This window comes from Arthrobacter sp. BG5, from assembly GCF_056680155.1.
Window position 1 is genome coordinate 684,519 of the sequence record NZ_CM155268.1, and the last position, 904,843, is coordinate 1,589,361.

General features: G+C 68.3%; 830 protein-coding genes, 13 tRNA genes, 1 other RNA gene, 9 pseudogenes and 2 riboswitches (2 of these 855 only partly in view). Of the genes and pseudogenes, 305 read left to right on the forward strand and 548 right to left on the reverse strand.

Going from position 1 to position 904,843, the window contains the following annotated elements:
* From AC1MBE_RS03055 to AC1MBE_RS03085, 7 genes are all read right to left on the reverse strand, one after another.
* Nucleotides 1-860, reverse strand: partial view of a glycosyltransferase family protein gene (locus AC1MBE_RS03055; RefSeq protein WP_479780808.1) — the start only. It extends 1,000 nt beyond the left edge of the window; the window shows 860 of its 1,860 coding nt (coding positions 1-860); the start codon lies at nt 858-860; its stop codon lies beyond the left edge, outside the window.
* Nucleotides 861-926: 66 nt separating this feature from the next.
* Nucleotides 927-1,826 carry an ABC transporter ATP-binding protein gene (locus tag AC1MBE_RS03060; protein WP_479780810.1) on the reverse strand — a complete coding sequence of 300 codons (900 nt, stop codon included), beginning with the start codon at nt 1,824-1,826 and terminating at the stop codon, nt 927-929.
* A complete protein-coding gene (locus AC1MBE_RS03065; RefSeq protein ID WP_479780812.1) occupies nt 1,813-2,691 on the reverse strand; it encodes an ABC transporter permease in 879 nt (292 codons plus the stop codon). Before AC1MBE_RS03065 ends, AC1MBE_RS03060 begins: the two co-directional genes overlap by 14 nt.
* Nucleotides 2,691-4,424, reverse strand: a complete 1,734-nt coding sequence (locus AC1MBE_RS03070) for a glycosyltransferase family 4 protein (RefSeq protein WP_479780813.1) — start codon at nt 4,422-4,424, stop codon at nt 2,691-2,693. The genes AC1MBE_RS03065 and AC1MBE_RS03070 overlap by 1 nt, the downstream gene beginning before the upstream one ends.
* A complete protein-coding gene (locus AC1MBE_RS03075; protein ID WP_479780815.1) occupies nt 4,421-5,611 on the reverse strand; it encodes a glycosyltransferase family 4 protein in 1,191 nt (396 codons plus the stop codon). The genes AC1MBE_RS03070 and AC1MBE_RS03075 overlap by 4 nt, the downstream gene beginning before the upstream one ends.
* A gap of 76 nt (nt 5,612-5,687) precedes the next feature.
* The gene (locus AC1MBE_RS03080; RefSeq protein WP_479780817.1) at nt 5,688-6,305 is read right to left on the reverse strand and encodes a hypothetical protein; all 618 of its coding nucleotides are present in this window, start codon (nt 6,303-6,305) and stop codon (nt 5,688-5,690) included.
* Between the two features lie 179 nt (nt 6,306-6,484).
* The gene (locus AC1MBE_RS03085; RefSeq protein WP_479780819.1) at nt 6,485-7,522 is read right to left on the reverse strand and encodes an LCP family protein; all 1,038 of its coding nucleotides are present in this window, start codon (nt 7,520-7,522) and stop codon (nt 6,485-6,487) included.
* Nucleotides 7,523-7,648: 126 nt separating this feature from the next.
* On the opposite strand from AC1MBE_RS03085, the gene AC1MBE_RS03090 reads away from it, so the two are divergent.
* Nucleotides 7,649-8,152 (forward strand): DUF3515 family protein, encoded by a 504-nt coding sequence (locus tag AC1MBE_RS03090; protein ID WP_479780821.1) that lies wholly within the window; start codon nt 7,649-7,651, stop codon nt 8,150-8,152.
* A gap of 29 nt (nt 8,153-8,181) precedes the next feature.
* Here AC1MBE_RS03090 and AC1MBE_RS03095 read toward each other — a convergent pair whose 3' ends face one another.
* Genes AC1MBE_RS03095 through murA form a run of 4 tightly spaced genes read right to left on the reverse strand, consistent with a single transcriptional unit; the run spans nt 8,182 to nt 12,533 of the window.
* Nucleotides 8,182-9,327 carry a D-alanine--D-alanine ligase family protein gene (locus AC1MBE_RS03095; RefSeq protein ID WP_479780823.1) on the reverse strand — a complete coding sequence of 382 codons (1,146 nt, stop codon included), beginning with the start codon at nt 9,325-9,327 and terminating at the stop codon, nt 8,182-8,184.
* A gap of 2 nt (nt 9,328-9,329) precedes the next feature.
* Complete coding sequence (locus AC1MBE_RS03100) at nt 9,330-10,391, reverse strand: NAD(P)H-dependent glycerol-3-phosphate dehydrogenase (RefSeq protein ID WP_479780825.1); 1,062 nt, start codon at nt 10,389-10,391, stop codon at nt 9,330-9,332.
* Nucleotides 10,388-11,197: a lysophospholipid acyltransferase family protein gene (locus AC1MBE_RS03105; protein ID WP_479780827.1), complete on the reverse strand. Its 810-nt coding sequence runs from the start codon at nt 11,195-11,197 to the stop codon at nt 10,388-10,390. Before AC1MBE_RS03105 ends, AC1MBE_RS03100 begins: the two co-directional genes overlap by 4 nt.
* 10 nt (nt 11,198-11,207) lie before the next feature.
* Nucleotides 11,208-12,533: a UDP-N-acetylglucosamine 1-carboxyvinyltransferase gene (gene murA, locus AC1MBE_RS03110; protein WP_346960019.1), complete on the reverse strand. Its 1,326-nt coding sequence runs from the start codon at nt 12,531-12,533 to the stop codon at nt 11,208-11,210.
* Between the two features lie 205 nt (nt 12,534-12,738).
* Between murA and AC1MBE_RS03115 the strand changes: the two genes are divergently transcribed.
* Nucleotides 12,739-13,143, forward strand: a complete 405-nt coding sequence (locus AC1MBE_RS03115) for a VOC family protein (RefSeq protein ID WP_479780829.1) — start codon at nt 12,739-12,741, stop codon at nt 13,141-13,143.
* Between the two features lie 66 nt (nt 13,144-13,209).
* On the opposite strand, the gene AC1MBE_RS03120 is transcribed toward AC1MBE_RS03115, so the two are convergent.
* Complete coding sequence (locus tag AC1MBE_RS03120; protein ID WP_479780831.1) at nt 13,210-13,719, reverse strand: TspO/MBR family protein; 510 nt, start codon at nt 13,717-13,719, stop codon at nt 13,210-13,212.
* A 212-nt stretch (nt 13,720-13,931) separates the two neighbouring features.
* On the opposite strand from AC1MBE_RS03120, the gene AC1MBE_RS03125 reads away from it, so the two are divergent.
* Nucleotides 13,932-14,306 (forward strand): VOC family protein, encoded by a 375-nt coding sequence (locus tag AC1MBE_RS03125; RefSeq protein ID WP_479780833.1) that lies wholly within the window; start codon nt 13,932-13,934, stop codon nt 14,304-14,306.
* A 68-nt stretch (nt 14,307-14,374) separates the two neighbouring features.
* Here AC1MBE_RS03125 and leuD read toward each other — a convergent pair whose 3' ends face one another.
* Entirely contained in the window at nt 14,375-14,977 is a 603-nt protein-coding gene (leuD, locus tag AC1MBE_RS03130; protein WP_346960943.1) for a 3-isopropylmalate dehydratase small subunit, read from the reverse strand.
* 67 nt (nt 14,978-15,044) lie between these two features.
* Complete coding sequence (leuC, locus tag AC1MBE_RS03135) at nt 15,045-16,499, reverse strand: 3-isopropylmalate dehydratase large subunit (RefSeq protein WP_479780835.1); 1,455 nt, start codon at nt 16,497-16,499, stop codon at nt 15,045-15,047.
* 149 nt (nt 16,500-16,648) lie between these two features.
* On the opposite strand from leuC, the gene AC1MBE_RS03140 reads away from it, so the two are divergent.
* Together AC1MBE_RS03140 and AC1MBE_RS03145 are read left to right on the forward strand one after the other, a co-directional pair.
* On the forward strand, nt 16,649-17,368 hold the full coding sequence (locus AC1MBE_RS03140) for an IclR family transcriptional regulator (RefSeq protein ID WP_175322958.1): 720 nt from the start codon (nt 16,649-16,651) through the stop codon (nt 17,366-17,368).
* Between the two features lie 66 nt (nt 17,369-17,434).
* Complete coding sequence (locus AC1MBE_RS03145) at nt 17,435-17,980, forward strand: DUF1697 domain-containing protein (protein WP_479780837.1); 546 nt, start codon at nt 17,435-17,437, stop codon at nt 17,978-17,980.
* A 20-nt stretch (nt 17,981-18,000) separates the two neighbouring features.
* Here the strand turns inward: AC1MBE_RS03145 and AC1MBE_RS03150 are convergent, their stop codons facing one another.
* The 4 genes from AC1MBE_RS03150 to AC1MBE_RS03165 form a co-directional block, all read right to left on the reverse strand.
* Nucleotides 18,001-19,617, reverse strand: coding sequence for a GTPase (locus AC1MBE_RS03150; protein WP_479780839.1), 1,617 nt, complete (start codon nt 19,615-19,617; stop codon nt 18,001-18,003).
* Nucleotides 19,614-21,392 (reverse strand): dynamin family protein, encoded by a 1,779-nt coding sequence (locus AC1MBE_RS03155; RefSeq protein ID WP_479780841.1) that lies wholly within the window; start codon nt 21,390-21,392, stop codon nt 19,614-19,616. The genes AC1MBE_RS03150 and AC1MBE_RS03155 overlap by 4 nt, the downstream gene beginning before the upstream one ends.
* Nucleotides 21,393-21,533: 141 nt before the next feature.
* Nucleotides 21,534-21,609, reverse strand: a tRNA-Glu gene (locus AC1MBE_RS03160).
* 130 nt (nt 21,610-21,739) lie between these two features.
* A tRNA-Gln gene (locus AC1MBE_RS03165) sits at nt 21,740-21,811 on the reverse strand.
* A gap of 346 nt (nt 21,812-22,157) precedes the next feature.
* On the opposite strand from AC1MBE_RS03165, the gene AC1MBE_RS03170 reads away from it, so the two are divergent.
* Nucleotides 22,158-23,648 carry a hypothetical protein gene (locus AC1MBE_RS03170; protein ID WP_479780842.1) on the forward strand — a complete coding sequence of 497 codons (1,491 nt, stop codon included), beginning with the start codon at nt 22,158-22,160 and terminating at the stop codon, nt 23,646-23,648.
* A gap of 120 nt (nt 23,649-23,768) precedes the next feature.
* On the opposite strand, the gene AC1MBE_RS03175 is transcribed toward AC1MBE_RS03170, so the two are convergent.
* The 20 genes from AC1MBE_RS03175 to AC1MBE_RS03270 form a co-directional block, all read right to left on the reverse strand.
* The gene (locus AC1MBE_RS03175; RefSeq protein ID WP_479780844.1) at nt 23,769-24,506 is read right to left on the reverse strand and encodes an HAD family hydrolase; all 738 of its coding nucleotides are present in this window, start codon (nt 24,504-24,506) and stop codon (nt 23,769-23,771) included.
* Entirely contained in the window at nt 24,506-26,041 is a 1,536-nt protein-coding gene (gltX, locus tag AC1MBE_RS03180; RefSeq protein ID WP_479780845.1) for a glutamate--tRNA ligase, read from the reverse strand. Before gltX ends, AC1MBE_RS03175 begins: the two co-directional genes overlap by 1 nt.
* A 36-nt stretch (nt 26,042-26,077) precedes the next feature.
* Entirely contained in the window at nt 26,078-26,311 is a 234-nt protein-coding gene (locus tag AC1MBE_RS03185) for a hypothetical protein (protein ID WP_479780847.1), read from the reverse strand.
* 18 nt (nt 26,312-26,329) lie between these two features.
* On the reverse strand, nt 26,330-27,106 hold the full coding sequence (locus AC1MBE_RS03190; protein ID WP_479780849.1) for a fumarylacetoacetate hydrolase family protein: 777 nt from the start codon (nt 27,104-27,106) through the stop codon (nt 26,330-26,332).
* Nucleotides 27,107-27,251: 145 nt separating this feature from the next.
* The gene (locus tag AC1MBE_RS03195) at nt 27,252-28,043 is read right to left on the reverse strand and encodes an MBL fold metallo-hydrolase (protein ID WP_479780850.1); all 792 of its coding nucleotides are present in this window, start codon (nt 28,041-28,043) and stop codon (nt 27,252-27,254) included.
* 25 nt (nt 28,044-28,068) lie between these two features.
* Complete coding sequence (locus tag AC1MBE_RS03200) at nt 28,069-28,443, reverse strand: DUF1304 family protein (protein WP_479780852.1); 375 nt, start codon at nt 28,441-28,443, stop codon at nt 28,069-28,071.
* A gap of 76 nt (nt 28,444-28,519) precedes the next feature.
* The gene (locus AC1MBE_RS03205) at nt 28,520-29,893 is read right to left on the reverse strand and encodes a polysaccharide deacetylase family protein (protein WP_479780854.1); all 1,374 of its coding nucleotides are present in this window, start codon (nt 29,891-29,893) and stop codon (nt 28,520-28,522) included.
* Nucleotides 29,894-30,021: 128 nt separating this feature from the next.
* Nucleotides 30,022-31,134: a branched-chain amino acid aminotransferase gene (locus AC1MBE_RS03210; protein ID WP_479780856.1), complete on the reverse strand. Its 1,113-nt coding sequence runs from the start codon at nt 31,132-31,134 to the stop codon at nt 30,022-30,024.
* Nucleotides 31,135-31,250: 116 nt separating this feature from the next.
* Nucleotides 31,251-32,303, reverse strand: a complete 1,053-nt coding sequence (locus AC1MBE_RS03215; protein ID WP_479780858.1) for a 3-isopropylmalate dehydrogenase — start codon at nt 32,301-32,303, stop codon at nt 31,251-31,253.
* 69 nt (nt 32,304-32,372) lie between these two features.
* Nucleotides 32,373-33,131: a class F sortase gene (locus AC1MBE_RS03220; RefSeq protein ID WP_479780860.1), complete on the reverse strand. Its 759-nt coding sequence runs from the start codon at nt 33,129-33,131 to the stop codon at nt 32,373-32,375.
* A gap of 80 nt (nt 33,132-33,211) precedes the next feature.
* Entirely contained in the window at nt 33,212-34,528 is a 1,317-nt protein-coding gene (locus tag AC1MBE_RS03225) for a hypothetical protein (protein WP_479780861.1), read from the reverse strand.
* A gap of 371 nt (nt 34,529-34,899) precedes the next feature.
* A complete protein-coding gene (metG, locus tag AC1MBE_RS03230; RefSeq protein WP_479780863.1) occupies nt 34,900-36,459 on the reverse strand; it encodes a methionine--tRNA ligase in 1,560 nt (519 codons plus the stop codon).
* A 9-nt stretch (nt 36,460-36,468) separates the two neighbouring features.
* Complete coding sequence (locus tag AC1MBE_RS03235) at nt 36,469-37,236, reverse strand: ABC transporter ATP-binding protein (protein WP_479780864.1); 768 nt, start codon at nt 37,234-37,236, stop codon at nt 36,469-36,471.
* Complete coding sequence (locus AC1MBE_RS03240) at nt 37,233-40,022, reverse strand: ABC transporter permease (protein WP_479780866.1); 2,790 nt, start codon at nt 40,020-40,022, stop codon at nt 37,233-37,235. Before AC1MBE_RS03240 ends, AC1MBE_RS03235 begins: the two co-directional genes overlap by 4 nt.
* 201 nt (nt 40,023-40,223) lie before the next feature.
* Nucleotides 40,224-41,819, reverse strand: coding sequence for a phosphoglycerate dehydrogenase (gene serA, locus AC1MBE_RS03245; protein ID WP_479780868.1), 1,596 nt, complete (start codon nt 41,817-41,819; stop codon nt 40,224-40,226).
* 139 nt (nt 41,820-41,958) lie between these two features.
* Nucleotides 41,959-42,984, reverse strand: coding sequence for a ketol-acid reductoisomerase (ilvC, locus tag AC1MBE_RS03250; RefSeq protein WP_346960859.1), 1,026 nt, complete (start codon nt 42,982-42,984; stop codon nt 41,959-41,961).
* 86 nt (nt 42,985-43,070) lie between these two features.
* Complete coding sequence (gene ilvN, locus AC1MBE_RS03255; protein ID WP_138768975.1) at nt 43,071-43,583, reverse strand: acetolactate synthase small subunit; 513 nt, start codon at nt 43,581-43,583, stop codon at nt 43,071-43,073.
* A gap of 2 nt (nt 43,584-43,585) precedes the next feature.
* Nucleotides 43,586-45,484, reverse strand: coding sequence for an acetolactate synthase large subunit (locus AC1MBE_RS03260; RefSeq protein ID WP_479780870.1), 1,899 nt, complete (start codon nt 45,482-45,484; stop codon nt 43,586-43,588).
* A 400-nt stretch (nt 45,485-45,884) separates the two neighbouring features.
* Nucleotides 45,885-47,606 (reverse strand): dihydroxy-acid dehydratase, encoded by a 1,722-nt coding sequence (ilvD, locus tag AC1MBE_RS03265; RefSeq protein ID WP_479780872.1) that lies wholly within the window; start codon nt 47,604-47,606, stop codon nt 45,885-45,887.
* A gap of 128 nt (nt 47,607-47,734) precedes the next feature.
* Nucleotides 47,735-48,673, reverse strand: coding sequence for a LysR family transcriptional regulator (locus AC1MBE_RS03270; RefSeq protein ID WP_479780873.1), 939 nt, complete (start codon nt 48,671-48,673; stop codon nt 47,735-47,737).
* Nucleotides 48,674-48,779: 106 nt separating this feature from the next.
* On the opposite strand from AC1MBE_RS03270, the gene AC1MBE_RS03275 reads away from it, so the two are divergent.
* The 3 genes from AC1MBE_RS03275 (at nt 48,780) to AC1MBE_RS03285 (ending at nt 51,189) form a co-directional block, all read left to right on the forward strand.
* Nucleotides 48,780-49,820: a sunset domain-containing protein gene (locus AC1MBE_RS03275; protein WP_479780875.1), complete on the forward strand. Its 1,041-nt coding sequence runs from the start codon at nt 48,780-48,782 to the stop codon at nt 49,818-49,820.
* 2 nt (nt 49,821-49,822) lie between these two features.
* Nucleotides 49,823-50,995 (forward strand): PQQ-dependent sugar dehydrogenase, encoded by a 1,173-nt coding sequence (locus AC1MBE_RS03280; protein WP_479780877.1) that lies wholly within the window; start codon nt 49,823-49,825, stop codon nt 50,993-50,995.
* A 118-nt stretch (nt 50,996-51,113) separates the two neighbouring features.
* A tRNA-Lys gene (locus tag AC1MBE_RS03285) sits at nt 51,114-51,189 on the forward strand.
* A gap of 286 nt (nt 51,190-51,475) precedes the next feature.
* Here AC1MBE_RS03285 and AC1MBE_RS03290 read toward each other — a convergent pair.
* Complete coding sequence (locus AC1MBE_RS03290; protein ID WP_479780879.1) at nt 51,476-51,610, reverse strand: hypothetical protein; 135 nt, start codon at nt 51,608-51,610, stop codon at nt 51,476-51,478.
* Between the two features lie 410 nt (nt 51,611-52,020).
* Nucleotides 52,021-52,494 carry a MarR family winged helix-turn-helix transcriptional regulator gene (locus AC1MBE_RS03295; RefSeq protein WP_479782442.1) on the reverse strand — a complete coding sequence of 158 codons (474 nt, stop codon included), beginning with the start codon at nt 52,492-52,494 and terminating at the stop codon, nt 52,021-52,023.
* Between the two features lie 94 nt (nt 52,495-52,588).
* On the opposite strand from AC1MBE_RS03295, the gene bcp reads away from it, so the two are divergent.
* The 6 genes from bcp (at nt 52,589) to AC1MBE_RS03325 (ending at nt 61,050) form a co-directional block, all read left to right on the forward strand.
* Nucleotides 52,589-53,062 (forward strand): thioredoxin-dependent thiol peroxidase, encoded by a 474-nt coding sequence (gene bcp, locus AC1MBE_RS03300; RefSeq protein WP_479780881.1) that lies wholly within the window; start codon nt 52,589-52,591, stop codon nt 53,060-53,062.
* 114 nt (nt 53,063-53,176) lie between these two features.
* A tRNA-Leu gene (locus AC1MBE_RS03305) sits at nt 53,177-53,258 on the forward strand.
* A gap of 288 nt (nt 53,259-53,546) precedes the next feature.
* Nucleotides 53,547-54,233, forward strand: a complete 687-nt coding sequence (locus AC1MBE_RS03310) for a fasciclin domain-containing protein (protein ID WP_479780883.1) — start codon at nt 53,547-53,549, stop codon at nt 54,231-54,233.
* Nucleotides 54,234-54,498: 265 nt separating this feature from the next.
* Nucleotides 54,499-56,115 carry an ABC transporter substrate-binding protein gene (locus AC1MBE_RS03315; protein WP_479782444.1) on the forward strand — a complete coding sequence of 539 codons (1,617 nt, stop codon included), beginning with the start codon at nt 54,499-54,501 and terminating at the stop codon, nt 56,113-56,115.
* 79 nt (nt 56,116-56,194) lie between these two features.
* A complete protein-coding gene (locus AC1MBE_RS03320) occupies nt 56,195-57,697 on the forward strand; it encodes a malate:quinone oxidoreductase (protein WP_479780885.1) in 1,503 nt (500 codons plus the stop codon).
* Between the two features lie 80 nt (nt 57,698-57,777).
* Entirely contained in the window at nt 57,778-61,050 is a 3,273-nt protein-coding gene (locus tag AC1MBE_RS03325; protein WP_479780887.1) for an efflux RND transporter permease subunit, read from the forward strand.
* 47 nt (nt 61,051-61,097) lie between these two features.
* Here AC1MBE_RS03325 and AC1MBE_RS03330 read toward each other — a convergent pair whose 3' ends face one another.
* Entirely contained in the window at nt 61,098-61,853 is a 756-nt protein-coding gene (locus tag AC1MBE_RS03330) for a GAF and ANTAR domain-containing protein (protein ID WP_479780889.1), read from the reverse strand.
* Nucleotides 61,854-62,094: 241 nt separating this feature from the next.
* On the opposite strand from AC1MBE_RS03330, the gene AC1MBE_RS03335 reads away from it, so the two are divergent.
* Nucleotides 62,095-62,385 (forward strand): hypothetical protein, encoded by a 291-nt coding sequence (locus AC1MBE_RS03335; protein ID WP_479780891.1) that lies wholly within the window; start codon nt 62,095-62,097, stop codon nt 62,383-62,385.
* A gap of 221 nt (nt 62,386-62,606) precedes the next feature.
* Here AC1MBE_RS03335 and AC1MBE_RS03340 read toward each other — a convergent pair whose 3' ends face one another.
* Nucleotides 62,607-62,879, reverse strand: coding sequence for a DNA gyrase subunit A (locus AC1MBE_RS03340; RefSeq protein WP_479780893.1), 273 nt, complete (start codon nt 62,877-62,879; stop codon nt 62,607-62,609).
* A 372-nt stretch (nt 62,880-63,251) separates the two neighbouring features.
* Here AC1MBE_RS03340 and AC1MBE_RS03345 point away from each other — a divergent pair, with 372 nt between their 5' ends.
* Both AC1MBE_RS03345 and AC1MBE_RS03350 read left to right on the forward strand, forming a co-directional pair.
* Nucleotides 63,252-64,355 (forward strand): LLM class flavin-dependent oxidoreductase, encoded by a 1,104-nt coding sequence (locus AC1MBE_RS03345; RefSeq protein WP_175322930.1) that lies wholly within the window; start codon nt 63,252-63,254, stop codon nt 64,353-64,355.
* A complete protein-coding gene (locus AC1MBE_RS03350; RefSeq protein WP_479780895.1) occupies nt 64,355-64,867 on the forward strand; it encodes a MarR family winged helix-turn-helix transcriptional regulator in 513 nt (170 codons plus the stop codon). Before AC1MBE_RS03345 ends, AC1MBE_RS03350 begins: the two co-directional genes overlap by 1 nt.
* 30 nt (nt 64,868-64,897) lie before the next feature.
* On the opposite strand, the gene AC1MBE_RS03355 is transcribed toward AC1MBE_RS03350, so the two are convergent.
* Nucleotides 64,898-65,704, reverse strand: coding sequence for a transglutaminase-like domain-containing protein (locus AC1MBE_RS03355; RefSeq protein WP_479780896.1), 807 nt, complete (start codon nt 65,702-65,704; stop codon nt 64,898-64,900).
* An 85-nt stretch (nt 65,705-65,789) separates the two neighbouring features.
* On the reverse strand, nt 65,790-66,614 hold the full coding sequence (locus tag AC1MBE_RS03360; RefSeq protein ID WP_479780898.1) for a hypothetical protein: 825 nt from the start codon (nt 66,612-66,614) through the stop codon (nt 65,790-65,792).
* Between the two features lie 128 nt (nt 66,615-66,742).
* Here AC1MBE_RS03360 and AC1MBE_RS03365 point away from each other — a divergent pair, with 128 nt between their 5' ends.
* Together AC1MBE_RS03365 and AC1MBE_RS03370 are read left to right on the forward strand one after the other, a co-directional pair.
* A complete protein-coding gene (locus AC1MBE_RS03365; RefSeq protein ID WP_479780899.1) occupies nt 66,743-67,417 on the forward strand; it encodes a DUF1684 domain-containing protein in 675 nt (224 codons plus the stop codon).
* 4 nt (nt 67,418-67,421) lie between these two features.
* Entirely contained in the window at nt 67,422-67,946 is a 525-nt protein-coding gene (locus tag AC1MBE_RS03370) for a GtrA family protein (protein WP_479780901.1), read from the forward strand.
* 72 nt (nt 67,947-68,018) lie between these two features.
* Here the strand turns inward: AC1MBE_RS03370 and AC1MBE_RS03375 are convergent, their stop codons facing one another.
* The 6 genes from AC1MBE_RS03375 to AC1MBE_RS03400 all read right to left on the reverse strand — a co-directional run bounded on the left by AC1MBE_RS03375 (nt 68,019) and on the right by AC1MBE_RS03400 (nt 74,653).
* Nucleotides 68,019-69,173, reverse strand: a complete 1,155-nt coding sequence (locus tag AC1MBE_RS03375; RefSeq protein WP_479780903.1) for a cysteine desulfurase family protein — start codon at nt 69,171-69,173, stop codon at nt 68,019-68,021.
* Nucleotides 69,174-69,181: 8 nt separating this feature from the next.
* Nucleotides 69,182-70,114 (reverse strand): carboxylating nicotinate-nucleotide diphosphorylase, encoded by a 933-nt coding sequence (gene nadC, locus AC1MBE_RS03380; protein WP_479780905.1) that lies wholly within the window; start codon nt 70,112-70,114, stop codon nt 69,182-69,184.
* The gene (locus AC1MBE_RS03385) at nt 70,111-71,988 is read right to left on the reverse strand and encodes an L-aspartate oxidase (RefSeq protein ID WP_479780906.1); all 1,878 of its coding nucleotides are present in this window, start codon (nt 71,986-71,988) and stop codon (nt 70,111-70,113) included. The genes nadC and AC1MBE_RS03385 overlap by 4 nt, the downstream gene beginning before the upstream one ends.
* Nucleotides 71,985-73,298 (reverse strand): quinolinate synthase NadA, encoded by a 1,314-nt coding sequence (gene nadA, locus AC1MBE_RS03390; RefSeq protein ID WP_479780908.1) that lies wholly within the window; start codon nt 73,296-73,298, stop codon nt 71,985-71,987. The genes AC1MBE_RS03385 and nadA overlap by 4 nt, the downstream gene beginning before the upstream one ends.
* Nucleotides 73,295-74,011 carry an NUDIX hydrolase gene (locus tag AC1MBE_RS03395; RefSeq protein WP_479782446.1) on the reverse strand — a complete coding sequence of 239 codons (717 nt, stop codon included), beginning with the start codon at nt 74,009-74,011 and terminating at the stop codon, nt 73,295-73,297. The genes nadA and AC1MBE_RS03395 overlap by 4 nt, the downstream gene beginning before the upstream one ends.
* Nucleotides 74,012-74,179: 168 nt before the next feature.
* The gene (locus AC1MBE_RS03400) at nt 74,180-74,653 is read right to left on the reverse strand and encodes an Lrp/AsnC family transcriptional regulator (RefSeq protein ID WP_479780910.1); all 474 of its coding nucleotides are present in this window, start codon (nt 74,651-74,653) and stop codon (nt 74,180-74,182) included.
* 173 nt (nt 74,654-74,826) lie between these two features.
* On the opposite strand from AC1MBE_RS03400, the gene AC1MBE_RS03405 reads away from it, so the two are divergent.
* The 5 genes from AC1MBE_RS03405 to AC1MBE_RS03425 all read left to right on the forward strand — a co-directional run bounded on the left by AC1MBE_RS03405 (nt 74,827) and on the right by AC1MBE_RS03425 (nt 79,576).
* Nucleotides 74,827-76,203 carry an amino acid permease gene (locus AC1MBE_RS03405; protein ID WP_479780912.1) on the forward strand — a complete coding sequence of 459 codons (1,377 nt, stop codon included), beginning with the start codon at nt 74,827-74,829 and terminating at the stop codon, nt 76,201-76,203.
* Between the two features lie 133 nt (nt 76,204-76,336).
* Nucleotides 76,337-77,386 (forward strand): thiamine pyrophosphate-dependent enzyme, encoded by a 1,050-nt coding sequence (locus tag AC1MBE_RS03410; protein ID WP_479780914.1) that lies wholly within the window; start codon nt 76,337-76,339, stop codon nt 77,384-77,386.
* Nucleotides 77,379-78,422, forward strand: a complete 1,044-nt coding sequence (locus tag AC1MBE_RS03415; protein WP_479780916.1) for an alpha-ketoacid dehydrogenase subunit beta — start codon at nt 77,379-77,381, stop codon at nt 78,420-78,422. Before AC1MBE_RS03410 ends, AC1MBE_RS03415 begins: the two co-directional genes overlap by 8 nt.
* On the forward strand, nt 78,415-78,744 hold the full coding sequence (locus AC1MBE_RS03420) for a biotin/lipoyl-containing protein (protein WP_307035456.1): 330 nt from the start codon (nt 78,415-78,417) through the stop codon (nt 78,742-78,744). Before AC1MBE_RS03415 ends, AC1MBE_RS03420 begins: the two co-directional genes overlap by 8 nt.
* A 4-nt stretch (nt 78,745-78,748) precedes the next feature.
* Nucleotides 78,749-79,576 (forward strand): alpha/beta fold hydrolase, encoded by an 828-nt coding sequence (locus tag AC1MBE_RS03425; RefSeq protein WP_479780918.1) that lies wholly within the window; start codon nt 78,749-78,751, stop codon nt 79,574-79,576.
* Nucleotides 79,577-79,673: 97 nt separating this feature from the next.
* Here the strand turns inward: AC1MBE_RS03425 and AC1MBE_RS03430 are convergent, their stop codons facing one another.
* A complete protein-coding gene (locus tag AC1MBE_RS03430; protein WP_346959205.1) occupies nt 79,674-81,008 on the reverse strand; it encodes an MFS transporter in 1,335 nt (444 codons plus the stop codon).
* 319 nt (nt 81,009-81,327) lie between these two features.
* Between AC1MBE_RS03430 and AC1MBE_RS03435 the strand changes: the two genes are divergently transcribed.
* From AC1MBE_RS03435 to hpaD, 6 genes are all read left to right on the forward strand, one after another.
* On the forward strand, nt 81,328-82,044 hold the full coding sequence (locus AC1MBE_RS03435) for an IclR family transcriptional regulator (protein WP_479780920.1): 717 nt from the start codon (nt 81,328-81,330) through the stop codon (nt 82,042-82,044).
* Nucleotides 82,045-82,134: 90 nt separating this feature from the next.
* Nucleotides 82,135-83,610, forward strand: a complete 1,476-nt coding sequence (locus tag AC1MBE_RS03440) for a fumarylacetoacetate hydrolase family protein (RefSeq protein ID WP_479780922.1) — start codon at nt 82,135-82,137, stop codon at nt 83,608-83,610.
* The gene (locus tag AC1MBE_RS03445) at nt 83,607-84,299 is read left to right on the forward strand and encodes a GntR family transcriptional regulator (RefSeq protein WP_479782448.1); all 693 of its coding nucleotides are present in this window, start codon (nt 83,607-83,609) and stop codon (nt 84,297-84,299) included. Before AC1MBE_RS03440 ends, AC1MBE_RS03445 begins: the two co-directional genes overlap by 4 nt.
* 49 nt (nt 84,300-84,348) lie before the next feature.
* Entirely contained in the window at nt 84,349-85,293 is a 945-nt protein-coding gene (gene dapA, locus AC1MBE_RS03450) for a 4-hydroxy-tetrahydrodipicolinate synthase (protein WP_479780923.1), read from the forward strand.
* 52 nt (nt 85,294-85,345) lie between these two features.
* Complete coding sequence (gene hpaE, locus AC1MBE_RS03455; protein WP_479780925.1) at nt 85,346-86,851, forward strand: 5-carboxymethyl-2-hydroxymuconate semialdehyde dehydrogenase; 1,506 nt, start codon at nt 85,346-85,348, stop codon at nt 86,849-86,851.
* Between the two features lie 61 nt (nt 86,852-86,912).
* Entirely contained in the window at nt 86,913-87,986 is a 1,074-nt protein-coding gene (gene hpaD, locus AC1MBE_RS03460) for a 3,4-dihydroxyphenylacetate 2,3-dioxygenase (RefSeq protein ID WP_479780927.1), read from the forward strand.
* Nucleotides 87,987-88,034: 48 nt separating this feature from the next.
* Here hpaD and AC1MBE_RS03465 read toward each other — a convergent pair whose 3' ends face one another.
* The 6 genes from AC1MBE_RS03465 to AC1MBE_RS03490 form a co-directional block, all read right to left on the reverse strand.
* A complete protein-coding gene (locus tag AC1MBE_RS03465; RefSeq protein ID WP_479780929.1) occupies nt 88,035-89,375 on the reverse strand; it encodes an MFS transporter in 1,341 nt (446 codons plus the stop codon).
* A gap of 89 nt (nt 89,376-89,464) precedes the next feature.
* Nucleotides 89,465-92,548 (reverse strand): AAA family ATPase, encoded by a 3,084-nt coding sequence (locus tag AC1MBE_RS03470; protein ID WP_479780931.1) that lies wholly within the window; start codon nt 92,546-92,548, stop codon nt 89,465-89,467.
* Entirely contained in the window at nt 92,545-93,735 is a 1,191-nt protein-coding gene (locus AC1MBE_RS03475; protein WP_479780933.1) for an exonuclease SbcCD subunit D, read from the reverse strand. Before AC1MBE_RS03475 ends, AC1MBE_RS03470 begins: the two co-directional genes overlap by 4 nt.
* A 66-nt stretch (nt 93,736-93,801) precedes the next feature.
* Nucleotides 93,802-94,737: an aquaporin gene (locus tag AC1MBE_RS03480; protein WP_479780935.1), complete on the reverse strand. Its 936-nt coding sequence runs from the start codon at nt 94,735-94,737 to the stop codon at nt 93,802-93,804.
* A gap of 89 nt (nt 94,738-94,826) precedes the next feature.
* On the reverse strand, nt 94,827-95,165 hold the full coding sequence (locus tag AC1MBE_RS03485) for a DUF202 domain-containing protein (protein ID WP_479780936.1): 339 nt from the start codon (nt 95,163-95,165) through the stop codon (nt 94,827-94,829).
* The gene (locus AC1MBE_RS03490) at nt 95,162-95,518 is read right to left on the reverse strand and encodes a YidH family protein (RefSeq protein WP_479780937.1); all 357 of its coding nucleotides are present in this window, start codon (nt 95,516-95,518) and stop codon (nt 95,162-95,164) included. Before AC1MBE_RS03490 ends, AC1MBE_RS03485 begins: the two co-directional genes overlap by 4 nt.
* Nucleotides 95,519-95,660: 142 nt before the next feature.
* On the opposite strand from AC1MBE_RS03490, the gene AC1MBE_RS03495 reads away from it, so the two are divergent.
* A complete protein-coding gene (locus tag AC1MBE_RS03495) occupies nt 95,661-96,815 on the forward strand; it encodes an ADP-ribosylglycohydrolase family protein (RefSeq protein ID WP_479780938.1) in 1,155 nt (384 codons plus the stop codon).
* Here the strand turns inward: AC1MBE_RS03495 and AC1MBE_RS03500 are convergent.
* Nucleotides 96,802-97,272, reverse strand: a complete 471-nt coding sequence (locus tag AC1MBE_RS03500; RefSeq protein WP_479782450.1) for a DUF4395 domain-containing protein — start codon at nt 97,270-97,272, stop codon at nt 96,802-96,804. The genes AC1MBE_RS03495 and AC1MBE_RS03500 overlap by 14 nt on opposite strands.
* A 173-nt stretch (nt 97,273-97,445) precedes the next feature.
* Nucleotides 97,446-98,474 (reverse strand): 3'-5' exonuclease, encoded by a 1,029-nt coding sequence (locus tag AC1MBE_RS03505; protein WP_479780939.1) that lies wholly within the window; start codon nt 98,472-98,474, stop codon nt 97,446-97,448.
* A 68-nt stretch (nt 98,475-98,542) separates the two neighbouring features.
* Between AC1MBE_RS03505 and AC1MBE_RS03510 the strand changes: the two genes are divergently transcribed.
* Nucleotides 98,543-99,310 carry a VTT domain-containing protein gene (locus tag AC1MBE_RS03510; protein WP_479782452.1) on the forward strand — a complete coding sequence of 256 codons (768 nt, stop codon included), beginning with the start codon at nt 98,543-98,545 and terminating at the stop codon, nt 99,308-99,310.
* A gap of 92 nt (nt 99,311-99,402) precedes the next feature.
* Here AC1MBE_RS03510 and rdgB read toward each other — a convergent pair whose 3' ends face one another.
* From rdgB to clpS, 6 genes are all read right to left on the reverse strand, one after another.
* Entirely contained in the window at nt 99,403-100,077 is a 675-nt protein-coding gene (rdgB, locus tag AC1MBE_RS03515) for an RdgB/HAM1 family non-canonical purine NTP pyrophosphatase (protein WP_479780940.1), read from the reverse strand.
* Complete coding sequence (gene rph / locus AC1MBE_RS03520) at nt 100,074-100,832, reverse strand: ribonuclease PH (protein ID WP_346959193.1); 759 nt, start codon at nt 100,830-100,832, stop codon at nt 100,074-100,076. Before rph ends, rdgB begins: the two co-directional genes overlap by 4 nt.
* Before the next feature lie 48 nt (nt 100,833-100,880).
* Nucleotides 100,881-101,678 (reverse strand): MBL fold metallo-hydrolase, encoded by a 798-nt coding sequence (locus tag AC1MBE_RS03525; RefSeq protein ID WP_479780941.1) that lies wholly within the window; start codon nt 101,676-101,678, stop codon nt 100,881-100,883.
* Nucleotides 101,675-102,757 carry a glutamate racemase gene (gene murI, locus AC1MBE_RS03530; RefSeq protein ID WP_479780942.1) on the reverse strand — a complete coding sequence of 361 codons (1,083 nt, stop codon included), beginning with the start codon at nt 102,755-102,757 and terminating at the stop codon, nt 101,675-101,677. Before murI ends, AC1MBE_RS03525 begins: the two co-directional genes overlap by 4 nt.
* Nucleotides 102,758-102,825: 68 nt before the next feature.
* Entirely contained in the window at nt 102,826-103,386 is a 561-nt protein-coding gene (locus AC1MBE_RS03535; RefSeq protein ID WP_479780943.1) for a DUF2017 domain-containing protein, read from the reverse strand.
* The gene (gene clpS, locus AC1MBE_RS03540; protein ID WP_479780944.1) at nt 103,379-103,747 is read right to left on the reverse strand and encodes an ATP-dependent Clp protease adapter ClpS; all 369 of its coding nucleotides are present in this window, start codon (nt 103,745-103,747) and stop codon (nt 103,379-103,381) included. The genes AC1MBE_RS03535 and clpS overlap by 8 nt, the downstream gene beginning before the upstream one ends.
* 213 nt (nt 103,748-103,960) lie before the next feature.
* Here clpS and AC1MBE_RS03545 point away from each other — a divergent pair, with 213 nt between their 5' ends.
* The 3 genes from AC1MBE_RS03545 (at nt 103,961) to AC1MBE_RS03555 (ending at nt 106,366) form a co-directional block, all read left to right on the forward strand.
* Nucleotides 103,961-105,289, forward strand: a complete 1,329-nt coding sequence (locus AC1MBE_RS03545; RefSeq protein WP_346959188.1) for a nicotinate phosphoribosyltransferase — start codon at nt 103,961-103,963, stop codon at nt 105,287-105,289.
* Nucleotides 105,290-105,943, forward strand: a complete 654-nt coding sequence (locus tag AC1MBE_RS03550; RefSeq protein ID WP_479780945.1) for an isochorismatase family protein — start codon at nt 105,290-105,292, stop codon at nt 105,941-105,943. It abuts the gene before it with no gap.
* Nucleotides 105,944-106,021: 78 nt separating this feature from the next.
* On the forward strand, nt 106,022-106,366 hold the full coding sequence (locus AC1MBE_RS03555) for a hypothetical protein (RefSeq protein ID WP_479780946.1): 345 nt from the start codon (nt 106,022-106,024) through the stop codon (nt 106,364-106,366).
* Between the two features lie 85 nt (nt 106,367-106,451).
* Here the strand turns inward: AC1MBE_RS03555 and AC1MBE_RS03560 are convergent, their stop codons facing one another.
* The 8 genes from AC1MBE_RS03560 to AC1MBE_RS03595 form a co-directional block, all read right to left on the reverse strand.
* Complete coding sequence (locus AC1MBE_RS03560) at nt 106,452-108,251, reverse strand: DEAD/DEAH box helicase (protein ID WP_479780947.1); 1,800 nt, start codon at nt 108,249-108,251, stop codon at nt 106,452-106,454.
* Between the two features lie 194 nt (nt 108,252-108,445).
* On the reverse strand, nt 108,446-108,757 hold the full coding sequence (locus AC1MBE_RS03565; RefSeq protein WP_441417371.1) for a DUF3039 domain-containing protein: 312 nt from the start codon (nt 108,755-108,757) through the stop codon (nt 108,446-108,448).
* Between the two features lie 38 nt (nt 108,758-108,795).
* The gene (nagB, locus tag AC1MBE_RS03570) at nt 108,796-109,578 is read right to left on the reverse strand and encodes a glucosamine-6-phosphate deaminase (protein ID WP_479780948.1); all 783 of its coding nucleotides are present in this window, start codon (nt 109,576-109,578) and stop codon (nt 108,796-108,798) included.
* A 52-nt stretch (nt 109,579-109,630) separates the two neighbouring features.
* Complete coding sequence (locus tag AC1MBE_RS03575) at nt 109,631-111,202, reverse strand: transporter (RefSeq protein WP_479780949.1); 1,572 nt, start codon at nt 111,200-111,202, stop codon at nt 109,631-109,633.
* Nucleotides 111,184-111,969, reverse strand: coding sequence for an ABC transporter ATP-binding protein (locus AC1MBE_RS03580; RefSeq protein WP_479780950.1), 786 nt, complete (start codon nt 111,967-111,969; stop codon nt 111,184-111,186). The genes AC1MBE_RS03575 and AC1MBE_RS03580 overlap by 19 nt, the downstream gene beginning before the upstream one ends.
* A 36-nt stretch (nt 111,970-112,005) precedes the next feature.
* Nucleotides 112,006-113,106: an NADH:flavin oxidoreductase/NADH oxidase gene (locus tag AC1MBE_RS03585; RefSeq protein ID WP_479780951.1), complete on the reverse strand. Its 1,101-nt coding sequence runs from the start codon at nt 113,104-113,106 to the stop codon at nt 112,006-112,008.
* A complete protein-coding gene (locus AC1MBE_RS03590; RefSeq protein WP_479780952.1) occupies nt 113,106-114,107 on the reverse strand; it encodes a co-chaperone YbbN in 1,002 nt (333 codons plus the stop codon). The genes AC1MBE_RS03585 and AC1MBE_RS03590 overlap by 1 nt, the downstream gene beginning before the upstream one ends.
* Nucleotides 114,108-114,219: 112 nt before the next feature.
* Nucleotides 114,220-116,076, reverse strand: a complete 1,857-nt coding sequence (locus AC1MBE_RS03595) for a hypothetical protein (RefSeq protein ID WP_479780953.1) — start codon at nt 116,074-116,076, stop codon at nt 114,220-114,222.
* Between the two features lie 202 nt (nt 116,077-116,278).
* Here AC1MBE_RS03595 and AC1MBE_RS03600 point away from each other — a divergent pair, with 202 nt between their 5' ends.
* Nucleotides 116,279-117,601, forward strand: coding sequence for an AI-2E family transporter (locus AC1MBE_RS03600; protein WP_479780954.1), 1,323 nt, complete (start codon nt 116,279-116,281; stop codon nt 117,599-117,601).
* Nucleotides 117,602-117,687: 86 nt separating this feature from the next.
* Here AC1MBE_RS03600 and AC1MBE_RS03605 read toward each other — a convergent pair whose 3' ends face one another.
* Both AC1MBE_RS03605 and AC1MBE_RS03610 read right to left on the reverse strand, forming a co-directional pair.
* Complete coding sequence (locus tag AC1MBE_RS03605) at nt 117,688-118,485, reverse strand: alpha/beta hydrolase (RefSeq protein ID WP_479780955.1); 798 nt, start codon at nt 118,483-118,485, stop codon at nt 117,688-117,690.
* A 72-nt stretch (nt 118,486-118,557) separates the two neighbouring features.
* A complete protein-coding gene (locus AC1MBE_RS03610; protein ID WP_479780956.1) occupies nt 118,558-118,968 on the reverse strand; it encodes an ATP/GTP-binding protein in 411 nt (136 codons plus the stop codon).
* A gap of 101 nt (nt 118,969-119,069) precedes the next feature.
* On the opposite strand from AC1MBE_RS03610, the gene nucS reads away from it, so the two are divergent.
* The 3 genes from nucS to AC1MBE_RS03625 all read left to right on the forward strand — a co-directional run bounded on the left by nucS (nt 119,070) and on the right by AC1MBE_RS03625 (nt 121,570).
* On the forward strand, nt 119,070-119,765 hold the full coding sequence (nucS, locus tag AC1MBE_RS03615) for an endonuclease NucS (protein WP_479780957.1): 696 nt from the start codon (nt 119,070-119,072) through the stop codon (nt 119,763-119,765).
* Nucleotides 119,766-119,799: 34 nt separating this feature from the next.
* The gene (locus AC1MBE_RS03620) at nt 119,800-121,044 is read left to right on the forward strand and encodes an N-acetylglucosamine-6-phosphate deacetylase (protein ID WP_479780958.1); all 1,245 of its coding nucleotides are present in this window, start codon (nt 119,800-119,802) and stop codon (nt 121,042-121,044) included.
* A 322-nt stretch (nt 121,045-121,366) separates the two neighbouring features.
* Nucleotides 121,367-121,570: a cold-shock protein gene (locus AC1MBE_RS03625; RefSeq protein WP_011692441.1), complete on the forward strand. Its 204-nt coding sequence runs from the start codon at nt 121,367-121,369 to the stop codon at nt 121,568-121,570.
* 150 nt (nt 121,571-121,720) lie between these two features.
* Here AC1MBE_RS03625 and AC1MBE_RS03630 read toward each other — a convergent pair whose 3' ends face one another.
* The 26 genes from AC1MBE_RS03630 to argS (AC1MBE_RS03755) form a co-directional block, all read right to left on the reverse strand.
* Nucleotides 121,721-124,192, reverse strand: coding sequence for a bifunctional lysylphosphatidylglycerol flippase/synthetase MprF (locus AC1MBE_RS03630; protein ID WP_479780959.1), 2,472 nt, complete (start codon nt 124,190-124,192; stop codon nt 121,721-121,723).
* Nucleotides 124,193-124,224: 32 nt separating this feature from the next.
* A complete protein-coding gene (locus tag AC1MBE_RS03635) occupies nt 124,225-125,565 on the reverse strand; it encodes an alpha/beta hydrolase (protein WP_479780960.1) in 1,341 nt (446 codons plus the stop codon).
* Between the two features lie 5 nt (nt 125,566-125,570).
* On the reverse strand, nt 125,571-126,002 hold the full coding sequence (locus AC1MBE_RS03640; protein WP_479780961.1) for a DUF2550 domain-containing protein: 432 nt from the start codon (nt 126,000-126,002) through the stop codon (nt 125,571-125,573).
* Nucleotides 126,003-126,012: 10 nt separating this feature from the next.
* Complete coding sequence (locus tag AC1MBE_RS03645; protein WP_104172348.1) at nt 126,013-126,297, reverse strand: F0F1 ATP synthase subunit epsilon; 285 nt, start codon at nt 126,295-126,297, stop codon at nt 126,013-126,015.
* A gap of 1 nt (nt 126,298) precedes the next feature.
* Nucleotides 126,299-127,753, reverse strand: coding sequence for a F0F1 ATP synthase subunit beta (gene atpD, locus AC1MBE_RS03650; protein WP_138768903.1), 1,455 nt, complete (start codon nt 127,751-127,753; stop codon nt 126,299-126,301).
* 82 nt (nt 127,754-127,835) lie between these two features.
* Nucleotides 127,836-128,729, reverse strand: coding sequence for a F0F1 ATP synthase subunit gamma (locus AC1MBE_RS03655; RefSeq protein WP_346959170.1), 894 nt, complete (start codon nt 128,727-128,729; stop codon nt 127,836-127,838).
* Nucleotides 128,730-128,805: 76 nt separating this feature from the next.
* Nucleotides 128,806-130,443, reverse strand: a complete 1,638-nt coding sequence (atpA, locus tag AC1MBE_RS03660) for a F0F1 ATP synthase subunit alpha (protein WP_479780962.1) — start codon at nt 130,441-130,443, stop codon at nt 128,806-128,808.
* 87 nt (nt 130,444-130,530) lie between these two features.
* Nucleotides 130,531-131,355, reverse strand: a complete 825-nt coding sequence (locus tag AC1MBE_RS03665) for a F0F1 ATP synthase subunit delta (RefSeq protein WP_479780963.1) — start codon at nt 131,353-131,355, stop codon at nt 130,531-130,533.
* Nucleotides 131,355-131,903: a F0F1 ATP synthase subunit B gene (locus AC1MBE_RS03670; RefSeq protein WP_479780964.1), complete on the reverse strand. Its 549-nt coding sequence runs from the start codon at nt 131,901-131,903 to the stop codon at nt 131,355-131,357. The genes AC1MBE_RS03665 and AC1MBE_RS03670 overlap by 1 nt, the downstream gene beginning before the upstream one ends.
* A 54-nt stretch (nt 131,904-131,957) precedes the next feature.
* Nucleotides 131,958-132,161 (reverse strand): ATP synthase F0 subunit C, encoded by a 204-nt coding sequence (atpE, locus tag AC1MBE_RS03675; RefSeq protein ID WP_009356484.1) that lies wholly within the window; start codon nt 132,159-132,161, stop codon nt 131,958-131,960.
* Nucleotides 132,162-132,238: 77 nt separating this feature from the next.
* Nucleotides 132,239-133,039, reverse strand: a complete 801-nt coding sequence (gene atpB, locus AC1MBE_RS03680; protein ID WP_346959167.1) for a F0F1 ATP synthase subunit A — start codon at nt 133,037-133,039, stop codon at nt 132,239-132,241.
* 91 nt (nt 133,040-133,130) lie between these two features.
* The gene (locus AC1MBE_RS03685) at nt 133,131-133,472 is read right to left on the reverse strand and encodes a hypothetical protein (RefSeq protein WP_479780965.1); all 342 of its coding nucleotides are present in this window, start codon (nt 133,470-133,472) and stop codon (nt 133,131-133,133) included.
* The gene (locus AC1MBE_RS03690) at nt 133,465-133,950 is read right to left on the reverse strand and encodes a hypothetical protein (protein ID WP_479780966.1); all 486 of its coding nucleotides are present in this window, start codon (nt 133,948-133,950) and stop codon (nt 133,465-133,467) included. The genes AC1MBE_RS03685 and AC1MBE_RS03690 overlap by 8 nt, the downstream gene beginning before the upstream one ends.
* 80 nt (nt 133,951-134,030) lie before the next feature.
* A complete protein-coding gene (locus AC1MBE_RS03695; protein WP_479782454.1) occupies nt 134,031-135,053 on the reverse strand; it encodes an MraY family glycosyltransferase in 1,023 nt (340 codons plus the stop codon).
* Complete coding sequence (locus tag AC1MBE_RS03700) at nt 135,053-136,921, reverse strand: polysaccharide biosynthesis protein (RefSeq protein ID WP_479780967.1); 1,869 nt, start codon at nt 136,919-136,921, stop codon at nt 135,053-135,055. Before AC1MBE_RS03700 ends, AC1MBE_RS03695 begins: the two co-directional genes overlap by 1 nt.
* A gap of 101 nt (nt 136,922-137,022) precedes the next feature.
* Nucleotides 137,023-137,997, reverse strand: a complete 975-nt coding sequence (locus AC1MBE_RS03705) for a glycosyltransferase (RefSeq protein ID WP_479780968.1) — start codon at nt 137,995-137,997, stop codon at nt 137,023-137,025.
* Nucleotides 137,998-138,003: 6 nt separating this feature from the next.
* Entirely contained in the window at nt 138,004-138,912 is a 909-nt protein-coding gene (locus AC1MBE_RS03710; protein WP_479780969.1) for a glycosyltransferase, read from the reverse strand.
* A 1-nt stretch (nt 138,913) separates the two neighbouring features.
* Nucleotides 138,914-139,651: an L-threonylcarbamoyladenylate synthase gene (locus tag AC1MBE_RS03715; RefSeq protein WP_479780970.1), complete on the reverse strand. Its 738-nt coding sequence runs from the start codon at nt 139,649-139,651 to the stop codon at nt 138,914-138,916.
* Entirely contained in the window at nt 139,648-140,544 is an 897-nt protein-coding gene (gene prmC / locus AC1MBE_RS03720) for a peptide chain release factor N(5)-glutamine methyltransferase (RefSeq protein WP_479780971.1), read from the reverse strand. The genes AC1MBE_RS03715 and prmC overlap by 4 nt, the downstream gene beginning before the upstream one ends.
* A gap of 34 nt (nt 140,545-140,578) precedes the next feature.
* Nucleotides 140,579-141,652 carry a peptide chain release factor 1 gene (prfA, locus tag AC1MBE_RS03725; RefSeq protein ID WP_479780972.1) on the reverse strand — a complete coding sequence of 358 codons (1,074 nt, stop codon included), beginning with the start codon at nt 141,650-141,652 and terminating at the stop codon, nt 140,579-140,581.
* Between the two features lie 205 nt (nt 141,653-141,857).
* Entirely contained in the window at nt 141,858-143,951 is a 2,094-nt protein-coding gene (gene rho / locus AC1MBE_RS03730; protein WP_479780973.1) for a transcription termination factor Rho, read from the reverse strand.
* A 307-nt stretch (nt 143,952-144,258) separates the two neighbouring features.
* Nucleotides 144,259-145,245, reverse strand: coding sequence for a homoserine kinase (thrB, locus tag AC1MBE_RS03735; RefSeq protein ID WP_479780974.1), 987 nt, complete (start codon nt 145,243-145,245; stop codon nt 144,259-144,261).
* A gap of 2 nt (nt 145,246-145,247) precedes the next feature.
* Nucleotides 145,248-146,354 (reverse strand): threonine synthase, encoded by a 1,107-nt coding sequence (gene thrC / locus AC1MBE_RS03740; RefSeq protein WP_479780975.1) that lies wholly within the window; start codon nt 146,352-146,354, stop codon nt 145,248-145,250.
* A complete protein-coding gene (locus tag AC1MBE_RS03745) occupies nt 146,355-147,671 on the reverse strand; it encodes a homoserine dehydrogenase (RefSeq protein WP_479780976.1) in 1,317 nt (438 codons plus the stop codon).
* Nucleotides 147,672-149,165 carry a diaminopimelate decarboxylase gene (gene lysA / locus AC1MBE_RS03750; protein WP_479780977.1) on the reverse strand — a complete coding sequence of 498 codons (1,494 nt, stop codon included), beginning with the start codon at nt 149,163-149,165 and terminating at the stop codon, nt 147,672-147,674.
* Nucleotides 149,166-149,170: 5 nt separating this feature from the next.
* The gene (gene argS / locus AC1MBE_RS03755; protein WP_479780978.1) at nt 149,171-150,835 is read right to left on the reverse strand and encodes an arginine--tRNA ligase; all 1,665 of its coding nucleotides are present in this window, start codon (nt 150,833-150,835) and stop codon (nt 149,171-149,173) included.
* Nucleotides 150,836-151,006: 171 nt separating this feature from the next.
* Between argS (AC1MBE_RS03755) and AC1MBE_RS03760 the strand changes: the two genes are divergently transcribed.
* Nucleotides 151,007-151,079, forward strand: a tRNA-Arg gene (locus AC1MBE_RS03760).
* Nucleotides 151,080-151,131: 52 nt separating this feature from the next.
* Here AC1MBE_RS03760 and AC1MBE_RS03765 read toward each other — a convergent pair.
* On the reverse strand, nt 151,132-152,109 hold the full coding sequence (locus tag AC1MBE_RS03765) for a cation diffusion facilitator family transporter (protein ID WP_479780979.1): 978 nt from the start codon (nt 152,107-152,109) through the stop codon (nt 151,132-151,134).
* Nucleotides 152,110-152,220: 111 nt separating this feature from the next.
* Between AC1MBE_RS03765 and AC1MBE_RS03770 the strand changes: the two genes are divergently transcribed.
* Entirely contained in the window at nt 152,221-153,267 is a 1,047-nt protein-coding gene (locus AC1MBE_RS03770; protein ID WP_479780980.1) for a M4 family metallopeptidase, read from the forward strand.
* Nucleotides 153,268-153,292: 25 nt separating this feature from the next.
* Nucleotides 153,293-153,619 carry a protealysin inhibitor emfourin gene (locus tag AC1MBE_RS03775; protein WP_479780981.1) on the forward strand — a complete coding sequence of 109 codons (327 nt, stop codon included), beginning with the start codon at nt 153,293-153,295 and terminating at the stop codon, nt 153,617-153,619.
* Between the two features lie 5 nt (nt 153,620-153,624).
* Here AC1MBE_RS03775 and AC1MBE_RS03780 read toward each other — a convergent pair whose 3' ends face one another.
* A complete protein-coding gene (locus AC1MBE_RS03780) occupies nt 153,625-154,590 on the reverse strand; it encodes a GlxA family transcriptional regulator (protein WP_479780982.1) in 966 nt (321 codons plus the stop codon).
* Between the two features lie 81 nt (nt 154,591-154,671).
* On the opposite strand from AC1MBE_RS03780, the gene AC1MBE_RS03785 reads away from it, so the two are divergent.
* The gene (locus AC1MBE_RS03785) at nt 154,672-154,839 is read left to right on the forward strand and encodes a hypothetical protein (protein ID WP_479780983.1); all 168 of its coding nucleotides are present in this window, start codon (nt 154,672-154,674) and stop codon (nt 154,837-154,839) included.
* A gap of 107 nt (nt 154,840-154,946) precedes the next feature.
* Here AC1MBE_RS03785 and AC1MBE_RS03790 read toward each other — a convergent pair whose 3' ends face one another.
* Complete coding sequence (locus tag AC1MBE_RS03790; protein WP_479780984.1) at nt 154,947-155,612, reverse strand: SDR family NAD(P)-dependent oxidoreductase; 666 nt, start codon at nt 155,610-155,612, stop codon at nt 154,947-154,949.
* 101 nt (nt 155,613-155,713) lie between these two features.
* Here AC1MBE_RS03790 and hrpA point away from each other — a divergent pair, with 101 nt between their 5' ends.
* Nucleotides 155,714-159,730 carry an ATP-dependent RNA helicase HrpA gene (hrpA, locus tag AC1MBE_RS03795; RefSeq protein WP_479780985.1) on the forward strand — a complete coding sequence of 1,339 codons (4,017 nt, stop codon included), beginning with the start codon at nt 155,714-155,716 and terminating at the stop codon, nt 159,728-159,730.
* A 38-nt stretch (nt 159,731-159,768) separates the two neighbouring features.
* Here hrpA and AC1MBE_RS03800 read toward each other — a convergent pair whose 3' ends face one another.
* Nucleotides 159,769-160,197, reverse strand: a complete 429-nt coding sequence (locus tag AC1MBE_RS03800) for an HIT family protein (protein WP_346959144.1) — start codon at nt 160,195-160,197, stop codon at nt 159,769-159,771.
* Nucleotides 160,194-161,354 (reverse strand): NAD(P)-dependent alcohol dehydrogenase, encoded by a 1,161-nt coding sequence (locus AC1MBE_RS03805; RefSeq protein WP_479780986.1) that lies wholly within the window; start codon nt 161,352-161,354, stop codon nt 160,194-160,196. The genes AC1MBE_RS03800 and AC1MBE_RS03805 overlap by 4 nt, the downstream gene beginning before the upstream one ends.
* A gap of 229 nt (nt 161,355-161,583) precedes the next feature.
* On the opposite strand from AC1MBE_RS03805, the gene AC1MBE_RS03810 reads away from it, so the two are divergent.
* Together AC1MBE_RS03810 and AC1MBE_RS03815 are read left to right on the forward strand one after the other, a co-directional pair.
* Nucleotides 161,584-161,931 (forward strand): hypothetical protein, encoded by a 348-nt coding sequence (locus tag AC1MBE_RS03810; protein ID WP_479780987.1) that lies wholly within the window; start codon nt 161,584-161,586, stop codon nt 161,929-161,931.
* Between the two features lie 459 nt (nt 161,932-162,390).
* On the forward strand, nt 162,391-163,830 hold the full coding sequence (locus AC1MBE_RS03815; protein WP_479782456.1) for an HNH endonuclease: 1,440 nt from the start codon (nt 162,391-162,393) through the stop codon (nt 163,828-163,830).
* Here the strand turns inward: AC1MBE_RS03815 and AC1MBE_RS03820 are convergent.
* Entirely contained in the window at nt 163,827-164,705 is an 879-nt protein-coding gene (locus tag AC1MBE_RS03820; protein ID WP_479780988.1) for a sulfurtransferase, read from the reverse strand. The two genes, AC1MBE_RS03815 and AC1MBE_RS03820, sit on opposite strands and share 4 nt — an antisense overlap.
* Before the next feature lie 48 nt (nt 164,706-164,753).
* Here AC1MBE_RS03820 and AC1MBE_RS03825 point away from each other — a divergent pair, with 48 nt between their 5' ends.
* A complete protein-coding gene (locus tag AC1MBE_RS03825) occupies nt 164,754-165,848 on the forward strand; it encodes a PLP-dependent cysteine synthase family protein (protein WP_479780989.1) in 1,095 nt (364 codons plus the stop codon).
* A gap of 13 nt (nt 165,849-165,861) precedes the next feature.
* Here the strand turns inward: AC1MBE_RS03825 and AC1MBE_RS03830 are convergent, their stop codons facing one another.
* Nucleotides 165,862-166,518 (reverse strand): MBL fold metallo-hydrolase, encoded by a 657-nt coding sequence (locus tag AC1MBE_RS03830; protein ID WP_479780990.1) that lies wholly within the window; start codon nt 166,516-166,518, stop codon nt 165,862-165,864.
* Between the two features lie 107 nt (nt 166,519-166,625).
* On the opposite strand from AC1MBE_RS03830, the gene AC1MBE_RS03835 reads away from it, so the two are divergent.
* Nucleotides 166,626-167,102 carry a Fur family transcriptional regulator gene (locus AC1MBE_RS03835; RefSeq protein ID WP_479782458.1) on the forward strand — a complete coding sequence of 159 codons (477 nt, stop codon included), beginning with the start codon at nt 166,626-166,628 and terminating at the stop codon, nt 167,100-167,102.
* Here AC1MBE_RS03835 and AC1MBE_RS03840 read toward each other — a convergent pair.
* Nucleotides 167,099-167,584 (reverse strand): NUDIX domain-containing protein, encoded by a 486-nt coding sequence (locus AC1MBE_RS03840; protein ID WP_479780991.1) that lies wholly within the window; start codon nt 167,582-167,584, stop codon nt 167,099-167,101. The genes AC1MBE_RS03835 and AC1MBE_RS03840 overlap by 4 nt on opposite strands.
* Before the next feature lie 89 nt (nt 167,585-167,673).
* On the opposite strand from AC1MBE_RS03840, the gene AC1MBE_RS03845 reads away from it, so the two are divergent.
* Nucleotides 167,674-168,549, forward strand: a complete 876-nt coding sequence (locus AC1MBE_RS03845) for a hypothetical protein (protein ID WP_479780992.1) — start codon at nt 167,674-167,676, stop codon at nt 168,547-168,549.
* Here AC1MBE_RS03845 and AC1MBE_RS03850 read toward each other — a convergent pair whose 3' ends face one another.
* The 8 genes from AC1MBE_RS03850 to AC1MBE_RS03885 all read right to left on the reverse strand — a co-directional run bounded on the left by AC1MBE_RS03850 (nt 168,550) and on the right by AC1MBE_RS03885 (nt 177,160).
* Nucleotides 168,550-169,071 (reverse strand): N-acetyltransferase family protein, encoded by a 522-nt coding sequence (locus tag AC1MBE_RS03850; RefSeq protein ID WP_479780993.1) that lies wholly within the window; start codon nt 169,069-169,071, stop codon nt 168,550-168,552.
* Between the two features lie 13 nt (nt 169,072-169,084).
* The gene (locus tag AC1MBE_RS03855) at nt 169,085-169,873 is read right to left on the reverse strand and encodes a hypothetical protein (protein ID WP_479780994.1); all 789 of its coding nucleotides are present in this window, start codon (nt 169,871-169,873) and stop codon (nt 169,085-169,087) included.
* Nucleotides 169,874-170,098: 225 nt separating this feature from the next.
* Nucleotides 170,099-170,992 carry a metal ABC transporter permease gene (locus AC1MBE_RS03860; protein WP_479780995.1) on the reverse strand — a complete coding sequence of 298 codons (894 nt, stop codon included), beginning with the start codon at nt 170,990-170,992 and terminating at the stop codon, nt 170,099-170,101.
* Nucleotides 170,993-171,796: a metal ABC transporter ATP-binding protein gene (locus AC1MBE_RS03865; protein WP_479780996.1), complete on the reverse strand. Its 804-nt coding sequence runs from the start codon at nt 171,794-171,796 to the stop codon at nt 170,993-170,995. It lies immediately after the preceding gene.
* A gap of 73 nt (nt 171,797-171,869) precedes the next feature.
* The gene (locus AC1MBE_RS03870; RefSeq protein WP_479780997.1) at nt 171,870-172,847 is read right to left on the reverse strand and encodes a metal ABC transporter solute-binding protein, Zn/Mn family; all 978 of its coding nucleotides are present in this window, start codon (nt 172,845-172,847) and stop codon (nt 171,870-171,872) included.
* Nucleotides 172,848-172,953: 106 nt separating this feature from the next.
* A complete protein-coding gene (locus tag AC1MBE_RS03875) occupies nt 172,954-174,015 on the reverse strand; it encodes a hemolysin family protein (RefSeq protein ID WP_479780998.1) in 1,062 nt (353 codons plus the stop codon).
* Complete coding sequence (locus AC1MBE_RS03880; protein ID WP_479780999.1) at nt 174,012-175,373, reverse strand: hemolysin family protein; 1,362 nt, start codon at nt 175,371-175,373, stop codon at nt 174,012-174,014. The genes AC1MBE_RS03875 and AC1MBE_RS03880 overlap by 4 nt, the downstream gene beginning before the upstream one ends.
* A 314-nt stretch (nt 175,374-175,687) precedes the next feature.
* Nucleotides 175,688-177,160, reverse strand: coding sequence for a GuaB1 family IMP dehydrogenase-related protein (locus AC1MBE_RS03885; RefSeq protein ID WP_479781000.1), 1,473 nt, complete (start codon nt 177,158-177,160; stop codon nt 175,688-175,690).
* A gap of 278 nt (nt 177,161-177,438) precedes the next feature.
* Here AC1MBE_RS03885 and AC1MBE_RS03890 point away from each other — a divergent pair, with 278 nt between their 5' ends.
* The 5 genes from AC1MBE_RS03890 to AC1MBE_RS03910 all read left to right on the forward strand — a co-directional run bounded on the left by AC1MBE_RS03890 (nt 177,439) and on the right by AC1MBE_RS03910 (nt 183,675).
* Nucleotides 177,439-181,251 carry a multifunctional oxoglutarate decarboxylase/oxoglutarate dehydrogenase thiamine pyrophosphate-binding subunit/dihydrolipoyllysine-residue succinyltransferase subunit gene (locus tag AC1MBE_RS03890; RefSeq protein ID WP_479781001.1) on the forward strand — a complete coding sequence of 1,271 codons (3,813 nt, stop codon included), beginning with the start codon at nt 177,439-177,441 and terminating at the stop codon, nt 181,249-181,251.
* A gap of 94 nt (nt 181,252-181,345) precedes the next feature.
* On the forward strand, nt 181,346-181,945 hold the full coding sequence (locus AC1MBE_RS03895) for a GDSL-type esterase/lipase family protein (RefSeq protein ID WP_479781002.1): 600 nt from the start codon (nt 181,346-181,348) through the stop codon (nt 181,943-181,945).
* A 120-nt stretch (nt 181,946-182,065) separates the two neighbouring features.
* The gene (locus tag AC1MBE_RS03900; RefSeq protein ID WP_479781003.1) at nt 182,066-182,893 is read left to right on the forward strand and encodes a DUF4097 family beta strand repeat-containing protein; all 828 of its coding nucleotides are present in this window, start codon (nt 182,066-182,068) and stop codon (nt 182,891-182,893) included.
* The gene (locus AC1MBE_RS03905) at nt 182,893-183,504 is read left to right on the forward strand and encodes a PadR family transcriptional regulator (protein ID WP_479781004.1); all 612 of its coding nucleotides are present in this window, start codon (nt 182,893-182,895) and stop codon (nt 183,502-183,504) included. The genes AC1MBE_RS03900 and AC1MBE_RS03905 overlap by 1 nt, the downstream gene beginning before the upstream one ends.
* A gap of 96 nt (nt 183,505-183,600) precedes the next feature.
* Nucleotides 183,601-183,675, forward strand: coding sequence for a 50S ribosomal protein bL37 (locus AC1MBE_RS03910; RefSeq protein WP_369299106.1), 75 nt, complete (start codon nt 183,601-183,603; stop codon nt 183,673-183,675).
* Nucleotides 183,676-183,819: 144 nt separating this feature from the next.
* Here the strand turns inward: AC1MBE_RS03910 and rsrA are convergent, their stop codons facing one another.
* Together rsrA and AC1MBE_RS03920 are read right to left on the reverse strand one after the other, a co-directional pair.
* A complete protein-coding gene (gene rsrA / locus AC1MBE_RS03915; RefSeq protein ID WP_479781005.1) occupies nt 183,820-184,086 on the reverse strand; it encodes a mycothiol system anti-sigma-R factor in 267 nt (88 codons plus the stop codon).
* Nucleotides 184,083-184,886 carry a sigma-70 family RNA polymerase sigma factor gene (locus tag AC1MBE_RS03920; RefSeq protein ID WP_479781006.1) on the reverse strand — a complete coding sequence of 268 codons (804 nt, stop codon included), beginning with the start codon at nt 184,884-184,886 and terminating at the stop codon, nt 184,083-184,085. The genes rsrA and AC1MBE_RS03920 overlap by 4 nt, the downstream gene beginning before the upstream one ends.
* 304 nt (nt 184,887-185,190) lie before the next feature.
* On the opposite strand from AC1MBE_RS03920, the gene AC1MBE_RS03925 reads away from it, so the two are divergent.
* The 9 genes from AC1MBE_RS03925 (at nt 185,191) to AC1MBE_RS03965 (ending at nt 194,625) form a co-directional block, all read left to right on the forward strand.
* Nucleotides 185,191-185,739: a DoxX family protein gene (locus tag AC1MBE_RS03925; RefSeq protein ID WP_479781007.1), complete on the forward strand. Its 549-nt coding sequence runs from the start codon at nt 185,191-185,193 to the stop codon at nt 185,737-185,739.
* A gap of 7 nt (nt 185,740-185,746) precedes the next feature.
* Entirely contained in the window at nt 185,747-187,144 is a 1,398-nt protein-coding gene (aroA, locus tag AC1MBE_RS03930; RefSeq protein WP_479781008.1) for a 3-phosphoshikimate 1-carboxyvinyltransferase, read from the forward strand.
* The gene (gene rsgA / locus AC1MBE_RS03935) at nt 187,128-188,243 is read left to right on the forward strand and encodes a ribosome small subunit-dependent GTPase A (protein WP_479781009.1); all 1,116 of its coding nucleotides are present in this window, start codon (nt 187,128-187,130) and stop codon (nt 188,241-188,243) included. The genes aroA and rsgA (AC1MBE_RS03935) overlap by 17 nt, the downstream gene beginning before the upstream one ends.
* Nucleotides 188,244-188,323: 80 nt before the next feature.
* A complete protein-coding gene (hisN, locus tag AC1MBE_RS03940; protein ID WP_346959659.1) occupies nt 188,324-189,136 on the forward strand; it encodes a histidinol-phosphatase in 813 nt (270 codons plus the stop codon).
* Nucleotides 189,137-189,224: 88 nt separating this feature from the next.
* A riboswitch (SAM riboswitch) is annotated at nt 189,225-189,338 on the forward strand.
* 35 nt (nt 189,339-189,373) lie between these two features.
* Nucleotides 189,374-190,795 (forward strand): aminotransferase class V-fold PLP-dependent enzyme, encoded by a 1,422-nt coding sequence (locus AC1MBE_RS03945; protein WP_479781010.1) that lies wholly within the window; start codon nt 189,374-189,376, stop codon nt 190,793-190,795.
* A 69-nt stretch (nt 190,796-190,864) separates the two neighbouring features.
* On the forward strand, nt 190,865-191,623 hold the full coding sequence (locus AC1MBE_RS03950) for a class I SAM-dependent methyltransferase (RefSeq protein WP_479781011.1): 759 nt from the start codon (nt 190,865-190,867) through the stop codon (nt 191,621-191,623).
* Between the two features lie 81 nt (nt 191,624-191,704).
* Nucleotides 191,705-193,012 carry an Nramp family divalent metal transporter gene (locus AC1MBE_RS03955; protein ID WP_479781012.1) on the forward strand — a complete coding sequence of 436 codons (1,308 nt, stop codon included), beginning with the start codon at nt 191,705-191,707 and terminating at the stop codon, nt 193,010-193,012.
* Nucleotides 193,013-193,022: 10 nt separating this feature from the next.
* The gene (locus tag AC1MBE_RS03960) at nt 193,023-193,754 is read left to right on the forward strand and encodes a metal-dependent transcriptional regulator (protein WP_479781013.1); all 732 of its coding nucleotides are present in this window, start codon (nt 193,023-193,025) and stop codon (nt 193,752-193,754) included.
* Nucleotides 193,747-194,625: an aldo/keto reductase gene (locus tag AC1MBE_RS03965; RefSeq protein WP_479781014.1), complete on the forward strand. Its 879-nt coding sequence runs from the start codon at nt 193,747-193,749 to the stop codon at nt 194,623-194,625. Before AC1MBE_RS03960 ends, AC1MBE_RS03965 begins: the two co-directional genes overlap by 8 nt.
* 38 nt (nt 194,626-194,663) lie before the next feature.
* On the opposite strand, the gene AC1MBE_RS03970 is transcribed toward AC1MBE_RS03965, so the two are convergent.
* A complete protein-coding gene (locus tag AC1MBE_RS03970; RefSeq protein ID WP_479781015.1) occupies nt 194,664-196,091 on the reverse strand; it encodes an MFS transporter in 1,428 nt (475 codons plus the stop codon).
* Nucleotides 196,092-196,203: 112 nt separating this feature from the next.
* On the opposite strand from AC1MBE_RS03970, the gene AC1MBE_RS03975 reads away from it, so the two are divergent.
* Both AC1MBE_RS03975 and AC1MBE_RS03980 read left to right on the forward strand, forming a co-directional pair.
* Nucleotides 196,204-196,575: a hypothetical protein gene (locus AC1MBE_RS03975; RefSeq protein WP_479781016.1), complete on the forward strand. Its 372-nt coding sequence runs from the start codon at nt 196,204-196,206 to the stop codon at nt 196,573-196,575.
* 49 nt (nt 196,576-196,624) lie between these two features.
* Complete coding sequence (locus AC1MBE_RS03980; RefSeq protein ID WP_261375082.1) at nt 196,625-196,759, forward strand: hypothetical protein; 135 nt, start codon at nt 196,625-196,627, stop codon at nt 196,757-196,759.
* A 105-nt stretch (nt 196,760-196,864) separates the two neighbouring features.
* On the opposite strand, the gene ssrA is transcribed toward AC1MBE_RS03980, so the two are convergent.
* The 14 genes and pseudogenes from ssrA to AC1MBE_RS04050 all read right to left on the reverse strand — a co-directional run bounded on the left by ssrA (nt 196,865) and on the right by AC1MBE_RS04050 (nt 207,464).
* Nucleotides 196,865-197,233, reverse strand: a transfer-messenger RNA (tmRNA) gene (gene ssrA, locus AC1MBE_RS03985).
* 129 nt (nt 197,234-197,362) lie between these two features.
* Nucleotides 197,363-197,833, reverse strand: coding sequence for an SsrA-binding protein SmpB (gene smpB / locus AC1MBE_RS03990; RefSeq protein ID WP_175321881.1), 471 nt, complete (start codon nt 197,831-197,833; stop codon nt 197,363-197,365).
* Nucleotides 197,834-197,872: 39 nt separating this feature from the next.
* On the reverse strand, nt 197,873-199,279 hold the full coding sequence (locus AC1MBE_RS03995; RefSeq protein WP_479781017.1) for a peptidoglycan DD-metalloendopeptidase family protein: 1,407 nt from the start codon (nt 199,277-199,279) through the stop codon (nt 197,873-197,875).
* 25 nt (nt 199,280-199,304) lie between these two features.
* On the reverse strand, nt 199,305-200,219 hold the full coding sequence (ftsX, locus tag AC1MBE_RS04000; protein ID WP_479781018.1) for a permease-like cell division protein FtsX: 915 nt from the start codon (nt 200,217-200,219) through the stop codon (nt 199,305-199,307).
* Nucleotides 200,216-201,013, reverse strand: coding sequence for a cell division ATP-binding protein FtsE (gene ftsE / locus AC1MBE_RS04005; RefSeq protein ID WP_479781019.1), 798 nt, complete (start codon nt 201,011-201,013; stop codon nt 200,216-200,218). Before ftsE ends, ftsX begins: the two co-directional genes overlap by 4 nt.
* 169 nt (nt 201,014-201,182) lie before the next feature.
* Nucleotides 201,183-202,298: a peptide chain release factor 2 gene (gene prfB, locus AC1MBE_RS04010; RefSeq protein ID WP_479781020.1), complete on the reverse strand. Its 1,116-nt coding sequence runs from the start codon at nt 202,296-202,298 to the stop codon at nt 201,183-201,185.
* 56 nt (nt 202,299-202,354) lie between these two features.
* The gene (locus AC1MBE_RS04015) at nt 202,355-202,765 is read right to left on the reverse strand and encodes a pilus assembly protein TadG-related protein (protein ID WP_479782460.1); all 411 of its coding nucleotides are present in this window, start codon (nt 202,763-202,765) and stop codon (nt 202,355-202,357) included.
* 59 nt (nt 202,766-202,824) lie between these two features.
* Nucleotides 202,825-203,289 (reverse strand): hypothetical protein, encoded by a 465-nt coding sequence (locus AC1MBE_RS04020; RefSeq protein ID WP_479781021.1) that lies wholly within the window; start codon nt 203,287-203,289, stop codon nt 202,825-202,827.
* On the reverse strand, nt 203,270-203,614 hold the full coding sequence (locus AC1MBE_RS04025; RefSeq protein WP_479782462.1) for a TadE family protein: 345 nt from the start codon (nt 203,612-203,614) through the stop codon (nt 203,270-203,272). The genes AC1MBE_RS04020 and AC1MBE_RS04025 overlap by 20 nt, the downstream gene beginning before the upstream one ends.
* Before the next feature lie 90 nt (nt 203,615-203,704).
* Nucleotides 203,705-203,965 (reverse strand): hypothetical protein, encoded by a 261-nt coding sequence (locus AC1MBE_RS04030; protein WP_479781022.1) that lies wholly within the window; start codon nt 203,963-203,965, stop codon nt 203,705-203,707.
* Between the two features lie 75 nt (nt 203,966-204,040).
* Complete coding sequence (locus AC1MBE_RS04035) at nt 204,041-204,970, reverse strand: type II secretion system F family protein (RefSeq protein WP_479781023.1); 930 nt, start codon at nt 204,968-204,970, stop codon at nt 204,041-204,043.
* 8 nt (nt 204,971-204,978) lie between these two features.
* Entirely contained in the window at nt 204,979-205,833 is an 855-nt protein-coding gene (locus AC1MBE_RS04040) for a type II secretion system F family protein (protein ID WP_479781024.1), read from the reverse strand.
* Nucleotides 205,833-206,183, reverse strand: a pseudogene (locus AC1MBE_RS04045) (CpaF family protein); the annotation flags it as partial. The pseudogene AC1MBE_RS04045 and the gene AC1MBE_RS04040, both read right to left, overlap by 1 nt.
* Nucleotides 206,184-206,384: 201 nt before the next feature.
* Nucleotides 206,385-207,464, reverse strand: coding sequence for a GTP pyrophosphokinase (locus AC1MBE_RS04050; RefSeq protein WP_479782464.1), 1,080 nt, complete (start codon nt 207,462-207,464; stop codon nt 206,385-206,387).
* 1,150 nt (nt 207,465-208,614) lie between these two features.
* On the opposite strand from AC1MBE_RS04050, the gene AC1MBE_RS04055 reads away from it, so the two are divergent.
* From AC1MBE_RS04055 to AC1MBE_RS04070, 4 genes are all read left to right on the forward strand, one after another.
* On the forward strand, nt 208,615-208,752 hold the full coding sequence (locus AC1MBE_RS04055; RefSeq protein ID WP_479781025.1) for a hypothetical protein: 138 nt from the start codon (nt 208,615-208,617) through the stop codon (nt 208,750-208,752).
* Nucleotides 208,749-208,877, forward strand: coding sequence for a hypothetical protein (locus tag AC1MBE_RS04060; protein ID WP_479781026.1), 129 nt, complete (start codon nt 208,749-208,751; stop codon nt 208,875-208,877). Before AC1MBE_RS04055 ends, AC1MBE_RS04060 begins: the two co-directional genes overlap by 4 nt.
* A gap of 931 nt (nt 208,878-209,808) precedes the next feature.
* Entirely contained in the window at nt 209,809-210,732 is a 924-nt protein-coding gene (locus AC1MBE_RS04065; protein ID WP_479781027.1) for an HNH endonuclease, read from the forward strand.
* Between the two features lie 549 nt (nt 210,733-211,281).
* Entirely contained in the window at nt 211,282-211,857 is a 576-nt protein-coding gene (locus AC1MBE_RS04070; RefSeq protein ID WP_479781028.1) for a recombinase family protein, read from the forward strand.
* 138 nt (nt 211,858-211,995) lie between these two features.
* On the opposite strand, the gene AC1MBE_RS04075 is transcribed toward AC1MBE_RS04070, so the two are convergent.
* The gene (locus AC1MBE_RS04075) at nt 211,996-213,606 is read right to left on the reverse strand and encodes a recombinase family protein (protein ID WP_479782466.1); all 1,611 of its coding nucleotides are present in this window, start codon (nt 213,604-213,606) and stop codon (nt 211,996-211,998) included.
* A complete protein-coding gene (locus AC1MBE_RS04080) occupies nt 213,522-214,592 on the reverse strand; it encodes a TadA family conjugal transfer-associated ATPase (protein ID WP_479781029.1) in 1,071 nt (356 codons plus the stop codon). Before AC1MBE_RS04080 ends, AC1MBE_RS04075 begins: the two co-directional genes overlap by 85 nt.
* A 560-nt stretch (nt 214,593-215,152) precedes the next feature.
* On the opposite strand from AC1MBE_RS04080, the gene AC1MBE_RS04085 reads away from it, so the two are divergent.
* Nucleotides 215,153-217,117: a GH25 family lysozyme gene (locus AC1MBE_RS04085; protein WP_479781030.1), complete on the forward strand. Its 1,965-nt coding sequence runs from the start codon at nt 215,153-215,155 to the stop codon at nt 217,115-217,117.
* Nucleotides 217,118-217,204: 87 nt separating this feature from the next.
* Here AC1MBE_RS04085 and AC1MBE_RS04090 read toward each other — a convergent pair whose 3' ends face one another.
* The 8 genes from AC1MBE_RS04090 to AC1MBE_RS04125 all read right to left on the reverse strand — a co-directional run bounded on the left by AC1MBE_RS04090 (nt 217,205) and on the right by AC1MBE_RS04125 (nt 226,210).
* Nucleotides 217,205-218,446, reverse strand: coding sequence for a hypothetical protein (locus tag AC1MBE_RS04090; protein ID WP_479781031.1), 1,242 nt, complete (start codon nt 218,444-218,446; stop codon nt 217,205-217,207).
* A gap of 157 nt (nt 218,447-218,603) precedes the next feature.
* A complete protein-coding gene (locus AC1MBE_RS04095) occupies nt 218,604-220,034 on the reverse strand; it encodes a lipopolysaccharide biosynthesis protein (RefSeq protein ID WP_479781032.1) in 1,431 nt (476 codons plus the stop codon).
* Nucleotides 220,027-221,178 carry an aminotransferase class I/II-fold pyridoxal phosphate-dependent enzyme gene (locus AC1MBE_RS04100; RefSeq protein WP_479781033.1) on the reverse strand — a complete coding sequence of 384 codons (1,152 nt, stop codon included), beginning with the start codon at nt 221,176-221,178 and terminating at the stop codon, nt 220,027-220,029. The genes AC1MBE_RS04095 and AC1MBE_RS04100 overlap by 8 nt, the downstream gene beginning before the upstream one ends.
* 22 nt (nt 221,179-221,200) lie before the next feature.
* Nucleotides 221,201-222,208 carry an SDR family NAD(P)-dependent oxidoreductase gene (locus AC1MBE_RS04105; RefSeq protein WP_479781034.1) on the reverse strand — a complete coding sequence of 336 codons (1,008 nt, stop codon included), beginning with the start codon at nt 222,206-222,208 and terminating at the stop codon, nt 221,201-221,203.
* Nucleotides 222,209-222,213: 5 nt separating this feature from the next.
* Nucleotides 222,214-223,272 carry a sugar phosphate nucleotidyltransferase gene (locus tag AC1MBE_RS04110; protein WP_479781035.1) on the reverse strand — a complete coding sequence of 353 codons (1,059 nt, stop codon included), beginning with the start codon at nt 223,270-223,272 and terminating at the stop codon, nt 222,214-222,216.
* 4 nt (nt 223,273-223,276) lie between these two features.
* Nucleotides 223,277-224,437 (reverse strand): UDP-N-acetylglucosamine 2-epimerase, encoded by a 1,161-nt coding sequence (gene neuC, locus AC1MBE_RS04115; RefSeq protein ID WP_479781036.1) that lies wholly within the window; start codon nt 224,435-224,437, stop codon nt 223,277-223,279.
* 1 nt (nt 224,438) lies between these two features.
* Nucleotides 224,439-225,491, reverse strand: coding sequence for an N-acetylneuraminate synthase family protein (locus AC1MBE_RS04120; RefSeq protein WP_479781037.1), 1,053 nt, complete (start codon nt 225,489-225,491; stop codon nt 224,439-224,441).
* The gene (locus AC1MBE_RS04125; protein WP_479781038.1) at nt 225,488-226,210 is read right to left on the reverse strand and encodes an LbetaH domain-containing protein; all 723 of its coding nucleotides are present in this window, start codon (nt 226,208-226,210) and stop codon (nt 225,488-225,490) included. The genes AC1MBE_RS04120 and AC1MBE_RS04125 overlap by 4 nt, the downstream gene beginning before the upstream one ends.
* Nucleotides 226,211-226,451: 241 nt before the next feature.
* On the opposite strand from AC1MBE_RS04125, the gene AC1MBE_RS04130 reads away from it, so the two are divergent.
* On the forward strand, nt 226,452-227,225 hold the full coding sequence (locus AC1MBE_RS04130; RefSeq protein WP_479781039.1) for an acylneuraminate cytidylyltransferase family protein: 774 nt from the start codon (nt 226,452-226,454) through the stop codon (nt 227,223-227,225).
* Nucleotides 227,226-227,282: 57 nt separating this feature from the next.
* Here the strand turns inward: AC1MBE_RS04130 and AC1MBE_RS04135 are convergent, their stop codons facing one another.
* The 4 genes from AC1MBE_RS04135 to AC1MBE_RS04150 form a co-directional block, all read right to left on the reverse strand.
* Complete coding sequence (locus tag AC1MBE_RS04135; RefSeq protein WP_479781040.1) at nt 227,283-228,314, reverse strand: hypothetical protein; 1,032 nt, start codon at nt 228,312-228,314, stop codon at nt 227,283-227,285.
* Nucleotides 228,315-228,383: 69 nt separating this feature from the next.
* Entirely contained in the window at nt 228,384-229,280 is an 897-nt protein-coding gene (locus AC1MBE_RS04140; protein ID WP_479781041.1) for a glycosyltransferase family 2 protein, read from the reverse strand.
* Nucleotides 229,280-229,693, reverse strand: coding sequence for a DUF2304 domain-containing protein (locus AC1MBE_RS04145; protein WP_479781042.1), 414 nt, complete (start codon nt 229,691-229,693; stop codon nt 229,280-229,282). The genes AC1MBE_RS04140 and AC1MBE_RS04145 overlap by 1 nt, the downstream gene beginning before the upstream one ends.
* A gap of 3 nt (nt 229,694-229,696) precedes the next feature.
* Nucleotides 229,697-230,434 (reverse strand): glycosyltransferase family 2 protein, encoded by a 738-nt coding sequence (locus tag AC1MBE_RS04150; RefSeq protein WP_479781043.1) that lies wholly within the window; start codon nt 230,432-230,434, stop codon nt 229,697-229,699.
* 189 nt (nt 230,435-230,623) lie between these two features.
* Between AC1MBE_RS04150 and AC1MBE_RS04155 the strand changes: the two genes are divergently transcribed.
* The gene (locus AC1MBE_RS04155) at nt 230,624-232,693 is read left to right on the forward strand and encodes a DUF6541 family protein (RefSeq protein WP_479781044.1); all 2,070 of its coding nucleotides are present in this window, start codon (nt 230,624-230,626) and stop codon (nt 232,691-232,693) included.
* Between the two features lie 58 nt (nt 232,694-232,751).
* Here the strand turns inward: AC1MBE_RS04155 and AC1MBE_RS04160 are convergent, their stop codons facing one another.
* The 6 genes from AC1MBE_RS04160 to glf form a co-directional block, all read right to left on the reverse strand.
* Nucleotides 232,752-233,810: an ABC transporter substrate-binding protein gene (locus AC1MBE_RS04160; RefSeq protein WP_479781045.1), complete on the reverse strand. Its 1,059-nt coding sequence runs from the start codon at nt 233,808-233,810 to the stop codon at nt 232,752-232,754.
* A gap of 94 nt (nt 233,811-233,904) precedes the next feature.
* On the reverse strand, nt 233,905-235,932 hold the full coding sequence (locus tag AC1MBE_RS04165; RefSeq protein ID WP_479781046.1) for a DUF6541 family protein: 2,028 nt from the start codon (nt 235,930-235,932) through the stop codon (nt 233,905-233,907).
* Between the two features lie 42 nt (nt 235,933-235,974).
* Nucleotides 235,975-236,727, reverse strand: coding sequence for an ABC transporter ATP-binding protein (locus AC1MBE_RS04170; protein ID WP_479781047.1), 753 nt, complete (start codon nt 236,725-236,727; stop codon nt 235,975-235,977).
* 6 nt (nt 236,728-236,733) lie between these two features.
* A complete protein-coding gene (locus AC1MBE_RS04175) occupies nt 236,734-237,624 on the reverse strand; it encodes an ABC transporter permease (protein ID WP_479781048.1) in 891 nt (296 codons plus the stop codon).
* Nucleotides 237,621-239,624 carry a glycosyltransferase gene (locus tag AC1MBE_RS04180; protein ID WP_479781049.1) on the reverse strand — a complete coding sequence of 668 codons (2,004 nt, stop codon included), beginning with the start codon at nt 239,622-239,624 and terminating at the stop codon, nt 237,621-237,623. The genes AC1MBE_RS04175 and AC1MBE_RS04180 overlap by 4 nt, the downstream gene beginning before the upstream one ends.
* 8 nt (nt 239,625-239,632) lie before the next feature.
* Nucleotides 239,633-240,820 carry a UDP-galactopyranose mutase gene (gene glf, locus AC1MBE_RS04185; RefSeq protein WP_479781050.1) on the reverse strand — a complete coding sequence of 396 codons (1,188 nt, stop codon included), beginning with the start codon at nt 240,818-240,820 and terminating at the stop codon, nt 239,633-239,635.
* A 273-nt stretch (nt 240,821-241,093) separates the two neighbouring features.
* Here glf and AC1MBE_RS04190 point away from each other — a divergent pair, with 273 nt between their 5' ends.
* Nucleotides 241,094-245,122, forward strand: coding sequence for an FtsK/SpoIIIE domain-containing protein (locus AC1MBE_RS04190; protein ID WP_479781051.1), 4,029 nt, complete (start codon nt 241,094-241,096; stop codon nt 245,120-245,122).
* Here AC1MBE_RS04190 and AC1MBE_RS04195 read toward each other — a convergent pair.
* Complete coding sequence (locus AC1MBE_RS04195; protein WP_479781052.1) at nt 245,105-245,587, reverse strand: hypothetical protein; 483 nt, start codon at nt 245,585-245,587, stop codon at nt 245,105-245,107. The two genes, AC1MBE_RS04190 and AC1MBE_RS04195, sit on opposite strands and share 18 nt — an antisense overlap.
* Nucleotides 245,588-245,826: 239 nt before the next feature.
* Between AC1MBE_RS04195 and AC1MBE_RS04200 the strand changes: the two genes are divergently transcribed.
* Entirely contained in the window at nt 245,827-246,075 is a 249-nt protein-coding gene (locus AC1MBE_RS04200) for a WhiB family transcriptional regulator (protein ID WP_003804966.1), read from the forward strand.
* Nucleotides 246,076-246,186: 111 nt separating this feature from the next.
* Here AC1MBE_RS04200 and AC1MBE_RS04205 read toward each other — a convergent pair whose 3' ends face one another.
* The 4 genes from AC1MBE_RS04205 to AC1MBE_RS04220 are packed head-to-tail and all read right to left on the reverse strand — an operon-like array spanning nt 246,187 to nt 254,684.
* Complete coding sequence (locus tag AC1MBE_RS04205) at nt 246,187-247,656, reverse strand: sensor histidine kinase (protein WP_479781053.1); 1,470 nt, start codon at nt 247,654-247,656, stop codon at nt 246,187-246,189.
* Between the two features lie 35 nt (nt 247,657-247,691).
* Complete coding sequence (locus AC1MBE_RS04210; protein ID WP_479781054.1) at nt 247,692-252,587, reverse strand: NAD-glutamate dehydrogenase; 4,896 nt, start codon at nt 252,585-252,587, stop codon at nt 247,692-247,694.
* A 58-nt stretch (nt 252,588-252,645) separates the two neighbouring features.
* Nucleotides 252,646-254,043 carry a CpaE/TadZ family protein gene (locus AC1MBE_RS04215; protein WP_479781055.1) on the reverse strand — a complete coding sequence of 466 codons (1,398 nt, stop codon included), beginning with the start codon at nt 254,041-254,043 and terminating at the stop codon, nt 252,646-252,648.
* On the reverse strand, nt 254,043-254,684 hold the full coding sequence (locus AC1MBE_RS04220; protein WP_479781056.1) for a CpaB family protein: 642 nt from the start codon (nt 254,682-254,684) through the stop codon (nt 254,043-254,045). The genes AC1MBE_RS04215 and AC1MBE_RS04220 overlap by 1 nt, the downstream gene beginning before the upstream one ends.
* Nucleotides 254,685-254,837: 153 nt before the next feature.
* On the opposite strand from AC1MBE_RS04220, the gene AC1MBE_RS04225 reads away from it, so the two are divergent.
* The gene (locus tag AC1MBE_RS04225) at nt 254,838-255,053 is read left to right on the forward strand and encodes a helix-turn-helix domain-containing protein (RefSeq protein ID WP_479781057.1); all 216 of its coding nucleotides are present in this window, start codon (nt 254,838-254,840) and stop codon (nt 255,051-255,053) included.
* Nucleotides 255,054-255,062: 9 nt separating this feature from the next.
* Here AC1MBE_RS04225 and AC1MBE_RS04230 read toward each other — a convergent pair whose 3' ends face one another.
* The gene (locus tag AC1MBE_RS04230) at nt 255,063-255,677 is read right to left on the reverse strand and encodes a hypothetical protein (protein ID WP_479781058.1); all 615 of its coding nucleotides are present in this window, start codon (nt 255,675-255,677) and stop codon (nt 255,063-255,065) included.
* A 133-nt stretch (nt 255,678-255,810) separates the two neighbouring features.
* Here AC1MBE_RS04230 and AC1MBE_RS04235 point away from each other — a divergent pair, with 133 nt between their 5' ends.
* The gene (locus tag AC1MBE_RS04235) at nt 255,811-256,671 is read left to right on the forward strand and encodes a LysM peptidoglycan-binding domain-containing protein (RefSeq protein WP_479781059.1); all 861 of its coding nucleotides are present in this window, start codon (nt 255,811-255,813) and stop codon (nt 256,669-256,671) included.
* A gap of 44 nt (nt 256,672-256,715) precedes the next feature.
* Nucleotides 256,716-257,189, forward strand: a complete 474-nt coding sequence (locus AC1MBE_RS04240; protein WP_479781060.1) for an Rv3235 family protein — start codon at nt 256,716-256,718, stop codon at nt 257,187-257,189.
* 98 nt (nt 257,190-257,287) lie between these two features.
* Here AC1MBE_RS04240 and secA read toward each other — a convergent pair whose 3' ends face one another.
* The 7 genes from secA to mtrA form a co-directional block, all read right to left on the reverse strand.
* Nucleotides 257,288-260,026, reverse strand: a complete 2,739-nt coding sequence (secA, locus tag AC1MBE_RS04245; protein ID WP_479781061.1) for a preprotein translocase subunit SecA — start codon at nt 260,024-260,026, stop codon at nt 257,288-257,290.
* An 84-nt stretch (nt 260,027-260,110) separates the two neighbouring features.
* Nucleotides 260,111-261,367 carry a winged helix-turn-helix domain-containing protein gene (locus AC1MBE_RS04250; protein ID WP_479781062.1) on the reverse strand — a complete coding sequence of 419 codons (1,257 nt, stop codon included), beginning with the start codon at nt 261,365-261,367 and terminating at the stop codon, nt 260,111-260,113.
* A 29-nt stretch (nt 261,368-261,396) separates the two neighbouring features.
* Nucleotides 261,397-262,116: a ribosome hibernation-promoting factor, HPF/YfiA family gene (hpf, locus tag AC1MBE_RS04255; RefSeq protein WP_479781063.1), complete on the reverse strand. Its 720-nt coding sequence runs from the start codon at nt 262,114-262,116 to the stop codon at nt 261,397-261,399.
* Between the two features lie 143 nt (nt 262,117-262,259).
* Nucleotides 262,260-263,237, reverse strand: coding sequence for a ComF family protein (locus tag AC1MBE_RS04260; RefSeq protein ID WP_479781064.1), 978 nt, complete (start codon nt 263,235-263,237; stop codon nt 262,260-262,262).
* 68 nt (nt 263,238-263,305) lie between these two features.
* Complete coding sequence (locus AC1MBE_RS04265) at nt 263,306-265,024, reverse strand: LpqB family beta-propeller domain-containing protein (protein ID WP_479781065.1); 1,719 nt, start codon at nt 265,022-265,024, stop codon at nt 263,306-263,308.
* Nucleotides 265,021-266,880: an MtrAB system histidine kinase MtrB gene (mtrB, locus tag AC1MBE_RS04270; protein ID WP_479781066.1), complete on the reverse strand. Its 1,860-nt coding sequence runs from the start codon at nt 266,878-266,880 to the stop codon at nt 265,021-265,023. Before mtrB ends, AC1MBE_RS04265 begins: the two co-directional genes overlap by 4 nt.
* Nucleotides 266,852-267,526: an MtrAB system response regulator MtrA gene (gene mtrA / locus AC1MBE_RS04275; protein ID WP_346959715.1), complete on the reverse strand. Its 675-nt coding sequence runs from the start codon at nt 267,524-267,526 to the stop codon at nt 266,852-266,854. The genes mtrB and mtrA overlap by 29 nt, the downstream gene beginning before the upstream one ends.
* Before the next feature lie 529 nt (nt 267,527-268,055).
* Here mtrA and AC1MBE_RS04280 point away from each other — a divergent pair.
* Genes AC1MBE_RS04280 through AC1MBE_RS04305 form a run of 6 tightly spaced genes read left to right on the forward strand, consistent with a single transcriptional unit; the run spans nt 268,056 to nt 274,005 of the window.
* Nucleotides 268,056-269,105, forward strand: a complete 1,050-nt coding sequence (locus AC1MBE_RS04280) for a DUF7847 domain-containing protein (RefSeq protein WP_479781067.1) — start codon at nt 268,056-268,058, stop codon at nt 269,103-269,105.
* 5 nt (nt 269,106-269,110) lie between these two features.
* Nucleotides 269,111-269,815, forward strand: coding sequence for a DUF4129 domain-containing protein (locus AC1MBE_RS04285; protein ID WP_479781068.1), 705 nt, complete (start codon nt 269,111-269,113; stop codon nt 269,813-269,815).
* Entirely contained in the window at nt 269,812-270,969 is a 1,158-nt protein-coding gene (locus tag AC1MBE_RS04290; RefSeq protein ID WP_479781069.1) for a DUF4350 domain-containing protein, read from the forward strand. The genes AC1MBE_RS04285 and AC1MBE_RS04290 overlap by 4 nt, the downstream gene beginning before the upstream one ends.
* A complete protein-coding gene (locus AC1MBE_RS04295; RefSeq protein WP_479781070.1) occupies nt 270,966-271,982 on the forward strand; it encodes an AAA family ATPase in 1,017 nt (338 codons plus the stop codon). The genes AC1MBE_RS04290 and AC1MBE_RS04295 overlap by 4 nt, the downstream gene beginning before the upstream one ends.
* 3 nt (nt 271,983-271,985) lie before the next feature.
* The gene (locus tag AC1MBE_RS04300) at nt 271,986-273,278 is read left to right on the forward strand and encodes a DUF58 domain-containing protein (protein ID WP_479781071.1); all 1,293 of its coding nucleotides are present in this window, start codon (nt 271,986-271,988) and stop codon (nt 273,276-273,278) included.
* 16 nt (nt 273,279-273,294) lie between these two features.
* Nucleotides 273,295-274,005, forward strand: coding sequence for a DUF4166 domain-containing protein (locus tag AC1MBE_RS04305; RefSeq protein WP_479781072.1), 711 nt, complete (start codon nt 273,295-273,297; stop codon nt 274,003-274,005).
* Nucleotides 274,006-274,008: 3 nt separating this feature from the next.
* Here the strand turns inward: AC1MBE_RS04305 and AC1MBE_RS04310 are convergent, their stop codons facing one another.
* The 7 genes from AC1MBE_RS04310 to mnmA all read right to left on the reverse strand — a co-directional run bounded on the left by AC1MBE_RS04310 (nt 274,009) and on the right by mnmA (nt 282,946).
* Nucleotides 274,009-275,040: a uroporphyrinogen decarboxylase/cobalamine-independent methonine synthase family protein gene (locus tag AC1MBE_RS04310; protein WP_479781073.1), complete on the reverse strand. Its 1,032-nt coding sequence runs from the start codon at nt 275,038-275,040 to the stop codon at nt 274,009-274,011.
* 8 nt (nt 275,041-275,048) lie between these two features.
* Nucleotides 275,049-275,486 carry a chorismate mutase gene (locus AC1MBE_RS04315; RefSeq protein WP_346959723.1) on the reverse strand — a complete coding sequence of 146 codons (438 nt, stop codon included), beginning with the start codon at nt 275,484-275,486 and terminating at the stop codon, nt 275,049-275,051.
* A 154-nt stretch (nt 275,487-275,640) separates the two neighbouring features.
* Nucleotides 275,641-277,356: an ABC transporter ATP-binding protein gene (locus tag AC1MBE_RS04320; RefSeq protein WP_479781074.1), complete on the reverse strand. Its 1,716-nt coding sequence runs from the start codon at nt 277,354-277,356 to the stop codon at nt 275,641-275,643.
* Nucleotides 277,353-278,387 (reverse strand): ABC transporter permease, encoded by a 1,035-nt coding sequence (locus AC1MBE_RS04325; protein ID WP_479781075.1) that lies wholly within the window; start codon nt 278,385-278,387, stop codon nt 277,353-277,355. The genes AC1MBE_RS04320 and AC1MBE_RS04325 overlap by 4 nt, the downstream gene beginning before the upstream one ends.
* Before the next feature lies 1 nt (nt 278,388).
* A complete protein-coding gene (locus tag AC1MBE_RS04330; RefSeq protein ID WP_479781076.1) occupies nt 278,389-279,480 on the reverse strand; it encodes an ABC transporter permease in 1,092 nt (363 codons plus the stop codon).
* Between the two features lie 132 nt (nt 279,481-279,612).
* Nucleotides 279,613-281,247, reverse strand: coding sequence for an ABC transporter substrate-binding protein (locus tag AC1MBE_RS04335; protein ID WP_479781077.1), 1,635 nt, complete (start codon nt 281,245-281,247; stop codon nt 279,613-279,615).
* Nucleotides 281,248-281,821: 574 nt separating this feature from the next.
* Entirely contained in the window at nt 281,822-282,946 is a 1,125-nt protein-coding gene (gene mnmA, locus AC1MBE_RS04340) for a tRNA 2-thiouridine(34) synthase MnmA (protein ID WP_479781078.1), read from the reverse strand.
* Between the two features lie 174 nt (nt 282,947-283,120).
* On the opposite strand from mnmA, the gene AC1MBE_RS04345 reads away from it, so the two are divergent.
* A complete protein-coding gene (locus AC1MBE_RS04345; protein ID WP_479781079.1) occupies nt 283,121-284,371 on the forward strand; it encodes an NAD(P)/FAD-dependent oxidoreductase in 1,251 nt (416 codons plus the stop codon).
* Here AC1MBE_RS04345 and AC1MBE_RS04350 read toward each other — a convergent pair.
* Entirely contained in the window at nt 284,368-285,597 is a 1,230-nt protein-coding gene (locus AC1MBE_RS04350) for a cysteine desulfurase family protein (protein ID WP_479781080.1), read from the reverse strand. The two genes, AC1MBE_RS04345 and AC1MBE_RS04350, sit on opposite strands and share 4 nt — an antisense overlap.
* A gap of 106 nt (nt 285,598-285,703) precedes the next feature.
* Between AC1MBE_RS04350 and AC1MBE_RS04355 the strand changes: the two genes are divergently transcribed.
* Nucleotides 285,704-286,579: a DMT family transporter gene (locus AC1MBE_RS04355; RefSeq protein ID WP_479781081.1), complete on the forward strand. Its 876-nt coding sequence runs from the start codon at nt 285,704-285,706 to the stop codon at nt 286,577-286,579.
* On the opposite strand, the gene AC1MBE_RS04360 is transcribed toward AC1MBE_RS04355, so the two are convergent.
* A complete protein-coding gene (locus AC1MBE_RS04360; RefSeq protein WP_479781082.1) occupies nt 286,566-287,264 on the reverse strand; it encodes a helix-turn-helix transcriptional regulator in 699 nt (232 codons plus the stop codon). The two genes, AC1MBE_RS04355 and AC1MBE_RS04360, sit on opposite strands and share 14 nt — an antisense overlap.
* Nucleotides 287,265-287,370: 106 nt before the next feature.
* On the opposite strand from AC1MBE_RS04360, the gene AC1MBE_RS04365 reads away from it, so the two are divergent.
* Nucleotides 287,371-287,499 (forward strand): hypothetical protein, encoded by a 129-nt coding sequence (locus AC1MBE_RS04365; RefSeq protein ID WP_479781083.1) that lies wholly within the window; start codon nt 287,371-287,373, stop codon nt 287,497-287,499.
* 19 nt (nt 287,500-287,518) lie between these two features.
* Here the strand turns inward: AC1MBE_RS04365 and AC1MBE_RS04370 are convergent, their stop codons facing one another.
* Nucleotides 287,519-288,298 (reverse strand): hypothetical protein, encoded by a 780-nt coding sequence (locus AC1MBE_RS04370; protein WP_479781084.1) that lies wholly within the window; start codon nt 288,296-288,298, stop codon nt 287,519-287,521.
* A gap of 17 nt (nt 288,299-288,315) precedes the next feature.
* Nucleotides 288,316-289,217, reverse strand: a pseudogene (locus tag AC1MBE_RS04375) (diacylglycerol/lipid kinase family protein).
* A 125-nt stretch (nt 289,218-289,342) separates the two neighbouring features.
* Between AC1MBE_RS04375 and AC1MBE_RS04380 the strand changes: the two are divergent.
* The 4 genes from AC1MBE_RS04380 to AC1MBE_RS04395 all read left to right on the forward strand — a co-directional run bounded on the left by AC1MBE_RS04380 (nt 289,343) and on the right by AC1MBE_RS04395 (nt 292,550).
* On the forward strand, nt 289,343-290,311 hold the full coding sequence (locus AC1MBE_RS04380) for a J domain-containing protein (protein WP_479781085.1): 969 nt from the start codon (nt 289,343-289,345) through the stop codon (nt 290,309-290,311).
* A gap of 28 nt (nt 290,312-290,339) precedes the next feature.
* Entirely contained in the window at nt 290,340-290,807 is a 468-nt protein-coding gene (locus AC1MBE_RS04385) for a tRNA (cytidine(34)-2'-O)-methyltransferase (RefSeq protein WP_479781086.1), read from the forward strand.
* A 254-nt stretch (nt 290,808-291,061) separates the two neighbouring features.
* Nucleotides 291,062-291,667: an ECF RNA polymerase sigma factor SigK gene (sigK, locus tag AC1MBE_RS04390; protein ID WP_479781087.1), complete on the forward strand. Its 606-nt coding sequence runs from the start codon at nt 291,062-291,064 to the stop codon at nt 291,665-291,667.
* 1 nt (nt 291,668) lies between these two features.
* Nucleotides 291,669-292,550, forward strand: coding sequence for an anti-sigma factor (locus AC1MBE_RS04395; protein ID WP_479781088.1), 882 nt, complete (start codon nt 291,669-291,671; stop codon nt 292,548-292,550).
* A 71-nt stretch (nt 292,551-292,621) separates the two neighbouring features.
* Here the strand turns inward: AC1MBE_RS04395 and AC1MBE_RS04400 are convergent, their stop codons facing one another.
* From AC1MBE_RS04400 to AC1MBE_RS04425, 6 genes are all read right to left on the reverse strand, one after another.
* Nucleotides 292,622-294,016 carry a GntT/GntP/DsdX family permease gene (locus AC1MBE_RS04400; RefSeq protein ID WP_479782468.1) on the reverse strand — a complete coding sequence of 465 codons (1,395 nt, stop codon included), beginning with the start codon at nt 294,014-294,016 and terminating at the stop codon, nt 292,622-292,624.
* A 96-nt stretch (nt 294,017-294,112) separates the two neighbouring features.
* Nucleotides 294,113-294,646: a gluconokinase gene (locus tag AC1MBE_RS04405; protein ID WP_479781089.1), complete on the reverse strand. Its 534-nt coding sequence runs from the start codon at nt 294,644-294,646 to the stop codon at nt 294,113-294,115.
* Between the two features lie 72 nt (nt 294,647-294,718).
* Nucleotides 294,719-295,495 carry a PIG-L deacetylase family protein gene (locus AC1MBE_RS04410; RefSeq protein ID WP_479781090.1) on the reverse strand — a complete coding sequence of 259 codons (777 nt, stop codon included), beginning with the start codon at nt 295,493-295,495 and terminating at the stop codon, nt 294,719-294,721.
* Nucleotides 295,492-296,451 carry an electron transfer flavoprotein subunit alpha/FixB family protein gene (locus AC1MBE_RS04415; protein WP_479781091.1) on the reverse strand — a complete coding sequence of 320 codons (960 nt, stop codon included), beginning with the start codon at nt 296,449-296,451 and terminating at the stop codon, nt 295,492-295,494. The genes AC1MBE_RS04410 and AC1MBE_RS04415 overlap by 4 nt, the downstream gene beginning before the upstream one ends.
* 15 nt (nt 296,452-296,466) lie before the next feature.
* Entirely contained in the window at nt 296,467-297,267 is an 801-nt protein-coding gene (locus AC1MBE_RS04420; protein ID WP_479782470.1) for an electron transfer flavoprotein subunit beta/FixA family protein, read from the reverse strand.
* Nucleotides 297,268-297,539: 272 nt separating this feature from the next.
* Nucleotides 297,540-299,138: a S1C family serine protease gene (locus AC1MBE_RS04425; RefSeq protein ID WP_479781092.1), complete on the reverse strand. Its 1,599-nt coding sequence runs from the start codon at nt 299,136-299,138 to the stop codon at nt 297,540-297,542.
* A gap of 306 nt (nt 299,139-299,444) precedes the next feature.
* On the opposite strand from AC1MBE_RS04425, the gene AC1MBE_RS04430 reads away from it, so the two are divergent.
* The 3 genes from AC1MBE_RS04430 to AC1MBE_RS04440 all read left to right on the forward strand — a co-directional run bounded on the left by AC1MBE_RS04430 (nt 299,445) and on the right by AC1MBE_RS04440 (nt 303,898).
* On the forward strand, nt 299,445-301,487 hold the full coding sequence (locus AC1MBE_RS04430; protein WP_479781093.1) for a TPM domain-containing protein: 2,043 nt from the start codon (nt 299,445-299,447) through the stop codon (nt 301,485-301,487).
* A 115-nt stretch (nt 301,488-301,602) separates the two neighbouring features.
* Nucleotides 301,603-302,391 (forward strand): PspA/IM30 family protein, encoded by a 789-nt coding sequence (locus tag AC1MBE_RS04435; RefSeq protein WP_479781094.1) that lies wholly within the window; start codon nt 301,603-301,605, stop codon nt 302,389-302,391.
* Nucleotides 302,392-302,473: 82 nt separating this feature from the next.
* Nucleotides 302,474-303,898 (forward strand): cryptochrome/photolyase family protein, encoded by a 1,425-nt coding sequence (locus AC1MBE_RS04440; protein WP_479781095.1) that lies wholly within the window; start codon nt 302,474-302,476, stop codon nt 303,896-303,898.
* A gap of 50 nt (nt 303,899-303,948) precedes the next feature.
* Here AC1MBE_RS04440 and AC1MBE_RS04445 read toward each other — a convergent pair.
* A tRNA-Met gene (locus AC1MBE_RS04445) sits at nt 303,949-304,025 on the reverse strand.
* A 234-nt stretch (nt 304,026-304,259) separates the two neighbouring features.
* Here AC1MBE_RS04445 and AC1MBE_RS04450 point away from each other — a divergent pair.
* Nucleotides 304,260-305,894 carry an acyltransferase family protein gene (locus AC1MBE_RS04450; protein ID WP_479781096.1) on the forward strand — a complete coding sequence of 545 codons (1,635 nt, stop codon included), beginning with the start codon at nt 304,260-304,262 and terminating at the stop codon, nt 305,892-305,894.
* 70 nt (nt 305,895-305,964) lie between these two features.
* On the opposite strand, the gene AC1MBE_RS04455 is transcribed toward AC1MBE_RS04450, so the two are convergent.
* The 3 genes from AC1MBE_RS04455 to AC1MBE_RS04465 form a co-directional block, all read right to left on the reverse strand.
* A tRNA-Met gene (locus AC1MBE_RS04455) sits at nt 305,965-306,038 on the reverse strand.
* A gap of 189 nt (nt 306,039-306,227) precedes the next feature.
* Nucleotides 306,228-309,236: a UPF0182 family membrane protein gene (locus tag AC1MBE_RS04460; RefSeq protein ID WP_479781097.1), complete on the reverse strand. Its 3,009-nt coding sequence runs from the start codon at nt 309,234-309,236 to the stop codon at nt 306,228-306,230.
* 128 nt (nt 309,237-309,364) lie between these two features.
* Nucleotides 309,365-310,471 carry a YlbL family protein gene (locus AC1MBE_RS04465; RefSeq protein ID WP_479781098.1) on the reverse strand — a complete coding sequence of 369 codons (1,107 nt, stop codon included), beginning with the start codon at nt 310,469-310,471 and terminating at the stop codon, nt 309,365-309,367.
* A 236-nt stretch (nt 310,472-310,707) separates the two neighbouring features.
* On the opposite strand from AC1MBE_RS04465, the gene AC1MBE_RS04470 reads away from it, so the two are divergent.
* Nucleotides 310,708-312,168, forward strand: a complete 1,461-nt coding sequence (locus AC1MBE_RS04470) for a zinc-dependent metalloprotease (RefSeq protein ID WP_479781099.1) — start codon at nt 310,708-310,710, stop codon at nt 312,166-312,168.
* Between the two features lie 96 nt (nt 312,169-312,264).
* On the opposite strand, the gene AC1MBE_RS04475 is transcribed toward AC1MBE_RS04470, so the two are convergent.
* From AC1MBE_RS04475 to AC1MBE_RS04490, 4 genes are all read right to left on the reverse strand, one after another.
* Nucleotides 312,265-312,861: a M48 metallopeptidase family protein gene (locus tag AC1MBE_RS04475; protein ID WP_479781100.1), complete on the reverse strand. Its 597-nt coding sequence runs from the start codon at nt 312,859-312,861 to the stop codon at nt 312,265-312,267.
* An 11-nt stretch (nt 312,862-312,872) separates the two neighbouring features.
* Nucleotides 312,873-314,963: an ATP-dependent DNA helicase UvrD2 gene (locus AC1MBE_RS04480; RefSeq protein WP_479782472.1), complete on the reverse strand. Its 2,091-nt coding sequence runs from the start codon at nt 314,961-314,963 to the stop codon at nt 312,873-312,875.
* 196 nt (nt 314,964-315,159) lie between these two features.
* Entirely contained in the window at nt 315,160-316,293 is a 1,134-nt protein-coding gene (gene nudC / locus AC1MBE_RS04485; RefSeq protein WP_479781101.1) for an NAD(+) diphosphatase, read from the reverse strand.
* A 38-nt stretch (nt 316,294-316,331) separates the two neighbouring features.
* Entirely contained in the window at nt 316,332-317,582 is a 1,251-nt protein-coding gene (locus tag AC1MBE_RS04490; protein WP_479781102.1) for an MFS transporter, read from the reverse strand.
* 75 nt (nt 317,583-317,657) lie between these two features.
* On the opposite strand from AC1MBE_RS04490, the gene AC1MBE_RS04495 reads away from it, so the two are divergent.
* A complete protein-coding gene (locus tag AC1MBE_RS04495) occupies nt 317,658-318,194 on the forward strand; it encodes an ArsR/SmtB family transcription factor (RefSeq protein ID WP_479781103.1) in 537 nt (178 codons plus the stop codon).
* A 108-nt stretch (nt 318,195-318,302) separates the two neighbouring features.
* Nucleotides 318,303-319,664, forward strand: coding sequence for a macrolide 2'-phosphotransferase (locus tag AC1MBE_RS04500; RefSeq protein ID WP_479781104.1), 1,362 nt, complete (start codon nt 318,303-318,305; stop codon nt 319,662-319,664).
* On the opposite strand, the gene AC1MBE_RS04505 is transcribed toward AC1MBE_RS04500, so the two are convergent.
* The 3 genes from AC1MBE_RS04505 to AC1MBE_RS04515 all read right to left on the reverse strand — a co-directional run bounded on the left by AC1MBE_RS04505 (nt 319,661) and on the right by AC1MBE_RS04515 (nt 326,990).
* Nucleotides 319,661-323,281, reverse strand: a complete 3,621-nt coding sequence (locus AC1MBE_RS04505; protein WP_479781105.1) for an ATP-dependent helicase — start codon at nt 323,279-323,281, stop codon at nt 319,661-319,663. The two genes, AC1MBE_RS04500 and AC1MBE_RS04505, sit on opposite strands and share 4 nt — an antisense overlap.
* On the reverse strand, nt 323,278-326,508 hold the full coding sequence (locus tag AC1MBE_RS04510; protein WP_479782474.1) for an ATP-dependent helicase: 3,231 nt from the start codon (nt 326,506-326,508) through the stop codon (nt 323,278-323,280). Before AC1MBE_RS04510 ends, AC1MBE_RS04505 begins: the two co-directional genes overlap by 4 nt.
* Nucleotides 326,509-326,573: 65 nt before the next feature.
* A complete protein-coding gene (locus tag AC1MBE_RS04515) occupies nt 326,574-326,990 on the reverse strand; it encodes an MGMT family protein (protein WP_479781106.1) in 417 nt (138 codons plus the stop codon).
* Between the two features lie 95 nt (nt 326,991-327,085).
* Between AC1MBE_RS04515 and AC1MBE_RS04520 the strand changes: the two genes are divergently transcribed.
* From AC1MBE_RS04520 to AC1MBE_RS04535, 4 genes are all read left to right on the forward strand, one after another.
* Nucleotides 327,086-327,796, forward strand: coding sequence for an exonuclease domain-containing protein (locus AC1MBE_RS04520; protein ID WP_479781107.1), 711 nt, complete (start codon nt 327,086-327,088; stop codon nt 327,794-327,796).
* A 298-nt stretch (nt 327,797-328,094) separates the two neighbouring features.
* Nucleotides 328,095-329,120, forward strand: a complete 1,026-nt coding sequence (locus AC1MBE_RS04525) for a methionine ABC transporter ATP-binding protein (RefSeq protein ID WP_479781108.1) — start codon at nt 328,095-328,097, stop codon at nt 329,118-329,120.
* Nucleotides 329,120-329,791, forward strand: a complete 672-nt coding sequence (locus tag AC1MBE_RS04530) for a methionine ABC transporter permease (protein WP_479781109.1) — start codon at nt 329,120-329,122, stop codon at nt 329,789-329,791. The genes AC1MBE_RS04525 and AC1MBE_RS04530 overlap by 1 nt, the downstream gene beginning before the upstream one ends.
* Nucleotides 329,792-329,899: 108 nt before the next feature.
* Nucleotides 329,900-330,742 (forward strand): MetQ/NlpA family ABC transporter substrate-binding protein, encoded by an 843-nt coding sequence (locus AC1MBE_RS04535; protein ID WP_479781110.1) that lies wholly within the window; start codon nt 329,900-329,902, stop codon nt 330,740-330,742.
* Between the two features lie 128 nt (nt 330,743-330,870).
* Here the strand turns inward: AC1MBE_RS04535 and hemL are convergent, their stop codons facing one another.
* From hemL to hemE, 10 genes are all read right to left on the reverse strand, one after another.
* On the reverse strand, nt 330,871-332,202 hold the full coding sequence (gene hemL / locus AC1MBE_RS04540; protein WP_479781111.1) for a glutamate-1-semialdehyde 2,1-aminomutase: 1,332 nt from the start codon (nt 332,200-332,202) through the stop codon (nt 330,871-330,873).
* A 22-nt stretch (nt 332,203-332,224) separates the two neighbouring features.
* Nucleotides 332,225-333,346, reverse strand: coding sequence for an LLM class flavin-dependent oxidoreductase (locus tag AC1MBE_RS04545; RefSeq protein ID WP_479781112.1), 1,122 nt, complete (start codon nt 333,344-333,346; stop codon nt 332,225-332,227).
* Complete coding sequence (gene hemB, locus AC1MBE_RS04550) at nt 333,343-334,326, reverse strand: porphobilinogen synthase (protein ID WP_479781113.1); 984 nt, start codon at nt 334,324-334,326, stop codon at nt 333,343-333,345. Before hemB ends, AC1MBE_RS04545 begins: the two co-directional genes overlap by 4 nt.
* Entirely contained in the window at nt 334,323-335,240 is a 918-nt protein-coding gene (locus tag AC1MBE_RS04555; RefSeq protein ID WP_479781114.1) for a uroporphyrinogen-III synthase, read from the reverse strand. Before AC1MBE_RS04555 ends, hemB begins: the two co-directional genes overlap by 4 nt.
* Nucleotides 335,241-335,260: 20 nt before the next feature.
* A complete protein-coding gene (gene hemC / locus AC1MBE_RS04560) occupies nt 335,261-336,259 on the reverse strand; it encodes a hydroxymethylbilane synthase (protein WP_346959572.1) in 999 nt (332 codons plus the stop codon).
* The gene (locus tag AC1MBE_RS04565; RefSeq protein ID WP_479781115.1) at nt 336,256-337,527 is read right to left on the reverse strand and encodes a ferrochelatase; all 1,272 of its coding nucleotides are present in this window, start codon (nt 337,525-337,527) and stop codon (nt 336,256-336,258) included. Before AC1MBE_RS04565 ends, hemC begins: the two co-directional genes overlap by 4 nt.
* Nucleotides 337,524-338,240, reverse strand: a complete 717-nt coding sequence (gene hemQ / locus AC1MBE_RS04570) for a hydrogen peroxide-dependent heme synthase (protein ID WP_479781116.1) — start codon at nt 338,238-338,240, stop codon at nt 337,524-337,526. The genes AC1MBE_RS04565 and hemQ overlap by 4 nt, the downstream gene beginning before the upstream one ends.
* 97 nt (nt 338,241-338,337) lie before the next feature.
* Complete coding sequence (locus AC1MBE_RS04575) at nt 338,338-338,640, reverse strand: hypothetical protein (protein WP_479781117.1); 303 nt, start codon at nt 338,638-338,640, stop codon at nt 338,338-338,340.
* A gap of 593 nt (nt 338,641-339,233) precedes the next feature.
* A complete protein-coding gene (hemG, locus tag AC1MBE_RS04580; RefSeq protein ID WP_479781118.1) occupies nt 339,234-340,724 on the reverse strand; it encodes a protoporphyrinogen oxidase in 1,491 nt (496 codons plus the stop codon).
* A gap of 8 nt (nt 340,725-340,732) precedes the next feature.
* Nucleotides 340,733-341,896: a uroporphyrinogen decarboxylase gene (gene hemE, locus AC1MBE_RS04585; RefSeq protein WP_479781119.1), complete on the reverse strand. Its 1,164-nt coding sequence runs from the start codon at nt 341,894-341,896 to the stop codon at nt 340,733-340,735.
* Nucleotides 341,897-342,054: 158 nt separating this feature from the next.
* On the opposite strand from hemE, the gene AC1MBE_RS04590 reads away from it, so the two are divergent.
* Nucleotides 342,055-343,404 carry a glutamyl-tRNA reductase gene (locus AC1MBE_RS04590; RefSeq protein ID WP_479781120.1) on the forward strand — a complete coding sequence of 450 codons (1,350 nt, stop codon included), beginning with the start codon at nt 342,055-342,057 and terminating at the stop codon, nt 343,402-343,404.
* 21 nt (nt 343,405-343,425) lie between these two features.
* Here AC1MBE_RS04590 and AC1MBE_RS04595 read toward each other — a convergent pair whose 3' ends face one another.
* Complete coding sequence (locus tag AC1MBE_RS04595) at nt 343,426-344,433, reverse strand: SDR family NAD(P)-dependent oxidoreductase (protein ID WP_479781121.1); 1,008 nt, start codon at nt 344,431-344,433, stop codon at nt 343,426-343,428.
* Nucleotides 344,434-344,502: 69 nt separating this feature from the next.
* On the reverse strand, nt 344,503-345,714 hold the full coding sequence (gene moeB, locus AC1MBE_RS04600; RefSeq protein ID WP_479781122.1) for a molybdopterin-synthase adenylyltransferase MoeB: 1,212 nt from the start codon (nt 345,712-345,714) through the stop codon (nt 344,503-344,505).
* A 6-nt stretch (nt 345,715-345,720) separates the two neighbouring features.
* Between moeB and AC1MBE_RS04605 the strand changes: the two genes are divergently transcribed.
* The 3 genes from AC1MBE_RS04605 to AC1MBE_RS04615 all read left to right on the forward strand — a co-directional run bounded on the left by AC1MBE_RS04605 (nt 345,721) and on the right by AC1MBE_RS04615 (nt 347,113).
* Entirely contained in the window at nt 345,721-346,467 is a 747-nt protein-coding gene (locus tag AC1MBE_RS04605) for a TetR/AcrR family transcriptional regulator (protein ID WP_479781123.1), read from the forward strand.
* A 64-nt stretch (nt 346,468-346,531) separates the two neighbouring features.
* Nucleotides 346,532-346,756 carry a DUF3107 domain-containing protein gene (locus AC1MBE_RS04610; RefSeq protein WP_479781124.1) on the forward strand — a complete coding sequence of 75 codons (225 nt, stop codon included), beginning with the start codon at nt 346,532-346,534 and terminating at the stop codon, nt 346,754-346,756.
* 54 nt (nt 346,757-346,810) lie between these two features.
* Entirely contained in the window at nt 346,811-347,113 is a 303-nt protein-coding gene (locus tag AC1MBE_RS04615) for a hypothetical protein (RefSeq protein ID WP_479781125.1), read from the forward strand.
* Here AC1MBE_RS04615 and AC1MBE_RS04620 read toward each other — a convergent pair.
* The 5 genes from AC1MBE_RS04620 to thiO form a co-directional block, all read right to left on the reverse strand.
* Entirely contained in the window at nt 347,110-348,411 is a 1,302-nt protein-coding gene (locus AC1MBE_RS04620; RefSeq protein ID WP_479781126.1) for an RNA polymerase sigma factor, read from the reverse strand. The genes AC1MBE_RS04615 and AC1MBE_RS04620 overlap by 4 nt on opposite strands.
* Before the next feature lie 43 nt (nt 348,412-348,454).
* Complete coding sequence (locus AC1MBE_RS04625; RefSeq protein ID WP_479782476.1) at nt 348,455-348,778, reverse strand: YciI family protein; 324 nt, start codon at nt 348,776-348,778, stop codon at nt 348,455-348,457.
* Between the two features lie 126 nt (nt 348,779-348,904).
* Entirely contained in the window at nt 348,905-349,714 is an 810-nt protein-coding gene (locus tag AC1MBE_RS04630; RefSeq protein WP_479781127.1) for a thiazole synthase, read from the reverse strand.
* A 5-nt stretch (nt 349,715-349,719) separates the two neighbouring features.
* Nucleotides 349,720-349,956 carry a sulfur carrier protein ThiS gene (gene thiS, locus AC1MBE_RS04635; protein ID WP_346959585.1) on the reverse strand — a complete coding sequence of 79 codons (237 nt, stop codon included), beginning with the start codon at nt 349,954-349,956 and terminating at the stop codon, nt 349,720-349,722.
* Nucleotides 349,953-351,269 carry a glycine oxidase ThiO gene (gene thiO, locus AC1MBE_RS04640; protein ID WP_479781128.1) on the reverse strand — a complete coding sequence of 439 codons (1,317 nt, stop codon included), beginning with the start codon at nt 351,267-351,269 and terminating at the stop codon, nt 349,953-349,955. The genes thiS and thiO overlap by 4 nt, the downstream gene beginning before the upstream one ends.
* Nucleotides 351,261-351,381, reverse strand: a riboswitch (TPP riboswitch). It overlaps the preceding gene by 9 nt.
* 26 nt (nt 351,382-351,407) lie before the next feature.
* Here thiO and thiE point away from each other — a divergent pair.
* The gene (gene thiE, locus AC1MBE_RS04645; protein WP_479781129.1) at nt 351,408-352,148 is read left to right on the forward strand and encodes a thiamine phosphate synthase; all 741 of its coding nucleotides are present in this window, start codon (nt 351,408-351,410) and stop codon (nt 352,146-352,148) included.
* Between the two features lie 34 nt (nt 352,149-352,182).
* Here the strand turns inward: thiE and AC1MBE_RS04650 are convergent, their stop codons facing one another.
* On the reverse strand, nt 352,183-352,854 hold the full coding sequence (locus AC1MBE_RS04650) for a ferritin-like fold-containing protein (protein ID WP_479781130.1): 672 nt from the start codon (nt 352,852-352,854) through the stop codon (nt 352,183-352,185).
* Nucleotides 352,855-352,894: 40 nt separating this feature from the next.
* On the opposite strand from AC1MBE_RS04650, the gene AC1MBE_RS04655 reads away from it, so the two are divergent.
* The 3 genes from AC1MBE_RS04655 (at nt 352,895) to AC1MBE_RS04665 (ending at nt 357,379) form a co-directional block, all read left to right on the forward strand.
* The gene (locus AC1MBE_RS04655) at nt 352,895-354,400 is read left to right on the forward strand and encodes an RNB domain-containing ribonuclease (protein ID WP_479781131.1); all 1,506 of its coding nucleotides are present in this window, start codon (nt 352,895-352,897) and stop codon (nt 354,398-354,400) included.
* Between the two features lie 310 nt (nt 354,401-354,710).
* The gene (locus AC1MBE_RS04660; RefSeq protein WP_479781132.1) at nt 354,711-356,477 is read left to right on the forward strand and encodes a DEAD/DEAH box helicase; all 1,767 of its coding nucleotides are present in this window, start codon (nt 354,711-354,713) and stop codon (nt 356,475-356,477) included.
* 8 nt (nt 356,478-356,485) lie between these two features.
* Nucleotides 356,486-357,379 (forward strand): DNA-methyltransferase, encoded by an 894-nt coding sequence (locus AC1MBE_RS04665; protein WP_479781133.1) that lies wholly within the window; start codon nt 356,486-356,488, stop codon nt 357,377-357,379.
* Nucleotides 357,380-357,443: 64 nt separating this feature from the next.
* Here the strand turns inward: AC1MBE_RS04665 and AC1MBE_RS04670 are convergent, their stop codons facing one another.
* Together AC1MBE_RS04670 and AC1MBE_RS04675 are read right to left on the reverse strand one after the other, a co-directional pair.
* Complete coding sequence (locus AC1MBE_RS04670) at nt 357,444-358,052, reverse strand: MarC family protein (RefSeq protein WP_479782478.1); 609 nt, start codon at nt 358,050-358,052, stop codon at nt 357,444-357,446.
* An 8-nt stretch (nt 358,053-358,060) separates the two neighbouring features.
* The gene (locus AC1MBE_RS04675) at nt 358,061-358,906 is read right to left on the reverse strand and encodes a PHP domain-containing protein (RefSeq protein ID WP_479781134.1); all 846 of its coding nucleotides are present in this window, start codon (nt 358,904-358,906) and stop codon (nt 358,061-358,063) included.
* A 71-nt stretch (nt 358,907-358,977) separates the two neighbouring features.
* On the opposite strand from AC1MBE_RS04675, the gene AC1MBE_RS04680 reads away from it, so the two are divergent.
* A complete protein-coding gene (locus tag AC1MBE_RS04680; protein WP_479781135.1) occupies nt 358,978-360,561 on the forward strand; it encodes an aminopeptidase P family protein in 1,584 nt (527 codons plus the stop codon).
* Between the two features lie 111 nt (nt 360,562-360,672).
* On the opposite strand, the gene AC1MBE_RS04685 is transcribed toward AC1MBE_RS04680, so the two are convergent.
* Nucleotides 360,673-361,587 (reverse strand): YflT domain-containing protein, encoded by a 915-nt coding sequence (locus AC1MBE_RS04685; RefSeq protein ID WP_479781136.1) that lies wholly within the window; start codon nt 361,585-361,587, stop codon nt 360,673-360,675.
* A 77-nt stretch (nt 361,588-361,664) separates the two neighbouring features.
* Here AC1MBE_RS04685 and AC1MBE_RS04690 point away from each other — a divergent pair, with 77 nt between their 5' ends.
* From AC1MBE_RS04690 to AC1MBE_RS04700, 3 genes are read left to right on the forward strand one after another with little or no spacing between them, the layout of a single operon-like run.
* On the forward strand, nt 361,665-362,948 hold the full coding sequence (locus tag AC1MBE_RS04690; protein ID WP_479781137.1) for a magnesium transporter MgtE N-terminal domain-containing protein: 1,284 nt from the start codon (nt 361,665-361,667) through the stop codon (nt 362,946-362,948).
* Complete coding sequence (locus tag AC1MBE_RS04695; protein WP_479781138.1) at nt 362,929-363,666, forward strand: DUF1003 domain-containing protein; 738 nt, start codon at nt 362,929-362,931, stop codon at nt 363,664-363,666. Before AC1MBE_RS04690 ends, AC1MBE_RS04695 begins: the two co-directional genes overlap by 20 nt.
* Nucleotides 363,667-363,679: 13 nt before the next feature.
* Nucleotides 363,680-364,831: an Mrp/NBP35 family ATP-binding protein gene (locus AC1MBE_RS04700; protein ID WP_479781139.1), complete on the forward strand. Its 1,152-nt coding sequence runs from the start codon at nt 363,680-363,682 to the stop codon at nt 364,829-364,831.
* 37 nt (nt 364,832-364,868) lie between these two features.
* Here AC1MBE_RS04700 and AC1MBE_RS04705 read toward each other — a convergent pair whose 3' ends face one another.
* The 3 genes from AC1MBE_RS04705 to sigE form a co-directional block, all read right to left on the reverse strand.
* Entirely contained in the window at nt 364,869-365,246 is a 378-nt protein-coding gene (locus AC1MBE_RS04705) for a twin-arginine translocase TatA/TatE family subunit (RefSeq protein ID WP_479781140.1), read from the reverse strand.
* Between the two features lie 102 nt (nt 365,247-365,348).
* A complete protein-coding gene (locus AC1MBE_RS04710) occupies nt 365,349-366,482 on the reverse strand; it encodes a hypothetical protein (RefSeq protein WP_479781141.1) in 1,134 nt (377 codons plus the stop codon).
* An 8-nt stretch (nt 366,483-366,490) separates the two neighbouring features.
* On the reverse strand, nt 366,491-367,126 hold the full coding sequence (gene sigE, locus AC1MBE_RS04715; protein WP_346959600.1) for an RNA polymerase sigma factor SigE: 636 nt from the start codon (nt 367,124-367,126) through the stop codon (nt 366,491-366,493).
* 234 nt (nt 367,127-367,360) lie between these two features.
* Between sigE and AC1MBE_RS04720 the strand changes: the two genes are divergently transcribed.
* Entirely contained in the window at nt 367,361-367,993 is a 633-nt protein-coding gene (locus AC1MBE_RS04720; RefSeq protein WP_479781142.1) for an O-methyltransferase, read from the forward strand.
* Between the two features lie 65 nt (nt 367,994-368,058).
* Here the strand turns inward: AC1MBE_RS04720 and AC1MBE_RS04725 are convergent, their stop codons facing one another.
* From AC1MBE_RS04725 to AC1MBE_RS04740, 4 genes are all read right to left on the reverse strand, one after another.
* Nucleotides 368,059-368,226: a DUF3117 domain-containing protein gene (locus AC1MBE_RS04725; protein WP_079550332.1), complete on the reverse strand. Its 168-nt coding sequence runs from the start codon at nt 368,224-368,226 to the stop codon at nt 368,059-368,061.
* A gap of 224 nt (nt 368,227-368,450) precedes the next feature.
* A complete protein-coding gene (locus tag AC1MBE_RS04730; RefSeq protein WP_479782480.1) occupies nt 368,451-369,719 on the reverse strand; it encodes a hypothetical protein in 1,269 nt (422 codons plus the stop codon).
* A gap of 20 nt (nt 369,720-369,739) precedes the next feature.
* Nucleotides 369,740-370,150: a DivIVA domain-containing protein gene (locus AC1MBE_RS04735; protein ID WP_479781143.1), complete on the reverse strand. Its 411-nt coding sequence runs from the start codon at nt 370,148-370,150 to the stop codon at nt 369,740-369,742.
* Nucleotides 370,151-370,185: 35 nt separating this feature from the next.
* Nucleotides 370,186-371,100 carry an LOG family protein gene (locus AC1MBE_RS04740; protein WP_479781144.1) on the reverse strand — a complete coding sequence of 305 codons (915 nt, stop codon included), beginning with the start codon at nt 371,098-371,100 and terminating at the stop codon, nt 370,186-370,188.
* 155 nt (nt 371,101-371,255) lie between these two features.
* Between AC1MBE_RS04740 and AC1MBE_RS04745 the strand changes: the two genes are divergently transcribed.
* From AC1MBE_RS04745 to AC1MBE_RS04760, 4 genes are all read left to right on the forward strand, one after another.
* Nucleotides 371,256-372,011 (forward strand): amino acid ABC transporter ATP-binding protein, encoded by a 756-nt coding sequence (locus AC1MBE_RS04745; protein ID WP_479781145.1) that lies wholly within the window; start codon nt 371,256-371,258, stop codon nt 372,009-372,011.
* A gap of 88 nt (nt 372,012-372,099) precedes the next feature.
* Nucleotides 372,100-372,981: a glutamate ABC transporter substrate-binding protein gene (locus AC1MBE_RS04750; RefSeq protein ID WP_479781147.1), complete on the forward strand. Its 882-nt coding sequence runs from the start codon at nt 372,100-372,102 to the stop codon at nt 372,979-372,981.
* A 92-nt stretch (nt 372,982-373,073) separates the two neighbouring features.
* The gene (locus AC1MBE_RS04755) at nt 373,074-373,724 is read left to right on the forward strand and encodes an amino acid ABC transporter permease (protein ID WP_479781149.1); all 651 of its coding nucleotides are present in this window, start codon (nt 373,074-373,076) and stop codon (nt 373,722-373,724) included.
* Nucleotides 373,721-374,557 (forward strand): amino acid ABC transporter permease, encoded by an 837-nt coding sequence (locus AC1MBE_RS04760; protein WP_479781151.1) that lies wholly within the window; start codon nt 373,721-373,723, stop codon nt 374,555-374,557. The genes AC1MBE_RS04755 and AC1MBE_RS04760 overlap by 4 nt, the downstream gene beginning before the upstream one ends.
* Before the next feature lie 101 nt (nt 374,558-374,658).
* On the opposite strand, the gene dapE is transcribed toward AC1MBE_RS04760, so the two are convergent.
* Nucleotides 374,659-375,783, reverse strand: a complete 1,125-nt coding sequence (gene dapE, locus AC1MBE_RS04765) for a succinyl-diaminopimelate desuccinylase (protein ID WP_479781153.1) — start codon at nt 375,781-375,783, stop codon at nt 374,659-374,661.
* 71 nt (nt 375,784-375,854) lie between these two features.
* Between dapE and dapD the strand changes: the two genes are divergently transcribed.
* Together dapD and AC1MBE_RS04775 are read left to right on the forward strand one after the other, a co-directional pair.
* Nucleotides 375,855-376,865: a 2,3,4,5-tetrahydropyridine-2,6-dicarboxylate N-succinyltransferase gene (gene dapD, locus AC1MBE_RS04770; RefSeq protein ID WP_479781155.1), complete on the forward strand. Its 1,011-nt coding sequence runs from the start codon at nt 375,855-375,857 to the stop codon at nt 376,863-376,865.
* A 65-nt stretch (nt 376,866-376,930) separates the two neighbouring features.
* Nucleotides 376,931-377,782, forward strand: coding sequence for a hypothetical protein (locus AC1MBE_RS04775; protein WP_479781157.1), 852 nt, complete (start codon nt 376,931-376,933; stop codon nt 377,780-377,782).
* 14 nt (nt 377,783-377,796) lie between these two features.
* On the opposite strand, the gene AC1MBE_RS04780 is transcribed toward AC1MBE_RS04775, so the two are convergent.
* From AC1MBE_RS04780 to fdxA, 5 genes are all read right to left on the reverse strand, one after another.
* Nucleotides 377,797-378,408 (reverse strand): hypothetical protein, encoded by a 612-nt coding sequence (locus AC1MBE_RS04780; RefSeq protein ID WP_479781159.1) that lies wholly within the window; start codon nt 378,406-378,408, stop codon nt 377,797-377,799.
* Between the two features lie 59 nt (nt 378,409-378,467).
* Entirely contained in the window at nt 378,468-379,106 is a 639-nt protein-coding gene (locus AC1MBE_RS04785; RefSeq protein WP_479781161.1) for a TetR/AcrR family transcriptional regulator, read from the reverse strand.
* Between the two features lie 173 nt (nt 379,107-379,279).
* On the reverse strand, nt 379,280-380,563 hold the full coding sequence (locus AC1MBE_RS04790; RefSeq protein WP_479781163.1) for a citrate synthase: 1,284 nt from the start codon (nt 380,561-380,563) through the stop codon (nt 379,280-379,282).
* Nucleotides 380,564-380,794: 231 nt separating this feature from the next.
* Complete coding sequence (dapC, locus tag AC1MBE_RS04795) at nt 380,795-381,943, reverse strand: succinyldiaminopimelate transaminase (protein ID WP_479781165.1); 1,149 nt, start codon at nt 381,941-381,943, stop codon at nt 380,795-380,797.
* Between the two features lie 12 nt (nt 381,944-381,955).
* Nucleotides 381,956-382,282, reverse strand: a complete 327-nt coding sequence (gene fdxA, locus AC1MBE_RS04800; RefSeq protein ID WP_056737938.1) for a ferredoxin — start codon at nt 382,280-382,282, stop codon at nt 381,956-381,958.
* A 152-nt stretch (nt 382,283-382,434) separates the two neighbouring features.
* Here fdxA and AC1MBE_RS04805 point away from each other — a divergent pair, with 152 nt between their 5' ends.
* On the forward strand, nt 382,435-382,686 hold the full coding sequence (locus tag AC1MBE_RS04805; protein ID WP_479781167.1) for a putative acetyltransferase: 252 nt from the start codon (nt 382,435-382,437) through the stop codon (nt 382,684-382,686).
* A gap of 434 nt (nt 382,687-383,120) precedes the next feature.
* On the opposite strand, the gene AC1MBE_RS04810 is transcribed toward AC1MBE_RS04805, so the two are convergent.
* From AC1MBE_RS04810 to typA, 3 genes are all read right to left on the reverse strand, one after another.
* Nucleotides 383,121-383,930: a type IV toxin-antitoxin system AbiEi family antitoxin domain-containing protein gene (locus AC1MBE_RS04810; RefSeq protein WP_479781169.1), complete on the reverse strand. Its 810-nt coding sequence runs from the start codon at nt 383,928-383,930 to the stop codon at nt 383,121-383,123.
* A gap of 370 nt (nt 383,931-384,300) precedes the next feature.
* Complete coding sequence (locus tag AC1MBE_RS04815; RefSeq protein ID WP_479781171.1) at nt 384,301-384,684, reverse strand: hypothetical protein; 384 nt, start codon at nt 384,682-384,684, stop codon at nt 384,301-384,303.
* Between the two features lie 27 nt (nt 384,685-384,711).
* Nucleotides 384,712-386,640: a translational GTPase TypA gene (gene typA, locus AC1MBE_RS04820; RefSeq protein WP_175321302.1), complete on the reverse strand. Its 1,929-nt coding sequence runs from the start codon at nt 386,638-386,640 to the stop codon at nt 384,712-384,714.
* A gap of 270 nt (nt 386,641-386,910) precedes the next feature.
* On the opposite strand from typA, the gene AC1MBE_RS04825 reads away from it, so the two are divergent.
* Nucleotides 386,911-387,747 carry an SGNH/GDSL hydrolase family protein gene (locus AC1MBE_RS04825; RefSeq protein ID WP_479781173.1) on the forward strand — a complete coding sequence of 279 codons (837 nt, stop codon included), beginning with the start codon at nt 386,911-386,913 and terminating at the stop codon, nt 387,745-387,747.
* Between the two features lie 136 nt (nt 387,748-387,883).
* Here the strand turns inward: AC1MBE_RS04825 and AC1MBE_RS04830 are convergent, their stop codons facing one another.
* The 5 genes from AC1MBE_RS04830 to AC1MBE_RS04850 form a co-directional block, all read right to left on the reverse strand.
* A complete protein-coding gene (locus AC1MBE_RS04830; protein ID WP_479781175.1) occupies nt 387,884-389,605 on the reverse strand; it encodes an ABC transporter ATP-binding protein in 1,722 nt (573 codons plus the stop codon).
* Between the two features lie 11 nt (nt 389,606-389,616).
* Nucleotides 389,617-390,609, reverse strand: a complete 993-nt coding sequence (locus tag AC1MBE_RS04835) for an ABC transporter permease (protein WP_479781177.1) — start codon at nt 390,607-390,609, stop codon at nt 389,617-389,619.
* The gene (locus tag AC1MBE_RS04840; RefSeq protein ID WP_479781179.1) at nt 390,599-391,528 is read right to left on the reverse strand and encodes an ABC transporter permease; all 930 of its coding nucleotides are present in this window, start codon (nt 391,526-391,528) and stop codon (nt 390,599-390,601) included. Before AC1MBE_RS04840 ends, AC1MBE_RS04835 begins: the two co-directional genes overlap by 11 nt.
* Before the next feature lie 215 nt (nt 391,529-391,743).
* The gene (locus AC1MBE_RS04845) at nt 391,744-393,384 is read right to left on the reverse strand and encodes a peptide ABC transporter substrate-binding protein (protein ID WP_346959620.1); all 1,641 of its coding nucleotides are present in this window, start codon (nt 393,382-393,384) and stop codon (nt 391,744-391,746) included.
* Between the two features lie 282 nt (nt 393,385-393,666).
* Nucleotides 393,667-395,499, reverse strand: coding sequence for an ABC transporter ATP-binding protein (locus AC1MBE_RS04850; RefSeq protein WP_479781181.1), 1,833 nt, complete (start codon nt 395,497-395,499; stop codon nt 393,667-393,669).
* A 79-nt stretch (nt 395,500-395,578) separates the two neighbouring features.
* On the opposite strand from AC1MBE_RS04850, the gene AC1MBE_RS04855 reads away from it, so the two are divergent.
* Nucleotides 395,579-396,208, forward strand: coding sequence for a PH domain-containing protein (locus AC1MBE_RS04855; protein ID WP_479781183.1), 630 nt, complete (start codon nt 395,579-395,581; stop codon nt 396,206-396,208).
* Between the two features lie 33 nt (nt 396,209-396,241).
* Here AC1MBE_RS04855 and AC1MBE_RS04860 read toward each other — a convergent pair whose 3' ends face one another.
* The 5 genes from AC1MBE_RS04860 to AC1MBE_RS04880 all read right to left on the reverse strand — a co-directional run bounded on the left by AC1MBE_RS04860 (nt 396,242) and on the right by AC1MBE_RS04880 (nt 402,215).
* Nucleotides 396,242-397,348, reverse strand: coding sequence for an ABC transporter permease (locus AC1MBE_RS04860; protein WP_479781185.1), 1,107 nt, complete (start codon nt 397,346-397,348; stop codon nt 396,242-396,244).
* On the reverse strand, nt 397,345-398,886 hold the full coding sequence (locus AC1MBE_RS04865) for an ABC transporter permease (protein WP_479781187.1): 1,542 nt from the start codon (nt 398,884-398,886) through the stop codon (nt 397,345-397,347). The genes AC1MBE_RS04860 and AC1MBE_RS04865 overlap by 4 nt, the downstream gene beginning before the upstream one ends.
* Before the next feature lie 185 nt (nt 398,887-399,071).
* On the reverse strand, nt 399,072-400,853 hold the full coding sequence (locus AC1MBE_RS04870; RefSeq protein WP_479781189.1) for an ABC transporter family substrate-binding protein: 1,782 nt from the start codon (nt 400,851-400,853) through the stop codon (nt 399,072-399,074).
* A gap of 332 nt (nt 400,854-401,185) precedes the next feature.
* Entirely contained in the window at nt 401,186-401,890 is a 705-nt protein-coding gene (locus AC1MBE_RS04875) for a class I SAM-dependent methyltransferase (protein ID WP_479781191.1), read from the reverse strand.
* 100 nt (nt 401,891-401,990) lie between these two features.
* Complete coding sequence (locus AC1MBE_RS04880; protein WP_479781192.1) at nt 401,991-402,215, reverse strand: hypothetical protein; 225 nt, start codon at nt 402,213-402,215, stop codon at nt 401,991-401,993.
* Between the two features lie 261 nt (nt 402,216-402,476).
* On the opposite strand from AC1MBE_RS04880, the gene AC1MBE_RS04885 reads away from it, so the two are divergent.
* Genes AC1MBE_RS04885 through AC1MBE_RS04895 form a run of 3 tightly spaced genes read left to right on the forward strand, consistent with a single transcriptional unit; the run spans nt 402,477 to nt 404,515 of the window.
* A complete protein-coding gene (locus AC1MBE_RS04885) occupies nt 402,477-403,169 on the forward strand; it encodes a histidine phosphatase family protein (RefSeq protein ID WP_479781194.1) in 693 nt (230 codons plus the stop codon).
* A gap of 24 nt (nt 403,170-403,193) precedes the next feature.
* A complete protein-coding gene (locus AC1MBE_RS04890) occupies nt 403,194-403,748 on the forward strand; it encodes a DUF3090 domain-containing protein (RefSeq protein ID WP_479781195.1) in 555 nt (184 codons plus the stop codon).
* Entirely contained in the window at nt 403,748-404,515 is a 768-nt protein-coding gene (locus AC1MBE_RS04895) for an SCO1664 family protein (RefSeq protein WP_479781197.1), read from the forward strand. The genes AC1MBE_RS04890 and AC1MBE_RS04895 overlap by 1 nt, the downstream gene beginning before the upstream one ends.
* Nucleotides 404,516-404,562: 47 nt before the next feature.
* On the opposite strand, the gene AC1MBE_RS04900 is transcribed toward AC1MBE_RS04895, so the two are convergent.
* The 3 genes from AC1MBE_RS04900 to ychF all read right to left on the reverse strand — a co-directional run bounded on the left by AC1MBE_RS04900 (nt 404,563) and on the right by ychF (nt 407,210).
* A complete protein-coding gene (locus AC1MBE_RS04900; RefSeq protein WP_479782482.1) occupies nt 404,563-405,126 on the reverse strand; it encodes a dihydrofolate reductase family protein in 564 nt (187 codons plus the stop codon).
* Between the two features lie 233 nt (nt 405,127-405,359).
* A complete protein-coding gene (locus AC1MBE_RS04905; protein ID WP_479781199.1) occupies nt 405,360-405,884 on the reverse strand; it encodes a hypothetical protein in 525 nt (174 codons plus the stop codon).
* Between the two features lie 240 nt (nt 405,885-406,124).
* Nucleotides 406,125-407,210 (reverse strand): redox-regulated ATPase YchF, encoded by a 1,086-nt coding sequence (ychF, locus tag AC1MBE_RS04910; RefSeq protein ID WP_479781201.1) that lies wholly within the window; start codon nt 407,208-407,210, stop codon nt 406,125-406,127.
* A gap of 150 nt (nt 407,211-407,360) precedes the next feature.
* Between ychF and AC1MBE_RS04915 the strand changes: the two genes are divergently transcribed.
* A complete protein-coding gene (locus tag AC1MBE_RS04915; protein WP_479781203.1) occupies nt 407,361-408,635 on the forward strand; it encodes a DNA recombination protein RmuC in 1,275 nt (424 codons plus the stop codon).
* Nucleotides 408,636-408,651: 16 nt separating this feature from the next.
* On the opposite strand, the gene AC1MBE_RS04920 is transcribed toward AC1MBE_RS04915, so the two are convergent.
* On the reverse strand, nt 408,652-409,743 hold the full coding sequence (locus AC1MBE_RS04920) for a 4-hydroxy-3-methylbut-2-enyl diphosphate reductase (RefSeq protein WP_479781205.1): 1,092 nt from the start codon (nt 409,741-409,743) through the stop codon (nt 408,652-408,654).
* A gap of 22 nt (nt 409,744-409,765) precedes the next feature.
* The gene (locus tag AC1MBE_RS04925) at nt 409,766-410,629 is read right to left on the reverse strand and encodes a hypothetical protein (RefSeq protein ID WP_479781207.1); all 864 of its coding nucleotides are present in this window, start codon (nt 410,627-410,629) and stop codon (nt 409,766-409,768) included.
* A gap of 189 nt (nt 410,630-410,818) precedes the next feature.
* Between AC1MBE_RS04925 and xseA the strand changes: the two genes are divergently transcribed.
* Both xseA and AC1MBE_RS04935 read left to right on the forward strand, forming a co-directional pair.
* Complete coding sequence (xseA, locus tag AC1MBE_RS04930; protein ID WP_479781209.1) at nt 410,819-412,105, forward strand: exodeoxyribonuclease VII large subunit; 1,287 nt, start codon at nt 410,819-410,821, stop codon at nt 412,103-412,105.
* A 99-nt stretch (nt 412,106-412,204) separates the two neighbouring features.
* The gene (locus AC1MBE_RS04935; protein WP_479781211.1) at nt 412,205-412,447 is read left to right on the forward strand and encodes an exodeoxyribonuclease VII small subunit; all 243 of its coding nucleotides are present in this window, start codon (nt 412,205-412,207) and stop codon (nt 412,445-412,447) included.
* A gap of 14 nt (nt 412,448-412,461) precedes the next feature.
* On the opposite strand, the gene AC1MBE_RS04940 is transcribed toward AC1MBE_RS04935, so the two are convergent.
* From AC1MBE_RS04940 to AC1MBE_RS04975, 8 genes are all read right to left on the reverse strand, one after another.
* Nucleotides 412,462-413,316: a polyphosphate kinase 2 family protein gene (locus tag AC1MBE_RS04940; RefSeq protein ID WP_479781213.1), complete on the reverse strand. Its 855-nt coding sequence runs from the start codon at nt 413,314-413,316 to the stop codon at nt 412,462-412,464.
* Between the two features lie 69 nt (nt 413,317-413,385).
* Complete coding sequence (locus tag AC1MBE_RS04945) at nt 413,386-414,606, reverse strand: pyridoxal phosphate-dependent aminotransferase (RefSeq protein ID WP_479781215.1); 1,221 nt, start codon at nt 414,604-414,606, stop codon at nt 413,386-413,388.
* Nucleotides 414,607-414,783: 177 nt separating this feature from the next.
* A complete protein-coding gene (locus AC1MBE_RS04950; RefSeq protein ID WP_479781217.1) occupies nt 414,784-415,746 on the reverse strand; it encodes an ABC transporter substrate-binding protein in 963 nt (320 codons plus the stop codon).
* Nucleotides 415,743-416,489 (reverse strand): ABC transporter permease, encoded by a 747-nt coding sequence (locus tag AC1MBE_RS04955; RefSeq protein ID WP_479781219.1) that lies wholly within the window; start codon nt 416,487-416,489, stop codon nt 415,743-415,745. Before AC1MBE_RS04955 ends, AC1MBE_RS04950 begins: the two co-directional genes overlap by 4 nt.
* Nucleotides 416,486-417,184, reverse strand: a complete 699-nt coding sequence (locus AC1MBE_RS04960) for an ABC transporter permease (RefSeq protein WP_479781221.1) — start codon at nt 417,182-417,184, stop codon at nt 416,486-416,488. Before AC1MBE_RS04960 ends, AC1MBE_RS04955 begins: the two co-directional genes overlap by 4 nt.
* Nucleotides 417,184-418,293 (reverse strand): ABC transporter ATP-binding protein, encoded by a 1,110-nt coding sequence (locus AC1MBE_RS04965; RefSeq protein ID WP_479781223.1) that lies wholly within the window; start codon nt 418,291-418,293, stop codon nt 417,184-417,186. The genes AC1MBE_RS04960 and AC1MBE_RS04965 overlap by 1 nt, the downstream gene beginning before the upstream one ends.
* Before the next feature lie 213 nt (nt 418,294-418,506).
* On the reverse strand, nt 418,507-419,604 hold the full coding sequence (gene rsgA, locus AC1MBE_RS04970) for a ribosome small subunit-dependent GTPase A (RefSeq protein WP_479782484.1): 1,098 nt from the start codon (nt 419,602-419,604) through the stop codon (nt 418,507-418,509).
* Nucleotides 419,605-419,896: 292 nt separating this feature from the next.
* A complete protein-coding gene (locus AC1MBE_RS04975) occupies nt 419,897-420,349 on the reverse strand; it encodes an NUDIX hydrolase (RefSeq protein WP_479781225.1) in 453 nt (150 codons plus the stop codon).
* Between the two features lie 65 nt (nt 420,350-420,414).
* On the opposite strand from AC1MBE_RS04975, the gene AC1MBE_RS04980 reads away from it, so the two are divergent.
* Nucleotides 420,415-421,467: a pirin family protein gene (locus AC1MBE_RS04980; protein WP_479781227.1), complete on the forward strand. Its 1,053-nt coding sequence runs from the start codon at nt 420,415-420,417 to the stop codon at nt 421,465-421,467.
* Nucleotides 421,468-421,474: 7 nt separating this feature from the next.
* Here the strand turns inward: AC1MBE_RS04980 and AC1MBE_RS04985 are convergent, their stop codons facing one another.
* Nucleotides 421,475-422,407, reverse strand: coding sequence for an N-acetylglucosamine kinase (locus AC1MBE_RS04985; protein WP_479781229.1), 933 nt, complete (start codon nt 422,405-422,407; stop codon nt 421,475-421,477).
* A gap of 36 nt (nt 422,408-422,443) precedes the next feature.
* Between AC1MBE_RS04985 and AC1MBE_RS04990 the strand changes: the two genes are divergently transcribed.
* Complete coding sequence (locus tag AC1MBE_RS04990) at nt 422,444-423,475, forward strand: nitronate monooxygenase (protein WP_479781231.1); 1,032 nt, start codon at nt 422,444-422,446, stop codon at nt 423,473-423,475.
* Between the two features lie 43 nt (nt 423,476-423,518).
* Here AC1MBE_RS04990 and AC1MBE_RS04995 read toward each other — a convergent pair whose 3' ends face one another.
* Nucleotides 423,519-424,502, reverse strand: a complete 984-nt coding sequence (locus AC1MBE_RS04995) for a LysR family transcriptional regulator (protein WP_479781233.1) — start codon at nt 424,500-424,502, stop codon at nt 423,519-423,521.
* An 89-nt stretch (nt 424,503-424,591) separates the two neighbouring features.
* On the opposite strand from AC1MBE_RS04995, the gene AC1MBE_RS05000 reads away from it, so the two are divergent.
* Complete coding sequence (locus tag AC1MBE_RS05000; RefSeq protein ID WP_479781235.1) at nt 424,592-425,932, forward strand: MFS transporter; 1,341 nt, start codon at nt 424,592-424,594, stop codon at nt 425,930-425,932.
* Here AC1MBE_RS05000 and AC1MBE_RS05005 read toward each other — a convergent pair.
* Nucleotides 425,929-427,092 (reverse strand): trans-sulfuration enzyme family protein, encoded by a 1,164-nt coding sequence (locus tag AC1MBE_RS05005; RefSeq protein ID WP_479781237.1) that lies wholly within the window; start codon nt 427,090-427,092, stop codon nt 425,929-425,931. The two genes, AC1MBE_RS05000 and AC1MBE_RS05005, sit on opposite strands and share 4 nt — an antisense overlap.
* 132 nt (nt 427,093-427,224) lie before the next feature.
* Between AC1MBE_RS05005 and AC1MBE_RS05010 the strand changes: the two genes are divergently transcribed.
* A complete protein-coding gene (locus AC1MBE_RS05010) occupies nt 427,225-427,731 on the forward strand; it encodes an Lrp/AsnC family transcriptional regulator (protein ID WP_479781239.1) in 507 nt (168 codons plus the stop codon).
* A 275-nt stretch (nt 427,732-428,006) separates the two neighbouring features.
* On the opposite strand, the gene AC1MBE_RS05015 is transcribed toward AC1MBE_RS05010, so the two are convergent.
* Nucleotides 428,007-429,248, reverse strand: a complete 1,242-nt coding sequence (locus tag AC1MBE_RS05015) for an MFS transporter (protein WP_479781241.1) — start codon at nt 429,246-429,248, stop codon at nt 428,007-428,009.
* 157 nt (nt 429,249-429,405) lie between these two features.
* Here AC1MBE_RS05015 and AC1MBE_RS05020 point away from each other — a divergent pair, with 157 nt between their 5' ends.
* The 4 genes from AC1MBE_RS05020 to AC1MBE_RS05035 are packed head-to-tail and all read left to right on the forward strand — an operon-like array spanning nt 429,406 to nt 433,222.
* Nucleotides 429,406-429,972: an Lrp/AsnC family transcriptional regulator gene (locus tag AC1MBE_RS05020; RefSeq protein ID WP_479781242.1), complete on the forward strand. Its 567-nt coding sequence runs from the start codon at nt 429,406-429,408 to the stop codon at nt 429,970-429,972.
* Complete coding sequence (gene corA, locus AC1MBE_RS05025) at nt 429,969-430,964, forward strand: magnesium/cobalt transporter CorA (protein ID WP_479781244.1); 996 nt, start codon at nt 429,969-429,971, stop codon at nt 430,962-430,964. Before AC1MBE_RS05020 ends, corA begins: the two co-directional genes overlap by 4 nt.
* 26 nt (nt 430,965-430,990) lie before the next feature.
* A complete protein-coding gene (zapE, locus tag AC1MBE_RS05030; RefSeq protein ID WP_479781246.1) occupies nt 430,991-431,530 on the forward strand; it encodes an AFG1/ZapE family ATPase in 540 nt (179 codons plus the stop codon).
* Nucleotides 431,531-431,557: 27 nt separating this feature from the next.
* A complete protein-coding gene (locus tag AC1MBE_RS05035; RefSeq protein WP_479781248.1) occupies nt 431,558-433,222 on the forward strand; it encodes an ABC1 kinase family protein in 1,665 nt (554 codons plus the stop codon).
* 53 nt (nt 433,223-433,275) lie between these two features.
* On the opposite strand, the gene AC1MBE_RS05040 is transcribed toward AC1MBE_RS05035, so the two are convergent.
* The 3 genes from AC1MBE_RS05040 to AC1MBE_RS05050 all read right to left on the reverse strand — a co-directional run bounded on the left by AC1MBE_RS05040 (nt 433,276) and on the right by AC1MBE_RS05050 (nt 436,137).
* Nucleotides 433,276-433,605, reverse strand: a complete 330-nt coding sequence (locus AC1MBE_RS05040; RefSeq protein ID WP_479781250.1) for a hypothetical protein — start codon at nt 433,603-433,605, stop codon at nt 433,276-433,278.
* Nucleotides 433,606-433,646: 41 nt separating this feature from the next.
* The gene (locus AC1MBE_RS05045; protein ID WP_479781251.1) at nt 433,647-435,239 is read right to left on the reverse strand and encodes an ABC-F family ATP-binding cassette domain-containing protein; all 1,593 of its coding nucleotides are present in this window, start codon (nt 435,237-435,239) and stop codon (nt 433,647-433,649) included.
* Nucleotides 435,240-435,513: 274 nt separating this feature from the next.
* Nucleotides 435,514-436,137, reverse strand: coding sequence for a hypothetical protein (locus tag AC1MBE_RS05050; RefSeq protein WP_479781253.1), 624 nt, complete (start codon nt 436,135-436,137; stop codon nt 435,514-435,516).
* A gap of 197 nt (nt 436,138-436,334) precedes the next feature.
* Here AC1MBE_RS05050 and AC1MBE_RS05055 point away from each other — a divergent pair, with 197 nt between their 5' ends.
* Nucleotides 436,335-436,985, forward strand: a complete 651-nt coding sequence (locus tag AC1MBE_RS05055; RefSeq protein ID WP_479781255.1) for a hypothetical protein — start codon at nt 436,335-436,337, stop codon at nt 436,983-436,985.
* A gap of 44 nt (nt 436,986-437,029) precedes the next feature.
* Here the strand turns inward: AC1MBE_RS05055 and AC1MBE_RS05060 are convergent, their stop codons facing one another.
* From AC1MBE_RS05060 to galU (AC1MBE_RS05090), 7 genes are all read right to left on the reverse strand, one after another.
* On the reverse strand, nt 437,030-438,709 hold the full coding sequence (locus AC1MBE_RS05060; protein ID WP_479781257.1) for a cellulase family glycosylhydrolase: 1,680 nt from the start codon (nt 438,707-438,709) through the stop codon (nt 437,030-437,032).
* Between the two features lie 163 nt (nt 438,710-438,872).
* Nucleotides 438,873-439,214, reverse strand: coding sequence for a YciI family protein (locus tag AC1MBE_RS05065; RefSeq protein ID WP_479781259.1), 342 nt, complete (start codon nt 439,212-439,214; stop codon nt 438,873-438,875).
* A 130-nt stretch (nt 439,215-439,344) separates the two neighbouring features.
* Nucleotides 439,345-439,417 (reverse strand) — tRNA-Ala (locus tag AC1MBE_RS05070).
* Between the two features lie 46 nt (nt 439,418-439,463).
* On the reverse strand, nt 439,464-440,264 hold the full coding sequence (locus AC1MBE_RS05075) for an SDR family oxidoreductase (RefSeq protein WP_479781261.1): 801 nt from the start codon (nt 440,262-440,264) through the stop codon (nt 439,464-439,466).
* Between the two features lie 79 nt (nt 440,265-440,343).
* Nucleotides 440,344-441,309 carry a hypothetical protein gene (locus AC1MBE_RS05080; protein WP_479781263.1) on the reverse strand — a complete coding sequence of 322 codons (966 nt, stop codon included), beginning with the start codon at nt 441,307-441,309 and terminating at the stop codon, nt 440,344-440,346.
* Nucleotides 441,310-441,408: 99 nt separating this feature from the next.
* A complete protein-coding gene (locus tag AC1MBE_RS05085; RefSeq protein ID WP_479781265.1) occupies nt 441,409-442,050 on the reverse strand; it encodes a GNAT family N-acetyltransferase in 642 nt (213 codons plus the stop codon).
* Nucleotides 442,051-442,054: 4 nt separating this feature from the next.
* Complete coding sequence (gene galU / locus AC1MBE_RS05090; protein WP_479781266.1) at nt 442,055-442,960, reverse strand: UTP--glucose-1-phosphate uridylyltransferase GalU; 906 nt, start codon at nt 442,958-442,960, stop codon at nt 442,055-442,057.
* A 104-nt stretch (nt 442,961-443,064) separates the two neighbouring features.
* On the opposite strand from galU (AC1MBE_RS05090), the gene AC1MBE_RS05095 reads away from it, so the two are divergent.
* The 3 genes from AC1MBE_RS05095 (at nt 443,065) to AC1MBE_RS05105 (ending at nt 444,894) form a co-directional block, all read left to right on the forward strand.
* Entirely contained in the window at nt 443,065-443,703 is a 639-nt protein-coding gene (locus AC1MBE_RS05095; protein WP_479781268.1) for a 5-formyltetrahydrofolate cyclo-ligase, read from the forward strand.
* 135 nt (nt 443,704-443,838) lie between these two features.
* Nucleotides 443,839-444,096 (forward strand): FmdB family zinc ribbon protein, encoded by a 258-nt coding sequence (locus tag AC1MBE_RS05100; protein ID WP_479781270.1) that lies wholly within the window; start codon nt 443,839-443,841, stop codon nt 444,094-444,096.
* A gap of 105 nt (nt 444,097-444,201) precedes the next feature.
* Nucleotides 444,202-444,894, forward strand: a complete 693-nt coding sequence (locus AC1MBE_RS05105; RefSeq protein WP_479781272.1) for an RcpC/CpaB family pilus assembly protein — start codon at nt 444,202-444,204, stop codon at nt 444,892-444,894.
* A 34-nt stretch (nt 444,895-444,928) separates the two neighbouring features.
* On the opposite strand, the gene AC1MBE_RS05110 is transcribed toward AC1MBE_RS05105, so the two are convergent.
* From AC1MBE_RS05110 to AC1MBE_RS05145, 8 genes are all read right to left on the reverse strand, one after another.
* Entirely contained in the window at nt 444,929-445,186 is a 258-nt protein-coding gene (locus tag AC1MBE_RS05110; protein ID WP_479781274.1) for a hypothetical protein, read from the reverse strand.
* Between the two features lie 57 nt (nt 445,187-445,243).
* A complete protein-coding gene (locus tag AC1MBE_RS05115) occupies nt 445,244-449,059 on the reverse strand; it encodes an AAA family ATPase (RefSeq protein WP_479781275.1) in 3,816 nt (1,271 codons plus the stop codon).
* A 207-nt stretch (nt 449,060-449,266) separates the two neighbouring features.
* A complete protein-coding gene (gene guaA / locus AC1MBE_RS05120) occupies nt 449,267-450,856 on the reverse strand; it encodes a glutamine-hydrolyzing GMP synthase (protein ID WP_479781277.1) in 1,590 nt (529 codons plus the stop codon).
* 94 nt (nt 450,857-450,950) lie between these two features.
* On the reverse strand, nt 450,951-451,463 hold the full coding sequence (locus tag AC1MBE_RS05125; protein ID WP_479781279.1) for a DUF3817 domain-containing protein: 513 nt from the start codon (nt 451,461-451,463) through the stop codon (nt 450,951-450,953).
* Complete coding sequence (locus tag AC1MBE_RS05130; RefSeq protein ID WP_479781281.1) at nt 451,460-452,317, reverse strand: SURF1 family protein; 858 nt, start codon at nt 452,315-452,317, stop codon at nt 451,460-451,462. The genes AC1MBE_RS05125 and AC1MBE_RS05130 overlap by 4 nt, the downstream gene beginning before the upstream one ends.
* A gap of 63 nt (nt 452,318-452,380) precedes the next feature.
* Nucleotides 452,381-452,869, reverse strand: a complete 489-nt coding sequence (locus AC1MBE_RS05135) for a PTS sugar transporter subunit IIA (protein WP_479781283.1) — start codon at nt 452,867-452,869, stop codon at nt 452,381-452,383.
* Between the two features lie 63 nt (nt 452,870-452,932).
* On the reverse strand, nt 452,933-454,684 hold the full coding sequence (locus AC1MBE_RS05140) for a glycerol-3-phosphate dehydrogenase/oxidase (protein ID WP_479781284.1): 1,752 nt from the start codon (nt 454,682-454,684) through the stop codon (nt 452,933-452,935).
* Between the two features lie 91 nt (nt 454,685-454,775).
* The gene (locus AC1MBE_RS05145) at nt 454,776-455,912 is read right to left on the reverse strand and encodes a GuaB3 family IMP dehydrogenase-related protein (RefSeq protein WP_479781286.1); all 1,137 of its coding nucleotides are present in this window, start codon (nt 455,910-455,912) and stop codon (nt 454,776-454,778) included.
* A gap of 272 nt (nt 455,913-456,184) precedes the next feature.
* Between AC1MBE_RS05145 and AC1MBE_RS05150 the strand changes: the two genes are divergently transcribed.
* On the forward strand, nt 456,185-458,086 hold the full coding sequence (locus AC1MBE_RS05150) for a S8 family peptidase (protein WP_479781288.1): 1,902 nt from the start codon (nt 456,185-456,187) through the stop codon (nt 458,084-458,086).
* Between the two features lie 188 nt (nt 458,087-458,274).
* Here the strand turns inward: AC1MBE_RS05150 and AC1MBE_RS05155 are convergent, their stop codons facing one another.
* The 3 genes from AC1MBE_RS05155 to AC1MBE_RS05165 form a co-directional block, all read right to left on the reverse strand.
* On the reverse strand, nt 458,275-460,116 hold the full coding sequence (locus AC1MBE_RS05155; protein WP_479781290.1) for an ABC transporter ATP-binding protein: 1,842 nt from the start codon (nt 460,114-460,116) through the stop codon (nt 458,275-458,277).
* A 23-nt stretch (nt 460,117-460,139) separates the two neighbouring features.
* A complete protein-coding gene (gene guaB / locus AC1MBE_RS05160) occupies nt 460,140-461,651 on the reverse strand; it encodes an IMP dehydrogenase (protein WP_479781292.1) in 1,512 nt (503 codons plus the stop codon).
* A gap of 182 nt (nt 461,652-461,833) precedes the next feature.
* Nucleotides 461,834-463,840 carry an acyltransferase family protein gene (locus AC1MBE_RS05165; protein WP_479782486.1) on the reverse strand — a complete coding sequence of 669 codons (2,007 nt, stop codon included), beginning with the start codon at nt 463,838-463,840 and terminating at the stop codon, nt 461,834-461,836.
* 231 nt (nt 463,841-464,071) lie between these two features.
* On the opposite strand from AC1MBE_RS05165, the gene AC1MBE_RS05170 reads away from it, so the two are divergent.
* Nucleotides 464,072-465,040 (forward strand): DUF389 domain-containing protein, encoded by a 969-nt coding sequence (locus AC1MBE_RS05170; RefSeq protein WP_479781294.1) that lies wholly within the window; start codon nt 464,072-464,074, stop codon nt 465,038-465,040.
* 69 nt (nt 465,041-465,109) lie between these two features.
* Here AC1MBE_RS05170 and AC1MBE_RS05175 read toward each other — a convergent pair whose 3' ends face one another.
* From AC1MBE_RS05175 to AC1MBE_RS05190, 4 genes are all read right to left on the reverse strand, one after another.
* Nucleotides 465,110-467,173 carry an acyltransferase family protein gene (locus tag AC1MBE_RS05175; RefSeq protein ID WP_479781295.1) on the reverse strand — a complete coding sequence of 688 codons (2,064 nt, stop codon included), beginning with the start codon at nt 467,171-467,173 and terminating at the stop codon, nt 465,110-465,112.
* Nucleotides 467,174-467,361: 188 nt separating this feature from the next.
* Complete coding sequence (gene groL, locus AC1MBE_RS05180) at nt 467,362-468,972, reverse strand: chaperonin GroEL (RefSeq protein ID WP_479781296.1); 1,611 nt, start codon at nt 468,970-468,972, stop codon at nt 467,362-467,364.
* 80 nt (nt 468,973-469,052) lie between these two features.
* Nucleotides 469,053-469,349 (reverse strand): co-chaperone GroES, encoded by a 297-nt coding sequence (gene groES, locus AC1MBE_RS05185; RefSeq protein WP_056737866.1) that lies wholly within the window; start codon nt 469,347-469,349, stop codon nt 469,053-469,055.
* Between the two features lie 615 nt (nt 469,350-469,964).
* A complete protein-coding gene (locus tag AC1MBE_RS05190) occupies nt 469,965-470,378 on the reverse strand; it encodes a hypothetical protein (RefSeq protein WP_479781297.1) in 414 nt (137 codons plus the stop codon).
* Nucleotides 470,379-470,434: 56 nt separating this feature from the next.
* On the opposite strand from AC1MBE_RS05190, the gene AC1MBE_RS05195 reads away from it, so the two are divergent.
* Nucleotides 470,435-471,664, forward strand: coding sequence for a THUMP-like domain-containing protein (locus AC1MBE_RS05195; protein ID WP_479781298.1), 1,230 nt, complete (start codon nt 470,435-470,437; stop codon nt 471,662-471,664).
* Nucleotides 471,665-471,732: 68 nt separating this feature from the next.
* Here AC1MBE_RS05195 and AC1MBE_RS05200 read toward each other — a convergent pair whose 3' ends face one another.
* Both AC1MBE_RS05200 and AC1MBE_RS05205 read right to left on the reverse strand, forming a co-directional pair.
* Entirely contained in the window at nt 471,733-472,566 is an 834-nt protein-coding gene (locus AC1MBE_RS05200) for a shikimate 5-dehydrogenase (protein ID WP_479781300.1), read from the reverse strand.
* A 7-nt stretch (nt 472,567-472,573) separates the two neighbouring features.
* Complete coding sequence (locus AC1MBE_RS05205; protein WP_479781301.1) at nt 472,574-472,717, reverse strand: hypothetical protein; 144 nt, start codon at nt 472,715-472,717, stop codon at nt 472,574-472,576.
* 198 nt (nt 472,718-472,915) lie between these two features.
* Here AC1MBE_RS05205 and AC1MBE_RS05210 point away from each other — a divergent pair, with 198 nt between their 5' ends.
* Nucleotides 472,916-474,067 (forward strand): glutamate--cysteine ligase, encoded by a 1,152-nt coding sequence (locus AC1MBE_RS05210; protein ID WP_479781302.1) that lies wholly within the window; start codon nt 472,916-472,918, stop codon nt 474,065-474,067.
* Nucleotides 474,068-474,083: 16 nt separating this feature from the next.
* Here the strand turns inward: AC1MBE_RS05210 and tsaD are convergent, their stop codons facing one another.
* The 6 genes from tsaD to AC1MBE_RS05240 form a co-directional block, all read right to left on the reverse strand.
* Entirely contained in the window at nt 474,084-475,235 is a 1,152-nt protein-coding gene (gene tsaD, locus AC1MBE_RS05215) for a tRNA (adenosine(37)-N6)-threonylcarbamoyltransferase complex transferase subunit TsaD (RefSeq protein WP_479781304.1), read from the reverse strand.
* Nucleotides 475,232-475,723 (reverse strand): ribosomal protein S18-alanine N-acetyltransferase, encoded by a 492-nt coding sequence (gene rimI / locus AC1MBE_RS05220; RefSeq protein ID WP_479782488.1) that lies wholly within the window; start codon nt 475,721-475,723, stop codon nt 475,232-475,234. The genes tsaD and rimI overlap by 4 nt, the downstream gene beginning before the upstream one ends.
* Before the next feature lie 53 nt (nt 475,724-475,776).
* Nucleotides 475,777-476,451, reverse strand: a complete 675-nt coding sequence (gene tsaB / locus AC1MBE_RS05225) for a tRNA (adenosine(37)-N6)-threonylcarbamoyltransferase complex dimerization subunit type 1 TsaB (protein WP_479781306.1) — start codon at nt 476,449-476,451, stop codon at nt 475,777-475,779.
* Nucleotides 476,452-476,453: 2 nt separating this feature from the next.
* On the reverse strand, nt 476,454-477,113 hold the full coding sequence (gene tsaE / locus AC1MBE_RS05230; protein ID WP_479781308.1) for a tRNA (adenosine(37)-N6)-threonylcarbamoyltransferase complex ATPase subunit type 1 TsaE: 660 nt from the start codon (nt 477,111-477,113) through the stop codon (nt 476,454-476,456).
* Complete coding sequence (gene alr, locus AC1MBE_RS05235; RefSeq protein ID WP_479781310.1) at nt 477,110-478,333, reverse strand: alanine racemase; 1,224 nt, start codon at nt 478,331-478,333, stop codon at nt 477,110-477,112. Before alr ends, tsaE begins: the two co-directional genes overlap by 4 nt.
* A gap of 310 nt (nt 478,334-478,643) precedes the next feature.
* The gene (locus AC1MBE_RS05240; protein WP_479781312.1) at nt 478,644-479,735 is read right to left on the reverse strand and encodes a carbohydrate kinase family protein; all 1,092 of its coding nucleotides are present in this window, start codon (nt 479,733-479,735) and stop codon (nt 478,644-478,646) included.
* Nucleotides 479,736-479,818: 83 nt separating this feature from the next.
* Here AC1MBE_RS05240 and AC1MBE_RS05245 point away from each other — a divergent pair, with 83 nt between their 5' ends.
* Nucleotides 479,819-481,297: a family 4 glycosyl hydrolase gene (locus AC1MBE_RS05245; protein ID WP_479781314.1), complete on the forward strand. Its 1,479-nt coding sequence runs from the start codon at nt 479,819-479,821 to the stop codon at nt 481,295-481,297.
* Nucleotides 481,298-481,327: 30 nt separating this feature from the next.
* On the opposite strand, the gene AC1MBE_RS05250 is transcribed toward AC1MBE_RS05245, so the two are convergent.
* Nucleotides 481,328-483,112, reverse strand: coding sequence for a glycoside hydrolase family 5 protein (locus AC1MBE_RS05250; RefSeq protein ID WP_479781316.1), 1,785 nt, complete (start codon nt 483,110-483,112; stop codon nt 481,328-481,330).
* Between the two features lie 82 nt (nt 483,113-483,194).
* Nucleotides 483,195-483,731, reverse strand: a complete 537-nt coding sequence (locus AC1MBE_RS05255; RefSeq protein ID WP_479781318.1) for an N-acetyltransferase family protein — start codon at nt 483,729-483,731, stop codon at nt 483,195-483,197.
* Nucleotides 483,732-483,828: 97 nt separating this feature from the next.
* Between AC1MBE_RS05255 and mshA the strand changes: the two genes are divergently transcribed.
* The 3 genes from mshA (at nt 483,829) to AC1MBE_RS05270 (ending at nt 488,155) form a co-directional block, all read left to right on the forward strand.
* Nucleotides 483,829-485,094: a D-inositol-3-phosphate glycosyltransferase gene (gene mshA / locus AC1MBE_RS05260; protein ID WP_479781319.1), complete on the forward strand. Its 1,266-nt coding sequence runs from the start codon at nt 483,829-483,831 to the stop codon at nt 485,092-485,094.
* A 74-nt stretch (nt 485,095-485,168) separates the two neighbouring features.
* Nucleotides 485,169-486,926, forward strand: coding sequence for a formate--tetrahydrofolate ligase (locus AC1MBE_RS05265; protein WP_479781321.1), 1,758 nt, complete (start codon nt 485,169-485,171; stop codon nt 486,924-486,926).
* Between the two features lie 494 nt (nt 486,927-487,420).
* Nucleotides 487,421-488,155: an endonuclease domain-containing protein gene (locus AC1MBE_RS05270; RefSeq protein ID WP_479781323.1), complete on the forward strand. Its 735-nt coding sequence runs from the start codon at nt 487,421-487,423 to the stop codon at nt 488,153-488,155.
* A gap of 329 nt (nt 488,156-488,484) precedes the next feature.
* On the opposite strand, the gene AC1MBE_RS05275 is transcribed toward AC1MBE_RS05270, so the two are convergent.
* The 8 genes from AC1MBE_RS05275 to glmS form a co-directional block, all read right to left on the reverse strand.
* Complete coding sequence (locus AC1MBE_RS05275; RefSeq protein WP_346959835.1) at nt 488,485-489,570, reverse strand: inositol-3-phosphate synthase; 1,086 nt, start codon at nt 489,568-489,570, stop codon at nt 488,485-488,487.
* 192 nt (nt 489,571-489,762) lie between these two features.
* Nucleotides 489,763-490,800, reverse strand: coding sequence for an L-glyceraldehyde 3-phosphate reductase (gene mgrA / locus AC1MBE_RS05280; RefSeq protein WP_479781325.1), 1,038 nt, complete (start codon nt 490,798-490,800; stop codon nt 489,763-489,765).
* Nucleotides 490,801-490,815: 15 nt separating this feature from the next.
* The gene (gene treZ / locus AC1MBE_RS05285; RefSeq protein ID WP_479781327.1) at nt 490,816-492,582 is read right to left on the reverse strand and encodes a malto-oligosyltrehalose trehalohydrolase; all 1,767 of its coding nucleotides are present in this window, start codon (nt 492,580-492,582) and stop codon (nt 490,816-490,818) included.
* A 36-nt stretch (nt 492,583-492,618) separates the two neighbouring features.
* Nucleotides 492,619-494,943: a malto-oligosyltrehalose synthase gene (gene treY / locus AC1MBE_RS05290; RefSeq protein ID WP_479781329.1), complete on the reverse strand. Its 2,325-nt coding sequence runs from the start codon at nt 494,941-494,943 to the stop codon at nt 492,619-492,621.
* The gene (gene glgX, locus AC1MBE_RS05295) at nt 494,940-497,180 is read right to left on the reverse strand and encodes a glycogen debranching protein GlgX (protein WP_479781331.1); all 2,241 of its coding nucleotides are present in this window, start codon (nt 497,178-497,180) and stop codon (nt 494,940-494,942) included. The genes treY and glgX overlap by 4 nt, the downstream gene beginning before the upstream one ends.
* A 92-nt stretch (nt 497,181-497,272) precedes the next feature.
* Complete coding sequence (locus tag AC1MBE_RS05300; RefSeq protein WP_479781333.1) at nt 497,273-498,796, reverse strand: NAD(P)H-hydrate dehydratase; 1,524 nt, start codon at nt 498,794-498,796, stop codon at nt 497,273-497,275.
* A 5-nt stretch (nt 498,797-498,801) separates the two neighbouring features.
* Entirely contained in the window at nt 498,802-499,149 is a 348-nt protein-coding gene (locus AC1MBE_RS05305) for a holo-ACP synthase (protein ID WP_346959841.1), read from the reverse strand.
* Between the two features lie 4 nt (nt 499,150-499,153).
* Nucleotides 499,154-501,046 carry a glutamine--fructose-6-phosphate transaminase (isomerizing) gene (gene glmS / locus AC1MBE_RS05310; protein WP_479781335.1) on the reverse strand — a complete coding sequence of 631 codons (1,893 nt, stop codon included), beginning with the start codon at nt 501,044-501,046 and terminating at the stop codon, nt 499,154-499,156.
* A gap of 121 nt (nt 501,047-501,167) precedes the next feature.
* Between glmS and coaA the strand changes: the two genes are divergently transcribed.
* Entirely contained in the window at nt 501,168-502,133 is a 966-nt protein-coding gene (gene coaA / locus AC1MBE_RS05315; RefSeq protein WP_346959843.1) for a type I pantothenate kinase, read from the forward strand.
* Between the two features lie 142 nt (nt 502,134-502,275).
* Here coaA and AC1MBE_RS05320 read toward each other — a convergent pair whose 3' ends face one another.
* Nucleotides 502,276-502,512: a hypothetical protein gene (locus tag AC1MBE_RS05320; protein ID WP_479781337.1), complete on the reverse strand. Its 237-nt coding sequence runs from the start codon at nt 502,510-502,512 to the stop codon at nt 502,276-502,278.
* On the opposite strand from AC1MBE_RS05320, the gene AC1MBE_RS05325 reads away from it, so the two are divergent.
* Together AC1MBE_RS05325 and mscL are read left to right on the forward strand one after the other, a co-directional pair.
* Nucleotides 502,502-503,068 (forward strand): M15 family metallopeptidase, encoded by a 567-nt coding sequence (locus AC1MBE_RS05325; RefSeq protein ID WP_479781339.1) that lies wholly within the window; start codon nt 502,502-502,504, stop codon nt 503,066-503,068. The genes AC1MBE_RS05320 and AC1MBE_RS05325 overlap by 11 nt on opposite strands.
* 30 nt (nt 503,069-503,098) lie before the next feature.
* Nucleotides 503,099-503,503, forward strand: coding sequence for a large conductance mechanosensitive channel protein MscL (gene mscL, locus AC1MBE_RS05330; RefSeq protein ID WP_479781341.1), 405 nt, complete (start codon nt 503,099-503,101; stop codon nt 503,501-503,503).
* A gap of 77 nt (nt 503,504-503,580) precedes the next feature.
* On the opposite strand, the gene glmM is transcribed toward mscL, so the two are convergent.
* The 3 genes from glmM to rplM form a co-directional block, all read right to left on the reverse strand.
* Complete coding sequence (glmM, locus tag AC1MBE_RS05335; protein WP_479781343.1) at nt 503,581-504,942, reverse strand: phosphoglucosamine mutase; 1,362 nt, start codon at nt 504,940-504,942, stop codon at nt 503,581-503,583.
* 151 nt (nt 504,943-505,093) lie between these two features.
* Nucleotides 505,094-505,600 carry a 30S ribosomal protein S9 gene (gene rpsI, locus AC1MBE_RS05340; RefSeq protein WP_479781345.1) on the reverse strand — a complete coding sequence of 169 codons (507 nt, stop codon included), beginning with the start codon at nt 505,598-505,600 and terminating at the stop codon, nt 505,094-505,096.
* A gap of 38 nt (nt 505,601-505,638) precedes the next feature.
* Nucleotides 505,639-506,082 carry a 50S ribosomal protein L13 gene (rplM, locus tag AC1MBE_RS05345; protein ID WP_015937805.1) on the reverse strand — a complete coding sequence of 148 codons (444 nt, stop codon included), beginning with the start codon at nt 506,080-506,082 and terminating at the stop codon, nt 505,639-505,641.
* A 307-nt stretch (nt 506,083-506,389) separates the two neighbouring features.
* Here rplM and AC1MBE_RS05350 point away from each other — a divergent pair, with 307 nt between their 5' ends.
* The 18 genes from AC1MBE_RS05350 (at nt 506,390) to AC1MBE_RS05435 (ending at nt 522,375) form a co-directional block, all read left to right on the forward strand.
* The gene (locus tag AC1MBE_RS05350; RefSeq protein WP_479781347.1) at nt 506,390-507,055 is read left to right on the forward strand and encodes a prepilin peptidase; all 666 of its coding nucleotides are present in this window, start codon (nt 506,390-506,392) and stop codon (nt 507,053-507,055) included.
* A 272-nt stretch (nt 507,056-507,327) separates the two neighbouring features.
* Nucleotides 507,328-507,537 carry a Flp family type IVb pilin gene (locus AC1MBE_RS05355; RefSeq protein ID WP_479781349.1) on the forward strand — a complete coding sequence of 70 codons (210 nt, stop codon included), beginning with the start codon at nt 507,328-507,330 and terminating at the stop codon, nt 507,535-507,537.
* A gap of 135 nt (nt 507,538-507,672) precedes the next feature.
* Nucleotides 507,673-508,098, forward strand: coding sequence for a TadE/TadG family type IV pilus assembly protein (locus tag AC1MBE_RS05360; protein WP_479781351.1), 426 nt, complete (start codon nt 507,673-507,675; stop codon nt 508,096-508,098).
* Nucleotides 508,086-509,102 (forward strand): pilus assembly protein TadG-related protein, encoded by a 1,017-nt coding sequence (locus AC1MBE_RS05365; RefSeq protein ID WP_479781353.1) that lies wholly within the window; start codon nt 508,086-508,088, stop codon nt 509,100-509,102. Before AC1MBE_RS05360 ends, AC1MBE_RS05365 begins: the two co-directional genes overlap by 13 nt.
* A gap of 21 nt (nt 509,103-509,123) precedes the next feature.
* Nucleotides 509,124-509,915: a Flp pilus assembly protein CpaB gene (cpaB, locus tag AC1MBE_RS05370; RefSeq protein WP_479781355.1), complete on the forward strand. Its 792-nt coding sequence runs from the start codon at nt 509,124-509,126 to the stop codon at nt 509,913-509,915.
* Nucleotides 509,912-511,114, forward strand: a complete 1,203-nt coding sequence (locus AC1MBE_RS05375) for a CpaE/TadZ family protein (RefSeq protein ID WP_479781357.1) — start codon at nt 509,912-509,914, stop codon at nt 511,112-511,114. The genes cpaB (AC1MBE_RS05370) and AC1MBE_RS05375 overlap by 4 nt, the downstream gene beginning before the upstream one ends.
* Entirely contained in the window at nt 511,111-512,583 is a 1,473-nt protein-coding gene (locus AC1MBE_RS05380) for a TadA family conjugal transfer-associated ATPase (RefSeq protein ID WP_479781358.1), read from the forward strand. Before AC1MBE_RS05375 ends, AC1MBE_RS05380 begins: the two co-directional genes overlap by 4 nt.
* A 2-nt stretch (nt 512,584-512,585) precedes the next feature.
* Nucleotides 512,586-513,533, forward strand: coding sequence for a type II secretion system F family protein (locus AC1MBE_RS05385; RefSeq protein WP_479781360.1), 948 nt, complete (start codon nt 512,586-512,588; stop codon nt 513,531-513,533).
* 17 nt (nt 513,534-513,550) lie between these two features.
* On the forward strand, nt 513,551-514,432 hold the full coding sequence (locus AC1MBE_RS05390; RefSeq protein WP_479781361.1) for a type II secretion system F family protein: 882 nt from the start codon (nt 513,551-513,553) through the stop codon (nt 514,430-514,432).
* 254 nt (nt 514,433-514,686) lie between these two features.
* Nucleotides 514,687-514,911, forward strand: a complete 225-nt coding sequence (locus tag AC1MBE_RS05395; RefSeq protein WP_479781363.1) for a Flp family type IVb pilin — start codon at nt 514,687-514,689, stop codon at nt 514,909-514,911.
* 105 nt (nt 514,912-515,016) lie between these two features.
* Entirely contained in the window at nt 515,017-515,391 is a 375-nt protein-coding gene (locus AC1MBE_RS05400; RefSeq protein WP_346959859.1) for a TadE/TadG family type IV pilus assembly protein, read from the forward strand.
* Nucleotides 515,379-516,416: a pilus assembly protein TadG-related protein gene (locus AC1MBE_RS05405; RefSeq protein ID WP_479781365.1), complete on the forward strand. Its 1,038-nt coding sequence runs from the start codon at nt 515,379-515,381 to the stop codon at nt 516,414-516,416. The genes AC1MBE_RS05400 and AC1MBE_RS05405 overlap by 13 nt, the downstream gene beginning before the upstream one ends.
* Before the next feature lie 41 nt (nt 516,417-516,457).
* Nucleotides 516,458-517,225, forward strand: coding sequence for a Flp pilus assembly protein CpaB (gene cpaB, locus AC1MBE_RS05410; protein WP_479781367.1), 768 nt, complete (start codon nt 516,458-516,460; stop codon nt 517,223-517,225).
* Nucleotides 517,222-518,415 carry a CpaE/TadZ family protein gene (locus AC1MBE_RS05415; protein ID WP_479781369.1) on the forward strand — a complete coding sequence of 398 codons (1,194 nt, stop codon included), beginning with the start codon at nt 517,222-517,224 and terminating at the stop codon, nt 518,413-518,415. The genes cpaB (AC1MBE_RS05410) and AC1MBE_RS05415 overlap by 4 nt, the downstream gene beginning before the upstream one ends.
* A complete protein-coding gene (locus AC1MBE_RS05420; RefSeq protein ID WP_479781371.1) occupies nt 518,416-519,933 on the forward strand; it encodes a TadA family conjugal transfer-associated ATPase in 1,518 nt (505 codons plus the stop codon). It abuts the gene before it with no gap.
* A gap of 7 nt (nt 519,934-519,940) precedes the next feature.
* Nucleotides 519,941-520,873, forward strand: a complete 933-nt coding sequence (locus AC1MBE_RS05425) for a type II secretion system F family protein (RefSeq protein WP_479781373.1) — start codon at nt 519,941-519,943, stop codon at nt 520,871-520,873.
* Between the two features lie 7 nt (nt 520,874-520,880).
* Complete coding sequence (locus AC1MBE_RS05430; protein WP_479781375.1) at nt 520,881-521,762, forward strand: type II secretion system F family protein; 882 nt, start codon at nt 520,881-520,883, stop codon at nt 521,760-521,762.
* Between the two features lie 154 nt (nt 521,763-521,916).
* A complete protein-coding gene (locus AC1MBE_RS05435) occupies nt 521,917-522,375 on the forward strand; it encodes an Hpt domain-containing protein (protein WP_479781377.1) in 459 nt (152 codons plus the stop codon).
* Here AC1MBE_RS05435 and AC1MBE_RS05440 read toward each other — a convergent pair.
* Nucleotides 522,372-523,154 (reverse strand): response regulator transcription factor, encoded by a 783-nt coding sequence (locus AC1MBE_RS05440; protein ID WP_479781379.1) that lies wholly within the window; start codon nt 523,152-523,154, stop codon nt 522,372-522,374. The two genes, AC1MBE_RS05435 and AC1MBE_RS05440, sit on opposite strands and share 4 nt — an antisense overlap.
* A gap of 253 nt (nt 523,155-523,407) precedes the next feature.
* Here AC1MBE_RS05440 and AC1MBE_RS05445 point away from each other — a divergent pair, with 253 nt between their 5' ends.
* Nucleotides 523,408-525,087 (forward strand): sensor histidine kinase, encoded by a 1,680-nt coding sequence (locus tag AC1MBE_RS05445; RefSeq protein ID WP_479781381.1) that lies wholly within the window; start codon nt 523,408-523,410, stop codon nt 525,085-525,087.
* A gap of 109 nt (nt 525,088-525,196) precedes the next feature.
* Here AC1MBE_RS05445 and AC1MBE_RS05450 read toward each other — a convergent pair whose 3' ends face one another.
* The 8 genes from AC1MBE_RS05450 to AC1MBE_RS05485 all read right to left on the reverse strand — a co-directional run bounded on the left by AC1MBE_RS05450 (nt 525,197) and on the right by AC1MBE_RS05485 (nt 530,562).
* A complete protein-coding gene (locus AC1MBE_RS05450) occupies nt 525,197-526,087 on the reverse strand; it encodes a tRNA pseudouridine synthase A (RefSeq protein WP_479781383.1) in 891 nt (296 codons plus the stop codon).
* A gap of 31 nt (nt 526,088-526,118) precedes the next feature.
* Nucleotides 526,119-526,715, reverse strand: a complete 597-nt coding sequence (gene rplQ, locus AC1MBE_RS05455; RefSeq protein ID WP_479781385.1) for a 50S ribosomal protein L17 — start codon at nt 526,713-526,715, stop codon at nt 526,119-526,121.
* A 75-nt stretch (nt 526,716-526,790) separates the two neighbouring features.
* The gene (locus AC1MBE_RS05460) at nt 526,791-527,801 is read right to left on the reverse strand and encodes a DNA-directed RNA polymerase subunit alpha (RefSeq protein WP_024366109.1); all 1,011 of its coding nucleotides are present in this window, start codon (nt 527,799-527,801) and stop codon (nt 526,791-526,793) included.
* Nucleotides 527,802-527,927: 126 nt separating this feature from the next.
* Nucleotides 527,928-528,329 (reverse strand): 30S ribosomal protein S11, encoded by a 402-nt coding sequence (rpsK, locus tag AC1MBE_RS05465; protein ID WP_018773682.1) that lies wholly within the window; start codon nt 528,327-528,329, stop codon nt 527,928-527,930.
* Between the two features lie 51 nt (nt 528,330-528,380).
* A complete protein-coding gene (rpsM, locus tag AC1MBE_RS05470) occupies nt 528,381-528,755 on the reverse strand; it encodes a 30S ribosomal protein S13 (RefSeq protein WP_346959871.1) in 375 nt (124 codons plus the stop codon).
* 183 nt (nt 528,756-528,938) lie between these two features.
* Nucleotides 528,939-529,052, reverse strand: a complete 114-nt coding sequence (gene rpmJ / locus AC1MBE_RS05475; RefSeq protein ID WP_009358722.1) for a 50S ribosomal protein L36 — start codon at nt 529,050-529,052, stop codon at nt 528,939-528,941.
* A gap of 69 nt (nt 529,053-529,121) precedes the next feature.
* Nucleotides 529,122-529,343, reverse strand: a complete 222-nt coding sequence (gene infA, locus AC1MBE_RS05480) for a translation initiation factor IF-1 (protein ID WP_009358723.1) — start codon at nt 529,341-529,343, stop codon at nt 529,122-529,124.
* 169 nt (nt 529,344-529,512) lie between these two features.
* Nucleotides 529,513-530,562 (reverse strand): P1 family peptidase, encoded by a 1,050-nt coding sequence (locus AC1MBE_RS05485; RefSeq protein ID WP_479781388.1) that lies wholly within the window; start codon nt 530,560-530,562, stop codon nt 529,513-529,515.
* A gap of 233 nt (nt 530,563-530,795) precedes the next feature.
* Between AC1MBE_RS05485 and AC1MBE_RS05490 the strand changes: the two genes are divergently transcribed.
* The 3 genes from AC1MBE_RS05490 to AC1MBE_RS05500 all read left to right on the forward strand — a co-directional run bounded on the left by AC1MBE_RS05490 (nt 530,796) and on the right by AC1MBE_RS05500 (nt 534,096).
* On the forward strand, nt 530,796-531,746 hold the full coding sequence (locus tag AC1MBE_RS05490; RefSeq protein WP_479781390.1) for a carbohydrate ABC transporter permease: 951 nt from the start codon (nt 530,796-530,798) through the stop codon (nt 531,744-531,746).
* Nucleotides 531,743-532,669, forward strand: coding sequence for a carbohydrate ABC transporter permease (locus AC1MBE_RS05495; RefSeq protein ID WP_479781392.1), 927 nt, complete (start codon nt 531,743-531,745; stop codon nt 532,667-532,669). The genes AC1MBE_RS05490 and AC1MBE_RS05495 overlap by 4 nt, the downstream gene beginning before the upstream one ends.
* Nucleotides 532,670-532,749: 80 nt before the next feature.
* On the forward strand, nt 532,750-534,096 hold the full coding sequence (locus tag AC1MBE_RS05500) for an ABC transporter substrate-binding protein (RefSeq protein ID WP_479781394.1): 1,347 nt from the start codon (nt 532,750-532,752) through the stop codon (nt 534,094-534,096).
* Between the two features lie 119 nt (nt 534,097-534,215).
* Here the strand turns inward: AC1MBE_RS05500 and map are convergent, their stop codons facing one another.
* The 23 genes from map to rpsJ form a co-directional block, all read right to left on the reverse strand.
* The gene (map, locus tag AC1MBE_RS05505) at nt 534,216-535,043 is read right to left on the reverse strand and encodes a type I methionyl aminopeptidase (protein ID WP_479781396.1); all 828 of its coding nucleotides are present in this window, start codon (nt 535,041-535,043) and stop codon (nt 534,216-534,218) included.
* Nucleotides 535,044-535,152: 109 nt separating this feature from the next.
* Entirely contained in the window at nt 535,153-535,722 is a 570-nt protein-coding gene (locus AC1MBE_RS05510) for an adenylate kinase (protein WP_479782490.1), read from the reverse strand.
* A 5-nt stretch (nt 535,723-535,727) separates the two neighbouring features.
* On the reverse strand, nt 535,728-537,038 hold the full coding sequence (secY, locus tag AC1MBE_RS05515) for a preprotein translocase subunit SecY (protein WP_479781398.1): 1,311 nt from the start codon (nt 537,036-537,038) through the stop codon (nt 535,728-535,730).
* A gap of 187 nt (nt 537,039-537,225) precedes the next feature.
* Nucleotides 537,226-537,720 carry a 50S ribosomal protein L15 gene (gene rplO / locus AC1MBE_RS05520; protein ID WP_011692793.1) on the reverse strand — a complete coding sequence of 165 codons (495 nt, stop codon included), beginning with the start codon at nt 537,718-537,720 and terminating at the stop codon, nt 537,226-537,228.
* The gene (rpmD, locus tag AC1MBE_RS05525) at nt 537,721-537,927 is read right to left on the reverse strand and encodes a 50S ribosomal protein L30 (protein ID WP_056626615.1); all 207 of its coding nucleotides are present in this window, start codon (nt 537,925-537,927) and stop codon (nt 537,721-537,723) included.
* Between the two features lie 3 nt (nt 537,928-537,930).
* Nucleotides 537,931-538,611 (reverse strand): 30S ribosomal protein S5, encoded by a 681-nt coding sequence (rpsE, locus tag AC1MBE_RS05530; RefSeq protein ID WP_479781400.1) that lies wholly within the window; start codon nt 538,609-538,611, stop codon nt 537,931-537,933.
* Between the two features lie 26 nt (nt 538,612-538,637).
* Entirely contained in the window at nt 538,638-539,021 is a 384-nt protein-coding gene (rplR, locus tag AC1MBE_RS05535; protein WP_018773674.1) for a 50S ribosomal protein L18, read from the reverse strand.
* Between the two features lie 2 nt (nt 539,022-539,023).
* Nucleotides 539,024-539,560 carry a 50S ribosomal protein L6 gene (gene rplF, locus AC1MBE_RS05540; protein ID WP_175321177.1) on the reverse strand — a complete coding sequence of 179 codons (537 nt, stop codon included), beginning with the start codon at nt 539,558-539,560 and terminating at the stop codon, nt 539,024-539,026.
* A gap of 18 nt (nt 539,561-539,578) precedes the next feature.
* Nucleotides 539,579-539,977, reverse strand: a complete 399-nt coding sequence (rpsH, locus tag AC1MBE_RS05545; protein ID WP_056737814.1) for a 30S ribosomal protein S8 — start codon at nt 539,975-539,977, stop codon at nt 539,579-539,581.
* Nucleotides 539,978-540,057: 80 nt separating this feature from the next.
* Nucleotides 540,058-540,639 carry a 50S ribosomal protein L5 gene (rplE, locus tag AC1MBE_RS05550; protein WP_056425240.1) on the reverse strand — a complete coding sequence of 194 codons (582 nt, stop codon included), beginning with the start codon at nt 540,637-540,639 and terminating at the stop codon, nt 540,058-540,060.
* Nucleotides 540,639-540,998, reverse strand: coding sequence for a 50S ribosomal protein L24 (gene rplX / locus AC1MBE_RS05555; RefSeq protein WP_066436866.1), 360 nt, complete (start codon nt 540,996-540,998; stop codon nt 540,639-540,641). Before rplX ends, rplE begins: the two co-directional genes overlap by 1 nt.
* A gap of 3 nt (nt 540,999-541,001) precedes the next feature.
* The gene (rplN, locus tag AC1MBE_RS05560; RefSeq protein ID WP_003803789.1) at nt 541,002-541,370 is read right to left on the reverse strand and encodes a 50S ribosomal protein L14; all 369 of its coding nucleotides are present in this window, start codon (nt 541,368-541,370) and stop codon (nt 541,002-541,004) included.
* Between the two features lie 618 nt (nt 541,371-541,988).
* On the reverse strand, nt 541,989-542,297 hold the full coding sequence (rpsQ, locus tag AC1MBE_RS05565; RefSeq protein WP_479781405.1) for a 30S ribosomal protein S17: 309 nt from the start codon (nt 542,295-542,297) through the stop codon (nt 541,989-541,991).
* The gene (gene rpmC / locus AC1MBE_RS05570; RefSeq protein ID WP_011692802.1) at nt 542,294-542,623 is read right to left on the reverse strand and encodes a 50S ribosomal protein L29; all 330 of its coding nucleotides are present in this window, start codon (nt 542,621-542,623) and stop codon (nt 542,294-542,296) included. The genes rpsQ and rpmC overlap by 4 nt, the downstream gene beginning before the upstream one ends.
* Nucleotides 542,624-542,625: 2 nt before the next feature.
* Nucleotides 542,626-543,042 carry a 50S ribosomal protein L16 gene (gene rplP / locus AC1MBE_RS05575; RefSeq protein WP_138768571.1) on the reverse strand — a complete coding sequence of 139 codons (417 nt, stop codon included), beginning with the start codon at nt 543,040-543,042 and terminating at the stop codon, nt 542,626-542,628.
* On the reverse strand, nt 543,043-543,876 hold the full coding sequence (rpsC, locus tag AC1MBE_RS05580; RefSeq protein WP_479781407.1) for a 30S ribosomal protein S3: 834 nt from the start codon (nt 543,874-543,876) through the stop codon (nt 543,043-543,045). It lies immediately after the preceding gene.
* Entirely contained in the window at nt 543,877-544,242 is a 366-nt protein-coding gene (gene rplV / locus AC1MBE_RS05585) for a 50S ribosomal protein L22 (RefSeq protein WP_003803798.1), read from the reverse strand.
* 38 nt (nt 544,243-544,280) lie between these two features.
* Complete coding sequence (gene rpsS / locus AC1MBE_RS05590; protein WP_018773666.1) at nt 544,281-544,562, reverse strand: 30S ribosomal protein S19; 282 nt, start codon at nt 544,560-544,562, stop codon at nt 544,281-544,283.
* Between the two features lie 12 nt (nt 544,563-544,574).
* On the reverse strand, nt 544,575-545,414 hold the full coding sequence (rplB, locus tag AC1MBE_RS05595; protein WP_024366131.1) for a 50S ribosomal protein L2: 840 nt from the start codon (nt 545,412-545,414) through the stop codon (nt 544,575-544,577).
* Between the two features lie 29 nt (nt 545,415-545,443).
* A complete protein-coding gene (gene rplW / locus AC1MBE_RS05600; RefSeq protein ID WP_018773664.1) occupies nt 545,444-545,749 on the reverse strand; it encodes a 50S ribosomal protein L23 in 306 nt (101 codons plus the stop codon).
* Nucleotides 545,746-546,366 (reverse strand): 50S ribosomal protein L4, encoded by a 621-nt coding sequence (gene rplD / locus AC1MBE_RS05605; protein ID WP_138768569.1) that lies wholly within the window; start codon nt 546,364-546,366, stop codon nt 545,746-545,748. Before rplD ends, rplW begins: the two co-directional genes overlap by 4 nt.
* 4 nt (nt 546,367-546,370) lie before the next feature.
* Nucleotides 546,371-547,021 (reverse strand): 50S ribosomal protein L3, encoded by a 651-nt coding sequence (rplC, locus tag AC1MBE_RS05610; RefSeq protein WP_003803812.1) that lies wholly within the window; start codon nt 547,019-547,021, stop codon nt 546,371-546,373.
* A 17-nt stretch (nt 547,022-547,038) separates the two neighbouring features.
* Nucleotides 547,039-547,347 (reverse strand): 30S ribosomal protein S10, encoded by a 309-nt coding sequence (gene rpsJ, locus AC1MBE_RS05615; RefSeq protein ID WP_003803825.1) that lies wholly within the window; start codon nt 547,345-547,347, stop codon nt 547,039-547,041.
* 418 nt (nt 547,348-547,765) lie between these two features.
* Here rpsJ and AC1MBE_RS05620 point away from each other — a divergent pair, with 418 nt between their 5' ends.
* A complete protein-coding gene (locus tag AC1MBE_RS05620) occupies nt 547,766-549,205 on the forward strand; it encodes a GH1 family beta-glucosidase (protein ID WP_479781411.1) in 1,440 nt (479 codons plus the stop codon).
* 26 nt (nt 549,206-549,231) lie between these two features.
* On the opposite strand, the gene AC1MBE_RS05625 is transcribed toward AC1MBE_RS05620, so the two are convergent.
* The 7 genes from AC1MBE_RS05625 to rpoB form a co-directional block, all read right to left on the reverse strand.
* Nucleotides 549,232-549,357, reverse strand: a complete 126-nt coding sequence (locus tag AC1MBE_RS05625; RefSeq protein ID WP_479781413.1) for a hypothetical protein — start codon at nt 549,355-549,357, stop codon at nt 549,232-549,234.
* 144 nt (nt 549,358-549,501) lie between these two features.
* Nucleotides 549,502-550,692, reverse strand: a complete 1,191-nt coding sequence (gene tuf, locus AC1MBE_RS05630) for an elongation factor Tu (RefSeq protein WP_003803827.1) — start codon at nt 550,690-550,692, stop codon at nt 549,502-549,504.
* Nucleotides 550,693-550,959: 267 nt separating this feature from the next.
* Nucleotides 550,960-553,074: an elongation factor G gene (fusA, locus tag AC1MBE_RS05635; protein ID WP_479781415.1), complete on the reverse strand. Its 2,115-nt coding sequence runs from the start codon at nt 553,072-553,074 to the stop codon at nt 550,960-550,962.
* Between the two features lie 69 nt (nt 553,075-553,143).
* Complete coding sequence (rpsG, locus tag AC1MBE_RS05640) at nt 553,144-553,614, reverse strand: 30S ribosomal protein S7 (RefSeq protein ID WP_026531948.1); 471 nt, start codon at nt 553,612-553,614, stop codon at nt 553,144-553,146.
* 1 nt (nt 553,615) lies between these two features.
* Nucleotides 553,616-553,990 carry a 30S ribosomal protein S12 gene (gene rpsL / locus AC1MBE_RS05645; RefSeq protein ID WP_018773658.1) on the reverse strand — a complete coding sequence of 125 codons (375 nt, stop codon included), beginning with the start codon at nt 553,988-553,990 and terminating at the stop codon, nt 553,616-553,618.
* Nucleotides 553,991-554,429: 439 nt separating this feature from the next.
* Nucleotides 554,430-558,329, reverse strand: a complete 3,900-nt coding sequence (locus AC1MBE_RS05650) for a DNA-directed RNA polymerase subunit beta' (RefSeq protein ID WP_479781418.1) — start codon at nt 558,327-558,329, stop codon at nt 554,430-554,432.
* Between the two features lie 119 nt (nt 558,330-558,448).
* The gene (gene rpoB / locus AC1MBE_RS05655; protein WP_479781420.1) at nt 558,449-561,964 is read right to left on the reverse strand and encodes a DNA-directed RNA polymerase subunit beta; all 3,516 of its coding nucleotides are present in this window, start codon (nt 561,962-561,964) and stop codon (nt 558,449-558,451) included.
* 380 nt (nt 561,965-562,344) lie between these two features.
* On the opposite strand from rpoB, the gene AC1MBE_RS05660 reads away from it, so the two are divergent.
* A complete protein-coding gene (locus tag AC1MBE_RS05660) occupies nt 562,345-563,544 on the forward strand; it encodes an acetyl-CoA C-acetyltransferase (protein ID WP_479781422.1) in 1,200 nt (399 codons plus the stop codon).
* A complete protein-coding gene (locus tag AC1MBE_RS05665; protein ID WP_479781424.1) occupies nt 563,544-564,056 on the forward strand; it encodes an aminoacyl-tRNA deacylase in 513 nt (170 codons plus the stop codon). The genes AC1MBE_RS05660 and AC1MBE_RS05665 overlap by 1 nt, the downstream gene beginning before the upstream one ends.
* A gap of 125 nt (nt 564,057-564,181) precedes the next feature.
* Here the strand turns inward: AC1MBE_RS05665 and AC1MBE_RS05670 are convergent, their stop codons facing one another.
* From AC1MBE_RS05670 to AC1MBE_RS05715, 10 genes are all read right to left on the reverse strand, one after another.
* On the reverse strand, nt 564,182-566,014 hold the full coding sequence (locus AC1MBE_RS05670; protein ID WP_479781426.1) for a bifunctional metallophosphatase/5'-nucleotidase: 1,833 nt from the start codon (nt 566,012-566,014) through the stop codon (nt 564,182-564,184).
* A 215-nt stretch (nt 566,015-566,229) separates the two neighbouring features.
* Nucleotides 566,230-566,604, reverse strand: a complete 375-nt coding sequence (gene rplL, locus AC1MBE_RS05675; protein WP_346960917.1) for a 50S ribosomal protein L7/L12 — start codon at nt 566,602-566,604, stop codon at nt 566,230-566,232.
* A 78-nt stretch (nt 566,605-566,682) separates the two neighbouring features.
* Entirely contained in the window at nt 566,683-567,282 is a 600-nt protein-coding gene (gene rplJ, locus AC1MBE_RS05680; RefSeq protein WP_479781429.1) for a 50S ribosomal protein L10, read from the reverse strand.
* Between the two features lie 294 nt (nt 567,283-567,576).
* Nucleotides 567,577-568,695 carry a GNAT family N-acetyltransferase gene (locus tag AC1MBE_RS05685; protein WP_479781431.1) on the reverse strand — a complete coding sequence of 373 codons (1,119 nt, stop codon included), beginning with the start codon at nt 568,693-568,695 and terminating at the stop codon, nt 567,577-567,579.
* Between the two features lie 149 nt (nt 568,696-568,844).
* Nucleotides 568,845-569,987 carry a GNAT family N-acetyltransferase gene (locus tag AC1MBE_RS05690; protein WP_479781433.1) on the reverse strand — a complete coding sequence of 381 codons (1,143 nt, stop codon included), beginning with the start codon at nt 569,985-569,987 and terminating at the stop codon, nt 568,845-568,847.
* Nucleotides 569,988-570,079: 92 nt separating this feature from the next.
* Nucleotides 570,080-570,787 carry a 50S ribosomal protein L1 gene (rplA, locus tag AC1MBE_RS05695; protein WP_138768556.1) on the reverse strand — a complete coding sequence of 236 codons (708 nt, stop codon included), beginning with the start codon at nt 570,785-570,787 and terminating at the stop codon, nt 570,080-570,082.
* Nucleotides 570,788-570,975: 188 nt separating this feature from the next.
* Nucleotides 570,976-571,407, reverse strand: coding sequence for a 50S ribosomal protein L11 (gene rplK / locus AC1MBE_RS05700; RefSeq protein WP_003803853.1), 432 nt, complete (start codon nt 571,405-571,407; stop codon nt 570,976-570,978).
* Nucleotides 571,408-571,537: 130 nt separating this feature from the next.
* Nucleotides 571,538-572,344 (reverse strand): transcription termination/antitermination protein NusG, encoded by an 807-nt coding sequence (nusG, locus tag AC1MBE_RS05705; RefSeq protein WP_479781436.1) that lies wholly within the window; start codon nt 572,342-572,344, stop codon nt 571,538-571,540.
* A 113-nt stretch (nt 572,345-572,457) separates the two neighbouring features.
* A complete protein-coding gene (gene secE / locus AC1MBE_RS05710) occupies nt 572,458-572,727 on the reverse strand; it encodes a preprotein translocase subunit SecE (protein ID WP_346960922.1) in 270 nt (89 codons plus the stop codon).
* Nucleotides 572,728-572,822: 95 nt separating this feature from the next.
* A tRNA-Trp gene (locus tag AC1MBE_RS05715) sits at nt 572,823-572,895 on the reverse strand.
* Nucleotides 572,896-573,183: 288 nt separating this feature from the next.
* Between AC1MBE_RS05715 and AC1MBE_RS05720 the strand changes: the two genes are divergently transcribed.
* A complete protein-coding gene (locus AC1MBE_RS05720) occupies nt 573,184-574,401 on the forward strand; it encodes a pyridoxal phosphate-dependent aminotransferase (protein WP_479781438.1) in 1,218 nt (405 codons plus the stop codon).
* A 380-nt stretch (nt 574,402-574,781) separates the two neighbouring features.
* Here the strand turns inward: AC1MBE_RS05720 and AC1MBE_RS05725 are convergent, their stop codons facing one another.
* Both AC1MBE_RS05725 and AC1MBE_RS05730 read right to left on the reverse strand, forming a co-directional pair.
* A complete protein-coding gene (locus AC1MBE_RS05725; protein WP_479781440.1) occupies nt 574,782-575,471 on the reverse strand; it encodes a LuxR C-terminal-related transcriptional regulator in 690 nt (229 codons plus the stop codon).
* Nucleotides 575,468-576,799, reverse strand: coding sequence for an ATP-binding protein (locus AC1MBE_RS05730; protein WP_479781442.1), 1,332 nt, complete (start codon nt 576,797-576,799; stop codon nt 575,468-575,470). The genes AC1MBE_RS05725 and AC1MBE_RS05730 overlap by 4 nt, the downstream gene beginning before the upstream one ends.
* 125 nt (nt 576,800-576,924) lie before the next feature.
* Here AC1MBE_RS05730 and AC1MBE_RS05735 point away from each other — a divergent pair, with 125 nt between their 5' ends.
* The 5 genes from AC1MBE_RS05735 (at nt 576,925) to AC1MBE_RS05755 (ending at nt 581,102) form a co-directional block, all read left to right on the forward strand.
* Nucleotides 576,925-578,589, forward strand: a complete 1,665-nt coding sequence (locus AC1MBE_RS05735) for a PspC domain-containing protein (RefSeq protein ID WP_479781444.1) — start codon at nt 576,925-576,927, stop codon at nt 578,587-578,589.
* A gap of 1 nt (nt 578,590) precedes the next feature.
* The gene (locus AC1MBE_RS05740) at nt 578,591-578,860 is read left to right on the forward strand and encodes a hypothetical protein (RefSeq protein ID WP_479781445.1); all 270 of its coding nucleotides are present in this window, start codon (nt 578,591-578,593) and stop codon (nt 578,858-578,860) included.
* A 3-nt stretch (nt 578,861-578,863) separates the two neighbouring features.
* Nucleotides 578,864-579,118, forward strand: a complete 255-nt coding sequence (locus tag AC1MBE_RS05745; RefSeq protein ID WP_175321158.1) for a PspC domain-containing protein — start codon at nt 578,864-578,866, stop codon at nt 579,116-579,118.
* A gap of 191 nt (nt 579,119-579,309) precedes the next feature.
* Nucleotides 579,310-580,335, forward strand: a complete 1,026-nt coding sequence (locus tag AC1MBE_RS05750; RefSeq protein ID WP_479781447.1) for a 6-phosphofructokinase — start codon at nt 579,310-579,312, stop codon at nt 580,333-580,335.
* Between the two features lie 56 nt (nt 580,336-580,391).
* On the forward strand, nt 580,392-581,102 hold the full coding sequence (locus AC1MBE_RS05755) for a GNAT family N-acetyltransferase (protein WP_479781449.1): 711 nt from the start codon (nt 580,392-580,394) through the stop codon (nt 581,100-581,102).
* On the opposite strand, the gene AC1MBE_RS05760 is transcribed toward AC1MBE_RS05755, so the two are convergent.
* From AC1MBE_RS05760 to AC1MBE_RS05785, 6 genes are all read right to left on the reverse strand, one after another.
* Nucleotides 581,099-582,613, reverse strand: a complete 1,515-nt coding sequence (locus AC1MBE_RS05760) for a DHA2 family efflux MFS transporter permease subunit (protein ID WP_479781451.1) — start codon at nt 582,611-582,613, stop codon at nt 581,099-581,101. The genes AC1MBE_RS05755 and AC1MBE_RS05760 overlap by 4 nt on opposite strands.
* Before the next feature lie 100 nt (nt 582,614-582,713).
* Nucleotides 582,714-583,115: an ankyrin repeat domain-containing protein gene (locus tag AC1MBE_RS05765; RefSeq protein ID WP_479782492.1), complete on the reverse strand. Its 402-nt coding sequence runs from the start codon at nt 583,113-583,115 to the stop codon at nt 582,714-582,716.
* Between the two features lie 26 nt (nt 583,116-583,141).
* Entirely contained in the window at nt 583,142-584,224 is a 1,083-nt protein-coding gene (ygfZ, locus tag AC1MBE_RS05770; RefSeq protein ID WP_479781453.1) for a CAF17-like 4Fe-4S cluster assembly/insertion protein YgfZ, read from the reverse strand.
* Nucleotides 584,225-584,246: 22 nt separating this feature from the next.
* Nucleotides 584,247-585,005, reverse strand: a complete 759-nt coding sequence (locus AC1MBE_RS05775; RefSeq protein ID WP_479781455.1) for a flavodoxin family protein — start codon at nt 585,003-585,005, stop codon at nt 584,247-584,249.
* Nucleotides 585,006-585,077: 72 nt separating this feature from the next.
* A complete protein-coding gene (locus AC1MBE_RS05780) occupies nt 585,078-585,692 on the reverse strand; it encodes a nitrobindin family protein (protein ID WP_479781456.1) in 615 nt (204 codons plus the stop codon).
* Nucleotides 585,693-585,875: 183 nt separating this feature from the next.
* Nucleotides 585,876-586,610 (reverse strand): permease, encoded by a 735-nt coding sequence (locus AC1MBE_RS05785; RefSeq protein WP_479781458.1) that lies wholly within the window; start codon nt 586,608-586,610, stop codon nt 585,876-585,878.
* A gap of 352 nt (nt 586,611-586,962) precedes the next feature.
* Here AC1MBE_RS05785 and AC1MBE_RS05790 point away from each other — a divergent pair, with 352 nt between their 5' ends.
* The 13 genes from AC1MBE_RS05790 (at nt 586,963) to asd (ending at nt 599,636) form a co-directional block, all read left to right on the forward strand.
* Entirely contained in the window at nt 586,963-587,661 is a 699-nt protein-coding gene (locus AC1MBE_RS05790; protein WP_479781460.1) for a winged helix-turn-helix transcriptional regulator, read from the forward strand.
* Nucleotides 587,662-587,963: 302 nt separating this feature from the next.
* Nucleotides 587,964-588,965 carry a mycothiol synthase gene (mshD, locus tag AC1MBE_RS05795; protein ID WP_479781461.1) on the forward strand — a complete coding sequence of 334 codons (1,002 nt, stop codon included), beginning with the start codon at nt 587,964-587,966 and terminating at the stop codon, nt 588,963-588,965.
* 103 nt (nt 588,966-589,068) lie between these two features.
* The gene (locus AC1MBE_RS05800) at nt 589,069-591,333 is read left to right on the forward strand and encodes an RNA degradosome polyphosphate kinase (protein WP_479781463.1); all 2,265 of its coding nucleotides are present in this window, start codon (nt 589,069-589,071) and stop codon (nt 591,331-591,333) included.
* 11 nt (nt 591,334-591,344) lie between these two features.
* On the forward strand, nt 591,345-592,310 hold the full coding sequence (locus tag AC1MBE_RS05805; RefSeq protein ID WP_479781464.1) for an NUDIX hydrolase: 966 nt from the start codon (nt 591,345-591,347) through the stop codon (nt 592,308-592,310).
* A gap of 79 nt (nt 592,311-592,389) precedes the next feature.
* A complete protein-coding gene (locus AC1MBE_RS05810) occupies nt 592,390-594,048 on the forward strand; it encodes a hypothetical protein (RefSeq protein WP_479781466.1) in 1,659 nt (552 codons plus the stop codon).
* Entirely contained in the window at nt 594,045-594,443 is a 399-nt protein-coding gene (locus AC1MBE_RS05815) for a GntR family transcriptional regulator (protein ID WP_479781468.1), read from the forward strand. Before AC1MBE_RS05810 ends, AC1MBE_RS05815 begins: the two co-directional genes overlap by 4 nt.
* A 33-nt stretch (nt 594,444-594,476) precedes the next feature.
* Complete coding sequence (locus AC1MBE_RS05820; RefSeq protein ID WP_479781470.1) at nt 594,477-595,280, forward strand: thymidylate synthase; 804 nt, start codon at nt 594,477-594,479, stop codon at nt 595,278-595,280.
* Nucleotides 595,277-595,870 carry a dihydrofolate reductase gene (locus tag AC1MBE_RS05825; RefSeq protein ID WP_479781472.1) on the forward strand — a complete coding sequence of 198 codons (594 nt, stop codon included), beginning with the start codon at nt 595,277-595,279 and terminating at the stop codon, nt 595,868-595,870. Before AC1MBE_RS05820 ends, AC1MBE_RS05825 begins: the two co-directional genes overlap by 4 nt.
* Nucleotides 595,870-596,088, forward strand: a complete 219-nt coding sequence (locus tag AC1MBE_RS05830; protein ID WP_479781474.1) for an NF038396 family protein — start codon at nt 595,870-595,872, stop codon at nt 596,086-596,088. Before AC1MBE_RS05825 ends, AC1MBE_RS05830 begins: the two co-directional genes overlap by 1 nt.
* 186 nt (nt 596,089-596,274) lie before the next feature.
* Nucleotides 596,275-597,366: a WXG100 family type VII secretion target gene (locus AC1MBE_RS05835; RefSeq protein WP_479781476.1), complete on the forward strand. Its 1,092-nt coding sequence runs from the start codon at nt 596,275-596,277 to the stop codon at nt 597,364-597,366.
* 9 nt (nt 597,367-597,375) lie between these two features.
* The gene (locus AC1MBE_RS05840) at nt 597,376-598,029 is read left to right on the forward strand and encodes a hypothetical protein (protein WP_479781478.1); all 654 of its coding nucleotides are present in this window, start codon (nt 597,376-597,378) and stop codon (nt 598,027-598,029) included.
* A 58-nt stretch (nt 598,030-598,087) separates the two neighbouring features.
* The gene (locus AC1MBE_RS05845) at nt 598,088-598,417 is read left to right on the forward strand and encodes a hypothetical protein (RefSeq protein ID WP_479781480.1); all 330 of its coding nucleotides are present in this window, start codon (nt 598,088-598,090) and stop codon (nt 598,415-598,417) included.
* Nucleotides 598,418-598,493: 76 nt separating this feature from the next.
* On the forward strand, nt 598,494-599,636 hold the full coding sequence (gene asd / locus AC1MBE_RS05850; protein WP_479781482.1) for an aspartate-semialdehyde dehydrogenase: 1,143 nt from the start codon (nt 598,494-598,496) through the stop codon (nt 599,634-599,636).
* On the opposite strand, the gene AC1MBE_RS05855 is transcribed toward asd, so the two are convergent.
* Entirely contained in the window at nt 599,633-600,766 is a 1,134-nt protein-coding gene (locus AC1MBE_RS05855) for a winged helix DNA-binding domain-containing protein (protein WP_479781484.1), read from the reverse strand. The genes asd and AC1MBE_RS05855 overlap by 4 nt on opposite strands.
* Before the next feature lie 109 nt (nt 600,767-600,875).
* Between AC1MBE_RS05855 and AC1MBE_RS05860 the strand changes: the two genes are divergently transcribed.
* Complete coding sequence (locus tag AC1MBE_RS05860; protein WP_479781486.1) at nt 600,876-601,361, forward strand: hypothetical protein; 486 nt, start codon at nt 600,876-600,878, stop codon at nt 601,359-601,361.
* Nucleotides 601,362-601,381: 20 nt separating this feature from the next.
* Here AC1MBE_RS05860 and AC1MBE_RS05865 read toward each other — a convergent pair whose 3' ends face one another.
* From AC1MBE_RS05865 to AC1MBE_RS05880, 4 genes are read right to left on the reverse strand one after another with little or no spacing between them, the layout of a single operon-like run.
* Entirely contained in the window at nt 601,382-602,449 is a 1,068-nt protein-coding gene (locus tag AC1MBE_RS05865) for a UDP-N-acetylmuramate dehydrogenase (RefSeq protein ID WP_479781488.1), read from the reverse strand.
* A gap of 51 nt (nt 602,450-602,500) precedes the next feature.
* Nucleotides 602,501-603,778: an MFS transporter gene (locus AC1MBE_RS05870; RefSeq protein WP_479781490.1), complete on the reverse strand. Its 1,278-nt coding sequence runs from the start codon at nt 603,776-603,778 to the stop codon at nt 602,501-602,503.
* 15 nt (nt 603,779-603,793) lie between these two features.
* Nucleotides 603,794-604,231 carry a MaoC family dehydratase gene (locus tag AC1MBE_RS05875; protein ID WP_479781491.1) on the reverse strand — a complete coding sequence of 146 codons (438 nt, stop codon included), beginning with the start codon at nt 604,229-604,231 and terminating at the stop codon, nt 603,794-603,796.
* A gap of 2 nt (nt 604,232-604,233) precedes the next feature.
* Nucleotides 604,234-604,695, reverse strand: a complete 462-nt coding sequence (locus tag AC1MBE_RS05880) for an FAS1-like dehydratase domain-containing protein (protein WP_479781493.1) — start codon at nt 604,693-604,695, stop codon at nt 604,234-604,236.
* A gap of 147 nt (nt 604,696-604,842) precedes the next feature.
* Here AC1MBE_RS05880 and AC1MBE_RS05885 point away from each other — a divergent pair, with 147 nt between their 5' ends.
* Nucleotides 604,843-605,220 (forward strand): ArsR/SmtB family transcription factor, encoded by a 378-nt coding sequence (locus AC1MBE_RS05885; protein ID WP_479781495.1) that lies wholly within the window; start codon nt 604,843-604,845, stop codon nt 605,218-605,220.
* Complete coding sequence (locus AC1MBE_RS05890; RefSeq protein WP_479781497.1) at nt 605,217-606,896, forward strand: SulP family inorganic anion transporter; 1,680 nt, start codon at nt 605,217-605,219, stop codon at nt 606,894-606,896. The genes AC1MBE_RS05885 and AC1MBE_RS05890 overlap by 4 nt, the downstream gene beginning before the upstream one ends.
* On the opposite strand, the gene AC1MBE_RS05895 is transcribed toward AC1MBE_RS05890, so the two are convergent.
* From AC1MBE_RS05895 to AC1MBE_RS05915, 5 genes are all read right to left on the reverse strand, one after another.
* On the reverse strand, nt 606,886-607,110 hold the full coding sequence (locus tag AC1MBE_RS05895) for a DUF3188 domain-containing protein (RefSeq protein WP_479781500.1): 225 nt from the start codon (nt 607,108-607,110) through the stop codon (nt 606,886-606,888). The two genes, AC1MBE_RS05890 and AC1MBE_RS05895, sit on opposite strands and share 11 nt — an antisense overlap.
* Before the next feature lie 18 nt (nt 607,111-607,128).
* On the reverse strand, nt 607,129-608,079 hold the full coding sequence (locus tag AC1MBE_RS05900) for a DUF2797 domain-containing protein (RefSeq protein ID WP_479781502.1): 951 nt from the start codon (nt 608,077-608,079) through the stop codon (nt 607,129-607,131).
* 34 nt (nt 608,080-608,113) lie between these two features.
* The gene (locus AC1MBE_RS05905) at nt 608,114-608,977 is read right to left on the reverse strand and encodes an HpcH/HpaI aldolase/citrate lyase family protein (RefSeq protein ID WP_479781504.1); all 864 of its coding nucleotides are present in this window, start codon (nt 608,975-608,977) and stop codon (nt 608,114-608,116) included.
* A 107-nt stretch (nt 608,978-609,084) separates the two neighbouring features.
* Nucleotides 609,085-610,035 carry an aldo/keto reductase gene (locus AC1MBE_RS05910; protein ID WP_479782494.1) on the reverse strand — a complete coding sequence of 317 codons (951 nt, stop codon included), beginning with the start codon at nt 610,033-610,035 and terminating at the stop codon, nt 609,085-609,087.
* 68 nt (nt 610,036-610,103) lie between these two features.
* Complete coding sequence (locus AC1MBE_RS05915) at nt 610,104-611,810, reverse strand: glycoside hydrolase family 13 protein (protein WP_479781506.1); 1,707 nt, start codon at nt 611,808-611,810, stop codon at nt 610,104-610,106.
* Between the two features lie 58 nt (nt 611,811-611,868).
* Between AC1MBE_RS05915 and AC1MBE_RS05920 the strand changes: the two genes are divergently transcribed.
* Nucleotides 611,869-613,095 (forward strand): ROK family protein, encoded by a 1,227-nt coding sequence (locus AC1MBE_RS05920; RefSeq protein ID WP_479781508.1) that lies wholly within the window; start codon nt 611,869-611,871, stop codon nt 613,093-613,095.
* Nucleotides 613,096-613,299: 204 nt separating this feature from the next.
* Nucleotides 613,300-615,948, forward strand: a complete 2,649-nt coding sequence (locus tag AC1MBE_RS05925) for an LGFP repeat-containing protein (RefSeq protein WP_479781510.1) — start codon at nt 613,300-613,302, stop codon at nt 615,946-615,948.
* Between the two features lie 46 nt (nt 615,949-615,994).
* Here the strand turns inward: AC1MBE_RS05925 and AC1MBE_RS05930 are convergent.
* The 6 genes and pseudogenes from AC1MBE_RS05930 to AC1MBE_RS05955 all read right to left on the reverse strand — a co-directional run bounded on the left by AC1MBE_RS05930 (nt 615,995) and on the right by AC1MBE_RS05955 (nt 621,608).
* Nucleotides 615,995-617,217, reverse strand: a pseudogene (locus AC1MBE_RS05930) (cation:proton antiporter domain-containing protein).
* 93 nt (nt 617,218-617,310) lie between these two features.
* Complete coding sequence (locus AC1MBE_RS05935) at nt 617,311-617,970, reverse strand: SDR family oxidoreductase (RefSeq protein WP_479781512.1); 660 nt, start codon at nt 617,968-617,970, stop codon at nt 617,311-617,313.
* A gap of 85 nt (nt 617,971-618,055) precedes the next feature.
* Nucleotides 618,056-618,132 (reverse strand) — tRNA-Met (locus AC1MBE_RS05940).
* 62 nt (nt 618,133-618,194) lie between these two features.
* Nucleotides 618,195-618,266, reverse strand: a tRNA-Thr gene (locus AC1MBE_RS05945).
* Between the two features lie 242 nt (nt 618,267-618,508).
* A complete protein-coding gene (locus AC1MBE_RS05950) occupies nt 618,509-620,560 on the reverse strand; it encodes a DEAD/DEAH box helicase (protein WP_479781514.1) in 2,052 nt (683 codons plus the stop codon).
* 394 nt (nt 620,561-620,954) lie between these two features.
* Nucleotides 620,955-621,608 (reverse strand): MOSC domain-containing protein, encoded by a 654-nt coding sequence (locus AC1MBE_RS05955; protein ID WP_479781516.1) that lies wholly within the window; start codon nt 621,606-621,608, stop codon nt 620,955-620,957.
* A 101-nt stretch (nt 621,609-621,709) separates the two neighbouring features.
* Between AC1MBE_RS05955 and AC1MBE_RS05960 the strand changes: the two genes are divergently transcribed.
* Complete coding sequence (locus AC1MBE_RS05960; RefSeq protein WP_479781518.1) at nt 621,710-622,897, forward strand: acyl-CoA dehydrogenase family protein; 1,188 nt, start codon at nt 621,710-621,712, stop codon at nt 622,895-622,897.
* A 69-nt stretch (nt 622,898-622,966) separates the two neighbouring features.
* Here AC1MBE_RS05960 and AC1MBE_RS05965 read toward each other — a convergent pair whose 3' ends face one another.
* The 5 genes and pseudogenes from AC1MBE_RS05965 to AC1MBE_RS05985 form a co-directional block, all read right to left on the reverse strand.
* Nucleotides 622,967-623,758, reverse strand: coding sequence for an SDR family oxidoreductase (locus AC1MBE_RS05965; protein ID WP_479781520.1), 792 nt, complete (start codon nt 623,756-623,758; stop codon nt 622,967-622,969).
* A 40-nt stretch (nt 623,759-623,798) separates the two neighbouring features.
* Nucleotides 623,799-624,044: pseudogene (locus AC1MBE_RS05970) on the reverse strand (MFS transporter); the annotation flags it as partial.
* Nucleotides 624,045-624,151: 107 nt separating this feature from the next.
* The gene (locus tag AC1MBE_RS05975; RefSeq protein ID WP_479781522.1) at nt 624,152-625,441 is read right to left on the reverse strand and encodes a glycosyltransferase 87 family protein; all 1,290 of its coding nucleotides are present in this window, start codon (nt 625,439-625,441) and stop codon (nt 624,152-624,154) included.
* A gap of 6 nt (nt 625,442-625,447) precedes the next feature.
* Nucleotides 625,448-626,638 carry a cystathionine gamma-synthase gene (locus tag AC1MBE_RS05980; RefSeq protein ID WP_479781524.1) on the reverse strand — a complete coding sequence of 397 codons (1,191 nt, stop codon included), beginning with the start codon at nt 626,636-626,638 and terminating at the stop codon, nt 625,448-625,450.
* 17 nt (nt 626,639-626,655) lie between these two features.
* On the reverse strand, nt 626,656-628,041 hold the full coding sequence (locus AC1MBE_RS05985; protein WP_479781526.1) for a cystathionine beta-synthase: 1,386 nt from the start codon (nt 628,039-628,041) through the stop codon (nt 626,656-626,658).
* 131 nt (nt 628,042-628,172) lie between these two features.
* Between AC1MBE_RS05985 and AC1MBE_RS05990 the strand changes: the two genes are divergently transcribed.
* On the forward strand, nt 628,173-629,306 hold the full coding sequence (locus tag AC1MBE_RS05990; RefSeq protein WP_479782495.1) for an ArsB/NhaD family transporter: 1,134 nt from the start codon (nt 628,173-628,175) through the stop codon (nt 629,304-629,306).
* Between the two features lie 7 nt (nt 629,307-629,313).
* On the opposite strand, the gene AC1MBE_RS05995 is transcribed toward AC1MBE_RS05990, so the two are convergent.
* Nucleotides 629,314-629,775 carry a VOC family protein gene (locus AC1MBE_RS05995; protein ID WP_479781527.1) on the reverse strand — a complete coding sequence of 154 codons (462 nt, stop codon included), beginning with the start codon at nt 629,773-629,775 and terminating at the stop codon, nt 629,314-629,316.
* 176 nt (nt 629,776-629,951) lie between these two features.
* On the opposite strand from AC1MBE_RS05995, the gene AC1MBE_RS06000 reads away from it, so the two are divergent.
* Entirely contained in the window at nt 629,952-630,932 is a 981-nt protein-coding gene (locus AC1MBE_RS06000) for a DNA-3-methyladenine glycosylase family protein (RefSeq protein ID WP_479781529.1), read from the forward strand.
* 169 nt (nt 630,933-631,101) lie between these two features.
* On the opposite strand, the gene AC1MBE_RS06005 is transcribed toward AC1MBE_RS06000, so the two are convergent.
* A complete protein-coding gene (locus AC1MBE_RS06005) occupies nt 631,102-632,778 on the reverse strand; it encodes an AMP-binding protein (RefSeq protein ID WP_479781531.1) in 1,677 nt (558 codons plus the stop codon).
* Between the two features lie 112 nt (nt 632,779-632,890).
* Here AC1MBE_RS06005 and AC1MBE_RS06010 point away from each other — a divergent pair, with 112 nt between their 5' ends.
* Nucleotides 632,891-633,169 carry a putative quinol monooxygenase gene (locus AC1MBE_RS06010; RefSeq protein ID WP_479781533.1) on the forward strand — a complete coding sequence of 93 codons (279 nt, stop codon included), beginning with the start codon at nt 632,891-632,893 and terminating at the stop codon, nt 633,167-633,169.
* Between the two features lie 112 nt (nt 633,170-633,281).
* On the opposite strand, the gene trxA is transcribed toward AC1MBE_RS06010, so the two are convergent.
* The 5 genes from trxA to AC1MBE_RS06035 form a co-directional block, all read right to left on the reverse strand.
* Nucleotides 633,282-633,686 carry a thioredoxin gene (trxA, locus tag AC1MBE_RS06015; RefSeq protein ID WP_479781535.1) on the reverse strand — a complete coding sequence of 135 codons (405 nt, stop codon included), beginning with the start codon at nt 633,684-633,686 and terminating at the stop codon, nt 633,282-633,284.
* A 68-nt stretch (nt 633,687-633,754) separates the two neighbouring features.
* Complete coding sequence (locus AC1MBE_RS06020) at nt 633,755-634,300, reverse strand: acyl-CoA thioesterase (protein ID WP_479781537.1); 546 nt, start codon at nt 634,298-634,300, stop codon at nt 633,755-633,757.
* Between the two features lie 51 nt (nt 634,301-634,351).
* Entirely contained in the window at nt 634,352-634,879 is a 528-nt protein-coding gene (locus tag AC1MBE_RS06025) for a Type 1 glutamine amidotransferase-like domain-containing protein (RefSeq protein WP_479781539.1), read from the reverse strand.
* A gap of 247 nt (nt 634,880-635,126) precedes the next feature.
* The gene (locus AC1MBE_RS06030) at nt 635,127-635,531 is read right to left on the reverse strand and encodes a VOC family protein (protein ID WP_479781541.1); all 405 of its coding nucleotides are present in this window, start codon (nt 635,529-635,531) and stop codon (nt 635,127-635,129) included.
* 21 nt (nt 635,532-635,552) lie between these two features.
* On the reverse strand, nt 635,553-636,107 hold the full coding sequence (locus AC1MBE_RS06035) for a GNAT family N-acetyltransferase (RefSeq protein ID WP_479781543.1): 555 nt from the start codon (nt 636,105-636,107) through the stop codon (nt 635,553-635,555).
* Between the two features lie 165 nt (nt 636,108-636,272).
* On the opposite strand from AC1MBE_RS06035, the gene AC1MBE_RS06040 reads away from it, so the two are divergent.
* Nucleotides 636,273-637,088: a hypothetical protein gene (locus AC1MBE_RS06040; RefSeq protein ID WP_479781545.1), complete on the forward strand. Its 816-nt coding sequence runs from the start codon at nt 636,273-636,275 to the stop codon at nt 637,086-637,088.
* Here AC1MBE_RS06040 and AC1MBE_RS06045 read toward each other — a convergent pair.
* From AC1MBE_RS06045 to AC1MBE_RS06065, 5 genes are all read right to left on the reverse strand, one after another.
* Entirely contained in the window at nt 637,085-638,272 is a 1,188-nt protein-coding gene (locus tag AC1MBE_RS06045) for an EAL domain-containing protein (RefSeq protein WP_479781547.1), read from the reverse strand. The genes AC1MBE_RS06040 and AC1MBE_RS06045 overlap by 4 nt on opposite strands.
* Nucleotides 638,269-638,445 carry a DUF1059 domain-containing protein gene (locus AC1MBE_RS06050; protein ID WP_346960797.1) on the reverse strand — a complete coding sequence of 59 codons (177 nt, stop codon included), beginning with the start codon at nt 638,443-638,445 and terminating at the stop codon, nt 638,269-638,271. Before AC1MBE_RS06050 ends, AC1MBE_RS06045 begins: the two co-directional genes overlap by 4 nt.
* 146 nt (nt 638,446-638,591) lie before the next feature.
* Nucleotides 638,592-638,984 carry a DUF7793 family protein gene (locus AC1MBE_RS06055; RefSeq protein WP_479781549.1) on the reverse strand — a complete coding sequence of 131 codons (393 nt, stop codon included), beginning with the start codon at nt 638,982-638,984 and terminating at the stop codon, nt 638,592-638,594.
* Between the two features lie 240 nt (nt 638,985-639,224).
* Nucleotides 639,225-639,306 (reverse strand) — tRNA-Tyr (locus tag AC1MBE_RS06060).
* Between the two features lie 150 nt (nt 639,307-639,456).
* On the reverse strand, nt 639,457-639,711 hold the full coding sequence (locus AC1MBE_RS06065; protein WP_479781551.1) for a hypothetical protein: 255 nt from the start codon (nt 639,709-639,711) through the stop codon (nt 639,457-639,459).
* Between the two features lie 200 nt (nt 639,712-639,911).
* On the opposite strand from AC1MBE_RS06065, the gene AC1MBE_RS06070 reads away from it, so the two are divergent.
* Nucleotides 639,912-640,403 carry a YajQ family cyclic di-GMP-binding protein gene (locus AC1MBE_RS06070; RefSeq protein ID WP_138768479.1) on the forward strand — a complete coding sequence of 164 codons (492 nt, stop codon included), beginning with the start codon at nt 639,912-639,914 and terminating at the stop codon, nt 640,401-640,403.
* 60 nt (nt 640,404-640,463) lie between these two features.
* Here the strand turns inward: AC1MBE_RS06070 and htpX are convergent, their stop codons facing one another.
* Entirely contained in the window at nt 640,464-641,333 is an 870-nt protein-coding gene (gene htpX, locus AC1MBE_RS06075; RefSeq protein ID WP_479781553.1) for a zinc metalloprotease HtpX, read from the reverse strand.
* A 66-nt stretch (nt 641,334-641,399) separates the two neighbouring features.
* Nucleotides 641,400-642,671 (reverse strand): MFS transporter, encoded by a 1,272-nt coding sequence (locus tag AC1MBE_RS06080; protein ID WP_479781555.1) that lies wholly within the window; start codon nt 642,669-642,671, stop codon nt 641,400-641,402.
* A 79-nt stretch (nt 642,672-642,750) separates the two neighbouring features.
* Between AC1MBE_RS06080 and AC1MBE_RS06085 the strand changes: the two genes are divergently transcribed.
* Nucleotides 642,751-643,218, forward strand: a complete 468-nt coding sequence (locus tag AC1MBE_RS06085; protein WP_479781557.1) for a Fur family transcriptional regulator — start codon at nt 642,751-642,753, stop codon at nt 643,216-643,218.
* Nucleotides 643,219-643,242: 24 nt separating this feature from the next.
* A complete protein-coding gene (locus AC1MBE_RS06090; RefSeq protein ID WP_479782497.1) occupies nt 643,243-644,754 on the forward strand; it encodes a catalase in 1,512 nt (503 codons plus the stop codon).
* Nucleotides 644,755-644,834: 80 nt separating this feature from the next.
* Here AC1MBE_RS06090 and AC1MBE_RS06095 read toward each other — a convergent pair whose 3' ends face one another.
* The 7 genes from AC1MBE_RS06095 to exaC form a co-directional block, all read right to left on the reverse strand.
* Nucleotides 644,835-645,746 carry an ABC transporter ATP-binding protein gene (locus AC1MBE_RS06095; protein WP_479781559.1) on the reverse strand — a complete coding sequence of 304 codons (912 nt, stop codon included), beginning with the start codon at nt 645,744-645,746 and terminating at the stop codon, nt 644,835-644,837.
* Nucleotides 645,736-646,509 (reverse strand): ABC transporter permease, encoded by a 774-nt coding sequence (locus tag AC1MBE_RS06100; RefSeq protein WP_479781561.1) that lies wholly within the window; start codon nt 646,507-646,509, stop codon nt 645,736-645,738. Before AC1MBE_RS06100 ends, AC1MBE_RS06095 begins: the two co-directional genes overlap by 11 nt.
* Complete coding sequence (locus AC1MBE_RS06105) at nt 646,506-647,360, reverse strand: ABC transporter permease (protein WP_479781563.1); 855 nt, start codon at nt 647,358-647,360, stop codon at nt 646,506-646,508. Before AC1MBE_RS06105 ends, AC1MBE_RS06100 begins: the two co-directional genes overlap by 4 nt.
* Nucleotides 647,357-648,343, reverse strand: coding sequence for an ABC transporter substrate-binding protein (locus AC1MBE_RS06110; RefSeq protein ID WP_479781565.1), 987 nt, complete (start codon nt 648,341-648,343; stop codon nt 647,357-647,359). Before AC1MBE_RS06110 ends, AC1MBE_RS06105 begins: the two co-directional genes overlap by 4 nt.
* A 280-nt stretch (nt 648,344-648,623) precedes the next feature.
* Nucleotides 648,624-650,198 (reverse strand): amino acid permease, encoded by a 1,575-nt coding sequence (locus AC1MBE_RS06115; RefSeq protein WP_479781567.1) that lies wholly within the window; start codon nt 650,196-650,198, stop codon nt 648,624-648,626.
* 107 nt (nt 650,199-650,305) lie between these two features.
* The gene (locus AC1MBE_RS06120) at nt 650,306-650,713 is read right to left on the reverse strand and encodes a DUF779 domain-containing protein (RefSeq protein ID WP_479781568.1); all 408 of its coding nucleotides are present in this window, start codon (nt 650,711-650,713) and stop codon (nt 650,306-650,308) included.
* Between the two features lie 101 nt (nt 650,714-650,814).
* On the reverse strand, nt 650,815-652,338 hold the full coding sequence (exaC, locus tag AC1MBE_RS06125) for an acetaldehyde dehydrogenase ExaC (protein WP_346957682.1): 1,524 nt from the start codon (nt 652,336-652,338) through the stop codon (nt 650,815-650,817).
* Between the two features lie 327 nt (nt 652,339-652,665).
* Here exaC and AC1MBE_RS06130 point away from each other — a divergent pair, with 327 nt between their 5' ends.
* Nucleotides 652,666-656,961, forward strand: a complete 4,296-nt coding sequence (locus AC1MBE_RS06130) for a PKD domain-containing protein (RefSeq protein ID WP_479781571.1) — start codon at nt 652,666-652,668, stop codon at nt 656,959-656,961.
* An 82-nt stretch (nt 656,962-657,043) separates the two neighbouring features.
* Here AC1MBE_RS06130 and AC1MBE_RS06135 read toward each other — a convergent pair whose 3' ends face one another.
* Both AC1MBE_RS06135 and AC1MBE_RS06140 read right to left on the reverse strand, forming a co-directional pair.
* Nucleotides 657,044-658,447, reverse strand: coding sequence for a GAF domain-containing protein (locus AC1MBE_RS06135; protein WP_479781572.1), 1,404 nt, complete (start codon nt 658,445-658,447; stop codon nt 657,044-657,046).
* Between the two features lie 115 nt (nt 658,448-658,562).
* On the reverse strand, nt 658,563-659,999 hold the full coding sequence (locus tag AC1MBE_RS06140) for an FAD-dependent oxidoreductase (protein WP_479781574.1): 1,437 nt from the start codon (nt 659,997-659,999) through the stop codon (nt 658,563-658,565).
* A gap of 181 nt (nt 660,000-660,180) precedes the next feature.
* Between AC1MBE_RS06140 and rarD the strand changes: the two genes are divergently transcribed.
* Entirely contained in the window at nt 660,181-661,227 is a 1,047-nt protein-coding gene (gene rarD, locus AC1MBE_RS06145; protein WP_479782499.1) for an EamA family transporter RarD, read from the forward strand.
* 23 nt (nt 661,228-661,250) lie between these two features.
* Here the strand turns inward: rarD and AC1MBE_RS06150 are convergent, their stop codons facing one another.
* Nucleotides 661,251-662,123, reverse strand: coding sequence for a universal stress protein (locus AC1MBE_RS06150; protein WP_479781576.1), 873 nt, complete (start codon nt 662,121-662,123; stop codon nt 661,251-661,253).
* Between the two features lie 189 nt (nt 662,124-662,312).
* Between AC1MBE_RS06150 and AC1MBE_RS06155 the strand changes: the two genes are divergently transcribed.
* Nucleotides 662,313-663,146: an AMIN-like domain-containing (lipo)protein gene (locus AC1MBE_RS06155; RefSeq protein ID WP_479781578.1), complete on the forward strand. Its 834-nt coding sequence runs from the start codon at nt 662,313-662,315 to the stop codon at nt 663,144-663,146.
* A gap of 104 nt (nt 663,147-663,250) precedes the next feature.
* Here the strand turns inward: AC1MBE_RS06155 and gabT are convergent, their stop codons facing one another.
* Both gabT and AC1MBE_RS06165 read right to left on the reverse strand, forming a co-directional pair.
* A complete protein-coding gene (gabT, locus tag AC1MBE_RS06160) occupies nt 663,251-664,606 on the reverse strand; it encodes a 4-aminobutyrate--2-oxoglutarate transaminase (protein ID WP_479781580.1) in 1,356 nt (451 codons plus the stop codon).
* Nucleotides 664,607-664,701: 95 nt separating this feature from the next.
* Complete coding sequence (locus AC1MBE_RS06165) at nt 664,702-666,132, reverse strand: gamma-aminobutyraldehyde dehydrogenase (protein WP_479781582.1); 1,431 nt, start codon at nt 666,130-666,132, stop codon at nt 664,702-664,704.
* Nucleotides 666,133-666,291: 159 nt separating this feature from the next.
* On the opposite strand from AC1MBE_RS06165, the gene AC1MBE_RS06170 reads away from it, so the two are divergent.
* A complete protein-coding gene (locus AC1MBE_RS06170) occupies nt 666,292-667,734 on the forward strand; it encodes a PucR family transcriptional regulator (RefSeq protein ID WP_479781584.1) in 1,443 nt (480 codons plus the stop codon).
* Nucleotides 667,735-667,823: 89 nt separating this feature from the next.
* Here AC1MBE_RS06170 and AC1MBE_RS06175 read toward each other — a convergent pair whose 3' ends face one another.
* A complete protein-coding gene (locus AC1MBE_RS06175; RefSeq protein WP_479781586.1) occupies nt 667,824-668,360 on the reverse strand; it encodes a hypothetical protein in 537 nt (178 codons plus the stop codon).
* A 172-nt stretch (nt 668,361-668,532) separates the two neighbouring features.
* On the opposite strand from AC1MBE_RS06175, the gene AC1MBE_RS06180 reads away from it, so the two are divergent.
* A complete protein-coding gene (locus AC1MBE_RS06180) occupies nt 668,533-669,390 on the forward strand; it encodes a DUF1206 domain-containing protein (RefSeq protein WP_479781588.1) in 858 nt (285 codons plus the stop codon).
* 4 nt (nt 669,391-669,394) lie between these two features.
* Here the strand turns inward: AC1MBE_RS06180 and AC1MBE_RS06185 are convergent, their stop codons facing one another.
* The 8 genes from AC1MBE_RS06185 to AC1MBE_RS06220 form a co-directional block, all read right to left on the reverse strand.
* Complete coding sequence (locus tag AC1MBE_RS06185) at nt 669,395-670,384, reverse strand: DNA topoisomerase IB (RefSeq protein WP_479781590.1); 990 nt, start codon at nt 670,382-670,384, stop codon at nt 669,395-669,397.
* A 156-nt stretch (nt 670,385-670,540) separates the two neighbouring features.
* A complete protein-coding gene (locus AC1MBE_RS06190) occupies nt 670,541-671,995 on the reverse strand; it encodes an FAD-dependent oxidoreductase (protein ID WP_479781592.1) in 1,455 nt (484 codons plus the stop codon).
* Between the two features lie 89 nt (nt 671,996-672,084).
* Nucleotides 672,085-673,386 (reverse strand): uroporphyrinogen-III C-methyltransferase, encoded by a 1,302-nt coding sequence (cobA, locus tag AC1MBE_RS06195; RefSeq protein WP_479781594.1) that lies wholly within the window; start codon nt 673,384-673,386, stop codon nt 672,085-672,087.
* 241 nt (nt 673,387-673,627) lie between these two features.
* Nucleotides 673,628-673,924, reverse strand: a complete 297-nt coding sequence (locus AC1MBE_RS06200) for a putative quinol monooxygenase (protein WP_479781596.1) — start codon at nt 673,922-673,924, stop codon at nt 673,628-673,630.
* Nucleotides 673,925-674,087: 163 nt separating this feature from the next.
* On the reverse strand, nt 674,088-675,125 hold the full coding sequence (locus AC1MBE_RS06205) for an ABC transporter permease (protein WP_479781598.1): 1,038 nt from the start codon (nt 675,123-675,125) through the stop codon (nt 674,088-674,090).
* Nucleotides 675,115-675,840, reverse strand: a complete 726-nt coding sequence (locus tag AC1MBE_RS06210; protein WP_479781600.1) for an ABC transporter ATP-binding protein — start codon at nt 675,838-675,840, stop codon at nt 675,115-675,117. Before AC1MBE_RS06210 ends, AC1MBE_RS06205 begins: the two co-directional genes overlap by 11 nt.
* A 44-nt stretch (nt 675,841-675,884) precedes the next feature.
* Entirely contained in the window at nt 675,885-677,048 is a 1,164-nt protein-coding gene (locus AC1MBE_RS06215; protein ID WP_479781602.1) for an ABC transporter substrate-binding protein, read from the reverse strand.
* A 221-nt stretch (nt 677,049-677,269) separates the two neighbouring features.
* Nucleotides 677,270-678,436 carry an RtcB family protein gene (locus AC1MBE_RS06220; RefSeq protein WP_479781604.1) on the reverse strand — a complete coding sequence of 389 codons (1,167 nt, stop codon included), beginning with the start codon at nt 678,434-678,436 and terminating at the stop codon, nt 677,270-677,272.
* Nucleotides 678,437-678,615: 179 nt separating this feature from the next.
* Between AC1MBE_RS06220 and AC1MBE_RS06225 the strand changes: the two genes are divergently transcribed.
* Complete coding sequence (locus tag AC1MBE_RS06225) at nt 678,616-678,942, forward strand: GYD domain-containing protein (RefSeq protein WP_479781606.1); 327 nt, start codon at nt 678,616-678,618, stop codon at nt 678,940-678,942.
* A gap of 48 nt (nt 678,943-678,990) precedes the next feature.
* On the opposite strand, the gene AC1MBE_RS06230 is transcribed toward AC1MBE_RS06225, so the two are convergent.
* From AC1MBE_RS06230 to AC1MBE_RS06255, 6 genes are all read right to left on the reverse strand, one after another.
* Nucleotides 678,991-679,998 carry a GTP pyrophosphokinase gene (locus AC1MBE_RS06230; RefSeq protein WP_479781608.1) on the reverse strand — a complete coding sequence of 336 codons (1,008 nt, stop codon included), beginning with the start codon at nt 679,996-679,998 and terminating at the stop codon, nt 678,991-678,993.
* A 108-nt stretch (nt 679,999-680,106) separates the two neighbouring features.
* Nucleotides 680,107-681,531, reverse strand: a complete 1,425-nt coding sequence (locus AC1MBE_RS06235) for a sulfate adenylyltransferase subunit 1 (protein ID WP_479781610.1) — start codon at nt 681,529-681,531, stop codon at nt 680,107-680,109.
* Nucleotides 681,531-682,523, reverse strand: coding sequence for a sulfate adenylyltransferase subunit CysD (gene cysD / locus AC1MBE_RS06240; RefSeq protein ID WP_479782501.1), 993 nt, complete (start codon nt 682,521-682,523; stop codon nt 681,531-681,533). The genes AC1MBE_RS06235 and cysD overlap by 1 nt, the downstream gene beginning before the upstream one ends.
* Before the next feature lie 95 nt (nt 682,524-682,618).
* Nucleotides 682,619-683,338 carry a phosphoadenylyl-sulfate reductase gene (locus tag AC1MBE_RS06245; protein WP_479781612.1) on the reverse strand — a complete coding sequence of 240 codons (720 nt, stop codon included), beginning with the start codon at nt 683,336-683,338 and terminating at the stop codon, nt 682,619-682,621.
* Nucleotides 683,335-685,080 carry a nitrite/sulfite reductase gene (locus tag AC1MBE_RS06250; RefSeq protein ID WP_479781619.1) on the reverse strand — a complete coding sequence of 582 codons (1,746 nt, stop codon included), beginning with the start codon at nt 685,078-685,080 and terminating at the stop codon, nt 683,335-683,337. The genes AC1MBE_RS06245 and AC1MBE_RS06250 overlap by 4 nt, the downstream gene beginning before the upstream one ends.
* Before the next feature lie 74 nt (nt 685,081-685,154).
* Nucleotides 685,155-685,892 carry a sirohydrochlorin chelatase gene (locus AC1MBE_RS06255; protein ID WP_479781620.1) on the reverse strand — a complete coding sequence of 246 codons (738 nt, stop codon included), beginning with the start codon at nt 685,890-685,892 and terminating at the stop codon, nt 685,155-685,157.
* A gap of 60 nt (nt 685,893-685,952) precedes the next feature.
* On the opposite strand from AC1MBE_RS06255, the gene AC1MBE_RS06260 reads away from it, so the two are divergent.
* Together AC1MBE_RS06260 and AC1MBE_RS06265 are read left to right on the forward strand one after the other, a co-directional pair.
* On the forward strand, nt 685,953-686,624 hold the full coding sequence (locus AC1MBE_RS06260) for a trimeric intracellular cation channel family protein (RefSeq protein ID WP_479781622.1): 672 nt from the start codon (nt 685,953-685,955) through the stop codon (nt 686,622-686,624).
* Nucleotides 686,625-686,638: 14 nt separating this feature from the next.
* Nucleotides 686,639-687,067 carry a hypothetical protein gene (locus AC1MBE_RS06265; protein ID WP_479781624.1) on the forward strand — a complete coding sequence of 143 codons (429 nt, stop codon included), beginning with the start codon at nt 686,639-686,641 and terminating at the stop codon, nt 687,065-687,067.
* Nucleotides 687,068-687,243: 176 nt separating this feature from the next.
* Here the strand turns inward: AC1MBE_RS06265 and AC1MBE_RS06270 are convergent, their stop codons facing one another.
* From AC1MBE_RS06270 to AC1MBE_RS06290, 5 genes and pseudogenes are all read right to left on the reverse strand, one after another.
* A complete protein-coding gene (locus AC1MBE_RS06270) occupies nt 687,244-687,771 on the reverse strand; it encodes an endonuclease domain-containing protein (protein ID WP_479782503.1) in 528 nt (175 codons plus the stop codon).
* Between the two features lie 222 nt (nt 687,772-687,993).
* Nucleotides 687,994-688,080, reverse strand: a pseudogene (locus AC1MBE_RS06275) (hypothetical protein); the annotation flags it as partial.
* 391 nt (nt 688,081-688,471) lie between these two features.
* A complete protein-coding gene (locus AC1MBE_RS06280) occupies nt 688,472-689,572 on the reverse strand; it encodes a polyprenyl synthetase family protein (RefSeq protein ID WP_479781626.1) in 1,101 nt (366 codons plus the stop codon).
* A complete protein-coding gene (locus AC1MBE_RS06285; RefSeq protein WP_479781628.1) occupies nt 689,569-690,909 on the reverse strand; it encodes a geranylgeranyl reductase family protein in 1,341 nt (446 codons plus the stop codon). Before AC1MBE_RS06285 ends, AC1MBE_RS06280 begins: the two co-directional genes overlap by 4 nt.
* A gap of 12 nt (nt 690,910-690,921) precedes the next feature.
* On the reverse strand, nt 690,922-691,713 hold the full coding sequence (locus AC1MBE_RS06290) for a demethylmenaquinone methyltransferase (RefSeq protein ID WP_479781630.1): 792 nt from the start codon (nt 691,711-691,713) through the stop codon (nt 690,922-690,924).
* 87 nt (nt 691,714-691,800) lie between these two features.
* Between AC1MBE_RS06290 and AC1MBE_RS06295 the strand changes: the two genes are divergently transcribed.
* The 4 genes from AC1MBE_RS06295 (at nt 691,801) to AC1MBE_RS06310 (ending at nt 695,972) form a co-directional block, all read left to right on the forward strand.
* Entirely contained in the window at nt 691,801-693,180 is a 1,380-nt protein-coding gene (locus tag AC1MBE_RS06295; protein WP_479781632.1) for an isochorismate synthase, read from the forward strand.
* Between the two features lie 283 nt (nt 693,181-693,463).
* Nucleotides 693,464-694,270, forward strand: a complete 807-nt coding sequence (locus tag AC1MBE_RS06300) for an ABC transporter substrate-binding protein (RefSeq protein ID WP_479781634.1) — start codon at nt 693,464-693,466, stop codon at nt 694,268-694,270.
* 104 nt (nt 694,271-694,374) lie between these two features.
* Complete coding sequence (locus tag AC1MBE_RS06305) at nt 694,375-695,166, forward strand: amino acid ABC transporter permease (protein ID WP_346957713.1); 792 nt, start codon at nt 694,375-694,377, stop codon at nt 695,164-695,166.
* A gap of 8 nt (nt 695,167-695,174) precedes the next feature.
* Nucleotides 695,175-695,972 carry an amino acid ABC transporter ATP-binding protein gene (locus AC1MBE_RS06310; protein WP_479781636.1) on the forward strand — a complete coding sequence of 266 codons (798 nt, stop codon included), beginning with the start codon at nt 695,175-695,177 and terminating at the stop codon, nt 695,970-695,972.
* 109 nt (nt 695,973-696,081) lie between these two features.
* Here AC1MBE_RS06310 and menD read toward each other — a convergent pair whose 3' ends face one another.
* The 5 genes from menD to AC1MBE_RS06335 form a co-directional block, all read right to left on the reverse strand.
* Complete coding sequence (menD, locus tag AC1MBE_RS06315; RefSeq protein WP_479781638.1) at nt 696,082-697,812, reverse strand: 2-succinyl-5-enolpyruvyl-6-hydroxy-3-cyclohexene-1-carboxylic-acid synthase; 1,731 nt, start codon at nt 697,810-697,812, stop codon at nt 696,082-696,084.
* A 20-nt stretch (nt 697,813-697,832) separates the two neighbouring features.
* On the reverse strand, nt 697,833-699,608 hold the full coding sequence (gene argS / locus AC1MBE_RS06320) for an arginine--tRNA ligase (RefSeq protein WP_479781640.1): 1,776 nt from the start codon (nt 699,606-699,608) through the stop codon (nt 697,833-697,835).
* 247 nt (nt 699,609-699,855) lie between these two features.
* The gene (locus AC1MBE_RS06325; RefSeq protein WP_479781642.1) at nt 699,856-701,946 is read right to left on the reverse strand and encodes a PhoX family protein; all 2,091 of its coding nucleotides are present in this window, start codon (nt 701,944-701,946) and stop codon (nt 699,856-699,858) included.
* Between the two features lie 159 nt (nt 701,947-702,105).
* Nucleotides 702,106-703,140: an o-succinylbenzoate synthase gene (locus tag AC1MBE_RS06330; RefSeq protein ID WP_479781644.1), complete on the reverse strand. Its 1,035-nt coding sequence runs from the start codon at nt 703,138-703,140 to the stop codon at nt 702,106-702,108.
* A 26-nt stretch (nt 703,141-703,166) separates the two neighbouring features.
* Nucleotides 703,167-704,507 carry a glycoside hydrolase family 32 protein gene (locus AC1MBE_RS06335; protein ID WP_479781646.1) on the reverse strand — a complete coding sequence of 447 codons (1,341 nt, stop codon included), beginning with the start codon at nt 704,505-704,507 and terminating at the stop codon, nt 703,167-703,169.
* Nucleotides 704,508-704,584: 77 nt separating this feature from the next.
* Here AC1MBE_RS06335 and AC1MBE_RS06340 point away from each other — a divergent pair, with 77 nt between their 5' ends.
* Nucleotides 704,585-705,556: a phosphatase PAP2 family protein gene (locus tag AC1MBE_RS06340; RefSeq protein WP_479781648.1), complete on the forward strand. Its 972-nt coding sequence runs from the start codon at nt 704,585-704,587 to the stop codon at nt 705,554-705,556.
* A gap of 26 nt (nt 705,557-705,582) precedes the next feature.
* Here AC1MBE_RS06340 and AC1MBE_RS06345 read toward each other — a convergent pair whose 3' ends face one another.
* Entirely contained in the window at nt 705,583-706,197 is a 615-nt protein-coding gene (locus tag AC1MBE_RS06345; RefSeq protein ID WP_479781650.1) for a TetR/AcrR family transcriptional regulator, read from the reverse strand.
* 80 nt (nt 706,198-706,277) lie between these two features.
* Between AC1MBE_RS06345 and AC1MBE_RS06350 the strand changes: the two are divergent.
* Nucleotides 706,278-706,637 (forward strand): annotated as a pseudogene (locus AC1MBE_RS06350) (FAD-dependent oxidoreductase); the annotation flags it as partial.
* 145 nt (nt 706,638-706,782) lie between these two features.
* Nucleotides 706,783-707,361 carry an NAD(P)/FAD-dependent oxidoreductase gene (locus AC1MBE_RS06355; protein ID WP_479782731.1) on the forward strand — a complete coding sequence of 193 codons (579 nt, stop codon included), beginning with the start codon at nt 706,783-706,785 and terminating at the stop codon, nt 707,359-707,361.
* On the opposite strand, the gene AC1MBE_RS06360 is transcribed toward AC1MBE_RS06355, so the two are convergent.
* The 8 genes from AC1MBE_RS06360 to hisD form a co-directional block, all read right to left on the reverse strand.
* Nucleotides 707,339-708,553 (reverse strand): MFS transporter, encoded by a 1,215-nt coding sequence (locus AC1MBE_RS06360; RefSeq protein WP_479781652.1) that lies wholly within the window; start codon nt 708,551-708,553, stop codon nt 707,339-707,341. The genes AC1MBE_RS06355 and AC1MBE_RS06360 overlap by 23 nt on opposite strands.
* 72 nt (nt 708,554-708,625) lie before the next feature.
* Nucleotides 708,626-709,360, reverse strand: coding sequence for a GAF and ANTAR domain-containing protein (locus AC1MBE_RS06365; RefSeq protein WP_479781654.1), 735 nt, complete (start codon nt 709,358-709,360; stop codon nt 708,626-708,628).
* Between the two features lie 16 nt (nt 709,361-709,376).
* Nucleotides 709,377-710,789, reverse strand: coding sequence for a MinD/ParA family ATP-binding protein (locus tag AC1MBE_RS06370; protein ID WP_479781656.1), 1,413 nt, complete (start codon nt 710,787-710,789; stop codon nt 709,377-709,379).
* Between the two features lie 159 nt (nt 710,790-710,948).
* A complete protein-coding gene (locus AC1MBE_RS06375) occupies nt 710,949-711,764 on the reverse strand; it encodes an MBL fold metallo-hydrolase (RefSeq protein WP_479781658.1) in 816 nt (271 codons plus the stop codon).
* Nucleotides 711,765-711,900: 136 nt separating this feature from the next.
* Nucleotides 711,901-712,737 carry an amino acid ABC transporter ATP-binding protein gene (locus tag AC1MBE_RS06380; protein ID WP_346957727.1) on the reverse strand — a complete coding sequence of 279 codons (837 nt, stop codon included), beginning with the start codon at nt 712,735-712,737 and terminating at the stop codon, nt 711,901-711,903.
* Nucleotides 712,730-713,383, reverse strand: coding sequence for an amino acid ABC transporter permease (locus AC1MBE_RS06385; protein ID WP_346957728.1), 654 nt, complete (start codon nt 713,381-713,383; stop codon nt 712,730-712,732). The genes AC1MBE_RS06380 and AC1MBE_RS06385 overlap by 8 nt, the downstream gene beginning before the upstream one ends.
* 81 nt (nt 713,384-713,464) lie before the next feature.
* Nucleotides 713,465-714,280 carry an ABC transporter substrate-binding protein gene (locus tag AC1MBE_RS06390; RefSeq protein ID WP_479781661.1) on the reverse strand — a complete coding sequence of 272 codons (816 nt, stop codon included), beginning with the start codon at nt 714,278-714,280 and terminating at the stop codon, nt 713,465-713,467.
* A 27-nt stretch (nt 714,281-714,307) separates the two neighbouring features.
* Nucleotides 714,308-715,627, reverse strand: a complete 1,320-nt coding sequence (gene hisD, locus AC1MBE_RS06395; protein ID WP_479781663.1) for a histidinol dehydrogenase — start codon at nt 715,625-715,627, stop codon at nt 714,308-714,310.
* Nucleotides 715,628-715,800: 173 nt separating this feature from the next.
* Here hisD and AC1MBE_RS06400 point away from each other — a divergent pair, with 173 nt between their 5' ends.
* A complete protein-coding gene (locus tag AC1MBE_RS06400; protein WP_479781665.1) occupies nt 715,801-716,733 on the forward strand; it encodes a LysR family transcriptional regulator in 933 nt (310 codons plus the stop codon).
* Between the two features lie 9 nt (nt 716,734-716,742).
* On the opposite strand, the gene AC1MBE_RS06405 is transcribed toward AC1MBE_RS06400, so the two are convergent.
* The 3 genes from AC1MBE_RS06405 to pdhA are packed head-to-tail and all read right to left on the reverse strand — an operon-like array spanning nt 716,743 to nt 720,760.
* Nucleotides 716,743-718,371 carry a dihydrolipoamide acetyltransferase family protein gene (locus AC1MBE_RS06405; protein ID WP_479781667.1) on the reverse strand — a complete coding sequence of 543 codons (1,629 nt, stop codon included), beginning with the start codon at nt 718,369-718,371 and terminating at the stop codon, nt 716,743-716,745.
* 2 nt (nt 718,372-718,373) lie between these two features.
* On the reverse strand, nt 718,374-719,486 hold the full coding sequence (locus AC1MBE_RS06410) for an alpha-ketoacid dehydrogenase subunit beta (protein WP_479781669.1): 1,113 nt from the start codon (nt 719,484-719,486) through the stop codon (nt 718,374-718,376).
* Nucleotides 719,483-720,760, reverse strand: a complete 1,278-nt coding sequence (gene pdhA, locus AC1MBE_RS06415) for a pyruvate dehydrogenase (acetyl-transferring) E1 component subunit alpha (protein WP_479781671.1) — start codon at nt 720,758-720,760, stop codon at nt 719,483-719,485. The genes AC1MBE_RS06410 and pdhA overlap by 4 nt, the downstream gene beginning before the upstream one ends.
* Nucleotides 720,761-720,919: 159 nt before the next feature.
* Here pdhA and AC1MBE_RS06420 point away from each other — a divergent pair, with 159 nt between their 5' ends.
* Entirely contained in the window at nt 720,920-721,381 is a 462-nt protein-coding gene (locus AC1MBE_RS06420) for an Lrp/AsnC family transcriptional regulator (RefSeq protein WP_479781673.1), read from the forward strand.
* A gap of 20 nt (nt 721,382-721,401) precedes the next feature.
* On the opposite strand, the gene galU (AC1MBE_RS06425) is transcribed toward AC1MBE_RS06420, so the two are convergent.
* From galU (AC1MBE_RS06425) to paaA, 7 genes are all read right to left on the reverse strand, one after another.
* On the reverse strand, nt 721,402-722,292 hold the full coding sequence (gene galU, locus AC1MBE_RS06425) for a UTP--glucose-1-phosphate uridylyltransferase GalU (protein ID WP_479781675.1): 891 nt from the start codon (nt 722,290-722,292) through the stop codon (nt 721,402-721,404).
* 94 nt (nt 722,293-722,386) lie between these two features.
* Nucleotides 722,387-723,169 (reverse strand): enoyl-CoA hydratase/isomerase family protein, encoded by a 783-nt coding sequence (locus tag AC1MBE_RS06430; RefSeq protein WP_479781677.1) that lies wholly within the window; start codon nt 723,167-723,169, stop codon nt 722,387-722,389.
* A 24-nt stretch (nt 723,170-723,193) separates the two neighbouring features.
* Complete coding sequence (paaE, locus tag AC1MBE_RS06435) at nt 723,194-724,420, reverse strand: 1,2-phenylacetyl-CoA epoxidase subunit PaaE (protein WP_479781679.1); 1,227 nt, start codon at nt 724,418-724,420, stop codon at nt 723,194-723,196.
* Nucleotides 724,421-724,435: 15 nt separating this feature from the next.
* Complete coding sequence (gene paaD / locus AC1MBE_RS06440; RefSeq protein ID WP_479782505.1) at nt 724,436-725,020, reverse strand: 1,2-phenylacetyl-CoA epoxidase subunit PaaD; 585 nt, start codon at nt 725,018-725,020, stop codon at nt 724,436-724,438.
* Nucleotides 725,021-725,031: 11 nt separating this feature from the next.
* Entirely contained in the window at nt 725,032-725,961 is a 930-nt protein-coding gene (paaC, locus tag AC1MBE_RS06445) for a 1,2-phenylacetyl-CoA epoxidase subunit PaaC (protein ID WP_479781681.1), read from the reverse strand.
* Nucleotides 725,958-726,263 carry a 1,2-phenylacetyl-CoA epoxidase subunit PaaB gene (gene paaB / locus AC1MBE_RS06450; RefSeq protein ID WP_136321706.1) on the reverse strand — a complete coding sequence of 102 codons (306 nt, stop codon included), beginning with the start codon at nt 726,261-726,263 and terminating at the stop codon, nt 725,958-725,960. Before paaB ends, paaC begins: the two co-directional genes overlap by 4 nt.
* Nucleotides 726,260-727,303 carry a 1,2-phenylacetyl-CoA epoxidase subunit PaaA gene (gene paaA, locus AC1MBE_RS06455; protein ID WP_479781683.1) on the reverse strand — a complete coding sequence of 348 codons (1,044 nt, stop codon included), beginning with the start codon at nt 727,301-727,303 and terminating at the stop codon, nt 726,260-726,262. The genes paaB and paaA overlap by 4 nt, the downstream gene beginning before the upstream one ends.
* Before the next feature lie 169 nt (nt 727,304-727,472).
* Between paaA and AC1MBE_RS06460 the strand changes: the two genes are divergently transcribed.
* A complete protein-coding gene (locus AC1MBE_RS06460; protein WP_479781685.1) occupies nt 727,473-728,534 on the forward strand; it encodes an LCP family protein in 1,062 nt (353 codons plus the stop codon).
* A gap of 39 nt (nt 728,535-728,573) precedes the next feature.
* Nucleotides 728,574-730,790: a S9 family peptidase gene (locus AC1MBE_RS06465; protein ID WP_479781687.1), complete on the forward strand. Its 2,217-nt coding sequence runs from the start codon at nt 728,574-728,576 to the stop codon at nt 730,788-730,790.
* A 122-nt stretch (nt 730,791-730,912) separates the two neighbouring features.
* Here the strand turns inward: AC1MBE_RS06465 and AC1MBE_RS06470 are convergent, their stop codons facing one another.
* Nucleotides 730,913-732,097 carry a metallophosphoesterase family protein gene (locus tag AC1MBE_RS06470; RefSeq protein ID WP_479781689.1) on the reverse strand — a complete coding sequence of 395 codons (1,185 nt, stop codon included), beginning with the start codon at nt 732,095-732,097 and terminating at the stop codon, nt 730,913-730,915.
* A gap of 504 nt (nt 732,098-732,601) precedes the next feature.
* On the opposite strand from AC1MBE_RS06470, the gene AC1MBE_RS06475 reads away from it, so the two are divergent.
* Together AC1MBE_RS06475 and AC1MBE_RS06480 are read left to right on the forward strand one after the other, a co-directional pair.
* Complete coding sequence (locus tag AC1MBE_RS06475) at nt 732,602-733,369, forward strand: peptidoglycan-binding protein (RefSeq protein ID WP_479782506.1); 768 nt, start codon at nt 732,602-732,604, stop codon at nt 733,367-733,369.
* Nucleotides 733,370-733,376: 7 nt separating this feature from the next.
* Entirely contained in the window at nt 733,377-735,800 is a 2,424-nt protein-coding gene (locus AC1MBE_RS06480) for a hypothetical protein (protein ID WP_479781691.1), read from the forward strand.
* Between the two features lie 421 nt (nt 735,801-736,221).
* Here AC1MBE_RS06480 and AC1MBE_RS06485 read toward each other — a convergent pair whose 3' ends face one another.
* The 3 genes from AC1MBE_RS06485 to pta all read right to left on the reverse strand — a co-directional run bounded on the left by AC1MBE_RS06485 (nt 736,222) and on the right by pta (nt 740,227).
* Nucleotides 736,222-736,782 carry a GNAT family N-acetyltransferase gene (locus AC1MBE_RS06485; RefSeq protein WP_479781693.1) on the reverse strand — a complete coding sequence of 187 codons (561 nt, stop codon included), beginning with the start codon at nt 736,780-736,782 and terminating at the stop codon, nt 736,222-736,224.
* Nucleotides 736,783-736,907: 125 nt separating this feature from the next.
* Complete coding sequence (locus tag AC1MBE_RS06490; protein WP_479781695.1) at nt 736,908-738,077, reverse strand: acetate kinase; 1,170 nt, start codon at nt 738,075-738,077, stop codon at nt 736,908-736,910.
* Nucleotides 738,078-738,085: 8 nt separating this feature from the next.
* Complete coding sequence (pta, locus tag AC1MBE_RS06495) at nt 738,086-740,227, reverse strand: phosphate acetyltransferase (protein ID WP_479781697.1); 2,142 nt, start codon at nt 740,225-740,227, stop codon at nt 738,086-738,088.
* A gap of 91 nt (nt 740,228-740,318) precedes the next feature.
* On the opposite strand from pta, the gene AC1MBE_RS06500 reads away from it, so the two are divergent.
* The 3 genes from AC1MBE_RS06500 (at nt 740,319) to AC1MBE_RS06510 (ending at nt 742,903) form a co-directional block, all read left to right on the forward strand.
* On the forward strand, nt 740,319-740,840 hold the full coding sequence (locus AC1MBE_RS06500; protein WP_479781699.1) for a hotdog fold thioesterase: 522 nt from the start codon (nt 740,319-740,321) through the stop codon (nt 740,838-740,840).
* 14 nt (nt 740,841-740,854) lie between these two features.
* On the forward strand, nt 740,855-742,192 hold the full coding sequence (gene paaK, locus AC1MBE_RS06505; protein WP_479781701.1) for a phenylacetate--CoA ligase PaaK: 1,338 nt from the start codon (nt 740,855-740,857) through the stop codon (nt 742,190-742,192).
* Nucleotides 742,193-742,291: 99 nt separating this feature from the next.
* Complete coding sequence (locus AC1MBE_RS06510; RefSeq protein WP_479781703.1) at nt 742,292-742,903, forward strand: TetR/AcrR family transcriptional regulator; 612 nt, start codon at nt 742,292-742,294, stop codon at nt 742,901-742,903.
* 119 nt (nt 742,904-743,022) lie between these two features.
* Here the strand turns inward: AC1MBE_RS06510 and AC1MBE_RS06515 are convergent, their stop codons facing one another.
* The 4 genes from AC1MBE_RS06515 to paaZ form a co-directional block, all read right to left on the reverse strand.
* Nucleotides 743,023-743,394, reverse strand: coding sequence for a hypothetical protein (locus tag AC1MBE_RS06515; RefSeq protein ID WP_479781705.1), 372 nt, complete (start codon nt 743,392-743,394; stop codon nt 743,023-743,025).
* Nucleotides 743,391-743,732 carry a hypothetical protein gene (locus tag AC1MBE_RS06520; RefSeq protein ID WP_479781707.1) on the reverse strand — a complete coding sequence of 114 codons (342 nt, stop codon included), beginning with the start codon at nt 743,730-743,732 and terminating at the stop codon, nt 743,391-743,393. The genes AC1MBE_RS06515 and AC1MBE_RS06520 overlap by 4 nt, the downstream gene beginning before the upstream one ends.
* Before the next feature lie 168 nt (nt 743,733-743,900).
* Entirely contained in the window at nt 743,901-744,308 is a 408-nt protein-coding gene (locus AC1MBE_RS06525) for a VOC family protein (protein WP_479781709.1), read from the reverse strand.
* A 208-nt stretch (nt 744,309-744,516) separates the two neighbouring features.
* A complete protein-coding gene (gene paaZ, locus AC1MBE_RS06530) occupies nt 744,517-746,628 on the reverse strand; it encodes a phenylacetic acid degradation bifunctional protein PaaZ (protein ID WP_479781711.1) in 2,112 nt (703 codons plus the stop codon).
* A 161-nt stretch (nt 746,629-746,789) separates the two neighbouring features.
* Here paaZ and AC1MBE_RS06535 point away from each other — a divergent pair, with 161 nt between their 5' ends.
* Nucleotides 746,790-747,218 carry a PaaI family thioesterase gene (locus AC1MBE_RS06535; RefSeq protein ID WP_479781713.1) on the forward strand — a complete coding sequence of 143 codons (429 nt, stop codon included), beginning with the start codon at nt 746,790-746,792 and terminating at the stop codon, nt 747,216-747,218.
* Nucleotides 747,219-747,403: 185 nt separating this feature from the next.
* Nucleotides 747,404-748,606: a globin domain-containing protein gene (locus tag AC1MBE_RS06540; protein WP_479781714.1), complete on the forward strand. Its 1,203-nt coding sequence runs from the start codon at nt 747,404-747,406 to the stop codon at nt 748,604-748,606.
* A 21-nt stretch (nt 748,607-748,627) separates the two neighbouring features.
* Here AC1MBE_RS06540 and AC1MBE_RS06545 read toward each other — a convergent pair whose 3' ends face one another.
* Genes AC1MBE_RS06545 through AC1MBE_RS06565 form a run of 5 tightly spaced genes read right to left on the reverse strand, consistent with a single transcriptional unit; the run spans nt 748,628 to nt 754,414 of the window.
* Nucleotides 748,628-749,686 (reverse strand): LacI family DNA-binding transcriptional regulator, encoded by a 1,059-nt coding sequence (locus AC1MBE_RS06545; protein WP_479781716.1) that lies wholly within the window; start codon nt 749,684-749,686, stop codon nt 748,628-748,630.
* A complete protein-coding gene (locus AC1MBE_RS06550) occupies nt 749,686-751,185 on the reverse strand; it encodes a glycoside hydrolase family 1 protein (protein ID WP_479781718.1) in 1,500 nt (499 codons plus the stop codon). Before AC1MBE_RS06550 ends, AC1MBE_RS06545 begins: the two co-directional genes overlap by 1 nt.
* A complete protein-coding gene (locus AC1MBE_RS06555; RefSeq protein ID WP_479781720.1) occupies nt 751,182-752,132 on the reverse strand; it encodes a carbohydrate ABC transporter permease in 951 nt (316 codons plus the stop codon). The genes AC1MBE_RS06550 and AC1MBE_RS06555 overlap by 4 nt, the downstream gene beginning before the upstream one ends.
* The gene (locus tag AC1MBE_RS06560) at nt 752,129-753,118 is read right to left on the reverse strand and encodes a carbohydrate ABC transporter permease (RefSeq protein WP_479781722.1); all 990 of its coding nucleotides are present in this window, start codon (nt 753,116-753,118) and stop codon (nt 752,129-752,131) included. The genes AC1MBE_RS06555 and AC1MBE_RS06560 overlap by 4 nt, the downstream gene beginning before the upstream one ends.
* A 3-nt stretch (nt 753,119-753,121) precedes the next feature.
* Nucleotides 753,122-754,414 carry an ABC transporter substrate-binding protein gene (locus AC1MBE_RS06565; protein ID WP_479781724.1) on the reverse strand — a complete coding sequence of 431 codons (1,293 nt, stop codon included), beginning with the start codon at nt 754,412-754,414 and terminating at the stop codon, nt 753,122-753,124.
* Between the two features lie 400 nt (nt 754,415-754,814).
* On the opposite strand from AC1MBE_RS06565, the gene AC1MBE_RS06570 reads away from it, so the two are divergent.
* Together AC1MBE_RS06570 and AC1MBE_RS06575 are read left to right on the forward strand one after the other, a co-directional pair.
* Nucleotides 754,815-756,626, forward strand: coding sequence for an adenylyl cyclase (locus AC1MBE_RS06570; RefSeq protein WP_479782508.1), 1,812 nt, complete (start codon nt 754,815-754,817; stop codon nt 756,624-756,626).
* Between the two features lie 198 nt (nt 756,627-756,824).
* On the forward strand, nt 756,825-757,550 hold the full coding sequence (locus tag AC1MBE_RS06575) for a DUF4397 domain-containing protein (protein WP_479781726.1): 726 nt from the start codon (nt 756,825-756,827) through the stop codon (nt 757,548-757,550).
* Nucleotides 757,551-757,617: 67 nt separating this feature from the next.
* Here the strand turns inward: AC1MBE_RS06575 and AC1MBE_RS06580 are convergent, their stop codons facing one another.
* A complete protein-coding gene (locus tag AC1MBE_RS06580) occupies nt 757,618-760,308 on the reverse strand; it encodes a S1 family peptidase (RefSeq protein ID WP_479781728.1) in 2,691 nt (896 codons plus the stop codon).
* Between the two features lie 9 nt (nt 760,309-760,317).
* Nucleotides 760,318-761,055, reverse strand: coding sequence for a tyrosine-protein phosphatase (locus AC1MBE_RS06585; protein ID WP_479781730.1), 738 nt, complete (start codon nt 761,053-761,055; stop codon nt 760,318-760,320).
* A 212-nt stretch (nt 761,056-761,267) separates the two neighbouring features.
* On the opposite strand from AC1MBE_RS06585, the gene AC1MBE_RS06590 reads away from it, so the two are divergent.
* Nucleotides 761,268-762,119, forward strand: coding sequence for an SGNH/GDSL hydrolase family protein (locus AC1MBE_RS06590; protein ID WP_479781732.1), 852 nt, complete (start codon nt 761,268-761,270; stop codon nt 762,117-762,119).
* On the opposite strand, the gene AC1MBE_RS06595 is transcribed toward AC1MBE_RS06590, so the two are convergent.
* Entirely contained in the window at nt 762,116-762,724 is a 609-nt protein-coding gene (locus AC1MBE_RS06595; protein ID WP_479782510.1) for a GNAT family N-acetyltransferase, read from the reverse strand. The genes AC1MBE_RS06590 and AC1MBE_RS06595 overlap by 4 nt on opposite strands.
* 135 nt (nt 762,725-762,859) lie before the next feature.
* On the opposite strand from AC1MBE_RS06595, the gene AC1MBE_RS06600 reads away from it, so the two are divergent.
* Nucleotides 762,860-763,300, forward strand: a complete 441-nt coding sequence (locus AC1MBE_RS06600; protein WP_479781734.1) for an SRPBCC family protein — start codon at nt 762,860-762,862, stop codon at nt 763,298-763,300.
* Nucleotides 763,301-763,313: 13 nt separating this feature from the next.
* On the opposite strand, the gene AC1MBE_RS06605 is transcribed toward AC1MBE_RS06600, so the two are convergent.
* From AC1MBE_RS06605 to AC1MBE_RS06620, 4 genes are all read right to left on the reverse strand, one after another.
* Nucleotides 763,314-764,186, reverse strand: coding sequence for a 3-hydroxyacyl-CoA dehydrogenase family protein (locus tag AC1MBE_RS06605; protein ID WP_479781736.1), 873 nt, complete (start codon nt 764,184-764,186; stop codon nt 763,314-763,316).
* A 2-nt stretch (nt 764,187-764,188) separates the two neighbouring features.
* Nucleotides 764,189-765,040, reverse strand: a complete 852-nt coding sequence (locus AC1MBE_RS06610; RefSeq protein ID WP_479781738.1) for an enoyl-CoA hydratase/isomerase family protein — start codon at nt 765,038-765,040, stop codon at nt 764,189-764,191.
* Complete coding sequence (locus AC1MBE_RS06615; RefSeq protein ID WP_479781740.1) at nt 765,040-766,251, reverse strand: thiolase family protein; 1,212 nt, start codon at nt 766,249-766,251, stop codon at nt 765,040-765,042. Before AC1MBE_RS06615 ends, AC1MBE_RS06610 begins: the two co-directional genes overlap by 1 nt.
* Before the next feature lie 124 nt (nt 766,252-766,375).
* The gene (locus AC1MBE_RS06620; RefSeq protein ID WP_479781742.1) at nt 766,376-767,032 is read right to left on the reverse strand and encodes a pentapeptide repeat-containing protein; all 657 of its coding nucleotides are present in this window, start codon (nt 767,030-767,032) and stop codon (nt 766,376-766,378) included.
* A 146-nt stretch (nt 767,033-767,178) separates the two neighbouring features.
* Between AC1MBE_RS06620 and AC1MBE_RS06625 the strand changes: the two genes are divergently transcribed.
* Together AC1MBE_RS06625 and AC1MBE_RS06630 are read left to right on the forward strand one after the other, a co-directional pair.
* Nucleotides 767,179-767,355 (forward strand): CsbD family protein, encoded by a 177-nt coding sequence (locus AC1MBE_RS06625; RefSeq protein WP_346957777.1) that lies wholly within the window; start codon nt 767,179-767,181, stop codon nt 767,353-767,355.
* Between the two features lie 124 nt (nt 767,356-767,479).
* Nucleotides 767,480-768,250, forward strand: coding sequence for a dienelactone hydrolase family protein (locus tag AC1MBE_RS06630; RefSeq protein ID WP_479781744.1), 771 nt, complete (start codon nt 767,480-767,482; stop codon nt 768,248-768,250).
* Between the two features lie 148 nt (nt 768,251-768,398).
* Here AC1MBE_RS06630 and AC1MBE_RS06635 read toward each other — a convergent pair whose 3' ends face one another.
* The gene (locus tag AC1MBE_RS06635; protein ID WP_479781746.1) at nt 768,399-769,859 is read right to left on the reverse strand and encodes an amino acid permease; all 1,461 of its coding nucleotides are present in this window, start codon (nt 769,857-769,859) and stop codon (nt 768,399-768,401) included.
* Nucleotides 769,860-770,245: 386 nt separating this feature from the next.
* Here AC1MBE_RS06635 and AC1MBE_RS06640 point away from each other — a divergent pair, with 386 nt between their 5' ends.
* The 7 genes from AC1MBE_RS06640 (at nt 770,246) to AC1MBE_RS06670 (ending at nt 776,924) form a co-directional block, all read left to right on the forward strand.
* Nucleotides 770,246-770,704, forward strand: coding sequence for a hypothetical protein (locus AC1MBE_RS06640; RefSeq protein ID WP_479781748.1), 459 nt, complete (start codon nt 770,246-770,248; stop codon nt 770,702-770,704).
* On the forward strand, nt 770,701-772,434 hold the full coding sequence (locus tag AC1MBE_RS06645; protein ID WP_479781750.1) for a hypothetical protein: 1,734 nt from the start codon (nt 770,701-770,703) through the stop codon (nt 772,432-772,434). Before AC1MBE_RS06640 ends, AC1MBE_RS06645 begins: the two co-directional genes overlap by 4 nt.
* Nucleotides 772,435-772,560: 126 nt before the next feature.
* Nucleotides 772,561-773,310, forward strand: a complete 750-nt coding sequence (locus AC1MBE_RS06650; protein WP_346957782.1) for a CPBP family intramembrane glutamic endopeptidase — start codon at nt 772,561-772,563, stop codon at nt 773,308-773,310.
* Nucleotides 773,311-773,395: 85 nt separating this feature from the next.
* Entirely contained in the window at nt 773,396-773,836 is a 441-nt protein-coding gene (locus AC1MBE_RS06655; RefSeq protein ID WP_479781752.1) for a VOC family protein, read from the forward strand.
* 21 nt (nt 773,837-773,857) lie between these two features.
* Nucleotides 773,858-774,811 (forward strand): 1,4-dihydroxy-2-naphthoyl-CoA synthase, encoded by a 954-nt coding sequence (locus tag AC1MBE_RS06660; RefSeq protein ID WP_479781754.1) that lies wholly within the window; start codon nt 773,858-773,860, stop codon nt 774,809-774,811.
* A gap of 10 nt (nt 774,812-774,821) precedes the next feature.
* Nucleotides 774,822-775,985, forward strand: coding sequence for an AMP-binding protein (locus AC1MBE_RS06665; protein WP_479781756.1), 1,164 nt, complete (start codon nt 774,822-774,824; stop codon nt 775,983-775,985).
* A 57-nt stretch (nt 775,986-776,042) separates the two neighbouring features.
* Nucleotides 776,043-776,924, forward strand: a complete 882-nt coding sequence (locus AC1MBE_RS06670) for a 1,4-dihydroxy-2-naphthoate polyprenyltransferase (RefSeq protein WP_479781758.1) — start codon at nt 776,043-776,045, stop codon at nt 776,922-776,924.
* Between the two features lie 98 nt (nt 776,925-777,022).
* On the opposite strand, the gene AC1MBE_RS06675 is transcribed toward AC1MBE_RS06670, so the two are convergent.
* Nucleotides 777,023-777,331, reverse strand: a complete 309-nt coding sequence (locus AC1MBE_RS06675) for a DUF4229 domain-containing protein (RefSeq protein WP_346957787.1) — start codon at nt 777,329-777,331, stop codon at nt 777,023-777,025.
* Between the two features lie 196 nt (nt 777,332-777,527).
* Here AC1MBE_RS06675 and AC1MBE_RS06680 point away from each other — a divergent pair, with 196 nt between their 5' ends.
* Entirely contained in the window at nt 777,528-777,953 is a 426-nt protein-coding gene (locus tag AC1MBE_RS06680) for a PLD nuclease N-terminal domain-containing protein (RefSeq protein WP_479781760.1), read from the forward strand.
* Between the two features lie 701 nt (nt 777,954-778,654).
* Entirely contained in the window at nt 778,655-779,143 is a 489-nt protein-coding gene (locus AC1MBE_RS06685; RefSeq protein WP_479781762.1) for a hypothetical protein, read from the forward strand.
* A 66-nt stretch (nt 779,144-779,209) separates the two neighbouring features.
* Here AC1MBE_RS06685 and ccsB read toward each other — a convergent pair whose 3' ends face one another.
* The 5 genes from ccsB to AC1MBE_RS06710 are packed head-to-tail and all read right to left on the reverse strand — an operon-like array spanning nt 779,210 to nt 784,199.
* Entirely contained in the window at nt 779,210-780,313 is a 1,104-nt protein-coding gene (gene ccsB, locus AC1MBE_RS06690) for a c-type cytochrome biogenesis protein CcsB (protein ID WP_479781764.1), read from the reverse strand.
* Complete coding sequence (locus tag AC1MBE_RS06695; protein ID WP_479781766.1) at nt 780,313-782,148, reverse strand: cytochrome c biogenesis ResB family protein; 1,836 nt, start codon at nt 782,146-782,148, stop codon at nt 780,313-780,315. Before AC1MBE_RS06695 ends, ccsB begins: the two co-directional genes overlap by 1 nt.
* Nucleotides 782,148-782,903 carry a cytochrome c biogenesis CcdA family protein gene (locus tag AC1MBE_RS06700; RefSeq protein ID WP_346957791.1) on the reverse strand — a complete coding sequence of 252 codons (756 nt, stop codon included), beginning with the start codon at nt 782,901-782,903 and terminating at the stop codon, nt 782,148-782,150. The genes AC1MBE_RS06695 and AC1MBE_RS06700 overlap by 1 nt, the downstream gene beginning before the upstream one ends.
* Before the next feature lie 16 nt (nt 782,904-782,919).
* Complete coding sequence (locus tag AC1MBE_RS06705) at nt 782,920-783,537, reverse strand: TlpA family protein disulfide reductase (RefSeq protein WP_479781768.1); 618 nt, start codon at nt 783,535-783,537, stop codon at nt 782,920-782,922.
* On the reverse strand, nt 783,534-784,199 hold the full coding sequence (locus tag AC1MBE_RS06710) for a histidine phosphatase family protein (RefSeq protein ID WP_479781770.1): 666 nt from the start codon (nt 784,197-784,199) through the stop codon (nt 783,534-783,536). The genes AC1MBE_RS06705 and AC1MBE_RS06710 overlap by 4 nt, the downstream gene beginning before the upstream one ends.
* Before the next feature lie 214 nt (nt 784,200-784,413).
* Here AC1MBE_RS06710 and AC1MBE_RS06715 point away from each other — a divergent pair, with 214 nt between their 5' ends.
* The 3 genes from AC1MBE_RS06715 to AC1MBE_RS06725 all read left to right on the forward strand — a co-directional run bounded on the left by AC1MBE_RS06715 (nt 784,414) and on the right by AC1MBE_RS06725 (nt 786,680).
* Nucleotides 784,414-784,962, forward strand: coding sequence for a YceI family protein (locus AC1MBE_RS06715; RefSeq protein WP_479781772.1), 549 nt, complete (start codon nt 784,414-784,416; stop codon nt 784,960-784,962).
* Nucleotides 784,963-785,286: 324 nt separating this feature from the next.
* The gene (locus tag AC1MBE_RS06720; RefSeq protein WP_479781774.1) at nt 785,287-785,673 is read left to right on the forward strand and encodes a hypothetical protein; all 387 of its coding nucleotides are present in this window, start codon (nt 785,287-785,289) and stop codon (nt 785,671-785,673) included.
* Between the two features lie 215 nt (nt 785,674-785,888).
* The gene (locus tag AC1MBE_RS06725) at nt 785,889-786,680 is read left to right on the forward strand and encodes a hypothetical protein (RefSeq protein WP_479781776.1); all 792 of its coding nucleotides are present in this window, start codon (nt 785,889-785,891) and stop codon (nt 786,678-786,680) included.
* A 61-nt stretch (nt 786,681-786,741) separates the two neighbouring features.
* Here AC1MBE_RS06725 and AC1MBE_RS06730 read toward each other — a convergent pair whose 3' ends face one another.
* Both AC1MBE_RS06730 and AC1MBE_RS06735 read right to left on the reverse strand, forming a co-directional pair.
* The gene (locus AC1MBE_RS06730; RefSeq protein ID WP_479781778.1) at nt 786,742-787,437 is read right to left on the reverse strand and encodes a redox-sensing transcriptional repressor Rex; all 696 of its coding nucleotides are present in this window, start codon (nt 787,435-787,437) and stop codon (nt 786,742-786,744) included.
* 125 nt (nt 787,438-787,562) lie between these two features.
* Nucleotides 787,563-787,835, reverse strand: coding sequence for a glutaredoxin family protein (locus AC1MBE_RS06735; protein ID WP_479781780.1), 273 nt, complete (start codon nt 787,833-787,835; stop codon nt 787,563-787,565).
* Nucleotides 787,836-787,954: 119 nt separating this feature from the next.
* Here AC1MBE_RS06735 and AC1MBE_RS06740 point away from each other — a divergent pair, with 119 nt between their 5' ends.
* Complete coding sequence (locus tag AC1MBE_RS06740) at nt 787,955-788,773, forward strand: HAD family hydrolase (protein WP_346957798.1); 819 nt, start codon at nt 787,955-787,957, stop codon at nt 788,771-788,773.
* Nucleotides 788,774-788,943: 170 nt separating this feature from the next.
* Here AC1MBE_RS06740 and AC1MBE_RS06745 read toward each other — a convergent pair whose 3' ends face one another.
* From AC1MBE_RS06745 to AC1MBE_RS06755, 3 genes are all read right to left on the reverse strand, one after another.
* Nucleotides 788,944-789,042 (reverse strand): 30S ribosomal protein bS22, encoded by a 99-nt coding sequence (locus AC1MBE_RS06745; protein WP_003792170.1) that lies wholly within the window; start codon nt 789,040-789,042, stop codon nt 788,944-788,946.
* A 193-nt stretch (nt 789,043-789,235) separates the two neighbouring features.
* The gene (locus AC1MBE_RS06750; RefSeq protein WP_346957799.1) at nt 789,236-789,448 is read right to left on the reverse strand and encodes a helix-turn-helix domain-containing protein; all 213 of its coding nucleotides are present in this window, start codon (nt 789,446-789,448) and stop codon (nt 789,236-789,238) included.
* 203 nt (nt 789,449-789,651) lie between these two features.
* Nucleotides 789,652-790,764 (reverse strand): 3-deoxy-7-phosphoheptulonate synthase, encoded by a 1,113-nt coding sequence (locus AC1MBE_RS06755; protein WP_479781782.1) that lies wholly within the window; start codon nt 790,762-790,764, stop codon nt 789,652-789,654.
* Nucleotides 790,765-791,057: 293 nt separating this feature from the next.
* Between AC1MBE_RS06755 and AC1MBE_RS06760 the strand changes: the two genes are divergently transcribed.
* Nucleotides 791,058-792,446: an alpha-hydroxy acid oxidase gene (locus tag AC1MBE_RS06760; protein ID WP_479781784.1), complete on the forward strand. Its 1,389-nt coding sequence runs from the start codon at nt 791,058-791,060 to the stop codon at nt 792,444-792,446.
* 5 nt (nt 792,447-792,451) lie between these two features.
* On the opposite strand, the gene AC1MBE_RS06765 is transcribed toward AC1MBE_RS06760, so the two are convergent.
* Nucleotides 792,452-793,012 carry an ArsR/SmtB family transcription factor gene (locus AC1MBE_RS06765; RefSeq protein ID WP_479781785.1) on the reverse strand — a complete coding sequence of 187 codons (561 nt, stop codon included), beginning with the start codon at nt 793,010-793,012 and terminating at the stop codon, nt 792,452-792,454.
* An 88-nt stretch (nt 793,013-793,100) separates the two neighbouring features.
* Entirely contained in the window at nt 793,101-794,324 is a 1,224-nt protein-coding gene (locus tag AC1MBE_RS06770; RefSeq protein ID WP_479781787.1) for an acetoin utilization protein AcuC, read from the reverse strand.
* Between the two features lie 103 nt (nt 794,325-794,427).
* Here AC1MBE_RS06770 and AC1MBE_RS06775 point away from each other — a divergent pair, with 103 nt between their 5' ends.
* Together AC1MBE_RS06775 and AC1MBE_RS06780 are read left to right on the forward strand one after the other, a co-directional pair.
* On the forward strand, nt 794,428-795,861 hold the full coding sequence (locus tag AC1MBE_RS06775) for a TrkH family potassium uptake protein (RefSeq protein ID WP_479781789.1): 1,434 nt from the start codon (nt 794,428-794,430) through the stop codon (nt 795,859-795,861).
* 40 nt (nt 795,862-795,901) lie between these two features.
* Complete coding sequence (locus AC1MBE_RS06780; RefSeq protein ID WP_026539112.1) at nt 795,902-796,540, forward strand: potassium channel family protein; 639 nt, start codon at nt 795,902-795,904, stop codon at nt 796,538-796,540.
* Between the two features lies 1 nt (nt 796,541).
* On the opposite strand, the gene AC1MBE_RS06785 is transcribed toward AC1MBE_RS06780, so the two are convergent.
* From AC1MBE_RS06785 to topA, 6 genes are all read right to left on the reverse strand, one after another.
* A complete protein-coding gene (locus AC1MBE_RS06785; RefSeq protein WP_479781791.1) occupies nt 796,542-797,126 on the reverse strand; it encodes an HhH-GPD-type base excision DNA repair protein in 585 nt (194 codons plus the stop codon).
* A gap of 56 nt (nt 797,127-797,182) precedes the next feature.
* Nucleotides 797,183-798,016: a pyrroline-5-carboxylate reductase gene (proC, locus tag AC1MBE_RS06790; RefSeq protein ID WP_479781793.1), complete on the reverse strand. Its 834-nt coding sequence runs from the start codon at nt 798,014-798,016 to the stop codon at nt 797,183-797,185.
* Between the two features lie 223 nt (nt 798,017-798,239).
* On the reverse strand, nt 798,240-798,581 hold the full coding sequence (locus AC1MBE_RS06795; RefSeq protein ID WP_479781795.1) for a YciI family protein: 342 nt from the start codon (nt 798,579-798,581) through the stop codon (nt 798,240-798,242).
* A gap of 136 nt (nt 798,582-798,717) precedes the next feature.
* Nucleotides 798,718-799,737 (reverse strand): Ppx/GppA phosphatase family protein, encoded by a 1,020-nt coding sequence (locus AC1MBE_RS06800; RefSeq protein ID WP_479781797.1) that lies wholly within the window; start codon nt 799,735-799,737, stop codon nt 798,718-798,720.
* Nucleotides 799,738-799,800: 63 nt separating this feature from the next.
* Nucleotides 799,801-800,250, reverse strand: coding sequence for an SseB family protein (locus tag AC1MBE_RS06805; protein WP_479781799.1), 450 nt, complete (start codon nt 800,248-800,250; stop codon nt 799,801-799,803).
* A 60-nt stretch (nt 800,251-800,310) separates the two neighbouring features.
* Complete coding sequence (gene topA / locus AC1MBE_RS06810) at nt 800,311-803,049, reverse strand: type I DNA topoisomerase (RefSeq protein WP_479781801.1); 2,739 nt, start codon at nt 803,047-803,049, stop codon at nt 800,311-800,313.
* 213 nt (nt 803,050-803,262) lie between these two features.
* On the opposite strand from topA, the gene AC1MBE_RS06815 reads away from it, so the two are divergent.
* A complete protein-coding gene (locus AC1MBE_RS06815; protein WP_479781803.1) occupies nt 803,263-803,487 on the forward strand; it encodes a hypothetical protein in 225 nt (74 codons plus the stop codon).
* 66 nt (nt 803,488-803,553) lie between these two features.
* On the opposite strand, the gene AC1MBE_RS06820 is transcribed toward AC1MBE_RS06815, so the two are convergent.
* On the reverse strand, nt 803,554-804,045 hold the full coding sequence (locus tag AC1MBE_RS06820; protein WP_479781804.1) for a DUF2243 domain-containing protein: 492 nt from the start codon (nt 804,043-804,045) through the stop codon (nt 803,554-803,556).
* 180 nt (nt 804,046-804,225) lie between these two features.
* Between AC1MBE_RS06820 and AC1MBE_RS06825 the strand changes: the two genes are divergently transcribed.
* Together AC1MBE_RS06825 and AC1MBE_RS06830 are read left to right on the forward strand one after the other, a co-directional pair.
* Nucleotides 804,226-804,606 carry a LuxR family transcriptional regulator gene (locus AC1MBE_RS06825; protein WP_479781806.1) on the forward strand — a complete coding sequence of 127 codons (381 nt, stop codon included), beginning with the start codon at nt 804,226-804,228 and terminating at the stop codon, nt 804,604-804,606.
* Nucleotides 804,584-805,153 carry a cysteine hydrolase family protein gene (locus AC1MBE_RS06830; RefSeq protein WP_479781808.1) on the forward strand — a complete coding sequence of 190 codons (570 nt, stop codon included), beginning with the start codon at nt 804,584-804,586 and terminating at the stop codon, nt 805,151-805,153. The genes AC1MBE_RS06825 and AC1MBE_RS06830 overlap by 23 nt, the downstream gene beginning before the upstream one ends.
* Before the next feature lie 44 nt (nt 805,154-805,197).
* On the opposite strand, the gene rfaE2 is transcribed toward AC1MBE_RS06830, so the two are convergent.
* Complete coding sequence (rfaE2, locus tag AC1MBE_RS06835; RefSeq protein ID WP_479781809.1) at nt 805,198-806,751, reverse strand: D-glycero-beta-D-manno-heptose 1-phosphate adenylyltransferase; 1,554 nt, start codon at nt 806,749-806,751, stop codon at nt 805,198-805,200.
* Between the two features lie 219 nt (nt 806,752-806,970).
* Between rfaE2 and AC1MBE_RS06840 the strand changes: the two genes are divergently transcribed.
* Nucleotides 806,971-808,125, forward strand: a complete 1,155-nt coding sequence (locus tag AC1MBE_RS06840; RefSeq protein WP_479781811.1) for a glycosyltransferase family 9 protein — start codon at nt 806,971-806,973, stop codon at nt 808,123-808,125.
* Here the strand turns inward: AC1MBE_RS06840 and AC1MBE_RS06845 are convergent.
* The 7 genes from AC1MBE_RS06845 to AC1MBE_RS06875 all read right to left on the reverse strand — a co-directional run bounded on the left by AC1MBE_RS06845 (nt 808,091) and on the right by AC1MBE_RS06875 (nt 814,942).
* Entirely contained in the window at nt 808,091-808,804 is a 714-nt protein-coding gene (locus tag AC1MBE_RS06845; protein ID WP_479781812.1) for an SDR family oxidoreductase, read from the reverse strand. The two genes, AC1MBE_RS06840 and AC1MBE_RS06845, sit on opposite strands and share 35 nt — an antisense overlap.
* Before the next feature lie 80 nt (nt 808,805-808,884).
* On the reverse strand, nt 808,885-810,267 hold the full coding sequence (locus AC1MBE_RS06850; RefSeq protein WP_479781814.1) for a PfkB family carbohydrate kinase: 1,383 nt from the start codon (nt 810,265-810,267) through the stop codon (nt 808,885-808,887).
* On the reverse strand, nt 810,264-810,980 hold the full coding sequence (locus tag AC1MBE_RS06855; protein WP_479781816.1) for a D-sedoheptulose-7-phosphate isomerase: 717 nt from the start codon (nt 810,978-810,980) through the stop codon (nt 810,264-810,266). The genes AC1MBE_RS06850 and AC1MBE_RS06855 overlap by 4 nt, the downstream gene beginning before the upstream one ends.
* On the reverse strand, nt 810,977-812,257 hold the full coding sequence (locus AC1MBE_RS06860; RefSeq protein ID WP_479781818.1) for a glycosyltransferase: 1,281 nt from the start codon (nt 812,255-812,257) through the stop codon (nt 810,977-810,979). Before AC1MBE_RS06860 ends, AC1MBE_RS06855 begins: the two co-directional genes overlap by 4 nt.
* Nucleotides 812,254-813,270, reverse strand: coding sequence for a glycosyltransferase (locus AC1MBE_RS06865; RefSeq protein ID WP_479781820.1), 1,017 nt, complete (start codon nt 813,268-813,270; stop codon nt 812,254-812,256). Before AC1MBE_RS06865 ends, AC1MBE_RS06860 begins: the two co-directional genes overlap by 4 nt.
* The gene (locus AC1MBE_RS06870) at nt 813,267-814,343 is read right to left on the reverse strand and encodes a glycosyltransferase family 9 protein (protein ID WP_479781822.1); all 1,077 of its coding nucleotides are present in this window, start codon (nt 814,341-814,343) and stop codon (nt 813,267-813,269) included. Before AC1MBE_RS06870 ends, AC1MBE_RS06865 begins: the two co-directional genes overlap by 4 nt.
* Nucleotides 814,340-814,942: a D-glycero-alpha-D-manno-heptose-1,7-bisphosphate 7-phosphatase gene (locus AC1MBE_RS06875; RefSeq protein WP_479781824.1), complete on the reverse strand. Its 603-nt coding sequence runs from the start codon at nt 814,940-814,942 to the stop codon at nt 814,340-814,342. The genes AC1MBE_RS06870 and AC1MBE_RS06875 overlap by 4 nt, the downstream gene beginning before the upstream one ends.
* Nucleotides 814,943-815,036: 94 nt before the next feature.
* On the opposite strand from AC1MBE_RS06875, the gene AC1MBE_RS06880 reads away from it, so the two are divergent.
* On the forward strand, nt 815,037-815,978 hold the full coding sequence (locus tag AC1MBE_RS06880) for a glycosyltransferase family 9 protein (RefSeq protein ID WP_479781826.1): 942 nt from the start codon (nt 815,037-815,039) through the stop codon (nt 815,976-815,978).
* Here the strand turns inward: AC1MBE_RS06880 and AC1MBE_RS06885 are convergent.
* Entirely contained in the window at nt 815,936-816,706 is a 771-nt protein-coding gene (locus tag AC1MBE_RS06885) for a sigma-70 family RNA polymerase sigma factor (protein WP_479781828.1), read from the reverse strand. The two genes, AC1MBE_RS06880 and AC1MBE_RS06885, sit on opposite strands and share 43 nt — an antisense overlap.
* Before the next feature lie 254 nt (nt 816,707-816,960).
* Here AC1MBE_RS06885 and AC1MBE_RS06890 point away from each other — a divergent pair.
* From AC1MBE_RS06890 to AC1MBE_RS06900, 3 genes and pseudogenes are all read left to right on the forward strand, one after another.
* Nucleotides 816,961-819,427: pseudogene (locus AC1MBE_RS06890) on the forward strand (molybdopterin oxidoreductase family protein); the annotation flags it as partial.
* 89 nt (nt 819,428-819,516) lie between these two features.
* A complete protein-coding gene (locus tag AC1MBE_RS06895; protein WP_479781830.1) occupies nt 819,517-819,990 on the forward strand; it encodes a hypothetical protein in 474 nt (157 codons plus the stop codon).
* 21 nt (nt 819,991-820,011) lie between these two features.
* Nucleotides 820,012-820,545, forward strand: a complete 534-nt coding sequence (locus AC1MBE_RS06900; protein WP_479781832.1) for an HPP family protein — start codon at nt 820,012-820,014, stop codon at nt 820,543-820,545.
* An 89-nt stretch (nt 820,546-820,634) separates the two neighbouring features.
* On the opposite strand, the gene AC1MBE_RS06905 is transcribed toward AC1MBE_RS06900, so the two are convergent.
* A complete protein-coding gene (locus tag AC1MBE_RS06905) occupies nt 820,635-821,993 on the reverse strand; it encodes an ABC transporter substrate-binding protein (protein ID WP_479781834.1) in 1,359 nt (452 codons plus the stop codon).
* Between the two features lie 198 nt (nt 821,994-822,191).
* On the opposite strand from AC1MBE_RS06905, the gene AC1MBE_RS06910 reads away from it, so the two are divergent.
* From AC1MBE_RS06910 to AC1MBE_RS06925, 4 genes are all read left to right on the forward strand, one after another.
* Entirely contained in the window at nt 822,192-823,160 is a 969-nt protein-coding gene (locus tag AC1MBE_RS06910) for a carbohydrate ABC transporter permease (RefSeq protein WP_479782512.1), read from the forward strand.
* Nucleotides 823,160-824,110: a carbohydrate ABC transporter permease gene (locus tag AC1MBE_RS06915; RefSeq protein WP_479781836.1), complete on the forward strand. Its 951-nt coding sequence runs from the start codon at nt 823,160-823,162 to the stop codon at nt 824,108-824,110. The genes AC1MBE_RS06910 and AC1MBE_RS06915 overlap by 1 nt, the downstream gene beginning before the upstream one ends.
* 721 nt (nt 824,111-824,831) lie before the next feature.
* Nucleotides 824,832-825,782, forward strand: a complete 951-nt coding sequence (locus AC1MBE_RS06920; RefSeq protein ID WP_479781838.1) for an SRPBCC family protein — start codon at nt 824,832-824,834, stop codon at nt 825,780-825,782.
* A 313-nt stretch (nt 825,783-826,095) separates the two neighbouring features.
* Entirely contained in the window at nt 826,096-826,890 is a 795-nt protein-coding gene (locus AC1MBE_RS06925) for a DUF2382 domain-containing protein (RefSeq protein ID WP_479781840.1), read from the forward strand.
* Between the two features lie 93 nt (nt 826,891-826,983).
* Here AC1MBE_RS06925 and AC1MBE_RS06930 read toward each other — a convergent pair whose 3' ends face one another.
* Nucleotides 826,984-827,643, reverse strand: coding sequence for an ArsR/SmtB family transcription factor (locus AC1MBE_RS06930; RefSeq protein ID WP_479781842.1), 660 nt, complete (start codon nt 827,641-827,643; stop codon nt 826,984-826,986).
* 186 nt (nt 827,644-827,829) lie between these two features.
* Between AC1MBE_RS06930 and AC1MBE_RS06935 the strand changes: the two are divergent.
* Nucleotides 827,830-828,978, forward strand: a pseudogene (locus tag AC1MBE_RS06935) (MFS transporter); the annotation flags it as partial.
* 45 nt (nt 828,979-829,023) lie between these two features.
* Here the strand turns inward: AC1MBE_RS06935 and AC1MBE_RS06940 are convergent.
* The gene (locus AC1MBE_RS06940) at nt 829,024-830,649 is read right to left on the reverse strand and encodes a DUF7059 domain-containing protein (RefSeq protein ID WP_479782514.1); all 1,626 of its coding nucleotides are present in this window, start codon (nt 830,647-830,649) and stop codon (nt 829,024-829,026) included.
* 101 nt (nt 830,650-830,750) lie between these two features.
* Nucleotides 830,751-830,846 (reverse strand): annotated as a pseudogene (locus tag AC1MBE_RS06945) (MerR family transcriptional regulator); the annotation flags it as partial.
* A gap of 218 nt (nt 830,847-831,064) precedes the next feature.
* Between AC1MBE_RS06945 and srmL the strand changes: the two are divergent.
* The 4 genes from srmL (at nt 831,065) to AC1MBE_RS06965 (ending at nt 833,925) form a co-directional block, all read left to right on the forward strand.
* A complete protein-coding gene (srmL, locus tag AC1MBE_RS06950) occupies nt 831,065-832,222 on the forward strand; it encodes a PheS-related mystery ligase SrmL (RefSeq protein WP_479781844.1) in 1,158 nt (385 codons plus the stop codon).
* Nucleotides 832,223-832,278: 56 nt separating this feature from the next.
* Complete coding sequence (locus AC1MBE_RS06955; protein ID WP_479781845.1) at nt 832,279-832,734, forward strand: DUF6023 family protein; 456 nt, start codon at nt 832,279-832,281, stop codon at nt 832,732-832,734.
* Nucleotides 832,735-832,774: 40 nt separating this feature from the next.
* Nucleotides 832,775-833,323, forward strand: coding sequence for a hypothetical protein (locus AC1MBE_RS06960; RefSeq protein ID WP_479781847.1), 549 nt, complete (start codon nt 832,775-832,777; stop codon nt 833,321-833,323).
* Between the two features lie 62 nt (nt 833,324-833,385).
* Nucleotides 833,386-833,925 carry a DUF6023 family protein gene (locus AC1MBE_RS06965; protein WP_479781849.1) on the forward strand — a complete coding sequence of 180 codons (540 nt, stop codon included), beginning with the start codon at nt 833,386-833,388 and terminating at the stop codon, nt 833,923-833,925.
* Here AC1MBE_RS06965 and trhO read toward each other — a convergent pair.
* Complete coding sequence (gene trhO, locus AC1MBE_RS06970) at nt 833,881-834,834, reverse strand: oxygen-dependent tRNA uridine(34) hydroxylase TrhO (RefSeq protein WP_479781850.1); 954 nt, start codon at nt 834,832-834,834, stop codon at nt 833,881-833,883. The two genes, AC1MBE_RS06965 and trhO, sit on opposite strands and share 45 nt — an antisense overlap.
* 144 nt (nt 834,835-834,978) lie before the next feature.
* On the opposite strand from trhO, the gene AC1MBE_RS06975 reads away from it, so the two are divergent.
* Entirely contained in the window at nt 834,979-835,671 is a 693-nt protein-coding gene (locus tag AC1MBE_RS06975) for a GNAT family N-acetyltransferase (RefSeq protein WP_479781852.1), read from the forward strand.
* A 70-nt stretch (nt 835,672-835,741) separates the two neighbouring features.
* Nucleotides 835,742-838,153 (forward strand): DEAD/DEAH box helicase, encoded by a 2,412-nt coding sequence (locus AC1MBE_RS06980; protein ID WP_479781854.1) that lies wholly within the window; start codon nt 835,742-835,744, stop codon nt 838,151-838,153.
* Between the two features lie 12 nt (nt 838,154-838,165).
* On the opposite strand, the gene AC1MBE_RS06985 is transcribed toward AC1MBE_RS06980, so the two are convergent.
* The 7 genes from AC1MBE_RS06985 to ssd all read right to left on the reverse strand — a co-directional run bounded on the left by AC1MBE_RS06985 (nt 838,166) and on the right by ssd (nt 843,484).
* Entirely contained in the window at nt 838,166-838,558 is a 393-nt protein-coding gene (locus AC1MBE_RS06985) for an Rv3654c family TadE-like protein (protein ID WP_479781856.1), read from the reverse strand.
* A complete protein-coding gene (locus tag AC1MBE_RS06990) occupies nt 838,558-838,935 on the reverse strand; it encodes a TadE family type IV pilus minor pilin (RefSeq protein ID WP_479781858.1) in 378 nt (125 codons plus the stop codon). The genes AC1MBE_RS06985 and AC1MBE_RS06990 overlap by 1 nt, the downstream gene beginning before the upstream one ends.
* 173 nt (nt 838,936-839,108) lie before the next feature.
* A complete protein-coding gene (locus tag AC1MBE_RS06995) occupies nt 839,109-839,408 on the reverse strand; it encodes a DUF4244 domain-containing protein (protein WP_479781860.1) in 300 nt (99 codons plus the stop codon).
* Nucleotides 839,409-839,546: 138 nt separating this feature from the next.
* Nucleotides 839,547-840,161, reverse strand: a complete 615-nt coding sequence (locus AC1MBE_RS07000) for a type II secretion system F family protein (protein ID WP_479781861.1) — start codon at nt 840,159-840,161, stop codon at nt 839,547-839,549.
* Between the two features lie 7 nt (nt 840,162-840,168).
* Nucleotides 840,169-840,813, reverse strand: a complete 645-nt coding sequence (locus tag AC1MBE_RS07005; RefSeq protein ID WP_479781863.1) for a hypothetical protein — start codon at nt 840,811-840,813, stop codon at nt 840,169-840,171.
* Between the two features lie 203 nt (nt 840,814-841,016).
* Nucleotides 841,017-842,219, reverse strand: coding sequence for a TadA family conjugal transfer-associated ATPase (locus AC1MBE_RS07010; RefSeq protein WP_479782516.1), 1,203 nt, complete (start codon nt 842,217-842,219; stop codon nt 841,017-841,019).
* Nucleotides 842,220-842,335: 116 nt separating this feature from the next.
* A complete protein-coding gene (gene ssd / locus AC1MBE_RS07015; protein ID WP_479781865.1) occupies nt 842,336-843,484 on the reverse strand; it encodes a septum site-determining protein Ssd in 1,149 nt (382 codons plus the stop codon).
* A gap of 210 nt (nt 843,485-843,694) precedes the next feature.
* On the opposite strand from ssd, the gene AC1MBE_RS07020 reads away from it, so the two are divergent.
* Both AC1MBE_RS07020 and AC1MBE_RS07025 read left to right on the forward strand, forming a co-directional pair.
* On the forward strand, nt 843,695-845,404 hold the full coding sequence (locus AC1MBE_RS07020) for a bifunctional 3'-5' exonuclease/DNA polymerase (protein ID WP_479781867.1): 1,710 nt from the start codon (nt 843,695-843,697) through the stop codon (nt 845,402-845,404).
* A gap of 167 nt (nt 845,405-845,571) precedes the next feature.
* Entirely contained in the window at nt 845,572-845,829 is a 258-nt protein-coding gene (locus AC1MBE_RS07025; protein WP_479781869.1) for a YegP family protein, read from the forward strand.
* An 82-nt stretch (nt 845,830-845,911) separates the two neighbouring features.
* On the opposite strand, the gene AC1MBE_RS07030 is transcribed toward AC1MBE_RS07025, so the two are convergent.
* From AC1MBE_RS07030 to AC1MBE_RS07040, 3 genes are all read right to left on the reverse strand, one after another.
* Nucleotides 845,912-846,592, reverse strand: coding sequence for an NUDIX hydrolase (locus AC1MBE_RS07030; protein WP_479781871.1), 681 nt, complete (start codon nt 846,590-846,592; stop codon nt 845,912-845,914).
* Nucleotides 846,589-847,359 (reverse strand): endonuclease III, encoded by a 771-nt coding sequence (gene nth, locus AC1MBE_RS07035; protein WP_479782518.1) that lies wholly within the window; start codon nt 847,357-847,359, stop codon nt 846,589-846,591. The genes AC1MBE_RS07030 and nth overlap by 4 nt, the downstream gene beginning before the upstream one ends.
* 109 nt (nt 847,360-847,468) lie before the next feature.
* Nucleotides 847,469-848,863: a hypothetical protein gene (locus AC1MBE_RS07040; protein WP_479781873.1), complete on the reverse strand. Its 1,395-nt coding sequence runs from the start codon at nt 848,861-848,863 to the stop codon at nt 847,469-847,471.
* A gap of 445 nt (nt 848,864-849,308) precedes the next feature.
* Between AC1MBE_RS07040 and acs the strand changes: the two genes are divergently transcribed.
* Genes acs through AC1MBE_RS07065 form a run of 5 tightly spaced genes read left to right on the forward strand, consistent with a single transcriptional unit; the run spans nt 849,309 to nt 854,635 of the window.
* Entirely contained in the window at nt 849,309-851,345 is a 2,037-nt protein-coding gene (acs, locus tag AC1MBE_RS07045; protein WP_479781875.1) for an acetate--CoA ligase, read from the forward strand.
* Between the two features lie 52 nt (nt 851,346-851,397).
* Nucleotides 851,398-852,639: an NAD(P)/FAD-dependent oxidoreductase gene (locus AC1MBE_RS07050; RefSeq protein WP_479781877.1), complete on the forward strand. Its 1,242-nt coding sequence runs from the start codon at nt 851,398-851,400 to the stop codon at nt 852,637-852,639.
* Entirely contained in the window at nt 852,639-853,058 is a 420-nt protein-coding gene (locus AC1MBE_RS07055) for an SRPBCC family protein (protein WP_479781879.1), read from the forward strand. The genes AC1MBE_RS07050 and AC1MBE_RS07055 overlap by 1 nt, the downstream gene beginning before the upstream one ends.
* A 57-nt stretch (nt 853,059-853,115) precedes the next feature.
* On the forward strand, nt 853,116-853,589 hold the full coding sequence (aroQ, locus tag AC1MBE_RS07060) for a type II 3-dehydroquinate dehydratase (RefSeq protein ID WP_479781881.1): 474 nt from the start codon (nt 853,116-853,118) through the stop codon (nt 853,587-853,589).
* A gap of 2 nt (nt 853,590-853,591) precedes the next feature.
* Nucleotides 853,592-854,635 carry a DUF2332 domain-containing protein gene (locus AC1MBE_RS07065; RefSeq protein WP_479781883.1) on the forward strand — a complete coding sequence of 348 codons (1,044 nt, stop codon included), beginning with the start codon at nt 853,592-853,594 and terminating at the stop codon, nt 854,633-854,635.
* A gap of 20 nt (nt 854,636-854,655) precedes the next feature.
* Here AC1MBE_RS07065 and AC1MBE_RS07070 read toward each other — a convergent pair whose 3' ends face one another.
* Entirely contained in the window at nt 854,656-855,840 is a 1,185-nt protein-coding gene (locus AC1MBE_RS07070) for a MarP family serine protease (protein WP_479781885.1), read from the reverse strand.
* A gap of 194 nt (nt 855,841-856,034) precedes the next feature.
* On the opposite strand from AC1MBE_RS07070, the gene AC1MBE_RS07075 reads away from it, so the two are divergent.
* The gene (locus AC1MBE_RS07075) at nt 856,035-856,712 is read left to right on the forward strand and encodes a Crp/Fnr family transcriptional regulator (protein ID WP_011693220.1); all 678 of its coding nucleotides are present in this window, start codon (nt 856,035-856,037) and stop codon (nt 856,710-856,712) included.
* Between the two features lie 400 nt (nt 856,713-857,112).
* On the opposite strand, the gene AC1MBE_RS07080 is transcribed toward AC1MBE_RS07075, so the two are convergent.
* The 3 genes from AC1MBE_RS07080 to sp36 are packed head-to-tail and all read right to left on the reverse strand — an operon-like array spanning nt 857,113 to nt 858,769.
* Nucleotides 857,113-858,024, reverse strand: coding sequence for an NUDIX hydrolase (locus tag AC1MBE_RS07080; RefSeq protein ID WP_479781888.1), 912 nt, complete (start codon nt 858,022-858,024; stop codon nt 857,113-857,115).
* A gap of 17 nt (nt 858,025-858,041) precedes the next feature.
* Nucleotides 858,042-858,611, reverse strand: a complete 570-nt coding sequence (locus tag AC1MBE_RS07085) for a RidA family protein (protein ID WP_479781890.1) — start codon at nt 858,609-858,611, stop codon at nt 858,042-858,044.
* Nucleotides 858,612-858,613: 2 nt separating this feature from the next.
* On the reverse strand, nt 858,614-858,769 hold the full coding sequence (sp36, locus tag AC1MBE_RS07090) for a Sp36 family protein (RefSeq protein ID WP_175321496.1): 156 nt from the start codon (nt 858,767-858,769) through the stop codon (nt 858,614-858,616).
* A gap of 37 nt (nt 858,770-858,806) precedes the next feature.
* Between sp36 and AC1MBE_RS07095 the strand changes: the two genes are divergently transcribed.
* From AC1MBE_RS07095 to AC1MBE_RS07115, 5 genes are all read left to right on the forward strand, one after another.
* Nucleotides 858,807-861,122 (forward strand): transglycosylase domain-containing protein, encoded by a 2,316-nt coding sequence (locus AC1MBE_RS07095; RefSeq protein ID WP_479781892.1) that lies wholly within the window; start codon nt 858,807-858,809, stop codon nt 861,120-861,122.
* A 2-nt stretch (nt 861,123-861,124) separates the two neighbouring features.
* Nucleotides 861,125-862,072 (forward strand): metallophosphoesterase, encoded by a 948-nt coding sequence (locus tag AC1MBE_RS07100; RefSeq protein ID WP_479781894.1) that lies wholly within the window; start codon nt 861,125-861,127, stop codon nt 862,070-862,072.
* A 368-nt stretch (nt 862,073-862,440) separates the two neighbouring features.
* Nucleotides 862,441-864,258, forward strand: coding sequence for an ABC transporter ATP-binding protein (locus AC1MBE_RS07105; protein WP_479781896.1), 1,818 nt, complete (start codon nt 862,441-862,443; stop codon nt 864,256-864,258).
* Complete coding sequence (locus AC1MBE_RS07110; RefSeq protein WP_479781898.1) at nt 864,255-866,087, forward strand: ABC transporter ATP-binding protein; 1,833 nt, start codon at nt 864,255-864,257, stop codon at nt 866,085-866,087. The genes AC1MBE_RS07105 and AC1MBE_RS07110 overlap by 4 nt, the downstream gene beginning before the upstream one ends.
* Nucleotides 866,088-866,193: 106 nt before the next feature.
* Nucleotides 866,194-866,270: transfer RNA gene (locus tag AC1MBE_RS07115), tRNA-Pro, on the forward strand.
* A 134-nt stretch (nt 866,271-866,404) separates the two neighbouring features.
* On the opposite strand, the gene AC1MBE_RS07120 is transcribed toward AC1MBE_RS07115, so the two are convergent.
* Nucleotides 866,405-866,623: a hypothetical protein gene (locus AC1MBE_RS07120; RefSeq protein WP_346957847.1), complete on the reverse strand. Its 219-nt coding sequence runs from the start codon at nt 866,621-866,623 to the stop codon at nt 866,405-866,407.
* A gap of 129 nt (nt 866,624-866,752) precedes the next feature.
* Here AC1MBE_RS07120 and AC1MBE_RS07125 point away from each other — a divergent pair, with 129 nt between their 5' ends.
* Nucleotides 866,753-868,018, forward strand: a complete 1,266-nt coding sequence (locus AC1MBE_RS07125; RefSeq protein WP_479781900.1) for a helix-turn-helix domain-containing protein — start codon at nt 866,753-866,755, stop codon at nt 868,016-868,018.
* Between the two features lie 65 nt (nt 868,019-868,083).
* Here the strand turns inward: AC1MBE_RS07125 and AC1MBE_RS07130 are convergent, their stop codons facing one another.
* Together AC1MBE_RS07130 and purD are read right to left on the reverse strand one after the other, a co-directional pair.
* Nucleotides 868,084-869,031, reverse strand: a complete 948-nt coding sequence (locus AC1MBE_RS07130; protein WP_479781902.1) for a phosphoribosylaminoimidazolesuccinocarboxamide synthase — start codon at nt 869,029-869,031, stop codon at nt 868,084-868,086.
* Nucleotides 869,032-869,033: 2 nt separating this feature from the next.
* Nucleotides 869,034-870,359 (reverse strand): phosphoribosylamine--glycine ligase, encoded by a 1,326-nt coding sequence (gene purD, locus AC1MBE_RS07135; protein WP_346957850.1) that lies wholly within the window; start codon nt 870,357-870,359, stop codon nt 869,034-869,036.
* A gap of 430 nt (nt 870,360-870,789) precedes the next feature.
* Between purD and AC1MBE_RS07140 the strand changes: the two genes are divergently transcribed.
* From AC1MBE_RS07140 to AC1MBE_RS07150, 3 genes are read left to right on the forward strand one after another with little or no spacing between them, the layout of a single operon-like run.
* Nucleotides 870,790-872,409, forward strand: a complete 1,620-nt coding sequence (locus AC1MBE_RS07140) for a molybdopterin-dependent oxidoreductase (protein WP_479781905.1) — start codon at nt 870,790-870,792, stop codon at nt 872,407-872,409.
* Between the two features lie 36 nt (nt 872,410-872,445).
* On the forward strand, nt 872,446-873,462 hold the full coding sequence (locus tag AC1MBE_RS07145) for an asparaginase (RefSeq protein WP_479781907.1): 1,017 nt from the start codon (nt 872,446-872,448) through the stop codon (nt 873,460-873,462).
* 3 nt (nt 873,463-873,465) lie between these two features.
* Nucleotides 873,466-873,888 carry a sterol carrier family protein gene (locus AC1MBE_RS07150; protein ID WP_479781909.1) on the forward strand — a complete coding sequence of 141 codons (423 nt, stop codon included), beginning with the start codon at nt 873,466-873,468 and terminating at the stop codon, nt 873,886-873,888.
* Between the two features lie 25 nt (nt 873,889-873,913).
* On the opposite strand, the gene AC1MBE_RS07155 is transcribed toward AC1MBE_RS07150, so the two are convergent.
* A complete protein-coding gene (locus AC1MBE_RS07155) occupies nt 873,914-874,675 on the reverse strand; it encodes an SDR family oxidoreductase (protein WP_479781911.1) in 762 nt (253 codons plus the stop codon).
* A gap of 147 nt (nt 874,676-874,822) precedes the next feature.
* Here AC1MBE_RS07155 and AC1MBE_RS07160 point away from each other — a divergent pair, with 147 nt between their 5' ends.
* Nucleotides 874,823-875,746 (forward strand): CHAD domain-containing protein, encoded by a 924-nt coding sequence (locus AC1MBE_RS07160; protein WP_479781913.1) that lies wholly within the window; start codon nt 874,823-874,825, stop codon nt 875,744-875,746.
* Between the two features lie 81 nt (nt 875,747-875,827).
* Here the strand turns inward: AC1MBE_RS07160 and AC1MBE_RS07165 are convergent, their stop codons facing one another.
* The 4 genes from AC1MBE_RS07165 to AC1MBE_RS07180 all read right to left on the reverse strand — a co-directional run bounded on the left by AC1MBE_RS07165 (nt 875,828) and on the right by AC1MBE_RS07180 (nt 879,989).
* On the reverse strand, nt 875,828-877,003 hold the full coding sequence (locus AC1MBE_RS07165; RefSeq protein ID WP_479781915.1) for a zinc-dependent alcohol dehydrogenase: 1,176 nt from the start codon (nt 877,001-877,003) through the stop codon (nt 875,828-875,830).
* 71 nt (nt 877,004-877,074) lie between these two features.
* Nucleotides 877,075-877,791: an HAD family hydrolase gene (locus AC1MBE_RS07170; RefSeq protein ID WP_479781917.1), complete on the reverse strand. Its 717-nt coding sequence runs from the start codon at nt 877,789-877,791 to the stop codon at nt 877,075-877,077.
* The gene (locus AC1MBE_RS07175; RefSeq protein ID WP_479781918.1) at nt 877,778-878,080 is read right to left on the reverse strand and encodes a YegP family protein; all 303 of its coding nucleotides are present in this window, start codon (nt 878,078-878,080) and stop codon (nt 877,778-877,780) included. Before AC1MBE_RS07175 ends, AC1MBE_RS07170 begins: the two co-directional genes overlap by 14 nt.
* Before the next feature lie 145 nt (nt 878,081-878,225).
* Nucleotides 878,226-879,989: a glycoside hydrolase family 15 protein gene (locus tag AC1MBE_RS07180; RefSeq protein ID WP_479781920.1), complete on the reverse strand. Its 1,764-nt coding sequence runs from the start codon at nt 879,987-879,989 to the stop codon at nt 878,226-878,228.
* Between the two features lie 104 nt (nt 879,990-880,093).
* Here AC1MBE_RS07180 and AC1MBE_RS07185 point away from each other — a divergent pair, with 104 nt between their 5' ends.
* Both AC1MBE_RS07185 and AC1MBE_RS07190 read left to right on the forward strand, forming a co-directional pair.
* Nucleotides 880,094-880,876 (forward strand): DUF72 domain-containing protein, encoded by a 783-nt coding sequence (locus AC1MBE_RS07185; RefSeq protein WP_479781922.1) that lies wholly within the window; start codon nt 880,094-880,096, stop codon nt 880,874-880,876.
* A 50-nt stretch (nt 880,877-880,926) separates the two neighbouring features.
* Nucleotides 880,927-882,009: an App1 family protein gene (locus tag AC1MBE_RS07190; protein WP_479781924.1), complete on the forward strand. Its 1,083-nt coding sequence runs from the start codon at nt 880,927-880,929 to the stop codon at nt 882,007-882,009.
* Here the strand turns inward: AC1MBE_RS07190 and AC1MBE_RS07195 are convergent.
* The 4 genes from AC1MBE_RS07195 to AC1MBE_RS07210 all read right to left on the reverse strand — a co-directional run bounded on the left by AC1MBE_RS07195 (nt 882,006) and on the right by AC1MBE_RS07210 (nt 885,124).
* Nucleotides 882,006-883,592: a GH1 family beta-glucosidase gene (locus AC1MBE_RS07195; RefSeq protein WP_479781926.1), complete on the reverse strand. Its 1,587-nt coding sequence runs from the start codon at nt 883,590-883,592 to the stop codon at nt 882,006-882,008. The two genes, AC1MBE_RS07190 and AC1MBE_RS07195, sit on opposite strands and share 4 nt — an antisense overlap.
* A gap of 116 nt (nt 883,593-883,708) precedes the next feature.
* Nucleotides 883,709-884,098 carry a hypothetical protein gene (locus AC1MBE_RS07200; RefSeq protein ID WP_479781928.1) on the reverse strand — a complete coding sequence of 130 codons (390 nt, stop codon included), beginning with the start codon at nt 884,096-884,098 and terminating at the stop codon, nt 883,709-883,711.
* A gap of 100 nt (nt 884,099-884,198) precedes the next feature.
* Entirely contained in the window at nt 884,199-884,573 is a 375-nt protein-coding gene (locus tag AC1MBE_RS07205; protein ID WP_479781929.1) for a J domain-containing protein, read from the reverse strand.
* Between the two features lie 125 nt (nt 884,574-884,698).
* Entirely contained in the window at nt 884,699-885,124 is a 426-nt protein-coding gene (locus AC1MBE_RS07210) for an Hsp20/alpha crystallin family protein (protein WP_479782520.1), read from the reverse strand.
* A gap of 148 nt (nt 885,125-885,272) precedes the next feature.
* Between AC1MBE_RS07210 and AC1MBE_RS07215 the strand changes: the two genes are divergently transcribed.
* Complete coding sequence (locus AC1MBE_RS07215) at nt 885,273-885,560, forward strand: MerR family transcriptional regulator (RefSeq protein ID WP_479781931.1); 288 nt, start codon at nt 885,273-885,275, stop codon at nt 885,558-885,560.
* 29 nt (nt 885,561-885,589) lie between these two features.
* Here AC1MBE_RS07215 and AC1MBE_RS07220 read toward each other — a convergent pair whose 3' ends face one another.
* Complete coding sequence (locus tag AC1MBE_RS07220) at nt 885,590-886,369, reverse strand: phosphatase PAP2 family protein (protein WP_479781933.1); 780 nt, start codon at nt 886,367-886,369, stop codon at nt 885,590-885,592.
* A 124-nt stretch (nt 886,370-886,493) separates the two neighbouring features.
* Between AC1MBE_RS07220 and AC1MBE_RS07225 the strand changes: the two genes are divergently transcribed.
* Both AC1MBE_RS07225 and AC1MBE_RS07230 read left to right on the forward strand, forming a co-directional pair.
* Complete coding sequence (locus AC1MBE_RS07225; RefSeq protein WP_479781935.1) at nt 886,494-887,591, forward strand: DNA alkylation repair protein; 1,098 nt, start codon at nt 886,494-886,496, stop codon at nt 887,589-887,591.
* Nucleotides 887,592-887,707: 116 nt separating this feature from the next.
* Nucleotides 887,708-887,917 (forward strand): hypothetical protein, encoded by a 210-nt coding sequence (locus AC1MBE_RS07230; RefSeq protein ID WP_346957867.1) that lies wholly within the window; start codon nt 887,708-887,710, stop codon nt 887,915-887,917.
* A gap of 109 nt (nt 887,918-888,026) precedes the next feature.
* On the opposite strand, the gene manD is transcribed toward AC1MBE_RS07230, so the two are convergent.
* From manD to AC1MBE_RS07265, 7 genes are all read right to left on the reverse strand, one after another.
* Complete coding sequence (gene manD / locus AC1MBE_RS07235) at nt 888,027-889,256, reverse strand: D-mannonate dehydratase ManD (protein ID WP_479781937.1); 1,230 nt, start codon at nt 889,254-889,256, stop codon at nt 888,027-888,029.
* A gap of 70 nt (nt 889,257-889,326) precedes the next feature.
* On the reverse strand, nt 889,327-890,319 hold the full coding sequence (locus tag AC1MBE_RS07240; RefSeq protein ID WP_479781939.1) for a sugar kinase: 993 nt from the start codon (nt 890,317-890,319) through the stop codon (nt 889,327-889,329).
* A complete protein-coding gene (locus AC1MBE_RS07245) occupies nt 890,316-890,990 on the reverse strand; it encodes a bifunctional 4-hydroxy-2-oxoglutarate aldolase/2-dehydro-3-deoxy-phosphogluconate aldolase (protein ID WP_479781941.1) in 675 nt (224 codons plus the stop codon). Before AC1MBE_RS07245 ends, AC1MBE_RS07240 begins: the two co-directional genes overlap by 4 nt.
* A gap of 5 nt (nt 890,991-890,995) precedes the next feature.
* Nucleotides 890,996-892,144, reverse strand: coding sequence for a galactonate dehydratase (gene dgoD, locus AC1MBE_RS07250; protein WP_479781943.1), 1,149 nt, complete (start codon nt 892,142-892,144; stop codon nt 890,996-890,998).
* 7 nt (nt 892,145-892,151) lie between these two features.
* Nucleotides 892,152-893,054, reverse strand: a complete 903-nt coding sequence (locus AC1MBE_RS07255) for a carbohydrate ABC transporter permease (RefSeq protein WP_479781945.1) — start codon at nt 893,052-893,054, stop codon at nt 892,152-892,154.
* Nucleotides 893,051-894,016 (reverse strand): carbohydrate ABC transporter permease, encoded by a 966-nt coding sequence (locus tag AC1MBE_RS07260; protein WP_479781947.1) that lies wholly within the window; start codon nt 894,014-894,016, stop codon nt 893,051-893,053. The genes AC1MBE_RS07255 and AC1MBE_RS07260 overlap by 4 nt, the downstream gene beginning before the upstream one ends.
* 136 nt (nt 894,017-894,152) lie before the next feature.
* The gene (locus tag AC1MBE_RS07265) at nt 894,153-895,442 is read right to left on the reverse strand and encodes an ABC transporter substrate-binding protein (protein ID WP_479781949.1); all 1,290 of its coding nucleotides are present in this window, start codon (nt 895,440-895,442) and stop codon (nt 894,153-894,155) included.
* Between the two features lie 133 nt (nt 895,443-895,575).
* Here AC1MBE_RS07265 and AC1MBE_RS07270 point away from each other — a divergent pair, with 133 nt between their 5' ends.
* Complete coding sequence (locus AC1MBE_RS07270; RefSeq protein WP_479781951.1) at nt 895,576-896,304, forward strand: FadR/GntR family transcriptional regulator; 729 nt, start codon at nt 895,576-895,578, stop codon at nt 896,302-896,304.
* On the opposite strand, the gene AC1MBE_RS07275 is transcribed toward AC1MBE_RS07270, so the two are convergent.
* Both AC1MBE_RS07275 and AC1MBE_RS07280 read right to left on the reverse strand, forming a co-directional pair.
* A complete protein-coding gene (locus AC1MBE_RS07275) occupies nt 896,301-897,332 on the reverse strand; it encodes an aldo/keto reductase (protein WP_479781953.1) in 1,032 nt (343 codons plus the stop codon). The two genes, AC1MBE_RS07270 and AC1MBE_RS07275, sit on opposite strands and share 4 nt — an antisense overlap.
* Before the next feature lie 11 nt (nt 897,333-897,343).
* Nucleotides 897,344-898,216: an NAD-dependent epimerase/dehydratase family protein gene (locus tag AC1MBE_RS07280; RefSeq protein WP_479781955.1), complete on the reverse strand. Its 873-nt coding sequence runs from the start codon at nt 898,214-898,216 to the stop codon at nt 897,344-897,346.
* A gap of 148 nt (nt 898,217-898,364) precedes the next feature.
* On the opposite strand from AC1MBE_RS07280, the gene AC1MBE_RS07285 reads away from it, so the two are divergent.
* The 4 genes from AC1MBE_RS07285 (at nt 898,365) to AC1MBE_RS07300 (ending at nt 900,661) form a co-directional block, all read left to right on the forward strand.
* Complete coding sequence (locus AC1MBE_RS07285) at nt 898,365-898,829, forward strand: universal stress protein (RefSeq protein WP_479781957.1); 465 nt, start codon at nt 898,365-898,367, stop codon at nt 898,827-898,829.
* An 80-nt stretch (nt 898,830-898,909) separates the two neighbouring features.
* The gene (locus AC1MBE_RS07290) at nt 898,910-899,611 is read left to right on the forward strand and encodes a hypothetical protein (RefSeq protein WP_479781959.1); all 702 of its coding nucleotides are present in this window, start codon (nt 898,910-898,912) and stop codon (nt 899,609-899,611) included.
* On the forward strand, nt 899,608-900,285 hold the full coding sequence (locus AC1MBE_RS07295) for a hypothetical protein (protein ID WP_479781961.1): 678 nt from the start codon (nt 899,608-899,610) through the stop codon (nt 900,283-900,285). Before AC1MBE_RS07290 ends, AC1MBE_RS07295 begins: the two co-directional genes overlap by 4 nt.
* A 115-nt stretch (nt 900,286-900,400) precedes the next feature.
* Nucleotides 900,401-900,661: a DUF6480 family protein gene (locus tag AC1MBE_RS07300; RefSeq protein WP_479781963.1), complete on the forward strand. Its 261-nt coding sequence runs from the start codon at nt 900,401-900,403 to the stop codon at nt 900,659-900,661.
* A 225-nt stretch (nt 900,662-900,886) separates the two neighbouring features.
* Here the strand turns inward: AC1MBE_RS07300 and AC1MBE_RS07305 are convergent, their stop codons facing one another.
* From AC1MBE_RS07305 to mgtA, 3 genes are all read right to left on the reverse strand, one after another.
* The gene (locus AC1MBE_RS07305) at nt 900,887-901,300 is read right to left on the reverse strand and encodes a DUF302 domain-containing protein (protein WP_479781965.1); all 414 of its coding nucleotides are present in this window, start codon (nt 901,298-901,300) and stop codon (nt 900,887-900,889) included.
* Between the two features lie 3 nt (nt 901,301-901,303).
* A complete protein-coding gene (locus AC1MBE_RS07310) occupies nt 901,304-902,653 on the reverse strand; it encodes a phosphoribosyltransferase family protein (RefSeq protein WP_479781967.1) in 1,350 nt (449 codons plus the stop codon).
* 99 nt (nt 902,654-902,752) lie between these two features.
* Nucleotides 902,753-904,843, reverse strand: partial view of a magnesium-translocating P-type ATPase gene (gene mgtA / locus AC1MBE_RS07315; protein WP_479781969.1) — the 3' portion only. The gene runs 657 nt beyond the window's last position; 2,091 of the gene's 2,748 nt are visible here — the last part of the coding sequence; its start codon lies beyond the right edge, outside the window; it ends in the stop codon at nt 902,753-902,755.

The window sequence follows — 904,843 nt, forward strand, 5'->3', positions numbered from 1 at the left end:
TTAAGGAACACTTTGTACGCCTTGTAGGCGGTGAGCATCTGCTTATAGGACAGCGACCCCACCACATGCTTCTTGAGAAGTCCGGGGAACTGGTACTGCGGCTCCCCGCCCAGCTGCCGCGAAAAGATCTCGAACCCCGGGCGCTTACCCGCCGTCGCGTCCACGGCCGCCCCCAGCAGATAGTCCATCTGCCGCCGGCGGTCCTCATACTTGTGGGCAAAATACATCCCGGCGAAGGCGACCTCCCGGGCATGCCAACCGTGCCGGGTCCTGGCGGGGTTGTGGATCCGTGGCTGCGCTGCGAACGGCAGCACGGATACCCGGCTGTGGCCCAGGTCCGACCGGTAGCGCGGGAGCATGTTCGCGTCGGTGGTGAAGACGTGATCGAACAGTCTGGCGGCGGGGAGGAAGTCCTCGTAGTGCGGCGGATCCTCCTTGTTCCAGAAGACCGCCGGCAATCCGGCGGCCCGGCAGCCTGCGACCAGTTCCCGGAAAGCGGCCGAGGGTCCCGCGGGGCCAGTGATTTTGCCCCGCCACAGCCCGACGTTCCCGGCCCACGCGGACTCGACTACGACGAAGTCCAGTGCCTCGTCACGGAGCTGGACCTCCCAGCTGTCGGGCCTGAGCGCGACGACGGTCCACTCTGCGGCGAACGCCGCCGCGGAAAAGTCGTCCATGATGATGCCGACGCGCAAGTTGGGGTTGCGCGGCTGCCCCACACCGATGGACGCCTCCCTAAAAACAAGGCGACGGCCACGTCCCAGCCCGCGCCACGCTCCCTCCGCGCCCCGGACGCCGGCCAGGCTGGCCTCGTCACGCTCGGTCCCGCTGCGGTGGAGGTAGCTTTTAACCTGTCCCATGCCGCCTTGGCGGGCATGCCACAGGGCACGCCGCCAGTACGCCGTTTTTTCTCGAAAACCCATCGTCTACCTGGACCGCTTCCAGCCGTTGGGGAGCAGCGTGGTCCGCATCTCAGGCAAGCTTGCCATCAGCTCGGCGCGGATTTTACGGCCGTAGTCGGCATTGCCCTCGTTCATCCGCCAGATGAAGTCACGGTATTGCTTAGCTACGTCATCCGGGGTTCCGTCCATGATGAAGTCGCCCTTGTCGATCCAGATGGCGCGGTTACACATGTCCGTGATGGTGCTGAGGCTGTGGCTGACCACGAACACGGTCCCGGCCTGGCTGGTCACTTGCTCCATCCGCTTTTTGGACCGGTCCTTGAACTGCGCGTCACCGGTGTTGAGGGCTTCGTCCACCAGGAGGATCTCCGGGTCCACGGCGGCGGCAATCGCAAAACGAAGGCGGGCACCCATGCCCGAAGAATACGACTTCATCGGATGGTAAATCTCGTGCTCCAGCCCGGACATTTCAACGATGTCATCGAACTTGGCGTCCACCTCGGCGTGGCTCATCCCCATCGCCAAACAACCGAGCCGGATGTTCTGTGCCCCCGAAATCGAGTTGATCAACGCTGCGTTCACCCCAAGCAAGATGGGGTTGCTCGCGGCGTAGACGCTGCCCTCGTCCGGAATGATCAGCCCGGCCAGCACCTTCATCAGGGTGCTCTTGCCGGAGCCGTTCCGGCCGATCACGCCGATGGAATCGCCCTGGTTCGCGACGAAGGACACTTTGTTCAGCGCCGTGGTCCGCACCTGACCATCGCCTCGCTGAGATCCGCGCCACGCCCTCAGGACGGAGGTACGGGCATTGGTCCGGCCGCCAGATTGGTTCTTGGTTCGGTAGACGACGGTGATGTCGTCTACCACCACTGTCGGCTCTAACATTGCGGCCTCGGTTATTTCACTCATCTCAGACTCGTCCATAACGTTCCTCTCCGCGCCAGAAGACAATAAGCCCCAAAGCCACCGACGCCAGCGCCCAAACGGTCAGCACCACCCAACTGCGCCAGGACGGTGTGGTGTCGTAGAGGACCGAGTCGCGGGTGATCTTGATAACCAAGAACACCGGATTGAAGTCCATGATGGTGCGGAGCACGGGGTAGTTGTCGAACCGGTGTTCCGAGAAGAAGACCGCAGAAGCGTACATCCACAGACGCGTCACAAACGACAGCAGCATCCCGAGGTCTGGAACCCGTAGGATCAGCGGAGCAAGCAACATGCCGATACCCAGGTTGAACAAAAACTGGAGCAAAATAGCAGGAACTATCAAGAGCCACCGCCATGAAATCACCTCAGCCGGGGCCGTGAAGATGATCAACAGCAACATCACGATCGTCACGGGAATGTTGGACAACAGCTCACGAACGTTCAGGGAAATGGGGAGCGCGGCACGTGGGAATTGAAAAGCCCGGATCATCGAGGTGTTGCTGGTGAGCGATTTTGCCCCGCCTAGGACCGACCGCGTCGTCATCTGAAACGTAAACGTCCCAATGAGCAGGTAGCCAATGAAGTTATCGATGCCAGTGCTGGTGTCCAGGAGCAATCCGAAAATCAGGTAGAAACTCAGGCCACTAAGCAGCGGGGTCAGCACCAGCCAGGCAGCGCCCAAATTCGTCTTGTCGTGGCCGCTCTGAACTCGTGACCGGGCGTCGAAATAAATGAAACTCCGCCGGTCCCAAAGCTGCACCAGGTAGTCCAGCAAATCGGGCCGCTGACCCACCTTGCTCAGCCGGGCCAGGTTGACGGGTACAGAGACGGTGGGAGCCTCAGCCTGTTCCTTGATGCTCATCAGATGCTTACTCCCAGCTTTCCCAGCTCTGCTGCCAAGGCCGCCACGTTGGCAGCCCATGTTCTTTCCCGCAATACCCGGGACCGGCCCGCCGCCCCCATTTGCTCCGCAAGCTCAGGGTTCGACAGCAAATCCATCAGCACCTCAGACAATTCAGCCGGATCGTCAGCTGTGGGCAACCGTCCGTTCACCCCGTCCTCGACGATTTCCGCCAGGGCCGGCAGCTTGCTCGCCACCACCGGACGGCCACAGGCCAGTGCTTCCACCGGCTTGAGCGGCGTCACGGACCGGGTCACTTCCAGATCCTTGCGTGGCACCACAAAGACATCCAAAGCCTGGTGGTAGCGCACCGCTTGCTCGCGCGGTACCCGCCCGGTAAAGATGATGCGGTCGCCGTAGCCTGACCGCCGGGCTTGAACCTCAAGCGCGGGGCGGGAGACGCCGTCTCCCACAATCAGCAGCTTCAAGTCCGGCAGGCGCGGGGCGAGGAGGACAAATGCCTCGATAAGGTCATCGAGGCCTTCATAGGCTACCAAACTGCTCACAGTCCCGATGTACTGTCCCGCTTCGTTGAGCCCAAGCTCACGGCGTGCGGAGGCGGCGTCCAGCGGTTCCTCAAGAAAACCACCGCCCACGGCGTTCGGGGCGATCAGGACTTTGCTTTCCGGAATGCCGGCGGCGGCAATGTTGGCCTTCATGGCGCTCCCCAGCGTCACTACCAGGTCCGCGTCCCGCATTACCTCGGCCTCGCGCTCCTGGAACAGGCGGTAGCGTTCGCTTTCCTTGGCGGCCGGTCCACGCGTCGAAGCCCAAGTGTCGGCCAGTTGCCCCCGCACCTCATACACCCACGGAATACCCACGGCCTGGGCCACGGCCCGGACCACCAAGGCGTTCACGTGGTGCGTGGTGGTGTGCAACACGCACGGCCGGAACTCCAGTACGACGTCCAGCAGTTCCGCGGCCTGTTGCTGCAGCCGTGCATCCACCGTTGCCGCCAGCTTTCCCGGAAGGAGCCGCCGGTAGCGGACGCCGTCCACCTTATCGAGCGGCTTGGCGAAGATCTTGCCCACTTGGACGGGATAGCCCAACCTGGTCACCGCCTGGACGTCCCAGCCGGCAGCCTGCTGAGCGGCGAGGATGGAGTGGGAACGCTGCGCATAGCCGCTTGAGGTGTGCGGCAGCGAGTTGGTGAGCAGATGCAGCACGCGGCCCGGGACGGCGGTGTATTCCACTCGGTCCAGTACCGGTGCCGCGCCGTTGAGGACGCTCACCTCGGCTGCCAGCCGGGCCCGCTGGCCACGGCGCGCACGGCCGCTACCCGCCAGGACCGCGACGGCTTCGGTGGCTGCGCCGTCGTACCAGAATCGGCGGGCGCGGGCACCGTCCAGACCCGGTGCGCCTTCCGCACGGCCGAGGAAATCATCGGCCAGGGCAGGCAGCTGGGCGGCGAGGGCCACGTCGGCGAGGCGCCGGGCAGGCTCCCCTGTGGCGGCGGAGGCCAGCAGCAGCCGTCGCTCAACCTCGGCGTTGTTGCCTTTTACCAGCGAGGCGAGCAGGACGGGAATTGCAGCCGAGTCCCCGGGGGCGAAACGCGACACCGCCGCCACGAGAGGCCCCACCAGCCGGGCTGGAAGCCGGCGGCTGAGCTGCAAGAGCAGCAAGAACGGATCATCGGTCAGGTGGGTGCCAGCCACCCCCGCGGCCAGCCGAAAATTACGGTAGAGCTGGGTCATCGGGAGGAGACCGGCTCCCGGTTCAGCAGCTTTGCGATCAGTCCCATGTACTGATCTGCAAGCAGGGAATACTCCGCGTGCTCCTTGACCCACTGACGGCTCGTTTCGTCCCGTACCAGCCGCGAGCGGTCCGCCGCCAGCTCGCGCCACAGCTCGGCCACGGCTTCCGGGCCGCTGGCGACAATGTCGCCCGCCTGGGCATCCGTGATGATGCGGGCGGCTTCACCAATGACGATTGCCGTGACATGACGGCCCAAGGACAGGACCTCATAGGTCTTCGAGGGCACGGTTGTTTCGAAGGACTTCCAATCGTCCCGCAGCGAGACGATGCAGGTGTCTGCCGAGGCGTAGCGCTCCAGGACGGCCTGGCCATGCAGCGACGGGTGGAAGGTGACTGGGGCGTTGAGCTCACGCGCCAGCTTCTGCAGCGCCGGCTTCCGGGTACCGTCACCCACCAGGTGCAGGTGCATTGAGTCCCCTACCAGCGCACTGGCACGGATAATGACCTCCAGCCGCTGGCTGGCGCCGTGGTTGCCAAGGTACAAAGCCTCAAAGTCTTCGCGCTCCGGCTCTGGCGGGGCCAGCACGGGAATTGTGTCGACGTGCAGTCCATTGCTGACAGTGGCGACGTTCCTAATGCCGCGTCCGCGCAGGGTCTCCGCAAATCCTTCCGTGACGGTCACCACCAGGTCGGCACGATGCTGGATGAAGTCCACGGCCACCTCCACGACACTCTTGACGCGGCCCTTGACCATGCGCGAGTCACGGGCAAGGTCAGGCCAGGCGTCGCGCATTTCGACGATCAGCGGAACGCGCCGGAGGCGGGCCAGCAGGTACCCGGCGGCCAGGATTGGCAGGCTCGGCGCGGTGGCAATCACGACGTCCGGCCGGCGGGTGAACAGTCCGGCCGGAACGGACATAATGGCGGAGAAGCAGTGATCGATGAACCGCGTCAGCTGCGAACTTCCGTGCGGCAGGTACGGGACCCGGCGGATCAGCTCCGTGAACTGTCCCTCTTGCCGCCGGAACGGGCGGCCGGCACGCTCTTCGGGCAGCTCGCGACGTCCGGCCGGGGAGTGGGCCACCGGCGTGATTACCTCAATGTCCCAGCCGCTGGCGCAGAATTCCTTGAGCAGGGCGGTCCAGCGGCGCTGGGGCGGGCTGCTCTCCGGCCAGTAAGAGTGCACCAGTAGGCTGACCCGAATAGGCCGACCCGTTGCGCGGGAATTTTCTGACTGGTTCGCGGGGACTCCGCGGGCCACGCTAGCGACCGCCCTTGGAGGTCACGCGGCCTTTGGCGCCCAGAACGCGGAAGTAGGCGAAGCCTGCCGCCAGGAGGACCAGGACGGTAGCCAGTTGCACCGCGAACGGGCTGCCGGTAGCCGCCGTCACTGCCGCCTGGATGACCGGCGACGACTGGATCACGGGGTTTTCCTGGGCCCGCTCCGGCGCAGAAGTCTTGGAAGGGGCAGCCGACGCCGGCGCGGCCGAGGCTTTAGCCGAGGGAGTCGCCGTCGGCGTTGGCGTGCTTTCCTCGACGGGCTGGGTCGGTACCACCGCGGGAACCACGGGCGCGACCGGCACCGGTGACTGGTTGACCGGCGCTGGCGGGACGACCACGGGGGCGGCCGGGGCCGGGCCGGCCGGCGGTGGTGTGGGTGCAGCGGGGGCCGGCTTGGGCTGCGCAGGAATTACCGGCGGATCCGACGGGGCCGGATCCGGCGCGGGGGCAGGAGCGGGGTCGGCCGGGGCGGGATCAGACGGCGCCGGATCCACGATCACGATGGGATCAGGGGCAGGCGTGACCGCATCTTCCGCGTAGGCGGGGGCTGCGCCAAGGCTGAGGGCGAGGACGGCAGCTGCGCCGAGCGCCGCCGTCATGGTCCTTTGGGCGGCCCGGCGACCGCCGCAGCGTGATGAATTCATTGTTCCCCCAAGCAAAATCCCGTTCGGTACGTCGTAAGGTTCTTCGTCGCACTTTACGTCGGGGCCGCAATATTGAGACGGCGCCGAGAGCATACTACCGGTTCACAGACACTTCACCGAATATTGCCACGGTGCTATGAGCCGGAACCAATGGACGCGACAAACTCCGCGAGGGTATCCCCGCGCAGTGCCTCTGCAACCTTGGCTATAGCGGCATCGTCCCGCATGACAATGGATTGTCCGTCCGCAGAGGTTCCGATACCCGAGGTCGGCAGGGTGAAACTGACCACGTCTGCAGTCCGGACGTTACGCAACCCCACCGCCAGCGAACCGACCCCTGCCGCGTCAAGTGACTTATCGACACTGACGTACGGTGAGACGGTATCTACCAGGCTGCTGATTTTCACGGGGTTGGTCAGCGTTTCCGCTGTGAGGAACTTCGACATCAGGGCCTTAAGGAACAGCTGCTGGTTCTTGACGCGCTGGTAATCGCCGTCGCTGAACGCTTTGCGCTCACGGACAAAAGCAAGAGCCTCTTCGCCGCTGAGATGCTGCTTACCGGCAGGGAAGGAAAACTGTTTCGTGTTGAACGCCGCGGGCACGTTGACGTTGACGCCGCCCAAGGCATCAGTCATTGCCTTGAATCCTTCAAAATCGACCACGGCGACGTGGTCGAGCCGCGTGTCGAACATCCCTTCCAGAGTCTGGACGACCAACGGAATGCCGCCCAGAGCCATGGCAGCGTTCATCTTGGCCTCCCCGTGCCCGGGAATCTGCACCCAGGTGTCACGCATGATGGACATCATGTAGATGTTCTTGCGGTCCGCGGGGACATGCACCCACATCATGGTGTCCGAGCGCTGGTCCGAGGGACCGCCGGCCTCCGCGTCGCCAAGAGTAGCGGCCCGGCTGTCGCTGCCGAGGAGCAGCAGGTTTACGGCATCGGTTTTCGTTTCGGCCGGACGGGCAGATTCCGCCGGAAAGGCCTGCTCGATCTTTTGCGACTTGGAGTTGAAGCTGTTCGCCAGATTGAAGGCGTAAACCCCGGCACCCACTGCAACGACGAGAAAAACCGCTACGACCGTCAGAAGCACATTGCGGGCAGTCTTCTTCTTTGCCCGCGCCCGCTGGGCTCCCTCAAAGGGAGCTTGGTTTTCGATGTCAACGGGCATTTGTACTTCCCCAACTCTTGTGACGATGTTCTAGTGCTGCCGAACAGAAATAGCTCGGCCCATTCTGCCATGTAGTCCCGGATGTTCCGGCATGAAGCGTCCTCCGCCGCCGGATAGGCTTGAACTATGCCTCAGACCCGCTTCCCGGCGTCCGCACGTCCGCTCCGACTTCTGACCGCCGCAGCGGCAGCGGGGCTGGTGCTCACTGCCTGCTCCCCCGTCGTCGACGTCGCCCCGGCCAAGGACGCGGCGAACGCGGCCTGCGCGCCCATGATGCTGGCGCTGCCGGACAGCATCGGCGAGGCAAAACTCCGCAAAACCAACAGCCAGGGAACGGCGGCATGGGGCGACCCGTCCCTCGTGGTCCTGCGCTGCGGCGTCAACGTCCCCGGCCCCACCACGGACCGCTGCGTGAGCGTCAACGACGTCGACTGGGTGATCAAGGAGGGCAACCCCGTCTGGACGTTGACCACCTTCGGGCGTGAGCCGGCCACGGAGATCCTGATGGATCCCAACAAGATCAGTTCGGCCACGGTGCTGGCCGAGCTCGCCAACGCCGCCGGCAAAGTCAAGGCGTCCCGCAACTGCGTGGGTCAGGAAGACCTGCAGAACCTGCCCACCGGAAAGTAGGCCGGCGGGCAGGCAGCTCGGCCGCCGGACTAGCGCAGGCCGGTCTTGCGGTGCAGAGCCAGGTAGATCAGCTCGTCGATCAGCTCCGCGTAGCCCAGCCCGGAGGCTTTCCACATTTGCGGGTACATGCTCTTCGGCGTAAAGCCCGGCATGGTGTTGATCTCGTTGATGATCAGCTCACCCTCCGGCGTGTAGAAGAAGTCCACGCGGCTGAGCCCCTCGGCGCCGACGGCGTCGAAAGCGACCGCCGCCAGTTCCCGGACCCGGGCGATGGCTTCATCGGGGAGGTCCGCCGGGCAGCTGAGCGCCGCGGCGTCGTCGACGTATTTCGCATTGAAGTCGTAGAAATCGTGGCCACCGCCGGCAACCGAGATCTCGCCGGGCATGGACGTCCGCGGCGCATCAGTCCCCCGGCCCTCCAGCACCGCGCATTCGATCTCGCGTCCCACGATGCCGGCTTCGATCACCAGCTTGGGATCGTGTTCCCGGGCCGCCTCGATCGCGGCGTCGAGGTCCTCGAGCGAATCCACCTTGGAGATGCCCATCGAGGAACCGGCGCGCGCCGGCTTGACGAAGACCGGGAAGCCGAGCTGGTCCACGCGCTTGCGCACCAGCTCCGGGTCGGTGAGCCACTGCCGGTCCGTGACCGCGACGTACGGACCCACACGCAGCCCGGCGGACTCGAAGACCACCTTCATGAAGTGCTTGTCCATGCCGACGGCCGACGCCAGGACACCGGCACCGACGTAGCGGGTGTCGGACAGCTCCAAGAGCCCCTGGATGGTGCCGTCCTCGCCGAAGGGGCCGTGAAGCAGCGGGAAGACCACATCCACGGAACCCAGCTCCTGCGGAACCTGGTTGGGCGCGGCAACGATCAGCTGGTGTTCCCCGCCGATTTCGGCCAGCGTGACCGTCTGGTCCGACGGCGCCACTTCCGGCAGCGCGGCAGCGGACAGCGACCACTGCGCGGTGTCCCCGGATGCCAGCACCCACTGGCCGGTCTTGGCGATCCCGATCGGGATCACCTCATATTTGGCCTGGTCGATCGCGCCGAGGACCCCGGCCGCGGTGACGCAGCTGACCGCGTGTTCGCTGGAGCGCCCGCCGAACAGCACCGCCACCCGCGGCCTGGTCCGGCCGGACGGCGCCTCTGTAGTCAAATTCTTTTCCGACACTCTTAGTAATCGCCTTCGGATTTCAGGTCCCGGGACAGCAGCAGCGGCCCCAGTTCGTCTACGGACAGTTTTCCGGCCAGCACGGCGACGACGGCGGCGGTGATGGGCATCTCGACGCCCAGCTTGCCGGCCAGTTCATGCACGGCCTGCGCTGACTTGATGCCCTCGGCGGTCTGCGTCATTTCCGCGGCGACCTGCTCCAGGCTCAACCCGGTCCCCAGCAGCCGTCCCGCGGTGTGGTTCCTCGAAAGTGCGGAAGAGCAGGTGGCGACCAGGTCGCCCAGGCCCGCAAGCCCTGCCATGGTCCGGGCTTCGCCGCCCAGCGCCAGCGTCAGCCGGGAGGTCTCGGCGAGGCCCCGGGTGATGACGGAGGCCTTGGTGTTGTCGCCCATCTGCTTGCCTTCGCAGATGCCGACCGCCAGGGCAATGATGTTCTTGACGATGCCACCGATTTCGACGCCGACCACGTCCGACGTCGTGTAGGGCCGGAAGTAGGGGGCCGTGCAGCTGCGGGCCATCCAGCCCGCCGCCGCAGCGTCGGCGCACGCGACGACGGACGCCGTCGGCTCCTCCCGGGCAATCTCCATGGCCAGGTTGGGGCCGGAAACCACGGCCACCCGCTCGGCCGGGATGGCCAGCTCCTCGCAGATCACTTCGCTCATCCGCGCATCGGAGTGCAGCTCCAGGCCCTTCATCAGCGACACGACGAGGGCGTCCGGACCAATCAGGTCCTTCCACTCGCGCAGCTGCGGGCGGAGCGTCTGCGCGGGGACGGCCAGGACCACGAGGTCCGCGCCGTCGAGGACCTGGGCGACGTCGGTGGAGGCGGTGATGCTGGCGGGCAGCGGTATGCCTTTGAGGTACTGCTCGTTGCGGTGCTCGCTGTTGATCTGCTCCACGACGGCGGCGCGACGTCCCCAGAGGCGGATGCTGCGCTCGACGCCGGACGCGGCGGCGGCGTCGGCGAGGATCTTCGCGAACGTGGTCCCCCAGGATCCGGCGCCAAGGACGGCGACACGTGCGGCCGAGTTCGTGGCGTCCAGGGCGGGGAGCTCCACCGTCACTTGGCACCGTCCGCGGTGCTGCCGCTGTCCGGTGCGCCGGCTTCCGGGGTGACATCGCCGGGCTTGCCGCCGCGCTCGATGAAGCGGCCGTGCGTGGACTGGTTGTGCGCCGAGGGGTCCCAGCGGACCAACGGCGGCTGTCCGCCGCGCAGGGTGGCGAGCAGCTCGGTGATGGCGTCCATGATGATGTTCGTCGCCTCGGTCAGCGTCGCCTTGTCCAGCGGCCGTCCGGCGAAGGCGCTCAGGTCCACCGGGTCGCCCACCAGCACACGGGAGGTCTTCCGGGGGAAAACGTGGAACCGCTTGGCGTAGCGCGGGAAAACTTCGTGCGCGCCCCAGTGCGCCATCGGGACCACGGAGATGCCGCTCTCCAGCGCCATCCGGGCGGCGCCGGTGTGGCCCCGCATCGGCCACAGCTCCGGGTCACGCGTCAGCGTGCCCTCCGGGTAGATGATGATGGCGCCGCCTTCGTCCACGACTTCCTTGGCGACCTGCAGCGAACGGTTGGCACCCGCCGTCGAGCGCTCCACCGGCACCTGCTTGGTGTTCCGCAGCACCGAACCCAGCACCGGGACCTTGAACAGGCTGCCCTTGGCGAGGAAGCGCGGCATCCGATTCTGGTTATAGAGCATGTGCCCGATCACCAGCGGATCGATCTCGGTGCAGTGGTTGGGCACGGCAATGAAGCCGCCGGCGGGGAGCTTCTCCAGCCCCTCCCACTTCTTGTTCATCAACAGGTTCATGACGGGCCGGACGATCCCGGCCACGATGACAAAGGTGATGTGGCTCTTGGCCGTTTCTTTCACGAAGTCCCCGCTACCGGGTCGAGGTGATGTCGAAATCGGCGCCCAGGCCGGCGAGCTTCTCGGTGAAGCGCTCGTAGCCGCGGTTGATGATGTCGATGCCGGTGACGCGGGAGGTGCCGGTGGCAGCGAGCGCCGCGATGAGGTGGCTGAAGCCGCCGCGCAGGTCCGGCACGTCGATGTCCGCGCCCTTGAGCTGCGTGGGTCCGGAGATGACGGCGGAGTGCAGGAAGTTGCGCTGGCCGAAACGGCACGGGACGCTGCCGAGGCATTCGCGGTGGACCTGGATGTTGGCGCCCATCCGGATCAGGGCGTCCGTGAACCCAAAGCGGTTTTCGTACACGGTCTCATGCACGATCGAGACGCCCTCGGCCTGGGTCAGCGCCACCACCAGCGGCTGCTGCCAGTCGGTCATGAAGCCGGGGTGCACGTCGGTTTCCAGCACCAGCGGGTTGAGCTTTCCGCCCGGGTGGTAGAAGCGGATGCCGTCCTCGCCGATGTCCATGCCGCCGCCCACCTTGCGGTAGGTGTTCAGGAACGTCATCATGTCGCGCTGGGTGGCGCCTTCGACGAAGATGTCGCCGCGGGTCACCAGGGCGGCGGAGGCCCAGGACGCGGACTCGTTGCGGTCGGACAATGCCCGGTGGTTGTAGCCGCCCAGGTCCTGCACGCCCTCGATCCGGATGGTGCGGTCGGTCTGGACGCTGATGATCGCGCCCATCTTCTGCAGCACGGCGATGAGGTCCACGATTTCCGGTTCGGTGGCCGCGCCGGAGAGTTCGGTGATGCCCTCGGCGCGGGTGGCGCTCAGCAGGACCTGCTCGGTGGCCCCGACTGACGGGTAGGGCAGGGCGATCTTGGCGCCCTTGAGGCCGTTCGGCGCGGAGATGTGGATGCCGCCCGGGCGCTTCTCGACGACGGCGCCGAACTGGCGCAGCACGTTGAGGTGGTAGTCGATGGGCCGGTCACCGATTTTGCAGCCGCCAAGGTCCGGGATGAAGGCCTCGCCAATGGCGTGGATCAAGGGGCCGCAGAGCAGGATCGGGATGCGGGAGTCGCCGGCGTGCGCGTCGATGGCGGTGTGCGAGGCCGTCTTGGCGTTGGTCGGATCCAGCGTGAGGTCCCCGGTGACCGGGTCCTTGTCCACAGTGACGCCGTGGAGCTGGAGCAGGCTGGTGACAACCTCAACGTCCTTGATCTCAGGGACGTTGCGGAGCACGGACGGCTCATTGCCCAGCAGGGCGGCAACCATCGCCTTGGGGACAAGATTCTTTGCCCCACGCACGACGACGCGGCCGGTCAGCGGGACGCCTCCGCGGATTGTCAGAACACTACTCATTTACCAGTTTCCTCACGACTACTCGCCCCCAAATCCTTACAAAGGCTCCAGCTAAGCATAGGAGCTAGCGTTACCGATCTGAAATACGGCGCGCTCCGGGCCGGCCTGAACCGGCCGCCGGCCGGCGCCACACTTTGGTGAGCCGCCCGCGCCAGCGGGGGTCACGCCGTCGTCCGTGCCGCAGGGCCGCGGTACTGTGGGCCGCATGGAGATGCGTCTGGAAGTCGTGCAGGTGCCGGTGTCCGACGTCGACCGGTCAAAGTCCTTCTATAGGGACACGCTGGGCTTTGTCCTCGATCACGACGTCGAGTACATCCCCGGGATGAGGGTGGTGCAACTGACGCCGCCGGGCTCGGCTGCCTCGATCGTCATCGGCACCGGGATGACCAGCATGGCGCCAGGCAGCCTCGAGGGCCTGCAGCTGGTTGTTCCCGACATGGACACGGCCCGCGCCGAACTCCTGGGCCGGGGCGCCGCCATCAGCGAGGTCCAGGACATGGGCGGGGTGCAGTTTGCCTACTTCGCCGATCCGGATGGCAACCGCTGGGTTATCCAGGGAGCAATCGGATCCGGCGCCGCGGACGCCCACCCGGAGGGATCCGCGGAGTAGCCGGGCCGCCGGGCACGCGGCCGACCGGCAACGGGTCGAGGGAGACGTCGTCGCTCAGTCCGAAAGTCAGTGCGCCGTCGCTCCGGGATTGAGTCGGGCCACCGCCGTGGACAACGCGGTGGCAAAGCCGCACCACGCCGCGTACGGGGCAAGCGCCACTCCGGCGCCCCGGTTTAGTTTGTACGTCCGCCGCACCAGATCGGCGCTGCTCGCGGCCAGTACAGCACATTCCGCCGCCGCCACCCACGGCCGGCGGGCGCGCCAGAAGAGCCAGCTCCACGCCGCATTGAGCACCAGGTTCGCCGCGAAAGCGGAGCGGTAGGCAGCTAATGCCTGCTGCCTCGTCCTGCTGGCGGCGCCGTCTGCCCCGTCGCGGCTGTCCAGCGCGACGGCGGAGCTCACCGCGAGGTCCGCGTACAGCGCCGTCCAGACCACCGGAAAGGCGATGGCGGGCGGTTGCCACTCAGGTTTGCGGAGCCGCCGGTACCAGGCACCATCGGGGTCCGTCGCCACTCCGCCGGCCACTGCCGTCGCGGCTGTCGCGGCCGCCGTCCACACCACGGTCATGAGTTTCATAACTACTCCTTTGGCTCCGGCTTGGGTTTTGTGCCCGGGGTTGGCGCTTCCACCGCCGCGGGCGCTCCGCCGTATGCCCGATGATACGTCCGCTAGATACGTCCGTTGCAGGGACCACCACCGGCCTGGCCACCGAGCGCCAATTCGCCAGAAGCCGGCCTGCATACCGCGGCCCGACACCGCGGGCGCATGTCCTGCGCTATCGTGAGGCCATGCCAAGCCAATTAGCTACCGTTGCCATTGACGCCCTCCAGCCCAAGGTGGTGGCCGACTTCTGGTGCGCCGTCCTCGACTGGCATGTTGTCGAGGAGGACAGCGAGGTCATCAGCATCGCGCCCCGAGACAAGACCTGGCCAACCATCGATGTCATCGCCGTGCCCGAGGGCAAGACCGTCAAGAACCGGCTGCACTTCGACCTCCGGGCAGACGGCGTCTCCACCGCCGAGGAGCTGGAGCGCCTGCTCGCCCTCGGCGCGCGGCGCACAGACTTGGGCCAGGGTCCTGATGTGAGTTGGGTGGTACTGGCTGATCCCGAGGGCAACGAGTTCTGCCTGCTGTCCCGATCCGTTCAAGACGTCCAGGAGTAGCAACAACAGAAAGTGCCGCCGTCGAGTCTCAAACTCGACGGCGGCACTTTTGTAGCTAGAGGCGACCCCTAGGACAGCTTGGCCGGGAGCGTCGTGGGCTTGAACGCGGGCCGGGTCGCTTCGTAGGCGGTGATGTCTTCCTCGTGCTGCAGGGTCAGGCCAATGTCATCCAGACCCTCCAGCAGGCGCCAGCGGGTGTAGTCGTCAATCTCGAACGGCGCCACCACGTTGCCGCACTCGACCGTCTTCGAGACCAGGTCAACCTTGACCTCGGTGCCGGGGGCGTTTTCCAGCACCTTCCAGATCAGCTCGATGTCGTCCTGGGCCAGTTCGGCCGCCAGCAGGCCCTGCTTGCCCGAGTTGCCCCTGAAAATGTCCGCGAAGCGGGAGGACAGCACGGCCTTGAAGCCGTAGTCCTTCAGCGCCCAGACGGCATGCTCGCGCGAGGACCCGGTGCCGAAGTCCGGCCCGGCCACCAGCACGGAGCCGGCGCTGAACGGCTCCTGGTTCAGGATGAACGACGGATCCTTGCGCCAGGCTGAGAAGAGCGCGTCCTCGAAGCCCGTCCGCGTGATCCGCTTGAGGTAGACGGCGGGGATGATCTGGTCGGTGTCTACGTTGCTCTGGCGCAGCGGGACGCCTATTCCGGTGTGGGTGGTGAACTTTTCCATGGCGGATCCTTCGTGGGCTGTGTGGATCGGTGCAGGTGGACCGGTGGACCGGCGCGGGCGGGGGGCGTTACGCCACGCCGGCGCGAGTGCCGGCGGAGACGGTCTCGGGTTCCAGGTCCGACGGCGAACTCAGGGTGCCGCGCACCGCCGTCGCCGCCGCCACGACGGGCGAGACAAGGTGGGTACGGCCGCCCTTGCCCTGGCGTCCCTCGAAGTTGCGGTTGGACGTGGAAGCGCAGCGCTCCCCCACCTCCAGCTGGTCCGGGTTCATGCCCAGGCACATCGAGCAGCCGGCAAAGCGCCACTCCGCGCCGAAGTCGGTGAAGACCTTGTCTAGGCCCTCGGCCTCGGCCTCGAGCCGGACGCGGGCAGAGCCCGGTACCACCAGCATCCGGATGTTGGGATCCTTGGTGCGGCCGCGGATGATGTCCGCCGCGGCCCGGAGGTCCTCCATCCGGGAGTTCGTGCAGGAGCCCAGGAAGACGGTGTCCACGCGGATGTCCTTCATCGGGGTGCCGGCCTCAAGGCCCATGTACTGCAGCGCCCGTTCGGCGGCGGCCTTGGCGTTTTCGTCGCCGAAGTCCGCCGGGGAGGGAACCTTGGCGGACAGGGACACGCCCTGGCCCGGGTTGGTACCCCACGTTACGAACGGTTCCAGAGTGTCGGCGTCGAGGTCCACCTCGGCGTCGAACGTCGCGTCGTCGTCGGTGCGCAGGGTGTTCCAGTATTCGACGGCGGCGTCCCAGTCGGCGCCCTGGGGCGCGTGCGGGCGGCCGTGCATGTAGTCGTAGGTGGTCTGGTCCGGTGCGACGAGGCCGGCTCGGGCGCCGGCCTCGATGGACATGTTGCAGATGGTCATCCGCGCTTCCATGGACAGCGCGCGGATGGCGGAACCGCGGTACTCCAGCACGTAGCCCTGGCCGCCGCCGGTGCCGATCTTGGCAATCACGGCCAGGATGATGTCCTTGGCCGACACGCCGGGACGCAGCGTGCCCTCGACGTTGACCGCCATGGTCTTGAAGGGCTTCAGCGAGAGCGTCTGGGTGGCCATGACGTGCTCCACCTCGGAGGTGCCGATGCCCATGGCCAGCGCGCCGAAGGCGCCGTGCGTGGACGTGTGCGAGTCGCCGCAGACCACGGTCATGCCGGGCTGGGTCAGGCCCAGCTGCGGGCCGACCACGTGCACAATGCCCTGTTCGGCGTCGCCGAGGGAGTGCAGGCGGACGCCGAATTCCTTGCAGTTGTTGCGCAGGGTCTGGATCTGGGTCCGGCTGGTGAGGTCCGCAATTGGCTTGTCGATGGCCAGCGTGGGAGTGTTGTGGTCCTCGGTGGCGATGGTGAGGTCCGGCCGGCGCAGCTTGCGGCCGGCGAGGCGCAGGCCCTCGAAAGCCTGCGGCGAGGTCACCTCGTGCACCAGATGGAGGTCAATGAAGAGGAGATCCGGCTGGGCGTTGGCGCCTTCGCCGTCCCCCTTGCGCACCACATGTGCGTCCCAGACTTTCTCGGCCAATGTCTTTGCCACGGCCTGCTCCCTTCACTGCTGTTTTCGCTGCGTGTGTCCGCGCCTGGTCCAGGACCGGCGCGTTGATGTTCTCCACTGAACCAGCACTGCCGCCGAATGCGCCAGCGCAATGATTTGCATCTCAGATATTGAGACGGCAATATCATTACATGGACAATTCTAGTGGCGTCGGCGTCATCGATAAAGCGGCCCATGTGCTCGATGCACTTGAGGCCGGGCCCACCACCCTGGCGCAGCTCGTGGCGGCCACCGGGCTGGCCCGTCCCACCGTGCACCGCCTCGCACTGGCGCTCGTCCACCACCGCCTGGTGAGCCGCGACATCCAGGGCCGCTTCGTGCTGGGCAGCCGCCTCGTGGAGCTGGCCTCCGCTGCGGGCGAGGACCGGCTCATCGCCTCCGCCGGCCCGGTGCTGATGCAGCTGCGCGACGCCACCGGCGAAAGCGCGCAGATCTTCCGCCGCCAGGGTGACTGGCGCGTCTGCGTCGCCTCTGCCGAGCGGCCCATCGGCCTCCGGGACACCATCCCGGTCGGCACCCAGTTGTCCATGAAGGCCGGCTCCGCCGCCCAGGTGCTGCTCGCTTGGGAAGACCACGACCGGCTGCTGGAAGGCCTCCAGGCCGCCCGCTTCACGCCCACCGTCCTGGCCGGAGTACGACGCCGGGGCTGGGCCCAGAGCCTCGGCGAACGCGAACCGGGGGTCGCCTCCGTTTCGGCGCCCGTCCGCGGGCCGTCCGGCAGGGTGATCGCCGCCGTCTCCATTTCCGGCCCGATCGAGCGCCTCACCCGCCAGCCCGGCCGGCTGCACGCCGAGGTGGTCTGCAACGCCGCCCGCGTCCTGACCGAGGCGCTGCGCAAAACCAACGACTGAACCCGCCGCGCCGCCCCCCTGACCCGGGACAACAGCGCCCCGGCACAACAGCGTTAGGCTGTGCGCATGAACAGCTATGCGGTCTTCCTGCGCGGCGTCAACGTGGGCGGGATCAACATCAAGATGGCCGAGCTCAAAGAGGCCCTGAAGTCACGCCCGTTCTCCGCCATGAAGACCCTCCTGGCCAGCGGCAACGTGGTGCTGGCCAGCGACCTGCCGCCCGCCGGCGTGAAGGCCGAATTTGAAGCCTGTCTGCGGGAAACCTTTGGCTACGACGCCTGGGTGGTGGTGCTGGACGCGGACCGGGTTGCCGCCCTCGTCGACGCCTGCCCCTACCCCGCGGATGACACGGCCACGCACAGCTACGTCACGCTGTCCTCGGACACCGGGATACTCACCGAGCTGTACGACGCCGGCCGCGGACTGGAGGGCGTGGAGCTGACCCGGCTGGGGCCCGAAGCGGTGGCCTGGCTGGCTCCCGCCGGCGGCACCCTGGACAGCCCCTTCAGCAAGCTCACCGCCAAGGCCAAGTACAAGGCCAGCACCACCACTCGGAACCTGCGCACCCTGGTCAAGGTCCGCGACGCGGCGGAAAAGGTAGCCGCCGACTAGCCGCAGGCCTTTCCGGCCCCTCAGCCTGCGGCGGACTTAAGGGCGGTGTTGAACGACTTGAGCCGGCTGATCTCCAGTTCCACCGGGTCCACCACGAGCTCCTCCGCGACGGCGGCGACGGCGGCTTCGAGGCGCTTCCGGGCAGCCCGGGCGCGGGATTGCGCCGCGGCACCCGCAATGAACCTGGCCGCGAGGGCCAGCACGATGCCCAGCAGCACTCCCCCGGCCACCAAGACGGTTGGCACCGGCCAGCCTTCCACCCGGGGAACCTCCGGGACGGGCAGCTGGAAGTATCCCAGCGCGGCCAGCACCCCCAGCCAGCCCAAACCGCCAAGCGCAATCAACAGGCCCAGCCACTGTACGACGTTGAAGGCGGTCCACCACCAGGAGCTGCGCCCGGCCTTGAGGTCGGTACCGGCAATGGCCTGGTCCAGCGCGTCGGGCAACTGTTCCCGGCCCTCGCGGGCGGCGCCGCGGATGACCGCCCGCCAGGGGCCCGGAGCGCCGTCGGACGCGGCATCCGCAAACTCCCGCACAGCGGCGTCGGTGCGGGCCCGCTCGGGTGCCCCCGACGGCGGCAGCGAAGTCCGGTTCAACTCCGGCCGCGCCTCCGTTCGGCGCAGGTTCAGCCGCCGCAGCGGGTCGGGCCGGAAGCGGACCAGCCAGCGCGTCACCGGCCAGCCGGTCCGGCGGGTGGCCTCCTGCCGGTAGGAGCGGGCCACGGCGTCGACCACCAGCGGGACATTCGCGGCCACGGCCAGCTCCGCAGCCAGCCGGTCCCGGGTGCCGCCCTTGACGCCGGCAGCCTCGCCCGTCCCGGATGCCTCGGCCAGCCTCTCCGCGGCCCGGTCCACATCCGCGGCGAGCCGCTGCGAGAGCGCCAGCCGCTGCAGGGCGACCTGCCGGATGGCCGCCCGGACCTTGTCCACGCCGGTACCGACGACGGCCGAGGCGCCCAGCACCTGGACCGTGCCCAGCCCGTCGCGCGCCAGAATGCCCTTGAGGGACTCCAGCACGGGCCGGATCTCGTGCTCCGGCAGCCGGTCCACCTGGTTGAGCACCACCAGTGTGACGGCCGCGTGCGAGGCGAGCGGGGTGAGGAAGTCATTGTGCACCGCGGCGTCGGCGTACTTTTGTGGGTCCAGCACCCAGACCAGCACGTCCACAAGTCCCACCATGCGCTGCACGATCTCGCGGTTTTCCGCGCGGGTTGAGTCGAAGTCCGGCAGGTCCAGCAGGATCAGCCCGGTGGTGTCGTCGGCGAATCCGGGGACCGCGGCGGCGTGGTGACGGTTGCGGACTTCCAGCCAGTCGAGCAGCCCGTCGCTGCCCTCGGCGCCCCAGATGCCGGCGAGCGGCTCCGAGGTGGTGGGGCGCCGGGCGGCTGCGGTGGCGATTTCCTCGCCGCTGACGGCGTTGAAGAGCGATGATTTGCCGCTGCCGGTGGCGCCGAAGAAGCCCACCACGGTGTGATCGGCAGAGAGCGAACGCCGGGAACTCGCCCGATCCAAGACCTCGAGCACCTCGTCCAGGGTCTCGTCCGGCAGGGCACCCGCGGCCAGTTCCCGGGCCTGGTTCAGCGCTTCAAGCCGGCGGTGCAGTTGCGAAGCCGACTTCGCGGCCGCGTGGCGGGTCATGCGGAGGCCGCCAGCCGGCCGAGCGCCGCGGCCTGCTCCGCGAGGACGTCCGGTGGCACCCCGTCGGGCATATCAAGCCGGGACAGGAAACGCTGCTGCTCCGCCTGCAGCAGGCGCTGGCAGCGGGCCTGCAGGTCCTCGCGCGCGGTCTTGGCCAGCCGGCGCACGGCATCCTCGCCGAAGACGGCTTCCAGTACGCGCTGTCCCACGACGGCGGTGCCGCCGGCGACGCCGATTTCAAGGCCGGTCAGGCCGGCGGTCATCGAGAAGACCACGATCATCAGCGCCGCGCCAAGGCCGTTGATGCCGAAGGAGAGCCAGCGGGCCTGAGTGCGCTTGCCTTGGCCCTCGGTCCGGATCAGTTCCATCAGGCTGCCCTGCCAGGCGCGGATCTCGGCGGCCACCGCGTCGGCGAAGCCCTCGCTGGTGCCGGACAGGTCGTCCGTGCCGAGCAACTGCCGGCCCGCCGGGTCGGAGCGCCAGCGCTGGTCGGCGTCTTCGGCGGCGTTGGCGGCCTCGTCGACGATGACCGCCTGCAGGCCGGTCTCAATGGCGGTTTCCACCCGCACGGCCGGGGTGGGTTCGCCGCGGAAGAAGGCGCCCATGCGGTCCCGCAGCCGCCCGATGTTCTGCTCCATGACGCGGAAGAACTCCCCGGTCCCCACGAAATCCTGCCAGCGGGCCAGGACTTCACCCCGCAGCAGGGCGCCGTCGCGGGTGGCGTCGAGGATCCGGCTGACGGCGTCCGCGTAGGCGCCGCGGGCGTCCCCGGCCAGCAGCCCGGCGGCGCTGTCCTGGGCGGCGACGGCGGCGGCAACGGCGTCGACCCGGCCGCCCAGGGCCTTTACCGTGCCGTTGAGTGTCCGGCGGGCGATCGCGGCGCGGCCGGCGGCGTCGGCGGCGAGTTCCCGCAGCCAGCCACGCAACGGCGCGACGGCGTCGGCGGGCAGCATTCCCATCGCATCCAGCGCCACCTCGGGCACGACGAAGAGCCGGGCGGAACCCAGGCCCTCGCGGCGGAGCATGGCCTGCAGGTCGGCGCTGACTTCCTCCTCGGCGGCCGGCGGCACGCGGTCCAGCACCACGGCCACCATGATGTCGCGGCCGGCCGCGTCCAGCAGCAGGCGCCAGGGCACGGCGTCGGCATAGCGGTTGGCGGTGGTGACGAACACCCACAGGTCAGCGGCGGCGAGAAGCTGGCCCGCGAGCCGGCGGTTGTCATCGGAGATGGAGTCGACGTCGGGGGCGTCCAGCAGCGCGACGCCCTGCGGTACGGCAGGATCCGCCGCGAGGACAAGCGAGGTGATGGCGGCGGCGTCCGGGGTGGGGCCGGCCTGGTGCGCGGGCAGGGGCGACGCGACGACAGTGCCGCGGATCCGGCTCAGGCTCGGCAGCACCCGCTGGTCCTCGAACCATTCGGCGTCGGCCGGGTGGTGCAGCAGGATGGGCTGCCGGGTGGTGGGGCGAATCGCCCCGGCCCGGGTCACCGGGTGGCCCACGAGGCCGTTGACCAGGGTGGACTTGCCGGCGCCGGTGGAACCGCCGACAACGGCGAGCAGCGGCGCGTCCAGGCTCCGGTAGCGCGGCAGGATGTAGTCATCCAACTGGGCGAGGGCCTGGCGGATGTCCAGCCGCGCGGTATCGGCGCCGGGAAGCGCGAGGGGCAGCGACACCGCGGACAGGTCCCGCCGGACCGCTTCGAGCAGTTCGACGGCGGCGCCCTGGCGTGCGGCGGGGCTCTGTGCTTCGATGCGGGGGCTTTCGTTGGAGCTCACAGCATCATCATGCCAGCTCGCCGGGCCGGCGCAGTGGGGACCGGGTCCGCGGCGGCCGGCGGTTCTTAGCAGAGAGTCGTAGCGCCGGCACCGCGGTGACAACGAAAAACGGCCCCGGGCTGTTGCCCGGGACCGTTTCATTGGTGACCCCAGCGGGATTCGAACCCGCGTTACCGCCGTGAGAGGGCAGCGTACTAGGCCGCTATACGATGGGGCCAAGCACTTTCCAAACGGCATTTCTACCGTTCAAGCCAAGTCAGTATTTCACAGACTCAGCGCGTGTTCCAAATCGGCATGGCCACTTCGGAACCCCTGATTTGCCGCGGAAATCCGCGGTTTCTTCAGAGCTGGGATACCAGGACTCGAACCTAGAATGACGGTACCAGAAACCGTAGTGTTGCCAATTACACCATATCCCAATGGAACTTTTGGGCCGGTTCCGCAGGTCCAAACCTGCGCTCCCAGCGCCTCAGCACGAGTAATTACTTTACCCGAGACTTTTGTCCGGCACAAATCGGGCCGCCCGCCGCTCCGGACGGTCAATCTGCGCCTTCCGCGCACCGCAGTTTTGACGCACTTCCGTGAAAAACCCTTGCCAATCCGGCTCGGACAAGTTTACGCTCGGTAAGTTACCAACGAGTAACAACCCCCTCCCCCACTCAGCTGCGGGCAGATCACCGTCCTTTCCCGGATGTTAGCTGCATCACAGTTGCGGGGGGCCGGCAGCAAAGCCGCTGCCGGCGAGACCGTCGAGAGGAACCATCCGTGCCACAGAGTCGTGCCGCCACCGCCCCGCCCCGCACCAGGGCGCAACAAATCGCCATCGCCATCCTGGCCCTGCTGCTGATTGCGCTGCTGGGGTTCTACACCCTGGTCACCGGACGCATCACCGACGGGTCCGCACGGCTCAATGACGGGGCCGGACAGGCTTCAGCGGGGGCGCAGCAGCTGAAGACCGGCGCGGGCAAGCTCGCCACCGGCGCAGGCCAGGCCGACGCCGGCGCCGGCAAACTCTCGGAAGGGGCCGCGAAAATCCAGGCCGGGATCGCGGACAAACTCGCCCCCGGCGCGGACAAGCTGGAGGCGGGGGCCAACCAGCTGGCCACAGGGGCCGTCAAGATCCAGACGGACGTCACCAACAAGCTGGCACCGGGTGTGTACAAGGTGGACGACGGCGCGCAGAAACTCGCCGCCGGCGCCGTGCAGCTCTCCGCCGCCCTCACCCCCACCGCATCCGGCACCGCCCCGAACAACCTGGCCGACGGCGCCACGCAGCTGGATGCCGGCGCGGCCCGGCTGGCCGACGGGACCGGCCGCCTGCAGGCCGGTACCGACCAGCTGAAGGCCGGTACCGACCAGCTGAAGGCGGGCACCGACCAGCTGAAGGGCTACCGCGGGGCGAACAACAACCCGGAGTCCGGCACCGGGACGGCGGCTCTGGCCCAGGCACTGGAGTTGCTGCAGGCCGCCGCCAACGATCCCGTCCAGGGTCTTGTCCCGCTGGCCGTGGTCAAGGACAAAATTGCCAAGATCCTTGCCGGCGCGCACAAGTTGGATGGCGGCGCCTCGCAGCTGCAGGCCGGAGCGGCCCAGCTCCAGTCCGGTGCCGGGCGGCTGCAGTCCGGTGCCGCCGAGCTGAACACGGGTGCCGGACAGCTGCACGCCGGTACCGGCAAGCTCACCGCCGGGTTCGCCACCCTGGCCGGCAAGCTCAACAGCCGGGATCCCAACAGCCCCGGCGTCGTGATGGGCACCGAACTGCTGGCAGCCGGTACCGCCAAGATCCGCGTCGGCATGGACGGGGTGCCGGGGGATCCCGAGCACCCGGGCCTGCTGAAGGCCGCCGCCAGGATGACCGACGGAACCTCGCGGCTGGCCGACGGCACGCTGGCGCTGAACGCCGGCATCGACGGGGACCCCACGGATCCCACCAACCCCGGGTTGCTCAAAGGCTCCACGGCCCTCGCCAGCGGCGCCTCGGCGCTTTCCGACGGCAACACCAAGCTGGCCTCGGGCTCCACCCAGCTGTCCACCGGCGCCGCCAAGCTCGCCGACGGGAACGCGCGGATCGCCGAGGGCACCGGAACCTTGTACTCCAGCGCCGCAGCAGTCTCGCCGTCGAACCTGATTAAGGCGGACGTCGCCGTGGCCCTGGGCCTGGTGGCCCTGCTCGCCCTGGGCTCGGTCGGTGCGTTCCTGGCCCTGCGGAACCGGCGCCCGGCGCAGGAGAGGCGCCTGCCTCAGGAAACCGCGTAGCCGGCAAGGCAAACACCGTGTCACCCAAACGGCCCCGCCGGAGGAGTGCTTCCTCCGGCGGGGCCGTTTTTGTGTGGTGCTTTGGTGGTGGCTCCTTGGTGCTGGCGGCAGCCCGGCGGGTCAGGCCAGCAGCTCCAGCAAGGATGCAACCTCGCGGCCGGAGAAGCCCGGCGCGGGCTCCCCGCCGCGGTTCAGCCAGACGCCCAGCAGGCCCGCCGCCGTCGAGCCTTCCGCGTCGAGGAGGCGGTTGTCGCCGACGTACAGCGTCTCGCCGGGGCCGGTGCCGAGCCGGCGCACGCCCTCGAGGTAGATCGCGGGATCCGGTTTGGGCACGCCGACCGTATCGGTGCCCACGAGCACCCCGATGCGGTCCAGCCCGGCGGCGTCGAGCTTCACCCGCTGGTAGTCCTGCACATTGTTGCTGACCGCCCCGTACGGCACCCCGGCGGCGTCGAGCGCGTCCAGCAGCGGTTCCACATCGTCGAAGGCGCGGATATAGCTGTGCTGGAGGCTGGCGTAGGAGCTGACCCAGTGGTGGGCCTGCTCGCCCTCCTCGAGTTCGACGCCGAAATGCCCCAGCGCCGCCCGGCCGCGCAGCAGCCGCTGCTCGTTGAAGCTCAGCTCGCCGGCCAGGTAGCGGTCGTAATAATGCGTGGTTTCGCGGGTGAAGATCCGCCCGAACCGCTCCCAGCCGGCCTCGTCGAGGCCCGGAAGGAGGTGTTCGCTGACGCCGCGCAGCGCCGTCGTCATCGCGAATTCCAGGTCCACGAGCGTGTCGTCGATGTCGAACAGCACCCCGCGGATGCCCTCCAGCCCGGCGGCGAGGACCCCGCTGACGGAGCCGGAAGCGCCGTCCATCAGCCGCGGAACGCGCGCAGGCGGGCCAGGGACGAATCCTTGCCGAGGATGACCATGGACTCGAACAGCGGCGGGGAGATCCGGCGCCCGGAGACGGCCGTGCGGACCGGGCCGAAGGCCAGCCGCGGCTTGACGCCCAGGCCCTCCACGAGGGCCTCCTTGAGCGCGGCCTGGATGTTCTCCGCGGTCCAGTCAGCCACCGGCTCCAGCGCCGCCAGGGCGGCGTCGAGGACTTCGGTGAGGTTCTCCGGCAGGCCCTTGCGGGCGTCGTCGGCAACGTCGATCGCGTCGTCGGCCTTGAACAGGAAGGCCAGCATCTCCGGGGCTTCGCCGAGCAGCGAGATGCGCTCCTGGATCAGCGGTGCGGCCTCAGCGAGGATCTCCTCTTCGCGGGCGCTCAGCTGCTCGCCGACCAGGGCGGCGGACTGCAGGTAGGGCACCAGGCGGCCGCGGAAGTCCTCCGGGTCCAGCATGCGGATGTGGGTGCCGTTGATCGCCTCGGCCTTCTTGATGTCGAAGCGGGCCGGGTTGGCCAGCACGTCGTTGACGTCGAAGTTCTCGATCAGCTGCTCCACGGTGAAGATGTCCTCGTCGGCGGAGAGGCTCCAGCCCAGCAGGGAGAGGTAGTTCAGCAGGCCTTCGGGGATGAAGCCGCGGTCCCGGAGCAGGAAGAGGTTGGACTGGGGGTCACGCTTGGAGAGCTTCTTGTTGCCCTCCCCCATCACGTACGGCAGGTGGCCGAAGACCGGCAGGTAGCTGGCGACGCCGATTTCCATCAGCGCGCAGATCAACACCACCTGGCGGGGCGTGGAGGAGAGCAGGTCCTCGCCGCGCAGCACGTGGGTGATGCCCATCAGGGCGTCGTCAACCGGGTTGACCAGGGTGTAGAGCGGCGAGCCGTCGGCGCGGACGATCACGTAGTCGGGGATGCTGCCGGCCTTGAAGGTGATTTCGCCGCGGACCATGTCGGTGAAGGTGACGTCCTCGTCCGGCATCCGCACGCGCAGCACAGGCTTGCGGCCCTCGGCCTTGAACGCGGCAAGCTGTTCCTCGGACAGGTTCCGGTCGAAGTTGTCATAGCCCAGCTTGGGGTCGCGGCCGGCGGCCCGGTGGCGGGCTTCGACTTCCTCCGGGGACGAGTAGCACTCGTAGGCGTAGCCGGCTTCCAGGAGCTTGGCGACGACGTCCTTGTAGAGGTCCAGGCGCTGGGACTGGCGGTACGGCTCGTGCGGGCCGCCCACTTCCACGCCTTCTTCCCAGCTGATGCCGAGCCATTTGAGCGCCTCCAGCAGTTGCTGGTAGCTCTCCTCCGAGTCGCGCGCCGCGTCCGTGTCCTCGATGCGGAACACGAAGGTGCCCTTCGTGTGCTTCGCGTGGGCCCAGTTGAAGAGGGCGGTGCGGATCAGGCCGACGTGCGGGGTGCCGGTCGGTGACGGGCAGAACCGGACGCGGACCGGGGTTTCGGCGGTGACTTCACGGGTCATTTCCGTGGTGGCGGTGCTGGAGACGGCGTCGGGCGCAGAAGGAGTAGTCATAGTGGTACCAACTTTACCGCGTGCCCGCCGGCCGCTTTAGCGCCTCCGGCCTCGCGGCGGCCCGGGGCGGGAAAGGATTTTCACCAGGTAATACCCGGCCAGGGCCAGTCCCACCCCGAGGAAGGCCAGAGAAAGCCATAGCGGCCCGTCGAGCCAGTTGACGGCGCGGGCCGCCATGGCGAACGTGCCGACCGAACCCAGCGCGTAGAGCAGGAACGAACGGCGGCGCCGGGAGCCCGAAAGGGCGCCGCGCCACCCGCCGTCGTGCATGTTCAGTTCCTGCTCCGGTTAACGGCGGACCACCGGGTTTGAGAGGCGGCCGATGCCCTCGATCTCAACCTCGAAGCGGTCGCCGGCCTGGACCAGGCCGACGCCGGCCGGGGTGCCCGTCATGATGACGTCGCCGGGCAGCAGGGTGAAGGCCCGGGAAACGATGGAAACGAGCTCACGCACGCCGCGGATCATCTGGCTGGTGCTGCCGTCCTGGCGGAGTTCGCCGTTGAGCCGGCCCTGGATCTGCAGGTCCTCGGTGTCCAGTTCGGTCTCGATCCACGGACCCAGCGGCGCCGACGTGTCGAACCCCTTGGCCCGCGCCCACTGCAGGTCCGTCTTCTGGACGTCGCGGGCGGTGAGGTCGTTGCCGCAGGTGTAGCCGAAGACGACGTCGTCGACCCGCTCCTCCGGGACGTCCTTGCAGATCCGGCCGATCACAACGCACAGCTCGGCCTCGAAGGAGACCTCCTCGGAGAACTCCGGCAGGATGATCGGATCGTTGGGCCCGATCACCGAGGTGTTGGGTTTGAGGAAGAGCAGCGGCTGCGCGGGGACTTCGTTGCCGAGCTCGTGGGCGTGTTCGACGAAGTTGCGGCCGACGCCGACGACCTTGCTGCGCGGGATGATCGGCGCCAGCAGGCGGACGTCCTCGAGCTTGTGCTTGACGGCGGTCCGCTCCACACCGTGGAAGAAGGGGTCGCCGTTGATGACGGTGACTTCCTCACTGCCGGGCTGGCCCTCAACAATGCCGTACATGGGATCAGAATCGACTACAAACCGGGCGATACGCATGGTTCCTAGCGTACCGTCTCACCCGGCAAGCCTCCGGACGCGGCGCGGACCCGGCTGCGCGCGCCGCTGCCCTCCCCACTGGGCGGCAGCAGGGGCCGTTTTAGCCCCCAAAACGGCCCCTGCTGCCAGCTGGTTGGGCGCGGAGTTAGGTGGTTGAGCCGCGCAGATAGTCCAGCTGTGCGGCGACGGAGAGTTCCGCGGCGGGCCGGACGGCTGGGTCGACGGCGGCATAGACGGCGTCGGCGACTTCCGCGACGCCGGCTTCCGCGCCGAGGTTTGCGAGGGCGGTGCGGATCTGCGCGAGGCGGTCCTGCCGGTGGTCCCGGTAGGCGCGGACGATGCTGTCCAGCGCCGGCAGCATGGGGCCGTGGGCGGGCAGGACGGTGGCCGGGCCCAGCGTTTCGAGCCGGTCCAGGGAATCGAGGTAATCCCCCAGCTTGCCGTCAGGGTAGTCCAGGACGGTGGTGCCGACGCCCAGGATGGTGTCGCCGGTGAGCACGGCGCCGTGCGCGCCGTCGCCGGGGAGATGGAAGCAGAGCGAGTCGGAGGTGTGACCCGGGGTCGCCAGCACTCGGATCTCCACCCCGGCGGCGTGCAGCACCTCGCCCTCCCGGAGCGGCTCTCCCCCGTGGCAATGCTCGGGGTCGGCGGCCCGGACGGGGGCGCCGGTGAGTTCGGCGAACCGTGCCGCGGCCGCGGTGTGGTCCGCGTGGCGGTGCGTAATGAGGATCAGTTCGACGGCGCCGTACTGGGTGAGCTCGCGCAGATGCTCCTCATCGAGGGGTCCGGGATCCACGACCACGACGCCGGCCGAGCCAGGCGCGGACACCACGTAGGAATTCGTGCCGTGAAGGCTCATCGGGCCCGGATTCGGGGCGAGGCGGAACCGCGTCAGCTCGGTGCTGCGGATCAGGGCGCGGGCGTCATCGGGAATCACCCTTCCATCTTCCCACCGGGGGCGGTCAAAGGAGCAGCAGGATGACAATCACCGCGGGCAGCAGGGCCTCGGCGATCGCGCTGGCCCAGAGCCTGCGTTCGGACAGAACCAAGATGATGCCCAGCAGGACGTGGCCAACGGCGGTGAACAACAGGAGGGTACGGCCGGCCGCCGGTTCCGCCCCGGTCAGCATAAGCGCACCGATGATCGCCCCGGCACCCCAGATCATGTTGTAGAAGCCGAGGTTGAAGGTCCACATCCGCACCGCCGCGACGTCTTCCGGCTGGATCAGGAAGAGCCGGTAAAACCGCTGGTCACGGAAGAAAAAGGATTCAAGGATGCCGACGGCGATCAGCAAGATCCCAAAAATGATGCCCAGAACCTGAATCAGTCCAGTCATGGCTCCAGTGTGGGGCCGCGGCGGGCTTGGACAACAGGGACTTCCGGACCCTAAGGGTGGGTCCGCCAACCCAAAGCTACGCGGCGAGCAACCGGGGTTCCTGTACGTGGAGTTCCCCGCCGGAGAGCGGCGTGATGCGTACCCGGATCCGAGGAGTTCCGGTGAGCGGCAGGATGACGTACTGGTGCTGCAGGTGAAAGCCCGGCGCCGGCGGAAGCACGAGGGTCTTCGCCGCACTAAAAGATGCCGGGTTCGCAGGGTCAATGACCTCCAACTTGACCCGTACCCCGGTGGTGGAGCGCATCGAGACACGAAGTTGTCTGGCCGAGCCAGCGTATGCGCCAACCGGCACGTCTTTGAAGAAGGCCAGAGACCGTGAGCCGCGGCGAGCGTAGCTGGCGCCCGAGTCCGTGCGGCGCGCCCAGTTTGCGGCTGATCCGTTCCAGCCGTTCCAGCCGGCGGCGAAGCTTGTAGAGGCGGTCATGAGGTCGTGGCGGGACGTACGCGAAAAGCTCGACATCATCAAACCGGTGGTCGTAAGGATTTCCAGCCGGCCCGCATTTCGTTCGCGGGCGCACCAGGCGAAGAAGTCCTCGATCGCCTGCAGGTCGGCGTCGTCCACGAGGCTCGGGTGGTACATAAAACACACCCCGCGGCCCTGCCTTCGGGCCGCAGCGACAAATTGGGGCCCGCGCCGGGCATAGTCGGCGTTCTCAATCCCGACATGCACGGTCCCCAGACTGTCCAGCGGGTTCCCGGTCATCGGCCAGTAGCCGGGGACGTAACCGGTGGACAAGGCGTGCTGCTGGGTGATCAATCTGCCGGCAAGATACTTTTGGAAAGAGGACTTCGTTTTGCCCCCTGCGAAGCCAAGGTACTTGGTCCCGCCAACACCTGCGGGAATGAACAGCTCAATCGGCAGCTTCGGCAGAGCGGCCGCCAGCGCATTGCGCGAGTGCACGATTTCCTCCCGCAGGCGTTGTGGCGAATCAGCGTCCGTGTGGGTGGCGCCGTGATTGCCGATTTCCAGGCCGTTAGCGAGAGCGAGCGCCTGCAGGCGGGGGAACGACAGCCCCGTGCTGCCGTTGGCCCCGGTCTCCAGCCTGAACATCTGCGACATCGCGGCAATAGTGACCGGAATGCCGTACTTCTGGTGCAGGGGCAGAAGCCGGGAGACGAATTTCTTGAGGTGATGGTCGCAGCGGAACGCGATGGCCACCTTGCCGCCGGTCCCGATCGCGCCCCCGCGCCGGGCTACAAAGGCGTCCACCAGGCTCGAGTTGGGTGTGAAGGAGTACGGTCCCGTGGCGCCGTCGGCGGCGCTTACAGGAGCGAAGGCCGCCACGGCACCGAAGGCACCCGCGGTCAGGAAACTCCGGCGACTAAGATCCTGGGCGCCTTCAGATTTGCCTGGCTCCCCCAAGGTCCCGTTCTGCATCAACCCGGTCATGGGCTGATTGTGGCCCCGGAGCCCTCATCGGGACAGGGACTTCCGGCCCGTCACTGACGTCGTCCCGCAAACGGCGACGGCGGCCCGCACCGGAAGGTGCGGACCGCCGTCGTACTTATCCCTGCGGGCTACGCCAGGCGGGTCAGCCAGCCGTGGGTGTCCTCGACGGTGCCGGTCTGGATGCCGAGCAGCTGTTCACGGATGGCCATGGTGGTCTCGCCGGCCTTGGCGTCCTCGGAGCCGATGAACTCGGTCTCGTCCTTGAGCACGCCGATCGGGGTGATCACGGCCGCGGTGCCGCAGGCGAACACCTCGGTGATCTGGCCTGAGGCGACGCCGTCGCGCCACTCATCCAGGGTGATCTTGCGCTCGGTGACCTCGCGGCCCATGTCCCGGGCCACCTGAATCACGGAGGAGCGGGTCACGCCCTCGAGGATGGTGCCGGAAAGCGCCGGGGTGACCAGCGAGCCGTCCTTCATCACGAAGAAGACGTTCATGCCGCCGAGTTCCTCGACGGCGTTGTCATTGAACTGGTCCAGGAACAGGACCTGCTTGCAGCCGTGGGCCTCGGCCTCCTGCTGGGCAATGAGAGACGCGGCGTAGTTGCCGCCGCACTTCGCGGCGCCGGTGCCGCCGCGGCCGGCGCGGGCGTATTCGCGGGAAATCCAGATCGACACGGGCTTCAGCTCGCCGCCGAAGTAGTTGCCGGCCGGCGAGGCGATGACCCGGAAGGACACTTCGCGGGCGGCGCGGACGCCCAGGAACGCCTCCGTGGCGATCATAAAGGGGCGCAGGTAGAGGGCTTCGCCGTCGCCGGAGGGGACCCATTCGCGGTCCACGGAGACGAGTTCGCGGATGGCCGTCAGGAAGTATTCCTCCGGCAGTTCCGGGAGGGCGAGCCGGCGCGCGGACTTGTTCAGCCGGGCGGCGTTGGCCTCGGGGCGGAACGTCCAGATGGAACCGTCGGCGTGGCGGTAGGCCTTGAGCCCCTCGAAGATTTCCTGGCCGTAGTGCAGCACCGCGGCGGAAGGATCCAGCGTGATGGGACCGTAGGGTTCGATTCGCGGATCGTGCCAGCCGCCCTTGCCCTCGGCGTCGACGCTGTAGTCCACGATCGCGGTGTGGTCGGTGAAATAGTCGCCGAATCCCGGGTTGGCCAGGATGGCTGCACGCTCTTGCGCGGACTTCGGGGTCGCCGAGAGCCGCTGGCTGAATTCGACGCCATGGGCAGTCTGGGTCATGGTTCCTCCACGGTCGGCTGCCTGGTGTGTGAACGTGGTTCAACCTCGGACCACGGCAGCATGTTGGTGATTCGAAACAAGCTTACGCCCGATGCCACGGCCGCCAGCGGCTGTTGCTAGAGGGCGGCGGCGATCGCATCGCCGATGGCGGCGGTGCTCCGGAAGCTGCCGTCCCGGCTTTCGACGTCGGCGGCGACGGCCGCCTCGATCTTGCGGGCCGCGGCGGCGTAGCCCAGGTGGTCCAGCAACAGCGCTGCGGACAGGATGGCGGCGCTCGGGTCCGCCTTCTGCTGGCCGGCAATGTCCGGGGCCGAGCCGTGGACCGGCTCGAACATGGACGGCGCGGTGCGGTCCATGTTGATGTTGCCCGAGGCTGCCAGGCCGATTCCGCCGGTGATGGCGGCGGCGAGGTCGGTGAGGATATCGCCGAAGAGGTTGTCCGTGACGATCACGTCGAAGCGCGCCGGATCGGTGACCATAAAGATGGTGGCCGCATCCACGTGCAGGTAGTCGTGGCTGACCTCCGGGAACTCCTGCGCCACGGCCTCCACGGTCCGCTTCCAGAGGTGCCCGGCGAAGACCAGGACGTTGTGCTTGTGCACCAGGGTCAGCTTTTTGCGCGGGCGGTCGTTGGCGCGGCGGAAGGCGTCGCGGACCACTCGCTCCACGCCGTGGGCGGTGTTCAGCGAGACCTCGGTGGCGACCTCGTGCGGGGTGCCCGCCCGGAGCGTGCCGCCGTTGCCGACGTAAGGGCCCTCGGTGCCTTCGCGGACCACGATGAAGTCGACGTTGCCCGGGTTCGCGAGCGGGCTGCCGACGCCGGCGTAGAGCCGGGAGGGGCGCAGGTTCACGAAGTGGTCCAGGCTGAAGCGCAGTTTGAGCAGCAGTTCGCGTTCGATGATGCCGGAGGGGATCCGGCTGTCGCCGGGGGCGGCGCCCACCGCGCCGAAAAGAATTGCGTCGCGCGTGCGCAGGTCCGCCAGGGTTTCCTCCGGCAGGGTCTCCCCCGTCTCCAGCCAGTGCTGGGCGCCGAGCTGGTAGTGCGTCTGCTGCAGGTCGATGCCTTCCGCGGCGGCGGCCTTCTCCAGGACCTTCAGCGCCTCGGCGGTGACTTCCGGGCCAATGCCGTCGCCGGGGATAACTGCCAGATCAATGGTGGATGCGCTCATGGATTCAGCGTAGCCAAGGAATCCACATGCTGGTCAACTTGTCTCATTATTCGAGCATCCGTGAACTGCCTAGCCCGATGTCACCGGAGACGCGACCACGACGACGTTCTGGCCCCAGAGATCGCCGGTATAGCAGGAGATGAGCACGAGCCTGTTGGGGACCACCGCCCAGACGGGGCTGTCCTTCAGCGTGGACTTTACGTACGTGGTCACCGAATCGACCTTGTAGCCGATGGTGCCGGTCGAGGTCTGTACCGTCAGCTTGTCCCCCGCCGCGGCCTGCGTGCTCAACCGGTTGAACGGAGCGTCGACTCCCTGCCAACTGTGCCCGACGACGTAGGTCGTGTTGGTCGAGCCCGCGCCCGGGACACCGAAAGGCGCCAGCCAGTATCCGTCCATGGTCTCCGGCGGGACAATGCTCTGGCTCGCGGCCTCATCCGCACTGGGCTCGAGCGGATGGACCGCCACATCCATCCGTGCTGCCGGATAGCTGATCCGCAGCGGCGCGGAAGCCTTGGGGCCGTTGACGGCCGGTGCTGTTCGTTGCAGTGCCGCCTGGGGTGCGGTGCGGGCAGCGTCCGACGTCGGCCCGGCGGAGGGTGCCGGCGTCGCCGAGGCGGGGGCCGTTGTGGCAGCCGCGGGAGGGGCTCCAGCAACGGGTCCGGCGGTTCCTCCCCCGCTGGCTGCTCCGCCAAAAGCCCCGTACAGCAGCCAGGCAGCCAGCAGGCCGACAGTGCAAAGCACCAGCAGCGCCTTGTCCCAGCCGCGCTGTACGATCCCGCGCTGGGATGCCTGGGCGGGCTGGTCGGAAGTGCGTCGGCGGGCCATGGGAGCTCCTGGCTGCGTAGTTACCCAAATGGTTGAGCGGTGCGGGCCGGCCGCCTACTGGCAGCCGGCCCGCGTTGTTACTAGCTGTTAGCGTTCCTGCGGACAGCGCCCCGGAGCAGGGCCGTAGCGGCTCCTGCGGCGAGGAGTCCCGTCAGGACGGCGAGCCAGGCCGGCGTCCCGGTCATAGGTTCGCCCTCAACAGCCGTCTGGACGTTGTAGCCCATGTTGACCACGGGAGCCGCAGCGCCCTTGGCCGCGCCGGTAGGCGGCGCCACGGGCTTGGCCGCGGGAGGAGCTGCCGGCTTCACAACCGGAGGGTTCTTAGGCTCGTGCGCCGGTGGGTCCTCACATTCGTCCTTGTCCCACTTGCCCGGCCAGTCGCAGTCATCACCGTGGTGATGTCCCTTGTCGCCCTTGTCCCATTTGTTCGGCCAGTCGGCGCGGTCGCCCCTGTCTCCATGGTCGCCCTTGTCGCCATGGTCGCCCTTGTCGCCATGGTCGCCCTTGTCGCCGCGGTCGCCCTTGTCCCACTTGCCCGGCCAGCCGGCGCGGTCGCCCTTGTCGCCACCGTCGCCCCTGTCCCACTTGCCCGGCCAGCCGGCGCGGTCGCCCTTGTCGCCACGGTCGCCGTGACCGTCGGCCTCGCATTTATCGTCCCTGCCGGGCCAGTTGGCGTGGTCGCCATGGTCGCCATGGTCGCCCTTGTCGCCATGATCGCCCTTGTCGGGCCAACCGGCGTGGTCGCCCTTGTCGCCCTTGTCACCGGGCTTGTGGGAGTTGTCCGGCTTATCCCCCTTGTCACCTGGCTTGTGGGAGTTGTCCGGCTTATCCCCCTTGTCACCGGGCTTGTGGGAGTTGTCCGGCTTATCCCCCTTGTCACCGGGCTTGTGGGAGTTGTCCGGCTTATCCCCCTTGTCACCGGGCTTGTGCGAGGTGTCCGGCTTATCCCCCTTGTCACCCGGCTTGTGGGAGGTGTCCGGTGTTCCACCGTTGGCCGGCGGGTTGGTCACCGGGCCGGTCGGACTCTCCGGCGTCCCGGAGTTATCCGGCGCGTCCGAGGTGTCAGGCGTGCCCGCCCCGGCAGGCGGGATCGTCACCGGGCCCGGCAGCGGGTCCGGCTTATCAGAAGTGTCCGGCGTCCCGGAGTTATCCGGTCCGACAGGCGGGATGGTCACGGGACCCGGCAGCGCGTCCGGCTTATCAGAAGTGTCCGGCGTCGAGGAGGTGTCCGGATTACCCGAGGTATCCGGCGAGCCCGGGGTGCCTTGCTGGCCGGACCCCGGAGTCTGGGCCGGCCCGCCCTTCCCGGGCCAGGACTCCACTGTCCCGTCCTGGCTGGCACCGTGGGTCCCCACGGCGGCTGCGTTGGCCGTGCCTGCGGTTCCCAGCAGAGCCAAACCTAAAATCCCCATTGTTGCGATAGTTCGTCTCATTATTGGTTGCTCCATCACGAGTCGACTTTCGACCTGACGGGACCACGCGGAGTAACTTCGGCGACCGGGTGCGGGGCCCCGGCCTGGAACATTGAGGGTGAGTGATGAGTTACTCCCCAGCGGTTTCATCAGACCGCTAACGCCTGTAACGCTATGGCGGGGCAATGCGGCTCGTCCCGAGTAATCGATGCCCGATTTCGGCGCCGGACCACCCGATCCGCAGGAGAAACTACCTGTGCGCCGCCTACCCTTAACAACCGCGAGGTGGCATTTCGCGGCCATGTCCGGCCGGAACATTGGCGCGAAATGCCACCTCGGCGGTGGTGAGTCGGGGGCTACGCCTCGGCGGGCTCCTCGTACTTGGGGAACACCGGGGCCGGGGCGGGCAGCGGCGTGCCGGCCTCAATGGGCGTGTCCAGGGCCGCGAAGTCGCGGGCGTCGCCGTCGGCCTGGCCCAGCGTGTCGAGGATCGCCGCCGCCGCCGTCGGCATCACCGGCTGGGCGAGAATGGCGACGATCCGCAGCACCTCGAGGGTGACGTACAGGACGGTGTTCATCCGCTCGACGTCGGTCTTCCGCAGCACCCACGGAGCCTGTTCCGCGAAGTAGGCGTTGGTGTCGCCAAGCACGCTCCAGATTGCTTCGAGCGCACGGCTGAACTCCTGCTTCTCGAACGCGGCCCGGGCGATGTCCAGCAGGCCCTTGGCCTGGCCCAGCAGGGCGGCGTCCTCGGCGCTGAAGCCGGCCGGGACCGGGACGCGGCCCTCGCAGTTTTTGGCGACCATGGACAGCGACCGCTGTGCGAGGTTGCCGAAGTTGTTCGCCAGGTCCGAGTTCATCCGGCCGACGATCGCGTCGTGGCTGTAGTTGCCATCGGCGCCGAAGGGGACCTCGCGGAGCAGGAAGAACCGGACCTGGTCCAGCCCGTACTGCGCCACCCAGTCGGCCGGCGCCACCACGTTGCCCAGCGACTTGGACATCTTGATGCCCTGATTGTGCAGGTGGCCGTGGATCATCACGCGCTTGGGCAGTTCCAGCCCGGCGGACATCAGGAACGCCGGCCAGTACACCGCGTGGAACCGGGAGATGTCCTTGCCGATCACGTGGACGTCCGCGGGCCAATACTTCCGGAAGCTCTCCGAGTCCGTGTCCGGGAAACCGACGCCGGTCAGGTAGTTGGTCAGCGCGTCCACCCAGACGTACATCACGTGGTCCGGGTTGCCCGGGACCGGCACTCCCCAATTGAAGGAGGTGCGGCTGATCGAGAGGTCCTCGAGGCCGCCCTTGACGAAGCTGATGACCTCGTTGAAGCGGCTGTGCGGGGCGCCGAAGTCGGGCTGGTCCGCGTACAGTGCCAGCAGCCGGTCCTGGTAGGCCGAGAGCTTGAAGAAGTAGCTCTCCTCCTCCGTCCAGGTCACCTCGGTGCCGGTTTCGGCGGCGTAGCGGTTGCCGTCCTCGCGGACCTCGGTCTCGTCTTCGACGAAGTAGCGCTCGTCGCGGACCGAGTACCAGCCGGCGTACTTGGACAGGTAGATGTCTCCGTTGGCTTCCATCCGCTGCCAGAGCGCCTTGGCCGCCTCGTAGTGGTCCGGGTCCGTGGTGCGGATGAAGCGGCTGAGCGAGATGCCCAGGTCATCGCTCATCTGCCGGAACGCGGCCGAGTTGCGGTCGGCGAGTTCCTTGACCGGGATGCCTTCCTTTTCCGCCGTCTGCTGCATCTTCAGGCCGTGCTCGTCGGTGCCGGTCATAAAGAAGACGTCGTAGCCGTCCAGCCGCTTGAACCGCGCCATGGCGTCGGTGGCGATGACCTCGTAGGCGTGCCCGATGTGCGGCACGCCGTTGGGGTAGCTGATGGCCGTGGTGATGTAGAACGGGGTTTTTTCGGAAAGCGTCACGTTATTAACCTAGATCAGTTCGGTCAGGGTATCGCTCTGGCGGACGAGTTCGTGGTCGTGTGAAGCGACCAGGACGGCGATGCCGTCCGACGTCGTGTCCTTGAGGATGCTGATGATGCGGTTGGCCGAGGTGCGGTCCAGGCTCGCGGTGGGCTCGTCGACCACCAGCACGCGGGTGCCGAGGATCAGGGCCCGGGCGATTGCAACGCGCTGGCGTTCGCCGCCGGAGAGCTGGGCAGGGCGGTGCCGCATGCGCCGGCCCAGGCCGACGAGGTCCAGCAGGTCCTTGGCCATGTCGCGGCGCTGTTCGACCTCGCCGTCGGGCACGGCAGGGAGCAGCACGTTCTCGAGCGCGCTCATCCCGTCGATCAGGGCACCGCCCTGGTCGACGTAGCCGATCAGCGCCCGGCGGCGGTCCGCGATTTCGTCGTCGCTCATCGTTTCGAGCGAGTCGCCTTCCCAGAACACCCGGCCCGACGTCGGCAGGGTCAGGCCCGCGCCGACGGTCAGGATGCTGGTCTTGCCGGAGCCGGAGCGGCCGGCGACGCAGTGCATTTCGCCGGCGTGCAGCGTCATGTTGAAGTCGTCGACGACGTTGACCGCCTCGGCGCCGCCCTTGCCGCCGCCGTAGTGGATGGTGATGTTGCTCAGTTCCAGCGGCGTGGCGTGGTCCGTGGCCTTCACGATCGTGTTGGCGCGGGTCTGGTGGCCGCCGTTCCCGGTGCTCTCCGGCATCCGGTTCCGGGCCGCCCTGGTCAGGTTCAGCTCGTTAGTCATTGGACCACTTTCGTTGCAATCGGAATCCAGCAGAGTACAGCCACGAGTCCGGCGATTCCGGCCCAGAGTGCGGCGTAGGGGGCGAGGAGCAAACCAATGGCCAGGGCGCCAATGACACCCAGCGGCAGTGCGATGGCTCCCACCATGGCGTTTTCGAAGAAGCGGACCTGGCCCAGCATGTCCGGGTTCCAGCCCATGGCCTGCAGGATGCCGAGGTACTGGCGTTTGGCGCCCAGCTCGAAGCGGCCGGTGACCATGGTCAGCAGCAGGCCCACGGCCACCCCGGAGACGCCCAGGATGATGCTCGGCAGCGCGATGCTGGCCGCTGCGACGCCGCTGAGGGCGCTGGCGCCGGCGGCGCGGGGAATGTCGATCAGCAGGGCGGCGAGCCCGCCCACCGCGGCGCCGAAGACGCCGACGGCGACGGCCAGCGACCCGGTGTTGAACTTGTTCGTGCTCAGCTGCCGGCTGGCGAAGGTCAGCGGCGAGTCGACCGGGATGAGCCGCTCATCGTGCTGCGGCTCCTGGTCGATGACCTCGCGGTGCCGCAGCTGCTGGGCCGCGAAGAACGCTGCCCCGCAGTACAGGACCAGCACCGAGGCGGAGACCACCGCGGTGGCCGGGTTCCAGCTGATCAGGCTCAGGGCGATGCCGGCGACGGCCAGCAAGGCGGCGCCGACGCCGAACTCGGCGAGCACCCAGGAGCGGATCTTGCGCTGCGTCCAGCCCATTGCCCGCAGCGTTCCGGCCTCGCGGCGGCGCTTGCGGACGTAGCTGACCGTGGAGGCTCCGGTGAGCAGGGCCGCCCCGCACAGGGTCAGGAAGAGCAGGGTCAGGTTGGTGCCGGTCAGGGAGCCGGAGACCGCGTCGGCGGCGTCCTGGCGGACCCACGACTGCTGCACGGTGCCCAGCGGCGACTCCTTGCCGGCGTCGTCCTTCGAGTAGCCGGGCACAAAAATGCTGGCGTCTTCGCGGGCCGAACCGGCCACCACGGTGGCCTGCAGGCCCATGTCGCGGATCTCGTTGGCGAGCTTCTCGACCTCGGGCTGGGCCTGCTTCCAGCTGCCCTCGACGTTGGCGCGGACGCGCACGGCGTCGATCACGGAGGCGTTCTTCTCGTAGCCGCGGGCGGCGGCCAGGCCGTAGTAGTCGGTGATGGCGCCGGCCGACTGGCTGACCAGGCCGGTGCCGCTGAGCGAGGGCCTGAGCGTGGTGGGCCCGACGTCCTTGCCGTCGGCGTCCTTGGTGAGGGTGATCGGAGTGGGGTCGTAGCCGCCGAGCGGCAGGCGGTTGACGTCACCGGCTGCTTCCTGGACCTTGGCGGGATCGAACGTGCCGTAGACCATGGCGAGCGGCGTGGCCGGCTTCTTACCAGTGGCGAGGTTGTCCCGGTAGGACCGCTCGTCCACCGGGGTGCGCTGGGTCTGGTCCACCGGGGCGTCGTTGGCGCCCTTCTCCGGCAGCCGGTTCACGGTGACCCAGTCGCCGGGGACCGCGGACTTATCGACGGCGCCGTTGCCGGCGGTTTTGCCGTCCTTGTACTTGGGGGCGGCGGCGAAGTCGGTGCTCCAGGTTGCGGGGTTGTACAGGCCCTGGCCGAAGCTGCCGGTGTCCCCCAGCAACTTGGAGAGGTCCTTGGACCCGGGCCAGGCCAGGGCGAACGGGGACTTGGAGACGAAGGGCAGGTAGTCCTTGTCCAGCGAGCGGGTCACGGTGCCGACGTCCTTGGTGACGTTGCCGGCGTCGTCGATTTCCTCGATCTTGACGGAGTACTTGAGGTCCAGGGACGTGCCGGAGCGGACAATCAGCGGAATCGCCTGCGAATCCGCGGTCAGCTGCCCGGCGCGCTTGGCCTGCTGGTACTGCGTCATCAGCGGCGCCCAGTACTTGAGCTTGACGCCCAGGAAGTCGGGGCCCTCCTTGAGCTGCTCCATGCTGATGCCGTTGGTGAAGAGGCTCTCGAAGTGGCGGCCGATCGCGCCGGCGTTCCGGGCGTCGGCGGGAGGTGCCTTCTCCAGCGGTGCGAGGAAGTCGCCGGCGCCGCCCAGGAGCGCGCGTTCGGAGACCGGGTCGACGGCGACGACGGACTCGGTCACCTGCGGGGCCAGCGGCAGCGACACGGAGAGGTTGAAGAGGTTGTGCTCGGAGCCGCCGGCCGGGGCGGGGAACTTGATCCCGGTTTCCCCGTCCGGGCCTGCGATCCGGACGTTCTTGCCGCCGGCGACTTCCTCTTCGACGAGCTTGGCCTTGCCGACGGAGCCTTCGGCGCTGGTCTTGAAGAGGGTCTGTTCGGACTTGCCGTCCGAGCTCACGGCGCTGGCGGTGAGGCGGTACTTCTTGGCGGTGTCGCTCAGGACGGACTCGGCGGCGGGCCACTTGGCGGGGTCGGTCGCGCTGGGGTCACCGGCGGTGCCGGCAAGGCCGGCGTTGTAGCCGAGGTAGTCGGTGGCGTCCAGGCGCGGCGACTCGAGGTTCTGCGAGACCCGCGAGACCAGGCTGATCGGGGCCGCGACGGAGGTGCCGGAAAGCTTGCGGATGGAATCCAGCTGGTCGAAGCTGATGCCGCCCTGGCCGGTGGCGATCTCGGGCTGCATCAGGCCGCCGTTGTCGTCCGCCTTGGCCTGGACGAGGATGTCATAGAGCCCGCGGGAGTTCTGGTCGACGGTGCGGTTCAGCGCGGCCTGCGACTGGCCCTGGACCAGGACGGACAGGCACATGGCCACGATCAAAATGGACGCGGTCAGCAAAAGCACTCTGCTTCTGATGAACCTCTGGACGGCGTTCATTGGGCTCCTGAAAGCTGGATTGCGTGCGCACGCCGCAGTTCATTCCGCGCGGAAATGAAGGCGTCCCGGCCGGACGTGCAAAAGTAAAGGCCGGTCTGCCGGCCAAATCCGAAATTCGGACCTAGCCATTGTACGCAGACCGGCCGCTCATTCATGGCCGCCTGCGGCGGTGTTGCCGCCGCAGGCTGCCACGCTGGGGACTTAGTCCTCGAGGTCGACTTCCCGGACCATTTCGGCGCCGATTCCGGCCTTGATCGCTTCCAGGACCTGCTGCGGCACGGAGCTGTCGATGGTCAGCAGCGCGAGCACCTGGCCCCCCTCGGCCTGGCGTGCCACCTGCATGCCGGCGATGTTGATGTTGTTCATGCCCAGGATGTGGCCGATGGTGCCGATCACGCCGGGGCGGTCCGAGTAGGCGACCACCACGAGGTGCTCGCTGATCGGGATTTCTACCTCGAAGCCGTTGATTCCGACCAGCTTCTGGATCTGCTTGGGCCCGGTCAGGGTTCCGGCCACCGAGATCTGGCTGCCGTCGCTCAGCGCCCCGCGCAGGGTCAGGACGTTGCGGTACGACTCCGTGTCCGGGGTGGTGATGAGCCGGACGTTGATGCCGCGCTGCTCGGCGATCACCGGGGCGTTGACGTAGGAGACCTGCTCGGTCACGACGTCGGCGAAGATGCCCTTGAGGGCGGCGAGTTCGAGCACCTTGACATCCAGCGAGGAAATCTCGCCGGCCACCTCGACGTCGAACTGCGTCAGCGAGGCGTGGGTCATCGCGGTGAAGATCCGGCCCAGTTTCTCGATCAGCGGGATGCCGGGACGCACGTCCGGGGCGATGACGCCGCCGGCGACGTTCACGGCGTCGGGCACGAGTTCGCCGGCCAGGGCCTGGCGGACGGACTTGGCGACGGAGACGCCGGCCTTTTCCTGCGCTTCGTCGGTGGAGGCGCCCAGGTGCGGGGTCACCACGACGTTGTCCAGCTTGAAGAACGGCAGGTCGGTGCTGGGTTCCTTGACGAACACGTCGACGCCGGCGCCGGCGATCTCGCCGGACTCCAGCGCGGTGTAGAGGGCTTCCTCGTCCACCAGGCCACCTCGGGCGACGTTGACGACGTAGGCGGTGCTCTTCATCTTCTTGAAGGCCTCGGCTCCGAGCATGCCGACGGTCTCGGGGGTCTTGGGCATGTGGATGGTGATGAAGTCCGACTGGGCCAGGAGTTCATCCAGGGTCACCAGCTGCACACCGAGCTGGGCGGCGCGGGCGGAGGTGATGTAGGGGTCGTACGCCAGGATCTTGGTGTCGAAGCCCTTCAGCCGGGCAGCGACGAGGGCACCGATCCGGCCGAGGCCGATGATGCCGATTTTCTTCTCGAACAGTTCGGTGCCGGTGTACTTGGAGCGCTTCCACTCGCCGTCCTTGAGCGCGGCCGAGGCCTGCGGGATGTGGCGGGCGAGGCTGAGGATGTGGCCGACGGTGAGTTCGGCGGCGGAAACGATGTTCGACGTCGGGGCGTTGACCACCATCACGCCGGCCTGCGTGGCGGACTTGATGTCAACGTTGTCCAGGCCCACGCCGGCGCGGGCGATCACCTTGAGGTTCTTGGCCGCGGCGATGGCCTCGGCGTCCACCTGGGTGGCGGAGCGGATCAGGATCGCGTCGACGTCGGCGATCGCGGAGAGCAGCTGGGAACGGTCGGCGCCGTCAGTCTGGCGGATTTCGAAGTCCGGGCCGAGGGCCTCGATCGTGGCGGGCGAAAGTTCCTCAGCGAGGAGTACGACAGGTTTGGTGCTTGTCACCGGTGACCTCTTTAGCTCTCTTGTATATCAGGTGGGGATTTTGGTGAAACGTTGGGTGGTGAACAGTGGTGCGGGTGGTGCTTCACAGCAGGGAAGCCGGACCCCAGTGTTGGTGTCCGGCTCCCCTGCCGGTCAGTGCCTAGCGGGCTACTGATCCTTCGGTGTAGTCGTCTTCGTTCTTGATCCAGGAGAAGAGCTTGCGCAGTTCGCGGCCGGTGGCCTCGATCGGGTGGTCCTCACCCTTCTTGCGCAGGGCCTTGAACTCGGGGGCTCCGGCGTCCTGGTCGTCGATGAAGCGCTTGGCGAAGGTGCCGTCCTGGATGTCCTTCAGGACTGCCTTCATGTTTTCCTTCACCTCGGGGGTGATGACGCGCGGGCCGGAGACGTAGTCGCCGTATTCCGCGGTGTCCGAGACGCTCCAGCGCTGCTTGGCGATGCCGCCCTCGACCATCAGGTCGACGATCAGCTTGAGCTCGTGCAGCACCTCGAAGTAGGCAACCTCGGGCTTGTAGCCGGCCTCGGTCAGGGTCTCGAAGCCGTACATGATCAGCTGCGAGGCGCCGCCGCAGAGGACTGCCTGCTCGCCGAAGAGGTCGGTTTCGGTTTCTTCGGTGAAGGTGGTTTCGATGACGCCGGCGCGGGTGCCGCCAATCGCCTTGGCGTAGGACAGGGCCAGTTCCTTGGCCTTGCCGGACGCGTTCTGCTCGACGGCGATCAGGTCCGGCACGCCGCGGCCGGCTTCGAACTCGCGGCGCACAATGTGGCCCGGGCCCTTGGGGGCGACCAGGGCGACGTCGACGTCGGCCGGCGGCTGGATGTAGCCGTAGCGGATGTTGAAGCCGTGGCCGAAGAACAGGGCGTCGCCGGCCTGCAGGTTCGGGGCAATGTCCTCGGCGTAGACGTGGCGCTGGACCTGATCCGGGGTGAGGATCATGATCAGGTCGGCCTCGGCGGTGGCGTCGGCGACGTTGAGGACACGCAGGCCCTCGGCCTCGGCCTTGGCGCGGGACTTGGAGTCTTCCTTCAGGCCGACGCGGACGTCAACACCGGAATCGCGCAGGCTGAGGGCGTGGGCGTGGCCCTGGGAGCCGTAACCGATGACGGCGACGGTGCGGCCCTGGATGATCGACAGGTCGGCGTCGTCGTCGTAGAACATTTCAGTCACTGGGGTGTCTCCTTTGATGGATTCTTTGGTGTTGTCTGGGGAAAATCGGAGGTGGTGCTGGTGGTGCTGCGGGCCCGGCGCGCCTTTTAGGCGGAGCGGAGGGCCCGGTCGCTCATGGAACGGGACCCGCGGCCGACGGCCAGGGTGCCGGACTGCACGATTTCGCGGACGCCGAAGGGCTCCAGCACCGAAAGCAGTGCCGTGAGCTTGTCGGGGTGGCCCGTGGCCTCAATGACGACCGACTCGGTGGAGACGTCGACCACTGAAGCGCGGAACAGGTCGGCCGCCTGGGTGACCTGCAGCCGGGTTGCGGCATCCGCACGTACCTTGACCAGGATGTGGTCGCGCTGTACGGAAGATTCGGGGGTGAGCTCGACGATCTTGATCACGTTGATCAGCTTGTTCAGCTGCTTGGTGACCTGTTCGATCAGCTCGCCGTCGGCGTCGACGACGACCGTCATCCGGGAGATGCCCGGAACCTCGGTCGGGCCGACGGCCAGGGAGTTGATGTTGAAGGCGCGGCGGGCGAAGAGGCTGGCGACGCGGGTCAGCACACCGGGCTTGTCTTCGACCAGAACGGAGAGTGTGTGGCGGGTCATGTTCAGTCCTCTTCTTCCCAGTCCGGGGTCATGTTGCGGGCAACCTGGATCTGGTCGTTGCTGACCCCGGCGGGGACCATCGGCCACACCATGGAGTTGGGGCTCACGACGAAGTCGATGACGACGGGCCGGTCGTTGATTGCCAGGGCCTGCTGGATGGTGGCGTCGATGTCCTCGTCGCGTTCGCAGCGGAAGGAGGCGCAGCCGTAGGCGTCCGCCAGCTTGACGAAGTCCGGGATCCGGACGGTGTCGTGGCCGGTGTTGAGGTCGGTGTTGGAGTAGCGGCCCTCGTAGAAGAGGGTCTGCCACTGCCGCACCATGCCGAGGGAGGAGTTGTTGATCACCGCGACCTTGATCGGGATCTTGTTGATCGCACAGGTGGCCAGCTCCTGGTTGGTCATCTGGAAGCAGCCGTCGCCGTCGATCGCCCAGACCACCCGGTCCGGCTCCCCGACCTTGGCGCCCATGGCGGCCGGAACGGCGTAGCCCATGGTGCCGGCGCCGCCGGAGTTCAGCCAGGCGTGCGGGCGTTCGTACTTGATGAACTGCGAGGCCCACATCTGGTGCTGGCCGACGCCGGCGACGTAGACGCCCTCGGGTCCGGTGAGCGCACCGATCCGTTCAATCACCCGCTGCGGCGCGCTGAGGCCGTCCTCGGGTTCGGTCCAGCCCAGCGGGTAGGTCTCCTTGAGGTTGTTCAGGAAGGCCCACCAGTTGGTGAGGTCCGGGGTTCCGGAGGCTTCGAACTGCAGGCGCAGCGCGTCGGTCAGTTCCGGGATGATTTCCTTGACCGAGCCCACGATCGGCACGTCGGCCGTGCGGTTCTTGGAGATTTCCGCCGGGTCGATGTCCGCGTGAATGACCTTGGCGTTCGGGGCGAAGGATTTCAGGATGCCGGTGACCCGGTCATCGAAACGCGCGCCGAGCGTGATCAGCAGGTCGGACTGCTGCAGCGCGGTCACGGCGGACACCGTCCCGTGCATGCCCGGCATGCCGACGTGCTGCGGGTGCGAGTCCGGGAAAACGCCCCGGGCCATCAGCGTGGTGACCACGGGCGCGCCGGAGAGCTCTGCCAGTTCCCGCAGTTCCGCGGACGCGTGGGCCTTGACCACGCCGCCGCCAACATACAGCACCGGCTTGCTGGCAGCCGCGATCAGCCGGGCGGCCTCACGGACTTGCTTGCTGTGGCCGCGGACCACCGGCCGGTAGCCGGGCAGGTCGATCTTGGGCGGCCAGGAGAAGGTCATCTGGCCCTGCTGGGCATCCTTGGCAACGTCCACGAGGACGGGGCCGGGGCGCCCGGTCGAGGCGAGGTGGAACGCCTCGGCCATCACGTGCGGGATGTCGTTGGGGTCGGTGACCAGGAAGGAATGCTTGGTGATCGGCATGGTGATGCCGACGATGTCCGCTTCCTGGAACGCATCGGTGCCAATGACTCCGCTGGAGACCTGGCCGGTGATGGCCACCATCGGCACGGAGTCCATGTGGGCGTCCATGATGGCGGTAACGAGGTTGGTGGCACCGGGGCCCGAAGTGGCGATGCAGACGCCAACCCGTCCGGTGACCATGGCATAGCCTTGCGCGGCGTGGCCGGCTCCCTGTTCGTGGCGGACCAGAATGTGGTTCAGTTTGGAGGCCATCAAGGGGTCATAGGTGGGCAGGATCGCGCCACCGGGAAGACCGAAAATGTCCTGCACGCCGAGTTCTTCGAGCGCGCGGACGATTGCTTGCGAGCCGGTCATCACCGTCGGGGGTACGACGTTGTTCGGCCCAAGGACGGGAGAGGCAGCAGCATGCTCGACGCCGGCGTCGGCCGGGCGTTCGAGGCGTTCCGGAGCCTTGTGGGCTCCAGCGGACTTTGTGGCCATCAGCGAGGGGCTGATCGGCGATCCTTTGCTCATCGGACTCTTCCTTTGGTGGATCTGCGGGTGGATCTTCGGCGATCTGGGTACTGCGGGTGTTGCGTGGTGGTGCGGAAATAAAAAAACCCCTCAGCCTGGCGGCTCTTCGAGGGGTTTGCGCGTGACGGTTCGTTACCAGTGGAGGCTATGGAGCCACGCGCTTGGTAAGTACGACGACGCCGCCGACGGTAACGATCTCGATCATGCGTTCAGTTTTCCCTCTTACTGAGACAGGTGTCAACGAGCCTGCGTCCTGTCTCACGATGTGGACTTCGTTGTCCACTGTTTGAACCCCTGCTTTCCCTTGGTGACCCTGCGGCGTTCAGCGGCAGGGCTTAATAAGGGGAATACCGAGGGGCCCCAAGGACGCGGCGCTCGCGCTGCGTCCTTGGGGAAGGTATTACCCGCAGTAGGCGCCCGTGGAGGCGCTGTGCACGAGCTTGGCGTACTTGGCGAGCACGCCCTTGGTGAACTTCGCCGGCAGCGGCTCCCAGCCCACCTTGCGCGCCTCGAGCTCGGCCTCGTCGACCAACAGGTCGAAGGTGCGGGCGGCAATGTCGACGCGGATCCGGTCGCCGTCTTTGACGAACGCGATCGGGCCGCCGTCGACCGCTTCCGGTGCGACGTGGCCGATGCACAGGCCGGTGGTCCCGCCGGAGAAGCGGCCGTCCGTCAGCAGCAGGACATCCTTGCCCAGGCCCGCACCCTTGATGGCGCCGGTGATGGCGAGCATTTCGCGCATGCCCGGACCGCCCTTGGGGCCTTCGTAGCGGATGACGACGACGTCGCCGGCCTTGATCTGTCCCTTGTCCAGCGCGTCCAGGGCGCCCTGCTCGCGTTCGAAGACGCGGGCGGTGCCCTCGAAGACGTCGGCGTCAAAGCCGGCGCTCTTCACGACGGCGCCCTCCGGGGCCATCGAGCCGTGCAGGATGGTGATGCCGCCGGTCTTGTGGATCGGGTTGTCCATGGCGCGGAGCACCTTGCCGTCCGGGTCCGGCGGGTTGATCGAGGCGAGGTTCTCGGCCACGGTCTTGCCGGTGACGGTGAGGCAGTCGCCGTGCAGCAGCCCGGCGTCGAGCAGGGCCTTCATGATGACCGGGACGCCGCCGATCTTGTCGACGTCGGTCATCACGTAGCGGCCGAACGGCTTGAGGTCGCCCAGGTGCGGGATCCTGTCGCCGATGCGGTTGAAGTCGTCCAGGGTCAGCTCCACCTCGGCTTCGCGGGCGATGGCGAGCAGGTGCAGCACGGCGTTGGTGGAGCCGCCGAAGGCCATGGTGACGGCGATGGCATTCTCGAAGGCCTTCTTCGTCATGATGTCCCGGGCGGTGATGCCCAGGCGCAGCAGGTTGACGACGGCCTCGCCGGACTTGTGCGCGAACATGTCGCGGCGGCGGTCGGCCGAGGGCGGGGCGGCGGAACCCGGGAGGGACATGCCCAGGGCCTCGCCGATGCAGGCCATGGTGTTGGCGGTGTACATGCCGCCGCAGGCGCCTTCGCCCGGGCAGATTGCCTTTTCGATGCGGGTCAGGTCTTCCATGCTCATCTTGCCGGCAGCGCAGGCGCCCACGGCCTCGAAGGCGTCAATCAGGGTGACTTCCTTCTCCGAGCCGTCTTCGAGCTTGACCCAGCCGGGCATGATGGAGCCGGCGTAGAGGAAGACGCTGGAGAGGTCCAGGCGGGCGGCTGCCATCAGCATGCCGGGCAGGGACTTGTCGCAGCCGGCCAGCAGCACGGAGCCGTCGATCCGCTCGGCCTGCATCACGGTCTCCACCGAGTCCGCAATGACTTCGCGGGACACCAGGGAGAAGTGCATGCCTTCGTGGCCCATGGAGATGCCGTCGGAAACGGAGATGGTGCCGAACTGCATCGGGAACCCGCCGCCGGCAAAGACGCCTTCCTTGGCGCCCTGGGCCAGGCGGTTCAGCGACAGGTTGCAGGGAGTGATTTCATTCCATGAACTTGCCACGCCGACCTGGGGCTTGGCGAAGTCGTCGTCGCCCATGCCGACCGCCCGGAACATGCCGCGCGCGGGAGCCGCGTGGATTCCGTCGGTAACGACCCGGCTGCGGGGTTTGATGTCCGGCTTGGTTTCTGTCGCTGTTTGGTTGTCCTCACTCATGGCTCAAAGTCTAGGGCTCCGCCGTCTGCAGCAACGAGCCGGACAGGCTCATTAAGCCCAAAACCGGGAATATTTCGCCCAAATAGTGGACATGCGTCTCACCTCTTGGACCCTGAGCGGGGTTGGGCTCAGTTTCCGTGAGCCGCATAACGCAGTTCCGGTGCCTCGGCCACCGCCTGGGCCTCCGCTTTGAGCATCGAGAGTACCCGCTGGATGGTGGTCCGGGCAGCGGCCTCCGGACGCGCAAGCGCCACGATGCTGCGGCTGGCCTTGACGCCGGTGAGCGGGCGCAGCACGAACCCATTTCCCTGGTTCTTCAGGGCGGTGTAGCGCGGCAACAGGCTGAGCCCGTGCCCGGCGCTGACCAGGGCCTCCAGGACGCGCAGGTCCGGGAAGAGCTGCGCCCGCACGGCCGGGGAATCAGCCTGCATCTCTATCTGGCGCAGCACGGTGTCGAAGGGGAAACCGTCGGGCACCCCCATCCAGGGGAATCCGACGACGTCCTGGGCGCTGAGCGTCGCCTTTCCGGCCAGAGCGTGGCGGGCCGGCACGGCCACGTCCAGCGGTTCGTCCAGCAGCGGAATCACCTGGAGGCCCTGGCGGGCGAAAACTTCGGGCCCGTCGACGCTGTGGGCCAGCACAATGTCATAGTCCGCGGCCAAGGCGGCAAACCCGGCGACCCCGGGATCCTCGAAGTGCGCCTCGAACCGGAGCCCGTCGATCTCCTTCACCCGGTGCAGCAGACCCGGCAGGAACATCTCCGCGGCACTCGGAAAGAAGGCCGCCTTGACCTGGGTCTGCCAGCCGAGCCGGTAGGTGTCGATAGTGGCCTCGGCCCGGGCCATCGCGGTGGAGACCTCCGCCGCCGCACCGGCCATGGCCAGCCCCGCCTCTGTCAGCCGCACTCCCCTGCCCGACTTCTCGACAAGGACCACACCGAGCTCGTCCTGCAGGGTCTTGAGCTGTTGCGAGACTGCCGACGGTGTCACCCGCATCGCCTCCGCCGTAGCGCCCACGGTGCCGCGATCGGCCAGCTCGCGGAGAATGCGGAGTCTCTTGAAATCCATCCAGCGAGGCTACACGGCGCTGCGGCGGGAACGCTGGACAGCCGCGTCGGGCCGGACGTAACGTCGAGCAACGGCAACCCTGCCGCCTGGACAGAAGGATTCGGCTATGGATTGGATTACCTGGCTCATCGTCATTGTGGCGATTGTCGGCGTCGTGTGGTGGCTGCTGAACCGCAACAATGCCCGCAATGGCGCTGGGGCCTCGCCATCCACGGGGGCCGGAACCGACACCTCCCGGCAGGCTGCGGAGGGCCGGGAAAGCCACGACGGCGCGCTGTCCGGCGGGACCGCCGCCGCGTCGGCCGCCGCTGCCGCCACCACGGGGATGCCGTCCGCCGCCGGATTCGGCAACGCCGAGCCGGTGCCGCCCACCACCGCCGACGACGCCGCGGCCGTGAGCGCGCCGGCCCGGGGCGCTGACGCAGAGGGCAGAGCTGCAGAGGCCGCCGATGCCGATCGCACCGCCGTCGGGAGCGCACCTGCAGGGGACTCCGACGTCGACCGCACCGCTGCCGGTTCCGCCACCGCGGGGGCAGCCGCTGGCGGCGCCGAATGGGAGACGCAGTGGTCGGAGACACCGCCGGCCGGGGAGCACGCCCCGCACCACGACCTTTCCCATGGCGCCCACGGGGCACACGTCGCCCACGACGACCACCACGCCCACGGCGAGGCGTCCGGGACCGCGGAAAGCCCCGCCGCCGGAGCGGGCGCAGCGGGCGCCACGGCAGCCGCAGCGGCAGCCGCACCAGAGCAGCAGCCGGCCGAAACGCCCCGCGTACACCACGCCGAATACACCGAGCCGCACGCCCCCACCCTTCCCGGCGCGGAATCCGCGGCCGCTGAGGCTGCTGACATCGAAACGGCGCAGGCGGCCTCCTCGGCAGCCCTCACCGAGGGCGCGGCCAGCCACGCCGCGGCACCTGCCGGGCACCTGGCCGTGGAGCAGCCATACGGAGAAGGGTCGGCGGCACCGGCCCCGGACGGGAGCGGCCCGGAGGGCTTCACCGTCAAGGGGAACGCCTCGTCGATGATTTACCACGACGAGACCAGCCCCTCGTATGAGGAAACCCGTGCCGAAGTCTGGTTCCTTTCCGCGGCCCACGCCGAGGCGGCGGGTTTCCGGCCGCCGCGCCGTTCACGGCTGTAGCCATGTCCCCGCGGTCGTCACGGCGCTCCGTCCTGGCGGCGGCAGTGGCGGCGGTGTCCCTGGCCGCGGCAGGCTGCACCGGCACCCCGGCCGCTCCCCCTTCGGCCGGCAGCCCACCCGTCGGCACAGAATCGCCCGGCAGCCAGTCCGCGCCGGTGGCAACCGGCGGCGCTGCCAGCAGCCCGCCCGGCAGCAGCCCGTCCGCTCCGGCGGCGCCGCGGGTCGCCGCCCGGATCAATGCGGGGCTGACGCTGCCCTGGTCAACGGTGTTCCTGCCGGACGGCACTGCCCTTATTTCTGAGCGGGACAGCGCACTGCTGAAGTCGTTGCCACCGGGTGGCAACGGCCCCGCCACCACGGTGGGCAAGGTGCCCGGCGTCGTCCCCGGCGGCGAAGGCGGGCTGCTGGGACTGGCCCTGTCCCCCGACGCCGGGACGGCCCGGTATCTCTACACCTACTTCACCGCAGAGGCGGACAACCGGATCGCCCGCTTCCGTCTCGGCGCCGACGGCCGCCCCGACCTCGGCGCTCCGGAGCCGGTCTTTTCCGGGATCCCCAAGGCGGGAACGCACAACGGGGGGCGCATCCGTTTCGGACCGGACGGCTACCTGTACGTCGGCACCGGCGATGCCCGGCGCAGCGGCGATCCCCAGGACCGCAACGCCCTGGGCGGCAAGATCCTCCGCCTGACCCCCGAGGGGAAGCCCGCACCCGGCAATCCGTTCGGCGACAACCCCGTGTACAGCCTCGGGCACCGCAACGTCCAGGGGCTCGACTGGGACAGCGCCGGACGGCTGTGGGCCAGCGAATTCGGCCCGGACGTCAACGATGAACTGAACCTGATTGTGCCCGGCGGAAACTACGGCTGGCCGGAGGTGACCGGCGCCCCGCACCGCACGGGGTTCCGCGACGCGAAAGTGGTGTGGCCTTCGACGGCGGACTCCTCGCCCAGCGGGCTTGAAATCATCGGCGACACGGCCTACCTGGGCGCGCTCCGCGGCCAACGGATCTGGAGGGTTCCGCTGCGCGGGGAGTTCGCGGGCGATCCTGTGGCCTATTTCACACGCGAGTACGGCCGGATCCGTGACGTTGCACTGGCTCCGGACGGGCGGCTCTGGGCGCTGAGCAACGGTCAGAACCCTGATTTTGTGCTGGTTTTGGAGGTCCCCCGCTAGCCGCCCGGCACCGTCGGCAGCCCGATTTCACACTGCACCAAAACTCGTGTAGAGTTTCATGTCGTTGCGGAGAACACTGCGGGAAATAAAAAGCCCGCGGGGAACGAAAACAACAGCTGCACCTCTAGCTCAACTGGCAGAGCAATTGACTCTTAATCAATGGGTTCCGGGTTCGAGTCCCGGGGGGTGCACCACCAAGAAAACCCCGTCCGGCAGGCTGAAAAGCGTGCCGGACGGGGTTTTTCTTTTTGCGCGGGCCGTTCAGCGCGCCGGGGCTGCCTGGTTGCCGTGTTTCAGCTTCACGCCACCCGGACCGCCGGCGCTCCTGCCCAGTTCATCCACACGGGCCCCGCGGAACTTTGCATCAATCCGCGGGCCGCCGGGGTGCCCGCTGGGGGTGCGCCGGCGAACAACTGGGCGGGAACGTCGGACGCGGCCTCCGCGAGTGTCCTGCGGCAGGCTAGCGGGGTTCGGGCAGCACTAACTGCGTTCGGCCGACGCGAAGTGAAAGTGGATCGGCAGCGCCAGCTGGATCGGGGCTGCGCCGACCGGCTCGTCGAGCAGCTCGTTGATCGAGGTCTGCCCTTCGAGCTCCGCAGTCAGGTGCGCTTCCATGCCTTGATCCTATGTCCGGCCTGCGCCCGGCCCGGTGATGGACACGGGCAGCGCAGCGTCACGGAAAAGCCGTGCCAGACGCCCGGGAAAGGGGGCTGGCACGGTTCGGATCTCAGCAAGGAGAAACGCCGCTAGCGTTTCGCCGGTGATTCCGTGTGGGGGTCGCAGTCTTCACAGAAGACGGCTGCGGCAGATTCACCGCAGCACTGGCAGTGATGCTCCAAGGACCTGGGTTCGAGGACGTACTGAGTCATGGCCCTATGCTCGTCCAGCGTGGCCGGCTTGAACCCAGTAGTGTGTACTCGTTTCGCGGCCCGGGGCCGGGCGGGGTCCGGTACGTACAGGCGCCGTCGGGCCCGGTACAAGCCCCGGCAGTGCCAGCAAAATTGACGCGAGTGCGCCCCGGCAGCCTAGTTGGCGTCGGCGGCCACACCAGGCTCCACGGCGGTGACGATGGCCTTCGCCTCCGTGGTGGACATCCGGTTGGCCAGTTCCCGGACCACGGACTGCAGCTCGTGCCGCAGCGAGTCGGGGTCGATCGAGGCTGCAGCAAGGACCGAGCGCTCCATGTCCGCGGCCGCGACGACGGCATCACGGCCGCGATTGGTCAGGGTCACGACGTGGCTCCGGCGGTCGGACGCGCTGCGCTCCCGGGAGATGTGGCCATGCGCCTCGAGCCGGCTCAGCGTCTTACCCATGGTCTGGGCCTGGACACGCACCAGCTGCGCCAATTGCGCTTGCGTCATGGGTCCGTTGGCGGAGAGCACTTCCATGGCGATGACCCCGGCATGGGTAAGGCCAATGGCCCCCAGCTTCTCGTTCCAGGAGTGTTCCACAAGGCGTGCTGCCGTTGACAATAGGCGGCCCGTGGGCCAGCGATCCATATCAGGCATACCCAAGAGTATAACGATTGTCGGATTCGTCGACCGCTCCTGCGCTCACTAGGCTGGAATTTCGCCCATTTGTCAAGGAGGAATAATGCCCGAACGACTCGTTCCCGGAGACGACGCACCGGACTTCCAGCTGTTGGACTCGACAGGACGCGAGGTCGGCCTGCAGGACTTCCGCGGCCGGAACACCGTGGTCTACTTCTATCCCGCAGCGGCCACCCCGGGGTGCACCAAGCAGGCCTGCGACTTCCGCGACTCGCTGGCAGCCCTGCAGCGGGCGGGCTACGACGTCGTCGGCATCTCCCCCGACCCCGTCGAAAAGCTCGCCGGCTTCGCGGCGGCTGAACGGCTCAGCTTCCCGCTGCTCTCCGATCCGGACCACGCGGTGGCCGAGGCCTACGCGGCGTGGGGCGAAAAGAAAAACTACGGCCGCACCTATGACGGGCTCATCCGTTCCACGGTGGTGGTCGGCCCCGACGGCAAGGTCGCCCTGGCGCAGTACAACGTGCGCGCCACCGGCCACGTTGCCAAGCTGCTGCGCGACCTCAAGCTGGAGGTCTAGCCGGCACCCGCTGCCGTCCGGCGGGCCGGCGGCGGGCCGCGGAACCGAAATGTAGACTGGTTCCTGGCATCCGCCGTCGAGGGCCCTCACGGGACCCGCGGACGACGGCGCCGCGCGCGAGTGGTGAAATTGGCAGACACGCAGGATTTAGGTTCCTGTGCCTTCGGGCGTGGGGGTTCAAGTCCCCCCTTGCGCACACAGCAGAACCCCGGTCCCCGGACCGGGGTTCTGGCGTTTAACCGCCGGCCGCCCCTCACGCCTCCGGCCATAAAAGCCCGGAACGACGGCCTAAAAGAGAGCGTCTACTGCTTCCCGGGCGGCCCCCCGGAAAAGAATTTCGATTCCCACCCATCCCTTTCCGCCGAGCGCCCGAATACCCATTGAGACACCAACCAAGGGTCGGTGCCCACCAGTCGGAGAAAAGCCACAGCGGCAAAGATGTTCGCTGCCGGCAATGAAATCGGCACAACAAAGGAGAATCGAAATGCAGACCATCAAGCGCACGACTTTCGCCGTTGCAGGTATCGCTGCCGCAGCCATGCTCAGCCTCACTGCCTGCGGCGGTTCCAGCACGGGATCCGCCTCCTCGGCCCCGGCTTCCTCGCCGTCCGGCTCCGCCATGGAGTCCAGCATGGCGCCGTCGCCGTCCATGAGCTCCTCCGCAGCGACGATGGACCCGGCCGCTGACCTCGTCGGCTCCGGCTGCGCCGCTTACGCCGCCCAGGTTCCCGACGGCAAGGGTTCGGTCTCCGGCATGGCCCTGGACCCGGTGGCCACCGCCGCCTCCAACAACCCGATCCTGACCACCCTGACCGCCGCCGTGTCCGGCAAGCTCAACCCCAAGGTCGACCTGGTGGACACCCTGAACGGCAGCGAATTCACTGTTTTCGCTCCGACGGATGACGCGTTCAAGAAGATCGACGCCGCCACCATCGACAAGCTCAAGACGGACGATGCCCTGCTGAGCAAGATCCTGACCTACCACGTAGTCCCGGGCAAGATCAGCCCGGCCGAGATCGTGGGCACCCACAAGACCGTCCAGGGCGGCTCCGTGACCGTGACCGGCAGCAAGGATGCGCTCAAGGTTGACGGCGCCAACGTGGTCTGCGGCGGCGTCAAGACCGCCAACGCCACGGTCTACATGGTCGACTCGGTCCTGATGCCGAAGTAGGCAACACCCCATCCCTCCTGACCCGGATCCAGCCTGACTCCCTGGATCCACCTGGAGAAACGAAGGCCCGCACCGGATGGTGCGGGCCTTCGCCCGTTGCGGGAATCCGCCGCACCGGTCAACTAGACTGGGGCTGTTCCGCAGCCGGCGGCCTTCCCGTACCCCAGAGGTGATTCCTACAGTGCCCAGCAGTACCGTGCCCACCAGTACCGGCCCCCGCAGGCGGTTGCGCCGCGTCGCTGCCGGTTTGGGCGCGGTCCTGCTCATGCTGCCGCTGGCCTCGTGCACCGGAACACCGGGCCCGACGCCGCCGCCGTCGTCCTCTGCCAGCACTACGGCTGCCGCCCCCACCGCCACCTTTACCTTTGGCACCGCCTCGCGCCCGCTCGGCCTGGACCCGGCCCTCGTGTCCGACGTCGACTCGTACCGCATCACCCGGCAGATCCTCGAGGGCCTGGTTGGCGTCGACCAGACCAGCGGCAAGCCCACCCCCCTGCTGGCAACGGAGTGGACCACCAGTGACGACGGCCGCGCCTACACCTTCAAACTCCGCGACAAAGTGAAGTTCCAGGACGGCACGGCCTTCAACGCGGCGGCGGTGTGCACCAACTTCAAGCGCTGGTTCAACTTTTCCCCGGCCCTGCGGAAGCAGGCGCCCGGCACCACGTTCAAGGGCGTCTTTATGGCCCACGCGGACCAGGCGTCGCTGTCCATCTACAAGGGCTGCACCGCGCTGTCGGCGAACAGCGTCCGGATCGACCTCACCCAGCCGTTCACCGGCTTCCTGCAGGCGCTCACCCTGCCCGCCTTTGCCCTCTCCTCGCCGCAGGCCATGGCCGCACACTCCGCCGACGTGCTCAACCAGAGCCGCGAGGGCCAGCCGGTCTCCGCCTACGCCCTGCACCCGGTGGGGACCGGACCGTTCGTTTTCAGCTCCTGGGACAACAACACCGTCACGCTGAACAGCAACAAGGGCTATTGGGGTGACAAGGGCCAGATCGGCACCGTCCACTTTGTCAGCTATGACCACCCGCAGACCCGGATGCAGGCGCTGCTCGACGGCAAGATCGACGCCTACGATTCGGTGACCGTGGGAAACTTCGACCAACTGGTCAAGCGCGGCAAGCAGATCATCCAGCGCGACCCGTTCTCCGTCATGTACTTGGGCATGAACCAGCAGGTGCCGGTGCTGCGGAACCTCAAGGTCCGCCAGGCCATTGAAATGGCCCTGGACAAGGACACCCTGATCCGGAAGTTCTTCATTGACAACACCGCGGCGGCCTCCCAGTTCGTTCCGCCGAAGCTGAGCGGCTTCAACAACAACGCCCCGTCGCTGGGCTACGACCAGAACAAGGCCAAGGAACTGCTCGCCGAGGCCAACTACAAGGGCGAGGAACTGAAGTTCTACTACCCGCTCAACGTCGCACGCCCCTACCTTCCGACCCCGGAGAAGGTCTACGCCGAGATCAGCCGCCAGCTCACCGCCGTCGGGCTCAACATCAAGCCCGTCCCGGTCGAATGGTCCGACGGCTACCTCCAGAAAGTCACCTCCCCCGGGGACCATGCCCTGCACCTGCTGGGCTGGAACGGTTCCTACGCGGACCCGGACAACTTCGTGGGCCCGCTCTTCGGGGAAAACACAGGCGAGTTCGGCTACCAGGATCCGCAGGTGTTTTCCAAGATCTCCCGCGCCCGCGGCCTGCCGGACGGCAAGGAACGCACCGAGCAGTACCAGACCATCAACGCCCAGATCGCCGCGACGGTCCCGGCGGTACCGATCGCGTTCCCGATCTCGGCGCTGGCTCTGTCCGACCGGGTCCTGAAATACCCGGCGTCGCCGGTCCTGAACGAAGTTTTCACCAACGTCGAGTTAAAGCCTTGACGGCAGGGTCCAATTTCAGTTAGTGGGCCGTGCGGGGATATTCTGTGACAGCCAGAGCCGCTGCTATCGGAGACTGATTGTGACTTTCATTTCCAAGACCCAACATGCCGACGTCGTCCTGATTGGCGGGGGCATTATGAGCGCCACGCTGGGCGCTTTCCTCAAGCAGCTGGAGCCGAACTGGACCATCTCCCTGTTCGAGCGGCTGGACCAGCCGGGTCTGGAAAGCTCCGGACCGTGGAACAACGCCGGCACCGGGCACGCCGCGCTGTGTGAGCTTAACTACTCCCCCGCGGCCAAGGACGGCTCGGTGGATCCCTCGAAGGCCGTACACATCAACGAGCAGTTCCAGCTCTCCCGCCAGTTCTGGTCCCACCTGGTCACCAACTCCCTGATCGGCTCCCCCGAGGGCTTCATCAACACCGTGCCGCACATGAGTTTCGTGGTCGGCGACGCCAACGCCAAGTTCCTGCGGACCCGCTACGAGGCGCTCAAGCCCAACCCGCTGTTCCGCTCCATGGAGTACTCCGAGGAGCACGCCCAGATCGCCAAGTGGGCGCCGCTGATCGTCAAGGGCCGCGACCCGAAGCAGCACATTGCCGCCACCCGCGCCGCGGAGGGCACCGACGTCGACTTCGGCGCCCTGACCCGCGAGCTGACCGGCTACCTCGGCAACAACGGCGTGGAGATCAACTACGGCCACGACGTCACCGGCATCAGCCGGGCCTCCGACGGCGGCTGGGACCTTGCGCTCAAGCACCCGCGTTCCGGTGAGCACGGCTCCATCCACGCCAAGTTCGTCTTCGTCGGCGCCGGCGGCGGCGCCCTGCACCTGCTGCAGGCGTCCGGCATCCCGGAAAGCAAGGGCTTCGGCGGCTTCCCGGTCTCCGGCCAGTTCTTCCGCTGCACGGACGAGAACCTCGCCGCCCAGCACAGCGCCAAGGTCTACGGCCAGGCCTCCGTGGGCGCCCCGCCCATGTCCGTCCCGCACCTGGACACCCGGTTCGTCAACGGCAAGCGCTCCCTGCTGTTCGGCCCGTACGCCGGCTTCTCCACGAACTTCCTGAAGAACGGTTCCTACCTGGACCTGCCGCTGTCCATCCGCCCCTCCAACATCATCCCGATGCTGGCCGTGGCCAAGGACAACATGGATCTGACCGCCTACCTGGTCAAGGAAGTCGCCAAGCGGCACGGCGCCAAGGTCGAGGCCCTGCGGGAGTACTACCCGGAGGCCAAGGACGGCGACTGGGAGCTCATCACGGCCGGCCAGCGGGTCCAGATCATCAAGAAGGACCCGAAGAAGGGCGGTGTGCTGCAGTTCGGCACCGAGGTCATCGCCGGACGCGACGGCACCATCGGCGCCCTGCTGGGCGCTTCCCCGGGCGCCTCCACCGCCGTGCCGATCATGATCGAGCTGCTCCAGAAGTCCTTCCCCAAGAACTTCAAGGGCTGGCAGGCCAAGCTCAAGGAGATGATGCCCGGTTACGGCGTCAAGCTCAACGAGAACCCGGACCTCGCCGCCAAGCTCGAGGCCGAGACGGCCGCGGCACTGCAGTTGGAGCCGGTCAGCGCCACCCGCTGAAACCCTTCCGGGTTGCGGCACGTTGTACCCCTTGACGTCATGCGTTGACGCCTGCCCGTAGACCCCCAGGAGACCATAAGATGTTCCGGCTGGCCCAGCTCTCGCTAGCAAACCGGGCGCTGATCGCGCTGATCACCGTCTTCGCGTCGGTCTTCGGGGTGATCACCATGACCTCGCTCAAGCAGGAGCTCATCCCGTCCATCGAGTTCCCGCAGATCACGGTCATCACCTCGATGCCCGGGGCCTCGCCGGAAGTGGTGGACAAGCAGGTCAGCGGGCCGCTGGAGACGGCGCTGAACGGCGTCGAGGGGTTGGAATCCACGACGTCGACGTCGCGCAACGGCGTCTCGCAGATCACCCTGGCCTTCACCTACGGCTCCAACCTGGACCGCGCCCGGAACCAGATCGACCGCGCCATCTCCAACGCGAAGCAGGCGCTGCCCAAGGACGTCCAGCCGCAGGCGATCGCCGGCAGCATCAGCGACTTCCCGATCGTCTACCTCGCGGTCTCCTCCGACAAGCCGTTGAGCGAACTCAACGCGGACCTTGCCCGCCTGAGCGTGCCCCGGCTGCAGAAGCTCGACGGCGTGCGCGGCGCCGAGGTCACCGGCGGGGCCACCCAGCACATCAAGATCATGCCGCGGCCGGCGGCCATGGCCGCCTCCGGCGTCACCATCGGGTCCATTTCCGAGGCGCTGAAGAACAACGGCAGCCTGGTGCCGGCAGGCAGTATCGAGGAACAGGGGAAGACGCTCTCGCTGCAGGTCGGCAGCCCGGTGGACTCCCTGGACGCGGTCAAGGCCCTGCCCCTGGGAGGCGCCCGCAGCGCCGCGACGATCGGCAGTGTCGCGGACGTCAGCATCACCGAGGACGCCCGCACCTCGATCACCCGCACCAACGGCAAGGAAACCCTCGCCGTCTCGGTCACCAAGAAGCCCGAGGGTGACACGGTGGGCATCTCCCACGCGGTGAAGGACACCATTCCGCAGCTAGAGGCCGAGCTGGGCTCCAACGCCAAGTTCACCCCCGTCTTCGACCAGGCGCCCTTCATCGAGAAGTCCATCAAGGACCTCACCACCGAGGGGCTCCTGGGCCTGGGCTTCGCCGTCGCCGTCATCCTGCTGTTCCTGCTCTCGGTGCGCTCCACACTGGTCACGGCCGTGTCCATCCCGTTGTCCCTGCTGATCACCTTCATCGGGCTCTCGGCGACCGGGTATTCGCTGAACATCCTGACCCTCGGCGCGCTGACCATCGCGATCGGCCGGGTGGTGGACGACTCGATCGTGGTGATCGAGAACATCAAGCGGCACCTGAGCTACGGCGAGCAGAAGATCACCGCCATCCTGACCTCCATCCGCGAAGTCGCCGGCGCGATCACCGCGTCCACGCTCACCACGGTGGCGGTCTTCCTGCCGATCGCCTTCGTGGCCGGACTCGCCGGGGAACTTTTCCGGCCCTTCGCGCTCACCGTCACCATCGCCCTGGTGTCCTCGCTGCTGGTCTCGCTGACCATCGTCCCGGTGCTGGCGTACTGGTTCCTGCGGACGCCCGCGGACAAGGCCGGCACCGCCGTCTCCGAGGCCTCCGCCCGTGACGCCGCCGCGAAAGCCCATGAGGCCGAACAGCGCAGCTTCCTGCAGCGCGGCTATCTCCCGGTCCTGACCAAGACGCAGCGGCATCCCGTGATCACCCTGGTCGCGGCCGTCCTGGTCCTTGGCGGCACGGTGGCGATGTCCCCGCTGCTGGCCACCGACCTGCTGGGCCGCTCCGGCGAAAACAGCATGACCGTGCGGCAGGCCCTGCCCGCCGGCACCAGCCTCTCCGAGGGCAGCGCCGCGGCCGTCAAGGTCGAGAAGGTGCTGCGCGGCATCGACGGGATCAAGAACGTGCAGGTCACCACCGGCAACGCCCAGTCCGGTTTCTCCGCGCTGCAGTCCACCGGGGCGGCGAATTCCAGCTTCACCGTCGTCACGGACGAGTCCGCGAAACAGGGCCAGCTCCAGGACACTGTCCGCCGTGAACTCGCCAAGATCTCGGGCGCCGGCAAGATCACCGTCGGCTCCCAGCAGGGCGGATTCGGTACGACGTCGACGGTTGACATCACGCTCAAGGCCGCCAGTTCCGCGGACCTCAAGACCGCCAGCGACGCCATGGTCAAGGCCATGGACGGCGTCCCCGGCTCCTCCGAGGTCAGCACCAACCTGGCCGCGAGCCAGCCCGTGGTCCAGGTCAAGGTGGACCGCGCCAAGGCCGTCGCGGCCGGCCTGAACGAGCAGCAGGTCGCCGGCGTGCTGGCCTCCACGATCAGCCCGGTCCCGGCCGGCACCGTCCGGATCGGCACCAACGACTATCCGGTCCGGATCGGCGAGGGCACCCGCTTCACCAGCATCGGCGCCGTCCGGGACCTCCCGCTGCCGACGGCGCGGGGCCCGGTTCCGCTGTCCTCGATCGCCTCGGTGGAACAGGTCGACGTCCCGGTCTCGATTACGGCGAGCAACGGCCAGCGGACAGCGCGCGTGTCCGTCACGCCGTCGGGCGGCAACCTCGGCGCGGTGAGCACCGAGGTGCAGGCCCGGCTCAAGTCTGTCCAGCTGCCGCCGGGAGTCACGGCGGAGATCGGCGGCGCCACCACGCAGCAGGCCGAGTCTTTTGGCCAGCTGGGACTGGCGCTGCTGGCCGCCATCGCCATTGTCTACGTGATCATGGTGGCCGCGTTCAAGTCGCTCGTGCAGCCGCTCATCCTGCTGGTCTCGATCCCCTTCGCCGCCACCGGCGCCATCGCGCTGCTGCTGGTGACGGGCGTCCCGCTGGGGCTGCCGTCGCTGATCGGCATGCTGATGCTGGTGGGCATTGTGGTGACCAACGCGATTGTGCTGATCGACCTAATCAACCAGTACCGGCAGCCCCGCAACGGCGAACCCGGCATGAGCGTGGCGGACGCCATCACGCACGGCGCCCGGCAGCGGCTCCGGCCGATCCTGATGACCGCCCTGGCCACCGTGTTCGCGCTGACCCCGATGGCGCTGGGCCTGACCGGCGGCGGCGGCTTCATCTCCCAGCCGCTGGCCATCGTGGTGATCGGCGGCCTGATTTCCTCCACCCTCCTGACGTTGATCCTGGTGCCGGTGCTGTACCGGCTGGTGGAGGGCCGGCGCGAACGCAGGGCCCTGGAGAAAGCCAACGGCGGCCGGGCCGCCCACGGCCGCCGGGCACAGCCCGCGCCGTCTGACGCCGCGGGGACGGCCGGCGCCGGGTCCGGGACCAAGGGCGGCGATGCCCGCCCGGAGGCGCACGACGGGGACAATGACGAGCGCGACGACGAACCGGACGAGGCGCCCGCCCTCCGGCACTGACACTTGGCTTTCCTGCTGGCCGGCCACAGCCTTCGTGCGGCGGGATGCTAGCCGAAGTGGGTAGCGGCCTTGCCGCCGCCTGCGGATTCCACGATGGCAGCGGCGACATCGCGAAGCTTCAGGTTGCGGTTGTTCGAGGCGGCCTTAATGAGTCCAAAGGCTTCCTGCTGAGTGCACCGGTTCTGGGCAATGATGACACCGACTGCCATGTCGATGACTGTCCGTGAAGTCATGGCCAGCCTTAGATCCTCCGCCGTTTGACTGTGCTGAGCCAGCAAAACCGCCAGCCTGAGGCCCTTTGAGGCCTGGGCGACGAAGCCCTGCGCCCGGCTCACTGACCCGCCGTCGAAGGCGTGGGCTTTTTCCGAGTAGAGGTTGAGGCCAGCGCGGACGGAGTCGTCCGGCAAGTGGAAGGGCACAGCGAGGATGGAGCGGATGCCATTGGCGGTGGCTATAGCGTTGTACGCCGGGAAGGTGTCATCACCCGCGAGATCGGGAATGTGGACCAGCAATTGCCGCCTGCTGGCCATTAGGCACGGCCCCTCATCGAGTTGATACTGCAACTCGTCGAGCCTGCGTGCCTTTTCGCCGCTGCTGGCCACCGTCCCGGCCGAGCCGTGACGTAGCAGCGTGACCCCGCAGAAGACTTCGTTCTTGTCGGAGGACAAATTGGCGGAGGCGAAACAGGCGAGTTCGTCGAGAAAGTCGGCAACGTCTTGGGTCTCCAGAAGCAGGTCCTGTAGCTCGGCGGCGACGGGCCCCCGCTGATGCCCGTTCAGCCCAGGCTCTCTCGTCAGTCCCATATTTAACTATGCACCCTGCCCTACCGAACCCGACAGACTGCAAAATCGGCGCACAGGCAGCGCGGGACTGGTCCAGCGCGGGGACTGGTCCGGATCGACTTCGACGGTGGACCGGGTTGCTGGTCGGACCCACTTCCGAAAAGTAGTGACGTAAGTTACTTCCGCGTTCAGATGTAGTGAGTTAGCCTTCTTTTGGGTCAAGACGCGGCCCGTTCGTGTTTTCGTAGAGAGATCCATATCTATGACCACCGGCAAACTTGGCGTCACGGTGTCAGTCGACCTCGATGCCTCGACTGTTACGATCCGCCCCGTCGGGACGCTGACCAACCGAAACATCGAAGGCCTCTTGGCACTTCGCCGCCGGGCTGAACGCGCCCTCCCCTACTGCGAGATCGTCCTCGACGGCGCGTTCCTCGGGTACGAATCGGCCGACGCCCGCGAAGCTCTGATCAGGTCCGGGCTCCACCGGGAAACCGACCGGCCCCGCCGCGCCGGGCTCGGCCCCCGGCCCGCGCCGAAGCAGGCGGCTTGAGCGGCCTCCGCACAAGCGCCTCCGGCCAGAGCGACCAACTGAAGCGTCATCACGGCCATAGCTCCGTTCCAGCCACCCGCGGATATGGCCGTTCATTGGGGGCGGCCATATCCCGGGCAATACATGACCGTGGACCCGGCGTGTGGGCCACGACAGTGACCAGCCGCTTCTTAACAGCTTGGCGCTGGCCGAACCAGCAATCGGCAGAGAACACGAAGTCCTCAGCGGCCATCCGGCAACTTTGATCGGAGTTCTTCTGCCTCGGAAGCAAGGGCCTGACGCTGGTCCCGCGTGAGTCTTCTAAGCTGCAGGTCCAGGACTACCCGGCTGCCGAATTTGTCCACACCTAACAGCTGACCAACCCGACGGAGTGCTTCGTCAGTGTCCTCTGAATCCTCAATTACCTGAAAGACCTCGTCACGCCGATCTATCGCCCGCACAAGGGCATCGACGACCATCAACTGGTCTCTGATCCGCCGCTCATCCTCATCCATGCGGCGATTCTTGCACCACGGAGGTCATTCGGCATTGCGTCCGGCTGCCGTTTCCTGAACAGACAATCTTCGTAGCTACCGGCTCGCCGAGTGCCCTCACCGGGAACCGCCCCGGGCCGCCCCGGGCCGCCCCCGCTCGATTCCCGTAAGACCCGCCCGCGAAACTGCCCGGTGAGGGTGCCCTGTACGGGCGCCTGCCGGGACCCAACCCATGCGGCACCCGGGCCCGGTGACGGCCGGGGACAGCACGGGCCGGAGGGCGAGGAATAATCCGAAGAGGACGGCGTTGTAGAGGGTGATACATGCAAATGCATGTAAATCGGGTATAGTAAAAGCAGCAACCGGAAGTCTCCGGCCCCGGAAAGGAACACCATGCAGATCGGCGTCTTTAGCGTCAGCGACATCACTACCGACCCCACCACGGGCCGCACCCCCACGGAACACGAGCGCATCAAGGCCTCGGTTGCCATCGCCAAGAAGGTCGAAGAAATCGGCATGGACGTCTACGCCATCGGTGAGCACCACAACCGCCCGTTCTTCTCCTCCTCCCCCACCACCACGCTGGCGTACATCGCGGCGCAGACGGAGCGGATCATCCTCTCCACCGCCACTACGCTGATCACCACCAATGACCCGGTGAAGATCGCCGAAGACTTCGCGATGCTCCAGCACCTCGCCGACGGCCGGGTGGACCTGGTCCTGGGCCGCGGCAACACCGCCCCCGTCTACCCCTGGTTCGGCAAGAACATCCAGGACGGGATCGAGCTCGCGATCGAGAACTACTCCCTGCTGCGCCGGCTCTGGGACGAGGACACGGTCAACTGGTCCGGCAAGCACCGCACCCCACTGCAGAATTTCACTTCCACGCCGCGCCCGCTCGACGGCGTCGCCCCCTTCGTCTGGCACGGCTCCATCCGCACCCCGCAGATCGCCGAAGTGGCCGCGTACTACGGCGACGGTTTCTTCGCCAACAACATCTTCTGGCCCAAGGAGCACTACCAGCAGCTGATCGGCCTCTACCGTGAACGCTACGAGCACTACGGCCACGGCAAGGCGGACCAGGCGATCGTGGGCCTGGGCGGCCAGTTCTTCATGCGGAAGAACTCGCAGGACGCCGTGAAGGAGTTCCGCCCCTACTTCGACAACGCCCCGGTCTACGGCCACGGCCCATCGCTGGAGGACTTCACCTCGCAGACCCCGCTGACGGTCGGCAGCCCGCAGGAGGTCATCGAGAAGACCCTCACATTCCGCGAGTACTTCGGCGACTACCAGCGGCAGCTGTTCCTGATCGACCACGCCGGCCTGCCGCTGAAGACCGTGCTGGAGCAGCTGGACCTGTTCGGCGAGGAAGTACTGCCGGTGCTCCGCAAGGAATACGCCGAGAAGACTCCGGCCCACGTTCCGGAACCGCCGACGCACGCCGGCCGTGTGGCTGCGTCGCTGGCGGCCCGCGAGGCCGCCCCGCAGGACGCCTGATGCCCGCCGAAGCGGCGCCGGCGGAAGCTGGCCGGGCGGGCGCACCGGCAGGCCCGGGCACCAGCCCGGCGTCGCCGGTGCGGCTCGCGGCGCAGACTTGGGAGTCCCTGTTCCGGGCCCAGGTCGCCGTGATGCGCCGGCTGCAGGCCGGACCGGCGTTTAAGTCGCTGGCCCTGAACGAGTACGACGTGCTGTTCACCCTCTCCCGCTGCCCCACCGGCTGGCTGCGCCAGAACGAGCTCAACGACCACGTGCTGCTGAGCCAGTCGAGCCTGAGCCGGTTGGTGGAGCGGCTGGAAAAGCGGGGCCTCGTGGAGCGGCAACCCGCGCCCGACGACGGCCGCGGCGTGCTCGTCCGTCTCACCCAGGCCGGACGGGAACTGCAGAAGACCATCGGACGGGAGCACGTCCGCGACATCGTGGATCTGGTGGGCCCGGCACTGACCGCCGAGGAACAGCGTGAGCTGCTGCGCCTGACGGACAAGCTGCGCGCCTCGGTCCTGGGCCGCTAGCTGTGCTGCTCCGCCGCGGGCCCGGGGGCCTTAGCGGATGGCGACCAGCGCCGCCGGGTCCTCGACCGGCAGGTCGCCGGTGACAGTGGCAGTGACCTTGAGTTCACGGAGCGAGAGGCTGCCACCCACGGTGGACAGGAACGCGGTGTCCGAGGAGTCCCGGCCGGCGGTAATCCGGAGCATGCTCTCCCGGGGCGCCAGGCCGGTCGGATCGATTACGTGCCAGGCCCCGTCCACGTGTGCTTCGGCCACGGCGTGGAAGTCCATCGGGCTCAACCCGGGCGCGTACACGGCCGCCAGCCGCGCCGGGACGTTCTTGGACCGCAGCAGCGAGATGGCCAGGTGGGCGAAGTCCCGGCAGACGCCGCGCCGGTGCAGCAGTGTTTCGACGGCGCCGTCGGTACCGCGCGATGAGCCGCTGACGTAGCGCAGTTCGCTGAAGACCCAGTTCCGCACGGCGTGCAGGAGTTCCCCGCCGTCCAGGCCGCCGAACTCCGCGTACGCCGTCGGGAGCAGCCGGTCCGACTCGGCGTAGCGGCTGGGCCGCACGTAGCGGATGAGCTCCATCAGCCTGGGTTCTTCCGGCGCGGCGAAACCGGTGACGGTGGCCCCGTACTCCACCAGCACTTCGGTGGGCTCGGCGAACTCCATGTAGTGGAAGCGCCCGCCATGGTGGTCCGAGAGCTCGGTCAGGGGCACGTCCTCGCCGCCGGCCGTCACGGACAGCGACTCCTCGAATCCGCTGTAGCCGGGGTTGCGGGCAACAGCCACCGCCATCGCGACCTTGGTATCGGCCACGGTCTTGAAGGCCAGGCGTGCGGACACGATGCGTTCCATGAATCTCCGGAGGGTGCGAGCGAAGCCGCTGGATTGTCAGCGGGATGGCGGTCGCCCCGGGCCGTTGTGGACGGGCGGGGCGGGACTAGTTTTTGATCTTCAGCGACATTAGCATCCGCTGGACATTGGCGAATTCCGAGCCCTCGTTGACGTATTTGTCCGCCTGGCCCAGCGTGTCAAAGGACTTGGCCGGGGCGACTTTCTGGTCCGGAGCAAACGCCTTGAACTCATCCAGATCGCCGAAGGAGTAGTCGCCCTTGCCCTCGGGGCCGCGGACGATGTTCCGCAGTGTGCAGGATTTCCCGCCCGCACCGCCCACCACGTTGGTGATGCCGTAGGAGCCGAAGTATTTGTAGCCCTGGATCACGCGGAAGACCACGTGCGGGTCGATGGTTCCCTCCCCGCCGCGGTGCGGCAGTTCCACCGGAACGCTGCTGACCACAACATACGGTTTCGCGGCGGCGGCCTTGCAGGAGGCGGCGGCCTGCGGCCGGAGCCCGGTCTGCAGCGTGGCCAGGTACCGCCCCTCCGCGTCCTTGACCTCGATCCTCAGTGCCCCCGGCAAGGTGTCCTTCGCCGGAGCGACCGACTGCGCGATCCACTCCTGCGGCAGATCGAAACTCACAGTCTTCCCGGGATCGTAGAACGTCTTCCAGGCCGCCGCCGTCGCACCCGCCGTCGCGCCGGCAGATGGAGAGTGGCCGGCAGAGGCCGTCCCCGAGGCCGAGCCGCCGGATGCCGTCGTCGACGTGGCACCAGCGGAGGGGGCCGACGTCGTGCTACCGCCCGGAGGTGCAGCGGTCCAGGCAGGCGCGCCCTTGCCTTCGCTGCTGCAGCCGGCGAGCGCCGCCGCGGTGAGCGCCAGCGCAGCAGCCATCCGGAGTCTGCGGGGAAGTGCCGTGCCAGTCATGGTGCCAGCGTAACCGCGGGCCGACGCTGTCCGGGGCTTTCGGAACAGCGTTTCGCCGAAGCGGCAGCGGCACTCCGGCGGCACGGTGCACCGCAGGTCCGGGAGCGAAACAAGGCTAGGCTGGGGGGATGGCGGAACAGCACTTTGATGCAGCGGAATCTGGCGGCCCGGACGGCGTGGCGCGGATGTCCGCCGTCGACATCGCAGACTGGCGGCTCCGGACCTTCGCGCTCTACGCCACCGTGCGGAAGATCGCCGCGGACAGCCCGGCCGAAGCGCACTCCTATTGGCGGCAGGAGCGGGACCGGATGTTCGGCACGCACCCCGCCTCACCCCTGACGGACGACGCCAAGGCAAGTTTCGGCGGCCTGAAGACCGCGGACTACGACCCGATCTACCGCTTCCACGTGCCCATCACGAAGGAGGGCGCCGGACGGGAGATGAACGTCGAAACCGGCACCGACGGCGTCGTCCGCTTTGTCCGGCTGGGCACTTTCGACCTGCCGGAGATGGGCCAGTTGGCGGTCTGGAAGCTCAACGGCTACGGCGGCGGCATCTTTGTGCCGTTCCGGGACGCCACCGCGGGCCAGCCCGGCGGCAGCTACGGCGCGGGCCGCTACCTGCTGGACACCATCAAGGGTGCCTTCCACGGCGTCACCGGTTCCGGGCCCGGTGCCGAGTTCGTGCTGGACTTCAACTTCGCCTACAACCCCTCCTGCGCCTACAACGAGGCGTGGGCATGCCCCCTGGCCGGTCCCTCGAACCGGCTCGCGGTGGACATCCCGGTCGGCGAGCTGTACTAGCCGGATGGATTCGCAGCTACAACAGGCGCAGTCCGCCCGGCCCGTCCCGCCGGACACCGCGGCAGCCGCCCGCTCCGCTTCGTCCCCGTCGGCTTCGACCCGCCGCCACTACCGGGGCGTGCTCCGATACCCGGCGGCCCGGCAACTCCTGCGCTTCACCGGCGTCGGGGTGGTTTGCACCCTGACCTCACTGGCGCTCTACGCCTTCCTGCGGCCGTGGATCGGACCCCAGCCGGCCAACGCGGCCGCGCTGATCATCACCTCGCTGATGAACACCGCGCTGAACCGGCGGTTGACGTTCAAAATCACCGAGCGGCACCGGATGAAGCGCGACCACCTCAACGGCCTGATCGTCATCCTCGTCGCGCTGCTCATCACCGGCGGCAGCCTCGGCATCCTGCACTGGATCAACCCGGACGCGACCGTGGCCGATGAACTCTGGACCACCACCCTGTCCGGATTCCTGGCCACGGCCGTAAGGTTCACGATGCTCCGGCACTGGATCTTCCGCCGCGCCCGGCACCGCTAGCGCAGTTGCTCTCTCACTTTGGGTCGTTCCGGAGCGTCCGGAGCAACCATAAGTGAGAGAGCAACGCGGCGTTCAGGCACCGAGGCTGCGGACGGTGCCGACGGCGGTGCGCACCGCGGCTGCCGCTTCCTGCAGCTGCGCCGCAGTGACGGACGAATCGAAGCTGAAGCGGACGGCGGTCTGGGCCACCTCGGCGCTGATCCCCATCGCCAGCAGCACGGGCGAGGGCTCGTCGGAGCCCGCGGCACACGCCGAACCGCTGGAGCAGATGACGCCCTGCCGCTCGAGCTCCAGCAGCACGGACTCGCCGCTGGTTCCCGGGAAGCAGAACGACGCCACCGAGGGCAGCCGCTCGACCGGATGGCCGGTCAGGACGGCTCCCGGCACCGCGGCCAGGACCGCGCCGATGAAGTCATCCCGCAGGGCGGCGACCCGCTCGGCGGATTCCGGCTGCGACGGCCCGGCAAGACTCAGCGCCGTTGCGAGGGCCACCGCCCCGGCAACGTTCTCGGTACCCGAGCGGCGGCCGCGTTCCTGGCCGCCGCCGTGGAGCAGCGGCTCCAGTCTGGTCCGGCTGCGCACGAACAGTGCCCCGCAACCTTTCGGAGCGCCCAGCTTGTGGCCGGAAATGCTCAGGGCATCCGCGCCCAGGCCACGTGTGTTCAGGGGCAGCCAGCCCGCGGCCTGCACGGCATCACTGTGCAGCGGGACGCCGTGCGCGCGGGCCAGGACGGCCAGCCGTGCCACCGGCTGGACAGTGCCCACCTCGTTGTTGGCGTACATGACGCTGGCCAGCGCGGTCTCCGGCCGGAGCACAGCCGCGAACGTCTCCTCGGTCACCTGCCCGTAGCGGTCCACCGGGATCACGTCGACCGCGAAGCCGTGGACACGTTCGAGGTACCTGGCGGATTCCTCCACCGCGGGATGTTCGACGGCGCTGATCGCCACCCGGTCCAGGCGCCGGTCCGCGGCGCGCCGGGCCAAGGCGATGCCCTTGACGGCGAGATTGTCCGCTTCCGTGCCGCCGGAAGTGAACACGACCTCAGCCGGCCGGCAGCCCAGGGCCTTCGCCGTGGTCTCCCTGGCCCCGGCGAGCGCCGCGGCGGCGGCTTCCCCGAGTGAATGATGGCTTGAAGGGTTACCAAAGTCTCCGCTGAGGTACGGCCACATGGCCTCAAGCACCTCGCGGCGGACCGGCGTGGTGGCGGCGGCGTCCAGGAAGATCACGGCAACCCTCAGCCCGCCGGTTCTAGTTCGAAGTCGAGCTCGACGTCGAGGCCCAGGTCCAGGGCGGTGACGCTGTGGGTGAGCCCCCCAATCGAGATGACATCCACCCCGGTGGCGGCGATCCCGGCCACGGTGGCGAGGCTGACGTTGCCGCTGGCCTCGACGCGGGCCCGCCCGGCGATGAGGTCGACCCCGTCGGCGAGTTCGATCAGCGAGAAGTTGTCCAGCATGATGGTGTCCACGCCCGCGGCCAGCACGGGTTCGATCTGCTCCATGCTGTCCACCTCCACCTCGAAATGCGTGGTGTGCCCCAGCCGCGCCTTGGCGTCGCGCAGCACCGCGGTGAGCTTCGCCGGGTCCCCGCCGGTCAGGACGGCCAGGTGGTTGTCCTTGGCCAGGACCGCGTCGGAGAGGCTGAAGCGGTGGTTCGCTCCCCCGCCGCAGCGCACCGCGTAGCGCTCCAGCACCCGCAGCCCCGGCGTCGTCTTCCGGGTGTCCGTGATCCGCGCCCGCGTGCCGGCCACCAGCGCAACGAATTCCGCAGTCCGGGTGGCGATCGCGCTCATCCGCTGCACCAGGTTCAGCGCCACCCGTTCGGCCAGCAGCACCCCGCGGGCGTTGCCGGTCACCCGGGCCAGTGCGGTGCCGGCGTCGAAGGCCTCACCGTCCGCCACAAGCAGTTCGACGACGGCGGCCGGGTCCGCCAGCTTCATCGCCGCGGCGAACACCTCCCCGCCGCTGAACACGCCGGGCACCCGGGCCGCGAGCACGGCGGTGGCGCGGGCGTCGGCGGGGATGAGGGTCTGCGAGGTGATGTCGCCGTACGGGGAGTCCTCCTGCAGGGCGGCACGCAGCACGGCGTCGACGGCGGCCGCGGGGAGGGTGCCGTCGAGGGCGGCCTCGGGGACGAAGGCGGGGCGGGCGGCGGCGGGTGCTGTCATGACGGGATCCTTTGTTTCGGACGGGATACGGCGGCGTACCTGTGGGCGTGCGGGCCGGCCGACAGGGTGGACCGGGCCGGGGCTGCGAGCACCGCGGGCGGGCCTGGGGCAACGGCGTCAGCGGCTGCGTCGGCAGCGTCGGCGCGGAAGTGGGCGCCCACCGAACCGGTCCTGGCCCGGGCGGCCTCCACCAGCAACCGGGCGGCCAGCAACAAGTTCCGGTCCTCGTAGTCGGACTGATCCAGGCCCGCGTCCGCCACACTCTCGGGCCGGATAACGCTGGCCCACGCAGCCAGTTGGGCAGCGGCAGCATCGAGGTCAGCCCCCGAGCGCAACACGCCGGCAGCCCCAGTCATCAACCGCCCCAGAGCCTCCCGAGAAAACAACCCGGGACCAGGCCCTGTCTTCACAACACCTTCGGGCAAACCGGCCTGGTGATGTTCCCAGGTGGCACCCAGGGCTGGCTGCCCACCGTCGTTCGACGGTGTTCCGGAAGCGTGCGTCAAGGCGAGGCCGCCAGCGGCCGAGACAGCACGCGGAGGAACGGCGTCGGACGACGCCCAAGCTGACGCCCAGCCCGGATCGTCTCCCAAGAACGATTCAACGGCCCGTCGCCCGAACACCAGCCCTTCGAGCAGCGAATTGCTGGCCAGCCGGTTGGCGCCCTGCGCGCGGGTGCACGCGGTCTCGCCCGCCGCGTACAGCCCCGGTACTGAGGTGCGTCCGCACAGGTCCGTCGCGACCCCGCCCATCCAGTAATGCGCGGCCGGGGACACGGGCAGCGGCTCCGCGGTCCAGTCGTAGCCGGCGGCGCGGGTGGCCGCGGTGATGGAGGGGAACCGCCGGGCCAGGAAGCCCGTCCCGCGGCTGGCTTCAATGCCCCGGGCGTCCAGGTATACCGGGCTGTCCGCCGGCAGCCCGGTGGCCGCCAGGTGCAGTGCGATGCTGCGGGAGACGACGTCGCGCGGGGCCAGTTCGGCGTCGGTGTGGAAGTCGGGCATAAAGCGGTGGCCGGCGGCGTCGAGCAGGAGCGCACCCTCGCCGCGCACCGCCTCGGAGATCAGCAGCGCGGGCGGCCCGCCGGGCACCTCGGCCCCGGCCAGTGTGGTCGGGTGGAACTGGAAGAACTCCAGGTCGCGGACCGCGGCACCCGCGCGCCAGGCCAGGGCGAGGCCGTCGGCGGTGGCCACCGAGGGGTTGCTGGTGCGGGCGAACAACCGCCCGGCGCCGCCGGTGGCGAGCAGCACGGCGTCGGCGTCGAGCCGTTTCCGCTCCCCGCCGGCCAGGTAGGCGACGCCTGTGACGGCTCCCGCAGCGGCCCCGGCCGCCGGTTCACCGCCGCCGGTCAGCAGTTCGGTGACGAAGGCACCGGTCTCCACCCGGAGCCGGCCCTGGAGGGCGCGGTCGAGCACAGCGGCCACGAGCGCGCGCGCGATGCAGGCCCCGGTCGCATCGCCGCCGGCGTGCAGGATACGGGCAGCCGAATGCGCGGCTTCGAGTCCCAGGGCCGGGCCGCCGTCGGCGCGGACATCGAAGTCCACGCCGAAGCGGCGCAGTCCGGCGATGTCCAGGACGGCTTCCGTGCACAGGATCCGGACGGCGTCGGGATCATTCAGCCCGGCCCCGGCGGCGAGGGTATCGGCAATGTGCGCCGCCACGGAGTCGCCGGCGGCAGCCTCCCCCGGCGCGAGCACGGCGGAGATGCCGCCCTGGGCGTAGAAGGTGTTGCTCTCCTCGAGCGCGCCCTTGGTCAGGAGCACCACCTCGGCGGCCGGCGCAGCGGTGGAGCCTGCGGTGGAGCCGGGATCGGAGGCGAGCAACGCCGCGTACAGCCCGGCGATCCCGCTGCCGACAACGACGAGCCGCCTGGTCACGGCCGCGCCGCCAGCATGCGTTCCAGGGCCACACGGGCGGGGCCGGCGACGTCGTCCGCCACCGAGATGCGGTTAACGACCTCGCCGCGGACCAGGGATTCCAGCACCCACGCCAGGTAGCCGGGGTGGATGCGGTACATCGTGGAGCAGGGGCAGATCACCGGGTCCAGGCAGAAGATGGTGTGCTGCGGGTTCTCCGCGGCCAGCCGGTTGACCAGGTTAATCTCGGTGCCGACGGCGAAGACGGTGGGCTCGGTGGCGGCGGCAATGGCCTTGCGGATGAAGTCGGTGGAGCCGGCGGCGTCCGCGGCGTCGACCACGTCCATGGGGCATTCCGGGTGCACAATGACCTGCACGCCCGGGAACTCGGCGCGGGCCTTCTCGATCTGGGCCACGTTGAAGCGCTTGTGGACCGAGCAGAAACCGTGCCACAGGATCACGCGGGAGTCCTGCAGGGCCTGCTCGTCGTTGCCGCCGAGGTCTTTGCGCGGATTCCACATCGGCATCTGCTCCAGCGGCACGCCCATGGCTTTGGCGGTGTTGCGGCCCAGGTGCTGGTCCGGGAAGAACAGCACACGCTGGCCGCGCTCGAACGCCCATTCCAGTACAGTGGCGGCATTCGAGGAGGTGCAGACAATGCCGCCGTGCTCGCCGCAGAAGCCCTTGAGCGCCGCCGAGGAGTTCATGTAGGTGACGGGGATGACGGGCACCCGGCCGTCGGCGTCCGGTTCGGTGCCGAACAGCTCCTCCAACTGTTCCCAGCACTCCGTCACCGAGTCGATGTCCGCCATGTCCGCCATCGAGCAGCCAGCCGCCAGGTTGGGCAGGATCACGGCCTGCTCCGGCCGGGACAGGATGTCCGCTGTTTCGGCCATGAAGTGCACACCGCAGAAGATGATCGCCTCGGCGTCCGGCCGGGTCAGGGCCGCGTTGGCGAGCTGGAAGGAGTCGCCCACAAAGTCGGCGTACTCGACCACCTCGTCGCGCTGGTAGAAGTGGCCCAGGATAACGGCCCGGTCCCCCAGCGCCGCCTTGGCTGCGCGGATCCGGGAGTCCAGTTCGGCGTCGCCGGCCAGCCGGTACTCCTCCGGCAGCTGGCCCTGCCGCGGAGTGGACCGCGGGGCGACGTCGGCGGCGGACGCGCCGGGGCCGTAGGCCGGCATGCCGGTGCGGGCCTCGGCGATGTCGAAGTCCCAGGGGCCGCGGGCCAGGGCCGGGCTGCAGGTGGACCCCGCTGCCGCAGGGCCGGCGGCGCTACCGGCGGCCTGTTCGCGCGTGATCAGCTGGATCGCCGTGTTGACGCTGCTCATGGTGTGCTCCTGTTGTCTGGATCGAGGCCGGGGCGGCCGGTAAAGCGGTAGAGGCGGGGCGGGCGGTGCTTGCCGCCCTGCAGGTATTCGTCGGTTTCTTCGATTTCCGGGGTCGCCTTGATCTGGCGGCGGAAGTTGGCCGGGTCCAGTTCGCGGTCCAGGACTGCCTCGTAGACCTCCCGGACCTGGGCGAGAGTGAAGTACTCGCCGAGCAGGTGGTAGGCGATCGAGCCGTAGGCCATCTTGTTCCGCAACCGCCAGAGCGCGTAGTCGATGATCGTGTTGTGGTCGAACGCCAGCTCGCCCAGCCGGTCGGCCCGGAACCAGCGGACGTTTTCGGATTCGTCCGCGAGCGCGGCCTCGGTGGGCTGGACCAACGCCCAGTACACGATCGAGACCACCCGCTGGGTGGGCGAACGGTGCAGGCCGCCGAAGGCGTAAAGCTGCTCGAGGTAGCTCGGCGCCAGGCCGGTGGTCTCCCGCAGGTTCCGGGAAGCGGCATCCTGCAGCGACTCGTTGTGCGTCAGCGGACCGCCGGGCAGGGCCCAGAGGCCCTTGAAGGGCTCCCGGATCCGGCGCACCAGCGGGATCCAGAGCGTGGGCCGGCCGGAGCGTTCGCTCGGCCGCAGGGCGAAGATCACCGTGGAAATCGCCAGCGACGGCGGCGCGAGCTGCCGCTCCGAGACGTTGGCTGGAGAGGTGTAGACGGTGATCGACCCCCGCTATTCTTCGGCCGGGGCGGTCCTGTGGGGACTGCCCGGACGGTCCGGCCCGACCGCCGGAGTAGTTATAGTCAAGTTGACTAGAACTAATTCTACGGCGGCCGCCCTCCGGCGCAAAATGTTGCTTCGCCCGGCTTGGCGGAGCGGGCTGGCTCCGGCCTACTGGCCCCGAGCGGCGGCTTCCAGCAGGGGCAGGGTCCGGCCCTCGAAGTGGGTATTGAGCACAATCACCGAGGAGGAGCGCAACACGGTCCGGGTGGCGATCATCGCATCCAGTACCCGCTGCAGGTCGGAGTTGGAGCGGGCGGCAATCCGGGCCATCAGGTCCGAACTGCCGGAGACGGTGTGGATTTCGATCAGTTCGGGGATGCGCGCCAGGGCCTCCACGACGGCGTCGTGTCCGAGGTCCTGGTTGATGGTCAGCGAGCAGAACGCGACCACCGGATAGCCGAAGCGGGCCGGGTCCGGCTGCGGCACCCAGGAGCCGATGATCCCGCTGTCCTGCATCCGGTCCAGCCGCGACTGGACGGTGGCGCGGGCGACCCTCAGCACCCGGGACGCCTCCAGCACGGAAGCCCGGGGAGAGTCCGTGAAGAATCGGACAATTTTGGCATCCAGCGAGTCCACGTTCACGTCAGTTTCCTTACCTGGAGGGATTTCACAGCACAAATCGTCAGAATCGGGGCTTGTCCTTCAACAAACTGCAATCATGCTCTCACGCCGGGCGCACCAAGGGACTCCTCGGGGACGGTAAATTCGAATGGTCCCAAAAGGACGCCCCCACCACCGTAAGAAGGTTCGCCAGCATGACAACGAAGTCCACCGCGGAGCGCCCGGCCCTGAAACTCGGCCACAGCATGCTGCCCCGCCAGCTCACCATGATGGGACTCGGCAGCGCCATCGGCGCCGGCCTGTTCCTCGGATCCGGGGCCGGAATCCAGGCCGCCGGCCCGGCCGTCCTGATCTCCTACCTGGTCGCGGGCACCCTGATCATCATCGTCATGTGGGCCCTCGGCGAGATGGCCGCGGCCAACCCGAACAGCGGCGCGTTCTCCGTGTACGCCGAAAAGGCCATGGGGAAGACCGCCGGCGCCACCGTGGGCTGGCTCTGGTGGCTGCAGCTCGTCGTCGTTATCGCCGCGGAGGCGCTCGGTGCGGCCGGGCTGCTCTTCACGGTCTGGCCGGTTGTCCCGGTCTGGGGGCTCGCGCTGATCTTTATGGCGGTCTTCACGGCCATCAACCTCGCCGGGGTCAAGAACTTCGGCGAGTTCGAGTTCTGGTTCGCGATCCTCAAAGTCGCCGCCATCCTGCTGTTCCTGGCCATCGGTGCCGCGCTGCTGTTCGGCTGGCTGCCGGACGTGCCCAGCCCGGGACTGAGCAACATCACGTCCAACTTTGCCCCGGCCGGCCTGGGCGGCATCGCCACGGCACTTTTTGTGGTGATCTTCGCCTTCGGCGGCACCGAAATCGTCAGCGTCGCCGCGGCCGAGACGGAGAACCCCGAGCGCAGCGTCGGCCACGCGATCCGCACCGTGGTCTGGCGCATCCTGGTCTTCTACATCGGCTCCGTCTTCGTGATCGCCGCCGTGCTGCCGTCGACGTCGGCGGCGCTCAAGTCGCCATTCGCGGGCGTCCTGGACCTGGCCCGCATCCCCGGCGCCGGCGCGGCGATCACCCTGGTCGCCGTCGTCGCCCTGCTCTCGGCCCTCAACGCGAACCTGTACGGCGCGTCCCGGATGGCCTATTCGCTCTCCGAGCGCGGCGAAGCCCCGCGCGTCCTGTCGCGACTCAACCACGCCCGGGTTCCGGTCATCGCGGTCAGCATCTCGGTGGCGTTCGGCTTCCTGGCCGCCGTGCTTGAACTGCTGTTCCCGGAACAGATCCTGCCGGCACTGTTCCAGCTGGTGGGCTCCACCTGCCTCGTGGTGTGGGGCTCGGCCCTGGTGTCCCAGCTGATCCTGCGACGCCGCGCGGACCGTGCGGGCACCGCGCTGCCGCTGCGGATGAAGGGCTTCCCGGGGATCACCATCTTCGGGCTGGTGCTCCTGGCCCTGATTTTCGCCGTCGGCTTCAGCAGCCCGGACAGCAGCCGGCAGCTCTTCAGCACGATGGCGCTGATCGCCGGCATCGCCGCGGCGTCCTGGATCGGCGCCCGGCTCAGCCGCCACCGCGCCGCCGAGTAGGCGGGTCGCCGGGACCGCCGGGGCTGTACAAACTGCTAAGCACAACGAGGCCGACGCCGGCAGCTTTTGGCAGACTGGTCAGCGTTTCCTGAACTGATTGCCCAGCGCCGGCCGCGTGACTAGGGTCACAGGCATGGACACACTCCCCCTCGCGGTACCCGGTGACGACGCCGGGCCGCTCACTCCCGCCCAGCTCCGCGAGCTGTACTCGCTGATGGTCGCCGTCCGGCACCTCGACACCGCCGCGATCGCCTGGCAGCGGCAAGGCATCATCCCCGGCTACGCGCCCGAATCCGGACAGGAGGCCGCCCAGGTGGGAAGCGGCTACGCCGTGGACACCACCCGCGACTTCGTCTTCCCCACCTACCGCGAGATGGGCGTCGCCCGGACCATGGGCGTGGACATGGTCGGCTACATGTCCACCCACAAGGCCACCTGGCACGGCGGGCTGTACAACCCGGCGGAGTCACGCCTCGCCCCGATCCAGGCCGTCGTGGCCGGGTCCGTGCTGCACGCCGTCGGCTGGGCCCACGGCCAGACCCTGGCCGGCGCCCCCGACGGCGGGCTCGGCGTCGCGCTGACGTATTTCGGCGACGGTGCCTCCTCGCAGGGCGACGTGCATGAGGCGATGAACTTCGCCGCGGTGATGAAGGCCCCGGTGGTCTTTTTCGTCCAGAACAACGGCTGGGCCATCTCCGTGCCCACCGAACGCCAGGTGGCCGGCGGTTCGGTCGCCGCCCGCGCCGCCGGTTACGGGATGCCGGCGCTGCAGATCGACGGCAACGACGTCGTCGCCGTCGTCGAGGCGACCCGCCGCGCCTTCGCGCACGCCCGCGGCGGCAACGGCCCCGTGCTGATCGAGGCCATGACCTACCGCCGCGGGCCGCACTCGACCTCCGATGACCCGGGCCGCTACCGCTCCCTCGACGAGGAGCGGGACGGCGCCGGTTTGGACCCGCTGGAGCGCCTCAAGCAGCGGCTGCTGGCCGAGGGCATCGCCGACGAAGCCTTCTTCGCCGAGGCCCTCGCAGCCGCCAAGGCCGAGGAGGAACAGATCCGCACCGGCATCCAGGCCCTCGGATCCCGCCCCGGCGCCGAAATGTTTGACCTGGTCTTCCAGGAAACCACCCCTGCCCTGCAGGCCCAGGCCGCCAACTGGCGCGAGGAGTCCGAACATGTCTAACTCGATGCTCGAAGGCGAAACTGCTGTGGCGGTGCCCGCTTCCCCCACCGTGATGTCCATGCAGCAGGCACTCAACCGTGCCCTCGACGAGGTGCTCGCGGACAACCCCAAGGCCGTCATCTTCGGGGAGGACTGCGGCCGGCTGGGCGGCGTCTTCCGGATCACCGACGGGCTGCAGGCCAAGCACGGCGCGCAGCGGGTCTTCGATACCCCACTGGCGGAATCCGGCATCCTCGGCATGTCCGTGGGGCTGGCGATGGCCGGTTTCCACCCCATCCCCGAGGTCCAGTTCGACGGCTTCGCCTATCCGGCCATCAACCAGATCGTCTGCCAGATCGCGCGGATGAACTACCGCAGCCGCGGCACCCTGCCGATGCCGATCACCCTGCGGGTGCCCAGCTTCGGCGGCATCCGCGCGCCCGAACACCACGGGGAGAGCCTCGAGGCGCTCTTCGCCCACGTGCCAGGGCTCAAGGTGGTCTCGCCGTCGAACCCGCACGAGGCCTACCACCTGCTCAAGTACGCCGCCACGCGGCCGGACCCGGTGATCTTTATGGAGCCGAAGTCCCGTTACTGGCAAAAGGGCGAGGTGGACCTGGCCGCGCACGATGCCTCCGGCGGCTCACCGGAGGGCGCCAAGATCATGCGCGAAGGCCGGCACCTCACACTCGTGGCCTGGGGCGCCATGGTGTCCCGCTGCCTCCAGGTGGCCGAACTCGCCGCCGAAGACGGGATCGACATCGAGGTCCTGGACCTGCGCTGGCTCAAGCCGATCGACGCCGCCGCACTGGCCGCGTCGGTGCGCAAGACGCGCCGCGCCGTCGTCGTCCATGAGGCGCCGCTGACCTCCGGGCTGGGCGCCGAGGTGGCGCAGCTGATCACGCAGAGCTGCTTCGACACGCTCAAGGCGCCGGTGGAGCGTGTGACCGGCTTCGACGTCCCGTACCCCTCCGGTGACCTCGAAGATGAATACATCCCGAACATTGACCGGATCCTCTTCGGCATCCAGCGAGTATTGGAGTACAAACGTGGCTGAAATTTCCTTCCCGCTGCCGGACCTCGGCGAGGGCCTGATCGAGGCGACCGTGCTGGAATGGCTTGTTTCGCCAGGCGACCAGGTGGAGCGGAACCAGCCGCTCGTGGAGGTCGAAACCACCAAGTCGGCCGTCGAATTGCCCAGCCCGCAGGCAGGTAAGGTAGTGCGTATCCACGGCGGGCCCGGCGACAAAATCAACGTCGGCGAGCCCCTGATCGTGTTCGAGGTGCCGGACAACACCGCCGGCATCGTGGGCACGGTCCCGACGGAGGAAGCACCGAAGCGCCGGGTCCGCCTGAGCGCCGTACTTGATGAGGACTGACACCATGAGCGGCAGGCACACCGGCGAGCAGCATTCCCACACGGTCGAGGGCACCGACCCGCAGCTTTACGTGGGGGTGCACGACCCCAAGCACGACGCCGGGCTGCGTCCGGTGCTGCTGCTGCACGGCTTTTCCTCCTCCTCCAAGCTCAACTGGGAGGACACCGGCTGGATCGCCGCCCTCACCGACGCCGGCCGCCGCGTGATCACCGTGGACCTGCCCGGCCACGGCCGCAGCGGCGCCCCGGAGGACCGGGATTCCTACTCCCCCAGCCGGATCCGGGCGGATCTTTTGCAGATCGCGTTCGACGCCGGCGCCCGCCCGCTGCGCGACGGCGACCCGGCCAGCGGCCTGGATGTCATCGGCTACTCGCTGGGTTCCCGGCTGGCCTGGGAATTCGGCGCCACGCAGCACGAGCTGGTCCACCGGCTGGTACTGGGCGGCCCCAACGTGGCGGACCCGCTGGCGGAGTTCGACCTGGTTGCCGCGCAGCGCTACCTGGCCGACGGCACGCCCATTGCGGACGCTTCCACGGCCGGGCTGCTGAAGATGGCGCAGCTGCTGCCCAGCAACAACATCTTCGCCCTGCTGTCCCTGGTCGAGGCGATCAAGGACGAGCCGTACGATCCCGCCGAGGCCGTCCCGCAGATGCCGGTGCTGCTCGTTGCCGGGGAAAACGACGAGCGGGCCGCGTCCATGCCCGAACTCGCCGCCCTGGGCGCCAGGGCCGGGGCGATGGTGGAACAGCTCATCCTGCCGGCACGGAACCACACGAACGCCGTCACCAGCCGGGCCTTCAAGCAGGGCGCCATCAGCTTCCTGGGCGTCTAAGCGGCGCGGCTGCTCGGCAACACAGGCGAACACAAGAGAGGCACGGACCGCGGTCCGTGCCTCTCTTGTGTTGTGCGTTCCCTACCGGAACAGCTGCCTAGTGGTGGCGGCTGACGCCCAGCGCGCGGCCGCGGGTTTCCTTGGCCAGGATGACGCCGACAGCGGAGATGACGCAGAGGATCATGATGTAGATGCCAATGGAACCGGTCCACTTGGTGCTCTGCAGCAGGGCCTCAGCGATGGTCGCCGCAAAGGCGCCGCCGAGGATGGCACCGAAGGCGTAGCCGATGGAGATGCCCGAGTAGCGGACGTTGGCCGGGAACATCTCGGCGTACATCGCAGACATCGGACCGTAGGACAGGCCCAGGCCGATGGTCAGCACAAACAGGGCCACGCCGTAGAGCACGATGTCCTTGGTGTCGATCAGGGCGAACATCGGGATCATCCAGGCGAACACGATCCCGTAGCCGATCAGGAAGGTCTTGACCCGGCCGATCTTGTCAGAGAGCCAGCCGCCGACCAGGGTGAAAATGAGCCAGCCGAAGGATGCCAGAGTGGTGGCCAGCAGGATCTGCGGGGTGGGCATCTTCAGCGATTTGGTGGCGTAGGAGATGAAGAACGCGATCAGCAGGTAACCGGCGGCGTTGTTGCCGATGAAGATCATCGTGGAGTAGAGGACGGCCTTCTTGTGCTTGCGGACCAGCTCGCCCAGGGGCGCCTTGCTTTCTTCCTTGCGCTCCTGCATCTCCTGGAAGACCGGGCTCTCGGCCACGGCGCGGCGGATCAGGTAACCGACCACAATCAGCACGATCGAGAGCAGGAAGGGCACGCGCCATCCCCAGGCCGCGAAGTCGTCCTTGGACATCGACGTGTTGAGGAAGTACAGCAGGCCGGTGGCGAGGATCATGCCCACCGGAACGCCGATCTGCGGGTAGGCGCCGAACAGGCCGCGCTTGCTCATCGGAGCGTGCTCCACGGCCATCAGGGCTGCGCCGCCCCATTCGCCGCCGGCCGAGAAGCCCTGGATCACCCGCAGCGTGATGAGCAGGATCGGGGCCCACACGCCGATCTGGGCGTAGGTGGGCAGCATGCCGATCAGGGCCGTCGCGGCACCCATCATCACGAGGGTGAAGACCAGCATGGCCTTGCGGCCGAGGCGATCGCCGAGGTGGCCGGCGATGACGGCGCCGAGCGGGCGGAACAGGAAGCTGATGCCAATCAGGGCGAAGGAGAGGATCTGCGCCAGGCCCGGGTTGGAGGCGTTCAGGGGTGCGAGGAAGAGCGGGGACAGCAGCGTTGCTGTCAGTTGGGCGAAGATGAAGAAGTCGTACCACTCGATGGTGGTACCGACCAGCGTCCCGGCGAGGACCTTGCGTTCCTCATGTTTGCTGCTGGGGCCCGCCTCTGAATCGACGGTTGAAGTTACGGTCATTGGAACTCCGTTGCTGGGGGCAGGGGTACTGCCCGGGTGGGTGCGAAGTGAAAAACTAAGTGCCTCATGAATTACTGATCGAACGGTCAGTTAGTAACTGCGATCTTACTACGAAAATTGTGATAAAGCACACATTCCGTCTGATGTGTGCCTGAAGGGGTCGCGCTCGCCCGGAAATGCCGGCGGGGCGGGCTCTTGTCGGCTCCTGACCAAAGTTCTATAATCGAACACACCGTTCTTATATAGAACGTCGTGCCAGAACGGTACTGCACTGTGAGCCGGAGCACAAGACTCACCGCCCGCCAATAGGATGGACTCCATGACCCCGAACGCCGGCAGCAGCCAGGCCCCGCCGTCCCAGACGCTGTCCCGGGGCATCCGCGCCCTGGAGATCCTCGCCGATGCGCCGGAGCCGCTCACCATCGCCGAACTCGCCGACGCCATGGGCGTCCACCGCTCGGTCGCCTACCGCATCCTGCGCACCCTCGAGGACCACTCGCTGCTGGTGCGGGACGACGGCGGACGGGTCCAGCCCGGCCCCGGCCTGGCTGTCCTGGCCCGCGGGGTGGCCCGCAACCTGCAGACCGCCGCCCTGCCCGAGCTGACACAGCTGGCGAACGCCCTGACCATGAGCGCGTTCGTGGCCGTCTGGGACCGCGAGGACTGCGTCACCCTCGTGACCGTCGACCCGCGCCACACCGGTCCCGCCGTGGTCCAGCATCCGGGGTCGCGGCACCCGGTCAGCGCCGGAGCGCCGGGCATCGCGATCCAGTCGGCACTCTCGGAGCAGGAATGGCACCGCCTCGCCCCGGGCATCCCCTACCGGGCCGAGGCGGATGAGGCACGCCGGCGCGGTTACGCGGCCAGCCACGACGAGGTCATTCCGGGCGTCTCCTCGCTGGCCGTGCCCGTCCGGGTTCCCGGCGGCCGGCCGGCCGCCCTGGCGGTGGTTTACATCCGCGCCGCGCAGGATCCGGATGAGGTCGCCGCTGCCCTGGCGGCGAGCGCCGCGCGTATTGAGGCGCAGCTGGGCTGACGCCCCCGCAGTCCGGTTGCCCCTTGACAACCCTCCCCGACTCGGGCAAGTTTGTATCGTATACGATTTCATACTCAATGAGGAGATGCGATGGAGCAGCTTTCGCAGGACACCCTGGCCGCCGCCGGCAAGGTCATCGCGGTGCACATCAACTACCCCAGCCGTGCCGCCCAGCGCGGCCGCACCCCGGAGCAGCCCTCCTACTTCCTCAAGCCCTCCTCCTCGCTGAGCCTCTCCGGCGGCACCGTGGAGCGCCCCGCCGGCTGCGAACTGCTGGCCTTCGAGGGCGAGGTGGCGCTGGTGATCGGCAGCCGGGCCCGCCGCGTCTCCCCCGAGGAAGCCTGGCGCCACGTGCGTTTTGTCACCGCCTCCAACGACCTCGGCGTCTACGACCTGCGCTACGCGGACAAGGGTTCCAACCTGCGCTCCAAGGGCGGCGATGGATTCACCCCCGTGGGACCGGGCCTCATCCCGGCCGCCGAGGTGGACCCCGCAGCCCTCCGCCTCCGCACCTGGCTCAACGGTGAGCTCGTCCAGGAGGACACCACCGCCACCCTGCTCTTCCCCTTCGCCCGCCTCATCGCGGACCTCTCCCAGCTGCTCACCCTGGAGCCGGGCGACATCATCCTGACCGGCACGCCCGCCGGCGCCTCCGTGGCCCAGCCGGGCGACGTGATGGAAGTCGAGGTGGACGCCCCGGACGCCGGTTTCAGTACCGGCAAATTGACGACGACGGCGGCCCAGGGCACCGTGCCGCTCGCCCCCTACGGCGCGCAGCCGCGCAGCGACGACGCCCAGCGCGCCGAGGCCTACGGCACGCCGGCCACGGCCGAAGCGGCGGCCGAGCCGAAAAGCGTGCTGACGCCGGAACTGAAGGCCAAGCTCGAATCCGTCGCCACCGCCACGCTGAGCTCCCAGTTGCGCAAGCGCGGCCTGAACAACGTCAGCATCGACGGCCTGCACTCGACCCGCCCGGACCGCACCGTCGTCGGGCTGGCCCGGACGCTGCGCTACGTGCCCAACCGCGAGGACCTGTTCAAGACCCACGGCGGCGGCTTCAACGCGCAGAAGCGCGCCATCGACTCGCTCCGGGAGGGCGAGATCCTCGTCATGGAGGCCCGCGGCGAAAAGGACACCGGAACGGTCGGGGACATCCTGGCCCTGCGCGCCCAGGTCAACGGCGCCGTGGCCGTCATCACCGACGGCGGCGTCCGCGACGTCACCGCCGTCGGCGCACTGGAGATGCCCACCTTCTTCGCCAACGCCCACCCCGCGGTCCTGGGCCGGCGGCACATCCCGTGGGACGTGGACCTCACCATTTCCTGCGGCGGCGCCACCGTGCAGCCCGGGGACATCATCGTCGGCGACGCCGACGGGATCCTGGTGATCCCGCCGGCCCTCGCCGAGGAAGTGGCCGACGACGCCCTGGTCCAGGAAGCCGAGGAAACGTTCATTGCCGAGATGGTCGCCGCCGGGCACAGCGTGGACGGCCTCTACCCGATGAACGCGCAGTGGCAGGAAAAGTACCGCTCCTGGGCGGCGGACCGCGCCGGGTCCCGGCCATGACCGGCGCCGCGCAAGGCACCGCGGCCGGCACCGCTGCCGGCACCGCCAGCAAGTCGGAGCAGGCGTACGCCGCAATCAAGGCCAGCATTCTCAACGGCGACTACTCCCCCGGCTACCGGCTGGTGCTGGCCAAAATCGCCGAGGACCTCGGCTTCAGCGTCGTCCCGGTCCGCGAAGCCATCCGCCGGCTCGAAGCGGAGAACTTCGTCGTGTTCGAACGCAATGTCGGCGCCACCGTGGCCGGCATCGACCCCACCGAATACCTCTACACAATGCAGACCCTCAGCATCGTCGAAGGCGCCGCCACGGCGTTGTCCGCCCCGCTGATCTCCGCCGCGGACATCGCCCGTGCCCGCGCCGTGAACGAACTGATGCGCGAAAGCCTGGCGAACTTCGACCCGGTCCGCTTCACCGCCCTGAACCGGGACTTCCACAGTGTCCTGTTCGAACACTGCCCCAATCCGCACATCCTGGACCTCGTCCACCGCGGCTGGAACCGGCTGCAGGCATTGCGCTCCTCCACCTTCAGCTACGTGCCCGGCCGGGCCCGGCAGTCGGTCGAGGAACACGAGGCACTGCTGGGGCTGCTGGAGGCAGCCGCCCCGGCGGACGACGTCGAACGCGCCGCCCGCGCGCACCGCGCCGCCACCCTGGATGCATACCTCGCCCACCGGGCTACCGCCCCCTGACCACGGAAAGCCGGCCACGGCTCCCTGACCCGAGCGATAAGGAAAAACAATGAAGTTCCGTTCCGATCCCCAGCAGCACCTCAAAGGCTCCCTCGCCGCGATGTTCACCCCCTTCACCGCGTCCGGCGACGTGGACCACGACAGCCTGCGGAACATGGTCCAGTGGCAGATCGCCAGCGGATCCTCCGGCATCACGATCGGCGGGTCCACCGGCGAGCCCAGCGCCCAGTCCGTCGAGGAACGCGCCGCCGCGATCCGGGCCACCGCGGACGCCATCGGCGACCGGGTGCCTTTCATGGCCGGCACCGGCACGGCGAAACTGCAGGAGACGCTGGAACTGACACAGGCCGCCGTCGACGCCGGCGCGGACGCGTCGATGATCATCACCCCGTACTACTCCCGGCCCACGCAGGAGGCGCTGTACCGCTGGTACGCCACCATCGCCACCGAGTTCCCGCAGATGCCGTTCGTGATCTACAACGTGCCGTCCCGCACCGCAGTGGACATGGCCCCGGAAACCGTGGCCCGGCTGTTCCGCGACTTCGACAACATCGTGGGCATCAAGGAGACCACCAAGGACTTCGAACACTTCTCCCGCGTGATGCACCTGGCCGGCAAGGACCTGCTGGTCTGGTCCGGGATCGAGCTGCTGTGCCTGCCGCTGATGGCGATCGGCGGCGTCGGCTTCATCTCGGCGCTGGCAAACATCGCACCGAAGGCGTCCGCGGACATGTACCAGGCCTGGATGGAGGGCGACTTCGAGACCGCCCGGAAGATCCACTACGGCGTCCACCCGCTCGTGGACCTGTTGTTCGTCGAGACCAACCCGGCGCCGAGCAAATGGCTGATGGCCGAGGCGGGGCTGATCTCCTCCGACTACGTCCGCCCGCCGCTCATCACGCCCACCGACGCCGGGCTGAAGAAAATCACCGAACTGATGGAGGCCGGCCGGGAGTACCTCACCCCGGTGGACGGCTTCCGGATCGCCAAGTAACAGCTGCACCGCAGCACACCGCAACTTCACCGCCGAAGCAAAGGATTGACCCATGGCTGAGCACTACATTCCGGACGATCTGCCCACCCGCATCCAGCACTACATCGACGGCCAGTTCGTCGACTCCGTCAGCGGCAAGACCTTCGACGTGCTGGACCCCGTCTCCAACGAGACGTATGCCACCGCCGCGGCCGGACAGCAGGAGGACATCGGCCTCGCCGTCGCCGCCGCCCGCCGGGCCTTCACCGAGGGCCCGTGGCCCAGGATGAAACCGCGCGAACGCGCCCGCGTCCTGAACAAGATCGCCGACGCCGTCGAGGCCCAGGAGACCCGGCTGGCGCAGCTGGAGACGTTCGACACCGGCCTGCCGATCACCCAGGCCAAGGGCCAGGCGCTGCGGGCGGCGGAGAACTTCCGCTTCTTCGCCGACCTGATCGTGGCGCAGTTCGACGACGCCATGAAGGTCCCCGGCGCGCAGATCAACTACGTCAACCGCAAGCCGATCGGCGTCGCCGGCCTCATCACGCCGTGGAACACGCCGTTCATGCTGGAGTCCTGGAAGCTCGCCCCGGCGCTGGCCACCGGCAACTGCGTGGTGCTCAAGCCGGCCGAGTTCACGCCGCTGTCCGCCTCGCTCTGGGCCAAGATCTTCAAGGACGCGGGCCTGCCCGACGGCGTCTTCAACCTGGTCAACGGCCTCGGCGAGGAAGCCGGCGACGCCCTAGTCAAGCACCCGGACGTGCCGCTGATCTCCTTCACCGGCGAAACCACCACGGGCAAGACGATCTTCCGCAACGCCGCGGAGAACCTGAAGGGCCTGTCGATGGAACTGGGCGGCAAGAGCCCGGCGATCATCTTCGACGACGCCGACCTCGACGCCGCGATCGACTCAACCCTGTTCGGCGTCTTCTCGCTCAACGGCGAGCGCTGCACGGCCGGCTCCCGGATCCTGGTCCAGCGCGGCATCTATGACGAGTTCTGCGAGAAGTACGCCGCCCGCGCGAAGAACATCGTCGTCGGTGACCCGCACGACCCGAAAACCGAGGTCGGCGCGCTGGTGCACCCCGAGCACTACGAGAAGGTCGCCCGGTATGTCGAGATCGGCAAGTCCGAGGGCCGGCTGCTGGCCGGCGGCGGACGGCCCGAGGGACTGCCCACCGGAAACTACATCGCCCCGACGGTCTTCGCCGACGTCGCCCCGGACGCCCGGATCTTTCAGGAGGAGATCTTCGGCCCGGTCGTGGCGATCACGCCGTTCGAGGACGACGCCGAGGCCCTGGCCCTGGCGAACAACACCCGCTACGGCCTGGCCGGGTACGTCTGGACCAACGACCTGACCCGGGCGCACAACTTTTCGCAGAATTTGGAGGCGGGCATGGTCTGGCTCAACAGCCACAACGTCCGGGACCTGCGTACGCCGTTCGGCGGCGTCAAGGCCTCGGGCCTCGGCCACGAGGGCGGCTACCGCTCGATCGATTTCTACACCGACCAGCAGGCCGTCCACATCACGCTGGGCAGCGTCCACACCCCGAAGTTCGGCGCAGCCGCCCAAAAGTAAGGCAGCACTGAGGCTACCGCCGCCCGCCACCGCACCCGCCAGCTCAAAGAGGAGTCACATCATGGCCAACGACATCATCACCCCCACCGCCCCGGCGCCGGACATTGTCCGCTGCGCCTACATGGACCTCGTGGTCACCGACCTGGAAAAATCCCGCGCGTTCTACGTGGACCTGCTCGGCCTGCACGTGACGTACGAGGATGAGGACGCGATCTACCTGCGTTCGTTCGAGGAGTTCATCCACCACAACCTGGTGCTGCGCAAGGGCCCGGTGGCGGCCGCCGCCGCGTTCGCCTACCGGGTCCGCACCCCCGAAGACGTGGACAAGGCCGAGGCCTACTTCGCCGAGATGGGCTGCCGCACGGAGCGCCGCAAGGACGGCTTCGCCCGCGGGATCGGCGACGCGGTCCGGGTGGAGGACCCGCTGGGCTTCCCCTACGAGTTCTTCTACGAGGTGGAGCACGTGGAGCGCCTCACCCAGCGCTACGACCTCTACAGCGCCGGCGAGCTGGTCCGGCTGGACCACTTCAACCAGGTCACCCCCGACGTGCCGCGCGGCCGGAAGTACCTTGAGGACCTGGGTTTCCGGGTCTCCGAGGACATCAAGGACTCCGATGGCGTCACCTACGCGGCCTGGATGCACCGTAAGCAGACAGTGCACGACACCGCCCTGACCGGCGGCGACGGCCCGCGGATGCACCACATCGCCTTCTCCACACACGAGAAGCACAACATCATCCAGATCTGCGACAAGATGGGCGCGCTGCGGATCTCGGACCGGATCGAGCGCGGCCCCGGCCGGCACGGCGTGTCCAACGCCTTCTACCTCTACATCCTGGACCCCGACGGGCACCGGGTGGAGATCTACACCCAGGACTACTACACCGGCGACCCGGACAACCCCACAGTGACCTGGGACGTGCACGACAACCAGCGCCGCGACTGGTGGGGCAACCCCGTGGTTCCGAGCTGGTACACCGAGGCCTCCCTGGTCCTGGACCTCGACGGCAAGCCGCAGCCGCTCGTGGTCCGCACCGACAGCAGCGAAATGGCCGTCACGGTCGGCGCCGACGGCTTCGCCTACACCCGCGAGCCCGGCGAGGAGCGCGGCTTCAAGCTCGGCTCCCAGCTCTAACCACTCGACCGGCCCCGGCGAGGCGGCCGCCGTCGTCGTCAGCTGGGGCTACGCGGCCGTCGTCGTCTTTGTCCGTCGCCCGAGGACGACGGCGGCTGCCGCGCCGAGCAGGAACAGCGCCGCCGCGGCGCAGACCGGAACCAGGAACGCGGCCGAATAGCCGACATTCTGTGCCAGCTGCCCCGCGACGGACGAACCCACCGCGGTGCCGGCGACGATGCCGCTGGCCAGCGCGGTCATCACCGTGCCGAGTTTCCCTGCCGGGGCCACGACCCCGCCGATCGCGAACACGGTGACCATCAGCGGACCCACCGGCAGGCCCAGGACCAGCAGCACCAGGATCATCGGCAGTGCGGTCGAGGGCAGCAGCAGCAGCGCCGCGAGCCCGGTCATCAGCGCCGCGCAGGCCAGCCAGCGGGCATTCACGCTGAACCGCCGCGGCCAGTAGGCGACCGACAGCGCCGCGGCGGCCGAACTCAGCCCCATCACGGCGTACAGCAGCCCCGCCAGCTCCGAGGTGGCGAAGCTGGCCGAGAACGAACTCAGCGAGGTCTGGGTGGAGCCAAAGAAGGTGCCCATGCAGACCATGGCTAGGACCGGCAGCCCGACGGCGGCGTAGCCGGCCGCCCGCTGCCTGGCCGTCAGGGTCTTCCTATGCACCCGGGCGGCATCCGCGGCCGCCCGGCTCCGGGCCGGGGTGCGCGGCACGGCGCGGTGCGTCGGGTGCATGGCGAAGGCGGGAACCAGGGTGAGGGTTAGCACGGCGGCGAGGGCGAGCGGCAGCCACGGGCTGACCAGGCTGGCCAGGATTCCCACCAGGGCCGGGCCCAGCACGAAGGTCAGCTCGTCGGCGGTGCTCTCATAGGACAGCGCGGTGTCCAGGTCCTCCGGGTGTCCGCCGCCGGCGCCGCGGGAGCTCAGGGCCATCCAGCGGACCCGGGCCAGCGGGCCGACCTGCGGGCAGCTGGCGCCGGCGACGAACGCTGCGGCGAGCACCGGAACGGCGGCAGCCAGCTCCGGACCGCCCGGGACCAGGTACGCGGCGAGGATCAGTGCGGTCACGGCCGCCGTGTTAAAGACCGCGGAAACGAGCAGGACGGGGCGTTGGCCGAGCCGGTCGGCCAGGGCCCCCAGCACCGGGGCGCCGAGTGCCGAACCGACGCCGACGGCCCCGGCTGCGGCGCCGCCCACCGCATAGGAGCCGCTGACAGCGGTGACGAGCGTGAGGGCGCCGACGGTCAGCATGGCCAGCGGAAGGCGGGCGAAAAGTCCCAGCGGGATGAAACTCCGGCCGGCCAGCAGGGGCAGCCGGGCGAAGCGGCCGCCGCTGCGGGGTGCCGCGGAGACCGCAGCGGAAGGGGACGTCGTGGAAGACGGTGAAGGGGTCATGTTTTCGGGTTCGTTCGATCGTGCGCATCGTCCCTCCTCCCGATGCGCGCGACCCGGTAACCCTGCGATTATACCCGAGCCGGCAGGCCTCAGGCCTGGGCGTCGTCGGAGATGTGCAGGGTGGAACCGTTGCGGCCCTTGACCACCTGCAGCTGCGTGGTGATCCGCTGCTTCATTTCCGCCACATGGCTCACAAGCCCCACCACCCGGCCGCCGTCGCGGAGTCCTTCGAGGGCGTCCATGACCTGTTCAAGGGACTGTTCGTCGAGGCTGCCGAAGCCCTCGTCCACGAAGAGGGTCTCGATGTCCACCCCGCCGGATTCCATTTGCACCACGTCCGCCAAGCCCAGGGCCAGTGCCAGCGACGCCATAAAGGACTCCCCGCCGGAGAGGGTGGCGGTGTCGCGGCGCTGGCCGGTCCACTGGTCCACCACTTCCAGGCCCAGCCCGGATTTCTGCCCGCGGGCTGCCTTGGCGTCGGTGTGCTGCAGCGTGTACCGGCCGTCGCTCATACCGATCAGCCGCTCCGAGGCCGCGGCCGCCACCTGTTCCAGCCGGGCCGCCAGCACGTAGCTGTTCAGGCTCATCCGGTAGTTGTTGTCCCCGCCGCCCCGCGCTGCCTCGGCCACGGCGCTCCACAGCGCCGCCCGTTCCCGGGGTTCCCGCCCGGCGGCGGCCTGGTCCGCGTACTCTTCCGTGATCCGGGCCAGGGTCCGCACCGACTTCGCGGCAAGTCCGGCGGCCAGCGCGGCTTCCCGGGCCGCCCGCTGAGCCGCTTCGGCGTCTTCCCGGAGCTGGGCGAGCCCGGCATGGTCAACGGGTCCGTCCGCTGCCAGCTCCCGGGCGGCCTGGGTGAGCTCCTCGCCGGCGAAGAGCTCCTCCAGCCGGGCGGCCTCGTCCCGGCCGGCCCGGACAGCCGCTTCCAGCCCGGCTGCGTCCGGGGCCGGGAGCAACACAGCGCGGGCTGCGGCGGCGGACTCGAAGCCGGCTGCCGGCAGGGCCTGCTCCAGCTGGACGCGGGACTCCGCGCTCCGTCCGCGGGCCTGTTCGAGGCTGCCCGCGGCCGCGTCGGCCCGCTCCAGCAGGGCCGTCGTTCCGCGGACCGCGGCGAGCCGGGCGTCGAGCGTTGCGTGGCCGGAGCGCAGGCCCGCCAGGGCGGCCTCCAGGTCCTCGGCCTGCCCCCGCACCTCGCTGAGGGTGGACTCGGTCTGCACGATCCCCGACGCGGCCTCCGTCCGGGCTTGCTCCGCCGCCAGGATCTCCTCCTCCAGCGCGGACCGCCGGGCCCGGTTGGCTGCCAGCTCCGCGGCGGCGCGGGTGGCTTCGTCCACCCGTTCCTTCGCCAGGGCAGCGTCGCTGCGGGCAACGTCGGGCGCGGTGTCCCCGCCTTGCGCGGCCAGCACGGCGAGGTTCTGCCGGGCTTCGCCCAGCTCGCGTTCCAGCGCCGACAGCGCGGCTTCGGCCGTTTCTGCGTCCAGCTGGGCGGCCTGTTCGGCTTCGGCGATGGCCAGCGCGGAGGCTGCGGCCGGCGCCGGAGCGGGATGTTCGGCGCTGCCGCAGACCGGGCACGGGTGGTCCGGGACCAGCTGGGCTGCCAGCTCCGCGGCGGCGTTGGCGAGCCGCGCCTCCCGGAGGTCGAGCCAGTGCTGCCGGCGGTCCTGGTGCGTGTCGCGGGCCAGACGGTGGCGTTCCGTGATCCGGGCGCAGTTTTCCGCGGCCGAGGCGTGCCGGCCCACGATGGCCACCAGCTCGTCCGCGGCCGCGTACTCCTTGGTGCGCAGCTGGACTTCGGCTGCGAGTTCCTCAAGCGGGGCCAGCGCCGCCTGGAGCGCGGCCGACTCGGCCCGCAGCGTGTCCAGCACCGCGGCGCCGGAGAGCTGGGCAGTGCGGAGTCCGGCCAGGGTGTTCTGCAGTTCGGTGCTGCGCTTGAGGAGGCCGGCCAGCCGTTTCTCGTCCGGCAGCCGCTCTTCCAGGACCGCCCGGAGGGAGCGGAGCCGGCCGAGCTCGGTCCGCAGCACACCGCCGTCGACGAGCGGACCGTCAGCCCCGCCGGAATCACCGGAATCACCGGAATGCGGCAGCCCGGCGGCCAGCGCGCCCAGTTCCGGGTCGGTGAGCGCCGCGGACCGCAGCTCTGCGGCCGCGGCGGCGGCAGCAGCGGCGGCGCGTTCCTCTGCGGCCTGGGCGCTGTCGACCGCCTGCAGCTGGCCGCCGAGAACTTCGGCTTTCCGGTGCTGCTCAAGCCGTCCGGCCTTGTCCTGCAGCTCCGGGGCGGCTGCCTCGGCCGCTGCCCGGCGCTGCTCGGCTGCCGCGAGTTTCGCCTGCCGTGCGGCGCGCGCCGCGGTGTCTTCCAGCCGGGCAGCCAGCCCGGCGCCGGCGCTGTCTGCTGCGGCTGCCGCGGCCTGGCGTTCCCCGGCGGCCGTCGCGGCACCGTCCTCAAGCCAGGCCAGCAGCGCCTCCGCGTCCTCCCGGCCCGGGGCCTCGTCAGTGTCCAGGCCGAGGCCCGCGGTTTCCGCTTCGGCCTGGGCCAGCAGCAACGCGAGCTTGTTGTTGAGGCTTTCCACTGCGCTGCGCGCCGCGGCGGCGCGGCGTCCCAGTTCCAGTTCCACCGCTTCGAAGCGCTGCGTGCCGAAGAGGCTTTGGAGCAGCACCAGCCGCTCGGAGGCTTTCGAGCGCAGGAAAGCCGCGAAGTCGCCCTGCGGCAGCATCACAACACGGGTGAACTGCTCCCGGTCCATGCCGAGCAGGGCGGTGATCTCGGCCCCCGCCTCGTCGTTGCGGCCGGACTTTTCCAGCCACGCGCCGTCCACCCGCTCGCGCAGCAGCGTGTTGGCCTTTTGCTCGGTGAAACCGTTTTTGCCCCGGGCGCTGGGTTTGTTCCAGGCGGGTGTCCGGGACACTTGGAAATGCCGGCCCTGGGCGGAGAACTCGCAGGTGACCCGCGGCTCCGCGGCGGGGTCGGCGTGGTCGCTGCGCAGCCGTTTGCCCTCCTGCCGCGCCCCGGGCACCGAGCCGTAAAGGGCGAAGCAGATGGCGTCCAGGACGCTGGTCTTCCCGGCCCCGGTGGCGCCGTTGAGCAGGAACAGCCCGTGCGCGCTGAGCCGGTCGAAGTCGATCTGCTCGGTGCCGGCGAAGGGGCCGAACGCGGAAATTTCCAGGCGGTGGATCCTCACCGGGACACCCCTTCCAGTCGGACGGTTTCCAGGGCTTCGGCCAGGATGCCGGATTCGGCCTCGTCGGCACTGCGGCCCCGTACATGCTCGAGGAACCCGCAGCAAATCTCGAGGTCGTCGCCGGCCTGGGCCAGCCTGCTGCTGTAGCTGGTCTTCGCGGAAGCTTCGGCGCCTTCGGGATCGAAACCCAGCACGAGGGTGTCGGGAAAGCGGGCGCGCAGCCGTTCCATGGCCTGGTTCGGGCGTTGCGCATCGGTCAGCGTGACCTGGCAGTACGCGCCCTCCGCCCAGGCGTGCTCCTCATCGGTGAGCAGGTCCTCCAGTTTGCCGCGCAGGACGGCGAGGCGGCGCGGGGCGTCCCAGTGGACTTCGGTGACGGCGGTGATGCCGCTGGCGTCGACGTCGATCAGCCAGCCGCCCTTCTGGTGCTTTGCCTCGGAGAACGAGTAGGCCAGCGGCGAACCGGAATAGCGGACGGCGGGCGAGAGCGACTGCCGGCCGTGGAGGTGGCCCAGCGCGGTGTAGCTGAAGCCGTCGAAGAGATCCAGCGGCACGGCGCCCACCCCGCCGATGCTCAGGTCCCGTTCGCTGTCCGAGCTGATCCCGCCGCTGGCGAAGGTGTGGGCCAGCACCACCGAATGGACGGTCCGGTCCCTGGACCGGACGGCGAGGTCCGCGCGGACCAGCGCGGTGGCGGCGCGCGTTACCTCGAAGTGGCTGGCCGTCTCGACGCCCAGCTGGGCGGCGACCAGCCGCGGCTCCAGCCACGGGATGCCGTAGATCGCCAGCACCGGACCGGCGCCGGCGTCATTGGATTCGGCGTCGCCCGTGAGCGGCAGCAGCAGCGGCGTGTCCAGCTCCCCGAGCCGGGTGCTCAGGTGCACTCCCCCGCGCTCCAGCAGCCGGGAGGCAAAGCCGAGCCGGATGGCGGAGTCATGGTTGCCGCTGGTCAGCACCACTTTTGCACCGGCGGCGCTCAGCCGCACCAAGGCGTCGTCCAGCAGGCCCACGACGTCGACGCCGGGCAGCGCACGGTCGTACACATCGCCCGCGATCAGGACGACGTCGACCGACTGTTCGCGGACGACGCCGACCAACTGGTCGATGAAGGCGCGCTGGGCGTCGAGCATCCCGACGCCGTGGAACGACCGGCCCAAATGCCAGTCCGAGGTGTGCAATAACCGCATGCCACTACGCTATCGGCTGCCACTGACACTCTTGCGCACCGGCCCCCGCGCCGGGGGTGGCGGGCGTTACGGCGTGCGTTTGTCGAAGAAGTCCCGGGCCTCGTCAGCGGGCGCGGCGGGCGCGACCGGAACGGCGGGCGCGCCGTCGTCAGCGTCATGGTGACCGTCGCCGTCGTGGGCGTCGTCGCCGAACCCGTCCTCCGGCGCCCGTCCCGGGGTAGCGGAAACCGGCACCGCCCCACCCGGAGTGTGGGCAAAACCACGGAACACCAGTCCGGCAACGGCGGCACCGACCAGCGGCGCCACCCAGAAGAGCCACAGCTGGCCCAGGGCGTCCGGGCTGCTGAACAGCGCGGACGCCGTGGCGCGCGCCGGGTTGAAGGGGGTGTTCCCGATGCTCTGGCCCAGCTGCAGCAGCGCCGCCCAGCTCAGGCCCACGGCGAACGGCGCCGCGGCCCTGGCCGGATTCCGGGCCGCCGCGGTGCCGAGGTAGACCGCCACCAGCAGGGCGGCGCCGAGCACCTCGACCAGCAGGACTCCGGCCATCGGTGCCTGGATGACCGAGCGCGCGTCGAAGCCGGCCGCGACCGTGTCGAACGCGGTGCGGGTTCCGTTGAGCTTGGGGACGGTGCGCAGCACGCCGAACAAGGCCAGCGCCCCCAGCAGGGCACCCGCCAACTGCGCGCCGAGGTACGCCGCGGCGTCAACCGGCCTGATCCGGCCGGCGATCGCGTTGCCCACCGTCACGGCGGGGTTGAAGTGGCCGCCGGAGAGGTACCCGAAGGCCAGCATGGCCGCGGTGAGGGCCAGTCCCGCGGCCAGCGACGCGGACATCGGGTTGTACTGCGGAACGGCGAACAGCGGCACGCCCAGGCCCACGACCACCACGAACAGGGATCCGAGGGCCTCGGCGGAGAGCCGGGCGACCAGGCCCGGCCGGTCGTCGGGGACGGTACCCGGCTGGGCTCCGCCCGGTCCGGGGGCTGGCATGGGCTTAGTCATGGTCGAGGGGTTCCTTTGGCTGGGGGCAGGGTCTGCTTGGAGTCTGCCAGCGGAGTCTGGGCGTTGGCTGGAGCCCCGCCGGCCGGCCGTTACGGCCCAAGGACAATCGCAGCCACCGTGCTCGCGGCGAGCGCAAGGACCGCGGCGGTCGCGCTGAACATCAGCCCCGCCGGAGCGGCGCCGGTTGACGTGCGCAGCTGCCGGGAGCGCAACCGCACGCAGACCAGCAGGACCGCAGTGGAGCCGAGCGCCGCGGCGGCGCACAGGCCGAGGTAGTCAAAGCTGCCGGGGGTGCCGGTCCCCGGTCCGGACAATGCCCAGGTGCGCCAGATGAACAGGTCGGCGACGACGAGGGCCAGCAGGGTCCGGCCCCAGGACAGGGTGGTGCGCTCCGGCTGCAGCCCGGGGTCCCGCGGCGGCGCTGTCACCGGGCGATGAAAATCAGGATGGCAATGGTGAGAGCGGCGACGCCGACGCCGACGGTCATGACCAGCATCAGCCCGGAGTAGGGCAGGTCCCGGTTGTTGCGCATGGCGGCTTCCATCCGGCCCCAGCGATGGTACGCCAGGGCTGCCAGTCCGGCGCCAAGGAGCGCCAGCACGACGCAGATGGCGATGCGCACGGGAGCCGGAGCGATGTTGGGGGCCAGCTGGTCGATGGCCAGCGCACCCGCGATCAGGGCCAGTGAGGTCCTCAGCCAGGCCAGGAAGGTCCGCTCGTTGGCCAGCGTAAACCTGTAGTCGGGCGTGCTGCCTGTCTTCCGCCACGCTGGTTCGCGCATCGCTCTCCCCTGCTCGTGTCCGCCGGTTGGGTCCGCCGGTTGGGTCCGCGGCGCCGGGACCACGACCGCGCCAACAGCACCCTACCGGGATACGGCGGGCACCCGTGACGTACCGGGCCCCGCACCGGGTAAATTTGAAGGCATGAGCACCGAGTCCGGCAGCAACCCGGCGGCAGCCCCTGCGCCGTCCCACAAGTCCCGCATCCACGCCTGCCTGCTGGGAGGGGCGCTGGGCGATTCGCTGGGCTACGCCGTGGAATTCGAGAAGATCGACGCGATCCGCGCCACGTACGGACCCGCCGGGCTGCGGGACTTCGCCGAGCTCGACGGCGTCAGTCACTTCTCCGACGACACCCAGATGACCCTGTACACCGTGGACGGCCTGCTGGAGGCGCTCGAGTGGGCGAATTCGGGCGTTGCGGCGGACACGAATGCGTGCCTCTGGCTTGCCTACCTGCGCTGGCTGGCCAGCCAGGGCGTCGCACTGCCGGACTCCGCGCCGTTCCAGCCGCCGCGCTGGATCGACAGCCACGATGTGCTCCGGCACCGCCGCGCGCCGGGCAACGCCTGCCTCAGCGGCCTCGCCACCGGGGAAATGGGAACCGTGTACCGGCCGGTGAACCCGGAGTCCAAGGGCTGCGGCACGGTGATGCGCTCGGCCCCGTTCGGCTTGATCCCGTACGTCGCGGCGGAGGCGGTGTACAAGATGAGTGCGGATGCGGCGTCTCTGACCCACGGGCACCCCTCGGCCCGGCAGAGCGCTGGCGTGTTCAGCCTGCTGATCCATGCGCTGGTGAGCGGCAAGGACCTGCATGAAGCCGCCGGCGCCGCGCTCTCGCAGCTGGAGGAACGCCGGCTGCCGAAGGGCGAGGATCCCGATCCGGCCCTGGTGGACCGCCTGGCGGCCGCGCTGCGCCTGGCCGCAGCGGCAGCACCGGGGGCCGACTCCGCCGGCGACGCCGCCGGTGGCCTGCTCGACGCCGAGGAACTGGTGCGTGAACTGGGCGAGGGGTGGGTGGCCGAGGAGGCTCTCGCCGTCGGGCTCTACGCCGTGCTGGCCACCGCCCCGGACCCGACGGCCGCCGGGGCGGCGGGCCCGGCGGAGCACTTCCGAGCCGCGATCGCGGTGGCAGTGAACCACAGCGGTGACAGTGATTCCACCGCTTCGATCGCCGGCAACATCCTGGGGGCGCACTACGGCGAGGACTGCCTGCCGGCGGACTGGCTGGCGGCGCTTGAGGCTCCGGAAGTGATCCGCGGCATGGCCGAGCGGCTGGCGGCGGTTACGGGCGCCTGAGCGAAATGTTGTTGCAGGCTTCGCAGACATCTTCGGGGATGAGGCCGCGGCGCTGCAGCAGCCCAAAGACCGCGCAGCCGAGGCAGAACCCGGCAAAGGCTTCCAGCGAGGCGGCAATGATAAGCACTGCGAGCAGGATCCAGGCGGCAGGCGCCAGGCCCGCGGCGAAGAGGACGGTGGCCGCCGTGGAGAGGGCCGCGCCGATGCCCTGCGCAAAGCGCTTGGGCGGGCCGGGGACCAGCCGCTTCTTGCCCAGCAGCGGCGTCAGAACCTTGACCGAGAGCACGCCGAAGGGCGAAATGCGCGGCCCGAACAGCACCCGCAGCCAGAATCCGGCGGCGATGACCGCCAGCCCCCAGCCGAAGCCGGTCAGGAGCGTGACGAGGGAGAGCAGGACCACCAGCGCCGCGGTGATCCGCGCGGAGTACTCGTTGACCGGATTGGGGAAAGCGAACATCTTGGCCCAGTTGATTCCGCCCCGCGGTTCAGCGGCGGGAGCCTGCGGTGGGCGTGCCGGTGCAGAGATCAGTTTGCTCATCGTTCAAGGCTAGGAGCGGCCCGGGCACGGGCGAAATGATTGTTGCGCAGTATGACCTGCAGGCGGACCGCCGCCGGCAGTGCGTCGACCGGCTAACCTGCCTGGGCCACCGCTGCGGCGGCGACGTGGCCGCCCACCATCTGCAGGAACTCCCCCTCGGAGAGGACCTCGATCCGCTGGCCGCGTTCATGCAGTTCCAGGACCCGGCGTGCCTTGCCGGTCAGCCGGCCCGAACGCAGGTCGGCCGCGACAAACCCGTCGCCCACCACCAGGACCGTGGTGCGCGCGGTAACGCGGCTCTCGGGCCTGGCTCCCAGCTCGGCGGAGCGCAGTTTTGCCTCGGGCCGCGGAATCGCCAGCTCGCCGGTGAACACCACGGTCTGCCCGAACAGGGGGTGGTCCGGTTCGGCCCCGGCGTTGGGCACCGGGTTGGCGCCCTCTTCCGGCCAGCCGGGCCGGAACGGGCGGGCCGCGGGAGCCGTGCCCTGCCCGCTGGCCAGTGCCTCGAGGGCGGAGCGGGTGGCCTTGGAGAGCGGATCCCGGCGCGGGTCGAAGGCCGGCTGGCGGGACACGGTCAGACCCAGCGAGAGGTAGAGTTCCGCGATGCTGGCGGCGCCGTTGCGGGCGGCGATGTCGATCAGGATGCCGGCGCAGGCCCGGGCGTCCTCGGCGGCGTCGTGGTGGTTCAGCAGCGGGACGCCGGCCTCCTCGGCGGCGTACGGCAGCGAGTTGGACACCAGCGAGTAGCAGCGCCGGGAGAGCATGACGGTGCAGACATAGTCGTAGGCCGGGCCGGGCAGACCGGAAACCTCCAGGCCGGAACGGATCACACCCAGGTCGAAGGCAGCGTTGTGGGCGGCCAGCACATCGCCGCCGATGAACGCGCCGATCTCGGGGAACAGGTCCCCGAAGCGGGGCAGGCCGGCCACCTGCTCGGGCCGGATGCCGTGGATGCGCACGTTGTGGTGGTCAAAAGCGTCGTGGTTCTCCGGCGGCCGCATCAGCCAGGAGGCCTCCTCGACGACGACGCCGCCGCGCACCTTGCTCAGGCCGACGGCGCACGGCGAGCCGCGGAAGCCGTTCGCGGTCTCAAAGTCGATCGCCGTAAAGTCCAAACCCACGCACCAAACTTTACCGCCGGATCGGGCACAGCCCCGTCAAGTACCCTAGATAGGTGAACCCTTACACCTTGCACGACTTCGCCGTGACCACTTTCGGAGGCGCCGGACCGGTCCAGCCGCACCTGGCCTCGTTCCTGCCCGACTGGCTCAACCCCCAGGTCTTCCTGGCCGACCCGGCCCTCGCGCCGTGGGTCGTTGTGCTGGTGTGCGGCATCATCTTCGCCGAGACCGGGCTGCTGATCGGCTTCTTCCTCCCGGGTGACTCGATGCTGTTCACCGCAGGGCTGCTCGTCGCGACGGACACGATCAAGTTCAACATCTGGGCGTTCGCGGCGCTGATCGTCGTTGCCGCGATCATCGGCAACCAGGCCGGCTACCTGATTGGTTCCAAGGCCGGCCCAGCCATCTTCAACAAGCCGGACTCGAAGCTGTTCAAGCGCGAGAACGTGGAGAGCGCGCACGCGTTCTTCGAGAAGCACGGCGGCAAGGCGCTGATCCTGGCCCGCTTCGTCCCCATCATCCGGACCTTCGTCCCGGTGATCGTCGGCGTGGCCCAGATGAGCAAGCGCAAGTTCTTCACCTACAACGTGATCGGTGCGGTGCTCTGGGGCGGCGGTGTCACCCTGCTGGGCTACCTGCTGGGCGACAAGGTGCCGTGGGTCCGCGACAACCTGGACATTATCTTCATCGCGATCGTGCTCCTCTCGGTCATCCCGATCGGCATTGAAGTGATCCGCGGCTTCGTCGCCAAGCGCCAGGCCGAGAAGTACGGCACGGGCCTGGTCGAGGAATTCATCGAGGAGCACGAACCCGAGGAAGAGCGCAAGACCCCCTAACGCCGGTCCGGGACAGGCAGTCAGGACACGACCCAAAAGGATGGCGCCCCACACTGTGGGGCGCCATCCTTTTTCGTTTTCTTAGCCGGGCGCTACCTGCCTGCCAGGGCTTCCACAATCGCCGGCAGCAGCGCGCGGAAGGCGTGCCCGCGGTGGCTGATGGCGTTTTTCTCCTCCGGGCTGAGCTCGGCGCAGCTGCGGTCCAGTCCGCTGGGCTGGAGCACCGGGTCGTAGCCGAAGCCGCCGGCGCCGCGCGGCTCCCGTAAAAGGGTGCCTTCGAGCTGGCCGTATTCCACCACCTCACGGGCTTCCCCGCCGGCCGACGGCGGGACCGCGAGGGCCGCGGCGCAGACAAACGCGGCGCCGCGGTAGTCGTCCGGCACGTCGGAGAGCTGGTCCAGCAGCAGCTGCAGGTTCGCCGCGTCGTCGCCGTGCCGGCCGGCCCAGCGGGCCGAGAAGATGCCGGGCGCGCCGCCCAGGACGTCCACGGCCAGGCCGGAGTCGTCGGCGATCGCGACCAGCCCGGTGGCCGCCGCCACCGCCCGCGCCTTGAGCAGCGAGTTCTCGGCAAAGGTCACGCCCGTCTCGGCGACGTCGGGGGCGCCGACGGCGCCTGCGTCCACCACCTGCGTGTCGACGTCGAGGCCGGGCAGCTGCCCGCGCAGCAGCTCGCGGAGCTCGCGGAGCTTGCCCTGGTTGTGGGTCGCGAGAACCAGGACCGGCCGGTCCTGCCGCTCCGCCCCGCTGTCGGACGGGTTGCCGCTCACGGTGCCTCGGCCAGGGTGTCGCGCTGGATCGCGGCAAGCTGCTCCGTGCCCAGCAGGGCCAGGTCCAGCAGCTTGTTGAGTTCGTCGCGGTCGAACGGCGCGCCCTCGGCCGTGCCCTGCACCTCCACGAACTTGCCCGAGCCCGTCACCACGACGTTCATGTCGGTCTCGGCCCGGACGTCCTCCACGTACGGCAGGTCCAGCATCGGCACGCCGTCGATGATGCCCACCGAGACGGCGGCGATGGTGTCCACCAGGGGCTGGGCATTGCGGGCAATCAGCTTGTTCTCCCGGGCGTAGCGGATCGCCTCGGCCAGCGCGACGTAGGCGCCGGTGATCGCGGCCGTGCGGGTGCCGCCGTCGGCCTGCAGGACATCGCAGTCCAGCACAATGGTGTTTTCGCCCAGCGCCTTGGTGTCGATGATGGAGCGCAGCGAGCGGCCGATCAGTCGCGAGATCTCGTGTGTGCGGCCGCCGATCTTCCCCTTGACGGACTCCCGCGCCGAGCGCGTGTTGGTGGCCCGTGGCAGCATCGCGTATTCGGCGGTGACCCAGCCGCGGCCCTCACCCTTGAGCCAGCGCGGCACGCCTTCGGTGAGCGAAGCCGTGCAGAGCACCCGGGTGTTGCCGAACTCGATCAGGGCCGAGCCTTCGGCCTGCTTGGACCAACCGCGGGTGATGCTGATCGGGCGGAGCTGGTCGGGGGTGCGGCCATCGGCGCGGATGACGGGGGCGGTAAGAGCTTCGGAAGTCATGCCTTCCAGCATATCGACTTGGCGGTGCGCGCCGCCCCCGACGCCAGCTCAGACGGTGTAGTGCACTCCCGCGACGGCGACCGCCACATGCTGGCCAAAGACCTCCTTGGCCTCGGCCATCACCTTCGTCGGCGACGTCCAGACCGGGATATGGGTCAGCAGCAGCCGCCGCGCACCGGCGGCCACGGCCGCCTCGGCGGCACGTTTGCCGGTCAGGTGGACGTCCTTGATGCCGTCGTCGCGGCCCTCCTCGAACGCCGCCTCGCACAGGAACAGGTCCGCATCCCGGGCGGCGTCCTCGAGGCCGCCGCAGGAGTCGGTGTCCCCCGAGTAACTCAGCACCCGGGTGACCGCAGCGCTGTCCTTGTCCGGTTCGGTCACCTCCACCCGCAGGGCGTACGCCTCCTCGACGGGGTGGTTCACCGCGTACGGGGTGACGGTGAAGGGGCCCATCGCCACGGGCTTGCGCTCGGACCAGTTGCTGAAATCGAACTCCTCATGCATGCCGGGGTCCAGGTCTAGGCCGTACGCGGTGGCCATCCGGTCCGCGGTCGCCGCGGGCCCCCAGACCGGGATCCGGCCCCGTCCCCAGCCGCCCGGCTTCCAGCGCACTGCGACGTGGAGGCCGCACAGGTCCATGCAGTGGTCCGGGTGCAGGTGGGTCAGGAAGATCCCGTCAATGTCCTCCAGGTCGGTGTACCGCTGGATGGCGCCGAGGGCGCCGCTGCCCAGGTCCAGCACGATCTTCCAGCTCCGCTCGCCGTCGTGCGCGGTCAGCAGGTAGCACGACGCCGGCGAGCCGGGCCCCGGAAAGGATCCGGTGCAGCCCACGATGGTCAGCTTCACCGGCCGGACCTCCCGAAGCCGGCCAGCGGGGAAGCCGGGGCGTCAACATCGGAGGAGACGAAGTTGGAGATCCGGGGCCGGCCGGCGGAGGCCTGCGCGGCGGCAATCATCTCCGGCGTGATCCGGGCCAGGCTGCCGGTGGGGTACTGCGCGGCGACGTGGTCCACGTGGCGGACGCTGAGCACCTCCGGGCCGAGGAAACGGCGGGCCAGGTGCTCGAACTGCGCGGCGTCGCCGGTGGCGATGAAGTTGTGTTCCGGGGCGGTGGTACCGGTACGCTCGAGGCCGCCCGAGGCCAGGGCGCGGTAGACGTCCTTGGCGGTTTCCTCCGCACTGGAGACCAGCGTGACGTCCTCGCCCATGACGTAGGAAATCACGCCGGTCAGCAGCGGGTAGTGGGTGCAGCCCAGCACCACGGTGTCCACGCCGGCGGCCTTGAGCGGGGCCAGGTATTCGCGGGCGACGGCGAGCAGTTCCGGGCCGGTGGTGATGCCGGCCTCCACGTAGGAGACGAAGGCCGGGCACGCCGCCGAGGTGATCTCCAGGTCCGGGGCCGCCGCGAAGGTGTCCTCGTAGGCGCGCGAGCCGACGGTGGCCGAAGTGCCGATCACGCCGATCCGGCCGTTGCGGGTGGCCGCGACTGCGCGGCGGACGGCGGGCTGGATCACCTCGATCACGGGGATGCCGTACCGGGCCGTGTAGCGTTCCCGGGCGTCGCGGAGCACGGCCGCGGACGCCGAATTGCAGGCGATGGTGAGCAGCTTGACGCCGGAGTCGACGAGCTCGTCCATCACGCCGAGCGCGTTGGCTCGGACCTCGGCGATCGGCAGCGGACCGTAGGGCCCGTGCGCGGTGTCGCCGACGTACAGGATGGATTCATTGGGCAGCTGGTCAATGATGGACCGTGCCACCGTCAGGCCGCCGACGCCGGAGTCGAAGACGCCGATCGGACGCTCCCCCGGCCGGGAATCCCCGGTGCTGCCCGCTGCGGTCTCCGCCGCAGCTTCCGCTGCCGGATCCGTGCTCGATGCTGAAGTCATGATTATTCGAGGATAGGGCTTCGCTACAGGCGCGGCCATCACATTGTGTCGAGCAACTCGTGTCTGATAAGTCACAGGCGGCCGGAACGTCCGCGACCTCGCAGGCCCTACGCCTCGAGCGAGGCCAGCATCGCCTGGACCAGGGATTCCTGCAGCCAGGTGGTGAAGTTGTAGACCAGGGCCAGGTAGCTTTCCACGTCCTCGGCCTGGGACCAGTCCTGCATCCGGTGGACGTGCTCGGCGTCGGCGTCGTCCCGGATGTCGAGCCGCTCGGCGAGCACCAGCCGGACGTCGTTGAGCGCGGTGGACCAGTGCCGGGCGTCCGCGGGCGTCAGCACCAGCTCGTCCTTGTCCAGCCCCAGGGCCGCAGCCTTCAAAGCCCCGATCTTGCTCTCCCGCAGCGAGCGCTCGGTGTACCGGCGGAACTCGAGGGAAGCCTTGTCGTCGTCCTTCATCACGTTGGGCAGCAGCCGGCGCAGGGCACGGTCCGACGGCTCGCGGGCCTCGGCGTCCAGCCCGACAAGCGCCGCCAGCGGGTCCTGGTTGGCGCGTTCCTCCGGCGCCAGCATGGAGATGACGTCATCGAAGAGGCTGCGCAGCAGGTCCCGTTCGGCCGGCTCCAGATAGCCCGTGATGCCCTTGAGCCCGTATTTGAACGCCTTAGCCACGTTTTCCCTTGCCCTTGCCTGATCCGTTGCCGCCATGGCCGCCGCTGGCCTTCTCCACCGTGGCCCACAGGCCGTAGCCGTGCATCGCCACCGCGTGCTGCTCCACCTGCTCCTTGCTGCCGTGCGCCACGATGGAGCGGCCCTTCTTGTGGACCTCCAGCATGAGTTTGTTGGCCTTCGCCTCGGAGTAGCCGAAGTAGCTGCGGAACACGTAGCTCACGTAGCTCATCAGGTTCACCGGATCATTCCAGATCACGAGGTTCCAAGGGATGTCCGGGGCGGTCAGGACGTCGGTCGACGCCGCTGTTCCGGTCTGGGTGCTCTCCTGGGTGTCAGGGCCGAGCGCAACGCTGAGGGTCATCTGTCCATTCTATGGCGAGGGTGGGCCCACGCCGGCGAGGGCCCCGCGGCGAAGCGAAGCGAGACGCGGGAGCCGGTGGGTGGGCCCACGCCGGCGAGGGCCCCGCGGCGAAGCGAAGCGAGACGCGGGAGCCGGTGGGTGGGCCCACGCCGGCGAGGGCCCCGCGGCGAAGCGAAGCGAGACGCGGGAGCCGGTGGGGACTAGAGTGAATTTGTGAGTACCTCAGCTGGCTGGGACCATCCCCGCACGTCCCTGTACACCGACCACTACGAGCTGACCATGCTGCAGGCCGCGCTGCATTCCGGCGCCGCCCACCGCAAGTCGGTGTTCGAAGCCTTCGCGCGCCGGCTGCCGGACGGCCGGCGCTACGGGATCGTGGCGGGCACCGGCCGGCTGCTGGAGGGGATCGCCGACTTCCGCTTCGGCGACGCCGAGATCGACTTCCTGCGCCGGACCAAGGTGGTCAATGAAGAGACCCTGGAGTACCTCGCCAATTTCTCCTTCTCCGGCGACATCTGGGGTTACGCGGAGGGCGAAGCGTACTTCCCCAACTCCCCCATCCTGATCGTCGAATCCACCTTCGCCGAGGCCTGCATCCTTGAGACCTACATCCTCTCGATCCTCAACCACGACAGCGCCATCGCCTCCGCGGCCTCCCGCATGATCACCGCCGCCGGGTCCCGGCCCTGCGTCGAGATGGGCTCCCGCCGGACCCAGGAAGAATCCGCCGTCGCCGCCGCCCGGGCCGCCGTGATCGCCGGCTTCGACAGCACCTCCAACCTTGAGGCCGGCCGCCGCTACGGGATCAAGACGGTGGGCACCGCAGCCCACTCCTTTACCCTGCTGCACGACACCGAACGCGAGGCCTTCGAAGCGCAGATCGCCTCGATGGGCGCCGGCACCGCCTTGCTGGTGGACACGTACGACGTCGAGGCGGCCGTCCGCACCGCCGTTGAACTGGCCGGCGACAAGCTCGGCGCGGTGCGGCTGGACTCGGGCGACCTCGTGGCGCAGGCCCAGTGGGTGCGCCAGCTCCTGGACCAGCTGGGCAACGAGAACACCCGGATCATCGTCACCTCGGACCTCGACGAATTCGCCATCGCGGCGCTGCAGTCCGCCCCGGTGGACTCCTACGGCGTCGGCACCTCGCTGGTGACCGGCTCCGGAGCGCCGACGGCGAGCATGGTCTACAAGCTGGTCAGCCGCACCGACGACGCGGGCGACTTCGTTCCGGTGGCCAAAGCCGCCAAGAACAAGACCAGCAAGGGCGGACGGAAGTACGCGCTGCGCAAGCTCAACGAGCGCGGCACCGCCAGCCAGGAGATCGTCGGGATCGGACACCGCCCGGACGACGACGGCAACGACCGGCAGCTGCTGCAGCAGTTCATCAAGAACGGCGAGCTACTGCCCGGCTGGACCGGGCCGGAGGGTGTGGTGCGGGCCCGGCAGCGGCACGCGGACAGCATGAAGGAGCTCCCGGCCGTGGTCAACCGGCTCCAGCGCGGCGAAGCGGCCATCCCCACCATCTACGAGGAGGACTGAATGTCCCGTGCCTTGATCATCGTTGACGTGCAGAACGATTTCTGTGAGGGCGGGGCGCTCCCGGTCGAGGGCGGGGCGGCCCTGGCCGCCGAAATCAGCGAATACGTGGACGCCCACCACGGGCAGTTCGACCACATCGTGGCCACCCAGGACTGGCACATCGAGCCGGGCGCACACTTCTCGGAGCAGCCGGACTTTATCGACAGCTGGCCGCCACACTGCGTCGCCGGCACCCGCGGCGCGGAGCTGCACCCGGACCTGGACACCGAGTACATCCAGGCCTATTTCCGCAAGGGCCAGTTCACCGCGGCCTACTCGGGGTTCGAGGGGCTGCTCGCCCCGGACGACGCCGTCCCCACCGGCGACCGCAAGCCCGGCTCCCTCCCGGTCGCCGGGGCCGGCACCGGCGACGCCGCTGACGCTTTCGCCGCGGACGAGGATGCCATCGGCCTGGACGACTGGCTGCAGAGCCACGACGTCGAAGAGGTCGTGGTGGTGGGGATCGCCACCGACCACTGCGTGAAGGCCACCGCCCTGGACGCCGTCCAGGCCGGCTACTCCGTCACCGTGCCGCGCGGGCTCACCGTGGGAATCGCCGAGGACCTTGAGGACGCGTTTGCGGAGATGGAGCTCGGCGGCGTCGACCTCGCCTGAGCCCGCCGCCGCCCCGAACCACAGTAGACTCGGAACCCTTGCCAGTAACGTCGGACCCGTAAATTCCCGGAGTACACCATGAAAAAGACCCTGACCGTCCTGATTGCTGCCGGGACCCTGCTCGGCGCAGCCGCCTGCTCGGCCCCGAAGATGACCAGCGAGGAAACCTGCGCCCGCATCAAGACCATCACCGCGTCGCCGACGTCCGGCTCGGACAAGTTCGGCATGACCCGGCTGGCGAACCAGATCCGGCCCATCGAGGCGACCGCCTCCGAGGAGCTGCAGGCTCCGCTGCAGTCGATCCTGGAGTACCTGGACGAGTCGGCGAAGAAAGACTCGGACGCCGCCAAACTTGACGAGCTCAAGGCCAAGTACACCGCGGCCGGCCAGTCGCTGTCGCAGACCTGCGGCGCCGCCCAGTAACGGGGGCACGGCAAACACAAAAAGGGACCGGCGACCCCGGTCCCTTTTTTGCGCCCCGCGTCCTGACGGATGCAGCCGCCGGCGGCTATTTCCGGCCGATAAACCAGTCCTGGAGCTTCCGCAGCCGCGTCTGCAGCTGCTCCTCGTTGGCCTGCGCCACGGGAGGGCCGCCGCAGACCGTCCGCAGCTTGGTGTGGATGACGCCGTGCGGGGTCCCGGTCCGCGCGGACCAGGCCGCCACGTTCTTCGCCAGTTCGGTGCGCAGGTCCATCAGCATCCGGTGGTCCGGCAGGGCCGGCGCGGGCTCGGCGGTTCCGGCCCGCGAAGCGTCCCCCTGCGGGGCGCGCTTGTTCTTGCGGTTGAGTTGCTCGTGCTGGCGCTGGCGCAACAGGGTGCCGACCTGTTCGGCGTCGAGCAGGCCGGGGATCCCGAGGAAGTCCAGCTCGTCCTCCGAGCCGACCTCGCCGCCGGTCCCGAACTCGCCGCCGTCGAACAGAACCCGGTCGAAGGAGGCCTGCGAGTCGAGCGCCTCGAACTTGCCCTTCATCAGGGTGTCGGAGGCCTTCTCCTCGCGGTTCGCCTCGTCCATCAGCGAGTCCTCCGGATTGAAGAGCCCGTCGGCGTCTTCCTTCTCCGGGCGGTCCAGGGCGTGGTCGCGCTCGGCTTCCATAGAGTTCGCCAGCGCCATCAGCTGCGGCACGGACGGCAGGAACACCGACGCCGTCTCGCCGCGCTTGCGGGCGCGCACGAAGCGGCCCACGGCCTGGGCGAAGAACAGCGGGGTGGACGTGGAGGTCGCGTAGACGCCGACCGACAGCCGCGGGACGTCGACGCCTTCGGACACCATCCGGACCGCGACCATCCAGCGCTTCTCGCCCGCGGAGAACTCCTCGATCTTGGACGAGGCCTTCGCATCGTCGGAGAGGATCACGGTGGGCGATTCGCCGGTGATCTTCTTCAACTGCCCCGCGTAGGCCCGGGCGTCCTCGTGGTCGGTGGCGATGACCAGGCCGCCGGCGTCGGGCACGGTGCGCCGCACCTCGCTCAGGCGCTTGTCCGCGCCGGCCAGCACGGCCGGAATCCACTCACCGGCGGGGTTCAACGCGGTCCGCCACGCCTGGGAGGTGATGTCCTTGGTGACGGCGGCTTCGCCGAGGGACGCGGCCATCTCGTCCCCGGCGCTGGTCCGCCAGCGCATCTGCCCCGAGTAGGCCATAAACATCACCGGGCGGACCACGTGGTCGCGCAGGGCCTTGCCGTAGCCGTACGTGTAGTCGGCCTTGGAGCGGCGGATGCCGTCGCGGTCCTCGGCGTATTCGACGAACGGGATCGGCGAGGTGTCCGAGCGGAACGGGGTACCGGTCAGCGACAGGCGCCGGGCCGCGGGGTCGAAGGCCTCGCGCAGCCCGTCACCCCAGGAGAGCGCTTCGCCGCCGTGGTGGATCTCGTCCAGGATCACCAGCGTGCGCGCCGCCTCGGTCTTGGCCCGGTGCAGCATCGGCTTGCTGGCCACCTGGGCGTAGGTGACCGCGACGCCGATGAAGCCGCGGCCGTGCTGGCCGTCCGCGTTCTTGAAGTTCGGGTCGATGGCGATGCCGACCTTGGCTGCCGCGTCGGCCCACTGCCGCTTCAGGTGGTCCGTCGGGGCGACGATGGTCACCCGGTTCACGACGCCGGCCTCGATCAGCATCGAGGCCACGCGCAGCGCGAACGTGGTCTTGCCGGCGCCCGGCGTTGCGACCGCCAGGAAGTCCTTGGGGTGGGTGCTGAAGTAGCTGTCCAGGGCTTCCTGCTGCCAGGCGCGCAGCTTCGGCGCGGTGCCCCAAGCGGCCCGCTCCGGGTACGCGGGCGGCAGTACGGGTCCGCCAAAAAGTGTCTCTGTCACTTAGCAGGCCTCCGATCCGCACACGGCAGCCGGTTCCGGAGAAGCCCAATTAAGCACAAAAACACCAATCTTTTTCGGATGAACCGGACAGCAGAATCGCGGCGGATACCGCAGTGCCGGAGGGCAGCGGCGGCACAGCGCCGCCGGCCGCCGTGGATCAGGCCGCGCGGCGCGGGTGGCCTGTTTGAAAGGCCTTATTTACCGGAGTCTCCGCCGTCGCCGCCCGGGCGCAGGCCCTCGTAGACCTCTTTGCACTCCGGGCAGACCGGAAATTTCTTCGGGTCGCGGCCGGGCGTCCACACCTTGCCGCAGAGGGCAATGACGGGTTCACCCGACAGGGCGGACTCCATGATCTTTTCCTTGCGCACGTAGTGCGAGAAGCGCTCCCGGTCGCCCGGCTCTACTTCCTGGCGCAGTTCCTCGCGCTCAATCGTGGCCGTCGACGTCCCGGCTCCGGAGAGCTCACGCATCGGGTCGTTTTCCAAGGGATCCGTCATGCTGGTCATGACATCCATCTTAGCCGCTGGAACCGGCACCGCCGTCGTTACAAACCCTGCCAGCGGGGTTTGCCGTCGTAACTGTGCCGGTAGAAGTCGGCGAGTCGCAGCGAGGAGGCCGCCGCCTCGTCCAGCAGGACGGTGGCGTGCGGATGCAGCTGCAGGACCGAGGCCGGGCAGATGGCGGCGACCGGCCCCTCGGCGAGGTCGCGGACGGTTTGGGCCTTCTGCGCGCCGGTGGCGAGGAGGATCACGTGCCGGGCCTCCAGGATGGTGCCAAGGCCCTCGGTCAGGACGTGGTGCGGCACCTCCGCGAGGCTGCCGAAGAAGCGGGCATTGTCCCGCCGCGTCTGCTCGATCAGGGTCTTGATCCGGGTCCGGGAGGCCAGTGAGGACCCCGGTTCGTTAAAGCCGATGTGGCCGTCCGTGCCCAGCCCGAGCAGCTGCAGGTCCACTCCCCCGGCGTCGCGGACGGCGTCCTCGTAGGCCCGGCAGGCCGCGGGAATGTCGGCGGCCTGCCCGTCGGGGCCACGGACGTTGTCCGGGCTGATGTTCACCCGGTCGGTGAATTCGCGCCGGATGACCTCGCGATAGGACTCGGGGTGCCCGGCGGGGAGACCTACGTACTCGTCCAGCGTGAAGGCGCGGACGCGGCTGAAGTCGAGGCCGCCGCGCTCATGCCGTTGCGCGAGTTCCTCGTACACCGGCAGCGGCGAGGATCCGGTGGCCAGGCCCAGGACCGCGTCGGGCTTGCGCCGGAGCAGGGCCTCGATCGCGTCGGCGGCGAGGGCGGCAATCGGCTTGCTGCCGGGAAGGATGACGACTTCCATGAACCGCAGGCTACCCCACTGCCGCCGTTCCGGCCCGGGCCGTCGGACCCGGTCAGCGGTTGACGGCCAGCTGCGCGAGCAGTTCCGGGGTGCGCGAGTCGAACCATCTGCCGCCCAGCCGCACCCCGGCAACGAACAGGACGGAGCCAAGGACCGGGCCCAGCACCAGGGCGATCCAGCCCGGCACCGTGCTGCCGCCGGCCAGCTGCAGCGCCACGAGGGCCACCTCCGGGCTCACCAGCAGCAGCAGGACCGCCATGCCGCCGAACTGGACGGCAAGGGTCTGGGCCACGTTGCCCGGCGGTTTCTTGAACGGGCTGTCGCCCGGCAGCGGCACCGGCATGGTGTAGCGCGCCGAGACCACCGAGGACAGACCCAGCCCGGTCAGCAGGACGCCCACGGCCAGGCCGAGGATCCCGGGCAGGAGCGGCCAGTCGCCGGTGACGAACATCGGGACGACGCTGAAGACCAGCACCACGGGCAGCGCGAAGGCCAGGCACGCCAGGGCCCGCCCCAGCCTGTCCTGCCGGCCGCGCACGCCGGCGGAGACGTGCAGCGCGAAGGCGGTGCTGTCGTAGGAGACGTCCGAGGAGATGGACCACGCCAGCAGGAAGGCGGTCAGTGGCCCGACGAACTGCAGGATTCCGTAGTACCCGGACTGGCTGGCCTGGAACCAGAGCAGCACCGGCAGCAGCGGCACCACCACGAGGGAGCCGGCGTAGCGCGGATCGCGCAGCCAGTAGCTTAGCGATCGGGCCACGATCGCCCCGGTGGGGGTGGCGGGAACCAGCGCGAACAGGCCAAGCCCCGACGTCTTTTTCTTGGCGGTGCCGGCGTAGGGCGGGGTGACGAGGGCACGCTGCAGCAGCAGCTTCCAGCACAGGGCCAGGCCGGCCAGGGTGGCCAGGGCGATAAGCAGCTTCAAGGCGGCCGGTCCGTAGCTGTCCGCGGCGAGGTCTCCGCCGAGCGCCCAGGCTGCCCCGACGGGCGTCCACGCCACGAACCGCGCCAGCTCTCCGACGAACCCGGCGGACCCGGCGATCCCGCGGGCGACCCCGGCCACGATCGGTCCCATCAGGACCAGCGGGATCAGGAAGGCGACCGCGCTGACGTCCTTGAAGCGCCGGGAGTTGGCCAGTCCCACGGTGCCGGTGGTGACCACCCGGGAGAGCACAATGCAGGTGAGCACCCCGAGGACGGCGCCGGCCAGGGCACCGGACGCGGCGAGGAAGCCCCGGGACCAGGTGCCCACGGTGGCCAGGGCAACCAGCGACGTCGCCGCCCCCGGAATGCCGATCAGCCCGGCGAGGGCCAGGCCGGCCAGCAGCTGCGGCATGGGCACGGCAAAGGTCGTGAAGCGGGCCGGGTCCAATGTCAGGTCCGCGGCGGAAGCCACCAGAGGGATGACGGCCCAGCCCAGGACCGCGGCGGAACCGCCCAGCACCACCACTGTCTGCGCCGTCCCGACGTCGGCCTGGCGCAGGAGCAGCAGCCCGGCGACGCCGAGCCCCACAATCCCCAGGGCGTACAGCGCCCCGATGCCAAGGCCCACCAGCTGCCACGGGCTGCGCCGGAGGCTGTTGCGCAGCAGGGTGAGCTTGAGCCTCAGAAGGTGCGCAACCATTCCAGCCCTTCCGTGTGGCTGCGGCCGCCCACCAGCTGGACAAAGCGGTCCTCCAGTGACTCGCCGGCGCGGACAGCGTCGACGCTGCCGGCGGCGAGCACCCGGCCCCCGGCCACGACCGCGACGTGGTCGCACATCCGCTGCACGAGGTCCATCACGTGGCTGGAGACGATGACCGTCCCCCCGGAGGCCACGTAGCGGTCCAGGATGTCGCGGATGTTGGCGGCGGAGATGGGGTCCACCGATTCGAACGGTTCGTCCAGCACCAGCAGCCGGGGCGCGTGGATCAGCGCGGAGGCAAGGGCGATCTTCTTGGTCATACCCGCGGAATAATCCACCACGAGCGTGCCGGCGTCCTGGCTGAGGTCCAGGGCCGCGAGCAGCTCGGCCACGCGCGCCGCCACCACCTCGCGGTCCATGCCGCGCAGCAGGCCGGCATGGCTCACCAGCTGCTCGCCGGTCAGCCGGTCGAAGAGCCGGACGCCGTCCGGCAGCACGCCCATCAGCTTCTTGGCCTCCAGCGGGTGCTGCCAGACATCCACGCCGTGGACCAGGGCGGTGCCGAAGTCCGGCCGCAGCAGCCCGGTGGCCATGGACAGGGTGGTGGTTTTGCCCGCGCCGTTGGGGCCGACGATCCCGTAGAAGGAACCGGCCGGAACGTCGAGGCTGATGCCGTCGACGGCGATCTTGGTGCCGAAGCGCTTGGCCAGCCCGCGCAGCGCCAGCGCGGGGACGGGCGGCTGCGGGTGCGGTTGCTCGAAAGTCATGACGTTAGACTAACTGCCGCCCGCCGTTGTGCGGGCCTAGAAGGTATGCCGCGGAATGGCACGCTCGTACTGCGGCGGCCAGGCCAGCTCGTGGCCCAGCTCGAACGCCGCACGCAGCCACCAGTGCGGGTCCCGGAGTGCGGCCCGGGCGATGAACACACCGTCCGCCTGCCCGGTGGCGACCGCGTGCTCGGCCTGGCCCGCCGAGGTCAGCAAACCGACGGTGCCGGTCCGGACGCCGGCTTCGCGCCGGATCCGGGCGCTGAACCCGGTCTGGTAGCCGGGGCCGACCGGGATGGACTGGTGCGCGACGGCCCCGCCGCTGGAGACGTCCACGAGGTCCACCCCGTGTTCGCCCGCAGCGCGGGCCAGCCGCACCGAGGCCTCGGCGTCGATGCCGCCCTCGGCCCAGTCGGACGCGGAGATCCGCAGCAACAGCGGCATGGACTCCGGGATGACCTCACGTACGGCGTCGATGACGGCCAGAGTCAGGCGGTTGCGGCCCTGCTCGTTCCCGCCCCAGCTGTCCGTGCGGTCGTTGACCAGCGGGCTCTGGAACTGGTGCAGCAGGTAGCCGTGGGCGCCGTGGATCTCGATCGTGTCGAAGCCGGCGCCGACCGCGCGGACGGCGGCGGCGGCGAAGTCGGCGATCACGCCGTCGATCTCTTCCACGGTCATCGCCGACGGCGGCGCGTAGCCGTCAAAGGCGCCGCTGCCCGGTCCCACCGTTGCCCAGCCGCCGTCGGAGACGGGGACGGTGCCGGTCTTGCCGGAGAACGGCCAGTAGGAGGACGCCTTGCGCCCGGCGTGGGCGAGCTGGGTGCCGATCTTGGCGCCGGCGGAGCCGTGCCGGTGCACAAAGTCGACGATCCGCTGCCATGCCTCGGCCTGGGCATCGTTGTAGAGGCCCGCGTCCCGCGGGCTGATCCGCCCCGCGGCGTTGACGGCGGCCGCCTCGGTTAGGATCAGGGCGGCTCCCCCGGTGGCGAAGGAGCCCAGGTGCATCAGGTGCCAGTCGGTGGGCACCCCCTCGGCGGTCTCCGGTTCGCAGCTGTACTGGCACATCGGCGAAACCCAGCCGCGGTGCTCGAGCCGCAGCGAGCGCAGCTCCAGCGGAGTGAACAGTGCCGACCCCACTAGAACAGCACCCGGGCGAGGTTCTGCCGGGCCTTGGCGACCCGCTCGTCGGACGTGCCCACGACGTCGAACAGCTCCAGCAGGCGCACCCGGGCGGTTTCGCGTTCCGGACCGAAGTTCCGGCCGATGAACGCCACGATCCGGCCGAGGCCGTCCTCAACGTGGCCGCCGGCAATGTCCAGGTCGGCGACGGCGAGCTGGGCCTCCAGGCTGTCCGGTTCCTCGGCGGCCCGGCCGCGGAGGGCGTCCGTTTCCGCGGCGGACAGGGCCTGCAGGCGGCCCATGAGCTCCACCTGCGCCAGGCCGGCCTTGGCCTCGGCATCGGCTGGCATCTCGGTCAACGCCTGGCGGTAGGCCGCGGCCGCGCCCGCGTAGTCGCCGGCTTCGATCGCGTCGAAGGCCTTCTGGTGCAGCGGCGGCAGCGGCGGAGCCTCGGCCTCGGCCGCGCCGGGGCCGCCGGCGCCGATCCGGCCGGTCACGCCGTTGGCTGCCGCCACCTTGAGGAGTTCGTCGAAGAGGCTGCGCACCTGCTGCTCATCGGCGCCGCCCTGGAACAGCGGCACGGGCTGGCCCTTGACGACGGCGACGGCGGTCGGAACGGCCTGCACCTGGAACGCCTGGGCGAGCTGGGGGAAAGCCTCGATGTCGGCGGCGCCCAGGACCAGCTGTCCGCCGTAACTTTCCACGATCTGCTCCAGCACGTCCACCAGCTGCGCGGAGCCGGGCGAATAGCCGGCCCACAAAGCAATCACCACGGGGACCTGGGCGGAGAGATCCACCAGCTCCTGGAAGTTGGCCTCGGTGACGTCCACCCGCAGCGGCGCCGCGGAGCCGCCGTCGGATGCAGCGGCACCCGGCGCCCCGGCTCCGGGGGCCGGCGGCCGGCCCGCCCCCGCGGGCGGCGCCGGGCGCTGCTTCAGCGAGGAGAGGTCGACGGCGCCCCGCAGGTTAAGCGGGTTGGCGGCAGCTGGAGGGACCGGGCGGGAAGCTGGCGAAGTCATGGCTCCACTCTATCCACTACGCCCCGCACAGCAACGACCGGGCCGCACTGGCGGCCCGGTCGTTGTAGGTGTGCTGCGGTTTACTGCCCTGGGCGTTGCTGCCCTGGGCGGGCTACTTGAATTTCGCCCCGACCAGGCCGCGCGTTGCGGCCACCAGTTTCATCGGGTCCTTGGATCCGGTCGGCGGCACGTAGACGGCCACGGACTCGGCGAAGTTCAGGACCATGCCGGTGCTCGTTTCCTTGCCGCCGGCCAGAGCTGCCGCGTCGTTGCCGATCGTCAGCTTGTCGCCGGAGTTCTTCGGCGTGCCATCCAGGGCAAAGTCCAGCCGGCCCAGGACCAGCGCGCCGCCGTCGGCGGTGCGGAACACCACGGTGTCCTCCGGGACCACCTTGTGGGTGAAGGAGAACTTGCCGTTGGCGCCGGACTTCACCACGTCCTTCTGGTAGGCCAGGGTGTCCGCGATGTACGGCGAGGACTTACCTTCGGTGAGCTTGTCCTTGAAGGTGGAGTCGGCCTTGGTCAGCCGGTCGGCCAGGCCGGAGAGTGCTTCCTGGCCGCTGTACAGCAGCCCGGACTTGTCCGCGGCGGCCAGGGTTTCAGTGCCCCCGCGGTTGATCCCTGGGAAGGTGGTGCCCGGCTGCAGCGGGGTGGCCCCGACCAGCTTGTAGTTCTCCCGCGGCGAGGTCTGCACCAGGGTCAGCAGCTGCGGGACCACGTTGCCGTCACCCTGGGTCACGGCCATCACGGACCGCGGCCATGCACGCTTGCTGCTGACCACCGTGGTGAGGAGCTTGGTGGCGCGGACCGGCATGCGGGGCTCGTAGCTGCCCACCTTGGAACGGATCTTGTAATTCTGCTTGCGCACCTCCAGCTCGCTGGCGCCCACACGGGGTGCGAGCTTGGCGGCGTCCTTGGCCGCGTCGCCGGCGTCGACGGCGCTGGAAACCTGTTCCAGGATGCGGCGGAACTGAGCGTCCAGCAGGACCGGGGCGGCGGCGTCCTCGGCGGCGGCCGAAGAGGCCGAGCCGCTCGGCGACGGCGCGGGGCTTTGGCTGGCCTGCGCCGCAACGCCGGTGCCCGCTACCGCGACGGCGGTGAGCAGCGCCACGGCCGCGCCGGAGCGGCGGCGGACGGCGAACGTGGCCGGCTTGTTCTCTACAGCGCTGCCTGCTGCGTTGCCGCTACGGGCCGGGTTGCCGTCAGCGGCGCCGCCGGCAGGGGCTGCGTTGCCGGCTGCGGACTTGGCCTTGGCTTTCGCCTGGGCCTTCGCCTGGGCGCGGCGGGCAAAGAGGCTGCCCTTCGCAGGGCCGCCGGGGCCGCCGGTGGAACCGTCGGAGCCGTTCCGGTCGTTGGTACCGCGCGTCGGCTTGAGCAGCAGCAGTGCGGCTCCTGCCAGGAACAGCAGTCCGCCCAGCACCATCAGGGGAATAGCCCACGGGGTGGAGGTGTCGTTGGGGAAGGTCATCGAAATCGAGGACGGGGCGGCCTTCTTGCCGTCGGAGGCGAGCAGGAGGGCCCAGTCGCCGTCGGCCGGCGCGGTCCACGAGTAGTCGAGGGTGCCGCTGGCGTTCTCCGTGGTCACCCACAGATCCGACCCGGCCGGTGACGGCGCGGTGGCTTCGCCGTCGGCGTGGTCAAGCTGCAGCGACTTGCCGTCGTCTGAGACGCCGGAGACGGTGTTGTGGGCGGTCTTGCCCACCCACGCGTCGACGTCGTCGGGCCGGCCGGCGGCGAGGATGAAGTTTCCTTCCCCCTTGACCTGGATTTTTACGGTGCCGCCGTGCAGGGTGCGCAGTTTCTCGTCAATGACGGTCAACGGGGCAGCGGTCCCGCCGGCGGGCGCGGTGGCGGTGACGGTCTCGGCCGGAGCCCAGACGGTCTTCTGGCCGATGCCTGCCAGCAGTGTCAGGAGGCCGAGCAGCACTAGTGCAACTGCAGTCTTGAAACGCAAAATAATACCTATCATCAGCGGACACGTAGCTTTAACAGTAACCGTTTTGTTACCTGAGAGTCAGATCGGGGACGTTGTCAAGCCCCTCCCCGGCCCTGCCCGCCGCCGCCGACCCGCCAGTTGGCAAGGCGGCTGATAGTGTTTGCGGTGATCATCACACCCGGCACGCAGCCGCGGTTTCGCAGGGATTTAACAGAGAAAAAGGGCATTCGACGCAGTGACTGAACCCACGGATTCGTCCCCCGCAGGACAAATCGCCAGCCAGGAATCCGGCAGCCAGCCACACGGTCCGCAGGAGCCCGCCACCCAGCTCTCCACCCCGCGCGCGGCCGCGGCCGGTTTCCTGATGTCCATGGCACGCCGGCTGCGCCAGCCGTTGCCCGGCGCGCAGCCGCGGCTGCGTTTCGAGATGCCGCCCGAGCTGCCGCCCGGGCAGGACGAAGAGGCCGAAGCCGGTCCGGACACGGAGAGCACCGCACGGTTCGGCAACCCCGGCCCCCGGATGTCGTCCCAGCACCCGCTCTACGTCGGTTTTATGGGCACGGTCGGCGTCGGCGCGGCCCTGCTGGTGTACTGGATCGGCTCCAACACCACGCAGCTGCTGCTCTGGATTGTCACCGCGTTGTTCATTGCCCTCGGGCTGGACCCGGTGGTGCGCTGGCTCGAAAGCAAGAAGGTGCCGCGGCCCGCGGGAATCCTGGTCTCGGTAGCCGTCCTGGCGCTGGCCGTCACCGGGTTCTTCGCCACCCTGATCCCCACGATTGTCCAGCAGGTCACCCAGGTCGTGCAGGAGGCGCCGCACTGGATCCAGGACTTCATCGATTCCGATTTCTTCCGCACGGTGGACAGCCAGTTCGGCGTCCGCGACCGGATCAGCCAGGAGCTGGAGAAGTTCGTCAACAACCCGGAGGCCATGAGCGGCATCTTCGGCGGCGTCGTCGGTTTCGGCACCACCGTGGCGAACGGCCTGTTCGGCGCCCTGATCGTGCTGGTCCTGAGCCTCTACTTCCTCTCCGCCATGCCGGCGATGAAGAAGTGGGGCTACCGGCTGGCGCCGCGCTCGCGCCGCGCCCGGGTCGAGGCCTTGTCCGAAGAGATCACCGGCTCGGTGGGCAACTACGTCATCGGCCAGGTCTGCGTCGCGCTGCTGAACGCCACCTTCGCCTTCATCGTGATGTCGGTCGTGGGCGTCCCCTTCGCCCTGCTGCTCGGCTTTGTGGTGGCCCTGCTGGCCTTTATCCCCCTGGTCGGCGGCATGATTGCCGGCGTCCTGGTCACCCTGATCGCCCTCACCGCGGGCTGGCAGACGGCCGTGGTCTTCGCGATCTGCTACTTCGCCTACCTGCAGTTCGAGGCCTACTTCATCTCCCCGCGGATCATGCAGAAGGCCGTCGCGGTCCCCGGCGCGGTCGCCGTCATCTCGGTGATCGCCGGCGGCAGCGTGCTCGGGGTGCTCGGCGCCCTGATCGCCATCCCCACGGCCGCGGCGGTCATGCTGCTGGTCAAGGAAATCTTCATCGTGCGCCAGGACAAGCACTAGCGTTTTCGCTGCGCCAACGGACAGCCGCTACGTGGGCCCACGTAGCGGCTGTCCGTTTCCGTTGCGGTTTCCCGCAGGCGGCGCGTTCAGGCGTGGGCGGTGGCGACCGGGCCGTCCCACTCCTCGGGCAGCGCAGCGGCGGCCCCGCCCGGCAGCACCTCGGCCACGATCTCGTTGAGCACCCGGCCGGCGTACTTCTCCCCCACCCACAGGTGCTTGGCGCCGTCGACGCCTACGACGTCGGCGTGCGGCACCAGGCTGAAGCGTTCGGCGGCGGCGGCGGGCTGGAGGTAGTCGTCGTGCTCCGGGACCAGGACCTTCAGCGGCTTGCCGGACGCGGCCCATTCCTTGAGGTGGACGTCGGTGGCGCGGTGCAGCGGCGGCGAGAGCAGGATGGCGCCCTCGATTTCGGCGGCCACCGGCTCGGTGGCGCCGTACATAAGCGCGAGTTCGGTGCCAAAGGACCAGCCGACCAGCCAGCGGTTGGGCAGTCCGCGCTCGACGGCGAAGCGCACCGCCGCCTCGACGTCGAGCCGTTCGCCGATGCCTTCCTCGAAGGAGCCCTGGCTGGTGCCGCGCGGCGAGGACGTCCCCCGGGTATTGAAACGCAGCACCGCAATGCCGGCGAGGGCAGGCAGCCGGTAGGAGGCCTTGCGGTAGACGTGGGAGTCCATGAATCCGCCGTGGGTCGGCAGCGGGTGCAGCGTGATGAGGGTCGCCTTGATCTCGCCGGATTCCGGAACCGCCAGTTCGCCGACCAGCCGGTGCCCGTCCGCGGTGCGGAGTTCCACGTTTTCGCGGCGGGCCGGCAGCACGGTGGAGGCACGGATGGCGGTGGGCGCGGAAGGCTGGCTGAACGCGAAGGACGCCGGGTCGAAAGTCATGCCCTCCAGCTTAGCGAAACCGGGCAGGGTTGGCCGTTTACCGTCGGCCGGCTGAGCCGTTCCCGGAGTCCGTCAGCGGTACCGGTAGCTGCGCGAGGTCCAGCAGTTGGAGTGCCAGTGCCGGCGCTCGGCCAGGCCCGCGGCCGCGCCGAAGATGTGGTCTTCGGACCAGACCACCAGGTGCGCCGTTCCGGGTGGCACGGCGGTGTGGCATCCCGGGCAGATATACGTCTTCCCGGCCCGGCTTGCGGAGATCGAGCGGACTATCCATTCGCCGTCGGGGGCGCTTTCGCGCCGCGCAATCCCGGTCCGGGCGCGTTCCAGGTCCAGTTCCGGTGCGGGGCCGGCGGCGTGCTTGCCGGCGGCCCGCCCTGCCCCTTTCCCTGCGCCCTTCCCCGTCCCTTTCCCTGCGCCCTTCCCTCCGCCCTTCCCTCCGGGAGAGTGGCCGGACACGGCTCGGCGGGGACGGTTGGAACGCGGCATGCCTCCATTCTGCCCCAGCCCGGCTGCTCCCGCGCCCCGCGGGGCACCGGCCGGCCGCCACGGCGCCCGGGAGCACCGCATCAGGCGGTAGTGTTGACCGGGTGCGTTTAGTCATAGCCCGTTGCTCCGTAGATTATGTCGGCCGGCTCAAAGCCCATCTTCCGCTCGCCACCCGGCTCCTGCTGGTCAAGGCCGACGGTTCGGTCCTCGTCCACTCGGACGGCGGATCCTACAAGCCGCTGAACTGGATGAGTCCGCCGGCGAGGCTCCGGGTCTCCACGCCGGACGAGGTGGACGTGGAAGTCGGCGTGATCGAGCAGTGGACGGTACAGTCCACCAAAACCGATGACCGGCTCATCATCAACATCCACGAACAGCTGCACGACACCTCGCACGAACTCGGCGTGGATCCCGGACTGATCAAGGACGGGGTCGAGGCGGACCTCCAGCGGCTGCTCGCGGAGCAGATCGAAACCCTCGGTGCCGGCTTCTCACTGATCCGCCGCGAGTACTTCACCGCGATCGGTCCGGTGGACATCCTCGCCCGCGACGCCAACGGCGCCACCGTGGCGATCGAACTCAAACGCCGCGGCGACATCGACGGCGTCGAGCAGCTCACCCGCTACCTCGAGCTGTTGAACCGCGATCCCCTGCTGGCTCCGGTGCGCGGCATCTTCGCCGCCCAGCAGATCAAGCCGCAGGCCAAGGTGCTGGCGAACGACCGCGGCATCGACTGCGTCACCCTGGACTACGACGCCATGCGCGGCGTTGACGACAGCGAGTCCCGGCTCTTCTAACACCCTGCCGGGGGCCGCGCCCTAGACTCTGAGGATGAACTTCGACCCGGCCGGCCGGCACCTCCTGTACGGCACGGTGGTCAGCGACGGGGCCGCGCAGCACGACGCCGTCGTCGCCGTGGCAGCCGGCCGGATCGCCTACGCCGGTCCGGCTGCCGGCTTCAGCCCCGGACCCGCCGGGTTTGGCGGGGTTCCGGCGCTGGAGCTGCCGCCCGGGGCACTGATCCTGCCCGGCCTGGTGGACCTGCACTGCCACGGCGCCTACGGCGGCGACTTCCCCGGCGGGGAGGAGGCCGCGGTGCGGCGTGCCATCGATTTCCTGCACCGTGCCGGAACCACCACCCTGCTGGCCAGCCTGGTCACCGCCTCCCGGGAGTCGCTGCTTCAGGGGATCGCCCTGCACGCCCGGCTGAGCGGTGAAGGCCTGCTCGGCGGGATCCACCTGGAAGGACCCTTCCTCGCCCCGTCCCGCTGCGGGGCGCAGGACCCGGACTTCCTGCGCGATCCCGATCCGGCGCTCCTCGCCGAGCTGGTGGCCGCCGCACGCGGCACCCTCGCCACGATGAGCTTCGCCCCCGAGCTGCCGGGCGCCGACGCCCTGGCCCGGCAGCTGGCCAGGCACGGCGTGGTGCCCTCGCTGGGCCACACCGACTGCGACGACGCCACGGCCGCAGCCGCCCTGGGCACCGCCGGGGAGGCACTGCAGGCCGGGGCGCGTCAGGCCGGGGTGCCGGCGCGCGGCACCCGGCCCACGGTGACCCACCTCTTCAACGGCATGCCTCCCCTGCACCACCGGGCGCCGGGACCCGTCGCCGCCTGCCTGCGCAGCGCGGCCGCCGGGGCCGCGGTACTGGAACTGATCGCCGACGGCACCCATCTGGACCCGGCCGTCGTGGCCACGGTGTTCCAGCTCGTGGGCGCGGCCAACATCGCGCTGGTAACCGATTCCATGGCAGCCGCCGGCCTGCCCGACGGCGGGTACGCCCTGGGCAGCTCGGCGGTGACCGTTGCTGCCGGGGTCGCCCGGCTCGACGACGGCGGTGCCCTCGCCGGCGGGACCGCCACGATGCTGGACGTGGTGCGCCGCACCGTGGCGGCCGGTGTGCCGCTGACCGACGCCGTCCGCTCTGCCACCGCGGTTCCCGCCGCCGTCCTGGGGCTCGGCGCCGAACTCGGCTCGCTGCGCCGCGGGTTCCGCGCGGACGCCGTCATTGCCAATTCCGGGCTGGACCTTTTCCGGGTAATGCGGTCCGGGGAATGGCTGGCGGCGCTTTCCTAATGCGTCTTTCGGCAGGCGCCTTTAGGGGCTGCGGCCGGCCGCGCCGGCGAGTTTCCAGGGCCGCGAAGTCGTTCATGAACTCTTTCCATAAAATTTATGGCAATTATGCGCCGGGCCCGTTGACCTGACGCAGGCGGCGTGAAATTCTTGTACCAGTCTTTGTGTAGGTGTTTTTCATGCTCGCAAGACATGTTGCGAGCGTGAAGCTCCTGCCGCAAACGCCCGGTCAATCCGGGCGGACGCCAAGGTTCTTCTCGCAGAGTGACCAAGGCCGGTGCAAAGTGCGCGGGACTTCTTCAAGATCCACAATGAGGAGAATTAAATGGCACAGGGAACCGTCAAGTGGTTTAACGCTGAAAAGGGCTTCGGCTTCATTACCCCGGATGACTCCGATGGCGATGTCTTCGTTCACTACTCCGAAATCCAGACCGGCGGCTTCAAGACCCTCGACGAGAACCAGCGCGTTCAGTTCGAGATCGGCCAGGGCGCCAAGGGCCCCCAGGCTACCGGCGTCACGCTGGTCTAGTCTCCCCGGCGGACTGCCTCCGGCAGTCCGCTCGGATAATGATCCCCGGCAATATTGCCGGGGATCATTTTTTTGCAGTTGAATGCCGCGCTCCGGCGCATTGTTTGCGGCGTAATGCCGGCAGTGCGCTAAATCGCCGCGGGCCCCGAATTAGCGCACCAGGGTGCGGAGCAGCCGGGCACTCTGGCGGACCGAAAGGTCGGGAAGGTACGCCCGGCTCAGCGCACGGCCTATCGCCGGCAGCTGCAATGGGTCCTGGTAATACAGGTACAGGGTGCGGTATTCCGGCTTGAACCGGGATTTGAATGCGGCCAGGGACCGGAATCCGTACACCGGCTCCAGCGCCCGGCCCACCACATCGAGAATTCCGGCGAGGCCCTCACTGTCGCGGGGGCCTTCGGCGCCGTCCGCCGGTGGCTCCTCCCGTGTCAGCGGGGAGCCGGAGAGGGAGATCACCTCCACCGAATCACGGAGCTCCAGCACGGCCGAGGCGACCAGGAACTCCATGGCGCCGGGGAAGGCGTCCCCGCGCCGGCGCATCACATCCAGCGTCCAGCTCACCAGCCGCCCGCCGTCGAAGACCGGCAGCCAGCTGGTCACTCCGTGCACGCGGCCCCCGGCGTCCACGGCGAGGCAGCACAGCACCTCATCGTCCTCAAGCGAGTCCAGGCTGCCCAGGGTGAATCCCATTTCCGGGACGGACTTGCCGGCAGCCCATTCCTCCGACACCTCGCTCAGCTGCGCCCGCAGCGGAGCCGGGAACTCGCGGTAGCGGCCCCAGACGGCGCGGACACCGGTCTTGGCCGCCCGGTTCAGCGCCGTACGCACGTTTTGCCATTCCTTGCCCTTGAAAGTCAGCTCGCGGACCGCCAGCCGGGTCTCCAGCGCCACGGCCACGCGGCGGAACCCGCGGGCCTTCAACGGCGGCCAAAGCTCGTCCGTGCACGAATAGAAGCCCGGAATCAGCGCATGCTCGTTGCAGTAGTCCAGGAACTGCTGGGCTACTTCGGCGCGGTGCGCTGCCGGGCCAAAAGGTCCCGCTACCGTCAGCGCGACGTTGCCGTGCCGCTGGTAGGCCACTCCCCCGCGGCCTTCCGTGGCGAACCAGTAGGTGTTCGGCTCCCAGAGCGCCATCCAGGACAGCGAGTCGCCGCCCTGTCGGATCAGGGCCCGGGCCACTTCACGGTCCCCGGTCGCGGCGTCGGTGCCGTGGTGCCGGCGCAGCAGCACCAACCAGACACCGGCCAGCGCCACGGCCCAGAAAATGATGCCGGACCAGGCGAAGAGGAAGGCCTCGACCGCATTGCGGTTTTGGAAGACGCGGCTGTAGGTGCCGGGAATGGGCAGCGGCAGGTACTGCCGGGCCAGCTCGGCGGCGAGGCCGAGCCAGCCGCCGTCGCGCTCCAGGCCGCCGGCGGCGAACCATGCCGCGGTGTAGCCCCCCGCAAGCACCAGGAGGGTCCCCGCGACGGCCAGCGCCAGGACACGGCGGGCCCGGCGTGAGGTTTCCACCCGGAACAGGCGCCGGTTGGCGACGAGCAGCAACACCAGCGCGAGCGGGACGGCCACAAGCGGCAGCACGTGCACAACGGCCGAACCCATGACAGCCGCGTGGGCCCGGGCGGGGTTATGCGGAATCCGGGCGAACAGTGTCAGGTACACGCTGGCCAGGGCAGTGACGCCCAGCTGGACCAGGACGGCGATCCGCAGCGCGAGCCGCCGTCCGTGCCGCATGCCGTCGGCGCAAATCAGCAGCAGCACCACGGGAACCACCGCCAGGGCCAGACCCAGCGGGCCTGCGTACCCCTCGCGGCCGGCCCCGAGGCAGCTGATGTCGGCGCCGGCGCCGCAGTTCTGTTCCAGCTGACCCAGGGTGGGCAGCGGGTTGAGCACCATCTCGCGCAACAGCGCCAGCGGTCCGGTGGGGCTTCGCACCGCGGCCGTGATGAGCGGACCCACGGCGAAGATGGCCACCGTCAGCGCCAGCAGGTTGCGGGTCTCCCGGCCGGTGGAGCGGTGGCGGTGGAGCGTGCCCTTGTCATCCCGGATCCACCAGCCGGCCATGAGTCCGGCCACGGCGCCCGCCAAGCCCACCACCATCTCGGGGTGCCCGACGTACAGCACGAGCAGCAGGGCGGCTGAGACCACCGCGGTGCGCAGCCGCCGCTGCCACAGGGCAGGCAGCAGCGCACATGCCGCCAGCGTGACGGCGAGGATGGCCGCGTACGGGCCGATCAGCCGCGCCTCGACCATGGCGCCGAGCCAGCGGTCGCCGGCGAACTGCGCCAGCTGCGTGGCGAGGAGGAACAGGGTCACGGCCGCGAACTGCCCGGCACCGAAAAAGACGGCGGTGCGCAGGGACCCGAGCCGGCGTTCGGCAGTGCCGAGCAGTCCCAGGATCATCAGCGATGCCGCCAGGTAGGCCAGCGGGTTGGTCGCAAAGAACAGCGAGCTGAACATGGTCCACCAGAGTCCGCCCTGCAGCCCCGGGGCGCTGACCGATGCGGCCTCCAGCACGGACTCCGGCGGGCCGGCAAGGAAACTGCCGGACACCGCGCCGGTGGCCAGGAAGGCCAAGAGGAACGCCAGGGAGAAAGGGATCGTCTTCAGGTGCCGTCCCATGCGGCGAAGGCCGTTCCGCCGGAAGCCGTGCCTCACCGGGTGATCCCCCACCGCGGGGCCAGGAAGTCGAGGCCGCCGCGCAGGCCCCTGGCGGCGACCTCCCAGGAATGGCCTGTGCCGGGGACAATCTGTTCCCGGACGGAAAACCCTGCCGAGCGGGCGGCGCCGGACAGGACGTGCAGGTACCCGACGAACTGGGTGTCCCGCTCGCCGGCGGCGAAGTAGGCGGCATTGGAGTCAAAACGCTGGTGCTGCATCAGGTGCAGCGGGGTCTGCCGCTCGAAGGCTCCGGTGTCGGCGCCGAACGACGCTTCCACCGTTTTGTGCCGCTCCTTGGCGAGGGCCGGTTCCGCCTCGCTCGAGAACGCCAGCGCCGCGCTGTAGATGCCGGGGTGCCGTGTCACCATCTGGATCGCACAGGTGGCGCCGAAGGAGAAGCCGCCGGCGGCCCACTTGCGCGGATCGGGGTCCACGTCGAGGGTGCCGCGGATCCAGGCCGGCACATCCTTGGCCAGGAAAGTATCGGCCTGCGCGATGTTGCTGTCCATGCAGAGCGTATTGCCGTTGGGGCTCCCGTTGGGATCGACCACCACCACCACGGGCGCCACGCCGCGGTGGGCTGCCGCGAAGCGGTCCATCCGGCTCCGCAGGGCGCCCCCGGTCAGCCAGTCGGCGGGGCCTCCGGGCTGGCCGGAGAACAGCACCAGCACCGGAAGCGCCGGGCGCGGGGAGGCCTGGTAGGCGGGCGGGAGGTAGACGTAGGCGTCCCGGCTGTGGAACCCGGACTCGGTGCCGGGGATGGAGGCTTTCCGGACCAGGCCGGCCGCGGGCAGGGATCCCGACGGCGTCCACCCGGCCAGGCTCGCGGGCCGCTCCCCCGGCTGCCGCTCGTGTTCGTCGGCGAGGCTTTGGATCCGCGCGACGGCGGAACCGGTGAGGTCGCCGACCGTGTGGTTCAAGCCGAAATAGGCGTTGATCTGCACACCGGAGAGTGCCAGGACGCCGGCGAAGGCGGCAGCCGCCGCCGTCGTGGGCAAACCGCGGCGGGCGGGCCGCGGCCGGGCGCGCCAGCTGGTCCAGGCCCGGTGCAGCGCCAGCAGCAGGGCGGCGACGGCAGGAACGGACCAGCCGAGGACCTCGGACGGGAGCACGTCCGGGAAGACGGGGACGGCGTACACCAGGAACCAGTGCACACCCAGGACGAGCGCTGAGGCAGGAACCAGGGCGGCGAGTGCGGCGGCGGCAGCGTGGAGTGCCGGAGTGCGCCTCCGGCCGCACGGCCAGAGCAGGTAGAGGGCGCCCGCGATTCCGGCGGCCCACGCGGCCCACAGCACCGGGCCGTCGACGATCCGGAGGTCCTCGGCGAAACCCACCGGAACTAGCGCCAGGTGCCGACGCCGATGACGGGCCCGGCCTCGAGCCAGGAGGAGAGCCCGGTGTAGGCGTCGAACCTCATCGCCAGCAAGACGTCCCGGCCCTCGTAGCGCAGTTCCACGATCACGGTCTCGGGCTGCACCTTGACCAGTTCGGATTCGGTCGGTTCACGCCGGCCCAGCAGTTCGAGGGAGCTGCGGCGGAAGGTGTGCTTGGGCCGCACGCTCAGCGAGGCAAGGCGGAACCACTCCAGGTCGTTGTCCTGATAACGACAAACCCCCATCTGCCAGCTGTTTCCAGCCACGCAGATGGAGGCGTCCACCGTGCCCAGGGCGCGCCGCAGATTGAAGCGGCGCACCCCGGAAAGGCACAGTGCAAAGACCAGCAACGCAAAGACGGTTGCCAGGACGATGAACGGAAGACCAGTAACGTTCATCAAGGTCGGGCTAGCGGATCCCCGCAGTAGCCGCGTCGCCCATTTGGGCGTTGTCAGCAACAATGACGACCCTGTTGTTGTCGACGGAGAAGAACCCGCCGTCGACGACTACAGCAATGCGGTCACCGGACACCGGCTCGATCGCCAGTTCACCTTCGGCCAGAATCGCCAGCAGGGGCGAGTGGCCGGGCAGGATTCCGATTTCACCATCGCTGGTGCGGGCCTTGACCATCTTGGCCGCTCCGGACCACACGAAGTGGTCCGCTGCGACAATCTCAACCTCAAGCTCAGCCATATTACTTGGTCTGTTCCTGGATCTTGGCCCACTGGCGCTCGACGTCGTCCAGGCCGCCGACGTTGAAGAACGCCTGCTCTGCGATGTGGTCGAGGTCGCCATCGCAGATCGCGGTGAAGCCTTCCACGGTGTCCTTGATGGACACGGTGGAGCCTTCGACGCCGGTGAACTGCTTTGCCGTGTAGGTGTTCTGCGAGAGGAACTGCTGGATACGGCGTGCACGCGACACGACGATCTTGTCCTCTTCGGAGAGCTCATCGACACCGAGGATGGCGATGATGTCCTGGAGTTCCTTGTTCTTCTGCAGGATCTGCTTGACGCGGACGGCCGTGTTGTAGTGGTCGTGACCGATGTACTGCGGATCCAGGATGCGCGAGGTCGACGTCAGCGGGTCAACGGCCGGGTACAGACCACGGGAAGCGATTTCACGGGAAAGTTCCGTGGTCGCGTCGAGGTGTGCGAAGGTCGTGGCCGGAGCCGGGTCGGTGTAGTCATCTGCGGGAACATAGATGGCCTGCATCGAGGTGATGGAGTGGCCCTTGGTGGACGTGATGCGCTCCTGCAGGAGGCCCATCTCGTCGGCCAGGTTGGGCTGGTAGCCCACGGCCGAAGGCATGCGGCCCAGGAGGGTGGAAACCTCGGAGCCTGCCTGGGTGAAGCGGAAGATGTTGTCGATGAAGAGCAGCACGTCCTGGTTCTGCACATCGCGGAAGTACTCCGCCATGGTCAGTGCGGACAGGGCCACGCGCAGACGCGTTCCCGGCGGCTCATCCATCTGGCCGAAGACAAGGGCGGTGTCCTTGAGGACGCCGGCCTCTTCCATTTCAACCCAGAGGTCGTTGCCTTCACGGGTACGCTCGCCAACACCGGCGAACACCGAGGTGCCACCGAAGTTGCGGGCAACACGGGTGATCATTTCCTGGATCAGCACGGTCTTGCCGACGCCGGCACCGCCGAACAGGCCGATCTTGCCACCCTTGATGTACGGGGTGAGGAGGTCGATCACCTTGATGCCGGTCTCCAGCATCTCGGTGGAGCCTTCCAGCGTTGCGAAGGCCGGAGCCTTGCGGTGGATCGGCCAGCGTTCGCTGATCTGCAGCTCGGACTCGGTCACGTCCAGGGGCTGGCCCAGCACGTTGAAGATGTGGCCCTTGACGCCGTCGCCGACGGGGACGGAGATCGGGGCACCGGTGTCCACCACGTTGGTGCCGCGGACCAGGCCGTCGGTCGCCTGCAGCGAGATGGCGCGGATGAGGTTGTCGCCGAGGTGCAGCGCAACTTCGAAGGTGATGGTCTTGGTCTCACCGTTGAGAGTAATCTCCGTGGTGAGAGCGTTGTAAATCGAGGGGATTGCGTCAGCCGGGAATTCGACGTCGACAACCGGGCCAATAACACGTGCAATACGGCCGGTGGCACCGGACGTTGCGGCTACGTGTTCGGTAGCAGTGGCAGTCATCTCTCTCACTTCACTCAGTAGATGGCGTGGGCGGTTAAGTTTGTTCTTTGGTGCAGGTACAGCTGGGTCCGTAGCGGGCCGGCTAGGACGCGTTCAACGCGTCGGCGCCTGCCACGATTTCGGAAAGCTCCTGCGTAATCTCAGCCTGGCGGGCAGTGTTGCGCAGACGCGTGTACTTCTTGATGAGCTCCGTGGCGTTGTCGCCGGCGGATTTCATTGCCCGCTGGCGGGCTGCGAGCTCGGAAGCTGCGGCCTGCAACATGGCGGCGAAGATACGTGACTCGATGTAGCGCGGCAGCAGGGCATCGAGAACCTGCTCCGCCTCCGGCTCGAATTCGTAAAGCGGCAGGAGCTCCGACTCGGAGGCGGCCTGCTCTTCGACGACCTCAAGCGGGAGCAGGCGGATGACCGTCGGCTCCTGCGTCACCATGGACTTGAAGCGGGTGTACACAACGTGGATCTCGTCGACGCCGCCCTCTTCGTAGGCCGTGGCGAAGTCTTCCAGCAGTGCTTCGCCGACTTCCCGCGCCGTCTCGAACTGCGGTGCGTCCGTGTTGCCGGTCCACACACGCTCGTAGGGGCGGTTACGGAAGTCGAAGTATGCCTGTGCCTTGCGGCCCATGACGTACGTCTTGACTTCCTTGCCTTCCTCGTGGAGCAGCTCGGTGAGGCCTTCGGCCTGCTTGAGCACGGTGGCCGAGTAGGACCCTGCAAGGCCGCGGTCGGAGGTGATGACCAGGACCGCGGCGCGGCGGATCTGCTCCGGCTCGGTCACCAGCGGGTGGTCGATTTCGCTCTGGCTTGCGACAGCAGAAACGGCACGCGTGATCGCGTTTGCGTAAGGCAGTGAAGCCGCTACGCGTGCGCGGGCCTTGCCGATGCGCGAGGTAGCGATCAGTTCCATCGCCTTGAAGATCTTGCGCATCGACGTCGTCGAGCTGATCTTCTGGCGGTAGACCCGGATCTGGGCTCCCATACTTATCCTTTCCTAAGATCCCGGTGGCCGGGACTGCCGGAACCCGTTGGGGTTCCGGCAGTCCCTGCCAGCGAAACTAGCGCTTCTGCTTGACGATTTTTTCCTGGTCGACCTTGTCCTCGTCGATCGGGGCGTATTCCTCGTGCCCCGCACCGACCAGGAAGCTGTCGCCCTCGCCGAAGAAGCCCTTCTTGAAGTCCACGATCGCGGTCTTCAGCGCCTCTGCCGTGTCGTCGTCCATGACGTTGGTCTGGGCCAGCGTCGTCAGGATGGAGGACTTGTGCTTGAGGTGCTCCAGGAACTCGGTCTCGAAGCGGTTGATGTCTTCAACCGGGACGTCGTCGAGGTAGCCGTTGGTGCCGGCCCAGATGGAGACGACCTGGTTCTCGACCGGGAACGGCGAGTACTGGCCCTGCTTGAGCAGTTCCATCAGGCGTGCGCCGCGGGTCAGCTGCTGGCGCGATGCCGCGTCGAGGTCCGACGCGAACATTGCGAACGCCTGCATGTCGCGGTACTGGGCCAGTTCCAGCTTCAAGGTACCGGAGACCTTCTTCATGGACTTCACCTGCGCGGCACCACCAACGCGGGACACGGAGACGCCCACGTCGACGGCGGGACGCTGGTTGGCGTTGAAGAGGTCCGACTGCAGGAAGATCTGGCCGTCGGTGATGGAGATGACGTTGGTCGGGATGTAGGCGGAAACGTCGTTCGCCTTGGTCTCGATCAGCGGCAGTCCGGTCATCGAGCCTGCGCCCAGTTCGTCGGAGAGCTTGGCACAACGCTCCAGCAGACGGGAGTGCAAGTAGAAAACGTCGCCGGGGTAGGCTTCGCGTCCCGGCGGGCGGCGCAGCAGCAGCGACACCGCACGGTAGGCCTCGGCCTGCTTGGAGAGGTCATCGAAGACGATGAGGACGTGCTTGCCGCCGTACATCCAGTGCTGGCCGATGGCCGAGCCGGCGTACGGTGCCAGGTACTTGAAGCCGGCGGGGTCGGACGCCGGGGAAGCCACGATGGTGGTGTATTCCAGGGCGCCGTTGTCTTCCAGCGTCTGGCGGACGGCCGCAATCGTGGATGCCTTCTGGCCGATGGCGACGTAGATGCAGCGGACCTGCTTGTTCACGTCGCCCGAAGCCCAGTTGGCCTTCTGGTTGATGATCGTGTCGATGGCGATCGCCGACTTGCCGGTCTGGCGGTCACCGATGATCAGCTGGCGCTGGCCGCGGCCGATCGGGATCATGGCGTCGATAGCCTTCAGACCGGTCTGCATCGGCTCGTGGACCGACTTGCGCTGGGTCACGCCGGGCGCCTGGAGTTCCAGGGCGCGGGTGGTCTCGGCCTTGATCTCGCCGAGGTCGTCGATGGGCTGGCCCAGGGGGTCAACCACGCGGCCGAGGAAAGCGTCGCCGACCGGAACAGACAGAACCTGTCCCGTGCGGTGCACTTCCTGGCCTTCTTCGATGCCGGTGAAGTCACCGAGCACGATGACGCCGATTTCGCGGACGTCAAGGTTCTGGGCCAGGCCCAGCGTGCCGTCTTCGAAGCGAAGCAGCTCGTTCGCCATGACCGAGGGAAGGCCCTCAACACGGGCGATGCCGTCACCTGCGGTTGTTACGCGGCCAACCTCTACGCGCTCTGCGTTTCCGGGTTCGTAGGACGCCGCGAACTCGTTCAACGCATTACGGACGTCGTCGGCGTTGATGGTCAATTCGGCCATCTGCAGTCCCTGCTCTCCTGTTTTCGTGATCATCGTTGCTCACGATGACCGGGGTTTCTTGTCGGTAAGTTGTGCTTGTCCGGCTAACTAAGCAAGCTGACGCTGGAGCTGGCCCAGACGGGCGAGGACCGAAGCGTCAACCACTTCGTCGCCGATCTGGATCCGGATGCCACCGATCAGTGCCGGGTCAACGTTCATGTTGATCTTCAGCTCACGGCCGTAGAGGGCGTTCAGGCCCGCCTGCAGACGATCAGCCTGCGCCGCCGTCAACGGACGGGTGACGCTGACCGTAGCAATCCAGCGCTGCTGGCGCTTGGCTGCAAGCTCGGCAAAACGGCTGACGAGCTTGGTGGCCTTGAGCCCGCGGGGCTGCGAAACTGCCTGTCCGATAAGGACTTTCGCTTCCTCGCTTGCGCCGGGCACGAGCTTTTCGGCGAGGGCAATCTTGGCCGCCGGGCTCGCTTGCGGCTCGGACAGAGCACGCTGAACCTCGTGGCTGGAGTCCACGGCGTGGTTGAAGGAGAACAGATCGTTCTCCAGCTCTTCCAGTCCGGTGATTCCCGAGGCAGAGACGGCCGACTTGTTTTCAGCAACGGCAATTACCACCGAAGCGGCAAGAGTCTCGAGTGCATCGCCGATGTCCCGGGCCGACGCCCAGCGCGAGCTGGCCAGCCCGCCCGCGATCTCCACAGCGTCGACGGAAACTTTCCCGCCGAAGAGCTGCTTGACCAGCGCCGACTTTTCGTCACCGCTGCGGGACGGGTCGGTCAGGGCACGGCGCAAGCCAGCCGAGCTGTCCACCGTTCCCAGGATTCCGAAGAGTTCCTTTGCCAACTGCAGCGAGGCGTTGGGAAGCTTGGCTTCCAACGCGACCAGGGCCGCCGTCAGCGATTCGCTCGATACACCTGCCATTACTTAGCTGCACCTGCGTTCTGGTTCTCCAGATCTGCCAGGAAACGGTCAACCACGCGGGCCGAACGCGCGTCGTCAGTGAGCGACTCACCAACAATGCGGCTCGCCAGCGTGGTTGCCAGCGTGCCAACCTCCGAGCGGAGCGACACGACGGCCGCCTGGCGCTCGGATTCGATCTGCGCGTGGGCCTGGGCGGTGATGCGGGCAGACTCTACGGCTGCCTTCTCCTTCAGATCCGCAAGGATCTGCGCGCCTTCGGCCCGGGCTTCCTCGCGGATGCGGTTGGCCTCGGTGCGGGCATCGGTGAGCTGCTGCTTGTACTCTTCGAGGGCGGCGGACGCCTCTGCCTGGGCCTGCTCGGCCTTGGCAATGCCGCCTTCGATGGCCTCGGCTCGCTCTGCGAAGGTCTTCTCGAACATCGGGACCACAAGCTTGATCACGATGCCCATGAGGACAGCAAAGCTGATGATGACAACGAGCATTTCCCAGATGTTGGGGACCAGGGGGTTAGCGCCCTCTGTGGCGGCTGAGACAATCAGCTGCTTCATAATTCCCGTCCTTATCTACTAGGTTCTGGATGTTCGCTTGTTCTGAAGTTCAGACTAGAGAACGAAAGCGAAGACCAGGCCCAGGATGGCGAGGGCTTCAGTCAGCGCGAGGCCAAGGAATGCGATCGGCTGCAGGACGCGCTGGGCTTCCGGCTGACGTGCCACGCCGTTGATGTAAGCGGCGAACACGAGACCAACACCGATACCACCGCCGATTGCGGACAGACCGTAACCTACGAGGTTGAGATTGCCTTCCATTTTTTTCCTTTCAAGATGCCATCTATGTGGCAGGTTGTTTGGTTTGCTTCATCCCCGCGAGGGGAAGATTTGGGAGCCTAGTGGCTGTCCGCGTGCAGAGCGCCTTCGATGTAGATGGCAGTCAGCAGGGTAAAAACGTAAGCCTGCAGCGCCATGATCAGCGCTTCCAGCATGTACATGGCGATCGCGCCAACCAGGACCAGGACCGAGGTGCCCTTCAGGAGCACGTTCTCCTGCATGACCAGGTACTCGATGCCGGAGCCGGCAATCATCACGATCAGGTGGCCGGCCAGCATGGTGGCGAACAGACGGAGGCTGTGCGTGACCGGGCGGACCAGGAAGTTGGAGATGATCTCGATCGGGATGACGATCGGAAGGATGTAGACCGGGACGCCGCTCGGAACGGTGGCCAGCTTGAAGTACCGCAGGCCGTTCTTCTTGATGCCGATCGCGATCCAGGTGACGTACACGATGCCGGCGAGCACGTAGGCCCCGCCGACGTGCGAGAAGCTTGGCAGCTGGATCACGGGGATGGCGCCGTAGATGTTGTTCACCAGGATGAAGAAGAAAAGGCTGAACAGCAGCGGGACATACTTCATGAAGTCTTTGCCGCCGATGATGTCCTTGGCGATGCCGTTGCGGACGAAGCCGTAGGCGGCTTCACCCGCGAACTGCAGCTTGCCGGGAACGAGCTGCTGCTTACGCGCAGCCAGCACAAAGAACGTGGCGATAATGACGACCGAGAGGATCACCAGCAGCATCTGCTTGGAGAATCCTTCGGCCGCACCCCAGGGCAGGATAGCCGGCAGGTGCATTTCTTCGATTCCAGGCGGCGTGAAAGTTCCTGAATCTTGGGCCGGGAGCGCAAGCGCGATCAACGCGTTTCCTCTCTGCAGTGTCCATCATTGGGCGTCGGTCGGGGACCGGCGACAATTACGTCGGCCTTTCCCCCTGTGAAATTATTTGGCATTACTGTTCCTCGTCCTGGGACGGGCCACCTGCAGGATTGTCTTCACCGGTTGATGTGCGCGAACTGGTGAGGCCATGCATATGAGAAAGATAGAACCCGCCCGCAGCTCCAAGCAGGGCGCCTGCGAGCACAATCCAGCGGGTTCCCCACAGATTATCCAGACCCCACCCTATCAAACTCCAGACGATGATTCCGCCAACAATGTAGCTGAAGACGGCGATTCCGGCGTTGTATCCGCCGTCGGTGCCGTCGCTCGATACACCGGGAGCGCCGTCGGTTGTTTTGGGGGTCCGTACCGTGTTGGCGGGAAGGTGGGGGCGCCTGTTTTTGCGGTTACGCATCGGTTCCGCCTTCCGGGGTTGCGGGGTCGTTGTAGATCTGCAGCCGTGCCTTGCCGAAGCCGTAGATCTCGGCCGCCTGCCAGAGGACGACCGTGGCGACGGCGCCGATCAGGAACCAGCGGCCCGACAGCCAGGCGGGCGCGCCAATGGCAAACAGCACCACGGCGAAGCCCACGACCTTGATGAAGTAGGTGGCAACGAAAAGGCCGATCGCCCCGGAGGAATGGTTGCGGCCGCCGAAGTGGCCGACCAGCAGGCTGATCGCGAAGAAGGCCATTACCAGCACGCCGCCGAAGAGGGCCGACAGGGCCGCTTCGGGTCCGTCAAAGAACAGCGCGGCGACCCCGGCCAGCAAAAGGGCGGCGCCCGCGGCCGCCGAACTGAGGGCGAGCAGCTTCAACCACAGCGAGGTGGTGGGGCCGGAGCCGCCAACGGAACCGCTGCCGGACGTGCGTCCGGACTCGGCGTTGGAGGTCATGGGATCCCAATCGTCGCAGGTGGTGAGGGCAGGAACGCGGCGACAAGCCGCTCCTGAATTCTACACGAGATAGAACATCCCTAGGCCACCGGGACGCGGGTGACCTTCGACCGGCGGCGGAACCGGCGGATCAGGTCCGGGGAGGCCAGGTACAGTCCCAGCACCAGCAGGCTGCCGGCCACGCAGAGGGTGGCGACGGGCAGCGCGGCGGTTGCCGCGGTGAAGCCCAGCACAATCACGGCGATGGTGCAGGCCGTGACGACGGCGGCCGATTGCAGGTGCGAGAAGCCGACGTCGGTGAGCCGCTGGTAGACGTGCTCGCGGTGCGACGCGTACCAGCGCTCCCCCGCCTTGATCCGGCGCAGCAGGGTGTATCCGGTGTCCGCGGCGTACACCAGGATCGGCGAGAGGACGTATTCAACGTAGACGCCGCTGAGGAAGCCGGCGACGGCGAGAGCCGCGATCGAGGCGCCAAGCAGGTAGCTGCCGACGTCGCCCAGGAACACCGAGCCGCGGCCCAGGTTCCAGGGCAGGAACCCCAGGAAGGCCATCGCCAGCACCGTGCCTCCGGCGGTCAGCCAGGGCTGCCCCGCCAGCAGACCGGCCGCCGCGTAGGCAGCGCCGGCGGTGACACCGTGCAGGCCGGAAATGCCGTTGATGCCGTCCATGAAGTTGGCGATGTTGACGTACGCCGCGATGGCCACGGCCGCCAGCGGCAGCCACCAGAGGGCCTGCGACGTCAGCACGATCAGCGCGGCGGAACCGGCCGCACCGATCCCCAACTGGGCAGCCGCGCGTCCCCGGATGGACAGGCCGCGGAGATCCTCGATCCATCCCACCGCGGCACTCGCGGCGATGATCGCCAGCACAACGGCGAAGACCGAGCGGTCCACCGTGACGAGGCCCGTGAGCACCGCGGCGAGGTACCCGATCGCGGTGGCGAGCGCGGCAGCCATGCCCATGCCGCGGATGGTGGCCTGGTGATGGGAGGAACGCGCGGAGGGAATGTCGACGACGCCCAGCCGGACCAGCCACGGCTTCACCGCGAAGGGCAGCAGCAGGCTGGCCAGCAGGGTGCTGGCGGCCACGACGGCGAGCGGCATCACGAGGCCACCCGGACGGGCCCGGCCTCGTCGGCTTCGTCGTCGGGGATGTCGGCGATGTCCGCGCCCTGTTCGGCTTCGCAGCGGGCCAGCCAGACGTTGAGATCCAGCTTCGCCGGGTCCTGCTCGGACGCACGGGTGTGGGAAATCTTTGGATGCAGCGGGCGCTGGTCCAATTCGCCGGTGCCGACCAGTTCTTCGTGCAGCTTCTCCCCGGGCCGCAGGCCGGTGTAGATGATGTCGACCTTCTTGCCGGACATGGCGATCATCCGCTGCGCGACGTCCAGGATCTTCACCGGCTCTCCCATGTCGAGGATCATCACGTCCCCGCCCGAACCGATCGCTCCGGCCTGGATCACCAGCTGGCAGGCTTCCGGAATCGTCATGAAGAAGCGCGTGACTTCCGGATCGGTGACCGTGACCGGGCCGCCGACCCGGATCTGCTCGGTGAACAGCGGCAGCATCGAACCGCGGCTGCCCATCACGTTGCCGAAGCGTACGGACACAAACGTGCTCCCGGTCTGGCCGGCCATCCATGCGGTCAGCTTTTCAGCGACCCGTTTGGAGTGGCCCAGGGCGGTGGTGGGGTTCGCGGCTTTATCGGTGGAGATGTTCACAAAGTGCGAGACGCCGGCCCGCTGGGCGGCGCGCAGCACGTTCAGGGTGCCGCAGACGTTGGTCTTCCACGCCTCGACGGGGTATTGCTGGAGCAGGGGCGCGTGCTTGAGGGCCGCGGCGTGGAACACCACTTCGGGCCGCCGGTCCTCGAAGATGTCCAGCAGGGCCTCGCCGTCGCGGATGTTGGCCAGCACGGTGTCGCGGCCGGCCAGCAGCCCGCGGCCGGTGATGGAGATCTGTGTCTGCTGCAGCCCGGTCTCGTCGTGGTCGAGCATGATCAGTTCGGCCGGGGAGAACTGGACGATCTGGCGGCAGAGTTCCGAGCCGATGGACCCGCCGGCACCGGTCACCAGGACCCGTTTGCCCTTGATGTAGCCCGCGATTTCGTCGACCTTGATGTCCACGGGCCGGCGGCCGATCAGGTCTTCGACCGCCACGTCACGGAAATCGGAGAATCCGTCGGGCGCGCCGCCGCCGAGCATGTCCCGCAGCGGCGGCAGCACGAGCACCCGGATGTTCAGGCCCGCCACGGCGTCCGAGATGCGCCGGACCACGGAGGCCTCGACGTTGGCGAAGGCCAGGACCAGGACCGTCGCGCGGGTCCGGCGGATGATCGCCGGGAGGTCGTCGCTGCGCCCCTGGACCTGGACGCCGGAGAGCCGGAGGTGCTTTTTGGCCGGGTCGTCGTCGATCAGGCCGACCGGGATGTACGGCGAGTCGGGGTCCTGCAGCATCCGGGTCAGGAGCGAGTTGCCCAGGAACCCGGCGCCGTAGATCAGGGTGTTCTGAGCACCGTCGCCGGGCCGGGTCTTGCCCTCGACGTAGAGCCGCTTGGCGTAGCGGGCGGCGCCCATAAAGAGGCAGGCGAACGGGAAGGCGATCAGGCCCACGCTGCGGCCGATGTTGATGGCTCCGTACACCACCAGCAGGGTCACGGTGATGGAGGCGGCCACGATCACCGTGACGAAGACGAGCGCCCTCGCCTCCTGGAAGCTGCCGAATGGATACCGGCCCCGGTACAGCGCCAAGGCGTAGCCGGCCACGATTTGGGCAATGACGGCGACGGCGGCGATGAAGAAAGCGCCCAGGAACTGTTCGGCGCGGATCCCCATCTCGTAGCGCAGCAGCAGGGCCAGGGCGATTGCCACGATCCAGGACATGGAGTCCAGGAACAGCTGGATCCAGATCCAGAGGGCGGGCTTCTCGTCCCGTACTGCGGCGGGTTCGCTCGCATCAGATTTCGTAGTCAACAGAGATTGCAACCGACTTCCACTACCACGGCGGCCAGGCGCCTGTTTCAAAAATTTCCCCGCCACACAACTGTCGGACAGCGGCAGAGCCTAAAACGATACTAATCTCTTTCGCTTCCGCTGCCGGGGTACCCGTCCCCCGGGGACGGCAGCGGCGGCATGGGTTTCCAGCCGGTGTCCGCGAGGATGGCGCGCGATTCCCGCCATCCCTGCCAGAGCAGGCCAGCCCCCTTCAGGGTCCGTTCCACGACCACCAGGCGGACCAGTTCCTTCAGGTACGTCAGGGCCGTTCCGGCGCCGAACCCGAACCTGTTGAACTTGCCGTGCGCCCTCAGGTACTGCGCAACATGCCCGCGGTTGCGCATCACGTAGCGGCGGCTGAGGTCACTGGAGTCGTTGAGGTGGCGCAGGCCCAGGTCCACCTGGCGCTGCACGCGCACCTTCTTGATGACGAAGGCATTCACGTAGACCACCGGCGTCTGCTGCGCGGCGAGCCAACCGTAGATCAGGTCGTCCCAGGTGATGAAGAAGCGCGGGTCCGGCAGCCCGATGTTCCGGGCCAGGGGTGCCTTGATCAGCATGCCTTCGAAATTTCCCACATTGGTGCGGAAGACGTCCGAATGCCGGAACACATCCCGCGAGACCGGCAGGAAGATGCCCAGTGCCTCGACGAAGTGGTGCTGCCAGAAGAAGGGTTTGCCCTTGGCGTCGTAGCGGCGGCCGATCAGGCAGGAATACTCCGGGGTAAACCTGTCCAGCGCCTCCACCGCCCCGGGGAGCACCTCGACGTCGTCGTCCATCAGCCAGAGCCACTCGGCACCGGACTCCAGCGCCAGTTCGACGCCGCGGGAGAAACCCCCGGCACCGCCGGCATTGACGCTCAACCGCTCGTACTGGATGGGTGTCCCGCCGGCGGCGCTGGCCCGCGCGACGACGTCGGCGGTGTGGTCGGTGCTCGCGTTGTCCACCACGAGGATCCGCGCCGGGCGGGTGCTGAGGCGGTCAAAGGAATCCAGCAGGTTCTGCAGGAAGTCGGCCCGGTTGTAGGTGACAACGACGGCGTACAGGTTCTCCACGGCGGCCTAGGTGTTGGTGGACATCAGTTGCGCGGGTGAGCCGAAGCCCTTGCCGCGGAAGCCGGTGGAATAGGCGCTGAACCAGTGCGCCAGGCCTTTGAGGTCCCCGGTCTTGAGGAAGTAGTACGGGAAGCCGACGATGTCCGCCCCGAACCAGCGCAGGTTCCGGTACTTGCGGGTCAGGTAGGCCCGGTTGCGGAAGTAGCAGTACCGCTTGAACTCCCCCTCCGGGATGACCGGGGTGATGAAGCCGCCGAAGACCGGTTTCATCTCGGTCCAGGTGGCGGGGTGCTGCACGGCCACGGTGGCCAGGGTTCCGTACTTCAGTCCGGCCTTCTTGACGCGCGAGAGGAAGTCGACTTCGTCGCCGCGGATGAAGAACTTCACATCCGGAATGCCGATCTTGTAGAAGACCTCGGTGCGGATCAGGGCGCCGTTGAAGAAGTGCACCATGTCCGGCAGGAATCCCATCGGGGCGAGCCTCGCGCGTTCGTTGGTCAGCAGCCCGTTGATCCTGAAGTTGAAGGAGAGCCGGTTGGGGTCGGCCGTGGCGGCCACGAGCGGGCTGACAATGTCCAGCTGGTGTTCCTTTGCCGTCTTGAGCAGCTCGGCGAGGCAGCTGGCGTCCTCGGGGTGGCCGTCGTCGTCCATCATCCAGATCCACTCGGCGCCGCTGGCCATGGCGGCCAGGATCGCGTAGGCGAACCCGCCGGCGCCGCCGAGGTTGGCCTCGGAGCGCAGGTAGTTGATGTTCGCTCCCCCGGCGCTGACGACGTCGGTGGCCGGAACGGTGCCGGAGTCCACGAGGGCAATCGAATGGATGGGGGCCGTCTGGGCCGCCAGCCCCTTCAGGAGGAGGGCAAGTTCCTCATGGCGGTCGAACGTTACTGCCGCGACGGCGACTTTTGGCTGCATGTCAGTTCTCCGGGGACTCGTCGGCGGCGGTGGGGCCGCTGCCGCCGGGGGTGTCCCCGTCGGCGGGGGCGGCCGGCTCTTCGCCGGCTCCCAGCACGTCCGGCACTACTTCACGCAGGCGTTCAAGGCTGATGGCTCCCTGGCGGACCACGCGCAGCGGCAGGGCCGTGGCGTCGATAATCGTGGACGGGTCGGCACCGTTTCCGTCGACCGGCCGGTGGCCGGCTTCGAGGTAGACTTCCACCGACTCCGCCAGCTGCGCTTCGGCGTCGGCGGCGTTCTGCGCGGCGGGCTGGCCGGTACGGTTCGCGGAGGAAACCGCCAGCGGCCCGGTGAGGGTGAGCAGGTCCTGGGCCACTTCATCGTCCGGCAGGCGCAGGGCGACGGTGCCCTTGGTCTCGCCCAGATCCCAGTCGAGGGAGGGCTGCGCGTGCAGGATCAGGGTCAATCCCCCGGGCCAGAACGCTTCGGCCAGGCGGCGGGCTTCGGCGGGGACGTCGGTGGCGAGGCCGTCCAGGGCGTTCAGCCTGGGGATCAGCACCGGCGGGGGCATCTGCCGGCTACGTCCTTTGGCGGCGAGCAACAGTGTTACGGCCTGCGGCGAGAACGCGTCGGCGGCGATCCCGTAGACGGTGTCGGTCGGCAGGACCACACACTTTTGTTCCCGGATCGCCCGCTGGGCGTGTTCAAGTCCTGCGGCGCGCTGCTCCGCGTCGGCGCAATCGTAGCTAGTCGTCACTGGCCTATCCTTTCATCACTGCGGGCATCGGTTTCGCGGACGGCGCTCGTGGCGCGTTCGCGGCCGTTGAGATCCAGGTGTGTCGCCACCTGTGACCAGAGGCCGGAGCGTTCCAGCATCGCGGCGATCCAGCCGGCCTGCACCTCGGCGTGTTCCATCACGAAGTAGCCGCCCGGTACCAGCAGCCGGGCCGCAGAGGCCGCCGCCGCCGTCGGGAGTTCCATGCCGTCCGCTCCCCCGCCGTAGAGCGCCTCCGGCGGATCGTGCAGCGCCACCTCGGGTTCGTTGGGGACCGCCTCGGCGGGAATGTAAGGCGGGTTGGACACGACGACGTCGAAGCTGCCGTTGTGTTCGGGCAGCGCGTCGCGCAGGTCGCCGCGGACCAGGTGGACACCCAGCGGCAGCAGGTTCTTCGCCGCCCAGGCGTGCGCGAACTCGCTGAACTCCACCGCATGCACCTCGGCGTCCGGGACCTCGTGCGCGATAGAGCCCGCAATCGCCCCCGAGCCCGTGCCCAGGTCAACGACCTTGGGCCGCGCCGACGGTGCACTGTCCTTGAGCCAGTCGACCACCAGCTGCACCACGGATTCGGTCTCCGGGCGCGGGATGAACACGCCGGGACCGACCGCCAGTTCCAGGTAGCGGAAGTGCGCCACACCGGTGATGTGCTGCAGCGGGGTCCGCTGCGCGCGCTCGGCGACGAGTTCGGCGTAGCCGGCCGGCGCAGGCGTGTCCCCCAGCGCCAGGGCGCGGAGCCGGCCCGGGCCGACGCCGAGCAAGTGGCCGGCGAGCAGTTCGGCGTCGACTTTCGGGCTGGGCACGCCGGCGGCCGCCAGCACGGCGGTGGCCTCGCGCACGGCGTCGGCGAGGCTCAGCGCAGGCTCAGAAGTCATCAGGGTCGGGTGTCATCAGCGCGCAGCGTCCGTACTAGTCGCCGATGGCGTCGAGGCGGGCCTGTTCGTCCATCTCGATGGCGGACTGGATCACCGGTTCCAAGTCGCCGTTCATGACCTGGTCCAGGTTGTACGCCTTGTAGCCGGTGCGGTGGTCCGCGATCCGGTTTTCCGGGTAGTTGTAGGTGCGGATGCGCTCGGAGCGGTCCATCGTGCGGATCTGGGACTTCCGCTGGGCCGAGTTCTCGGCGTCGATCTGCTCCTGCTGGTGGGCCAGGATACGGGCGCGCAGCACGCGCATGCCGGCCTCGCGGTTTTGCAGCTGGGACTTCTCGTTCTGCATCGCCACCACAATGCCGGTGGGAAGGTGCGTGATGCGCACGGCGGAGTCGGTGGTGTTGACGGACTGGCCGCCGGGACCGGAGGAACGGTAGACGTCGATCTTGAGGTCGTTCTGGTTGATTTCCAGTTCCTCGGGCTCGTCCACTTCGGGGAGTACCAGCACGCCGGCCGCCGAGGTGTGGATGCGGCCCTGCGACTCGGTGACCGGAACGCGCTGAACGCGGTGCACGCCGCCTTCGAACTTGAGCCGGGCGTAGACGCCCTCGGCCGGGTCGTTGGAGTTGCCCTTGACGGCCATCTGGACGTCCTTGTAGCCGCCCAGGTCCGATTCGGTGGCCGAGATCAGCTCGGTCTTCCAGCCGCGGGATTCCGCATAACGGCTGTACATGCGCAGCAGGTCCGCGGCGAACAGGGCAGCCTCGTCGCCGCCCTCGCCGCCCTTGACCTCGAGGATCACGTTGCGGGCGTCGTCCGGGTCGCGCGGGATGAGCAGCCGGCGCAGCTTGGCGGCCGCAGTGTCCAGGGCAGCCTCAAGCTCGGGCACCTCGGCAGCGAACTCCGGATCCTCGTCCGCCATTTCCTTGGCCGCCGCCAGGTCATCGCGGATGCCCTCCCAGCGGTGGTAGGCCTCCACAATGCCGTTCAACTGCGCCGAACGCCGCCCCAACTTCCGGGCCAGCTTCTGGTCAGCATAAACAGCAGGATCCCCAAGCTGGGCCTGGATAGCAGCATGCTCATCCAACAGCCCCTGTACGGACTCAAACATTTCAAAACCTCTTTCGACTTGGAACCAAGTCTAATGACGCACGAAGCGGCAGGTGACCTGGTGGCCGGCGTCGCATATTTTTTGCCGGCCCGGGAGTGGCATCGGGCCTGTCGGAGCGTTGCGGCTGGCGTACGCAGTACGTCAGCCGCAACGCGAAGGGGCGGGGCCGGCAAAAAATATGCGACGGCCCCGCCCCTCAACTCAGCTACTTGTCGTTATCGGACTTCGCACCAAGCGTCGTCTTCTGCACCTGCATGAGGAACTCGACGTTGCTCTGGGTCTCCCGGATCTTGTTGGTCAGCAGCTCAAGGCTCTGCTGCGTTTCGAGTCCGGAGAGGACACGGCGCAGCTTCCACATGATCTTGACTTCCTCCGGGGAGAGCAGGTTCTCTTCGCGGCGGGTACCGGACGCGTTGACGTCCACGGCCGGGAAGATGCGCTTGTCCGCGAGCTGGCGGGACAGGCGCAGTTCCATGTTGCCGGTGCCCTTGAACTCTTCGAAGATGACCTCGTCCATCTTGGAACCGGTCTCAACGAGCGCGGTGGCCAGGATGGTGAGCGAGCCGCCGTTTTCGATGTTGCGGGCTGCACCGAAGAAGCGCTTCGGCGGGTACAGCGCGGCGGAGTCGACGCCACCGGACAGGATACGGCCGGAAGCCGGTGCCGCCAGGTTGTAGGCACGGCCCAGGCGGGTCATCGAGTCCAGCAGGACCACAACGTCCATGCCCATTTCCACGAGGCGCTTGGCGCGCTCGATGGAAAGTTCGGCCACGGTGGTGTGGTCATCGGCCGGACGGTCGAAGGTGGAGGCAATGACCTCGCCCTTGACCGTGCGCTGCATGTCGGTGACTTCTTCGGGGCGTTCGTCAACGAGCACCATCATGAGGTGGACCTCAGGATTGTTGGTGGTGATGGCGTTGGCGATGGACTGCAGGATGAGCGTCTTGCCGGCCTTCGGCGGCGAGACGATCAGGCCGCGCTGGCCCTTGCCGATCGGAGCAACCAGGTCAATGACGCGGGGGCCGATCTTCTTCGGGTCCGTCTCGAGGCGCAGGCGCTCGGAGGGGTACAGCGGGACGAGCTTCGCGAATTCGACGCGGTCCTTGAGCTCCTCGGGGGTCTTGCCATTGACCGAGGTGACGCGGACCAGGGCGTTGAACTTCTGGCGGGCGGACTGCTGGTTGCTGCGGTCCTCGCCTTCACGCGGGGCGCGGATGGCCCCGACGACGGCGTCGCCCTTGCGCAGGTTGTACTTCTTGACCTGGGCGAGGGAAACGTAGACGTCGTTCGGGCCCGGCAGGTAGCCGGAGGTGCGGATGAACGCGTAGTTCTCCAGCACGTCCAGGATGCCGGCGACGGGCAGCAGGACGTCGTCCTCGGTGACCTCGACGTCGTCGACGTCGGGTCCCTGGGAGCGGCCGCGGCGGCGTTCGTTGCGGTCGCGGAAACGGTCGTTGCGCGAGTTGTCGCGGTCCTGGCCGCCGGAGCGGTCGTTGCGATCGTTGCGGTCACGGCGGTTGCGGCGGTTGCGGCGGCTGCCGCCCTCGGAATCGTCGTTGTCGCGGCTGTTGTCGCGGTTGTCGCGGCTGTTGTCGCGGTTCCCGGACGTGTTGTCGCGGTTGTCCTCACGGTTGCCGCGGCCGCGGGTGTTCTCGCGGCGCTGGCCGTCGTCGCCGCCCTGTTCGGACTGGCGTTCCTGGCGCTGTTCGCCGGTTGCCTGCTCCGCCGGGGCTTCCACGGCGGCGGCGGGCTGGGCTTCACCCTGGCCGGTGGCCTGCGCGGCAGCCTCGCCGCGGCGGCGGTTGCGGGTCCGCGGCTGGCGGGTGCGGTCGCTGCCTTCTGCGGACTCGGCCGGAGCGGCTTCGGCGGGGGCGGACTGCGCCTCCACCGGTGCCGCGGCGGGAGCCTCGGCGGCGGGAGCGGTGATGATGCCGTCGCTGCCTGCACGGCGGCTGCGGCCCCTGGTCCGGGCCCGCGGGTTTTCCTGGGCCGGAGCCTCGGAGCCGGAGGCGGCGGGTGCGGCGGCCGGTGCCTGGGCAACGGTGCCGTTGTCGCTCGCCTTTTCGGCGGCGCGCTCGGGTGCCTTGCTGACCGGAGTGCCGGCGCGGTGGGCGGAAATGGCGGATACCAGATCGCCCTTACGCATCCGGGATCCCCCGGAGATTCCCAGCTGGCTGGCCAGGGCCTGGAGCTGGGCGAGCTTGAGGCCGGCGAGGCCGCTGCTCTTGGCGGGTGCTGCCGATGTGGCAACAGAAGATGATGTTTCCACAGCTGAAGACAGCTCAGTGGTTTCGGTCACGAAGGATCCTTCCCCCTCGACGGCGTCCAGGCTAGGAGCTGGACGCGGTGATTTGATCTGGGCTGCAGTTCAGATCTGCAGCCGGGATTTCGGCCTTGCCGGTTGGATTTCGGCCGGCAGGGCCGGATACTGCTACACCAAGACACGCCCCGAAATTGAGGAACGGCCGGCTGACACTTCAGGGGTACAGAGGAATTCTGCAGCTTCCTGCGTCAGACCGAAAGCAGGTGGCACCGGAAAATATTGCGCTGAAAGATGAGAGAGGGCAACTTGGCCAACATCGCGGTCTTATAAAAAGCTTGCGTGATTACCGCCGGTGCACTTCCACTTTAGCACCCTCAGTGTCCACAGCCAGCTTCATCACACGCCAGGCCACGTCCGGCGTGTTGTCCCTGGTGAACGCACCGATGAAGTCGACGACGTCGGACGCTTCCTTTTCGCCGGCCGCCAGGACCAGCACCGTGGGTCCGGCGCCGGACACGACGGCGGCATGGCCGGCGCGGCGGAGCGCGGCGATCAGCTCCGCGCTGGGCCGCATGGCCTGCGCCCGGTAGCTCTGGTGCAGGTAGTCCTCGGTTCCGGGCAGCAGGAATTCGGGCTTCTGCGTCAGCGCATGGATCAGCAGGGCGGCCCGGCCGGAGTTCATGGCGGCGGCGTGGTGCCCCACGGAGGCCGGGAGCAGCGCCCGGGCGGCCTCGGTGGAGAGCTCGAAGTCCGGTACCGCCACAACCGGGACAATGCCGGCGTCGACGCTCGCGCAGGTGCTGCTGTACTGGTCACTGTCCTGCCAGGACAGCGCCAGCCCGCCGAAAATGGCGGGTGCGACGTTGTCCGGGTGGCCCTCCAGCCGGCTGGTGAACTGCAGGATCCAGTCCTTGCCGCGGCGGGATTCGGCCGGGACCAGGGCGTTTGCGGCGCTGGCCGCGGCTACCACGGCGGCGGCCGAGGACCCGAGGCCGCGGCCGTGCGGGTTGACGTTGTCCGCGGTGATCCGCAGTCCCTCGTGCCGGTAGCCCAGCAGGTGCAGCGCCTCGGTGAGGGCCTTGGCCACCAGGTGGCTCGCGTCGCGGGGCAGTGTGTCCGCACCCTCGCCGCTGAGCTCGAACTCAAGCTCACCGGTCTCCAGCGTTTCCACCGTCAGTGTGTCGTGCAGCGAGAGGGCCAGCCCCAGGCTGTCGTAGCCGGGGCCCAGGTTGGCGCTGGTGGCCGGGACCCGGACGGTGACGACTTGCCCGGCCGGAACCGCCGGGGTGTCGGCGGGTGATTCGGCCGGGACGGTGAGGGTGGTTTCCACGGCTATTTTTCTTCCAGTCCCAGTTCGGCGGCGACCGTGACGACGTCGTTGGCGACCTTGACCGGCTGCACGTCGCTGCCGTCCTCGGTGCGCAGCGCCCACTGCGGGTCCTTGAGGCCGTGGCCGGTGACCGTGATGACGATGGTCTTGCCGGTGGGAACCTCGCCCGCGGCGTGCTTCTTGATCAGGCCGGCGACGCCCGCGGCGGAGCCGGGTTCGACGAACACACCTTCCCGCGCAGAAAGCCAGCGGTGCGCGGAGAGGATCTCCTCGTCGGTGACGGCCTCGATCACGCCGCCGGATTCGTCGCGGGCGGCGACGGCGGTGTCCCAGGATGCCGGGTTGCCGATCCGGATGGCGGTGGCGATGGTGTCCGGCTCGGTGATGGGGTGGCCCGCGACGAACGGGGCGGCGCCGGCGGCCTGGAAGCCCCACATCACCGGCGTCTTCGTGGCGACGGCGGGAAGGTTTCCGGCGGTGGCGGATTCGTAGGGCGCCGCGTACTCCTTGTAGCCCTTCCAGTAGGCGCTGATGTTGCCGGCGTTGCCGACCGGGAGGACGTGGATGTCCGGGGCGTCCCCGAGCGCGTCGACGACCTCGAACGCGCCCGTCTTCTGGCCCTCGATCCGGGCCGGGTTGACCGAGTTGACCAGGAAGACCGGGTACGACTCCCCCAGCTTGCGGGCAATGTCGAGGCAGTCGTCGAAGTTGCCGTCCACCTGCAGCAGGGTGGCCCCGTGCGCGATCGCCTGGCTGAGCTTGCCCATCGAAATCTTGCCCTCGGGCACCAGCACGGCGCACTGCAGCCCGGCCGAGGTGGCGTAGGCTGCGGCGGAGGCGGAGGTGTTGCCGGTGGAGGCGCACACCACGGCCTTGGCGCCGGAGGCGACCGCCGCCGTCATGGCCATGGTCATGCCGCGGTCCTTGAAGGACCCGGTCGGGTTCATGCCTTCGACCTTGAGGTAGACGGTGCAGCCGGTGAGCTCGGAGAGCTTCTGCGCGTGCACGAGCGGGGTGCCGCCCTCGCCCAGGGTGATGACCTTGGTGGCCTCGGTGACCGGCAGTCGTTCGGCGTATTCGCGGATGACTCCGCGCCATTGGTGAGCCACTTAGACCCCTTCTACCCGCAGTACGGATGTGACGGAATTGATGACGTCCAGTCCCTTGACGGCCTGAACGGTTGCTGCCAGTGCGGCTTCGCTCGCACGGTGCGTAACTATCCGCAGCTCCGCCGACTCCGACTTGGAGCCGGAGTCGCGGTGGATGGTCTGCCGCATGATTTCGATGGAGACGCCGTGCTCGGCGAAGAGCTGCGCGATCCGGGCCAGGACGCCGGGCTGGTCCGCGACGTCGAGGCCGATGTAGTAGCTGGTGATGGCCGCGTCAATGGGCAGCGCGGGGACGTGCCCGGTGGTGGTTTCGGTGCGTCCCGGGCCGCCCAGCACAATCCGGCGGGCGGCCGAGACCAGGTCACCCAGCACGGCGGAGGCCGTCGGGGTGCCGCCGGCGCCCTGTCCGTAGAACATCAGCTCGCCGGCGTTCTCGGCCTCAATGAAGACGGCGTTGAACGCGCCGTGCACCGCGGCCAGCGGGTGCTCGCGCGGCAGCAGGGTCGGGTGGACGCGGACGGACACACCTTCCTTGCCCTCGGAATTGGTGAGCTTTTCTGCGATCGCCAGCAGCTTGATCACAAAGCCGGCGTCCTTTGCCGCGGCGATGTCCGCGGCGGTGACGGAGGTGATCCCCTCGCAGTAGACGTCCTCGAGGGCGAACCGCGTGTGGAAGGACAGCGAGGCGAGAATCGCGGCCTTGGCCGCGGCGTCGTGGCCCTCAACGTCGGCGGTAGGGTCCGCTTCGGCATAGCCCAGCCGCTGGGCCTCGGCGAGGGCGTCGGCGAACTGTGCGCCCGTGGTGTCCATCTGGTCCAGGATGAAGTTGGTGGTGCCGTTGACGATGCCCAGCACCCGGGTGATCCGGTCGCCGGAAAGGCTGTCCCGGATGGGGCGCAGGATGGGGATGGCCCCGGCGACGGCGGCCTCGTAGGACAGCTGCACGCCGGCCTTGTCCGCCTCCTCGTAGAGGGTGGGTCCGTCCTGGGCGAGCAGGGCCTTGTTGCCGGTCACGACCGACGCGCCGTGCCGGATCGCGGTGAGGATCAGGCTGCGCGCCGGCTCGATCCCGCCCATCAGCTCGATCACCAGGTCCGCGTCCTTGACCAGCGTCTCGGCGTCGGTGGTGAAGATTTCGCGGGGCAGCTCGACGTCGCGCCGGGCGTCCGGGTTGCGCACGGCGATGCCGCTCAGTTCGAGGCGGGCCCCGGTGCGGGAAGCCAGGGTGTCGGCGTCGTCAATGAGAATCCGCGCAACCTGGGCCCCGACGTTGCCACAGCCCAGCAGGGCCACTTTCAAGGTTCGCAATTCCGTCATTCAGACTCCCATGTCGCGGTTCAGCAGGTCTTGTTCAGTTTCGCCGCGGACAATGAGCCGGACTGATCCATCGCGTACCGCGACAACGCCCGGCCGGGCCAGATAGTTGTAGTTGCTTGACAGGGCCCAGCAGTAGGCGCCGGTCCCCGGTACAGCGAGCAGATCACCGGCTGCCACGTCCTCGGGCAGATATACATCTCTAACAACTATGTCGCCGCTCTCGCAATGTTTGCCCACCACTCGGGACAGCTGCGGGGCCGCGTCGGAGCTGCGGGAGGCGAGAATCGCCGAATAATCCGCGTCGTACAGCACCGGGCGGGCATTGTCGCTCATGCCGCCGTCCACCGACACATACCGGCGCGGGTACGTAACGTTTTCGGCGGCTGATGCGCCGGTTTCTCCCGTTCCGCCGCCGGCCGGTGCGTCGACCCGGACGGTCTTGAGGGTGCCCACCTCGTAGAGCGTGAAGGTGCTGGTGCCCACGATCGCGCGGCCCGGCTCGATCGAGATCCGCGGCGCGGTGATGCCGAGTTCGGCCACCTTGGCGCGGACGACGGCGGCCATCGCCTGGGCGATCTCGGCCGGCGGCCGCGGGGTGTCCACCGGGGTGTAGGCGATGCCGTAGCCGCCGCCCAGGTCCAGCTCGGGCAGCACGATCGAGTATTTGGCCTGCATGGCGGCGAGGAAATCGAGCAGCTTCTCCGCGGCGAGGGCGAAGCCGTCCGGCTCGAAGATCTGCGAGCCGATGTGGCAGTGCAGGCCAAGCAGTTCGATGCTGTCATGGCCGGCGGCCGCGGCCACGGCTTCCTCGGCGGCGGACAGCCCGGCCTGGTCGGTCGAGTCGCCGGCCATTGAGAGGCCGAACTTCTGGTCTTCGTGCGCGGTGGCAATGAATTCGTGGGTGTGCGCGTGCACGCCCGGGGTCAGCCGCAGCATGACCTTCGCCGTTTCGCCGCGGTTCGCGGCGATCGCGGCGACCCGCTCCAGCTCGGCGAGGCTGTCGACGACGATCCGGCCCAGCCCCATGTCCAGGGCGCGGTGGATCTCGGCGTCGGACTTGTTGTTGCCGTGCAGGGCGACGGCGGCGCCCGGGATGCCGGCGCGGGCGGCGACGGCGAGCTCCCCGCCGGAGGCGGTGTCCAGCCGCAGCCCTTCCTCCTCGACCCAGCGGACGACGGCGGTGCACAGGAACGACTTGCCGGCGTAGTAGACGTCCACTCCCCCGCAGATGTCCGCGAAGGCCTCGTTGAAGGCGTCCTGGAACGCCCGGGCGCGGGCCCGGAAGTCGGTCTCGCTCATGACGAACAGCGGCGTGCCGAACTGCCGCTGCAGCTCGCTGACGGCAATGCCGTCAATGGCCAGTTCACCGTCGTCGGTGCGCGCGACCCCGGCGGCCCACATCGGTTCGTGCAGGGCGTTGAGGTCCTCCGGGACGGCCAGCCAGTCCGGCGCCAGCGGGGAGGCCGCCGTGCTGTTGTTCGGGTTCGCGGTCATGGCGTTCACATCCGTTCCGGCGCCGAAACGCCCAGCAGTTCCAGTCCGTTGGCGAGCACCTGGCTGGTGGCATCGTTGAGCCACAGCCGGGTGCGGTTCAGGTCGGTGATGGTTTCCTCGCCCAGCGGCGCGACGCGGCAGGCGTCGTACCAGCGGTGGTAGGCCCCGGCAATGACTTCGAGGTGGCGGGCGACGCGGTGCGGCTCCCGCAGCTCGGCGGCCTTGGCCACGATCGAGGGGTAGCTGCCCAGGTGCGAGAGCAGCTCGTTTTCCGTCGCATGGTCCAGCAGCGCGGCGTCGAAGGCGTCGTGGCCGTCCACCCGGCGCTCCACACCGGCGGCGACGGCGTTGCGCGCGGCGCCGCGGGAGCGGGCGTGCGCGTACTGGACGTAAAAGACCGGGTTCTCGTTGCTGTGCTTCTTGAGCAGTTCCGGGTCCAGCGTCAGCGGCGAGTCGGCCGGGAAGCGGGCCAGGGAGTACCGGACGGCGTCCTTGCCTAGCCAGGAGATCAGGTCCTTGAGCTCGATGATGTTGCCTGCCCGCTTGGAGAGCTTGGCGCCGTTGACCGAGACCAGCTGGCCGATCAGCACCTCGATGTTGACCTCGGGATCGTCGCCGGCCGCGGCTGCGATCGCCTTGAGCCGGTTGATGTAGCCGTGGTGGTCGGCGCCAAGCAGGTAGATCTTCTCGGTGAAGCCGCGGTCCTTTTTGGACAGGTAGTACGCCGCGTCCGCGGCGAAGTACGTCGGCTCGCCGTTGGCGCGGATCATCACGCGGTCCTTGTCGTCGCCGAAGTCGGTGGTGCGCAGCCAGACCGCGCCGCCGTCGTCGTAGACGTGGCCCTGTTCCCGGAGCCGGGCGACGGCGTCGGCGATGGCGCCGGCGTCATGCAGTTCCTGCTCGGAGAAGTAGACATCGAATTCGACGCCGAACTCGGCGAGGGTCTGCTTGATGTCGTGCAGCTGCGCCTTGTAAGCGGCACCGCGGATCACCGGCAGCGCCGCGACGTCGGTGAGTTCCCGGATCCCGGGGTGCTGGGTCAGGACCTCGTGGCCGAGGTCGGCGATGTATTCGCCCGGGTAGCCGCCCTCCGGCACGCCGCGGCCGTGCAGCCGGGACAGCACCGAGTGGGCGAAGACGTCCATCTGCGAGCCGGCGTCGTTGATGTAGTACTCCGCGGTGACGTCCGCGCCGGACGCCCGCAGGACGCGGGCGATCGAGTCGCCCAGGGCGGCCCAGCGGGTGTGGCCGATGTGCAGCGGTCCGGTGGGGTTGGCCGAGACGAATTCCATGTTGACCGTGCGGCCCGCAAGCGCCGTGTTGGTGCCGTAGGCGGTGCCGGCCTCCACGATTGCCTTGGCGAGGGCCCCGGCGGCGGCGGCGTCAACGGTGATGTTCAGGAAGCCGGGTCCGGCGATGTCCACGGCGGAGACACCCGCGATCGACGCCAGCCGGTCGCTCAGCAGGCCAGCGAGCTGGCGCGGGTTGGTGCCGGCGGGCTTGGCCAGCTGGAGCGCGATGTTGGTGGCCCAGTCGCCGTGGTCCCTGTTCTTGGGACGCTCCACGCGCACCGCCTCCGGAATGTCGGCGGCGGCAAGGGCAATGTCACCGGTGGCGACGGCGTCCTTCAGGCAGGCGGATATGGCGAGGGAGAGTTCTTCTGGGGTCACAGTTCCAGCCTACCGGGGGCCCGCAGTCCCGCGGAATTTCCGTGCCGTCATCTTGTCCCCAGGGCCCGCAGGGAAGGTCCGCTGCGAGCCCCGGGGCGACGATTTTCCTTTGGAGCCCACCTTCCTGCTAAGCTCTAGGACGTCCCGCCGGTCACGGCAGGAACCCTGATTGCCCTCGTAGCTCAGGGGATAGAGCGTCTGCCTCCGGAGCAGAAGGTCGTTGGTTCGATTCCAATCGAGGGCACAGACAAAACCCCGCCGTTTCAGCGAAACGGCGGGGTTTTTGCGTTTCCTTCTCAGGCCCCGGGGCCGCTTTCCCGGGACTCGAAGTCCAGGCTGGCTTCCTCCGGGGTGGACAGGGTCAGCACGGCCTCCTCCACCGTTTCGTGGTCCTCCAGCTCGCGCTCCACGCGGCGAAGCGCCACCGCCGCTTCGTGTTCCGGGTGGTCTCCCTGCAGATCCACCGCCGCGACGAGGTACAGCTTGCGTGGTCCGACAAACTCCAGGTGCAGGTAGGTGAGGCGCGCGATGTCCTGGTGCTCGAGCACCCGGCGGGCCATGGAGCGCTCGATATCCGGGGTTACGCCCTGGCCCACCAGGAAGCGCCGGTTGCGGTCAATCAGTACGACGGCGACGACCGCCAGCAGCACGCCGACGATGATCGAACCCACCGCGTCCGGCAGCGGCGAACCGGTGACCTGATGCAGGAACACGCCGGCGAAGGCGACGACCAGGCCAAACAGCGCGGCGGCGTCCTCCGCGAAGACGGCGCGCAGGGTCGGATCGGAGCTGATCAGGACCTGCTCCAGGGTGTGCCGTTCCAGCTCATGTGCCGCCTTCCGGGTCTGGCGGAAAGCCTGGATGAAGGAGATCCCCTCGAAAACAAACGCCGCGGCCAGGACCCAGTAGGCCACGGCAAAGTCGGCGGCCGGCTCCGGTTCGATGATCTGCTGGATGCCGTGCATGATCGACACGACCGCGCCGGCGGTGAAGAGCCCGAACGCCGCAAACATCGACCAGACGTATGCTTCCCTGCCGTAGCCCATCGGGTGGCTCTTGTCCCGCGGTTTCGCCGACCGGCGTTCGGCGAAGAACAAGAAGACCTGGTTGCCGGTGTCGGCCCAGGAATGCGCCGCTTCGGCGGTCATCGAGGCCGATCCGGTCAGGACCGCCGCCACCGATTTCGCCGCGGCCACGAGCAGATTCGCCACGAAGGCGATGATGACCGTCAGCAGGGTCGAGCCGGGTTTCTTTTGCTTCTCCGTTTGCGCCATTGGCCTACCGTATCCAACCGGAGCCTCCGGCGCGCTCCCGCAGATTCCCCCTGCCAAATGTCGGTCCCCGCTCGTAGGCTGTTCGCATCGGCAGAAGCAAAGGGGTCTCACATGTACTGCTCCATCATCCCTCCCTACCTGTTGCGCCGGCTGGCAGCGCAACATCATGAACCGCGGCTGCTGGTGGCAGCCCGGGCCGCGAAGGAAGCCTTGCAGCACGTCAAGAGCTTCCAGGCGTCCCGCGCGGCGCCGGTGCCGGCAACGCCCCCGGGGCTGCGGCAGCTGACCCCCGGACCGCCGCAGCGCACCGTGTACGACGCGAAAGCCTCGGAGAACCTGCCGGGCGTGCTGGTGCGCAAAGAAGGCGAACCCGTCACCGGGGACCCGGGCGCGGATGAGGCGTACGACGGCCTGGGCCACACGCACCGGCTCTACGCGGAGGCGTTCGGCCGCAACTCAATTGACGGCAACGGCCTGCCCCTGGACGCCACGGTGCACTTCGGCCTGCGCTACGACAACGCCTTCTGGGACGGCAAGCAGATGGTCTTCGGCGACGGCGACGGCCAGGTCTTCAACCGCTTCACCGCCTCGCTCAGCGTGATCGGCCATGAACTCGCGCACGGCGTCACCCAATACACCGCCGGGCTCGCCTACCGGAACCAGGCGGGCGCCCTGAACGAATCGCTCTCCGACGTCTTCGGCGTCCTCGTGGAGCAGTACGTGAAGCAGCAGACCGCGGCCGAGGCCAGCTGGCTGATCGGCGAGGGGCTCTTCACCGACCAAGTGCAGGGAACGGCGCTGCGCTCCATGAAGGCGCCGGGCACCGCGTACGACGACGACGTGCTGGGCAAGGATCCGCAGCCTGACTCGATGGACTCCTACGTCCACACGAGTGCCGACAACGGCGGGGTGCACCTGAACTCGGGCATCCCCAACCGCGCCTTCTGCCTGGTCGCGACAGCCCTGGGCGGCAACGCGTGGGAGACCCCCGGGCGGATCTGGTACGACACGCTGACCGGGGGCTCGCTGCCCACCGCCGCGACCTTCAGCGCGTTTGCGAAGGCCACGGCGGCGTCCGCCAAGGAGCTGTTCGGAGCCGAATCGGCCGAACATGACGCCGTCCGGCAGGCGTGGGAAACTGTCAAGGTGAGGCTGTAAACGGCACCTGCCTAAGGATCACCCCATGAAGATAACCGTCCAGCGCAGCGGTGGCATCGCCGGGATGGAGCGCGTCTGGAGCGTGCAGGCGGTGACCGCGGATGACCGGGACCAGTGGCAGCCCCTGGTCGAGGCCTGCCCCTGGGACGAACTGCCCGGCCGGGGCGCGGCGGGCGCGGAGAGCGCCGCAGGCGCCGCCGGCGCGAACATCCCCCAGCCGGACCGCTTCGTCTACCGCATCCGGGCCGGCCAGCGCCGGGCCACCCTGCCGGAGCGGGACCTCGTCGGCCCCTGGCGGACCCTGGTCGACTGCACCCGGGCCGCGGCTGAGTCGCCCGGCCAGCCGGGTTAGTCCGGTCAGACCGCCGCCAGGTGCCCGCGGAAGGTCCGCCGGTAGGACTGCGGGCTGGTGTCCAGCACCTTGGCGAAGTGGTGCCGCAGCAGCACCGAGTGGCCGAACCCGGCCTCCCGGGCGATCTCGTCGATGTTCAGGTCGGTTGTTTCCAGCAGCTCCTGCGCCCGGAGCACCCGCTGGGAGTTCAGCCAAGCCGCGGGCGTGGCGCCTGTCTCGGCCCGGAACCGCCGCGCAAAGGTCCGCGGCGACATGTGCACGCGGGCGGCCAGCTCGTTGACGGAGTGCTCCTCGTCCAGGTTCCGGACCATCCAGCGCAGCAGCTCTTCCATCGGCTGCGAGCCGCACCGCGGCATGGGCCGGTCGATGTACTGCGCCTGGCCGCCGTCGCGGTGCGGCGGAACCACCATGTCCCGGGCGATGCTCGCCGCCACGTTGGCGCCCAGCTCCACCCGGACCAGGTGCAGGCTGGCGTCGATGCCGGCCGCGGTGCCGGCACTGGTGATGATCCGGCCGTCCTGGACGTAGAGCACGTTCTCATCGACGAGCGCGGCCGGATAGCGGCTGGCGAGCTCCTGCGAGTAATGCCAGTGCGTGGTGCAGCGGCGGCCGTCCAGCAGCCCGGCCCGGGCCAGGGCGAAGGCGCCGGAGCAGATCGACATCACCCAGGCGCCCCGCGCGTGCGCCGCCCGCAGCGCATCAAGGACGGCCTCGGGAACATCGGCGTCGTTGCCGAACGGGGTCATGATGACCAGGTCCGCGTCCGCCGCAGCGTCGAGCCCGAGCGACACGTGCATCGACAGCCCGGACTTCATAGGGACGTCGCCCGGCTCCGGCGTGCAGACCCGGAAATCAAAGGCCGGCACCCCGGTGCCGCGGTCCGACCGGTCGACGCCGAACACCTCGAAGGCGGTGCCGAACTCGAAGATCGAGAAGTTGGGGACCACGATCATCGCCACTGAATTGATCATGCTTTAAGTGTGGCAGAAATTATAGCTTTTTGGGCATTTCTGCCACTTTTTTTGCAGCCGGCACCGGAGAACCATGGAGGTATGGAACTCCTCGGAATCGCCCTCATCGTCCTGATCCTCGCCGCCGTCGCCGCCACCCTCCGGGCTCTCCGGAAAGACGGCCTTGGCCACAACCCGCCCGTCCGCTCGGACGAGTACTGGATGGCCCACGACCTCCCCAGCACCAGCTACACGCTGCGGTTCTTCTGACCGCGGACACCCCAAGGCCCCGGCCGCCGGTCGATCAACCGGCGGCCGGGGCCTCCCTACGTCAGTTCTTTCCGCCGTTCGCGGCGACGGCGTTTATGGCGGGGCGCCTAGTCGGCGCTGATCTGAAGGCGGAACCGGTCACGCTTGGTGTGCAGGTCCCACAGATGGCCGGCCAGGACGGCGGGGTCCTTCTCGGGATCCCTCTCGATGATGCGGCCGCCGATGATGAGCTGGGATACCTGGATCCCTTCCTCGCCAAGGACCTCGTTGAGCAGCTGGGCATAGGCCGCCTGCCCGGCGAAGGCCACCGAGGTCCCCGTGACGTTGCGTCCGGGCTTCACGGCCGAGCCGCCGTTGACAAAGAGGATCGTTCCCTTGTTCTCGCCGAGGAACCGCATGCCGGGAAGGACCTGGTGGACCGCCGCGACCGGGCCGTAGATGGAGAATTCCACCGGGCCCACCAGATCTGCCGGTGTGGTCTCAAGCACCGGCCGCATGAAGTCCTTCTGCGGCAGCGGGCTGTACTGCAACACCTCGATCGGTCCGAGGGTCTCGGTGGCGCGCTCCAGTGCACGGGTGATGGAATCGGGGTCGCGGACATCCGCGGCGAAGCCCTTGGCTTCGATGCCTTCAGCCGCGAGCGTTTCCGCCAGGGCGTCGACGCGTCCCTGATTGCGGGAAATCAGCGCGACGGAGAAGCCTTCCTTGCCAAAGCGCCTCGCGACGGCGGCGCCGAGCCCGGATCCTGCTCCAATGATTGCGATAGTAGTCATAGGTGCTTCAAGGCCTGCGGACAGGCAACTATTCCTCAGTACCCTTAGTTTTTTGTCCGGGCGCGGTGGCCCTGACGCTTCCCAGTAGACTGTTTCCAGCCATGACACTGCATATTTCCTACCCCGCCGAGCTGCCGGTCTCCGAGCGCCGCGAGGACCTGATGGCCGCCATCGCCGCGAACCAGGTGACCATCATCGCCGGCGAGACCGGCTCCGGTAAGACCACCCAGATCCCCAAGATGTGCCTGGAGCTTGGCCTGGGTGAAAACGGCCTGATCGGCCACACCCAGCCGCGCCGGCTTGCTGCCCGCACGGTTGCGGAGCGCATCGCAGAGGAGCTCGGCGTCGAGATCGGCCAGGAAGTCGGCTTCCAGGTCCGCTTCACCGGCGAGGTCAGCCGCTCCACCAAGGTCAAGCTGATGACCGACGGCATCCTGCTGGCCGAGATCCAGCGCGACAAACTGCTGCGCAAATACAACGCGATCATCATCGACGAGGCGCATGAACGCAGCCTCAACATCGACTTCATCCTCGGCTACCTCAAGCGGATCCTCCCGCAGCGCCCGGACCTGAAGATCATCATCACCTCGGCCACCATCGATCCGGAGCGCTTCGCCAAGCACTTCGGCAGCGAGGAGGAGCCCTCCCCCATCATCGAGGTGTCCGGCCGCACCTACCCGGTGGAAATCCGCTACCGGCCGCTCTCGCAGCCCGCTGGCGGCCCCGGCGCGGCAGGCGACGACGGCGTCGGAGAAGGCACTGCCTCCGACGACGAACTTGAGGAGGACCGCGACCCGCTGGACGCGGTCTGCGACGCCGTCGACGAACTCGCCCTCGAGGCTCCCGGCGACATCCTGGTCTTCTTCTCCGGCGAGCGTGAAATCCGTGACGCCGCGGAGGCGCTCAACGCGCGGATCCAGACGAACCGGCGGCTGGCCGGCACCGAGGTGCTCCCGCTCTTCGCCCGCCTGAGCCTGCAGGAGCAGCACAAGGTCTTCCACCCGGGCAGCAAGCGCCGGATCGTGCTGGCCACCAACGTCGCCGAAACCTCGCTCACGGTCCCCGGCATCAAGTACGTCATTGACACCGGCACCGCGCGCATCTCGCGCTACTCGCACCGCACCAAGGTCCAGCGGCTGCCGATCGAGCGGGTCTCGCAGGCCTCGGCCAACCAGCGTTCCGGCCGCTGCGGCCGCGTCTCCGACGGCATCGCCATCCGGTTGTACTCGGAGGAGGACTTCGAATCCCGGCCGCTGTTCACCGATCCGGAGATCCTGCGCACCAACCTCGCCGCCGTCATCCTGCAGATGACGGCCATGGGCGTGGCCCGCGGGCCGAAGGACGTGGAGAACTTCCCGTTTGTGGAGCCGCCGGATTCCCGCGCCATCAACGACGGCGTCAGCCTGCTCCGCGAGCTCGGCGCCCTGAGTGCCGCCCGGCCGCAGGAGATCACGGGCGACGGCGACGGACGTCCCGGCCGCCGGCAGGCGCCCGGCAGGAACGGCAGCGGGCTCACCGCCGTCGGGCAGCAGCTTGCCCAACTGCCGGTGGACCCCCGCCTGGGCCGGATGATCGTCGAATCCGGCAAACGCGGCTGCGTGCGCGAGGTGATGATCCTGGCCGCGGCCCTGACCATCCAGGACCCGCGCGAGCGCCCGACGGACAAGCAGCAGCTGGCCGCGGAGAAACACTCCCGGTTCCGGGACGAGAACTCGGACTTCACCGGCTACCTGAACCTCTGGAACTACCTGCAGGAGAAGCAGCAGGAGCTCTCCTCGACCGCCTTCCGCCGGCTGTGCCGCAACGAGTTCATCAACTATCTGCGCGTCCGCGAATGGCAGGACCTCTTCGCCCAGCTGCGCCAGCTCGCCCGGCCGCTGGGCATCAGCCTGGACAACAAACGGCTCACCGACCCGGTGGGCAACCACGAGGGCATCCATATCAGCCTGCTGTCCGGGCTGCTGAGCCACATCGGCATCCTGGACGAACGCAAGCGCGAGTACGCCGGCGCCCGCGGCAGCCGCTTCGCGATCTTCCCCGGCTCGGCATTGTTCAAGAAGTCCCCCACCTTTGTGATGGCCGCCGAGCTGGTCGAAACCAGCCGGCTCTGGGCGCGGGTGGCGGCGAAATTCGATCCGCTCTGGGCCGAGCAGGTGGCGCCGGACCTGGTCAAGCGCAGCTACAGCGAACCGCACTGGTCCAAGAAAATGGGCTCGGTGATGGCGCATGAGAAGGTCACGCTCTACGGCGTGCCGATCATCCCCAACCGGCGGGTCAACTACGGACGGGTCGATCCCGAGCTATCCCGCGAGCTGTTCATCCGGCACGCCCTCGTGGAGGGCGACTGGCAAACCCACCACAAGTTCTTCCACCGCAACCGTGCCCTGCTCCAGGAGATCGAGGAGCTCGAGGCCCGGATGCGGCGCCGCGACATCCTTGTCGACGACGAGACCCTCTTCGAGTTCTACGACGCCCGGATCGGCAAGGACGTGGTGTCCGAACGCCACTTCGACAAATGGTGGAAGGAAGCGCGCCAACAGGACCCCACGCTGCTGGACTTCGACCAGTCGCTGCTGATCAGCGACGACGCCGACGCCCTGGATGATTCGGCCTACCCGAAGACCTGGCTGCACAAGGGCTTCGAGCTGCCGCTGAGCTACGAGTTCCACCCGGTGGCGCCCGGCTCGCCGCCGAACCCGTCCGACGGCGTCACCGCCGAGGTCCCCGTACTCTTCCTGAACCAGCTCGACGACGCCGCGTTCCGCTGGCTGATCCCCGGACAGCGGGTGGAGCTGGTCACGGCCCTGATCAAGTCCCTGCCCAAGCAGGTGCGCAAGAACTTCGTTCCCGCTCCCGACGTCGCCCGCCAGGCCGTGGCGGCGCTCGAGGCCGATTTTGATCCCGCCACGGATGAGCTGGAGCCCTCCCTGGAACTCGTGCTACGCCGGCTCCGCGGCCAGGTCATTCCGCCGGGGTCCTGGAACTGGGACGCCGTCCCGCCGCACCTGCGGGTCAGCTTCCGCGTGGTCGACTCCCGCGGCAAGGTCCTGGACGAGGGCAAGGACCTCGCGGTGCTCCAGGAAAAGCTGGCACCCGCCACCCGCCGGGCAATCGCCGAATCCCTCGGGGCCACGCCGTCCACGACGGCGCCAAAGGCGGCAACGGCAGCAGCCGCCGGCGGCAGCGCGAACGGCAAAGCCTCCGGGTCTCCCGCCGCACCGGCGCAGCTTGCCCCGGCGGCGGGCTTCGCCGAGCTGTCCGGCCTGAAGGACTGGACCTTCGGCACCGTGCAGCGCCAGGTCCAGGGCACAGTGAAGGGCCACACCGTCACCGGGTACCCCGCCCTGGTCGACGAAGGCACCTCAGTGGCACTGCGGCTCTTCCAGACCGGCTCGGAACAGGAACAGGCCATGCGCGGCGGGGTGATCCGGCTGCTCGCCCTGAAGGTGCCGCCGCCGGACCGCTACGTCCTGGAACACCTGAACAACACCGAGAAGCTGACCTTCAGCCAAAACCCGCACGGCTCCGTCTCGGCCCTGATCGCGGACTGCGCCCTGGCCGCGATCGACAAGCTCACCCCGGCCGAGCTGCCGTGGGACGAGGCCTCCTTCAAAGCGCTGTACGAGCAGGTCCGCGCCGAACTGATCGACACGGTCTTTACGGTGACCGCCGTCGTCGAACGCATCCTCGCGAGCACGCGCCGGATCGAGAAGCAGCTCAAGGGCACCACCAGCCTGGCCCTGATCAGCGCCCTGAACGACGTCAAGAGTCAGTTGGAGCAGCTGGTTTTCCCGGGTTTTGTGGCACGCACGGGCTACGCCCAGCTCAGCCAGTTGCCGCGCTACCTCGCGGCGATCGAGAAGCGCCTTGAGAAGCTCCCCGGGAACGTGCAGCGGGACGCGCAGCACATGGCGGTGATCCAGGGCCTTGAGGACGACTACGACGACGCCGTGTCGGCCCTGCTGCCCGGGCGGCGCGCGGGCGCGGAGTTAACCCAGGTCCGCTGGATGATCGAGGAACTGAGGGTGAGCCTCTTCGCCGTCGAACTCGGGACCGCTTATTCGGTGTCCGAAAAGCGGATCCGGACCGTGCTGAACAAGGCGCTGGCGCCGGCGTAGACCCCCTGGGGAGCTGCGCCGGCGCCAGTTCCTGAGTGCTAGGCGTCCGGGACGTGCTCGGCGTGGCCGGCCTTCCGGAGGCCCTCGCGCAGTTTTTCCGCGTTGGCGTCAAGCCGGGCCGGGTCCGGGTGCTGGTCGACCGAGCCGAAATCAAAGTCCGCCATCGAGTTGGACGGCCACACGTGCACGTGCAGGTGGTTGATTTCGTAGCCGGCCACGATCAAGCCGGCCCGGGCGGCGTCGAACACGTCCACCTGGACCGCGCCGATCTTGCGCGCAACTTCCATCACGCGGCCCAGTACCTCCGGCGGGGCGTCGGTCCAGCGGTCCACTTCCTCGGTGGGGACCACCAGGGTGTGCCCGTCGGCCAGCGGCCCCACGGTCAGGAACGCCACGACGTCGTCCTCGCGCCAGACGAAGCGGCCTGGGATCTCGCCGTTGATGATCTTGGTAAACAGGGTGCTCATACGTCCGCCTTTTCCGCCGGGGACCCCAGGGTGCTGGCGTCCAGAACAAAACGGTACTTCACGTCGCCGGCCACCATGCGGTCATAGGCCTCGTTCAGCTGGTCCGCGCGGACCACCTCGACGTCGGACACCACGCCGTGTTCGGCGCAGAAGTCCAGCATCTCCTGGGTCTCGGCGATGCCGCCGATCAACGAGCCGGCGTAGGCGATCCGGCGGCGGATCAGCGCGCCGGGGTTGACCGGCGGCATGGCTTCCGAAGGCAGGCCCAGCTGGAACAGGGCGCCGTCCACCCGCAGGGTGCGGAAGTACGGGTTGAGGTCGTGCGGCGCGGCGACGGTGTCGATGATGACGTCGATGCTGCGGTCCGCGGCTTCCATGGCGGCCGGATCCGTGGAGAGGACGACGTGGTCCGCGCCCAGGTCCCGGGCCGCCGCGAACTTCGCCTCCGACGTCGTAAAGACCGTCACCTCCGCGCCCATGGCCTTGGCGATCTTGACCGCCATGTGGCCGAGGCCGCCGAGGCCCACGACGCCGACGACGTCGCCTTCCTCGACCTCAAAGTGGTTCAGCGGCGAATACGTGGTGATGCCGGCGCACAGCAGGGGCGCCGCGGCGGCCTGGTCCATGCCCTCCGGAACCCGCAGGACGTAGTTCCGGTCCACGACGATCGCGGTGGAATAGCCGCCCTGGGTGGTGGCGCCGCCGTTGCGGGAATCCTTGGCGCCGTAGGTCCCGGTCATGCCGTTCTCGCAGTACTGCTCCAGGCCATCGAGGCAGCTGTCGCATTCGCGGCAGGAATCGACCATGCAGCCGACGCCGACGCGCTCCCCGATGCTGAAATCGTCGACGGCGGAGCCCACGCGGGTGACGCGGCCGACGATTTCGTGCCCGGGGGTGAGGGGGTAGTTCTGCGTGCCCCATTCGCCGCGGGTGGCGTGCACGTCCGAGTGGCAGAGGCCGCAGAATTCGATGGCGATCTCGACGTCGTCCGCCTTGGGCGCGCGCCGGGCCACGGTCAGCGGAACGAGGCCGCTGTCGCTGGACGTGGCACCGTAGGCGGCGGCGAGCATGGGGCCGCCGGTTTCATTGGCGTTGAGGTCGTTGAGGTCGGGAAGCGGCTTGGCGAGGGGCGGCGGTACGGGGCGTCCTGGAGTCATGGTTTGACGCTACCCCCGGGGACGGTTTCCGTGCCACTTGGCGTGGCCCGGCGCGGAGCCGGGCTCCGTGCGCCGCATGCCGGGCGCTTCGGCCCGACTGCTGTAGCCTCGGGGCAAACGAGTGACAGCCTGAGGGGGCAGCGCAATGAATCGTCTAGTACTTCCCATATTTGGGGCCATCGGCATCGCGTTGATGCTTGGCGGGTGCTCAGCCCCGGCAGGACTCGCGGTGTTCCAGCGCGATGCGGTGGCCAGGGACCAGCTGCCCGCAGAGGCCGCCATGGCCGAGAACCCCAAGCTGGAGAACCCCCGACTGCTTGCCGAGGCCGACGGGGTGCGCTACTACGCCGCGCAGGGCGATAATCGCACGCTGACCTGCTTGATCGCCGTTCCCACGGCAGACCCGGGCGGGTTCGTTGGCGGTTGCGGCCGCTCTATGACGACCGGCCAGATAGTCTCCGTCTCCAGAAATGACGGCAAGTCGGCCATCCTGGTCACGGACGGCTTCGAGACGAAAGAACTTGAAGCCCAGGGGTGGCGCAAGCTGCACCAGAACGTGCTGGTGGGGCGTGGCTAGGAGCCGCCCGCTCAATTGTCATGTCTGCTCCAGCAGCTGGCCGGCACGGGATCCATCAACGAGGCCTTCGCTGGCTCCGTGATCCGGACAGGAGCCAGCCCGCGATTCCGCCGAGCAGAGTCAGGGCCGGGACAAGGTTCCATATGAGACCTTGTAGCTCCCGGATCAGCCCGTTGCTGGCTTCCAGCACCGGGGTGATCAGCAGGTAGAACGTGAACGCAACGGCGAAGCCGACCACAGCTCCCGCGAACCCGGCCAGCAGCCGCCGACGGAACTGGCTCCCTTTCGGCGACGGGGACGATGACTGATTCATGACTCTCCCGGCTCGGTGGCCCTTCGCAGCGCTTTGCTGCGGCCGCTTTAATTGTCACAGCTGCGCAATACCGTGGTTCCATGGACGGCAAGCAAGGGCCCGACGTGGCTCTGACGGACAGCGTAACGGTCGCGGACCTTGCGCGGATGCTGGCCGGGATCCCGGCGCCGGCCAGCGCCGCGGCCCTCATCGACGAAACACGCGAGCTGGAGGACCTGAAGTCTGCCCTGGCCGCCCGGCAGGCCCGGGACGCCGTCGCCTTCGACCTGTCCCAGCGCCGCGAACAATCCCTTGCCGGGGTTCCGGCGGACCAGCTCGGCACCGGCGTCGCTGCGCAGATCGCCCTCGCACGGCGCGAATCCCCCGCCAAGGGCGGACGGCTCCTGGGCCTCGCCAAAGCCCTCGTCACCGAAATGCCGCACACCCTCACCGCCCTGGAAACCGGCCAGGTCAACGAATGGCGCGCCACCCTACTGGTCCGCGAAACCGCCGGCCTCTCCGCGGCCGACCGGGCCGCCGTGGACGAAGAACTCGCCCCCGACGCCGGAACCTTCGACGGCGCCGGGGACCGCGCCATCATCGCCGCGGCCCGCGCCGCCGCCTACCGGCGCGACCCGCGCTCCATCACCCAGCGCGCCGCCCACGCCGAAACCGAACGCCACGTCACCCTCCGCCCGGCCCCGGACACCATGTGCTACCTGACCGCCTTATTGCCGGTCAGCCAGGGCGTTGCCGTTCACGCCGCCCTCACCCGGCACGCCGACGCCGCCCGCGCCGCCGGGGACACCCGCTCCCGGGGCCAACTAATGGCCGACACACTGGTCGAACGCACCACCGGAACCCCCGGCGGGATAGCGGGGATCGAAATCCAGCTCGTCATGACCGACCGCACCCTCTTCCAGGCCGACAGCGAACCCGCCCGCCTCCCCGGCTACGGCACCGTCCCCGCAGGGTGGGCCAGAAACTTACTCAACGACTTCGGTACCGCAGCCCCGGACACCGGCGCCGCAGGTGCAGCAGGTGCAGCAGGCGGCCCGGGCGGCCCGGGCGGCCCGGCCGACGAACGCGCCTTCACGACCTGGCTCCGCCGGCTCTACACCGCCCCCGGCACCGGCGAACTCATCGCCATGGACTCCCGCGCCCGACTCTTCCCCGCCGGCCTGCGAAGGTTCATCCAGGCCCGCGACGACACCTGCCGGACACCCTACTGCGACGCCCCCATCCGCCACCTGGACCACATCGTCCCCTGGCACGACGGCGGCACCACCGGTCTCGGCAACGGCGCCGGACTCTGCGAAGCCTGCAACCACACCAAAGAGACTCCCGGCTGGAGCGCCCAGCCCCGCCCCGGGCCCAGACATACGCTGGAACTCACGACGCCGACCGGCCACACCTACCACTCGACCGCACCGCCGCTGCCGGGGACGCCCGTCACTCCGCGGCCACAACCACGCTCCGGAGAGGACAGAGATACCGCGGACCCTCCAAAGCCGCCGCTCCAGAGTAGAAGGCTCAGGCATCTGGCAAGACTGGGACACCGGTCGAAAGTGACGGTGGGCGCCCGCCCGGTGCAGCCTGCGGCTTAGCGCGGATTCGCGTCCGGGTCGGCCAGGGGTGTATCGCCGTCCGGGGCGGCGCCGATGACGACGTAGTTGGACGGGTTGTTGGACCATTCCGAGAATGACCCCGGGTACAGGGCCGCGGGAAAGCCCGCGATCTCCAATGCCGCAATCTCATGGGCCGCGGTCACACCGGAACCGCAGTACACAGCCGTCGGCAAGTCCACCTGCACGCCCAAGCCGGTGAAGCGTTCGCGGAGCTCGGCCGCCGGGAGGAAGCGGCCGTCCGCAGCCAGGTTCTCGGTGGTGGGCGCGCTCACCGCGCCGGGAATGTGCCCCGCGCGGGGGTCCACGGGTTCGATCTCGCCCCGGTACCTCTCGCCGGCGCGGGCATCCAGGAGCAGGCCCCGGCCGGACCAGGCCGCTGCCTCACCCGCGCCGATCACCGGCATGGCCCCGTCGGCCAGCACCACGTCTCCGGCCGCTACGACCGGTTCGCCGCTTTCGACGTCGAATCCTTCGGCGCGCCAGGCTGCGAGGCCGCCGTCGAGCAGGCAGACCGCGGGGAAGCCGGCGTTGCGCAGCATCCACCACACCCGGGCAGCGGCAAGGTTGCCGGTGTCGTCGTACGCCACCACCACGTCACCCTCCCGGACACCCCAGCTCCGCGCTGACTCCTGGAACTGCTCCAGCGGCGGCAAGGGATGGCGTCCGCGGCTGGGATCGGCCGGTCCGGCGAGTTCGGTGGCGAGGTCGACGAAGACCGCACCGGGGAGGTGCGCCGCGAGGTAGTGTTCCCGGCCGTGCGGGTCGCCCAGCGCCCAGCGGACGTCCAGCAGCACGGTCCGCGCGCCGGAGTCCAAGCGGTCTTTGAGTTCGGCGGCAGCCATGAGGGTGTCCATCCGCCCACTCTAACCGTGGGCGCACGCCGCCGCGGGTAGGCTGGGGCGGTGACAAATGTGCGCCAGCAGGACCGGGATTGGGCCGACGAAGCCATCCGCCGGATCAATGCCGAGAACAACAGATCAGCCGACACCCACCTCTACTCGGTGCCCCTGCCCGAGCACTGGGGCGTCCAGTTGTACCTCAAGGACGAATCCACCCACCGCACCGGAAGCCTCAAGCACCGGCTGGCCCGTTCGCTGTTCCTCTTCGGGCTGGTCAACGGCTGGATCCGCGAAGGCACCACCATTGTGGAAGCCTCGAGTGGCAGCACTGCCGTCTCCGAGGCCTACTTCGCGCAGCTGCTGGGCCTGCCGTTCATCGCGGTGATGACCCGGACCACCAGCCGCGAGAAGATCGCGCTGATTGAACAGTTCGGCGGCTCGTGCCACCTGGTGGACCATGCCTCGGAGGTGTACGCGGCGGCCGAGGATCTGGCCCGCAGCAGCGGCGGCCATTACATGGACCAGTTCACCTATGCCGAGCGGGCCACCGACTGGCGGGGCAACAACAACATTGCCGAGTCGATCTTCGGCCAACTTGCGCTCGAAGAGCACCCGGTCCCCCGCTGGATCGTCGTGGGCTCCGGCACCGGCGGGACGAGCGCCACGATCGGCCGCTACCTGCGCTACCACCGGCACGCCACCCGGCTCGCCGTCGTCGATCCGGAGAATTCCGCGTTCTTCCCCGGCTGGCTGGCGAGCCGGGACGGCGGCGCTGCGGCGGGTTTGACAGGCCTGCCGTCCCGGATCGAGGGAATCGGCCGGCCCAGGCTGGAGCCGAGCTTTGTCCCGGCCGTGATCGACCACATGATCCAGGTGCCGGATGCTGCCTCGGTGGCGGCGATGCGCCATCTGCGCGAGCACGCCGGGCTGCATGCCGGCCCGTCCACCGGTACGAACCTCTGGGGCGTGTGGCAGCTCATCGCCGAGATGATCGCCGAGGGACGCCGCGGCAGCGTGGTCTCATTGATGTGCGACGGCGGGGACCGCTACTCCGGCAATTACTACGACCCTGCCTGGCTGCAGTCCCAGGGCCTTGATCCGGAACCCCACGAGGCCACCATCCGCGACTTCTTCGCCAGCGGAACCTGGCCCGCCTGACCGGCAGCGGAACCTAGACCTCCACCGATTCGCCGCTGGAAAGGTGCCGGTATTCGGTGCCGTACCGGGCGCCGATACGGGTCACGTGCCCTTCCACCAGGCCGCGTCCCGTGTCGTTCAGCAGGGCGTCGTGGATCGGGAAAGCCCGCGGCGCGCGGACGCCGATGACGAAGTCCACCACTTCGGCCACTTTGTTCCACGGGGCGTGGATGGGCACCAGCAGGGTCTGCACCTCGATGCCGTCCGGGATCGCGAAGGAATCCCCCGGGTGGTAGACGTTGGAATCAATCAGGAAGCCGACGTTGGCCACCACGGGAATCTGCGGATGGATGAGGGCATGCTGGCCGCCGTAGCTTCGGATGGCGAAGCCGGCCGCCTCGAAGGTACTGCCCGCGGCCACCGTGTGGATCCGGTCCTCCGCCGCGGGCGCCTTGCCGCGCAGCTGGGCCGCGACGCCGTCGGGGGCAAAGAGCTGCAGTTCTGCGTTCGCCAGCAGGGCCTCGGTGACGGCGTCGACGTCGATATGGTCCGGGTGCTCGTGCGTGATCAGCACGGCGGCCGCACCGGCGAGGGCCTGGTCCGTCTCGGAGAACGTTCCGGGGTCCAGCACCAGCACACGGCCTTCCTTTTCCAGACGGACGCAGGCGTGGGTGAATTTCGTCAGCTTCATCCGGCCAGCCTATGGTGCCCCGCGAAGCGGTGTCCACGATGCCCGGCTGGTAATCTGGGACCCTGCCCCTTTCCCGTAGTATGACCTCCAGCGAAGCGAGTTTCCCCATGTCCCAGGGCGCCACCACCGGCGGCAGCCAGGCCCCGGCCCAGGCAGGGGCGCCGGCCGGCAAGGAACCGGGCAAGGAGCAGCGCGTCACGAAGCAGCGGCTGGCCGTCAGCGCCGCCCTGGACGATTTGGCCGACTTCGTCAGCACCCAGGAGCTGCACCGCATCCTGCAGGAGCGGGGAACTTCGGTTTCGCTCGCCACCTCCTACCGCATTTTGCAGTCCCTCGCCGACGACGGCCTGGTGGATGTGCTGCGGAATGCCGAGGGCGAAGTCGTCTACCGTCGCTGCGCGGTCACCGGGCACCACCACCATCTGCTGTGCCGCAACTGCGGCAAAGCCGTCGAGGTCGAAGCTCCCGCCGTCGAGGCCTGGGCGGCACGGATCGCGAGCGAGCACGGCTTCACCGCGGTGGAGCACACGGTGGAGATCTTCGGGCTGTGCCCGGAGTGCACGGCCCTGCGGGCAGGCCGCTAGGTCCGCTGTCGATCGGGCTGGGTGTCCGCAGCGGACCCGAACTCCACAATCCGCGGAAGCCCCGCCCTCACTCGGTCCAGGACGTAGCGTTCGTGTGGAACAACTGCCGAGGGCAGGTCGTCAAGGTGGAACCAACCGAGCCGGGAAGCTTTGGTGGGTTCCATTATCCGGGGCTCGCCCTGCCACGTTGAACATTCAAAAAAGAAATCAATCCGGCTAGCAACGGCGTGCCCGCCCTCGTGCCTTCGATGCAAGGTGGTCAGCGGGGCCAGGTCTTCACTGGTCAAAAGCACGCCCAGTTCTTCTTCGGCTTCCCGGACCGCAGCCTCTACAACTGATTCGCCGGCTTCTACATGTCCCGCCGCCGCGGTAGCCCAGTACCCATCCATGAATCCAGTGCCTTCGCGCAACTGAAGCAGCACCCGCTCGCCGCGGCGGAAGAGTACGTAGCTGACCGGGACCATATGAGTTCTCGCAACCATTGTTTACCGAACCATACAGTGTCCTGCCTGGTACGGGAGGCGGACAAAAGATCTAGGTCGATCCCGGGCGGCGCCTTAGGATCAGGTCCATGACGGAGCTATATGGCGAGCGGGCCCGGATCCTGGCGGAGTTGACTGAGCGGGTGTGGGCGGAGTACCGGCTGAAAACGGAGGCCGAGGACCGGCTGGCGGCCGAGCGGTCGGCCGCGCGGTCGGCCGCTGTTTCCGAGGAAACACTGTTGGCCCGCGGATCGACGAAGGAACACCGCCGTGAGGCCGCACTATTTTCAGCGTGGCTACGGGACCGGGACCGCACCCATGAAAGGGCCCAACTTGCGCAAGGCCTCGAATTATTCGGCACGTTCTCGACGGAAACCCTGATTGCCTTCGACCAGGACCTGCGGTCCGACGGAGCCTTTGCCGCGGCGATGGAAATCAGCCTGCACGACGGCACGCCGCACCCGAGCCGCTGGAAGCAATATGGAAACACCGTGGGTTTTGTGCGCGATTTCCCATCCAAGTTTTCGGGCGAGCGCTTTATCCGGGACTTCCTCGCATTCCGGCCCGAGAACTACGAAATTATCCTCGACGCCTACCGGGCGCTCGGGCTGGCCGAGCCCGCTGGCCTGACGGATTTGGCCTCGGAGGAGTATTCACTGCGCGCGGTCGAGGATGTCCTCCTCATCGGAGAGGCTCTCCGCTCGGTCCAGCGAAGTCGGCAGCATGGCCTGGTGATAGGCACCGGCTACAGCGCCGGGGACGAGATGCATTGGCGCTGCAAGCACCTTCAACATCTGACGCCCCATTTCGCCCGCTGGATCCTCACTGAGTCGCCGTCGGATGAAACACTCGTCCAGAAGCTCTTCGTTGGACGCGGTGGCGTCTTTGGACTCACCCTTGAAGGACTGTCAGCCGAGGAATTCCTCAGGGTTCTCCACCACTACCGCGCACGCCGAAAATGCTAGTCAGCCCAGCGGCGCGGACATCCTGAGTTCCAGCAGCGGCGGAGAGAATCGGGTGTCGTGTTTCGTTCCGCCATCCAGTTCCCAGCCGTGCCGTTCGTAAAAGTCGACGGCGCGCAAGTTGCCGTCCGCCACCCACAGGTAGGCCCTCGAATATTGCATTGAACGAAGTCCCACCACGGCTGCCAGGAACAACTGGGAACCGAGGCCCCGGGACCAGAAGGCGGGCGACAAGTTCAGCCCCTGCAGTTCGCCGGTCTGCCCGTCGACGTCGTCCCGCGGGGCGCCGAAACCGGCCCAGCCGACGGCAATGCCGTCGACGGTGATGGCCAGTTGCCGGACGTTCGGCACCGGCGTGCCAAGGATTCGCGTCCAGCCCTGGGTCAGCCTCTCCACGTCCAGCCCGGCGAGGTACTCGGGGTCGAGAATCCCTGCATAGGCGGCCCGCCACGCCTCGATCTGGGAGTTGGCGAAGGCAGGAGCGTCGCTTGGCAGCGCGTCCCGGACAGCAACGTGGTGTGTCATTTTCTCGGCTGCCTCAGTCCTGCGTGAACCGGATCTGGCCGTGCTCGTTGGTAAGCACGAGCTCCGTGGATTCCAGCTGGTAGACCAGGGGTGCCTTGAAGAAGGCGCTCGTCCAGCCCCGGTGTTCCGCGTCCGGGCCGGCGCAGCCGTCGGCCGACTCCGCCATACGGGCCGGGTCGGGAACCAAGCCGAAATCGTCCACTGAAACAGGGACGTTCAACACGCCGCACGGCATCCGGACCACCATGGTCACACCGCTCATCTGGTCAAAGCTCACGTGCAGCGGCGACGATGTCAGCCAGTGCATGTTTTGGCCGCGAGCGTAGCCCGACGTCGAGGTGAACGTCCGGCAGGTCAGCGCGTTGGCGCCAGTACCGGCGCCAGTTCCGGCTGTGCGGGCGGGGCACGCCGCGGGCAGCCCAGCCGGCTGCGTCGGCTGGCTTGACGCGCCCATCGAGGGGCTCGCTGCGCCGGGCAGAATCTTGGGGTCCGAGCCGGGGCCGAAAGGCTTCGCTCCGGCGCTTGCGCCGCTGCTCGGCCCGCCCTTTGATTCCCCCATCACCAGGACCCAGCGGTCGTCGCTCCACGAGATCGCGAAGCGGACGGCGGAGGCGTGTCCGTTCCGCGAGGCGGTGACGTTGGCTACTTCCGGGAAATCGTTGCTGATCCCGAGCTGCCAGGAGCCCGGAGTCCAGCCCCGGGTGGAGTCGACCAGCTGCTGGGCTTCGGGCCGGGTGTTGCTAAAGACCGGGTCGACCAGAGCTTCCACGCGCTCCACGGAGCCGGACACTGCCGCTGTCATGACGCTCCGTGCGAAGTCCTCCCGGCCGGATAGGTCCGGCTGCCTCGGCTCCGCAACGCACCCGGAAACCGCCGTTGAGAGCAGCAGCATTAGCACCGCTACGCGCAGGAACGGCCGCAGCATTTTCCTCTGTGTATCCCCCATGCCTGCACTGTACTTCCGGCCGCTGCCCGAAGCGACCATCCGGGCGAACGGCACGGCGGGGAAAGTAACGGGCCCCTAGACCTATCCCTGTGCCAGCGCCGGCGCCGGCGCGACGGTCCGGCCGTTATAGCCCCGCCGGTCCCGGATGCCGCCAATCACCCGGCACACCACGTAGATCAGGAAGGACAACGTGGTCACATAGGGACTGATCGGCAGCCGGCCGCCGAGCGCCAGCAGGATTCCGCCCACCGTTGCCGTCACCGCGAAGACCACGCTGAGGAGCACCACAAGCCGCGGCGACGAGGTCACGCGCAGCGCGGCGGCGGCCGGAGTGATCAGCAGCGCCAGCACCAACAGGGCGCCGACGATCTGGATGGACAGCGCCACGCTCACGCCCAGCAGCAGCATAAAGCCGAGCGCCAGCCCGCGCACCGGAACGCCGCGCGCCGCGGCCACCCTGGGGTCCACGCTCGCGAAGGTCAGCGGCCGCCAGATGGCGATCAGCGCCAGCATCACGACGACGGCGGCGCCGGCCAACACCTGCAGCTGCACGGTGCCGACGGACACGATCTGGCCGGTGAGCAGGCCGAACTTGTTCGCGGCCCGGCCCTCGTAGAGCGAGAGGAACAGAATGCCCAGACCCAGGCCGAAGGGCATCAGCACGCCGATGGTCGAGTTCTTGTCCCGCGCCCGGACCCCCATCAGGCCCAGCAGCAACGCCGCCACCACCGACCCGGCGAGCGACCCGAGCACCACATCGGCCCCGACCAGCAGGGCAAAGGCGGCGCCGGCGAAGGAGAGTTCGGAGATGCCGTGTACGGCGAACGCGAGGTCACGCTTCATCACGAAGGTGCCCACCAGGCCGCCCAGCAGACCCAGCACCGCGCCGGCCCAGATCGAGTTCTGTACCAGCACCAGCAGGTCGCCGTAGTTCTCGAAGTTGAAGATTGAACGGAGCAGGCTGTCCAGATCCATCTAGCCCACCTCTCCGGCGATCGAGTGGGCGTCTTCATGGTGGTGTGTCGTCGCGTCGGGCAGCCCCACGACGATCAGCCGGCCATTGGCGCGGATCACTTCGACGTGGCTGCCGTACAGATCCGACAGGACCTCCGTGGTCATGACTTCCTCGGGCGTTCCCACCCGGAAACGGCCGCCGGCCAGGTAGAGGACGCGGTCCACGTAATCCATGATCGGGTTGATCTCGTGGGTCACGAAGATCACTGCGCTGTCCTGCTCGCGGCACTGCTTGTTGATCAGCGCGCTGACCGCCTGCTGGTGGTGCAGGTCCAGTGACAGGAGCGGTTCGTCGCACAGCAGCACCTTGGGCTCGGTGGCGAGGGCCTGCGCCACCCGCAGCCGCTGCTGTTCCCCGCCGGAGAGTTTCCCGACCGGGACCTTGGCGTAGTCCTGCGCGCCCACTTCGGCGAGCAGCGCGTCGATCCGGCGGTTCACCTTCGCCCCGCCGAGGCGGATCCCCCAGCGGTGCCCGTCGACGCCGAGGCCCACCAGGTCCCTGGCGCGCAGCGGCGTGTCGGGATCGAAGGATTCCTGCTGCGGAACGTAGCCGATCCTCCGGCTGCCGCGGGAGATGGGCTGGCCGTCCAGGACGGCGGTTCCGGCCGTCAGGTCCTGCAAACCAAGCAGGACCTTGAGGAGGGTGGTCTTGCCGCTGCCGTTGGGTCCCAGCACGGCGAAGAATTCACCGGGGTGGATGTCCAGGTCCAGGTTCTCCCACAACGTCCGGTTCCCGAACGTCAGGGAGGCTCCGCGCAGGCTCACTACGGGTGTCAACTGGGTTTTCCTCGATTTCTGCTTAGGCCCGGTGGCCACGCCGTTGCGATCATCTTAGGCGCTAGCGCCGGGCGAGGGCCTTAGCCAGGTTGTCCACGTTGCCGGACATCCATTGCAGGTAGCCCTCGCCTTCCGGCAGAGTTTCGCTGAAGTCCACCACGGGAACGCCCGCGGCGACGGCGGCGTCCTTGAGCGCGCGGGTCTGGGGTCCCTCGGTTTGCGGGTTGTAGGCCAGCAGCCGGATCTTGCCGGACTTCACGACGCCGATCGCGGACCGCAGCACGGCGGGCGGCACATCCGAACCCGCTTCGATTGCGGCACTGTATTCGGCCGGCGTCCGGTTCTCCAGGCCTGCTGCTTCCAGCAGGTACAGCGGCACCGGTTCGGTGACGGCGACGCCGCCGTGGGCGGCCGACGCCTTGAGCGCGGTCAGCTTCGTTTCCAGTCCGCCCAGCTCCTTCTTCAAAGCCGCAGCGTTGTTCCGGAAGTCCCCGGCCGAGGAGGGCTCCAGGGCGCCCAGCTTCTCCGCCAGCGAGTCCGCCAGCCGGCTCATCGCGGCCGGGCTGTACCAGACGTGTTCGTTGAATCCCCCCGCCGCGTGGCTGTGGCCGTCGTCGTCCGTCGAGGCTGAGACCGAGGGTGGGGCCGAACCGGCCGCGCCGGAGTCCAGGCCCGAGACCTCCACCGCGTTGAGCAGGTTCTTCTCGGCCAGCCCGGTGTCCTCGGCCAGTTTGTGCAGGAAGTCGTCGTAGCCGCCGCCGTTCTCGACCACCAGCTCGGCCTTGGAGACCGCGAGCTTGTCCTGCGTGGTGGCCTCGTAAGAGTGCGGATCCTGGCTGGTCCGGTTGATGATCGAGGTGACCTTGACCTTGTCACCGCCGACGGTGCGGGCGATGTCGCCGTAGACGCTGGTGGAGGCGACGACGTCGACCACACCGTCGCCGGCACCGGGCCGGTCGCCGCCGGAGGTGGGACCGCAGGCCGTCAGCAGGAGGCTGCTGAGACCGGCGAGGAGAACTGCGGCAGCGGAACGGCGCACGGGAAGACCTCGGATCTGTTATTGAGAAGCATTAGCAATACACCGAGTCTAACCCTAAATAGGAATCATTCCTATTTAGGGTTAGCCCCGTGTTGCCTTCCCTCCCCTAGTCCTGACCGAGCCTGCGGTAGCCGGTGGCCTGCGTGGCGTCCCGGATCTCCCCGACCAGCTGCTCAATCACGTCCTCGAGGAACAGCACGCCCTGGGTATGTCCGTCCGGGCCGATGACCCGGGCCAGGTGGGAGCCGGTGCGCTGCATGACGGACATCGCCTTCTCGATCTCGTCATCCATGGCCAGGTTGGCCAGCGACCGGATGCGGCTTTCCGCAATCGGGTGCTGGTAGCCGGCCTCCGGGATGGACAGCACGTCCTTGATATGGAGATAGCCCGAGAGCATGCCGTCGTTGTCGAGCATCGGGAAGCGGGAGAACCCGGTCCGGCTCACGGCCTTCTCGAACTCCTCCGGAGTCGTGGCGGCCTTGAGCATCACGAGCTTCTCCAGCGGAACCATGACCTGGGAGGCCGTGTGTTCGGAGAACTCCAGCGCGCCGGTGATCAGCCCCGCGTCGTCGTCCACCAGGCCGTGCCGGGTGGATTCCTGCACGATCGACTGGACCTCCTCGAGCGTGAAGGAGGAGGTGACCTCGTCCTTCGGCTCGATCCGCATCAGTTTCAGGATGTGGTTCGCGGACCAGTTGAGCGCCACGATGGCCGGCTTGACCGCACGGGCGATGAACATCAGCGGCGGGGCCAGCAGCAGCGCGGCCTTGTCCGCGACCGAGACCGAGATGTTCTTCGGCACCATCTCGCCGAAGGTGACGTGCAGGAAGGTGACGGCCAGCAGCGCGATGGCGAACGCCACGACGTCGGCCATCTCCAGCGGGACGCCCAGCGCCTCCAGCGGGACCGCCAACAGGTGATGGATGGCCGGCTCGGCCACCTGCAGGATCAGCAGCGAGCAGACCGTGATGCCCAGCTGGGCGCACGCCAGCATCAGCGAGACGTTCTCCATGGCGCGCAGCGTGGTCTGGGCCCGCTTGGACCCGGCCTCGGCGAGGGGCTCGATCTGGCTGCGGCGAGCGGACATCACGGCAAATTCGGCCGCCACGAAGAACGCGTTGCCCACCAGCAGCACAGCGAGCCAAAGTATTCCCAGCCAGTCGCTCATGCGGCACCGGCCTTTCCGGCAGCGTCAACGCGCCCGTTGGATCCGGTGTGCGGTTCGTGCTCCGGCGGGGACGGCTTGAAGCAGATGCGGTCGATCCGGCGCCCGTCCATCCGCGTCACGCTGAGCTTTCCGCCGCCGACGTCGACAGTGTCGCCCACGGCCGCGATGCGGCCGAGCTGGCTCATCACGTAGCCGCCGACGGTCTCGTAAGCCGCTTCGTCCGGCACTGTCAGGCCGGGGATCTGCTCGGAGAGTTCGTCGGGGCGCAGCAGGCCCGGGAAGTACCAGTCCCCGGAGGCGCTTTGCAGCAGCCCTGGCCGGACCTTGTCGTGTTCGTCGGCCACTTCCCCGACGATTTCCTCCACCAGGTCCTCCAGGGTGGCGATCCCGGCCGTTCCGCCGTATTCGTCCAGGACAACGGCGAGCTGCAGGTTGCCTTCGCGCAGTTCGGCCAGCAGGCCGTCCAGGTGGATCGTCTCGGGCACGCGGAGCACCTCGGTCATGATCGCGCCGGCTTCCAGGTTGGCGCGGCGGTCCACCGGGACGGCGATGGCTTTCTTGACGTGCACCACGCCGCGGATGTCGTCCGATGACTCACCGATCACCGGGAAACGTGAATACCCGGTGCGTTTGGCGGCCTCCACGATGTCCGAGACCGGCTGGTGGCCGTCAATGGTCTCCACCCGAATCCGGGGCGTCATCACGTCCGCCGCCGTCCGTCCGCTGAACTTCAGCGTGCGGGAGATGAAGTTGGCGGTCCGTTCGTCCAGGGTGCCCATCGCGGCCGAGCGTCGCACCAGCGAGGCAAGCTCGGCCGGGGTGCGGGCGCCCGAAATCTCCTCTTTGGCTTCGAGGCCAAAGACGTTCAGGACCTTGTTGGAGAAGCCGTTGAGCACAATGATGGCCGGCTTGAAGATCGCGGTGAAGACCAGCTGCGGCCGGGCCAGGGCCTTGCCCACCGGGAACGACAGCGCGATCGCCATGTTCTTGGGGACCAGTTCGCCGATCAGCATGGACAGCAGGGTCGCCAGCGCCATCGCGAGCACCAGCGAGACCGACGTCGCGGCGGCCTCGGGCAGGCCGAGGGCGGCCAGCGGGCCTTCGAGCAGTTTGCCCACCGAGGGTTCCATCACGTAGCCGGTGAGCAGCGTGGTCAGGGTGATGCCGAGCTGGCAGCTGGAGAGCTGGGTGGAAAGGGATTTCAGGCACTTGAGCAGCGGGGCGGCGGCGGTGTCGCCGTTGTCCACGGCCCGCTGTACGGTGGCCTGGTCGAGCGCAACCAAAGAGAATTCGACGGCGACGAAGAACCCGGTGCCGAGAATGAGGAGCAGTCCTGCTCCGAGAAGTAGCCACTCCATTTAGCGGCCCGCTTCGGAGGGCCGGAGTGATGGCCGGGGCAAACGTCCCGGCGGAGGGTGGTCAGCCGCGGCCGACCCTGTTTCCTGGAAGGCACTGCGTCCGCGGAAAGACTGCGCAGCGGAGGAGTGATGGGCGCGTGAACGGGGTTTGCCGGCTCTGCGGGTGGACTGGGCGGGAACGTTTTCCGTTCCGCGCTGGCAGCCCCCAGGCCGGCACCTAGATTTACTGTCCATAAGAATTTCAGTCTACAGGAGCAGCCGCCGCCGACCGCCGCCGTGGTGCCCGGCGGCGGCCGCTCCGGAAGCGGGGCCGGTCACCAGCTTTGCGGGACCGGCCGGCCTTCCTCATAGCCCGCAGCCGACTGGATGCCGGCCACGGCCCGCTCCCGGAAGGCGGCCAGGTCGGCCGCACCGGCGTAGCTCATGGAGCTGCGCAACCCGGCGGTGATCATGTCCAACAGGTCCTCCACGCCCGGACGGGCAGCGTCCAAGTACATCCGGGAAGTGGAGATGCCCTCCTCGAACAGGGCCTTGCGGTCCTTTTCGAAGGCGCCCTCGCGCTGGTTGCGGTTCTGCACCGCCCGGGCCGACGCCATCCCGAAGCTCTCCTTGAACTGGCGGCCGTTGGCATCAAGCTGCAGGTCGCCGGGGCTCTCGTGCGTGCCGGCAAACCAGGAGCCGATCATGACCTGGCTGGCCCCGGCCGCGAGGGCCAGCGCCACGTCGCGCGGGTAACGGACCCCGCCGTCGGCCCAGACCCTGCCGCCGGCCTCGCGCGCCGCGGCCGAACACTCCAGCACGGCGGAGAACTGGGGCCGGCCGACCGCCGTCATCATCCGGGTGGTGCACATGGCGCCGGGCCCGACGCCGACCTTCACGATGTCCGCCCCGGCCTGGATCAGTTGGCGGGTGGCGTCGGCGGTGACGACGTTGCCGGCGACGACCGGTACCCCTGGGTTCAGGCTGCGGACCGCGGCCAGGGCGTCGAACATCTTCTGCTGGTGGCCGTGCGCGGTATCCAGCACCAGCACGTTAACCCCGGCGGCGAGCAGCTCGGCCGCCCGGCCGGCGACGTCGCCGTTAATGCCGACGGCGGCAGCCACCTTCAGCGCGCCGCCGTCGTCGAGCGAGGGACGGTACAGGGTGGAACGCAGGGCGCCCTTGCGGGTCAGCACGCCGGCGAGGACACCGTCCTGCTGGACCGGCGCGAAGTCCGTCCCGGCGGCGTCCATGGCGTCGAAGGCCCGGCGCAGGGACAGTGCCGAAGCGCCCGGCCCGGCGGTGGCGCCGCCGTCGAAGTCCGCGGCATCCAGCACCAGCGGCTGGTGGCGCATCACGGAGCCCAGCGACGCGAAACGGTCCTGGCCTTCGAAATCGGCAGCCCGCACCACGCCGGCGACGGCCCCAGCGTCGTCGACGACCACCACGGCACCGTGCGGGCGCTTGCCCATCAGGTGCAGGGCATCGATCACGGTGTTCGAGGCACGCAGGCTCACCGGCGTCTCAAACACGGCGTGGCGGGCCTTGACCCACGACGTGACGGTCCGCAGCACGTCCAGCGGCACGTCCTGGGGCAGGACCGCGAGGCCGCCACGGCGCGCCATCGTCTCCGCCATCCGCTTCCCGGTCACCGCGGTCATGTTCGCGACGACCAGCGGGATGGTGGAGCCGGTCCCGTCGTCCGCCGACAGGTCCACGTCAAGCCGGGAGGTCACGTCGGAGCGGGACGGCACCAGGAAGATGTCCGAATAGGTCAGGTCGGTGGTCGGCTCACTCAAAAAACGCACGGCTGCTCCTCGATTACCTCATTAAGCGGTGTCAGTTGTGATTCTAGAGGCACCCGCCAGACATCGCCCTTCCGGCCCGGCGGGGGCCGCGACGGGCCCCGCGGGGCACCTTTGCGACTCCTGGATGATTTGAGTCACCCTTATTGGCGGTTTGGCCGGAATGCTCACTAGACTGGCAAAGGTCTGGGTTCACTGGACGCGGAGAACTGGTTCGATTGACGTGCTGCGGCACCGTGGAAACCAGCGGGAATCAAACTCATGGAAGAGGCGTATTTCAAGTGCCAGAGCAGCCTAGCCACCGTCTACCCGAGGAATTTGGCGGAAACGAGTGGCTCGTTGACGAACTGTACGAGCGGTACCAGCAGGACAAGAACACGGTAGACGCCAAGTGGTGGCCGCTTTTCGAGTCCTTCGACGCCGGCGATGGTTCCTCGACCAACGGCGCCTCGGCAACGGCCGTCGCGCACCCCTCCACCCGCGAACTCCCGGTCGTGACGCCGGCCGCAGCAGCCCCCGCGGCTGCCGCGCCCGCTGCCCCGAAGGCTCCCGCCGCCGAACCCGCCGCCGCGCCCGCGGCTCCGGCCCCCGCCGCAGCCCAGAAGGCCCCGGCCACCGTCGCCCGCGACGGCTCCAAGACCGCCGAGCCCGGCGCCGGCACCCAGCCGATCCCGGCCCAGCTGCCCAAGAACGTCAAGGCCCCCACCGCGCCGGAAGAAGACGTCGTCTCCGTGCTGCGCGGGCCGGCGAAGGCCATCGCCGCCAACATGGTGACCAGCCTGGAGGTGCCCACCGCCACCAGCGTCCGGGCGATCCCCGCCAAGCTGTTGATCGACAACCGCGTGGTCATCAACTCCAACCTGGCCCGCGCCCGCGGCGGCAAGGTTTCCTTCACGCACCTGATCGGCTACGCCGTCATCCGGGCGCTGGCCCAGTTCCCCTCGATGAACGTTTACTACGACGTCGTCGACGGCAAGCCTGTTGCCGTCCAGCCCGCGCACGTGAACTTCGGCATCGCCATCGACATGCCCAAGCCGGACGGCACCCGCCTGCTGATGGTCCCGAACATCAAGAAGGCTGAGACGCTCAACTTCTCCGAGTTCTGGCACACCTACGAGGACCTGATCAAGCGCGCCCGCAACGGCAAGCTGACCGCAGACGACCACTCGGGCACCACCGTCTCGCTGACCAACCCGGGCGGCATCGGCACCGTGCACTCGGTCCCCCGCCTTTCCAAGGGCCAGGCGGCCATCATCGGAGTCGGCGCGCTCGACTACCCGGCCGAGTTCCAGGGCGCCAGCGAGAAGATCATCGCGCACAACGCCATCAGCAAGGTCCTCACGCTGACCTCCACCTATGACCACCGCGTCATCCAGGGTGCCGGCAGCGGCGAGTTCCTCAAGCTGGTGCACCAGCTGCTGCTCGGCGCGCAGAACTTCTACGACGAGATCTTCGAGTCCCTGCGCATCCCGTACGAGCCCGTGCGCTGGAGCCCGGACCTGCAGGTGGACCCCGCAGACGAGATCAACAAGGTCGCCCGGATCCAGCAGCTCATCCACTCCTACCGCGTCCGCGGCCACCTCATGGCGGACACCGACCCGCTCGAGTACGTCCAGCGCAAGCACCCGGACCTGGATGTCCTGACCTACGGCCTGACCCTGTGGGACCTGGACCGCGAATGGCCCACCGGCGGTTTCGGCGGCAAGCCGATGCTGAAGTTCCGCGACATCCTCGGCGTCCTCCGCGACGCGTACTGCCGCACCACCGGCATCGAGTACATGCACATCCAGGACCCGGCCGAGCGCAAGTGGTTCCAGGACCAGCTGGAGCACCCCTACTCCAAGCCAAGCCGTGACGAACAGCTCCGGATCGTCTCCAAGCTCAATGCGGCCGAGGCCTTCGAGACCTTCCTGCAGACGAAGTTCGTCGGCCAGAAGCGCTTCTCGCTTGAGGGCGGCGAGTCGCTGATCCCGCTGCTGGACGCCATCATCTCCGACGCCGCCGACGACGAACTCGACGAGGTGGCCATCGGCATGGCCCACCGCGGCCGGCTCAACGTGCTCACCAACATTGCCGGCAAGACGTACGCGCAGGTCTTCCGTGAATTCGAGGGCACCCAGGACCCGCGCTCCGTGCAGGGCTCCGGCGACGTGAAGTACCACCTCGGCACCGAGGGCACCTTCACCTCGGACAACGGCAAGGAGACCAAGGTCTACCTCGCCGCCAACCCCTCGCACCTCGAAGCCGTGGACTCCGTCCTCGAAGGCATCGTCCGCGCCAAGCAGGACCGGCTGGACCAGGGCGAGTCGTTCCCCGTGCTGCCGATCATGGTGCACGGCGACGCCGCCTTCGCCGGCCAGGGCGTGGTCGCGGAAACGCTCAACCTTTCCCAGCTCCGCGGGTACCGCACCGGCGGCACCATCCACGTTGTGGTGAACAACCAGGTCGGCTTCACCACCGCCCCGTCGTCCTCGCGCTCCTCCACGTACTCCACGGACGTCGCCAAGATGATCCAGGCGCCGGTGTTCCACGTGAACGGCGACGACCCGGAGGCTGTGGTCCGCATCGGCCAGCTCGCCTACGAGTTCCGCCAGCGTTTCCACAAGGACGTTGTCATCGACATGGTCTGCTACCGCCGCCGCGGCCACAACGAGGGCGACGACCCCTCGATGACGCAGCCGCTGATGTACAACCTGATCGAGGCGAAGCGTTCGGTCCGGAAGCTCTACACCGAGTCACTGATCGGCCGCGGGGACATCACCGAGGAAGAAGCCGAGCAGCTGCTCCGCGACTACCAGGAACGCCTTGAGCGCGTCTTCGCGGAAACCCACGCCGCGCAGACCTCCCCGATCCCGATCATCACCGCGGATTCCGCCGCGGTGTCCGACCTGGAGCGGCCCTCCGCCCAGCAGGGCGACACGGCCATCAGCGCCCCGGAGTCCACCGCGATCTCCGCCGAGACGCTGGCCCGCATCGGCAAGGCCCACGTCGACTTCCCCGAGGGCTTCACGGTCCACGCCAAGCTCAAGCAGCTGCTCGAGAAGCGTGAGCAGATGTCCCGCGAAGGCGGCATCGACTGGGGCTTCGGCGAACTCGCGGCCTTCGGTTCGCTCAGCATGGAAGGCATCCCGGTCCGCCTGGCCGGCCAGGATTCGCGCCGCGGCACCTTCGTGCAGCGCCACGCCGTCTTCCACGACCGCGCCAACGGGGACGAGTGGATGCCCCTGGCCCACCTCTCCGAGGACCAGGCCAAGCTGTGGATCTACGATTCACTGTTGTCCGAATACGCAGCCATGGGCTTCGAATACGGTTACTCGGTGGAGCGCCCGGACGCGCTGGTGCTCTGGGAAGCGCAGTTCGGCGACTTCGTCAACGGCGCGCAGACCATCATCGATGAGTTCATCTCCTCGGCCGAGCAGAAGTGGGGCCAGCGCTCGTCGCTGGTGCTGATGCTGCCGCACGGCTACGAGGGCCAGGGCCCGGACCACTCCTCCGCACGGATCGAGCGCTTCCTGCAGCTCTGCGCGGAAGAGAACATGATCGTGGCCAACCCCACGACGCCGGCCTCGCACTTCCACCTGCTGCGCCGCCAGGCGTACAGCCGGCCGCGCAAGCCGCTGATCATCTTCACCCCCAAGCAGCTCCTGCGCCTCAAGGCCGCGGCGTCCTCGGTGGAAGACTTCACCACGGGCACCTTCCGGCCGGTCATCCCCGAGCACGAGCAGCTGCAGGCCGACGCCGTCGACCGCGTCCTGCTGGTCTCGGGCCGCCTGTACTACGACCTGCTGTCCACCCGGCAGAAGACCGGCGACACCACGACGGCGATCGTCCGGGTTGAGCAGCTGTACCCGCTGCCGGCCGCGGATATCGCCGCCGAGCTGGCCAAGTACCCGAATGCCGAAGTTGTCTGGGCCCAGGACGAGCCCGCCAACCAGGGACCGTGGCCGTTCATCGGCCTGAACCTGCCGGACGCGCTGGACCGCCGCGTGCGCCTGGTCTCCCGGCCCGCCTCGGCGTCCACCGCGGCAGGGTCGATGAAGCGCCACGCAGCCGAGCAGGACGCCCTGCTCAAGCAGGCATTCGCACGTAAGTAGCGCCAGGCTGCCCGGCCGGAAGTGGAACACCACGACTCCGGCCGGGCAGCTTTGTTTAAGGCTTTGAACCGGCATTGGGAATGAAGAGGTAGTCGTGGAAGATCGGAAGCTGCGGATCGCGGCCGTTGGAGATGAGCTGCTGGCCGGCCTGGGCGACCCCCGGGCGCTGGGCTGGCTGGGACGTGTGCTCGCCCGCACCCCGCAGGACGGCCTGGCCCTGGAAAGCTACCCGCTGCCATGCCCGGAGGAAGGCACCGAGGGCCTCGCCGAACGCTGGCTCGAGGAGGCCGGCCGCCGCTTCGGCCCGCAGCACGAGAACCGCCTGGTCATCGGCCTGTCCGGCCGCGACATCGAGTTCGGGCTGTCCACCGCCCGCAGCCGGCTCAACCTCGCCAACATCCTGGACTCCGCCTCGCAGAACAAGATCGAGGTCTTTGTCGTCGGGCCGCCGCCGACGCTGGATCCGGCCCAGAACCGCCGGCTCGGCGAGCTCAACACCGCCTTCGCCGACGTCACCACGCGGCGCAAGCACCTATACGTGGACACCTTCTCGCCGTTGCTGAACCATGAGCAGTGGCGGCAGGACCTGGCGGCCAACGGCGGCACCCCCGGGCAGGCGGGCTACGGCCTGATGGCTTGGCTGGTGCTGCACCGCGGCTGGTTCCAGTGGCTCAAGCTGGACGCACCGGAGTAGACGCCGAACGCGATATATCTTGACCGATCAGAAAAGGCGTTATATCGTGTTTCCATAGTCGCGATATATCGTAAGCGGGGACGCTGGCGGAGTCGCACCCTCCGAAGCTGAAGAGGAACCATGGAACAGAACTCGTGGACCGTTACCGGTCCCCAGACCATCGACGTCGACGGCGTCCGCTCGCTGAAGCTCGGCATTGTCCGCGGCCGTTTCGACATCGTCACCCACGACGAGGCCGTGGCCCGCCTTGAAATCTCCGAGATCGACGGCGACCCGCTCGCGGTCAGCCTGACCGACGGCCGGCTCGAGGTGCGGCACCAGCTGCACGGCCCGCAGGGATGGTTCAAGAACCTCATGGGCACGGTCAACAACAACTCCAGCAATTCCGCGGTCATCAGCATTGCTCTGCCGGCCGGCGTCGACGTCGAGGCCGGCACCGTCAGCGGCGACGGAATGGTGTCCGGCCTCACCGGCCACACCCGGCTGAACACCGTTTCCGGCTCGGTCCTGGCCGACGGAACCGCGGGTGAGCTGGCCGTCAGCACCGTCAGCGGCGAGGTGATCGCCCGCAACCACCACGGTGTGCTGACGGCCAAGAGCGTCTCCGGCGAGGTCACGGCCTCCGGCGAATTCAGCAACATCCGCGCCAACACCGTCAGCGGGGACCTAAGCTTCGACCTGCACGGCTTCACCCAGGACTTCGGCGCCAACTCGGTCTCCGGGGACGTCACCATCCGGTTGCCGCACGACGTCGGTGTGGACATCATCGCGAAGTCGGCCAGCGGCGCGGTGGTGATCGATGACCAGAAGTACGCTCTGCCTGGCGGGACGCTGCAGACGATCGCCGGACCCGACGCCAAACTGATGCTGGTCCGGACCAACTCGATGTCGGGGAAGACCTCCATTTTCCACGGCCAGCCGGGCCCGGACGTCGAAGCGGGCCTCTGATGCCCCCGGTCTTCGCCCACGGCGCCCTGCGCCTGTACCTGCTCGCCTTGCTGGAGTCCGGCCCCAAGCACGGCTACGAGCTGATCAAGGCGCTTAGCGACCGCTTCGGCGGCACGTACTCCCCCAGCGCCGGAACCATCTATCCGCGGCTGGCCAAGCTCGAGGAGGAAGGGCTGGTGGCTACCCGCACCGAGGGCCGGCGCACCAACTACAGCATCACGCCGGCCGGGCTGGTGGAGCTCAACCGGCGCCGCGAGGAGCTGGCGGATGTGGAAAACGACATTTCCGCTTCGGTCCGCCGGCTCGCCGATAAGCTGCGGCAGGACATCCGGGTGAACATGCAGGGGTTGCGCGCGGACCTGGCCGCCACGGCCGAGGCGGCGCGTTCCACCGCCCGCAGCGGCGCCTCCCCGGCCGGGACCCGCTACTCCAAGGACAGCGACCGCAGGCTGCGGGAGGCGGAGATGCTGGTGCAGTCCTTCCGGGACGACGTCCGGATCGAGCTGCGCCGGCACGCGGGGACCAGTCCCATCACCCCGGTCACGCTCGAAACCGTCAAGACGGTCCTGGACCAGGCTCGGATCTCCATCCGGAACTCGCTGGAGGGCTGAGGCGCCCCGACGACCCGGTCCCGGTTCGCGGCGGGTCCGCCGATGTGGGAGACTTGAGGGCAGCTCTTTTGAGTACCAAGATTAAGGAGGCCAGCTATGAGCAAACGTGCACGTAAACGTCGTGACCGTAAGCGTGGCGGCGCGAACCACGGTAAGCGCCCCAACACCTAAGCCACGGCTTGGATTGACAGCTTTAAGTGAAAGACCCCGGGAACCTCACGGTTCCCGGGGTCTTTCGCTGTGCTGGGTCTTTCGCTGTGCTGGGTCTTGCTGCTGCGGGTCTTGCTGTTCTGGGTCGTGCTGCTGCGGGGTCGCTCAGGCGCCGGCGTCGGCCGGGCGGATCGAGTGGATCCGGTCCAGGATGGAATTCTTGAGGTTCTCCGGCGCGGCCTCGGTGCAGGAGCGCTTCACCATAACGCGGATGACGCATTCAAGGTCATACTGCTCGTGGCACTCCGGGCACTCGTCCAGATGGTCCTTGATCTCGGCGATGTCGTCGTGCGTCAGGGCCCCGTCGAGGTATTCGTAGATGCGCTGCATCCGGGTGTCGTCGCAGTCGCCCAGTCCCTGGCAGTCGCTCATTTCCTGTTCTCCTGATTGTTGCTTTCGGCCGCTGCGGCGGGATCGCCCGCGGCCCTGAATCCCCGCTCGGCGGCATAGTCGGCCAGCATGTCCCGCAGCATTCTCCGGCCGCGGTGCAGACGGGACATAACGGTCCCGATCGGGGTGTTCATAATGTCTGAAATTTCCTTGTACGCGAAGCCCTCCACGTCGGCGAAGTAGACGGCCAGCCGGAACTCCTCCGGGATCGACTGCAGGGCACGCTTCACGTCCGAATCCGGCAGGTGGTCCAGTGCTTCAGCCTCCGCGGAGCGCAGCCCCGTCGAGGTGTGCGACTCGGCACGGGCCAGCTGCCAGTCCTCGATGGTGTCCGAGTTGGACTGCAGCGGTTCGCGCTGGCGCTTGCGGTACAGGTTGATGTACGTGTTGGTCAGGATCCGGTACAGCCAGGCCTTGAGGTTGGTTCCGGGCTTGTACTGGTGAAAGGCGGAAAACGCCTTCGTGTACGCCTCCTGGACCAGGTCCTCGGCGTCCGCAGGATTCCGTGCCATCCGCATCGCCGCGGAGTACAGCTGGTCCACATACTGCATCGCATCGCGCTCGAAGCGGGCGCGGCGCTCGTCCGAGCTTTCGGCGTCCGTGTCCAGCGGCTGGCCGGTGCCGTCCGCCGCTACGGTTTCCACGGCTGTACGTTCTGCGACGGCCTCGTCCACGGCTGGCGTTTCCGCAGCACTACTGGCGGCGGTTGCCTTGGCGGGTTTGGCGTCGTCGTTTCCGGCAACCTCGTGCATGGCCGCAACGGCCGGATCCATGGTGCTCATTGCGTTCAAGTCTACTGTCACCTTCCGGCGGGTGCTTAAGGCTCCCGTCCGGGCCGCGGACCACGGGTCCGCGGCGGCTTCATCCAGCAGTCGGGATTCTTTGACCAGAACCAAACCTCCGCCTTCCTGCACTGGCCGAATGACCGGCTGTGCCGCTAGTTATTGCATTGGTTTTCCCGCCCCCATTTCGGCTGGAACCTGTCATGCACAACCCCGCACAACGGGCAAATATTCCGCAAAAGTGCAAGACTAGAACCGGTTCTCCCGCACAGCGTCCGCGGTTCGTCCATCCAGGAGGAAATTCATGTCCTTTGTCCGCTTTCTCGCCCGCCCTATGCTCGCCTCCAGTTTCGTGCTCGCAGGCATGGACAAGCTGAAGAATGCGGATGACACTGCGACACAGCTGTCTCCCCTGCTGCGCCGCGCCGCTGAGTCCCTCCCGTTCCAGACCAATGAGAAGGTCCTGGCCCGCGTCATCGGCGGCACCCAGGTGGGTGCCGGCGTCTGCCTGGCCCTGGGCAAGGCTTCCCGCCTGGCCGCCACGGTGCTGGCAGGTATCTCGGCCCTTAACGCTTACGTAGAATGGCGCAGCGCGGATATCTCCTCCAAGGAGGGCCGCGACGCCCGGCGCAAGCAGCTGCTGAAGAACGTCTCCCTGACCGGCGGCGTCCTGCTGGCGTCCGTGGACACCGCGGGCAAGCCGAGCCTGGCCTGGCGTGCCGAACACCTCGCCGCCGACGCCCGCAAGACCACGGCCCACCTCGCCGCCGATGCGCGCAAGACCACGGGCAAAAAGCTGAAGAAGGCTGACAAGGCGGTCCGCAAGGCCGTGGACCACGCCGTCGGAGCCTAAGACGGCAATGACTGGCACCACCCCCACCGCAGCAGCCCCTTCCCTTCCGGCCGGCGGCGGTCCGCACTGGTCTGCGCCGTTCGCGGTGCGTCCGGTCGACGCCACCGTCACGGTGCCGGGGTCGAAGTCCCTGACCAACCGGTACCTCGTCCTGGCGGCCCTCGCCGACGGCCCGTCCCGGCTGCGCACCCCGCTGCACTCCCGCGACTCGGCGCTGATGATCGAAGCGCTGCGGCAGCTGGGTGCCACCATCACCGAGGTGCCCGGCGACGGCGCCTTCGGCCCGGACCTGGAAATCACGCCCATCCCTCTGGTTGCTGATGGTGATGCCGCAACGGACGCCGCAATTGACTGCGGTCTGGCCGGCACGGTGATGCGCTTTGTGCCTCCGGTCGCCGCGCTGCGCCGCGGCGAGTCCCGCTTCGACGGCGATCCGCATGCCCGCAAACGCCCGATGGGCACCATCATCGAGGCACTCGCCGGACTCGGCGTGGCGGTCAGCGCGCCCGACGGCGGACCGGCGTCGTCGTTGCCCTTCGCCGTGCACGGCACCGGGGAAGTCCGCGGCGGCCACCTCGTCATCGACGCCAGCGCCTCGTCCCAGTTCGTCTCCGCCCTGCTGCTGGCCGGGGCACGGTTCATCGAGGGACTCCATCTGGAACATGTGGGAAAGCCGGTGCCAAGCCTGGACCACATCAACATGACGGTCGCGGTGCTGCGCAGCGTGGGCGTGGCGGTCGATGACTCGGTGCCGAACCATTGGGTTGTTTCCCCCGGACCGATCCGGGCCTTCGACCAGCGGATCGAGCAGGACCTTTCCAACGCCGGACCGTTCCTCGCCGCGGCCCTTGCCACCGGCGGAACCGTCCGCATCCCCAACTGGCCGGCCGGCACCACCCAGGTGGGGGACCTCTGGCGCAGCATCCTCGCCGCCATGGGGGCCACCGTCACCGTCAAAGACGGCACGCTGAGCGTCACCGGCGGCGCGGAGATCAAGGGCGGCGACTTCGACGAGACCAGCGAGCTCGCGCCGACCGTCGCAGCTCTGTGTGCGCTGGCCGCCGGGCCTTCACGGCTCACCGGCATTGCGCACCTGCGCGGACATGAAACGGACCGGCTCGCGGCGCTGGTGGCCGAGATCAACCGGCTCGGCGGCGACGCCGAAGAGACCGCCGACGGACTGATTATCCGCCCGGCCGCACTGCACGGCGGCGTCGTGCACAGCTACGCCGACCACCGCATGGCCACCGCCGGGGCCATCCTCGGCCTCGCCGTGCCCGGGGTGGAGGTCGAGGACATTGCCACCACGGCCAAGACCATGCCCGATTTCCCCCGGCTCTGGGACGCCATGCTGGCACAGGGTGCCTCCGCCGGGAAGGACGCCGCCGGTGGCCCGCAGCACTGACTCCTGGGACGAGTCCGACGTCCGGATCCGGCCCAACAAAAAAGGCACCCGGCCCCGCACCAAGGACCGGCCCAGCCATGACGACGCCGTCACCGGGCGCATCATCACGGTTGACCGCGGACGCTACACCGCCGTCGTCGGCGAAGGCACCGGCACGGAACGCAAGATCATCGCGGCCCGCGCCCGCGAACTGCGCCGCAATCCCGTCGTTGCCGGGGACTTCGTCTCCCTCGTCGGGGACGTCAGCGGCGAGCCGGACACGCTGGCGCGGCTGGTCAAGATCCAGGACCGCCGCACCCTGCTGCGCCGCAGCGCGGACGACACGGACCCGATCGAACGCGCCGTCGTCGCCAACGCCGACCAGCTGGTCGTCGTCGTGGCCGCAGCGAACCCGGAACCGCGCACCGGGTTCATCGACCGCGCCCTGGTGGCCGCCTACGACGCCGGGATCGAGCCGCTGCTGCTGGTCACCAAGGCGGACGTCAAGGATCCCGCCGAACTGCTCGACAACTACCGGCACCTCGACTTCCCGGTGATCATCTCCAAGACGGCGGATTCGGCAGCTTCCGGCATCGACGCCCGCTCCGATGACGGCCTGTCCGCCCGGCTGGACAAGACCGCCGTCTCGCAACTGCGCGCCTACCTCGACGGAAAAGTCACCGTCATGCTGGGCCACTCCGGCGTCGGCAAATCCACCATGGTGAACGCGCTTACCGGCGCCGAACGTGCCACCGGCGGCGTCAACGCCGTCACCGGCCGCGGCCGCCACACCTCGTCCTCCGCGCTGGCGCTCAAGGTCAACGATGCGCCCGCCGGCAGCTGGATCATCGACACCCCCGGCATCCGCTCCTTCGGCCTGGCCCATGTGGACCCGGACCGGATCCTCCGCTCCTTCCCGGACCTGGCGCCCGGCACCGAGGACTGCGAGCGGGGCTGCAAGCACGATGCCTCCGCCGTCAACTGCGGGGTGGACGCCTGGGTGCAGGGCGGCCACGCCGGCCCGTCCGGCCCGGCCCGGCTCGCCTCGCTGCGCCGGCTGCTCGGCACCGATCCGCGGCTGGAAGCGCAGGACACCAAGGAACTCGGCAGCGTCTCCTAGCAGCGCCTCCCGAGCGGGTCTCCTGGCAGCGGCGACGTGGCCTCCCGGCCTGCGGCGCGTTTTGGCGGTAGTTTGGAGGCATGAGTCAACCCGCTTCGAGCTACAACGATGACCTGCGCCTTGCCCATGTACTGGCAGATTCCGTAGATTCCCAGACCATGAACCGCTTCAAGGCGCTCGACCTTCGGATCGAGACGAAGCCGGACCTCACTCCCGTCACCGACGCCGACAAGGCCGCCGAGGAAGCCATCCGGGGGCAGCTGTCCCGCTCCCGCCCCCGCGACGCCGTCCTCGGCGAGGAGTTCGGCAGCTCCGGCCACGGCTCCCGCCGCTGGATCATCGACCCGATCGACGGCACCAAGAACTTTGTCCGCGGCGTTCCCGTCTGGGCCACCCTGATCGCCCTCGTCGATGAAGGCGAGCCCGTGGTCGGCGTCGTCAGCGCCCCCGCCCTTGGAAAACGCTGGTGGGCCGCCAAGGGCGCCGGCGCCTACACGGGCCGCTCGCTGGCCGCCGCCAGCCGGCTGAAAGTCTCGAACGTCTCCCGGCTGGCCGACGCCTCGCTGTCCTACTCGAGCCTGGGCGGCTGGAAGCAGCGCGGCAACCTCGACGAGTTCCTCGGCCTCACCGAGGAGGTCTGGCGCACCCGCGCCTACGGCGACTTCTGGTCCTACTGCCTGGTGGCCGAAGGCGCCGTGGACATCGCCTGCGAACCCGAACTCAACCTCTACGACATGGCGGCGCTGGTCCCGATCGTGACGGAAGCCGGCGGCCGCTTCACCTCACTCGAGGGTGAGGACGGCCCTTTCGGCGGCAACGCCCTGGCCACCAACTCCATCCTGCACTCGGAGGTCCTCAAGCGCCTCAACCCCGGGCTGGACGACCTGCTCTAGCCGGCCCGCCCACGGCAGGCCGTAACACAACGCTTCATATTCCTCCCTCCCTTTTCCATGCGCCGGACCATGTCCTAGGCTCGAAACAGGTCACGAGTGCCAGCGCTAAACCCCGGTTTGCTGGCCGGCAACCCTCCATTCGCGGCGGGGTGCCCCGGGTGACGACCTGGCCGGTCCGGAGCGGACCCGGCAAGCGCGGATCCCCCTGTGCGCGGGGTCCTTTTCGAGCGAGGTCCCATGACGACTGCCACCATCCCCACCCACCCCGCGACCGGCGCGCCCCTTTCCGAGGCACGCTTCGACGCCGCCCGCCGGCCGCTGTCCGCCGTGTCCGGCGCCGAGATCCAGGCCCCGCTGATCCAGGGCGGCCAGGTCCGCTACGCCAACCTCGACTACGGCGCCTCTGCCCCGGCGCTGTCCGTGGTGTCCGCCTATCTCAACGAGATCCTGCCCTACTACGCCAGCGTGCACCGCGGCGCCGGCTATGCCTCCCAGCTCAGCACCTCGGTGTACGAAAACGCCCGGAACATCGTCCGCGGGTTCGTCGGCGGACGCCCGGACGACTCGGTGATCTTCACCCGGAACACCACTGATTCGCTGAACCTGCTGGCCGGCTGCCTGCCCGTTGCCGGCGGCCAGCACACCGGCGAGGTGGTTTACCTCGACATCGAGCACCACGCCAACCTGCTGCCCTGGCAGAACGTCCCGCACCGCAGCGTCGTCGCGGCGCCCACCCTGGCCGGCACCCTGGCACGGCTCCGGGCGGAACTCGCCCACGGCGACGTGAGCCTGCTGGCCGTCACCGGCGCATCCAACGTCACCGGCGAAATCCTGCCGATCCGTGAGCTGGCCGCCCTGGCGCACGAATTCGGCGCCCGGATCGCCGTGGACGCCGCCCAACTGGCCCCGCACCGCCGCATCAACATCGCCGCGGACGACGTCGACTACCTCGCCTTCTCCGGCCACAAGCTCTACGCCCCATTCGGCGCCGGTGTGCTGGTGGGCCGGCCGGACTGGCTCGACGCCGGCACCCCGCACCTGGCCGGGGGCGGCGCCGTGCGGGACGCGCGGCTCGACACCGTCAGCTGGACCACCGGTCCCGCCCGCCACGAGGGCGGCTCCCCCAACGTCCTCGGCGCCGCCGCGCTGGCCCGCGCCAGCCAGGTCATCGAGGCGCTTGACGAACAGCAGTGGCACGCCCACGAGGACGCCATCCGCTCCTTCCTGGTGGAGGGACTGCAGCGGATCGACGGCGTAAGCGTGCACCACATCTTCGAGGACACCACCCGCGGGGAAGGGCCCGGGACGATCGGCGTCGTGAACTTCTCGGTCGCCGGGTACGACGCCGGCCTGGTCGCCGCCTACCTCTCCGCTGAACACGGCATCGGCCTGCGCGACGGCCGGTTCTGCGCCCATCCGCTGCTGAAGCGGCTGGGCCTGCCGGCCGGGTCGCTGCGCGCCAGCTTCGGCCTCGGGTCCCGGCTCGAGGACGCCCAGCGGCTGCTTGCCGGGCTGCAGGAGCTGCGGCGGGGCGGCCTTGGCTGGGACTACGTGGTGGACGCCGGCCGCTGGGTGCCGGCCAACGACACGCGCAGCTACCCGCACTGGGCCCCGAACACCCCTGGCACCGCCGGCGCCGCCCCCTGCACCCTCGACTAGGGGCCCGCCTCCGGCCGCGTGCGGTAAATTCGGAGGGTACTTACCTATTGCTGCCGAAGGAGATCGCACGTGGCACGCGGCGGCCCCAAACTCCACCACCACCGGCGGCAGGAGCTCGGGCAGAGCTTCCTGGACGGCGGCGAGCACTACGACCGGGTCCGGCCGGGCTACCCCGCGGACTCGGCCGACTGGCTGATCCCCGCCGGGGCCCGGGACGCCGCCGACCTCGGCGCCGGCACGGGCAAGTTCACGGCGCTCCTGGTCGAACGGGGGCTGAAGACCGTGGCCGTGGATCCGTCCCCGGACATGCTGGGACAGCTGCGCCGCGCGTTGCCGGACGTCACCGCCGTCGAGGGCACCGCCGAACATACCGGCCTGGCGTCCGGGGCGTTCGACCTGGTCACGGTGGCCCAGGCCTGGCACTGGTGCGATCCCCTGCTGGCCAGCACCGAGGCTGCCCGGATCCTCCGCCCGCACGGCATCCTCGGCCTGATCTGGAACCAACTGGACACCTCGGTCCCCTGGGTGCACCGGCTCTCGCGCATCATGCACGCCGGGGACGTCCACAAGCCGGACTTCAGACCGCCGCTGGGACCGGAATTCACCGGGCTGGAAAGCCACCTCACCCGCTGGGAGGACCCCGTCACCAGCCAGGACATCATGGAACTGGCCAAGTCCCGCAGCTACTACCTGCGGGCAGCTGAGGTGACCCGCGCCAAGGTGCTCGGCAACCTCGACTGGTACCTGCACGAGCACCTCGGGCACACTCCCGGCGAGGTCCTGCCGCTCCCCTACCTGACGCAGAGCTGGCGCGCCGCCAAGGTCTGAGGTTCCCGCATTGCACTGAGCGTACGCCGCGCCTATTATTTCGGTGTGCCTAACTTTCCTGTGTAGGCACCCTGGAACTTCATGGGAGCCGCAGTGCTGGACGTCACCGGACACGAACCCCGGCCCGCGGGGCCGCCGCCCGCCCGCAGGGTCCGGGGCCGCCGCCGTGCCCTGCTCGGCCTGCTCGGCCCGGCGTTCGTGGCCGCCATCGCCTACGTGGATCCCGGCAACGTCGCCGCCAACCTCACGGCCGGCGCGCAGTACGGCTACCTGCTGGTCTGGGTCCTCGTCGCGGCGAACGTGATGGCGGTGCTGGTCCAGTACCAGTCCGCCAAACTCGGCATCGTCACCGGCAAGAGCCTTCCCGAGATCCTCGGCGAACGGCTCCGGCCGGTGTGGCGCCGCGCGTTCTGGGTCCAGGCCGAAATCGTGGCGGCAGCCACCGACCTCGCCGAGGTGGTGGGCGGCGCCGTCGCGCTGTACCTGTTGTTCGGCCTCCCGCTGCCCCTCGGCGCCGTGATCGTCGGCGGCATTTCCATGGCACTGCTCGCCGTGCAGAGCCGGAACCAGCAGCGGCCCTTCGAGTTCGTCATCATCTTCCTGCTCGGCATCATCACCGTCGGGTTCCTGGCCGGACTGTTCATCAGCCCGCCCGATCCCGGCGGCGTCGTGGCCGGACTGGTGCCCGGCTTCCAGGGCCCGGACACGGTGCTGCTGGCCGCGAGCATGCTCGGCGCGACCGTGATGCCGCACGCCATCTACGTCCACTCCGCACTCTCCCGGGACCGGCACCGCCCGAACCCCCATCTCCACGTCCCGCCGCACGCGATGGCGCGGCTGGTCAAGGCCACCCGCTGGGACGTCGTCGCGGCCCTGGCCGTGGCCGGCATCGTCAACATCGGCATGCTGCTGCTGGCCGCGTCCACCCTCGGCGGTGAGGACGGAACGGACACCATCGAGGGCGCCCACGCCGCCATCACCGCCAACCTCGGCCCGGTGGTCGGTGTGGTGTTCGCCGTCGGACTGCTCGCTTCCGGCCTGGCCTCCACCTCGGTGGGCTGCTACGCCGGCGGCACCATCATGCAGGGCCTGCTGAAGATCCGGATTCCGCTGATGACGCGCCGGGTGCTCACCCTGATCCCCGCGGTCGTCCTGCTGGCCGTGGGCTTCGACCCCACCTGGGGGCTCGTGCTCAGCCAGGTGGTGCTCAGCTTCGGGATCCCGTTCGTCCTGGTTCCGCTCGTGGTGCTGACCAGCAGCAAGTCCCTGATGGGCCGCTTCGCCGACGGGATGATCCTGCGCGTCGCCGCGATCGTCAGCGTGGTCCTGGTGGTGGCACTGAACCTGGTCCTGCTGTGGCTCACCTTCACCGGCGCCGCCGGACGGTAGGCTTGGGGCTGTGAAGACCAGTCCGCCCTCCTCCTCGATCGAGGATTACGTCAAGGTCATCTACTCCTTTACGGAGTGGCAGGACAAGCCGATCACCTCCACCCAGCTGGCCCAGCGCCTCGGCGTCGCCAATTCCTCCGTCTCCGAGATGGTCCGCAAGCTCAAGGACCAGGGCCTGGTGGACCACAAGCCGTACAGCGCCGTCACCCTGACCGACGACGGCGTGCGGCTGGCCCTCTCGATGGTCCGCCGGCACCGCCTGATTGAGACCTTCCTGGTCCAGGAGCTCGGCTACCGCTGGGACGAGGTCCACGACGAGGCGGAGCTCCTGGAACACGCCGTCTCGGACACCTTTATCGAGCGGATGGCCGCCAAACTGGGCAACCCGGTCCGGGACCCGCACGGCGACCCGATTCCCGCCGCCGACGGCTCGGTCCTGATGCCGCCGGCCTACCGGATGAGCGAGCTCGACGAGGGCCACACCGGCCGGATCACCCGGATCAGCGACGAGAACCCGGAGTTGCTGCGCTACCTCGCCGCCGAGCAGATCGACCTCGACGCCGACGTCGAAGTCCTGGGCCGGAAGCCGTTCGGCGGCCCGCTCGTGGTCCGGATCGGCGCAGGGTCAGCGCTTCGCGACATCGACCTCGCCGACGAGGTGGCCTCCGCGCTCTGGGTGCACAGCGACGCCGCCCACTCCGGCTGCAGCGTCACCAGCCAGGAGGAGCGAAAGAATGCTTGAGCAGAGGCCCTTTGGAAACACTGGAATCGAGGTCTCCATCGTGGGGCTCGGGGCCGGCCAGATCGGCGAAAGCGACGTCACCGAGGCCGAAGCCGCCGAGGTGCTCAACGGAGCGTTGGATCTCGGCGTCACGTTGATCGACACCGCCGCCAGTTACGGGTTGAGCGAAGAGCGGATCGGCCGGCACCTCGGCCGGCGCCGGGACGAATTCGTGCTCTCAACCAAAGGCGGGCCCGGGATCAACGGTCAACCGGACTGGTCGCCGGGCAGCGTGCTTGGGAGCATCGAGCAGTCGTTGCGCTTGACCCGCTCGGAGCGGATCGACATCTTCTACCTGCACTCCTGCCCGCTTGACATCCTGCGGCGCGGGGATCTGCAGGACATCCTGGACCAGGCCGTCGCCGCCGGCAAGATCCGCGTCGCGGGCTACAGCGGGGACAATGAGCCGCTCGCCTTCGCCGTCGACTCCGGCCGGTTCGGGGCGATCGAAACCAGCGTCAACATCGCCGACCAATGGAATCTCCGGAACGTCCTCGGCCGGCGGCCCGACCTCGGGGTGATCGCCAAACGGCCGATCGCGAACGCGCCGTGGCGCTTCGTGGAGCGGCCCGCCGGGAACTATGCAGAACTCTACTGGGAACGGCTTCAGGCTCTGGCACTGGACCCGGACGGCCTGGATTGGGCCGAGTTCGCCTTGCGCTTCACGGTATACGCGCCGGGTGTGCACACCGCCATTGCCGGCACGGCCAAGCTGGCCCACCTGCGCCGGAACATCGCAGCCGCCGGCCGCGGACCGCTTCCGGCTGCTGCCCTGGAAGGCATCGACCGCGCCTGGCGCGCCGTCGGCTCCGCATGGCCGGCGTCGACCTGACGGCCGGGGGCGCGTAGCCGCCCGCAGTTGCCCGGCCGCTAAGCCGGAGCCTCCGCTGCCCCGGTGGCCCCGTTGCCCCCATTGTCTCCGTTGTCCCGTGGCGGGTTCCGGATCCCGACGGCGGACGCTGCGGCCCCGGCGATGAAGAGTCCGGCGGTGACGGCCGCCGTGCCGTGCAGACCCGCCGTCGTGATCACCGGACCGGTGATCAGCCCGGCGAAGGCGATGGCCACCAGCCCCGCGATGCGGGCGACGGCGTTGTTCACGGCCGAGCCGATGCCGGCTTCCGCAGGGTCCACGGCGCCCAGGATCGCCGCGGTCAGCGGCGCCACGGTCACGGCCAGGCCGATCCCGAAGACCACCAGCCCGGGGAAGACCTGGCCGAAATAGTCCAGCGGCAGGCCGACGCCCAGCAGCATCAGGAAGCCTGCCGCGCACAGCAGCGGCCCCGCCGTCATGAACCAGCGCGGGCCGTAGCGGCCGGACAGTGTGCCCATGCGCGCCGACAGCAGCAACAAAATCGCGGTGGACGGCAGCAGGGCGAAGCCGGCTGCGGTGGCACCCAGGCCGGCAACCTGCTGCAGGAAAAGCCCCAAGACGAAAAACCCGAGGCTCAGCGCACCGTAGATCACCGTGGTGGCAATGTTGCCCCAGCCGAAGTTGCGGATGGCGAAGAGCCGCAGCGGCATCATCGGCGCCGGGGCGCGCCGCTCGTGCAGCAGGAACCCGGTGAGGCCGGCCACGCCGAGCACCAGTGGCAACCAGACCTGCGGGGCGCCCCAGCCAAGGCTCCCGCGTTCGATGAAGGCGTAGACGACGCCGCCCAGGCCGACAATCGCCAGGACGGTTCCGGTGACGTCGATCGTGCTGCCGGGAGCCCGCCCCAGGTCCAGTTCACGCAGCCGGCGGAGCGCGGGCCAGACAGCCACCGCCGGGACGATGTTGAGGAAAAAAATCAACCGCCAAGTGAACAGGTCCACCGAAATCCCGCCCAGCACCGGGGCCGCGACGATGGCGCCAGAGGTCCACGCCGACCATTTGCCGATCGCGGCGGACTGGGCCGGGCCGCTGAAGACCGTCACAATCAGGGCCAGCGAGCTGGGCACCAGGAGGGCACCCGCGACGCCCTGCAGGCCGCGCGCCAGGATCAGCGATTCGCCGTTCCAGGCGAGGCCGCAGAGGACGGAGGTGGCGGTGAAACCGGCCAGCCCCCACTGCAGGACCCGCACCCTGCCGAACTGGTCCGAGAGGGAGCCGGCCACCAGGATCAGCGCCCCCAGGGTCAGCAGGTAGGCGTCCACCACCCATTGCTGGACGACCAGGCCGCCGCCGAGTTCCCGGTCGATCGCCGGGAGGGCAAGGTTGACCACCGAACCGTCCAGAAAGGCCATAAAGGACGCGATAATCGCCACGTACAGCACGCGCTTTTCAAGGCTGGACATGGCTGCGGCGGGGGTGCCGGACATGGCTGCTGCCTTCCTCACTGCCTGCCTGACGGCGGGGCACCGGGTTTGGGATGAGCCTAGCACCGGGTGCCTGCGGATCGGCCGGGGTGCCCGGATCCCGTAAAGTTGAGGGATGGTTACAAGACGTGAAGCTGCCCAGATCCTTGATATTCCGCTGGAAATGGCGCACCGTCACGGCCTTCCGTCCCGCCTGACCGACGCCGAACTGGGCGAGCTGCTGGACAGTCCGCCGGCCTGGCTCCTCCAGTCCAAAGCAAACCGGACGGGCAAACGGCCGGTCTGGGTCCAGCTGACCTGCGCCGTCTGCGGATTCTCCGAGGCGGCCCGGCCGAAGAAGTGGTGGCCGGAGTTCAGCCACGTCTGCTGCGCCCACCACGCCCCCTACGAACTGCCCGCCCTCGGCGCCGGAGAAGTCCGCAGCGAGTACGAGGGCGTCGGAAGCCGCTTCATCGGCATCGTGGACGTTGCGGTACCCGAGGCGTAGCCTTAAAAGCACGGGCTCATCCCGGGCCCCCACCTTTAGGGAGCGCGCAATGCCTGACAAGTCGCCGCACCGGCACCTGACCAAGAAGCCGGTCAAAACCATCAAGGAAAAACGGGCCGAGAAGAAGGCCAAGCACATCGTGGACGAGCACACCGATCCGGTGGCGCACATCAAGAAGCGGTGACCCGCCGCCGTCGAGCCCAACAAAGTCAAGCACAACAAAAAGGCCGGAAGCTGATGCTTCCGGCCTTTTGCTACGGGGTGGAGCTCCCGTTGCCGGAGCTCCCGTGAGTGGAGATGGGGGGAATTGAACCCCCGTCCGATGTCGTGTTGTCAGGGCTTCTCCGGGCGCAGTTTGCGTCGGATTTTCTCGGCCCCAGCCATCCTGCAAACAGGTGGCTGATCCGGGCCCAGTCATCAAAGAGTCCCGTTCACCCCGATGACGGGGGTAAACAGCAGTGGCTATCTAAATGACGCCAGGATCCGGGGCAATAGCAACCTCGGGCTGACGGACTGTCTTACTGCTTAGGCAGCGAGAGCGAAGTCAGTGCGTTTTGATTCGGCACTTATTGGTTTGCAGACAGCGTTTACGAGATAATTCTGCATCCTCGGCCCGCTTCACCTGTCGCGACTAACATCGTCGAAACCGATCATCCCCGTATTTTTTTATCAAACCGATCAGGTCCCCTCCGATCCGCCTTCGCGGGTTCGGCCGGATCCTTCCCGGACTACTAATCATAACGCAAGGCCCACCGGATTCATTCCCGCGGGTTGCGGCGCGGCCTGCCTAGCGCCGGTTCCGCTCGCGCATGACGCGCAGGGCCTCGCGCTTGTCCTGCTGCTCGCGCAGCGTCTGGCGCTTGTCGTATTCCTTCTTGCCGCGCGCGACGCCGATCTCCACCTTCGCCCGGCCGTCCACGAAGTACAGCTGCAGCGGCACGATCGTGAAACCCGATTCGCGGATCTTGTGCGAGATCTTGGTCAGCTCCTCGCGGTGCAGGAGCAGCTTGCGGCGGCGGCGGGCCGCGTGGTTGGTCCAGCTCCCCTGGTGGTACTCGGGGATGTGGATGCCCTCCATCCACAACTCGTCGTTGTAGAAGGTGCAGAAGCCGTCAACCATCGACGCATGGCCCTCGCGGAGGGACTTCACTTCGGTGCCCATGAGCGCGATGCCCGCCTCATAGGTATCCATGATGTGGTAGTCGTGCCGGGCCTTGCGGTTGGTGGCCACTACCTTCCGGCCACTTTCTTTGGGCACGGTAAAACTCCTTAGTCGATGGATCGGGTCTATTCCAGTTTAGAGCAGGCCCATCGGGTCGACTGCCTGGCCGTTGACCCACGTCTCGAAGTGCGAGTGGCAGCCGGTGGAGTTGCCGGTGGTCCCGGAGTAGGCGATCAGCTGCCCCTGGCTGACCTGCTGGCCTGACGAGACCACCACGGAGGAGTTGTGGTAGAAGATCGTGGTCAGCGAGTTGCCCTGCACCACGCCGTGCGAGATCTTCACGTGGTTGCCGCCGCCGTCGTTCCCCCACCCTGCCGAGTAAACGGTGCCGGCCGCCGGGGCGTAGACCGGGGTGCCGCAGGCGGCGCCGAAGTCGATGCCGGTGTGCATGTACCCGCCCTGGCCGTAGAAGTCGATGGTGCCCGGCGGCGTCGCACGCCAGCCGAAGCCCGAGGTGATCGGGACGCCGTTGAACGGGCTGCGCAGGCCGAAGGCCGAGACCGGGCCGGGCGGCGCCGGGACGTAAGGCGCCGGCCGGGGCGCAATCTGGCCCTGGGCCCGGGCTGCCGCGGCGGCCGCGGCGGCGCGGGCCGCCGCGATCCGGCGCTGCTCGGCTTCCCAGGCCTCGCGCAGTTTCCGGTCGCGTTCGACAATTTCGGCCGCGACGGCGTCCTGCCGGGACTTGACCTGAGCGAGCTGGGTCTGGATGGCGGGCTTGGCTGCCTGCAGTTGGCTGTTGAGCCGGGCGGTGTCGGCGATCAGCTTGTCCACCGTGGCCTTTTTGGCCGCCGCCTCGTCGCGTGCTGCCTGCTCCCGGACCAGCGCGGCGTCAGCTTTGGCTTTGAGGTCCGCAATTTCAGCCTCCACTGCCTGCAGGCGCGCCTGGGAGTTGACGTTGGTGGCATTCTGCTGGGTCAACTTGTCCATCGCGGAGTTCTGGCTGCGCAGCGCCTGGTCCGCCAGATCGATGGTCTCGGTCAGGCTGCCGTTGTTCGAGCCGAAAAACAGCGAGAGGTTGGACGGCACGCCGCCGGACTTGTAGGCCTGGGTGGCGATCTGCCCGATCAGCTTGCGGGTGTCGGTGATCTTCTTCTGGTCATTCGCCAGCTGCTGGGTGATTTTGGCCTTGTTCTGCTGGGCCAGGTCCACCCGGGCGGCGAGGGCTTCGACCTCCTTGACGGCACCGGCCACACGGCCCTGCGCGTCAAGCAGCGCCTGCTGGGCGCCGGGCAGCTGGCCCTGGTAGATCACGAGGTCCCCGGCGGCCTTGGCGATGCGTGCGTCCACGAACTCCAGCGAATGCTGCACCCGCTCGGCCTCGGCCCGCAGGGCAGCCTGCTGGTCCTCAAGGGTGTCGGCGAACGCTACCGGGGTCGAGGCGCCCAGGTTGGCGGCCAGCACGAGCACCACGGCGGCGCTGACCAGGCGGCCGCGGCGGAGGGCCCGGCGGGTCGGATCGGTGCGTCGGAGCATCGGTGTCATGAGCGTTCCTCTTCGTTGCGCAAAGCTAGACCCGCAGGTAACGGCGGAGGGTCAGGAGGGATGAGGTGCCGGCCAGCAGCACACCAAGGCCGACCAATGCAGGCGTCAGAAGCAGTGTTTGGGCCGGGGAAATGAAGGCCGTGTCCGGATACTGCTTGGACAGGACCCCGCCCAGGAAGAAGTGGGCGACGGCCCAGAGCGTGCCGGAAGCCAGGGCCGCGCCAATCACGGCCGCGATCACACCCTCCAGGATGAAGGGCAGCTGGATCACCATCTTGGACGCGCCCACCAGGCGCATGATCCCGGTCTCCCGGCGGCGGCTGAAGGCGGAAAGCCGGATGGTGGTGGCAATCAGCAGGATGGCGCAGACAATCATCACGCCGGCCACGCTGACCGCCACCAGGGAGGCAGCGTTCATTGCGGAGAAGAGGCGTTCCAGCAGCTGCCGCTGGTCGATGACGGATTCCACGCCGGCCTGCGAGGAGAAGTTCTCGCTGATGACCTCATATTTTTCCGGATCCTTCAGGTTGATCCGGAAGGAGGCCGGGAGCTGGTCCGGGGTGACCGAGTCGACGATCGGCGAGTTGGAGAACTGTTCCTTGAAGTGCTTGTACGCCTCGTCCTTGGATTCGAACTGGAAGTCGTTGACGTACTGGGCCACGGACGGGGACTGCAGCAGCTTGCGCAGGTTGGCCTGCTGTTCCGGCGTCGCCGGGCCGGTGGCGCAGCCGGGCGCCGTCGAACCGTCGCTGCAGAGGAAGACGGCGACCTGGACCTTGTCGTACCAGTAGCCCTTCATCTGGTTGATCTGCAGCTGCAGCATGCCAGCGGCGCCCACAAAGGTCAGGGACACGAAGGTCACCAGGATGACGGACACCACCATGGACAGGTTGCGGCGCAGGCCGCTGCCGATCTCGGCCAGGATAAAAGCGAGCCTCACAGTGTTCCCTCCCCGGCGGGCTGGGCCTCGCCGCGGCCGGCTGCCTCAGCAGCCGACGGCCCACGGCCGCTGGCGTCCCGCAGCCGGCGGGACTGCCCCACCACCGGGATCATCGAGGTGTACAGGGCCTTGGCCTCGTCACGGATGATGACGCCATTGCGCAGTTCCACCACGCGCTTACGCATTTCGTTGACAATGTCGTCGTCGTGGGTGGCCATCACCACGGTGGTGCCGTTCTGGTTGATTTTGTCCAGGACGCCCATGATGCCCATGGACGTGGTCGGGTCCAGGTTGCCGGTGGGCTCGTCGGCCAGCAGGATGCCGGGACGGTTGACGACGGCGCGGGCGATCGCCACGCGCTGCTGCTCGCCGCCGGAGAGTTCGTGCGGCAGCCGGTTTTCCTTGCCTTCCAGGCCCACGGTCTTGAGGACTTCGGGCACGGTCTCGCGGATGACGCTGCGGCTCCGGCCGATGACCTGCATGGCGAAGGCGACGTTGGCGAAGACGGTTTTCTGCGGCAGCAGGCGGAAGTCCTGGAAGACGACGCCGATTCCGCGGCGCAGCCGCGGCACCCGCCAGCTGGAAATCTTGGCGACGTTCTGGCCGGCGACGTAGACGGCGCCCGAGGAGGCGCGGTCTTCCTTCAACACCAGGCGCAGGAAGGTCGATTTGCCGGAGCCCGAGGCCCCCACAAGGAAGGCGAACTCGCCGCGGTCGATCTCAAGGTTGATCGAATCCAGCGCCGGCCGCGCTTTCTGGTCGTAGACCTTGGTGACATTTTCGAAACGGATCATGACCCTAAGTACCCTGCAGGATCCGGGCATCTTTCAGACCAGTTCTGCCGCCGGGGCGCGGGCTTTCTTTTGGGGGAAGTAGGGCACCGGCCCCTCGACTATACGCACGGGTAACCGCGCAGCGGCCGGAGCGCGGGGGTGTGTCGCGGGATTCGGCCCCTGCTCCAGGCTACTTTTCGGCGTTGCGGTTGTCGGTCCGCCAGCGGATGCCGGCGTCGATGAAGTCGTCGATCTCGCCGTCGAACACCGCGGAGGTGTTGCCCACCTCGTGTTCGGTGCGGAGGTCCTTGACCATCTGGTACGGATTGAGCACGTAGGAGCGCATCTGGTCGCCCCAGGACGCCTTCACGTCGCCGGCGAACGCCTTCTTCTCCGCGTCTTCCTGCTCCTTCTTGAGCAGCAGCAGGCGGGACTGCAGCACGCGCAGCGCGGCCGCGCGGTTTTGCAGCTGCGACTTCTCGTTCTGCATGGACACCACGGTGCCGGTGGGGATGTGGGTCAGGCGCACCGCGGAGTCCGTGGTGTTGACCGACTGGCCGCCCGGGCCGGAGGAGCGGAACACGTCGACGCGAATTTCGTTGTCCGGGATGTCGATCGAGTCGGTCTGCTCGATCAGCGGAATGACCTCGACGGCGGCGAAGGAGGTCTGGCGGCGGCCCTGGTTGTCGAAGGGGCTGATCCGGACCAGCCGGTGGGTGCCGGCCTCGACGCTCAGCGTGCCGAAGGCGTAGGGCGCCTTGACCTCGAAGGTGGCGGACTTCAGCCCGGCCTCTTCGGCGTAGGAGGTGTCCATGATGGTGGTCGGGTAACCGTGGCGTTCGGCCCAGCGCAGGTACATCCGCAGCAGCATCTCGGCGAAGTCCGCGGCGTCCACGCCGCCGGCGCCGGCGCGGATGGTGACCACGGCTTCGCGCTCGTCGAACTCGCCGGAGAGCAGCGTGACGACCTCAAGGTCCTTCAGCGACTTGCGGATCGACTCAAGCTCCGCGGCGGCCTCCCCCATCGAATCGGCGTCGTCCTCGTCCTGGCCAAGCTCCACGAGGACTTCCAGGTCGTCGATCCGGGCCGCGAGCTTGTTCAGCCGCTCCAGCTCCGACTGCTTGTGCGAGAGCTTGGAAGTGATGACCTGGGCGGCCGCAGGGTCGTCCCAAAGGTTCGGCTCGCCGGCGCGCTCGCTCAGTTCGGCGATGTCTTCCTTCAGCGCCTCGACATTCGAAACGTTCTCGATCGAGGCGTAGGTGGCGCGCAGCGCGCGGATTTCTGCGGGAAAATCAATGTTTGCCATGGTTTTTCAAGCCTACGCTATCCGCCGCAGGCGCTCCCGCCCGGGGCCCCGCCCGGTCAGCGCGTCAGGCGGGACCGCGCCGTCGACGTCGCTTCGATCCGAATGCCGTCCGGAACCAGGAAGTTGACCACCGGCGGGTGGACGGCGGCGCTGAGCACCACAATGGCGGTGGCACCGTCCGGACTGCCCGTTGCCGGGCCGACGGCCAGGCCGCTGAACCGGGCAAACGCTCCGTTGCGGTTGAGGTAGTCGACGGCGGTGCTGCGCACCCGGCCGGCGCTGAGGATGGCGGTAGGGCTCCCGGAAGCACTTTGCAGCTGCCCCAGGGTGAAGCTGTCGGCGGCTGCCACGGAGGCCCCGTCCGCCAGGGACAGCAGTTTCTTGTGTTCGAGGTAGACGCTGGACGCGGCCGCGACGACGGTGGCCACCAGCAGGGCTAGCAGCATGTAGCCGATGATCAGCACCATCAGCTGGCCGTCCTGACTGCTGCCGTCCTTGCGGCCGGAGGGCCCGGGCGGGCGGGCCGTCACCGGAACCGCCCGACAACCTGGGTGGCTGAGGCACTGAGGTGGCCGGCGTCGAGCTGCAGGGCGTCGCCGAAGGGCACGAACGGCAGCGGCACCGTCAAACGGACGGTGGCGGTGACGGCGGAGCCGGCAGCCGTGCAGTCGGCCGGGACGCAGCTGGTTTCGAGGCTGGCGTTGTCCGCCGCCTGGCCGTAGTCGGCGAGCGCCAGCTGCACGGCCTGCTCCGCGGCGGCGCGGCCGCTCGCCGAGTCCGGCTGGGTTACATAGACCTTGGCCGCCTGTTCCGCCGCGCCGACCACCGCGAAGGAGCCGGCCTGCAGCTGCCCGATCGTGATGATGAAGTACACCACCGGAACCATCAGCAGGAGGGACAGGAAGGAGAATTCGACGACGGCGCTCCCCCGCTCGTCGTCGTCGTGGCTGCCCGGCTCGGCGTCGTCGCCGCTACGGCTGGATGGCGGCATGCCCCTTCACCTCCAGCAGCTCGCGGGGTCCGATCAGGCCGATGACCGGCAGCGGGGCGCGGATGGTGACCTCGAGCGTGCGGATGCCCGCGTAGGTGGTCTCCGCGGCGCTGACGTCCCCGGCGAAGTCCGGAGTGAGGGCCACCCCGATCAGTTGGGTGGTGCGTTCGGTGGCGTCCGCGGCGTTGCGGTCGGCCAGGGTGCCGTAGCGGGCACCGGAGGCTGCCGCGTCGATCAGCGTATTCCGGACGTGCAGGACGAGGGCCAGCTGGATGATGGCTAAGAAGAACACCGTGAGCAGGCTGCCGACGAGGACGAAATCCACCACGGCGGAGCCGCGTTCCCGGCCGGCTTGAGGAGCTCCGTCTTCCCCGTCCCGGCCGGCGCGTCCGCGCCTGCCGGCCGTCTCCACCGCCTACTGCCCGACTTTTTGCATGGCCTGGTTGAAGAGCCCCTCCAGCGCCGGGCCTGCGAGCGCCAGCAGGGCGGCGACCAGGACGGCCGACATCAGGGTGATCATCACCCAGCCCGGCACGTCACCGCGCTCTCTGCCGTCCCGGCTCCCGGGCGGCCGCCCGGCCAGCGTGCCCGGCCGCGTGCCTCCTGCAGTGGGCCGCCACAACAGCATCCCCGCCAGCCGGACCAGTAACAACGTGCGGATCCCAATACTCTTCACTGTTTCCCCTTCGTCTAATGTTGCGCTTCCTGCTCGTGGATAATGCGGATACTCCTTCTGCCTTGTCCTGCCCACTCAGAGCCCCAGGCTGATGGCCGCCAGCCCCGGGAACACGGCGAACACCACTGTCAGCGGCAAGACCCCGAAGACGAGCGGCACCATCATGCCTATTTCTTTCTTGCCGGCTGACTCCATCAGTTCCCGCTTCGCGGTGTCCCGCACGTCCTGGGCCTGGGCACGCAGGACTTCCGCGAGCGGCGTGCCGCGTTCCACCGCCACGATCAGCCCGTCAACGAATCGGACCAGCGGGCCCAGCTCCGTCCGGGAGGAAAAGTCCTGCAGGGCCTCGGCCAACGGCTTGCCGGCCCGGGTGTCGGCCAGTACCCGGGCAAACTCCTTCGATAGCTCGCCCTGCGTCCGTCGGCCGACGCGGTCCAGGGCCCCGGTGGCACTCTCCCCCGCACTCACCGCCAGGGCCATCAGCTCGGCCACACTGGGGAACTCGGCCATCATCCGGGCCTCCCGTTTCCTGACCTGCGCCCCCAGCACATAGTCCCGGCACAGGAAGCCGGCCAGTCCCGCACCCAGCACGATCAGCACGGCGAACAACGGATTAAAGCGCCCGGCCGCTCCTCCCAGCAGCACGATCGCCGCGGCTGCCACAAAGCCGGCGGCCGCCCACAGCAGCTGCTCCGCACGGAAATCCACCGCGGATTTGCTGCTGCCGGCACGGGCAAGCCGGCGGGTGAGCGCCGTCGAGCCCGGGTTGAGTCTGCCCAGCGCCCGGAACCCGTCGCGGACCACCGGCCGCAGGATCCGTTCAAGCGGTCCGAAGGGCGTGACGTTCCCGGGCGCCGTGTGCAGGAGCCGCGATTCCAGGCTGTGGGATTTGAGCTGCGGCGCGATGCGGTCCGCGAAGCTGACCGGCCGCAGGAACGGCAGCCGCACCAGCATCAGCCACAGTCCGCCGCCCAGGACCACGCCGCAGACCACCGCGCTTGCCATCAGCCCGTTCACCGGAGCACCCGCTCGTCTTGCGGCAGGGCGCCGATTCGCAACATCACGGCGTAGGAGAACAACGACACCAGCAGCCCTCCGATCAGGACTGCTGCGCCGACGGGCGAGTTGTAGGCCGCCACGGCCTCCGGCCGGCTGGCCATCAGCACCAACACGATCCAGGGCGCGGCCACGGCGAGCCGGGCTGCATTGACGGTCCAGGATTGCCTGGCCTCCAGCTCGCTCCGGGTCCGGGCGTTCTCCCGCAGGAACTCGGCCAGCGTGCCCAGCAGGCGGCCGAGGTCCGATCCGCCCACCTCCCGGGTCAACCGGAGCGCCTCGATGATCCGGTCAGCAACCGGATCGGCGAGCCGTTCCTTTAACCGTCCCAGGGCGGGGTCAAACTGGCCGCCGGCCCGGTAGTCGGCGCCGAAGTCGCGGAACAGCGGCCGAAGTTCCGCCGGCCCCTTCTCGCTGAGCTGGATCAGCGCCTCCGGCAGCGACAAGCCCGCGCGGATGGCGGAGCGGAGGTGGTCGACGACGTCGGGCCACAGCTCCCGGAGCAAGGCGGTGCGCTTCCGGGCGCGCCATTTCACCACACCCAGCGGCAGCCACCCGCCGAACAGGCCGAAGCAGCCGGAAATTGGCCAGGACCTGGTGCCCGCGAAGAACACGAGGGTCACGAAGGCGCCGACGCCGGCGCACGTCGCGACCAGTCCCAGCCGGCTGACTTTTTCAATGCCGGCGGCGCGCAGGAGGTCCTCCAGCCGGCTGGCTCGCGGCCGGCGTTTTGCCGGCTGCGGCTGTTCCCAGGCCGACCACCAGATCAGCAGCAGCCCGGTACCGCCGAGCACCCCCAGCAGCGGCGCCATTAGCGCGGCTCCAGCAGCGCCGCGACGTCGTGCCCGGAGCGGGCGAACTTCTCCGTCGCCGGCATGGAATTGGCCTGCGCGTGGAGCTTCCCGTCCTGCAGGTCGAACACCATGGACGACTCGATGATGCCGTTTTCCACCCTGCGTCCCAGCGAGAGGATTTCCGTGACCTGCCGCCGGCCGCCGGGCTGCCGGCTGCAGTGGACCACCAGGTCGATGCAGGACGCGACGGTGGGGACGACGAACGCGCTGGAAATGTTGTCCCCCGCCAGCAACGGCAGCGTGCAGATCTTGGTGACGGCGTCGTGGGCCGAGTTGGCATGGATCGTGCACATTCCGGGAAGCCCGGACATTGCACAGACACACTACAGCGGTCGTCTCTTCAGCTTTGGAAGCTCATGATGCTGCCCTTGGCTCAGCAGCTAAGGTCGGGACGCCGCTAACCTGGAGGCGGACGTTTCCAGTTCAGCGGTGGAATCCGATGCATCGTGCAGAAGACTTAAGGAACATCTCCCCCGAGTAGCCGGGAACCACCCTCTATGGAGCCCGAATTAGGGCACTGGCATTCCGTTGAAGCGGGAAACGGTAGGAGCTTCCCCAACGGCGGCGATAACGGCTTCCCAAACCTCGCTGGCACCCGGCTTGTCGATTATTTCCTCTGAGGCAGGCAACCCCTGACGGCGCGCCTGAAGGCCCATGGCCAGCCAAAGGTAGAAGAACGTGACGCCCCTAGGAGCATCGGTCGTGCGGGAGGGATCTTGTCCGCGCGTCTTACGCCTTCCATCTAGAAAAGCAGTCCATCCGGCCCCGAACTCCACAAGATGTGGAGTCCACGTCTCAAGGACCTCACGCATCTCGGTAACACTCGTGATGCCAAGCCCGCGAAGGTCTCTAAGCCGTCGTTCAAGGTATTTGGTTTCAGGTTCTTCCCGCACTCCCTTGTCCCGAGTTGCAGCGACCTCCCTGTCGAGCTTGTTCACAGTCGCGTCGAACATAACGACGGCAGTCAACGTCGCAAGGTCGAGGGACAGATCCGTGGTCGTCCCCTTCACTGCCTTCTCGGCCTTCACCTCGTATTCAGCAAGCTCGTCCCGGAGTGCCATGAACTCGTAATCCACCAACTCAAGGACTCCGGCGAGCATCGAGAAGCGACGGCTCATAGGCTGGGGAATCGTCTCCTGTTTGTAGCCCAGATCATGCTCGATTTCAGCCCAGGCATGTTGGACTACAGTTCGGATCTGGATTTCGAAGCGAAGGGACTTGTACCGGTCGTACTCCGCGAGGATCGACCGGCGTGCACTAATTTGCGCGACTCTGTGCACGGACCGGTATCCAAACTCACGGGTTCCAAGCTCTTTGCCCTTGTCCACCGATCTGCTGGGATCGACTAGAAACTCTTGCTCGATAATTTTCGCTATCCGATCGATATCGTCTGAGAAGTAGCAAGTGATCCGCAATCCAAGCAGGTCGTGCAGCGACGAGTACCCCTCATATTCAGCATCCGGTCTTGAAAGCTTGCGCTTAGCGCTTTGCTCAGTCTTGACTCGATGATCGATTGTGTGGACGACCACACCGTTGTGGCGAAGTAGCTCCCTTAGGAGTCCCTTGACCGTCAAACCAAATTCTTCCATGCCAGCCACGGCCTCAGCGTACCTAGCGACCCCGCTCCCCAATTTCGTCATGAGACTGAGAGTATCTCGATTAGGTGCAGGGCTCGAAGTCAACATACTTCCGAAGTCCCTGTCGAAGAAACCGGACGGACAAGAATGCCACCATTTTCTCTCAAATGCGGCAGGTCGGACGTGGCTCACGCACATCACACTTGTCGGCCTAACCTTCTGGAAAGCACGCCATAGGGGATTTCGTTACTAGCCCAGGTCGAAGGCCCGGCCCCGGGAGCGATGCAGTACCAGCGCGATTGCCAACAGCAGGAGCCCAACGATGAAGAGCAGTACGGATAGCTGTGGGAGGATGCCGTAATCCTGTGGAGAACATCCGCCATACTCGGCCCTCAGCCACGCTGACCCGCAATAGTAGGTCTCCATCCTCTGGGATGGGCCCGAGGGACTGGAAACACTGAAGGGCCAAAGTCCGCAGAGAAGGCCCACGGCTACTAAAACAAGACCCCATATGGCAGTGGCCACGGCAGGGCCTCTCCCAGTTCCATCTGCATTCTGAGTGCTCATGGGCAGATAGTAGCTCTCGTTTGGCGACAGGACGGGCATTACCCGAGACCGAGTGGACGCGGATCAGGGCACAGCGGCTGTTCCACTCAACGGCTGCCTCTACGCGTCGGCATGCTCACATGACTTTTGAGCAACTGCGCCACGTTCGGAGCCCCGGCACCTTCGCCATAGAGACGCGCGCACTGGGCTTAAACGACAAAACGACACGCCGATGAGATCGACGCGCCGATAAGTTTTGGATGTGGGTAATTAGTCCACAAGCTGTGGACAGCCTATCGAGAAGCCCCGAGAAATCAAGGTCTTGACACGCCGAGGGCTGTGGATTAATTCTGAGCTTCTTGTGGACTGGCCGGAGATTACTTACACGGCTGTCATTTGGAATGCGGGATTCGTCCTATAACACAGTAAACTGGGAGGACAGACAGAAAGCCCCAGCCGAGCACTCGGCTCGCTGGGAGCTTGAATGTCGACTGAGGGCTTCTATATATCTTCGCGGGATATAGAAGCACCCTACAGGTTTTCGGCCCGCTGTATCAAAGTGAGACAGCGTGTCGGCGCCGGTGTGTCGCATCACCTGTTTGGGAAAGTATGAACCATGGCTAAAAACGCCAAACAGACCAGCAGCAAGGCTGCATCCGCCGCAAGCAAGGTTCTTCGGGACGGCCGCACCAGCGCCGCCTCGAAGACGGCCGCCGCAAGTGCTCTCGCCCAGAAGGGCAAGGGAAAGAAGTGAGCGTCCGTGACGAGGAACCCCTGGACGGCGAGGAACGGTTCTTCTGGGGCTCCAAGGAACACCCTCGCCCGTTTACGGCGGTCTACCGGGTCGAAGCACGCAGCTGGAAGCGTGACCTAACGTAGCTAGATGGTCGGCAGGGCCCCGCACTTCCGGTGCGGGGCTCTGTCGTTTCCAAGCCGATTACAGGTGCACCGGCACTTGGCCCGGGGCCGGTCCGCTGGAGGCTTCGCGGACATCCACACCAGGACCCCACCCGACCCCACCGTTGGAGGGGCAGTGGGGGCAGGTTGGCAACCCGACAGAACGTCAGCTCAATGACCCTGCGGGATCGCTGGTGGTCCGCCGCAGCGGTGCTCCTAACCGAGGCAAGACAGTGCGGCAGTGCGACCGGACCCGCGGCTGCAGGTCTCGGCCGCACCGGCCAATGCACTCAGATGATGGGCGGGTGCTTGACGAAGAGCAAGACCAGGCGAACAACGTTCACCAGGAATCCCAGCATCGCCCAGGGGGGCTGCGCGTTCTTCTTCACGGCAGACTCCTTTCGTTCATGCGAAAGGAACCGGTAGCTTGCCATCCGGCTTACTGTCCAAATGGACTCGCGCTTGACTACCATCTGGGCATAACCTAGGGGGTGTGTAGTCGAATACACCCTTGGTTCAGATGACCGGTTCACTCGGGCTGGACCAGGATGCGGGGCCCGTTGACGCGGGCCCTTTGCATTTAGTTCAGCTGCCTTTCGGCTACCCCTCGATTCTACTGAGAACTCAGTGACATAGGGGCTAACTGCCGAGCCCGCCAGTAGTTGGCCGGTGATCGGTCTTATAGCTGTACTGTCCCGTACCTTCCTGTACCGTCCCGTACCCTCCTGTGCTCACTCGGCCCTGGTTCCGATTAAGAGTTCAAACTTTTATTGGTGGGCGTGTCGCTCACCGGTGGTGGTCAGCCGGGGTGGGGTAAGTTCGATACGGCGTGGTTCGTACGGGGGTAAGGAACCACCATATCTATCCATAGCCGCTCCGCCGGGGGCCCGCGGCGCATCCCCGAAAGACCCCCATGAACACGACAGACCAAGAGTCCCTGGCCGCGCTTCAGGCGCTGGCACACGACGGCGTGGTAGCTATCTCCGCTCGGCATCTGGCCGAGCACATCGGCCGCACCAGGGAAACAGCCTCTAAGTCGCTGGGGAGACTTATCAAAGGTGGACACATTGAGGTTGTACGTCCTGGCCGCGGTGTGCAGAGCGCCCGCTACCGCTTCCTGACGGAGGCCCAGAAACCTGCACAAAACCCTGACAACAATAAGAGCTATGAGGGTGTCCGCGACCTCTTCAGAAGCCAGGATCTGTACGGCGCCGGCCGCCTGTTTGAGGCGGCGCCAAAGGGCGTGGCGCTGACCGTGGTCCAGGTTATTGAGCTGGGCGTAACCCGTTCCCGCGGCGGCGTCATGGCTCAGATGGAGAAGCTGGAGTCATTGCCCGTTCCGCTCGTCTCAAGCCAGCAGGACCCCTCTCGCAGCCAGCGAAAGCTATGGACCTTCCACGAGCTGACGCCCGAGGCCGAGGACATGATCCTTACGCACCTGGATGCCCTGGAAGGGCGGTTCCGGCCGCGCTACCGGTGGGATCAGGAGATGCAACACCTGAACGAGCAGGAGATGAACCGGGAACGACTGGGGCTGGAGCCCCATGCGCTTATCGCTAAGCGCGACATTCTGCCGTGTGCAGTCGAGAACCCCTACACAGGCTGCCTGTTCTTTTTCGACTCCAACGAGTACCGCGACGACTATGGCAGGTTGCACCCGGAGTACATGGGCATTGGGGCGCACCGGATCGTCTGGATTGCCGAGCGTGGGCCGATCCCCGCCGGCCATGATGTCCACCACGAATGCGGGGTACGTCCGTGCGTGAACGTGGCACACCTGCGGGTCATGACGGAGGCTGAACACAAAGCCGTCCATGCTGCTGGGGAAGCCAGCTAGGTTTCGGCTTAGGAAGGCTTCCTAACCCGTTCGCAAGGGGAAGCGCTATCACCACCGGGGGAAGGCGCGGCGGCGACGGGGGGTATACCCCCCCGCCCCTCCGCAAGGTCACCTCTTCTTCGTGCCCCGCCATTCTCGGATCAGCCGAGCGGCACGGCGGTTGGACGGCTCGTGCAACAGCACGAGCAATCCGAACACGAGGCAGGCTGGGGAGTTCATGATGATCGTCAGGAGATCCACGTCAGTTCCTTTCAAAGGGAGAAGCTAGGTACCGGTTTACGTCTTGGTTGGTTCCAGGAGCATCACCCGCCACGCCCGGACCCGGTGGGACGGGATCCGTGGCGAGTTGTGCGCCCTGCTGTTCTCTATGCGTTGGAAGTCCTGACGGGTGTGGTTCTCACTAACGATCGTTTGCTGAGTGCCAGCATGACGGTCAGCCGTGGACGGCTGAGCCCCGGAAATCCTGGGTAGTTGCGTTATCAATTTCCTTCTCATAAACTAATTCTCATAACTTGTATTTGTGTTGAGTAAATGAGAATGGGGAATTGGATGGCGCTGGTTGGATACATGCGAGTGAGCACGGCAGATCAGAACACGGACGGGCAGCGGGACGCCCTGCTGGGGGCGGGCGTCAAGGATGATGCACGGCACCTGTTCCAGGATCACGGCGTGAGCGGCGCGAAGGCGGAGCGCCCCGGGCTTACCAAGTGCCTGGAGTCCCTGCGGGAAGGCGACACGCTGGTAGTTGCCAAGTTGGACCGCCTAGGGCGGTCCCTTGGGAATCTGGTCCATCTGTTCCAGGAACTGGCAGAGCGCGGTGTGGGGGTGCGAGTGCTGGATAACCCCATGCTCAGCACGGACGGCAACAGCGCCCAGGCAAGGCTCATGTTGGGTATCTATGGGGCGTTCGCTGAGTACGAACGGGACTTGCTTCGGGAAAGGACGAACATCGGACTTGCAGCGGCACGAGCTCGTGGCCGCAGCGGGGGCCGGCCCAAACTGCTGGACAGCACGAAGGTCGGCAGGGCGAAGCAACTGCACGCCGCTGGTGTCATGAGTCCTCAGGAAATCGCGGACGCCGTGGGCGTTTCGGTTGCCACGCTGTACCGCTACCTCGCCAAGTAGGAATGCCCCCGGTTTATGCCGGGGGCATTGTCATGCGCCCAGGCAATGGAAGGGCTCTGATTAACCGCCCCTGAGCGCATACACGGGCTATCAGGGCAGGGGCGTCACTGAGGGCCCCAGGAGGGCTTCAAGGCCCTCCTAGGCGCTACGGACACCCCGTCCATCGCGCACTGCCTGTAGACGTGCGGCACCGCTGGCGTCCAGCGGTACCATGCGTTCGAACAAGTCCTCCTCATCGTGGATGCCTGTGGCAGCACCGTCGGCTATTTGGTAGCTGACGACGTCGTCGCCGACATGGAAGCTAACGAACATTCCGATACCAACGGTGGTCAGCGAAGCAGTAACCCTCGCGAGTTTTTCGATGGCACGAACGTCCATCGGCCCCGGCCCCTCTCCGGGGGCCTTGACTATGAGCTGGACGGTGTCGGGGTTGAACACCTTGGTGGACCCCTTGCCGTGCGGAAGAAGCACAACATTGCAGATGCTTCTCAGGTAGTCACGCCGATCATCAATGTGCATGCCCGCCCACTCAAGCACATGAGGGGAATCCTCCGAGATCGGAAGTATTTCATCTTTCGACGGCGGTCGACGAGCCGCCGCCTCCTCCAGCTTGGCCATGGCAGCGGTAACGCCCGCCAGTTCCTTTTCTATATGGGAGTTGATGGTTCCCAGCATGTGCATAGGTATCTGACCGAGCGCGGCCTGCATGGCCGCCTCCTCCTGCCGCTTCCGAAGGGCCGTAGCTTCCAGCTCCAGCCTCTCCGCCTCAGGACTCACATCCCCCTCCGCCGTCTTTGTACGGTCCTGCGCGGCGCGAACCGCGACAATCGCAGTGTTGACCACCTTGTCCACGTACTCCATCCTCTTGCTGACGTGACCAGGGCCACGCATGCCGCACCGATAGATGCGGTGCTTCTCGCCGCTTCGGGAACTCACCGTCGCTGAACGGACGTATCCGCCGCAGTGACACTGGGCGATACCCGCCAGCAAGTGGACCGCTTTGTTCGACTGGGAACGCCTGCGAGACGGATCGCTAAGGACGGCACAGACGCCGCGCCACACGTTTTCGGAGACAATCGCTGGGAAGGTGGAAGGGCCAACAATCTCCCCGTGGTAATCCGCCAGCCCGGCATTACGGGGCCGCTCCAACGCCTGGGCCAACTGAGGGTAAGCCCACGCTTTACCCCGCGTCGTGGTCAGCCCCGCCTCGTTCATGTCCCGGATGATCGACCCCAAGCTATCCCCCTTGAGTACGCGCATGCATGCGTCGGCAATGGCCTCGGACTCCTCAGGGTGAAGCGCAGGGTTCCCATCTGTTAGTGTCCAGCCGAAGGGGCGGGTTCCACCTGTCCATTTGCCTGCCCTGATCGCTTGCTCCGAGGCTCGGCGAATCCTCGTCGCCTTTATATCCGACTCGTACCTTGCGGCAGCCCCAAGCATCCTTGCAATCATCTGGCCAGCATCGGTGGCCAGGTCCATCTCGCCAGCCTTCACCGAGTGCGTCACTGCCTTACCTTCACGGCACGCATCTATGTAGGCCTCAAGCTCCACGGGACGCCTGTGGAGCCTGTCAGGGTGCCAACACAACACAGCGTCAACTTCTCCAGCCGCAACCCGCTTTAGCATCGCCGCGTACTCCGGGCGCGCCTTCCCTGAGTACGCACTTATGTCGTTGTCTTGGAATACCCGGACAACCTCGTATCCCTTCTCGTCGGCCAGCGCACGGCAGTCCTCCTCCTGCCTCTGCACGCCGAGCTTCGCTCCGGTCTTGTCGTCGCTGATCCGGCAATAGATGAAGGCTGTGCGCTGCATGCACCCAGCCTAGCGTGGAGTGTGCCTGACCAATAATCGGGAAGCCCTGAGTTCAAAGCAATCAGCATGTCCAGGCTTTCGGCTTCGCGGACCTCACCGACCACGAGCCGGTCCGGCCTCATCCGCAGGGCTTCCTTGACGAGCCGCCGCATGGGAATCTCGCCCTCCCCCTCCAGGTTCGGCTGCCGGCACTGGAGTCCCACCACGTCGCGCAGCGGGAACTGGAGTTCGAAGATTTCCTCCACCGTAACGACCCGCTCCCGGGTGCCGATGCTGGCGGCCAGGCAGTTGAGCATGGTGGTTTTGCCGGCCTGGGTGGCTCCGGAGACCAGGATGTTGAGCCCGCTTGCGACGGCGGCTCCCAGGAAGCGGGCCGCCTGCGGCGTCAGGGTGCCCAGTTCCACGAGGTGTTCGAGGCGGCTGGCCTTGACCACGAACTTGCGGATATTGACCGCCCAGTGCCGCCGCGTCACATCCGGGATCACCACGTGCAGGCGCGAACCGTCCGGGAGCGCGGCATCCACAAACGGCGAGGAAATATCCAGCCTCCGCCCGGAGCTCTTGAGCATGCGCTCGACGAGGTTGTGGACCTGCTGGTCCGTCAGGGCGATGGAGGTCAGCTCGGATTCTCCGTTGCGGGCCACAAAGATTTCGTCCGGGGCGTTGAGCCAGATCTCTTCGATGGCCGGGTCGTCGAGCAGGGGCTGCAGCGCGCCGAAACCCGCCACTGCGTCAAAGACGAATCTCCGGGCCTGTTCCAGCGGGCCGATCGGCGGGAGCGGCGCCAGCAGTGCCCGCTCGTCGTAGTCGGTGATCGCCTCCTCCACCAGGCGGCGGACTTCCCCGCTCTGCCGCAGCGGGTCCAGCCCGCGGCGACGGATCAACTCACGGACTTCACCTTCGACGATGCGCACGGCTTCCACGGTGCCCCCAACATGGCCGCTACCCATCCCCCTGGGGCAGTCCAACTTGGGGTTAAAGCTAGAGGAGGCGCGGCAGGCGGGCAAGGGATGATCCGGTCCCATGTGGAAAAGTAAGCTGCCGATGCATAACAATTACCCCACTAGTAACACCAGAAACTCTGGATCACCCTCAGCCGCGATGTTAGGGTGGGCGCGACAAGTCAGACATTCTCACATCCCGGACAGCTGCCATCAGCGTGGCGCCGGCAGTGGGATCACTATGACACTGCCATGAGCGTGTTGTTCCGGAGCAGCAAATGAAACCGACCCAACTTCCACACCTGAGTCTTCTCGGCAGCCGGGTCGGAGCCGTGCTTCTGGCCGCCTCCCTCATGGCCGGCCCGGGACTGGTCAGCCCCGCAGGCGCCGTTGAACCGACCCCGGCGGCAACTACGACGGCGCCGCCCGCGCCCGCGACCGGAACGCCGATCCCAACTGTCTCCCCCGCCCAGATCCAGTCACCGGCCCCTCTGTCGCCGTCGCCTTCTGTAGCACCGTCGCCGCCCCCGAGCAGCGCGCCGGTGACTGTCGACCGGTCGTCCGAGGCCTACCGCGCCGCCATGGCTGCGGCCACGCGCTCCGGCGGGGCGGAAATGGGCGACGCCGGACGTTCCGCTGACGCGGCCACCGGGGGCAAAGCCACCACCCAGGCGCTGGCGACCGAAGGTACGTGGACACCGACATTCGGCGTCAAAGGCCTTGACGTCAGCGAACACCAGCCTTCCATCGACTGGAAGCAGCAGTGGAATCTTGGGGCCAGATTCGCGTATATAAAAGCAACCGAGGGCAATTACTACACCAACCCCATTTTCGGCTCCCAATATGGCGGATCACGAACGGCCGGAATCATCCGGGGCGCCTACCACTTCGCCAACCCGGCCGCATCATCCGGCGCCGACCAGGCAAGGATCTTTGTCAAGAACGGCGGCGGCTGGTCCAACGACGGCTACACGATGCCGCCAGTGCTCGACTTCGAAGGAAACCCCTACGAAGGCATGATCATCAACGGCTACGACCAGGGCAACGCGTGCTACGACATGTCCCGAGCTGAATTAACGGCCTGGGCGCGGGATTTCAGTAACACCATGAAGTCGCTCACGGGCCGGCTCCCGGTGATCTACACCGGTTACTACTTTTGGCAGGACTGCGTCGGAAATCCCCTCGGCTTTGGCGACAACCCGCTCTGGCTGGCTTCCTACCCGATCAAGGCCTCGAACGACGCCGGGCCGATCCCTGCCAGCTGGTCCACCTACAGCATCTGGCAGTTCAGCAGCACCGGCCCCTTCGCCAATGGTGGGGACTCAAATGTCTGGAACGGGTCGCTGGCCCAGTTGCAGGCTTTCGCGCGGGGAACCGTCGGCTCGAACGGCGCCATTGAAGCTAAATGGCGCGCGACCGGCGGCGCAACCGGGCCACTGGGTGCAGCCAAATCGACGGCGGACCTCTGCGGGCTCGCCGGCAACGGATGCTACCGGTCCTATGCCAACGGAAACATCTACTGGAACTCGGCCACGGGCGCGCATCCGGTCACTGGCGCCTATTGGACGGCGTGGGGCCAAGCCGGATGGCAGGGCGGAATCGGTTACCCCACTAGCGACGCCAGCTGCCCCACGACGACCTCAACCTGTCACCAGACGTTCCAGGGCGGAAACGCCTACAACACGCCTGGCGTCGGGACATTTGTGGTGAAGAGTTCGTACATGGCTGCGTGGAAGGCAGCCGGCTGGCAGGGCGGGATCGGATACCCCAAATCCAATGAGAGCTGCGGACTTTACGGGGGCGGCTGCTTCCAGGCATTCACCGGAGGCAACGTCTACTGGTCCGCTTCCACCGGGGCCCATGCAGTGACCGGCGACTTTTGGGCCGCGTGGGGCCGGGCCGGCTGGCAGATGAAACTCGGCTACCCCACCAACGACGTGACCTGCGGGCTCTACGGCGGAGGCTGCTACCAGGCTTTTAGTAACGGCAACGTTTACCAGACTGTGGCCACCGGAGCACATGCGGTCACGGGAGCCTACTGGGCTGCATGGGGCCGGGCCGGCTGGCAGGTCAAACTCGGTTACCCCACCAATGACGTGACCTGCGGGCTCTACGGCGGCGGCTGCTACCAATCCTTCGCCGGGGGCAACATCTACTGGAGCTCTGCCACGGGGGCCCACGCTGTCACCGGCGAGTACTGGGCTGGCTGGCGGGAGGCCAGCTGGCAGCGCGGCATCGGCTATCCGAAGGGCTCCGTCGTCTGCGGCCTTTACGGCGGCGGCTGCTACCAGCCCTTCAGTGGCGGAAACCTGTATTGGACGGCTGGGACCGGCGCCCATGCGGTGAACGAACCGTACATGGGCCAGTGGCGTTTGGCCGGCTGGCAGATGGGGAAGCTGGGGTACCCCAGGCAGGCCGCAATCGCCTACGCCGGATACAAGACCGTGCGCTTTGAGGGCGGGACGATCACCTGGACTGCCTCCCGACTCTCGGTGACATACTTCTAGCCGTAAACACCGGGCCGAGGTCAAAGGCCGGCCGGAAGTCAAAGCACTTCCGGCCGGCCTTTCGCGTTTTCCGCCGTACCCCGGGGCCTAAGCGGCCGTTCCGCTGACTGCAAGATGTTGCGCGGACTTCTTGCGCTGTGCCAGGCGGCCCCCCGCCCAACGGGCCAGTAGACCCACACCAACGGCGACGCCGACCCAAAGGCTGGAACCCAGACGATCCGCTTGGGTGTAGACCGGATGCCCGACGACGCTGAGTATCCCGTAGAGGGAGAGTGCCACGCCCGCCCAGCCGGCCGGAGGTACAAGCTTTTCCCGCATTGCCCGCAAGTACCCCCACACGCCCGCTGCGAAGGCGACCAAGTAGGCAGCATTGGCGGGAAGATTCACCAGGAACTTCCCGAGGAAGTCGAATTCCAGGGCCACCAGACGGTTGAACGGATCGGTGACCGGTGGGTGATGGAAGTGGTCGGTAAAGGTGTCCTGCAGGCTTTCGTTAAGGCCCGGAAAACCGAGCAATGAATTCAGGCCGAGCGACGCGACAAGCAATACCGTCGAGACGACAATGCCCAAACGCACCTGGCTGTAGCGGCGGTAGGTCTTGAAGACCAGCAGTCCGATGCAGAGAAGCAGGAAACTCAAACACAGGAGCACCGCGGATGAGTACTTGAAAAAGAAAACCAGCGCCAGCCCAAATATCATCAGGAGCGTGCCGCGGACCCGCGAGCCCCGCAAGAGATGAGCCAACCCAATGGTCATAACCAGGGCAGAAGCCAGCGTCGGTCCTTCAGCCAGAAGAGCGATACCGTGCGGGATGCTGACGGGTAGCACGTAGAAGGCCAGCTGGGCCGCCAGGGACGGCACTAAGTTGAGTCCGGCCATCCGGGCCAGGCGGGCGAGGAGCAAACCCGCGATGGCCGTTGCGGCGACGGCGACCACCCACATCCCCTCCCGCTCGCCGAGCAAGCGCATGAAAGGTATTGAAACGAGAGGGAAGCCCACCCTGGGTGTGAATATGGCTTGATACTGGGGGTTTCGATCAATCCAGCCGATGACCGGTCCGCGTCCAGCGACAGTCTTCGTGACGCAGTTTTCGAGCGTCCCCTTATACGCAATTGATGGATTTTTGCAGTATTCCGAGAATGCATGGAGCCACGCCTGATCGGAGGGGATCCCCTGCAGCTCGTCGGCGATCCTGATGTACTGGACCGTGTCGCCCCACACGACCCCGGGCCCCATCATTGCGACGATCACAACGAATAGGGCAGCGAGTCCGGCATGCGCCGAGACCCGTTGCAGTCGGAATTTCCATAGGCCGGCCCGGTCGGTCACAATCCTGGTCCTCAAACAACTAGCAGACGAATTAGGGTCCGGGGCGCTCTCGGAAGGTCCCCGCATGCATACTACATTCGTTCGGAACACGAAGTCGGCTTACAAAGCATCCCATTCGTGAAGATGAACACGCGGTACCGCGATGTGGTGTGGTCGCTTAGCGCTCGGGCGCCGCAACCACGCGGTGCGCGCGGATGCGCCACCCCGCCGCCAACGCGGCCATCCCCGCGCCGACTACGGCGACGGTGACCACGCCCGTCACGATATCCCGCGGCAAAAGCAACAGGACGCCCACGTACGCTACAGCGCCGAGGCAGCAGGCCGCATAGATTTTTAGCGACCAGCCGCCGGACGCCCGCCGCCGCGCTACCGCGAAATAGGCGCCTCCGAGTAGGAAGAACGTTACGACCGACGCCACGGCCATCCCGACGAGGTCCCCGTGCACTGCCGGCCACAAGGCCAGCAGGACGCCGACGCCGAGCACGGTGGGGGTGATAACTGAAAGCCACCAGGTGGCGTTGTCGGCGAACAGGAGTGTGGAGGCGTTGAGGTACAGGACATAGCCGAGCCCGATCAGGGGCATGATCTGCGCCACCGGGATGAGGCTTTCCTTGCCACCGGCCATTACGTGGGTGACAAGGTTGGCTCCGGCTGCGGCAACAACGATGATGGCCAGGCCGGACAGGCTCGCCGTCGTCATCGTGGAGCGCATTCTGGCGACCCGTGCTTCGCCTCGCACGGACATGAGGGCCGGTACCCATGCGTTGTTCAAGGCACCGAGCAGCGTCACCGTGCCGAGAACGAAGATCTGCACTTTCCCGTAGTCCCCGGAGACACCATTAGCGGCCGTGACGGCCAGCAGGAAGGCCGCGCCCTGGGTGAGCAGCATGAGCGCGCCGGTGTGGGGAAGCACGGGCAGGCCGATCGCGAGGGCTTCTTTGGCGGCCCCGGGGCGGGCAAAGGGAGCGGCGGGCCTGGCCACGGCGACGGCGACTCCGGCGCTGAGCAGCACAAGCAGACCGTAGCCAGCCATGAAGATCTCCGGCTCGGCGCCAAACACCAGCATGGCCGCGAGGCCGCCTACGTACGCGGCCATCGACGAGCACAGGCTCAAGATGACAAACATGACGGCCCGTCCCTGGGCCCGGAGGATGGCCTGGGCCGCCAGCACCGCGGACTGCAGCCCCATCGCAACGAGCGCGACCAGGAAGCTGATGGAGTGCCCGGCACCTGCCGCAACCCAGTAGATGGCCGCGGCCAGGCAGCCCACCAGAATCCCGCCCACGGTCAACAGTCCACTGATGGAGCGGGCCTTCGAGGGCCCGTCGTTGTCGAACCAGGCCTTGGTGATGGCCAGCGGCAGGCCGGCCGCCGCCAGCACCACGCCCACCTGGATCAGCGACACCGACAGGAACAGCTCCTGCCATTTGGCGTCGCTGTTGAGCACGTGGAGCGCAAAAGGCTGGACGAGGAACACGCCGAGGCCCTGCATCAGGGCCCCGGCGAGGTAAAGCACCGAGTTGCGTCCCGTCCGGGAAGCCGGCTCGGCTGTCCCGGGGCGGTCGGCGCCGCCGGCTACATTATCCACCGTTGAGCTGAAGCCATTCATGGACCCGGTCAATCACGCGCTTCTGGTCGGCTTCCGTGAGGTCGGTCGAGCACGGCAGGGACAGGCCCCGGGCGAAGAGATCTTCGCCGACGGCTCCGCCCACCAAGGGTTCGTTCTTCAGCGGCGGCTGCATGTGCAGGGGGCGCCACAGCGACCGGGACTCGATGCCGGCCTCGGCCAGGAAGTCCTGGAGCTCATCGCGGGCACCCGGTCCGCGCTCCGCCGGAACCTGGATCGAGTACAGCCAGTAGGTCGACTCCTGTCCGGGGAGGGTCGGCGGCGTCTGGATGGCCGTTCCGGCGAACGCGTCGTTGTAGCGTTTGGCGACGGCCCGCTTGGCGGCGACGAAATCGTCGAGGCGTTCAAGCTGGGCGACGCCGAGCGCGGCAGCGATGTTGGTCAGCCGGTAGTTGAAGCCGATCTCGTCGTGCAGGTAGCCGCGGTCGGGCATGCGGGCCTGGGTCGAGAGGTGCTTGGCACGGCGGGCCAGTTCCTCGTCATCGGTGGTGAACATGCCGCCGCCGCCGGTGGTCATGATCTTGTTGCCGTTGAACGAGAACGCGCCCATGTCGCCAACGGTTCCCACGTGCCGGCCGGCCAGCGGGCCGGACGTCCAGGTGGCACCGAGCGCCTCGGCTGCGTCTTCGATCACGATGATCCCATATTCGCGGGCTAGTTCCACGACAGCGGCGACGTCGGCAGGCTGGCCCAGGATGTGGACGATTTCGATCGCCTTCGGGAGCTTCTCCCCCGCCGCTTTCCGTCGCTCGAGTTCCTTGCGGAGCAGGTCGACATCCATGCACCAGGACTCGGGATCGGAGTCGACCAGGAGCAGTTCCGCGAACTGGTACGACGCCGCGTTTGAGCTCGCCATGAAGGTGAAGTCTGAGACGGCCACCATGTCCCCCGGCTGGATGTCAGCCAGCCGCATGGCGATGTGCAGCGCGGCCGTGCCCGAGGCGCAGGCCACGGCGTACTTGGCGCCAACGTACTCGGCGAAGCGGGTCTCGAACTCGCTCACGAACCGCCCCACGGAGGAGACGAAACCCGAACTGATGGCCTCGTTCATCAGCTCCGCCTCGCGGGCGCCGATGTTGGGAATGGCTAGGGGGACTCGCGTCACGGGGTGCCTTTCTGGCGGGAGTTTAGCGGGAGTATTTCGCGGCTGCGGACGCGTCAACGCCGCGGGCCTGGATCCACTCGGCGGTCTGGCGCAGACCGTCTTCAAGGCTGACCTGGGGTGCCCAGCCGAGTTCCGCGAGGGCCTGGGAGGGGTCCGAGAGGAGGCGCATGACCTCGCTGGCCTCGGGCCGGACGCGCTCGTCCTGGGTGATGATTTCAGCCGTCGAGCCGGTGACCTTGGCGGACATTTCCACGAGTTCCCCGATGGTCACGTCGTGGCCGGTGCCGAGCTGGATGACCTGGCCCTGCAGCGGGATGTCAGCCGTTGCGGCCTTGAAGAAGCCGTCGGCGGTGTCGGAAACGAAGGTGAAGTCGCGGCGCGGGGTGAGCGAGCCGAGGTGGATCTTCTCGGCGCCGGCAACCATCTGCTGGAGCACGGTGGGGATGACCGCGCGGGCCGACTGGCGGGGGCCGTAGGTGTTGAACGGACGCAGCACCATCACCGGGGTCTCGAAGGAGCTGGCCCAGGCCTCGCACAGCTTGTCCGCGGCGATCTTCGTCGCGCTGTACGGCGACTGGCCGCGGAGTTCGTTGTCGACCGTGATCGGGACGGTCTTGGGGGTGCCATAGACCTCGGACGTTGAGGTGTTGACCAGCCGGCCGACGCCGTGGCGCCGCACGCCTTCGAGCACGTTCAGGGTTCCGACGACGTTCGTCTCCACGTAGGAGCGCGGCGCCTGGTAGGAGTACGGGATGGCGATCAGCGCGGCAAGGTGCAGGACGACGTCGGAACCCTTGACCAGGTCCGAGACGAACTCGGCGTCACGGATGTCGCCAAGCTGCAGGTCGACGGCGTCGCGCTCTGCCGGGCTCAGGTCGTCCAGCCAGCCGTAGGAGCCGTTGGAGTTGTACACGCAGAGGGCGCGCACGTTGGCGCCCTCGGCGATGAGCCGCTGGGTGACGTGGCTGCCGATGAAGCCATCGGCGCCGGTAACGACCACCGTCTTGCCTTTAATGTCCTGGTAGTTCACGGCTATCACTGGCCTTTCGCTGTTGCTAGGTCTTTGGGAGTTCCGACATCGATCCAGTCGGACTCAATGGGCCATGCGGCCACGTTTTTGGTGTCGTCGATGCAGGCTTTGACGAGGTCGGGCATGGAGAACGGTTTCATGTAGGGCACCATCGCCAGGGCTTCGGGCGAAACGGCGTAGATTCCGGTGCTGATTTCGAATTCGATGGTCGGTTTCTCCACCACCGACCTGATGGACCGGCCTTCGCCGATCTCGAGCACACCGAAGGGCACCTGGTGCGTGTAGGGCCGGGCGGCGACAGTTACCGCAGCGTTCTTGGAATTGTGGAAGGCCAGCAGGTCCGCCGCGGAGTACCGCACCATCAGGTCGGCGTTGGTCACGATGACGGGCTCGGAAATGTCGGGCACCTCGTGGTGCAGGAGCCCGAGCGCACCCGCGGTGTTCAACGGAGTCGCGGGGTCCTCGTAGAGGTAGCGGATGGTGCAGCCGAGCTGGGAGCCGTCCCCGAGGTGGTCCTTGATTTTCTCCGCCAGGTACGCGACGGAAACGTAGATGTTGGTAATGCCGGACTCAACCAGGCCGAGGATGATCCACTCGATGATGGTGCGGTCGGCCACGGTCATGAGCGGCTTGGGGGTGTCCTTCGTCAGGGCACCCAGGCGGGTTCCCTTGCCTCCGGCCATGATCACGGCGATGTTGCTCAGCGGTTTGCGGCCGACGATGTCGTTCAGGGTGTGGAGACCGACGAGCGTTCCGTTGGCGTCAACGACCGGTACCTCGCTGATCCGCAGGCTGCGCATCAGGTCCAGCACCGACGCCCGGGTTGCCTCGGGGCGGACCACATGCGGCTCGGTGTTGGCGAACTGGAGCACCGGCGAGTCCAGCTGCGCCCCGCTGAGCAAGCCGCGGCGGATATCGCCGTCGGTGATGACCCCGCGGAGGCAGCAGCCGTCGCCCGTGACCAGCGCAATAGCCGAGGCACCACGGTCGATTGCTTCCAACGCCTGGCGCACAGTGGCATCGGGTCCTATGCAGACATTGCTCAACGGTCCGTCAATGGTCATAGATTCAACTCTCCAGCGGTAAGTCAACAAAAGCCTTGGTCAGGCCGGTGGCGGGGCTACCCACGATCACGCGTTCGATTGGCCCTGCGGAGTGGGAATCCCCGTACGGGTTGGCCACGCTACGGCACATCAGTTGGAACTGCGGGCTCAGGGCCTTCCCAATACTAGCGCGGATCTCATTCCGCTCGTCCCGGCAGTGCAGCACATTGGCGCCGCACTCCCGGCCCCGCTGACGGTCACCGACGTTCACCACGGGAACGTGGAACGACGCCGCTTCGAGGATTCCCGAGGAAGAATTTCCCACCAGCGCCCGCACGGTAGCCATGACGCGGGGGTATAGGGGGCCGAGGCTTTCGAGCACAACCACGTGCGGGAGGCGGCGGTCCCGGATCTCCTCAAGGACGGCGATGATGTCTTCCCGTCCGGCGTCGAAACCGGGGTAGGTAAGGATAGCCGTGCCGGCCTGCGCGAGGGTTTCCTCGAAGACTTCCCGGGCCAGCCCGCCTGCGTTCGACCCCATTTCGGCGGTCGGCGGATGGTAGGTGGCCATCATCAGCGGCTGCACCAGCGGAACACCGAACGCGGCCTGGAACTCCTCGTCGCTCAGCGGCTCGGGATGGGCGAACCGGTCCAGACCCGGCGCGCCGGTCTGGTGGATGCGCTCGGCGGATTCGCCCAGCTGGGCAACCCTGCGCGCGGCCTGCGCCGTGCTCACGCAGTGCTGGTCGGCGAGCTTGGTCACGGCGTGGCGTACCCGCTCATCCAGCGCCCCTTCGGTCACCTCGCCGCCGTGCAGGTGGACGAGGCGGATGCCGCTGATCACCACGGGAGGCAGCACGTAGAGCAGTTCCCACCGGTCGCCCAGTACGACGACGGCGTCCGGCTTCACCTCGGGCAGCAGCTTCGCAATCCCGGCGGACAGGGCCGCGCCGGTCAGCGACTGCCGCTCGGCCGACGGCTCTGCCAGGTACAGTCCCAGTTCGTGGTGGACGAAAGTGTCCGGCGACAGCCCCGCCTCCAGGAGCCGGGCGTGCGCCGTGCCGTCAGGGAAGCCGATAGCCGTCGCGACGTGCAGCTCGACTGCGGAATCGGCGGCCAGGGCGACCAGCACCGGTCCCAGCGGAAAGAGATCCGCCCGTGTGCCGGCGAATGCAAGAACCTTCATTTCAGGCGATGTCCCCGCCGGTTACGGGAGAACCGGCGGCGATGGCGTGCTTGGCCTGCCGGCCCACCACGAGGGCGGACGGGGACAGTCCGCCTTCGGGGCGCAGGATGGCAACGTCGTCGGCCGCGATGACGGCACCGGCCGGGATGTCGCGGACGGCATGGAAGGAGCGGCGCACCAGCGTGGCGTTGGCTTCCTCGCTGGGCATCCGCCGCTTGTTGCCGTCCCCCAGCGCGAGGTGCGCTTCCCGGACAAAGCGCACGTAGTCTGCGAATTCCGCGCGCTCCAGGGATGCGGAGTGGTCCGGGCCGTTGCGGGTCTTGTCGGTGGTGATGTGCTTTTCGAGCAGCGTCGACCCGAGAGCGGTGGCGGCGATGGCTGTCACTGATCCCGGGGTATGGTCCGACCATCCGACCTCGACGCCGAATTCCTGGCGCAGCGCGGGAATGGCCCGGAGGTTGGCTTCTTCCAACGGCGCGGGGTACGCAGAGACGCAATGCAGCAGCACGGTGGCTGGGGCCTTGGCCGTCGCCTCGAGCGCCGCGGCGATTTCCTCGCGGGTTCCCATGCCGGTCGAGACGATCATCGGGATGCCGAACTCGGCGATCGCGGCGAGGTACGGAGTGTTGGTGAGCTCTCCGGACCCGATCTTGAGCCCGGGGACACCCAGCTCCGCCAGCATCAGGGCGCTGTCGTAGTCGAACGGTGTGGAAAGGAAGGTGATGCCGCGTTCGGTGCAGTGGTCCCGCAACTCGGCCCAGGCGGACTGTGGCAGCGTGAGCCGGGCCAGCATCTCTGACTGGGATTCCGAAAACCCTGCGGCCTTCTGGTAGGGCGTGGTGTCGGCCGATCCCGTGACCAGGGCTTCCGGCCTGAAGGTCTGGAACTTGACCGCGTTTGCACCCGTATCGGCGGCCAGATCGATGAGTTCATGGGCCACGGCCACATCACCATCGTGGTTCACGCCGGCCTCCGCGATGATGAAGATCTCTTCGGAAGGGCCGATGCGGTGGCTGCCAAAAGTTACGGAGCTGGGATTCGGGTCATGAGTCAATTGGCTGGACCTTTCGTAGATACAAGTCGCTGTGCGGGCACTCCCACATATGTTGTCATACCGGCCAGCGGCCGCGTCGCCACCGCCCCTGCCCCCAGCACCGCGAAGTCCCCCACGGAAACGCCCGGCAGGACGCGGGCACCCGAGCCCAGAAACACTTGGATTCCCGTCGCGGCGGCGCCCAACAGGACTGCCCCCGGAGCGATGTGGGAACCGGCTCCAACCACTGCGTCGTGTTCGACGACGGCGCTGGTGTTGATGACCGCCGCGTCGCCGATCCGGGCCTGCGGACCCACATGGGCGTGCTCGCAGACCTGGCTGAGGGCGCCGAGGACCGCTGTGCTGTCCACGGTCGCGCTGCTGGCTACCAGCGGAACGGCGAGAGCCGCAAAGCGGGTCTCGGCCAGCACCCCGTCCACAATCTTGGAGCGGATGCCGTTGTCGCCGATCCCGACGGCGATCGCGAGGGAATGCCGGGCGGCGTAGTCCAGGGCATCGCCGTCGTCCGCAAAGCAGGCCGGCACGATGCCGTCGCTGCCAGTGAACGCGGCGAGGTCCGGGGCCGGGACTTCCGGGCGCGCGCCCGCGCGGCCGAAGGCCCGGTCGCTGACGGCGGCGATCCGCTCACCGCGGCCACGGATGATGGCGGCCAGGCTGCGTCCGTGACCGGAGGCGCCGATGATGAGCCATGCCGTTTCTTTCAGGGATTGCCCATCCATTTATAGTCGCAGCGCCTTAGAACATTGAGTTGGCAGATGACCCCCTCATCATACTGGGATTGGTCTACCACGGGGGTTTGAGCCTGCGGCCCCGCCCTGAAGTCGCCGCCGGGTGGGCCCGGAACTGCGGCGTCCGGCCAGCCATCGCACAGGCACGTCAGCGGGTGCACTAGGTATGCTTGCCACAAAGCCGTCCCCTTCGCGGCGGCGAACGCATAGGACTATGAGGTTTACAGAACCAATGAGTGACAAAGCTCCCACGCCCAAGATTCTGGCAGTTATTCCGGCACGCGGAGGTTCGAAGGGACTTCCCGGCAAGAACATCAGGCCCCTCATGGGAAAGCCCTTGATTGCCCATACCATCGCACTGGCAGCCCAACTGGGAGACAACGTTCGATGCATTGTTTCCACCGATGACCAGGACATCGCCGCGGCCGCGACCGCGGCCGGCGCCGACGTTCCGTTCCTTCGGCCGGCGGAGCTGGCCAATGACACGGCGCCCATGACCGTGGTGCTGCGCCACGCGCTGGAAACGATGGAGGCACTGGACAACTGCACCTACGACATGGTCCTTCTGCTGGATCCGACAAGCCCCACCCGGACGGCGGAGAGCGTCCTGGAAGCCGTTGACCAGCTGAACTCCAGCACCGGCCTGGACGGCGTTATTGCGGTCTCCGAACCGAATTTCAACCCCATCTGGGTCGGCGTGCGCCCCAAGAGCGGAAACAGCGCAGAGCTTGAGCGGTATTTCCCCGAGGGCACCGGCGTCATCCGGCGCCAGGACGTCCCCCGCTTCCTTCGAATCAACGGCAGCTTTTACGTCTGGTGGGCCGACTACGTCCGCAAAATGGAATCAAGCTGGTTTGACGAGGGGACGCACGGGTTCATTGAGATCTCGGAGCTACGTGCCTTCAGCATCGACGACGAGAGCGAGTTCCGCTTGGTCGAAGCGGCCGTCAAAACCGGCCTGTCGCCCCTGCCTGGCTACGAGGCGGTGCCGGAGCAAGAGAGCTGAGTTGGCTGCGGGATCCGGCCCGGTCACGGTCGGATCCCGCATGCTCCCCCGGTACGGCTACGGCCGCAACGGCTGGTAGGCAACCAGCTCGGGCAGTTTGGGCAGGGGCGAGGGCAGATGCTTTAGCGGGTGGCGGATCCAGTGCCAGGGCGAGAGTCCCGCCTCGGTCGCATGCGCCCCTTCGGGGATTTCTTTCAGGCCCAGGACCGTTTGGGCCTTAGTCAGCGGGCCGCTGGCCCAGTACTCCAGAAATGGGACCGCTGTGTGGGATTCCCACCCGAGCAGGCGCGAGAGCTCCTCTGGCGTGCGCATGTCCCCGCGCCCCAGTTCCGCTTCGGCGATTGCCGTCAGTTCGTGCTGTGGTGTGGACTCAACATAGAACTCCGGCCATAGCTCGCGCATCACCAGGCCGGGATCGGCGGCGGCGTTGTTTCCCAGGCGGAAATCAGGCCCATAGATGGCCACTTCGGCTCCACTCACCGCGGCGTACATTATCGAGGTCGACAACCGGTTCGAGACCACGCGCTTAGCCACCGACATCATCCACAGGATCCGGCCGATGAACTGCGGGTCGCGGCGGTCTCCGGCACTGACCACGTCGTGCCCGGCGGACCGCCATGCGTTGAGGATTTCGTCATTGTGGAGGTCGTCGATGTGGAGGCACACCGTTGCCGGGCCCTCCTTCTCGCGGACCAGTTGTGCGTATGCACCGTGGTCCCCGTCCACCTTGAGCAGCGCTGTACCGTGCAGCGGCAGCACCAGGGTGCGGTCGGTGCGTTCCGGAACGGCCCCGGTGGCGCGGGCTGCGTCCAGCAGGTAGAGGTACGGGGACCCGACGGCGTCCAGCATGGGCGTACCGTCGCTGAAGAAGTTACCGGCGTCCTCCGGGCTCCAGCCGCGGGACGTGCTGGTCCAGGACAACCGCCGGCGGGAAGGTCCCCAACTGGCGAAGTCGCCGAACTGGGCCGTTACCGGGCTGCTGACGGTCCAGCCGTGCTGGATGAGGCCGGACACGTGGCGGAGCCGGCGCGATCCGCAATACAGGGCAAAGACGGCCGAGTGGCCGTAGTAGTGGTTCTGGATGTCCATGGGACTGAGCGGCACCTTAAATTGTCGGTCGGGATCACCACCGCCGCTCCCGGCGGCGGGCTTGGATGGTCAGGGCCGGACGGCGTGCGTGACCAGCTTGCGCAGGCCCGGCCACATTCCCTTCGAGACCACCTTCGGCGTCAGGGACACGGCGTTCAGCCGGGACGTCAGGTGCCAGCGCGCGGCCCGGGCTGCCGAGGTCCAGCCCTTGGCGGTGAAATCCCGGACGCACTCGTCAAAGAAGGCGCGCTCTTCGGCGAAGCGCCGGCCGTCCAGCGCCCGGACCGAGGAGTCGGACTCCCGGTGGCGGCGGTACTGGAAGCAGACCGTGTCCACGACGGCCATCTTGCCGCCGCTGAGGGTGATGTCGATGGCCAGCGCGAGGTCCTGGACGACGTCGTACTGGGGACGGAAGTCGTGCTTCTTGATGGCGTCGGCGCGCCAGGCGACCGAGGGGAAGTACAGCCAGTCGCCCACCATGAGGCTTTCTGCGATAGCTTCGCCGGCGACGATCGCTTCCGATGCCTTGCCGACCAGTTTGTGGCGGAGGAACTGCTTCACGGAGTCACCCAGCGGCTGGTACACGGCGCCGTTCTCGTCGATGACCTCGACGCCGGGCTGGACAATGCTGACTTCAGGGTCCTGGAAGGCCTTGCGGACCGTGCTGAGGTAGTTTGGCAGCATCAGGTCATCGGCGCCCATGATGACCACGATGTCATGCTCAACCAGGCCCACGCACTTCTTGTAGTTGCCGTTGGCGCCGAGGTTGGCCTCGTTCCGGTAGTACCGGACCCGGTCGTCGGCGGCCACAAGCCCGGCAAAGTATTCCGGCAGGGTGTCGTCGGGATAGCCATCGTCCACAATCGTGAAGCGGAAATCCTTGTCGTCCTGTGCGAGTACGGAGGAAACAGCAGCCTTCATCATGGCTACGTCCCCGTAGTACGGGAACATTACGTCAATTGTCACTATTTTCTTCTCTCGGTTGGCGGCACGGCGGAAGCCGTCTCGGCCTCGCCTGCCGTCGGCTGGATTGGTGTGGATTCCCGTTGGAGCCGTTCCACGGAGGATCGCAGGATGGCGACTTCTTCCGCAAGAATGCGGGTCTCATCCTCAAGGATGGTGAGTTCGCGGGAAACGTGCAGGCTGACGCCCACGAGCAGCAGGATCGCGAGGGCGAACAGCAGGTTGGAGGGGACGACGACGCCGACAAGTGCCGCGGCCCAGTTGAGGAGCCTGGGGAAAATACCCAGGATGATGGTCAGCGTGCCGATGACCAGCCACAGGATGGCGTACTTCTCCCGCAACCGGCCGTTGCGCAGCATTATGAGGACTACGGCCACCATCACGATGGACAAAATCAAGGAACCTGCAACGTTCATGCCTTAGGCACTTCCCTCTCCGGCAATGTCGCCGGACAGCGGCGCATGTAGTTCGGCCGCGCGCGGAGTCCGGCGCCGGGCCAGCGCGAAACACAGGACCAGGCCCGAGCGCGCAAGATAGATGGATGCTTTGATGGGCCCCTGGCTGGGCGTACCGGCCTGCCGTTCTTTCATTTCGACGGGCACTTGGGTCACCCGGCAGCCGGACTTGACCGCCACGACCAGCGAATCGATGGTGTCCCCCAGGTATTCGGCCGGGAAATGTGAAATGTACTGCCGCAGTGCGGTTTCGTTCGCGGCGCGGAACCCCGAGGTGACGTCCGTCAGTTGGGTTCCGGCAACCGCCGAGATGACCTTGGCGAGGAAGAACATGGCCCAGCGGCGGGGGCCCTTGGCTCCGTAGTTTCCCTTGCCGGCGAAACGGGCGCCGATCGAGATGTCGGCGTGCTCCAGGCCGGCCAGGACACGGTCGATGTCATGCGGATCGTGCTGGCCGTCCGCGTCCACCTGGATGACGGAGGTGTAGCCGTTGCGGAGGGCGTACTTGAATCCTGCCCGCATCGCCCCTCCGACGCCCAGGTTAAAAGGTAGGCGGAGGACCGTGGCACCCGCTTCCCGGGCAATCCTCGGGGTGTCGTCCTTCGAGCCGTCATCGACGACGAGGACATCGTGCTGGGGGACTACAGCCAGGACTTTCCGGATGGTGTTGCCGATGGCCTCGGCCTCGTTCCAAGCCGGCATGACAATTAAAACGCCGGAACGCTGTGAGTTACCCATGGTTTGAAAGTATAGCAACGTGCCACTGCCGCCCCTTTCCCGTCCCGGGTCGCCCCAAGGTGCCGTCGCGCGGCGGATTGGCGCCCTTCGGCGGATTCGTGACGCAGTCCGCTTGCTTGTAGGGTTGGCTCTGAAACTTAGGAGACTGGATCGATGACTTGGTGGGAAACGCTTCCTACACTGGTGTTAACTGCGCTGGTTTACTTCCTTCCCGGTTTGATGATCCTGGCAGCTGCCGGTCTTCGCCGGTTGAACCTGGTGGCCCTGGCCGCCCCCGTATCGGCGTCCGTTTCAGGCATGACGGCCATCATCCTGCCGTATTTGAAGCTCCCTTTTAACCCGGTGAGCTACTTTGCCGTCAGCGTGCTCGCGGCGGCTACCGTGGCAGTGTTTAGGTTGCTTCGCCGCCGGCGCCGGTCGGCGGCCGGATCTGAGGCAGCCGGGACCCGGTTCACCGGCTTCCTGGGGGCAAACTTCCCGCTCTCTCCCGCGGAGACGGGCCTCTGGCTGGCCCGCCTGGCCGTTCCCGGCGCTGTCCTCATCCCCGCCGCGATCATCGGCCTTCGCTACATCGCCGGGTTCGGGTCCCCCGACAGCTTCTCCGAAACGTTCGACAATATCTACCACCTCAACGCGGTCCGTTACATCGCGGATACCCAGAACGGCTCGACGCTGACCCTGGGCAACCTGACAGCCGCCTCCAAGGGCCTCTATCCGGCGGCGATGCATGACTCCATGGCACTGGTTCTCATGCTTGGCGCCCCCTCCGTCATGGCGGCGGTGAACGTCGGAACCATCGTCACCGGCGCGCTCGTCTGGCCGCTGGCGTGCATATTCATGATCAGCCGTATTGTCGGCTACCGGCCGATGCCCCTGCTCGCGGCCGGGATCCTGTCTGCAGGCTTCAGCGGCTTCCCTTATCTCATGGTCGGCTTCGGTGTCCTCTACCCGAATCATGCGGCCATCTCATTGCTCCCCGCCGTGCTGGGGCTGGCTATCGAAGCCCTCGGAATGTCGCGCACGCCCCCGGGCTCGCCGCTGGCACCGGTTCTGGCCCTTGCCGCCACCGTTCCAGGCCTTGCGCTCTCCCATCCAAGCACGCTGGTGGCTTTGCTCGGCTTCGCAGCGCCCGTAGTCGTCGGCCGCCTCATCCGCTCCTGGGCCGCGGCGCGGGACGGCTCGGGCTCCCGCCGCACACTGCGCCTTTGGCTGGCGTTCACGGGCGCCTACCTGCTGGGCACCATTGCCGTCTGGATCGTGGCGCGGCCGAGCCTCAGCTCCGCCGGCTGGACGCCGTTTCAGACGAATGCCAAAGCCATCGGAGAAATCCTGGCGAGCGCTCCCATGGGGGCCACTACCGCCTGGGTGATGCTGGTCCTGACAATCGTCGGGCTGTACGTTCTGGCGCGTCAGCTGCGCAACTACTGGTGGGTCGCCGGCATGTACGCCGTCGGAGCAGTGCTCTATCTGGTGGTGTCGAGCTGGAGTAACGGGTCATTCCGTAACTTCCTCACCGGCGTCTGGTACACGGACAGCTTCCGGCTCGCGGCGCTGCTGCCGGTCGTCACGCTTCCCGTCGTCGTCCTGGGGGCGGAGTGGATCATCTGGCGTGTTCGCTCACTGACCGGCGCCCTGATCATCATGGCCAAGGAGCGGCCGACTTCCCTCCCCCGTGCCGCAGCCGGCGTGATCGGGCGCCTGCCGGCATCCTCAGGAATCGCCATGGGCTGCGTTGTGCTTCTCGCTTTGGGCCTCGGCGCGCAGGGTGGCACCCTCTCCGGGGTGCAGAACCGGATCAGCACCATCTTCACGACGACGCCGACGGCTTCCCTGCTGTCCACCGACGAGGTGTCGCTGCTCAAGCAGGTAGCTGCCATTGTTCCCGCAGACGAGATGGTGGTCGGCAATCCGCGGACCGGCGCCTCCCTTGTCTATGCGTTCTCCGGCCGCCGCACCGTGGCGCCGCACATTTTCGGGATCCGGACCCCGCAGGAACAACTTCTGCTCGACCACTGGGACGAAGCGGCCTACAACTCGGCAGTCTGCCCCGCCGTCAAGTCGCTCAAGGCCTATTGGGCACTCGACTTCGGCAACACCGAGATCACCCCTCGGGCCGAACCCCTCGTAGGGGTCCGTGACCTGGCGAACAACACGGCGCCCGGCGTGAAGCTGGTCAAGGCCGAAGGAAGTGCCCGGCTCTTCCGGGTCACTGCCTGTGGCTAGGGTCAACCCAAGAAAATCAGGCGGGGACATCGTCCCCGCCTGATTTGCGCTCTCTTACCTACTTCTTAGCCGCCTTGCGCTGCCGTTCGACATAGGCCGACTTCGCCAGCTCGGGAACAATGTTCCGGCCTGCCCAGGCGACGCCCAGCGCGGATCCGGACCGCAGGGCCTGGTCCTCGCTCCCCGCGGCGTAGAACAGTGTGGACTGCTTGGCTGTCGACAGCGCGGGGATCCTGCCGCCCACACGCAGACTGGCGAAGTCGTCCAGGGTCACAGAAACCACAAGGATATCCGCGGCGAGTTCATCCGCGCGTTCGTGCGGCCACACGTAGGACACGGGAGAATTTTGCCCGCCGGACGCGCGGGCTTCTTTCGCTACCCGGGCCAGTACAGGTGCCGGAACAAGCTTGAAATCCCTCAGCACGCCCAGCGGCACGGAGTCCTCCGGGTAGATCTGGATATCGGCGCCGTCAGCGGAGGAGACTGCCGCAAAGAGCACCTCGGTGCCTTCGAAACCGGGGTAATCGCGGACGGCGTCGGTGACAGCGGTCTCGGTTTCCGCCTGAAGCGTTGCCGCGGCGTCGCTGCGGCCGAGGACCTTCCCGAGCGTCGCCGTGGCCTGGCGCCAGCCTTGGCCCGCTGACTCCGGCAACACAACCGGCGCGATCTCCGACAGCTTCTCGTAGTCCGCGCGGCTGAGACTGGCCCCAACAGCCAGAATGACATCCGGATCAAGATTGCGGATGTCGTCAAACGGCAGCGCGACCTTGTCATTCAGGAGGAAGGGCGCCGGGGCGTCGTTAATATCCCGCATCGCGGCCGTGAACCATGGCGTGGAGGCGGAGCCGGAAATCCCCACCGGGGCCAGACCCAGAGCCGCGCAGGTGTCGGCGTCGGCGCTGCTCAACGCCACGACGCGCTTGGGCGGCGCCTCAACGGTCGTCGTACCGTAGCTGCCGGTGAGGCTCAGGGGGAACGCGCTGGTTGAGACCCCGACGGCGTCCCCGCCCTTGGTGGAACTGCACGCGGGCAGCGCCAGGGGCAGGGCAACAATAGCGGCGAGGAATCCGCGCCGGCCGATCGCGTTGCCCGTCGTTGGTCCATTCGGCGGCGTCATGGCCATATTTGAATCCTCAGTATTTCGGTGGTGAACAAGGGTGCGGGCCCGCTGGACAGCTTCGAGTGTATCGCGGGCAAAAAGACCGGTTCGTTTAGCCGCATGCGGTCAATTTCAGGAGTTTGGCTTCGCCGTGCTGGTCGAGAACGCTGGCCACTCCGGCCTTCTCAAGGTCTGCCAAGCCGGGCGCGGGGTGGTGCTCGTTATTGACTTCCTGCGTCCCGAAATCCAAGACATAGCCAATGCCGAGCCGTGACACCGCCGGGCAGACTTCCGGGTCCGTCTTGGCGTTTCGCAGCCGGGCCAGGATGGTCTTGTCGTCAGGGCTTTCATTGGTGGTCAGGATGTGGAGTTGCATGGTGCGCCGGCCGGCCAAGGCATAAGCGAGGGCGCTGCCGTTGCCCGGATTCGAGGCGATGACCGCATCCGCTGGAACGAATTGGTCCAGTTCCGACAATACGGCGGTTTCATCCGAGCTGAGCAGCGGCGAATTCGCCGTCAGCGCATAGCTGCCGCGGGCCAGCGAGACCATGTCTGGAACGCTGCCCAATTGGGTGAGGACCACCAGCACCACGGCCCCGGCTGCCGACACGGTCGCTTTCATGGGCTTGCGGGACAGCAGCGGAGTCCTCGACGGACCGCCGTCACCGTCGCCGTCGCCGGCTGCCCTAGCGCCAGCCGCGCCCGCGCCCACCGCGGCCGCGCCCGCCGCGGCAAGCCGGGACCGGAGCCACGTCCAGGCGGCGGTTGCCCCAACGGCGGCCGGCACGATCACTGCCACCGGCAGCAGGGCGGCCAGCCGGTAGCTGTCGCTATACCAGGTACCGGAAAGCAGGTAGCGCAGCCGCCCGGCGGGGAAGCTGGAGACTGCCACAAAGAGCAGCGCCGCGATCAGCAGGACACCGATCAGCCACCAGGTGCGCCGCCTGCGGACCGCCAGGACGACGCCGGCCACGGCTAGCAGTGAGATCACGACGGCGGGCGAGGTGCCCAACGGCGCATTGCCCGCCACTTGCAGCAGCGCCCGCGGGATGGACTGCACCGGCGGCCAGAAGGCTGCCGCAAAGGATGGCCGGGCGAGGATCCAGAGCGCCAGGGCCGCCGCCGCGCCGACGACAAGGACCGCGGTCCAGGCGGCAGCCCTGGCCTTGTTCGCGGCCCAGTCCCGGCGCCAGTTCACTACCGAGGCGATGTAGACGAACAGGACGGCAGGAGAGAGGAAGGCCAGGAAGGCCAGGAAGGTGCTGGGATGCGCCTGGGCTACGCCAGCCGAGGCGAGCACCAGCAGCACCAGGGGTAGCGGTCCCCGAAGCTCCGGAACCGCCGAAAGCCCCAAGGCCTGGACGCCGAGTGCCAGCAAGGCGGGCAGCAGGGAGATCGAGAGCAGGTTCGGATAGAGGACACCGAAGTGGATCATCAGCAGGGGAAACGCACCGAACCCGGCGGACAGGATTCCCGCAATGACGGCACCATCCCTCCGCTGGCCCAGTGCCTGCTGGCAGAGGTAGACGCAACCCAGGGGCCACGCGATGGCGGCTATGACGATGTTGCCGGCATTGACCGCAACGGGGACAGAAGCCATGGAGGTCTGGGCGACCAGCGAGATGAACGCATGCCAGCCCGCCGGATAGAACGACCCGCCGGTCATGGAACCGAGGGTCAGCGACGACGCCTGGCCGGTGTCCTCGATGAAGCGGATGGCATTCAAATGGAAGATGTTGTCGAACGTCTGCGAGATGTGCTCCGGTGCCCCGATGACATCCACCATCCGCACGCAAACGATGACGCCGCCGAGGGCCGCCCCGCCCAGGGCCCACCAGAACCGCGGATCGATCCGCCGCTCCGTTTGAAGCCCGCGCCATCTTTCCGGCAGCACGTGCCGGAGAGCCAGTGCCGCGAGGACAGCGACGGCGGTCAGGCCGGCCACCGGCAACAGCGACCACGGGATCTTCAGGAACGGGGCCAGCAGACCCGTAACGGACACCAGCGAGATCGAGAGCACGGGTGACAGTGCGGCAACAGCAAATGCCCTGAGTCCGAGGGCACGGCCGAGGAGGAGCCCTGGCAGGATCAACACCAGGCTGGCCGTCAGTACCGCGGGCAGGCTCGCAAACCAGGACATCTGTGGCTACTCCTCAGAGAGATGGGGCGGCGGACGGCGCCACTAGGACGTTGCAGCCGAACGGCGGCGCAGTTCCGACACGACATCCGCCACCGGCCCGTCCAGCACCACGTTGCCGTGCTCCAGGAGCACTCCCCGTTCACAGACGGTAGACACCAGGTCAAGGTCATGGCTGACGACAAAGAGTGTCTTGCCCGCCTCGGCCAGTTCCTTGATCTTCGCGATGCATTTTCTCTGGAACGGTTCGTCGCCCACCGCCAGGATCTCGTCAATGAGGAAGATTTCCGGGTCCGTGTGCACGGCAATCGAAAAAGCAAGGCGCAGGTACATTCCCGAGGAGTAGAACTTCACCTCTGTGTCGATGAACTCGCCAATCTCGGCAAACTCCACGATCGAGTCGAACATCTCGTTGATCTGCTTCTCGGACATGCCAAGGATGGCACCGTTGAGATAGACATTGTCCCGGCCGCTGAGATCGTGGTGGAAGCCGGCACCAACCTCGATCAGGCCGGCGACTCTCCCCCGCGTGCGCACCGTGCCGGCGTCCGGCTGGAGGACCCCGGAGATGAGCTTGAGCAGCGTCGATTTGCCCGAGCCGTTGAGGCCGAGCAGCGCCACCGTCTCACCCTGGTGGACGTCAAGGGAAACGTCCTTCAGGGCGTCAAAGACCTTGTACATGTCACCCTTGCGTCCACGGACAAACCAGACCAGCGCTTCCTTGAGGGATCGGGTGTGCCGCAGCACGAACTTCTTGCGCACGTCCCTGCACGTAATAGCCAGCAACTTTTCCTGCATGACTTCTCACAGCTCCTGGGCAAAGCGGACGGAAAGCTTACGGAAGACCAGTTGGCCAATAAACAGGATCACCAGGGACACACCCAGGGCTACGGGCGCCCAGACTGTGGCGAGTCCGTGCATGACAGGGGCGGCCGCCAACTGCCCGGAATTGAGCGTCGGGTACCAGAAGCCCCAGTGGAAGATCTCCACCGCAACGGTCATCGGGTTCAGCTGGTACAGGAAGAAGTACGGGCCGAGCGCACGCTCCACCATGGTCCAGACGTAGAGCACCGGCGACGCCCACGTCACGATCATAAGGATCATGTCGACAATGTTCTCGGAATCCCGGAAGTACACGTTGGCGGCCCCGAAGAGAAGTCCCAAACCGGTGGCAAGCACACCGACGATGATGAAAGCGAGGACGACGGCGGCCAGCTGCAGGATGCTGGGAGACCAGCCGGCCATCAGGCAGGCACCAATCAGCACCACCGTCTGCGGAAGGAAGTGGATCGCCGACACCAGGAGGGTCGAGACCGGAAACAATTCCCGCGGGAGGTAGATCTTCCGGATCAGGTCCCTGTTCTCGACAATGGAACGCGTCGAATTACCGAGCACCTCGACGAAAAAATTCACCAGAATGATGCCGGAGAAAAGATAAATCGCATAGTTCGGAGTGCTGCCCTGAAGGTTCAGGAAGATGCCCAGCGCCACGAAGTAGACCAGGAACTGCATCAGCGGTTTCACATAGGACCACAGCAGTCCAAGGACAGAGCCCCGGTAGCGGACCTTGATTTCCTTGCGCACCAGTAGTTTCAGCAGGAACCACTGGCGAAAAACGTCCCGCAGCCCCCCGCCTTCGCCGGGGATGGACAGTGGTGAAACCCCTGCGCCTCCCCCGGATTCAGTGGCGGTCATTTCTCCGCTTCTCCACTCTCGTAGTCCGTGATCGCGACCGCCCGGAAGGTGTCCCGCCAGGCGTCCTGGCCGGTGAATTCGGGGAGCGCGTCCTTGTACCGGCGGGCGTTGTTGTCCCATTCGGCCATCAGCTTCATATGCAGCCGGACGGTGCGGAGCAGCATGCGGCCGAACTGCTTCCGGTCACGCTTGTACCAGGAAGCGCCGCTGCCGTCCGAGGACGAAACGAGGGCCGAGTCAAGGCTTGCCAGCCTCCACCAGCGGGCCTCGACCGCAGGAACCGCCACCTCGGGATTGGCCATTGCGTCCCCGCGGACCGGACGCAACTGGCGCAGCAATCCGGTTGCGGCACGCACGAGAGATTCCGCAACGTAATTCGGTTCGTGGTCTGCGTCCACTTCGCCGGAACGAAGCACCCGCGGGAAAGAGTGAAGGTCTGCGGTGATGCGCGCGTCCGTAAAGCCGGCGCGCGTCTTCCGCACCCACTCCAGCCTGTCCGCAATCGTGGCATGCAGGTGATCGGGTCCGTCCAGCACGTCCTCAAGGGCCTTGAGCCGGACTTCAACGGCGGAGTACTGCATCGAGATGAGGTGCCGGACGTCCACTGCGATGCTTTCGAACGGCATCCGGCCGCCCTTCTTCCGCGGCGAGTGGCTCAGTGCCGCCACCCACCGGTTGCGCTGGTGATAGTAGGCCTGCCAGTCGATGGTGTCGTCTTTTTCGCTCCACGGCATGTGCCACACAGCGGCGCCCGGCAGGGTCACCGTGGTGATGCCATGTTCCTTGGCGCGGATTCCGTATTCGGCGTCGTCCCACTTGATGAAGACGGGGAGGGCGTAGCCGACCTCGCGGACGATTGAGGTGGGGATCATGCACATCCACCAGCCGTTGTAGTCAACGTCGATCCGGCGGTGCATCCACGGCGTGGTGCGTAGGTTGCTGGCGCCAAAGTCGTGCGCCTCTTTGGTGTTCACGGCGGGGCGCCAGAAATAGCGCGCGTCGTCCACCTGCTCACCATAGGTGTGCAGGACGGAGCGCTCGTACAGGTTGAACATGTGCCCGCCCACGATCGTGGGAGTCCGCGTGAAATCGGCAAAGTTGACCGCGCGCAGGATGCCTTCGGTTTCGATGCTGACATCGTCGTCGAGCAGCATGACGTACTTGCTGCGTCCATCCTTCAGGGTCTCGTCCATGCCGCGCGAGAAGCCTCCGGACCCGCCGATGTTGCCCTGCTCGACGACCCTGAGCCGGTCGCCGAGGACAGCCGCTTGCGCCTCGAATTGCGGCTGCGCCCGGACCTTGTCCGTCCCCTGGTCCACCAGGATGAAGCGGTCCAGGATCTTGACGACGTCGGCGTCCCCGGCCAGCGTGCCAATGTGGCGCAGCGCGTAGTCGGGCCGGTTGAAGGTAGTGACAGCGATGGAGAGAGTGCCCGGCACGAATCCTTCGGGCTCACGGACCGACCAGCCGGCATTCTTGAGAGTCACCGGGGTCCCGTGGGCCACCAGGTCGAACCAGTACCAGCCGCCGTCGACGAACGACCTCAGCGGCAGGTCGAAGGTGACCTCGCCGCCCTGCGTCGCGTGGGTGCTCTCCACCCGGTTCGCCGTGCCGCGCGGGCTGGAGCGGTAGACGATGACTGTTGCCTCGGCGTCGACGTCTACCGACAACCGCACCGTCTCCACGGCGGTGTGGTTCCGCCAGTAGCTGGCAGGGAAGGCGTTGAAGTAGGTTCCCAGCGAAACCCTTCGAAACTCGGGCAGCGTCATGCTGTTCCGGCCCGTAATGAAGCCGGAGTGCTGGGGCGAGGTGGCCGGGACGGTCGCGGGCGCCGATATGCGGCCCCGCCGAAGTGCGCGCTTGGAAAGCTGCACCACCCGCTGAACCGGGTTGAAATCGACGTACAGCGGAAGAACGTCCGTATCACCGTCAACGGGCAGCACGACGCGGTGAACAGTGCGCCAGGGCCGCTGCTCGTCAGCAAGGTTTGATGCGTCCACGCCTAAGCTCACGCGTCCACCCCTCCGCTTTCAATCTTGGCGCCGCCCTCGAAATGCGGGCGGATCTTGTTCTCGAACATGGTCAGAGCGGAGCCGATGGCCATGTGCATGTCCAGGTACTTGTAGGTGCCCAGTCGCCCGCCGAACAGCACGTCCTGCTCGGCGGCCGCCAGGTCGCGGTACTTGAGCAGCCGTTCGCGGTCCGCGGCGGTGTTGATCGGGTAATAGGGCTCGTCGCCCTTTTCCGCCGCACGGGAGAACTCGCGCATGATGACGGTCTTTTCCGTCTGGTAGTCGCGCTCGGGGTGGAAGTGGCGCGGTTCGATGATGCGGGTGTAGGCGACGTCGGCGTCGTTGTAGTTGACCACCGACGTTCCCTGGAAGTCCCCGACGTCGAGCACTTCCTCCTCGAAGTCGATGGTGCGCCAGGAGAGGTCGCCCTCGGCGTAGTCGAAGTAGCGGTCCACGGGTCCGGTGTAGACGACGGGGATGTTGCCGACGACCTTGTCCTTGCTGTACTCGTGCGACTCGTCGAAGAAGTCGGTGTTGAGCCGGACTTCGATGTTCGGGTGCTCGGCCATCTTCTCGATCCACGCGGTGTAGCCGTTGGTCGGCAGGCCCTCGTACTTGTCGTTGAAGTAGCGGTTGTCGTAGTTGTAGCGCACCGGGAGTCGGGAGATGATGCCGGCGGGCAGGTCCTTGGGATCCGTCTGCCACTGCTTGCCGGTGTAGTGCTTGATGAACGCCTCGTAGAGCGGCCGGCCGATGAGCTGGATGCCTTTGTCGTTGAGGTTCTGCGGGTCGGTGCCCGCCAGTTCTCCGGCCTGTTCCTTGATCAGGTCCTGGGCCTGGCCCGGGGTCAGGTTCGCGCGGAAGAACTGGTTGATGGTGGCCAGGTTGATGGGCAGGGAGTAGACCTCGCCCTTGTGGACGCCGTAGACCTTGTGCACGTAGTTCGTGAACGTCGTGAAGCGGTTGACGTACTCCCACACGCGGTCGTTTGAGGTGTGGAAAAGGTGGGCGCCGTACCGGTGGACTTCGATCCCGGTCTGCTCCTCCTTTTCGCTGTAGGCATTGCCCCCGATGTGGTGGCGGCGGTCGATGACGACGACCTTCAAGCCCAGCTCGGTGGCGGCCTGTTCTGCGATTGTCAGGCCGAAAAAGCCCGACCCTACGATGACGAGGTCAGCGGTCACAAAATCTCCTGGTTCGAATGCGGGCAGCGCAACGGTGTGCATCGTCTGCTGCTCTAGACTACCGAGCGTTATGCCGGAGCCACGAATCGCGGCGCCCCCGGGCGCTGCGCCGGCGTCGGCACCCGGCCCCGTGCTATCACCGGGCCGTCCGCTGCGGCGGCGGCAGTTTTCCACCTCCGGGCGTTATCCACATGGCTGGATTGTGTTGCCACCGGCGCCGGGCCGGTCCCTAGCCTGTTTTGAGTACACGTCTGAGCAGAAGGGAGTTTCCCGGTGTTGCTGCACTGCACCCTGGTCCGCGGGCCGGGCGCCGCACCAGGACTACCGGCTGACCCGGTTGAGCTGTCCGTGGAGCTGCCGCGCGGCTGCCCGGGAACCGAACTCGAGGCAGCGGTGGCCCGGCAATACGGCACCACCGGCCTGACGGTGGCCGGCGTGCCGCTGGGCACCCTGGCCGCCGGGGACGCCCCGCTGGTCGGCGGCGCGGTCATGGTCGACGGCGCCGCCGCCGGCCCGGCGTCCGACGGCGGAGCCGCCCTTCTGCTGGCCGTGCTCAGCGGACCCGGGGCCGGGACGCTGCTGCCGCTGCGCCGCGGAAGCTACCGCGTGGGCCGGGGCGGAACAGACCTGGTCCTCCCCGACCCGGAGCTGTCCCGCGCACACGCGCTGCTGCAGGTGGCCGATTCGGGGGTCACCCTGGTCGATCTGGGCAGCGCGAACGGCACCACAGTCGACGGCAAACCGGTCACCAGCGTGCGGGTTTCCAGCGACTCCGTCATCGGCTGCGGCCAGTCGACCCTGGGCCTGGTGTTCCGCGGCGGCCGCGCGGCCCGGCCAAGCCCGGCGGGGCCCGGCTGGTCCGATGCCGGGCGTGACACCTCGGAGCCGCTGCGGATCCTGAATCCTGGTTCCGCCGGCAACCGCGCGGCCCTGGTGCTGACCGCTGTGGTCCCGCTGGCCGTGGGCGTTGCGCTGGCCGTGGGCACAGGGCTGTGGATGTTCCTGGCGTTCTCGGCCCTGTCCGCGGTGTCGGTCGCGGTACCGGCGCTGTCCGGCCGGAGGCGGCGGCGCGAGCTGAAGGCCGCCATCGCCGCTGCCGTCGACGAAGACCGCGGCCGGCGCCGGCGGGCCGCCCCCTCCGCCGCGGAGCTCGCCATCAACGCCAGCGCCCCGGACTCCGGCGGGGCCCGGGACGGGCCCGACGGCGGCCCCGTCTGGCTGCGGCTTGGCCTGGCCCGGGAAACCGCGAGAATCAGCCTGGTTCCGCACGACCCCGAATTCCAGGCCCCTGCCGTGGGAACGGTTCCGGTGTGCCTGGATCCCGCGGCGCCGGCCGGTTTCCGCGGCCCGGAAGATGCCCTCGCCGGGCTGGTCCGTTTCCTGGTCATGCAGCTGGCGAGCTTCCCCCGGGCGCGCCGGACGCGGATCCTGTTGCACGGTCCCGTCCGGTCACTGCCGCTCGCGGCCCGCTTTCTGTCGCAGGTGTCCCTGTCCGCCGGCGGGTCACTGACCGCAGCGGACCTTGCCGCCGGCCCCGGCCCGGGCTGGGACCGGGGCGTGCTCATCGTGCTGTCCGGCACGGACCATGCCGCGGCGCTCTGCGCTGCGGCGGCCGGCTGCGGCTGGCAGGTGCTTGATTGTGCCGCCGCCTCTCACCCCGGTCCTGGCCAGACGGTCGTGCTGGGCGGGTCCGGGGCCGTGCTCACCACCGGCACCGCCAGGACAGTCTTCACCCCCGACCTTGTGCCGGCGGAGGTGTTTGACCGGTTCTGCCGAAGCGCGGGCGGAGGGGAGCCCGCGCCAGAGGCAGGCTCGGGGCGCGTCCCGGACGAGTGCCGGCTAGGCGAGCTCCTGCCGCTCTCGGCCGGAGAGATCGAGCGGCACTGGTCCGCGGCCGGCGGCCGGTCACGGCGGGGACTGCCTGTTCCGGTCGGCCGGACGGCAGCGGGGCCGTTGCACCTGGACCTGGAGTCGGACGGGCCGCACCTGCTGGTGGCCGGGACCACCGGATCCGGAAAGTCCGAGTTCCTGCGCACCCTCGTGGCCGGGCTGGCGGCCAGCTTCCCGCCTGACCTGGTCAACCTGCTTTTCGTGGACTTCAAAGGCGGCTCCGGGCTCGGACTGCTGACCGGCCTGCCGCACTGCGTCGGCATGCTGACCGACCTGGCCAGCCACGAGGTGGAGCGCAGCCTGGCGTCGCTGCGCGCGGAAGTCCGGTACCGGGAGGAGCTGCTGGCCGCGGCCGGCGTCTCCGACCTGGCCTCCTACCCGGCACAAACCTCCGGGGTGCCGGCGCTGCCCCGGCTGGTCCTGGTGATCGACGAGTTCAGGATGCTGGTCGAGGAGGCGCCCGCCGCATTGCGGGAGCTCATGCGGATCGCGGCAATCGGGCGGTCCCTGGGGATCCACCTCGTCATGGCCACGCAGCGCGCCCAGGGGGCACTCTCAGCGGACATCCGGGCCAACGTCACCAGCAGCGTCGTGCTGCGGGTCCAGTCGGAGCTGGAGTCCGCCGACGTCATGGATTCCCGGCTTGCCGCGGCCATACCGCTGGGCAGCCCGGGGCGCGCCTACCTGTTGCGCGGCAGCGCGGCACCGGAGGAATTCCAGACCGCTGTCCTGGCAGCCGCGCCGCCAGCCGCCGGCCAGGCGGTGACGGTCACGACGGCCGCGGCCCGGCTGGACCGGGAGCCTGCATCCCGCGGAAACGCGACGGGGCCTCGCGTCCCGGCCACCCCCGCCCAGGCTGCTGCTCCGCTGGTCCAGCTGACGTCAGGGCTGTGGGCCGGGCATGGCGGCGGGCTCCCCCGGCGACCTGTTGCCCCGCCGCTGCCCGTGCGGTTGCCGTTTCCCCGGGGTGGCACCGGACCGGCCGCCACTGCGGCCGGTCCCGGCGTACTGCTGGGGATGGTGGACGTGCCGGAACAGCAGCAACTCCGCGAACTCCGCTGGCACGCGGGCAGGCACGGCCACCTTGCCCTCATCGGCGAGGCCCGCGGCGGCACGTCCGCCGGGCCCGCCGCGGCCTGCCAGCTGGCCGTGGAACAGCTGCTGGGTGATGACGTCGAATCCCATCTGTACATCCTCGACGCCGACGGCTCGCTGCGCCCCACGGCGGACTCGCCCCGGGTCGGTGCGTGGGCTGGCGCCGATGAGCTGCGACGCGCCGTCCGGGTGCTGGAGCGGCTGGCCGGGGAAGTCCGGAGCCGGCTGGCCGCTCCCGGAGCGGCACCTGCCCCGCCGCTGGTCCTCGTGCTCAACCACTGGGGGTCGTGGGTCTCCGCGTTCCGGTCCGGTCCCCTGGCGTGGGCTGAGGACCTCGTGAACGACATCATCCGGGACGGCCCAGGGGCGGGCGTGACCGCCATCGTCTCCGGCGGGCGCGAACTCGTGACGGCACGGTTTTTTGCGGCGCTTCCCAACCGCATCTTCTTTCCGGCCGGATCGACGGAGGAAAGCCGGCACGGCTGGCCGCGGTTGCCGGAGATTCCGGTCCTGCCCGGCAGGGTGGCCGCAACCGGTGCCTTCGCCGGGGCCACCGCGCACGCGGCGCAGCTGTGCGAGCCGCCGGAGGCAGGGATCCGGACGTACGCCCGCGGGGGCCTGACCGTTCGGCCGTTCCGGGTTGAGCCGCTTCCCGCGGTAGTGACCGTTTCCGAGGTCCGGGCCCGGATCGGGCAGGAGCTCCCGGCGCCGCCGGCCGGCCCCGGGTGGCTCTGGGTCGGGCTGGGCGGGGATGAACCCGGCCCGGCCGGCCTCCCGCTGCCGCCGGGCAACGTCCTGGCCGTGCTTGGCGGACCCGGAGCGGGCAAAACCTCCCTGCTTCGGGCGCTGCCCGGCCTCAATCCTGCCGTCGAGTGGCTGCGGCCCGGGCCCGGAGCCCGGCCGGAGGACTACTGGTCTGCCGTCCTGGCGCGGGCGCGGGCCGGGCAGCTCGACCGCGGCGCCATCGCGCTGGCCGATGACCTGGACCTCGCCGGCATGGACACCAACATGCAGCTGGTGGAGCTCAACGGCCTGGGCTGGACTGTGGTGCTGACCGCAGGCTACCGGCCGATGCTCCAGCAGCGGGTGCCACTGGCGCTCCAGGTCCGTGGCCAGGGCTGCGGGATCATGATCGCCCCCCGCGCCGCGGCCGATGCGGATCTTTTTGGCATCCGGTTCGAGCCGGAGCACAGCCCGCCGCCCGGGCGGGCCGTCGCTGTGGTCAACGGCCGGCCCGCGGCCGTGCAGTTGGCGATCGAGGTCACGCCGGCGCAACGCAGTCTCGAGAACCCGGAGTCGCTAGAGGGCGCGGCTTGAGCCGCCCGGCCGGGATGCGAAGGCAATGACCCGCTTGTCGAACAGCAGCACGATCGCCAGGGCAGCAGGCAGCAGCATGGCAAGCCCGGCCGCGGGGTAACCGCCGGTCAACGTCGGGAAGCCGATGGTGAGCATAAACAGCTGGGCCACCAGCGCGCCGGCCCTGGGCCAGCGGTAGCCGCGGAAGAGGAAGTAGCCCACGGCGAAAAGCCACGCAGAGAACGCCAGCAGGAGCCCCAGGGTGAAGACCGCGCCCCAGAAGGATAGGACGGGGGCTCCGGTCAGCAGCTGGAAACCATACCAACCGGCGGCCACCAGCAGCGCCGTCGCCTCCAGCGCCGTGATGACGGCAATGACGGTGATTCCGGCAGGCCTCGCCACGGGAGCGGGCCCCGGTGCGCCGGGAACTGGACCGCCGGGCTGCGGCTCAGCGGGCTGGGCGGGGTTTACTGGGGGTCTTGACACATTGGCACCCTACCGGACATAGTCGAGCAGATGTGGGGGTACCGCCAGCCAATGTGATGCATCGCTCACGATTTGGCGGCATTTGTACGGCAAATACCCCTTGTTTACACAGCGTTAACATGACACGCTTAATCCAGATGACCGAGGGGGCCCACAGGGCCCCTTTCTTATGAAGCCTCTAGTGAATAATTTCACAAGAGGCATTTAACGAATTCCCAGGAATGGAGTTACTGATCAGCATGGATTGGCGTAACCGCGCAGCGTGCCTTGACAAGGACCCGGAGCTGTTTTTCCCCGTCGGAAACACCGGCCCCGCCCTCCTGCAGATCGAGGAAGCTAAGAGCGTCTGCCGGCGCTGCCCCGTTGTGGACACCTGCCTGCAGTGGGCCCTCGAATCCGGCCAGGACGCGGGCGTCTGGGGCGGCATGAGCGAAGACGAACGCCGCGCCCTAAAGCGCCGCGCGGCCCGCGCCCGCCGCGCCTCCTGATCCCCCGCCTTCGGGCGAGACACCAGCAATGGCTCCGGACCACTTGGTCCGGGGCCATTGTTTTTGCCCGTGCCTTTGGCGCTCGCTTTGCCTCTGCCTTGGCGTCCGGGCTTAGCGTGTGGCGAGGCTCAAGACCACCTGCACCGCCGTTCCGCCGCCCTCGCGCGGCTTCCACTGGATGCTGCCGCCGAGTTCGCTGGTGACCAGGGTGCGCACAATCTGCAGCCCCAGGCCTTCGGTGTAGGACCCCGCCGGCAGCCCGACGCCGTCGTCCGCCACCGTCACGGTGAGCAGTTCGTCACCGTCCTCGCTCTCGGAGCGGTCGGCTAGCAGCCAGACCGTCCCGGCCCTGCCCTCGAGCCCGTGCTCGACGGCGTTGGTCACGAGTTCGTTGATGACGAGGGCCAGCGGCGTCGCGAAGTCGCTCGGCAGCTCCCCGAACAGCCCGGAGCGCTGGGTCTTCACTTGCTGCGAGGGCGAGGCAACCTCGGCGGACAGCCGGAACTGGCGCCCGATCAGCTCATCAAAGTCGACGCTCTGGGTCAGGCCCTGCGAGAGCGTTTCGTGGACCAGGGCGATGGTCGCGACCCGGCGCATGGCCTGTTCGAGCCCCTGCTTGGCCTCGTCGCTGACCATCCGGCGGGACTGCATACGCAGCAGCGCCGCCACCGTCTGCAGGTTGTTCTTCACCCGGTGGTGGATCTCGCGGATGGTGGCGTCCTTGGTGACCAGCTCCATCTCCCGCCGGCGCAGCTCCGAAACATCCCGGCAGAGCACCAGCGCCCCGAAGCGCTGCTGTTCGTCCCGCAACGGGATGGCCCGGAGCGAGAGGCTGACCCCGCGGGATTCGATCTCGCTGCGCCACGGCATACGTCCGGTGACCACCAGCGGCAGCGTCTCGTCCACCATGCGGCGGTCCCGCAGCAGGCCCGCCGTGACTTCCGCCAGCGACCGGCCCTCCAGCGATTCGCCGTCGCCGAGGCGGCGGAACGCCGAGACGCCGTTGGGGCTTGCGTACTGCACGATCCCCTCGGCGTCCAGCCGGATCAGGCCGTCGCCGACGCGCGGGGCGCCGCGGCGCGACCCGGTGGGCGAGGCAAAGTCGGGCCAGAGTCCCAGGGTGCCCATCCGCAGCAGGTCATAGGCGCACTGCCGGTAGGTCAACTCCAGCCGCGAGGGCATCCGCGAGCTGGAGAGGTCCATGTGCGAGGTCACGACCGCGAGTGTCCGGCCATTGCGGACCATCGGCACGGCCTCGACCCGCATCGCCATGTCGCTGCTCCAGTTGGTCTCGTTGGAGCGTTCGATGGTCCGGCTTTCCCACGCCTTGTCCACGAGCCGCAACAGGTCCGAGCGGATCCCCTCCCCGACGAAGTCGGCGTGGAACACCGTGTGCGTGGTGGAGGGGCGGACGTGGGCCAGCGCCACATAGCCAAGCTCCGGGTGCGGGAACCACAAGGCGAGGTCGGCGAAGGCAAGGTCGGCGACCATCTGCCAGTCCCCCACGAGCAGGTGCAGCCACTCGGCATCCCCCGGCCCGAAATCAGCATGCTCCCTGATAGGGTCCGTAAAGATTGCCACAGCACCTCCATTTGCGACGCGGGGGCCGGCAGACCCTAGCGTCGGACGATTGACCTCAAGAGCCTCAATGCTACCGAGAGTGAGGCCATGTCATCGGCCTCGAGCGCGTTCACCTCGTCGAACATGCTCTTCGCCCGCCCCAGCTGCTCCACATTCTGGCCTTCCCAGGCCACGAGCCGTTCTTCCGCCGGCAGATCCGACGGCGTCGCCTCCAGGACCGCCGTCGTCATGTCCGAGACGGTCGAGTACAGGTCGTCGCGCAGGGCCGCTCGGGCCAGCGCCTGCCAGCGGTCCTTCCGCGGCAGCTTGGTGATGCGTTCCAGCAGCGAATCGGCGTGGAAACGGTTGAAGACCGTGTAGTAGACGTGGGCGATGTTCTCCACCGGCTCGGAGCTGACGTGCACGATCTTGGCGATGTCCAGCAGCACGAAACTTTCGAACAGCTCGGCCCAGCGGTGCGCCAGGTCCTCGGGAAGTTCCCAGCTCCGGGCCTTCTCCAGCCACTGCGACACCCGCTCGCGGTCGTCGCCGCGCAGATAGTCCAGCAGCCGCGCCCGCATCGGATCCATCAGCGGCTTGAACTCGGCCACGATTTCGGCGATCGGCCGAGCCGCGTTGCCCTGGCTCAGGATCCAGCGCACCGCGCGGTCCAGCAGCCTGCGGATATCCAGGTGGACGGTGCTCCAGTGCTCGGTCGGGAACGACGCCGGCAGCTCGTTGAGCTCGGCCACCATGATGTCCAGCTCGTAGACCTCGCGGAGGGCGACGAACGCCTTGGCGACGGCGGACTCGGTGGCTGACGTTTCCTCCATGGCGCGGAACGCGAACGTGATGCCGCCCAGGTTGATCATGTCGTTCGCGACGACGGTCGCGATGATCTCCCGGCGCAGCGGATGGGTGTCCAGTTCGGCGTCGAAGCGTTCCCGCAGCTGCTTCGGGAAGTAGGCGCGGAGCGTTTCGCGGAACCACGGGTCCTCCGCGAGGTCGCTGTCGCGCAGCGCCGTGGCGAGTTCGATTTTGGCGTAAGCGGCCAGGACGGAGAGTTCCGGCGAGGTCAGCCCCTGTCCCTGCTCGAGGCGCTCGCGCAGCGTCTCGGTGGTGGGCAGTGCCTCCAGCTCACGCTTGAGGTCGGCGGATTTTTCCAGCCAGTCCATCAGCCGCTCGTAGCTGGGGCTCCATTCGGCCACCCGCATGCGGTCGTTGAGCAGCAGGATGTTCTGGTCGATGTTGTCCTCGAGCACCAGCCGGCCCACTTCGTCCGTCATCGAGGACAGGAACTCCGCGCGCTCGGCCGGGTCCAGCTTGCCGGCGGCCACCATCCGGTCCACGAAGATCTTGATGTTGACCTCGTGGTCGGAGCAGTCCACACCCGCCGAATTGTCGATCGCGTCCGTGTTGAGGATGACGCCCTGCAGCGCGGCCTCGATCCGGCCGCGCTGGGTCATGCCCAGGTTGCCGCCTTCGCCGACCACCTTCACACGCAGCTCCCGGCCATCGACGCGGATGGAGTCGTTGGCCTTGTCGCCGACGTCGGCGTTGGTCTCGGTGCTCGCCTTCACGTAGGTGCCGATGCCGCCGTTGTAAAGCAGGTCGGCCGGGGCCAGCAGGATCGCGCGGAGCAGTTCCGGCGGGCTGAGCCGGGTGGTGCCCTCCGGCAGCCCGAGCGCCGCCCGGACCTGCGCGGAGACGGGAATGGACTTGGCCTGGCGGGCAAAGACGCCGCCGCCTTCGCTGATCAGCGACTTGTCGTAGTCGTCCCAGGAGGAGCGGGGCAGTTCGAAGAGCCGCTGCCGCTCCGTGAAGGAGGCCGCCTCGTCGGGGGTCGGGTCCAGGAAGATGTGCCGGTGGTCGAACGCGGCGAGCAGCCGGATGTGCCGCGAGAGCAGCATGCCGTTGCCGAAAACGTCACCGGACATGTCGCCGACGCCGACGACGGTGAACGGCTCGGCCTGGGTGTCCAGGTCCAGCTCGCTGAAGTGCCGCTTGACCGATTCCCAGGCGCCGCGGGCGGTGATGCCCATCGCCTTGTGGTCGTAGCCGACGGAGCCGCCGGACGCGAAGGCGTCGCCGAGCCAGAAACCGTACTCGGCCGCGAGGCTGTTGGCGATGTCCGAGAACGACGCGGTTCCCTTGTCCGCCGCGACGACGAGGTAGGAATCGTCGCCGTCGTGCCGGACGACGTCGGCGGGCGGCACCAGCGTCTCACCCTCCGGGGTAGTGACCAGGTTGTCGGTGATGTCCAGCAGGCCGCGGATGAAGGTCTTGTAGCTTTCGATCCCCTCGGCCATCCAGGCGCCGCGGTCCGCGGCGGGATCCGGAAGCTGCTTGGCGTAGAAGCCGCCCTTGGCTCCGGTCGGGACGATCACGGCGTTCTTGACCGTCTGGGCCTTGACCAGGCCCAGGATCTCGGTGCGGAAATCCTCCCGGCGGTCCGACCAGCGCAGCCCGCCGCGGGCCACCTTGCCGAAGCGCAGGTGAACGCCCTCGACGCGGGGAGAGTAGACCCAGATCTCGAACATCGGCCGCGGGAACGGCAGGCCGTCAATGCCGGAGGGGTCCAGCTTGAAGCTGACGTGCGTCTTGTCCTGGTAGAAGTTGGTCCGGAGCGTGGCCTGGATCAGGTTCTTGAAGGTGCGCAGCACCCGGTCGGCGTCGAGCGTCGCCACCTGCTCGATGGCGGCGTCCAGGCCGGCACGGACTTCGTCCTGGCGCTGTTCGCGGTCCCCGGCGGCCAGCGCCGGGTCGAAGCGCGCGGCGAAAAGGGCGTTGAGCCCACGGGCCACGTCCGGGTTGGCCAGCAGCGTGTCCGCCATGAACTCGAAGGAGTTGGTGTTGCCCATCTGGCGCATGTACTTGGCGTACGCGCGCAGCACCACCACCTGGCGCCAGTGCATGCCTTCGCGGAGCACCAGGCGGTCGAAGCTGTCCGACTCCACGGCGCCGGAAACCGCCGCGCCGAAGGACTCTCCCAGCAGTGCCCCGGTGCGCTCCGGGTCCACCCCGGCCGGGTACTTCAGCCCGAGGTCGTAGAGGAAGAAGTCGCGGCGGTCGGCCGTCTCGATCTCGAAGGGGCGTTCGTCCAGGACCTCGAGGCCCAGGTTGTGGAAGTACGGCAGGATCTGGCTCAGGCTCTTGGGTTCGAGCATGTACAGCTTGACCCGGGCGTCCTCCTCAAGGGTGGCGCCGGCGCCACCGGGCAGGTAGACGTGCACGCCGGGGTGCTCGACGGCGGGCTCGGCGGCGCCCCCGGACGCAGCGCCTTCGGAGGCAGTGCCCTGGGCGGCGGCGCCGTATTTCTCGAACCGGGCGATGTCCTGCAGCGCGTCCTCAACCTCGTAGTCAACGCGGTAGCTGGGCGGGAACGCCTCGGCCCAGACCGCTGCGAGTTCCTTGGCACCGTTCTCGCCGTCGGCGCCGGCCCTGGCGCGCAGCACCTCGGCGATGCCCTCGCTCCAGGAACGCGCAGCACGGACCAGCCGCTTCTCCAGCTCGTCACTGTTGACGTGGCTGACGTCGGCGTCCTTGGGAAGCCGGATCCGGAAGAACAGCCGGGCGAGGGCGGATTCGGTCATCCGCGCCTCATAGTCGATCGAGACCGCGTCGAAAGTCTCCCGCAGCTCCTTCTCGATGCGCAGCCGGACATTGGTGGTGTACCGGTCGCGGGGAAGGTATACCAGCGCGGACATGAACCGGCCGTAGATGTCCGGGCGGAGGAACAACCGGGTCCGGCGGCGCTCCTGCAGCCGCTGGATGCCGGTGGTGATGGCGGCAAGGTCGGGGATTTCGATCTGGAAGAGCTCATCGCGCGGGTAGGTCTCAAGGATGCCGAGCAGGTCCTTGCCGGAGTGCGAGTCCGGCGGGAACCCGGCATCGCGCAGCACGGCGTCGACCTTCTCGCGCACCACCGGGATGTCCCGGACGGATCCGGCGTAGGCGGTCGTGGCGAACAGGCCGATGAAGCGCCGTTCGCCGTTGACGTTGCCGGCGGCGTCGAAGCTCTTGACGCCGATGTAGTCAAGGTACGCGGAGCGGTGCACCGTGGAGCGGGAGTTGGCCTTGGTGATCACCAGTGCCCGCTTCTCGCGCGCCTTCTTGCGGCCCGTTTCGGTCAGGTGCTGGATCTGGTGGCGGGTGTCGGCGCCGTTGCGGAGCAGGCCGAGGCCGCTGTCCTCCCGCAGCTCCAGCACGTCCTCGCCGGATTCGTTCAGCAGGTCGTATTCGCGGTAACCCAGGAAGGTGAAGTTTCCGTCGTCGAGCCAGCGGAGCAGTTCCTTCGCCTGGCGGAGTTCGGCGATCTGGGCGGAGTTGGCCACCTTGTCGAGGTCGTCGGAAATCTCGTGCGCCTTGTTGCGCATCTTCGGCCAGTCCTCAACCGCCGCCCGGACGTCGCCGAGCACCCGGGTCAGGCCCTCGATCAGCTCCGCGCGCTTCGCATCATTGACCCGGTCGATTTCGACGGCGATCCAGGATTCCATGTGCGAGGCGTTGTCGCCCTCGGCGATCAGGTGCGACAGGTTGGGCATCGCCGCCGTGTCGCCGCTGGAGATCCCCAGGTGGGAGGGCACCCGGGCGACCTTGACCAGCTGGCCGGTCGCACGGTTGCGGGTGACGACGAAGAGGGGGTGGATCACGAGGTGGATCGGGGACTTCTGCCGGACGAGTTCGGCGTTCACGGAGTCCACCAGGAAGGGCATGTCATCGGTGACGATGTAGATGACACTGGCCTCGGCCTCGTCGGTGATCGAAATGCTGGCCACGCCAGGCCGGCGGACGGCGGCCGCCTGCAGGTGCGTCTGGGACCGGGCGGTCAGGACGTCTTCGCCGTAGCCGCGGGCATCCTCCTCGGCGAGATGTTCGTAGTAGTCCGCGAAGTACCCTTCACCGGCACCGATCGAAACGGGTTGATCCTCCACGCTGGACCCAGACGACATCGACAAACGCCTCCATCAAAAAGTTCATTGCCGCACCGTTGCGGCCCTCATGGCGAGCCTAACCCTTTAGTCCGGCCTTTGCTGTGGAAGAAGGGACAGAGGATCTGCGATTTCGCTGGACAGGTGCACAAACCAGCGCGGCGAGGGACCTGCGCAGGGGCGAGTCGGGCGCGGCCTCAAGCAGCAGCGAGCCGGCCAGCAGGGCGGCGTCGCACGCTGCGGGATCCGCGGGAAGGAACGCCTCCAGCGGCATGGCGGGGCCGTAGCGCGCCCAGGCCTCGCGGAGCTGGCGTTCCGGGGTGCGTCCGACGGCGGCGGCCCGCACCTTGTTCAGGACAACTCGCGGGGAGGCCTGCGGGACGGCCGTCGACAGTTCGGCCAGGCCGCGCACCAGCCTCGGCACACCGACCGGGTCGGCGGCGCCGACGGCAAAGACGGTATCCGCCAGCTCCAGGCTGCGGAGGGTCGCGGCGTTGCGGCGCGGCGCCATCGAATCAAAGCTGAGCTCCTCGTCGGCCTCCAGGCAGAAGCCGGCGTCGATCACCGTGACCTCGGCGACCTCCCGGGCCCGTTCGTAGACCAGCGAGAGCGCCGCGGCGCGCAGTTCGGTCCAGCGGTCGGCGCGGGTGATGCCGGTGAGGACCCGGAAGGTCCCGGCACGGCTGGCCACCGGCGCGGCGATCCGGAGCAGCGCGGCGCCGTCGAGCAACCCCTGGTCCGCCAGCCGGCAGGCCTGCGCGAGTCCGGCAGCCTCGTCGAGCAGCCCCAGCACCGCGGCGACGCTGGCGCCGTAGCTGTCGGCGTCAACCAGCAGCACGGATTTGCCTTCCGCGGCCAGTTCGCCGGCGATATTGGCGGCCAGCAGCGTCCGGCCGGGCGAGCCGGCGGGGCCCCAGACGGCGATGATCCTCCCGGTTGCGGGCTTGCCGCCGCCGGCGCCGCTCCTCGCCCCGTCTGCCCCGGGATCCGGTCTGCGGTCCCGGGCGCGCTGCGCTGCTGCACTACCCGCTGCTGCACTACCCGCTGCTGTGTCCGCCGCGCCGGCGGAGGTGCGAAGCGCCGCGGAATGGTCGGCGAAGGCACTTGCCGGCGGTCCGGGCCGCTCCCCCGCGAGCTGCGCCACCGCACCTGCGATCAGGATGGCGAGCGCGGCTGGTTCCACCCCGGAAACCTCGGCGGTCACCCCGATCCCCCGCAGTCTGGCGGCTTCCTCGGGGCTGTCGGTCAGCGCTACCACGGCCACCCCGACGGCGGCGAGGCGGTCCACGAGGGAGGCAGTGAGCTCCGCGCTGCCTTCCGCGACGACGGCGGCGCGGGCCAGCCCCGTCTGGCACGCGGCGAGCAGCTCGGCAAGTTCGCCGCAACGGCGCACGACGGACACCGGCCCATGAAGCCGCTCCAGCCCGCCGACGAGGTCATCACGGGTCCGCCCCACCGTCACCACCGGAATGCCCATCAGGGCGCACCGCCCGGATTCCAGACCACGGAGATGTTTGCCTTGTTGGCCTGCGCCCCCAGCAGTTTCGGCATCTGCCCGTCCGGGACCAGCACCATCACCACGGTGGAGCGCTGCGATCCCAGGGCGGTGCTGCCCGGCGTGAGCTGCGCAATCTCGGCCCCGGGGAGCAGCAGCGTGGGCTCGCTGAACCCGTTTCTGGTGTCCGGCAGCGCTACCCAGACATCCACCCGCGAGCCGGCCACCGCCTGCGGCGGCAGGGCTTCGTCGATGGTGATGGCGACGGGCTTGCGGTCCAGCCCGTCCTGCCGGCCGAAGCTTTCACGCGGCAGGAGCTGGTCCTTGCCGACACGCTGAACCGCCACCAACCCGTCAGCGAGGCCCGACTCCGGGGTGAAGTAATGCCCTTCGACGTCACCCAGCCGGACCTTGACCCGGTGGAGTTTGTCCGGGGTGAGCTTCTCTCCGACGGCGATCGGTTGGCTGGCCGCAAAGGCCTCCGTGGTCTGGTCCGCCGCAGCCACGAGCGAAACGACACCGGCAACCGAGGCCAGCACCAGCAGGATCCCCACGAGGAGCCGCGGGTCCTTCCACGAGGGCTTTTTCAACCGGGCGCCGCCGGCAACCGTGTTCCCACTCATGCGTCCTGCTCCCCCTGTAGTCGCGGCCCGGGCTGCGGGCGCCGGACACCCCTATTGTCACGAATTGGCGCCCCGGCGGGAAGGGAGATCGGCAAACAACAGCAAATTGTGGATAACGGCCCCAAATGCCGCCAGCGGTGGCAAAATGGTGCCATGCCCCGATTCCTGACCCTCGCCGACGTTGCCGAGCAGCTCCAGATCAACTCCCCCGCTGCCTACGCCCTTGTCCGCAGCGGCCAGCTCAAGGCCATCCAGGTGGGGGGACGGGGCCAGTGGCGGGTGGAGGAGACCATGCTGGAGCAGTACATCCAGGAACGCTACGCCGAGGCCAGCCGGATGATCGAGGAGGCCCGGTCCAAGGGCAACTGAGCCCGTCCGCTACCCGACCGCGCCGCGTGCCGATCTCACCCCGGCAAGGGCGCTGAACGGAATCGTCGCCACCGCCTGGACGTTGGCAGGGCGCCGGTCCTCACCCTGACCGGTGACGGCCAGGTCCAGGAAATCGCGGCCGACCCGGTCAATGACACCGTGCAGCACGGATTCCCCCGCTGCCCCGCGGGACACCATCACAGCCAGGCTGGCGCGGTCCCTGGCCAGCCCCCGGAGTGCGCTGGCCAGTCCGAGCCGCTGCCGGACTTCCGTACCCGCGCCGACCGCCAGCCTGGACAGCCCCGCGTACCGAACCGCAGCGGAGTGGGGAATCAGCAGCTGGTGCCGCTCCTCGTCGAGGACCAGCCACTGGCTGCCCGCATGGCTCAGGGTCCCTTCGTAGACCGTCCCGGAGCCGAGGTGCACGCCGATCCGAAGGCCCACCGAACCCCGCAGCCGGTCCGCCAACTCGACCGTTGCGGCTTCCACCCGCGCCCGTTCACCGACTTCGACGTCCAAGTCGACCCGTTCGCCGGCAGCCAGCTGTGCCTCCAGGTCTGCAAACAGGTCGTCCCAGCGCATGGCGACAGCGTAGGGGCCGTCCCGGCGGCGGTCAATCCACATTCTTTCGGTCAGCTCTGGACAAACCACTTCGTCAAGGCCAAACTCGCTTAAACGATCCTAAATGCATCAAATTGCATCAACTTATACCAAACAACATCTTGAGCGGGCGGCCTGGCCTGCGGAGGAGGCAGTCATGGACACCACGGAACTCTCCTGCGGCGGGCACCGACACGGGCTCGGCACTGACACCGCGCTGACGTCCCTCATCCTCCTGCTCGGAACCTTCCTCGCAGGGTCGGGCGCCCAGCTCGCGCAGCGCCTGCACTCCTCGGCCGCGCGGCGCCAAGCGCTCTCCTTCGAGGACCAGCTGGCAATCGCCGCCAACACCACCGGGTTGATCGTCGTTGTCTGGTGGGCGCTGTCCTTTCTGATTGCCGTCACGGCCGCGCTGCTCGAACGCAGCGGCAGCCGCCGGGCCGCAGTAGCCGCCGGCCGGTTCAGCCCCGCCTTCATGCGCCGGCTGGCCCTGGCCGCCGTCGGGCTGCAGCTCGCCACGGCACCGCTGGCGCACGCCGGTCCCGGTCCAGTGGCGCCGGCGCCGTCCACCCCGCCAGCCGCTGCCGCGGCGTGGACCCCTACGGGCGGCGCCGTCGGCGGTGCCGTGCCGGCTGCCGGTACGCCGGTGCCGACGCCTGGTCCGGCGGCCGCTTCCGGCCCCTCACCCGGGCCCGCGCCGGAGCACGGCCCCTCGGCCAGGTCCCGGGCCCTTGGTGTGGATCCGCACTGGACGCCGGCGCCGCCGCCGGTGGACCCCCGCGCGCTGGCGCCCCTGCCGCTGCGTCCGCAGCAGCCGGCCGCGGGCGCGGGCGAGGTCACCGTCCGGGCCGGGGACTCACTGTGGAGCATCTGCGCGGCGGAGCTGGGCCCGCTGGCGTCCGACGTCGACATCGCCCTGGCCTGGCCGCGGCTCTACCAGACCAACCGGAAGCTCATCGGCAGCGATCCCGGACTGCTGCTGCCCGGGCAGGTCCTCCGGCTGCCGGCCAATCCCTAAACCCGTCCCCTGAACCCCGATCAAACGACAGCAAAGGAAGACCCATGAGTCCCGTAACCGGTATCCGCGCAGGCGCCGCTGTCCCTTCCCCGACGGCGCCGCCGGGCCCCCACCCGGTCCCCCGACCCTCCGGGCCCCGCGGTCCGGCACCGGCCCTGCGGGTCGTGGACCAGGACCGCGAGGTGTGCGCGATTTCCCGTGCCACCGTGCAGGCCGCCATCGAGGTCCTCGCCGGCACCCGGCCCGCCCAGCAGCTCGCACGCCGGCTTGACGAGCGCTGCCTGGCAGCGCTGCAGCACCGGGCCGCCCTGACGCGCCGTGTTGCGTCCGGCACGTCCCCGACGGCCGGCCGGCTGCACCGGAACCCGGCCGTCCGTTCGGTCCGCGCCTTCCGGGTCTCCGAGGACGTCTATGAGGCCAGCGCCGTGGTGTCCGACGAACTGCGCGTCCGCGCCGTCGCCCTGCGGCTGGAGCGCAGCAGGCTGGTCTGGCGGGTCACCGTCCTGGAGATCGGCTGAGGGTTCGCGCCAGGAACGAGGGAAAGGAGGTCAACGCAAAAGCAGGGCCGGAACCACCGTTCCTGCCCTGCTTTTGCACTGTCAGTGCGGCGCTTTTGTTAGCGGCGCTTCTTCTTGTTGGCGCGGCGCGGCGACTCCTGGGCCGCAGCCTTCGCCGGGTTGCCGGAACGGCCGGAGGACTTCGCCTCGACCCGGGTCTGGGCTGCCCCGTCCTCGCCGGGAGCCGTGTACTGCAGCTGGGCCGGCTTCTCCGGCGCTTCCAGGCCGGCGGCGTGGATCTGCGGCTCGTGGTGCTCCGTGTGCTGGCCCGCGGCGTCGGCCACCACTACGTCCTGCGCCGGGGTCACCTCGACCTCCAGGTTGAACAGGAAGCCGACGCTCTCCTCCCGGATGGCCTCCATCATGGCCTGGAACATGATGAAGCCTTCGCGCTGGTACTCGACCAGGGGGTCGCGCTGGGCCATCGCCCGCAGGCCGATGCCTTCCTTGAGGTAGTCCATCTCGTAGAGGTGTTCCTGCCATTTGCGGCCGATCACGGAGAGGACAACGCGCCGCTCAAGCTCGCGCATGCTCTCGGAGCCGATCAGCTCCTCGCGGGCCTGGTAGACCAGGCGCGCATCGGAGAGGATCTCCTCCTTCAGGAAGTCGGCGGTGATCCGCGACTTGCCGCCGGCTTCGTCGATCACGTCGCGCGGCGCGAAACTGACCGGGTACAGGGTCTTCAGGTTGGACCAGAGCAGGTTGAAGTCCCAGTCGTCGCCGGTGCCTTCGGCGGTCGCCTCGTCGATGAACGCGGTGATCGTGTCCTCGAGGAAGTACTGGACCTTTTCGTGCAGGTCATCGCCTTCCAGGATCCGACGGCGGTCACCGTAGATTGCCTCGCGCTGGCGGTTCAGGACGTCGTCGTACTTCAGCACATTCTTGCGCTGTTCGGCGTTGCGGCCCTCCACCTGGCCTTGGGCCGAGGCGATGGCCCGCGAGACGAGCTTGGATTCGAGCGCGACGTCGTCCGGCACGGAGCTGTTCATAAGCCGCTCGGCTGCGCCGGAGTTGAACAGCCGCATCAGGTCGTCGGTCAGCGACAGGTAGAAGCGGGACTCGCCCGGGTCGCCCTGACGGCCGGAGCGGCCGCGGAGCTGGTTGTCGATCCGGCGGGACTCGTGCCGCTCGGTGCCGAGCACGTACAGGCCGCCGAGGTTCAGGACTTCCTCGTGCTCGTCCTTGACCGACTGCTTGGCGGCTTCGAATGCGGCCGGCCAGGCGGCCTCGTATTCTTCGGAATTCTCCTCCGGATCGAGCCCCCGCTTGGCGAGCTCGGCGACGGCGGTGAACTCGGCGTTGCCGCCGAGCATGATATCGGTACCGCGGCCGGCCATGTTGGTCGCGACCGTGACGGCGCCCTTGCGGCCGGCCTGCGCCACGATGGACGCCTCACGGGCGTGGTTCTTGGCGTTCAAAACCTCGTGGCGGATGCCTTCCTTGGCCAGCAGCCGGGACAGGTATTCGCTCTTCTCGACGCTGGTGGTGCCGACCAGGACCGGCTGCCCCTTTTCGTGCCGCTCGGCGATGTCCTTGACGACGGCGTCGAACTTGACCGTCTCGTTCTTGTAGACGAGGTCCGGCTGGTCGATGCGCTGCATGTCCCGGTTGGTGGGAATGGCGACGACGCCGAGCTTGTAGGTGCTCATGAACTCGGCGGCTTCGGTTTCGGCGGTGCCGGTCATGCCCGCGAGCTTGTTGTACATGCGGAAGTAGTTCTGCAGCGTGACCGTGGCGAGGGTCTGGTTTTCGGCCTTGATCTCGACGCCCTCTTTGGCTTCGATCGCCTGGTGCATGCCCTCGTTGTACCGCCGGCCGGCAAGGATACGTCCGGTGTGCTCGTCCACGATCAGCACTTCGCCGTCGAGGATGACGTAGTCCTTGTCCCGCTTGAACAGTTCCTTGGCCTTGATGGCGTTGTTCAGGAAACCGATCAGCGGGGTGTTCGCGGATTCGTAGAGATTGTGGATGCCGAGGTAGTCCTCGACCTTCTCGATGCCGGCCTCGAGGACGCCGACGGTGCGCTTCTTCTCGTCGACTTCGTAGTCGGTTTCGGGCTGCAGCCGCAGCACGACCTTGGCGAACTCGCTGTACCAGCGGTTGGTGTCGCCCTGCGCGGGTCCGGAAATGATGAGCGGGGTACGGGCCTCATCGATGAGGATGGAGTCCACTTCGTCGACGATGGCGAAGTGGTGGCCGCGCTGGACCAGTTCGGACTTGTCCCACGCCATGTTGTCGCGCAGGTAGTCGAAGCCGAATTCGTTGTTGGTGCCGTAGGTGATGTCCGAGGCGTACTGCTCGCGGCGGACGGCGGGGTCCTGGTTGGAGAGGATGCAGCCGCTGCTCAGGCCGAGGAAGCGGTACACGCGTCCCATCAGGTCCGACTGGTACTCGGCGAGGTAGTCATTCACGGTGATGACATGCACGCCTTTGCCGGTGAGCGCATTGAGGTAGGCCGGAGCGGTGGCCACCAGGGTTTTACCTTCACCGGTTTTCATTTCGGCGATGTTGCCCAGGTGCAGGGCGGCGCCGCCCATCAGTTGGACGTCGAAGTGGCGCATCCCCAGGGTGCGGGACGATGCCTCGCGGACGGCGGCGAACGCCTCGGGCAGCAGGTCGTCGAGCTTCTCGCCGTCGGTGTGGCGGGCACGGAGGCGGTCGGTCTCTTCGCGCAGTTCGGCGTCGGTGAAGGTCTTAAAGGAGCTTTCCAGGGCATTGATGGAATCGGCATAGTTCCGCAGTTGCCGCAGGGTCTTTTTGTCACCCGTGCGGAGAAGTTTTTCAATAAGTGATGCCACGTGAAATTGCTCCCAGTCTCAAGCTGCCGAATTCCGGCGTGTTTAGTCTACGGGAGAGACGCAGGGCGGGACGCGCCTGTTCCCTCAGAGCGGAGGCAAGCCGGCCACGGCCCGCCCGAGCGCCGGCGCCAGGTCCCCCACGGGGGCGACAACGACCCGGTCCAGCTCCAACCACTCTGCCATGAGCTGCAGTTCTTCGGCGAGTTCGACGGCGGTGTCCGCCGGCGCGCCGGGCTCGGCATGGCTGCCGCGGACGAGCAGGCTGCCGGTCGCCCGGTCTGCCTTCAGGTCCACACGCGCCACGATCCCGTCGCGCAGCAGAAACGGCAGCACATAGTAGCCGTAGCGTCGCTTGGCTTCCGGGGTATAGATCTCGATCCGGTAGTGGAAGCCGAACAGTTCCTCCAGCCGGCGTCGTTCAAAGACGAGGGAATCGAAGGGGCTGAGCAGTGCACGGCCGCGGGCGGCGCGGGGCAGCCCGGCGTCCGCGTGCCGGTAAAGGGGCCTGTTCCAGCCGGTGACGGTTACCGGCTCCAGCCGCCCGGCCTCCACGAGTTGCTCCACCGCGGTGGCGGCGGCGCGCAACGGGGTGCGGAAGTAATCCGCGAAGCACCGCACAGTGCCGATCCCGTGGGCCTGCGCCGCGGCGTCGATCAGCCGGGCCATGGCCGCCGCGGCGTCCGGTTCCCGGCCTGCGGCGGGGTCCGCCTGCGCCGGCTCCGACCGGCTGCCCGGGGGCGAGGCGGCCAGGACCCTGGCGGTCAGCGTGTAGCGGCGTTCAAAGGACCCGGTCCGGGACGCGGCCGAGACAAGGCCCTCCTCGAAGAGGTGCTCGAGGACGCGTTTGACCGCGTTCCAGTTCCACCCCCAGTTGTCTTTCGGGCGGTCCTCCACGTGGCCCAGCCTGGCGGTGAGTTCGGCGGCGGTCAGCGGCCGGCCCGCGGCCAAAACCTCCAGCACACGCTGTGCCACCTCTCCGCGCAGCTCCGGGTCCATGGCGTGGGCGCCGACCCATTTCCGGTTTTGCCACAGCACGAGGTCCGGGAAGTGCTCGGGCCGGATGAAGCTGGCCTCGTGGGCCCAGTACTCCATCATCCGCCGCGGGTGCTTTTCCGCCATGCGGTGCAGGATGGCGCGGTCGTAGTTCCCGAGCCGGGAGAAGAACGGCAGGTAGTGGCTCCGCGAGAGCACGTTGACCGAATCGATCTGGACCAGGTGGAGGCGGGCAAAGGTACGGCCCACCGCCCGTGCGCTCACGGGTGCGGCGGGCCGGACCTTGTCCAATCCCTGGGCTGCCAGTGCGATCCGCCGCGCCTGCTTGAGGCTCAGCGATGCGTGCACGTCAGTCCCTTCGTTGGATGGTCACCAGCTCAGGCGCTGGCAGGCTCATCCTCTGAACGATAAGCGATGATCTTCTCTTCCAGCGGAGCCTCGCCCGGTTCGCAGGTCTGGTCCAGGCTGATGACGCCGTAGGTCCAGCCTTCCCGGCGGTAGACGACCGAGGGTGCCTTCGTCTCCTTGTCCACGAAGAGGTAGAAATCGTGGCCGACGAGTTCCATATTGTCGACGGCGTCGTCGAGCGAAAGGGACGCTGCAGGGAAGACCTTCCGGCGGATCAGCACCGGCGAGTCCCCGGCCGGGATGTCGTTCTCCAGCTCGTACGGCGATTTCTCTGCCGGCGCGGACTGCGGCGGACGGCTGGCTTCCTCATAGATGGGCTCGCTGGTGCTGGCGGGCTCCAGGGACGCCGTTGCCTCGGTGACGGACTTCGGCGTGTGCCGGCCGTGGTGGACCTTCTTGCGGTCCTTGGCCCGGCGCAACCGCTCAAGAAGCTTGTTGTAGGCCAGATCGAAGGCTGCAAATTTGTCTGCCGCGCTGGCTTCGGCGCGGATCACGGGACCCCGCCCGAGGACTGTGAGCTCTACGGTGAGCAGTTCGGCGGTCTGGCGGGCCTTGGTCTCCTTAGTGACCTTCGCATCGACCCTCTGGACCTTGTCCCCCAGGGACGCGATCTTTGAGATCTTTTCGTCGGCGTATTCGCGGAACCGGTCGGAAACCGTCAAATTACGTCCGCTGATCATGAACTCCATGGTGCCCTCCAAATGACTTCGGTGACACGACAGCGACGCTTCCGGGGGCTGATCTGACTGACAGTCGAGCCCCTTTCCGAGCCGCTATCGACAGGTACATCTGTTCTTGGTACCCATCTTCGACGTTAGTTCATAGCCCCCTGTTATTCATCTTTTTTTGGTTTATTTTTTTCGTCCCGGCCGTGGTTCCCGCCAGCGGCGGGGACTGCCGGGGCAAAGTCGTACTGGTCCGGCGGGCGTGTCGCCGCGAGCACCACCGCGCCGCGGACAACCCCGCCTGCGGCGCGCAGCGCCCGGGCCGCTTCGGCCAGCGTGGCGCCGGTGGTGAGCACATCGTCGACCAGGACACACGGCGCACCGTCCAGCCCCGCCCGGCCCTTTCCGCCCGTGACCCGCATGGAACCGCGCACCTGCCGGAGCCTGGCCGCTCGGCCCAGGCCCTTCTGCCCCGCTGGCCAGCCGAGCCAGCTGCGGCTGCCGCGCGCCGCCGTGCTGCGGCTGCCGGAGGCGGCCGCCGCGGGACGGGTCCGGCGGAGGACATCGGCGACGTCGGCCAGGTTCAGCGCCGGGCTCCGCCGGGCCCTGGCCAGCAGCAGGTGCACCGGGCTGAACCCCCGGCGTCGAAAGGCTGCGCTGCTGGTGGGGACGGGCACAAGCACGATCCGCTCCGCCTGGCCGGCAGCGGCACCGATGGCCTTGACGAGCGCCCCGGCCAGTTCCTCGGCGAGCTGGCGCTGGCCGTACCTCTTGAAGGAGAGCACGGACTGCGCCAGCTCCGCCCGGTAGACGCCGGCCGCGACCACCGGCAACAGGAGGGAGCCGTCCATGTCCACCAAAGCGGGAGCCCTCCCCTCGGCCCGGAACGGCCGGCGTGTCAGCTGACGGATGCGGTGGCTGCAAGCGGCACAGAGGGTCCGGTCCTCCGCTCCGCAGCAGACGCATTCCACCGGAACGGCGAGCGCCAGCAACTCCGCGGCGGCAGCGGCGGCCCAATCCGCGGTCCGCGCCGGCCAGCGGGAGTAGCCGCCGCGGTGTTTCGCCCCTCCCGGGTACGGGGCGAGGTCCGGATCAGGGTCCCGGTCAGGGGTCCGGTCAGGTGCGCGGCGCTGGAGTTTGGTCACCGTCCAAGGCTGGGCGCGCCGTGCCCGGCGCGGCAGGGGTCGCCGGCGCTATGTGGACAGGCGGGCGGTCAGCCCGGGAAGGACGGGTCGATGGCGCCCTTGAGCTGCGCTGACCAGCCGTTGCCGAGGCGCTGGAAGATCCCTTCCGTGGATTGCCCGAAGATCTCCGTCGGCCCGTTGCCCGCGCTGAGCGCGGTCAACCCCGGCCAGGGCGCCAGTTCCTGCGGAGCAGTTGACGTCAGGGAAAGCAGCTCGGGAGTCACGTTCCCGCTGGCTGAACTCTTCATCACCGCCACAGTCGTGTCGTTGACCCAGACGCCCCGGTCCGGGGCCCGGGCCGTCAGCAGGGTGATCGGCGCGGTGAGGTCCCGGGGGGTGCCGTCGGCGGTCCGGACGATTCCGGTGATCTGGACGGAGGTCTTGCCGTTCAACTCTGAAATGACGAGGGCCCGGGTTCCTTCCCGCGAGACCCTGAATTCCTTGACGCTCCGGCCGTCCAGCCACGGCGGCGCCAGGGTCACGGTGGGTACGTTTGCCCCCGTCGCGATCCCGGTGGGCCGGTAGGCCAGGACCTCGGTGGTCCCGTTGCCGCCGGGTCCGGCGGTCCAGACCCAGTCGTACCGGCCGAAGGACGGCCGGGAAAGGCTGGCCCGCGTGGTGAGCGCGCGTGCCGGCTGGCCCGGGATGATCGAGTACAGCGTGCTGTGGCCCCGGTTGAGGAACGCCACGGCCTGGGATACCGGAGATTCCGCGGGCAGGCGCGGGGCCAGGGCCCGGACGGACTGGATATCCGGCACCGGCCCCAGCTTGTTGTTCTCGTAGCGGACCAGGTCGTTGTTGCTGACGGCGATCTGGCGGGCCGGAACGTCCTCGTCCCGCACCGGCGGGAGTACGGATCCGTCATCTTCCACCCGGACGAGGTCCTGGTTGGCCCGCAGTTCCACGTTGATGACATCGGGCTGGCTGCGGAAGGTCAAGGCGAGCTGGGTCTGCATCCTCAGCCGGTCCTTGTTGGAGGCCTCCACGAGGTCCTTGGCGGTAAGGTCCACCTGCGCGGCGCCGGAGACCACCGGTACCGACTCGCGGGCCAGCTTGATGCCCGAGGGGAAGGCGCTCACCACGGCGCCCTTGAGGTAGGGGGCGGGACCGCCGAGCAGGGCACTGGCCATGGCCTTGACGGTCTTTTTCTTGATGAACCAGCGCATGTCGGGCACCGCGTAGGTGAACGTGGGGTCGTAGAAGTAGATGGGGTACGCGCCGTAGATGACCTTGAACGTCTGTTCCGGGATGGCGGTGCCGTCCGGGATCTCCGCGATCCGCCACTCGCCGTCCACCTTGGTCAGCGTCGCGGGAATGCTTTCCTTGGACCCTTCCGGCATCGCCGTGGCGATCCCGTCGGCGTCGACGGTGTAGGCGAGGTCGAGTTCGTAGTTGAAGACGTTTTCGACGGCGGTGCGCACCACGCGGGCGGAGCGGAAGACCAGCACCCGGCGGTCCGGCTTCCACTGCACCGACGAGGCCTGGGTGAGGTACTGCCGGGCGACCGCGTAGTCGTCCTCGTAGCCGCTGCCCGCGAGGTAGAAGTCCTCGATCACCGCTTCCGGGGATGCTCCGGCCCGCGGAGCCACGGGGAAGAAGACCGGGGCGTTGTTGGGCTTCCCGGCGCTCTCATCGGTGCTTTTGCCCACCGGCCCGGACCGCGGAATCTGGGCGCAGGAGGTCAGCAGAACCAGGATCACCGCCAGCAGGGCCGCGGCGTGGTTGGTGAACTTCCTGGTGCGCCTCATGACTGCTCCTTCGTCCCGTCGCGGCCGGCGGCCGGACGGGGATCGGTGACGGCGGTCTCCAGCAGCAGCATCGTCCGTTCGGACTGGTCGCCGGCCGGCCCCACGTCGGCGGGTTCCAGTTGGAGCGGTGACCTGGTGATGGTTTCGCCCTGGCGCAGCGGCAGGGTGAGGCGGAAGTTGGAGCCGCGTCCCTTGTTGCCCCAGGCCTGCAGCCAGCCGTTGTGCAGCTTGGTGTCCTCGGTGGCGATGGAGAGTCCCAGGCCGCTGCCGCCGGTGGTCCGTGCCCGGGCGGGGTCGGCGCGCCAGAAGCGGTCGAACACGCGGGCGGCTTCCGCGGCGGTCATGCCGATGCCGTGGTCCCGGACGGCGACGGCCACCGCGGTGTCGTTCGCCGCCACCGAGACGTTCACCGGCCGGCCCTCGCCGTGCTCCAGGGCGTTCAGGACCAGGTTGCGCAGGATCCGGTCAATCCGCCGGTCATCCATCTCGACAACAATGCTGCCGGCGGGGGCGTTGAGCGTCACCTCGGAGCCGTACTCGGCGGCTACCGGGGCGACCCCCTCGATCACGTGCGAGATGAGCTGGACGATGTCGGTCGGTTCGGCGTCGAGCATGGCCACGCCGGCGTCGAACCGGGAGATTTCCAGCAGGTCCGCCAGCAGCGACTGGAAGCGTTCCACCTGGTTGTAGAGCAGTTCCGCGGACCGCTTGTTGATCGGGTCGAACTGGTCGCGGGCGTCATACAGCACCTCGGCGGCCATCCGGACCGTGGTGAGCGGGGTCCGGAGTTCGTGCGAAACGTCGGAGACGAACCGCTGCTGCATCTGGGACAGGGTGGCCAGCTGCGTGATCTGCTCCTGCAGGCTGGCGGCCATGTGGTTGAACGAGGCGCCGAGCCGGGCCACTTCGTCCTCGCCCTTGACCACCATGCGTTCCTGCAGCTGGCCGGCGGCGAGCTTTTCGGAGACGACGGCGGCATGGCTGACCGGGCTGACCACGTTGCGGGTGACGTACCAGGCGACGGCCCCGATCATAAGCGCCAGGGCGGCGGCACCGGCCAGCAGGACGTTCTGGATCTCGTCCAGGGTCTTTTGCGCCGTGTTGAGGTCATAGATGAGGTAGAGCTCGTAGACGGTGCCGTTGAAGGTCACCTTGTTGCCGACGGCGATCCCGGGGCGGTCCTCAGTTCCCACCGGGAACTCGGTGGAGGCCCAGAACTGGTCCTTGCCGGAGTCCTGGACCGCCTTGCGCAGCTCGGGCGGGATCACACTGATGGTGAGCTGGTCCGAGGCCCGCGATTCGACCCACCGGTTGCGGGGTTTGGTCTGTTCGGGCATGGCTTCGAAGACATAGCGGCGCTGGATCACCGAGCCGCGGCCTTCGACCGCGTTCAAGGTGTCGTACACCAGGGTGATGACGCTCGACTGGTCGGTGACCTGGGCGCCGTCGAACGTGTCCTGGACCTGCTTGACGTTGTAGCGTGTCTCGGACTCGGCCTGGGCCAGCCGTTCCTGGAAGAGGTTGTTGGCGATCTGGTTCGACAGGTACGCGCCGACGACGGCGAAGGAGCCGATCGCGAGCATGAGGGTGGTCAGCACGGTGCGGAACTGGAGGGACCGGCGCCAGCGGCGCTGCAGGGCCCGCAACAGGTACCTGGAGGCGGGCAGCAGGCGGGACGCTCCGGTGCGTACCAGCCGGAGAACGCGGGCGGTGACGATCCGGGCGCGGCGGGCCCAGATGCGGGCCCGGAAGAGCGGACTCTGCCCGGCGGGCGGCGCCGGCGGCCCGGCGGGTCCGGGTTCCGGCTGCGGGTGGCCGTCCGCCGGCTCAGGAACCTGCTTTATAGCCGACACCACGGACCGTCAATACAACTTCAGGGGCTTCCGGATCGCGTTCGATCTTCGAGCGCAGCCGCTGGACGTGGACGTTGACCAACCGGGTGTCCGCCGCGTGACGGTAGCCCCAGACCTGCTCGAGCAGCAGCTCACGGGTGAAGACCTGCCAGGGTTTGCGCGCCAGGGCGACGAGCAGGTCGAATTCCAGCGGAGTCAGTGAGATCCGTTCGCTGTTGCGGCTCACCACGTGGCCGGCGACGTCGATCGTCACGTCCGCGATGCGCAGGGTTTCCGGCGCCTTCTGGTCGCCCGGACGCAGGCGCGCCCGGACGCGGGCCACGAGTTCTGCGGGTTTGAAGGGTTTGGGCACGTAGTCGTCGGCGCCCGATTCAAGTCCGCGGACCACATCCGAGGTGTCCGACTTGGCCGTCAGCATCACGATTGGCACGTCGGACTCGCCGCGGATCTGGCGGCATACTTCAATGCCGTCCATTCCCGGAAGCATCAGGTCCAGCAGCACGAGGTCCGGCTTGGAGGAGCGGAAAACCTCCAGGGCCTGGCCGCCGTCCGCGCAGAAGACGGGGTCGAAGCCGTCGTTGCGCAGCACAATACCGATCATCTCGGCCAGCGCCTCGTCATCGTCCACTACCAAAATCCGTGCCTTCATAGCTTATATATTCCCCTATTGAAATGGCTTTGTCGTATTCGGGCGGTCCCCGGCATGGCGCGGAGAGCTGCCCGCCGTGGGGCGGCTGGGCTGCGTCCGCCGGTAATCGCGCACCGCGAACCGGCCTAAGGCTTGCGGCCGGCCGCCGAAACTATAGGCTGGGGGCACAGCTGGCCCGGACTCACGCCGGGGCCCGCGGGCAGCAGGGCGTCCGGGCCCGGGCCGCGGGCGTCCGGCGGGCAATTTCTTGGGGAGGAAAAGCTTGTCTGAGCAGGAACCTAACGAGCCGCAGCAGCGCGGCCGGGAGCCGTGGGACGGCCCGCCCGCCCAGCAGCCGCAGTGGGTCAGCCGGCCGCCGTGGGGGCAGCAACCCCAGTGGGGAACCCCGCCGCCCCCTCCCGCCCAACAGCCGCCGTGGGGGCAACAACCCCAGTGGGGGCAGCAGCCGCAGTGGGGCGGGCAGCTTCCGGGCCCGGGTTTCCCAGGCCCGGGCTCCCCCCACCTGTCCCCCTACGGCCAGCCCCGCTACGTGGCCCCGCCGAAGCCCGGCATTGTGCCGCTGCGCCCCTTGATGCTGGGCGAGATCCTGGACGGCGCCTTCCAGACCGTCAGGCGCAATCCCGCAGCCATGCTGGGCGCGGGCGTCATCGCCCAAGGCCTCGGCTCTGTCGTCTCCGCCGTCGCGCAGACCGGTGCCGTCTCCGGGTGGTCGCCGGCTCCGTGGCTGGAGGGCATCGGCCCCTCGCAGGCGGCGGCCCTCGTATTCGGCATCGCCGGCGTCGGCCTGGTGTTGATGCTCCTGACCGTGCTGATCTCGGTCGTTATGCAGGGCGCGATGGCGGTTCCCGTGGCCCGCTCGCTGCTGAACAGGTCGACGGGCTTCCGCCAGATGTGGACCCTGTCACGCTCCCGGACCGGTGCGCTGCTGGGGTTCGCCGGCCTGCTGATCCTTGGGGTGGCCGCCGTCGCCGCCGTCGTGGTGGTGGGAACGGTGGCGCTCGTGCGCGTCCTGGAGCGCGCTGCCGCGCTGGCCCTGGTCTTCTTGTTTCTGGCCCTCACGCTAGGGCTGGTCTGGCTCGCCATTCGGTTGCTCGTCGCGCCCGCGGCGATCGTGGTCGAGGAGATCGACGCGGCCGCCGGCCTGCGCCGCTCCTGGCAGCTGACCCGCGGCAACTGGTGGCGCATCCTCGGCGTCACCCTGGTGGTCGGCCTGCTCGTTGGCGTCCTTACCCAGATCATCCTGATTCCCGTGAACCTCCTCGGCAGCGGCCTCGGGGCCACGGTCTTCGCGCAAGGCGGCGAAGGCGAGTCCCAGGCGGTGCGGATCATGGTCACCGTCATCGGCGCAGTGGTCGGCGCCCTGGTCGCAGCCCTGGGCTTCGCCTTCCAGACCTCGACCGTCGCCCTCGTCTACCTGGACCTGCGGATGCGCAAGGACGGGCTGGACCTCGCCCTGCTGCGGCAGCTGGAGACCGGCGGCGACCCGGACGGGGTCCCGGGACGGGGTCCAGCGGTGGTCCGCGGGGACACCTCCGCCTGGCAGCAGCCTCCCTACGGCCCGCCCCCGTTCCGCGGATGACGGGTATGCCCGCCCTCGCGGCAGACCGTGCCGGGCCGGCACTGCCCGCACACTTCCAGCAGGAACCACCGGTGCTCCCCGGACGCGACGAAGCCGCACGCTGGGCCGCGGAAGAACTCGCGAAGGCGCCGTACCGCGCCGCCGAACCGAGCTGGCTCGACGATGCGCTTGCCGAGTTTGCCCGCTGGCTGCGGACGCTGACCGGCAACGGTGACCCGGGCGGCGACGGCGGTTATGCCGTGCCGCTGCTGCTGGTCATCGCCGCCGTGGTCATCGGCGTCGCCATCGTGGTGGTGCGGCCCCGGCTCAACGCCCGGCGCCCCGCCGTCAAGGACGTCTTCGACGCCGGCCCGGACCTGAGCCCGGCGGTGCACCGTGAGCGCGCCGCGCAAGCGGCGGCCCGCGGGGACTGGCCCGCTGCCGTCGTCGAGCAGTTCCGGGCCCTGGTTCGCGCGGCGGAAGACCGCACCGTCCTGGACCGGCAACCCGGACGGACCGCGGGCGAGGCCGCCGCCCGGCTGGGCCGCGCCTTCGGTGCGTACGCCGGGGAGCTGCAGGGCGCGGCTCTGACCTTCGACGCCGTCCGCTACGGCGGCGCGGCGGCCGGCGCGGGCGAGCATGCGGCACTGGCCGGACTGGATGCGGCGCTGGCCGGCAGCACTCCGGATTATCAGGGCACCGGCGCGGACGCCCTTGTCAGGCCGCTGTGACCGGCGCGTCGACGCTGCGCCGCTGGCTCCGCCGGCACCGCACCTGGACCGTGCTCGGCGTCGTCTTTCTCGCCGGGCTGGTTCTCACGACGGTCCTTCAACTGCAGCCCCGCGGCGACCGGACGGCGCTGTCCACCCGCAACCCGGCCCCGGACGGAGCGCAGGCCGCCGCGGAAATCCTTCGCCGCCATGGCGTCAACGTGGAGCAGCAGGACTCTTTGGAGGCGGCCAGCCAAGCGCTGGAGGCCGCCAAACATGCCGGCGAGCGCACCACCGTCCTGCTCTACGACCGCAATGGCTACCTCGGCCGCGACCAGCTGCAGTACCTGGGCGGTGCCGCGGACCGGCTGGTGGTGATTACGCCCCGGCTGAACACGCTGCAGGGCGTGGGCGGCGGGATCGTGCAGGCCGGAGTGGTTCGGGACGGCACCGGGGCGCTCGCCCCGGCTTGCCTTATTTCCGACCCCGCGGCCGCCGGCACGGTCTCGGCCGCGAATGGCTACCTCTACGACGGAGAAGTGGTCTGCTACGCGCCGCGCGACGGCGGGGGCGGCCTCTACGCCGGCAGCGAGGACGGCCGGACCGTGGTCCTGGGCAGCACCAAAATCCTCAGCAACGCGGCCCTCGCCGACCAGGGCAACGCCGCTCTTGTGCTGCGGACCCTCGGTGCGGAGCCACGGTTGATCTGGTATCTGCCCGGGATCGCCGACGTGCCCGCCGCGAGGGAACCGGTGACCCTCGACCAGCTCGCTGCGCCCTGGACCCACGTCCTGGGGCCCTGGCTGGCCTTCGTGGCGGTGCTCGCGGCCTTCTGGCGCGGCCGCCGGCTCGGTCCCCTGGTCTTCGAGCCGCTCCCCGTGGTGGTCAAGGCGGCGGAGACGGCGGAAGGACGGTCCCGCCTCTACCACGACGCCCGCGCCGTCGACCATGCCGCCGAAGTCCTCCGGGCCGGCACCCTGGTGCGGCTGGCCAGGACGCTCCGGCTGGGACCGGACGCCGGGGCCGCAGCCATCACCGACGCGGCCGCCCGGCACCTGGACCGGGCACCCGAAACCGTCGCCGCTGTCCTCGACGCCGCACCCCGCGCCGAGGCCGACCTCGTGCGCTGGGCCCAGCAGCTGGACCTACTAGAGAAAGAGGTACACGCCCGATGAATGATCAGCCAAGCGTCTCCACGCACGCCCCGGAAGCCCCCGGCCACTGGGACTCCCGGGACCGGGACCCCCTCCGGCAGGCACTGCTGGACGTGCGCCGCGAGGTCGCCCGGGCCGTCGTCGGGCAGGACGCCACCGTCACCGGGATGCTGATCGCCTTGCTGTGCCACGGCCACGTGCTGCTCGAGGGGGTGCCGGGGGTGGCCAAGACCCTGCTGGTGCGCAGCCTCTCGGCCGCCCTCAGCCTCGACACCAAGCGGATCCAGTTCACCCCGGACCTGATGCCCGGCGATGTCACCGGCTCGCTCGTCTACGATTCGCACACCTCGGAGTTCAGCTTCCGCGAGGGCCCGGTCTTCACCAACATCCTGCTGGCCGACGAGATCAACCGGACACCGCCCAAGACCCAGGCCTCGCTGCTGGAAGCGATGGAGGAGCGGCAGGTGTCGGTGGACAGCGTCTCGCGCCAGCTTCCCGTGCCCTTCATCGTGGCGGCCACGCAGAACCCGGTGGAGTACGAGGGCACCTACCCCCTGCCCGAGGCCCAGCTGGACCGCTTCCTGCTCAAACTCACCATGCCGCTGCCCGGGCGGGAGGACGAAATCGAGGTGATCCGGCGGCATGCGGCCGGCTTCGACCCGCGCAACCTGGCCGCCGCCGGGATCCGCCCGGTGGCAGGCCGCACCGAGCTGGAGCAGGCGCGGCACGCCGTGGCCGCCGTCGAGGTCGGCCCCGAGGTCCTCGCCTACATCGTGGACCTGGTCCGCGCCACCCGCGCAGCGCCGTCCTTCCAGCTGGGCGTCTCGCCGCGCGGCGCCGCCGCCCTGCTGAACGGCTCGCGCGCCTGGGCCTGGCTCTCCGGCCGGACCTTCGTCACCCCCGACGACGTGAAAGCCCTCGCCCTGCCCTGCCTGCGGCACCGGGTGGCCCTGCGCCCCGAGGCGCAGATGGACGGCGTGCAGGTCGACGGCGTGCTGGGCAGCATCCTCGCCTCCGTGCCTGTGCCGCGCTGAGTCATGGCGGTTTCCGGACGTTTTGTGCTGCTGGCGCTGCTGGGCCTGCTCCCGGTGGCGCTCTTGCCCGGCTGGGGCTCTGCTGCCGCGGTGGGCCTGCTGCTGCTTGCCGCCGTGCTGCTGGACCTGGCGCTCGCGGTACCGCTGCGGCAGGTCTCGGTGCAGCGCAACGACGCCGGCAGCGTCCCGCTCGCCGGGCAGGCCGAGTCCGTGCTCACGGTGGCCAACGCCGGGCGCCGGATGTTGCGGGGGCTGGTCCGGGACGCCTGGCAGCCCTCGGCCGGCGCGCGGAACCCGGTCCAGCCCCTGCTGGTCCCGCCCGGCGAGCGCCGCCGGGTGACCGTCACGCTGCAGCCCACGCGGCGCGGTGAACTGGCCGCCGCGCACGTCACGGTCCGCGCCTTCGGCCCGCTGGGCTTGGCCGCCCGGCAGCGCACCCTCCCGTGCCCGGGCACGCTCCGGGTGCTCCCGCCGTTCCACTCGCGGCGGCACCTTCCCTCCAAGCTGCGCCAGCTGCGCGAGCTCGACGGGAAGGCGGCGGTGCAGATCCGCGGCGCCGGCACCGAATTCGACTCCCTGCGCGACTACGTGCGCGGCGACGACGTCCGCTCCATCGACTGGCGTGCCACGGCACGCCGCTCCGCCGTCGTGGTCCGGACCTGGCGGCCGGAGCGCGACCGCCGCGTCGTCATCCTGCTGGACACCTCGCGCACCGCCGCCGCCCGGATCGCCGACGAGCCGCGGCTCGACACCGGCATCGAGGCGGCGCTGCTGCTGGCCGTCCTGGCCGAACGGGGCGGGGACCGGGTCGACTTCCTCGCCTTCGACCGCAGGCTCCGGGCGCAGGCCGGCTCCGCAGCCAAGGGGAACCTGCTCGGACAGCTGGTCCAGGCCATGGTCCCGCTGGAGGCTGAACTCATCGAACTCGACTGGCCGCAGATCCCGGCCAGGGTCCGCTCCGTGTCCGCGCACCGCTCCCTCGTGGTGCTGCTCACCGCGCTCGACGGCGGCGCCCCCGAAGAGGGGCTCCTGCCGATGGCGGCACAACTCGCGCAGCAGCACGTGGTGGTGGTCGCCTCGGTCCGCGATCCGCTGCTCGGCGAAATGCAGCGCGAGCGCTCGACCGCCACCGGTGTCTTCCGCGCCGCCGCAGCCGAACGCGCCCTGCTGGAACGCGAGGCGGTCAGCGCCCAGCTGCGCCACGCGGGCGTCGAAGTCGTCGACGCCGAACCGGCGCAGCTGCCGCCGGCGCTCGCGGACGCGTACATTCGGTTGAAAGCCGCCGGACGGCTGTGACCCCCAGGAGGATGCCGTGAGCAGTTACGACCCCATCTACCGGCTCGGCCTCGGGCCGGACTTTTCCCGGCTGCAGCCCGAACTGCAGGACTACTTCTCGCTCGCTCCGGGGTCCGGGCACTACGGCGTCGGCGAGGGCGTCTTCGACGTTGTCGGGTGCCGGCAGCGCTGGCTGCGTCCGCTGCTGCGGCTGGCGACCGGCGAACAGGCGTTCTTCCCTGAGTACGGCGAGGGCATCAGGTTCCGGATCGAGAACCACGCCCATTTAGACCCGTTCGGGCGCTCCAGCCTCACTGCCCGGCGTGAGATTTTCTTTCCGCAGACCACCAGGATCTTCCATGACACCACCAGCCTGGACTCCTCCGCCGGCACCCCGCGGCTGGTGGATTACGTCGGCCGGTACCGCCGGCTGGTCACCGACCTCAACCTCAGCGTCACGCCGGAAGGCCGGCTGCGCGGCGTCTCGGAGGCCTCCCGGCTGTTCCTGGGCCCCCTGCGGATCCCGCTGCCGGACGCCCTGGACGCCAAGGCGTACGCCGAGCAGTGGTGGGAGCCGGGCGAGGGCCGGCACCGGATCCAGGTCAAGGTGATCCAGCCGCAGATCGGCCTGGTGCTGGTATACGCCGGGCACTTCGACTACCGGCTTGAGCCCTACCCTGACGCTGCCGCGGCGCCGGGCCATCTTCCCGAACGCGCGCGGCCCGACCGCTGGGAAAGCCGCGTCTAGGTCCTAGCCGAGCGCGAGCTGGTTCAACCCGTCCGCGAGCTGCGTCAGCCGGGTCAGCACCGCCGTCGCGGACGACGGCGTGTGGCCGGCGAGGCCTGCCGACGGCGTGACCCGCACCGAGCCCAGCGCGGTGGCCGGCAGCCCGAGCTGGCGCCACGGGCGCCAGAGCGTTTCGACAGCCTGGGGCACACGCGGCAGCGCCGCGGCGGGATCATCGACCGGCAACGTCCCGGCCCACAAGCGTTTCCCGGACTCCACCGCGCCCGCGATCTGTTCCCACTGGCGGGAGGTCAGGGCCCGTAGCGGCACCGCGAACCCGTCCGCGCCGGCGGCGAGGATCCGGTCGAACGGCGCCTCCACTTCCGGCACGGAAACCACGACCTCGGCCGCGCCGGCAGCCCTCAGGGCGTCGATGACGAGCCGCCAGGATTCGGTGATCTCCGACCCCGCGACCGCGCGCAGGGTGCGGTAGCCGCTGGAGGTGGGGATGGTGCCGGCCATGACGGCGGCAATGTCGGGTTCGTCGAGCTGCACCACCAGGCTCGCGCCCGGCGCCGCGGCGGCAGCCCGGCGCAGGTAGGCGCCCACACCGGCGGCGAGCGAGGCCGCGAGGTCCCGCCGTGCGCCGTGGTCAATCAGGGCACGTTCCCCGTTATGCAGGTGCAGCCCGGCGGCCAGGCTGACCGGGCCCCGCAGCTGGAGCTTGAGCTCCGCGGCCGGAGTGTCCTCGGCCCCGACGACGTCGGCGAGGACGTTGAGATCGGTGGACAGGGCCGACCGGGCCCGCATCAGGTCCTTGCCGGGCCGGTCGACGAGCCGCCAGCCGTAGGGCTGGACGTCGACGGCAAGGCCTTCCAGCAGCGACGCGGCGCGGCCCAGGGCGTCCGAACCGACACCCCGGTCGGGGAGCTCGGCGAGGAAGGGCAGGTGCGGGCTGCCCAGTTCGCCGCGGATGATTCGGGCGGCCTCGACCGGGTCTTCGCCCGGCCAGGGCCCCAGGGCGGTGGCCGTGACCTGGCCGGGGATCTCTGGCACGGACACGGCTACGCTTCGGCGGCGACGGCGGGGTCCGCGTCAGCCGTGGACCGCTGCGCAGCGGCTTGGTGGGCCGCCGCCTGGTGGTCCTCGGCAATGGCCTCGTGGTGGCGGATCACCTCGCCGATGATGAAGTTCAGGAACTTCTCGGCGAACGCCGGATCCAGGTGGGCTTCGGCGGCGAGCCGGCGCAGGCGCGCGATCTGTGCCGTCTCCCGTCCGGGGTCCCCCGCCGGAAGCTTGTGCGCGGCCTTGAGGAAGCCGACTTTCTGCGTCGCCTTGAACCGCTCGGCCAGCAGGAAGACGAGCGTGGCATCGATATTGTCGATGCTCGAACGGATCGAGAGCAGCTCCGCCATCACCGCGGGGTCCACCTGCCCGGCCAGGGAGCTGGCGGCGGGGTCATAGCTATCGGCGTCGGGGAGGTTCTGGTTCTGCTCGGTCATTGGTCCAGTCTAGGCGCTGGCGCGCAATTCCTTCCGGGTGTTAAGCGGCCGCCGCCAGGCAACGAAAGGGGCCATGCCCGCCGTTCGCGTGAACGGCGGGCATGGCCCCTGCGCGGCAAGCGCCCCTGTCGGCGCCGCGTTCCCGGTTGGGCTGTCAGGCCCCGAGTACCGCCCGGAACTCCTCGCGGCGCCGGGCCTGCTCGTCCGGATCCGGAACCGGCAGCGACGCGATGAGCTTCTTCGTGTAGTCGTGCTGCGGATGGCCCATCACCTGGTTTCCGAGGCCCTGCTCCACCATCTTGCCCTTGTACAGGACCCCGACCCAGTGCGAGAGAATATCCACTACGGCAAGGTCATGGCTGATGAAGAGGCAGGCGAAACCGAATTCGGCCTGGATTTCCTTGAACAGCTCCAGCACCTTCGCCTGGACCGAAACGTCCAGCGCCGACGTCGGCTCATCGGCGATCAGCAGCTTCGGGTTCAGGATCAGGGCCCGCGCCAGGGAGGCGCGCTGGCGCTGGCCGCCGGAGAGCTCGTGCGGGTACCGGTCGGCGTACGCGGCGGGCAGCTGCACGGCTTCGAGCAGTTCCCGGGTCCGCTGCCGGGCCTGCGCCGGCGTCGGGTTGGTGTGGATGATCAGCGGCTCGGCGATGCAGTCCCCGATGGTGAGCTGCGGGTTGAACGAGGCCGCCGGGTCCTGGAAGACGAAGCCGATCTGCTTGCGCAGCGGCTTGAAGGTGCGCTCCTTGAGATTGAGCATCTCGTAGTCCAGCACCTTCAGGCTGCCGCCCGTGGTCCGGTTCAGGCCCGCGATGGCGCGGCCGATCGTCGTCTTGCCGGAGCCCGACTCGCCGACGAGGCCGAAGACCTCGCCCTCGGAGAGGGTGAAGTTCACCCCGTCCACGGCCTTGAACGCCGGGCTGCCCAGCCGGCCGGGGTATTCGATGGTCAGGTTCTTGGCCTCGACCAGCACCTTGCCGCCCTGGTGGGCGCGCTCGGTCATGCCGGCCGAGGCGGAGTTCCGGCCCAGGTGCGGGACGGCGGCGAGGAGCTTCCTGGTGTAGTCCTGCTTCGGTTCCGCGAAGAGCACCCGTGCGCTGGCCTCTTCGACGACGTCGCCCTGGTACATCACGACGACGCGGTCGGCGAGGTCGGCGACGACGCCCATGTTGTGCGTGATGAGCACAATCGAGGTGCCGTACTGGTCCCGGAGGTTGCGCAGGAGTTCCAGGATTTCCGCCTGCACCGTGACGTCCAGTGCGGTGGTCGGCTCATCCGCGATGATGAGGCCCGGGTTCAGCGCCAGCGCGGCGGCGATCACCACGCGCTGCTTCTGCCCGCCGGAGAACTGATGCGGGTAGTAGTCGACCCGGGTTTCCGGATCCGGGATGCCCACCTTGCGCAGGGCGTCGATCGCCCGTGACCTGGCCTCCTTGGCGCTGACCCGGCCGGCACCCCCGTGCCCGGCGTGGGCGCGGATGCCCTCGGCGATCTGCCAGCCCACGGTGAAGACCGGGTTGAGCGCCGTCGAGGGTTCCTGGAACACCATGGCCACGTCCCGGCCGCGGATTTCCCGCAGCTTCGCGGCGCTGACGCTGATCACGTTGTTGCCGTTGATCAGCACCGCGCCGGAGCTGATCGCGGTCTCGGGGAGGAGCCCCAGGATGGTTTTGGCGGTGACGGTCTTGCCGGAGCCGGATTCGCCCACGATCGCGACGACTTCGCCGGGGTTGACCTCAAGGCTGACATCCTTCACCGCGTAGACGTCCCCGGCGTCGGTGGCGAACGTGACCCTCAGGTGGTCGATGTCCAGCACCGGTCCGGAGCCCCGGGTGTGCTGGTCTGAAACGGAGCCGAGATTGGTGCTCATGAACTTCTCACTTCTGCTGTATCCGCCGCCGGTGCGCTGGAGCTGCCGGGTCCGGCAGTGTCGGGTCCGGCTTTGCCGGAAGCGGCCTTCTTGCGGCCCCGGAGGCGCGGGTCGTTGAGGTCGTTGATGCTCTCGCCGACCAGGGTGAGCCCCAGCACGGTGAGGACGATGGCCAGGCCGGGGAAGACACCCGTCCACCAGATACCGGAGGTAGTGTCCGCCAGCGCCTTGTTGAGGTCGAAGCCCCATTCAGCGGCCGAGGTCGGTTCGATGCCGAAGCCCAGGAAGCCCAGGCCCGCGAGGGTGAGGATGGCTTCGGAGGCGTTCAGCGTGAAGATCAGCGGCAGCGTGCGGGTGGCGTTTTTGTAGATGTGGCGGGTCATGATCCGGATGTTGGACGCACCCACCACCTTGGCCGATTCGACGAAGGGTTCGGCCTTGAGCCGGATGGTCTCGGCCCGGATGACGCGGAAGTACTGCGGGATAAAGACCACCGTGATGGAGATCGCCGCGGCCAGGATGCCGCCCCACAGGCTGGAACGGCCGCCGCTGATCACGATCGCCATAACGATCGCGACCAACAGGGACGGGAAGGCGTACACGGCGTCGGCGATGACCACGAGGATCCGGTCCAGCCAGCCGCCGATGTAGCCGCTGACCAGGCCCAGGATGACGCCGATGAAGATGGACATGATCACGGCCACCACAATCACCAGCGCGGCGGTCTGCGCACCCCAGACCACGCGGGAGAACACGTCGTAGCCGCCGACGGTGGTGCCGAGGAGGTGCTTGCCGCCGGGGGCCTGCTGCGCGGGGAAGCCGCCGTCGGCGTCGGAGATCTGGGAGAAGCCGAACGGCGCGATCAGCGGAGCGAAGATTGCGGTCAACAGGAACAACGAGGTCAGGATGAGCCCGGCGACGAGCATGCCGCGTTGCAGGCCCACACTCTTGTTGAAGTGGGAGACGACCGGCAGCTTCCCGAACCAGGGTTTCCGGCGGTTGTCGTTGACGCTATTGGGTTCGATGCTCATGTCAGTACCTCACGCGGGGGTCGATCAGCGCGGCGATGATGTCCACGATGAAGTTGGTGACGGCCACGATCACGGCAAGCAGGACGACGATGCCCTGCACGGCCACGAAGTCGCGTGCGGTGAGATAGCTGGCGAGCTGGAAACCGAGGCCTTTCCATTCGAAGGTGGTCTCGGTCAGGACGGCGCCGCCGAGCAGGACCGCGATCTGCAGGCCCATCACGGTGATGATGGGGATGAGCGCGGGCTTGTAGGCGTGCTTGGTCACCAGGCGGAATTCGCTGACACCGCGTGAGCGGCCGGCTTCCACATAGTCCTTGCCGAGCGTGCCGATCACGTTGGTGCGCACCAGCCGCAGGAAGATTCCGGCGGTCAGCAAGCCCAGCGCGAGGGCGGGCAGCACCGCATGCGCGATGACATCGCCGAGGGCATCGAAATTGCCGCTGCGGAGCGCGTCGAGCCAGTAGATGCCGGTGGGCGCCTGGAGCGCGGTGAGGGCAAGTTCCGTGGAGGTCTTGGCCCGCCCGGCAACCGGAAGCCAGCCGAGCCAGACCGAGAACGTGAGCTTGAGCAACAGGCCGGCGAAGAACACGGGCGTGGCGTAAAAGAGAATGGCCATGATCCGCAGCACGGCGTCGGGGGCCTTGTCCCGGCGGTGCGCGGCGATCATGCCCAGCGGAATGCCGACGATCAGGGCCACGATAACGGCGTTGACGGCCAGTTCCAGGGTCGCGGCACCGTAGGTGGTCAATACCTCCATTACCTGCCGGTTATCCGAGAGCGTGGTGCCCAGGTTCCCGGACATGAGCTGCCCCAGGTACTCGAAGTACTGGACGAAGATGGGCCGGTCGTATCCGGCCGAGGCGATTCGTTCTGCGAGCTGTTCGGGCGGGAGCCGGCCGCCCAGGGCGGCGGTGATGGGATCACCGGTGATCCGCATCAGGAAGAACACCATCGTCACAAGGATGAGGATGGTCGGGAAGATCAGCAGGAACCTGATCAGGATGTACTGGCCCAGTCCCCCACCGGACGCCTTCTTCTTTGTCGGCAAGAGGCCGTCGGCGTCGCTGGGCGGCGCCTCAATAAGTGTTGTCATTGGTACCTAAATTTGTGTTTCCATCGGCTTCGTGGGCTTCCGGAATCGGTTGTCCTGCTCTCAGCAAGAAAGGCGGGACGCCGCGCAGGCGCCCCGCCTCCTTGGCTGGTCAGGACCGGATGGGGAATGGACCTACTTGGAAATCACGCCAAGACGGGTCTTGAAGGACGCGTCGAGGGTCTTTTCGACACCCTTGACGTCCTTGCCGGCGACCATGAGCTGGGCGCCCTGCAACAGCGGCAGCGTGGAGAGGTCCTTGGCGACGGCCGTCTGCGCCTCGCCGAGCAGCTTCTCGCGCTCGCCCTTGTCCACGGTCGTGAGCTGCTTCTTGATCAGCTCGGTGACGGCGGGGTTTTCGTAGTGGTTCTTGAGGAAGTTGCCCGGGATGAAGAACGGGGTCAGGTAGTTGTCGGCGTCGGAGTAATCCGGGAACCAGCCGAGCTGGTAAACCGGGTAGACGTCCTTGGTGCGGTCCTTGGAGTAGGTAACCCATTCGGTGGACTGCAGGTCAACCTTGAACAGGCCGGACTTCTCCAGCTGCTCCTTGATCATGGCGTACTCGTCGCCGGAGGACTTGCCGTAGTGGTCCGGGTTGTACTGCAGCTTCAGGGTGACCGGCGCGGTCACGCCGGCGTCGCTGAAGGCCTTCTTGGCCTTGTCGAGGCTGGGTTTGCCGCTGCCGTCGCCGTACATTTCCTTGAGCGGAGTGATGGCGCCGACGAAGCCGTCCGGAACCACGGAATACGCCGGCAGGTAGGTGCCCTTGTAGACCTGGTTGGCGATCGCGTCGCGGTCAACGACGTTGGCCATCGCCTGGCGGACGGCGAGAGCCTTGGCCGGGTCGGCGTCGGCGGACTTGGCACCGAACGGCATGGTGTCGAAGTTGAAGACGATGTAGCGCAGCTCGCCGCCCGGGCCCTTGTGGACCTTGACCTTGGAGTCCTTCTCGAGGTCGGCGGCGTCGGTCGCGGTCAGGCTGCGGCCGGCGACGTCGATGTTGCCCTGCTGGACATCGAGCTTGAGGTTGTTGGAGTCCGCGTAGTACTTGATCGTGGCGCCGTCGTTCGCCGGCTTGCCGAGCAGGCCCTGGTAGTCCGGGTTCGCCTTGAGGCTGACGAGCTCGTTCTTCTTGTAGCTCTCGATCGTGTACGGGCCGGCGAAGGGCTTGCCCTTGACGATGTCGTCGTCGCTCATCAGCTTGTCGGCGGCGAAGACCTCTTCGTCGACGATCGGGCCGGCGTTTGCGGCGAGCACGCCCGGGAAGACCTGGTCGTTGCCTTCCTTGAGCTTGAAAACGACGGTGGAGTCGTCTTTGACTTCCACCGAGGCGAGGTTGCCCAGCAGCGAGGCCGGGCCGTTGTCGTCGTTGATCTTGACGACGCGGTCGATCGAGAACTTCACGTCGGAGGACGTCAGGGCGTGGCCGTTGGCGAACTTGAGGCCCGGCTTGAGCTTGACGGTGTACTCCGTCGGGCTCGTGAAGGAGGCGGACTCGGCGATGTCCGGGGTGGAGTCAGCCGTTCCAGGCTTCGAGTTCATCAGGAACGGGTAGATCTGGTTCATCACCATGAACGAGCCGGCGTCGTAGGAGCCGGCCGGGTCGAGGGTGACGACTTTGTCCGTGGTGCCGTACGTAATGGTGCCTCCGCCTGCGGCGCTGCCGGAGGCCGTTCCGCCGCCGGAAGGGCCGGTGCAGGCCGTTAATGCAAAGGCGGAAACCCCGGCAAGCGCGATGGCGCTCTGCAGGGCCTTTTTGTTCATTGCCATCTGTGAACTTTCTGTTCGATGAGTACTAGTGCGCAGCCCGAAGTAGCTTGACTCGAGGGGTGCCCACTGTCCTGATTCCTAGATTCAACCAGAAGACCATGGCGTGGATCGCAATATCTTGTGAGTTGAGACACAAAATTTACACGATTCCGCGGAACTCATCGTTTTCTTCTGCGAAAGGCCCCGATCTTCGGCACCCCGCGGCCTGGCTCGCTGGGTTGCTGGCACCGCTGGACATGCCCCTCCGCCCGGCCGTGGAGTGGACAGAATGGCAACGTGCCCGGTCGCTGCCGCGGAGAATGGACATGCCCCTCGTGACGGCCAAGCGCCGGACATGCCCCTTCGGCAGGCCTTGGAGTGGGCAGAATGGCAACGTGCCCAGTCGCTGCCCCGGAAAATGGACATGCTCCGCCGCGGTGGGTGCCCGCAGATGAGCATGTCCCGCGTGTCGGTCGGGGAATGGACATGCTCCTCGCCCGGGCTGGGGAGTGGGCCCGGACACGGGGTTACCGGAGAGCCCGAAAGCCACCTGACGGGTCACAGGACGCTCGCGGCGGTTGCGGCCAGCGGGCGGTTAGAGTGCGGCGCGCTGCAGCGACCGGGCGGCGTCGATGGTGGCCTGGCCCAGCACCCGGCTGCCCTGGTAGAGCACCACGGTCTGGCCGGGGGCGACGCCGCGCAGCGGTTCGGTCAGCGTGACCACGAGGTCGCCGGACCCGCCGGCGTGCTCCATCCGGGCAGTTGCCGGCACCGGGCCGCCGTGGGCGCGGACCTGGGCATGGCAGTCGAACTCCTCGCCGGTGGCGATCTCCGCGATCGGCAGCCCGGCCCAGGAGACCTTGATCCCGCGGATCTCGTCGATCGCCAGCAGTGCCTCGGGACCCACCACCACCTTGTTCTCCTTGGGCCGGATTTCCAGCACAAAGCGCGGCTTGCCGTCCGCGGCCGGGGTGCCCAGCTTGAGGCCGCGCCGCTGGCCGACGGTGAACGCGTTGGCACCGGGGTGCTCGCCGACCTTGGCGCCGGATTCGTCCACGATGTCGCCGGAGGTCATGTCGATCTTCTCGGCCAGCCAGCCGGCGGTGTCGCCGTCGGGGATGAAGCAGATGTCGTGGCTGTCGGGCTTGTTGGCCACGGACAGCCCGCGGCGCTCGGCCTCGGCGCGGACCTCGGCCTTGGAGGGGGTGTCCGCGAGCGGGAACATGGAGTGCCGGAGCTGTTCGTGGGTGAGGACGCCGAGCACGTAGCTCTGGTCCTTGGCCCAGTCCGCGGCACGGTGCAGCTCGGGGTTGCCCTCGGCGTCGGTGATCACCTTGGCGTAGTGGCCGGTGCAGACGGCGTCGAAGCCGAGCGCGATCGCCTTCTCCAGCAGGGCTGCGAACTTGATCCGCTCGTTGCAGCGCATGCACGGGTTGGGCGTGCGGCCGGCAGCGTATTCGTCGATGAAGTCCTGGACGACGTCTTCCTTGAAGCGCTCGGAGAAATCCCACACGTAGTACGGGATGCCGAGCACGTCGCACGCCCGCCAGGCATCACGCGAATCCTCGATGGTGCAGCAGCCGCGGCTGCCGGTGCGCAGCGTCCCGGGCATGCGGGACAGCGCCAGGTGGACCCCGACGACGTCGTGGCCGGCCTCGACGGCGCGGGCTGCGGCAACGGCGGAATCGACGCCGCCACTCATGGCTGCAAGAACTCGCATGCTGGCTTTCTCTAGGAATTGGGGGTTTGCGGGAAGACTCTGCCCGCCAACCCATTCTATCGCCACGCCGAATGCTCCCCAAAAGCCTTGACGGCCCGAACCCCCGCTTCTAAAGTCGAAATTAGTTGTTTTAGAACTCCGTAAGCGTCATAAACACAGGCGGGACTGGCAACCATGGCTGTCGAAAACATCGTGATCGTGGGCGGCGGCCTGGCCGGAGCCACCGCCGCCAAGACCCTGCGGGCGGAAGGCTTCGACGGCCCGGTCGCCCTGCTCGCCGGCGAATCCCATGCCCCTTACCTGCGCCCGCCGCTGTCCAAGGAATACCTGCTGGGCAAGGAGGGCGAAGAGGCGCTGCCCGTGGTCCCGCCCGGCTGGTACCCGGAGCACGACGTCGACCTGCGGCTGGGCGTCCCGGTCACCGCACTGGACACGGGTGCCCGCACGGTGGCCCTCGCCGACGGCGCGCGTCTCCCCTATTCCACGCTCCTGCTGGCCACCGGCGCGCGTCCGCGCTCGATTCCGTTGCCCGGCAGCGAGCTCGACGGGGTCATGACGTTCCGGACCCTCGACGACAGCCGCCGGCTCCGGGACGCCCTCGCGGGAGGTGGCCGGAACGTCGTGCTGGTCGGCTCCGGCTGGATCGGGATGGAACTGGCGGCCGCGGCGAACTCCTACGGCAACACCGTGACCCTGCTGGGGCTCGAACGGGTGCCGCTGGCCGCGGCAATCGGTCCCGAACTGGGAACCTTCTTCCGCTCGCTGCACGAGTCCCGCGGGGTGCGGTTCCGGTTGCCGGCGTCGGCCGCCGCGGTCACCGGCGGGGCCGGCCGGGTCAGCGCCGTCCGCACCGATGCCGGTGAAATCCTGCCCGCCGACCTCGTAGTCGTGGCCGTCGGCGTCGTCCCCGAGACGTCGCTGGCCGCGGCCGCCGGCATTGAGCTGGAGAACGGGATCCTCACGGACGCTTCGTTGCGGACGTCCGCCCCCGGCGTCTTTGCCGCCGGCGACGTCGCCAACGCCCTGCATCCCTTCACCGGCGGGCACCATCGCAGCGAACACTGGTCCAACGCGCTCAACGGCGGGAAGGTTGCCGCCAAGGCCATGCTTGGCCGGGACGCCCTGCTCGACGCCATCCCGTATTTCTACACGGACCAGTACGACGTCAGCATGGAGTATTCCGGTTTCCCAGGCCTGACCGAAGGCCCGCCGGTGCTCCGGGGTTCACTGGAGGAGCAGAAATTCCTCGCTTTCTGGCAGCGCGGGGGCCACGTGGTCGCCGGAATGAGCGTCAACTGGCCGCGGTCGGAGAAGCCGCAGCAGGCTATCAAGGCGCTGATCACCGCACGCGCCGCCGTCAGCCCGGCGGCTCTGGCCGATCCGGATCTCCCGCTGGCGCAGCTCCTCGCGGAGCAGAAAGCCTAGCCCCGGGCGGCGGACTGGCGGGCGACGGTGCCGGCCGTCTGGATGCTGGACTCGTGACCGGCCATGCCGGCCTGGCGGGCGCGGCTGTAGGCGGCCGGCAGCGCGGCGAGGAGCGCATCGACGTCGGCCTCCGTGGACGCGTGGCCAAGGGTGAAACGCTGGGCCCCCCGGGCGGTGTCCTCATCCAGGCCCATGGCGAGCAGCACGTGGGAGGGACGCGGCACACCGGCGGTGCAGGCGGAGCCGGTGGAGGATTCCACCCCGGCGAGGTCCAGCAGGAACAGCAACGAGTCGCCCTCACAGCCGGGGAAGGTGAAGTGCGCGTTGCCCGGCAGCCGGCCGGCCCCGGGTGCTCCGCGCAGCACGGCCTCCGGAACGGCGGCGCGGACGCCGTCGATCAGCCGGTCCCGCAGCGCGGCGATCCGTGCGGACTCGGCGGCAAGCTTGCCGGTGACGGCCTCCGCCGCGGCGGCGAAGGCCGCGATCGAGGCCGTGTCCAGGGTTCCGGAGCGCACGTCGCGTTCCTGTCCCCCGCCGTGCTGGACCGGCGTCAGCGTCACAGCGCGCCCCAGCAGCAGGGCGCCGACGCCGACCGGGCCGCCGATCTTGTGGCCCGAGATGGACATGGCGTCCAGGCCGGTTGCGCGGAAATCGACCGGCACGGAGCCGAACGCCTGCACCGCGTCGGAGTGGACGGGCACGCCGGCCGCATGCGCCAGCCCCACGATCTCCGCGACGGGCTGGATGCTGCCCACCTCATTGTTGGCCCACATGACAGTGACCAGCGCGATCGAGGCGGGGTCGTCGGCCAGCTCCGCCGCCAGTGCGGCCAGGTCCACCACGCCGTCGGCGTCGACGGGCAGCCAGCGCACCTCGGCGCCTTCATGCCGCTCCAGCCATTCGACGGTGTCCAGCACCGCGTGGTGTTCGACGGCGGAACACAGGATGCGGGTCCGCCGCGGATCCTCGGCGCGGCGGGCCCAGAACAGGCCCTTGACGGCCAGGTTGTCGGCTTCCGTGCCGCCGGAGGTGAAGATGACCTCCGAGGGATGCGCTCCGGCAGCGGCAGCCAGGGCCTCGCGGGCATCCTCGACGGCCCGGCGGGCGCGGCGGCCCGAGCCGTGCAGCGAGGACGGATTGCCGGTGCGGGCAAGCTCGCGCGTCAGGGCAGCCAGCGCCTCCGCGGCGAGCGGTGTGGTGGCGGCGTGGTCTAGGTATACGGGCACAGCCTAATTCTACCGTGGCGGCATGCTCCGCACCGCGGGGTGGACGCCGCAGGGAGGCGCCGCGGGGAGGCGCCGGACAGCGCGGGTGCTGGTGTACATTCAAGCGGTGAAAGCGTCCCTGTACCTCGTCCTGGCCACCCTGTTCTGGTCCGGAAATTTCGTCGTCGGCCAGGCCGCTGTCGCCTCGATGACGCCGCTGGACCTGACCTTCTGGCGCTGGACGCTGGCCGCCCTGCCGCTGCTCGCCCTGGCCCACTTCGTGGAAAAGCCGGACTGGCGGGCGGTGCTGCGCCGCTGGCCCGTGCTGCTGCTGTTGAGCGTGCTGGGGATGAGCGGCTACACCTTGCTGCTCTACGGTGCGCTCGGCTACACCTCCGCGATGAACGCCTCCCTGATCACGGCAGCCAACCCTGCCCTGATTGTGGTGATGGCGATCGTCCTGCTGGGCGAGAGGACGACCCGGCTCGGCTGGGCCGGCATCGGCCTGGGGCTGCTGGGCGTCCTGCTGGTCCTGACCCGCGGCGAGCTGCAGCGGGTGGCCAGCCTCTCCATCAACACCGGCGAACTCATGATGATCGGCGCCATCGTGGTCTGGGGCAGCTACACGATCATCGCCCGCCGGCTGGACGTGCCCGCCATCGCCGCCACCGCGGTGCAGGTCGCCATGGCCACCGTGACACTGGCGCCGCTGGCCCTCGCCCTGCACGTGCGGCTCCCGGATACCCCGGCGGAAGGCTGGTCGCTGGCCTACATTGCGGTCTTCCCCTCGCTGGGCGCGTACCTGTTCTGGAACCTGGCACTGAAGACCACCCCGCCGGGCACCGCGGGCAACTACCTGAACCTGATGGTGGTCTTCACGGCAATCATCACCGTCGCGCTTGGCACGCCGCTGACGATGGTCCAGGTCGTAGGCGGGATCATGGTCGTCGCCGGGGTCCTGCTGACCGGCCTCAAGGGCCAGCCGAGGCTCAAAGCGGCCTGATCCGGGCGCAGCACTGGGCCGGGGCGGCGGCTCCCTGGGCCCTGAGGTCCTCGATATCAAGCGCTTCCACCCGACCCGGATCCTCCCCGCAGCCTTCGGCGGCCCCGGCCAGGAAGGCGCCGTTCATGGCGCACACCACGTCCGCATGGCCCCGGGCCACCCGGTGGAACGGGCAGTTGAGCAACACTAAACCCCCGGCGCCGTCGTCAGCCGGCCGGTAGCCCTCCGCGGTAAGCAGCGCGGCGAGGCCGGCCCCGCCGGCAGTTGCCGCGGCGGCCTGGCCGCGCGACCGGGCGCCCCGCAGCAGCGCGTCGCGGGCGGAGCCGCCGTCGGCTGCTGATTCTTCAATGGCGGTCACGAGCAGTTCGGCGGCGAGGTCGTAGTTGCGCTCCGGGACCGACGCCGAGACTTCCTGGACGTCCGCGCGGTACAGCTTGGCCGGGCGGCCGGAGCCGGGACCCTCCTTGCCGCCGAGCTTGCGGAACTCCACCGCCAGCAACCCGTCGTGGACGAGGCGGTCCAGGTGGAACGACGCCGTGCTCCGGGCCAGTCCCAGCGCCCCGGCCGCGTCGTCGCGGCCGACCGCCTGCTCCGCCGCGGCGACGAAGTCGAAGAGCCTGCGGCGGTTGTCATCGGCCAGGGAGGCGACGGCGGACACCCTGCGGTTCCACGGAAATCGGTTCATCAAACCAGCCTAGCTCTAAAAACAAGATCCATTGCTTAACTCCTCACCCGGTTCATCAGTAGATCTATTTTTAGAAAAGAGGAGCGGAAGATGAAATCTCGTCGCGGTGTGGCTGCTCGGCATCATCGTCAACCTGCTGGTCCTGGGCAGCTTCTTCGATGTGGCGCTGCGGGACGTCGGCCTCCTGGTCGGGGCGCTGGCCCTGAACAGGCTCTCGCCCGGAAAGAGCCGGTGACCCCTTCGCTGCGGCGGGATCAGGACGACGGCGGCAGCACGGCCAGCCGGGTGGCGACGTCGGCGCGCGCGCCGGCGAGCGCCGCAGCGTCCGGGCAGGAGACGGAGACGTAGACGGACGAGCCGGTCTTGGCGAAGAGCCGTGCGTAGCTGGCCGTGGCACGGCGCCCCGTCTGTTTGCCTCCCTCAAGCACCAGCACCTCGACGCGCGGGCCCGGCTTGTCCGGCTCGCCGCCCCAGCGCAGGCTGGCGGTCTTCAGGTAGGACGGCAGGATGCTGGCGTCCAGGTAGCGGAACAGGGCCTCGGTGGATGCCTTGTCATCACCGGGGACCACCAGCGGCCACTGGTTCACGCGGACCTTGGCGGAGACCAGGCAGCCGTTGGCCTTCCGGTACTCGCTGGCGCCGGCGACGTCCTGTATGCCGGGTTTCCAGCCCGGCGCGTCCCGCAGCCCATCGGAAACCCGCACCGGCACCCCGGCCGCGAGGCGGCCCCCCGCAGCCAGCGGCAAGTTCCGGGCGGCGACCGCTTCGGCGTCGTACCCCGGCGTCACGGTCGGGGTGGCGAGGGTGGCGGCGCTGCTGGCCGGTTTTGGCGCCGTGGGGTCCGGGATGCCGACACTGCAGGCGGCCAGCAGGGGAAGCAGCGCCAGCAGCGCACCGGCCCTCCGGAGCCAGGCCCTTCGCGTCCAGGCCCTCCGCGTCCGCCGCCGGGCCCTCCGCTGCGGTCCGGCCGGCCTGCACGCGCTCGGACGGCTGCCGACGCCCCGCCCCACCGCGTCGCTCTCGTGTTCTTCCATGTGTGCTGTTACCCCGCCTAGGCCAGGACCCGGATCGCGCCGGGAACCACGTCGATGCTCAGCGGCAGCGGGCCGATCCGTTCCCCGTCCGCGTAGGCAACCACTCCGTGCGCCTCCAGCTCAACCCGCCGGACCCGGCGGATCTCCACGGCCGGGTGGCCCACGTGCCGGCCGGAAAACACCTTCGGGAACACCGCGAGGAAACCGGCGCGGGACAGCGGCCGGACGATGAACAGGTCCAGGTAGCCGTCGTCGAGCACGGCGTCGGGCACCACCTTCATGCCGCCGCCGATCGACTGACCGTTGGCCACCGAAATCAGCATGGCGCCCTGCCGCCAGCGTTCGCCGTCGGCCGTAAGGTGTACTCGATGGCGCGGAAGGTGGCCAGTTCGCGCAGCATGGCGAGGTTGTACCGGGCCTGTCCGCGCGGGCGGCGCCAGGCGTTGGCGCGCTCATTGACCGCGGCGTCGAAGCCCGCGGAAACCACCCCGGCAAACCAGTGCGTCCGGCCGCCCGAGCTTAGCCGGCCCGCATCGATCAGGCGCCCGCCCGACTCCAGTGCCGCCACCACCCGTGCGGCGGCCGCCGGGATGTCGTGCCGCGGCAGGCCGAGCGCGCGTGCCATGTCGTTCCCGGTCCCGCTCGGAATAATGCCCAGCGGCGTCTCGCCGAACGTGGCGCCCGAGCCGGCGAGCGCGTTGACACCGAGGTGCACCATGCCGTCGCCGCCGGCCACGACCAGGGCGTCCACCCCGCCGGCCAGCGCCTTGTCCACGGCCCGGGCCAGCGTTTCGTAGCTGTCCTCGCACAGGAGCTGGACCTGCGCCCCGGCGGCGCGGAAGCAGTCCGCGGCTTCCCGGCCGGCCTGCTGCCCGCGGCCGAAGGAGGCGCGGGGGTTGACGGCGAGGGCGATCTTCATGCGCTGAATTATGCCAGCCGCCGGGAACCATCCGCGGTTGCGCACTCGTTATTCCCTCAGCCGGTTAAACTGGCCACGCCGGAGCTCCAGGCCGGCCCGGCTCCACCGACGCAAAGGAATCGTGCTTGACGCAGGGCAACAGCTCGCATTACCAGGTCCTCAGGATCCCTGTCACGGCGACGGACAAGGACATTAAGGTGGCCTACCGCAAGGCTGCCCGCACGGCCCACCCGGACCATGGGGGTGACGCCGCCACGTTCCGCCGGGTGACCCTGGCGTACGAGACCCTCATCGACGCCAAGCGCCGCGCCGATTACGACCGCTCCTACGGCAGCGGCACCGCGTTTTCCAGCCGCACCGCCCCGGCCGAGGAAGGGGCCCACTTCGACGCGCCGGCCGCCGGCAGCCGGGCTTCCGCGCATGTCCGCCGGCCCAACACGCCGCGCAACACCGCTGCGGACGCCCCGGTCTACGTTCCGTCCTTCGAGGAGATGGCGGCCGGCGGCGGGGTGCCGCTGATCCCGGAGTCCGTGGCCCGGCAGCAGGTCCACGGCATGCCGCGCCGGCGGGGAATCTTCGGCGCCGAGGCACGCATCCAGCGCGAAATGCGCACGGTGCAGCTGATCACCCGGCAGATCCTGCCCGCTATCCCGGCCGCCCGCCTGATCAACGGCCTGCAGTCCCCCGCCGACAACAGCCACATCGACCACGTGCTGGTCTCCGGCTACCGGCTGGCCATCATCGGTTCCATGCTCCTGCCGCCGGGAGCCTACGCCTGGAACGGCAGCACCCTGAACCACGGCGGCCGGTCCATCGCCCCGCCGCAACTGGCCCACGTGGTGCGCCGGATGCAGGACATCTTCCCCGAACTGAACGTCACCGGCTGGACCGTCGTCCACAGCACCGACGGCAACCTGCACGAACCGGTGATTGACCGGCACGGGCGATCCCGGGGCCGCGACAGCCACGAACTCGTGCAGGTGGTCAACGCCGCAGGGCTGGCCCGCGGCCTCAAGCAGTTCCTCAGTTCCGGACCGGCCCCGAACACGGTCAATGTTCCGGTGCTCGCCCGGCTGCTGCGCGGAATGCACTAGCAGACAGCCGGCTCGCTAGGATGGGACCGTGTTCCGCATCCTCTTCCACAGCCCCGAAATCCCCGGCAATACCGGCAACGCCATCCGGCTAGCCGCCATCACGGGGGCCGAACTCCACCTCGTGGAGCCGCTGGGCTTCGATTTCTCCGATGCCAAGCTGCGCCGGGCCGGCCTGGACTACCACGACCTCGCCGTCGTCACCGTGCACAAGAACATCGACGCCGCGTGGGAAGCGCTGCGGCCGGAGCGGGTCTTCGCCTTCACCTCCGACGGCGAGACCTCCTACACGGATATTAGCTACCGCCCCGGCGACGTGCTGATGTTCGGCCGGGAATCCGTGGGCCTTTCCGAGGAAGTAAAGCACGACCCGCATGTGACCTCCCGCGTCCGGCTGCCGATGCTGCCGGCGCTGCGCTCGCTGAACCTGGCGAACGCCGCCTCGATCGCCGTATACGAGGCCTGGCGCCAGCAGGGCTTCGCGGGCGCCAGGCTGTAGCACCGGCCCCCGCCCCCGGACGCCGCGCAGAGCCGGGCACGCACATTCCCGGAAGCCCGGCCCATCCGATCCCGCCGCTGCGCCGAATTCTTTCTAAGAGAGCATTCACGGCGAGCGGCGGAAGGAGCGAGGAGCGGCAGGTGAGCACACTACACGCGGATAGACGCCCTGCCCGTTGGGCTGCGGGCAACCACAGTGCTGTCCAAACCCGACCTGAGCCGCTATCGGCGGCAGGCACCTTATGCTTGAAGGTGATGGAAACTCCGAACGCCCCGAACCGCGAGGCCACCGCTCCCCCCAGCGCCTCAGCCGACGTAAACCGCCGGCTGATAGTGCTGCTCGGACAGATCGCCGACGGGGATCAGGCCGCCTTCGCCGAGTTCTATCAGCTGACCTCGCGCCGTGTTTACGGCATGGCGCGACGGGTCCTGATCGATGCTGAACTCAGCGAGGACACCACCCAGGAGGTCTTCCTCCAGGTCTGGCAGAACGCGGCGAAGTTCAACGCCGACGCCGGCAGCCCGCTGGCCTGGCTGATGACCATCTCGCACCGTCGCGCGGTGGACAAGGTCCGGTCCTCGCAGTCCTCCACCGACCGGGAAGCCAGGTATGGGGCCAGCAGCCAGGAAATCGACCATGATTCCGTCTCGGACGAGGTCGGCAGCCGGCTCGAGGCCGAAGCCGTGGTCCGCTGCCTGGACACGTTGACCGAAACGCAGCAGGAATCCGTGCGGCTCGCCTACTACGGCGGCCTCACCTACCGGGAAGTCGCGGAAAGACTCAACGCGGCCGTTCCCACCATCAAGTCCCGCATCCGCGACGGACTGATCCGCCTAAAGACCTGCTTGGGGGTGAGTTGAGATGAACGATATGAATCCACAGGGCAGCGGACGCGCGCCCGGCAGCTTTAGCGCCGACATCGCCGGCGACCTCAGCTCGGGCCGCGCCGTCGACCTCGCCGAGGTCTATGCGCTCCACGCCCTCGACGACGCCGAACGCACCGCCGTCGACCGCTACCTCGCCGACGCGCCTCCCGCCGAACGCGCCGAATTCGAGGAGCGGGTCCGGCAGGCACGCGAGACCCTGACCATGAGCTTCCGCGCCGAAGAGGAACCTCCGGCCGGGCTCTTTGACCGTATTGTCGCGGCCCTGCCGGCGCCGTCTGCCGGGCCGGCCGGCACCGGGCAACCGGCCCCCGCCGCTCCCCCGGTGGTGGCCCGGCCTGTCCGGGAGCAGCCCGGGCTTCCGGTGACGGACGAACTCGGTGCCGCGCGCCAGCGCCGGGATGAGCGCCGGCGTCCGCAGGGCATGCGCAACTGGCTGATCGGCGTTGCCGCGGCAGCCGCCATCGCCGTGGGCGGCGTCGGGGTGGGCGCCTATGTCGCCAACCAGAACGACCCCCTCAACCAGGTGCTCCAGGCCAGCGACGTCCGGAAGGCAACGGTCGACGTCGTCGGCGGCGGAACTGCCTCGCTGTCCCTCTCCTCGTCGAAGGATGCCGTGGTCGTGAAGATGAACGGCGTCCCCGCCCCGCCGACGGGCAAGGTCTACCAGATGTGGCTGATCCCCAAGGACGGCTCCGCCCCGGTCTCCAAGGGCCTGATGGACGCGGAAGCGCTGTCCAAGCCGGCCGTTGTCACGGGCATCGGTTCCGCCGCCTCCCTGGGCATCACGGTGGAGCCCGCCGGCGGCTCGAAGTCGCCCACCCTGCCGACCGTGGCCGCCGCCCCGCTGGGCGCCTGACCCCTGGGAACAACAAAGCCGCGCGGGTCCCGAGATTCGGGACCCGCGCGGCTTTTTGCTGGCCGGCGGCGCTAGAGGATCAGCGAGAGCAGCATCACGAAGGCGAACCCCACCACGGAGATCAGGGTCTCCATCACCGACCAGGTCTTGAAGGTCTGGCCGACGCTGAGGCCAAAGAGTTCCTTCACCAGCCAGAAACCGGCGTCGTTGACGTGCGAGAGGAAGAGCGAGCCGGCACCGATCGCGAGGGCCAGCAGGGCCGCGTGGGTCGGGGTGAGCGAGCTGGCCAGCGGCGCGACGATGCCGGCCGCGGTCACGGTGGCCACGGTGGCGGAACCGGTGGCGAGCCGGAGCGCCACGGCCACGAGGAAGCCCAGGACCAGCACGGACATGTTGGCGCCTTCGGCCCACTTCTTCACCGCGTCACCGACGCCGGCGCCGATCAGGGTCTGCTTGAAGCCGCCGCCGGCGCCCACGATCAGCAGGATCGCGGCGATCGGGCCCAGGCTCGCACCGATCTTGGTGGTGATCTTGTTACCGGTGAAGCCGACGGCGTAGCCGAAGGTGCCGATGGCGAGGAGCACGGCGAGGGTCATCGCCACGAGCGGCTGGCCGACGAAGTCGAAGAAGACCCTGATCCACGGCGCCGTGGCGGGGGCCGGCCAGATGATGTCCACCACGGCCTTGAGCAGCATCAGGACCACCGGGAAGATGATCGTCAGCAGCGTTACCGGGAAGCTGGGCTGGCGCTTGACGCCCTCCAGGTCGGCACCGTGCTGGGTGTCGATGCCGCCGGCCACGGCGGGGGCACCCACCGGAACCCATCTGGCGGCGAGCCGGGAAAACAGCGGCCCGCAGATGATGACAGTGGGAATGGCAACGAGGAGTCCCAGCGCGAGGGTCGTGCCCAGTTCGGCCTTGACGGCGCTGATCGCGATCAGGGGTCCCGGGTGCGGCGGCACGAGTCCGTGCAGCACGGAGAGCCCGGCCAGGGCGGGGATGGCGATGCGCATGAGCGGCATTTTGGAGCGCTGCGTGACCAGGACGATCACCGGGAGCAGCAGCACCAGGCCGATCTCGAAGAACATCGGCAGGCCGATGATCACCGCGACGAGCGTGATGGACCAGACCACCCGGTTGCCGCCGGCCTTGGCGAGCAGGGTGTCCACCACCCGGTTGGCGCCGCCGGAATCCGCCAGGAGCTTGCCCAGCATGGCGCCGAGGGCGATCAGCAGGCCCACTTCCTTCAGGACGCCGCCGACTCCGTCCTCGAAGTTGGTGATGATTTTGGCCAGTTCCACGCCCGAGGCCAGCCCGACGAAGGCCGAGCCGAGCACCAGGGCGAGGAAGGGGTGGAGCTTGAACTTGGCGATCAGCACCACGATCAGCGCGATGCCAAGGGCTGCGACCACCAGGAGCTGGGTGTCGTGGCCGGTCCAGGCCTCGACGGCAGCGGGAAGCTGCATTGCTGCAAGAGAATTCAAAACGTGTTCCTAGCGGGAATGAGGGGGATGGTGACCGGCACGCGGTCAGTACGCGGTCAGTACGCGGTCAGTACGCGGTCAGCTTGCGGCGGCGTCGGCGCCGTCGAGATGGAGCCGGTCGATGATTTCCTGGGCTTCGTCGGCCGGGGTTGCCCCGACGGAGAGGGTGATGAAGTTTTCGTCGCCGGTGGGGGCTTCAAGGGCTTCGAACTGCGATTCCAGCAGGGCCGGCGGCATGAAATGGCCGTGCCGGGACGCCAGCCGGTCGGAGATCCGTTCCTTACTGCCCTCCAGGAAGACAAAGACCACGCCCTCGCCGCGGAGCACGTCGCGGTACCGCTTCTTCAGGGCCGAGCAGGTTACGACGCCGGGCGTGCCGGCGGCGGTGTGCGCCCGGACCCAGGCGGCGATGCTGTCGAGCCAGGGCCAGCGGTCCTCGTCGGTCAGCGGCTGGCCGGCGTGCATTTTGGCCACGTTGGACGCGGGGTGCAGGTCGTCTCCCTCCGCGAGGTCCCAGCCGAGCCGCCCGGCCAGCAGGCCCGCCACGGTGGATTTTCCCGAGCCCGAGACGCCCATGATGACCAGAACGGGGTGCTGCGCAGTCTTCGCCATTAAAGTCTGCCTTCCATCAATAAATATGATTTAAACAATGGCAAGCATATGGCAGCGGCCACCCGCGGGCAACTAGAACCCGGCGATGGTCCCCGGGCCGTTGACGGCAACAACGTGGAATGCTTCGGCGCTGCGGCCGGGGGTGAGACCGCCGCGTTCACCGGTGGCGAGCATAAGGCCGCGGACAGTCCGTTCCATGGCTTCCACGTCGGGGTGCTGGCTGGTGTGGATGTGGATGGCCGCCAGCTTGTTCTCGACGTGCCCGGTGACGTCGACGAAGTGGTTTTCGCGTTCCTCGGGGCCGGCGAAGAGCCAGAGCCAGGGCAGCTTGTAGGCCTCGAGCCCGGCGGCGGCCAGCTCCGGGTAGGCGAAGGGGTTCTCCAGCGCCGGATAGACCGCCCGGGTCACGGCCTCCCCCACCGCCAGGTGGTCCGGGTGGCTCTTCTGGATCCGGTTCCAGTTGCGTTCGGGGTGCATGGCCAGCACGACGTCGGGACGGAGTTTGCGGGTCAAGCGCACCACCTCACGGATGACCTCGTGCGAGGCCTCGAGGTAACCGTCGCGCTGGTGCAGGTAGTGGATGTCGGTCACGCCCACCAGGGCGGCGGCGCGCTGCTGCTCCTCGGTGCGGAGCCGCACAATCTCGTCGCGCTGCTCCGGATCGAAGCCCCCGGCGTCGCCGTCGGTCATGATGCAGTAGCTGACCTGCACTCCGGCCGCGGTCCACGCCGCGATTGTGCCGGCGGCGCCGAAGTCGATGTCGTCCGGGTGGGCGGTGAAACAAAGCACCCGCTCAATCCGGCTGTGATCCGGGTCGAACGGGCTTTGTGCCGCGGAGGCTGCGCTCAAGGGGTGCCCCTGCGCTTTTTGATTTCCTCCGTTGCCTGCGGCAGCACCTGGAAGAGGTCGCCCACGATGCCAAAGTCGGCGATCTCGAAGACCGGCGAGTCGGCATCCTTGTTTACCGCGACGATCACCTTGGCCGTCTGCATGCCGGCTTTCTGCTGGATGGCCCCGGAGATGCCGGCCGAGATGTAGAGCTGCGGCGAAACGGTCTTACCGGTCTGGCCGATCTGCGCGTCGTGGCCGATCCAGCCGGCGTCCGTGGCGGCACGGGACGCGCCGAGGGCTGCGCCGAGGGTGTCCGCGAGGTCTTCCAGGGGCCCGAAGTTCCCGTCCACCCCGCGGCCGCCGGCCACCACGATCCGCGCCTCGGATAGCTCCGGGCGGCCGCTGGCGGTTTTTTCGCTCCGGGCGGTGATCCGGGCGGAGGCTGCGGTGGCCGTGGCCGGCACCACAACGGTTTCTGCTTGCGGTGCCGTGCCGGTAATGGCCGGTTCGGGCGTGACGGTGTTGGGTTTGACAGTAAGGACCGCGACCGGCGTGGTTGCCTTGGCCGTGCTGCTGTACGAACCGGCGAAGACCGACTTGTGGGCGGTGCCGTCGGGGTCAACGGCGACGACGTCCGTGATCACGCCGGCGCCGAGTTTGATGCCCAGCCTCGCCGCGACTTCCTTGGCCTCTGCGGAGTTCTCGGTCAGCACGATGGAGGCACCGGAGGTCTGCACGGCGGCGGCGAGGTAGGAGGCCTTGGGACCGACGAGGTAGTCGTCCAGGTCGGCGGTCGAGGGCCGGTAGAGCGCCTGCGCGCCGTATTCGGCCAGCGCCGCCGCGACGTCGTCGTGCAGCTCGCCGTTGAAAGCCACGGCCGGTTCACCCAGGCTGCGGGCGATGGTGAGCAGCTCGAGGCTGGACTTCTTCAGCGCCCGGCCGGGGTTGTCGATAAATACCAGTACTTTTGCCATGTTCGGATAGTCCCCTCAGAGCAGCTTCTGGGCGGCCAGGAATTCGACCAGTTGAATGCCGGCGTCGCCTTCGTCGGTGATGATGGTGCCGGCGGTGCGTGGCGGCCGGGCTTCGGCGGATTCGACGACGGTCCAGGACCCAGCCCGGCCCACCAGGCCGGGATCGACGCCGATGTCCGCCAGCGTCAGGGTGGTGATGGTCTTCTTCTTCGCCGCCATGATGCCCTTGAAGTTCGGGTAGCGGGGATCGTTGATCTGGTCGGTGACCGAGACCAGGGCCGGCAACGCCGCCTCGACGGTGACCGCGTGGGTGTCGCCGTCGCGGCGGGCGGTCAGCCGGCCGCCGTCGACGTCGAGCGAAGCCGCGAAGGTGACCTGCGGCAGGCCGAGGCGCTCGGCCAGCTGGGCCGGGACCAGGGAGGTCTCGCCGTCGGTGGAGGACATGCCGGTCAGAACCAGGTCCGCGGGGGCGTCCGCACCGAGGTGCCTGATCGCGGCTGCCAGCGCGAGCGAAGTGGCGGCGGCATCCGAGCCGGCGAGCGCGTCGTCGCTGAGGTGCACGCCTTCGGTGGCACCGATCTGGAGCGACTTTTTGACCGCGTTGACGGCACCGGCCGGGCCCATGCTGAGGGCGATGACCTTGTTGCCGGCGGCCTCGCCGCCGCGGGCCTCGATCAGCTGCAGGGCCGCCTCGAGGGCGTACTCGTCCAGCTCGGACAGGATGCTCTCGGACCGGTCCGTGGTTTTGTCCCCGCCGCTGAGGTGGCGGTCGAACTGCGCGTCAGGTACGTGCTTGACCAGCACGATGATCTTCAAAGTCTCTTCCACTGTGTCTACAGCAGCCTTCCATGCGGGTGGGCAGCCAGCCGGGTGGGGTCGTGGCCAGGGAACGCCCGGGGGTGCCGGGTTGCTCCTAGCTAACCATATAGCGCGGGCCCGGCGCGGCCTGGGTTAACGCCTGTGTCAGGGCCCTCACGGGGGCAGCCCGCGCCGGTCCCCGGCGCCTGCCCGGGACTGGGGAAGGCAACGCCGGCCGGCACCCCCAGGGTGCCGGCCGGCGTGGTACTGCCCTACCTCGTACCGGTCTACTACTGTTCGGCTGCGGCCCCGAGGGTCACGTCGAGTTCCTGCTCCTGGCCGCCCCGGAGGACCGTCACCTTTACGGTGGCGCCGGCGGCCTGCTCGCGGACGGCGGCCGTCAGCTGGTTGGGATCGCTGATGGTCCGGTCCTGGAACTTGGTGATGACATCGCCCACCTTGATGCCGGCTTTGTCGGCGGCCGAACCGGACTCAACCGTGGCCACGTCGGCGCCGACCGAGAAGCCGGAGGACGAGGAGCCCGCAGCTTTGGACTTGACGCTCACGCCAAGCTGGCCGTGGGTGGCCTTGCCCGTGCTGATGATCTCCTGGGCCACCCGCTTGGCGTGGTTGATCGGGATGCTGAAGCCGACGCCGATGTTGCCGCTGCTGCTGCCGGTGGCGTCCCCGCCGGCGGAGGCGATGGCGACGTTGACGCCGATGATTTCACCCTTGCTGTTCACCAGCGCGCCGCCGGAGTTGCCGGGGTTGATGGCCGCGTCGGTCTGGATGACGTTGATCGAGATGCTGCCCTGGTCTGCGGTGCTCGGCGCCTGTCCGCCGCCGGGAGGCGCGAACTGGAAGCCCTGGTCCCCGCCTTGGGAATTGTCGGCGCCGCCCTTGGGGGCGGCCGAGGAAGCCACGCTGATGGTCCGGTTCAGCGTGGAGACGATGCCGTCGGTGACGGTTCCGGTCAGGCCCAGCGGGGAGCCGATGGCGACGGCGGTGTCCCCGACGTTGAGTTTGCCCGAGTCGCCGAGGGTGGCAGGGACCAGGCCGGCGGGGTTGTTGATCTTGATCACGGCGAGGTCGGAGAGGGGGTCAGTGCCGACAACTTTCGCGCTGAAGACCTTGCCGTCGCTGGTGCGGACCTCGACGGCGGCGTTGGCTGTCTTGCCGTCCAGCGTGACGACGTGGGTGTTGGTGAGGACGTGGCCTTCGCCGTCGAGGATGATACCGGAGCCGGTCCCCCCGTCGCTTCCACTGGTGGCCTTGATGGTTACGACGCTGGGCGAGGCCTTCAGGGCCGCGGCGGTGATGGCGTTGACGTCGTCCTTGTTGTTGACGATCACGGTGCCGGATTGGCTGGTGCCGCCGGTCGACGCCAGCGGACGGTTCCCGATCAGCGCGTTGCTGCCGGCGACGACACCGCCGCCCACCAGGCCTGCTGCCAAAATGCTGGCCACGAGCGTCGGTACACCGAAGGCGGCCTTGCGCTTGGGCGCATTGCTGGGGTGGTTGAACGCGCTGTTGGGGGATCCCGGGCCGGCCGGCGGCTGGTTGCCGTAACCGGCGTAGGGACCCGCGCCCTGGGTGTACGGGCCGGCGTGTGACGGGCCGGGCGCCCCGTGCCCGGGCTGGGGTGACGGGGCGCCAAACTGCTGGGTTTCGGGGGCCGAGTGCTGGCCGTACGCCGGCGGGCGCTGCGGGTAGACGGGCCGCGGCGCGCCATCCGCCGGCCGGTCCAGCCTCATGGTCGGGTTTTCCTGGGCCGAGTCCTCCGCGCCGGGGGCGTGCGGGGCAGCGGGGGTGCGCTCCCCCGGCTCCAGCGGCTCCCGGTTCTTCATTGATGGATCCGGTGACGCGCCCTGCATTGGGTTCTCAGTCATGGGACTTCCTTTCATCCTCGTCTGCAGTCAATTATGGCCGCACAGACTGGAACAAGAGCGGACGTTCGCTGGGAGGTTCCTGAACGCCGACGGGCGGCCGTGACGGCCGGTCAAGCATCATCCCGCAGGCTTCAGCGCGTTTCGCTGGTGGCATATTCCCCGCGGTGGACGCCCTCCGGGGTGCACCATAGAATCAAATGGAATTGCCTCAGCGACCTGCGGCTTTGCACCTGCGTGGGGGCGCTGTCGCGTTCTGGGACGACCGGCTCGGCCCGATCCGGTCACAGAAGTGCTGAAGGGTTGCACATGCGGTCAATGATGAAACGATTCCTCGCCGTTCTCGGCGTCGCGGGACTGCTGGCGCTCCCTGCCGCTCCCGCCCTCGCGGAGGATCCGGTGACTTTGGATCCGGCCAACAAGATTATCGACTCGGCCGGAGTCCTGGGCGGAAAAAAGCCTGATGTTGATGCCGCAATCAAGAAACTCGGCACCGATCACCAGATGAATCTGTACGTGGTTTACGTCAAAACCTTCCAGAACCCGACCGACAGCGGTGAGTGGGCCAAGGCGGTCGCGGAGAAAGCCAACCTGGGCTCCAATTCCTTGGTCCTCGCCGTCGCTACAGAGGCCCGTAAATACCAGCTGAGTAAACCGGTCAACAGCAAGATCACGAATGCCCAGCGCGAAAACATCATTAAGAATGCCGTAGACCCGCAACTGCGGAACGGCGACTATGCGAAGGCCGCCATCGACACGGCAGCAGCGATCGGCGACGCCGCCGGCGGCGGCAGCGGCACGGTCCCGTCAGGTGCCGGCAACGGCGTCCTGGTCGGCGCCGGCGTCGTGGCTGCCGGCGGCGTCGGCACCTACCTGTACCTGCGCAACCGCCGGAAGAAGGCCTCCGCCGCGGACGGCGCCGGCTACGGCCCGCAGGGCGCCGAGCTCGACCCGCTGGCAGGGCTGAGCGTCGAGGAACTGCGCCGCAAGAGCGGCTCGCTGCTGATCGAAGCGGACGACGCCATCAAATCCAGCGAGCAGGAACTCGGCTTCGCCCAGGCGCAGTACGGCGACGCGGCCGTCGGCAATTTCACCAAGGCCCTGCAGGACGCCAAGGCCCACATGTCGGAGTCGTTCAAGCTGCAACAGCAGCTCGATGACCATATTCCCGACACCGAGGAGCAGCAGCGGACCTGGCTGGGCGAAATCATCCGCCGCTCCGAGGCCGCACTGTCCTCCCTCCAGGAGCAGAAGGCGGACTTCGATTCGCTGCGCGAACTCGAGAAGAACGCCCCGCAGGCGCTGGCCGCCGTCGGCGCCGGTGCCGCGGAAGCCGAGACGAAGATCGCCGCAGCGGAGGAGTCCCTGACCGGGCTCCGCGCCAAGTACGCGGAGAGCGCGCTGGTGCAGGTCGCGGACAACATCAGCCAGGCCAAGGAACGGCTGGCCTTTGTGCAGAACGCCTCCGCCACGGCACGGGAAAAGCTCGACGCCGGGGAGGGCAGCCTCGCCGCCGTCGCCGTCCGGGCGGCCGAGGAGAGCCTGCACCAGACCAACGTGTTGCTCGGGGCCATCACCAAGGTGGCGGGCAACCTCGACGAGGCCCGCAACGGGCTTGAGTCCGCCGTGGTGGACACCTCGCAGGACCTCGCCCAGGCCCGGGCCATGATCCAGTCGGGCCCGCACCCGGAACTGACCGGCCCGGTCGCCGGGGTGGAGGCTGCCCTGGCCCAGGTAAAGGCGGAAATCGAGGGCGGCAAGATCGACCCCATCGCCACTTTGGAGCGCGTGGAGAACGCCCACCAGTCCCTCGATACGGCCCTCACCGGGATCCGCGACCAGCAGGAGCAGGCCCGCCGGGCGCAGGCCTCGCTGCAGCAAAGCATCATGTCCGCCCAAGCGCAGATCGGCGCCACCTCGGACTACATCACAGCCCGCCGCGGCGGGGTGGGCACCGAGGCGCGCACCCGGCTCGCCGAGGCCCAGCGGAACCTTGACTACGCGCTGTCCATCTCGCGCACCGACCCGGTCACGGCCCTGCAGTACGCCCAGCAGGCGCACTCCCTCGCCGCCCAGGCCGCACAGCTGGCCCAGGCGGATGTGGACCAGTTCGGCGGCTACGCCAACCAGGGGTACGGCCGCGGCGGAATGTTCGGCGGCGGCGGAGGAGGCGGCCTCGGCGGCGCCATCCTGGGCGGCATCCTGATCAACTCCATCCTGCATGGCGGCGGTGGCGGCGGCTGGGGCGGCGGAGGCGGCTGGGGCGGTGGCGACTCCGGCGGCGGCTTCGGCGGCGGGGGCGACTCCGGCGGAGGCTGGGGCGGCGACTTCGGCGGCGGAGGCGACTTCTAGCCGGCCGGTTACAGACTAGGCGCCGGCGGACTCGTTCCGGCCGGCGGGTAGAAGCGGTACATTCACTGTTCACCGAATCCAGTGGCCATCACTGGAGAGGACGAAAGGTAACACCATGGTTAAGCAGTCCATTTTCGGCCGCATGGCGCAGCTGGCGAAGGCGAACATCAATTCCTTGCTGGACCAGGCGGAGGATCCGCAGAAGATGCTGGACCAGATGGTCCGCGACTACACGAACAACATCGCCGAGGCGGAGTCGGCGGTCGCCCAGACCATCGGCAACCTGCGCATGCTCCAGGACGACTACAACGAGGACGTCAAGAACGCCCAGGACTGGGGCAACAAGGCCCTCGCCGCCTCGCGCAAGGCCGACGAGTACCGCGCCAAGGGCGACACGGTCGACGCCGAGAAGTTCGACAACCTCGCCAAGGTGGCGCTGCAGCGCCAGATCTCCTCGGAGAACGAGGCAAAGTCGGCCGAGCCGAGCATTGCGTCCCAGACCGAAGTGGTGGACAAGCTCAAGCATGGCCTGGACCAGATGAAGGGCAAGCTCAACGAGCTCACCAGCAAGCGCAACGAACTGATCGCCCGCTCCAAGACGGCGGCAGCGCAGACCCAGGTGCACGACGCCCTGCGGAGCATCGACATCATGGACCCGACCTCCGAGGTGGGCCGCTTCGAAGAGAAGATCCGCCGCGAAGAGGCCAAGGTCCGGGGCCAGCAGGAACTCGCTGCCTCCAGCCTGGACGCCCAGTTTAACTCCCTGGAGGACCTCGGCGAACAGACCGAAATCGAGGCCCGCCTGGCCGCCCTGAAGTCCGGCGGCGCCACTCCGGCCCTCGGCGCCGGAAACGGCTCCGCCGCGCGCTCCACGGTGGAGGAAGCCGACTTCGACAAGCTCTAACCCTTGAAGCGGGGCCGGGCACCACCGCGTGCCCGGCCTTTGCTGTGTCCCCGGCGCGATGCTGATCCAGTAGCGTGGAGCCATGTCTTCGACCCTTGTCTGGCTCCGCGATGACCTCCGCCTTGATGACAACCCGGCCCTGGCGGAAGCGGCCGCGCTGGGCCGCCCGCTGACCGTGGTCTACGTCCTGGACGAGGTGTCACCAGGCGTGCGGCCCCTGGGCGGAGCGGTGAAGTGGTGGTTGCACCATTCGCTCGAGGCACTCGGCGCGGACCTCGAGGCGGCAGGGTCCCGCCTGCTCTTGCGGCGCGGCCCGGCCGACCGGGTCATCCGGGGGCTGGCCGACGAGACCGGTGCCGCCCGGCTGCTCTGGAACCGCCGCTACGGCGGCCCGGAACGCGCCATCGACGCCGGCCTCAAGGACTGGGCAGCAGGCCGGGAGCTCAGCGCCTCGAGCTTCCAGGCCAGCCTGATGTTCGAACCGTGGACGGTCCGGACCGGTTCCGGCGGCCCGTACAAGGTCTTCACCCCGTTCTGGAAGGCCTGCCTCGACGCAGCGGAGCCCCGGCAGCCGCTGGATGCGCCGCAGCGGCTGCCGGAGCCGGCAAAGGCAGGCTCCGGCCGCCTGCCGGAGAGCGACCCGCTTGACAGCTGGGGACTGCTCCCCCAGAGCCCGGACTGGAGCGCAGGGCTCACCGCCGAGTGGACACCGGGCGAGGCCGGCGCGCACGGACGGCTGGAGGACTTCCTGGACGGCCCCGCCGCCGACTACGGCACGGGCCGGAACATCCCCGGCGTCGAGGGCACCAGCAGGCTCTCACCTCACCTGCGATTCGGCGAAATAAGCCCGTTCCGGGTCTGGCACGCCCTCCGGGGGCGCTTTCCGCACAGCGCACCGGCCGACGTCGGGATCTTCCGCTCCGAACTCGGCTGGCGGGAATTCTGCTGGCAACTGCTCTACGAGAACCCGCAACTGGCCACCCGGAACTACCGCCCCGAGTTTGACCGCTTTCAGTGGCAGTCGCCGTCGGACGCCGAATTGCAGGCTTGGCAGCAGGGCCGCACCGGCTATCCCCTCGTGGACGCGGGCATGCGCCAGCTCTGGCAGACCGGCTGGATGCACAACCGCGTCCGGATGGCGGCGGCCTCGTTCCTGGTCAAGAACCTGCTGGCCGACTGGCGGCTAGGCGAGGCGTGGTTTTGGGACACCTTGGTGGACGCCGACGCCGCGAGCAACCCGGCCAACTGGCAGTGGGTGGCCGGCTCCGGCGCCGACGCCTCCCCCTACTTCCGGATCTTCAACCCGGTGACGCAGAGCAAGAAATTCGACGCGGCCGGCCGCTACCTGCGCCAGTTCATCCCGGAGCTTGCCGGACTGGACGACAAGGCGGTGCACGAACCTTGGAAGGCCGCTAATGGCGGCGAGGGTTACCCGGCTCCCTTGGTGGGCTTGCCCGAGTCCCGGGCACGGGCGCTGGAGACCTACCAGCGGCTCAAGGACGGGTAGGAACAGCAAAGGCCCGGATCTGTTGATCCGGGCCTTTGCGTTCCTGCCATTGGTTGCGGGGACAGGATTTGAACCTGTGACCTCTGGGTTATGAGCCCAGCGAGCTACCGAACTGCTCCACCCCGCGTCGCTTGATCAACTCTACCCTACTTCGGGGTCGGCCCCGACCGCGGCCCGGTTTCGGCAAAGCATGGACCGCGCCGCCTGAGTGAAGGTAAGCTCCGAAGAACCGACCGTCCGCCGGATCCGCTCCCCATCCAGAGCGTCAGACCGGGCCATCTACTTCAGTGTCCGCGCCAGCGGGCCGGACGAAATCCGCCGCAGGGGGCGGCGATCCTCAGGAACTTCAAGAGGACACAGCATGATCGGACCTGTACCAGCCACGCCGGTGCCGGTTGTGCCCGCGGCGTCGGCCAAGGCCCCCGTCCGGGACCGGTACCTGGACCTGCTGCGGGCCGTCGCCTTGTTCCGGGTGGTCGCCTACCACTCCTTCGCCAGCGCGGCTTGGCTGAGTATGGTCTTCCCGTCGATGGGCGTGATGTTTGCCCTTGCTGGGTCCCTGATGGCCCGCTCACTGGAGCGGCCGGCCCTGCCAGTGTTGCGGAGCCGGACCCGCCGGCTCCTGATTCCCCTGGGGCTATACAGCGCCACTGTCCTCGTGCTCTTGCTGTGGGAGGGCTGGACTCCCGATGAGGAAGTCGGCGGATCCTGGCTCCACATCGTCCTGTGGTTTATCCCGCTCGGGGATCCTCCCTTCCCGGAGGTCGTGGGAACGGATGCGGGCCTGGTCGAATCATCCTGGGCAGCACAAGCCGAGGAAATCCTGTGGTACATCCGGGCCTACTTCTGGTTCATGCTCCTCTCACCGCTGTTGCTCACGTCGTTCCGCCGGTTTCCCTGGCCCACGTTCCTTGCCCCTCTGGGCCTGATGGCCGTCATCAGCGTGGCTGCCGTCCCATTGCCGGGCTGGGGCGCGAGTGGCATCACGGACTTCGCCACGTACGGCTCCTGTTGGATCCTCGGCTTCGCCCACTATCAGGGACTCCTCCGCACAATCCCCCGGTGGGCGTTCTTCACCGTAGGCCCGGCCTTCATGGCGCTGGGTCTACTCTGGGCGTTCACCCACCTGGACGGTTCGGACTGGGACCTGAACAACATTCCGTTCGCACAGGCCCTGTGGTCGCTGGGTTTTTGTGCAGTGCTCTTCCGGATTTCACCGTCCTGGCAATCGTTCCCCGGACCGTTACGTTTCCTGGATAAAACCGTGACATTAATGAACAACCGGGCCATGACCATCTATCTCTGGCATAACCTGCTGCTGGTTATCACGGTGGTGATCATCGACCGGCTTTATGACATCGAGGCCGTTGCCGCAGCCGTGCCGTGGCTGCTGGATGCCGAGTGGTCGCAGTTCACCGCGGTCTGGTTCCTTCTGGTTGTCCTGTTCCTCACGATCGGGTGGGTCGAAGACGTCGCCGCCAAACGCCCTCCGCAACTCTGGCCCACCGGGTCAAGGAAACCGGCTCAGGAAAAGCGCCGGCACTCGGCCGCCGGCGGCGTGCCGGAGCACCCGGCCCGGATCCCGTCCGCGGTGGGCGGGTCGGCCAGTGCTGTGGCCGATCCACTCGTCACCGGAGTTCCCATCACACGGGGGAAGCTGACAGCTATGCCCCTGATCCGGAAGTCCGGTCAGGTCCGTGCCTACCGATGCACGATCGCCGCCGGGTCGGATGATGATCCGCAGGAGCCGCTGGCACACGAGGGAGTGGAGTCGATCCATGTCTTGAACGGGCGGCTGCGGCTACGGCTCGGAGGAAAGGAACGGATCCTGGTCGCCGGCGACACCGCAGATTTCGACCCACGGGTGCCGCACTGGTTCGGACGCGCCGGGGCTGAAGCGGTGGACTTCCTCGGCTTCTTCGGGCGGCACAGCGAACTGATGCACCTGCCCGGGGACCAGCCCGCGCAGGCGGACGGCCTGTCACGACGCCCCTGATCCCGGCTGGCGGGCACGCTTAATGCAGAAAGTCCGGAACACTTTTCAGTGTTCCGGACTTTTCTTCCAGTTGCGGGGACAGGATTTGAACCTGTGACCTCTGGGTTATGAGCCCAGCGAGCTACCGAACTGCTCCACCCCGCGTCGCAAGAACAACTCTACCGGCCGGTGAACGGGAGGCCAAATCGGGGCGGCGTGATGTGCGTCCCACTCCGGTCCGCGGGCGTGGCCCGGCACCGGCCGGCGTTGCAAGCGGCGCAGCAAAAAGGCCGGATTCCCCGCTCCTGCGGAACAGGGAATCCGGCCTTCAACGGCCTTCCGGCCCGGGAGCGCCTACTTGCTCGGCGACGGCGACGGCGTGGCCGACGGCGAAGCGCTGCCGCTCGGCGACGGCGACGGAACCGGCGTCGTCGTGGTGATCTTGGCTTCCGCGTCGATCGCCCGCTGCAGGGCCGCGGAGAGCTTCTTCTGCTGCTCGCCGTAGGCAGCGAAGTCACCCTTGGCCAGCGCCTCCTGGCCCGCCTTGATGGCGGCGTTGGCCTCGTCCAGGGCCGCCTTCAGCTCCGCCTTGCCGTCCGTTGCCGCCCCGGAGGACGGCGGCGTGGATCCCGGCGCGGGAGTTGCAGGCGTCTTGCCGTTGTTCGGGGCGTCGCCGGCGGTGGCACCGGACCTGCCGCCGAACAGCTGGTTCAGGGCCTCGTCCAGGGTCGGCGCGAAGCCGATCTTGTCACCGAAGGCCACCAGGACGCGCTGCAGCGTCGGATAGGAGGTCTCACCGGTGGACTTCAGGTAGACCGGCTGGACGTAGAGCAGGCCGCCGCCGACCGGCAGCGTGAGGAGGTTGCCGTTGAGCACCGCGGACGCGCCCTGGCGCAGCAGGTTCAGGGCCTGCGACACCGTGGGATCGGAGTTGAACTTGTTCTGCGCCTGGCCGGGGCCGGGCACCTGCGTTTCCGGCGGGATCTGCAGCAGCCGCAGCTGGCCGTAGCTCTCCGCCTTCACGCCCTTCTGGTTGCCCGCGTCGGAGTCCGCGGCCAGGAAGCCGTACAGGACGTTCCGGGCGTTGTTGTTGACCACCTGCGGGATGAACGAGGAGGTGAGCTGGAAGGCCGGCTTCTCCTGGTCGGGCATCTGCAGCGACATGTAGAACGGCGGCTGCTTGACGTCGTCCTTGACGGTCGGGTCGTTCGGCACGCTCCAGGCGTCATTGTTGGTGTAAAAGTTCTCCGGGTTCGTCACGTGGTAGCGGCCCAGGAGCTCTCGCTGGACCTTGAACATGTCCTCCGGGTAGCGGACGTGGCTCATCAGGGCGCCGGACATCTCCGAGTAGGGCTTCAGCGACGTCGGAAAAACGTTCTGCCAGGCCTTCAGGACCGGATCCTGGTCATCCCAGGCGTAGAGCGTGACGGAGCCGTCGTAGGCGTCCACGGTGGCCTTGACCGAGTTGCGGATGTAGTTGACGGAGTTGCTCGGCAGGGCCGCGGTGCGGCCTGACGAGGTCAGCGAGTCGCGCGTGGCGTCTGAAAGCTGCGCCTGCTGCGAGTAGGGGAAGTACGGGCTCGTGGTGTAACCGTCCACGATCCACTTCACCCGTCCGTCGACGACGGCCGGGTAGGCGTTCCCGTCCACGGTCAGGTAGGGCGCAACCTTCTGGACGCGGTCCTTGGGGTTCCGGTCGTAGAGGATCTGCGACTCGGCGTTGACGCCGTCGGACAGCATCAGGTCCGAGGACTGGAACTTGACCGCGTAGAGGATCTTGTTGAAGAAGCTGCCGACGTTCGGGCCGCCGTTACCGGTGAAGGTGTACTGCGTTCCGGCGTCGCCTTCCTTGGCCGCCGGGCGGTCCTGCTCGCGGTGCGGAGCGCCGTCCGGGGCGCCGACGATCGAGTAGTCCGGCGAGTTTTCGCCGAAGTAGATCCGCGGCTGGTAGCTGGCGTCGGTCCCCAGTACACCCGTGGACGGGATGCCGGACTGCAGGAATTCTGGTTTGCCGTCCGCGGTGAATTTGTTGCCCTTGGCCGCTACCACGCCGTAGCCGTGGGTGTAGACGACGTGCCGGTTGAGCCAGGACTGCTGGTTGGTGGCGAGGCCGTCCGGGTTCAGCTCGCGCACGGCGATGACGGTGTCCTGGATCTTGCCGTTCACCTCATAGCGGTCCACGTTCAGGGTGCTCGGGAACTGGTAGTACGGCCGGTACTGTTCCAGCTGCGAGAACGCGTCCGAGATCAGGTTCGGGTCCAGCAGGCGGATGTTGGCGGTGGTCTGGGCGTCCGGGGCGAGGGCGCCGGTGGTGGCGTTGGTGGTGGCCTCGTAGCGCTTCTCCTGGATCTTATCCAGGCCGTAGGCGGCGCGGGTCATGGCGATGTTCCGCTTGATGTATTCGTTCTCAAGGGTCTGCTCCGAGGGGCGGACCTGGAACTGCTGGATCACCCAGGGGTAGACGCCGCCGGCCAGGATCGAGGTGATGACCAGCATGGCGGTGCCGATGACCGGCAGCCTCCACTTGCCGATGACGGCGGCCACGATGAACAGCACGGCCACGAGCGCCGCGGCGACGGCGAGGATGGCCTTGGTGGGGATGACGGCGTTCACGTCGGTGTAGAGCGCGCCGGCCCAGCGGCCGCTGTTGTTCAGCACGGCGGAGTAGCGGTCCAGCCAGAAGTTGACGCCGAGCAGCAGCAGGAACGACGCGCCGGTGACCGCGAGGTGGATCTGGGCGGCGCGGCTGGTGAAGATGCCGCGCTCCAGCAGCCGGATGCTGCCGTACAGGTAATGGGTGAGGATGCCGGCGATCCCGGCCACGACGGCGACGCTGATCAGGAAGCCGGTGACGAAGCCCAGGAACGGCAGCGTCATGAGGTAGAAGCTGATGTCCAGGTTGAACTGCGGGTCGTTGCGGCCGAAGGGCTCCTGGTTGAGGAAGAGCAGCACCTTCTGCCACTGGCTGGCGGCCGCGCTGCCGGCGAAGAGGCCGAACAGTACCGGCAGCCCGATCATGACCACGCGGCGGATCGGCTCAAGCTGGGCCTGGTAGCGGTTGAGGTTGTCCCGGACGTCCGAGTCCGGCGCGTAGACCGGACGGGAGGTGTACGCGATCCGGATCGCGAAGAACATGGCGGCGAACATGATGGCGAAGCCGGCCAGGAAGATGGCGATCCGTGCGAGGTTCTCGGTCAGGAAGACTTCGAAGAAGCCCAGCTGCTGATACCAGAGGACATCCGTCCAGACATTGGCGAAGAAGATGAAGCCGACCACGATCAAGGCGACCACAATCAATGTCGGCGTCAGTGCTCCTCGCCGTTGCGGTGGCCTTCCGGGTGGGACGGTGCTGGGACGGGACAAACTCGGTACCTCATAGCTGGTCGTCGGTGCTGCTGGCTTTTTAGTTGTCTATAGCTGGTGGTTGGCGGCGGCGTACGGGCCGTCATTTAGTGCCACGAGTGGCACCGGAGCTTAGTTCCGGGCTCAGTCTAGTTGCTGGTGCAGGTGGGAAGTCCCGATGTGTCGCTGCCCTTGGCGGCGAGTTCGACCGCGTGCCGCGCCTCGGCCAGGTTTTCCACCTTGACGACCTGCAGCCCGTTGGGAACGTGGCCCATGACGTCGTCGCAGTTGGCCGCCGGGGCAAGGAACATGGTGGCGCCGCCGGACCTGGCGCCGACCATTTTCTGGCCGATCCCGCCGATGGCCCCCACGGCGCCATCGGGCGTGATGGTTCCGGTACCGGCGACGTGCTTGCCGCCGGTCAGGTCACCGGGCGTCACGGTGTCCACGATGCCGAGGGCAAACATCATCCCCGCGCTGGGGCCGCCGACCTTGTCCAGCGAGATCTTGACGTCAAAGGGGAATTTGAACTTGTACTGCAACACGACGCCGAGCAGGTAGCGGCCGGTCTGCGACTTGCTCGGGGTCACCGTCACCGGCAGCCGGCTGCCGTTGCGGTCGACGACGACCGTGACCGGTTTGCCCGCGCCCGCCGCGAGCTGCGCCTGGACGACGCTCAGGGCGGTAATCGGTTTGCCGTCGATCGAGACCAGCACATCACCTTCCTGGATTTCGCCCTTCGACGCCGAGTCGTCCGGGATCCCGGCAACCTGCAGCTTCTGCTCGAACGGGATGCGGAGTTCCTTGAGGGCGGAGGCCACCGCGTTCTCCTGCGACGTCGTCATGGCGACGGCGCTTTCCTGCTGCGACTGCTCCTTGGTGACGCCGGTGGGGAAGATCAGTTCCTCCGGGTAGACCGCCTTGGTGGGGGTCAGCCAGGCGCTGAGGGCTTCGAACGCGGTGACCGGGCCGTTCGGGCCGCCGTCGACGTACACCGTGGTGAGGTCCAGGCTGCCCTTGGCCGGGTAAGTCTCGTGGCCGGAGACGCTGATGACCGGTTTGCCGTTGTCCGTGCCAATCGTGTTGAAGGTGGGGCCGGGCGATTCCACCACGTACGGAACGGGCAGGCTCATCGCGGCGAGGCCCAGGGCCAGCGCCAGCAGGCCCGAGACGAGCATGGCCGAGGAGCGGTTGTCCTTGCCGCCGTCGCGGCGCGCGGGTTCGCCGGGGGCCTGTCCGCCCTGGGTATTCGTCAATGAAGGACCTCTCCGTGCCGGCGCCCGGGCCGCTTTCGGGAAGGGGACCCGGGGCGCTGCGGCTGCGGCCGAAACCGGCTCGGCAGCCTGCAATTATTCCAGCCTCTAACACTACGCGCTCGGGCACCGCCGGGGCTCTTTGCCGACAGCGAACGTGACCGGGTTTCGGGAGACAGCCGCGCAGGCGGCGGGTAGCGTGAAGTTGAGCACCAGTCACACCGACGATCGGCGGGATCATGACCTCTAACCCACTCAATCCGTCCAACGGGGACGACGAACCCAAGGATCCGCTGGCCGAAATGCTGCAGAACCTGATGGGCGGCAAGGGCATGGGGGACATCGATCCGGCGGAGCTTGCCAAGGCCGCCGGGCTGCCCGACGATCCGAACCTGCTGGCGCAGATGTTTTCGCAGGTCCAGGCCATGATGAGCGCCTCCTCTGACGGGCCCGTGAACTGGCAGCTGGCCCACGAAAATGCCCGCCGGGTGGCCGCCAGCGGATCCGACCCCTCCGTCACGGCCGCGCAGTCCCGCGAAGTCGACGAGGCCCTCCGGCTGGCAGAGCTGTGGCTGGACCAGGTCACCGAACTTCCCGCCACCGGGCTGATCGGCCGGGCCTGGTCCCGCGCCGAGTGGGTTGAGGAAACCCTGGGCACGTGGAAGCGGCTGACGGAGCCCGTTGCCAACAGCATCGCGAACGCGCTTTCCTCCGCCATGACCGAGCAGATGCCAGAGGAAATGAAGTCCATGATGGGCGGCGCCTCCTCGATGCTGCAGAACATGGGCGGTGCCATCTTCGGCATGCAGCTGGGCCAGGCAATCGGCGCCCTCTCCGCCGAGGTGGTCAGCTCCACCGACATCGGCGTCCCCCTCGCCGACCTGGAAATGGCGCTGCTGCCGGCCAACGTGGCGAAGTTCGGTGAAGGACTCAGCCTGCCGGAAAACGATATCCGGCTCTTCCTCGCGGTCCGCGAGGCCGCCCACGCGCGGCTTTTCGTGCAGGTGCCGTGGCTACGCGGGCACCTGCTCGGCGCGATCGAGGCCTACGCCCGCGGCATCCACATCGACACCTCCAAGATCGAAGAGCTGGCCCGCGAGCTGGACCCCAGCAATCCCGAGGGCATCCAGGAAGCCTTGTCGCAGGGCGTCTTTATGCCGCAGCGGACCCCGGCCCAGGAGCAGGCCCTCGAAAAGCTGGAGACCGCGCTGGCCCTGGTGGAGGGCTGGGTTGACGAACTCACGGCCGCCGCGACGGAGAAGCTGCTGCCCTCGGCGGCGGCGCTGCGCGAGACCGTCCGGCGCCGCCGCGCGACCGGCGGGCCCGCGGAACACGCGTTCTCCTCCCTTGTCGGGCTCGAGCTCCGGCCCCGCCGGCTGCGCGAGGCCGCGACGTTGTGGGCCCAGCTCAAGGAAGAACGCGGGGTGGAGGGCCGGGACGCCATCTGGCAGCACCCCGATCTGCTCCCCACGCCGGAGGACCTGGATGACCCGAAGGGCTTCAGCGGGCGCCGCAAGCTGGCGGAGGCCAGCGACACCGAGGTTGACGATGCCCTGCAGAAGCTGCTGAGCGGCGGGTTCGACAGCGCTGCGCCCGGGGCGGAGCAGGCCGGCGACGAGCCCGGAGATGAGCCCGGAGACACCGAGGATTCCGGTGATGGACCCGGCACCGGCGGCGGAAGCGGCAGCCCCAAGGCTTAGCCGAAGCGTCAGCGAACCGCTCGGGTAGCCCCGGCGCGAACCTTGGTTCGGGCCGGGGCTTTGCCGTGTGGGCCGGACGTCAGCGGGCGGGGAGCCTCAGTCGTCGACGACGTCGTCGTCGGTGCCGTCCGCCGGAAGGCCGCGGGAGGTGGCAAACGACACGCCTTCCAGGAACGCCTTGGCGCGTTCCGTGTCCGGGTACGCCGCCAGCAGCCGCCAGAACGCGGCGTTGTGGGCCGCCACCAGAAGGTGCGCCAGCTCATGCAGCAGCACATAGTCGACGACCCATTGCGGCATGGGCTGCAGCTTGTGCGAAAGCCGGATGGTCCCCTCCGCCGGCGTGGCCGAACCCCAGCGCGAATTCTGGTTGGTCACCCAGCGGACGGATGCCGGGACGGCCCGGCCGCCGAGGTAGCTGGCGGACAGTTCGGCCGCACGGGCAGCCAGTTCGACGTCGCTGCCGGCCCGGCGCTTGCCGGCGGCCTTGCGGCCGCGGCTGCCCTGCAGCCGCAACTTCTCCAGCATCCGGTTGACCCATTCGCGTTCCTGGGCGCCGCTGAAGTGCGCGGGGATGGCGACGACCGCAGTGCCGTTTTCCCAGAACGCCGCCACCGTGCGGCGCCGGCGGGCTGAGCGGCGCACTTCCACGGGTGCGCCGTCGGCGGTGGTCAGCGGGGTGCCGCTGGTGGTCATGGCGCCGGCCATTAGAGGCTGGAGCTTTCCGTCAGGACCGCCAGCACCGCTTCGCCGTACTTTTCCAGTTTGGACGCGCCGACTCCGGGCAGCTTGGCAAGCTGTTCGAGCGATTCCGGCCGCGCCTCGGCGATCGCGGTCAGGGTCGCGTCGGTGAAGACCACGAAGGCGGGAACGTCGGCTTCCAGCGCGGTTTCCTTCCGCCACTGCCGCAGCGCGTCGAAAGTCTGCTCTTCATAGCTCGGCGGGCACTGGTTGCACCGGCCCACCTTGCGTTCGGCGCCGCTGGAGAGCATGCTTCCGCAGACCCGGCACGACGCCGGCACGGCAGCCTTGCGCCGCGGCGCCGCTCCCTTGCCGCGGACCGAGGAGCTCGCCACCGAGTCCGGCCGCAGCCCGTCGAGGAACCGCGAGGGCTTCCGGTTGGCGCGGCCGCCCGGGGTCCTGGCCGTGGACCAGGACAGGTTCAGGTGCTCCTTGGCGCGGGTGATGCCGACGTAGAACAGGCGGCGTTCCTCATCCACGGCCTCGGGAGTGTCCGCGAAGGAGATCGGCATCAGTCCTTCGCTCAACCCGACCAGGAACACAGCCTCCCACTCCAGGCCCTTCGCGGCGTGCAGGGACGCCAAGGTCACCCCTTGGACGGTGGGGGCGTGCTGCGCCAGCGAACGTTCCTGGAGTTCGTTCACGAAGTCCGCGAGGCTGAACTGCGCTCCCCTGCTGACCACCAGCTCATCGGCGAGGGCCACGAGTGCGGCCAGCGATTCCCAGCGCTCCCTCAGCGCGCCGCCGCTGTGCGGGGCCGCGTCCGTGTACCCGAGCGATGACACGATGTCGCGGACCAGCTGGCCCAGGGGCTCCGGCATCGCGGTCTCGGCGACGGCGCGGGTGGCGGCCCGGAGCTGCAGGATCGCGTCCCGGACTTCCTTGCGGGCGAAGAACCGCTCGCCGCCGCGGAGCTGGTAGCCGATGCCGGCCGAGGCGAGGGCCTGTTCGTAGGCCTCCGACTGGCCGTTGGTGCGGAACAGCACCGCGATCTGGCTCGCGGGCGTCCCGGCGTCCAGCAACGTCCGGATCTTGACGGCCACCGTGGCAGCTTCGGCCTCGTCGTCGGAGCACTCGGTGAACTGAGGCACGGGGCCTGCCGGCCGCTGGGCCACCAGCTGCAGCGGCGCGGCCCAGGCCGCATCCGCCACGGGACCGCCGCTGCGCCGGCCGGCCAGCAGATCGTTGGCCAGCTTCACCACCTGCGGGGTGGACCGGTAGTCGCGGATCAGCTTGACCACGGTGGCGTCCGGGTACTGGGCCTTGAAGCCGAGCAGGTGCTTCGGCGAGGCGCCGGTGAAGGAGTAAATGGTCTGGCTGGCGTCGCCGACCACGCACAGGTCATCCCGGCCGCCCAGCCACAGCTCAAGGAGCCGCTGCTGCAGCGGCGACACGTCCTGGTATTCGTCCACCACGAAGTGCCGGTACTGCTCCCGGACGGTGGCGGCCACCTTGGGGTCCTCCTGCAGGATCCCCACCGTGATCAGCAGGACGTCCTCGAAGTCGATCACGTTCCGGTCCGTCTTCACGTCCTCGTACGACTGGAAGACGCGGGCGACGGCGGTCAGGTCGAACCCGCCGGGCGTGCCGCGGCCCTGGGCCTTTTCCAGGTAGTTGGCCGGGGTAAGCATGGACACCTTGGCCCACTCGATCTCGGAGGCAAGGTCCCGGATGGAGGCCCGGTCGGTGCTGAGTCGCAGCCGGCGCGCCGCTTCCGCGATCATCTGCGCCTTGTGGTCCAGCAGGTTCGGCAGGGCGCCTCCCACGGCCATCGGCCAGAAGAACTGGAGCTGGCGCAGCGCGGCGGCGTGGAAGGTGCGGGCCTGCACGCTGCCGACACCGAGGTCGCGGAGCCGGCTGCGCATTTCGGCGGCGGCCCGTGCGGTGAAGGTGACGGCCAGCAGCCGCTGCGGGCTGTACACGCCCGAGTGCACACCGTAGGCGATGCGGTGCGTGATGGCACGGGTCTTGCCGGTGCCGGCCCCCGCGAGCACGCACATGGGCCCGTTCAAGGTGCTGGCCACCTCGCGCTGCTCGGCGTCGAGTCCGCCGAGGATCCGCTCTTCGAGGGAGCGGTTGTCCGGTGCCGGAAGTTCGGTGGCCTGCCCACCGTCGCGGGACTGCCCGGACGGGATGGCACTGGACTGGAAGATATCTGTGTTCACGTCTGCTGCTCAGTCGTTGGAGGGGATGCGGTGGTGGCGGCCCGGCGTCGTCAGCGCCGGAGTGCCGACGGGTGTTGTCATGATGACCTCATGCGCTGTCCTGGCGGTCCTGGATGACGCCCCCGTACCAGTGCTCAATCAGGGCGCGCGCGATTGAGAGCCTGCTGGAGATGACGATCTCGCCGCTCAGCACGGCGTCCTGCAGCTCGCGGCGGCTGAACCAGCGCGCCCGGGTGACCTCGACGCCGTCGGGCGTGGCCTCGGTGTCCGCCGTCGTCGCGGTGAATCCGAGCATCAGCGACGCCGGGAAGGGCCAGGACTGGGAGCCAAGGTATTGCGATGCGGTGACCCGGACGCCGACTTCTTCGCCGATTTCACGGATGACGGCCTGTTCGAGGGATTCGCCGGGCTCGACGAAACCGGCCAGGGTCGAGTAGTTCCTGGAGTCGAGCGGGCCGCCGCCGCCCAGCAGCAGCCGGTCGTCCGGCCCCACAACGGTGACGATGATGGCCGGGTCGGTGCGCGGATAATGCTCGGACTTGTCCGAGGGGCAGCGCCGGACCCAGCCGCCGGCCTCCGGTACGGTGGCCGCGCCGCAGCGCGGGCAATGGGTGTGGGTGGCGTGCCAATTGGCGATGGCGCTGGCTTCGATGAACAGGGCAGTGTCGGTGGGATCCAGCTGCGCGGCCACTTCCCGGAATCCGGCCCACTGAGCACCGGCCGGAATGCCTTCGACGTGCGGTTCGAACGGCTCGGCACGGACCTCGAACTGTTCCGGAAGGATGAACAGCACGTATTGGGTCCCCGGCGCCGCGCTGGCACCGGGCAGTGCGCTGCCGAGGTAGATCACCTGTTCCGGCGCGTAAGCGGTCCCCCTGAGCCGGTCGGCGAGGCCTGCTGCATCAAGGAAGACCAGGCCCTCGCCGCTGACCAGCGCCTGGCGCCGCGACAGGACCATAGCGCGCACGCCGCCGGAGCGGAGCAGCTCCTCCAGCATTCCGGGCCTTAACCTGGCAGCGGAGCCGCGGTCAATCAACGCAGGGCGCACCGGAAGGACGGTGTCCCGCAACTGGTTGGCCTGCGGGCTGTCCGCCGCGGCAGGTACCACCGCGGCTCGATCAATGTGTTCCGTACTTGGCCCGGTATTCTGCCTGGTACCGGACTCCGGTGACTCCGCAAGACTCATGTACCCACCGTACCGACCCCCGCCGACAATTGACATTTCCCCGGGCGGAGCGGGGCCGGCCTCGCAGAACCGGCTTAGGATTCGACGTCGGCGGCGGCAATGGCCTTGTCCGTGAGGACGGGCATCATCGTGAGCAGCGCGAGGGTTAGCACCCCCATGATGCCGAACATGACCTGCAGACCCAGCCATTGGGCAAGCAAGCCGCCCGCTGCAGCACCGAGTGGCATGGTGCCCCAGGCCAGCAGGCGGTACGCGCTGTTGACTCTGCCCAGCAGGCGATTGGGAGTGATGCGCTGGCGCAGGGATACGGTGATGACGTTCCACAGCACAATCAGCATGCCGCCCACGAAGAGAATCGGGCCCAGGACGTAAGGGTTATTGGTCATGGCCGGTGCACCCACAAACAACGCGACCCCGAAAATCGTGAGCATCAGGGACTTCGACCGGCCCAGCGTGGCCTCCGCCCATTCGGAGCTGAATGAACCGATGAAGGCGCCGAGAGCGGAGGCCGTTAGAAGCAGGCCGAACCCCACCTCAGACAGTTTCATTTCCGAGGCCGGTCCCACGGCAAAAAGCACTAAGACTGCAAATGCCGCGCTGGATGCGAAGTTGAACACTCCCGTCATGACCGCGAGCGTGCGCAGGATCTTCTGGTGCCAAAGGAACCGCAAACCCTCACCGATGTCGAAGCGCAAGGTTGTCTTCTGCTCCCGCTCCATTCGGAAAACCCCCGGGACCAGGAGCAGGCCACCGACGGCCGCAAGCCACAGCGCGGCAGGCACGGCAAGTCCCGCAACGACGCCGAAGGCCACCAGCAGTCCGCCCAGCGGAGGGCCAACAAACTGATTGGCGGTGAGCTCGACGGCGTAGAGGCGGCCGTTGGCACGCGAAAGCTGATCCCGGTGCACCACCTGGGGCATAAGCGACTGTGCGGAGGTGTCGTAGAGCGTTTCGGCCACGCCCACCATCAAGGCGACAATATAGAGAGCCCAAATGGAGCCGAAATCCAGCAGGATGACGGCGACCAGGGCGGCGGGCAGCAGTCCCCGGCCGAGGTTGGCCCACAGCATGAGCTTGCGCCGGTCCAGCCGGTCGGCCAGCGCTCCGGCAGTCAGGGCGAAGAGAAGCCACGGCAGCGTAGCTGCGACGGTCAGCCCGGCCACCAGTGTGGGTGACTGCGTGAGCTGAATAGCCAGCAGCGGCAGGGCGATCTTGAAGACCCCGTCCGCGAGGTTGGACAGCCCGGACGAGGTCCATAGTTTCCAGTAGGACGCCCCCAGCGGCGCACGATTCCGTTCCTTCACCCGCCCGGTTTGATCGGTCATAGGTGAACCATCCCGCATTGATTGAGAAAATTCAAGGGGGCTTGAATCCAGTACATCACTTTGTAGGATGGGTATATGGAACAGCAGACGAGCGTGGACGACGAGAGGCCCGCCGCCAGCGCCCGGGAAATTAAGGCACTGGCCCACCCGCTGCGTTTGCGGATCCTGCGCCTGTGCGGGCTCCACGAACTGACCAACAAGCAACTCGCCGACCGACTGGGCCAGGATCCGGGGACCATGCTCTACCACGTGCGGCAATTGCTCTCCGCCGGATTCCTTGAACCCGCCCAGGTCCGCACCGGAGAAAGTGGTGCGCTGGAGAAGCCGTACCGTTCCACCGGACGGTCCTGGCATCTGGAGACCGCACTGGGTGAGGCTGGTCCGGGCGGTCCGCTGGCGCCGGTGGAGGCGTTTCGGGAAGAGCTGACGGAAGCGGGGCCGGACGCACTCGCCAGCCTTTCTCGCTTCGTTCTGCACCTCTCCGAGGCGGATGCTGATGACCTCATCACGCGCATCCACACGGTGCTGAGCGAATACACCAACAGTGACAGGCAGCGCGCCGACCAGCCCGCGTACGGCGGCATCTTCGTCCTTCACCGGTCCCCGGACTAGGTCGTTGTCCCTCGGCGGCACCGACCGCCCGGCGCTATTTCGGGCCGATCTTTCAGACTCGCCGTGATGCATCGCCGTCTTGGGCGCCGCTCAATCTACCGTGGAAGCGTGAGAAGAAAACCAATCGAACTGGCAGCTGTAGCAACCGCGGCGGTCCCCGGCCTGACCCCGACCGCCGTGAGTTCCGCGCCGGACGATCCGGCAGACTTCGATTCCGCCCTTCTCCTTGACTCCGAAGGCAAACGCTGGCGGGTGCGTTCGCCCCGGCACGCCGAGGCGAGCGCGCGCCTTGAGACCGAGTTCCTGGTGCTGCGGGCGTTCACCCCCGGCATCCGGGCCGAGCTCCCCTTCCTGATGCCCACCGTGGCCGGCACCGTCCGGCAGGGCGCGCTGAGCACCTTCGTTTACTCGCACCTCTCCGGCGCCACGCAGTCGGTGGAGGAACTCAGCGCCGGCACCCCCGCGCTGGCCCGCGAACTGGGCGCCGCCCTCGCGGCCATCCACGATCTTCCGCATTCCCTGGTCAGCAACGCCGACCTGCCGAGTTACACGCCGAACGAGTTCCGCCAGCGGCGGCTCAATGAACTGGACCAGGCCGCAACCACGGGCAAAATCCCGCCGCTGCTGCTGCGCCGCTGGGAACACGCGCTGGAGGACGTATCGCTGTGGCGCTTCAACCCCAGCGTGGTGCACGGCGACCTGCATGAGGACAACCTCCTGGTCGACGGCGACCGGGTCACTGCCGTGACCGGCTGGACCGACCTGCGCATCGGGGACCCGGCGGACGACATGGCCTGGCTGGTGGCCTCCAACGACCAGGACTTTGTGGACGCCGTGCTGGAGCACTACTCCGCGAGCCGCCGGGACGCCCCCGACGCCCACCTGCTGCGCCGCGCCGCACTGTCCGCGGAGTTCGCCCTGGCGCAATACCTGGTCAAGGGTCTGGCGGCGGGCGACGAGGACATGATCGGCGAGGCGGAATCGATGCTGGCGGTGCTGGCCGAGGACGTCGCGGAACATGGCGGTCAGCCGATCAGCGTGGAGCCGCTGCCGCAGCCGGCCGTGACAGTGCTGCCGATCGGACCGGCCGCCCCCGGCCCCGTGCAGGGACAGGACCCGCAGCCCGCCACCGGGATGTCGGCGGCTGTCCACGTCACGCCAATCCCCCGCGGTGAGGTTCCCCGCGCCGAAAAGGACGACTGCGAGCAGGACAACGCCGCGCGGGACGACGCCGGCAGCGGCCCGGCGGCGAAGGACCCCGTAGACGACGGCGCCGCACCGGCCGGCAGTGCGGACGACGGCGCTGCCCCGGGCGGCGGTGCCGACGACGGCGCTGCCCCGGGCGGCGGTGCCGACGACGGCGCTGCCCCGGGCGGCGGTGCCGACGACGGTGCAGTCCTGCCCAAGCCTTCCGCCGCGGAGGACACCTCCACGACGGCACTGACCGTGGTTCCGGCAGAGCGCTCCTAGGCTCGGCTAGCCGGCCTTCCTCCCAGGGCCCCGGCGACGATCTCCTCCAGCCGTTCCGCCGAGCCCAGGTCGTGCGGGCGCACCACCTGGTTGTCGGCCACGTAGTAGAACGCTGCCCGGACGTCCTCCAGCGGGACTCCCTTGAGCCGCGACCACGCCAGCCGGTAGACGGCGAGCTGCACGGCCTTGGTCTTGAGCTGGCCGGCGGAGGGACGGCGTCCGGTTTTCCAGTCCACGAGGTCCCAGCCGCCGTCAGCGTCGCGGAAGACCGCATCGATGCGCCCGCGGACCACCACGTCGCCGACCCGCGTCTCCACCGGAACCTCGACGTGCGCCGGCGCCCGGTTCGCCCACTCGGACTGGCGGAACGTCTCCACCATGGTGTCCAGGCCGTACGCCTCGTCGATGTGGTCGTCCGAGCCGGCTGCCTCGCCGAGGTCCAGCATCCCGGAGGTGCCGAAGTACTCTTCGACCCAGGCGTGGAAGGCCGTGCCCTTGCGGGCGGACATCCCCGGTTCGCGCGGAACGGGCCGCCGCAACCGGGCCACCACTGAGGACGGGTCTTCGTCCAGGTCCACCAGGGTGGACGCGGAAATGTGACCCGGCAGGTGGACCTCCTGAAGGGCGGACCGCCGGGACCGCCGGTCCAGCAGGGTGGCAGCTTCCTCCGCCCAGCCAGCGGCCGGCCCGCGCAGCCGGCGCGGCCCGGCAGACGCCGGCGCTGCGGGGACCGAAGCTGCGGGTGCCGCGCCACCACCTACTGGCGCCGGGAGCGGGCGGCCGTCGGGCCGTTCCAGTTGCTCAAGGACGCGCGCCGCAGCGGCCTCCATGGCGGCCCGGCGGCCGGGCACGAGCCGCAAGCGGGCCCCGGTGCGCGGATGCACAGGCCCCTCCAGGGGATCGTAGGGCCACAGCGCCAGCTCCAGCTCGGAGGTCAGCGGGCTTTCCTCCGGCAGGGATTCCTCGGCGACGGAGAGCGGATGGATCTCGGCTGACCCGGCCCCACTCAGTACTTCGAGCTCGGCCAGGAACGGCGACATGCCGGCGAGCCCCGCCCGGGAGCCCACCCAGGCCGCGCTGGAAACCCAAAGCACGTGCTTGGCGCGGGTGTAGGCCACGTAGGCCAGCCGCCGCTCCTCGGCCTCACCGTGGACCTGGACGGCGGACTTGAAGTCCTTCTCCGCGTCGAGCCAGCCTTTCTGGTCCGGCTGGTCCAGGTCCCACTGCGGCAGATCGGCGCGGTCCCCGCGCAGCGGCCACGGCAGCGCGGCGGACCCGCTGCTCCAGCGCGAATCCCGGCTGGACGGGAAGGCCCCGGCGTTCAGGCCGGGGACGAACACCACGTCCCATTCCAGCCCCTTGGAGGCGTGGACGGTCAGCAGTTGGACCGCCTCGTGGTTGACTTCCGGCGCGGCGGCGTCGAGGCCGTTCTCCTCCGCGGCGGCCGCTTCCAGCCAGGCCAGGAACGCGAGCACGTCGACCCGCTGCGAGGTGTGCAGGAACCCGGCGGCGGCGTCCTGGAACGCGTCCAGGTTGCGGCGGGCCTGGTGGATGCTGATGCCCGGCCGGGCCGCGACTTCGATGTCCAGGAGCATGGCACGCTCCACCTCGCCCAGCAGCGTGCTGAGGTCATCGCCCATGAAGCTGCGCAGTTGCCTCAGCTCGGCGGAGAGCCGTTGGAGGCGCTCCAGTGCCTCCGGGCTCAGGCGGCGGCCGTGGGCGGACGTCCAGTCGGGACGGGGCAGCCAATCCAGCGCCTCGACCAGGCTCGCCGCGTCGGTAAGGTCGCCTTCGATGACCGCCTCGGCGGTGTCCGAGCCGGCGTCGCCGTCGGTGTCCGTATCGCCGGGGCGGCCACGGCGCCGCGCCAGGAAGCTCGACCAGTCGCGGAACGCCATCAGGTCCGCGGGGCCGATCCGCCAGCGCGCGCCGGCCAGCAGCCGCATCAGCGAGTCCGAACGGCCCGGATCTGCCAGCACCCGCAGCGTCGCCACCAGGTCAACGATTTCGGGGGTGTCCAGCAGCCCGCCGAGGCCCACGATTTCGTAGGGAATGCCGCGCAGCTCGAATTCGCGGCGGATGCACTCCATCTGCGCGCGGCGGCGGCACAGTACGGCCATCGCCGGCGGCTCGGGATCCTCCACCGTGCCGGCGTCGAAGTCGGTCCGCCGGAATTTCAGCACGTCGGCGGCGATGGCCGCCGCCTCGTCCTCGTCGGTGCCGAACCGGCCCAGCACCACGCGGCCCTGGACCGCGGCGGGGCTGGGCTGCAGCGGCGGGACCTCCACGGTGTCGGCGCTGTCCCGGGCGCCGGCGGCGCCGGCCTGGGCGGCCGCCTTGCTGAGCGGGGCCGAAATCACATTGGCGGCTTCGAGAATGTTCCGGCCGTTGCGCCAGGCAGTGGTCAGGTACGACGTCGGCGCCACGGCAAACCTTGGCGGGACGCCGCCCGCGCCCCCGGCCTGACCGGAATCGGCGAAGCCACCGGAACCACTCGAACCACCGGAATCACCGGCGTCCAACCGCACCGGGAATTCGCGGACAAAGTGGAAGAGCTGGCCCGCGGATGCGCCGCGGAAGCCGTAGATGGACTGGTTCGGGTCCCCCACGGCGGTGACGGCGTGACCGTCGCCGAACAGCCGGGAGAAAAGGACCAGCTGGGCGTGGGAGGTGTCCTGGAATTCATCCAGCAGCACCACCTTGTAGCGCTGGCGTTCCGTCTGCGCGGCCACCGGAATCTCGTTGGCCACCCGGGCCGCGAGGGCCACGAGGTCACCGAAATCCAGGGCGCCGCGGGCCCGTTTGGCCTCCGCGTAGCGGCCCACCATGTCCGCGACGCTGGCGCGGGTGCGGAGCAGGGCGCTGAGGTCCCCCGCGGCCTGGCTGGGGTTCTTCTTGGCCGTGGCGACATACGGGAGGGCCTCGAACTCGGCCACCCGGTCCAGCAGCCAGCCGCGGACCTGCGCGGGGTCCTGCAGGTGCTCGGCACATTCCCCGGCGAGCTGGATGACAGCCTTGACGAGGGTGGACTTGGCGGAGCGGAAGTGCTGGTAGTCGCCGTCGAAGGCTTCCACCACTTCGCTGGCGAGCTGGAAGGACTGGGCACCGCCGAGGAGCACCACGTCCCGTTCGACGCCGAGCCGGAGCCCGTAGTCGGAGACGATGCCGCTCGCGTAGGAGTGGTAGGTGGAGACCTTGGGTTCCAGCGCGTCGGTGCTGAGCAGCCCGGCCGGGAACACTTTGTGCTCCGGATCGGCCGCGGCGATCCGTGCCAGGGCGGACAGCTTGGCCCGGATCCGGGTGGCGAGCTCGCCGGCGGCCTTGCGCGTGAACGTCACACCGAGGACTTCCTCCGGCCTGACCCAGCCGTTCGCGACGAGCCACACCACCCGGTCCGCCATGGTGGCGGTCTTGCCTGAGCCGGCCCCGGCAATGACAAGCCGGGGCGCCAGAGGGGAGGAAATGATCGCTGACTGTTCGGCCGTGGGGCTGTTCTTCTCCCCCAGCATCGCGGACAGTTCCGCCGGGCTGAACCGTGGTTCGGGCAGTGGTTCCGGCAGCGCGCCGGAGTGCCCGGCGGTTCGCGGCGCGGCCGCCGTCGTTGCCTGGCTGCTCATTCGGTGACCTGCTTTCCACGTGCGCACAGCGGGCAGACTTCGGGGAGCCTGCAGCCATGGCCGCCGTGCCCGCCCTTGGCGGGGTCGTGGCGGGCTTCGAAGGTACTTCCGGACATGACCCTGGCGGCGTCGCTGACCATCTCCAGCGCCCAGTTCGCGTCCGGATCCAGCGGCGGCTGGCTCTGCACGCCGGGGCTCTTGGTGCCGGTGCCGAGCTGGGCGAGCACCGCGCCGCCGGGCCGCGGGGCCGGGCCGTCGTCGGGGCCCGCGAAGCCGCCGGCGAGCACCGCGGCCTGGTAGGCGCCCAGCTGGGGATGACGTTCCAGTTCGGCCTTGCCGGGCTGGCGTTTGCCGGTCTTGAGGTCAACAATCACCAGGCGGCCCTCGGCGTCGATCTCCAGCCGGTCCACCTGGCCGCGGAGCACGGCGGGCCGCGCGGGCCACGAGTCCTCAGCGCCGGGCGGGGCCCCGGGTGCCACATCGGGGAGCTTCACCTCGAAGTCCTGCTCGACGCCGAGCAGGCTCCTCCCCTCGCTCCGCATGACCAGCACGTACTGGGCGAGCTTGCGGACCATCGCTTCGGCCCGCTGGAAGTCGAGCCTGCCCTCCCAGTTGTCCTTCATCCCCAGTGCCGGCCAGCGCTTCACCAGCTCGGCCACGTACTCGCCGCCCGAGGCGTCCGGGAGGTCCTGGGCAATGGCATGGACCAGGGTTCCGAGGCTGCGGGCGAAATCCGTGGCCGCCTCCCCGCCGGCGGCCTGGACGAACCAGTCGAGCGGCGATTTCTGGACGGTCTCGACCTTGGAGGGCGAGACGAAGACGGTGCTGCCCGGCGGCACCACGGGGTCCGTGGAGGACAGCGGAGCGAGTCCCCACCAGCTGTGCGGGTGGGCTCCGGGCACGGGCGGTTGGGCGGCGGCGAGGGCGCCGAGGACGGCGGTGGCCTCGGCCGCTTCGGCGCTGCCGCCGTCGAGCTGGGCGTACTGGCGCAGTTCGGCGACGAGCGCGCGCAGGGTCAGCGGCCGTTCCACCGGGGTGAAGCCGCGCCGGTCCTGGTCCGGGTGCAGGGGTGCGACGTAGTCCAGGAACGATGAGGGCTGCTCGTCCTCCGAGGAGACAGCCGTGCAGATCAGCACCTCCCGGGCGCGTGAGACGGCGGTGGAGAAGCTGCGCAGCTCGTCATAGCGGATCTCGCGGAGCCGGCTCAGCGGATCGAGCTGCAGGGCGTACTCGACGCCGTGTTCGACGGCGTCGGCGAAGAGGGTGCTCCCGAGCAGTTCGCCGCGGAGCCGGGTATTGGGCCATACGCCTTCCTGGAGGCCGGGCACGATCACGACCGGCCATTCGCGTCCCGCGGCGCTGGCCGGGGTCATCAGTTCCACGGCATCCTCGAGCTGCGCCCGGGCTGCCAGCGTGTCCATCGGCAACTCCTGGCTGAGCAGGTACTCGAGGAACTGTTCCGGCCCGGAACCAGGCAGCTGGTCCACGTACCGCTCGGCGGTGTGGAACAAGGCCATCATGGCGTCCAGGTCCCGGTCCGCACGCGCCCCCGCCGCGCCGCCGGCCAGCGCGGCCTCGGTCCAGCGGCCGGCCAGTCCGGTGGAGTGCCACAGCGCCCACAGCACGGTTTCGGCGTTGCCGCCGGGCGCTTCGGCGGCTTCCCGGCCGGCCCGGATCATTCGGGCGACGCGGCGGGCCGAGTGCCCCTCGATGCCGAGCGTCGCCAGGGCGCCCGGTTCCAGCAGCGCCTCCACCAGCAGCGCGTCGCTGGTGCGGCCGCCGCCGCCCGCCAGTTCCTCGCGCCGCAGCGACTGGCGGAGCCGGCGCAACTCGATCGACGTGGCTCCGCCGATCCTTGAGGTGAGCAGCGCGACGGCAGCTTCGGCGGTGAGCACGGCAGGGTCGAGGGCGACGGCGTAGGCGTCCAGCAGCGGCCGCACGGCCACCTCGTCCCGGACCGCGGATTCGGCCACCGGGATCCGGACCGGGATGCCCTGGCCGGCCAGGTGGCGTTGGAGCTGGCTGAGCTGGCCGCCGTTGCGCACGATCACGGCGATGTCACCCAGTTCCCGGCCGTCCTTCAGCTGGGCCTCCAGGATCCGCTGCGCCACATAGCGCAGCTCGTGCACCGGGGACGGCAGCAGGTGCGCCTCCACGGTGCCCTGCCCGGACGGGTGCGGGCGGGCCTGTTCGAGCCTGCGCGCCGACGTCCCGCCGGAGCGCAGCGAGATCCGCTCCGCGACGGCCTGCCAGGCCTGCGCGACGGCCGGCGTGTGCCGGTGCGCCGTCCACAGCGGCCGTTCCAGCACGGTGCCGCCAGCCGGGGCGAGCAGCCGGGGCAGTTCGGCCACCAGGTCCGGCCGTGCCCCGCGGAACCCCTGCACCACGGTGTCCGGCGAGGAGGTGACAAGGGCGTCCTTGCCGGCGGCGATGTCCGCGAGCAGCTCGAAGACGGCGGGGTTGGCCTCCTGGATGTCGTCCACCAGGATCAGCTGCAGCCGGTCCCGCTCCGCGGCCAGGAATTCCGGGGCGTCCTGGAAGATCTGGCGCGCCGCCGTGATGATGCCGGCCGGGTCGAAGGATTCGGGCATGCGCAGGTCCAGGACGTCGCGGTACTCGGCGTACAGGGCGGCCGCTGCGGTCCAGTCCGGCCGGCCGCAGCGCCGGGCCAGGTCCGCCAGGTCCTGTGCGGTGCGCCCGGATTCGATGATCCGGTCAAAGAGCTGGCGGACTTCCTGCCGGAAGCCGCGGGTCTGCAGGGCGGCGCCCAGGTCCTCCGGCCAGGGCAGCTCCAGTCCGGGCTGGGCATGGCCTTCCAGAAGTTCCTTGATGATCAGGTCCTGTTCGGGCCCGGACAAGAGTTTCGGCGCACGCGGCAGCGGCAGGATGCCTTCCGCCTTGGCCCGCCGGATCAGGTCGAAGGCATACGACGCCCAGGTGCGGGCCGGCGTCGTGCTCAGGCTGCGGTCCAGGCGCGCGGTGAAGCGGTCGCGCAGCGCATCGGCGGCCAGCCGGCCGGGGGCCAGGATCAGCATCCGCTCCGGATCCAGGCCGTCGCGCTGCGCCCGGCGGACGGCCGCCTCCACCAGCACGGTGGATTTGCCGGTGCCCGGCGCGCCGGGCACCAGGACCGGTCCGGAGCCGTGCGCGACGTCGACGGCGTCCCGCTGGTCCGGAGACAGCAGCGGGACGGCGCTGTGCCGGGTCCGCGGGGGCAGCAGGCGCAGGCCGTTCTGGTTCGGCGGGTTTTTGCTGGGGGCGGTACGGTTCGGGGCGGTCCGGCTGGGGCTACTCACACAGACATTTCATCATCGGGGACGGACAATTTATGCAGCTCCCGCTCGAGGCGCTCGGCGATGGCGTCGATCCGCTCGAAGTCAGGCTCGGTGGGCGCCCAGCGTGCCGCCATTAGGTCCACCCGCCACCTGCCCTCGCCGGTGCGCTGGTACTCAAGGTAGCTGCCCAGTAGCGGTGTTCCTTCGGCGAGATACAGGGCCAGGGCTTCGCGTTCGTGGCCGGGCGGCGCGTCCCCGTTCGCCTTCAGGATCCGCCACCAGGGAACGGAACTGCCATGGTGGCTCATCACCGAGCCGACCTGGCGGGGGCCGCCGGCGCCGAGGAGTTCGGCCACGTCGCCGTAGGCCACGGCGGCACCGGCCGGGACCATGGCCGCGAGCTCCAGCACCGCCTCCACATACTCCGTCCGCATGGTCCAAGGTTACCGTTCCCCGGCCGCGGCAGGGCGTCGTAGGGCACGGCATGGCATTGCGAAAAACTGTCGGCGGCAGCAGGTAGCGTTGCAGTATGAGCACCTGGCACACCCTCCCCCGCGCAGCCTTCGACCTTGAAACCACCGGCCGGAACTCCCGCGCCGCGAGGATCGTGACGGCTTCCGTGACCGTGGTGGACGCCGACGGCTCGGTCATCAAGGAACACGAATGGCTGGCCGATCCCGGGGTGGAGATCCCCACCGAGGCCAGCGACGTCCATGGCGTCACCACCGAGCAGGCCCGCCGTGACGGCAGACCGGCCGCCGAGGTGACCAGGGAGCTGGCGGGCGTCCTGCAGGAGCTGTTCGACACCGGCGTGCCGGTTATTGCGTTCAACGCCAGCTACGACTTCACCGTGCTCGCCGCGGAGTCGGCCCGTTACGGCGTGCCCCAGCTGGTCCGCTTCCCCGTGCTGGATCCCTACATCATGAACAAACAGGTGGACCGGTACCGCAAGGGCAAACGCACCCTGACCGCGCTGTGCGAGGAGTACGGCGTCAGCCTGGACAATGCGCACACCTCCGCTGCCGATGCGCTGGCCACGCTGCGGATGCTCGACGCCATGGCCGGGAAGTTCCCCAAGCTGCGGATGCCCGCCAGCCACCTGCACCAGCTCCAGGTCGAGTGGGCCTCCGCCCAGGCCGCGGATTTCCAGAGCTACCTGCGCAAGACCAAGCCCGCCGCGGTGATCGAGGGCGACTGGCCGGTGCTGCCGCCGGTAGACGCCAGCCGCGGCGACTTCTAGCAGGACCTCGGAGCCTCGGCGGCACGCCCCCGGCAAGATGCCGGCAAGCGGCTGGGACGGAGATCACAACAGCGGTCCCCCCACCGGCGGCCGCCGGCACGCTTCCGCGATTTGGCCCCGGGACGGCCGCCGATCGCCTCCCGCGCCCAGCGACCCCTTAACCGGAATTATCTGCATTTTTCCGCCCTTTATGACGAACTAAATGCGCAACTGGATGCCCTTTGGCGCCGCTGACATAATTTAGTTCAGAACAGGGCGTGTGTTATGTCATGCCCGGACCCCAACCGCCAAGGGATAAATGATCACAGTTACCGACCTTCGCAAGGTCTACCGGCAGGGCAAAAAGGAGGTGGTGGCGCTCGACGGCGTCACACTGTCCGTGCCGAAAGGCTCGATCCACGGGATCATCGGCCACTCCGGCGCCGGCAAGTCGACGCTGGTGCGCTGCCTGACCCTGCTGGACCGCCCGACGTCCGGCTCCGTCAGCATCGACGGCACCGAGCTCAGTTCCGTGCGGGACTCGGAGATCCGCGCCGCCCGGCGCCGCATCGGCATGGTGTTCCAGCACGCGAACCTGATGGACTCCCGGACCGCGGCCGGCAACGTCGCGCACCCGCTGGAACTCGTCAAGACCCCCAAGGACAAAATCCGGACCCGGGTGGCTGAACTCCTGAAGCTCGTGGGCCTGGAGGGCTTCGAGAACGCGTACCCGTCCCAGCTCTCCGGCGGCCAGCGCCAGCGTGTCGGGATCGCGCGGGCCCTCGCCTCGGACCCCGAGGTGCTGCTCTGCGACGAGCCGACGTCGGCCCTGGACCCTGCCACCACCGAGGAAATCCTGGACCTGATCCAGGACCTGACCCGGCGGCTGCAGCTGACCGTGCTGATCATCACCCACGAAATGAACGTCGTGAAGCGCGTCTGCGACTCGGTATCCCTGCTGTCCCGGGGCCGCATCATCGAACACGGCGCCCTGCAGGACGTGGCCGGCGAACTGGGCAGCACGCTGGCCCGCGCCCTGCTGCCGCTGCCGCCGTCGGAACCCCTGCACGGCGCGCTGCAGCGCGGCCCGGTCCTGGAGATTCTCTTCTCCGGCGAGAGCGCCAAGGAACCCGTACTCACCGGCGTGGCGAGGCACTTCGACATGGACCTCAACGTCCTCGCCGGCAGCGTCGAGACGCTCGGCGGCCAGCAGTTTGGGCACCTGCGTGTCCAGCTCGCGGAAAATGCCGACTTCGACGCCGTCCTGCACTACCTGCACGAGCGCGGCATCAGTGCCAAGCGCGTGGCCGCCGATGCTGCTCCGGCGGAAGAAGGAGCCAACTAATGAACGACATTTTCAGCAACCCCGTGTTGGCCAGGGCCCTCCCCGAGGCGATCGTCGAGACCCTGCAGATGGTCGGCATCTCCGCTTTCTTCACCGTGCTGATCGGCCTGCCGCTGGGCGTCTTCCTGCACGTCACCGCTCCCGGCGGACTGCGCCCGATGCCGGTCATCAACCGGATCCTCAGCGACGTGATCGTCAACATCACCCGGTCCATCCCGTTCGCCATCCTGATGGTGGCGCTCATTCCGCTGGCCCGCGCCCTGACCGGCACGAGCCTCGGGCCCATCGCCGCTTCGGTGTCGCTGTCGATCGGCACGATCCCCTTCTTCGCCCGGCTGGTGGAGTCCAGCCTGCGCGACGTGCACCACGGCAAGATCGACGCAGCCCAGGTCATGGGCTCAACCAACATGCAGGTCATCAGCAAGGTGATGCTGCGCGAATCCCTGCCAGCCCTCGTCGCGGCCGCCACCACCACGGTGGTGACCCTCGTGGGCTACTCCGCGATGGCCGGCCTCGTCGGCGGCGGCGGCCTCGGGAAGCTGGCCTACAACTACGGCTTCCAGCGCTTCGACGTCACGGTCATGATCGTCACCATCGTCCTGATCGTCGTCCTCGTCCAGGTCATCCAGCTCGTTGGCGAACGGATTTCCCGCAGCCTCGACCACCGCTGAGCGACGGACCACCCACCCCAGCCTTGCAGTGGGTAGCCGCCCACTGCATCTGCGCGGACCACGGCCCCGCCGTCGTGGTTTCCGCCTCTTTCGAAAGGAACGCATCCGATGCGTAAGTCACTCTCCCTCCTGGCCACCGGCATCGTCACTGCCCTGGCGCTGACGGCTTGCGGTGGTTCGTCCACCCCCAGCGCCCAGGTCACGACCCTGGATCCGGCCAAGCCCGCCACCCTCAAGGTCGGCGCCAGCCCGGTTCCGCACGCCAAGATCCTTGAATTCATCAACCAGGAGCTCGCCCCCAAGGCCGGCCTCAAGCTGGACATCAAGGAGATCGAGGATTACCAGACGCCGAACACCGCGCTGAGCGACGGTTCCCTGGACGCCAACTTCTACCAGCACCTGCCGTGGTTCGAGGACCAGGTCAAGACCAAGGGCTACAAGTTCGGCCACGGCGAAGGCGTGCACATCGAGCCGTACGCCGCGTTCTCCGAGAAGGTCAAGGACATCAAGGACCTCCAGGACGGCGCCAAGGTTGCCATCACCAACGACCCGTCCAACCAGGTCCGCGCCCTCAAGGTCCTCCAGGTCGCCGGCCTGGTCAAGGACATCAAGGACGACACCTCGGTACTGACGCTCAGCGACGAGCAGAACCCCAAGAAGCTGAAGTTCTCCGAGAACCAGCCGGAACTGCTGATCAATGACCTCAAGGACCCGTCCGTGGACCTGGCCCTGATCAACGGCAACTTCATCCTCAAGGCCGGCCTGAGCACCAAAAACGCCTTGGCGGTGGAGTCGGTGGACAACAACCCGTACGCCAACTTCCTGGCCTGGCGTGAAGATTCCAAGGACGACGTCCGGATCAAGAAGCTCGACGAGCTGCTGCACTCCCCCGAGGTCAAGGCCTTCATCGAGAAGGAATGGCCCAACGGCGACGTCACCCCGGCTTTCTAGGCCCGGACAGCGTTAAAGCACTTTCGGCACCCGCCACGGCGGGTGCCGAAAGTCTTTAAGGGGCGACGACGGCTGCAGCCGCCGGACCGGGTACGTCTTCGCTGTGCTCCTAGGCTTGCGCCGTGCTCCTAGGCCTGCGCCGCGGCGGCGGCCCTGGCGGCGGCCGGCAGGGCGTCAAAGATCCGGTTCATCGCGGCGTCGTCGTGCGCTGCGGAGAGGAACCAGGCCTCGAACACCGACGGCGGCAGGTACACCCCGGAGTCCAGCATCGAGTGGAAGAACGGCGCGTAGCGGAAGACCTCCTGGCCCTGGGCGTCGTCGTAGTTGTGGACGCCGCGGGCGGAGGTGCCGAAGGCCACGGAGAACAGGTTCCCGGCGCGCTGGATGGAGTGGTCCACGCCGGCCGCGTCCAGCGCCGAGGACAGCGCGCCGGAGAGTTCCAGCGAACGGGCATCGACAAAGGAGTACACGTCCTTGGTGGCGTGGGTGAGGGTCGCGACGCCGGCCGCCATCGCCACCGGGTTACCTGAGAGGGTGCCCGCCTGGTAGACCGGGCCCACCGGGGCGAGGTAGTCCATGACCTCGGCGCGGCCGCCGAGGGCCGCCGTCGGCATGCCGCCGCCGATGACCTTGCCGAACGTCAGCAGGTCCGGGGACCAGGGCTCGGCGGCGTCAGCCGCCCCGCCGGTGAGTCCCCAGTAGCCCGAGTAGCCGGTGCGGAAACCGGTGAGGACCTCGTCGAGGATCAGCAGGGCACCGTGCTCCCGGGTGATCCGGGCCAGCCCGGCGTTGAAGCCCTCGCCCGGGGTAACGACGCCCATGTTGGCCGGCGCGGCCTCGGTGATCACGGCGGCGATGCTGTCGCCGTGGTTGGCGAAGGCGGCTTCGACGGCGGCGAGGTCGTTGTAGGGCAGCACGAGGGTCTCGGCGGCCGTGGCGGCGGTGACGCCGGCCGAGCCGGGCAGTGCGAGCGTGGCGAGCCCGGACCCGGCGGCGGCGAGGAGCCCGTCGAGGTGGCCGTGGTAGCAGCCGGCGAACTTGATCACGAGGTTGCGTCCGGTGTAGCCGCGGGCCAGCCGGATGGCGGTCATGGTGGCCTCGGTGCCGGTGGAGACCATCCGGACCCGCTCGGCCGCCGGGACGCGCTCCTGCACGATCGCGGCGAGGTTGGCCTCATCCGGGGTCGAGGCGCCGAAGGACAGCCCGCGGTCGACGGCGGCATGCACGGCCGCAAGGACCTCCGGGTGGGCATGGCCCAGCAGCGCCGGCCCCCAGGAGCAGACCAGGTCGACGTACTCGGCGCCGTCGGCGTCGGTCAGGTACGGGCCCTTGGCGGAGACCATAAAGCGGGGGGTGCCGCCCACCGAGCCGAAGGCACGGACCGGCGAGTTGACGCCGCCCGGCATCAGCCGGCGGGCGCGGTCGAAGAGTTCCTCGTTGCGAGGGTGGCTGGAAGTCATGGTTCCTATTCTTTCAGGGTTCTCACAGGGCCCGGTCACCGGCGGGCGCCGCGGAGGCCAGCAGCGCGGACACGCGGGGCGCCACCTCGGTGCCGAACAGTTCGATGGAGCGCATCATGGCGGCATGCGGGAGCGTGCCGTTGCTGTACTTGAGGTCGAAGCGGTCCACGCCCAGGTTTTGCTTGAGCAGGGCGATCTTCGCCGCGACCGTCTCCGGTGAGCCGACGTAGAGCGCGCCCTCGGGGCTGCACAGGTAGTCGAACTCGGCGCGGTTGCCCGGCCCCCAGCCGCGCTCCGCGCCGATCTGGTTGCGCTGGCCGAGCCAGTGCGGGAAGAACTCCTCCCGCGCGTCTTCGTCCGTGGCGGCGAGGTGGCCGGGTGAATGCGTGGCCACCTGCTGCATCGGGTGGCCGTATTTGGCCATGGCCTCGCGGTAGAGCCCGGCCAGCGGACCGAAGGACCGTGGCTGGCCGCCGATGATGGCGAAGATGATCGGGTAGCCGTACTCGGCGCAGCGCAGCACCGATTCCGGGGTGCCGCCGACGCCGATCCAGGCCGGCAGCAGGTGGTGCTCAAGCGGCGGGTAGACGCTGAGCCCGTTGATCGGCCGGCGTGTCCGGCCCTCCCATTTCACCGGTTTCTGCGCGCGGACCTTGTCAAAGAGTTCGAGTTTTTCCTCGAACAGGACCTCGTAGTCGGCCAGGTCCAGGCCGAACAGCGGGAACGACTCCACGAACGATCCGCGGCCCAGCATCACCTCGGCCCGGCCGTTGGAGATCGCGTCGACGGTGGCGAATCGCTGGAAGACGCGGATCGGGTCATCGGAGCTGAGGACGGTGACCGCGGAGCCGAGGCGGATCTTCCTGGTCCGGGCAGCGGCGGCGGCGAGGAACACCTCGGGCGCGGAGACGGCGAAGTCGCGGCGGTGGTGCTCCCCCACGCCGAAGGCGTGCAAACCCACCTGGTCCGCGAGTTCAGCCTGTTCCAGCAGCTGCCGCAGCACCTGGGCGTGCGGGACGGGGTGCCCGTCGGGGAACACGCCGACGTCGCCGAAGGTGTTCAGGCCGAGCAGGATCGTCTCCGGGCCCACCGGCGCGGTGGGGTTCGCCCCCGATGCCGGGTCCGGCACTGTCGAGGGGCTCACCGGGCTTCCTTCAGCCAGCCGGCGAGTTCGCTCGCCCAGTAGGTCAGGACCATGTTGGCGCCTGCCCGCTTGATCCCCAGCACGGACTCGGTAATGGCGGCCCGGCGGTCGATCCAGCCGTTCGCGGCGGCGGCCTCGATCATCGAGTATTCGCCGGAGATCTGGTAGGCGGCCACGGGCACCGGGCTCATCGCGGCGACGTCGGCCAGGATGTCGAGGTAGCTCATGGCGGGCTTCACCATCACCATGTCCGCGCCCTCCTCAAGGTCCAGTTCCACTTCGAGGATCGCTTCGCGGCGGTTGGCGGCGTCCATCTGGTAGGTGCGCCGGTCCCCGGTCAGCTGCGAGTCGACGGCTTCGCGGAAGGGGCCGTAGAAGGCCGAGGCGTATTTGGCGGCGTAGGCCACCACGGCGGTGTTGGCGTGCCCGGCTTCTTCCAGGGCCTGCCGGATCACGGCGATCTGGCCGTCCATCATGCCCGAGGGGCCGAGCACGTGCGCACCGGCCTGGGCCTGCGCCACCGCCATCTGCCCGTAGATCTCCAGGGTCGCGTCGTTGTCGACGTAGCCGTGGTTGTCCAGGACGCCGCAGTGGCCGTGGTCGGTGAATTCGTCGAGGCAGACGTCGCTCATGATGACCAGGTCGTCGCCAACCTCGGCTTTCACATCGCGGATGGCCTTGTTCAGCACGCCCTCGGGGTCCAGCGAGGCGGTGCCGCGGGCGTCCCGTTCGGCCGGGATGCCGAAGAGCATAATGCCGCCGACGCCCAGCTCCACGGCCTCGGCGGCGGCGCGCTTGAGCGAGCCGGTGGTGTGCTGCTGCACGCCGGGCATCGAGGCGATCTGGTTGGGCTCGGACAGCCCCTCGCGGATGAAGGCCGGCAGGATCAGCTCCGCCGCCGAGAGGCGGTGTTCGGCCGTCAGCCGCCGCATCGCGGGAGTGGTGCGGAGCCGGCGGGGGCGGTGGGTCGGGAAGCTCATGTCTGGTCCTTCACAGTCTGCTCGGGGTCGGGGTGGGGTGCGGGGGGCGCCGGATCCAGGGCGCGGATGACGGCGGCGACGAGTCCGGAGGCGGTGGGCTCCTCGGCGACGGCGGCAACCGGCAGGCCCAAGGCCTGGGCCTCGGCCTCCGTCGAACGTCCGATCGCTACGAGCCGGCAGCCGCCCAGCGGCGACAGCCCGGTGTGGACGCGGCGGGCGGCGCTCGGCGACGCGGCGACGATGGCGTGCAGGGTTCCGGCGTCGACGGCGGCTTGGGCGTCGGAAAGGCTCAACACCGCGGCGTCGCCTGTCCGGGGCTCGGGGGCGCCCAGGCTGCGCCGCGGATCGGCGGGGTAATCGACGGTCCGGTAGGCGGTGACGGCCTGGACGGAGGCGCCGCGCGCCTGAAGCCCCCGGCGGAGCCGCGGATCGGCGATGTCGGCCTGCGGCAGCAGCACGCTGCCGTGTCCGCGGGGCCAGATGTCGAGCAGCCCCGCCCCGGACTGCTGGCCGGCGGGCGCGAGGTCCACCGGGATGTCCAGGGCCTCCAGCACGCGCCGGGTGGCGGGGCCGACGGCGGCGACCTGCAGGCTGCCGGGCAGCCAGGCGCTGAGGGCGGCGCCCCGTTCGGCGGCCTTGGCTTCCAGGACCTGGACGGTGGTCACGCTGCTGACCACCAGCCAGGTGTAGGCGCCGGCGCCGAGCGCGTCGAAGGCTACGTCCAGCGAGTGCTGGTCGGAGGCGTGCTCGAAGTCGATGAGCGGCAGCAGCAGCGGCTCGGCGCCGGTCTCCCGGAGCGCGGACACCAGCGCGCCGGCCCGGTCCGGGCTGCGGGTGACCAGGACCCGGGCGCCCTCGAGCACCCTGGGTCCGGCGTCCCCGTCCGGCCGGCGGCTGGCGCTGCGGCGTCCCATCAGGTGAGAATCCGTCCGGCTCAGGAAGCGGCCAGGTCGGCGATGTCGGCCGCGCCGGCGGCCAGCAGCGCTTCGGCCAGTTCGATTCCCAGCAGCGTGGCACCGACCTCCGTCAACCCGTCGGTGGCTTTCTTGTCCCGGACGGTCGCGGTGCCGTCCACGGCGCAGACCACGGCTTCGAGGTGCAGCATGCTGCCCTTGCGGTAGGCGTAGGCGCCGACCGGGGCGGCGCAGCCGGCCTCCAGCCGGGCCAGAAGTGCCCGTTCGGCGGTGACGGCCAGCCGGGTGTCCGGGTCGTCCAGGGCAGCGAGGGCCTGGGCGAGTACGCCTTGGGAGCCCTCGGTGGACCCGGCTTTGCGGGGCGCGTCGGAGCTGCGGCATTCGATCGCGAGGGAGCCCTGCCCGGCGGCCGGGAGCATCACCTCGGTGTCGAGGTATTCGCTCACTGCGTCGAGCCGGCCGATGCGGTGCAGTCCGGCGGCGGCCAGCACGACGGCGTCGAGGTCGCCGGATTTTCCTTCGACGACGGCGCCGGTGCTGTTGCCGGGCAGTCCGGGAACGCGGCCCAGGCGGGTGTCCACGTTGCCGCGGATGTCGCGGATGTCCAGGTCCGGCCGGGCGGCGCGCAGCTGCGCGGCCCGCCGCGGCGAGCCGGTGCCGACGCTTGCGCCGGCCGGCAGTTCGGCGAGGGTGAGCCCGTCGCGGGCGCAGAGCACGTCCCGGACGTCCACCCGCTTGGGTGTGGCCGCGAGCGTCAGGCCCAGGGCCGCACCGGTGGGCAGGTCCTTGAGCGAGTGCACCGCGACGTCGCACGCGTCACGCAGCAGGGCGTCGCGCAGCGCGGCGACGAAGACGCCGGTGCCGCCCATCTGGGAGAGCGGGCCGGTGAGGACGTCGCCGTCGGTGCGGATGTGCACCAGTTCCACCGGGAACCCGCCGACGGCGGCCAGCTGGTCCGCGGTCTGCTGGGTCTGGGTGAGGGCGAGTTTGCTGGCCCGGGTGCCGATCCGCACGGTCACGGCGTGGCCTGGCCTGCTGCCGGGGCGGCCGCGTCCGCGGCTGCGGGTGCCGCGGCCGGGTAGGGGTCGTGTCCCGTTCCGATGTGTGTGTCCGCACCCGCGATGGTGGGCTTTTCGCCGCGGAAGTTGGCGCAGCAGCCGGGCCGGCAGACGTCGTACCAGGGGCCGAGCTTGGTCAGGTGCGGCCGGTCGGCAATGGTGTTCGCCGCGGTCCGCTCGCTGATGAGGTCCACGATGCTGGCGACGAACTTGCGGTGCGTGCCGGGCGTGGGGACGCGGGTGGCCGCCAGGCCCAGCTTGCCGCAGGTTTCCAGCGCTTCGGTGTCAAGGTCCCAGACGACCTCCATGTGGTCGCTGACGAAGCCCAGCGGCACGATCACCACACCCTTCACGCCCTGGCCGGCGAGCTCCTCGATGGCGTCGTTGATGTCGGGTTCGAGCCACGGCACGTGCGGGGCGCCGGACCGGGACTGGTACACGAGGGACCAGGGCGCGGTCAGGCCGGTTTCGGCTTCGACCCGGCGGATGACCTCGGTGCCGGTGGCCAGATGCTGGGCCACGTAGGCGGAGTCCTGCTCGAACTGGCGCGGTTCGCCCTCGGAGCGGCCGGCCGCTTCGGCGTCGCGGGTCGGGATGGAGTGGGTCGCGAACAGGATGTGCACCGGCGCGTCCGGGGTGCCGGCGGCGGCCAGCTGGGCGCGGACGTCGGCGAGGCCGGCGGCCGTGCCCTCGATGAAGGGCTCCACGAAGCCCGGGTGGTCAAAGTACTGGCGCACTTTGTCCACTTCGAGCTTGCCGTCCAGCCCGGTTTCGGTCAGCGCCATGCCGATGTCCTCGCGGTACTGCCGGCAGCTGGAGTAGCAGGAGTAGGCGCTGGTGGTGATCATCAGGACCTTGCGGTGCCCGGCGTCGTAGATCTCCTGCAGGGTCTGCGGGATGTAGGGGTCCCAGTTGCGGTTGCCCCAGAAGACCGGCAGGCCGATGCCGCGGGCCGCCAGTTCGGCCTCCATGGCGGCCTTGAGCTCGCGGTTCTGCTGGTTGATCGGGCTGATGCCGCCGTTGGCGCGGTAGTGGTGCGAGACCTCTTCGAGCCGTTCGTCCGGGATGCCGCGGCCGCGCGTGACGTTGCGCAGGAACGGGATGACGTCTTCCTGGCCTTCGGGGCCGCCGAAGGAGGCGAGCAGCACGGCGTCGTAGTCCTTGGGGGCCATCCGCCCGGCTTCGGTGACGGGGTTCACGGCCGTGACCTGCGGATCGAGCGGACTCATGCGAGGACCTCGGCAATCTCGGCGGCGGTGACGCGGCGGCCGGTGTAGAAGGGGATTTCCTCCCGGACGTGGTGGCGGGCCTCGGTGGCGCGCAGGTGGCGCATCAGGTCCACGAGGTCCACGAGTTCCGGGGCTTCCAGGCCCAGGATCCATTCCCAGTCGCCCAGCGCGAACGAGGAGACGGTGTTGGAGATGACCTGCGGGAAGTCGCGGCCCAGCAGGCCGTGGTGGCGGAGCATCGCGCCGCGCTCGGCGTCCGGCAGCAGGTACCACTCGTAGGAGCGCACGAAGGGGTAGACGCAGAGCCACTCGGCCGGTTCCACGCCGCGGGAAAACGCCGGGGTGTGGTTCTTGGCAAACTCCGCCTCGCGGTGCACGCCCATGGCGGACCACGCGATCTCGGTGCCGGTGAACAGCTTGCTGCGGCGGATGTCGCGCACCGCGCGCTGCAGCGCTTCGGCGCGGGGGCCGTGCAGCCAGACCATGATGTCCGCGTCCGCCCGCATCGCAGAAACGTCGTAGCTGCCGCGGTGGACGACGCCGTCCTCGGCCAGCCGCCCGATCAGCGCCTCGAAGTCCTCGGCCGCTTCGCCGCTGCGCAGGACGTCGGCGGAGCGCTTGAACACCGTCCAGAGCGTGAAGAACTGCTCGCCTGATTCTTCGGCTGCTGTATTTCCGGTTTTAGTGACAGATTCGGCAGAAGTGTGGCTCATGGATACCAGTCTGCCCCCTCCCCGGAGCTAAGTCGAAACAGAGCACTTCTACAACGCGTAGAAGTGCTCAATTTCACAACGGGACGGTTCCGGCGGCCTAGATCCTGCGCATCCGGAGGACGATCGCACCTGCCCCCAGGGAGACCGCGACCAGGCAGATTCCCCAGCCCACCTGGGCGGAGGGGCCGGCCGGCTCCACGGAGGACGCCGCCTGCATCTTGCCGCCGGGGCTGGCCGCCGGGGACGCTTCCGTGGCGGCGGACATCGTGGTCGCGGACCGCGGCGTGCCGCCCGGGGTTGCCGACGGCGTGCCGGCGGCGGGGGCACTGCCGGGGGCACCCTCGTCCGGTACGCCTGCGGCGGCCTGCTGGCCGGCGGCCGGAGCCTGCGATGCCGGCACCTGCGGGGCGGAGCTGCCCGGGGCCGGGGTCCCTGGAGCAGAGGTGCCGGGCGCAGCGGTTCCCGGCGCCGGGGTGTTGGGAGCAGTCGCGCCAGGGGCAGTAGGTCCCGTCGCGGGGGCGTCGGTGGCCCGCCCGGAGCCGCGCTGCTCGGGCGGTTCGGTCGGGTCGGGTTCGTCCGTGGCCGTGTCCTGCGTGGGCGACGGAGTGGCGGAGCCGGAGGTCGGTGAGGGTTCGGGCGATTGGACCAACCCGCCGATCAGGTCATCGATGCCGACTGAAATCGAGGCGGACGGGGTGTCCGGGCTGGGTGTCGGAGAGGCAGCGTAGGTGGCAGGAACCCCTGCGGTGAGAGCCAGTACCGCTCCGAGCGCCGCCACTGCCGTGCCGCGTCGGAGTCCCCCATGGTGACCGGCCGGCGTTTCTGGAACTTCGGACCTGTGCATAACCATGGTCATCGACCCTAGCGGCAGAACGCCGGCGGGGAAAATTTGCCGAACGGGCGTTTTCGGGTTACCAGCCGGGCTGACAACCAGACTCACGGGCGCCTGCCGGGCGCCGGGCCGGGCCCGGGGTTCCGGCCCCGCGGCAGCCGTCAGGGCAGCAGGGACGCGAGCCGCTTCGGGGTGTCGGCGACGATCGCGGCGAGGCCGTTTCCCGACAGCCAGCCCCCGACGACGGCGAGGTTTCGCTCCGCCGCGTACAGCTGCCGGACCTGCTCGACGCGCTGCTTGTGCCCAAGCGCCGCGAACGGCAGCGCGCCGGACCAGCGCACCACGTCCCAGCCGACCACGTCGGTCCGGGACAGCGGGACGCCGAGCAGTACGGCGGCGTCGTCCAGTGCGGCGCCGAACAACTCCTCGTCGCTGCGGGGTTCACGGTCGGCCGCGTTGTCCGGGGCGATGTCGCCGCGGCCGTAGGAGAGCCGGAGGACGTGCCGGCCGGGCGCCGCCTGTTCGGCCAGCCACGCCCATTTGGCGGTCGCGTGGGTGAGCGCCTTGGCGCGGATACCGGGGCTTTGCGGGGCCACCAGCACGCCGGTGCCGCGCGGAGCGGCGTCGAGGGCGGGGCGGTCCAGCACGAGGGTTACCAGCCGCACGTCGGGTCCCGCGTCGGGGCGGAGGGCCGCCAATGCCGGCAGGGTGTCCGCGAGCAGGGCAACGGCAGCGGGGCCTTCCACCGCGACCACCAGCCGTTCTGCGTCGAAACGGGCCCGGCCCGCGGTGACCCGCCAGCCCCCCGGAAGGCGCTCCACGGCGTCGGCACGGGTCCCGCTGAGCAGGGTGGCGTCCAGCCCGCGCAGCTCCGCGACGAGGGCGCCGACGAGGGTGTGCATCCCGCCGCGGAGGCCGGCGACGGCGGAACCCGCCTTCTGCAGCCCGGGCTGCGGCGGGCGCGGCCCAGAGGGGCCGGACGCCGGCGCGGCCGGGCGGGCGGCAGCGCCGCGGCGCTGCGCGGCCACGGCGGCGGCGAGCGAACCATGCGTGCGCACCCCGGCGCGCAGTCCGGGTGCCACCATGTCCACATCCAGCAGGGCAGGGTCGGCCGAGTGCACGCCGCCGACTACCGGCGAGACGAGCCGGTCCAGCACGCGCCTGCCCATCCGGGCACGGACCAGAGCGGCCACACTGGTGGCCTGGGCAGCGGTCCCCACGGAGGCCGGCAGCAGGGCATCGATGGAGGCCCGGACGGAGCCGAACAGGCCAAGGGACCGCCGGACTTCGGGGTCCCAGGGGTTGGCCGGAATGCCCAGGACGCCGGTCTTCGGCAGTTCGCGCGGACCCTCCGGCAGCTGGACCCAGGCGCCGCCTGGGTTGGGCGGAACGATCTGCGGGCCGAGGCCCAGTTCTTCGGCCAGGTCAGCCACCGCGGCGGACCGGGTGGCGAAGGACTCGGCGCCGCTGTCCAGCGTCAGGCCAGCCACCACGTGGCTGCCCACGCAGCCGCCCCAGTCCCCCGCTGCTTCCAGCACCGTGGTCCGGACGCCGGCGCGGGCCAGCTCCCGTGCGGCGAGCAGGCCGGAGATGCCGCCGCCCACCACCACGGCGGTCGGCGCCGGTGAACCCGCGTCAGCGTCGGTGGCCATCGGGGGGCTTACTCGGGCGCGATCGAGTGGATCAGTTCGACGACGCGGGTCAGGACCGCGGCGTCGGTTTCCGGCGGCACGCCGTGGCCCAGGTTGAGCACGTGCCCCGGCGCCGACGCGCCGGCGGCAATGACGTCCCGCACGTGCGCCTCAAGGATTTCCCACGGTGCGGAGAGCAGCGCGGGGTCAATGTTGCCCTGCAGCGGAACGGTCCCGCCCAACCGGCGGTTGGCTTCGTCCAGCGGCAGCCGGTAGTCGACGCCCACGACGTCGACGCCGACGTCGTGCATCGCGACGAGGAGCTCCGAGGTGCCGGTGCCGAAGTGGATCAGGGGTGCTCCGAGGTGCCGGACGTGGTCCAGCGCGCGGGCGGATGCCGGGGCCACAAAGCGGGTGTAGTCGGCCAGGCCCAGGGAACCGGCCCAGGAGTCGAAGAGCTGCCCGGCGGAGGCGCCGGCCTCCAGCTGCGCGCGGAGGAACAGCCCGGAGGCGTCGGCGGCCCAGTTGGCCAGGGCGGTCCAGGTTTCCGGATCCGCATGCATCATGGTGCGCGGGCCGAGGTGGTCGCGGGACGGCTTGCCCTCCACCATGTACGCGGCGAGGGTGAACGGGGCGCCGGCAAAGCCGATCAGCGGGGTGCTGCCGAGTTCGGCCACGGTGAGCCGCACCGCTTCGCGGATCGGTTCCAGGGCTTCCCAGGTCAGCTGCGGCAGGGCGGCGACGTCGGCCGCGGTCCGGACCGGCTTGTCCAGCACGGGCCCGACTCCGGGAACAATGTCGACTCCGACGCCGGCCAGCTTGAGCGGGATGACGATGTCGGAGAAGAAGATCGCCGCGTCGACGTCGTGCCGGCGCACCGGCTGCAGGGTGATCTCGGAGGCGAGTTCGGGGCGCAGGCAGGAGTCCAGCATGGCCACGCCTTCGCGCACCTTAAGGTATTCCGGCAGCGAGCGGCCCGCCTGGCGCATGAACCAGACCGGCCGCCGCGAGGGCTTGCCGCCGCGATAGGCGGTGATCAGCGGGGAACCGGCGGTGCGGCCGTCCATCAGGGGATGGCCGGCGTCGAGGCTGTTGTTTGCCTTGCCGTCGTTTGCCGTGCCGTCGTTTGCAGTGCTGTTCAGTGCAGTGCTGTTCATTGCAGTGCCGTTGACGGCCGCAGCGCTAGGAGTCATGCCTTTGATTGTGCCGAAAATCGGCCCTAAAAGATAACGACAGCCTGTCAGGACCGCCCCGGCAGGCGCCGCCGTGGCGGGAATCACAGCCCCGGGTGGGCAGTCCCACGCCCGCCCGTTGTTCTACCGGGACACGAAAAAGCTATGATTGTCGTGCTGTGGTTCTTTTCTCATTGGTGGCTACACACGCCGACATCGACCTCGAGACCGTTGCTCAACTGAGCACCGGCGCTTCCGGGCTTGCCACATCCGCCCTCGCCGGATCGCCGGCCGTGGCGGGTGCCGTTGTCCTTGCCACCTGCAACCGCTTCGAAATCTACGGCGAAGCCCCGCACCCGGACGACGTCGAGGCGGCCCGCGCCGCGCTGGTCTCGCAGATCAGCGGCGCCAGCGGACTCAACGAACAGCTCGTCTCCCGCGCCTTCAACACCCGCACCGGCCCCGACGTCAGCCGGCACCTGTTCGCGGTCAGCTCCGGTCTGGATTCCGCCGTCGTCGGGGAACGCGAAATCGCCGGCCAGGTCCGGCGCGCCCTGATCACCGCGCAGCACGACGGCACCGCCAGCTCCGGCCTCGTCCGCCTCTTCCAGGCCGCTTCCAAGACCGCCAAGGACGTCGGCGCGCAGACGGCGCTCGGCTCACGCGGGCTCTCCATCGTCTCCGTCGCCCTGGACCTCGCGACCGACCTGTCCGAGAACCCCGACTGGTCCAGCAAAAAAGCCGTGGTCTTCGGCACCGGCGCCTACGCCGGCGCCACCATGTCCCTACTGCGCGAACGCGGCTGCACCGACATTTCCGTGTTCTCCTCCTCGGGCCGCGCCGCCGGCTTTGTTGCCACCCGCGGCGGCACCGCCCTGGACAGCGAGTCCCTGCCGGGCGCCGTGGCCGCCGCCGACGTGATGATCGGCTGCAGCGGCTCCGACAACCGCGTCGAGGCCCCGGAGCTCGCCCGGATCCGGTCCGCGTCGCCGCAGCCGCTGATCGCGATCGATCTGGCCCTCACCCACGACTTCGATCCCGCCGTCGCCGAGCTCGACGGCGTCGAACTGCTCACGCTGGAGTCCGTCCGGCTGGCAGCGCCGCAGGAGCAGGCGGAGTCGCTGAACCAGGCCGGCGGCATCGTCGACGGCGCCGCGGCCGCCTTCGAGCAGGAACGCCAGGCGCGCTCGGTCGATTCGGCCATCGTCGCCCTTCGCCGGCACACCATGGACGTACTCGACGCCGAGATGGAGAAGGTGCGGGCCCGTCACGGCTGCACCGCCGCGGCCGAGGAAGTCGAGTTTGCCCTGCGCCGGATGGTCAAGCAGCTCTTGCACGTGCCCACCGTCCGCGCCCGGGAACTGGCCGCGAACGGCCAGCAGGACGACTACGTGGCCGGCCTCGAGGCCGTCTACGGCATCACCGTCGAACAGCCCGCGGCCCGCCGCCCGGCTTCCGGCGCCGAGGCCGAGTGCCCGGTCGACCACAGCGCGCTTCCCTCCGCCGACGGCCAGCGCGAAACGGCCTAGCCAACTCCGGCGGCGCCGGTCCTAGGGCGCGGCGAAGGCGTTGACGCCCGTCAGTTCGGCGGACAGCTGCCACAACCGTTCGGCCTCCGCCCGGTCCACGGCGTGGGCGTCCACTCCCCTGATCCGCGCCTCCGGCGTCCCCGGTTCGGTCGGCTCGGCAATGTCACAGTCCTCGCAGTAGACGCCGCCCTTGCCCGCAAGCAGCGGGGAGGTGGCCGCCCACACCGAGGTTGCCGCCCCCTGGGCGGGCGTCTTGAACCGCTCGTTCAGCTTCCCGTCGGCGTCCATCCAGCCGGAGGCGATCATTTCCTCCCTGGGCAGGTGGCGCTGCAGCTCCGTCATGATGCCTCCCGGGTGCACGGCGAAGGCCCGGACGCCGGCGTCCTTCCCGAGCGCGTCCAGCTGGACGGCGAACAGCGCGTTCGCCGTTTTCGCCTGCCCGTAGGCCTTCCACTTGTCGTAGCCGGAGTCGAAATTGAGGTCATCGAACCGGATGGGCGAGAGCTTGTGGCCGGTGGAGGACAGGGCCACCACCCGGGCGTCCTCGCCCGCGGACAGAGCCGGCCAGAGCAGGTTGGTGAGCGCGAAGTGGCCCAGGTGGTTGGTGGCGAACTGGGATTCCCAGCCCGGGCCGACGCGTCGCTCCGGGCTGGCCATGATGGCGGCGTTGTTAATCAGGATGTCCAGGCTGCCGCTGTCGCCGAGGAAGCCGGAGGCCAGAAAATCGGCCGCGAACTCCCTCACGCTGTCCAGCTCGGCCAGATCCAGGCCGGCGACGCTGACTCCGGCCAGGCCGGCGTCGTCCAGGACTTTGCGGGCATGGTCGGGCCGCCGCGCCGGAACCATCACCCGGGCCCCCGCGGTGGAAAGTGCCCGCACAGTCTCCAGGCCGAGCCCGGAGTAGCCGCCGGTGACGACGGCGGTCTTCCCACTCAGGTCCACGCCCGCGATGACCTCCGCCGCCGTCGAACGCGGGCCGAAACCCGAGCCGATCTTGTGTTGCGGGGTCAGGTCCGTGTCTTCGCTCATGGCAGTGCCTCTCGGGTAAGGGCCCGGCGGCCCGGGGACGGGGTAGTCAGTGCAAGGTGTTGAAATGCGTCAGTACACCGGTTTGCCCGGCTCCACGTCGCGGACCCAGGCCAGGATCCCGCCCTCGAGGTGGCTGACGCGTTGGTAGCCGGCGGCCCGGGCGGCGGCCAGCACTGCGGCCGAACGCGTGCCGGCCTTGCAGTGGAACACAATGTCCGTGTCCTGCGGCAGTTCGGCCCAGGCGTCGCCGGCGAGGATCCGGCCCTGCGGGATCAGCGTGGCGCCGTCGATGCGGACGATGTCGAATTCCCCGCTTTCGCGCACGTCCACGAGCTGGAAATCCTTCAGCCCGGCCTTGCGCGAGGCCAGCATGGTGGCGAGCTGGGTGGCGGTGACGGTGTGTTCGGTGCCCGCGTCCGCGGCGGGGGCGATCCCGCAGAACGCCTCGTAGTCGGTGAGTTCGGTGATGCGCGGGGCTTCGGGGTCCCGGGAGACTTTGATTTCGCGCCAGCTGCCGCCGAGGGCGTCGAACAGCGCCACCCGGCCCAGCAGGGAACGCCCGACGCCGGTGATCAGTTTGACCGCTTCGGTGACCATCAGGGATCCGACGGCGGCGCACAGCATGCCGAACACGCCGCCTTCCCCGCACGAGGGCACGGAACCTGCGGGCGGCGCCTCGGGGTACAGGTCCCGGTAGGTGGGGCCGTGCTGCTCCCAGAAGACGCTGACCTGTCCGTCGAAGCGGAAGATCGAGCCCCACACGTAGGGCTTGCCGAGGATGGCGGCGGCATCATTGACCAGGTAGCGGGTGGCGAAGTTGTCGGCGCCGTCGACAATCAGGTCGTAGCCGGCGAAAAGCTCGAGTGCGTTCGCGGCATCCAGCCGGACGTTGTGCAGCCGGACGTCGACCAGGGGGTTCAGCGCGGCGATCGCGTCGCGGGCGGACTCGGTCTTGGGCCGGCCAACGTCGGCCACGCCGTGGATCACCTGGCGCTGCAGGTTGCTCAGGTCCACGTCGTCGTCGTCGATGATGCCCAGGGTTCCCACCCCGGCGGCGGCGAGGTAAAGCAGGGCCGGTGAACCGAGGCCGCCGGCACCGATCACCAGGACCCTCGCGTTTTTCAGCCGGCGCTGCCCGAGCGATCCGATCTCGGGAATGATCAGGTGGCGTGAGTAACGTTCCACCTCGTCCGGCGTCAGCGCGTCCGCCGGTTCGACCAGCGGTCCGGGTGCCGGTGCCGGCGTCGCGGGGGTGCCGTTTGCGGTCATCTGGGAAGCCATACTTCAATGTATGCCCGAAGATGCCGCCAGGTCATATTACCCCCGCGTAAAGTGGAGCTAACAGCGAGGGAAAGTAGGCCGACAGTGGGTCATCAGGCACCGGTTGAGCGGGGACATACCGGCAAGTCGTCGACGGGCCAGGCGCGCAGCGGAACGCAGCGCTCGGCACGGCTGCCGCGCGATGAACGTCGGGCACAGTTGCTGGCCGCCGCGCAGGAGGTCTTTGTGGCCAACGGCTACCACGGCGCCGCGATGGACGAAATCGCCGAGACGGCCCACGTGAGCAAGCCGGTGCTGTACCAGCACTTCCCATCCAAGCGCGAGCTGTACCTGGCGCTGCTGGACAGCCACCTCTCGACCCTGACCGAACTGCTGCTGGGCGCCTTGAATTCGACGACGGACAATGATGAGCGCGTGCAGGCGGTCATGCGCGCCTATTTCCACTTCATCGCCAACGATGACCAGGCGCACCGGCTCGTCTTCGAATCGGACCTGGTCAACGACCGCGATGTGAGCGCACGGCTGGAGACGTTCAACAAGACCTTCGCTGACGCGATCGCGAAGGTCATCGCAGAGGACACCAAGCTGCCGCTCCTGGAAGCCCAGCTCCTGGGCCGGGGACTGTCCGGGATGGCGCAGGTCAGTGCCCGGTACTGGCTGGAAACGGACGGGAACCTCGACATCGATGTGGCCAGCGACCTGATCTACCGTTTAGCTTGGCGCGGAATCTCACGCTTCCCCAAAGAGTCCTAGACTACAAATAGAGAACGTCTCGTAGAGAAAACTTGAACACTTTGATTGGCTTGGAGGCCTTGCTGTGGAAGTAAAGATCGGCATTCAGAACATCGGCCGCGAAATTGCCCTCGAATCGAACCAGGACGCCGACGCGGTGGCGAAGCTGGTGGGAGAGGCACTCTCCCAGGGCACCGAGCTCCGGCTGACCGATGAGAAGGGCCGCCAGATCATCATCCCGGCGAACGTCCTGGGCTACGTGGAAATCGGCGCCGAAGAGGTCCGCCGGGTGGGCTTCGGCGCCCTCTAGACCGCCCCGGCCCCGTTGCCCGCAGCCCAACCCGCACTTCCCCAAGGAGTCTGAATGCTGTCCCTGATTGTGGTGGCCATGGTGGCCGTGGCCGCGGGTTTCGTGGTGTGGGCCAATGACAAGCGGCACGCCAAGTACGGCATCGCCGTGCCGGCGGGGGTCGCCCTCGGCGTGGGGATGCTGAGCTGGATCACTTTCATGGCGGCCGGCTTCGGCTACCAGCCGGGCCTGACCTGGATCCCGTGGGTCGCGCCCTTGCTGCTGGGCGCTGCCGCAGCGGTGGGCGCGGTGCTATACCTCGGCAGGTCACGCACGCGGCAGGACACCGCACGGATGACCGCCATCCTGCGGCTCTAACGCCCAGCGGCCGCGGTTCCGTCGGCGCCGGTCTCTGCCAGGCGCTTGCTGAGGTAGCGGCGCTCCACCTCGGTTGGTGCGAGTGCCCGGGCCTTCAGGTATTCGCGGCCGGCCTCCTGCAGCCTGCCAAGGCGCCGCAGGAGGTCCGCTTTCGCGGCAGGCAGGAGGTAATACCGCTCCAGTGACCCCGCCTGGTCCAGACGGTCGATGAGGTGCAGCCCTGCCTCCGGTCCCTGGGACATGGCGACGGCGACTGCTCGGTTGAGCTCGACGACCGGCGAGGGTGCCAGCTGGGCGAGACGGTCGTACAGCAGCGCCACCCGGGTGAAGTCCGTGCTGCCGAAGTCGGGGGCGGTCATGTGGCACGCGGCGATGGCTGCCTGGATCCGGTAACTTCCGGGCCGGGCACCGCGTGAATTCCCGAGCCGGTCGGCGGCTGCCAGGAGCGCGACGGCTTCCGCCGTCGCTGCCTGGTCCCACTGCCCGCGGTCCTGGTCCTCCAGGGTCACCAGGTCCCCTGCGGCGTCGGTCCGCGTCTTTCGGCGGCCGTGCTGGAACAGCTTGAGTGCCAGCAGGCCCATGGCCTCCGGCTCCTCGGAAGAGCCGTCGAGCAAACGGATCAGGAGACGGCTGAGACGGATCGCTTCGCGGGCAAGCGGCTCGCGGATCAGCGTGGTACCCCCGGCGGCCGCATATCCCTCGTTGAACATGAGATAGAGCACGGACAGGATCCCGGCCGTGCGTTCGGGGATCAGCTCCGGCGGCGGCACCCGGTACGGAATCCCGGCATCCCGTATTTTGGCCCGGGCGCGGACCAGCCGCTTCGACATGGTTGACTCCGGGACGAGGAACGCGCGTGCGATCTCGCCCGTCGTCAGGCCGGCCACTGTCCGCAGCGTCAGTGCCACCCGCGCCTCAAGCGGGAGGGCAGGATGGCAACAGGTGTAAATCAGCCGCAGCCGGTCATCCCCGGCAGCCGGATCAGCGGGGGCATCCTCAGCGAGGGCTTCGAGCTCGGTGAGGATCGCGAGTTCCCGGACCGCCCGCTTTTCGCTGGCCGCGCTCCGCATCCGGTCGATCGCCCTGTTCTTGGCGACGGTTGTCAGCCACGCGCCGGTGTTGGCAGGGATGCCACGCTCCGGCCAGTCGGCCAGGGCGCGTGCAAAGGCGTCCTGGACACAGTCCTCGGCGAGGCTCCAGTCGCCGGTCACGCGGATGAGGGTGGCGGTGATCCGTGCCGTCTCCACGGCGGAGGCGCCTTCGACGGCGGTCCGCACGTCCGTCACTTCCGCTGCCACGCGACCCCCTGCGTCGTGACCGGCGGCCTCCGGCAGACCGCCGCTATTCGAACGGCCACACAGGCCTGATTTCGATCTTGCCGAATTTTGCCATCGGATGTTTGGACGCAACCTCGATCGCCTCATCGAGGTCGGCGCAGGCGATGATGTCGTAGCCCGCGACCCATTCCTTCGTCTCGGCAAACGGACCGTCCGTGATCACCACCTCGCCGGCGCGCACCCTGACAGTGGTGGCGTCCTCCACCGGACGCAGCCTGTCACCGTGGCGGGCAATGCCCCTGGCTTCCACCTCGGCCGCCCATTCCTCGATGTTGTCCTCGGCGGCCACATATTCCGGCGCTGTGGGATCGGTGCAGATGAAAAGCATGTAGTCCACGGTGACTCCTTCTAGTAGGTCGATACGTCAGTACGACGAGGAAGATGCCGTCGAAAGGACACCTGCCGCCAAGTTTCTTTCCGGAATGCTACTCCGGCCGGTTTCCCGAAGCGTCCGTTACAGGAACTCGGCGCGGCCTTCCATGGCGGACGAGGCCAGGGCATGCTCGCGGCGCGGGATCCGGCCTGCCCTGCGCGCCAGCCTGCCGGCGATGACCGCGTGCCGGAACGCTTCCCCCATCAGCGCCGGGTCCTGGGCACGGGTCACGGCGGTGGCGAGCAGCACGGCGTCGCAGCCCAGTTCCATCGCGAGCGCGGCGTCGGAGGCCGTGCCGATGCCGGCGTCAAGCACCACCGGCACGGACGCCCTCGAGACAATCAGTTCGATGTTGTGCGGGTTCAGGATGCCCAGGCCGGTGCCGATCGGGGCACCCAGCGGCATCACGGCGGTGGCGCCGAGGTTTTCCAGCCGGAGGGCCAGCACCGGGTCGTCGTTCGTGTAGGCGAAGACTTTGAAGCCGCGGGCCACAAGCTGCTCGGTGGCCTCCACAAGTTCCAGGGCGTCCGGCAGCAGGGTGTGCTCGTCCGCGATCACCTCGAGCTTCACCCAGTCCGTCTCCAGCGCTTCGCGGGCCAGTTCGGCCGTAAGAACGGCATCCCGGGCGGTGAAGCAGCCGGCGGTGTTGGGCAGCACCCGGATGTTGTTGTCCGCCAGCAGCTGGAATAGCGAGCCGCTCTCGGCCGGCGAGTAGCGGCGCATGGCCACCGTGGTGAGTTCCGTGCCGGAGGCCACCAGGGCGGCGCCCAGGCCGTCCAGGCTCGGTGCCCCGCCGGTGCCCATGATCAGCCGCGAGCCCAGCTCCACGCCGTCGAAGGTCAGCGGGTCCCGGCGTGCCTGCTGGGTTGCGTCCAGCGCTGTTTCTGCCATGGCGTTCATCCTCCCTGTACCGCGGTGACGAGTTCGACGTCGTCGCCCTCGGCGAGCGCCGTCGCGTGCCACTGGCTGCGCGGCACCACCTCGGCGTTGCGGGCGACGGCGACGCCGAGCTTGCGGCCGTCCGTGGCCTGCCCGTCGGCGGCCAGCGTCCGGCCGGTGACCCCGCTGACCAGCGCGCCGACCGTGGCGCCGTCGGCGAGGGCGTGCTGCGCTCCGTTGAGCCTGATGTTCACGCTGTGGTCCTGTCTGTCGGTGATGCATGTGTGGGTGAGACGTCCCGCGGGTCGTGGCCGGAAGAATCCGGGCGGCGGTCGGAGAACCGGTCCGGTCGGAACCGGGCCCAGCGCGGGTCCGGCTGCCCGTCCAGCAGCGCCCGGCAGATGGCGGCGGCCACGGGGGTGAGCAGCACTCCGTGCCGGAAGAAACCGGTGGCCACGATCAGGCCCGCGATGTCCGGCCCGGCGCCGGGGCCGGCCACGCGGCCCAGCAGCGGGGCGTTGTCCGGTGTCCCGGGCCGTGCCCTTGCCGTGGCCTCGAGCAGTTCCAGTTCGGCGACGGCGGGGAGCAGCTGCTGGGCATCGCGCAGGAGCTGGTAGACGCCGCCGGCGGACACGGCGCCGGCGGCGGAGGGCGCGTCCTCCCGCTGGGTTGCGCCGATCACCACCGTTCCGTCCGCCCGCGGAACGATGTAGACCGGGACTCCGCGGACCAGCCCCCGCACGGTGGAGCGCAGCAGCGGCCGGAGCCGTTGCGGCACCCGGAGCCGGAGGATGTCCCCGTAGACCGGCCGCAGCGGCAGGGACAGTCCGGCCGGCAGGCCCTGCAGGTCGGCTGCCCCGAGGCCGGTGGCCACAACCGTCTCACCGGCCCGGATCTCCCCGCCGCCCTCAAGCGTGGCCCCCGCCACGCGGCCGCCATCCCAGAGCAGCCCGGTCGCGCGGCGGCGCACCGCCGTGTACCGGCTGTCCGCGGCCAGCAGCGAGCCGATCCGGGCCAGCAGTCGGCGCGGGTCCACTTGGTGGTCCGCCGGGATGTCGAAGGCGCAGGAGATGCCCGGGCTGAGCAGGGGTTCGCGGTTGCGCGCCTCGCGCACCGTCAGCGGCTCCACGGCCAGCCCGCTGGCCTGCTGCACGGCCCGCAGGTCGGCGAGCGCCCGGCGGTCGGCGGCGTCGGCACCGACGGCGAGGGTCGGCGTCGTGAGATAGCCGGTGCCGCCCGCGCCTACGCCGCCGGCTGTGCTGTTGCCGGCCAGAGCGGCAGCGAACTGCGGCCACAGCCGTGACGCTTCCAGCATCAGGGCCAGGAGGTCTTCCTCCTGGTAATGCAGTTCGCTCACGGGCGCCAGCATGCCGGCGGCGGCCCAGCTGGCGCCGGAGCCGGGGGCGTCGTCGAGCAGGGCGACGGTGCGGCCCGAGCGGCGGGCCTCCCAGGCGATGCCGTGGCCGATCACTCCCCCGCCGATCACGGCGACGTCGTAATATTCGGCGCCTCCGCGCGGCGCAGCGCCGATGGCGGGTGTGGCGGATGGTGGGACTGATACGTCCATAGGCTTCCTTCCCTACGCCGGTACTAACCGGATCAGGTCAAGCGGTCGGCTCTGACGCCCTCTCAGCCCGGCGGCCGGATGACGGCCTGCGCGGGCTCCCGCGGTATGCGCCCAGTTTAGAGGAACTAGGCTTATGGCATGAGCCAGGATGTCCACACCACCGCCCGCCTGTACCTGTGCACCGACGCCCGGAAGGAGCGCGGCGACTTCGAGGACTTCGTTGATGCCGCCTTCGCCGGCGGTGTCGACATCATCCAGCTGCGGGATAAGGCGCTGGAGGCGGCCGAGGAGCTGGAGCTGCTGGAGGTTCTGCACGCCGTGGCGCGGCGGCACGGCCGGCTCTGGGCCGTGAACGACCGCGCCGACCTGGCCTCGCTCGCCGGGGCACCGGTCTTCCACATCGGGCAAAAGGACATCCCCTTCACCGCGGCCCGGGAATTCCTGGGCAAGGACACCGTGATCGGCATGTCCACCCACACCCCGGAGCAGGTCGACGCCGCCATCGCCGCGGCCCCGGGCCGGAGCGGGCTGGACTACTTCTGCGTGGGGCCGGTCTGGGCCACCCCGACGAAGCCGGGCCGCCCCGCCGTCGGGCTGGACCTGGTGCGCTACGCCGCCGCGGCGATCGGCCGGGCCGAGGCCGCAGACGTCGGAAAGGTCTCCGGCGTGGTGCCGTGGTTCGCGATTGGCGGCATCGACCTGACCAACGTGGAGCAGGTCGTCGACGCCGGAGCGCGCCGCGTCGTCGTGGTCCGGGCGATTACCGAGGCCGCCGATCCCGCCGGGGCGGCGCGGCGCCTGCTGGCCGCGCTTGACGCCGGCAGCCACGCCGACGCCGAAAACCACACCGACGTCGGCAGCGGTGCCGGGGAAAACTAGGCGGGCAAGCTAGCCGGGAAGACGGCCCGGGGACTTAGCCGGCAAGTCCGAGCTGGGACATCCGCCGGGAATGCCCGGCGGCGAGGTCGGCGGTCAGGGCGCGGGCGAGTTCGCCGGCCCGGACCTCGTCCGCGCCGGTCAGGCCGCCGAGGAAGGCGTGTTCCACGCTGACCCGCTGCGCCTGGGTGAGTGCCTCCCCGAGCAGCCGCCGGGCCCACAGCGCCAGCCGGGACGCCAGCCGCGGGTCGTCGGCGAGCGCCGCCTTGAGCCGGTCCCGCAGCACCGCCGTCGCGTCCCCTGCGGACTGGACCTGTTCGATCAGCGCGGCGGTGCCGGCGTCGACGTAGCTGGAAATGGACCGATAGAAGTCGGCGGAGACTGTGTCAATCACGTAGGCCTTCATCAGTGACTCATGCCAGTCGGCGGGCCGGGTGCGCTCATGGAAGTGGTCCACCGACGGTTGGAACGGCAGCATGGCTTCCTCCGCGTCGGCGCCCAGTTCGGCCAGCCGCGCGCAGACCAGTTCGAAGTGCTGGAACTCGATGACGGCGAGGCGGCCCAGCACCGCACGGTCGTGCAGGGTGGGCGAATACCGGGCATCGGAGGAGAGCCGTTCGAAGGCTGAGAGCTCCCCGTAGGCCATCACGCCCAGCAGCTCCCTGAGGAAGCGTTGGTAGCGGGCGGGCTCGGCCGGGGAGGTGCTCATGCTTCAAGACTAGTGGCGGAAATCGGGCTACCCTGATTTCGTGTCTCATCATCGCCTGACTCCGAGCGTCCGCCAGCAGAAGAACCAGCTTGCCCAGGCGCTCAACGCACTGCGCACCACCCTGGAACTGCCCGGTCCGTTCCCGGAAGCGGCGCTCCGGGACGCCGAGGCGGCTGTAGCCGGCCACGAACTGCCCGAGTTGGACCTGACGCATGTCGAGTTCGTGACCATTGACCCGGCGTCCTCAACGGACCTGGACCAGGCCCTGTTCATCGACCGCGCCGGCGAGGGCTACAAGGTCTTCTACGCCATTGCGGATGTCCCTTCCTTCGTCCAGCCCGGCAGTGCGCTCGACGCCGAGACACGGCGCCGCGGCCAAACGTTCTACACCCCGGACGGCCGCATCCCACTGCACCCCGAAGTCATCAGCGAGGCGGCCGGCAGCCTGCTGGCGGGCCAGCTCTGTGCGGCCTTCGTCTGGGAGTTCGAACTCGACGGCGCCGCCGAAGTGGCCTCCGTCCTGGTGCGCCGGGCGCAGGTCCGCAGCCGGGCCAAGCTCAGCTACCACGGCGTGCAGGCCGCACTCGACGGCGGCACCGCGGACCCGGTATTGCAACTGCTCAAGGAAGTCGGCAGCAAACGGGTGGAACTGGAACGGCTCCGCGGCGGGGCGAGCCTGAACATGCCGGAGCAGGAAATCGAACAGCTGCCCGACGGCGGCTACCGGATCGTCGCCGCGCCGCCGCTGCCGGTCGAGGACTGGAATGCCCAGATATCCCTGATGACCGGCATGGCCGCCGCGGACCTGATGCTGCAGGGCAAAGTCGGCATCCTGCGCACCATGCCCGCCCCGGATGAGAGCTCGCTGCGGCACTTCCGGCGCCAGACCGGCGCACTCGGCAAACCCTGGGACGGCCGGATCAGCTACGGCGAATACCTGCGCACCCTGGACCCCACCGACCCGCGCCAGCTCGCGATCGTACACTCCGCCGGCATGCTCTTCCGCGGGGCCGGCTACACCCCGTTCGACGGGACGGTTCCCGAGGACGCCATCCAATCCGCCATCGGCGCGGCCTACGCCCACTCCACCGCCCCGCTGCGGCGCCTGATCGACCGTTTCGTCCTGGTCATCTGCGAGGCCCTGTCCAACGACGCCGAGGTACCGGGCTGGGCCCGCGACGCGCTCCCGTCACTGCCGGCCATCATGGCGGCCTCGGACCAGCTGGCCGCCAAACTGGAGCGGCTGTCACTGGACACCGTGGAGGCGGCCCTGCTGAGCAACCACATCGGGCAGGAGTTCGACGCCGTCGTCATTTCCGGTTCGAAACCGGCCAAGAACGGCAGCGCCAACGGTAACGGGAAGGGCAACAACGGGAACGGTAAGGGCAACGGCAACGGGAACGGCCCGTCAGGGATCGTGCAGATCGCCGAGCCCGCGGTGACCGCACGGTGCCCCGGCGAACTGGAGTCCGGCACCCAGGTCCGGGTGCGGGTCCTGTCCTCGGACATCGTGACGCGCGAAGTCCGGCTGGAACTCGTCGGCTGATCACCCGCCGCCCCGCTCCGGCGCCGCTGCCGCGCCACACCGCCGGCCCCGGTCGAGGTTCCGAACGGCGAACGGCTAGACTGGAAGGGTAGTAATGGATGCCCGGTCGTTGATTTCCATGTTTTTCGAATTCAACAAGCCCGCCCCTACGCGATCTTGAGACACACCCGCTGGTCCCAGTGCCAGCATTTAGATAGCCCGCGATCGGCTTCCACTGGACTTGCTTGCGCCCCTGAGCGTGCTCCGGAACGGCCCCGCGCCGGCCCCGTTGAGCAAGCAGCGCAGCCCAAATGAATAAGGAAACTCCCCTGTGAGTGAATTGCACACGCACCAGCTTCTGACTGACGAATCCGGCACGGAAACGATCGAGCCGGAAGAAACCATCATCTCGGACGAAACCCCGCACGAAATCGCGGAAAAATCGTTCGCCGACTACAACGTCCGCGCGGACATCGTTGAATCCCTTGCCGACGCCGGCATCACCCACCCGTTCCCGATCCAGGCCATGACGCTGCCGGTTGCCCTGAGCGGCCACGACATCATCGGCCAGGCCAAGACCGGCACCGGCAAGACCCTCGGCTTCGGCATCCCGGCCCTGCAGCGCGTCATCGGACGCGACGACGCAGGCTTCGCCGAGCTCCCGGCCCCCGGTGCCCCGCAGGCCCTTGTGATCGTGCCGACCCGCGAGCTCGCCGTCCAGGTCGCCGGCGACCTGCAGAACGCGGCCCGCAAGCGCAACGCCCGCATCACCACGATCTACGGCGGCCGCGCCTACGAGCCGCAGGTCGAGTCCCTGCAGCAGGGCGTCGAGATCGTCGTCGGCACCCCCGGGCGACTGATCGACCTGTACAAGCAGAAGCACCTCGTCCTGAAGAACGTCAAGATGGTCATCCTCGACGAGGCCGACGAGATGCTGGACCTGGGCTTCCTGCCGGACGTGGAGACCCTCATCGCCGGGACCCCGGCCGTCCGCCAGACCCTGCTGTTCTCCGCCACCATGCCCGGCCCGGTCGTCGCGATGGCACGCCGCTACATGACCAAGCCCACCCACATCCGCGCCGCGGACCCCGAGGATGAGGGCCTCACCAAGCGCGACATCCGCCAGCTGATCTACCGTGCCCACAGCATGGACAAGATCGAGGTGGTGGCTCGCATCCTGCAGGCCCGCGGACGCGGCCGGACCATCATCTTCACCAAGACCAAGCGCACCGCCGCGAAGGTCGCCGAGGAACTCGTGGACCGCGGCTTCGCTGCGGCCGCCATCCACGGCGACCTCGGCCAGGGCGCCCGCGAGCAGGCGCTGCGCGCCTTCCGCAACAACAAGGTGGACGTCCTCGTCGCCACCGACGTCGCCGCGCGCGGCATCGACGTCGACGACGTCACGCACGTCATCAACTACCAGTGCGTCGAAGACGAGAAGATCTACCTGCACCGCGTCGGCCGCACCGGCCGCGCGGGCAACAAGGGCACCGCCGTGACCTTCGTCGACTGGGACGACATGCCGCGCTGGGGCCTGATCAACAAGGCCCTGGGCCTGAGCGTGCCCGAACCGGTGGAGACCTACTCCTCCTCGCCGCACCTGTACGAGGAACTGGACATCCCCGAGGGCACCAAGGGCCGCCTCCCCCGCGACAAGCGGGTGCTCGCCGGCGTCGACGCAGAAGTCCTCGAAGACCTGGGCGAGACCGGCAAGAAGAACACACGCCCCAGCACTCGGGACGGGGCCCGGGACGGCGCCAGGGGCAGCGGACGCGACTCCGGCCGTTCCGGCTCCCGCGAAGGCGGACGCGAAGGCGGACGCGACGGCGGCCGCGACTCCGGCCGCTCAGGCTCCCGCGACGGCGGCCGTGAAGGCTCCCGTGACGGCGGCCGCTCCGGTGAGCGCCGTCGTCGTTCGCCTGAAAAGGAACCCGCCACCGGACCCGCTGAGGCAGCCGCCCCGGCAACCGCAAACGCGCCGACCGAGGTCGACCGCGCCACCCGTGCCCGCCGCCGGACCCGCACCCGCCGCCGCAACGGCGAAGTGGTGGCCGGCGAGGCACAGGGCGGCGCTCCGGCTCGCAGCGCCGAGGCCTAATCCTCTTTATGACTGACACCGTCTGGGCGCCGGACGGCAGCAACCTGGTGGTTCACGCGGACAACGCGGAGTACCTCCCGACGCTGCCGGACGGCGCCTTCACACTCATCTATGTGGACCCGCCCTTCAACACCGGCCGGGTCCAGAGGCGCCAGGAAACCAAAATGGTGCTTAACACCGGCGGCGAGGGCGACCGGGTCGGATTCAAGGGCCGGTCCTACGACACGATCAAGGGCGCGCTGCACAGCTACGACGACGCCTTCAGCGACTACTGGTCCTTTCTGGAGCCGCGGCTGGTCGAGGCCTGGCGGCTGCTCGCCGACGACGGCACCCTGTACCTGCACCTGGACTACCGCGAGGTGCACTACGCCAAGGTCATGCTGGACGCGATCTTCGGCCGCGAGTGCTTCCTCAACGAGATCATCTGGGCGTACGACTACGGTGCCCGGGCCAAGTTCCGCTGGCCGACCAAACACGACAACATCCTCGTGTACGTGAAGAACCCGACGAAATACCACTTCGACAGCGCCGAGGTGGACCGTGAACCGTACATGGCCCCCGGGCTGGTCACGCCGGCCAAGCGCGAACTGGGCAAGCTGCCCACCGACGTCTGGTGGCACACCATCGTCTCGCCCACCGGCAAAGAGAAGACCGGCTACCCGACGCAGAAGCCGGAAGGCCTGATCCGGCGGGTCGTCGCGGCCTCGAGCCGGCCCGGCGACTGGTGCCTGGACTTCTTCGCCGGTTCCGGCACGCTCGGCGCCGTGGCCGCCAAGCTCGACCGGAAATTCGTCTGCGTGGACCAGAACCAGGCCGCCGTCGACGTGATGGCCAAACGGCTCGCCGCGCACGCCCACTTCACGGCGCTGCCGGGCACCCAGCCCCCGGTCCTCCCCCACTGACTCGCAGTTGGAGCCCTTTGAGGGGGCAAAACGGCACCTGCTGCAAGTCAGTTGGGCGGCGCGGTCAGCTCCAGCTCTTCACGAAGGCGTGCACGGCGTCGGCGATCATCTGCACCGCAATCGCGGACAGCAGCAGGCCGGCGATCCGGGTGACCAGTTCGACGCCGTTCTCGCCCAGGGCGCGCTGCACGACGCCGGCGAAGCGCATCGCCAGGTACAGGGACGCCAGCGTCACGGCAATGCCCAGCCCGACGGCGAGATACTGCGCCATGCTGTTGGAGCGCTGGACGAACACCATCACCGCGACGATCGCGCCCGGGCCCGCCATCAGCGGAGTCCCCAGTGGCACGAAGGCAACGTTTTTGTATTTGGCCGCGTTCTCCTCGCCGCCGGTGGAGCCGGTGAGCAGCTGCAGCGCGATCAGCACGAGCAGCAGGCCGCCGGCACCCTGGAGTGCGGCGAGCGAGATGTGCATGTAGTTCAGGATGGACTGCCCGAAAATCGCGAAGGTCACGATCACGCCGGTGGCCACGAGCAGCGCCTGGAGCGCGGAGAGGTTGCGGTCCCTCGCGTCCATCTGGGCCGTCAGCGACATAAAGATCGGCACTGTCCCGGGCGGATCCATGATCACGAACAGCGTGACGATCACGGAGGCCAGGAGCTGAAGGTCGATCCACTCCATCAGCGCACCACGGAAGTTCCGGTGCCCAGTTCCTCGATCCGGGCAAGCACCTCGGGGTCGGTCAGGTTCTCGCCCAGCAGGTTCGGCTTGCCGGTCCCGTGGTAGTCGGAGGAACCGGTCACCAGCAGGCCGTGCCGTTCGGCGAGCCGGCGCAGGAAGGCGCGGCCCTCCTCCGGGTTGTCCCGGTGGTCGATCTCCAGCCCGGCCAGCCCGGCGTCGATCATTTCCCGGTAGGTGCGGTCCCCCACGATCCGTCCGCGGGCGGACGCTACGGGGTGCGCGAACACCGGCACGCCGCCGGCGTCGCGGACCAGTTCGACGGCGTGGGCGGGGTCCGGTGCGTAGTGCTGCACCCAGTACCGGGAGCGCGAGGTCAGGATTGATTCGAAGGCTTCGGTGCGGTCATCGACCACACCCGCGGCCACGAGGGCGTCGGCGATGTGCGGCCGGCCCAGGGTGGCGCCCGGCGCGACGTGATGGATGACGTCGTCCCAGGTCAGGGGATAGTCCTCGGCGAGCAGGCTGACCATCCGCTCGGCCCGCGTGAAGCGGGCGTCCTTGGCCTTGGTGATCTCCTCCAGCAGGCCGGGGTGGGCCGGGTCGTGGAGGTAGCTGAGCAGGTGGACGCTGATGCCTTCGCTGGTGCGGCAGGAGATCTCCATGCCGGGAACCAGGCTGATGCCGAGTTTCCGCGCGGCGGCGGCGGCCCCGGCCCAGCCGTCGGTGGAGTCATGATCGGTCAGGGCGACGACGTCGAGCCCGGCTTCCGCAGCGGACGCCATCACCTCCGCGGGCGCTTGGGTGCCGTCGGAAACATTCGAGTGGGCATGCAGGTCAATCCTCACCTCCCCAGCCTAGTAGATCCGCCGCCGCGGCTTGTTGGCCTAAGCCGCGGCGCTGGTGAGACTATGGGACGGTGAACGATGCAGATAACACCCAAGTCTCCGCTTCCCAGCCCCTCGACGAGCGCGTCAACAACCGCTCGCAGCGGCCCAGCTCCGATGCCTTCAAGGCGTTCATGGCCAGCAACTGGGCCCCGTCCCGGCAGCAGCTGCCCGAACTGGACGCCGTCGCCGGCCACGCCGCCGCCCGCCGCCGGGCCATCTCAGAGTTGTTCAAAGGTGAACGACTGGTCATCCCGGCCGGGCCGCTGAAGGTCCGCTCCAACGACTGCGACTACCGCTTCCGTCCGCACTCGGGCTTCGCCCACCTCACCGGCCTGGGCCTGGACCACGAGCCTGACGCCGTGCTGATCCTGGAGCCCGCCGACGAGGGCAAGGGCGACGACGGCAGCCACCACCGCGCCACCCTGTACTTCCGTCCGCTGGCCGGCCGGGACACCGAGCAGTTCTACGCCGATTCGCGCGCCGGAGAATTCTGGATCGGCGCCCGGCCGACCCTCGCGGAATTCCAGGCCAAGCTCGGCCTGGAAACCGCCGACCTGAGCGAACTCGAACTCGCCATCACCAAGAACGTGGGCGCCCCGGAAATCGGCGGCATCTCGATCCGGCTGGTGCGCAAGGTGGACGAGAACATTGATGCGCTCGTGGACACCGCCCGCTACAACACCGCCAAGGACCCGGAGAACCTGGACCTCGGCGTGCTGGATGCCCTCGACGAGAAGCTCAGCGAGGCCCTCTCCGAGCTGCGCCTGATCAAGGACGACTGGGAAATCGAGCAGATGAAGACGGCCGTGGCCGCCACGGTGGAGGGCTTCACCGAGGTGGTCAAGGCCCTGCCGCGGGCCCTCACCCACCGCCGCGGCGAACGCGTGGTGGAGGGTGCGTTCTTCGCCCGGGCCCGCGAGGAGGGCAACGAGCTGGGCTACGACACCATCGCCGCCTCCGGCAACAACGCCACCGTGCTGCACTGGACCCGTAACACCGGCAAGATCAACGCCGGCGAGCTGCTGCTGCTGGACGCCGGCGTCGAGGCCGACTCGCTGTACACCGCGGACATCACCCGCACCCTGCCGGCCAACGGCACCTTCTCCGAGATCCAGCGCAAGGTCTATGAGGCCGTGCTCGATGCCGCCGACGCCGGCTTCGCCGCCGCGCAGCCCGGCACCAAGTTCCGCGACATCCACACCGCGGCCACCACCGTGCTGGCCGAACGCCTCGCCGACTGGGGGCTGCTGCCGGTGTCCGTCGAGGAAGCCATCAGCACCGAGGGCCAGCAGCACCGGCGCTGGATGCCGCACGGCACCAGCCACCACCTGGGTCTGGACGTGCACGACTGCGCCCAGGCCAAGCGCGAGCTGTACCTGGACGGAATCCTGGCACCGGGGATGGTCTTCACGATCGAACCCGGACTGTACTTCAAGGAGGAGGACCTCGGCATCCCGGCGGAATACCGCGGGATCGGCGTCCGGATCGAGGACGACATCCTGATGACGGCGGACGGCCCGGTCAACCTGAGTGCCGCGCTGCCCCGCAAGGCCGACGACGTCGAGTCCTGGATGGCGGGCATCTACCAGGAAATCGAGGCCCAGCTGCCCTAGCAACGGGGCACGAAGAAGGGGAGGGCCGCCGGTGATTGATCCGGCGGCCCTCCCCTTCTTACTTACTCTTTTCTTGCTGCGGCTCGCGGCGAAACTCTCGTGCCGGTGCTCCTAGCGCCGTTCTTCGCCGCGCTGTTCGTCCTGCTGCGTTGCGTCCTGCTGCGCCGGCCCCTGCTGGGTGTGCGGGGCGTTGTCGGTGACGCGGACGCCGTACTGCGGGCGGCCGTCGGGCAGGTCCGGGTAGCTGACACCGGAGGGACGGACCGGTTCCGGTTCCTGTTCCTGTGCGGCGGCACCGCCGGCGGCCGGCTGCTGGCCGGCGTCGGTGGTCCGCTGCCCGTACGGGTCGCTCCAACCCGCCGGGCGCTGCGGCATCTGCCCCTGTCCCGGCTGCCCGTGTCCCGGCTGGCTCTGCTGCGGCTGGCCCTGCTGCTGTTGCGGGCCGGGCTGCTGGGGTCCCTGCTGGAACGGCTGGTGCTGGTGGTCTTGCTGCTGGTAGCCCGGGGCGGAAGCATCGTGCTGGGTCATCGGCAGCTGGTGCAGCAGGCGCCGGGCCTCATGGGCGGCTTCGAAGGCCACCACCACGTCATAGTTCGTCGCCACCACCTGGCTGGTGGAGGTGAAGTCACGCTTCCCGCGCTGCATCGCGTAGGTGACGATGCCGAAAAGCATAAAGAACGCCGCCCCCATCAGCACCGAGGTCACAATCGAGAAGTAACCGCCGGATTCAGAGAAGAAGGAGAGCATAACGCCCACGAACAGGCCGAACCACATGCCGCTCAGCGCGCCGGAGAGCGCCACGCGGGGATATGTGAGCCGGCCGGTGACGCGCTCGACCATCTTCAGTTCGTTGCCGACGATCGAGACCAGCTGCACGGGAAACTGCTGGTCCGCCAGGTAGTCCACCGCCTTCTGGGCGTCCAGGTAGGAGTTGTAGGAACCGACGGTGTCCCCCTTGGGAACAGCGCGGGACTCGTCCGTCCCACCGGGAACGCCGGCCTTTGGACCACCAAAAATGTTTGACATACGCCCATTCTCGCCCATGCAGCTGGGCGGCGCCTGCAAATTCAGCGAAAAGAGAGCGGACTCGGTAGCCTGTAGGTGTGAGCACAACTCTTTCGCGGGTATTTGTCGCGCGCCTCCTCGGACTGGACGTCTTCGACCCCTTGGGCGACCGTCTGGGCCGGCTGCGCGACGTCGTGGTGCTCTCACGCGGCAACCGGGGCGCCCCGCACGTGGTCGGCATCGTCGTCGAGGTCCCGGGCAAGAAACGAGTGTTCGTGCCGATGACCCGCATCACCTCGATCGACCAGACCCAGGTCATCTGCACCGGGCTGGTGAACCTGCGCCGCTTCGAACAGCGCGGCGCGGAAATGCTCGTGGTCGCCGAAATGTTCGACCGCCGCGTGACCCTCGCCGATGGCAGCGGCGACGCCACCATCGAGGACATCGCGATGGACCGGCACCGCTCCGGCGACTGGTTCGTCAGCAAACTCTTCGTCCGCCGCGGCCACTCGCTCTCGCCCCTGAGCCGGCTGCGCCGCAACGAGACCATGATCATCGACTGGGCCGATGCCCAGCAGGGTGCCCGCACCGAGCCCCAGGCCGCCACCGCGTTCGTCGCCACGCACGAGGACCTCAAGCCCGCCGACTTTGCCGAGGCGCTGCAGGAGATGAGCGACAAGCGCCGCTTCGAGGTGGCCAGTGAACTCCAGGACGAACGCCTCGCCGACGTGCTGCAGGAAATGCCGGAGGGCGACCAGGTGGAGATCCTCTCCGCCCTCGACGTCGAGCGCGCCGCCGACGTGCTGGAGGAGATGGACCCCGACGACGCCGCCGACCTCCTCGCCGAACTGCCCAGCGCGCAGGCCGAGGAACTGCTGCAGCTGATGGAACCCGAAGGCGCCGAGGACGTGCGCCGCCTGCTCGAATACGACGAGGACACCGCCGGCGGCCTGATGACCCCTGTCCCGGTCATCCTGCCCCCGGAAGCGACCGTCGCCGAGGCCCTCGCCCACGTCCGGCGCGAGGAGCTCTCCCCCGCGCTGGCCTCCTCGATCTTCATCGCCCGGCCGCCGCTCGAGACGCCGACGGGGCGGTTCCTCGGCGTCGTGCACATCCAGCAACTGCTCCGCTATCCGCCGCCGGAACCGCTGGGCAACCTCGTGGACAAGAACCTCGAACCGGTCTCGGACCAGGCCCACATCAGCGAGGTCGCGCGCGCCCTCGCCACGTACAACCTCAACTCACTCCCCGTGGTCAACGACGACGGCCGGCTCGTCGGGGCGGTGACTGTTGATGACGTGCTTGATCATCTGTTGCCCGATGACTGGCGCGCCCACGAGGACGACGCCCCGATAAGGAAGCTTGGAGGCCGCATTGGCTGATATCAGCACGCAACGGAACTCCAACGTCCGCCCGGGAGCACGGACCACCGGCAGCCTCGACACCCCGCTGAGCGGCCGGCAGCGGATCCTGCCGAAATTCTCCCCCAACCCGGACGCGTTCGGCCACGCCACGGAAGGCTTTGCCCGCTTTATGGGCACACCGCAGTTCCTCGTGTACATGACGGTGTTCGTGGTCGTCTGGCTGGGATGGAACACCTTCGCTCCGCTGGAGTGGCAGTTCGACTCGCGGGCCCTCGGCTTCACGCTGCTGACCCTGATGTTGTCGCTGCAGGCGTCCTATGCCGCCCCGCTGCTGCTGCTCGCGCAAAACCGGCAGGACGACCGGGACCGCGTCTCGCTGCAGCAGGACCGCCAGCGCGCCGAACGGAACCTCTCCGACACCGAGTACCTGACCCGGGAGCTGGCCTCGCTGCGCATTGCCCTGCGCGAAGTCGCCACCCGCGACTACGTCCGGGCCGAGCTGCGCAGCCTGCTTGAGGACATGCTGGAGGCACAGGAGGAACTACGCAGCCACGACCCGTCCGCCGGCGTCCAAGAGTCCCCGCGCGAGAAGGTCAGGGAAAAACTCAAGGAACGCCGCGACAAACAGCGCAGCCCCCGAACCCAGCAGATCCCCCGCGTCCGGAGCGACGCCAGGACCGAGGGCGGGCCGGACAACCCGGAACCGTCCGCCCCACGCACCCTCCCCGAAAGCTGAGCCACACCCCGCAATGAGCACCCCGCACGGATCAGCCCCGGCCTCCGCCCTGGAACAGGCCGTGCACGCGGCACTGGCCACCGTGATCGACCCGGAACTGCGCCGCCCCATCACCGAACTCGGCATGGTTGAGGCGGTGGACGTCTCCGACGGCGGCCGGGCATCGATCACCGTCCTCCTGACCATCGCGGGCTGCCCGCTGCGCGGCACCATCACCGCTGACTGCGAGGCGGCGCTGGCCGCCGTGCCGGGCGTCACCGCCGTCGACGTCGAGCTCAAGGTCATGAGCCAGGAACAGCGCGATGCGCTCAAGGAGCGGCTGCGCGGCCCCGGCGGGCAGCGCGGCATCCCGTTCAATGCGCCGGGCTCCCTGACCAAGGTGTATGCCGTGGCGAGCGGCAAGGGCGGGGTGGGAAAATCCTCGGTGACCGTGAACCTGGCCTGCGCCTTGGCGGCGCAGGGGCTCCGGGTGGGGATCGTCGACGCCGATGTGTACGGTTTCTCGGTCCCGGCGCTGATGGGCATCAGCCAGGCACCCACCCGGGTGGATGACATGATCCTGCCGCCGGTGGCCTACGGCGTCAAAGTCATCTCCATCGGCATGTTCGTCACGGGCAACCAGCCGGTGGCCTGGCGCGGGCCGATGCTGCACCGCGCCCTGGAGCAGTTCCTCACCGACGTCTACTTCGGCGACCTGGACGCCCTCTTCCTCGACTTGCCGCCCGGCACCGGCGACATCGCCATCTCCGTGGCCCAGCTGCTGCCCAAGGCGCAGATCCTGGTGGTCACCACGCCGCAGGCCGCTGCCGCCGACGTTGCCGAGCGGGCCGGGGCGATCGCGGTCCAGACCGGCCAGTCGGTGGCCGGCGTGGTGGAAAACATGTCCTATCTGGAAATGCCCGACGGCGGCCGGATGGATCTCTTCGGCAGCGGCGGCGGCGCCGTGCTCGCCGAACGGCTCACCGCCACGGTCGGCGCCGAGGTGCCGCTGCTGGGCCAGATCCCGCTCGACATCCTGCTGCGCGAAGGCGGTGACAGCGGGGTCCCGCTGGTGCTGGGCCGCCCCGAAACGCCGGCAGCGCAGGCACTGGCCGGCATTGCCGGCAAGTTGGCATCCAGCCCGCGCGGCCTCAAAGGCATGTCGCTGGGCCTGCAGCCGCGCTGACGCGCGCCGGCCCCGCTCCGGCCCGACGACTTCCCGCTTAGGTGGCCTCGGAGTCGAACGGCGCGGCCGCACCCTCGGGCAGCCGTTCAACCACCCGTGCGGGGCGGTGCTCCTCGGCGGTGGCGACCGCCGCGGGTGCCCCGGCACTTACGGGCTTGGAGTCGTCCTCCAGGAGCGCTTCCTTGATTATCCGCCGCGGGTCGTACTGCCGGGGATCGTATTTCTTCCAGTCCACATCGTCGATGTCGATGCCGACTTCTTCCTTGATCTGCTCACGGGCGCCGGATGCCATCCGCCGGACTTCCTTGACGATGTTGGCCAGCTTCTGGGTGTATTCGGGCAGTCTGCTGGGGCCGATCACCAAAAGGCCGATGATCAGCAGAAGTATGAACTCCGGTCCGTTGATTCCAAGCACTCTAGGAAGATTACCCTCTCACGCCGGTGCGCGGCGATTCGGCCAGGACGCCGCTGCGGCCAGACCGGCGGACCCCGCCAGGGAGCGGGAGGGCGCGTCGCATCATCGGGCGAACAGCTCCACGATGCGCTCCAGGCCGCGCTCCAGCCGGTCGGGCACCGCCTCGGTGTTAGGCCGTGCGGCGGCCTTGGCGGGGCGCGCGTGCACCAGGGCGCCCACGCCGTCGTCGGCCTGTTCCGCCGGGAGTTCGGAGATGTACGTAAAAGTGGCTGCCGGGGTCCGGTAGATGGCCCGGAAGGGGCCCTGCCGGTTGACCCAGAGGTCCCCGGCCGGCAGGGCCGGACCGCCCGCCGCGGCCGTGTCCAGCGGCGCCGCGACGAAGCCGTCCTCGGTGGCAGGGTGCCCGGTCAGCACGTTGACCGGCGGCGCAGCGGCCGGCTGGCCCGCGCCGTGCCGGGCGGCCGCCGCGCCGGAGTGGTCCGCGGCGCCGCCGGCATGCTGTTCCAGGACCGTGGCGAAGTGCCGGCCGTCGGTGAGGCGAAGCTCCAGGACCTCGGAGCCGTCGGCGACGCCGCCACGGGCCCAGACGAGGTGGTAGCCCAGCTCCCGCAGTTCCGGGCACGCCCAGCCGCGGGCACGCAGTTGGGCGAGCTGCCCGGCGGTCAGCGACCCGGCGGGCGCGACGTCGGGTCCGCTGCTGAGTTTCCATGCGGCCCCGGCGACGCTCTCGGCGGACAGCGCCGGGCCGGCGTCGCTCCGGGCGGCGAACGCCGAGGTGAACGCCTCATCGGCGGGCAGGGCCGTCTCGCCGCCCATCAGGTAGGCGGCGCCGCCCATCAGGACCCCGCCCGCAGCCACTGCGCCGGCGATCCGGACGGAGAGCCGCAGCGACCGCCCCCGGCGCGGCACGCCCCGCTGCGGGGCCGCCGGAGGCCGCGGTTGCGCGGGAGCACCCTCGGCCGCAGCGTTCTCCTGTCCGGCGGCCAGTGCACCGGTGCGGGCCAGCAGGCGGGCAGTCAGGTCCTCGCTGGCGGCGGGCACAGCCGCACCGCGGAGCCGTTCGAGGTATTGGCGTTCGCGCTGCTGCCGCTCGCGGCACGCAGTGCACCGCTCAAGGTGTTTGCGGTGCCGCTGCTGGGCCCTGCCGCCCGGCTGCGCCGCGCGCCGGGTGCGCCGCGGCCTGCGGCCGAAGTATTCGCACGCAAGGCCACCCAGGAAGTGCTTCAGTTGACCCATTGCCCGGTTCAGAGGAGGCCGGCGATGCGCGGCATCTTGAGCCGCGGCTTCAGGGACTGCTTCGATGCCGGCTGCGGCCGGGGGTCGCGGTGCGCAAGCTTCTCGCGCAGCATCGTCCGTCCGCGGTGGATCCGGGACCTGACGGTGCCGAGCTTGACGTCCAGCGCCACGGCGACCTCATCGTAGGACAAGCCTTCCAGATCGCACAGCACCACCGCGGCGCGGAAATCCGGCGGCAACTCCTCCAGGGCGGCCTGCACGTCCAGGTCCAGGTTGTTGAATTCAAAGCTTTGTTCCGGGCCGGGCTCGCGGCCGGGAATGCGCGATTCCGCGTCTTCGGCCAGCGCGTCGAAGCGGATCCGGCTCTTGCGCCGGGCCTGGTCCAGGAAAAGGTTGGTCGTGATGCGGTGCAGCCAGCCGTCGAGAGTGCCGGGCTTGAAGTTCTCCAGCGAGCGGAAGACGCGGACGAAGACTTCCTGCGTGAGGTCCTCGGCGTCGTACTTGTTGCCGGTGAGCCGGTACGCCAGGCGGTAGACCTTGGCGGAGTGGTTGGTCACCACCTCTTCCCACGTCGGCCTGACCCACTCGGCCTCGGCCGTGGGCTGGGACTCATCAGTTACAGGGACAGCTGCCAGAACCGACATTGTCCACTCCCCTCGCGGATGGTGCTTACGCCTGGATGGCACTTGCTGTTGCAAGCTCCTACACCCCTAATTCGGCGCCGATCACCACGCGGATGAGCGGATAACCATCATTTCAAAATAAGCTGGGAATTTCCTGACGTCGCCTGTTCTTCCGCCCACGGCGGAACGCCGAAGAGCCTGCAGAACACAGTACGCTGTATGAAACACTCCCCTCCTGCCCGGAAAGCGATACCCATGAGCGCCGATAAGTCCACGAGCTGGTCCTACGCAGAAGATCTGCCTGCCGAGGACGAGGTTCTGTTGCACGCGCGCGAACGGTCTTTCGAACTGGGCGTCACCCCGATCGGGCCCGGCGTCGGCGCCGTCCTGACGGTCCTCGCCGCCGCTTCGAAGGCGCAGACCGCGGTGGAAATCGGCACCGGCGCCGGCGTCTCCGGCGTCTGCATCCTGCGGGGCCTCGGCCCGCAGGCCGTCCTGACCACGATCGACGTCGACGTCGAGCACCTGCGCGCCGCCCGTGAGTCCTTCCAGGAGGCCGGCAGCCCGGCCAACCGCACCCGCACCATTTCCGGCCGCGCCGGTGACGTGCTGCCGCGCCTGACGGACGGCGCCTACGACCTGGTGTTCATCGATGCGGATAAGCCCAACTACCCCAGCTACGTCGAGCAGGCCATCCGGCTGCTCAAGTCCGGCGGCCTGCTGATCGTCAACGACGCCCTGGATAAGGACCGGGTTTCCAACCCCGCGGCCCGCGAGGCAACCACGGTGGTGCTGCGCCAGATCGGCAAGTCCATCCGCGACGACGACCGTCTCGCCTCGGCCATGCTGCCCACCGGCGACGGGCTGCTGGTGGCCGTCAAGAAGTAGCCCCGGACGCGCCGAAGGGGCCCGCCGCCGTCAGGCTGCGGGCCCCTTCGAGAGCGACGAAGAAGCTATTCGGTAACGCCGACCAGGCATTCCTTGAGGTTTGTCGCTTCTGCAGCGTTGAGTTCGACCACAAGCCGTCCCCCGCCTTCGAGCGGAACCCGCATGATCAGGCTGCGACCCTCTTTGGTCACTTCCATAGGGCCGTCGCCGGTGCGTGGTTTCATAGCCGCCATGAGGAATATCCCCTCCAGTAGTCCCGTGACTTACCAGCCCGGCCGGGCTGTGTCCGCTTGGTCAAACAAGCCGCCCGGCGGCGATGGAGCAGCCGCCGTGGCTCAACACTCAGTTTTCCTTAGCTTATGGCCCATTATCCCGTAATTACGCGCTTGTAGCTAATCGATGGACTTTCCCAGGCCCCACGGAATGCCGCATTCCCGGTCCGCAAAGGTGTTCGGGGTCACGGCGGATAGTCGCCGCCGCCGGGCAGCTGGGCCCAGGCCCAGAGCCACACAACCCACACGACCTGGAGCAGAAAAAACATGATAACAACGGTCCCGCGGTAGGCGCGGGAGCGTGAAACCAGGGCCGCGCCGAGGGCCAGCGGGAACAGCGGCAGGAGCATCCGGAAGGTGCTGGTCTGCGGGTGCAGGAACACCAGCAGATAGCCCACGTAACAAACGCACCAGAGCCGCAGTTCCGTGCCCAGCGCGGCAACCGGCCGCGACATCATCAGCAGGACGAAGGCGGCGACGAAGACAAACGGCGCCAGCAGTCCGAGGACGGGTCCGAACAGCTGGACGCCGGTATCGAACCACGGTTTGAACGGCACCAGGTCGTGCCCGCGCCACACGGTTTCGGTCTTGGTGTAGGCCTGGAGGTCGCCGGTGAGCACCCAGGCGACGGCCGGCCACAGCAGCGCGCCGACGCCGCTGGCCGCGGCGAGGCCCGCCAGGGACCACAGCTCGGCGGGGCTGTGCCGCGCACCGGCCGGCGTGCCGTAGTGGCCGTGTTGGGCATCGACAGCGGGCCGGCCGCGGAACCGCGCGACAAGGTGCGGATAGACGCGGTACAGGAACAGCAGGCCGGCCATCGCAGCGAACGGCACGCCCGTGGGCCTGGACAGGCACATCAAGAGCACCACCGGAATGGCCCGGAGGTAGCGCCGGCGCACCACCAGCAGCAGGGCGCCGGCCAGCAACAGCAGGTTCAGCGACTCCGCGTACGGCACCTGCAGCACCGCCGCGACCGGAAAAGTGCTGAAGAACAACACGCCCGAGAGCGCGGTGCGGTGGGTGGCCTTAACCCGGAACAGACGGTAGACCACCAGGGAGGCCGCCAGGCCGGAGAGCATGGCGATGACAGTCAGCGAGGCCGCGGGCGCGATCCCCGTCAGCCCGGTGAGCGAGCGGCCCAGCAGCGGGAAAAGCGGGTAGAAGGCCCAGGCGTTCTCCTGGACGTTGCCGGCGTCGTCGGTTGGCAGTTCGGTGGGATAGCCGTTGCGCAGCGCCTCGCCGTACCAGCGCGCGTCCCAGATGTTGATGAAGTTCCAGTAGTCCGGTTTCGCCGGAAACCAGGGGTTCACGCCCTGGTGCAGGGCTGCCGCCATGAAGATGCAGGCACTGACCAGGCGGGCGGCGAGGTAGAGGCCGCCGACCTGCAGCCACCACGGCCAGCGGGCGGCGTGGGTGCCGGCAGCCGTAATTCGGCTCCACACGGCAGAGTTCAGGCCGTCCTGTGCGGTGGAGTTCACGGGGCCGCGTCCGGCGCCGTGGCCGGGTTAGATTCCGGCTGGGCGCGTTCCGGCTGCGCGCGTTCGAGCTGGGCGGGTTCCGGCCGGGCGCGTTCCAGTTCCGCGCGGAGGCCGGCAATTTCGCGGTCCTTCCGGGCGATCTGGTCGCGGAGCTCGTCGAGAACCTGGTCCACCTGGTCCATCCGGTAGCCCCGCACGCCGACGGCGAACCGGACCTTCTCGACGTCGGCGGGTGCCGCATCGGCGGGCAGCAGCACGGCCGGCAGCGAGGCCACCGGCTCGTCGAAGCCGTCGTTGAAGGGCTGCTCTCCGGCGCGGCGGCGGAAGATCCGGGAGGCCAGGTCGGTGCCGACAAGGATGACGACGGCGGCCAGCACGATCGCCACGAAGACCAGGAAGAAACTCACAGCTCCATCGTGCCAGACGCGGCCGTGCGGGCTGCTCAGCCCCGCGGGCCGTTGCCGCCGGTGCCGGCGCCGTTGTTTCCGGAGCTGCCGTTCCCAGCGCTGCCGTTCCCAGTACTGGGGTTGTTCCCGTTCGGGTTGCGGTGGCGGGCGGCACCTTCGACGATGAGCTCGACGGCGAGCGCAGGATCGTCGACCACCTGCACCAGGTCGAGGTCTTCCTCCGACATCATGCCCTCGGCGACCAGGGTCGTCTGGATCCATTCCAGCATCGGGCTCCAGAACGCGGTCCCGATCAGCACGATCGGGAACGAGGTCACCTTGCGGGTCTGGACCAGGACCATCGCTTCGAAGAGCTCATCCAGGGTGCCGAGGCCGCCGGGCAGCACGATGAAGCCCTGCGCGTACTTCACGAACATGGTCTTCCGCGCGAAGAAGTACCGGAAGTTGATGCCCAGGTCCACCCACTGGTTCATGCCCTGCTCGAAGGGCAGCTCGATCCCGAGGCCCACCGATACGCCGTTGCCCTGGACCGCGCCTTTGTTGGCCGCTTCCATGGAGCCGGGACCGCCGCCGGTGATCACGGCCAGCCCTGCTTCGGCCAGCCTGCGGCCCACCTCGACGCCCAGCTCGTAGTTGAGGCTGCCCGGCACGGTCCGGGCCGAGCCGAACACACTGACCGCCGGGCCGAGGTCGGCGAGGGCGCCGAAGCCTTCAACGAATTCGCTCTGGATCCGCAGTACCCGCCACGGGTCGGTGTGCACAAACTGCCCGGGGCCCTTGGTGTCCAGCAGCGTCTGGTCGGACATCGTGACCCTGGCCGCCTTGCGGCGCAATTCCAGCGGACCCTTGTGCCGGATCCCGTTGGCCGGCGCGGCGTCCCGCCGCCCGGAACCTGCCTTCGTCGCGGGGTCCTGGTCTTCGGTGGGCTGCGGCTCGGTACTCATGCCCATAGGCTAGCGCGGATCGGCAGCCCCGGCGCCCCGGCACGTCGGCCTTGTTGGACCGGGCGGCAGGACCCTGACCTGCGGATATCTCTTGGGTCACGATGTGGACCAACTCCGAGTGATTGCGGTCATATTCCGCTAATGTTCGCTAGATTCTTCTTATGACTACTCAAGTGCCCGGCGATGCCCTCGTCTCCCTGAATGCCGTGAACAAGCATTACGGCCAGTTGCACGTCCTCAAGGACATCAATCTGAACGTCCGCAAGGGAGAGGTCGTTGTTGTCATCGGCCCCTCGGGCTCCGGCAAGTCAACGCTCTGCCGTGCCATCAACCGGTTGGAAACCATCGACGACGGCGTCATCAGGATTGACGGCAAGGAACTGCCCGAGGAAGGCAAGGAGCTGGCGAAGCTGCGCGCCGACGTCGGGATGGTCTTCCAGTCCTTCAACCTGTTCGCGCACAAGACGATCCTGGAAAACGTCACACTCGGCCCGATCAAGGTCAAGGGTGCGTCCAAGTCCGAGGCCGACAAGGACGCCATGGCACTGCTGGAGCGCGTCGGCGTCGGGCACCAGGCGCCGAAGCTGCCGGCCCAGCTCTCCGGCGGGCAGCAGCAGCGCGTCGCGATCGCCCGCGCCCTGGCCATGAAGCCGAAGGTGATGCTCTTTGACGAGCCCACCTCCGCGCTGGACCCGGAAATGATCAACGAGGTCCTCGACGTCATGATCCAGCTGGCCAAGGAAGGCATGACGATGATCGTGGTCACCCACGAGATGGGCTTCGCCCGCAAGGCAGCCGACCGCGTGGTGTTTATGGCCGACGGCCAGATCGTCGAGGACGCGACGCCCGAGGAGTTCTTCACCAACCCGAAGAGCGACCGGGCCAAGGACTTCCTGTCCAAGCTCCTGACCCACTAAGCGCTCCCGGCCTGAACCCCCGTTCCCGATTTTCCGCAGAGTTCGCATCCAGGCTGCCGTGAGGCAGCCGACCAATGAAAGGAATGTCATGATGGCATTTTTGACCCGAAGGAAATCCCTTCTGGTTGCCGCATCGGCAGCTTTGGCCCTGAGCCTGAGCGCGTGCGGCGGCAGCTCCTCCACTTCCAACCCGCCCGTAGCCGAGAAGCCGAGCTTCGCCGCCGACAGCACCATGGCCAAGCTTTCCTCCGCCGGCAAGGTCACCATCGGCACCAAGTTCGACCAGCCGCTCTTCGGCCAGAAGGGCCTCGACGGCAAGCCGGTCGGCTTCGACGTTGAGATCGGCAAGCTGCTCGCCGCGAAGCTGGGCATCTCCGCCGACAAGATCGAGTGGGTCGAGACGGTTTCTGCCAACCGCGAGCAGTTCATCAAGCAGGGCAAGGTTGACCTGATCGTCGCCACCTACACGATCAACGACAAGCGCAAGACCGAAGTCGACTTCGCCGGCCCGTACTACGAGGCCGGCCAGGCGCTGATGGTGAACAAGGACAACACCTCGATCACCAAGCCCGAGGACGTCAAGGGCAAGAAGGTCTGCTCCGTGACCGGTTCCACCCCTGCCTCGACCATCGTGGAAAAGTACGGCGCCGTCCTGGTCCCCGCCGCCACCTACTCCGCCTGCCTTGAGCCGCTGCGCAACAAGCAGGTTGAAGCCATCACCACCGACAACGTCATCCTGGCCGGGTTCGTCAACAAGGAGCCGGACGCCTTCAAGCTGGCCTCCGACGAGACCTTCACCAAGGAGCCGTACGGCATCGGCCTGAAGAAGGACGACAAGGTCTTCCGCACCTGGATCAACGACCAGCTGGAAGCCTTCGACAAGGACGGTTCCTACAAGAAGGCCTGGGAAGCAACCGCCGGCGCTGTCATCAAGACTGCTCCGAAGCTCCCCACGATCGACCGCTACTAATCCGGATGTGGCGGCCGCCGGTCCTCCTGCGGCCCGGCGGCCGCCACTGTCCTGGTAACGCTTGAACCCCCTCAACGCAGCTGAAGGAACTTATGGACGTCATCATTGAAAGCCTGCCCCAGTACTGGGACGGCTTTCTCAGAACCCTCTTCCTGGCAGTGGTCTCGGGAATTATCGCCCTCGTTTTCGGCACCCTGCTCGCGGCTGCCCGGGTCTCCCCCATCGCCGCCCTGCGCGGCTTCAGCATGGCCTACGTGGAGATTGTCCGGAACACCCCGCTGACCATCGCGTTCTTCTTCGCCGCTGTGGTGCTGCCCCGCCTGGGTGTCACGTTCCAGCAGTTCGAAATCGCGGCCATCATCGCCCTGAGCGCCTACACCTCGGCCTTCATCGCCGAAGCCGTCCGCTCCGGCGTCAACAGCGTCCCCGTGGGCCAGGCCGAGGCGGCCCGCAGCATCGGCATGCAGTTCGGCCAGGTGCTCTCCCTGATCATCCTGCCGCAGGCCCTGCGCACGGTGATCCCGCCGTTGATCAATATCCTCATCGCCCTGGTGAAGAACTCCTCCGTGGCCGGCGCGTTCTATGTGCTGGAACTCTTCGGCTACGGCAAGCAGCTGGCCAACGACCACGGCGATGCCGTGATGTGGGTCCTCGTTGGCGTCGCGTTCTTCTACCTGCTGATTACCGTCCCGCTTGGTTACCTGGCCAACGTGGTTGAACGAAAGGTGGCGATCGCACGATGAGCTCAGTTCTCTACGACGTCCCGGGTCCCAAGGCCCGCCGCGTTTCCCTGATCGGCTCGGTCATCGGCGTGCTGGTGATCGGCGCCCTGCTGGTCCTGGCCGTGATGACCCTCGCCCAGCAAGGCATCTTCGAGGGCCAGCGTTGGGCCATCTTCAGCCAGGCCGACGTCTGGACCCTGATCGCCAACGGCATCGGTGCCACGCTCAGTGCCGCCGCGGTGGCTGCCGTGATCGCCTTCCCGCTGGGGCTGCTGCTGTGCCTGATGCGCATCTCCGACGTAGCCTGGATCCGGGTTCCCACCCGCATTGTGCTGGAGTTCCTGCGCGGCATGCCGGTGGTCCTGATGATGCTGTTCGTGCTGCTCGTCTTTGCCACCAGCTCCTTCGTCGCCGTTGTGGCGGGCCTGGTGCTGTACAACTCGGCCATCTTCGCCGAAATCATCCGCGCCGGCATCCAGTCGCTGCCCAAGGGGCAGCGTGAGGCCGGCCTGGCGATCGGCCTGACCAGCTTCCAGTCGCGGCTGACCATCGAACTGCCGCAGGCCATCCGCCGGATGCTCCCCTCGCTCGTGGCCCAGCTGGTGGTGCTCCTCAAGGACACCTCGCTCGGGTACATCGTGGCCTACGGCGAGCTCCTCCGGGCGGTCCAGGTCATGGCCGACTTCCTGGGTCCGCAGTACCTCTTCCCGGTGTTCTTCGTCGCCGCGGCCATCTACATCGCGATCAACCTGGCGGTCTCCCGCCTCGCGATCTGGATCGAGCGGCGCGGATCCAAGAAGGCCGCCGGCGGCATGGCCCACGTCCCGGTCGCCGGAACCGCCCCGGCCAAGTAGGCCGCCGCGGACACCACGCGCCAACGCAAGAGGTCCGGAACCCCGTCGGGTTCCGGACCTCTTGCGTTGGTGCTTTCCTGGGCCGAAGAAGTCCCGGTGAACTACACGCCCAGCCAGCTCCGCAGCGCCCGCAGGCACTCGCGGACCGCGTCGGCGTCGACGTGCTCGTCGTCCTTGTGCGCCAGCAGCGCGTCGCCCGGCCCGAAGTTCACGGCGGGGACTCCGAGTTCGCTGAACCGCGCGACGTCGGTCCAGCCGTACTTCGGCTTCGGTTCCGCGCCGACGGCGGCGACGAAGGAAGCGGCGGCGGGGTGGTTCAGGCCGGGACGGGCCCCGTTGGCCCCGTCGGTGCGGACCAGCTCGAAACCGGCGAGCAGTTCGCGGACGTGCTCCTCGGCCTGCTCCATGGATTTGTCCGGCGCGAAGCGGTAGTTGATCTCCACGACGCAGCGGTCCGGGATGACGTTGCCGGCGGTGCCCCCGTTGACCCGCACGGCGTTGAGGCTCTCCCGGTAGTCCAGTCCGTCGACCGTGACCGTCCGGGGTTCGTAGGCGGCCAGTCTGGCGAGGATGGGCGCCGCGGCATGGATCGCGTTGCTGCCCATCCAGGCCCGCGCCGAGTGGGCCGCCTCGCCGACGGTGATGGCCTCGAAGCGGATGGTGCCGTTGCAGCCGCCCTCGACGGTCCCGTCCGTGGGTTCGAGCAGGATCGCGAAGTCACCCTCCAGCAGGCCGCCGTGGTTCCGCACCAGCCGGCCGAGGCCGCTCTTGACGCCCTCGACTTCCTCATGGTCATAAAAGACGAACGTGACGTCCTTGTCCGGCTCCGCGCCGCCGTCGAACATTCCTGCCGCGAGCGCGAGCTGCACCGCGACGCCGCCCTTCATGTCGGTGGCACCGCGCCCGTACAGGATGCCTTCCCCCGGCGCCCCGGAGGGCCAGTACGAGGGGACGGTGCCGAGCGCGCCCTCGGTGGTGGGCAGCGGAACGGTGTCGAGATGCCCGGCGAGGATGACCCGCTCGCTCCGGCCGAGGTTGGTCCGGGCGATCATCGCGTCGCCGTCGCGGGTCAGCTCGAGCTGCGGGATGGCACGCAGGGCATGTTCGACGGCGTCGGCCAGCCGGCGTTCGTCTCCGGAGACGCTGAAAATGTCGATGATGTCCGCGGTCAGCAGGGCAACGTCCTGGCGCAGGTCCAGGCGGGCAGGCGAAGTATGCTCAGTCACCGTTCCACTGTATATGCCGGCCGCCCGTCACCGGTTTCAGGGAGCGCGGGGGCCGTCTATAGACTTGACCCATGACTGAAACCGCTTCTGCTGCCGTGCCCGCCGACGCCCGCTCCGCCTACGGATACGGGGTCGCGACCATCGCCACCCGTAACGGTGAGGCCACCGTGCTGGACGTCTGGTTCCCGGCGCCGGCGCTCGGAACCGCGGCGGAAAACCTGCGCGACGTCGCCAACGCGGACCAGTCGCTGCTGGACATCGCCGCCCATGGCGCCGACGCCGACCGCGGCACCGAACAGAAGGTCGTTTTCGCCCAGATCCACCTCGACGAGGCCCCGGCCGACACCGCGGACGCGTACCTGCGCCTGCACCTGCTCTCGCACCGCCTGGTCAAGCCGAACAGCATCAACCTGGACGGCATCTTCGGCAAGCTGCCCAACGTCGTCTGGACCAACTTCGGCCCCGCCGCCGTCGAGGACTTCGAGCTGACCCGTGCCCGGCTGCGCAAGCGCGGCGCCGTCACCGTCTACGGCGTGGACAAGTTCCCGCGGATGGTCGACTACGTCATCCCCTCCGGCGTCCGGATCGCCGACGCCGACCGGGTCCGCCTAGGCGCGCACCTGGCCGAAGGCACCACGGTCATGCATGAAGGGTTCGTGAACTTCAACGCCGGCACGCTCGGCACGTCCATGGTTGAGGGCCGCATTTCCGCGGGCGTCGTGGCCGGTGACGGCTCCGACGTCGGCGGCGGCGCCTCCATTATGGGAACCCTCTCCGGCGGCGGCAAGGAGAAGATCTCCCTGGGCGAGCGGGTCCTGCTCGGTGCCAACTCCGGTGTGGGCATCAGCATCGGCGACGACTCCGTCGTCGAGGCCGGCCTGTACGTCACGGCCGGCACCCGGGTGCGGGTGGCCGGGCCGAAAGACGACGACGGCGAGGACACCAGCCGGATCGTCAAGGCCGTGGAGCTCTCCGGCGTCCCGAACCTGCTCTTCCGCCGCAACTCCTCCACCGGCGAAGTGGAAGTACTCCCGCGCCAGGGACAGACCGTTGAGCTCAACGAGGCTCTGCACGCCAACTAGGCACCGGCGGACAACCGACCGGCTAAAGCATGGACCGGCCCTGGCGGGCCCGAGGGAGTAGTTACGTGGCACGCAGAGGTGGCTGGCGCCGTCGCATCGTGCTGTTGCTGGCCCTGGCCATGGTGGCGGGCGCCATCTACACGGCGGTGGGCTTCCTGCAGCGCTCCGAAACGCTGATCACCGAACGCTGCACCGCGGTAGGCGCCGGCGGCGAGGACCTGGCCACCGACCAGGCCGCGAATGCCGCGCTCATCAGCGCCATCGCGGTCCGGCGCGGGTTGCCCGCGCGCGCGGCGAGCATCGCCCTGGCCACGTCCATGCAGGAATCGAAGCTGCGCAATATCGGCCACGGCGACCAGGCGGGCCCGGATTCGCGCGGCCTGTTCCAGCAGCGCCCCTCGCAGGGCTGGGGCACCGAGGCGCAGGTGATGGATCCGTACCACGCCACCAACGCGTTCTACGATGCGCTTGAAAAGGTCCCGGGTTACCAGGTCATTCCCATCACCGAGGCCGCGCAGCGGGTCCAGCGTTCGGCGTATCCGGGCGCCTACGCCCAGCACGAGCCCATGGCCCGTGCCTTCGCGTCGGCTCTGACGGGCCAGACCGCCCAGGGCGTGGACTGCTCGCTGCGCAAGCCGGAGGCTGCCGGGGACGCCGGCCAGGTCCGGCAGCGGCTGACGGCCGCGTTCGGCGCCCTCCCGGCGACGGCGGCCGGCCGGACGGTGACGGTCCAGGCCCAGGACACCCGGGCGTGGGCGGTGGCGCAGTGGGCGGTGGCCAATGCGAAGGCCTTGTCCATCACCGAGGTCCGGGTGGACGGGCAGCACTGGTCGCGGCTCTCGCGCGATGGCTGGCAGGCAGCGGACGTGCCGGCGGGGCAGGTCAGCATCACGGTAGCCGAAAAGCCGGCGCCCTAACCGCCGGCGCGGTCTCAGACCAGCAGCTCGACGACCGGCTGGACGTAGCTGCGGAACAGCTCCGGCTCGGACAGCAGGGCCGAGCTCATGATGATCTTGTCCGGCTCCAGGTACCAGGCCCGAGGTTCGGCGAGGGGAAGCTCGATGATGGTCAGGTCGAAGTCGCGTGCGGCCCGGCCGACTTCCAGCAGCCGGTCGTCCACCATGTCGGCGAGCAGCTGCGTGGCGCCGCTGGCGTCCCGCTCCGCTTCGAGCGCCAGGTACTCGCCGCGGCGTTCCCGGGCCCAGCTGAGGGCGGCGCCGAAGTGGGCCTGAAGCACGCGCCGGAGGGCCGGGGAGTTGCCGAAGGCGTGGAACCCGGGCGGTCCCAGCTCGGGCTCCATCTCCGGGTGGGCCTTGAGCAGTTGCGCCCACCACGCCTCCCATTCGGTCTTCAGGGCCGGCATGCCGCCGACCTCTTCGATGAGGTGGGTGTGGTCGGAGGACCGGATCTTCGGGGCCACGTGGCAAAGGGCCGGGTGGCCTGCGGTGTCCAGACCGGCAGCGTCGCGGACGTAGAGCGCTATGAGCATTGGACCTGAGGTGTCCATGGTAATTCGCCAGCCGGGACCGCCTGTGTGGTGCATCCGATTTGCCTCCCTTGGCATGACGTACTTGTCCAGTCTATTCCTGAAGGTAGCGCACGTTAATGGCTGGCAGCGCGGCCGGCCAGGCTCGCCAGGTGGGCTTCCAGTACATCGTGGCACATTTGCGCAGTCATCCATTCCGGCTGCAGCAGGGCGTGCATCGTCAATCCGTCCAGCGTGGCCAGCAGCCGCTCGGCCTCGGTGACCAGTTGCTGCTGCCCGGCGCCGTCCGCGGCCCCGCCGTCGTCGGCCAGGTCCATCATCAGCCGGCCTACGACGGCGGCTACGGTGCGGTGGCTGCGGTCGGCTTCGGCCGCGAGGAACGGCCTGGTCCGGGCCGCGTTTTTGAAGGCCATCCAGACGCAGGCATCAACGGCCCGCTCCTCGTCCAGCGGCAGGAATTCCCCCAGCAGGGTTAACACGCCGCGGCGGTGTTCGGCCGACCCCGGGGCTGTCCCCGCCAGCCGGGCCTCGGCGGCTTCCAGGCGGCCGGCCACCCGGTCCACCACAACGCCGAATGAATGGGCCAGGAGTTCGTCGCTGCTGGCAAAGTAGTGCCGCACGGAACCCACGGCCAGCTCGGCTTCGTCGGCCACTTCGCGCAGCGAGGCCCGCTCGAGGCCGTCTGCCGCAACGATCCTGAAGACGGCTTCAACAACTTCCTGACGCCGCAAAGCGGCGTCGACAAATTTGGGCATTGGTCCTTTTTAGCACGGATGTGCCCCGGTGCCGGCGCTCCACGCCGATCCCACGGGCAACTCCAGCACCACGAACGCCGGCCCCGGGGACTCTGGAACCGGGGACTCGGCACGCACGACGCCGGCCGCGCACCTCGAGCGTGAGGTGCGCGGCCGGCGTCGTGCGTCCCGCCTTAGAGCGCGGGGTAGTTCCGTTCCGGTTCCCCAGTGTAGAGCTGGCGCGGGCGGCCGATCTTGGTGTTCGGGTCGCTGATCATTTCGCGCCACTGCGCGATCCAGCCCGGCAGGCGGCCGATCGCGAACAGCACGGTGAACATCTTCTCCGGGAAGCCCATGGCCTTGTAGATCAGGCCGGTGTAGAAGTCCACGTTCGGGTAAAGCTTGCGCTGGATGAAGTAGTCATCCTGCAGGGCCTTTTCCTCGAGGCGCAGCGCGATGTCCAACAGTTCGTCGTTGCCGCCGAGCTTGCTGAGGATCTCATGCGCGGTGGCCTTGACGATCTTGGCGCGCGGGTCGTAGTTCTTGTAGACCCGGTGCCCGAAGCCCATCAGGCGGACGCCGTCTTCCTTGTTCTTGACCTTCTCCATGTAGTCCTCGGGCTTGATGCCGTCGGCCTGGATCTGGCGGAGCATCTTCAGCACGGCCTCGTTGGCGCCGCCGTGGGCGGGGCCGAAGAGGGCGTTGATGCCGGCCGAGACGGAGGCGAAGAGGTTCGCGTTGGAGGAACCGACCAGCCGGACCGTGGAGGTGGAGCAGTTCTGCTCGTGGTCCGCGTGCAGGATGAGGAGCAGGTCCAGGGCCTTGGCGACCACCGGGTCCACCTCGTACTGCTCGGCCGGGAGGCCGAAGCTCAGGCGCAGGAAGTTTTCCACCAGGTTGTGGGAGTTGTCCGGGTACAGCATCGGCTGGCCGACGGACTTCTTCAGCGCGTATGCGGCGATGACCGGCATCTTGGCCAGCAGGCGGTAGGTGGACACCTCAACCTGCTCGGCGTTGAACGGGTCCAGCGAGTCCTGGTAGAACGTCGACAGGGCGGACACGGCCGAGGACAGCACCGGCATCGGGTGCGCGTCGCGGGGGAAGCCGCTGAAGAAGCCCTTGAGCTCTTCGTGCAGCAGGGTGTGGTGCCGGATCCGCTGGTCGAAGGCTTCCAGCTCAGTGGCGGTCGGCAGGTTGCCGTAGATCAGCAGGTAGGAAACTTCCAGGAAGCTGGAGTGCTCGGCGAGCTGCTCGATCGGGTAGCCCCGGTAGCGCAGGATGCCGGCGTCGCCATCGATGTAGGTGATGGCCGAGGTGGTGGCCGCCGTGTTCATGAACCCGGGGTCAAAGGCAACGGCGCCGGTCTGCTTCAGCAGCTTGGAAACGTCGTAGCCTTCGTTTCCCTCAACAACCTTGATGCGCGGGAGCTCGAGCTCGCCGCCCGCATGACGCAGGGTTGCGCTGGTGGTCTCAGTCATGGATTCTCCTCATGAGGCATCGGGGCCCCTGTTGAAAGCTTGATCCAACATCTGGTGAGGCCGCCCACGGAACCTGTATCTGGACACGGATTCCAACGGCTGCGCTGCCTTCTTGTGGAAAGCCACCATTGATAGTCAGTTAAAAACTACCGCCAGTTCGCGGGTGGCACTAATCCGGAGGGTCTCCAAAGCGACCAAATCCCGCATCTTGTGGCCCGCATCACAGCTTTGTTACGGTCCCGTAGCCAGCCGCTCGACGGCGGCGTCGATCCGTTCGTCGCTGGCGGTCAGCGCCACCCGGATGAAACCGTTGCCGGCGTCGCCGTAAAAGACGCCGGGGCCCACGACGATCCCGCGGTCGGCGAGCCTGCCGACCGTGTCCCAGCTCGCTTCGCCCGCGGTGGCCCACAGGTAGAGCCCGGCGCGGGATTCGTGGATGGCCAGCCCGAACCGCTCCAGGGCCGGGACGATCCGTTCCCGCCGTCCGCGGTACAGGTCTTTCTGCGCCGCCACGTGGTTGTCGTCCCCGAGGGCCACCCGCATGGCTTCCTGGACCGGGTAGGGCACGATCATGCCGGCGTGTTTGCGGCTGTTCACCAGGTTCGCCATGATGGCCGGGTCACCGGCGACGAAGGCGGCCCGGTAGCCGGCGAGGTTGGACTGCTTGCTCAGCGAGTAGACCGCCAGCAGGCCCTCGTGGGAGCCTTCCGCGACCTGCGGGTCGAGGATGCTGGGGACCGGCGCGCCGCCGCGCTGGACGTCCCATTCGCCCCAGCCGAGTTCGGCATAGCACTCGTCCGAGGCGACGACCGCTCCGAGTTCCCGGGCCTGGCGGACGATCCGCTGCAGCGACGCGGCGTCGCGGACGCTGCCGGTGGGATTGGCCGGCGAGTTGACCCAGACGAGCCGCACGCGCGACCGGGTTCCGGCGTCGAGCTCATCCAGGTCGTCCGCGGCGACGTGCTCGGCCCCGGCGAAGGTGGCCCCGATGTCGTAGGTGGGGTACGCGACGGTCGGGCGGACGACGACGTCGCCGGCTTTGAGGCCCAGCAGGAACGGCAGCCACGCCACCAGTTCCTTGGATCCGACCGTGGGCATCACGTTCTGCGGGTCCAGGCCGGGGACGCCGCGGCGGCGTCCGAACCAGGCCGCGATGGCTTCGCGGAGCGCCGGGGTGCCGTGCACCGTCGGGTAGCCGGGGGCGTTCGCGGCCGCCTTCAGCGCTTCCTGCACCAGCGCCGGGGTGTCGTCGACCGGGGTGCCGATGGAGAGGTTGGCCACTCCCCCGGGGTGCTCCGCGGCCCGCGCTAGATACGGGGCCATGGCTTCCCACGGGTAGTCGGGCAGACTGAGGCCGAAGCTGCGCAGCGCAGGTGTCACCGGGGCGCCGTCCTAGTTGTCTTGGTTCTGCGGCGGCAGCGCAGCGATCATGGGGTGGTCCGTGTGGGTGTTGCCGATCTTGGCGGCGCCGCCCGGGGAACCGAGCACGTCAAAGAACTCGACGTTGGCCTTGTAGTAGTCGGCCCATTCCTCGGGGGTGTCATCCTCGTAGTAGATGGCCTCCACCGGGCAGACCGGCTCACAGGCGCCGCAGTCGACGCACTCGTCCGGGTGGATGTACAGGGAGCGCTCACCTTCGTAGATGCAATCGACGGGGCACTCTTCAATACATGCCTTGTCTTTGACATCTACACACGGCTGCGCGATTACGTACGTCACGTCCCTGGCCTCTCCACGTTGGTTCCGGCATCCCGCCGGTTATTGCTCCCGGCCTGAGCGCCGGGCTGCTGACTTCCGACCCTATTATCTCCCAGTCTGATCCCGCGAACCTAGCCGGGCGTCACAGAGCCCGCGCGTCCTACTATGAATTGGTGAGTTCATTGATCCCCCAGCCGCACCAGTTCCTCTCCGACGCGCCGCTGGGCACCCGTGTGGTGGTGCGCTACCGGATCGAGGGCGGTCTCCTCACGGACGCGCTCGGCGAACTCGTGGGAAGGGCCGACGGCGGCTGCACCGTCCGCACCCGCCGGGCCGACGTCGTCATTCCGCTGCGGCTGGTCGTGGCCGCCAAGGCGGTGCCGCCGGCCCCGCCGCGCCGTCCCCCGGGACATGCCCTCCCCTAGCCCGCCCCGCGCGGGACATGCCCTCCCTGAGCGTTGAGCAATGGACATAGTGCCCTTATGCCCATCCTTGGCCTCGTGGGTGGGGCATGCTCCCTCCAGGCCGAGCTTGGCCGCGGAGCATGTCCATCGTTGGCGGGCGGCATCCCGGGCTGAGGTGCCCTGCGCGGGACATGCCCTCCCCGAGCCCACCCCGCGGGACATGCCCTCCCTGAGCCCTGAGCAATGGACATAATGCCAATATGCCCATCCTTGGCCGCACAGGCGGAGCATGCCCCCTCCCCGCTGGCCCCGGCCACGGAGCATGTCCACCGTTGGCGGCGAGCGCGGCACATGTTCCCGGGAGGGTGCCGGGCCGGCGAATGGGCGCGCCGGAACCTACGGCGCCGGCACTCAGGCAGCCCAGAAGATCGGCTTCAATGCCTGGACACCCGCCCTCAGGCGGCGGCAGAAATCCGGTTCAACGCCTCACGGACCATGGCGATGAATTCGTGTGGACGGTATTTGAGTAGCGCGTAGGTGACGACCAGGGTGGGCACGCCAAGCCGCGTGGTGACGTTCCACCGCCGTCGGTCTTCTTCGAAACTCGCCCGGTCCATATGAAAACCGGCCCCATCGGCCTCGATCCCAAGCCTGCCGTCCACCATGAGGTCCAGATGGCCCATTCCCGGTATGTTCACCTGCGACTCGACATGGAAGCCGGCCCGCCGGAGCAGGAACCGCGCCATGCATTCGATGGCCGATTGCGACTGCGGAACGATGGCTGCAGCGATTCGCCGTTCGCGTGCGTCGCTTCTGCCGGCCAGTCGCTGTCGGAGGGCTGACAGTGGAAGGCCCTTGAGGACGACGGCGGATTCGGCAATCATGAGGCCTTCCAGCTCCGGCAGGCAGCGCAGGCTCTGGACCACAGTGTCCAACAGGGTCGGCGGGGCCGCCACGCGATGGCAGACGTAACCGGCGTAGCTGCGGCTATGGGTCACCGCAACGTGCGGTTGTTCGGCCGCTCCTAGCACCCAGAGCCCCGCAAGTTGGGCCGCACTGACGCAGGCGGGCTCGGCGGGCAACGAACGGATGGCCACAAGCTGCGGATCCGCGTTCGGTGTTGCGTAGACACCGCGGGCCACCCGGGCGACAGTGCCGCTAGCAAGGGCCGCCCTCAGCTGGAAGTCTGACACCCCCGCTGCCGCGAGATGCTTGGCGCGGGCGACGCCGTCGTAGTTGGCAAGGACTTCACTCACTTTGACCATGGTCCCTATGGTCCGGATCCGTGCCCGACCCGGATACCCAGGGCCGACGCTATGTGCACAAGTGCAGGTCCAGTCGCGGGGCTCGGGGATGGACATGCCCATGGCTCAGGACGGGACATGTCCGTTGCCAGGCGGGAACGGCGGACATCATGCCACTATGTCCACGCTGCGCAGCGAAGAATGAGCATGTCCCCCGGGGTGCTACGAAGAATGAGCATGTCCCCCGGGGTGCGGGGCAAAGAAGGACGGGACATGTCCGTTGCCGGGCTTGAGCGGTGGACATGGCGCCTATGTGTCCACGCTGTGCGGCGAAGAATGAGCATGTCCCGCGGGGTGCTACGAAGGATGAGCATGTCCCGCGGGGGGTGGGTTACGGCTGGGCTCTTCGCGCGGTGTAGCGGCGGCACCAGGCGAGCATGGCCACGGTGACCGCGGCAATGCCGAACATCCAGAGGTACCCGGCGGGGTCCCCGAGGATCAGGCGCTTGCCCGGGTCCAGGGTGGACCACCAGCCGGTGAGCGCGTAGCAGCCGACGCCGCACACCGCAGTCGGGAGCAAGGAGCGGAACGCGGCCCCCAGCAGCAGCTCCACCGATGCCAGCAGCACCAGCGCGGCCACGGCACCCCACGGGAGCTCGACGCCGCCCACGGGCAGGCGCTGGCGGTGCAGCACGGTACCGACGAGGGCAACAAAAAGAGCTGCCGGCAGGGCGGCGGCAATACCGCCTGCCCTGACGGCAGCTCTCTTAGTCACGTCTCAGCCGGAGCCCGGAGACCGGGATTAGACCTTGGCGCGGGCGCGGTTGGCCTTGGCACGCTCGTTGGTGTCCAGGATGACCTTGCGGATGCGGATGGCGTCCGGGGTCACCTCGACGCACTCGTCTTCGCGGGCGAATTCGAGGGACTCTTCGAGGGTCAGGTCGCGCGGCGGCGTCAGGTTCTCGAAGGTGTCAGAGGAAGCAGCACGCATGTTGGTGAGCTTCTTTTCCTTGGTGATGTTGACGTCCATGTCGTCGGCGCGGGAGTTCTCGCCGACGATCATGCCCTCGTACACCTCGGAGGTGGGCTTGACGAAGAAGGAGCCACGTTCCTGCAGGTTGATCATGGCGAACGGGGTGACCACACCGGCGCGGTCGGCGATCATCGAACCGTTGGTGCGGTACTCGATCGGGCCGGCCCACGGCTCGTAGCCTTCGGAGATGGAGGCCGCGATGCCGGCGCCACGGGTGTCCGTGAGGAACTTGGTGCGGAAGCCGATCAGGCCACGGGCCGGGACGATGAACTCCATGCGGCACCAGCCGGTGCCGTGGTTGGCCATGTTGGTCATACGGCCCTTGCGGGCGGCCATGAGCTGCGTGACGGCGCCGAGGTACTCTTCCGGCACGTCGATGGTCATGTGCTCCATCGGCTCGTGGACCTTGCCGTCGATGGTCTTGGTGACAACCTGCGGCTTGCCGACGGTCAGCTCGAAGCCTTCGCGCCGCATCTGCTCGACCAGGATGGCCAGCGCGAGTTCGCCACGGCCCTGGACTTCCCAGGCATCCGGACGCTCGGTGGGGAGCACCTTGATGGAGACGTTACCGATCAGTTCCTTGTCCAGACGGTCCTTGACCTGGCGGGCGGTAACCTTGGCGCCCTTGACCTTGCCGGCCAGCGGCGAGGTGTTGATACCGATGGTCATGGAGATCGCGGGGTCATCCACCGTGATCAGCGGCAGCGGCTGCGGGTTCTCGGCGTCGGTCAGGGTCTCACCGATGGTGATTTCCTCGATGCCGGCGACGGCGACGATCTCGCCCGGGCCCGCGGACTCGGCCGGAACGCGGTCCAGCGCCTTGGTGGCCAGCAGTTCGGTGATCTTGACGTTCTTGAGCTCGCCGTTGGCGCGCGCCCAGGCCACGGTCTGGCCCTTGCGCAGGGTGCCGTTATAAATACGCAGCAGGGCCAGGCGGCCAAGGAACGGCGAGGCGTCCAGGTTGGTGACGTGGGCCTGCAGCACACCGTTCGGGTTGTACGTCGGGGCCGGGATGTGGTCGATGATGGTCTGGAACAGCGGCTCCAGGTCCTCGTTCTCCGGGGCGGTGCCGTCGGCAGGCTGCTCGAGCGAAGCGCGGCCGACCTTGGCGGCGGCGTAAACAACCGGAACGTTCAGGATCTTGTCCAAGTCCAGGTCAGGAACTTCGTCGGCGAGGTCGGAGGCCAGGCCCAGGAGCAGGTCCATGGACTCGTGCACGACTTCTTCGATCCGGGCGTCGGGGCGGTCGGTCTTGTTGACCAGCAGGATCACCGGGAGGTGCGCGGCGAGAGCCTTGCGCAGCACGAAGCGGGTCTGCGGCAGCGGGCCCTCGGAGGCATCGACGAGCAGGACGACGCCGTCGACCATGGACAGGCCGCGCTCGACCTCACCGCCGAAGTCGGCGTGGCCGGGGGTGTCGATGACGTTGATCGTGATGGTCTCGCCGTGCGAGGACGGACCGTTGTAGGCCACCGTGGTGTTCTTGGCCAGGATGGTGATGCCCTTTTCGCGCTCCAGGTCACCGGAGTCCATGACACGGTCTTCGAGGTGGTTGTGCTCGGCAAAGGAGTTGGTCTGCTTGAGCATGGCGTCGACCAGAGTGGTCTTGCCGTGGTCAACGTGGGCCACGATCGCGACGTTGCGCAGGTCACTGCGCGATGCAGTGGCTACCGCAGTGTTGGTGGTGGTTTCAGACATGCGTTATTGCTCGATTCAGTGGTGAAGTCAGCTGTTGTATCGCGACATTTCCAACCGGAACGCACGACGGACAAGGCCCTTTGGCACAGGGCGCCTTCATCCATTCTAGACGCTAGGGCATTTATTGGCCTAAAATCCGGAAGCGCCCCTTCCCCGCCGTGTTACCGAATCGTGAACCCAGCGGGCTGATGCGTGACCAAAGTCACTGGCATTCCGCGCGGGGATGCCCCACTATTGCTGGAGTAACTACGAACGCGCGGGGAGTCCCACATGCGAAGTGCCCCGATGATGGCCGGTATCATCCCCTTCCTGGCGGCCGCGGCGCTGGCCCTTAGCGGGTGCGCCCCGGACCTGCAGAGCACGGCCCCGCCCAAGAATTCGGACCGCGTGAAGGAACTCCCAATGGCTGCGGCGGCCGGCCCCGGCCAGCCCGCCGCCGCGGGGTCCGTGCGCCGGAAGACCGCCGTGGATCCGGAAGACCTGCCCGCGGGCTCACTGTTTCGGAACCCTGCAAACGGGCGCAACGAAGTCATCGTCGAGGACATCGAGAACACTGCGGTGCTGATCGGCGACTCCCAGGCCGAGCCGTCCGAAAGCTGGCCCAGGCTCGCCTTAGAGAGACTTGGCTTCGATGTCTTCTTCTGCGGCGGGAGCGGCACCGGGTTTGTGGCCGGCACAGGCTCCCGAGGCAATTACATCGACGCACTGGAGAACGGTGATTGGCAGCTGCCCTACGGGGCGCCTCCGGTGGTCATCATCGAGGGCGGCGGGAACGACGCCACTAGGGGGGCCTCGAACATCCAGATCGCGGAGAACGCCGAGCGCCTTATCGACGCGGTCGAACACCGCTATCCCGGGGCCGACGTCGTGATGGTCGGGACGCTCGCCCGGGGTGCCCAGGCCGGCGGCGGACGCCGGACGGAGGTGGACTCGCTGCTCGGCGCGGTTGCCAAAGAGTACGGGCTCTCCTTCGTCAGCGTGGGCGACTGGCTGACCCGTTACGGCCTCGCCGAGCATCTGGCCGATGACCGCCACCTGGACCCGGAGGGCCACGAGGCGGCGGCCGTCGAACTGGAGAAGCGGTTCGAGGCGCTCGGCCTGGTCTAGGGCGGCCCCCGCAGCACGACAGGAGCAACGCCAGGCACCAGATAGCAAAAGCGAGCCGGCGCCCACCAACAGGTGGACGCCGGCTCCTTTGTTAACGCGGCAGTGCGACGCAGCGGCGGATTGCGGCTGCCGGGTGCTAGGCCGTCGCTGCCTCAGGCGGAAGCATCAGCTTGGCACCCGGAATCGCGTTCAGCAGGGCCTTGGTGTAGTCCTGCCGCGGCGAGTCGAAGACCTCGTCGGTGGAGCCGGTTTCGACCAGTTTGCCCTTCTCCATCACGCACACGTGGTCGGCGATCTGCCGGACCACTGCGAGGTCATGGGTGATGAACAGGTAGGTCAGGCCCAGCCGGGATTGCAGGTCCGCGAGCAGGTTCAGCACCTGCGCCTGGACCAGCACATCGAGGGCCGAGACGGCCTCGTCGCAGATGATCACCTCCGGATCGAGCGCCAGGGCCCGCGCGATGGCGACGCGCTGGCGCTGGCCGCCGGAGAGCTCGTTCGGGTAGCGCTGCATGGTGGACTGCGGCAGCGCCACCTGGTCCAGCAGTTCCCGGACCTTCTTCTCGCGGCTGGCCTTGTCCCCGATCTTGTGGGTTCGCAGCGGCTCTTCAATGGTCCGGAAGATGTTGTACATCGGGTCGAGGGAGCCGTAAGGGTCCTGGAAGATCGGCTGCACGCGGCGGCGGAAGGCGAAGATCTCCTTGCTGTTCAGCGTGGAGGTGTCGACGCCGTCGAACACGATTTTGCCGGACGTGGGCTGCAGCAGGTTCAGCACCATCTGCGCCACCGTGGACTTGCCGGAACCCGACTCCCCCACGATCGCCGTCGTGGTTCCGCGCTTGACGCTGAAGGAGACGTTGTCCACCGCAGTGAAGTCGGTGGAGCGGCCGAAGCCGGAGCGCAGCTTGAAGACCTTGCTCAGGTTCTCAATCTGCAGCACCTCGTCGGGCAGGTTCGTCTCGACGACGGCGTCCTCGGCGGGTGCCAGCAGGTCGTCCGACTCGACGCCGAGCTCCTTGGCCGCCTGGATCCGCCGGGACGCCAGCGAGGGCGCCGAGGCGACCAGACGCTGCGTGTACGGGTGCTGCGGGTTCTGCAGCAGCTCCAGGGACGGGCCGGATTCCACGACCTGTCCGCGGTACATCACCACGACCTTGTCGGCGCGTTCGGCTGCCAGGCCCAGGTCGTGGGTGATCAGCAGGACGGCCGTGCCGAGTTCGGTGGTCATCTTGTCCAGGTGGTCCAGGATCTGGCGCTGCACGGTCACGTCCAGGGCCGACGTCGGCTCATCGGCGATGAGCAGGCGCGGCTGGCAGGACAGGCCGATGGCGATCAGGGCCCGCTGGCGCATACCGCCGGAGAATTCGTGCGGGTACTGGCCGGCGCGTCGGGCAGCGTCCGGCAGCCCGGCCTCCGACAGCACCTTCGCGACGTCGTCCGGCCCGCTGGGCAGTCCGTTCGCCTTGAGGGTTTCCCGGACCTGGTAGCCGATCTTCCAGACCGGGTTGAGGTTGGACATCGGATCCTGCGGCACCATGCCGATGCTGTTGCCGCGCAGCTCGATCATGCGCTTCTCCGAGGCGTGGGCAATGTCCTCGCCGTCAAAGATCACCTGGCCGGCGGCCACCCGGCCGTTGCAGGGCAGCAGGCCGATGGCGGCCAGCGCCGTCGTCGATTTGCCCGATCCGGACTCGCCGACGATGGCGACGGTCTCGCCCGGCATCACCGTGAGGTGCGCATTGCGGACCGCGTTGACCTCGCCGTTGCTGGTGGTGAAGCTGATGGCCAGATCCTTGATTTCAAGGAGCGGCCGACCGGCGGGAGCGCCGGCTTCGTGGATTTCGACAGAGGCGTTCATGGCGTCCCCTTTCATCGCTTGCGCGCTTTGGGATCGAGCGCATCACGCAGGGCGTCGCCCAGCATGATGAAACTCAGGACGGTGATGGACAGCGCGATGGCCGGCCAGAGCAGCGGCATCGGGTTGGACCGCAGGGACGCCTGCGCTGCCTGGATGTCGTTGCCCCACGACATGACGCTCGGCGGCAGGCCGATGCCAAGGAAGGACAGCGTGGATTCCGCGACGATGAAGGTGCCCAGCGAAATGGTGGCCACCACGATGATCGGCGCGAGCGAGTTCGGCATGACGTGGCGCATGAGCGCACCGAACTTGGAAACACCCAGCGACCGGGCCGCGGTCACGAAGTCCGCGTTGCGGACCTCGATCACGGCGCCGCGGGTGATGCGGGCGATCTGCGGCCAGCCGAAGGTGACCAGGATCAGCACCAGCGTCCAGGCCGTGCGGTTGGCACGGAACACCGGCAGCTGCATCATCACGATGGCGCCGAGGATCAGCGGCAGCGCGAAGAAAATGTCGTTGATGCGGGCCAGAATCGCGTCCACCCAGCCGCCGTAGTAGCCGGCCAGGGCGCCCATGACGCCGCCGATCAGCAGCACGCCAAGGGTGGTGAAGAGGCCCACGGTCACCGAGGAGCGCGTGCCGAAGATGACGCGGGCGTACACATCGCAGCCCTGCTGGGTGAAGCCAAGCGGGTGCCCGGCCGCCGGTCCGGCGTCGGAGTTGGCCAGCTGGCACGCCTCCGACGCCGGGTCGATTCCGGAGAAAAGCGACGGGAAAAGGGAGACGGCGACGACGACGAGGATCAGCAAGGCGGAGATCAGGAAGAGCGGCTGCCTGCGCAGGTTCTTCCAGGCCTCGCCCCAAAGGCTCAGCGGGGCCTGGTCCTCCTTGACCTTGTCGGTGGCCTGCAGCGGAGTCTCGGCAAAATCGGCGACGAAGTGTTCGACGTGCCGCTTCGCCGGCGACGCGATGCGCGTCTCTGGGGTCATGTTCTCAGGCGTCATAGCGGATCCTCGGGTCAAGCCAGGCGTACAGCAGGTCTACAAGCAGGTTGGATACGACATAGATCAGCACGAGCACCGTGACGATCGAAACGACCGTGGGGCCCTCACCCTGCGTCACGGCGCGGTAGAGCCGGTTGCCGACGCCGGGCACGTTGAAGATGCCCTCGGTGACGATGGCTCCGCCCATCAGGGCGCCGAGGTCGGCGCCGAGGAAGGTGATCACCGGGATCAGCGAGTTGCGCAGGATGTGCACGCGGACAACGCGGAACCGGGACAGCCCTTTGGCGGTGGCGGTGCGGACGTAGTCGGCGTTCATGTTTTCGATCACGCTGGTCCGGGTCAGGCGCAGGACGTAGGCGAAGGAGCCCAGGCCGAGGACGATTGCCGGCAGGATCAGGTCCTGGACGTTGGCAGCCGAGCTGACGGTCGGTTTGGCCCAGCCGAGCTGGACGCCGATAGTGAACTGCAGCAGGAAGCCGAGCACGAAGATCGGGATGCCGATCACGATCAGCGAGGCGATCAGGACGGTCGCGTCGAAGAACTTGCCCTTGCGCAGGCCCGCGATCAGGCCGAAGATGATGCCGAAAACGGCTTCGAAGATCAGTGCCATGACGGCCAGCCGGGCCGTGACGGGGAAGACCTCGCCCAGCACAGCGGCGATCGGGCGCCCGGAGAAGTCCTGGCCCAGGTCAAAGGTGAAGATCCCCTTGAGGTAGAGCAGGTATTGGATCCAGAAGGGCTGGTCCAGGTGGTACTGCTCCCGGAGCCGCGCCGCGACGGCCTCGTTGACCGGCTTGTCGCCGAAGAGGGCCACGATGGGGTCCCCGGGCAGGCTGAATACCAGGAAGTAGACGAGCAGCGTGGCGCCCAGGAAAACCGGGATCAGCTGCAGGAAACGCTTGAGGATGTAAGTCGCCATCAGCGCACGACACCCCCGTCAGCAGGCATCCTGTCCAAGGATGCGGCGGAGTTGTTCATCGAAGAACCTTTTCACTATGGGTGCAGCCGTCGCCGGGGCGGATCACGCAGGCCCGGCTGCGAAGTACACCGGCCGAAGCGGGTGCTTAGAAATTGGGGTGGAAGCAGAACAACGGCGGGGGCCCCATCCTGGCTGCCCCCGCCGTCGTTCAGTTATTACTTACCGGTGATGTTGTAGTACAGCGGAACGCCGTTCCAGCCGTAGTCAACGTTGGTGACCTTGTCGCTCCAGCCGCCCTGGGCAACCTGGTACCACAGCGGGATGGCCGGAAGGTCGGTCAGGAGGATTTCCTGGGCCTTGTTCATGGCCTTGTTGCCTTCGCTGACCGAGGACGCGGCAAGACCTTCAGAGATGGCCTTGTCGAACGCCGGGTTGGCGTAGCGGGCGTCGTTGGAACCGGCGCCGGTCTTGTAGATCGGGCCGAGGAAGTTGTACAGCGACGGGTAGTCGGCCTGCCAGCCGGCGCGGATCGAACCGGTCAGCGTGCCTGCGGTGGCGTCGTTGCGGGCTTCCTTGAAGGTGGCGTACGGCTTGCCTTCAACCTTGATGCCGAGGGTGTTCTTGAGCTGGTTCACAACAGCTTCGACCCATGCCTTGTGGCCGCCCTTGTCGGCGTTGTAGGCGATGGTGAAGGTCTTGTTCGCGTCCCACTTCTGGATGGCGTCAGCCTTGGCCCAGGTGGCCTTGGCCTTCTCGGCGTCGAACTTCAGGTTCTCGGAACCCGGGATCGAGTCGCTGTAGCCGTCCAGGACGGGGGCGGTGAAGTCCTTGGCGGGCTGGCGGGCGCCGCTGAAGATGACCTTGGTGATTTCGTCGCGGTTGATGGCCATGGAGAGGGCCTGGCGGCGGAGCTTGCCGGCTTCACCGCTCCACTCCGGGAGGTATTCCGGAATCGCGATGGTCTGGTTGCCGGCGTACGGCTTGTTGATGGTGCGCTCACCCAGGTCGGACTTGAAGTTCTTCAGGGCGCTCGTCGGGATGGTCTGCAGGATGTCCAGGTTGTTGGACAGCAGGTCCTGGTACGCGGCGTCGTCGTTCTGGAAGATCTTGAACGTCACGCCGGCGTTCTTGGCCTTGCGCGGGCCGTTGTATTCCGGGTTCGGAACCAGCTGGATCTGCACGTTGTGCTGCCAGCCGCCGTCGGCCAGCTTGTACGGGCCGTTGCCGACCGGCTTCTCGCCGAAGCCCTTCGGGTCCTTCAGTGCACCGGAGGGAACCGGGACGAAGGCGCTGTAGCCGAGGCGCAGCGGCCAGTCGGATTCCGGCTGCTTGAGCTGGACGGTGAAGGTCTGGTCGTCGACGACCTTCAGGCCGGACATGGTCTCAACCTTGGAGCCTTCGGCGCTGGCCTCGTCGTAACCCTTGATGCTTTCGAAGAAGCTGCCGCTGAGCTGGGCGTTCTTCGCGGCTGCACCGAAGTTCCAGGAATCGACGAAGGTCTTGGCGGTGATGGCCTCGCCGTTCGTGAACTTCTGGTCCTTCTTGATCTTGATGGTGAAGTTCTGGCCGTCCTTGCCCTCAATGGACTCGGCGAGTTCGTTCACGGGCTTGCCGCTGGGGTCGTAGCTGACCAGGCCGGCGAAGATCATGTCGATGACCTTGCCGCCGCCAACCTCGTTGGTGTCGGCCGGCATCAGCGGGCGCTGCGGCTCCGAGCCGTCGGCGATGATGACCTTGCTGGTGTCGCCACCGGTGCTGCCGCCGGCGGTGTTGGAACCGCCGCCGCCGCAACCGGTCAGGGCCAGAGCGGCGATCGCCACCATGCCCAGTGCTTTGGAAGTGCGCGAAAAACGCATTCCGCCTCCTAAGAGTTGTGGGAGTTCGTGCGGGAGAGACTTGTGCTTCCCGGCAGGCCCGGGCACAGGGATATCCCTGTGACGTGGCCTACATATGCAAGTAGCCTAACCGCAAGAAGTCCGAATGGTGGAACTCCGTTGCCAAACCGTGACTCGACAACTTCATGACGGCTAGCGTCAATCGAAACGTATTTCAAGTCACAGATTACTCGCTGGTAGCATACGCCTTCCGCACGGCGCCGGGTTACGGTCCGTTAACCGAAAGCCTCCGCCCGCGGCCCCCTAGCTCGCGCCGGAGAGCAACTGGGCACGCAGTTCCCTCCGCTCGCGCTGCTTCTCCGGATCAGGCAGCGGAACAGCGGCCAGGAGCCGCTGGGTGTAGGGCTCCTGCGGGTTCCGGAGGATCTGGTCGCGGGTGCCCTGCTCGACAATCCGGCCGCGCTGCATCACGCAGATGCGGTCGGCCAAGACATCCACCACGGCCAGGTCGTGGGTGACGAACAGGCAAGCGAAGCCAAGTTCCTTCTGCAGGTTCTGGAAGAGTTCGAGGACCTTGGCCTGGACCGACACGTCGAGGGCCGAGGTGGGTTCGTCCGCCACCATCAGCTTCGGCTTCAGCGACAGCGCCCGGGCGATGCCGACGCGCTGCTTCTGGCCGCCGGAGAGTTCGTGCGGGTAGCGGTTGCGGTAGTCCCGCGGCAACTCGACCTGGTCCAGCAGCGCCTCGATCCGGGCCTGGAGTTCGGCGCCCTTGGCCACCTTGGCGAGGAACATCGGTTCGCCGATGCTTTCGCCGATCGGCAGCCGGGGGTTCAGCGAGGATGACGGGTCCTGGAAGACCATGCCGACGTGCCGGCGCATCTCGTGCAGCTGCCGGCCGTTCTTCTTGGCGGCGGAGATGTCCTGTCCCACCACCTTCATGGTGCCCGCGGCGACGGGCAGCAGGCCGACGGCGGCCCGGCCGATCGTCGTCTTGCCGGAGCCGGACTCGCCCACCAGGCCGACCACCTGGCCCGGGTAGATGGCGAGGTTGGCGCCCTCGACGGCGCGGAAGGCCGGCACCCGCCCCTGCTTGGGGTACTCGATCGCCACGTCGGTGAGTTCCAGCACCGGTTCGCCCTGCGGCGCGGCCGGTCCGGCCGCGGCGGCAGCCAGCGCGGCGGCGTTTTCGCGTTCGCGCCGGAGCAGTTCCGAGCGAGGAACCGCGTCCAGCTCGGCGTGCGTTGCCGCGGCGAGGGCGGCGGTGACGTCGACGTCGTCGTCGGTGGCCGCGCCGCCCTGCCCCAGGTGCGGTACGGCCGCGAGCAGGGCCTTGGTGTACTCGTGCTGGGGGTTGTGGAAGATCTCCTCGGCGGTGCCGGTCTCCACGATCAGCCCCCGGCGCATCACGGCGATCCGGTCCGCGAGGTCCGCGACGACGCCCATGTCATGGGTGATCAGCACAATCGCGCTGTCCAGCTTGTTGCGCAGGTTGCGCATGAGGTCCAGGATCTCGGCCTGGACGGTGACGTCCAGGGCGGTGGTGGGCTCGTCCGCGATCAGCAGCTTGGGGTCGCAGGAGAGCGACTGGGCGATCATGGCGCGCTGCCGCTGCCCGCCGGAGAGCTGGTGCGGGTAGGACTTGAAGGCCTTTTCCGGGTCCGGCAGCTCCACCAGTTCGAGCATCCGCAGGGCACGCTCTTTGGCCTGGTCCGGTGAGACCTCGTTGTGCAGCCGGATGGTTTCCACGATCTGTGCACCCACGGTGTAAACCGGGTTCAGGGCGGTCATGGGCTCCTGGAAGATGACCGCGACGTCCTTGCCGCGCACGTTGCGGATGTTCGCCTCGTTGCCGCCGAGCAGTTCCTTCCCGGCGAGCTTCACGCTGCCGCTGACCCGGCTGTTGCTCGGCAGCAGGCCCAGCAGCGCCATCGAACTGGCGCTCTTGCCGGAGCCGGACTCCCCCACGATCGCCAGAACCTCGCCGGCGCGCACCTCGTAGTTCAGGCCGATTGCGGCGGGAACCCACTTTTTGTCCACGCCGAAGTCGACGCTGAGGTCCCGGACCTCCAGGACCATGCCACCTTTGCCGGGCGCGGAAGCCGGGGCCGGATCCAGGGTGATGAAGTCAGTCATGATGGGTTTTTCCTTCCACCCGAGCCGCCGCCGCACCGGTGATTAGTGCTGGAACTCGGAATACTGAATTATGGGGGGCATGAGCACTGTGCCCTCTGCCGGAAACGTTGAAATCTTCAAGGCCCGGACGAATAAATGGTTCGCCTGGCTGGCCTGGACCGTGGCGGTCGTCGGCCTGGTGGTCACGGTCGCCTCGGCCGGCCCCGCGGCGCTGCCCACCACGGCGCCGTTGCTGCTGGTCGCGTTGCTGGGCTGGCAGTTCTTCTGGATGCCCGCCGTCGTGGTGCACGACGGCGGCGTCACCCTGGAGAACCCGTTCCGCACCGTGCTGGTGCCGTGGGCGGCCCTGGTGCACGTGGACACCCGCTACGCCCTCACCCTCGTGACGGCGGACAAGAGCTACGCGGCCTGGGCCGCGCCGGCCCCCGGCATCTGGGGCGGACGCAATGCCCGCCCCGAGGACCTGCGCGGGCTGCCGGACACCAGCTACGGCCCCGGACAGTCGGTCCGGCCAGGCGACCTCAAGACCACCGACTCCGGCCAGGCAGCACGCCTGGTACGGACCCGCTGGCGCGAGCTGGTGGAAAGCGGCGCCCTCGCCGCAGGCGACGCCGACGCGGCGGCCGTGACCGTCACGCCCCGCTGGGCGCCGATCGCCGGCGTCGTGCTGCTGCTCGCGGCAAGCTACTGGGCGGTGGCCGCCCAGTAGCTCGCCGCCGGCGGCGAAGGAGCTGCCGCGCATCTAGTGGTCCTTGGGTCCGTCAAGGGCGGTCACCGGCGTGGCCTCAGGGGCCCGGCCGGCCGTGTCCTGCGCCTTCTTCGCATTGAACTTCTTCTGGCGCGGGTCGAACGCGTCCCGCAGCCCGTCGCCGATGAAGTTGATGCTGAGGCAGATCAGCACGATGAACAGGCCCGGGAACCAGAACAGCCAGGGCCGGGTGGAGAAGGCCTGCTGGTTCTGCGAGATGAGCAGGCCCAGCGAGGTATCCGGGGCCTTGACGCCGACGCCGAGGAAGCTCAGCGCCGTCTCGGTGAGGATCGCCGCAGACATGGTCAGCGTGACGTTGACGATCAGCACGCCGACGGCGTTGGGCAGGATGTGCTTGAAGATGATCCGGGCGTTGCTGGCCCCGGAGATCCGGGCCGCGTCGACAAACTCGCGCTCTCGCAGGGACAGGAACTCGCCGCGCATCAGGCGGGCAAGGCTCACCCAGCTGATCAGCCCGAGGAAGATTCCCAGGGCCAGGACGCCGTTGGTGCTCGCGAAGGCGGAGAACCAGCTGCCCGAGTCACGGCGGCCGGCCATCTGTGCCATCACGGCGGCCAGCAGCAGCGCCGGAACGATGATGATGACGTCGGTCAACCGCATCAGGATCGCTTCGGCCCAGCCGCGGAAGTAGCCCGAGACGGCCCCGACCACCACGCCGATCAGGCCGGCGATCAGGCCGATGACGAACATGACCGTGATGGACTGCTGCGCCCCGCGCATGGTCATGGCAAACAGGTCGCGGCCGATCCGGTCCTGGCCGAAGGGGTGCTCGCCCCAGGCCAGCGGCCAGAGCGAGGAGGTCGGCGCGCCGTCGTTGACCAGCGGTGAGACCTGCTCGTGGTTGTATTTCCACCAGCCCGGGATGCCCCAGTAACCGACGGAGGTGAACGCGAGGATGAAGATGAAGGCGAAGACCACCAGGCCGATGATGGCGCCGGAGTGGCCGAGGAAACGCTTGCGGACAATCTGGCCCTGGCTCAGTCCCTTCGCCTCGAGGACGGGCTCGATGCCGGCCGCGGGCGTGGGCTGCAATGCGGCCTCTTCGGCCATGATTTCGTCCTGCTGGCTTGGCTGGCTCATGCTTTTACCCTTACGCGCGGATCAAGTGCGGAGTAGGCAAGGTCCGCGATGAGGTTGAACACCATGGCTGTGATGGCGACGCACAGGAAGACACCCATGACAGGGTTCGGGTCCACGTGCGAGATGCCGTCCAGGAAGAGGAAGCCCATGCCACGGACTGAGAACACCGATTCGGTAATGACGGCGCCGCCGATCAGGCCGCCGATGTCGAACGCGACGATGGTGGCGATCGGGATCAGCGCGTTGCGGAAGGCGTGGCGCATCACCACGGTCCGTTCGGTCAGGCCCTTGGCCCGTGCGGTCCGGATGTAGTCCATGTTCATGATTTCCAGCATCGAGGCCCGGGTGAACCGGGTGTAGCTGGCCAGGGAGATCAGGATCAGGGCAAGGGTCGGCAGGATCAGGTGGGTGAAGGAGTCCAGGCCCAGCACCCAGAAGTCGCCTTCAATGTTGGGCGTGCTCGCCCCGATGGTGGCGATGGGGCGCCCCCGGACCCGGCTGTTGTTGAAGTACGTCGGCCACGCCTGCATAAACCGGTCCAGCAGGATCAGGAAGCCCACCAGGAATGAGGTGATGGCGGCGGCGCGCATCGACTGCCCGCGGTCGTAGCCGCCCACGAGGTAGCCGATGCCCAGGCCGACCAGGACGGTCGCGATACCCAGCAGCACGATCATCAGGAAGGTGGCCTGATCCAGCAGGGGCTGGACCACGAAGTACAGCACGACGCCGACGCCGACGCTGATCAGCGCGGACTGCAGGGCTTTGCGGTTTTTCAGGCCGGCGGTGAGCAGGGTGACGGCGAAGGCCAGGCCGACGCCGGCGATCGCGATCAGCACCGGTCCCAGGCCCGGGGTCTTGAACCATTCGGTGGCGGAGAAGTAGACAAGGATGGCGGTGACAAAGAGGAACACCACGCCGCCGGTGAGCACCCGCCGCTTGAGCTCGCCGCCCACGGCCACCGCGATCACGGCACCGAAGACCACGCCGATGGCGATGGCAGTCGGTATCGGGATTTCGGGATTGCGCAGGAAGTTGTTGAAGCCGATGGCGCCGAATTCCTTGAGCAGGACGGCGACCCAGAAGATCGGCAGTGAGAAGAACAGGAATGCCATGAACGTCACGCCGTAATCCAGCGCGCTGTACTGGCGCAGGGCCGTGACAATACCCAGCGTGATGCCGATCAGGATGGCCAGCACTGTGGCGCCGGTGACCAGCGTCAGGGTCTGGACCAGGGCGTGACCCAGGGCGTCGGTGACGGGCTGGCCGACGATGTTCTTGCCCAAGTCGCAGGAGCCGGCGAAGGGGATCAGGCACTGGGCCGCACCGCCGAGCCACTTGAAGTAGCGCAGCGGCGGCGGGACGTCCAGCTGCAGGAGTTCGGTGCGGGCGTCCATCAGTTGCTGCTTGTTGGCCGCATTGATGGCCCGGTATTCCTCAAGGGGATCCCCTGACGCCGCTGTCAGGAGATACACCAGGAAGGATGCGCCGAGAAGAATGAGGGCGGCAGTCATGAGCCGCCGGACTATGTAGGTCACCATGGGGAATAGAACCTCGGTATTCGGGCCCAGGGATCGCCCGGACCGGTCGCAGAGTTAGGCCGGATTCCCCGGAGGATGCGGCCTAGCGCCGAGACATCGCCGGGGAGGGTCGCTAGAAAGGCGTCGGGACCGTAAAGCCGTGGTCCCGACGCCTTCAGCTAGCAAGTGTCACTTGCGGTTGCGGGCTACTTCTGTGCCCACTCCCAGAAGTTCCACCAGACACCGGTCTGGTTCGGCATGTACTTCACACCGGTAAGGCGGTCGCTGTATGCGTCCACGCCGACAGCCTGGAAGAGCGGCAGGCCGTAGGCCGAGGCCCAGATCTTCTTGTCGATCTGCTGGATGAGGTCATCCTGCTTGGCCTTGTCGGTGGTGACGATCAGTTCCTCCATCAGCTTGTCGGCCTCGGGATCGCTGAACTTGTTGAAGTTCGAGTCGTTTCCGGACTTGAAGATCTGCGGAACACCGGAAACGCCTACGCCCGAGTTGATCCAGCCGAAGATGGTGGCGTCGTAGCTGCCGTCGCCGAGGGCCTTGCCCCAGTCAGACTTGCCGAGGCCGCCGTCGACGACCTTGAAGCCTGCCTTGCCGGCGGACTCGCGGATCAGGGAGAAGGCGTCAACACGGTTGGGGTTGTCCTTGTTGTACATGATGCGGACCGACGGCGTGGCACCGTTCAGCAGCTTCTTTGCACCTTCGATGTCAACATCCTGGTACGCGGAGGAGCCGTTGTCCTTGACGGAGTCGGCGTACTTGGCCTGGTCCGGGACGAAGAGCTGGGAATCCAGCGGAGCGGCCTTATCGTCAAGCTTCTTGACGATCTTGTCCACGATGTCCTTGCGCGGAACCGTCTTCATGAAGGCTTCACGGACATTCTTGTCGGCGAACGGGCCGCTGTAGTTCAGGTCGATGTGGTCGTAGGAGAGCTGGTTGCCCACCTCCACCGTGACGCCCTGGCTTTCGAGGGCCTTGAGCTGCTCCACCGTGTCCGCGGAAGCCTGCGGGGCGATGATGTCGGCCTCGCCGTTCTTCAGCGCCTGGACCTGGGCCGGAGCCTCACCGATGTAGCGGACGGTGATTTCGTCCAGCTTGGCCTCCGGGCCCCAGGTGTAGTCCTTGTTCTTGACCATGGTCAGGGACTGGTCCTGGTTCATCGCCTTCACGACGTAGGGGCCGTTGGAGAGGAAGAGGCTGGGATCGGCCGGCAGCGTCTTGGTGTCGAAGCCGGTGTTCCACATGTCAGCCATGGCCTTGAGCTGCTTGTTGGCGGGCTTCGGGTTCTTGGCGTCGCCGCGCGGCATTTCCTTGATCATGTCGACGAAGGCCTTGGCATCGGCCAGGCCCGCCTTCTTGGCCAGGACGTGGGCCGGGATGTCGATGCCCGGGCCGCCGAGGGCGATTTCCCAGTCAGCGAACGGCTTCGAGTACTTGATGGTCATGGACCGGTTGTCGTCGCCGAGTTCCGGGAAATCGGTCAACGCGATACCGGTCGGGTCACCGGCGTAGGAGAAGTAGGTGGTTCCCTTTTTGCCTTCGGCGTCTGCGTCGTTGTAGTAGCCGGAGAATGCGGCCCACTGGAGGACCAGGTCGGCTGCCGTGACGGGGGTGCCGTCGGACCATTTAACACCGTCGTTGATGGTGTACTTCACGGTGAGTGGGTTGTCTGAGACCTTTTCCATCTTGCCGAACTTTTCGTTGCGAACAACGTTCAGCTTGTTGTCGATGTAGAAGAACCCGGAGTGGGTGGCGTAGCTGACTTTCGAGTTGATGTCAGTGTTGCCGTCTGCGGTATTCGGGTTGAACGTGTTGAACGCGTTAACCTCGACGACCGTTGCCGATCCGCCTGACTTGCCTGCCGCAGCAGCAGTCGAGGGGGTTGACCCGCCGCTGTTGCCTGCACAGGCGCTCAGTGCGAGCGCCGCTGCCGCCGCGACCCCCACTGCTTTGGAAATACGACCGAAGCGCATTCCGCCTCCTTGTTTCTGTGGTGTGGATGAGACCGGCGCCGTAGGCACCCGCCAGACGTCCACACTCCCCCAGCGGCAGTGTGGCGCGTCTCACATGGCATGAAGCGTAAACCCGCGACGGGTCAGAAGGGCACGAAAGTTGACCCTCGGTATAGTTCGTTATCGAGCTGCAACAATTGGCGGGGCCGTTAAGTAAATTTTGTCGAAATTCATTGACGGATGGGACACCGCAAGATAGGGACCAAACGCATCAAAAAGCCCGGATTCATGCGAATCGGGGCTTTTCGAGTTAATCGGCCATTACCGGCCCGGCGACGGGTGCGGCGCCGCCCTCAGACGGCTTCAAGGACGAAGAAGATGAAGGACAGGAACGCTGTCTTCTCGCTGCTGAGGATGCGCGGCGGAAGCAGTTCGGGCGGCGTGTCCGGAGATGGCTCCGGTTCGCTCACGGCGGCTACGCGGTATCCGGCCGAGATGAAGGCATTGATCATCGCGTGGAGCGGCCGGTGCCAGAAGGTCAGGACCGCAGGGTCGCCGTCGAACTCGTAATCCTCGGAGTACTGCCGGATGGCGAAGTAGTCCTCGGCCGGCTGGGTGACCACGGTGACCGTGGGGTGGTTGACTGACAGGATCAGGCGACCGCCCGGCTTCAGCACGCGCCGCAGTTCGGCAAGCGGCGCCGACCAGTCCTCGAGGTAGTGCAGAACCAGGGACGAGACGACGTCGTCGAACGAGCCATCCGCGAAAGGGAGCGGTTTGCCGAGGTCGGCCACGTGCAGGTCCGCGGTTGCGCCGAGTCGCTGTCTTGCCAGTTCGAGCATCGCAGGGCTGGAATCGAAGCCCGTCATGATCGCGCCTTTGGCGCTCAGCGCCGCGGACAGGGGCCCGGAGCCGCACCCGGCGTCCAGGATCCGGTGGCCGGTCACGTCGCCGGCGAGGCCGATCATTGCCGGCCGCTCGTAGTAGGCGTTGAGGAGGCTGGATTCGTTCTCCGCCGAGTAGCTCTCGGCGAAACTGTCATAATGGTCGGCTTTCACGGATCCCCCGCTTTCGGAAAGACGCATTCGGTCAGGTCGGTCGGCCCGATCCTAACAACCTGGTTGCCCACTCGGCACCGGGGCACCGGTTCCGCCTGCGTTACGCCTCTTCATCGTTGGCGACAGCCTCGATCCAATCCACAGCCTCATCGGAAAGCTGGGGACCGTCTGCAGTTTCGCCAGCCCACCATTCGGAATCAGCCGTGCCGCCGGTGACCGCCATGATGTTGGAGAAGACATGCGGCGGCAACGGCTCACCGTTGTGCTCAATGAGCCAGCCGCGTGTTTCCGCATCGACCAGGGGCCACCACTCAATGATGTTCATCACCGCAGTGTTCCATCGACGAAGTCATGTGTACAGATTCCGCCGTCGCTCAGCGCCGATCGGGCGATCTTGATCTACGTTCTACTGCACGGGAAGCCAGAGCCTGGCGTCGTGACCGCCGTGCTTTCACGCGCCGAGCTCAAAAGCATTCAGATCCAGTTCACGACTCGGCCGTAACGCCCCGCATTCAGCGCGTTGGCTGTCTGTTCGGCGCGCGCCCCCGTGCGGTTCACACCGCCATCAGGTGGCTAGGCTGGGTGGATGGCGACAGTTATTCTCGTGCGGCACGGCCGCACCACAGCCAATGCCACTGGGCTTCTGGCCGGGCGGGCCTTCGGTGTCAGGCTGGACCAGATCGGGCGGGACCAGGCGGCTCTGACCGGAGACCGGCTCGCGGCCGTGCCAGTGGTCGGGGTGGTGTCCAGCCCCCTTGAACGTTGCCAGCAGACCGCCCAGCTCATCCTCGATCGGCAGGCTGGCACGCCGTACACGCCGGTGGATCCGGCTCTCACCGAGTGCGATTACGGCCAGTGGCAGGGCCGCACGCTCAGTGATCTCGCGACCGAGGATTTGTGGCCGGTCGTGCAGTCGCAACCGTCCGCCGTCGTCTTTCCCGGCGGTGAATCGATGGCAGGGATGCAGGCCCGGTCCGTGGCAGCAATTCGACGCCACGATGCAGCCTTCGAAGCCGAGTTCGGGCCAGGGGCCGTGTGGGTGGCCGTGAGTCACGGCGACATCATCAAGTCAATCCTCGCTGACGCGCTCGGCATGCACCTCGACCTGTTCCAGCGAATTAACGTGGGACCCGCCTCCGTATCGATCGTGCGCTACGGCGCTAGTCGGCCAAGCGTCTACGCGACCAACACCGATGCGGGTGATCTGTCATGGCTGTCGAACGGCATCCACTCCGGTGATGCGCCGGTGGGCGGCGGTGCAGGGCGGGCGACGCCATGAACCTCATGTGCCTAAAATACTGACATGCCTACACGTGTTCACGAGTTTGCCTGGCCTGATCGGGTCGTCGTTGGCACTATTGGCCGTCCGGGGGCGCGTACGTTCTACCTGCAGGTGCGCGCAGGGAAGCAGATCGTGAGTATTGCCCTGGAGAAGCAGCAGGCGGCTCTGCTCGCGGAGAAGGTCGACGAAATACTCGACCAGCTCATCACCGTCGAGGGCAACCCCTTCAGCGTTCCCACGGGTACTCCCATTGAACTTGTCGACAATGACCAGCTTGAGGCGGTGCAGGAGCAGTTCCGCACCGGGGCCATGAGCCTGGGCTGGGACCCCACCACGGCCCAGGTCGTCATTGAGGCTTACCCCATCACAGATGTCGATGCCGATGACAACGACCCATTGCTTGCTGAGGACGACGCTACGGAGCCCGAAATGCTGCTGGTGCGAATACCGGTCGGTACCGCCCGCGCGTTCGCCAAGCGCACCCGTGAGATAGTGGGCGCCGGGCGTCCGACGTGCCCGCTCTGCGGTTACCCCATCGACGCCGACGGGCACATCTGCACCCTTCCCGAGGCCTGATGCCGGGGACGGACCTGGTGACCGCCGAGCTGACGCTTACCGGCCGCATCACGACGGCTTCAAACGCTACATTCCTGGGCAGCATCGGTGACGTAGCGGTCGTCTACAAGCCGATAGCAGGCGAAAAGCCGCTGTGGGATTTTCCGCACGGCACCCTGGCTCACCGGGAGGTAGCCGCTTATCTGGTCTCCCAGGTCTTGGGCTGGGACGTCGTGCCGCACACTTGGCTACGCGATGGTCCAATGGGCGAAGGAATGGTACAGCTCTGGCAGGAGCAAGACCCCGCCCAAAGCGCCGTGGACCTGGTCGCGACGGACCGGGTGCCGGAGACGGGCTGGAAACACGTCCTCGAGGGACGAGATGAGAACGGAAGGATGGTCGCCCTCGTTCACGAAGACTCGCAAGCCCTGCGACGCATGGCGGTGTTCGACATCATCGTCAACAACGCCGACCGCAAAGGCGACCATATTCTTGCCATGACGAACGGACACCGGCACGGCGTGGACCATGGGCTCACCTTTCACCGTGATCACAAGCTGCGCACGGTGCTGTGGGGATGGCTGGGAGACGCTCTGACCGCCGAGGAACGTGACGGCCTCGACCGTGTCAGCGAAGGACTGCTCGGTGGGCTGGGCCGAGACCTGGCGGACTTGCTCAGCGCCGAAGAAATCGCATCGCTCGCCGCGCGCTGCGCCCGGTTGCGCCTGGCAGGGCGGTTTCCGGGTCCGCGCGGTGAGATGCCGGCGGTCCCCTGGCCGCTGTTCTAGAGGAGCGATAGTGGCCAGGGTTCGCGTTCCGCCGTGTCGGCGGGCACTCAGCGCCGGGTCTCGTATCTGGTAAGGACCACACCGCCGGGAAACGTCCGGGTCTCCAGCAAGCTCAGGTCCACCCGGTTGTCCAGGGCTGTGAAGAACGGCGTGCCCCCGCCCACCAGCACCGGATGGGTGACGATTGCGTACTCGTCGATCAGCCCAGCCCGCATGGCCGCCGCGGCGAGTGTGGCACCCCCGATGTCCATGGAGGCGCCGTCGTCGGCCTTGAGCCGGGTGATCTCGGCGACCGCGTCGCCGGCGACCAGACGGGTATTCCAATCCACCGTGCTGATCGTCGAGGAGAACACCACCTTTGGCATGTCCCGCCAGCGGCGGGCGAACTCGATCTGCGCCGGGGTGGCGGCAGGCTGCTGGTCGGCAGTCGGCCAGTGGGAGCTCATCGTCTCCCACAGTTTGCGCCCGTACAGCGCCAGCCCGGTCGCGCCCACCCGGTCGGACCACCATTGGAACAGCTCGTCGCTCGGTACGCTCCAGCCAAGGTCGTCGCCGGGCGCTGCGATGTAGCCGTCCAGGCTCACGTTCATGCCGAAGGTCAATTTGCGCATGGCGTCAGTCTCCCGTGAGCCGGTATTCGTTGTACAGACCAGCACGGCGCGGACGTCCAGCCAACTCCAGATGATGCGCCGCTGAACGACGCCGATCGGGAGGACGAAAAGGGTGCCTCGGCCCACGTATTCTCTGCTCCTTCTCTGCTCCAGATCGAGCGAGGGGCGGCACTGGCGCGGGAAGCGCGAGGGCCCTGGTGGATTAGCGTGGGCACGTTGCCGCTGACCCGCCGTCAACCGATCATGTAGGCGAATTCCCGCCCGTCTGAGGCAGCCGCGTGGACAAAGCCTCTGGCTTTATCAAGGAACGCGGTGGCATAGGCCACCTCGGACTCCAGCACCTGGCCAGGCGAGCAGGTCCCGCTCAGGCCGGCTTCGATGTCATGGTCGTTGATCGTCTCAAGGTCCCGGGCGATCAATGCGACGTCGTGAGGCGGGAGTGCGCGCACCCACGGGCGCCATGTAAAACCATCGTCGGCATATGTCACCTGCCCTTCGAACATCCGGTAAGCCGCTCTGGCTGCGGCACCGGAAGACCGCGGAGCAGTGAGCCGCTGCAGGTACGGCCACGCCTTGTCGAGGTAAAGGAGGTCCCGCTCCGGCAGGGATTGCCGGAAGTCTGTGACGCCCTGCCTGAATCCAGGTCCGAGACCGTACGCGTCCGCGAGCGGATCGGAACCGATCACCGTGAATGGGTCAGCAAGCGCTTTCCCGGTCTGATCGCTGTCAAACGCGTATGCGTAGTATCTAATGCCCATGGGACGATTCTGAGCGGGCAACATGCTGCGCAGGCCAGAATCCTTCCGTATGTGGATAACTGGAGGCCACGGACCAACGGTATGGGCTGGCAAATAACGTGCGTGCTCCTCATCCCCGCGGCCAGGAACGTCTTCGACGCCGTCAACTTAAGCGTTCCAAGTCTAGTTGGCGGCGTGATCCAAAAAACCGCCCGGCACTCGAAAGTACCGGGCGGCGTCTAAGCAGGATGAGCATGGGAACTACACGTTGAAGCGGAACTCCACCACGTCGCCGTCGGCCATGACGTATTCCTTGCCTTCGATCCGGACCTTGCCGCGGGCCTTCGCCTCGGCCATGGAGCCCGCCTCGATCAGGTCGTCGAAGGAGACCACCTCGGCCTTGATGAAGCCACGCTGGAAATCTGAGTGGATCACGCCGGCGGCCTGCGGCGCCGTGTCGCCCTGGTGGATGGTCCAGGCGCGCGTCTCCTTGGGACCGGCGGTCAGGTAGGTCTGCAGACCCAGCGTGTGGAAGCCGACGCGCGCCAGCTGGTCCAGGCCGGACTCGTCCTGGCCGTTCATTTCCAGCATTTCGCGGGCTTCTTCCTCGTCCAGTTCGACAAGGTCCGACTCCAGCTTGGCGTCAAGGAAGATCGCGTCCGCCGGGGCCACCATGGCCCGCAGTTCTTCCTGTTTCTCCGGGCTGCCAAGAATTCCCTCGTCCGCATTGAAGACGTAGATCACGGGTTTGGCGGTCAGGAGTCCGAGTTCCTTGAGATGCTCCATCTCCAGTTTGTCGCTCTTGACCGAGGAAAAGATGGTGTCGCCGCGTTCCAGCACAACCTGCGCGGCCTTGATAGCAGCCAGCTCCGACGCTTCCCGCTTCTTGATCTTGACTTCTTTTTCGATCCGGGGAATGGCGTTCTCGATCGTCTGAAGGTCAGCCAGGATCAGCTCGGTGTTGATGATCTCCATGTCCGAGCGGGGATCCACCTTGCCGTCGACGTGGATGACGTCGGGGTCATCGAACACGCGGATAACCTGCGCGATGGCCTGGGCCTCGCGGATGTTGGCAAGGAACTTGTTGCCGAGGCCTTCGCCCTCCGACGCGCCTTTCACAATCCCGGCGATGTCCACGAAGGAGACCGGAGCGGGCAGCAGTCGCTGGGAGCCGAAGATGGCGGCCAGCTTGGCGAGCCGCGGGTCCGGCAGGTTCACAACACCGACGTTGGGCTCGATCGTGGCGAACGGGTAGTTCGCCGCGAGCACCTGGTTGCGGGTCAGTGCGTTGAAAAGGGTTGATTTGCCGACGTTGGGCAGTCCGACGATGCCAATAGTAAGAGCCACGAGTATTGATTCTACCGGTAAACGCCCCCTCCCCCTGCGGCGGCGGGGCGCCGTTCGCCGTCGGCGTCGCCCCGGGCGGACGGCGCCCGCGGATCAGACGTCCCGAGCGTCCTGGCTAAAAGTGTCAGGGCTGCGTGCCAGAGTGAAGGCATGGACGCTTTCGCACTCATTCTTACCCTGCTGATGCTGCTCATCGGAGCCGTGGCCGGCGCCGCCTTCACCTTCGTGGTGTCCCGGCGCCGCAGCGCCGGCCTTGAACAGGACTTCGACGGCGTCTCCGCGCGCCTTTCCGAGGTCAGCGCCCAGTTCGCCGCCGCCGACGCCGAACGCCGCCTGCTCGCGGCCCAGAACCGGGAGCTGGGCGACGCGCGGACGCAGGACGGCAACGTGCTGCGCGCGCTGGCCCCCGTGGCCGAGAAACTCACGGCCGTCCAGCAGCAGGTCTCGCTGCTGGAGCGGGACCGACTGGAACAATATGGCCAGCTTGCCCAGCAGCTGCAGGAGGCCCGGCTCTCGGACGAGCAGCTGCTGCGGTCTACGCACGCGCTGGAGTCGGCCCTGCGGTCCAACAGCGCGCGCGGCCAGTGGGGCGAGGTCCAGCTGCGCCGCGTGGTGGAAGCGGCCGGGATGCTCCGCCACGTCGACTTCCACGAGCAGCTGCACAGTTCAGGCTCCGGGTCCGAGAACACCGTCCGCCCCGACCTCGTGGTTCAGCTCCCGGGCGACAAGCAGCTCGTGGTGGATGCCAAGGTGCCGCTGACGGCGTACCTGGAGGCGCAGGAACTCGGCTCCCCCGCCGGCGGCAGGGCCCCCGGAGCGGGAACGCTCAACGGCCAGCAGTCGCTGCTCGCCGCCCATGCCAAGGCCTTGAAAGCCCACGTGGACGCCCTGAGCAACAAGAAGTACTGGGACATTCCCGGCAATGCCCCGGAGCTGGTGGTGTGCTTCCTGCCCGCGGAGTCGATCCTGGCCGCCGCCCTCACGGCAGACCCGGCCCTGCTGGACTATGCGCTGTCCAGGAACGTCGTCCTCGCCTCGCCCGGGACGCTGCTGGCGGTACTCAAATCCGTGGCGTTCACCTGGCGGCAGGACGTGCTGACGGACAGCGCGCGGGAGCTCTTCGAACTGGCGCAGCAACTCTACGAGCGGATGGGCACCCTGGGCGACAACGTCTCCAAGCTGGGCTCATCGCTGAAGACCTCGGTGGACCGTTATAACTCGCTGGTCGGCACGCTGGAAGCCAGGGTGTTGCCCACCGCGCGGAAGCTCAATGCCATGGACGGCGCGGGCCTGGCGACTCCAGTCACCGTCGAGGCGACGCCGCGCTCGGTGGCGGCGCCGGAACTGCAGCAGGCAATCGGTTCCGGGGAATCCGCCGCGGGCCAGCCCGGTGACCGCGGGGAATCGGAAGAGTCTGCCGCCTAGGGCTGTCGGGCCGGGCCTAGGACTTTTCCGCGGAACGGGCGCCGCGGCCGCCGAGGGCGCGGGAGACGTCCCCGGCCTGCTTGAGCGTGGCCCGCAGTTCCTTCGGCAGCGAGAACAGCAGGTCCTCCTCCGCCGTGACGACTTCCTCGACGGCACCGTAGCCGTAGTCGGCCAGCAACCGGAGCACGTCCTTCACCAGGACCTCCGGCACGGACGCGCCCGAGGTTACGCCGACGGTGGCCACGCCCTCGAACCAGGACTCGTCCACCTCGTTGGCGAAGTCGACCCGGTAGGAGGCCTTCGCGCCGTACTCCAGCGCCACTTCCACCAGGCGCACCGAGTTCGAGGAGTTCGCGGATCCCACCACGATCACGAGGTCGGCCTGCGGCGAGATCTTCTTGATGGCCACCTGCCGGTTGGTGGTGGCGTAGCAGATGTCGTCACTGGGCGGATCCTGCAGGGTGGGGAAACGCTCCTTCAGGAGGCGGACAGTCTCCATGGTCTCGTCCACGCTCAGGGTGGTCTGCGAGAGCCAGATGACCTTCTCCGGGTCGCGGACGGTAACTTTGTCCACCTCGTGCGGTCCGTTGATGATCTGGATGTGCTCGGGCGCCTCGCCGGCCGTCCCTTCGACTTCCTCGTGGCCGTCGTGGCCGATCAGCAGGATGTCGAAGTCGTCCTTGGCGAAACGGACCGCCTCGCGGTGCACCTTGGTCACCAGCGGGCAGGTGGCGTCGATGGTCCGCAGGCCCCGGTCCTCCGCGGACTGCACGACCGCCGGCGAAACACCGTGCGCCGAGAAGATCACCAAGGCGCCCTCGGGGACCTCATCGGTCTCGTCGACGAAAATCGCCCCCTTTTCCTCCAGGGAGCTGACCACGTGGACGTTGTGCACGATCTGCTTGCGGACGTAGACGGGCGGGCCGTAGTGCTCAAGGGCTTTTTCCACCGCGATCACGGCACGGTCGACGCCGGCGCAGTAGCCGCGGGGGGCCGCCAGCAGCACCTTTTTGGGCCCGGTTACCGGTGCCGCCGCCAGCACGTCTTCCGGCGTTCGCCGCCGGCGCGGAACGGAGGGCATCGGTATGGAGACAGCGGTGGTGGTCATGCCCCAATGCTACCGGTGTTCGCTAATACCGGTTTCGTACCGCGGTCCGGCGGGCACCGGCCACCCGGAACACCAGTCCCGAAACCAGCAGCAGCACCCCTGCCACGAGTGCCGCAACAATCCACTGCCCGAAGCCCGCAGTGGAGGCCGCCACGAACTCCCGCTTGAAGATCTCAGCCACGTCATTCCCGCTTCCGGCGCCCTGGAGAATCGTTCCCGCGGCATCTGCGCCCAGTTTCCACACCCCGGCCAGGATGAGGGCACCGACGCCGATTCCGGCCAGGACCGTCCACTTCCGTCGGGCGGCGACGAAAGCGAGGATGAAGGCGATGGCCGAGCCCACGGCGACGGCGGAGCCCATCGGGGCGTAGGCGGAGACACGTTCGATCAGCTGCCGCTGGTCGGACTGGCCGATGGCGATCCGCACCTCCGCCGGCGCCGTCAACGGCACAGGCGAGGCCTCCGAGATCCGTTTGACCACCAGCCCCACCAGCGGGGCGACGTCGAGGGTCAGGGAGGTGGTGCCGTTAGTGTCCGTCGGAAGGGTGCGGGGGTCGGCGAAGCTCAGCCGGTGGCTCTTGCGCAGCGTCTCCGCCCAGGCATCCGAATACCCTGGCATCGACGTCAGCGACTGGGCGGCGTCCTGCAGGATCGGCTTGACCACAGCAGCCAGCGCGTCGGGGATCTGCTGGTCGCCAAAGGCGATGCCGTTCACGGCAGCCATGGCCAGCCGCCGCTGGAAGGCGGGGTCCTTGCCGAGCGGCGCGGTGAGTGCCACGAATCCGTCCTCCTGGACGATATTCCGGTCCACCCACATGGCCGGGACGGCTACAGCCGCCATGGCAAGGCCGATCAGCACGGCAACGGCCGAGACAAAAGTGCGCACGAAAGTCTCCTAGGAGGGTTGGGAGTAGAGCCATCCTACGGTGGGGTAACGGCGAACCCGAAAGCAGCGGCCCAAAACGTCCGGGCCCGCTGATAGAGCTATGGATAGAGTTGAAGCAGACGCGTATCCACCAAAGGACTCCTCCCCACATGCACCAGCACCAGGCACTCCCCGCCGGCGGCCACCGGCATGGCTGAAGACACCGCCGCCACCAGCACCCTGCCGGCTACCGCGGCAGACACCAGCCCGGACAACCCCTGGCCGCTGCAGCTGCTCTCGCAGAAGCTCAAAATGCATATCGACCGCGCGCCCTCGGCCTGGATCGAGGGCCAGGTCATCGAGCTCAACCGCCGCGGCACCAACGCCTACCTCACGCTGCGGGACGTCGATGCCGAGATCTCACTGCCTGCGTCGGTCTGGACCAACGTCCTGGACCGTCAGGCCACCCCGCTGGAGCGCGGCTCCCGGGTCGTGGCGCTGATCAAGGCCGAGTTCTGGCTGAAAACGGGCCGGCTGAACATGTCGGTCAAGGACATCCGGCCGGTGGGGCTCGGTGACCTGCTGGCCAGGATTGGGCGGCTGCGCCACGCCCTCGCCACGGAGGGGCTCTTCGCTGACTCCCGCAAGAAACGCCTGCCCCTGCTCCCCCACCGGATCGGCCTCATCACCGGACGCGACTCGGACGCAAAGAAGGACGTCCTGCGCAACGCGGCTCTGCGCTGGCCCGCCGTCGAATTCGAGATCCGCGAGGTCGCTGTGCAGGGCAACACCGCCGTGGCCCAGATCGTCGGCGCCCTGCAGGAACTGGACGCCCGTCCGGACGTGGACGTGATTGTGATCGCCCGCGGCGGCGGCGCCCTGGAAGACCTGCTCCCCTTCAGCAGCGAGGACCTCATCCGTGCGGTCGCCGCCGCGGCGACGCCGGTCGTCAGCGCGATCGGCCATGAGGCGGACCGGCCCATCCTTGACGACGTCGCAGACCTGCGCGCCTCGACGCCCACCGACGCGGCCAAGCGGATAGTGCCCGACGTCGTGGAGGAACTGGCCCGGGTCCGGCAGGCCCGCGACCAGCTGCGCCGCGGGGCCACGCGCCTCGTCGAGCGGGAAACGGATCGGCTCGCCTCGCTCCGCTCCCGCCCGGTGCTGGCGGCGCCGGAGGGCATGGTCACCGCACGGCACGACGACGTCGAACGGCTTAAGGGCCGCTCGCACGCCGCGATTAACACCGCCGTCGTGCGCGCCGCCGACCAGCTGGTCCACCTCAAGGCACAGGTGCGCGCCCTGTCGCCGCAGAAAACGCTGGACCGCGGCTACGCCGTCGTCCAGCTCGACGACGGCAACACCGTTCCGGGAACCCGCCACGAGGTGGTACGGCACCCGGACCAGGCGCCGGCCGGCACAGCCCTGGCCGTCCGGGTGGCCGGCGGCCGGTTCACGGCGCAGTCCACCGGCGGCCAGGAAACCGCCCAAGACTGACCGTCCCCCCGGCAGTCCCGGCCACTCCGCACTTCCCGGGCCCGCAACGGCGGCCCCCGACAGCGGTGTAAATACCGCACCTATCCAAGGAGCATCAGCATGGCAGCAGAAAACGCGGCAGCCCCCGCACCGAACACGGACATTGACGGACTCAGCTACGAGGAAGCCCGAGAACAGCTCGTGGGCGTGGTCGGCAGGCTTGAAGCCGGCGGCGCCAGCCTCGAGGAGTCCCTCGCCCTGTGGGAACGCGGCGAAGCCCTCGCCAAGCGCTGCGAGCAGTGGCTCGAAGGTGCCCGCAAGCGCCTCGCCGCGGCCCGGGACCAGGCCGGCCAGGAAAGCTGAGCCAGACCGGCCGGCTAGGAGCGCCGCACCAGCTCGCGTTCCATGTCGACATCGAGCTCCGGGACGGGCCATTCGAGCGCCAGTGACTCCAGTGCGTCCAGCAGCAACTGCTGGACCGCGATCCGGGCGTACCATTTCTTGTTCGCCGGGACCACGTGCCAGGGCGCGTGCTCGGAACTGGTCCGCTCGAAAGCGGTCTGGTAGGCGTCCATGTAGTCTTCCCAGAAGGCCCGCTCCTTGAGGTCGTTGCTGCTGTACTTCCAGCGTTTCTCCGGGTCGTCCAGCCGGGCGAGCAGCCGTTCCTGCTGCTCGTCGCGGCTGATGTGCAGCATGACCTTGACGATTTTCGTTCCGGCGGCCGTCTGGCGGGCCTCGAATTCGTTGATGGCACGGTAGCGGCGGTCCAGTTCGTCGGCGTCCGCCCAGCGGTGCACCCGGTGGATCAGGACGTCCTCATAGTGGGAACGGTCGAAGACCCCCACCATGCCGGCCGCGGGTACCTCCTTCTCGATCCGCCAGAGGAAGTCGTAGGACTGTTCCTCTGGTGTGGGCGCCTTGAACGACTTCAGCTGTACACCCTGCGGATTCATCTGTCCCATGACGTGGTTGACGATCCCGCCCTTGCCCGCCGTGTCCATCGCCTGCAGGACCAGCAGGACCCGCTTCTTGCCGCCGGCCCTGGACTCCGCAAAGAGCTGCTCCTGCAGTCGCGTGAGCTTGCCGTCGAGCTCGCTGAGCAGCGTCTCGCCGGCAGCCTTGTCACCGGCGTAGCCCGGCGTCGAGCCCGGGTCGAGGTCGCGGACACTGAACTTTTTCCCTGCCCGCAGGGTCTCGGAGGGGTGTTTGTCGAAGTCCACGACGTCTGTCATCACAGCCTCTTTCCGGTTCGGGCAGCCTGCCGGCGTGCCCTTCGTGCCGCGGCGCTGCTGTCCCGAATCCTAGTTGCCCTGGTACCGGCTCAGGAAGTCCGCCATGCGGTTGATTGCTTCCTCCAGGTCCTTGACGTTCGGGAGGGTCACCATGCGGAAGTGGTCCGGCCTGACCCAGTTGAAGGCGCGGCCGTGGGAGACCAGGATCTTCTGCTGGCGCAGCAGGTCCAGGACAAACTTCTCGTCGTCGCGGATGTGGTAAACCTCAGGGTCCAGGCGGGGGAACAGGTACATGGCGCCGCGCGCCTGCTGGGTGCTCACGCCGGGGATCGCGTTAAGCATGTCGTAGGCCTTGTTCCGCTGCTCCAGCAGGCGGCCGCCGGGGAGGATCAGGTCATTGATGCTTTGGTATCCGCCCAGCGCCGTCTGGATGGCGTGCTGTGCCGGCACGTTGGCGCACAGCCGCATGTTGGCGAGCAGGTTGATGCCTTCAAGGTAGTCCGCGGCGTCCTTCTTCGGACCCGAGATGGCCATCCAGCCGGCCCGGTAGCCGCAGACCCGGTAGGCCTTGGAGAGTCCGCTGAAGGTCAGGCACAGCACGTCGTCGCCGGTGAGGCTGGCCATGTTCACGTGGACGGCGTCCTCGTACAGGATCTTCTCGTAGATCTCGTCGGCGAACAGCACCAGGCCGTGCTTTTCAGCCAGGGCCACGATCTTCTTGAGCGTTTCCTCCGGGTAGACGGCGCCGGTGGGGTTGTTGGGGTTGATCACCACGATGCCCTTGGTCCGCGGCGTGATTTTCGCTTCGAGGTCCTCCAGGTCGGGCTGCCAGCCGGATTCCTCGTCGCAGAGGTAATGCACCGGCTTTCCGCTGGCCAGGGCCACGGAAGCCGTCCAGAGCGGGTAGTCCGGGGTGGGGATGAGGACCTCGTCGCCGTCGTCCAGCAGGGCCATCAGCGACATGGTGATGAGCTCGCTGACGCCGTTGCCGAGGTAGATGTCGTCGACGTGGATGTTCTGGATCCCGCGCGTCTGGTAGTACTGCGAGACGGCGGTGCGGGCGGAGAAAATGCCCCGGGAATCGCTGTAACCCTGGGCGTGCGGCAGGTGGCGGATCATGTCCACCAGAATCGCGTCCGGCGCTTCAAACCCGAACGGAGCCGGGTTTCCGATGTTCAGTTTGAGGATGCGGTGCCCCTCTGCCTCCATCTGCTGGGCGGCCTGAAGAATCGGTCCACGGATGTCGTAGAGGACATTATGAAGCTTGGTGGACTGCTTGAATTCTGCCATTCATCAAATATGCCATATGGCGGATGTACTTCCCCTGAGACTTGTCTCACAGCGGAAGTCCGCGTCACACGCCGCCCGCGGGACCGCCCGGAACATGGAACGGCGACAGAACGACGGCGGCTGCCGGCCCGGGAAACCGGGTCCGGCAGCCGCCGTCGAACAGTCAAGGCCTCCGGTTTATTTGACCAGGCCCTTTTCCTTGAGCCACGCTGCCGCGGCATCCTTCGGGTTCTGCTTCTCGCTGCCCCCGACCGCACGGTTGAGGTTGATCAAATCCTCAGTGGTGAGCAGCTTGGAGACCGCGTTGAGCGCCTCTTTCGCCTTGTCCGTCATCTTGGCCTTGTTGTACAGCGGCAGGACCTGCTGGGCGATGAAGTTGTTCTTCGGGTCCTCCAGCACCACCAGGTCGTTGTCCGCAATGGCGGGGGTGGTGGTGTAGATGTCCGCCACCTGGACCTGGTCCGAGAGCAGGGCCTTGACCGTGACCGGTCCGCCGCCGTCGCTGAACGGTTCCAGCTTCTTGGGCTCGCAGTTGTAGTTCTTTTTCAGGCCCGGCAGGCCGTAAGCACGCTCGGCGAACGTTGCCGGCGCGCCGACCACGATCTCGCTGCAGACCTTGGCCAGGTCCTCGATGGACTTCAGCTTGTACTTCTCCGCGGTGGCCTTGGTGACCACCATGGCGTCCTTGTCCTCAGCCTTGGCAGCATCCAGCACGGCGAGGCCCTCGGGAAGCTTGCCCGGCAGCGCCTTGGCGATGTCGTCGGCGGAGATCTCGGTGGCGTCCTTGTTGACGTGCAGCAGCAGGTTGCCGCTGTAGTCCGGAATCACGTCGACCGAACCGTCCTGCACGGCCTTGAAGTAGACCTCGCGGGAACCGATGTTCGGCTTGGTGCTCGCGGTGACGCCGGCGCCGTTGAGCGCCCCGGCGTAAAGTTCGGCGATGATCTGGCTCTCGGTGAAGTCGGCAGAGCCGATCACGAGCGCCCCGCCGGCTCCGCCGGAGGAACCGCCGCTGGCGGGCGCCGAGGACAGCGGGTTGGACGAGCCTCCGCACGCGGACAGGGCCACTGCCAGGCCGACGCCGGCGGCCAGGCCGCCGAATGCGCGCCTGCCAAGTGCTCGTTGGCGGATTTCCTTCATGACGTACCTCCTTGGACAACAGTCTCCGCGGTCGCGGGGTCTGTGAGATCAACCGCGGCCTGCTGGCCCCGGTTTGGTTTTCGGGCGGCGCCCCGGGTCAGGAAGAGCCGCTGGAACAGGACGAGGACCAGGTCGACGGCGATGGCGAGCCCGGCGATGAGCAGCGAGCCGCCGAGCATCTGGGGGAAGTCGGAGAGTACAAGGCCGTCGAAAAGATAGCGGCCCAGGCCGCCCAAGTTGATATATGCGACGACCGAGACCGTGGCGATCACCTGCAGCACGCCGGTCCGGAACCCGCCGAACATAACCGTCAGCGCATTGGGGAATTCGGCGCGGAAGAGCACCTGGAGTTCGGTCATGCCCATGGCCCGGGCGGCATCCACCACATTGCGGTCCACGCTGGAGATTCCGGCGTAGGTTCCGGCCAGCAGCGGCGGCACGGTGAGGATCACCAGCGCCCACACCGGCGGCATCAGCCCGATGCCGGCCAGCAGGACGAAGAGCGTCAGCAGGCCCAGGGTGGGCAGGGCACGCAGGGCGCCGGCGAGAGCCACGACAGCCACGCGGCCGCGTCCGGTGTGCCCGACGTAGAGGCCGATCGGGACGGCGATGGCCGCTGCAATCAGCATCACGAGGCCGGTGTACTGCAGGTGCTCGGCAAGGCGGACCGGGATGCCCGTGCTGCCGGCCCAGTTCTCCGGATCCCCGAGCCAGGCGAAGGTGTCCGTGAAAACATTGCTCATGCCGAAGCCCCCGCCGTTGAATCCAAGGAGTGCCGGGCCGCCGGCCCGCCGGACGCCCCCGTGGCGGCGCGGGTCCAGGGTGTCAGGAGCCGTTCCAGCAGGACCAGGACCGCGTCCATCAGCAGTGCCAGCACCAGGATGGCCACGATGCCCACCAGCACTTCGGTGACGAAGTCGCGCTGAAGCCCGGCGGTGAAGAGCATGCCGAGGTTGCCGATGCCGAGCAGCGCCGCAACACTGACCAGCGAGATGTTGCTGACCGAGACCACGCGGAGCCCGGCGAACAGCACCGGCAGGGACAGCGGCAGGTCGATCTGCAGGAACCGGGCCAGGGGCTTGAAGCCCATGGCGACGGCGGCCTGCTGGAGGTCCTCGTCCACCGAGTCAAACGCGTCCAGGGCGGCGCGGACCAGGAGCGCAACCGCGTAGATGGTCAACGCCACCACGACGTTGGCGGGGTCCAGGATCCTGGTTCCGAGGACCGTGGGCAGGATGATGAAGAGCGCCAGCGACGGGATGGTGTAAAGCAGCGAGGATGCGGCCAGGACCACGGCGCGCAGGGTCCGGTTCCGCCGGGCCAGCTGGGCCAGCGGGATGGAGATCAGCAGCCCGAAGACCATCGGCAGGATCGCCAGGACCAGGTGCTGGCCGGCGAGGCCAAAGACGTACCCGCTGTTGGCCAGGAACCATTCCATCAGCGCACGCCCTGCCGGACCCGGCGGTCCGCTTCGATGACGGCGAGCACCTCTTCGGCCCTGATCACACCGGCCACGCGCCCGTCGGCGTCGACGGCCACGCCGAGTCCGGACGGTGAGGACAACGCCGCGTCCAGCGCACGGCGCAGGGTCTCGCCCTTGCGGAAGAGCGAGCCGCCCGGGACGGTCGCCGGGCCCGCGCCGGGCGCACTCCAGCCCAGCGGACGCTGGTCGGCGTCGACCACAAGCTGCCACTCGTCCGCCCGGGAGTCCGCCCCGGGTCCGGCGGACGGATCGAGCTCGCCGGCGCGGACGGTGTTCGCCGGATGGATTGTCACGCCGTCGGACGGGCTGAAGGCCAGGTGCCGGAAGCCGCGGTCGCGGCCCACAAAGGAGGCGACAAAGTCATTCGCGGGGGCGCGCAGGATCTCCTCCGGCGCCGCGTACTGCGCCAGCTTCCCGCCGCCGACGAAGACTGCCACCTTGTCCCCCAGCACCGTGGCCTCATCGATGTCGTGGGTGACGAACACGATGGTCTTGGCCAGGTCACGCTGCAGGCGGAGCAGTTCCTTCTGGAGTTCGTCCCGCACCACGGGGTCCACGGCGCTGAAGGGTTCGTCCATCAGCAGCACGGGCGGGTCCGCGGCGAGGGCCCGGGCCACGCCCACGCGCTGCTGCTGGCCGCCGGAAAGCTGCGAGGGGTAGCGCCGGCCGAGTCCGGAGGCGAGGCCGACGACGTCGAGCAGCTCCTGCGCGCGCTTGCGGGACGCGGCCTTGGACACGCCGTTCAGCCGCGGGACGGTGGCGATGTTGTCCAGCACCGAGCGGTGCGGCATCAGCCCGGAGGACTGCATAACGTAGCCCATGGACCGGCGCAGCTGCGCGGCCGGGACGGAGGTGACGTCCTGCCCGTCGACGGTGATGGTGCCGGAGGTCGGCTCGACCATGCGGTTGATCATCCGCAGCGAGGTGGTTTTCCCGCAGCCGGACGGTCCGACGAAGACCGTGATGGCGCCCTTGTCGATGGACATGCTCAGATCGTCGACGGCGGCCTGGCCGCCCTGGTACTGCTTGGTGACGCTCTGGAACTCGATCATGGCCTCTGCCATTCCGGGCTTACCTAACTGTTGGCGGCAACATGGACGGTCCAGCCAACTGATCATATGCATGCTGATTTTTGGCTGTAAAGCGGGTATGACCCAGCGTAGCTGCCACCGCTGACGATCCCGGAGGACCGGTTCGAAGAATCGGGCCAGGAAGTGGCAGCGCCGCCGGGGCTACCCTTGGCATTCGGCACCATCCGCGTTCCGGATGGGCCGGTGTTATTTCGCCCGGCGCTTGCTCTTTCCCTTCCTGGGCTGCTCGTGGCTGAGCCGCTCGGCAGCGCGCTGGCTGCGGCCGGCCACCGCCACTTTCTGGTGCCACTCCCGCTGGTACGCCCGCCGGGCCGCGGCGTCGTGGCGCCGGGCCAGGGCCGCCAGTTCGCGCTGCATCTTGAGGTAGCTCGCCCAGCGGCGCTCATCCAGGGACCCCTCGGCGAGCGCGGCCTGCACGGCGCAGCCGGGTTCCCGGCCGTGGGCGCAGTCGGCAAACCGGCACCGGGCGAAGAGCTCCTCAAGATCGCCGAACACTTCGTCCATGCCGTCGTCGGCATCAAACAAGCCGAAGCCGCGGACCCCGGGTGTGTCCATCAGCACCGAGCCGCCGGGCAACGGAACCAGCTCACGGGACGTCGTGGTGTGCCGGCCCTTGCCGTCGCCGGCCCGGACCGCAACGGTTTCCTGGGCCTCAAATCCGACGAGGGCGTTGATCAGGGTGGACTTGCCGGCACCGGAGGGGCCCAGCAGCACTATCGTCCCGCCGGGCGGTAGGTGCCCCAGCAGCTCGTCGAGGCCGTCGCCCTGCTCGGCGGAGGTGGTGACCACATTGACCCCGGCGGCCTGCACCATGACCTGCCCGACGACGTCGTCCGCCACCGCGGCGAGGTCCGCCTTGGTGATGACCACCAGCGGGGTGGCGCCGGAATCCCAGGCCGCGACGAGGGTCCGTTCGAGCCGGTTGTGCGTGAGCGGCCGGTCCACCGGGACCACCACGCCGACGATGTCCATGTTGGCGCCGAGGACCTGCGCGTCGGAGGACGCGTCGAAGGCGCGCTTGCGGCTCAGCTCCGACCGGCGCGGCAGCACGCCCAGGATGGCGGGCTCGCCGACCGGGTTGCTGCCGAGCCAGACCCAGTCTCCGGTGGCCGGAACGGGCCCGGTCCGCGGGTAGGGCAGATGTGCCTGGCCGTCGTGGCCGGCCACAAGCACGAGGTTGCGGTCCACGCGGACCACCCGTCCGGCGCTGGTGCCGCCGGGCACGGGATGGGTGGAGAAAAGTTCCGTCACGGATTCGGTGAAACCGAAACGGACCGGCCCCAGGAGGCCGTGATGTTGACTGCGCTGAAGATTCAATGGAAGCCCTTTGCTGGGCCCCGGATGCGCATTGCCCGCTGCGGCCGCTGGGGCCGGTCAGCTGTAGGGGGTCAGGAGATGCGGAAAGCCGGGGCAGGAATAATGATGTGCCGTGAAGTTGTGCGCTGCGCGCGCAAGACCGTTGCATTCATTGCTTCCTCCTCCCGGGTTGTTTGGCTCACCGCTGGTTCTTCGGGCGGCCGTTCCGGCCGCGGTTTTTCTAGGGTAACCGCCCGCGGCCCGGCTGGCTAGGGATTCGTCAGGGGAGCTTGCCGTCCAGCGGCCGCTCGCGGTGGAGCCGGAGCGCGGCGTCCACGAGCGACACCCGGTTCAGGCCCGCCACCTCGGCCAGGGGGATCCAGTCCGCGTGTGTGGTGCTGCCGCCCACCTCGTGCCGCAGTTCACCGCCGGTGATGCTCGCTTCGTAGACCAGCCGCAGGGACTGGAAATCCCGCTGGCCGCCGTCGAGCCGGGTCTCGGCGGGCCAGTGCCCGACGTCGATGCCGAGCATCGCGCCGATCTCGGCGTGGTAGCCGGTCTCCTCATAGATCTCCCGGCGGCACCCGTCCACCGGGTGCTCGGCGAGGTCCAGGCCGCCGCCCGGCAGCGTCCAGCCCTCGCGGCCGCCCTGCTTCCAGTACGCCAGCAGCAGGTGGTCATCGCGGATGATGAGCCCGTAAGCGGCCGGGCGGGTGTCGAATGGCAGCGTCATTGATCCAGCGTAACGGCGCAGCACCGGCCCTGCCGGATCGGCCGGGTCGGTCCTAGAGTTTGAATGTGACCAACCTCGAAGTCCTCCCGCCCGAAGAAGTCTGCCCCGCCGCGCACAGTGTGGAGGGTGCCGCCAGCGGCCCGTGCCTGCAGTTGTGGCCGGCCAGGGAGGTCCCGCTGGGCGGGGTCCGGGCCATGAACGTCTCCCGGACCCTGCCGCAGCGCGGGCTGCCGACGGTGGGCGCGTGGTGCTTCCTGGACAGTTTCGGCCCGGACCGGGTGGCGATGTCCGTGCTGCCGCACCCGCACACCGGGCTGCAGACGGTGACCTGGCCGCTGGCCGGCAATATCAGGCACCGCGACAGTGTGGGCAGCGACGTGATCGTCCGCCCGGGCGAACTGAACATCATGACGGCGGGCCGCGGCGTTTCGCATTCGGAATTCGCGGTGCTTCCGGGGGCAGCGCTGCCGGTGAACGAGGATCCGGCCGGCCCGGCGCCGGAGTTGCCGCTGCAGCGGGGGCTCCAGTTGTGGGTGGCGCTGCCGGATTCCGAGCGGCACCGGGCACCGGCCTTCGAACAGCACCGCGAGCTGCCCGTGGTCCGCGGCGACGGCTTCACCGCAACCGTCATGGTGGGGACCCTGGCGGGCACCACCTCGCCGGCCACCATGTACTCCCCGATCGTGGGGGCCGACATCAGCTGCTCCGGCCGGATCAGCCTGCCGCTGCAACCGGCGTTCGAGCACGCCGTTCTGGTGCTCGACGGCGCCCTGGCGCTGGACGGCCAGGAGGTGCTGCCGGGGCCGCTGGGCTACCTCGGGTCCGGGCGCGGCAGCCTGGAACTGGACGCGGCCCCGGGCACCCGCTTTGTGCTGCTCGGGGGTGAACCGTTCGAGGAGGAACTGCTGATGTGGTGGAACTTTGTGGGCCGCAGCCATGGGGAAGTGGCGCAGGCACGGCTGGACTGGGAGGCCCAGGCGGGGCTCCCCGACGAGGACGCGTTGCCGGCGCGGTTCGGGCTGGTGCGCGGGCACGGTCCCGACGCCGGACCGGAGGCCGGGCGGATCCCCGCGCCACCGCTGCCCGGGGTGCCCCTGCGGCCGCGGCGCCGGCAGTGACGCCCGGCTAGTCCTGCTCGGCGACGAGCTGGAGCACCCCGAACACGGGTTCCTGCTGCAGCACCCGGACGTCAGTGATGCCGGCGGCCGCGAGTGCCGTGCGGAACGAGTCCTGCAGCCGCGGTACGTTCATGCCGAGTCCGCTGCCCAGGATGACCGGCCCCTCGATGCCGAGCTGCCTGACGGTCTGCTCGGCCATGGCGGCGAGGTCGCGGCCGGCCTGGTCAATCAGGGCCCGGCTCGGCGTGTGGCCGGCGTCGGCCGCTTCCACGACGAGCCGCGCCCGCTGCGCCCAGTAGCGGCGCCCGGTCCCGGGCGAGTGGAACAACGCGATCAGTTTGTTCGGGTGGTCTGTGCCGCAGGAGTCCAGCAGCGCCCGGGTGAGTTCGTCGGGTTCCAGCCCCTGGTTCATCCGGCGCAGGCTGTGCCTGACGGCTTCACGGCCCAGCCAGTAGCCGCTGCCTTCGTCGCCGAGCAGGTAGCCCCAGCCGCCGGCCCGGGCTTCGGCGCCGCGGCTGTTCTTGCCCCACGCGGCGGAGCCGGTTCCGGCGATCACGGCGACGCCGGTGCTGGCGCCGCCTGCCGCCAGCAGCAGCCGGGAGTCGTGGACCACGGTGATTTTGGCGCCGGGAACGTGCGGGGCGATCAGCGCGGCGAGCGCCGCGGCGTCGTCGTCGGTATCGATGCCGCCGGCACCGGCGTAGACCTGGGCGACCTCTCCCCCGCCGATCCGGGTGAAGAGTTCCGCCAGGTTGCGGGCTGCTTCTTCGGGGGTGACGTTCTGGACGTTGGCGCTGCCCACCGATTCGTCGGCGACGGGGGCGCCGGACTCGAACCGGACGCCGCGGGTCTTGGTGCCGCCGATGTCGAGTCCGATCACGTCGCCGGCGGCGGTGGAGGACGCCGTCACTGGCGGGGCAGGAATGTCAGAATGAGTCACCGGAACAGCCTACTGAATCACCGACAGGAGCGAGCAATGCCACACAGCATCTTCGGTACCCGGGTCATCGCCGCGCCGATGGCCGGCGGGACCTCCACTCCGGCCTTCGTCACGGCCGTGCATGAGGCCGGCGGGTTGGGTTTCCTGGCCGCCGGCTACAAGAGCGTTGCTGCGATGCAGGCGGACATCCGCGCCGCCAGGGACGCCGGCGCGCGGTTCGGCATGAATCTGTTCGTGCCCGACCCGGCCCAGCTGGCGCCGTCCGCGGCTGCCCTGGCCGCGCTGGAGGAGTACCGGCTGCGGCTGCGCCCCGATGCCCTGCGCTACGGCGTGGAGGTCCCGCCCCTGCGGCTCGACGACGACGACGAGTGGGAGGCCAAGCTCGAGGCCCTGCTGGCGGATCCGGTGGAGCTGGTCAGTTTCACCTTCGGGCTCCCCGGCGCGGGGGTGGTCCGCGCCCTGCAGCGGGCGGGATCGGCGGTGCTGGCCACCGTCACCACCGCTGCCGAGGCAGCGCTTGCGGCGGACCAGGGCGTGGACGCCCTGGTGGTGCAGCACGGGTGCGCCGGGGGCCACAGCGCGGCGTTCCTGCCGGACGCTCCCGCGGGGCCGGCGGTGCCGGGCTCGACGGCGGAGCTGATCGCGGCGGTGCGTCCCGCCGTCGAGCTCCCGCTCGTGGCCGCCGGCGGGATCATGGACGGTGCCGGGCTGGGGCGGGTGCTGGCCGCGGGAGCCCAGGCCGCCCAGCTGGGCACGGCACTTCTGCGCACCGACCAGAGCGGCGCCCGGCAACTGCACAAGGATGCCCTGGCCAGCCCGCACTTCACGCAGACCGCGCCGACCAGGGCCTTCACCGGCCGGACCGCCCGGGCGCTGGTCAACGAGTTTGTCCGGGACCACCCGGACGCGCCGGAGGCCTACCCGGCCGTGCACCACCTCACCGCCCCGCTCCGCGCGGCCGCGGCCGCCGCCGGGGATGCGGAGCGGTTGAACCTCTGGGCCGGGACCGGCTGGCAGCAGGCGCGGGCCGGGTCCGTGGCGCAGGTCCTGGCGGGGCTGCTGGACTGACCGGGGACCAGGGCCCGCCCGGGCGCCGGGCGGCGCAGCAGGGTCAGTTGCCGGAGCGTCCGCGGACGAAGCCGGCCAGGAGCGCCGGGCCTTCGCTGAGCACCAGCTCGCGGAACAGCCGCACCGGGTCCGGCTCGGCGTCCGCTCCCCCGCGCCGTTCCCGCCAGGCCAGGCCGATCTCGCGGAACGCCAGGCCGGAATCCAGCGCGAGCTCCACCCAGCCAAGGTCACTGGGCTGCGCCGGGGTGTGGCGTCCGGGGGCCAGGCCGCCGGGCGGCAGGATGCTGACCCCGAGCCCGGCCGAGACGAGGCCCCGGGCGGTATGGGAGTCCTGGCTTTCGAAGGCGATGCGGGGCCGGAACCCGGCTTCCCGGAACAGTGCGTCCGTCAGCGAGCGCATGCCGTAGCCGGGGCCCATCGCCACGAACGGGTCCTGCCGGATCTCCGCGAGGCGGGCGCGGTGGCGCTTGGCGAGCGGGTGCCGGTGGTGGACCACCAGGCGTAGCGGTTCCCGGTACAGGGCGGCCGAGGAGATCAGCCGGCTAGGCGCCGCGATCGGGGCGGTGAGTGCCAGGTCCGCCTCCCCGGCGGCCAGTTCGGCCAGGCAGCCGTCCCGCGCGCCCTGGCTCAGATCGAAGGCCGGGTGCGGATGCCGGCTCCGGAAAGCACTGATCAGCAGCGGCAGCATGGCTTCACCGAAGGTGTGCTGGAAGGACACCGCGATCCGCCCGCGCACCACCTCGGATTCGTGCCGCACCAGGTCCAGGCCGCTTTGAAACTCGCCGAGCGCGGCCTCGATGTGCGGCAGCAGCGCCTTGGCCGCCGCCGTGAGGCGCACGCCGCGGCCGTCTCGGATCAGCAGTTCCGTGCCGATGATGCTGCTGGCCCGTGCGATTCCGCGGCTGACCGTCGACTGGGGCAGCCCCAGCACCTCGGCGGCCGCGGTGATGTGCTGGGTGCGGCCGAGTTCGGCCAACAGGGGCAGCAACGGCAGCAACTGGACCAGCTGTTTGTGCTCCACGTCCATGGCCCACCCCTAAATCGTTCCGGATTTGCTATGAATGCTATAAGAATCATGCATTGGAAGCATGGCTTTTGGAAGCCTATTCTGGGGGCATGCCGCAGCTACCGCCCCACGAACTCCCTGCCACCCCCGCTGCGGCCGCGACTTCCGGGAACGCTGCCCCGGATCCGGCCGCAGCGGCACAGGCCGGGACTTCCGCACCGGCCGGCCATGCCAAGGGCTCGGCGGCCTACCGCCGGATCCTCGCCGGCCTGGCCTTTGCCGGCGTCGCCACCTTCGCCCAGCTGTACTCAACCCAGGCCGTGCTGCCGCTCATCGCGACTGACCTGCGGGTGACGGCCGCAGAGGCGGCCCTGACCATCTCCCTGGCCACGGTGGGCCTGGCCGTGACGGTGCTTCCGTGGTCCTTCTTGGCCGACCGGATCGGCCGGGTGCGCGCCATGACCTGGGGCATCTCCGCGGCCACCGTGCTCGGCCTGCTGGCCCCGCTGGCACCCAGCCTCCCGGTCCTGCTGGGCCTGCGGATGGTGGAGGGCATGGCCCTGGGCGGCATCCCGGCCATCGCAATCGCCTACCTGAATGAGGAAGTCAACAAGGCCCACGCCGCACTGGCGGCCGGTACCTACGTCGCCGGCACCACGCTGGGCGGCCTGGCCGGCCGGCTGGTCGCCGGCCCGGTCGGCGAGCTGTGGGGGTGGCGGACCGCGGCGCTGGCGGTGTCCGTGATGGCGACGGCCGCTGCCGTCCTGTTCCTGGTCCTGGTGCCGCCGGCACGGAATTTCACCGCCGCGGCCGCCAGCGGCTTCCGCGGCGCCCTCGCGACCCTCGCCGGCCACAGTCGGAACCCGCGGCTGCTGGCCATCTACGTCCAGGCTTTCCTGCTGATGGGCGGCTTCGTAGCGGTCTACAACTACCTTGGCTTCCGGCTCTCCGGCGAGCCCTTCGGCCTGCCGGCCACGCTGATCAGCCTGATTTTCCTGGCCTATCTCTCCGGTACGGTCTCCGCCCGCTGGGCCGCCGGGCTGACGCTGCGATTCGGCCGGCGCAACGTGCTGGTGGCGGGCACGGCCCTGATGGTCGCCGGGCTCGCCCTGACCCTGACGCAGCTCCTGGCCCTGATCCTGGCCGGCCTGCTGCTCTTTACCGGCGGCTTCTTCGCGGCCCACAGCATTGGCTCCGGCTGGACCGGCGTGATCGCGAGTACCGGACGTGCGCAGGCCGCCTCGCTCTACAACCTGGCCTACTATCTGGGCTCCAGTGTCATCGGCTGGGCCGGCGGGCTGCTCTTCCAGTCGCTGGGCTGGACAGCCCTCGCCCTCGCCGTGATGGGGCTGGCCTGCACGACGGCGGTGATCACCGCCGTCGTGCATCCCGGAGGCGCAGGGGACGCCGCCGCCCACAACACCGCCCCGCTGCGGGCAGGGGCGCGCTAGCGGGTGGCCTCAAGGGCCTGCACCAGGTCCGCCGCAATGTCCGCCGGGTCCTCCAGGCCCACGGAGACCCGGAGCAGGCCGGCGTGCGGCTTGGCCTCCGCGGCCACCGGCCGGTGCGTCAGCCCGGCCGGGTGCTGGATGAGCGTATCGATGCCGCCGAGTGAGACGGCGTGCGTGATCATGGTGACGGCCGCCGGAACGCGCTCGGCGTGCCCGGCGCTGGCCAGCTCGAACGCCAGCAGCGAGCCGGGACCCGCCATCTGGGTTCCGACCAGGCCCAGCGGATCGCACTCCGGCAGGCCCGGGTAGTAGACCCGCCGGATCAGCTCGTGTTCCCCAAGGACGGCCGCGACCTTCTCCGCGCTGGCCTGCTGCGCCCGGACCCGCACCGGCAGCGTGGCCAGCCCGCGGTGCAGCAGGTAGGCCGGCCAGGGCGTGAGGATGCCCCCGGTGATGGCCCGGATCTGGCGCAGCCGGACGGCCCAGTCGGGGCCTGCCGCCACAACGCCGCCCATGGCGTCGCCGTGGCCGCCGAAGAACTTGGTAGCGCTGTGCAGCACCAGGGCCGCGCCGTGCCGGTAGGGCTGCTGCAGGACCGGGGTGGCGAAGGTGTTGTCCACCAGCAACGGCACGCCGTCCGCCGCGGCCGCCGCGGCGCCGATGTCGACGAGTTCCAGGCTGGGGTTGGCCGGCGTCTCCAGGATGACCAGCCCGGTGTCGGCGCGCAGGGCGGCACTGATGCCGTCCGGCGTGGTGAAGGTGACCTCGGTGCCCAGCACCCCGGACGCCAGCAGGTGGTCGCTGCCGCCGTAAAGCGGGCGGACCGCCACCACATGCTTCTTCCCGGCGGCGACGACGGCGAGCAGCACCGCACTCAGGGCAGCCATCCCGGTGGCGAAGGCCACCGATTCTTCGGTGCCTTCGAGCACGGCAACGCCCTCCTCAAAGCGGGCGACGGTGGGGTTCCAGAGCCGCTGGTAGACCGTGCTTTGCCCGTCCAGGTGTGGGCCGCCGGTGGCCATCTGCTCGTAGGCGAGGCCGCCGTCGTAGACCGAGGGCAGCGGTGCCGTGGTGGAGAGGTCGATCGGAACGGCGTGGACGCCGAGTTCCGTGAGGCCGTTCCGGCCGGCGTGGACCGCCAGCGAGTCTTGAGAAAGCACCGTACTCCTTATGAATATTCACCATTGAATGCGGTAAGTATCTGGCAATAATTCGGAGTTTTATAGGGCAGCTGAATGGAACTGTCAGATACTGGCGTTTATGATGAATGCACAACACTTCAAGGAGGATCCGTGAGCAGCAGCACGAAGAATGTTCGGCCGGGAGCGGGTGCCGGCGAACCCCTGGACGCCATAGACGAGCGCCTGCTCGCGGCGCTGGTGGCGGACGCCCGGATCTCTAATAAACAGCTGGCCGAGCTGGTGGGGATCGCCCCCTCCACGGCCCTGATGCGCACCAGGGCGCTGTCCGAGCGCGGGATCATCCAGGGTTTCGAGGCCAAGCTCAGCCTCGCCGCGGTGGGCCGCTCCGTGCAGGCGCTGATCGCCGTCCGGCTGCGGGCCCACGACCGCGAACAGATCGACCGCTTCACGGCCCGCGTCCCCAAGCTGCCCGCCGTGCTGTCCACGTTCCACACCTCGGGGTCGGTGGATTACCTGCTGCATATCGCCGTCGCCACCACCGAGGACCTGCGCGACTGGGTGCTGGACAACCTGGCGACCGATCCTGTGGTGGGCCACACCGAGACCACCCTCGTGTTCGACCACATCCAGGGCAATCACGGGCCGCTGCCGGACTAGCGGTTTCGTGCGGGCATGACGTTGGTTGCACCTGGTGATGGGAGTGGTTCCGATGCCGGTCCGGTGGGACATGCCCATTCTTCGTGCCGGCGGGTGGGCATACCGGCACTATGTCCATTGCTCGCGCCCTGCACCGGACATGTCCCCAGCCGACCGACGAACATGCCCATTCCTCGTGCCGGTCCGGTGGGACATGCCCATTCTTCGCCCCGGCGGTTGGGCTTCGCTCAGTACAGCTAGCCGCGGACGGCGCCGGGCGCCCTCAGGCAGCGGGCTCAGACCCGGTGCCGGAGGGCATTGCGCAGGGTGGCGGCCGCCAGGCCGAGGGCGAACACGGCGCAGAGCGCGACGAACCACGCCACGGCCGCCTGCAGGCCCACAACGCCGGCCGCCAGCCCCAGGCCGATCACCGGGAAGGCGCTGCCCAGGTACGTGATGACGTAGACGGTGCTGATGATCTGGGCGTGGCGCGCCGCTTCAACCTTGCCGGCCACATCATTGAAGACGGTCCGGAAGGAGACGCCCTGGCCCAGGCCGGCGGTGATGCTGGCAGCGATCAGCAGCCACGGGCTGCTCCACGCTGCGGCCGCCGCGATCAGCAGAACGGAGACGGACAGCAGGGCCAGCCCCGCCGGCACCACAAAGCGGCCGCGCACGGCCAGCAGCTGGCTCAGCGCCGAGGCTGCCAGGGTCAGCCCGGCCAGCACGCCGATCAGCGGCCGCGAGTCGGCGTGGACGATCTGGGCGAAGTAGCCGGGGGCCAGGGAGAGGCAGAAGCCAAAGACGGCAAAGCTCAGGAATCCCACGGCCGAGGCCAGCCAGAATGCACCGCGCGCCTCGCTCGACACGGACGGGCGGCGCGGCGCAAGGACCTTGAGCGGCTGCGGACCCGCGACCGAGGTAATGGCGGGCCGGGCCTTGAGCAGGTAGAGCGGCACCAACAGGGCCAGCAGGACGACGGAGTGCAGGTAGTAGGGCGTGGAGGTGGGGCCGGGAAGCACGGAAAGTACCCCGCCGATCGCCGGGCCGGCCGCCACCCCGCCGGCCGATGCCAGCAGGGTAAACCGCGAGGCCCATTCGGGCCGGCTGGGCAGCAGCTCGCGCAGGGCCGCCGAACTCGCGCCGGTGGCCAGCGCCACCGCCGCTCCCTGCAGCGCCCGGCCGGCCGACAGCGCCAGCAGGTTGTCGGCATTGGCGAACACAAAGCCGCCGGCGAGGCCCACCAGCACGGCCAGGACGAGGGCGGCCCGCCGCCCGATGTGGTCCGACCAGTGCCCGGCAAGGACCAGGGTGGCTACCAGTGCCAGGACGTAGGCGGAGAAGGCCACCGTGACGTCCAGGGCCGTGATGCCCAGTTTGGCCTGCAGCAGCGGATAGAGCGGGGTGGCCAGGTTGGCGCCGACCAGCAGCGTGAAAATCACGACGCCGGCCATCACCAGGCGTGCGGTGACGGACGCGTCCCAGCCCCAGCGTTCTGCCGTGGCCGGGCGCATCCGAAGTTCGCTGAAGACGGTCATAGCGGTGCCCCTGCTGCGTTGTTGCGGGCCGGCTGCGTTCCCTGTGGGGAGGCGCCGGCCCGGTGGAGATTGGTAACTACAGGATGCGTCATGTGTGCGCTTTCGGACTAAGTTCCGTGCCAGAATTGATCAAAACCATCAATGGCGGCCCGCAAGCATGAACCGGAGTGATGATTTGAACAGTCTGGACCCCACCGACCTGAAGATTTTGCTCGAACTCATCAAGGATCCGCGGATCCAAATCGGCGAACTCAGTGACGTTTTGGGGATCGCCCGGAATACGGCGCAGTCCCGGGTGCGCCGGATGTTGCGCTCCGGGCTGCTGCACGACGGCGGCCGCGAAATCGACCTGGAGTCGGTGGGGTACGACGTCGTCGCGTTCGTCACGATCGAGGTGAACCACCGGGAACTCGATGGCGTAGTGGGCGCCCTGCGCCTGATCCCCCAGGTCCTCGAGGTGCACGAGATCTCCGGCCGCGGCGATGTCTGGTGCCGGGTGGTGGCGACCGACACGCACAACCTCCAGGCGGCGCTGCGGTCCATCCTGAGGATCAAGGGCGTGATCCGGACCGAAACAGTCCTCGCCCTGCACACCCACATCCCCTACCGCACCGAACCGCTCATCAGCCGGCTGGCGCAGGGCAGCGCGCTTGCCCCCGGCCGGTCCGGGACGCGCCGGCCGGGTCCGCCGGCCCCGGCTAAAGACGGGATAATGGCCCCGTGACTATCATCGACAACGCCGTCTACGTTGACGGCGTCCGCCGCGCCGAGCCGCGCAGCCTGGAACAGACCTTCGAGACCATGACCAAGCACGGCGGCATGGCCTGGATCGGCCTGTACCGGCCGACGGAGCAGGAAATGGCCGCCGTCGCAACGGAGTTCGGCCTGCACGGCCTGGCAGTGGAGGATGCGATCTCCGCACACCAGCGCCCCAAGCTGGAACGCTACGACGACAACCTCTTTACCGTGCTCCGGCCGGCGCGGTACCTGGACGAGACGGAGACCGTGGAGTTCGGCGAACTGCACGTCTTCACGGGCCGGAACTTCGTGGTGACGGTCCGGCACGCGGAGACGGCCGTCGTCGGCCAGGTCCGGCGCCGGCTGGAGGGCCGCCCGGACCTGCTCTGCCACGGTCCCGAGGCTGTCCTCTACGCGCTGATGGACCAGGTGGTGGACGACTACGTCCCCGTGGTGGCCGGGCTGGAAAATGACATCGACGAGATCGAGGACCAGCTCTTCAGCGGCGACCCGATGGTTTCCCGGCGCATCTATGAACTCGCCCGCGAGGTCATCCATTTCCAGCGCGCCATCCACCCGCTGCCGGCCATGATGCAGCAGCTCCGGCGGGGTTTCGAGAAGTACGAGGTGGACACGGAACTCCAGCACAGCCTTCGCGACGTCGAGGACCATGTGGAGCGGCTAATCTCCCGGGCCGATTCCTTCCGCGACCTGTTGCAGAACGCGCTCACCCTGGACGGCACCCTTACCGCCAACCGCCAGAACGAGGCCAGCGCCGAGCAGAACGAACAGGTGAAGAAGATCTCGTCCTGGGCGGCCATCTTCTTCGCACCGTCGTTTGTAGCCGGCGTATACGGCATGAACTTCGAGCGGATGCCGGAACTGCACTGGACCTTCGGCTACCCGATGGCAATCGGCATGATGGCCGGCACCGCTGCGATTATGTACTGCATTTTCAAGCGGAAGGGCTGGCTCTAGCCGGCATGCCGGCCGGGCCGACGGGCATGGGCGCTGAACCGGACAAGGCCGCGTTCCGGCGGGGCCGCATCATCACACCCGGCACCGCACGCCAGCTCGGCGTCTTTGCCCTCTTCCCGCCGCCGCCCGCGCAGCAGCGGATCCTGACCACGCCCGCCGGGCCGCTGGCGGCCAGGAGCGCGAAGCCGGAACTGCTGTGGACCAGCTTTGCGCAATTGTGCGGCGGCGCGCAGGTCCCGGGCTACCGCGCCCTCGCAGCCCGGTACAGCACCTGGGTGGTCGACGGCGTTCCCTCCCCCGCTGCCGGTGGTGGTGCTTCCGCTGCTTCCGGGGTTGTGCACGCCGCGGCGGAGGCAGCCTGGCAGCGGTTCTGCGAGGTGGTGGACGTGCTCTACGACGCCGACGTCACGCTCTTCCTCGTCGGCCCCGGCCCGCTGGACTGGCCGGCTGCGGCGGCGGTCCCCGGGCTGCCGGCGCGGCTGGCCCGGGCCGCGGACCGGCTCGCGCTGCTGGAGCGGGTCGAGTCCGACGAAGCGCTGGCCGCGGAACACTCGTCCGGGAGCTAGGCGCCGGGCCCCGTGTAGTCTGGCGGCATGAGCGCGCGGCGGGACCGGTTCCGGCACATCGTGGAGACCCTGGGCAGGCATGGGCTGGGCTTCGCAGCGGGCTATCTGGGCCTGGACCGACTGCACCTGCCCGGCCGGCCGGCAGCACAGCTCCGCGGGGCCTCCCGGGTGCCGCTGCCGGCACAGGTCCGGCTCGCCCTGGAGGACCTCGGGGCGGTCTACATCAAGTTCGGCCAGATCGTCTCCACCCGCCCGGATGTGCTTCCCGCGGAGTACGCCGCCGAGCTCGCCAAGCTCCAGGACGACTCCCCGCCGGTTGACGCCGAGCAAATCCGTGTCGTCATTGACGAAGAGCTCGGTCCGCGTGCGGGCCCGCTGCTGGCATCCCTGCAGGACGTTCCGCTGGCCACCGGCTCCATCGGCCAGGTTCACGAGGCGGCCCTGCCGGCAGCCGGCGGCGGGCTGGCCGACGTCGTCGTCAAAGTGCGGCGGCCCGGCGTCGTAGAGCAGGTGAACGAGGACCTGGAGGTCATGGCCGAGCTCGCCAAACGCGCCGAACAGGCCTCGGCCACCGTGGCCGGCTTCCATGTGGCCGCCCTGGTGGACGAGTTTTCCCAGACCATGCGGGCCGAACTGGACTACCTGCAGGAGGCCCGGAACGCCGAGCAGTTCGCGGCCAACTTCGCCGGCGACGGCCGGGTCCACATCCCCCGGGTCTTCTGGGACACCACGACGTCCCGGGTCCTGACGCTGGAGCGCGTCCGCGGCATCAAGATCAACGACGCCGCCGGGCTGCGTGCCGCGGGAATCGACTCCGGCGAGCTGGCCGTCCGGGCCTGCAACATCCTGCTCAAGATGGTTTTCGAGGACGGTTTCTTCCACGCCGACCCCCACCCGGGGAACTTCTTCGTGGAGCCCGACGGACGCCTGGGCATCATCGACTTCGGTATGGTGGGCCAGATCAGCGACACGGCACGCTGGAACCTCGTCCGGGTGCTGCTGGCCGTCGTCGAACAGGACGCCGGGCGGCTGACTACGGCCATGGTGGCGCTCTGCGGCGCAACGGAGGCCGCCGACTACAGCGGGCTGCAGGCGGCCCTGGGCCGCCTGGTGGAGCGCTACGCGGGCAGGCCGCTGGCGCAGGTCCCGATCGTCCCGGTGCTGGCAGAACTGGCCGGACTGTTGCGCGTGCACCGCTTGCGGTTGCCGCGGGAGACCGCGCTGATGGTGAAGATGCTGGTCATGGCGGACGGGCTCGGCAAGCAGCTGGACCCCGCCTTCGAGCTGACCGCCCAGCTGGCTCCGTTCACCCGGAAGATCATTCTCGGTTCGCTGTCCCCCGAGGCGCTGGCGGGGCGGCTGAAGAAGCTCGGCTGGGAGGCGCTGCGCTTCGGCACCGAGGCTCCCGAGATGGCGCGCCGTCTGCTCGATGTGCTGGAACGCGGCGGGCTGGACATCCACTTCCGCGCCGACGAACTGGACCGGCTGATGGACAGGGCCGAGCGGACCGGTAACCGGATAGTGGCGGGCCTGATCACGGCGGCCCTGATCGGCGCCGTCGGGGAGCTTGTCTCCGTCCAGCCGGACCGCTGGCGCAGCTGGCCCAGGGCGCTCTTCACCGCCGGGCTGGGCGGCGTCGGAGCGCTGGGCGGCTACCTGGCGGTCACGTCCCGGCACCGGCGGCCGGGCTGAACCGGCGCCTTTGGGTGGGGCGTATCTCCAGCTCGCTCAGCTAGCGCGCTCAGCTAACGCGCGGTGCGGCGGTTGCGGGCCAGGGTTACGAGCCGGATGAAGGCCAGGACGAAGGCGGTCTCGATCAGTGCCATCAGCCCGAGCCACAGCCATTGCCCGCGGCCAATGAAGTAAATGGCTCCGAGGCAGACCAGCACGCTGCCCAGGACCAGGGCGTACACGGCGAAGCCGAAGGCCACGCGCGCGCTGCGTACCCCGGTGCGGAAGCCGAAGCCGTTGGGCTCGCCTCCGGGCAGGCCGCCGACGCGGTCCTGCCCGGCCGGTTCGAGCCGGTCGAATTCTTCCCACGGGTCACGGTCCTGCTCCCGACGCTGATCGGCCATAGTCCCATTATCCCGCGGCTCAGCGGGCAGGCCGCACCGGCTTAGGCGGCCCGCTGGGCGACTTCGCCGGGCCCGGCTCCAGCTGCGCCGAAGATGAGCTGGCGGGTGGCGATTTTTTCGGTGAAGAACCGGTCGTGGCTGACCACGACGACGGCGCCCGGGAAGTGCTGCAGCGCCCGCTCCATCACCTGGGTGCTGGAGAGGTCCAGGTGGTTGGTGGGTTCGTCCAGCAACAGCACCGAAGCGCCGGAGAGCAGGCATTGCGCCATCGCCACCCGCGCCTTTTGGCCGCCCGAGAGGTTGCCGATCTTCTGCTTCAGGTCCGCCTCGGAGAACTGGAACATCGCCAGGAAACGGTTGACGGACTTCTTCGTGGCGCTAAAGGCGAGGCTGTCCGGCAGCGCGTTGACGGCGTGGGAGACGGTGTCGCCCTCGTCGAGGTCCTCGAGCATCCGGTTGTAGGACACGAAACCGGGCCCCTTGGCCCACGCCACAACGCCGGAATCGGTGTCCTCCTCGCCGGTGAGGACCTTCAGCAGGGTGGACTTCCCGCTGCCGTTGGCGCCGAGGACGGCAATCCGGTTGCCCTTTCGGATTTCGAAGCTCAGGTCCTCGAAGAGCAGTTTTTCGCCGTAGGACTTGGCCAGCCCCTCCACCCGGCACAGCACGTCCTTCACGTGCAGTCCGCCGTAGATTTCGCTGACGATCTGGTCCACCGGCCGGGGCGTGCGGGATTTCTTGATCTTGGCCAGCTGGTTGCCCAGCCCGCGGCCGACGGCCTTGGCGGCCTCGCGGCGGTCGGCGATCCCCTCGGCCTCAAAGGCGAGCAGTTCCGATTCGTGGACGAACTGCTGTTCGAGCGTCTTGAGCCGGAACTGTTTCTGGACCACATATTCGCCGAAGTTTCCGGGGTATTCGTGCAGGTGGAAGTTCTCCACCTCGATGATGCGGGTGACGACGGCGTCCAGGAACTTCCGGTCGTGCGAGACGATGACGGCAGCTCCCTTGAAGTCGCGGAACCAGCTTTCCAGCCATTCGACGCCGGCGATGTCCAGGAAGTTGGTGGGCTCGTCGAGCAGCAGGACGTCCGGTCCTTCGAGCAGGATTTTGGCCAGCGCGGCACGGTTGCGCCAGCCGCCGGACAGTGCATCGATCGGGCAATGGCGGTGCGCGTCGTCGAACCCCAGAGTGGTGAGCACCGTGTCGATGCGGCGCGGATAATCCCAGCCGTCGAGCCGTTCCATGTCCTCGAACAGTGCCGCCTGGCGGCCGATCAGCCGGTCCAGCTCGTCGGCCGCGGGGTCGTTGGCGATGCCCGCGTCGATGCCGGCAAGCTCGGCTTCAACGGCCTTGATCTCGCCGAACAGCCCGTCGAGGACCTCGGTGATGGTCGATTCGCCGTTGAGCTCGGAGAACTGGGAGAAGTACCCCACCTTGGTGCCGAGTTCCACGCTGACCGTACCGGTGTCCGGGGCCACCTGGTCCAGGATCAGCTTCAGGATGGTGGTCTTGCCGGATCCGTTCTTGCCGATCAGACCCACCCTGTCTCCGGGTTCAAGCCGGAAAAACGCCTCACGGAGGATTTGGGTGTTGTCGAAGCGGACGCTGACGTCATGCAGCCGGATCAGGCTCATTGCTGCTGTCCTCTCAAAGGGGGTTGGTCCGGGCCCCGGGTGCGGCCCAGAACAGAATGCCCCGGGCTTCGGCCGCCCGGAACGCATATCCGGGCCGGCGTACATGCTTGGGGTGGGGGTCCCAGACTATCCCGACCCGCCAAGGCAGCCGAACCCGGAAGCGGCCGGACGCCGGCGCCGCGGGCCGCCGGAACAGCGAAGACCCCGCGCCGCGCGGGGCGGTACGAGGTCTTCGGAGCGTTCGGGGTTTTCGGGCCCCTGAGGACCTTCGGGGTTACTTGTGGGACTTGCCCGACTTGGAGTGCGCGGCCTTCGGCGCCACTGCCGGTGCCGGGGCGCGGACGGCCGAGGTTGCTGCCCCGGCGCCGTAGGACGGGACGGCCGGGGTGGCTGCGGCCTGGCGGCGGTGCTGAGCTGCGTTGGCGAGGCCAGCTGCGCGGTGTGCAGCTGCATTCTCGTGCGCCCAGGCGCTGTTGCCGCGCTCCGAGGACTCGCCGTGTTCGCCGGACTCGTCGTCCGCGGCGTCGTCAGCCTCATCGTCATCGGTGGGTGCCGGGGCCGGTGCGGTCTCCGTCTCGGTCGGTTCCGGCGCCGGTGCGGTTTCCGTCTCGATCGGTTCCGGGGCCGGTGCGGTCTCCGTCTCGGTCGGTTCCGGGGCCGGTGCGGTCTCCGTCTCGGTCGGCTCCGGGGCCGGAGCAGTTTCGGTCGGTTCCGCTGTGGGGTCGGCGGTGGGGGTGTCGGTAGGGTCGGCGGAGACGGTGGCGGTCGGGTCCGAGCTGAGCTCCGTCACGGTGGAGGCCATGGCGGCGCCGGTGCCGCCGGTGACTACGACGGCGGCAACGACGGTGGCTTTGCCCACCGTGCCGAGGGCGCTGAGCCAGGTGAAGATTCCTGCCAAGGGGTGTTCCTTCCAGAGTGCGTTCATTGGGGGCGGCCGGCGGTCGCACACAGCCAGCCGCGCGCCACGTTACCGAACCGAAACTACGGTTGGGGGCGGGATGGGGATTCCTGCGGAATTCCTTGGGAAAAAACACGGCCGACCCGGGATCCGGTCCGCCCCCGGTAGGCTAATTGGAGGCAACAAGAGAGGAAATCATGACAACGGATTCCGCTGCAGAGCGCGGACAGGCAGCCGCGCCCGAACGGTATGAACCCGAAGACGACCTTCACGGCGAGCGGTACCTCTCCGACGCGGAGCTCCGCCGGCAACTAGAGGACACGCTGCGCAAGGAGACGGCGCTCGTTGAGAAGTGGGTCTCTTCACGGGATTGCTTCATCCTCTCGGACGCCGGAAAAGTCCATCTGCCGTCGTGCTCCGACACCCAGGCCCTGATGGACCGTGAAGCGGCATGGGCACCGTACCTCGATGACCTGGAACGGGTCCGGGACTGGAACGGCACCGACAGCGCTCCCCCCATGCCGGCGCTGCTGACGCGCGCCGACGTGGAAGACCTGGCCAGCTATACGGCCTGCCCGGTCTGCGCCCCCGCGCTGGACCACACCGAGAAGCGGGCTGCCACCCGCGGGTGGACCGCAGTGCAGGCCGGCGGCTTGAACTTCCGTCACTTCGGCACGATGTTCAGTCTCGCCGACGGAACCGAGCTCGGCGCCCTCACCAGGATTTCCAGGGTGGAGACCGCCGACGGCCTGGACTTCGCCGCGGAATTCGACGGAACCGTCGACCCCGTCGCGGACCCGCTCACCGAACTGGTGTACCGCACCGAGGCAGCCCCGGAGCCGTCCTAACCGGCACGGAACGGGGCCGCATGGCCTGCCCTATTTACCTGGCCTTATTTAACGGTCAACACCGGGTTCACCGGGGCTTTGAGGGAGTTGACCTGCAGCCCGACGGTGGCCTTCTGGCCTGCGGCGAGCTTGGTGGTCCAGTCCGAGCCGGTGCAGGTGATTGACGCCTTCGGCACCACTACGCACTTGATGCCCCACGAGTTGGCGATCGAGGTGACGTTTGGATCGTTCCACGAGACGGACCAGGCTGACACTGACCGCAGCGCGGTGATGTCGAGGTTGGCAACATACCCGCCGTTCCAGGAGCTGGAAAGCCGCCACACCGCCGTGATGGCCGCGCCGGACGTCGGGCTGGACGTCGGGCTGGACGTCGGTGAGGGGCTGGCCGTCGGTGACGCGGTCGGCGACGCCGTCGCAGTCGGCGTCGGGCTGGACGTCGGTGAGGGGCTGGCCGTCGGGGTCGACGTCGGGGTGGCGGTCGGCACGGGAACGCCGCCCGCCGGGGCGGCGTTCAGGATCGGTGCCAGCGCGTCGAGTTTGGCCCGCTCCGGGGTCCGCCAGTCGGACTGGACAAGGCCGCCGGTGATGCCCGAATTCGGGTTGAAGGCCCAGTAGCCGAAGGACATGCGGTTTGTCTTCAGGTAGTCGACGATCGACTTCATCCACGCCTTGTCCGACTCGGTGGCCAGGGCCGTGCCGAATTCGCCGAGCAGGACCGGAGCGATCCCCTGCTTCTGCAGGTAGCCCCAGTTCCGGTCCCAGACGGAGGGCAGGTTCGCCGGGTAGGCGGGATCACTGAACCACTTCTGTGCGAAGAGAGACGCCGGGTAGTCGTGCGGGGAATACACCACCCGGTGCGGGGTGGTCAGGACGACCGGTTTCGCGCCGACGTCGGCGAGGCCGCCGCCCCACCAGGTGCCGCCGGCGGTGGCCTGGTTCTCGATCCCCTCGATGATGATCAGCAGGTTCGGGTTGGAGGCCAGGACGGCGTTGCCCCCGCGGGTGGACGCCGCCTGCCAGTCGGTTGCGGCCTTGCCTCCCCAGGTGGCCGCGCCGGCCGGTTCGTTGTGCAGGTCGGCGCCGATGACAGTCGGGTCCGCCTTGTACCGGTTGGCGAGCATCTTCCAGTCGGAGATCCACTTCGACTCCGGGACGGCCGAGGTGTACCAGAGCGGTGACTGGTCGGCCGAGGAGGGCCGGTGCCGGTCCAAGATGATCTGGAGGCCGTTGGCTTTGGCGCGGGCGATGACCGTGTCCATGACGTCCAGCGGCCTTTTGCCCTGGAGGTTGTAGGCCCGGTTCGCCCAGTAGTTCACGCTGCCCTTGATGGTCGTCGCGGCCAGGCACTCGTTCGAGTACGGCAGCCGGACGGTGTTGAAGCCCATCGACTTGATGTTGGCGAGGGCCTCGTCGATGGTCAGCGTCCCCCACAGGCCGTGCGGGACGCAGTCCGGGGTTTCCAGCCCGAACCAGGACGTGGCCTTGATGATGTACGGATTGTTGTTCGAATCGCGGATCGTGCCGCCGTCGGTATGCAGCCAGCCGGTCGCGGCCGGGGTGGCGACCACGACCCGCTCGGGGGCGTACGCCGGACCGGCCCCGGAGGGCGCCGCCCAGCCGGCTACGGCCAGCACACCGGCCAGCGCGGCGCCGGCCAGGGCTGCCAGGTGGGCGCCGCGGCGCTGGCGCGCCGATGCTGCCGCGGTGGGGCGGTCAATCGTCAAGTTTCCTCCAGGTCCCGGGGCAGCGACGCCCGCACCAGCTCAGTGCGTTGATGCTACACAGGACCCCACCGTACAGAGCGCGGCGGCCGGAAGCGCGGCGACGCTCTGAAAAGTTCACCGAGAAGTCGGGTCCGCCGTTCCGTTGGGAACCCGCAGCCGGGAACTAGCTGGCGGGATCGTACTGGAAGGCGCGCACTTCCTGCGCGCAGCGGCAGGAGACCGCGATTTTCGCGGCCCATTCCAGGGCCGCTTCGTAGGAGGGCAGCTCCAGCACGGAGTAGCCGCCTTCGAGTTGCGCCGTCTGCGGGTAGGTGCCCTCGTGGACGGTACCGTCGCCGTCGACCATCACGGGCGGGATACTCTCATCGATGCCGCCGCCGAACACCCACACACCGGCGTCCTTGGCCTCCTGGACGACCGCGTGGGCCGCATCCGAAACGGCCTGCAGCTCTTCCTCAGGGAACACCATGGCGGCACTGGGAAATGAGATCAGATACTTCGTCATGGCCACAGCTCCTTCTTCGCAGCACGGGGATCGAACCCATCCTGACCCGATGCGATGGCGGCGCGCAAGATCCTGCTCCCGCGGATACCGGGTACCCTGCCCTCAAGGATTCAAAAACCCCTGCAAATTGTGGAGCTAAGGAGATTCGAACTCCTGACCTCTTCGATGCGAACGAAGCGCTCTACCAACTGAGCTATAGCCCCGCAGCAACGCCGCTCCCGGAGGAACGGCGTTGTCAACGTTCCTAGGCTACAAACTATCCGCCCGCATTGCCAGCCAGCCCTCGAATGTCTGCGTGCCGTGTCGCTCTCCCGGTGCCAGGTTGAGTCCGGCGCGCAGATATTTGCCCAACCCGCCGGGCAGCGGCAGCTCCACGACGCGGCCGCGCGACCCCGACGCCCGCTGCCAGATGATGGCCAGCTCGCGCATCCCCACTACCTCGGGTCCCCCGATCGTCCGGACGCGGTGCGGCCCGCCGGACGGGGCGTCCAGCGCGGCCTCAACCAGCGCGGATGCGACCTCGGCGGGAGCAATCGGCTGGAACCGGGCCCCCTTGACCACGGGAACCAGCCGGAGCCTGGAACCCGCGGCAAACAGGCTTGCGAGCAGGGAGTGGAACTGCGTCGCCCGAAGCACCACGGTCTCCAGACCCGAGAGCTGATAGGCCCGTTCCTTGGCTGCCTTCGACTTGTAGTAACCGAAGCTGCTGCGGTCGCAGTTGACGATCGAGAGCATCACGGCCTTCGGGACCCCGGCGTCCCGGGCGGCGGCCAGCAGCCGGGCTCCGCCGTCGGCGAAGCTCCGCAGTGCTTTGCCGGAGCGCCCCTCAAGGCAGTCGATGACGACGTCGGCTCCGGCCAGCGCCGCGGCCAGCCCCTCCCCGGTGGTGACGTCCGCGCGGAAGTACGTGGCGCCGTCGACGTGCGAGGCGGTCCCCGGGGTGGGCGGGTTGCGGCTGAGCACGGTCACCCGGTGCCCTCCGCTGACCGCCTGGCGCACGACGTCGCGGCCTACCTGTCCGGTGCCGCCGGCAACGCAGATTCTCGTCATGCACGTCAGAGTACCGCGCGCGGGCAAGAAAAAGCCCCGGGCGGCCGCTTCAAGGGCCGCCCGGGGCGGAGAACGTGGGTCAGGCGCGGCGGCGCTGCAGGACGTCGTCGAGGTTGCTCAACGCGCTTTGGCCCTTGCCGAGCGGCTTCGATTCGGCGGCGGCCGCTTCCGGCTGGCGGACAGCAGCCTGCTTGAGCGACGGCTTGCCGACGGCTTTCGGGGCTTCCGGCAGGTCCAGCGGTTCGGGGGCGGCGCGCTCCGCCTTCGGCGCCTCCACGTAGGTGGGCTTGGGTACTTCCACGGGCTCCCAGCTGGAGCCCTCGGCGGAGGCCGGATCGCCCACGCGGCGCACGGAGGCATCACCGGAGGCCGCTGCCTCGGCCAGGGCGGCCTGCCGCAGCTCCTCAGCCGTGAGGGGCTTGCGGGCAGGCTGGGGCTTGGCGGCACCGGCTTCGGCGTCGAAGAGCGGGATCTCCCTCTCGGGCCCGGCCGCGTTGCGGGCGGCGCCGGCCTGAACCGGGGAGTGTTCCGCAGCTGACGCGGCAGCCGGGGCACCCATGGCCGCGCGGAAGGCCGCGTCCAGCTTGCGCCGGCGATCCCGCACCGCAAGCCTGCGGAGCAGCACGACGGCGGCAATGGCGCCCAGCAGGGCTGCGGCGGGCAGCCATCCGGACCCAAGGCCAAAGAGCCGCAGTGCCGCGGAGACAATTCCGGTTAGCAGCAGGAGCAGGCCAACCAGGGCGAGGGCCAGCCGTCCGTAGCGGATCCGGAAAGCCGGAGCCGCGGGCGTCCGGCCGCCGTCGAGGGAACCCGGGGCTGACTCGGGGCGCTGCGTACTCGTCATCGGTCTCTCCTGCGGGGCCGCCATCATCATGACGTTGCCGGCTTGGGGGTCTGCTTTTTCTACCTGCACGGCATCCTTCAGGAACTCCCCCGCCGGCTGCAGCTGGTGGTGGCCGTTCCGGAGCATGTAGGGAGCCACCCATACGATCCAGAGCGCAACAACAATGACAAGGATCACTGAGCTGCTAAGAGGGAAGTCCACAATCAAAACCGTATGAGCAAGACGGCAGAGCGGGCGGCATTGGCGGCGGTGTGTCGCGAGGCAACTGCCAAATCACTGGAGATATGACGAAACGGCTGGTCAGACCGGGGTTTCCGGCGGCCGGCCGGGGCGGGTTTCCAGCCACCTCGCCAGCAGGCCTTCGGGCACTTCCTCGGCGGTCAGGGCGAAGGTGCGGTGGTCCGCCCATTGCCCGTTGATGTGCAGGAAACGCGGCCGGTAGCCCTCGTCGCGGAAACCCAGTTTTTCCACCACGCGCAGGCTCGGGCGGTTCTCCGGCCGGATGTTGATTTCCATCCGGTGCAACCCCAGGGTGCGGAAGCAGTGGTCCGTCGCCATCGCGACCGCGGTCGGAGCGATGCCCTGGCCTGCGCGGTCCTGGTCGACCCAGTAGCCGAGGGTGGCCATCATGGCCGAGCCCCAGACGATTGATGAGACCGTCAATTGCCCGACGATCACCGGTTCCCTGAAGCCCGGAGTCCAGGCCGTAATCACGAAGGGCAACGCCGCGGCCTGCGCGGCTTGAGCCTTGAGGGACCGCACCATTTGGCGGTAGTCGGGCAGACCCCCGCCGGGAAGCGGGTTGGACGCTTCCCAGGGGGCCAGCCATTTCTCGTTGCGGGCCCGGAGCTCGCTCCATTCCCTGCGGTCCCGGTACCGGATCGGGCGCAGCACGAGGTCGCCGCACTCCAGGTTCACCGGCCAGGTGAAGCCGCCCGCCACGGGACTATTTCGTCAGGCCGGAAGTGAAACCGGGCAGCCATTCGCGCAGGCCGGGGCCGAGGTCTTCGCTGTCGCAGGCGAGCTGGACGCAGGCCTTGAGGTAGCTGAGCTTGTCGCCGGTGTCGTAGCGGCGGCCGCGGAAGATCACGCCGTACACGCCGTAACCTTCGCCCTCGCCGGCGGAAAGTTCCTGCAGCGCATCGGTGAGCTGGATTTCCCCGCCGCGGCCGGGCTCGGTCCGCTCGAGGACTTCGAACACCGCAGGGTGAAGGACGTACCGGCCGATGATGGCCAGGTTGGAGGGGGCCTCATCGACGTCGGGCTTCTCCACGAGCTGCTTGATCCGGACGTATTCCTCGCCCTCGACGGCTTCGACGTCGGCGCAGCCGTAAGCGCTGATCTGCGAGGGCTCGACCTCGATCAGGGCCACAACCGACCCGCCGGTCTTCGCCTGGACCTCGATCATGGTGCTGAGCAGCTCGTCGCGCGCGTCGATGAGGTCATCGCCCAGCAGGACGGCGAACGGTTCGTAACCGACGTGCTGCTTGGCGCGCAGCACGGCGTGGCCCAGGCCCATCGGGTCGCCCTGGCGGACGTAGTGGATGTCGCCGAGGTTGCTGGCGGCCTGGATGGACTCCAGCTTGGCGGTGTCTCCCTTGGCCTCCAGCATCGCTTCCAGCGTGGGCACGCGGTCGAAGTGGTCCTCGAGGGCGCGCTTGTTGCGTCCGGTGATCATCAGGACATCGTTGAGGCCCACGTTCACGGCTTCCTCAACCACGTACTGGATGGCCGGCTTGTCGACGACCGGCAGCATCTCCTTCGGCATCGCCTTGGTGGCGGGAAGGAAGCGGGTGCCGAGGCCCGCAGCGGGGATGACGGCCTTACGGACGGAGGCGTTGGGTGTAATCACTGGACTAATCTAACTGAGGGGGCAAAACATCAGGTAATTGTCCTCCGCATGGCAGCCGCGGCAGCCCGCCCTCCGGCGCCGCCCGGCCGAAAGGACGCCACTGCATGAGCAGCAAGGAAGAGATCCGCTCCCGCCACCGCTTACGGCGGGCCGCCCTGTCGCCGGCGGAACTGGCCGACGCCGGTGCCGCCATTGCCCGCCATGGGCTGGCCTGGGCCTCCGGGCTGGCCGACGCCGGGCAGCGGACTTTCGCCGCCTACCTCGGCGTCGGCTCCGAACCGCCCACCCTCCCCCTGCTGGGAGCCCTGCACGACGCCGGCCAACGGGTATTGCTGCCGGTCTGCGAACCGGACCTGGTACTGAGCTGGGTGTACTGGACGCCCGAATCGGAATTTGTCCGCAGCCGCTACGCCCCCATCCAGGAACCCGCCGGCGAACGGTTCGGCACAACTGAGGTGCGCGGAGCCGCCGGCATCTTCCTGCCCGCCACTGCCCTGGACCGTTCGGGCAACAGGATCGGCCAGGGCGGCGGCTACTACGACAAATTCCTGGCAGCCCTTGCCGCACTGCCTCCGGGCGGCGCCGGAACCAGGGAGCGCCCGGTGCCGACCGCGGCCGTGGTGTACGACGCCGAGGTGCTGCCCGCCGGCAGCATTCCCGCGGAGTCGTTCGACCGAAGGGTCGACTTTGCACTGGCGCCCGGCGGCCTGATCGGGCTTTCTGGGCTTTCGGGCCTTTCTTAGCCGCACCTTCGCGGGTGATAGAATTGGCACTCAGGCCCTGCGACTGCTAACGCCGGATGTTCGCCCACCGTCTCGGTGGCGACAATCCAGCCGGCAGCACGGGACCTGCTCGTTTGTCCTAAAGGAGGAATCCCAGTGCCCACGTATGCATACGCCTGCAAGGACTGCAGCCACGCCTTCGAGACCGTGCAGTCCTTTACGGACAGCTCCCTGACGACCTGCCCGGAGTGCCAGGGGACCCTGCGCAAGAAGTTCAACAGCGTCGGCGTCGTGTTCAAGGGTTCCGGTTTCTACCGGACCGACTCGCGTGACTCCAAGGGCAGCGCTGTCGCGCCGGCCACCCCCGCCGCAGCACCGGCGACCTCCACAACGGCCCCCGCCGCCGCCAGCTAGCAACCGGCGGGTACATCCCGCCCGGCTCGCGGCAGCGCAGTTAGTTCTCCACATAGCGCCGCCGACGGCTGCCGGCGACCCACCGGCCGGCCGTAGCGTGGCGGCATGGCACACCGCCGACGCCTTCTCCGCCCGCCGCTTTCCGGCCGCCCGCCACGGCGCCGGCTTCGGGCCTGGTGGGGCCGGCACCGCCGGCTGGCCGTTGCCCTGCTGCTTTGCCTCGCCGCCGGCATGACCGTGCAGCAATTGACGCCGGTACCCGACGCCACCGTCGCGGCATGGGCCGCAGCCAAGGACCTTCCGGCCGGCCGGGTGCTGGCTGCCGCCGACCTCGCCGCCGTTCAGGTCCCGCCGGGAGTGCTTCCAAGCGGTTCCTTGGGACTACCCGCCCTCGAGGGCAAACAACTCGCCGGGGCCTTGCGCAGGGGCCAGCTCCTCACCGACTCCCAGCTCGTCGGGCCGGGGTTGCTGGCCGGCAGCCCGCCGGGCGCGGCAGCCGTGCCACTTCGAATGGCGGACCCGGCATCGATCCAACTGGTCTCCCCCGGTCAGTTGGTCAATGTCGTGCTGACCAGCGGTGACGGCTCCGGGCAGGCCCCGGCGTCCCGGCTGCTTGCCTCCGCGGTCCCGGTCCTGTGGACCTCTGTGCAGGGAGAAAAAGCCGGCCAGTGGCTCGGCGCCGGCGAGATGGACGGGCTGATGGTGGTGGCGGCGGACCCGGAGCAGGCCCAACGGCTTGCCGGGGCCTCCACGCAGGGCAAGCTGTTCTTCGTCCTGGTGGGGGCGCGGCCAGGCTGAACGGGGGGCGCCGGCCTCTGTGCCGACGCGCGGCTCAGCCCCAGTGCGGCGGCCGCTGTTCCTTGAGCCAGGCATCGTGGTCATAGGTGCCGGGCTGGTCGCCCCAGCGCCGCGGATCATCCTCGGCGGCCTTGTTGGGCAGCAGCCCGCCGGGGACCGCGGGGCTGCCGGCTTTCTTGTCTTTGGCGCTCCGGTGCCGCGCTCCCTGCAGCGCCGCGTCCTGAGGCTGCACGCCGTTTCCGTCGCCGCCCTGCTCCGGGGTGTCATTCCCGTTCTCGTTGCCTGCGTTCATGCCGCCGGCCTCCTTGCTGCGATTAGCTCTTCCCTGCTGCCGGGCACCGTCCGCCGGTTACCGGCGGTCCGCCGCGGCAGGGGCGTAGGCGTCCTGCGCGTCGCCGGCGCTGAGGTTCTCGATGTCGTCGGAGAAGCCGGGCGAAGTGCTGGCGCGGCTCGGCGCCGCGGGTTTCTCCACACCGAGGTAGCCGCCGATCCGATCCGCGCAGGCGGAGGGATCGGTGAAGACCTCTATGGTCCATAGTGGCATGTACCGCCAACCCAGGCGCTCCAGCAGCTGAGGCCGGAGGCGGCTGCGCTCACGCACCGTCATCCGGCGGTACCGCTCGGTGCCGTCGGACTCGATCGCGACCGGGCGGGGGATCTCGGCGTCGTCCTGGCCGATCGTGTGCATCGGGTCCGCGGCGGCCACCATGTCCAGGACGCCGTCGTACTGATGCCAGACCCGCGCACCACGGGCACGGAGCCGGTCACCGAGGTCCGCCACCAGCGGGTCGGCGCCAAGGGCCTGCTCGCTCGCCGCCGCGCGGGAGGCCGGGCTGCCCAGGTCGGAGTTGCCCGCGATTTCCCGGTCCAGAAGCTCGTAAAAGTCCACCGCGCCGTAACTCAGCCGGGTGACGTCCAGGTCCTCGGGCCGGAAGCAGCTCAGGACATGCAGTGAGCGCCGTGCGCGCGTCATCGCGAGGGCGAACTTGGCACGGCCCCCGGCGGCGGACAGCGGCCCGAGGCTGTGCAGCGCGCGCCCGTGCGGGGTGCGGCCGTACCCGGGCGAGAAGATGACGTGGTCACGGACCAGGCCCTGGGCCCGCTCAAGGTCCACCACCCGGAAGGACTCGTCGCCGGCGGTGAAGAAGCTGCCCAGCAGGGGGTAGTTGGGCAGCTGCCGCCGGATGGCCTCGCCGATCCGGGCAGCGTGCCGCAGGCTGCCGGTGACAACGGCCAGGGACGTGCGGGGCCGCAGCCGCGCGTGTTCGAAGACCAGTTCCACCACACGGTTGACCTCGGCCACGACCGATTCGACGCCGTCGTGGTCGGCGCTCGGCAGGCCCGTCCCGTCCGGCAGGTACTCCACCGTCAGGGCACGGTCCAGCCCGGTGGCAGACTGCCCCTCCGGGAGCCTGCGGAGTCCGCCGTCGTAAAACCCCTTGCTCAGCTGCCGCACGAGGTCCTCGTCGACGGCGCGGTAAACGGTCCTCAGTTTCCGGACCGGCAGCACGGCGGCCAGGGCCTGGTAGGCGCTGTCCACGGGCTGGTACGGGTTCTCGCCGGCGGCGAGCCGCTCCACCCCTACGGTGAAGCTGCGCGGGCTGGCGATCTTGTCGTCGCCAAAGGCGATGACCTGCCGGGAGCGGGCGACGGCGGGCAGGACGGCCTGCAGCGAGGTCGCCTCGGCGTCCAGGATCACCACGGCGTCAAAGCGCTGTTCGGCGGGCAGCAGGCTGGTCATGAGGTACGGGCTGACGGACCATACCGGCACCAGCATGGGCACCAGCTCAGGCGACTGCGCGGTCAGCGCCGCAGGGGTCACCCGCCCGTCCTTGAGCAGGCTCCGCAGCAGGTCGGCCTGGCGGGGGTGCTCGCTGAGGGCAGCGCGCCAGCGTTCGGCCAGTTTCCAGCGCAACCGGGCAGCGCCGCTGGCGATGTGGGCGTTGTCCGCGAGCCGGTATTCCGCCTCGAGCTGGCGGAGGGCGTCGCCGTCGGACATGGCGAGGTAGTCGTCGCCGCTGATCATGGCTTCCAGGGCCGACTGCCACCAGGCCAGCTCAAGCTCCGAGGCCACCGACTCCGCCGGCACCTCGCGCTCGGCCAGGTCGTCGAGCAGTTCACCGAGGCCGTGCTCCCGCATGTTTTCCACCAGCAGCGTCCGCTCGGGCAGGGTCTCCAGCGTCGCAGTGTCCGCGACGAGGCGCTCCAGGCGGTCCACCAGCTCGTTGTAGGGGGTGTCGCGGACGGATCCGCCGGCGGCGGTGTGCTTGACGGCCGCGCCCAGCTCGGCCAGTTCGGCTTCCAGCTCGCGGTACAGGGCGGTGATCTCCGCCAGGCCGGAGGGAACGGCCGGGTGGCGCTGGGTGGTGGCGTACCCGGCCCAGGCGGCCCGTTGCTCCTGGACCAGGACCAGGGAACTGTGGAGGTCCGCGATGTGCACGCCGGGCCGGACGTACTCCTTGGCGACGCGGCGCAGCCGGGAACGCTGCATGGACGCCATCTCGATGTTCCGCTCGCGGCGCCACGAGGACGGGGCGGTGGCCGAAATCAGGTCATGGACGGGGCGGTCGAAAATGTCGGGGGTGAACTTGTCCAGGCTTTCCCGGACCGCGACCAGCAGGGCGATCTGGTCCCCCCACTCGGCAAACGTCGCGCCGAGGCGGATCTCAGCGTGTTCGGCGACGCCGTTCATCCGTTCGCGCAGCTGCGGGAGCTTCTCCGCCACGGAGCGCGCCACCTGCTGCGCTTCCTGGGTCTCCTTGCGGGTGAGCAGCCGGGCACCGTGCCACGGGCTCATGGTCGAGGCGCGGCTGAAGCTGCCCAGCTCGGCCGCCCGGCGGAGCCGTCCCGCCAGTTCCTCGCGGTCCCGGATGCTGTCCAGCACGCTGCGCTTGAGCCGGACCGTGGTGGCCGGTGCCGGGTGGATGGCGGTCAGCGCCGCGAGCGACTGCATCGCCTCGTATGGCGAGCAACCCCAGCGCGCCCGGACGTTGTGCAGGGACGCGACGTGGTCCATCAGGGCGTGCCGGTGCTCGGTCAGCGTGGAGTGCAGGTTCTTCAGCTGCGGTTCAAGCGACTTTTCGTTGCGCACAATCGCCCGGACCAGCTGGCCCTTGAGCTGCAGCGGCGTGGCGTTGCCAGCGAGCTGCACGAGTACCGAGTCGAGCCCCAGGGACTCCAGCTGGGCGGACACTTCGGCCAGGCTGGCCCGGCGGTCACCGACGACCAGGACGCTCTTGCCTTCGTCGACGAGGGCGCCGATGGTGTTGATCGCGGTCTGGGTCTGGCCGGTTCCGGGCGGGCTGCTGACCACCAGGGAGTCACCGGCTCGGACGGCGTCCACGACGTACTGCTGGTCCGTGTCGGCGTCGAGCAGCAGGAGTTCGTCGGCGGGGCTGCGCTCGTCCGTGCTCGGGAAACGCCCGTCCTCCAGCACGGGGACGTCCACCGGGGCGCCGGCGGCGGCGCGGCCCAGCGCGGCCACGAGCGGGTTGTTCTGGTTGATCCACGGGTCATCCAGGTTGCCGGAGAGGTCCGCGAACGTCGAGACGAGCAGGTTGTGTTCGATTTCGGCGCCGTGGATCGGCTGGATCAGGGTGCCGAGGCGGTCCAGGACGGGCTGCGGATCATACCGGGCGGTGCTGTAGGCCATCCGGGTCACCGCGTTGACGTCAAAGACGATCCCGTGGACGGTTTTCAGATGCCGGACCAGGGCGGGATTGATCCGGGCCTGCTCCGTAAGCTGCAGCTCGTAGTCGTCCTCACCCGGGCGGACGGTCAGGGAAATGGCGGTGAGCATCACGGGCGCGGACACGCGTTGCGGTTTGCCGCCGACGGCGGAGGTCCAGACGACGGTACCGGCCGAGAAGTAGCCGGCGTCGATGCCGCGGTCGTTGGCGAGTTCGAAGATCTTGGAGCGCAGGTTGCGGGAGGCCCGCGCGGCGACGACGTACTGCTGGCGGTCACGGATCAGCGTCGACAGGCGGGTCCGGCGGCCGGCCATCAGCTGGGCCAGGCCCGACGGGTGGGCATGGGTCAGGTCAATGGAGCCCTCGGGCGTTTTGGTAAAGCGCAGCATGGTGTCTGCTCCGGTGACGGGTTTAAGACCCGACAGCCATTTCCTGAACTCCTCGGAGCCCTCGGGGTGGCCTTGACCAACTGACACTGCTGCCTTCTTTTCTGTGCTCACGGTTTCTGACTGCGCGCGGGACGCCCTGGACCATACCGGCATGCTTTCGAGGTTAGCCCGAATCCGGAGCCAGTGCCGGGCCGCAACACTGGCGCACGCCAAATTCATGGGCAAATTGCTTCGGCGCCGCGGTCCGGGCAAAAGCAAATGGCCGGCCTCAAACGAGGCCGGCCATTCACGCCGTTATTCCCACTCGATGGTTCCCGGCGGCTTGCTGGTGACGTCCAGCACGACGCGGTTCACGCCGTCGACTTCGTTGGTGATCCGGTTGGAGATCCGGGCCAGCAGGTCATAGGGCAGCCGCGACCAGTCGGCCGTCATGGCATCCTCGGAGGACACCGGGCGCAGCACGATCGGGTGGCCGTACGTGCGGCCGTCGCCCTGCACGCCGACGCTCCGGACGTCCGCGAGCAGCACAACGGGCATCTGCCAGACCTCGTTGTCGAGGCCGGCCGCGGTCAGTTCGGCGCGGGCGATGGCGTCGGCCTTGCGCAGCAGGTCCAGGCGCTCCTTCGTGACTTCGCCGACGATCCGGATGCCCAGGCCCGGACCGGGGAAGGGCTGCCGGCCGACGATTTCCTGCGGCAGGCCCAGCTGGGCACCGACGGCGCGGACCTCGTCCTTGAACAGGGCACGCAGCGGTTCGACGAGTTCGAACTGCAGGTCTTCGGGCAGGCCGCCCACGTTGTGGTGGCTCTTGATGTTCGCTGCGCCCTCGCCGCCGCCGGACTCAACGACGTCGGGGTACAGGGTTCCCTGGACCAGGAACTTGATCTTTTCGCCGTGCGCGGCGGCCTCGGCGATGATGGCCAGTTCGGCTTCCTCGAAGGCGCGGATGAATTCGCGGCCGATGATCTTGCGCTTGGTTTCCGGGTCACTGACGCCGGCCAGCGCGGCCTGGAAGCGGTCCTGCTCGTTCGCGACGTAGAGCTTGACGCCGGTGGCGGCGACAAAATCGCGTTCCACCTGCTCGGCTTCGCCTTCGCGCAGCAGCCCGTGGTCCACGAACACGCAGGTCAGCTGGTCGCCGACGGCGCGCTGGACGAGGGCGGCGGCCACGGCCGAGTCGACCCCGCCGGAGAGCCCGCAGATGACCCGGGAATCGCCGATCTGGGCGCGGATCCGCTCGACCTGCTCCTCGAGGATGTTACCGGTGGTCCAGTTCGGTTCCAGCTTGGCGCCCTTGAAGAGGAAGTTCTCCAGGACCTGCTGGCCGTAAGCGGAGTGCTTCACCTCGGGGTGCCACTGCACGCCGTAAAGGCACCTTTCCTCGTTGGCGAAGGCGGCCACGTCGGCGCCCGCCGTCGTCGCGAGGACCTCAAAGCCTTCCGGCGCCTCGTGCACGGAGTCGCCGTGGCTCATCCAGGTGCTCTGGTGCTGCGGCATGCCCTCGAGGATGGAGCGGCCCTCGCCGATGGTGGTGGTCTCGGTGGCGCCGTACTCGCGCAGGCCGGTCCGGGCCACCTTGCCGCCCAGGGCGTTGGCCATGGCCTGGAAGCCGTAGCAGATGCCGAACACCGGGACGCCGGCTTCGAACAGGTCGGCGCCCACGCTCGGGGCACCTTCGGCGTAGACGCTCGCGGGGCCGCCGGAGAGGATGATGGCGGCCGGGTTCTTGGCCAGCAGCTGCTCGGTGCTGTAGGTATGCGGAACGACTTCCGAATACACATTCGCTTCCCGGACGCGGCGGGCAATCAGCTGCGCGTACTGGGCACCGTAGTCAACAACCAGCACGGGCCTGTGGGACGTCTGGGATGCAGTGGGAGTGGTCACCCTCCTAGCCTACTTTGCGCCCCCGCTCCCCCGCACATCGAGAAGCCCCGGGTAAGCGAACTCACAAGCCGGCGTGCCGCCGCTTGCCTGGGGCTCAGTAGCGCTGCGGCGCCTGCGGGTTGGCGGCGAGTTCGGCCTCCACCTCGGCGTGGAATTTCTTCTCCACGAAGAAGGACAGGAAGGGCACGACGCCGCCGAGGGCCAGGATGACGAGCTTGGCGAACGGCCAGCGCATCAGCGACCAGAGCCGGAAGTTGGACATCAGGTAGACGACGTACATCCAGCCGTGCACGATCAGCACCGCCACGGACAGGTTCACTCCGCCGATGACTCCCGGCGGCTCGGCGTCGGCGAAACCGAAGCTGAACGGCTGGCCGGTGACGGCGTTGGTGCCGCCGGCGAAGAGGTACTGGCCGAAGACGTAACGGGCGACCAGCTCTGCGCAGAGCAGCAGCAGCATGGAGCCGGTCAGGTAGGCGAGCACCTTGTAGAACTTCAGGGCGGAGCGGATCTGCGCCTCGGTGCCGCCGAAGCGGCGCTTCTTGCCGTTGGCGCTTCCCGTTCCGTTGGACTGCTGCGGCTGGATGGCCGGCTGGGGCTCGATCATGATTGCACTCTCGGATTGGTTGGGTCGGTCTCGGGGGAATCGGTGCTGTGGGGCGGGCCCGCGGCCAGCCGGGCGGCCGCTTCGTCCTGGGCGTCTTCGAGGCCCCGGCGGTAGTCGTCCTTGACCAGGCGCCACCAGATGAAGAGCGCGAAGCCGGCAAAGACCACCCACTCCGCGGCGTAGAACAGGTTGAGCCAGTTCACCGTCTGGGCGGGCGGCTGCGGAGCGATGTTCAATGGTTTGATGGCTCCGGAGGCGGCCACGTCGGCGCTGCCGGAACGCTCCGCGCTGGCGGCGACGAAGCCGGGGTAGCTGCTGACGTCCCAGAGGTTGATGAGTTCGGCGACGGAGACGGCACTGGCGCGCCCGGGGCCGGCGTCGGTGTTGGGCAGCGGCGCTTCGGACGGGATCAGCCGCCCGGTCAGTTCAACGGTGCCCGACGGCGGCGCCGCGGCGTCCGCGGCGTCCGCGACCCAGCCCCGGGCCACGGGGATCCAGGTCTGCGGGGAGGCTCCGGCGCCCGTCAGGGCGGGTGCGCCCTGCACCGCGAAGGCGGAGACGATCCAGAACCCCTTGGCGCCGTCGTTGATCCGGCCGGGAACCAGGACCTGCTTCTGCGGGTCGTACCGGCCGCTGGCGGTGACGACCTGATCGGCCACCGAACCGGGGAAGAACTGCCCGGGCTTCAGGACGGCGGTCAGCGGGCGGGGCTCCTCGGTGCCTGTGGAAACCGGCGCCTCGGCCCGTGTGGAGCGGCCGAACTGCCACTGGCTCAGCAGCACAAAGACCCCGGAAATCACGATCGCGAACACAAGGCCTGCGATCCAGCGGGGTTTGAGGGCGGTTTTCAGCACCCCTTAACCGTACTTCGTCCGCCTGTAGAACAACGAAACGGGCCTGTAGGCCTGCCCCAATTTTCAGTGGTCGAAGAACACCAGGCTGGAGTTGATCAGTTCAGAGATCACTTCCGGGTCGTAGGCCCGGCGGAGCGACTCCCGGAAGGATTCCTTGGACAGCGAGCGCGCCAGGGTGGCCAGCACCTCCAGGTGGTCCGAGAAGGAACTTGCCGGCGTCGCGATCAGCAGGATAACGGTGGCCGGGCCGTCGGCCGCGCCGAAATCCAGCGCCTTGCCGTACTTGGTGATGCCGACCGCGATCGAGGTGCGGGAGACGAACTCGCTGCGGGCGTGGGGCAGGCCGACACCACCCGGCAGTCCGGTGGCCAGCTGGTGCTCGCGGGCGTTGACGTGGCCGAGGAACCCTTCCAGATCGGAGATCCGGCCGGCCTCGTATATGCGTTGCGCGAGTTGGGCGGCGGCGTCGAACTTGTCCTCCGCGTCCAGCTCCAGGATCACCATCTGCGGCGTCGTGAGGTCGGCATCGTACCGGTCCAGTGGTTCCGCCAAGAGGTGTCCCTTCGAAGTGTCGTCGGTGCGCGCCGACCGCTGGTGCGCCGGACGGCAGCCCGGTCAGCGCAGCGGAACGATGTCCTCGACGCCCAGGCGTGCGGCGTCCGCGGATTCGTCGTCCGGCTGCTCCTGGCTCAGCCGTTCGGCGTCGACCCGGGCCAGGTAGTGCTTGATTTCGCTCTCGCGCTGCGCATCGCTCCAGCCGAGAACCTCACCGATCAGTTTAGCGACTACCGGCGCGGCGGACACACCGCGGTCCCACGCCTCGATCGAGATGCGGGTGCGGCGGGTGAGCACGTCCTGGACGTGGCGGGCGCCCTCGTACCTGGCCGCATACACGGCCTCGGCCGCCAGGTAGTCGTCGGCTCCGGGCAGCGGCTCGGCCAGTTCGGGGTTCTCGCCGATCAGCGCCAGCACCTCCGGCGCCATGGAGCCGTAGCGGTTGAGCAGGTGTTCGATCCGCGCGACGTGGACGCCGGTTTCCTCCGCCATCCGGTTGCGCTTGTTCCAGGCGGCCTTGAAGCCGCTGGCGCCCAGCAGCGGAATGGATTCGGTGCACGACGGCGGGACGCGTTCGTCCATGCTGCGGGTCGCCTCGTCCACGGCGTCCTTGGCCATGACCCGGTAGGTGGTCCACTTGCCGCCGGCCACGACGACGAGGCCGGGCACCGGATGCGCCACGACATGTTCGCGGGACAGCTTGGCCGTCGAGTCGTTTTCCCCGGCCAGCAGCGGCCGCAGCCCGGCGTAAACGCCCTCAACGTCCTCACGGGTCAGCGGCCGCTTGAGGACCTTGTTGACGTGTTCGAGGATGTAGTCGATGTCCTTGCTGGAGGCCGCCGGGTGCGCCTTGTCCAGGTGCCAGTCCGTGTCGGTCGTGCCGATGATCCAGTGCCGGCCCCAGGGAATGACGAACAGCACCGATTTCTCGGTCCGCAGGATCAGGCCCACCGTGGATTGGAAACGGTCCCGCGGCACCACCAGGTGGATGCCCTTGGAGGCGCGGACCTTGAGCTGGCCGCGGTCGGTGACCATGGCCTGGGTCTCGTCGGTCCAGACGCCGGTGGCGTTGATGACCTGCTTGGCCCGGATGTTGAAGCTGGTACCGTCCTCGTGGTTGACCACCTTGGCGCCGACGACGCGTTCGCCCTCCCGCAGGAAGTCCACCACCGCCATCTGGTTCACCGCGTGCGCGCCGTAATAGGCCGCGGTGCGCACGAGGTTCGCGACGTACTTCGCGTCGTCGACCTGCCCGTCGTAGTAGCGGATGGATCCGACGAAGGCGTCGTCCTTGAGGCTGGGCGCCGCGCGCAGGGTGCCGCGCCGGCTCAGGTGCTTGTGGAACGGGACGCCGCGGCTGTGCCCGCCGGTGATGGACATGGCGTCATAGAGGGCGATGCCGGAGCCGACGTAGGGCCGCTCCACGAACCGTTTGGTGAGCGGGTAGAGGAACGGGACCGGCCGGGCAAGGTGCGGGGCGAGGACCGAGAGGATCAGGCCGCGTTCGTGCAGCGCCTCCTTGACCAGCGCGAAGTCCAGCATCTCCAGGTACCGGAGGCCGCCGTGGATGAGCTTCGAGGACCGCGACGACGTTCCCGCCGCCCAGTCGTTGGCCTCCACGATGGCCACGCTCAGGCCGCGGGTCACGGCGTCGAGGGCGGCGCCGGCGCCGACAATGCCGCCGCCGACGATCAGGATGTCGAGTTCCTTGCCGGGCTCCGTGGTGGCTTTGAGAACCGCCAGGGACGCCTCGCGTTCCGCGGGTCCGAGTGCGCCGCCTGCCTTGGGAGCCCCACCGGGAAAACTGTTCATCTCACGCCTCCATCCGGATCAAACCTCGTAGTGCACCACACTACTTCCAAGTTCTCCGGTTGGGCAGGGCCTGGGCCGGCCCGCGCAGCGCCTAGTTTCCGGCGTAAGGCGAGACGACGACGTCGACGCGCTGGAATTCCTTCAGGTCCGAGTAGCCGGTGGTCGCCATCGAGCGGCGCAGCGCGCCGATCAGGTTCGAGGTGCCGTTGGTGTGGTGGCCCGGGCCGAACAGGACCTCTTCGAGGGGTCCTACGGTACCGACGTTGGCCCGGTCGCCGCGGGGAATTTCGAGGTGGTGGGCCTCCTGGCCCCAGTGCCAGCCCTTGCCGGGAGCCTCTTCGGCGCGGGCCAGGGCGCTGCCCAGCATCACGGCGTCGGCACCCATGGCGATGGCCTTGACGATGTCGCCCGAGGTCCCCATGCCGCCGTCGGCGATCACGTGCACGTAGCGTCCGCCCGACTCGTCCATGTAGTCCCGGCGCGCGGCCGCGACGTCGGAGATGGCGGAGGCCATCGGCGAGTGGATGCCCAGGGCGCGGCGGGTGGTGCTGGTGGCTCCGCCGCCGAAGCCGACCAGCACGCCGGCGGCTCCGGTGCGCATCAGGTGCAGGGCCGGGGTGTAGCCGGCCGCCCCGCCGACGATGACCGGGACGTCGAGTTCGTAGATGAACTGCTTGAGGTTCAGCGGCTCGTGGTCCTTGGAGACGTGCTCGGCCGAGACGGTGGTGCCGCGGATCACGAAGATGTCGACGCCGGCGGCCACCACGGTTTTGTAGTGTTCCTGGGTGCGCTGCGGGGTCAGGGAGCCGGCCACCGTGACGCCGGCGGCGCGGATCTCAGCCAGCCGCGAGGTGATCAGTTCCGGCTGGATCGGGGCCCGGTAGAGCTCCTGCATGCGGCGGGTGACGGCCGGCCTGTTGGTCTCGCTTCCCAGGGCGGCGAGCTGGTCCAGGACCGGCTGCGGGTCCTCGTAGCGGGTCCAGAGGCCTTCCAGGTCGAGGACGCCGAGGCCGCCGAGGCGCCCCAGCGCAATGACGGTGTCCGGGGACATCGCCGAGTCCATCGGCGCGGCGATGACCGGCATGTCGAACTTGTAGGCGTCGATCTGCCAGGAGACGGAGACGTCCTTGGGATCGCGCGTACGGCGGTTGGGGACGATCGCAATGTCGTCCAGGGAGTAGGCGCGACGCCCACGCTTGCCACGGCCAATCTCAATCTCGTAAGTCACGTGCCCACTTTACTTGACCCTGCCCCGGACCCGGCATTTGGCCGCGCCCCGGTCCCGCGGTGGGCCGGGGGGCCAGCGGGGGCACGCCGCCGGAGGGGCCGAAGCGGTCCCGGATAAAGCGATAGTGGACACTGAGTTGACAACTTTTGTCAATAGTTTACAAAACGTGAAAATGCCCTTACGTTTACTTTCGGCCGGCCGGAGGTTTAGCCGGAGGCCTCCACACCCCGTTCCGGGCATTCCGCAATGCCCGGTGATAGAAAGCAGAACCCATGGGAAGTGCATCACTCAGGAAGTCCCGCGTCCTGGCCCTGTCGCTGGCCGCCGTCGTCGGCACCATGACGCTCGCCGTCACCCCGGTGGCCGCCGCCCCCGGCACCGGACCGGTCGCGGCGGAAAATGTTCCGGCGCCGGATGTCAACGCCGGCGAGGCGTACACGCAGTTCATCGTCAGCTTCAAGAAAACCGCGGGCAACGCCACGCCCGGCGGGCGAGCGAACGCCTGGGGCAAGGCCGCGAAGCAACAGGGGGTCAGCGTGCGGGAACTGCGCGCCCTGGCCACCGGCGGAACCCTGATCGCCTCGGACAAGGCACTCTCCGACCAGGCGGCCAAGGACTTCATGGACGCGATCGTCGCTTCCGGGGCGGTCAACGCCGTCGAGCCCGACGCCCGGATGACGGCGGTCTTGACACCGAACGACACCCGCTACGCGGAGCAATGGGACTTCACCGGGGCCAACGGCATGCGAATCCCCGGCGCCTGGGACGTCTCCACCGGATCCGGATCCACCGTTGCCGTGATCGACACCGGCATCACGGCACACCCTGACCTGGACGCCAACGTGCTGCCGGGCTACGACTTCGTCTCCGACGCCACCGCGGCGCGGGACGGCAACGGCCGCGACTCCAACGCCCAGGACCAGGGCGACTGGTACGCCGCCGGTGAATGCGGCCAGACTGCGGCCGCCAATTCCTCCTGGCACGGAACCCACGTCTCCGGCACCATCGCCGCTGTCACCGGCAACGCCGCGGGCGTGGCCGGGGTAGCGCCGAACGCCAAGGTCCTCCCGGTCCGGGTTCTGGCCAAGTGCGGCGGGTCCCTGTCCGACATCGCGGATGCGATCATCTGGGCTTCCGGCGGCACCGTCTCCGGCATCCCGGCCAACGCCAATCCGGCCAAGGTCATCAACATGAGCCTGGGCGGCTCCGGCGCCTGCGGCACCACCTACCAGGCGGCCATCGACACCGCCGTCTCGCGGGGCACCACCGTGGTGGTGGCTGCCGGCAACAGCAACCAGGACGCCTCCGGCTTCCGCCCGGCCAACTGCAGCTCCGTGGTGACGGTCGCCGCCAGCAACCCCAGCGGCACCCTCTCCTACTACTCGAACTACGGCGCGACCGTGGATCTCACCGCCCCGGGCGGTGACACCAGCGTCAGCGGCGGCGGCATCCTGTCTACGCTCAACACCGGAACCACCACCCCGTCCGCGGCGGGCTACGCCAGCTACCAGGGCACCTCGATGGCCACCCCGCACGTCGCGGGCCTCGTGGCGCTGATGAAGTCCAAGTCCGCCGCGCTCACCCCGGCGCAGGTCGAATCAACACTCAAGCAGGGCACCCGGGCCATGCCGGGCGGCTGCACCAAGGGCTGCGGCGCCGGCCTCTCGGACGCCACGGCCACGATGGGCCTGCTCGGCGGAACCACTCCCCCGCCGTCGGGCAACCTGCTGCTGAACCCCGGCTTCGAAAGCGGCCCGGCGTCCTGGACCTCCGATCACGCGGACACCTTCGAAACCGGCACCAACGCCCGGACCGGCAGCGGCTTCGCCGGACTGAACGGCTGGGGCCAGTCGACGTCGTACCGGCTGGACCAGACCCTCTCCATCCCGTCCTCCGTGAGCGGCTCCAGCCTGTCCTTCTACCTCAAGACGCTGACCGACGAGACCACCACCGCGACCGCCTACGACACCCTGAAGGTCCAGGCCGTCAGCGGCGGCGTCACCACGACGCTGGCCACCTACTCCAACCTGAGCAAGTCCACCGGGTACGTGCTGAAGACCCTGGACCTGTCCGCGTTCAAGGGCAAGACGGTCACCCTGCGCTTCCTGGGCGTGGAGGATTCCTCGCTCAAGACCTACTTCTTCGTGGATGACACCTCGGTGACCACCTCGTAGCAGCAGGCCGTGCCGGCAGGAATGGGCATGTCCTCCCTTCCCGGGGGGACATGCCCATTCTTTGTGCCTTCGAGTGGGCATGGGGCCACTATGTCCACCGGACGTCGCCGGCGGAGGGCATGTCCCGCGGCTCAGGTCGCCGGCGGAGGGCATGTCCCGCGGCTCAGGTCGTCGGGTTCAGGTTGGGCTCAGACGCCCTCGGCCTCATCCACGGCCAGCTGCGATTCGAACATCCGGAAGTAGCGGCCGCGCAGGGCCACAAGTTCCTTGTGCGTGCCCTGCTCAACGATCCGGCCGTCCTCGAGCATGTAGACGATGTCCGCCTTTTCGATCGTTGCGAGCCGGTGGCTGATGGCGATGATCGTGCTGCTGCGGTCGGCGAAGAGCCGGGTGAAGATCCGGTGCTCGGCCAGGGCGTCAATCGCCGACGTCGGCTCGTCCATCACCATGAAGGACGCGTCCCGGTAAAAGTTCCGGGCCATCGCCAGGCGCTGCCACTGGCCGCCCGACAGGCCGCTGCCCTTCCGGCCGCGGGGGTCCTCCATCCAGTTGCTGACGTGGTTGTCCAGCCCGTTGGGCAGCTTGTTGATGAACTCGAGGGCCTCCGCGTCGGCCGCGGCCCGGCGGATCCGTTCGTCGTCGCGCGGTGCGTCAACGTCGCCGAAGAAGATGTTCTCCGCGGCGGTGGCGAATTCGTATTTGAGGAACTCCTGGCTGAGCACCGCCAGGTGGCGGTGCCAGGACTTCACGTCGACGGCGGCGAGGTCGACGCCGTCGAGCAGTACCTGGCCCGAATCCGGGCGGTAGAGCCCGGCGAGAATCCGGATCAAGGTGGATTTGCCGGCCCCGTTCTCCCCCACCACCGCGATGTGCTGGCCCTGCCGGATGGTCAGCGAGATGCCCTTAATGACTTCCAGGTCGCTGCCGGTGTAGGTGAACCGGATGTCCCGCAGCTCCACCGTCCGGGGCGCCTGGAGCAGCGGCGGCGCGTGCTCGGAATGCACCGGCAGCGCCATGAACAGCTCGTAGTCCTTGAGGTTCGCGAGGTCCTCGTCGATGGAACTGAGCGATGAGACCAGGCTGTTGGCGGTGGAGAGGGCGCGGCTGACGATCTGCTGGACGTAGAGGAACTGGCCCACGGGCTGGGCTCGGGCGATGATCTGGCCCACCACCCAGATCAGCGAGACCACCTCGGCACCGTACTGCAGGGCATCGGCGGCGAGCTGTTTGGGGATGTAGCGCTTCTGGAAGTCCAGCCGGCGCTTTTCGTCCGCGTCCCGGAGCCGGGAGCGCAGGCCCATCAGGTAGCGGACAATCCCGTAGAGCCGCATCTCGGCGATGTGCTGCGGGCGCAGCAGGTTGGTTTCGATCATCCGGCGCTGCCGCCGCGAATCGACCTGGGTGTTCCAGTGCGCAATCTGTTCCCTGGAAAGCTTGAACTGCAGGTAGACGCTGGGCACGATCGCGACCAGCACGATCACCGCGATCCACCAGCTGACCAGCATCAGCGCGCCGATCGCCAGGACCACTGAGACCAGTTGGGTAAAAATCGCGGCGATCCGGTCCAGGACCCGGGCGTAGGAATCGGAGAACCTCTTGGCCCGGTCGTACAGGTCCACGGTCTCCTTGTCGTCGTAGCGCCAGAATTCCAGGGCCAGGAATCGCTCGTACATCAGGTCCCCGACGATGGCTCCGACCCGGAAGCTCATCAGCTGCTGGATGTAGCGGTCCACACTGCTGAACGCCCCCCAGAACAGGCCCAGCGCCGCCGTGATGACGACGTAGACGATGGCCTGCTGCCCGGCCGCGGCGTTACCCGCGTAGGCGGCCGCCAGCGCCGTCGTGGTCAGCGCGGCGAAGTAGGTGGTGACCAGCGGCAACAACGCCGAGATCAGCGAGCCCACGACTTTCATCACGACGGCGGCGGGCGAGGCGCGGAAACTGACCCGCAGCACCTGCGCCACCGCCCGGGCGTACGGCCGCAGCGCCAGTTTGCGCCTGGGCTCGCGGGCGGGCAGGAGTTCGGACATGACGACTGGTCTCCCGCTGGGGATTAGCGCGAACCGTAGTTCGGCGCCTCCACGGTCATCTGAATGTCGTGCGGGTGGGATTCCTTCAGCCCGGCCGGGGTGATCCGGACGAACTTGCCGCGGGCTTTGAGCTCGGCGACCGTCGGCGCGCCGGTGTAGAACATGGTCTGGCGGAGGCCGCCCACCAGCTGGTAGGCCACCGAGGACAGCGGGCCGCGGTAGGCCACACGGCCTTCGATGCCTTCCGGGATGAGCTTGTCGTCGCCGGAGACGTCAGCCTGGAAGTAACGGTCCTTGGAGTATGAGGTGTTCTTGCCGCGGGTCTGCATGGCACCGAGCGACCCCATCCCGCGGTAGCTCTTGAACTGCTTGCCGTTGACGAAGATCAGGTCGCCCGGGGACTCGTCACAGCCGGCCAGCAGCGATCCGAGCATCACGGTGTCGGCGCCGGCAACCAGGGCCTTGCCGATGTCTCCGGAGTACTGCAGGCCGCCGTCGGCGATCAGCGGAACGCCGGCCGGGATGGCCGCTTTGGCGGATTCGTAGATGGCGGTGATCTGCGGGACGCCGACACCGGCCACCACACGGGTGGTGCAGATGGATCCCGGGCCCACGCCGACCTTGATGCCGTCGGCACCGGCGTCAATCAGGGCCTGCGCGCCTTCGCGGGTGGCCGCCTGGCCGCCGATGATGTCCACGTGCGCGGCCACCGGGTCGGATTTGAGCCGGCGGATCATGTCCAGCACGCCCTGCGAGTGACCGTTGGCGGTGTCCACGAAGAGGGCGTCCACGCCGGCGTCGATCAGGGCCATGGCACGCTCCCAGCCGTCCCCGAAGAACCCGATGGCGGCGCCGACACGCAGCCGGCCCTCGTCGTCCTTGGTGGCCAGCGGGTACTGCTCGGCCTTGGTGAAGTCCTTGGTGGTGATGAGGCCCTTGAGCCGGCCCTGCTCGTCAACGAGCGGGAGCTTCTCGATCTTGTTGGTGGCCAGCTTGTGCGAGGCTTCCTCGCGGCTGATGCCGACGTGCCCGGTGACCAGCGGCATCTTGGTCATGACATCGCTGACCAGCCGGATCGGGAAATCCGTTTCCGGCACGAAGCGGGTGTCGCGGTTGGTGACGATGCCCAGCAGGCGCATGCCCTCGTCCACGACCGGCAGGCCGGAGACCCGGTAGTGCGAGCAGATCTCGTCCAGCTCGGCCAGCGTGGCCTCGGGGCCGATGGTGAGCGGGTTGGTGATCATGCCGGACTCGCTGCGCTTGACCCGGTCCACCTGGTCGGCCTGGTCGGCGATCGAGAGGTTCCGGTGCACGACGCCGAGGCCGCCCTGGCGGGCCATGGCGATGGCCATCCGCGACTCGGTCACGGTGTCCATCGCGGCGGACAGCAGCGGCGTGTTCACGGTGATGCGCTTGGAAATCCGCGAGGAGGTGTCCGCCTCGGAGGGGATGACGTTGGTGTGCCCGGGCAGCAGCAGGACGTCGTCGTAGGTCAGGCCAACAAAGCCAAAGGGGTCGTGTTCGGGCTGGGTCATGAGTGCGCCTCTTACCTTGGGTTTCCGGGGTTCACGGGTAGGGGTTGCAGCAGATGACCAGCCCGTCATTACGGGCATGGCCTGTGCAGAAGTGTTGTGTAAATACTAGAACCTTGGCGGCAATCCCCATATTCCGGGCAGCGAATGTGAGCAACGGCATCCGCCGTACGGCGCCGGCGGGGTCACTTCCAGCCGGTGGCCGCGAGCAGCCGCTTCTCGAACATCGGGATCATGCTCTGCACGTAGGTCTTGGTCAGGTGGTTGTCGTCCTTGTAGACGTACACGTTCCCGACGACGGCGGGGCAGGTGCCGTCCCCGCAGATGAAGTCGCTCATGTCCATCAGGTGCAGCCGGGCGACCTTGCCGCGGTAGGCGTCCAGCGGGGAGGACGCTGCCAGGGATTCCTGCAGCGGGACGTTGCACTCGGCAGCGTCGGCGCCCTTCGTCTGGACGCACTCGGGCATGTTGATGGTGAACCGCGGGTTGTCGCGGATGCCGACGACCTCGATGCCGGCGTCGGTGAACGGCTTGATGCCTTCCAGGTACCGGGGCACCTCGGTTTCGAACGGGGCTTCCTTGTGCGTGAGCGAGGCGACCGTGAAGACGGCGTCGGGCTTGTGCGTCAGGACGTACGCGGAACTGGCCTTGTTAAAGGCGTTGCAATCGGCGTCGCGGTCGGGACTCTCCCCGCCGAAGCGGCAGTTTCCCTTGAGCAAGGTGACGACCTCCCAGCCGTGGCTCTTGGCGATGGGCCCCAGCGCGGCCATGTACTGCTGCGCGTGCGAGTCGCCGAGCACCACAATCCGCTTGGTCACCTTGTCCGGCTTGCTGTTCTGCAGGCAGCCCGAGAGCAGCGGGTCTTTGGGCACGTTGCCGTCGGTGCACAGGCCGTCAATGTCGGCCCATTCGTTCTTCATGGCGGCGGGCGCGGGGATGATCCTGGCTTCCGGGGTCGGTTTGCCGGCGTTCTCCGGCGCCAGGGCGGCGGCGCCCGGCGTCAGTTCCCTCGGCTGGGACGCGGCCGCGGCTTCGTCGGCAACGATGTGGCTCTGCCAGAGCGTGACCGGGCCGGCCAGCAGGGCACCGCAGGCGGCAATGACGACGGCGGTGCGCCAGGCACGGCGCTGCGGCCAGTGCCATTCGCGCAGCGGCTTCTCGACGAACCGGGTGGTGAGCACGGCCAGGACCAGGGAGGCGGCGACGATCGCGAGTCCCTGCCAGAGGTTCGGCGCGCTGAGGCCGGCCCCGGCCAGGGCCAGGGCCAGCACCAGCAGCGGCCAGTGCCAGAGGTAGAGGGCGTAAGAGTTGTCGCCCAGGGCGACCAGCGGCCGCCAGGTCAGGAAGCGGTCGACGCCGAAGCGGCTGCCGCTCTGTCCGGCCACGATGATGGCGGCGGCGGCGAGCGTGGGCCAGAGCGCGATGAAGCCCGGGAAGGAGCGGTCCACAGTGAGCAGCAGCCCGCAGGAGAGCATTGCGGCCAGGCCGGCCCAGCCCAGCACCAGGCGCAGGACCTTGCCGGGCTTCAGGTACGGCAGGGCCAGGGCCAGCAGCGAGCCCAGCGCGAATTCCCAGAGCCGGGCACGGGTGTCGAAGTAGGCGTAGGCCTGGTTGCTGGCGGTCTGCTCAATTGAGTAGAGCAACGACGCGCCGAAGATGGCGCCGAAGGCCAGGGCCAGGATCAGGCGGTAGTTCAGCAGCCGGTCATTCAAGCGGGTCCAGCGGCGGAGCGCGCGGTGCAGCAGGGCGGCGCCGGCGAACACGAGTGGCCAGAGCAGGAAAACCTGCCCCTGGATGGAGAGCGACCAGAAGTGCTGCAGCGGGCTGGCCCCGGAGTGGTCCTGGGCGTAGTAGTCCACGGCGGTGTCGGCGAGCAGCCAGTTCTGCTTGTACAACAGGGAGGCCCAGGCCTGGTCGAGGACATCCGGCCAGCGGCTGGCCGGCAGGATGGCCCAGGTGCCGATCAGCACACCAAGGACCACCACGACGACGGCGGGCAGCAGCCGCTTGAGCAGGTGCAGCCAGTGGCTCAGGAGGCGCAGCGGTTTGCCGCTCTCCACCTTCCGGGCAAAGCTCAGGGTCATCAGGAACGCCGAGATAAGCAGGAAGATGTCCACGCCGCCGGAGACCCGGCCCAGCCAGACGTGATAGGTCACCACCATCAGGACGGCCAGGGCACGCAGTCCCTGCACTTCCGGGCGGTAGCCCGATTTACGGCTCGCGGGAGAACCTACCGCCGCGTGCTGCGGGCTGGCTGTGGTTCGCTCGTTCGACACGTGGGACCTCTCAGGCCGACTTCCAAAACCTCAATGTTACCGAAACGTAATTTTCTTTGCCAATCGCCGGGGACCGGTTCCGGCCGGGATGCGGGCTGTGCAGCCCGCCGGCGCCGCTAGTCTGTAACGAGTCGAAGGAGGCCGCGAGTGATCGTGCAGGTACGGATATGTGTCCCGGAGGAGCTCTCCGCTGCCGTGGTGGAATGCTGCTCCGGCGAACTCGGCGTGGCGGAGGTGGCGCTGCACCCCGGCGCCTCGGTAGTCCCGCCGGGCGACGTCGTCCTCGTCTTCATGGCCCGGGAGTCAGTCGAGGCGCTGATCGAGAAACTTCACGCCCTCAACGTCCAGGACGTGGGATCCATCGCGGTCATGACGCCCGAGCTGGTCCTTTCCGACCGCGCCGACAAGGCTGTGGCGGAGGCACCGGGCGAGGGCGCGGACGCCGTGATCTGGGACGAGGTGTCGCGGCAGACCGGGGAGGATTCCCGGCTCACCTGGAGCTACCTGGCGTTCCTGGTCCTGGCCACCCAGCTGGCGGCGATCGGGATCGTCACGGATTCGACCATCGCGATTGTCGGCGCCATGGCGGTGGGGCCCGAGTTCGGCCCGCTCGCCGCGCTGGCGGTGGCGCTGGTCCGGCGGCAGTGGCGGCTGGGGCGCAGCGCGGCGCTGGCCCTCAGTGTGGGATTCCCCGTCGCCATGCTGGCCGCGGCCTTCACCGCCTGGCTCTCCGTGCCGCTGGGGCTCTTTCCCGCCGACGCCCTGGACCGCGGTTCGGCGGTGGACTTCATCTACCACCCGGGGCCCTATTCCCTGATTGTCGCCCTGCTGGCCGGCACTGCCGGCATGCTGTCGGTGATCAGCCGGCGCTCGGCGGCCCTGATCGGTGTCTTCATCTCTGTCACCACAGTCCCGGCCGCCGGCTTCGTGGCGGTGGCCCTGGTGCTGGGTGAATACCAAAAGGCCGCAGGGTCCGCCCTGCAGCTCTTTGTGAACCTGACCGGGATCGTAGTCTCGGCCGTGGCGGTGCTGCTGTTCTACCGGCTGATCACCAAGCGGCTGCCGCGCGATGCCGCGCGCCGGCTGCGCCGGGACGCCCAGCGGCCGCGGCGTTAAGCCGGCCCGCGCCGGGCAACAATAGGACCGCACCCGCTGACGCGGTGCAGGCCACGGTTGAGTTGTCTTTTACTTCCAGCCAGTCGACTCAGACAGCCGCTGGCCGAAGACGGAGGACATGGAAGCGACGTATGTCTTGGTGAGGTGGTTGTTGTCCTTGTAGACGTAGGTGTTGCCCACCACTGCGGGACAGGTCTTCCCGTCGCAGATCAGGTCCGTCATGTCGACAACCGACAGTCCGGGCACCCGGCCCTCCAGCGCAGCCAGCGGGCTCTTCGCGGCAAGCACGTCGCGTTGGGCTGGGCGGCAGTCCGGGCTCCCGGGCCCCTTCTTTACGACACACTCAGCGATGTTGAAGTTGAAGCGCGGATTGTCCCGGATGGCAACCAAGTTGACGTGCTTCTCGGTCCAGAATTTCGCGGTCGCTTCGAGGTCGGGGGAAAGCTTCTCCGCGGGAGAAGACACTGCCGCGACGGTACCGACGGTCATTATGGCGTCCGGCGCGTTGCCAGCCACTTCCTCCGTGACGGCTGCATTGAAGTTGTCGCAGGGGACAGAACGGCCCTGGGCCGCGACGCTGTAGCGGCAGCCGGCCCTCATCAACGAGTAGACGCGCCAGCCGTTCTTCTTGCCGACGGCGTCGATGGCCGCCAGCCATTGCTGGGCATGCGAGTCGCCGAGCACGAGGATGGTCTTGGCACCATCGCCCGGCACCGCGTTCTGTGAGCAGCTGCTTCTCAGCGACGGGTCTGACGGCTCAAGGTCACCAGTGCAACGGTTGCCGAGACCGGCCCAGTCCTTTTGGAGGTTCTCGGGCAGGGGCAGGATCGGGGCGTCGCCGTCGGCCGCACTGACGAAGCCGGGCAGCAGCGCCAAGGCGCCGGGATTGTTCCGCTCCGCCTGAGCCATGACTGCCTGGGTCTGGAGGCGCTGCTGAAGCTGCACCGCCGCCAGGGGCGCGGCGACTACAGCGAGGCAAAGCGCGACGGCGAGTGCTGCCCGCCGCCGTCGGGCTTCCGGCCAGGCCCAAGACCGCCAGGGCTTCTCAACGAAGCGGGTGGTCAGGAAGGCGAGCCCCAAGGACACGGCGATGATAACGCCGCCAGAGAGCCAGCCTGCATGCTCCTTGCCGCTCCAGGCCAGGGACAGGACCAGAACCGGCCAGTGCCACAGGTACAGGGCGTACGAGTTGTCTCCAAGTTTGACGAGCGGGCCAGCGCTAAGGAAGCGGTCGACTCCCCAGCGGGTGTTGGTCTGGCCGGCCAGGATGACGAAGCTGGCAGCCAGGGTGGGCCAGAGTGCCAGGAAGCCGGGGAAGGCTCCCTCCACGTCCAGGATGAACCCGCAGCTGATCATCGCGAGGACTCCGACCCAGCCGAGCACGGCACGGACCGCTCCGGAGAGGAAAGTCAGTGCCGGCAGGAACAAAGCAAGCAGCGTGCCCAGCGCGAATTCCCAGAGGCGCGCGCCGGTGTCGAAGTAGGCCTGGGTCTGGTTGGTGGCGGTATAGAAGATGGAGAACGTCAGCGAGGCCAGGAAGATGCCGGCAAAGATGTAGCAAAGCAGGGCACGGTAGCGCAGGCCGTAACGGCGCGCAACGACGGCGGCGGCAGCAAAGATGAGCGGCCACAGGATGAAGACCTGCCCCTGGATGGACAGGGACCAGAAGTGCTGCAGCGGACTGGCAGTGGCGTGATCGGCCGCGTAGTAGTCCACGGCCTCGGATTGGAGCACCCGGTTTTCCACATAGAACAACGATGCCCAGCTTTGGGAGACCACATCCGGGAAGCGGGTGCGGGGCAACAGGAAGTAGCTGGCCGCCAGGGTGCTCAGAATGACAACGGCCGCCGCGGCCAGGAGCCGCCGGAACAAGTGGAGCCAATGCTTGACCAGGTCCATCCGCGCGCCGCGCTCATAGCGGCCCACGAACTGCAACGTCATCAGGAAGGCTGAGATCAACAGGAAAATGTCCACGCCGCCGGACACCCGGCCAAACCACACATGGTAGGTGACGACCATCAGGACGGCCAGCGATCGCAGACCCTGGATTTCCGGCCTAAATTTCGTTCCCCGGGCACGCCGGGGCCTGGCGCTCGTTTCGCGCGGCGAGACGAGCGTTCCCGCTCCAGACATACAAACCCCCGTAGAAACCACGTAAGACAGCCAGAGCAACTATACAAGCTCTGCGCCTGGACCCGGCCCTTTGGCTGAGGAGCCTACACTCCCGCAGCCCCCGCAGGACCGGCCCGGCGCGGCCATACGGGCAACAAAAAGGACCGGACCAGCTGACGCTGGTCCGGTCCTTTCAGTGCGCGGAGACCTTAGTGCTGGTGCCCGGCGTGCTCGTCCTCATCGGCCGGCTTTTCCACCACGAGGGTTTCGGTGGTGAGAACCAGCGCGGCGATGGAGGCCGCGTTGCGGAGGGCCGCACGCGTGACCTTGACGGGGTCGATGACACCGGCCGCGATCAGGTCTTCGTATTCGCCGGTCTTGGCGTTGAAGCCCTGGTTGACCGCGGATTCGGCAACCTTGGCGACCACAACGTAGCCGTCGAAGCCGGCGTTCTGGGCGATCCAGCGCAGCGGCTGGGTCAGGGCCCGGCGGACGATGCCCACGGCAGCTGCCGCGTCGCCGTCGAGCGCCTGGACGGCCGGGTCCTCATCGAGCGCTTTGAGGGCGTGGATGAGGGCGGAGCCGCCGCCGGCCACGATGCCTTCTTCGAGGGCAGCGCGGGTGGAGGACACGGCGTCCTCGATGCGGTGCTTCTTTTCCTTCAGCTCGACCTCGGTGGCAGCGCCGACCTTGATCACGCCGATGCCGCCGGCCAGCTTGGCCAGGCGTTCCTGCAGCTTTTCCTTGTCCCAGTCGGAATCGGTGCGGGTCAGCTCGGCGCGCAGCTGGGCGACCCGGGCCGCGACGTCCTCGGCCGAACCGGCGCCGTCAACGATGGTGGTGTTGTCCTTCGTCACGGTGATGCGGCGGGCGGTGCCGAGCACCTCAAGGCCCACGGTGTCCAGGCTGAGGCCCAGTTCCGGGGAAACAACCTGCGCGCCCGTGAGGGTCGCGATGTCCTGCAGCATGGCCTTGCGGCGGTCGCCGAAGCCCGGAGCCTTGACGGCCACGACGTTCAGGGTGCCGCGGATGCGGTTGACGATCAGCGTGGAGAGGGCCTCGCCCTCGACGTCTTCGGCGATGATGAAGAGCGGCTTGGAGCTCTGCAGCGCTTTTTCCAGCAGCGGCAGGAATTCCTGGACCGAGGAGATCTTGCCCTGGTTGATCAGGATCAGCGCGTCCTCAAGCACCGCTTCCTGGCGTTCCGCGTCGGTGACGAAGTACGGGGACAGGTAGCCCTTGTCGAACTGCATGCCCTCGGTGAGGACCAGCTCGGTCTGCGTGGTGGAGGACTCCTCGATGGTGATCACACCGTCCTTGCCGACCTTGCCGAAGGCCTCGGCCAGGAGCTCGCCGACCTCGTCGCTCTGCGCGGAGATGGCGGCAACGTTGGCCACCTGCGTGCCCTCAACCGGGCGGGCGTTTTCCAGCAGGCGGGCGGCAACGGCCTCGACCGAGACCTCGATGCCGCGCTTGATCTGGCCCGGGGCGGCGCCGGCTGCAACGTTGCGCAGGCCTTCCTTGACCAGGGCCTGGGCGAGCACGGTGGCGGTGGTGGTGCCGTCACCGGCGACGTCATTGGTCTTGGTGGCGACCTCCTTGGCGAGCTGAGCGCCAAGGTTCTCGTACGGGTCGTCCAGTTCCACTTCGCGGGCGATGGTGACACCGTCGTTGGTGATCGTGGGGGCGCCCCACTTCTTGTCCAGCACGACGTTGCGGCCGCGCGGGCCGAGCGTCACCTTGACCGTGTTGGCGAGCTTATCGATGCCGGCTTCAAGCGACCGGCGGGCAGCGTCGTTAAACGCGAGCTGCTTTGCCATGGTTTTGTCCTTTCAAGACAGAACCCCGCGCAGCCGTTCCGTTCAGAGTGAAGGAGCGGCGGCGCGGGGGTCCAAGAGAGTTACTTTACGACGATCGCCAGGACGTCGCGGGCGGACAGCACGAGGTACTCAACGCCGCCGGTCTTGACTTCGGTTCCGCCGTACTTGGAGTAGATAACAACGTCGCCGACGGCAACGTCTACGGGAACGCGGTTGCCGTTGTCGTCAAAGCGGCCGGGGCCTACTGCAACAACTTCGCCTTCCTGCGGCTTCTCCTGGGCGGAGTCCGGGATGACCAGGCCGGAAGCCGTGGTCTGCTCGGCTTCGAGCGGGCGGACAACAATACGATCCTCAAGAGGCTTAATAGAGACCGACAAGGACCTCTCCTTTTCGTCAGCAAATTCGTGGACTTTGAAGCTGTGGTGCCAAGGCGTACAGACCGTCGTCGCGGTGCCGGCCGCAGCCTGGCTGTCAAGCTTCAGCTGTTAGCACCCGCCTAGGGAGAGTGCTAATGACGACTCTATGTAAGTAGTTAGCACTCGGTCAAGGTGAGTGCCAGAAGTTCGTCCCTGGTGAACGCCCGCACGGGACATGCCCGTTTCTTGTGGCGGCCAGTGGACTCACCGTGGCTGTGTCCAGCGGGCGCCGGTGGATGGACATTATTCTTGCAGCCCGGGCGCGAGGGACATGCTCATTCCCGGCAGCCGGCGTCGGACATAACGGCATTATGTGCAGCGCTGACGTCTAAGGCTGGGCATGTCCGGACGCGGATCCTGCGCAGAACGAGGGACATGCCCATTCCTGGTCGCCGGCGTCGGACATAACGGCATTATGTGCAGCCCCGGAGTCGAGGACTGAGCATGTCCGGAGGAGCATCCTGCTAAGGCTGGGCATGTCCGGAGGTGCGTCCGGCGCAGGACGAGGGACATGTCCGGAAGACGGTCCGACGCAGGGCGAGGGACATGTCCAGCGGCCGGCGCGGCTGCGGAGGGCTACTCCCCCGCGAGGTCCTCGTAGTCCCAGTCCTGGCCGTCGTCGTCCTCCTCGACCCGGGCGGAGGCGTTCCGTTCGCGGTACAGCACAAAGCCGCCGGCCAGGGCGGCCGCCGCCCCGAGAACCAGGAAGATGATGCCGCCCACCCGGGCGGCGGCGTAGGTGTCGCGGATGGCGCGCGCCTCGTCGGTCGCGTCCTTCACATCCTTGCCGCCCACGGAGTAAACGGTTGCGTTGAAGGCGTCCAGGAAGAAGATGATGACCAGCAATGCCACGCAGACGACGGCGATCACGCTGCCGGCGATCAGCGCCGGACGGGCGAAACGGGCCGGTCCCCGGCTGTCACGGACTTCGCCGCCCGCCTGCTCCCGCATGCTTGCTGTGCCGAAGTCGTCTGTTTCCTTGCCGTCCATGCCGTCCAGCCTATCGGCCGCGCCGCGGGTTCCACGCCTGAACTAGGCTTGATGGCATGGCTGAGACTACGCAGGACCAGATCGCCCCGCTCCTCAATCCGGAGGGCTGGGAGCTGCTGGCCTCGCTGGGACCGTACCGTGAAGAGGAGGCCTTCCGGCTCAACGCCTCGCTCCGTAAGGCCGGCCACTCCCCCGAGCTGGTCTCCGCCGCGCTCACCCAATCCCGGCTGCGGACCAGGGCGGAAGCCAAATTCGGTGAATTCGCCCGGCAGATGATTTTCACCCGGGCCGGACTGGAGCAGGCCACACGGCTCACCGTGGCGGCACGGCACGCGCAGCGGTTCGCCGAAGCCGGGATCGCCCATGTGGCGGACCTGGGCTGCGGGCTGGGCGCCGACGCGATGGCGCTGGCCTCCCTGGACATCCAGGTCACCGCGGTGGAACTGGACGAAACGACCGCCGCCTGCGCCACGATGAATCTGATCCCGTTCCGCAACGCCACCGTGGTCCATGCCGATGCCGCCGCCGTTCCGCTTGACGGGATCGACGGCGTCTGGCTGGACCCGGCACGCCGCACCACCTCCAGCTCCGGAACCAAGCGCCTCTGGGACCCGGAAGATTTCTCCCCGCCGCTGTCCTTCGTGGAATCGCTGGCCGCGTCGGGCCGTGCCGTCGGCGTGAAAATGGGCCCCGGCATGCCGCATGATTCGGTGCCGGCGGACTGCGAGGCGCAGTGGGTTTCGGTGGGCGGCGACGTCACCGAGGTGGCACTGTGGTTCAACGCCGTACGCCGGCCCGGAATCCGTCGCGCTGCCCTGGTCCTGGGGCCGCAGGGCGCGGCGGAACTCACCAGCACGGAGGACTTCGACGCCGGCCCGGCTGCCCCCGTGGGCCCGGTGGAAGGCTACCTCTACGAGCCCGACGGCGCCGTGATCCGCGCGGGACTCGTCGCCGACGTCGCACTCCAGCTGGGCGGACATCTGCTGGACGAACACATCGCCTACATCTGCGCCCCGGAACTGCGCGACACCCCCTTCGCCCGGGCGTACCAGGTCCTCGAGGTGATGCCGTTCAACGCCAAGGCACTCAAGGCCTGGGTCAAGGACAACGGCGTGGGCGTCCTCGACATCAAGAAGCGCGGCACCTCGGTCACTCCGGAAGAACTGCGCAAGCAGCTGCTCCCCGGCGGCGGCAAGAACGCCAAGAACACTGCCAAAAAGACGGCCACCCTGGTCCTCACCAGAATCGGCGAGGAACGGGTGGCCATCTCCGTGCAGCCGGTCTAGCGGCGTGCCGCCGGTCCAGGGCAGCCGGTCTAGCGGCGTGCCGCCGGTTCCGGCCGCAGCTGGTCCATCTACTGGGCCCGCATGAACTCCTCGGCGGCCCGGACCTGTTCGTCGCTGGGCCGGATGCCCGTGTACAGCACGAACTGTTCCAGGGCCTGGATGGTGGCGACCTCCGCACCCGTGATGACCGTCTTGCCGGCGGCCCGGGCGGCTTTGATCAGGGGCGTTTCGGCGGGCAGCGCGACGACGTCGAACACCACCTTGGCGGCCTCCACGGCCTCCTGCGGGAAGGACAGTTCGTCCGCCTCCGGCCCGCCGGCCATACCAATGGGCGTCACGTTGATCAGCAGGTCGGCCGGGCCCTCCCCGGAGCCGGCGGCCGGGAGACCGGCCTGCCACTGGAATCCGTAAAGGCCGGCGAGTGCCCTGCCGGCCTCCTCGTTGCGGGCGATGATGGTGACCTGCCGGAAGCCGGCGTCGCGCAGCGCGGCCGCGGTGGCCTTCGCCATCCCGCCGGCGCCCAGCAGCCACACCGAATAATCCGTGGGGACGGCGTTGCGCTGCAGCAGCTGTTCGATCGCCGTGTAGTCGGTGTTGTAGGCCGTGAGCCGGCCGCCGTCGTTGACGATCGTGTTGACCGAGTCGATGGCTTTCGCGGACGGGTCCATCACGTCCACCAGGGCGATGACGTCTTCCTTGTACGGCATGGACACGGCGCAGCCGCGGATGCCCAGTCCCCGCACCCCGGCGATGGCCTGGGCCAGGTCGGTGGGGGCGAAGGCCTTGTAGATCCAGTTCAGGCCCAGCTGCTCATACAGGTGGTTGTGGAAGCGTGTCCCGTTGTTGCTCGGCCGGGCCGAGAGCGAGATACACAGGGTCATGTCTTTATTCAGGATGGGCACTGCACCATTAAACGCCACCCGGCCGGACCAGCGGCCGCCGGACCGGCGCCTTGCCGCCCGACGGCGACCGGCAGCTTTCCGGGGCGGCGGCTTTTCCGGCCAGCACCGCCAGCAGGGCATCGAAGGCCGCGGGCACCGTCAGAACCGCCACGGCTGCCGCTAAGAGACTGCTTCTGTGAAAACTCTCACGCATCAGCTGTAACTTGGCCAGCAGCTCGATGCTACCCCTGCACTAGACTTGAAACACCGTTGCCTTGCCACCGCAGGCCGCGGCGCCGGGCCTTGGGGACGGCACGGGCAGGCGCACAGGCAGCAACACCGGCGGGCAACAAAACAGTGAAGGGACCACATGAAGATTGATTTCGCTTCATCCAGGCAATCAACTCTTGGTGTGGAATGGGAGCTCGCGCTCGTCAACGCCGAAACCGGCGAGCTGGCCTCGGTGGCCAGCGAGGTGCTCCGGGGCGTGGCCGCCCGGCACCCCGAGCTGAATGAGGATGACGAACATCCGCATATCAAGCAGGAGCTGCTGCTTAACACGGTGGAACTCGTTACGGGCATCTGCACCACGGTGGCGGAAGCGAAGGCGGACCTTAGCAGTTCCCTCGCCGCGGTGCGCGAGGTCACCGATCCGATGGGCGTCGAGGTCTTCTGCGCCGGCAGCCACCCCTTCAGCCCCCCGCAGCTGCAGCCGGTCACCGACAAGGCCCGCTATGCCAAGCTGATCGACCGCACCCAGTGGTGGGGCCGGCAGATGGTGATCTACGGCGTCCACGTCCATGTGGGCCTCGACAGCCGCGACAAGGTGCTCCCGGTCCTGGACGGCCTGGTCAATTACTTCCCGCACTTCCAGGCTTTGTCCGCCTCCAGCCCGTTCTGGGGCGGCGAGGACACCGGCTACGCCTCGCAGCGCGCGCTGATGTTCCAGCAGCTGCCGACGGCGGGACTGCCGTTCCAGTTCGCCAGCTGGGAAGAATACGAGTCCTACGTCCAGGACATGTTCACCACCGGCGTGATCGACACCCTCTCCGAGATCCGCTGGGACATTCGGCCCGTGCCCAACCTCGGCACCATCGAGATGCGCATCTGCGACGGGCTGGCCACGCTCGAGGAGGTGGGGGCCATCGCCGCCCTGACCCAGTGCCTCGTGGACGAGTTCTCCACCACCCTGGACAACGGCGGAACCATCCCGACCATGCCGCCCTGGCACGTCCAGGAAAACAAGTGGCGCGCCGCACGCTACGGGCTGGACGCGATCATCATCCTGGATGCTGACGGCAACGAGCAGCTCGTCACCGAGCACCTGCGCGAGACGCTGGCCCGGCTTGAGCCGGTGGCCGCCAAGCTCGGCTGCAGCGCGGAGCTGGCCGACGTCGAACGGATCATCGAACGCGGCGCCGGCTACCAGCGGCAGCGCCGCGTCGCCGCGGAACACGGCGGTGACCTGCGCGCCGTCGTCCTGGACCTGGTCGAGCAGATGCGCAAGGGGCCCGAAGCGTAACCCCCCGCACTGCTTCCTACAGGGACGGGACAGCCGCGTCCTGGACGGAGACGGACGTGACCGGCATTGAGGAGTCCGGCGCGAAGCCGATCCCGCTCGGCGCGGTCCCGGACATCACCAGCTGCGCACCGAGCGCGGCCACCATGGCGCCGTTGTCCGTGCACAGCGAGAGCGGCGGAACGGTCAGCCGGATCCCCGCCGCGCTGCAGCGCTGCTCCGTGAGCTGGCGCAGCCGCGAGTTCGCGGCCACGCCCCCGCCCAGCAGTAGCTCGGTGATGCCGTTCTCCCGGCAGGCGAGCACCGCCTTGGCGGTGATCACATCCACCACGGCCTCCTGGAAGGCCGCCGCGATGTCCGCGACCGGCACCTCGTCGCCGCGGGCCTCGAACTGCTCGACGCAGCGGGCGACGGCGGTCTTGAGTCCGCTGAAGGACCAGTCATAACGGTGCGGGCCGGGTTCCTCGGCGCTCCCCATGTATTTGGGCTGGGTCAGCCCGCGCGGGAACCGGATCGCTTTGGCGTTGCCGGTGCGCGCCAGCTTGTCGATGGCCGGCCCGCCCGGGTAGCCGAGCCCCAGCAGCCGGGCCACCTTGTCGTAGGCCTCGCCCGCGGCGTCGTCAATCGTGGAACCGAGCAGCTCGACGTCGTCGGTGATGCTGCGGATCCGCAGGATCTCGGTATGCCCGCCGGAAACCAGGAGCGCGCCGAGGTTCTCCGGCAGGGCGGCCGCCGGGGCCCCGCCCGGCTGCGGGCCGGCTGCCCCGGCGGCGGTGGCCGGTTCGAGCAGGCCGACGCCGACGTGCGCCACCAGGTGGTTGATCGCGTACAGCGGCTTGCCGGTGGCGACGGCGAGCGCCTTGGCCGCGCAGACGCCCACCATCAGCGCGCCGGCAAGACCAGGTCCGGACGTGACGGCGATGGCGTCGACGTCGTCCAGCGTCACGTCCGCCTCGGCGAGGGCCTCCCGCAGGGTGGGCACAAACGCGTCAAGATGCGCACGCGAGGCGATCTCGGGGATGACCCCGCCGAAGCGGACGTGCTCCTCCATGGACGAAGACACAGTGTTGGCCAGCAGCCGGGTGCCGCGGACAACCCCGACGCCGGTCTCGTCGCAGGAGGACTCGATCCCCAGCACCAGCGGCTGGGAGCTGTGTGGGTAATGGTTCATTCTCGGCCTGTTTCCGTTGGCTGGGTGTCGTCCGTGGTGGTGCCGGGCGCCGCGCTGTCCGTTGTGTGCAGCTGGAGGCGCATGATCAGCGCGTCGACGCCGTCCCGGTAGTAGCGCGGGCGGGTGTGGATCTGCTCAAAGCCGAAGCGCCGGTAGAGCTGCTGGGCCCGGGGGTTGTCGGCGCGCACCTCGAGCAGCACGTCGGCGGCGTGCCGCCGCCGGCTTTCCCGGATGAGCTCGGCCAGCAGCGCCGATCCGATGCCGCGGCCCTCGTGCTCGGGGACGACGGCGATGGTCTGGACGTCCGCGATGGGTTCGATGCACATCAGCCCGGCGTAGCCAACGATGGCGCCGCCGGCTTCCGCGACGAGGTAGCTCCGGGTCTCAGCCTGGGCGAGTTCGTCGACGAACATCTGCAGGGGCCAGGCGTCCACCGGGAAGAGCCGGCGCTCCAGGTTATGCACGGCCGGAAGGTCCGCGGCGGCCATGGGCCTGAAGATCACGCCGGCCGGGGAGGATCCGGCCGGTGTTTCCGGGGCGCTCACAGCGCGCGCTTCCGCGGGCCGGGGACCTGGGCGTCGGACTCCCGCAGGTACAGCGGGGTGGTGGTGTCCGGGAGCTGCTCCCCCGCGGCGAGCCGCGCCAGCGCGAACTGGCCCAGCGCGAGCGCCTCGGGCTGGCGCCCGGCGAATTCGGGAACCGCATTGAGCACATCCGGGTAGAGTCCGGCGCCGGCGCCGTAGACCGGGAGGTCCGGCAGGTCGGCGGCGAATCCCACGTGCGGGCCGTCCAACAGCTGCGGCAGCTGGCTTCCGGCCAGGGCGTAGCGGGCCCAGTAGACTTCCTTCCGCCGCGCGTCGGTGGCCACGATGAACTCGGCCGCCGCCTCCGTGGATTCGGCCACTTCGAGGGCGATGGCATCCAGGCTCATGAGCCCGTAGAGGGGCTTCTGCCAGACGAAAGCCAGGCTGCGGGCCGTGACGATGCCGGAGCGCAGTCCCGTGAACGGGCCCGGCCCCACCCCGGTGACAATGGCATCGACGTCTGCGCCGGTCAGTCCCGCACCCGTGAGCAGCTGCTCGATGCCCGGGGCCAGCACCTCGGCGTGGCTGCGGGTGTCCTCGGTGGCGAAACTCCCGACGACGGACTCCAGGGAGTCATCGGAGACGAGCGCCGCGCTGGCGACGGCCGAGGTATCGATGGCAAGGATCAGCATCTTCAGTCCGTTTCCGTGGTCGCGGGATGTTCGGGGAAGCCGGCCAGGGCGGCCGGCGACTCGGCCCAGCGCGGACCGAAGCCGCGGAACACCACGGTCCTAGGCTCGTCGGCGTCGTCGGTGTCGAAATCCAGCACGCCGCCGGCGGGCTCGTCGCCGCTGGGGTGGGCGCCGCCGGCGGGCTCGTCGCCGCCGGGCTGGGCGCCGCCGGTGGGCTGGGCGCCATTTGACTGGGCGCCGCCCAGCTGGCGGTGCAGCTCAACCTCAAGCCGGCTCTCGCTCAGGTGCTCCACCCGGTCGCGGCCCCACTCCACCACGGTCACCGCGCTGTCCATGGTGTTTTCCAGGTCGATATCGTCGATCTCGGAGGCTGACGCCAGCCGGTACGCGTCAACGTGGACCAGGTCCGGGCCGCCGGGGCGCGGCCCGTCCGGCAGGTTGGGGTGGATCCGGACCAGGACGAACGTAGGCGAGATGATCCCGGCGCGGACGCCGAGGCCTTCGCCGAGCCCCTGCGTGAAGGTGGTCTTCCCGGCGCCGAGCTCGCCGGTGAGGACCAGCAGGTCGCCGGCTTCCAGCTCGGCGCCGATTGCTGCGGCCAGGGCGTGCGTCTGCCCGGCGGTCCCGACGGTGAGGATCCGCTCCCAGGCCGGTCCGCTCACTGCGCGGCCCCGTCAACGGCGGCGGGTTCCTCGTTGATGTAGCGGCGCGGCACCCGCGGGCTGATGCGGGTGACGATTTCGTAGTTGTTGGTGCCCGCCGCCCTGGCCCAGTCCTCGGCGGTGGGGCCGCCGTCGGCGCCGTCGCCGAACATCTGTGCCTCGGCGCCCAGCAGGCTGGTCCCCCCGGCGGAGACGTGGAGCGGGCCGAGGTCGATCACCATCTGGTCCATCGCGATGCGGCCCACCACGGGGTAGTTCACGCCGCCCACTCTGACCGGCCCACCGGTGGCGACGCGCGGAACGCCGTCGGCATAGCCCAGCGGGACGAGGCCCAGGGTGCTGCTGCCGGCGGTGCGGTAGTTCAGCCCGTAGGAGACGCCCTGGCCGGCGGGTACGTCCTTGCAGTGCGAGACGACGGTGCGCACTGTCATGGCCGGGCGGAGTCCGACTTCAGCGGAGCTCTGTCCCTCGAACGGCGAGAGCCCGTAGATGCCCAGGCCCACCCGGACCAGGTCGAAGTGCGTGTCCGGGCGGGACAGCGTCGCCGGGGTGTTGGCGAGGTGGCGGACCTCGGGATCGACGCCGGCGTCCTGGGCCATCGCCAGGACTTCGCGGAAGGCGGCGAGTTGCTCGTCCGTTTCCGGCCGCTCGGGTTCATCGGCGACCGCCAGGTGGGAGAAGATTCCGACGACGCGCAGCAGGCCCTGGTCCTGGTATTCCATGGCCTCGCCCAGCAGCGTGTCCCAGGTCTCCAGGGTGGCGCCGTTGCGGCCGAGCCCGGTGTCGACCTTCAGGTGGATCCGGGCGGGCCGTTCCTGCTCGCGGGCGGCGGCCACAATCCGGCCCAGCTCCCAGCCGGAGCAGCCGATGTCGATGCCGGCAGCGACGGCGGCCGCAAAATTGCTCTCGGGGGTGTGCAGCCACGCCAGCAGCGGGGCCTCGATGCCGGCGGCGCGCAGGGCGAGCGCTTCCGAGATGTGCGCGACGCCAAGCCAGCTGGCACCGGCGCTGAGTGCGGCCCGGGCCACCGGAATGGCCCCGTGCCCGTAAGCGTCCGCCTTGACGACGGCCATCACCTTGGCCGGCGAAGCCACCTTGGCCAGCCGCCGGACGTTGTGCCGGACCGCTTCGAGGTCGATAACGGCCGAGCGCTCCTCGACATGGCCGGGACTTGCTTCCGCCAGTGGCTGGAAATCACCTGTTGCTGCTGGGTACATCACTTTACGATTCTACGGGTGGCCGCAGACCGTGCTGAATTCCGCACCCGCCCGGCCCTTAGGGACATGCCCATCCTGCACTTAGGGACATGCTCATTCCCCGCGGCCACGAGCGGGCATAACGGCACTATGTCCACTCCTCGGCCGCCGCAGGGGAACATGTCCGCTTGCAAGGCCGGTCGGGGAGCATGCCCACTCCGTCTGCAGAATCATCCGCGGGACATGCTCATTCCCCGCGGCCACGAGCGGGCATATCGGCATTATGTCCAATCGCCGGCGCGGGCACTGAGCATGTCCCCCGGGGCGGCCGGGCCTACGCGTCCGACAGGTGGGCTATGGTTGCCGTCGCACGCCGTTGCGCCTCCGGCGGCACGTCCCGCACAATCTCCGCCAGGAAGCCGTAGCGGCGCAGCCATTGGCTTCCCTGCCGTTCCTTGCGGGCGTTCGCGCGCTGCCACCAGTCGGCAATGTCGCCCCAGCCGGGCGCGGCGAGTGAACCGCCGACCTGCTGCACGGCCAGGGCTGCGCACAGGTTGGCGAACCGGAGCCGGTCCCCCAGCGGCCAGCCGGCCAGGCAGCCAACGATGAACGCCGCCCCGAAGCAGTCCCCGGCGCCGGTGGGGTCGAAGGCCGGCACGGGCAGCGAGGGCACCCACTCCTCTTCGCCGGTCTCGGAGTCCACCGCCATGGACCCTTGCGGACCCAGCGTCACCACGGCCACCGGGACCTGGTCCGCGAGCGCGTAAAGCGCGGCCCAGGGGTTGTCCTTGCCGGTGAACGCCTTGGCCTCTTCCTGGTTGGGCATAAAGGCGTGGAAATACTTCAGGTTGTCCAGCCGCGCCTGCGCCCACGTCCCGGTGGGATCCCAGCCGACGTCGCCGAAGAGCCGCACGCCGGCCCGGTGCGCGTCGACGGCCCACGGTTCCAGCTCCTCGCCCAGCTCGGCGACGGCGGCAAGCGCGGGCGGCGGGCAGCCGATCAGCTCGCTGGCCGTGACAGGCGCCGGATGGCCGTGGGTCACCATGGACCGGTCCTTCTCGACGCTCAGCGACACCGTAACCGGCGAGTGCCAGCCCGGAACGCGCCGCGACAGCGACAGGTCCACGTGTTCCTGCCGGTCCAGGATTTTCCAGTTGTAGTCGCCGTAGCCGTCGTCGCCGAACGCGGCGGCCAGTCCGGTGCGCAACCCCAGCCGGGCCGCGGCGATGGCCTGGTTCGCCACCCCGCCGGGGCAGCTGCCCATCCCGTCGCTCCAGATTTCCGTCCCGGGCTGGGGTGCGTGCGGCAGCCCGGTGAAGATGATGTCCTGGAACACCGTGCCCGTCAGGAGCAGGTCGAAGCCCCCCGCCGTCGGGGTGCGGACGGCGGCGAGCGGGTCGAAGCGCTGCGCTGGAATCGCGTCCATACACGGCACACTACGCCGTCCGGGTAGCCGGCGAAAGACGGCCTTCCGGGCGCTACGGCGCGAGGTAAGAATAGACTGCTGGCATGCGGCTCATGATTGCCGGCGGCGGCGGATTCCGGGTGCCGCTGGTCTACCGGGCGCTCTGCGCCGGACCCTTCGCCGGGCTGGTCCGGGAGCTGGTGCTCTACGACGTCGACGCCGCCCGGCTCGCCGCGATCGAGGCGGTGCTGGCCTCCGTGCCCGGGCGGCCTCCGGGCGGCGGTCCGAGCGTCAGTACCACCACGTCACTGCCCGACGCCCTGGCCGGCGCGAACCTGGTCTTCGCCGCCATCCGTCCCGGCGGCACGGCCGGACGGACCACGGACGAGCGAGTGGCGCAGGAGCTGGGTATGCTGGGCCAGGAGACCACCGGCGCCGGCGGCATCTCCTACGCCCTGCGCACCATCCCGCCGATGCTGTCCCTGGCGCAGGCGATGAAGCGCATCTGTCCCGCCGCGTGGCTGGTCAACTTCACGAATCCGGCGGGCATGGTGACCGAGGCCCTGGTCCAGGTGCTGGGCCGCCGGGTGGTGGGGATCTGCGATTCGGCCGGCGGGCTGGTGCACCGGGCGGCGCGCGCCGCCGGCGTCGTGCTCCCGGAGGGCAGGCTCGACGGCGTCGGCTACTACGGGCTGAACCACCTGGGCTGGCTGTACCGGCTGGAGTCCGGCGGCAGGGACGCACTCCCCGGCTTGCTGGCCGACGCCGGGGCACTGGCCGGTTTCGAGGAGGGCCGCCTGTTCCCGCAGCCTTTCCTGGCCGGCCTGGGCTGCCTCCCGAACGAATACCTGTACTACTACTACGAGACCGCCCGTGCCCTGGCCGCCATGCGGGCCGCCGCCCAGACCCGGGGCGAGTCCATCCACCGGCAGCAGGCCGAGCTCTACCCGCGGCTCGCGTCCGCCGGCGCCGGGGCCTACGGACTCTGGGACGCCGCACGCCGGTCCCGCGAGGAGGGCTACCTGGCCGAGGCCCGTGCCGCCGGGGAAGAACGGGACGAGGACGACCTCGCTGGCGGCGGCTACGAACGCGTCGCGCTCGCGGTGATGCGCGCCCTTTCCGGCGGCGGCGACGCCGAGCTGATCCTGAACACGCCCAACACGGTCCCCGGGCCCGGCGGTGCACGGACCGCCGCGATCCCGGGACTGCCGGTCGACGCCGTCGTCGAGGTCCCCTGCAAGGTGGGCGCCGACGGCGTGGTGCCGATCCCGCAGGACCGGCCGGCGGCTGCACAGCTGGCGCTGATGCTGCGGATCAAGGAGGTCGAACGGCTCGTGGTCCGCGCCACCGCGCTCCCGGGCGCCGTCACCGGCGTCGGCCCTGGCAGCGCAGGCTCGGCCGGCGCCGCCCCGGGCAGCGGAGGCTCGGACCCAGCCGCCGGGAGCCGGCGCGACGCCGCACTCGCCGCGTTCGCCCGGCACCCCTTGGTGGATTCGAACGACCTCGCAGCCCAGCTGCTGGCCGGCTATGAGGCCGCTTTCCCGGGCCTGCTGCAGCTCTGGCGCAGCGGCAGCCGCGCCTGATAGCGGCGGCTCCTCGCCGCATCCGGCCGGTCAGCGCAGTCCGCGGGCCAGGCTGTCTATGAGCGCCTTGTTGGGTTCGCCGGGTTGCCCTGAACCGCTGAGGTAGAGCCCCATCTGCGTCCCGTGGTATTCCCAGTAGGCAAAGCTGAGGTTGTTCTCCGCCAGAAGGTCAAGCATGTCGGTGACCCACTGGCCGCCGCCCTTGCCCTCCATTTCAAAGGCCTGCCGGACCAGGCCGAACTCCATGACCGACATCGGCACATTGTTGTCGATGCCGAACTGAACGCGCTTCCCCACTTCGTGTGCCAAATAGCCCTTGTCTCGTGCGAGGAAGCCGTTTCCGGCTGCTCCCGGCGACTGTGCGTAGACGTCGAGCTGGAGCCCGATCCGAGGAGCCGACCCCGCGGAGGCCTCAATGTTCTGCCCCCGCATATGGCCCTCGATACGGTACTTGTTGCCGGGCACAACCTTGAACAGGTGTGCGTCGTTGCTCCACCCTGCGATTGCCTTGGCGTCCGCGGCATCGCTGATGGACAGGCTGCCGCCGTCCCGGTAGCCGGCCTTTTCCCGCGCGAACTTTGGCGGTGCCCCTGCCACCCCGCCGTATTGCCATTCATGCCAGTCCAACGCCGCGTCGCGGTCCAGGGGGTCGTTGATGATTTGCCGGATTTCGGTCCCGTCCGGTCCGTACTCGGTCACCCTGATCGCATCGAAGCTGGCCGTTCCGCGCATACCGCCCTGCGCGGTGGCAAGGGGCGCCGCCGCGACCGCGCTGCTGTCGTCGATCGTCACGATGCCGCTGTCGTACGCCGCCCAGTCCGACGTGCCCGCGGGCAGTGGCTTGGTGGCGATACGGCTTCCCGGCAGCAGGACCCGCTGACCGGTCGGGAGAATCGTGTCCGGGTCCGGATAGCGGCCGCCGTCCTGGACCGGGCCCTCGACCCAGGACGCGTACTGGTGGGTGTATCTGATGGGCTCGTAGAAGTGGAAGTCGTACACGACGTTGCTGTCATCCACCAGGAAGTGCTGGTCGACTCCGGACGAACCGTAGCGGCCGTTGACCCCGTAGATCCCGCCCATAACCAGCAGGTGGTTCGGGTCCTCCGCCCGGACGGCGGCAACCATCTGCCGCGCCAGCCTTTTCCATTGTTCCCCGGTCGCGTCTGTCGTCACCGGCTCGTTGAGCAGGTCGTAGGCTGCGATGGCCGGTTCGTCCTTGTACCGGGCGGCGATGGCCCGCCACAGGTCCGCGTTCTGCTGCTGCAGCCGGGGATCGGACCAGAGGTCAAAGCTGACAGCGTCGCTGGTGGGGTCCAGCCAGAATCCGCCGATCGGGGTGTGCAGGTCCAGGATCAGGCGCATGCCGTGTTGCCGCGCCCAGGCCACGTTTTGGTCCAGCCACTGCCAGAAGACCTGCGGGGAGTCGGCGTACCAGTCGCCGTCGAAGGCAAAGCGGATGCTGTTGAAGCCGATGTCTTTTGCCCTGGCGAAGTCTTCCTCCGAATGGTGCTGCGAGGTGAGGAGCTCGGCCCCGTTCAGGTTTCGATGGTAAAGGTTGGAGAAATTCACCGCCTTCAGCCGGGTGGGCTCGCCGTTGAGGACAAGGCCGCGGCCCGAGGCGGTGACGAAGTCCGGTCCGGTCTCCGCCGCGGGCCTGCTGCCGTTGTTACGGGACAGCGTGCACCCGGCGATGACCAGCAACGGCACCATCAGCAGCAGGACGGCCGGAACCCAGCCGGGCCAGCGGCGCCGGCGCGCATCCCGGTCAGGGTTGCGCGGCTCGTGCTGCACCTGCGGATCACCACTCCCGGGCATTCGGGTCTCCCTCGCTCGGCCTTCACGGCCCAGCCTATTCGCGGCGGCCGCAAATGTCTTGGGGTGAATCCGTCCGGGCCCGCTACAGGCTGCGGTGCATCACGTGCAGGCCCACAAAGCCCAGCCTCGGGTGCTGGAAGGCCTCAGGGATGGTGGCGAGGATCTTGAAGCCCATGGCCTGCCAGGCGGCGACGGCCCGGACGTTGCTTTCCACCACGGCGTTGAACTGCATGGCGCGGAAGCCGGCGGCCCGGGCGGCCTCCAGCGAATAGGCGCACAGGGCCCGGGCGACGCCGCGGCCGCCGTACCCGGCACGGACCATGTACCCGGCGTTGGCGACGTGGCTGCCGCCGCCGCCCTGGTTGGCGTGCAGCTCGCCGGTGCCCAGCACGACGCCGTCGAGCCCGCCGGTCCCGACGGCGACGAAGGTCCGGCCCGGCGCCGTCTTGACCCACTTGGCGCGGGCCTGGTCCTCGGTGGTGTCCACGTCCCAGGTGAAGGTCTCCCCGGCCCGGATGACCGGCTCCAGGATCTCCCAGATGGCGGGCCAGTCCTGGCCGGTGGCCTCGCGGATCACCCACGACGCCGGGGCCGGCCGGGTTTCTGTGTTTGCGCTCACAGCCGCCACGTTAGCAGCCGCCGGCCGCCGGTGAACCGTCCCGCCGTTCAGGAGTAGTGTTTTACCGAATCCACGTCGCAGGAAGGGAGGAAAGAGGATGCCGCTGGTCCGCCGTGTCGCCTTCCTTTCCCTGCACACCTCGCCGATGGAGCAGCCCGGCTCCGGAGACGCCGGCGGCATGAACGTCTACGTCCGTGCCCTCGCCGCGGCCCTGGCCGAGACCGGCGTGGAGGTGGAGATCTTCACCCGGTCCAACGCGGCCGGCCAGGCCGCCGTCGAGCATCCTTTCCCGGGCGTCTGCGTCCACAACGTGCTCGCCGGTCCGCCGCGGAAACTTCCCAAGGAGGAACTGCCGGCGCTGCTGCACAGCATGGTGGCCGAAATCGACCGGATCAAGCAGCTGCAGCCGCATGGCCGTTACGACGTCATCCATTCGCATTACTGGGTGTCCGGGGTCGCGGGGCTGGAGCTCTCGGAGCTGTGGGGCGTGCCGCTGGTGCACACCATGCACACCATGGCCAAGGTCAAGAACCTGCTGCTGGAGTCCGGCGAGCAGCCCGAACCGCGCCGGCGCGAGGAGGGCGAGCACCGGATCGTCGACGGCGCCACCCGGCTGGTCGCCAACACCGGGGCGGAGGCCGCGGAACTGGTTTCGCACTACGACGCCGACCCCGACCGCATCGATGTGGCGCCCCCGGGCGTGGACCTGTCCATCTTTACGCCCGCGTTCCGGAGCCACGCCCGCAGCCAGCACGGCATCGTGCCCGGCCGGTTCCACCTGCTTTTCGCCGGACGGATCCAGCGGCTCAAGGGGCCGCAGATCCTGATCAAGGCGGCCGCCCTGCTGCGTGCCCGCCGACCGGACATCGATCTTCAGCTGACCATCCTGGGAGCGGTGAGCGGGGCGAAGGACTTTGACCTCAAGGCCCTGATCACCGCCGCCGGGATGGACGACGTCGTCACGCACCACCCGCCGGTCAGTGCGCCGAAGCTGGCCGGCTGGTACCGCTCGGCCGACGTCGTGGTGATGCCCTCCTACAGCGAATCCTTCGGCCTGGTCGCCCTGGAGGCCCAGGCCTGCGGCACGCCCGTGGTCGCCACGAAGGTGGGCGGGCTGTCGCGGGCGATCTTCGATGGCAGGACCGGCCTGCTGGTGGAGGGTCACAAGGCAGCAGACTGGGCCGACGCCATGGAAGCCCTCCATGACGACCCGGCAACCCGTGAGGACATGGGCCGCGCGGCCTCCGTGCACGCCCAGGACTTCGGCTGGCAACGCACCGCCGCGATTACGGTGGAGAGCTACCAGGACGCCCTGGTCCAGTATTTTGGTACACGGAGCATCCCGGTGGGCCACACGCCCTGACCGGGGGACCAGACCGGGATCCCGGCCGGAACCGCCGGCCGGGGCGCCACGAAGCCACGAGCCGAAGGACAACGATGTCAGAGAACGCCACGGAACCCGCCGGAGCCAACGCCGGGCACTCTGCCGGCCAGCCAGCCGGGACGTCGGCCCAGGCGCCGGTGCTGAGTGATTTGGAAATCGCGCAGCGGGCCACCATGCGGCCGATCCAGGACGTGGCGGCCGCCGCCGGGATCAACCCGGAGGCGCTGGAATTCTATGGCCGCTACAAGGCCAAAATCGATCCGGCCAGGCTCAACCGGGACGCCGCGCACACCCCCGGCAAGGTGGTACTGGTCTCGGCAATGTCCCCCACCCCGGCCGGCGAGGGGAAGTCCACCACCACGGTGGGCCTGGCCGATTCCCTGGCCCGCGCCGGGCACCGGGTCATGATCGCGCTGCGCGAGCCCTCGCTGGGCCCCATCCTGGGCATGAAGGGCGGCGCGACCGGCGGCGGCTACTCCCAGGTCCTGCCGATGGACGAGATCAACCTGCATTTCACCGGCGACTTCCATGCCATCACCTCGGCGAACAACGCCCTGATGGCACTGGTGGACAACCACATCTACCAGGGCAACGCGCTGAACATCGATCCGCGCCGGATGACGTTCAAACGGGTGCTGGACATGAACGACCGCTCCCTGCGCGAGGTTGTGATCGGCCTGGGCGGACCGACGCAGGGCGTGCCGCGGCAGGACGGCTTCGACATCACCGTCGCCTCGGAAATCATGGCGGTGTTCTGCCTGGCCACCGACCTGGACGACCTGCGCGCGCGGCTGGGCCGGATCACCTTCGGCTACACCTACGACCGGGAGCCGGTCACGGTCGCCGACCTCGGTGTCCAGGGCGCCCTGACCATGCTGCTCAAGGACGCGATCAAACCGAACCTGGTGCAGACCATCGCCGGCACGCCCGCCTTGGTGCACGGCGGTCCCTTCGCCAACATCGCGCACGGCTGCAACTCGCTGATCGCCACCCAGACAGCCCGCAGCCTCGCGGACGTCGTCATCACCGAGGCCGGCTTCGGCGCCGACCTGGGCGCCGAAAAGTACATGGATATCAAGGCGAGGATGGCCGACGTCGCGCCGTCCGCCGTCGTGGTGGTGGCCACCATCCGTGCGCTCAAGATGCACGGCGGCGTCGCCAAGGACCAGCTCAGGGAGCCCGACGTCGAGGCGCTGGCGGCCGGCGTCGCCAACCTTCAGCGGCACGTGCGCAACGTCGAGAAGTTCGGCATCACCCCCGTGGTGGCGATCAACAAGTTCGGCACCGACAGCCAGGCGGAGCTCGACTGGCTGCTGGACTGGTGCGCGGCCGAGGGCGTCCAGGCGGCCGTGGCCGACGTCTGGGGCCGCGGCGGGGGCGGCGACGGCGGGGACGAACTCGCCGCGAAGGTTGCTGCCGCCATCGACGCCCCGCACGGCTTCCGGCACCTCTATCCGCTGGAAATGTCCGTGGAGGACAAGATCCGCACCATCGTGCAGGAGATCTACGGGGCCGACGGGGTGGAGTTCTCGGTTCCGGCGCTCAAGCGGCTCGCGGAGATCGAGAAGAACGGCTGGTCCGGGATGCCGGTCTGCATGGCGAAAACGCAGTACTCATTCAGCGACGACGCCACCAAGCTGGGGGCGCCGAAGGGCTTCACAGTGCACGTGCGCGACCTGATTCCCAAGACCGGGGCGGGATTCATCGTGGCGCTCACGGGCGCGGTGATGACGATGCCAGGGCTCCCCAAGGTCCCTGCCGCCATGCGGATGGACGTCGACGCCAACGGCAACCCCGTCGGCCTCTTCTAATCCCAGACCCTCCCTCACGTCCGGCGCCCCCACACCCGACGCTCCCTCAGATCCGGCGCCTCCAAACCGAACCCTCCCTCACGTCCGGCGCCCTCCCGCCCGACGCTCCCTCACGTCCGGCGCCCTCCCGCCCGACGCTCCCTCACGTCCGGCGCCCTCCCGCCCGGCGCTCCCTCACCTCCGGCGCTTCCAAACCGAACCCTCCCTCAGATCGTGCGCGGCGACAAAGGCAGCTGTGGATAACTCCTGCACGGCTTTTCAAAGTCGCCCACAATGCCAGCATGAGAACGCGAACAGAGCTTCCGGGTGTGCTGGCGGCCGGACCCTTCACCCTTGCAGCTGCTACATCGTTGGGAGTGCCCAGAGCCAGACTTCGACAGCTCGACTTCAGGCACATCAGCAGGGGTCTATACCGGCCTGCGGGTTGGAGCTTCGAGTTGGAGGCTGCGGCCCGCGCGCTGTCCGCAGCTTCCCCTGGGGCGTGGATCTCGCATGTGACGGCAGCTCAACTTCGCAGCCAGCTCTTGCCGCCGTGGCTCTCGGATTCCGAGGAGTTGCATCTGAGCAAGCCGCGCGCGCTCCCCGAAGTTCGCCGCAAGGGGATCGTAGGACACACGGTTGTTGCGTTCGACGACGAGATCGAGACGGCGGACGGCATCCGGATCAGTACCCGTCCCCGCACGTGGCTCGACCTGGCCCGGCAACTGAGCCTGCCCGAGCTTGTCTGCATGGGAGATGAGCTCATTCGGATCCCCCGGTTCAATCTGGAGGGGCGGAGCGAGCCTTTCGCTACCGTCGACGGGCTGCGGGTGATGCTGTGCCGTCATCCAAATCTTCAGGGGATCGTCCGCGCACGGGAGGCCCTGGATCTGATGCGGGTGGGAGCCGATTCAGGTCCTGAGACTCTCCTGCGCCTCGCGATGTGCGACGCCGGGCTTCCCGAACCGGAGCTGCAAATTGAACTGCGCCCGGGCAGTGCGGGAACGCCGACGGCGGACATCGGGTATCGGCGTCGGCGCCTTGCGGTGCAGTACGACGGCGGGCACCACTTACTCCCTGCCCAGATCTTCAGCGATCGCCGCCGGGACAAGGCATTCGAAGCAGCGGGGTGGACGGTGCTCACTCTGACAAAAGATGATCTTGCGAACGGCTTCGCCGGTGCGATCGCCAGGATCAAGCGGATCCTCCGCAGCGCATACCTCAGCCCGTCAACCGCTGCGGGATTCTAGAGCACTCTGAGGGAGCGTCACGCCCAAACCCGCCAGAGCTGAGGGAGCGTCCCGCCCAAACCCGCCGAACCTGAGGGAGCGTCCGCCCCAAACCCGCCCGAGCTGAGGGAGCGTCCCGCCCAAACCCGCCAGACGTGAGGGAGCGTCGTGTAGGGACTTGCCTAAGCCGGAAAAACACAACGCTCCCGCACCATAAGTGCGGGAGCGTCGTGGTGAAATGCGCCTGACGTGCGGGAGCGTCGGGTCAGAACGCGCCTGACGTGCGGGAGCGTCGTGTTGGAACGCACCAAACGTGAGGGAGCGTCGGTGGTGTGCGGCGGAGGTGGGGCTTAGCGCTCCAGGTCTCCGCGGATGAAGGCCTCGACCTTTTCACGGGCCAGGTCGTCGTTGAACTGCTCCGGCGGGGACTTCATGAAGTAGCTCGATGCCGAGAGCAGCGGGCCGCCGATGCCGCGGTCCAGGCCGATCTTGGCGGCGCGGACGGCGTCGATGATCACGCCGGCGGAGTTGGGCGAGTCCCAGACTTCCAGCTTGTATTCGAGTGAGACCGGGGCGTCACCGAAGTTGCGGCCCTCGAGGCGGACGAACGCCCACTTGCGGTCATCAAGCCACTGGACGTAGTCCGACGGGCCGATGTGCACGTCCTTGGCGGCGAGGTCGGCTTCGACGTTGGAGGTGACGGCCTGGGTCTTGGAGATCTTCTTGGACTCGAGGCGGTCGCGCTCCAGCATGTTCTTGAAGTCCATGTTGCCGCCGACGTTCAGCTGGTAGGTGCGGTCCAGGGTGACACCGCGGTCTTCGAAGAGCTTGGCCATGACGCGGTGCGTGATGGTGGCACCGATCTGGCTCTTGATGTCGTCGCCCACGATCGGCACACCGGCGGCGGTGAACTTGTCCGCCCATTCCTTGGTGCCGGCGATGAACACCGGGAGGGCGTTGACGAAGGCCACGCCGGCGTCGATGGCGCACTGGGCGTAGAACTCGGCCGCTTCCTGGGAACCCACGGGCAGGTAGCAGACCATCACGTCGACCTTGGCGTCCTTGAGGGCCTGGACGACGTCGACCGGCTCGTCCGGGGACTGCTCGATGGTCTCGAGGTAGTACTTGCCGAGGCCGTCGAGGGTCGGGCCGCGCTGGACGGTGACTCCGGTCGGCGGGACGTCGGCGATCTTGATGGTGTTGTTCTCGCTGGCGAGGATGGCGGCGGACAGGTCCTGGCCCACCTTCTTGCCGTCGACGTCGAAGGCTGCGACGAACTGCACATCGTTGACGTGGTACTTGCCGAACTGCACGTGCATCAGACCCGGAATCGTGGCCTGGGGGTCGGCATCCTTGTAGTACTGGACACCCTGGACCAGCGAAGTGGCACAGTTACCCACGCCGACGATTGCAACACGAATCGGATTTGAAGACACGAAACTCCCTTTGAGTACAAACTTCACGTGCCCGGCGCGGACGTACTCTGATGTACGACGGCGGCAAACGGGCACAACGCCATGCGGCGCCCTTGCATTCTAGTCAACGGCGCCGCGGCCTGAGATGTTCCCGGCCGCGGCACCGAATCTGTTACGGCCGGCGGCGGCGCCGCAGCACAGCCCGGCCGCGGCTCACTTTTGCGCCCAGAGGTTGATGTCGGACTCGACGGCGAACTCGTCGATCGCGTCCAGCTCATCGGCGGTGAAGTCCAGGTTGTCGGTGGCGGCCAGGGTGTCCTCGAGCTGCCGGACGCTTGACGCGCCGACCAGTGCGGAGGTCACCGAGGCGCCCTTGCCCTGCTCACGGAGAATCCAGGCGATGGCCAGCTGCGCGAGAGTCTGGCCCCGGCCCTCGGCGATCCGGTTGAGCCCGCGCACCCGGTCCAGCGTTTCGCCGGTGATCATGGCCTGGTCCAGGGACTTGTCCTGCGCCGCGCGGGAGTCCTCCGGGACGCCGTCGAGGTAGCGGTCGGTGAGCATGCCCTGCGCCAGCGGCGAGAAGGCGATGGCCCCGGCGCCCACCTGGTCCAGCGCCTCGTACAGGCTGGGGCTGCCGTTCTCGGTCCAGCGGTTCAGCATCGAGTAGCTGGGCTGGTGGATCAGCAGCGGGGTGCCGAGTTCCTTAAGGATCCGGGCAGCCTCCAGGGTCTGTTCCGGCGTGTAGGAGGAAATGCCTGCGTAGAGCGCCTTCCCGGAGCGGACGGCCTGGTCCAGGGCGCCCATGGTCTCCTCCAGCGGGGTTTCGGGGTCCGGGCGGTGGCTGTAGAAGATGTCGACGTAGTCCAGGCCCATCCGGGTCAGCGATTGGTCCAGGCTGGCCAGCAGGTACTTGCGGGAGCCCCAGTTGCCGTACGGGCCCGGCCACATGTCGTAGCCGGCCTTGCTGGAGATGATGAGCTCGTCGCGGTACGGCTTGAAATCGTCCTTGAAGTGGCGGCCGAAGTTGGTCTCGGCGCTGCCGTAGGGCGGGCCGTAGTTGTTGGCGAGGTCGAAGTGCGTGACGCCCAGGTCGAAGGCGCGGCGCAGGATGGCGCGCTGCACCTCGAAGGGCTTGTCGTCGCCAAAGTTGTGCCAGAGGCCCAGCGAGATGGCCGGCAGTTTCAGGCCGCTGCGGCCCACCCGGCGGTAGGGCATGGTGTCGTAGCGGTTCTCTGCTGCAAGGTAAGTCATCAGTAATTTCCTTTCCTAGTGGGAGACGACGGCGGCGCTGTGGCCCGGCAGGCCGAGCCCGGCGGTCGTCAGCGCGGTGCCGTCCTCCGTGGCCAGCAGCAGTGAACTGCCGGCCACCGAAAGCTGCCGCGGTTCGGCGGAGAAGTTCATCGCCACCTCCACGCTGCCGCGCCGCAGCACCAGCCAGCGCTCGTCCTCATTGAAGTCGACGGCGGTCTCCGCGAAGCCCGCCCCGGCGAGTTCCGGCGTCGCGCGCCGCAGCGCGATCAGGTTCCGGTACAGCTCCAGCAGCCGGGCGTGCTCGCCCGAGCCGGCCTCGGACCAGTCCAGCTTGGAGCGGGTGAACGTGGCCGGGTCCTGCGGGTCGGGCACGACGGCCGGGTCCCAGCCCATCCGTTCGAATTCCTTGATCCTGCCCTCCGCGGTGGCCTTGCCCAGCTCCGGTTCCGGGTGCGAGGTGAAGAACTGCCACGGCGTGGTGGCGCCGTATTCCTCGCCCATGAACAGCATCGGGGTGAACGGCGAGGTCAGGGTCGCGACGGCGGCGAGCGCCAACTGCCCGTAGCCGAGGGTCTGGGACAGCCGGTCGCCGGTGGCGCGGTTGCCGATCTGGTCGTGGTTCTGGCTGCAGACCACGAGGGCGGCCGGGTGCACGAGGGAGGTGTTGATGGGCCGGCCGTGGTGCCGTTCGCGGAAGCTGGAGTAACTGCCGTCATGGAAGAAGCCTTTTTCGAGGACCTTGGCCAGGGCCGCGATCGAGTCGAAGTCACTGTAGTAGCCGGTGGTCTCGCCGCTGACGTTGACGTGCACGGCGTGGTGGAAGTCATCGCTCCACTGCCCGGCCAGGCCGTAGCCGTTGGCGTCGCGCGGGTAGAGCAGGCGCGGGTTGTTCAGGTCGGACTCGGCGATCATCGTCGCGGGGCGGCCGGTTTCGGCCGCGACCGCGTCGGCGAGGGCGCCGAAGTCCTCCAGCAGGTGGACGGCGCGTTCGTCCTTGAAGGCGTGCACGGCGTCCAGCCGCAGGCCGTCCACGTGGTAGTCGCGCAGCCACATCGCGGCGTTGTCCAGGATGTAGCCGCGGACCACGTCGGAACCGGGCCCGTCCAGGTTGACCGAGTCGCCCCAGGTGTTGCCCTCGCCGGACTTGAGGTAGGGACCAAACCGGGGAAGGTAGTTGCCGCTGGGGCCAAGGTGATTGTAGACGACGTCCTGGATGACGCCCAGCCCGGCGGCGTGGGCGGCGTCGACGAAGCGCTGGTACGCGGCCGGGCCGCCGTAGCCCTCGTGCACGGCGTACCAGAGCACCCCGTCGTAGCCCCAGTTGTGCGTGCCGTTGAACCCGTTGACCGGCAGCAGCTCCACGAAGTCGACGCCGAGCTCGGCCAGGTAGCCGAGCTTGCCGGCCGCGGCGTCCAGCGTCCCCTCGGGGGTGAAGGTGCCCACATGCAGTTCGTAGATCACACCGCCCTGCAGCCCGCGGCCCTTCCACTGCCCGTCCGCCCACTGGTGGCTGCCGGCGTCGAAGGTCCGCGAGAGCGAGTGCACTCCCCCGGGCTGGCGGCGGGACCGCGGGTCCGGCAGCGGCGTGGTGTCCCCGTCCAGCAGGTAGCCGTAGTCGACGTCGCCGGAGGCCGGGGCCTCCGGCGCGTTCCACCAGCCTCCCCGGCCGGCGCCGGTGTCCCGGCGCATCGGGTAGTGCCGTCCGTCGGCGAGCAGCGTGACGTCCTGCGCGTCCGGCGCCCAGAGGTCGAAGCGTGCGGTTCCGTGTGCGGGCAGAGTCATTGCCGTTCCCCTATATCGGTTCGTCAGTGTGTGCTGTCAGGCGGCGGGTACCAGCAGGGCCACCGGGTAGTCGCGGAGGATCTCCGCCACGCTCGCCGCGCCCGGGCCGTAGCACCGGCCGGTGAGCTGGTCGGTCATTGCGACAGCGAGGCTGATGGCGGTGTCCTGCCAGCCGCCCCGCTGCTCGAGGCCGCGGGGCAGCCTGGTCGCCAGGGTGAGAGCCCCCGGCGAGCCGGCGCCCCGGTCAAAGGCGATGAGGTGCCCGGCGGCAGCTCCCGTGGCCGGCACCGGGGTGTAGCCGGTGAACAGCTCCGGTGCGTCCCGGCGCAGCCGCAGCGCCCGCGTGGTCACCAGCAGCTTCGCCGCGTCCTCCCGGTACGACGCCGGCCGCTCCCCGGCGTCGAGCGCCGTGAGGGCCGCGCGCCGCGCCGCGAAGTCGAACGGCCGCCGGTTGTCCGGGTCGGTCAGCGACCGGTCCCAGAACTCGGTGCCCTGGTACACATCCGGGACGCCGGGCATGGTCAGCTGGACCAGTTTGGCGCCCAGCGCGTTGGCGGCGCCGTACGGGTCCAGCAGGGCTACCAGCGCATCGAGTTCAGCGCGCACCTGGTCGTCGTCGAACGCCGCGTCGACGGCGGCGGCGAGTTTCGCTTCGAAGTCCGGGTCCGGGTCCAGCCAGTCGGTTGAATTGCCGGCCTCCCGTGCCGCCTTTTGGGCGTAGGACTGCAGCCGTTCCCGGTCCGCGGGCCAGACCCCGGCCACGGCCTGCCACAGCAGGTTGGCCAGCGGCCCGTCCGGCAGCGGCGCCAGTTCCTGGAGCCGGCGCAGCGATGCCGTCCATTCCGGAGCCAGTTCCGCGAGCACGGAGATCCGCGCCCTGGTGTCCTCGCTGCGCTTCGTGTCGTGGGTGCTGAGCGTGGTCATGGACAGCGGCAGCCGTGCCTGGCGGCGTGCCATCCGGGCGTGGAACTCGTCGGTGGACAGCGCGAACTCGGTGGGGTCCGCGCCGACTTCGGTGAGGGTGCCCAGCCGGGTGTAGCGGAAGAAGGCGGTGTCCTCGACGCCCTTGGCCATCACCATGCCGGAGGTCTGCTGGAAGCGGCGGCCCAGCTCGGCGTCGGGCCCGGGGCCGGCGTGCAGCAGCAGGGGCAGCAGCGTGCGCACGGCGGGTTCCAGCTCGGGGCGGCGGCGGACGGCCAGTTCGCAGGCCTCGCGCAGCACGTCCTCGCCCTCGGGCAGGTAGCTGCGGTAGACCGGGAACGCGGCGGTGATCTCGGACAGCGCATCGACGGCGGTCCCGGTGTCGAGCCCGGCGGAGGCCGGTACCAGCCGGGTCAGCCGTAGCATTTCCGAGTGCAGGATTCCGTCCGTGATCCGGCGCTTGGTGCCGCGGATCATCTCCTCGTAGTCCGCAGGGACCCCGCCGCGCAGCGAGGTGTCCAGGGCGTCCAGGCCGGACTGGCCGGCGGGGTCTACGAAGAGCCGGTCCACGTCCGCGAGCGCGTCGTAGCCGGTGGTCCCCTCGCATTCGAAGTCTGCCGGGAGCTCTTCCCCGGGCTCGAGGATTTTCTCGATCAGCAGGTAGGCGCCGCCGGTCACTTCGCGCAGCCGACGGAGGTAGCCGGCCGGATCAGCGAGGCCGTCCGGGTGGTCGATCCGCAGGCCGTCGACGAGGTCCTCGCGGAACCAGCGGACTACTTCCTCGTGAGCCTCGTCGAAAACCTCCGGGGTCTCGACCTTGATTCCGGCGAGGGTGTTGACCGCGAAGAACCGGCGGTAGTTGAGCTCGTTGTCGGCGCGGCGCCAGCCCACCAATTCGTAGTGCTGCCGGTTGTGCACCTCGCGGGGGTCGTTCCCCTCCGTGTAGGTGCCCTCGGCCAGCGGGAAGCGGTGGTCGTAATACCGCAGCTCGCCGTCGCGGACTTCGAGCGCGTCAACGTCCGCGTCGTCGCCCAGCACGGGGATCCGGATCCGGCCGCCGCCGAAGTCCCAGTCGACGTCGAACGCCGGGGCGTAGCGGGACTGCGGGCCTTCCTTGAGCAGCGACCACCACCACGGGTTCTGGACCGGGGTGGCGACGCCGACGTGGTTGGGCACGATGTCCACCAGGACACCCATGCCGGCCTTCCGCGCCGCGCGGGACACCGCCGCGAGACCCTCCGGGCCGCCGCGGTCCGGGTCGATCGCGGCGGGGTCGGTGACGTCGTAGCCGTGGTCCGAACCCTGCTCGGCCGTCAGGATCGGCGACAGGTAGATCCAGTCAACCCCGAGGGACTTCAGGTAGGGCACCGTGTCGGCGGCGTCCTGCAGGGTGAAGCCGGGCCGGATCTGCAGCCGGTAGGTCGAGGCGGGGGTCCTCATGAAGCGGAAGCCTTCGCCTCGCTGGCGGCGGCGGCCTCCTCCTGGGCCTCCACCATTTCCTCGTGGGCTTCCTCGTGCTCGGCCATCGAGGCCAAGGACGCGGCGGCGGAGTGGTCAACCTCGACCTCCGGGCCCGAGTAGGCGCGCAGCACCACCATGGATTTGGCCGCCAGGGTCAGGACGGCCCCGGCCTTGAGCGGTTCGTTCGTGTCGGACTGGTCCGCGGTGTCCACAAGCAGCTCCCAGAACGGCGAGTACTCCTCGGCCGGCAGGACAAAGTCCACGTTGTCATCGTGGGCGTTGAAACCGAGCAGGAAGCTGTCGTCGGTGATCCGGCGGCCGCGGGAGTCCTGCTCCTGGATGCCGTGGCCGTTGAGGAACACGCCGATGGTCCGGCCAAAGCCGCTGTCCCAGTCTTCCGGCAGCATGCCGGTGCCGTCGGTCTTCAGCCAGACGATGTCGGGCAGTTTCTCGCCCTCACCGCGGACCACCGGCCGGCCGTCGAAGAAGCGGCTGCGGCGGAACGTCGGGTGGTCGTGGCGGATCTTGTTGACGAACGCGGTGAACTCCACGAGCGGCTGGTCCATGGCTTCCCAGTGCACCCAGCTCAGCTCGGAGTCCTGGCAGTAGGTGTTGTTGTTGCCCTGCTGCGTGCGGCCCAGTTCGTCGCCGTGCAGGAGCATCGGCACGCCCTGGGAGAGCAGCAGCGTGGCGATAAAGTTCCGCTGCTGCCGGGCGCGGAGGGTCAGCACGGTGTCGTTGTCGGTGTCGCCTTCCTCGCCGCAGTTCCAGGAGCGGTTGTGCGATTCACCGTCGTTGTTGCCTTCGCCGTTGGCCTCGTTGTGCTTCTCGTTGTAGGAGACCAGGTCGCGCATGGTGAAGCCGTCGTGCGCGGTGACGAAGTTGATCGAGGCCACCGGGCGCCGGGCGGAGCTTTCGTACAGGTCCGCGGAGCCGGTGAGGCGGGACGCGAATTCGCCCAGCGTGGACGGCTCGCCGCGCCAGAAGTCGCGGACGGTGTCGCGGTACTTGCCGTTCCACTCGGTCCACTGCGGCGGGAAGTTGCCCACCTGGTAGCCGCCGGGACCGACGTCCCACGGCTCGGCGATCAGCTTGACCTGGGACACGATCGGGTCCTGCTGGATCAGTTCGAAGAAGGTGGAGAGTTTGTCGACGTCGTAGAACTCGCGGGCCAGCGTGGAGGCGAGGTCGAAGCGGAAGCCGTCGACGTGCATTTCCGTCACCCAGTAGCGCAGCGAGTCCATCAGCAGCTGCAGGGAGTGGGGGTGCCGGACGTTCAGCGAGTTGCCGGTGCCGGTGTAGTCCATGTAGTGCTTCAGGTCGCCGTCGACCAGCCGGTAGTAGGCCTGGTTGTCGATGCCCTTGAAGGACAGGGTGGGGCCGAGGTGGTTGCCTTCCGCCGTGTGGTTGTAGACCACGTCGAGGATGACTTCGATGCCGGCCCGGTGCAGCTCGCGGACCATGGCCTTGAATTCCTGGACCTGGTGCCCGACGTCGCCGGAGGAGCTGTAGGTGTTCTGCGGGGCGAAGAAGCCGATGGTGTTGTAGCCCCAGTAGTTGTTGAGTCCCTTTTCCACCAGGGTGCCGTCGTTGACGAACTGGTGGACCGGCATCAGCTCGATCGCCGTGACGCCGAGCTTTTTGAGGTGCTCGATCACTGCCGGGTGGGCAACGCCGGCGTAGGTGCCGCGCTGCTCCTCGGGGATTTCCGGGTGCAGCTCGGTCAGGCCTTTGACGTGCGCCTCGTAGATGACCGACTCGTGGTACGGGACGCGCAGCTGGCGGTCCCCGTCCCATTCGAAGTAGGGGTTGATGACCACGCCGTGCATGGTGTGCGGTGCCGAATCCGCGTCGTTGCGCGAATCGGGGTCGCCGAATTCGTAGGAGAAGAGCGCCGGGTCCCAGTCGATCTGGCCCTGGATGGCCTTGGCGTACGGGTCCATCAGCAGCTTGTTGGGGTTGAAGCGGTTTCCGCTTGCCGGGTCGTAGGGTCCGTGGACCCGGTAGCCGTACTTCTGGCCGGGCTGGATCTGCGGCAGGTAGCAGTGCCAGACGTAGCCGTCCACCTCGGTCAGCTCGATCCGCGTCTCGGTCAGATCATCGGCCAGGAGGCAGAGTTCGACTCGCTCAGCCTGTTCACTGAACAACGCGAAATTGGTACCGGTGCCGTCAAAGGTGGCTCCCAACGGGTAAGCCGATCCGGGCCAGACTTCCATGTGTACTCCTCGTGCGATGCGGAACAATCTCTAGACAGACTACTTGTAAGTAAGGTTACTAATTGACCAGGCGCCCGGTGCGCGCGCTTTTGTTACAGCTTCGCGATAACCTCCGGCAGGGAATCCGCGATGTCCGACGCCGTCAACGGCCCGCCGTCCGAGGCGAGGGTCCCAGCGCGGCCGTGCAGGCTGGCAGCCACCGCCGCAATCGCAGCCCACCGCTCCGGTTCCTCGAGCCCTAAGGCGCTGAAGGCGCCGGGATCCCCTGCGAGCTGCGCCAGCAGGGCACCGAGCAACCCGGCCAGTACGTCGCCGCTGCCCGCGGAGGCCATCCACGGGCTGGCCTCGGCCTGGCTGAACACCGCGCCGGACGGGGCGGCCACCAAGGTGGTGGCGCCCTTGAGCAGGACGGTCGCGCCGGTCAGCCGTGTGGCCTCCCGGACGGCGGCAAGCGTTGCGTCCTCAACGGCGGCACGGCCCGGTCCGGCGTCGTACCGTTCCAGCAGGGAGGCAAGCTCGCCCGCATGCGGGGTCAGCACGGTCCGGGCGGACAGCTGGCGCGGCAGCGCCGGGAGTGCGCCGGCGTCGGCCACGGTGGGGAGCCCGGCGGCGGCTGCCTCGCGGACGCGCTCCAGCTGCTCGTGCGCGCCGTCGTCGAGTCCGGGCCCCAGCAGCCACGCCTGGACGTGGGCGTCGGCAACGGACGTGCCGCACACCACTTCGGGGCAGGACTGGCGGACCAGGTCCGCGACTTCCGCCGGGCCCACGTAGCGGACCATGCCGGCGCCGGCGGCCAGGGCGCCCCGGCAGGCCAGGACGGCCGCGCCAGGGTAGCGGGCGGACCCGGCGACGACGCCGAGCACGCCGCGGGAGTATTTGTGCGAGCGGCGGCCTGGGTGCGGCAGCAGCGCGGACAGATCTTTGGTTTCCAGGCGCCGCAGCCCGGCGGCGCCCAGGGCCGCCTCGATGCCGATCGGGATGGTGACGACCCGGCCGGTGAAGTCCGCGCCGGGGTCGGCCAGCAGGCCGGCCTTCGCCGCGCCGAAGCTGACGGTCACGTCGGCGGCGAGAACGGGGGCGTGCGCCTCGCCGGTGTCGGCGTCGACGCCGCTGGGGAGGTCACAGGCCACCACCAGCCCGTGGCGGGTGCGCTGCAGTTCTTCGAACAGAGTGGCTGCAGGGCCGCGCACACCGCCCTGGGCGCCGGTTCCCAGGACTGCGTCGATGACGACGTCGGCGCGGGCGGCGTCTGCTGCCAGCTCCGCGGCGTTGCCGTCGGTCAGGCCGGTGTCCCGGCCGCCCGCGGCACGGAACGCCGCCAGCGCGGCCGGATGGGCGTGGCTGGCGGTGAGGACCGCCGTCGTCCGCAGGCCCCGGCGGGCCAGCAGCGCCGCGGCGTAGAGCCCGTCGCCGCCGTTGTTGCCCTTGCCGGTGAGCACCGCGACGCTGGAGCCGTAGGTCCGCAGTCCGCGGCCCCGCAGTTCGCGGACCACCGTGTTGGCCAGCCCGTAGGCGGCGCGCTGCATCAGAACAGCGCCCATCCCGGGGTCCGCACTCGTCTCAAGCAGCTGCTGTTCGACTTCGCGAATGTGGGTTCCGGTATGGGCGCTGATCATGGTGCCTAGCCTTCGGCGATCACCGTGGCGGTGGCGATGCCGCCGTCGTGGCTGATCGACAGGTGCCACCGTTTGACGCCCTTCGACTGGGCCACGGCCAGTACGGTGTCCTTGACCTGGACGGTCGGTCCGTGCTGGTCCAGGCCGATCCAGCAGTCCTGCCAGTTCATGCCGGCCGGCGCGCCGAGCACCTTGGCCACGGCTTCCTTGGCGGCGAACCGGGCAGCCAGGGACCGGGTGTTCAGCTCCCGCTCGGCGGGCACGAACAGCCGGTCGCGCAGCCCGGGGGTGCGCTCCAGCTGCCGGCCGAACCGCTCAATGTCTACGACGTCTACGCCGATGCCAACAATCATGCGGCTATTCTACGGTCACGCTCTTGGCCAGGTTCCGCGGCTGGTCCACGTCGTAGCCCTTGGCGCTGGCGAGCGCGAGCGCGAAGATCTGCAGGGGCACGGTGGACAGCAGCGGTGCCAGGAGGGTCGGGGTCTCCGGGATGTAGATGACGTGCTCGGCGTAGGCCTTCACCGCCTCGTCACCCTCCTCCGCGATCACGATCGTCTTGGCGCCGCGGGCGCGGACTTCCTGGATGTTGGAGACAACCTTGGCGTGCAGCGAGTCGCGGCCGCGCGGGGACGGGACCACCACGAAGACCGGCTGGCCTTCCTCGATCAGGGCGATCGGGCCGTGCTTGAGCTCGCCGGCGGCGAAGCCCTCGGCGTGGATGTAGGCGAGCTCCTTGAGCTTGAGCGCACCCTCCATGGCGACCGGGAAGCCGACGTGGCGGCCCAGGAACAGCACCGACTTGGCGTCCACCATGTCGTGGCCGAGTTTCTTGATCGCGTCGGCGTTGTCCAGGATCTGCTGGATCTTGGCCGGGATCTTGCCCAGGTCGGCGAGGATGTCCTTGATCTCGCCCTGGAATTTATTGCCGCGCAGCTGTGCCAAATACAGGCCCAGCAGGTAGGCGGCGGCGATCTGGGCGAGGAACGCCTTTGTGGAGGCCACCGCGATTTCCGGGCCGGCGTGCGTGTACAGCACGGCATCGGACTCGCGCGGGATGGTGGAGCCGTTCGTGTTGCAGATGGACACCGTCTTGGCGCCCTGCTCCTTGGCGTAGCGGACGGCCATCAGCGTGTCCATGGTTTCGCCGGACTGCGAGATGGAGACGATCAGGGTCTTGGCGTCCACGATCGGGTCGCGGTAGCGGAACTCGTGCGAGAGTTCGACCTCGGTGGGGATCCGGCACCAGCGTTCGATCGCGTACTTCGCGACCTGGCCGGCGTAGGCGGAGGTGCCGCAGGCCAGGACGATGATCTTGTCCACGCTCTTGAGCAGCTCCGTGTCGATGCGGAGTTCATCGAGGGTCAGCTTGCCGTCGACGTCGGAGCGGCCCAGCAGGGTCTGCAGCACGGCGTCGGGCTGGTCGTGGATTTCCTTTTCCATGAAGGACGGGAAGCCGCCCTTTTCCGCGGACGCGGGATCCCAGTTGACGTAGTATTCCTTGCCTTCGGCCGGGGCGCCGAAGAAGTCGGTGATCGCGACGGTGTCGGCGGTGATCGTGACGATCTGGTCCTGGCCCAGTTCCACGGCACGGCGGGTGTAGTCAATGAAGCCGGAGACGTCGGAGCCGAGGAAGTTCTCGCCCTCGCCCAGGCCCACCACGAGCGGGGAGTTGCGGCGGGCGGCCACGACGACGTCGGGCTGGTCGGCGTGCACGGCGAGCAGCGTGAACGCGCCTTCGAGCCGCTGGCAGGCCAGTTCCATGGCCTTGGTCAGGCCGCCGTTGGCGTTGTCGCCGCCGAGCTGGTTGCGGTAGATGTCGCCGATCAGGGCGGCGGCCACCTCGGTGTCGGTCTCGGAGAGGAACGTCACGCCCTTGCCGAGGAGTTCCTGCTTGAGCTCTGCGAAGTTTTCGATGATGCCGTTGTGGATGAGGGCCAGCTTGCCGCCGTCGGACAGGTGCGGGTGCGCGTTCACGTCCGTGGGACCGCCGTGGGTCGCCCAGCGGGTGTGTCCGATCCCGGTGAGCGCGTCAGGCAGCGGGTGCGCCTCCAGCTCGGCGATCAGGTTGCTCAGTTTGCCCGACTTCTTGCGGGAGGAAATGGCGCCGTCCGCCACGACGGCGATCCCGGCGGAGTCATAGCCGCGGTACTCGAGGCGCCGCAATCCTTCCAGGACAACGTCCAGGGCCAAGTGATCAGTATTTTCCCGGCCAGCCGCGCGGCCTACATATCCAACGATTCCACACATGGACCCAAGCCTAGCTGGTTTCCCGGTCATCCGACGTAGGATGAGCCGGTCCGGTGCCGCCGCAGCGGGCTGCGGGGGTGTCCATTTCGCTCTGGGCCTTCTCAAGGGCAGAATCTCTAAGGTGACTTTGCAACGCAACGACGCGAACGGCGAGGGCGTCTCCCCGTTCGTTGAGCTGGACCGGCAGACCTGGTCCCGGCTCGCTGCCCAGATGGAGCAGCCCCTCAACGAAGAGGACGTGCTCCGCCTCCGGGGACTGGGCGACCCCCTCGACATGAAGGAAGTCCGCGAGGTCTACCTCCCGCTGTCCCGGCTGCTGCACCTATATGTCGAGGCCGCCAACCAGCTCCATGCGGCCACCACCACATTCCTGGGTGAAACAACCCAGCGCACCCCCTTCGTGATCGGCGTGGCCGGCTCCGTCGCGGTCGGCAAATCGACCATCGCCCGCGTGCTCCGCGAAATGCTGCGGCGCTGGCCCGGCACGCCGAACGTCGAACTGATCACCACCGACGGGTTCCTGTATCCCCTCGCCGAGCTCAAGCGCCGGCAGTTGCTGGAACGCAAGGGCTTCCCGGAGTCCTATGACCGGCGCGCCCTGCTGCGCTTTGTCAGCGAAGTCAAGGGCGGCGCCGAGGAAGTGCGGGCGCCCTGGTACTCGCACGTCACCTACGACATTGTGCCCGGCAAGGAAGTGGTGGTCCGGCGCCCGGACGTACTGATTGTCGAGGGGCTGAACGTGCTGGCCCCGGCCCGCCCGCGGCACGACGGCCGGCAGGGCCTGGCGCTGAGTGACTTCTTCGACTTTTCCATCTACGTGGACGCCAAGACCTCCTATATCGAGGAGTGGTACGTGGACCGGTTCCGCAAGCTGCGCACCACTGCCTTCGCGCAGCCGGAATCCTACTTCCACCGCTACGCGACGCTTTCCGATTCGGAGGCCGAGCAGACCGCCCGCGAGATCTGGAAGCGCATCAACGAGCCGAACCTGGAGGAAAACGTCCTCCCCACCCGCGGCCGGGCCCAGCTGGTGCTGACCAAGGACGCCGACCACTCCATCCGCCGCATGCTGCTGCGCAAGGTGTAGCACAGGTGTGCCAGAACTTCCCCGGCGGGGTGCCGGGCCCGGAATCACCGAGCCGGCGGACGGTCGGGCGCTTCCTTGCCGCCGGGACGGCCCTGGCCGTCCTGGCCGCCGTGGCAGGCTGCAGCCCGGGCAGCAAGACTCCTCAGTCGGCCTCCGGCACGGCTGTGCCAACTGACGGCCTGTCCGGGACGGCCACGTCCGCTTCCGCGCCGCCCACGGCCACTGCCGCTCCCGCCCCTCCGACGTCGGCGCCCACCAGCACGGTCACGGCCACTCCGCCGCCCACGGCTTCGCCGTCGAGGACTGCGCCGGCGTCGACCGCGCCGGGTCGGAAGTATTCCCTGACGGATCCTGCGAGCCCGTGGGTAGTGGTGAACAAACACCGGCCGCTCTCCCCCGCGACGTTCGTTCCGGCGGACCTGGTCCAGCCTGCCGTCAGGCTGGCAGTGTCCGGTGAGGCGGCGCTGCTGAACCGCACGACGGCGGCGGCGGCCCAGCGGATGTTCGCGGGCGCGGCGGCGGCCGGCGTCGTACTGACCCTGGCGAGCGGCTACCGCTCCTACGCCACCCAGATGGCCACCTACAACGGCTACGTGTCGTCGCGGGGGCGCGCCGAGGCGGATACCGCCTCCGCCCGGCCGGGTTACTCGGAGCATCAGACGGGCTGGTCCTTCGACATCGGCGACGGCGGCGGGGCGTGCAGCTTCCAGCCGTGCTTTGCCCAGCAGCCGGCCGCAGTGTGGGTCAAGGCCAACGCGCACCGCTATGGTTTCATCGTCCGCTACCCCTGGATGGAGCACCCGGTCACCGGCTACTTCTACGAGCCGTGGCACCTCCGCTATGTGGGCGTCGAGACCGCCGGCGACATGCACCGGCGGGGCATCGCCACCCTCGAGGAGTATTTCGGCCTGGAAGCCGCGCCGGCCTACCGCTGAGTACGAGGGTCCCGCGCTAGCGTGGAGTCCATGCTGACTGGATTCAAGAACTTCATCATGAAGGGCAACGTCATTGACCTTGCTGTCGCCGTCGTGATCGGAACCGCCTTTGGTTCGGTCGTCACTGCCCTCGTGAACAAGGTGCTCATGCCGTTCATTGCCGGCCTGGTGGGGTCGCCAAACTTCGACAGCTTCGCGAAGGTGGACCTGAACGGCAACGCCATCGAATTCGGCGTCCTCCTGACCGCGATCGTCAACTTCCTGCTGATTGCCGCCGCGATCTACTTTGTGGTTGTCATGCCGATGAACCACATGATCGAACGCCGCAACCGCAGGCTGGGCATCAACGCCGGAGTCAAGGACGAGGCTGCCGAAGACCCGCAGCTCGCACTGCTCACCGAGATCCGCGACGCCCTGACCCGCACCACCCGCTAGCTCCCGCAAACCAACGCACTGTGGCCCGCTTCCTGACGGAGGCGGGCCACAGCTTTTGGATCTTCGGGTCTTAGCCGTCAGTCGGCGACGAGGGCCAGGGCCAGCTCGGTCCGGACCACGTCGGCCAGGCTTTCGGCAATGTCCTGCGCCGTCTGCTGGTCGGCGGCTTCCACCATCACGCGGACCACGGGTTCGGTCCCGGACGGGCGCAGCAGCACCCTGCCGGTGTCGCCCAGCTGCGCCTCGGCGCGGGCTACCGCCGCGGCCACGGCCGCGTCACCCTTGACCCGGGTCCGGTCGACGCCCTTGACGTTGATCAGCACCTGCGGGAGCTTGGTCATCACCGCGGCCAGCTCCTTGAGCGGGCGGCCGGTGAGCGCCACCTGCGCGGCCAGCTGGAGGCCGGTAAGCACTCCGTCGCCGGTGGTGGCGTAGTCGGCGAAGATCACGTGGCCGGACTGCTCGCCGCCAAGGTTGAAGCCGCCCTCGCGCATTCCTTCCAGCACGTAGCGGTCCCCCACCCCGGTCTCGCGGAGGGTGATGCCCGCCTCGCGCAGGGCGATCTTCAGGCCGAGGTTGGACATCACGGTGGCAACGAGGACGTCGTCCTTGAGCTTGCCGGAGGCTTTGAGGGCCACAGCAAGGATGGCCATGATTTCGTCACCGTCCACCTCGTTGCCTTCGTGGTCCACGGCCAGGCAGCGGTCGGCGTCGCCGTCGTGGGCGATGCCCAGGTCAGCCCCGTGGTCCAGGACGGCCTGCTTGAGCGGGCCGAGATGGGTCGACCCGACCCCGTCGTTGATATTGATTCCGTCCGGGTCCGCCCCGATGACCACCAGGTCGGCGCCGGCGGTCTTGAAGACCTGGGGCGAGCAGCCGCTGGCCGCGCCGTGGGCGCAATCCAGCACCACCTTGAGGCCGTCCAGCCGGTGCGGCAGGGTGCCAAGCAGGTGCACGATGTAGCGGTCCTCCGCGTCGGAGAACCGCTGGATACGACCCACATCGCCGCCGACCGGCCGCTGGGGCTCCTTGGCCAGCTGCGCCTCGATCGCATCCTCGACCTCGTCGGGAAGCTTCTGGCCGCCGCGGGCGAAGAACTTGATGCCGTTGTCCGGGGCGGGGTTGTGGGAGGCGGAGATCATCACGCCGAAGTCGGCGTCGAGGTCGGCCACGAGGTACGCCGCTGCGGGCGTCGGCAACACGCCGGCGTCGTAGACGTCGATTCCCGAGCTGGAGAGGCCGGCCTCCACGGCGGCGGCGAGGAACTCGCCGCTGGCCCGCGGATCGCGGGCGACGACGGCGCGCGGCCGGTTGCCGTTGGTGTTGCGGTCGTGGCCAAGCACCACTGCGGCGGCCTGCGCCAGTTGCAGCGCCAGCTCTGCGGTCAGTAGGCCGTTAGCCAGGCCCCGGACACCATCTGTTCCAAATAATCTAGACATCGTGCCCCAGTTTAGTCGATGAGGCGCCGGGTCCCCGTCCCGGACCGTCGCACGCCTGTTAAACGACGGAAACCCGCCCCGCAGAATGCGGGACGGGCTTCCGGTTCCAACCAGCGGCCACAGTCGCGGCCACAGCTTGGGAAGGCGCTGTTTAGCGCTTGGAGTACTGCTGGGCCTTGCGAGCCTTCTTGAGACCAGCCTTCTTACGCTCGATGACGCGGGCGTCACGGGTAAGGTAGCCGGCCTTCTTCAGCGTGGCGCGGTTGTTGTCGATGTCGATCTCGTTCAGCGAACGGGCGATGCCGAGGCGCAGCGCGCCGGCCTGGCCGGAGGGGCCACCGCCGTGGATGCGGGCGATGACGTCGTAGGCGCCTTCGAGATCGAGGATCTTGAAGGGCTCGTTGACGTCCTGCTGGTGCAGCTTGTTCGGGAAGTAGTTCGACAGCTCGCGGCCGTTGATGGTCCACTTGCCGGAGCCCGGCACAACGCGAACGCGTGCGACGGCTTCCTTGCGGCGGCCAACAGCTGCGCCGGCGACGGTCAGTGCCGGACGTTCCTTCTTCGGAGCGGCTGCGTCGGCAGCACCGCTCTCCGAGGTGTAGCTGGTCAGGTTTTCCTCAGCCTCAACGGCTTCGGTGGTCTCTTCGTTCTGAGCCACGGTTCTCCTTGTATTAATAAGTTGTTTGGTGGCCAGGACTACTGGGCGACCTGGGTGATTTCGAAAGTCTTGGGCTGCTGGGCGGCGTGCGGGTGCTCGGCACCGCGGTAAACCTTCAGCTTGCCCAGCTGCTGTGCAGCGAGGGAGTTCTTCGGGAGCATGCCCTTGATGGCCTTCTCCACGGCGCGGACCGGGTTGGACTCCAGCAGCTCCGCGTAGTTGACGCTGGTCAGGCCGCCCGGGTAGCCGGAGTGGCGGTATGCGCGCTTCTGCTCCAGCTTGGCGCCGGTGAGGGCAACCTTTTCAGCGTTGATGATGATGACGAAGTCGCCCATGTCCATGTGGGACGCAAAGGTGGCCTTGTGCTTGCCGCGCAGCAGGATTGCGGTCTGGCTGGCGAGACGACCAAGGACAACGTCTGTGGCGTCAATGACGTGCCACTGGCGGTTGATATCGCCGGGCTTCGGGGTGTACGTACGCACGGTGTTTGCCTCGTTCTTGTTCTGGCGTTCTTGTTTTAGGCGTCACGCGGAGGTGCGCCTACTATCTATGCGCTACCGGAACAGAGGTGAGGGCTCCATGTAACCAGTCATCCTGTGGTCTCGAATGTGCACGTTGAGTAGCTATCCTGCAACCGGATTCTCAAGCGGGCACGCATCATCGAGATAGGACACGCACAACGACTACCAAGAATAGCGGAAGCCGGGGGCGTGGGTCAAAATGGGGTGTCCGGCGGCATGCCGCCCAGCTTGCCGTTCATTTCCTGTCCGCCGCGTTCCTGGAGGTCCCGTGCCTGATCCTGCCTTTGCCGGCTCCGCGCCGCTGCTGTTCCTCGCGGGAACGGCCGCCGCCGGGCTGTGCCTCGGGCTGCTGGGCGACGTCGTGGTGGGACACACCGTGCCGCACCTGGCAGGCCGCCCCACTCGTGCGCAGAAGCTAACGACGGCGGCTGCCGCCTCAGCGCTGTGCACGCTGCTGGCGTGGCGGTTCGGTCCGGCTCCGGAACTGCCGGCATTTATTGTTTTAGCGATTATTGGCATCCAGCTGGCGCGAATCGATATTGTCCACCATTTGCTGCCGAACCGGCTGGTGATGCCACTGCTGGGAGCCGGCATCGTGCTGCTTACGGCCGCTTCGGTGGCACTTGGAGGGTGGGAAGAGCTGGTCCGCGCCCTCGCCGGCGCCGTCATTCTCTTCTTTTTCTACTTCATCTTGGCTCTCATCAGCCCCAGAAGCCTCGGAATGGGCGATGTTAAGCTCGCGGCTCCGCTCGGCCTGTACTTAGGCTACCTAGGCTGGAGCCCCTTGTTCTACGGCGGAGCGCTGGGCTTCGTGGCCGGCGGCCTGGCCGCCCTGGCCCTCGTGCTGAAAAACCGCGGAAACAAGCCCAAGGAAGTCGCCTTCGGGCCCTCCATGCTGGCCGCTGCCCTGATCACCACCCTGCTCTCGGCGTAGTCCCCTCCCCCCGCACCATTTGCGGGGGAACCAGTAAGCGGACTTATCAAAACAAGTAGTTGCCGCCGAGTTGTACGAAAAAACTGAGTACACCCCTCCGGGGGCCATAAGTAAACCCCTCATTTCGTCCGCAGAAGTCGAGTAGTCGGAGCCATTGCAGCGCCGTTAATCGCCGTGCAAATGTTGTCCCATCGAAGCCCCACCAGATAGCAAAAGGGGATTTGCTGGAGCTTCGTAAAACAATTCGAACTCTCCGGAAAAGGACTTTTAAAATGACTGGTCTCATGGTCTCAATGCTTTCTTTCATCGCCGGCGTCAAGGACCGGCTGGAATCCGAAAAGGGCGCGACCGCGACGGAATACTCGCTGCTCGTTGCCTTCATCGCCTTCGGCATCATCATCGCAACCACCGCGTTCGGCACGGCGCTGAGCGGCTGGTTCGGCGAGATGAGCGCCGAAGTCAACAGCTGGGTCGCTCCGTAGTCCGCCACCCGACCACCACTGCCGGACAGGTCTCCCGGTAACTGGTTCTGCATCACCCAGTGTGCCGCGTCCGTGTATCGCGGACGCGGCACATTTCTTTCCAACTTCAGCTGCATCTATCCCTGGGGGGATCCAATGAAGCGCAGCAAGTCAAAGACGCCCGTCGCGGGCGCGAAGGCGCCCGGCAGGGGCGTTGAAAAACGCGAGCGGGGGGCCGTCGCCGTCGAATTTGGCCTGGTGGCACCCATCCTGCTGCTCCTGGTCGGCGGAATCGTCGAATTCTCGTACTTGTACAATCTGCAGATTTCGGTAACCCAGGCCGCTCGCGAGGCGGCCCGGACAATGGCCGTTGAGCATGACGCCACCGCAGCCCGGGCCGCCGGAATAGCCGGGGCGCCAGGGCTCAACGCCGGATCCTTCGGTTTCAACTTCACGAGCGTCTGCGACGGGGGTCCCGGAAATGCGGCCGTCACCGTCACCTACACAGCCGCCGCCTTGACCGGGCTGCTCGGCGCAAACCTCAGGCTCGAGGGCGAAGGAGCAATGAGATGCGGCGGCTAGGCCAGCCAATCGAGAAGGAACGCGGTGCGGTCGGCGTCTTGGTGGCGGTGATGATGCTGGTCCTGATCGGCGCCGGCGCGATGGCCGTGGACGTCGGCCAGATCTACGCCGAACGCGCACAACTGCAGAACGCCGCGGATGCCGGCGCCATGGCAGCGGCACAGCGGTGCCATGCAGGCGGCGGATGCACCGTCGCCGAGGCGACGTCCTGGGCCGCCGAGCTGAGCGGTCCAAACTCCAACGACGGCGCGACCAACATTGCCGAAGTAGATCTCTCGGTACCCAACCAGGTCACCGTGGCAACTTCCACCCGCAACGGTGCCAGCGGCGCGGGGTTCCTCACGCAAATGTTCGCACGTGCACTCAACGCCCCTCCCGTGACGGTCGGGGCGCGGGCCACGGCATCCTTCGCCCCGCCGGGCGGCGCCACCGCCTTTCCACTGGCAATCTCTGATTGTCAGTACGACCTTTCCGGCGCCGAGGAAACCGGTGATATCCAGTTGATCAAGTACAAGCCCGACAGCGGGACGTGCACTTCCACCTCGGGGCATGTTATTCCCGGCGGCTTTGGCTGGCTGGATGAAAGCGGCACCTGCGTGGCTACCACCGACGCCGGCGACATTGCAGATACCGACACCGGCGCCGACTTCCCCAACACCTGCACAGCGACCGTCACCGCCTGGCGGAACACCATCCTGGCCGGAGGCACGGTGGAAGGCACGTTTCCGGTCTACGACGACGCCGGCGGCACCGGCCACGGCGGCTGGTTCCACATCCGGGGCTACGCGACTTTCAACATCATCGGCTGGGCCTTCTCCGGCGGCGGAACGCCTGAGGTCTTCCGGGCGACGATGCCCTGGGTTGGAGATCCGGCCAATGCTTGCACCGGAAACTGCCGGGGCATTATCGGGCAATTTGTGAGATTTGAATCGATTGATGCCGTAGGAGAAGCACCTGGTACAGGTGCGGATCTAGGCACTGTGAATATCAAGTTAATTAAATAGGTAATTTTCTAAGGGGTTAAAATGAAAGCACGCCTGCTGGGGGGCATCGCCGCATTACTTGTGGCAGTTATTGGAACAGTCTTACTCGTCTCATATGTTCAAAATGCAGATAAACGCGCCATGGCCGGAACCGAAACGGAAAGTGTCTACATCGTGCAGGAGGCCATTCCGGCCGGCACACCTGCCGACAAGGTCTCCTCCTCGGTGACCAGGAAGGAAGTACCGAAGGCGGCACTGGCCAGCAACAATGTGACGAACCTCGCCTCACTCGGCTCGAAAGTCACAGCGGTGGCACTCGTGCCAGGCGAACAGCTCCTCTCAAGCCGAATGGTGGACGAGCAAGCTTTCCTCGGTCCGTCCCGGGTCCAAGTTCCGGCCGGGCTTCAGGAAATCACCCTGAAACTGCCCATCGAACGCGTTGCCGGCGGCAAGGTGACTGCCGGCGACACTGTTGGCATCTTCCTGTCGCTGGAATCCGCAACCGCCGGCACCAACGGGCAGAAAGTGAGCAAAACGCAACTGGGCTTCCACAAGGTACTCGTCACCGCTGCGCAGTTCAGCGATGGCGCTGCCGCGCAGACGGCGCAATCTGCCGGCGCCGCCGGGACCACCCAGGCAGCGTCGACGTCGAGTAGCAGCACCACCAAAGTGCCAAGCGACCGAACCTACCTGATCACGATCGCCCGGAATGCCGCTGACGCCGAACGGATCGTTTTCGCGGCGGAGTTCGGCAAGGTCTACCTGTCCAAGGAGCCCAATGGCGCCTCCGAAGCGGGCGCCAGCTACGTGGATTCGTCGAGGTTGTTCCGATGAGCCGCTTCGTCCTGATCACGCCAAACACCGATTTCGAACGTCTGGTCCGCCTGGCTATCGGCGGAATGCACGGCGGACTCCATGTGTTCAAAGCTGACTACCTTCCCGAAGGGCCCGCGGACATCATGCGTCAAATGGTCGGTGACCCGCCCGAGGTCCTCATCCTCGGTCCCGGCGTCCCCGTGGCCGACGCGTTGAAATTAGCGGCCGTGGTCGACCTCCAGTATCCGGAAATCAGCGTGATCCTGGCGGTCACTGCCGCCCCGGAGACCGTCGTCCAGGCGATGCGCGCCGGCGTTCGAGACCTGTTGGATCCCGGAGCCGACCCCGACACCATACGGGTGATGTTGGAGCGAGCCAGCCTCGCCGCTGCCGGCCGCCGCCGAGGACTCGGACCGCAGGCCACCGAGCATGCCGACCACGGCTCCGGGCGTGTCATCGCGGTGATGTCACCCAAGGGTGGCGTGGGTAAGACGACGGTGGCTACCAACCTCGCGGTGGGTCTGGGGAAAGCTGCGCCCATGAGTGTGGTCATAGTGGATCTTGACCTCCAGTTCGGCGACGTAGCCAGCGGGCTCCTGCTCGATCCGGAATTCACCATCACCGATGCGGTGATGGGGGCGGCCAGCCAAGACTCCATGGTGCTGAAGACCTATCTCACGGTCCATCCGGCGGGCATCTACGCGTTGTGTGCCCCCCGGACGCCCGTGGAGATGGACCGCATTAGCGCGGCGCACGTTTCCCACCTGCTGGAGCAGTTGCGGCAGGAGTTCCGGTACGTGGTCGTGGACACCGCGCCGGGCCTCGGCGAACACGTCCTAGCCACACTGGAACAAGCCACGGATGCAGTATGGATCTGCGGCATGGACGTCCCCAGCATCCGGGGCCTGCGAACCGGGTTCCACATCCTGGAGGAACTGAACCTGGTGCCGGCCCACCGCCACATCGTGCTCAACATGGCCGACCGCCGGGCGGGGCTGTCACTCAAAGACGTTGAAGCCACCATCGGAGTGCCCGTGGACGTGGTATTGCCACGCTCCCGTACCCTCCCGTTCTCCACGAACAAGGGCGTCCCCGTACTGCAGGACGGCAGCCGCGACGCCACCCTCAAGGGCCTCCGTCAATTGGTGGACCGTTTCAAGCCGGAGTGGGAAGCCAGGCCGCACAAGCAACTTCACAGAAGGGCGGTATTCCAGTGAGCCTCACGGACCGATTCCAGCAACTACGTGGGGGCACGCTGCCCGCCGCGCCGGAGGAGAAGGCCGCCGTCGACGTCTTCGCTTCCCACGCCCCGCCGGCGACTTTGGGGCGAATCCTTGAGGCCAAGACGGCGGCCGAGTCGCAGCCGGGGTTCGCTGAGCTCCAGCAGACTGCAACCGTTGCCAGCGAGGCGCTCAACGCGCTCAAGGAACGGGCCAGCCAGGCCCTCTTCGAACGGCTCGGGTCTCGCATCACCGATTCCTCCATCGATGAATCGGAACTCCACCAGTCAGTCAAGGATGAGCTTAAGGCTGTCGTGGATGAGGAGCAGATCCCGCTCACCTCGGTCGAGCGGCAGCGGCTGATCCGGGAGATCATCGACGACGTACTCGGCCACGGCCCCATTCAGCGGTACCTGGACGATCCCACGGTGGCAGAGGTCATGGTCAACCGCTTCGACCAGATCTACGTCGAGCGCCAGGGGCAGCTGCAGCTGACTGACGCCAAGTTCAGCTCGGACGACGCCCTGCGACGGGTCATCGAGAGGATCGTCTCCAATGTGGGACGCCGGATCGACGAATCGTCCCCGTTGGTTGATGCCCGGCTGTCGGACGGATCCCGCGTCAACGCCATCATCCCGCCGCTAGCCGTCAACGGACCGGCGCTTACCATCCGGAAATTCGGCCGGGATCCCCTGACCGTCCACGACCTGATCTCGATGGGCAGCCTGTCGCCTGAAATGGCGGAGCTGTTGCGGGCCTGTGTCCTTGCCCGGCTAAACATTATCGTTTCCGGCGGCACCGGCACCGGCAAAACTACGCTGCTGAATGTGCTCTCCTCGTTCATTCCGAGCTCGGACCGGATCGTCACCATCGAGGACGCCGTGGAGCTGCAATTGCAGCAGGACCACGTGGTCCGGCTGGAGAGCCGCCCACAGAACATCGAGGGCAAAGGCGAAATCTCCATCCGCGATCTGGTCCGTAACTCGCTGCGAATGCGGCCTGACCGCATTGTGGTGGGAGAGGTCCGCGGCGGCGAGTGCCTGGACATGCTGCAAGCCATGAACACCGGCCACGACGGCTCTATCTCCACGGTGCACGCGAACTCGCCACGGGATGCCATTGCCCGGCTGGAAACCTTGGTGCTAATGGCCGGCATGGATCTGCCGCTACGGGCCGTCCGCGAACAGGTGGCTTCGGCGGTAAACCTGATCGTGCATATCTCCCGCCTCCGCGATGGTTCGCGGCGCGTCACGCACATCACGGAGGTCCAGGGCATGGAGGGCGATATCGTCACGCTGCAAGATGCCTTTGTCTTCGACTACTCTGCCGGCATCGACGCCAGCGGCCGGTTCCTCGGCAAGCCCATACCCACCGGTGTGCGGCCCCGCTTCACGGACCGCTTCGCCGAGCTCGGAATCCCGATTTCGCCAGCGGTCTTCGGCGCCGTGCCTGTCAGGGGGCGGTAAACGTGCCGGACCAGTCTCCTCTTGTTTTTATCGCCGGTCTCGTCCTGGCCTACGCGGCGTTGGCAACGATGGTCGCCGTCGTCTTCAAACCAAATATCGTGCCGCTGTCGCGGCGTCGTCCCGACGATGCAGCCGTTCACTCGTCAAACCTCTCACGGCTCACGGATCACGCCGTGCACACGCTCAACCGAGGCCTCCGCAGCCGCGGCTCCGGGCTGCTGGGGCGCGAGAAGCTCGACGGCGCTGGCTTGAAAAACCAACCAGGCGACTACCTGCTGATGGCCGGGGCCATCACTTTCGTGGCCGTCGTGCTTGGCTTCCTTCTGGCCGGGCCCTTCCTCGCCGCGCTCCTGCTGCTGCTGACGCCAACTGGCCTCATCCTGCTCCTTAACATCCTTATCTCCCGGCGGCACAAGAAGTTCGATGAGCAGGTGCCCGATTCACTTCAGATGCTGGCGGGCGGTCTCCGCGCCGGCCACAGCCTGCTCCGCTCGGTTGACGCCGCCGCCGAGGAGAATGAGGCCCCGATGAAAGAGGAGCTCAACCGGGTGGTGAACGAAACCCGGATCGGTCGTGATCTCGGTGAAGCGCTCGGGGATGTTGCCAGGCGTACTGATAACGAGGACTTCGCCTCGATCACCAGAGCCATCGAGATCCACCGGGAGGTCGGCGGCGACCTCGCCCAGGTCCTGGACCACGTCGGCGACACCATCCGCGACCGCAACCAGATCCGGGGCCAAGTCAGAGCCCTCAGCGCGGAAGGCCGGATGTCCGCCATGGTCCTGATGGCCCTGCCGATCGTGATGTTCATTGGGCTAACGCTCTTCAACCCGACCTACTCGAAGGTCTTCTTGACCACGATTCCCGGATATCTGATGATCCTCGCCTCAGTGGTTCTGCTGTCACTTGGCGGCTTCTGGCTCAGCCGACTCATTAAACCGAAGTTCTGAGAAGTAGGGAGTGAACTGTGCAAACTATTGCCTACGCAGCCATCTTGGCGGTCATCGCCCCGCTCTCGATCATGACTTGGCTTGCTTTCACCGGAGACCGGGGGGGCCTTCGAAACATCCAGTCCAACCTTGGCCGCGGCCCGCAGGCCGCCGGTTCTGCGCTCTCCGCCACCGGCCAATTGGCGGCCCTGAGCCGGAAGGCCACCCCGAAGGGCTACACTGCGTGGCTGGACAAGCAGCTAGCCGGCGCCGGCAGGCCCAAGGACTGGCCCCTGGCCCGCGTCATCATGGTCAAGCCCCTGCTGGCCCTGGCTGGGGCCGTCATGGGGATCTTCCTCGTTGCCGGAAGTCCCACCGTGGTCAACGTTCTTCTGATGGTGGCCATGACTGCGCTGGCCTACTTCGTCCCCGACATTCTGATCCGTAGCAACGCCCAGAAGCGGCGCGAAAAGATCAAGCTCGAACTACCTGACACCCTGGACCAGATGCTGATCTCGGTCCAGGCCGGTCTCGGTTTCGAAACCGCCATGGCCCGCGCAGGCCAGAACGGCAAGGGTCCGCTCGCCGAGGAACTGATCAGGACCCTGCAGGACATCCAGGTGGGCCGCTCCCGTAAGGACGCATACCTGGCCATGGCCCAGCGGGTGGATGTCCCGGATCTTCGGTCCTTCGTACGGGCCGTGGTGCAGGCCGACGCCTATGGCATCGCCATCGCAAGTGTACTTAACTCTCAGGCGAAGGACATGCGGGTCAAGAGGCGCCAGCGGGCGGAAGAGCACGCCATGAAGATGCCGGTCAAGATGCTCTTCCCGCTGATCTTCTCAATCCTCCCCACGCTCTTCATCGTGGTGTTGGGGCCCACGGTCATGAGCATCATGGAGGTTTTCACCAACAAGTAACCTCGTGGCCCCTCTTCGGGCCACCCATAGACCGGACCCCCTTGGTACCCAGAGCCAAGGGGGTCCTCTTGCGTGCCCGGCCGTATTCCGCAGCTCCCGGCGCAGGATCCGCGCAGTGAAAGTACAGGAAATGTGCAATTTGGGAAGTCTTGGCACAGGATGTTCCAAACTCCGATTGACGGCGTGTCGGCGCTTGCTAAGTTCCTCTCAGTGCTGGTGCAGGGCCAGCCGCCCAACTCGCTCAGGAGTCACCAATGCGTTCCTACTTCTCCAACATCGCAACCCGCCTTCGCCGCGACCAGCGCGGCGCCACCGCCGTCGAATACGGCATCATGGTCTCGCTCATCGCCGTCGTGATCATCGTCGCAGTAACGCTGCTCGGCGGCACCTTGAGCAACACCTTCGACAAGGTGCAGTGCCAGGTGTCCGGCCAGACTTGGACCGACGGCGCAGCCGGGGCAGACGGGACTTGCGCGTAAGCCCCTAGGCCTAGTCACAGCACATTGGCCCCTGACTGTGTGGTGGCGGCACTAAGCCGCCACCACACAGTCGTATCAGGCAACTTCCCAGGAAGGCGGTCCCCCATGTCCAAGACAAACGAACGGGGCGCCGTTGCGGTCGAGTTCGCCCTCCTCGCCCCGGTCCTGGTGATGATGCTGCTGGGAATCATGGAATTCGGCCGCGCCTACAACGTGCAGATTTCACTCTCCAGCGCCGCCCGTGAGGGCGTGCGGGTGATGGCCATCAACAACAGTGCTTCCGCGGCGCGCACTGCGGTCAAGAACGCCACCACCGGGCTGAGGCCCGCCTTAGCCGACTCCAACATCACGATCAGCCCCACCCCTTGCACCTCCGGTGCGCAGGTGACGGTCAAGATCACCTACACCCTCTCCACCATGACCGGCATCGCCGGTCCGTTCCCGATGGAAGGCAAAGGAGTCATGCTGTGCGGCGGATAAGCACTCGGGTAGCCGCAGCGGACCGCGAGCGCGGCGGGATTGCCATTATGGTTGCGGTCCTGATGGTGACGCTGCTCGGTTTCGCGGCCCTCGCCGTCGACGTCGGCATGCTGTATGCCGAGCGGACGCAGCTGCGTAACGGCTCCGACGCCGCTGCCCTGGCTGTAGCGCAAAAGTGCGCCAAGGACATCAACGACGCCCAATGCTCGGCCACGTCCACGCTGGCGCGGGGCCTCGCCAACGGCAACGCCGGCGACGGTGCCAGCAACATCCAGTCCCTGCTCCTGGACAAGGTCAACCGCACGGTCACCGTCGCCGCCGCGGCCCAGGAGCCCGGCAAGGAGCCGAACCGGGTGTCCTTGTTTTTCGCGCGCGCTCTGGGCTACACCTCCGCCGAGGTCTCGGCGACATCCGCCGTCACGTGGGGCAGCCCGGTGAAGGGTCCGACGGCGTTTCCCGTTACCTTCTCGATCTGCCAAGTCCAGGGCCACGTCGACGGCACCCTGCAGTTGCTGCAGAACCACGGCAGCAACGCCAACCCGGACTGCAACTACGGCCCCTCCGGGGCAGCCGTCGAGGGCGGCTTCGGCTGGTTGGTCAGCGACCCCGGGGTGTGCGGCGGGCTGATCGACCTTGCTTTGGCGGAGAGCGGCAGCGACCCGGGAAACAGCTCCCCGTCGGTTTGCGCGGCCACCTTGAATCGTTGGGCCTCTGACCTTACCGCCGGCAAGGAGGTAGTGGTCCTGCTCCCGGTTTTTGACCGCGTCACCGGTACCGGCAGCGGCGCCGTCTACAGCCTCAAGTCCTTTGCCGCGTTCAAGGTCAAAGGCTGGAAGTTCAGCGGCAACAGCACCCTCCCCGACACCTTCCAGAACACGGCCCCCACGGTCCCCGCGGCCGTGGCGTGCGACGGCAACTGCCGTGGCATCATCGGCAGTTTCATCAAATATGTCTCGCTGGCGGACGGCTTCACGCTCGGCCCGGTCGATTCCAGTGGAGCCACCGTAGTCCGCCTCACGAAGTAACCCAGTACACCCGCAGTCCCTCACCGGTTCAGGAGCAGTTTTTGAAGTCACGCTTATTGGCAGGACTGGCCGCCGTCGTGCTGGCCATCGTCGGCGCCATCCTCGTCGTCAGCTACGCCCAGGGCGCCGACACCCGCGCCGTGCAGAACCTGGAGCCGGTCTCCGTGATGGTGGTGCAAAAGGCCATTCCCGCCGGCACCCCCGTGGAGACGCTGCGTGCCTTTGTCACCAGCCAGGAGCTCCCGGGCAAGGCTGTCTCCAAAACAGCGCTGAAGAACCTGGACGGCTTGGCCGGGAAGGTGACAGCCGTGGAGCTCTTGCCGGGTGAGCAGCTCGTGGCAGAGCGGTTGGTCGAAACGGAAGCGCTCCAGGCCAGTGGATCAGTGAAAGTACCAAAGGGACTCCAGGAGGTTTCCTTCCAGCTCGAGCCGCAGAGGGTCGTCGGCGGGCGGCTGGCACCCGGCGATCACATCGGCATCTTCATTTCGCAGAAAAAAGGCGGACTCGAGGCCAAGCCCGACAAGGAGACCACCCAGCTAGCCATCCACAAAGTCCTGATCACGGCAGTGCAGCGCGCCCCCGTCGCCACTCCCAGCCCGCAGCCCAACGCCACCGGCGCTCCCGACGCCCCGGTGGAGGACACTTCGCTGCCCACCGGCGCTTTGCTCCTCACGGTTGCAGTCAACGATGTCAACGCGTCAAAGATCGTCTACGCCGCCGAATTTGCGACCCTCTGGTTGAGCAAGGAACCGCTCGACGCAAAGGAAAGCGGACAAGGCGCAATGCAGGGAACGGAGGTCTACAAGTGAGCCGCTTCGTTTTGATCACCCCAAACACTGACTTCGATGCGCGCGTCCGCCAGGCCGTGGCGGGCGGGCTGCCGGGCGGCGTCCAGACTTTCGCGTTCGTCAACCCGGCCAATCCCGGTGAACTGTTCGCCAACCTCAACCAGGAGCGTCCCGAGGTGCTGATCCTCGGACCCGACGTTCCGATTGAAGACGCGCTGCGGCTCGCCACGGTGTTTGACGTGCAGCTTCCCGAGCTGAGCGTGATCCTGGTGGGCGAACCCGAGCCGGAGTTTGTGCTGCTGGCTATGCGTGCCGGGATCCGGGACATCCTCAGCCCCGCCTCGGACCCGGCCCAGATCCGGGTGCTGCTGGAGCGTGCCTGCCAGTCGTACGCCAGTCGGACCCGGGCCACAGCCGTGCAGCAGCCGGACAGCAAGCCCCGGGGCCTGGTGATCGGCGTCTTCTCCCCCAAGGGCGGCGTCGGCAAAACCACCATCGCCACGAATATCGCCATCGGGCTGGGCCAGGTGGCCCCCATGGGCGTTGTCATCGTGGACCTGGACCTGCAATTCGGCGACGTGGCCTCCGGCCTGTACCTGAACCCGGAGCACACCGTCACCGACGCGGTCTCCGCCTCGGCCAGCCAGGACTCGCTGGTCCTCAAGGCCTTCCTCACGGTCCATCCCAGCAGCATCTATGCCCTCTGCGCGCCCCGTACGCCGGTGGAGGCCGATGACATCACGCCCCAGCAGGTCAGCCGGTTGATCGAACAACTCGCCGAGCAGTTCCAGTACGTCGTCGTGGATACGGCCCCGGGTTTGCCGGAGGTGGGCCTGGCCGCGATGGAGCAGTGCACCGACGTCGTCTGGGTCAGTGCCATGGACGTCCCCAGCATCCGCGGCCTCCGCTCGGGGCTGGAAATCCTGCGCCGGCTGGACCTGCTTCCGGAAACCCGGCACGTGGTCCTGAACATGGCGGACTCCAAGTCCGGGCTCAGCGTCCAGGACGTCGAAGCCACCATCGGCGCGCCGGTGGACGTGAGCATTCCGCGTTCCAAGGCGGTGGCCTACTCCACGAACCGCGGGATCCCGGTCCTGCAGGACGGGCGCAAGGACCCGGCTGTGAAGGGCCTGCGGCAACTGGTGACACGCTTCGACCCGGCCTGGCGCGCCACGGCCCAGAAGAAACTGCACCGCAGGGTGGTGGTTTAAATGAAACTCTCCGAGCGACTCTCCGCGGCGGAAGCCGGCCCGCACGCACAGCCGGCAGCGCCGAAGCAGCCGGCTGCGGTGGCGCCGACGGCCGCCCCGGTGGCCAGCCCGCCCCGCCTGTCCCCCCGCGTTGAACCGGCACGCCCCGAGCCGTCGCGCCTCGCCGCGGCAGCCGCGCCGTCGTTTGCGGAACATCCCGACACGGCGCGCGCCAAAGGCCAGCAGCCGGTGGACGCGTTCGCCGCGCTCAAGGAGCGGGCAGCCACCGCCCTGTTCGAACGGATGGGCACCCGCTTCAGCGATTCGGCGGTCAAGGAAGAGGAACTGCGCGCCACCGCGCGCGATGAACTGACCCGCATCATCGACGCCGAACAGGTGCCGCTGTCCACCGAGGAGCGCACCCGGCTGGTCCGGGACGTCGCGGATGACGTGCTCGGCTACGGCCCGCTCCAGCGGCTGCTGGATGACCCCGCGGTCACCGAGATCATGGTCAACCGGATGGACCAGATCTACGTGGAACGCAAGGGCCAGCTCACCCTGACCGACTCGCGCTTCAGCTCCGAGGACCACTTGCGCAAGGTGATCGAACGTATCGTCTCCAAGGTGGGCCGCCGGATCGACGAGTCCTCTCCGCTCGTGGACGCACGGCTCGAAGACGGCTCCCGCGTCAACGCCGTCATCCCCCCGCTGGCCGTCGGCGGGTCCTCGCTGACCATTCGAAAGTTCAGCAAGGTACCGCTGACGGTGCGGAACCTGATCGACTTCGGCACCCTGACCCCCGAGATGGCGGAACTGCTGAACGCCTGTGTCCGGGCCAAGCTGAACATCATCGTTTCCGGCGGCACCGGCACCGGCAAGACCACGCTGCTCAACGTCCTGTCCTCCTTCCTGCCGCACGACGAGCGGATCGTCACCATCGAGGACGCGGTGGAACTCCAGATCCAGCAGGAACACGTGGTCCGCCTCGAAAGCCGGCCGCCGAACACCGAAGGCAAGGGCGAGGTCACCATCCGCGACCTGCTGCGCAACTCCCTGCGTATGCGGCCGGACCGGATCGTGGTGGGCGAGGTCCGCGGCGGCGAGTCCCTCGACATGCTCCAGGCTATGAACACCGGCCACGACGGCTCGCTTTCCACGGTGCACTCGAACTCGCCGCGCGACGCCGTCGCCCGCCTTGAGACGCTGGTGCTGATGGCCGGCATGGACTTGCCGCTGCGGGCCATCCGCGAGCAGATTGCCTCCGCCGTGAACCTGATCGTGCAGATCTCCCGGTTGCGTGACGGCACCCGGCGAATCACCCACGTGACCGAGGTGCAGGGCATGGAGGGGGACATCGTCACCCTCCAGGACGCCTTCGTCTTCGACTACTCCGCCGGCGTGGACGCGCACGGCCGTTTCCTCGGCAAGCCGGTGGCGACCGGGATCCGGCCCCGCTTCATCGACCGCTTCGAGGACATGGGCATCTACGTTTCCCCCAACGTCTTCGCGGCTCCCCTGGCCGCGGCCGGGAAGGCGTGAGCCGGCCATGACACTGACTGTCGGCGTCGCCTTCCTGATCGCTGCCCTCCTGCTGCTGGCCGTGGCCGTCCTCTCGCCCGGGGCGGCACGCGTCCCACTGGACCGACGGCGGCCGGTCCAGGCCGCCCCGGACTCCTCGCTCAGCCGGTTCGCCGGGTCCGCGGTCAACCTCGCCGACGGCTTCTTCGCGCAGCGCAAAGTCCGGCTCTTCAACCGCGACGCGCTGGAACAAGCGGGACTGCGCATGGGCCAGGGCGACTTCTACGTCCTGCTCGCGGTCGGCGCGTTCGTCGGCGCCCTGGCCGGTTTCGTCGTCGGCGGCCTCCTACTTGCCCTCCTGCTGGTCCTGCTCGCCCCGGTAGCCGGGCACCTGGTCATCACCGTCCTGACCGGCAAACGCCGCGCCAAGTTCGACGACCAGCTCGGTGACACCCTGCAGCTGCTGTCCGGCGGCCTGCGCGCCGGACACAGTATCCTGCGCGCCATCGACGCTGCCGGCAGCGAATCGCAAAGCCCGACGGCGGAGGAAATGCGCCGCGTCATCACCGAAACGTCCCTCGGCCGCGACCTGCTGGCCTCGCTTAACGACACCGCCGAGCGGATGCGGAATGAGGATTTTGTCTGGATTGCCCAGGCCATCCAGATCAACCGCGAGGTGGGCGGCAACCTCGCCGAGGTGCTGGACCAGGTGAACGAGACGATCCGCGAGCGCAGCGAGATCAAGGGCCACATCAAGTCCCTCGCGGCGGAGGGCAAGTTCTCCGCCTACATCCTGATGGCCATGCCGGTGGGCATCGTGGTGATGCTGATGCTGGTCAATCCCGGCTACATGAACGTGATGTTCACCAACCCGCTGGGCTGGGGCATGATCGCGGCCTCCGTGATCCTGATGACGATCGGTGGTCTGTGGATGCGCAAGATCATCGACCTGAAGTTCTGAGCGGCCGATGAGCCCCCTGGTCCTGAGCGCCGTCCTGCTGATCTGCCTCCCGGTCTCCTACCTGGCGTGGTCCTTCCTTTCCGTTGACCGCCAATCCCAGCGGGCCATCCGGGAAATCCTCTCGCTGGGAACCGGACCGGCCGAGTCCGCCGCCCCGAAGGACACGGCCCTGCTGGAGCGCATCGGCCACCGGCTGACGCCCGCGGGCTATGTGAGAAAACTCGACCGGCTGCTGTCCCTGGCCGGCCGCCCGGCCTCGCTCCCGCTCGGACGGGTGCTCGCCGCCAAACCGCTGCTGGGACTGCTCGGGGCGGTCCTCGGCCTGTGGCTGGCCAGCACGCCGGCGCCCCTGCTGAAACTGGTGGGCTTGTTCGTGATGCTCCTGGGCTACTTCATCCCGGACCTGCTGCTGTACAGCAAAGGCCAGGAGCGCCAGAAGATCATGCAGCTGGAGCTGGCCAACACCCTGGACCAGATGCTGATCTCGGTTGAGGCCGGCCTGGGGTTCGAAGGGGCGATGGCCCGGGCCGGCGAAAACGGCAAAGGTCCGCTGGCCGAGGAGCTGGTCCGCACCCTGCAGGACATGCAGGTGGGGCGCAGCCGGCGGGAGGCCTACCAGGCGCTGGCGGCACGGACCAACATCCCGGAGCTGCGCAGCTTCGTCCAGGCCGTGGTGCAGGCCGACACCTACGGCATTGCGATCAGCCGGGTGCTCAGGATCCAAGCCAAGGTGATGCGCGTCAAACGGCGCCAGCGGGCCGAGGAGAAGGCCATGAAGTTGCCCGTCACTATCCTCTTCCCGCTGCTGTTCTTCATCTTTCCGGTGCTCTTCATCGCTATCCTGGGTCCCGCCGTGATCAACGCCATCGCGACGTTCAGCGGCCAGTAAGCAGCAGCCAAACAGGCCGCAGCGTCCGCTCCGGAATGCGGTAAATCGCCCCGCGAAACGTTCGGCACAAAGGCGGCACAAGGATAGCCACAAGGTTTCCGCAGGATACCCTGCCGACTCCGGCGCCGGTCCGGACAGCTAGTACCGTAGTGCCATGTCTCTTTTAGCTGCCTGCCCCGACGAGGGAAACGCGGGCCCCCTGCCCGCCGCCGATGCCCCGGCAGGAGGCGCCGAACTGTTGGCGCCGTATCCCGACGCCGCTCCGCTCGTGGACCCCGCCGCCCTGCAGGACCTGGGCGAGCAGCTGAACAGTCCCGCCGTCGCCAAGGGCTTCGCCCGGGACTACGCGCAGATGTGGGACCAGCGGTACCAGGCCCTTGCCGGCGCCCTGGACCGCCGCGACCCGGCGGCCGCGCTCGACGCCGTCCTGAGCCTCAAGACCTCCTCGTCGATGGTCGGCGGCCTGCGCCTGGCCAAACTCGCCGCCGAACTCGAAGCAGCGATCCGGGGCGGGGACCTGGCGCATGCCACATCGCTCTTGGACGAACTCGCCGCCCGCGGCAGTGAAACCGTAAACGAACTCCAGTTCAGCTACATCCTCTGGGAGCGCTAGAAGCGCCCGGCGTGCTGGGAGCGCTCGGGCGCCAGCCGGTAGCCCACTCCGCGCACCGTCTGGAGCCAGCGCGGCTGCACCGGGTCCTCCCGGAGTTTCCGCCGCAGGTTCCCGATGTGCACTTCAACGGCCCGCTCATCGGACTCGCTGATGTAGGCGTCGGCCCGGTAGTACTCCCCACGTACCACCCGCACCAGCTCGGTCTTGGACTTCACCGCACCGGCGCCGCGAAGGAGCGCGTGCAGCAGGTCGAACTCGCTGCGAGTGAGGGCGAGCGGATCGCCGTCGACGGTCACCGAACGCATGTCAGGATTCAGGGCCAGCCCGTTGTGGCGCAGGACGTTGTCCGGAACGGCGACGGCGCCGTCCGGGCGCGCAGCCGCCGGGCCCGACGCGCCCTGGCCGTCCTGCCGCGGCCGGCGCATCATCGCGGCCACCCGGGCCCGCAGTTCACGGGGCCGGAACGGCTTGGTCAGGAAGTCGTCGGCGCCGGTGTGGAGCGCGGTCAGCGTGTCGAGTTCATCGGTCCGGGCGGTCAGCATGACGATGTACGCGTCGCTGAACTGCCGGATCCGGCGCAGCACCTCGTAACCGTCGATATCGGGAAGGCCCACGTCCAGCGTGACCACACTGGCGTCGCGGCGCCGGACGACCTCGACCCCTTCCCGGCCCTCGGCCGCCGAATGCACCTCGAAGCCGGCTTGCCGGAGCACCGCCTCCACAAGGTTGCGAACATCCGCATCGTCCTCAACAACGACGGCCACCCCAAGGTCAGTCATGCCACCCTCACATCCGATGCTGGTCCGCCGGCCGGTGGTTGCTCACCGCGGCCGCCGCTACAAAACCGGGGCTGATGCCCCGGACGCCCAAACCGCGTCCCGAGGACGCGGCGTACGCATGTCCTGCCACAATACCCATCCCGGGACCCGATTTCGGTCTCCGGCTCAGTAACACGGGCAACCGTAATATGTTTGTAGTCAAGTATGTGTGACAGCAATGTAAACTCCAGATGCGAGGAAGGGGCGCTAGTCATTGGGTGAACGGCGGCTGATCCTCGGCGCGGGCATGGACCGCCGCTTTGGCGCCCTGGCGCCGCGCGCCCGGGTGCTGGCCGCCCAGTTGCCCGTGACCCTGCTGCTCGCCGCCGCCGTGGCCGCCGCACCGGAAGCCTGGCACCTTCATTGGGCCTGCCCCTGGGGCCAGGCCGCCCTCGCGCTGCACGCCGCCGTCCTGCTGGCCTGCCTCCTCGTGCCGTGGCACCGGCTGGGGCCGCTGGCGCCGCTGGCCATCCCGGTCCTGGACCTGGCCGCCATCGGACTCAGCCGGGTGGCCGCCGCGGAGGAGCTGCCGGGGCTGGGGGTGCTGTCCGTGCTTCCCGTGGTCTGGATTTCAGCCTCGCGGCTCTCCCCCGCCTTCATTGTCGCCGCCAGTTTCCTGGGGCCGCTGCTGGCGGGACTGCCCTGGTACTTCGCCGCTGGCGCCGGCGACGGTGCCGGCCGCATCGCCACCGTGGTGCTGCTGGCACTGGTGACCCTGGCGGTCTCGCTGGCCATGCAGCTCGCCCGGGCGCAGTTGCGGCGCCAGCAGCGCAAGGTCGACGCCACGGAGGCCGAATTGCAGGCCCTGCTCGCAGAAAGCCGGGAGCGCGAACGGCTGCTCAATGCCATCCTGGACACCATCGACGTCGGCATCGTCGCGATCGGGGCCGACGGCCGTCGGCTGCTCACGAACAGCTGGCAGGCCCGGCTGGAAGCGTCCGCGGCGCCCACCGGTGCAACACCGGCCGATCCGGAGTGGGAAGAGCAGCTGCTGCTGACCGGCCGGGATCAGTCCACCCCGCTCCCGCCCGGCCGGCGCCCGCTCCGCCGGGCGCTGAAGGGCGAGTCCTTCGCGGACCACCTGGTCTGCTTCGGGGAAGCACCCGGCAGCCGGGTGGTGTCCACCGGCGCACGGCCGCTGCGGGACGACGACGGCGGCTTCCGCGGCGCCGTCGTCGTGTACAACGAGGTGACCGGGCTGGTCAACGCCCTCGCCGCCAAGGAAGACGTCGTCGCGACGGTATCGCACGAGTTCCGCACCCCGTTGACCTCGATTATCGGCAACCTGGACCTGGTCCTTGGTGAGGAGCTGTCCCTGCCGGTGCTGCGCCGGATCGAGGTGGCACAGCGTAACGCCGAGCGCCTCCTCGCCCTCGTCTCCGACCTGCTGATGTCCGCCAGCTCCGCCGTCCAGGTCCACCCGCGCAGGACGGACCTGGCCGGCCTGGTGGAGGCGACGCTTGGCTCCGCGCAGGCCCACGCACAGTCCTCCCGGGTGTCCTTGGCAATGGACGTGCCGGCGCCGCTGTGGGCGCACGTGGACCCGCTGCGGATCGGGCAGGCCCTAGACAACCTCGTCTCCAACGCGATCAAGTACTCCCCCGACGGCGGAGCCGTAACGGTCTCGGCCCGCGCGGACGGCGGCCGGGTGCTTCTGCGGGTGGAGGACAGCGGCATCGGCATGACCGCCGCCGACGCCGAAAGGGTCTTCACCCGGTTCTTCCGGAGCCCGGCGGTGCGGGACGGTGCCATCCCGGGGGCCGGGCTGGGCCTGTCCATCACCAAAGCGATCGTCGAGGGCCACGGCGGCTCCATCTCGTGCAGCACTCTGCCCGGCTGCGGAAGCACCTTCACCGTGGACCTGCCGGCCGACGGAGCGCCGGCCGCCTTCTAGGCTGGGCCGGAATCTCCCCGACTTTGGCGCCGCCGGACGGCGTGTTACGCCGAACCGCCGCCGCGCCAAGGTTCGGTGCCGGCAAAGGTGGGGAAAGTCCGCGGGGTCTTTACGAGCGCCGGGCGCGCGTCAGTTCGGCCCGCGCCAGCAGCCCGCTCGCAGAGGGGTACGCCACCTCTTCAAGTACCAGCGGATGCGGGGCGGCCAGGACGGACCGGGCATCCCGCTGACGGGCGACCAGCCGCTCATACAGCCAGCCCGGCTCCTCCAGACCGGCCCCGACGTAGAGCACCGATCCCACGAGCGAGCGGACCATGTTGTGGCAGAAGGCGTCTGCCTGGACGGTGGCGACGATGACGCCGTCGGTGCCGCGGGTGAATTCGAATCGCTGCAGTTCCCGGATGGTGGTGGCGCCTTCGCGCGGCTTGCAGTAAGAGCGGAAGTCCTGCAGGCCCAGCAACCGGGACGCACCCTCGTTCAGCAGGCCGGTGTCCAGCCGCTCCTTGTGCCATAGCGTGGAGTACCGCCCCAGCGGGTCCCAGAGGGCCGCCCCGTCTGCGATCCGGTAGCTGTAGCGCCGCCACAGTGCGGAGAACCGCGCGTCGAAGCCTTCCGGGGCGAGGGCGACCCGGTGCACCTCGATCGCGCCGCTGAGCTCGCCCAGTCCCCGGCTCAGGGCGCCTCGGAGCCGCCGGAGCAGTGCGGCCGCAGGGTCGAGCTCGGCGCCCCGGTTCAACCCCTGCCATTCCGCCTCGCTCAGGTCCAGGTGCACCACCTGTCCGCGGGCATGCACGCCGGCGTCGGTGCGGCCGGCCACCGTGACCCGTACGGGACGCCGGATCAGCAGGGCGAGGGCTTCCTCCAGGACGCCCTGGACGGTGCGCCGTCCAGGCTGCAGGGCCCAGCCGCTGAACGGGCCGCCGTCGTACGAAAGGTCCAGCCGGATACGCAAAAACCCGCCGCCCCCCATAACGGGGGCAGCGGGTTTGAGCTCGTTCATAGACTTAAGTCTATAAGAAGGTCTTAGCGAATTACTTCGCGTCCTTCTCGGACTCGGCGGCAGCTTCCTCGGCGGCCGGAGCCTCTTCAGTCTCTGCTGCTTCGGTCTCGGCTGCTTCGGTCTGGGCGGCCTCAGCTGCGGGAGCCTCTTCGGTCTCGGCGACTTCGGTCTCGGCGACCGGAGCTGCTTCAGCCTTGTCGGCCTCCTGCTTGTCAGCATCGCGCTTCGCGGCGGAGGTAGCCTCGGCTACCACTGCCTGCTTGGCGGAAACCGGCTCGAGAACCAGTTCGATGACAGCCATGGGAGCGTTGTCGCCCTTGCGGTTGCCGATCTTGGTGATGCGGGTGTAGCCGCCGTCGCGGTTCTCCACTGCCTGGGCAATGTCGGTGAACAGCTCGTGGACGACGCCCTTGTTGCTGATCAGGCCGAGCACACGACGGCGGGAAGCCAGGTCGCCGCGCTTGGCGAAGGTCACCAGGCGCTCGGCGTACGGCTTCAGCCGCTTGGCCTTGGTCACCGTGGTGGTGATCCGCTTGTGCTCGAACAGTGCGGCTGCCAGGTTCGCGAGCATGAGGCGCTCGTGAGCCGGGCCGCCTCCGAGGCGCGGACCCTTAGTGGGGGTAGGCATAACTATTTCTCCTCATATGGAAGCCGGCGGGCTGTGCACGCTGCGGTGCGTCCAGCCTGCTGGCCAAGATCTGTTTTAGAGCTCGTCGTCGCTGAAAGCGGCGTCGTCCTCTTCGATGGCTGCGGCGCGGGCTGCAAGATCGAAACCGGGAGGGGAGTCCTTGAGGGACAGACCCAGTTCAACGAGCTTTGCCTTGACCTCGTCGATGGACTTCGCACCGAAGTTACGGATGTCCATCAGGTCAGCCTCGGAGCGGGCAACGAGTTCACCCACGGTGTGGATGCCCTCACGCTTGAGGCAGTTGTAGGAACGGACGGTGAGGTCCAGATCCTCGATCGGCAGGGCCATGTCTGCTGCCAGGGCAGCATCCGTCGGCGACGGGCCAATCTCGATACCTTCAGCTGCGGTGTTCAGCTCGCGGGCCAGACCGAACAGTTCCACCAGAGTGGTACCTGCCGAAGCGACCGCGTCGCGCGGGGCGATGGCCTGCTTGGTCTCGACGTCAACAATGAGCTTGTCGAAGTCAGTGCGCTGCTCAACACGGGTAGCTTCCACGCGGAAAGTAACCTTCAGCACCGGCGAGTAGATCGAGTCGACCGGGATGCGGCCGATCTCGGAGTCGCCGGACTTGTTCTGAGCTGCCGAAACGTAGCCGCGGCCGCGCTCGATGGTCAGTTCGAGTTCGAACTTGCCCTTCGAGTTCAGCGTGGCAATGTGCAGATCCGGGTTGTGGAATTCGACGCCGGCCGGCGGAGCGATGTCCGCGGCGGTGACGACTCCCGGGCCCTGCTTGCGCAGGTAAGCAACAACCGGCTCATCGTGCTCAGACGAGACCGACAGGTTCTTGATGTTCAGGATGATCTCGGTGACATCTTCCTTGACACCCGGAACCGTGGTGAACTCGTGCAGCACGCCATCAATCCGGATGCTCGTGACAGAGGCACCGGGGATGGAGGAGAGCAGGGTACGGCGGAGGGAGTTTCCGAGGGTGTAACCGAAGCCCGGCTCCAGCGGTTCAATGATGAAACGGGAGCGGTTATCGGAGACGACCTCTTCGGAGAGGGTGGGGCGCTGTGCAATGAGCACTTAGGTTTCCTTTCGGCGAGCATCCGCTATATGACGCAACACAGGTGGTGGAAAGATCGGTCTAATGACTTAACGCGGCTGGGCCTGCCCGGACCGGTAAGGGTCCGGGCAAGCTCCGGCTAAGAATTAGACGCGGCGGCGCTTCGGCGGGCGGCAGCCGTTGTGCGCGCTGGGGGTTACGTCCTGGATGGACCCAACCTCGAGGCCAGCGGCCTGCAGTGAACGGATGGCGGTCTCGCGTCCGGATCCCGGTCCCTTGACGAATACGTCAACCTTGCGCATGCCGTGCTCCTGTGCACGCTTTGCGGCGGCTTCGGCGGCCATCTGGGCAGCGAACGGGGTGGACTTACGGGAGCCCTTGAAGCCAACCTCACCGGACGAAGCCCAGGAGATGACAGCACCGTTCGGATCCGTGATGGAAACGATGGTGTTGTTAAAGGTGCTCTTGATGTGCGCCTGGCCCAGCGCGATATTCTTCTTGTCCTTCTTACGCGGCTTGCGAACCGCGCCACGAGTCTTCGGGGGCATTATTTCTCCTACAGAAAGTTATTGGGGGAAGCCGAGCTAATCCCGAGGGATTTAGCGGGCCTTCTTCTTGCCTGCGACGGTGCGCTTCGGACCCTTGCGGGTACGGGCGTTGGTCTTGGTGCGCTGTCCGCGCACTGGCAGGCCCTTGCGGTGGCGAATACCTTCGTAGCTGCCGATCTCAACCTTGCGGCGGATGTCAGCGGCCACTTCGCGGCGAAGGTCACCCTCAACCTTGTAGTTGCCTTCAATGTAGTCACGCAGCTGAACCAGTTCGGCGTCAGTCAGGTCCTTGACCCGGACGTCAGCGCTGATGCCGGTGGCAGTCAGGGTTTCGTGTGCACGGGTCTTGCCCACGCCGTAGATGTAAGTAAGCGCAATTTCCAGCCGCTTTTCGCGGGGAATGTCTACGCCAGCGAGACGAGCCATAGTGGCAGTGCTCCTTGAATAAACCGGAGGTCGTAGGCAGTACACCCGTACAATCCGTACGGCCCCAGCCTCCGACCGGGGGTTAGCTGTCCGGACTCGTTGTTGCTCAGTGTCCCAGATCAGCTTGTGCTGCCTTTTATTTACTTGCGTGGGTTAGCAACCCAGGGTTTCCCGTGAAGGAAATTAGCCCTGGCGCTGCTTGTGGCGCGGGTTCTCGCAGATCACCATGACCCGGCCATTACGGCGGATCACTTTGCACTTTTCGCAGATCTGCTTAACGCTCGGCTTGACCTTCATGGCGTTCCTTTGCGTGTTGCAGTTGGTCAGCTGGACCGGCCCGTAGCTAGTGCCTTGGCCGGCCAGTGTTTACTTGTAGCGGTAGACGATACGACCACGTGTCAGGTCGTACGGGCTCAGCTCCACCACTACCCGGTCCTCAGGGAGAATCCTGATGTAGTGCTGGCGCATCTTTCCAGAGATGTGTGCCAGAACGATGTGCTTGTTGGTGAGCTCAACGCGAAACATCGCGTTAGGCAGCGCCTCGGTCACAACGCCCTCGATCTCAATGACCCCGTCCTTCTTGGCCATACCCTCCGCTAACTGTTGTTGCCACAGCCCCTCCGGCTTGCACCGGCGATCACTGCGGACGTTTTTTGATTGCTTGGCTGAAGCCTCTGGCCCTCAAAAGGGCACAACAGGGCAGACAACCAACAGTCAACACTACGGCATTGCGGGCCGAATGTTAAATCCAGCCATGCTAGCGCACTCCGTCCCCGTATGCACGAAACCGCCCCACCGGGGTCTCCACCTCCGCCGCTGCCGCGATCCCGTCCAGGATGGCCAGCCGGACGACGTCGGCTGCCGCGCTCTGCAGGGTAATCAGGCTCAGCTGCCGCGCGGCGTCGGTACTGCGATCCAGCGCGACAGCCCCCGTCGCCAGGCAGAAGACAGTGTCGCCGTCGGCCAGCGTATGGCTGGGATTCAGGGCCCGGGCCAGGCCGGCGTGCGAGGCCGACGCCGTGCGCTTGCACTCGGCCTTGTCCAGGACCGCGTTCGTTGCGACGACGACGAGGGTCGTATTGAGGGGCGGCGCATCCTGCTCGGCGGGCGGCGCATCCGAAACCCTCTGACCAGCGTCCGGGGCGGCTTTCGCCGCAGCGACCGAAACCCTCTGCGTGCTCGCTCGTTCCTCGCTTAGACGCACGCTGCCGGGTTCCGTCCGCTGCGGCGATGTGCTGAACGGGAGTCCCAGTGCGTTCACTACCGCCAGGGCGCCAACGACCACCCCGTTGTCTAAAGCAATAGACGCGGTGCCGACGCCGCCCTTGTAGTGGCCCCGGCCGATTGCTGCTCCGGTGCCGGCGCCGACGTTGCCTCGTTCGACGTCGTGCCCGTCCTGGCGGGAGGCGGCATCCGCGGTGGCGGCGTAGCCCATGGCGGCGTCGGGGCGGGCGGCGAAGTCGCCGCCGCGGCCCAGATCGAAGATCGCGGCCGCCGGGACGATCGGCACCACACCGCCGGGCACCGCGAAGCCCCTCCCCTGCTCCTCGCACCAGCGCTGGGCGCCATGCGCGGCCGCCAGCCCGAACGCGCTGCCGCCGGTGAGGACCACGGCGTCGACGGCGGTGCTCAGCGTGGTGGGGTCCAGCGCATCGGTTTCGTGCGTTCCGGGGCCGCCGCCGCGGACGTCGGCGGAGCCGGCGGTCCCCGGGGGCGGAAGCACCACGGTGACGCCGCTCAGCCAGCCGGCCCCGGTCCGGGACGCATGGCCAACGCGGATTCCGGGCACGTCTGTAATCGCTGTCATGGCTCCATTGTGCGCCGCGCTTCCGGGCGATACCCGGCGGCGATGTCCGCGGCGGCAGGCGAACTTTGTGGAATACTGCAACCAACAATAGGTAAACGGGCAAGGAAGCCTGACATAACAAAGCTCTGACGAGGCCTTGTGCGGGGTTCCGCCCACCAGCAGTGTGGTGAAGTGTTGTTGATCCCCCGCCCAACTGCCTGCCACTGGCAGGCCTGGATCCGTTAGAGACTCCTATGACTAGACAATTGACTGACCGTCCTGCGGCTACCGCCCGGACGGTCACGCCGGGCCGGCGCAGGGGACGCTGGTCCGCCCGGACCCGCAGGGACTTCATCGTGTTCCTTGCGCTGGCCCTGCCGAACCTGGCGTTGATAGCGGTGTTCACCTACCTCCCGCTCATCAACAACATCTACTACTCCACGCTGGACTGGACGCTGGGCTCCGCCTCCGCCACGGTTGTCGGCTTCGACAATTACATCAACTTCTTCACCAGCGCGGATGCCCCCAAGGTGCTGGGGACCACGGCCGTCTTTACCCTCATCACGGTGGGCGGCTCCATGGTCCTGGGACTGCTGGTGGCCCTCGCGCTGAACTCCAAGGTCCGCGGCACCACCTTCGCCCGGTCCGCTGTCTTCGCCCCCTACGTCCTCAGCGGGGTCGGCGTCGGGCTGGTCTGGCTGTTCATCTTCGACCCCGGCTACGGCGTGCTGTCCTGGCTGCTCCGCGGGATCGGCCAGCAGAGCCCGCAATGGATCAATGACCCCCAGCTCTCCCTGGTCATGGTGATCATCGTCTACGTCTGGAAGAACCTCGGCTACTGCGCCGTCGTCTACCTCGCCGGCCTGCAGTCACTGCCGCAAGACGTCATGGAAGCCGCCTCGCTGGACGGCGCCAACGGGTTCCGCCGCTTTATCAGCATGTCCGTCCCGCTGCTGTCCCCCACCACTTTTTTCCTGCTCATCACCACCATGCTGAGCTCCCTGCAGGCGTTCGACCTGATCCGGATTATGACCCCGCTGGGCAACGGCACATCCACCCTGATCTACGAGGCCTACCTGCAGGCCTTCGGCGCCTTCAACCGCGCCGGCTACTCGGCGTCCATCTCCGTGGTCCTCTTCGCGATCCTCCTGATCATTACCGTGCTGCAGGTGCGGTTCGTAGAACGGAAGGTGCACTACTCGTGAGCACTCTCTCCCCCGTCAACCCGGATCCGGCCGCCAATGCCGGACCCGTCGCCGGCCCCGAGGCTCCGCTGCAGCGCCAGCGGCCGTTTTCCCGCGCCAACCTGATCCAGACCATCGCCGGTGGCTACGTCCCGCTCATCCTCGCCACCCTCGTGGTGGTCCTTCCGCTGCTCTGGATGGTGCTGAGTTCTTTCAAGCAGCCCGGCGAGATCGTCACGATGGACCTGAAAATCCTGCCGGAAAGCGTGAACCTGGACAACTATCACGTCGCGATGACCACGGTGCCGTTCGCCCGGTTCTTCATGAACAGCCTAATCGTCACCACCGTGGGCGCCACCGTGAAGGTCATCCTGGCCATCCTCACGGCCTACGCCCTGGTCTTTGTCCGCTTTCCCTTCAAGAACGTCATTTTCATTGTCATCCTGGTCGCCCTCATGGTGCCGCCGCAGGTCTCCATCCTGCCCAACTACATCCTGATCGCGGGCATGGGCGGGAAGAACACCCTGTGGGGCATCATCCTCCCGGGGCTGGGCACCGCGTTCGGCACGTTCCTGCTGCGCCAGCACTTCATGACGCTCCCCGGCTCCATCCTGGAGGCGGCCGAGATCGACGGCGCCGGGCACTGGCGGCGGCTCTGGCAGGTCGTCGTCCCGGTCTCCGGCCCCTCCATTGCGACCGTCGCGCTGGTCACCGTGGTGAGCGAATGGAATGACTACATTTGGCCGCTCATCATCACCGACCGGCCGGAGACCATGACGCTGCCCGTGGGCCTGACCCTCCTGCAGAACTCGGAAGGCAACGGCTCCGGCTGGGGCATCCTGATGGCCGGCGCGGTCCTGGTGATCGTTCCGATCCTGCTGGTCTTCGCTGCACTGCAGCGCTACATCGTGGCCGGCCTCACGCAGGGCAGCGTCACCGGGTGACGCCGCCGCTGAGGCATCAGGCCGACGGCCCCGAAGCATCCCAACATCACAACGAGTCACCACTTCTGAGAGGATCCACCATGGCAATTAATCTTGACCGCAGACACTTCCTTGGCCTGGCCGGCGCGGGCGCAGGAGCCGCGGCCCTGGCGGCCTGCGGCGGCCCTTCCACGGGAGGCGGCGCCGCGGCCACAGGCACGGCGGACATTGACTTCAGCGGCGTAAAGCCTGCCTCGTCCATCGATTTCTGGACCAACCACCCGGGCAAGTCCCAGGAGGTTGAAAAGGCGATCATCGAAAAGTTCCAGGCGAAGTTCCCGGAGATCAAGGTCAACCTGATCACCGCTGGGGCCAACTACGAGGAAATCGCGCAGAAGTTCCAGACGTCCCAGGCCGCGAAGTCGGCCCTGCCCGGCCTCGTGGTGCTCTCCGATGTCTGGTGGTTCCGGTACTTCACCAACGGCAACATCATCCCGCTCAACAGCCTGATCAAGCAGCTGGACATCAAGGTAGACGACTTCCAGAAGTCGCTCGTCGCGGACTACCAGTACGCCGACAAGCAGTGGGCGCTCCCCTACGGCCGCTCCACCCCGCTGTTCTACTACAACAAGGACCACTTCAAGGCCGCCGGCCTGCCGGACCGGGCACCGAAGACCTGGCAGGAGTTCGGCGAGTGGGCCCCGAAGCTCAAAGCGAGCTCCGGCGCGCAGTACGCCTACATCTACCCGGCGCTGGCCGGCTACGCCGGCTGGACCCTGCAGAACAATCTCTGGGGCTGGGGCGGCAGCTGGTCCAACGAGTGGACCGTCAACTGTGATTCCCCCGAGTCGGTGGAGGCTCTCCAGTGGGCCCAGGATTCGATCTACAAGGACAAGTGGGCCGGTGTTTCCTCCAAGGAGGCCGCGGACGACTTCGCCGCCGGAATCACCTCCACCACGATCGCCTCCACCGGTTCGCTGCTGGGTGTGCTCAGCTCGGCCAAGTTCAACGTCGGCGTCGGCTTCCTGCCCGGAGGCCCCAAGAATGAAAGCGGTGTCTGCCCCACCGGCGGCGCCGGGCTGGGCATCCCCAGCGGTGTCAGCAAGGAGGTCCAGCTCGCTGCGGCGACCTTCCTGAAGTTCATGACCGAGCCGGAGAACACGGCAGCGTTCTCCGCCGCCACCGGCTACATGCCGACCCGGACCTCCGCCGACATGACCGCGGTGCTCGCCAAGACTCCGCAAATCAAGACGGCCATCGACCAGCTCGCGGTCACCCGGGTCCAGGACAACGCCCGGGTGTTCCTGCCGGGCGCGGACCAGGAGATGGCCAAGGCGGCCGCGGCGATCCTCACCCAGCAGGGCGACGTCAAAGCCACCATGACCACGCTCAAGGGCACCCTTGAGGGCATCTACAACAAGGACGTGAAACCGAAGCTCAAGAGCTGACGCTGCGGCTCCTGCCTGAGGATACGACAAATCCCTGGCGACGCTGGAATACCAGCGTCGCCAGGGATTTGTCGTATCGCGGGCGGTTAAGCGCATCGCTGGCCCCGCGGAACAAACGCTTAGGGAATCGGGACGGGTACGACGCCGAGCGGCGCGAGCTTCGCGGCGCCCCCGTCCGGCGCGGAGAGCACCCAGATGCCCTTCTCGTGCACCGCGACGGAGTGCTCCCACTGGCAGGAGCGCTTCCCGTCGGTGGTGACCACGGTCCAGTCGTCGTCGAGGGTGACGGTTTCGATGCCGCCGCGGACCAGCATGGGTTCGATCGCCAGGCACAGCCCGGGACGGATCTTGGGTCCGCGGTGGCCCGTACGGTAATTCAGCACGTCCGGCGCCATGTGCATCTCGGAGCCGATGCCGTGGCCCACGTAGTCCTCCAGGATGCCCAGCGGTTTGCCCGGCACCGAGGACACGTAATCGTCCACGGCGTTGCCGATGTCGCCGACGAACTTCCCGGTGGCCAGGGCCGCGATGCCGTGCCACATGGCCGCCTCGGTGACGTCGGAGAGCCGCTGGTCCTCCGGGTCGGCCGTCCCGACAATGACGGTTCGGGCCGAGTCTGAGTGCCAGCCGTCCACGATCGCGCCGCCGTCGATCGAGATGATGTCCCCGTCCTGCAGGACGCGGTCGCCCGGGATGCCGTGCACCACTTCCTCGTTGACCGAGGTGCAGATGGTGGCCGGGAAGCCGTGGTAGCCGAGGAAGTTGGACTTCGCTCCGGCGTCCTGCAGCACGCCGGCGAACACGGCGTCGAGGTCGCGGGTGGTCACTCCGGGGACGGCGGCCGCCACGGCGGCGTCGAGCGTGCGGCTCAGCACCAGTCCGGCTTCATGCATGGTGCGCATCTGGGCGTTGGTCTTGTATTCAATGCGGGGCTGGCCAAATGCCATCCTCAGCGTCCTTTCGGTGGTGCCGCGCGGCCCGGTGACGGGTGTGCGGACAAATGGCTGAGGCTCCTCCCGGCAGTGCGGGAGGAGCCTCGGTAGTCACGGGCCTGGATCAGGCGGACTGTGCCGCTTTGATGGCCTGCATCACGCGGTCGGTAACCTCGTCGATGCCGCCGATGCCGTCGACCTGGGTGAGGATGCCGCGGTCGGCATACTTGGCCACCACGGCTTCCGTCTGGCCGTGGTAGAGGTCCAGCCGGTGCCGGATGACGGCTTCGTTGTCGTCGCTGCGTCCGGTGTCCTTCGCGCGGCCCAGCAGGCGGGTGACGAGTTCCTCATCGTCGGCCGTGAGCTGCAGGACGACGTCGAGCTTCTGGTCGCCGTCGGCGAGGATCGCATCGAGGTAGTCCACCTGCGCGGTGGTCCGCGGGTAACCGTCCAGCAGGAAGCCGGCTTCGACGTCGGACTCGGTGAGGCGGTCCCGGACCATCTTGTTGGTCACGCTGTCCGGGACGAAGTCGCCCGCGTCCATGTACTTCTTGGCTTCGATGCCGAGCGGCGTCTCACCCTTGACGTTGGCACGGAAGATGTCGCCGGTGGAGATCGCAACAACGCCGAGGCGCTCCGAAATACGTTCCGCCTGTGTCCCTTTGCCGGAACCGGGAGGTCCGATAATCAACATTCTCGTCATCGCAAAAGCCCTTCGTAGTGACGCTGCTGTAGCTGCGCATCAATCTGCTTGACGGTCTCCAAACCTACGCCCACCATGATCAGGATCGAGGTGCCGCCGAACGGGAAGTTCTGGTTGGCGTTGATCAGGACCAAGGCAATCAGCGGGATCAGGGCCACAAGGCCCAGGTAGATCGCGCCGGGCAAAGTGATCCTGGAAAGCACATACTGCAGGTAATCCGCGGTCGGCTTGCCGGCACGGATACCCGGAATGAAGCCGCCGTACTTCTTCATGTTGTCAGAAACTTCCTCAGGGTTGAAAGTGATCGCAACATAGAAGTAAGTGAAGAACACAATCATGGCGAAGTACAGGGCCATGTAGATGGGGTGGTCACCGCGGGTCAGGTTGTTGTTGATCCACTCGACCCAGGGAGCCACGGGCTCGCCCGGCTTGGGCTGGTTGAACTGTGAGATCAGACCCGGCAGGTACAGCATCGAAGAGGCAAAGATGACGGGCACGACGCCGGCCATGTTCACCTTGATGGGGATGTAGGTGCTGGTGCCGCCCACGGTGCGGCGGCCGATCATGCGCTTGGCGTACTGCACCGGGATGCGGCGCTGGGACTGCTCAACGAAGACAACCAGCGCCACCGTCAGCAGGCCGATGACCAGGACCATAAAGAAGGTGCCCGGGCCCTGGGCGCTCCAGATGGCGCCGAGGGAGGTGGGGAAGCCTGCGGCAATCGACGTGAAGATGAGCAGCGACATGCCGTTGCCCACGCCCTTCTCGGTCACGAGCTCGCCCATCCACATGATCAGGCCGGTTCCGGCCGTCAGGGTGATGATGATCAGGATCGTGGTGATGATGCTGGAGTCCGGGATGATCGGCAGCTGGCAGTTCGGCAGCAGCTGGCCGGAGCGCGCCAGCGACACCAGCGTCGTGGCGTTCAGCAGGCCCAGGGCGATCGTCAGGTACCGGGTGTACTGCGTCAGCTTGGACTGGCCCGAGGCGCCCTCGTCGTAGAGCTGCTGGAACCGGGGAATGACCACGCGGAGCAGCTGGACGATGATGCTTGCCGTGATGTACGGCATGATCCCGAGCGCGAAGATTGAGACCTGCAGCAATGCACCGCCGCTGAACAGGTTGACGAGCTGGTAGATCCCGCCCGAGGTCTGACCGTTCTGCAAGCATTGCTGGACATTCTGGTAGTTCACACCAGGCGAGGGGATGAAGGCACCCAAGCGGAAGATTGTGATGATTCCCAGCGTGAACAACAACTTGCGTCGCAGATCAGGCGTGCGAAAGGCCCGGCCAAATGCGCTAAGCAAGCGTCCTCCTGAGTAATAAGTAAAGTCGTGTGAGATAGGTCAAATAAACCCAACAACCGAGTCTAACGGGTGGATGTGCCCGGCGAACAATCGGCATCGCCCGGAAAATGAAAAAACTCCCGGCACCGGGGGCCTGAGCCCCACGGTGCCGGGAGTTTCAACAACGGGCGAGTGCCCCGCCGCCTCGTTAGAGGGCGGTGGTGCTTCCGCCTGCTGCGGCAATCTTTTCTGCGGCGCTGGCCGAGAATGCGTGGACGGTGACGTCAACCTTGACGGTGATGTCGCCGGTGCCCAGCACCTTGACGGGCTGGTTCTTGCGAACGGCACCCTTTTCGACCAGGTTCTCCACGGTGACTGCGCCACCTTCCGGGAACAGCTCGTTGAGCTTGTCCAGGTTTACAACCTGGTACTCAACCCGGAACGGGTTCTTGAAGCCGCGCAGCTTCGGCAGGCGCATGTGCAGCGGCAGCTGGCCGCCGGCAAAGCCAGCCTTGATCTGGTAGCGGGCCTTCGTACCCTTGGTACCGCGACCGGCGGTCTTACCCTTGGAACCTTCACCACGACCAACGCGGGTCTTGGCGGTCTTGGCACCCGGGGCGGGACGCAGGTGGTGAACCTTCAGTGCGTTCTGCTTCTCAGCAGCGGCGCCCTGTGCCTTCTCGGCGGTGTTCTTCTCTGCCATTTACTTCGCCTCCTCTACCTTTACCAGGTGCGGAACCGTGTTGAGCATTCCGACGGTCACGGCATCGGCGGTGCGGACAACGGTGTGTCCGATCCGCTTCAGGCCGAGGGACCGAAGGGTGTCGCGCTGGTTCTGCTTGCCGCCAATGGCGGACTTGATCTGAGTGATCTCCAACTGAGCGTCGGAGGGAATCAGGTTCTTAGCCATGACTCAGACACCTGCCTTCTGGTTCAGGATCGCCTTCACCATTGCCGGCGGAGCGATCTCGTCGAGCGGGAGGCCGCGGCGTGCTGCCACTGCTGCCGGCTCTTCGAGGCGCTTCAGTGCATCAACGGTCGCGTGGACGATGTTGATGGCGTTGGAGGAACCGAGCGACTTGGAGAGGATGTCGTGGATGCCCACGCACTCCAGTACTGCACGGACCGGACCGCCGGCGATAACACCGGTACCGGCGGAAGCCGGACGCAGCATAACAACGCCTGCGGCGGCCTCACCCTGAACGCGGTGCGGGATGGTGCTGCCGATGCGCGGAACGCGGAAGAAGGACTTCTTGGCCTCTTCAACGCCCTTCGCAATGGCGGCGGGAACTTCCTTGGCCTTGCCGTAGCCGACGCCGACCATACCGTTGCCGTCACCGACGACGACGAGGGCGGTGAAGCTGAAGCGACGACCACCCTTGACGACCTTGGAAACACGGTTGATGGTTACGACGCGCTCTACGAACTGGCTCTTCTCGGCTTCGCGGCCGCCGTCGCGGCCACCACGGCCACCACGGTCGCCACGGCCCTGGCCGCGGTCGCCACGCTCGCCACGACGGGCGCCACCACGGCGGTCGTCAGTGGTAGCAGGCGCAGCGGTCTCAGCTGCCGGAGCAGCTACAGCTTCAGTCACCTGAATGTCCTTTTCGTTATTTTCGGTCACAGTGCCAGCCCACCTTCACGTGCGCCGTCAGCGACGGCGGCGATCCGGCCGTGGTACTTGTTACCACCGCGGTCGAAGACAACAGCTTCGATCCCTGCAGCCTTGGCGCGCTCGGCAACGAGCTCGCCAACGCGCTTGGCCTTGGCGGTCTTGTCACCGTCGAATGCACGAAGATCGGCTTCCAGAGTGGACGCGCTCGCTACGGTCAGGCCCTTGGTGTCGTCGACAACCTGGACGAATACGTGGCGTGCGGAACGGTTGACGACCAGACGCGGACGTACAGCCGTACCGGAGATGCGCTTGCGGATACGAAGCTGGCGGCGGCTGCGCTGGGCAGACTTGCTCTTGTTCGTACGCTTCTTGTTAATTGCGATGGCCATGGTTACTTACCAGCCTTTCCGACCTTGCGGCGGATGACTTCGCCGGCGTAGCGGATGCCCTTGCCCTTATAGGGGTCCGGCTTCCGCAGCTTGCGAATGTTGGCAGCAACCTCGCCGACCTGCTGCTTGGAAATACCTGAAACAGAGAGCTTGGTCGGGGTCTCAACTGCAAAGGTGATGCCGTTCGGCGCCGAGACGCTAACCGGGTGGCTGTAGCCCAGAGCGAACTCCAGGTCAGAACCCTTGGCCTGGACGCGGTAACCGGTACCGACAATCTCAAGCTTCTTCTCGTAGCCTGCGGTAACGCCCTGGATCATGTTGGCGATCAGGGTGCGGGTCAGGCCGTGCAGCGAACGGGAGGCGCGCTCGTCGTTCGGGCGGGCGACAGTCAGGGTGCCATCTTCCAGGGTGACCTCGATCGGGCTGGCCACAGTGTGGCTCAGCTCGCCCTTGGAACCCTTGACGCTGACGACAGAGCCGTCAACCTTGACCTCAACGCCGGCAGGAACGGTGATGGGGAGACGTCCAATACGTGACATTATTCTCTTCCTTTCCCGTTACCAGACGTAAGCGAGGACTTCGCCGCCCACGCCCTTCTTGCCGGCCTGCTTGTCAGTCAGGAGGCCGGAAGAGGTGGACAGGATTGCGATACCCAGGCCACCCAGCACGTGCGGCAGGTTGGTGGACTTTGCGTAAACGCGCAGTCCCGGCTTGGAAATACGACGAACACCAGCGATGGAACGCTCGCGGTTCGGACCGAACTTGAGCTCGAGGGTCAGCTTCTTGCCGACCTCCGCGTCTTCTTCCTTCCAGGAGGCGATGAAGCCTTCTGCCTTCAGGATGTCAGCAACGCGTGCCTTGAGCTTGCTGTAAGGCATAGACACGGAATCGTGGTATGCCGAGTTTGCATTGCGCAGACGCGTAAGCATATCTGCGACAGGATCTGTCATAGTCATGTGGGCTCTTGCCCTTCCTCATAACGGTTTCCGCTGTCCTGGCAACAGAGCCAGTCAGCCGGACCTTTTACGTAGCTAGATTAATCTTCGGTCTTGAACGGGAAGCCAAGCGCCTTGAGCAGCGCGCGGCCTTCGTCGTCGGTCTTGGCAGTGGTCACGACGGTGATGTCCATACCGCGAACGCGGTCAATGGAATCCTGGTCGATCTCGTGGAACATAACCTGCTCGGTCAGACCGAAGGTGTAGTTGCCGTTGCCGTCGAACTGCTTGCCGCTGAGGCCCCGGAAGTCGCGGATACGCGGCAGTGCCAGCGTGACCAGACGGTCCAGGAATTCCCACATGCGGTCGCCACGCAGAGTTGCGTGCGCACCGATCGGCATGCCTTCGCGCAGCTTGAACTGTGCGATCGACTTGCGGGCCTTGGTTACCTGCGGCTTCTGGCCGGTGATCAGGGTCAGATCGCGGACAGCGCCGTCGATCAGCTTGGAGTCCTTGGCGGCATCTCCAACACCCATGTTCACAACGACCTTCACCAGACGGGGAACCTGGTTGACGTTCTCGTACTTGAATTCCTCAACGAGCGAGCTCTTGATGGAATCCGCGTACTTGGTCTTCAGACGAGGAACGATCTTGCTTGCCGGAGTCTCGAGAGTCTCAGTCATTAGATGTCCTTCCCTGAGCTCTTGGCCACGCGGACACGCACTTCACGCTTCACGCCATCGCGCTCAACGGTCTCGGTGCGGAAACCGACGCGGGTGGGCTTCTTGGTGGAGGGGTCAACCAGAGCCACGTTGGAGATGTGGATTGAAGCCTCAACGACCTCGATGCCACCGGTCTTGGTGCCGCGCTGCGACTGACCGACCTTGGTGTGCTTGGTTACGCGGTTAATGCCTTCGACCAACACGCGGTTGGTCTCCGGGAATACGCGCAGAACCTTGCCCTGCTTGCCGCGGTCGCCGCCGCGCTCAGCCTTGGCGCCAGTGATGACCTGAACGAGGTCACCCTTTTTGATCTTAGCCATGGACTAAAGCACCTCCGGAGCCAGAGAAACGATCTTCATGAACTTCTTATCGCGAAGTTCACGACCAACCGGTCCGAAGATACGGGTACCGCGGGGGTCACCGTCGTTCTTCAGGATCACAGCTGCGTTCTCGTCAAACTTGATGTAGGAACCATCCGCACGGCGGCGTTCCTTCTTGGTACGGACGATGACAGCCTTGACGACGTCGCCCTTCTTTACATTGCCGCCCGGAATTGCGTCCTTGACGGTAGCGACGATCACGTCGCCAATGCCTGCGTAGCGACGGCCAGATCCACCGAGAACGCGAATGGTAAGGATTTCCTTAGCACCCGTGTTGTCGGCGACCTTGAGTCGCGACTCCTGCTGAATCACTATTTACTCCTTGCGTCGCGCCGGTTCTCAGACCGAAAATCTTCCTACGGAATGAGCCTTGCGGAACGGTTGATCGGGGTGTCTCTTGACCTGCCTGGATTTTGCCAGACCAGGCCTAAACGCCCGTGCCAAAAACAGTTGCTTCCCGGGCGCGCGGAGCGCGAGGGGGCACTATGCCGTGGCACGATTGTTTACGAGGTTGATGATGACGCACGAAAGGCGCCATACAAACTCAAAATCTTAGCACGTTTCCGCCGTATCCCCATATCACAGCTCCCGGTCCCCCGCCGGCCAACGGCACGACGTCGGACCCGCACCACCGACGCTCCCTCACCTACGGCGCACAGACCCCCAACGCTCCCTCAGTTACGGCGCGCAAACCCCCAACGCTCCCTCAGTTACGGCGTGCAAACCCCCAACGCTCCCTCAGATCCTGCAGGTCCTCATGCAGGATCTGAGGGAGCGTCCCCCTGAAACGTGCCAGAAGGGAGGGAGCGTCCCCCTAGAGGGCGCCAGAAGTGAGGGAGCGTCCGCCCATTCCCGGGAACGAGGAAACCCCCGCTCCCAGGAGGGAACGGGGGTTTCGGCGCAGATCCCCTTGCGGGGCAGCTGCAGGTGTTACTTGGCCTTCTCGAGGATCTCCACCAGGCGCCACCGCTTGGTGGCGGACAGCGGGCGGGTCTCGGCGAGGAGAACGAGGTCGCCGATGCCGGCGGAGTTCTCTTCGTCGTGAGCCTTGATCTTCGTGTTGCGGCGCATGACCTTGCCGTAAAGGGCGTGCTTCACGCGGTCTTCGACCTGGACAACGATGGTCTTTTCCATCTTGTCCGAGACGACGTAGCCGCGCTTCGTCTTACGGTAACCGCGCTCGTCAGCCTTGGGTGCGTCGGAAACAGTTTCCGTCACGTTCTCGTCCTTTTCACTCACTTGGCATCCTCCTCGGTCTCAACCGTTTCAGCCTTGTCAGCCTTCTTGGTTGCAGCCTTCTTGGACTTCTTTTCTTCCTTGGCTTCCACAACCGGTGCGGCAACCTCGGCACGAATGCCCAGCTCGCGCTCACGGAGAACGGTGTAGATGCGTGCGATGTCCTTCTTTACCGCGCGCAGACGACCGTGGTTCTCCAGCTGTCCGGTGGCGGACTGGAAACGCAGGTTGAACAGCTCTTCCTTGGCCTTGCGGAGTTCTTCAACGAGACGCTCGTTGTCGAAACCGTCCAGCTGTGCGGATGCAAGTTCCTTGGATCCTACTGCCATTTCTACTCACCACCTTCGCGACGCACAATGCGTGCCTTCAACGGCAGCTTGTGGATTGCCAGGCGCAGGGCCTCGCGAGCTACCTCTTCACTGACACCGGAGAGTTCGAAGAGAACCCGGCCCGGCTTGACGTTTGAGACCCACCATTCCGGAGAACCCTTACCGGAACCCATGCGGGTTTCGGCCGGCTTCTTCGTCAGCGGACGGTCCGGGTAGATGTTGATCCAGACCTTGCCGCCACGCTTAATGTGGCGGGTCATCGCGATACGGGCAGATTCGATCTGACGGTTGGTGACGTAGGCCGGGCTCAGAGCCTGGATACCCCACTCACCGAACGAGACCTCGGTACCGCCCGTGGCAGCGCCGGAACGACCCGGGTGGTGCTGCTTACGGTGCTTTACTCGACGCGGGATAAGCATTTAAGCCTGTCCTCCTTCTACTGCCGGTGCAGCTGCTTCGACAGCCGGAGCTTCGGCAGCAGCGGGTGCAGCCTCGGCCGGGCGGTCGTTACGACGACGGCGGTCACCGCGGTCAGCGCCGCCGGGGCGGCCCGGACGATCGCTGGCACCACGGCCGCGGGACGGAGCAGCAGCTGCCTGCTGAGCCAGTTCCTTGGCGGTGACGTCACCCTTGTAGATCCAGACCTTCACGCCGATGCGGCCGAAGGTGGTCTTGGCCTCGTAGAAGCCGTAGTCGATGTTCGCGCGGAGGGTGTGCAGGGGCACACGGCCTTCGCGGTAGAACTCCGAGCGGGACATTTCTGCGCCACCCAGTCGACCCGAGCAAGCGATACGGATGCCCTTGGCACCGGCACGCTGTGCGGACTGCATTGCCTTCTTCATCGCACGGCGGAAAGCCACGCGGGAAGTCAGCTGCTCTGCAACGCCCTGGGCAACAAGCTGTGCTTCCATCTCGGGGTTCTTGACCTCGAGGATGTTCAGCTGGACCTGCTTGCCCGTGAGCTTTTCGAGCTCGCCGCGGATGCGGTCTGCTTCGGCGCCGCGGCGGCCGATGACGATGCCCGGACGTGCCGTGTGGATATCCACGCGGACACGGTCGCGGGTGCGCTCGATCTCGACCTTGGCGATGCCGGCGCGCTCCATGCCCGTGGACATGAGCTGGCGGATGCGGATGTCTTCGCGAACGAAGTCCTTGTACCGCTGGCCGGCCTTGGTGCTGTCGGCGAACCAGTGCGATACGTGATCGGTGGTGATACCGAGTCGGAACCCGTGCGGGTTAACTTTCTGTCCCACTTAGCGAGCCTCCTCTTTCTCCGGGGTAGCGACTACCACGGTGATGTGGCTCGTGCGCTTCTTGATCTGAAATGCACGACCCTGGGCACGCGGCTGGAACCGCTTCATGGTCGGGCCTTCATCAACAAACGCTTCGCTGATGATGAGGTCACCTTCGTCAAACGCCACGCCGTCGCGGTCCGCGAGGACCCGGGCGTTGGAGATTGCCGACTGAACTACCTTGAATACCGGCTCAGAAGCTGCCTGCGGGGCAAACTTCAGAATTGCCAGAGCCTCGTTCGCTTGCTTACCACGAACAAGGTTGACGACGCGCCGGGCCTTCATAGGCGTTACGCGGATGTGACGCGCAATTGCCTTGGCTTCCATTGCTTTCCTTCTCTCGTCTTTGACGTAAGTGCAGGCGCCTAGCGGCGCTTGCCCTTACGGTCGTCCTTGACATGGCCGCGGAATGTCCGCGTGGGAGCGAATTCGCCGAGCTTGTGCCCGACCATCGACTCAGTGACAAACACCGGGATGTGCTTGCGTCCGTCGTGCACGGCGATCGTGTGGCCGAGCATGTCGGGGACGATCATCGAACGGCGGGACCAGGTCTTGATGACGTTCTTGGTGCCCTTTTCGTTTTCCCTGGCTACCTTCACAAAGAGGTGCTGGTCAACGAAAGGACCTTTTTTCAGGCTGCGTGGCATGTGTCCAGGCTCCTATCGCTTGTTCTTGCCAGTACGACGGCGACGAACAATAAGCTTGTCGCTCTCTTTGTTGGGACGGCGGGTGCGGCCTTCGCGCTTACCGTTCGGGTTGACGGGGTGACGTCCACCGGACGTCTTACCCTCGCCACCACCGTGCGGGTGGTCGACCGGGTTCATGGCGACACCACGGACGGTCGGGCGAACGCCCTTCCAGCGCATACGGCCGGCTTTGCCCCAGTTGATGTTCGACTGCTCGGCGTTGCCGACCTCGCCGACGGTTGCGCGGCAGCGCACGTCAACGTTGCGGATTTCGCCGGAAGGCAGACGCAGCTGGGCGAAACGGCCTTCCTTCGCAACGAGCTGGATGGACGCGCCGGCGGAGCGGCCCATCTTGGCGCCGCCACCCGGACGCAGTTCAACTGCGTGGATTACGGTACCGACCGGGATGTTGCGCAGCGGCAGGTTGTTGCCGGGCTTGATGTCAGCGTCGGCACCCGCTTCCACGGTGTCACCCTGGGCCAGCTTGTTCGGGGCGATGATGTAACGCTTGGTGCCATCAACGTAGTGCAGGAGGGCGATGCGAGCCGTGCGGTTCGGATCGTACTCGATTTCGGCAACGCGGGCGTTGACGCCGTCCTTGTCGTGGCGACGGAAGTCGATCAGACGGTACTGGCGCTTGTGTCCACCACCCTTGTGACGGGTCGTGATCTTACCGGTGTTGTTACGGCCACCCTTTTTCGGGAGGGGACGTACCAACGACTTTTCCGGCGTCGACCGCGTGATTTCGGTGAAGTCCGCTACGCTCGAGCCACGACGGCCCGGGGTAGTCGGCTTGTATTTACGGATTCCCATAATTTATTTCCTCGTTAAAGTGGTCTCCGCTACGAGAGCGGACCGCCGAAGATGTCGATAGTGCCTTCTTTGAGGCTCACAATGGCACGCTTGGTGTTCTTGCGGGTACCCCATCCGAATTTGGTGCGCTTGCGCTTACCGGCACGGTTGATGGTGTTGATCGATTCGACCTTGACGGAGAAAATCTTCTCCACGGCCAGCTTGATCTCGGTCTTGTTCGAGCGGGGGTCCACCAGGAAGGTGTACTTGCCCTCGTCGATCAGGCCGTAGCTCTTTTCCGAAACGACGGGTGCAAGCACGACGTCGCGCGGGTCTTTGATGGTGGCTGCGCTCACTTGGCATCCTCCTCGTTCTTTGCAGCCTTGTCAGCAACGAATGCTTCGTAGGCAGCCTTGGTGAAGACTACGTCGTCAGAAACGAGCACGTCGTAGGTGTTCAGCTGGTCTGCGTACAGAACGTGAACATCCTGGAGGTTGCGCACGGAGAGTGCAGCAACATCGTTGGCGCGGTCGATGACAACGAGCAGGTTCTTGCGCTCGGAGACGCCTCGCAGCGTTGCCAGTGCTTCACGGGAGGACGGCTTGGTGCCGGCGACCAGTTCAGCAACGACGTGGATGCGGCCGTTACGGGCGCGGTCAGAGAGAGCGCCGCGCAGTGCAGCAGCAATCATCTTCTTGGGGGTGCGCTGGCTGTAGTCACGCGGCGTCGGGCCGTGGACGATGCCACCACCGGTCATGTGAGGAGCACGGATGGAACCCTGACGGGCGCGGCCGGTGCCCTTCTGCTTGAACGGCTTGCGACCTGCACCGGAAACCTCGGCGCGGGTCTTGGTCTTGTGGGTACCCTGGCGAGCAGCAGCGAGCTGTGCAACGACGACCTGGTGCAGCAGCGGCACGTTGGTCTGTACGTCGAAGATCTCTGCAGGCAGGTCAACCTTGACAGTGCTAGTCATTGAACTAGGCTCCCTTCACGGCGGTGCGTACGAGTACGACCTGGCCGCGGGCGCCGGGGACGGCACCCTTGATCAGGAGCAGCGACTTCTCGACGTCAACCGCGTGGACCGTGAGGTTCAGCGTGGTGTGACGAACGGCGCCCATGCGGCCGGCCATTTTCATGCCCTTGAAGACGCGGCTCGGGGTGGATGCGCCACCGATGGAACCGGGCTTACGGTGGTTCTTGTGGGCACCGTGGGAAGCTCCAACGCCGTGGAAGCCGTGACGCTTCATAACACCGGCGAAGCCCTTACCCTTGGTGGTGCCAACGACGTCGATCTTCTGGCCGGCTTCGAAGAGCTCAACGGAGAGCTCCTGGCCCAGCTCGTAAGAGTCAGCATCTGCAGTGCGCAGTTCTACGACGTGGCGGCGAGGCGTGACGCCTGCCTTTTCAAAGTGACCAGCCAGCGGCTTGGTGACCTTGCGGGGGTCGATCTGGCCGTAGCCGATCTGAACGGCGACGTAGCCATCAGTTTCTGCGTTGCGCAGCTGCGTGATGACGTTCGAGTCAGCCTGGACCACAGTGACGGGGATGAGCTTGTTGTTCTCGTCCCAGACCTGGGTCATGCCGAGCTTCGTGCCCAGCAGGCCCTTTACGTTACGGGTTGCGGTCATAGTCTCTCAGCACCTCCCTACAGCTTGATTTCGATGTTCACGTCGGCCGGCAGGTCGAGACGCATGAGCGAATCGACAGCCTTGGGCGTGGGATCGATGATGTCGATAAGACGCTTGTGCGTGCGCATTTCAAAGTGCTCGCGGCTGTCCTTGTACTTGTGCGGAGAGCGGATTACGCAGTAAACGTTCTTCTCCGTCGGCAGCGGCACGGGGCCAACTACAGTTGCGCCTGCGCGCGTGACCGTCTCAACGATCTTCCGTGCTGAAACGTCAATGACCTCGTGGTCGTATGACTTCAGCCGGATGCGGATTTTTTGTCCCGCCATGTCGCCTGACTCTCTTTCAGTCTGTGCTTCCCCTGATTAGGGCTGCCCTGTTCACTTACTCGTTGTATGGCTGCCGAAGCATTTGAAGTCGTAACTACCATCAGCCGCACAAGCTGAATCCGGATAATTCCGGGTTCCTCAACCTGCCGGCCAACCGACCCCCGCGGTCGGGCGTGTCGCGCTTTGCACGCATACTCGTCCGCAAATCCTTGGGAAGTGGGTTATGTTTGGGCTCTCACCTGGACCCTGGCACCCGGCATTATCCGGATCGGGACGCGAAAGAGCGCTTGAACAACTCATCTAGTATGCCGGAATTAATCCGCAGAAGCGAATCAGCCCCCGAGGGCGGCCCGCACCCGCACTGCCCGGGCGGCGCCCGGTCATTGCCTTCAGCAACGGTCGATAAGAAGATAGGGGCATGACCGTGCAGGATTCACCCGCCGTCCAGGCCCTCGCCGCCAAGCTGCGGCCCGGCTTCCTGCTGGGAGTGGCCTCCGCGGCCTTCCAGATCGAAGGCGCCCTCGCGGCCGGGGGCCGCGGGCCCTCCGGCTGGGACGCCTTTGCGGAAAAGCCCGGCAGCATCCAGGACGGCCACTCCCCCGCCGTCGCCTGCGACCACTACAACCGTTCCGATGAAGATATCCGGCTGATGCGCGACCTCGGCATCGACTCGTACCGCTTCTCCATCTCCTGGCCGCGGATCCAGCCGGACGGCACCGGTCCATTCAATACCGAGGGCCTCGACTTCTACGACCGGCTGATCGACCGGCTCCTCGAGGCCGGCATCTCCCCGATGGCCACGCTGTACCACTGGGACACGCCGCTCCCGCTGGAGCACCGGGGCGGCTGGATGAACCGGACGACGGCGGAGCGTTTCGCCGAGTACAGCGCCGCAGCCGGCGCCCGGTTCGGCGACCGGGTGGCCCAGTGGGTGACCCTGAACGAGCCGGCCTCCGTCACCCTCAACGGCTATGCCCTGGGCGTGCACGCGCCCGGCCACGACCTGCTCTTCGACGCCCTGCCCTCGGTCCACCACCAGCTCCTGGCCCACGGACTCGCCGTGCAGGCGTTGCGGGCCGCTGGCGTGACCGGCGCGGTCGGCGTCACCAACCTGCACTCCCCCGTCCGGCCGGCGTCGGGCTCCGTCACGGACCGGCTGCTGGCAAAGGTCTTCGACCTGGGGCTGAACCGCATCTACGCCGACCCGATCCTGCTGGGCACCTACCCCAAGCCTCCGCTGGTGGCTCGGCCCTGGTTCCGTTCGCTCGGCAAGATCTCCGACGCGGACCTGCACACCATCCACCAGCCGCTGGATTTCTACGGTCTGAACTACTACTACCCGGTGAAGGTGGCCACCGGCCGTGGCCCCGCGGACAGCCCCGTCGGCACCGCAGAGGCGATGCTGCGGTTGCCGTTCCACTTCGCTGCCTTCCCGGAGTACGAGACCACCGGGTTCGGCTGGCCGGTTGCCCCCGACCACCTGGGCGCGCTGCTGCGGGAAATGAAGGACCGGTACGGCGACGCGCTCCCGCCGCTGTACATCACAGAGAGCGGGGCGAGCTTCCCGGAGCCCGACCATGTGGACGGGCCGCTGCCCGACATCGGCCGGATCAACTACCTCGCCGACCATCTGGGCCACGCCCTGGCGGCGACCGCCCCCGGCGGCGTCGCGGACGACGTCGAGCTTCTGGGCTATTACGTCTGGACCCTGATGGACAACTTCGAATGGGCGGCCGGCTACTCGCAGCGCTTCGGCTTGGTGCACGTGGACTTCGATACCCAAGCGCGGACCCCGAAGGAGTCGTACTACTGGTACCAGGCGCTCAGCCGGGCCCGGCCGGGTATTTCCGCCCGCTAGGCAGCCCGTCTACCGCAGTCGCGCGGTCAGCGCTTCTTGTTGGCGCGGTCGATGCGCTTGGCGCGGTCGATCTCGTGCCGGAAGTACTTCTTGGCCCACAGGCCGGCCGCGACGACAGCGGCCAGCACCGCCAGGAAAATGATCCATTCCATGCCGGACTCCTTTCTTCTCCGCCCACGGTAGCAGGAGGTTAAACAGAACAGCCCCGCTGCAGTGCAGCGGGGCTGTTCTGTTCGTCACGGGCGGCCGTCAGACGGCCGGACCGATCAGGAGTTCAAGCTCGGATCAGCAAGTAGTTACTTGATGATCTTCGTGACGCGTCCCGAACCAACGGTGCGGCCGCCTTCGCGGATTGCGAAGCCGAGGCCCTCTTCCATGGCGATGGGCTGGATGAGCGCAACGGTCATCTCAGTGTTGTCGCCGGGCATAACCATTTCCGTGCCTTCCGGCAGGGTGATAACGCCGGTTACGTCCGTGGTGCGGAAGTAGAACTGCGGGCGGTAGTTGGAGTAGAACGGGTTGTGACGTCCGCCTTCGTCCTTGGAGAGGATGTAGACGTTGGCCTCGAAGTCGGTGTGCGGGGTGATGGAACCCGGCTTGACGACAACCTGGCCACGCTCGACATCGTCGCGCTTCAGACCGCGGAGCAGGAGGCCACAGTTCTCGCCGGCCCATGCTTCGTCGAGCTGCTTGTGGAACATCTCGATACCGGTAACCGTGGTCTTCTGGACCGGGCGGATGCCGACGATCTCGACCTCAGAGTTGATCGCGAGGGTTCCACGCTCGGCGCGGCCCGTAACAACGGTGCCACGGCCGGTGATCGTGAAGACGTCTTCGATCGGCATCAGGAACGGCTTGTCGCGGTCACGAACCGGGTCCGGGACGGACTCGTCGACGGCAGCCATCAGGTCCTCAACGGACTTGACCCACTCCGGGTCGCCTTCCAGAGCCTTCAGGCCCGAAACGCGGACAACCGGTGCTTCGTCGCCATCGAAGCCCTGCGAGCTCAGGAGCTCACGAACTTCCATTTCGACGAGGTCGAGGAGTTCCTCGTCATCGACCATGTCAGCCTTGTTCAGTGCCACCAGCAGGTAGGGAACACCAACCTGGCGGGCGAGCAGGACGTGCTCGCGGGTCTGGGCCATCGGGCCGTCAGTGGCGGCAACCACGAGGATTGCACCGTCCATCTGAGCAGCGCCGGTGATCATGTTCTTGATGTAGTCAGCGTGACCCGGAGCGTCTACGTGTGCGTAGTGGCGCTTCTCGGTCTGGTACTCAACGTGGGAGATGTTGATGGTAATGCCGCGCTGACGCTCTTCGGGTGCAGAGTCAATCGACGCGAAGTCACGCTTCTCGTTGAGAGTCGGGTACTTGTCGTACAGCACCTTGGAAATGGCGGCCGTCAGCGTCGTCTTACCGTGGTCAACGTGACCAATGGTACCGATGTTAACGTGCGGCTTAGTCCGCTCGAACTTTGCCTTTGCCACAGGTTCCTCCTAGAACGTTTTCAAATGACTTACCCTTCGACCGCGCTTGTCGCGGCTGAAACTCCAGTAAGTCTACTTGGGGGGCTTTGGATTGGTGAAATTGCAGATTCAGGAACTAATACTAGTCCCACGAGCCTGTTCGTGCTGGCGGCCGGATCCGGTCCGGACCGTGCTGCATCCGGCCGGGGCCGGCCGCCAGCACCAGGTGAATCCCCTATTGAGGAAACGCACCCGAGTGTTGTCGCTGCTGCGGGAAGTCCCGGGGGACTACTCGCCGCGGCTCTTCTGGATGATCTCGTCGGCAACTGCCTTCGGGACCTCGGCGTAGCTGTTGAACGTCATGGAGTACACAGCGCGGCCCTGGGTCTTCGAACGCAGGTCACCGATGTAGCCGAACATGCCGGACAGCGGGACGTGCGCGCGGATGACCTTGACGCCCTGGGCATCTTCCATGGACTGCATCTGGCCACGGCGGGAGTTGAGGTCACCGATAACTTCACCCATGTATTCCTCAGGGGTGCGGACCTCGACATCCATCAGCGGTTCGAGCAGGACAGGGTTCGCCTTGCGTGCGGCTTCCTTGAAAGCCATACGGCCGGCGATCTTGAACGCCATTTCCGAGGAGTCAACATCGTGGTAAGCGCCGTCAATCAGCGTCGCCTTGATGCCGACAACCGGGTAACCGGCCAGGACGCCGTCGTTCAGCGCATCCTGGATGCCCGCGTCAACGGACGGGATGTATTCGCGCGGAACGCGGCCACCGGTGACCTTGTTCTCGAACTGGTACATCTCGCCTTCGGACGTGTCCAGCGGCTCGATCGCGATCTGGATCTTTGCGAACTGGCCCGAACCACCGGTCTGCTTCTTGTGCGTGTAGTCGTGACGCTCTACAGCACGCTTGATGGTTTCGCGGTAGGCAACCTGGGGCTTGCCCACGTTTGCCTCGACCTTGAATTCGCGGCGCATGCGGTCCACCAGGATGTCCAGGTGGAGCTCGCCCATGCCGGCGATGATGGTCTGGCCGGTGTCTTCGTTGAGGGAGACCTGGAAGGTCGGGTCCTCAGCGGAGAGCTTCTGGATGGCCGTGGAGAGCTTCTCCTGGTCACCCTTGGTGTTCGGCTCGATCGCGACCGAGATCACGGGCTCCGGGAAGCTCATGGACTCGAGGACGATCTGGTTCGAAGAATCGCACAGGGTGTCACCCGTGGTGGTGTCCTTCAGGCCGATCGCCGCGTAGATGTGGCCAGCGGTAGCGCCGTCGACCGGCATTTCCTTGTTGGCGTGCATCTGGAACAGCTTGCCGATGCGCTCCTTCTTGCCCTTGGTGGAGTTGACCACCTGTGCGCCTGCTTCCACGTGACCGGAGTACACGCGGATGAAGGTGAGCTGGCCGAAGAAGGGGTGTGCGGCGATCTTGAACGCCAGCGCGGAGAACGGCTCGTCAGCGGAAGGCTTACGGGTCAGTTCCTTCTCTTCGTCGCGAGGATCGTGGCCGATCATCGGGGGGACGTCGAGCGGGTTCGGCAGGTAGTCCACGACGGCGTCAAGCATCGGCTGGACGCCGCGGTTCTTGAACGCGGAGCCACAGAAGACCGGGTAGAGCTCGGAGTTGATCGTCATCTTGCGGATGCCGGCCTTGAGCTCGTCGGTGGTGATTTCTTCACCTTCGAGGTACTTCTCCATGAGCTCCTCGGAGGACTCTGCAACGGTCTCAACGAGCGTTGCGCGGTACTCTTCGGCTTTTTCCTTGAGGTCAGCCGGGATCTCCTGGATCTCGTACTTGGCGCCCATGGTGACGTCACCCTTGGAGTCGCCGGGCCAGACCAGTGCGCGCATGTAGAGCAGGTCGACGACGCCGATAAAGTCGTTCTCGGCGCCGATCGGCAGCTGCATAACGAGCGGCTTGGCACCGAGGCGGCTGATGATGGTGTCGACGGTGAAGTAGAAGTCAGCGCCGAGCTTGTCCATCTTGTTGACGAAGCAGATACGCGGGACGTTGTACTTGTCGGCCTGGCGCCAGACAGTCTCAGACTGCGGCTCCACGCCTTCCTTGCCATCGAACACGGCGACTGCACCGTCGAGGACGCGCAGGGAGCGCTCAACCTCAACCGTGAAGTCCACGTGGCCGGGGGTGTCGATGATGTTGATCTGGTTGTTTTCCCAGAAGCAGGTCACGGCGGCAGACGTGATGGTAATGCCGCGTTCCTTTTCCTGTTCCATCCAGTCGGTGGTCGACGCGCCGTCGTGCGTTTCGCCGATCTTGTGGTTCACACCCGTGTAGAACAGGATGCGCTCGGTAGTAGTGGTCTTGCCGGCATCGATGTGGGCCATGATGCCGATATTGCGGACCTTGCTAAGGTCGGTAAGCACGTCCTGTGCCACGGTGTCTCCCTTTCGGATGGACTGCACGTTCGCCGCCGACTCGGTTGAGCCGGCGGCGTCCGGGAAGTATTACCAGCGGTAGTGTGCGAAGGCCTTGTTGGACTCGGCCATCTTGTGGGTGTCTTCGCGACGCTTCACAGCGGCTCCGAGACCGTTCGAGGCATCCAGGATTTCGTTCTGGAGGCGCTCGGTCATCGTCTTTTCGCGGCGGGCCTTGGAGTAGCCAACCAGCCAGCGGAGGGCGAGGGCCGTGGAACGGCCCGGCTTGACCTCGACGGGAACCTGGTAGGTGGCGCCACCGACGCGGCGGGAGCGGACCTCGAGGGAAGGCTTGACGTTGTCCATGGCCTTCTTGAGGGCTGCTACCGGGTCGCCGCCGGACTTGGCGCGTGCGCCTTCGAGTGCACCGTAAACGATGCGCTCTGCGGTGGACTTCTTGCCGTCAACCAGCACCTTGTTGATCAGCTGCGTGACCAGCGGGGAGCCGTAAACGGGATCTAGTACTAGCGGCCGCTTGGGGGCCGGACCCTTGCGAGGCATATTACTTCTTCTCCATCTTTGCGCCGTAGCGGCTGCGTGCCTGCTTACGGTTCTTCACACCCTGGGTATCGAGGGCGCCACGGACGATCTTGTAACGGACGCCGGGGAGGTCCTTAACGCGGCCGCCACGGACGAGCACAATGGAGTGCTCCTGCAGGTTGTGGCCAACACCGGGGATGTAGGCGGTAACTTCAATGCCACCGTTGAGGCGCACACGTGCAACCTTACGCAGAGCCGAGTTCGGCTTCTTCGGGGTTGTGGTGTACACGCGGGTGCAGACACCGCGGCGCATCGGGCTGCCGTTAAGCGCGGGAGCCTTGGTCTTCTTGACCTTAGGCGTGCGGCCCTTGCGGACCAGCTGGTTAATCGTAGGCACTCTCGTGTTCTCCGTTTTATCCGGAGCGGCCGTTGGCGGCCGCTCTCTTGTCGCTGCGCCCCGCCGCTCGAGCTTTGAAGTTCTCTCCAGAGCAGCTGAGGCGAAGCCTTAATAGTCGGACCGCACGCCGGGGCTCCGGACTTCCATCCTGAACGGCCCCTAGGCATGCGAAAATGTGGCATACGTTGCACAAGAACCCTGCAAACCGGAAACGTCGTCCTGGTCCAGCCTCTCAGCTACAAGCTGTTTGACTGACCGGCGCACTCATCCACTGCCACAATAACAATTAGTCTCAAGTCTAACACGGACGGCCCCCAGCCCTTAATCGGCGGGGAACCGGGCCCCTCCGGCGTCTTCCTTAAATGGAAACGCGGGGTCACTTTGAGCCCAATCCAAGGTGCGGATTGGGCCGTAAGTGACCCCGCGTTGCTGTTACCCGTTAGCGGAAGTCGCTGCCCAGGTCGTAGTCATCCAGCGGGATGGCATGGAACTCAGGAGCTCCGTCGCCGCCCAGGGAATCGTAGGAGAAGTCGCTGAACGCGCTCGGGCCGGTGAACAGGTTGGCCTTCGCTTCTTCAGTCGGCTCCACCGTGACCTCGGTGTAGCGCGGGAGACCCGTGCCGGCCGGGATCAGCTTACCGATGATGACGTTTTCCTTGAGGCCGAGCAGCGGATCGCTCTTGCCTTCCATGGCCGCCTGCGTCAGGACGCGGGTGGTCTCCTGGAAGGAAGCTGCGGACAGCCAGGACTCGGTCGCCAGGGACGCCTTGGTGATACCCATGAGCTCGGGACGGCCGGAGGCCGGCGTCTTGCCCTCGGAGACAACGCGGCGGTTGGCATCCTCGAAGCGGCTGCGCTCGGCGAGCTCGCCGGGCAGCAGATCCGATTCGCCGGACTCGATGACCGTGACGCGGCGCAGCATCTGGCGGACGATAACCTCGACGTGCTTGTCGTGGATACCGATGCCCTGGCTGCGGTACACGCCCTGGACCTCGTCCACCAGGAACTTCTGCGCGGCACGGGGGCCCATGATGCGCAGCACCTGCTTGGGGTCGACCGGGCCGTTGATGAGCTTCTGTCCAACGCTGACGTGGTCGCCGTCTTCGATGAGGAGACGTGAACGACGCAGCACCGGGTAGGCGATCTCTTCGGATCCGTCATCCGGGGTGATGACCAGGCGCATCTGGCGCTCGGACTCTTCGATGGTGATGCGGCCGGCTGCTTCAGCAATCGGTGCGACACCCTTCGGAGTACGGGCTTCGAAGAGCTCCTGGATACGGGGCAGACCCTGGGTGATGTCGTCGCCGCCGCCGGCGGAAACAGCACCACCGGTGTGGAACGTACGCATGGTCAGCTGGGTACCCGGCTCACCGATGGACTGTGCGGCGATGATGCCGACAGCCTCGCCGATGTCCACGGTCTTGCCGGTGGCCAGCGAACGGCCGTAGCACAGGGCGCAGGTGCCGACGCTGGACTCACAGGTGAGTACGGAGCGGACCTTGACCTCGGTGATGCCGGCTGCGAACAGTTCGGCAATGACGACGTCGCCGCAGTCGGTGCCGGCTGCTGCCAGGACCTTGCCCTTGGCGTCAACAACGTCCACGGCCAGGGTGCGGGCGTAGGCGCTGTTCTCGACGTTCTCGTCCAGGACGAGTTCGCCGTTGGCGTCAGCGACCGCGATCGGGGTGACGAGGCCGCGTTCGGTGCCGCAGTCCTCTTCACGGACGATGACGTCCTGCGACACGTCCACCAGACGACGGGTCAGGTAACCCGAGTTGGCGGTACGCAGGGCGGTATCGGCCAGACCCTTACGGGCACCGTGCGTGGCGATGAAGTATTCCAGCACCGACAGGCCCTCGCGGTAGGAGGACTTGATCGGACGCGGGATGATCTCGCCCTTCGGGTTGGCCACCAGGCCACGGATACCCGCGATTTGGCGGACCTGCATCCAGTTACCACGGGCACCGGAGGACACCATGCGGTTGATGGTGTTCATCGGGGACAGGCTGTCACGCATCGCCTGGGCGATTTCGTTGGTGGCCTTGTTCCAGATCTCGATCAGTTCCTGGCGACGCTCGTCGTCGTCGATCAGGCCCTTGTCGTACTGGCCCTGGATCTTCGCGGCCATGGTCTCGTAACCGGCCAGGAGCTCCGGCTTGGAGGCCGGGACCTCGATGTCGGAGATGGCGACTGTGACACCCGAGCGGGTTGCCCAGTAGAAACCGGCATCCTTCAGGTTGTCCAGGGTTGCCGCCGTGACGACCTTCGGGTAGCGCTCGGCGAGGTCGTTGACGATCCGGGACAGCTCGCCCTTGTCGGCAACAGCCTCAACCCACGGGTAGTCCGCGGGCAGCGTCTGGTTGAAGATGACCTGTCCCAGGGAGGTTTCGACCAGCGCGGTCTGACCCGGCTCCCAGCCCTCGGGAGCTTCCCAGCCGGCGTAAGGCACGAAGTCCTCGAGCCGGATCTTGACCTTGGAGTTCAGGTGCAGCTCGTGCAGGTCGAACGCCATGATGGCTTCCGAGACGGAGGAGAAGATCCGGCCTTCGCCAGCTGAACCGACACGCTTGGTGGTCAGGTGGTAGAGACCGATGATCATATCCTGCGAAGGCAGCGTCACCGGGCGGCCGTCGGACGGCTTCAGGATGTTGTTCGAGGACAGCATCAGGATCCGCGCCTCGGCCTGGGCTTCGGGGCTCAGCGGCAGGTGCACTGCCATCTGGTCGCCGTCGAAGTCGGCGTTGAAGGCGCCACAAACCAGCGGGTGGAGCTGGATTGCCTTGCCTTCAACGAGCTGCGGTTCGAACGCCTGGATGCCGAGGCGGTGCAGGGTAGGTGCACGGTTCAGCAGCACAGGGTGCTCGGTGATGATCTCTTCGAGCACGTCCCAGACCTGCGGGCGGTAGCGCTCGACCATCCGCTTGGCCGACTTGATGTTCTGCGCGTGGTTGAGGTCAACCAGGCGCTTCATCACGAACGGCTTGAAGAGCTCCAGGGCCATCTGCTTCGGCAGGCCGCACTGGTGCAGCTTCAGCTGCGGGCCGACGACGATCACGGAACGGCCGGAGTAGTCAACGCGCTTACCCAGGAGGTTCTGGCGGAAACGACCCTGCTTGCCCTTGAGCATGTCGCTCAGGGACTTCAGCGGGCGGTTGCCCGGTCCGGTGACCGGACGGCCGCGGCGGCCGTTGTCGAACAGGCTGTCAACAGCTTCCTGAAGCATGCGCTTCTCGTTGTTGACGATGATCTCCGGGGCACCGAGGTCAAGCAGGCGCTTGAGGCGGTTGTTGCGGTTGATCACGCGGCGGTACAGGTCGTTGAGGTCGGAGGTCGCGAAGCGGCCGCCGTCCAGCTGGACCATGGGGCGCAGTTCCGGCGGGATCACCGGGACGGCGTCCAGCACCATGCCGAGCGGGCTGTTGTTGGTGGTCAGGAACGCGTTGACCACTTTGAGCCGCTTCAGGGCGCGGGTCTTGCGCTGGCCCTTGCCGTTGGCGATGATGTCGCGCAGCAGGTCGGACTCGGCCTGCATGTCGAAGCTCTCAAGACGCTTCTTGATCGCCTCGGCACCCATGGCGCCTTCGAAGTACATGCCGTAGCGGTCGCGCAGCTCGCGGTACAGGCCCTCGTCACCTTCGAGGTCGGCGACCTTGAGGTTCTTGAACCGGTCCCAGACCTGCTCGAGGCGCTCGATTTCAGCATCCGCACGCTTGCGGACGTTGGCCATCTGGCGGTCGGCGGAGTCGCGGGCCTTCTTCTTGTCGGCAGCCTTGGCGCCTTCGCCTTCGAGACGGGCAATCTCGTTCTCGAGGTCGCGGGCGATCGTGGCGATGTCCGAGTCGCGGTTGTCGATCAGCTGCTTCTTCTCGATGTCGTGCTCAACCTGCAGGTTGGGCAGTTCCTCGTGGCGGGCATCGGCGTCGACGCTGGTGATCATGTAGGCGGCGAAGTAGATGACCTTCTCAAGGTCCTTCGGCGCCAGGTCAAGGAGGTAGCCCAGGCGGGACGGAACACCCTTGAAGTACCAGATGTGCGTGACCGGGGCGGCCAGCTCGATGTGGCCCATGCGCTCACGGCGCACCTTGGCACGGGTGACCTCAACGCCACACCGCTCGCAGATGATGCCCTTGAAGCGCACGCGCTTGTACTTGCCGCAGTAGCATTCCCAGTCGCGGGACGGGCCGAAGATCTTCTCGCAGAAGAGGCCGTCCTTCTCGGGCTTGAGCGTGCGGTAGTTGATGGTTTCCGGCTTCTTAACCTCGCCGTAAGACCAGCCACGGATGTCTTCCGCGGTGGCGAGGCCGATCTGCATGAGGCCGAAGGAGGATTCGCTGGACATATGGTCCCTGTTCTCTCTTGTTCTCTAAATTCTGAAGTCTTGGGTTACGGGAAGAGGGAGGAGGCGCCGGGGAAAAGACAGCGCGGCGGGGCCGCTTGCTTTTCCCCGACCCCTACCTGCTAGACCTCTTCTACGGAACTGGGCTCTGCACGAGACAGATCGATGCCCAGTTCTTCCGCAGCCGTGAAGACTGCGTCATCAGAGTCACGCATTTCAATTGTGGTTCCGTCCGTGGAAAGCACTTCCACGTTCAGGCACAGCGACTGCATTTCCTTGATCAAGACCTTGAAGGACTCAGGAACGCCCGGCTCCGGGATGTTCTCGCCCTTGACGATGGCTTCGTAGACCTTCACACGACCGTGGATATCATCCGACTTGATCGTAAGGAGCTCCTGGAGCGTGTAGGCGGCGCCATAGGCTTCGAGCGCCCACACTTCCATTTCACCGAAGCGCTGGCCACCGAACTGTGCCTTACCACCCAGCGGCTGCTGCGTGATCATGGAGTACGGGCCGGTGGAGCGCGCGTGGATCTTGTCGTCCACCAGGTGGTGGAGCTTCAGGATGTACATGTAGCCGACCGAGATCGGATCCGGGAACGGCTCGCCGGAGCGGCCGTCAAACAGGCGGGTCTTGCCCGAGGAGTTGATCAGGCGGTCCCCGTCGCGGGTGACGTTGGTGGAGTCGAGCAGGCCCGTGATTTCCTCTTCACGCGCACCGTCGAACACCGGCGTGGCGACAGTGGTCTGGCCACTTTCGCGCGGCAGGTTCGGCAGCTGCTTGACCCACTCGGGCTCGCCTTCGATCTTCCAGCCGGTCTTGGCAACCCAGCCGAGGTGCGTTTCGAGCACCTGGCCGACGTTCATACGGCCCGGAACACCCAGCGGGTTCAGGACGATATCAACGGGGGTACCGTCGGCAAGGAAGGGCATGTCCTCGATCGGGAGGATCTTGGAGATAACACCCTTGTTGCCGTGACGGCCGGCGAGCTTGTCGCCGTCGGTGATCTTGCGCTTGGCGGCCACGTAGACGCGGACCAGCTGGTTGACGCCCGGGGGCAGCTCGTCGTCGTTGTCGCGGTCGAAGACGCGGACACCGATCACGGTGCCGGACTCGCCGTGCGGGACCTTCAGGGAGGTGTCGCGCACTTCGCGGGACTTCTCACCGAAGATGGCGCGCAGCAGGCGCTCTTCCGGGGTCAGCTCGGTCTCGCCCTTGGGGGTGACCTTGCCGACCAGGATGTCGCCGGCTTCAACCTCGGCACCGATGTGGATGATGCCGCGCTCGTCCAGGCCTGCCAGGACTTCCTCGGACACGTTCGGGATGTCACGGGTGATTTCCTCGGCACCAAGCTTGGTGTCGCGGGCATCGATCTCGTGCTCCTCGATGTGGATCGAGGACAGGACGTCCTCGGCCACGATCCGCTGGGACAGGATGATGGCATCCTCGAAGTTGTGGCCTTCCCATGACATGAACGCCACGAGCAGGTTCTTACCGAGGGCGAGTTCGCCCTGGTCCGTTGCCGGGCCGTCGGCGATGATGCCGCCGACCTCCAGGCGCTGGCCTTCGTTCACCAGGACACGGTGGTTGTAGCAGTTGCCCTGGTTGGAGCGGGCGAACTTGTTGATCCGGTAGTTGGTTTCGGTGCCGTCGTCGTTGAGCATGATGACGAGCTCGGCGGAAACCTCGGTGACCACACCGGCCTTCTTCGCGATGACAACGTCACCGGCGTCGACGGCGGCGGCGCGCTCCATGCCGGTGCCGACGAACGGCGCCTCGGAACGGACCAGCGGCACAGCCTGGCGCTGCATGTTGGCGCCCATGAGTGCGCGGTTTGCATCGTCATGCTCGAGGAACGGGATCAGGGCGGTTGCCACGGACACCATCTGGCGCGGGGAAACGTCCATGAACTCGACGTCGGCGGCGGGGACCAGCACGGGCTCGCCTCCACCACCACGGGCACGGACCAGCACGGTCTCTTCGGCGAAACGCTTGTTCTCGTCGAGCGGGGCGTTGGCCTGTGCGATCAGGACCTCGGCCTCGTCGTCGGCGGTGAGGTACTGGACCTCATCGGAAACGACACCCTCGGAGACGAGGCGGTACGGGGTCTCGATGAAGCCGAACGGGTTGATGCGTCCGTAGGAAGCCAGCGAACCGATCAAACCGATGTTCGGGCCTTCAGGAGTCTCGATCGGGCACATACGTCCGTAGTGGGACGGGTGCACGTCACGAACTTCCATGCCGGCGCGGTCACGGGACAGACCACCCGGGCCAAGCGCGGACAGGCGGCGCTTGTGGGTGAGGCCCGAGAGCGGGTTGTTCTGGTCCATGAACTGCGACAGCTGGGACGTTCCGAAGAACTCCTTGATGGCTGCCACGACGGGGCGGATGTTGATCAGGGTCTGCGGCGTGATGGCCTCGACGTCCTGGGTCGTCATACGCTCGCGGACGACGCGCTCCATGCGGGACAGGCCGGTGCGGACCTGGTTCTCGATGAGCTCGCCGACGGCGCGGATGCGGCGGTTGCCGAAGTGGTCGATGTCGTCGATCTCGACGCGCAGCTCGTGGTCCTGGCCGTCGCGCTTGCCCGTGAGGGTCTTCTCACCGGCGTGCAGGGCTACCAGGAACTTGATCATGGCAACGATGTCTTCAACGTGCAGCACGGATGCTTCCTTGTCGCCAAGGGAGCGGTCGATGCCAAGCTTGCGGTTGATCTTGTAACGGCCGACCTTGGCCAGATCGTAGCGCTTGGAGTTGAAGTACAGGTTGTCCAGCAGGGACTGGGCAGCCTCGACGGTGGGCGGCTCGCCCGGTCGCAGCTTCCGGTAGATGTCCAGCAAGGCGTCTTCGCGGGTTTCGGTGGCGTCCTTCTCCAGCGTCGCGCGCATGGAGTCGTACTGGCCGAACTCTTCGAGGATCTGCCCTTCGGTCCAGCCGAGGGCCTTCAGCAGCACGGTGACGGACTGCTTGCGCTTGCGGTCGAGGCGGACGCCGACCTGGTCGCGCTTGTCGATTTCGAGTTCGAACCAGGCGCCGCGGGACGGGATGATCTTCGCGGTGAAGATGTCCTTGTCGCTGGTCTTGTCCGCGGTGCGCTCGAAGTAGGCGCCCGGGGAACGGACCAGCTGGGAGACGACGACACGCTCGGTGCCGTTGACCACGAAGGTGCCCTTCTCGGTCATCAGCGGGAAGTCACCCATGAACACGGTCTGCTGCTTGATTTCGCCCGTGTTGTTGTTCATGAATTCGGCCTTGACGTACAGCGGAGCCGAGTACGTAGCGTCCCGGTCCTTGCATTCGGCCATGGTGTATTTCGGATCAGCGAACTCCGGCTCGGAGAAGCTCAGGGACATGGTGCCCTGGAAATCCTCGATCGGGGAGATCTCTTCGAAGATGTCAGACAGGCCCGACGTGGTGGCGACACTGAGGTCGCCTTCTTCGACGGCTTTCGCGACGCGTGCCTGCCAGCGTTCGTTGCCGACCAGCCAGTCAAAGCTGTCGGTTTGCAGGGCAAGCAGATTCGGAACGTCAAGCGGTTCGTGAATCTTTGCGAAGGAGAGCCGGCGGGTTGCACCGTCGGTGCTGTCGGCATTAATAGCGGTAGCGTTGTTTACATTAGAGGTGCTCGAGGCGACCAAGAGGGATCCTTCCACAGACCTTCAGGCGTTTTCAGATCTCCCCCGTTATGTACCCTGCGAAGTGACTTCGCAGCGCTACCAGTCCGGTTCCGCTATATGACCCGGGACCCGCGCTGTCCATGCTGGTGCACGTTGTAGACGGCACATTGATGGAGCAGCTGTCAGGCTAAGCCCACCGCTATATGAAGGCTGAAGGTAAACAGGGAAGACGCAAATATCTACGATACGGCAAAGCAACCTACTTGTCTACCCCACTTGCGGCGCGAATGCAAGCACGGCCCCCGCTCCCCCGGGCCCTGCCCTGGCGCACCGCCGAATGGCTCCGTGACGGGGCTCACGATAACCTTGGGATACATCGTTAGAGATCGGAAGAGATAACCATGAGCAACTCCGCGGACAACAATGATGTTGTCATCCTCGCCGCCGCCCGCACCCCGCAGGGCCGGCTGAACGGGCAGCTGGCCAGCTTCACCGCCGTCGAACTGGGCACCCACGCGATCCGGGCGGCGCTGGCCGCCAGCGGAGTGACGGCGGACCAGGTCGACTCGGTCATCATGGGCCAGGTCCTGCAGGCCGGCGCGGGCCAGAACCCGGCCCGGCAGAGCGCCATCGGCGCGGGCATCGGCTGGAACGTCCCCACCGTGACCATCAACAAAGTCTGCCTCTCCGGCCTCACGGCCGTGATCGACGCGGCCCGGATGATCCGCAGCGGCGACGCGACCGTCGTCGTCGCCGGCGGCCAGGAGTCGATGAGCCGGGCACCGCACCTGCTGCCGGGCTCGCGGCAGGGCTGGACCTACGGCTCCGTCCAGGCACTCGACGCCGCCGCCCACGACGGCCTCACCGATGCCTTCGACGGCCAGTCGATGGGCCTGTCCACGGAGAGCAAGAACGTCACGCTCGGCATCGACCGCACCTCCCAGGACGAGGTCGCAGCGGCCTCGCACCAGCGCGCCGCCACGGCAGCGAAGGACGGGGTCTTCGACGGCGAAATCGCCCCGATCAGCGTCAAGCAGCGCAAGGGCGACCCGGTGGTGGTCGGCACCGACGAGGGGGTGCGCCCGGACACGTCCGTTTCGTCCCTGGCCGGCCTGCGCGCGGCCTTCGCCACCGACGGCACGATCACGGCCGGCAACTCGTCCCCGCTCTCGGACGGCGCCGCCGCCCTGGTCCTCACCTCGCGGAGGTTCGCCGAGGAGCACGGCCTGGAGTACCTGGCCGTGGTCGGCAAGCCCGGGCAGGTTGCCGGCCCGGACAATTCGCTGCACTCCCAGCCCTCCAACGCGATCAAGAGCGCGCTGGACAAGGCCGGCTGGTCCACCGCGGACCTGGACTTCATCGAGATCAACGAGGCCTTCGGGTCCGTGGCCGTGCAGTCCCTCAAGGACCTCGACTACCCGCTGGAGCAGTGCAACATCCACGGCGGCGCCATCGCCCTGGGGCACCCGATCGGCGCTTCCGGAGCCCGGCTGGCCCTGCACGCGGCCCATGAGCTGAAGCGGCGCGGCAGCGGCAAGGCCGCCGTCTCGCTCTGCGGCGGCGGCGGCCAGGGCGAGGCCCTGCTGCTGTACCGCGACTGATGACCGAACTCATCTCCGGCGAGGGCCGCGGCGGCGGTGCCGGCAGGAAGCGTTTCCTGGCCGACGCCGCCGCGCGCGGCCTGGAGGTCGAGCTGGTGGAGCGGCTGGCTGCCAGCAGCCTGGAGGAGGCCGCCGGCATCCTCGGCATCACCCCCGGGGACATCGTGAAGTCCCTTGTGGTCAAGCACAAGGACGGCAGCTTCCTGTTCGCTCTCGTCCCGGGCGACCGCCAGATCTCCTGGCCCAAGCTACGCCAGCTGGTGGGCGTTAACAAGCTCTCGCTGCCCAGCGCCGACGTCGCCCTCGCCGCGACCGGCTACGAGCGCGGCACCATCACCCCGCTGGGCAGCAGCTCCCCGTGGCCGGTCTACGCCGACAGCACCATCACCGGCCGGCGGATCTCGATGGGCGCCGGCGAACACGGCTACAGCGCCTTCGTCGACGCCGACGCCCTCACCGCAGCCTTGGACGCCGTCGTCGCGGACATCACCGAGCCGCTCGCATCCGAGTAGCACGCCCGGGTTAAGTGCCCGCGGCGCCGGCCCTCCGCGGCCCGGGCCGTCGATTGCTCCGTAACTGCCGTTATGGGGACTGATAACGGCGGTTACGGAGCAATCGATGGGGGTGGGACCGTCCGTCAGGCGGTGACGGTCAGCGGTTCGCCGTTGACCGTGAGCCGCCAGTTGCTCTGGCTGAACACGGCCGCGTCCAGGGTGCCGCGGGCCACGACGTAGTCGATGATGCGCTGCCGGATCTCCTGCTGGCTGTTCGAGAGCACCGGTGCCGCCTTCACGGCCGGGAAGCCGCCGCCGCCGCTCTGCCGGTAGTTGTTGACCGCCATCGCGAACTCCTGCTCCGCCGCCACCGGCGAGCCGCCGTACGACAGGTTCCTGATCCGGTCCCCCGCGGGACGGGCCAGGTCAATCTCGTAGTCCAGCGGGGCGTCCAGGCCGTAGACGACGTCGTAGTTGTAGTCCGGGGTGCCGTTGGGCGCCAGCGCGGTGACGGCGTTCGTGACGTCCTGCGCGCGGGCGGTCGTGCCGGACACCGGCTTGAAGTACTGCGCGGACCACTCGAGGTAGGCCTTGACCTGGGCGCCGGTGACCTTGATGGAGAGCAGCGTGTTGTCGAAGATGTACAGTCCGGCCACGTCGCGGATGGTCAGCGGGCCGGCCTTGACGTCCACCGAGCGGGAGAACGCCGCCGCGATGGACAGGACCGGCAGCCCGGCCGCCGGACCGTTGGCCAGCTCCGCTTTGATGGTGCTGGCCTGGACGTAGTTGATCGCGTCGATCGCGGCCGAGTCCCCCCAGCAGGCGGTCGCCGTGCTCAACGGCGCGGTGGACGTCCCGATCACCTGGTTGACGTACTTGACGGTCGCCTCGTGCCCGGCCTGCACCGCGCTGACGACGGCGGGATCCGCCTCGACGGTCTTGGCGTCCAGCAGGTGCGAGTGCGCCGAGGTGACGGTCCACTGCCCGCGGTCCTTGGCGAGCTGCAGGTCGATCACGGCGACGCGCATCCCCCACTTCAGGGGTTCGGTGAGAAGGACCTGCCGGCCGGTGGCCTTGTTGGTGACGAACCGTTCCGGGATCTCCAGGTGCGCGTGCCCGACGAGGATCGCGTCGATGCCCGGGACTTCCTCGGCGAGCTGCGTGGAGGCGTTTTCGGCGAACGGCAGTGCGTCCCCGTAGGAGGAACCCGGCGTCGCGCCCGAGTGGCTGGAGACGATGACGACGTCGGCGCCGGCGGCCTTCATCTGCGGGATGACGGTCCTGGCCTCCTCGACGATTCCGTTGAAGTCGAGCTTGCCCTGGACGTTGTCGCGGTCCCAGAGCGCGCAGCCGGGGGTCACGAAGCCGACCAGGCCCACCGTCAGCCAGCCGTTCCCGGTCTTGACGCGCTTGAGGACGTACGGGGTGAACGCGCGCTGGCCGGTGACGGCGTCGTGCACGTTGGCCCCCAGCAGCGGGAAGTCCAGCTGCTTTTCCCAGGTCCGCAGCATCGGAATGCCGTAGTTGAACTCGTGGTTGCCGAGCGCGACGGCGTCGTATCCCACCGCGTTCATGGCCAGCGCCATGGGGTGCTTGACGGTCTCCGAGATGGGATTCACCTTGGCGAAGTAGTAGGCCAGGGGCGTGCCCTGGATGGTGTCCCCGGAGTCGATGGTGAGCGTGTTGCCGGCGCCCCGCTCGGCCCGGACGGCCTTGATCAGGGTGGCCGCCTGGGCGATGCCGATCTTGTTTCCCGCGGCGTCGGAGTAGGGCACGTCCTTGAAGTAGTCCCAGTTGAAGACGTTGTTGTGCAGGTCAGTGGTGCCGAGCACGGTCAGGTTGAACTGTTTCTTGCCGTTGTTGGCCGGCGCGGCCTGCGCCGCCGGGGCGGACAGAGCGGCCGCGGCAGCACTGCCGCCGACGAAGGCCGCGGTGAGCATGGCGCGGCGGGAGAACGCGGGGTTGGGATCGGTCATTGTGTAGGCTCCTCAGGGTTTTGCGGCCGGTCGGCACAAGGCCAAAGTCTAAGGGCCGCGCCGCATCCTGAAAAGGAGAGCAGACAATCATTTACTCAAGGTTTACCCAGGTCCCGCCCGGCGCCGGACGCAGGAAACCCCGCCCACCGGAGTGGACGGGGTTTCCCGGAAAAGCTGGGCCGTTCGAGCTGGTCGAACGCCCCGGGCAGGGCGAGTTACTTGAGGGTAACCGTTGCGCCGGCCTCTTCGAGCTGAGCCTTGGCCTTCTCGGCGGCTTCCTTGGTGGCGCCTTCGAGAACAGCCTTCGGTGCACCGTCAACCAGGTCCTTGGCTTCCTTGAGGCCGAGGGAGGTGATGGCGCGAACTTCCTTGATCACTGCGATCTTCTTGTCGCCAGCAGCCTCGAGGATGACGTCGAAGTCAGTCTTCTCTTCAACCTCTTCAGCAGCGCCACCGGCGGGGCCGGCAACTGCAACAGCGGCAGCGGTAACTTCGAAGGTCTCTTCGAAGAGCTTGACGAACTCGGAGAGCTCGATGATGGTCAGTTCCTTGAAAGCTTCAATGAGCTCTTCGTTGCTGAGCTTCGCCATGGTGTGGCGTCCTTCCTATAGGTGGTGCCTGGGCGGCCTGGGCCGCGCCTTAGCACCGGAGTCTGGTTTGTAAGAGAGTTAGTTCTCTTCGGCAGCTGCGGCTTCGGCCGGAGCTGCAGCGTCGGCCGGAGCCTCGGCTGCGGGGGCTTCTGCTTCTTCAGCGGCGGGCGCTTCGGCAGCTGCCGGTGCACCGTTCTCTTCTTCAAGCTTGAGGCGCAGTGCGTCGATGATGCGTGCAGCAGCGGCAGCAGGAGCCTTGAGGATGCCTGCAACCTTGGCGAGCTGCAGCTCACGGGACTCGAGTGCTGCCAGGGCAGCAACTTCGCTGGCGTTCAGTGCCTTGCCCTCGAAGTAACCGGTCTTGATGACCAGCTGCTTGTTGGCCTTGGCAAAATCCGTCAGGCTCTTGGCAGCGGCAACTGCGTCACCCTTGATGAACGCGATTGCAGTGGGGCCGGCGAGCTGTCCGTCGAATGCTTCGACACCAGCTTCCTTGGCTGCAATGGCGGTCAGGGTGTTCTTGACGACCGAGAACTTGGTTTCCTGGCCGAGAGAAACACGCAGCTGCTTGAGCTGTGCAACGGTGAGCCCACGGTATTCGGTCAGGACAGCGGCGTTCGATTCCTTGAAATCGTTAGTGATCTCAGCTACTGCTGAAACCTTGCTAGGCGTTGCCATAACCCTCCTTCCGGGGATAGTGCCGGTTTGTCCGGGTCCCCGCTCAGATGAGCTAAAAACTAAAAACGCCCCGCGCAGATGCACGGGGCTTGGCTCAACGCGGTCAAGCCGCGGAGCTTTGCTTCGTTCACCTGCGCCGGCCGCCCTATGTTCAGGGTCCTTCGTCCGGAGACCCACTGGGCCTCCCGGGCGCAGCTGCAGAATTGAGCCTTGCTTGGGAGAGTGGATTTCCAACAACCGACGGTCTTTGGTTCCCCCAGCTTACGGGACGCGCCCCGTGTGTTCCAAATCGGCTCAGCTGACGCTGGGTCCGAAGTCCGGCAGTTCCTTCTGCCAGATACCCGTCACGCCCGCGGTGGTGAAGCCGAGCTGCTGGTTGACGGTCAGCAGGTAGCGGTTTTCCGGGGCATTCCAGGTGTACAGCACGCGGGCGTCCGGGAACTGTTCGGTGAGCCGTTCCATGTTGGCCACTTTGATCAGCAGGCCCAGCTTGTTGCCCCGGTGCTCGCGCAGCACCACCGTGTCGTCCTGGAAGACGACGTCGGGGCGCAACGCCAGGACGGTGATGGTGGTCAGCCCCACCAGCGCCCCGCTGGCGAGGTGCTCGACGGCGGTGACCACCGTCCGGCGGCCCTGTGCGATGGCGACGTCTTCCGCTTCGCGGAGGAGGCCGCCGTCGAACACCAGGTCCCCGTCGTCGGCGCCGGGGATCCCGTCCTCCCCGGCCCGGTTCTCCAGGGCGGCGACGGCTTCGAGCCATTGCTCGGGGCAGCGGTCCGTCCAGTGGTGCAGCCGGTACCGGCCGGCGTTGGCCGCGTCGGCCTCGGCCTGCAGCTCGGCGACCAGCTTGCTGTCCAGCGGGAGGGCGCAGGAGCTGAACTGTTCGATGTGCTGCAGGGTGTAGCCGGTGTGCCGGGCGAACTCGACATCCCGGCTGTTCAGCGGCACGAAGCCCATGCCGGTGCCGGGAATGAGTTGCCCGGCTTTGCTGTCCGACAGCGTCGCGCCCGGGTGGTTGGTGTCGATCAGGATGGTGCGCCTGCCCTCTTCCCGGGCCAGGTGCTCCGCGGCCTCCAACAGCTGCCGGCCGACGCCGCGGCCCTGGAACTCCGGCAGGATGTCGAGGGTGAACTCGGCCAGGTCGAGGTTGTCCGCGAGCGGCAGGGCAATGTCCACCGTTCCGACGATCTCGCCGTCGACCTTGGCCACGAGGATGACCTGGCGCTCATAGGGGTCCGCCATTTCCAGCAGCTTCTCCAGCGGGGCGTAGGCGAGGTCGTCGCTCCCCCAGGTCTCCATCCGGACCTTCCGCCCCACTTCCACGGCGGCAAGGAAGTCCGCTGCATCCGGTCCGTCCAGCGAATCCGGGATCCAGAGCTGCTCGACCCGTACCTCGTGTGCCTTAGCGGGCATGTTCCCAGCCATCCTGCCGCTCAATGCTCTGCCGCCTCATGCGTTGCCCGGCTCGCGCCGGGCTTTCAAGCGTCAGCATATGCCCGTTTGGGTCCGCATTCCATGGCCCGCACCGGGGACTTTCCGGCGGCACCCGACGCCGGCGCACCTCACCCGGATGCCGGGGTACTTCCCGCGGCTTGCACAGCCCTTCCCACGGCTTCCGGGGCGACGGACCGCTGCCATTCCCCGTCCCAGCCGGCAGGGCGGAAGCCGAGGGCGACGTTGATGGCGAGCATGTGGTCGTTTTCGGCTGCGTTGAAGGTGGTGACCCGCTGGACGTCCGGGTAGCCGGCCAGCCGGCGGAGGTTGGCAATCTTCACCAGCATGCCCAGGCGGTGCCCGCGGTGGCTGGCGGCCACCAGGGTGTCGTCCTGCTCGGCGAGCCACGGTTTGCTGGGCGCCAGTTCGAGCACCGAGTAGGCCGCCAGTTCGCCGCCCTGCCGGTGGCGGGCCGCCGCCACGAGCGAGACGTTGCCGGCCTGTTTCCAGGTGTCCTCGACGTGGCGCACGCGTGCGACATCCCAGGTCTCCTCGTCGTAGCTGAGCCCGCCGGTCGGCGCGTCCGTGCTCATCCGTGACATCAGGACCGCCAACTGCGCCACGTACTCCTCCGGGCAGTGGTCCGTCCAGCACAGCAGCTCGTAGCCGGCGGCCTTGGTCTGCGCGTCCCGTTCCAGCCGGTCCAGGCCCGGCACCGCGGCGGCGACATCCAGGCTGCTGAACCGCGAGACCTGTTCCAGCCGGTAGCCCGCCGCCGCGGCGAAGCGGACGCCGCGTGCCGACGTCGGCAGGGCGCCGGTGCCGGTCACCGGTGTCATCACGTCCGGCCCGTCGGCGTCGAAGTCCGCCGGGTGTTCGGTGAAACTCATCAGGACGGTGCGGCCGTTGGCGGCGGCCAGCGATTGCGCGTGATCCAGCAGCGCACGGCCGACCCCGCGGCCGGTGTAGGCGTTCAGCACAGCCACGTGCAGGAGGGCGCTGCCGAGGTTCTCCTGCTGCTCGAAGCGGATCCAGGACTTTCCCACCATCTTGCCGTCGACGCGGACGAAGAAGATCCGCATCCGGGTGTAGGCGTTGTCCCGCCAGTAGCGCAGCCGTGCTCGGGCGGCGGTCGCCCGGTCCAGGTTGCCCCAGGTCTCCAGGGTGAGTGCGTCGCAGAGCCGGCCGAATTCGAGGAATTCCGCGGCGTCCAGCGCGTCGATGGTCTCCGGGAGGTGCAGGGGTTCGACGAGGTACGGGACGGCAGTCACCGGGTCAGCCTAACCGCCGTCCGGGATGCAGAAAAGACCGCCCCGCGGCTGCGGGACGGTCTTTTCTCTGCCTGTTAGGCAAGCCGACTGGATTAGACCTCGGTCAGGACCTTGGTGACGTTGGGGTCAACCGAGATGCCCGGGCCAAACGTGGTGGCAACGGTGGCCTTCTGGATGTAGCGGCCCTTGGAAGCGGACGGCTTGAGGCGCAGGACCTCTTCCAGAGCGGCAGCGTAGTTCTCGGCCAGCTTGATGGCGTCGAAGGAAACCTTGCCGATGATGAAGTGCAGGTTCGAGTGCTTGTCGACGCGGAAGTCGATCTTGCCGCCCTTGATGTCGTTGACAGCCTTGGTGACGTCCGCGGTGACAGTGCCGGTCTTCGGGTTCGGCATCAGGTTACGCGGGCCCAGGACCTTACCGAGGCGGCCAACCTTGCCCATGAGGTCAGGGGTGGCGACGGCGGCGTCGAAGTCGGTCCAGCCGCCGGCGATCTTCTCGATCAGGTCGTCGGAACCAACGAAGTCGGCGCCGGCTGCGATTGCGGCCTCGGCCTTGTCGCCGGTGGCGAAGACGAGGACGCGGGCGACCTTGCCGGTGCCGTGCGGCAGGTTGACGGTGCCACGGACCATCTGGTCGGCCTTACGGGGGTCGACGCCGAGGCGGAACGCGACCTCAACGGTAGCGTCGAACTTGGACGGGTTGGTGTCCTTGGCGAGGGTCACTGCCTCGAACGGCGCGTAGAACTTCTCCGCGTCGATCTTGGCGGCGGCTGCCTCATATGCTTTGCTGCGCTTTGCCATGCTGCTTATTCTCCTTGTGCAGTTGTGGTCTGCGGACCGCGCTGGGCCCTGCCACAGTCGGGATTCCGGACGGTTTATCCGTTGCGGGTCCCGATATTTCAATGTTTAGGTGGTGCCGGTCGCCCGGCGGTGCTGCCCGGCGTCGTTCCCGGTTTCCCGGACCCGGCGCCGCATCAGCGGTGGGGGAATTAACCCTCGACGGTGATACCCATGGAGCGGGCGGTGCCGGCGATGATCTTCGCGGCGCCTTCCAGGCTGGTGGCGTTGAGGTCTTCCATCTTGGTGGAGGCGATCTCGTTGACCTGGGCCTGGGTCAGCTTGGCAACCTTGACGGTGTGCGGGGTAGCCGAACCCTTGGCGACGCCTGCAGCCTTCTTGATGAGCTCTGCAGCCGGCGGGGTCTTGGTGATGAACGTGAATGAACGGTCTTCGTAGACGGTGATTTCAACCGGAATAACGTTGCCGCGCTGGGCTTCCGTCGCAGCGTTGTACGCCTTGCAGAATTCCATGATGTTGACACCGTGCTGGCCAAGCGCAGGACCGATCGGCGGGGCCGGGTTGGCGGCACCTGCCTGGATCTGCAGCTTGATGAGGCCGGTGACCTTCTTCTTGGGAGCCAATGTAGGGTCCTTCTCTCAATTACGTCCTGGGACACAGGAGCGTGCCTCAGGTTGTTGGCCGCCATGGCGAGGCGGCCGGCCGCTCCGAAGCTGCTAAGCGGGCAGCCCGGGGCGAATTCTGTGGGTGTTGCTAGATCTTGCTGACCTGGTTGAACGCCAGGGTGACCGGGGTCTCGCGCTCGAAGATGGAGACGAGCACCACCAGGGTCTGCGAATCGACCTTGATCTCGGAGATCGTGGCGGGAAGGGTCTCGAACGGGCCCTCCTTGACGATGACCGACTCGCCGACCTCGAAGTCGACGTCGACCGCGGCGGCAGCGTGCTTGACCGGCTTGCCCTTCTCGGCCTGCTCTTCTTCGAAGACCGGGGCGAGCATGGAGAAGACCTCGTCCAGGCGCAGCGGCACGGGGTTGTGGGCGTTGCCCACGAAGCCGGTGACGCCGGGCGTGTGGCGGACGGCGCCCCAGGAGGCGTCGGTCAGGTCCATGCGGACCAGGACGTAGCCGGGGATGCGGACGCGGTTGATGACCTTGCGCTGAGCGTTCTTGATCTCAACGACTTCCTCCATCGGGACCTGGATTTCGAAGATGTAATCTTCCATGTCCAGGGTCTGGATGCGGGTCTCAAGGTTGGCCTTGACGCGGTTTTCGTAGCCGGCGTAGGAGTGGATGACGTACCAGTCACCCTCCTGGCGGCGCAGTTTGGCGCGGAATTCATCGGCGGGGTCGACCTCGGCCGCAGCGGCGGCGGCTGCCAGGGCGTCGCCCTCTTCACCGGCTGCGGTGTCCTCGACGGCTACGGCCTCGTCAGCAGACTCGTCGGCGGCGTCGGATTCGGGCGCAGCAGACTCGGCCTCGGACCCTTCCGCGGCTTCCACCGCGGCGTCCTGGCTCTTATCCAGCTCAGTCTCAGTTACCTCGAGCTCCTGCTCAGACACTTGGTCTCCTGCTTCCTCATTGCCTAACATGCCTATTTAAATGACTCAATTCCGCACACCCCGCGGAAGCTCCGTATTTCCCGGAGATCCACGCAGTCTGCGGACCGGTCGCCTTAGCGGTCCGTGGCGCCTGTTCCGCCGAAGACCCAGCTCACTCCGGTCCCGAAGGCCAAGTCCAGCAGGGTGACGATCACCATCATGATGACCACGAACACCAGCACCACGAGCGTGTAGTTGATCAGTTCCTTGCGGGTGGGTGCAACGACTTTCTTCAGTTCGCCGATGACCTGGCGGACGAAGAGTGCAATCCGAGCGAAGAATCCTGCCTTGGGGGCATTCTTGGCGGGGCGGCCTTTGGAGCTGCTGGCAGCTGTTTCGGTCACCTGATCCTCACTCATCCTCGCGATGTCGGATACCCGGCTCTGGACTGAACCATGGTTGCTGCGCCGGTTCCGGTAAACCCCCGGAACAGCTTGCGCAGGGCAGACAGGACTCGAACCTGCAACCTGCGGTTTTGGAGACCGCTGCGCTACCAATTGCGCCACTACCCTATGGATCGAAAACCGGTCTGAATGCGTTTTCCTGCAGGCTTCCCTGAGGCGCACGCCATCATCGTGTTTTCAACACCGGAGAACCAGTCTACGCAACAACTGCGCCCACGTCGAACCGGCCCTGTCCGGACCCCTGGTTGCCTGCGGAAATCGGCTGACTCGTCAGTCCCATTCCCGCTGCGGGTCACATTCCCACCCGGCACCCCGGAGGATCCGCTGAACAGCATAGAGTAGATTCCGTCGAATCCCACATCCAGCCACGAGCTGCACGCGAAGAACGGACCCGCAATGCCTGCCGCCCGCATTTCCCAGCGCATTTCCGCCATAGCCGAATCCGCCACACTGGCTGTCGATGCCAAGGCGAAGGCGTTGAAGGCGGCCGGCCGGCCGGTGATCGGCTTCGGCGCCGGAGAACCTGACTTCCCGACCCCCGACTACATCGTCCAGGCCGCCATCGGGGCCGCCAGCCAGCCGAAGTACCACCGCTACTCTCCCGCCGGCGGGTTGCCCGAACTGAAGCAGGCCATCGCGGACAAGACTTTCCGGGACTCCGGCTACCAGGCCGAGGCCTCGCAGGTGCTGGTGACCAACGGCGGCAAGCAGGCCGTCTACAACACCTTTGCCACACTGCTGGACCCGGGCGACGAAGTGATTGTCCCGACGCCGTTCTGGACCACCTACCCGGAAGCGATCCGGCTGGCCGGCGGCGTGCCGGTGGAGGTTTTCGCCGGCCCGGAGCAGGGATACCTGGTCACCGTGGACCAGCTCGAAGCGGCCGTCACGGACCGCACCAAGATCCTGCTGTTCGTCTCCCCGTCCAATCCGACCGGGGCCGTCTACTCCCCGGAGCAGGTCAAGGAGATCGGCCAGTGGGCCGCCGCCAAGGGCCTGTGGGTGGTCACGGATGAGATCTACGAGCACCTGACGTACGACGGCGTGCCCTTCACCTCGATCGCCACGGCCGTCCCCGAACTTGGCGACAAGGTGGTCATCCTCAACGGCGTGGCAAAGACCTATGCCATGACGGGCTGGCGGGTCGGCTGGATGATCGGCCCGGCCGACGTCATCAAGGCCGCAACCAACCTGCAGTCGCACGCGACCTCCAACGTTTCCAACATCCCGCAGATCGCCGCCCTCGCAGCCGTTTCGGGCCCGCTGACCGCGGTGGACGAGATGAAGGTGGCCTTTGACCGGCGCCGGAAGGCCATCGTGGCCGGGCTTAACGCGATCGACGGCGTGGACTGCCCCACGCCCAAGGGTGCCTTCTACGTCTACGCCGACGTCCGGGCGCTGCTGGGCAAGGAGTTCCCCACCGCGAACGGCCCGGTCCGGCCCTCGACGTCGGCCGAACTCGCCGCGCTCATCCTCGACGAGGTGGAAGTCGCTGTGGTGCCGGGCGAGGCTTTTGGCCCCTCCGGTTACCTGCGCCTGTCCTACGCGCTGGGCGACGAGGACCTTGCCACCGGGGTCGGCCGACTCCAGGACTTCCTCGGCAAGGCCAAATAACAACCCTCCCTCAGATCTTGCAGCAATAAACCCGACGCTCCCTCACTTTTAGCCGGTGTACCGCCACCGCTCCCTCAGGTCCTGCACAAGCCCCGCGAACGCTCCCGCACTCACTGCCGGAGCGTTCGTCCTAAAGCCGCCAGACCTGCGGGAGCGTCTGGTGGCAAGCCGTCAGACGTGAGGGAGCGTCGGGTGGGAAGCCGCCGGACGTGAGGGAGCGTCCGGTGGGAAGCCGCCAGACGTGAGGGAGCGTCTGGTGGCAAGCCGTCAGACGTGAGGGAGCGTCGGGTGGGAAGCCGCCAGACGTGAGGGAGCGTCCGGTGGGAAGCCGCCGGACGTGCGGGAGCGTCTGGTGGGACGCCGCCAGACGTGAGGGAAGGTCAGAGGAGGCGGCGCTCCGCGGCCCAACGTGTCAGCTCGTGCCGGCTGGACAGCTGGAGTTTGCGCAGCACCGCCGAGACGTGGGTTTCGACCGTCTTGATCGAGATGAACAGCTCCTTGGCGACTTCCTTGTAGCTGTAGCCGCGGGCGATCAGCCGCATGACCTCGAGTTCGCGGGCCGAGAGCCGGTCCAGTTCGTCGTCGGCGATGTCCGCGGGCGCGGTGCCGAAGGCGTCGAGGACAAAGCCCGCCAGCCGCGGTGAAAAGACGGCGTCTCCGCCTGCCACACGGCGCACCGCGTCGCTGATCTCGGCTCCGGAAATGGTCTTCGTGACATAGCCCCGCGCGCCGGCGCGGATTACCGAGACGACGTCCTCGGCGGCATCCGAAACGCTCAGCGCAAGGAACTTGGTGCTGCCCAGCAGTGCCGCGGAGCCGGCCAGCACGTCGCGTCCGCCGCCGCCCAGTCCGCCGGGGAGGTGGACATCCAGCAGTACGACGTCGGGACGCGCCTGAGCGATGACGGCAACGGCCTCCTCCACGGTTCCCGCTTCCCCGACGACGACGATGCCGGGATCCAGGTCGGCCTTCAAACCGGAGCGGAAGATGGCGTGGTCATCGACGATCACCACGCGCGTGGCCCCGGGCGGAGTCCCGGCCCCGCCGGTGCCCTCTGGTTGGCTGCTCACTGTGTTTCCTCTCCGTTGATCCCGGTTCCGTTGGTTCCTGCCCCGTTAGTCCCTGCGGCGGCCGCGAATGGCAGCCGGAGCCGCACCTCGGTGCCGTCGGGGCTGCTGGCGATGACGGCGGTGCCGCCGTGGCGCCGCATCCGTCCGATCACGGATTCCCGCACGCCCAGGCGGTCCGCCGGGATGGCCCCCGGATCGAACCCCGGCCCGCGGTCCTTGACGAACACCTCGGCGGCGGACTCGGTGGCTTCCAGGTACACCGACACGGCGCCGCCGCCGTGGCGGGCGGCGTTGACCATGGCTTCCCGGGCCGCCTGCACCATGGCCTCGAGGCGTTCGGTCATGGCGCAGTCGCCCACGGTCACGACTTCCACGGCGTGCCCCAGCGAGTCCTCCACCTCCGCGGCAGCCGCCTTGATCGCGTCGGAAAGCTGGCCTGCGTCGCGGCCCGGGTCCCGGTAGAGCCAGCCCCGCAGTTCGCGTTCCTGGGCGCGGGCGAGGCGGACGACGTCGTGCTCATTGCCGGCCCGCCGCTGGATCAGCGCCAGGGTCTGGAGAACGGAGTCGTGCAGGTGGGCGGCGATCTCGGCGCGTTCGGTGGCCCGCACGCGGCCGGCGCGTTCGGCCTCCAGATCGCGCCAGAACTTCAACCCCCAGGGCAGCAGCACCAGCGCGACGCCGCCCAGAACGGCCACTGAGGCCAGGAGGGCGAGCCAGGTCTGTTCCCAGGAGCCGGACCCGGAGACCATCAGCAGCACCCCGGCCACCACCAGCGCGAGTCCGGCCGCGAGCCTGGCCCAGCCGCCGGCCTGGTCGGCTTTGGTTTTGTCTACGATGCCCGCGCGCCGGGTTTCGTCCAGCTGCATCCAGGCAATGGCGGCGCCGCCAAGGATCGCGGCAACAGGGATCAGGGTGCCCAGCGGGACGTCCAGGCCAAAGAGCCGCGCGATCAGGATTCCGGCGGCCAGCAGCAGCCCGGCGCCGAGCAGGATTTCCTTGCCGTAGGGCATGCCGGGCAACCGGGTCCGCCGGGACCCGGCCGGAGCGCCGGTCGGGGGCCCGCTGACAGGGCGCCCGCTCACGGCAGGGGCGATCGGCGACGCCGGCTGGCGGGCGTTGCGCTTGGCGCTCTCGTCCGCGGTGGGGACCATGATCCAGAGCCAGGCGTAGAAGGCGACGCCGGCCCCGCCGGCGAGCGCCGCCACCACCATGCCGATCCGGACCATCTGCACCGGCCAGCCCAGGTGGTGGGCCAGGCCCGCGCAGACACCGGCGATGACGCGGTCGCTGCTGCGGGCCAGCGGCGGGCGGGAAACGGCTGTCGTCATGGGTCAATCCAAACACGGACCGGGGTTCCCCGGAGCCGTTTTCGGGCTGAACCGGGGGCCGCTCAGGGATCGTTCAGGGTCTTCCCCAGTAGAGCGCGGGACCCTGCTGGCGGGAGGATCGAGGTATGAATCCGCATACTCCGCACCCCGACGAGGACCCGAACGCTCCGGGCCGGCCGGAAGGCACCCCGGGCGACTCTTCCACCGGCCCCGCAGACAGCTCCGGGGCCACTCCCCCGGCACCCGGCGAACCTGCCGGGGAAGCACCGCCCCTCTATCCGCCGGGCGGCCAGTACCCCTCCTATGCCGGTTCGTATTCCGGGCCCACCCCGCCGCCTTACACCGGCGCGCCGGGCCGAGGCCCGCAGCCGCAGAACTTCTTTGACTGGGTTCGCAGCCACGGCATCTACCGGGGCCGCGAGCGCTGGATCGGCGGCGTCGCCAGCGGCATAGCCCAGCGGCTCGGTGTCGACCCTCTGATTGTGCGCGGCATCCTGATTGTCCTGACGGTGTTTGCCGGCGTGGGCGTCCTGTTCTACGGCCTGGCGTGGGCGTTGCTGCCCGAGCCGGACGGACGGATCCATGTCCAGGAGGCAGCCGCGGGCCGCTGGAGCTCAGGTATGACCGGCGCCCTGATAACCACCATCATCGGATTCCCCAGCCTGGGCAGCGGTGTCTGGGGCTGGGACCGCTACGGCTTCGGCGCCTTCGTCTGGACGGTGTTCTGGGTGGGCGGTGCCATCTACGTCATTTACTATCTGACCCAGCGCAACAAGGCCCGTGCCGCAGGGACCCCTATGTCCCCGGGCCAGGGGCCAGGCCAAGGGCCGGGCGGCACTGGCTGGAGTGCGGCGGGTGCCAGCGGCAGCGCAGAAGGCACCGGCACCGGAAGTTCCGCCACGCCAGGCGACGACGCCGGCAGCGCCTACGGCAGCGCCGGCACTGCGGCTGCGGCTCCCAACCAGCCCCTCTCCAGCCAGCCCCTCTCCAACCAAACCCTCTCCAACCAGACCCTCCCGCTGGAAGGACTCCCGGGACGCTACGGCGAGGATCAACCCGGAGCGGCGTCCGGCTGGGCTGCACCGCCCTCCCCGGCTCCCGCCCCGCCCTACGGCGGCGGATACAACTACGTGCCGCGCCCGGCGCCGGCCCCAAAGCCCCGCAACCTCGGCCCGGGCGCCCCTGCCGTGGCCGTGACCGCCGGCATCGCCCTCCTGGTGGGCGGCGGCATCAAGGCACTCGATGCCGCGCACGCCATCAACCTCGGTACCGCGGGCAACGCGGTGGTGTGGGCCAGCGGCGCGGCCGTGCTGGGGCTGGGGATTCTGGTGTCCGGGCTCCGGGGCCGCACCGCCGGAGTCCTGGGCTTCTTCGCCGTCGTGGCGCTGGTCATTGGCGGGATCTTCAACCTCGTCCCCAATGCCGACCGGGCGCGCTTCCAGAACATCGATTGGGCTCCGGTGAGTATCGAGCAGGCCCGGGACGGCTTCGACATCACCGGCGGCACCGGCGCGGTGGACCTGACCAAGCTGAACCTGACCCCGCCCCTGGGATCCGACGTCGTGGTCCGGCTGGATGCCACGGCGAGCAACGTCACGGTGGCCATCCCCACCAACGTCCCGGTCCAGGTCCAGGCGGACATGACCATGGGCAACCTCAACGACGGCCGCGGCAACCACAGCGGCGTGACAACCCAGCAGAGCGACTACAACACGGATAGGCCAGGCAGCCGCCTGATCGTGAAGATCTCCGGGACCCTGAGCAACATCACCGTGAAGGAAGGCAACTGACATGAGCAGCTACGACCCGGCGGGAACGCCGGAATCCAACGCGCAGCCGGCGGCTGCCGGCGGCCCCCGGGCCCGGGTGGGGACGGTGGTCTGGGGACTGATCGTGCTGGCCCTGGCCGCACTGATCATCATCTCCCGGCTCGGCCTGGTCGCACTGAACGGCACCTACGTGCTGATCGGACTGATGATCGGGGCCGGCGCCGCGCTGGTCATCGGCGGACTGTTGTCCGCCCGCGGACGTGACAAAGAAACTACAACAGGGAAGTCTTGAACCATGGATAAGTTCTTCAGCATCGTCCGGGGCCTCGGCCTGAAACGCGGTCCGCAGCGCTGGCTGGGCGGCGTCTGCGGCGGAATTGCCGCCAAACTGAACGTCGACGTCGCGTACGTCCGGATCGGCTACCTGCTGTTCGCCCTGATCCCCGGCCCCGCCTTCGTGTTCTACCTGGCGGCCTGGCTGATCCTGCCGGACCAGCGGAACGCGATCATCCTCGAGTCCTTCCTCGAGAAGCGCGCTGGCCGGCCCTGAGCCGCCCCTGAGGCGCCCGGAACCGCACCACGCGAAGCACGCGTCCCGCACACAGTGCCCCCGCCCCGCCGGCGGGGGCACTGTGCGTGGGTCACGGTTTGTGTCCTGCCCCACATGCGCCAGTAGACTTCTAGGTGAGCTCAGCGTGGCGCTCTGCCTGTACACCTTCGAACCAGGATTTGAGCCGAGACATGAAAATTGGAATCCTCACCAGCGGCGGAGACTGCCCCGGACTGAACGCCGTGATCCGCGGCGCCGTCCTGAAGGGCATCGCCGTGCACGGCCACGAATTCGTGGGGTTCCTGGACGGCTGGCGCGGCGTGGTGGAGGGCGACGTCATCGACATCCCCCGCGCCCTGGTCCGCGGCATCGCGAAGCAGGGCGGGACCATCCTTGGCACGTCCCGGACCAACCCGTTCGAGAACAACGGCGGCCCCGACGTCATCAAGGCCAACATGGACCGGCTCGGTATCGACGCCATCATCGCCATCGGCGGCGAAGGCACCCTCGCCGCCGCGAAGCGCCTGACCGACGCCGGCCTCAAGATCGTCGGCGTGCCCAAGACCGTCGACAACGACCTCGACGCCACCGACTACACCTTCGGGTTCGACACCGCCGTCGAGATCGCCACCGAGGCCATCGACCGCCTCCGCACCACCGGGGAGTCCCACCACCGGACCATGATCGCCGAGGTCATGGGCCGCCATGTCGGCTGGATCGCGCTGCACGCCGGCATGGCCTCCGGCGCCCACGCCATCCTGATCCCCGAGCAGAAGGCCTCGATGGAACAGATCACCGAATGGGTCGTCTCGGCCCGCGACCGCGGCCGCGCCCCGCTGGTAGTGGTCGCGGAAGGCTTCGTCCCCGAAGGCCAGGAATCCCCGCACTCGGAGCGCGGACTGGACACCTTCGGCCGCCCGCGCCTGGGCGGCATCGCCGAACTCCTGGCCCCCGAGCTCGAGGCCCGGACCGGGATCGAGACCCGCGCCACGGTGCTGGGCCACATCCAGCGCGGCGGCGTCCCCACCGCCTTCGACCGGGTGCTGGCGACCCGCCTGGGCATGGCCGCGATCGATTCGGTGGTGGAGCAGCGCTGGGGAACCATGGTGTCCCTCAACGGCACCGACATCGTCCACGTCGGCTTTGACGCCGCCCTCGGCAACCTCAAGAGCGTGCCGCAGCACCGCTACGAGGAGGCCGCGGTTCTCTTCGGCTGAGGCCTCCCCCGGCTGGGGTTTCCCGGCTGGGAGCCGCCGCTGGGTAGGGTTGAGGCATGACTCTCGCCCCCGGTTCCGCTGAAATCATCCAGCTCGCCTGGGCCCGCCGGCTGGGGCTCGACGACGGCGCTTTCGCCACCGCCCGGGGCCGCCGGCTCACCCGCGCCGACGACGCTGCCCGCTCCCTGCAGTTTGTCCGCCTGTTCGGCAGCTCCGCGCTGGTCGGGCCTGAATGGGCCCTTGACGCGGCCGCCGGGTATACCGACGAAGAACTGGCGCAGCACGTGACCCTGCTGACCATCACCCGCGGGCACGGCGGCCACGGGCTGGGCGCCGCCGCACTGTTCTTCGCGGACGACCTGCCGCTGCAGCAGCCGGCCGAGGAGCTAACCGTCTCGCACGGGAACCCGGAAGCGATCGAACTCGAAGCGCTGTGCCCGCCGGACGATGTCAACGAGGTGGGCCTGGCGGATCTTGAGCACCGCTTTACGATCATGCATGTCGACGACGGCGGCCGGACGCCCGTGGCCTGCGGCGCCTACACCGAGTGGGAAGGCATCCTGGCGCAGCTTGGCGTGCTGGTGGCACCCGAGTGGCGGCGCCGCGGCGTCGGGACGCTGGCCGCGTCGATTGCCGCCCACGAGGCACTGGCCTCGGGCCTGACGCTGCAGTGGCGCTCCGACGTCAGCAACAAGGGGTCCCTGGCGCTGGCCCGGAGCCTGGGCTTCACCGCCGGCGGCATCCAGACCAGCGTGCTGCTGGGCTAGCCGCGCGCGGCCTCGGCGCCGTCCGCGGCAGGAACCATGCCCGGCGCTCCCCAGCCCTGCTGCGGCTGGGGCTTGGCGAAGAACAGCGCCACGGCCGCGCCCAACAGGATCACCGCGGCGGGCAGCAGGATGGACTGGCCCATCGCCGTCGAGAAACCTTCGTGCAGCGCCGCGGGCAGCGCGCCGCCGAACGCCATTGGGCTGGACTCCCCCGGGGCTCCCGGCGCCGCCGGAAGCTCCGCAGCGAGCCGGGCCTGGATCAGCACCGCGATGGCCGCGCTGCCCAGGACCGCGCCGATCTGGCGGGTGGTGTTGTAGACGCCGGAACCGGCCCCCGCCTGCCGGGGCGGCAGGTTCCGGGTGGCGGTGGAACTTAGCGGCGCCCAGATGCCGGCGTTCGCGAACCCCAGCACCGCGCTGGGAAGCAGGAAGAGCCAGATGGGCGTGTCCGGGTGCATCAGCGCGGCGTTCCAGAACAACGCCACGGACATCAGGGTCAGGCCCGCGGCCGTGATGAATTTCGGGTTGACCCGGTCGATGATCTTGCCCACGACCGGTGCCAGGCCGCCGGAGATGACCGCCATGGGAACCATCATGAGCGCGGACTGCGTCGGGGTCAGTCCGCGGACCACCTGGTAGTAGAAGATCAGCGGGAGGCTGAAGGCGGTGACGGTGAAGCCGACCGTGGTGATGCCCACGTTGGCGAGCGAGAAGTTGCGGTCCTTGAACAGCCCCAGCGGCAGCAGCGGCTCGCCCTTGTTGACCCGCTGCCAGGCCACGAACGCGACCAGGACGACAATGCCGCCGATGATCAGTCCCCACACGGTGATGGGGCCGGTGATGGTGCCCCAGTTGTAGGTTTCGCCCTCCTGGATGCCGAACACCAGCAGGAACAGGCCGAGGGCGCTCAGCAGCACGCCGGGGATGTCGAACTTGTGCGGGTGGGTGCTGAGCGACGGAACAAAGCGTAGAGCGAGGATGAAGCCGGTGATGCCCACCGGAATGTTGATGAAGAAGATCCACTCCCAGCCCAGCCCGTCCACCAGGACACCACCCAGGATCGGTCCCACCAGGGTGGCCACGCCGGCCGTGGCACCCCAGATGCCCATGGCCGCGCCGCGGCGGTCCGGCGGGAAGATCCGGGTAATGACCGCCATGGTCTGGGGCGTCATCATCGCGGCCCCGAGGCCCTGCAACACCCGGGCCTCGATCAGGGTGTGGACGTCGCCGGAGAGCCCGCACCACAGCGATGCGAGAGTGAACACGACCAGTCCGGACAGGTACAGCTTCTTGGGACCGAAGCGGTCACCCAGCCGGCCTGCGATGAGCAGCGGAACGGCGTAGGCGAGCAGGTAGGCGCTGGTCACCCAGATCACCGAGTTGATGTCGGCGTTCAGGCCTTCCATGATCCGGGGATTGGCCACCGAGACGATGGTGGTGTCGATCAGGATCATGAAAAATCCGATCACCAGCGACCAAAGGGCGGCCCAGGGCCTCGCTACGTTTTCCATGAGGTTCCTTACGGTGCTGTTGCCGGGCTGAAGTTTTGGTGGAACCGGGATCTAGCCGGTGGTGCAGGTTCCCGCGGCGGCCGGCGCGACGGTGGCCGGTTCAGCGTAGAAGCGCCAGGATTTCGGTCCGGGCGAACATCTGCGCCGCGGCCCGGGCGGAGGGGTGTCCGGCGTCGGGGTCGGCACCGGCGTCCACGAGGATCCGGACGACGTCGGGGTAGCCCTTGAACACAGCCCCGGCCAGCGGCGTCTGCCCGCGGTCGTTGGCCGTGTTGGCGTCGGCGCCGTGCGCCAGGATCAGCCGGACGGCGTCCGCGTGGCCGTGGTAGGCGGCCAGCATGAGCAGCGAATCCCCTGCCGCGTTGGTCAGCGTGGCGGGCGCGCCTGCGGCGAGGTAGCCGCCGAGCAGCGCGGAGTTGCCCTCTCGGGCAGCGTCGAAGAGGGTGTGGGCCAGCGCGAGGGTCTCCTCGTCGGGGGCGCCCGCTCCCGGGCTGCCGTTCACCGGTCCGCCGCTGACAGAGTCCGCGTTCACCGGGTCCCCCGGAGGAATCCGGTCTGCCGTCCCACGACCTGGCCTGCGTCAGGCGCCACAATGGTCTCCTGCGCCGCGGTGTAGGGTTCGTCACCGTCCATCACGGTCAGCACCGCGTCCGGGGCGACGGAGCGCTTGATCACGGCCAGGGCCACCGGCCCCATCTCGTAGTGCTGCGCCACGGACGTCACCGTGCCGACCTTGCGTTCGCCGGCCCGCACTTCGCTGCCGACGGCGGGCACCGTGTGCTGCGAGCCGTCCAGCTGGAGGAAGACCAGCCGCCGCGGCGGGTGGCCCAGGTTGTGCACCCGGGCGATGGTTTCCTGCCCCTTGTAGCAGCCCTTGGCCAGGTGCACGGCCGTGCGCAGCAGGTCCAGTTCGTGCGGGATCGTCTTGTCATCGGTCTCGGCTCCCCAGCGGGGGCGCCACGCGGCGATGCGGAGCGCCTCGGCCGCCAGGACCCCGGCCAGCGGGCGTCCCGCGACGGTGGCCTCGAACTCGGCGGCCGGGACGAGGTATTCGAACCAGGGCCGCTCCAAGCCCGGGTGGGCGTCCTCACCGACCACGGCGTAGGAGTAGCCGCCGGCGCCCACATGCGGCCATGGATCTTCCCAGACCAGCAGCCCGGACCATTCGGGAACCGGCCGGGTGGACCCCACCACGGCCCAGCCCGCGGACACGTCGGCGACCTCGACCCGGAGCATGAACTTCATCCGGGTGAGCCAGTCGGCCAGCGGCGCGGCCTCGGCTGCCTCCACGATCAGCCAGGTGGTGGCGCCGTCGTCCAGCACGCGCGCGTCGAATTCGATCCGGCCCTGCACGCTGAGCAGCAACAGCTCGGTGGACTGGCCGGGCGCCAGTGCGGTGAGCTGCTGGGAGGACAGGGTGTTGAGCCAGCTCAGCCGGTCCGGGCCGGCCACCGTAACCACTCCGCGCTGGGACAAGTCGACGACGGCGGTGCCGGCGGCCAGCGCACGCTGCTCGCGCAGCGGCTCGCCGTAGTGGGCGGCGACGCCGGCGTCCGCACCGGCGGCTTCAACGGCGCCCGGGCGCGACAGCAGTGGGCTCTTGGTAGTCATATGAAGTAGAAGTCCTCAGCGCTCAGCGGTATTCCGGATTTTCGAAGTCGAATCGGGTGCCGGCCTCCCAGCCTTCGGGCAGGTTGCCGTACGCGGGGATGCCGCCGGCGTCCTTGAGCATCCGGGCCAGGTGCAGCAGGTTCCACGTCATAAAGGTGGTGTTGCGGTTGGTGAAGTCGCTTTCCGGTCCGCCGGAGCCCTCGTCCAGGTAGCTGGGCCCGGGACCCACTGCGCCGATCCAGCCGGCGTCGGCCTGCGGCGGGATGGTGAAGCCGATGTGTTGGAGGCTGTAGAGCACGTTCATGGCGCAGTGCTTGATGCCGTCTTCGTTGCCGGTGATCAGGCAGCCGCCCACCTTCGGGTAGAACGCCCACTGGCCCTTGGAGTTCAGCTCGCCGGAGTGCGCGTAGAGCCGCTCGATCAACTTCTTGGTCTGGGAGGAGTTGTCACCGAGCCAGATGGGTCCGGCGATCACCACAATGTCCGCTTCCTGCACGGCCGGGTACAGGGCCGGCCATTCGTCGCTGGCCCAGCCATGCTCGCGCATGTCCGGGTAGACGCCGCTGGCTATGTCGTGGTCCACCGTCCGGATGACGCTGGTGGCAAGGCCCTGCTTTTCCATGATCCGGCGGCTGATCTCGATCAGGCCCTGCGTGTTGGAGGTCTCCGGTGACTTCTTCAGGGTCCCGTTGAAGAACACGGCCTTGAGGTCGCTGTAGTTGCCGGGTGCCGCGGCGCCGCTGGAGGCGCTGCTTGGGGTGCCGCCTGCTGTGTCGTTCACTGTGGTGCTCCCTGCGTTCGCTGCGGACAACGGAAATTCAGTGAGACCGCGGCTTCCCGCCGGACGCGCGGTTCAACCGACTTTGCCGAGGATGGCGGAGGCATGCGCCTCCAGGCCGCCGCCCGGCGTCGACCCCTTGCCGGCGGCAACGTCCCAGCGCCAGAGCAGCTTGCCGTCGACCAGGCCGAAGATCCGCGTCGCCGCGGCGTACTCCTTGGAGTGGCTGCCGCGCATCACCATGTCGGTGCTGAGCTGGATCTGCGGGCCCTTGATCTGGCCGTAGTACAGCTCGGAAATCCCGCCCGGATGCGAGATGGAGACGGAAATGTCGAAGCCGCCGTCGCTGTTGCGCAGTTCCTCGACCTCGTCGGCGCTCTTGAGCACCGGGACGATGTCGGCCGGGATGAGCCCGGGGCCGCCGTCTTCGTCGCGCTGCTTGCGCTCCAGGGCCCAGAAGCCGGTCTCCACGGTCAGGGGGCGGAGCTTGGTTCCCTCATCGTCCGTCAGCCACGACTCGGCCCGGTACTGCAGGTACGGGAGGCCGTTGTGGGTGAAGGAGACGTGCTGGAGGAAGTGTTCCGAGTCCTCTTCCCCGGCTCCCAGCCGGCCCCGGCCCTCCCACTCACCAATGAGCCAGGACAGCGGAACGATTTCGGGCGTCAGATCTGTAGGAATTTCAATCGGCACAGCAGCTACCTCTGGAAACTACGGGTTCTGGACGGGTACAGGTTAAGGCTGTCTACTTCTGGCCCTTGAAGAGCCGGTAGACGACAAAACCGGCAAACCAGGCCATGGAAAGGCTGGCCACGCCGAGCAGGACAAGGAAGAAGATCTCAAATGCAAGTACGGACATGATGCCATCCTAACGCTTTAGTGAAGGAGTAGTTTGTCTATGAAGTAGGCCAGCGAACCGACCGCGGAGACGGGCCCCAGGCCCATCCCCAGCACCGCCGGGAGGTTCAAGGTGGTGCCCCGGATGATCACCAGCCGGCGGAAGCTGACCAGGACGGCGCCGACGGCGATCCCGACGAGGGCGGCCGGCAGCACGGCGATGTCGGAGAACACCAGGCCGGCCAGCGGACCGGCGAGCCCCGCCCCGACGATGCCCAGCGGCGCGACGATCCGGTCCGGCCAGCGGATCAGGCCCGCCATCAGGGCGATCGCGGCACTGATGGCGGCGATGAGCAGCATTTCCTTGACCCCGTTAAAGCGCGAGCAGGCGATCCAGCCGGCGCCGAGGCAGGACAACAGGACTCCGGCGCTGGACCCCAGGGTGGATTCCAGCCGCTGGGCCTGGCCTGTGCCGCGGATCAGCTGCATCACGAAGATGGCCATCACCCCGGCCGCCACAAACGCGGGCGTCCAGTTCAGGAAACCCGGCGCGGGCAGGTAGGTGGCCGCCACTGCTGAACCGATTCCAGGCAGGCCGATCAGGGCGGCCAGGGTCTTCTTGGCCGGGATGCCCAGGAAGTGCGGCCAGCCGATGCCGACGAATGCGGCCGTGACGGCGGCGACGGCCAGCAGCGCCTCCGGCGTGGAGTAAGCCCCGGCAACGATCGCGGCCAGGCCGGCCAGGCCGATGACACCTACGCTCCGTGACCTCACTGCATTCCCCCCGGGGCGTGCCCCGGCCGGGCACTCCCAACGCGGTCCCCCACGATCAACATAGCCACGATCAACCGGCACCTTCGCTCACTGCGGACCAATTCGGCCTGCTCGACTCCGCCGGAGCGGCAGGCCCTGACGGATCAATCCTGCCCTATGTGAACGTTTTGTGTCGCAAAAGAAGGACGCTGGAGCGGCGGAACACTGTCTGCCGAGGGTCATTTGGGTATACTCAAAGCTCAGCTACGCTTCCTCCGGCAGCCGCAGGCAGGCACCGTCCGGAAGCCCAGTACCGGCCGGTGGAAGCCCGGTTCAGACGCCCAATGATGCGCGGACACCCCTTGGAGGAACCATGTCGCACATCCTGCTACTGACGAACAGCACCGGCTCATCGGTGGATGTCCTTCCTGCGCTGGAACTGCTCAACCACCGCGTCCACATTCTTCCCGCCGAACCCACGGCGCTGCTCGAAACCGATCCGTGCGACATCGTGCTGCTTGACGCCCGCAAGGACCTGGTGGGCGCCCGCTCCCTCACCCAGCTGCTCAAGGCGACCGGGCTGAGCGCGCCGCTCATGCTGATCCTCACGGAAGGCGGCATGGCCGCCGTTTCCTCCGCCTGGGCTGTGGACGACATCCTCCTGGAGTCCGCCGGTCCCGCCGAAGTGGAGGCGCGCATCCGGCTCGGCGTCGCCCGCGCCCTGCCGAATGCGGACGACACCCCCACGGAGATCCGGGCGGCCGGCGTCGTGATCGATGAGGCGAGCTACACGGCGCGGGTCAACGGGGCAGCACTCAACCTGACGTTCAAGGAATTTGAACTGCTCAAGTACCTGGCCCAGCACCCCGGCCGTGTCTTCACCCGCCAGCAGCTCCTCACCGAGGTCTGGGGCTACGACTACTACGGCGGCACCCGGACCGTGGACGTCCACGTCCGCCGGCTCCGGGCCAAGCTCGGCGCCGACCACGAAAACCTGATCAGCACCGTGCGCAACGTCGGGTACCGCCTCACCCTGGTCCGGCAACCGGACGAGGAACTCACCGAGGCCTGACCCGCCCGGCCCCGGGCCCGGCCCCGGACCCGGCTCCCGCCCCGGGTACAGCCCCCGCAGCGCAGCACGAAAAAGCCCCGGACTCAGGAGTCCGGGGCTTTCGTGCGCCGCGTGGCGTTGCAGTGGAGGACATACGGGTCGAACGTATCGAGGCCACCCCAGTGGTGGATCCCCCTCACATCCACTCAACGGTTATGCACCGTTCAGCCGGATGAGATATTGACTATACGTGCCCCGGGCGGATGCATCAAATCCGCGGGTTTTCCACGCGCCGGCGGGCAGCGGACGTATAGCCTTGCACCATGAGTCCCGCGCATCCGGAGAACTGGCCCGTACTCACCCTGCAGGGAGCCGTCGATGAACGGCTGCTGCAGGATGTCAAGACCCTGGTGGCCGCCGCGGAGGAGTCCGACGGCAACCCGCCGCTGTCCGAACAGACCCTGGTGACCCTGCGCGCCGCGGGCACCGGCCCGCACGGCGTGCTGGCCCTGGCCCTCTACTCCCCCGACTACACCCGCGACGACTCCGTCACCTCCGGCCCCGTTTCCGGAGCGGCCCGGGGCAACGACCTGGCGGGGTTCGCCGTCGTCGTCGAGGAAGCCGACGGTACCGGGGTACTGGAGGTGGCTGTCCATCCCAGCTACCGCAACCAGGGCGTGGCGGACCGGCTGGTGGCCGAGCTTCAGAAGGTGCGCGGCTTCGCGGGGCTGAAGGCCTGGTCGCACGGCAACCATGAAGCAGCCGCGGACCTCGCCGCGCGCTACGGGTACGCCCCGGTGCGCGAACTGTGGAAGATGCGGCTCGCCACCGCGGCCTCGGAACTGCCCGACGCCGCCCTGCCGGAGGGCATCTCGCTGCGCAGCTTCGTGCCGGGGCAGGACGAGGAGGCCTGGCTCGCGGTCAACCGGGCGGCCTTCGCCCACCACCCCGAACAAGGGAACATGAGCCTGGACGACCTGCGGGCCCGGATGGCCGAGCCGTGGTTTGACCCCGCCGGTTTCCTGCTCGCCGTCGACGCCGCCGGCCGGATCCTCGGCTTCCACTGGACCAAGGTGCACCCCCGGCACGGGGAGCACCCGGCGATCGGCGAGGTGTACGTCGTCGGTGTCGCACCCGCCGCTCAGGGCACCGGGCTGGGCAAGGCCCTGACCATCGCCGGCATCAAGCACCTGCAGCAGCAGGGCCTGCACGCCGTCATGCTCTACGTCGACGCCGACAACATCCCCGCCGTCGCCCTGTACCGGCGGCTCGGCTTTTCGCGCTGGGACGTGGACGTCATGTACGCGCCGCGGGAAGGCCGGTAACCAGGCCGGCGGCCGGGCGGCCGGCGGCGGGCGAAACCTGGGCTCATCCGGATCTGAATCCTTGTAAGGTTGAAGCTAAATCGCGCCAGCATTAGGAGAGACCATGCAACGGGAATCTGCCCGGACAGCCAAGTCTGAAGCCGCTACGCCGGACAAGGCGGCGCGTCCCGCGCGGGCACGGTTCGGCTCCTCCGAAGTGCCCGCCTCGCGCGCCACCCAGGACCGGATCGACATCCCCGAGTTCGCCCCCAACCTCGAACCGGAGGGCGACATCAGCCCCGACCGCTTCCTGGACCGGGAGCTGAGCTGGCTGGCGTTCAACTCACGCGTCCTGGAACTCGCCGAAGATCCCAACCTCTACCTGCTGGAACGCGTCGGCTTCCTGTCCATCTTCGCCTCCAACCTGGATGAGTTCTTTATGGTCCGGGTCGCCGGGCTCAAGCGCCGCATCGCCACCGGCCTGGCCGTGCCCTCCCCCGCCGGGCTGAGCCCCATGCAGGTCCTGGAACAGATCGGCGAGGCCGCCCACCGGCTCCAGCAGCGCCACGCCCGCGTCTACGCCGAACAGATCCGCCCCGCGCTGGCATACGAACACATCCACCTGATGCACTGGGACGAGCTGGACGACCAGGCCAAGGACCAGCTCAGCGCCATGTTCGCGGAAAAGGTCTTCCCGATCCTGACCCCGCTGGCCGTGGACCCCGCCCACCCGTTCCCCTACATTTCCGGGCTCTCGCTGAACCTCGCCGTGGTGGTCCGCAACCCGGTCAGCGACAAGGAACTCTTCGCCCGCGTCAAGGTCCCGGACCAGCTGCCGCGGCTGATCTCGATCGACGGCCCGCGTGCCGGTTCCGTGCCCGGGCGGGTGGCGCGCTTCATCGCGCTCGAGGAGGTCATCGCCGTCCACCTGGACCAGCTCTTCGCCGGGATGGAGGTGCTGGAGCACCACATCTTCCGCGTCACCCGCAACGAGGACGTCGAGGTCGAGGAGGACGACGCCGAGAACCTGCTGCAGGCGCTGGAAAAGGAACTGCTGCGCCGCCGCTTCGGCCCGCCGGTCCGGCTTGAGGTCACCAACGACATCAACCCCAACATCCGGGCGCTGCTGATCCGCGAACTCGGGGTGGAGGAATCCGAGGTCTACTCCGTCCCGGCACCGCTGGACCTGCGGGGCCTCTCCGTGATCGCGGGGATCGACCGGGCGGACCTGCACTACCCAAAGCACGTCCCGCACACCTCCCGGTACCTCAACGAATCGGAAACCTCCAAGGCGGCGAACGTCTTTGCGGCGATGCGGCGGCGGGACATCCTCCTGCACCACCCGTACGATTCCTTCTCCACGTCCGTGCAGGCCTTCCTCGAACAGGCCGCCGCGGACCCGAAGGTGCAGGCCATCAAACAGACCCTGTACCGCACCTCCGGCGACTCGCCCATCGTTGACGCCCTGATCGACGCCGCCGAGGCCGGCAAGCAGGTGCTCGCCCTGGTGGAGATCAAGGCCCGCTTCGACGAGCAGGCCAACATCTCCTGGGCGCGGAAGCTGGAGCAGGCCGGCGTGCACGTGGTGTACGGCATCGTGGGCCTCAAGACGCACTGCAAGCTCTCCCTGGTGGTCCGCCAGGAGGTGGACGGGCTGCGCCGCTACTGCCATATCGGCACCGGCAACTACCACCCGCGCACCGCCCGGTACTACGAAGACCTCGGCCTGCTGACGGCCAACGAGCAGGTAGGCGAGGACCTGTCCAAGCTCTTCAACCAGCTGTCCGGCTATGCACCGAAGTCCACATTCAAGCGGCTGCTGGTAGCCCCGCGGTCGGTACGCTCCGGGTTGATCGACCGGATTGAAACCGAGATCCGCAACGCCCGGGCCGGGATCGCCGCCCGCGTCCAGATCAAGGTGAACTCGATGGTGGATGAAGCCATCATCGACTCCCTCTACCGGGCCTCCCAGGCCGGTGTGCAGGTCGACGTCATTGTCCGCGGAATCTGCTCGCTGCGCCCCGGCGTCCCGGGACTCAGCGAGAACATCACCGTGCGCTCCGTCCTGGGCCGCTTCCTGGAGCACTCCCGCGTCTTTGCCTTCGCCAACGCCGGGGACCCCGTTGTCTACATCGGCTCGGCCGACATGATGCACCGCAACCTGGACCGTCGCGTCGAGGCGCTCGTGCAGCTCAGCAGCGGGGACGACACCAGCTATGTGCTGGACATGCTCCGCCGCTACATGGACCCCGGAACGGCCAGCTGGCATCTGGACAACAGCGGCGAATGGGTGCGCCACCACCTTGCCGAGGACGGCGCCGCGCTGCAGGACGTCCAGTCATGGCTGCTCGCGTCGCGTTCGCGGCAGCGCTCGGCGAGCCTGCGTTAGGGCCGCGGCTTGTGAGCAGCGATTCCCTGGTCGCGGACCAGACCGACCATCCCGGCGAGGCGATAGCCGTCGTCGCGGCCGGTGCCCTGCCGTGGCGCGTCAACAAGGACAAGCTTGAGGTCCTGCTGATCCACCGCCCCCGCTACGACGACTGGTCCTGGCCCAAGGGCAAGCTGGATCCGGGCGAGACCGTGCCCGAATGCGCCGCCCGCGAGGTGGAAGAGGAAATCGGCCTCAAGGCGCCGCTGGGCATCCCGCTGCCGCCCATCCACTACCACGTGGCGGCGGGCCTGAAAGTGGTGCACTACTGGGCGGTCGACGTCGACGGCGCCCCGCTGCGCCCGGACGGCAAGGAGGTGGACAGCGTGATGTGGTGCTCGCCGGAGAAGGCAGCCGGCCTGCTCAGCAACCCCAGCGACCGCGTCCCGCTGGAGCAGCTGGAAGCGGCCCATTCCCGCGGCGAGCTGGACACCTGGCCGTTGCTGGTGCTGCGGCACGCCAAGGCCAAGCCCCGCTCGTCCTGGTCCAAGGCCGAGGGGGACCGTCCGCTGGCCGCCACCGGAACACGCCAGGCCCAGGCCGTGGGGCGGCTGTTGCAGGCCTGGAGCCCGCCGCGGGTGGTGACGAGCCCGTGGCTGCGCTGCGTGGCCACGGTTGCGCCCTACGCCAAGGCCGTCGACGCCAAGGTCAAGCTGCACGAATCGCTGACCGAGCACCTGCACGGCCGGAGCCCGCACAAGACCGCCAACGTCGTGGAGTCCCTGTTCGACAAGGGGCGCGCCGTGGCCCTGTGCACGCACCGCCCGGCGCTGCCGACGGTCTTCGCGCAGCTGGGCAAGCACATGAACTCCCGGCTGCGGGCCCTGCTGCCGTCCGCGGACCCCTTCCTCTCGCCCGGCGAAATCATCGTCTGCCACGTTACGCACAGCAAGGGCAAGGTCGTGGCCGTGGAACAGTTCCGGCCCTTCGACGACTAGGGTTCTTGACCCCGGCGTCCGCCGGGCCTAGTTTGTATCAAGTACTTGGTACATAACTGCGGGATCTTTGGGGGATTTCATGCCGGGCGAGTTCTACTTTCCGTCGATGCTGCTGCTCGGCCCGATCATCGCCGCCGTGCTGGTGTACGCCGTGCTCCGCTGGGTGATCTGGGCACCGAACACCGGCACGTCCCCGTCGTCGGTGTCCGAACACGCGCTGTGGGTGGGCGTCATCGGCTGGCTGGCTAGCTCGCTCCAGGGCGCGATGAACCTGGGCATCATTCCGGCCGACCCTTCCGCCGGCGGCGCCCTGACCACCCCCGGGACGATTTTGCCGGCCCTTACCTGGCCGGTCCTGGGCTGCCTGGGCGTACACGCCCTCGGCCAGATCAGCTATCCGGGGCCGCGGCGGATGCGGCGGCAGACCGTGCTCTCGGTCCGGCGGATCCGCGACTTCCTGCCGCGACGGCTGGCGGCAGCCACCGCGGTCATCTTCGCCGCGGCCGCGGCGCTCATCGCGTGGATCGCCACCCTCCCGGGGTACGCCCCCGTTCCCCCCGAAACCGTGGTGGACGGCCCGTACACCCGGCAGACGCAGGGCGGCGACGGCCGCATTCCCGGGGTCGAGCTGGCAGCCTGGCTGGGCGGCGCCCTGGCCGTCCTGGCCGTCGGGACCTGGCTGGTGCTGTGGCTGATCGCCAGCCGCCGCCAACTGGAGGCCCTTGACGCCGCCGACAATGCGGTCCTGCGCACCATCGCCATGAACCGGCTGCTCCGGACCGCTGCCACGGTCGCCGCTGGGCTGGGCGTGATTGCCGGGAACTTCGCGGCACGTCCCGACCCGTCCACCGGTTCGTTGTCGTGGACGAATCCGGCCGGACTGGGTGGCATGGTGGTGCTCCTGGTGATGTGGCTGTGGCGGCCGCCCCGGATCGCGGCCGCGGGGCTGGGCGCCGGAAACCGGCCGGTCGACGGGCTCCAGCCCGGGGGCCGGCACCCCGCGGTCCGGCTGGTCTCCTCGCTGGGCCCGCTGCTGGGCCTCGCGGCGGGGGTTCCGCTGGTGGCCGGGGTGTTCATCGTCCCCGGGCTGATGGCCGAGGTTGCGGGCTTTGGGATGGCCGGTTTCGTGACGCTGGTGGCGGTGGCCGTGCTGTTGGTCATTGCCGCCGGCGAGCTGCTCCTGCAGCACAACTACGGGGATTCGTCGGCGCCGCGCAGTTGGCCGCGGCAACCGGTGGGCCCGGCCATGCTGACCACCGCCGTCCTGGCCCTGCTGGCCTTTGTGCTGGCGCTGGCAGTCACCGCTGCCGGCCAGGCACGGCTGCACGGGGACCCGGGCTGGGTTCCGCCGGCCCTCCTCGCGGCCGGCGGGGCGGCTGCCGCGGTACCTGCGGTCCTCGCGGCCAGGCGCCGGCGCGGGGTACCCGGACTGGCTACCGGCATGGACGCCGCGCTGCGCGCGGTGACCGTCCACCGGGCCGTGCGGACCGTGGCGGCCATGTTCACCGCCCAGGCTGCGGTGCTCCTGCTGGCCCAGGGCCCGGCCTGGGCTGCGGTCTTCGCCGCCGAATCCTTCGGTGAGCCGTTCAACCCCTCCGCCACTTCGTGGTGGCCGGCGACCCTGGCGGGGGCTATCCTGGGCGCCGCGGCCACGGTCATCGCCGTCATGCCCGTTGCCGGCCCGACGCGTGCCCCCGCCGGCCCCGCGCCGCGGCGGGACCGCGAGCCCGCCGCATGAGTGCAGGGATCTCGCTCAACCTGCGCTCCGCCACGCCGCCCTACGAGCAGATCCGCGTGCAGATCGCCTCGCTGGTGGCCGTCGGGGCATTGCCGCCGGGAACCCGGCTGCCCACCGTGCGGAGCCTCGCCGCGGACCTCGGCATAGCCGCCGGAACCGTAGCCCGGGCCTACAAGGAACTCGAGCAGTCCGGACTAATCGAGACCGGCCGGCGCAATGGAACCGTCGTCGCCGCGCCGCCTACGGCCGCGCCCGCCGCAGACAACCCGGCGCCGGATGCCGCTGCCGTGACCGCCGCCGTCGACCGCTTCATTGCGGAGGGCCGCCGCGCCGGCCTGGACGACGGCGCCCTGCTGGCGATCGTGCGGACCAGGCTCAACCAGCAAGACGGATAAGGTGCGGAAGCCAGTTCTCAGTAGACTGGGACCGTGAGCATCCCAACGCCCTATGAAGACCTGCTGCGCGATGTCCTGGAGCACGGCACGCACAAATCGGACCGCACCGGGACTGGTACCCGCAGCGTCTTTGGCCGCCAGCTCCGCTTCGACCTGGCCAAGAGTTTCCCGCTGATCACCACCAAACGCGTGCACTTCAAGTCCGTCGCGGTGGAGCTGCTGTGGTTCCTGCGCGGGGACAGCAACGTGAAGTGGATGCAGGACCAAGGCGTCACCATCTGGAACGAATGGGCCGACGCCGACGGCGAACTGGGCCCGGTCTACGGCGTGCAGTGGCGCTCCTGGCCCACGCCCGACGGCGGCCACATCGACCAGATCGCGGAGCTGGTGGACAACCTCAAAGCCAACCCCGATTCGCGCCGCCACATTGTCTCGGCCTGGAACGTGGCCGAGCTCAAGAACATGGCACTGCCGCCGTGCCACGCCTTCTTCCAGTTCTACGTCGCGGACGGCAGACTCTCCTGCCAGCTCTACCAGCGTTCCGCGGACACTTTCCTGGGTGTTCCCTTCAACATCGCCTCCTACGCCCTGCTGACGTGCATGCTGGCCCAGCAGAGCGGGCTGGAACCGGGCGAATTCGTCTGGACCGGCGGCGACGTCCACATCTACGAGAACCATCTGGACCAGGTCCTCACGCAGCTGGGCCGGGAACCTTACGAATATCCGCAGCTGAAGATCACCCGCAAGCCGGAATCCATCTTCGACTACACCCTCGAGGACTTCGAGGTGGTCGGCTACCAGCACCATCCCACGATTAAGGCCCCGATCGCCGTATGAGCACCCCGACCAGCAACCCCATCGAACCCGCCGATTTCACCGAACGGCTCCGCGGCACCGTCACCGGTCTGGGCCTGGTCTGGGCGCAAACCAGCACCGGGGTGATCGGCCAGGCCGGCTCCATGCCCTGGCACCTGCCCGAGGACATGCTGCACTTCAGCCGGCTCACCACGGGGCACCCCGTCATCATGGGCCGCAAGACCTGGGAATCCTTCCCGGACAAGTACCGGCCCCTGCCCGGCCGCACGAACATCGTCATCACCCGGCAGGACGGCTGGGGCGGGATGCCGGAAGCGGACGGCGCCCTGGCCGTCACGTCGCTCGACGACGCGCTGCTGGAGTCCCAGTTCGCACCGGGCCAGCAGATGGTCTGGATCATCGGCGGCGGGGAGATCTTTGCGCAGTCCCTGGACCTTGCCGACGTCGCCGTGGTCACCACGATCGACACCACCACCGAGGGCGACACCTTCGCGCCGGAGCTGGGTTACGACTGGACCGCGGAGGCCAGCCTCCCGGCCGACGGCTGGCTGACCGCCGCGAACGGCACCCGCTACCGGATCACGCTGTGGCGCCGGACGGAGGCCAAATAGTGCTGCGCAAACCTGAAACCCTCTTTGTCCTTGGCTACATGCTGCTGCCCCTGCTGGCGCTGCTGTCCGCGATCGTGGGACTGACCATGATCCTGGGCGGCAACAAGATCACGGGGGCGATCGTGCTCGTCGTCGTCACCCAGGTCTTCGCTTTCGGTGCGGTGCTGGCCCTGCGCCGGCGCAAGAGCGCCCTGCTGGCAGAGTCCGACGGCGACTAGGCCGCCCGCCGGCCTCGCCGCCGGGTCACCGGGGCGGGACGATGGGGAGATCACCCCATCGCGGGATCCCGCTCCCCCCGCTAGATTGGGGCGGGTCAGATTCTTTGGCCTGGCGGTAACGAGCCGGAATGCACTTGGTCTTGGCAGCGGCCCGTTAGGCTGTTGCCCGTAAAGGGGGATGCCATCATGGCAGGAAACTTGTGGGGCGCCGACGTCGCCCAGCTGCGCATGCTCGCGCAGAATTTCGGCAAGACGTCCGAGACGCTGCTGCAGCAGTCGACCTCCCTGACGTCGGTCATCAACAACAACACGTCCTGGAAGGGCGCCGACGGCGCCCGCTTCAAGTCCGAGTGGAACTCGAACCACCGCACCCAGATCCTTCAGACCGCGCGCGCCCTGAAAGAGCAGTCCAAGCGGTTGATGACGCAGGCCGACGAGCAGGAGAAGGCCAGCAACGCCGCTCCAGGCTCAGGCGGCGGCCCGGGAATTCCGGGGACGCTGGGCGCAACCGGGCCGGGCGGCCTAGCCCTGATGGGCGGAATTCTGGCCGGAGGTGTGAGCGGACTTAAAGGCTTCATGGGGGTCCAGAAAAACATCAAAGCCCCACTCACCCTGGCGAAGCATCTCGGCCAGTACGGCTGGGTCGTCAAGAACCAGCGGGCAGAGCTGGCCAAGGCGTTCTTCACCAACGGACGGCACCGGGTGGGCGGACCGGGTTTCGCGGCCAAGAACCTCCTCGGCAGCAAGCCCCTGACTGACCTGCTGAAGAAGTCGGCTGAGTCAAACAAGGCCCTTGGGATCCTGGACAAGGTTTCGGACGTCGCATCGCTCAAGGACCTGAACAGGCACCTCCCGGGGCTGTCCCGCCTCGCACCACTACTCGAAGAGCGGCAACTGTTCGGTGCCGGGAAAAGCTGGGAGTGGCTCGGAAAGTCGGGGCTGTCGCGCACGCTCGGCTGGGCGGGCGTGGGCTTCAATGCCGTGGACACGGTCAGGAACTTCTCGGACGGTAAACTCCAGGAAGGCGCGGCCAGCCTGGGCAAAACGATGCTCGGCGTCGGTTGCTTCATGCCGCCCCCAGCCGGGACCATCTGCCAGGTGGCCAGCGTGGGCGTCGCGGTTTATGAGAACTGGGACACCATCACCAGCGTCGGCAAGAACGTCGGAGAAGGCATCGCCAATGCCGTCAAGGATCCCGGCAAGTTCGTCAGCGATGCTGCCGACAACGTCAAAGATGCCGGTAAGTCCGTCGCCAACTTCCTTGGCTTCGGAGATTAGGAGACTCACATGACTGTTCAAGACGAGACCGCCTACGAGCCACGGCTCGGCGTCGATGTCATCGGCTTTGGCGTGGGCGAAATCGCCTACCTGCTCAACGTCTTTGAGGGCCCGGCACGCGACCGATCGGTCAGCGTCTTCCGGGCCGAGGACATGATGGACGATGTCACGCTGTCCACCGCTGGCGCTTCTTCGCTCCTGGCGCGCGACATGGCCACGGTCGACGATAACGGAGACGTCGGTGTCACCGGTGTCGCCGCAGCCGTCGCGGCTGCCTTCGGCCAGGCAACGCGGTGGACCGAGGTGTCCTTGCTGGCCGCAGACGCCATGGACAATGTGCTTCTCATTGAAGCACCCGACGTGGCCCTCATGCTTCAGCCGCGGTTGTTGGGAACGTGGTTTGTGTTTGCCCAGGATCCCGCGATCAGCTCGGCCGAGGCGACCCTGCGTCTGGTCCGACAACATGTTCAGGACAATCCCGGAGGCTCCGCCTACTTGGTGTTCAAGACCCTTGAGACCGAGAACCACCTGTTGGTCCGCAGCGAGGGCGGCTCCTGGACAACAGGCATCCCCGACTTCGCCACTGACGTGGTGGCGGAGACCACCGGCCTGGACGACGCCGCCCTGCTGCAAGCCATCGAGGAGTCCCGTGGCCAGGCGTAGCAGGGACGTCCCCCAGGATCCGGGATATCTGCCGCCTCAGCCTCCGGAAACGCGGGTCATGCACCGCCTCGGAGAAAACGGCGAGATAGTCGCCTACACCGAGGAGGAGTACGGTGTGCGCAAGGACGACGGGCTGGGCATCATCAAGCCGGTCAACAGTGCCAACGGCATTCTCTTCCTTGCCATCCTCCTGACGATCGGCATGGGAGGGCTGGTCTACTTTGTCGTCCAGATCATCAGGCAGGACGCCTGGCACATCGCCGGCGAGGTGTGGTGGGTCTTTCCCGCCTGCATCTTCCCGTTCGCCGCTGCCTGGTACAACTACTTCAAGGAACGCAAGGCGGAGAAGCTGCGCAAGGCCCGCAACCTGCCGCGGCCGGTCGAGTAGGTCCTGCCGCCCCCGGCGGGCCCCCGCGTGACGTAACCGACTGCGGCCGGGCCGCCGCAAAGTCTAAACTGGCCCAATGACTACAGCAGCTACCCCGTCCGTCGGACTGGTCGGTTGGCGTGGCATGGTCGGCTCCGTCCTGATGCAGCGCATGCAGGACGAGGGCGACTTCGCCAACATCAACCCGGTCTTCTTCTCCACCTCGAACGCCGGAGGTGCCGCTCCCGCCGTGGCCGGCGCGGCGGCCGGTGCGGCCGGCAAGCTCGAGGACGCGTTCGACGTCGAGACGCTGGCGAAGCTGCCGATCATTGTCACCGCCCAGGGCGGCGACTACACCAAGCGCGTCCACGGCGAACTGCGCAGCCGCGGCTGGGACGGCCTCTGGATCGACGCCGCCTCCACCCTGCGCATGAACGACGACTCGATCATTGTGCTGGACCCGATCAACCGCGACGTCATCGACGCCGGCCTCTCCGGCGGCGTCAAGGACTACATCGGCGGCAACTGCACGGTCTCCTGCATGCTGATGGGCCTCGGCGGGCTGTTCAAAAACGGCCTGGTCGAATGGGGCACCTCGATGACCTACCAGGCCGCGTCCGGCGGCGGCGCCCGGCACATGCGCGAGCTGCTGAGCCAGTTCGGCACGCTCAACGCCGAGGTCAGCAGTGAACTGGACGACCCGGCGTCGGCCATCCTGGATATAGACCGCAAGGTCCTGGCGCACCAGCGCACCGACATCGATGCGACCCAGTTCGGCGTGCCGCTGGCCGGCTCGCTGATCCCCTGGATCGATGCGGACCTCGGCAACGGCCAGTCCAAGGAAGAGTGGAAAGCCGGGGTTGAAACGAACAAGATCCTCGGCACCGCCGGCGAAAACCGCGTCATCATGGACGGCCTGTGCGTCCGGATCGGCGCCATGCGCTCGCACTCCCAGGCCCTGACGCTCAAGCTCCGCGAGGACCTCTCCGTCGCCGAGATCGAGAAGCTCCTCGACGCGGACAACGAATGGGCCACCGTGGTGCCCAATACCAAGGAAGCCTCAATGGCGGACCTCACCCCGGTGGCGGCCTCCGGCACGCTGGACATCCCGGTAGGCCGCATCCGCAAGCTCGAAATGGGCCCGGAGTACATCAGCGCCTTCACCGTGGGCGACCAGCTGCTCTGGGGCGCAGCGGAACCGCTGCGCCGCATGCTGAAGATCGCCACCGGCACGCTCTAAGCACCGCCGGCTTCCTCCAGCCCGAGGAACCGCCGGTACTTCGCGGCCTGCAGCTCAAAGGATTTCCGAGCCGCAGGCCGCAGTCCGTTAACGTCGTCGAAGGGCTCCGGCACGACGGCGCCGCCCCGCCCCTTCGCGGGCGCGGACCAGGTGCCGATCACCTCGCCGCCGGCCACGATGGTTTTCTTGAACACCCCGTTGCCGCCCGGGACAATTTTGTCCGCGTGATGCGCGGGCAGCGCGATGGACCGGTCGGTGTAGCCCAGGAGGAACTCGTCGAACGCCGGCAGCGCCAGCACGCTGCGCTGGCCGGGGACGCCGCCGACGCCGCCGTCGAGCAGGGCCGCCGTCTGCGGCGAGAGCCAGTAGGACGTCCCCTCGAACTCCAGCTCCACCAGCCGGTCCCGCACTGCGGCCAGCGCCGCCCGGGTCTCCGTCACCGGAATCCCGGACCACCACGCGAAGTCCCGCTCGGTGGCAGGGCCGTGGCTGTACAGATAGCGCAGCAGCCATTCGGCGGTCCCTTCCTCCCGGCCCAGCCGCCGCGAGGTGGTAATCCAGTCATCAAAGGCGACCACCAGCTGCTGGTTCCCAGCCAGCGGACCCTGCACCAGCAGGCCCTGCTGGCACAGGATGCCGAGCAGATGGATGCCGCGCTGGCCGGCAGTGGACTGGCCGGATTGTTCAAAGGCCCGGAACAGCTCCGCCCGGCTGGCCGCGGCCCCGCCGGAGACCCGCAGCAGCGCCGCCTCCGTGGCGGCGTCGATGTCCGCAGCGGAGATGCCAAGTCCCCGGTGCCGGCCGGCGAGGCCTTTGATCAGGCGGCCGGAGGTGATGTCCAGCACCCACCTCAGGTCCTCCGGCGCGAGCAGATGCAGCGTGCCGCGCATCGGCCAGGAGCGGACCACCTCGCCGCGGTCCAGCGCGGCGCGGACATCGGACGCGCGGGAACCCTGCACGCGCTGTCCCACCGCCCACAGCGAGGCCTGCAGGTCCTGCGCCTGCATGGCCGTCATCGACCGGACAGCGGCCGGCACGGAGCCGAATCCCGGGCCGGACAGCCCCTGCGAGGCCAGGCGGAGCCGGCCCATAACGCCCCGGGTCAGACGCACGCGCGCCACTGCTGCCATGGGAACATCCTAGGGCCGGGACACGACGGTCCGGCGGGTCACGGTAGTGCCCGGTTGCCGCCCGGCGGCCTCCCAGCGTGCGCCCAGCCGGATTACTTAAAGTGGATGCATGACTTTGGCTGATGTGTGGCCGCGGCTGCGGCCCGTGTGCAGGAGGCTGGCGCTGCTGGGCTGGGCCTCCAGCGCGGCCGGCATGGCGGCCGGCCTCGCCGTCGCCATCGCCAGCGGCACCCGCCTCTCCCCCATGATGACAACGTTCCAGACGGTCTCCGCCGTGTGCATGGTGATCGCGGTGGCCAGCTTCGTGACCGCGGCGACGTTCCAGCCGCGGACCCCGGCACTGCCGGACGGCGACCGGCGCGAGCTTGAGCTCGATCCCGGTGCGGAATTTCCCGCCACGGTGCAGAGCTTCCTGCTCGGCTCGCTTGCGCTGCTGGCCGGCGCGGTGGCCTTCGCCTGCGCGGGTCTCCTGCTGCGCAGCGGGCCCAGCGCCCAGTCCGTGGCGTTCTGCCAGGTCTTCCTGCTCGGCGCCGCGGCCTCCGGTTTCACCTTTATGCTCTTCAGCAAGGTCACCCCGCGCCGCGGCAGGAACTAGCACCCGCCTGCTGCTGTGTCCTAGAGCTCGACGCCGATCAGCAGCGGTTCCGGGTGCAGTTCAATGCCGAAGCGTTCGACGACGCCGCGGCGCACCTCCCGGGCGACCGCCAGCAGGTCCGCAGCGGTGGCGCCGCCCCGGTTCGTGATCGCCAGGGTGTGCTTGGTGGAGAGGGCGGCGCGCCCGCCGGAGACGCCGTCCGGGTCAAGCCCGAATCCCTTCCCGTAGCCGGCCTGGTCGATCAGCCACGCCGCGGAGAGCTTGGTCAGCCCGTCGGCGCCGCCCGGGTAGCGGGGGGCATCTTCCGGCAGGCCCGCGGCGACCTCGGCCGGCACGATGGGGTTCGTGAAGAAAGAGCCGGTGGAGTAGGTGTCCCGGTCCGCGGGGTCCAGGACCATGCCCTTGGAAGCCCTGAGCCGGAGCACCTCGCGCCGGACATCGTTGGCATAGGCCCGCTGGCCGGTCTCGACGCCGAGGGCCCGGGCCAGTTCGGCGTAGCGGACCGGGGCACTCATCCGGCCCAGCGGCAGCTGGAATTCCACCGTCAGCACCACGTACCGCGGGGACCCGCCGGAGGTGGTCTGCTTCAGGAGGGAGTCGCGGTAGCCGAACTTCAGCTCCGAGTTCGTGAACGTCTGCACGGCACCGCGTTCGCGGTCCCAGGTGCGCACCGCGGCAATGGTTTGCGAGACGTCCGCGCCGTAGGCGCCGACGTTCTGCACCGGGGTCGCGCCGGTGGAGCCGGGGATCCCGGACAGGGCTTCCAGGCCGGACCAGGCATGCCTGACGGCGTGCTCCACCAGCTCGTCCCAATTATGGCCGGCCTGGACCACGACGGCGACGCCGCCGCACGAGTCCTCGGCGTTGACGGTGAAGCCCTCGGACGCGATTTTCAGCACCGTGCCCGGGAACCCGTCGTCCGCGACCAGCAGGTTGGAGCCGCCGCCGATGATCAGCAACGGCTGGCCGGCGTCGTCGGCCGTGCGGACGGCGTCGATGATCTCCGCCTCGGTGCGGGCTTCGACGTAGTCGGCGGCCGGGCCGCCGACGCCGGCCGTGGTCAGGGCGGAAAGCAGTGTCTGGGTCACCCCACCAGCCTAGCCGGGTTGGGCACCCTCTCGAAGCCGGCCGGTAGCGCCCTAGGCGGTCTTGCGGGCGACCGGAGAGAGCAGGAAACTGACCACCAGCATCACCATGACAGCTAGCAGCGAGTGCAGGATGCCGACGTGCTCGGCCAGCAGTCCGAGCAGGGGCGGCCCGCAGAGGAATGCCCCGTAGCCGATGGTGGAGACCACCGAGACGCGGGCGGCTGCCTTGACGGGGTCGTCGGCGGCGGCGGACATGCCCACCGGGAAGCCCAGCGAGGCGCCCAGCCCCCAGATGGCCAGGGCGACGTAGGCCAACCAGGGAACCGGCGCGAAAACGAACAGGCCCAGTCCGGCCACGGCCAGCGCCGCGCACCAGCGCATCACCGGGACCCTGCCGTAACGGTCCAGCACCAGGGTGCCGGCAAAGCGGCCCACGGTCATGAACGTGACGAACAAACCGTACCCGGCGGCTCCGGCGGCGTCGGACTGGCCGTGGCCGTCGGCCAGCGCCAGGGCCACCCAGTCCCCGGCAGCCCCCTCGGCCAAGGCCAGGCCCAGCACCAGGACGCCGAGCAGCAGGGTCCGGCGGTCCCGCCAGGCCTGCGCGATCCGCCGCTTGTTGTCCAGCGGCTCGTCCGGACCCTGCGTCGCCTGGCTGATGATCGGCAGCGGACCGGTGGAGGGGTCCTCGAAGGTGTCCGTCCCGGCCGGGGTGAAGTCCTTCGCGTCCTCCACCGGGGTGACGTCGGCGCGGAACCAGCGGGCGGCCGTGGCCACGGAGCCGGCGACCAGCAGGCCGACGGCGGCCAGGTGCCAGAAGACCGGCACGCCGGCGCCGGCAGCCCAGGCGCCCGCGCCGGCGCCGGCTACGGTGCCCAGGCTGAACGCGCCGTGCAGCCGCGGCATGATGTGCCGCCGGACCGCGCGTTCGACGGCGGCGCCCTCCACGTTGGAGGCCGTGTTCCAGCTGGCCGTGCCCAGTCCGACCACAACCAGCCCTGCGGCGACGGCCAGCGGGTTGACCAGGATTGAGGTTCCGAACCCGGCGAGGACCAGGCCGGTGCCCACCATGATGCTGCCGATCCGGATGGTCTGCTTGGAGCCGAAGCGCAGCACGATCAGCCCGGACGCGGAGACCGAGACGAAGGAGCCCAGCGTCATGCACAGCAGCAGCAGGCCTACGTTGCCGGGCGTGAGGTCGAGTCCGTCACGGATGGCCGGGAGCCGGGACACCCAGCTGGCGAAGGCTACGCCGCTGAAGGCGTAGGCGGCGACGACGGCGTTGCGCCACCGGGTGACCTCGGCGGACGGGGCGGCACGCACCCTCACGGCAGCATCATGCGGTCAGGCCAGCCTGACGACGGCCTGGGCCTTCATGAGGACCTTCTGCCCGCCCGCGACGACGGTGAGGTCCACGCGGGCGGTGCCCGCGCCGGCGTCGAGCGCCCCGATGGCGGCACTGACCTCGATCACCGCACCGGCCTCCGGGGTGCCCGTGGTGTCGGCGACCGGGACGGGCTTGCTGAAACGGGTCTGGAAGTCGACCACGGCGGCCGGGTCGCCGGCCCAGTCGGTCACGTGCTGGACGGCGGCGCCCATGGTGAACATGCCGTGGGCAATCACGCCGGGCAGGCCCACGCCGGTGGCGAAGGCCTCGTTCCAGTGGATCGGGTTGAAGTCGCCGGAGGCGCCGGCGTACTTCACGAGGTCGGTGCGGGTGACCTCGATGCTGCGCCTGCCGAGGTCCTGGCCGACCGTCAGTTCTGAAAATGTGGGAGTCATGGCTACTGTCCCTCTCCGCGGACCAGGATGGACGAGGTGGTGGTGGCGACGGCCTCGCCGGGCTCCCCGCCGTCGAGGGCGAAGATCTCGGAGCGGGTGGTGATCATGGCGCCTCCCCCCATGGCCCGGACGCCGTCGACGTGCAGTTCGGCGACCAGCCGGTCGCCGGCGACGATCGGGCGGTGGTGGACGAAGCGCTGGTCGGCGTGGACCACGCGGGAGAAGTCGATGCCGGAATCCGGATCCTCGATCAGCTGCGCGTCGGCCCGCTGCGCGACGATGATCGCGAAAGTCGGCGGGGCCACGAGGTCGCCGTGGCCCAGGGCCCGCGCGGCGTCCACGTCGAAGTGGGCGGGGTGGGAGGCCTTTACCGCGCGCGCGAACGCGCGGATGGTCTCGCGGCCGACGTCGTACACCTCTGCGGCAGGGTAACTGCGGCCCTGCAGATCCGGATTGATAGTCATGGTTCCAGCCTAGCGCCCTGCCTCCGGGCGCCTTTTCCGTTACCTCCGACGGCGGGCCTTGCGCACGAGCGATATGATGGAAACATCAATCCAGCAATCCGCGGCGGAGGATGATCCGGCCGCGGGCCAAGAAAGCGCAGGACCGCGATGATTCCCGCAGCGCAGACACCCTTGTACGAGATCAAGGCCAACCTGTTCAAGGCCCTCGCGCACCCGGCGCGGATTCGGGTGCTGGAACTGCTGGCGGCGGCACCGGATACCGCGGCCCCGGTCAGTTACCTGCTGGCCGAGACAGGCCTGGAGGCCTCGCATCTGTCACAGCATCTGGCCACACTCCGCCGGCACCGGGTGGTGACCTCGGTGCGGACCGCCAACGCCGTGACCTACCGGTTGGCCCACCCGAAGATCGCTGAGCTGCTGGCCATTGCCCGGATCTTCCTGCTGGACAGCCTCGCCGAATCGGGCGAACAGCTGCGGCTGGCCCAGGAACTGCCGGCCTCACCCCGCCAGGCGTCCGGCTCATGACCGCCGGCGCAACTGTCCGCGGCGCCCGGGGCTACCTGACCCGGTTCCTGCCCTCCCGCCGCGACTACGACGGGCTGCGCCGGTCCTGGCGGACGGATCTGCTCTCCGGCGTCACCGTGGGCATCGTGGCCCTCCCGCTGGCCCTTGCGTTCGGGGTGAGCTCCGGGGTGGGCGCCGAGGCCGGGCTGATCACGGCGGTGGTGGCCGGATTGGTGGCCGCCGTGATGGGTGGTTCCCACGTCCAGGTATCCGGGCCCACCGGGGCCATGGTGGTGGTCCTGGCCCCCGTGGTCGCCACGCACGGCGCCGGCAGCATCGCCTTGGTCTCCGTGTTGGCCGGGCTGCTGGTCATCCTCCTCGGCGTCAGCGGCCTGGGCAGGGCCGTGGCGTTCATCCCCTGGCCCGTGGTGGAGGGGTTTACCCTGGGCATCGCCGCCATCATCTTCCTGCAGCAGGTGCCGATGGCCACCGGCACCCAGGGCGTGCCGGGCCACAACACCCTGTTGGCCGCCGTCGAGAGCGCGGCCACGGCCACCGCGCCCGCCGTGCTGCAGACGCTGGCCGTGGTGGCCGGCGTCGCCGCCGTGATGTTCCTGCTGCCCCGGTTCACCAAGGCCGTCCCGGCCAGCCTGGCCGCCGTGTTGCTGGCCACCGTGGCCGCCGAACTGCTGGGCCTGCAGATCCCGCGGATCGGAGACCTGCCGCATTCCCTGGCTGCGCCGTCCCTGCCGTCGCTGGACCCGGCGTCCCTGGGCGGGTTGTTCATGCCCGCGGTGTCCATCGCAATGCTCGCGGCCATCGAGTCGCTGCTGTCCGCGCGGGTGGCCGCCGGCATGGTCGGTCCCGACGGCCGGCCCACCGGAACCTACAGCCCGGACCGCGAACTTACCGGCCAGGGGCTGGCCTCGGTGGCGGCGGGGTTCTTCGGCGGCATGCCGGCCACGGGCGCGATCGCCCGGACCGCTGTCAACGTCCGTTCCGGGGCGAAAACCCGGCTCGCGGCGATCGTGCATGCCCTGGTGCTTCTGGCCATCATCTACCTGGCGGCAGGGCTGGTGGGCAGGATTCCGCTGGCGGTGCTGGCCGGGATCCTGATGGTCACGGCCACACGGATGGTCTCGCGGCGGACCGTGGTGGCGGTGCTGCGCTCCACCCGGGCCGATGCCTTCGTCTTTGTCCTGACAGCGCTGATCACCGTGGCGTTCGACCTGATCGTGGCGATTGAGATCGGGCTGGTGGCGGCCGCGGTGTTCACGCTGCGTAAGTTCGCCACGCTCAGCGGAGTGCAGCGCGAGGACATCCCGGGCCCGCCCGCCCCCGGGGACAGGCACATCGCCATCCTCCGGCTGGACGGGGCCATGTTCTTCGGCGCCGCGGAGCGGGTGCTGCAGGAAATCAGCCAGGTCAAGGACATCCAGGTCGCGATCATCCGGCTCTCGCAGGTGCGGATGCTCGACGCGACCGGGGCCCACACGCTGGTTGACGTCGTCTCGGCGCTGGAGCTGCGCGGCGTCACGGTGCTGCTCAAAGGCATCCAGCCGCAGCACCTGGACCTGGTGACCAATGTGGGCGTGATCCGGTCCTTGCGGCACCACAAACATTTGTTTGCCAGCCTGCCCGAGGCCGTGGAGCACGCCCGCAGCCATGTGCTGCGGAACGCCGCCGCTAGCGCTTGAGGTTTTTCCGGATGGTCTGGCCGCGGACCACGATGCCGGCGATGTGCAGGATGAGGCCCAGGCCGATGACGGCCAGCGAGCCGAAGGCCAGGCCCTGGTTGCCGGTGGTGTTGCCGACGAGGTTGAGCACGATGCCTGTGGCGATCAGGCCCATGGCGCTGAAAACCAGCACCTTGTAGGTGGTTGACGCGGTGGCCCAGAATTCGTTCAGCACCAGGCCAGTCTACGGGGATCAGAACATGGATTCCTGGACGGCGGGGATCTCCGAGCGGTGGTCGCCCAGCTCGATGGTCCGCGCCTTTAGCTCGCCGAGGTTGACGACGAAGTCAAGGTCGGCGCCGTCGAGCCGGGCCAGCGCGACGCCGCCGCTCAGCGCCGCGATCCGGAAGCCGTGGGCGTCCGAGCCGAGGTCATGCGGGTAGGCGTGCCGGGCGGCCGGGGTGAAGGCCGCGTCGGCCAGCGCGGGACGCAGCCACCGTTCGTCCACGACCTCGAAGCCTTCCACGCCAGCTCCGCGCAGCAGGTCCCGCACCCCGGCCGCGAGCCGGCTGTTCAGCTCGTCCAGGCCGGCAGCGGGCCGCGGAGCGGTGAGCCCGGCGGCCTTCGCCGCCGAGCGGACCTGTTGCGGCAGCCCGGCGTCGCGCGTGACGAGGTCCTCCAGGATCCGGACCACCCGGCCGTCCCCGGCGCGGGCGACGTAGCGGGCCACGACGGCGCCCTGCTCCGCGAGCCGGTGCCATTTGCGCAGGTTCGCCGCGGTGCCCACCTTGCTGGCGCCGTTGGCGAAGGTCGCGACGTAGAGCCAGTGCGGCTGCATCAGGTAACTGCGGAGCCCCGGCGGAACGTAGCCGCCGCGGTGAAAGTCATGGATCAGCCGTGAATCGTCGACGGCGAAGCACGGCCCGCATTGGTTTCCCCGGGCCGCCTCGGCCCGGTCCGGGCAGCTGACATGGTCCCGGTCCGCGGGGCCGTGCACTTTGTGGTGGCCCAGGCACCGCTTCTCCCGGGCGGCGAGCCGGAAGCCAAGCCGCGTCCCGGCGTCGAGCGCCAGCTCGGTAAAGACGCCCGCGGGGTCCTGCAGGCGCAGGGCCGCGCGGCCAGCACCAGGCGGTCCGGCAACCGGGGCGGCCGTCTGCGGACCATCCCAAAAGACCCCGTGGACCAGATAACGGGTATCGGTCACGGGGTCTCCTTGCTGGCGCGGGCTGCGGGGCCGGCTACAGGGCCGGCTGCACCCCAAAGGCTACCGCGAGCTTCATGATCTTTTCGGCGCGGCCCAGGCGCGGCAGATCGGAGCCGTCGCGGATGACGCGGCCGCTGGCCTCGAAGTCCGCCATGAAGTCGGTGGCCCAGGCGACGTCGGACGGCGTGGGGCTGATGACCTCGTTGATGACGCTGGTCTGGTCGGTCGCGAGGCAGAGCTTGCCGGTCATGCCCATCATCACCGTGATGCCGGTCTGCTCGCGCAGGATCGGGTGGTTGGTGCCGACCGTGGGGCCGTCAATGGGACCGGGCAGGTTGCCGACGCGGCTGGCGACGACGAGCTTGGCCCGCGGGTAGGCCATCGCTTCGGGGGTGGCCGCCATGCCGGTGTCGCGGCGGAAGTCGCCGGAGCCGAACGCCAGCCGGAACGCGCCCTGGGCCTTGGCGATGTGGTTGGCTTCCTCGATGCCGACGGCGGACTCCACCAGCGGGATGACCGGAGTCTTTCCGTCCATGCGGTGGTAGCTCTCGGTGACCTGGTCCGCGGACTCGGTCTTGGCGAGCATCACGCCCAGCAGCCCCGGGGTGCCGCGCAGGCCCGCCAGGTCATCGGCCCAGAACGGGCTGGTCGCGTCGTTGATCCGGACCCAGGCGTTGCCGCCGGCGGTCAGCCAGTCCACAACGTGCTGGCGGGCAGCATCCTTCTGCGAAGGATCCACCGCGTCTTCGATGTCCAGGATGATGGCGTCCGCGCGGGACTCCGCGGACGGTCCGAAGAGTTCCGGCTTCATGGCGTTGACCAGCAGCCAGGAGCGGGCGATTTCGGCCGGAACGTTGCGCTGGGGCCGGACAATCCCGGCGGTGGTGGTAGAGGTCATGTCTCTACGCTAGCCGCCCGGGGCCGCCCGCCGCCAAGTAAGACCCCTGTTTGGGGCGACCAATACGACCAAAATCACCCCCGGACCACGCCGGCGGGGCCCGCGGCTTAGGGGATGTTGCTGCCCCGGGCCGTGATCCAGAGCCGGTACCACTCGGCCCGGCTCATTGCCGCGGCGACCTCGGCAGCGCCGGCGCAGGCCCGGATCCGTTCCGGCTTTGCGCTGCCGATTACGGGGGCGATGCCGGCCGGGTGCTTCATCAGCCAGCCCAGGATCACGGCCTCGCCCGTGGTGCCCTTCGCCGCCGCCAGCTCGGCCACGAGTGCCGCGGTGGCCTGCTCGGCGGCGCTCGGCTCTGCCGCCGGCGCCCCCGTGTACAGGCCGCGGGCCAGCGCCCCGTAGGCCTGCAGTGTGATGCCGCGCCGGACGCAGTGCTCCACGGTGCCGTGCGGGAAGCTGTAGTCCGTCCCCTCGGCGTGGTTGACCAGCACGGTGCTCTCCAGCCAGGCCCGTGCGGACAGGCTCATCTCCAGCTGGTTGGCCACCACGGGCACCTCAAGCCGGTCCTGCAGCAGTTCGATCTGCGGCGCCGACATATTGGAGACGCCCACTGCGCGGATCTTGCCTTCGGCCATGAGCTGCCCAACGGCGGAGGCCACCTCGGCCGGGTCCAGCAGCGGGTCCGGGCGGTGCAGCATCAGGACGTCCACGTAGTCCGTCTGCAGCCGGGCCAGGCTCTCGTTGACACGGTCCAGGATGCCGTCCCGGCTCAGGTCGTAGAACGCCTCGAGGCCCTGCTCGCCCAGGCGGATGCCGCACTTGGTCTGCAGCCGGATCCGCTCGCGCAGCCCCGGGGTCCGTGCCAGGACCTCGCCAAACACCGCCTCGGCCTTGCCGCTGCGGTAGATGTCGGCGTGGTCGAACAAGGTGATGCCGGCGTCCAGGGCGGCCTGGACGGCGGCGGCCGCCTCGTCCACGTGCGCGGACGAGTACGGCTCCGCCGACCAGCTGCCGCCCAGGCCCATGCAGCCATAGATTAACTCCTGGGTCGGGTTCAGCTCCTGCCCGGGCCGCCCCGGGTTTCCCGGCAGCCCGGCGGGCTCAGCGGAGTCACCGGACGCGGAACTCACCGCAGCCAAACGGTGGTGTTGCCCGGGAGCAGCTGGCCGTCCAGCGGACCGCTGCTGACCAGCACCTCCCCGGCGGGGAGCTCGACGGCGTCGTCCCCGAAGTTGGTCACGGACTGCCAGCCGCCGTGGCGGCGGAAGTGCAGCACGTCGGTGCGGCCGGTCTCCAGCCATTCCAGTTCCTCCGAGGTCTGCAGCTCACGGCGGAGCTTCAGGGCCTTGCGGTAGAACTCCAGCGTGGAACCCTCGACTCCGTCCTGCGCGGCAACGGCGTAGCGGCTGAACCAGGCCGGCTGCGGCAGGTGGGCGCCGCCGTCGCCGAATCCGAAGGAGGAACCTTCCGGGGCCCAGGGCAGCGGCACCCGGCAGCCATCGCGGCCGATCTCGACGCCCTTGTTGCGGAAGAACGTGGGGTCCTGGCGTTCGGCGTCGGGGATCTCGGCGACTTCCTGCAGGCCCAGCTCCTCACCCTGGTACAGGTAGGCGGAGCCGGGCAGCGCGAGCATCAGCAGGGTCGCGGCGCGGGCACGGCGCAGGCCCAGTTCGACGTCGAGTTCCTCGGGCGGGGCGCCGGCCAGCAGCCAGCCCTTGCCGTCCTGGCCCTTGGCGTGCCGTCCGCCGCCCTTGGGCAGGCCGTAGCGGGTGGCGTGCCGGACGACGTCGTGGTTGGAGAAGACCCAGGTGGAGGAGGCGCCGGACTCGGTGGCCTCGGCGAGGTTGCGGGTGATGATTTCGCGGAACTCGTCGGCGTCGAAGTCGGCCTGCAGCAGGTCGAAGTTGAACGCCTGGCCGAGGCCCTCCGGGCTGGCGTAGCGGGCGCGGCGGGAGGCGTGTACCCACGCCTCCGCCACGGCGGTGCGCGGCGGGTTGTATTCGTTGAAGACCTCGCGCCACTCGACGTAGATCTCGTGCACCTCGTCGCGGTCCCAGAACGGGTGCGAACCGTCAACGTGCCCGTCAGCACCGGTTCCCGCCTCGCTCAGCTCGACCTTGGAGAGCAGCGGCTCGGTGAGGTCCTTGGTCAGGGCGTGCGCAACGTCGACGCGGAAACCGTCCACGCCGCGGTCGGACCAGAAGCGCAGGGTCTTGATGAAGTCGTCACGGATCTCGCGGTTGGACCAGTTCAGGTCCGGCTGCTCCTTGGCGAAGATGTGCATGTACCACTGGCCGGGGGTGCCGTCCGGCTCGGTGATGCGTTCCCAGGCCGGGCCGCCGAAGACGGATTCCCAGTCCGACGGCGGGATCTCGCCGTTTTCGCCCAGCCCGTCGCGGAAGATGTAGCGGTCGCGGGCGGCCGAGCCGCGGGGGGACGCGAGGGCTTCCTGGAACCACACGTGGCGGTTGGAGGAGTGGTTCGGGACGATGTCCGCGATCAGTTTGATACCGGCGGCGTGCAGGGCAGCGGACATCTCGTCGAAGTCCTCCAGCGTGCCGAGCTTGGGGTCGACGTCCCGGTAGTCGTCGACGTCGTAGCCGCCGTCGGCGAGGGCGGAGGGGTAGAACGGGGAGAGCCAGACGGCGTCGATCCCAAGTTCCTTCAGGTAGGGGACCCTGGCGGTGATGCCCTTGATGTCTCCGAGGCCGTCGCCGTTCGAGTCGGCGAAGCTGCGCGGGTAGATCTGGTACACGGATGCCTGGCGCCACCAGTTGGGGTCGGCGGCGAGGTCGGAACCGGACAGGGTGGCCAGCGTGGCGGTGTTCGACAAGGTGAATCCTTCGGGGCTGGGGTGCGGTGTCTGATAATTTAGATACAAGCTAAATCTATTGCCGGTTCAATTATGGGTCCGTGTTCACGGGGAGGTCAAGATTCCGAAGCCGCAGGCAGCCGCCACGCCCCAACTGCTGCGCAGGGTCAACGCCCAGGCCGTGCTGGCCGCCGTCCGCGGCACCGAGGTGGCCACCGGCACGGACCTGATGGCGTGGACCGGCCTGACCCGGGCGTCGGTGATTGCCGTCTGCGAGGATCTGATCCGGCGCGGTTGGATCCGCGAACTGGACGCTCCCCGGAAGGACGCCCCCGCCACGGGGAGTCCGCAGAAGGGCCGGCCCGCGCGGCGGTTCGAACTCCGGGCGCGGGCCGGCGTCGTCCTTGGCCTCGACATCGGCGCCGCAACCACCACTGCGGCGGTCGCCGACCTGCGGGGCACTGTCCTGGGCCGCGCCAGCGGCAGCTTCCGCGCCGCGGACATCCCCGCCGCGGAGCGGATCAGCGTGGTGGACCGGGCCTGCCGGCAGGCGTTGGAGGCAGCCGGTGAAACCCCGGACAAGGTGCTGGCTGTCGGCGCGGGGATTGCCGCGCCGGTAGACCGGCGCGGCAACGTGCTCTCCGCCCAGCACTTCTGGAGCCTGTTCGACGTCGGGCTCCGCTCGGCGCTGCTGGACCTGCACGGCTGGACCGTACTGCTGGAGAACGACGCCAACCTGGCCGCGCTCGGCGAACGCTGGCGCGGATCCGGCGCCGGCGTGGACGACCTCGTTGTGCTGCTGGCCGGCGAGCGCCTGGGCGCGGGCATGCTGGAGTCCGGCCGGCTGCTGCACGGCGGCGGCGGCGCCGGCGAGATGGGCTTCCTGGACATGGTCGATGGCGTCGGGTCCAGCGACGGCATTGCCAGCCTGGCCCGGCAATGGCAGGCCGCGGACGGCGGCCCGGCGGCCGGCGGCGCAGCCAGCGCCCGGCGCGTGTTCGAGGATGCCGCGGCCGGTGACCCCGCCGCCCTCGCCATCCTGGACCGGCTCTCGGAGCGGATGGCCCGTGTGATCGCCGCGATTGCAAGCCTGATCAACCCAGAGCAGGTGGTGATCGGCGGCGCCGTCGCGGATTCGGCCGGCGCGCTGGTGCCCGGCATCAACGCCGCGCTGCCGCGCTTCACCGCCACTCCCCCGCGGGTGACCGTCTCGCCGCTGGGCGACCGGATTGTGACGGTCGGCGCCATCCGGCACGCCCTGGACTTCGTCGAAGCCAACGCGCTGGAACTGGAACTGGCAGGCTGACCCGTCCGCGGGGCGCCGTTTTGCGCATGAGGGGTAGCTCAAGATTCGGCAACGATTGGCTACCAACTCGAAAGTTTCCCGCAGGTTTGCTGCTATCGGGCGATCCCATCCGTAGACTGGCGTCACTCTGGTCACTTGCGGCCGTTCAGCTGACCCCTCGGCTGGGCGGCGGTCTCATGAAAGTTAAACGTGAACTCTTTACGGATGAAGACTGCGTTGTTTGCCGCGCTTGTCCTTGCCTTGGCCTCAGTCCCAGCTACCGGAACAGCGCCCGCCTTCGCCGAGCCGGCGCCGACGCCGGCCGCAACGGGCACGGCCACCGCGGGCACGGCCACCACGGCGCCAGTGGCTCCGGCGGCGACTCCAACGCCGGCGCCCACGACTGCCGCCCCGGCTCCCGTCGCGACGGCTGTCCAGCCGACGCCGGGCCCCTCCGCCACGGCCGGGTCCTCGCTGACGACGATTGAGTCGCTGCCGGTGCAGGGCGGCGTAGAGCCGATCATCGCGCACACCTTCGAAAACCCGCCCCCGACCGGTAAGAAGGGTGCGCCCGCCGGGGCCGCCCGGCTCAGCACCGAGTCCTACTCGCTGGCCCGCTCCGGCGACATCAAGGTGCGCCTGGTTCTGGTCCAGCTGGCGGACCGGAAGGCGACCATCCCGCTGGACGCGGCAAAAGCCTCCATCAGCACCAGCAGCAACTACTGGAAGACCATGTCCAACGGGCGGTTGTCGATGACCGTGACCAAGGTTGAGAGCCGCACCAGCAAGGCCACCTCCGGCCAGCGCTACCCGGACATGATGGCCACGATCACCCGTGAGCTCGGCTGGACACCCAACCCTTACACCGCCCTGGTCGTCTTCGTCTCCACGCCTACCCTTTCCGACGGCGCGTACGGTGCCGGCTGGAGCTACGACGGCACCAGCGGAAAGGTCATCATGCCGCTCCCGGCGTCGCTGACCAACAGCGTCCTGACGCACGAGTTCGGACACGTGCTCGGCCTGATGCACGCCAACAGCCTCCAATGCGGCAGCGGCGCCCAGGATGTCGCCACGAATTCGGACGGAACGTTCGCTGACGGCAGCTGCTATGTCCGTGAATACGGCGACAGCCTGGACCTGATGGGGGTCTCCCAGACGTCCCAGCCCACGATCAGCTCCACCCTGTGGGCCTACGGCGGCTTCGGCCGCGGCGATGAAATCGTCGACGCCGGAACCCTCACCGCTGCGAAGAAAATTTCCCTGACAGCCTGGGCCGGGACCGCCGCAAGGCGGGCAGTGAAGTTCAGGGACGGCGTCAGCGGCGAAGTGTATTTCCTCGAACTGCGGCTGCCGGTCAGCTACGACACCGCCAAGGCCGTCTACCTCAACAGCGGCGTCAAGGTCGTCCAGCAACTGGGCGCTGCGTCGCTGATCCTGCTGCCGGACTCACGACCTTTCGCCGGCTATTACAACCCCAGCCAGGCCTGGCAGGCCGGGCAGACGTTCACCACCCACGCCGGCACGCGCGTGCGGATCGACTCTGTATCGGCCACATCAGCGGGCATCACCATCACCCCTCCCCCTGCCATCACCGGGGCGTTCCGCGATGCTTGGCTGCGGGCAGGCGGGGAGAACAGCCTCGGCTACTCCACCAGCGGCGTTATCTGCCCGTTCGGCGCGGCGGCTTCGACCACGTGCCACCAGACCTTCCAGCGCGGCGTTGTCTACAGCACCCCCGGTGTCGGGACCCATGCGGTCAAGAATTCTTACATGACCGCTTGGAAGGAAGCCGGCTGGCAGCAGGGCATCGGCTACCCCACCGGCACCGAGACTTGCGGCTTGTACGGGGGCGGCTGCTACCAGTCGTTCCAAAAGGGCAACATCTACTACACCGGCTCCACCGGCGCCCACGCCGTCACCGGCGCCTACTGGAACGCTTGGAGGGACGCCGGCTGGCAGGCCGGCATCGGCTACCCCAAGGGGGCCCCAAGCTGTGGCCTCTACGGCGGAGGCTGCTACCAGCCTTTCCAGAAGGGCAACGTCTACTACACCCCGTCATCGGGCGCGCACGCTGTCACGGGCGTCTACTGGAACGCTTGGAGGGCCGCTGGCTGGCAGGCCGGCATCGGTTACCCGACCAGTGCGCCCAAGTGTGGACTCTATGGCGGAGGCTGCTCCCAGACGTTCCAGAAGGGCAACGTCTACTACACCGGCTCGACCGGCGCCCATGCCGTGACCGGCGCCTACGCCGCCGCCTGGACAGCAGCCGGACTCCAGCAGGGAATCGGCTACCCGAAGGGGGCGCCAAGCTGCGGGCTCTACGGCGGGGGCTGCTACCAGCCCTTCCAGAAAGCCAACATCTACTACACCGCCACGTCGGGCGCCCACGCCGTCACCGGCGCCTACTGGAACGCCTGGCGGGACGCCGGCTGGCAGGCGGGCATCGGCTACCCCACCGGAGAGCCAAGTTGTGGCCTCTACGGCGGAGGCTGCTACCAGCCCTTCCAGAAAGCCAACGTCTACTACACCCCCACGACGGGCGCCCACGCCGTCACCGGCGCCTACTGGAACTCTTGGCGTGCCGCCGGCTGGCAAAAAGGTGTGGGCTACCCCACTGGGCCGGTTAAGTGCGGCCTCTACGGAGGCGGCTGCTTCCAGTCATTCGAACGCGCCAACAGCTACTACACCGCCGCGACCGGCGCCAACATGGTTGGCGAGCCGTACTGGACCGCATGGCGGAAGGCAGGCTGGCAGGCCGGCGGACTTGGCTATCCGCTCGGAGCCGCTGTCGCTTACAACGGCTACCGGACGGTACCGTTCGAAGGCGGATCCATGACATACAGCTCCACCGGAGTGGCTGTCGCGCGCAAGTGACGGGCCCGCCGGGGCCGCGCTGGGACGCCGAACACCGCTCGGTGAATCAGAAGCGGAAGCACGGCATCGAAGGCAAAATTCCCGCGGCGGTTGGCGTCACCGGCGCCAGCCGCCCGGGCACCGGCCCAAGGTCACTCAGCATGATCATGGTGCGCAGATCCAGCTGACGCAGCACGCGGTCGGCGACTTCGGGGTCCATGTCGGGTTCGTTCCGGGCCGCCACAACCTCCTGCCGCGCTGCGTCCAGGGCGATGGTCTGCACGGCAATGGCGAGTTCCCGCCCGCGTTTACGCTTCTCGTTCACGCTCTCGTTCCGCAGGCTGCCGTCCAGCAGCTCGGCATGCAGCCGGGTCATCTTCTCCTTGACCAGGGCCACCTTTTCCTGCGGCAGTTCCTTCATCAGCTCGTTGTCCTTCAGCGCCGCGATGGCCGCCTGCTGTGCGCGGGAAGCCAGCAGCCGGGCCGCGTCCCGCTCCACGGAACCGTCCTCCGAAGTCTTCAGGGTCCGCATCAGCCACGGCAGCGTCAGGCCCGGGAACACCAGGGTGGCCAGCAGCCAGCGTGGCCAGGCCGCGCATCCCGCACCAGGAGAGGATCAGTACCTCCTTGGCCGAGGTAGGACGCAGGGTGTTCTTGTTGCTCCGTGCCAGCCCGGACATCATCGCCAGCCAGCCGAAGCGGACGGCGAACACCAGCACGCAGACGACGGCGGCGGTCCCGGCCATGCCGAAGACGGCGGTGCCTTCCTCGCGGATGACCTGCCGGATCTCCAGACCCACCAGCCCGAAGGCCAGCCCGGTGGCGAGCAGTTCCACCACGTCCCAGAAGGCCGTGCGGGTGACCCGTTCGGCCGCGTCCTGCGGCCGCGAATGCCGCTTGATTTCCAGCGCGGTGATGACGACGGCGATCACGCCGGAGGCGTGCAGCTCCTCGGCGAGGATGTAGGCGGCAAACGGGACCACCAGGGTGACGGCGCTGCGGGCCACCAGTGCAGGACCGTGATGAGGCGCCGGGGCATATGGAGCCGCCCGGCGATGGAATCCACCGCCACCGGGTCCGGCGGCGCCACCATGGCCCCGAGTGCGATCGCCGCCGGAATCCCGATGCCCGGGATCACCAGCCAGGCGGCGCCGGCAACGACGGCGGTCGAGACCACCACGAGGGCGACGGCCAGCATCAAGACCGGTACGGCAGGCGGAGCCGGTCCCCCACCCCCGCCGCCACCAGGGTGGCGAGAAGTAGTCCGACGATGAGGGCCAACTGGTCCATGAGCTCACTTTCCCCGCAGGTTACGGCGGCCCCGCGCCGGTTCCTGAGGCTCCGGCCGCCCCGCCACCCTATCGGGGCGTTGGTACGTCGGTGCTAGTTCACGGTTTCCAGGGCTGCGGCAAGCGGCAGCGTCCCGTCCCGGAACTCGATCGTCCGGCCGGCGGTCTTGGGCAGGCCCAGCACGGCTGCGGCGACCAGGGCCACGTTGGACCGTGAGGTGCCGGTGCCGTCAGAGGTGTCCGCGGGGTCGACGTCGAGCAGCCCGTTGCCGGGTCCGTCAGTCAGGGATCCGGGGCCCAGGATGGTCCACTCCAGGCCGCTGCCGCGCAGGTAGGCGTCCGCGGCAGCCTTGGCCTCGGCGTAGGCGTGGAAGCTGTTGTCCGCCGGGACGCCGTGGTCCGGCCCGGCGCCCAGGTAGGAGACCATGACGTAGCGCCGGACGCCGGCCTCCCCTGCGGCGTCCATGGAGCGGATGGCGGCGTCCCGGTCCACGGCGTAGGTGCGTTCGGGGCTGCCGCCGCCCGCACCGGCGGACCAGACCACGGCGTCGTGGCCCTGCAGGGCCGCGGCGAGTTCCGCCGTCGTCGACTTCTCCACGTCCAGGACCAGCGGGGTGGCCCCGGTGGCCGCTACGTCGTCGCGGTGGTCAGGGTTGCGGATGATGGACGTTACGTCCGCTCCGTCCTTCGAGAGGATGCCGGACAGTTCCAAAGCCACTTTGCCGTGGCCGCCGATGATTGCAATTCGCGTCATCGTCCCATTCTGTCCCAAGCGCGCCGGCGCCGCACCCGGGGTAGGACGAAAAGGACCCCGCAGGCCGGGCCTGCGGGGTCTTATCTGGTAGCGGTGGGGAGGCTCGATCTCCCGACCTCACGATTATGAGTCGTGCGCTCTAACCAACTGAGCTACACCGCCACGAATGAGAAAAACCTGCGTCAAGCCGGTCAAAAACCGCCTTGACACAGGCCCTCATCCAGAGCCCCCCACCGGAATCGATCCGGTGACCTCGTTCTTACCAAGAACGCGCTCTACCACTGAGCTAGGGGGGCAACGAGTAAATACTCTACCGGAAGATTTGGCTCCCAACAAATCGGCGGGCCAGCCCTGCTGCCGGCGCCGAAACCCGCGCGATTCCGGGGATCCCAGGGGCTCTGGAGCGGCCCGGCAGGCGTGTCTGGGCCGGCCGCGTACCCGATGTGACGAAGCCAACTCGCCGGGGCCGCCCGGTCCAACGCAGAACGGGCCGGCTCAGGTGAGCCGGCCCGTCCTGGCACTGCCTAGGAACTAGTGGTTACCACTTGTTCCGGGGCTTGAAGCCGCCTTCGGTGCGGGGCTTGCGGGTGTCGGTACCGACGCTGCGCTCGTTGCGGTCGCTGAAGGAGCGGCCGCCGCGGTCAGCGGAGGAACGTTCGCCGTCGTTCTTGCGGAATTCGCGCTTGAAGCCGCCGTTGCCCTTGAAGTTGCCGCTGCCGCCGGAGTAGCCGCCCCGGTCCCCGCCGCGGTCGCCACCACGGTTGCCCTGGTAGGCGCCGCGGTCACCGGAGGGCTTGCGGCCGTTGTCCAGCTCGAGGTGGATCAGCTCGCCGCCGATCCGGGTGCGGGACAGGGCCTTCAGCTGATCGGGGCTCAGGTCCGCCGGGAGCTCCACCAGGGAGTGGTCCGAACGGATGTCGATGCCGCCGATCTGGGCCGAGGAGATACCGCCCTCGTTGGCAATGGCGCCCACGATGGATCCCGGCATAACGCGCTGGCGGCGTCCGACGGCGATCCGGTAGGTGGCGTTGCCCTCGGTCAGGGTGCGGGTCGGCCCACGGGAGCCGAAGCCGTCCTTGGAGCGCTCGCGCTTCTGGAATTCCGGAGCGGCCGGCAGTTCCTTGACCAGGAGCGGCTGGCCGCCCTGCGCCATGACGGCCAGTGCTGCGGCAATCTCGGCGGCCGGAACGTTGTGCTCTTCCTCGTAGGAGGCGATCAGGTCACGGAACGCCGAGACGTCCTCGGACTCGAGGGTCTCGGTGATCTTCTCCGCGAACTTGCCCAGGCGCAGGGTGTTGACCGTCTCCGCGGTGGGCAGGTGCATCTGCTCCACCGGCTGGCGGGTGGCCTTCTCGATGGAACGCAGCAGGTACTTTTCCCGCGGCGTCATGAACAGCACGGCGTCGCCGGAGCGGCCCGCGCGGCCGGTGCGGCCGATGCGGTGCACGTAGGACTCGGTGTCGTGCGGGATGTCGTAGTTGATCACGTGGCTGATGCGCTCGACGTCCAGGCCGCGGGCGGCGACGTCGGTGGCGACGAGGATATCGATCCGGCCCTCCTTCAGGGCCTCAACCGTGCGCTCACGCTGCTGCTGCGGGATGTCGCCGTTGATGGCGGCGGCCTGGAAACCACGGGCGCGCAGCTTGTCGGCCAGGTCCTCGGTGGCCATCTTGGTGCGGACGAACGCGATGACGCCGTCGAACTCTTCGACCTCGAGGATGCGGGTCAGCGCATCGAGCTTGTGCGGGCCCATGACCTGCAGGTACCGCTGGCGGGTGTTGGCGCCGGTGGTGGTCTTGGACTTGACCTGGATCTCGGCCGGGTTGTTCAGGTACTGCTTGGAGAGGCGGCGGATCTGGCTCGGCATGGTGGCGGAGAACAGTGCAACCTGGCGGCCCTCGGGGGTCTGCTGGAAGATCTGCTCCACGTCGTCGGCGAAGCCCATCCGCAGCATCTCGTCGGCCTCGTCCAGCACGAGGTACTGGAGTTCGGACAGGTCCAGGGAGCCCTTGGCGATGTGGTCGATGACGCGGCCGGGGGTACCGACCACAACCTGGGCGCCGCGGCGCAGGCCGGCCAGCTGCGGGCCGTAGGCGGAGCCGCCGTAGACCGGCAGGACGGTGAAGTCGTCAATGTGCTTGGCGTAGGAGGTGAAGGCCTCGGCGACCTGGAGCGCGAGCTCGCGGGTCGGAGCCAGCACCAGTGCCTGCGTCTTGCGGGACGGGCCGTTCAGGTCGTGGAGTTCGGCCAGCCGGGTCAGCGCCGGTACTGCGAATGCTGCAGTCTTACCGGTGCCGGTCTGGGCCAGGCCAACGACGTCGCGGCCCTCGAGCAGCACCGGGATGGTGGCTGCCTGGATCGGGGACGGCTTCTCGTAGCCGACGTCCTGCAGGGCGGCGAGGACGCGGCCGTCGATGCCGAGGTCGACGAAGCGGAGGCCGGTTTCGTCGTCGCCGGCCGTGTCGGCGGACTTCTCAGCGGCGGGCTTCTCAGCGGCGGTTACTTCGGCTGCGGGGGCAGCCGTTTCAGCGATCTCGACGTCGGCCTGGGTGTTTTCGGTGTCGACGGAGTTGTCTTGATTTTCGGGCATAGGGGAATCTTCCTCATCCATAGGGGCCAGGCGGCACAACCCGAGGTGAGCGGAGCCGCAGTACACGTGACACAAAGGTGCCGGGCATACATTGACCGGCCGGTCACATAGAAGTCCGGCGCTTTCGCAATCCCGTGGCAGGACTTCCCGCTGCAACTCTTGGCTGCTATCCCAGCAGTCTGTACAGCGTTTTCTTTAGCCGGCTCTCCCTATGAAAATGCCCGCATCACAGTAGCGGGCCCCAACACTTGCCAGTCCTGCCTCAAAAATTGGGCAGGAATAAGGGATTTCCGGAGTGGGGGATATTTCAAGTGTAGGGCATGTGGCGGCCCAGGTGGTAACGCAGCGGCCGACGGCGGCGGTGACCTTGCGCACACGGCCGTGGGTTCCCGGACTACTCCCCTTGCCGGGACTGCAGCTTCGCGAACTCCTGGTGGTACTCCGGTTGCAGCCGGATCAGGCCGTCGGCGTCGGCGTCCCGCAGCGCCTCCATGTCCTCGACCGTGGGGTCGGAAAACCATTTCCCGACCGTCACCCCGTGCGCCGGGACGTAGAGCCGGTGGATGTGGTCCCCCGCCTGAATGCTGCCGAGCCGCACCACCCGCAGGTACGCGCCCACCCGGCCGGCCTCGGTGAAACGTTTCACCCAGTGGGGTTCGTCCATCCGGCGCTGGAAGGTACTGCACGGCCGCCGGGGCGAGGTGACTTCCACCTCGACGTCGAGCCCGATCTTCCAGCGTTCGCCGATCACCGCGTTCGTGGCATCGAGGCCGGCGACCCGGAGGTTCTCGCCGAAGTACCCCGGCGGAATGTCACGCCCGAGCTCCGCGGCCCAGTAGTCGGCGTCGGACTGGGAATAGGCGTACAGGGCCTGATCCTCGCCGCCGTGGTCCATCCGGTCGGCCTGGACGTCACCGCGGAGGCCCAGCCGGTGGACTTTCACCGGCCCGTCCACGGGACGCTTGTCAATGGCGGTCACGCCCAGCCGTCCCTCGTCGCCGAGCAGCTGGTGGACCCGGCAGACGGCAAGCACGGATGCGGTGTTCATGGCACCAGTGTAGGCCCGCCTCTCCGAGGCGGCGGGGGGCGGCGGCGGCCCGTCGACGCTCCCGCCGGGCCCGCCGTCGGGCCGGAACGTAGGATGCTCCCATGAGCAGCCTTGGAGCAACCGACGTATCCGATGTCCTGGCGATCGATTCCCTGCTGAGCGCCGATGAGCTGGCGGTCCGGGAAAGGGTCCGCGATTTCACCCGCCAGCGGATCCGGCCCGGCATCGCAGCGTGGTACGACGACGGCGTCTTCCCGCTTGAACTGGCCGCCGAGCTGGGCGAGCTCGGGGTGCTCGGCATGCAGCTGGAGGGCTACGGTTGCCCGGGCCGATCCGCCGTCGAATACGGACTGGCCGCGATGGAACTCGAGGCGGGCGATTCCGGCATCCGCACCTTCGTCTCGGTGCAGGGATCCCTCGCCATGACCGCCATCCACCTGTGGGGCTCGGAGGAGCAGAAGCTCCACTGGCTCCCCCGGATGGCCGCGGGCGAAGTGATCGGCTGCTTCGCCCTGACCGAGCCGACGGCCGGCTCGGACCCGGCCGCCATGCAGACCTTTGCCCGGCGCGACGGCACCGGCGAGGACGCCGGCTGGATCCTGGACGGGGCCAAGCGATGGATCGGCTTCGCCTCGGTGGCCGACGTGCTGGTGGTGTGGGCCATGACCGACGACGGTGTGCGCGGCTTCCTGGTCCCCGCCGGCACCCCCGGGGTCACGGCCACCCCGATCGGGCAGAAACTCTCGATGCGCGCCTCCATCCAGTGCGATGTCAGCTTCGACGGCGTCCGGCTGGGCCCTGAGGCGCAGCTTCCGGCCGCCCGCGGGCTGCGCGGACCCTTCAGTTGCCTGAACGAGGCACGGTACGGGATCGCGTGGGGTGCGATGGGTGCCGCCCGGGACTCCTACGAGGCCGCGCTGCAGTACTCGCAGCAGCGGCTGCAGTTCGGCAAGCCGCTGGCGGGGTACCAGCTCACCCAGGAGAAGCTGGTGAACATGCTGCTGGAAATCCAGAAGGGCACCCTGCTGGCGCTGCAGCTGGGCCGGCTCAAGGACGCCGGGAAGCTGCGGCCGGAACAGATCTCGCTGGGCAAGCTGAACAACGTGCGCGAGGCGATCGCGATTGCCCGCGAGGCCCGCACCATCCTGGGCGGGAACGGGATCACGCTGGACTATTCGCCGCTGCGGCACGCCGCCAACCTCGAGTCGGTGCGCACCTATGAGGGCACCGACGAGGTGCACACCCTGGTCCTGGGCCAGCACATCACCGGGCTGGCCGCCTTCCGCTAGCGGCACGGAACCCACGCCGGCCGGGCCTCGGCGGGGGCGGGGCGGGTGCGAAGACGCGCCACCCGGGGTTCAGGCGGAGAAGCCGCCGTCGGCCTTGACCAGCTGGCCGGACACCCAGCGGCCCTCGGGCGAGAGCAGGAACGCCACCGTCCCGGCCACGTCCGCGGGGTTGCCGAGCCGGCCGCCGGGCTGCTGGCGCGACAGGTCCTCGCGGAGCTGCGCGTCCATCCAGCCGGTGTCCACCGGGCCCGGGTTGAGCACGTTGGCGCTGATCCCCCGCGGGCCCAGCTCCCGGGCCGCCGCAATCACGATCCGGTCCAGGGCCCCCTTGGACGCGCCGTAGGGCAGGTTGAACGCGGTATGGTCGCTGGTCAGCGCCACGATCGCGCCGCCCTCCGCCGGCGCCTGCCGGGCAAACGCGGCAATCAGCTGCCAGCTGGCGCGGGTGTTAACCGCAAAGTGTCGCTCAAAGCTCTCCAGGGTGGTGTCCAGGATGCCGGCGTCCACGGATTCGGCGTGACTGAGCACGAGTCCCTGCAGGGTGCCGGCGTCGTCCGCCACCGCTGCCATCAGCCGGTCCACGGCCTGCGGATCCTCGAAGTCGGCGGGGACGGCCACCACGGCCGCGCCGGTCGCCTGCAGCTCGGCGGTGAGGCGTTCGACGTCGTCGGGCTGCACGCCCCAGGGCATGCGGGTGTCGTAATCCTGCCAGTAGGTGAGTACCAGGTCCCAGCCGTCGGCGGCGAGCCGCCGCGCAATGCCGGCGCCGATGCCGGCGAGCCGCCCGACGCCGGTGACCAGGGCCGTCTTGCGCTGCACCGGCGGGGCGGCGGCAGCCGGCGTGTTTGGCGAATCTGGCACGGGCGCAGTGAAAACCATGGGGCCCAGCCTAGCTGCCGGGCTAGGCCGGAACCGGGACGGGGGCTTTGTTTCCGGTGTCCTTGCGGATCGTCGCGCTGATCACGGCGGCGATCGTGCCCATGGCCGCGGCGGCAAACCAGGCGTAGGTGTACTGGCCGGTCGCATCGCGGACGGCGCCGGCGGCCAAGGCTGCCGCGGCGGTGGGCGGCACGGTGGCCACCCAGTCCAGGCCGTAGATCACCACGAACACGATCATGCTGGGCTGGACTTCCGCGCCCAGCAGCAGAAAGCTACACTTCCGGCCGAGATGACAGCTCGTGGCGGTGTTGTCCGCCAACATTGCCGCGAACTGTCACCTCGCGGTCAAGGGGCGGCGGCGACAAGGGCGCGAAGCTACGCGGCCGGCAGGCTGTCCGTCCGTAGCGCTGCGCGGGAGGGCCGGTAGGCCAGGGCCCAGTACACCAGCATCGCGATCCCGCAGACCACGCCCAGGCTCGCGACGGTGAGCTGCCACTGCGTGTGCGGATCCTTGCCCCACTCGTGGGCCCCGGCCATCACCGCGAGGTACTTGGGCGTCAGGTAGAAGGCGACGGCGGACGCGGCGACGATTATCCAGCCGGCCAGCCGCATCCTGCCGTTGCGCGAGGGCACGCGGTGGATGGCGAAGCCCATGCAGGGCAGCGCCACGGCCATCCAGACCCAGTGGTGGGACCAGGACACCGGGCTGATCAGCAGCATCAGCAAGGCAGTGGCGGACACGGCGACGAAGTTCTCCTCCGCGTCGACGGCCCACTTGATCACGAGCGCGGCCACGGCGGCCAGGCCGAGCGAGAGCACCAGCCACACCACCGACGTCAGGGACGAATCCGGCAGTCCAAGGTGCAGCAGCAGGCCCTTGACCGAGAGGTTGTCCACGTAGCCCGGGCCGCCGATCCGTCCGGTGTCCGGCAGGATCCTGGTCCAGAACGTGAGCGAGGCGGTGGGCAGCATGGCCCAGGCCAGCGCGATCGAGCCGAAGAACCCTGCGGCCATCCAGCCGAGCGCCTTGAAGTCGCGGCGGACCAGGAAGTACAGACCGAAGGCGAGCGGGGTCAGCTTGATCCCGGCCGCCAGTCCGATCAGCAGGCCCGCCGGCCAACGGAACTCCCCCGTCCGGGATTTTCCGTAGAGTGCAAAGTCGGCCAGGATCAGCCCCATCAGGACGATGTTGATCTGGCCGAAGTCGAAGGTGTCCCGCCACGGGCCCATCAGCAGGATTGCCGCGGTGCCGGCCAGGGCCACGGCCCGGAACCGCCAGTCCGCGGCTGCGTCCCGCCAGCGGCCGAGCCCGAAGTAGTGCCGGGTCAGCCAGGCGGACACGACGGCAGCCCCGAGCAGGGCCGTGGCAATAAAAACGACGCCGCCGGCGCTCTGGCCCAGCGTCGCCATGGCGGCAAAGATCAGCGCGGCGAACGGCGGGTAGGTGAACGGCAGCCCGTCCCGGGGCGCGTACAGCTCGTTCACCCCGGTCTCACCGGCCTGCAGCACGCGGTTTCCGCCGTAGAAGTAGACCTCGAAGTCGTTCAGCAACGGAATGTAGGCCGAGTACAGCACCACCAGGGCGGCGACGACGGCGGCAGCGCCGGCCGCCGTCGCGACCCAGCCGCGGGTGGTGGAGCCGGTTGCCCGGGATGTGACGGTCACCGGAGGCTAGCTGCCCGTCTCAATGCGCCCGAAGGCCTGCTCGAGGTCCGCGATCAGGTCCTCGACGTCCTCGATGCCGCAGGAGAGCCGGATCAGGTTTTCCGGGACCGCCAGTTCGGTGCCCTTGACCGAGGCGTGCGTCATCTCGGAGGGGTAGTTCATCAGCGATTCGATGCCGCCCAGGGATTCGGCCAGGGTGAAGACCGAGGTGGATTCGGCGACCTTGCGCGCCGCGGCCTCGCCGCCCTTGAACTGCACGGAAATCATCCCGCCGAACTTCTTCATCTGCTTTTTCGCCAGCTCGTGGCCCGGGTGCGAGGGCAGGCCCGGGTACAGCACGGCCTCCACCTCGGGGCGCTGCAGCAGCCATTCGGCCACGGCCTGGGCGTTGTCGCTGTGCCGGTCCATCCGCACGCCGAGGGTTTTCAGTCCGCGGGTGGTGAGGAAGGCGTCCATCGGCCCGGACACGGCGCCGACGGCGAACTGCACGAAGCCGATCTTCTCGGCCAGCTCCGGGTCGTTGACGATGATCGCGCCGCCGACGACGTCGGAGTGCCCGCCGATGTACTTGGTGGTGGAGTGCACCACGACGTCGGCGCCCAGGGCCAGCGGGTTCTGCAGGTAGGGCGAGGCGAAGGTGTTGTCCACCACGAGGAGGGCACCGGCGTCGTGCGCCACCGCGGCGAGCGCAGCGATGTCGGTGATTTTCATCATCGGGTTCGACGGCGTTTCCACCCAGACCAGCCGGGTCTTGCCGCCGGCCGCGACGGCCTTGGCGACGGCGTCAAGGTTGGACATGTCCACCGGGGTGTTGCCGATCCCCCACTCGCCCAGGACGCGGCTGATCAGCCGGTACGTCCCGCCGTAGGCGTCGTTGCCGAGCACAATGTGGTCCCCGGGCCGGGTGAGGGCGCGGATCATCGAGTCCTCGGCGGCCAGGCCGGAGCTGAAGGAGAACGCCGCGGCGCCGCCCTCCAGCGCGGCGAGCTGTTCCTGCAGGGCGTCGCGGGTGGGGTTGGTGCCGCGGCCGTATTCATAGCCGGCCCGGAGGCCGCCGATCCCGTCCTGCGCGTAGGTGGAGGAGAAGTGGACCGGGGGCACCACGGCGCCGGTGCGCGGCTCGAAGGCCTGGCCGGCGTGCACGGCGCGGGTGTTGAAGCCGGCCTGGGCCGCGGAAGAGCTTTCTGGCTGGGACATGGGACTCCTTGTACTGGTCAGTTGCTGAGGTAGGCGAGGAGGTCGTGGCGGGTCAGGATCCCCACCGGAGCGCCGACGAACGTCACCATCAGGGTGTCGGTGTCGGAGAGGAGTTCGCGGGCCGTCGAGATCGATTCGAGCGAACCGATCACCGGCAGCCGCGCCTCCATGTGTTCGGAGATCTTGTCGGTGAGGTTCGCCTCGCCGCGGAAGAGCTTGGCGGTCAGGGTGCGTTCGTCGACGGCCCCGAGCACCTCGCCCATCACCACCGGCGGCTCCTGGGACAGCACCGGGATGTGCGAGACGCCGTACTCGTTCATGATGTTGATGACATCGCGGACGGACTCGTTCGGGTGGATGTGCACCAGGTCGGGGAGTTCGCCGGTCTTGGCTTTGAGCACCTCCCCCACCGAGGCCTCGTCGCCGCCGGATAGGAAGCCGTAGGAACGCATCCACTGGTCGTTGAAGATTTTCGCCAGGTAACCGCGGCCGGAGTCGGGCAGGATCACGACGACGACGGCGTCGGCGGGCAGGTCCCGGGCCGCCTGCAGCGCGGCGACGACGGCCATGCCGGAGGAACCGCCCACCAGCAGGCCTTCTTCGCGGGCCAGCCGGCGGGTCATGGCGAAGGAGTCGGCGTCGCTGACGGCGATGACGTCGTCGGGCACGGCCTTGTCGTAGTTGGCCGGCCACATGTCCTCGCCGACCCCTTCAACGAAATACGGCCGGCCGGTGCCGCCGGAGTAGACCGAGCCGGCAGGGTCGGCGCCGATGATCTTGACCACGCCGCCGTCGGCCTCGGCCCGGTCCGCGGAGACTTCCTTGAGATACCGGCCGGTGCCGGTGATGGTGCCGCCGGTGCCGGCGCCGATCACGCAGTGCGTGATCCTGCCGTCCGTGTCGCGCCAGATTTCCGGGCCGGTGGACTCGTAGTGGCTGGCCGGGGCGGCCGGGTTGGAGAACTGGTCCGGCTTGTAGGCGCCGGCGATTTCGGTGACCAGCCGGTCCGAGACGCCGTAGTAGCTTTGCGGGCTGTCCGGGGCGACGGCGGTGGGCGTCACCACAACTTCGGCGCCGTAGGCCTGCAGCACGGCGCGTTTGTCCTCACCGACCTTGTCCGGGACCACGAAGATGCAGCGGTACCCCTTCTGCTGCGCCACGAGGGCCAGGCCCACCCCGGTGTTGCCGGAGGTGGGCTCCACGATGGTCCCACCGGGCTGGAGCTTGCCGCTGCGCTCCGCATCCTCGATCATCCTGGCGGCGATGCGGTCCTTGATGGACCCGCCGGGGTTCAGGTATTCCAGCTTGACCAGGACCGTGGCGGCGATGCCGTCGGTCACGTGGTTGAGTTTGACGAGCGGCGTGTTGCCGATGAGGTCCAGGACGGACTGGGCGTACTTCATAGATACAAAGTTACCGTCTGCGGGGCCGCGGGCACGTCGCGTCGCCGCCGCCGCCGTGCGGGTGCGACGATTGGGCGGTGAAACGAAGGACCTGGTGGAAGACGCTCAGGAGCTACTTGGTCCCCGGCGGCATGCTGCTGGCCGGGGGCGCGGCGCTGGGCACCGGACTGCTGCCGTGGCCCGCCTTCGAGGAACTCACCGGCCGCACGGTGCCCGTGCTGGGCTTTGTGGTGGCGATGTCTCTGGTGACCGAACTGGTGGACGACGCCGGGCTGTTCCGGGCGGTCACGGACCGCCTGGCCGCGCTGGGCCGGGGCCGCGTGCTGCTGCTCTGGCTGCTGGTGATCGCCCTGGCCACCGTCTCCACCGTGTTCCTGTCGCTGGACACGACGGCAGTGCTGGTCACCCCCGTCGTCGTGCTGCTGGCGGTCCACGCCCGGATCCCGCCGCTGCCCTTCGCCCTGACCACCATCTGGCTCGCGAACACGGCGTCGCTGCTGCTGCCCGTGTCCAATCTGACCAACCTGCTGGCCCAGTCCCGGCTGGGCCTCAGCCCGGCCGCGTTCGCCTCGCTGGTCTGGGCCCCCGCGCTGGCGGGAATCCTGGTCCCGCTGGCGTTGCTGTGGCTGGCCTTCCGGAAGGATCTGCGGGGCGGTTACGGCCCGCAGCCGGTCCACCGGGTGCGGGACCGGGTCCTGCTCTATGCCTCGGCCGGCGTGATGCTGCTCCTGCTGCCGGCGCTGGTCTCCGGGATCCCGGTCTACCTTCCCGCCGCGGCCGCCGCCGCGGTTCTCTTGGTCTTGTTCCTGTGGCGCCGCCGCTCGGCCTTGCGCTGGTCCATGATTCCGTGGCGGCCGCTGATGCTCACGGTCGGCCTGTTCATGGTGGTGGAGGCGCTGCACGCCAACGGCCTGGCGGGCGTCGTGGGCCGGGTCGCCGGGTCCGGGGACAGCCTGCCGGCGCTGCTGCAGCTGGCCGGGCTGGGCGCGGGCGCGTCGAACGCAGTCAACAACCTGCCGGCCTACCTCGCCCTGGAACCGGTGGGCGGTTCGCCGGTACGGCTTGCGGCCCTGCTGATCGGCGTCAACCTCGGCCCGCTGATCACGCCCTGGGCCTCGCTGGCGACCCTGCTCTGGCACGAACGCCTGCGGGCCCTCAACGTCGAGATCCGCTGGGGCGGCTTCGCCTTGGCGGGCGTCGCCGCCGTCGCCCTCACGGTCCCCCTGGCGGTCGTGGCCCTCTGGCTGACTAGCGGCATGCACTGAACGCGCGTCAGGCCCCCAGGTCGTTCCCGGCGGTTGCGCCGGCGTCGCCGGCTGCCTCACGGGCGGTCCCGCCGGCTGCCGCCGGGTCCGCCGGGGCCGCGTTCTGCCAGAGCCCCACGACGTTGCCCTCGGTGTCCTTGAAGTACGCGTTCCACCCGGACCCCGGCACCTCCATCTTGCCGCGGTGGACCGAACCACCCCGGGCCGCGATCTGCGCCAGCACCTCGTCGATGTCGTCGACGTCGACCGTCACCACCGGGGCCGTGAGGTCGCCGCGGCGGAACAGGCCGCCGTTGATGGACCCGGAGACCGCGGGCCGGCCGTGCTCGTCCATCGGGGTGGTCAGCGCCAGGCTGTATTCCATCTCCGGCATGACCTGGAAACCCCAGCCGAACACCGCACTGTAGAACTCCCGGGCGCGGTTCTCGTCATCCGCGGGAAGCTCGAAATGCACCACTCCACCAGCCATCACACTCTCCTGACCTTCAAGGGATCCGCTCCCGGGGACGGCACGGGAACCCGCGCCACAGCCGGAGTCTAGTCCCGTACGGGGCCCCGGATAAGGGCCATCGGGTCCGCAGGGCCCCGCCGCCGAGGGCGGTCCCGGATGTGCCCGCCGTCGGCCCGGCGTGGGAACATGTTCGGATGACCACCGCAGAGCTCCCCGCCGGCGCGCCCGCCGCGGCGGACGCCTCGCTCCGGTGGCACCCGGACGGCCCCTTCGACCTGACGCAGACCCTCGGCACGCTCCGCCGCGGCCACGGCGATCCCTCCATCCGGGTCGCCCCCGACGGCTTCTGGATGGCGTTCACGACGCCGGCCGGTCCGGCCTCGCTGCGTCTGTGCCCCGCCGGTCCGGCGGCCGCGCCGTGGGTCGACGCGCGCGCCTGGGGACCCGGGGCGGCCGAAGCTGTCGGGGCCGTGCCGCGCCTGCTGGGACGCGACGACGACTGGTCAGCCTTCGACGAACCGGCGTTCCACGCCACGCTCCCCCGGATCGTGGTGGACGCCCGGCGCCGGAACCCCGCTGTCCGGCTGCCGGCCACCGGCCGGATGATCGACGCGCTCGTGCCTACGGTCCTCGAGCAGAAGGTCACGGTGATCGAAGCGCGCCGCGGCTACCGCTACCTGGTGTACCGCTTCGGAACCGCGGCGCCCGGCGCCGGCACCGTCGCCCCCGCCAACCTCATGGTCCAGCCCACGCCCGAGCAGTGGCTGCGGATCCCGTCCTGGGAATGGCACAAGGCCGGGGTCGGCCCGCAGCGCTCGGACACCGTCATGCGGGCGCTGCGCTCCGCCGTCGCGCTGGAACGGCTGGCGGCGCTGCCGGCGGCCGAAGCCGCCGCGAAGCTGCAGACCCTTCCCGGGATCGGCATCTGGTCGGCGGCCGAGGTGGTGCAGCGCACGCACGGCTGTCCGGACTCGATCGCGGTGGGCGACTACCATCTGGCGGCGTACGTCGGCGCGGCGCTGACCGGGCGGCGGACGGACGACGCCGGCATGCTGCGGCTGCTGGCACCCTGGGCCGGCCACCGCCAGCGGGTGGTCCGGATGATCGGCCTCAGCGGATTCCGGAAGCCGGTCTTCGGCCCGCGGATGACCATCCAGGACCACCGCGCGCACTGACCCCGCGTCAGCGCTCCACGGAAACCGGGCCGGGCCGCAGTCCGGGGGCACTTTGGCGCGGACACGCCGGCAAGCAGACCGCCGACGTCGCGGATTGCCTCCAAAGTTCCCCCGGACGGTGCCACCCGGCCGCGAAACAGCGCTCCCGGTACGCCACCGCCGGCCGCTGCTACAGTCCCAGCCGGGCCACGGCCTCCTGGCGCATGTCCACCTTCCGGATCTTGCCGGACACCGTCATGGGGAAGCTTTCCCGGACATCCACATAGCGCGGGATCTTGTAGTGCGCCAGCTTGCCCCGGCAGAATTCGGCCAGCCCGGCGGCGTCCAGCATGCCGGCGCCGGGCTTGAGGATCACGCAGGCCATCAGTTCCTCGCCGTAGGCGGCATCCGGGACCCCGATCACCTGCACGTCCTGGATGTCCGGGTGGGTGTAGAGGAACTCTTCGATCTCGCGCGGGTAGACGTTCTCGCCGCCGCGGATCACCATGTCCTTGATCCGGCCCTCGATCACCAGATAGCCGTCCGCATCCATGCGGGCCAGGTCGCCGGTGTGCATCCAGCCTTCGGCGTCAATCGCCTCGGCCGTCTTGTCCGGCTGGTTCCAGTAGCCCTGCATCACGGAGTACCCGCGGGTGCACAGCTCGCCGATCTCGCCGCGCTGCAGCACCCCGCCGGTCACCGGGTCCACCACCCGGCTCTCCAGGTGCGGCATGGTCCGGCCCACGGTCTGGGTGCGCTGGGCCATCGTGTCCACCCCGCGGGTCATGGTGGAAACCGGCGAGGTCTCCGTCATGCCGTAGCAAATGGCCACATCGCGCATGTTCATCTCCCCGATCACCCGGTTCATGACCTCGATGGGGCACAGCGAGCCGGCCATAACGCCGGTGCGCAGGGTGGACAGGTCATAGGAGGCGAAGTCCGGCAGGGCGAGTTCGGCGATGAACATGGTCGGCACGCCGTAGAGCGACGTCCCGCCGAAGTCCTGCACAGCCTCCAGCGCGGCGGCCGGCGAGAACCCGCGGCCCGGAATGATGGTGGCGGCGCCGTGGCTGAAGGCGGCCAGATTGCCGATCACCATGCCGAAGCAGTGGTAGAACGGCACCGGCAGCACCACCCGGTCGTGCTCGGTGTAGTCCAGCAGCTCGCCAATGGAGTAGCCGTTGTTGAGCAGGTTGCGGTGCGTCATGGTGGCGCCCTTGGGAAAGCCGGTGGTGCCGGAGGTGTACTGCAGGTTGATCGCGTCGTGCGGGTCCAGCTCGGCCATCCGCGCCTTCAGCCCGGAATGCGCGACGTCGTCGGCCCGCCGCAGCAATTCCGCATACGTCAGTTCCGCCCCGTTTTCCGGGACCCCCGCGGCGAGGCCGGACAGGCCGGCATCGGGCAAGAACACGAGTTCGCGCAGCTCGGGACACTCCGCCAGCGCCTGCCGGGCCATCCCGGTGTAATCGCTGTTCTTGTCCGACGGTGCCGCCACCAGCATCCGCATGCCGTTCTGCCTGACGACGAATTCCAGCTCATGGCTGCGGTACGCCGGATTGACGTTGACCAGGATCGCCCCGATCTTCGCCGTGGCGTACTGCAGGATGGTCCATTCGGCGCAGTTCGGGCTCCAGATGCCGATCCGGTCCCCGGTGGCGACGCCGAGCGCGAGCAGCGCGCGGGCCAGCCGGTCGACGTCGTCATTCATCTTGGTGTAGCTCCACCGCCGGGCCTCCCCGCCCGGAACCGCCGCAGCTTCAATCAGTGCGTCGTGGAACGGGAACCGGGAGACGATCCGCTCGAAGTGGTCGCCGATGGTTTCTTCGATCAGCGGGACGTCAGTGTCCCCGGCTGTGTACGCAAGCATGCTGTGACGCTACCAACAGCCCGGCGGCAAGAGAAGGTTAAAGCGTGGAAGTCCTAGGAAATCTTCCGGGCATCTCCCGGTGCCGGCGCGGACGCCCGGTAGGGTAAAGGCCATGAGCGAACCCATTGACCTGCAAGCCACTTTTATCCCCAACGAGGGCGAGTTCTTCCGCGTGAAGCTGGCCCTTGAGATCGCGATCGACGAGGTCGTCAACGAGCCAGGATGCATCCGCTACGAACTGACCGAGGCGAACGAAGACAAGCTGGTGCTGACCGAGCGGTGGGCCTCCCAGGAAGACCTGGACAAACACTCGAAAGGCACGGCGGTCCAGGACCTGAACGAGTCGCTGAGCGCACTGCTGGCCGAGCCGGTCAAGCTGGAAAAGCTCTAGGCCGGCCGGTCTTAGCAACCCAACAACAACGCGGGGTCACTCCGCGCCCATAACCCTGTCAGGGATGGGCGCGGAGTGACCCCGCGTTGCTTTAAGCCGTTGGGAGACCGGCTTAGATGTCCGGGATCTGGCTGCCGTCCTGCTGGGTTGCGGCTTCAGCCTGCGAGCGGGCCACGTGCGCATGGACTTCCTCCATGTCCAGGGCCTTGACGGCGTCGACCACCTGCTCCAGCTGCTGGGCGTTCAGCGCGCCCGGCTGGGAGAACACCAGCACCTTCTCGCGGAAGGCCATCAGGGTGGGGATCGAGGTGATGCCGGCCTCGGCGGCGAGCTGCTGCTCCGCTTCGGTGTCCACCTTGGAGAAGACGACGTCCGGGTGCTTCTCCGAAACGGCCGCGTACGTCGGGCCGAACTGCTTGCACGGGCCGCACCATTCGGCCCAGAAATCTACGAGGACAATGTCGTTGTCCTCGACGGTCGATGCGAACTGTTCACCTGTAATGTCTACGGTAGCCATGGGTCAACGGTACGCGAGCCGCCCGCGAAAGTCCCCCGCGTTTCGCTGTTGGCACATCCTTCGCCGGGTTAGGCCCAGGCGTGCGGAGCGGGGCGGCGAGCTCCCGGCAGCGCGTTCGTTTCCCGCCACTCGTGGATCCACTCGGGCAGTTCCAGGTCCGCCGGCGGTGCCCCGAATTCGCGGATGATCTCCTCCTGGCAGACCGGTTTGCCCTTGGCGACCAGCCGGGTGGCGATGTGCGCCCGTGCGTAGATTTCGCCGTCGGCCACCATGCGCTGTTCGAAGTAAATGGCCTTCTCATCCAGCCCGATGACCTTGGTCTCGATCGTGTACTGCTGCCACAGCTGCAGGGAGCGGCGGAAAGCGATGGTCTCGCCCGCGACCACCGGCGTCCAGCCGCGCCGGCGCATGGCCCGCCAGGTCCCGCTGCGTGCCATCAGGTCGAACCGGCCCAGGTCCATCAGGGAGAAATACATGCCGTTGTTGACATGCATGGCGATGTCAATGTCCGTCGGCAGGACCCGGAGCGGCAGCGAGGACGCATCCCAGATGCCGAGCGGCGGGCGCCGGGCGGACGTGATGAGCAGGAGGATGGTGCGGAGCAGCAGATGCATGGCCCCTATGTTACCCGCGAGTAACAAGGGTGCCAAGGGCGGATGCCCGGCTCAGCCGGCGGAGAGGACGGCGACCGTGGCCTTGCGGCCCGCGCCGCGGATGGACCAGCAGTTCCCGGTGCCGATCACCTCCAGGTCTTCGAGGGCCGGGTGGCGCAGCACCAGCGCGGTGTTCTCGTCCACCGCCACGGCCCGGTCCACAAGGCCCTCCGCGACGGCCGCAACCGCACGGCTCAGGGTCCCGGCCTGCGCGGCATGGACGTCGACGGCGAACGGCACCAGGCCCAGGCCGTCGCGAACCTCCAGCTCGTCAAGGCCTTCCGAGCATTCCTCCGAGCACACCTCGACACCCCGGAGCCGGTAGCCGCCCACCAGGGCCCGCTGCGGCGCGATCATCGCCCCGGCGGAGAATCCCAGGTAGGGCACGCCGGCAGCGACCGCCTTCCTGATCGCCGCCGCCGAGCCCCGGAGGCCGTCCAGGTAGTCCGGGGTGGGGCCGCCGCCGACGACGATCCCGTCGACGTCGTCGAACTCCCCCGGGTCGGCCGCGTCGTTGGCGCGCAGCAGGACCGGCGTCAACTCGCAGGGTGTACGGCTGTGCAGCGGCTCCAGGTAGGTTGGGGAGGAAGTACTCCGAGCTGCCTTCGCGGTCAAACAACACGACGGCGATCCGGGCAGGCCGGATTCCGCCGGTGCGGTTCCGGACCTCCTTGACGAACCGGTCAAAAACAACCGGGGCGGTCACAGTATCGGGTCCGCCGCCCACCAGGATGATGCTCATGGGTATCACGGTACCGTCCCGGCTGCCGGGTCAGTCCGCGGCGGGTCAGTAAGCGGCCACCAGCTCGACTTCGAAGCCGTCCGCGTTGACCAGATAGGCGGCGTAATGGCCGGGGCCGCCCGCATGCGGATACTTTTCCGGGAACAGCCCGGCCCAGCCGTGGGCGGGGGCGTCCGCCGCCAGCGTATCCACTTGTTCCGGCGTTCCGGCCCGGAAGGCCAGGTGGTTCAGCCCGGGCGCCGTACGGCGGTGGGTCCGGCCGCTCAGGTCCGGGGACTCTTCGACGACGATGTACGTGGGTCCGCGCCGCCAGCTGCGCCCGCGGGGCCAGTCCTGGTACTGCTCATAGCCAAGCCGGGCCAGCAGCCAGCCCCAGTGGGCCGTGGCCCGGCCGAGGTCCGGAACCCACAGCTCGATGTGGTGCAGGGCGCCGAAAGATTCGTCAGTCATTGTGAGCGTCTCCCACGCACGTCAGTGCAGGATGCGCTGGAACAGGACATGGTCCTGCCAGCTCCCGGCGATGTGCAGGTACTCCGGGGCCAGCCCGATCTCCTGGAAACCGGCGCGCCGCAGCACAGTCTGTGAGGCGGCGTTGTGCGGCAGGGTGGCCGCCTGGACGCGGTGCAGCTCCAGCGCTGTGCCGGCGGCAGCCACAACGTGGGCGACGGCGGCCGTGCCGACGCCCCGGCCGGTACATTCCCGGTCCACCCAGTAGCCCAGGTTGGCGCTGCGGAAGGGGCCCCGCACAATGCCACTCAACGTCATGGTGCCGACCGCCCGGTCGCCCTGCAGCAGGATCCAGGGAACGGCGGTCCCGGCGGCAAACATGGCCAGCTTGCCGCCAATGTTGGCCCGCTGGCCCTCCGTCGCGAAGAATTCTGCGCTCCGGACAGGTTCCCAGGGCGCAAGGTGCTCCCGGTTCCGCCGGTAGGCGGCAGCCAGCCGCTCGGCGTCGGAGCCGCGCAGCAGCCTGATCCGGACACCGCCGGGCAACTCGCCCGCCAGCGCGCTTGGGCTCTCAGTCATCACCCTCCCCATCCTTCCCGATCCTCCCTGCTGCAGCCGCCCGCGCCGCGCCGCTGACGGATCCGGGCCTCCGTCCGTGCCGCGGCGGCCCCGTGCCGGCCCGGTCCGTGGTCCGGTCCTGCCCGGGGACGGTGTCGGTCCCCGTGGCGGCGTTAGGCTCGGGGCATGTCGGCTCTGTGGGGGGCGCGGATCCTGCGCGCGAAGGTATTGCTGCTGGTTCTGCTCCTGCCGGTGGCCGCGTGTGAGTACAGTCCGGACGAGCCGTTGCCCGCGCCGGCTGCCACGCACGCCGTCGATCCGGCATTGTTCCTTGCCGAAGTGACCCGGCAGCTGGGGGGACCGCCCGCCAACTCCGGCACCCCACATGCCACCGGCAAGACGGCCGCCTGGACCACCGACCTCGCTGCCGGGGACTACCTGCTGACGGCGGCGTGCTCCGGCGCCACCCGGCTGGAAGTAAAGCTGGTCCGGGGGCAGGGACTTCCGGAAGCCTGGGACTACCCCTGCGGCGAGGCCCGCGCCACGTTCATCCGCCACACGGGAGGCATACTTACGGCCCGCGCCACGGCACTCTACGGACTCGAGGCCGGCGTCGCCGGGGTGAAGATCGAGCCGAACACGGACGAATCGCTGCGCGAAAATTTCGGCGCCAGCGCCTGGGCACGGGACGTCCTGGACCCCTCCATGCCCGGCGAATACCGGGGATCCGCCACGTCCGACGCGCCGACCAGCTTTGGGCTCTCCGCCCCGCCCGGCCTCTACGACTTGAATTTCGCCTGCCGCGGGACGGCGGCGACGCGGCTGTCCATCCGCAGCTGGAACGGCGCCGAAGTCCTGTCCGAACGGACCGTCCCGTGCGGGGAAGTCATCAGCATCCTGTTGCAACTGCCCTCGGAGGGCGCTGAGCTGAGCATGGCGCCCGCTGGCAGCACGGGGCAATACTCGTTCCGGCTCGTGCCACTCGGGAACGGACCGGGCTAGTCTGCAGTCAGGTCCGCGGCCTGGTCCGCGGCCCCGGCGAGCGCAATGATCATCCGCTCCATCCGGGCGACGCCGGCAAAGCGTCCGGCGTTATCCGTCACCAGGAGCGAGTCGAACCTTTGGGCCTTCGGCCTCGTCATGGAACGGGCAAGGGCCTGGCTGAGCGGAGTATCGAGGTTCACGCGCATCCCGGGGCTCACCACGGCAAGCGCGGCCGCCCCCGCGTCCAGCACCGCGACCGGCCGCAGGTGCTCGCCCAGCAGCACGACGGCGTCCAGAGCCGGGTTGGCCGCGAAGGCTTCGGCCGCCTGCGCGGCGCTGGACACCGTCGCCGCCGGTTCGACGACGTCGCGGATGACCGTCTTGTGCGCCACCGGCCGCGCGCTGGCCAGGCGGTGTGCCACGTCGAGGTCGATGCCGGCCCACGGCGGAGCCGGCCGGGCAAGGTAGTAGCCCTGCACAAGAGGTACGCCCAGTGAGACCAGCGCCTCGAGCTCCTCGGCCCGTTCGACGCCCTCGGCCAGAATCCACGCATCCACGCGGCTCGCAAACGCGCCGAGCATCCCGATCAGGGCACGCTTCGCCTCATCGCGGTCGACGTCCTGGATCAGGGCCCGGTCGATTTTGATCATCGAGGGCCGCAGGGCCAGCAGGTGGCGCAGCCCCGCGTAGCCGGCCCCGGCGTCGTCGACGGCGATCAGGGCACCGGCGGCGCGCAACTGGTTCAGGTCCGGTTCCAGCTCCACGTACGAATCGATCGGCGTCTGCTCCGTCAGTTCGACGATCAGGCCGCCCAGCTTGCCCTCGTCGCGCCACACACTGCGGATGCACTCGGACGTCAGCAGTTCCGGTGAAACGTTGAGGGTCAGGAAGCAGTTGGCCGGCAGCGCGGGGCGGGCCTTCAGGGCCGTGCGCAGCGCGGCAGACTCAAGCTCGGCGGCCTTCCCGTGGGCACGGGCGGCGGCAAACCACACTTCGGGGTTCTTCTCGGCATAACCGGGAAACCGCGCCAGGGCTTCGTAGCCCACCACCGCTCCCCGCGCCGTATCAATAATGGGCTGATAGGCCGCCGCCAGCCCTTCACCGCGGCAGGCGGAAGCGAGCAGGCGCTCCCAGTCCGGAGGCGCTGGCGTGCCGGCGCCGGCGCCGGCGTCGGGATGCGGCCCGCCCGCCGCAGGAATCAACTAGCCGGGACGATTGCTTTGCGCACCGAGCCGACGAGCTCGGGTGACAGATCGGTCAGGCCGTGCACTGATGCGGCGTGGGCGCCCACCTGGACCAGAATTTCGTCGTCCGTGCTGCAGACCCAGCGGGCTTCACAACCGGGAACAACGTCACCACATGCAAACGACTTCATTTCAGCTCCTAAGGCACTTTTTGATCAACGCGCCTTACCCTACTCTGCAGTAATGACGAATCGGCCGATTCTCCGGCCGGGGTGTCGTCCGCCTGCCTGTCTGGCCGTCCGGCCGGCCGCGGGGATAGGCCGGGCGGCAGGAGGGATCAGCCTGCGACGCTTTGCGTCCCGTCGCCGGCCGCCAGTCCGGCCAGCCATTGCCGGGCGTCGGCCCTCGAGGTGAAGTAGCGCTGCGGACAGTCGTTCCCGCGGCGCATCCATGCGGCCACCACCCGGTCCACGTTGGACTCACCGACCAGCGCCACGGAGGAAACGAAACGGCTGTCCAGGTAGTGGTTTCGGGCTCCGGCAGTCAGCTTGACGTCACTGATGTCGATCAGCAGCGGCAGCATGCGCCCGGCACTGATTTTTGAAATGGCCAGGACGGACTCGACGGCGTCCGCCGTGTCCAGCGCAGAGCCGGACGCCCAGGCCAGCTGCAGAATTCCGCCCTCATCCAGGCTGAGCGTTCCCTTGCCGGCTGCCAGGACTATCTCCATGTGATTCCCCCTCCTGCGACAGGGTAGCGCCTCCCGGGGACAAGATGTGACGTCAGGCACGTTTTCACTCGAAAATGACGGCCCGCCCGCCCATCGAGTGCTCCGTAGCCGCCGTTTTCACCCCGCTAAAGGGCACTTATGGAGCAGCCGCCGGGTTATCCGAGTTACCCGGCCCTCCGGGCGGGGCCGAGCAAAGAAAAAACCTCCGGAACCGAGTGGTTCCGGAGGTTTTCTCGAGGGTGGCAGATGAGGGATTCGAACCCCCGTAGGCGTTGCCAGCTGATTTACAGTCAGCCCCCTTTGGCCGCTCGGGTAATCTGCCGAACTTCAAAAGAAGATCACTCGCGGCCTCCATGTTCAGAACGCCTGTTTCCAGTCCGTTCCGCTTCCAGCAACCGCGGGCAAGACAACTTTACAGAACTTCCGCCGAAGAATCGAATCGGCGCCGGCCAGCCCGGTAAGGCCCGGAAAATCAGGCTTCGCCGAGGATGCGGCCAGCGAGTTTGGCCTCGAATCTCGCCGCCTGCTCGGCGGTGACCTGGTTCAGCTGCACGGCCCGGGCCAGTTCCGCCTGCACACCGTCCAGCCGGGCCGAAACGTCCCCGGCCGGGCTGAGGATGATGGAGGCAGCCAGGGCCGCGGCGGCCACCGACGTCATCGCCGTGGTGATCGAACCCGCCGCGGCGGCGGTGGAGCTGGAGACGTAACGGATGGCCTTGCGGTTCATGTGCTTTGCCTTTCAAGCGGCTCTTCCAAGGACTACAACTCTGCCGGGCCAAGCTTCGTTCCCCCCGAGGTTCAGCTTTGAGCCGACTGTGAGGACCGCCGACCCCCGCGCAGCTTCACATCCGGAGCATCCGTACTAGGCTGGAATGCAGAAACACCGCCCTTCAGCAGGGCGCCCGGACAACCATCAGGAGGACAGTCATGGCAGGCGAATCCACATTCGACGTCGTCAGCAAGGTCGACAAGCAGGAGGTCGCCAACGCGCTGAACCAGGCACAGAAGGAACTGGCGCAGCGCTACGACTTCAAGGGGGTCGGCGCCGAGGTCGACTTCAGCGGCGAGAAGATCCTGATGAAGGCCAACTCCGAGGAGCGGGTGCTGGCCGTCCTGGACGTACTGCAGTCCAAGCTGATCCGCCGCGGCATCTCGCTGAAGTCCCTGGATACCGGCGAACCCTACCCCTCCGGGAAAGAATTCCGCCTCGAGGCCACCATCAAGGAGGGCATTGCCCAGGACCTCGCGAAGAAGATCAACAAGCTGATCCGGGACGAGGGGCCCAAGTCGGTCAAGTCCCAGATCCAGGGCGACGAGCTGCGCGTGACGTCCAAGTCCCGCGACGACCTGCAGGAGACCATGAACCTGCTGAAGGGCTTCGACGAGGCCGACCTCCAGTTCGTGAACTTCCGCAGCTAGGACCGCCAAACTGGCCGGGTTTCAGCGTCATCACGACGCCGGGGCCCGGCCTTTTCGTGCTTACCCCAGCTGCCGTCCCGCCATCCGTTCCAGCCGGCCGATCCGCTCGCTCATCGGCGGGTGGGTGGAAAACATCCGCACCATGCCGCCGCCGCGGAACGGGTTGGCGATCATCAGGTGCGAGGCGTTCACCAGCCGCTGGTCCTGCGGCAACGGCGCCAGCTGCACGCCCTGTTCGATCTTGCGCAGCGCCGAGGCCAGCGCCAACGGGTCGCCGGTGAGCGCCGACCCGTCCTCGTCGGCGTCGTACTCCCGGGTGCGGGAGATGGCCATCTGGATCAGCGAGGCGGCAAACGGCGCCAGCAGCGCCATCGCGAGCAGGGCCAGCGGGTTCGCGTTGCGGCGGTCGCCGCCGCCGAAGAACAGCAGCATCTGGCCCACCGAGGTGATTACACCGGCGACGGCGGCAGCCACCGATGAGGTCAGGATGTCCCGGTTGTAGACGTGCATCAGCTCGTGGCCGAGCACGCCGCGCAGTTCGCGGGCGTCGAGCAGCTGCAGGATGCCCTGGGTGCAGCAGACCGCTGCGTTCTGCGGGTTCCGGCCGGTCGCGAAGGCGTTCGGCGCCATGGTCGGTGAGATGTAGATCCGGGGCATGGGCTGGTTGGCGCGGGCCGAGAGCTCCCGGACCATCTGGTGCAGCTGCGGCGCCTCGGCTTCCGTGACCGGATATGCCTGCATTGCCCTGATCGCGATCTTGTCGCTGTTCCAGTAGCCGTAGGCGGTGGTGCCGACGCCGACCAGTGCCATGATCCAGATGGGCGCCGAGCTGCGCATGCTGGATCCAATAAGCGCGCCGAGGCCCAGCAGCACCGCCCAGAGCACGCCGAACAGGGCCGCCGTTTTCAGTCCGTTGTGGTGGTTGTGCACTGATCCTCCCGAGCCGTGCCGCCGTCGTCGGGTGTCCCACGGATCACCCATTAAGGAAACGAACCGCTACGGGACCGGGTTCCGCGCGTCGTACTGCAGGAACCCGGACTGCCAGCGGGCCACGAGCCAGGCCACCACCGCGCAGAGCACCCCGCCCGCGAGCAGCACCCAACCTTCACTGAGCAGCTTCGTCGCGCCGCCGGCCAGCATGTCCCCCACCCGGGGTCCGCCGGCGACAACCACCACAAAGACGCCCTGCAGCCGGCCGCGCAGGTGGTCCGGAGTGGCCGACTGCAGGATGGTGGTGCGGAACACGGCACTGACCGAGTCGGCGATCCCGGCGAGCGCGCAGCAGACCGCGGCGGGCACCAGCCACAACGTCACGCCCCCGGCTCCGGACCGGCCGGCGAGCACGACGACGAGGCCCAGCCCCGCGATCGAGGCGCCCCAGCCCATGACCGACCAGACCACCGCCGCGCCCTGCGCCCGGACGGCTCCGAGCGGGCCGGAGAAGAGCCCGGCGAGGAAGGCGCCGACGGCGGTCGAGGCCAGCAACACGCCGACCGTGGCTTCGCCGCCGCCGATCATGAGCGCGCCGATGGCCGGCAGCAGCGCCCGCGGCTGGGCCAGGATCATGGCCACCAGGTCGATCACGAAGGTCATGCGCAGGTTGGGACGGGTGCCGAGGAAGCGGAAGCCTTCCACCACGGAACGCAGGCCGGCCCGGTGCGACTCCTGACCCGGCGGCATCGGCGGCAGCTTCAGCAGGGCCCAGACGACGAACGCGAAGCTGGCCACGTCGATCGTGTAGGTCCAGGCGAAGCCGACCGTGGCGACCAGCACGCCGGCCAGCAGCGGTCCGGCGGTCATGGTCAGCCCGAAGATCATCATGCTCAGGGCGTTGGCCGCGGGCAGCAGCTCCTTGCGGACCAGGACCGGGATGATGGCGCTGCGCGCCGGCTGGTTGATCGCCTGCGCACCGCTTTGCACCGCCACGAGGACGTAGAGCAGCCAGACGTTGCCCAGCTGCAGCCAGGCCTGCAATGCCAGGCCCGCGGTGGTCAGCCAGAGCACGGCGGAGGCGGCCAGCGCCACCTTGCGGCGGTCGTGGGCATCGGCGATGGATCCGCCCAGCAGGCCGCCGAATACCAGCGGAACGAGGGCGAAGATGCTCAGCAGGCCCACATACAGGCTGTCCTGGGTGAGCCGGTAGACCTCAAGGCTCACGGCCACCAGGGTGAGCTGGCTGCCCAGCGCCGAGGCGGCGGATCCCAGCCAGAGGCGGCGGAAGGCCGGACTTTCGCGTAACGGCGTGATGTCCGCCAAGAATTTCCCCACCGGGCAACTCTAGTGGGACCACAGCGAAATAAGCCGAACCTTATTGTGAACTGCTAAAAATAAGTGTTTGAATGGGGCCATGACGGATTTGGTGGACGGCAGCGAGGCATGGGCCGCGGCCCTGCGCGCCCACGGCCGCCGGGTGACGAAGCAGCGGCTGGCGGTCCTGGCCGCCGTCGAGCGCCATCCGCATTCGCCGGCGGAAAGCATCCTCGCCGCCGCCCGCGAGGACCTGCCCGAACTCACCGCACAGTCCGTCTATGTGGTCCTTGGCGACCTGACCGCACTGCACATGCTGCGGCGCTTCGAGCCTCCCCACTCGCCCGCGCTGTATGAGACGAGGGTGGGCGACAACCACCACCACGCCGTCTGCATCAGCTGCGGCCGCGTTGAGGACGTCGAATGCGCCGTCGGCCACGCGCCGTGCCTGACCCCGCACTGGGACGCGGGCTCCAGGCCCATGACCATCCAGATCGCGGACGTGCTGTACCAGGGCATCTGCGAGGACTGCCAGCGCACCCAAAAACTTCCCGCCGACCGTAACTAAGTTAGAAACAGAAATAGGAGAATGATGACTCAGAACATCTCTGCGCCCGCAGTGTCCACGACACAGTCCGGTGCCCCCGTCACTTCCGACGCCCACTCGAAGTCCGTCGGTGCTGACGGCGCGATCGTCCTGACCGACCACTACCTGGTGGAGAAGCTCGCCCAGTTCAACCGCGAGCGTGTGCCGGAGCGTGTGGTGCACGCCAAGGGCGGCGGCGCCTTCGGCACGTTCACGACCACGGGGGATGTTTCCCAGTACACCAAGGCCGCGCTGTTCCAGCCGGGCACCGAGACGGACATGCTCATCCGCTTCTCCTCCGTCGCCGGTGAGGCAGGCTCCGCCGACACGCTGCGCGACCCGCGCGGCTTCGCCGTGAAGTTCTACACCTCCGAGGGCAACTACGACCTGGTCGGCAACAACACCCCGGTGTTCTTCATCCGCGACGGCATCAAGTTCCCGGACTTCATCCACTCGCAGAAGCGCCTCCCGGGCACGCACCTGCGCGACGCAGACATGCAGTGGGACTTCTGGACCCTCTCCCCCGAGTCCGCCCACCAAGTCACGTGGCTCATGGGTGACCGTGGCCTGCCGGCCTCCTGGCGTGAAATGCAGGGCTACGGCTCGCACACCTACCAGTGGATCAATGCGGCGGGCGAGCGTTTCTGGGTCAAGTATCACTTCAAGTCCAACCAGGGCGTCAAGTCCCTGACGGGCGAAGAGGCAGAGGAGCTGGCCGGCGCGGACGCGGACTTCTACATCCGTGACCTGCAGGAGAACATCGACGCGGGCAACTTCCCCTCCTGGGACCTGCACGTCCAGGTGATGCCTTACGAGGACGCCAAGACCTACCGCTTCAACCCGTTCGACGTCACCAAGGTGTGGCCGCACGGCGACTACCCGCTGGTCAAGGTCGGCACCATGGAGCTGAACAAGAACCCGGAGAACTACTTCGCGCAGATCGAGCAGGCCACCTTCGCGCCGTCAAACTTCGTGCCGGGCATCGCCGCCTCGCCGGACAAGATGCTGCAGGCCCGCATCTTCTCCTACGCCGACGCACACCGCTACCGCGTGGGCACCAACCACGCCCAGCTCCCGGTGAACCTGCCCAAAAGCCAGGTCAACAACTACAGCCAGGACGGCGCGGCACGGTACCACTTCAACGCCCCCTCGGTTCCGGTGTACGCGCCGAACTCCTTCGGCGGCCCCGCTGCCGTGGAGCCGCAGAACCCGGCCGGCGGCTGGGAGAACGACGGCGAGCTGACGCTCTCCGCGCACTCCCTGCACGCTGAGGACGGCGACTTCGGCCAGGCCGGGACGCTGTACCGCGAGGTGTTCGACGACGGCGCCAAGGCACGCCTGCTGGACACTCTCACCGGTGCCGTGGGCGGCGTGAAGAGCGCGGCCATCAAGGAACGCGCCATCCAGTACTGGACCAACGTCGACGCCGAACTCGGCGCGAAGCTGCGCGCCAACCTGGGTGCCGTCGCTGCCGGTGTCGGCACCTCGGACGCCGAGGCTGCCAACAAGATCGGCTGATTTCCTCCTGCACGAAAGAACACCCCGCCGCGGAGTACCGCGGGCGGGGTGTTCTTTTCGTCGGGGGCCCGGCAGGGCGGCTAGGCGCCGCCGGTGCCGGAAGCCGGCGTCGGGCTTGCCGGCGTCGGGCTTGCTGCGGGAGCCGACGACGGCGTGCCGGCCGCCGCGGGCCGATGCCCCTTCTTTGCCAGCTGGATCTGCTCGTAGACGTGGTGGCGGAGCTCGGTGAAGCGCGGCAGCGAACGGGTGTTCAGCTGGTCCCGCTCTGCCGGGAGGTCGATCAAAATGTCCTCCTGCACCACAGTCGGGGAGCTGGAGAGGATGATGACCCGTTCGCCGAGGTAGACGGACTCGTCGATGTCGTGGGTCACGAACAGCACGGTCACGCCCAGCTTTTTCCACACCGTCCGGATCAGGTCCTCAAGGTCCGCGCGGGTCTGGGCGTCCACGGCCGCGAACGGTTCGTCCATCAGCAGGACCTCGGGCTGGTAGGCGATCGCACGGGCGATCGCCACACGCTGCTGCATGCCGCCGGAGAGCTGCCAGGGGTAGGAGCGCGGCACGTGCGCCAGGCCCACTGCCTCGAGGGCCTCGTCGACCAGCCGGTCGCGTTCAGCCTTGGGCACGCCCTGGTTCTTCAGCGGCAGCTCCACGTTGTCCCGGACCCGCATCCAGGGGAACAGCGAACGGCCGTACTCCTGGAACACCACGGCCATCTTCTTCGGCGGCCCGGACACCCGCTTGCCGTCCAGGAGCACTTCGCCCTCGGTGGGCGCCATTAGGCCCGAGATGCACTTCAGCAGCGTGGTTTTGCCGGAGCCGGAGGGTCCGACGAGGCAGGCGAGTTCGCCGGCCCGAAGATCGAACGTGAGATTGCGGACCGCCTCGATGTCGCCGCCGTCGGTCTGGTAGACCTTCTTCAGGCCGCGGACGGAGAGCATCGCCTCCGGCAGGGTCTTCCCGGACGGGGCCGGGGTGGGGTCAGGCTGCATTTTCTACCTCTTTCTGACCGTGGTACCACCGCAGGATGTTCCGCTCGGCCCACTGGAAGATGAACGACATCGCCACGCCCAGCAGGCCGAGCACCACAATGCCGGACCACATTTCCGGGATGGCGAACGAACGCTGGAACTGGACGATGGTGAAGCCAAGCCCCGAGGACGAGGCAAACATTTCGGAAATGACCATCAGGATCAATCCGAGCGACAGTGACTGGCGTACGCCGGCGAGGATCTGCGGGCTGGCCGAGGGCAGCACCAGGTAACGCACCCGGGCCCAGCCGTCGATGCCGTAGGTGTGGGCCGAATCCGAGAGGACCCCGTCCACGGCACGGACGCCTTCAATGGTGTTCAGCAGCACCGGCCAGACACAGCCGGAGATGATGACCGCAATCTTCATGGTGTCGGTGATGCCCATCAGCAGGATCAGGACCGGAACCAGCACGGGCGGCGGGATGGCGCGGAAGAATTCGAGCGTAGGTTCGAGCAATGCGCGGAGCCATTTGACCGAGCCGATCAGCACTCCGCCCACGACGCCGATCACGATTGCCGCGACGACGCCGATCAGGAGCCGGGCGACGCTGGGGAGCACATCAGAAAAGAAGCGCGGACCGAACCAGACCTCGCCGAACTTGGTGACCAGGGCGGCCGGGGTAGGAACGAAGAAATTGACCGTTCCGAGGGTCGAGGCCCACCAGGCCAGGACCAGCAACGCCGGCAGCGCGAGCACGTAGGCCGCCGTTTTCAGCGTTTTCATACGATCACCTCGGAACGGACGGAGGAATGCCAGGACAGGGTCTTCTTTTCGATGAACCGCATCAGGACGTTGATCAGCACACCGATCAGGCCGGTGGCGAGCACCAGGGCGTACATGCCGGAGATGGCGCCGCCGGATTGCGCGAGGGCGATTTCACGGCCCAGCCCCGGCGAGCCGATCACGAGTTCCGCCGTGATGGCCAGCACGAGCGCCACCGTGGCTGCGAGCCGGACACCGGTCATCAGGTAGGGCAGCGCGGTGGGGAACACGACGTAGCGGATCCGCGCCATCCACCCCAGCCCGTATGTCCTGGCGGTGTTGCTGGCGACCATGTCGACGTCGGCCACCCCGTAGAGGACCTGGATGAGGACCTGCCAGAAGGCGGCGTAGGTGATCAGCATGAGCGAAGACTCGATCTTCACGCCGAAGAGCAGCACCGCCAGCGGGATGAGGGCCACGGATGGAATGGGGCGCAGGAACTCCACGGTGGAGTTGGTCGCCTTCCGCAGGAAGCTGCTGGAGCCGATGATAAAACCCAGCAGCACGGCCAGGACGACCGCGATGACGAGGCCCAGGAACCAGGCTTTCATCGTTTCACCGACCGACACCCAGAATGCGGTCAGGCTGAAGTCGAGGGCCAGGGCGGCGATAACCTCGCTGGCCGGCGGCAGGTAGCGTTCGTCGATGATGCCCAGCCGCGGAATGAGTTCCCAGGTGCCAAGGAACCCAAGAATCCCGACCACACCGAGCAGCTGCTTTACGGGAAGTTTGTGGCCGGACCGGCGGTTCCGTCCCCCGCCGGGGACGGAACCGCCGGACGCCACGGCGTCGGCGGAACTGACGGAACTCACGGGAGCAGATCGCCGGCGTTCGGAGCCTTGCTCAGCGTGCCGTACTTGGCGGCGGCGTCGCCGAGGGTCTTGAACGCGTCCTTGTTGAACTCCACCCGGTAGCGCGGCAGGACCATCTTGGCGCGCGTGGCTTCATCGATCTTGGTGTAAGTGCCGACGATGTCGCGGACCTCCTGCGGGTGGGCCTGGGCGTATTCAAGGGACTTGTTCATGGCCCGGGTGAACTTCTGGGTCAGCTCCGCCTTGTCCTTGATGGTCTCCGCCTTGGTGAAGTAGCCGGCAATGTCCAGCTCAGGGCTCATGTCCACGAAGTTCGAGGAAATGATCTTGCCGCCCTCGGCAACCGCCTTGGACAGGAAGGGCTCCAGGATCCAGGCGGCGTCCACCTGCTTGTTGGCCAGCGCTGCCGGAGCGTCCGGGAAGGCCACCTCCACGAACTTAACGCTCGAGGGGTCGCCGCCGGCCTTTTCAATAACCGACTTGACGGTGGTGTCACCGATGTTGGAGAGGTTGTTCACCGAAACGGTCTTTCCGGCGAGGTCCTTCGGGGAGCTGATATCGGAGCCGGCGGGGACGACGACGCCGCCGATGTCCTTGCCCTTCTCGCCCGTGGTTGAGGCGCCGTTGGCGACGAATTTCAGGTCAAGGCCCTTGTCCTTCGCCACCATGACCGAGATCAGGTTTGAGAAGGCGAAGTCGAAGCTGCCGCTCACCACGCCGGGGACGATCGCCGCGCCCCCGGTGGCGGTCTGGATGTCCAGCTGGATTCCTTCATCCTTGAAGAAGCCCTGCTTGCTGCCCAGGTAGATGGGGGCGCAGTCCACGATCGGGATCACGCCGACACTGACCTTGGTAAGGTCCCCGCCGCCCGTGGCGCCGCCGGATGCGCTGCCCCCGCCGGTGGAACTCGGCGATCCGCTGCCGCAGGCCGACAGTGCAAGGACCGAGGCGGCCGCCAGCACGCTGATAATACGACGTTTCATGTTCACTCCTATGTGCGCATTGGCCGCGGGAATGACAAGCCCCCAGCCCCAGTGTTCGCTTCTCGAACAAACGTTCAAAATCACGACTATCTCCACCATACTGTGATGCCGGCCACATGGGGGTCATTGTTACGGATAAGTGATGTCCGAGGTCCTAGGCGCTGGCGGAGGAAATCGGCCGCAACGATGCCGCGCACACAGCAACGCGGGGCCACTTACGGCCGGTCCGGGCAGGCCGGACGGACCGTAAGTGGCCCCGCGTTGAGGTTCGGGGGTGGGGCTAGGAGCGCGTGACTGCGTCCTTGTCCTCGACGGCGGCGGGCTGGGCAGACGGCTGCGCGCCCGGCCCCGCGGCGGGGCCGTTGACGGCAGCCCGCGCCTCGGCGAACTTCTCATTCAGCCGGGAGTGGCGCTGGCCGTAGGCGAAGTAGATCGCAATGCCAATGACCAGCCAGATGGCGAAGAAGATCCAGGTTTCCACGGCCAGGTTCGTCATCAGGTACAGGCACAGGACCGCCGAGACAACCGGGAGGACCTTGCCGAACGGAACGCGGAAGGCCGGCTTGAGGTCCGGGCGCTTGCGGCGCAGCACGAGGATGCCCAGACTGACCATCACGAACGCGGAGAGCGTGCCGATGTTGATCATTTCCTCGAGCAGGTCGACCTTGGTCACACCGGCCACAACAGCTACGGCCGAGCCGCAGATGATCTGCAGTCGAGCCGGCGTCGCCCGGATGGTGGAGGTCTTGGACAGCGAGCGCGGCAGCAAGCCGTCGCGGCTCATGGCCAGCACCACGCGCGAGAGGCCCATCAGCAGCACCATGATCACGGTGGTAAGGCCCACGAGCGAGCCGAAGGCGATGACCTTTGCGGCGTCGGTGTTCCCCACGGCTTCGAAGGCGGTGGTCAGCGTCGGGTTATCCGCCTCGGCGAGCTTGGTGTAGGAGACCATGCCGGTCAGGGCGAGCGAGACCAGGATGTAGAGCACGGTGACGATCGCGAGGCCGCCGAAAATGCCGCGGGGCAGCGTCTTCTGCGGGTTCTTGACCTCTTCGGCGGAGGTGGCGACGACGTCGAAACCGATGAAGGCGAAGAAGACGAGCGCAGCGCCGGCGAAGATGCCCAGCGTGCCGTACTGGGCCGGGGCCGCTCCGGTGAGGAAGCCGAAGAAGGACTGCTTGAGCACGTCCGTGGCGCCGGTGCCGCCGGTGGGCTCGGAGGCCGGGACGAACGGGGCATAGTTCTCGATCTTCACGTAGCTGAAGCCGACCACGATCACGAAGAGCACGACGGCGATCTTGATCAGGGTGAAGACGTTGCCGACGCGGGCGGACAGCTTGGTCCCCAGGACCAGCAGCACGGTGAAGACGGCGACGATCAGGAAGGCGCCCCAGAAGAGGTCCACGCCGGCCACGGAGATCGACGGCGGGACGTCCAGGCCCATCAGCGCAAACACCTTGCTGAGGTAGATGCCCCAATACTTGGCGATCACGGCCGCGGCGGTGAAGAGCTCGAGGATGAGGTTCCAGCCGATGATCCAGGCGAGCACCTCGCCCATGGTGGCGTAGGTGAAGACGTAGGCGGAGCCGGCCACGGGGATCGCGGTGGCGAATTCGGCGTAGCACATGATGGCGAGGGCGCAGGTGACGGCGGCGATCGCGAAGGAAATGGTGACGGCGGGGCCGGCAAAGTTGGCGGCAGCCTTGGCCCCGACGGAGAAGATCCCGGCGCCGACGGCAACGGCGACGCCCATGATCATCAGGTCCCAGGTGCTGAGCGAGCGTTTCAGCTTGCGTCCCGGCTCATCGGCGTCGGCGATCGACTGCTCGATGGATTTGGTCCGGAAAAGGTTCATAGGAAAGTCCAAAATCTCGGTAGCTGGTTGGAAACAGACCTATTAATAGTAGTGTCCATCCACTGGACGGCCGCTTTAATCCCACATGATGAGACGCTCGGAACCGCTCAGACGGGCCAGTCCATCAGTGTCGAGCGGATCAGGAAGCGTTTGCCCTCGGGCGCCTCGACCGAGAACCCGCTGCCGCGGCCGGGCACGACGTCGACCGTCAAATGGGTGTGGCTCCAGTAGTTGAACTGTTCCTTCGACATCCAGAATTCCAGCGGCTGGGGCTGCACCCCGTCCGAGATGTCGAACAGGCCCAGCAGCACATCCGAGTCGCCGGTGAGGAACTCCCCCGCCGGGTAGCACATGGGTGAGGAGCCGTCGCAGCAGCCGCCGGACTGGTGGAACATCAGCGGGCCGTGCTGGAGCCAGAGCTTACGCAGCAGCTGAACGGCCTCGGGGGTGAGGGCCACCCGGGAAAAGTCCTCGCCGGCCAGCGTCACGGCGGCGTCGAGCCTGGTCTGGGTCATCGGGGCTACTTCCTGTAGGTGCGGACTGCAGTCACCGCGGGACGGCGGGGCAGGGCGGAACGGCGAGGCGGACCGGTAAAGTCCGCCCCGCCGTCGTCGGCTTAGAAGAAGCCGAGCTTGTTCTCGTTATAGCTGACCAGCAGGTTCTTGGTCTGCTGGTAGTGGTCCAGCATCATGGCGTGGTTCTCGCGCCCGATGCCGGAGGACTTGTACCCGCCGAACGCCGCACCGGCCGGGTAGGCGTGGTAGTTGTTGACCCACACGCGGCCCGCCTGGATTTCCCGGCCGGCGCGGTAGGCGACGTTGCCGTTGCGGGACCAGACGCCCGCGCCGAGGCCATAGAGCGTGTCGTTGGCGATGCCCATCGCGTCGTTGTAGTCGCTGAAGCGGGTCACCGAGACCACCGGGCCGAAGATTTCCTCCTGGAAGATCCGCATCTTGTTGTGGCCCTCGAAGATGGTGGGCTGGACGTAGTAGCCGCCGGCGAGGTCGCCGGACAGCTCGGCGCGGGCGCCGCCGGTGAGCGCCTTGGCGCCCTCCTGCTTTCCAATGTCGATGTAGGACAGGATCTTCTCAAGCTGGTCGTTGGAGGCCTGGGCGCCGAGCTGGGTATCGGTGTCCAGCGGATTGCCTTGGATGATCTTCTGGGTCCGGGCCAGCGCATCGGCCATGAACGAGTCGTAGATGCCGTCCTGGACCAGGGCGCGGGACGGGCAGGTGCAGACCTCGCCCTGGTTGAACGCGAACAAGGTGAAGCCTTCGAGGGCCTTGTCGTAAAACGCGTCGTTGGTGTCGGCGACGTCGTTGAAGAAGATGTTGGGGCTCTTCCCGCCCAGTTCCAGGGTGACCGGGATCAGGTTCTGGGACGCGTACTGGCTGATCAGGCGGCCGGTGGTGGTCTCGCCGGTGAACGCGATCTTGCGGATCCGGGGGCTGGAGGCGAGCGGCTTGCCGGCCTCGACGCCGAAGCCGTTGACGACGTTGATGACGCCTGCGGGCAGCAGGTCGCTGATGAGTTCCATCAGCACCAGGATCGAGGACGGGGTCTGCTCGGCCGGCTTGAGGACGACGGCGTTGCCGGCGGCCAGCGCGGGGGCCAGCTTCCAGACGGCCATCAGGATGGGGAAGTTCCACGGGATGATCTGGCCGACGACGCCGAGCGGCTCGTGGTAGTGGTAGGCGGTGGTGTCGTCGTCGAGCTGGGACAGCCGCCCCTCCTGGGCGCGGACCGCGGAGGCGAAGTAGCGGAAGTGGTCAGCGGCGAGCGGAATGTCGGCGTTGAGGGTTTCACGGATCGGCTTGCCGTTGTCCCAGGACTCGGCGACGGCGAGCATCTCGGTGTTCTCGTCGATCCGGTCCGCGATCTTGTTCAGGATGGCGGCGCGCTCGGCGACCGAGGTTTTGCCCCAGGACGGGGCGACCTTGTGCGCGGCGTCCAGGGCCAGCTCGATGTCCTCGGCGGTGCCGCGGGCGACCTCGCAGAATGCCTTGCCTGTTACCGGGGTGATGTTTTCGAAGTACTGGCCCTTGACCGGGGAAACCCATTCGCCGCCGATCCAGTTCTCGTAGCGGTCTTTGAAGGTGACCTTTGAGCCCTCGGTACCGGGCTGTGCGTAGACAGTCATTGCTAGCTCCTTTGCTGTGCAAGATGGGTGGCGGAGGCGGCCAGGATGTCTGCGGCCGCCGCTGGCACCAGCTTAAGAGCGGGGAGGTTGCGAACAGGTTGCAACCGTGTGAGCCGGATCACGCCAAAGTGGCGGGCGGGGCGGCCCACATACGGGCCGGGCAGAAGGGGCCGACCCGGCCCTCAGGTACCTATTTCCGGCGCCGCAGTACCTATGGACACCGCCTGGGCCCACTCCGATACTCAGCGTGACGCCGCATCCTGTTGCGGCGTGGGCGTCCAGCTGCTCACCCCTGACGCTCACACCTTCTTGTAGGAGGCTCTTGGCATGGCGGTAGAAACGACAACAAAGGCGATAGGAAGAGGCTGGCGCATCACGTCGGCCATTGCATTGGCGTCGGCGATGGCCAGCACCTTCGTCGTCTCGCAGGCCATCCCGGCGGCCGCGGCGACGTCGGGCGGGATGGTGATCTCCGAGCTGAACTACCATTCCGGATCGGATCTGGATACCGACGACTTCCTGGAACTGACCAACACCTCAGGCGCACCGCTGGACATCTCGGGGTGGTCCTTCACCGCCGGTGTCACGGCCGTCTTCGCGGCGGGGACCGTGGTTCCCGCCAACGGCTACTTCGTGGTGGCGAAGGATGCCGCCCAGTTCCAGACCACATACGGGTTCGCCCCGAACGCCGTCTACGGCGGAAACCTAAGCAACGGCGGAGAAGCGGTCACACTGGCCGATGCGGCGCTGAACGTCGTGGACACCGTCACTTACGCGGACGTCGCGCCCTGGCCGTCCACGCCCGACGGGACCGGCCCCTCCCTTGAACTGCGTGACCTGACCTTGGACAACACACAGCCCGACAGCTGGGGCCCAAGCCTCGCCGCGGGCGGCACAGCCGGGGCCAAGAACTCGATCGACGGAACCGGACCGGCGCCTGTCGTCGCTGAGCTGAAGGCATCCCCGGCACGCCCGGCCGCCGGTCAGCCGGTGGCCGTCTCGGCCCGGCTCCGGACCGGCTCCACGGCTCAGCTCACCTACAAGGTGATGTTCGGCGAGGACCTCGTGGTGCCGTTCCTCGATGACGCGGCCAGCCCCGGCGGGGCGGGGGACGGCGTGTATTCCGGGTCCATTCCGGGTCAGAGCGCGGGCAGCCTCATCCGCTACCGGATCGATGCCTCCGCGGGCGGGACCGGCTACTCGGAACCGGCAGCCGGTGACTCGGTGCGCTACCGCGGCGTGGTGGTCTTGAACTCCGCGGTCAGCAGCTCGCTTCCTGTCATCGAGTGGTTCATGGATGACGCCGTGTACAACGACATTCTGGCCAACCACCGCTACGACAAATTCCAGGGTGCGGCGGTCTGGTCCTACAACGGCCAGGTCGTTGACGGCGCCCTGATGAGCGTGCGCGGCAACACTTCCCGCAGCAATGCGAAAGTGAGCTGGAAGGTCGAACTTCCCAAAGGTTACGTCTTCGATCTCGGGGGCAAACTGCCCTATCCGCTGGACGAATTTGCGCTCCAGAACTACTCGGACAACTTCGCCGACGTCGGCTGGGCGACCGTGAAAGCAGGCGGCAACCGGGCCCTGAACATCCTTCCGGTCCGCACGCAGCGCAACGGAACCTTCTGGAGCCTGGGCCGCATCATGGAGACCGAGGACGGCCGCTGGCGGGATGACCAGGGCGTATCCAGTTGGGCGATCTACAAGGGCGACGGTGGCAGCGTGAGCGCAACGTCGTCGCCGGCCGCGCTTGAGGACTCGGGCTGGCTGGACAAGAAGACCCGCAAGGATGAGGACTTCTCCGACGCCTGGACCCTGTCCAACGCGGTCGACGCGTCGCCCTCAGCGGCGCAGCAGGCCTGGATCTACCAGAACGTGAACATGCCGGAGCTGGTCAACTACATGGCGATCAACTCGATCATCCGGCATCAGGACAGCGGCTGGTACAACTGGTGGCTGGCGCGGGACACCGACGGAACCGGCCGGTGGGAGATGTGGCAGTGGGATCTGAACTGGATCTTCACCACGCCCGCCTCGGACGGCAAAGGTCTCTTCCTGACCCCGGACACCTCCAACAATTTCACGCAGGCCATGCTGAGCTACCCGGAGATCAGGGAGATGTTCTACCGGCGGCTGCGCACCCTGGCCGACCAGTTCCTTCCGGCCGGGCAGTATGAGGCACAGTGGGATGCGATCTCGGCCCAGACCACACCGGACTGGAACCTGGACCGCGCTAAGTGGGGCGGTTACACGCCGGCGTCGGCGCGGACCGCCTTCCTGGCAGGCCTGGCCGATCGCCGCAACACGATCAACGGCAACACGGGCCCGGGACTGCCGGTGCCCACCACACAGGCGTCCGACGCGAATGTGGTGGTCAATGAGATCCAGTACCACCCGGCCGGAAGCGGCGGGGAGTACATCGAGCTGGCGAACCCCGGCAGCACAGCCGTGGATATCTCGGGCTGGACGATCGATGCAGTCGGCCTGAAGATCCAGGCCGGCACGGTGATTCCGGCCGGCGGACGCGTGGTGTTCGTAGCAAATGACAAGGCGTTCCGCCTGGCCTACACCGGCGCGAACCGCTTTGTGGGCGGCACGTTCACGGGCACCCTGGACGACGGCGGCGAAGCCGTTGCGCTGCGCGACGGCAGCCGGGTAGTTGACTCAGTCACCTACTCGAACCAGGCGCCGTGGCCGGCTGCGGCGGACGGCACCGGCCCTTCGCTGGAGCTGACCTCGCCGACGGCGGACAACTCGGTTGCCTCGAACTGGACCGCGGCGTCCACCACCGGCGGCACACCGGGCCTGGCAAACACGAAGGGGACTCCGCCGTCGAATGTGGCGCCTGTTGCGGCGTTCACGAGCGGGGTGAGCGGGTTGACGGCGAATCTGAACGGGGCCGGTTCGACGGACTCGGACGGGACGGTCGCCTCGTACGCCTGGGACTTCGGCGACGGCGGGACCGGGACCGGGGTGACGGCGAGCCATACCTATGCTGCCGAAGGGACGTACACGGTCACGCTGACCGTGACGGATAACGCCGGCGCCAAGGGCACGGTCAGCCACACGGTAAGCGTTGCCGCGCCGCCGGCCGGCAGTGTCCTGGCGCAGGACACGTTTACCCGCACCATCACCGGGGGTCTGGGGACGGCGGAAACGGGAGGTCCCTGGACCTTGTCCGGGACGGCGTCGAACTTCGCCGTGAACGGCAGTGCGGCCACGATCGCGAGCCCTGCTTCGTCCAACCGCTACGCGTTCCTGGACGGTGTTTCCTCCACTGATACGGAGGTGCGGGCAACGATCGGCTTCAACCGGCCGACCGCCAGCAGCATCTACACCGGTCTGATCGGCCGCCGCGTGGGAGCGGCCACCTACGGCACGCGGGTGGTGGTCAATTCCGCCGGTACGGTGAGCCTGCATCTGACCCGCAGCACGAATACGAACATGAGCGCCGCGACAGTGCCCGGGCTGACCTTCAACTCCGGGGACCGGCTACAGTCCCGGCTGCAGGTCACCGGAACCTCACCGACCACCATCCGGGCGAAGGTCTGGAAAGTCGGTACCACGGAGCCGGCGAACTGGCAGCTGAGCACCACCGACAGCACAGCCGGGCTGCAGAGCGCCGGCGGCATCGGCCTCTACAGCTACCTCAGCAGCACCGGAACACCGACCCCGCTGACCGTCAGCTTCGACGACCTCTGGGCCGGAGGAACCGGTTCCGCGCCGCCACCGTCGAATGTGGCGCCTGTTGCGGCGTTCACGAGCGGGGTGAGCGGGTTGACGGCGAATGTGAACGGGGCCGGTTCGACGGACTCGGACGGGACGGTCGCCTCGTACGCCTGGGACTTCGGCGACGGCGGGACCGGGACCGGGGTGACGGCGAGCCATACCTATGCTGCCGAAGGGACGTACACGGTCACGCTGACCGTGACGGATAACGCCGGCGCCAAGGGCACGGTCAGCCACACGGTAAGCGTTGCCGCGCCGCCGGCCGGCAGTGTCCTGGCGCAGGACACGTTTACCCGCACCATCACCGGGGGTCTGGGGACGGCGGAAACGGGAGGTCCCTGGACCTTGTCCGGGACGGCGTCGAACTTCGCCGTGAACGGCAGTGCGGCCACGATCGCGAGCCCTGCTTCGTCCAACCGCTACGCGTTCCTGGACGGTGTTTCCTCCACTGATACGGAGGTGCGGGCAACGATCGGCTTCAACCGGCCGACCGCCAGCAGCATCTACACCGGTCTGATCGGCCGCCGCGTGGGAGCGGCCACCTACGGCACGCGGGTGGTGGTCAATTCCGCCGGTACGGTGAGCCTGCATCTGACCCGCAGCACGAATACGAACATGAGCGCCGCGACAGTGCCCGGGCTGACCTTCAACTCCGGGGACCGGCTACAGTTCCGGCTGCAGGTCACCGGAACCTCACCGACCACCATCCGGGCGAAGGTCTGGAAAGTCGGTACCACGGAGCCGGCGAACTGGCAGCTGAGCACCACCGACAGCACAGCCGGGCTGCAGAGCGCCGGCGGCATCGGCCTCTACAGCTACCTCAGCAGCACCGGAACACCGACCCCGCTGACCGTCAGCTTCGACGACCTCTGGGCCGGGCGCACCAACTAGCGGTAATCGGCAAGAAAGTCCCCGCCGGCGCAGACGACGCCGGCGGGGACTTCTGCGCGCGCCCTAGGCGAACGCGTCCGGCTCAGGCGCTGAGCTCCGTTTCGAGCCGTTCCAGGTCCGCGACGACGGCGGCCCGCTTGGGCGAGCGCGGCGGCAGCAGCTTCAGCGCGGCGGTGCGGACCCCGACGTCGTCCCTCGCCTCCGGCAGCTCGGCGTACTTCAGCAGCGATTCGGCGCTGCCGTCGGTCAGCACCGCCTCGCGCAGGAGAGCCGAGACGCGGTTGCGCAGCTCGGCGATGCCGGGCGCCTCGGAACGCGGCAGCACCGCGCCGCGGTAGATTTCCAGCGCGATCCGGTGCGCGCCGCGCTGCAGGCAGCTGAGGACCTGGCCGGAGTCCGGCACCAGGTCCACCGGCAGCCGGTACGGCCGGGACTCCGGGACGGCACCCGGGTTGAGCTGCTGCAGGACCTTGCGCAGCCGCACCATCTCGGCCCGCAGGGTCATGGTGGAGCCGTCGCGCGGGTAGAGCAGGGCGCTCAGCTCCTCCGCGTTGAGTCCTTCCGGATGCAGGCTGAGCAGGGCAAGGATTTCGCTGTGCCGGGCCGACAGCGTGACGGTGCGGCCGTCGATGCTCAGCACCGCCTGGTCGCGGCCGAGCAGCTGCAGGCTGTTGCGGTACAGGCTGCCGGGCGTCCGGGAGCCCGTCCCGGCCGTCTTTGTGGCGGTGCCAGAGGCGCCAGACGCGGCGGCGGTCGTCCGGCGTCGGACCGGGGCCGCGTGCCGGGCCGCGGCGAGCTGGAGCCGCTCCACCCGCAGGTGCGCCTGCGCGGCGGCGACGGTCGCCTCAACAAGGGACAGGGTGTGCGGCGCGACGGCGGATTCGGTGCCGGTGATGTCCACGACGCCGAGCAGGGCACCGGAATCCGGGTCGTGGAACGGCACGGCCGTGCAGCTCCACGGATGCACGGAGCGCTTGTAGTGTTCGGCGCCGGCGATCTGGATGCCGCGGCCCAGGGCCAGCGCGGTGCCGGGTGCGCTGGTGCCGACGGTGGCCTCGGACCAATCGGCGCCGGGGACGAACATCATCCCTTCGGCGCGGCGCTGCATGGCGGGGTCGCCCTCGACCCAGAGCAGCCGGCCCACCTCATCGCCGACGGCCACCAGCATGCCGCTGTCGTGGCTGGGCCGGACCAGGAGTTTGTGGATCACAGGCATGATCGCGGCCAGCGGGTGCTGCCGGCGGTATTCCTCGAGTTCCTCGCGGTCCATGGCCAGCGGGGCTTCCGGGTTGTCCGGGTTGGCGTGCAACTGGGCGGAGCGCTGCCAGGATTCGCGGATCAGGCTGCGGAGCCCGGGCAGTTGCGCCCCGGCCAGGCCGAGGGCGTCGAGCTGCTCATGCCCGGCGCGGGCGTGTTGCTGGCGCAGCTCCGGGCTCTGGCCGTGGCCGGAACTGCGCGGGGCTGCCTGCTCGACCGGATTCCTCATTGAACTCCCACCTGACGGGCACCTTTTCAGGGCGCGACGGCATGCCGGAGGCAGCGTCGTCCGGCCCAGTCTAGTGGGCTCTCGGTGGGGGCCGCCAGAGCGCAGCGGCGGCGGGTCAGTCCCGGGAGATCCGGATCATTTCGTCCCGCGGCACAACCTTGACGCGTTCGCGCACCACACCGTCGTCCGGGTGGGCGGCCGACCACGCGGCGCCCAGCGCCAGTTCGTGGGCGTCCAGCTTGTTCCAGCCTTCCCAGGTGGTGTATTCGATGCCGCGCTCGTCCAGCAGGTCGATGATGGCCTGCGGATCCGGGTTCTGCGCCGGCGGGAGGGTCAGCCGGTCCTCCAGCAGGAAGCCGATGGTCTCCAGCGCGTCGCCCTTGGTGTGGCCGATCAGGCCGACCGGGCCGCGCTTGATCCAGCCGGTGGCGTAGATGCCGGGCACGGGCCGGCCGTCCGGACCGAGCACGCGGCCGCCCTCATTCGGGATGACACCGCGCCGGGCGTCGTACTCCAGCTCGGCCAGCGGGGAACCGTGGTACCCGATGGCGCGGTAGACGGCTTGGACCGGATAGTCCACAAACTCCCCGGTGCCTTTGACGTTGCCCGTGCCGTCCAGCCGCATGCGTTCAAATTTGATGCCCGCCACCTTGCCCGGGTGCGCGGCGTCGTCGTGGATTTCGACCGGGTTGTGCAGGAAGTGCAGGTGCAGCCGGCGGGAGGAGGGTTCCTCGGCCTCGGCGTGCTCCTCGACGAGCCAGTTGCCGAGGGTGTTCACCATGGTCTTGATCTGGTTGTTGGTGCGGATGGCCTCGTCGGAGGCCTCGTCGAATTCGAAGTCCTCCGGGTATAGGACGATGTCCACGTCGTTGGCGTGGCTAAGCTCGCGCAACTCCAGCGGGGTGAACTTCACCTGCGCCGGCCCGCGGCGGCCGAAGACGTGCACGTCGGTGACCGGCGAGCTATTGAGCGCCTGGTACACGTTGTCCGGGATCTCCGTGACGAGCAGGTCATCGGCGTGCTTGACCAGCATCCGGGCGACATCCAGGGCGACGTTGCCGTTGCCGATCACGGCGATTTCTTTCGCGTCCAGCGGCCAGTCGCGGGGCACATCGGGGTGGCCGTCGTACCAGGAGACGAAGTCCGCCCCGCCGAACGAGCCCTCGAGTTCGACGCCGGGAATGTCCAGGTCCGCGTCCTTGATGGCGCCGGTGGAGAAGATCACCGCGTCGTAGAAGGCGCGGATGTCGTGCAGGGTCAGGTCCCGGCCGTAGCTGACGTTTCCGAGGAACCGGATGTCGCCGCGGTCCAGGACCTTGTGCAGGGCGTTGACGATGCCCTTGATGCGCGGGTGGTCCGGGGCCACGCCGTAGCGGATCAGGCCGTAGGGCGCCGGGTAGGCCTCGAACAGGTCGATGCTGACCTCGAAGTCGCCGTCCTTGACCTCGTTGGACTTGGTCAGGATGTCCGCGGCGTAGACGCCGGCCGGTCCGGCGCCGACGATCGCAACGCGGAGGGGACGTTTGGACGGAGTTGCGGCCGAGTTGGACACCGGGAGCCCTTCTGAGTCTTGGCGGGGGCGCCGGAAGATACAGCGCACAGTCCCCCATTCTAAATGTCCCCCCGGCGGCGTGGATCCCCGGGTGAGGGAAAACACCGGTGAGGGAAAACACTGGGTCCGGACCGCACCACCGGGGTCTCCCGGCAGGAATAGGGGCACCGGGGGTGGTGTTATTGGTCTTGTGCCTATCTCCGATGGAACCCCTGCCCCCGCTGCCCTGACTCCCCCGGGGGCCGCGGCCCCCGCGCCCGGCGCGGCAGCAGCCCCCGCACCTGGCGCGGCACCGGGATTGAAGGCAGTGGACAAGGACACGACGGCGGGGATCCTGTTCGGCATCGGCGCCTACGGCCTGTGGGGGCTGCTGCCGCTGTACTTCTTTGTGCTGCACCCGGCCGGTGCCATCGAAATCGTGGCCAACCGTGTGGTGTGGTCCCTGCTGTTCTGCGTCCTGCTGATCACCGTCACCCGCTCTTGGCGGGTGATGGGCGCCGCGTTCCGGAACCGCACGGTGATCGGCCCGCTCGCCCTCGCGGCCGGCCTGATCGCAGTCAACTGGCTGACCTACACCTACGGCGTGACCACCGGCCAGGCTGTCGAAACATCGCTGGGCTACTTCATCAACCCGCTCGTGTCGGTGTTGCTGGGCGTTTTTGTCCTGAAGGAGAAACTGCGGCCGCTGCAGTGGGCCGCCGTCGGCGTCGGGTTCGTTGCCGTGGGCGTGCTGACGTATTCCTACGGCAAACTGCCGTGGATCGCCCTGACCCTGGCGTTCAGTTTCGGCCTCTACGGCTTCGTCAAGAAGCGCGTGGGTCCGCGGGCCGACGCGCTCACCAGCCTCTCGGTGGAGACGATCGTGCTGGCGCCCCTCGCCGGGGCGACCATGATCGTGCTGGCCTTGACCGGGGCCGACACCCTGACCAGCAACGGCGCCGGGCATTTCTGGCTGCTGGCAGCGTCGGGCGTCATCACCGCCGTCCCGCTGCTGTTCTTCGGCGCGTCCGCAAGGCGGCTGCCGATGACGACGATCGGGCTGCTGCAGTACTTCGCCCCGGTGCTGCAGTTCATCGTGGCGCTGGTGGTGTTCAAGGAGGCTATGACCCCGGAGCGCTGGGTCGGATTCGGCGTCGTCTGGCTGGCCCTGCTCCTGCTCACGGCGGACATGCTCCGGACCGCCCGCAAGAACTCCGTCACCCGCAGGCTGGCCCGCGCCGCAGCCTAACCGGCCCCGCGCCCCGGGCGGGGTCAGTCCTCCGGGCTGGTGTCGATGCGCACGTAGTCGCGCGGCACCACGACCATGGGAACCGGCAGGGCGCGCAGTACCTTGTTGGCGGTGCTGCCGATGAAGAGCTTGTTCTTTTCCGCCAGCCGGGACGAGCCGACGATCAGAATCTCCGCATCGTCCCATTCGAGGTCGTCGATCGCTTCCTCGATGGTGCGGCCGTGTGCCACTTCCACACTGACCGAGTGCCCTGCCGGGAGCCGGTCGGCTGCTGCCTTGAGCACGGTGTTCGCATGGACGTGCGCGGCGTTGACGTTCTCACCGCCGTTGCCCTCGACGTCGAGCTCCACGAGGGACACCAGCCGCAGCGGCACGCCGCGGCGCCCGGCTGATTCGATCGCGACGTCGATCGCGGCGTCCGCGCCGGTGCGCTGGCCGACGGCGAGCGTCAGCCGGGTGATCGGTTCGGTGTTGCGGTAGCCGCGCGGGGCCAGCGCCACCGGCACCGGGGAGGCGTGCAGCAGGGCGTTGGCCACGCTGCCGACGGTGTGGCGCTTGAACAGCCCGCTGCTCGCCGCCCCCACCACGATCAGGCCGGCGCGGTACTCCTTGGCGGCGTCAATCAGGCCCGCGGCGAAGGAATCCGCCTGGCGCACATGGAACCTGGCCTCGAGCCCTTCCGGGACCGCGGCCAAGCCCCGCCGCTCGGCTGTGAGCACGGACTGCTCGGCGGCGCTGACGCGGTTTCCCTGCGGGTTCAGCGCGACGTAGGGGGTGTGCCGGTCCACGACATGGACCAGGTCCAGGTGGGCGCCCTGGGCGCGGGCCATGGCCGAGGCCAGCGCGACGGCGTCGGCGCCGCGGTCGTTGGGTGTGTAGCCAACTACGTATCGCATCGAAGAACCCCTTATGGGTCTGGGGCAGAATCCAGCCTGGCCCGGGGTTCCGGGCAGCGGCGGCCGGTCTGCGTTCCTGCAGTGGTAGGAACGACTCTAGCCCAGCGATGCGCTCAATAGTGGGTGACTTTTGGCCCTGCGGCGCGCCACCGGCTGCGGCTACGCTGAAGTCGTGGAGGGGAGCTCACCATGAGCGTGATCAGGAACCACGGGTTGACGGCCAAAACGACCGGGCTGAGGCTGCTGGCCTTACTGCTCGCGTTGAGCGGCTGCACCGCCTCCCCGCCGCAGCCCTCCGGGAGCAGCACGTCCCCGGTAACGGCAACGGCCACAGAATCGGCCACGGCCTCCGCTACGACGACGGCTCCGTCGACGGCGTCACCCACCGGCTCGGCAACGTCATCGGCATCCGCGACGTTGCCGCCGGACGCCGACGAGACCGCCGCCCCCAAGGACGGCGACCGCGTGATTTCCTCGACCATCACCCATGACTGGGCCTCGCCGTCGGCCGCGGCACCGTTCACGACCACGCACCGGAACCCCGTGCCGCTGGCTCCACCGCCCGCCGAGCCGCTTCCCACGCTCTATTCGATCGGCGCCGGACAGCACCCCTCGGACACCCCGCCGTATGACCAGCTGAGCTTCCGTTTCAACGGGGCCTTCCCGAGCTACGACATCTCCTTCGTGCCCGAACTGCTCGCCGACGGCAGCGGCCTGCCCGTGCCGATGCCCGGGACGGGGGCGATCGTCAAAGTGGTCTTCCGCGGCGCCCAGGCGCACACAGCGGACGGCAAGGCCAGCACCATCACGAGCAGCCCCTCACCCTCGATCGGCTACCGGGCGCTCACCAGCTACGCCCCGGCCGGCGACTTCGAAGGGGTGCTCAGTTACGGAATCGGCGTCGGCCGCCCGGGCACCACGGTGCCGCCGACAAAGGTGCGGGTCTACGAGGTGGAAAAGATCGAGCAGGGCCGGCACCTGTATGTAGTGGCCATCCAACTCGACGCCAGCTCCTGGAAGTAGGCACCGAAAGACCCCTCAACGTGGACGAGCCGCGGACTTTCCAGTCCGCGGCTCGCCCACGTTGCTGCGGGGCTTGTCCGGCCCCGCCGGTCAGGCGTTGGCGGTCAGGCGTTGGCGCGGACCGCCGCGGCCAGGACCTCGAGGCCGTCCAGCAGAAGCTCGTCGCTGATCACCAGCGGCGGCAGCAGCCGGATCACGTTGCCGTAGGTGCCGCAGGTGAGGATGATGACGCCCTCCTTGAGGCAGGCGGCCGCAACGGCCTTGGTCAGCTCCGGGTTCGGTTCCTTCGAACCGGCCTGGACCAGTTCGATCGCGAGCATGGCGCCACGGCCGCGGATGTCCCCCACCACGGACAGCTCGGAAGCGAGTTCGCGCAGCTTGCCCAGCGCGACTTCCTCAATGTGGCGGGCCCGGGCGTTGAGGTCGTACTGCTCCATCGAGCCGATGGCGGCCAGTGCCGCGGCGCAGGCCACCGGGTTGCCGCCGTAGGTGCCGCCGAGGCCGCCGGGGTGCACGGCGTCGAGCAGGTCGGCGCGTCCGGTGATGGCGGAGAGCGGCATGCCGCCGGCGATTCCCTTGGCCATGGTGACGATGTCCGGGACCACTCCTTCGTGGTCCACGGCGAACCACTCGCCGGTGCGGCAGAAGCCGGACTGGACCTCGTCGGCAATGAAGACGATGCCCTTGTCCTTGGCCCAGGCCGCAAGGGCCGGCAGGAAACCTTCGGCCGGGACGATAAAGCCACCCTCGCCCTGGATGGGTTCGATGATGATCGCGGCCACCGACTCGCCGCCGATCTGCTTTTCGATCATGGTTATGGCTCGCTTGGCGGCCTCGGCACCGGTGATCTCCGGGTTTTCCTCGCGGTAGGGGTAGCTCATCGGCATCCGGTACACCTCGGGCGCGAACGGGCCGAAGTTGGTCTTGTACGGCATGGCCTTGGCGGTCAGCGCCATGGTGAGGTTGGTCCGGCCGTGGTAGGCGTGGTCGAAAGCGACGACGGCGTCGCGGCCGGTGGCGAGGCGGGCCACCTTGACGGCGTTCTCCACGGCCTCGGCACCGGAGTTGAACAGCACGGTCCGCTTCTCGTGGTCGCCCGGGGTAAGCCGGTTCAGCTGCTCGGCGACGGCGACATAGCCTTCGTAGGGAGTGACCATAAAGCAGGTGTGGGTGAAGTGCTCCGCGGCTTCCTTCACGGCGCCGACGACGGCGGGGTCCGAGGCGCCGACGCTCGTCACCGCGATGCCGGACCCGAGGTCGATGAAGGAGTTGCCGTCGACGTCCTGGATGATCCCGCCGTCGGCGTCGGCGACGTAGACCGGGACGCTGGAGGCGACGCCGGACGCGACGACCGCCTTGCGGCGTTCGGTCAGGGCGACGGACTTGGGGCCCGGGAAGTCGGCCTGGACGCGGCGCTTCTGCTCCAGACGGTACGTGATGTCGTTTGCTGTGGTGGTCATGGGGAAGGCCTTTCTAAGCGTGGAAGGGTCGGCGGGGCCGGGTCTGGCGGGAGCAGTGAGGCGGCGGCGTCAGGCGGCGGCGTTATGCATCTGCGTTATGCGTCGAGCGCGCTCATGACGTGCTTGATGCGGGTGTAGTCCTCGACGCCGTACATCGAGAGGTCCTTGCCGTAGCCGGACTGCTTGAAGCCGCCGTGCGGCATCTCGGCGGTGAGCAGGATGTGCGTGTTGATCCAGACGGCGCCGAAGTCGAGGTCGCGGCTGACCCGCATGGCCGTGCCGTGGTCCGTGGTCCAGACGCTGGAGGCAAGGGCGTAGTCGACGTCATTGGCCAGCTCGATGGCCTCGGCTTCGGTGCTGAACTTCTGCACAGTGATGACCGGGCCGAACGTTTCCTTCTGGACAATGTCATCGGTCTGCTTGGCGCCGGTGACAATGGTGGGCTCGAAGAAGAAGCCCTTCTCCCCCGCGCGGTGGCCGCCGGTCTCGATCTTGCAGTTCGCCGGCAGGTGGTCCACAACGGAGGTGACCGCGTTGAAGTGGTTGACGTTGTTCAGCGGACCGAAGTAGTTGTCCTCGTCGTTCTGCGAGCCCGTGTGCAGGGTCTTGGTGTGCTCCACCATGGCGGCCACGACGTCGTCGTGCACGGAATCCTCGACCAGGACGCGGGTGATTGCCGTGCAGTCCTGGCCGGCGTTGAAGAAGGCGAACTCGGCGATCGCCGCGGCGCTCTTCTTGATGTCCGCGTCCTTGAACACGATCGCCGGGGCCTTGCCGCCGAGCTCCAGGTGGGCGCGCTTGAGGCCCTTGGCGGCGCCGGAGGCGACGGCGATGCCGGCCCGGACGGAGCCGGTGATGGAGACCAGGCCCGGCACCTTGTGCTCCACCATCAGGGCGCCGGTCTCGCCGGTGCCGAGGACGACGTTGAGCACACCGACCGGGAGGATCTCGCCGGCGAGGCGGGCCAGGACCAGGGTGGATTCCGGCGTGGTGTCGGAGGGCTTGAGGACCACGGTGTTGCCGGCCGCGAGGGCGGGGCCGATCTTCCAGACCGCCATCAGGAACGGGTAGTTCCAGGGGGCGACCTGCGCGACGACGCCGATCGGTTCGCGGCGCACGTAGGAGGTGTGGCCCTCGAGGTATTCGCCGGCGGACTTGCCTTCCAGGAGGCGGGCGGCGCCGGCGAAGAACCGCAGCTGGTCCGCGCCGGCGGCAACTTCCTCAGCGGCGATCAGGGAGCGGACCTGGCCGGTGTTGCGGTGCTGCGCCTCTACGAGTTCGTCGCTGTTGGCCTCCACGGCGTCGGCGAGCTTGAGCAGCATGAGCTGGCGCTGGCCGGGGGTGACGTGCTTCCAGCTGGCGAAGGCGTTTTTCGCCGCTGTCATGGCCGCGTCGACGTCGGCCTGCACCGAGGCCGGCGACTTGGCAACCACCTCGCCGTTGGTGGGATTGACGATGTCCAGCACGGCGGTGCCGGCGGGGGTGACGAACTCGCCGTTGATGAAGTTCTGCAAGGTTTGAACCACGGTGTACAACCTCTTTCGTGCTGGCCTGGGGAAGACAGGTAGGAGGGATCTGCGACTGCTCCGAGCCTATGCCAGGCACGCAAGCCGGGGAATAGGCAGCTGCACACCGAAGCCACGGGGCTTTAGTGCGGTTGACCAGCACCCGGCTATCCTGATTCCATGGCAATTTCACTCGCGGCCCTGCTGGGAGTCCCGTCCTTGAAGCTGACGAAATCCGGCCTCGCGGAAACCACCTGGCACCAGGACATCCACTGGGTCGCGGTGACCGAACAGGAGGACCCGCAGCGCTTCCTCAACGGCGGGGAACTGGTCCTCACCACCGGGATGCGGCTCAAATCCGCGCCCGAGCAGCGACGCTTCGTCCGCCAGGTCCAGCGGGCCGGCGCCGTGGGGATCGGCTTCGGGATCGGCCTGACGCACGAGGCGGTGCCGCCGGCGCTGATCGCCGAGGCCAACCGGTGGGGCCTGCCGGTGGTGGAAGTGCCCTACGAGACACCCTTCATCGCGATCGGCAAGCTGGTGGCCGATGCCCAGTCCGCGGACCACTACGCCAAGCTGGAGCGGCTGATTGCCGGGCACCAGGTCCTGGCCCGCGCCCTGCTGACCGGCGGTGGACTCGCCGAACTCCTCAAGCATCTGGGCTCCATGCTGCGCACCGACATCGTCCTGACACAGTTCACCGCGCAGCTGTACAACAGCGCCGCCGGCAGCCCCTCCCCCACGGCGGACGGGTGGGCCTCCTACCCGATCCCCACCGGCCGCCGCGACGCCTGCACGCTCTGGGTCCGGCACCCGTTCGAAGACTCGGGAATCGTCGGCTACGCGCAGAACCTCATCAGCGTTGAACTCAACAACATGGTCAAGCAGCGCCAGTCGCAGCGCGCCCTGGCCGGGCAGGTGCTCGAGGACGTTATCCACGGGACGCTCGAGGCCACCGAAGCCACCCGGCGGCTCGCCGGCATCGGCGTCAACAGCACCCGGAAGAACGTGGTGCTGCTGGCGGAATCGGCGGCCCACGCCAAGCAGCTGGGAAGCACCTCGCTGCCGCAGCCGCTCGCGGCGGCGGTGACCGCCGTCGTCGGCAAGGACCTGGTGGTGCTGATCCACGACGACGGCACCGGCGCCGGCGCCCTGGCCCGGAGCCTCAGCGACCACCTCGCCGAGGCCGGGATCCATGCCACGATCGGCGTCGGCGGGGCCTACACCAAACCGAACGGCCTGCGTTGGAGCTACTTTGAGGCCCGCGACGCTGCGAGCCACGGCCTGCCGGTGAACGAGCCGGAGCGGCTGAGCCTGACCTCGCTGCTACTGGCCAGCGAGGACGTGCCACTGGCGGACATGGCGAACGAGTCGCTGAATCCGCTCCGCCACTTCGACGCCGCCCACGGCGCCGAACTGATGACCACGCTGGAGAGCTACCTGAGCAACAACGGCTCGGTCGCGGCCGTCGCGGAGGAGCTCACCCTGCACCGCAACACGGTCCGGTACCGGCTGGCGCAGATCACCGAACTGACCGGCTACGACCCGGCCCAGACCGCGGACCGGGTGCAGCTCTGGCTGGCGCTGGCCGTGCAGCGGCTCAGCGCCCGACACCCGCGCTGACGCCGTCCCTGCTAAACGCAACGCGGGGTCACTTCGCGCCCGTCCGGGACCCCGGAGTGGGCGCGAAGTGACCCCGCGTGGTTTGGTGTTTAGCGGGAGAGGCCCTTGAAGACGTTCTTCGGCCGCTGCATCTCGCCGTGCTTGGCGCCCAAAACGATCACCGAGCCGGCGAAGACGGGGATGGCCCACTGCAGGATCTTCAGCTGCTGCTGGGCCGAGCGGAGTTCCTCGGAGGCGCCAGGCTTGGGCTCGGTGGCGCCTTCGGCACCCTCGGCGGCGAGCTTGTCCACCTTCGCACCCTGCAGGCCGGCGTACAGGGACACCGCGGCGCCCGCCAGGGTGACGATTGACTTGTAGATGCTCAGCCGGGTGACACCGTCCTGCTTGGCCATCCGGCCCTTGTTCTCCCACATGATGGCGAGGCCGGAGAGGAAGTGCGCACCGAAGGCCGCCGTCTGGTACGGGGCCCACTTCTTCCAGCCGAGGCTGGACAGACGGGTCCGCTCGGCCGGGTCCTTGGCCTCCGCCGTCGCGCCGTTCAGCCCGATGGCGCCCATCAGCGAACCGCCAAACCACGCGCCGGCGGTCAGGTCGTGGATGGATCGGGCAACAAGATTACCTGCCATGGTGAGCTTCCTATCGTGTGAAATCGAATCCGGAGCGGCACGGCCCGCAGGGACCGCACCCCTGACATAGTAAGCACACTTACCACCAAGTTGATAGTCCCCGGTTTCCGGCGGGCGCGCACCGGGAAGGCAGCGCCGTTTCGCGTAAGCTCGTGGCCATGGAGGAAGACGTTTGAGCCGGGAACTGCCGGGCGGGGAGGCGGTGCCGGTCCACGAGGCCGCCATCGGCGAAGCCGCCGATGCCGCGGAGGCCGCCTCCAACAGCAGGGTGCTCGACGTCGTCGCCCGCTGGGGCTTCGCCGTGATGGCCCTGCTCCACGTTGTGATCGGAGCAATCGCCGTCGCGCTGGTGCTCGGCGCTCCCGGCCAGGCCGAGCCCACCGGCGCCATTGAGCAGCTCGCCGCCAACCCGTGGGGCCCTGCCGTAATGTGGTCCGGCGCCGTCGGCTGCGCCGGTCTCGCCCTGTGGCAACTGAGCGAGGCGACGCTGCGGGCCAGGCATCTGCCGCGCGGGGAACGCCTGGGCAAACTGGTTTCCTCGGGCTTCCTGGCTATCGCCTACGGCAGCGTCGGGTTCACCTTTGCCAGCTTCGCCGTCGGCGTCCGCAGCGACTCGGGCGAGTCCACCGCGGCGTTCAGCCAGGCCCTGCTGAACCGGCCGCTGGGCACGCCGCTGCTGATCGGGCTGGGCCTGACGGTCAGCGGGATCGGCGTCTACTTCGTAGTGAAAGGCCTGGGCAAGAAATTCAAGGCGGAACTGCGGCACTTCGAGGGCACGCACCGGGGCCACCTCATCAGCGGCCTGGGCGTGGCCGGCCATATCGCCAAGGGACTGGCGCTGGTCCTCACCGGGCTGTTGTTTGTTATGGCCGCGGCCACCAACGACCCCGGCTCGTCCACCGGCCTGGACGGCAGCCTCAAGGCGTTGCAGCACCACCCCTTCGGTCCGCTCCTGCTGCTGGCCATTGGCGCCGGGTTCATCGCCTACGGCGTATTCGCCCTGATCCGCGCACGCTTCGGGCGGATGTAACCCGTCAGCGCAGCGGGACGACCGCGCCCTCCTGGTACAGCAGCGCCCGGAGCTCCGACTCGGCCGAATCCAGCCGCTTCGGGTCGATGGTCTCCCCCGCCGCGAAGTGGTCCAGCAGGCGCGGATCCACGTAGCTCTTCCGGGCGATCGACGGCGTGTTGCCCAGCACCGCCGCGGCGTCGACCATGGCGCGGCTCACGGCGCGTTTCCGGGCCGAAACCTTCGGCTGCGGGCCGCTCTTGGCCAGGCTCACGGCCGCCGCGACGGTGCCGCGCAGGGTGCGGAAGTCCTTCGCGGTGAAGTCCGCTCCGGTGCGCTCCTTGACGTACTCGTTGATCTCGGCGCTGGTGACCGGGTGCCAGCTGCGCCCGTTCTTGTAGGCCAGCAGGCGGGCGTTGCCGCCGCGGCGCTTGAGCGAGCGGACGACGGCGGCGAGGTCGGCGTCGTCGATCCGGGACTCCCACGTCTTGCCGCTCTTGGCCGGGAAGCTGAGCCGCAATTCGTCCTTGCGCACTTTCACGTGCGCGCAGAGCAGGGTGGCCAAGCCGTGGCTGCCGTTCTCGTTGGTGTACCGCTCCGAGCCCACGCGCAGCGATCCGCTGTCCAGCATCCGGAAGGCGGCGGCGAGCACACGCTCCCGGGTGAGCCCCTCGGAGCGCAGGTCCAGGGTCACCAGCCGGCGCGCGGACGGCAGGGTTTCCGCGAGCTGCAGCGACCGGTCAAACTTGAGCCGATCCTTCCGCTCCCGCCAGCCGGGGTGGTAGATGTACTGGCGCCGGCCCACGGTGTCGACTCCGGTGGCCTGGATGTGCCCGTTGTCGTAGGGCGCGATCCAGACGTCGGTCCACGCCGGCGGGATCCCGATGCCTTCCAGCCGGTCCCGCACCGGCCCGGCCGGCAGGGTGGAACCGTCCAGGTCCTTGTAACTGAAGCCGGTCCCGGCGGGAACTCGGCGGTAGCCGCGGCCGGACGCGTTGCTGTGGCGGAGCCTCATCGGCCGGATCCTGGGTGCCTCGCGGTGTCCATGACGGTAAGCCTACTGACTACCCGCTGCGAATGCCCTTTTTCCAAGCAACGCGGGGTCACCTCGCGCCCATGATCCCCACCGGGATGGGCGCGAAGTGACCCCTCGTTGCACTTGTCAGGAGGATCAGACCTCCGCAGCGACACCGCCGCGGGAAATCTCCACCATGTCCTCGCGCGGGACCACCTTGATGCGCTCGCGCTGGACGCTCTCCGCCCCGGCGCTTGCCTTCTCGCCGAGCGACCGTTCATGCGCGTCCAGGGCGAGCCAGCCCTCCCAGCTGGTGTACTGCACGCCGCGGTTTTCCAGCAGTCCAACGATCGCCGCCGGTGCGGGTGCCGCGGCCAGCGGCAGGCGGTCGCGGTCCTCCAGCAGGTAGGTCACGGTTTCCAGTGCGTCGCCCTTGGTGTGGCCGATCAGGCCGACCGGGCCGCGCTTGATCCAGCCGGTGGCGTAGATGCCCGGCACGTGGCTGCCGGCAGCGTCCAGGACACGGCCGCCGTCGTTCGGGACCACGCCCTTGCTGTGGTCGAACTCCACCTCGGGCAGCGCGGAGCCGAAGTAGCCGATGGCGCGGTAGACGGCCTGGACCGGGTAGTCGACGAACTCGCCGGTGCCGCGGGCGTTGCCCGTGCCGTCCAGTTCGGTGCGCTCGAACTTGATCCCGGCGACGCGGCCGGGGGTCGCGGCGTTGTCGTACACCTCCACCGGGCTGTGCAGGAAGTGCAGGTGCAGGCGGCGGGACGCGGTGAGCTCGGAGAGGTCTTCGGGCTGTTCGGCGATCCAGTTGGTGAGCGTGCCCACCATGGTCTTGGTCTGGTTGTTGCTCTGGATCTGGCGGTCCGATTCGGCGTCGAACTCGAAGTCCTCGGCGTAGAGGACGATGTCAACGTCCTTGGAGTGGGACAGCTCGCGCAGTTCCAGCGGAGTGAACTTCACCTGCGCTGGCCCGCGGCGGCCGAAGACGTGGACGTCTGTGACCGGGGAATCCTTCAGGGCACGGTAGACGTTGTCCGGGATTTCGGAGACCAGGAGGTCATCGGCGTGCTTGGAGAGCATCCGGGCGACGTCCAGGGCGACGTTGCCGTTGCCGATCACGGCGATTTCCTTGGCCTCCAGCGGCCAGTCGCGGGGAACGTCCGGGTGCCCGTCGTACCAGGAGACGAAGTCGGCGCCGCCGTAGGAGCCGTCGAGTTCGATGCCGGGGATGTTCAGGTCCGCGTCCTTGATGGCGCCGGTGGCGAAGATGACGGCGTCGTAATGGGTGCGGAGATCCTCGAGGGTGAGGTCCGTGCCGTAGTCCACGTTGCCGAAGAACCGGATGTCGCCGCGGTCCAGGACCTTGTGCAGGGCGTTGACGATGCCCTTGATACGCGGGTGGTCCGGGGCCACGCCGTAGCGGATCAGGCCGTAGGGTGCCGGGTAGCGGTCGAAGAGGTCGATGCTGACGGTGAGTTCGCCGCTTTTGACGGCCTCGCTCTTGGTCAGGATGTCCGCGGCGTAGACGCCGGCGGGGCCGGAACCGACGACGGCGACGCGCAGCGGGCGGGCGGGCGTTCCTACGGGGGTGTTCGTTGACACGGCTGTGTTCCTTTATTCTTCTGCATCCGTTGCTCCATAAGCGCCGTTTTGAGGCTTGATAACGGCAGTTGTGGAGCAATCGACGGTCTTTACGGGGTCATGACGCGGGTCTTGGTGGTGCGTGTGCTTCGGGGTGCGTTCGGGGACGTGGTGCTGTAGTCCGCGGTCTTGAAGTGCGACGGCGCGAACGGGCTGACGCGGACCACGTCACCGATCACGATCACGGCGGGATTCGCGACGCCTGCGGCCTCCGCTTGGTCCGCGATAGTCTCGAGCGTTCCGATGGTCACCCGCTGGTTGGGCAGGTATCCATTCTCTACGATGCCAACAGGTGTCCCGGCTGGCAAACCGGCGCGTCCCAGCGAGGCCGCGGAATCGCGCAGTTGTCCCACGCCCATCAGCAGGACCACCGTGTGGTCGGCGCGGGCGGGCACTTCGGAGAGCTCCTCGTGGCCGGTGACCACGCTGAAGCCCTTGGCCAGGCCGCGGTGCGTGACCGGGATTCCCGCGGCGGCCGGGACGGAGACCGCCGAGGTGACGCCGGGAACGACTTCCACCTCCACGCCGTGCTGCCGGCAGAATTCTGCTTCCTCGCCGCCGCGGCCCAGCACGTAGGGGTCGCCGCCCTTGAGCCGGACCACCCGGTGGCCGGCGAGGGCTTCGTCCACCAGGATCCGGTTGATCCCGGACTGTGGGACCGGGTGGTGGCCCGGGGTCTTGCCTACCTCGATCACGCGGACGTCCGGGGCGAGTTCGGCCAGGAGTTCACGCGGGCCGAGGCGGTCCGCGACAACGACGTCGGCCTGGCCCAGGAGCCGCCGGCCTCGGACGGTGATGAGCCCGGAGTCGCCGGGACCGCCGCCCACGAGCGCCACGGCGCCGGGCCCGTCGGCTGAGCCTGTGCCCGAAGCGCGGTGGCGGCGCAGCGGCAGGTCCCCGGTGTCCAGGGCGGTGGCCACGGCGTCCCGCAGGGCCATCGCGCGGCGCGGGTCTCCCCCGGCGTTCACGGCGATCTTGACGTCATCGACGACGGCGACAGCGGGCGTCCAGGCGGCCGACGCCTCGTGGTCGGAGGCGTTGACGCACCAGATGCGCTGCGCCTCGGCGTCGGCGGCGACCTGCGCATCCACCGCGGCGTCACCCGTGGCGGTCTGGACGAACCAGGCGGCGTCGACGTCGGAGCCGCGGTACGGGCGGCGCTGCCAGCTGAGCAACCCGGCGTCGGCCAGTTCGTTCAGGGCCGGGCAGGCAAGAGGCGCCACGACGGTGACACGGGCGCCGGCGTCGAGCAGTCCTTTGGCGCGGCGTGCGGCGACGGGTCCGCCGCCGACCACCAGCACCGGGCGGCCGAGCAGGCGCAGCGCCGTGGGGTAAATGTCCTGAATTGCCATGCATCGACGATAGGGCGGCGTCATCGGGCACAACAACGGTGCGGAAATACCAGTTCACGCAGGGTAACGGGGCGTAACCTGACGCTCTGCCGGCTGGCGGGCCGGCCGATTTTTGGGTGAATGACCGGCGCTCCGGGGGAACTTTCACGGCTGCGGCAGCCGCCCCGCCCCCAATCGACGGCGTGTCTGTGTCAAAGTCGCCCCGGGCGGAAGGCACAGCGTCGTGAAAGAGCCCTCGCCCCTACTTCACTGCGATGACCTCGACCAGTTTGATGTCCGGGTCCTTGGCGAGCAGCGCCGGGCCGTGCTCGCCAAGCGCCGCGGGGATGGCGCCGTCGAGGTGGGCCTGCCGGTCCTCCTCGGTGTCGAAGGTGTCGAAAATGCCGAAGGTGTTCTCACTGACCCGGAAGGCGTACCAGGTCCGGGTGCCGGGTTCGCCGAGCACGATCTCGCGGCCACCGTTGAGGAAGTCCCAGACGTCCTGTTCCTTCCCCGCTTTGGCTTCGACCAATGCCAGCACTCCAAATTTTGGTGCCACGGCTGTCTCCTTGGAATCGGGATGGACGGCCGGATAACGGCCTGTAGCCGTGAGTGTAGGCCTCCCCGTCACCGCAGACAACAGCAACGCGGGGTCACCTACGGCCCATAAATCCTTGGATCATGGGCGGTAGGTGACCCCGCGTTGCTTGGGCGCCAGGGATCTACCGGGTGCTGCCGGAGAGCAGGCCGCGGCGGCGAAGCAGGCGCTTTTCGATCGGGGCGAAGACCAGCAGTTCCACCAGGATGCCGACGGCGAGGATCAGCAGGATGGCGGCCAGCACGATGGTCATGTCCGCGAGGTCGCGGCCCTGGTTCAGCATGGAGCCGAGGCCGAAGCCCATGCTGCCGCCCACCGTGATGATTTCCGCGGCCATCAGCGAGCGCCAGGAGAAGGCCCAGCCTTGCTTGAGCCCGCTCAGGTAGCCCGGCAGCGCGGCCGGGAGGACAATCTGCAGCGCCAGCTGCAGCCGGGATGCGCCCAGGACCGCGCCGACACGGCGGTACTGCGGCGGGATCTGGTCGACGCCGGAGATCAGCCCGTTGATGATCGAGGGGATGGCGCCCATCAGCACGACGAAGTAGACGGTGGCATCGCTCAGGCCGAACCAGATGATGGCGGCCGGCACCCAGGCCACCGAGGGCAGGACCTGCAGCCCCGAGATCAGCGGCCCGAAGGCGCGCCGGAGCGGGGCAACCTGGGCGAGCAGCAGGCCCACCGGCGTCGCGATGACGACGCTGATCAGGAAGCCCGTGACGCCGCGCTCAAGCGACGTCCAGACGGCCTCCTGCAGTTTGCCCTCGGCCGCGAGCGTGCCGAGCTGGCCGATGACATCCAGCGGGCCGGGGACCAGGTCGCGGCGTTTGATGCCCAGCCAGACGTACACCTGCCAGGCGACGATGAGTACGGCGAGCGCGGCCACCGGCAGCAGAATCCGGGTCCAGTCGATGCGGGCCTTGCGGACGGCATCGGACTGGAGCGAATCGAGTCCGGCTTCCAGTTCACGCAGGTCGGCGGGGCTCGTCGAGGACCGGGTCAGGGCGGCGGTGACTGACGCGGCGCCAGGCGCCGCGCCCGTTGCCGCCCCGGGAGTGGCATCGGGCCTGTCGGAGCCGGCCGCTTCGTCCGCAGGACGAAAGCGGTCCGGCGAAGGGGCGGGGGCGGCAACGGGTGTGGAGCCCCAGAGGGACTTATTGGGCATGGCGGCGGATCTCCTCGCGTAGCCGGGCGGTGATGACGCCCGTCAGGTGTCCGGCCAGGCCGGCGTCGGTACGGTGTTCCTCGGAGACACGCCATTCCTGGACCACGCGCCCCGGCCGCGAGGAGAGCAGCAGCACGCGCTGGCCCAACCGGACGGCTTCCCGGACGTTGTGCGTCACAAACACGATCGTGCGGCCGGTTTCCTTCCAGATCCGTTCCAGCTCGTCGTGCAACAGGTCCCGGGTGATCGCATCCAGCGCGGCAAACGGCTCGTCCATCAGGAGCAGCTGCCGGTCCTGGGCCAGCGACCGGGCCAGCGCCACCCGCTGGCGCATGCCGCCGGACAGCTCGTGCGGGCGTTTGTCCCCCGCCCCGCCCAGGTGCACCAGGTCAAGCAGCCCGTCCGCCTGCACCCGGCGTTCGGCCTTGCTGACGCCGCGCAGTTTAAGCGCAAGCTCCACGTTTTCCCGTGCGGTCAGCCACGGGAAGAGTGCCGCGTCCTGGAACATGAACGCCGCGCCGTCGCTGGGCACTTCGAGCGCGCCCGACGTCGGGGCTTCCAGTCCCGCCATGATGTTGAGCAGGGTGGACTTGCCGCAGCCGGACGCACCGAGCAGGGCGACGAACTCGCCCTGCCCGATGGCGGCATTGACGTCGTCCAGTACCGGGGCGCCGTCGCCGAAGCGCTTGCCCAGGTTTTCCAGTACGACTGGCATGGTCGGGTCCTTACTGTTGTGGCGGGTGGCTGGAGGCTAGGGAGCTAGTCCTTGCCTAGCCATCCGGCGGAGATCTTTTTGCCGGCCGAACTCTCGCCCAGGACACTGTTGAGCGCCGTGAGGTCGAAGATGCCGTTGATGTCGGCCTGCTTGGTGGTTCCGGCGTCGACGCCGTCCTGGAGCAGTTTCTTGTAGGTCCCGGCGAGCGGGTCGGTGGTGAAGGCGATGTTTTTCAGGGACCGGTCGATGACGTCGGCCGGTAGCGCCTTGCCGGCGGCTGCCTTGAGTGCGTCGTTGAGAACGGTGGCTTTCTCGGCGGCGGGAGCCGCGTTCAGCCAGTCGACGGATTCAACATGGCCCTTGAGGAGCGCCTGCACGGTGGCCGGGTGCTCCGCGGCGAACGTCTTGTTGACGATCAGGACGGTGGTGACGAACTCGCCTCTGTCCCACAGGTCCTTCTCATCGACCAGGACCTTTGCGCCGGCCTGGAGCACCAGGCGTGACGCCCACGGCTCCGGCAGCCAGGCGCCGTCGAGCTTGCCGTCCTGGAAGAGTTTGAGGGTCTGCGCGTTCTCGGTCGGGTTGATCGTGACGTCGCCGCTGCCGTCTGTGGAGGTCTTGAACCCCTGATGGCCGAGCCAGGCGCGCAGGGCTACGTCCTGGGTGCCGCCGAGCTGCGGCGAGGCGAGCGTCTTGCCTTTGAGGTCGGCGGCCGAGTTGATGCCGGGTTTGACCACCAGTTGCGCACCGCCGGCCGTGGCGCCGGCGATGATGCTGATGGATTCGCCTTTGCTCTTCACGTAGGAGTTGATCGCCGGGTTGGGGCCGATGTAGGTCGCGTCGATCGCGCCGGCGTTGAGCGCTTCGATCGCGGCGGGGCCGGCGTTGAAGACCTGTGTGCTGAGCTTGGTTTGACCCAGTTCCTTGGCCATGAACCCCTTGGTGACGCCAACCAGGGCCGGGCCGTGGGTGATGTTGCCGAAGTAACCGAGCCGCAGTTCCGCCGTCGGGGCGGTGCCGGCGGCCGGTGCTGCACCGGCGTCGTTGGTGCGGGACACCGTCGAGGCGACGGCGGCGCCGGCGCCGATCAGCAGGGCGAGGCCGACGGCGACGCCGATTTCGACGGTGCGCCTGCGTTTCGGCTTGGCCGATTCGCCGGCGACGATCCGGGTGGTGCCGGGGGTGGGGTTCTTAGGCGTGGATGACATGGAAGGATCCTGTTCGTGGGGTGCGGGTGGGCCGGGCGGGTGGTCAGCGCCGGCGACATCGCCCCTGGAGTGCCCTGAGGGAGGGGCTGTTGAACCGTTCCGGAGTGGTCATGGCTTCACCCTAGGGAGGGTGGCGAACAGTGTTCAATGGTGCGGAAACGCGGGGTCACGCTTGTTCATGCAACGTCACATGGGGGCCTGGATCGGCGCCCCGCGGCGGCTCAGTCGCCTTTGACGTTGACGAGTTGCCGGAGCTTGTGCCGCACCCTGACGAGCTCCGCCGAGTCGCGCATGACCAGGTCGATGGGCTTGTAGGCGGCCGGGATCTCGTCGATGAACGCCTCCCGGGGCCGGAATTCGATGCCCTGCATGGCGTTCTTCAGCTGGGCGAGCGAAAACATCTTCCGGGCGGCGGTGCGGGAGTATTCCCTGCCGGCGCCGTGCGGCGAGGAGTTCAGCGACACGGGGTTTCCCAGCCCGACGACGACGTAGGACGCTGTGCCCATGGACCCGGGGATCAGGCCCGCGTCGCCTGCCTCGGCGCGGATGGCACCCTTGCGCGAGACCCAGACGGACCGGCCGTAATGCGTTTCCTGCGCGGTGAAATTGTGGTGGCAGTTGATCCGTTCGAGCTCCCGGACGGGCCCGCCGATCCAGAGTTCAAACTGCTGGACCACCCGGTCCATCATTTCCTCGCGGTTGAGCAGGGCAAAGTGCTGCGCCCACCGCAGTTCGCGGATGTAGCGGAGGAATTCGGGGGTGCCTTCCTCGAGGTAGGCCAAGTCGCGGTCCGGCAGGGCGAGGTGCCGGCGCAAGGCCACGCTGCGGGCCTCGGCGATGTGGCGCTGCGCGATCTTGTTGCCCACCCCGCGGGAGCCCGAATGCAGGAACAGCCAGACCGCTGCGTCCTCGTCCGCGCACACCTCGATGAAATGGTTGCCCGAGCCCAGCGAGCCAAGCTGCAGCTCCCAGTTCGCCGCGTACTTGGCCGGGTCAAAGCCCGCTTTCGCCGCCAGCCGCCGCAACTCGGCGAGCCGGGGTCCGGCGGTGGCGGAGATCCTGCGGTTGAAGTGGCCGGCGGACAAGGGAATCGCACGTTCGATTGCTTCGCGCAGCCGTCTCAGGTCCCGGGGCAGATCCTTGACTACATATTGGGTGCGGACAGCGATCATGCCGCAGCCGATGTCCACACCCACGGCGGCCGGGATGATGGCGCCCATAGTCGGGATGACCGAGCCCACCGTGGCCCCCTTCCCCAGGTGGGCGTCCGGCATCAATGCCAGGTGCGGGTAGATGATGGGCAGCTGGGCGGTGGCGACGGCCTGCCTCCGGGTTTCGTCATCCAGAATGGAGGCCCAGCTGATGAGTCGGCTGTTGATGGTTTCCAAGGATCTGCCCTCCCACGACGATGATCGTCGGCCGGTGGCCGGGTGGCAAGGGACGAGCTTCAGCGGTGAGTTCGCCGGGTGGCTTTGACGAGTGGTTTCGACGCGCCCCGCGGCCATTGCTGGCCCGGCGGCCGACTGCCATCCTTACTGGACCGGCACACGCAGGAAAGGACAAGACGATGCCCCTCTATCTGTCGAAGTTCAGCTATACACCGGAGACCTGGGCGAGATTGACCAGCAAACCGGAGGACCGCAGAAAAGCTGCCCAGGCCTATATCGAATCGGTGGGCGGGAAACTCCACGGCTTCTGGTACGCCTTCGGCTCCCACGACGGCTACAACCTGTGGGAGGCGCCCGACAACGTGTCCATGGCCGCGGTGGCTCTCGCGATCAGCGGCGGTGGCGCGCTCAGCTCCTTCGAGACGACGGTGCTCCTGACGGTCGACGAAACCATGGAGGCCCTGGCCAAGGCCGACCAGATCAAGTACCGGCCGCCGGGCACCTGACGGCGGCGGCACGGCTTCGGCGGCGGCAGGGCTTCGGCGGCGGCAGGCTCAGTCCTGCATGCGCTCCAGCCGGTACGTCAGCTTTGCCTCACGTTTGGGGTCGCCGCCCAGGGATTTGGTCCGCGCAATGTAGTCCACGCCCCACGTCTTCAGCAGGAAGTCGTCGGCGATCCGGACGTGGCCGGCGGGGAATTTGTAGTCCATTCCCTTCGCCACCGAGAACCAGTCGGCGGCGCCGAACAGCTTCTCGGCGTCGGCCACGGTCCGCACACCGTTGGCTGCCAGCACGTCCCCCAGCCAGCCGTACTGCCGGGCCTGGCTCCTGGGGTGTTCGGGCAGCAGCCGGGCAAGCATGTCGTGCAGGATGTCCCCGGTCAGCTCGGTCGCAGGGTTTGCGGCGAACTCGGCCGTGCTTTCGGCCTGCCGGCGTTTGACGATGTCGTTGATGGCGGAGAACTGGGCGTCCGCAAGTTCGATCAGGGTCGAGGCCATGGTGAACGCGCGGTCCACTTCCGCGTTGGCCTCCGCGAGCCCCTTGTAGCGGATGTCATGTTCGAACGCCGCCCACGCGTGCTGCAGCACGGTCCGGATCTGGACTTCGAAGCGCTCCCCGGTGAATGCTTGGCAGCCCACGGGAACGTTCCCGGCAGGGACCTCGAGGATGAGGTGCCGGCCGGCGTAGCCGATCTGGCCGTTCCGCCGCTGGGAACTCGTCTTATCGTCGTCCTCGCGGCAGCTGAACTGCCCCTTCAGGGCCGTGGCGACGTCCGCGATGTCAGGCTCCAGGAACATGATGATCCGGACGCCGATGAGGTCGTCCAGCTGCTCAAGGCCGCGTTCGTACTTGAATCTGCCGTCTGCGGTGAGGCGGTCCAGCTTCTCCTTGACCGAGCCGGGGTCTTTGACCCGTGCCTGCACGGTGTGGTGGTTGAGACCGTCGTCGCGGAGCCGGGCGCGGATGGCGTCCCCGATCGCGTCCGAGGCCGCAGTGAGCCGGGGCAGCAGGAAGCTGTAGTGCTCCAGGGATCTGGCAACAACGGAATCATGATCTTCCAACCGGTCCCCCTCGGATCATCGCGCAGCGCCTCTCATCAGCAGGGTATCCAAGGCCGCCGGTTTCAGCTAACGGAGCACCCGCAGCTCCGCCCGGGCGGAGAATCCGCATCAGATCGAGTAGCGCTCATCCTCGTGGTCGCCCGGATGGTCCCTGACGAGCCCGGCAGCCAGCGTGTTGCCGTCCTGCGGGTCGATGACCAGGAACGCGCCGGTCCGCCGGTGGTGCAGGTAGTTCTCCAGCGGCAGCGGGGCCGCGAGCCGCAGCTGGGCGTGGCCGATGTCGTTGAGCTCCAGCGTGGACGCCGGCTCCAGCCGGAAGCTGGCAAGGTCCAGCTTGCCGGTCACGTTCCGGACCAGCGCCTGAACCGTGCGGGTGCCGTGCTTGACCAGCACCTTCGCGCCCTCCCGCAGCGGCTTCGGCGAGAGCCAGCAGAGTGCCGCGTACAGGTCGGCGGTGGATTCGGCAAAAGTCCCGGCCGCGGCGATCGTATCCCCGCGGGCGACGTCGAACTCGTCCGCGAGCCGCAGCGCGACGGACTGCGGGGCCACGGCCTCGGCCAGCTCGCGCCCGGCGAAGTCGATCCCGGTGACGGTGGTGGTGCGCGGCGTCTGGCCCGGGGTCAGGACACTGACCTGGTCCCCCAGCCGCACCGTGCCTTCGGTGATCTGCCCCGCGTAGGCGCGGTAGTCCCGGTACCCCTCCGGATCCAGTCCGCCGGCGACGGCGTCGGGCGCCAGCGCACCCTGCGGCCGGATCACCAGCTGCACCGGGAAGCGGAAACTCTCGAGGTGACTTTCGAGTTCGTCGGCGGCGGGCAGCGTCTCGAGGACCTCCAGCAGCGCCGGGCCGGCGTACCACGGCGTGCGGTCCGAGCGGTCCACGACGTTGTCGCCGTCGAGCGCGGACACCGGAATGACCTGCAGGTCGGTGATGCCATCGGCGCCGAGCCCCAGCTCGCGGCCTACCTGCTGCACGTCGGCTTCAATCCCGCGGAACACGTCCTCGCTGAAGTCCACGAGGTCGATCTTGTTCACGGCGACAATCACGTGTGCCACGCGCAGCAGCTGCAGCACGGACAGATGCCGGCGGGTCTGCTCCAGCACACCCTTGCGGGCGTCGATCAGCACGACGACGGCGTCCGCGGTGGATGCGCCGGTCACCGTGTTCTTGGTGTACTGCACATGGCCGGGGCAGTCCGCGAGGATGAAGGTGCGGCGGTCCGTGGCGAAGTAGCGGTAGGCGACATCGATGGTGATGCCCTGTTCCCGCTCGGCGCGCAGGCCGTCGGTCAGCAGCGCGAGGTCGATCGCTTGCACACCCGCTGCGCCGGCCCCGCCGAAGCCGCGGTCCGCGGAGGTGCGGGCAACGGCGTCGAGCTGGTCCGCGAGGATCGCCTTGGAGTCGTGCAGGAGCCGGCCCACCAGGGTGGACTTGCCGTCGTCGACCGAACCGGCGGTAGCGAAGCGGAACAGGGAGGCTGAAGCAAGGTCGAGGCTTGCGGCGGCGCCAGGCACAGTTACGGTGGAGCTCATTAGAAATAGCCGTCTTTCTTGCGGTCTTCCATGGCGGCCTCGGAGATGCGGTCATCGGCCCGGGTTGCGCCACGTTCGGTGATGGTGGAGGCGGCAACTTCGATTACGACGTCGCGCACGGTGCCGGCGGCGGATTCGACCGCGCCGGTGCAGGACATGTCGCCGACGGTCCGGTAGCGGACGGTCTTGGTGATGACTTCCTCGTCCTCGCGCGGTTGGGAGACCTCACCGACCGCCCGCCACATGCCGTCGCGGGCGAAGACCTGCCGCTCGTGGGCGTAGTAAAGGCCCGGCAGGTCGATGTTTTCGCGTTCGATGTAACGCCAGACGTCCAGCTCGGTCCAGTTGCTGATGGGGAACGCCCGGACGTGCTGGCCCACGGTGTGCCGGCCGTTGTACAGGTTCCACAGTTCGGGGCGCTGGTTGCGCGGGTCCCACTGGCCGAATTCGTCGCGCAGGCTCAGGATGCGTTCCTTGGCCCGTGCCTTGTCCTCGTCGCGGCGGCCGCCGCCGAAGACGGCGTCGAACTTGTTGCGCTGGATTGCGTCCAGCAGCGGCACGGTCTGCAGCGGGTTGCGGGTGCCGTCGGCACGCTCGGCCAGCTCACCCGAATCGATGAACTCCTGGACGGAGCCGACGACGAGCTTGAGTCCCAGCCGCTCCACCGTCCGGTTCCGGAACTCGATCACCTCCGGGAAGTTGTGCCCGGTGTCCACGTGCAGCACAGGGAACGGCACCTTCCCCGGCCAGAACGCCTTAGTGGCCAGGTGCAGCATCACCACAGAGTCCTTGCCACCGGAAAACAGCAGCGCCGGCTTCTCAAACTCCGCAACAACCTCGCGGATGATATGGATCGCTTCCGATTCCAACGTGTCCAAAGACGACAGGCGGGCCGCGCGCGTAGCGGCAGAAGTCAGGTGACCCGACAGCAGAGCCGGAGCAGCAGATGCCGCCCCGGGAGTGGCATCGGGCCTTCTGTAGCTGGACGGCATGCTGCTTGCAGCATTGCCGTCCAGCGAAGGGGCGGGGGCGGCATCTGCTGTGGAGGCGGTGGTGGCGAAATCAGCCACCGAAGTAGGAAGGTTACTCATACGTGTAGTCCGCATTCTGTCTTGTCGGTTCCTGCCCAGCGTCCGGCGCGGGGATCATCGCCGGGCGCCACCTTGCGGGTGCAGGGCTGGCAGCCAATGGACGGGTAGCCCTGTGAAAGCAGCGGGTTGACGGGGAGAAGGTTGGCGTCGGAGTACTCCACCAGCTGGTCGAAGCTCCAGGCCGCGACCGGGTTGACCTTGACCAGGCCGTTGGCTTCGTCCCAGGTCACCAGCGGGGTGTTGGTGCGGGTGGGGGCCTCGTCGCGGCGGACCCCGGTGAACCAGAGTTCGTAGCCGGCCAGGGTGCGGCGCAGCGGGGCCACCTTGCGCAGCGCGCAGCACTGGGCGGGGTCGCGGGCGAACAGGTCCTTGCCGAGCAGCCGGTCCTGCTGCTCCATGGTGGTCTCCGGCAGCACGTCGACGACGTTGACGCGCAGGCTGGCCGCCACTTCGTCGCGCGTGGCGTGGGTTTCCGGGAAGTGGTAACCGGTCTCCAGGAACAGCACGTCGACGCCGGGGAGCTGGTCCGCGACGAGTGCCGGCAACACGGCGTCCGCCATGGAGCAGGCGACGGCGACGGCGGGCAGCTCGAAGTGGCGCGCCACCCAGGCGATCACCTCCCGGGCCGGGGCGTCCCAGCCGAGCTCGGCGGCGCCGGCCTCGGCAAGGGCCCGGAGCTCGTCACGGGTACGGAGGGTACGGAGGGCGGCCGTCACTGCAGGTCCCCCTCATCGGCGGCGAAGGCCCATTCGGCGAAGGTCTGGTCGCCGGTGCGGTCGGCGGCGAACTTCCGGACCACCCGCTCGACGTAATCCGGAAGCTCTTCGGCCGTGACTTTGAGGCCACGCACGGTGCGTCCCAGGCCCGCCTCCTCGCGGCTGTCCGAGGCCAGCCCGCCGCCGAGGTGGACCTGGAAACCCGGGGTGGGGTCGCCGTCGGGCGTGGGAAGCATCATGCCTTTGAGGCCGATGTCCGCGGTCTGGATGCGGGCGCAGGAGTTGGGGCAGCCGTTGATGTGCAGCGAGAGCGCCTGCGGGAGCTGCTTGGATTCGGCGAGGTCGGCGAGGCGGCGTTCCAGTTCGGCGACCGCGGTGGCGGCCGTGACCTTGGTTTCCACGATGGCCAGTTTGCAGAATTCGATGCCGGTGCAGGCGATGGTGCCGCGGCGGAACACGGACGGCCGGGCGGACAGGCCCAGGGCGTCGAGTTCGGCGACGAGCGGTTCCACCTGGTGCTTGGGCACGTCCAGGACCACGAGCTTCTGGTGCGGGGTGGTGCGCAGCCGCTGCGAGCCGCGGGCTTCCAGGGTGTCGGCGAGGGCCACCAGCTGGCTGCCGGAGAGGCGGCCGGCCACCGGGGTGGCGCCGATGAAGAACCGGCCGTCCTTCTGTTCGTGCACGCCGATGTGGTCGCCCGGGGTGGCCGGTTTCGGGGCGGCGGGCCCGTCGTCGAGCTTGTAGCCGAGGTATTCGTCCTCAAGGACGCGGCGGAACTTCTCCGGCCCCCAGTCGGCCAGCAGGAACTTCAGGCGCGCCTTGGTGCGCATCCGCCGGTAACCGTAGTCGCGGAAGATGCTGGTGACGCCGAGCCAGACGTCGGCGGCCTGGTCCGGGCGGACGAACGCGCCGAGGCGCTTGCCCAGCATCGGGTTGGTGGACAGCGCACCGCCCACCCAGAGGTCGTAGCCGGCGCCGAACTCCGGGTGGACCAGGCCCACCAGCGCGACGTCGTTGATCTCATGGACCACGTCCTGGCTGGGGTGGCCGGTGATGGCGGTCTTGAATTTGCGGGGCAGGTTGGCCAGTTCCGGGTCGCCGATGAAGCGCTCGGCGAGCTCCTGGATCAGCGGCGTCGGATCGATGATCTCGTCCTTGGCGATGCCCGCTACCGGGGAGCCCAGGATGACGCGGGGCACGTCGCCGCAGGCCTCCGTGGTGGACAGGCCCACGGACTCGAGCCGACGCCAGATCTCCGGCACGTCTTCGACCCGGATCCAGTGCAGCTGGATATTCTGCCGGTCCGTGAGGTCGGCCGAGCCGCGGGCGAAGTCGACGGAGATCTGGCCGATGACGCGCAGCTGTTCGGTGCTGAGGGCTCCGCCGTCGATCCTGACCCGGAGCATGAAGTACTTGTCCTCGAGTTCGTGCGGCTCGAGCGTGGCGGTCTTACCGCCGTCGATCCCGGGCTTGCGCTGGGTGTAGAGGCCCCACCAGCGGAAGCGGCCGTGCAGGTCGGTGCCGTCGATCGAGTCGAAGCCGTGCTTGGCGTAGACCGATTCGATACGCTCGCGCACGTTCAGGCCGTTGTCTTCCTGTTTCCAGGTTTCGTTGGCGTTCAGCGGGGCTGTGCCGTCCACTTTCCACTGCCCGTGCGGCTTGGCCGCGGGGCGGGGTGGGCGGTTGAGGCGGCCTGCGGCAGCCTGGTCCGGGGACGCTCCGGCTAGAGCTGTATCAGTCATGGATCGACTGTAGGGGCGCCCGTAATGGCGTCACAAAGGGTCAGAAACGCGGGGACACCTAGGGCAACATTTCGTCATGTAGCGCTGGCCGCAACCGCCGCGTCGTAACGCGCCAGGGCGATCTCGGCGAGGACCGGCGAGGGCAGCAGCGGCGCGGTGACCAGATCCGCGCCGGCCTTGGCCAGCTGGTCGTGGAAGAAGCCGGGCGCCAGGAGGTAGGCCGCGATGACCACGCGTCCGCCCAGGTCCACCGCCCCGGCCGAACGCCCCGCGCCCGCGCCTCCCGCAGCCTCCTCGCGGAGCATGGCGACGGCTTCCGGCACCGACGGCTTGGCCGAGGCGCCGTACGCGGCCACGAGCCGGTTGGAGCGGAGGGCGCGCAGTTGGCCCGCGAGTTCCTCGACGTTTTCCGCGGCGGTGGCGTCGGAGGACCCCGCGGCGGCGAGGATCACGGCGTCGTTGTCGGTCACGCCGGCCTCGCGCAGCCGCTGGTCCAGCAGAGCCGCCAGCCGCGGGTCCGGTCCCAGCGGTGCCGCGGCGAGGGTGCCCGGCCGGCTCTTGACCGCCCGGGCGATGTCCACCTTGACGTGGTAGCCCACGCTCAGCAGCAGCGGCACGACGACGGCGGTTTGCCCCGCCGGGAGCCCCGCCACGACGGCCGGCAGTTCGGGATCCTGCACGTCGACGTAGGCCTCGCGGACATCGAGCCCGGGGCGCAGGGCAGCGATCCCGGCCCGCAGGGCATTGACCTCCGCCGCGCCGTGCGTGCTGGAGGTGCCGTGGGCGCAGGCGATCATGATGGGGCTATTCATAGCCGTTAGCGTAACCTTGGAGCCGCCCCATCCGCCCCCTGCAACCGACCGGGACGACCCATGACCTTTTCCTTTAGCCTTGTTATGGTCTGGCTGGACCTGGCCGGCGTCTTCTTCTTCGCCGTCTCCGGTTCGCTGCTCGCGGCGCGGAAGCAGTTCGACATTGTCGGTTCCCTGCTGCTGGCCTCCGTGGTGAGCCTGGGCGGCGGCGTCATCCGGGACATCATCATCAACTCCGGGCCGCCGGCAGCCTTCACCAACCCGGCGTACCTCGCTCCCCCGCTGCTGGCGACGGTGCTGGTGTATTTCCTCTTCTCCAGCGTCCAGCGCTTCACGTCGCTTTTGGTCCTGTTCGACGCCGGCGGCCTAGCCCTGTTCTGCATCACCGGAACCCTGAAGGCCCTCGCCGCGGGCATGCATCCGGTGGCCGCGGTGCTCCTGGGGGTCACGACGGCGGTGGGCGGCGGCCTGCTGCGGGACATCACCGCCAACGAGGTGCCGCAGCTCTTCGACCCCAAGGACATCTACGCGTTGCCGGCGTTTGCCGGGGCCGCGCTGACCGTGGCGCTGTCCGTCACCGGAACGTTCACCGCGTTGACGGCCAGTGCGGTGGCGGCCGTGGTTTTCGCCTTCCGCGTCACGGCCTGGCGGCGCCACTGGTACGTGCCGCTGGCGGTCCGCGGCTGGCACCGGCTGGGGCTTGATGCGGCCGAAACCGGCCCTAAGGATTAGCTAGGATAAGAACCATGACTGACATGTTCCTCGAGAAGTTCCGCGCGCTTGTTCCGAAGTATCTCGAAGACGAATGGCAGGAAGAGGACGGGCTGCCGGCAGACGAGCTGGATGTGGCCCTCGCCGAGCACCAGTTCCAGGTCCCGTTGGTCCTGCGCGAGTTCTACCTGGCCCTCGGCGGTTGCGAGGACCTCATGGAGGCCTACCACTACTTCTGGGACCCGGAGGAGCTCGAGGTCGACGACGAAGGTTTCCTGATGTTCCTCGAGGACGAGGAGGAGCAGTTCACCTGGGGCTTCCGCGTGGGCGACCTCAGCGTCCCGGACCCGATCGTGTACCGCCGCAACAACGCCCGCGGCCAGTGGAAGAGCGAGGAAGGGACCTTCTCCGAGTTCGTCTTCGACATGTTCGAGTGGGCCTTCAACGACGAGGACGAGGACTAAGACCCGCCGGCCGGCCCTCCCCGGCTTTCCCGGCTGCCCGGCCGCGGAGTACGGCTCGCTGTCCGTTGCCTCCGCCGACCTTCCGGCGGCACTTTGGCACGGACACGCCGCCGCCCGGTCCGGCATTCTCCGTTCGCGGCTCCAAAGTAGCCCCGGAATGCCCCCGACACCGGTCCTCACGGCCGGAAAGCACCCGCTCGCCACAACTCCAGCACCGCGCGGACCTCTGCGACCATCCGCTGCGGGTGATGGACGACGTCGTCGTAGCCGAACCTGAGCACCAGGTAACCACTGACCACGGTCGCGTTGTTGCGACGGCGGTCCTTCTTCACCTGCCGCGGCTCCAGGTGCGGCGCGCCGTCGGTCTCCACGACGATGCAGTCTTCGACCAGGAAGTCGACCTCCCCGACGCCGGGGATCTCGACATGCCTGCGCACCTGGAGCCCGGCCCGGGAGAATGCCGTGTTGGCGAGTACCTCCAGCAGCGAGTCGGCCCGGGGAATAACCAGGTCCAGCACCGACCTGGCGCGAGCGTTGCGGTTTCCCGGAAGTTTCCCTCGGAGGAAAGGCAAAGTGATGTCCCCGCGGCCCGCGGCGCACTGGACCATAACAAGGGCCTCCAATTCGGGCAGGCAGCGCAGGGCATGAATCAGGACGTCGGCCAGCCCTGCCATCGGGAGTCCGGGGTGCCGGGGATGCAGCAAGGGCCCGTGTGCTACAGAGCCGGGCGGCGCCGACCGATGGCCGAGACACAGATGTAAGCTTCGGGCGGGTGCCAAGGTCCATAAGCCGTAGCCAGGGGCAGCCGACAAGCACGTCAGCAGGCCCTTCAACTCGCAGGCGGCTCGGTAGGTGCTGGAATCCCGCGGCAGTCCGTAGTGCCCGCGGCGGATCCTCACCATGGCTCCATCGGCCACAGCCTGGCTGACTCGATGGCGGCTGAATCCTGCCCGGTTGAGGTCACCCGCGGTGGCCGTTCCGCCCCGTGAGGCCAGGAAAGTGGCAACGTCCATCCAACCACTGTGCCCGCTCAGCAGACCGCGGCGTCCAGTCCGACCGCGATATGTGGACAACCCCGCTGCAGCCGAGGGGCACTTTGACACGGACACGCCGCTGAATCAGGGCCGGCGCACCCCTCCAAGGTCCAAAGTGCCCCTACAGCGCCACACAACCCGGCGCCCGCAAGTCCGTGACAGCTGATTTACAGAAACGCTAGACAATATGACACAACTGTCATAAGCTCATTCATGGGTTCACCAAATGCCTCCGGTGAATCTGATGCGAACGGAGAAATGGCCCCGGTTCCGCACAACGTACGACTCGTAACGTTGTGAAGAACCGGGGCCATTCCGTTTTACGTCTCGGCCCCCCGGGCGGGAGGCAGGAATGTCCCGCCGGAACCCGTTAGCTGCTGCGGTCCACCACGGCGTGCGCGAAGCTGGTCAGCGAATCCTTGACCACGCCCTCGGGCAGCGGGGCGAGGGCAGCGATGGCTTCGGCGGCCCAGGCACGCGCCACCGTCCAGGACTCGGCGGTAACGGGATGTTCGCGCAGCCCGGCGACGGCGGCCGCGAGGGCCTCGTCGGAGCTGAGGTCGCCGTCGATCAGCTTCAGCAGGTCGACAGCGGACTGGTCGCCGTCGGCCGCGGCCTTGCGCAGCAGCAGCACCGGCAGCGTGGGCACACCTTCGCGGAGGTCGGTGCCCGGCGACTTGCCGGACTTGACCTTCACGCCGGTGACGTCAATGACGTCGTCGGCGAGCTGGAAGGCCACACCAACCTTCTCGCCGTACTCGACCAGCAACGCCTCGTAGGCGGGGTCGGCGTTGGCGAAGATTGCACCGAGCTGGCCGGAGGCAGCCACCAGCGAGCCGGTCTTGTCCGCGATCACGGACAGGTAATGCTCTACCGCATCCTCGTCCGGCCGCGGGCCTACGGTCTCGTGCAGCTGGCCGAGGCAGAGCCGCTCAAAGGTGCGGGCCTGGATGCCGAGGGCACGGGAGCCGAGCTCGGAAACCAGAATCGAGGCCCGGGCGAAGATGAGGTCGCCGGTCAGCACGGCCACGGAGTTGCCCCAGACCTCGTGCGCCGTGGGGGCGCCGCGGCGGAACGGCGCGGAGTCCATCACGTCGTCGTGGTACAGGGTGGCCAGGTGCGTCAGTTCGACGACGACGGCGGCCTGCACCACGGCGGGCAGCGAAGCGTCGCCCAGGTGCGCGCAGAGCAGCGTCAACAGCGGCCGGATGCGCTTGCCGCCGGCTTCCACCAGGTGGCGCGACGTCGCGTCGGCCAGGGGATCCGAGTTGGCAATGGCCTCGCGCAGCTTTTTCTCCACCCGCGCCAGGTTGGTGGTGATGGCCGGGCCCAGTTCCGGGTCCCCGGCGATGGCCGCAAACCCTGCCGGCAGCTGCAGCCCGGTGGCGATGGCGGTGGTGTTCAGGTCGGGCTCTAAGCCCGGCAGGCCGTGTCCGGCGTGCGTCCAGCTTTGGTCTGCGGAGTTGGTCACGGGTTAACCCTAACTTTTTGTTGCGGAAACCGCGGAGTCGAGTCTGGAACGGTACCGGTATTGGACGTCGCCGGGACCAGGGCCTCAAGGACCCGGATCATCCGGTCCTCGATCCCCTTGGCGGAAGGGTCGGTCAGGTTGGCCAGCAGCCGGACCACGAACTTCATCAGGACCGGCAGGGGCATGCCCGTCCGCAGGGCCAGTTTCATCACGGCCGGCTTGCCGATCACCGCGGCAAAGGCCCGGCCCAGGGTGAAGTGCGAACCCCACTGCCCCCGCACGAAGCCCGCATAGCCGGCCAGGCGCGCGTCGGCGTCGGCCGTGCTCCAGCCTGCCGAGGCGGAACGCGCCGCGGCGTCGATGATGTACTCGGCCGCGAAGCGGGCGGACTCCATGGCGTAGGAGATCCCCTCGCCGTTGAACGGGGAGACCATCCCGCCGGCGTCGCCCAGCAGGAGCAGGCCCGGCGAATAGTGCGGGGTGCGGTTGAAGCCCATCGGCAGCGCGGCGCCACGGATCTCGCCCACCTGGTTCTCCGGCGTGAAGCCCCAGTCCGCGGGCATCGCGGCCGTCCACTCGCGCAGCACCTGCTTGTAGTCCAGCTTGCCGAATTCCTTGGAGGAGTTGAGGATCCCCAGCCCCACGTTGGAGGTGCCGTCGCCGACGCCGAACACCCAGCCGTAGCCGGGCAGCAGCTTGCCGTCGCGGCCGGGAAGCTCCAGCCAGCCTTCCATCCAGTCGTCATCGTGCCGCGGGCTGGTGAAGTAGGTGCGCACCGCCACCCCCAGCGGCCGGTCGTCACGCTTCCGGATGCCGAGCGAGACGGCGGTGCGGGTGGAGTTCCCGTCCGCGGCGAGGACGACGTCGGCGCTGAAGTCCTGCGTTTCGCCGGTCTTGCGGCCGGCCTCATCGAGCAGGGCGGCGCGGACGCCGGTGACCCGGCCGTCCGCGGAGCGCAGCGCCTCGGTGACGCTGTGGCGTTCCAGGACGACGGCGCCGGCGGACTGGGCGTGCCGGGCCAATTCCTCATCGAAGCCCAGGCGGGTGCGGATCAGGCCGTACTGCGGAAAGTCGGAGACCTCGGGCCAGGGAAGTTCAATGGTGCGGCCGCCGGCGATCAGCCGCAGCCCCTTGTTCCGCCGCCAGCCCTCGCTTTCAGGGTGCGGCAGGCCGAGCTTCTGGATTTCCCGGACGGCGCGCGGGGTCAGCCCGTCACCGCAGACTTTCTCGCGCGGGAAGCTCGTTTTTTCGAGCACCGTGACGTCGAGGCCGGCCTGGGCAAGGTAGAACGCGGCGGTGGATCCGGCCGGACCTGCCCCGACGATCAGTACTTTCACAGCAGCTGTCGGCTAACGTTCGGGCCGGGTGATGTTGCGGCGCAGCTTGGCCACGGGGCCGGTGTGGTTGGCCAGGGCCGCGGCGCCCGCGGCCGGGCCGGTAGCCGGGCCGGCCGGCTTCTGCGCACGGTGGACGGCGACGATCCCGCCGCTGAGGTTGCGGTACGTCACGGACTCCCAGCCGGCTTCCTGCAGCCAGGCGGCGAGGTGGTCCTGGTCCGGCCAGGCGCGGATGGATTCGGCGAGGTAGACGTAGGCGTCCGGGTTGGAGGAGACCTTGACGGCAATCGCGGGCAGCGCGCGCATCAGGTACTCGGTGTACATGGTCCGCCACAGCGGCACCACCGGCTGGGAGAACTCGGCGATAACCAGCCGGCCGCCGGGCTTGGTGACCCGGAGCATCTCGGCGAGGGCCTTCTTGGGCTCGTTGACGTTGCGCAGGCCGAAGGAGATGGTGCTGGCGTCGAAGGTGTTGTCCGCGAAGGGCAGGCGGGTGGCGTCGCCGGCGATGAAATCGATGTCCGGGCGGCGGCGCTTGCCGACCTTGAGCATGCCCAGGGAGAAGTCGCAGGCGATCACGTCGATGCCGGCGTCCGCGTACGGCTCGCTGGACGTACCGGTGCCGGCGGCCAGGTCCAGCACGCGCTGGCCGGCCTTCACATCCATGGCTGCGACGACGATCCGGCGCCAGCGGCGCGTCTGCCCCATCGACAGGACGTCATTGACGACGTCGTACTTAGGGGCGACGTCGTCAAACATCGTGGCTACTTCGTCCGGACGCTTATCCAAGGATGCTCGGTTCACCCCGTTATTGTCTCAAATCTTCGACCCACCCCCTAACCACCGGCCCGGCCGGGGCGCGGCGCGCTCCGGGAGTAGTGTTGTCTCATCATGACCAGCGCGTTCCGTACCCGAATTATCAGGACACTGACAGTCCCCCTCGATGCCGATTCGTTCCCCGGGGGGCTGCCGTCGTTCCTGGTCCGCGACGACGTGCTCTGCTGGACGCGCCGCGAGGCCGGCCTGGTAGGCTTCGGCGAGGTGGCCAGGTTCAGCGCCACCGGGCCCGAGCGGTTCCTCGAGGCGGACATCTGGTGGCGGCACCTGGTCCTCGAGGCGGAGATCAGGGACGCTGTCGGCGGCCCAGGCACGGGCCCGGTGGCCTTTGGCTCGTTCGCCTTCTCCAAGGTTTCCGCGCACGCTTCCAGGCTGATCGTCCCCGAAATCGTGGTGGGCCTGCGGGACGGAAACGCTTGGCTTACCCAGTTAACGTTCGACGACGGCGAGCTCACCGAGACCGGCGCCCGCGCCGCCCTGCGCCGCTGGCTGGACGCGGACGGCGCCGGGCCGGTCCCGATGTCGGACGACGCGCTTCACCGGACGGCGCCGGCGTCGTCGTCGTCGGCGGTGCAACAGGCCGGCCGGGAAGCCAAACTCAGCACCGGTTCGCTCAGCGAGGCGGACTGGATGGCCGCCGTCGCCGAGGGCGTCGCCGAGATCCGCACCGGCGCGTTGGAAAAGCTGGTGCTGGCCAGGGACATTGTCGCCACCGTGCCCGATGGCGTGAATGCCGCCGATATCCTGCGCGAACTCGCGGTCCGCTACCGCGAATGCTGGACCTACGGCGTGGACGGCCTGGTGGGTTCCACCCCCGAAATGCTGATCCAGGTGGAGGGCCGCACCGCGCAGGCCCGCGTCCTGGCCGGAACCCTGGACCGCCGCGACGCCGAGGGCATGCCCGGTTCGCCGCTGGAATTCGCCGAACGCGTTCTCGCCGGATCCGAGAAGCAACGGCATGAGCACGACATCGCCATCCAGTCGCTCACCACCCAGCTGGCGCCGTTCTCCGAGGCCATGAACGCGCACAGCGAGCCGTTCATTCTGGAGCTGCCGAACGTCTGGCATCTGGCCTCGGATGTGAAGGCCGAACTGACCGAGGTGGAAGGCCACGTGCCCACGTGCCTGGCCCTGATCAACGCGCTGCACCCGACCGCCGCCGTCTGCGGCACCCCCACTACCGTGGCCGGCGCCCTCATCCGCAAGCTTGAGCACCTGGACCGGGGCCCGTACGCCGGCCCGGTCGGCTGGCTCGACGCGGCCGGCAACGGCGAGTGGGGCATCGCGCTGCGCGGCGCGGTCATCGAGGGCCCGGACACGGTCCGGCTCTACGCCGGCTGCGGCGTGGTGGAGGGCTCCGTCCCCGAAGCCGAACTTGCCGAGACCTGGGCCAAGTTCCGGCCGATGCTGGAGTCCCTCGGTATCAGCAGCTGACTCCCCTGGGCCGGCGACGTCCGGTGGTGGGGCCGGAGCGTCCGGCGGGTCAACGCGGAGCCGGGGCGCGGCACGCACGGGCGCACGCACGCCGCGGGGCGCACGCCGGCGCCCTGTGCGGCGAATCCGAAATTACAGACAGCCGCCGGGCGCGGCCCCTTGATATTTGACCTTCATTAGTTATCCAATAGTGAAACTAAGTTTCATGTGATGCACATCTCCTATTCGGCGATAGACTAAAAGCCGTTTTGTCACGCATGCCCCTGCAACAAAAGGTAAAGAAATGCTGATCTCCCGTTCCCTCCTGGCCGGCTCCGCGGCCAAAGCGGCAGCCCTCGTCGCTGTCGGCGCCCTCGCCCTGACCGGCTGCAGCACGTCCGGCGGCTCGACCACCACCGATTCCGGCGTCAAGCTGATCGAATCCGGCAAGCTCACGGTCTGCTCGGACATCCCTTACGAGCCGTTCGAATTCGTCAAGGACGGCAAGAACGTCGGCTTCGACATGGATCTGGCTTCCGAGATCGCCAAGGACCTCAAGGTCGAGCCGAATGTCCTCACGGTGGCCTTCGAAGGCATCCAGTCGGGCCAGGCCCTGAACACCAACCAGTGCGATGTCGCCGTTTCGGGCATCTCCATCACCGATGCGCGCAAGACCGTGATGGACTTCTCCACCCCGTACCTCGACGACGACCTCTCGCTGCTCGTGACCAAGGCGTCCGGGCTGAAGAACCTGGCCGACCTCAAGGGCAAGAAGGTCGGCGTCCAGCAGGGCACCACCGGCGAGGAATACGCCAAGTCCAAGGGCCTGGAGACGATCCAGTACGAGAACACCGGCCTGCTGATCCAGGCAATCAAGACCGGCGGCGTCGACGCGGCGATCAACAACCAGTCGGTGCTCGGCTTCGCGGCCAAGGGCGACGACTCCCTGGTGTTCGCCGAGACCTACAAGACCGGCGAGCAGCTCGGCGTCGCCATCAAGAAGGACAACAAGGCCATGACCGACTCGGTCAACAAGACCCTCAAGCGCCTTGCGGACGACGGCACCATCGCCAAGCTTAAGACCACCTGGTTCGGCGAAGCCGCCAAGTAACCCACCAGCCCGGACCGACCACAGCGGGGCGGTTCCGGATCAGTCGTTGGCTCCGGCCACTTCCTGACCCGGAACCGCCCAGCAACATGTAAAAGGCAAATCACATGGCACTGACTGTTCGCCAACGGGCCCGCGTGAGCCGGTCCGTTCAGTACGGACTGCTGGCACTCGCCGTCGTCCTGTTTATCCTCTTCGCCGACTGGGCCTCCATCGGCAAGGCGTTCTTTAACTGGGACTCCGCGGTCAAGCAGTTCCCGGAGATCATCACCCTGGCGCTGAAAAACACCCTGATCTACACGGCGCTGAGCTTTGTGGTGGGCCTCTCCGGCGGCCTGCTGCTGGCGCTGATGAAGCTCTCCTCGGTGGCCGTGTGGCGCTGGATCGCCACGCTGTACATTGAGTTCTTCCGCGGCGTCCCGGCCCTGCTGGTCTTCATTGCCTTCGGCTTCGGCATCCCGACGGCGTTCGGCGTCCGCTTCGACATCTACGTCACGGTCATGCTGGCGCTGGGCATGGTGGCGGCGGCGTACATCGCCGAAACCCTGCGCGCAGGCCTCCAGGCCGTGCCGAAGGGGCAGCTCGAGGCGGCCCGTTCGCTGGGCATGCCGCACTGGCGGGCCATGGTCTCGATTGTGATTCCGCAGGCGTTCAAGATCGTGCTGCCGCCGCTGACCAACGAGGTCATCCTGCTGACCAAGGACTCATCCCTGGTCTACCTCCTGGGCCTGGCGGCATCGCAGTACGAGCTCACCAAGTTCGGCCGTGACGGCATCACGCAGCCCAACGCCGGCCTGACCCCGCTCGTGATCGCCGGCGCCTGCTACCTGATCATCACCGTTCCGCTCGGAATTCTGGCCCGCCGCTTTGAATCCCGAACCGCCAAGACGAAGGGCTAGGGCTCACCATGACTGAATCAACGTCATCGGCAGCTGCGAGGCAGATCCAGGCCGCCGGGGTGTCCATCAAGGAGCTCCGGAAGTCGTACGGCTCCAACGAGGTCCTCAAAGGCATCGACCTCGAGGTCGCTCCCGGCGAAGTGGTGTGCCTGATCGGGCCCTCCGGCTCCGGCAAGTCCACCCTGCTGCGCTGCGTGAACCTGCTAGAGCAGCCCAACGTGGGGACCATCCACGTCGGCGGCTTCGAGTCGACCGACCCGGACGTGGACATCGACAAGATGCGCCGCAAGGTCGGCATGGTGTTCCAGCAGTTCAACCTCTTCCCGCACCTGAGCGCGCTGCAGAACTGCACGATCGCGCAGACCAAGGTGCTCAAGCGCAGCCAGGCCGACGCCTCGGCCGTGGCCCGGAAGAACCTGGCCCGCGTGGGCCTGGACCACCTCGCGGACCGGTTCCCGGACCAGCTCTCCGGCGGCCAGCAGCAGCGCGTTGCCATTGCCCGGGCACTGAGCATGGACCCCGAACTGATGCTCTTCGACGAGCCCACCTCGGCCCTGGACCCGGAGACGGTGGGAGACGTGCTCGCCGTCATGCGGAACCTGGCCAAGGAGGGCATGACCATGCTGGTGGTGACTCACGAGATGGGCTTCGCCCGCGAAGTCGCCGACCGCGTGGTCTTTATGGACGGCGGCGTCGTGGTGGAGGAAGGCCCGGCCGAGCAGGTCATCGGCGCCCCCACCCAGCCGCGCACCAAGGAATTCCTCCGCCGCGTCCTGGACCCGACGCACATCGATATCGCCGAGTAACCCTTTCCGCGCTAGTTCCGGACAGCCGCTACGTGGACCCACGTAGCGGCTGTCCTCTTGTGTAGCGGAAACCCGGTTGTGTAGCGGTTGCGTAGCGGAAACCCCGTTGCTACCGGCCCAGAACCCCGGTCACGGCGGCTGCGACAGCGGTACGGATGCGGCCGTGCAGTTCGCGCAGGCCGTGCCGGTCCGTGCGCACTTCGATCATGGTGCGGCCCTGCACGGGTTCCGCCAGTGCCGCGGCGAGGTCCGCCGTCGTGCTGAACGCGCGGTGCGCGACGCCGTACGCGGCGGCGAGAGCGGACAGGTCCACCGAGTGCGGGGTGCCGAAGAGGCGTTCGACGGCGGTGCCGTAGCGGCCGGACTGCTCGACGGCGCCGTGCTCCAGCAGCCCGAAGATGGCCCCGCCTGCGTCGTTCAGGACCACGATCCGCAGCGCCGGCACGGTCTCCCCCGCGCCCAGCAGCAGCCCGCCGGCGTCGTGCAGGAAGGTTACATCGCCCAGCAGCACGGTGGTTTCCTGCCGCCCGCCGACGGCGATGCCGGTGGCCGTCGCGAGGGTCCCGTCAATCCCGGCCAGCCCCCGGTTGGCGAAGACGGTGGCTTGGGGTTCCTGCGGCGGGGCACCGGCGAGGTCGACGTCGCGGATCCCGTTGGAGGAGCCCAGCACGAGCTGGCCGCGGGTGTGCTCCCAGACCAGCGCGCCCACAGCAGGGCCGGAGGCTGGGACGTCCGCGGCAGTGCCCGCCGCGGCTCCGGAGAGCAGCAGGTCCAGCGCATGCTGGGCGGCGGCACCGGCGAGCAGCCACGCATCGAGCCACGCCGCGCTCCCACGGCCGGCGAAGTCGGCCAGGTCAGCCAGGGTCTGCAGCGGCAGTTCGGTGCGGCGGCCCGGCTCGTACCAGGCCACGGGTACCGGCTGGTAAAGGGCGGACGGGATGTCGGCGCGGGCGAGCAGCGCGGACACCGGCCGGGACAGGGTGGGGCGGCCGAACAGCACCACCCGTTCGATCGGCTGGGCGGACTCCGGGCCGAAGTGCTCCAGCAGCAGCCGGTAGGGGCCCACCGCGTTGGGGCCGAACCGGGCGTTGGAGGAGGGTTCGGCGAGCAGCGGCAGGCCGTGGGCGCGGGCGAACGCCTCGGCGACGGGTCCGGCGTCGTGCCCGGCGAGGACCACGGTGCGCCGCAGGGGTAGCGCCGCGGACGCTGCCGGGAAATCCAGCGCGAGCGGGTGCCGGGCCGCCTGATGGGTCCGGCGGGCGGAGGCGTCGTCCAGGCGGTCGCCTGCCGCCGGGATCAGCGGGTCGCGGAAGGCGAGGTTGAGCTGCACCGGCCCGGGCGGGATGTCCTCGAAGGCCCCGGTGGCGGCGCTGAGCGCGGTCTCGACGGCGCGGAGCGGGTTGTCGCCCGCGGGCACGTCGGCGGCAAAGCGGACATGTTCGCCGAAGAGGTCCGGCTGCACGGTCGTCTGGTTGGCCCCGGTGCCGCGGAGTTCCTCGGGCCGGTCGGCTGAAAGGACCACCAGCGGCACGGCGGCGTGGTTGGCCTCCATCACGGCGGGCAGCAGGTTCCCCACGGCGGTGCCGGAGGTGGTCAGCACGGCCGCGGGGGCTCCGGTGGCCAGGGCCAGGCCCAGCGCCGTGAAGCCGGCGTCGCGTTCGTCGATCCGGACCAGCAGCTCCACCCGGCCGGCGGCGTCGGCCTCGGCCAGGGCGTAAGCCATCGGCGCCGAGCGGGACCCCGGGGCCACCACGACGTAGCGCACCCCGGCCCCGGCCAGGGCTGCGACAGCTACCCGCGCGGCCTCGACGGCGCCCAGCTGCCCGCCCGGAGCAGGCACGCCCGGCCGCCCGTCCGGACTCACATGTTCTCCGGCGTCTCGATGCCCAGCAGGTCCAGGCCGCTGGAGAGCCGCCGCAGGACCAGGCCGCAGAGGGCCAGACGCGACTCGCGGACGGCTTCCTCGGCCTTGAGCACAGGGCACTGGTCATAGAAGGAGGTGAACAGCTGCGCGAGTTCGAACAGGTAGGCGCAGAGCCGGTGCGGTTCGAGCAGTTCGCCGACTTTCTGCAAGGTGGCGCCGTATTCGAGCAGGTGCAGGGCCAGCGCGCGTTCGGCGGGTTCGACGACGGCGATCGCCGCCGCGGGGGCCGCGCCGCTGGCCGCGGCGGTCCCGGCACCGGCGGAAGCGGCGCCGTCGAGGTGCTGTTCCAGCGCCCCGGCCTTGCGCAGAATGGAACGGATCCGGGCGGCGGCGTACTGGACGTACGGGCCGGTGTTGCCGGTCAGCGCCAGCATCCGGTCAAAGTCAAAGACGTATTCGGTGTCATGGCCGGTCGAGAGGTCGGCATACTTGACGGCGCCGATGCCGACCTGCCGCGCCGTGACCGCCCGTTCGGCGTCGCTGAGCTCGGGCCGGCTGGCGTCGATGACGGCCCGGGCGCGGTCCACGGCTTCCTGCAGCAGCGCCATCAGCTTGACCGGATTTCCGGCGCGGGACTTGAGGATCTTGCCGTCCTCGCCGAGCACGTTGCCGATCTGGACGTGGGTGGCCTCCACCGTCTCCGGCAGCCAGCCGGCGTCGCGGGCCGTGGCCATCACCATCCGCAGGTGCACGTTTTGCGGGGCGCCGACGACGTACAGCACCCGGTCCGCTTCAAGCTCACGGACCCGGTAACGGATGGTGGCGAGGTCGGTGGTGCCGTAGCCGTAGCCGCCGTCGGATTTGCGGATGATGAGCGGCAGCGGATCCCCGTCCCGTCCGGTGAAGCCGGCCGGGAAGGTGCAGAGCGCGCCCTCGCTGATCCGGGCGATGCCGCGCTCCTCGAGTTCCTGGCACAGCTGCGCCAGGTGCGCGTCGTAGGAGCTTTCGCCGGCGATGTGGTCGTCGGTGAGGCTGATGCCGAGCATGGCGTAGATCGCGTTAAAGTAGCGCTTCGACTGCGCCACGAGCCGCTGCCAGACGGCGAACGTTTCAGGGTCCCCGCCCTGCAGCGCCACGACGCGGAGGCGGGCGCGGGTTGCGAAGCCTTCCGGGTCCGTGGCGGAGGCGTCGAACTTGGCCCTCGCGGCCTGGTAGAACGCGCTGGGGTCGTCGACCAGCAGGGCTGCCTCGGGCGAGTCCTCCCCCACCTCGAGCCAGTGTTCGATCAGCATGCCGAACGGCGTGCCCCAGTCGCCGATGTGGTTTTGCCGGATCACGGTGTGGCCCAGCGCCTCGAGCACGCGCACGATGCTGTCCCCCACCACGGTGGTCCGCAGGTGCCCGACGTGCATTTCCTTGGCCACGTTGGGGGAGGAATAGTCGACGACGACGCGGTGCAACGGCGTCGGCTTCACACTTTCGCCGGCGGGCTCCGGCGCGTTGAGCAGTTCCTCGATCCAGGTGCCGTCGAAGGTGAGGTTGATGAAGCCGGGCCCGGAGATCTCCACCAGGCTGCAGACGCCGTCGAGGTCCAGGGACTCCACAATCCGTGCGGCGGCGTCGCGCGGCGGCAGGCCGACCTTCTTGGCGAGGGCCATGGCGGCGTTGATCTGGATGTCCGCGAACTGCGAGGGCCGGATCACCGGGTCCGTCTGGCGGTACTGCTCGCCGAACGCGTGGGCAATAGCTGCCTGGACTCTGGGGACAACCATTTCGGCCGGATTATTCACACTGTTCAAATTATCAGTTCCGCCGCACCCCCGGACGCTCCCTCACATCACGCCGCCCACCACCCGACGCTCCCTCACATCCGGCCGCACACCAACCAACGCTCCCTCACATCCGGCCGCCCAACGCCAAACGCTCCCTCACCTTTCGCTGTCGAGATGCGATAAGTGAGGGAGCGTCAACCCGTAACCCGCCAAACGTGCGAGAGGGTCCGGGGGCCGGCGGCAGGACTCAGCCGTGGGTGCGGAAGACCTGGACCACGGACGGGCGGGGAACCCGTGCCTGGCCCGGCTTCGGCGTGGCACCGGCTGCGACGTAGTCCGGGAAGCGGGAGTTCTGCGCCTCGAAGCTGCCGTCCTCGCCCGGGTGCTGCACGGCGACGAAGACGTGCCGTTCCTCATCATGGATGATGGGTCCGCAAGTCTCGGCGTCGCGCGGCACGGCAAGGAACTGCTCCACGCGGCCGCGCTCCGGCCCGGCCAGGGTGACCTTGAAGAGCCCGTCGGCGTAGCCGGTGCTCGACGGCGCGCCGTCGGTCGAAATCCACAGGTTGCCGACCGAGTCGAAGGCCAGGTTGTCCGGGCAGGAGATCGGCGAGACCTTCTCGGCCGGGAAGCCGGCAAAGTACGCGGAGGTGTTCTTGGCCGGGTCGCCGCAGACCATCAGCAGGTTCCAGTTGAACCTGGTGGAGGTCTGGTCCCCGGTCTCGGTGATTTCCACGATGTGGCCGTCGCGGTTCAGGGTGCGCGGGTTGACCTCGGTGGCGCCCTCCTTGCCGGCCTTGCCGCGGTCCGTGTTGTTGGTGCAGGCCACGTAGACCTTGCCGGTGTGCAGGCTCGGCTGGACGTCCTCGCAGCGGTCCATCTTGGTGGGGCCCACCTTGTCCGCGGCGAGGCGGGTGTAGACCAGGACTTCCTCGACCGACATCCCGGACACCATGGACTTGCCGCCCACCACCAGCGGGAGCCATTCGCCGGCGCCGTCGAAGGCGCCGTCGGCGGGGAGCTTGCCGGAGCCGTCGATCTCGGCTGCCGGGGAGTCGCCGCTGAACTTGGCGACGTAGAGGTCGCCCTCGGAGAGCAGCGTCATGTTGTGCCGGCGGTCGGCCGCCGTCGTCCCGGGACGGTACTTGTCCTTGGAAACGAACTTGTAGAGGTAATCGAAGCGCTCGTCGTCCCCCATGTAGGCGACGACGTGCCCGGAGGCGGCCACAATGACGTTGGCACCCTCATGCTTGAAGCGGCCCATCGCGGAGTGCTTCTTCGGCGTCGACGTCGGGTCCTGCGGGTCCACCTCCACGATCCAGCCGAAGCGGTTGCTTTCGTTGGCGTAGCCGGCGTTGCGGGTGTCGAAGCGGGGATCGTCGAGCTCCCATTGCCGGGCGGTGGGCTTGCTGGTCAGGCCGTAGCGCTTGTCCGCGGCGGACGTTCCGGCGGAGACGAAGTAGCCGTTGAAGTTCTCCTCGCCGGAAAGGATGGTGCCCCACGGGGTGGTGCCGCCGGAGCAGTTGCCCAGCGTGCCCTTGATGGTCCGTCCGGCCGGGTCGGCAACGGTGGTGACGAGCGAGGAACCGGCAGCCGGGCCGGTGAGTTCGTAGCTGGTGTCGCTGAGGAAGCGGCGGTTCAGCGGGGCGCCCTGGACGTAGCGCCACGGCTGGTTCTTGTTCTTGCGCTCCAGCTCGACGACGGTGAGGCCGTGGGCGGCGCGGCCGATGGCCCGGGTTTCCGCGGCGTCGAAGCCGGCCGGGAGCATGATGCTCTCGTTGGTGTACTCGTGGTTGGTGAAGAGCACGGCACGGCGTTCCTTGGCGTCCAGCGGCAGGATGTCCGTGTAGTCGTTGTTGTAGCCGAACTGGCGGGCCTGCGCCGCGGCGCTTTGGCGGTCCACGTCGAAGGCGGGCGAATCATCGAACAGCGGGTCGCCCCAGCGGATGATCGGCTGCCAGCTGAAGCCTGCCGGGACGGTGAACGCGTCGACGGCGGCGTCCACCGGGGCAATGGCGCTGAACTGCAGCTTGGACTTGCCGAAGCCGGTCTTCGCGGCAGCGGCCAGGCCCTGGCCGCCGGCGGCTGCCGGTTCCGCGGAGGTCACGGCGTTGCCGAAGACGACGGCGAGCGCGCCGGCGGCGCCGAAGCCGAGGGCGGAGCGGCGGGACATCGTGGCTGAGGCAATGTCGCGGAAGTAGTCGTTGGAGCTGCTGTTGCAGACCTCGCCGGAGCAGGCGTTGTCGCACTTGAGTGCACAGGTCACAGGGCTGCGCTTGCCCTTGGTGTGGCCCAGCATGGGCAGCAGGGAGAACTTGCGTCCGGAGGAGACAGACATGGAGGGGACCTTCCAAAGCAGAGGGATGCGTCCCCGCCACCCTGCCAGCGGCGGACGTCGCGGAGCCGTCCTCAAGGTGAAAATCGGGTGAACGCTCTCAATTCCCGCCACGACCGCCGACTGCTCCGTAAAAGCCCTTTTCGACGTTCTTAGGGGCCGCTACGGAGCAGTCGATGCGGCCAGGACGGCCTGGACGCGACGGAGCCGGTCCAGCCACCAGTCCCTCCGCTCCGGCGGCGCCGCGTATTCGTCCAGGAGCCCGGGATCGACGGCGACGTCGCGGAGCCGGATGGCGCCGTCGTCGGGGACCAGGGAGTCGCCGGTGACGTCGGCGGCGAGCAGCGACACCGTGCCGAGTCCGCAGGCGTAGGGCAGTTCGGGCAGGGCGGCGGCGAGCGCGAGCCCGGCGCGGATCCCCACGGAGGTGTCCAGCGCGGAACTGACGACGGCGGGCAGTCCGGCCTGCGCCACGATGTCCAGGGCGCGCCGCACTCCCCCCAGGGGCGCAACCTTGACCACCACCAGGTCCGCGGCGCCGGCGCGCGCCACTTTGAGCGGGTCCTCTTCCTTGCGCACGCTCTCGTCCGCGGCGATCAGCACCGGGGTGCCCGCGGCCCGGAGCCGGCGGCGCACCTCGGCGAGGCCTTCGATGTCCGGCACCGGCTGTTCGGCATATTCCAGTCCGACGTCGGCCAGCCGGGTCAGTGCCGCGACGGCCTCCGGGACATCCCAGCCCCCGTTCGCGTCGACGCGGACCGCAGCGTCCGGCAGCGCGGCACGGACGGCGGCCACCCGGGCGGCGTCGTCGTCGAGCGTCTGCCCGGGCTCCGCCACCTTGACCTTGACGGCGTCCACCCGGCCGAAACGGGCCAGGATCTCCGGCACCCGTTCCGCGGCGACCGCGGGCACGGTGGCGTTGACCGGGATGCTGGTCCGGCGGGGTGCCGGGAAGCCGTGCCAGCCCGCCTCGATGGCGGCCGCCAGCCAGCGGGAGGCTTCGGCGTCACCGTACTCGGGAAAGGGGCCGAACTCACCCCAGCCCAGCGGCCCGGGGAGCAGCAGGGCCTCGCGCTGCGTGATGCCGCGGAACTTCACCCGCATGGGCAGGGTGACCACGCGGGCGACGTCCAGGAGCTCCTCCACGCCGCCGGGGTTCAGGCCGGAGGGCGTCGGGCGGTCGGCAGGGGTGGGCATGGATGTACTCTACCCGCGGCGCCGCGCTAGCTGGCCCGGGGCTGCTCCAGATCCCAGACGTCGGCCGCCGCACCGTGCGGCAGTTCCAGGCGCCACTCCTCGCCCGGCGCGGGGTACGCGCGCACCGTGGCCGGCACGGAACCGTGGCGATAGACCTCCACGATCGAACCGTCCACAAGGATCCGCAGCTCGTCCCCGCCGGCCACGGTGTCCGCAAAGACTGTCCGGGCCTGCGCGGCCGTGGCCAGGACCAGCCGGATCCGGCCTTCCCCGCCGGTGACGGCGGCTTCCGACTGGGCGGTCAGGTGCAGGGTGCCCGCGGCACCCCGGGCGCGCTGTCGGCCCCGGTAGCCGCGCAGCTCGGGTGCCGGCTCGACGGCGAGCGCGTCCCCGTGCACCGCCAGCTGGCGCGGGAAGGTCAGCAAACCGGACCAGCCCGCGGCATCCGTTTCCGCCGGGCCGCGGCCGGCGCGCCCGTCCGCGCCCGGCACCTCGTCGGCCCAGCCCCACAGCAGGGACCGGCCGGGCAGGGACAGGATTTGCGGGGCGTAGAAGTCCGGCCCGAGGTCCGCCTTTCCGCCCGTCGCCGGGGTGAAGAGCGGCAGCCCCGTGGCCGGGTCCGGCTCAAGAGATCCCAGCAGGTAGCCCACGCCGCCGGGGTGGTGGCGCAGGGCCTGGCCGTGCCGGAGGGAGGCCATCAGGAGCCAGGTGTCGGCCCCGGAGGAATCGGGCACCCGGACCAGTTGCGGACACTCCCAGCTGTCGGCCGGCAGGTGCCTGGCGGCGAGGGCGTTCCCGGTGCTGAACCAGATGCCCTCGTACCGCCAGTGGCGCAGCTCGTCCGCCCGGTAGAGCAGCACGGCGGCGTGCCCCGACGCCAGGCCCGCCCCCTGCAGGGCGAAGCGCCGGCCCTGGAAGTGGAACAGGAACGGATCACGCACCGCGATGACGCGGGGGTCCGCGGGCACCGGCGCCGCGACCTGTCCTTCCTGCCGCCAGCCCGTGAGCCCCCCGGTGCCCCGGGCCAGGACCACCGGGGCACACCCGTCCCCGGCGGCGGCCGAATACACGGCGGTGGGGACCCCGGCGTCGTCCGTCACGACGCCGGTCCAGCAGCCGAGGCTGTCCGGCCCCGACGGCTGGGGCCGGAGCGCCACGGGATGTTCGTCCCAGCGGAGCAGGTCCGGGGAGCTCAGGTGTCCCCAGCAGCCCGGGCCCTGCCGCGTCGGCCCGGCGCGGTACTGGAAGAACACGTGGTACCGGCCGTCCCGGTAACTCAGGCCCGCGGGAGCGCCGGTCCAGCCCTGCGCGGGTCGTGGATGGACCAGGGGGAAAGCAGGGTCCGGGTGCCGGGCCACGGTGTCCATGACAAAACACTACTCGCGCAGGATGCTGGCGGGATGCGCCCGGAAAATTCGCAGTGTTCTATGGGAACCTGTAAAGCATGAGTTTTCGGCAGGAACGCACCAACGAGCCCACGGTAGCGGACGGCCCCCGGCCGGTCCGCGCCCCGGTCCGCCGTGTGTCGGCACCGGAGCCCCGCGGCCCGGGCCGGGCCACCGGGTTGCTCTTCCTGCTGGCCACCGTGGGCTCCGCCGCCGCGCTGGCCGCTACCTACTACTTCTTCGTGCGCACCACCACCGGACAGTTCATTGACGAGTCCGCGCTGGTCGAAGCGGTGGAAATCCACGGCGCGGCCGGCAAGGCGAGCAACAGGCTCCTGGACTGGCTGCCCGCCCTCTCCGTACTGATCGCGTCGGTGGTGGTGATCTTCGTGACCGTGGCCCGCCGCCGCTGGGCAGCCGCCGGCATCGCCGTCGCCGCCGCCGCGGGGGCCAACGTCGCCACCCAGATCCTGAAGGACCTGGTCCCGGTACGGCCGTTCCGCGGGATCGAAACCCTGGAATTCAACTCCCTCCCGTCCGGCCACACCACCCTGGCGGCCTCGGCTGCGGCCGCGGTCTTCCTGATGGTCTCACCGCGCTGGCGGCCGCTGGTCGGATTCCTGGGCGGCAGCTTCGCCGTCGCCACCGGGGTGTCCACGCTGATCAACCAGTGGCACCGGCCCGCCGATGTGGTGGCAGCCTTCCTGGTGGTCGGAGCCTTCATGCTGCCGGCGGGCTGGCTGATCATGCGCAGCGGGCCCGGCTGGAATGTGTGGAACGGCTACAACGCCCACTGGGCCTCGGCCCGGCTGTGGGTCGCCGTCCCTGTGCTGGCGGGGCTCGCCTCCGCGGCCGTGGCCGCCTATTCACTGCTGAAGATCGCCCCGGGGCCGGCCCAGGAGGGCAGCACCACAAACTACTTCTGGGCCGGCACCTCGCTGATCGTGATCACCGGGTACCTCGCCACCGTTGCCGGCGTGTGGCTGTTCGGCCACGCCGCACGACGACGGCGGGCCGCCGGAAGCGTCTGAAACCTCCGGCGCCTGAGGCCGGCGTCCTAGACGAGCGCCGCGGCCAGCGCCTTGGCGATCCACTCCCTGTAGGCCGGTACCGGCCAGCCGGCGTCCTGCACCATGGCGCGGTACACCTGGGGATGTCCCAGCGACCAGATGGCTGCCGCCGCCTCGGCGTCGGACATTCCGGAGCCGAGCCCGCCGCGCGCCCGGGCTGCCGCGGCGGCTTCCGCATAGCGCCGGAGCCGCTGCTGCCCGCGGTCCCGCTCCAGCTGCGCGGCGGTGTCGTCCACGGCCGCGGCCCGGGCGATGACGGCGTTGATTCCGGCGGTGCGCGGGTGGACCTCGACAAACCAGTCCGCCAGCACGGCGATCAGGGCGTCGAGGTCGGCAGCCTGCCGGGTCCGCTCCCGCATCAGGTCCAGCACGCCCGCCTGTGCCCCGGGCCCCGCGGCCGCGCTGTCCAGGACGGCCGAGAGCAGCGCCGCCTTGTTGCCCACCGAGTTGTAGACCGTCTGGACGGCTACCCCGCTCGCCGCCGCAATCCCGTCGATGGTGGTTTGGACGTAGCCGTCAGTGGCAAACAACCGGCCGGCCGCTTCGACAATGACGTCCCGCGTACCGGCCGCCTGGATGGCCCGGCGTGTCACTTTTTGCATGAAATTAGACTATCGCTCCACTCACTAGAACGGTATTCTAGTAATAAGCGCAAGGATGCCCCAGCAAGGAGACGGCGGCCATGAAGCAGCACAGCCAGCAACTTGATGCAGTGGTTATCGGGGCGGGCCAGGCGGGACTGGCCGCCGGCTATCACCTCGCCCGCGCGAAACTGCGGTTCGAGATCCTGGAGGAAGCCCCGCGGGTGGGCGAGACGTGGCGGCGCCGGTGGGATTCGCTGCGCCTGTTCACCCCGGCCCAGCACGACGGCCTTCCCGGCCTGCCGTTCCCGGCGGCACGGAACAGCTATCCGGGCAAGGACGAGTTCGCCGCCTATCTCGAAAACTATGCATCCCATTTTGGCCTGCCGGTGCGGACCGGCGTCCGCGTGGACGGCGTCACCGCGGCGGGGTCGGGGTTCGCCGTCGACACCGTAAGCGGGACAGTTCGGGCGCGCAACGTCATCGTGGCGGCCGGCGCGAACGTCCTTCCCCGCATTCCGGACGCCGCCGCCGGGCTGGATCCCGGCATCAGCCAACTCCCACTACCGCGGCCCGGCCGATATCCCGGACGGCGATGTGCTGGTGGTGGGCGCCGGCACCTCGGGCGCGGAAATCGCCCTGGAACTCTCGGCCGGGCACCGGGTGCTGCTCTCCGGCCGGCCCACCCCGCACATTCCCGACCCCCTGCTCCGCTACGCCGGCGGGGCGTACTGGCGGTTCATCCACTCGGTGCTCACGCTGCGCACACCGGTAGGACGCAAGGTCGCGGCGACCTTCCACCAGCGCGGCGCCCCCTTGATCCGGATCTCACCGAAGGATCTTGACCGCGCCGGGGTGGTCCGGATGCCGCGGTTCACCGGCACCTCGGACGGCTGTCCCGTCTTCGACGGCGGCGCTGCGGCCCGGGTGCGGACGGTCATCTGGGCCACCGGGTACCGCCCGGACCTGGGCTGGGTCCACGGCCCGGAGCGGGCGCCGTCGGGCTGGCCGCAAACGAGGCGGGGCGTCGTCCCGGGCGTGCCGGGGCTGTACTTCGTCGGCCTGCCCTTCCAGTACGCGCTCACCTCGGGCCTGATCGGCGGCGTCGGCCGGGATGCGGAGTATGTGGTGCGGCAGCTGGCGCGGCGGGGTGCCGCAGACTTCAGTAGTTGCGGCGGTGCCTGAGCCGCGGAATGGTGATCGCGAAGACGGCGGCAGCGGCGAAGCCGAGCACGCCGGTGGCGCCCACGCCGGCCCCTAGCGACGCCGCGGCGGTGACGCCGGAGAGCAGCACCGGGCCGCCGGTGGCGCCGGCGTCGGCCATGAACCGCCAGATGCCGAGGAACTGGCCGCGGCCGTTGTCCGGTGAGAAGTCTGCTCCGAGCGTCATGTTCAGCCCGGAGCTGATGCCGTTGCCGAACCCGATCAGGAGTGCGGCGAGCAACAGCCCCACGAAGCCGGTGCTGAGCGGGATCAGCAGCATGGCCGTGCCCATAATCAGCGTGGAGGGCACCGCCACCCACTGGCGGCCCTTGCGGTCCATCAGCTTGCCGGCCGGGTAGAAGACCAGCATGTCGATGGCCCCGGAGATGCCGTAGATCAGCGAGGCCTGGGTGGCGTCCATTCCCAGGTGCTCGGCCCACAGCGGGATGACCACCTGGCGGGAGGCGCGCAGCGCACTAAGCAGCAGCACCCCCAGGCCCACGCTCAGGAACACTCCGGCGTGGGAGGCGGCAACGCTGCGCAGCGTGGGCTGCGGAACCGGCGCGCCGTCGGCCGGAGCGTGCGCCGGGACGAGGTCCGGGATGGTCAGGGACACGGCCGCGGCTGCGGCCATGGCCACCACACCGGCCCAGTAGGCGGCGGGGATGCCGCCGAACTGCATCACCGCGGCGCCGATGAACGGGCCGATGAAGATGCCGATCCGGTTCACCCCGCCCAGGGTGGAGAGTGCCCGTGCACGGAGGATGACGGGCACGGCCTCGGTCAGGTATTTTTGCCGGGCCAGGCTGAACACGCTGGCGGCCATGCCCACCACCACCATGGAAGCGGCCAGCACCCAGAGGCCCTCCGGCACCAGCGGGGCGACGGCGGCCGCGGCGAGGGCGACGGCGCTCGCGGCCGCGGCCCCGACGATCGCCCAGCGCTCGCCGAACTTCAGCGTGATCAGGGACGCCGGCAGGTTGAAGAACCAGGAGCCGAGTCCGATCAGTGTCACAACCAGGGCCGCGACGGCGACCGAGGCGCCCAGCTCCCGCGCGGACAGTGCGACCACCGGCAGGATCGCGCCCTCGCCAATGCTGAACAGCAGGGCCGGGCCGAAGGCGGGGACGGCGATGCCGCGGAGGCTGAAGGCGGCGGGGCGTGTTGTGGTCATCGCTTTCATCCTAGGCCCGTGCGTTCCCCGCGGGCCGCAGGGTCAGCCGCTGGCGGACCAGGCGCCGACGGATCAGGCGTCGAAGTGCGTGCGGACTTCCCCGGCCGTGAGCTGCGTGAGGACGTCCGCCGCGACCACCCGGAGTTTCTGGTTGCGGTTGCTGGAGACACGGGTCAGGATGCGCATTGCCTCTTCCTGCGAGCAGCGGTTCTGCGCCATCACGACGCCGCACGCAAGATCGATGGTGGTGCGGTGTTCCATGGCCGCCTGCAGGTCCTCGGCACGGGCCTGGGCGGTGCCGATCCGCACGGCCAAGCGCAAGGCCCGTCCGGCCAGGTCGGCGAAACCGGCGGCCTCGGCCATGACGTCCGGGGTGAAAACGCTGGTCGAGAACGCGAAGAAGTTCAGCGCCGCGGAAGAACCCTCGCCTATTTGCAGCGGAACACCGAGGGTACTGCGGCACGCATGCCTAGCGAGCTCCGCCTGGTATTTCGGCCAGCGCGGATCGGTGTCCACGTCGGCGAGGAGCACAATATTTTGGGTCCTGAGGGCCTCGATGCAGGGGCCGTCACCGATCGCGTGCTCGATCCGGTCAAGCATCACGGCCTTGCTGCTGCTTCCGGCGACGGTCATAGACTTCTTCCGGCGCTGTAGCGTCACTCCGCATTCGACCTCCTGGCCGGCGGAGTAAGTTAGCGTCGACGCGGAGAATCTGGCGAGGCGGTCCAGGAAGTCCTCGACGTTCTCGGTGCCCATGATGAGGTCCTGGAGCTGAAGGGCTGCGTCGTCCCCGGCGTACTTACTCATGGCCTAAATGTAGTCCCTAGACGTAGCCATCGACGATTGCGGCGGCAATCTCGCGGTACGCCCGCCGGGTTTCCGGCCGGAGCGCGTCGAGGGTGACGAGGTCGCCGTCGGCCACTCCGCGGTCGTGCGGGACGGCGATCAACTGGCGGCAAATGCCGGCGAGGTGGTCCTCGATGGCGTCCTTGTCCACCCGGGAAGAGACTTCGTCCTTGTCCGTGATGACGACAACGGCGTTCCGGGCCAGGTCCTCGTAGCCGTGGCTCGCGAGCCAGTGCAGGGTGCTCCGGGCCCGCTTGGCGCCGCTGACGGCGTAGCCCGCCGCGATGATCAGGTTGTCAGCGGACTGCAGGATCCCGCTCATGGCGTTGTGGGTGACGCCGGTGCCGCAGTCGGTGAGGGCCACCGAGTAGTAGCCGGAAATGAGCTTGCGGATGCGCAGGTACTCCTCGGCGGTGAGCGAGTCGGACACCTCCGGATCCTGTTCCCCGGCGATCAGGTGCAGCCGGCCCGCATGGTGCATGTAGCGGGCCAGGGCGGTCAGCGAATCGATCGAGTCGACATTGCGGAGCAGGTCGCTGATGGTCCGCGGCGCCTGCTGCTGGTAGATCCCTTCGCCGAGGGCACGCTCCACGAGGTCGCCCGAGTCCGGGTTGGCGTCGATGGCGCACGGCGGGTCGCCGCGGTATTCGGCCAGGGTCAGCCCGACGCCGACCGTGGTGGAGGTCTTGCCGATGCCGCCCTTGAGGCTCAGCACCGCGGTGTTGTAGCTGCCTTGGAGCTGGCGGGAAATCCGGCGCGCGAGTTCGTCCTCTTCGCGTTGCCGGGCGCTCGGGCCCAGGTTCAGGCTGCCGCCGGTCATTTTGTAGAGCGCGCCGCGGAGGCCGCCGACCGGCCGGGGCTTCTGCTCCCGGACAAAGAGGCCGGGCGAGCTGATGAAGTCCGGCACCGGCGCGTTGGCCAGGGCCGCGGCCCGGCCCGCCGACCGGGTGGCGCGGGTGGGCTGCGGGGGCACGGCGGCGGCGGTTGCCGGGTCCGACGCCGCGGCGGGAGCGTCCTCGGGGTCTGCCGTCTGCGCTGCGGCCGGCTCTGCCGTCGGCGGGGCGGCAACCGTCTGGGCAGCCGACGTCGGCGGGGCCGACGGGGGCTTTGGCGCGGCCGGGACCTGGCTGATCACCGGAGTGGCGCCCGTGGCGGGGCCGAAGCGCTCATCGGCGGCCTCGGCGGCCGCAGCCCAGGAGCTGCTGCGCGGCGGGGCCGGGCGGGCGGGGGTTTCCGCGGGGATGCTGCGGGGGTTGACGACCGGCATGGTTCCTGTCCGGACAGCCGGATCCGCACCGTCGGCACGACGCAGGTCGCGGCGGCGGCGAAGTTCAGGCTGGCCTGAGTTTTCAGCAGTGGCAGCTGAGTTGTCTTCCACCGATTCGGGCATCTTTTGGTTTCTCCCCCAGGACTCACCGCGGAGCACGCTGCGGCGCTTGTTATGACTTCTTTCAAAGTGCAAGTCTAGGCGCAGTCGTGAGCACCCTTAGTTTCGGCCGGTTCCCGGCCGGGCGCGGGGCCGGACGTGGCCCCGGTTCTTGGGGCCCTCTTAGTGGTGGGCCTGGGTCTCCTGCAGGCGCCTGATGAACCACCGGGACTGCTCCGGACCGTACGGCAGGATCGGCACGGCCTTGGTGGCGTCGTTCGGCGTTTCGCGGGTCGCCTGGGTGGCCTGCCGCACCGCCGTGCTCATGGTGTCGGCCATGGTCTTGACGAACTGGTCGCTGCAGGGTTCGCCGTGGCCCGGGATCAGGAATTCGTAGCGGTGCCGCAGCGCGGACAGGTGCCGCAGGGCATCGGCCCATTCCTCCGGGAAGGAGTCCTCGAAGGACGGGTGCGAGCCCTGCTCAACCAGGTCGCCGGCGTAGAGGGTGGTGCCGGTGCCCACTAGCAGGTCGCCGTCGGTGTGCCCGCGTCCCAGGTAGAACAGCGTTGTGGTCTGGCCGCCCAGGTCCACCAGGACCGGCTGGTCCTTGACGATGGCATTTGGAACCACCAGCTCCACCGAGTCGCCCTCGCCGGCAGCCATTTCCGGTTCCGCCGCCGCCACGCGGTCCCGCTGGGCGTCCCCGTTCTCCTCGATGTCCGCGGCGCAGTTTTCGTGCCCCCAGAACTCGGTCACGCCGTCGTCGGCGAACACGGCGTTGCCGAAGAAGTGGTCGTAGTGGGCGTGGGTATTCACGACCACCAGCGGCAGCTGCGTCTTTTCCCGCACGGCGTCCAGGATCTCGCGGCCCTGCCGGGGCCCGCCGCCGGTGTCGATCACCATGGCGCGTTCGGTGCCCACCACCAGTCCGGTGTTGAGCAGGGATCCGTGGGTGGTCAGCACGTAGTTGCCCTGGCCGACCTCGAGCCATCGTGACATGAAATCTCCGTAGTCCGGCGCTGCGCCGGCGTGGTTGGTGCGATGTTCTGGCCACGATTCTACCCGCGGGCACGGGCGAAAGCCCGGAGGTTGCGACCCTCCGCGTCCCCGAACGCGCCCGCTTAAATCCTGCTGCCTACGCCGGCAGGATGCCCGAGCGGCTCAGCAGGGCGCGGGTTTTTGGATGCTGCGGGGCGGTAAAGATTCGGCTGGGCGGCCCCTCTTCCACAATGACGCCCTGATCCATGACAACGATCCGGTCTGCAATGTCCCGGGCAAACTGCATCTCATGGGTGACGATCACCATGGTGGTGCCCTGCTGCGCGATTTTCTTGATCACGGACAGGACCTCGCCCACCAGCTCCGGGTCCAGGGCGGAGGTCGGCTCATCGAAAAGCATGACGCTGGGTTCCATGGCCAGGGCCCGGGCAATGGCCACCCGCTGCTTCTGGCCGCCGGAGAGCTTGCTGGGGTAGTTGTCCATCTTGTCGCCCAGGCCCACCATTTCGAGGTTGGGGACGGCCACTTTCCTGGCCTCCGCCGCGGAGAGCTTCTTGACGTCGCGCAGCGGCGCCATGACGTTCCCCAGCGCCGTCTTATTCAGGAACAGATTGAAATGCTGGAAAACGAAGCCGATGTCCGTTCGCTTCTGCGCCGTTATGGACGCTTTCTCGGCGATCAGTTCGCCGCCGCGCTCCTCGTAGCCGATCAGGTGGCCGTTGACGTAGATGCGGCCCGCGTCGATGGTTTCAAGCTTGTTGATGCAGCGCAGCAGGGTGCTTTTGCCGGATCCGCTGGAGCCCAGTATGGCGATGGTTTCGCCGCGGTGCACCACCAGGTCCACGCCCTTGAGGACCTCCACCCGCTTCTGCACGTGCGGCTTGCCGGAAAGCCTTTTCCACAACGTCGGTTTCGTCTCGGAGACGAACGTCTTGTGGACGTCGCGGACGTCAATAATGGTCTCGTCAGCCATTGGCCCGTGCCTTTCGTTCAAGCACCACCACGACGCGTGAGAGTGGGAGGCTGATGATCAGATAAAGAATGGCCGCGGCGGTGTAGATGGCCGTGGTCTGGAATGTCTGGCTGTTGAGGATATTGGCCGTCTTCAGGATCTCCGTTACGGCGATCACCGACGTCAGTGCGGTGTCCTTGATCATCGCAATGAAGTAGTTGCCGATCGGCCCCATCGAGACCACGAAGGACTGCGGGATAACCACCTTCCACAGCGTCTTGGTGGGCGTGTAGCCCAGGGACAGCGCGGCTTCGGTCTGGCCGTGTTCCACGGAGAGGATCGCGGAGCGGAAAACCTCGGACAGGTAGGCGGCGTAGTTCAGGCCGAGGCCCAGGATGCCGGCGGGGACCGGTTCGATACTCACGCCGATGCTGGGCAGGACGAAAAAGATGTACACCAGCTGCACCAGCAGCGGAGTCCCCCGGATCACCTCCAGGTAAAACGTGGCGATGCCGCGGAGGATTTTGATCGAGGAAATCCGGGCCAGGGCGATCAGGAGGCCCAGGACGAGGGCCAGGGCCATGGCGCCAAGGGCCAGTTGCACGACGACGGGAACGGCCTGCAGGAGCGCCGGGAACACAGCCATGGTGTTGGTAATAAAGTCCACTGAAAATCCCTAGGTTAGGGTCGGGCGGGGCCGGCGTGCGCCGCGGTAGCGGATCACGCCGGCCCCGCAGGAAGCTGGAACTTATTTGACGGCGTTGGCTTCGGTCAGCCCGTACTTCTTAAGGATCTCCAGGTACTTGGGGGTCTTTTTGAGGTCTGCCAGCCCGGAGTTCAGGTCCTGCAGCAGCTGCGAATCCTCTTTGCGGACGCCGGCGCCGATGATGCCCGGGTAGAAGGGCTTGTACGGTGAGACGAGCTTCAGCTTGGGGTTCGGCTTCTGGACCAGGCTGTAACCGATCACGGCGCTGTCGGTGAAGACCGCATCGACCTGCTTGTTTTCCACGGCTGCAAGCAGGGACGCCTGCGAGTCGAACAGCTTGACCTGGCTGCCGCCAAGGCTGTCGACGAGGTCCTTGAACACGGTGCCGGTCTGGGCGCCAAGAACCTTGCCCTTCACGTCGTCCCGTGAGGCCAGCGTTGAATCCGCCGGGACCACCATCGCTTCACCTTCTGTGTACCAGGGGTCGGTGAAGTTGATCTGCTTCTTCCGCTCGTCGGTGATGTACATGGCGTCGACAATGACGTCGGCTTTCTTGGCGTTGAGCGCGGCGATCAGGGTCGCGTATTCGGAGGTGAAGACTTTGATCTTCCAGCCCTTGGCCTGGGCGATCGCGTTGATCATTTCCCCGTCGATGCCCTTGAGCTCGCCGGAGGCCTGGTCGGTAAAGGAGAAGGGGGCGTCGTTGGACGTGGCGATGGTGATGGTCTTCTGGTCAGCGCCGCCGCTGGCCCCGCCCCCGCCGCCTCCGGAGCCGCAGGCGGTCATGGCGAGGGCCACGGCAACGCCCATGGGCACCAATGCAGCGAGACGCTTGCGGAGGATTTTTGTATTCGTCATGAGGTGCCTTTTGCTAGGGATGGATTTCTACCGGTTGAAGCGGTCGAGCCGCAGAGTGGCGGTGGCCTTATGGGCTGCCATTCCTTCGGTGTCGGAGATCGTGGTGACGTAATTGGCCAGCCGCGGGGTTGCGCTTTTTTCGACGCGCTGGAAGGTGAGGGGTTTGAGGAACCGGGACACGGAGAGCCCGGCCGAGGACCGGGCGCCCCCTCCGGTCGGGAGCACGTGGTTCGTGCCGGAGGAGCCCTTGTCCGAGTAGGCCACCGTCGACCAGGGGCCCAGGAAGATGGAGCCGTAGTTCTGCAGGTTCTGGTGGTAGTAGACGTCGTCCGAGGTCTGGATTTCCAGGTGTTCCGGTGCCAGCAGGTCCATGATCCGCACCGCCGTTTCCCGGTCCTCGGCCACATACACGGTGCCGTAGTCCCGCCAGGCCGGCCCGGCAATGTCCCGGGTGGCCAGCGTCCGCAGCTGCTTGCTGATGTGCCTGATGACCTCTTCTCCCAGCTCGTGGGACGTGGTCACGAGGGAGGCCGGCGACTGCGGCCCGTGTTCGGCCTGGCCGAGGAGGTCAGCGGCCACCAGCTCCGCATCGGCCGATTCGTCGGCGATCACGGCGACCTCGGAGGGGCCGGCCAGCAGGTCGATTCCGACGCGGCCGAACAGCTGCCGTTTGGCCTCGGTCACATAGGCGTTGCCGGCGCCGACCAGGATGTCGACCGGCTGCTCCTCCAGGAGTCCGAAAGCCATGGCGGCCAGGGCCTGGACCCCGCCGAGGGCAAACGCCCTGTCCACGCCGGCCAGGTACGCGGCATACAGCACTGCAGGGTTGCCTCCGCCCTGGGCGGTTGGCGGCGTGCAGGCCAGGACGTTGGGAACGCCGGCGGCCTTGGCGACCCCCACCGTCATGAAGGCGCTGGCAAGGATGGGGAACCGGCCCGCCGGAAGGTAGGCTCCGACGCGTGCCACGGGCACGTACTTTTGTCCGGTGAAGACACCGGGGATGAGCTCGACTTCGAAATCGGTGAGGTGTTCGCGTTGCTCTACCGCGAACAGTCTCGTCCGTTCCGCGCTGGCCAGCAGGGCCTCCCGAAGTTCCGGGGAGAGCGACTCGCCGGTCTGTGCCAGCTCGTTCTGGCTGATCTCCAGGTTCGAACCCTGCCACCCGTCCAGCTCCCGGGCGTACTTGAGGACCGCGTCCATGCCCCGGGCCTCGATGTCACCCAGCATCGCGGATACGGTGGCCACCACTTCGGGAAGCCGTTGGGCCGGCACGTCCTCGATGGCGGGGGCCTTGAGGGTGGTGAAGGTTCCTCGAATGTGAGCCCGGTCACGCTGAGTGAGGTGCATGGCCTAAAGCTACTGACGCCTGCGCCATCGCACAACGGGACCCCAACATGTGCCTCGTACAGGGTTGTCCTATGCTGGGGGCACCTGATTTGTGCCCGCGCCACCCGAGCGGTCCACCCCGCAACGTTGTCTGCAAACCTGCCGAATGCCTTACTGAGAGCCAGGGTTTAGCCATGACACTCGCTCAACTCCGGGCCTTCCTAGCGGCCTACGAGCTCGGTTCTTTCACCGCTGCGGCACGAAAACTGGAAACAAGCCAGGCCTCCGTGTCCGAGCTCATCAGCAGGCTCGAACACGAGCTTCAGCACAGCCTGTTCACCCGCGGCGGGCGGCGGCTCATTCCCACCACGGCGGCGGTGGAACTGCAGGTCCACGCGCTGCAGTCGGTCACCTCATTCGACAACGGCGTCGAGGCGCTGAGGTCCATGTCGGCGCTGGAGGGAGGCGTCTGCACCTTTGGAGTGCTGCGCTACGGGGCCCATTACGACCTCGCCGACCTGGTGCAGCGTTTCCACCGCCGGTACCCGAAAGTCAGGGTGCGCCTGGTCGGATTGAATTCGGTGACCGTGGCCGAGTCAGTGGCGTCGGGCGAGATCGAGGCCGGGCTGATCGTGCTGCCGGTGGCGGAAGCCGGCCTGCAGGTGCGGCCGCTGTTCCGGGACGAGGTGTTTTTCGTGTCGGCCACCCGGCACCCTTCACGCGGCCCGGTCACCATTGAGGAGCTCGCCGGGTCGAAGCTGGTGCTCTATGACGCCTTCGCCGGCTGGCGTGACCCCACCCGCCGGCAGATTCTGGAACGCGCCCATCTTAAGGGGCTGAAAATCGATCCGGCCATCGAGGTCGAACATGTCGACACCGCGCTGGGGCTGGTCGCCACAGGGGCGGCTGACTCTTTTGTTCCCCAGGCGATCGTCAACGGGCCGGGTTTTCCGAAAAACGTCCATGCCGTCCCTTTCGCGGAGCCCTTGTTCGACACCATCGCCCTGATCCAGCGGGAGGGCGCCTTCTTGTCTCCGGCGACCCGGAAGATGGCCCAGATGGCAGCACGGACGCTGCTGTCCAAGGTGCCGCCGGGGCGGGTCCCCGGCCGCGCGCCCGTGCCCTAGCCTCCAGGCTCAGAGATCGGCCAGCACGGCTCCCGGGTTTTCGATCGCGTCGGCCACGTAGCGCAGGAAGCCGCCGGCGGTGCCGCCGTCGCAAACGCGGTGGTCGAAGGTGAGGGTCAGCTCGGTGACCTTGCGGACGGCGAGCTCCCCGTTGACCACCCACGGCTTGTCGATGATGCGGCCGACGCCGAGGATGCCCACCTCGGGATGGTTGATGATCGCTGCGGAGCCGTCGACGCCAAAGACGCCGTAGTTGTTCAGCGTGAAGGTGCCGCTGCCCAGTTCCGCGGGCGTCGCCTTGCCGTCGCGGACGACGGCGGTGAGCCGCCGGATCTCCGCGTCCAGTTCGCGGGCGCTGAGTTTGTCCGCGTTGCGCACGGAGGGGACCATCAGTCCCCGGTCCGTCTGTGCGGCGAACCCAAGGTTGACGCCGTCGAAGGCCACGATTTCCTGGCTGGCCCCGCCCGTGGTGTCCTCGGTGGTGACGATCCGGGTGTTCAGCTCCGGGAACTTCTTGAGCCCCGCGGTGACGAAGCGGGCGATGAAGGCCAGCAGGCCCGGGGTGTGGTGCGGATCGGCCTTCTTCAGCGCCGCACGCAGTTCCACGAGCGCCGTGGCGTCCACGTCCACCCACACGGTGGCCTCGGGAATCTCGGACCGGCTGCGGCTCATGTTCGCGGCCACGGCCTTGCGCACCCCCCGCACCGGGGTGCGCCCGGCGATGCCAAGACCGGTCCGAGCATCGGTGCCGCCCTCGCTCTCCGGCACCGGCGTTTCGGCAGACTGCGCCGCGGGCCGCTCAGCTGCCGGAGCAGGTTTGATCGCGGCCTCGACGTCGCGGCGCATGATCAGCCCGCTGGTCCCCGACCCCTGGAGTTCCCCCAAATCAACCCCATGGTCCCGGGCCATCCGCCGGACCAGCGGAGAAATCACAGCCCCCAGCTTCCCCGGACCCCGGGTCCGCATCAGCAACAAATCATCGGCAGCCTTCTCCGCCGCCGACACCTGAGCCACCGGCTCAGCCACAGCAGCCCGCTTGGGAGCCCGCGTCCGCCGAGCAACCCCATGCCCGCCCGGAGTCCCATACCCAATCAGCACATTCCCGGACCCGGCCTTCTCCTCCTCGCGGTAAACCTCGGCGGCAGCGGAGGAGGACGACGATGAGTCCGCCGAAGCAGCATCAGGGGACCCGCCAACACCGGAAGGCGAGTCGCCAATATCGGCAGGTGACGTGCCCACGGACGCCGCCGACGCAGGCAATGCCGCCCCGGGAGTGGCATCGGGCCTGACTGAGCCGGCAGCATCGTCCGAAGGACGAATGCTGTCCGGCGAAGGGGCGGGGGCGGCATTGCCTGTGGCGGCGCCACCAGCGCCGACGGGGGTAACGGATGCACCAACCGGAGTCACGGAAATCAGCGGCTTCCCGACGTCGAGCGTCTGGCCGGGCTCACCGTGCAGCACGGCGACGGTGCCGGCGTACGGCGAAGGGACTTCGACCATGGACTTGGCGGTCTCCACCTCGGCGATCGGCTGATCCACTCGGATCTCGTCACCCACGGCCACGAGCCAGCTGACGAGCTCGGCCTCGGTGAGGCCTTCGCCGAGGTCCGGCAGGAGGAATACTTTCGGTTCGGTCATGGTCAGTCTTCCCACTGGAGGTCGTCAACGGCGTCGAGGATGCGGTCCACGCCGGGCAGGTAATAGTGCTCGAGTTTCGGCGCCGGGTACGGCACGTCGAAGCCGGTGACCCGGCGGATCGGGGCGGCAAGGTGGTGGAAGCAGCGCTCCTGGACCCGGGCCACGATTTCCGAGGCCACGGAGGCGAAGCCGTGCGCCTCGGCGATCACCACGGCGCGGCCGGTCTTGCGCACCGAGGCGCAGACCGTCTCGTCGTCGAACGGGACGATCGAGCGGACGTCGATCACCTCAAGCGAGCGTCCTTCCTCGGCGGCGGCGGCCGCGGCGGCGAGCGCCGTCGGGACGGACGGGCCGTAGGCGATCAGCGTGGCGTCGGTGCCGGGGCGGGCGACGGCGGCGCGGCCCTCGGAGGAGGTCCCGCGTTCGGGGTTCGCGGCGTGCTCGGCGCGGAGCGCGCCCAGGTCCACCTGGTCCTTGGACCAGTACAGCTTCTTGGGCTCCATGAACATCACCGGGTCGTCGGAGTCGATGGCTTCGCGGAGCATCCGGTACCCGTCGGCGACGGTGGCGGGCGTGAAGACCTTCAGGCCCGCGGTGTGGGCGTAGTAAGCCTCGGAGGAGTCGCAGTGGTGCTCCACTCCCCCGATACCGCCGGCGTACGGGACGCGGATGACGAGGGGCAGTTTCACGGTGCCCTTGGTGCGGTTGTGCATTTTGGCGACGTGGCTGACGATCTGTTCGAACGCCGGGTAGGCGAAGGCATCGAACTGCATCTCGATGACCGGGCGCATCCCGTTCATGGCCATGCCCACCGCCATGCCCACAATGCCGGACTCGGCCAGCGGGGTGTCGAAGCAGCGGCCCTGCCCGAAGGTCTTGGTGAGCCCGTCGGTGATGCGGAAGACGCCGCCGAGCAGACCGACGTCCTCGCCGAAGACGAGGACGGAGTCATCGGCGTGCATGGCGTCGGCCATGGCGGTGTTGAGCGCCTTGGCCAGGGTGATGGTCTGCGGGCCTGTCTTTTCGGCTTCAACGGCGGCCTTGGCGGCGGCCCGGGCCGTTGCAGCACTGACGTTGCCGTTGGCCTCGGAGGAGGTGGTGATGGTGGGGCTCATCGTGCGGACTCCTCGGAAGTCGTGGCGGAGGCGGCGTCGCGTGCCAGTTCGTCGGCGAGCATGGCGGACTGTTCCTGCAACTGCGGCGTCGGGGTGGAAAAGACGTATTTGAAGAGGTCCTGCGGATCCACGGGAACGTCCTCGCCCAGGCCCTCGCGCAGCTGCGAGGCCACGGTTTCCGCCCTTTCCGCGATCCGGGCGGCGCCGTCGTCGTCAAGCAGTCCGCGTTCCGTCAGGTAGGTTTTCATCCGGCTCAGCGGGTCCTTGGCCACCCATTCGGCGACTTCACTGTCCTGCCGGTAGCGGGTGGCGTCGTCGGCGTTGGTGTGGGCCTGCATCCGGTAGGTGTGCGCTTCAACCAGCAGCGGTCCGGAACCGTCGCGGGCCAGTTTCACGGCCCGGCCGAGCACGGCCAGGAGCGCGACGATGTCGTTGCCGTCCACACGTTCGCCAGCCATGCCGTAGCCGACGGCCTTGTGCGCGAGCGACGGGGCGACCGACTGGTGCGCGAGCGGAACGGAGATGGCGTACTGGTTGTTCTGGACGAAGAAGACCACCGGAAGCTGGAACACGGCGGCAAAGTTCAGCGCCTCGTGGAAGTCGCCCTCGCTGGTCGCCCCGTCGCCGCACATGGCCAGCACCACGGTGTCTTCGCCGCGGAGTTTGGCCGCGTGCGCGACGCCGACGGCGTGCAGCAGCTGTGTGGTCAGCGGGGTGCACTGGATGCCGACCTTGTGCTTGGCCGGGTCGTAGCCGCCGTGCCAGTCGCCGCGGAACAGCGTCATGGTCTGGACCGGGTCGACGCCGCGGGCCATCACGGCCACGGAGTCGCGGTAGGTGGGGAACATCCAGTCGCCGTCGCTGAGGCAGAGCGCGGCCGCGACCTGGCAGGCCTCCTGGCCGTGGCTGGAGGGGTAGACGGCCATCCGGCCCTGCCGGACCAGGGCAGAGTTCTGGTCGTTGACGCGGCGTCCGACGACGAGCTGCTCGTAGGCGGCCATCAGTTCCGCGTCCCCGGGAAGGCTGTACTCGTGGCCGGGCTGCGCGCCCTGCTCCGTGTGGGCGTTCACCGCGCCGTCCGGGCCCACGATCTGGATCGGGTGCCGGGCGGGCAGCATGTAGTCCTCAACCGTGATGCCGAACTTGCGCACGGCCTCGCTGGCGGCGTTTTCCGACACGGCAGTGTTGTCCGCCGTGTCAGCGCGGTCCGCCGCAGCGGAGGACGCCTGCCCGGGGGTCGGCTGCTGCGCAGGGTGGTCTGCGGAGATCGTCATTGGTCCGTCCTTCTGTAGCCACTATTCGCTCCCAGTATGGTCGCGGACGCGGTTTCGTATCCACCTCAGGCTAAAACTGTGGAGAACTACCGAATATTGCCCTATTCTGAGAGACGAACTGTAAGTGTGAGCTGGATTACCGGCGGGGGTTGTAGACAAATGGCAGAGACTGCGGCGGACCAGGCCGTTCCGCTGGACGACGTGGACCGGAACATCATCGCGGAGTTGACCCGGGACGGTCGGATGTCCGTGACCCAGGTGGCCGAGAATGTCCACATTTCCCGCGCCCACGCGTACACCCGGATCGCCCGGCTGACCGGCGAAGGGGTGCTCACCAAGTTCACGGCGCTGGTGGATCCGATCAAGGCGGGGCTGAAGTCCTCCGCCTATGTGACGCTCAAGGTGCGCCAGCATTCCTGGCGGGAGCTTCGGGAGCTGCTCCGCGCGATTCCCGAGGTGCACCACATCGCATTGGTGGGCGGCGACTTCGACGTGATCCTGCTGGTCCGCGCCGTGGACAACGTGGACCTGCGCCGGGTGATCTTCGACCAGCTGCAGTCCATGCCCGGGGTCCTGGACACGCAGACGTTCCTGGTCTTCGAGGACCTCGATACCCGCTAGCCCCGCTAGCCCCGCTGAGGTCAGTTGATGAAGCCCTTGAGCCAGATCTTGAGTTCCTCGCCGAACTCAACCCGCTCGGAGGCGATTGAAATGACCGCTTTGAGGTAGCTGAGCTTGTCTCCGGTGTCATAGCGCCGGCCCTTGAAAATGAGGCCGTGGACGCCGCCGCCCGCGGCGTCGGAGGCGGCGAGGGTCTGCAGGGCGTCGGTGAGCTGGATTTCCCCGCCGCGGCCCGGTCCGGTTTCTTCCAGCACGTCAAAGACCGCCGGGTGCAGCACATACCGGCCGATCACGGCCAGGTTCGACGGCGCGTCGCCCGGAGCGGGTTTTTCCACCAGCCCGTCGACCTTGAAGAACTCCTCGCCGGGAACCGGGGTGACTGCCGCGCAGCCGTAGGCGCTGATCTGGGACGGGTCCACCTCGATGAGCGCCACCACCGAACCGCCGGTTTTCGCCTGGACCTCGATCATGGCGCCCAGCAGTTCGTCCCGTTCATCGATCAGGTCGTCGCCGAGGAGCACGGCGAAGGGCTCATCGCCGACGTGCTGCCTGGCGCACAGTACGGCGTGGCCCAGCCCCTTGGGATCGCCCTGCCGAAGGTAGTGGATCGGTCCGAGGCTGGATGAATGCTGCACGGCCTCGAGGCGTTCGATGTCGCCTTTGAGTTCCAGCGTCCGCTCCAGGGCCGGGGCCCGGTCAAAGTGATCCTCCAGCGCGCGCTTCTGCCGCCCGGTGATCATCAACAGGTCAGTGAGTCCGGCCCGAACGGCCTCTTCGACCACATACTGGATGGCCGGCTGATCCACGACGGGCAGCATTTCCTTGGGCATCGCCTTCGTTGCCGGTAGGAAGCGGGTGCCAAGTCCGGCGGCCGGAATGACAGCCTTAGTTACAGAGTTCCCCAAAGTCATAACCGAACATTACAAGCGCATTCCGGAAATGAGAATGCTTCGAAGCAAAGACGAGTACCGGCTCAACCAGGGCTTGGGAAAGCCGCAGGACCGGCTATCTGCCCTTGAAAACCGGGGTGCGCTTCTCCTGGAACGCCAGGAATCCCTCCGCGTAGTCCTCGCTCTTGCAAAGGCGGGCCTGCTCGGCGTTCTCCTCCTCCATGGCTTCCCAGAGCCCCAGCCGCTGGTCGCGGATGTGCGCCACCAGCTCCTTGCTGGCGTGGAACGCCCCGGTGGCGCCGGAGGCCACCTTGGCGACGACGCCGCGGGTGTTCGCCAGCAGCTCCTCCGCCGGCATGGCACGGCTGAACAGCCCCTGCGCCACGGCCTCGGCGCCGCTCATGAGCTCGGCGGTGTAGATCAGGTCCAGGGTGCGGTGCATCCCGAGCCGTTCGGTGAAGTACCAGTGCCCGCCGGAGTCCAGGGTGGCCCCGAGCTTGGCGAACGGGGAACCGAACTTGGCCGTGTCCGCGACGTAGACGACGTCGGTGGCCAGCAGCAGCCCGAGCCCCACACCCAGGCAGGCGCCCTGCGCGGCGGCAAAGGTGGGCGCCGGGAAGGAGCTCATCTTCTTCAGCAACGGCTGAACCAGCCCGCCCAGGTAGGCCTGGGCGTCGTCGCTCTCCGGGGTCACGCCGGCGATGTCCCTGCCCGCGCAGAAAGCGCGGCCCTCGCCGCGGAGCAGCAGCGCCCGGACCTCCCCGCGCGAGGCGGCGTCGGCGGCGTCGTCGTACGCCTGTGCCAAATCCTGCAGTGCCTGCTCGTCCAGCGAGTTCAGCTTCTGCGGTGCGTCCAGGACAACCTCGGCGATGCCGTCGGCGATGGTCAGGGAAATCATGCGGCTCCTAGGATTCGGGAAGAGTTAGACGTCGAAGTCGACGGTGACTTCGGGCGTGGTGGGGTGCGACTGGCAGGTCAGGACGTAGCCCTTATCCAGCTCGTCCTGCTCCAGCGCGTAGTTCTCGTCCATCGTGACGGACCCGGCAACCACCTTCGCGCGGCAGGTGCCGCAGACGCCGCCCGCGCAGGCGAACGGGACGTCCGGGCGCACCCGCAGGGCCGCGTTGAGGATCGATTCGCGGGCGTGCGTCGGACTGGCGACCTCACCCTGCAGGCCGTCGAGCTTGAAGGTGATCTTGTAGGTCGCCTTGGACTCGTCCTCAACCACGGGCCGGCCGACGTTGCCTTCGGGGCGGTCCGGTTTGCCGGAGCTGAACAGCTCGAAGCGGACATGTTCCGGCTTCACGCCGCGGGCCGCGAGGGTGTCGCGGCACAGCTGGACAAGTTCGAACGGCCCGCAGAGGAACCATTCGTCGACGTCGTCCGCGTGGATCGCGGTGCCCAGCAGCGCCTGCAGCTTCTCGGCGTCGATCCGGCCGCTGAGCAGCGGGGCGATCCGCTGTTCACGGGAGAGCACGTGATGCAGGGCGAGCCGTGACGGGTACTTATCCTTCAGATCGGCGAGTTCCTCGAGGAACATCACGTCCATCGCGGCCTTGTTGGCGTAGATGAGGTCGAAGCGGGTCTCCGGGTGGGCCGCGAGCAGCGTCCGGGCGATCGCAATGACGGGCGTGATCCCGGAGCCGGCGGCGATCGCGACGAACGACCCGGGTTCCGCGGCCAATTCCTCGGGATGGTTCATGGAGTTCATGACGTTCTGTTCCACCGGCTTGCCGTCGCGGCCGTGCTTGGACACGAACGCGCCCATCGGGCTCATGACGTCCAGGACGTCGCCGGCCTTGAGCTCGGCATTGGCCCAGGTGGAAAACAGCCCGCCGAGATCCTTTTTGATGGCGACGCGGATCTCGCTGCTGCCGTCGGCAAAGCTGCGCGGCTCCGCGCAGATCGAGTAGCTGCGGCGCACCTCGTGCGGTTCGCCCTTTTCGTCCGGCAGGGTGGTCCGCAGGGCAACGTACTGTCCCGGAAGGTAGTCGAACTGTCCGGCCAGCTCGGGCGGAACACCGAAAGTGACCTCGATCGCGTCGTCGGTGAGCCGGCGGACTTCGTCCACCGCCAGGGTGTGGAAGGACGCACGACGGCGGCCGGTCGCGGTGGCCGCTTCGGCGGCGGTCTGGCGGACAACAGTCATGGGGGCACCTGTTCCTTACAAAACTTTGAAGTAGTCGAACGGTTCCTTGCAGTCCTGGCAGACGTAGAGCGCCTTGCAGGAGGTGGATCCGAAGCGGGTGAGTTCCTTGGTGTTCAGCGACGAACACTGGGGGCACTTGACGGCGAGGGACAGCCGGACCGGCCCGGCGTGCCGCACTGCGTTCGAGTGGCCGGAGGGCGGGGCAATGCCGTATTGCTCCAGCTTGGCTTTGCCGGCCTCGCTCATCCAGTCCGTGGTCCACGCCGGGGAGAGCACCAGCTCGACGTTGACGTTGGGGTAGCCCTCCCGGTGGAAGGCCGCCGTGAGGTCGTCGCGGATGGCATCCATGGCGGGGCAGCCCGAGTAGGTCGGCGTGATGGTGACCTGCACGGCGGGGACCATGCCGCCGTCGTCCGCGTTGGGTTCCTTGGCCACCCGGACACCGCGCAGGATCCCGAGGTCCTCAATGGTGAGGACCGGGATTTCCGGGTCACAGACCGTGGCGGCGACCTGCCACGCTTTCTGGTCCGCAGTCCGCTGCTCGGAGGACTGCTGCTCGCCGGGCGCCGTGGCATCGGCCGTCGGGTGGCTGACGTACATCTCCGGCATGGCTACCAGCTCGCTCCGGGGAATTCGCGGGCCAGGACCTGCATCTCGGCGAGAAGATAGCCCAGGTGCTCGGAGTGGAGCCCGCGGCGGCCGCCGCCCGGGGCGGGCTGGACCTGCGGAACGTCGAGCTCCGCCTCGGCGAGGACCTCGCCGGTGAGGCGGTCGAACTCGGCCCGCAGGCTGGAGGGCTGGACCGCGGCGCCGGACTCGCTGAGCCGGCCGGTCAGTTCGTCGTCGCGGAACAGCTCGTCCACGTAGGGCCAGATGACCTTGAAGCCGTGGATCATCTTTGCGCGGGACTCGTCCGTGCCGAGCGCCAGGCGCAGCACCCACTGGGCGCTGTGGTCGCGGTGGTAGTCCACTTCCTTGACGGCCTTCGCCGCGATGCCGGCCAGGGTGGCGTCCGTGGAGTCGGCCAGCCGGCGGTACAGCTCGAACTGGTAATAACTCACGACAAACTGCCGGGCGATGGTGACCGCGAAGTCGCCGTTGGGCTGCTCGAACAGCTCCACCGAGCGGAATTCGTGCTCGCGGCGGAAATAGGCGAGGTCGTCCTCACTCCTGCCGTCCAGGCCCCCGGCGTAGCTCAGGAAGGACCGGGCGTGGCCCAGCTGGTCCAGCGCGATGTTGCCCAACGCGATGTCCTCTTCGAGCTCGGGTGCACGGGAAATCCAATGGCCCAGACGCTGGGCCAGGACCAGGGCGTCGTCGCCCAGGCGCAGGGCCATTTCAGCGACGTCCTCGCTCGGCTTCGCGGTGCCGCGGCTGACGGCCAGGGCGATGTCCTCGGGGCGGAGGGCATTTCCCGGCGTGATGCGCGTGGCGCTGGCCGTGGCCTCGCCGCTGCCGCTCGATCCCTGGACGCCGACGGAGATGTCCCCGTGGCCGCCGTCGTGGGTGCTGGTTTCAGTGGTTGCGTCGGGGGTGCTCACAGGTGCTTCACGCCCTCACTCTTGGTGTAATACGTCGCGTGCCGGTAGTCCTTGCCCTGCGGCGACTCGAAGAAGGCGCCCTTGGAATCCGGGTCGGACGAGGCGATGGCGTCCGCGGGAACCACCCAGATGGACACGCCCTCGTTGCGGCGGGTGTACAGGTCGCGTGCGTTGCGCAGCGCCATCGCGGCGTCCGGGGCGTGCAGGGATCCGGCGTGGACGTGGGAGAGGCCGCGGCTGGAGCGGACGAAGACTTCCCAGATGGGCCAAACGTTGCCTGCGTGGGGTTCAGGGGTTGTCATGCTGCAAATTCCTTCTCTGCGTGCTTCTTGGCCTGCTTCGCTGCATAGGCCGCTGCTGCTTCGCGCACCCAGGCACCGTTCTGGTGGGCTTCGCGGCGCCGTTCGAGGCGCTGGGCGTTGCACGGGCCCCGGCCGGCCAAGACTTCGTGGAACTCATCCCAGTCCAGCGGACCGTGCTCCCACTTGCGGGTTTCCTCGTTGAAGCGGATGTCCTTGTCCGGCAGGGTGAGCCCCAAGACCTTGACCTGCTCCATCATCATGCCGACGAAGCGGTTGCGGAGCTCGTCATTGCTGAAGCGCTTGATGTTCCAGGCCATGGACTGCTTGGAGTTGGGCGAATCGTCGTCCGGCGGGCCGAACATCATCAGGGCCGGCGCGTACCAGCGGTTCACGGCATCCTGGGCCATCTGCTTCTGCTCCGGGGTGCCGTGCGAGAGTTCGAGCAGGATTTCGAAGCCCTGCCGCTGGTGGAAAGATTCTTCCTTGCAGACACGGACCATCGCGCGGCCGTAGGGGCCGAAGGAGGCCCGGCAAAGCGGCACCTGGTTGGCGATCGCGGCGCCGTCAACCATCCAGCCGATAGCACCCATGTCCGCCCAGGTGCGGGCAGGGTAGTTGAAGATGGAGGAGTATTTGGCCTTGCCGTCCATCAGGTCCTGCATCATCTGATCGCGCGGCTGACCGAGGGTCTCGGCGGCGGAGTAGAGGTAGAGGCCGTGGCCGGCCTCGTCCTGGACTTTGGCCATCAGGATGGCCTTGCGCTTGAGGCTCGGGGCGCGGGAGATCCAGTTGGCCTCGGGCTGCATGCCGATGATCTCCGAGTGCGCGTGCTGCGAGATCTGGCGCAGCAGGGTCTTGCGATAGGCCGGCGGCATCCAGTCACGGGGTTCGATCCGGGAGTCCTCCGCCATGACTTTGTCGAAGTAGGCCTGTCCCTCGGCATCACGGCGGGCCGCGTCCTCGGGGCTCATTTCGTGCCGAGTTTCGTGCCGCGCCGGCGATGGCTCGGCGGGCACTGACTGCAGGGTCTGCGATGCCATGGTTGCTCCTATGCATTTCCGATAAATAATTACCGACCGTTCGTTCAGGATATGCGGAAGGCGGGAAGCGAGTCAAGCACCCGGGGACTCGCGCGACAGCCGACACGCGGGGCACCCGGCGGACCGGAGGAGATGGGCCAGCCCTGCCCGCCGGTGATATTGTCCGGTCATGTCAACGCTGGAACCAGCAGAACCGCCAGCAGCACCACCCCCGCCACCGACAGGCCAACGGCGCCGCCGGATCCTGTTCGCCGCTCTGGGACTGTTGCTGACCGTCGGCATTGCCGCGGCGGCGTTCCTGCTGGCACCGCGGACGGAGAACGCCGCCCCGCCGCAGACCCCGGCCCCGAGCGCCACACCAACGGCGACCACGAAGCCCAAGCCCGCCCCGCCGCCGGAGCCGCCGCCCGCCGCGCTGAACATCCTGCTGGTCGGCAGCGACAGCCGGGTCAACCAGCGGGCCGCGGCCGCTGCGGGCAAGCCGTCCACCCAACTGGCGGACAGCATCGTGTTCCTGCACATCCCCGCCAACCGGAAGCAGGCCTACGGCATCTCCCTGATGCGTGACCTGTGGGTGGACATCCCCGGCCACGGTCAGGCCAAGATCAACGCAAGCCTGCTTATGGGCGGCCTCCCCCTGGTGACGCGGACCGTCGAGTCCCTGCTGGGCCAGCACATCAACCACACAGTCATGGTCGACTTCCTGACTTTCGCCGCCCTGACGGACGCAGTCGGCGGCGTCGACGTTAATGTAAAGCTGCCGTTTGCCTCGACAATCGACCCGGGCGTCAAGTTTCCGGCCGGAGTGAACCGCCTCAACGGCACCCGGGCACTGGACTTCGTCCGCGAACGAAAGGCGTTCGTCGACGGCGACTACCAGCGCGTCCGCAATCAGCAGACTTTCCTCAAGGCCGTGTTGGCCAAGGTCGTCAAGCAGGGCGCGACTGACCGCGCCACCGCCCGCAAGCTGGCGACCACTGCACTGCCGCGCATCACGGTGACGCCGAGGCTGACCCTGGACGCCCTGGCACGCCTGGCGTTCAGCTTCCATACCACCCCGGCCAACGGGGCCGTGTTCTTCACCCTGCCGACGGCGGGGATCGGAACCAGTACGGACGGGCAATCCATCGTGCTCCAGGATCCCGCCGCGACCGCAGAGATCGCTGCAGCCCTGCGCGCCGACAAACTCGGCAGTTACGTGGCCGCCCACAAACTGCAAAACGGTAACTGACCACCCTGCCGCCGGGGAGATCTTCGGTAGATTGGGTCCATGACGCAGACTCCCGTGCAGCCTTCCCCGCAGCCCCCCGTGGCCAAGAAAGTGCCCGCCCGCCGCACGCACCATGGTGATGTTTTCGAGGACAACTACGAGTGGCTGCGGGACAAGGAATCCGCCGAGGTCGTGGAACTGTTGAAGGCCGAAAACGCCTACCAGGAAGCGGTGACCGCCCACCAGGAACCACTGCGCGAGGCCATCTTCCAGGAAATCAAGGGGCGCACCCAGGAAACCGACCTTTCGGTTCCCAACCGCAAGGACGGCTGGTGGTACTACACCCGCTCGGTCGAGGGCAAGGAGTATGGCATCCAGTGCCGCGTCCGTGCCCAGGACAGCGGCGACCGCGTGGCGGACTGGACTCCGCCCGCCGTCGAGGTCGGCGTCGCGATCCCCGGCGAGGAGGTACTGCTGGACGGCAACGTAGAGGCGGAGGGCAAGCCGTTCTTCGCCGTCGGCGGCTCCGCGGTGACGATCGACGGGAACCTGTACGCCTACGCCGTGGACAACGCCGGCGACGAGCGGTTCACGCTGCGGATCAAGGACCTGCGTACCGGCGAGCTGCTGCCGGATGTGATCGAGAACGTCTTTTACGGCGTGTCCTTCTCCCCCGACGGCAGCCGGATCTTCTACACCGTGGTGGACGCGTCCTGGCGCCCCTACCAGGTGAAGGCCCACGTGCTGGGCACGCCCGTCAGCGAGGACGAGCTGATTTACCAGGAGGACGACGTCGCGATGTGGCTCGGCTTCGAGCTCTCCGCCGACCGGCGTCACCTGGTGCTGGGCATCGGCTGCTCCGAGTTCAGCGAAACCCGGCTGCTGCGCTTCGACGCGCCCGACACCGGGCTGATGACCGTCATCCCCCGCGACGAGCGCATCCTGTACGAGGCGGAACCGTTCCTGCTGGAGGGCCCGGACGGGGAGAAAACCGAGACCATCCTGCTGACCCACAACAAGGACGCCATCAACTCGATGGTCTCGCTCGTGGACCAGGCCGAACTCGCCAAGCCGGCCGCCGAGCAGCAGTGGCGGATCGTCGTCGAGCACTCCGACCAGGTGCGCGTCAACGGCGCCGGCGTGACCTCCACCCACCTGGTGCTGTCCATCCGCAAGGACACGATCGAACGGGTGCAGGTCCTGCCGCTGGCGGGACTGGGGACCCCGGCGCAGGGCGCCCCCGTGGAACCTGCCTTCGACGAGGAGCTGTACACGGCGGGTGTGGCCGGCTCCGACTATGAGGCCCCGGTAATCCGGATGGGCTACACCTCCTACTTCACGCCGTCACGGGTCTACGATTTTGTGCTCCCGACGGCGGAGCTGCCCGCCGGCGAACTGCTGCTGCGCAAGGAAAGCCCGGTGCTGGGCGGCTACTCCTCCGCGGACTATGTCGCCACCCGGGAATGGGCCGTCGCCTCCGACGGGACCCGCATCCCGCTCTCGGTGCTCCGGCACGCCTCGGTGCGGCAGGATTCGACGGCGGCCGGGCTGGTGTACGGCTACGGCTCCTACGAGCTGAGTATGGATCCGGGCTTCGGCATTCCCCGGCTCTCGCTGCTGGACCGCGGCATTGTGTTTGTGATTGCGCACATCCGCGGCGGCGGCGAACTGGGCCGGCACTGGTACGACGACGGCAAGAAGCTGCACAAGATGAACACCTTCACCGACTTCATCGCGGCCACCGACTGGCTCGCCGGTTCCGGGTGGGTGGACCCGGCCCGGATCGCTGCCATGGGCGGCTCCGCCGGCGGCCTGCTGATGGGCGCGGTGGCCAACCTGGCGCCGGAGAAGTACGCGGCGATTGTCGCGGCCGTGCCGTTCGTGGACGCGCTGACCACCATCCTGGACCCGGAACTGCCGCTCTCCGCCCTGGAGTGGGAAGAATGGGGCAACCCGATCACGGACCCGGAGGTGTACCGGTACATGAAGTCGTACACCCCGTATGAGAACGTCCGGGCGGCGGCGTATCCCAAAATCGCCGCGGTCACCTCGTTTAATGACACGCGCGTGCTGTACGTGGAGCCGGCCAAGTGGGTGCAGCGGCTGCGCGAGGTGAACACCGGCAGCGAGCCGGTCGTGATGAAGATTGAGATGGACGGCGGCCACGGCGGCGCCTCCGGCCGGTACGTGCAGTGGAAGGAACGCGCCTGGGACTATGCCTTCGTCGCGGACTCGCTGGGCGCCACGGAGCTGCTGCCCGGCGCCGGACTGAAGTAGCCGTCTCCTCTCCCCGTCGATTGCTCCGTAACCGCCGTTTTGAGCCCTCAAAAGGGCGCCTACGGAGCAGTCGACGGGCCTGGCGGCGCAGGCTCGCGCGCCGGACCCGGTAGCTCTGCGCCTTAGCTTTGCGCCGGGCCCAGCGGCAGCGGAACGATCGGCTGGTCATTGGCCGTCAGATCGATGCCAAAGTCCTTGGCGAAGACCAGCCGGGTGTCCTTGTAGATGCCCGGGTGGTTCTCGTCGAGCTCAAAAACACGGGCGCCGCGCAGCCTGTTCCGTTCCGCGCCGGCCAGCCCGTAGGCGCCGAATCCCGTCCCGGGCCCGTAGCCGAGCTGAACGCCGTAGTAGTTGCCGACGTAGGTGTTGACATGGTCATGGCCGACAAAGTAGCCGCGCACATCTCCGCGTTCGAGGAACGCGCTGAACAGCCCGGAGTTGAAAGGACCCGGGCATTCGGCCTCGTTGCGCTCGCCGACGATGCCGTGTTTGGACACGGCCCGTGCGTGGTCGGCGTCCGTCCGCGAGTCGATGCTGGCGAACCACATATTGCGGTGCTCGTGCAGGGCGATATGGCCCCACATGAGGGAGGGAATCTTTTTCCCATACTTCCGCTCGGTGGCAAGGGACTGGTTCCGGTACCAGGTGACCTGATCCATGCGTACCCAGTCCCAGTCGGGATAGCCCGCGAAGTCCTGGCCGTTGATGGCGTCCGGGGCGTACCGGCCGGTGTCGATGAGCCACAGGCCGAAGGCCGCATCCCCCGACCGAGAGGACCGGACCAGCAGTTGAGAGTTGGAGGTTCCGGTCAGGCCCGGCACCGAGTCCGCGTTCAAGTTGTACCGGTAGGTCTGCAGGAACCGGAGCATCTTTGCTTCGGTCATGCCCGTCCTGTTCGCCGAATCCTCGTCATGGTTGCCGAACGTCACCGCCCACGGAATCTTCCGGCTCTCCATCGGCCGGACCACCTGGTTGAGTGCCTGTTTGACTTCCAGTGCCGTGTCGCATCCCCCATTGATCACGTCGCCGTTGATGACCACGAAATCGGGCTTTTCGGCGTCGAGGGTGCGGTCCATCAGTTCGATCGTGCGGCGGTCGGTTTGCTCGTCGTCCTGCGTGTCGTTGAACTGGACCACCTTGAACGTGCCGTCCGGGCGGAACACCAGGGTGGGCTTGGGTGCTTTGGCCCCCGGGGCAGCTTGGCTCCCCGCCGCTGCAGACATCGCGACGCCCAGCGCCCCGATCGTCCCGGCGGCAGCCAGGGCCGCGCGCCTGCTCAGTTTATGTTCGCTGATGTTCGAAGTCATCGTTCCCTCTCGTCACTGGACGGCAGCGGAAACCCGCCGCTCCTGCCGCGACACTAGGAGAGCCAGGCATCCGACCCCGGAACAGCCGGTGAACGCGAAGTGCAGGGCCGTAGCCATTCGCGGTCGGCGGCGCTCCAGCCCAGTTGTCCGCGACCGCAGCCCGGGTTGGCTGCGGGACGCCGCAGATTTCCGGGGCCAACCCGGGGCCGGAGTCGGAGGGGGCGGGAACAACTGGGCGGGAGCGTCGGGACCCGGGCCGGTCCTGGGCCTGTTCCCGCAATTTTTCTTCGTCCGCGAGGACGGCTCCGGTGGCCCGCTGGCCCGCTTAGGTATGCCACTTGTAAACCTGGGCTCCCGCGGAGTCCCGGTCCGCCGCGTACCCAAACTTGATCATCATGCTTACTATTGACCTGCACAAGGCACGTCGGTGGAGACACTGCTCACTGGGGGCAGCAGGAAACCGTGCCGGAACTGGAGTAGTCAATCGTGAGTACTGAACAAGCTATGAGTGGGCTGTCCGACGAGGAACTGATGGCCGAGGGCGCCACCGCCCTGCCGGACAAGGAAGTTGCCTCGGTCCTGGATCTGAACGCCGATCTGAACCTGGGCATCGAGGCCGCCGCGCCGATCGACCTCGCCGTCGCTGCGAACGCCAACGTCGCGGCCCCGATCGACGCCGCCGCATCCGCTAACATCCTCTCCGCCGGCTCGGAGGCGCAGGCCCTCTCCGACCAGGGCGTCATCATCAACCAGGGCATCACCGCCGACGCCGACGCCACCTCCGTCCAGGACAGCGGCATCGACCAGGCTGCCGACTCCACCGGATCCACCACCACTGGCGATGCCGGAACGGCCGACGCCGGCACCACCGCGACCGTCGACGCCGGAGGGGTCCTTCCGGACGGAACCGTCGACGGCGCTGTGGGCGACGCCACCGGCGTCCTTCCCGACGGCACCGTGGACGACGCCACCGGCGTCCTTCCGGACGGCACCGTGGACGACGCTCTGGGCGGTGCTACCGGAGCTCTCAATGGCAACCTGCTGAACGTCGACGTTAACCTTGACGCCAACGCCGGCATCACCGCGCCGATCAACGGTGCGGTGGCCGCCAACGCCAACGTCGCGGCCCCGATTGACGCCGCCGTCGCCGCCAACATCGGCTCGATCGACAGCAACGCCTTCGCCGTCTCGCAGCAGGACGCGATCATCACCCAGAACATCGAGGGCGAGGCGACCGCCTCGGCTGATCAGCAGTCGAATATCCAGCAGTAGCAACTTGATGACTACTGTGAACGGCGGGCCGTCCGGTCAGGACGGTCCGCCATCCTCTGCTGCCCCGGCTAGCGCAGCATCCGGCGCGCCTTCCGGCCATCCGGCGTCGTCCGCGGTTTCCGGCACCCTGCCGCCGCCGGCGCTTGCCGACGGCGTCCAGCTGATCGGCGAGACGAAGGGCTCCGGCTACAAGCAAGCCCCGTCCCTGGTCCGGCGCGCCGACGGCCAAACGATCCAGCTGACGCGCCTGCTCTACCTGGTACTGGAGGCAGTGGACGGGCAGCGCAGCCTCGAAGAGATCGCAGAGCTCGCGGGCGGCAAATTCGGGAAGCAGGTCAGTGCCGGGAACGTCCAGACCCTGATCGAGTCCCAGCTGCTGCCCTTGGGCCTGCTGCGGTTGGCCGACGGCTCCCAGCCGGCGGTCAAGAAATCCAACCCGCTCCTGGGCATGCGGTTCCGGTACTCCGTCACGGATCCGGAACGCACCCGGAAGCTCACCGCACCGTTCGCCACGCTGTTCAACCCGCTGATCGTCGTGGCCGTGACGGCCGCCTTCCTCGCCACCTGCTGGTGGGTGCTGATGGTCAAGGGACTTGCCTCGGCCACGCACGAGGCCTTCGCGAATCCCGGGCTGGTGCTGCTGATCCTGCTGGTTACCGTGCTCTCGGCCGGCTTCCACGAATTCGGTCACGCCGCGGCGGCCCGGCGTGGCGGCGCCACGCCGGGTGCCATGGGCACCGGCCTGTACCTGATGTGGCCCGCGTTCTACACCGATGTCACCGACTCCTACCGGCTGGGCCGTGCCGGACGCCTCCGCACCGACGTGGGCGGCCTGTACTTCAACGCCATCGTGGCCGTGGCCATCATGGGCCTCTGGTGGGCGACCGGCTTCGACGCGCTGCTCCTGGTGGTGGTCACCCAGATCCTGCAGATGGTCCGGCAGTTGATGCCCATGGTCCGCTTCGACGGCTACCACATCCTGGCCGACGCCACCGGGGTCCCGGACCTGTTCCAGCGGATCAAGCCGACCCTACTGGCCCTGGTCCCCTGGCGGAAGACGGATCCCGAGGCCCAGCTGCTCAAACCCTGGGCCCGCGCCGTCGTCACCGTCTGGGTGCTGGTCACGGTTCCCCTGCTGGTGTTCAGCCTGGTCACCATGGTCATTGCCCTGCCGAGGATCCTCGGCACCGCCTGGGACAACGGCTGGAAGCAGCAGGCCATGCTCACCCACAGCGCAGCCAACGGCGACTTTGCCGACGCGGCCGTGCGGGTGCTGGCGATCATCTGCATCGGACTGCCCATCCTGGGCATCTTCTATATCCTGCTGCGCTCCGGGCGGCAACTGATCAGCAGCCTCTGGCAAAAGACGCAGGGGAAGGCGCTGCAGCGCGGCGTGGCGATGGCCGCCGTCGTAGCTGTCGCTGCGGGCCTCGCGTGGGCCTGGTGGCCGGGCGCCGAAAGCTACCGCCCGGTCCAGCCCTACGAACGGGGCACCCTTGGTGACATCACCACCGCTGTTTTCCCCGCAACCTCGGCCAACCGGATGAAGGAAGGCCAGGCCGGACGGACCGTGGCGCTCTGGCCCCAGGGTGCCCGCAAACCGACCCGCGAGGACCCGCAGTTGAGCATGGTGCTGGTGCCGCGGGAGGGCTCAGCCCCGGCCGGCGGATCCGGCACCACGGCGGCCCCCTCCTGGGTGTTCCCCTTCGACAAACCGGCGGCGCCCGCGGAAGGCGGCAACCAGTCGCTGGCAGTCAACACCACGGACGGCTCTGTGGTCTATGACGTCGCGTTCGCGCTGGTCTGGGCCGAGGACGGCGAGGACGTCCGCAACCGGAACGAGGCCTACGCCTTCGCCAGTTGCAAGGACTGCGCCGCTGTCGCGGTGGGATTTCAGGTGGTGCTGATCGTGGGGCAGGCGGATGTGATCGTTCCGGAGAACCTCTCCGCGGCGGCCAACTACAACTGCCTCCGGTGCCTCACCTACGCCCTGGCCAGCCAGTTGGTGCTCACGCTCGACGGGCCGCTGAGTCCGGACGGCATGTCCAGGCTCAACGCGCTATGGCAGCAGATCGCGGAGTACGGGCGGAACCTGCAGAACGTCCCGCTCGCGGAGATCCAGGGCCAGTTGAGTGGGTTCAAGGAACAGATCATGGAGATCGTCCGGACGGATCCCAGCGCCACGCCCGCCGGGGCTGCCACGCCGACACCGCCGGCAACGGCTTCGTCGGGGGCCACCCCCGGGGCCATGCCGTCGCCGTCGCCCGGCACCACGGAACAGCCCGCGCCGGGCGAAACGGCCGCCCCGGATTCCACGCTGGCGCCCGATCCCAGCCAGCCGGCCGGCGGCGACACTGCGGGTGGCGCCGTCGAACCGGCCCCGGTCACGACGTCGGCCGCCCCCACGGACACAGCCCCGCCGGCACCGTAGGCGGGGTCGGGGGAACTGGAGGCGGGGCCGTAAGCCGGGAGCGGGGCGTATCCGGGACTGCAGGCTAGGCCGCAGCGCTTCGCACAGGTTCGTTTGCCGAAGATGGCCGCTATGGAACTGTCTTAGCGGCCATCTTTGGCAATTCACCGACCTCGTGGCCTCTCCGTTGACGTCCACCGCGGTCCAGGCAACCCGGCGGGCCGCCGCTGCGGAGCTCGCGGCTGGACGGCCTCAGCAGGACGTCAGGGGTGTCATGCCCACAGCGTCGCGGCGCTCCAGCCCAGTTGCCTGCTGCCACAACCCTGGAGAGCGGCAGGAAACCGCGAGATTCCGGGCCCGGGAGGCGCCTAGGCAGGCTGCGGACCGGGGTAACCGGGCAGGAACGTACGGCTCAGGCCCCGCGCCCCGTCCGCCGAGGCGCCTACCCCGGCTGCCGGGCCGTCCACTCGTCGGCGAGGATCGCGTAAACCACCTCCGTGGCCCACTGGCCCTTGTAATGCCACTTGTCCACCTGGGTAGATTCCAGCCGCATGCCGAGCCGCTCGCACAGGGCGGCGGAGGCGGTATTGAGGGCGTCCAGCTTGGCGTCGATCCGGTGGAAGCCCAGCTCCTCGAAGCCCAGCCTCAGCAGCGCCGCGGCGGCCTCGGCCGCGTACCCCTTCCCGCGGGCCGCTGGGGCCAGGCTCCAGCCGATCTCGGCCTGGCCGCAGCCGGGCAGCCACTTGAGCACCACTTCGCCCAGCAGCCCGGGCGAGTCCGCGGCTTCGATGGCCAGGCAGATCCAGTCGCCCTCCTTCTCGAAGACAAAGTTGGCGTACTTGCCCACCGACTCCATGGACTTGGTATAGCTCTTCGCCTCCCCGGGAAGGAACCGGGCGGTCTCGGGCAGCGAATGGTAAGCGTAAAACGAGTCCAGGTCCCCGGCTTCGAAGCGGCGCAGCACCAGCCGACGGGTCAGGATAGGCAGGTTCAGTTCGGTCATCTCCCCAGCCTAGGACCCGTAATCCGGTCGACTGCTCCCCGCCGGCCCCCTCCCCTCGCAAGCTCGGTCAGGGAACCCTGCCGGCGTGGGCCCAGCAGTGCCGTTATACGCCGCCAAAAGGGCGGTTACGGAGCAACCGAAGAGTGGGCGACGACGGCGGCCGTCGCCTCCGCGATCGCGCGCTCCTCGTCGGTCGGCACCACCAGCACCGGCAGCGCCGAGCCCGGCGTCGAAATCACCCGCGGCTCCTTGGACCGCTCACGGTTCAGCCCGGCGTCGAGCTCCACGCCCAGCGCCCCCAGCCGTTCCGTGACAAGGCTGCGGAACTGGTGCGAGTTCTCGCCGATTCCGGCCGTGAAGACCAGCGCCTTCGCGCCGCCCACGGCCACGTGGTACCCGCCAATGTATTTCGCCAGCCGGTAGGAGGCCACGCCAAGCGCCATCGCGGACCGGGCATCGCCGGCCTCCGCCGCCTCGACCACCGAACGCATGTCGTTGTTCCCGGCGAGGCCCTTCAGCCCGGACTGGCGGTTGAGCATCGAATCAATGTCCTCTGCGGACCAGCCGGCCCGGCCCAGGAAGACCAGGATGGAGGGGTCCAGGTCGCCGGAGCGGGTGCCCATCACCAGGCCCTCCAGCGGGGTGAAACCCATTGAAGTGTCAATCGACTTGCCGCCGCGGATGGCGGTGACCGACGCGCCGTTGCCGAGATGGGCGATCACGGCGTCGAACTCCTCCACCGGCAGGTCCAGCAGCGCCGCGGCCCGGTGCGCCACGTACTCGTGCGAGGTGCCGTGGAAGCCGTAGCGCCGGATCCCGTGGTTGGTGTAGAGCTCATCCGGCACGGCGTAGCGCCACGCGTGCTCGGGCAGGGTGCGGTGGAAGGCAGTATCGAAGACCGCCACCTGCGGCAGCTCCGGCCACTTCTTGCTGATGGCACGGATGCCGAGCACATTGGCCGGGTTGTGCAGCGGCGCCAGCGGGTTGAGCCGTTCGATGGCACGGGTGATCTCATTGTTGACCAGCACAGGTTCGGAAAAGCGTTCGCCGCCGTGCACCACGCGGTGGCCCACGGCGTCCAGCGGCCGGTCGCCCAGCGCCTCGTGGATCGCCCCGTCCACCTGTTCCAGGGCCTCGGCGTGGTCTCGGGGGCCCTCGATCTCGCCGTCGCCGTCGCCGCCGTTGCCCATCCCGATCTTCTCGACCAGCCCCTCGGCGAGGACACTGCCCGCTTCAACGTCGCGGACCTGGTACTTGAGCGAGGACGAGCCTGAGTTGATGACGAGCACGAGCATGGGGCCTCCTAAGCCTTGGCGTCAACGGGCAGTGCGGTGGGCAGTGCGGTGGGCTGCCCTGCGGGCGGTTCGGCGGCCGGCTGCACCGACTGGGCCTGGATCGCGGTGATGGCCACGGTGTTCAGGATGTCATCGACGGTGCAGCCGCGGGACAGGTCGTTGACCGGCTTGCGGAGCCCCTGCAGCACGGGCCCGACGGCGACCGCACCGGAGGACTGCTGGACCGCCTTGTAGGTGTTGTTGCCGGTGTTCAGGTCCGGGAAGATGAACACCGTCGCCTGCCCGGCCACGGACGAGCCGGGCATCTTCGACTCGCCGATGGCGGCGTCGACGGCGGCGTCGTACTGGATGGGGCCCTCCACCGCGAGGTCCGGGCGCCGCTGGCGCACCAGCTCGGTGGCCTGGCGGACCGCGTCAACCGCTTCGCCGGACCCGGAGCCGCCGGTGGAGTAGGAGAGCATCGCCACCCGCGGCTCGACGCCGAACTGGGCCGCGGTTTCGGCCGAGGCCAGCGCGATGTCCGCGAGCTGTTCGACGTTGGGTTCGGGGTTGACGGCGCAGTCGCCGTAGACCAGCACCCGGTCCGGCATCAGCATGAGGAACACCGAGGAGACGATCTTGACGCCCTCGCGGGTCTTGACGAACTCCAGCGCCGGCCGGATGGTGTGCGCCGTCGTGTGGGCTGCCCCGGAGACCATGCCGTCCACCACGCCGAGCTGGACCATCATGGTGCCGAAGTAGCTTTCGTCCTGCATCACCTCGAGCGCTTTCGCCAGGTCCACGCCCTTGTGTGCGCGCAGTTCCGCGTACTTCTGGGCGAACCCCTGCCGCAGCTCGGACGTGGCCGGGTCCACGATGTTGATGCCGGTCAGGTCGATCCCCTGCGTGGCGGCGAGCTCGCGGACCACGGATTCGCGGCCCAGCACGGTGAGCTCGCAGACGTCGCGGCGGTGCAGGATCTCCGCGGCCCGCAGGATCCGGACGTCCGTGCCCTCCGGCAGGACGATGTGGCGGCGCTGCGAACGGGCCCGTTCGATCAGGTCGTGCAGGAAGCGCAGCGGCGTCATCCGCTCCGGCCGCGGCAGGTGCAGACGCTCCAGCAGCTCCGCCTCGTCCACCCGTTTGGCCCACAGGCCCAGCGCGGACGCGACCTTGCGGCGGTGCCCGGACCAGATTTCGCTGCGCACCTCGGAGACCCGTTTAGCGGTGACATACGTGTCGTCCGGGGCGGCGAAGATCGGGAAGGGGGCCTGCGCCAGCAGCGAGTAGATGGTGGGGTCCGGGGCCAGCCCGCCGGTCAGGATGAGCGCCGACGGCACCGGGAATTCCGGCGAGAACGAGGACGCGAGGCAGGCCACCAGCACGTCCGCCCGGTCGCCGGGAACGATCACCAGCGCGCCGTCGTCGAGCACGTGCAGGAAGTTCGCCACGTTCATGGCCGCGACCTTGACCGAGTGCACATCGCGTTCCAGGTCCGGCAGGCCGGCCACCTGGCCGATGCCCAGCGCGGACGCGACCTCGCCGGTGGTGGGCCGTGCAATGTCCTCCAGCTCGGGGAAGACGTACACGGGGCGGCCGGAGGCGCCCGGACGGACCGCCGCGGCGATTTGCTCCAGGTCCTCGGGGTCGGCGCGGTTGACCATGATCGCCAGCAGGGCGCACCGCTCGGCGAGGAGTTCCTTGCGGGCCACTTCAACGGCGTCGGCGGTTTCGGCGACGGTGCGGCCCCTCGCCCCGACGACGGCGACCATCGGCGCCGCGAGGTTGTTGGCGAGCCGGGCGTTGAGGTCGAATTCGACGGCGGCGTCCTGGCCGGTCAGGTCCGTGCCCTCAATGATCACCACGTCGCAGTGCCGGGACATCTCCGCGAAGATCTCAACGCAGCGGGAGTCGATCTCCTCGCGTTTTCCTTCCGCGAGAAGGCCGCGGACCTCGGCGAAGGTCAGGCCGGCGCGGCAACGGTCGTCGTCGAGGTCGAAGCGGGACTTCATCAGCGCGACCATCGGGTCGGCGTCGGCGCGGCCGTGCACCACGGGTTTGAAGAAACCGATGCGGTCCGCGTGCCGGTGGAGCGTGTCCGCCAGGCCCAGGGCGATGAGCGACTTTCCGGATCCCGGGGTCGTTGCGCTGACATATATTCCTTTGGCCATGTGTCCCAGCATACTTACACCCCTTGACAGCGGGCACCCGGATGGGATTACCTAATGAACATTCGGTAAATAAAGCTGGAGGCAACGACGCATGGCTGAACTGACGATTTCCGGTGACACCCACCCCGTCTTGAAAGACGACTACGCCTCCGAATGGATGGGCATTGAGGTCCTGGCGCTCGACGACGGCCACGCCACCATCCGGATGCCGCTCCGGCAGGAAATGCTCAACGGTTTCGGCATGGCCCACGGCGGAATGATCTTCGCCTTCGGCGACACCGCGTTCGCCCTCGCCTGCAATCCGGTGAAGCCGGGCCCGGCCGACGCGGGGTCCATCACGGTGGCCTCCGGCGTCGACATCAATTTCATCAAACCGGCCTTCCGCGGGCAGATCCTCACCGCCGTCGCCAACCACCGCGCCAGCACCGGCCGCAGCGGCCTCTACGACGTCCAGATCTACGCCGCTGACCCCGACGCCATCCCCGGGCCGGCAGACGCTCCCACCAGTTCCACCCCGACCACCACACTCCCGGGCGGGCTCCCCACCGACATCGCTCCGGGCGAACTCATCGCCGAGTTCCGCGGCCGCAGCCGCACCATCTCCAAGAAATAGAAATAGGGACCCAGATGACCACCCCCACCGCCGAATCTGCCCTCGCCCCCAGCGACGCCGTCCTGGACCGCGAAGAAACCATCTCCCGCGACGAGCTGGAGGCTTTGCAGCTCAGCCGCCTGCAGCACACCGTGGCGTACGCGTACGACCGCGTCCCCCTGTACAAGCGCAAGTTCGACGAGGCCGGCGTGCACCCGACCGACCTCCGCGAGCTCTCGGACCTGGGGAAGTTCCCCTTCACCACCAAGGAAGACCTCCGGCTCGAGTACCCCTTCGGCATGTTCGCGGTGCCGCAGCACGAGGTGGCCCGGATCCACGCCAGCTCCGGCACCACCGGCCGCGCCACCGTGGTCGGCTACACCAAGAAGGACCTCGCCGACTGGGCCAAGCTGGTGGCCCGTTCGCTGCGCGCCTCCGGCGTCCGGCCCGGCATGAAGGTCCACAACGCCTACGGCTACGGCTTGTTCACCGGCGGGATGGGCGCCCACGCCGGGGCCGAGGCGCTGGGCTGCACCGTCATCCCGATCTCCGGCGGCCAGACCGAACGCCAGATCACGCTGATCCAGGACTTCAAGCCCGACGCCATCCTGGCCACCCCGACCTACCTGCTGACCATCGCGGACGCCATGATGAAGCAGGGCATCGACCCGGCCTCCACCTCGCTCAAGTACGCCGTGCTCGGCGCCGAGCCGTGGACCGAAGAGATGCGCCACGAGCTCGAAGTGATGATGAACATCAAGGCCTGCGACATTTACGGCCTCTCCGAGGTCATGGGCCCGGGCGTCGCCGGCGAGGCCGTGGAGACCCAGGACGGCAGCCACATCTGGGAGGACCACTTCCGCCCCGAAATCATCGACGCCTTCGACCCGTCCGTGGTCCTGGGCGACGGCGAACCCGGCGAGCTGGTCTTCACCTCGCTCACCAAGGAAGCCCTGCCGATCATCCGCTACCGCACCAAGGACCTCACCCGGCTGCTGCCCGGTACCGCCCGCCCGGCGCACCGCCGGATGGGCCGCATCACCGGCCGCAGCGACGACATGATCATCCTGCGCGGCGTGAACCTGTTCCCCTCCCAGATCGAGGAAATCGCGCTGCGCATCCCGGAGCTCAGCCCGCACTTCCAGCTGGAACTCACCCGCCCGGAAGGCCAGCGGATGGACCGGCTGACGGTTAAGATCGAGCGCCGCGAGGCCGTCACGATCGAGGGCAGCGCGGCGGCGGCGAAGGTGCTGCAGCAGCAGATCAAGATCCACGTCGGCTCCTCCTGCACGGTCGACGTCGTTGATCCCGGTTCGCTGGAGCGCTCCAACGGCAAGCTGCGCCGGATTTACGACCTGCGCCCGAAGGCCTGACCTACTCGGGTTTGTTCAGCCACCGGGCCGGCCCGGCAGCCATGACCTCCCAGGCCACGGCTGCCGGACCGACCGACCGTTCATGAGAAACTAGCGAGTATGCCCAGCACAGGAACCACCACCAAGCGCGGCCGCCCCGGCTATGACCAGCAGTCGGTGCTGCTGATCGCCGTCGACGTCTTCAACCGCCACGGCTACGACGCCACCTCGATGGGCATCCTCGCCGAGAACCTGGGCATCTCCAAGTCCGCGATCTACCACCATGTCCCGTCCAAGGGCGACCTCCTCAAACTTGCCCTCGACCACGCCCTGGGCGGCCTCGAGGCCATCCTGGACCGGCCCGAGGCGAGGACCGGGACCGCCGACGCCCGGCTGGAGTTTGTGGTCCGCGAGACCATCTCCGTCCTGGTGGAACGGCTGCCGTTCGTCACCCTGCTGCTGCGGCTGCGCGGCAACACCGAAATCGAGCGTGACGCGCTGGAACGCCGCCGCACCTTCGACCACAAGGTGGCGGCATTGATTTCCGAGGCCCGCGACGAAGGCTCGCTGCGCCAGGACATTGATCCCCGCACCGTCACCCGGCTGCTGTTCGGCACCATCAACTCGATCGTCGAGTGGTACAAGCCGGGCGGTTCACTCTCCCCCGCGAAGCTGGCCGACGACGTCATCACCATGGCTTTCCACGGCCTCCACGTCCCCGGCAAGGCCTGACGCCGCCTGCCGCGGAATCGCGCTGTGGTTGCCGTTGACGCGCCGGTCGGTCCGGACCGTCCGGGGGCACTTTGACGGGTGCTGCGCTTTATTCACCGCCACCCGCCGGCGTGTCCGTGTCAATGCGCCCCCGCAAGGCCGGGAAACCCATTCACGGCCGCGAACCAGCCCATGTACAGCACCACGGCGGACAGCGGGAGCACGGCCAGCCCGAGCAGGATCGAGTAGTCCCTGGCGCGGAGCAACGCGGCCAGGTTCACCACCAGCGTGCCGGCCACCACGAGGCCTTGGAAAATGCTGTTCGCGGCCACCGCCCGGGGCGATTCGAACATGCCGCCGGCACCGACCAATAGCGTCACGAGGTACCAGGACGGCAGGACCCACACCGGGAAGGCGACCATGGCGAGGTCCAGGACCAGTGCCACGTTGCCCATCCGGGTGCGCGGCAGCCAGGCAATTTTGCGGCCGTGCGCCCTGGACGACGCGCTCACCGGGCCGCCGGGCCCTGGGCCGTGGTGAGCCAGCCGAGGAAATACATCAGCGCTGCCGACAGCAGCACGGTGAAGGCCGCGACCAGGAGGGAGCGCTCCTTCGCCCAGAGCAGGGCGGCCCAGAGCGCCACGACGGAACCAACCAGCATGGCCACGACCACGTCGTCGGAGGCTCCTGCCCTGAACACGGCCTGCCCCAGGACCACGAAAACCCAGACAGGCGACAACACCGTGAGATAGGCCAGCGTCAGAGCCACCTTGCCGGTCCGGGTGGTGGGGAACCAGACGACGCGGCGGATCCGGGTTTCGGATGCCGGTCGGGAAGACGAATCAGTCATGTCTGCGCGCCTCGCCTTCGCCGTCCGGGAATCTGGTTTCAAGCTACACCCGGGGTGCAGCACGGGGACAGGACCCCGCGGCCCTAGCGCGGACATGGAACAGCGCCCGGGAAGACCGGGACGCTGTTGGCAACGCAGTCCTGCAGTCAGGATGCCGGGATCCTCCGCTCAGAGCTGGTAGTCGGCTGCCGTGGCGAGGCTCTCGTGCACGCAGAGAATGTTGTGCTCGGAGTCCATGAACCAGGCGCACTTCTCCGAATCCGTCGTACAAATGTGGTTCTCGGTCTTGAGATCGGGGAGGTTGTAGTCCTGGAACGTGACGCCCTTGGCTTCCATCTCCCTGACGGTGCGTTCAATCTCGCTGACTTCGAAACTCAGGGTGGTGTGCTCCGAATGCTTTCCATCCTTGACAGGCATCAGCTGCAGCATGGGGCCGCCTTCTGAGCCGAATAGTTCGCTTCCGTCGTCTGCCACGCCACGGTGCGGGAGCCCCAGGGTGTCCGCATAGAAATGCCGGGCCCGCGCTGCATCATCGACTGGCAGGACTGTTGTGGCTTTACTCAGTACTAGTGACATTTCGCCACCTCCTACGAGCACGATTTTACGCCGCAGCCGGCAGGAAAGAGCCTGCCAACTGCGCGCCTAACACCCGACGCTCCCTCACCTCCGGCTGCCCCACCGCCGACGCTCCCTCACTGGGTGAGGGAGCGTCCGCGACGGGACCGCATCGTGTGAGGGAGCGTCCGCAACGGAACCGCATCGTGTGAGGGAGCGTCGGAAGGGGTTACTTCTCTACGAGGGTCAGGACGTCGTAGGTGGCGACAATTTCGTCGTTCTGGTTGGTCAGGACGGCGTCCCAGGCCACCTCGCCGTACTCGTCGGTCTCGCGCGGGGTGATCTTCTTGGCCGTCAGGGTGACCCGGATGGAGTCGCCCGCCGCGACCGGGGTGATGAAGCGCAGGTTCTCCAGGCCGTAGTTGGCCAGGACAGGACCCGGCGCAGGCTCCACGAACAGCCCGGCGCCCCACGCCAGCAACAGGTAGCCGTGCGCCACGATGCCCGGGAAGAAGGGGTTGGCCTCCGCCGCTTCCTGGTTGGTGTGGGCGTAGAAGGTGTCGCCGGTGGAGTGCGCGAACTTGGTGATCTCCTCCAGCGAGACCTCGCGCAGCTCGGAGCGGACGGCGTCGCCGATGTGCAGCGTGCTCAGGTGTTTCCGGAACGGGTGCTGGCCCTCGGTCTCGAGGGTGAAGTTGCGGTCCGCTCCGGTGTGCCAGACGCCCGTGACGGCCGTGAGCATGTTGGGCGAGCCCTGGATGGCGGTGCGCTGCATGTGGTGCATGACCGAGCGGATGCCGCCCAGCTCCTCGCCGCCGCCGGCGCGGCCCGGGCCGCCGTGGACCAGGTGCGGGACCGGGGAGCCGTGGCCGGTGGAGCTGCGGGCGTCCTCGCGGTTGAGCATCAGGACGCGGCCGTGGTGGGCCGCGATGCCGGTGACGAGTTCGCGGGCCACCGCCGGATCGTTGGTGCAGACCGAGGCTACCAGCGAGCCGCCGCCGCGGGCGGCGAGGCGGACGGCGTCGGCGAGGTCGGTGTAGCCGATCACCGAGGAGACCGGGCCGAAGGCTTCGAGCGAGTGGACCTCTTCGGCTTCCGGGTCGGCCCAGCTCAGCAGCACCGGGGACATGAACGCGCCGTCCTCGACGACGCCGACACTCCCGTCGGCACTGGTGACCTTCGGCGAATCGAGGGTGCCGTAGGCGAGCTCGCCGCCGGCGTCGAGCATCGACTGGACGGCGGCGCGTACGTCGGCGAGCTGCTCGCGGGAGGCGAGGGCGCCCATCGTGACGCCCTCGGCGCGCGGGTCGCCGAGCACGACGCGTTCGGTGATCCGCTCCCCCACGGCCGCGACGACGTCGGACACCAGTTCCTGCGGCACGATCGCGCGGCGGATGGAGGTGCATTTCTGGCCGGCCTTGGCGGTCATCTCGGTGACCAGGGACTTGATGAAGGCGTCGAATTCCGGTGTGCCCTTCACGGCGTCCGGGCCCAGGATGGCGGCGTTGAGCGAGTCGGTTTCGGAGGTGAAGCGGACGCCGCCCTTGACCACGTTGGGGTGGGACTTGAGCGTGTTGGCGGTGGACGCGGAGCCGGTGAAGGCGACGAGGTCGCGGTAGTCCAGGTGGTCGAGCAGGGTGCGAACGGAGCCGGAGACGAGCTGCAGCGAGCCCTGGGGCAGGATGCCGGATTCATCGATCGCCTTCACGACGGCCGCGGCGACGTAGCCGGTGGGCGTTGCGGGCTTGACGATGGTGGGGACGCCGGCGATGAAAGCGGGGGCGAGCTTTTCCAGCATGCCCCAGACCGGGAAGTTGAAGGCGTTGATCTGCACGGCGACGCCCGGGATCCGGGTGTAGATGTGCTCGCCGGCGAAGGACCCGTCCTTGGACAGCACCTCCATGGGCCCGTCCACCACCACCTGGGCGTTGGGCAGCTCGCGCCGGCCCTTGGAGCCGAAGGTGAACAGCACGCCGATGCCGCCGTCGATGTCGATCATCGAGTCGATCTTGGTGGCGCCGGTCTGCGCGGACAGCGCGTAGAACTCCTCGCGGCGGCCGTTGAGGTACTGGGCCAGTTCCTTGAGCTTGAGGGCACGCTGGTGGAAGGTCAGCTTGCCCAGTTCGGCCTGCCCGGTGGTGCGGCCGTAGTCGACGACGGCGGCGAGGTCCAGGCCCTCGGTGCTTACCCTGGCCAGGAGTTCACCGGTGCTGGCGTCCAGGACGGGGGCCGCGCCGGCGGCGGACGCGGCGTCGGGGGTCCACCACGAGTTCCGGATGAAGCTGGGGACGATCTCGACGCTGCCTACTGAGGGTTCCGGAGCTGTTGCAGTGGTGGTCATCGTTGACGGGTCCTTCCAACGCGGGGCAAGATCAACACGGCCAGCGCATTACTGACCGTCCGTTCGGTAATATGTCTACAGTACATGAATGAGCCCTGCGGCACACTAGTAGCGGCAGGACCGGACGGCCCGTGACCGGCCCAAGCACCAGAGGAGACGCTATGACGCCCGACCCCCGCGACCTTCAAAGCGGTACCGAGCTGTGGAAAATCACCCTCGGTGAACTTGACGAGAAGATGGGGGTCAAAATCGTCGAGCAGTCGGTGGAACGCGTCGTGGCGACCATGCCGGTGGAAGGAAACCGCCAGTCCTTCGGCCTGCTGCACGGCGGCGCCTCGCTGGCTGTGGGCGAAGCCGTGGGTTCCTGGGCCTCGGTGATCCACGCCAGCACGCTGGGCAAGACCGCGGTGGGTGTGGACGTATCAGCCACGCACCACAAGTCCGCCCGCGAGGGGCTGGTCACGGTAACCGCCACCCCGATCCACCTCGGCAGCACGGTGACGACCCACGAGGTGCTGATCACCAACGAGGCCGGCGACCGGCTCTGCACGCTGCGGATCACCAACCTGCTGCTGGACCGCAAGGGCTGAGCCGGGCGGCTGAGGGGCCCGGCTGGGCTTACCGGGGGCAGGAATCTGTGTGCCCGGCTACACCGGACCACGCCGCCCATGTAGGGCCGATCGGCCCGGAACACCCCGGCCCGGGCTGTTAGCGTGGAAGTGCCGAGTCGCCCGGCACCGCCGGGTATCACCGGTCGCACCGTTAGGGATCCGCCATGCTTTCAGACACCTCGCTCCCCGTCATCAAGGCAACGCTGCCCGTCGTCGGCGAGCACATCGAAGAGATCGCCAAGCGCTTCTACCAACACATGTTCGACGCGCGCCCGGACCTCCTGGACGGCCTCTTTAACCGCGGAAACCAGGCGGACGGCCGGCAGCAGCAGGCGCTCGCCGGATCCATCGCGGCCTTCGCCGGCATGCTTGTGGACAAGCCGGACCAGGTGCCGGACCATCTGCTCTCCCGCGTGGCCCACAAACACGTTTCGCTGGGGCTAAGCCCGGACCAGTACCAGATTGTCCACGACCACCTCATGTGGGCGATCGTCGATGTGCTCGGTGAGGCCGTCACCGAAGAGGTCGCCGCCGCCTGGGACGAGGTCTACTGGCTGATGGCGAACCTGCTCATCAACAAGGAGCGCGGGCTGTACAACGCCGTGCACCTCTCCCCCGACACCATCTGGCGGACGTGGCGGGTGGTGCAACGGATCCAGGAGACGGACGACGTCGTCTCCTTCGTCGTCGAACGCACCGACGAGCGCGACGTCAAACCGTCCCTGCCGGGGCAGTACGTCACCATCAAGATGACCATGCCCGACGGCGTGCACCAGCCCCGCCAATACAGCCTGACCAGGGCCGACGACGGGCAGCACCGGCAGTTCGCCGTGAAGCGGGTTCATGGACTCGCGACCCCTGACGGCGAGATGTCGACGCTGCTCCACAAGAACGTCCAGGTGGGCCACGAGGTGGTGCTCTCGGCCCCCTTCGGCGACGTAGTCCTGGAGTACACGGACCGGCCCCTGGTCATGGCGAGCGCAGGAATTGGAATCACTCCGATGGCCGGCATGCTTTCCCACCTGGTCAAGTCCAGATCCCAGCGCCGGGTGATGCTCCTGCATGCGGACGACAGTGAGGAGTCGTTCCCGCTCCGGGCGCAGGTCCGGGAAGATCTCGCGGCATTGCCGGACGGATCCCTGACCACGTGGTTCCTGAACCCCTCCGCGGAGGAGCCGAGTTCAGGGTTCTCCGGTTTCATGGATATCGGCGCGGTGGATCTGCCCGACGACGCCGAGTACTACCTCTGCGGCCCGCTGCCGTTCCTAAAGTCGGTCCGGAGCGCTTTGATTGCCGGCGGCGTGCCGGCCAAAGACATCCAGTACGAGGTGTTCGGCCCGGACCTCTGGCTGGCGGACTTCCAGTAGCGCCGCCAGCCGCCTGTTTGCCTACCCCGGCTGCGGAAGGGTGCTGTCCCTGACGACAAGGCGGGCCGGGAAAATCAGCGGGTCCCGGCTGGTCCCGGGGTCTTCGATGTCCGCGAGCAGCAGACGTCCCGCCTGGGCCGCCATTTCAACCGTTGGCTGGTTGATCGTGGTCAAGGGCAGTTCGCCCGGAGCCGTCAGATGGTCATCAAAGCCGACGACGGCGACGTCCCCGGGCACCGAACGTCCGGAGGCCTGCAGGGCCGTGATGGCACCGCGGGCCATCAGGTCGGAGGCGGCGAAGATGCCATCGACGCTGCCGTCCTCGGCCAGGAGCCGCTCGGCCGCTTCGGTGCCGCCGGCGGGCGTGAAATCTCCCTGCGCCACCGGGCCCGGCCGCAGCCCGGCTTCCCGGAGGCCCGCCTGCCATCCCTCCAGCCGGTCCGCGGCGGCGGTCATGTCGAGCGGGCCGGTGATGGTTGCCAGCCGGGTACGCCCGGCGCCCGCCAGGTGAAGCGCGGCCAGGCGGCCGCCTTCAAAGCTGTCCACATCGACATAGTGGATCCCCAGCCCGGTATCCCACGGCCGTCCGATGAAGACGGTGGGCAGCCCCGCGGCGGCCAGCTCTTCGGTCCAGCCGTCTGCCTTGTGGTGCGAGACGACAATGGCGCCATCCACGTGGCCACCCCGCAGGTACCGGAGGGTCCGGGAAGGATCACCGCCGGCCCGGGACATCAGCAGGACCAGCTGCATGTCCGTCTCCCGCAGGGCCTCGGTCACGCCGGTGATGACGGCGGCGAAGAACGGGTCCATCATGACCCGGGCATCGGGCTCGTTGATCACCAGGGCGATCGACGACGTCCGGCGCGTGACGAGGCTTCGTGCGGCCCGGTTGGGCGTGTACCCCAGGGAGATGACCGCGGCATCCACCGCGGCCTGGGCTTCCGGGCTGACGCGGGAGCCTCCGTTGATGGCCCGCGAGGCGGTGGAGCGTGACACTCCGGCCGCCGTCGCGAGGTCTTCAAGGGTGGGGGTGGGTTTGGCCGGTCCGGCCCGGAGACCCCGGTGGATCTGTGCGCTCATTACTTTGAGAATACGACATCCCCGGTGTCCGCAGTGACCATCCCGTGCTGCTGCGCCGGCAGGGCATTGGCCGCCGCCACCGTCGCATACCAGAGTCCGCTCGCCTTGGGGACGCGTTCCAGGGTCTCGTAGTCGACCCGGACCAGGCCAAAGCGCTGGTGATAGCCGTAGGCCCACTCGAAATTGTCCAGGAGCGACCATGCCAGGTAGCCGCGGACGTCCGCACCGTCGTCGATCGCCTCATGGACGGCGCGCAGGTGGGCGTCAAAGAACGCCAGCCGGTCCTGGTCGTCCACGAAGCCGGTGGCGTCGGGAGCGTCCGGGTAGGCTGCGCCGTTCTCGGTCATGTAGAGCGGGATGCCGGCCGGACCGGTGTATTCGCGCTGCAGCCTGGTCAACAAGCGGTACAGGCCCTCGGGCTGCACCTCCCAGCCCATGCCGGTCACCGGCAGCCCGCGCGGTACTGAGTGCACGTCCTCGGCGGAGACAAACGGCGTGGCCTCCGGCTTGCCGCCCGACCCCGGCGCGGCCTGCGCCGTCGTCGTCACGGTATCCGGCCGGGCCTGTTCTTCGGGGGCCGCCGCCTTGGTCAGGGCTTCGCCCTGGTAGTAATTGATGCCGAGCAGGTCCAGAGGCGTTGAGATGACGGCCAGGTCACCGTCCCGCACCACCGTGTCGAAGCCCAGGCCGGCGATGTCCTCGAGCACGTCCGCGGGGTACTCGCCGCGGAAGAGCGGGTCGAGGAAGATCCGGTTGTGCAGGCCGTCGATCCGGCGGGCTGCATCCCGGTCCTCAGCGGAGCCGGGGTCGGCCGGGTCGGCGACCGTGAGGTTCAGGGTGATGCCGAGGCTCACCTCCGGGTCGCGCCGGCGCAGTTCCGTGGCTGCGAGCCCATGCCCGAGCAGGAGATGGTGCGCGGCCGCGAGGGCGGCCGCCGGTTCCTGCCGGCCCGGGGCGTGGACTCCCGAGGCATAGCCGAGGAACGCCGAGCACCAGGGCTCATTGAGCGTGGTCCAGATGCGGACCCGATCGCCCAGGGCCTCATGCATGACGGCGGCGTAGGCCGCGAAGAGCTCGGCGGTTTCGCGGTTGGCCCAGCCCCCCTCGTCCTCCAGCGCCTGAGGCAGGTCCCAGTGGTACAGCGTCAGCCAGGGGGTGATGCCGGCGGCGAGGAGCTCGTCAACGAGCCGGGAGTAGAAGGCGATCCCCTCGGGGTTCGGCGTCCTGCCGTCGGGCATGCAGCGGGCCCACGACGTCGAGAAGCGGTACGCCTTGAGGTTCAGCGATTTCATCAGTTCGACGTCCTGGCCGGAGCGGTGGTAGTGGTCGCACGCCACGTCACCGTTGTGGGCGTCTGCGACGGCCCCGGGGACCCGGGCGAAGGTGTCCCAGATCGAGTCCTTCCGTCCGCCCTCATGGGCAGCCCCTTCGATCTGGTAGGCCGCGGTGGCCGCGCCCCACAGAAAACCTTCGGGGAATGTGATTGGGGTGGTGCTCATCCTTTGACTGCTCCTTGCATGATTCCTGAAACGAGTTGGCGACCTGCCGCGATGAAGAGCAGCAACAGCGGGATGGTGGCCAGGACAGCCCCGGCCAGCACCACTGAGTAATCCACAAAGTGGGCGGCCTGCAGCAGCTGCAGTGCCACAGGCAGGGTCGGGTTGGACGGGTCCAGCACAATAAAGGGCCAGAAGAAGTTGGTCCAGGTGGCCACGAAGGTGAAAAGCGCCAGCATGGCCGCAGCCGGCCGCGCCGCGGTGAAACCGACGTACCAGAAGGCCTGGATCATGGAAGCTCCGTCCATTCGGACGGCCTCGATGAGCTCGTCCGGAAGGGCGTCGCGCAGGTACTGGGTCATCCAGAACACGCCGAAGGCCGTGACGACGCCGGGAATGATGACGGCCCAGAGCGAACCGGTCCAGCCCAGCTTTGCCATCACGATGAACAGCGGAACCACGCCGAGCTGGGTGGGGACCGCCATGGTGGCGATCACGAAGACGAGCAGTCCCTTGCTGCCGCGGAAGCGCAGTTTGGCGAACGCGAATCCCGCGAGGGTTGAGAAGGCCACCACCGAGGCTGCGGTGACCGTGGAAACCAGGAGGCTGTTGCCCATGGCCTTCCAGAAGGGAATGCTGTCGAAGACTTTGGCGGCGTTGGCCAGGAAGTTCCCGCCCGGCAGGAGCGGGATCCCGCGGCTCAGCGCCGTGCTGTCATGGCTGCCCACCAGGAAGGACCAGTACAGCGGAAACAGGGACGCCAGCAGCACGGCACCCAGGGCGCCGTAGGTCAGCGCCCCGGGACGGCGGATGCCGCCGGCGCCGGGCCGGCCGGGTCCCCGGCTGCGCACCTGGCCGGGCTCGCGCCGGGCCGGCCGGTTCAGCCGCTTGGCGGCCGTCTTGGCGGCGCCTTCGCCTGCGGTTTGCCGGATCATGGGGATGGAGCTCATTTGCGGCCTCCCTGGTCTGCGATGCGCCGGGTGAGAAGGAAATTCAAGAGGGCGATCAGCACAATCATCAGGAACAGCAGCCACGCCACGGCCGAGGCCCGGCCGAAATTGCGCTGTCCCCAGCCCAGTTCCCAGATGTACATGGTGAGCGTCTGCCACTGCCGGTCGGCACCGCCGAGCCCGGACTGGTCGAACACCCGCGGCTCGTCGAAAATCTGCAGCCCGCCGATCGTGGACGTGATGGCTACGAAGATGACCGTGGGCCGAAGCATCGGGACGGTGACCGACAGGAACTGGCGGACGCGGCCTGCTCCGTCGATCGTGGCAGCTTCCAAGACATCCCTCGGGATGGCCTGCATCGCCGCAAGGAAGATCAGTGCGTTGTAGCCGATCCAGCGAAAGTTCACCATGGTGGCGATCGCCAGGTGGCTGGCCAGCTGGTCGGAATGCCAGCGGACCGGGTCAAGGCCGACGTGGGCCAACAGTTCGTTGACGAGACCGAACTGGTCCGCGAACAGGTTGTTGAAGATGAGTCCAACCGCCACGGGTGCGACGACGAAGGGCACCAAAACACCCATCCGCCAGAACGTCTTCGCCCGCAGGTTCGCGTCCAGTACGGCTGCGATCAGCAGCGCCAGCACGACCTGCGGCACGGAAGAGAGCAGGAAGATGCTCAGCGTGTTTCCCACCGCGTTCCAGAAGTACGGCTGCCCCAGGACAAAACCGAAGTTCTCCAGTCCGATGAACTTGCCCTGGCCGCCGATCAGGTTCCAGTTGTGCAGGGAAACCCAGCCGGTGTAGAGCAGCGGAAACAAGCCCGTGAGGGCAAACAGCAGGAAAAACGGCGAGATGTACAGGTAGGGCGAAACTTTGACGTCCCACCGTGACAGCTGCTGCGAAAACGCGAGCCGCCGGACGCTCTTGAAGCTGGACTGTTCCTCATCAGCCACCTGGCCTCGAGGCCTGACCCGGTCCGTCACTGACATGACTTACAGGGACTTCACAGCGGTGAGGAACTTCGCCCAGGAGGACTCGGCGTCGTCCTTCTTGTCCACGTCCACACGCGTGAGGGCCTGCTGCATGGCGTCGTTGATGGCGAAGAACTTCGGGCCCTTGAACGGGGTGGCACCCACTGCCTTGGCCCGCTCGGCGAAGATCTTGCCGGTGGGGGCGTTGTTGAAGAACTTGTTTGTCTGGCCCAGCAGCGCCTCGCTGTCGAGCGCCTTGACCTGGCTCGGGAAGGTTCCCTTGGCGGTGAAAGCCTTGATCTGCTGTTCGGGGGCGGTCAGCCAGGCCGCGAGCTTCTTGGCTTCGGCCTGGTGCTTGCCCTGCGCCGGCACGGTCAGGTACGAACCGCCCCAGTTTCCGCCGCCGCCGGGGAAGACGTTGGCGACGTCCCATCCTTTGACGCCGGTGGCGTTGCCCTCGATCACACCCAGCATCCAGCCCGGGCAGAGGGTGGTGGCGAACTTCTGGGACTGGAAGCCGGCCACCCAGTCGTTGCTCCACTGACCCAGGTGCGCCGACAGGTTGTCCTTCGTCGAGGCGTTGAGGACCTTGGTGTAGATGTCCTTCACGGCCGGGTTGTCGGCGGCGATGACGGTGCCGTCCTCGTTTTCATAGGCCTTCTCCAGCTGGTTGCTCATGCCCTGGTAGATGGCTCCGGCGGAGTCGAACCAGGCCGCGCCGGTCTTCGCGGCAACAAACTTCTTGCCGGCGTCAAAGTAGCTGTCCCAGGTGGTGCCGAGCATCTGGGCAACGGATTCGCGGTCCGTGGGCAGACCCGCGGCCTTGAGCAGTGCCGAGTTGTAGCAGACAGCTTCGGGACCGGAGTCCGTGCCGTAGCCGATGAGGTGGCCGTCCTGGGTGGTTGCCGCCTCGGTCTTCCAATCCAGCCAGCGGCCCTCGACGGCGGGATCCTTCAGGTCCACGAACTGATCGGGATACTGCTTGAGTTCGGAGAGCCAGTCGACCTCGATGGCTTCGACGTCCGACAGGCCGGATCCTGCGGCCAGGCGGGTGGTGAGGTTATCGCGCGCTTCGTTGGTGGTGGCGGCCTTCTTGTGCTGAATTTTGACGTTCGGGTTGAGGGATTCGTACTCCTTGAGCAAGCCCTCGTAGCCGAACTCGTTGAAGGTGGCAAGGGTCAGGGTTACCGGCTCCTTGCCGGTTTCAGCCGTGGGCGCGGCGGCCTTGGGCGCATCTGCTCCGCAGCCGCTCAGGGCGAGGGTGAGGCAGGCTGCTGACGCCGACAGGGCGGCTAGCTTGCGGGGAAATTTCACGCGGGGACTCCTTTGTCGGGATATGGCACGGAGAGTGCGGGGCGATGTGCCCAAATTTGGGAGCGCTCCCAAACCTACTATGGGAGCGCTCTCACCAGCATGGTGTCGCACATCACAGGGGATTGTCAAGGCAACGCCGTGGGCCGAATCCGGACTCTTGCCCGCCCCGGAGGGCGGTGTTAGGCTTCCCGGCGGGAGCGCTCCCACACCATGCCTTCCCCGGCGGCGGGCGCCTCAATTCCTTTGCTCCACTCCACAGCCCGTGCACATCCGCACCCCAACGAGAGCAGGACAAGCAATGCCGCTAGCCCACCTCCGCCGCCACCGTGCGGCCCTCCCGGCACCGTTCCGGACGCCAACGCACCACCTCAGCCGGCTGTTGGCCGGAACGGTGGCGGTGATGCTCGGTGTGCTGGGCGCCGGCGCCGCCCCGGCCGCCAATGCCACCGCCCCGGCCACCGCTCTGGCGGCGACGGCCCCGGCGAAGGCGAAGCCCGCGGCGGCCCCTGATTTTGGCCCCAACGTGCGCATCTTCGATCCGGGCATGCCCGTCGCCGACATCCAGGCCGAGGTCGACGCCATTGCGGCCAAACAGGTCGACGATGAGATGGGCACCAACCGCTACTCCCTGCTGTTCAAGCCCGGCACCTACGGCAGCGCGGAGAAGCCCCTGATCGTCCAGGTTGGCTACTCCACCGAAGTAGCCGGCCTTGGCGCCTCGCCCACCGACGTGACGATCAACGGCCACGTCGACGCGTACAACCGGTGCCTGACCGCGGACAATTGCATCGCCCTGAACAACTTCTGGCGCTCGGTCTCCAATCTCAGCATCAACGTCACCGGGCTCGACGGCTGCCGCGGTTCGGCGAACTTCTGGGCCGCGTCGCAGGCCTCCCCCATGCGGCGGGTCAATGTCACCGGCGGGAATCTCTCCCTGATGGATTACTGCACCGCCGGCCCGCAGTACGCCAGCGGCGGTTACATTTCCGATTCGAAGACCGGTACCGTCATCAACGGTTCGCAGCAGCAGTACTACGTCCGCGACAGCAGCATCGGCGGCTGGTCCAACGGCGTCTGGAACCAGGTGTTCTCCGGAGTCAACGGCGCCCCGGCCCAGTCCTTCCCGAACCCGCCGTACACCACTCTGCCCAGCACCCCTGTCAGCCGCGAGAAGCCGTACCTGACCATCGACGCCGCGGGCCGGTACAGCGTCTTCGTTCCCGCGGTCCGGACAGACTCCGCCGGCACCACGTGGGAAAACGGCCCGACGGCGGGCCGCAGCATCCCGCTGTCCGACTTCTTCGTCGCCCGGCCGTCCGACTCGGCCAAGACCATCAACTCCCAGCTGGCCCGGGGCAAGAACCTGCTGTTCACCCCGGGCGTTTACGACATTGACAGCGGCATCGAGGTCAAGCGCGCCAACACCGTCGTGCTCGGGCTCGGCATGGCCACCCTCACCGCCGTCGACGGCGCCGTTCCCCTGACCGTCGCGGACGTCCCCGGCGCCCAGATCGCCGGCATCACCATCGACGCCGGAACCGTGAACTCACCGGCGCTGATGCGGATCGGGAAGGCGCCCAACCCCGGCAACGCCGGTCGGCACAGCGATCCCGCCAACCCCACCTCGCTCCACGATGTGTTCTTCCGCATCGGCGGACCGCATGTCGGCAAGGCCACGCTCAGCCTCGAAGTCAACAGCGACAATGTGCTCCTGGACCACATCTGGGCCTGGCGCGCCGACCACGGCAAGGGTGTGGGCTGGACCTCCAACACCGCGGACTTTGGCGTCATCGTCAACGGTGACCATGTCACTGCCACCGGCCTGTTCGTGGAGCACTACCAGAAGTACAACGTCACGTGGAACGGTGAGCATGGCAGGACAGTGTTCTTCCAGAACGAACTGCCGTACGACGCTCCCAACCAGGCCGCATGGCAGCATGACGGTGTCCTGGGCTGGGCTGGCTACAAGGTCGCCGACTCGGTGCGCACGCACGAACTCTGGGGCGGCGGCAGCTACGTCTACAACAACGTCGACCCCACTATCCACGCCACCAGGGGCTTCGAAGTTCCGGTCACGCCCGGCGTGAAGCTCCACGGCCTGCTGACGGTCAACCTCGGCGCCGGGACGCTGGACCACGTCGTCAATGACACCGGCGCAGCGGTCTCGACAGACGCAGTTGGAGTGCCCAGCTACGTCGCTGATTTCGGCTAGGACGACGGCGGGCGGGGCCGGTCGGTCCCGCTCGCCACGCACCACGCCCCCCTCGCACGGCGGCGCCCGCCGGCCGTCGGCGAAGCCGCGGGTTCAGGCAAAGTTCCCACCGGCTGCATCCAAAGCGGGTCCCCGGCCGGTAGTAACGGTGTAAGCAAATCACCGCCCGAATCCGGGCAACTCAACGAGGAGTTTGAAATGCGTAAAACCGTTTATGCCGCCGGCGCCGTGTCAATGGTGGCCGCTCTCGCTTTTGCCGCCCCGGCCCAGGCCGGTGGAAAGCACGACGGCGGCAGGCACCACGGCGACGATGCCGTCCTATCCGTCCTGCACGGCGTTCCCGGCCTCACCGTGGACGTGTGGGTGAACGGCAAGCTCACCCTGGACGACTTCAAGCCCGGCAAGCTCGCGGGCCCGTTGAAGCTCGAGGGCGGCAGCTACAAGATTGCCGTCACCGCCGCCAACGCCAAGAGTGCCGACGATGCGGTGATCGGCCCGGTCGAGGTCAAGCTCAGGGAGGGACGGAACTACACCGCTGTGGCCCACCTGGATGAGGACGGGGATCCCACCGCCACCCTGTTCAAGAACGACACCTCGCCCAGCCCCCGGGGCCAGGGCAAGCTGACAGTCAGGCACGTAGCGGCGGCTCCCGCCGTGGACGTCCTTGCCGGCAAGACTGCTGTCATCGAGGACCTGACGAACCCGGACCAGGAAGTGCTGACGCTGAAGGCCGGGACCGTGTCCGCCTCGGTCGCGGCCGCCGGGACCACCAAACCCCTGATCGGCCCGGCTGACATTCCGGTCACCAAGGGCAAGAACACGATTGTGTATGCCTGGGGCAGCCTCAAGAAGGGCACCCTCGGTGTTGCGGTCCAAGTAGTCGAATCGGACACGTGGCGGGACCACGGCCGGCACGGCCGCTAAGCCGCCGGGCTGCCCAGCTACGTCGCTGATTTCGGCTAGGACGACGGCAGGCGGGGCCGGGCAGCCCCTAGCGGATGATGCGCCGCCGCCGCGCTCCGGCCACTTGGACCCCGACCAGGACGACGCCGCCCAGCAGCATCGCGCCCGCGGCAAGGCCGACTGTCGTCAGGATCGTTCCGGCCCCGGTGTCCGCGAGTTGGCCGGAGCCGGCGGTCACCGCCACCGGCCCGTCGGCGTTGGCCGTGGCCGCCGGGGTGGCCGGGGCAACTGGAGAAGCCGGGGCGGCCGGGACGGCGGCGTCAGCTGGAGCGCCGGGCTCGGCGGGATCAGCCGGGGTTCCGGGATCCACCGGGGTTGCCGCCGGTGCCGCCAAAATCGTGAACGCCACCTTCCGCGGTACCGACGTGACCCCGTCGACCGACTGGGTCACGGACAAAGTATGGCGGCCGGGAGCCAGGTCGGCCGGGAAGGGAACACTCCAGCGCCCTTCCGATACCACCAGTTGCGGCAGCGCCAGGGTAACGGTCCGGGAACCGGCCGCCGCTCCGCCGGCGGCCCTAGCGGCCAAAGGTTTTCCGTCAATCAGCACCTTCACCTCGGCGCCGTCGACGCCGGTGCCCTGGATAGTCCGCGGACGCGAGTCGCTGCGGATCTGCGCGCCGTCGGTGATACCGGAGACGGCCGGGGCAGGCGGGCGGACCGTGAAGGTTGCCACCGCGGCGGGGCTGTCCGGCGCCCCCGCTGTCGAGAGCACGGCCGACACGTCCACCTTGCCGTAGGGCGCCGGGCGGTCCAGGCGCACCGTCCAGTGGCCGTCGAGTGGCACCGTTCCGGCGCCGGCCACGTCGCCGGACAACGTCACCGCGGCGCCGGGCATCCCGGTGCCCTCGATCCGGGTGAGCGAACCGACCGGTTCGCGGGTCGGCGTCGTCAGCGTGGGCGCGGCAGGGGTTGACGGCACCACGGTCACCGTGAACGACGCCGGCACCGACCGGCTGAAGCCGTTGAGCGTTGTGGCCGTGAAGGTGAGCGGCCCGGCGGGCAGTGGAGCCGGGAACGACCAGGTCCCCGAGCGCCCTACGGAGACCTCAAGGCTCTGCCCGGCCAGGGCGTGCGGGCCCGCAATAGTGATGCGCACTGTGGTGCCCGCCGGCAGCACGGTGTTGGGTTCGGCACGGACGCTGCCCGTGATCGGCTCGCCGGCCACCGCCTCGGCGCCGCCCGGGTTGCCGGTCAACTCGGGTTTGTTCAGGAAGAGCTGGAGCTGGACGCCGCCCGGGATGTGGGACAGGGCGTCCTCAAGGGAGGTCGCGACGGCGAAGTTGGGGGCACCCTGGGGTTCCCCCGCCGAGTGCGTGCCGACGGCGTAGTTGCCGCTGATCCAAGGCCCTCCGGAGTCTCCGCCGCTGGAGGTGACGTCGTAGGACAGGAAACCCTTGAAGGCGCGCAGATCGCAGGGGGTGACCGGCATGCCGTTGGCGTCGGCGCAGGTGGTGCCGGCGGTGGGATTGCCGGCGGCGACGTAGATGCCGGTCTCGGCGACGGTGCCGCAGGACCAGCCGTCGGTGCGGCCGGAGCGGCAGACCGCTTGGCCCTGGTACGGGGCCGCCGTTCCGACGATCTTCACGGCGGTCTGTGCCGGGCTGGCCGGGTTTTCCCATGTGGTGGCGGAAGGCTGGACGTGCAGTCCGGGCCGCAGGCCCTTGAGGACGGCGATGTCCGTGCCGATGTTGCCGGGGCTCGCCTCCGAGCCGGTGATGGGCGAGTTCTGCGGTCCGCCGAACTGGCTGAACCCGAACGTGCCGAGGCGTGAAAGGACAGCCGGAAGCGCCGTCGTCGACCCTCCCGCGGGCGCCGCGGTGGGCGGCTCGACGTCGGCGTTGACCGCCTTTCCGTCTTCGGCGCAGTGCCCGGCTGTCAGTACCAGCGGCAGGCCGCTGGGATCAAAGGCTCCGAAGCCGGCCGAGCAAATAGTCATGTTGTCAATCACGTAGCCTTGGCCGCCGAACAAGTCATCCTCGGTCTTGATGGCCGTGCCCTTTTCCAGCAGCACGTTGGCGTACCGTGACACGAAGTCGGCGGGCGAGATTTTCCCTGCGGCCGGTTCCGCAGCCCGGTTCGGGCTCCCGGCGGGCGGGGCTTCCGGGTCCTGCTTCTCCGGGGTGTTGGTGCCGCCGGTGCGGATGATGAAGTGGCCGTCTGCGTACGCCACCGCCTGCAGCCCGGCCGGTCCCACCTCACGGACGTAGGCCTGGAAGAGCTGTTCCGTGCTGCCGGCGACCAGTTCCGGGGCGGCCTGGGCCTCTGCCGGCGGCGCGGTTACCTCCGGCGCCGGCGCATCCAGCGTGGGGGCATGCAGCGTGAATTCGGCCGGACCGGCGGAGTTGAGTTCGCCGATCCGGGCTTGGAGCTGCGCGCCGGAGCCTTCCACGACAATTTTCCCGTCCTGCAGCCGGATTCCGACGTAGCCCGGCAACCCCCGGAGGCCGGACGCGGCTTCGGCGGCCCGCTTGGCCAGCGCACCGGCAGCGTTGAACTCCTCGAGCGTCATGCCCAGGTCCCGGCGGACCGCTTCGGCGAGTCCGGCGTCGCTGATGCCTGCCTGCGGGGACGGCGCAGCCGACGGGGAGGCAGCCGGCGATGCGGGCTCGGAGGGCCCGGCTTCCGCAAGGGCGGGGACGGCCAGCGACGACCCCGCGAGCGCGACGGCGACGGCCGCCACGGCGCGCATCACCGACTGGTACCTGGGAGTCTTCACCCGGTTACTCTAGCGCCCCAGTTTGCGCAGAATGGCAGTGACCTCCGGGACCGTTACGCCATTGTGGCCCAAAAACTCCGCGGTCCGCACCTGCCGCACAAACCCCAGCAGGCTTTCCTGGCGCCGTTCGATCAGGGGCACGAGGACCTCCTCGGGCAGGTACCTCTCATGCGGATGCGGGACCCCGGAGACCCGGCGGTATTCGTTGATGCCCCGCACGGCGCGCTCGTACGCCAGGGCGATTTCAGCCTCCCCCGCGCCGCCCAGGTCCTGGAGCATCGCCGCCACCAGTCCGCTGCGGTCGCGGCCGGCGGAGCAATGGATAACGACGCCGCCGGACGCTGCCGCCACGGCCTTGAACACCGCCGCAAGTTTGCCGGGGAAGATCCTGACGTTGTCCGCATACGACGCCGGGTCGTTCAGGTAGGGAACGCACAGCGCCCGGAACTCGCTGTTGCCGGGGTCCTCGGTGGGGGCGTGCACGACGTCGAACGCGGCCAGGACCGCCTCGCCCACCGGCGGATCGGTGTCGCGGCGGCGGATCTCATTCGGATTGCGGAGGTCGATCACGGTCCGGACGCCGCCGTCGTACGCCTGCTGCCAGCCCGCCTCGGTGAGCCATTCCCGGCGCCCCATCCGGTACACGCTGCCTGAGATGTGCCACGCATTGACGGCCCCGTCCCAGTCCACCGCACCGGGCTCCGTCAGGCCGGGGGCGTGGCCGCTGCGCGGGGCAGGATTCGTCATCTGGAAAGTCAAGCACGTTCCGGCCCCGCTGCGAGGGGCGGATTCGCGAAACATGGGTACGTCGGGACTATTGGCATGGACCCGGAACCGGGCCGCCGCGTAGGGTGGCGGTGGACCTGGCAGCCGCCGGGCCCCATTTTCAGCCCCTGCCGCCGGGACTGGCACCCCACGAGGGCACGGTGCTGCACCTGCGTGCTACTAAGGGGAACACCATGGGAAACCTGAAACTCCGACGACAGCGAAGGGCCGTCGCGGCCGGTCTCGCCACCTTGGCCTTGGCGGTGGGCCTGGCGGCAGCCCCCGCGCAAGCCGCGGATAAGACAAAGTACATCGCGCTCGGCGACTCCTACGCCGCCGGGCAGGGCGCGGGACTGTACAAGAACGATACTTGCTACCGCAGCGAGAACTCCTACTCCGAACTCGCGGCTGATACCACCAAGGCCATCAAGCTGGTCACCAATGCGGCCTGCAGCGGCAAGACGACGCAGCAGGTAGTGGCCACCCAGTTACGCCAGCTGAACAAGACCACAGAGCTGGTGACCATCACTGCCGGCGGCAACAACCTCGGGTTCGGGGACATCGTCTCCAGCTGCGGCTCGGCAATCTTCAATCCCGCCTTTGCCGGGGCGTGCGCCGAGGCCAGCGCTACGGCGAAGGCAAAGCTCGTCAGCGGACAGCTGGCCGGGGATGTGGCCGCGATGATCCAGAGCGTGCGTGCTGCCGCTCCGAACGCCAGGATCGTGGTCACCGGCTACCCCTACCTCTTCGATCCGATCCCCACCGGCCTGACCGATTCGACGTCCAAGTTCATCTACCAGGCCACTGACCTGGCTAACGGCTTGAACGAATCCATCGCCCTGGCCGTGGGGGCCACCGACCCCACGGCCACCCGGGTGAAGTTCGTCGACGTCCGCCCCGCTTTCACCGGCCATGGCATCTACTCGACAGACCCGTGGATCAACGGCGCGGTCCCGGACAGCCCCGACAGCTTCCACCCGAACGCGAAGGGCTACCAGGCGTACTACACGGCACTGAGCGCCGACGGGACCTATTCGGCGCCCTAGCGCCGTTTCGCCAGCCTGAACTCGAGGGCGTTCCGGACCATCGGCCACTCGTGTTCCAGGATGGAATACACCACGGTGTCGCGCAGCACGCCGTCGGCCGTCCGGGTGTGGCTGCGCAGCACGCCGTCCTGCTTGGCACCCAGCCGGGCGATCGCCTCGCGGGACTGATGGTTGAGCCAGTGGGTGCGGAACTCGACGGCGGGGCAGCCGAGCGTTTCGAAAGCGTGCCGGAGCAGCAGCAGCTTGGAGTCCGCGTTGCTCCCGCTGCCGTGCGCGGAGGCGGCGTTCCAGGTGGACCCGATTTCCACCCGGGGCGTGGCGGCGTCGATGTTCATGTAAGTGGTCATGCCGATCACCTTTCCGGGCCCGCCGGTGGCCGGGTCGATCAGCCGGGTGGTGAACGGCAGCATCGATCCGGCCTGCTGCAGGGCCAGGCGCCGGTCGATTTCGGCAGCCATGGCCTCGGGGGCGGGGACGGAGGTGTACCAGAGCTTCCAGAGTTCGCCGTCGCGGACGGCTTCCACCAGGCCGTCGTGGTGGGCACGGTTCAGCGGCTCCAGCACCACGTACTGGCCGGTGAGCGTGATCGGTTCAATGCGGGGCAGCGCCGGGGTAGTCACCGCATCATCCTAAAGCGTGGCGCCGCGGGCAGGCCTGGTCGCTGATCGGGGTCGGTCGCGGGCAGGCTCCCAATGCTCGGGCGGGCTGGCAATGCCCGGCGTTCTGGGTAGGCTGGGCCCATGATCACAGTCACCGGCACGGTCCGCTCCGCACTGGAGGCCGGCGAGGCCTTCGCGTATCTTTCCGCTTTCGAGCACACACCGGAATGGGATCCCGGAACGCCGGTGGTCAGGAAGCTTTCCGAGGGCCCGGTGGCGGTGGGTCACCGCTACCACGCCGAAGCGGAGTTCCGCGGCAAGCGTCAGACGCTGATCTACGAGGTGGTGGAGCTCACGGGAACCGTCATCAAGCTGCGCGGCGAAAACAAGACAGTCATCTCCGTGGACACCATCGACGTCAAGCCCTCGGGCGCGGGCTCCGAGGTCCGGTACACCGCTGAATTCCGGCTCAAGGGATGGCTCAAGCTTGCCGAACCGTTTGCGAAGCCGGCCTTCCAGTCACTGGCCGGCCCCGCCATGGACGGCATGAAAAAGCGGCTCGACGCGCTGGCAGCAAGCTAGCCCGCAGACGGCGTCAGTCGGCCCAGTGGAAGAAGCCCTTGCCGGTCTTACGGCCAAGTTCGCCGCGGGCCACCTTGTCCCGGAGGATCTGCGGCGGCGCGAAGCGCTCGCCGAGCGTGGAGGCCAGGTATTCGGCAATGCCGAGCCGGACGTCGAGCCCGACGATGTCGGTAGTGCGCAGCGGGCCGGTGGGGTGTTTGTAGCCCAGCACCATGGCGTTGTCGATGTCCTCGGCGGAGGCAACACCCTCCTCCACCATCCGCATCGCCTCAAGCGCGATCGCGACACCAAGCCGCGAGGAAGCGAACCCCGGGGCGTCATTGACGACGACGGCGGTCTTGCCGAGCGCTTCCACCCAGCCGCGGGCTGCCAGGGCGAGGGTTTCCGAGGTCTGCTCCCCCAGGACGACCTCGATCAGGGTGGACGCCGGGACCGGGTTGAAGAAGTGCAAGCCCAGGAAGTTCTGCGGGCGCTTCAGCTCGCGGGCCAGGCCGTTGACCGAGAGCGAGGAGGTGTTGGAGGCGAGGTAGGCGTCCGCGGCGAGCCGTTCCTCGATCCCGCGCAGTGACGCGACCTTCAGGTCCCAGTCCTCGGGGACGGCCTCGACGACGAGCCGGCGGTCCTTGAAGTCGTCATAGTCCACGGTCACGGCAAGCCGGGAGACCATCTCGTCGAGGTTGCCGTCGATGGCGCCGCGCTCGATGCTTTTGGCTGCCGCCGACTCCACCCGCTCGCGGGCGGCCTCGGCGGACTCCTCGTCGCGCTCGACGACGAGCACGTCGGCACCGTTGATCAGGAAGGCGTGGGCGATGCCTGCGCCCATCCGGCCGCCGCCGAGCACACCAACGGTTGCGGGCAGGTTAGCGGGGAGTACCGAGTTGCTCATCTCTACTTCTTCCGGTCTGAATTCTGGTCGGCCGTCTGGTCCGGCGCGCCGGCCGTTTCCTGGGCCGAGTTCTTCTCTGATTTTTTGGCTGATTTCTTATCCAGAAAAGCCTGCATGCGGTCGAACTTCGCTTGGGATTCGAAGAGGATGCCCTGCGCCAGCTGGTCGATCAGCGGGTGCGCCTCGGCCGGGGCATGGAACACGGACTTGGTGATCCGCACCGCCAGCGGGTCCTGCTGCGCGATCCGGTCCGCCAGCGCGTGGGCGGCGTCCATCAGCTGCGCGGGTTCGTGGATCTCGGTGATGAGCCCGACGGCGAGCGCCCGGTCGGCGCGGAGTACGGCGCCGGCCAGCAGGATGTCCTTGGCCACCGGCTCCCCCACCAGTTCCTTGAGCCGCCAGCTGGCCCCGGCGGCGGCAAGAATACCGAGTCCCGTTTCGGGGTTGCCGATCCGTACGCCGGGGGTGCCGATCCGGAAGTCGGCCGCGTAGGCCAGTTCGGCGCCGCCGCCCAGGCAGAACCCGTCGAGGGCCGCGATGACCGGCATCGGCAGTTTGGCGATCCGGACGAAGATGGTGGAGTTGATGCCCTGCAGCGCGTCGTCGCGGCGGCGTTCCCGCAACTGCGCGATGTCGGCGCCGGACGCGAACACGCCTTCCGTGCCGGCGAGAATCAGCACCTTGGGGGTCTGTTCGAGGTACGCGCAGATGCGGTGGAGCTCGTCGACCATCTGCTGGTCGATCGCGTTGCGGACCTCCGGGCGGTTGAGCAGGACCACCAGCCGGTCCTCGCGCTCCTCGACCAGGAGTGTGACGAAGCCTGCGGTGTCCAGCCCGCCGGGCTGGGCCGCCATTAGACGCGCTCCAGCAGCATGGCGGTGCCCTGGCCGACGCCGATGCACATGGTGGCAAGCCCGATTTTTGCGTTCTCGCGTTCCATCCGGCCCAGCAGGGTGATGGCGATCCGGGAGCCGGAAGAGCCGAGCGGATGCCCCAGGGAGATCGCGCCGCCGTCGCGGTTCACAATCTCCGGGTCGAGGCCGAGCCGGCGCATGGACGCCAGCGACTGCGTGGCGAAGGCCTCGTTGAGTTCGACCGCGCCGAGGTCACCGACGTCGAGTCCGCTCCGGGCGAGGACCTTCCGGGTGGCCGGGACCGGGCCGATGCCCATGATCTCGGGCTCGCAGCCGGCCGAGGCGCCGTCGATGATGCGGGCCCGCGGGGTGAGGCCGAGCTTCTGGATCGCGGCTTCGGAGGCGACGATGATCGCGGAGGCGCCGTCGTTGAGCGTGGAGGAGTTGCCCGCGGTGACCACGGAGCCGCCCGCGACGACGGGGCGCAGCCCGGACAACACATCCATGGTGGTGCCGGCCCGGGGGCCTTCGTCGGTGTCGACAACCGTCTCGCCCTTGCGGGTCTTGACGGTCACCGACACGATTTCGTCCGCGAACCGGCCGGCGGCAATCGCGGCGAGGGAACGCTCGTGTGAGCGGACCGCAAACGCGTCGGCGTCTTCACGGGAAATGCCGTCCACGCGGGCGACTTCCTCGGCCGTCTCGGGCATGGAGTAAGTCATCTTGCCGTCGCGGGAGAGTTCGCCTTTCTGGAAGAGCGGGTTGGCGAAGCGCCAGCCGATGGAGGTGTCGAAGATCTGGCCCGGCTTAGCGAAGGCGGTCTGCGGTTTCTCCTGGACCCACGGCGCGCGGCTCATGGATTCGACGCCGCCGGCGATCACGATGTCCGCGGCGCCGGATTTGATCATCTGGCTGGCCATGATGATGGCGCTCAGGCCGGAGGCGCACAGCCGGTTGACCGTGATGCCGGGGATGTGGAGCGGAAGTCCGGCCAAGAGGGTGGCCATCCGCGCGACGTTGCGGTTTTCCTCGCCGGCTCCGTTGGCGTTGCCGAGGATGACCTCGTCGATGGCGTCCGGGTCGACTCCGGCGCGGGCGACGGCTTCGCGGACCACCAGCGCCGCCAGGTCATCGGGACGGACCGCGGAAAGGGCGCCGCCGTACCGCCCCACGGGAGTGCGGGCACCGCCAACAAGAAAAGCCTCGACCATGAGAACATCCTTCACCAAGGGAGCAGGGCCGGCAGCAAATCAAATTACCGACCGTTCGTTCTATAAAGATTACACGGCGGGTCAAGCGGGTCAACCGGACGGCTCCGGATGACGCGGCGGCGTCTCAGGCGACGGTGATGCCCAGATGGGCCGCCAGCAGCGGGGCCAGCAGGGTGAGCTGGTCGTCGTCGATCACCAGACCCGCGAGGCTTCCGAGGCCGCTGACCGAGCGGAAGCCGGTGCCGCGCAGGTCCACGTCCTTGAGCCGGGCGCCGCTGAAGTCCAGGCTGCCGATGGTGCAGTTCCTCAACGCCAGCCGGGTGGCCGTGCAGGAGCCGAGGTCCAGTTCGCCGATGATGCAGTCGCTGATCTGGACGTCGACGAGCTTCGAGCCGCGGAGGTTGACGTAGTCCAGCTTGCCGCCGTCGAGCCGCACCGACTGCCAGCTGCTTTCATACAGTTCCGCCGATCCCCAGCGGGGATTGCGGATCTCGACGTCGCGCAGGCTGGCGCGGGCCGCCGTGAGCACCGGGGCGTAAACCTCGGCCAGGACGCAGTCGCGGAAGCCCGCCCCGCGCAGCTGGGTCTCATTGAAAGAGGCGCCGTCGAACTCGCACTCGACGAAGTCGGTGCCGCTGAGCTCCAGCCCGTCCGCCGTCGCACGGCTGTACCGGACGCCGTCGTAGCGCTCCCCCCGCCGGAAGTCAGGGGTTGCGTCCTCCGTGAGGTCTGCCAACCGGACCGGGGTGAGGCGCGGGGCGGTGACTTTCGTGGGCTCCATAGCCCCGAGCCTAGCGGCGCGCGCCCCTGACCATTGGCCCGGGCCATAACGAATCATCTCTCGGAAAGACTTGAATTAGTAAGTATGCTTCGTGTTATGGTGAAACTGCGTTGAATTTCAACCGGAAACGAAAGGTGGAGTACACCATGGGTATCGGAGACAAGATTCAGAACGAAGCGGAGCACCTCGGCGGCAAGGCCAAGGAAGCTACCGGAAACGCCACGGACAACGACCGTCTGAAGGCCGAAGGCCAGAAGGACCAGGTTGTAGCCGACGCGAAGAAGGTCGGCGAAAACGTCAAGGACGCAGCCAAGCGCGACTAGTCCTAGAAATCGACGGCGTCGGACATTCCTTTGGGGGATGTCCGGCGCCGTTTTTTGTGCCCGGAGGCAAGGCTGTCCGGACACATACCCGCGTGACCGAGCATGGCCCGACACAGGAGCGCGCATGACCAGGAATCCCGCGAACCGGGCTAAAGCCCCGGACACGGAGCTGCACAACGTCGACCTCAGCGGGGCCGGCACCGCCGCCGGCGGATCGCCCCGGCTCCGCGGCTACCTGGCCGAGCCGAAAGGGGACGGACCCTTCCCGGCCGTGCTGATGATCCACGAAGCCTTTGGCCTGGATGGCAACACGGTCCGGCACGCGGAGCGGCTGGCGGCCGCCGGCTATCTGACCCTCGCCGTGGACCTGTTCAGCGACGGCGGGGCGCGCCGCTGCCTCGTGTCGACTATGCGCGCCCTGGCGGCCGGGCAGGGCCGTGCGTTCACGGACCTGGCGGCGGCGCGGCAGTGGCTATTGGATTCGGGCCGCACTAACGGAAAAATCGGCGTCATCGGTTTCTGCATGGGCGGCGGTTTCGCCCTGCTGCTGGCCAATGACGGCTTCGACTCCGCGGCGGTGAACTACGGCCGGCTGCCCAAGGACCCGGAAACCGCGCTCGCCGGAGCCTGTCCCATCGTTGCCAACTTCGGCGCCAAGGACCGCAGCCTTCGCGGTGCGGCGGCCCGGCTGGGCTCCGTCCTCGACTCACTCGGCGTCGAGAACGACGTCAAGGAATTCGAGACCGCGGGGCACGCGTTCCTCAACGACGCCGAGGCCGGGCCCAGGCCGCTGCGTCCGCTGATGCGCGTGCTCGGCGTGGGTCCGGATCCGCAGGCCGCACCGGAGGCTTGGCGCCGGATCGAAGACCATTTCGCCCGGCATTTGAAGGACTAGGGCCAGATCCCGAACCCGCTGCTCCAAAGGCGCCTTTTTGAAGCCCCAAAACGGCAGTTACGGAGCAATCGACGGGGCGGGAACAGACGACGGCGGCGGCCACCTTTCGGGTGGCCGCCGCCGTCGTTGGTCATTCAGGACCGTGATGCTAGCTGTACAGCTCGCTCTTGGGGGCGTTGTGCTTGACCTTCTGCCAGCCGAGCCAGAGCACCACCGCGAAGAACGGGATGGTGGCCAGGGTCCACAGGCCCAGCGGGAAGACTTCGCCGGACTTGCTGGTCATGGTGTCGAATCCGATCAGCACCGTGATGGCCAGCAGGGCCACCAGCCCGGCCCAGCTGGTCCAGGGCGACCCCGGCATCGGCAGGGAGGAGGCGTTGCCCTTGGTCTTGCGCAGCGCGATCTGGCTGGCGAAGATCGAGCCCCAGGTGAAGATGACACCGATCGAGGCGGTGTTCAGTGCGAGGTCGAAGGCGTGCGAACCGCCCAGCCAGATGTTCAGCAGGATGCCGACCAGGTAGACCGCGCCGATCGCCAGGATCGCGGCGTAGGGCACGTGGCTCTTGGACATCCGGGTCAGCCACTGCGGGGCGTGCCCGTTGTTGGCCATGGTGCGGAAGATCCGGCCGATCGAGTACAGGCCGGAGTTGCAGGAGGACAGCGCGGCAGTGATGACGATCATGTTCATGACGTCGCCCATCCACGGCAGGCCCATCTGGCCAAAGACGGTGACGAACGGTGATGTACCGGCCTTGTACTGGTCCGAGGGCAGCAGCATGGCCAGCAGGGTCACGGAACCGACGTAGAACACCACGATGCGGATCACGACGGCGCGGATGGCCTTCGGGACCTCCTTGGCCGGGTCTTCCATCTCGCCGGCCGTGATGCCGACGAGTTCGATGGCGTTGTAGGCAAAGATCACGGCGTTCAGCACCAGGATCATCACCAGGGCGCCCTTGGGGAACATGCCGCCGTCGGCTGCGAAGAGGTTGCTTACCGAGGCGTGGCCGTCACCGACCTTCGCGTTGGTGACCACCATGAAGGTGCCCACGGCCAGGAAGATCAGGATGGCCGCGACCTTGAGGACCGAGGCCCAGAACTCGAACTCACCGAACGCCTTGACGCTGAGCAGATTCACGCCGACCAGGAGCAGTAGCGCCGCGATGGCGGTCAGCTCTACCGGCACGTTGGGGAAGAAGAACTGGAAGTACAGCCCGATCGCGATGAGCTCCGCGATGCCGGTCATGGCCCAGTTGATGAAGTACATCCAGCCGGACAGGTAAGCGCCCTTCCGGCCGAACATCTCGCCGGCATAACTGACAAACGAGCCGGAGGTCTGCCGGTACATGATGAGTTCGCCGAGGGCGCGCATCAGCAGGTAGGCGATCACACCGGCGATGGCGTAGGAGAAAATCAGGGCGGGGCCGGTCGAGGCCAGGCGCCCGCCGGCACCCATGAAGAGGCCGACGCCGATGGCGCCGCCCATGGCGATCATGGTGACCTGGCGGCCGTTCAGGGACTTCTTGTAGCCCTCGGCGCTGAGGGTCGAGTCGACGACGGCGGTTTGCGCCGGCGCGCTCTTAGCTTCGGTGGAAGTACTTTGTGGCACAACTGTTCCTTGTAGGTCGGGGTATCGCCGGGACGGGAGGGGCGGATCCGGGAGCACAAGCACGGGCCTTAACACTCCCGGCCCAAGGCGGCGGGCAGGGGGTAAGGACCGAGACTCACATTGGGTCGCAGCGTCGCGCGGCGAGTCCATACTACTAGCTTTCGGGCCCCCGCCGTGACGCGGGCTACACCCGGGAACCCCCGTCGCTGGCCCTCGGACCGCCGGAAAACCGCAACAAAAACCATGTTTTAACGCAAAACCGCTGGTCAGGGGTCCTATATCCACCCTGCGTCCATTACTCTAAGCACACCGCCGGGATTTCCCGGCCGGTACGCCTGCGACGTCACTGCAGGCCATGGCAGGGACGCCGTGAGTTTGGGGGAACTATGAAACACAGAGCGCTACTGCCAGCAGTGCTGCTCCTCGCGCTGGCCGGATGCTCCAGCGGCGGGCCCGCACCGAACCAACCCAGCGAAACCGGCACCACGGCCACGCCCGCACCGTCCACGGCGCCGCCGGCGACGTCCACGGCACCGGCGTCATCCGAACCCGCCGATGTTTCCAGTTCGCTGAACGCACCCGACGCCTTGCGGCAGCACACCTGCACCGCCACAGCCGACGGGTCGTGGTCCTTCACGGGGACCCTGGTCAACAGCAGCGAAAAATCCAGGGTGTTCACCGTGGCCGTGGCCGTCACCGTGGGCCCGGCGGTCGCAGGGCACACCCTCATCACCGAAACCGTTGCGGCCGGCAAGTCCGCCGAGATCGCAGCACCGAACTTTGCCAAAACCAAAGACCGCAACGGGACCTGCGATCCGGTTGTCTCCGTAGAGGATGCCCCATGAAAAAGCTCGTACTCGTCGCAGCGGTAGTCCTCGGGCTCACGGCGGGGCCGCTGGCAGCCGGCCCCGCCTTCGCTGAGACCGCCACCCCGGCGTCGCCGTCAGAGAGCCCGACGGCGACGCCCACCGACGCAGCGACGCCGGCCCTCACTGCTCCCGCCACCACCGCTCCGACCGCGGACGTCACCGCGGCTCCGACCACGACGGCGGATCCCACCGCGGAGCCGACGGTCCCCGTCGCCGAACCAACGCCGACGCCGACGCCGACGCCGACGAAAGAACCTTCGACGCCGGCCGCCGTCGTCGTCCAAGGGGCCATCGGCACAAAGTGGACCGCGCTGAAGGGCGCCGCCGGCGTCCTCGGGGCGCCGAAGGCGGACCAGACTTGTTCCGGCGGCGTCTGCAGCCAGGCGTTCGCCGGCGGATCCATTTTCTGGACCGCGGCAACGGGCGCGCACCCGGTCCTGAGCAAAGCCGGGCACACCGGCCCCCGGTGGTCCGCCAAGGGCGGCCTGGCCCTCTACGGCTACCCGATCACTGACGAAACCACGGTGTCCGGCGGAACCATCCAGAAGTTCTCCACTGGCCGGGTCTTGGCCTGGACCACAAGAGGTGTCCAGCAAATCTGGTCACGCGGCGGCATCGGCAGTCTCTGGCGCGCTCTGGGAGAGGCCAACGGGCTCGGGTTGCCGATCTCGGCCGAGGTCTGCGGGCTGAAGGCCAGGGGCTGTTCGCAGTTCTTCACCGGGGGCGCCGTGTTCTGGTCCCCCAAAACCGCCGCGCAGGTGGTCAAGGGAAGTCTCTACGCCCGGTGGAAGGCCTCCGGGGCGGAAGCCGGGGTAATGGGGTATCCCACGAGTGCGAAGATCTGCGGCCAGGCGGCCGGGGGCTGCCTGCAGCGTTTCCAGGGCGGAACGGTCTACTGGTCCGCCGCCACCGGATCCTGGATCTCCAGGGGCGGACTGGGTGCCCGGTACGTACGAATCGGGGCCACCCGCAGCAGCCTCGGCTATCCCGTGGCTAACGAGAAGTGCGTCACGGGGCAATGCATCCAGGCCTTCCAGCGCGGATTCGTCGGGTGGGTGGCGAAAGCGGGTTACCGGGTCTACGGCATGACGGAGTGCCAGAACCTCAACAACGGCAAATCCAAGTACTCCACCTACGGCGCCAACCGGGTCCTGCTCACCTGGACCCAGGGCTACGGCCAGTCCCACGCGACCAACCTTTACTGCATGAAGGTCGCCGGAACATACGTGCCTGACTGGCGGACCGACGGTTACGTTGGCGCCTCAGGGTTCAAGCCGCCGGGAGTGCCATCGGGTCCCACCCGGAACCTGTTCTCCCCCACCGGTTCGTTTTCCGTGACGGAGGCGTTCGGCCTGGGCAACCCCGGCACCAAGCTCCCCTACCGCACGCTCAACCCCCGCTCGCGCTGGGGCGGCAACCCCTGGACGGCCACGTACAACAAGTACCACGAGTCGTCCTCCTGGGTCGGCTACGACGAGAACATGTGGTGGTTCGCCAGCCTGGGCTACTACCGCCAGGGCGTGGTCATCAACTACAACCGGCCCAACATCGTCCAGAACGCAGGGTTCGCGATCTTCCTGCACATGAAGAAGATCCCGACGGCGGGCTGCATCTCGCTCGACGACTGGGCAGTGGTGGATTATCTCCGCAAGTCCACCCCGGGCGACCGGATCCTGATGGGGACCTACGGGTCGCTGTTCCGGTAGCCGCACACCCGGCAGCCGCCCGTCCGGCAGTCAGGACCACGGCAGGCAACACCCGCACCTAACGCCCGGCGCCCTCGGCCCGGGCGTTAGGCGTCCCCGGGGCCGTGGCCGGGCTAGGCTGGTGGCATGGGCACCGCTCTCCGTCAACCACCCGCGCCGCGTCCGGAACTGTACGCCTTTTCCCGGCTCGACTTCATCACGGCGGGGATTTACGTGGCAGTGGCGGGTCTCTTTGCCACCGCTTCCGGACTGCTGGGCCCGCTCCTGCTGCAGCTCTCGCCCAATCCCGCGGTGGCGTCCTACGCGGTAAACCTCATCTTCTACGGGGCCATCGGCGCGCTCGCCCTGGCCGCGGCGCGCCACATCGCGGGCCGCGACCTCCGCGTCCTGGCGACGAGGCCCTGGTTCACGCTGCTGATGGTGCCGCTGGCGGTGGTGGCCGCGATGATCCTGACCGCCGTCCTGGTGGCCCTCACCGGGCCGCCGCAGACCTCCGCCAACCAGGCCGGCCTGCAGGCCCTGATGCAGCAGGTTCCAGCCTGGCTGATGGTGCCGCTGCTGGTGATCGTGGGCCCCTTCGTGGAGGAGTACATCTTCCGGCACCTGCTGATCGGCAAGCTGAGCCGGAAGCTGAACATCTGGATCTGCTCCGCCCTCTCGGTTGTGCTGTTCGCGGCCCTGCACATCGTCGGCCAGGAAGCGCTGACGCTCCCGGTGCTGATGCCCTACCTCGCTCTCGGCGCCACCCTGGTGTTCGTCTACGTGTGGACCGGAAACAACTTGATGTTCTCCTACTTCGTCCACGCCGCGAAGAACCTGCTGGCCGTCATCTTCATCTACGCCATCCCGCCGGAAGTCCTCGAACAGCTGCAGTAGACCAGGACCAGGCCGAAGCGGGGTGCGGCTGGATTGTTCCCGGCGGCACCTAGCGCCGCGGGCGCCGGCGTCGTAGGTTTTTCCCATGGCACTGAACATCCAGATCGCTGTCGACTGCATCGATCCGCACGGCCTCGCCGACTGGTGGGCTGAAACCCTGGACTGGGCCGTGGAGCCGCAGGACGAGGGTTTCATCCGCTCCATGATCGAGCAGGGTTTTGCGACGGACGCGGAGACCAAGCTGCACCAGGGAAAACTGGTCTGGCGGGACGGAGCCGCCATCCGGCCGCCCGAGGACCTGGGCGCCAAGCCGGCTACCCGGCGGATTCTATTCCAGACCGCGCCGGAGGCGAAGACCGTCAAAAACCGGGTCCACTGGGACGTGAACCTGGCCGGCGCGGACAAGGACGACGTGCGCGCCGCCCTCGAGGCCCGGGGCGCGACGTACCTGTGGACCGCCAACGAGGGCCCGCATTCCTGGCACACCATGGCGGACCCGGAAGGCAACGAGTTCTGCATCAGCTGAGCCGATTACTAGACTCGGACTGTGAGCAACGAAATCCCCGCCAAGGTATCCGACGTCTTTGACCCCAGCCGCTGGCGCACCGTGTCCGGCTTCGACGACTTCCAGGATCTGACCTACCACCGGCAGGTGGAGCGGTCCGACGACGGCACCGCCGTTCGGGACCTCCCCACCGTCCGGATCGCGTTCAACCGGCCGGAGGTGCGCAACGCGTTCCGCCCCGGCACCGTGGACGAGCTGTACCGGGCCATGGACCATGCCCGGATGACCCCGGACGTCGCCACCGTCCTGCTCACCGGCAACGGCCCCTCCGCCAAGGACGGCGGGCATTCCTTCTGCTCCGGCGGTGACCAGCGGATCCGCGGACGGGACGGGTATCGCTATGCCGACGGGGAGACGAAGGAGACCATCGACCCGGCCCGCGCCGGCCGGTTGCACATCCTCGAGGTCCAGCGGCTGATGCGGACCATGCCCAAGGTAGTCATCGCCGTCGTGAACGGCTGGGCGGCCGGGGGCGGGCATTCGTTGCACGTGGTCTCCGACCTGACCATCGCCTCCCGGCAGCACGGCAAATTCAAGCAGACCGACGCGACGGTGGGCAGTTTCGACGCCGGCTACGGCTCGGCGCTGCTGGCCCGCCAGATCGGGCAAAAAGCCGCACGCGAGATCTTCTTCCTGGCCCGCGAATACTCCGCCGAGGACATGGTCCGGATGGGTGCCGTGAACGAGGCCGTGGACCACGAGCGGCTCGAGGACGTGGCGCTGGAATACGCCGCCGACATCGCCCGGCAGTCCCCGCAGGCCATCCGAATGCTCAAGTTCGCCTTCAACCTCGCCGACGACGGGCTGGCCGGCCAGCAGGTGTTCGCCGGTGAAGCGACGCGGCTGGCGTACATGACGGACGAGGCGGTGGAGGGCAAGGAGGCCTTCCTGGAGAAGCGCGATCCGGACTGGTCCAAGTTCCCGTATTACTTCTGAGGGCGCCGCTATGACAACAGCCGCGGTGAATATCGAGCCCGCCCTCGCAGCCCTGGCGGCAGCCCTCCGCGGCGAGGGACCGGCCGTCGAGCTGTCCGCCGGGCCGGACGGCTCCCCCGTCGTCGAGCTGGTGGAAACCCCCGGCTTCGAGGACGCGGCCGTCGTGGTCCGGACCTCGGGCTCCACCGGGGTGCCCAAGGCCACGGTCCTCACGGTGGACGCCCTGGCAGCCTCTTCGATGGCGACCGCCTTGGCGCTCAAGGGTGAAGGCCAGTGGCTGCTGGCCCTGCCGGTGCAGTACGTGGCCGGCGTGCAGGTGCTGGTCCGGTCCCTCTTCGCCGGCACACGGCCCTGGGCGATGGACCTGTCCGGCGGGTTCACCCCCGAGGCCTTCACCGCCGCGGCGCTGGAGCTGACCGACAAGATCCGCTTCACCTCCCTCGTCCCCACGCAGCTGCAGCGGCTACTCGAGGCGCCCTCGGCGCAGACGCTGGCCGCGCTCCGGCGCTTCAACGCCATCCTGCTGGGCGGGGCCCCCGCGTCGGCGGAGCTGCTCGCGGCGGCCGGGGATGCCGGCCTCCGGGTGGTGGCCACCTACGGCGCCGCCGAAACCTGCGGCGGCTGCGTGTACGACGGCGTGCCGCTGGACGGGGTTGAGGTGAAGATCTCGGCCGACGGCCGGATCATGCTCGGCGGTGCCACCATTGCCGCCGGCTACCTCGGCGGGCCGGATCTCACGGCCACCGCCTTTGCGGAGGACGACGGCGTCCGCTGGTACCGCACCAACGACCTCGGGGAGCTGTCCGCGGGCGGCACGCTGACCGTCCTTGGCCGGGCCGACGACGTCGTGATCACCGGGGGCGTGAAAGTGTCCGCCGCGCACGTGCAGGCCGAGCTGGAGAGGCTCGACGGCGTGCGGGCGGCATTTGTTGCCGGCGTTCCATCCACCGAGTGGGGCCAGGCGCTGGCGGCCTATGTGGTGCTTGCGGACCGCTCCCCCGAGGCGGCCGAGGCGTTCACCGCACGGTTAGCCGCCGGCAGCGCGGGTCCGCTGGCGGGCCCCCTGGTCCCGAAAACGGTACTCACGGCCGAGGAACTGTTGATGCTCCCGAACGGCAAACCGGACCGGCTGGGCATGACATTTCGGCTCGATGCCCTTCATCGGGGAAAATAGAAAAGCTTCAACCCGGACTTTCCCCCAGCTCGCCCCCACAACAACGAGGTACTGAACGTGGCCACAGCCGCACAATGGATCCAAGGCGCCCGTCTGCGCACCCTCCCGGCGGCGATCGCGCCGGTCCTGATCGGATCCGCAGCCGCCTATGAGATGGGCGCGTTCCGTCCCGTCAACGCCCTGCTGGCCGCCATGGTGGCGTTGCTGCTGCAGATCGGCGTGAACTTCGCCAATGACTACTCCGACGGCATCCGCGGCACCGACGAGGACCGGGTGGGTCCGCTCCGGCTGGTCGGTTCGGGGGTGGCGGAACCGGGGCACGTGAAGCGGGCAGCGTTCGCCGCGTTCGGCCTGGCGATGCTGTTCGGGCTGGTCTTGGTCATCATGACGCAGGCATGGTGGCTGATCCTGGTGGGCGTGGGCTGCGTCCTCGCTGCGTGGGGCTACACCGGGGGCAAAAACCCCTACGGCTACCTTGGCCTGGGCGACCTGTTCGTGTTTGTGTTCTTTGGGCTGGTGGCTACGCTGGGCACCACCTACACGCAGGCCGGCCGGCTCAGCCTGGCCGCCATCATCGGTGCGATCGGCACGGGACTCATCGCCTGCGCCTTGTTGATGGCCAACAACGTGCGGGACATCCCTACCGACCGCGTTGCGGGGAAGAAGACCCTGGCCGTCCGGCTGGGCGACAAGCACGCCCGGGAAAGCTACGTCCTGATGCTCGCCGTTGCGATCCTGCTGGTGATCGTCCTCGCCCCGGCGCGGCCGTGGATGCTCATTGTGCTGCTGCTCATCCCGGCCATCCTGATGCCGTCGTGGCTGATGATCGCGGGGCGGCGCCGTAAGAGCCTGATCCCGGTGCTGAAGCAGACCGGGTTGATCAACCTGGGGTACGCCGTGCTGTTCTCGCTTGGCCTGGTGCTCAGCCGCGGGTTCTAGGCGGTCCAGCGCCGGCTGAGTCCGGCTCCGGCGGGTCTGAGCGCCGGCTGAGTGTATATCCGGCGGGTCCCAGGCCCGATTGGGGCCCTCAGGGAGCCCTAGGAGTCCTTGGGCCGGCTGTCGGTGCGCACGGTGACGTCCGGGTGCTCGTCCACCAGGCGGTCCTCCGCGTCGGCGTCGTCGACTTCCCCGGCGGTGCGCAGCGGCTTGGCCCTGCCGGAGAACCGGTCGTGGATCGACGCGGTGGCCGCGTCCCGCTGCTTCTGGAAGAACAGGAAACTGATGGCGAAAGCCATCATTCCGGCGCAGAGAGCGGCCAGCAGCCAGCCCAGCTGCAGATACACAAACAGCGCGAACAACGGCGCAAAGAGGGCCAGACGGATCAGGGAGTATTTCAGGAAAGCCACAGCTCCAGTTTAGCCGTCCCGGCGGCCCCCGGACCCCGGCAACCGGACGGGCAGGGCTGGCCGCCAGCCGGGGACCGGACCGGGCAGCCAGCCGGGGACCGGACCGGGCAGCCGGCCGGGACCGGCCGCTCAGCTGGACGGCCCCGGGGGTTGCCTGCGCGGCGCCGGAAGCTCGCGCGGAGGCTAAACTGAAGCTATGCTCCGTGTCGTGGTACCAATCGTTGTACTGGTCGTCTTTGTCTACGGACTGATCGACCTCATCCGGACTGACGCACGCCTTACCAAGGGCATTTCCAAGCCGGCCTGGATCGTGGTGCAGATCCTCCTTCCCGTGGTCGGCGCAGTGCTGTGGTTCCTCATCGGCCGGCCCCGCGGTCAGGCCGCGGCCGCCCCCGCCAGCTACCGCCACCCGACCGCCCCGGACGACGATCCCGACTTCCTCCGCAACCTGGAACTGCGCCGGCGCAACCAGGCGGAGGCAGACCGGCTCAAGAAGCTGAAGGACGAGCTGGACGCGAAAGAGCGCAGGCTCGGCAACGGCCCCGGAGAAGCGCCGGGCACGGAGTCGGGCGAAGCCCACGGCAGCGGCGACCCCACGCCGGGCACCGACGAGGTCAAATAGCCCCTCCGCCCCCGGTACGCAGGCGCGCGCCCTCTCCGTCGGCGCGTTCCCTGCCTGTTTGCCGGAAATGGCCTGAATGCCAACCCTCGTAGCGGCCATCGCCGGCAAATCGACACCACGCATCCGGACCTGCAAACCAGCCTCCACCGGCCCACTCTTCCCCCACACCCTGTCCGGGCTGTGGACAACGTCAAATCCCGCTCCTGGCGGGCGCAGAATGCTCTTATGCGCCAGCCCAGCGAGCTTCCCCCACAGCTTCAAGACAAGCCATTTACCATGGCGGAGGCCCGTGCAGCGGCGCTTAGCCGACGTCGCACCCGGGCTCGGGATCTCGTCAGCCCCTGTCACGGAGTGCGCATCGCCGCCACCGCCCCGGACACTCTTCTTGGACGCGTCCACGCCCTGACTGCCGTCACCGGCGCAGTGGTGAGCCATTTGTCTGCAGCGGTACTGTGGGGTTTCCCTTTGCCGCCGGCCCTGGCGAATACGGCCGTCGTCCATCTGACGAGCCTGCAGGGCCACCGCGCAGTGCGGCGCAAGAACGTCGTAGGACATCAGTTGGCTCCTGGATCGACGGAGATCGTGGCCGGCGCGCGGTCCGCTGCACCTCCCCGCTGCGGACGTGGTTCGACCTCGCCGGCATCCTCAGCCTCGATGATTTGGTGACTGCCGGAGACTTCCTGCTCCGCCGAAGGAACCCTTTGTCCACCCTCGACGAGGTTGACGCCTACCTTCAAGGACGAAAAGGAAAGCCTGGTTACCGGAACGCCATGCGTGCCCGGATCCTGATGCGCTCCGGCGCGGACTCCGCCAAGGAGACCGAACTCCGGTTGCTACTGCTCCGCCATGGCCTCCCCGAACCCGAAGTCAACGTCCCCATGTTCGACGAAACCGGCGGCTGGATCCAGGACCCGGACCTCTCCTATGGGAAAGAAAAAATCGCGATCCAATACGACGGCGGACACCACGCCACCCCAGCGCAGCGTCGCAGCGATATCTTCCGGGACGAAAACGCGAGGGATGCCGGGTGGCGGGTAGTTGTATTGACCCAGTGGCATCTGACCCCGTTCGCCCCCGGTTTGGAGCCGCCAGCGGTCACCAGAGTGCGGGCGGCGCTTGTGGAACGAGGCTGGACGCCGGCCGTGGCCCGGCCCCGAGGCGGCGTCCCGCGCCCACCGGCGCCCATCTGACAGGAATGGCCGCTAAGCGGGGTGGCTTAGCGGCCATTCGTGGCGAAGCGACGAACTCCCGGGCGCCTACAGCCCCGAGTAGGAGTGCAGGCCGTTGAAGAACTGGTTGACGATGGTGAAGTTGAAGACCACACACAGGTAGCCCACGATCGAGAGCCAGGCCGCGCGTGTGCCGGTCCAGCCGCGGGTGGCGCGGGCGTGCAGGTAGCCGGCGTAGACAACCCAGATCACGAAGGTCCAGACTTCCTTGGTGTCCCAGCCCCAGAAGCGGCCCCAGGCCTTCTCCGCCCAGATGGCGCCGAACATCAGGGTGAAGGTCCAACCGACGAACGCGATCGCGTTGATCCGGTAGGACAGGTTCTCCAGGCTCAGCGCATTCGGGACGAGGCGCATGAAGCCGAGCTTGTCGGCCCCGCCGGCGGCAATCGTCTTCTGCCGGTGCGACTGGACCAGCTGCAGCGCGGACATGGCAAAGGTCAGGGTGAACAGGGCCGAGGACAGCACCGCGATGGAGACGTGGATGATCAGCCAGTAGCTCTGCAGCGCCGGCACGAGGTGCCCCACCGGCGTCCAGAACGCGATGGACGCCGCGACCAGCATGATGATGGCCAGGCCGATCACGAAGGTGCCGAGGAAGCGCAGGTCGCGGCGGATCAGCACCAGCAGGAAGACCGCGACCGCCACAAACGCGCCGGTGGTCAGGAACTCGTACATGTTGCCCCACGGAACCCGGCCCGCGCCGATCGCCCGGGTAATGACACCGGCCGCGTGGATACCGGCGCCCAGCACGGCGAGGGCGACGGCGACCCGCGCGGGAGCGCGGCGCTCGGCGCCGTAGCGCATGCCGCCGTCGGCGGTCACGCCGGCACCGTTTGCCTGGCTGCCGGAGACCGATGACGTTGGCCGCTCGGCCCGGCCGACCGGGCCGGCCACGTCCGCGTCGGCGCGGTCAACGCCGGCAGCGGAGGCCCCGACGCCGGCGCCCACCGGGACGCGGGCCGGCTGGGCACCGGACAATTCTGCTGCCTTCAGGTCCACCGCGCGCAGGGTTTTGCTGCTCTTGGCCAGATCCCAGGCGAAGGCGATGAAGGCCACCGTGTAGGTGCCGGCAGCGAGCAGCATAAAGAGCTCGCTGTACTGGCCCATGGTTTCGTTGATCGAGTACGGCATTACTGATCCTTCTTTGACTCAGGAGAGCCTGCTGTGGACTGAATGAAGTCTGTTGCGGGGTGTTCCGTGGAGGTCCGCGTGCCGGCGTTGGCGCTTGCGCCGTGGTCCGCCCGGTCATTATCCGCCGCCGCGCTGGGAGCAGGCTGGGAACCTGCGCCGGAATCGTCCGCCGGCCCGTCGTCGAGCGGCCACGCGGCCGACAGCAGGGCGCGGACGGCGGCCGCCTCCCCGGCCAGCCGGTGGTCCTCGCCGCGCGCCAGGAGGCCGTACTCCACCATGGTCCGGCCGTCCTCGTGGGTGCCGGTGCGGACCCAGACACGGCGGCGGTTGACGTACAGCGACGTGACCAGGCCCGCGACGGCGAGCAGCGCGAAGAACAGCGCGTAGCCCTGGCCCGGGTTGTGGTGGATGTCCACGCCGACGTAGCGCTTCACGCCGTCGAAGCTGATGGTGCCCTTGCCGTCCGGCAGGGTGTGGGTGGTGCCGGGGGTGAGCACGATGCCTTTGGTCGGCAGGTTCCGGGCGTTGAGCGGCGTCAGCTTCTTCACGTCCAACTCAAACACGTTCTGCGGCGAGCCGCTGTCCAGCCCGAGGTCTCCGTAGTAGGAATTGAGCGTCAGCTGCGGGTTGAACAGTTCCGGATCGCCGCTGAAGGAAACGCCGTCCTTGGTGATGAAGGCGGTCGGCAGGAAGAAGCCGGCGAAGGCGAGCTGCTCGGGCTTGGCATCGGGAACCTTGATGACCACCGAGGAGTAGTAGTTGTCGCCCTGCAGCTTGGCCACCACCGGGCCCTGCATGGCGATGTTGCCGGCGCCGTCGCGCACCGTGACCACCGGGGCGTAACCGTTGCCGGTCAGGTAGATGCTGGTGCCGCCCAGGCTGAGCGGGTCGTTGACCTTCAGCACCTCCTGCTTGGCGGGCGCACCCGGGTTCTCCTTGGTGGTCACATCGGCCTTGAAGTCGATGGGCTGGCCAAACTTTCCCTTCGATTCGCGGTCAAAGGTGATCTGGAACTTGTCCAGCTGAATGGAGTACGGCTCCAGCTGGCTGCTCTGGAAGTTGGTGCCCGGCGTGAACTGGTCATAGCCCACCAGGGTGTTCACGAACGTGTCCCCCTCGACCAGGATCCGCTGCCCGCTGTAGCCGAACAGGCCGCCGGCCGCGACGGACACCAGCACGCCGATCAGCGCGGTGTGGAAGACCAGGTTGCCGACCTCCCGGAGGAAGCCGCGTTCCGCGCCCACCGAGGGCCGTTCGCCGTCGCGGTCCCTGATATCGACGCGGTAGCCGCGCTTCTTCAGCAGCGCGGCGGCGTCATCAATGGCGCGCGACGCCGGGATCCCGGCGTCGGCGGGGATCACCAGGGTGCCGTATTCGGGCAGCCGGGACAGCCGGCCCGGGGTGCGCGGGGGCTGCGATCGCATGGCCTTGTAGTGCACGATCGCGCGCGGCACCACGCAGCCGATCAGTGAGATGAACAGCAGGATGTAGATGGCGGAGAACCACGCCGAGGAGTACACATCGTAGAGCTGCAGGGAGTCCAGGATTTTGCCGTAGTCCGGGTGGTCCTTGATGTACTGGGTGACCACCGCGGGGTTCGCGGGCCGCTGCGGGAACAGCGACCCGGGCACGGCGGCGACGGCGAGCAGCAGCAGCAGGAACAGCGCGGTGCGCATGCTGGTCAGCTGCGTCCACGCCCAACGGAGCATGCCCACCGGTCCGAGCGAGGGCAGGACAGCTTCAGCCTTGACGGCCGAAACACCGGTCTCGGCGGGGCTGCTGCCGGGGGTGCCGGCGGCCGGGGTTTTCTTCTCTACGTTCACGCGCTCGCTCATCAGATCGGCAATTTCACATCGGTTTGGAACCAGTACTGCAGCCCGGACACCCAGGCCCCCCAGACGCCGCTGGCCATCAGCAGGCCCAGCACGATCAGGATGCCGCCGCCGGTGCGCTGGATGGCCACCCGGTGCCGGCGGAAGAAGGAGAGGACCCCGACGCCGCGGCGCACGGCCAGGGCGATCAGGAGGAAGGGAATGCCCAGCCCAAGGCTATACACGAAGGCCAGGAGCGCACCCTTGGCCGCGGAGGAGCCGCCGGACAGGCTCAGCAGCTGGACGGCCGAGTAGGTGGGGCCGATGCACGGCGCCCAGCCCAGGCCGAAGGTGATGCCCAGCAGCGGCGCGCCCCAGAGGCCGGCCGGCGGCTTGGCGTGGATCTTCGCGTCGCGCTGCAGCCAGCCGAAGCCGCCCATGAACACGACACCCATCACGATCACCAGCACGCCCAGCAGCTGCGTGATCCAGGCGTTCTGCGAGCCGGTGATCAGCGTCCCCAGCTGGCCGAAGGCCCCGCCGAGGAGCACGAAGATCACCGAGAAGCCCAGGACGAACAGCCCGATTCCGGCCAGCATCCGGCCCCGCTTCTGCTTCTGCAGGTCGACGCCGGTCAGCCCCGTCACGTAGCCAAGGTAGCCCGGCACCAGCGGCAGTACGCAGGGTGAGAGGAAGGAGACGAGTCCTGCCAGCAGCGCCACGGGGATGGCGAGCAGCAGCGAACCGCTCAGGATGGCTTCGGCGAAGGGGCTGTTCACGGCGTCACCTTCCTGGCTACTCGGCCACGGCGGCGGCGATGAGGGACTTGAGGGTGCCCTTCTGGATTTCGCCGAGCACGCGGGAGGCAACGCGGCCCTGCTTGTCGAGCACCAGCGTGGTGGGCACCGCACCGGGCGGGACCAGGCCGGAGACGGCCAGCAGCACGGCGCCGTCCTTGTCGTTGAAGCTGGGGTAGGTCAGGTTGAAGGTCTTGTCGAACGCCTCGGCCGTGGCCTTCTCATCGCGCAGGTTGACGCCGAAGAACTGCACGCCCTGGCCTTTGAACTCCTGGTGCAGGGCCTCCAGCGACGGCGCCTCCACCCGGCACGGGGCGCAGGCGGCGAACCAGAAGTTGAGCACCGTCACTTTGCCCTGGAACTCCGACGCCGTCACGGCGGTTCCGTCGAACAGGGTCCCCTTGATGTCCACCGGTTTTTTCCGGTCACCGACGGCGAATTCGGTCACCGAGCCGTCGCCGGCGACGTAGTTCTTGTTATCCCCGGCCCTGGCTTGCTTGGCGAGGTCGTCTTCCTGGGCACAGCCGGAGAGGCCGAGCGCTGCGGCCAGTGCCGCGCCGCCGGCGGTGAGGATGCCGCGGCGGGACGGCCTCGGGTCGTTAGCGGGCATGGTCATGCCCCCGGGGTGCGGGAGGCACCGGGCAGCAGGACGGCGGCCGGCTCGCTGTAGTCGACACGCAGCAGCGTCCCGTCGTCGGCGAAGACCAGGGAGGTCACAGAGGTGAGCGTGCATTCGCGCTTGCGCGGATCGTGCCACAGCGGCCTGCCCTCGGCGCTGAGCCGGGTGGCCCAGATGGGGAGCTGGTGGCTGACCAGGATCGCTTCGGCGCCGTCGCCGCCGAGCTCGATGGCCCGCCGGCGCGCGTCCTGCACCGCCGCGGTCACCCGGGCGGCCTGCGCCTTGTACGGTTCGCCCCAGGAGGGCCGGAGCGGGTTGCGCAGCATCGGCCAGTGCTTGGGTTTGAAGATTTCGCCCTTGGAGACCTGCAGGCCCTGGAAGTAGTTGGCGGCCTCGATGATCCGCTCCTCGGTGGCAATGTCGAGGTTGAGTGCCTGGGCGATCGGCTGTGCCGTTTCCTGGGCGCGGGTCAGCGGGGAGGCCACGAGATGCACGATCTTCGCCCCCTGTGCGGCGCGTTCACTGAAGTGCTCGGCCAGCATCCCGGCCATCTGCCGGCCCAACTCGGAAAGGTGGAACTCCGGCAGCCTGCCGTACAGGACGCCGTCGGGGTTATGGACCTCGCCGTGGCGGAGCAAATGAACAGTCGCTTGTGGCATGTGTACCAGTTTCTCAAAGGGCAGGGGCAATGACGAAATCTTCTACAGGAAGTAGAACTCAAACTTTTTGGGAAATGTTCCCCCGGGGCGGAATAAAAGATGCATATGCATGTTTATACTGAGTGAAGCAGTTAGTTGAGACTTCAACCAATGAAGCGTCGACCGACGATCAGATGAACTCCCGCACGACCCACCCGACTCAAGGAGAACCACCATGGCACTTCCCGCAAACCTCACCACCGGCACCTGGACCCTCGACACCTCGCACAGCGAAATCGGTTTCACCGTCCGCCACGCGGGCATCAGCAAGGTCCGCGGCCAGTTCAAGGAAGCCGACGCAACCCTGGACCTCGCAGAAAACGTCGCCGACTCCAAGGTGAACGCCACCATCAAGACCGCCAGCTTCGACTCCGGCGACGCCAACCGCGACGGCCACGTCCGCGGCGAAGATTTCTTCGACGTCGAGAAGTTCCCGGAGATCTCCTTCGTCTCCAACGCCATCGTGCCCAAGGGCGACGCCTACGAGCTGCAGGGCGACCTGACCATCAAGGGTGTCACCCGCCCGGTGGCTCTGGAAACCGAGCTCAACGGTGTGGCCGTTGACCCGTTCGGCAACACCCGCGCCGGCCTGACCGCCGAAACCACCATCAGCCGCAAGGACTTCGGCCTGACCTGGAACGCAGTCCTCGAAGCCGGCGGCGTGCTGGTCAGCGACAAGGTTGCCATCAACCTCGAACTGGCCTTCATCGCCCCCGCAGCCTAGGCCCGGCCGCCTCTTGGGGCGTCCCGGCCTGGCCGGCCCAGCCGGCCAGGCCCAGCGCCGGAGCACCTTCAAACACCCCGCGCCGTCCCCGGATGGCGCGGGGTGTTTGGGTCTAAAGTGAAATCTATGAGCAATACCGGCGACATCCCCGAGCCACCACAGCCAGGTGCCAACCCGCCGGAACCGGGCAACGCCCCGCCGGGCGGATCGGGGCGGCCGGGACGCCCAGGTGCATTCCGCATCCAGTGGCCCGCAGACCGGCCACGGACCTTCAAGGAGGCCCTGCCGGTAGGCGGCTATTCCGCAATTCTCAACGTCCCGGCCATGCCCACGGAGCTGAAGGTCTCCTACTGGGTCTGGGTGATCGGCGGCATGCTGGGTGTGCTCGCCGGCGTGATCGGGCTCTTCGGCACCCTCGTCCTTTTTGTGGTGTCACCGCCGGCGGGCATCCTGCTGCTCCTGCTGGTGCTGGTGGCCCTCGCGCTGGCCTGGGCCCAGGTCACACTGGCGATGAAGATGAAGGAGGGCTGGGAATGGGCCCGGTTCGCCCTCACCATCGCTGCCGGAGTCAGCCTGGTCCTCGCATTGCTGAGCATCGGCGTCGCCGGTGGCGGAAGCTGGCCGGGTTTCCTCATCAGCCTGGTGGCGACCATGCTGATGTGGCTGCCCAAGTCACAGGCCTGGTTCGACGCTTTCAAGGGCCGTTTTTGAGCCCCTGCCCCGAAAAGGGAGCCCCCGGCGCCGGCCGGGCCCTTAGTGTGCGATGCGGGGGCCGCCGGGTCCCGAAGTGGGGCCGAGAATACCTTTCTGGAATGGCCCGCACAGCCACAGGCCCGGGGTACGGTGTAGTTAAACCATGCTGGGGGCAGGGGGTTGAGACACTGGTCCCGGTAGCCCATCCCGTCATCAACATGCAAAGGACCGCCATGAGTAACCCGCCAGTCGAGCCTTCCAGCCCTGACGGACCCGAATCGGGCAACCCGGCTCCGCAGTACGGCCAGAACGCTCCCGGCTATGGTCAGCAGCCGCCGGCCCCGCAGTACGGTCAAAACGCTCCGCAATACGGCCAGCAGACACCCGGCTATGGTCAGCAGCCGCCGGCCCCGCAGTATGGCCAGAATGCTCCGCAGTACGGCCAGAACGCTCCCGGCTACGGCCAGCAGCCGCCGGCCTACGGACAGGCCCCGGGTCAGTTCAGCCAGAGCCCGTACGGACAGTCCCCCTACGCGCAGTACCCGTCGGAACTCCCCACCGGTGGCGCCGGGACCCGGCCGCCGCGGCTCGACCTTGCCTTCTGGCTGCTGGTGGCGTCCGGCGTCGTATGGATTCTGTCGCTGCTGCTGGCGATTGGAACCCTGGACTCCCCCGCCATGCGGGACATGTTCGAACAGCAGATGTCCGCCAGCGGCGCCGACGTCCGGTTCGAAGACATCAAGGGCGTCATTGTGGGGACCGTGGTGGTGTTCGCGATTATCAGCGCCGGGCTTTACGCCCTCGTCGCGTTGAACGTGCGCAAGGGCAAGAACTGGGCACGGATCCTGGGCACGGTCTTTGCCGCCTTGTCCCTTCTCAGCCTCTTCCCGCTGAGCCTGGGCACCCTGGCGGTTGTGCTGGGCGTGGCCGGCATCGTGATCCTGTACCTGCCGACAGTCTCCCCCTACTTCCAGAAGCAGCAGCCGTTCACCAACCCGTACGCGCAGAACCCTTACGGCCGCTAACGCAGGCCGCTAACTCAGGCCGCTGGCCGAGGGCGCGGGAGCCGGATGACGCCGGCTGAAGTCAGTCGGCGTCTTCCGGGTCCTGCGCCCTTTGTGCGTGGTAGGCGAGGATCTGCAGTTCGGTGGCCATGTCCACCTTGCGGAGGTTGACTCCGGGCGGCACCTGCAGCATGACCGGGGCAAAACTCAGGATGCTGCGCACTCCCGCTGCCACGACCCGGTCGCACACGCTCTGCGCCACCGCGGCGGGCAGGGCCAGAACCACCATGTTGGCCCCGGTGCGGTGCAGCACGGCTTCAAGGTCCGCGGCGTCGCTGACCCGCAGCCAGCCCACTTCGCTGCCCACCACCATCTGGTCGGCGTCGAAAATCGCCACAATGTCAAAGCCCCGGGACTCGAAGCCCCCGTACCGGGCGAGGGCCTTGCCGAGGTTGCCCGCGCCGACGATGGCAACTTTCCAGTCGTGGGTCAGGCCCAGGGCGGCGGCGATGTGGCGGTTGAGGTACTGCACCTCATAGCCCACGCCGCGGGTTCCATAGGAGCCCACGTAGGAGAGGTCCTTGCGCAGCGTGGAGGAGCTGACCCCCGAGGCTTCGGCCAGCGATTCGGAGGAAACCCGGTCCACGCCCTCCGCCAGCAGAGTCGTCAGCGCGCGCAGGTATATCGTCAGCCGGGCCACGGCCGCGGGCGGGATCTGCTTGGCGGCAGGTCCGGCTCCCCCGGGCAGGGCGTCGGGTGAGGAATATAGCGAAGTCACTATCTGCTCCATTGCGTCGCGTTGTGCCTCCACTCTAGAGCCCCGGCTGTTCGGGCCACAAAGCAGCCGCCCGCCAGCCGCCCGGGGCCGGCAGCGGCCCGTCGGCCGGACGGGCCCGGGGGCGTTCAGGCAGGCTGGTCGAGCGCACGTCGCAGGGTACGGAGCAGCCGGGCCTCGTCGATCCGCCAGAAATCCCGCTGCACCCCGTCCACCAGTAGCACCGGGATCTCCTCGGCGTAGCGCTCGCGCAGGCCGGCGTCGTCGTCGATGGACTGTTCGGACCATTCGAGCCCCAGCCCGGCGGTGACCCGTCCAACCACGTCGCGCGCGTCGGCGCACAGGTGGCAGTCAGCCTTGGTGATCAGAACTACCTCGGGGCGGAGCGCGGGTTTGGCCATGGTTCAACGGTAGCCCGGCGCCGGGCCCGGCGTCGATGCGGCCGCGTTCCGGGCCCGACGGCGGTGCGGCGGCGGCCCAACTGCGCGTGGGATCCGCCGGCATTGACTAGACTCGTGGCATGCCCGAGGAGAAGTACGTCGCGGTGGCTACGCGGCCGGCTGCGTCATCGCAGGACGGCGAGGCCGCCTTTTTCGACGTCGACAACACCCTCATGCGCGGCGCCAGCCTGTTCCATGTGGCGCGGAAAATGTACCAGCGCGGGGCGTTCACCATTCCGCAGGCCGCGGGCTTCGCCTGGAAGCAGCTGATGTTTGTGTTCCGCGGCGAAAACATCGACGACGTCCATGCCGTCCGCGACACCGCCCTGAGCCTGGCCTCGGGTTTCACCGTGCAGGACATCGAAGCCCTCGGCGAGGAAGTCTACGACGAGATGATCGAGTCCCGGATCTGGCCGGGCACCAAGGCGCTGGCCGAACAGCACCTCCGCGTGGGCCGCCGGGTCTGGCTGGTGACGGCGACGCCGATCGAGGTGGCCACGGTGATCTCCACCCGGCTGGGCCTCACCGGAGCCCTGGGCACGGTCGGTGAGATCCACGACGGGTCGTACACCGGGCGGCTGGTCGGCGATATCCTGCACGGACCGGCCAAGGCAGTCGCCGTCCGCGGCATCGCCGAGGCGCAAGGCCTGGACCTGAACCGCTGCTGGGCCTACAGCGACTCGCACAATGACATTCCGCTGCTCAGCATGGTCGGCCACCCGGTGGCCATCAATCCCGATGCCCGGTTGCGCCGCCACGCCCGCGAACACAACTGGCCGGTCTACGACTTCCGCTCCGGACGCCGGGCGGCCACCCTTGGCCTGAAGGCCGCCACCGTCGGCGGAGCCATCTACGGCCTCTGGCGGGGCTTCTCCCGCTTCCGCGGCCCCACGGTCTAAGCTCGCTCCCCCGGGGCCTGTCCCGCTTTCCGCTGCGCTTTCGGGCGGGCGCAGCCCGGATCCGGGCTGCCCTTTCCGAAGCCGCTGCGCTTTCCCGGATCCGCCCCGCTTGGACAAGAAAATGCCCGCCGCCGGAAAGGCAACGGGCATTGACGCTGTACGAAGTATCTCTACTTCTTATTGCGACGCTGGTGGCGCGTCTTGCGAAGCAGCTTGCGGTGCTTCTTCTTGGCCATACGCTTGCGACGCTTCTTAATAACTGAACCCACGAAAGATCCTTACCGGCTAGATGCAATACCTGCCCGTTGGGAAGGGTCCACGCGCTAAGCAGCAGACTGAACAACTGACAGGTTCTTACAATGACGTTAAACGTTCCTTAACAGGGTACCGCCTATCCGGGGCACACCACGACCGCAGGCCCCGCAACGGGGTCTGCCGCGGCCCGGTGCGACAGCAGAAGACTCAGGCCGTCTCAGTGCGTCCGTCGACGACAGCACCCTTGAGGTACTGTTCGACGGCGTTTTCCGGAACCCGGTATGAGCGGCCAAAGCGCACCGCCGGCATTTCGCCGGAGTGCACCAGGCGATACACGGTCATTTTCGATACCCGCATGACGTCCGCGACCTCGGCCACGGTGAGAAAGCGCGCGTTGGAGAAGTTGGCCTCCGAAGACATTTCCCTTATTCCTTTTGCTCAAGCGAACGGCTGCCCCGTCTGAACGACATGGCGGTGTGCCGATGCTGAGCCATCAAACAACCATGTGCTAGATACTCTAGGGGTTCATGGTGCCAATGTGAAAGGTTTCCGCAGGAATCTGTGAAGGATTTCCGCAGGATTGCCCCACCTCGACCGTCGCCGGGCCCCTCAGCGCTGGTCCCCTAGCCCTTGGTCCGCCGGGTGCGTGCCGAGGCCGCCAGCTGGTCCAGCAACGACGCGGTGACGTCCCAGTCCATGCAGGCATCCGTCACGCTCTGGCCGTACACCAGCTCGTCGGTCCCGGCGGCGTGTTCGGCGACGTCGAGGGCCTGCGCGCCGCCCACCAGGAAGCTCTCCAGCATGATCCCGGCGATCGCCGACGCGGAGGCCCCTCCGTCCTCCAGCTGGGCTCCGATCTCGAGGGCGACCTCGGCCTGCCGGTGATGGTTTTTCCCGCTGTTGGCGTGGCTCGCGTCCACGATCAGGCGCGGATTCAGCTGCCTGGCGGCAAGCCGCGTGGAGGCGGCTTCGACGTCAGCGGCGGAGAAGTTCGGTCCGTCGCTGCCGCCGCGCAGGATGATATGGGTGTCGGGGTTGCCGGCGGTGCTAACCAGGGCGGCCCGCCCGTCGCCGTCGATTCCCAGGAACGCCTGGGCGGCGCCCGCGGCGCTGCAGGCGTCGAGCGCCACCTGCAGGCCGCCGTCGGTCCCGTTCTTGAAGCCGATCGGCATGGACAGCCCGGACGCCAGCTGGCGGTGGATCTGGCTCTCCGTGGTGCGCGCTCCGATGGCACCCCAGGCGACGAGGTCCGCCATGTACTGCGGGCTGATGGGCTCGAGGAATTCCGTGGCGGTGGGCAGCCCCAGCGCGGTGACCTGGCTCAGGAACCGGCGGGCGGCGCGCAGGCCGGCGGCGATGTCGTGGCTGCCGTCGAGCCGGGGGTCGTTGATCAGGCCCTTCCAGCCCACCGTGGTGCGCGGCTTCTCGAAGTAGGTGCGCATGACGATCAGCAGGTCTTCGCGGTGCTTCTCGGCCTGGCTGACCAGCCGGCGGGCGTATTCCAGTCCGGCCTTGGGATCGTGGATGGAGCACGGGCCGACAATCACCAGGAGCCGGTCGTCCACGCCGTCCATGATCGCGCGGACCTCGTCCCTGCCGCGGCCGACGACGTCGGAGCCCCGGGCGTCCAGCGGGAGTTCAGCGATCATATCCTGCGGGGTGGGCAGCGCGGTGAATTCGCTGACCCGCAGGTTAGAAGTGGACTGCTGGCTGTCGGGGGCTGCTTCGATGCTCATGGTTTGGGTCCTGTTCCGGGGGTGCGGAGCGGGCCCTGGTCAGAACCCGCCGGAGAAATGGCGAAGGGCAGAGAATGATCTCTGCCCTGTTGGCTCTGAAGGTGTGTGGATGCGTGTCAGTTAGACGCGGGCCCCTCCAGAGCCAACGAAAAATACGCATACCAACGGTTAGTCATGGCATCGACCATAGCCCCGGCCACGGCCGAAGGGCAAAGCGGCGGCGTAACATTCCGGCACCGTCCTTTAGAGTGTGGTTGGACCACAGACTGTGACGAGACTCACCGGAGGCAGCAATGACGCAACCCACCATCATCGGCAACCCCGAGGCCCCGACGACGCCGGACGACACGGCCACCCACGGCCAGCCCGGCGCAAAGCCAGGCGCCGCTGGTGCGGCCGGGGCCGCTGGTGCCGCTGGCGCCGCCGCCGGCGCCCGGGACGGCGGCCTGCTGCCCGACGCGCTCCGGCGCCGCGTGCCGAAGTACGCGGACCTGGCGCCCCTGATGCAGTTCAAGAAGCCGGACTTCAGCCGCGAGGCGAAGCTGCGCCGCGCCAGCACCATCTGGGACCTGCGGGAGCTGGCCAAGCGGCGCACCCCCAAGGCGCCGTTCGATTACACCGACGGGGCGGCCGAGGCCGAGATCACCCTGCGCCGGGCCCGTGAGGCGTTCCTGGACATCGAGTTCCGCCCGGGCGTCCTGCGCGACGTCTCCGGCGTGGACCTCAGCACCGAGATCCTGGGCCAGGCCGCCCGGCTGCCCGTCGGCATCGCGCCCACCGGCTTTACCCGGATGATGCAGTCCGAAGGCGAGTACGCCGGCTCCCGGGCCGCCGCGGCCGCCGGCATCCCCTACACGCTCTCCACCATGGGCACCGCGTCCATCGAGGACGTGGCCGCCGCCGCCCCCGACGGCCGCAACTGGTTCCAGCTGTACCTGTGGACGGACCGGGACCGCTCGCTGGAGCTGATCGAACGCGCGGCCGCGGCGGGCAACGACACGCTGATGGTCACGGTGGACACCGCCGTCGCGGGCGCCCGGCTCCGCGATGTCCGCAACGGAATGACCATCCCGCCGGCGCTGACCCTGAAAACGGTGCTGGACGCTTCCTACCGGCCGGCGTGGTGGTTCAACTTCCTCACGCACGAGCCGCTGACCTTCGCGTCGCTGTCACGCTACACCGGCACCGTGGCGGACCTGATCAACTCCATGTTCGACCCCACCCTGACCTTCGAGGACCTGGACTGGCTGCGCGAAACGTGGAAGGGCAAGCTGGTGGTCAAGGGCATCCAGACCGTCGACGACGCCCGCAAGGTCGTGGACCACGGGGCGGACGGCGTCGTGCTCTCCAACCACGGCGGCCGCCAGCTGGACCGCGCCCCCATCCCGTTCCACCTGCTTCCGGAGGTGTCCGCGGCGCTCAAGGCGGGCAACAGCGACGCCGCGGTCATCCTGGATACCGGCATCATGAGCGGCGCGGACATCATCGCGGCGCTGGCGCTGGGGGCGGACTTCACCCTGATCGGCCGCGCCTACCTTTACGGCCTGATGGCCGGCGGCCGGGCCGGGGTGGACCGGGCCATCGAGATCCTGGAGACCGACATGCGCCGCACCATGGCGCTGCTGGGTGTCAGCCGGATCGCCGACCTCACCCCGGACCACGTCCGGCTGCTCGCCAGGTAGCCGGGCTACTTCTTGCGGCCGAATTTCGGCAGGTTGGCCAGTAGGTCCGCGGCGCGGGTGGCGGCACGGCCCACCGTCCGGCCGATCTGCTGCGGTCGCTTGTCTTCCCCCGCGGTGCTCACCGGAATGGCGACGGCGGGGCTCAGCGCACTGCCTGCGGGAACTTCCGGCAGCGCCGGTTCCGTTGCCGCCGGCGGCGTGGTCACGGCCGCGGCGAGGCTCTCAGGCACCGGGCCCGGTTCCGGGGTGCCGGCGGGCAGGGCTGCCGCCGGGGCCGGTGCCGCCGGTTCGGCAGCGGCGGAACGCCCGACGTCGAACGTCTCCAGCCAGCTGGCGACGCCGGCCAGCGGCTTCGGGTTCAGGGCGTAGTAGCGCTTTTGGCCCTGGGCGCGCATGCTGACCAGGTCCGCCTCGCGCAGGACTTTAAGGTGCTTGGAAATGGTGGGCTGGCTCGCCTCGAGCTCCTGGACCAGCTCCCCCACCGCTTTGTCCCCCTCGCGGAGGGACATAAGAATGTCCCGCCGGGTTGCCTCAGCAATGACGGCAAATACGTCGTCTGTCACCATGCCCTCCACACTAGCGACATATACGCCGGAAGGCATCCACTAATTGCGGGCTCCCGCGGGGACCGGCCGGGCGGCCCGGAAGTGCCGGTCAGTCGAACCAGGGATCCAGGCCGTAAAGCGGGAAGACTTCTTTACGGGTGGCCATGACGGTGCGGTCCACCTCGTCGTTGGGGTCGAAGCCGACCTCCCAGGAGCGCCACCAGAGGTCCACGTCGTCGCCCATGACCGCGGGCGGTGCGACGCCGTACTTGGCCCCGTACTTTTCCTGCACGTACCGCCGCCAGTCCTCCGGCACGGGGGTCCGCAGCGGGACCGGGCGGCCCGCCGCAATGGCGATCAGGTGGCTCCAGGAGCGCGGGACCACCGTGATCACGTTGTAGCCGCCGCCGCCGGTGGAAATCCAGCGGTTGTCGCAGTAGCGGGCCGCGAGGTTCCCGATGGCGGTGGCCGCCTCGCGCTGACCGTCGACGCTGATGTTCAGGTGCGTGAGCGGATCCAGGCGGTGCGAGTCGCAGCCGTGCTGGCTGACGACGACCTCCGGTTCGAAGGCGCCGATGAGTTGCGGAACGACCGCGTGGAAGGCCCGCAGCCAGCCCGCGTCCCCGGTCCCGGCCGGCAGCGCGACGTTGACCGCGCTGCCCTGGGCATTCGGGCCGCCGATCTCGTTGGCGAAGCCGGTGCCCGGAAACAGTGTCAGCCCGGTCTCATGCAGCGAGATCGTCAGCACCCGCGGGTCGTCCCAGAAGATGCTCTGCGTCCCGTCGCCGTGGTGCGCGTCGACGTCGACGTACACCACCCGCTGCACGCCGCCGTCGAGCAGCCGCTGGATGGCCAGGGCGGCGTCGTTGTAGATACAGAAGCCGCTGGCCCGTTCACGGGAGGCGTGGTGCATGCCGCCGCCGAAGTTCACGGCCCGCACCGCGCTGCCGTCCAGGATGGCCGCGGCCGCGAGCAACGACCCGCCCGCCAGCCTGGCGCTGGCCTCGTGCATGCCGGCGAAGGCCGGGTCGTCCTCGGTCCCGAGGCCGCGGCCCAGGTCCGGAGTGTCAGGATCAGCGCTGACCCGCCGGACGGCGGCGACATAGTCCGCGCTGTGCACGGTACCGAGTTCCTCGTCGGTGGCCACCCAGGGAGCGGCTACGCTCACGTGTTCCAGGTCCAGCAGCCCCAGGCTGCGGGCCAGCCGCGCGGTGAGTTCCATCCGCTCCGGCGCCATCGGGTGGCTGTGGCCAAAGTTGTAGGCCGTCATGGCAGAGTCCCACACCACCGTCGTCGGCAGGGCGGTCTGAGCGAGTCCGGGGAGGAATGTCATCAATCACAGGCTACCGGAGCGCACCGCCCCCATCCCCCGTCGTTGCGCGGAATATAGTGGTTTACTACTGAAGGACGCCGTTTCAACCGAGGACAAGCCGCACATGACGCAAAGCCAGTCGAGGTCACCGAGCCCGGCCAGCTGGCATCCCGGCCAGCCGGAGCGCGAGGGCCTGTGGATCTTCACCCGGCTGCGCGACTTCGTCGACGACATCGCCAACACCTCCCCGGCACGCCTGGCCGTCTCGGCCTTCGCCGTCGTCATCCTGGTCTTCACCACCCTGCTCTCCCTGCCGGTGTCCTCCGCCACCGGGCAGGCGACGCCGCTGCACCAGGCCCTCTTCACCGCCGTGTCGGCCGTCTGCGTGACCGGGCTGACGGTCGTGTCCACGGCCGTGCACTGGTCCTTCTTCGGCCAGCTCGTGATCCTGCTCGGCATCTTCGTCGGCGGCCTTGGCACCCTGACCCTGGCGTCGCTGCTGGCCCTGATGGTCAGCAAGAAACTCGGCGTCCGCGGCAAGCTGATCGCGCAGGAGGCCATGAACAACGCCGGCCGCCTCGGCGAGGTGGGCACCCTGCTGCGGATCGTCATCGTCACCTCCGTGGTGATCGAAGCCGCCCTGGCCGTGGCACTGATCCCGCGGTTCCTCGCGCTGGGCGAAAGCTTCGGACAGTCCGTCTGGCACGGCGTGTTCTATTCCATTTCCGCGTTCAACAACGCCGGCTTCACGCCGCACTCGGACGGCATTGTGCCCTACGAGACGGACCTGTGGATCCTGATCCCGCTGATGATCGGCGTGTTCCTGGGCAGCCTCGGCTTCCCGGTCGTGATGGTGCTGCAGCAGAACGGCCTGAACTGGAAGAAGTGGAACCTGCACACCAAGCTGACCATCCAGGTCTCGCTGATCCTGCTCGCCGCCGGCACCGTGCTCTGGGGGCTGATGGAGTGGGAGAACATGCGCACCATCGGCGGTATGAACCTGGCCGACAAGATCACGCACTCGCTCTTCGCCTCGGTGATGACGCGCTCCGGTGGCTTCAACCTGGTGGACCAGAACCAGATGGACTCGACCACCATGCTGCTGACCGACGCGCTGATGTTCGCCGGCGGCGGCTCGGCGTCAACCGCCGGCGGCATCAAGGTGACCACCATCGCGGTGATGTTCCTGGCGATCGCGGCCGAAGCCCGCGGCGACTCCGACGTGAAGGTCTACGGCCGCACCATCCCGGAGGGCACCATGCGGGTGGCCATCTCGGTCATTGTCGCCGGCGCCACCCTGGTGGCCGTCTCGGCCCTGCTGCTGCTGCAGATCAGCGGCGCTTCGCTGGACCGGGTGCTGTTCGAGACGATTTCCGCGTTCGCCACGGTGGGCCTGAGCACCAACCTCAGTGCCGAGCTGCCCCCGGCGGGGGTCTACGTCCTCACCGCCCTGATGTTTGCCGGCCGCGTCGGCACCGTCACCCTCGCCGCTGGGCTGGCCCTGCGCCAGCGCAGCCAGTTGTACCACTACCCGGAAGAGAGACCCATCATTGGCTAGTTCCTCAGGCACCGTCAACCGTCCCGCCCACAATGCGCCCGTGCTGGTGATCGGGCTGGGCCGCTTCGGCGCGTCCACCGCAGAGCAGCTGGTCAAACAAGGCCGCGAAGTGCTGGCGATCGAACGCGACCGCAACCTGGTGCAGAAGTGGGCCAGCGTGCTGACCCACGTGGTGGAGGCCGACGCGACCAACATCGACGCCCTCCGCCAGCTCGGCGCGCAGGAGTTCAGTTCCGCCGTCGTCGGCGTGGGCACCTCCATCGAATCCTCGGTGCTGATCACCGTGAACCTCGTGGACCTCGGCATCGAGCACCTCTGGGTCAAGGCGATCACGCCGTCGCACGGCAAGATCCTGACCCGGATCGGCGCCAACCACGTGATCTACCCGGAGGCCGACGCCGGCGTCCGCGCCGCGCACCTCGTCTCCGGCCGGATGCTGGACTTCATCGAGTTCGACGACGACTTCGCGATCGTGAAGATGTACCCGCCGCGGGAAACCGTGGGCTTCACCCTGGATGAGTCCAAGGTGCGCTCCAAGTACGGCGTGACGATCGTGGGCGTGAAATCCCCGGGCGAGGACTTCACCTACGCCCGGCCGGAGACCAAGGTTTCCTCCCGGGACATGCTCATTGTCTCCGGCCACGTGGACCTGCTGGAACGGTTCGCCGCGCGCCCGTAGATCAGGGCGCGGCGGTCTTCGCAGCCTTCGCGGCGGCTTTGGCTGCCTGCTTGCTGGCCCGTACCTTGCTCAGCGACTCCGGGTCCACAATGTCCGCGACGGAAAGGAAAGCGTTCTCCTGGCCGTAGTGGCCGGCGGCCTCGCGCCAGCCTTCCGCCCGGAGCCCGCACTGCTTTCCCAGCAGCGCCAGGAAGATCTTCGCCTTCTGCTCGCCGAACCCCGGCAGCGCCTTGAGCCGGCGCAGCACCTCCGGCCCATCGGGGTCGCCCTGCGTCCAGATGGCGGTAGCGTCCCCGTCCCAGTCGCTGTGCACCGTCTCGGCAAGGGCCTGGGCGCGGCCGGCCATGGAGCCGGGAAACCGGTGGACGGCCGGGCGCTCTTTGAACATCTCGACGAAGGCCTGCGGATCGTAGCCGGCGATCGCGGCGGGCTCCATGGACCCGATGCGGGTGCGGATCTTTTCCGGACCGGCAAAGGCCGATTCCATCGTCACCTGCTGGTCAAGCAGCATGCCGGTGAGCAGCGCAAACGCGTCCTCGCTGAGGAGTTGGTCCGCCGCGGGGTCGCCTGTGATGTGCAGTTCCATGGGTCCTATCCTGCCACCCGGCCCGGCCGGCGTCATGGCCGGCGCCTGCGTTCCGGCTAGCCGAGCTCCCGGGTGATCTCTGCGGCCCGCTCCGCGGCGGCCCGGGCGCCGTCGGCGACGATCGCCGGAAGGCCGCGCTCGTCAAAGGTGGCGATTGCCCGTTCGGTGGTGCCGTTCGGGCTGGTCACGGCCTTGCGGAGCGCCGTCGGGTCGGCGCCCGGCTCGGCGAGCATGAGCCCGGCACCGGCGACAGTTTCGCGCGCCAGCAGCAGCGAGAGCTCGGCGTCCAGGCCCAGTTCGACGCCGGCGGCCGCCATCGCCTCGGCCAGGTAGAAGGCGTACGCCGGGCCGGAGCCGCTGATCGCGGACAGGGCGTCCACCTGCTCCTCGGTGATCTCGACGACGGTGCCGACGGCGGCGAAGATGCCCTTTGCGCGCTGCAGCTGCTCGTCCGAGCAGTGGGTTCCGGCCGAGACCGAGACGACGCCGCGGCCCAGTTTGGCCGGCGTATTCGGCATCGAACGGATGACGGGCTGCCCGGCCGGGAGCGCCGCTTCGAGCTGCGCCAGCGACACCGCGGCGGCAACGCTGACGACGATGGTGTCCGGCGAGAGCGAGCCGCTGATCTCGCGGGCAAGATCCGCGACTCCCACGGGCTTGACGCCCAGCACCACGACGGCGGCGCCGGTGGCGGCCTGGCTGTTGTTCTCCGGTTCTTCCTCGCCGGCGATGGCCGTGATTCCGTGGTGCCGCTCGGCCAGCTCGGCGGCCCGTTCGGCCCGCCGGACGGTGGCGACGATGTCCGCGGGGTCCGTTCCGCCCGCGATCATGCCGCCCAGGATTGCCTCGTTCATTGACCCACAGCCCAGGAATGCGATTCGGTTGCTCATTGACCCATCATTGCAGTCCGCCCCGATTCACAGCCAGCTCACATCCTCAGCGCAGCTTGTTCCCAAACTCGGCGCCTAACGTAGTAAGTGCCTCATTGAGGGTGCGAGTGATGATATGGCAGTCATGCGGATGTCTGCCCGGCACCGGTGGTCTGCAGCGGGTTTCCCCCATTTTCCCGCAGCGGACCGCCGGTGCCTTTCACGTTTGCCGCCTCCCGCCCGGCTATTGCTGGATGGACCGCACTTCGATGGGAAGGGTGGTGGCGCGGGCCAGCTTCCCGGCCCAGCCAAGGGCCGCGTCCAGGTCCGGCGCCTCAATGACCGTAAAGCCGCCAAGGTGTTCCTTTGATTCGGCGAACGGGCCGTCTGTCATCAGTGTCTCGGTCCCCTGCTGCCGCACGACAGTAGCGGTCTCCGTGGGGTGCAGTCCCGCGGCGAAGACCCAGGCGCCGGCGGCCTTCATTTCCCGGTTTACCGCTTCAAGGTCCCGCATGATGGGCGCCAGGACGTCCGCGGCCGGGGCTGGGCCCGCAGGCTGGTAAACGCTGAGCAAGTACTGTGCCATGGTGCTGTCCTCCTTGACGATGGGGCCGGTCCCTTGCCGGCCCTTCAGCTTGTCAACGAACGGGGTGCGTCCGGAACGACACTTGGGGCCCGCTTTCGGCCACGGGGCGGACATTGCCGGCCGGAGCCGGCCGACGTCAGCGTGCGTCCAGCGCCTCGACGTCGGGTGCCTGCGGCGCGGCGGCCTCGTCGGTACGGGTCACGTGGGGCGCGGGCTGCAACGGACCTTCGAAGATGAGTTGGTCTAGGCGGCGCAGGATCAGCCCCTCGCGGAGGGCCCAGGGGCAGATCTCCAGGCTCGGGAACTCAAACATTTCCAGGGCCGCTTCCGCCACCAGGGCGCCGGCCAGAAGCTGGGGCGCGCGCGCTTCGGAAACACCGGGAAGGTTCAGCCGGTCCTCCACCTCCATGGCAGAGATGCGTTGCGCCCACAGGCCGAGGTCCGTGGCGAACAGCTCCCGCTTGACATAGGGTCCGGCGCCGCTGGGCGCGGCCCCGGCGATGCGCGCCAGCGAACGGAAGGTCTTGGAGGTTCCGGCCACATGGTTGGCCTTGCCAAGCTTTGCGAAGTCGCGCACCGCGGGCTTGAGCGTAGCCCTGATGTAGCGGCGGAGCTCCTTGACGCTCTTGGCCGACGGCGGGTCCTCGGCGAGCCAGTCCCGGGTGAGCCGGCTCGCGCCGAGCGGGACCGACGTCGCAAGTTCGGGGAGTTCGTCCTCCCCGTAGGCCATTTCAAAGGAACCGCCGCCGATGTCCAGGTTCAGCACGGGACCCGCGCCCCAGCCGTACCAGCGGCGGACGGCAAAAAACGTCATCGAGGCCTCTTCGCTGCCGGTGAGTTCCCGGAGCGTCACGGTGGTCTCATGTTTGACCCGGGCCAGGACGGCGGGCCCGTTAGTGGCGTCGCGGATGGCCGAGGTGCAGAACGCCAGCAGGTCCTCGGCCTTGTGCTTGGCTGCGAATTCCCACGCTTCGAGGACGAATTCGATCAGCTCATGCTGGCCGGCGTCGTTGATGCTCCCGTCGCCCTCCAGGAATTGCACGAGGGAGAGCGGCCGCTTATGCGACGCGAACGGAACCGGGCGCGCGCCGGGGTGGGCGTCCACCAGGAGGAGGTGGACAGTGTTGGACCCGATATCGAGGACGCCTAGCCGCATGCTGCCATTATTCCCCCGGGAACCCGGCCCGCCTAACGGACCGGCCCGGGGCCGTTCCGCGGACTAGGCCTGGCTGTCGCCCTGGGCCGCTTCCGGCTCCTCCTCGGACGGCTTGAAGTCCCGGCGGATGTTCGCCACGCCTTCCGGGTCGATTTCGAAACCGTAGACGGCGCCGGGGTTGATCACCATGCCCAGCTGGTCGCCGAGGTTGCCGATGATCGCCGAACCCTGGGTGCCGAGCACGTTCGGCGCCGCGGCGAGGTACTGCTCGGCCACCCGGCTGGGGTGCGAGAAGACGGCCAGCACGGGCTCGCCGGAGGCGTTGGCGAGCACCAGCGGCTCCACCTGGGAGTCCGGGCCATCGATCGTGTCGGAGCTGACGATGTAGACCTCGTTGTTGAGGAAGGACAGGATGACGTCCACCGGGTTGGCGTCCGGCTGCTCCCCCCGGGCGAGCTTCTCTTCGAGGTCGTTGAGCGGCTGGAGATCCATGGGTTCTGGCTGTTCAGTCATGGTCCTACTCGATCACGTCGCGCCCCGGTCCGCAATTCCTACCCCTTACCCCGGCACCCCTTACTTCTTGGCGGCGGCCTTGCGGGCGGGGGCCTTGCGGGCCGTCGTCGTGCGCTTGACCGGGCCCTTGGCGCGCTTTTCGGCGAGGAGTTCGACGGCGCGTTCCCGTGTCAGTTCCTCGATCGCGGTGCTGCGCGGCACGGTGATGTTGGTGACGCCGTCGGTGATGTACGGGCCGAAGCGGCCTTCCTTCACCACGATGTTCTTCTCCGAGACCGGGTCCGGGCCGAACTCCGCCAGCGGCGGGACGGCGGCGCGGGCACCGCGCTGCTTGGGCTGCGAGTAGATCTCCAGCGCCTGTTCCAGCGTGATGGTGAAGATTTCCTCCTCCGAGCCGATGGAACGGGAGTCCGTGCCCTTCTTCAGGTACGGGCCGAAGCGTCCGTTCTGCACCGTGATCGGGTTGCCGTCGGCGTCCTGGCCGAGTACCCGCGGCAGGCTCATGAGCTGCAGGGCCTCATCCAGGGTCACCGTGTCCACGCTCATGGAGGCGAACAGCGAACCGGTGCGCGGCTTTGCCTTGACGGGCTTCTTCGGCGGCTTCGGCTTGCCGTTCTTGTAGTACTCGACCGGCTGGTTGGCGAGCTGCTCCTCGGTCATTTCCGGGATGATCTCGGTGACGTAGGCGCCATAGCGGCCGTTCTTGGCCACGATGGTGTGCCCGGTGTGCGGGTCCGCGCCGAGCACGCGCTCCTCCGGGGCGGCGGTCTCCATCAGCTCGACCGCCTTGGCGGCGGTCAGCTCGTCCGGAGCCAGGTCCTCAGGGACGTTGGCGCGGGCGGACTCGATGACTTCGCCGGTCTTCGGGTCCACGGTGGGGACGGAGCTTTCCAGGTACGGCCCGAACTTGCCCACGCGCAGGGTGATGCCCTCGGTGATCGGGATGGAGTTGATTTCGCGGGCATCGATCTCGCCGAGGTTGTTGACGATGCTCAGCAGGCCGGGCTCGGAATCCGCCCCGAAGTAGAAGTGCTTGAGCCAAGCTGGCCCGGCCTCCTGGCCGTTGGCGATCTTGTCCAGATCGGCTTCCATGTCCGCCGTGAAGTCATAGTCCACATAGTCGTGGAAGTGCTGCTCGAGCAGCCGGATCACGGAGAACGCGATCCAGCTAGGTACCAGCGCCGAGCCCTGCTTCCGGACGTAGCCGCGGTCCTGGATGGTGGAAATCGTGGAGGCGTAGGTCGACGGGCGGCCGATGCCCTTCTTTTCCAGCTCCGCGGTCAGGGACGCTTCGGTGTAGCGCGGCGGCGGCGAAGTTTCGTGCCCGACGGCGACGATCTCCGACGCCGTCAGGGCGTCGTCCTTGGCCACGTTGGGCAGCCGGCGTGCTTCCTCGGAGTCCTCGTCCCCGCGGCTCTCGTCCTTGCCTTCTTCATAGGCTGCGAGGAAGCCCGGGAAGGTGATGACGGTGCCGGAGGCGGAGAATTCGGCGTCCCGGCCGGCGGCCGCGCCGCCCACGGTGACGGCGCCGAGCCGAATGGTCGCGGTGGAACCCTTGGCGTCGGCCATCTGGGAGGCCACGGTGCGCTTCCAGATCAGCTCGTAGAGGCGGAACTCGTCGCCGGAAAGCTGCTTGGCAACCTGCGCCGGCGTGCGGAAGGAGTCACCGGCGGGGCGGATGGCCTCGTGGGCTTCCTGCGCGTTGGCCGCCTTGCCGCTGTAGACACGGGGCGAGGCCGGGACGTACTCGGGGCCGTACAGCTCGGAGGCCTGCCGCCGCGCGGCGGTGATGGCCTCGTTGCTCAGGGCGTTCGAGTCCGTACGCATATAGGTGATGTAGCCGTTTTCGTAGAGGCGCTGGGCCACCTGCATCGTGCTTTTGGAGGAGAACCGCAGCTTGCGGCCGGCCTCCTGCTGCAGCGTGGAGGTGGTGAACGGCGCCGCGGGGCGGCGGGTGTAGGGCTTGGTGTCGACGGAGCGGACGCGGAAGTCCGCCTCCTGCAGGCCGGCGGCCAGGGCACCGGCGAGTTCCTCGTTCAGATGCACGACGCCGCGCGAGGTGAGCTCGCCGTCGTCGTTGAAGTCCCGTCCGCTGGCGACCTTGGAGCCGTCGACGGCAGCCAATTTCGCTTTGAAGGAGCCGGATTCCGCGCCGAACTGCCCGGTCAGGTCCCAGTAGGACGCCGACTTGAACGCCATCCGCTCGCGTTCCCGGTCCACCACCATGCGGGTCACCACGGACTGCACGCGGCCGGCGGAGAGTCCGCGGGCCACCTTGCGCCACAGCACAGGGGAGATCTCGTAGCCGTAGAGGCGGTCCAGGACACGGCGGGTTTCCTGCGCGTCGACCAGGTCCTGGTCCACATCGCGCAGGTTGTCCATGGCGCGGTGGATGGCTTCCTTGGTGATTTCACCGAAGGTCATCCGGTACACCGGAACCTTGGGCTTAAGGACTTCCAGCAGGTGCCACGCGATGGCCTCGCCCTCGCGGTCCCCATCGGTTGCGAGGTAGAGCGCGTCGGCGCCCTTGAGCTGGGCCTTGAGTTCGGCCACCTTTTTCTTCTTGTCCGGAGACACCACGTAATACGGCTTGAAGTCGTGTTCAATGTCGACGGCGAACTTGCCCAGCGGCGTCTTCTTCAGTTCCGCAGGGAGCTCCGAAGGCTGCGGAAGGTCGCGGATGTGACCGATAGAGGCCTCAACGATGAAGCCTTCGCCCAGGTACTTGGCGATGGTCTTGCTCTTGGCGGGAGACTCCACAATCACGAGTTTCTTGCCGGTGGGGGCCTTGCTTGGCACGGTGCTCCTACAGAAAAAGGTTGCTCGGGCAGATGCGCCCATACCCGCCTAGTTCACCATATTTTGCAGATTCCCGCGCATCCGGGCCCGAAAGCCACCCTTACCGGGACCGGAATTAATGCCACGTCCGGGGACGCAAGCATCCGGACTGGTTCTCTTCCGGCCCCGGAGAAAACCGTTGCAGAGCGCTTGTTGGGGTGGTTGTCTGAAGGCATGAGCGATCAAGGAGCACCCGACCGAAGTGACTTGCCTGCCGATGAGCACCTGCGGGACGATGTCTCACCCGCAGCGGATCCAGAACCCGACGCTGCCGGGCAGAACGGTTTCACCCCCGGGCAGACCAACGCCGGACAGCAGGTCGGCGGCCTGGCGTCCGCAGCCGGCTACGGGAAAGAACAGGATCCGGATTCCCGCGGGGACACCAACAACCCGGTGTGAGCAGGACGCCGGCGGCCGCATCACCGCACACCCGCGCCGGCCCTACCGTCCCGGCCGCCCTCTACCCTATGATTGACCGCCCTGCCGATGGAGGGCGAAGCCGCCGACGATCAGCAGGAGCCCGAAGGCGAGGAACCCGACATCCCAGGTCCACGGGCCGCCCAGGTCATCGCGCACATGGTGGATCTGCAGCAACTGGTGGTTGATCAGGCCTTCAACCACGTTGAAGATCCCCCACCCCGCCAGCACCAGGCCGAAGTGAAATCCCCAGCTGGGCGCCTTGCGGCCCCGGCGCCAGGCCACGATGGCCGCCGTCGAGCCGGCCACCACCAGCACCCAGGTCCCGAGATGGAAGAAGCCGTCGGCCAGCGTGTTCACTTCGAGGCCCTCGACCGTCGAGACCGGGAACTCCTCGACGTGGCTGACCATGTGGTGCCACTGCAGGATCTGGTGGAGGAGGATCCCGTCAACGAAGCCGCCCAGGCCCAGGCCGAGCAGGAGACCGGCCCACCGTGAGGGCGCCTCCTGCCGTTCCCCCGGCAGAACTCGAGCGTTCATGCCTTACCGCCTCCTTTTGGACAATTGCATCGCGTTGGCGCTTGTTCGCGCTGGCGCCTCTGGCCGGGACACGCATTCAAAGTTATAGTAAGCACGCTGATGATTTGCGACAAGGCACGACGACGTACTCCCCAGGCATCCCGATCCCGTTGCCTGCAGTTGCTTGCTAAGGAGAATTCGATGCGACCCTCTCTAAGCTCAGTCCTCGCAGCACTGGCCCTCTGCGCAGCCCTTGTCCTGCCGGCCGGTGCCGCCACCGCCTCGGCCGGCAGCGCGCCGGCAGCGCCGGCCTATCTGAGTTCCAGCACGACGGAGCCCAACCCGTCGGGCTCCCCGTCCACCCCCGGCCCGGTGGATCCCGGAACCGGCGAGACCCCCGGCGCCAAGGAAACCCGCGTCGATTACGCGCCGTACGTCATCGCCGCAGTCGTTATCCTGGCCCTGGCCGCCGCAGCCCTGGCGTGGCGCCGCGCCAAGGGCGGCCCATCGTCGAGGAACCTCCGCCGCGGGGACCAGGACTTCAGCGAAAGGAACCCGGATGATCGCCGTTCTGATCATTGACATGCAGAATGCGTTCTTCGAGGACCCGGCGCTTCAACGCCAGGGAGGGGATGTCATTGCTGCCTGCAACCGGCTGATCACGGCGGCGCAGGAATCAGGAGCCAAGGTCCTGCTGGTCAAAACCGAGCACGAAAAAGACAGGTCCACCTGGACCCTGAATATGTTGGAGGACGACCAGGGGTTCATCTTCCGCGGCACGCAGCAGGCCGAGTTCGTTGGCGGACTCACGACGGATTCCTTGCCGCAACTGGTCAAAACACGCGACAGTGCGTTTCTGGGTACGGATCTTCTCTGGCGGCTGCGGAACTGGGACGTCGAGACGCTTGTGCTCGCCGGCATCTCCACCCATAACTGCATCGCCCAGACCGCGGCAGACGCCTTCGCGTACAACTTCCGGGTCATTTATGCCGACGAGGCGACAGCTTCCGAGAACGCCGAAGCCGCAGCCGCAGTCCAGGAGATCCTCTGCCGCGAATACCGCCAGCAGGTACTGGATATCGCGGGGATCGAAAAGCTCCTAGGAGCACAGGCTACGGCCCGGCCCTGAGCCAGCGGAATGATCTCCGGCACCGGGCGGACGCCTGTCTCCGGTCACGGTGCGCCCCGACGGATCCGTTCGACGACGGCCGTGGTTGACTGTTCGGGCACGTAGTCGAGGATCGCGACCCTTCCGCCGTACTCCTCGACGGCCTGCGTTTCGGCAAGCATCTCGGGCGTGTAGTCGCCCCCTTTGGCGTAAATGTCGGGCCGGATCTGCTGGATGAGGGGAATCGGCGTCGCTGTAGCGAAGACCGTGACATAGTCGACGCAGCTAAGGGCAGCTACAACGGCCGCCCGGTCCGCGATGGTGTTCACGGGTCGCCGCGGTCCCTTAAGCCGGCGGACCGAATCATCGCTGTTAAGCGCCACCACGAGGACATCGCCCAGCTGCTTGGCCTGGTTCAGGTACCGGGTGTGTCCCCGGTGCAAGACGTCGAAGCATCCGTTCGTCAGGACAATCCGCTTTCCTGCTGCCCGGTGCCGTTTAATCTGCGCCCCAAGCTCGTCCGCACCCAGGGCGGTGTCGGTAAAACGGCCAAGATGAACGCTGAGGTCCGCAGTGCTGCAGACGGACGTACCGGGCCGGTGAACGACGATATCCGCGGCGGCTTGGGCGAAATCGACGCTGGTGGTGAGGGGCAACGACGCCGCCCTGGCCAGCGTCAGCGCGGCGACGAAGGTGTCGCCTGCGCCCGCCGCCTGTTTTTCCCGGACCGGCCGCGCCCACGTGCGGTGGATTTCCCCGGGACCGGGGACCAGGATCGACCCGTCCCGGTCCAGCGTCACGACGACGGCCCGCGCTCCGGACGCCTGAAGCAGTGCGTCGCGGTGCGCGATGATGGCCTCCGCCCGGGCGGACGACCCGGCGTCGAACTTCAGTCCCAACATTCCGGCTGCTTCCAGCGCGTTGGGCGTGGCAAGATCCGCCTTCAGCGGCGCCCAGGCCTCGGGATGGTGGGCGTCCACCAGCACCAGGCCTTCCCCCCGTGCGGAAAGAAGTTCCAACAATACGCCGCGCACAGGCCCGCTCAGCGCTCCGGCGCCGTAGTCGCAGACCACAACCGCTTGCTGGTCCTGCAACGCTGCGCTGAGGGATCCGGCCAAGGCAGCGAGCGCCGCTGCCGGCGGTTCGCGCTGAACATCGTCCACCCGCAGCAGCACCTGGCCGTCGCTGCTGATCCGGGTCTTCGTGGTGGTCGCGGCACCCGGGCACCGATGGACATGGGCGGTATCAACACCCGCCTCTGCCAGCTGGCGCAACAATTCCTCACCGGCGTCGTCCCGGCCCGCAATCCCGGCCAGCCTCACCTCGGCGCCGAGGGCGGCCAGGTTCATTGCCGTGTTGGCCGCTCCACCCGGGGCGAAGCTTCGCTGGCTGATTTCAACCACCGGTGCCGGCGCTTCCCGGCAGAGCCGCTCGATTGATCCGGTCCACCAGCCGTCGAGCATCACGTCACCGACGACGGTGACGGACGGGCGGAGCGAGGCCAACCGCCGGGGCAGCCATTCGGTCAGGCCCCGCTGGCCGCTGAGCGGACCGTTATGCAGTTCCCCGTGGCTTGGCGGGGTCACGGCCGGGTCCCGCCCGGACGGCGGCTGGCGCATCCGGCCAGGATGAGCGCGGACATGTGGTTCCTTTCTTCGGAACATCCCTCTTAAGCAGAGACATACCCAACCAGAGGGGCCTTCACACGTGGTTGGCGGATCATTCCCCGTTCTGCTGGACCCGGCAGGGCGATTGCACCGGGCGCCCGCGGTAGCCAGCGGGGCCGGCAAGCCATATCGTGGGCCACGTCATGAGCATCAGACGGGCAGGAGTCCGTAATGAAGGATCCCGCTGCGGCATCACTAGGCGCCGGGCCGGGCCGCTGGGGCGTCGGGCCCGTGCTGGAGAAGTTCCCGCACGTCTCTCGGATCGCGGTCCTGCGCGGCGGCGGACTGGGGGATCTGCTGTTTGCGCTGCCCGCGGTCTCTGCGCTGACGGCCGCCTATCCCGGTGCGTCGGTGACGTTGCTTGGCTCTCCGGGGCACGTCGAGCTGCTGGAAAACACCATGTGCCCGGTAGCGGACGTCCGGGTGTTGCCGGTGACCGAGGGCATCCGGCCGGGTGCCGAAGATGCGGCGGCGGTTGAGGCGTTTTTCACTTCAATGAAACGCGAGGAGTTTGACCTGGCCGTCCAGTTGCATGGCGGAGGACGGTTCTCCAATCCGTTCCTCCTCCGTCTTGGCGCCCGGCACACGGTGGGATCACGGACCGCCGACGCCGCTCCGCTGGAACGCAACCTCCCCTACACCTACTACCAGCACGAGCCGCTGCGGGGCCTGGAAGTGGCCGGGTTGGCGGGCGCAACCCCCGTGGGACTGGAAGCCCGGATCAGGCCGGCGGAACGGCACGTTGCCGAGGTCAGGGAGTGGCTGGGCGACGGCGCCAGTCCCGCGGGCCCCTTGGTGGCCATCCATCCGGGGGCATCAGATCTGCGGCGGCGCTGGCCGGTCGAGAACTTCGGCCAGGTGGCTGCGGCCTGCGCAGCCGACGGGAGCCGGGTCCTGGTGGTGGGCGCTGCAGAGGAAAGGCAGTTGGCGGCGCAGGTCGTTGAGGCGGCGGGTTCCGGCGCGGTCGCCTCGGTGGCAGGCGACTTGAGCCTCGGCAACCTGGCGGCGCTTCTGGACAGGTGTGCTGTCCTGGTAGGTAATGACAGCGGCCCCCGGCATCTGGCGCAGGCCCTCGGCACACCCACGGTGGGTTTGTTCTGGGCAGGCAACCTGATCAACGCCGGTCCGCTGGGCCGTAGCCTGCACCGGCCCCAGGTGTCCTGGATGACCCATTGCCCTGACTGCGGAGCGGACCTCACCCAGGTTGGCTGGACCGCGCCCCGGTGCGTGCATGAGCCGTCCCTTGTGGCCGGGATCCGCCCGGGGGACGTCTACCGTGACGTGCGGGAGCTCACGGCCATGAGTCTTCCCGCGCCTGGCAGATGAGCAGTTCGCGGACCTCACAGCCTGCGGGCTGTGAAAGGGCGAAGATGACGGCCTGCGCCACGCTGGCAGGATCGTTGAGGCGTGAGTCGTCCTGGGGCTTGTACTTCTCGTCACGGTCATCGAAGAACCGGGTCTTCATGCCGCCCGGGATCAGTGTGGTCACCCCGATCTCCCCTCCGGTCTCCGCGGCGAGCGCCTGGCTGAACCCGAGGACCCCGAACTTGGACGCACAATATGCGGATGCCTCCGGCAGCGCCCGCTTGGCCAGAGTCGAGGCGACGGTGACCACACGGCCGCCGGAGGATTTGAGGTAGGGCAGGGCCGCCCGTACCGTCGAGACGGTTCCGAGCAGATTGACGAAGATGACCCGTTCCCAGTCCTCTGCCGCGACGTCTTCGAGTTTTCCGCATCGGTCGATCCCCGCCGCGGTCACCACGGCGTCCAGGCCGCCGAGCGTCTCGGCGGCCTGGATCACGGCGGCCGTCACCGCGGCCCGGTCTGCGACGTCGACTTCGATGGCCTTGGCCGCGGACACATTCCTGACGTCGCGGTCGAGCACAAAGGGCGTGCCGCCGGCGTCGAGAACGGCCTGCACGACCGCGGCTCCCAGTCCCGATCCACCTCCGGTCACGACGACCCTGCCGGCGCTGTTCAGTGAGGGCGGCGTAAGACTTTTCATGGTGTTCCTTTCCGTTGTCGTTTCCGGTCCGGGGCGTGGATCGGAGGTGGTGCGGGGGCGGGTGGTAGCCGCTGTGGTGCTCAGCCGACCCGGGCGAGCGCAGCCGCCAACCCCGTAGTGGACCGGGCCGGGTGGTAGGGAACGCTGACGCAGCGGCCGCCCCAGCTGCGCACCAGCGCGCTTTCGGGCAGCCGCAGTGGGTCGTAGTCGCCGCCTTTCACCCAGATATCCGGGCGGAGTTGTTCAAGGGCCCTTTCCGGGGTGTCCTCATCGAAGACCAGGACGGCGTCCACACATTCGAGTGAGAGCAGCAGTTCAGTCCGGTCCTGCTCGCCGATGATGGGCCGGCCGGCCCCCTTGAGGCGCCGGGCCGATGCATCCGAGTTCAGGCAGACGACGAGGCAGTCGCCCAGGCCTCTGGCCGCTGCGAGACTCCGGGCATGCCCGGCGTGCAGCAAATCGAAGCACCCTCCGGTCGCCACGATGGTGCCGCCGAGCGCCCGTACCCGGCGGACGAGCGCGGCCGGATCGGGCAATGGTCCCGGGTCCGGGACCGTCTGCGGGACCGGCCGCGGGGAGACTCGAGGTACTACCGGAAGGGCGGCGACGCCACCTTCTGCCAGGAAGGAGGAGGCTTCGCTGATGGCGCCGCGGCAGGCGTCTGCCAGCGATGCTCCGGTCACCAGGCGTACGGCCAGGCTGGCGGCCAGCCGGTCGCCGGCGCCGCAGGAATCGCTGGCTTTGATGCTGGCGGTCGGAAGCCGAAGCGGCGGCGCCGACGCCTGGACGAGGGTCGCTCCCTGTTCGGCCTCGGTCACCAGCACGGCTTCGCTCTGCCAGCGCCGCAACAGTGCGAGGGCCAGGTCCGCCGTCCCGGCAGCGGCTCCCGCGGCCGGCGCCGAGGCCCGGGCCTCGGGGAGGTTCGGCGTCACGACGGCCACGCCCGGTACGGGCTCGGCTCCGACCGGGTGCGGGTCCCAAACCACGGGAACCGTCCGCGCGAGCAGCCCGATTTTGGCGCGCAGGGCCGGGTTGGAGGTCAGCCCCCGGCCGTAGTCCGCCACCACCAGCGCCGCGGCGTCGCCCAACGCGTCCAGCATGGCGACGGTCACTGCGGGCACTGGACAGCCCTGGCAGCCTTCATCGAATCGCACCACCGGGTGGCTCCCCGCCCGAAGCCGCGTCTTGACCGGCGTCGCCGACCCGGAAGGCCCCGCGATGACCGTGATACCGGCCAATTCCGCCAGCAGGCGGCGGCCCGGCTCGTCGTTGCCGAGCGCTGTCACCAGGCAGACCTGATGACCGTCGTTGGCGAGCATCCGGGCCACAAGGCCCGCGCCCCCGGCCCTGCTCCGGACAGTCGAGACATCGACGACGGGGACGGGCGCGTCCGGGCATAGCCGCGTGGCCGAGCCGTCCAGATCGACGTCGAGCAGCACGTCGCCGACGACCACGATCCTCATGCTCCCACCCCCCGCGGAGGCTCTTGCGGGCCCAGCCGGTGGATTTCCGTATCGAACGCCCGGCAGATGGCGTGCACCGCGATCAGGTGGCACTCCTGCGCGTTCGCCGCGGCTCCTTGGATGGTGATCGTCTCGTCGCAGCCGAGGGTCAGCGGGTTGGGGCCCGGGCCGGTCAGGGCCCAGGTGGTGACGCCCATCCGGGAGGCGGTCTCCGCGGCGCGCACCAGGTTCGGGCTTCTTCCGCTGGTGGAAAGCAACAGCAGGATGTCCCTTGGGCGTCCGTGGGCGCGCACCTGCCGGGCGTAGAGCTCCTCAAATCCGTAGTCGTTGGCGATGGCCGTCACGGCGGAAGTATCGGCGTGCAGCGAAATCGCGGAGAACGGTGCCCGTTCTCCGTCGAAGCGCCCGACGAGCTCGGCCGTGAGGTGTTGCGCCTCGGCTGCCGAGCCGCCGTTGCCTGCAGCGAGCAGGCGGCTGCCGGCATGAAGCCGCCGGGCCAACTCGGCGCCCCAGGTTGCCAGCCGGTTGGACTGGCGGCGCAAGGATGCCAGCGAGGGCAGGACGTCACGAAGGTGTGCTTCGACGGCTCCGACCGCATCCGGGCCCGCTGGGTCGCCCTTGACCTGCCAGACCCCGGGACCCGTGGCCGTACGCGGACAGGGGCCGGAGTGAGCCCGTTGGAGTCCCTGCGTCAACGATGATTCTGCGCTCACAGCGCCGCTCCTTCCACGGGATGCAGCTGGTCGCCGGCTCCGCGCCGCCAGCTTGCCGCGTTGTCGTGCAAGGCCTGCCGATACGCCCGTTCGGTTTGCACAGCCACGCGGTCCCAGCTGTAGCCGGACCGTGCACGCTGCTGGCCGGCCTGTCCGAGGGCCCGGCGCAGCCCGCGGTCGGCCAGCAGCCGTGCCAGCGCCCGGGCTGTAGCCTCCGGATCCCGCGGCGGAACGTGCAGCCCCGTTCCCTCATCCACCACCGTGTCCCTGAGGCCGCCCACGGCGGCGGCCACCACGGGGATGCCGCAGGCCATGGCCTCCAGCGGAACGATGCCGAAGGGCTCGTACCAGGGCGTGCAGACCACAACGTCCGCGCTGCGGAAGATTCCGGGCATGGCCTCACGGGGCACCTGCCCGCGGAAGCGGACCTGCTCCCGGACCCCAAGCTCGGCAGCGACGGCCAGCAGGCGCCGGGCCTCAGTGTCGGCCCCGGTCTCGGCGGCGTCACCTCCGCCGCCGACAATGAGGAGTTCGACATCGTCGAAGCCCGCCTCGCGCAGGTACGGCAGGGCTCCGATGACCACATCCACGCCTTTGCGGGGCACCAGCCGTCCCACGGAGAGTATCCGGTGGGTGCGGCCGCGTTCGTCGGAAGGTCCGGCGCCGGTAAACAGGTTCGGGTCCACCCCGCACGGGGCAATCGAGATCTTCTCCGGGGCGACCCCCATCGCCTTCAGCTCAAAGGCCTCGTCGGAGCAGGTCGCAAGGACGCGGCCGGCCTGGCGTCCCACTGCGGGCTCCAGCCATTGCCTCTCCACCGGGCTGGTGTCCGCGCTTCCCTGGTGCCTGCGTTTGACCGTGCCCAGGGCATGGAAGGTCTGCACCACGGGAATCCGGGCCCGGCCCGCGGCCAGCCGGCGCGCTGCGTCGAGGGCAGCCAGGCCGGACATCCAGAAATGCCCATGCACCAGGTCCGGCGGACAGTCTTGCCAATCGCGCGCCATTCCGGCGGCCAGGTCTTCCATGTAGGGAAGAAGTTCGTCCTTGGGCACGTGACGCGGCGGCCCGGCCGGTACGTGGACCACTTCCAGGAGCGGCGAAACCTGCACCCTGGCAGGCAGGTCCTCGGCATCACGCCGGGTGTATACGGTGACCTGGTGGCCCCGTCCGGCCAGCGCGGCGGAGAGTGAAGCAACGTGGACGTTTTGCCCGCCGGCGTCGACGCCACCGAGGGCCGCCAGCGGGCTGGCGTGCTCGGACACCATCGCGATTTTCACTGGCTCTTCCTTTCTTGGGTTGGAATAAGGAGCCGCCCGGTCCGGAAACGTGGGCCGGTCATCTCCGCCAGCAGGGAGTCCCAGGCCGCCAGGAAAGCGGGCAGCCCGTATCGGCGCAAGGCCGCTTCCCGTGCGACGCCGCCCCGCTGGCGGGCCTCGTCCGGGTTTTCGTTGAGCATCCGCGCGGCCTGGACGAGTTCGTCCACGCAGGTTGAAATCGCCCCGGCTTCCGGCGGAACCGCACGCGCCGCCTCCGTGGTGCCCAGCACGACGACGGGCATCCCCAGTTGCATGGCCTCCAGTAGCGCCAGTCCCAGCGATGTCCAGCGGAAGGGGTGGATGTAGACCCGGCAACGGGACATCTCCGAGTGCAACTCATGGGCGGGGAGGTCCCCCTGGCTCCTGAGCCGGGCAGGGCCGACGCCCACTGCGTCCGCGAGCCCGTTGCTTCCCATGCCGAAAACCCGCAGCGGCGCGGCTGCTGCAAAGCGGGCCAGGAGGTCCGTTCCGGCGACCCGGCCTCGCCGTATCGGCTCATTCACGACGGCGGCGAGTTCGGGAATTTCACCGGTGTAGGCGGGCCCGGGATCGGGGATGCCATGTTCGATGACGAGCGTCGGGGCCGAGCCGTTATCCCAAAACAACTCGTTGAAATGTGTCACGTGGACCAGGGGAATGAACTGCTGGTCTGCCAGCGGATGGACCGAGTTGGGCACATCGCCGCGAGGAGCGTTGTGTTCAAGGTAGGCGGCCGGCAGGTCCTTGCCGGGGATCCTGCCCAAAACGCGGTCCACCTCGGCCAGTTCCTCCGGCCGCTGCAGGACGACCGCATCAACGCTGTCCGGGTCCAGCGCATCAAGCCGCACTTCCTGGACAGAGTCCGGCCAGGGCCGCCCTGCCCGGCCCAATCCCCAGGCTCCCCGCCCGGGCAGGACCGGCAGGAGGTATTCATGGCGGCCCCGGACGAACGCGTCAGTCCAGGAACCGTGCACGTGCCACAGCAGTATCCTCATGGGAATCGCACCCTTCGGCGGGTGGATAGCGAGGGCACTCCGCCGATCAGGCGTTCCACCGCCGCCACGATGTGTTCCGGCGACACGGATGACAGGCAGGGATGTCCGGGGACCGGGCACTGCGTGGCACGGCTGAGCCGGCAGGGGGCGTCCTGGTCGCCCAGGATTTCAAGGGGCACGCCGTAGGGTGCCCAGCGAACGGCCGGCACCACCGGGGAAAAAAGGCAGGCCACCGGGGTACCGACGGCCGCCGCCAGGTGCGCCGGCCCGGTGTTGCCGGTGACGAGGGCCGCCGCTCCCGCCAGCACGCCGGCCAGGGTCTTGAAGTCGGTCCGCCCGCCCAGATCCAGCGCCGAGGGCCCGGCGACCGTAGCCGTCAATTCGGTTTCGCCCGGCCCGCCGGTCACCACGACACGGTGGCCCGCCCCTTCCAGCAGCTCCACGGCCGCGGCATGGTGCAGCGGCGGCCACGTCCGCGACGGGGCGGCCGCGCCGGGGTGGACCACGACATACGGCTGTTCCCCTACCAGCGAGCGCACATCGGGATAGCCCCGCACTCGCAGCCGGCCGTCGTCGCCGGGTGGCAGGGTGAAACCGGCGGCCGCCGCAATGGCCAGGGCGCGTTCCGCCTCCGGCAGGTCTTCGCTGAAATCCTCACCGGGCCTTAGCCGCACGTCCAGCAGGCTCCCGGCGTAGTCAGTCGACGCACCGGTGATCCTGCCCACCCCGGCGAGCCTGAGCAATAAGGCAAGGGGCAACGGGGACTGGTGGAAGGACGTCAAAATCACGGCTTCGTCCACCCTGGAGCCTGTGACGAACGAGGTGAGCAGGTCGAGGTGGCGCTGGTTGACCACCGGGGCCGGCTTCACGATCCACGGGCATGCCCAGCTGAAGATTTCGCGGACACCCGGCAGGAGGGATGCCGCAGGCTCCCCCGCCGGGCCGCAGAGGACCAGCACCTCATTGGGCGTGCCGCCGTCCGGACGCCGCCCGCGGGCAACGGCACGGATCGCCGGACCCGCCAGCAGGACGTCGCCAGCGCCGTCGAGCCGGGCGACCAGGACCCGGCTCACCTGTACCGCCTCCGGGTCGGTGCCGGCGCTGCGGCTGGTTTCAGGCCCCGCGACCCCGCTTTCAGCGGCCCTTCCAGCAAGAGCCGGACGGCGGAGCGAAGGTCCGGCGCCACCTCTCCCGCAGCCGCTACTTCGGCCGGCAGGGTCGCTGCCGTGGGAACCATGACACCCCGGACTCCCGCGGCCCGCGCGGCCTCCACATCGCTTCCGATGTCCCCCACATATGCCGCCTCCCACGGCGCCACGCCGAGCTGCCGGCAGGCCCGGCGGATCAGGCCCGGCCGCGGTTTCCGGCACGGACACCCATCCTCGGGCCGGTGCGGGCAAATATCCCAAATCTCGAAAGGGCCGAGCAGCTCCTCAACCCGGGCGTTGACTGCCGCTACCTGTTCGGCAGTCAGGATTCCGCGGCCTATGCCGGCCTGGTTGCTGAGGACGCCGGTGGCAATGCCCCGCGCCCGGAGGCTGCGCAGCGCTTTGCCTGCCCGGGGCATCGGCCGCACGCGGGCAGGATCACCGTTGCAAGGCACGTCGTGGATGAGGGTGCCGTCCCGGTCGAACAGGACAGCCCTCAGCGGTTGCCCGGCGGAAAGTTCCATAACTGCCCCGTTCCCCGAAGTTGCTCCGGCTAAACGGCCTCAAGGGGTCCGAGCCGGACTAAAATTCCAATTCAGGCGAGCGGAGGGAACGGCCATGGGAGGATCCGGCGACGACGGCAGGCCCGTGCTGCTGGTCCTGCGCGCACTCAAGCTGGGCGACCTGCTCGTTGCCGTCCCGGCGCTGCACGGCCTTCGTCGTGCGTTTCCCCAGCACCGGCTCCTTTATGCCGCACAGGGCTGGCTTGAGGACGCCGTTGCCCTGGTGGGTGGTTTTCAGCTGTTGCCGACCCATGGGCTGGACGAGCCGTTGGCTCTGAAGCCCGGGACAGTCGACGTTGCGGTGAACCTGCACGGACGAGGCCCCGAGAGCCAGAACCGGATCGAGGCTCTTGCGGCGAACCGGATCATTTCGCACTGCTCCGGGAGGGCGCCGGGGCCGGTATGGCTGGACGGCATCCACGAGCGGCAGCGCTGGGCACGGCTGCTGCAGTGGCATGGAATCCACGCGGACCCGAACGACGTCTCCCTTGAGGTCCCGGGCATCCGTACGCCGCATCCCGGGGCGACGGTCATCCATGTCGGGGCTGCCTACGGCAGCCGGCTTTGGCCCGCAGAGCGCTTCGCTGAGGTGGCGCGCCCGCTGCTTGAGTCCGGGCACAGCGTCGTCTTCACGGGCAGCGCAGCGGACCGGCCGCGGGCGGCGGAGGTTGCATGGATGGCTGGGGCCGGGCCCCGCGCCGTCTTGGCGGGCAGGCAGTCATTGGTCGAATTTGCGGCCCTGGTCGCTGAGGCCCGCCTGGTCGTCTCGGCTGACACCGGGGCGGCGCATTTGGCATCCGCGTACGGGCGTCCATCCGTTGTGCTGTTCGGGCCGGCGCCACCACAAGAGTGGGGTCCTCCGCCCGGCCCGCACATCGCCCTGACCCGGGCGGAACTGCGACGCGGCGACACTTTCGCGCGGGACCCGGACCCCGCGCTGTTGGGAGTCTCGGTTCACGACGTGCTGGACGCGGTGCGGGAGCTGGACTCGTTGTGAATCTGACGCTCCGAGAGCCGTTGCTGCAGGCATACCAGAACCCGTGAGAGCCGGCGTGAAATCTGCATTTGGGATACACCGAACCGCTTGCCCAGATCTGCCTGGCTTTCTTCACAGAAGTAGCGCCGGTACAGGAGCTCCCGGTCCGGCACGGATAGCTCACTAACTGCCTGGGTGAGGCAAATAAGTTCGTCGAGCCGTTCATAGGCCGGATCCTGTGCTGCCAATAACTCTGCGGGCGCGCCAACGTCGCCGTTGGTGGCGGAGGCCTCCAGCGAATCCGGGCGCATACTCGAGCCGGCGGCGGCAGCTTCCCCTACCGCCTGGACAGGCACCCCCAGCTTCCGCGCGAGTTCCGCTGAAGTCGGGCTCCGGCCCAAGACCTGGGCCAGAGCCGGCACTTCGCGAAATAGTTCGCCCCGGAGATCCTGAATCCGCCGCGGAGGCCGAACGACCCAGCACCGGTCGCGCAGGTAGCGCTTGAGTTCCCCCGTGATGGTGGGTGCGGCGTAACCCGGGAAACTCGTTCCTTTGGACTCGTCAAAAGCCCGGGCTGCCTTGACCAGGCCGAGGTAGGCGACCTGGATCAGGTCGTCCCGCTCGCGGCCCCTGCTGGCGAAGCGCGCGGCCAGTGATTCCGCCAAGTCCAGATAGTCGAGGACCATCTGGTTCTCGAGGGCCCGTCGCAGGTGCCCGGAGCCGGCTACAGACTCTGTGGATTCATCCATGTCAGCAGTTCCTTAGAACATTGGTCACGGAAAGCAGGAGAGGACGTAGAAGCAGGACAACATAAGCGTGCTTATAATTCAATACTTCTTCGTTCCCAGCGATCCGGCCCCCGCTCTGGGGGGCCACAACCGGAGCTTCGGCTCCCTCCTGCCAGCGGCCCCTGTACGCAGTGGCCACATGCTGATAAAGCTTGATGGAGGCAACTATCTGTTCTCCGCGGCCACGCACCGCGGAAGGAAAGAGGAGAGCGACCGTGGTTGATCGAATAGCCAAAATCTGGGGCACCAGAACCCCGTACCCGCAGGACGGGCTGTGGCCGGTCCGGGTTGACCAGGCCCTGGCCGAGGGCCTCACGGCAGACGACGTCGACCGTTGGGTCCAGTCCGCCTGCGTCCTCTGCAGCAACGGCTGCGCGTGCGACGTCGCGGTCAAGGACGGCGCGATGGTCGGCATCCGGGGCCGGGCCGGGGATCTGGTGAACCACGGCCGGCTCGGGCCCAAGGGACTGTTCGCCAGTTGGCAGGGCGTGTCCCACAAGGACCGGCTCCAACGCCCGATGATCCGGCAGAACGGCCGGCTCGTCGAATGCGACTGGGACACCGCGATGAACCGCATCACCGAACGGAGCCGGCAGCTGCTCAGGGACCGCGGGCCGCTCAGCCACGGGTTCTACACCAGCGGCCAGCTCTTCCTGGAGGAGTACTACGCCCTGGCCGTCATCGGAAAAGCGGGCATCGGAACCCCGCATATGGACGGCAACACGCGGTTGTGCACCGCGACGGCGGCCGCGGCCCTGAAGGAAACCTTCGGCGCCGACGGACAGCCCGGGTCCTACACGGACATCGACAGCTGCGACGCGATTTTCCTCTATGGACACAACATGGCGGAGACCCAGACGGTGCTGTGGTCGCGGGTGCTGGACCGCATCGCCGGACCGGACCGGCCCACGATCGTCTGCGTAGATCCGCGCGACACCGAAGTTGCCCGCCAGGCGGACGTGCACCTCGCCGTCCGCCCCGGCACCAACCTGGCACTGATGAACGCCCTCGTCCACGAGATCCTGGCCAACGGCTGGCTCGATGACGGCTACGTACGGGCGCACACGGTGGGCTTCGAGCAGCTCAAGGCCACCGTGGAACCCTGGACGGCGGAGGCAGCGGCGGCGGTCTGTGACGTGAGCGCCGCGGACATCAGGGAGGCCGCCCGGATTTTCGGCACCTCGGCACGCGTGCTGTCCACGGTCCTGCAGGGCTTCTACCAGTCCGCGCAGGCCACCGCCGCCTCCTGCCAGGTCAACAACCTGCACCTGCTTCGCGGGCTGCTCGGGCGGCCCGGATGCGGCATCCTGCAGATGAACGGGCAGCCGACCGCGCAGAACAACCGCGAATGCGGGGCAGACGGGGACCTCCCGGGCTTCCGGAACTGGGAAAACCCGGACCACATCCAGGAACTCGCCGACCTTTGGGACGTCGACCCGCTGACCATCCCGCACTGGGCGCCGCCGACGCATGCGATGCAGATTTTCCGTTACGCGGAGCAGGGCTCCATCGAGTTCCTTTGGATCTCCGCGACGAACCCTGCCGTCTCCATGCCCGAGCTGCCCAGGATCCGCGAGATCCTGGCCAAACCCGAGCTGTTCCTGGTGGTGCAGGACCTGTACCTGACCGAAACCGCCCAAGCCGCCGACGTCGTCCTGCCCGCGGCGGGCTGGGGCGAAAAAACCGGCACCTTCACCAACGTCAACCGGACGGTCCACCTCTCGGACAAGGCCGTGGAGCCTCCCGGGGAGGCGCGCAGCGACTTGGACATCTTCCTCGACTACGCACGCCGGATGGAGTTCACCACCCTGCAGGGCGGGCCACTGCTGACCTGGCAGGGACCCGAGGACGCGTTCAATGCGTGGCGTGAATGTTCCCGGGGACGGCCCTGCGACTACACCGGCATCAGCTACGAGCGGCTCCGCGGCGGCAGCGGCATCCCTTGGCCCTGCAACGACGAGAACCCGGACGGACGCGACCGGCTCTACGCGGACGGCGTCTTCCCCACCGACCCTGACTACTGCGAAAGCTACGGCCACGATCTGCTGACCGGCGCGACCGTTGGGTCCGAAATGTTCCGGGCCAGCGTCCCGGCCGGCCGCGCCGTCCTGAAAACCGCGGACTACTCCCCTCCGCATGAGGAGCCCGACGGCGAATACCCGCTCCGGTACACCACCGGCCGGACCGCCTACCACTTCCATACCCGGACCAAAACCGGCAGATCCCGCCCGTTGACCCGGGCCGCGCCCAGCGCCTGGGTGGAAATCGGCCCGGACGACGCCGGGCGGCTGGGGATCGTCGAAGGGGACCTCGTCCGGGTGACCTCCCGGCGCGGCCGGATCGAGGTCCCGGCCCGGGTCAGCGACATCCGAACCGGCACCGTCTTCGCCCCCCTTCCACTACGGCTACTGGGACTCTGACGGCGCGCCGGGCGGGCATCCAACGGCCGCCAACGAGCTCACGCTCACCGAATGGGACCCTGTATCCAAGCAGCCGGTCTTCAAGAATGCGGCCGTCCGGGTGGAGAAAATCGGTGACGCCGAGGGACCCTCGCCCGCGCCGACGACGACGGCGTCGCGCCCCTCCGCTGTTGCCGGGGGCCCCGGCCCGCAGCGGCCGCGGCCGACCACCGGCGGCAGCGAAGCCGACGCCACGGAACAACCCGCGGCCGCCCCGCCGCCCCGCTTCCCGGAGGCGGTCAAGCCCGGGCCGGGCAGTTCCCGCCCCGCCGGCGGAACAACCGCCGGCGGCAGCGACCAGGAGGGACGGCCATGAACCTGAAGATCTACCTGGGCATGCTCCACCGGGCCGAAACCACGCTGGCCGAATCGTTCCGCCAGGTCGCGGCCGGCCACGGCGCCGAACCCGACGTGCACTTCCTGTGCCACACCCTGGCGCAGCAGTGTGAGGAACACAGCCGCCTGCTGCACCCGATCGTCCAGCGCTACGGCGAGGACCTCTCCGACGCGGAGCCCGAGCGCCTCCACGCCGAGGGACTGTCCAGCACAAGGAAAGGGCCGGTGGGGCTGCTGCGGGATCTGCAGGACCTTTACCTGCTGGCGAGCCTCGTGGATGTCACCTGGACCATGGTCGAACAGGCCGGCTCGGCCCTCCGCGACCGGGAGCTCCTGGACGTCGTGTCCAAATGCGACGGCGAGACTTCGGTGCAGCTGCGTTGGCTGCAGACCCGGATGAAACAGGCCGCCCCGCAGGCCCTGATCGCGGCGCGGCAGGGCGCCCGGTAGCGGAAGGTTGATGCCATGCCCATGACGCCGCCCCTCCTGCAACGGCTTAAGTCGCGCCGGACCAGCCTCGGCCCGGCGCTGTATGCGGCTGTTCTCTCGCTCGTCATCCTCGCCCTCTCCGGGGCCGTGGGGATTGGCCTGCACCTCCCGTGGCTCTTTCCGAGCCTCGGCCCGACGGTGATGCTCTTCTTTGAATCCCCGGAGCAGCCCTCCGCCCGGCCGGCGAACACACTGGTGGGCCATCTCACCGGACTCGTCATGGGCGTCCTCTGCCTGTACGCGCTGGGGCTCCAAGGCAGTCCGCCGGCCCCGGTGGGCGGACTGACCTGGCTGTATGTGGCCGCCGGAGCGCTCTCCGTTGCACTGACCACCCTGGTGCTGACCTGGCTGCGCAGGCCCCATCCCCCGGCCGGCGCGACGACGCTCATCGTCAGCCTGGGAATCCTGACGACCCCGCCCCAGCTGCTGTCCATGGCAGGGGCAGTGCTGTTAATCACCGCTGCGGGATGGGGGCTGAACGTGCTCCTTGGCACCAAACCCGCTGCCCCACACTGAGCTCACCGCATGGGGGGCGCCCGACGCAGTGAGGAGCGCCCCCGCATGGGAGCGCCCCTCAGATTCCGGCGCTGGCCGCTTTCCCCTTGTTACGAGCCGGCCTGGTCAAACGCCCGCTTCGCTGCGGCCTGGGCGTCGGCGAGGGCCTTGTCGGGTGTCTTGGCACCGAGCAGCGCGGAGGCGATGGCGTTGTTGACTTCCGTCTTGATGGTTTGGCCGGCCGGCGATGCCCCGAGCGACTTTCCGGCCGGGAGGACCTCGTAATAGGTGGCGATGGTTTCGTCGAATCCGGCATTGCCGCTGGCCTTGACGAACTTGTCCCGAATCAGCTTGTCCGCGGTCGGCGAGCCGGTGAAGAGGCCGGTGTTGATTCCTCCGGGCGTGGAAGAGATCTTCTCCGCCCGGGCAGCACCGGCCGCGGACCAGGCATCGTCGGTTACCAACGACGTCATCCACGCGCACGCGGCGTCGGCGTTCTTGGCGCCGGCGGGGATCACGAAGGAGGTTCCCCCGGCCACCGTGAAGGGTTTGCCGTCCTTGTCCTTGAAGGGCACCGCCGAAATGCTCAGGGACTTGGAATAGGGCGCGAGGACGTTGACGTACCACTGGGCATCGACCTGTGCACCGACCTGGTTCTTGACGAACTGGTTGTCTTTTCCGAACGTGTCGAACGAGTCGCTGAAACTCTTGGCCTTGGCATAACCGCCCTGGGCATCGTAAATCTCCTTGAGGAACGTCAGTGCCTGGACATTCGCCGGGTCATCCAGGGCCGGCGCTCCCTTGTCGTCCATGAGCTTGCCGCCCTGACCCAGGATCCAGAGTTCGGCCTGGCCGCCGGCCACCGGATCCAGGCCCAGCGTGACGGGGTTGCCGCCGCTCGACTTGTGGGCCTTGGCCACAGCGTCCAGCACCTTCTTCTTATCCGAGGTGTCAATGTCTTCTTTGGAAACCCCGGCGGCCTGCAGGACATTCTGGTTGAGGATGATGGCGGCGGGCTGGTAGAACTGCGGAACCGCCCAGACCTTGTCCTGGTAGGTGACCTGCTGGGTGACGGCGGGATAAAACTGCTTGGCCGGGTCCATACCGTGCGCCTTGAAGCATCCGTCCAGCGGCTTGATAAGTCCCTGCGCGGCGTAGGTGGCCACGAACGCCCGGTCCATCTGGACCACGTCCGGCACGTCGCCGCTGGCGGCCCGCGTGGTGAACTTCTGCGCGTCAAAAGGTGTTTGGTCCATTGTGATCTTGACGTCCGGGAGCTGCTCCCCTGCGTACTTCATCCGGGCCTTGCCGACGTCATCAGCGTTGTCGAAAGCCCAGGCGCTCAGCGCCCCCGAGGCTTCTTTCTTGAAGTCAGTCGTCTCTGCCGGGGCTGCACCGCCGCCTCCGCAGGCAGTCAGGCCCAGTACTGCTAAAGCCAGAACCGCTGCGCTCTTTTCCCTAACACGCATTTGCATCCTCCCAGTTTCACTTCGTCGTCTCTGCAGCCAGGAATTCCTCGGACAAACGCCCTTCAACTGCCACACTGTAAGTAAGCTTGCTAAATCGAAAGTTAGCCGAAGCAACAGGGTGACGCAAGGGGCGGGCTAGCGGCCCCTGGCAGACGCCGAACCACTGCTTCGCGCTGGAAAAACCGGGAACGGGGGCCACTGGTGACAGTTCACGCATCGGGGAAAGTCGCGCCGCGCAAGTCAAAGCGCGGTGCGCGTCCGGTACGAAACAAGTACAACCGTCGGGAAGCCATCGCCGGCTATTTGTTCATTTCGCCATGGATCGTCGGCTTTGTGGTTTTCATGCTCGGCGCCATGGTCTACAGCCTGGTGATCTCCTTCAGCCGCTACAATCTCGCCACCAACGTGGCGCGACCGGCCGGGACCGCAAACTACGCACTACTCTTCGACGACCCCAAGGTGGCCCTGTCGCTGGCCAACACCCTGTTCTACGCCGTCCTGGCGGTTCCCCTGGAGGTCTGCGTCGCGCTGGGACTCGCGCTTTTGTTGAACCGGGTGGGGCGCGGCGCCGGTTTTTTCCGCACGGTTTACTACCTTCCCAAAATGACACCTTCCGTCGCCACCGCCGCGGTGTTCCTGCTGCTGCTAAACGGAAATACGGGAGCCATCAACCAGGCACTCGGATTCTTCGGCATTACCGGCCCGCAGTGGCTGATTGATCCGGCCTGGGTGAAGCCTTCAATCGTGCTGATGACCCTGTGGGGAGTCAGCGGCACCATGGTCATCTTCCTGGCGGCGCTCAAGAGTGTCCCGAAGGATCTTTACGAGGTGGCGGCTTTGGATGGTGCCGGGCCGGTCCGGAAGTTCTTCTACATCACGGTGCCGATGATCTCGGGCGCCATCTTCTTCAACGTGATTGTCCTGACGATCGCGGCACTGCAGGTATTCGATCAGGCCTACCTCCTTTTCTGGAGGGACCAGACGAGCACGTCTCCGGAGGCGTCGCTGTTTTACGGCATCTATCTCTTCCAGCAGGCGTTCCGCGAGTTCAACTTCGGGTTCGCCGCAGCCATGGCGTGGGTGCTGTTTGTCTTGATCCTGCTGATCAGCCTGGTCCAAGTCAAAATCGGGAACAGGTTCGTTTACTACGAGGGGGAGAAACGCTGATGGCAACGACACGGACCCAGCCGGCTGCGGAGGCGCCGGGCGTCACCGTTTCAGAGGGCACGGACGGGCGGCGCGGCGGCCGGCGGCCGCGCCGGAAGACGCGCAGTCCGCGGACCACGGGTGCCCGCGTGTTGCTCTGGACGGTGCTGATCCTCATCAGCGGGGCATTCCTTTACCCGCTTGTCTGGCTCATCGCGGCCAGCCTCAAGCCCCGCGCCGAAGTGTTCGACAATGCCCTGATCCCCCGCACCTTCTCGCCGCAGAACTACCTCCAGGTGTGGGACGAGTTGCCGCTGGTCCACTGGGTGGCCAACAGCTTCCTGATCGCCGTCCTGGCCGCCACCTTGGTCACCGTTTCCAGCGCGCTGGTCGCCTTCGGTTTCGCCTACTTCCGCTTCCCTGGCCGCAACTTCCTCTTCGGCCTTGTTCTGGCCACGATGATGCTCCCAGGCGCCGTGACGATGGTCCCGCAATATCTGATCTGGAAGAACCTCGGCGTCCTCGGCACCTGGATCCCGCTCTTCGGCATGAACCTCTTTGGCTCGGCCTTCTACATCTTCTTGCAACGGCAGTTCTTCCTCGGGCTCCCCCGTGAACTCTTCGAGGCAGCACGGATCGACGGCGCCAGCTACTTCGGGCTCTTCCGGCGGATCGCCCTGCCGCTGTCCATCCCGTCGCTGGTGGTGATCTTCATCTTCGAGTTCCAGGCGAGCTGGAACAACCTTCAGTCCGCGCTGATCTACCTCAACGCCGGATCGGTGGAGGGCTTCACAGCACCGCTGGGAATCGCCTACGCCATGACCAAATACAGCCCCACCAATGGGGGACAAGGTGACTACCAGTTCGTTATGGTCGCCACCCTGCTCATCACCCTGCCCATGCTGATCCTGTTCGCCTTTGGACAGCGCCACTTTATCGAGGGCGTCGCGACGGAGGGCCGGAAAGGCTGAGCAAGGACGTTCGGGCCCTGAATGCCGCCGATGCCGTTCTGGCCAAGCGCTAGGCGGCTGGAACGGAACCGCGGGCACCGCCGTCGGGCCATCCGGGGCGAGCGGCGCCACGTCCGCCCGCCGACGACGACGGCACCGCTGCTCCGGGGGCGTCCAGCACGGCGAGCGGAAGTTCGCGGTGGACAAGGTAATCGAACGCTGCAGGTCCGGCCATCATCAGTCCCGGACACCATCCGTCCCGGTGGATGGGGCGGATCCCTGCCGCTCGCAGGCCGGCCCTGAAAATCCTGTATCGGACCGGAGTGGAGCCCGCGAGCCCGCACCAGCTCAGGTACAAGCCGTACAGTTCGTCCAGGCTGAGGCCGGTCCCATCCGGGTCCCGGATTACGCACGTAGCGAGAAAATCATCCACTGGCGTCTTTGCCATCATGGCCTCCTGCATCGCGGCGGCATAACCGCTCAACTGAAACAGCATCAACATTGAACGTGAAGAAAGACCAGCCCAAAAATGTGATTGGACAGTAAGAATCTAGGAGCACTCAATCGCCCTGTCAACCAGATATATCGGAGCCCGGCGGCAGGCGGAGGTTTCGCCGTTTCCGGGTGTCGCCTTCTGTTATGGCGGGAGAAACCTATGGCCGGTCGGACGTTCTGACGATATAGTAAGCCTACTGATGACTAGTTCATCACTGTCGATCCCGATCCAATCGAAGGAGACACCATGAGCACCAAAGTTGAAAAGCGCATCCTGGTTAACGTCCCGGTGAGCGTGGCTTATAACCAGTGGACCCAGTTCGAGGAATTCCCCCACTTCATGGGCGGAGTGAAGAGTGTCAAGCAGCTCAGTGATGAGCGGCTGGAATGGACAGCGGAGATTGCCGGGGTCCGCAGGCAGTGGCAGGCCCGGATCCTGGAACAAGTGCCGGACCAGAAGGTTGCCTGGGCGGCGACAGAAGGAGCGACCAACGCCGGGTCCGTCACGTTTGAAGATCTCGGCGGCGGCCAGACATCAGTGCGGCTCTCCCTCGACTACGAGCCCGAAGGTGTAGTCGAGAAAATCGGTGACAAGCTCAACGTCGTGGAGAAACAGGCCGAGAGCGACCTCGAGCGCTTCAAGGCATTCATCGAGGACGAGGGATATGCCACCGGCGCTTGGCGCGGAACAGTGGGCGAAGGCGTACCGGCGGGAACCCCCGGCGTCGACGACGCAGCCGCCTCACGCGGCGACAGCGGCAAAGCCGGCGTCTCCGGCAAAGTGATTGCCGGCGTCGGCCTCGCTGCAGCGGCGGCCGCGGGCGTGGCCGCTGCTTCCGGAGGCAAGGGCTCCGACGCCGACGCGGCGCCGACCGATGCGCCCGTCGTGCCGCCGGCCGCGCCGCGCCCGGGGGCGGCCGCCGCGGTGCCGCCGACCGGCACGGCGGGAAGCGTTTTCCCGGACGAGGGACTCGGACGGGGTGCCGGACTGACCCAGGATGCGACCGGGACCGCCAGCGACGTGGGCACCCGTTCCACCGCCAAACCCTTCGACCAGACGAATGGCCTGGTCGATGTCGAGGGCGACTCCGACGAGACCGCCCTCAGCGACACCGCGAGCGAGGCGGAACGCAGGGCACGGACCGAGGGTGGCCCCGGCACCCTTCCGCCTGCCGGCGGCAGCCTCGGCCAGCACTGAGCCAGGTGCCGGCGGCTGCCAACACAGCCTGACAGGCAGGAAGCCTCCGGCCGGGTTTTGGACCCGGCCGGAGGCTTTCTGCTGTGGTTCGGGAGCTAAGCGCGAAAAAAAATTAGTAAGCATACTTGCCAACCAGGTAGTAAGCATGCTTATGGTAGTCCTGTCGAAAGCCGGATAGAACGTCGCCTCCCGCAGGGAAAATCCTGCAGGGCAGTCGCACCGCTTCCAGTCACACCCTGCCGGCCGGCATGCCACCCAGGCTCCCGGCTGGGACACCACCCGCAGTAAATGATCGACAACCCAAGGAGACACCATGATCGCCAAGGAACACATCGACGACCTGCTGAACCGCAATGGCAACATCCTTTCCACCGATGGGGACAAGATTGGCTCCATCGGCCAGGTGTACACCGACGACGAGAACGGCCAGCCCACCTGGGTCACAGCCAAGACAGGCCTGTTTGGCACCTCGGAGACCTTCGTCCCGCTGGAAGGAGCCCAGGTAAGGGGCGATGACGTGGTCGTCCCCTACACCAAGGACGTGGTCAAGGACGCCCCCCGCGTTGACGTCGACGGACACCTCGAACCCACCGAGGAAGAGCGTCTCTACCAGCACTACCAGCTCAGCGGCGACCGCCGGACGTACACGGACGCCACCACGGGCGGGGATGAGACCCGCTACGCCCAGGAGGCCTCCGGAACCGTCGGCCATGACACCTCCGGTCCGACGACGGACGACGCCATGACCCGCTCCGAGGAACGCCTCCATGTGGGCACCGAGAAGCAGGAAACCGCCCGGGTCCGGCTGCGCAAGTACGTCACCACCGAGAACGTCACCCGGACCGTTCCGGTCCAGCGCGAGGAAGTCCGGCTGGAACGCGAGCCGATCACCGACGCCAACCGGGGCGAGGCCCTGTCCGGTCCGGACATCAGCGAGGAAGAGCACGAGGTCATCCTGCACGAGGAACGCCCCGTCGTGGACAAGGAAACCGTCCCGGTCGAACGCGTCCGCCTCGACAAGGACACCGTGACCGATGAAGTCACCGTCGACGAGGAAGTCCGCAAGGAACGCATCGACACCGACGGCGTCGACGACACCCGCCGCTAAAGGGCTGCCAGATCCAGGACAACTTCATAGCAAGGCCGGGGCGGGGACCAAAGGTCCCCGCCCCGGCCTTTGACGTCCCGGACCGGTCGCAGCCTAAGTGGCCGCGGACCCGCCCCGGTCGTCCGGGATCATTGACCACATGGTGGCCATCCGCTCCGCCCCCTCGGGCACCTGGTCCGGGTCCTCGAGCTCATAGTCCCTGAGCAGGTCGAAGAGCCGCTCGTTCAACTCCGCACGCTGCGCCGGGGTCAGGTACAGCAGGTTGCTGGCCAGCACCACGGAGGAGGTGCCGTCCGCCGCCTCGCCGCGCTGGCGCTGCTCGTCCCGGGCCCTGGCGTAGGCGTTGACGCGCCGACGGTAGGCGTCCAGCTCAAGATCGAGCACGGCGAATTCCGGGCTCGCCACGCCGCCGCCCGAATTAATCGTGAAGTCGGTGCCGGCTGCTTTCCAGCGGCGTTCCCTCGCATCACCCGCGGTGGCGGCCGGCACCACAATGCCCCACTTCTGCAGGGCGCGCAGGTGGTAGCTCATGGCGCTGGGCGTCAGGCCCGTCTGGGCGGCGAGTTCGGTGGCCGTCCGGCTGACCTGGGTGGAATACAGCTCCGAAATGACCTCCAGCCGCGCGGCGTGGGCCAAGGCCCGGATCGCTTTCGGGTCGGTTATCTCGACCTTATTTTCCGGACGCGGCCTGCGCTTGGCGGCCGGCGCGGCGGTGTCAGCGGACAGCTCCGCCTTTGGGGTTTCTGCATTCACCCTCCCAGTCTAGCGAGGCCCGCCAAACTATGAAAGAAATGCTTGACACTCCCTCCGGCGGCGGGATGCCTTGCGATTATGAAACAGATACTTCACAAGGGGTTGAGCCCGGCCGGCGGGCCCTCGCTCTGGCGCAACCGCGACTTCCTGCTCGCCAGCAGCTCCCGCTTCCTGGCCACCGCCGGCATGGGCGCCGTCGTGGTCAGCGTCATGCTGCACCTGCAGAACGTCGCGGCGGCCGGCCCGACGGCGGCTGCCGGGCCATGGCTCGTGGCGGGCTACCTGCTGTGCTCGGCGCTGCCGCTGGTGCTGCTGGCGCCGTGGGCGGGCCGGCTCGCCGACACCAGGGACTCCCGCACCCTCGCCACGGTGTCCTCCGCGGTCAGCGCCGCCGCCGTGGCGGGGATGGGCTTCGGGCTGCAGTACCTGGATAACCACATTCCTGTGCTGTTCGCCATGACGTTCCTCTTGGACACCGCGCAGGCCGTGGCGGGCCCGACCTGGCAGGCGCTGCTGCCCCGGATCGTTGGCGAGGAGCGCACCCCGAGGGCGATGGGCACCATGCAGGCCACCATCATGATCGCCGGCATGGCCGGCCCGGCTGCGGGCGGGCTGCTCAGCGGCTGGGGCGGCTCGGGAATGGTGTTTACCGTGGCGAGCGCGTGCTATCTGGCCATGGGCGTCGGTGCCCTGCTGATCCGGACCCGGCGCGGCACCGCGGCCGAGCTGGCCGGCCGGGAGGCGCCGGCCCTGCTGCACGGTCTGCGGCTGATCCGGCGGGACAGCCTGGTGTGGGCCCTGGTCCTCGGGGCACTGTTCTTCATCGTCGTCGGCGAGGCTACGAACGTGCTGGAAGTCTTTCTGGCCCGTGGCGAACTCGGCGCCACCGAGACGCAGTACGGGTTGCTCGCAGCGGCTTTTGGCCTCGGCATGGCGGCAGGCGCCGCGCTGGCGGGCCGGATCAAGACGCCGCCGGCCCGGCTGCGGGTGCTGCTCGTTTCAATGGCGCTGACCTCCGCGTTCCTGGGTGTGATGGCCCTGGTGCCCACGGTGGGGCTGCTCTTCGTGGCGTACACGGCGATGGGTTCGGCCTGCGGAGCCTTGAACGCGTGCTTTGGCGCCATCGCGATCCTGCGGATTCCGGAATCCGGGCGGGGCCAGGCGATGGCGATCATCGGCGGCATGACCCGCGCCGTCTCTATTGCCGCGCTGGCAATCGGTGGCCTGCTGGGCGCGCTGTTGCCGGTCCGGCTGAGCTTTCTGGTCACGGGGGTGGCCGGCGTGCTGGTGGCCCTGGCTGTCGCCGCCTACGTGCTGCCCCGTTTCGGCCGCGAAGGCGCGCCAGCCCCGGTCGCGGTGCCGGTACCGCCGACGTCCGTCTCAGGCGGGGAGCAGGAAGCCGTCGCGCACGAGGTTGCCCACCTCGTGGATGAGCCCCTGCCGGAATGCCCCGCTGTCGTATCCCTCGTAGCCGCCCAGCAGGGCATCAAGGGCTCCGATGATCTGCCCGACGGAGAGCTCGCCGTCGCACGCTGAGACAAAGCCGGCCAGCTCGGTACTGAGCAGGTTGGTGCGGCGCAGCCCGGCGCCCTGGCGCAGCAGGATGACGCCGGGGTGCTCGGCGCCGGGGCGCTGGTGCCGTTCCTCGGTGACGTCCTCGGCCACCAGCAGGTGCGCGGCCGGCAGGTCGTGGGCGGCCAGCCAGTCGGCGCGCTCGACGGCGGCCCCCAGGTGGGGGCCGACGGGCTGTTCGATCGGGTAGGTGATCTCCTCAAACCTGGAAATCACCGGCCGGGCGCCGGCCGCGGGACGCCGCAGCCAGATCATGCCGAAGCCGATGGCCTCAACGTTCCGGGACGCGAAGTCGCCCAGGTAGGCGGCGTAGGAGTCCTGGTAGAGCCGCCGGTCGCGGGCTTCGGAGGCGTCCTGCAGCCAGGTTTCGGCGTACTGTTCCGGGCCGACCTGCTCGCGCTGGATGAACCACACGTCCGCGTCGGAGCCGGCCCAGGACTGCGGCCGGTCGGCCCAGTCGGCGCCCGCCGGGATCTCCCAGTTGCCCAGCAGCTGCGCTGTTCCGCCGGGGGCGAGGACGGCCGGGAGGTCCCGGACCAGCGCGGCGACGATGTCATCGCCCGGCAGGCCGCCGTCGCGGTAGGTGAACTGGTCCGCGGAGGCCTCCCCCGCACTGCGCGGCGTGATCACGAACGGCGGGTTGGAGACCACCAGGTCGAACTCCTCACCGGCCACCGGATCGAGCAGCGAGCCCTGGCGCAGGCTCGCCCGGGCTTCCAGATCGGCGGGGTCCAGGTGCAGCGCCGCCGCGTTGAGCATCAGGTTGAAGCGCGTGAAGGCCAGGGCACGCAGGGAGATGTCGGTGGCGGTGACGTGTTCGGCGTGGTGCAGGAGGTGGAAGGTCTGGATGCCGCAGCCGGTGCCGAGGTCCAGGGCGCGGGCCACGTGCCGCCGCGCGGTGACCTGCACCAGGGTGGTGGACGCCTGTCCGATCCCTAGTACGTGGTCGTGGCGCAGCACGCCCGGGCGCTGGTGGGCGGCGAGGTCGCTGGCCACCCAGAGTTCGGCGCCGCCGCTGCTGACAGTTTCTTCCCCGGGGCTCCCCTCCCAGCCGTACGGGCGCAGGTCCACCTTCGCCTGAACCAGGCCCCCCGGGGACGGCTCCACGAGACCCAGTTCCAGCAGGCCCGCCGTGCGGATGCCGGGCAGTGCGGCGTCAAGGGTCCCGGCCGGCTGCGGCTCGGCCAGCAGCCAGAGGCGGACGACGGCGGCGAGCGCCGCCGTCGTCGGTTCCGCGTGGGCTGCGGCCTCGGTGGCGATCAGCGCGGGGATGAGCTGATCGCGGCTGAGGGCGCTGTGCGCGGCCGGGCCCAGCAGGCCGGCAACGCCGTCAACGGTGAAGCCGATGCGGCGCAGGTCCTCGGCCAGGCTGCCGAGCAGGTCCGGGATGTCGCTACGGGGCGCGTCGGGGGTGTTGCCGGCGGTGAAGAGCATTGATGGGGTCACCGGACAAGTTTAGGCGCGGCGCAGCCTTCCGCACGGCGCGCGGTTCCCCCGCCGCTCCAGGGGAGCGTCCGCCCGGACGAGCTTCCGCCTCAGAGGTGCGCCTGCGCATAGGCCTGGAGCGCGTCCCGCACGAACTCCGCACCGGAGGCCCCGCCGTAGTTCGCGGCGAAACGTGGATCTGCCAAGCGTCAAGGTCAAGGATTCTTCCATCCGGCCGGTCCGCGGCACGCGCCTGGCGTACGATGAACGCATGCACACGCAGCAGCGATTTATCAGCCCTCGGCCGCTTCCCGGCCGCACGGGCTTCCTGACGCGCGCGTAGCTGCGGCAGCCGGGGTCCGTCCGGCGCAGCGGCTGAGGGTGATTTCCCCCTCCCCGCTCCTGGAACCCAAGGACCCACACCATGAAGACATACCTTTCCCTGCCCGAACTGAATTCCGCCCTTACCGTCCGAGATCTCACCGACCCCGCCGCCGGTCCGCACGCCGTCCAGCTGCTGCTGGCGGAGGTGGTCGCCGGCCTGGAGCAGCTCTGGGGTGTTCCGGCCGAAACGCACCGGCACAGCCCTCTGGTCGCCACGGCCGACAACTACGACCGCCTGGGCTACCCGGCCGGCGACGTCACCCGCGACTCCCGCTACTCCCGCCACGTCAGTCCCACCGTGATGCTCCGCAGCCACACCTCGGCCGGCGTCCCCGCAGTGCTGGACACGCTCCGCCCCGAGCTCGGCCACTACGACCGGCTACACGTATTACCTGGCCTGGTCTACCGCCGCGATGCGGTGGACCGTACCCATGTCGGCGCGCCGCACCAGGTGGATCTGTGGCGGCTCAAGGCCCGCGGCCTGCTCGGTCCCGCGGAGCTGCATGCGATGATGGCCGCGGTGGTCGAGGCAGTGCTGCCGGCAGCGCAGCACCCGGATGTCCAGTGGCGCGCCACACCGTCGGAGCACAGCTACACGGCGCTGGGGCAGCAGCTGGATGTGCTGCTGACCCTGCCCGATGGCCGCCGCGAGTGGCTGGAACTGGCCGAATGCGGACTCGTCGCGGCACGGGTCCTGCGCGGCTCCGGCCTGGACCCCCGCCGCTGGGCCGGGCTCGCACTGGGCATGGGGCTGGACCGGGCCGTCATGCTGCGCAAGGGGATCCGGGACATCCGGCTTCTGCGTTCCACGCGTCCGGAGGTTGAGGCGCAGCTGCAGGACCTGGCGCCGTACCGGCCGGTGTCGGCCATGCCGGAGGTCCGGCGCGATCTGTCCCTCGTGCTCGGCGACGCGGCGGAGGCCGACGTCGAACTGCTCGGCGACCTCGCCCGCACGGCCCTGGGCGCCGACGCCGAAGACTTGGCGGCACTCGAGATCCTGGCCGTGACACCGGCGGCCGAGCTGCCGACGGCCGCCGTCGAACGCCTCCGGCTGACCCCGGACCAGGTAAACGTGCTCCTCCGTCTGGTCCTGCAGCCGCTGGACCGGACCCTGACGGACCAGGCTGCCAACAAGCTGCGTGACCGGGTGTACCTGGCCCTGCACCGCGGACGTGTGCAGGAGCTGATTGCCGGCTAGCACCCCGGGACGACGGCGGGGCGGGGGCGGGGCACCCCAGCGGGTAAGTTGGAGTCATGCTTTTCGTTCCACCGCTGCCGTCCCGCCCCCGCGTTCTCCGCCGTAGCCTGGCCGCCGCGGCCGGCGCCGCCATCCTGCTCGGCGTCGCGGCGTGCTCCCCGGCCGGGTCCATCGAATCGGCCGACGTGAACGCGTGGCAGGCCACCGCCCTGCCGTCGGCCAGCGGGGCCGTCCTGGCTGATGCGGGCAAGATCCGGGACCGGAACCCGGTCGCCAAGGACGCCACCGTCCCGGCCGGCAGCTACACCCTGACCATGACCTGCGAGGGCGGCGGCAAGGAATTCTTCGAGGTCTCCCTCGACGGCCAGCGGCTGACGGAGGCCGGGGCCGCCTGCAACGGGAGCCGGGAGACCGCCAGGATCAAGGTGCCGGCGGCCGGCAAACTGAAGGTCAGCGCCTCCAGCGTGGACGCCCCGCTCATTTTTGCCTACCACGTGGTGCCTGCGGCCTGATGTGACTGGCCCCGGCTGCCGGGACCACTAGGCTCGTTGCATGGTTGCTACTGGGGGTAGGCAATGGGACCGCGCCGCGGCGCCGCTGATCGTTCTCGCGTTTCTTGCGGTGACGGCGCTGGCCGGCTGTGAAGTCGCAGACGACGTCGGGCATCCGGCTACCGACGCCGGGCCATCGGTCCGCTCCAGTGCGCCTGGACCGCCCCTGCCGACCCAGGACCCGGAACTTGCCGCCGAAGCGGCCAAGAACATAACGGAAGTTCAGCGGCTCCTCGGAGCCCCGCCGAAGAAGGAACTGATGTCCGCTTTGAGCGGGATCGGCTTCCGCCAGACCACGCCAGGAACAGCCAAGGGGCCGTATACCGTAAGTGTGGCCTGCGCAGGCGCGCCAAACGCGCTCCTGACGATTTCACAGGACGACCGCCGGGACAGGGCCAGGCTGCAGCTGACCGTCAAGTGCGGGCGCACTGTCCACGCCGCCGTGGAGCTGAAATCCGGGCCGACCACGGTGCAAATCGACCCGAATTCAACCGGGCCCGATCCAGGCGCCGCCGTCGGGTTCCGGCTCGTCCGCCACCCAGCCCCTTAGTGGGGCGAACCCCCGGCAACGTAGCTCTGTTCCGGCGCCGCGGCCGGGCCTAAAGTCGGAGTATGCCCACCGCGCAGGCACCCGCGCTGCGGCGGTCCCGCGGCGCCGCGGCCGCCGTCGCGCTGGCCGCTGTCCTTGCCTGCGCTTCGGGGCTGGCCGCCTGTGAGTATCAGTACGACGACGGATTCTCCGGTTCTACGCCGTCCCAAGCAGTAACCTTCACGGACGCCGCGCTCCCGCAGGACCCCGGCAGGAACCGGCCGGTAATCGGGGCTGAGCTGGACCAGTGGCTGGCGGAGGTGCTGCCGGAGACCCAGGGGCAGGTCTTCCACACCGCTTCCGGGCTGTTGGAGGCGGGCGCGATCCGGCACGAGACCACCACACAATTGCCGAGCGGAACGTATGCGCTGACACTGGCTTGCCGGAGTACCCGCCGGGTGTCGTTCACGATCCGGGACAAGGAGAGTGTCCTGGTGGATCTCAGCCTGCGCTGCGGCAGTCCGCGGGTCAACGTGGTGCAGCTCGCCGCTGACGCGGTGCTGCGCGTCCGGATCGAGTCACTGGCGCCGGCGAATTTCGCCTACCGCGTGAGCCGGATCTGAGCCCGATCCTTGCCGAGCCGGGTCGCAGCCGTCCGGGCAGCGCAGCGTCGACGGATCCGAGGCGCAGTCGGCGCAGTACAGCGTCAGGGTGCGGCAGCTGGGGTTGGAGCAGTTCTCGAACTTGCTCGTGGGGGCCGCGCAGCGGATGCACTGGCCGATGGTCTTGGCGTCCTCGCTGAACTCCAGGTGCATGCGCTTGTCGAAGACGTACAGGGAGCCTTCCCAGAGCCCCTGGTCCTTGAACGCCTCGCCGTAGCGGACGATCCCGCCGTCGAGCTGGTAGACCTCTTTGAAGCCGCGGTTGACCATCAAGCTGGAGAGGACCTCGCAGCGGATGCCGCCGGTGCAGTAGGTGACGACCGGCTTGTCCTTGAGGGCGTCGTACTTGCCGGAGTCGAGCTCCTTGATGAAATCGTGGGTCGTTGCGACGTCGGGGACGACGGCGTCCTTGAATTTTCCGATCTGGGCTTCGAAGCCGTTGCGTCCGTCGAAGAACACCACTTCGTCCCCGGCCTGCTTCTTCGCTTCCACGAGCCGGTGAAGTTCCTCCGGCGCAAGGTGCGTCCCGCCGCCGACGACGCCGTGTTGATCCACCTTGAGCTCACCCGGCGCGCCGAAGGAGACGATCTCGTCGCGCACCTTGACGCTCAGCCGGGGGAAGTCCTCGGCGCCGCCGTCGGACCACTTCACGTCGATGCCGCGGAAACCCTTGTATTCGCGGGTCGTCTTGACGTACTGCTTGACGGCGCCGATCTCGCCGCCGACGGTCGCGTTAATGCCGTCCTTGGAGATGATGATCCGGCCGGTCAGCCCGAGTTTTTCGCAGAGGGCGCGCTGCCAGAGCCGGACGGCGTCCGGGTCGGCGATCAGGGTAAAGCCGTAAAAGAGCACAATTCGATTCAAAGCCACGTATTTAAGCGTACTGGGCGGGGCAAAACGCTCAGGCACGGCGGCGCCGAGGGTGCCAGCACCCACGGTCACAATTGGGTAAGCAAGCGCCCGCACCGAACCCGGCCCCTGTTGCTTGTGCCGGGGCTGGAATACGCTCATCTCATGAGTCTTGACGCCATGGTTGAAGACACCACCCACCTCCTGGAGGTCTGGGTTGCCGGGTGGGCCGGCTGCCGGGGTTATGAGACGCGCAGGGAAGGCCGCTTTCCTGCGGCGCTGCGGGCGGACACGACCCACGAATGGGAGTATTTCGCCCACGATCCCTCGGACGCCGAGTTCGCTGACCTGGCCGCCAAAACCGCCGAGGTCCCGGCCCGGATCCTCACTATCCTCACCAACGACGTGCCGCGCTACACCACCCTCGCGGAACAAAACGGGCTGAACGTCACGTCGGCGTCGCAGACCATGATGATCGTGGACATGGAAACCCAGGACTCCGAGGACCCCTGGCTTCCGGACGACGATCTGCGCTGGGTGCCCTCGACCGAGGGCGGAGTCCATCACGCCGTCGTCTACGCCGGGGAGGAGGTCGCCGCCAGCGGACGGGTGTTCGTCGCGGACCACACCGCCGTCTTCGACAGGATTGTCACCGAGCCCGGGTTCCAGCGGCGCGGACTCGGCAGTTTCATCATGCGGGCGCTGGCAGCGCAGGCGTTCGAGCACGACGTCGAAGGGGGCCTCCTGCTGGCCTCCCTGGATGGCCAGCAGCTGTACTCCCATCTCGGCTGGACCACGGTGTGCCATGTGCTGATGCTCTCCGCCTCGGACGAGGGCGCCGACCTGTCCGTGGGGTGACCCTGGCCCGGGCACTGGCGTTGAAACGGGCTCCGGCGGGCGATTTGAGTCCGGGTGAAACAATGTTGGAGTGAATCCACACGAGTCCCTGATCCCGTTGCTGGGCCGCGGACCGGACCCGGAGCAGCTGCGGCATGTGCGCATGATCCCGGCCCGGCAGGCCGTCAACGAGCCGTGGCCGGCGTGGGTCCACCCCGATCTGGTGCAGGCCTACGGCTCGCTGGGCATCCACGAGCCCTACCGCCACCAGGTGCAGGCCGCCGACCTTGCGCACGCGGGCGAACACGTGGTGATCGCCACCGGCACCGCTTCCGGCAAATCCCTGGCCTACCAGCTGCCGGCGCTGGACGCGGTCCACCGCTCCGAACTGCGCGTCCTGGCCGACCCCGGCAAGATCCACGACGACGGCGCCGTCACCCTCTATCTTTCCCCCACCAAGGCGCTGGCCGCCGACCAGCTGGCCGCCATCCGCTCACTAAAGCTCCCCACCGTCCGGGCCGAGACCTACGACGGCGATACCGACCCGGCGTCCCGCCGCTGGATCCGGGACCACGCCAACGTCATCCTCGCCAATCCCGACATGCTGCACTTCGGCATCCTGCCCAACCATGCCTGGTGGGCCAGGTTCTTCCGGCGGCTGCGCTACGTGATTGTCGACGAGGCGCACAGCTACCGCGGCGTGTTTGGCTCGCACGTGGCCAACCTGATGCGCCGGCTGCGGCGGATCTGCGCCTACTACAGCCCCGGCGCCTCCCATCCGGGCCCTGTGTTCATCGCCGCCTCGGCGACCGCGTCCGACCCCGGGACCTCCTTCGGCCGGCTTATCGGCGCTCCGGTCCGGGCGGTCTCCGAGGACTGTTCGCCGCACGGCGCCACCACCGTGGCGTTCTGGGAACCCGCCCTGACCGAACTGCGCGGCGAAAACGGCGCGAAGGAACGCCGCACCGCGGTGGCTGAAACCTCGGACCTGCTGGCCAACCTGGTCTCCTCCCGGATCCGCACCATCGCGTTCATCAAGTCGCGCCGCGGGGCCGAGACGATCGCCTCGATCACCAAACGGCTCCTCGACGAGGTGGATCCCAGCCTGCCCCAGCGGGTCGCGGCGTACCGCTCCGGGTACCTGCCGGAGGAACGGCGCGCCCTGGAAAAGGCGCTGCGTTCCGGCGAGCTGCTGGGCGTTTCGAGTACCTCCGCACTGGAACTCGGCATCGACATCTCGGGCCTCGACGCCGTCCTGGTCGCCGGCTGGCCGGGGACCCGGGCGTCGCTGTTCCAGCAGATCGGCCGGGCCGGCCGCGCCGGACAGGACGCCATTGCCGCCTTCGTCGCGAGCGACGACCCGCTCGACACCTACCTGGTGAACCACCCGGAGGCAATTTTCGACGTCTCGGTGGAGGCCACGGTCTTCGACCCCTCCAATCCCTATGTCCTCGGGCCCCACCTGTGCGCTGCCGCGGCGGAACTGCCGCTGGGCTACGCGGAGCTCGGGCTCTTCGGCCCGAAGGCCGAAAAACTGCTGGACCAGCTGGTCGCCCAGGGCTACCTGCGTAAACGTCCGGCCGGCTGGTTCTGGACGCACCCCCAGAGCGCCGCGGCCATGGTGAACCTGCGCGCCGACGGCGGCGGACCGGTCAGCATCGTGGATGCCGACACGGGGTCCCTGCTCGGCACCATGGATTCACCCCAGACGCACTACCAGGCGCACACCGGCGCCGTCTACGTCCACCAGGGCGAAAGCTACGTCGTCGAGGACCTGAACGAAGACGATCACTGCGTCGTGGTGCGGCGGGCCAACCCCGACTACTACACGACGGCGCGCGACGTGACCCAGATCGAGGTCCTGGAGACGCTCCGCACCACCCAGTGGGGCGACGTGGCGGTGCATTTCGGCGATGTGAAAGTGACGACACAGGTGGTCTCCTTCCAGCGCAAGGCGCTCATCTCGAACGAGATCCTCGGCGAGGAACCGCTGCAGCTGGGCGCCCGGGACCTGTTTACCAAGGCTGTCTGGTTCGTGATGGACAACCGGTCGCTGACCGGGGCCGGGCTGATCGAGGCGCAGTTCCCGGGGGCGCTGCACGCGGCCGAGCACGCCGCGATCGGATTGCTGCCGCTGGTGGCGTCCAGCGACCGGTGGGACATCGGCGGGGTGTCGACGGCCATCCACGCGGACACCGGGGTGCCCACCATTTTCGTGTACGACGGCCACCCCGGCGGCGCCGGCTTCGCCGAGCGGGGCTACGACAAAGCCAGGGTGTGGCTCTCCGCCACGCGCGACGCCATCAAAGCCTGCGAATGCGAGTCCGGCTGCCCGTCCTGCGTGCAGTCCCCCAAGTGCGGCAACAAGAACAACCCGCTGGACAAGGACGCCGCCGTCACGTTGCTGGAGATGCTGCTGGCCGACGCCACGGACCTCATGGGCGGCCCGGCCGGGGAGCAGGACGCTCCGCCCGCGGGGCACCCCGCCGGCCAACCGGTTTAGGCCGGCGACCGCCTACCCGGTGCCCGGTTCTGCCGGTCCGCCGCCCTCTACCGGGGGCGGCCCGGCCCTGGCGAGTCCGGTGGCCGGGCCGAACACCGTACGGGAGGGAAGTTCGGTGCGGACCTGGACGGTGTTGCCGGATTCGACCGAGCATGCCAGGAGCCCCGCGCCGTGCCGGGCGGCAACCTCGGCGGCGACGGCGCACGGCTCGCCGGCGGAGAGTCCACGGGCCGCGTCCGCGGCCGCAAGGGCCGCCAGATCCGCGGCCGTGGCAGCCTTCGACGCCGCCACGGCGGCCTGGCCGAGCACGACGACAGCCGTCATCGCCAGCAGCAGCACCATCCCCAGGCCGAGCGCGAGCACGCTGCCCGCACCCAGCTCCGGCTCCCGAGCCTGGGCCGGCATCACGCGCGCCGGACCAGGCCGTGCGGCGCCGTCCCCGGAACGGAGGCCTCCGCCGCGCCCGGGGATTCATTCCGCGCCCAGGCCTTCGCGGTGAGGGTCCACGGGACCAGCGTTCCCACCGCCCCGCTGACGGTTCCGGACACGGTCACACTGAGCCAGACGCCGTCGGAGGCCACCGCGGCCAGGGCCGAATCCCCGGCGAGTTGCCGGACGATGCCCCCGACGGCGGCGGCGTCCTCACCGCGCGCCAGCGCCCTTGCACCGGCCCGGGCGGCCTCTTCCAGGCGCAGTTGCGTCAGTCCCGCCGCGGACCCGGCCAGCAAAAGACCCAGGAGCAGCACAACTGCGGGAAGCGTGACGGCGAACTCGGCGGTCACCGCGCCCCGGGACGTTGCTGCGCCGCGGCCAGGATGCTGTCCGAGCCGCGGTGCGGCCGGTTCCTTCGGCGGTACAGGCCGCCCCGGCGGGTCCGGCGGACCCGGGCAACAGGCACCCGGGCGCCCGGCGACGCGGGCACGGCTGCGGGCGGCGGCGCCCGGCGACGGCCGGGTCACGGCAGCGCCAGGGCGGTGCGGATGAGGTTCAACAGGAACCCCCGGACTTCGTCGCTGCGCATGATCAGCACGAGCAGGCCCGCAAAGCTCACGGCAGCGAGGGTGGCGATGGCGTATTCGGCGGTGGCCATCCCCGTCTCGGAACCGGGGAACATCTTCCGTCTCCACGGTATCCGGGAGGGGCCCTGCACCGGCGGGGCTTGCCGGGCGCCGGGGTAGATTTCCCGCACCTCCGCGGTTCCGGCGTTGGCGGCCGCGCGGTCGGGGCCGGCGGGAGCATTTCGATGGAATGTCATGGGCTTTCCTCTCGGGAGATTCCGGCGCACAGACCGGCTGATTCCAATCTCGCGTCCAGGCACGGCGCCGGTAAGGCCGCAGCGCGGCCAAGTGGAAAAGTCCTGCTGTGGAGGAAGAGTCGCAGCGACCGGCAGCGGTCAGACGCCGTTGGGGAGCATCGCGAGCAGGACCGGAACGATGCCCAGGAACACGAAGGCCGGCAGCGAACACAGCCCCAGGGGAATGACCAGCTGCACGCCCAACGCGGCGGCCCGCCGCTCGGCGGCGCGGAAGTGCTCGCGCCGCAGCCGGGCGGCCTGGGTGTACAGGATCGCCGAGGACGGCACTCCGGTCAGCGCAGCGAATCCGAGGGCATCACGCAGCGCCAGCAGTTGCGCGGGGAAGCTGTGGGAACTCCGCCAGGCCGTCTCCCAGTCCGCGCCGATCGCGAGCGCAGAGACGACCGGACCCAACGGGCGGCCGAGACCGGGGGCGGCGTGGGCGGCAACCAGCTCGAGCGAACGGCCCAGGCCGGATCCGGCGTCCAGCATGGCGCCGATCAGTTCCAGCATCATGGCCGGGTCCCGGAGGCCTGCGTCGCTGGCCGCCGGGCCCGCGGCGCCGCGATTCTTGACGTCGGCGACCACCCCATCGGGCGCGCGCGGACCCAGCCGTTTCCAGCGCTGGCCGGAGCGATGATGGTCCGCGAGCGCCATGACCACGGCGGCAGCCAGCAGGGCGCCGACAGTGAGACCGCCAAGGGTTGGGCTCACCGCGGGGTTACCACTGTGCCCCGGCCGCGGACCGGACAAGGCGCGCGGACCAGATCCGGCCCGCGGCGGTGAGGGCGAGCCCCGCACCGAGCGCCGCCAGACCCAGTGGTGTCCCGAGCAGCATGGCCAGGGGCTCCACGCCGAGCAGGACGCCGAGGCCGAGTCCCAGGAAGGGCAGCCAGGTCAGGATCCGGACGGTGGTCTTGGGCCCGGCCAGTGCCGTCTGCCGGGCGGCCTCGGCGTCGTCCTCGGCCTCCAGATGGGCGGCGAACCGTGTCAGGACGTCGGCGAGCGGACACCCGCTGGCCTCGGCCACGTCGAAGCACGCCGCCAACTCCACCCAGACCGCCTGTTCCCCCCGGTCGGGGCCGCGGCGGGCAGCACTGCCGGTCTCCCGGGCGGCCGCCGCGCGGATTGCCGCGGCGACCGGGGATCCCGTCCGGGCCGCGGTGCGGGCAGCGGTCAGGATGTCCAGCGACGCACCAGCCAGGGCGTCGGTCCGGCCGGGATCGTTGTTACTCCGGCCGGCGGCACCCGGGCTGCGGCCCGGGCGCCGCTCGTCACCGTAGAGCAGCCAGAGCTCCTCCCACAGCCGGGCGGACGTCCGGCCGCCCTTCAGCAGTGCGGCCAGCTGCTGAACCAGCACGGTCATAGGGACCCCCGGCGCGGCTCCAGCGTTTCTGCGCCAAGCCGTAAGATGCCCACGCCGGTTGCGGCCGGGCCGCCTGGGCGGCGGCCGCCGGACGGTCTCCGCGAAGGCCTCGGGGAGGGCCCGCCGAATCCGCCGTCCTGCCGCGCTCCGCGGTGCGAGTGCCAGCCACAGCGCCAGGGCCAGGATCCCGGCCAAGGCGGCCGTCATGGCGCCCCGCCGGGTCCGGGCGCGACGGATTTGGCCGCCGCCCCGGCCCCGGCAGTTCCGGGCACCGCTGTGGCCCCACCGGTTCCGGGCACCGCGGCCTGGTCCAGGCCCAGGCGGGCCGCCAGCTCCGGCCAGGCGGGCCCGGCCCTGACTTCGCCCCCGACGGTCTCCAGCGCGGCGGCGACGGCCAGGCCTGACCTGTTTTCCCCGACCAGCGCCACGGACGCCACCTGGCGCCCGTGCCGTGTGCGTTCCAGATGGATGACGGCGTCGAGGGCGCTGGCGGCCTGCAGGCGCACGGCATCCGGCCCCATCCCGGCGAGCGCGCCGAGCGCCGTCAGCCGGGCCGGGACAGCGGCCGCGGTGTTGGCGTGGATGGTGCCGCCGGCGCCGGTATGTCCGGTATTCATCGCGGCAAGCAGCTCGCGGACCTCGGCGCCCCGGCACTCCCCGATGATGAGTCTGTCAGGCCGCATCCGCAGGGCCTGCCGCACCAGCTCGCCGAGATCAACGGTGCCGCCGCCTTCGAGGTTGCTGTGCCGCGACTCTAGGGAAACCACGTGCGGGTGGACCGGATTCAGCTCGGAGGCGTCCTCGATCAGGACGAGCCGCTCCCCCGGCCCGCAGAGTCCGAGCAGAGTGGCGAGCAGCGTCGTTTTACCGGAACCCGTCGCCCCGCTCAGCAGGAAGCTCAGACGGCGCTCCACCATCCGGGTGAGGACGTCCTGAAGGAAGGCGCCGAACATGCCGGACCGGCCGAGTTCGTCCAGGGAGAAGACGGATTGGCGGCGAATCCGCACGCTCAGCAGTGTTCCCGACGTGGAGATGGGCGGCAGGACAGCGTGGACACGGTAGCCGCCGTCGAGCCTGACATCCACGCAGGGTGAGCTGTCATCCAGCCGCCGCCCGCCGGCAGCCACCAGCCGGGCAGCCAGCGCACGGACCTGGCCCTCGTTGGCAAAGGCGACCGGAGCGCGTTCCAGCCCGCGGCCCCGGTCCAGCCACACGGAGCCGGGGCTGTTGACGAAGATGTCCGTCACGAGCGGGTCGCGCGTCAGCAGCTGCAGCGGTCCCAGTCCGTTCAGTTCCGCGCTGATGCTTTCGACGGCGGCCAGGGCGCCGGCGGTGCCGAGGAGCTTGCCGCTGGCCTGCACGGCCGCGGCCACCCGCGACGGGGTGACCGGGCCGGCGTCGGCCATGACCGATTCGCGGACCACCTCGAGCAGCCGCGCATCCACCCGCCGTTGAGGCGGGCGCGGCTGCCTGCGGAACGGTGGGCTTGCCGGCTCCGCCGGGTCCGCCGGCAGGTGCGGGCTCACGGGAACCCGGCCCCGCTGAAGGCCAGGATGCCTTCGGTGAAGCGCTGCACGCTGCGCCGTCCGCCGGTGTCCAGCAGACGCCCGAGTTCCGTGGCGGCGGCCGTCCCCCGGACCTCGGGCATAACGCCCTGCACCGGGAGCCCCACTGCTTGCGAAATCAGCTGGTAGTCGAACGCGGCCCCGGGTTTCGCCCGGACCACCAGGGCGGTCTCCACCGGCGGAAGCTCCGGCACCAACCGGGCAGATGCCACCGCGGCCCGGAGCTGGGCGGGCAGCACCACGACGACCCGGTCGCATTCCCAGGCATAGGTCCGCAGTGCCTCGCGTCCGCGGCCGATGTCCAGCACCACCAGCTCGTAGCAGCGCCGCGCGGCGTCGAGCACACCGGCGACGGCGGCCGGGTCGATGGCCTGGGGCCGTTCCCGGTTGCCCGGCCAGGACAGGAAGGAGAAGCCGCCCGCTTCGGGCAGCGCCTCGTGGAGCTGGTCAGGATCGATGCTGCCGCTGGCCTCTGCGAGGTCCGGCCAACGGAGCCCGGGTTCTTCTTCGGCGGCGAGGGCGAGCTCGAGGCCGCCGCCCCAGGGGTCCCCGTCGATCAGGAGGACGCGGGCGCCCATCCCTGCGGCGGCCTGGGCCAGCCAGATCGCGGCGGTGGTGGCCCCGGCTCCGCCGCAGCCGCCAATTACTCCGAGGACGTGCCCGCCCGGGTCCGGGGCGTGCGATCGGCTGAGGTACTCGGCCAGCCAGGAACCGCCTTCGGGCAGGACAGCCACCCGCTCGGCCCCCATGGCCGCGGCCAGCTGCCAGAGGCTGTCCCCCTCGCCGCTCAGTCCCACCAGGACCGCCGGTGCACGGCGTCGAAGCGGCAGTTCCGGCACGTCGCTGCCGACGAGCACCGCGGCCGCGGAGTCCCAGTATGGGGCCGCCTCGGCGGCGTCCCGCGCCAGTGTCAGCCGCCGCCCGGCCGCTGCCACAATCCTCTCCACCTCACCGCGCAGGACCTCGGACCCGGTGACCAGCAACGTCTCCGCCGCCCCGTCGGGAAGCCACGCGTCCGCTTGGGCTCCGGTCTGGGGCCCGGGTTGGAGCCGGGCCCGGGATACGGGTTGGAAGTTCACGGGCTCGGATAGCTGGCGTCGGCTCATGCCACCACCTTGGGCGCATTGGACGGCGGAGGTACCTGCCGCCGCCGGCTATGTGGAAAACCGCGGCGAATTCCCCCGGGCGGACCTGCCCTCCGGACCGGGCCGTACACATCGGCGCGTCCACGCCGGCCCCTCGACAAGGTCGCGGACCCCCGGACCTCCGGTCCGGCCGGTCCTTGGCTGACAGAGGGACAGGGCAGAATTGAGCCTATGCATCTGCTGCTCACCGCCCTCGCCGACGGCGCAGCCCTGCAACGCCTCACGCCGGCAGGCACACCCGACCCCGCCGCCCCGGAACCGCGCCTGGTCAGCGCGGCCGAACTGCCCGGCGTCGTGCGCCAACTGGAACTGCAGCGCCCGCGCTGGATCTGGCACCGCACGCAGGACTGGTACCCGGCCCTGCTGGCGGCCGGCGTCGAGCTGGAACGCTGCTATGACCTCACCTTGTGCGGCGCCATCCTGGCCCACTCGGCGTTCACCGCGCACACCGATTATGCCCGGACCGCGGAGAAGCTGACCCAGGACGACGACGTGCAGCAGCCGCCGCGGTCGCTGCAGCCGCCTCCCCCGCCGGCGGACCAGGGCGCCCTGTTCGAGGACCCCGGCGTACGCTCGGCGCCCAAGCACACGCCCGAACAGCTGCGTGCCGAATACGCCGCGCAGCAGGACGCCCTGGCCGGCGTTGCGCCGGACGGTGACCGCCGCAAGCAGCGGCTCCAGCTGTTGCTCGCGGCCGAATCCGCCGGCGCCATGATCGCCGCCGAGATGCAGCACACCGGCGTGCCCTGGCGGGAGGAGCTGCACGAGCAGATCCTCGCGGACTACCTCGGCCCGCGGCCGCCCCAGGGGCACCGCCCGGCCAAACTGGAAGCCCTGAACAGCGAACTCCGCCGCCTGCTGCAGTCACCGGCGCTGAACCCGGATTCCCCGCAGGAGCTGATGCGCGCCCTGCACCGGAACGGCATCGAGGTGAAGAGCACCCGCCAGTGGGAGCTGAAGGAATCCAACCACCCGGCGATCGAACCGCTGCTGGCCTACAAGAAACTCGCCCGGCTGCACGCCGCCAACGGCTGGGCTTGGCTGGACGCCTGGGTCAAGGATGGCCGCTTCCAGCCGGAGTATGTGGTGGGCGGGGTCGTGTCCGGGCGCTGGGCCTCCCGCGGCGGCGGGGCGCTGCAGATCCCCCGCCAGATCCGCGGCGCCGTCCACGCGGACCCCGGCCACAAGCTGATCGTCGCCGACGCCTCGCAGCTGGAGCCGCGTGTGCTGGTGGCGCTGGCCCAGGATTCCAAGATGGCGGAGGCCGCCCGCGACAAGGACCTCTACGCCGGCATCGCCGCCCAGGGCTTCGGCGGCGACCGGGCCAAGGCCAAGGTTGCACTGCTCGGCGCTATTTACGGCGCCACCACGGGCGAATCCGGACGGCTCATGCCGCAGCTGGCCCGCACCTACCCGCGCGCCGTCGGCTACGTTGAGCAGGCTGCCCGGGAGGGCGAGGCGGGGAAAACCGTCACGTCCCGGCTGGGCCGGAGCAGTCCGCCGCCGTCGGACGGCTGGCTGCGCGCCCAGCAGTCCGCCACCGCGGAGGAGCAGCGCCGGGCCGAGTCGCTGGCGCGCTCGCGCGGAAGGTTCACCAGGAACTTCGTGGTGCAGGGCTCCGCTGCCGACTGGGCGGCCTGCTGGCTGGCGGAACTACGACGGCGGCTGCGCACGCTGCGCGCGGACGGAGCCCCGGCCGGGGAGCTGGTCTTCTTCCTGCACGACGAGGTGATGGTCCACTGCCCAGCCGGCGCCGTCGAGGCCTGTATCCGGGCGATCGAGGAATCCGCGGCTGCCGCGAAAGAGCTGCTGTTCGGCCGGATCCCGGTGGAATTTCCAGTGAGCGTCGCCGTCGTCGACTCCTACGATAACGCCAAATAGCGCCGCGAAACCGGACCCCGACGGCGGCCAGGACGCCCGGGGTAACGTACCCGCCAGTAGCGTTGCGCCCGCTCCGCGGGCCCCGTTAGGCTCGAAAAAGCCGGTGGCAATCCCGATTGTCCCGCCGGCGCAAATGCAACGAGGCATGGAACCGGGAAGGCAGCAAAGTGGCTGGCGTATTCGAGATTGCAGCGGCCGGAGACGAGTCGTATTTCTTCAGGCTGACGGCACCGGACGGGACAGTAGTTGCTGTTTCACCGCTTTTTAACACCGTCAAGGGAGCGGCCGCCGGCATCACCGCGGTCCGCGAGAACGCGGCCACCGGGCTGGTCGTGGACCGGTCGGCCAGGAAGGCAGCCGGCAAATCCGCCGCAGCGGCCAAGCCCGCCTACCAGCGGCCGGACACCCGGCGGGCCGCCCGCTAGCGGGACCCGGCACCGGAGCCGGTACCTGCACGGCACAAGGAGCCGGGACCTGCACGGCCCCAGGCCGGCACCGGAAGAAACGCTACGCGTCGATGCCGTGGAGCCGGCTGCGGTCCCACGGGACCGCCCAGCCCAGCTGGTCGAACAGCTGGTTCAGGATCATCCCGGTAAAGCCCCACACCACCACACCGTTGACGGTAAACGCCGGGCTCTGGAAGGTCTGGCCGGCCCGGCTCACAGTCGCCATGACCCGGTTGTCCGGGTCGAGCAGGTCCCGGACGGGCACCCGGAAGACCTGCGAGGACTCGCCGTAGTCCACCACCCGGACCGGCGACTGGGACGCCCACCAGCCCAGCACCGGCGTGACCAGGAAATTCCCGCGGGGCAGGGCCAGCTCGGGCATGACGCCGAGGACCTCCACCCCCTGCGGGTCCAGTCCTGTTTCCTCTTCGCCCTCGCGCAGGGCGGCTTCGATGACGGATTCGCCGGGGTCGATGCCGCCGCCGGGGAAGGCGACCTGGCCGGGATGGTCATCGAGGGTCTGCGCGCGCTGGAGCAGCAGCACGTCCAGGTCCGCCGGCGCCAGCAGCTTCACCGACGTCGCGGGGACGTCATCCAGCGAGCCGAACAGCATCAGCACGGCGGCCCGGCGCACCCGTTGTCCCGGCTCGACCACCAGTTCGCGCCAGCGCGGATCCGCCGCCGGCGCGGTGCCGGCCTGCACCGCGGCCACGAGGTCAATCAGGTCCTGACGGGCGGTCATCGCGGCCTTCTCTGCGATTCCATCCGGATTTCGGCGGCGCGGTGGGTCTCGGCCAGCAGCTTCGCGAGCAGCTCTTCCTGCCCCGGTGCCAGCTCGTATTTCAGCAGCTTCCGGGCCTTCTCCGGATCCGTCTCGCCCGCCCCGTAGCTGGGGCACCAGTTCGCCACCGCGCAGGCGCCGCACGCCGGTTTGCGGGAATGGCAAACGCGCCGACCGTGGAACACCACGCGGTGCGAGAGCATGGTCCAGTCCTTCGGTTCAAACAGTTCAGCGACGTCGGACTCGATCCGGACCGGGTCCTCCGAATCCGTCCAGCCGAAGCGGCGGGCCAGCCGGCCGAAGTGGGTGTCCACCGTGATGCCCGGGATGCCGAACGCGTTTCCGAGGACGACGTTCGCGGTCTTCCGGCCGACGCCGGGCAGCTTGACCAGGTCTTCCAGCCGCCCGGGCACCTCGCCGTCGTAGTCGTCAACGAGTTTGGTGCACAGCGCCATCAGGTTCCGCGCCTTGGCCCGGAAGAACCCGGTGGGCTTGATGATCGCTTCCAGTTCCGCGGGCTCGGCCTCGGCCATGCTGCGCGCGTCCGGGTACCGGGCGAACAGCAGCGGGGTGATCTGGTTGACCAGCACGTCCGTGGTCTGTGCCGAGAGCACGGTGGCGACCACCAGTTCGAACGGGCTGCGGAAATCCAGTTCCGCGTGGGCATAGGGATACTGCTCGGCCAGCGCCTTGTTGATCCGGCGGGCGCGGCGCTTGAGCCCCAGCAGCGTCTCCCCCGCCGCCCGCGGCCGGGGTTTGCCGCTGGCCGGCGCCGCTGCGCTGCCGGCCGTCGCGGTGCCGGCCCGCGCGCTGCCGGATACCGTAGCCACGGTCCGGCTAGCCGCGTTCGATGTTGCTGAGGTCCCGCAGCACACCGACGCGGCCGTCCGTGTGCTGGACCAAGAACTCGTGGCCACGGTCCTCAAGGGCGAGAACCCAGCCGCCGGGTTCGACGACGAACGCCGGGGCGCCGCTGCGCTCGTCCACCGCGGTGCGGGGCTGGGCGACGGCGAACCAGAACGCCTCGTAGGCCGGCGGGGCGGCCTCGGTCTCGGGCCGGGTCGCCGGATCCACGGTCGCGCCTATCGGCTCCTGCGAACGGACCTGCGGGGTGAGGGCCGTGGGTGCCTCGTGGCTTGCGGGCGCGGGTGCTGCTGCCGCGGCCGCCGGGACCGCGGCAGCCTGGGTTGCCTCCGGGCCGGCGCCCTGCGGGGCCGGCGCCGGAGAGGTGACCGCGGATTCGGACGGAGCGGACGCCGCCGGGGCGGCAGCCGCCCGGGTCTGATCGGCGGCGGACGGCGCCGCTTCGGCTGCCGGAGCAGCCGGCGCGTAGGCCGCCGTCGGCGTCGGGGACGGTGCAGACGCGGCAGTGGGAACGACGCCGTGCGCCTGGGTGGCCGGCTCGGCAGCGGCCGGGCGGGCGTATGTTGCTGCGGCGGCGGTGCCCGCGGCACCCGCGGCGGCACCGGCCGCACCGGCGGCCGCGCCTGACGCCTGCCCGTGCGCTTCGGGTTCCTGCGGCGTGGTCTGGGCACCGCCGGACTGCTTGCCGGGTGCCATCCGTTTCGCCCAGCCGGCCAGCGCGCTGCTTCCGTCCTTGGAACTCTTCGCCTCGCCGGCGGGCTTGGCGGGCTTGGGGGCGCGCGGCTTGCGGAGCGGCTCCGCCGCTTCCCGCGCCACGACGTGGGCAGGGGCTTCGGCGCGGTGCAGGAAATCACCGGCAAGGCTGGGAATCAGCCGCGCGAACACGGTGGCGGTGAAGAGCCCGAGAGCGCCCACGAGGCCCAGCAGCAGGCTGGGCACGAACGCACCGGCGGTCGCGAGGAAGAAGAACGCCAGGCTGAAGGACGCCACGACCGAGGCGAACTGGTCGATCGACAGGGATCCGATCCGGATTTTCGTTCCCGGGCTGACCCTGCGCGCCACGAAAAGCGCGGCGACAATCACCGGCAGCAGCACACCCAGGCCGAGGAAGAACAGGCTGCCCAGGTTCCACAGGTTGTACCGGGCGGCGAACATCGGGATCAGCGAGGCGATGAACAGCACCAGCGTGGAGCCGAAGACGGTGAGGTCGCGGACGGTGAATGGCCCCGCGACGGCCTCGTTGTTCTTCGAGTTCGGCTTGTCCACCGTGAAGCGCGGCTGGTCCCCCTGCCCGCTGTCCTGCGCCGGACCGGCCTGGCCCTCGTTGCGGGAGGGCGCATGGAGCCGCCCGTTGCTTTGCTCGTTCATTCTGTTCTCCTTAGCGTGGCCGCACCCTGGACAGTGCCGCCTAACGGCAGGCAAAAACAGGACCGCCAGCGGTCCTGTCGCCCCCATCGGATGTCACAACTTCATCTCAGCCTAGCCAAGTGGAGGTCCGATCACTAGCTGGGCTGCCGTCACTCCGGCACCAGCGTGGGGGCCCTTTCGCCCTGCGCGTAAACCCCCAGTGAAAGCAGGGGGAAACCGTGCCCGCAACCCGGGCCCGGCACCACTTGGCGCTTAATAAACACCGCTCACGGCTCCCTTTGTGACGGGGCACACGTTCTGTCCGGGCCACGCGTTAGTGTGTATTTCGGAACAGCTCTTGCGGCACGTCCGTGACCAGCCGATGCCCGACGCCGCGCAGACGGCACGGCACCGCGGTGTAACGGACGTTCCGTGCAGCACGGATCGATGAATGATGAGGTTCACCATGTCCCAGCAGACCCCCGGCACCACCACCGCAACCCAGGCGCCCCGGCAGGGCGATGCGTTCGAAAACCTGTCGCAGGAGAACCGGAAGTTCGCCCCCTCCGACGAGTTCGCCGCCAACGCCGTGGTCACCGCCGCCGAGTACGCGGAGGCCGACGCCGACCGGCCGGCTTTCTGGGCCAAGCAGGCCCGCGGGCTGCTGAGCTGGAGCAAGGACTTCACCCAGACGCTGGACTGGACCACCCCGCCGTTCGCCAAATGGTTCGTCGGCGGCGAGATCAACGCCGCGTACAACGCGCTGGACCGGCACGTCGAGGCCGGCAACGGCGACCGGGTTGCCATCTACTTCGAGGGCGAGCCCGGCGACACCCGCAGCTACACCTACGCGCAGCTCACCGAAGAGGTCAAGAAGGCTGCCAACGCGTTCGAATCCCTCGGCGTAGCCAAGGGCGACCGCGTGGCCGTCTACCTGCCGATGATCCCCGAGGCCGTCATCACGCTGCTGGCCTGCGCCCGGATCGGCGCCATCCACTCCGTCGTCTTCGGCGGCTTCTCCGCCGAGGCGCTCCGCTCCCGGATCGACGACGCCGAGGCAAAACTGGTCGTCACGGCCGACGGGACCTACCGCCGTGGCAAGCCCAGTGCGCTCAAGCCCGCCGTCGACGAGGCGCTGGCCCATGAGGGCGACGGTTCCGGGCATACCGTGCAGAACGTTGTTGTGGTCAAGCGCAACGGCCAGGACGTCGACTGGCACGAGGACCGGGACCACTGGTGGTCCGACACGGTCGGCACCGCGTCCGCCGAGCACACCGCCGTCGGCCACGACGCCGAGCACCCCCTCTTTATTCTGTACACCTCCGGAACCACCGGGAAGCCCAAGGGTATCCTGCACACCACCGGCGGCTACCTGACCCAGACGGCGTACACGCACCGGGCGGTCTTCGACCTGCACCCGGAAACGGACGTCTACTGGTGCACCGCCGATGTCGGCTGGATCACCGGCCACTCCTACGTCGCCTACGCCCCGCTCATCAACGGCGCCACCCAGGTCATGTACGAGGGCACCCCCGACTCCCCGCACCAGGGCCGCTGGTGGGAAATCGTGGAGAAGTACAAAGTCTCGATCCTCTACACCGCCCCCACCGCCATCCGGACCTTTATGAAGTGGGGCAAGGAAATCCCGGCGAAGTCGGACCTGTCCTCCATCCGTGTCTTGGGATCGGTGGGTGAGCCCATCAACCCCGAGGCGTGGATGTGGTACCGCGAGGTCATCGGCGCCAACGCCGGGAAGAACGGGGAAAAGAAGGAACATCCCGCCCCGATCGTGGACACCTGGTGGCAGACCGAAACCGGCGCGCAGATGATTGCCCCGCTGCCCGGCGTGACCGCCACCAAGCCGGGCTCCGCCCAGGTCCCGCTGCCCGGCATCGCCGTGGACGTCGTCGACGAAGCCGGAGAGTCCGTGCCCAACGGCGCCGGCGGTTACCTCGTCATCCGCGAACCCTGGCCGGCCATGCTGCGCGGCATCTGGGGCGACCCGGAACGGTTCAAGGAGACCTACTGGTCCCGCTTCGACACGATGTATTTCGCCGGCGACGGCGCCAAGAAGGACGACGACGGCGACATCTGGCTGCTTGGCCGGGTGGACGACGTCATGAACATCTCCGGCCACCGGCTTTCCACCGCGGAGATCGAATCCGCCCTCGTGTCCCACCCGGCCGTGGCGGAAGCCGCCGTCGTGGGCGCAGCGGATGAGACTACCGGCCAGGCCGTCGTGGCGTTCGTGATCCTGCGCGGGGACGCCGTGGACTCTGGTGACGCCATGGTCCAGGAGCTCCGCAACCACGTGGGCAAGGAGATCGGGCCGATCGCCAAGCCCAAGACCATCCTGATCGTCCCGGAACTGCCCAAGACCCGCTCCGGCAAGATCATGCGCCGCCTACTCAAGGACGTCGCCGAGGGCCGCGAAGTGGGCGATGCCACCACCCTGGCCGACAACACCGTGATGGCACAGATCGCGCACTCACTCAAAAAGTGAGCCGGGATCCGGTCCGGGGCTGCGTCCGGGGCTGCACTGGACGCAGGCTGCGATGACGGAATCGTGTGAGGTCCTGGTGGTGGGTGCGGGCCTCGCCGGCCTGCAGTGCGCCCGGGAGCTGCAGGCCGCCGGGCGCGAGGTGCAGGTGTGGGAAGCCTCCGACGCCGTCGGGGGCAGAATCCGCACGGACCGGATCGACGGCTTCCTCGTGGACCGCGGCTTCCAGGTACTGAACCCCGCGTACCCTGCGGTCCGCCGGTGGGTCGACGTCGACGCGCTGGGGCTGCAGGCCTTCGGTGCCGGCGTCCGGGTCCGGCGGCAGGACTCCCTGGCGGTGCTGGCCCACCCCCTGCGCGAGCCGGGCTTGATCCTGCAGACGCTGCGCAGCGGTCTCCTGGGCCCGCGCTCGGTCGCGGGGCTGCTGCGCTGGGCCGCGCCGGCCGTTGCCGGGCCCCTCCGGCGGAGCGGCCCGGATGTTGCGTTGCGCGACGCCCTCGACCGGGCCGGCTGTTCGGGCGGAATCCGCACGGTGGTGGACCGGTTCTTCGCCGGGGTGCTGCTGGAGGATGAGGGCACCACCTCCAACGACTTCGCCCTGCAACTGGCGCGCGTCTTTGCCGCCGGTGTTCCCGGGCTGCCGCGCGAGGGCATGCAGGCGCTCCCGCAGCAGCTGGCGGACGCCCTCACCGTGCCGGTCCGCACCTCGACCCGGGTGGAGTCGATCGCCCCGGACGGGGACACGGCCCTGGTCACCGCAGCGGATGCGGTGATCCGGGCAAGCCACGTCGTGCTCGCCGCCGATCCGGCCGCCGCCGCCCGGCTCGCCGGGACCAACGCGCCGGCCATGAAAGGGGTGCTCACGCACTGGTTTGCCGCCGGCTCGGCCCCCAGCGACGCCAACATGCTCTATCTGGACGGCCGGGCCCGCCCCGGCGGGCCACTGGTCAACGCTGCCGTCATTTCCAACGCGGCACCGAGCTACGCGCCCGCCGGCCGGCACCTGATCCAGACGTCCGCGCTGTTCGGCCCGGGCCGGCCAGTACCCACCGATGCTGATGTCCTCCGCCATGCCGGGGAACTTTTCGGTTCTTCTACGGCTGGCTGGGAGCTGGTGGCGAGGCACGAAATCCGGCAGGCGCTGCCTGCGCAGCCGCCGCCGCTGAAGCCCCGGCAGCCTGCGGAGGGCCCGGACAGGATCACCGTCTGCGGCGACCACCGGGAAACGGCCTCCATCCAGGGCGCCCTGGTGAGCGGCCACCGCGCCGCGCTGGCGGTCCTCGGCCGGCCGGCGTGATGTTCTCCGTCACCCGCCGGATCGCCGCGCCGGCGGACGTGGTGTGGCGGCTGCTCACGGACACCGGGCAGTGGCCGGCGTGGGGGCCGGCCATCACCGGCGTCGAACCGGATCCGGCGGGCACCGCGCCCGCGGGACTCGCGCCCGGCAGCCGCGGCAGGGTCCGCACCGTCCTCGGGCCGTCGCTGCCATACCGAGTGACGGCGTTGGAGGCCGGCCGGTACTGGTCCTGGTCCGTCGCCGGAATCCCCGCCACCGGCCACCGGGTGGTCCCGGAGTCCGGCGGCAGCCTGGTCACCTTCGCCGTCCCCTGGTGGGCGGCTGCCTACCTGCCGGTCTGCGCCCTGGCGCTGCGGCGGATAGGGCAGCTCGCAGCAGGTTCAGGAGCGCCTGGCCTGCGCCGGCCGACTGCTGGTTGATGAACGCCGCAGGAAACATCAGCGTGCAGTCCGGGACAACGCGATACATTGGCAGGCATGAGCGAAGCCACTCCCGCCGACGCGCGCCGCGGCACCATCCTGGTCCTGAACGGACCCAACCTGAACCTGCTGGGCACCCGTGAGCCCGAAAAGTACGGGACCGCCACCCTGGCCGACGTCGAACAGCTCGCCAAGGACGCCGGTGCCGCGCACGGCTTCGACGTCGAGTGCTTCCAGTCCAACCATGAGGGCGCGCTGGTGGACGCCATCCACGCCGCCCGCGGAAAGGCGGTGGGCATCGTGCTGAACGCCGGCGCCTACACGCACACCTCGGTGGCCATCCGCGACGCAATCACGGCCGTGCAGCTGCCCGCCGTCGAAGTCCACATCACCAACGTGCACGCCCGGGAGACGTTCCGGCACCACTCCTACCTGTCGGACATCAGCAAGGCCGTGATCGCCGGCGCGGGCATCCTCGGGTACCGCTTCGCCGTCGAATACCTCGCCGAGCTGGACGCGGGACGTGACTGAGCATGTCCCCCGCGCCGGAGCCCTCGGGGACCGCGGACTGGTACCGGCACTTCGGCACCATTGATGCGCCGGGAAATTCCGCCTGCTACGCCGAATGGTCGCTGGGCATCGCGGATGATCCGGAACTGATCCGGCGCATCGACGACTGGCCGCACACCAAACGCCAGCCGCTGCTGATGCTGGCCGCCGCCCGCTTCCTTGGCGCCCGGATCAGCCCCTACCCCGAGTTCAGGCGCTTCCTGGACAGCCGCTGGGACGACGTCTCGCGCACTGTCCTGTCCCGGTCCACGCAGACAAACGAGACCGGCCGCTGCGCCGCACTGCTGCCCTCCCTGGCCCGGATCGCCGCCGCGGAGGGGCGCCCGCTGGCCCTCATCGAGGTCGGCGCCTCGGCGGGACTGGCCCTGTTTCCCGACCGCTACGGCTACGAATTCGACGGCGGCGGGGCCGTGACCCGGCTGGCGCCGGCCGCTGCCCCGCCCGGAAGCTACCCCGTGCTGGGCTGCGCCACGACCGGGCCGGTGCCGCTGCCCACCGCGCTGCCCGAGGTGGTGTGGCGGGCCGGCATCGACCTGAACCCGTTGGACATCCGGAACCCCGACGACGTCGCCTGGCTGGAGGCGCTGGTCTGGCCGGAGCAGGACTTCCGCCGCGAGCGGCTGCGCCAGGCGATCGCCGTCGCGCGGGCCGATCCGCCGCTGCTGGTCGCCGGGGACCTCAATGAACGACTGGTGTCGCTGGCGGCGCAGGCGCCGCCGGACGCCGCGCTGGTGGTCTTCCACAGTGCGGTCATGGCCTATCTCGATGCCGCCGGCCGTGAACGTTTCCGCGACACCATCGCCCTGCTGGCCGCGGACCGGGGCTGCCACTGGATCTCGAACGAGGGCCACACCGTCATCCTGCAGCAGGACGGGTCCAGCGTGGTTCCGGAAATGGATGACTCACGCCTCCGCGGCCGTTTCCTCCTGCTGGAGGACGGGCTGCCGGTGGCCATTGCCGGCCCGCACGGCCAGAGCCTGGAGTGGATCGAAGCGGCCAGGGCCTGACCCGGACCGCTCCGTACCGCTTATTTTTTGATGCACTGGCCGGGCGAGACAGCGCTGCCCAGTCCGGGCGCCCGCGCGGCCACGGGGTCAAGGTCGTTCATCGTGATGGCGAAGCCGAGCGAGGGTTCGGAGGTGGACTTCGCGAAAACGACGCCGGCCACCTTGCCCTCCATGGTCAGCAGCGGGCCGCCGGAGTTCCCCGGCTGCACGTCGCCGGCGAGCCGGTAGACGTCCTCGGCGGCGGCGTTGTTGCCGTAGATGTCCGGGACCAGGACGGTGGTGATGTCCCGCACCGTGGCCGGCTTGGACTGGAACGGGCCGCCATGCGGGTAGCCGGCAAATGCCGCCGGGCTGCCGGAGGGCAGGTTCCGGCCCAGCGCCAGAGGCGCGGAGCGCAGCCCGTCCACGGCCAGGACCGCGAGGTCATGCTGGCTGTCGAAGTAAACGACCCGGCCGGGGAGCGCCCCGCCGCCCGGGACCTCAACGACGGGCTCCGGGACGCCGGCCACCACGTGGGCGTTCGTCACAACCCGGCCGGGCGAGACCACAAAGCCGGTTCCGGTCTGGTTCTGGCCGCACTGGTACGCGGTTCCGGCGATCTTCAGCACCGAAGCTGCCGCCTTGTTCAACGCCGGCGTGTCGGTACTGGCGTCCGGGACCGGCACGGGCCGGCCTCCGACGCCGCCTTCGAACAGGGTGGGAATCCCGTCGCCGATCACCGCGGAGCGCAATTGGGCCATGGACGTCTTCAGCGGCGTCGGGGTGACGCCGTCGATGAACCCGATCACCTTGGAATCGGCCAGCTGCTGGGAGACAAAGGGGACACCGAGGGCGCTGATGCTGAACGCCAGCATGGACATCACGAGCGCCGACACGGCGAGGTTGACGCCGCCGCCGACGACGCGGTCGGCCAGCCGGAGCGGGCTGATCCTGACAACGCTGCGGATGCGCCGCCCGATCATGGTGCCCAGCCCGTGCCCCACCATCATCAGCAGCACCGCCGCGGCAATGATCGCAGTGAGCCGCCAGCCCGGGTCGTCGACAAGGTCGCTGACGATCGGCACGGACACAAAGGCGGCCACGGCGCCTGCCGCGAACCCTGCGATGCCGCCGAGCGTCACCAGGAAGCCATTGCGCAGCCCGTAGATCAGGTAGGACAAGAGCGTCAGGATCAACGCCACGTCCAAGATGGTCAAGCCGAACACCGGGGCTCCTTAATGACTGGTAAGACCCCCATTCTACCGGCGCAGGCTGACAGTATGGCGGGCGTCCGCTGCAGGGCCCGCCCGTCACCCGCCCGCCGTTTCGCGCGTTTCGGTGCCAACTACGTCACAGAAGCCGCAAAATTCTGAAACAATGGCGGAAGCGCCCCAGCCGACACAGTAAGTCAGGAGATTTCATGGATATCGAGGTATTGCGCCGCGCACCCCTTTTCGCCACGCTCGACGACGAGGCGTTCCGTCTGCTGACGGACGAGCTCACCGAGGTGGACCTCTCACGCGGAGCCTCGGTTTTCCGGGAAGGCGACCAGGGTGACCAGCTCTACTTCATCGTCTCCGGCAAGGTGAAGCTCGGCCGCACCTCCCCCGACGGCCGCGAATCCCTGCTCGCCATCCTCGGCCCGGGCGAACTGTTCGGCGAGATGGCCCTGTTCGACCCGAGCCCCCGCACCGCCACGGCCACCGCCGTCTCCGAAACCCGCCTCGCCGGGCTGAAGAACGAGAGCCTCAACGCCCTGCTGCGCACCCGCCCGGAGGTCTCGGCCCAGCTGCTGCAGGCCCTCGCCCGGCGCCTGCGCCGCACCAACGACTCGCTCTCCGACCTCGTCTTCTCGGATGTCCCCGGCCGCGTGGCCAAGGCGCTGCTGGACCTGGCCGACCGCTTCGGCCGCCCCGCGACGGACGGCGTCCTCGTGGCCCACGAACTGACCCAGGAAGAACTGGCCCAGCTGGTCGGCGCCTCCCGCGAGACCGTCAACAAGGCCCTGGCCGAGTTCGTCCAGCGCGGCTGGCTGCGCCTGGAAGCCCGCGCCGTCGTCATCCTCGACATGCAGCGCCTCCGGCAGCGCTCCCGCTAAAGGTTCCTCGCAGCTTTACGGCATGCCGAAGGCCGGCCCGTGGAAACGGGCCGGCCTTCGGTGTTTTTAAGCCGGGCTTGGGTGGATGCAGGTGGGCACAGGGGGCTAGGTTTTCTTCGGGCCCCCTCCGGAGGGACATGCTCATCCTTGGCCGCGGGGCGTGGACATAAGCCCACTATGTCCATCGCTCAAGCCGTGCGGAGCACATGCCCCGTGGCGACGCGTCGGCCGGAGGGACATGCTCCGTGGCGACGCGTTGGCCGGAGGAACATGCCCATCGCTCGCGACGACCCCAGAGGGACATGCTCATTTTTGGGCGCCAGGCCTGGACATAAGCCCACTATGTCCATCGCTCAAGCCCTGCGGAGGACATGCCCCGTGGCGACGCGTCGCCGACCGGTCAGCGTTCGCGCTGCGGGTCCCCGGCTACGGTCTTGGCCGCCTCGACTTCGAGCATGAGCCTGCCGTCTTCCTCCACCAGGGTCGGCTGGTAGGCGTGGGCTTTGCGTTTGTAACTGAGGTACGCGATGCAGCCGTTCGCGGCGGCCATCTTCTCCAGCATGATCTCCGAGCCCGGCACCAGGAGCTGGCCGAGCGTCAGACCCACCGTGTTCGGCTGACCCACCTCGTCGCCCAAGGCTGTGGTGTCACGCCCGGCAACGACCTTGCGGACACACACCCACCGGCCCCACACCCCCTTGCTGGCCAGCAGTGAGGGCTGCTGGTTCATCGGGACGGTCGCGGCGAAGTACCGGGTGTTGAAGCGGCGGTGGGCGAAGTCGGGGCTTAGCCAGTTCACCAGCGGCTTGAGCAGGTCCGTCCGCACCGAGAGCCCGCGTTTGGCGAGCACCTCGGTGAACGACTTTTCCTGTTCCGCCACGGCCTCCCGGGCGCGCATCCACTCGGGCGTGGAGGTTCCCTCCACCGTGGTGGACAAATCCGGCCCGGCCAGCAGGACGCCGGTCTCCTCAAACAGCTCGCGGATGGCGCCCACCACGTGGCGTCGCGCCAGCCCGACGTCGGGCGTCCCCATCTGCTCGGCCCACCACTGCGGCGGGGGCCCTAGCCAGCCCACCGCGTCGTCGTCGGACGCTTCAAGCGAGCCGCCCGGAAAAGCGAGCACGCCCAGCGGCGAGGACCCGGACCGGTAGCCCAGCCAGGCCTCCAGGCCGGTGGGTGAATCCCGCAGCAGAACCACGGAGGAGGCGAAACGGGGGGCGCGGGGGGTCCGCTCACCGTGTTCAAACCAGCTGCGGGCCGCCCCCTCCAGATCCGGGGGGAGCACAAACAGGCGTCGGGCTAAGTGCGGCAAGGGAAACGACCGGCCCTCTAGGCGAATTCAGCGATCAGTTCGACCTCTACCGGAGAGTCGAGCGGCAGAACTGAAACCCCGACGGCGGAACGTGCGTGCTGGCCGGCGTCGCCAAGGACCTTGCCCAGCAGCTCGGAGGCGCCGTTGATGACACCGGGCTGGCCGGTGAACGAGGGATCGGAGGAGACGAAACCGACCACCTTCACGATGCGGGTGATGCGGTCCAGGTCGCCGATCACGCTCTTGACGGCGGCCAGCGCGTTGACGACGCAGACCTCGGCATAGCGCTTGGCTGCTTCCGGGGACACGGTCGGCTCGTCCGAGGTGGCTTCGGTCCCGGAGGAGACCTTGCCGGTGGCCTCGAGCTTGCCATTGATGAACGGCAGCTGGCCGGAGGTGTAGACGTGGTTGCCGGAGATCACGGCCGGGACGTAGGCAGCCACCGGGGCGGCGACCTCCGGGAGCTCCAGGCCAAGCTCGGCGAGCCGCTGTTCGACGGCGGACGACGCGCCGGTGCGGCCGGCGCTTTCCGCCGTGCCGGCGGGGCTCGAACCCGTGGCCGGGGCCGCCGTTTCGGGGGTGCTCATGGCTAGTTCTTCTCCCGCTTCAGGTAGGCGACCAGGCCGTTTCCATCGGGGCCCGGAACAACCTGCACGAGCTCCCAGCCGTCGTCGCCCCACTGATCCAGGATCTGCTTGGTGGCGTGGATAATGAGCGGAATCGTGGCGTACTCCCATTTGGTCATGAAGTAAAGCCTAGTCCTTGCCGGTAAAGTGGAAAACATGGCGACTGGTAAGAACCCTTTATTCGACACGGCCACCACCCTCGGAAAGCTGGTCCTTTTCCTGGGCGTGAGCGCTATCTGTGGCGTCCTGGTGGCGGGACTGCTGGTTCCCGCGGCCGCCGTCTCCGGCAACACCGCGAGCGGTTCGATCAAATTCTTCGAGGCCCTGCCGGCCGAACTGAAGGTTGAGCCGCCGAGCCAGTCGACCAAGATCCTGGCCGCCGACGGCAGTGTCATCGCCACGATCTACAAAGAGAACCGCACCCGCGTCTCGCTGGACCAGATGTCGCCCTTCATCAAGGACGCGGTGATCGCCATTGAGGACAGCCGCTTCTACGAACACGGCGGCGTGGACACCACCGGTATTCTGCGCGCATTGGTTGCCACCGCGCGCGGCAACAAGCAGGGTGCATCGACCATCACCCAGCAGTACGTCAACAACGTCATCAACTCTTCCCTGGAGTCCGAAGGCAAGGGCGACCAGGTCCTGCTCAACGGCGTGAACAAGGGCGTCGGGGATAAGCTTCGCGAGATGAAGCTGGCGATTGCCCTGGAGAAGAAGTTCACCAAGGAGCAGATCCTTGAGGGCTATCTCAACATCGTGTTCTTCAATCGCGACGCTTACGGCATTGAGGCCGCGTCCCGGCTGTTCTTCAGCACGTCCGCCAAGAACCTGACGCTGCCGCAGGCCGCCCTGCTGGCCGGCGTGGTGAACAGCCCGTCCTTCTACGACCCGATCTCCAATCCGGACAACGCCAAGGTCCGCCGCAACCTTGTGCTCAAGGCCATGCTCACCCAGGGGAAGATCAAGCAGGCGCAATACGACGCCGCTGTTGCCACCCCGGTCAAGACCAAGGTGACCCAGCCGCGCCAGGGCTGCGCCTACTCCCCCACCGCCCCGTATTTCTGCGACTACGTGCTGCACCTGCTGCTCAACAACCCGGCCTACGGCGCCGACGCCAAGGAACGCGAGCGGAAGGTCTTCCGCGGCGGCCTGACCATCAAGACCACGCTGGAACCGGCGGCCCAGAAGGCAGCCCAGGCGCAGGTGGATGCCGCGGCCGGCGCGAACCCGAACAAGTGGGGCGCCGCGCTGGTCTCCGTTGAACCGGGCTCCGGCAAGATCACCAACATGGCGCAGAACACCAGGTGGCTGCCGGCCAAGGGGAAGTTCGACACCCAGATCAACTTCAATGTCGATAAAAACGATGAGAAGGGCCAGGACCTCGGCGGCCTCGGCGGCGCACAACCCGGCTCCACGATGAAGCCCTTCACCTTCGCCGAATGGCTGGACGAGGGCAAGTCGATGAACACCATTGTGGACGGCTCGGTGCGCGAGTACCGGAACGGCTTCCCCTGGCGGAACTCCTGCGGCACCACTGTGGGCGCCTACAGCACCGCCGAGAAGAACGCCGGCGGGAACGCCGCGGACGACCTGCAGAACGCCGAAGAGGGGTACTACCGCCCCATGACGGTCCTGAAGGGCCTCTACAACTCGATTAACACGATCACCTTCGCTGCCGCCGCGCAGCTCGACTTCTGCGGGATCCAGCGGATTGTGGACGCCGTCGGCATCCACAACGGCCTGGACAACAATCCGGTCGACATGTCACGGCTGCCCAACCTCCTGGGTTCAACCCAGACGGCGCCGCTGACCATGGCAAGCGCGTTTGCCACCTTCGCGAACGACGGCCGGTACTGCGCGCCGATGGCGATCACCTCGGTGACGGATGCGTCCGGCGCCAAGCTGCCCGCCCAGGCACCGAACTGCCGGGACGCCATCAAGCCGGAGGTAGCCAAGGGCGTGAACTATGCGCTGCAGGAGGTCCTGAACCGCGGCTCCGGTTCGCTGATCCAGCCGCGCATTTCCACCGTCACCAACTTCCCGATCGCTGCCAAGACCGGTACCTCCAACAACAACGGCTCCACCTGGGTGGTCGGCCACACCACCGGACTCGCGACGGCCGCCTGGTTCGGCGACCCGCTCGGCAGCCAGGGGCGCGCCGGACAGAACATCACGGTCAACGGCCAGTTCTACGAGGGCATCGACGGTTACATGATCGCCGGCCCGATGTTCTCCAAGTTCATGGCCCAGATCGCCCCGTCGCACGGCACCGAGCCGTTCCCGGAGCCGCCGTCGAACCTGCTGTACGGAGACACCCCGTCGTACCAGCAGCCCAACACGGAGTCCCGCAACACGAACAACAACGGCAACACCAACGACACCCCGGCTCCGGCTCCGGCGACGCAGAACCCCGCGCCGTCCGAACCGCCGGCAACCTCGGGCCCGACGAAGCCCGGAAACAACAAGTAGCCATGGCCGGCGGATCTGTCCTGGCAAGCCGCGCCCGAAGCATCAGGCGCGGCTTTGCCGTCACCACCGCCGTTGGAGCCGCCGCGGGTGCCGCCGCGACCGGCTACGGCCTGTGGGAGAAGAACCAGTTCGTGCTCCGGGAGGAGAGCCTCCCCATCCTGCCGACGGGGCACGGGCCGATGCGTGTGCTGCACCTGAGCGACATCCACTTTGTGCCCGGCCAGCACCGCAAGGCCGCGTGGCTGCAATCCCTCGCCGGGCTGAAACCGGACCTGGTGGTGAACACCGGTGACAACCTCAGCCACGTCAAAGCCGTCGACCCCGTGCTGGAGGCCCTGCGGCCCCTGATGGAATTCCCGGGCGTCTTCGTCCCCGGCTCCAACGACTACTTCGCGCCCCGGCTGAAGAACCCCGCCTCCTACCTGCTGGGGCCGTCCAAGTCCCGGCCGGATCCCATAGCGCTGGACTGGCCGCGGCTGCGCTCCGGCTTCGGCATGGGCGGCTGGGTGGATCTGACCAACCGCTGCCAGTCACTCGTGATCAACGGCCTGCGGGTGGATTTTTCCGGCGTGGACGATCCGCACCTGAGGCTGGAGCGCTACGCCGGCTGGCCCCGGGGCACCAGCGGCCAGGACGCCAAACCGCACCTGCGCGTCGCCGTCGCCCATGCGCCCTACCAGCGCGTCCTGGACCACTTCACCGAGGACGGCGCGGACCTGCTGCTGGCCGGCCACACGCACGGCGGCCAGATCTGCGTTCCGGGCTACGGGGCGCTTGTTGCCAACTGCGACCTGCCCACCTGGCGTGCCAAGGGCCTGCACGACTGGGAAAGCAAGGGACGTACGACGCCGGTGAACGTCTCCGGCGGCATCGGCACCTCGCGCTTCGCCCCGGTCCGGATCGCCTGCAAACCCGAAGCCGTCCTGCTCACCCTTACCGCCCGCCCCTGAACCCGCCGGGCATCCCTGGACCTCCTTCGCCGGGCTTGCTCCGCCGGGCGCCTGCTCCGGATGGACATGCCCTCCCCCGCACCGGCTTCCCGGGGGACATGCCCCGTCTTCGAGTCCAGCGGTGGACATAGCGGCACCGTGCCCAGTCCTGGTGGCCAAGGATGGGCATGTCCCCAGGCGCGTGCAGCGGGATCCTGCTCCCAGGAGCCACCCATCGCGGGCCAGCATTGCGGAACATAATTACTGGGCCAAATGTGCGAGCAGCGCGATATCCTGTGAAGCGGGTCACGGGATGGCCTAGGGTAGTTGCTACAGGAAACTACATCCAGTTGCGTAATTCACTTCGCAGTTGCCCCTAAGAAGCAGGCATGGCCAAGCAGACTCCGTTTTTCTCATCCATCAGCCGTCTCTATCCGCACGTCAGACCGATCATGCCCCGGCTGGTCATGGGCCTGCTGTGCGCCTTGCTGGCCAGCCTGGTGGCGCTGGCCATCCCGCAGGTCCTGCGCGTGCTCGTCAACGACTGGCTGCGGCCCGGCGGCAGCAGCCAGGCCGTCTGGATTGCCTCCTCGGTGATCCTGCTGCTGGGTGTCGCCGAGGCCGGACTCGTGGCACTGCGCCGCCAGTTTGTCATCAACCCGGCCACCACCGTGGAAACCCGGATGCGGGTCTCGCTGTACGACCACCTGCAGGACCTGACCGTCTCCTTCCATGACCGCTGGGGTTCCGGTCAGCTGCTCTCGCGCGCCATGACGGACCTGAACTTCCTTCGGCGCTGGATGGCGTTCGGGGCGATCATGCTCGTGGTCACCACGCTGACCGTGGTGATCGGCGTCGTCGTGATGTTCTCCATGAGCTGGCAGCTGGCCCTGATCTTCCTGGCCGCCGCCGTGCCGATCATGATCTACGGCTTCCGCTTCCGGACCCGCTTCAGCAAGGTGGCCCGCCGCAGCCAGGACCAGGCCGGTGACCTCGCCACCACGGTCGAGGAGTCCGTCCACGGCATCCGCGTGCTCAAGGCCTTCGGCCGCAGCCGCGAGGCGCTGGAGAACTTCAACGAACAGGCCGAGGAGCTGCGCCAGACCGAGATCGCGAAGGCCAAGCACCTGGCCGCCTTCAGCCTCGTCGTCACCCTGCTGCCTGAGCTGGCCCTGGGCGCCGGGCTGGTTGTCGGCGTCATGCTGGCGGCCAGCGGCGAGTTGAGCATCGGCTCGCTCGTGGCCTTCTTCGCCACCGCCGCCGTGATCGCCGCGCCGGTGGAGTTCTGCGGCATGCTGCTGGCGATGGCGCTCACCGCCAAGTCCGCCGTGGACCGGCACTTCGAGGTGATGGACTCGGTCAACACCATCACCAGCCCGCCGCAGCCGCGCCGGCCCGACCAGCTCAAGGGCGCCCTGGGCTTCCACAACGCCGCCTTCGCCTTCGAGGATGCACCGGACAAGCCGATCCTCAAGGACATCAGCCTGGATATCCGCCCCGGCGAGACCATGGCGCTGGTGGGCATCACCGGCAGCGGCAAGAGTGCCCTGCTGCAGCTGGTGCCGCGCCTGTTCGACGTCACGGCCGGCTCGGTCACGATCGACGGCGTGGACCTGCGCGACTTCAGCGTTGAGGAGCTGCGCAGTGTCGTCGCCGTCGCGTTCGAGGACACCACGCTGTTTTCCAGTTCCGTCCGGGACAACGTGCTGCTCGGCGTCCCGGGCCACGAGTCCGCGGAGCGCCGGGAGCAGATCCTGGCCCAGGCGCTGGACACCGCCCAGGCCCACTTCGCGTACTCCCTGCCGGAGGGCCTGGACACCTTGATCGGCGAGGAGGGCCTGAGCCTGTCCGGCGGCCAGCGGCAGCGCATCGCGCTGGCCCGGGCCGTCGCTGCCCAGCCGAAGGTGCTGGTCCTGGACGACCCCCTCTCCGCGCTGGACGTGAACACCGAGGAGCTCGTCGAGGCCCGGCTGCGCGAGGTGCTGGCGGACACTACCACCCTGATCGTCGCCCACCGGCCCTCCACCGTGGCCCTGGCCGACCGGGTGGCGCTGCTGGAGGACGGCCGGATCGCCGCCGTCGGAACCCACACCGAACTGCTCGCGGAAAACAGCCACTACCGCTACGTCATCGCGAGCCTGGACCCGGAACCGCGGGACCTGGACTCCGAATTGTCCGCCCTCGAGGCCGAGGAGGTGTCCCGATGAGCACGGCCACCTTCGGCACCGCCAACGAGGACAACGCCCACCTGTCCAAGTCCGACAGCAGGGCCGTCCGGCGCCGCTCGTTGGCCCTGCTCGGCTCACTGATCCGCCCGGTCCGCCGGCGTTTCTGGCTGACCATCGCCGCCGTCGTGCTGTCCCAGGCCGCCCGCGTGGCCGGGCCGGCACTGATCGCCTTCGGGATCGACCACGCGCTGCCGGCCCTGCGCGCCGGGGACAACGTCCCGCTGGTGCTGGCCGGCGCCGCGTACCTCGCCGCGGCCGTTGCAACGGCCGGGCTGACCGCCCTGTACGTCACCTCGACGGCGCGCCTGAGCCAGGCGATGCTGCTGGACCTGCGCGTGCGGGTCTTCCGGCAGACCCAGCGGCTGAGCCTGGAATTCCACGAGAAGTACACCTCGGGCCGCATCATCGCCCGGCAGACCTCGGACCTTGAAGCCCTGCGCGAACTCCTTGACTCCGGGGTCAGCTCGCTCGCCTCCGGGATGCTGTTTATGGTCTTCACCGCCATCACCGTGTTCGCCCTGGACTGGCGCAGCGGGCTGCTGGTGCTCGCCGCCGGCGTGCCGATGTACTTCCTGGCCCGCTGGTACCAGAAGCACTCGCAGATCGCCTTCCGCGAATCCCGCGTCGTCTCGGCCAGGCTGATCGTGCACTTCGTCGAGACGATGACCGGCATCCGTGCCGTCAAGGCCTTCCGCAAGGAGCGCCAGAACGCCGAACGCTACGCGGAGCTCTCCGAGGACTACCGCAAGGTCACCGTCCGCTCCATCAACCTCAACGGCGTCTTCCAGCCCGGCCTCGTGCTGATCGGGAACGTCTGCGTCGCCGTCGTGCTGCTCACCGGCGGCTTCCGCGTCCTCAGCGGCGAGCTGGCCGTGGGCGTGCTGCTGGCGCTGATCCTCTCCGCCAAGCGGTTCTTCCAGCCGGTGGACCAGATGGCGATGTTCTACAACTCCTTCCAGAGCGCTCAGGCGGCGCTGGAGAAGGTCTCCGGGCTGCTGGAGGAAGTGCCCACCGTCCGGCCGCCGAAAAACCCCGTGGCCCTGCCCGAGGCGAAGGGCAGCATCGATTTCGGGAACGTCGAGTTCCGCTACGGTGACGGCCCGGTCATCATCCCCGCCATGGACCTGCACATCCCCGCCGGCCAGACCGTCGCCCTGGTGGGCCAGACCGGCGCCGGGAAGTCGACGCTGGCCAAGCTGATCGCGCGCTTCTACGACGTCTCCTCCGGCTCGCTCACGCTCGACGGCGTGGACCTGCGGCAGCTGACGACGGCGGACCTGCGCCGGAACGTCGTCATGGTCACCCAGGAGGCATTCCTCTTCAGCGGATCCGTGGCGGACAACATCGCGCTGGGCCGGCCCGAGGCCTCCCGGCAGGAGATCGAGGACGCCGCGAAGGCCGTGGGCGCCCACGAGTTCATCACGGCGCTGCCCGACGGGTACGACACCGACGTCAACAAACGCGGCGGCCGGGTTTCGGCCGGGCAGCGCCAGCTGATCAGCTTTGCCCGGGCCTTCCTCGCCCGGCCCGCCGTCCTGATCCTGGATGAGGCGACGTCCTCGCTGGACATCCCCTCGGAACGTATGGTCCAGGCGGGGCTGGCGAGCCTGCTGCAAGGCGTCAGCTCCGGCGAGGCAGGCCGCACCGCGCTGATCATTGCGCACCGGCTCTCCACCGTAGAGACCGCCGACCGCGTGCTGGTGGTCTATGACGGCCGTGTGGTGGAGGACGGCACGCCCGCGGAGCTGATCGGCGGGGGCGGGCGCTTCGCCAAGCTGCACGGGGCGTGGAAGGACTCGCTGGTCTGACCAGGCTCCCCCCGAGCGCGCCTCCGTTAGCCCCGCATGGGGCTCCGATTTCGCATCCGGGGCAGGAATCGGATACTCTTGTGAAGTTGCTTTTGAAGTAACGGATCGGGATGTGGCGCAGCTTGGTAGCGCGCGTCGTTCGGGACGACGAGGTCGCAGGTTCAAATCCTGTCATCCCGACCAGTCAAAAGAGGGCCTTCCACTGGAAGGCCCTCTTTTTTGTGTTCAACCGGGGCGCGGCAATCGACGCGGGGTTCAGGGCAAAAAGCAGCCCCGGGACGACCTTGGCGGGCATCCCGGGGCTGTCGGAGCGTTGGTTACATCGGGTCGGGCCAGTTGCCGACGTTGGTGGAGTACGTCATCGGGTCCGGCCAGTTGCCCACGGCCGATGCCGTACGCATGGGGTCCGGCCAGTTGCCAACGGCGGTGATGTTGGTGGTATCGGCGATGGAACCTGCGGACAGAACGGCCGGAGCCGCCGCGGAGAAAGCCAGGGCGCCTGCGAGAACCGCGCCGGCTGCAATCTTCTTCAACATAGAGTTCCTCATTTTGAGTCGGAGTCGTTACCAAGTCAGCACTGCCCTTGTTGACACACATTGTAAAATGTTTTCCACAGAGGCTGTCAAGCATTTAGTATATGAAGTGTCCGGAATGAGGTGGTATCCGTGGGGAACGGATTCGGGGAAAAACTCCGCGCGGAACGGCTGGAGCGTGGACTCACGCAGGCGGAATTGGGGAAGGATCTGTTCTCGCCCAGCTACATCTCGCTGCTCGAAACCGGGCGCCGCGAGCCGACCGCGGAAGTCATCGAGGAGCTCGCCCGCCGGCTTGAGCTCGCGCCCAAGGCCCTGGAAGCCTGGAGCCAGCCTGTCTCCGTCAGCGACGCCGAATACGTGCTGGCAGGACTGTACGCCCGGCAGGCCTGGGATCTGCGGGACTACCCGCTCGCGGCAGTCCATGCTGCGTCCGCCGCCCAGATCGCGCTGGAGGCAAAAAACACCAGCGCCTGGTGGAACATGACCTACATGCAGGCCGAATGCCTGATCAAGCAGGGCATGTGGGCCGAATGCAAGGCGATCGTCCAGCGGCTGCTCGACCACCCGATGGCCGCCGAATCGGCCGGCCTGGGCGTGCGGGCCCGGCAGATGCTGGCCGCAGCCGCCCAGGGCCAGGGCCAGCTGACCGCTGCGGTGGAGAACGCCCAGGAAGCGGTGCGGCTCTGCGCCCAGCTACCCAAGGGCTCCACCCTGATCATCGGGGCGCTGCGGGCACTCATCGGCGCCCTCGCCGAAAGCGGCCGGCTCGACGAGGCCTGGAAATACTGCCAGGACATGAACGAACAGATGGACGACCAATCCATGTCCCAGCTCGCCGGCGAAGTCGCCTGGGTGGTGGGAAACGTGGCCTTTATGCGGCATGACTACGCCGAGGGCATCAAGTACCACGAGAAGGCCGCCAAGCTGCTCTCCCCCGCAAACGACATCGACCTCTGGGCCAGGTTCAACAAAGCCTCCGCCGCCGTGCGCCTGTCCTCGGGGATCGTCGAACCGGAGACCCTGTCCTCGATCGAACGCGCCGAACTGGCCCTCTCCATCGTCGGCGGCAACAAGACCGACCAGCTGGAGGTGGCCTTCATCCGGGCACGCTGGCTCTACCTCACCGGGGACATCGTGGGCGCGGTCCAAAAACTCCGGGAGATCCACCAGGAACGCGACGTCCTCGCGAAGCACACAGCCGGCGAGGTGTCGCTTTTGCTCGGCAAGGCGCTCAAGGCCGCCGGCGAATCCGAGGAGGCCCTCGTCTATTTGGACGAAGCCCAGAAGGAGTTCAGCGCCGCCGGCGCCTCGGACCGGGTGCAGCAGGCCATGGACGCCGTGCTGGAAATCCGGCTCGCCCAGCGCCGCGCCGAGGCCGCGGCCGCCGGAAGCTAGCTCCCTCCGGCCGCCGGCCTGGCGAGCCGTCGCCGGCCAGTCGCCGTCGGCTACCCGAAGGACGGCTAGACGAAGGTCCGGCCGGTGAGCAGCTCGTAGGCTTCCACGTAGCGGCTGCGGGTGCGGTCGACGACGTCGGCCGGCAGCGCCGGCGGAGGCGCGTCCGAGGACTTGTCCCAGCCCGATGCGTCCGAGGTCAGCCAGTCGCGGACGTACTGCTTGTCATACGACGGCTGCGCCTGGCCCGGCTGGTAGGTCTCGGCGTCCCAGAAACGCGAGGAGTCCGGGGTCAGGACCTCGTCGCCGAGCGTGATCACGCCGGTCGCGGCGTCGATGCCGAACTCCACCTTGGTGTCGGCCAGGATGATGCCGCGGCCGCGGGCGATCTCTTCGGCCTTGGTGTAGATCTGCAGGGTCAACTCGCGGAGCCGCCCGGCGGTGTCCTCGCCCACCAGGCCGACGACGGCGTCGTAGGTGATGTTCTCGTCGTGCTCCCCCACCTCGGCCTTCGCGGAGGGGGTGAAGATCGCCTCGGCGAGCCGGGAGCCGTCCACCAAGCCGGCCGGCAGCGGGATGCTGCACACGGTGCCGGACTGCCGGTATTCGGCCAGCCCGGACCCGGTCAGGTAGCCGCGGGCGATGCATTCCACCGGGAACATGTCGAGCTTCTTGCAGATCATGGCGCGGCCCTCGACCGCGGCGGGCACGCCGCCGTCGACCGTGGACGCGAGCACGTGGTGCTCCACGCCCAGCTGCTCGAACCACCACAGGCTCAACTGGGTGAGGATGCGCCCCTTGTCCGGGATCTCGCTGGCCAGCACATGGTCGTAGGCGCTGATCCGGTCACTGGCCACCACCAGGACGCACTCGTGGCCGACGCGCTCGGTAATGGACGCGTCCTCCGGCACATACAGGTCGCGGACCTTGCCGGAATAGACATGCTTCCAGCCCGGCAGGTCCAGCGTCTCGGTCTGCAGGCCGCCGGTGGGCCCGGCGGATTCTGTGGCGTTCATGCTCAGCCCTTCGCTTTCGCGGCGGCGGCAGCGACAGCCGAGGCTGTGCCGGGCGCCGTCACCTTGATTTCGCCGCGGGCGGCCTTGCCGCCGATGTCGGTGCGGAACTGGCCGCCGTCCAGCTGGACCAGTTCGACGCCGTCGTACGCCCGTTCGCGGGCCTCCACGAGGTCCGTCCCGAGCGCCACCACGGCGAGGACGCGGCCGCCGGCGGAGACCACCTTGCCCTCGTCGTCGAGTTTGGTGCCGGCATGGATGACGTGCACGCCCTCGATAGCTTCGACCTTCTTGAGGCCGCGGATCCGGTCCCCGGTCCGGGGCGTGCCGGGGTAGTTTTCGGCGGCGACGACGACGGCGACCGCCGACTCCCGGGACCAGCGCAGCGGCTGGACCTTGTCCAGTTCGCCCTTCGCGGCGGCCATCAGCAGGCCGCCGAGGGGCGTCTTGAGCCGGGCCAGGACGGCCTGGGTTTCCGGATCGCCGAAGCGGACGTTGAACTCGATGACCCGGGTGCCGCGGGAGGTCAGGGCGAGGCCGACGAACAGCACGCCGACGAACGGGGTGCCCCGGTGGGCCATCTGGTTGACGGTGGGCTGCGCGACCCGGTCGATGACTTCCTGGACGAGCCCTTCCGGGGCCCAGTCGAGCGGGGTGTAGGCGCCCATGCCGCCGGTGTTGGGGCCCTCGTCGTTGTCGTAGATGCGCTTGAAATCCTGTGCCGGGGAGAGCGCCACAGTGGTGCTGCCGTCGCACAGGACAAACACGGAGACCTCGGGGCCGTCGAGGAATTCCTCGATCACCACGGTGCCGCCGGCGTCGAAGCAGCTCTGCGCGTGGGCCAGCGCCTCGTCCCGGTCGCGGGTGACGACGACGCCCTTGCCGGCGGCGAGTCCGTCATCCTTCACGACGTAGGGGGCGCCGAAGGTGTCGAGTGCGTCGGCGGCTTCCTCGGCGTTGGAGGCCACCCGGGCCATCGCCGTCGGCACCCCGGCCTCGGCCATGACTTCCTTGGCGAACGCTTTAGAGGCCTCGAGCTGGGCGGCGGCTTTGCTGGGGCCGAAGACGGGGATCCCGGCGTCGCGGACCGCGTCGGAGACGCCGGCGGCCAGCGGGGCTTCGGGGCCGACCACCACGAGGTCGACGGCGAGTTTGGTCGCCAGCGCGGCGACGGCGTCGGGATCATTCGCGTCGATGGCGTGTGTGGGGACCAGCTTGCTGATACCGGCGTTGCCCGGGGCCGCATGGACCTCGGAAACATTGGGGTCGGCGAGCAAGGATCGGACAATGGCGTGTTCGCGGCCGCCGGGGCCGATGACAAGTACCTTCACAGTTCCCAAGGGTACTTTGTGGACCCTGCAGGCTCCTAAGCTGTGACCGCCACGGGACATGCCCAGTCTTGGCCGCCGCGTCCCGGCCACTTGTGCCCACGCCGGCCACGGGACATGCCCAGTCCCCGCCGCACCCACTGCACATAATGCGCATGTGCCCAGTCCTGACGCCGCAGGGAGGGCATGTCCCAGTCCACGCGCCTCGTCCCGGCCACGTTTGCCCAGGCCGGCCACGGGACATGCCCAGTCTTGGCCGCCGCCACTGGACATAGTGCGCATATGCCCATTCCTCACGCACCAGGGAGGGCATGTCCCACGCGCGGCACCGGACGAGCCACGGAACATGCCCACTCCCGGCCACACAGGCCACCGGACATGCCCAGTCCGGGGCGCGGACAATCCGCGGGGCCCGCCGCTCCGAACATCCTGTATGAAGACGCCCAGCAACCTGAAGCCCGGCACCACCACGCAGCGCAAGAAGCGGCCAGCCCTCTTCTCGGGCCCCACCGCCTTGGCCGCGCTGGCGGGGGTGGTCTCGGCCGGCGTCGTGCTGGCCGTCGCAGAACTGATCGGCGCCTTCTTTACGGCCCGCGCAACCCCGCTGATCGCACTGGGCTCGACCTTCATCGACTTCACCCCGCCGTGGATGAAGGATTTCGCCATCGCCACGTTCGGCACGAATGACAAGGCCGCCTTGTTCGTGGGCATGGGCCTGACCATCCTGCTGCTGGCCTGCGTGCTGGGCATCGTCGCGTTCCGCAAGTGGGTCCTGGGCGTGGCCGGCGTGCTGCTGCTCGGCGCGGTGATCGTAGCCAGCGTGGTGACCCGGGCCAGTGTGAAGCCGCTGGATGCCATTCCTTCGCTGATCGGGACCGTGGCCGGTCTGGTGGTGCTCCGGTTCCTGATCAGCAAGCTGTGGCGGATGCGCAGGTGGCCGGAGGTGGCGTCGGACCTCGGGGCCGAGGAGCCGGACCGTCCTGCCACCAGCCGCCGCGCCTTCTTCACCGCCAGCGGGATCACCGCCGTCGCTGCCGCCGCGGCCGCGACTGGCGGACGGCTCCTGAGCGCCGCCCGCAGCAACGTGGCCCAGGCCCGCGAAGCCCTGAAACTGCCCGCCCCGGCCAAGGCTGCAGCACCTGTGCCCGCCGGAGTCCAGTCCAAAGCCCCGGGCGTCACCCCGTGGCTGACGCCGAACAAGGACTTTTACCGGATCGACACCGCGCTCAGCGTGCCGGAAATCGACGCCCAGTCCTGGGAGTTGCGGATCCACGGGCTGGTCGAACAGGAGGTGCGGCTCAGCTTCCAGGACCTGCTGGACGCGCAGCTGATCGAGTCCCACGTCTCGCTGACCTGCGTCTCCAACCCGGTCGGCGGGAACCTGGCCGGCAACGCCAAGTGGCTGGGCATGCCCATCCGCGACGTACTGAAAATGGCCCGGCCCAAGGACGGCGCGGACATGGTGCTCTCCACCTCGGTGGACGGCTTCAGCGCCTCCACGCCGCTGGAGGTGTTGCAGGATGACCGCGACGCGATGCTGGCGATCGGCATGAATGGCGAGGCCCTGCCGCTGGAGCACGGCTACCCCGTCCGGATGGTGGTTCCCGGGCTGTACGGCTTCGTCTCGGCCACCAAGTGGGTGGTGGACCTGGAAGTGACGAGGTTCGCGGACAACAAGGCCTACTGGACGCAGCGCGGCTGGTCCGAACGCGGCCCGATCAAGACCATGGCCCGGGTGGAGGTCCCCAAGTCCTTCGCCAAGGTCCCCGCAGGAAAGATCGCGATCGGCGGCACCGCCTGGGCGCAGACCCGCGGGATCACCAAGGTCGAAGTGCAGATCGACAACGGCCCCTGGACCGAGGCCGTGCTGTCCGCGGAGGCCTCCGTGGTGACCTGGCGGCAGTGGTCCCTCGATTGGGAGGCCACGCCGGGCCCGCACTACATCAAGGCCCGGGCCACCGACGGTACCGGCGAGGTCCAAACGGACAAGCGTGCCGATCCCGTGCCCGACGGCGCCTCCGGCTGGCAGTCCGTCATGGTCACCGTGGAGTAACCGGGCTGGGCCCCGAACGCATCATAGACTTGCAGCATGCCTCTGAACCCGCATGCCACCTTCACTGTTGAGTCCGCCGTCGAACTGGCAGTCGTGGAACGCAGCGGTTTCATCGAGTCCCGCCACATCGGCTCCGCCGTCGTGATGGCCGCGGACGGCAACGTCGTCACCGAACTCGGGGACATCACCACCCCGATCTACGCCCGTTCCACGCTCAAGCCCCTGCAGGCGTTGGCGTCCATGCAGTCCGGCGTTCCGCTGCGCGGCGCGCAGGTGGCGATCGCCTGCGGCAGCCACGTCGGGTCGCTCGACCACATGGACGTGGTGGAAGGCATGCTTAAGGCCGCGGGTGTCAAGGAGGACCAGCTCCAGTGCCCAGCCGCCTGGCCCGAGGACGAGACGGCCCGGACGTGGCTGGTCCAGACCGAACGCGGGAAGTCGCGGCTGGCGTTCAACTGCTCGGGAAAGCACGCCGCGTTCCTCTGGGCCTGCACAGAGAACGGTTGGGACACGCACAGCTACCTGGAGCCGAACCATCCCCTGCAGCAACGCATCCGCTCCGTGATCGAGGAATACTGCGGCGAGAAGATCGCCCACCTCGGCATTGACGGTTGCGGCGCCCCGGTGGCCGCGGTCTCGCTCACCGGGCTGGCCCGCGCCTTCTCCCGCCTGGCCAAGGCGCCCGGGGACAAGAACTCCAACGCCCGCGCCGCCACGATCGCCACCTCCATGCTGGACTACCCGTGGGCGGTGCAGGGCCGCGGCCAGGCCAACACGATCGTGATGGACGAGCTCGGCATCATCGCCAAAGTCGGCGCCGAGGGCGTGCTGGTCATGGCCACCCCGCAAGGCGTCTCGGTGGCGATCAAAGTCCTCGACGGCAATATCCGCGCCACGACGCTGGTTGGCCTGACCCTGCTCGCCGCCGCGGGCGCCGTGGACATCCCGGAGGTCTCAAGCGTCCTGGACAAGGTCGTCGACCCGGTGCTCGGAGGCGGCCGGCCGGTCGGCAAGATCCGCCTCGGCCACGCCGTCTCGGCGTTGCTGGACTAGGCCGTGGCTGTTCAGCGGCGCCGGATTCCGGTGGACGAGGGCCGCGCGGCGCTGGCCGCCTGGCGGGAAGCCACCGCCCCGGCGCCTGAGACCCCGGCGCCGGGCACCGCGACCCCGGTCGGCGGTCCGGACGCCCCGGCGGTTCCGCGCACGACGCTCGCGACGGCGGTGCGCTACTCCCTTGAGGAGGTCACCGCGCGGGCACCCGGGAACTCGGTGGAGGTCCGCGTCCCGCCGTTCGGCGTCACCCAGTGCGTCGAGGGCCCCCGGCACACCCGCGGCACTCCCCCGAACGTCATCGAGTGCGACGCCGCCATCTGGCTCGCGATGGTCAGCGGCCGGCTCAGCTGGGCGGACGCGGTCGAGGCCGGCAAGGTGGCCGCCTCAGGGTTGCGCGCCGACCTGTCCGGCCTGCTGCCGCTCTAGAGAGTCAAAATCCGGCCGTGACGGCTCAACCCCGCCCGATGAACGGCATCCCCGCGGCGGTGATCACGAGCGATCCGACGCTGGCGGAGGCGGGCATGCCGGCCATCAGCAGCACGGCCCGGGCCGCGTCCTCCACCGGGAACGTCGGCTCCGCCCGGCGGCTGCCGTCCGCCTGGAGCGCGCCGTCGCCGACGCCGATCTGGTCCATCAGCTCCGTGGCCGCGTTGCCGATGTCGATCTGCCCGCAGCTGATGCCGAACCCGCGGCCGTCGAGCTCGATGTTCTTGGTCAGGCCGGTGATCGCGTGCTTGGTGACCGTGTAGGCCACGGTGCGCGGCCTCGGAGAGTGCGCGGCGATGGAGCCGTTGTTGATGATCCGGCCGCCCTGCGGCGACTGCGCCTTCATCGCCCGCACCGCGGCGGCCGCGCACAACAGGGAACCGGTCAGGTTCACAGCGGCCGTGGCTTCCCACTCCTCGACGCTGATCTCGTCCACCGAGGCGGCGGGGCCGAACACGCCGGCGTTGTTGAACAGCACATCCACCCTCCCCCAGCGCTCCAGCGCCGCGTCGAAAAGCCGCTCGACGTCGTCGGGCCGGGTGACGTCGCAGGGGACGGCCAGCGCCTGCGCGTGTCCGGCACCGGTCTCCAGCAGCGGTTCCTCCCGCCTGCCGGCCAGCACCACCCGGTAGCCGTCCGCGAGCATGAGCCGTGCCACCGCCCTTCCGATCCCCGAGCCCGCTCCGGTGACGACGGCGACCCGGCCTGGTTGGTGCTGGCGTGTCATTGGGGCTCCCTGGGGTGGCGTGCTGGAATCCGGTCCCGGACAGCCTATGCCGAGATGGCACGTCGCGGCAGTGTCCGGCGCAAACATTGCCGCGAGCTGACACCTCGCGGGGCCGCGGGGCCTTGCGTCCAGGACGTAGAGTAAAGCGTGGCAACCACCGCGGGCGAGGTCCTGCTGGCCTATCTCGGGCAGCAGCTCGCTGAGCTGCGCCGGCACGCTCCCGGAGTTCTCGCCAGGCAGCCCGACGATGTCCACCAGATGCGCGTTGCCGCGCGCCGCCTCCGCTCACTGCTCGCCTCGGGCCGGCCGCTGTTCGAAGCCGAGGCCGTGGAGCCGCTCCGGGATGAACTGCGCTGGCTCTCCGGCCTCCTCGGGGCGGCCCGGGACCCGGGCGTCGTCCATGCCAGGCTGACCGCCCTGCTCGCCCGGGAGCCGGAGTCGCTGCGTTTCGGTCCGGCCGCGCTCAGGATCGACGAGGAGCTCGACTCCCTGGCCGCCGAGGGATTCGACGCGGCACACGAGGGGCTCCGGAGCGAGCGGTACAGCCGCCTGCTCGCGGCCCTGGACGACTTCCTCAGCGACGCGCCGGCGGCAGCGAAGGCGGCCCGAGCTCCGGGGCCGGGGATCGGCAGGCTTGTTGCCAAGGACCAGCGCCGGTTGGTGCGCGCCGTCGCTTCCCTCCCCCCGGCAGACGACGACGACGACCAGGTCCTCGACGGCGGCGCCCCCGACGGCGGCCCCACCCGGGATGCCGGCCTGCACGAGGTCCGGAAAGCGGCAAAGCGGCTGCGGTACTCCGCCGAACTTGCCGCCACACTGACGGCCGGGAAAAAGCGGCACCGGCGCGTTAAGCGGCTCGCGAAATCCGCGCGGAAGATCCAGCAGCTCCTGGGCCTGCACCAGGACAGCGTCGTGGCGCGGGAACGGCTGGCCGAGCTGGGCGGCCGGGCGCTGCGCAGCGGGGAGAACGGCTTCAGCTACGGCCGGCTGCACGCCAAGGAGGAAAGCCTGGCGGCCGCCTCGGAGCGGGCCTTCCTCAAACTCTGGAAGAGGAAGCATCCCGCCCGCTGAGGCAGCCGCAGCACCCGCAGCGCCCCCGCACCCGGGAACGCCCCCGCACGGGGAGCGTTCCCGGGCGGCGCCGGCAACCCGTCAGGGCTTCAGCACCACCTTGATGCAGCCGTCCTGCTTCTTCTGGAACTTCTCGTACATCGCGGGGGCCTCGTCCAGGCTGGCCTGGTGCGTCACGAGGTCCATGACGCCCAGCGGGTCGGCGTCGGCTTCCACCAGCGGCAGCAGGTCCTCGGTCCAGCGGCGGACGTTGCACTGGCCCATCCGCAGCTGGATCTGCTTGTCGAACATGTGCATCAACGGCATCGGGGTCGCGCTGCCGCCGTACACGCCGCTCAGCGAGACGGTGCCGCCGCGCCGGACCGCATCCAGGGCCGTGTGCAGGGCGGACAGCCGGTCCACCCCCACGGTCTCGAAGGCTTTCTGGGCCAGCTTGTCCGGGAGCAGCCCGGCCGCGTGCTGGGCGAACGAAGCCACGGGTGAATCATGGGCTTCCATCCCGACGGCGTCCACCACGGAGTCGGCGCCCCTGCCCTGGGTCATGGAGCGCAGTTCGTCGGCGACGCCCTTGGAGAAGTCCAGGGTCTCGACGCCGTGCCGTTCCGCCATCGCCCGGCGCTCCGGCACGGGGTCCACGCCGATGACGCGCAGGCCGAAGTGCTTGCCGATCCGTGAGGCGAACTGTCCCACCGGGCCCAGGCCCATCACCGCGAGGGTGCCGCCCTCGGGCACATCCGCGTACTTAACGCCCTGCCAGGCGGTGGGCAGGATGTCGGAGAGGAAGAGGTAGCGTTCGTCCGGGAGTTCCGAACCCACCTTGATGGGCCCGTAGTCGGCGTGCGGGACCCGCAGGTATTCCGCCTGCCCGCCCGGCACGGAGCCGTACAGCTCGGAGAAGCCGAAGAGCGAGGCTCCGGAGCCTTTCTCCTTGACCTGGGTCGTTTCGCACTGGGACTGCAGCCCCTGGCTGCACATGAAGCAGTGGCCGCAGGAGATGTTGAACGGGATGACTACGCGGTCGCCCTTGGCCAGGTTGGTGACGGCGCTGCCCACCTCCACCACGACGCCCATCGGCTCGTGGCCGATGATGTCGCCCTTGTGCATGTAGGGGCCGAGGACTTCGTAGAGGTGGAGGTCGGAGCCGCAGATCGCCGTCGACGTGATGCGCACGATCGCGTCGGTGGGCTCCTGGATCACCGGATCGGGAACTTCTTCAACGCTCACGGAACGTTTGCCCTGCCAAGTAAGTGCCTTCATGTGCTTGCCTTTCGGTCGCGGTCTGGAGGGGAAAAATTTGGAAGGAAGAGCCGGGGTACGGCCGGGAGGCGTCAGCCGCCGCGGACCCGCGCGGCGAGCCGGCCGATGGCGCTGCCGGCGAGGTTCTCCAGCAGGGCCCGCGGGCTTTCGTAGACCTCCACGGCGCCGGCCTCGCGGAGTTCGGCTTCGCTGGTACCGCCGCAGGTGAGGCCGATCGCCGGGATGTCCAGCTTGCCGGCGGCGTAGATGTCCCAGACGGCGTCGCCGACATACACCGCGTTCGCGGCGGGGACGCCGACGGCGTGGAGCGCCGCGACGAGGATGTCGGGTGCGGGCTTGCTTTCCTTTGCGTCGGCCGAGCTGGTGGCCGCGTGGATGTAGGCATCGGCGTCGATGGTGGCGCGGAGCATCTCCAGGTCGCGGTCCCGGGCTGAGGAGGCCAGGGCGACGGCGAGACCCGAGTCACAGCACTGCGCCAGCAGCTCCCGTGCGCCGTCGAGCCGGCGCAGCGAGGGCCAGAACGTGGAGAACACGGCGGCGTGGGAGGTCATGATGTCGGCATCGCCGGCACTGTCGCGGTCCCCGGGCAACAGGCGGTCCAGGATCCGGTCCCCGCCCATCCCCACCGAGCGGTGGATGCTGGCCATCGGAACGTCATAGCCGGCCTGCCGGAACGCCTGCCACCACGCCAGCGCGTGGATGTAGGACGAGTCCACCAGCGTCCCGTCGACGTCGAACAGGACCGCAGCCTGGTGCGTCCCGGCGGACGGGGTATCAGTGGTGGGCACGGGTGCGCTTCGTGGCCGCCAGCGTGCCGCCGGAGAGAGACGAGCCGCGTCCGGCACCGCCGCCGGTCCGCCGCTTGGCCAGGGAGGCCATCACCGCGGACTCGCCGTCGCCGCTGCGGTCACGGATCAGGCCAGTGCCGGCGATCTCCCGCGCCTGGGCGATGCCGGCCACGGCCGCCCGCTTGGTGGGGAACGTGACCGAGACGGCCATCAGGCCGCCGGCAGCGTCCATCATTCGAATCCGGTAGCCGCCGTCGGGCGCATCCACGAGCTCGAAATATCCAGCCATTGCATACTCCTTCAATCCTGCACCCCGTGCGGGGATATTAGTAAGTATACTTATCTAAGCTCTGGAGGAAAGTCCGGCACCGGACCCGGATCCGGCAGATAACGCCGCCGTCAGCCGGCGCTGGACCCTGCGCGGGAGCCCGCCGTCAGTGGCCGTCCCCTTGGAGGTGGAGGGCGCTGCGCACCAGCGCGAAGTGGCTGAACGCCTGGGGTGTGTTCCCCAGCTGCCGGGCCTCCTCGACGCCCCATTCCTCGCTCAGCAGCCCGACGTCGTTGCGCAATGCGAGCAGACGTTCGAACAGCTCCCTGGCCTCGCGCCGCCGGCCCGCGCCGATCAGCGCGTCCACCAGCCAGAAGGAACACGCGAGGAAGACCCCCTCGCCGCCCGCGAGCCCGTCGTCGCTTTGCTCCTGCCGGTAGCGCAGCACGAAGCCGTCATGGGTGAGCTCCCGCTGTACAGCCTCGATGGTGCCCACCACCTTCGGATCGTCCGGCGGCAGGAACCCCACCCGCGGGATGAGCAGCAGGGCGGCGTCCAGCTCGGGACGGCCGTAGGACTGCACGAAGGTGTTGCGTTCGACGTCGAACCCGTTGGCCATAACGTCGGCGTGGATCCTGTCCCGGAGTTCTTCCCAGCGGTCCGCCGGGCCGGGCAGGCCGGCATCCCGGACACCCTTGACCATCCGGTCCGCCGCCACCCAGGCCATCACCTTGGAGTGGGTGAAATGGCGGCGCGGCCCGCGCATTTCCCAGAGGCCGTTGTCCGGCCGGTCCCACGCGGTCTCCAGGTGCTCCATCAGCGCCACCTGGACGTCCCACGAATCGTCGCCGTCCAGCAGCAGGGAGGTCCGGGTCAGGGCCAGGCAGTCCAGCACCTCGCCCCAGACATCAAGCTGCAGCTGGCCGGCCGCGCCGTTGCCGATCCGCACCGGCACCGATCCCTCGTAGCCGGCCAGCCAGTCCAGCGTCATTTCCGGAAGCCTGCGCTCGCCGTGCAGGCCGTACATGATCTGCAAGTCCGCAGGATCACCGGCCACCGCGCGCAGCAGCCAGTTCCGCCAGGCGGCGGCTTCCTCGGAGTAGCCCGAGGCAAGCAGGGCCTGCAGGGTCAGGGTCGCATCGCGGAGCCAGCAGTAGCGGTAGTCCCAGTTGCGTTCCCCGCCGATTTCCTCCGGCAGGGAGGTGGTCACGGCCGCCACGATGCCGCCGGTCGGGGCGAAGGTCAGGGCCTTGAGCGTGATCAGCGAGCGCAGCACGGCGTCGCGGTACGGGCCGGTGGCGCTGCATTTGGCCGTCCACTGGTGCCAGAACGATTCGGTGGCTTCCAGGACGGCTTCCGGATCCACCCTCCGCGGCCGGCTGAGGTGGCTGGGCGCCCAGGTCAGCACGAACGGAACGCGTTCCCCGGCCTTGACGGTGAAGTCACTGGCGGTCTGCATGTGCTCGCCGCGCAGCGGCGCGTCGGTGACCAGGTAGGCGGCGTCGGGGCCGGCGACGGCGTGGATGCCGTGCTCGTCGCGGCGGACCCAGGGGACAATGTGGCCGTAGTCGAACCGCAGGGCCAGCTCGCCGCGCATCCGGACGGTACCGCGGATTCCCACCACGATACGCACAATGTCGGCGGCGCCGTCGCGGGGCGACATGAAGTCGATGACTTTGACCGTGCCGTCCGGTGTTTCCCATTCGGTTTCCAGGACCAGGGTGTTCTTCCGGTAGCGTCGCCGGGTGCATTCGCCGCCGGCGGCCGGCGCGAGCAGCCAGCGGCCCGCTTTGGGGCTGTCCAGCAGGGCGTTGAAGCAGGCCGGCGAGTCGAAGCGGGGCAGGCACAGCCAGTCGATGGAGCCTTCGGTGCTGATCAGCGCGGCCGTGTGCAGGTCGCCGACCATTGCGTAATCCTCGATGCGTGCCATGGCTCTTACCCTGCCACAGGACCCGCGGCCGGACGAGGACCGCGGCGTGGCTTCCGCGGGCGCGTGGCTGGGCCGGGCGGCGCTGCTCCGGCTAGGATCCCAGCATGCCGAAAGAGGAATCCCGGGCGCACCACGACGGCGGCCCGCACCTCCCCGCCGGGGTGCCGCAGATCGGGACCAGCGGGTGGAGCTACGACCACTGGGAGAACGTGCTCTACCCGCCCGGGTTGCCGGCCAGGGACCGGCTGGCCACCTATGCCTCCCGTTTCACCACGGTGGAGCTGAACGCGAGCTTCTACCGCTGGCCGCGGGAGGGCTCCTTTGCAAGCTGGCAGCGCCGGCTGCCCGCGGGCTTCACCATGTCCGTCAAAGCACCCCGGGGACTGACCCACGGCAAGAAGCTTTACGGCCCGGAGGCCTGGGTGGAGCGGATCATCCGGTGCTGGCACGAGCTGGGGGACAAGCGTGCCGTGCTGCTGGCGCAGCTGCCGCCGGATTTCGCCCGCGACGACGCCCGGCTGGACTACTTTCTGGCCGCGCTGCCGGGCTGGATCCGCGTCAGCGTGGAGTTCCGCCACGCCAGCTGGGACCACCCGGCGGTGTATGAGCTGCTGGAGCGGCACGGCGCCGCCTACTGCGTCATGAGCGGGGCGCAGCTGCCCTGCATCCTGCGGGCCACCGCGCCGTTCGTCTACGTCCGGCTGCACGGGCCGGACCGGGACCACCTTTACGCCGGCTCCTATTCCGACCAGGAGCTGGGCTGGTGGGCGGACCGGATCCGCGAATGGCAGGCGGCGGGCAAGGACGTCTACGCCTATTTCAACAACGACGGCGGAGGCAACGCGGTGCGTAACGCGACCCGGCTGCGCGAACTGCTGGGCGTCTGAGCCGCGGACGCAATCGCCGGAGCACGCCGCCGCTGTGGGAGAGTGGAGGTATGGAATTGGCGTCGCAGCAATCAGCGCAGGAACCACCGCGGGAGAACAAGGTCTCGGGAAGCCAGGCCTTCCGGCTCGCCCACCTGGTCTCGGACACAGTCAACCACTTCCGCCTGAAGGCGGCCAGGCGCTGGAAGTTCGCCCCGCAAACCATCGCGTACCAGGGCTACGGTTCCACCGAGTGGGTCCGGGTCCTCGGCCGCGTGCTGCTCACCAGCAAGCCCACCCCGGGCAGCCGGGCGGCGGAGGCGGCGGAAAACGGCAACCAGAATGTCCGCGGCTGGCGCGCCTTTACGTCCGTACCGATCCAGTTCATTGAGGTGGACATCGAGATCGGCGGGATCACTACCCGCGTGCACGCTGACCGTGGCGGCCTCGTGGACACCGTGGTCCAGGTTTCGCTCACGCCCGGCTGGCATCGCGCCGTGCTGCGGGCCGAGGGCACCGAGCCTGCGGAGGCGATGATCTATGTCATCTCCCCGGACACCACCCTGGGCATCGTCTCCGACATTGACGACACGATCATGGTCACGGCACTCCCCCGGCCGTTCCTGGCCCTGTGGAACACCTTTGTGCTCAACGAACGGGCCAGGATGGCCACTCCGGGCATGGCTGTGCTGATGGACCGGCTTCTGGTGGAACACCCCGAGGCGCCGGTGATCTACCTGTCCACCGGGCCGTGGAACGCCGCCCCGACGCTGGCACGCTTCATCACCCGCAACATGTACCCCTCCGGCACTTTGCTGCTGACCGACTGGGGCCTGACCCATGACCGCTGGTTCCGCAGCGGCCAGGAGCACAAGCGGCGGAACCTGGAACTGCTGGCCAAGGAGTTCCCCAACATGCGCTGGCTCCTCTTCGGTGACAACGGTCAGCACGACGAGGCCATCTATTCGCAGTTCGCCCGGGACCACGGAGACAGGGTGGCCGCGATCGGCATCCGCCAGCTTTCCACCGGCGAGGCCGTGCTGGCCGGCGGACATTCCGAGAACGGCGACCACACCGGCTCCACGGTCCCGTGGGTCTACTCGCCCGACGGCGCCGGCATGGCCAAGCGCCTGCAGGAGCTGGAGATCCTTTAGCCGGCCGCCGTGGTCCCCGCGCCGGCTCCTGCGCCGGCTGCGGGAGTTTCGACGTCGACGCCGGCAGCTCCCGCCGCGCCCGCAGCACCGGTGCCTGCCGCCGCGTCCCCGGCGCCGGCACCTTCCGCCGCATCCGCGGCGGACCGGTTCCGGGCGGCCATCAGCTCCCGGATCCAGTAGTAGGAAGCCTTCGGCGTGCGGACCATGGTGTCCCGGTCCACGTGCAACAGGCCGAACTGCTGCTTGTAGCCGGCGGACCATTCAAAGTTGTCCAGCAGCGACCACACATAGTAGCCGCGCAGCTCGATCGACTCGGCGGCGCCGCCGGGCGAGGTCGCCTCGATGGCCGCCCCGATGTGCTCGGCGAGGTAGCGCACGCGCCGCTCATCCGGGACGATCAGCCGGCCCTCGGCGTCGTGGATCTCCAGGTCCTCGAAGCTTGCGCCGCCCTCGGTGATGTAGACCGGCGGCAGATCGGGGTAGCGTTCCGCCATTTCCGCGAGCGCAACGGCCATGTAGTCCGGCTTGATCGGCCAGCCGTAGGCGGTGATCTCGGTATCCGGGAAGCTCTGGATGTGGAACGGCGTGCCGGAGCCGTCGCCGTTCAGGTCGTTGCCCATGGCCTCCGCCATGCCCTTGGGCACGGTACCCTCGCCGGGCCCGGCGGCCACACGGGTGGGCATGTAATAGTTCAGCCCGTAGAAGTCCAGGGGCTGCGAGATCAACTCCATGTCCTCACCGGACGGGCTGAAGGAGGAGAAGAAGGTGGCGGCCCTGATGGCGTCCGGGTACTTGCCCAGCAGCACCGGATCCGCGTACAGCCGGTTCTGGGCCATGTCCATCAGGCCGGCGCTGACCTTGTCCAGCGGGTTGCCGGAGGCCGGGACCATCGGCGAATAGACGTTGGTGAGACCGATTTCGCCGGGCACGTTCGCCGCCCGCAGCGCCTGCATCGCCAGCCCATGGCCCAGCAGCTGGTGGTGGACGCTGGGCAGCGCCTTGAGCATGTGGGATTCGCCCGGGGAGTGCACGCCCAGCATGTAGCCGTTGGCACTTACCGTGGCCGGTTCGTTGATGGTGACCCAGCGGGCCACCCGGTCCCCGTACGCCGCGGCGGCGATGGCCGCGAATTCCCCCAGCCGGTAGGCGGTGTCCCGGTTCATCCAGCCGCCGGCCTCGTCCAGCTCCAGCGGGGTGTCCCAGTGGTACAGCGTGGCCATCGGCGTGATCCCGTTGGCCAGCAGCAGGTCGATCAGCCGGTCGTAGAAATCCAGTCCCTTGGGATTGACCGGGCCGCTGCCGCCGGGCTGGATCCGCGGCCAGGACAGCGAGAACCGGTACGAATCAATCCCCAGTTCCTTCATCAGAGCCACGTCTTCGGGCATCCGATGGTAGTGGTCGCAGGCGATTGCGGGGCTGTGGTCGTTGACGATCGAGCCCGGGGTGGCCGCAAAGACGTCCCAGCCCGAGGGTCCCCGCCCGTCCTCGTCCAGCGCCCCCTCGATCTGGAAGGCGGCGGTTGCCACGCCCATGGTGAATCCGGGCGGCAGCAGGGCGGCCAGATCGTGGGCGGAAGCATTCATTGGCGGATCCCCTATGCAGTTGCGCTGGTGGTTGATTGATTTTAGGCCCCGGCGGGGGCCCGCGCCACATCCGGCGCGGCTGTCCCCCGCCGGCGCGCCCCCTTACTCAGTCTTGCTCAGTAGCTGCTGGCCTCCGGCCCGAAGAGGAACTCCTTGGCATGCGCGACGGCCTTCTTGAACGCGTCGTTCCGCAGGCTCAGCAGCTGTTCCGCGTCGTCCGCCGCGGGCTCAAGGTAGCCGGTGAACCCGGGCCGGAGCACCCAGATGTCCCCGGCGGGCGGCAAATAGAACACCCCGAACGAGCGGTGCTGGCTGTCCTCGGCGGCCCAGATGGGCACCACCGCCAGGGCCGCGCCGGTGTCCACGTTGATCCATTGCGCACGCGGCATGGGCAGTTCATGGGCCTCCGGGTCCAGGAACGGTGCCGTGCCCTCGCCCCAGCGCTCCTCGAAGCGTTCATGGAAGGCCGGGATGAGGTGCGAGTCGTAACGCCGCCATGCGCTCATGGCTGTACTCCTTCTTCTTGGGTTCCTGCCTGTTGCGACTTCCTGCCTGCCGCTTCTTCCTGCCTACGGCCGGCACGCGGCACGGCACCGGGTGCCCGCGTCACTCCGGGCCCCGCTCCCACCGCACCGGGGTCACGCGCAGCACCGGCTGCCCGCTTCGGTGGTGCCGCACCGGAATGTCCCGGCCGACGGCGGACGTGCCGCCGGCGTCTGCCGCCCGGCCCGGCCGGGCCGGCCGTGCCGCAGTACCCGCCGCGGCGTCGTAGGCGGCCCGCGCGTCCGGATTCCGCAGCACCGCGAATGACTCGAGGATGCGGCGCACCTCCTCCCCGCTGTCGGCCCCCGCACCGGCGGACGCTTCGACGTCGGGATGGCGGCGGCGCATCAGGGCGCGGAAGGAGCGTTGGATCTCCGCCGGGGTCGCATCCGGCGCGACGTGCAACGCGGCGTAGAAGCCGCGCGGGTCGCGGTTCATCGGCTCACCTCCTGGCCGGCCGGGCGGGGCGCGGGCTGATCAGGCGGGGATCCGCCGGCCGCGCCTTCCGGCGATCCCGGATCCCCGTATTCATCAGCGTCCGGAGACCCCCGCCGCCGGCGCCGTTACTTCCCGATCTCCTGCATCTTGTCCTGCGTGTGCGTGATTTCAATCTTCCGCGGCTTGGCCTGCTCCAACACCGGGATCCGGAGGGTCAGGACGCCGTCGGCGTAGCTCGCCTTGACCTTGTCGGTGTCCAGCGTGTCGCCCAGGATCAGTTGGCGGCTGAAGACTCCGCGCGGCCGCTCCGAGGCGATCAACTCAACGTTGGGCTGCGCCGGTTCGCGCCGTTCGGCCCTGACGGTCAGGACGTTGCGCTCGATGTCGAGATCCACCGAGTCAACATTGACGCCGGGAAGGTCGAACGCGACGACGAACTCGCCGTCTTCCTGCCACGCATCCATCGGCATGGCGGCTGGCCGCGCCGCCGTTCCGAAGACTTGCTGGGTCAGCCGGTCCAGTTCACGGAACGGGTCCGTACGCATCAACATCATTTCCCACTCCTTCATACGAGAGTCTTGAATTTTCCTGCCTATCCGGCACACCAACTATCTGTGGTGGCGGATATAGATTTTTTATAGCACCAGTGCCAAACTGATGCAACAGGAAATTCTTCGACCATATGAAGGGACGTGCGCCGTGGCGGAACGTGAAGCCGACGTCGGGGTTTACGCGATCTCCGTGGTCGCACAGCTGGTCGGGACCGGGCCGCAGAACATCCGGCTGTACGAGCGCAGGGGCCTGCTGACGCCGGACCGCACGGCGGGCGGAACGCGGCAGTACAGCGAGACGGATCTGGCGGTGCTGCGCCGGATCAGCGAACTCCTGGACGCAGGCCTGAACCTCGCCGGCGTCGCCAAGGTGCTGGAACTGGAAGCGGTTAATGCCAAGCTCCAGGCGGAGCTTAAACGACGCGGGGCGCGCTGACCGGCAGCGCGCCCCGCGTTCGCCGCCGCTTACTCCGCGCCGGTCTCCTGCTTGGAGAGCTCCCCGGTGATCCGCTCCCCCGGGATCCTGGCGGTCCGCCAGGTGTCCAGCAGGATTACGGCGCCCAGGATCACGAACGAGATGGACAGCGAAGCGAGGGCGTCGGTGGTCCAGTGGTAGCCCAGGTAAAGCCGGCTGAGGGCGGCAAAGAAGATTCCGATGCCGGCCACGGTGAAGCCCGCGACGGCGGCTTTCGGGTTCTTGCGGCGGGAAAAGACCAGGAACGTGGTGACCAGCAGGAAGTCACAGGCGCCCAGGACGTGGCCGGAGGGGAAGGAGAACGTGGAGTCCGCCCCGAAGAGCATGAGGTCCACCGGCGGGCGCTGCCGGCCGACCGTCCGTCCGATGATCTGGGCCAGGATCACTCCGGTCAGCATGGCGCCGCCAAGCACCATCGGCCGCCAGGCGTGCTTGGCCAGCAGCCCCCAGGCGACGGTGAACACCAGGATGATGATCGGCAGACCGATGGGGCCGAAGACAATGGCCAGGAGGATCATGATGGTCGTGGCCGGCTCCCCGCGCAACGCTACGAGCCCGGTGCGCACCGGCTCGTCAACGGCGGTGATACCGCCGTGCTGCAGCACGCTGACCAGGATGGTGGTGAACGCCACGACGCCGATGACCATAAGCCCGACGGCGATCCGGTACAGGTTCCGCCGCGCATCCACGCTCATGTAGCGCTCCTCCACCACGAACTTGTCGTGGAAGACCTGCCACCAGCCGGAGTTCCCGGTTTTCTGCTCTGCCATTCCCGTAGCCGCCTCTGCGCCGTGTGTGGACATTCCCACCGTGAAGAATATCCCGGTTCCGGCGCTGCGGGCGCGTCGGACCGGCAGCAGGTCCTGCGCCCCTTCCCGCCGGTAGCCTGAAGCCATGGGTGTCATGAACGAACTGATCAACCCCGGAGTGGTCGGGTCGCTGGAACGGATCCTTGCCGCCGCTTCCCCCGGCCGCCGTTTCCCGCAGCTGGCCGGCACTGCCGGACAGTTGGACGGACTGAGCCTGCGCGAACGCACCGACCTGCTCAGCGCCGCCATGCTTACTGACCTGCCCGGCGACTACCCTGCGGCGGCGGCGGTCTTCCGCCGGGCGCTGAAGGACCCGGACTTCACCGGCTGGATGATCTGGCCGGTCAGCGAGTCGGCGGCCACCCTCGTCCTTGCCCGGAGGGCTCCCGCTGATTTCGAGGACTGCCTGTCGCTGCTGGCCGAGCTGACTCCTCGGCTCACGGGAGAGTTCGCCATCCGGCGGCTCCTGGACGCGGACCTGGACCGGGCCCTGGCGGCCATCCAGCGCTGGACCACCCACCCCGACTGGCAGGTCCGGCGGCTGGCCAGCGAGGGTACCCGCGCGTACCTGCCGTGGGCCATCCGTGTTCCCGGGCTCACGGCCCGGCCGGCGGCAACCCTGCCGATCCTGGACGCCCTGTACCGCGACCCGGTCGAGGACGTTCGGCGATCGGTGGCCAACCACCTGAACGACCTGGCCCGGCATGCCCCGGACGAAGTGGTCGCCACCGCAGCGCGCTGGCTGGCTGAGCCGGACGCGAACACCGCCAGGGTGGTCCGCCACGGCCTGCGGACCTTGGTCAAGAAGGCCCACCCCGGCGCGCTTGAGCTGCTTGGGTTCGCGCCGGCGTCGCTCGCCGTGACGCCGCCCCGGCTTGACCGCACCGTCGTCGAACTGCCGGGGGCCCTGGGCTTCGATTTCGACGTCGCCAATACCGGCCCGGCCGAGGCCCGCATCGCCGTCGACTACGTGGTGCACTACGCCAAGGCCAACGGCGTCCTCGCGGACAAAGTGTTCAAGCTCGGCACCGCCGTCCTCGGGCCGGGTGAATCCAGGACATTTTCGAAGCGCCATGCCTTCCGCCAGATGACCACCCGGGTCCACCACCCCGGCGATCACGCGCTGCAGCCGCAGATCAACGGGGTGCGTTATCCGGCGGCCGGTTTCACGGTGCTGACTTAAGGTACGGAAGCGGCCGACCGCGCGCCCGCGTGGTGATTTGACTCACATTTAAATCAGACGTTATCCTCGCTTCAGCCGTTGACGCCGCGGCAACCACCTCCAGGAAAGACAGTGCGATGACGACAGCCAGCGAATGCATCGAGATCCAGGTCGACAACCGCCAACTCTTGGACGACCGGCTCAACGACGCCGTCCAGGGGCTGCAGCGGCTCGCCATGCTCACCGGCACCCATGGCATCCTGCTGACCCGGCACAAGCCGGGGCACTACACGGCGGCGCTTTCGGACCAGGTCCCCTTCGGGATGACCCGGGAAGTCGTCCGCTAGGCCGCAGGCGCGGCAGGCCGGGGACGACGCGCCCCGGCCGCCAACAGACCAGGTCCCGGGCGGCTGAGCTGCGACTCGCCGCCCGGGACCTTTTTGGTTCAGCCGCCGCTCACCAGTCGTGGACGGTGCCGTCGACGAGGCGGTTGTAGGGCAGGTAGGCCTGCTGGTACGGGTAGGCCGCGGCGGCCTCCTCGTTGAACTCGACGCCGATCCCGGGCGTCTCCCCCGGGTGCAGGTAGCCGTCCACGAACGTCATGGACTGCTCGAACACCTCGTTGGTCGCATCCGAGTGCTGCATGTACTCTTGGATCCCGTAGTTGTGGATCGCCAGGCCCACGTGCAGCTGCGCGGCGAACCCGACCGGGGAGATGTCCGTGGGGCCGTGGAAGCCGGACTTGATTTGGTACTGCGCGGCGAAGTCCATAACCTTCTTCAGCGGCGAGATCCCGCCGAAGTGCGTGGACGCGGCCCGGACGTAGTCGATCAGCTGTTCCTTGATGATGGTCTGGTAGTCGTACACGGTGTTGAAGATTTCACCGATGGCCAGCGGGGTGGTGGTGTGCTGGCGGACCAGGCGCAGCGCCTCCTGGTTCTCCGCCGGGGTGCAGTCCTCCAGCCAGAACAGGTCGTACGGCTCCAGGGCTTTGCCCAGCTTCGCGGCCTGGATCGGCGTCATCCGGTGGTGCCCGTCGTGCAGCAGCGGGATTTCCGGACCGAACTCGTTCCGGACCGCTTCGAACACCGTCGGCAGATGCCGCAGGTAGGCCCGGGTGTCCCAGTCCTCCTCCAGCGGGAACGCGCCGCGCCCGGCCGGTTCGTAGTCGTACCGCTCGCCCGAGGCCTGCGCCTGCGCCGCGACCCCGTACACGGCCTTGATCCCGGGCACCGCGGTCTGGATCCGGATCGACTTGTACCCGAGTTCCAGGTGCTCCCGGACCGAGTCGAAGAGCGACTCCAGGTCCGAGCCGGACGCGTGCCCGTACGCGCGCAGCCCGTTCCGGGACGCCCCGCCCAGCAGCTGGTAGACCGGCATGCCGGCCAGCTTGCCCTTGATATCCCAGAGCGCCATGTCCACCGCGGCGATCGCCGCCATCGTGACCGGGCCGCGGCGCCAGTACGAGGACCGGTAAAGGAACTGCCAGGTGTCCTCGATCCGGTGCGGGTCCTTGCCGATCAGCAGCTGCGCGACGTGTTCCTTCAAATACGCCGCGACGGCCAGTTCACGGCCGTTGAGGGTCGCGTCGCCGATCCCGGTCACCCCGTCCTCGGTGGTGATCCGCAGCGTCACGAAATTGCGGGAGGGGCTGGTGACAAAAACTTCGGCGGCAATGATTTTCACGGTCTGGTCCAGGCTTTCGGTGTCGGTCGGGAGGATATCCGGGGAAGGGGCCCGGGAAGTGCAGGGTGTCTTAGCGCTGGGTGCTGCCGTCCGGGGCAGCGCCCAGCAGCGCGAGTTCGGCGGCGCTGGGCAGGCCGTCGCAGTCACCGGCGGTGCTGACCGCGAAGGCGCCGGCGAGCGTGCCTCGCTTGAGCCGGGCGGCGACGTCGCCGCCATCGAGCAGGGCGGAGAGGTAGCCGGCGGTGAAGGCATCTCCGGCCCCCACGGTGTCGATGCTGGTCACCGGGACGGCGGGCGCTTCCCAGTGCCCGGCGGCGGTGTGGACCCCGGCGCCGGCGGCGCCGCGCTTGACCACCACCTCGCGGATGCCGCGGTCCAGCAGCTCGGCGGCCATGGCCAGTTCGGCGGCCTCCGGGCCGCCGGGGCTGCTGCCCACCGCGCCGCCGCCAAAGGCTCCCCCGTCGGCGACGAGTCCGAGTTCGTCGTCGGAGGCCACCAGGACACTGGCGTGCCGGGCGAGCGGGGTGAGGACGGCGCGGGCCTCGTCGCGGGACCACAGTTTGCTGCGGTAGTTGACGTCGAGCGAAACCACCAGGCCCTCGGCGGCACCGCGGGCGGCCGCGTACTCGACCGCACGCCGGGCCTCCGGGCCGAGGGCAGCGGTGATGCCGGTCAGGTGCAGGACACGGGGACCGGCCGCGAAGGCCCGGTCCACGTCCTCGCGGCTGATCGTGGAGCCGGCGGAACCGGCACGGTAATAGTAGGCCCGGCTGATGTCCGCGGTGCGCCGCTCGAGGAACATCACCCCGGTGGGCCGGGCGGCATCCACCCGGTGCTGCACCGCGATGCCCTCGCTGCGCAGCTGCCGCAGGATGAATTCACCGTGCGGGTCCGCGCCGATGACGCCGGCCCAGGCGACGCTGTGGCCCAGCCGGGCGACGCCGACGGCGACGTTGGACTCCGCCCCGGCCACATGCATGCCCAGGTTGCCGCCGGCGGACAGCGGCCCCGCCGACCGCAGCGAGACCATCGATTCACCCAGAGTGAGCAGGTCGACGGTCACCGCGCAGGCTCCGCGGCCGTCCGGCGGTCATAACCGGACGCCAGGCCGACGAAGGCGCGGGCCCGCTCGCGCATCGGGTCGAGGTTCCCGCCCGAGCCGGCGTCGCCGAACAGCGGGCCGCCGAGTCCGACGGCGATTGCGCCGGCGTCCCAGTACCCGGCGGCCTCGCCCAGCCCGACGCCGCCCACGGCGATGAACGGGATGCCGGGGAAGGGGTCGCGGAGCGCCTTCAGGTAGCCGGGACCGCCGATGGAGGCGGGGAAAAGCTTCACCGCGGTGGCCCCGCGGTTCATCGCCTCGTAGGCCTCGCTGGGGGTCAGCGCCCCGGCGAGGACGGGGATCCCGAGGCGGGCGGACTCATCGATGGAGGTTGCCAGCGAGGGCGTCACCATGAACTGGCCGCCGGCGTCGGCGACGTCGTCGACATCCGCGGCGGTGAGCACGGTGCCGGCCCCGACGAAGCAGCCGGCGGGTGCCGCGGCGCGAACCGAGCGGATGGCCGCCAGTGCGTCCGGGGTGGTGAGGGCGATTTCGACGTAGCGGAAGCCTTCCTCCATGGCGGCGAGGGCGGCCCGGGCGGCGGCCCCGCCGTCGGTGCCGCGCACGATCGCCACGAGGCGGGTCTCGCGGATGCCGGCCAGCAGGTCTCCGGGGGTCAGGGAGGGGGTCATGTCATTCACCATTCTGCGAAGGCGCCGTCGGGGTGGCGCCAGACCGGGCCGCGCCAGGCGTGGCCGCGCTTGTCCGCGGCACGGACCACGGCTTCGTCGATCTCGATGCCGAGGCCAGGCCCGGTCAGCCGTTCAATGTGGCCGTCCACGAACTTCAGCGGCGACTTGTCCACCACATAGTCCAGGACTTCGGCGCCCTGGTTGTAGTGGATGCCGATGCTTTGTTCCTGGATCAGGAAGTTGGGCGTCGCAAAGCCCACCTGCAGGCAGGCGGCGAGCGCCAGCGGACCCAGCGGGCAGTGCGGGGCGAGCTGGACCTCGTAGATTTCGGCGAGCGAGGCGATCTTGCGGACCTCGGTGATGCCGCCGGCGTGCGAGAGGTCCGGCTGGGCCACGGCGATGCCGGCCTGCAGCGCCGGCAGGAATTCCTGCCGGCTGTAGAGCCGCTCGCCGGTGGAGACCGGCGTCGTGGTGGAGGAGGTGAACTCCCGGAGCAGGTGGGTGTTTTCCGGAACCACGGGTTCTTCGAGGAAGAACGGCCGGTACGGCTCCAGCAGCGGCGCCACGCGCCGGGCGTTGGCCAGGCTGAAACGGCCGTGGAAGTCGACGGCGACGTCGCGGTAGTCCCCGAGCACCTCGCGGGCGGCGGCGACCCGGCGGACGACGCCGTCGAGCTCCGCCACCGAGGCGATGGGGCTCATCCGGCCGCTGGCGTTCATCTTCACCGCGGTGAGTCCGACCTCCAGCTGCGCGCTGATCTGGTCAGCCACCTCGTTGGGCTCGTCCCCGCCCACCCAGCCGTACATCCGGATCCGGTCCCGGACGTGGCCGCCCAGAAGCTGGTGCACGGGGGTGTTGAAGTGCTTGCCCGCGATGTCCCACAGGGCCTGGTCCAGGCCGGAGACGGCGCTGGCGAGGATGGGCCCGCCGCGGTAGAAGGAGCCCTTGGTCATGACCTGCCAGTGGTCCTCGATCCGGAGTGCGTCGTTGCCGAGCAGCAGCTCGGAGAGCTGGTCGACGGCGGTGCGCACCGTTTCGCTGCGGCCCTCGCAGCTGGCCTCGCCCCAGCCGACAATCCCGCTGTCGGTTTCGATCCGGACGAAGAGCCAGCGCGGCGCGACGAGGAAGGTTTCAATCCTGCTGATGCGTGTCATCTGCTGCCTAGCCCTTGGTCGCGCCGGCGGTCAGGCCGGACACGATGTACTTCTGCGTGAAGAGCGCAATGATCATGATCGGGATGGTGACCACAGTGGCGGCCGCCATCAGTCCGCCCCAGTCGATGCTGGCGTAGGAGACGAAGTCGAAGATCGCCACCGGCAGGGTCTTGGTCTTGGAGCCGGAGAGCACCAGGGCGAACATGAAGTTGTTCCACGAGAAGATAAAGGACAGGATCCCGGCGGTGGCGATGCCGGAGACGGACAGCGGCAGGGTGATGCGGCGGAACGCGCCGATCGGGGTGAGGCCGTCCACCTGGGCCGATTCCTCCAGCTCCAGCGGCAGCGAATCGAAGTAGCTCATCATGATGTAGACGATCAGCGGCAGCGCGACGAACATGTGGCTGAGGATCAGCACCTCGAAGCCGCCCACCATCTTCAGGTTGGAGAAGACGTAGTACCAGGGCACCAGCAGGGAGACGCCCGGGATGACGCGGGCCATCAGGACCACGAGGGCCGAGCGGTGCATGGTGAAGCGGCTCATCGCGTAGGCCGCGGGGACGCCGAGGACCAGCGACAGGGCGGTGGAGACGAACGCCACCCAGAAGCTGTTGAAGATGAAGATGAAGTAGTTGTTCCGCTGCAGCACGTTGGCGTAGTTCTCGCCGGTGGGGGTGAAGAGGAACGACTTGGCCGTGTCGTAGATGTCCACGTTGGTCTTGAAGGAGGCCAGCAGCATCCAGAACAGCGGGGCGATCAGGAACAGCACCACCGCGACCAGCGCGACGACCCGGAAGGCCTTGTAGGCGCGGGTGGCCAGCGGCTTGCGGCGGCGCGGGGCCTTCGCTTCCGCCGGCGCGGCGGGGGTCAGGGGTTGGGTGTTTCCGGTGTTTTCTGACAGTACGGTCATTTGCTTACCGCTTTCTTGCGCATGGTCAGCAGCCACATGGTGCCGATGATGATCATGAAGAACAGGATCAGCACCGCGGAGGAGAGCCCGTACTGGTTGTAGTCGAAGCTCAGGCCGTAGGCGTAGACATTGAGCGTTTCCACCTCGTGGAAGGAGCCGCCACCCTTGCCCTTGGTGGCGTAGAGGATGTCGAAGGTCTTGAGGGCGTCGATGCCGCGCAGCAGGATGGCGACGATCACGGTCGGCATCATGAGCGGCAGGGTGATGAAGAAGAAGCGCTGGAAGGCGTTGGCGCCGTCCATCCGGGCGGCCTCGTCGGGCTCTTCGGAGAGCGAGGTCAGGCCGGCGAGGAGGATCAGCACGACCATCGGGGTCCACTGCCAGACGTCGATGAAGATGGTGGTGCCCAGTGCGGTGTCCTGCCCGGCCAGCCACGGCTGCGCCGGGATGCCGACCATGCTGAGCAGCTGGTTGACGAAGCCGATGTTGGGGTCGAAGATCAGCCGCCACATCATGCCGACGGCCACGGGGGTGGCGACGAGCGGCAGCAGGATGGCGACCCGCACCCACTTTTCGCCGCGGAAGGGGCGCCACAACAGCAGCGCGATGCCCATGCCAAGAACAACCTCGCAGACCAGGGCGACACCGGTGAACGACATGGTGCGGCCGACGGCGGGCCAGAAGCGGTCGACGTCGGAGAGCACCGTCAGGTAGTTCTCCAGGCCGACGAACTCGGAGGCGGCGCGGACCGAGCCCTGCGAGTCGGTGAGGCTCAGGTACAGGGTCCAGGCCAGCGGGAAGACGATCAGGACGCCCACGAAAATCATGGCCGGCGCGGCGAAGAGCCACTTGCGGTGCCGGTTGGCCCAGGCGGAGAAGTTTTGCCGCGGGCCGGGCGTGCGGGCCGCGGCGCGGCCGGCGCCGCGGGCGGTATCGCCGCGGGAGGTGTTCAGTACAGACATGGTTCACCTAAGGAGTTGGGGGTGAAGTGAAGAGCGTGGCCCGGCGGGACGGCGGCTGGGCAGCCGTCCCGCCGGGCTTGATGCGTCAACAGTGCGCGTGTAGCAGTGGGCGCGTCAGGCGCTGGGCGCCGGGGCGCTACTTCTTTTCGCTGTCGAGGAACTTCTGGAAGTCCTCGTTGGCCGCGTCGGCCGCAGCCGAGGCGTCGGCTCCGGTGATCGAGGCGACGATCGGCTCACCGACGATTTCGCGGGCCTTGCCCACCGTGATGACCTCGGGCCGGTCGTGGCCCACACCGTTCTTGGCGCTCGTGGCGATGGCCTCGGCCAGGTCCTTCGGGTAGGTGGAGGTTCCGGCCGGGTCAGCCCAGACCGAGGCGCGGGGACCGGGGACGCCGGCCTTCTGCGCCGCGAGGGTGCGTTCCTTGCTGGTGGCCCACTGGATGAACTTCCACGCGTTGTCCTGGTTGCCGGAGGCCTGGTTGATGGCGAGGCCCCAGGACGGGATGTTGTACGGCTTGGAACCGGCCGGACCGGCAGGCAGGGCGGCGAAGCCGACCTTGTCCGCGACCTTGGACTTGGCCGGATCGGTGGCGTTCTTGTAGAGCGAATCGGCCTCGGTGTAGAAGGCCGCCTTGCCCTGGGTGAAGATGGCCATCGCTTCCGGCCAGCTCATGTCGGTGCTGACGTTCTTGGGGCCGTAGTTCTTGATCAGGCCGCCGTAGAAGGCGTAGGCCTTCTTGGCCTCCTCGCTGCCGACGGTGGACTTGCCGTTTCCGTCGGTGAAGTCGCCGCCGAAGCTGTAGAGGAAGCTGGAGAACTGGGTGACGGCGGCAGACTTGGCCGTGCGTGCCACGAAGCCGGCAGTGTCGGGGTTGGCTGCGGCGATCTTCTTCGCGGCGGCCTGGAGTTCGTCCATGGTCTTGGGGACCTCGACGCGGGCGGCCTGCAGCAGGTCCTTGCGGTAGTAGAGGACCTCGCGTTCGGTGATGATCGGCACGCCGACGACCTTGCCGTCGACGGTGCTGGCCTTGACCGGGCCCTCCTGGTAGTCCTTCCAGTCCCAGTTCGCGTCGCCGGAGACCTTGGACGTCAGGTCGGCGAGGTAGCCGTTCTTGGCGAACGCCTTGCCCTCCTGGAGCGGGCGGTACATCATAACGTCGATTTCATCGCTGCCGGCGTTGAGCTTGACGTTGTACTGGTCCGACAGCTGGTCCTCGCCGAGCTGGGTGAGTTCGACCTTGAGGCCGGTGGACTTTTCGAATTCCGGAATGGCTGCCTTGATGCCCTCGGTCCACACGTGGTTGGCCAGCGTGACCCGGACCGTGCCGCCGGCCTTGGCATCGCCGCCGCCGCCGCCGCAGGCGGTCAGCCCGAGCGACAGCGCCGCGGCAACGGCCGCGTACTTCACAATTGAACGTCGCTTCATTACGACTCCCTTGTCTTCAGGGCCGGATCAGCTCCAGCCATCCGCGGATGCATCTTTACATCTGCTCTGGAGCGATCTTAGAGAAATAAAGCAGACTTAAACAACCCCTTGCGTCCACCCGTATGATTTATTCATGCAAACCCCAAAGGCGGAGTCTTCAGCTGACCTGCACTCCGTGCTCGTCCAGACGCTGGGGCTCGCCATTGCCGAGGGGAGCCTGGCGCCGCACTCGATCCTGCGGCTGGACGAGCTCGAGGCGCAGCACGGCGTGTCGCGTTCCGTCGTGCGGGAAGCCACCCGGGTGCTCTCCTCCATGGGCATGCTGGCATCACGGCGCCGGCTGGGGACCGTGGTGCAACCCGAGGAATCGTGGAACCTCTATGACCCGCAGGTGATCCGCTGGCGGCTGGCCTCGTCCCGGCGGGTGGACCAGCTGCGCGCCCTGAACGAACTCCGCGGCGCCATCGAGCCGCAGGCCGCCCGGCTCGCCGCCGAACGGGCATCATGGGACACCGGCAGCGACCTCGTCGCCCAGGCCGCACGGCTCTGGGCCGCCGGCCAGCGGGGCAACCAGGACGAGTTCCTGCGGCTGGACATCGAGTTCCACGCCGCCGTGCTGCAGGCCTCCGGCAACCCGATGTTTTCCCAGCTGCACAACCTGGTCGCCGAGGTCCTCACCGGCCGCACCGAGCACGGCTTGATGCCGCACCTGCCGCAGCACGAGGCGCTGCAGCTGCACGTGGACGTGGCCAGCGCCATCCAGCGCGGCGAGACAGACGCCGCCCACGCGGCCATGCGCCGGATCGTGGAGCAGTCCACCGAGGAAATCGGCGACATCTGGTCCAGCCACCAGGGCGTCTAGCGGCCGCCGGCGATCTTCCGGCTCCGCTGTTCCTGGGCCATCGGGCCGTAGGGGTAGACCCCGACGCGCGGACGGCTCACCTCGCTCAGCCGGCTCAGCTCAGCCCCGGTCAGCGCCAGGTCCGCGGCGGCGAGGTTGTCGGCCAGTTGCTCCGGGCTGCGGACCCCCAGGATCACCGAGGTCACCGCCGGTTGCTCCGCCAGCCACGCCAGGGCCACCTGGGCGTCGCTGGCCCCGTGCCGGCCGGCGATCTCATGCACCGCGTCGACGATCTCCCACGTGCGCGGGTCCGCGTTCCTGGCCTCCCAGGCCTCCATGCCGCGCTCGGGGTTCTCGCCCAGCCGGGTGGCTCCGGTGGGCGGCTGGTCCCGGGTGTATTTGCCGGAGAGCCAGCCGCCGCCCAGCGGCGACCAGGGCAGCAGCCCGATCCCGGCGTCGAGCGAGGCCGGCACGATCTCCGCCTCGATCTCGCGGACCAGCAGGCTGTACTGCGGCTGCAGCGTCACCGGTGTGCTCCAGCCGTGGGCCCTGGCCAGGTGGACGGCCTTGGTCAGCTGCCAGCCCAGGAAGTTGGAGAAGCCGTAGTAGGCGATTTTTCCGCTACTGACGGCGTCGTGCAGGAAGCGCAGGGATTCTTCCAGGGGCGTGATGGGGTCCCAGGCGTGCAGCTGGTACAGGTCGATCTGCTCCACCCCGAGGCGGCGGAGCGAATCATCCAGCGCGCGGTTCAGGTGCCGGCGGGAGGTGCCGACGTCGTTGGGGGCCTGTCCCATCGGGAAGCGCCCCTTGGTGGCGAGCACCACCCGGTCCCGGGCCCCCGGCCGGGCGGCCAGCCAGCGGCCAATGATCTCCTCGGAAACCCCCGCGGCGTAGACATCGGCGGTGTCGATGAAGTTGCCGCCGGCTGCGAGATAGCCGTCCAGGATCGCGTGGGACTGTTCCTCGGTGGCCTCGGCGCCGAAGGTCATGGTGCCGAGGGCATAGTTGGAAACGACGGCGCCGCTGGCGCCCAGGGTGCGGTATTCCATGAAACTCCCGCTCAGTCTTCGGTGGGCGTGGTGCGCAGCGAGTGGTAGTTCCGCCAGCTGTGCTCCGGGGCGTAGCCCAGAAGCCGTTTGGCCTTGTCGATCGAGAGCATCGTCTCGTGCTCGCCGAGTTCCTTGACCACTCTGACGTTCGGGAACACCTCGGCAGCGAGTTCGCTGCTGGGGCGGCTCATCACGGTGTCCTCGTTGGCGATGATGAAGGCTTCGAAGCCCGGTTTGCCGTGTTCCAGCGCGCGGGCCACGGCCTGGGCGCCGTCGCGGCCGTCAATGTAGCCCCAGAGGTTCCACTTGCGCAGCAGGGCATCGGCGTCGAACGACGGGAACTCCTCGTAGTCCTCCGGGTCCATCACATTGGAGAACCGCAGCCCGGTGATGCTCAGCGTGGGGTCCCAGCGGGTCAGCTGGATCGCCATCTGCTCTTCGAGGTGCTTGACCAGCGAATAGGTGCTTTCCGGGCGGGCCGGATATTCCTCGTCCACCGGGATGTAGGGAGGGTCGACGTCGAACGGCAGTCCCAGCACCGTCTCGCTGGAGGCGTAGACGATCTTCTTAATACCGGCGCGGCGCGCGGCCTGGAACACGTTGTAGGTGGACTGCATGTTGTTCTCGAAGGTCGCGGCGTCCGGGGCGAGACCGGGGGCCGGGATGGCCGCCAGGTGCACGATCGCGTCGAAGCCCTCATGCCGGTCATCCAGGCCGAGGAGGACGTCGACCACCTGCCCGTAGTTCCGCAGATCCACCCGGGTGAATCCGTGCTCGCGCTCGCCGGCCTGGTCCAGGTTGGTGACCTGGTGGCCGTCGTCCGTGAGCCTGCGGACCACGTTCCTGCCGAGCTTTCCGCTTCCTCCGGTAACTGCAATTCTCATCAGGGTCTCCTCGGTGCTGGGGGGCGGCTGCCGTCCCCCCACCCTAGAACGGACCGCGCCCGGGTGCACCCCGCACCCGCCGGGGCCGCGCCGGCGCGGTGACCTTTGGCCCTAGGCACTGCCGGTGGGAGGGGGCAGGGTGGGGGCCATGAGCGGAGATCAGCGGATAGTCGTGGGCGTGGACGGCTCCGAGTTTTCAACGACGGCACTCCGGCTCGCCGGACGGATGGCCGCCAGCCTGAACGCCCCGCTGGAGGTGATCACGTGCCTTGGCACCTCGGATTTCTTCCTCGCATCCCACCTGCCGGAGGAGCGCACCGCCTCCACCGGCGAGCTTGAGGAGACCGCCAAGCGCCTGGTGGAGCAGTCACTGGAGCGGGCTTTCGGTGATGCCCGCCCCGAACGGCTCACGCGGCAGGTCAAGTTCGGGCCGCCGGCCAAGGTGTTGGTGGACGAGAGCCGGGACGCGCAGCTGCTCGTCGTCGGACGGCGCGGCCAGGGCGGCTTCCTCGCCCAGGTGATGGGCTCGGTCAGCAGCGCTTGCGTGGCGCACGCTCATTGCCCGGTGCTGGTGGTCGGCCAGGAGGCCGGCCAAGGCAAGCCCGGCGAATGAGCGGGCGAACGGCGCAGACCGCCCCGCGAAGGAGCGGGCGAACGGCACAGGCTGCGCCCCGCCCGCCGTTTGCGGCCGGGTTGAAAGGGCCGCTCGCGGCGCTGGCTGCTGCCGCCGCGGCGGCAGGCTACGTCCTTGCCGTCCGGCCTCGCCTGCTGCGCTGGGGCGCCACGACGCAGGAGGCCGCCGGTCCCCTGCCGGGCGACGAACTCGTGCCGACCCCGCGGCTGCAAAGCACCCGGGCCGTCAGCATCGCCGCCCCGCCGGCCGTTGTATGGCCCTGGCTGGTGCAGCTCGGGGCGGGCCGCGGCGGCATGTACAGCTACGACGCTTTGGAGAATGCCGCCGGCCTCGGCATGCACAGCGCTGACCGCATCCTGCCGGAATTCCAGCACCTCGCCGTCGGTGACACCATTCCGTTGTCCCCCGGCGGCGGCATCCCGGTCCGGCGGCTCGAGCCGTCGTCGGTGCTGTCGCTGGGCGGAACCATGGACCCCCGCACCGGGCGGATCACCGGCGCGGGCGACGGAGCGCGGGCGGGAGGGCCGCGGCTGGAGGTGGGCTGGACCTTTGTGCTGCAGCCGCTGGGTGTCCGCAGCACCCGGTTGCTGTCCCGGACCCGCTACGACTACGCACCGCTGCCGCTGGGCATTGCGCTGCGCGTGGTGCTCGAACCGCTGCAGTTCCTGATGGAGCGCCGCATGCTGCTGGGCATCCGCTCCCGGGTGGAGCGCCGGCACCCCCGCGGCAAGCGCCGCCTCAGTCCGGGAGGCACCCGGTGAAATCGGCACAGGCAAGCATTATCGCCGGCATTGTCCTGATGGCGGTCGGACTGCTGTTGCTGCTGGACTTGCTCGGCATTGTCGGGAGCGCCGTCTATCTGCCCGCGCTGATCTTCGCCGCGGTCGGGGTGGTGTTCCTGTCCCTCTTCGTCCGCAGCCGGGAAAACTGGTGGGCGGCGATCCCCGGCTCGGTGTTCCTGGGCCTGGCCGCGGTCATCACCGCCACGCAGTGTCCGGACGGAGGTGCGGGCGCAGCCTTCCTGTTCCTGTTTATGGCGGCCGGATTCGCCGCAGTCTACCTGCGTGAACGGGCCAACTGGTGGGCGTTGATCCCCGCCGGGGTGATGCTCACGCTGGCGGCCATTGTCGCGCTCCCGCAGGAGCTGCAAGGCACCCCCGTCGCCGCTGTCCTGTTCCTGGGCCTGGCGGCCACCTTCGCGCTGATTTCGCTCGTCCCGGTCCGGACGGACGGTCCTCCGGTCCGGATGAAGTGGCCGCTGATCCCGGCCGCCGTCCTCGCCGTGCTGGGAGCAATCTTTGCGCTCCAGGCCACGGCGCTGCTCTTTGCTGCCGAGTTCGCCGTCCCCGCCGTCATGATCCTGGCCGGGATTGCGCTGCTGGTGTACGCCTACCGCGCCCGCCACGACGGGCAGCACAAGGCGCACGGCGCCTAGGGCTCCTTCCCCCGGCCACTTTTCACCCTCATGGCCGGATTCGCGTCCGGACGGCTAGGATTATCAGCATGCTTATTAAGCGTCCAGAGTTACCGAAACTAGGGAAGGCATCACCATGAGCACGTACCATCCGGAAAACGACCCGGCCAACCCGGATCCGCCAAAACCGGGCGGCGGCTCCGCGCGTCCGCAGAGCGTGCCGGGTGCCCCGCAACGCGGTGATCAGGACTCACAGGCTGCGGATCAGGGAGCTTCGCCCAATCCGGACCCGCTCAGCGGCAAAATCACCGGGCTGGAGCCCGGCGGTGGTGTCCCGCCAGGCGAGACGCCGCCGGCCGAGGGCCAGATGAGCCGCGACCAAGGGCACAGCGAGTAACACCCCCTGCCCCCAGCGTTCCCGCCCAGTTGTTGACGGCCGGGGGAGCCAACATACGCCGCGGTCCCCCGCAAGGGCGCGGCTGTCCCCGGCCGCGGACCGGAAGAACTGGGCAGGAACGCCGCGGCGGACCCAGAAACGCCGCATCCCGCCCAACTAGCTCGCAATTATGGCCGTTCTGAGCCCTGACGACGGCAACAACTGCGACCTAGCCGGGCACCGGGCCTAGGAGTCCCCCGCCAACGCGGCCATGGCCGCGCGAAGCCGGGTGCCGGCGTCGTCCGCCACCTCACGGACCGCCGGGCTGTCGCTGAGTTGCACCATGGTCTGCGGGTCGATTGCGTTGACCGTTGTCTCAGCCGCACCCGGGCCGCGACGGACCACCACGTTGCACGGCAGCAGGGCGCCCATTTCCGGCTCGGCGGCAAGGGCACGGCTCGCCAACTGCGGGTTGCAGGCGCCCAGGATCACGTAGTCACCCAGGGCCTGCCCGGCGTCGTCTCCGAGTTTGGCCGCGAAAGTGTCGCGGACGTTGATCTCGGAGAGGATGCCGAAACCCTGCTCCGCCAGGGCGGCGCGGGTCTTTTCGACGGCGTCTGCCCAGCCCAGCGGGACGACGGTGGTGTAGGTGTAGCTCATGGATCACTCCTGGCTTGTCGGTTGGGTCACGGTCAGCAGGTACTTGGCGAACCAGTCCCTGGCGAGGATGGCTGCCGCGGCCAGCGTACCGGGTTCCTCGAACAGGTGGGTGGCGCCCTGGACCACGGCCAGCTGGTTGGGGCACCGCATCATGGCCTTGGCCTTGCGGTTGAGCTCCAGCACCTCGTAGTCGAAGCTGCCCACGATCAGCAGCGTGGGCGCGCGGACGGCGGAAAGCCGCGGTCCGGCCAGGTCGGGGCGTCCGCCGCGGGAGACGACGGCAGCGATCCGGGCGGACGGTTCGGACGCGGACCACAGCGCGGCTCCTGCCCCGGTGCTGGCGCCAAAATACCCGATGGCGCAGGAGGCGGTGTCCTCGCGGGTGCCCAGCCAGTCCGTCGCCGAGGACAGCCTGCGCGCCAGCAGTTCGATGTCGAAGACGTTGGCGCGGTTGCGTTCCTCCGCCGGGGTCAGCAGGTCCAGCAGCAGGGTGCCCAGGCCGGCGCGCTGGAGCACGCTGGCCACAAAGCGGTTGCGCGGGCTGTGCCGGCTGCTGCCGCTGCCGTGCGCGAAAACCACCACGCCGCGGGCCGGCACGGGAAGGTGCAGCTGGCCTTGGAGGCGGACGCCCCGGGACGGGATCTCCACTTCTTCGTCGAATTCCACAGGCTCATCGGATTCCTTCGCCGTCCCGTCCGGGCGGGGCGAATCCCGCAGCCGCCGGGCGGCGGCGTCGAGCAACTGGACCACCTCGTCGTCCTCGGTGGGTGAGAAATCACGGTAGTGGTAGCCGACGGCGGAGAAGTGCCGGGGCGTGGCCAGGCAGACCACCTCGTCGGGCTCGCTCAGGCTGGCGAGGGTGTCGGCCGGCGCCACCGGCACGGCCAGGATCACGCGTGCGGCGCCAAGCTTCCGGGCGATCCGGCAGGCAACCCGGGCGGTGGAGCCGGTGGCGATGCCGTCGTCGACGATCACCGCGATGCGGCCGGTCAGGTCCTGGCGGCCGCGGCCCTTCCGGAACCGTGCCACCCGGTCCTCGAGCACGGCCCGCTCGCGGTCCTCGACGGCCTGCAGTTCCTGCTCGCTGATCCGCGACTGCGCCAGCACGTGCTCTTCCAGCACCCTGGCGCCGCCCTCGCCGATCGCCCCCATGGCCAGTTCGGGCTGGTACGGAAGCCCCAGTTTCCGCACCACAATCACATCCAGGGGCGCGTCCAGGGCGGCGGCAACCTCGAACGCGACCGGGACGCCGCCGCGGGGAAGGCCAAGGACCACGATGTCCTGGCCGCGCAGGTCCGACAGGCGCCGCCCCAGTTGCCGCCCGGCGTCGACCCGGTCTTCAAAAATGCTCATTGTCTTGGCTTTCCAATCGGGCGCCGGCAGTCGGACTCGTCCTGTGATGCGCCCCCAAGCCGGGCATCGGACCAGGTGGCCCGCTTCCTTCACTATCCGTCAGGAGTTCCGGGGATGTGAGGGCCCTTGTACCCGGTTTCCTTTGCGCCGGACGGGCCTGCCCCGCCGGGGCGCCAGCGGGGACCGGCGGGCGTGCCGGGTGGCCGCCGCCGTGGTGCTGAAGCGCGCGGCGCGGCGGGCAACGTGGTGGTCCTTGCCCCGGCGCCGGACCCTGGGCAGCACCGGCGCGGCGGGCTGCTGGGCCGCCCGGGAGAAGAACCATTGCTTCGCCAGTTCCACCAGCACCAGGTACACCACGGTCATCCCCAGCAGGGCAAGGAAGAAGGGCACCGGCAGCGGATCGAAGCCCAGCACGGCGGCGAGCGGGGACAGCGGAAGGTACACGCCCAGGGCCACCACGCCCAGCGAAGCTCCCAGCAGACCCAGGGACGGGCGGCTGCGGAGGAAGGGCACCCGGCGGGTCCGGATCGCAAAGATGATCAGCGTCTGCGTCGCGATCGACTCGATGAACCAGCCGGCCCGGAACTCCCCCGGCACGGCGTCGAAAACGAACAGCATCAGGGCAAACGTCGCGAAGTCGAAGACCGAGCTGATCGGGCCGAAGAGGAACATAAAGCGCCGGATGAAGGCGATGTTCCAGTGGGCCGGTGCCAGCAGCTGCTCCTTGTCCACCCGGTCACCGGGGATGGCCAGCTGGCCGCTGTCGTAAAGCAGGTTGTTGAGCAGGATTTGCCCCGGCAGCATCGGCAGGAAGCTCAGCACTACGGACGCCGTTGCGGCGCTGAACATGTTGCCGAAGTTGCTCGAGGTGCCCATGAGCACGTATTTGATGGTGTTGGCGAAGATCCGGCGGCCTTCCATGACACCGTCGGCCAGCACGCCGAGGTCCTTGTCCAGCAGCACGACGTCGGCGGCGTCCTTGGCGACGTCGGTGGCGCTGTCGACGGAGACGCCGATGTCGGCCTGGTGCAGCGCGAGCGCATCGTTGACGCCGTCGCCCATGAACCCGACCGCTCCGCCGCTCTGGCGCAGCAGCCGGATGATCCGGGCCTTCTGCTCCGGCGAGACGCGGGCGAAGATGCTGGCCTCGCGGGCGGCGGCACTCAGCTCCGGATCGGACATGGCCTCCGCCTCGGCGCCGGTGATGGTCCCCCCGGAGAGCACGCCGAGTTCGTCACAGACCTTCTCGGCGACCTTGGCGTTGTCCCCGGTGGCGATCTTGACCGTGATGCCGAGTGCCTCCAGCCGGTCCAGCGACTCGCGCGCGTTGGCCTTGGGCCGGTCGAGGAAGACCAGGAACCCGGCCAGGACCAGCTCCTTTTCGTCGGCCGGTGCCATGTCCTCCATGCCCGCGACGGCCCGGGTGGCCACGGCCACCACGCGGGAGCCGGCGTCGAACTGTTCATCCAGCAGGGCCTGCACGCTGGCCGGCGTGGCGCCGCACAGTGCCAGGACGTCCTCCGGCGAGCCCTTGGTGATGATCCGGGCGGGGCCGCCGGCGTCGCGGACCAGCACGCTGGTCCGCCGGCGCTGGTGGTCAAAATCGATCACGTCAAGCCTGTCGAAGCGCGCAGGCTCGAACGCCGCGGCCCCCGGCGACTCCCAGAGCGCGGCGTCCAGCGGGTTCTGCCCGACGACGGAGCGCTTCGCCTCCGCGTAGTCCGCCTCGGTGGCGAGCAGCCCCAGGGTGAACAGCTGATCCGGGGACAGGCCGGCGGCCACGGGCAGGGCGGCCGTGAAGCTGATCCGGCCCTCCGTGAGGGTTCCGGTCTTGTCCGTGACCAGGATGTCCATGTCGCCGAGGTCCTCGATGCAGACCAGCCGTTTGACCAGCACCTTGCGTTTGGCCAGCTGCCGGGTGCCCGTGGCCAGGCTGGTGCTGACGACGGCGGGCAGCAGCTGCGGCGTGATGCCGACGGCGATGGCCAGGGAGAAGAGCAGCGAATCGATGACGGGGCGCTGGAGCAGCAGGTTGGCGATGAAGATGAGCGAGGTCAGGACGACCGCCACCTGCAGCAGCAGGAAGGAGAAGCGCTTGAGCCCGAGCTGGAATTCGGTCTGCGGCTGCCGTTCGCCCAGTCCAAGGGCGATCCGGCCGAATTCTGCCCGGCCGCCGGTCGCCACCACCAC

What these genes read in the sequence shown, in the direction of transcription:
- AC1MBE_RS03060 (WP_479780810.1), bottom strand. Translation starts at nt 1,826, where the DNA reads ATGGACGAGTCTGAGATGAGTGAAATAACCGAGGCCGCAATGTTAGAG.
- AC1MBE_RS03065 (WP_479780812.1), bottom strand. Translation starts at nt 2,691, where the DNA reads ATGAGCATCAAGGAACAGGCTGAGGCTCCCACCGTCTCTGTACCCGTC.
- AC1MBE_RS03070 (WP_479780813.1), bottom strand. Translation starts at nt 4,424, where the DNA reads ATGACCCAGCTCTACCGTAATTTTCGGCTGGCCGCGGGGGTGGCTGGC.
- AC1MBE_RS03080 (WP_479780817.1), bottom strand. Translation starts at nt 6,305, where the DNA reads ATGACGGCGGCGCTCGGCGCAGCTGCCGTCCTCGCCCTCAGCCTTGGC.
- AC1MBE_RS03085 (WP_479780819.1), bottom strand. Translation starts at nt 7,522, where the DNA reads ATGCCCGTTGACATCGAAAACCAAGCTCCCTTTGAGGGAGCCCAGCGG.
- AC1MBE_RS03090 (WP_479780821.1), top strand. Translation starts at nt 7,649, where the DNA reads ATGCCTCAGACCCGCTTCCCGGCGTCCGCACGTCCGCTCCGACTTCTG.
- murA (WP_346960019.1), bottom strand. Translation starts at nt 12,533, where the DNA reads ATGAGTAGTGTTCTGACAATCCGCGGAGGCGTCCCGCTGACCGGCCGC.
- AC1MBE_RS03115 (WP_479780829.1), top strand. Translation starts at nt 12,739, where the DNA reads ATGGAGATGCGTCTGGAAGTCGTGCAGGTGCCGGTGTCCGACGTCGAC.
- AC1MBE_RS03120 (WP_479780831.1), bottom strand. Translation starts at nt 13,719, where the DNA reads ATGAAACTCATGACCGTGGTGTGGACGGCGGCCGCGACAGCCGCGACG.
- AC1MBE_RS03125 (WP_479780833.1), top strand. Translation starts at nt 13,932, where the DNA reads ATGCCAAGCCAATTAGCTACCGTTGCCATTGACGCCCTCCAGCCCAAG.
- leuD (WP_346960943.1), bottom strand. Translation starts at nt 14,977, where the DNA reads ATGGAAAAGTTCACCACCCACACCGGAATAGGCGTCCCGCTGCGCCAG.
- AC1MBE_RS03140 (WP_175322958.1), top strand. Translation starts at nt 16,649, where the DNA reads ATGGACAATTCTAGTGGCGTCGGCGTCATCGATAAAGCGGCCCATGTG.
- AC1MBE_RS03145 (WP_479780837.1), top strand. Translation starts at nt 17,435, where the DNA reads ATGAACAGCTATGCGGTCTTCCTGCGCGGCGTCAACGTGGGCGGGATC.
- AC1MBE_RS03150 (WP_479780839.1), bottom strand. Translation starts at nt 19,617, where the DNA reads ATGACCCGCCACGCGGCCGCGAAGTCGGCTTCGCAACTGCACCGCCGG.
- AC1MBE_RS03175 (WP_479780844.1), bottom strand. Translation starts at nt 24,506, where the DNA reads ATGGACGGCGCTTCCGGCTCCGTCAGCGGGGTCCTCGCCGCCGGGCTG.
- gltX (WP_479780845.1), bottom strand. Translation starts at nt 26,041, where the DNA reads ATGACTACTCCTTCTGCGCCCGACGCCGTCTCCAGCACCGCCACCACG.
- AC1MBE_RS03185 (WP_479780847.1), bottom strand. Translation starts at nt 26,311, where the DNA reads ATGCACGACGGCGGGTGGCGCGGCGCCCTTTCGGGCTCCCGGCGCCGC.
- AC1MBE_RS03190 (WP_479780849.1), bottom strand. Translation starts at nt 27,106, where the DNA reads ATGCGTATCGCCCGGTTTGTAGTCGATTCTGATCCCATGTACGGCATT.
- AC1MBE_RS03200 (WP_479780852.1), bottom strand. Translation starts at nt 28,443, where the DNA reads ATGACTGGACTGATTCAGGTTCTGGGCATCATTTTTGGGATCTTGCTG.
- AC1MBE_RS03205 (WP_479780854.1), bottom strand. Translation starts at nt 29,893, where the DNA reads ATGACCGGGTTGATGCAGAACGGGACCTTGGGGGAGCCAGGCAAATCT.
- AC1MBE_RS03210 (WP_479780856.1), bottom strand. Translation starts at nt 31,134, where the DNA reads ATGACCCAGACTGCCCATGGCGTCGAATTCAGCCAGCGGCTCTCGGCG.
- AC1MBE_RS03215 (WP_479780858.1), bottom strand. Translation starts at nt 32,303, where the DNA reads ATGAGCGCATCCACCATTGATCTGGCAGTTATCCCCGGCGACGGCATT.
- AC1MBE_RS03220 (WP_479780860.1), bottom strand. Translation starts at nt 33,131, where the DNA reads ATGGCCCGCCGACGCACTTCCGACCAGCCCGCCCAGGCATCCCAGCGC.
- AC1MBE_RS03235 (WP_479780864.1), bottom strand. Translation starts at nt 37,236, where the DNA reads ATGACTAACGAGCTGAACCTGACCAGGGCGGCCCGGAACCGGATGCCG.
- AC1MBE_RS03240 (WP_479780866.1), bottom strand. Translation starts at nt 40,022, where the DNA reads ATGAACGCCGTCCAGAGGTTCATCAGAAGCAGAGTGCTTTTGCTGACC.
- ilvN (WP_138768975.1), bottom strand. Translation starts at nt 43,583, where the DNA reads ATGACCCGCCACACACTCTCCGTTCTGGTCGAAGACAAGCCCGGTGTG.
- AC1MBE_RS03260 (WP_479780870.1), bottom strand. Translation starts at nt 45,484, where the DNA reads ATGAGCAAAGGATCGCCGATCAGCCCCTCGCTGATGGCCACAAAGTCC.
- ilvD (WP_479780872.1), bottom strand. Translation starts at nt 47,606, where the DNA reads ATGAGTGAGGACAACCAAACAGCGACAGAAACCAAGCCGGACATCAAA.
- AC1MBE_RS03270 (WP_479780873.1), bottom strand. Translation starts at nt 48,673, where the DNA reads ATGGATTTCAAGAGACTCCGCATTCTCCGCGAGCTGGCCGATCGCGGC.
- AC1MBE_RS03275 (WP_479780875.1), top strand. Translation starts at nt 48,780, where the DNA reads ATGGATTGGATTACCTGGCTCATCGTCATTGTGGCGATTGTCGGCGTC.
- AC1MBE_RS03280 (WP_479780877.1), top strand. Translation starts at nt 49,823, where the DNA reads ATGTCCCCGCGGTCGTCACGGCGCTCCGTCCTGGCGGCGGCAGTGGCG.
- AC1MBE_RS03290 (WP_479780879.1), bottom strand. Translation starts at nt 51,610, where the DNA reads ATGGAAGCGCACCTGACTGCGGAGCTCGAAGGGCAGACCTCGATCAAC.
- AC1MBE_RS03295 (WP_479782442.1), bottom strand. Translation starts at nt 52,494, where the DNA reads ATGGATCGCTGGCCCACGGGCCGCCTATTGTCAACGGCAGCACGCCTT.
- bcp (WP_479780881.1), top strand. Translation starts at nt 52,589, where the DNA reads ATGCCCGAACGACTCGTTCCCGGAGACGACGCACCGGACTTCCAGCTG.
- AC1MBE_RS03310 (WP_479780883.1), top strand. Translation starts at nt 53,547, where the DNA reads ATGCAGACCATCAAGCGCACGACTTTCGCCGTTGCAGGTATCGCTGCC.
- AC1MBE_RS03315 (WP_479782444.1), top strand. Translation starts at nt 54,499, where the DNA reads ATGCTGCCGCTGGCCTCGTGCACCGGAACACCGGGCCCGACGCCGCCG.
- AC1MBE_RS03325 (WP_479780887.1), top strand. Translation starts at nt 57,778, where the DNA reads ATGTTCCGGCTGGCCCAGCTCTCGCTAGCAAACCGGGCGCTGATCGCG.
- AC1MBE_RS03330 (WP_479780889.1), bottom strand. Translation starts at nt 61,853, where the DNA reads ATGGGACTGACGAGAGAGCCTGGGCTGAACGGGCATCAGCGGGGGCCC.
- AC1MBE_RS03335 (WP_479780891.1), top strand. Translation starts at nt 62,095, where the DNA reads ATGACCACCGGCAAACTTGGCGTCACGGTGTCAGTCGACCTCGATGCC.
- AC1MBE_RS03340 (WP_479780893.1), bottom strand. Translation starts at nt 62,879, where the DNA reads ATGGATGAGGATGAGCGGCGGATCAGAGACCAGTTGATGGTCGTCGAT.
- AC1MBE_RS03345 (WP_175322930.1), top strand. Translation starts at nt 63,252, where the DNA reads ATGCAGATCGGCGTCTTTAGCGTCAGCGACATCACTACCGACCCCACC.
- AC1MBE_RS03350 (WP_479780895.1), top strand. Translation starts at nt 64,355, where the DNA reads ATGCCCGCCGAAGCGGCGCCGGCGGAAGCTGGCCGGGCGGGCGCACCG.
- AC1MBE_RS03355 (WP_479780896.1), bottom strand. Translation starts at nt 65,704, where the DNA reads ATGGAACGCATCGTGTCCGCACGCCTGGCCTTCAAGACCGTGGCCGAT.
- AC1MBE_RS03360 (WP_479780898.1), bottom strand. Translation starts at nt 66,614, where the DNA reads ATGACTGGCACGGCACTTCCCCGCAGACTCCGGATGGCTGCTGCGCTG.
- AC1MBE_RS03365 (WP_479780899.1), top strand. Translation starts at nt 66,743, where the DNA reads ATGGCGGAACAGCACTTTGATGCAGCGGAATCTGGCGGCCCGGACGGC.
- AC1MBE_RS03370 (WP_479780901.1), top strand. Translation starts at nt 67,422, where the DNA reads ATGGATTCGCAGCTACAACAGGCGCAGTCCGCCCGGCCCGTCCCGCCG.
- nadC (WP_479780905.1), bottom strand. Translation starts at nt 70,114, where the DNA reads ATGACAGCACCCGCCGCCGCCCGCCCCGCCTTCGTCCCCGAGGCCGCC.
- nadA (WP_479780908.1), bottom strand. Translation starts at nt 73,298, where the DNA reads ATGAGCAGCGTCAACACGGCGATCCAGCTGATCACGCGCGAACAGGCC.
- AC1MBE_RS03405 (WP_479780912.1), top strand. Translation starts at nt 74,827, where the DNA reads ATGACAACGAAGTCCACCGCGGAGCGCCCGGCCCTGAAACTCGGCCAC.
- AC1MBE_RS03410 (WP_479780914.1), top strand. Translation starts at nt 76,337, where the DNA reads ATGGACACACTCCCCCTCGCGGTACCCGGTGACGACGCCGGGCCGCTC.
- AC1MBE_RS03415 (WP_479780916.1), top strand. Translation starts at nt 77,379, where the DNA reads ATGTCTAACTCGATGCTCGAAGGCGAAACTGCTGTGGCGGTGCCCGCT.
- AC1MBE_RS03425 (WP_479780918.1), top strand. Translation starts at nt 78,749, where the DNA reads ATGAGCGGCAGGCACACCGGCGAGCAGCATTCCCACACGGTCGAGGGC.
- AC1MBE_RS03430 (WP_346959205.1), bottom strand. Translation starts at nt 81,008, where the DNA reads ATGACCGTAACTTCAACCGTCGATTCAGAGGCGGGCCCCAGCAGCAAA.
- AC1MBE_RS03435 (WP_479780920.1), top strand. Translation starts at nt 81,328, where the DNA reads ATGACCCCGAACGCCGGCAGCAGCCAGGCCCCGCCGTCCCAGACGCTG.
- AC1MBE_RS03440 (WP_479780922.1), top strand. Translation starts at nt 82,135, where the DNA reads ATGGAGCAGCTTTCGCAGGACACCCTGGCCGCCGCCGGCAAGGTCATC.
- AC1MBE_RS03445 (WP_479782448.1), top strand. Translation starts at nt 83,607, where the DNA reads ATGACCGGCGCCGCGCAAGGCACCGCGGCCGGCACCGCTGCCGGCACC.
- dapA (WP_479780923.1), top strand. Translation starts at nt 84,349, where the DNA reads ATGAAGTTCCGTTCCGATCCCCAGCAGCACCTCAAAGGCTCCCTCGCC.
- hpaE (WP_479780925.1), top strand. Translation starts at nt 85,346, where the DNA reads ATGGCTGAGCACTACATTCCGGACGATCTGCCCACCCGCATCCAGCAC.
- hpaD (WP_479780927.1), top strand. Translation starts at nt 86,913, where the DNA reads ATGGCCAACGACATCATCACCCCCACCGCCCCGGCGCCGGACATTGTC.
- AC1MBE_RS03465 (WP_479780929.1), bottom strand. Translation starts at nt 89,375, where the DNA reads ATGACCCCTTCACCGTCTTCCACGACGTCCCCTTCCGCTGCGGTCTCC.
- AC1MBE_RS03475 (WP_479780933.1), bottom strand. Translation starts at nt 93,735, where the DNA reads ATGCGGTTATTGCACACCTCGGACTGGCATTTGGGCCGGTCGTTCCAC.
- AC1MBE_RS03480 (WP_479780935.1), bottom strand. Translation starts at nt 94,737, where the DNA reads ATGACTAAGCCCATGCCAGCCCCCGGACCGGGCGGAGCCCAGCCGGGT.
- AC1MBE_RS03490 (WP_479780937.1), bottom strand. Translation starts at nt 95,518, where the DNA reads ATGCGCGAACCAGCGTGGCGGAAGACAGGCAGCACGCCCGACTACAGG.
- AC1MBE_RS03495 (WP_479780938.1), top strand. Translation starts at nt 95,661, where the DNA reads ATGAGCACCGAGTCCGGCAGCAACCCGGCGGCAGCCCCTGCGCCGTCC.
- AC1MBE_RS03500 (WP_479782450.1), bottom strand. Translation starts at nt 97,272, where the DNA reads ATGTTCGCTTTCCCCAATCCGGTCAACGAGTACTCCGCGCGGATCACC.
- rph (WP_346959193.1), bottom strand. Translation starts at nt 100,832, where the DNA reads ATGACTTCCGAAGCTCTTACCGCCCCCGTCATCCGCGCCGATGGCCGC.
- murI (WP_479780942.1), bottom strand. Translation starts at nt 102,757, where the DNA reads ATGGCCGCGCCTGTAGCGAAGCCCTATCCTCGAATAATCATGACTTCA.
- clpS (WP_479780944.1), bottom strand. Translation starts at nt 103,747, where the DNA reads ATGACCCTCAGCGTTGCGCTCGGCCCTGACACCCAGGAGAGCACCCAG.
- AC1MBE_RS03550 (WP_479780945.1), top strand. Translation starts at nt 105,290, where the DNA reads ATGTCCCGTGCCTTGATCATCGTTGACGTGCAGAACGATTTCTGTGAG.
- AC1MBE_RS03555 (WP_479780946.1), top strand. Translation starts at nt 106,022, where the DNA reads ATGAAAAAGACCCTGACCGTCCTGATTGCTGCCGGGACCCTGCTCGGC.
- AC1MBE_RS03565 (WP_441417371.1), bottom strand. Translation starts at nt 108,757, where the DNA reads ATGACCAGCATGACGGATCCCTTGGAAAACGACCCGATGCGTGAGCTC.
- nagB (WP_479780948.1), bottom strand. Translation starts at nt 109,578, where the DNA reads ATGGAAGTCGTCATCCTTCCCGGCAGCAAGCCGATTGCCGCCCTCGCC.
- AC1MBE_RS03575 (WP_479780949.1), bottom strand. Translation starts at nt 111,202, where the DNA reads ATGGTTGCGCACCTTCTGAGGCTCAAGCTCACCCTGCTGCGCAACAGC.
- AC1MBE_RS03580 (WP_479780950.1), bottom strand. Translation starts at nt 111,969, where the DNA reads ATGACTTTCGAGCAACCGCACCCGCAGCCGCCCGTCCCCGCGCTGGCG.
- AC1MBE_RS03590 (WP_479780952.1), bottom strand. Translation starts at nt 114,107, where the DNA reads ATGACTTCGCCAGCTTCCCGCCCGGTCCCTCCAGCTGCCGCCAACCCG.
- AC1MBE_RS03595 (WP_479780953.1), bottom strand. Translation starts at nt 116,076, where the DNA reads ATGATAGGTATTATTTTGCGTTTCAAGACTGCAGTTGCACTAGTGCTG.
- AC1MBE_RS03605 (WP_479780955.1), bottom strand. Translation starts at nt 118,485, where the DNA reads ATGACTTTCGACCCGGCGTCCTTCGCGTTCAGCCAGCCTTCCGCGCCC.
- AC1MBE_RS03610 (WP_479780956.1), bottom strand. Translation starts at nt 118,968, where the DNA reads ATGCCGCGTTCCAACCGTCCCCGCCGAGCCGTGTCCGGCCACTCTCCC.
- AC1MBE_RS03620 (WP_479780958.1), top strand. Translation starts at nt 119,800, where the DNA reads ATGAACTTCGACCCGGCCGGCCGGCACCTCCTGTACGGCACGGTGGTC.
- AC1MBE_RS03625 (WP_011692441.1), top strand. Translation starts at nt 121,367, where the DNA reads ATGGCACAGGGAACCGTCAAGTGGTTTAACGCTGAAAAGGGCTTCGGC.
- AC1MBE_RS03630 (WP_479780959.1), bottom strand. Translation starts at nt 124,192, where the DNA reads ATGGGACGGCACCTGAAGACGATCCCTTTCTCCCTGGCGTTCCTCTTG.
- AC1MBE_RS03640 (WP_479780961.1), bottom strand. Translation starts at nt 126,002, where the DNA reads ATGAACGTTACTGGTCTTCCGTTCATCGTCCTGGCAACCGTCTTTGCG.
- AC1MBE_RS03645 (WP_104172348.1), bottom strand. Translation starts at nt 126,297, where the DNA reads ATGGCTGAGCTTGAGGTTGAGATTGTCGCAGCGGACCACTTCGTGTGG.
- atpD (WP_138768903.1), bottom strand. Translation starts at nt 127,753, where the DNA reads ATGACTGCCACTGCTACCGAACACGTAGCCGCAACGTCCGGTGCCACC.
- AC1MBE_RS03655 (WP_346959170.1), bottom strand. Translation starts at nt 128,729, where the DNA reads ATGGGAGCCCAGATCCGGGTCTACCGCCAGAAGATCAGCTCGACGACG.
- atpA (WP_479780962.1), bottom strand. Translation starts at nt 130,443, where the DNA reads ATGGCCGAATTGACCATCAACGCCGACGACGTCCGTAATGCGTTGAAC.
- AC1MBE_RS03665 (WP_479780963.1), bottom strand. Translation starts at nt 131,355, where the DNA reads ATGGCAGGTGTATCGAGCGAATCGCTGACGGCGGCCCTGGTCGCGTTG.
- AC1MBE_RS03670 (WP_479780964.1), bottom strand. Translation starts at nt 131,903, where the DNA reads ATGAAGCAGCTGATTGTCTCAGCCGCCACAGAGGGCGCTAACCCCCTG.
- atpE (WP_009356484.1), bottom strand. Translation starts at nt 132,161, where the DNA reads ATGGAAGGCAATCTCAACCTCGTAGGTTACGGTCTGTCCGCAATCGGC.
- AC1MBE_RS03685 (WP_479780965.1), bottom strand. Translation starts at nt 133,472, where the DNA reads ATGCGTAACCGCAAAAACAGGCGCCCCCACCTTCCCGCCAACACGGTA.
- AC1MBE_RS03690 (WP_479780966.1), bottom strand. Translation starts at nt 133,950, where the DNA reads ATGACCTCCAACGCCGAGTCCGGACGCACGTCCGGCAGCGGTTCCGTT.
- AC1MBE_RS03695 (WP_479782454.1), bottom strand. Translation starts at nt 135,053, where the DNA reads ATGCCGCTCGCCGTCGTGGCCGCCAGCACCCTGCTGGCCAGCCTGCTG.
- AC1MBE_RS03710 (WP_479780969.1), bottom strand. Translation starts at nt 138,912, where the DNA reads ATGCAGCCAAAAGTCGCCGTCGCGGCAGTAACGTTCGACCGCCATGAG.
- prmC (WP_479780971.1), bottom strand. Translation starts at nt 140,544, where the DNA reads ATGACTTCTGAGCCTGCGCTGAGCCTCGCCGACGCCGTGCGCGAGGCC.
- prfA (WP_479780972.1), bottom strand. Translation starts at nt 141,652, where the DNA reads ATGTTTGAGTCCGTACAGGGGCTGTTGGATGAGCATGCTGCTATCCAG.
- AC1MBE_RS03745 (WP_479780976.1), bottom strand. Translation starts at nt 147,671, where the DNA reads ATGACGGAATTGCGAACCTTGAAAGTGGCCCTGCTGGGCTGTGGCAAC.
- lysA (WP_479780977.1), bottom strand. Translation starts at nt 149,165, where the DNA reads ATGACCGCGAACCCGAACAACAGCACGGCGGCCTCCCCGCTGGCGCCG.
- AC1MBE_RS03765 (WP_479780979.1), bottom strand. Translation starts at nt 152,109, where the DNA reads ATGGCGCAAACGGAGAAGCAAAAGAAACCCGGCTCGACCCTGCTGACG.
- AC1MBE_RS03770 (WP_479780980.1), top strand. Translation starts at nt 152,221, where the DNA reads ATGTACTGCTCCATCATCCCTCCCTACCTGTTGCGCCGGCTGGCAGCG.
- AC1MBE_RS03775 (WP_479780981.1), top strand. Translation starts at nt 153,293, where the DNA reads ATGAAGATAACCGTCCAGCGCAGCGGTGGCATCGCCGGGATGGAGCGC.
- AC1MBE_RS03780 (WP_479780982.1), bottom strand. Translation starts at nt 154,590, where the DNA reads ATGATCAATTCAGTGGCGATGATCGTGGTCCCCAACTTCTCGATCTTC.
- AC1MBE_RS03785 (WP_479780983.1), top strand. Translation starts at nt 154,672, where the DNA reads ATGGAACTCCTCGGAATCGCCCTCATCGTCCTGATCCTCGCCGCCGTC.
- AC1MBE_RS03790 (WP_479780984.1), bottom strand. Translation starts at nt 155,612, where the DNA reads ATGACTACTATCGCAATCATTGGAGCAGGATCCGGGCTCGGCGCCGCC.
- hrpA (WP_479780985.1), top strand. Translation starts at nt 155,714, where the DNA reads ATGACACTGCATATTTCCTACCCCGCCGAGCTGCCGGTCTCCGAGCGC.
- AC1MBE_RS03800 (WP_346959144.1), bottom strand. Translation starts at nt 160,197, where the DNA reads ATGAGCACCCTGTTTACCAAGATCATCAACGGCGAGATCCCAGGCCGC.
- AC1MBE_RS03805 (WP_479780986.1), bottom strand. Translation starts at nt 161,354, where the DNA reads ATGACTCCAGGACGCCCCGTACCGCCGCCCCTCGCCAAGCCGCTTCCC.
- AC1MBE_RS03815 (WP_479782456.1), top strand. Translation starts at nt 162,391, where the DNA reads ATGCTGGCCGGGATCCCGGCGCCGGCCAGCGCCGCGGCCCTCATCGAC.
- AC1MBE_RS03820 (WP_479780988.1), bottom strand. Translation starts at nt 164,705, where the DNA reads ATGGACACCCTCATGGCTGCCGCCGAACTCAAAGACCGCTTGGACTCC.
- AC1MBE_RS03830 (WP_479780990.1), bottom strand. Translation starts at nt 166,518, where the DNA reads ATGAAGCTGACGAAATTCACCCACGCCTGCGTCCGTCTGGAAAAGGAA.
- AC1MBE_RS03835 (WP_479782458.1), top strand. Translation starts at nt 166,626, where the DNA reads ATGTCCCAGGGCGCCACCACCGGCGGCAGCCAGGCCCCGGCCCAGGCA.
- AC1MBE_RS03840 (WP_479780991.1), bottom strand. Translation starts at nt 167,584, where the DNA reads ATGGTTGCGAGAACTCATATGGTCCCGGTCAGCTACGTACTCTTCCGC.
- AC1MBE_RS03845 (WP_479780992.1), top strand. Translation starts at nt 167,674, where the DNA reads ATGACGGAGCTATATGGCGAGCGGGCCCGGATCCTGGCGGAGTTGACT.
- AC1MBE_RS03850 (WP_479780993.1), bottom strand. Translation starts at nt 169,071, where the DNA reads ATGACACACCACGTTGCTGTCCGGGACGCGCTGCCAAGCGACGCTCCT.
- AC1MBE_RS03855 (WP_479780994.1), bottom strand. Translation starts at nt 169,873, where the DNA reads ATGACAGCGGCAGTGTCCGGCTCCGTGGAGCGCGTGGAAGCTCTGGTC.
- AC1MBE_RS03860 (WP_479780995.1), bottom strand. Translation starts at nt 170,992, where the DNA reads ATGGATCTGGACAGCCTGCTCCGTTCAATCTTCAACTTCGAGAACTAC.
- AC1MBE_RS03875 (WP_479780998.1), bottom strand. Translation starts at nt 174,015, where the DNA reads ATGAGCGACTGGCTGGGAATACTTTGGCTCGCTGTGCTGCTGGTGGGC.
- AC1MBE_RS03880 (WP_479780999.1), bottom strand. Translation starts at nt 175,373, where the DNA reads ATGGAGTGGCTACTTCTCGGAGCAGGACTGCTCCTCATTCTCGGCACC.
- AC1MBE_RS03900 (WP_479781003.1), top strand. Translation starts at nt 182,066, where the DNA reads ATGGAACAGAACTCGTGGACCGTTACCGGTCCCCAGACCATCGACGTC.
- AC1MBE_RS03905 (WP_479781004.1), top strand. Translation starts at nt 182,893, where the DNA reads ATGCCCCCGGTCTTCGCCCACGGCGCCCTGCGCCTGTACCTGCTCGCC.
- rsrA (WP_479781005.1), bottom strand. Translation starts at nt 184,086, where the DNA reads ATGAGCGACTGCCAGGGACTGGGCGACTGCGACGACACCCGGATGCAG.
- AC1MBE_RS03920 (WP_479781006.1), bottom strand. Translation starts at nt 184,886, where the DNA reads ATGAGCACCATGGATCCGGCCGTTGCGGCCATGCACGAGGTTGCCGGA.
- AC1MBE_RS03925 (WP_479781007.1), top strand. Translation starts at nt 185,191, where the DNA reads ATGTCCTTTGTCCGCTTTCTCGCCCGCCCTATGCTCGCCTCCAGTTTC.
- aroA (WP_479781008.1), top strand. Translation starts at nt 185,747, where the DNA reads ATGACTGGCACCACCCCCACCGCAGCAGCCCCTTCCCTTCCGGCCGGC.
- hisN (WP_346959659.1), top strand. Translation starts at nt 188,324, where the DNA reads ATGAGTCAACCCGCTTCGAGCTACAACGATGACCTGCGCCTTGCCCAT.
- AC1MBE_RS03945 (WP_479781010.1), top strand. Translation starts at nt 189,374, where the DNA reads ATGACGACTGCCACCATCCCCACCCACCCCGCGACCGGCGCGCCCCTT.
- AC1MBE_RS03955 (WP_479781012.1), top strand. Translation starts at nt 191,705, where the DNA reads ATGGGAGCCGCAGTGCTGGACGTCACCGGACACGAACCCCGGCCCGCG.
- AC1MBE_RS03965 (WP_479781014.1), top strand. Translation starts at nt 193,747, where the DNA reads ATGCTTGAGCAGAGGCCCTTTGGAAACACTGGAATCGAGGTCTCCATC.
- AC1MBE_RS03970 (WP_479781015.1), bottom strand. Translation starts at nt 196,091, where the DNA reads ATGTCCGGCACCCCCGCCGCAGCCATGTCCAGCCTTGAAAAGCGCGTG.
- AC1MBE_RS03975 (WP_479781016.1), top strand. Translation starts at nt 196,204, where the DNA reads ATGGTTACAAGACGTGAAGCTGCCCAGATCCTTGATATTCCGCTGGAA.
- AC1MBE_RS03980 (WP_261375082.1), top strand. Translation starts at nt 196,625, where the DNA reads ATGCCTGACAAGTCGCCGCACCGGCACCTGACCAAGAAGCCGGTCAAA.
- AC1MBE_RS03995 (WP_479781017.1), bottom strand. Translation starts at nt 199,279, where the DNA reads ATGACACCGATGCTCCGACGCACCGATCCGACCCGCCGGGCCCTCCGC.
- ftsE (WP_479781019.1), bottom strand. Translation starts at nt 201,013, where the DNA reads ATGATCCGTTTCGAAAATGTCACCAAGGTCTACGACCAGAAAGCGCGG.
- prfB (WP_479781020.1), bottom strand. Translation starts at nt 202,298, where the DNA reads ATGGCAAACATTGATTTTCCCGCAGAAATCCGCGCGCTGCGCGCCACC.
- AC1MBE_RS04015 (WP_479782460.1), bottom strand. Translation starts at nt 202,765, where the DNA reads ATGGTGCTGATCATCGGCTACATGCTGCTAGCCCTGCTGGTGGCCACC.
- AC1MBE_RS04020 (WP_479781021.1), bottom strand. Translation starts at nt 203,289, where the DNA reads ATGCCGCCATCCAGCCGTAGCGGCGACGACGCCGAGCCGGGCAGCCAC.
- AC1MBE_RS04035 (WP_479781023.1), bottom strand. Translation starts at nt 204,970, where the DNA reads ATGGCAAGCGCGGTGGTCTGCGGCGTGGTCCTGGGCGGCGGACTGTGG.
- AC1MBE_RS04040 (WP_479781024.1), bottom strand. Translation starts at nt 205,833, where the DNA reads ATGGCGCCGCTGCTGGGGGTGCTCGGCGGTACCGGGCTGCTGCTGATC.
- AC1MBE_RS04050 (WP_479782464.1), bottom strand. Translation starts at nt 207,464, where the DNA reads ATGGAAGAATTTGGTTTGACGGTCAAGGGACTCCTAAGGGAGCTACTT.
- AC1MBE_RS04055 (WP_479781025.1), top strand. Translation starts at nt 208,615, where the DNA reads ATGGCTAAAAACGCCAAACAGACCAGCAGCAAGGCTGCATCCGCCGCA.
- AC1MBE_RS04065 (WP_479781027.1), top strand. Translation starts at nt 209,809, where the DNA reads ATGAACACGACAGACCAAGAGTCCCTGGCCGCGCTTCAGGCGCTGGCA.
- AC1MBE_RS04070 (WP_479781028.1), top strand. Translation starts at nt 211,282, where the DNA reads ATGGCGCTGGTTGGATACATGCGAGTGAGCACGGCAGATCAGAACACG.
- AC1MBE_RS04110 (WP_479781035.1), bottom strand. Translation starts at nt 223,272, where the DNA reads ATGACCATTGACGGACCGTTGAGCAATGTCTGCATAGGACCCGATGCC.
- neuC (WP_479781036.1), bottom strand. Translation starts at nt 224,437, where the DNA reads ATGAAGGTTCTTGCATTCGCCGGCACACGGGCGGATCTCTTTCCGCTG.
- AC1MBE_RS04125 (WP_479781038.1), bottom strand. Translation starts at nt 226,210, where the DNA reads ATGGATGGGCAATCCCTGAAAGAAACGGCATGGCTCATCATCGGCGCC.
- AC1MBE_RS04130 (WP_479781039.1), top strand. Translation starts at nt 226,452, where the DNA reads ATGAGTGACAAAGCTCCCACGCCCAAGATTCTGGCAGTTATTCCGGCA.
- AC1MBE_RS04135 (WP_479781040.1), bottom strand. Translation starts at nt 228,314, where the DNA reads ATGGACATCCAGAACCACTACTACGGCCACTCGGCCGTCTTTGCCCTG.
- AC1MBE_RS04145 (WP_479781042.1), bottom strand. Translation starts at nt 229,693, where the DNA reads ATGAACGTTGCAGGTTCCTTGATTTTGTCCATCGTGATGGTGGCCGTA.
- AC1MBE_RS04150 (WP_479781043.1), bottom strand. Translation starts at nt 230,434, where the DNA reads ATGCCGGCTTGGAACGAGGCCGAGGCCATCGGCAACACCATCCGGAAA.
- AC1MBE_RS04155 (WP_479781044.1), top strand. Translation starts at nt 230,624, where the DNA reads ATGACTTGGTGGGAAACGCTTCCTACACTGGTGTTAACTGCGCTGGTT.
- AC1MBE_RS04160 (WP_479781045.1), bottom strand. Translation starts at nt 233,810, where the DNA reads ATGACGCCGCCGAATGGACCAACGACGGGCAACGCGATCGGCCGGCGC.
- AC1MBE_RS04165 (WP_479781046.1), bottom strand. Translation starts at nt 235,932, where the DNA reads ATGTCCTGGTTTGCGAGCCTGCCCGCGGTACTGACGGCCAGCCTGGTG.
- AC1MBE_RS04170 (WP_479781047.1), bottom strand. Translation starts at nt 236,727, where the DNA reads ATGCAGGAAAAGTTGCTGGCTATTACGTGCAGGGACGTGCGCAAGAAG.
- AC1MBE_RS04175 (WP_479781048.1), bottom strand. Translation starts at nt 237,624, where the DNA reads ATGACCGCCACTGAATCCGGGGGAGGCGCAGGGGTTTCACCACTGTCC.
- AC1MBE_RS04200 (WP_003804966.1), top strand. Translation starts at nt 245,827, where the DNA reads ATGGATTGGCGTAACCGCGCAGCGTGCCTTGACAAGGACCCGGAGCTG.
- AC1MBE_RS04210 (WP_479781054.1), bottom strand. Translation starts at nt 252,587, where the DNA reads ATGTCGTCTGGGTCCAGCGTGGAGGATCAACCCGTTTCGATCGGTGCC.
- AC1MBE_RS04215 (WP_479781055.1), bottom strand. Translation starts at nt 254,043, where the DNA reads ATGGGCATTCCGGTGGTGACGGTGGGGCGGACCCGTGATGACCTCGTC.
- AC1MBE_RS04220 (WP_479781056.1), bottom strand. Translation starts at nt 254,684, where the DNA reads ATGAGTGGGAACACGGTTGCCGGCGGCGCCCGGTTGAAAAAGCCCTCG.
- AC1MBE_RS04225 (WP_479781057.1), top strand. Translation starts at nt 254,838, where the DNA reads ATGCCCCGATTCCTGACCCTCGCCGACGTTGCCGAGCAGCTCCAGATC.
- AC1MBE_RS04230 (WP_479781058.1), bottom strand. Translation starts at nt 255,677, where the DNA reads ATGTGGATTGACCGCCGCCGGGACGGCCCCTACGCTGTCGCCATGCGC.
- AC1MBE_RS04235 (WP_479781059.1), top strand. Translation starts at nt 255,811, where the DNA reads ATGGACACCACGGAACTCTCCTGCGGCGGGCACCGACACGGGCTCGGC.
- AC1MBE_RS04240 (WP_479781060.1), top strand. Translation starts at nt 256,716, where the DNA reads ATGAGTCCCGTAACCGGTATCCGCGCAGGCGCCGCTGTCCCTTCCCCG.
- hpf (WP_479781063.1), bottom strand. Translation starts at nt 262,116, where the DNA reads ATGGAGTTCATGATCAGCGGACGTAATTTGACGGTTTCCGACCGGTTC.
- AC1MBE_RS04265 (WP_479781065.1), bottom strand. Translation starts at nt 265,024, where the DNA reads ATGAGGCGCACCAGGAAGTTCACCAACCACGCCGCGGCCCTGCTGGCG.
- mtrA (WP_346959715.1), bottom strand. Translation starts at nt 267,526, where the DNA reads ATGAAGGCACGGATTTTGGTAGTGGACGATGACGAGGCGCTGGCCGAG.
- AC1MBE_RS04285 (WP_479781068.1), top strand. Translation starts at nt 269,111, where the DNA reads ATGCCCGCCCTCGCGGCAGACCGTGCCGGGCCGGCACTGCCCGCACAC.
- AC1MBE_RS04295 (WP_479781070.1), top strand. Translation starts at nt 270,966, where the DNA reads ATGAATGATCAGCCAAGCGTCTCCACGCACGCCCCGGAAGCCCCCGGC.
- AC1MBE_RS04300 (WP_479781071.1), top strand. Translation starts at nt 271,986, where the DNA reads ATGGCGGTTTCCGGACGTTTTGTGCTGCTGGCGCTGCTGGGCCTGCTC.
- AC1MBE_RS04315 (WP_346959723.1), bottom strand. Translation starts at nt 275,486, where the DNA reads ATGACCGAGCAGAACCAGAACCTCCCCGACGCCGATAGCTATGACCCC.
- AC1MBE_RS04320 (WP_479781074.1), bottom strand. Translation starts at nt 277,356, where the DNA reads ATGAGCACCAATCTCGGCTCCGTTTCAGACCAGCACACCCGGGGCTCC.
- AC1MBE_RS04325 (WP_479781075.1), bottom strand. Translation starts at nt 278,387, where the DNA reads ATGAGCATCGAACCCAATAGCGTCAACGACAACCGCCGGAAACCCTGG.
- AC1MBE_RS04330 (WP_479781076.1), bottom strand. Translation starts at nt 279,480, where the DNA reads ATGACAACACTTATTGAGGCGCCGCCCAGCGACGCCGACGGCCTCTTG.
- AC1MBE_RS04335 (WP_479781077.1), bottom strand. Translation starts at nt 281,247, where the DNA reads ATGGCAATGAACAAAAAGGCCCTGCAGAGCGCCATCGCGCTTGCCGGG.
- mnmA (WP_479781078.1), bottom strand. Translation starts at nt 282,946, where the DNA reads ATGCGAGTTCTTGCAGCCATGAGTGGCGGCGTCGATTCCGCCGTTGCC.
- AC1MBE_RS04345 (WP_479781079.1), top strand. Translation starts at nt 283,121, where the DNA reads ATGGCTGTCGAAAACATCGTGATCGTGGGCGGCGGCCTGGCCGGAGCC.
- AC1MBE_RS04360 (WP_479781082.1), bottom strand. Translation starts at nt 287,264, where the DNA reads ATGAACCGATTTCCGTGGAACCGCAGGGTGTCCGCCGTCGCCTCCCTG.
- AC1MBE_RS04370 (WP_479781084.1), bottom strand. Translation starts at nt 288,298, where the DNA reads ATGGAAGAACACGAGAGCGACGCGGTGGGGCGGGGCGTCGGCAGCCGT.
- sigK (WP_479781087.1), top strand. Translation starts at nt 291,062, where the DNA reads ATGGAAACTCCGAACGCCCCGAACCGCGAGGCCACCGCTCCCCCCAGC.
- AC1MBE_RS04395 (WP_479781088.1), top strand. Translation starts at nt 291,669, where the DNA reads ATGAACGATATGAATCCACAGGGCAGCGGACGCGCGCCCGGCAGCTTT.
- AC1MBE_RS04400 (WP_479782468.1), bottom strand. Translation starts at nt 294,016, where the DNA reads ATGCAGCTTCCCGCTGCCGTCGAGGCCTGGACCGGCCACGACACCCAG.
- AC1MBE_RS04405 (WP_479781089.1), bottom strand. Translation starts at nt 294,646, where the DNA reads ATGGCGAAGACTGCGCAGCACCCCGTTCTGGTCATCATGGGCGTCTCG.
- AC1MBE_RS04415 (WP_479781091.1), bottom strand. Translation starts at nt 296,451, where the DNA reads ATGGCAAAAGTACTGGTATTTATCGACAACCCCGGCCGGGCGCTGAAG.
- AC1MBE_RS04425 (WP_479781092.1), bottom strand. Translation starts at nt 299,138, where the DNA reads ATGACTGAGAACCCAATGCAGGGCGCGTCACCGGATCCATCAATGAAG.
- AC1MBE_RS04430 (WP_479781093.1), top strand. Translation starts at nt 299,445, where the DNA reads ATGCGGTCAATGATGAAACGATTCCTCGCCGTTCTCGGCGTCGCGGGA.
- AC1MBE_RS04435 (WP_479781094.1), top strand. Translation starts at nt 301,603, where the DNA reads ATGGTTAAGCAGTCCATTTTCGGCCGCATGGCGCAGCTGGCGAAGGCG.
- AC1MBE_RS04440 (WP_479781095.1), top strand. Translation starts at nt 302,474, where the DNA reads ATGTCTTCGACCCTTGTCTGGCTCCGCGATGACCTCCGCCTTGATGAC.
- AC1MBE_RS04450 (WP_479781096.1), top strand. Translation starts at nt 304,260, where the DNA reads ATGATCGGACCTGTACCAGCCACGCCGGTGCCGGTTGTGCCCGCGGCG.
- AC1MBE_RS04470 (WP_479781099.1), top strand. Translation starts at nt 310,708, where the DNA reads ATGACCTCTAACCCACTCAATCCGTCCAACGGGGACGACGAACCCAAG.
- AC1MBE_RS04475 (WP_479781100.1), bottom strand. Translation starts at nt 312,861, where the DNA reads ATGACCACCAGCGGCACCCCGCTGACCACCGCCGACGGCGCACCCGTG.
- nudC (WP_479781101.1), bottom strand. Translation starts at nt 316,293, where the DNA reads ATGTCAATTGTCGGCGGGGGTCGGTACGGTGGGTACATGAGTCTTGCG.
- AC1MBE_RS04490 (WP_479781102.1), bottom strand. Translation starts at nt 317,582, where the DNA reads ATGACCGATCAAACCGGGCGGGTGAAGGAACGGAATCGTGCGCCGCTG.
- AC1MBE_RS04495 (WP_479781103.1), top strand. Translation starts at nt 317,658, where the DNA reads ATGGAACAGCAGACGAGCGTGGACGACGAGAGGCCCGCCGCCAGCGCC.
- AC1MBE_RS04505 (WP_479781105.1), bottom strand. Translation starts at nt 323,281, where the DNA reads ATGAGCAGCCAGGCAACGACGGCGGCCGCGCCGCGAACCGCCGGGCAC.
- AC1MBE_RS04515 (WP_479781106.1), bottom strand. Translation starts at nt 326,990, where the DNA reads ATGCGGACGGAGTATGTGGAGGCGGTGCTGGAGCTCGCGGCCATGGTC.
- AC1MBE_RS04520 (WP_479781107.1), top strand. Translation starts at nt 327,086, where the DNA reads ATGAGCACCTGGCACACCCTCCCCCGCGCAGCCTTCGACCTTGAAACC.
- AC1MBE_RS04525 (WP_479781108.1), top strand. Translation starts at nt 328,095, where the DNA reads ATGATCACAGTTACCGACCTTCGCAAGGTCTACCGGCAGGGCAAAAAG.
- AC1MBE_RS04530 (WP_479781109.1), top strand. Translation starts at nt 329,120, where the DNA reads ATGAACGACATTTTCAGCAACCCCGTGTTGGCCAGGGCCCTCCCCGAG.
- AC1MBE_RS04535 (WP_479781110.1), top strand. Translation starts at nt 329,900, where the DNA reads ATGCGTAAGTCACTCTCCCTCCTGGCCACCGGCATCGTCACTGCCCTG.
- hemL (WP_479781111.1), bottom strand. Translation starts at nt 332,202, where the DNA reads ATGACTTCCAGCCACCCTCGCAACGAGGAACTCTTCGACCGCGCCCGC.
- hemB (WP_479781113.1), bottom strand. Translation starts at nt 334,326, where the DNA reads ATGAGCTTCCCGACCCACCGCCCCCGCCGGCTCCGCACCACTCCCGCG.
- AC1MBE_RS04555 (WP_479781114.1), bottom strand. Translation starts at nt 335,240, where the DNA reads ATGGGACGCCGCAGCGCCAGCCGCCGGCCGGACGGGGACGCCGGACCC.
- AC1MBE_RS04565 (WP_479781115.1), bottom strand. Translation starts at nt 337,527, where the DNA reads ATGAGTCCGCTCGATCCGCAGGTCACGGCCGTGAACCCCGTCACCGAA.
- hemQ (WP_479781116.1), bottom strand. Translation starts at nt 338,240, where the DNA reads ATGAGCCACACTTCTGCCGAATCTGTCACTAAAACCGGAAATACAGCA.
- hemG (WP_479781118.1), bottom strand. Translation starts at nt 340,724, where the DNA reads ATGGCCACCGACGCTGACGCGGGTTCACCGGCGCCGACCGCCGTGGTG.
- hemE (WP_479781119.1), bottom strand. Translation starts at nt 341,896, where the DNA reads ATGACTCCTAGCGCTGCGGCCGTCAACGGCACTGCAATGAACAGCACT.
- AC1MBE_RS04595 (WP_479781121.1), bottom strand. Translation starts at nt 344,433, where the DNA reads ATGAGCGAAGACACGGACCTGACCCCGCAACACAAGATCGGCTCGGGT.
- moeB (WP_479781122.1), bottom strand. Translation starts at nt 345,714, where the DNA reads ATGGCTTCCCAGATGACCGCAAACGGCACCCCCGCGACGCCGGCACCG.
- AC1MBE_RS04605 (WP_479781123.1), top strand. Translation starts at nt 345,721, where the DNA reads ATGTATGCCCGAAGATGCCGCCAGGTCATATTACCCCCGCGTAAAGTG.
- AC1MBE_RS04615 (WP_479781125.1), top strand. Translation starts at nt 346,811, where the DNA reads ATGCTGTCCCTGATTGTGGTGGCCATGGTGGCCGTGGCCGCGGGTTTC.
- AC1MBE_RS04625 (WP_479782476.1), bottom strand. Translation starts at nt 348,778, where the DNA reads ATGCTTTTCATCTGCACCGATCCCACAGCGCCGGAATATGTGGCCGCC.
- AC1MBE_RS04630 (WP_479781127.1), bottom strand. Translation starts at nt 349,714, where the DNA reads ATGGCAGAAACAGCGCTGGACGCAACCCAGCAGGCACGCCGGGACCCG.
- thiO (WP_479781128.1), bottom strand. Translation starts at nt 351,269, where the DNA reads ATGGACGTATCAGTCCCACCATCCGCCACACCCGCCATCGGCGCTGCG.
- thiE (WP_479781129.1), top strand. Translation starts at nt 351,408, where the DNA reads ATGAGCCAGGATGTCCACACCACCGCCCGCCTGTACCTGTGCACCGAC.
- AC1MBE_RS04650 (WP_479781130.1), bottom strand. Translation starts at nt 352,854, where the DNA reads ATGAGCACCTCCCCGGCCGAGCCCGCCCGCTACCAACGCTTCCTCAGG.
- AC1MBE_RS04665 (WP_479781133.1), top strand. Translation starts at nt 356,486, where the DNA reads ATGACTGACACCGTCTGGGCGCCGGACGGCAGCAACCTGGTGGTTCAC.
- AC1MBE_RS04685 (WP_479781136.1), bottom strand. Translation starts at nt 361,587, where the DNA reads ATGTCAAACATTTTTGGTGGTCCAAAGGCCGGCGTTCCCGGTGGGACG.
- AC1MBE_RS04700 (WP_479781139.1), top strand. Translation starts at nt 363,680, where the DNA reads ATGAGCACCCCGCACGGATCAGCCCCGGCCTCCGCCCTGGAACAGGCC.
- AC1MBE_RS04710 (WP_479781141.1), bottom strand. Translation starts at nt 366,482, where the DNA reads ATGGGTCAACTGAAGCACTTCCTGGGTGGCCTTGCGTGCGAATACTTC.
- sigE (WP_346959600.1), bottom strand. Translation starts at nt 367,126, where the DNA reads ATGTCGGTTCTGGCAGCTGTCCCTGTAACTGATGAGTCCCAGCCCACG.
- AC1MBE_RS04720 (WP_479781142.1), top strand. Translation starts at nt 367,361, where the DNA reads ATGAGCGCCGATAAGTCCACGAGCTGGTCCTACGCAGAAGATCTGCCT.
- AC1MBE_RS04725 (WP_079550332.1), bottom strand. Translation starts at nt 368,226, where the DNA reads ATGGCGGCTATGAAACCACGCACCGGCGACGGCCCTATGGAAGTGACC.
- AC1MBE_RS04740 (WP_479781144.1), bottom strand. Translation starts at nt 371,100, where the DNA reads ATGGGCATGAGTACCGAGCCGCAGCCCACCGAAGACCAGGACCCCGCG.
- AC1MBE_RS04745 (WP_479781145.1), top strand. Translation starts at nt 371,256, where the DNA reads ATGACTACTCAAGTGCCCGGCGATGCCCTCGTCTCCCTGAATGCCGTG.
- AC1MBE_RS04750 (WP_479781147.1), top strand. Translation starts at nt 372,100, where the DNA reads ATGATGGCATTTTTGACCCGAAGGAAATCCCTTCTGGTTGCCGCATCG.
- AC1MBE_RS04755 (WP_479781149.1), top strand. Translation starts at nt 373,074, where the DNA reads ATGGACGTCATCATTGAAAGCCTGCCCCAGTACTGGGACGGCTTTCTC.
- AC1MBE_RS04760 (WP_479781151.1), top strand. Translation starts at nt 373,721, where the DNA reads ATGAGCTCAGTTCTCTACGACGTCCCGGGTCCCAAGGCCCGCCGCGTT.
- dapD (WP_479781155.1), top strand. Translation starts at nt 375,855, where the DNA reads ATGACTGAAACCGCTTCTGCTGCCGTGCCCGCCGACGCCCGCTCCGCC.
- AC1MBE_RS04780 (WP_479781159.1), bottom strand. Translation starts at nt 378,408, where the DNA reads ATGCACCACACAGGCGGTCCCGGCTGGCGAATTACCATGGACACCTCA.
- AC1MBE_RS04785 (WP_479781161.1), bottom strand. Translation starts at nt 379,106, where the DNA reads ATGCCCAAATTTGTCGACGCCGCTTTGCGGCGTCAGGAAGTTGTTGAA.
- AC1MBE_RS04790 (WP_479781163.1), bottom strand. Translation starts at nt 380,563, where the DNA reads ATGACTGAGACCACCAGCGCAACCCTGCGTCATGCGGGCGGCGAGCTC.
- AC1MBE_RS04810 (WP_479781169.1), bottom strand. Translation starts at nt 383,930, where the DNA reads ATGGTCAAAGTGAGTGAAGTCCTTGCCAACTACGACGGCGTCGCCCGC.
- typA (WP_175321302.1), bottom strand. Translation starts at nt 386,640, where the DNA reads ATGTCTGAAACCACCACCAACACTGCGGTAGCCACTGCATCGCGCAGT.
- AC1MBE_RS04825 (WP_479781173.1), top strand. Translation starts at nt 386,911, where the DNA reads ATGCGAAGTGCCCCGATGATGGCCGGTATCATCCCCTTCCTGGCGGCC.
- AC1MBE_RS04830 (WP_479781175.1), bottom strand. Translation starts at nt 389,605, where the DNA reads ATGAACGCCTCTGTCGAAATCCACGAAGCCGGCGCTCCCGCCGGTCGG.
- AC1MBE_RS04835 (WP_479781177.1), bottom strand. Translation starts at nt 390,609, where the DNA reads ATGACGCCTGAGAACATGACCCCAGAGACGCGCATCGCGTCGCCGGCG.
- AC1MBE_RS04840 (WP_479781179.1), bottom strand. Translation starts at nt 391,528, where the DNA reads ATGGCGACTTACATCCTCAAGCGTTTCCTGCAGCTGATCCCGGTTTTC.
- AC1MBE_RS04845 (WP_346959620.1), bottom strand. Translation starts at nt 393,384, where the DNA reads ATGCGTTTTTCGCGCACTTCCAAAGCACTGGGCATGGTGGCGATCGCC.
- AC1MBE_RS04850 (WP_479781181.1), bottom strand. Translation starts at nt 395,499, where the DNA reads ATGACTGACTTCATCACCCTGGATCCGGCCCCGGCTTCCGCGCCCGGC.
- AC1MBE_RS04855 (WP_479781183.1), top strand. Translation starts at nt 395,579, where the DNA reads ATGAGCACTGTGCCCTCTGCCGGAAACGTTGAAATCTTCAAGGCCCGG.
- AC1MBE_RS04860 (WP_479781185.1), bottom strand. Translation starts at nt 397,348, where the DNA reads ATGAGCCAGCCAAGCCAGCAGGACGAAATCATGGCCGAAGAGGCCGCA.
- AC1MBE_RS04865 (WP_479781187.1), bottom strand. Translation starts at nt 398,886, where the DNA reads ATGGTGACCTACATAGTCCGGCGGCTCATGACTGCCGCCCTCATTCTT.
- AC1MBE_RS04870 (WP_479781189.1), bottom strand. Translation starts at nt 400,853, where the DNA reads ATGCGCTTCGGTCGTATTTCCAAAGCAGTGGGGGTCGCGGCGGCAGCG.
- AC1MBE_RS04880 (WP_479781192.1), bottom strand. Translation starts at nt 402,215, where the DNA reads ATGAACATCATTGAGTGGTGGCCCCTGGTCGATGCGGAAACACGCGGC.
- AC1MBE_RS04885 (WP_479781194.1), top strand. Translation starts at nt 402,477, where the DNA reads ATGGCGACAGTTATTCTCGTGCGGCACGGCCGCACCACAGCCAATGCC.
- AC1MBE_RS04890 (WP_479781195.1), top strand. Translation starts at nt 403,194, where the DNA reads ATGCCTACACGTGTTCACGAGTTTGCCTGGCCTGATCGGGTCGTCGTT.
- AC1MBE_RS04895 (WP_479781197.1), top strand. Translation starts at nt 403,748, where the DNA reads ATGCCGGGGACGGACCTGGTGACCGCCGAGCTGACGCTTACCGGCCGC.
- AC1MBE_RS04900 (WP_479782482.1), bottom strand. Translation starts at nt 405,126, where the DNA reads ATGCGCAAATTGACCTTCGGCATGAACGTGAGCCTGGACGGCTACATC.
- AC1MBE_RS04905 (WP_479781199.1), bottom strand. Translation starts at nt 405,884, where the DNA reads ATGGGCATTAGATACTACGCATACGCGTTTGACAGCGATCAGACCGGG.
- AC1MBE_RS04915 (WP_479781203.1), top strand. Translation starts at nt 407,361, where the DNA reads ATGGACGCTTTCGCACTCATTCTTACCCTGCTGATGCTGCTCATCGGA.
- AC1MBE_RS04920 (WP_479781205.1), bottom strand. Translation starts at nt 409,743, where the DNA reads ATGACCACCACCGCTGTCTCCATACCGATGCCCTCCGTTCCGCGCCGG.
- xseA (WP_479781209.1), top strand. Translation starts at nt 410,819, where the DNA reads ATGGCTGAAGACACCGCCGCCACCAGCACCCTGCCGGCTACCGCGGCA.
- AC1MBE_RS04935 (WP_479781211.1), top strand. Translation starts at nt 412,205, where the DNA reads ATGGCAGCAGAAAACGCGGCAGCCCCCGCACCGAACACGGACATTGAC.
- AC1MBE_RS04940 (WP_479781213.1), bottom strand. Translation starts at nt 413,316, where the DNA reads ATGACAGACGTCGTGGACTTCGACAAACACCCCTCCGAGACCCTGCGG.
- AC1MBE_RS04945 (WP_479781215.1), bottom strand. Translation starts at nt 414,606, where the DNA reads ATGGCAGAATTCAAGCAGTCCACCAAGCTTCATAATGTCCTCTACGAC.
- AC1MBE_RS04950 (WP_479781217.1), bottom strand. Translation starts at nt 415,746, where the DNA reads ATGAAGGAAATCCGCCAACGAGCACTTGGCAGGCGCGCATTCGGCGGC.
- AC1MBE_RS04955 (WP_479781219.1), bottom strand. Translation starts at nt 416,489, where the DNA reads ATGAGCAATGTTTTCACGGACACCTTCGCCTGGCTCGGGGATCCGGAG.
- AC1MBE_RS04960 (WP_479781221.1), bottom strand. Translation starts at nt 417,184, where the DNA reads ATGGAATGGTTCCTGGCCAACAGCGGGTACGTCTTTGGCCTCGCCGGC.
- AC1MBE_RS04965 (WP_479781223.1), bottom strand. Translation starts at nt 418,293, where the DNA reads ATGGCAGAGGCCATGATCGAGTTCCAGAGCGTCACCAAGCAGTACCAG.
- AC1MBE_RS04975 (WP_479781225.1), bottom strand. Translation starts at nt 420,349, where the DNA reads ATGACGCTGCCATTCGACACCCGCCCGGCCGCTTACGGGCTCATCATC.
- AC1MBE_RS04990 (WP_479781231.1), top strand. Translation starts at nt 422,444, where the DNA reads ATGCCACACAGCATCTTCGGTACCCGGGTCATCGCCGCGCCGATGGCC.
- AC1MBE_RS04995 (WP_479781233.1), bottom strand. Translation starts at nt 424,502, where the DNA reads ATGGACGTGGAGCACAAACAGCTGGTCCAGTTGCTGCCGTTGCTGCCC.
- AC1MBE_RS05000 (WP_479781235.1), top strand. Translation starts at nt 424,592, where the DNA reads ATGCCGCAGCTACCGCCCCACGAACTCCCTGCCACCCCCGCTGCGGCC.
- AC1MBE_RS05015 (WP_479781241.1), bottom strand. Translation starts at nt 429,248, where the DNA reads ATGACCGTCTTCAGCGAACTTCGGATGCGCCCGGCCACGGCAGAACGC.
- AC1MBE_RS05020 (WP_479781242.1), top strand. Translation starts at nt 429,406, where the DNA reads ATGAACCGGAGTGATGATTTGAACAGTCTGGACCCCACCGACCTGAAG.
- zapE (WP_479781246.1), top strand. Translation starts at nt 430,991, where the DNA reads ATGGGCGCTGAACCGGACAAGGCCGCGTTCCGGCGGGGCCGCATCATC.
- AC1MBE_RS05035 (WP_479781248.1), top strand. Translation starts at nt 431,558, where the DNA reads ATGAGCGCGCGGCGGGACCGGTTCCGGCACATCGTGGAGACCCTGGGC.
- AC1MBE_RS05040 (WP_479781250.1), bottom strand. Translation starts at nt 433,605, where the DNA reads ATGGCCGATCAGCGTCGGGAGCAGGACCGTGACCCGTGGGAAGAATTC.
- AC1MBE_RS05045 (WP_479781251.1), bottom strand. Translation starts at nt 435,239, where the DNA reads ATGAGCCTGATCCGGCTGCATGACGTCAGCGTCCGCTTCGACAACACC.
- AC1MBE_RS05055 (WP_479781255.1), top strand. Translation starts at nt 436,335, where the DNA reads ATGACAACGGATTCCGCTGCAGAGCGCGGACAGGCAGCCGCGCCCGAA.
- AC1MBE_RS05065 (WP_479781259.1), bottom strand. Translation starts at nt 439,214, where the DNA reads ATGACGAAGTATCTGATCTCATTTCCCAGTGCCGCCATGGTGTTCCCT.
- AC1MBE_RS05075 (WP_479781261.1), bottom strand. Translation starts at nt 440,264, where the DNA reads ATGACGAGAATCTGCGTTGCCGGCGGCACCGGACAGGTAGGCCGCGAC.
- AC1MBE_RS05095 (WP_479781268.1), top strand. Translation starts at nt 443,065, where the DNA reads ATGAGCAGCAAGGAAGAGATCCGCTCCCGCCACCGCTTACGGCGGGCC.
- AC1MBE_RS05105 (WP_479781272.1), top strand. Translation starts at nt 444,202, where the DNA reads ATGGCACACCGCCGACGCCTTCTCCGCCCGCCGCTTTCCGGCCGCCCG.
- AC1MBE_RS05110 (WP_479781274.1), bottom strand. Translation starts at nt 445,186, where the DNA reads ATGAACGCAGGCAACGAGAACGGGAATGACACCCCGGAGCAGGGCGGC.
- AC1MBE_RS05125 (WP_479781279.1), bottom strand. Translation starts at nt 451,463, where the DNA reads ATGATCGAGCCCCAGCCGGCCATCCAGCCGCAGCAGTCCAACGGAACG.
- AC1MBE_RS05140 (WP_479781284.1), bottom strand. Translation starts at nt 454,684, where the DNA reads ATGAACAGTTTTCCCGGTGGGGCTCCCAAGGCAGGCGGCGCACTCGGA.
- AC1MBE_RS05150 (WP_479781288.1), top strand. Translation starts at nt 456,185, where the DNA reads ATGGGAAGTGCATCACTCAGGAAGTCCCGCGTCCTGGCCCTGTCGCTG.
- AC1MBE_RS05155 (WP_479781290.1), bottom strand. Translation starts at nt 460,116, where the DNA reads ATGTCCGAACTCCTGCCCGCCCGCGAGCCCAGGCGCAAACTGGCGCTG.
- guaB (WP_479781292.1), bottom strand. Translation starts at nt 461,651, where the DNA reads ATGACCCAGCCCGAACACGACCCCTTTGGCTTTGTTGGCCTGACCTAC.
- AC1MBE_RS05175 (WP_479781295.1), bottom strand. Translation starts at nt 467,173, where the DNA reads ATGTCTGGAGCGGGAACGCTCGTCTCGCCGCGCGAAACGAGCGCCAGG.
- groL (WP_479781296.1), bottom strand. Translation starts at nt 468,972, where the DNA reads ATGGCAAAGCAGCTCGCGTTTAACGACGCTGCCCGCCGGTCGCTTGAA.
- AC1MBE_RS05190 (WP_479781297.1), bottom strand. Translation starts at nt 470,378, where the DNA reads ATGGACGGCAAGGAAACAGACGACTTCGGCACAGCAAGCATGCGGGAG.
- AC1MBE_RS05195 (WP_479781298.1), top strand. Translation starts at nt 470,435, where the DNA reads ATGGCTGAGACTACGCAGGACCAGATCGCCCCGCTCCTCAATCCGGAG.
- AC1MBE_RS05210 (WP_479781302.1), top strand. Translation starts at nt 472,916, where the DNA reads ATGAAGATTGATTTCGCTTCATCCAGGCAATCAACTCTTGGTGTGGAA.
- tsaD (WP_479781304.1), bottom strand. Translation starts at nt 475,235, where the DNA reads ATGAACCATTACCCACACAGCTCCCAGCCGCTGGTGCTGGGGATCGAG.
- rimI (WP_479782488.1), bottom strand. Translation starts at nt 475,723, where the DNA reads ATGGCCGCCGCGGACCTTCCGGCCGTGCATAACCTGGAGCGCCGGCTC.
- tsaB (WP_479781306.1), bottom strand. Translation starts at nt 476,451, where the DNA reads ATGCTGATCCTTGCCATCGATACCTCGGCCGTCGCCAGCGCGGCGCTC.
- AC1MBE_RS05240 (WP_479781312.1), bottom strand. Translation starts at nt 479,735, where the DNA reads ATGGACGCGATTCCAGCGCAGCGCTTCGACCCGCTCGCCGCCGTCCGC.
- AC1MBE_RS05245 (WP_479781314.1), top strand. Translation starts at nt 479,819, where the DNA reads ATGCGGCTCATGATTGCCGGCGGCGGCGGATTCCGGGTGCCGCTGGTC.
- AC1MBE_RS05250 (WP_479781316.1), bottom strand. Translation starts at nt 483,112, where the DNA reads ATGCCCGGGAGTGGTGATCCGCAGGTGCAGCACGAGCCGCGCAACCCT.
- mshA (WP_479781319.1), top strand. Translation starts at nt 483,829, where the DNA reads ATGCCGCTGGTCCGCCGTGTCGCCTTCCTTTCCCTGCACACCTCGCCG.
- AC1MBE_RS05265 (WP_479781321.1), top strand. Translation starts at nt 485,169, where the DNA reads ATGTCAGAGAACGCCACGGAACCCGCCGGAGCCAACGCCGGGCACTCT.
- mgrA (WP_479781325.1), bottom strand. Translation starts at nt 490,800, where the DNA reads ATGACTTACCTTGCAGCAGAGAACCGCTACGACACCATGCCCTACCGC.
- treZ (WP_479781327.1), bottom strand. Translation starts at nt 492,582, where the DNA reads ATGACTCTGCCCGCACACGGAACCGCACGCTTCGACCTCTGGGCGCCG.
- treY (WP_479781329.1), bottom strand. Translation starts at nt 494,943, where the DNA reads ATGAGGACCCCCGCCTCGACCTACCGGCTGCAGATCCGGCCCGGCTTC.
- glgX (WP_479781331.1), bottom strand. Translation starts at nt 497,180, where the DNA reads ATGGAAGTCTGGCCCGGATCGGCTTACCCGTTGGGAGCCACCTTTGAC.
- AC1MBE_RS05300 (WP_479781333.1), bottom strand. Translation starts at nt 498,796, where the DNA reads ATGATCAGCGCCCATACCGGAACCCACATTCGCGAAGTCGAACAGCAG.
- AC1MBE_RS05305 (WP_346959841.1), bottom strand. Translation starts at nt 499,149, where the DNA reads ATGATTGTTGGCATCGGCGTAGACGTCGTAGACATTGAGCGGTTCGGC.
- glmS (WP_479781335.1), bottom strand. Translation starts at nt 501,046, where the DNA reads ATGTGTGGAATCGTTGGATATGTAGGCCGCGCGGCTGGCCGGGAAAAT.
- mscL (WP_479781341.1), top strand. Translation starts at nt 503,099, where the DNA reads ATGCTGACTGGATTCAAGAACTTCATCATGAAGGGCAACGTCATTGAC.
- glmM (WP_479781343.1), bottom strand. Translation starts at nt 504,942, where the DNA reads ATGTCTAGATTATTTGGAACAGATGGTGTCCGGGGCCTGGCTAACGGC.
- AC1MBE_RS05355 (WP_479781349.1), top strand. Translation starts at nt 507,328, where the DNA reads ATGACTGGTCTCATGGTCTCAATGCTTTCTTTCATCGCCGGCGTCAAG.
- AC1MBE_RS05360 (WP_479781351.1), top strand. Translation starts at nt 507,673, where the DNA reads ATGAAGCGCAGCAAGTCAAAGACGCCCGTCGCGGGCGCGAAGGCGCCC.
- AC1MBE_RS05365 (WP_479781353.1), top strand. Translation starts at nt 508,086, where the DNA reads ATGCGGCGGCTAGGCCAGCCAATCGAGAAGGAACGCGGTGCGGTCGGC.
- cpaB (WP_479781355.1), top strand. Translation starts at nt 509,124, where the DNA reads ATGAAAGCACGCCTGCTGGGGGGCATCGCCGCATTACTTGTGGCAGTT.
- AC1MBE_RS05375 (WP_479781357.1), top strand. Translation starts at nt 509,912, where the DNA reads ATGAGCCGCTTCGTCCTGATCACGCCAAACACCGATTTCGAACGTCTG.
- AC1MBE_RS05395 (WP_479781363.1), top strand. Translation starts at nt 514,687, where the DNA reads ATGCGTTCCTACTTCTCCAACATCGCAACCCGCCTTCGCCGCGACCAG.
- AC1MBE_RS05400 (WP_346959859.1), top strand. Translation starts at nt 515,017, where the DNA reads ATGTCCAAGACAAACGAACGGGGCGCCGTTGCGGTCGAGTTCGCCCTC.
- AC1MBE_RS05420 (WP_479781371.1), top strand. Translation starts at nt 518,416, where the DNA reads ATGAAACTCTCCGAGCGACTCTCCGCGGCGGAAGCCGGCCCGCACGCA.
- AC1MBE_RS05425 (WP_479781373.1), top strand. Translation starts at nt 519,941, where the DNA reads ATGACACTGACTGTCGGCGTCGCCTTCCTGATCGCTGCCCTCCTGCTG.
- AC1MBE_RS05430 (WP_479781375.1), top strand. Translation starts at nt 520,881, where the DNA reads ATGAGCCCCCTGGTCCTGAGCGCCGTCCTGCTGATCTGCCTCCCGGTC.
- AC1MBE_RS05435 (WP_479781377.1), top strand. Translation starts at nt 521,917, where the DNA reads ATGTCTCTTTTAGCTGCCTGCCCCGACGAGGGAAACGCGGGCCCCCTG.
- AC1MBE_RS05440 (WP_479781379.1), bottom strand. Translation starts at nt 523,154, where the DNA reads ATGACTGACCTTGGGGTGGCCGTCGTTGTTGAGGACGATGCGGATGTT.
- AC1MBE_RS05450 (WP_479781383.1), bottom strand. Translation starts at nt 526,087, where the DNA reads ATGAACGAGCTCAAACCCGCTGCCCCCGTTATGGGGGGCGGCGGGTTT.
- rplQ (WP_479781385.1), bottom strand. Translation starts at nt 526,715, where the DNA reads ATGCCTACCCCCACTAAGGGTCCGCGCCTCGGAGGCGGCCCGGCTCAC.
- rpsK (WP_018773682.1), bottom strand. Translation starts at nt 528,329, where the DNA reads ATGCCCCCGAAGACTCGTGGCGCGGTTCGCAAGCCGCGTAAGAAGGAC.
- rpsM (WP_346959871.1), bottom strand. Translation starts at nt 528,755, where the DNA reads ATGGCTCGTCTCGCTGGCGTAGACATTCCCCGCGAAAAGCGGCTGGAA.
- rpmJ (WP_009358722.1), bottom strand. Translation starts at nt 529,052, where the DNA reads ATGAAGGTCAAGCCGAGCGTTAAGCAGATCTGCGAAAAGTGCAAAGTG.
- infA (WP_009358723.1), bottom strand. Translation starts at nt 529,343, where the DNA reads ATGGCCAAGAAGGACGGGGTCATTGAGATCGAGGGCGTTGTGACCGAG.
- AC1MBE_RS05485 (WP_479781388.1), bottom strand. Translation starts at nt 530,562, where the DNA reads ATGACAGCGATTACAGACGTGCCCGGAATCCGCGTTGGCCATGCGTCC.
- AC1MBE_RS05490 (WP_479781390.1), top strand. Translation starts at nt 530,796, where the DNA reads ATGACTAGACAATTGACTGACCGTCCTGCGGCTACCGCCCGGACGGTC.
- AC1MBE_RS05500 (WP_479781394.1), top strand. Translation starts at nt 532,750, where the DNA reads ATGGCAATTAATCTTGACCGCAGACACTTCCTTGGCCTGGCCGGCGCG.
- map (WP_479781396.1), bottom strand. Translation starts at nt 535,043, where the DNA reads ATGGCATTTGGCCAGCCCCGCATTGAATACAAGACCAACGCCCAGATG.
- AC1MBE_RS05510 (WP_479782490.1), bottom strand. Translation starts at nt 535,722, where the DNA reads ATGTTGATTATCGGACCTCCCGGTTCCGGCAAAGGGACACAGGCGGAA.
- rplO (WP_011692793.1), bottom strand. Translation starts at nt 537,720, where the DNA reads ATGGCAGAGAAGAACACCGCCGAGAAGGCACAGGGCGCCGCTGCTGAG.
- rpmD (WP_056626615.1), bottom strand. Translation starts at nt 537,927, where the DNA reads ATGGCTAAGAACCTGATTCCCTCCGACGCTCAGTTGGAGATCACTCAG.
- rplR (WP_018773674.1), bottom strand. Translation starts at nt 539,021, where the DNA reads ATGGCCATCGCAATTAACAAGAAGCGTACGAACAAGAGCAAGTCTGCC.
- rplF (WP_175321177.1), bottom strand. Translation starts at nt 539,560, where the DNA reads ATGTCACGTATTGGACGTCTCCCCATCACCGTTCCTGCCGGCGTTGAG.
- rpsH (WP_056737814.1), bottom strand. Translation starts at nt 539,977, where the DNA reads ATGACTATGACAGATCCTGTCGCAGATATGCTTACGCGTCTGCGCAAT.
- rplE (WP_056425240.1), bottom strand. Translation starts at nt 540,639, where the DNA reads ATGACTGAGACTCTCGAGACTCCGGCAAGCAAGATCGTTCCTCGTCTG.
- rplX (WP_066436866.1), bottom strand. Translation starts at nt 540,998, where the DNA reads ATGGCTAAGATCAAAAAGGGTGACCTCGTTCAGGTCATCACTGGCGCC.
- rpmC (WP_011692802.1), bottom strand. Translation starts at nt 542,623, where the DNA reads ATGGCAGTAGGATCCAAGGAACTTGCATCCGCACAGCTGGACGGTTTC.
- rplP (WP_138768571.1), bottom strand. Translation starts at nt 543,042, where the DNA reads ATGCTTATCCCGCGTCGAGTAAAGCACCGTAAGCAGCACCACCCGGGT.
- rplV (WP_003803798.1), bottom strand. Translation starts at nt 544,242, where the DNA reads ATGGAAGCCAAGGCAATTGCGCGTCACATCCGCGTAACGCCTATGAAG.
- rpsS (WP_018773666.1), bottom strand. Translation starts at nt 544,562, where the DNA reads ATGCCACGCAGCCTGAAAAAAGGTCCTTTCGTTGACCAGCACCTCTTT.
- rplB (WP_024366131.1), bottom strand. Translation starts at nt 545,414, where the DNA reads ATGGGAATCCGTAAATACAAGCCGACTACCCCGGGCCGTCGTGGCTCG.
- rplD (WP_138768569.1), bottom strand. Translation starts at nt 546,366, where the DNA reads ATGACTAGCACTGTCAAGGTTGACCTGCCTGCAGAGATCTTCGACGTA.
- rplC (WP_003803812.1), bottom strand. Translation starts at nt 547,021, where the DNA reads ATGACCGCAACCCGTAACGTAAAGGGCCTGCTGGGCACGAAGCTCGGC.
- rpsJ (WP_003803825.1), bottom strand. Translation starts at nt 547,347, where the DNA reads ATGGCGGGACAAAAAATCCGCATCCGGCTGAAGTCATACGACCACGAG.
- AC1MBE_RS05620 (WP_479781411.1), top strand. Translation starts at nt 547,766, where the DNA reads ATGACCGTGCAGGATTCACCCGCCGTCCAGGCCCTCGCCGCCAAGCTG.
- AC1MBE_RS05625 (WP_479781413.1), bottom strand. Translation starts at nt 549,357, where the DNA reads ATGGAATGGATCATTTTCCTGGCGGTGCTGGCCGCTGTCGTCGCGGCC.
- rpsG (WP_026531948.1), bottom strand. Translation starts at nt 553,614, where the DNA reads ATGCCTCGCAAGGGTCCGGCCCCCAAGCGGCCGCTAGTACTAGATCCC.
- AC1MBE_RS05650 (WP_479781418.1), bottom strand. Translation starts at nt 558,329, where the DNA reads ATGTCCAGCGAATCCTCCTTCGGCCTCATGCAGATCGGCCTCGCCACC.
- AC1MBE_RS05660 (WP_479781422.1), top strand. Translation starts at nt 562,345, where the DNA reads ATGAGCAACTCCGCGGACAACAATGATGTTGTCATCCTCGCCGCCGCC.
- AC1MBE_RS05665 (WP_479781424.1), top strand. Translation starts at nt 563,544, where the DNA reads ATGACCGAACTCATCTCCGGCGAGGGCCGCGGCGGCGGTGCCGGCAGG.
- AC1MBE_RS05670 (WP_479781426.1), bottom strand. Translation starts at nt 566,014, where the DNA reads ATGACCGATCCCAACCCCGCGTTCTCCCGCCGCGCCATGCTCACCGCG.
- rplL (WP_346960917.1), bottom strand. Translation starts at nt 566,604, where the DNA reads ATGGCGAAGCTCAGCAACGAAGAGCTCATTGAAGCTTTCAAGGAACTG.
- rplJ (WP_479781429.1), bottom strand. Translation starts at nt 567,282, where the DNA reads ATGGCAACGCCTAGCAAGGTTTCAGCAGTAGCTGAGATCACTAACGAT.
- AC1MBE_RS05685 (WP_479781431.1), bottom strand. Translation starts at nt 568,695, where the DNA reads ATGCCCGCTAAGGCACACGAGGTACGGGTCGAGCAGCTCTGGATCCCG.
- rplA (WP_138768556.1), bottom strand. Translation starts at nt 570,787, where the DNA reads ATGGCAAAGCGCAGCAAAGCATATGAGGCAGCCGCCGCCAAGATCGAC.
- AC1MBE_RS05720 (WP_479781438.1), top strand. Translation starts at nt 573,184, where the DNA reads ATGCCTGCCGCCCGCATTTCCCAGCGCATTTCCGCCATAGCCGAATCC.
- AC1MBE_RS05730 (WP_479781442.1), bottom strand. Translation starts at nt 576,799, where the DNA reads ATGACGACAGCCGTTTCCCGCCCGCCGCTGGCCCGCAGCAGCGACCGC.
- AC1MBE_RS05735 (WP_479781444.1), top strand. Translation starts at nt 576,925, where the DNA reads ATGAATCCGCATACTCCGCACCCCGACGAGGACCCGAACGCTCCGGGC.
- AC1MBE_RS05740 (WP_479781445.1), top strand. Translation starts at nt 578,591, where the DNA reads ATGAGCAGCTACGACCCGGCGGGAACGCCGGAATCCAACGCGCAGCCG.
- AC1MBE_RS05745 (WP_175321158.1), top strand. Translation starts at nt 578,864, where the DNA reads ATGGATAAGTTCTTCAGCATCGTCCGGGGCCTCGGCCTGAAACGCGGT.
- AC1MBE_RS05750 (WP_479781447.1), top strand. Translation starts at nt 579,310, where the DNA reads ATGAAAATTGGAATCCTCACCAGCGGCGGAGACTGCCCCGGACTGAAC.
- AC1MBE_RS05755 (WP_479781449.1), top strand. Translation starts at nt 580,392, where the DNA reads ATGACTCTCGCCCCCGGTTCCGCTGAAATCATCCAGCTCGCCTGGGCC.
- AC1MBE_RS05760 (WP_479781451.1), bottom strand. Translation starts at nt 582,613, where the DNA reads ATGGAAAACGTAGCGAGGCCCTGGGCCGCCCTTTGGTCGCTGGTGATC.
- ygfZ (WP_479781453.1), bottom strand. Translation starts at nt 584,224, where the DNA reads ATGACTACCAAGAGCCCACTGCTGTCGCGCCCGGGCGCCGTTGAAGCC.
- AC1MBE_RS05790 (WP_479781460.1), top strand. Translation starts at nt 586,963, where the DNA reads ATGTCGCACATCCTGCTACTGACGAACAGCACCGGCTCATCGGTGGAT.
- mshD (WP_479781461.1), top strand. Translation starts at nt 587,964, where the DNA reads ATGAGTCCCGCGCATCCGGAGAACTGGCCCGTACTCACCCTGCAGGGA.
- AC1MBE_RS05800 (WP_479781463.1), top strand. Translation starts at nt 589,069, where the DNA reads ATGCAACGGGAATCTGCCCGGACAGCCAAGTCTGAAGCCGCTACGCCG.
- AC1MBE_RS05810 (WP_479781466.1), top strand. Translation starts at nt 592,390, where the DNA reads ATGCCGGGCGAGTTCTACTTTCCGTCGATGCTGCTGCTCGGCCCGATC.
- AC1MBE_RS05815 (WP_479781468.1), top strand. Translation starts at nt 594,045, where the DNA reads ATGAGTGCAGGGATCTCGCTCAACCTGCGCTCCGCCACGCCGCCCTAC.
- AC1MBE_RS05825 (WP_479781472.1), top strand. Translation starts at nt 595,277, where the DNA reads ATGAGCACCCCGACCAGCAACCCCATCGAACCCGCCGATTTCACCGAA.
- AC1MBE_RS05835 (WP_479781476.1), top strand. Translation starts at nt 596,275, where the DNA reads ATGGCAGGAAACTTGTGGGGCGCCGACGTCGCCCAGCTGCGCATGCTC.
- AC1MBE_RS05840 (WP_479781478.1), top strand. Translation starts at nt 597,376, where the DNA reads ATGACTGTTCAAGACGAGACCGCCTACGAGCCACGGCTCGGCGTCGAT.
- AC1MBE_RS05845 (WP_479781480.1), top strand. Translation starts at nt 598,088, where the DNA reads ATGCACCGCCTCGGAGAAAACGGCGAGATAGTCGCCTACACCGAGGAG.
- asd (WP_479781482.1), top strand. Translation starts at nt 598,494, where the DNA reads ATGACTACAGCAGCTACCCCGTCCGTCGGACTGGTCGGTTGGCGTGGC.
- AC1MBE_RS05855 (WP_479781484.1), bottom strand. Translation starts at nt 600,766, where the DNA reads ATGGCAGCAGTGGCGCGCGTGCGTCTGACCCGGGGCGTTATGGGCCGG.
- AC1MBE_RS05860 (WP_479781486.1), top strand. Translation starts at nt 600,876, where the DNA reads ATGACTTTGGCTGATGTGTGGCCGCGGCTGCGGCCCGTGTGCAGGAGG.
- AC1MBE_RS05875 (WP_479781491.1), bottom strand. Translation starts at nt 604,231, where the DNA reads ATGACTCCCACATTTTCAGAACTGACGGTCGGCCAGGACCTCGGCAGG.
- AC1MBE_RS05880 (WP_479781493.1), bottom strand. Translation starts at nt 604,695, where the DNA reads ATGACTATCAATCCGGATCTGCAGGGCCGCAGTTACCCTGCCGCAGAG.
- AC1MBE_RS05885 (WP_479781495.1), top strand. Translation starts at nt 604,843, where the DNA reads ATGATTCCCGCAGCGCAGACACCCTTGTACGAGATCAAGGCCAACCTG.
- AC1MBE_RS05890 (WP_479781497.1), top strand. Translation starts at nt 605,217, where the DNA reads ATGACCGCCGGCGCAACTGTCCGCGGCGCCCGGGGCTACCTGACCCGG.
- AC1MBE_RS05905 (WP_479781504.1), bottom strand. Translation starts at nt 608,977, where the DNA reads ATGACCTCTACCACCACCGCCGGGATTGTCCGGCCCCAGCGCAACGTT.
- AC1MBE_RS05925 (WP_479781510.1), top strand. Translation starts at nt 613,300, where the DNA reads ATGAAGACTGCGTTGTTTGCCGCGCTTGTCCTTGCCTTGGCCTCAGTC.
- AC1MBE_RS05935 (WP_479781512.1), bottom strand. Translation starts at nt 617,970, where the DNA reads ATGACGCGAATTGCAATCATCGGCGGCCACGGCAAAGTGGCTTTGGAA.
- AC1MBE_RS05950 (WP_479781514.1), bottom strand. Translation starts at nt 620,560, where the DNA reads ATGCCCGAAAATCAAGACAACTCCGTCGACACCGAAAACACCCAGGCC.
- AC1MBE_RS05955 (WP_479781516.1), bottom strand. Translation starts at nt 621,608, where the DNA reads ATGAACACCGCATCCGTGCTTGCCGTCTGCCGGGTCCACCAGCTGCTC.
- AC1MBE_RS05960 (WP_479781518.1), top strand. Translation starts at nt 621,710, where the DNA reads ATGAGCAGCCTTGGAGCAACCGACGTATCCGATGTCCTGGCGATCGAT.
- AC1MBE_RS05980 (WP_479781524.1), bottom strand. Translation starts at nt 626,638, where the DNA reads ATGTCCCAGCCAGAAAGCTCTTCCGCGGCCCAGGCCGGCTTCAACACC.
- AC1MBE_RS05985 (WP_479781526.1), bottom strand. Translation starts at nt 628,041, where the DNA reads ATGAAGTACGCCCAGTCCGTCCTGGACCTCATCGGCAACACGCCGCTC.
- AC1MBE_RS05990 (WP_479782495.1), top strand. Translation starts at nt 628,173, where the DNA reads ATGCTGCTGGCCGGGGGCGCGGCGCTGGGCACCGGACTGCTGCCGTGG.
- AC1MBE_RS05995 (WP_479781527.1), bottom strand. Translation starts at nt 629,775, where the DNA reads ATGGCTGGTGGAGTGGTGCATTTCGAGCTTCCCGCGGATGACGAGAAC.
- AC1MBE_RS06000 (WP_479781529.1), top strand. Translation starts at nt 629,952, where the DNA reads ATGACCACCGCAGAGCTCCCCGCCGGCGCGCCCGCCGCGGCGGACGCC.
- AC1MBE_RS06005 (WP_479781531.1), bottom strand. Translation starts at nt 632,778, where the DNA reads ATGCTTGCGTACACAGCCGGGGACACTGACGTCCCGCTGATCGAAGAA.
- AC1MBE_RS06010 (WP_479781533.1), top strand. Translation starts at nt 632,891, where the DNA reads ATGAGCGAACCCATTGACCTGCAAGCCACTTTTATCCCCAACGAGGGC.
- trxA (WP_479781535.1), bottom strand. Translation starts at nt 633,686, where the DNA reads ATGGCTACCGTAGACATTACAGGTGAACAGTTCGCATCGACCGTCGAG.
- AC1MBE_RS06020 (WP_479781537.1), bottom strand. Translation starts at nt 634,300, where the DNA reads ATGCATCTGCTGCTCCGCACCATCCTCCTGCTCATCACGTCCGCCCGG.
- AC1MBE_RS06030 (WP_479781541.1), bottom strand. Translation starts at nt 635,531, where the DNA reads ATGACTGACGAATCTTTCGGCGCCCTGCACCACATCGAGCTGTGGGTT.
- AC1MBE_RS06035 (WP_479781543.1), bottom strand. Translation starts at nt 636,107, where the DNA reads ATGACTGAGAGCCCAAGCGCGCTGGCGGGCGAGTTGCCCGGCGGTGTC.
- AC1MBE_RS06040 (WP_479781545.1), top strand. Translation starts at nt 636,273, where the DNA reads ATGTCGGCTCTGTGGGGGGCGCGGATCCTGCGCGCGAAGGTATTGCTG.
- AC1MBE_RS06050 (WP_346960797.1), bottom strand. Translation starts at nt 638,445, where the DNA reads ATGAAGTCGTTTGCATGTGGTGACGTTGTTCCCGGTTGTGAAGCCCGC.
- AC1MBE_RS06055 (WP_479781549.1), bottom strand. Translation starts at nt 638,984, where the DNA reads ATGGAGATAGTCCTGGCAGCCGGCAAGGGAACGCTCAGCCTGGATGAG.
- AC1MBE_RS06065 (WP_479781551.1), bottom strand. Translation starts at nt 639,711, where the DNA reads ATGAACCGCAAGGCCATCCGTTACGTCTCCAGCTCCACCGCCGCCGCG.
- AC1MBE_RS06070 (WP_138768479.1), top strand. Translation starts at nt 639,912, where the DNA reads ATGGCAGGCGAATCCACATTCGACGTCGTCAGCAAGGTCGACAAGCAG.
- AC1MBE_RS06085 (WP_479781557.1), top strand. Translation starts at nt 642,751, where the DNA reads ATGACGGATTTGGTGGACGGCAGCGAGGCATGGGCCGCGGCCCTGCGC.
- AC1MBE_RS06090 (WP_479782497.1), top strand. Translation starts at nt 643,243, where the DNA reads ATGACTCAGAACATCTCTGCGCCCGCAGTGTCCACGACACAGTCCGGT.
- AC1MBE_RS06095 (WP_479781559.1), bottom strand. Translation starts at nt 645,746, where the DNA reads ATGCAGCCTGACCCCACCCCGGCCCCGTCCGGGAAGACCCTGCCGGAG.
- AC1MBE_RS06100 (WP_479781561.1), bottom strand. Translation starts at nt 646,509, where the DNA reads ATGAAAACGCTGAAAACGGCGGCCTACGTGCTCGCGCTGCCGGCGTTG.
- AC1MBE_RS06110 (WP_479781565.1), bottom strand. Translation starts at nt 648,343, where the DNA reads ATGAAACGTCGTATTATCAGCGTGCTGGCGGCCGCCTCGGTCCTTGCA.
- AC1MBE_RS06115 (WP_479781567.1), bottom strand. Translation starts at nt 650,198, where the DNA reads ATGAACCTTTTCCGGACCAAATCCATCGAGCAGTCGATCGCCGACGCC.
- AC1MBE_RS06120 (WP_479781568.1), bottom strand. Translation starts at nt 650,713, where the DNA reads ATGACCCAGACCAGGCTCGACGCCGCCGTGACGCTGGCCGGCGAGGAC.
- exaC (WP_346957682.1), bottom strand. Translation starts at nt 652,338, where the DNA reads ATGACTGTCTACGCACAGCCCGGTACCGAGGGCTCAAAGGTCACCTTC.
- AC1MBE_RS06130 (WP_479781571.1), top strand. Translation starts at nt 652,666, where the DNA reads ATGGCGGTAGAAACGACAACAAAGGCGATAGGAAGAGGCTGGCGCATC.
- AC1MBE_RS06135 (WP_479781572.1), bottom strand. Translation starts at nt 658,447, where the DNA reads ATGAGGAATCCGGTCGAGCAGGCAGCCCCGCGCAGTTCCGGCCACGGC.
- AC1MBE_RS06150 (WP_479781576.1), bottom strand. Translation starts at nt 662,123, where the DNA reads ATGCGATACGTAGTTGGCTACACACCCAACGACCGCGGCGCCGACGCC.
- AC1MBE_RS06155 (WP_479781578.1), top strand. Translation starts at nt 662,313, where the DNA reads ATGAGCGTGATCAGGAACCACGGGTTGACGGCCAAAACGACCGGGCTG.
- gabT (WP_479781580.1), bottom strand. Translation starts at nt 664,606, where the DNA reads ATGACCACCACAGCAAACGACATCACGTACCGTCTGGAGCAGAAGCGC.
- AC1MBE_RS06170 (WP_479781584.1), top strand. Translation starts at nt 666,292, where the DNA reads ATGGCAATTTCACTCGCGGCCCTGCTGGGAGTCCCGTCCTTGAAGCTG.
- AC1MBE_RS06175 (WP_479781586.1), bottom strand. Translation starts at nt 668,360, where the DNA reads ATGGCAGGTAATCTTGTTGCCCGATCCATCCACGACCTGACCGCCGGC.
- AC1MBE_RS06185 (WP_479781590.1), bottom strand. Translation starts at nt 670,384, where the DNA reads ATGAGGCTCCGCCACAGCAACGCGTCCGGCCGCGGCTACCGCCGAGTT.
- cobA (WP_479781594.1), bottom strand. Translation starts at nt 673,386, where the DNA reads ATGGCAATTCAGGACATTTACCCCACGGCGCTGCGCCTGCTCGGCCGC.
- AC1MBE_RS06205 (WP_479781598.1), bottom strand. Translation starts at nt 675,125, where the DNA reads ATGCCCAATAAGTCCCTCTGGGGCTCCACACCCGTTGCCGCCCCCGCC.
- AC1MBE_RS06210 (WP_479781600.1), bottom strand. Translation starts at nt 675,840, where the DNA reads ATGCCAGTCGTACTGGAAAACCTGGGCAAGCGCTTCGGCGACGGCGCC.
- AC1MBE_RS06215 (WP_479781602.1), bottom strand. Translation starts at nt 677,048, where the DNA reads ATGTCATCCACGCCTAAGAACCCCACCCCCGGCACCACCCGGATCGTC.
- AC1MBE_RS06225 (WP_479781606.1), top strand. Translation starts at nt 678,616, where the DNA reads ATGCCCCTCTATCTGTCGAAGTTCAGCTATACACCGGAGACCTGGGCG.
- AC1MBE_RS06235 (WP_479781610.1), bottom strand. Translation starts at nt 681,531, where the DNA reads ATGAGCTCCACCGTAACTGTGCCTGGCGCCGCCGCAAGCCTCGACCTT.
- cysD (WP_479782501.1), bottom strand. Translation starts at nt 682,523, where the DNA reads ATGCCGTCCAGCTACAGAAGGCCCGATGCCACTCCCGGGGCGGCATCT.
- AC1MBE_RS06250 (WP_479781619.1), bottom strand. Translation starts at nt 685,080, where the DNA reads ATGACTGATACAGCTCTAGCCGGAGCGTCCCCGGACCAGGCTGCCGCA.
- AC1MBE_RS06255 (WP_479781620.1), bottom strand. Translation starts at nt 685,892, where the DNA reads ATGAATAGCCCCATCATGATCGCCTGCGCCCACGGCACCTCCAGCACG.
- AC1MBE_RS06260 (WP_479781622.1), top strand. Translation starts at nt 685,953, where the DNA reads ATGACCTTTTCCTTTAGCCTTGTTATGGTCTGGCTGGACCTGGCCGGC.
- AC1MBE_RS06265 (WP_479781624.1), top strand. Translation starts at nt 686,639, where the DNA reads ATGACTGACATGTTCCTCGAGAAGTTCCGCGCGCTTGTTCCGAAGTAT.
- AC1MBE_RS06295 (WP_479781632.1), top strand. Translation starts at nt 691,801, where the DNA reads ATGACCAGCGCGTTCCGTACCCGAATTATCAGGACACTGACAGTCCCC.
- AC1MBE_RS06300 (WP_479781634.1), top strand. Translation starts at nt 693,464, where the DNA reads ATGCTGATCTCCCGTTCCCTCCTGGCCGGCTCCGCGGCCAAAGCGGCA.
- AC1MBE_RS06305 (WP_346957713.1), top strand. Translation starts at nt 694,375, where the DNA reads ATGGCACTGACTGTTCGCCAACGGGCCCGCGTGAGCCGGTCCGTTCAG.
- AC1MBE_RS06310 (WP_479781636.1), top strand. Translation starts at nt 695,175, where the DNA reads ATGACTGAATCAACGTCATCGGCAGCTGCGAGGCAGATCCAGGCCGCC.
- argS (WP_479781640.1), bottom strand. Translation starts at nt 699,608, where the DNA reads ATGGTTGTCCCCAGAGTCCAGGCAGCTATTGCCCACGCGTTCGGCGAG.
- AC1MBE_RS06325 (WP_479781642.1), bottom strand. Translation starts at nt 701,946, where the DNA reads ATGTCTGTCTCCTCCGGACGCAAGTTCTCCCTGCTGCCCATGCTGGGC.
- AC1MBE_RS06330 (WP_479781644.1), bottom strand. Translation starts at nt 703,140, where the DNA reads ATGCCCACCCCTGCCGACCGCCCGACGCCCTCCGGCCTGAACCCCGGC.
- AC1MBE_RS06335 (WP_479781646.1), bottom strand. Translation starts at nt 704,507, where the DNA reads ATGGACACCGTGGCCCGGCACCCGGACCCTGCTTTCCCCCTGGTCCAT.
- AC1MBE_RS06340 (WP_479781648.1), top strand. Translation starts at nt 704,585, where the DNA reads ATGAGTTTTCGGCAGGAACGCACCAACGAGCCCACGGTAGCGGACGGC.
- AC1MBE_RS06345 (WP_479781650.1), bottom strand. Translation starts at nt 706,197, where the DNA reads ATGCAAAAAGTGACACGCCGGGCCATCCAGGCGGCCGGTACGCGGGAC.
- AC1MBE_RS06360 (WP_479781652.1), bottom strand. Translation starts at nt 708,553, where the DNA reads ATGACCACAACACGCCCCGCCGCCTTCAGCCTCCGCGGCATCGCCGTC.
- AC1MBE_RS06365 (WP_479781654.1), bottom strand. Translation starts at nt 709,360, where the DNA reads ATGAGTAAGTACGCCGGGGACGACGCAGCCCTTCAGCTCCAGGACCTC.
- AC1MBE_RS06370 (WP_479781656.1), bottom strand. Translation starts at nt 710,789, where the DNA reads ATGCCCGAATCGGTGGAAGACAACTCAGCTGCCACTGCTGAAAACTCA.
- AC1MBE_RS06375 (WP_479781658.1), bottom strand. Translation starts at nt 711,764, where the DNA reads ATGTCACGATGGCTCGAGGTCGGCCAGGGCAACTACGTGCTGACCACC.
- AC1MBE_RS06380 (WP_346957727.1), bottom strand. Translation starts at nt 712,737, where the DNA reads ATGGCTGACGAGACCATTATTGACGTCCGCGACGTCCACAAGACGTTC.
- AC1MBE_RS06390 (WP_479781661.1), bottom strand. Translation starts at nt 714,280, where the DNA reads ATGACGAATACAAAAATCCTCCGCAAGCGTCTCGCTGCATTGGTGCCC.
- hisD (WP_479781663.1), bottom strand. Translation starts at nt 715,627, where the DNA reads ATGCACCTCACTCAGCGTGACCGGGCTCACATTCGAGGAACCTTCACC.
- AC1MBE_RS06400 (WP_479781665.1), top strand. Translation starts at nt 715,801, where the DNA reads ATGACACTCGCTCAACTCCGGGCCTTCCTAGCGGCCTACGAGCTCGGT.
- AC1MBE_RS06405 (WP_479781667.1), bottom strand. Translation starts at nt 718,371, where the DNA reads ATGACCGAACCGAAAGTATTCCTCCTGCCGGACCTCGGCGAAGGCCTC.
- AC1MBE_RS06410 (WP_479781669.1), bottom strand. Translation starts at nt 719,486, where the DNA reads ATGAGCCCCACCATCACCACCTCCTCCGAGGCCAACGGCAACGTCAGT.
- pdhA (WP_479781671.1), bottom strand. Translation starts at nt 720,760, where the DNA reads ATGACGATCTCCGCAGACCACCCTGCGCAGCAGCCGACCCCCGGGCAG.
- AC1MBE_RS06420 (WP_479781673.1), top strand. Translation starts at nt 720,920, where the DNA reads ATGGCAGAGACTGCGGCGGACCAGGCCGTTCCGCTGGACGACGTGGAC.
- galU (WP_479781675.1), bottom strand. Translation starts at nt 722,292, where the DNA reads ATGACTTTGGGGAACTCTGTAACTAAGGCTGTCATTCCGGCCGCCGGA.
- AC1MBE_RS06430 (WP_479781677.1), bottom strand. Translation starts at nt 723,169, where the DNA reads ATGATTTCCCTGACCATCGCCGACGGCATCGCCGAGGTTGTCCTGGAC.
- paaE (WP_479781679.1), bottom strand. Translation starts at nt 724,420, where the DNA reads ATGACTGTTGTCCGCCAGACCGCCGCCGAAGCGGCCACCGCGACCGGC.
- paaD (WP_479782505.1), bottom strand. Translation starts at nt 725,020, where the DNA reads ATGTACGTCAGCCACCCGACGGCCGATGCCACGGCGCCCGGCGAGCAG.
- paaB (WP_136321706.1), bottom strand. Translation starts at nt 726,263, where the DNA reads ATGACAACCCCTGAACCCCACGCAGGCAACGTTTGGCCCATCTGGGAA.
- paaA (WP_479781683.1), bottom strand. Translation starts at nt 727,303, where the DNA reads ATGGCATCGCAGACCCTGCAGTCAGTGCCCGCCGAGCCATCGCCGGCG.
- AC1MBE_RS06460 (WP_479781685.1), top strand. Translation starts at nt 727,473, where the DNA reads ATGTCAACGCTGGAACCAGCAGAACCGCCAGCAGCACCACCCCCGCCA.
- AC1MBE_RS06465 (WP_479781687.1), top strand. Translation starts at nt 728,574, where the DNA reads ATGACGCAGACTCCCGTGCAGCCTTCCCCGCAGCCCCCCGTGGCCAAG.
- AC1MBE_RS06470 (WP_479781689.1), bottom strand. Translation starts at nt 732,097, where the DNA reads ATGACTTCGAACATCAGCGAACATAAACTGAGCAGGCGCGCGGCCCTG.
- AC1MBE_RS06475 (WP_479782506.1), top strand. Translation starts at nt 732,602, where the DNA reads ATGAGTGGGCTGTCCGACGAGGAACTGATGGCCGAGGGCGCCACCGCC.
- AC1MBE_RS06480 (WP_479781691.1), top strand. Translation starts at nt 733,377, where the DNA reads ATGACTACTGTGAACGGCGGGCCGTCCGGTCAGGACGGTCCGCCATCC.
- AC1MBE_RS06485 (WP_479781693.1), bottom strand. Translation starts at nt 736,782, where the DNA reads ATGACCGAACTGAACCTGCCTATCCTGACCCGTCGGCTGGTGCTGCGC.
- AC1MBE_RS06490 (WP_479781695.1), bottom strand. Translation starts at nt 738,077, where the DNA reads ATGCTCGTGCTCGTCATCAACTCAGGCTCGTCCTCGCTCAAGTACCAG.
- pta (WP_479781697.1), bottom strand. Translation starts at nt 740,227, where the DNA reads ATGGCCAAAGGAATATATGTCAGCGCAACGACCCCGGGATCCGGAAAG.
- AC1MBE_RS06500 (WP_479781699.1), top strand. Translation starts at nt 740,319, where the DNA reads ATGGCTGAACTGACGATTTCCGGTGACACCCACCCCGTCTTGAAAGAC.
- paaK (WP_479781701.1), top strand. Translation starts at nt 740,855, where the DNA reads ATGACCACCCCCACCGCCGAATCTGCCCTCGCCCCCAGCGACGCCGTC.
- AC1MBE_RS06510 (WP_479781703.1), top strand. Translation starts at nt 742,292, where the DNA reads ATGCCCAGCACAGGAACCACCACCAAGCGCGGCCGCCCCGGCTATGAC.
- AC1MBE_RS06520 (WP_479781707.1), bottom strand. Translation starts at nt 743,732, where the DNA reads ATGACTGATTCGTCTTCCCGACCGGCATCCGAAACCCGGATCCGCCGC.
- AC1MBE_RS06525 (WP_479781709.1), bottom strand. Translation starts at nt 744,308, where the DNA reads ATGTCACTAGTACTGAGTAAAGCCACAACAGTCCTGCCAGTCGATGAT.
- paaZ (WP_479781711.1), bottom strand. Translation starts at nt 746,628, where the DNA reads ATGACCACCACTGCAACAGCTCCGGAACCCTCAGTAGGCAGCGTCGAG.
- AC1MBE_RS06535 (WP_479781713.1), top strand. Translation starts at nt 746,790, where the DNA reads ATGACGCCCGACCCCCGCGACCTTCAAAGCGGTACCGAGCTGTGGAAA.
- AC1MBE_RS06540 (WP_479781714.1), top strand. Translation starts at nt 747,404, where the DNA reads ATGCTTTCAGACACCTCGCTCCCCGTCATCAAGGCAACGCTGCCCGTC.
- AC1MBE_RS06545 (WP_479781716.1), bottom strand. Translation starts at nt 749,686, where the DNA reads ATGAGCGCACAGATCCACCGGGGTCTCCGGGCCGGACCGGCCAAACCC.
- AC1MBE_RS06550 (WP_479781718.1), bottom strand. Translation starts at nt 751,185, where the DNA reads ATGAGCACCACCCCAATCACATTCCCCGAAGGTTTTCTGTGGGGCGCG.
- AC1MBE_RS06555 (WP_479781720.1), bottom strand. Translation starts at nt 752,132, where the DNA reads ATGAGCTCCATCCCCATGATCCGGCAAACCGCAGGCGAAGGCGCCGCC.
- AC1MBE_RS06560 (WP_479781722.1), bottom strand. Translation starts at nt 753,118, where the DNA reads ATGTCAGTGACGGACCGGGTCAGGCCTCGAGGCCAGGTGGCTGATGAG.
- AC1MBE_RS06570 (WP_479782508.1), top strand. Translation starts at nt 754,815, where the DNA reads ATGCTCGGTGTGCTGGGCGCCGGCGCCGCCCCGGCCGCCAATGCCACC.
- AC1MBE_RS06575 (WP_479781726.1), top strand. Translation starts at nt 756,825, where the DNA reads ATGCGTAAAACCGTTTATGCCGCCGGCGCCGTGTCAATGGTGGCCGCT.
- AC1MBE_RS06585 (WP_479781730.1), bottom strand. Translation starts at nt 761,055, where the DNA reads ATGACGAATCCTGCCCCGCGCAGCGGCCACGCCCCCGGCCTGACGGAG.
- AC1MBE_RS06590 (WP_479781732.1), top strand. Translation starts at nt 761,268, where the DNA reads ATGGGAAACCTGAAACTCCGACGACAGCGAAGGGCCGTCGCGGCCGGT.
- AC1MBE_RS06600 (WP_479781734.1), top strand. Translation starts at nt 762,860, where the DNA reads ATGATCACAGTCACCGGCACGGTCCGCTCCGCACTGGAGGCCGGCGAG.
- AC1MBE_RS06605 (WP_479781736.1), bottom strand. Translation starts at nt 764,186, where the DNA reads ATGAGCAACTCGGTACTCCCCGCTAACCTGCCCGCAACCGTTGGTGTG.
- AC1MBE_RS06610 (WP_479781738.1), bottom strand. Translation starts at nt 765,040, where the DNA reads ATGGCGGCCCAGCCCGGCGGGCTGGACACCGCAGGCTTCGTCACACTC.
- AC1MBE_RS06615 (WP_479781740.1), bottom strand. Translation starts at nt 766,251, where the DNA reads ATGGTCGAGGCTTTTCTTGTTGGCGGTGCCCGCACTCCCGTGGGGCGG.
- AC1MBE_RS06620 (WP_479781742.1), bottom strand. Translation starts at nt 767,032, where the DNA reads ATGGAGCCCACGAAAGTCACCGCCCCGCGCCTCACCCCGGTCCGGTTG.
- AC1MBE_RS06625 (WP_346957777.1), top strand. Translation starts at nt 767,179, where the DNA reads ATGGGTATCGGAGACAAGATTCAGAACGAAGCGGAGCACCTCGGCGGC.
- AC1MBE_RS06630 (WP_479781744.1), top strand. Translation starts at nt 767,480, where the DNA reads ATGACCAGGAATCCCGCGAACCGGGCTAAAGCCCCGGACACGGAGCTG.
- AC1MBE_RS06640 (WP_479781748.1), top strand. Translation starts at nt 770,246, where the DNA reads ATGAAACACAGAGCGCTACTGCCAGCAGTGCTGCTCCTCGCGCTGGCC.
- AC1MBE_RS06645 (WP_479781750.1), top strand. Translation starts at nt 770,701, where the DNA reads ATGAAAAAGCTCGTACTCGTCGCAGCGGTAGTCCTCGGGCTCACGGCG.
- AC1MBE_RS06650 (WP_346957782.1), top strand. Translation starts at nt 772,561, where the DNA reads ATGGGCACCGCTCTCCGTCAACCACCCGCGCCGCGTCCGGAACTGTAC.
- AC1MBE_RS06655 (WP_479781752.1), top strand. Translation starts at nt 773,396, where the DNA reads ATGGCACTGAACATCCAGATCGCTGTCGACTGCATCGATCCGCACGGC.
- AC1MBE_RS06665 (WP_479781756.1), top strand. Translation starts at nt 774,822, where the DNA reads ATGACAACAGCCGCGGTGAATATCGAGCCCGCCCTCGCAGCCCTGGCG.
- AC1MBE_RS06680 (WP_479781760.1), top strand. Translation starts at nt 777,528, where the DNA reads ATGCTCCGTGTCGTGGTACCAATCGTTGTACTGGTCGTCTTTGTCTAC.
- ccsB (WP_479781764.1), bottom strand. Translation starts at nt 780,313, where the DNA reads ATGCCGTACTCGATCAACGAAACCATGGGCCAGTACAGCGAGCTCTTT.
- AC1MBE_RS06695 (WP_479781766.1), bottom strand. Translation starts at nt 782,148, where the DNA reads ATGAGCGAGCGCGTGAACGTAGAGAAGAAAACCCCGGCCGCCGGCACC.
- AC1MBE_RS06705 (WP_479781768.1), bottom strand. Translation starts at nt 783,537, where the DNA reads ATGACCATGCCCGCTAACGACCCGAGGCCGTCCCGCCGCGGCATCCTC.
- AC1MBE_RS06710 (WP_479781770.1), bottom strand. Translation starts at nt 784,199, where the DNA reads ATGCCACAAGCGACTGTTCATTTGCTCCGCCACGGCGAGGTCCATAAC.
- AC1MBE_RS06715 (WP_479781772.1), top strand. Translation starts at nt 784,414, where the DNA reads ATGGCACTTCCCGCAAACCTCACCACCGGCACCTGGACCCTCGACACC.
- AC1MBE_RS06720 (WP_479781774.1), top strand. Translation starts at nt 785,287, where the DNA reads ATGCCCACGGAGCTGAAGGTCTCCTACTGGGTCTGGGTGATCGGCGGC.
- AC1MBE_RS06725 (WP_479781776.1), top strand. Translation starts at nt 785,889, where the DNA reads ATGAGTAACCCGCCAGTCGAGCCTTCCAGCCCTGACGGACCCGAATCG.
- AC1MBE_RS06735 (WP_479781780.1), bottom strand. Translation starts at nt 787,835, where the DNA reads ATGGCCAAACCCGCGCTCCGCCCCGAGGTAGTTCTGATCACCAAGGCT.
- AC1MBE_RS06740 (WP_346957798.1), top strand. Translation starts at nt 787,955, where the DNA reads ATGCCCGAGGAGAAGTACGTCGCGGTGGCTACGCGGCCGGCTGCGTCA.
- AC1MBE_RS06750 (WP_346957799.1), bottom strand. Translation starts at nt 789,448, where the DNA reads ATGTCTTCGGAGGCCAACTTCTCCAACGCGCGCTTTCTCACCGTGGCC.
- AC1MBE_RS06755 (WP_479781782.1), bottom strand. Translation starts at nt 790,764, where the DNA reads ATGAGCATCGAAGCAGCCCCCGACAGCCAGCAGTCCACTTCTAACCTG.
- AC1MBE_RS06760 (WP_479781784.1), top strand. Translation starts at nt 791,058, where the DNA reads ATGACGCAACCCACCATCATCGGCAACCCCGAGGCCCCGACGACGCCG.
- AC1MBE_RS06765 (WP_479781785.1), bottom strand. Translation starts at nt 793,012, where the DNA reads ATGGTGACAGACGACGTATTTGCCGTCATTGCTGAGGCAACCCGGCGG.
- AC1MBE_RS06770 (WP_479781787.1), bottom strand. Translation starts at nt 794,324, where the DNA reads ATGACATTCCTCCCCGGACTCGCTCAGACCGCCCTGCCGACGACGGTG.
- AC1MBE_RS06775 (WP_479781789.1), top strand. Translation starts at nt 794,428, where the DNA reads ATGACGCAAAGCCAGTCGAGGTCACCGAGCCCGGCCAGCTGGCATCCC.
- AC1MBE_RS06785 (WP_479781791.1), bottom strand. Translation starts at nt 797,126, where the DNA reads ATGGAACTGCACATCACAGGCGACCCCGCGGCGGACCAACTCCTCAGC.
- proC (WP_479781793.1), bottom strand. Translation starts at nt 798,016, where the DNA reads ATGAGCAACCGAATCGCATTCCTGGGCTGTGGGTCAATGAACGAGGCA.
- AC1MBE_RS06795 (WP_479781795.1), bottom strand. Translation starts at nt 798,581, where the DNA reads ATGGCACAGTACTTGCTCAGCGTTTACCAGCCTGCGGGCCCAGCCCCG.
- AC1MBE_RS06800 (WP_479781797.1), bottom strand. Translation starts at nt 799,737, where the DNA reads ATGCGGCTAGGCGTCCTCGATATCGGGTCCAACACTGTCCACCTCCTC.
- AC1MBE_RS06805 (WP_479781799.1), bottom strand. Translation starts at nt 800,250, where the DNA reads ATGACTGAACAGCCAGAACCCATGGATCTCCAGCCGCTCAACGACCTC.
- AC1MBE_RS06815 (WP_479781803.1), top strand. Translation starts at nt 803,263, where the DNA reads ATGAGCGATCAAGGAGCACCCGACCGAAGTGACTTGCCTGCCGATGAG.
- AC1MBE_RS06820 (WP_479781804.1), bottom strand. Translation starts at nt 804,045, where the DNA reads ATGAACGCTCGAGTTCTGCCGGGGGAACGGCAGGAGGCGCCCTCACGG.
- AC1MBE_RS06825 (WP_479781806.1), top strand. Translation starts at nt 804,226, where the DNA reads ATGCGACCCTCTCTAAGCTCAGTCCTCGCAGCACTGGCCCTCTGCGCA.
- AC1MBE_RS06830 (WP_479781808.1), top strand. Translation starts at nt 804,584, where the DNA reads ATGATCGCCGTTCTGATCATTGACATGCAGAATGCGTTCTTCGAGGAC.
- rfaE2 (WP_479781809.1), bottom strand. Translation starts at nt 806,751, where the DNA reads ATGCGCCAGCCGCCGTCCGGGCGGGACCCGGCCGTGACCCCGCCAAGC.
- AC1MBE_RS06840 (WP_479781811.1), top strand. Translation starts at nt 806,971, where the DNA reads ATGAAGGATCCCGCTGCGGCATCACTAGGCGCCGGGCCGGGCCGCTGG.
- AC1MBE_RS06845 (WP_479781812.1), bottom strand. Translation starts at nt 808,804, where the DNA reads ATGAAAAGTCTTACGCCGCCCTCACTGAACAGCGCCGGCAGGGTCGTC.
- AC1MBE_RS06850 (WP_479781814.1), bottom strand. Translation starts at nt 810,267, where the DNA reads ATGAGGATCGTGGTCGTCGGCGACGTGCTGCTCGACGTCGATCTGGAC.
- AC1MBE_RS06865 (WP_479781820.1), bottom strand. Translation starts at nt 813,270, where the DNA reads ATGAGGATACTGCTGTGGCACGTGCACGGTTCCTGGACTGACGCGTTC.
- AC1MBE_RS06875 (WP_479781824.1), bottom strand. Translation starts at nt 814,942, where the DNA reads ATGGAACTTTCCGCCGGGCAACCGCTGAGGGCTGTCCTGTTCGACCGG.
- AC1MBE_RS06880 (WP_479781826.1), top strand. Translation starts at nt 815,037, where the DNA reads ATGGGAGGATCCGGCGACGACGGCAGGCCCGTGCTGCTGGTCCTGCGC.
- AC1MBE_RS06885 (WP_479781828.1), bottom strand. Translation starts at nt 816,706, where the DNA reads ATGGATGAATCCACAGAGTCTGTAGCCGGCTCCGGGCACCTGCGACGG.
- AC1MBE_RS06895 (WP_479781830.1), top strand. Translation starts at nt 819,517, where the DNA reads ATGAACCTGAAGATCTACCTGGGCATGCTCCACCGGGCCGAAACCACG.
- AC1MBE_RS06900 (WP_479781832.1), top strand. Translation starts at nt 820,012, where the DNA reads ATGACGCCGCCCCTCCTGCAACGGCTTAAGTCGCGCCGGACCAGCCTC.
- AC1MBE_RS06905 (WP_479781834.1), bottom strand. Translation starts at nt 821,993, where the DNA reads ATGCGTGTTAGGGAAAAGAGCGCAGCGGTTCTGGCTTTAGCAGTACTG.
- AC1MBE_RS06915 (WP_479781836.1), top strand. Translation starts at nt 823,160, where the DNA reads ATGGCAACGACACGGACCCAGCCGGCTGCGGAGGCGCCGGGCGTCACC.
- AC1MBE_RS06920 (WP_479781838.1), top strand. Translation starts at nt 824,832, where the DNA reads ATGAGCACCAAAGTTGAAAAGCGCATCCTGGTTAACGTCCCGGTGAGC.
- AC1MBE_RS06925 (WP_479781840.1), top strand. Translation starts at nt 826,096, where the DNA reads ATGATCGCCAAGGAACACATCGACGACCTGCTGAACCGCAATGGCAAC.
- AC1MBE_RS06940 (WP_479782514.1), bottom strand. Translation starts at nt 830,649, where the DNA reads ATGCTCTTCACCGCCGGCAACACCCCCGACGCGCCCCGTAGCGACATC.
- srmL (WP_479781844.1), top strand. Translation starts at nt 831,065, where the DNA reads ATGAAGACATACCTTTCCCTGCCCGAACTGAATTCCGCCCTTACCGTC.
- AC1MBE_RS06955 (WP_479781845.1), top strand. Translation starts at nt 832,279, where the DNA reads ATGCTTTTCGTTCCACCGCTGCCGTCCCGCCCCCGCGTTCTCCGCCGT.
- AC1MBE_RS06960 (WP_479781847.1), top strand. Translation starts at nt 832,775, where the DNA reads ATGGTTGCTACTGGGGGTAGGCAATGGGACCGCGCCGCGGCGCCGCTG.
- AC1MBE_RS06965 (WP_479781849.1), top strand. Translation starts at nt 833,386, where the DNA reads ATGCCCACCGCGCAGGCACCCGCGCTGCGGCGGTCCCGCGGCGCCGCG.
- AC1MBE_RS06975 (WP_479781852.1), top strand. Translation starts at nt 834,979, where the DNA reads ATGAGTCTTGACGCCATGGTTGAAGACACCACCCACCTCCTGGAGGTC.
- AC1MBE_RS06985 (WP_479781856.1), bottom strand. Translation starts at nt 838,558, where the DNA reads ATGCCGGCCCAGGCTCGGGAGCCGGAGCTGGGTGCGGGCAGCGTGCTC.
- AC1MBE_RS06995 (WP_479781860.1), bottom strand. Translation starts at nt 839,408, where the DNA reads ATGACATTCCATCGAAATGCTCCCGCCGGCCCCGACCGCGCGGCCGCC.
- AC1MBE_RS07005 (WP_479781863.1), bottom strand. Translation starts at nt 840,813, where the DNA reads ATGACCGTGCTGGTTCAGCAGCTGGCCGCACTGCTGAAGGGCGGCCGG.
- AC1MBE_RS07010 (WP_479782516.1), bottom strand. Translation starts at nt 842,219, where the DNA reads ATGGCCGACGCCGGCCCGGTCACCCCGTCGCGGGTGGCCGCGGCCGTG.
- ssd (WP_479781865.1), bottom strand. Translation starts at nt 843,484, where the DNA reads ATGAGCCGACGCCAGCTATCCGAGCCCGTGAACTTCCAACCCGTATCC.
- AC1MBE_RS07020 (WP_479781867.1), top strand. Translation starts at nt 843,695, where the DNA reads ATGCATCTGCTGCTCACCGCCCTCGCCGACGGCGCAGCCCTGCAACGC.
- AC1MBE_RS07030 (WP_479781871.1), bottom strand. Translation starts at nt 846,592, where the DNA reads ATGACCGCCCGTCAGGACCTGATTGACCTCGTGGCCGCGGTGCAGGCC.
- AC1MBE_RS07040 (WP_479781873.1), bottom strand. Translation starts at nt 848,863, where the DNA reads ATGAACGAGCAAAGCAACGGGCGGCTCCATGCGCCCTCCCGCAACGAG.
- acs (WP_479781875.1), top strand. Translation starts at nt 849,309, where the DNA reads ATGTCCCAGCAGACCCCCGGCACCACCACCGCAACCCAGGCGCCCCGG.
- AC1MBE_RS07050 (WP_479781877.1), top strand. Translation starts at nt 851,398, where the DNA reads ATGACGGAATCGTGTGAGGTCCTGGTGGTGGGTGCGGGCCTCGCCGGC.
- AC1MBE_RS07055 (WP_479781879.1), top strand. Translation starts at nt 852,639, where the DNA reads ATGTTCTCCGTCACCCGCCGGATCGCCGCGCCGGCGGACGTGGTGTGG.
- aroQ (WP_479781881.1), top strand. Translation starts at nt 853,116, where the DNA reads ATGAGCGAAGCCACTCCCGCCGACGCGCGCCGCGGCACCATCCTGGTC.
- AC1MBE_RS07065 (WP_479781883.1), top strand. Translation starts at nt 853,592, where the DNA reads ATGTCCCCCGCGCCGGAGCCCTCGGGGACCGCGGACTGGTACCGGCAC.
- AC1MBE_RS07075 (WP_011693220.1), top strand. Translation starts at nt 856,035, where the DNA reads ATGGATATCGAGGTATTGCGCCGCGCACCCCTTTTCGCCACGCTCGAC.
- AC1MBE_RS07085 (WP_479781890.1), bottom strand. Translation starts at nt 858,611, where the DNA reads ATGAGCACCCCCGAAACGGCGGCCCCGGCCACGGGTTCGAGCCCCGCC.
- sp36 (WP_175321496.1), bottom strand. Translation starts at nt 858,769, where the DNA reads ATGACCAAATGGGAGTACGCCACGATTCCGCTCATTATCCACGCCACC.
- AC1MBE_RS07095 (WP_479781892.1), top strand. Translation starts at nt 858,807, where the DNA reads ATGGCGACTGGTAAGAACCCTTTATTCGACACGGCCACCACCCTCGGA.
- AC1MBE_RS07100 (WP_479781894.1), top strand. Translation starts at nt 861,125, where the DNA reads ATGGCCGGCGGATCTGTCCTGGCAAGCCGCGCCCGAAGCATCAGGCGC.
- AC1MBE_RS07105 (WP_479781896.1), top strand. Translation starts at nt 862,441, where the DNA reads ATGGCCAAGCAGACTCCGTTTTTCTCATCCATCAGCCGTCTCTATCCG.
- AC1MBE_RS07110 (WP_479781898.1), top strand. Translation starts at nt 864,255, where the DNA reads ATGAGCACGGCCACCTTCGGCACCGCCAACGAGGACAACGCCCACCTG.
- AC1MBE_RS07120 (WP_346957847.1), bottom strand. Translation starts at nt 866,623, where the DNA reads ATGTTGAAGAAGATTGCAGCCGGCGCGGTTCTCGCAGGCGCCCTGGCT.
- AC1MBE_RS07130 (WP_479781902.1), bottom strand. Translation starts at nt 869,031, where the DNA reads ATGAACGCCACAGAATCCGCCGGGCCCACCGGCGGCCTGCAGACCGAG.
- AC1MBE_RS07140 (WP_479781905.1), top strand. Translation starts at nt 870,790, where the DNA reads ATGAAGACGCCCAGCAACCTGAAGCCCGGCACCACCACGCAGCGCAAG.
- AC1MBE_RS07145 (WP_479781907.1), top strand. Translation starts at nt 872,446, where the DNA reads ATGCCTCTGAACCCGCATGCCACCTTCACTGTTGAGTCCGCCGTCGAA.
- AC1MBE_RS07155 (WP_479781911.1), bottom strand. Translation starts at nt 874,675, where the DNA reads ATGACACGCCAGCACCAACCAGGCCGGGTCGCCGTCGTCACCGGAGCG.
- AC1MBE_RS07165 (WP_479781915.1), bottom strand. Translation starts at nt 877,003, where the DNA reads ATGAAGGCACTTACTTGGCAGGGCAAACGTTCCGTGAGCGTTGAAGAA.
- AC1MBE_RS07175 (WP_479781918.1), bottom strand. Translation starts at nt 878,080, where the DNA reads ATGGCTGGATATTTCGAGCTCGTGGATGCGCCCGACGGCGGCTACCGG.
- AC1MBE_RS07180 (WP_479781920.1), bottom strand. Translation starts at nt 879,989, where the DNA reads ATGGCACGCATCGAGGATTACGCAATGGTCGGCGACCTGCACACGGCC.
- AC1MBE_RS07185 (WP_479781922.1), top strand. Translation starts at nt 880,094, where the DNA reads ATGCCGAAAGAGGAATCCCGGGCGCACCACGACGGCGGCCCGCACCTC.
- AC1MBE_RS07190 (WP_479781924.1), top strand. Translation starts at nt 880,927, where the DNA reads ATGGAATTGGCGTCGCAGCAATCAGCGCAGGAACCACCGCGGGAGAAC.
- AC1MBE_RS07195 (WP_479781926.1), bottom strand. Translation starts at nt 883,592, where the DNA reads ATGAATGCTTCCGCCCACGATCTGGCCGCCCTGCTGCCGCCCGGATTC.
- AC1MBE_RS07200 (WP_479781928.1), bottom strand. Translation starts at nt 884,098, where the DNA reads ATGAGCGCATGGCGGCGTTACGACTCGCACCTCATCCCGGCCTTCCAT.
- AC1MBE_RS07205 (WP_479781929.1), bottom strand. Translation starts at nt 884,573, where the DNA reads ATGAACCGCGACCCGCGCGGCTTCTACGCCGCGTTGCACGTCGCGCCG.
- AC1MBE_RS07210 (WP_479782520.1), bottom strand. Translation starts at nt 885,124, where the DNA reads ATGTTGATGCGTACGGACCCGTTCCGTGAACTGGACCGGCTGACCCAG.
- AC1MBE_RS07220 (WP_479781933.1), bottom strand. Translation starts at nt 886,369, where the DNA reads ATGGCAGAGCAGAAAACCGGGAACTCCGGCTGGTGGCAGGTCTTCCAC.
- AC1MBE_RS07225 (WP_479781935.1), top strand. Translation starts at nt 886,494, where the DNA reads ATGGGTGTCATGAACGAACTGATCAACCCCGGAGTGGTCGGGTCGCTG.
- AC1MBE_RS07230 (WP_346957867.1), top strand. Translation starts at nt 887,708, where the DNA reads ATGACGACAGCCAGCGAATGCATCGAGATCCAGGTCGACAACCGCCAA.
- AC1MBE_RS07245 (WP_479781941.1), bottom strand. Translation starts at nt 890,990, where the DNA reads ATGACCCCCTCCCTGACCCCCGGAGACCTGCTGGCCGGCATCCGCGAG.
- dgoD (WP_479781943.1), bottom strand. Translation starts at nt 892,144, where the DNA reads ATGACACGCATCAGCAGGATTGAAACCTTCCTCGTCGCGCCGCGCTGG.
- AC1MBE_RS07255 (WP_479781945.1), bottom strand. Translation starts at nt 893,054, where the DNA reads ATGACCGTACTGTCAGAAAACACCGGAAACACCCAACCCCTGACCCCC.
- AC1MBE_RS07260 (WP_479781947.1), bottom strand. Translation starts at nt 894,016, where the DNA reads ATGTCTGTACTGAACACCTCCCGCGGCGATACCGCCCGCGGCGCCGGC.
- AC1MBE_RS07265 (WP_479781949.1), bottom strand. Translation starts at nt 895,442, where the DNA reads ATGAAGCGACGTTCAATTGTGAAGTACGCGGCCGTTGCCGCGGCGCTG.
- AC1MBE_RS07270 (WP_479781951.1), top strand. Translation starts at nt 895,576, where the DNA reads ATGCAAACCCCAAAGGCGGAGTCTTCAGCTGACCTGCACTCCGTGCTC.
- AC1MBE_RS07275 (WP_479781953.1), bottom strand. Translation starts at nt 897,332, where the DNA reads ATGGAATACCGCACCCTGGGCGCCAGCGGCGCCGTCGTTTCCAACTAT.
- AC1MBE_RS07280 (WP_479781955.1), bottom strand. Translation starts at nt 898,216, where the DNA reads ATGAGAATTGCAGTTACCGGAGGAAGCGGAAAGCTCGGCAGGAACGTG.
- AC1MBE_RS07285 (WP_479781957.1), top strand. Translation starts at nt 898,365, where the DNA reads ATGAGCGGAGATCAGCGGATAGTCGTGGGCGTGGACGGCTCCGAGTTT.
- AC1MBE_RS07300 (WP_479781963.1), top strand. Translation starts at nt 900,401, where the DNA reads ATGAGCACGTACCATCCGGAAAACGACCCGGCCAACCCGGATCCGCCA.
- AC1MBE_RS07305 (WP_479781965.1), bottom strand. Translation starts at nt 901,300, where the DNA reads ATGAGCTACACCTACACCACCGTCGTCCCGCTGGGCTGGGCAGACGCC.
- AC1MBE_RS07310 (WP_479781967.1), bottom strand. Translation starts at nt 902,653, where the DNA reads ATGAGCATTTTTGAAGACCGGGTCGACGCCGGGCGGCAACTGGGGCGG.